Raw genomic sequence first — 914,280 nt, forward strand, 5'->3', positions numbered from 1 at the left:
TGCGTCGCGTGCCTTGACGGGCAGTTCGGTCAGGGTGAGCAGGGCGCTGCCGATCGGGCCGGTCTTCAGTGCGCGGGCCGCATCGCCGATCGCCTTGAGGTAGGGCGCCACGCCGAACTTGGCGGCATCGCCCAGGCCCACCACCAGCACGCGCGGGGCCTGCACGCCGGGCAGGTCATGCACCAGGGTGGTGGTGCCGGTCTTGGTGGCCACATCGCCCCGTGCCACCAGCGCCGTCAGGCGGCCCTGGCTGGCGCTGTCCAGCGTCTGGGCAGCGGGCGAAAGGGTCTTGTCGGCGAACGCGCCAACCACGATGCAGTCGACGTGGGCGCTTGCCGGCGCGTCTTGGTTCAGGGTGAATTGCAGGGCCATTGATCAGATTCCGTAGGCAAATCCGTACAATCGCGGGCTGTTTACGCCAACCTGACTAGGCTGGCGGCGCCGCGAACGAATCCGAGAGTTTAAAACAAGCCCACCCTATGCCGAAGCTCGATCGATATCTGCTTAGCGATTTCACCCAGAGCTTCCTGGCAACCCTCATCGTGCTGCTGGTCGTGAGCGTGGGCGGGGTGCTAGTGGATATCCTCGGCAATATTGCCGATGGCCGTATCCCCGCGCGGTTGCTGCTGTCCCAGGTGGGTCTGCAATTCGTTGCCTACCTGCCGATCATCCTGCCGCTGGCGCTGATGCTGGGCCTGCTGCTGGCGCTGGCGCGGCTGTACCGCGATTCAGAAATGGCCGTGATTACCGCGATTGGCATCGGCCCGCGGCGCATGCTGCGCCCGATCCTGTGGCTGGTGGTGCCGGTGGTGGTGGTGATCGGCGCCTGCTCGTTGTGGCTGGGCCCCTGGGCCAGCCGCACCGCCGAGCTGATGCTGGAAGATGCCAACCGCAGCGTGGTGATGGCCGGCCTGGAATCGGGCAAGTTCACTCCGTTGTCCGGTGGTGGCGTGGTCTACCTGACCACGATCTCCCCCGACGGCAAGGGCCTGGGCAAGGTCTTCATGCAGCGCCAGAAGGATGACCGCATCGACGTGGTCACCGCCGAGCGCGGCGCCATGTTCTTCGAGGGCAAGACCGACCGCTACCTGCGCCTGGAAGATGGCCATCGCATTGAAGGGCCGGCCGGTGCGCAAGGCCTGGACTACCGCTTGATGACCTTCGCCAGCAACGATGTGGCCCTGCCGGACCGCACCAAGGCGCACGACGCCAACGACCCGGAAGTGATGTCCACGTTCAAGCTCATCGGGGATGCGCGGCCGATCGCGCGCGCCGAGTTGCACCGGCGCCTTGCCCCGCCGCTGCTGGCGCTGGCCTTCGCCCTGCTGACCCTGCCGCTGTCGCGCAGTGCGCCGCGGCAGCAGCGCTACGGCCGCATCATGCTGGCGTTCCTGGCCTATCTCGTGGGGACCAACCTGATGATCGTCGGCACACAGTGGATCGCCAACGGCAAGGTGCCGGGCGCGGTCGGGCTGTGGTGGCTCACGCTGCCGCTGCTGGCGGTGTCGATCTGGGCCTACGCCCGCGATGGCCGGTTGTCGCGGCCGAGGGCGCGCGCATGAAGCTGATGCCGCGGGTCCATGACTGGTATGTGGGGCGCGCCGTGCTGTTCACGGTGCTGCTGACCTGGGCCGTGCTGCTGGGCCTGGACGTAGTCAACGCGTTTGCCAGCGAGGCCAAGAGCATCGGCCAGGGCAGTTACAGCTTTGGCCATGCCATCGCCTTTGTCGCCTATACGGTGCCGCGCCGCGCCTATACCTTGTTCCCGACCGCAGCGGTGATCGGCGCGCTGATGGGCTTGGGCCAGCTGGCGGCGACCTCCGAGCTGACCGCGTTGCGGGCGCTGGGCGTGTCGCGCAAACGCATGTCCGCCTCGGTGGTGGTGGCGATGGCGTTGCTCACCGCGACCATGGTGATCAGCGGCGAGACCTTGGGCCCGTGGGCACAGGGCCAGGCCGATACGCTCAAGACCAGCGCCCGCTATCAGAGCAATATGACTTCGGCACGGTATTCCGGCCTGTGGGCGCGCGAAGGCGATACGTTCCTCAATGCACTCAGTGGCGAGGAACAGTTGCTGGACAATGGCGGAACTGCGTTGACCCTGCACGACGTGCGGCTTTATCACCTGGATGCGAAGGGGCAGATGCAGCAACTGACCTACGCCGCGGTCGCCGAGCACCGTGATGGCCGCTGGACGCTGCGTCAGGTGCGCCGCGATACCTTCCAGGAACGTTCCGTGCAGCGCGAAACCTTCCCCGAATTGCCGTGGCAGTCGCAGCTCAACCCCAAGGCGCTGGCGGCCGGCCTGGCCAAGCCGCGCAACCTGTCGGTGCATGATCTGGGGCAGAGCATCGAGTACCGCCGTCGCAACGGCCTGGATGCCAGCGATTACGAAGATCAGTACTGGAGCCGCTGGTTCTACCCGCTCAACGTGCTGGCGCTGTGTCTGGCGGCGATCCCGTTCTCGTTCGGTTCGTTGCGCAGCGGCGGCCTGGGCAAGCGCCTGTTCCTGGGCATCCTGTTCGCGCTGGGCTTCTGGCTGCTGCAGCTGTTTTTCGGACGCATGGCCGGCGCGCTCAAGCTCGACTACCGCATTGCCTATGCCTTGCCGCCCATGGTGATGCTGGGAGTCTCGGCGTGGTTGTTCCGGCGGCGCAGCAGCTGATGCGCCGCCGCCGGCTGAGTGTCTTCGGCTTGGCGCTGTGTGTGCCGTACGCTGTCCTGATCGTGCAGTGCCTGCGTTGGGCACACGATCCGCAGGTCGATTACAAAAGCCGGTTGGTGTGGAAGCAGTTACCGGTGCTGCTGCAGTCGATGGTTGCAGAAGGCCTGGGGCTGACAGTGCTGCTGGGTTGGCTCCCCTGGGCAATGGCGTACGTGCTGATGGCGGCGCCCATGTTCGTGGGGCTCTACCTGTTGGGTAAGGTGGTGGAAGACACCATCAGAGGTCATCACCCGTTTTGGAAGGATGCTTCCAACCCCGGTGCAGACAAGCAGTGAGTTGGGCGCCTCGTTGCCGTGCTTATGCGGAAATGCAGCTGCGCTGGGTCGACACGGTGCAGTCCCGGGCCATGCGCCTTGATCGGGTAGTCGGGCCGTCGAACTGGCACGGTCTTACCCACCGGCAAGTCTCGTTGCGCGGCTGCGGCGTCTCGCCACGAGGGCACCCAGGCGTCACCTAACCTCACGCTGCCCGGGAACGTCAGGTCGGTTTTTTTGCGATCCGCTGCAGCCTTGTGCCACTCGCGCGGTCATGCCAGGTCAGCCGGTCGCGATCCAGCCATGCCCACCAGAATCCTGCACCGCCCAGGGCCAGCGACAGCGTGCCGACGGCATAGCGGATCCACAACGCGCGCCAGGAGGCTTGCGGGCCGGTCAATGACAGTCGCCACGGGCGCATGCCCAGTGTCTGGCCCCCACGGCGCCAACTCACCGTGGCGTACACACCCGCCGCAATCCAGCAGCACAGCCACAACAGCCACTGCCAGCCGCTGAAAGGGGCGATGTTTTCGCGCGCCGGATGCCCGGCCAGGGTGAATCCCAGCGTGAAGCCAGCCGAAAGCAGCATCCATAGCGCCAGCACCGGCCAGGCGTCGTAGCACAGCGCCAGCAGTCGCCAGCCCAGCAGGGCAGGTGCGCGTGCGGTCAGCGGGGCAGGGATCGAGGTCATGCCCGCGAGCATAGCCGGCGCGGGCGATCGGGCAAGCGGGCGATGCGGGGCTACCGTCAGCGCCGCGGCAGGCCCTAAGCTTGGGCGATGTCTGCCAGCAGTCCCGCCGAACGCCGCCAACGTGCCCAGCAACTGCCGCCCCTGCGGGCGGAGGACGATCAGGCCATCCAGCGCTTCCTGGATCGGTTGTGGGCCGAACAGGGCGTAGCGCGCCAGACCCTGGACAGCTATCGGCGCGATCTGGAAGGGCTGGCGCGGTGGCGCGATGGCGCCGGCGGTGGCCTGCAGGGCGCCGACCGCAGCGCGCTGTTCGACTATCTGCGCTGGCGCACCGAGTCACGCTACGCGCCGCGCAGCAATGCGCGCCTGCTCTCGACCCTGCGCGGCTTCTACGCGCTGTGCCTGCGCGATGGCGTGCGCAGCGACGACCCCACCGCACTGCTGGATCCGCCACGCTTGCCGCGCTCGCTGCCCAAGGCCCTGACCGAAAGCCAGATCGATGCGCTGCTGGCGGCCCCGGAGATCGCCACGCCGCTGGGCCTGCGTGATCGCGCCATGCTCGAACTGATGTATGCGGCCGGCCTGCGCGTCAGCGAGCTGGTCACGCTGCCGGCCGTGGCGATCAACCTGCGCCAGGGGGTGCTGCGGGTCACCGGCAAGGGCAGCAAGGAACGGCTGGTGCCGCTGGGCGAGGAATCCCAGCACTGGCTGGAACGTTATTTGGAGACCGCGCGGCCCACGCTGTCCGAGCGCAAGGCGGTGCCAGCGGTGGACGGGCAGGTTCCGCTGTTCATCGATGCCGCGCGCCGGCCGCTGAGCCGCCAGCAGTTCTGGGGCCTGGTCAAACGCTATGCGGCGGTTGCCGGCATCGACCCGGACACGGTCAGTCCGCATGGTTTGCGGCACAGTTTTGCCACCCATTTGCTCAATCATGGCGCCGATCTGCGCGCGCTGCAGATGCTGCTGGGGCACAGTTCGCTCTCCACCACCCAGATCTACACGCTGGTAGCGCGCCAGCATCTGCAGACCTTGCACGCGCGGCATCATCCGCGCGGGTGATGCCGCGATTGCGAGCGGTGCGGTGGCTGCGAGCCGTTGCCGCAGCCAGCTGAGCCCTCCCGATGCTCCCGACCGTTGCGGCACTTACGCCTCGCTCCGGCCGCGTCGCAGGTCGCCTCTGAGGGCTTCGATCCGCCCGCCATTGCATCAGGCGCATGCGCGGCGCCTGCAACGAAGCGGTCCAGCGACGCGGCCAAGCTTCATCCGCGCTGTGCGAGAATCGCGCCATCCCACTGCACTGGATGCGTGAATGTATCGTCTTGCCATCGCCGCATTGCTCGGCGCGATCAGCCTTACCGCCTGCGCGCAGTCTTCGCAGCCGGCCGCGAGCAACACCGCCGCCAAGCCTGCCTCCAAGCCTGCCGCCGCACCGGCCGCGGGCAATGTGGACCAGCGCGTGGGCGCCGCGCTCAAGGCGCTGGACCCGGACTTCAAGCCGGACTACATCGGCGCGGCCCCGTTTCCGGGCTTCCGCGAAGTGGTCGTCGGCGGGCAGGTGCTGTACGTCAGCGATGACGGCCGGTACCTGATCCAGGCGCAGCCGTTCGACATCCAGAACAAGCAGTTCGCCGCCAGCGAGGGCCTGCTGGCCTACCGCCGCAAGCAGCTACAGACCGTTCCCAAGGCCGACCGCATCGTGTTCGCGCCGGCCAACCCGAAGTACACCGTGACGGTGTTCACCGATGTGGAGTGCGGCTACTGCCGCAAGCTGCACAGCGAGATCGGTGAGCTCAACAAGCAGGGCATCGCGGTGGAATATCTGGCCTTCCCGCGCATGGGCCTGGGCAGCCAGGACCACAAGGAAATGATCGCGGTGTGGTGCGCAGCCGACCGCAAGCAGGCGCTCACCGCGGCCAAGTCCGGCCAGCCGGTCAACGCCAAGGACTGCAAGAACCCGGTGTCGATGGAATACACCCTGGGCCAGCGCCTGGGCGTCAACGGCACCCCGGCGATCTTCGCGCCCGACGGCACCCAGCTGGGTGGCTATCTGCCGCCGGCACAGCTGCGCGAAGCGCTGGAAAAGCGCGCGGTCACCACGGCAGGCGGCAGCCGCTAAGGGCGCTCATGCCGGGCCAAGCCCGGTAGCGCACGACCGCGGTCTCTGTCCGCGGGACATCAACGAAGGCCGGGATACGTGCGTGTCCCGGCCTTTGTGCTGTCTGGGCTGCACGCATGTCCACTTGCCCACTGCGTGTTGTGTAGGGCGTGGGCTGAGGCCAGGTTGAGACAAGCTTCGCTTGGCCGGCCAAAAACAGGCCGCTGCGACGCGGTCCACAGAAACACCGCAGCCCGCCTGATCGGCCGGAACGCGGCAACGGCGCCCGATCGGCGCCGGTCGGCCAACCTCCGTTACAATAATCGGCCCCGTTTCTGACACGGTTCCCCGGACATGATGGTCCTCGAGGGCGCTTCCGCCCTTTCGCCGTTCCGCCGCGCTCGGCTCGAAACCCGCCTGCAAACCCTCGTCCCCGCGCTGCGTCTCACTGGCGCCTGGCACGTGTACTTCATTCGCGCCGATGCCGGGCGCACGCCCGACCAGGCCACCTTGCAGCGCATCCTGCAGGCCGAGCCGGCGCCTGCGCCGCGCGATGAGGCCGCCTCCTCGCGCTACGTGGTGCCACGGCTCGGCACGCTGTCGCCGTGGTCGAGCAAGGCCACCGAGCTGATGCGCGGAGCCGGGCAGCCGATCCAGCGCGTGGAGCGCGGCACCCGGATCGATCTGGCCGGGTGGCCGGAAGGCGAGGCCGATCAGGCCGCGGTGGCCAAGCTGTTGCACGACCCGATGACGCAATCGCTGCTCGGCTCGGCCGCAGCGGCCGAAGCGCTGTTCAACGTGCCCGATCCCGGCCAGCTGGAGCGCATCCCGCTGGATGCGCTGGAACAGGCCAATGGCGATCTGGGCCTGGCGCTGGCGCAGGACGAGATCGACTACCTGCGCGAGCGCTTTGCCGCGCTCGGCCGCGACCCGGCCGACGTCGAACTGATGATGTTCGCGCAGGCCAACTCCGAGCATTGCCGGCACAAGATCTTCAACGCCAGCTGGACCATCGACGGCAAGCCGCAGGAGCGCTCGCTGTTCCGGATGATCAAGCACACCCACCAGCAGACCCCGCAGCACACCTTGTCGGCTTACAGCGACAACGCAGCGGTGGTGGAAGGCGTGCCGGCGGCGCGGTTCCGCCCCGATCCGGCCACCGGCGAATACCGCAGCGAAGCGGTGGTGCCCTCGGCCTTCGCCATCAAGGTGGAAACCCATAACCATCCCACCGCGATTGCGCCGTTCCCGGGCGCGGCCACCGGTGCCGGCGGCGAGATCCGCGACGAAGGCGCCACCGGCCGCGGTGGCAAGCCCAAGGCCGGCCTGACCGGGTTTTCGGTCTCGCATCTGCGCATCCCGACCTTGCCGCAGCCGTGGGAAGCGCCGCGCGCGCTGAATCCGCGCATGGCGCCGGCGCTGGACATCATGCTCGACGGCCCGCTCGGCGGGGCGGCGTTCAACAACGAGTTCGGCCGGCCGAACCTGCTTGGCTACTTCCGCAGTTTTGAGCTGGCCGAAGGCCAGGGCCTGACCCGCGCCTACGACAAGCCGATCATGCTGGCCGGCGGCCTGGGCGCGATCGACCGCAACCAGGTCGAAAAGCTGCGCCTGCAACCGGGCGATGCGGTGATCGTGCTGGGTGGCCCGGCGATGCTGATCGGTCTGGGCGGCGGTGCCGCCAGTTCGGTGGCCGCCGGCGACAGCGCCGAGGCGCTGGACTTTGCCAGCGTGCAGCGCGAGAACCCGGAGATGGAACGCCGCTGCCAGGAGGTCATCGACCGCTGCGTGGCGCTGGGCACCGATAACCCGATCCGCTGGTTCCACGACGTGGGCGCCGGTGGCCTGTCCAACGCGATCCCCGAGTTGCTGCACGACTCCGGCGTGGGCGGGGTGATCGACCTGGCCAGGGTGCCGAGCGACGACCCGTCGCTGTCGCCGCTGGAGTTGTGGTGCAACGAATCGCAGGAACGCTACGTGCTCGGCGTACCACAGGCGCGCGTGGACGAATTCGCCGCGATCTGCGCACGCGAACGCTGCCCGTTCGCCGCCGTCGGCGTGGCCACGGCCGAGGAACGGCTGGTGGTGGGGTATGGCGTTTTCGGCAACGGGAATGGCGATTCGGGATTCGAGATTCGCAACGGCGTGCTCTCGGGTGCGGGCACGGCTCCTGCTTCCAACCAATCCCCAATCCCCACTCCCGAATCCCAGCTCCCGATCAACCTGCCCATGGACGTGCTGTTCGGCAAGGCGCCGAAGATGCACCGCGATGCCGTGCATCCGGCGGCGCCGCAGTGGCCGGTGCTGCAGACCGGGGCGCTGGATCTGCAGGAGGCCGGGTTGCGCGTGTTGGCGCATCCGACCGTGGCGTCCAAGAGCTTTCTGGTCACCATCGGCGATCGCAGCGTGGGCGGGCTGACCGCGCGTGAGCAGATGATCGGGCCGTGGCAGCTGCCGTTGGCCGATTGCGCGATCACGCTGGCCGGGTTCGAGACCTTCGATGGCGAAGCGATGTCGATCGGCGAGCGCACGCCGCTGGCGCTGCTGAACGCCGCGGCCTCGGCGCGCATGGCGGTGGGCGAGGCGATCACCAACCTGTGTGCGGCGCCGGTGCAGACGCTGGACAGCATCAAGCTCTCCGCCAACTGGATGGCTGCCGCCGGACACGCCGGCGAAGACGCCTTGCTGTACGACGCGGTGCGCGCGGTTGGCATGGAACTGTGCCCGGCGCTGGAGCTCAGCATCCCGGTGGGCAAGGACTCGTTGTCGATGCAGGCGCAGTGGCAAGACACCGGGATTCGGAATTCGGCATTGGGGATTGGTCAAATGCCAGACCCCTCTGCTGTTGCCAATCCCCAATCCCCAATTTCCAATCCCATCACTCACAAAAGCGTTTCACCGGTGTCGTTGATCATCAGTGCATTCGCGCCGGTCAGCGATGTGCGCACGCAGCTCACTCCGTTGCTGCAGCGCGAGGATGAGAGCGAGCTGTGGTTGATCGGCCTGGGTGGCGGCAAGCAGCGTCTGGGTGGGTCGGTGCTGGCACAGGTGTATGCCGATGACAGCGCGTTGCCGGCCTTCGGTGGTGAAACACCGGACCTGGATGACCCGCAGCGGCTGCGCCAGTTCTTTGAACTGATCCGCGATGCACGCGAGGGTGGGTTGTTGCTGGCGTATCACGATCGCAGCGATGGCGGTGCGTTTGCCGCGCTGTGCGAAATGGCGTTTGCCTCGCGCCAGGGCCTGGATATCACGCTCGACGCCTGGGGCGATGATGCCTTCCGCAGCCTGTTCAACGAAGAATTGGGAGCGGTGGTGCAGATCGCCAATGAAGACCGCGCCGCGTTTGCCGATCTGGTCGAGCGGCATGCACTGACCGAATGCGCGCAACGCATCGCGCGCCCCACCGGCACCCCGCGCGTGCGTGTCAGCGGCCAGGGCCGGGTGTTGGCCGAATGGCGCTGGGAAGCGTTGTTCGATGCCTGGTGGTCGGTGACGCACGCCATGCAGAAGTTGCGCGACAACCCGGATAGTGCCGACGAAGAACGCGCGGTGGCGCGCAACTTCCAGGCACCGGGGCTGCGCCCGAAGCTGGTATTCGACCCGTCCGAGGATGTGGCCGCGCCATTCGTGGCGACCGGTGCACGGCCGAAGGTGGCGATCCTGCGCGAGCAGGGCGTCAACGGTCAGATCGAGATGGCGTACAACTTCGAGCGTGCCGGGTTCCGTGCGTTCGACGTGCACATGAGCGACCTGATCGAAGGCCGCGTGGACCTGGCGAAGTTCGCAGGGTTTGCGGCCTGCGGCGGCTTCAGCTACGGCGACGTGCTGGGCGCCGGCCGCGGGTGGGCCACCTCGATCCTGGAGCGTGCGGCACTGCGCGATGCGTTCGCCGCGTTCTTTGCGCGCAGCGATACCTTTGCGCTGGGCGTGTGCAACGGTTGCCAGATGCTGAGCCAGCTCAAGGACATCATTCCCGGTGCCGAGCACTGGCCGCGCTTCCTGCGCAACCGCAGCGAGCAGTTCGAAGCACGCACGGCGCTGCTGGAAGTGGTGGAGTCGCCGTCGATCCTGCTGCGGGGCATGGCCGGTTCGCGTATTCCGGTGGCAGTGGCGCATGGCGAAGGCCGCGCCGAATTCGACACGGCGGTGGATCAGGCCGCGGCGCGCGTGGCACTGCGCTTCATCGACGGTGACGGCGCGGTGGCTAGTCAGTACCCGCTCAATCCGAACGGCTCGCCCGACGGCATCACCGGCCTGACCAGCACCGACGGGCGCGCTACCATCTTGATGCCGCATCCGGAGCGCACGCCGCGCTCGGTCAATCTGAGCTGGCATCCGGCGGGCTGGGGCGAGGACTCGCCGTGGCTGCGCATGTTCCGCAATGCGCGGGTGTGGTGTGGCTGAGTGATGTGACACGGCATCGGGTGATGCCGCGTTGAGAGCCTCAACGAACGGCCGTGTGCAGCACTGCACACGGCCGTTGTTGTGTGTGCCAATGGGATTGCACGAACGCTGCACTTGGCGCCCATCGCTTTAGAGCGGCGATCAAAACGACTGCGCAGCCGCCAGGCGGGCGCGGCCGGTACTCGGGATCGGCATGTCCCCCGTACGCTCCGGTTCCTCCATGCCGTCCGCACTCGCCAGACGGCTGCTAGCTACGTTTTGTCAGCCGCGCTTAGTCGGCGTTGACACCGTTGCGTTGGTACGCGCGGCCGCAACTTTGGCGACCCGCTTAACACGGCATCTCACTTTAGGCGGACCGAGCCAGGCTCGCAGGTAGGAAGCGCTGCGTGGCGATGGCGAGTAAAAAGTGCGGTTCGGTTGCTGCACTTCAGGCGGATCGATGCAAGCAGCTGAGTCTGGATTCGGCTTGCCGGCGATGTGTCTGGTCAATGGCAGCGTGTATGCATTGCATACTTTTTGAATTTAAAAAAATCCGATACTTGGTTTGCTTCTGGTAACTACAAGAACTACTAGTTATTTACTCGAACATTACAAGAATGTCGCATGTGTGACGTCAATCTCATTTGGATGTTTCGCGTTTCACTAGATTCATCAAGCGTTGTGAATTACTAAATTCCTGCGGTCTTTTCGGGGCAATCCATCTTTTTCTGTTGACGCTTTTGCACGGTCTTTCCGCTGCAGAAGACGGGCGAGTGCGTTCACTAAATACCTCAGGGGGACCACGAGATCTCACGTGCGTGGTGGTCGGTTTCTTCATACCAGGCCAATGGGGAGTAAGGCGTCAATGAAGCAGATTCAATTGAATAACGGTCGTGAGCGGCGTGCTCAGGACCGAACGGAGCGGCATGCCTGCACGTTGGGGAATGCAGGGGGCGATCACGCACGATTGCCCGATAACGGCCTGGCCGTTGCGGTGGTCTTGGCGTTGTTCGGCCTGAGCGGGATTGCGGCGGCAGCGGCACCCGCGGCGGCGTTGCAATCTTGCAGTGTGGTCGAGGGACGCCAGCAGTGCGATGACCCGGCAACAGCCGCATCGGTCTCCACGGACGCAGGCATCCCGGCAGCGGCCACGCCTGCCGCTGATGCGGAGGTGCCGGCCTTTGCAGACGGCGTGGATGCCTTGGCGCTGGGCAACGCGAGCAATGCCTTGGGCGATGGCACCAGCGCGCTCGGTGGCGGCAGCCTGGCGTTGGAGCGCGATGCGACCGCGATCGGGCATAACGCATCAGCGGCGGGCGAATCTGCGGTCGCAATCGGCGGTGTGGCCACCGTTTACGATTACGACGCATCAGGTTTCATCATTGGCGAACGTGAGCAAGCGACGCAGGCTTCCGGGGTGGGCGCGATCGCCATTGGTGGTGGAGCTTCTGCGGCGAGCCCGTTCTCCAGTGCACTCGGCAGCGGTGCGAGTGCCACCGGCGTGCAGAGTACTGCGTTGGGCTATCGCGCGCAGACCTTCAACGACGGTGCCACTGCGATCGGTGGGTTGTCGACTGCGGGCGCAGTTCTTTCCACTGCGGGCGGTTACTTATCGAACGCCAGCGGCGACGGTTCCACCGCGTTTGGCTTCCGCGCGCGCGCCCAAGCCAGCAGCAGCATTGCAGTAGGCGACACTGCATTGGCCAGTGGCGTGCAGAGTGTTGTGGTAGGTGGTATCAGTGATTTTGGTGCGATTACGGCGGCCACCGGGCAGGGTGGTATCGCCTTGGGTGCGGGCGCGCAGAGCCAGTCTGATTACGCCATCGCAATTGGCTACGATTCCAATGTGTTTCCGAATGCGCCGGGCAACACCGACGCGGTCGCGATCGGCCACAGTGCCGGGTCGTTCGCGCCACGCACGGTGTCATTGGGTGGTTTTTCATTGGCCAGCGGAGACGGTGCGATTGCGGTCGGGCACAACAGCACGGCCTATCTTGAAAACAGCATTGCCCTGGGCGCGCGAGCCGAGACCTCGTGGTTCAACGGCAACAGCACGGCCATCGGCGCAGATGCGCAGAGCAATGGCGTCAATGCAGTGGCCATCGGCGCTGGTGCGCGCGTGGGCGATTGGGTGGACGATGCATGGAACCGGTCCGCTGCCAATGCGGTGGCGTTGGGTGCCAATTCCTATGCATTCCGCGATAACACAGTGTCCATCGGTGATGTGGGCGCGGGCCTGACACGGCAACTGACCAGTGTGGCCGCCGGCACCGAGGCGACCGACGCGGTCAATGTCGCTCAACTCGACACAGTACGTGCCGCCACGACGCGTATCGATGGCTATCTGGCGGTCGCCCCCGGTGAGGCGGATGGCGTTACCGCATTCGCGCAGGGGCAGGATGCAATTGCGCTGGGCAGCGCCAGCAACGCGCTGGGCGATGGCGCCAATGCGCTGGGCGCGGGCAGTCTGGCACTCGGGCGCGACACCGTTGCGCTGGGTCGCAACGCCAGTGCCGCGGATGCTTCGGCTGTTGCGGTTGGTGGTGTTGCCACGGTGCCGGTGTTCGATGCCACCGGTTCTCTGATCGGTTCACAGGAGCAGGCGACGCAGGCGCAGGCGCGCGGTGCGGTGGCACTGGGCAGCGGCGCGGTGGCCGCGCGTATATTCGCCACTGCAGTTGGCACCGGGGCCGCGGCCAGCGGCGAGCAGTCGCTGGCCGCTGGATTCAGTGCACGGGCGCAGGACGACGCGGCCACCACGGTGGGCGCGTTCTCCACCGCGCGTGGTTCGGCATCGTCGGCATTCGGCTTCGGGGCACTGGCCGATGCGACGTTCACCACGGCGGTGGGCTTCAATGCCTCCAGCCTTGGCGAAAGCAGTGTAGCGGTAGGCAGTCTTGCGCTGGCTGCGGGCGAGCGCAGCGTGACCGTTGGCGGCATCGCGCTGGTCAGCTCGACGCTGCGGCCTGCAGGTGCCTCCGGGGTTGGTAGCGTGGCCGTCGGCGCCGGTGCACGCAGCAGCGGCGATTTCGCTATCGCGCTTGGCTACAACGCCAATGTGTTTCCCAACGGCAACAATGCCGACGCGGTGGCGATCGGCCATAGCGCCGCATCGTTTGCGCCGCGCACGGTGGCGGTGGGGACACTGGCGTCGGGGGAGGGCGAGGAAGCCATCGCCATCGGGTACGACGCGCGTGCGGTCTCACGCAGAAGCATCGCGATCGGCAGTGGCGCTGATACCTCGATCGTCTACGGCGACAACATCGCACTGGGAACCAACGCCAGGGCCGATGCGCCCGATGCGATCGCGATCGGGCGCAATGCCAGCGTGGGTGTGTTCGTCGGCGAGGTGGGCAGCGCGGCAATGGCGGTGGGCGTGCAATCGACAGCGCTGGGCAACAACAGTGTGGCGATGGGCTACAACGCCTTTACACGCGAAAGCGGCGGGAATGCGGTGGCGCTTGGTGCCAATGCCGGTGCCAGCGGTGCCGATTCGGTGGCACTGGGCTCTGGTTCGCGTAGCTACGACGCCAATGTGGTGTCGGTGGGCAACGGCAATGGGCGCGGTGGCCCGGCCACGCGGCGCATCGTCAATGTAGGCGCGGGCACGCTCAGCGCGGTCAGCAGCGATGCGATCAACGGCGGGCAATTGTTCGGCGCGCTGAGCAATGCGGCCAGCTTCCTTGGCGGCGGTGCGGCGGTGCGGCGATGGGGGCGCAAGGGGTGTTCATTGCGCCCACCTACGTGATCCAGGGCAGCAGCTACAGCAATGTGGGTGCGGCGTTGACGGCGCTGGACAGCAAGGTCAGCGAGCTGGATGGGCGTGGTCAAACGCCGACGGTCGCCGCGGCGCGTGCTTCCGCGGCGCGTGTCGCCACGGCAACGGCAACCGCTGCTGCTTCGGGTATCGCCAGCACGGCAGATGGGCTGTCAGACGCGAGTCTGCAGACGGCGTTGGCGACCGCCGACGCAACCGCCGACAGCGTGGCGACCTCAGCGCCCGTACCTGTGGGCGGCCTTGCAGCAAGCCAGACGGTGCAAGGCACGCCGACAGCCGCCGCAATCGGCAGCAGTACCGCAGCCGCAACAGCGACGGCAGTGGGCAATGCGGCGGTGGCCAACCACGTGACCGGCACCGCGATCGGTGGCAGCGCGTATGCGCATGGCCCCAACGACACCGCGATTGGCAGCAATGCACGCGTCAATGCCGATGGCAGCACCGCAGTGGGCGCGAATACGCAAATTGCTGCTGTGGCGACCAATGCAGTGGCGATGGGCGAAGGTGCGCAGGTCACCTCCGCGTCCGGCACCGCACTTGGCCAGGGCGCGCGGGTCAGCGCACAAGGTGCGGTGGCGTTGGGGCAAGGATCGGTTGCCGATCAAGCCAACACGGTCTCGGTGGGCAGCGTGGGTGGTGAGCGTCAGGTGGCCAATGTGGCCGCCGGTACGCGCGCCACCGATGCGGTCAACAAGGGCCAGTTGGATAGCGGCGTCGCCGCAGCCAACAGCTACACCGACAGCCGCTACAGCGCGATGGCCGACAGCTTCGAAACCTACCAGGGCGATATCGAAGACCGCCTGCGCCGGCAGAACCGTCGCCTCGACCGTCAAGGCGCGATGGGCTCGGCGATGTTGAACATGTCCGCCAGCGTGGCCGGTATTGCCTCGCAAAACCGCATCGGTGCCGGTGTCGGTTTCCAGAACGGCGAGTCGGCGTTGTCGGTGGGTTATCAGCGGGCAATCAGCCCGCGCGCCACGGTGACCGTGGGCGGTGCGCTCAGTGGGGATGACCGTTCGATCGGTGTGGGTGCCGGCTTCGGCTGGTGACTGCCCGCAATCACACATGCCGTCGCAGGCAGGCCGCGCGGCCTGCCACCGAGCGGCGCACGTTTCTCCGTCATGGCGTTTCGCACTTACCTTGAAGGAACTCATCGTGATCCAGACTTCTTTTTATCGAACCCTCCTGCTGGCGTGCTGCGTTGCCGCGTCTCCATTTGGCGTTGGCACCGCAACCGCCGCCAGCCCCGGCCCTGCGGCGGCAAGCGCCAGGCAGCCACAAGCCGCGGCCAATGCGCCGGTCGAGCGACTCATCGTGACTTACCGCAGCGGCCGGGTGACCACACGCGATGCCGGGCGGACCGCAGCGGCTGCCATCACCACCGCCGCTGCCCGCGCATCGGTGCGTTTGGCACCGGCAACGCGTGCCGGTAACGCGGCTGCACCGGAGTATCTGCGCACGCTGGCAGTGGGCGGCGAACTGGTGAAGTTACCCGCACGGCTCAGCCGCGCCGACGCCGACCGCCTGGTGAAGGAAGTGGCGGCCGATCCTGCGGTGGCGTCGGTGCAGATCGATCCGCGGATGTATCCACTGCAAAGCAGTGGCGGTGCGCTGCCGAATGATCCGCTGTTGCAGAGCAATCAATGGCATCTCATCGACCCGGTCGGCGGCATCAATGCGGCGCAAGCCTGGGCCACGACGCAGGGTGAGGGCGTGGTGGTGGCGGTACTGGATACCGGCATCCTGCCGGGCCATCCCGATCTGGCTGGCAATCTGCTCGCCGGCTACGACTTCATTACCGATCCGTTCTTTTCGCGGCGCCCCACTGCCGAGCGGGTGGCCGGCGCGCTCGATATGGGCGACTGGATCGCAGAGGACGGCGAATGTGGCCTGTTCTCGGTGGCGGACGACAGCACCTGGCACGGCACGCATGTGGCCGGCACGGTGGCAGAAGCCACCAACAACGGCATCGGTGGCGCGGGCGTGGCCTACCGGGCGAAGGTGCTGCCGGTTCGGGTGCTCGGGCATTGCGGTGGTTTTGGTTCCGATATCGCCGACGCCATCGTTTGGGCATCGGGTGGCCATGTCGACGGCGTGCCGGACAACCGTGACCCGGCCGAAGTGATCAACATGAGCCTGGGTGGCGGCGGTGCCTGCGATGCGGTCACGCAGGCAGCGATCAACGGTGCGGTTTCGCGCGGCACCACCGTGGTGGTGGCGGCAGGCAATGAAGGCTCGGACGTGTCGACCTCAAGCCCTGCCAATTGCGCCAATGTCATCGCCGTGGCCGCAACCCGCGCGACGGGCGGGCTGACCGACTACAGCAATTTTGGCCGTCTGGTCGATCTGGCTGGCCCGGGTGGCAGTTCGATGTTCTTTGCCACGGACGATGGCCCGATCCGCAGCTTCATCTGGCAGACCTTCTACACCGGCCGGACCACGCCGACCTCCGGGCAGTTCACCTATGGCGGCAACACGTTCGCCGGTACGTCGATGGCAGCGCCACACGTGGCAGGCACCGCAGCCCTGGTGCAGAGCGCGTTGATCGCCGACGGCAAACCGCCGTTGTCGCCAGCGGCCCTGGAAACCCTGCTCAAGCGCACTGCACGCGCATTCCCGGTCGCCATTCCCGATGCAACGCCTGCGGGCAGCGGCATTGTGGATGCCGGTGCCGCTGTTGCCCGCGCCCTGCAGGAATGTGGCGCAGGCGATGTGACCTGCAACGTGGACGCGCAACCGCTGCGCAATGGTGTGGTGGAGCGCGGGATCTCCAACCTGGCCGGCGATCCAGGGGTGTTTACCTTCGACGCGGCCGCTGGTGCGGTGCTCAGCTTCATCAGCTTCGGTGGCAGCGGGCAGGCGGCGCTGTATGTGGCCCTGGACCGTCAGCCGACCGCCGCCGACAACGACGGCATGTCCACCCGCAGCGGCACCAGCCAGACCGTGCGCTTCACCGCGCCGCGCGCCGGCACCTACATCGTCAAACTCGATGGCGCCAGCTTCGATGGGGTCAGCCTGCTCGCGCGTCAGTGATCCGACACGCCGTGCTGCGCAATGCACACGGCGACGATTTGTTGGCGCCCGCGACGCATCCGGGCCCCGCTGATTCCGGCAGCGGCCAACGTGTGGAGCGTTGGCCGCTGCCCTGACCGGTTTCCTGCCCATCTTTTGCGCAACCAAGCCTGCTGGCGTCCTGCCAGCGGGTTTTTTTGTCTTGCCCGGACACGCCTATTCAGCGTGGCGGCGTGCGGCATGGCGTGACCTAGGTGGCTGTTTTCCAAAGATTTATCGAAAAACTAATAAAACCAGCCTGAAGCGTGACGGTCATCACGGTTATGCACGTGGCGTGTCAAAAACTTGACGCCCGATTTGAGCGCTGTTAACACTTCGCCCAGTTCTATGGTTGGGTAGCGTTCATTTTTTGACTATCCCAAGGTGCGGGAAATTCCGCGCACCGCCACCCGGCCCATGGCGCCAGTAACCACAGGGGGATCGCATTGGCTGGAAGGCTTTTGCGGTGGTGGGGAATCGCTAAAAACCAGTCCACTTCAGGAGCAGGACGTCGATGAATCGGATTTATCGCAAGGTCTGGAACAAATCGTTGGGTGTGTGGGCCGTGGCATCGGAATTGGCCAGCGGCGACAGCCCGGGAAGCGTGGCATCGGCCGCGCTGATTGACCGCCGTCAGGCACTCTCCCTGGCCGCCGCGATCGCCCTGGCGCTGGGTAGCGCCGGGATCGCCATTCCCCTTTCCGCCAGTGCGCAGTCGGTCGAAGTTGGCCGTGGCGCGTCGGCACCCGCCGCCCATGCCACCGCGATCGGTGCAGGCAGCAACGCCAGCGCCACCGGCGCGGTGGCCACCGGCGCCGATAGCAGCGCCAGTGGCGTCAACAGCAGCGCGATCGGCCGCCAGACCAACGCCATCGGCGAAAACGCAGTGGCCATCGGCTACAACAGTTTCGTGCGCCAGGCCGGCGAAAATGGGGTGGCACTCGGCGCCAATGCCGGCGTGACCGGCGCCAATTCGGTGGCACTGGGCGCCGGTTCGCGCACCCACGAAGACGACGTGGTGTCGATCGGTAGCGGCAATGGCCGCGGCGGCCCGGCAACGCGCCGCATCACCAACGTGTCCGCCGGTGTCAACGCCAACGACGCTGTCAACGTGGCGCAGCTGCAGGCCGTGTCCGAGGTGGCCGAAGATACCGCCACATTTTTCAAGGCACAGCCGGGTGACGACAGCATCGGCGCGTATGCCGATGGTGCTGGTGCGGTGGCTGCCGGCGATGCCGCCAACGCCTTCGGCAGCGGCGCGCTCGCCGTGGGCAGCGGCGCCAATGCACAGGCCGACAACGCCACCGCCGTGGGCGCCAACGCGCTCGCGGTAGGGCAGAACAGCGCCGCATTCGGCTACAACGCGCAGGCCAACGGGCCGGGCAGCGTGGCGGTGGGCGGAGCCGCTGTGGATGAAGACGGCAACCCGCTGATCACCAATGGCGGTGTGCCGGTTGACACCGGTGCCACCAGCGCCGTTGTGGGCGGCACCGCGGTGGGCGCCAGCGCCAGCGCGGATGGTTTCGCTGCCTCGTCGTATGGCGTGGGCGCTTACGCGGCCGGCGCGCAGTCGTCGGCGTTCGGCGCGGTGTCCAACGCCACCGGCGACTACTCCACGGCCGTGGGCACGCAGACCAGCGCCAGCGGCACCAGCAGCACCGCCGTCGGCGGCCCGGTGGATCTGATTCCGGGGCTAGGGTTCTTCGTGCAGACCCAGGCCAGTGGCGAAGCCTCCACCGCGCTTGGCGCCGGCGCAATTGCCTCGGGCACCTACACCACGGCGGTCGGCACGCTCAGCGAAGCCTCGGGCACCGAAGCCACTGCAGTGGGTTACTTCGCCTATGCACCGGGCGAAGGCGCCACTGCCGTGGGTCCGGAGTCGTGGGCCAGCGGTGAACTCAGCACCGCGCTCGGGTATTACAGCACCGCACGCGGCGCGAACTCGGTGGCCTTGGGCGCCAACTCGGTGGCCACGCGCGCCGATACGGTGTCGGTGGGCGCAACTGGTGCGGAGCGCCAGATCACCAGCGTCGCCGCCGGCACCGAAGGCACCGATGCGGTGAATCTCAACCAGCTCACCGCAGTCTCGGATGTGGCCTCAACGACGGCACGCACGTTCGTGGCGACCGGCGACGGCAGCGCCCTGGCCGAGGGCGTGGACAGCGTTGCGGCAGGTGCCAATGCTTCTGCATTGAGCGACTACAGCACCGCGCTGGGCTCCAGCAGTCTCGCATCGGATATCAACACCACTGCGGTGGGCAGCGGTGCAGTGGCGAACTTCAACAACGCCACCGCCGTGGGCTTCAACAGCATCGCCAGCGATCGCTATGCAACCGCGCTGGGTGCGGACAGCACCGCGTCGGGTTTCTATGGCACTGCACTCGGTAGCACGAGCGTGGCATTTGGTCGCGGCGCCACGGCGGTGGGTTTCGAAAGTATTGCCAATGGTGACGAATCCACTGCACTTGGATTTGCCAGCGTGGCGTTCGGCGATAGCAGCACATCGATCGGTGCTGAAAGCACCGCGTATGGCGGAGGGAGCGTGGCGATCGGCATCACGTCGGTCGCATCTGGCGTCGGTTCTGTCGCTATCGGTAACAACGCCTGGGGCGGCGGTGGACGCTCAATCGCCATCGGTTCGCAGGCAGTCGGATACGGCGATCGCAGCATCGCGCTCGGCGCCGAGGCCTTCGTTGAAGGCACTGACAGCATCGCGATCGGCGACAGTGCGCAAGTTGCCGTGAACAACAGCGTCGCGCTTGGCGTTGGCGCAGTGGCCGATCGTGCCAACACGGTGTCGGTAGGCACGGTTGGCGGCGAGCGGCAGATCACCAACGTCGCGGCCGGTACCGAAGGCACCGACGCAGTGAACCTAGATCAGCTCACGGCCGTGTCCGACGGCGCCGCCACCACTGCGCGCACCTTTGTCGCCAGCGGTGACGGCACCGCGATTGCCGATGGTGCCGACAGCGTTGCCGCAGGTTCCAATGCATCGGCGCTTGCCGACAACAGCACGGCATTGGGTGCCAGCAGTGCCGCCAGCGGGCGCGGCGCCACCGCACTCGGCTTCGAAAGCATTGCCAACGGTGCTGCTTCCACGGCAGTGGGCCAGGCCAGCGTGGCGTGGGGCGAAGGCAGCACGGCACTGGGCACCGACAGCGTGGCGTACGCCGACAACAGCGTCGCACTCGGCGCCAACGCGTTTGCCGATCGCGACAACACGGTATCGGTAGGTAGCGCGGGGAGCGAGCGGCAGATCACCAACGTGGCCGCCGGTACCGAAGGCACCGATGCGGTGAACCTGGACCAGCTCAACGCCGTGGCCGGCACTGCCGAGACCACCGCGCGTCTGTATGCGGGCACCGGTGACGGCAACGCGTTCGCACAGGGCGAAGACGCCACGGCTGCCGGCTCCAATGCCACCGCCGATGCCGACTACAGCAGCGCATTCGGCGCCAGCAGCCAGGCCACTGCGATCGGTGCGGTCGCCATCGGCAGCGGTGCCAGCGCCACGGCGCAGTACGCCAATGCGTCCGGCTACAACGCCGCTGCCAGCGGCTACGGCAGCGTGTCGACCGGCGCTTTCAGCCAGGCCAGCGGTGATTACGGCGTGGCCCTGGGCGGCGAAAGCGAAGCTTCCGGTGCGCAGAGCACGGCAGTGGGCGCAGCGGCAGGGGCGTCCGGTGATGGTGCATTTGCCGGTGGTGCGCTGAGCGTGGCCGAAGGCACCGAAAGCACTGCACTGGGCTATTTCGCCAGTGCCACGGGCGAGTCCGCCACGGCGGTCGGTGCAGAGAGCGTGGCCGATGGCACCAGCGCGGCGGCATTCGGCTTTGGCGCCGAAGCCACCTCCAACTACTCCACCGCGTTGGGTGGCTATTCCACCGCCAGCGGTTTCAACAGCACCGCGCTGGGTAACTTCAGCACCGCCAGCGGCTCCAGCAGCGTGGCTGTCGGTGGCGATGCCACTGCCTCCGGCGCGTACAGCATCGCGGCCGGCCAGGCCAGCGTTGCCAGCGGCTACAACAGCGTGGCGGTGGGTGGCGCCTTGCTCGGCCTGTTGCCGACCGAGGCCTCCGGCGATTTCTCCACCGCGCTGGGCGGCGCGGCGTGGGCTCCGGGTTTGAACAGCACCGCGCTGGGTAACTTCGCCGAATCCACCGGCGAAAGCAGCGTAGCGCTGGGTGCCGATTCGGTCGCTGATCGCGACTTTGCGGTGTCGGTGGGCAGTGCCGGCAACGAGCGCCAGATCACCAATGTCGCGGCCGGTACGCAAGGCACCGATGCGGTGAATCTGGACCAGCTCACCGCGGTGGCTGAAACCGCGCAGGGCACCAGCAAATACTTCAAGGCCAGCGGCAGCGACGACAGCGATGCCGGTGCCTACATCGAAGGCGACAACGCGCTGGCCGCCGGCGAAGGTGCCAATGCCAGCAGCGATAACAGCACCGCCTTGGGTGCAGGTGCGCAGGCGGTTGCCGAGAGCGCAACCGCAGTCGGCATGGATGCGCTGGCCAGCGGCATCGGCGCCGCAGCGGTGGGTAACAACGCCCAGGCGCTGGGCGAAAACAGCAGCGCGGTGGGCAGCAACGCGCTGGCCAGCGATATCGGTGCCACCGCCAACGGTGCCGGCGCGCAGGCCATTTCGACCTACACCACTGCACTGGGCAGCGAAGCGGTAGCCTCGGACAACCAGGCCACGGCGGTCGGCTTCCGCAGCGCCGCGTCCAACGTGGGCAGTGCCGCCTTCGGTGGCTATAGCGAATCCAGCGGCCGCTTGTCGTCGGCACTGGGCTACGGCGCAGTGGCATCCAGCGACTACAGCACCGCAGTGGGTGCCGCGTCGCTGGCCTCCGGCGCCAGCGCGGTGGCCGTGGGTGAATTCAGCGAAGCCACCGGCGATGAAAGCGTAGCGGTGGGCGGCAGCACGTTCTTCGGCTTCATCCCGGCACGTGCGTCGGGCACCGGTGCAGCGGCCTTCGGTGCCGGTGCATGGGCCACGGCCGATTACACCACCGCGATCGGCTGGAACTCCTATGCCGACGGCGTCAACGCCAGTGCGTTGGGCCAGAGCGCTGCCGCACTTGCGGATAACACGCTGGCGATCGGCGGCAACAGCCGCGCCGATGCGATTGGTGCAAGCGTAGTCGGCGTGGATGCCTCGGCCACCGGCATCAACAGCACCGGCGTGGGCCGCCAGGTCAACGTAATCGGTGAAAACGCGGTCTCGGTGGGCTACAACTCGTTCGTGCGCGAAAGCGCGGTCAACGGTGTTGCACTCGGTGCCAATGCCGGTGCCACCGGCGCCGATTCGGTGGCATTGGGCTCGGGCTCGCGCACCTACGAAGCCAACACGGTGTCGGTCGGTAGCGGCAATGGCCGCGGTGGCCCGGCAACGCGTCGCATCGTCAATGTCAGCGACGGCGAAGTCGCCACCGATGCGGTCAACAAGGGCCAGCTGGATGCATTGGCGGCCGATGTGCAGACCACCAGCGGCATGGTGCAGACCACCGGCGAGGGCGTGGCCCGTGCAACGGGCGATCGCGCTACCGCCGCCGGTGCTGGCGCCACCGCCAGCGGTGCCCGCAGCGTGGCGGTAGCCGCAGGCAGCACTGCCTCGGCCACCGGCGCCAGCGCGATGGGTGTGGACAGCAGCGCCAGCGGCGTGAACAGCACGGCGATGGGGCGGCAGACCAACTCCATCGGCGAGAACGGCGTTGCACTGGGTTACAACTCCTTTGTGCGCCAAAGCGGCGCCAATGCCGTCGCCCTCGGTGCCAATGCGGGTGCGAGCGGCGCCGATTCGGTAGCGCTGGGTTCCGGTTCGCGCACCTACGAAGCCAACGTGGTGTCGGTGGGCAGCGGCAACGGCCGCGGTGGCCCGGCGACGCGTCGCATCGTCAATGTGGGTGCCGGCGCGATTGCCGATGCCAGCACCGATGCGATCAACGGTGGCCAGTTCTTCCAGTCGCTCAGCAATACCGCCAGCTTCCTCGGCGGTGGTGCGGCGATCGGCGCACAAGGTGTGTTCGTTGCGCCGACCTACGTCATCCAGGGTGCCAGCTACAACAACGTCGGTGCCGCATTGACCGCGTTGGACAGCAAGGTCACCGAGCTGGATGCACGTGGCGGCACCGCAACGGCTACCGCTGCACGCACGGTTTCGCTGCGCACCGCAGCGGTTCCGGCGGTGGCTGCATCAGCGACGGCAGCGAGCAGCGATGTCACTGGCAGCAGCGCAAGCGTGCAGGGCACGCCGACCGCTGCGGTCGTTGGCACGGCCGCGCCGGCGGCCACCTCGACGGCAGTTGGCAACGCCGCTGTGGCCAACCACATCACTGGCACCGCGATCGGTGGCAGCGCGTATGCGCACGGCCCCAACGACACCGCGATTGGCAGCAATGCACGCGTCAATGCCGATGGCAGCACCGCAGTGGGTGCCAACACGCAGATTGCTGCGGTGGCGACCAATGCAGTGGCGATGGGCGAAGGCGCGCAGGTGAGTGCGGCCTCGGGCACGGCGATCGGGCAGGGTGCCCGCGCCGGTGCTCAGGGTGCGGTGGCACTGGGCCAGGGTTCGGTTGCCGACCGCGCCAACACGGTCTCGGTGGGCAGCGTGGGCGGTGAGCGTCAGGTGGCCAATGTGGCCGCCGGTACGCGCGCCACCGATGCGGTCAACAAGGGCCAGTTGGATAGCGGCGTGGCCGCAGCCAACAGCTACACCGACAGCCGCTACAGCGCGATGGCCGACAGCTTCGAAACCTACCAGGGCGATATCGAAGACCGTCTGCGCCGGCAGAACCGTCGCCTCGATCGCCAGGGTGCGATGGGCTCGGCGATGTTGAACATGTCCGCCAGCGTGGCCGGTATCGCCTCGCAGAACCGCATCGGTGCCGGTGTCGGTTTCCAGAACGGCGAGTCGGCGTTGTCGGTGGGTTATCAGCGGGCAATCAGCCCGCGCGCCACGGTGACCATCGGTGGCGCATTGAGCGGCGACGACAGCTCGATCGGCGTAGGTGCCGGTTTCGGTTGGTAACGCACGGTTGAAAACAGCGACGGCGCCGTCGTGCGCCGTCGCGACAGAGCAAGGCCTGAGGGGGCGGGCGAGGACCGTGGCTTGGCCGGCCAACGGATTCGCAGGGAGTGATGGCCGTGCTGACGCCTGATCCACGAAAAACTGAAGAGGACTTCACCGTGATCGACAAGAATTTCCGTCTCAACCCGCTGACTGGCGCCATCTTGATGATGGCCCTGGGTGCTTCGGGCACCCTCGTTGCTGCCCCCGCGTTGCAGGTCAAGGAACCGACCCAAGCCGCGCCGGCCGCCAGCGATTTCAGCAGCCGGTTGATCGTGCGTTACAAGGACGGCACGGCCGCCGCGAGCGATCGCAGCAGCAAGCTGGGCGTGGTGCAATCGGCCGTGGGCCGTGCCGCACCGGTGACCGGTGCGCGTGCTGGCGCCACCGCCGCCAAGGCGACCTACCTGCGCAAGCTGGGCATTGGCTCGGACCTGATCAAGCTGTCCGGCACGCTGACCGCCGCACAGGTGGACAAGGTGGTGGTCGAGCTGAAGAACGACCCGTCCGTGGCCGAGGTGCAGATCGATCGCATGCTGCGTCCGGTCGAAATCAAGAAGAGCGTTGCCGCGACCGACGTGACCCCGCAGCTGGTCCCCAACGACCCGCTGTACGCGCAGTACCAGTGGCATCTGAGCAACCCCAACGGCGGCATCAACGCGCCGGCCGCATGGGACCTCTCGCAAGGTGCCGGCGTGGTGGTGGCGGTGCTGGATACCGGCATCCTGCCGGGCCATCCGGACTTCGCTGGCAACCTGTTGCAGGGCTATGACTTCATCACCGATGCCGAAGTCTCGCGTCGCCCCACCGACGCCCGCGTCCCGGGCGCGCTGGACTACGGTGACTGGGAAGAGGCCGATAACGTCTGCTACGACGGGTCGGTGGCACAGGAAAGCTCCTGGCACGGCACCCACGTCTCGGGCACCGTGGCCGAGGCAACCAATAACGGTGTGGGCATGGCTGGCGTCGCGCCGAAGGCCACCATCCTGCCGGTGCGCGTGCTCGGCCGCTGCGGCGGCTACACCTCCGACATCGCCGATGCGATCGTGTGGGCCTCCGGCGGTACGGTCGATGGCGTCCCCGCCAACACCAACCCGGCCGAAGTGATCAACATGAGCCTGGGTGGCGGCGAGCCCTGCGATCCGGCCACCCAGGTCGCGATCAATGGCGCGGTGTCGCGCGGCACCAGCGTGGTGGTGGCGGCCGGCAACAGCGGCGAAGATGCGGCCAACCATTCGCCGGCCAGCTGCAACAACACCATCACCGTCGGCGCCACCCGCATCACCGGCGGCATCACCTACTACTCCAACTACGGCAGCAAGGTGGACCTGTCCGGTCCCGGCGGCGGCGGCAGCGTGGACGGCAACCCGGGTGGTTACATCTGGCAGGCCGGCTACGACGGCGCCACCACCCCGACCTCCGGTAGCTATAGCTACATGGGTATGGGCGGCACCTCGATGGCGTCCCCGCACGTGGCCGGTGTCGTGGCCCTGGTGCAGAGCGCGTCGATCGGCCTGGGCGATGGCCCGCTGACCCCGGCGGCGATGGAAGCCCTGCTCAAGCAGACCAGCCGCCGCTTCCCGGTGACCCCGCCGACCAGCACCCCGATCGGCAGCGGCATCGTCGACGCCAAGGCCGCGCTGGAAGCGGTATTGGTGGAGCCCTGCGACCCGGACACCGAGACCTGCGCGCCGGCCGCCATTGCCCTGACCAACAAGGCCCCGCTGACCGGCCTGAGCGGTGAGTACAACAGCTCCACGTTGTACAGCTTCGAAGCCAAGGCCGGTGCGGTGCTGAGCTTCATGACCTACGGCGGCACCGGTAACGTGTCGGTCTACGTGAGCTTCGAAGCCGAGCCCACCGCAACCGATTACGACGCCAAGTCCACCCGTCCGGGCAACAGCGAAACGGTGCGCTTCACCGCACCCAAGGCTGGTACCTACTACATCAAGCTGGTGGGTGCAGGGGACTACGCGAAGCTGACGCTCGTCGCGCGACAGTAATCGCTGCAATAGTGTGACCGAATGCCCCCGGCCAATCACCGGGGGCATTCGTTTTTCAGGGCCTTTCGCAGTGGTGCGGTTGATCGTCGCGGCAAACTGCTACAGTCGGCGCCGGACTTGTGGAGACGAGTGTGAACGCGGTTGCCGTCGATCCAATTGAGCAGCGAAGTGCAGAAACGCGCATCGTCGAAGCACTGCTTGAACGCCGTCGTCTGAAGGACACCGACCTGCTGCGCGCGCGCCAGCTGCAGGCCGAATCCGGCATGGGCCTGTTGGCGCTGCTGGGCCGGTTGGGGCTGGTGTCCGAGCGCGATCACGCCGAGACCTGCGCCGAGGTGCTCGGCCTGCCGTTGGTGGATGCACGCCAGCTCGGCGACACCCCGCCGGAAATGCTGCCTGAAGTGCAGGGCCTGTCGCTGCGCTTTCTCAAGCAATTTCATCTGTGCCCGGTCGGCGAGCGCGATGGCCGGCTCGACCTGTGGATTGCCGATCCCTACGACGATTACGCGATCGATGCGGTGCGCCTGGCCACCGGCCTGCCGCTGCTGCTGCAAGTAGGCCTGCGCTCGGAAATCGACGACCTGATCGAGCGCTGGTATGGGCAGGGCCGCAGCGCGATGGGCACGATCGTGGAAACCGCTGACGGCGATGCCAGCAGCACCGACGACATCGAAGCGTTACGCGATCTTGCCTCCGAAGCGCCGGTGATCCGCCTGGTGAACCTGGTGATCCAGCACGCGGTGGAACTGCGCGCCTCCGACATCCATATCGAACCGTTCGAAAGCCGGCTCAAGGTGCGCTACCGCGTGGATGGCGTGCTGGTGGAAGGTGAAAGCCCGCCGGCCAAGCTCACCGCCGCGGTAATCAGCCGCATCAAGATCATGGCCAAGCTCAATATCGCCGAGCGCCGCCTGCCGCAGGACGGCCGCATCATGCTGCGCGTGCAGGGCAAGGAGCTGGATCTGCGTGTCAGCACCGTGCCCACCGCGCATGGCGAGAGCGTAGTGATGCGTCTGCTCGATCGTGAAACGGTGGTGTTCGATTTCTACAAGCTCGGTTTCACCGAAGACTTCCTGCCGCAATTTCGCAAGGTGCTCGAACAACCGCACGGCATCATGCTGGTCACCGGGCCCACCGGTTCGGGCAAGACCACCACGCTGTACACCGCGCTGAGCCAGCTCAACACCTCCGACGTCAAGATCATCACCGTCGAAGACCCGGTGGAATACCAGATCGAAGGCATCAACCAGATCCAGGCCAAGCCGCAGATCGGGCTGGATTTCGCCAACGCGCTGCGCAGCATCGTGCGCCAGGATCCGGACATCATCATGATCGGCGAAATGCGCGATCTGGAAACCGCGCGCATCGCGATCCAGTCCGCGCTCACCGGCCACCTGGTGCTGTCCACACTGCACACCAACAACGCCGCTGGCGGCATCACCCGCCTGCTCGACATGGGCGTGGAAGACTATCTGCTGACCTCCACCATCAACGGCATCCTGGCCCAGCGCCTGGTGCGCAAACTCGACCTGGCCAACGCCGAACGCTATGCCGCATCGCCGGAAGAGATCGAACGCTTCGACCTGCGCCGGCTGCAGCCGGACGGCGAGATCTTCCTGTATCGCCCGCGTGCCACGGCGGCGGCGCCCACCGGTTACCTGGGCCGCACCACCATCGTCGAGTTCCTGGTGATGAACGACGAACTCCGCCGCGCGGTGATGCGCCGCGCCGGCATGGGCGAGATCGAGCAGTTGGCGCGCAAGTCCGGCATGCGCACCATGTACGAAGATGGCTTGTCCAAGGCCCTGCGTGGCGAAACCACCATCGAAGAAGTCCTGCGCGTCACGGAGGATGCGTGAGAGCAGCGAGTGCAGCAACGCGCGCAGGCTGCGCGCTATCTAACGCGGATAACGCGGGCTTTCAGGCAGTCCCACGTATGCGCTGCAACGCAAAGGCCCCCGCACCCATCGCCCGCACCGCCGCGCTGTTCCCAAATCCCCACGACCAAGCGCCTCACCCCATTCCCGATTCCCAATTCCCAATTCCCGGCCTCCCAGCCTAATGCCCCTGTACCGCTACAAGGCGCTCGATGCGCACGGCGAAATGCTCGATGGTCAGATGGAAGCGGCCAACGATGCCGAGGTGGCGCTGCGTCTGCAGGAGCAAGGCCACCTGCCGGTAGAAACGCGTCTGGCCACCGGCGAAAACGGTTCGCCGTCCTTGCGCATGCTGTTGCGCAAGAAGCCGTTCGACAATGCCGCGCTGGTGCAATTCACCCAGCAGCTGGCCACGCTGATCGGCGCCGGGCAACCGCTGGACCGTGCGCTGTCGATCCTGATGGATCTGCCCGAAGACGACAAAAGCCGCCGCGTCATCGCCGACATCCGTGACACCGTACGCGGCGGCGCGCCATTGTCGGTGGCGCTGGAACGCCAGCACGGGCTGTTCTCCAAGCTCTACATCAACATGGTGCGCGCGGGCGAAGCCGGCGGCAGCATGCAGGACACCCTGCAGCGCCTGGCCGACTACCTGGAACGCAGCCGCGCACTCAAGGGCAAGGTGATCAACGCGCTGATCTACCCGGCGATCCTGCTGGCGGTGGTCGGCTGCGCGCTGTTGTTCCTGCTTGGCTATGTGGTGCCGCAGTTCGCGCAGATGTACGAAAGCCTGGATGTGGCCTTGCCGTGGTTCACCCAGGCGGTGCTGAGCGTTGGCCTGTTGGTGCGCGATTGGTGGCTGGTGCTGGTGGTGATTCCCGGCGTGCTCGGTCTATGGCTGGATCGCAAGCGCCGCAATGCCGCGTTCCGTGCTGCGCTGGATGCCTGGCTGTTGCGCCAGAAAGTCATCGGCAGCCTGATCGCACGGCTGGAAACTGCGCGGCTTACGCGCACGCTGGGCACCTTGTTGCGTAACGGCGTGCCGCTGCTCGCAGCGATCGGCATCGCGCGCAACGTGATGTCCAATACCGCGCTGGTGGAAGATGTGGCCGCCGCAGCCGACGACGTCAAGAATGGGCATGGCCTGTCGATGTCGCTGGCGCGCGGCAAGCGGTTCCCGCGGCTGGCGCTGCAAATGATCCAGGTGGGCGAGGAGTCCGGCGCACTGGACACCATGCTGCTCAAGACCGCCGACACGTTCGAGCTGGAAACTGCGCAGGCCATCGACCGCGCGCTGGCCGCGCTGGTGCCCCTGATCACCCTGGTGCTGGCCTCGGTGGTGGGGCTTGTCATCATTTCGGTGCTGGTACCGCTGTATGACCTCACCAATGCCATCGGTTGAGCGTGGTGGCCGCGTGCGGCGCGCAGCAGGCGTAGATGTGCGTCTGGCAACCGGCATGCGCATCGCTGATGCCGCGCTGGCTGCCGCTCCTCTGCGTGCAATTGGCGACATCGCTTCGCATGCTGCCGCGCGCTCCCGTGTACACGCACCACATTCACCACAACGTTTCGGTGACCGCATGACACCCATGCGGGAACCATTGCAGTGCCGGCCGTGTCATCTTCTGGCGGCAGCATCTTTCATCGACGTGCAAGGAAATCGTTCATGATCAAGCGTTCCATCACCCGCAGTCCGTCGCGCGCAGCCCAGGCCGGCATGAGCTTGCTGGAAATCATCATCGTCATCGTGCTGATCGGCGCGGTGCTCACCCTGGTCGGCAGCCGCGTGCTCGGTGGTGCCGATCGCGGCAAGGCGAACCTCGCCAAGTCGCAGATCCAGACCCTGGCCGGCAAGATCGAAAACTTCCAGCTCGACACCGGCAAATTGCCGACCAAGCTCGATGACCTGGTCACCCAGCCCGGCGGTAGCAGCGGTTGGCTGGGCCCGTACGCCAAGCCGGTCGAGCTCAACGACCCGTGGGGCCATACCATCGAATACCGCGTGCCCGGCGATGGCCAGGCCTTCGACCTGATCAGCCTCGGCAAGGATGGCCGCCCCGGCGGCAGCAGCTACGACTCGGACATCAAGTACCAGTAAGTAGCGACCCATGCGCGTTGCGCGTCTGCCGTTGCTGTCCCCGCACCGCGCTGCGCCCGTTGTGCGCAGGCAGCTGCGTGGCAGCTCGTTGCTGGAGATGCTGCTGGTCATCGCGCTGATCGCGCTGGCCGGTGTGCTGGCGGCCGCCGCGCTCACCGGCGGCATCGACGGCATGCGTCTGCGCAGCGCCGGCAAGGCCATCGCCGCGCAACTGCGCTACACGCGCACCCAGGCCATCGCCACTGGCACGCCGCAGCGCTTTCTGATCGACCCGCAGCAGCGGCGTTGGGAAGCGCCCGGCGGCCATCACGGCGACCTGCCCGCTGCCCTGGAGGTGCGCTTCACCGGCGCCCGGCAGGTGCAATCGCGCCAGGACCAGGGCGCCATCCAGTTCTTCGCCGATGGCGCCTCCACCGGCGGGCGCATCGATCTGACCATCAAGGACGCGCGCTGGCGCGTGGACGTCGGCTGGATCACCGGCGAGGTGCGTTCCGGCCCGCTGCGGACGCCAGCACCATGAAGCATCAGCGCGGCTATTCGTTGATCGAAGTGATCGTGGCCTTTGCGTTGCTCGCCTTGGCGCTGACGCTGTTGCTCGGCTCCTTGTCCGGTGCGGCGCGGCAGGTGCGTGGGGCCGATGAAAGCACCCGCGCCACCTTGCATGCGCAGTCGTTGCTGGCCGTGCAGGGCATGGAAAAACCGCTGGTGCCGGGGCAGCAGCAAGGCAGCCTGGAAGACGGGCATTTTCGCTGGTCGCTGGATGTGCGCCCCTACGACGAACCGCGTCGCAATGCCCAGGCGCCGGTAGACCCGAGCGCCCCCACGCTGCTGCAGCTCACCTTGGTGGTGCGGTGGGGCGAGCAACCCAACCAGCGCTTGTTATGGCGCACGTTGCGGCTGGTGACGGCCACTGCACAGGGCAACCCCGCGTGATGCGTCCGCGCGCTGCCGGGTTCACCCTGATCGAAGTGCTGCTGGCCACGATGCTGCTGGTCGGCGGGCTGGCGCTGGCCTTTGCCACGTTGCGCTCGGCCAGCGCGATCAGCCAGCGCGGCGAAGCCATTGCGCAACGCAGCGAACGCACGCGCGCGGTAGAAGAATTCCTGCGTCGCCGGTTGTCTGCGGCGTTGCCGATCGCGATGGGCATCGATACGCAAAGCCAGCAACCGATGCTGTTCGTCGGCGAGCCGCAGCGCATGCGGTTTGCCGCCGATGTGCCGGATTATCTGGGCCGCGGCGGGCCGTATCTGCATGACGTGTCGGTAGTTGGCGATGGCGAGCAGCGCACGCTCACCATTGCGCTGACCATGTTGCAATCGGGCAAGGAGATCGAAGAAGGCAACGCCTTGCCGGCTGAAACGCTGGCCGATGACGTGCAGCAGGTGAGCTTTCGCTACCGCGGGCTCGATCCACAAAGCGGTGCGCTGAGCGGGTGGCTGCCGCAATGGGAATGGCACGATCGCCTGCCCTTGCTGGTGCGCATCGACATCCGCAGCGGCGGCGCGGCCTGGCCCCCGGTGGTGGTGGCGCTGCCGCAGTCCGGTGGCGGTGGAGCGCTGGCGCAATGAGGACGATGCGCGGCGCAGCGCTGGTGCTGGTGTTGTGGTTGATCGCCTTGCTCACCGCGATGATCGGCGCGTTTGCGCTGACCGCGCGCGTGGAAGCGCTGCAGGGGTCCATGCTGCGCAACGGCGGCCAGGCGCAGGAATACGCACGCGCCGGCATGGAATACGCGCTGTCGCGATTGAGCAGTGGCGAGCCGCAAGCGCGCTGGCGTCCGGACGGGCGCCGCTATCGGTGGCAGATGGACGATGCCAACGTGGAGATCCGCATCATCGATGAGAGCGGCAAGGTGGATCTGAACATGGCCGAGCCAACGCTGCTCGCCGGGCTGGTGCGCGCGGTCGGTGGCGAGGCCGGGCGCGATGTGCGCCTGGCTGGCGCGATCGTGGATTGGCGCGATGGCGACACGCTCACGCAGCCGGGCGGTGGTGCGGAAGACCGCGACTATGCCGATGCCGGGCTGCCGTATGGCGCCAAGGATGGTCCGTTTGAAACACTGGGCGAATTGCGCCTGGTGCTGGGCATGGACGCGGAGCTGTACCGCAAGCTGTTGCCGCATGTCACCTTGTACAGCGGCCGTTCGCGCCCGGAAGCGCGCTTTGCCACCGGCCCGGTGCTCACCGCCATGGGCCTGGATGCGCAGCAACTGCTGGCGCAGCGTGACGCGCCGCTGGGTTTGCCAGGCAGCGACGCGACGCTTGGTGGGACAGACACTTATAGTATCGAGAGCCGGGCACGCCTGAGTCAGGGACGCGAGGCCGTGCTGCGTGCGGTCGTGCGCACCGGTGCGTCGGCCCTGCCCGGGTCCGCCTACACCGTTTTGCGTTGGGAAGAGGGAGCAGCAGTGCAATGACCGCGTGGCGGGATACCTTGGGACGCATTGGCGTTCGCGCCATGCCCGGCGCGGGCGGCTTCTGGCGTTGGTGGCAGCAATCGTTGCTGGCGTGGTTGCCGCAGCGCTGGCAGTGGCAGCTTGGCCTGTCGCAGTCACGGCTGTTGCTGCAGCTCGATGGCGAGGCGCTGCAGTTGCTGCGTCAGCGCGACCAGACCAGCGACACCGTCGCCAGCCTGCCGTGGCCGGTGCAACCGCAGGAAGTGAACGCGCTGCTGCCCACCGCGCTGGAAGGCTTGCCGCAGCATTGGCTGCTGCCGGCCAGCCATGCGCTGCGCCGCCCGTTGCGGCTGCCTGCCGCCGCCGCTGCACGCCTGCAGGACGTGGCGCGCTTCGAGATCGACCGGCAAACCCCGTTCACCGCCGACCAGGTGTACTTCGATGCACGCGTGCTCGACGTGCGCGAAGACGGCCAGCTCGACGCCGAACTAGTAGTGGTGCCGCGGCGCATGATCGACGGCCCGGCCGGCGTGCCCGAGGCCTGGAACAACGCGTTGTCCGGGATCGACGTGGCCGATGCGCGCGGCGCGCCGTTGGGCGTGAACCTGCTGCCGCCGGCACGCCGCCTGCGCCGCAGCGACCCGATGCAGCGCTGGAATCTGTTGCTCGCCGTGGCCGCGCTGGTGTTGCTCGCGGTGGCCGGCTGGCTGCTGCTGGACAACCGCCGCCAGGCCGCCGACGACCTGCGTGCGCAGGTGCAGGCCAATGCCGGGCGCGCGCGCCAGGTGGCCGCCGAGCGTCAGCAGTTGCTGGAACTGGTGGAGGGCGCAGCGTTCTTCCAGGAGCAACGTGCCACGCGTCCGACCTCGGTGGAAATCTGGGACGAATTGAGCCGTCGCCTGCCCAGCGGTACCTATCTGGAAAAGTTTTCGGTCGAGGGCGGGCAATTGCAGTTGATCGGTTTGAGCAAGGAGGCCTCCTCGCTGGTGCGCCGTCTGGAAGGTTCGCCGTTGTGGCGCACACCGTCGCTGACCGGCGTGCTGCAGAGCGATGCCGGCCGCAACGTGGACCGCTTCACCATCACCGCCGAACTGGCCGGTCCCGATGCCAAGGAGGCCGCCGATGCCGCGCAGCGTTAAACGCGATCGCTGGATCGCCTTGGGCCTGTTGCTGCTGGTGATGGGCGTTGCGTATCTGGTGTTGGTGCACCCGTGGTTCACCCAGCCGATGCTCGCCGTGCAGGACGACCTGCAATCGCTGCGCGAACGCGAATTGCGTGTACGCGTGCAGTTGCAACAGGCCCCGCAGGTCAGCCAGCGCCTGCAGCAGGCCAGGCAGACGCTGCAAAGCCGCCCCGGCTTCTTGCCGGAGAGTTCCGCCGAGCTGGCCTCGGCCGGGCTGGTGCAGCGGCTGGAACGTGCCGTGGTCGATGCCAGCCCGGGCAACCGCAGCTGCGCGATCAGCAACCGCTCGCCGCTGCAGCCGGAAACCAAGCGCTTCACCCGCGTGGCGGTGCAGGTGCGCCTGCGCTGCGGCACGCCCGAACTGGCCTCGGTGTTGTACAGCCTGGAAAACGGCACGCCGCGGCTGTTCGTGGACAACCTCAACGTGATGGCGCAGCGCTACCAGCTCTCGCCCAACGAAAGCGGCAACGGCCTGGATATCGCCTTCGAACTGGCCGGCTACCTGCGGCCGGGCAGCAATGCCGGCCCGGTGAACACCGGCGCCGCGCCTGCCGCCGGGGAGGCCAGCAATGCGCCTTGAAATGATCGGCCTGCGCACCTGGTTGCTGGCCACCGTGGTCGGCTGGGCGTTGCTGGTCTGCGTGCTGGCCGTGGCCGGCCTGGGCAAGCGGGTGGAATTGCTGCCCGATGACCCGGCCCTGGTGCAGCGCCTGCCGGCGTTGCCGGCACCGGCCCCTGAGCGGCTGGGGCCGTTCGAAAAATACGCCGAGATCGCCGCGCATCCGGCGTTTGCCGAAGATCGCCTGCCGCACCCGTTCTTCCTGTCCGGCAACGACGGCAGCGGCGCCGCCTCCACGGTGCGCCTGACCGGCGTACTGCTGACCTCCACCTTCAAGATGGCCACGCTGACGCTGGATCCGGCCGATTCGGTACGGGTGCAGCTGGGCGGCGATGCGGTGAAGGGATACCGGTTGCTGGCCCTGCAGCCGCGCAGTGCAACCATCGAAGGCCCGGGCGGCACCCAGACCCTGGAGCTGCAGGTGTTCAACGGCCAGGGTGGGCAGCCGCCAACCGCCATCGGGGGCCGCCCGCAGGCGCCCGGTGCCGTCCCGCCGTTGCCGCCGAATGTCCCGCCGGCACCTGCAACACCCGCGCCGCCGCCGGCCGAGGTGCCGCAGCAGCAGCCCGGTGGCCAGGCGCCGCCGACGGTGCCGCCGCAGCGCAGCGATGGCGCCCAGGAAGCACCACGCCCCTCCGATGAGCAGATGCGCGCCATCCGTGAACGTATCGAAGCCCGACGCCGCCAGCTGCAACAGCAGCGCCAGGGCGGCTCCACCCCCGGTCAGACCCAATGAGTGAACGCATGACGCCGCGCCTGTTTCCCGTGTCCCTGCTGATTGGCCTGCTGGCCGGTTGCGCCACCACTCCGCCACCGGACGTGCGCCGCGACGCGCGCCTGGATCCGCAAGTCGGCGCCGCCGGCGCCACCCAGACCACCGCCGAACAACGCGCCGACGGCAACGCCAGCGCCAAGCCGACCCCGGTGATCCGGCGCGGCAGCGGCACCATGATCAACCAGAGCGCCGCCGCGGCCCCATCGCCCACCCTGGGCATGGCGAGCAGCGGCAGTGCCACCTTCAACTTCGAAGGCGAATCGGTGCAGGCCGTGGTCAAGGCGATCCTGGGCGACATGCTGGGGCAGAACTACGTCATCGCCCCGGGCGTGCAGGGCACCGTCACCCTGGCCACCCCCAATCCGGTCTCGCCGGCGCAGGCCTTGAACCTGCTGGAGATGGTGCTGGGCTGGAACAACGCGCGCATGGTGTTCAGCGGTGGCCGCTACAACATCGTGCCGGCCGACCAGGCTCTGGCCGGCACCGTCGCGCCCAGCACCGCCTCACCGTCGGCCGCGCGCGGCTTCGAGGTGCGCGTGGTGCCGCTGAAGTACATCTCCGCCAGCGAAATGAAGAAGGTGCTGGAGCCGTACGCGCGCCCGAACGCCATCGTCGGCACCGATGCCTCGCGTAACGTGATCACCCTGGGCGGCACCCGCGCCGAGCTGGAAAACTATCTGCGCACCGTGCAGATCTTCGACGTGGACTGGTTGTCGGGCATGTCGGTGGGCGTGTTCCCGATCCAGTCCGGCAAGGCCGAAAAGGTCAGCGCCGATCTGGAAAAGGTCTTCGGCGAACAGAGCAAGACCCCCAGTGCCGGCATGTTCCGTTTCATGCCGCTGGAAAATGCCAACGCGGTGCTGGTGATCACCCCGCAGCCGCGCTATCTGGACCAGATCCAGCAGTGGCTGGACCGCATCGACAGCGCCGGTGGCGGCGTGCGCCTGTTTTCGTATGAGCTGAAATACATCAAGGCCAAGGACCTGGCCGATCGCCTGTCGGAAGTGTTCGGCGGGCGTGGCAATGGCGGTAATAGCGGTCCTTCTTTGGTGCCGGGCGGTGTTGTGAATATGTTAGGCAATAATAGCGGTGGGGCCGATCGGGATGAAAGTCTTGGAAGTAGCAGTGGCGCCACTGGTGGAGATATAGGTGGCACGAGTAATGGTTCGAGTCAGTCGGGTACGTCAGGGAGCTTCGGCGGAAGTAGCGGCAGCGGCATGCTTCAGCTACCGCCTAGTACCAACCAGAACGGTAGCGTTACGCTGGAGGTGGAGGGCGACAAAGTTGGTGTTTCTGCAGTTGCTGAGACCAACACACTACTTGTGCGCACAAGTGCTCAGGCATGGAAATCTATTCGCGATGTGATTGAAAAGCTCGATGTGATGCCTATGCAGGTCCACATCGAGGCTCAAATTGCAGAAGTGACGCTAACTGGTCGATTGCAGTATGGCGTTAACTGGTATTTCGAAAATGCAGTCACCACGCCATCCAATGCTGATGGAAGCGGTGGCCCCAATCTACCCTCGGCTGCTGGCAGGGGAATTTGGGGGGATGTTTCGGGTAGCGTTACGAGCAATGGCGTCGCTTGGACATTTCTTGGAAAAAATGCAGCTGCGATTATTAGTGCGCTAGATCAGGTAACTAATCTGCGCCTTCTGCAAACGCCATCTGTTTTCGTGCGTAACAACGCGGAGGCGACGCTTAATGTGGGGTCGCGGATCCCCATAAATTCCACTTCAATCAATACTGGGTTGGGTAGTGATAGCAGCTTCTCATCTGTGCAATACATAGACACAGGTGTGATTCTAAAGGTGCGTCCGCGTGTGACGAAGGATGGCATGGTTTTTCTCGATATTGTTCAGGAGGTTAGTACGCCTGGTGCTCGACCAGCTGCTTGCACAGCTGCAGCCACTACAACGGTTAACAGTGCCGCATGCAATGTCGACATCAACACCCGACGCGTTAAAACGGAGGCGGCTGTTCAAAATGGCGACACCATCATGCTGGCAGGTCTTATCGACGACAGTACAACTGACGGAAGTAATGGCATACCGTTCCTTAGTAAATTGCCAGTTGTTGGCGCACTTTTCGGACGTAAGACACAAAACAGTGATCGCAGAGAGGTTATCGTTCTCATCACGCCATCGATAGTCCGTAATCCTCAAGATGCGCGTGACTTAACTGACGAGTATGGCTCAAAATTTAAGTCTATGAGGCCAATGGATGTTCATAAATAATTCGCTAGATTAAAATAAGTGGAGAAAATGAAATGTGCATCAAAAAACCATTTAGGTATTTCTTTCTCGCCTTTTTTTTACTTGCTCCGTTTATAGCGGGGAGTGCTAGTGCAGTTCCTTTTAGTGTGTCGTATAGCGCTCAGTATAGTGGCATACCGCTTTCAAACGCGCTTAATATCGCTACCGGCCATGCAATGATGAATGCCTACTTCAGCAGGGATGGTTGGGGGGAGTCGGCAAAGTCGGCTGAAACATGTCCGCTGACATCTTATACTTGGTGGCAGGATCCTGTCAGGGGGCTGACAGTTATTGCAACGGTTACCTGCACCCGGGAGATTTAGTAATTCAGAGATGAGGGTGCTCTTTGGTATGTACTCTGAGTTGCTCAAAATTTGATTGGATTATATTTTTTAGGCTGAAATATCGATTTAGGAATGAATGGATCCTGTCATTTTGGTTCCTGTAGGCACCGACGACGAGGCGTTGGATGCCTGTCTGGGCGCACTGGATGCGGCCACACCCGCCGGCACGCGGGTGTGGCTGGCCGACGATGCGCAGGCCGGCCCACGCGGGCGCGCGGTAATCGAACACTGGCTGGCGCGCACGCAGCTGCAGGCGCACCACACCCGCCGCCAGCGCATGCTGGGGGAGGTGGCACATCTGGATGAAATGCTCGCCGCCTGTGGCGATGCCGATGTGGTGGTGCTCGGCATCGATGCGCGCCCATTGCCGGGCTGGCTGCGGCAACTGCAGGCCTGTTTTGCGCGCGATGCCGCGATTGCCACCGCCACCCCGTGGAGCAATGCCGGCGAGGCCTGTGCCTGGCCACGGCTGGGCGAAATCAATCCACTGCCGGAAGCACCCGAACGCCTGGCCGCCGCCTGCGCGGCGATGCCGCCGCTGCATCCGGAATTGCCGTCGGCCGCCGGCCATGCAGTGCTGTTGCGCGGCAGCGCACGTCGCAAGGCCGGCGGGCTGGATGCCAGCAGTTATGGCTCGTGGTACGCCGCGCTGACGGATCTGAGCCTGCGCATGGCCGGGTTGGGTTGGCGCAACGTGCTGTGCGACACCGCGTTCGTCGCATCCCCGCACGAAGGCCGCCCGGCCGATGGCGACATGGACGCACTGGCCACGCGGTGGCCCGCCTGGCATGCCCGTCTGGCGAACTTCCTGATGCACGACCCGCTGCGTGCGCAGCGCGAGCAGTTGACGCACCTGCTGGCCGACCTGCCGCCACCGGACCCGCAGCGCACCTTGTTCGACGCGTAGCTCGATCGCGACCGAGTCTGCCCGGTGTGCAGGGCGGGAGTCGCGACCGAATGCATAAAAGCCACTGACAAGAACGTCTTTGCAGTGGCGAGACAGGCGCAGCGCAGCGGCCATTCAATACGCAATAAACCGCTTTTCTAGCGTGCTGCACCCTCAAACGTTCGCGACGCATTGTCCGCCGCGTTGAGGCTCGCGAACGCAACGAAGAGCGCAGCGCGCAATGCTCACCATCGATTCCCGATTCCCGATTCCCGATTCCCGATTCCCGGCGCTACAGCGCCGAATGCGTCGGCGCCTCGGTCCGCACCACCACATCCAGCGCATCGTGGCGCCAGGATTCGATATCCAGTTCCACCGCGCTGCCGTCTTCTGCGAAGCTCACCCGCTGCAGCCGAAAGCACGGCGTGCCGGTGGTGGACTGCAGCAGGATTGCCTGCGCCGCATCCAGGCCGGCCGGATGCATCGACAACTGGCTGCGGCTCAGGAACAGGCCCAGTTTCTGGTTGAACACGCTCGACAATGAGCCGGCCAGATCATGCGCGAGCAGCCCGGGTGCCCAGGCGGCCAGCACCACGTTGGTTTCCAGCAGCACCGCGCGGCGATCGATCCAGCGCCGCCGCTGCAGCACGAACACCGGCTCTTGAACGCGGTGCAGGCGCAGCGCGGCGGCATACGCCGCGCCGGCCGGTTGCAGGGTGGCGCTCAACAGCTCGGTGCGTGGTTTGCGTCCTTGCGCGGCCACGTACTGCATGAAGCCGGCAATGCTGGTGGGGTCGTAGCGCACGCGCGGTGCGCTGACGAACCAGCCACGCCGATTCTCGCGGTAGATGCGGCCTTGGGCTTCGAGTTGCTGCAGGGCTTCACGCAGGGTGATGCGCGTACAGCCGAAACGCTCGGCCAACGCGCGCTCCACCGGCAGGCGCTGGTCCGGTCCCCATTCGCCCGCAGCGATCTGCGCGCTGATGGCATCGGTAATGGCGGACTGGCGTGAGATGTTCATGCGGCGATCCGCCGACGGGTGACACACAGCATGTGTGGGGAGATGACCGAAAAGACGAGTGCTCCAATGGTAATGAAGAATGCGGCCGCAAATCCTGTATCAGGTCACTGCGCGTTAACCGGGGTGCGCTGCCGTTGGGTGTTCCAGCTGTGCCAGCCATACACGGCAAGGCCCACGAAGCCGGCGTAGAGCAGTGCGGTGGGGTACAGCGCCTTGCTGACGAACACGCCCACATACACGCAGTCCAGCACGATCCACAGCACCCAGTTGGCGATGCGCCTGCGCGCGGCCCACACACTGGCCACCAGGCTGAAGCTGGCGAGCGCCGCGTCCAGCCACGGCAACGCCGCATCGGTGCGGTGGTGCATGTAGGCGCCCAACGCGGCAGCGAAGCCGGCGCCAAGACCCAATGACAGCCACAGCTCACGTTGCGGCATTGGCAGCGGGCGAATGCGCGTCTCCAGCGCAGTGCCGCGCTGCCACTGCCACCACCCATATAACTGCGTCAGCACGTACACGCCCTGCAGCAACATGTCCGAATACAGCTTCCATTGGTAGAACAGCCAGGCGTAGAGCGCCACGGCCACGATGCCCACCGGCCAGCACCAGCGAATGCGCCGCGCCGTGAGCCACACGCCCAGCAGGTTGATCACAACGGCGATGGATTCGAGCAAGGACATGGTGGCCTGGAGGCAAGATGCGATGTGGGTGGACGGTGTGCAGGATGCTGTGTGATTGCTGTCGATCAGCCGCACGTGCACGGTGGTGCGGGTGCCGTCATGGCGCTGCGCGTGATCGCTGAGCCTGCAGACGCGCTGCAGGTTTATGCGCTGCGCCGCTGCGCCGCTGCACACGGCGCAGCGCAGCGATTACGGGTTAGAAATCCACTTGCACGGTCAGCCGGGCGGTGCGCGGTGCGCCGGGGAAGAGATAGGCATCGCCCTGGTATTCGCCCGCATCGCGCCAGTAGCGTTTGTCGAACACGTTGTCCACGTTCAAGCGCCAGGTGGTGGCCAGCCCGCCCAGCGTGGTGGCGTAACGCGTGCCCAGGTTGGCCACCGCGTAGGCCGGGACGCTGGCGCTGCCGAGGCGGTCGGCAAACTTGCGGCCGCTGTATTGCACGCCCGCCAGCAGTGCCAGGCCGTCGATGCCGGGCACGCGGTAGTCGGCCTGCACGCTGGCGCGCAGCTTGGGCACATTGATGGCCTGGTGGCCTTCGTAGGCGGCGATGCCGGTGTCTTCGGCGCGCGCGCGAATCGCCGCCACGCTGGCAAACAGCTGCAGTTGCTCGGTCACCGCGCCATCGGCAGACAACTCCAGGCCACGGTTGTGCAGCCGCCCCTGCTGCACGTACAGCAGGCCACCGTCGGCCTGCGGTTGGGTGAACTGATAGGCCTGGCGGATATCGAAGGCGGCAGCGCCCAGGCGCACGCCCTGCAGCTGCCATTTCGCGCCGGTTTCCAGCTGATAGGCATTGGTCGGCGGCAGGATTTCATCGGCGTTGTCGGCAAACCACGGTGCGGTGCCACCGGCGGCCAGGCTCTTGGCGTAGCTGGCATACACGGTGACCTGCTGCTGCGGTTTGAACAGCAGTGCTGCCTGTGGCAGCAATGCGTCCTTGCGGGTACGGCGTTCCAGCACGCCATCGCGGTCGAAGGCGCGCTCGTCCAGGCGCACGTAGCGCGCGCCCAGCGCCAATTCCCACTGCGCGCCCAGGCCGATCCGGTCGGCCAGCACGACGGCGCGCTGACGGCTGTCCAGGCGGCGCTGTTTCGGGTCCAGCGCGACATCGGTCTGCGCGAAGACCTCCGGGTCGCGATCGATGCTGCCGCTGCCGACGAACTCATTCACCGACCCGTAGCGGTCGATGGTCCGGCGCAACCAATCGGCACCGATGCTCAGCTGGTGGTCCAGCGCGCCGGTGGTCACGCGGCCGTCCAGGCTGGCGCGCAGCTGGTCGTGCACGCGGGTGTCGTCCGGGCTGCGGTAGTCGTAAACGTCGTATTCGCCCTGCGCACTGAAAAAATTCGGCGTGGCAATGTCCGCGCAGCTGGCCGCGCCGTAGCAGCCCCAGGCAAACGCGGAGAAATCGTTGATGGTTGAGCGGCTGCGCGACGCTTCCACACTGGCCCGCCACGCCTCGTTGAACTGGTAGGCATAGCGCAGCTGCGCGTTGAGCGAATCCATCTCCACCGGCCGCGACCACGGCTGATACCCGAGCAGGCGATGCACGTCGATGTTGCGCGGCACCTGCGTGCCGCCCAGCAACTGATACCCGGGCACCGAGCGCTGCTGCCGATGCTGGTATTCCACATCCACCTGCAACAGCGACTGCGCGGTGGGTTTCCAGTCGCCGGCCAGCGACAGGAAATTGCGGTAGCCATCGGCATGGTCGACATAGCTGCGGAAATCTTCGCGCGCGGCATTCACGCGCACGCCCAGCGTGCGATCGGCATCGAACCAGTCGCCCAGATCGGCCGCGATGTAGCGCGAGCCTTGTTCGTCGGTGCCCAGGGTGACGCTGCGCACATGTTCGGGGCGCTTGGTGCGGTAGTCGATCAGCCCCGCCGGTTCGTTGACCCCGGATTGCAGCCCGGCCAGTCCCTTGAGGATCTGCACTTGCTGCTTGTTTTCCAGCGCGATCGATTGCTCACCCACCGCGCTCAGCCCGTTGATGCGGTAGCTGTTGGCGGCGTTGAGCGAGTAGCCGCGCAGCACGAAGTTTTCGTAATAACCGATCGGCGCATACGCATCGCCGGCCGAGGCATCGGCGCGCATTACCTCGCTGAGCACGCGCGCCTGGCGGTCGAGCAGTTGCTGGCGCTCGATCACCGCAATCGATGCCGGCGCATCCAGCAACGACGTGGCGCCGAAGCCGCTCAGCGTGGTGGCGGCATCGGCGCGCTCACCCCGCACGTTGACCGCATCCAGTTGGACGGCCGCGCCGTCCGGTTGTTGCTGTGCCAGGGCAGGCAAGGTGATGCACAGCGCCAGCGCCAAAGCGAGCGGACGACGAGAAAGCAGGGAAGGGCAGGGTGCGTACATGCGCAAGACTCGAAGAAGGGATGAAAGACGCTCAGCGCAGCCGGCGCGCACGCGCGTGCAGATGCTCGCGCAGGCGCCGACCCTCGGGGCTGGCGAACCAGTCCGCGTGGCCGAGCAGATAACGGTGGTAGGCAATGTCGGCGTTGTCGGGCGAACGGGTGATGCCGGCGAAGTAGCCGATCTCGCTGAGCGCAAAATCCGCATGCACGATCGGCAGCAACGCCGCGAGCAGGCGCAGTTGCGCCGCATCCAGCGGGCAGTGCTGCGCGTAGCCGTCCAGCAAGGCGTCGAGCTGTTCCAGTTGCGGCTCGGCGCGCTGCGCGGTGTCCAGGTTCAGCCATGGAATCAGATTGCGTTCGATCGCCGTGGCCAGATCGAACAACGCGAAACTGCGATCGCACAGGCCGAAGTCGAACACCGCGCTGACCTCCGTATGGCCCGCATCGGTGTCCCACAACAGATTGGAGGCGTGCCAGTCGCCGTGCGTCCACAGCGGCGGCAACGCGCCCGGCGCAGAGAGCAACGGCCAGGCCTGCGCATGCCAAGGCAGCAGGTGGGTGGCGATGTCGGCGCGCCATGGCCGATGGCGTAGATCGGCCGCCAGCGCGGGACGCGATGCCAGCGCCTGTTCCAAGGCATGCAGCGGGTCTTGCTGGGTGAACAACGCCAGATTGGCCACCAGCACACTGGTCTGGCGCGGCGGCGCGTCGAATCCCTGTGCGCACACATGCAGGCGTGCCAGCGCGGCGCCGGCCGCGAACGCATGCGCAACGTTGCAAAACGGGGTCCACGACAAGGCATCGCGATACACGTCCTGGCCGCGGCCCACGCGTTGCACTTCGTAGACCCACTCCGCCTCGGCCAACGCAGTGCGGCCTTGTGCGTCGTGCAGGACTTCGACCACCGGCGCGCCAGCCCAGCGCAGATGCGCCATGAAGGCATGCTCCTGTCGCAGCGTCTCCACCGTGCGCACCCGGTGGTGATGCCGTTTGACGATGATCGTGCCGGCCGCCGTCTCCACGCACGCTGCCGCAGAAAACGGGCGCGCGCTATGCCAGCGCACGGTTTCAGTGCCGACGCCCCCGACGAACCGCTGCAGCACATGGTGGATCTCGTCGGCGCGCAGCACTGGCCAATCCGGCAAGGCCAGTTCCAGGCCCATGCCATGGACGTGATGCGGCCCGTTCATGGCTGCCCGCCGGCGACCGCGCGCGGTTTGGCTTGCGGATTTGGTATAGACCAGGAGGGTGGGGCCGATCGTTGGGGCCCGGCGCGCATGCCGGCAAGATCCAAGACGGCGCTGCCAGGCCGTCGTTGCAGCGCAGGCACCATCAGGCGGCCGCGACGCAGGGAGTGAAAGGGCAGCGCGAAACCGTGGGGTCGCTGGCCGTCATCTCGAAGCTGAAAAGTGGGAGGTGCGCCGCAGGGCGGCGTCCACGGAAGACCGCATGGCGGTTCCGGGCGCGCAGTATGCCCCCTGTATTTGCCGACCGCCATGCACCCGGCCGCTGCGGCGATGGCGCTGCGGACGCGCGGCACGGGATAATCGCCGGATGACTTCCCTTTCGATCGCCGCCGTCGTTGTCACCTACCAGAGCAGCAGCACGATCGATGCGTGCCTGGCGAGGCTGCGCGCGGCCGAGGGTATCAGCGAGATCCGCGTGGTCGACAACGCCTCCAGCGACGACACCCTGGATGTGGTGCAGCGGCATGCGTTGGCAGACGCGCGCGTGCAGTTCATCGCCAACCCGGACAACCCGGGCTTCGCCACCGCCTGCAACCAGGGCGCACGCGACTCGCAGGCGCCGTGGCTGGTCTTCATCAACCCCGACCTGATGGTCGAACACGACACGCTGCGCCGGCTGTGCGAGCGCGCTGGCGGCCATGCCGCGGTGTTGCTGGGGGTAGAGCAGGTGGACGAACACGGCCAGCCCGACGCTGCGGTACGCCGGCGTGACCCGGACTTTGCTGCCATGCTGCGTGCGCCGCGCGCCGCCGCCCAGCTGGCCGTGCCTGCGGACCCTGCCCTGGCGCTGCAACCGGTGGACGCCATCTCCGGTGCCCTGATGCTGATGCAGCGCAGCCTGTTCGACCGCCTGGACGGCTGGGACGGCGGCTACCGCCTGCATGCCGAGGACCTGGACCTCTGCCGGCGTGCGCGCCAGGCCGGCGCACTGGTGGCGGTGGCCAATGACCTGCAGGTGGTGCACGTGCGTGGGGTCTCCAGCCGTTCACGCCCGTTTTTTGTGGAATGGCACAAGCACCGCGGTCTGTGGCGGTATTTTTGCAAGTTCGAGTCCGCGCAACGCGGGCTGCTGGTGCGGCTTGGGGTCTGGGCGGCGATCTGGACCCATGCGGCGGCACAGATGCCCCGGCTGCTACGCCAACGCTGAGTTCGCCGCGTTAAATTTGTGATAAATCCGTGATGCGGTAGTGTCTGGAACTGTGATACGTTTCTCTTAGAAATGTGATCAACGTCGATTGCTTCCTGTCCCTTCCGGGTCCCCCACCAGGAAATCTGCAATGTCCCTACAGAACGACCCGCGCTCGCGGGTACGTCAGTCGTGTGCCACCCCCTCACTGTCCAGCTCGGTTGAGCGGGCGCCAGAGTGCAGCCAGCCCCAACGGCGTCCCATCCAGCGGGCGGCCATGTCGTTGCTTGCGGCGGGTTGCCTGATCGCCGCGCTGCCTGACACCGCCACGGCCGGTGCCTGGACCCAGCCACAAGGCGACACCCTGGTGATCGTCAAGGCGCTGCATAGCGATGGACGCGGTTGGTTCGATGACAGCCATCACCGCACCACCTTCGGTGATGGACAGCAATTCGATGGCAACGGGCGTAGCCGCCAGGACCAGCTCAATGTTTACGTCGAGCATGGCCTGACTGACCAACTGAGCGTCATCGGCAACTTCTATTTCACCGACGTGGGTTTCAGCAATCACGGCGGAGACGGCCGCACCCGCGCCAGCACCACCGGCTTCGCCGATCAGGAAATCGGCCTGCGCTACGCGCTGCCGAGTGCGCAGGACGATGTCTGGCGCAGTTCGGTGCAGGCACTGGTGAGCATCCCAGCCTATGGCCGCAGCAAGACCTACCACCCGAACACCCCTGGTGCGAATTCCGACCCGGCCTTGGGGTTGGGTGACTATGGTCTGGAGTTGCGCTACAGCCGCGGGCGTGGATACACGCTGGGTGGGCGCAATGGCTATGTCGACCTCGGCGGTGCGGTGCGTCTGCGCGGCAGTGCCGCCTCCGACGAACTGCGGGTGGATGCCTCCACTGGCCTGAGTCTGACCCCCAGCTGGCTAGTGCTTGGCGAACTCAACGTGATCCAGGGCTTGGGCAACGGGCGTAACAACTTCGACGTGCCCGGCTCTGCTGGTGGCGTCAGTTTCGTCGCCACCGGCACCAACTACGACCTCACCAAGCTGCAGCTGTCCACGTTGTATACCGCCCCCGGCGGTAGCCAGTGGCAGGTGGGCTACCAGCAGCCAGTGATGGGCCGCAATACCGGTGCTGCCGGCGGGCCATTCGTGGCCGCCTGGTGGCGGTTCTAGGGCAGGGCCGACAATGACGGTCACCTGCGAAATGGACGCGCTGGGACGGGCGCCGGATATCGGCCGCGAACGCGGCTTGTTGGGGCGTTCGCTGGTGTCTGCCGGCGTTATCACCGACGAGCAACTGCGCGCCGCGCTTGCCTTGCAGCAACGCTGGAATTCGCGCCTGGGCGATGTGATCCTGGCCCAGCGCGGCGTGCCGGCGCAGCGGTTCTACGCCATCGTGGCCGCGCACTTCGGGCTGCAGTTCGTCGACCTGGTGCAACAGCCGCCGGACCCCGAGCTGCTCACCGCCACCGACCTGGATGTGTATGCGCAGCGGCTGATCCTGCCGTGGCGGCGCGAGGACGGTGTGCTGGTGCTGGCCGTGGCCGACCCGGACCCGGCGCTATTCGCCTGGGCGCGCGAGCATTACGGTGCGGAAGTCCGCTTCGTCGGCACTGCCAAGTTCGACATCATCTGGAGCCTGCAGCGCTACGCCGACGAGCAGCTCACCGACAATGCGCTGAACCTGCTGGCCGCACACGCGCCTACCTATTCCGCACGCCAGGTGGTCACCCGCGGGCAGAAGTTCACCTTGTGGGCGATTGCCGCGGTGCTGGTAGCGGCGATCGCCGCATTCCCCATCATCACGCTGATCACCATCAATGTGCTGGTGGCGCTGGGCTTTCTGGCGACCTTTGGCCTGAAGTTGCTGCTGGTGTGGTTCGGCTCGCGCCACCGCATCGACATCAAGGTCACCGAAGACGAAGTGGCCGCGCTGCGCGATGACGACCTGCCGGTCTATACCGTGCTGGTGCCGATGTACAAGGAGCCGGAAGTCCTGCCGATCCTGGCCAATGCGCTGCGCAAGCTGGATTACCCGATCAGCAAGCTCGACGTGAAACTGGTGCTGGAAGCGGACGATTTCGACACCATCGAAGCGGCCAAGAAGCTCGGCCTGGAAGCATTCTTCGAAATCATCCGGGTGCCGCCGTCGCAGCCCAAGACCAAGCCCAAGGCCTGCAACTACGCGCTGCATTTTGCGCGCGGCGAACTGCTCACCATCTACGACGCCGAAGACAAGCCCGAGCCGGATCAGCTCAAGCGCGTGGTGGCTGCGTTCCGCAAGGCGGAAAAAGACGTGGTGTGCATCCAGGCGCGCTTGAACTACTACAACGCCGACGAAAACTGGCTGACGCGGATGTTCACGCTGGAGTACACGCTCTGGTTCGACTTCTACCTGCCGGCGCTGGAATACCTGCGCATTCCGATTCCGCTGGGCGGCACCTCCAATCACTTCCGGCTGGACGTGTTGCGCCAGGTGCGCGCGTGGGACCCTTACAACGTCACCGAAGACGCCGACCTGGGCGTGCGGCTGATCCAGAACGGCTACCGCGTCAACGTGGTCAATTCCACCACGTTCGAAGAAGCCAACGTCAGCATCCCCAACTGGATCCGGCAGCGTTCGCGCTGGCTCAAGGGCTACATGCAGACCTGGCTGGTGCACATGCGCGACCCGGTGCATCTGTACCGCAGCACCGGGTTCAAGGGGTTCTGGGGCTTTCAGTTCTTCATCGGCGGCGGCTTTTTCACCGCGCTGGGCGTGCCGGTGCTGTGGGTTCTGTACGCGGCGTGGCTGTTGACCGGGACCTCGGCGTTCGACCGCATCTTCCCGCCGTGGCTGGCCGCGGTCTCGCTGATCAATCTGCTGCTCGCCAACGGGTTTTTCATCTACATCACGCTGGTGGCCGCGTTCAAGCGCGACTACTTCAAGCTCGCGCCGTATGCGCTGACGGTGCCGTTCTATTGGTTGCTGCAGTCGATCGCGGCCTACAAGGGTCTGTGGCAGTTGATCCGCAATCCGTTCTACTGGGAGAAGACCACGCATGGCATCAGCAAGCATTCCGAACAAGAGCGCCGCGCCGCACTCGAAGAGTGAGCCGGGCGCCGCGCGCCGCGACAGCGGGCTGCCGGCGTTCCTGGTGGCGGTGGTGGCGTTGTCGCTGCTGAGCCAGCCGTTGCTGGTGCAGTCGTTGGGTAGCGCGGCACCGGCGGTGGCGCCCACGGTGGGGTTGCCGGCAACCGGCTTGCTGACCTGGCTGATCGACGTCGCTGCGCACCGCTGGAACCTGCCGTTCCAGGTGTGGCCGTTCGTGGCGGTGGCCGCCAATGCGCTGTTCCTGTCGTTGCTATGGCGCGATCTGGCCGGCGTGTTCGGGCGCGGCTGGGCCACCGGGTTGACCTTGCTGGTGGGCTGCAACCCGCTATTCCTGCTGCCGATTGCCGCCGGTGGCAGCCAGGCGGTTGGCCTGCTTGCGTTCTACGGGTTGTGCCGCACGCTGCGCCGCCTGCAGGCGCCGGTGGAGGCCTTCACTTACCTGCGCATTGCCGGCTGGCTGTGCATCCTGTTGTGCCTGGATCTGCAGACCCTGGCGCTGTCGACGATGGTCGCGCCCTGGCTGCTGCTGGTGATGCCGCCGCAGATGCTGCGCAAGGCGCCGGGATCGTTCTATCTGGTGTGCTACCTGCCGTTCGTGTTCCTGGTCGGCATGTGGGTCTACATCAATCTGACCATGTTCAATGCGCCGTGGCCGACGTTGTCCAGCATCGCCGCCGGTGCGCACCCGCTGCCGTTGCCGCTGCAGGCGCATGCCGACGGTTGGCTGCCGGCGCTGCGTTGGGGTGTGGCGGCGGTGGCGTGTTTCCCATTGCTGGCGTTGGTGATGCGCAGCCGCAGCGGCATGTTGGCGCGCGGCGTGCTCGCCAGTGCGGGTACGGTGATCTGCGCGGCGGCGCTGTCGTTCGCGTTCGGCTGGGCCGGTTTCGATGCCTTGCTGCTGCTGTGGGTGCCGGCCGCATTGTTGCTGCGCGCGCTGCGTGCCGATCAACGTGGCCAGGCCGCCGGCCTGCTGCTGTTGGGCGTGCTGGGTGCGGCGTGGGTGCAGCCGCAGGGCTGGGGCCGCTGGATGCAGGCGCCATCGGCTGAACAGGCACAGGCGCAGGGCGAGCCGATCGTGGTGACCGCGATGGCGGCGCTGCCGATGACGGACGGGCAGTCTGCTGTGGCAGCGCATGCTGCCCAGCCCGAAGCCGGCGCTGCGGTGCTGGCTGGCGGTGCGTCTGCGCTGGCGCCGATGGCTGCCGAGAACACTACAACCTCAAGCCCTACAACCTGCACTCAGCAGAAGGCGCTTTCGTCGAATCAGGTTTCTGCAGCATGTTCAAGCGCTTTCTAAACGCAACGTTATTGATGGGGTTGTGCGTGTTCGCCACTGGATGCCAGGCCGTGCCGACCTGGATGGGCGCCAACGTCAAGGTGTCGGCCAACGCGCCGTGGCAAAGCGACGCGGCAGCGCAATCGTTGAATGCGCTCGCCGACACCGGTGCGAGCAAGGCCTTGTTGGTGGCCTTCGTGTGGCAGGCAACGCCGCAGTCCAACGACCCGGTGCTGGGCAGCGACAGCAGCCTGGCCGCGATGCGCGCAGCGTTGCGGCAAAGCCACGCGGCCGGGCTGCAGCCCACGCTCAAGGTGCATCTGTGGATTCCGGGGCATTGGGCCGGCGATGCGGCGCCGGCCGACCAGGTAACGTGGTTTGCCGCCTATCAGCGCGCGCTGCTGCCGCTGGCACAGCTTGCTGAAGACGAGCACGCCGAGGCGTTGGTGATCGGTACCGAGCTGCGCCAATTGCAGGACGCACCGCAATGGCCGGCCTTAGTGGCGGCCGTGCGTGCGGTCTACGGCGGCAAGCTGCTGTACGTTGCCGACGGCATGGAGCACGCGGAAACATTCCGCTACTGGTCGCTGTTCGATGCGGTGGGCACCAGTCTGTATCCGCGTCTGTCTGAAGCGGCGGCCAAACGGCGGCCGGAGATGGAGGCCGCCGCGCAGCGCCTGCAGGACCTGGGCAAGCGCGTCGGTAAGCCGGTGTGGGTGGCCGAGCTGGGGCTGCGTTCGGCACGCGGCAGCCTGGCGGCGCCATGGGAGAGCCCGGAACAGCGCACCGCGGCGGTCGATACAAAACTGCAACTGCAGGTGCTGCAACAGTGGCGCGCGGTGTTGCAGGCGCATGGCGTGGAAGGCATCGCGCTGTGGTGCTGGTACACCGACCCCAAGGCCGGCGGTCCCGGGGATAGCGACTTCACCGTGCAGGGCAAGCCGGCGCAACGAGTGCTGGCGGAGTAAGCGCCGTTATCAGAACGACGGCGCAGCCGCGCCAAGTGAAAGCGGCCGGTGCTGGGAATCGGCATCTGCCACCGTACTCTCCGGTTCCTCCGCGTGGTCCGCAGCACCGGGCGATTGCTTGCTACGCGTTGTCAGCTGCTCCAAGTGGACGTGAATATGCTGCGTCGGAATGCGCGCGGTGCGCTGCGTTCAGTCGATGACTGTGCGCTGCAAGTTCGGCGCACATGCAATCGAGATGCGCGCGGATTTCCGTCGATACGATCCCGCTAGCTGAGTCGGTGCTGCGTCACGCGTCCTCGAACGACACGCGCCAGACAGGCGTGACCGCTGCGGAGCACATGGATAGTGCGTTCCAACCTCGCGGCTGCTCACAACGCGTCGCCCGCAGCCCTCGGCGTGATCGCAAATCCGCGTCCTGTACGCACTGAGCCCGCTTGAACGGCCTGACGGATGCAGCGCCGTATGCGTCTGCTGTTGCGTTTGTCTGCAGCGGGGAACACTGCCTGCGCTCACCGGTGTCTCAATGCCACGACACGCACCCGCCCCGCCGCTGCGGGCATAATCCGGCAGCATGATCATTCATTCGCTGCTCGACACCGATCTGTACAAGTTCACCATGATGCAGGCGGTGCTGCATCAGCACCCGGCCGCGCAGGTGGACTACCGCTTCAAGTGCCGCACACCCGGCGTGGATCTGGCGCAGTTCATCGACGAGATCTCGCGTGAGATCGACGCGCTGTGCCGGCTGCGCCTGCGCGAGGACGAGGTGGACTACCTGCGCAGCCTGCGCTTCATCAAGCCGGACTTCGCCGACTTTCTCGCGTTGTTCCACCTGGACCGCAAATACCTGACCCTGGCCGCCTCGAGCACCCACCCGGGCGAGATCGAGCTGACCATCCGCGGGCCCTGGTTGCACACCATCCTGTTCGAAGTGCCGCTGCTGGCGATCATCAACGAGGTGTGGTTCCGCAACACCTCCGAGCCGGATTTCGAGGAAGGCCGCAGCCGCCTGCGCGAGAAGGTACGCAGCCTGCGCAGCATGCCGGCCGGTTGCAAGATCGCCGATTACGGCACGCGCCGCCGCTATTCGCGGCAATGGCATGGCGAACTGCTGCCACTGCTGCGCGATGGTTTGGGCGAACAATTCGTCGGCACCAGTAATGTGTTTTTCGCCAAGCAGTACGGGCTGACCCCGCTGGGCACCATGGCGCACGAATACCTGCAGGCATTCCAGGCGCTGGGCCCGCGGCTGCGGGATTCGCAGGTCGCGGCACTGGACTCGTGGGCGCGCGAATACCGCGGCGACCTCGGCATTGCGCTGTCGGACGTGGTGGGCCTAGACGCGTTCCTGCGCGACTTCGACCTGTATTTCTGCAAGCTGTTCGACGGCATGCGCCACGATTCCGGCGACCCGTTCGACTGGGGCGAGCGGGTGATCGCGCATCTGGAAGCGCACCGCGTGGATCCGCGCACCAAGGTGCTGGTCTTCAGCGACGGGCTGAACATCGACAAGGTGATGCGGCTGTACGAACACTTCAGCCCGCGTTGCCGGCTGGCGTTCGGCGTGGGCACCAGCCTGACCAACGACCTGGGCCCGACGCCCTTGCAGATCGTCATCAAGATGGTCCGCTGCAATGGGCAGCCGGTGGCCAAGCTCAGCGATTCGCCGGGCAAGAGCATGTGCGAAGACCTGGGCTACCTGCGCTACCTGCGCGATGTGTTCGGCCTGCCGCCAATGCCGGAAGCCGAGGTGACTGCACGCGGCAGTCAGTGACGTCACGCGGCGGTGTGTGGCGTTGTACGGAAGCTGGTGTCAGGGAGTGGCCGGAAAAGTGAGATGCATCTCTCAATTGAGAGTTGGCAGCCGTTAACATTGGCATCACATTTGCATTCCTTGTATGCGGCGCCCGCATCATGGCGCCCACTTCCTCCGCCAGAGACCGACGCATGAGTGCCTCTGATCCATTGTCGCTGTACCGCACCCGCAGCTGCTCCCGGCAGTGGTTGGGCTTTGTGCGTGCGATGGCCGAGGAATTCGCTGCCGAGTTGCCGGAGGCAGATCTGGCCTTGCTGATGGCGCGGATCGGCCAGCGGTTTGCGCGCGCGCACCCGCTGGCGCCGTGCGCCACGCTGGAAGCGGTGGAGCAGGCCGCCAACCAGGTGTGGGACAGCTGCGACTGGGGGCAATGCACGCTGGACGAACACGCCGACCATGTGCTGATCCAGCACACCGGCGCACCGCTCAGCGTGGCGCTGGACGGCGCCAACTGGGGCGATGGATTTCTGCAGGGCGCGTACGACGCGTGGTTCCAGCATTTGGGGATGCTGGCAGGCCTGACGGTGCAGCGCACCGCGGGCGAGACGGTCGACCTGCGCCGCCTGGTGCTGGCGCGGACCGCTTGAGCATGTGTGATTGGGCACGGGGAGTGCGATGAAGAACAAGACCACCAAGACACCGGCCGGACACGACGATGTGTCGGGCCTGTTTGCGCGCCTGGGCGGGCAGGCGAGCGAGGGGTATCACGACTTCGCCTACACCCAGCTGGCACCGCGCGCCGCCGCCGGTAATTCTGCCGAAAGCGATGTCGATGCAACGAAGGCCGCTGCACCCGCTGCAACGCTCACCCCGGCCGCGACACCGGCGCCGGCAATCGCGCAGACGCCCGTGATGCACGTGGCACCGGCCGCGCTGAGCGCCGTGCCGGCCGTCATGGCCCCCGAGGCACCGCATGCCGATGCCGTGGCGCCGTTGCGCAAGCTGCGCCAGCCCGACGCGCCGGCCGTGCGCGCCGTGCCGGCCGAGCCGGTGCAGGCGGGGACACCGCTGCAGCAGCTGTTCGAGCGCCTGCTGCAAACCGATGCGCCCGCCGCGACACACAGCAGCCCACTCAAGCGCCTGCGTTCGCGTTGATCGCGCCTGTGCGTGCGTGTTGCCACCAGCGCCCTGGCACTGGTCTTTCCGTTTTGCCGAAGACTTCAAGGATGTTTCGATGACCGCTGCCAGCCTCCGTTCCGGCTCACCGTTGCCCACCCTGGCGACCTGGTCGCTGTGGCTGCTGGGCGCGCTGCTGCTGGTGTTCGTGGTGGCGGTGCCGATGGATGTCACCCAGCAGCTGGTGTTTTCCGGCGTGCTGTTCGGCGTGGCCCTGGCAGTGCGCAACCGCGGCGGGCGCGTGGTCATCCTGATGATGATGGGCATGTCGCTGGCGGTGTCGTGCCGCTACATCTGGTGGCGCACGACCCAGACCATGGGCGTGGGCAGTGCGGTGGATTTCATCCTCGGCCTGGGCCTGCTCGGGGCCGAGTTGTATGCGTTCGTGATTCTGGTGCTGGGCTATTTCCAGGTGCTGTGGCCGCTCAATCGCAAGCCGGTGCCGCTGCCCGCCGACCAGAGCCTGTGGCCGAGCGTGGATGTGTTCATCCCCACCTACAACGAGCCGTTGTCGGTGGTGCGCACCACCGTGCTGGCTGCCAGCGTGATCGATTGGCCGGCCGAAAAAATCACCATCCATCTGCTCGATGACGGCCGCCGCGACGAGTTCCGCGCGTTCTGCGCCGAGGTCGGCATCAATTACGTCACCCGCACCAACAATGCGCACGCCAAGGCCGGCAACATCAATGCAGCGTTGAAGAAGTGCAGTGGCGAATACGTGGCCATCTTCGATTGCGACCACATTCCCACCCGCTCGTTCCTGCAGGTGGCGATGGGCTGGTTCCTGCGCGACACCAAGCTGGCGCTGGTGCAGATGCCGCACTATTTCTTCTCGCCGGATCCGTTCGAACGCAACCTGGATACGCACGGCAAGGTGCCCAACGAAGGCGAGCTGTTCTACGGCCTGCTGCAGGACGGCAACGACCAGTGGAATGCGACGTTTTTCTGCGGCTCTTGCGCGGTGATCAAGCGCACCGCGCTGGAAGAAGTGGGCGGCGTGGCGGTGGAAACCGTCACCGAAGATGCGCACACCGCACTCAAGCTGCAGCGCCGTGGCTACCGCACGGCGTACCTGGCCGTGCCGCAGGCCGCCGGGCTGGCGACCGAAAGTCTGTCCGGGCACGTGGCGCAGCGCATCCGCTGGGCACGTGGCATGGCGCAGATCGCGCGAATCGACAATCCCTTGCTTGGCCGCGGGCTCAAGCTCTCGCAACGGCTGTGCTACCTCAACGCGATGCTGCACTTCTTCTACGGGTTGCCGCGCATCATCTATCTCACCGCGCCGCTGGCGTATCTGTTCTTCGGCGCGCATGTGATCCAGGCCTCGGCGTTGATGATCCTGGCCTACGCCTTGCCGCACATCCTGCAGGCCAACCTCACCAACCTGCGCGTGCAAAGCCGTTTCCGCCACCTGCTGTGGAACGAGGTCTACGAGACCACGCTGGCCTGGTACATCTTTCGCCCGACGTTGGTGGCCTTGCTCAATCCCAAGCTCGGCAAGTTCAACGTGACACCCAAGGGTGGCCTGGTGGCGCGCAGTTATTTCGATGCGCAGATTGCAAAGCCCTATCTATTTTTGCTGCTGCTCAACGTAGTGGGCGTGGTCGCCGGCGTGCTGCGGCTGATCTATGTGGGCGGCACCGGCGAGCAGCAGACCATCTGGTTCAACCTGGCCTGGACGCTCTACAACATGGTGCTGCTCGGCGCGACGATTGCCACTGCCAGCGAGACGCGGCAGGTGCGCAGCGCGCATCGCGTGCCGCTGGATATCCCGGTGAATCTGTACCTGCCCGACGGCAGCGCGCTGGCCTGCCGCTCGGTGAATTTTTCCACCGGCGGCATGGCGATCAAGCTGGCGCAGCCGCAGCCGATCGAGCCCGGCCTGGCGGTGCAGGTGGGCCTGAGCCATCGCGGCCTCGAACAGACTTTGCCGGCCGTGGTGCGGCAGGACCGCGACGGCCAGGTCAGCATCCAGTTCACGCAGATGTCGATGGAGCAGGAACGCTGGCTGGTGGCGTCCACCTTCGCGCGTGCCGACATCTGGCTTTCGCAATGGGGCCAGCACGACCGTGATTCGTTCTGGCGCTCGATGGGTCAGGTGCTGGCCGCCAGCGCGCGCGGCTTCGGGCGCCTGGGCGGTCATATCGTGGACAGCGCGCGGCAGGGCTTTCGCCCGTCGCGCCCGGTGGATCTGGAGTCGTGAACGTGGCGCGTGGTGTTTCCCTTTCCTTTGCAAAGAAGCGGCTGATGCGAATTTCTCCGGCGATGTTGACCTGTGCGCTGACCTTGCTGGCGGGCCTGGCCCAGGCGCAACAACCCGCGCCCGCCGAAGCGCCCGCCGCGATGCCCGCCGAGCAGGCTGCTGCCGACGCAACGACCATGCCGGTGCCCAGCGCGCCGGTGGCCGGCAGCACGCGCGCCTCCACGCTGCGTGAGCTGGGTATCGACTACGAAATCACCCTGCGCGGCGTGCAGGGCAGCGCCGGCGTGCCCTTCAGCGTGCGCAGCGATGAGATCGTCACCGCCGCTACGCTCAATCTGAAATACAGCTACTCGCCATCGTTGCTGCCAGACCTGTCGCATCTGAAGGTCACCATCAACGGCGTCACCGTGGGCACCTTGCCCACCGACAAGGCCAACGCCGGCAAATTGCTCTCGGCGGATCTGCCGATCGACCCGCGCCTGGTCACCGATTACAACCAGCTCAACCTGCAGCTGATCGGCCACTACACGCGCGAGTGCGAGGACCCGGACCACAGCAGCCTGTGGGCGAACGTGGATGCGGCCACCACCTTGTCGTTGACCACCACGCCACTGGCGCTGGCCAACAACCTGGCGCTGCTGCCGGTGCCGTTCTTCGATGTGCGTGACACCCGCCGCCTGGAACTGCCGTTCTATTTTCCGCAGCAGCCGGACATGGCCACGCTGCAGGCGGCCGGCACGGTGGCGTCGTGGTTCGGCACGTTGGCCGGCTACCGCGGCGCGACGTTCCCGGCCTCCACCTCTGCGCTACCGGCCACCGGCAACGCCGTGGTGTTCGCCACGCCGGCCACCTTGCCGCCGCAATTTGCCACTGCCGACAGCGGCGTGGCCGACATCCGCGGCCCCACCGTGGCGGTGGTGGTCAACCCGACCGATCCCAACGGCAAATTGCTGCTGGTGCTGGGGCGTAACGCGGAAGAGTTACAACGCGCGGCCACCGCGCTGGCGTTGCGCGCCCCGCTGACTGGCGCGGTGGCGCGCATCGGCGAGCTCAGCGCACCGGCGCCGCGCGCGCCGTACGACGCGCCCAAGTGGGTTTCCAGCGATCGCCCGGTGCGTTTCGGCGATCTGGTCACCCAGCCGAGCGCACTCAACGTCACCGGCTATCACCCCGACCTGATCCGGGTCGGCCTGCAGCTGCCGCCGGACCTGTTCGTGTGGGAGCGCGACGGAATTCCGATCGACTTGAAATACCGCTACACGGTGCCGGACGTCGACAACAAGTCCGCGCTCAACGTCAGCATCAACGAATCGTTCGTCACCACGTTGCCACTGACCGGCCTGCCGTATGCCGAGTCCACCCCGATGCGGTGGTGGAACAGCCTGGGCACGCGCGGCGCGATGCCGGTGAACCAGCGTCTGACGCTGCCGGTGGGCGCGTTCTCGGCCAATAGCCAGCTGCGTTTCCACTTCTTCTTCGATCGCCCGCAAGGCGAGGAGTGCAAGAACAGCTTCCCGGACGTGTCCGGCGCCATCGATGCCGATTCCACCATCGATCTGAGCGGCTTTCATCACTACATGGCAATGCCGAACCTGGCGGCGCAATGCCGAACCTGGCGGCGTTCGCCAATGCCGGCTACCCGTTCACGCGCCTGGCCGATCTGTCCGAATCGGCGATCGTGCTGCCCAATAACCCTGGCGACCAAGACCTGAGCAATGTGCTGACCCTGCTCGGGCGCTTCGGCGCGTCCACCGGGTATCCGGCGCTGCACGCGCAGATCATCGCGCCCGGCGCGGTGCAACAGCATGCCGACCGCGATCTGCTGCTGCTCGGCGGCGCCAATTCGCAGCCGTTGTTCAAGCAGTGGCGCGCCAACCTGCCGGTGGGCCAGGACGGGCAGTCCACCCGCTTCCGTCTGACCGACTGGTTGTTCGACACGCTGCCGCGCTTCCTGTCGTTCGACGCGCGCCGCACCGATCTGCCGACCACCGCAGAAATCGCACTGCAGCCGCAGCCCGATGACGTGCTGCTGATGGGCTTCGAATCGCCGTTGAAATCCGGCCGCAGCGTGGTCGCATTCCAGACCGAAGACCCGGCGAATATGAGCCGGCTGTTCGATGCCTGGTTCGACCCGGCGCTGCTCAAGGATTTCCAGGGCAGCGTGGTGGTGTTGCAGCAGAAGAAAGTCACCAGCCTGGTCGGCAACCAGACCTATTACGTGGGCCATCTGCCGCTGCCGACCTGGCTGCGCTGGTATTTCTCGCATCACCCGGTGTGGCTGGCGGTAACAGTGATCCTGCTGGCCTTGCTGATGGCGCTGGCTGGCCGCGTGCTGCTGCGGCGGCACACCGCCGAACGGCTCAACGAAGGCCGCAGCGCATGAGCAGCCGCGACCAGCCCACGCCGATGACGCGCCGCAGCCTGCTGCGTGCCGGTGCGCTGAGCGGGCTGGCCGCGGTGTTGCCGGCGCGCGTGCTTGCTGCGCCGCTGCAGTGCGGGGCGTGGCCGCTGTGGGATGCGTTTGTCGCCAAGCACATCCAGCCCGACGGCCGGGTGGTGGACTTCCTCAATCCCGACCAGCGCTCCACCTCCGAAGGCCAGTCGTATGCGCTGTTCTTCGCGCTGGTGAACAACGACGCGGTGCTGTTCGACAAGGTGCTGGGCTGGACCCGGCACAACCTGTGCGCTGGCCGCCCCGATCTGAATCTGCCGGCCTGGCTGTGGGGCCGCGACAGCAGCGGCGATTGGCGCGTGCTCGACCCCAATACCGCTAGCGATGGCGAGTTGTGGATCGCCTACGCGTTGCTGGAAGCCGGCCGTCTGTGGAACCGCCCTGGCTACACCAAGGCCGGCCAGCAGGTGCTGCAGCTGATCCGCGCGCAGGAAGTGGCCAACCTGCCCGGGCTGGGGCCGATGCTGCTGCCTGGGCGCACCGGATTCACCGCGCCGGGGCGCTGGGCGCTCAACCCCAGCTACCTGCCGCTGCAGGTGCTGCGCCGCTGCGCCAATGCCGACCCCAAGGGCCCATGGGCGGCGATTGCGCTCAACGCCACGCGCGTGCTGCGCGACAGCGCGCCGGTGGGGCTGGCGCCGGACTGGACGGTGTGGGACGGCAAGGCCTTCAGCCCCGATCCCCAGCGCGGCAACGTGGGCAGCTACGACGCCATCCGCGTGTATCTGTGGGCCGGCATGCTCGACGCCGGCGAGCCGCTGCGCACCAAGCTGCTGCGGGACCTGTCCGGGCCAATGGACCTGCTCGCCGCGCAAGGCAACTTCGCCGAAAAGATCGACACCACGCGCGGTGTCGGCACTGGCGCGGCACCGGTCGGATTTTCCGCCGCGCTGCTGCCGTACCTGAGCGCGCTGCGCCAGCCGGCGCTGCTCAAGGCGCAGGCGCAACGCCTGCCGGCCGCTGCACAACCGGCGGCCGCCGCGCTGCCGTATTACGAACGCACGCTGGCCCTGTTTGGACAGGGCTGGCTTGAGAACCGCTACCGCTTTGCCGCAGACGGGCGCCTGCTGCCCGCCTGGAGAACCCCTGCATGCTCCGCAAGAACCTGAGACCGCTTTACCTCGCCGGTGTGATCGACCTGTGCCTGCTCGCCGCGCCGGTCCATGCGCAAACCAGCGCCACCCAGCAACTGGTCAGCCAGGGCAATTACTGGCACGACCAGGGCCGCGACGATCTGGCCGCCGATACATGGAAAAAGCTGCTCGGCATCGATCCGGACCAGCCCGACGCGCTGCTCGGCCTGGCCCAGATCGACCTGGCGCAGGGCCGCCAGTCCGAAGCGCGCAAGCGCCTGCAGCAGCTGGAAGCGGCCCATCCGCAATCGCCGCAGGTGCAGCGCCTGCGCGTGGCGATCGGTGCCCGCGGCAACGCCAATGCCGGCGAAGATCCGAATCTGCGCAATGCCCGCCGCGCCGCCACCGCCGGGCGTTATGTGGAAGCTGCGCGCAGTTACGAAGCCGCCTTCGCCGGCAAGCCGCCGCCGCCAACGCTTGCGTTGGAGTATTACCAGTCGCTGGCCGGCACGCCGACCGGTTGGGAGCGCGCACGCAACGGGTTGCGCGCACTGCAATCCAGCGAGCCGGCCAATGCGTCGGTGCAGCTGGCACTGGCGCAGGTGCTGACCTACCGCGAGCCGACCCGGCGCGAGGGCATCGCGCAATTGCGCGCGCTGGCGCAGCGTGCCGATGTTGGCGGGCCGGCACGCAACAGCTGGCGCCAGGCGCTGCTGTGGCTCAACGCCAGCGCCGCCGATGCGCCGTTGTATCAGGCCTTTCTGGCCGGCACGCCCAACGATGCGGAAGTCACCACAAAACTGGGCCAGTTGCGCGAGCAGCGCACGGCCGCAACTGCCGCTCCGGCCGATCCCAACGGCGTGCTGCTGGGCGAGGGCTTTCGCGCGCTCACCGCCGGCAATCTGAGTGCGGCCGAACAACGCTTTACCCAGGTGCTGCGCGCGCGCGCGACCCCGACGCGTTGGGCGGCCTGGGCTCGGTGCGCCTGCGGCAGCAGCGCTTTGCCGAAGCGCAGGAACTGCTGCGCCCGGCCGCCGCCGGCAACGGCAAATGGCAGAGCGCCTACGACAGCGCGCGCTATTGGCAACAGTTGCAGCAGGCCGAGGCCGCGCGCGCGCGCGGTGATCTGGCCCAGGCGCGGCAACTGGTGGAGCAATCGATCCAGTTGCTGCCCAACGAGCCGGCCGGGCATGTCGCGCTGGGTGGCCTGCAGGCGGCCAGTGACCCGGTGGCGGCCGAGGCCAGCTATCGCAAGGCCTTGTCGCGCGATGCCGACAACGCCGGCGCCTTGCAGGGCCTGGTGGGGCTATACAGCCGCCAGGGCCGCATGCAGGAAGCCAGTGCATTGTTCAACCGGCTGCCAGCGGCCGAGCGCGCCAAGTCCGGGGGCGAAGCATTGCTGCGCTCCAACGTGCAACGCGCCCGCGCGCGCCAATCACTGGAGGCTGGCGACAACGTCAGCGCGCAGGCGGAGCTGGAAGCGGCGATGGTCGAGCGCCCCGGTGATCCGTGGATCCGTCTTGACCTGGCGCGCCTGTACCAACAGGCCGGGCGCCCGGACCAGGCGCGCAGCGTGATGGACGGCTTGCTCGCCGTGCATGGCGACCAGCCCGAAGCGCTGCATGCCAATGCCTTGCTCGCCCAGGAAACAGGCGACTGGCAGAGCGCGTACGCCAGCCTGGAGCGCATTCCCAGCGCGGCTCGCACACAGGAGATGACTCAGCTGCGCAACACCGCCTGGATCGAACTGCAGGCGCGCCAGGCACGTTTGCTGGTCGCGCAAGGGCGGGCGGGCGAAGCGCAACAATTGCTGGCGCGCACTGAAACCGCGCTCGGCAACCAGCTCGACGACCCGCAACTGCTGGCCGCGCTGGCCGGTGCGCACGCCGATGCCGGCAACACCCCGCGAGCATTGACCCTGGCCCAGCGCCTGGTCACCGGCGCCAACCCGAGTACCGAAGACCGCCTGCAGTACGCCGGCGTGCTGCTGCGTGCGCATCAGGACGCCGAACTCTCTGCAGTGCTGCGCCAGCTGCAGGCGATCACCATGACGCCGGAGCAGGTGCGCCGGTATCGCACGCTGCGCAGCGCCTACACACTGCGGCGGGTCGATGCCTTGCGTGAGCTGGGCAATCTGGAAGGCGCCTACGACGCGTTGTCGCCGGTGCTGGCGCAGCAACCAGACAACCGCGATGCGCAGGCCGCACTGGCGCGTCTGTACGCCGCCGCCGGAGACCAGCGCCAGGCGCTGGCGCTGTATCAACAGCTGCTGCAGCGTCATCCCAATGATCTGGACATCCTCACCGCCGCCGCCAACAGCGCCGCTGCGCAGTCGGATCTGGCCAACGCCGAGACTTATCTGCAACGCGCGCTGGCACAGGCGCCGGAGTCGCCGGAAGTACTGGCCGCCGCCGGCCGCGTCTATCGCAGCGCCGGCAAGAACCGCAAGGCCGAGCAGTATTTCCGTGCCTCGCTGGCCGCGCAACAGCGCCAGGCCGGCCAGTTGGATAACGGCCTGCCAGCGGCGCACGGCAGCGCCGCCGTGGCCTCGGCCGGGCGCCCGCTCAATCCGTTCTCCGGCATCACCGGTGGCATGCGCAGTTCGCCGGCAGTGCTGTCCGACCGCCTCGACGCAGGCGCTGCCAGTTACGACAGTGCGCAGCCAGTCGCCGTGTCCCAAGCACCTGCGCGTTACGCCAGCAGTGCGCCGGCCAGCATCGATGGCGGCAGCGGCGACGATCTGCCACCGCCGGTCAGCGCCAGTGCCGGCCCGGCACCGTTGCCGGTGGCTAATCAACGCAGCCGGCTACCCACCCGCAGCGAGGCCTATGCAGCGCCCGCAGCGCCGTCCCGCGACGATGCCTATGCAACGGCGCCGACGCAGGCGCCACGGTTTGGCGGTGCGCGCGGGCAGGCCCTGCCGGCTGGCACGACGGGCAATAGCGTGCTCGACGAATTGCGCGCCGTGCAATCCGAAAACAGCGACAACCTGGCCGGCGGCGCGCTTTACCGCTCGCGCGATGGCGAAGATGGCCTGGGCCGGCTGGACGACATCGAAATGCCGGTGCAGGCCGAGTTCTCGGTGGGCGAGGGCAAGCTCGGCGTCACGCTCACCCCCACGGTGGTGGATGCCGGCACGCTCGGCACCGAATACGCCACCGCCAGCCGCTTCGGCAGTGGCCCGCAAGCCGCCGTCAACGATGCCTTGGCCGCCGACCGCAGTGCGATCGATACGCTGGTGGGCTCGTCGGTGTATCAGTTGATCGCCACCGAAGGCGACACCGTCGCCACCCGCGAGCGTTTGCGACGCTATGCCTTGAACACCGGTTTGTTCGGCGAACTGCTCACCGAAAACAACAACAGCACCGCGGCCGCGGTGGCTGCGCTGGCCAACGAACCGTTGCCGGCGTATCTGCTCAGCATCAACGCATCCAACACGCCGATCGCCCAGCTCGCGCGCGACATCCTCACCAACACCGCCATCAGCCAACAGCTTGCCGCTGGCGATGCGGCCGCGTTGCAGGCGCTGGCTGGCAGCAGCGCCGCCGCGCAGCAGACGCCCACCACCCTGGTCGACACCTTGAACAGCATGGCCGCGAACGGTAACGGCGCCCGCCGCCTGAGTCAGGACGACACCGGCGTGGGCGTGGGCGTGCGTTATCGCAACGGCGGTTTCAGCGCGGATGTAGGCAGCACGCCGATTGGGTTTCAGGAGCAGAACATCATCGGCGGGGTTGGCTACCGCGGCGAAATCGGCGACACCGTCAACTGGTCGGCCGAAGCCTCGCGGCGTGCGGTCACCGACAGCGTGTTGTCCTTCGCCGGTGCGCAGGATGGGCGCAGCGGGCGCGAATGGGGCGGGGTGACCAGCAATGGCGTGTCGGTCTCGGCCACCGCCGACAACGGCCTGCTCGGCGGTTACGCCAATCTGGCCGCGCACCGGTTGGTGGGCAACAACGTGGCCGACAACGACCACCGCCAGGTCGACCTGGGCTTCTACGTGCATGCGCTGGAAACCCAGAACCAATCGCTCACCGCCGGCGTCAATCTGACCGCCATGCAGTACGACAAGAACCTCAGCGGTTTCACCTACGGCCACGGTGGCTACTTCAGCCCGCAGGACTATGTGGACCTGGGGTTCCCGGTGCACTGGAGCGGCCGCAGCGCCGGGCAGACGGTGAACTGGAAGGTGGACGCCAGCATCGGTGTGCAGCACTTCACCACCGAAGCCACGCCGTATTTCCCGACCGATCCCACCTTGCAGCAGGCCGCCTACGATGCCGCCTCGGTCGCGGCGTTGCTGGGCCTGGTCAACCGCTATACCGATCCGGTGTACGCGGGCGAAAGCCGCACCGGCGTGTCCTACAACCTCAGTGGCGCAGCCGAATGGCAGGTGGCACCGCAGTTGTTCCTGGGTGGGCGCATGACCTTCAACAACGCGCGCGACTACAACCAGTTCAGCAGCAATCTCTATCTGCGTTTCGTGCTGGATCGGCTGGGCTCCGCGCTAGGCCGCGCGCCGCAGGTACTGACTTCGCCGTACGCGGCGGATCACTGAGCCAACGCAGTGCAGTGCGCAAGGTGTGCGGTGATGCGTGCGCGCGCCGGGCACGTTGCACGCCTGGTCTGCAGCGGCAACGAAGAACGGCGCCTTGCGGCGCCGTTCCGGTCACACCGTGACTGACCGCAGGGCGTCCGGGTTACGGGCGCACCTTGGTGGCACACACGAACACCGACGCCTGCTGCAGGCGGCTGATCGCGCCCTGGTCCTGCAGCCCACGCACGTGCTCGTCCATGCAGGTCAGGTAACCCAGGCGGTTGCCTGCGTTCTGCGTCTTGCACAGGCTGCTCTCGGCCTGGATGTTGGCGCCGGGAATCAACCCGCCGGTTTCCACCGTCGGTACCAGCGTGCTGCAGCTGCCCAGCTTGGTGAGGCCGCGATTCAACGTCCAGCCGATATCGGCAAACATCGCCGGCGTCAGGTCGATGTTGAGCTGCGCCTGCACTTCCGGCGTATCGAACGGTTCCATCAGCGCATTCGGCTGCAGGTCGGTATCGAAGTGCGAGAAGGTCGAGCCGCCGGCCACCACGCTGGGGGCGTACAAGCGCGTGCGGCCCTGGCTGTCGGTGCCCTGCAGCAGTTCCGGGTCCTCGTACAGCCCTGCCACCACCGCGGCGCTGCCTTTCAGGCGCGCGCCATCGGCTTGCGAGACCATGATCGCCGGGATGGTGATGTCGGTGATCGGCGGTGCGGCATTGCCCATCGTCTGCACGCCGGCCGCGTTGTTGGCCACGATCACGCCCACCGCGCCATTGAGCTGGGCGTTCTTGACCTTGATGGCGAAGGCGCAGGTGCCGCGGTCGATCAAGGCCACCTTGCCGGCCACGGCCGCCGCATTGACGAACGGAGTTTCGCAACCGTCGCTGGCCGAGGCAGCGGCCACGCCGTCATCCACCGTCACCACCGAACGCGCCGGGAAATTGCCGGCGCTGGCCAGCGGCCCGAAGCTGGCAAAGCCCACTTCGAACTTGCCGGCCGCACCGGCTGGCGCGCTCACCTGCAGCAGCGTGCGCGGATCCAGGATCAACGCCGCCTCGCGGTTGACGCGCGTACCGGCCCACACCGTCCGCCCGGGCGTGCGCATGGCTTCGGCACGCAGCGCATTGGTCATGGTGGGGTCGTCGAAACGCTTGTTCTGCACGTTGTCGAAGGCCTGCGCGGTATAGACGTCGGTCAGGCCGGAGCCCGAGCCGAGCACACCGGTGGTCTTGTTGAGGAAGCCCGCCGCGCCCAGTCCATGGCCGATCTCGTGCATCACCACGTTGAGGAAGTTGATCTGGCCCTCGGGCGTCTTGCCGTCCAGGCCCAGGTACCAGCCCGACCCGGCCAGGCAGTCGTCCTTGCCCAGGTCGCCGTTGAATTGCGAAAACACGTCGGCCGGATCGGCCGGGTCGGGCACCAGATCCTGCCCGGCGATCGCATCGCCCAGCGCGGATGGGTACAAGGTGTTGGCCTTGGCGCCGGGGAAGTTGTTGACGATCCAGTTCGGGCCGGCCTGGCCCAGGGTGCCGCCGGTGGCGGTACAGGTCAGCCGCGCGAACGAGGCATACACCTTGATCTCGACACTGCTCTGCAGCACCGCGCCCCACATGTCCATGGCGTACTGGTAGGCGATGCGTCGCTGCTCACCCACCGACCGGCCCGGGTTGCCACCCAGCGGCGCGGCAGCGGTGGGGTCGTTCAAGCCGACATTGGTGCCGGCATCGCCATTGATCAGGGTGACGTTGGCGGCCGATGCGTGCAGCGGCGACAGCGCGGCGGCGATGCCCAGGGACAACAGCAACAGGGGCTTATTCATGCGGCAGCGCTCCGTGCTCGGCGTGGGCAGGTTGGGTGGTGGCATCCTCGCTGTGCTCGATCACCAGGCGGCCATCGGCCTGCCGGGTCGCAACCAGGGAGCTCATCTGGGTGGCCGGCAACTTGCGCGCGATGGTGCCGTTAGGCAGGCGACGCTCGGTGGCCAGGGCGGCCGCCTCGGTCTGCGGCACTGCACTGCGTTGGGCGCTGCGCGCAGCCGGGGCTGCGGCGGCCTGCCGGTCCAGTGCGGCGCTTTCTTCGGCGGTCAGCGCACGCAACTTGCCGGTGACAGGGTCGATACCGACCTTGGAGCTGCTGGTTCCTGCATCCTGGGCTGCGGCAAGTGCCGGCAGGCAGGCAAGGCACAACACACCGGACAGCATCCATCCGGGCTTGCGAAAGCTCATCATCGTTGGGGTTTCCTTGGGTCCAACAGGGGAAATACGCCGCACTGACACCGGCGCTCGGGGGAATCCTTCATTTCCAGTCTCTTCATGACTGAAACATGAATCCGTGATGTGTGTCAACTTTTTGACACATGAGCCCCTGAATGCGAAATCATTGCCTGAAATAGTCATGCCTGCGCTTGCCTTGTGCGCGGGATGCTACGTCGGCCTGAGTGCTCTGCCTGTTCCGAGCTCCGAGGGATGCGATCGGATTGCGTACGGCAGGTGGAGAGGGCTAGCTGGCGCACGAGGTGCGGGTGCTTAGCGTTGTCGTGTCCACACAGGTGTTGGCTTCCGCGTTTTCGACGGCTCTGACTTGAAGGGCGTACGGCAGACGGAGATGCCGGCGCCGCAGGTGTTGCCGGGAGTTGGCGGTGGCATTGCGCAGACAGACGCAGCGACATCGCACACGCCATCGGATGCGATGGAGGTTGGTCGGCGCGAACGCCCACTCTTGCCATTGTTGCTAGGAGATGGAGCGGTGGTTTCGTAAGGAGTTGCAGTCACCGCGCCTCGCGCGGATGCGCAGCTCGCACGCGGACGTGCAGGGAACGCAGGTACTACGTGGCGTACACCGCAGTTGCCACATCGCCGCGCCTGCAGCACAGCGCTAATCGCTTGGTTAGGCGCGGCAGACGGTTTGCGTTTCGCGTTTCGATGGCAGGCGCTGAGACCGCTCGTGCTGCATCGTGCACGCCACTACCATTGGCCTCCCGTCCTCCACGCCACCGGCGTGACGCCCTCAGGTTGCCCATGCACGCCGTCATCTATCACAACCCTGCCTGCGGTACCTCGCGCAACACGCTGGCCTTGATCCGCCATGTCGGCATCGAACCGCAGATCATCGAGTACCTGCGCGACCCGCCAACGCGCGCGACCTTGCAGGCACTGATTGCCGAGGCCGGCCTGTCGGTGCGCGATGCGCTTCGCCAGAAGGGCACGCCCTATCTGGAACTCGGGCTGGACGACCCCGCGCTGGACGATGCCGCCTTGCTGAGCGCGATGCTGGCGCATCCGATCCTGATCAACCGCCCGTTTGTGCGCACCGATCGCGGAGTGCGGCTGTGCCGGCCGTCCGAGCAGGTGCTGGAGTTGCTGCCGGCGGCGACCAGCGGCTTCATCAAGGAAGACGGCGAACGTGTGCTCGACGAGGCCGGGCGCCGCGTTAGTCAGTGAGGTCATGCGGGCAACGCGCTAGGACCTAGCACCACCCGCCTGCCGATAACAGTGACGTGGTCGTGGTGGTGGCCGCGCGCGCAACGGCGCCGCCACTCGCCCGCCAGCGCAGGGTTTGCGCCTCCCCGAGCCGTTCCGGTTCTGCAGTAGCGCAGCCACTGCGCATCGGTGCTGGCTGGCGTGGGTCTGTCGGGCTAGGTTTGCTCACCTCACACCACGCGCCACGCTCTACCATCGGCGCATCGTTTACTGGAGCACCCGCATGATTCGCGAAATTATCCGCATGGGCGATAAGCGCCTGCTGCGCGTGGCGCCGCCGGTCACCAACCTGGGCAGTGACGAGCTGCACGCGTTGGTGGCCGATATGTTTGAAACCATGGACGCCGCGCGCGGCGTCGGGCTGGCCGCACCGCAGATCGCGGTGGACCTGCAATTGATGGTGTTCGGTTTCGAGGCCAGCGAGCGCTATCCCGAAGCACCGGCGGTGCCACGTACCGCCTTGGCCAACGTGCAGATCGAACCGCTGTCCGATGAGATGGAAAACGGCTGGGAAGGGTGCCTGTCGATCCCCGGCCTGCGCGCGGTCATTCCCCGCCACCGCGTCATCCGCTATTCCGGCTTTGCCCCGGACGGCACCCCCATCGAGCGTGAGGCTGAAGGCTTCCATGCACGCGTGGTGCAACACGAATACGACCATCTGGTTGGCCGCCTGTATCCCTCGCGCATCGAAAACTTCGACACCTTCGGCTTCGAAGACGTGTTGTCCTACGATCTGTAGCGCGACGCCTGCAGCGCGCGCGTCGCGGCGCAACGCGCACAAGAAAAAGGGCGCCCTCAAGGCGCCCTTTTTTCCAGCCTCATGGCGGCGCCCTCATCCGGGCGCCGTGGATGGCTTACTTCAATGCCTTGAAGCGCAGGCGCTTGGGACCGGCGTCATCGCCCATGCGGCGACGCTTGTCTTCTTCGTACTCGCGGTAGTTGCCCTGAAAGAACTCCACGTGCGACTCGCCTTCGAACGACAGGATGTGCGTGGCGATACGGTCGAGGAACCAGCGGTCATGCGAGATCACGAAGGTGTTGCCCGGGAACTCCAGCAGCGCGTCTTCCAGCGCACGCAAGGTTTCGATGTCCAGGTCGTTGGACGGTTCGTCGAGCAGCAGCACGTTGCCGCCCTGCAGCAGGGTCTTGGCCATGTGCAGGCGACCACGCTCACCACCGGACAGCGAGCCGACCATCTTCTGCTGGTCCTGCCCCTTGAAGTTGAAGCGGCCGATGTAGGCGCGCGACTGGATCTCCACGCCATTGATGTTGAGGATGTCCAGGCCGCCAGCGATTTCCTGGAACACGTTGTGGTTGCCCTCGAGCTTGTCGCGGCTCTGGTCCACGTACGAGAGCTGCACGGTCGGGCCCATCACGATCTCGCCCGAGTCCGGCTTTTCCGCACCGGTGATCATCTTGAACAGGGTCGACTTACCGGCACCGTTGGGGCCGATGATGCCCACGATGGCGCCCGGCGGCACGATCATCGACAGGTTGTCGATCAGCAGGCGGTCGCCGAACTTCTTGGAGACGTTCTTGAACTCCATCACCGAGTTGCCCAGGCGCTCGCCCGGCGGGATGAAGATTTCATTGGTCTCGTTGCGGCGCTGGTAATCCACCGACTGCAGCTCTTCCAGGCGGGCCAGACGCGCCTTGCCCTTGGTGCGGCCACCCTTGGCGTTCTGCCGCGACCATTCCAGTTCCTTCTGGATCGCCTTCTGGCGTGACTTTTCCTGGTTGTCTTCCTGCTTGAGGCGCTCGTCCTTCTGGGTCAGCCATTCGGTGTAGTTGCCCTTCCACGGAATGCCGCGGCCACGGTCCAGTTCCAGGATCCACTCGGCAGCGTTGTCGAGGAAGTAGCGATCATGCGTGACCGCCACCACGGTGCCGGTGTAGCGCGCCAGGAACTGCTCCAGCCACTCCACCGACTCGGCGTCCAAGTGGTTGGTCGGTTCGTCGAGCAGCAGCATGTCCGGCTTCTGCAGCAGCAGGCGGCACAGCGCCACGCGGCGCTTTTCACCACCGGACAACTTGCCGACGATGGCGTCCCACGGCGGCAGGCGCAGCGCATCGGCGGCCACGTCCAGCTGGTTTTCCAAGGTATGTGCATCGCCTGCGGCCAGGATGGCCTCCAGGCGCTCCTGTTCCTTGGCCAGCGCATCGAAATCGGCGCCTTCTTCGGCATACGCCAGATAGACCGCATCCAGCGCGGCCTGGGCCTGCAACACGTCGCCCACGCCTTCTTCCACCGCCTCGCGCACGGTGTGTTCGGGGTTGAGCTGCGGTTCCTGGGCCAGGTAGCCCACCTTGATGCCGGCCTGCGGGCGGGCTTCGCCCTCGAAGTCGGTATCCACGCCGGCCATGATCTTCAGCACCGTGGATTTGCCGGCGCCGTTCAGGCCGAGCAGGCCGATCTTGGCGCCGGGGAAGAAGCTCAGCGAGATGTCCTTGATGATCTGCCGCTTGGGCGGGACCACCTTGCTGACGCGGTTCATGGTGTAAATGTATTGCGACATGGGGACTCCGTGGACGCAGACAGCCCGCCGGCCGAGGCCGGAGGCAGCGGAAAAGGGATTGCCCCGATTATACCGGCAAGTGTTCACCCACGCCGGACCCCGAATGCGGCTAAACGGCAGCTTACTTTCCACCTGAATGGGCGTTTTCGTAACCGATTCCAGCAAGAAAGCGTTAAGCCGGGCAGCCTCTTAATGCAATTGCGACATCGCACACAGGAGCAATCCCATGAACCGCAAACGCATCGTCACCGTTGTGCTTTCCTCCATCTTGGCGCTGGGCTTCGCTGCACCGGCCGCATTTGCCGGGGATTGGGACCGCGACCACGACCGCCGTGGGCATGACCGCGACCGCGACCATCGGCGCGACTACGACCGTCACGACAACCGCAACTGGCAGGCCCAGCAGCGCTGGGACGACCACCGTCGCCGCGATGACCGCCGCGAGTGGCGCCAGGACCGCCGCGTCTACAGCAACGGCTACCGCGAGGGTTACCAGGACGCGCGCTACCGCGACCGCTACAACGATCGCCGCGTCTACACCTACCAGCCCGTCCGCCCGGCCTATTACGGCGGCCCGCGCTATGTGCGTGGCGGCTACTACAACGGCCCGGTGTACGTGATCAACGATTACGACCGCCACCACCTGCGTCGTCCGCCGTACGGTTACCGCTGGCAGCGCGACAACACCGGCAACTTCCTGCTGGTGGCGATCGCAACCGGCGTGATCGCCGATCTGGTGCTCAACAACTGAGCCCCACAGCTGGCAGCGCCTGACCGGGCAGCCCGGTCAGGCCAATGGGCATTGCACATGGGCGCACTTCGGTGCGCCCATGGCGTTTGTGGGCCGCGTTGCCCAGGCCTGGTGTGCTGCGTCGCAAGGCCAGCCTGGTCGATTGGTCACCCGTTCCCCGGAGGCTTACAATCGGCGGTCTTACTGGCCACAGCTGCCCCCGGAGCTTCTGCATGTTCTCGCGCGACGTCCGACTGGAAACCTACGACCCCGAACTGGCCAAGGCCATTGCCGCTGAAGCCGGCCGCCAGGAGGATCACGTCGAGCTGATCGCCAGCGAGAACTACTGCAGCCCGCTGGTGATGGAAGCGCAGGGCAGCCAGCTGACCAACAAGTACGCCGAAGGCTACCCGGGCAAGCGCTATTACGGCGGTTGCGAGTTCGTCGACATTGCCGAGCAATTGGCCATCGACCGCATCAAGCAGGTGTTCGGTGCGGACTATGCCAACGTGCAGCCGCACAGTGGCTCGCAGGCCAACCAGGCGGTGTACCTCGCGCTGCTGCAGCCGGGCGATACCATCCTGGGCATGAGCCTGGCCCATGGCGGCCACCTCACCCACGGCGCCAAGGTCAATGCCTCGGGCAAGCTGTTCAACGCCGTGCAGTACGGCGTGAACGAGCAGGGCCTGATCGATTACGACGACGTGCAGCGCCTGGCCACCGAGCACAAGCCGAAGATGGTCATTGCCGGCTTCTCGGCGTATTCGCAGAAGATCGACTGGGCGCGCTTCCGCGCCATTGCCGACAGCGTCGGTGCGTATCTGTTCGTGGACATGGCGCACGTGGCCGGCCTGGTGGCCGCCGGTGTGTACCCCAGCCCGATGGACCATGCACACGTGGTCACTTCGACCACGCACAAGACCCTGCGCGGCCCGCGTGGCGGCATCATCCTGGTCAAGGGCGCGGGCGAGGACCTGGTCAAGAAGCTGCAGTCGATCGTGTTCCCCGGCATCCAGGGTGGCCCGCTGATGCACGTGATCGCGGCCAAGGCGGTTGCGTTCAAGGAAGCACTGGAGCCGGAGTTCAAGACCTACCAGCAGCAGGTGGTCAAGAACGCGCAGGCGATGGCGAACACGCTGATCGCGCGCGGCTACAAGATCGTCTCCGGCGGCACCGAGAACCACCTGATGCTGGTGGACATGATCGGCCGCGATGTCTCGGGCAAGGACGCGGAAGCCGCGCTCGGCAAGGCGCACATCACCGTCAACAAGAACTCGGTGCCCAACGACCCGCGCTCGCCGTTCGTCACCTCGGGCCTGCGCCTGGGCACCCCGGCCATCACCACCCGCGGTTACCAGGAACAGGACTGCGTGGACCTGGCCAACTGGATCGCCGACGTGCTGGACGCCCCGGCCGACGACGCCGTGCTGGCCAAGGTGCGCGATGCAGTGACCGCCCAGTGCAAGAAATATCCGGTGTATGGCTGATGCGGGAATCGGGAATGGAGAGACGGGAATGGTAAAAGCAACGCTGCGATAGCCCCGCTGTTCCGATTCCCTATTCCCCTCTCCCTATTCCCGGACGTCTGATGCATTGCCCCTTCTGCCAGCACAATGACACCCGCGTAATCGATTCGCGCGTGTCCGAAGACGGGACGACGATCCGTCGGCGTCGCGAATGCGAGGCGTGCGGCGAGCGTTTCAGCACACTGGAAACCATCGAGTTGAAGCTGCCGACGGTGGTCAAGAGCGATGGCGGGCGCGAGGCATTCGATGCCCGCAAGCTGCGCACCAGCTTCGACCGCGCGCTGCAAAAGCGCCCGGTGTCCGAAGAACAGATCGAGGCGGCGGTGCGTGCGGTGGTGCACCAGCTGCGGATGTCCGGCGAGCGCGAAGTCGGCTCGCTGCGGGTAGGCGAATACGTCATGGTGGAGCTGCGCAAGCTCGACCATGTCGGCTATGTGCGCTTTGCTTCGGTGTACCGCAGTTTTCAGGACGTGGCCGATTTCCGCGAAGAGATCGAAAAGCTCGAACGCGAACTCCCCGTCGGCAGCGAGCAGCTGCCGTTGCTGGAAGCGGCCCTGGAACGCGCCGGCAAGCCCGGCAAGCGTTGAGCGTGATGCGCATTGCCTGCGTGGCCGACACGCCGGACCTCCTGCCCGTCATTGCGCAGGCACATCTCCAGGCCTTCGGCGCGTTGTTGCCGGACTGGAATTTTGATCAGGCATTGGACGAACTGCGTCATCACGACCGAGACGGGGTGATTCCCACCACGTGGGTGGCACTGGATGACACGCAGTGGCTCGGCTCGGTAAGCTTGCTGGAGAACGACGATGCGCGTATTCGGCAATGGTCGCCGTGGCTGGCGTCGCTGTACGTGCAGCCGCAGGCGCGCGGGCAGGGCATCGGTGAGGCACTGGTGACGCATTGCGTGCAGGCCGCCGCGCATCTGGGCGTGGCGGCGTTATATCTGTACTGCCAGCCCGCACTGGTGCCGTACTACCAGCGCCTGGGCTGGCAGGCGCATGCCGAATTGTTGCTGGGGCCACTGCAGATCGTGGTGATGCAGATCGAACCGGCAGTGGTGCGGTGAGCGTGAGCGCAGACGACCACCGCTGGATGGCACAGGCACTGCGCCTGGCCGAGCGCGGCGCCTACACCACCCGCCCCAATCCGATGGTTGGCTGCGTGATCGTGCGCGATGGCGCGTGCGTGGGCGAGGGGTTTCATCAGCGTGCCGGCGGCCCGCATGCAGAAGTGTTCGCGCTGCGTGCGGCGGGCGAACAGGCGCGGGGTGCAACGGCGTATGTGAGCCTGGAGCCCTGCGCGCATTACGGGCGCACGCCGCCGTGCGCGCTGGCCTTGATCGCGGCCGGCGTCACACGCGTGGTCGCGGCGATGGCGGACCCGTTTCCGCAGGTCAATGGTGGTGGCTTCACCTTGCTGCGCGATGCCGGGATCCAGGTGCACAGCGGGGTGATGGAAGCGCAGGCACGCGCGCTCAACCAGGGCTTTCTGTCGCGCGTGGAGCGTGGCCGCCCCTGGGTGCGGGTCAAACTCGGTGCCAGCCTGGATGGGCGCACCGCGATGGCCAGCGGCGAATCGAAGTGGATCACCGGCGCCGATGCGCGCGCGGATGTGCAGCACTGGCGCGCACGTGCCGGTGCGATCCTGACCGGTGCCGGCACGGTGCTGGCCGATGACCCATCGATGACGGTGCGGCTGGGCGAGCACACGCCGTGCGTACCGCCGCTGCGGGTGGTGCTCGATGCCGGCTTGCGCACGCTGGCGTGCGCCAACATTCGCCAGGGCGATGCGCCCACCTTGTATCTGCACGGCGCCGATGTCACGGCGCCGGCGTTGGACGGAGCGGAGTTTGCCGCAATGCCGTTGCATGCGGGTCGCTTCGATCTGGACGCGGTGCTGGCATCGCTGGCCGAGCGCGGTATCAACGAGGTGCACGTGGAAGCCGGCGCCACGTTGAGCGGCGCACTGCTGCAGGCCGGCCTGGTTGATGAGCTGTTGGTCTACATGGCGCCGGTGCTGCTGGGTGAGACTGCGCGGCCGCTGCTGGCTGGGCTCGGCATCGACACCATGGCGCAGCGGCATGCATTGCAACTGCTCGATGTCCGCCACATTGGCCAGGATCTGCGACTGCGCTATGCGCCGGTTGCTACTGCGTAAGTGCTGCGCGGTGCGTTTGACGCCGCACAAAAAAGGCCCCGCATGCGGGGCCTCTACGTCTTGAACGCGCTGGATCAGAAGCTTGCGCGCACGCCGACCTTGTACTGGTTGGCGTCGTCGATGAACTGGACTTCGCCGACCAGGCCCCAGGCGGGGGTGAAGTTCACCTGGCCACCGAGGGTGCCGACGAACTCGCCTTCGTCCACGTCGCTGCCGTCGATGTAGCCAGCCTTGATCCAGGCTTCGGTCCGCGGCGAGGGCTTGCCACGCAGGCCCAGGTTGGCGAAGCCGAGGTTGCTCGAGTCCGACGAATCGTCGAGCGAGCGGCCACGCAGGCGCAGGTCGGATTCGACCTTGGTGCGCAGCACGCTGATGTCGGCGGTGAAGTCGACGCGCTCGGTCATTTCCTGGCGGTAACCGATACCCAGGGTGGCCTGCTGCAGGGTGCCTTCGAGCACGAAGCCGCCGCCGAGGTTGAAGTCCTTGTTGGCACGCTCATAGCCGCCGAACACATACACGGGCTGTGCAATCTGCCAGGACCCGCGAACGTAGCCGCCGTCGATGTCGTCGGACTCGCCGTTGACGCCGATCTCGGTACGGTTCCAGCCACCTTCCACGTAGGAATAGCTCAGGCCTTCGGCCGAGGCGGCAAACGGTGCGGCTGCCAGCAGGGCGGCCAGAATCAGGGTGTTACGCATGGGGTGTTTCTCTCCGAATTGATGTCCGTGTCTTCGTCCCGTCGCGGGGCGAAAATAGCGACGTCTCCCGCCGCGGCGCGCACTTTAACAAAACCTTCACAATCCTGGCTATGAGGAATTTCCCGACATGACGCAGCGTCCTGCCAGGCATGTCTTGGCAGTCAGCTATCGCCGGAAGCCGCCCTGTAGAATTGACGCGCCGGTTCGCCGGTACTTACGAACGTCTTCAGGGCGGGGTGCGATTCCCCACCGGCGGTATGCATGCGCAAGCGTGTGAGCCCGCGAGCGCTTCGCTGCCGATCTCTCGCTGAGAGCACGGCGGTGAAGGTCAGCAGATCCGGTGCGATGCCGGGGCCGACGGTATAGTCCGGATGAAAGAAGACGGCCAACGCGCAGCCCTTGCGGCTGCGCGCGCGCCTGTTTGCCTTGCGGCGTTTTTCGCTCAACTTTTTTGCGAGAAACGGCTATGTCCACCATGCGTCATCCAGCGTGCTACCGCACGCCAGTCCAGCGCTCTACGCGCGCCTTGCGGCCATTGCCCACAGGAGCGTGCTGATGTTCACCGGTATTATTGAAGGCGTTGGCCGCCTGGCCGCGCGCCAGCCGCAGGGCGGCGATGTACGTTTTACCTTCGCCACCGGCAGCCTGCCGTTCGAGGCGGTGCAGCTCGGCGAAAGCATCGCGGTCAACGGCGTCTGCCTGACCGTGATTGCGTTCGATGCGGCCAGTTTCCAGGCCGATGCGTCCACCGAAACCCTGTCGCTGACCACGCTGGGCAGCTTGCAGGAAGGCGCGGTGTTGAACCTGGAACGCGCGATGCGGCCCACCGATCGGCTGGGTGGCCACCTGGTCAGCGGGCATGTGGATGGCCTGGGCCAGGTGCAATCGGTGCATGGCGATGCACGCGCGCAACGTTGGCGCTTTGCGGCGCCGCCGCAGGTGCTGCGGTATGTCGCCAAGAAAGGCTCGATCTGCGTCGACGGTGTCAGCCTCACCGTCAACGAAGTGGACGATGCCGGGTTCGAGGTCGCGTTGATTCCGCATACCGTGGCTAATACCGCGTTTTCCGAAACGGCGGTGGGCGCGGCGGTGAATCTGGAGATCGACCTGGTGGCGCGCTACGTCGAACGCCTGCTTGGCACGCGAGGTGCGGCATGAATTTCGCGCCTGTCCCCGAATTGATCGAAGAACTGCGCGCCGGCCGCATGGTGGTGATCGTCGATGACGAAGACCGCGAAAACGAAGGCGATCTGATCATGGCGGCCGAGTTGGTCAAGCCGTCGGACATCAACTTCATGGTCACCCACGCACGTGGCCTGGTGTGCCTGTCGCTGACCCGCGAGCGCTGCACGCAGCTCGGTCTGGCACCGATGGTGCGCAACAACACCGCGCAGTTCCATACCAACTTCACCGTCAGCATCGAGGCGGCTGAAGGGGTCACCACCGGGATTTCCGCCTACGACCGCGCGCATACCGTGCGCACCGCGGTGCGGCCGGATGCCAAGCCGCACGACCTGAGCCAGCCGGGGCACATTTTCCCGCTGATTGCGCAGCCGGGTGGCGTGCTGACGCGCGCCGGGCACACCGAGGCGGCCAGCGATCTGCCGATGCTGGCCGGGCTGGAACCGGCCGGTGTACTGGTGGAAGTGCTCAACCCCGACGGCAGCATGGCGCGCCGCCCGCAGCTGGAAGTGTTCGCGCGCGAGCATGGGCTGAAGATGGGCTCGATCGCCGATCTGATCGCCTACCGGCTGGCCAACGAGCACACCGTCGAGCGCGTGGATGAACGTGAGATCGAAACCGAATTCGGGCCGTTCCATCTGGTGACCTACCGCGACCGCATCGCGCACGATCTGCACTTTGCGCTGGTGCGTGGCACCCCGGATCCGACCACGCCAACCCTGGTGCGCGTGCAGGTGGAAAACCCGCTGGCCGACCTGCTGCATTGGCAGCGCGACGACTTCGGCGTGGCCGCCACCGATGCGCTGCGCGCGATTGCCGCCGAAGGACAGGGCGTGATGGTGGTGCTGTCGGCCCCGCGCGACAGCGAATCGCTGCTGGCGCGCCTGCGCCAACAGCCGGAGGTGGCCGCCAACGCCAAGGATGTGAGTCAGTGGCGCCGCAACGGTGCCGGCGCGCAGATCCTGGCCGACCTGGGCCTGGGCAAACTGCGCGTGCTGGGTACGCCGCGGCGGCAGGTCGGCCTGGCCGGCTTCGGCCTGGAGGTGGTGGAGTTTCTGGAATGTCATCCGGGCGCCGCCCCGCGCGTGGCCGCCGCGCCCTGAGCCGGCGGCCGCCACGGCCAGGCCTGCGCAGGCGGGCCCGGCCGTGGCGTGCGGACCGGGCGCATTGCCCGGCTGCTGTTAAACTTCCCGCCCCCTCGAGTTGCCGACCCGCATGACCCACTACGAAGGCGATCTTCGCCCCACCACCGCGCGCTTTGTGATCATCGCCAGCCGCTGGAATGCCCGTATCACCGACGCCCTGGTGACCGGTGCGCGTCAGAGCCTGGCCGGCAACGGCATCGGCGAAGACGCCATCGACGTGGTGCGCGTGCCCGGCGCCTGGGAAATTCCGATGGCCGCCAACCGCGTCGCCCAGGGCGGCCAGCATGCGGCGATCATCGCGCTGGGCTGCGTCATCCGTGGCGATACCCGCCATTACGAACACGTTGCCGACCTGTGCGCCGAAGGCCTGATGAGCGTGCAGTTGCAGACCGGCGTGCCGGTGCTCAACGGCGTGCTGGCGGTCGAGCGCGTGGAAGATGCCGAGGCACGCGCCGGCGGCAGCCACGGCAACAAGGGCGAAGAATGCGCCCTGGCCGCACTGGAACTGGTCAATTTGATGGAGCTGTTGCCATGAGCAAGCCCGGTGGACACGCCCGCCACGGACGTCGTGACGGCATCGACCCGGTGCTGCGCTCGCGCGCACGCCGTCGCGCCTTGCAGGCGGTGTACGCCTGGCAGATCGCCGGCGGTTTCGCCAAGCAGGTGATCGCGCAGTTTGCCCACGAGCAGGCGCATGAAGTGGCCGATCTGGCCTACTTCGAGAGCCTGGTAGAAGGCGTGCTCAGCAACCGCAATGAGCTGGATACCGCGCTGACGCCGTACCTGGACCGTGGCGTGGAAGAAGTCGATGCGATCGAGCGCGCCGTGCTGCGCCTGGCCGCCTACGAGCTGCTGTATCGCCAGGACGTGCCGTACCGCGTGGTGATCAACGAAGCGATCGAAACCGCCAAGCGTTTTGGTTCCGAACACGGCCACACCTATGTCAACGGCGTGCTGGACCGCGCAGCCGTGGAGTGGCGCAAGATGGAATCGGGCGCCAGCGGCGCCTGAGGCGCCGCGGGAATCGGGAGTCGGGAATGGGGAATCGCAAGAGCAACGTTTCCGACATCTCCTGACGCGCCTTTGCGATTCCCGATTCCCTTCTCCCGATTCCCGTCCCCATGCCCGAATTCGATCTGATCGCCCGCCTGCGTGCCCGCATTGCTGCGCGGGCCGATGTGCCGTTGGGCATCGGCGACGATGCGGCGCTGCTGCAGCCGCCGGCCGGCGAGCAGTTGGCAATCACCGCCGATACGCTCAATGCCGGCGTGCATTTCCCGCTGGAAACATGCGCCGCCGACCTCGGCTGGAAGACGCTGGCGGTCAATCTCTCCGATCTGGCCGCGATGGGCGCGCAGCCGCGCTGGTGCACCTTGTCGCTGTCGTTGCCGCACGACGATGCCGCGTGGGTGGATGCGTTCGCCGATGGGTTTTTTGCGCTGGCCGATCTGCACGGCATTGCCCTGGTCGGTGGCGACACCACGCGCGGGCCGTTGTCGTGCGCGGTCACCGCGATCGGCAGCCTGCCACCAGGCGCGGCGTTGCGCCGCGATGGCGCACGCGTTGGCGACGACATCTGGGTGACCGGTGGGCTGGGCGAGGCGGCGGCGGCATTGTCGCTGTGGCAGGCCGGCGACCTGGACGTGACGGTGCCCGCCACTGACGCCGTGCAGGAGCAGTGGCGACAGCGCCTGCTGCGCCCGCAGCCACGCGTACAGGCCGGACTGCGCCTACGCGGGCTTGCCCATGCCTGCATCGATGTGTCCGATGGCCTGTTGGCCGATCTGGGGCATTTGTGCGAACGCAGCGGCGTGGGTGCGGAACTTGCGCTGGCTGCCTTGCCGCAGATGCCACCTACCGCCGGCGTCACCGCCGCGCAGTACAGCGCGTGGCAACTGGGCGGCGGCGACGATTACGAACTGTGCTTCACCGCTGCCGTGCAGCATCGCGATGCGGTGCTGCAGGCACTTGAATTCGCACAAGTGGCCGCCACGCGCATCGGGCGCATCGTCGCCACCCCAGGCGTGGTGGTCCACGACGCCAGCGGCAACCCATGGCAACCGCCGCAACGTGGCTACCAGCACTTCGTCGGCTGAGTCGGTTGGTGGTGTGTACTGCAGGCTGGGTAGGCGCAGGGTGAGTCTTACGCGTTCGCTTTGATGGTCCATTCGACTGCATGACCATGCGATTGGCGCCATTGCGGGTTGCGCAGCGAGCGTGATTTTCGAATGTGCAGTGCAACGGCGCCTTTGAATCGGCAAGCGCACTGGTCAGATATGTTCGGGTACAGCTGTACCGGCCAATTCGATAATAGCGATCCGATCGCCCTGCCTGTGCTCGGCCCGTCGCCCGTCGCTCGTCGCTCGTCCCGACTTCCGACTCTCGACTCCCAATTCCCAATTCCCAATTCCCAATTCCCAATTCCCAATTCCCAATTCCCAATTCCCAATTCCCAATTCCCAATTCCCAATTCCCAATTCCCAATTCCCAATTCCCAATTCCCAGCCCTTGAACCATACCGTACCGTCTGGTACGTTCGCCACGTTCTCCCCCGAACCACGGATGCATGGCAGTTGCCGCTGGGCTATCCCGGCCCGGCTTTGCGTGGGAGAACACGATGGACAAGCGTTGGATGGGCGGTCTTGCCGCCATGGCGTTGTTGCTGTCGTCGGCGTCGGCTCTGGCCGGTGCCTTCAGCAAGACCTACGAACGGATTCCGGGTTGGGACGGCGCGCAGATGGGCGCCCTGGTGCTGGTGCCGCAAGGGCAGGGTAGCGGACCATTTCCGCTGATCGTGATGCCGGCCAGCTGGTCGCTGCCGAATCTGGAATATCTCGGGCGCGCCACCCAGTTGGCCAGCGATGGCTATGTGGTGGTCAGCTACACCTCGCGCGGGTTCTGGGATTCGGCCGGGCAGATCGACATCGCCGGGCCGGACACCGTGGAAGACGTCAGCGCGGTGATCGACTGGGCCTTGGCGCATACGCCGGCCAATCCAGATGCGATTGGCGCCTCGGGCATTTCCTATGGTGCGGGCATCAGTCTGTTGGCGGCCGAGCGCGACCCGCGCATCAAGGCGGTGGCCGCGCTCAGCGGGTGGGCGGATCTGGAAGCCTCGCTGTACGCAAATCGCACGGTGAGCCAGCAGGGCGTGGGCCTGCTGGTGGGGGCAGGCGCACTCACCGGCCGGCCGGGGCCGGACTTGGCCAGGATCGGCGCCAGGGTGGCGGCTGGCGATTACGACGGCGCGGTGCAGGGCTTCCTGCCGCAGGCCGCCTCGCGCAGCCCGGCGGGCGATGTGGCGGCGCTCAATGCGCGCGGCACCGCGGTGCTGCTGGGCAATGCCTTCAACGACGGCCTGTTTCCGCCCAACCAGACCATTGCGTTCTACAACCAGCTACGCGGCCCCAAGCAACTGCTGCTCAGCCAGGGCGACCATGCCACCGCCGAATTGCCGGGCGCGCTCGGGCTACCCAACGCGGTGTACACGGCGACCACGCGCTGGTTCGATCGCCACCTCAAGCAGTTGCACAATGGCGTGGACGACGAAGCGCCGGTGCGGCTGTCGCCGCGCGCCGGGCAATGGCTGGACTACCCGGACTGGGCGGCGGTGCAACAGGGCGCCACGCGGTTCGGGCTGTCCGCGCCGGGCGGGCTGCTCAGCCCTACGGGCGGCATGATCAACGGCACAGCCAGCGGCTGGCAGTCGCGCATTGGTACCGACGTGCCGACGCTCGCCGAATCTGGCGTGGTGCTGGCCAGTGGGCTGTTGCAGGGAATCGGCCTGCCGGTGACCACCTCCATCCCGCTGGTGAACCGGGCCGGTGCGGCGGTGTGGGTGGGTGCACCGTCGAGCGGAGTGCGCCGCCTGGCCGGCAGTCCATCGTTGCGGGTCACCGTGGTGCCCAGCCAGACGCAGGTGAGCCTGTTCGCCTATCTGTACCGCATGGATGCGCTGGGCGTTGCGCAACTGCTGACCCACGCGCCGTATTCGCTGCGCGGCGCAACGCCCGGCACGCCGGTGACGCTGGAGTGGGCGCTGCAGGCCGCCGCAGCAGAGATCCCGGCTGGCCAGCGCCTGGTGTTGGTGGTCGACACGCGCGATGCGCGCTACACCGATGCCAGCGACGGCGGCGGCACGCTGACCTTTACGTCGCCGTCAGCGACGCCATCGGTGTTGAATGTGCCGCTGCGGTGAGCTTGTTTTCGATACTGAAGAGACTCGGTGGCAGGAGGCTGCCGAGTCTCGTCGGATGGGAGCGTGCTTGGGCGTGTGGGCAGGACTTCTGTGCGAAATGCCGCTTCGCGTGCGTAAGACGATAAGCCGGCAGATGGCTGTCGACTGATCGGTGCGTTGGATTGCGGATGATTGTGTCGGGGTGCATGCATGTGCTCGTGACTGATGCTGTCTTCGCGCATGCCGTGTTTTGCTTTTCAGTGTGTGTGTGTCTCATCCCTTCGTCTGCGTTGGTTGCACGGCGCGAACTGGGGTTGCGTTGCAGGGCGCTTGCCCGCCCACCATCCCGGGACACGCCGCAAGTACGTCCTTGTAGGCGCTTTGTTGGCATCCATGCCGCCAAAGCGCCCGCGACGGTGAGCGGGCAAGGACCGGTCGAGGATGTCGGTGTGCCGGGGTGCAAGCAAAAAAGCAGGGCGGTGTGATCCAGACAATGGCTTTTGCAGCATGACTTCTGTTTCGAACGGCGCCGCATTGGTGGCTCGGGGGCACCCTGTGGTCTAGGTTGGTGGCCAGATGCATGCGTGCGGTGGAGCTGTCCTAAATGATCTGAAGGACATGATTGGATGTGAAGTTCATCAAGCCGCGGCGGTGGTTGTCTGAGTTCGACGCGTCGCCTGCGCTATCGAATGCGAATGTCGTGCTCCTGATCTGCACACGAGTCATTGATCAATAAGCGGTGCAGTTCGAGCACAACTTGCCTTGCTGTTGTGAGTGCACTGGCGGTCTTAGCTCTGCCGTCTCTACACGTCTACGCACGTGCCAGAACTGCAGGTGCAAAGCACTGACATCAATCAGTAGTCGCGCTAAGGCTTTCGCCGTTCTATCCATCCACAGCCAACCTGCCGGCGGACTGCCCTGCCCGATTTCGGGCTCCTTGGCGGCCTGGATGCCGCCAAGGAGCCCCATGGATGGATTCACGGCGTGTCCCGGAAGCGGGCAGGGCAGGCCGCCCGCGACCAACGCTGTGTGGAGCGCTTGAATTTCAGCATGTGCCGAGCGCCCTAGCGCTGAAGTCAAGTGGGCCCGAGTGCCGGAACAAACAAGCCAATTCAGCGCTTTATGCGGAATTTACGCGGCCGCCCCACCAGGTCCATAGCGACTTTACGCAGCACAGGACGAGACTGCGCGCATTGGCGGAGCGGTTCCGCCGTGGACATCCCGATGCACGCTCTTTCCCGTCTGCCCCATCGGCGCTGTGCGCCCGGTGCGGCAGCGCCTTGTCTTGTTGGTTCGTCCCTGCCGCCTGCAACTGCGGGCGGTGTCTCGCTTGCGCCGCGTTGCGCACCCACGGAGTGAACGACATGCCTGCCTGGTTGTCCCTGCTGTGCGGCGTGGCCGTGTTCGTGGCGGCCGCGTACTTGTTGTACGTGGTGCTGCGGCCCGAAGACTTCTGATGCGAGTGCGCTCCAATGACTGAAACATTGCTTGTCTACGCGTTGGCCATCGTGCTGGCGTGGCCTTTGGGTCGCTATCTGGCGGCGGTGATGCGCGGTGCGCCCATGCGCGGCGACGCCGTGTTCGGCTGGATCGAACGGCCTCTCTACGCAGCGCTTGGCACGCGCCCGCAACAAGGCATGTCGTGGCGCGGCTACGTCGCGGCGTTCCTGCTCAGCAATCTGGTGGTGGGCGTGCTGACCTGGGGCGTGTTCATGACCCAGGCCTGGCTGCCGTTCAATACCGATGCCATCCCCAACATGCGGTGGGACACCGCGTTGCACACCATGGTGTCGTTCCTCACCAACACCAACCAGCAGCATTACTCCGGCCAGGCGCAGTTGTCGTACCTGGCGCAGATGACCGGCATTGTCGGCCTGCAAGTGGTGACGCCGATGATGGGTCTGGCACTGGCGGTGGCAACCTTGCGCGCGCTGTTTGGTGGGCGGGCGGTTGTGAATGCCAACGACGTTGCAGCAACGGCAAGCGGCCCGCACTCCACAGCGTTGCAGACCGCGACAGCGCGCTTGGCTGCGCACGAGACGCAGCCGTCAACGCCGGCAGGCGCGCCGTTGCCCGATGCAGACGTGGGCAACTACTGGGCCGATGTGATCCGCGCCAGCGTGCGGGTGTTGTTGCCGCTGTGCCTGCTGTGGACGCTGCTGCTGGGCTGGCAGGGCGTGCCGTCGACCTTGCAGGGTGCAGCGACGGCGACGCCGCTGGACAGCAGTGCCGGCATGGCCACGCAGACCATTCCGGTCGGGCCGGTGGCGGCGATGGTGGCGGTCAAGCAACTCGGCACCAATGGCGGTGGCTGGTATGGCCCCAACAGTTCGGTGGCACTGGAAAACCCCACTCCGTTGAGCAATCTGCTGGAAACGCTGGCGCTGGTGCTGCTGCCGATGAGCGTGGTGTTCATGGTCGGCTACCTCACCGGGCGCAAGCGGCTGACCGCATTGGTGTTCGGCACCATGCTGCTGATGTCGGTGGCATCCAGCGGCTTGCTGCTGTGGTCCGAAGCGCATTCGGCCAGCGCCGCATCGCCCGCGTTGATGGAAGGCAAGGAAGTGCGCATCGGTGCCGATGCCTCCGCGTTGTGGGCCGCGTTGACCACGCAGACGTCCAATGGCTCGGTCAATGCGATGCACGATTCGCTCAGCCCGTTGAGCGGGCTGGTCACGTTGGTGGACATGTTGATCAACGCCATCTGGGGCGGCATCGGCTGCGGGCTGCAGCAGTTCGTGGTGTATCTGTTGTTGAGCGTGTTCCTGGCCGGCCTGATGACCGGGCGCACACCGGAATTGTTCGGCCGCAAGATCGAAGCGCGCGAAGTGCAATTGCTGGCGCTGTTGATCCTGCTGCAGCCGCTGGTGGTGCTGGGCTTCACCGCGGTGGCGTTGTCGGTGCCGGCGTGGACGGCCAATTCCAACCCCGGCTTCCATGGCATCAGCCAGGTGTTCTATGAGTACACCTCGGCATTCGCCAACAACGGTTCCGGTTTCGAAGGCCTGGGCGATGCCACGTATTGGTGGAATTTGAGTTGCGCGGTGGTGCTGGCGCTGGGGCGTTACCCGGCGCTGATCCTGCCGCTGATGGTGGCCGCGCGCATGGCAACCAAACGCCGTGCACCGGAATCGTCCGGCAGCCTACAGATCGAAACCCCCACCTTTGCATTGACCCTGATGGCCATCGTGCTGGTGCTCACCGTGCTGCAGTTCATGCCCGCACTGGTGCTGGGCCCCATCGCCGAACACCTCGCCCTGGCGGCGTCCTGAGAGTTCCCGAGCAATGTCTACGATTCCTGTGATTGAAAAGCGTGAGCGCGCCGACGCCAAGTTGTTCGATGGCGCGGTGCTGCTGGCGGCGATGCGCGCGGCATTTTTGAAGTTGACGCCGCGGCATCTGCTGCGCAGCCCGGTGATGGCGGTGGTGATGGGCGGCACCTTGCTGGCAGCGGTGATCACCGCCAGCGGGCATGGCAATGCCGGCTTCGGCTGGGCGGTGACGGCGATCCTGTTCGTCACCGTGTTGTTCGGCAACTTTGCCGAAGCCATCGCCGAGGCGCGCGGTCGCGGCCAGGCCGCGTCGCTGCGGCGCGCACGCAAGGACCTGGTGGCGCGGCGCGTGGAAACCGCATTGGGCGGGCGCGAAACCCGCGTGCCGGCGGCCGAATTGCGCCCGGGCGATTTCGTGCTGGTGTCCGAAGGCGAGTTCGTGCCTGCCGACGGCGAGATCGTGCGCGGCCTGGCCACCATCAACGAAGCGGCAGTCACGGGCGAATCCGCGCCGGTGCTGCGCGAGGCCGGGACCGACCGCAGCGGCGTGATCGGCGGCACGCGCGTGTTGTCCGACGAGATCGTGTTCAAGGTCACCGCCGAGCCGGGGCAGAGTTTTCTCGATCGCATGATTGCGCTGGTGGAAGGCGCCAACCGGCAGAAGACGCCGAACGAAATTGCGCTGACGCTGCTGCTGGCGGCGATGACATTGACCTTCCTGATCGTGGTGGCGTCGCTGCCGGCGATTGCCGGTTTTGTCGGCGTCACGCTGGATCCGCTGCTGCTGATCGCGTTGCTGGTGTGCCTGATTCCCACCACCATCGGTGGGCTGTTGCCGGCGATCGGCATTGCCGGCATGAACCGCGCGCTGTCGGCCAATGTGCTGGCCAAGTCGGGCAAGGCGGTGGAAGTGGCCGGCGACGTGGACGTGCTGCTGCTCGACAAGACCGGCACCATTACCTATGGCGATCGCCAGGCCACCGCGTTTCATCCGTTGGCCGGTATCGACCGTGCACAGCTGCGCGATGCTGCCATGCTGGCCTCGCTCGCCGACCCGACGCCGGAAGGCAAGTCCATCGTCAAGCTGGCGCGTCAGCAAGGCGCAGTGGCAGTGGAGCCGGAAGGCGTGCATTTCATTGCATTCACCGCACAAACGCGCATGTCTGGCGTGGACCTTGCCGGGCGCAACATCCGCAAGGGTGCGGGCGATGCGATCGTGGCGTATGTGCAGGCGCAAGGCGCCACGGTGTCGCCGGAGTTGAACGGGCGCATCGAAGAAGTGGCACGCGGCGGCGCTACGCCGCTGGTGGTGGCCGAAGGCCGCCACGTGCTCGGCGTGGTTGAACTCAGCGACGTGGTCAAGCAGGGCATCAAGGAAAAGTTCGCGCAGTTGCGTGCGATGGGCATCAAGACGGTGATGATCACCGGCGACAACCCGCTCACCGCTGCAGCGATTGCCGCCGAAGCCGGCGTGGACGACTACATCGCCCAGGCGCGCCCGGAAGACAAACTCGCGCGCATCCGCGCCGAGCAGGCCGGCGGGCGACTGGTGGCGATGGTGGGTGACGGCACCAACGACGCCCCCGCACTCGCACAGGCCGACGTGGGCCTGGCGATGAACTCCGGCACCCAGGCCGCCAAGGAAGCCGGCAACATGGTCGATCTGGACTCGGATCCGGCCAAGTTGCTGGCGGTGGTCGAAGTGGGCAAGCAGCAGCTGATCACCCGCGGCGCGTTGACCACGTTCTCGTTGGCCAACGACGTGTCGAAGTATTTCGCGATCCTGCCCGCATTGTTCGCTGCGGCCATTCCCTCGATGGCCGCGCTCAACGTGATGCACCTGTCCAGCCCGCGGCATGCGGTGCTGGCGGCGCTGATCTTCAATGCGCTGATCATTCCTGCATTGATTCCGCTGGCACTGCGCGGCGTGCGGTTCCGTCCCTCCAGCGCCACGGCGTTGTTGCGCCGGAACATGCTGATCTACGGTCTGGGCGGCGTGTTGCTGCCGTTTGCCGCCATCAAACTGATCGATCTGGCGCTGGTCGCCACGCTGGGTGCCTGAGTCATGACCACTTCTTCCAAGAGCACGACCATGTCTACCTCCCTGCCATTGCGTGACGATGGCGCCGTGCGCGCATCTTTCGCCCTCGCGTTGTTCGTGCTGCTCGGACTGGGCCTGGGCTATTCGCTGGTGGCCACCGGCATCACCGGTGCATTGATGCCGGATCAGGCGCATGGGTCGCTGCTGCGGGTGGATGGCCGGGTCATCGGCTCGTCGCTGGTGGCGCAGCCGTTTGCCGACGCGCGCTACTTTCAGCCGCGTCCATCCGCCGCCAAGTACGACCCCACCGCTGCGGCTGGCAGCAACCAGGCGCGCTCCAATCCAGAGCTGCTGGCGCGGATCGCCACCGCACGTGCGGAAGTTGCACAGCGCGATGGCATCGCGCCGGACGCAGTTCCCGGCGAGCTGCTCACCCAGTCCGGCAGCGGCCTGGACCCGCACCTGAGCCCGGCCGGTGCGCAGGTGCAACTGCGCCGCGTCGCCGCCGCCCGTGGTTGGCCGAAGCAACGCGTGGCCGCGCTGTTGCAGGCCGCCACCGAGCAGCCGCAGTTCGGCTTGCTTGGGCAGCCCCGAATCAATGTGCTTGCGCTGAATCTGGCGCTTGATCGCGCCGGACATGGAGCGCCGGGAACGGGGAATGGCGTAGAGCAACAGCGCTAGTACACCAAGCCAGGGTAGGCTCTTCGATTCCCGATTCCCGATTCCCGATTCCCGATTCCCGAATGTCTGACGCCCGTACCCAACACGCCGATGCCCTCATCGGCGAACTGCAGCGCGAACACGGCGGTCGGCTGACCGTGTTCCTGGGCGCAGCGCCGGGCGTGGGCAAGACCTACGCCATGCTCTCGCGTGCGCGCGAGCGGCTGCGCCAGGGCGTGGATGTGGTGGCCGGGGTGGTGGAAACGCACGGCCGCAGCGAGACCGCCGCGTTGCTCGATGGCGTGCCGCTGCTGCCGCGCGCGCAGGTGAGCTACCAGGGGCATGCGCTGGAGGAACTGGCGCTGGATGCGCTGCTGGCGCGCAAGCCGCAGCTGGCGTTGATCGACGAACTGGCACATCGCAACGTGCCCGGCAGCCGCCACGAGCGCCGCTGGCAGGACATCGTGGAGTTGCTGGACGCCGGCATCGACGTCTACACCACCGTCAATATCCAGCACCTGGAAAGCCTCAACGACATCGTGCTGCGCATCACCGGCGTGCGCGTGTCCGAAACCGTGCCCGATGCGGTGTTCGACCGCCTGCGCGACATCGTGCTGGTCGACCTGCCACCGCGCGAGCTGATCGAGCGTCTGCAGCAGGGCAAGGTGTATCTGCCCGAGCAAGCCAGCCAGGCGCTGCAGGCGTTCTTTTCGCCTTCCAACCTCACCGCGTTGCGCGAGCTGGCGATGCAGACCGCCGCCGACCGCGTGGACAGCGATCTGCGCGACACCCAGGCCGCGCGTGGTCTGCCGGGCACGGCGGCGTTGCGGCGGCATGTGGTGGTGGCAATCGACGGGCGCGGCAGCTCGGATTATCTGGTACGGGTGGCGCGGCGGCTGTCGGAACGCCGCGACGCGCCGTGGACCGTGGTGACGGTGCAGACACGCACCGTGGCCGATGCCGCCTGGCAACTGGAGATCGACCGCGCGTTCGCGTTGACGCGCCGGCTCGGCGGCGACACGGCGCTGCTGCATGGCGCCAACGTGGCCGATGCCTTGCTGGATTTCGCCTCGCAAAACGGCGTCTCCACATTGGTGTTGGGCCGCACTCGCGAGCGCCCGCTGGCACGCATGTTCAACCGCACGCTGACCCAGCAACTGCTACAGCGCGGCGCACATTACGAACTGGTCATCGTCAGCTCGGGCGATGCGCGTGCCCGCGCGCGGCAACGCTGGCGTAATCCCGGGCAGTGGCTGCAGCGTTACGACCTGGCCTATGCCGCCATCGCCGCTGCCGCCGCGGTGGCGGTGGCCTGGGTGATCCAGCGCTGGACCGACATCGATGACCTGTCGATGGTGTTCATCGTTGCGGTGGTGCTGGTGGCCTCGCGCACGCGCATGGCCGCAGCGGTGATCGCCGCACTGCTGAGTTTTGTCGCCTACAACTTCTTCTTCATCGAACCGCGTTTCACCTTGCACATCAGTGCGCGCCAGGGCGTAGTGACGGTGTGCCTGTTCCTGATCGCCGCGCTGGTGGCCGGGCGCCTGGCTTCGCGTCTGCGCAGCCAGGTGCTGGCCCTGCGCGCGGCCAATGCGCACGCCAACGCATTGCAGGCGCTGGCCCGCCAGCTCAGCACCGCGGCCGATCTGGGCCAGGTGCTGGAGGCCGGTCGGCGTGCGCTGGCCAGTGCGCTCGATGCAGAGGTCTGGCTGCGGCTGGAACAGCGCGAGAGTGAGGCGCCCACCAGTTTCAGTGCACTGGACCGCAACGCCGCCGACTGGACCCAGCGCCACGGCCAGCCGGCCGGCCGCTTCACCGACACCCTGGCCGGCGCACAGTGGTGGTGCCTGCCGGTGCGGCATGAGCGCGGCACGCTGGGCGTGGCGGCGTTGCGCTTCCGCCAACAGCTGCAGCGGCCGGGCCTGGAGCAGCGCCGCCTGGCCGAGGCGATGGTGGAAGACATCGGCCAGGCCGCACTGCGCACGCGCTTGGTTGCCGATCTGGAAGGCGCCCGCGTCAGCGGCGAAACCGAACGGCTACGCTCGGCGTTGTTGTCGTCGGTCTCGCACGATTTGCGCTCGCCGCTGGCCTCGATGATCGGCTCAGCCAGCAGCCTGGCCGAATATGGCGAGGCGATGGACGCCACCGACCGCCGCAGCCTGCTGGAGACCATCCAGCTCGAAGGCGAGCGGCTGGACCGCTATATCCAGAACCTGCTCGACATGACCCGGCTCGGCCATACCGGGCTGACCTTGAAGCGCGACTGGATCGGCGTGGACGAGTTGATCGGCTCGGCCACGCGGCGGCTGCAGCGCTACCAGCCGCAGGTGCGCCTGCAGCTGGACCTGGCGCCGGAGCTGCCGGCGATCTGGGTGCATCCGGCGCTGGTGGAGCAGGCCATCTTCAACGTGCTGGAAAACGCAGCGAAATTCTCGCCGCCAGGCGTGGCGGTGACGGTGCAGGCCCGGCTGCAGAGCGGCGCCTTGCAGATCGAGATCGGCGACCAGGGCCCGGGCATTCCCGAAGACGAGCGTGCGCGTATCTTCGACATGTTCTACAGCGTGGAACGCGGCGATCGCGGTCGCCACGGCACCGGCCTGGGTCTGACCATCTGCCAGGGCATGATCGGCGCACATGGCGGTAGCGTGGAGGCGCTGGCCGGCCCGCATGGTCACGGCACCACGATCCGCATTACGCTGCCGCTGCTCGTTCCTGCCGCGCCACCTCGCCCCGATGCCGACTGACCCGACTGCCATTCCCCCCGCGCGCGTGCTCATCATCGACGACGAGCCGCAGATCCGCCGGTTTCTCGACATCAGCCTGCGTGCGCAGGGGTACCGCGTGCTGCAGGCTGGTACCGCCGAAGAGGGCCTGGCCACGCTGGCCGGGCAGGGCGCCGAGCTGGTGGTGCTGGACATCGGCCTGCCCGATCGCGACGGCCACGAGGTGCTGCGCGAGATCCGCCAGTGGTCCAGCGTGCCGGTGATCATGCTCACCGTGCGCGCCGGTGAAACCGAGAAGGTCGCCGCACTCGACGCCGGCGCCAACGACTACGTCACCAAGCCCTTCGGCGTGCAGGAGCTGATGGCCCGCATCCGCGCGCTGCTGCGTCAGGCAGGCGCCGGCAACACGGTGGAAGAAAGCGTGTTCGACGATGGCCGCCTGCATATCCACCTGGGCCTGCGCGAAGTCACGCTCGATGGCGAAGCAGTGCCGCTTAGCCGCAAGGAATACGCGCTGCTCGCGCTGCTGTTCAAGCACGCAGGCCGCGTGGTCACCCAGCCGCAGTTACTGCGCGAGGTGTGGGGCCCCACCCATGAAGAAGACACGCATTACCTGCGCATCCTGGTCGGCAAGCTGCGCCAGAAGCTGCACGATGATGCGGCGGCGCCGCATTACATCGTCACCGAACCGGGCGTGGGCTTGCGATTTATCGGTGGTGGGCGCTGAGTGTTGCGTTGCGCCGGTCGCGTGGCGCTATCTCATTGGTGCTCGTGGTGTTTTGCGTGCCTTCGTTGAACGATTGACGCTGAGGCGTCATACGCTTGGTTTGTCAGTCCGATGCCGTTTGAGGCCTGCCCGCACGTTGTCGTGTCCACACCAATGCACTGCGCAATCGTCATGCTCGCCACAGGTGATTGCTGTGGTGGTTGGCCGAACGCCGCAATTGTGATCGCTCTGGCTAACGCCACTGTGCCGTGATCCAAGAGCGGCTAACAAAACGTAGCGAGCAGTCGCCTAACGGCTGCGCAGTCGTTTTGATAGTTGCTCTAAATGCCCAGCGCTTGCGGATGGCAGGGTTCTGGCGTTGTTCGAAATCAAGCGTGGGCGCGGCTAGGTTTTATCGAGAAAGCGCTCGCGCCCGAGGGCGCTCCTACCTGGGGGCGGGTCGTGTCATAGCGACTGCTTTGTTGCCGCGCAGGCGTAAGTACGGATCGATGCTGCTTCGAAATAATATAGACGGGCTCATTCGCACGCCATCGGCACTTGGTTGCATCACTCACACGCTGAGCAACGGGCCACTACTGCGCCGCCCACGCAGCGAACGAAACGCAGCAGCAACTGGCAGCGCGCGCGCTTGCAGCTTCCAGCTGCCGGCCTTCCTCCATGCCGCATTCGCCGCTCGCCAGCACCGCATCCATCATTCCGCGCATCTCTACCGCTGCATCACGGCGCCGGCGGCAGCACCTTGCCGGGGTTCAAGATGCCATCCGGATCCAGTGCGGCCTTGATCGCGCGCATGGCCGCGAGGGTGGGTGCGCTGAAGGCCTGGGTCATGAAATCGCGCTTGGCCACACCGATGCCGTGTTCGCCGGAGAGCGTGCCTTCCAGCGCTATTACCAGCGCAAACACGCGCGGCAGTGCCGCCTGCGCGCGCGCCGTTTCATCGGCGTCGTCCGGGTCATGCATGATGTTGACGTGCAGGTTGCCATTGCCGGCATGACCGAAGGCAACGATCGGTACCGCAAATTCCACCGCCAGTGCTTCCACACCAGCGACAAGCTCAGGAATGCGCGACACCGGTACCACCACGTCTTCGTTGATCTTGCCCGGCTTGATCGTGCGCAATGCCGGCGACAACGCACGGCGTGCCGCCCACAGCTTGTCGCGCGCGCTGCCATCGGCGGCGATGTCCAGGCTGAGGACGCCATCGCCATCAGCCGCGTCGTGCAGGGCCTGCAATGCGTAGGGCAGGGTGTCGTGATCGCCATCGGCTTCGATCAACAGCATCGCGCCGGCATCGGGCACGTCGCTGCCATTGCGGCGCAGTAGCGCAATTGCGCTGGCATCCATGAATTCCAGCATCGTCGGCGTGGTGGGTTGCGCCATGATGCGCGACACCGCCGCCGCCGCGCTGGCGGCATCGCGGTACAGCGCACGCACACCGGCTTGTGCCACGGCTCGCGGGGTCAGCTTCAGCGTCGCTTCGACGATGATCGCCAGCGTGCCTTCGCTGCCGACCAGCAAATGGGTGAGGTCGTAGCCAGTGGAATTTTTTGTGTAGGCGCCGCCGCAATGAATGACATCGCCGGTGCCGGTCACCGCGACCAAGCCGAGCACGTTGTCGCGGGTGGCGCCGTATTTCACCGCACGCGGGCCGCCGGCATTGGTCGACAGGTTGCCGCCCACGCTGCAGATCTCCGCGCTCGATGGATCCGGTGGCCAGAACAGGCCATGCGGCTGCAAGGCCTGCTGCAAATCGCCATTGAGCACGCCCGGTTGCACCACCGCACAGCGGTCGGCCGGGCGCAACCCCAGGATGCGGTTCATGCGCGCCATCGACACCACCACGCCACCCGAGAACGGCACTGCCGCGCCGGTGGTGCCGGTGCCCGCGCCGCGCGCCACGATCGGCACGCCATGCGCGCGGCACGCCTGCACGATCGCCACCACCTCGTCGGTGTCGCGCGGCAGCGCCACCGCACCCGGCAATGCCCAACGCCGCGAATCGTCCTCGCCATAGCGGCGCCGCACGTCTGCGCCGGTCAGCCAGCCTTCCGGTCCAAGCCGTGCGGCCAGCAGGTCGGCCAGCGCGGTGGGAAGTCCATCAGTCATAACGCGTGATCCTGTGGTGTCGCGCGTTGGAGGCATCGCCACCCAAGCGCCGCGACGGTGAGCGGCAGCCATACCCAGCGCAGCTCGGAGAGCAGCACGGTGAGGCCACGCGCATTGAAGAAATTGCCGGCAAACGGCGAGACCCGAATCGGCCGCCACGGCGCAAACCAGCGCACATCGCTCCACGGCCAGGCCAGTGCCACGCCCAGGCCGCCGGAGGTCATTGCATCGAGCAGCGGATGCGAAGCGGTGCAGATCAACAGAAACACCGCGGCCTGCAGTGCGTCGGCGCGCAGCAGGCGATGCGCGCCGACGCCCAGCGCAGCCATCAACACGGCAAACAGCAGCGAGTGACTGGCGCCGCGGTGGCCGAACGCATCGGCATACGGGATGTGCAGTGCAAAGGCGGCCACGTCGGCATCGGGCAGCATTGCGGCCACCACGCCGGCGGCAAGCAGGCGCGGGCTGATGCGTCCGCGCTCGCTGGCACACCAGAGCGCCAGCGGCACCGCGGCGTGAGTCATGATGGTTGGCATCGAACGGGCTCGTTGCTCAGCAGTCGTCTAGCCGAAATGCGTCGCGGATCCAGTGCAGCAGCGGCGGCTCGCCGCTGGCCTCGACCACATCGAACCGGCACGGCAGCGCCGCGAGCGCCGGGTGGGCGGCAAGGAACAGTTGCGCGGCCAGTACCAGCTTGCGGCGTTTACGGAAATCCACCGATGCCGCGCCGCCACCGAAGCGTGCGTCGCGGCGGTAGCGCACTTCCACGAACACCAGCATCGGCCCGTCGCGCATCACCAGATCGAGTTCACCGCCGCGGTAATTGGCGTTGCCCGCCACCAGCCGCAGCCCGGCCTGTTCCAGCTGCGCGCGCGCGGCGGCTTCCACCGCTGCGCCACGCTGCTGGCGGGCCGCCGGCATGGGCTCAGCGGCCGTCGGCGATCGGGACCGGCCGGCCACCGTTGAAGGTGGACCATGCCGGCGTGCGCAACACATTGCCGAACCCATCCAGATGCAGGGTGCCGGTGGCGCCGCGCAGGCCGCCGTCGCTGCCGGTGGCGAGCTTTTCCAGATACGCGCTGATCTTCCAGGCGTCGTAGCCGAACGCGAACAGGCGTGCCGCCGGGCCGCGCGCGCTGGGCAGGGTGCTGGCGACCTGGCTGGCTGCCGGCAGGCCGGACACGCCCAGGGCGGTCCAGGTCTCGCTGGGGTAGACGATGCCGTCCAGCGCCAGATCGTCTTCCACCTTGCCGGTGCCGGCCACCAGCTGCGAGGTGCCAACGCGCGACTTGCCGGCGAACCCGCTCAATGCCAACTGCGGCGCCAACGCGCGCGCAGTGTTGCCGCGCACCGCCAGGAACACCGCATCGGCGGTGCCGTAATTGCGCAACTGCGCGCCGATGTCGCCCGGCACATCGGCCACGCTGATGCTGCCGGCGATGGTGCCGCCGCGTTCGCTGAAACGGTCGCGGAAGGCCTTGATGGTGCGCTTGCCGTTGTCGTCGCTGGTGCCGACGATCAGCACATTGCGGCGTTCGCGCGAGAGCAGATATTCGGCAGCCATGATGCCGTCGTCTTCCGGCGCCAGCGAGAACCCGGCGCTGCCGCTGGGCGGGGCCTTGTTGTCGGTGGGGCGGTTGAGCGCCAGCACCGGCACCGCGAGCTGGCCGCGCGCAAACAGCGCGCTGACCTCGTCGCGGCCCAGCGGGCCGACCACGTAATCCACGCCCGCACCCACGGCCTTGTCGTAGGCGGCATTGGCGCCGGCGGCGGTGCCGGCGGTGTCGAAGAAGCGCAGTTCCGGGCGGCGGCGGGTCTCGGCGTAATAGCCGGCCAGCAGGCCGTCGCGTACCGGCGCCGAGGCGGTGGCCAGGTTGCCGCTGAGCGGCAGCAGCACGCCCAGCTTCACCGGCGGGCGGTAGCCGTCGCGTTCGGCCGGCGGGCGCTTGCTGGTGTCGAAGCCCCACTGCGCGTCACGTTCGAAGGCACGCGGCAGCGGCAGGCCACGGCTGATCAGCGCGCGGCCGGCGAAGTTGTACAGCGGGTCGCCCGCCGGCAGCGCGGCGGTGCGGCCCTTGAGCGTGGCGTCGTCGAGCGCGGCGAGCAGGCGCACGATGGCGCGCTGGTTCTCGCTGCGCGGTGTGCCGGTCAGGCTGGCGTCGGCGCGGGCGCGGTCGGCCGCGGCACCGAACAGGTCGCCGGTGGCTTCCAGCGCGGCAGCGCGTGCCACCAGCCAGCGCGTCTGCAGCGGCTGGGTCAGCCCCTGCGGGCTGTCGCCCAAGGCCTGCAGTGCCTGTGCGGCCTGCTTGTCGATCACCGCCAGCTCGCCGGTGAGCAGGTCAAAGCGCGCGCGGTCCTCGCCGGTGAGGTGGCGCGCGGTGACCTGGGCCAGCAAGGTGCGGGCGCGTGCATCGTCGCCGGCATCGTGCCAACCGAACGCCGCCGCAGCCAGCAGGCGGCTGCGCTGCGCACCGCTGGCGCTGGCTGCCTCGGCTTCCAGCTGCTGCGCGGCCTCGCGCGGCTTGCCCTGGTCCAACAGCGCCAGCGCCGCGCTCTGTGTCGGCGAAGCGGTCTGGGTGACGCTGCTGGTCGCGCAACCGGCGGCCAGCATGACCGTCAGCGAGAGGGCGGAGATCCTTGCAACACGCTTGTTCATTTCAGATCCATTGGACAGGGGCCGCCAGGGCGGACCGTTAAAAGCGCTACGATTCTACTCTTTGCCCTTGAGAATGCCGCTGATGACGTCCCCCGGAACCCTGCACGTGGTCGCCACGCCGATCGGCAACCTGGCCGACCTGTCGCCGCGCGCCCAGGAGACGCTGCGCGGTGTGGCCGCCATCTGTGCCGAAGACACCCGCCATACCCGCCAGTTGTTGAGCCATTTCGGCATCGACCGCCCGCTGCTGGCCCTGCACGACCACAATGAAGAAGCCATGTCCGAGCGCATCGTGACCCGCCTGCGCGAGGGCGAATCGCTGGCCATCGTCAGCGACGCCGGCACCCCGCTGGTCAGCGACCCGGGCTTCAAGCTGGTGCGTGCCGCGCGCGAGGCCGGCATCCGGGTCAGCCCGGTACCGGGCGCCTGCGCCGCCATCGCCGCGCTCAGCGTCGCCGGCTTGCCGAGCGACCGGTTCGGCTTTGAAGGCTTCCTGCCGGCCAAATCCGCTGCGCGTCGCGAGCGGCTGTCACGCCTGGCCGGCGAGACCCGCACGCTGGTGTTCTACGAATCCTCGCACCGCATCGTCGAGTCGTTGGCCGACCTGCGCAGTGCCTTCGGCGACGACCGCCCCGCGGTGATCGCCCGCGAGCTGACCAAGCTGTTCGAAACCGTGCTCGATGGCAGCCTGGCCGACCTGCAGGCCCAGGTCGAAGCCGACGACAACCAGCGCAAGGGCGAGTTCGTGGTGATGGTGCAGGGCGCCGCCGATGCCGCCGACGGCCAGCTCGCCGAAGGCCGCCGCGTCTACGCCAAGCTTGCCGAACACCTGCCACCATCCACCGCCGCCAAGCTGGCCGCCGAGCTGACCGGCGCGCCGCGTAAGGCGTTGTATGGCGGCTGATGCCGTTGTCGTAGGAGCGCGCTTGCGCGCGATGGAGCGTTCTTGGCCAAGCCCTGATTGCGCGCAGTCGCGCTCCCTGCATCGGCCAGCCAACTTGCCGCGCCGTTCTGCACGGCAGCGATAGCGTAGAATGCGCCCCGGCGGAGTCGGCCAGACAGTCGCGTCACTCGCAAGAGTGCCGAGGAAAGTCCGGGCTCCATAGGGCAAGGTGCCAGGTAACGCCTGGGCGGCGCAAGCCGACGGAAAGTGCAACAGAAAGATACCGCCTACGTTCCCTTCGGGGAGCCGGTAAGGGTGAAATGGTGCGGTAAGAGCGCACCGCGAGTCCGGTAACGGACCGGCACGGCAAACCCCACCTGGAGCAAGACCAAATAGGGATCCATTGGCGTGGCCCGCGCTGGATCCGGGTAGGTTGCTTGAGCGCTGCGGTGACGTAGCGCCTAGACGAATGACTGTCCACGACAGAACCCGGCTTATCGGCCGGCTCCGCCGCCTTGCTTTGGGCATCGCCCAAAGCTTAAGGCGCCCACGCTTCGTACCGCCTGCGGCAGTACAAAACGCGGGTCCCGCTCCGGGCATGCCAAATCCCCGCGGCTATCGCCGCGCCCCCTTGACTCAAGGGGGCTTGCACTTGGGTGCACTGCTGGGCGCTTTGCCTTGGCTGCGATCAATGCGATCTGGTTGCTGCGGTCATTGTTACGTGGCTTGGGCTTGGGCTTCGCCCTCGTGGCCGACGACGCGTTGGTGTTTCCCCTGCGGCCGTGTTTGGCGCTTAGCCGAATGAGCGGGTGAACATTTCGTCCAGGGCGTCGATGATGGTTTGGCCTTGGTCTTTCAGGGAGCCGGCAGGTTTGCTGAGCGCCGCCAGCGGCACCGAGGTCATTTCCAGGGGCTGCAGGATGACGCTGTGGCCGGACACCGTGAGTTCCGGGGTGAAGCGGGATGGGGTCGGGGAGTGGGTGGACTTTCGGACCAGGGGCACGACGACGCGGCGAGGTGAGGCGTCGAAGATCTTTGACTGGACGACCACCACGTACGGGATGTTCTTGTTCTGGCCGACGTTCGCGTAGACATCGAACTGGTCGGTCATAGCGTGGAGAACTCGTCGGCGAAGGAGCCGTGCGCGTCGGTGAAGGTCTTCCATTCGCTTGCGGCGCGTTGCAGCTCCATCGCTCTGGCGCTGTGGCTGTCGCGCTCTTTTGTCACGTAGTCGGCCAGCAGTTCTTCGACCTTTGCCGACAGGTTGCCGGTCATCGCCCGTGCCTGCGCGGCCAAGTCCGAGTTGATGGTCAGGTTCAGCGGCTTTTTTTGCGCGGAAGTGTCGTAGTAACGGCTCATGATTGGCATCCTGGCATTCATGCGCACGCTATGCGCATGAATGCGCATTGTCAATGCATGCCGGCGACGTCCAGCCGTGTATCGCCCTGAAAGACACCATCCGGGCCGAAGCGGCGCTCGTGGATGAAGCCGCTGCCCTGGTAGTCCACCGCCACGATGGTGCTGGCGCGGGTGCCATAGCTGGCGCCGCGGATGAAGGCCGCCGAGAGCAGGCGTTCGGTGGCGCGGTCCACGCCGGTGTGCGGGAGGTCAGCATCTGCGGCAGTAGCGGGGTTGGCCAAGGCCGTCCACAACGGCTGCAGGTCGTCGCTGCCGCTGTCGCACCAGGCGGCCAGTGCTTGCGTCAGCGCGGTGGTCTTGGGCCAGTGCGCATCCAGCGGGCCGTTGGACATGCCGTGGATTCCCGGGGCGAGGGCGCGTGCCAGTGCTGGATGGTTGCTGAGGTGCTCGCAGCGCTCGGCGTCGCACAGCAGCAGATTGAAGGGCGGGAACTCCTGCCCGGCAGCCGCCAGTTCGCGCGCGTAGGTGGCCGCGTCTGCGCTGCCGGAGAGGTAGTCGGCAATCAGGTGGCCGCGCGAGCGGCCGGAGGCGGTGGCCAGCGGGTCGCGCACGTTGGTCACGACGGCGGCGCGTCCGTCCAGCCCCAGGCCCACCCAACTGCCGCCGGAGCGCAGGTCGCGGCCCGCCAGCACGCGCTCGGCCGGCGCCGCCCATTGCGCCAGTGGCGCGGTGGGGCGCTCGTGGAATTCATCGCGGTTGCCGGCCAGCAGCAGGCGCCAGCGCGGGTGGGTTTTCCAGGCAAGAGCGACCAGGCACATACCTTCTATTGTCGCTGGTTTGCGCAGTTGAGGTCTGCAGCTGGCGCAGCGTGAAGTGAGACAGCGGTCGGGTTTACATGGCCTTCACGCCCCTGAATTTTTGTTCAATCTCAAAATCTGAGACGAAACAGCAACTTGTGGATAAGCTTTGAACAAGTCTCTAAAGAGTGCTGCAACTCATTGATGTGACTAGCGATTTGCGCCTTTGAAAACTGTTGACAACCTTTGACGCACTGCTAAGGTGGGCAACGGAGGGAAAACCAGGCTTTTTGTGGTTTTTCGTGGTTCAATGATCCCCCAGGCGGATTTTCGAGGTTGCATTCGGTGTTTCAGGGCGAGACGGCCATCACGGTGGACGACAAGGGGCGTATGGCGGTGCCAACCGCATATCGCGACCTCGTTGCGCGCGTGAGCGGCAATCGCCTGGTGCTCACCTACAACCCGTTCGAAGCCGGATGCCTGTGGCTGTACGCGGAAAAGGAGTGGGAGCGGGTGCGTGACGATGTGATGTCCAAGCCCAATACCCAGCGCGTGGTCCGCACGCTGCAGCAGAAGCTGGTGGGTTCCTCGGCGGTGCTGGAGCTCGACGCCAATGGCCGTCTGAGCATCCCCGCCAGCCACCGCAATGCGGTCGGCATTGAAAAGAAGGCCGTGCTGTTGGGCATGGGCGACAAGTTCGAACTCTGGAGCGAGCAGGCACATCGCGCACTGATCCAGCAGACATTGTCTGACGGGGATCTGGGCGATGAATTGCTCGATCTCAGGTTGTGAGCCGGGGTGCCCGGATGCGCGGTGAAGCGCAGCCCGGTCACCCGGTGTCGCAGCCGCCGGCGGCCCATGTGCCGGTGCTGTACACCCAGGTTCTCGAAGGCCTGCAGGTGACCGAAAACGGAACCTATCTCGATGGCACGTTCGGGCGTGGCGGGCACGCACGCGGCGTGCTGGAACACCTTGGCCCGGGAGGTCGACTGCTGGTGATGGACAAGGACCCCGAAGCGATTGCCGTGGCCGAACAGGCGTTCGGTGGCGATGCGCGCGTGTCCATCCATCGCGGCAGTTTCGCCGGGCTCGGCCAAGTGGTCGCCGCGGCAACCGTCGACGGCATCCTGCTGGACCTGGGCGTGTCTTCGCCGCAACTGGACGTGGCCGGGCGCGGTTTCAGTTTCGGCAAGGACGGCCCGCTGGACATGCGCATGGACCCCGATAGCGGGCAGAGCGCCGCCGACTGGCTGGCGCAGGCAACCGACCGCGAGATTGCCGATGTGTTGTGGACCTACGGCGAAGAACGCCAGAGCCGGCGCATCGCGCGGGCGATCGTGGCGCGCCGTGGCGAACAGCCGTTGCTGCGCACCGCACAACTGGCCGACCTGATCGCCTCGGTGATGCCGCGCGGCGACAGCAAGACCCATCCGGCCACGCGCAGCTTTCAGGCGATCCGCATCCATATCAATCGCGAGCTGGCCGACCTGGAAGCAGGGCTGGACGCTGCCCTGGGCGCGCTCAAGCCGGGTGGCCGCCTGGCGGTGATCAGCTTCCATTCGCTGGAAGACCGCATCGTCAAGCAGTTCATGGCCCGCTACGCCAAGGCCCCGCCGAGCAACCGCCGCCTGCCCGAAGCGCAGCCGTTCGTGCCGACCCTGCAACTGGTCAGCGGCGCGATCAAGGCCGACGACAGCGAACTGGCCGTCAACCCGCGCGCCCGCAGCGCGGTGCTGCGGGTTGCTGAGAAGCTGGGAATGGAGAGTCGGGAATCGGGAATGGGCAAAGGCCACGGCGCCGCTGCTTCCCGATTCCCCACTCCCGATTCCCGATTCCCGGCGTCTCCGAATGGAGACACCCCATGAGCCGCCTGCTGCTCATCGTGCTGCTCGCCTGCAGCATCGCCTCGGCGATCGGTGTGGTGTACATGCGCCACATGCATCGCAAGTTGTTCGTGCAGTTGTCCAAGCTCGAACACAGTCGCGATGAATTGAATATCGAATTCGGCCGGCTGCAGCTGGAGCAGGCCACGTGGGCGGAAAGCAACCGCGTGGATCAGGTCTCGCGCGAGCGCATCGGGATGAAGTTCCCTGAGACCAGCGACATCGTGGTGATCCGTCCATGACAAGCTGGCACGACAGCCGTTTTGCGTTGGCAAGCCGCCCGCAGGTTGGCGCACAGACAGGTGCGTCCATGACAAAGCGGCACGACAGCCGTTTCGCACTGGCAAGCCGCCCGCAGGGTGGCGCACAGGGCGGTGCGTCCATGACAAAACGGCACGACAGCCGTTTTGCACGGCGAAGCCGCCCGCAGGGTGGCGCACAGTGCGGTGCGCCCATGACAAAACGGCACGACAGCCGTTTTGCACGGCGAAGCCGCCTGCAGGGTGGCGCACAGGGATGTGCGCCATGAAAGCCGGCCGCAACCGCCCCCGTAGCAACTTCAACCTGCGCGGTCGCCTGACCCTGGTCGGCGTGGCGCTGGGTTTGTGCTCGGTGACGCTGATCGGTCGTGCGGCCTACGTGCAGCTGGTCAATCGCGATTTCTACCAGCGCCAGGGCGAGGCGCGCTATCTGCGCGAGCTGCCGATCGCCACCTCGCGCGGCATGATCACCGACCGCAACGGCGAGCCGCTGGCGGTGTCCACGCCGGTGGAATCGATCTGGGTCAATCCGCAGGAATTGCTGCGTAACCCGGACCGCATCCCGGAGCTGGCCACTGCGCTCGGGCAACCGCTGGACGAGTTGAACGCCAAGCTGGCGCAGAAGGCCGGCAAGGAATTCATGTACCTCAAGCGCCGGATCAACCCGGACAAGGCGCATGCGATCGTGGATCTGAAGATCCCGGGCGTGTTCTCGCAGCGCGAGTTCCGTCGCTTCTATCCGCAAGGCGAGGCGATGGCCCACGTGCTGGGCTTCACCAATATCGACGACCGCGGCCAGGAAGGCCTGGAGCTGGCCTTCGACGAATGGCTGCGCGGCAAGCCGGGCTCCAAGAAGGTGGTGCGCGATGCCCGCGGGGCCATCGTCGAGAGCGTGGACCTGGTGCGTCCGGCGCAGCCGGGCAAAGACCTGACGCTGAGCATCGACCGCCGCATCCAGTTCCTGGCCTACAAGGAGCTGCGCAACGCGCTGGTCGAAAACAAGGCTGCTGGCGGCTCGATGGTGGTGATGGACGTGGCCACCGGCGAAGTGCTGGCCATGGTCAATCTGCCCACCTACAACCCGAATTCGGTCACCGGCATCAACCCGTCGGCGCGCCGCAACCGCGCGGTCACCGACCTGGTGGAGCCGGGCTCGACGATGAAGCCGCTGACCGTGGCCACCGCGCTGACTGCCGGCGTGGTGACCAAGGACACCATCATCGACACCAACCCCGGCTACATGGCCGTGGGGCGCTTCACCATCCGCGACGTGCCGCGCAACAACGGCGTGCTCAACGTGACCGGTGTGATCACCCGCAGTTCCAACATCGGCGCGGCGAAGATCGCGGCCAAGGTGCCGGACCAGACGTTCTACCAGTCGATCCGCAACTTCGGTTACGGCAGCGCGCCGCATAGCGGATTCCCGGGCGAATCGTCCGGCATGGTGCTGCAGCCGCAGAAGTGGAGTGGCCCGTCCAAGACCACCATGTCCTACGGCTACGGCCTGTCGGTGACGCCGCTGCAGATTGCGCAGGCTTACGCGACGTTGGGCAATGGCGGCAAGCTGACCCCGCCCACCTTCGTGCGCGGCCAGCACAACGAAACACGCCAGGTGGTGACGCCGGAAGTGGCGCGCCAGGTTATCGACATGATGGAAACCGTGGTCACCCAGGGCGGCGCCAAGGGCGCGGCGATCCTGGGGTATCACGTGGCCGGCAAGACCGGTACCGCGCGCAAGAACGGCGCTGGCGGCTACGAGCGCGGCCACTACAACGCGCTGTTCGCTGGCCTGGTGCCAGCCACCCGGCCGCGCTTTGCCACGGTCATCGTGATCAACGATCCGCAGGGCAAGGTGTATTACGGCGGCCTGGTGTCTGCGCCGGTGTTCCACCGGGTGATGGAAGGTGCGCTGCGGCTGATGGACGTGCCGCCGGACGACATCCAGTCGTGGCTGGCCGCGCAGGCGGCCGGCAAGACCGGCCAGCCGGTGGTCAAGCCGCAGCCGGCCGATCTGGACCCGGCGTTGGTGCCGGACCCGGTGGACGAAGTGTCCGCGGGCATCCCGACCGCACTGGCACCGGGCGCCACGCCCGCGCAGCCGGCGCCGTTGCAGGAGAGCCGCCAGTGAGCCGCGCCATGGCACTGTCGCAGCTGCTCCCGGACGTGGCGCTTGCACACGATGTGCAGGTGTCCGGCCTGGTGATGGACAGCCGCGCCGTGCGCCCGGGCGATGCCTTCGTGGCCATCGCCGGCTTCGGTGCGCATGGGCTGGGATTTGCCGCACAGGCGCTGGCCAGCGGTGCATCCGCCATCCTGTTCGAACCGCCGGCGCCGGCCGACCTGCCAGTGCCTGCCGACGCGATCGCCGTGCCGGGGTTGCGCGCGCGCCTGGGCGTGCTGGCCGACCACTTCCACGGTGCGCCGTCGCAGGCGATGCGCATGATTGGTGTCACCGGCACCAACGGCAAAACCTCCACGGTGCAGCTGCTGGCGCAGGCGCTGACGCTGCTCGGCACCCCCACCGGCACCATTGGCACGCTGGGCGTGGGCCTGTACGGCGCTGCGGTGCCGACCGGGTTCACCACGCCGCTGGTGTTGCAGACCCACGCCGAGCTCGCGCAACTGCGCGATGCCGGCGCGCAGGCGGTGGCGATGGAAGTCAGTTCGCATGCACTCGATCAGGGCCGCGTGGATGCGGTGCAGTTCGACGTGGCGGTGTTCACCAATCTCACCCGCGACCATCTCGATTATCACGGCGACATGGCGCAGTACGGTGCGGCCAAGGCCAAGTTGTTCGCACGCGCCGGGTTGCGCGCAGCGGTCGTGAACCTGGACGACGCCTTCGGCCGCACGTTGTTTGTGGCGCTGGATCAGGCACTGCGCGCCATCGGCGTGAGCTCGCGTGCGCAGGCCGGTGCCACGGTGCAGGCGCAGGATTTGCAGCTCGATCACCACGGAATCCAGTTTGCGTTGCACATCGGCGAAGCGGCGCACCCGGTGCGCTCGCCGCTGCTGGGCCGTTTCAACGTGGATAACCTGCTGGCCGTGGCCGGCGCGCTGTACGCGCTCGACATCGCACCGGCGCAGATCGCCGAAGTGCTGGGCCGCTTGCAGCCGATCCACGGCCGCATGAATCGCCTGGGTGGCGCGCATGGTGCGCCGCTGGTGGTGGTGGACTACGCACACACGCCTGACGCACTGGAACAGGCGCTCACCAGCCTGCGTTCGCATGCGCAGGATCGGTTGATCTGCGTGTTCGGTTGCGGCGGCGAACGCGACACCGGCAAGCGCCCGCAGATGGCCGCCATCGCCGAGGTCACCGCCGATGTGGCGATCGTCACCGACGATAATCCGCGCGGCGAAGATGGCGATGTGATCGTTGCCGACATCCTGCGCGGGTTTGCGCGTCCGGATGCGGCGATCGTGCAGCGCGACCGTGCGGCCGCCATCCACCAGGCCATCAGCATGGCCGGCGCGGACGACATCGTGCTGATCGCCGGCAAGGGCCATGAGCCGTATCAGGAAGTGGCCGGCGTGCGGCATGCCTTCGACGATGCAGCAGTGGCTGCGCAGGCGTTGCTGCCGCGCACCGGGCTGGGGGTGCGCGTATGAAGCTCACACCGCTGTCGCTGATTGCCCACTTTGCTGGCGGCGAATTGCATGGCGACGACGCCATGATCGACGCCGTTGGCAACGACACCCGTGCGCTGGCCAGCGGCAGCCTGTATGTGGCGCTGCGCGGGGAGCGTTTTGACGGCCACGACTTTGCCGCCGATGCGGTGGCGCGCGGCGCCAGCGGCCTGTTGGTGGAGCGCCTACTGCCGGCACTGCACGTGCCGCAGGTAGTGGTCGCCAATACCGAACTCGCCCTGGCGCGCACCGCCGCCGGCATGCAGCGCGACCGCGCCACGCGCGTGATTGCGCTGACCGGCTCCAACGGCAAGACCAGTGTCAAGGCATTGCTGCTGGCGATTCTGGCCGAAGCCGGCCGCGTCGACGGCATCACCGCCTACGCCAACCCGGGCAATCGCAACAACGAGATCGGCCTGCCGCTGGCGGTGATCGCCGCGCCGGACGATGCCGATCTGGCGGTCTACGAAATGGGCGCAGGCAAGCCCGGCGACATCGCCTATCTCACCGACATCGCGCGCCCTGACGTAGCCCTGGTCAACAACATCGCGCCGGCGCATCTGGAGCGCATGGGCAGCCTGCTCGGGGTGGCGCAGACCAAGGGCGCCATCTACACCGCGCTGCCGGCCGATGGTGTGGCCGTGATCAATGCCGACGACGCCTTCGGCGCCTGGTTCGAACAACAACTGCTGGCGCAGCCGCTGCAGGGCCGCCGCGTGCTGCGCTACGGCTTGCACGCAAGTGCTGAAATCACTGCGCGTCAGCTGCGCCTGCATGCCGCCGGCGCGCAGTTCGTGCTGGTGACCCCGCAGGGCGAAGCGCCGGTGGTGCTGCCGCTGCCGGGCCGCCACAACGTGCTCAATGCGCTGGCCGCCACCGGCCTGGCGCTGGGCGCAGGCATTGCGCTGCCGATCATTGCCGCCGGTCTGGCCCAGGCCACGCAGGTGGCCGGGCGCCAGATTGCACACACGTTGACGACCGGTGCGGTGCTGATCGACGACAGCTACAACGCCAATCCCGGTTCGCTGGATGCGGCCATTGATGCACTGGCCGCCGCACCGGGCGAGGGCTGGCTGGTGCTGGGTGACATGCGCGAACTTGGCCCCGAAGCGCAGGCATTGCATGCCGCGGCCGGTCGCCGCGCGCGCAACGCCAAGCTCGCGCGCCTGTATGCACTGGGCGCGCTCAGCGCCGCCGCCGCACAGGCGTTCGGCGACGGCGGCCGTGTGTTCGCCACCCATGCCGCGCTCGCCGCGGCCTTGCAGGTGGACCTGGCAGCCGCTGCTTCGCAGACTCAATCGCAGGACTCTTCTTTGATGCACGAACACACCGGTGCAGTGGCGCAGGCCGCTGCCTCCGTCACGCCGCCCACGCTGCTGGTGAAGGGCTCGCGCGGCAGCGCCATGGACCGCATCGTCGCCGCGTTGCTCGCCCCGTCGGAGGATGCCTCCCATGCTGCTTGAGCTGGCCCGTTGGCTACAGCAACTGGAGAGCCTGTTCGGGCTGTTCAACTATTTGACCTTCCGCGGCATCCTGGCAGCGCTGACCGCGCTGTTCCTGTCGTTGTGGATGGGCCCGGCGGTGATCCGCAAACTGGCGCAGTTCAAGGGCGGCCAGCCGATTCGCCAGGACGGCCCGCAGACGCATTTTTCCAAGGCCGGCACGCCGACCATGGGTGGCTCGCTGATCCTGCTCACGGTCACCTTGTCGGTGTTGCTGTGGGGCGACCTGCGCAACCGCTATGTGTGGCTGGTGCTGGCGGTGATGATCTGCTTCGGTGCGATCGGCTGGTACGACGACTGGATCAAGATCGTGCGGCGCGACCCGAACGGCTTGAAGTCGCGCTGGAAGTATCTGCTGCAGTCGATCTTCGGCCTGGCCGCGGGCCTGTTCCTGTACTACACGGCCGACGTGCCGGCCGCGATCACGTTCTACATCCCGATGTTCAAGGCCATCGCGTTGCCGCTGGCCGGCGTGAGCTTCGTGGTGATCGCCTATTTCTGGATCGTCGGCTTCTCCAACGCGGTCAACCTGACCGACGGCCTGGACGGCCTGGCGATCATGCCGACCGTGCTGGTCGCCTGCGCGCTGGGCGTCTTCGCCTATGCCTCGGGCAACGTGGTATTCGCCGAATACCTCAAGATCCCGCTGATTCCCGGCGCCGGTGAGCTGATCATCATCTGTTCGGCGATTGCCGGGGCAGGCTTGGGCTTTCTGTGGTTCAACACCTACCCGGCGATGGTGTTCATGGGCGACATCGGCGCGCTGTCGCTGGGCGCGGTGCTTGGCACCGTGGCGGTGATCGTGCGCCAGGAACTGGTGCTGGTGATCATGGGCGGCGTGTTCGTTATCGAAACGCTGTCGGTGATGATCCAGGTCGCCAGCTTCAAGCTGACCGGCAAGCGCGTGTTCCGCATGGCGCCCATCCATCACCACTTCGAACTCAAGGGCTGGCCGGAGCCGCGCGTGATCGTGCGCTTCTGGATCATCTCGGTGGTGCTGGTGCTGATCGGCCTTGCCACGTTGAAGGTGCGCTGATGAACGACATGTCCCGCCAGGCCACGCGACTGGACGCCATTGGCGGCCGCTACGACCCGTGGCTGCTCGGCGCGGCTGCCACGCTGGCATCGCTGGGCGTGGTGATGGTGGCCTCCAGCTCGATCGAGTTGTCGGAGAACCCGTTCTATTACCTGACCCGCCATCTGCTGTTCCTGGGCATCGGCGTGGGCCTGGCGTTCTGGGCGATGCGCACCGAGCTCAAGACCATCGAGCAGTACAACCAGGTGTTGCTGCTGGCGTGCTTCGGCCTGCTGATGGTGGTGTTTGTGCCGGGGCTGGGCAGCAGCGTCAACGGCGCCAAGCGCTGGATCAACCTGGGCGTGTCGAAATTCCAGACCGTCGAAGCGGTCAAGGTGCTCTACATCGTGTGGCTGTCCAGCTACCTGGTGCGTTTCCGCGACGAGGTCAACGCAACCTGGCCGGCGATGCTCAAGCCGCTGGGCGTGGCGATCGCATTGGTTGGCCTGTTGCTGATGCAACCGGACTTCGGCTCCTCCACACTGCTGCTGGCGATCACCGCCGGCATGCTGGTATTGGGCGGGGTGAACCTGCCGCGGATGTCGATGCCGATCGTGTTCGGCCTGCCGGTGTTTGCGTTCATCGCGATCTTGGAACCGTACCGCCTGCGCCGCATCACCTCGTTCCTGGATCCATGGGCCGACCAGCTTGGCTCCGGCTATCAGTTGTCCAATGCCTTGATGGCGGTGGGCCGCGGGCAGTGGACCGGCGTGGGTCTGGGCGCCTCGGTGCAGAAGCTCAACTACCTGCCCGAAGCGCACACCGACTTCATTTTTTCGGTGATCGCCGAAGAACTTGGCTTTGTCGGTGTGTGCGGCGTGGTGGCGCTGTACGCGCTGCTGGTCGGCCGTGCGTTCTGGCTGGGCATGCGCTGTGTGGAAATGAAGCGCCACTTCTCTGGCTACATCGCCTTCGGTATCGGTTTGTGGATCAGCCTGCAGAGCTTCGTCTCGGTTGGCGTGAATCTGGGCATTCTGCCGACCAAGGGCCTGACCTTGCCGCTGATCTCCTCGGGCGGTTCGTCGGTGCTGATGACCTGCGTGGCGATGGGCCTGCTGCTGCGCGTGTCTTATGAAATGGACCGTGCCGAGCGCCTGCGCAGCAAGTTGTCGCCGCACGGTGCCGCGCCTGCGCCGATGGCACCGGTCGAGCCGTCTGCCGAGCCAGCGCCGGCGCCTGCACCGGTGCGCAAGCCGCAGCGCGAAACCGCGGTTGCCGCACCTGCACCGGCCATGCCCGCCTCCGTCGCGCCGGCATCTGCCGTGCTGCGCGGGACCAGCCGCATGCAGCCACGCGTTGAACCTACGTTCGGGAGGATCGCGTGAGCGTTGAGCATGCGCATCCGACGCAGCAGCCTGCACATGCCGCGGCATCGGTGCGACCGGTGATGATCCTGGCCGGTGGCACCGGCGGGCATATTTTTCCGGGCCTGGCCGTGGCCAAGGTGCTGCGCGCGCGCGGCGTGCCGGTGACCTGGCTGGGCGCCGACGGCGCCATGGAAACGCGGCTGGTGCCGCAGCACGCAATCCAGATCGACACGCTGGCCATCAGTGGCCTGCGCGGCAAGGGCATCGTAAAACTGCTCGGTGCACCGGTGCGGGTGATGCGCGCGGTACGCGCGGCCGGCTTCGTGCTGCGCAAGCGCCAGCCGCGCGCGGTGATCAGCTTCGGTGGATTTGCCGCCGGCCCGGGCGGCCTGGCAGCGCGTTTGCTGGGCGTGCCGCTGCTGGTGCACGAGCAGAACCGCGCGCCGGGCATGACCAACAAGGTGCTGTCGCGTTTTGCGCGCCGCGTGCTGACCGGGTTTCCGGGCAGCTTCGCTGGCGAAGAAGCCGTGGGCAACCCGGTGCGCGAGGAAATCGCCGCACTGCCGGCACCGGTCACGCGCCTGGTTGGCCGTGGTGGCCCGGTGCGGCTGCTGGTGCTCGGCGGCAGCCAGGGCGCCCGCGCACTCAATAATGCCGTGCCGGCCGCACTGGCTGCGCTCGGCCACACCGCCGTTGACGTGCGCCACCAGTGCGGCGAAAAACTGCGCGCCGAAGCCGAAGCCGCCTATGCGCAGGCAGCGGTGAACGCCAGCGTGGAACCCTTCATCGCCGACATGGCCGCGGCCTACGCCTGGGCCGATTTGGTGGTGTGCCGCGCCGGTGCCAGCACGCTGGCCGAAGTGTGCGCGGCCGGTGTCGGCAGCGTGCTGGTGCCGTTCGCCGCCGCCGTGGACGACCACCAGACCCGCAACGCCGAATACCTGGTCAGTGCCGAGGCCGCCGTGCTGCTCAAGCAGGACGACACCCTGGCAGTGCGCCTGCAGCAAGTGCTGCAGACCCTGCTCGCCGACCCCGCCCGCCGCCTCGCCATGGCGCAGGCCGCCCGCACCCTGGCCAAACCCGACGCCGCCGAACGCATCGCCGACATCATTCTGCAAGAGGCCGGGAATGGGGATTCGGGATTGGGGATTCGTAACGAGCAACAGCACAAGCAGGACAGCATGCAGAAATCCATCAATGGCCAAATGTCGGCGCGATTGATCGCCGCTGTTGCCAATCCCGAATCTCCAATCCCCAATCCCGGCAACTCCGCAGGAGGTGCAGCGTGATCCGCCGTCTGCAGGACAGTGGCGATCTTGTGCGCGCGTTCCCGCGTGTGCATTTCGTGGGTATCGGCGGCACCGGCATGAGCGGTATTGCCGAGGTGATGCTGACCCTGGGCTATGAAGTCTCCGGCTCCGACAATGCCGACAACGCGGCCACGCGGCGGCTGGCCAAGCTGGGTGCGCGCGTGATGCGCGGCCATTCGGCGGCCAACGTGCTGGGAACCGATTGCGTGGTGGTGTCCAGCGCGATCCGCGAAGACAACCCCGAACTGATGGAAGCGCGCAGCCAGCGCATTCCGATCATGCCGCGGGCAGCGATGCTGGCCGAATTGATGCGCTTCCGCCGCGGGATCGCGGTGGCTGGCACGCACGGCAAGACCACCACCACCAGCCTGGCCGCGGCCGTGCTGAGCGAAGGTGGCCTGGATCCGACCTTCGTGATCGGTGGCCAGCTGCTGGCCGCCGGCGCCAACGCCAAGCTGGGCGGTGGTCAATGGTTGGTGGCCGAAGCCGATGAAAGTGATGGCAGCTTCCTGCGCCTGAATCCGCTGATGGCGGTGATCACCAACATCGATGCCGATCACCTGGAAAACTACGGCAACGACTTTGCCCGCGTGCAGGCAGCGTTTGCCGAATTCCTGCAGCGCCTGCCGTTCTACGGCCTGGCCTTGCTGTGTATCGACGACCCGGAAGTGGCAGCGCTGGCCGGCAAGACGCCGCGCCATGTGATGAGCTACGGCATGAGCGAAAACGCCGACGTGCGCGCCGAAGACGTGGTGCAGGACGGCCCGCGCATGCGCTTCACACTGCGCCTGCCCGAGGGCACCACCACGCCGGTGACGCTGGCGCTTCCGGGCCGTCACAACGTGCTCAACGCACTGGCTGCCGCGGCCATCGGGTGGCAGCTGGGCGTGGCGCCGGACACCATCGCGCGCGCGCTGGAAAACTTTGCCGGTATCGGCCGTCGCTTCAACGATCTGGGCGAAGTCACCACCGCCAGCGGCGCGCGCGTGCGCGTGGTCGACGATTACGGCCACCATCCGCGCGAGCTCGAAGCAGTCTTCGCCGCGGCCCGTGGCGGCTGGCCGGACAAGCGCCTGGTGGTGGCCTTCCAGCCGCACCGTTACAGCCGCACCCGCGATCAGTTCGACGCGTTCGCCGCGGTGCTCAGCACCGTCGACGCCCTGGTATTGAGCGAGGTCTACCCGGCCGGCGAAGCGCCGATTCCCGGCGCTGATTCACGCGCCCTGGCGCGTGCCATCCGTGCACGCGGCCGTAGCGAGCCGGTGGTGGTCGGCCAGGTCGCCGGTCTGTCCGAAGTGTTGCCCGACGTTCTGCAGGACGGTGACCTGCTGCTGATGATGGGCGCCGGCGACATCGGTTATGTCGCCCAGCAGATCGTCACAGATGGCTTTGTCGGAGCGCCGGCATGAGTGCACAGATCGCCCCCTCGCGCATCAGCGACCCGGCCATGTTCGGCCGGGTTGCAGTGCTGCTCGGCGGCACCTCGTCCGAGCGCGAGGTCTCGCTCAACTCCGGCAGCAATGTGCTCGATGCCCTGCGCGCGCGCGGCGTCGATGCGCAGCCGGTCGACGGCATTCCGGCATTGGCGCAGGCATTGGTCGCGCAGCGCTTCGACCGCGTCTTCAACGTGCTGCATGGTCACAACGGCGGCGGCGAAGACGGCATCGTGCAGGGGTTGATGGAGGCCTTCGGCGTGCCGTACACCGGCTCGAACGTGCTCGGCTCGGCGCTGAGCATGGACAAGATCCGTACCAAGCAGGTCTGGTTGTCGCTGGGGCTGTCCACGCCGCGCTACGCACGGCTTGCCGCCGGCGCCAGCGCGCAGCAGATCCACGCCGCTGCCGAGCAGATCGGCTTGCCAGTGATCGTGAAGCCGGCCAACGAAGGCTCCAGCGTCGGCGTCAGCCGCGTGTTCGACCAGGCGCAGCTCGAAGAGGCCGTGACGCTTGCCGCACGCTACGACGGCGCGCTGCTGATGGAACAACTGATCGAAGGCGACGAGCTCACTGTCGCCGTGCTCGGCGATGTGGCGCTGCCGTCGATCCGCATCGTGCCCAAGGGCCAGTGGTACGACTACAACGCCAAGTACATCGCCGAAGACACGCAGTACCTGTGCCCGGGACTTGATGGCGACGCAGAAGCAAAGATCGGCCAGCTCGCCCTGGACGCCTTCCGCGCCGCCGGCTGCAACGGCTGGGGCCGCGTGGATGTGATGCGCGATGGCAGCACCGGCCAGCTGTACCTGCTGGAAGTGAACACCGCCCCGGGCATGACCAGCCACTCGCTGGTGCCCAAGGCCGCCCGCCAACTCGGCATCGATTTCGAAGCGCTGGTCTGGCGCGTGTTGGAGCAGACGCTGTGAAGCTGGGATTGGGGATTCGGCATTCGGGATTGGTGAACAGCGACGCCGCGTGCGCCGTTGCTGTTGCTGCTGCCGTTACGAATCCCCAATCCCCAATGCCGAATCCCGCGCGCGGAGCGCGTCTATGAACGCCACCCTGCGCATCCTGGCCTGGTTGATCGCGGTGGCGCTGGTCGCGTTGCCGGTGGTGGCCGTGCTCAATGGCTGGGTGGGTGCCGAGCGGTGGCCGTTGGCGCGCTTGCGGGTTTCCGGCGATTTCAAGCGGGTGCCGGCCGAGGAGCTGCGTGCGGTGGTGTTGCCGTATGCGCGCTCGGGATTTTTCGCGGTGAAGCTGCAAGACGCGCAGGACGCCATCGCACGCTTGCCGTGGGTGGAAAGTGCGCAGGTGCGCAAGCGTTGGCCGGATGTGCTGGAAGTGCATGTGGTCGAACACAAGCCGTTCGCCCGCTGGGGCACCGACCGCATGTTGTCCGAGCAGGGCCGGCTGTTCCGCACCCCGCCGTTGTTGAAGGACTTCAAGCTGCCGCAACTCGGTGGCCCGGACAGCAAGACGCAGGACGTGGTGGCGCTGTACAACGAATCGCGCGCGCTGTTCGCCCCGACCGGGCTGGATGTGGAGCGCCTGGAAATGGATGCGCGCGGCAGCTGGTCGCTGGGACTGAGCAACGGCGTGCAGATCGTGATCGGCCGCGACGATGCGCGCGCACGCCTGCAGCGCTTCGCCCGCGTGTTGCCGCAACTGGCCGACCCGCAACGCCCGATCGCCCGCGCCGACCTGCGCTACACCAATGGCTTTACGGTCGAACGAAAAATGGAAGAGGGCGCGCCGGAAACCAAGAAAAAGCTGCCGCCGGCTGCGCCTGCCGCACACCACACGGTTGTTCTGGAATTGCCCCGTAACCGTAGACCGCTCTTCTCCAATCCCGAATCCCGAATCTCGAATCCCGGCTTTAAGACATGAACCGCAAAGGCGACAAATCCCTCATCGTTGGACTGGACATCGGCACATCCAAGGTGGTCGCGCTGGTCGGCGAGTACTCGCCCGGCAATCCGATCGAAGTGATCGGCATCGGTTCGCACGAGTCGCGCGGCCTCAAGCGCGGCGTGGTGGTGGATATCGAATCCACCGTGCAGTCGATCCAGCGCGCGGTCGAAGAAGCCGAGCTGATGGCCGGCTGCGAAATCCGCTCGGTGTACGCTTCGATCTCCGGTAACCACGTGCAGTGCAAGAACTCGCCCGGGATCGTGCCGATCCGCGATGGCGAGGTGACCTGGAGCGATCTGGAGCGCGTGCTAGACGCCGCAAAGGCCGTGGCCATTCCTGCCGATCAACGCATCCTGCATGCAATTCCGCGCGAGTATGTGCTGGACGATTCGCAGGAAGGCATCCGTAACCCGGTCGGCATGACCGGCGTGCGCCTGGAGGTGCACGCGCACCTGGTGGTGTGCGCACAGTCGGCCGCGGCCAACATCACCAAGTGCGTGCAGAAGTGCGGCTTGCAGGTGGACGATCTGGTGCTGTCCTCGCTGGCGTCCTCGGTCGCGGTGCTGACCGCCGACGAGCGCGAACTGGGCGTCGTGCTGGTAGATATCGGCGCCGGCACCACTGACCTGGCCGTGTACGTGCAGGGCGCGATCTGCCACACCGCGTCGCTGCCGATCGCCGGCGACCATGTCACCAACGACATCGCGCACATGCTGCGCACGCCGACGCCGGAAGCCGAGCAGATCAAGGTGCGCTACGCCTGCGCGCTGGCGCAGCTGGCAACCGCCGAAGAAAGCATCCAGGTGCCATCGGTGGGCGATCGCCCGCCGCGCCGCATGCCGCGGCACGCACTCGCGCAGGCGGTGCAGGGCCGGTACGAAGAAATTTTCGAAATGGTGCAGGCCGAACTGCGTCGCTCCGGCTTCGAGGAAATGGTGCGCGCCGGCATGGTGCTCACCGGCGGCGCCTCGAAGATGGAAGGCGTGGTGGAGCTGGCCGAAGAAATGCTGCAGATGCCGGTGCGCGTGGGTATTCCCCAACATGTCACCGGCCTGGGCGAAGTGGTGGGCAACCCGGTACACGCCTCCGGCGTGGGCCTGTTGCTGATGGGCAGCCAGATCGAACACCCGCGCCGACCGTCGATCCCGACCGGTCGTGTCGGCAGCTTGTTCAAGAAATTGAAGAACTGGTATCGCGGCGAATTCTGAGTGGCAAGGATTGGGAATTCGGGATTTGGGATTGGTAAGAGCGAAAGAAAAACAGAGTGGTAGCAAGATTAAGTAGAGAGCGGCGAGCGGGTAGGCGGTAAACTTTTTTGCAGGCATTGCGTCGAGGAATAGGTGAGGTGAGTCGTAGAGCGCAGTAGCGGATCTATGGCCCCCCGCACACGAATCCCGACTTTCAAACAACAACACTCGCCGTGGTGCGGAGTGGACAGGGACCAACGCTTTTGCGAATCCCGACTCCCCATTCCCCAATCCCGGCTCAAGAGGACACTGACATGGCACATTTTGAACTGATCGAAAAGATGGCTCCCAACGCGGTGATCAAGGTCGTCGGCGTCGGCGGCGGCGGTGGCAACGCGGTTGCGCACATGGTGAACACCAACGTCGATGGCGTGGAATTCATCACCGCCAACACCGACTCGCAGGCGATCAAGAACTGCGGCGCCAAGTTGCAGCTGCAGTTGGGCACCAACGTCACCAAGGGCCTGGGCGCAGGCGCCAATCCGGAAGTCGGCCGCCAGGCCGCGCTGGAAGACCGCGAGCGCATCATGGACGCACTGCAGGGCGCGGACATGGTGTTCATCACTGCCGGCATGGGTGGCGGTACCGGTACCGGCGCCGCCCCGGTGGTCGCGCAGCTGGCCAAGGAGATGGGCATCCTGACCGTCGCCGTGGTCACCAAGCCGTTCCCGTTCGAAGGACGTCGCCGCATGCAGGTCGCGCTGAAGGGCATCGAGGAACTGAGCCAGCATTGCGACTCGCTGATCACCATTCCCAATGAAAAGCTGATCACCGTGCTCGGCCGCAACGCCACCATGATTCAGGCGTTCCGTGCGGCCAACGACGTGCTGCAGGGCGCCGTGCAGGGCATCGCCGATCTGATCGTGCGTCCGGGCCTGATCAACGTCGACTTCGCCGACGTGCGCACCGTGATGTCGGAAATGGGCCTGGCCATGATGGGCACCGGTTCGGCACGTGGCGATGACCGCGCGCAGGCCGCTGCCGAAGCCGCCATCCAGAACCCGCTGCTGGACGACGTCAACCTGGCCGGTGCCAACGGCATCCTGGTCAACATCACTGCCGGCCCGGATTTCACCATGGCCGAGTTCGACGAGATCGGCCGCACCATCGAAGCGTTCGCCTCCGAAGACGCGACCGTGGTCGTCGGCACCGTGCTCGACCCCGACATGCAGGACGAAGTGCGCGTCACCGTGGTGGCCACGGGCCTCAATCGTGCCGTTGCGCGGCAGACCCAGCGCCCGGACCAGCGCGCGCCGATCAAGCTGGTGCGCAATGCCACCACCGGCCAGCCGGAGTTTGGCGACTTCGAGACCGGCGGTGACGCGGTCTCCAAGGCCGTCGGCGGCAGCATGGGCCTGGGCCTGCGTCGTCCGAGCAGCGACTCGGCCGGCAGCAGCAACGCGGGCGCGTCCACCCCGGCTGCCGCAGATCTGCCGAACGACTACCTGGATATCCCGGCGTTCCTGCGCCGCCAGGCCGATTGACCGCCCCACGCTGCGCGCGGTTCGGCGCAGCGGCAATGCCCCGGCACCCGCCGGGGCGCCTGTCCTGTCCTTTTCTGCCAGGTCGGTGCCGACCCGGCAGCTTTTGCAGCGGCGTGACTGGTGCGTTACAGTCTCCGTCACGCGTGATTTGTTAAGATTCGGCTAATCTCCCCCGATTAGACAGCCGGTTCAGCGTCTGTCTGCATTGCTCATACAGACTTCGCCCATGACCCAGCAACGCACTCTCAAGAACACCATCCGTGCCACCGGCGTCGGCCTGCATAGCGGCGACAAGGTCTATATGACCCTGCGCCCCGCACCGGTCGATCACGGCATTGTGTTCCGTCGCGTCGATCTGGAGCCGGTGGTCGAAGTTCCTGCCGATGCCGAGCTGGTCACCGAGACCACGCTGTGCACGGGGCTGACCTGCAACGGCGCCAAGATCCAGACGGTGGAGCACCTGATGTCGGCACTGGCCGGCCTGGGTGTGGACAACGTGATCGTGGAGCTGTCCTCGGCCGAATTGCCGATCATGGATGGCTCCTCCGGCCCGTTCGTGTTCCTGCTGCAGTCGGCTGGCATCGTCGAGCAGAACAAGGCCAAGCGCTTCATCCGCATCAAGCAGCCGGTGGAAGTGCGCGAAGGCGACAAGATCGCGCGCTTCGAGCCGTACGAGGGCTACAAGCTCGGTTTCACCATCGAATTCAATCACCCGATGATCCCGGCCAAACAGTCGCGCCAGGAGATCGAGTTTTCCACCTCCGCCTACGTCAAGGAAATCTCGCGCGCCCGCACGTTCGGGTTCATGCGCGACCTGGAGTACATGCGCGAGCGCAATCTGGGCCTGGGCGGCTCGATGGACAACGCCATCGTGCTGGACGAGTTCCGCGTGCTCAACGAGGACGGCCTGCGCTACACCAACGAATTCGTCCGCCACAAGATCCTCGACGCCATCGGCGACCTGTACCTGGCCGGCGGCGCGATCCTGGGTGCCTACGAAGGCTTCAAATCCGGCCACGCGCTCAACAACAAGCTGGTGCGTGCGTTGCTGGCGGACCAGGCCGCATGGGAATGGGTCAGCTTCCCGGAAGGCACCGAGCAGCCGCCGGTGACCTACGCCAGCCCCGTCTATGCCTGATGTCAGGGATTTCCCTGGCACGGCCGCGAAGTGTGAACTGCGTCGGATTTCCGGCCCATTCTTAACGTTTATTTAAGCTTTCCCTAACTCCTGCGGCGTCCATGACCGCTAGGATGCGTCGGGTCGTGTGCGGTACTTCGCAATTTCTTCACGCACCGGCAGCCGCTTGCAGCGGCATGGACATCACTTTTTGTTGGTCGATGGCACGTCGCGCAAGGACGCAAGTGCGTCACGCAAGCCGTTACGCGTGGCCTCGGATACCGGCGTGTGTGGGCGGTCGCGGTGTTGCTGTGTTGGGGAATGCAGCGGCGCAGAGGCCGTCTTGACGGTCACTGCGGTGACCTTCAGTCCGATGGATCGGGCGGCATCGAGCAATTGGGTTTCGGCAAGCCGCACCTTGGCATGCCAGACCGACGAATCAACCAGAAAAACGAGCTGTTCGCCTCGGACATTGGCCAACCGGCAACGGGTGGCGAGATGAGGCGGTAACAGGGGGCGCAACTGCCGATCCAGCGCGTCGAGCCACAACGCTCGGCGCAGAGGGTCGCCAGCCTTTTCCCCGAGCAGGGCCTCGACGGCTTGCTGCGGAACGGATGGGCTGCGTGCGTTGGACTTGGGCTTGGACATGACACTCATATGGCGTTAAAGAAAGTCGTAATCAAATCTCGCGAGACCCGGGCCCAGCGGTTGGCCCGACAGTTCCAGGGCTTTGCCGCGGATCGACCGATGGTGGTGCTGGGTGCGGTACTGGGCCTGGGCATGCTGATCGGCGTCGGTGCAAGCACCGCCACCGGCATGGTGACCAATTCCGCGCTGCAGGCCAAGGTCGCGCAGCAGCAAACGGAGCTTGCGCAGGCGCAGCGCGCTTCGCAGGCCCAGGTCAACGCCCTGGCGGCACGCCTGGGCGAGTTGCAGGCGCAAGCCACCCGGCTCAACGCCTTGGGCGAGCGCCTGACCCAGATGGGCAAGTTGAAGGACGGCGAGTTCGACTTCGACGAACCAGTCGGCGTCGGTGGCGGCGATGAGCCGGTCAACGACATGCCGGTGCAGTTGCTCAAGCAGGATCTGGGACAGCTGGAGCAGCAGTTTTCCGCCTCCGGCCAGCAATTGAACGTGCTTGCTTCGCTGATGTTCGATCATCAGCTCGAGCAGAATTCCGTTCCGTCGCGGATGCCGATCCGCAACACCTACATCACCTCCGGCTTCGGTGGCCGCGCCGATCCGTTCGACGGTGGCTCTGCCTTCCACAAGGGTGTGGACTTCCACGCCAATGTGGGCGATCCGGTGATGTCGGTGGCCGATGGCGTGGTCAGCTATGCCGGCGTGCGCGGTGGCTACGGCAACGTGGTGGAAGTGGATCACGGCAATGGCTACGTCACCCGCTACGCGCACAACTCGCGCCTGGTGGTGAAGGTGGGCGATCTGGTCCGTGCCGGCCAGCAGGTGGCCAAGGCCGGATCCAGCGGCCGTTCGACCGGTGCGCACGTGCACTTCGAGGTCTGGGCCGACGGCCGCGTGGTCAATCCCCGCAAGTTCCTGGGCGATACCAACACCCCGGTGGGACGCCGCGGGCGCGGCTGATGGCGGCAGCGGGCGGTGCTTGATTCGTGAAGCCCCGCCCCAAGCTACAATAGGGTGTTGCCATCGACAGGGCGCAGTGCGCCCTGTTTCGTTTACGGCGGTCGGGTCTGTGGGGACCGGCGTCGGTCAAACCGTTCCTTTTCAACCGGTTTCTTCAATGATCAACAGTCTGCTTACCCGTGTCTTTGGCAGTCGTAACGAACGCCAGCTGCGCCAGCTCAACCGCCTCGTCACCCAGATCAATGCGCTGGAGCCGACGATCGAGAAGCTCTCCGACGCCGAGCTGCAAGCCAAGACCCCGGAGTTCAAGCAGCGGCTTGCCGCCGGCGAGTCCCTGGACAAGATCCTTCCCGAAGCCTTTGCGGTCTGCCGCGAGGCCAGCCGCCGCGTGCTGGGCATGCGCCACTACGACGTGCAGCTGATCGGCGGCATGGTGCTGCATCTGGGCAAGATCGCCGAAATGCGCACCGGTGAAGGCAAGACCCTGGTGGCCACGCTGCCGGTCTACCTCAACGCACTGGAAGGCCAGGGCGTGCACGTGGTGACGGTCAACGACTACCTGGCGCGCCGCGACTCCGCGCAGATGGGCAAGCTGTACAACTGGCTGGGCCTGAGCGTGGGCGTGGTGTATCCGGGCATGCCGCATAGCGACAAGCACGCCGCCTACGCTGCCGACATCACCTACGGCACCAATAACGAATTCGGCTTCGACTACCTGCGCGACAACATGGCGCTGTCGCGGGCCGACCGTTACCAGCGCAAGCTGCATTACGCGATCGTCGACGAAGTCGACTCGATCCTGATCGACGAAGCGCGCACCCCGCTGATCATTTCCGGCCCGGCCGACGAATCGCCGGAGCTGTACATCCGCGTCAATCGCATCGTGCCGCAGCTGACCAAGCAGGAAAGCGAAGAAGGCGAGGGTGATTACTGGATCGACGAGAAGGGCAAGCAGGTGCATCTGTCCGAGGCGGGCATGGGCCACGCCGAAGAGCTGCTGCTGCAGGCCGGCATCCTGGAAAACGCCGACGATGGCCTGTATGCCGCGCAGAACCTGAGCGTGGTGCATCACCTCAACGCCGCGCTGCGTGCGCATGCAATCTATCAGCGCGATGTGGACTACATCGTGCGCGATGGCGAGGTGGTGATCGTCGACGAATTTACCGGCCGTACCCTGTCCGGACGTCGCTGGTCCGATGGCCTACATCAGGCAGTCGAGGCCAAGGAAGGCGTGCCGGTGCAGCGCGAGAACCAGACGCTGGCCAGCATCACCTTCCAGAACCTGTTCCGCATGTACAAGAAGCTGTCCGGCATGACCGGTACGGCCGACACCGAAGCCTACGAATTCCAGAGCATCTACGGCCTGGAAGTGGTGGTGATTCCGACCAACCGCCCGACCGTGCGCAAGGACCATCCGGACCAGGTGTTCCTCAACCGCAAGGGCAAGTTCAATGCGGTGCTGGCCGATATCGAAGACTGCGCCAAGCGCGGTCAGCCGGTGCTGGTGGGTACCACCTCGATCGAAACCTCCGAGATGCTCTCCGAGCACCTGCGCAAGGCCGGCGTGAAGCACGAAGTGCTCAATGCCAAGCAGCATGAGCGCGAAGCGACCATCGTGGCCAATGCCGGCCAGCCGGGCGCGGTGACCATCGCCACCAACATGGCCGGTCGTGGTACCGACATCGTGCTCGGTGGCTCGCTGGAAGCGGAATATCACGCCTTGGGCGACGACGCGACCGAAGAAGCCCGCTTCAAGATCAAGACCGATTGGCAGCGCCGCCATGATGCGGTCAAGGCCGCCGGCGGCCTGCACATCATTGGTACCGAACGCCATGAATCGCGGCGTATCGACAACCAGCTGCGTGGCCGTGCCGGTCGCCAGGGTGACCCGGGTTCCTCGCGCTTCTATCTGTCGCTGGAAGACAACCTGATGCGCATCTTCGCCTCAGACTGGGTCCAGAAGGCGATGCGCATGATGGGCATGAAGGAAGACGACGTCATCGAAGATCGCCTGGTCAGCCGGCAGATCGAGAAGGCCCAGCGCAAGGTGGAAGCGCACAACTTCGACATCCGCAAGAACCTGCTGGATTTCGACGACGTCAACAACGACCAGCGCAAGGTGATCTACGCACAGCGCGATGACTTGCTGGATGCCGAGTCGGTGAAGGACAACGTCGACGGCATCCGTGGCGATGTGATCTACGACCTGGTCGCTCGTTTCGTGCCACCCAACTCGGTGGACGAGCAGTGGGACCTGCAGGGCCTGGAAGCCACGCTGGAATCGGAACTGGGCATGCCGCTGGCACTGCGCGAGTTGGCCAAGACCCAGGAAGAGCTGGACGCCGAGCAGATCGCCGCCAAGGTGCAGACCGCGGTAGATGCGCACTTCGCCGAGAAGGAAGCGGCCGTGGGCGCAGACACCATGCGCGCACTGGAAAAGCACGTGATGCTGACCGTGCTCGACCAGGGTTGGAAGGAGCATCTGGCCAAGATGGATTACCTGCGCCAGGGCATCTATCTGCGCGGCTATGCGCAGAAGCAACCCAAGCAGGAATACAAGAAGGAAGCCTTCGAGCTGTTCTCCGAGATGCTGGAAAACGTCAAGCGCGAGGTGATCAACCTGCTGGCGCGCGTGCGCATCCGCAGCGAAGAAGAAGTCGCCGAACTGGAAGAGCAGGAGCGTCGCCAGGCCGAAGCACGCCTGCTGGCCTCGCAGTTCCAGCACCAGGATGCCGGCGGCTACGGTGCGGACGAAGAGGTGGAGCAGATGCAGGGCGGCAACGCGCCGGTACCGGTCTCGCAGGTCACCCGCGACGAACCCAAGGTTGGCCGCAACGATCCCTGCCCCTGCGGCAGTGGCAAGAAGTACAAGCACTGCCACGGTCAGCTCAGCTAGGACCTGGTAGTTCTGCTGATAAAAAAACCCCGCTTTTTGCGGGGTTTTTTGTTGATGCCGATCCCGCGGCGAATGCAGTGCTTGCTACATGTTCCGTTTGAAGAAAGGAAGCGTCTGTTGAGATCTGGCGATTTTGCTATAGCTGATATGCCAATGTAGGAAAAAACTGACTTCAGCTTAAGGGGCACGCCTACGCGGCTCCGAGGCATGCAGCCTAGGTCACGGTGCGGCGAGCATTTACCTTTGTGAGCCCGCGTCGCCTGCAATACGCCGGGGCTTAAACACGCTGCGACGTTACGCACCTTGCGGCGTCATCGTGTCCTTGATCAACATCAAATGGAGCTTCATGAACAGGATCTATCGCCTGGTGTTCAACCGCGCCACCGGCTTGGTGCAGGTTGCATCCGAACTCGCCACCTCCCAGGGTTCTTCCCCCCGCACGACTGACTGCAGCGTTCGCCCCCGTTCTTTGTTGCGCACGGCGATGCTGGCTGCGCTCGGCCTGGTTGCAGCGCCTTCTGCATTTGCTGCCGTCTTCGATTTCAACAGTGATGACACCATCACCAGCTCGCGCGTGTATACCGAGGGCTTCCGCGTTGGCCCGAACGGCACCGTTGTGGTCGATGTCAGCGGCACCGCCGTGGTCACCTCCGAGGAGGATATCTCGCTGGGCAGTACCGCAGCCGGCAATGGCACCCTGCGCCTGTTTGGACCGGGAGCACGCCTGGCCATCAATAGCGGATTCTGGGACTTATTCGTGGGCGATGCAGGCATCGGCAACATGACCCTGCAGGATGGCAGCCAGGCCACCACGGCGGGCTTGATGACCCTGGGCAACCAGCGGGGCAGTACCGGCAATGTGCTGGTCACTGGCGCCGGGTCGGCACTCACTGCCCGCACTATCCTTGTCGGCCGCGGCGGCACCGGCACCATGGAGATCACCAATGGCGGCACCGTCACGACGACACGCCCTTATTCGGTGGTCAATGACTATGGCATGAGCCTCGGTGACGGCACCAATGGCGCCGGTACGGTCAATGTCAGCAATGGCGGTACTTTGGCCATCACCGACAATTTCTTGTTGGTCGGCATGCTCCGCGACGGCACCCTCAACATCGGCAACGGCGGCACGGTCAACGCCGACCGCGGTGTGCATCTGGGCGGCACCCTCATCAGCCTCAGCAACAACGGCACCAGCAACGGCATCGTGAACGTGGCCGACGGCGGTGAGCTCAATACCGCAGAGCTGGTCCTTGGTGTACATAGCGATTCCAGCGGCGTGGTGAACGTGACCGGCACGGGCAGGATCAACGCAGACATGGTCTCGGTCGGCTCCAACGGCGACGGAACTCTGACCCTGTCCGGCGGCGCTGTGCTCCGTGCAACCACCGACGTGCGCGCCGAGCGCCCCCACGGTATCAGCGACAACTTCGGCCAGACCGGCCGTATCGTGGTCAGCGGTGCCGGTTCGGCGATCGAAGCCCCGCGCGTGGATGTCAGCAACGAGTTGCTGGTCGAAGGCGGAGCTGCGATCCGTTCGACCACTGCCACCATCAAGGATTCCTACGCCAATACGCGGACCAACGCGACGCTTACTGGTGCTGGTTCCAACTGGACCAATAGCGGTGCGATGCGTGCCTTCACCAACGTCGAGGTGCTCGACGGCGCTGTCGTCAGTACCGATACCTTGAACATCTCCGGCGGCCTGAACTCCTCGACGCTGGTGGCCCGAGTCGAGCACGATCAGGTTCGTGTCAGTGGCGCCGGATCAGCAATCGTTGCCGCTAACGGCGTTACCGTTGGAGGCACTGTGTTCGAACCCTACGGCGTGCTGAGCGCCAGCAGCGGTGGCCGCATTGATGGCGGTAGCGGGATTACGCTAGCTACTGCTGGTTATCTGGCCTTGGGTGGTGGCATGGATCAGTGGTCGCTTGTCACGACTGCGCCGGCCTGGCGCGCTGCCGAAGCGGCAGGCGAATTTTCCGCTTCACCGATCCTGATGCAGGTCAACTCCGGCGGTTTGGTGTTCAACCACACCGGCGATGCCGCCTTGTCAAACACCATCAGCAGCGTGCCCAGTGGCACTTCATGGACCGGCGGCCAGTTACTCCAGTTATCCGGCAACACGCGCCTGGATGGCAACATGACTGCATTCGGCGGTGACATCAACATCGTCGGCGGCACGTTGGAGATCAATTCTGATCTTTACACTGGCCAGGGCTATACGGATCCCAGCCAGGCATTGCCTCAGGAGATCCGGGTCGCCGGTGGCACGCTGGTGTTCAATGGCACGTCCGGTTTCCAGCAGCAGATCACCCTGGGTAGCACCGTCGAGACCATTCGTAGCTCGAATGCCATAGTGGCCGGCGAGGGCATCCTGGCCGGTAATGCCAGGCTCGGAGAAACCCTGGTCGGCAATGGCGGTACGTTGTCACCGGGCCGCAATGGTGTCGGCAAGATCACCGTCGATGGTGATCTGTACTTCGCCGCAAATAGCGCGTTGGGCGGTGCAATTACCGGCACCTCGTTCTATGACGTCGATGTGCTCGGCAATGGCCAGAGCGACCAGATTGCCGTGAGCCGCACCGCTTACCTGGGCCGCGCCTCAGGCTTGGGCAACACTGCCGATGCTGCGCTGCGCGTGACTGCGCTGGACCCATCTGTCAGCTACCAGAATGGTCAGACATATACGATCCTGGAGGCAGCTGGCGGGGTACAGGGCCGCTTCGACCAAGTGACATCACGCTCTGCTTTTTTCGAACCCAGCGTGGTCTATACCGCCAACCAGGTGCAATTGACCCTCGCAGTGAAGGACACCACACCGCCCGTCACGCCGGTCCCACCTGTCGATCCGGGTATCCCGGTCACCCCGGTCGACCCAGGTACTCCTGTCACTCCTGTCACCCCGGTCACCCCGGTCGATCCAGTTACGCCGATTACACCTGCGCCACCGATCGCCCCTGTCACCCCGGTTGCGCCCATTGCCCCGCCGTTGGTGTTCGGTGCGGTCGCAATCAGCGGCAACCAGCGCGCGACCGCTGCGGCGTTGGATATGTTGCAGCAATCCGGTGCTGCATTGGCGCTCTACAATGGTCTGCTGATCATGGATGCCGACACTGCCCGTGCGGCGTTCGATGATCTCTCGGGCGAGATCCATGCCAGCAACCGTGCACTGCTGCTGGAAGACCGGTTCCTGCGCGAAGGCGTCAACCAGCGGTTGCGCCAGAGCGCGAATCTCGGCGATAGCGATGGTGCTTCGGCCTGGGTCGCAGGGAGCGGTGCCTCCAACCGCCTGGACGGTGATGGCTCCGCCGCTCGTGCCAGCCAACGTCGCGAAGGTCTGATGGCTGGCGTGGACTGGTCATTTGGCCAAGCCTGGACGGCGGGCTTTGCTGCCGGGTCTGAGTCACTGCATCAGCAGATCCGGGCGCGCAATGCCTCTTCCGATGTGGATGCCGTGCACGCTGGTGTGTATGCCAGCTTCCGTGGTGAAAGTGCATGGGTCACCGGTGGTGCGAGCTATGCCGATTACCAGATCGACACCGAGCGCACTGTGGGCATGGGCAGCAGCATCGGCCAGAGCCTGGGAAGCCGCTATGACGCTGATGCGGTGTCGGCGTTTGCTGAGGGCGGCTGGGACTTCAAGCTGGATGCGCTTACCTTGACGCCCTACGTCGCTCTGGCACATACGCGCCTGTCCACTGATGCCGGCGTAGAGAGTGGTGGTAACGCGGCGCTTGCGGTCGATGCGAGCAAGGACGAGGTCTGGACAACCACCGCAGGCGTGCGGGCTGCCTGGGATATCAGTGCCGGCCAGCAGGATGGAGCACGCTTGGAAGCCGGGCTGGCCTGGCAGAATGCGGCCGGCGAACTGCGTGCTGATTCCCGTCAGCGTTTTGTGGCGGGGAGCAATACCTTCACCATCGATGGCGTGCCGTTGGCGCGTAACGTCGGTATTGCCGAGCTGGGCGTGTCGCTCAACACCTCCGAAAATAGCCGTCTGTCGCTATTCGGGCAGGGGCGTGCAGGAGGTGGCCAGCGCGAGGTTGGCGCGCAGTTGAACTGGACGGTGGCTTTCTAAGCGTCCGCGTTCTGCGTGAAAACGCCGAGGGGCTCCGCAAGGAGCCCTTCGTCGTTTCCGGACATGACCGGCTTGAGCGGCGAGTTCACTCGGTGTCCTCAAGGCCCACCGTGTGCTTCATGCGTCAGGCCACCTTTGGCGGGTTGGCGGGGGGACATCCGCCGCCTGTGCGATGGCGGGCGTATGCTCAGCCTACGTCCCGCGTGGAGTGCGTCATGGCGCTGCTGTCCAGCCAGCAACTGAAAGTGTTCGTGCCTGCGCGCGACTACGCCGTCTCGCAACAGTTCTATCGGGCGTTGGGCTTTTTGCAGGAAGACGAGGTCGGTCACGTGACCTGCTTCCGGCATGGGGCGCATTGCGCGTTCTTGCTGCAGGACTTCTACGTGCGCGAGCTGGCCGAGAACCTGATGCTGCACCTGTGGGTGGATGATGCCGATGCGTGGTGGCAGCACGTGCACGATAGCGAACTGATCACGCACTTTCAGGTGACCTGCAGCGTGCCGGAAGACCGCCCCTGGGGGGCGCGCGATTTCACCCTGCACGACCCCAGTGGCGTGCTCTGGCGCATCGGGCATCCGCTGTAGGGCGGGGATTGGGGATTGGGGAGTGGAAATTGGTTGGAGCGGACTGCGGAGCCGGTTGCCGCCGGCTTCGTTGTTCCCAATGCTGTGCGTTGACCAGTGCAGATGGCAGCTGGTGCAAGGCGTTCTCTGTTTGAGCCGCCAGTCGATTGCGCTGAACCGCTCACTCGCGGCACTCTTGCGCCATGCCCGATTCCCTCAGATCCATCCACGTCGTTGCCGGCGTGATCACCGACGCCCGCGGCCGCATCCTGCTGACCCGCCGTACCGAAACCCGTGACATGCCCGGCCTGTGGGAGTTTCCCGGCGGCAAGCGCGAGCCTGGCGAAACCTCCGAACAGGCGCTGGTGCGCGAACTCAATGAAGAACTCGGCATCGATGCGCACGTGGGCGCGTGGGTGATGGACGTGCCGCAGCTGTACCCGGACAAGCGGCTGCGGCTGGAAGTGCGGGAGATCACCGGATGGAAGGGCAGCCCGCGCGGGCGCGAGGGCCAGGCCATGACCTGGGTGGCCGCCGACAAGCTGGCGCGCTATTCGATGCCGCCGGCCGATGTACCGGTGGTGGGGGTGCTGCGCCAGCCGGACCGCTACCTGATCACGCCCGAGCCGCAAGACGATGCCGTGTGGCTGGATGGCGTTGAGCAGGCGCTGCAGCAAGGAATTGCCCGCATCCAGCTGCGCGCACCGGCGGTGGATCCGGCGCGCTGGCACGCGCTGGTGCATCAAGTGATGGGGCTGCGCGGGCGTCAGCGTGCGCAGTGGTTGCTCAATCGCGACATCGGCCTGGCCAGCGAGCTCGGCATCGGCGTGCACCTGGGATCGGAGCAGCTGGCCACATTGACCGAGCGCCCATTGCCGGCCGACCAGCCCGTTGCCGCCTCCTGCCACGGGCTGGAGGATCTGCGCCATGCGCAGCGGCTGGGCTGCGATTTCGCCGTGCTTGGGCCGGTGCAGGCCACCGCATCGCACCCGGGCGCCACGCCGCTGGGCTGGGAGGGATTTGAGACCTTGCGCGAGCAGGTCTCGCTACCGATCTACGCGCTGGGCGGCATGCAGCCCGGGGATGTGCGCGAAGCGCGCGCGCACGGCGCGCAGGGCATCGCCGCCATTCGCGGGCTGTGGCCAGCGTGACGGCAGGCGCGATCGCTGCACGGTCGCCCTGGTTGGTGGTGTTCGGTGGATTGCCTGGCGTCGGCAAGAGCGCCATTGCGCAGCGGCTGGTGGCGCAGTGCGGGGCAGTGTACTTGCGCATCGATACGATCGAGCAGGCGTTGCGCGACAGCGGCATGCTTGCCGGCGACGTTGGCGCGGCCGGTTACCTGGCTGCCTATGCGCTGGCGCGTAGCAATCTGCACCACGGCCTGACGGTGGTCGCCGATTGCGTGAATCCCTTGCCGGTCACGCGCCAGGCCTGGCGCGACGTTGCCGCGGATGCGGGCAGCCGCGTGCTGGAGATCGAAGTGATCTGCAGCGACCAAGACCTGCATCGGCAGCGGGTGGAGACACGCCAGAGCGAGGTGCCGGGCCTGCGATTGCCGGAATGGGCGTCAGTGTTGGCGCATGACTATGCGGCGTGGACACAGCCGCATCTGGTGCTCGACAGTGCAATGCTGAGCCCGGAGCAGGCGGTGGCGGCAATCACTGCAAACCTGGCCCGCTAAATACCGGTGCGGCGGTTGAGCGTCGCGCTGTTGAGCAACGCAGATGTGCGCAGGCGGCAAGCAGCAGTCGTGCGTCGCCCAGGCGATGGGCGAACGACCTCACGCCCAGTGATTCGGCAGTTCGCCGGCCGCACGCGTTGAGCGACATGGCGCGTTAGCGTTCGCACGCCGGTGCAATCGATCGCTGTTGGTTGCCGGCTTCCGCCTCTGTACGGCGGGCGGCGAGGCTGACGCTAGAACGTCACCCAGAAACAGTTGTATTGCCGGCGCAGGCGCAACACGCTGCGCGCCGGCGTGCCGCTGGCGAGTGCCTGCTCCAGGCGCAGCCCCCACGGGCGCGGACGGGTAGCCGGCGGCGGCAGGGGCGCGTCGACCGCGCCGCCATCCAGTCCGCTGGCAGGGGCTGTTGCGTCTGCCTCCCAGCTAGAAGGATCGCTTTGTGGATACATCGGGGCGATCTCCAGCAAGGGGCGTTGCACGATGGCTTCGAGCCGGCTCAGCACCTGATTGGCGGCGGCATCGGACTGCCCGCTCCACAGATACAGGCTGGATAGCCGGTTGACGTCGCGGCTGTCCACTGCCAGCTGTAGCAGCGACACCAGCTCGCTCAGCCGACGAGGGCAGCCGTAGCGATACAACCCTTCATTGCCCTGCGCACGCGTGGCCGGCGGCAGGCGGCTGACCGCGCCCACGTCTTCGCAGCGGCGGTCGGTGAACATGGTCTGCCCCTCCGGCGACACGCAGCGACGGATTTCCTGCGCCTGCCCGCGTGTTGCGGGGCAAAGGCAGAACAGCAGCAGCAACGGCAGCAGAAGGCGAGGCATCGGCGCAGCGTAACGGTGTGCGCGTGAGCCGGCGAACAACACAGCGATGCCACACAGGCTTGCGCCGCGCGCGCCGGTCACCCGCGTGCGTGCGAGGGATGTGATCCGGAACGGCATGCCTGTGGAGAGAATGCCTTGGACGGCTTGCCTCAGCGTCCGAGCAGCTGCAACACCTGTGTGGTCGGCTTGGCCAGATTGAGCGTGTAGAAGTGCAGCGCCGGCACGCCGCCGGCAATCAGCCGTTCGCACAGCGCGGCGACCACCTCGGCACCGAACGCGCGCACCGCATCGGCATCATCGCCGTAGGCCTGCATCTTCTTGCCGATCCAGCGCGGAATCTCTGCACCGCATTGCTCGGAAAACCGGCGCAGCTGGGAGAAGTTGGAGATCGGCATGATGCCGGGAATGATCGGCACCTCCACGCCCAGCCGCTGCGCTGCGTCGCGAAAATGAAAGTACGCATCGGCGTTGTAGAAGTATTGGGTGATTGCCGCATCCGCGCCGGCATCGACCTTGGCCTTGAAGTACTTCAGGTCGCTGTCGGCATCGATGGCCTGCGGATGGGTCTCCGGGTAGGCGCCCACCTCGATGCGGAACGCATCGCCATGCTCGGCGCGGATGAAGGCAATCAAATCCGAGGCGTAGCGCAGGTCGCCTGGGTGGCCCATGCCAGACGGCAGGTCGCCACGCAGCGCCACGATGCGGGTGCAGCCGATGGCGCGATAGAGCTTGAGCAGTTCGCGGATTTCCTGGCGGCTGCCGCCCACGCAGGACAGATGCGGCGCCGCTTCAAAGCCGTGCTTCTGCTTGAGGTGGCGCACCGTCTCGGAGGTGTAGCTCAGCGTGGAGCCGCCGGCACCAAACGTGCACGACACGTATTCGGGCGCATAGGCCCTCAACTTGGCCGCAGTGCGGTCCAGCTGCGCGCGTTGGTCGTCAGTTTTGGGCGGGTAGAACTCGAAGCTGAGATGCGTCATCGCGGCAGGTCCGGCAGAGCGTGCGGTTATAATATCGCTTCATCGCGATGAATGCATATTTGGTTGCGAGTGTCCCGATCCGCGCGGTGCATGCCGCGCTAAGGCGCTTCTACCCGGAACGGCAGGTTGGCGTAACCGGCGCGACCTTGCTGGTCATGGACTTCCACGAACAAGCGGTAATTGCCCGGCGCCGGCGCCTTCAGGCGGACGCGACTGTCATCGCCCGCATGCTCGGGATGCAGCTCAACGTCGATCTGTGGTGGCAGTGCTTCCGCATCGCCACCGATGCTGCGCGCCGTGCTTTCGGTGTGCACCTGCCAGACGTAGCGCAGTGCGGTGGCGCCGCTGGCCGTGAGCGTGGCAGTGGCGGTGTGGCCTGCGCGCAGCGTCACGCTGTCCAGTGCCTGTTTGCCGTCCAGGGTCAGCGTGGACACGGCCGGCGCGCGCGTGGCTGGCCAGCGCCCAGTCCATAGCGCTTGCAGCGTGTCCACGCTGGGCGTGGCCGCGCCCAAAGGCAGGAACAGCCCATACCAGGTGGGCGTGCGCTCCTGCTTGTTGCCCCACAGGAACACGAACGAGCCCAGCCCCTGCCGCGTATCGCTGGCGATGCGCTGGCGATAACGCTGCTCCAGCAGCACCGCCTTGCGCGCGCTGTTGTCTTCGACGGGCGCACCCCAGGCGGTGGTCGGCGATTCCCAGTGGCCGGTGGGGCCCCATTCGGTGACCACATACGGGCCACGCCAGCCGCTGTCGTGCAGTTTCTGCGGCAACGCATCGATGTCGCCGTACAGCTGCACGGCGATCAGATCCAGCGACGGCGCACGTGCCTTGAGGCGGTCGATCAACGGCTTGTCGAAGCCGGCCAGGGTGGTGGTGACCGGATGGTGTGGATCGATCGCGTGGATGGCATCGACAATCGCGCCCACCGCGTTCCAGACCTTGGGGTTGGTGTAGTCGAGATTGAGCTCGTTGCCGACCACCCACATCAACACCGCCGGATGTGTGGCCGACTGCTGCACCTGCGTGCGAATGCGCTGCAGTTGTTGGCGCACGGCTGCGGCATCGTTGTAATCGAAGCCGTGTCGCTCGTTGCCGACCTCGATGCCGACGGCGACCTTCAACCCATTGCGTTGCGCACGGTCAAGGAACGCGCGCTGGCGCTGCGGGTCCGGATCCACGCGCCAGGTGCGCAGCGCGTTGCCGCCGCGTGCTGCCAGCGTCTCCATGCTGCCATTGCCCAGGCCCGCGCCCTTGATCACGAAGGGCGCGCCATCGACCAGCAGCCGATAGCCGTCATCGCGGTGTTCGATGCGCACCTGCGCGGCCCATGCCGCTGCGCTGCAGGCCAGCAGCAGGGCGCCCGCCACCAACTGACACCACTGCCATCGATACCGCATGCGCCGACTCCGCTGCCGAATGCAGCAAATCATAGATGTGGCAGGGCTGCTGGATGTGATCGTGGTCGCGGCATGCTTGGGGCTGCTTGCCGGTGACGCAGTCATTGCGCGATGCACGCGGTAAGCTGGGCGCTACCCCACGCAATTGATCGGAGCGCGACATGCAAGAGCAGGAAATGGACGTAATCGCTGAGTCGTTGGGCCGCATCTGGGTCGCGTTGGCGCGCAGCGTGGGCGATCTCGCGCTCGCGATGGCCGAACAACCCGGCGTGGACGGCGACAAGTTGTTGCGCGACTTCGCCGCGCGCCTGCCCTCGGGCCAGGATGACGGGACCTCGAAGGTGTTCGAGGCGATCCGCCAGTACCTGGATCAGGACGTGGTGGCAGACGACGCCGAGTAACTGGCTGCCTGCGCGCCTGCGGAAACGTGGGCGCGCAGCTGTTGGCGTGGCGATGGTGGTGGTGTCGTTTAAGGCGGCGTGCGAGGTGTCGCGGTGCAGCGCGGTGACGTCACGTTGAACTTTTGGCATGGCGACAGCTGGGGATGGGTTGCTGGTGATCGTTTCGCCCTTGTGGCTGGCAGTTGATGGCCGCTGCTGTTGTGAGTCGAAGCAAAGCCGTGATGCGTCTGCGACGTGTGGTGTCCGTCTGCGGCATGCGTGGCTGGAGGATCGTGGTTGGAGTGCTCACGTGTGTGTAGCGGTGGCGTCGCGGCTGGCGGCATTAGCAGCGTGAATACTGCAAACGCACGCCCAGTTTGAGCTCAACGATGATCTGGCACCGCGGGGAGCGCGCGGCGATGTCGTGCATTGCATGCGTTGCAGTGCGTAGCCAGCGTCTGTTCGCGTCACTAGCGGCGTCAATCCGGCCTCGGTCGCCACCGGGTCGAAGGGCAGCGCATGCTCGCTGACCAAAGCATCCCTCACTCATGGCATTGCATCAATGCGCAAAGCAGTCACGTCGCCCAGGGATGTAGGGTGACGCCAACGACGGCTCGCATTTCTCGCGACGCTACGCCGGGCACACATCGCTTCTGTGCCAAACGTTGACGGGTCGGCGCCTACACTGATGCCCACTTTCTACGGAGCGTCCCCATGAGCGAGACCACGATGACGGCTATTGCGATCCGCAATGGCAAGGGCGATGCAGATGCACTGCATGCGGTTGAGCAAGCACGCCCGCAAGCAGCGCCGGGCCAGGTGTTGATCCGTGTGCATGCCGCCGGCATCAATCGGCCGGACCTGCTGCAGCGTGCCGGCCACTATCCGCCGCCGCCGGGTGCACCGGAGACGCTGGGCCTGGAGGTCGCGGGTGAGGTCGTGGTGGCCGCTGGCCGCTGGAAGGTCGGTGACCGTGTGTGCGCCTTGCTCGGCGGCGGTGGCTACGCGCAGTACGCGGCGGTGGACGCGCGCCACGTGCTGCCCGTTCCTGACGGCATGACGCTGGTGCAGGCCGCTGCATTGCCGGAAACCATCTTCACCGCCTACGCCAATCTGTTCGAACATGGCCGCCTGGCGGCAGGCGAATGGTTGCTGCTGCACGGCGCCACCTCCGGCATCGGCGTGACCGCGATCCAGTTGGCCAAGGCTGCCGGCGCGCATGTGCTGGCCACGGCCCGCTCGGCCGGCAAGGCGGCGCAGGCACGCGAGCTGGGCGCGGACGTGGCGATCGACTCCACCACCGAGTCGTTCGTGGCCGCCGCCAAGGCGCACGCCGGGGTGGACGTGGCGCTGGACATGGTGGGCGCATCGGTCTTTGCCGATACGCTGGAAGCACTGAATCCGCGCGGCCGCATCGTCTACATCGCCTCGCAGGCGGGCGCCACGCTGGAAGTGCCGATCCCACTGCTGATGCGCAAGCAGGCCATCCTCACCGGTTCAACCCTGCGCCCGCGCAGCGCCGACGAAAAGGCGCGGCTGGCAGCGGAAGTGGAGCGCGTGGTGTGGCCCTGGATTGCGCAAGGCAAGGTGCGCGTGTTGATCGATCAATGTTTCCCGCTGGCCGAAGCCGCCGCCGCGCATCGCTATCTGGAGCAGGGCAGCCATCTGGGCAAGGTGGTGTTGGAAATGTAGCGGCACTGCAGGCGCGCACATGGCCTGCACCGTAGGCTGCGGGCCTGTCCCATGGGCGCGCCTATGCGGTTGCTTGAGCGGTGCGCGTGCCGTCTTATCGTTGGCATTGCGCGACTCGAAAACAGCGCGCCACCGGCGATCACCCGCAGCAACACTTAGAGCGGCTAACAAAACGTCGCGAGCAGCCGTCAGGTGGGCGCGGACGGCGCGGAGGAACCGGAGTGTACGGGGGTGCATGCCGATTCCGAGCACCGGCCGCGCCAGCCTGGCGGCTGCGCAGTCGTTTTGAAAGCTGCTCTTAGCCGGCAGGCTGGTTGTGCACCGCCTCGATGCGGTGCCCATCGGGATCGATCACAAAGGCGGCGTAGTAGTCATCGCCATAGTCCGGCCGCAGGCCCGGCGCGCCGTTGCAGCGGCCGCCGTACAGCAGCGCTGCGGCGTAGAACGCGTCCACCGCAGCGGTGCTCGGTGCGCTGAAGGCGAGATGGAAGCCGGCGCCCGCGGCCAGCGGCACGGCCGTGCTTTGTTTGAGGGCGAGCTTGTCGCCACCACCGGCCCAGCCATAGCCCACTGCCTGGTCATCGGTGCCAGGCGCCAGGTCCGACCACACCCGCACATAGCCCAGTGCGCCGAGCACCGCATCGTAGAAGGCGACGGACGTGTCGATGGCGCTGACGCCCAGCGAGAGGTGATGCAGCATGGCGAGGCGCCCGAGGGAATGACTGCACGGAGTGTGCGGCGCGATGCTGGCCGCTGACCCGCGTGCCGTCAACCGTAGATCAGTCGCCCGACCTTGCACGATGCATGTGGCTGCGGTCTGCCACGAGGTATAGCAAAACAAGCGGTAGCGATGTCTCGCAGCGGCCGCTGTGCTGCCCGTACACTGCGCCGGTTGCGCGCAGCCGCCGTGGCTGCGACACCTCTCGCCACGCAGCCGTGCGCACGACGACGGATGGCTGCCGGCGTCATCTGTCGGCCGTCACTTCCTCATGAGCACGAAGGTTTCGATGAAGCATCCAGACGCATTGCGCATTGCCCTTGTCGGTATCGGCAAGATCGCCCGCGACCAGCACGTACCCACCATCGCCGCGCGCGACGACGTGCAGCTGGTGGCCACCGTGAGCCGGCATGGCACGGTGGATGGTGTGCCAGCGTTCCAGACGCTGGAGGACGCGTTTGCCGCGCATCCGCAGATCGAGGCGGTGGCCTTGTGTACACCGCCAGTGGGGCGGCATGCGCTGGCGCAGTCGGCGCTGGCGGCCGGGCGCCATGTGTTCCTGGAAAAACCACCCGCGGCCACCCTGGCGGAGATCGACGACCTGCGCGTGATCGCCCGGCAGGCGCAGCGCAGCTTGTTCACCAGCTGGCACTCGCGTTGCGCCGCCGGTGTGGAGCCAGCACGGCAGTGGCTGGCCGGCAAGCAGCTGGTGCGCGTGCACATCACCTGGAAGGAAGACATCCGCCATTGGCACCCGGGCCAGGACTGGACCCTGGAGCCCGGCGGCATGGGCGTGTTCGACCCCGGCATCAATGCGTTGTCCATCGTCACCCATCTGCTTCCCCGGCCGTTCGCACTGCGCAAAGCCACGTTGCACACGCCGAGTAATCGGCAGGCGCCGCTGGCGGCCACGCTTACCTTCGCCGATACCGACAATGTGCCAGTGACTGCGGAATTCGATTTCCTGCAGACCGGCCACCAATGCTGGGACATCGCAGTGGAGACCACGCAGGGAACGCTGATGCTGAGTGAGGGCGGTGCCAAGCTGCACATCGATGGCGTCGCACACAGCGTGCCTGCGGCCAGCGAATACGACGGGCTGTACGCGCGTTTCGTGCAACTGGTGCGCGCGGGCGAATCCGAGGTGGACACCACACCCTTCGTGCATGTGGCCGATGCGTTTTTGCTGGGCGAACGGCAGGTGACTGCGCCGTTTGCGTGGTGACGGTGCGCGCGTAAGGCGCAGCGTTGGCAGGCCCGCCATGTATCCGTTCACGGCGTTCCAATGCATGGAACGCCGCCGAGACGCCATTGCTAGAGCATCTGAGAACAGACGCGTCTTGACCTACCGCGTGTCGAGCACAGTGCATTGATCCTGTGCATCCACCGCTTGCGCTTCACCGATGGAGTGGGTCGCAGCACGCACCTGCGTTGCCACGGCGGGCGCAATCTGTGCGCGAAAACGCCTGACGATCAGCGCTTCATCCAGGTAAGCGAAGACGAAGAAGCCCAACAGGGAGCCGGCCACCAGTGTCGGCGCATGCAGGAACGTGCCGGGTAACAGCAGGCTGAGCCACAGGAAGATATTCGGCGAGGTCTGCAGCAGATGGATATCGGCCACGATCGCGGCATGAATGGCCCTGCCGGTCATCCGTTGGTGCAGCCGTAGATACAGCGCGCTGCAGATGCAGCTGGCCACCAGGACGCAGAACGGGAGCAGCAACGCTGCCCACGCATGCCAGCCGCCGTGGCGCAGGGTGGCCGGCAGCGCATCGCCGTCTGCACGCAGCGACACCAGAAATGCCAGTGGCACCATCGCCAGCGCACCGACCCAACTCCAATTGGTGGCGAGCTTGCCGGCCGCAATGGGGCGCGCGTGGCGCCAGGCCTGGCCAAGCAGGCAAGGCAGCGCCAAGGCAACCACCAGTACCACGAAGAAGCGCTCCAGCGCATGCGCGTTGCCCAGCACTTCGCGATGGTCCAGGAACAGCACCAATAGCAGCAGCGGCAGCACGATCGACAAGACCAGCGTGTAGCGTGCGGCAAAGAAATAATCGCCCCCACGTGCCAGCGAGAACGTGGGCACCGACAATGCTGGCGGCACGATGAGCAACAGGCCCAGGACATGCAGCCACGCGTTCTGTGTGCCAACCAGCAGGGCTATAGCCAGCACGACACGCCCCACACTAAGCGCACCCAATGCGATGTTCTCCGGGCCGCTGGTCAGGCGCAGTGCCCCTGGCTCGATCCGGAGCGACAGGAAGAACGCATTCACTGCCAGCAAGGCGATCACCGCAGCGCTGGCTAACGCAGGTGGTAGCGCGACGCCCATGCACGACAGTGCAAAACCACCAAGCGCGGCGAGCAGCATCCAGCGCAGCAGGTGGATTTCCGTCAATTCGCCAAGCGTATTGAGGTGTGACGAGCTGCGCGCGGTCAGTTGCTTGAGTTCGTCCCATGACAGCGGGCGCGAGTTGGGCAAGCGGAAGTCGATGTACTCCGCTGGTGGCAGCCCGGATGCGATCAGTGCAAAGACTTCCACGATGTATTTGTGCGCGACGACCAGTACGTGCTTGCCTTGCTGATCCAGCGGCGCCAGCACGGTCTCGTAATAGGTCTTGCAGCGGGCGTACATATCCATCCAGTGTTCGCCATCCCGTGGCGCGCCATCGGCATCATGGAAGTAGCGTTCAAACACCGCATGACCGACCGATTTCTTGATCAAGGTCTTGTTCTTGCCGGCGAAGATGCCGAAGTTGCGTTCCACCAGTGCCGCGCTGGAAACAACCTCGGGCATGGGCGCAACGTCGTGAAGGATAATGGCTGCCGTTGCCTGCGCGCGTTCCAGCGTGGAGACGTGCACTTGGTCGAAGTGCAGTGCGCGTTGCTGCACGTAGCGTGCGGCCTGCTGCGCCTGACGCCGGCCGAGCCGGGTCAGCGGCGAATTCTGGGAACCAGCGAAGTAGTTCTGTTCGTTGGCGAGCGATTCGCCATGGCGGACAAAGTAGAGAGGCATCGCATGCTCCGGCGTGCACCATCGATGGGGGAGGGCGATGTCATGCGTGTAGTGCTCGCATGGCGCTCGCCACGATGGTCGCGCGCAGCTGGGGCAGCAGAAGGAAGCAATTGCAGCGACCGCCCGTAGGTACGCTCGCCGTGCGAACGGGTTACATTGATCGCTTGCCGTGTGCGGACAATTCATATTTCGTTGGCATGCGCGAGAGGGCACCTGCTGGTAACCGTGCGCGTCATCGCTTGGTGCTGAAATGCCGCCATCAATGGAAAAGATGCGTCTTTGTAGATGTTTTCGGGTGCCGAACGCACCGACGCCTTCATGCGGGCTGCCCCCATGAGGGCATCGGTGTTACCACTTAGTGGGATCTGTGGATGTTCCCTGGTTGCCTGGATGTCACCTTCGAAAAATACACCGCGCTGCAGCGCGCCTGCAGACGCAGCGCGTCTGCGAACTCAACGCCGCCACATACGCGCCTGCCGCGCCGGCAGGGTGAAGGTGTACGAGCCACTGGAGATGCGCACCACGTTGCCGGAACCCAGTGCATCGACGTAATCCGCATTCCAGAACAACACGCTGCCGTTCATGGCGACGGTGGTGTTGACCGGGTTGCCGCACTTGTTGATGCCCACGATGCCGAGGCTGCCGCGGCGGAACAGGATGTGGCAGGCACTGGATGACAGTACCTGCATGTCGCTGCCCTGCACGCCGTTGTGGAAGCCAATCATGCGGCGCAGATCATCGCGCAGATAGGCATTGACCCAGCGGTTGTCGCCGCTTTCGTTGTTGTCGGTGTAGACCATTGGCACGCCGCCGTTGCGGCCCAGCAGGTACGCATAGGCCAGCGTTTCATCGACCGGGTCGAGAATCGCGTAGCGGAAGCCTGCGTTATTGGGGATGTCGTGTGTCACGGCAAATGTGACCGCCCGGTTGCCCGGCAAGGCCTGCCCGGTGGACGCCGGGTCCACCAACTGTTGCATGCTCGCACCCACACCGAAAGCATTGCGTACCGCGTTGAACAGCGGGAAATCGTAGGCGGCATGCGGGGTGGATTGCAGATACGGCGCCAGGAACTGGTCGTAATCGCCATTGCCGCTGCCACCGCCGGTGATCACTTCGCCGAACACGTACACACCGGAGCGGATGCCGGCATCGAACACGCGGTGGAGGTGGTCGAAGGTCATGTGCTTGGCCGCGTCCACGCGGAAGCCGGTGACGCCCAGGCCCTTGAGCGCCTGCAGGTAGGCGCGCTGCTGCTGCACCACCCAATCATTGCCGAGCAGATCCGGCAGGCCCAGGTCGCTGCCGCCGCCGCAGATGCGGTAATTGCGTACCTGGAAGGCATCGTTGTAGTTGCTGATGCATTGCGCCGGCCCGAAATCACTGCCGCTCAAAAAGTTGGACTGCACGGTGCCGAACAGGCGCAGTGCATCGTAGCGCCCGGGATTGGCTGCGTACTGCGCCAGCACCGCGCTGCCGGGGTAATTGAGGTCCGAGCGCGTTGCTGCTTCATTGGCCATGTGGTTGAGCACCACGTCGGCATAGGTTTCCACACCGTTGTTTGCCAGTGCCTGCACCATGCGCGCGAACGCGGTGGTGTCGCCGAGTGGATTGTCGATCAGGCGGATATCCTGCGGCTGGTAGCGTGCCCACCAGGCACTGCCTTCGGAGCGATACGCCGGTGCGACCAGTACTTTGCGATACCCGGCATCGGCGATCTGCTTGGCGCGCGCTTCCACCGTGGCGTAGGGCCAGTTGAACGCATGCAGGATGACGTCGGCCTGTGCGCTGGCGGTGGTCAGCAACAAGGTCAGCGCGATCAACAGCAACTGGTGAGCGCGTTGCCAGAACGTGCGTGGACAGGGGCGAGAGGTGGCGTGCATCGGGTGTGTCTCCTGATCAGTGGACGCACGCATCCCGCACAGCGATGCATGCAGCAATGCCCTCCGGCCCCTGTTCCGGAAAGCGCGCCCCACGGCGTGCGGCGCGCGGTGATGCTAAGCGCGCATCGCGGCGCAGCATTGACCCTGTGCATACGTATTCACTGCAAAACAGCCGCGAAACGTGCGGCCGGTTCGATGCCGAGGGCGTGCACGGTCGCACTCGCGCCGATGCATTGCGCGCGGTGCTGATCACTGACGGCGGTGGCTGCCGGTATGGATGCCGTGACGTCCAGCAGGCCGGGCCCGGTGCGCAACCTGCGCGCTATAGGCAACGACGGCAGCCCAGTGCAGCAGCGCTGCTGGGGCACAACGGCTCAGCGGTATGGAGAGCGGCTACCGAAACGTAGCGAGCAGGTTGTCAGGTGGGTGCGGCGGCGCGGAGCACCCGGAGTGTGCGGGGGGACGTGCCGATTCCGAGCACCGGCCGCGCCCGGCTGGCGGCTGTGCAGTCGTTTTGATGGCTGCGCTAAGCCTGAACAGCCTGGTTCAGGCCTCCTGGGTCAGCGGCACCTCGTGCGCCAGGGCGGCAGCCACGCCGGCCGCGTTAAACTGTGTGCACGTCACCGGTTGGTTTTCTCGCATGCGCAATCCTCTTCAAGAACAACTGCTCAAGGCAGGCCTGGTCAAGAAAGCCCAGGTGGACAAGGTGGCGCGCGAGCAGAACAAGCATCGCCATGCCAAGGGTGCACCGGCGGCCGCAGCAGACCCGGACAAGGTGAATGCCGCCCGCCTGCAGGCCGAGCGCGCCGAGCGCGACCGCGCACTGGCCGAGGAGCGCAACGCGCAGCTGCGGCAGCAGGAACTGGTGGCCCAGGTCCGCCAGATCATCGAGACCAGCCGCGTCAAGCGCGAAGGCGAGATCGACTACCGCTTCAACGATGGCAGCGTCATTCGCAGCGTGCTGGTCAACCCGACCTTGCGCAGCCAGCTGGCCAGTGGCGCGTTGGTGATCGTGCGCTACGGCGAGGGTTTCGAACTGATTCCGCGCGCCGCGGCCGAGAAGGTCTACAGCCGCGATGCCACCGCGGTGGTGCTGGATCATGGCCGCGCCGCAGCGCCACCATCACCGGACAGCGACGACGACTATTACAGCCAGTTCAAGGTGCCGGACGATCTGATCTGGTAAGCCGGATGCGGGCACCGTGATGCGTGCGCGCCGCGTCGATGGCAGGCAAAACGCGTACAGGTAGCAGCGCGGTGCACTGCTGCCAGCACATCTGGCGGGCCACCGCGGACCAAGGCGCGGGAGCAGCGCTTGCGTGAGAACGATGCGCCCGCGTTACTCTTGCACGCTGTACCGCTGCCAGCACGCGCCATGTCGATTGTTCTCACCCCGTTTGCCCGCCCGCGATTGTTTCCGCGCGATGGCCGCCGCAACGCCATCCAGGACTGCACGCCCGAGCAGTTCATCCAGCGTCTCAACGATGAAACGCCAGTGCGCGTGATCGAAGGCTACGCGCCATTCTGCCGGCTGCATGCGCATCGCAATTGGACCTCGACACGCTGCCTAACCGTCCCCATCACCGATGCCAATCGCCATCAGCTACGCTCCGGCTACGAGGCACGCAATTCGCAGGAATTACCAGTCCTGGTGCGCTGGTTCGAAGGCGTGGAGCCGCCGGTGGCCACCTACCTGCTGCCCATCCTCTACAGCCGCGAGCAGCTGGCCAAGGAGGGCAGCCCCATCGACGCAGACTGGGGCGTGGTCGGTTGCCTGTACACCGCCGAGCCAGACGAAATTCCCATGGCCCCGATCACCATGTTGCGCAATGCGCTGGGTGTGGAGGAGGGCGGTTCCGACGTGTCGCTGGATCGCGATGCCTACCGCCGCGCGGTGGCGTTCTGGGATGCCAACGCGAATTGGCGCCCCTGACGCGAGGCGTTGGGCGTAGCGGTTGCACAGGGGCCTGCGCCTTCGTCAGCTGCCTGCAGGCGACCGGCGTTCAAGCACCGCAATCAAGCAGCGTTAACCGACGCCGAGCACGGGCATCTCGGGGGCCGCCCACGTCACCGTGATGATGGCGCCGTGCACCCGCCCTTGCTCCCTGAGATGCGCAAAGACTGCGGCGGGTGGCCAGCCTGCAGGCGCATCGGCAAACGGAAGCTGCAGCGACTGCAGCAGGCTGAACATCTTGGCCAGTCGCTCCGGTGTGCGGACGTCCAGCACGAACCCGTCGCTTGTCGCGGCACCTTGCGTCAGTAGCGTTTGATACGCGGCGCCTGGCGCGCAGGTGACATGGATCTGATGCTCCAGCACCGCGCGAACATGGTTCACCGACAGGTGCAGCGGCTCAAAGATCACTCAGAATCTGAGTGCGTCGCTGGGTGTACTCGGCGTCGGTGATCAGCTGCTGAGACTTGAGCCGATCCAGTTCGGCCAGCCGGGATTCGGTGGTCTTCAGTGCCGCTGTAGTGCCTGCGGCAGATGCACCGGGTGTGCGTGAAGCGCGCTTGGCAAGCCAGACGATCGCGCTGATGACGGCAGCGATGATGCCGAAAAACACAAGAACGATGAGCCAATGCCAGATGCTGAAGCTACCCATGCGGTGTCCTTTTTAGATGGGCTGAAAGAGCCGGCGCGCTCTGCCGCAACCGCGTGCAGGCAAGGCAGGGGCGACGCCCGGGCCGGTACGTTACCGCCGGCGTGTGCAGCCTGTCGAGCGCAAGGGTCCAGATGCAACGGACTGATCAATGCGTCGAGCATCGAACGTGCTGAGTTGGCAGCCACGCTTGCAAGGCGAGCGAAGCACGCGGCTCAAGTGTGTGTGACCCGAACCTCAACCGCTTTGCGGCACACTGTTCTCGGCAATGTCCTCAAACCAAAAACGGGCGCCTTGCGGCGCCCGTTCTTGTCTGCATGGCGATGTTTTGCCAATGGATCAGTAGCGGTAATGATCCGGCTTGTACGGGCCAGCCACGTCCACGCCGAGGTAGTCGGCCTGGTCCTTGGTGAGGGTGGTCAGCTTGACGCCGATCTTCTCCAGGTGCAGGCGGGCCACTTCTTCATCCAGGTGCTTGGGCAGGATGTAGACCTTCTTCTCGTAGCTGTCGCGCTTTTCCCACAGGTCGATCTGGGCCAGGGTCTGGTTGGCGAACGAGTTGGACATCACGAAGCTCGGGTGGCCGGTGGCGCAGCCCAGGTTCACCAGGCGGCCGTCGGCCAGCAGGAAGATCGCGTTGCCGTTGCCGAACACATACTTGTCGACCTGCGGCTTGATGTTGATCTTCTCCACGCCCTTGAGTGCATTCAGCGCATCGACCTGGATCTCGTTGTCGAAGTGGCCGATGTTGCAGACGATCGCCTGGTCCTTCATCGCCTGCAGGTGCTCGACGGTGATGATGTCCTTGTTGCCGGTGGTGGTGACATAGATGTCGCCGCGGCCCAGGGTGGATTCGATGGTGTTGACCTCGTAGCCTTCCATCGACGCCTGCAGGGCGCAGATTGGGTCGATCTCGGTCACGATGACGCGGGCGCCATAGTTACGCAGCGACGCGGCGCTGCCCTTGCCCACGTCACCGTAGCCGCAGACCACCGCGACCTTGCCGGCCAGCATCACGTCCATTGCGCGCTTGAGGCCATCGGCCAGCGACTCGCGGCAGCCGTAGAGGTTGTCGAACTTGCTCTTGGTGACCGAGTCGTTGACGTTGATGGCCGGGATCAGCAGCTTGCCGGCTTCGGCAATCTGGTACAGGCGGTGCACGCCGGTGGTGGTCTCTTCAGAGACGCCCTTCCAGTCCTTGACCACACGCGCCCAGTACCCCGGACGCTCGACAGCCACGCGCTTGAGCAGTGCCTTGATCACGCCTTCTTCGTGCGAGGAGGCCGGCTCATCGACCCAGGTGCTGCCGTTTTCGAGCTCATAGCCCTTGTGGATCAGCAAGGTGACGTCGCCGCCGTCGTCCACCACCAGCTCCGGGCCGGTCAGGGTGCCGTCGGGCAGGGTGAAGGTCAGCGCGTCCAGGGTGCAGTCCCAATACTCTTCCAGCGTCTCGCCCTTCCAGGCGAACACCGGCGTGCCGGTGGCGGCAATCGCGGCGGCCGCGTGGTCCTGGGTGGAGAAGATGTTGCACGAGGCCCAGCGCACATTGGCGCCGATGTCCTTGAGCGTTTCGATCAGCACGGCGGTCTGGATGGTCATGTGCAGCGAGCCGGTGATGCGGACGTCTTTCAGCGGCTTGGTCTGTGCATGCTTGCGGCGGATCGACATCAGGCCCGGCATCTCGTGCTCGGCGATGTCCAGCTCCTTGCGGCCCCAATCGGCCAGGGAGATGTCGGCGATCTTGTAATCGGTATGTGGAACGGTTTTTGCGACAGCGTTCATCAGTTGCTCCGGTAGGCAGGCGAATGTCTGCAATTCCGGGCGCCGTTTCACGAAAAATCCCTGTCGAGCCTGGCCGTTGTTGCCCGCACTTTTCGTGCAGGTGGCAGATGAATCTGCCGTACCGGTCGCAGCGCCCCTCGACGAGGGTCTGATTATATCGGCAGCACCCCCGTCCGGCATGAATTGCCGCCCACCCCAACCAACGACAGGGGGAGCCGGGCCGCCTGGCTGCTATGGTCCAAGCCTCATTCGACACCGGGGAAGGGCATGCAGGCGAGACGCACCAGGCGGCAGGGGTGGCAACGGGGCTGGGTGGTGTTGGGCTGGCTGGCGCTGAGCGTCCCGGCCCTGGCGCAGCCGGCGGCCCCGCCGACGTCCTTGCCGACCACCGGCTACCAGCTGCCCTCCAAGGCGCTACAGGCGGTAGTGGACGCGCCGCGCGCGCCGTTGCTGCAGCTGTCGCCGCGGCGCGACCTGGCCGCGATGCTGCAGCTGCCGGCGCTACCGGACATCGCCGAGGTGGCGCAGCCGGAGCTCAAGCTGGCCGGCGTGCGCATCCATCCCAAGACCCACGCCGCCAGCCGGTTCTCCTTCGCCAGCAAGCTGTGGCTGCTGTCGGTGGCCGATGGCAGCGAGCGCCAGATCGCGGGCCTGCCGGCGTCGTTGTCGCTGGCCGACCTGGCCTGGTCGCCCGACCAGCGCTCTCTGGCCTTCCGCCGCGAGGACGCGGCCAGTGGTGCCAACGAGCTGTGGGTGGTGGATGTGGCGGCAGGGCAGGCGCGTCGCCTGTTGGCCGACGTGAACACCAGCATCAACGACGAACTGCACTGGCTGCCCGATAGCAGTGGGTTGCTGGTGCAGCAGCAACTGCGTGACCAGACCGCACCGCCCGCCCGCGACGCGGTGCCGGCGGGTCCGGCGATCCAGCAGACCAGCGCCGATGCCGGCGTGCGCGCAATCCGCACCTATCAGGATCTGCTCCGTAACGAAGCCGATGCGCGGCTGTTCGAGTACTACGCCACCGCGCAGCCGGTGATCGTTGGGGTGAACGGGCAGGTGCGGCCGATTGCCGCGCCCGGGATCTATCTGCACCTGTCGGTGTCGCCGGATGGCCGCTACGTGCTGAGCGAGCGCAGCGAGCGCCCGTTCTCGTATCTGGCGCCGCTGGACGCGTTCGCGCGCCGCATCGAGGTGCTGGATCTGCAGGGCAAGCTGGTCCGCCAGATCGCGCAACTGCCGTTGGTGGAAGGCTTGCCGACCGGCAATGACGCCGTACCCACCGGCGTGCGCGAAATCGCCTGGCGCGCCGATGCGCCGGCCACCCTGGTCTGGGCCGAAGCCCAGGACGGCGGCGACCCGGCGCGCACCAGCGCCGTGCGTGATGCGGTGCTGGTGCAGGCCGCGCCCTTCAACCGTGCGCCGGTCACCCTGGCCAAGCTCGGCAGCCGGTTCGAGGGCGTGCAGTGGGGCCGCGGCGACCTGGCCATCATCAGCGAGAGCTAGTGGAAGACCCGCCGCACCAAACAGTGGCGCATCGCACCGGACCAACCACAGCGCGCGCCGGAACTGCTGTGGGACCGCTCCTCGCAGGACCGCTACAACGACCCCGGCACGCCGGCAATGATCGCCGACGGCAACGGCCATGCGCTGCTGCAGACCGATGGCAACAGCCTGTTCCTGCTCGGCAAAGGCGCTTCGCCGGAAGGCGACCGCCCGTTCGTGGACCGCTTCGACCTGCAGAGCAAACGCACCACGCGGCTGTTCCATTCGCAGGCGCCCACCTATGCCGCACCGATCGCGCTGCTGGATGCGCAGGGCACGCAGCTGTTGCTCAGCCGCGAATCGCCCGAGGAGCCGGCCAACTACTACGTGCAGACACTGGGCGACACGGCGGCCACGCCGCGGGCGCTGACCCGCTTTGCGCACCCGTTGCCGCAATTGCGCGGCGTGCAGAAGGAGCAGATCCGCTACAAGCGCAATGACGGCGTGGACCTCACCGCCACGTTGCTGCTGCCGCCCGGCTACGACCCCAAACGCGATGGCCCGCGGCCGCTGCTGATGTGGGCCTACCCGGGCGAGTTCAAGAGCGCCGACACCGCCAGCCAGGTCACCGACTCGCCGTATCGCTTCAATGCCATCAGCTACTGGGGCCCGCAGGCGTTTCTGGCGATCGGCTACGTGGTGCTCAACAACCCGGCCATGCCCATCGTGGGCGAAGGCGATGCCGAACCCAACGACACCTACCTGCCGCAGCTCATCGCCGATGCGCAGGCTGCGGTGGATGAAGTGGTGCGGCGTGGAGTGACCGACCGCGAGCACATCGCCATCGGTGGGCATTCCTATGGCGCCTTCATGACCGCCAACCTGCTCGCGCACACGCGCTTGTTCAAGGCCGGCATCGCGCGCAGTGGCGCGTACAACCGCAGCCTCACGCCTTTCGGCTTCCAGGCCGAGGAACGCAACTACTGGCAGGCGCAACCGGTGTATCAGGCGATGTCGCCGTTCAACTACGCCGACAAGATCAAGGACCCGCTGCTGTTGATCCACGGCCAGGACGACAACAACAGCGGCACGTTCCCGATCCAGAGCGAGCGCCTGTTCACCGCGATCAAGGGTCTGGGCGGCAACGCACGGCTGGTGATGCTGCCCAACGAAGCGCATGCCTACCGTGCGCGGCAGTCGATCCTGCACATGCTGGCCGAGAGCGAGCAGTGGTTGAAGATGACGCTGGGCGAGGCCAACGCCCCAGCCACTGCGCGCAAGCGCTGAAGCGCGCGTTACAGACGGCACCGCTCTACGGTGCCGTCATCGGCGCAATCGCTGCGCAACACCGCACACGCAAGGCGGCTCCACGTAAGAGCGCGCTTGCGCGCGATGAGGCATTGCCGATAACGCCCATCGCGCGCAAGCGCACTCCTACGACGAAGACATCTCAAGCGCCCGTCGACGCGATGGTTCAAGGTGAAACCGTCGCGACTGTCGCGATCATCTAATCCTTTTGGGTTAGTCTTCGACGACTTTGCGCTTGAAGAGGGTGTGCGTTTCCGATGAACGAGTACCGCAGCAGTCTTGTCTTCGCTACCCCCGACGTTCCCTTGCGCGACGATGTTCGTCGGCTCGGTGCCCTGGTCGGTGACCTGCTCGCCGAGCAGGTGTCTGCGGACTTCCTTGAAGAAATCGAACGCATCCGCACCACCGCGATCGCACGCCGCGAAAGCGATACGCCGCCCGCCGGCTTGCTGTCGCTGCTGGAAGGCCGCGAACCGCGCGCCGCCGAGGCCCTGGTGCGTGCCTTCAGTACCTATTTCCAGGTGGTCAACATCGCCGAGCGCGTGCACCGCATCCGGCGCCGGCGCGACTACCAGCGCAGCGGTACCGACACCCCGCAGCCGGAAGGCCTGCACGATGCGCTGCGCCGGCTCAAGGCGCAGGGCGTGACGTTGGACGAGTTGAGCGAATGGCTGCCGCGCATCGATGTGGAGCCGGTGTTCACCGCGCATCCCACCGAGGCGGTGCGCCGCGCCTTGCTTGAAAAAGAACAGCTGATGGTCGCCAGCCTGGTCGATAACCTGGATGGCATGCGCACGCCCAATGAGCGCGCCACCGATGCAGCGCGGTTCCGCATGGCATTGACCGCGTCCTGGCAGACCGCCGATTCCTCGCCGGTGCGCCCCACCGTGGAAGACGAGCGCGAGCACGTGGGCTTCTATCTCACCCAGGTGCTCTACCGCGTCATCCCGGTGATGTACGAAACCCTGGAACACGCCATCGAAGAAACCTATGGCAGCACGCCGGCATTGCCGCGCCTGCTGCGCTTCGGTACCTGGGTCGGTGGCGACATGGACGGCAATCCCAACGTGGATGCGCACACCATTGCCGGCACCCTGGACGCGCAACGGCGCGCGGTGCTGGACCGTTATCTCAACGAGTTGTGGCAGCTGGCGAGCCTGCTCAGTCAATCCACCACGCTGGTGGCGGTGAGCCCGGCGCTGAGCGCGCAGCTGGAGCGCTACCAGACGCTGTTGCCCGACGCCGCTGCACGCTCGCGGCCGCGCCACGGCGACATGCCGTACCGCCTGCTCAACGACCTGATGCGCGCGCGCCTGCAGGCCACCCTGGACGATGCCGACGGCGCCTACGCCGCGCCAGCCGAGCTGGAACACGACCTGCAACTGATCCTGGACAGCCTGCAGGCCAACAAGGGCTTGCACGCGGGCTGGTTCGCGGTGCGCCGCCTGCTGTGGCGCGTGCGCAGCTTCGGTTTCCATCTGGCGCGGCTGGATGTGCGCCAGGAATCCAGCGTGCATGCGCGCGCGGTGGCCGATGCATTGGGGCAAGCCGATTGGGACAGCCAGGACGCCACCCACCGTGCCGGTCTGCTCGGCCCATACGCAGCGGGTGAGCAGGCGTTGCCGCAGGTGGACGACGAAGGCAACGCGCGGCTGGATGCGGTGTTCGCCGCGCTCGCCGATGCACGCACGCGGCACGGTGCCGATGCGCTGGGCAGCTACATCATTTCGATGGCGCACAATCGCGCCGACGTGCTCACCGTGCTCGCGCTGGCGCGGCGTGGTGGCCTGGTCGATGACGCCGGTGCGGTGCCGCTGGACATCGTGCCGCTGTTCGAAACCGTGGACGATCTGCGCGGCGGCACCGGCACCGTGCAGGACCTGCTGGCCGACCCGGTGTATCGCCAGCACCTGCGCGCGCGCGGCGACACCCAGATGGTGATGCTGGGGTATTCGGACAGTGGCAAGGACGGCGGCATTGCGGCCTCGCGCTGGGGTCTGCAACGCGCCCAGGTCGAGCTGCTGGAGGCCGCCGCCGAACTCGGCGTGCGCCTGACCTTCTTCCACGGCCGCGGTGGTTCGATCGTGCGGGGCGGTGGCAAGACCACCCGCGCGCTGGATGCAGCGCCGCGCGGCAGCGTGGATGGACGCTTGCGCGTGACCGAGCAGGGCGAGGTGATCCATCGCAAGTACGGCATCCGCGCGCTGGCGTTACGCTCGCTGGAGCAGATGACCGGCGCGGTGCTGTTGTCCAGCCTGCGCCCGCGCGCGCCGGAGCCGCGCGAAGACGCCTGGCGGCCAGTGATGGATCTGGTGGCCGAGCGCAGCACCGTGGCGTATCGCGGTTTTGTTGGCGCGCCGGATTTCATGCAGTACTTCCGCCTGGCCACGCCGATCGATGTGATCGAACGCATGACGCTCGGCTCGCGCCCCTCGCGCCGGCTGGGCCAGGACGCGGCGTTGTCGAACCTGCGCGCAATTCCCTGGGTGTTTGCCTGGAGCCAGGCGCGTGCAGTGATCCCCGGCTGGTACGGCGTGGGCAGTGGCCTGCAGGCCGCGGTGGAGGCCGGGCACGAAGACAGCCTGCGCGAGATGGCGCAGGACTGGCCGTTCTTCCGTACCTTCCTGGACGACATCGCCATGGTGCTGTCCAAGGGCGATCTCAATATTGCCGAGCTGTTCTCACGCCTGGCCGGCCCGCTGCACGCGCGTTTCTTCCCGCGCATTCGCGACGAACTCGCGCTGACCAAGCATTGGGTCAAGACTTTGCTCGGGCAGCGCTCGTTGCTGCAGCACGACCCGCGCCTGGCGTTGTCGATCCGGCTGCGCAACCCGTACATCGACCCGATCAGCGTGTTGCAGGTGGATCTGCTGCAGCGCTGGCGTGCCACCGAAGGCGAAGACGAAGAACTGCTGCGTGCGCTGGTGGCATGCGTCAACGGGGTGGCGCAGGGCGTGCAGAACACCGGCTGATCCAACCGTTGGTCGGAGAGTGCGCGCATTCGGCAAGCGGGCTCTGGCGCAAACGGACAAATCTGTCCGATAATGCCGGCATGACAGCTCCCCGCCCCGATGCCGCGCTCCGCCGCCGGCAGATTCTCGACGCCGCCGACGAAGTCTTCAGCGAACACGGCGTCAACGCTCCGCTGGAACTGGTGGTGGAGCGTGCCGGCCTCGGCCGCGCCACGCTATACCGCAATTTTCCCGATCGCCTGGCCCTGATGACCGCGCTGATGGAGCGCGGCCTGGATGGACTGGAGCGGCTGGCGGCCGACCTGGGCGATCGCCCGGACGGTCTGGCCGTGCTGCTGCACGATGTGGCCGAACACATCGCCCAGTCCGCACCGATGGTGGATTTCTGGCGTTCGATCGAGCGCGCGCATCCGTCGGTGAAAGCGGTCGACCAGCGCGTGGTCGGCATTTTTCTGCCGTTCGTGCAGCGCGCCAAGCAGGCCGGCCTGTGCCGCGCGGATCTGGATGAAGAGCAGTTGGTCCTGGTGATGGACATGCTGGGCAGTTGCCTGCGTGGCAGCGACGAAGCCGAGCGCAAGCGGCTGGCACACCGCTCCGCCGATCTGCTGATGCACGCGCTGGGCATGCCGGTGCCGGTGGGCGGCACGCAATGACACCGGCCACGCGTGCGCGCATCGGCCGCTGGGCAGTGCGGCTTGCGGTGGTGGTGGCCGCCACCTGGGGCGGGCTGGCGATCTATTTCGCGCTCAGCGGCAATGGCGTGGTGCGCGCCGGGTGGGTGGCCTCGTGGTGCGCGATGGCGCTCGCTGCGCTGTGGGGCCTGCGGCGCCGGCGCGAGAACTGGGCGCTGGTGGGGATCTTCGCCGCCGCCTTCGTGGCGCTGGGCACGGCGTGGTGGCTGATGCAGCCCAGCCAGGACCGCGACTGGGCCGATGATGTCGCCCAGCGTCTGCGCCCGGAAGTGCACGGCAACCTGGTCACGCTGCACAACGTGCGTAACTTCGACTGGCATAGCGAAACCGAGTATCAGCCGCGCTGGGAAACGCGTCAGTACGATCTGGATCACCTGGTCAGCGCGGATCTGGCGCTGTCGTACTGGATGGGCCCGGCGATTGCGCACACGCTGGTATCGTTCGGTTTCGACGATGGATCGCATGTGGTGTTCTCGTTGGAGATCCGCAAGGAACGCGGCGAATCGTTCTCCGCGCTGGGGGGCTTCTTTCGCAGCTTCGAAGAGACCCTGGTGGCCGCCGACGAGCGCGACATCCTGCGCGTGCGCACCAACGTGCGTGGCGAGGACATGTACCTGTATCGCCTGAACATTCCGAAGGCCGGCCTGCGCCGCATGTTCATGGGATATGTGGGGCTCGCCAACGACTTGAACCGTGCGCCGGCGTTCTACAACACACTCACCAGCAACTGCACCACCATTGTGTTTGCGCTGGTGCGCCAGCTGCGGCCGACGTTGCCGCTGGATCATCGCCTGCTGTTGTCCGGCTATGCCGACGAATACGCCTTCGACCATCACGGACTGATGCCGGGCTATGACTTCGCCACGCTGAAGCAACGTGGACATTTCACTGCACGAGCGCACGCCGCAGACCGCGCCGAAGATTTCTCCGCGCGCATCCGTGCAGGCATGCCGCAGGCACCGGCAGCTGCATCTACAGCGAGCGCACACCGATGAGCCGCAGCACCTGGGCACGGCGCGCCGTGGCAGGCGTGGCCGTGCTGGCCTGTGTGTGGCTCAGCGGCTGCGCCATGGTCACGGTGAAGGCGCGCAGCAGCGGCGATTACATCGCCCAGACCCGCGGCGACATCCTCAGTGCCGGCACGCTCAGTCAGGCCGGCAGCGAGACGCTGCAAGTGGCCGGGCTGGATCCCAAGACCTGCCGCAAGACGCCACTGCCGTGCATCGAACAGCTGCGCACGGTGGCCGGCATCGGCGATGAGCGCCGGCTGGCCACCCAGGCCGAGCTGTGGATCACGCAGGCCATCGCGTTGAGCGGGCGCACACCCGCACAGATGAGCGACGCGGCATTGGACGCGTGGCTGGAAGCGGCGCGGCATGCGTACGCGTATCTGTTCTTCACCACGCGCGCCCCCAGCGAACGTGCCTTCGAAAACCGCCAGACCCAGGTGCGCGATTACTACAACTACGCCGTGCAGCAGGTGGTCGAACGCCTGTTCGTGCGCGCCCAGCAGGCCGGCGCCAGCGCACCTGCAGCCACCACGGTGGGGCGTTGGCGCGTGGATGTGGATCTGGCCGCCTACCGGTTGCCCGGCGATGGCAACACGCCGCGCGCGTTGTTTGCGGCATCGTCGCTGCGCTTCGGCGGGCTGCGCAGCACCTATCGCCGCGACGGCTTCGGTGCAGATCTGGTGGCCGAGGTGGACCCGGCGGTGGTCGGCGACCCGGCCGGCCTGGCCGTGCAGCAGGCGCCGCCCGCGCCAAAAGACCCGCAGCGGCCGTTGCCCACCTTCAGCGAGATGCCGTATGCACCGGCCACGGTCCTGCTGCGTTTTGCAGGCGACACGCTGGATGCGGTGCTGCACACCGACAGCGCCACGGTCGCGCCCTACGACCCGTATCGCCAGACCGCAGTGATGCTGCATGGCCAGCGCGTGCCGCTGGCCGCCAACTTCACTGCCGCGTACGGTCTGTGGCTTGCGAAGTCGGGCTTTGCCGCGCAGTCGCTGCGCTCGATGCTGGGCCGCGCGCGCGGCATCGATCGCCCGCATCTATACCTGATGCAGCCTTACGACCCGAACCGGCGCGTGCTGCTGATGCTGCACGGCCTGGCCAGCAGCCCGGAGGCCTGGGTCAATGTCGCCAATGAAGTGATGGGCGATGAAACGCTGCGGCAGCACTATCAGATCTGGCAGGTGTATTACCCCACCAACGCGCCGCTGGCGGTCAACCGCGCCGAAATCCAGGAACTGGTGCAACGCAGCCTGCGGCATTTCGACCCGCAGGGCGATGCGCCGGCCTCGCACGACATGGTGTTGATCGGCCACAGCATGGGCGGGGTGATCGGCCGCTTGCTGGTGTCTTCGTCCGGCGAGCAGATCTGGAACAGCCTGCTGGCCGACTACCGGCTGGAAGGCGAGCGCGGTGCGCGGATCCGGCAGAAGCTGTCGCCGCTGCTGCATTTTTCGCCGATGCCGCAGATCGACCGCGCGATCTTCATCGCCGCGCCGCACCGCGGCACGCCGTTGGCCGAAGGCGGGCTGGGGCGCTTCGTCGGCCGCCTGGTGCGCCTGCCGATCGCCTTGCTGGATCGGTTCGGCGATGTGCTGCAGGACCTGGCCAACAGCGAGCGCGATGCACCGGGCGAGCCGCAACGCAAGCGGCGCCTGTTGCCGCCGACCAGCATCGACAACCTGCGCGATACCGACCCGTTCGTGCGCGCGGCCGCGGATCTGCCGATCGCGCCCTCGGTGCGCTACCACACCATCGTCGGCCGCGAAAAACCGCAGGTGCCGTTGGCCATGTCCGACGACGGTCTGGTGCCGTATCGCAGCGCACATCTGGACGGCGCCGCCTCCGAACTGGTGGTGACGTCCTGGCATAGCGTGCAGGAAACGCCGCAGGCGATCCTGGAGATCCGCCGCATCCTGCACGCAGAGTTGCAGGGTGCGGCATCGTCGCCGGCGCCGGCTGCCGTGCAATCCGCGACGGATGCACCGCCCGATGCTTCGGCCCATTCGGCTGCCGACGCACCGACCGATCTGGCCACGCACTGACGGTCTGTCACGGCTGGGCAGTGCCTGGCCGGTCGTTGAGTGATGGTGTGCTGCAACACGTCGCACGGCGTCGGTGCCCCAGCAACGCAGGCTTCGGTGCATGCCTGCAGGCCCGGCTTAGCGCATTGTTTACCGCACCCGTGCTATCAGGCGGTTCCTCGAACAAGGAAGGTGCGATGCGCAAGACGCTGTCGGCAGTGCTGTGGGTGCCCATGTTGCTGCTGGGCTGCGGCCGCGGGGAGGGGCAGCAGGATCAGGTAGCCGCCGTGCCGGAATCGGCACCAGTGGCGCAGCGAGCGTCTGCGTCCGCGCCAGCTCCGGCAGCTGAGCCAGCCAGCAGCCCGGCAGTTCCCGAGTTCCCGGCCATTCCGCAGATCGTGGTGCCCGACATCGCCGGCGTAACTCCGGCGCAGCGCGCATTGGAAGCATCGCTGCAGGACATCCTCGACCCGATCGACGGCGTGCGCGTGGCACCGGCGCGCTGTGACACCGGCGGAACGCTGATCAACGATGCCGGCATTACCAGCGTGGATGCCGACGGCAATCTGCTGCGCAACAGTGCGGCTGGCCTGTTCGCGCTCAAGGCCGACGGCACTGGCACCGCCAACGTCGATGGCGGCCTGGTCCAGGTCAACGCCGATGGCAGCGGCACCATCAACAGCGACGATGACGGCCAGAGCGAAGGCGCATTGATCCAGGTCGAAGCGTCGGGCGCGGGCACCTACAACGGCCCGGCCGGGCTGATCAGCCTGGACGGCAAGGGCGCCGGCACCTGGAACGGCAAGCACGGCCTGGTGGACAACCACGGCGACGGTAGCGGCACATGGAACGGGCCGCGTGGGCTGGTGACCATCAACGCCGACGGTTCGGGTCTGTGGAACGGCCCCGATGGCCTGGTGCAAAACCATGGCGATGGCACCGGCACCGTGGGCACGCCGCCACGGCAGGTGCGGATGCCGCCGCTACCCAAGGTGCCGCCCGTGGGCCGGTTTCCGCTGCTGCAGAAGTTCGCGCCGCCCGGCGCGCCATGCGGGTATGTGATCACCTTGAGCGACCGCATCCTCTTCGACTTCGACAAGGCAGACATCCGCCCGGACGCGGCGCGCGTGCTGGACACGCTGGCGGCTGCGCTCGGCAAGGTCAGCGTCGCGCAAATGGAAGTCCGCGGGCATACCGATGCCAAGGGCGGCGATGACTACAACCAGGTGCTGTCCGAGCGCCGCGCCAACGCGGTGCTCGCCGCGTTGCGCACGCGCGGCACCGCGCAGTCTGCCAGCGCCAAGGGCTATGGCGAGTCGCAGCCGGTGGCGCCCAATACCGTCAAAGGGCAGGACAATCCGGGCGGGCGCCAGCTCAATCGGCGCGTGGAGTTGTTCCTGCGCACTTAGCGCAGCGATCAAAACGACTGCGCAGCCGCCAGGCGGGCGCGGCCGGTGCTCGGAATCCTCAGGTACTGGCGGACACTCCGGTTCTTCCGCGCCGTCCGCACCCACCTGACGGCTTCTCGCTACGTTTTGGTAGCCACGCTTAGTGGACTACGCCGCGCCACGCATCGCTTGCGTGCGTGGCAGCGGTGGGCACGTTTTGCGTGACTCGGCTTCGATGCGCGCCTGGTGTCATCACTGCGTTGCGGCTGTAGCGAATTGCAGGTTCCATCCAGGCTGACTTGCATCAGACCGTCTGAGATGCGGAAGCGCATACATGCGCTGTCATGGGAATTCACGACTGATCCTGCAGGCACTGCCGGCGTCGCGCATGCTCGCGGTGATGCTCTTCTGTCTCGCAAACAGCAAACAGCAAACAGCAAACAGCACGCGGCGGCGGTGCATCAGCGCATCCACTACGCAATGCAACTGCGGATCACGTCGCCACACCGAATTCCTCAAATAGAGACCTGGTATTCATCAAGCTTCATGCACGCAAACCGGCGATGCGGTCTTTCTCATTGCAGGAGCGATGCGAGCGTGACCGCTTGCGCACTTCAACGGCGCACGCCACCTGCCGCGCCCTCGACTATGCGTAATTCTGCATTCCCCGCGCGTGTTTGCACCGCATCGCGCACGCGTCACCGCACTGAAATATGCCCCGACCACCATGCGCCGCGCCTGCTTGCAGGTGATGCGCCGAGGAGCCGGCTGCGTCGAGTGCCCCCACTTCCCGGTGGTCGTCATGTAGAGGCATGGCGGGCCGCTGCACATTTGGATCTTTCATGATGCGTCGTTGTGTGTTGTTGCGTCCCTCGCGCCTGTCGCAGGCGCTGTGCTTCTCGTTGTGCATCGTGGGTGGCCATGCCGCCGCGCAAGACACCCAGGCCAACGCGCCCGCGCAGGGCCAGATGGCCACCTTGGACAAGGTCACCGTGGCGGCCACGCGTTACAACGCGACCGACATGCAGATGGCCGCCACCAACACCGTCAATGTGCTCTCGGCCGACGACCTCAAGACCACCGCGGTGCACAACGTGGCCGAAGCGCTGGGGCTGATGCCTGGCGTCAATGTCATCAACACCGGGCAATCGTATTTCGGCGGCATCGACGGCGCTGCGCGTGGCGAGGGCATGTTCTCCTCGGTACGCGGCCTCAATGCCGAATACAACGTCAACCTGATCAACGGCGTCAACGTCGCGCAAGGCATGCCGTACAGCCGCGGCGTGCAACTGAGCCTGCTGCCACCCTCCGGCTTGCAGACCATCGTGTTGAACAAAACCTCCACCGCCGACATGGATGGCGATGCGATCGGCGGCACCATCGATTACCGCACCCCCAGCGCGTTCGATTCGCCAGACCGCCAGGGCGGCAGCATCACCCTGAGCGGGCGCATGGAAAGCCGCGCGCGTGATTACGGCGATTCCGGGCTGGGCAGTGGTGCCGCCGGCGATTGGCATGCGCGCTTCGGCGCCGATGGCCAATTCGGCGTGGCGGTCAGTGCGTATTACGACGAGCGCCATTTCGTGAACAGCGAAGTGGCCGGCGCCTCTGCCGCGCGCAGCGATGGCTCCTGGGAATTTGCCCGCACCGATGCCAGTGGCGCGCTGGCGGCAGGCACCGATCCGCAGGACGCGTTGCAGAGCACCGGCGTGAACATCGGTTATTCGCAAGGCGATACCCGCCGCTACGGTGGCAACGCTGCATTCGACTGGCGCGTGGACCCCAGCCTGCATCTGTACGCACGCATGACCTACGCGTTTGCCAAGACCGAACAGAACACCGGCTACACGCAATTTGTGCCGGCCAATGTCAGCTATACGCAGATCGGTACCAGCGGCATCTACCAGCCGCAGATCAATCGCGTGGCCGTGCGCTACTGGTACGAAACCAACCCGGAAGAAGCAGACCTGGCCACCATCCAGTTCGGTGCCGAGAAACAGCTGGGGCACTGGACGTTCGCACCGAATGTGTTTTACGGCACCGGCAATAACGATCGCCCGGACCATGTGGAAATTTCCGCGCGCAATGATCAATACAGCTCCACCAACTTTGCCTACGGTGCCAACCGCTTCATCAGCTACGACGGCGACGGCTTCCCGATTCCGTTGCTGACGCCGGCGATGCAGGCGCAGGCCTCGGATGTCGGCAGCCTGTTTGCACGGCGGACGGGGCAGATCTCCAAGCAATACAGCGGCCAGGACAAGGGCGGCGGCAAGCTCGATGTGAGCTACGACTTCGACGACGGCGTGCTGAGCCGGATTGCATTCGGCGTGAAGTATGTGGACAGCTCGCGCAGCTTCACCGACCGCGACTGGACCAACGCCAAGTACACCGATGGCACCTTGCTGCGCGATACCGGCCTGGTGGCGCAGCGCTACGATGCGGTGTACCCGGGCCAGTACGCGCTGCCCACGCTGCGGCTGAGCAACGATGCCCTCAATGCCTTGATCGCGCGCACGCTCACGCCGGAGAGTTTCGACAGCTGCGGGCGGCTGGCGGTCAACAATCTCAACTGCAACACCATGCGCGCCACCGAAGCGGTGAGCGCGGCCTATGTGATGGCCACGCTGCGCACCGGTAACTGGGAAATCCTCCCCGGCCTGCGTTTTGAGCACACCAGCATCGACAACACCTTCTGGGCGCAGCCAGCCGCGGTGGGCGGCGTGGAGCAGGCGGGCGCCTTTGCCAACAACCAGACCCGCTACAACGTGGTGCTGCCCAGCGTGTTCGTGAATTACCGCCCCGACGGCGATGGCGCGGTCTATCGCGGCTCGGTGTGGACCAGTTACACGCGCCCGGCCTTCGTGCAACTCGGCGGCGGCCGCTCCACCGATATTTCTGCCGATGGCCAGACCACCATCACCGAAGGCAACCCGGATCTGAAGCCGATCAAGTCGCTCAACGTGGATCTGTCCGGCGAGTGGCAGAACGATGCGGGCGGCCACGCCATGCTGGCCGGCTACTACAAGCGCCTCACCGACTACATCTACGAGAGCGGTTCGGACGCCGCCAACGCTGGCGAGAGTGGAACCGCCAGCACGCGTTTCGTGCGCCCGCAAAACGGTGGCGACGGCCGCGTGCTCGGCATGGAAGCGGCAGTGCGGCAGACCTTCCAGGGCTTGCCGGCACCGTTGGACGGTTTCGGCATCGGCGCCAACGTGACGCGCCAGACCACGCGGGTGGATCTGGGCGAGGAAGGCTTCGCGCACGAACGCATCCAGAACGCGCCGGACCTGCTCGCCAACGCCGAGGTGTTCTACGAAAAAGGCCCGTGGTCGGTGAATCTGAGTTACCACTATTCCGGCGAATACGTGTCGGTCTACGACTACCTCAACCAGGGCGCGCGCTGGGACAACCTGTGGATCAAGCCGATCAGCCGCGTGGACCTGCACGTGGGCTACGCGCCCACCGACCATCTGCGCGTGGACCTGTCCGTGGCCAACCTCACCAAGCAGCACAGCTACTGGGCGCACGTGGGCCACGACAACACGGCCATCTCCGACATCGTCGATTCCGGCATGACCAGCCTGGTGACGGCCAAGTATGTGTTCTGATCCCGCTGCAGTGGTGGTTGCAGAGTTGGAGTCACTAACGACGTTCGCGTGCAGGCCAGCGCGGCTGCGGGCCGCTGCAGCTCTTCTGCGCTGGCGAACGCTCGGCGTGCTGCTGGTGGCCGCGCTGTCGCTGGGCTGTACACCACGACCGACCCCGGCGGCGTCCGCTGCCAGCGCGACCTTGGAACGGGTGGTGGTGGTGTTCCGGCACGGCGTGCGTGCGCCGCTGCAAGGCGAAGCGGCTGCGGCGCATTACGCCGACGCACCCTGGCCGCAATGGTCCACGCCAGCGAGCCTGGTCACCCCGCATGGCCGCAAGGCGGTGCAGCTGAGTGGCGAGTATCTGCGGCAGTGGTTGATGCAACAGGCGCTGCTGCCCCGCAATGGCTGCCCGGCGCCGGGTAGCCTGACGGTCTGGGCCAATACCGACCAGCGCACCATCGACAGTGGCGCGTTGCTGGCCGACGCCCTGGCGCCTGGCTGCAACGTGCAGGCAGGGCATCGCGCGGTCGGGAGTAACGATCCGCTGTTCCGGCCGATCGAAGCCGGCGCTGTGCCCTTCGATGCGAACGCGGCGGTTGCAGCGATCCAGCGTGAAACCGGCGGCCCGGCCGCCTTGCTGCATGGGCATGCCGCGGAATTGCAGGCCTTGCAGCAGATCCTGGGCTGCACCAAAACACCTTGTGACTTTGCGCGCATGCCGTCCACCCTGAAGCCTTCGGCGGACGGTCGCGGCCTGGCGCTGGGCGGGCCGATCGACCTGACCTCCGGCACCGGTGAAGTGCTGCTGTTGCAATACGCCGAAGGCATGCCGATGTCGCAGGTTGGCTGGGGGCGCGCCACTCCCGAGCGCCTGGCGCAAGTGTCGCGCCTGCACGCGCTGCTGTTCGACATCTACGCGCGGCCGCATTACATGGCCTCGCGCTCGGGCGCGCCGCTGGCGCGCGAGGTGCTGCAGCGCTTCGGCGACGCGCAGGCGCCAAAGGTGTCTGTCTTCGTCGGCAGCGACACGCATATCGCGGCGTTGAGCAGTCTGCTGGGCGTGCACTTCCATCTACCCGGTTATGGCGCAGACGATCCACCGCCCGGTGGCGCGTTGGTTCTGGGTTTGTGGCGCACGCCCGACGGCCAACGCAGCGTGCGCGCGCAGTACCTGGCGCAATCACTGGACCAATTGCGCACATTGGCACCGCTGGATCTGGACCACCCACCGTTGCAGCAGACGTTGGCGTTAGTCGTTTGCGCTGGTGAGCAGCGGATGGCGTGCCCGTTGCCGGCCTTTACGCAGGCGCTGGAGCGGCAGCTGCAGCCCTCGCTGTGAGGTGATGGAGTTGCGTTGGCTGCGTGCCCGCATTCTTGGGGCGATGCTGCGTGGCCGGCATTTTGCAAACGGATGATCCACGCGGTTTTTAGCCTCGACTGCTAACGAGAGCTACTGGTGCGCACATGCGTGTTGGCTTCAGACCTCTCGCGAGATAGAGGCTGCGTAGGGACCTACACCGACTAACAATGGGCATGCCCAGCCCGTTACATGCGCAGCGTCTTTGATGACGGATGCGCGTGCGCAATCCCCGGTAGCTCCCGTGCGCGACGTTGGTCGATACGCGCGGCGCCGCATCCGGGAGCGGGACACGCCGTGAATCCGTCCATGGAGGCTCGGTAGCGGCATCCATGCCGCTACACGGCCCCGCTCCCGGACGCGACGCCGCGCTGCCAAGCCGTGCCATGGCTGATCGCACCGCGAACATCTCTTCGATCAAGCGCGACGTGTCCGAATTCCGCTGTTTATCAGGGCGGCATCGAGGCGAATTTTTTGCCGGCGAAGGTCGCGCTCCAAACATCGCTACGCCGATACGGAACAGATCGGTCTGCGCTGACCCGCTGGCCGCCATCAGCGCGACATGTCTGTGGCCGGGTGACGCCGCTACGTTGGCGATCGCCTGAAAACCCGGCAACGCCGTTCCTTCCGCCATCGACCACAACCGGCGGTGCTTGTGCGCGTGCCGGCGCGGGACCCTATGCGGCATGGATGCCGCATAGGGGCCTACATGGACGTACTTGCGGCGTGTCCCATGCCGGCATGCGTGCAAGCGCCTTCGTTGTCCGAAGCCGTCGCACATCACTGCCAGACGTCGCGCGTAAGACTGTGCGGTGTACGGCACGGCAACCGAAGACGGGGCACGCCGCGCCTGCATCGCCACAAGCTCGCCAACGATGTCCATGCCGCCAAAACGCAAATGGGCCGCATCAGCGGCCCATTTGCATTACCAAGCACGCTCCCGAGGGAGCAGCCGGCTTACTTCAGCTTTGCAGCAGCGCGCAGCGCTTCTGCACGGTCGGTCTTTTCCCACGAGAACGACGTTGCGCTGTGCTGCGCGCCGGTGCCGTCGGTGTAGGTGAAGTCCTTCGGCTTGCGGCCGAAGTGACCGTAGGAGGCGGTCTGCTGGTACATCGGGTGGATCAGGTCGAGCATCTGGATGATGCCGAACGGACGCAGGTCGAAGTGCTTGCGGATCAGCTTCTCGATCAGCTCGTCGGCGATCTTGCCGGTGCCGAAGGTGGTGACCGAAATCGAGGTCGGTTCGGCCACGCCGATGGCGTAGGAAACCTGCACTTCGCAACGGTCGGCCAGGCCGGCCGCCACGACGTTCTTGGCCACATAGCGCGCCGCATAGGCTGCCGAACGGTCGACCTTGGACGGATCCTTGCCCGAGAACGCGCCGCCGCCGTGACGGGCCCAGCCGCCGTAGGTGTCGACGATGATCTTGCGACCGGTCAGGCCGCAATCGCCCACCGGGCCGCCGATCACGAACTTGCCGGTCGGGTTGATGTGGAACTTGGTGCCCTTGTGCAGCCACTTGGCCGGCAGCACCGGCTTGAGGATTTCCTCGCGCACCGCTTCGATCAGGTCCTTCTGCTTGACGCCCGGGTCGTGCTGGGTCGACAGCACCACGGCGTCGATCGCGGTGGCAACGCCGTCTTCATAGCGCAGGGTGACCTGCGACTTGGCATCCGGACGCAGCCAGGACAGCGCGGAGTTCTTCTTCTTGCGGATCTTGGCTTGCTGCTCGACCAGGCGGTGCGACAGGTGGATCGCCGCCGGCATGTAGCTGTCGGTCTCGTTGGTGGCATAGCCGAACATCAGGCCCTGGTCGCCGGCACCCTGCTGTTCGGGGTTCTTGCGGTCCACGCCCTGGTTGATGTCCGGGGACTGCTTGCCGATCAGGTTCAGCACACCGCAGGTCTCGCCGTCGAAGCCGACATCGGAGCTGTTGTAGCCGATATCCAGGATCACCTTGCGGGTCAGCGCTTCCAGGTCGATCCAGGCACTGGTGGTCACTTCGCCGGCAACGATCGCCACACCGGTCTTGACCATCGTCTCGCACGCCACGCGGGCACGCTTGTCCTGGGCCAGGATGGCATCCAGCACTGCGTCGGAGATCTGGTCGGCGATCTTGTCCGGATGGCCTTCGGAGACCGATTCGGAGGTGAACAGGTAGCTGGACATCAGGCTTATATCCCTTAATTCGGATGAAAAGATGGGTGCGGATGATACACGCCCACGGTGACCGTTGCATTGTGCGCCTGAACGGGCATCGGTGGGGTTAAGCCACGTCGATTGGCCGCAGCGGCCAGGGCGAGGGTAGGTGATTTGCACCTGCATGCGGGGCCGGTGTCAGACATCCCCGCGTCGGGCTTCGGCGGCACCGCGCAAGCAGGTTCGGCCTGCTAGCATCCGGCGATGGATTCCTTGACCCAGATCGTACTCGGCGGCGCGATTGCCGCCGCCATCGCGCCGGCCGGTCAGCGCCGTGCGGCCTTGCTGGCCGGCGCTGCGCTGGGCACCTTGCCCGACCTCGACTCGCTGGCGCTGCTGCCGCTCACCGACGACCCGGTGACCCTGATGACCGTGCACCGCAGTGTCAGCCATTCGCTGTTCGTGCTGCCGCTGGTGGGCTGGCTGATCTGGTGGCTGTTTCGGCGCTATGGCGACGGCCGCGTGGCCAGTGCGCCCAAGCGTTGGTTCTGGGCGATCCAGCTGGCCTTGATCACCCATCCGCTACTGGATGCCTTCACCGTGTACGGCACCCAGCTGTGGTGGCCGCTGCAGCCGCATCCGGCCATGTGGTCGAGTGTGTTCATCATCGACCCGGCCTACACGCTGTGGCTGCTGCTGGCCTGCGCGGTGGCCTGGTTTGCGCGCGCACGGCCGCTGGCCCAGCGTGCGTTGGTTGCCGGGCTGGTGCTGAGCTCGGCCTACCTGGGCTGGTCGCTGCTGGCCAAGCAGCTGGTCGACCAGGAGGCCGACCGCGCGCTCGCTGCGCTGGGGCTGGGCGATGCGCCGCGCTTCTCGGTGCCGATGCCGCTCAATACGCTGCTGTGGCGCGTGGTGGCGATGACGCCGAATGGCTATGTGATTGGCGAGCGTTCGCTGGTGGCCGATAGCGGCCCGATGCAGTTTCGCGGCTTTTCCAGCAATACCCAGGCGCTGGGCGAGGTGGCCGCGTTTGACTCGGTGCGCCGGCTCACCTGGTTCAATCGCGGTTTCATGCGCGCACGGCTGGTCGACGACGACCTGATGCTCAGCGACCTGCGCATGGGCCTGGAGCCGGACTACAACTTCAACTTCGTGGTCGCCCATCGCGATGATGGGCAATGGAAGCCGATCATGCCGCGCCAGGTCCAGGCGGCGTACCGTGCGCCGGTGGCGCGCGACCAGATCGGCGCGGTGCTGGCACAGATGTGGCACCGCATCTGGCACGCGCCAACCGGCAAGGCGCTGACCGGCGATCTGGACGACAGCGCTGCGCCGGCCTCGGCCAAGGTGCAATAACACCGGTCTCGTAGCGGGTTTCATGCGGCTGCGCGGCGCATGGGCGATGTGCCACGCATGCCGATGCGATCAGGTGTGGCTGCATCTGCGGAAAGGTGATGAGCCTGCTGGCGTGCGCTGTGTGGTCTCGGCGCGGCGACCGCAAATACGGTCAACCGGCTCAGGCGGCAGCGTGCAGCGGCGGCGGCACGCCGGCAATCAAGGCGTCGAAGTAATCGCGGGTCAGTGCGAGCTGCGCCTCGGGCGTTTCGGCGCGATTGACCACCGCGCGGAAGTCCGCACTCTGCGGATGATCCTTCGCATACCACCCCAGATGCTTGCGCGCGATGCGCACGCCCTGCGGCTGCCCGTAGAAGGCGTGCAGCGCTTCCAGATGCCCGAGCAAGGTGTCGCGCACGAAGGCCAGCGATGGCGGCGGCAGCAACGCGCCGGTCGCCAGGTAATGCGCCACCTCGCCAAAGATCCACGGCCGGCCCTGCGCAGCGCGGCCAATCATCACCGCGTCCACGCCGGTGTCGCGCAGCACCTGTGCGGCCTTCTGCGGTGAGTCGATATCGCCATTGGCGATCACCGGAATCTGCAGAGCGGCCTTGATCTGCGCGATGGTGGCGTACTCGGCCGTACCGGTGTAGTGCTGGTCGCGGGTGCGCCCATGCACGGCCAGCGCGGCGATGCCGCAATCCTGCGCGATGCGTGCGATGGTCGGACCGTTGCGGTGGTCGCAGTCCCAGCCGGTACGGATCTTCAAGGTCACCGGCACATCCACCGCACGCACCACCGCGCGCAGGATGCGTGCCACCAGGTCTTCATCGCGCATCAGCGCCGAGCCGGCCCAGGCATTGCAGACTTTCTTGGCCGGGCAGCCCATGTTGATATCAATCAGCTGCGCGCCGTGGTCGACGTTGTAGCGCGCCGCTTCGGCCAGCTGCTGCGGTTCGGTACCGGCGATCTGGACGCTGATCGGATCCGGCTCGCCGGCATGGTCCATACGATGCAGCGATTTGCGCGTGCCCCAGAACCGCGGATCGGAGATGGTCATCTCCGACACCGCCAGGCCCGCACCCAGCCGCTTGCACAGCAAGCGGAACGGCTTGTCGGTGACGCCCGCCATGGGGGCCAGGATCACCTTGGGGGCGATGGTGTAGGGGCCGATCTGCATGCGGGCATTGTAGCTGGGGTGGGGAAGTGAGTCGGGAATGGGGATTGGGGAATCGTAAGAGCGCTTGCGGGCTTCGGCCTGAGCGATCGCTAGGAGTCGTTCGAGCGATGTCGGCGTGATTGGCAAAGTGCGACGTGTAGAGGACGACAGTGGCGGGAGTATTGGTTGGCCGTACCTCACTCCAGCTGTGCTGTGGAGTTGACTGTCTTCCGTCGTACCCTCACCCCAACCCCCGCTTCGCGCCCCTGCCCTCGCTTGTGGCGCGGGCGCTCCAAGGCACACGCGCCACTGGCGCGTAAGCAGCGCCTTTTCGCCCCGAGGGGAGAGGGGCTTCTCCATCATTCTCCCCTCGGAAGAAGGTGGCGCGTCAGCGCCGGATGAGGGTACGGGCGCCCGACGCTGCATCATGCCTCGCCTCCTTACCCGAGCGACTGTCCGAGGAAGAAGACCGAAGTTCCGCTGGGAGCGCGGTTCGCAGCATCCGTCGGCAGACAGGTCTCAACATGCCGTTCGCCAATCAAAAACAGTCTCTAACATGCAGGCCAACGCCCTGAACGCAAAAGGCGACCGCATCGCTGCGGTCGCCTTCGTCGGTTGCCTCAACCTTGCGGCTCACACCGCCGGTTCGGGCACCATGCGTGGCATCGAGGTCGCGGCACCTTCCACTTCGGTGGAGCGTGCGGCGTAGCGCGTGGCAAAGCGCACGTGGGTGATAAAGGAGGCGTTGGGCGAGTGCGCCAGTGAGGCCACCAGCGCGCCGTTGAAGGCATCGCCGGCACCGGTGGTGTCCACCGTCTGCGCGCTTTCCGCGCCCACGCGGTAATGCGCCTGGGTGTCGCCGCGCAGCTGTTCTTCGGCGTGCGAAATGAAGGCGCCCACCGCGCCCAGCGTCACCACCACGGTGCCGCCGGGCAGCAGCTTGCGGCACAGCGAATGCAGCGTATTGCCGTCCAGCGCCGCCACATCGTCGGCGTTGATGCGCTCGCCAACGTGGCGGCCGAGCAGCGCGGCGAATTCGGTTTCGTTCGGCGTCAGCACGTCGGAGAGCTTGAGCAGGCTGATCGAGGTCGGCGCGTTGGCCGGCGCGGCGTTGAGCACGGTGAGCACACCGCATTCGCGAGCCAGCGCCAGCGCCGATTCCACTGTTTCTGCCGGCGATTCCAGCTGCGCCAGCAGCACGCGTGCCGAGGTCACCAGCGCGCGCTGGTTGTCGACAAACCCGGCGCTCAGCACCGAATTGGCGCCGGCACCGATCACGATGGTGTTGCGGCCATGGGCATCGACATAGATGCCGCCGGTGCCGGTGGGCTCATTGCTGGGCTCGGCGATCAGCGCAAACCCATCTTGCGCGGCCAGCGAACGCGCCAGTGCACCGCCGGCATCGTCGCCCAGCGCGCACAGGAAGTGCGTCTTGGCGCCGGCACGTGCGGCTGCAACCGCCTGGTTGAACCCCTTGCCGCCGGGACCGGTGCTGTAGCGACCGGCGATGGTGGCGCCCGGCGCGGGCAGGGCATCACAGCGCCACACGTGATCGACATTGAAGGACCCGACAACGACGACCGAACTCATAAATACCTGCTTGCTTGAATGACTAAGATGACACGTGGCGTGCAGTGATTAGACCGGCACGCCGATGAACCGGCGCCGCCTCACCCGAAGTGCGACAGCACCCCGGCAATGGTAGCGGTCATGAACGTGGCGATCGAACCGCCGAGCACCGCGCGCAGGCCGAACTTGGCCAGATCGTGACGGCGTTCCGGTGCCAGGCCGCCGATCCCGCCGATCTGGATCGCGATCGAGCTGAAGTTGGCGAAGCCGCACAGCGCGTAGGTGGCGATCAGCCGGCCTTCCTCGCTCAGACGCACGCCGGGCACCTGGCCCTTCACGATCTGCGACAGCTCGGTGTAGGCGACGAACTCATTGATCACCACCTTCTGCCCGATCAGCGAACCGACCGTGGTCGCGTCCGCCCACGGCGTGCCGATCACCCAGGCTACCGGTGCGAGCACGTAGCCGAAGATGGTCGACAGGTTGGTCGGGCGGCCCAGCGCGGCGGCCGCGCCGGTGATCTCGCCCAGCCAGGTCAGCGGTGCGTTGATCAGCGCGATCAGCGCAATGAAGGCCAGCAGCATCGCGCCGATGTTCAGCGCCAGGCGCAGGCCATCGCCGGCGCCGGCCGCGGCCGCGTCGATGACGTTGCTGGTGGTCTTTTCCACTTCCATCTTGACCGTGCCGCGGGTCAGCGGCGTGCCGGTTTCCGGCACCAGCAGCTTGGCCACCACCAGCGTTGCCGGCGCGGCCATGATGCTGGCAGCCAGCAGATGCTTGGCATAGAACGCCTGCTGCGCCGGGTCGCTGCCACCGAGCATGCCTACGTACGCGGCCAACACGCCGCCGGCGATGTGCGCCATGCCGCCGATCATCATGGTCAGCAGCTCGGACTGGGTCATCTTCGGGATATACGGGCGCACCGTCAGCGGCGCCTCGGTCTGGCCGATGAACACGCTGGCGCACACGCTGGTGGTTTCGGCGCCGGACACGCGCATCACCTTGGTGATCGCCCACGCCATCGCCCGCACGATCACCTGCATCACGCCCAGGTGGTAGAGCACGCCCATCAGCGCGGAGAAAAAGATGATGGTGGGCAATACCTGGAACGCAAAGATGAAGCCGTAGCTGTCGATGTTCATCAGGTTGCCGAAAATGAAGGTGGACCCCTCATTGACGAAGCTCAGCACCTTCACGAACCCCTTGCCCAGCGAGTCGAACACGTCGCGTCCGCCTGGCACCAGCAGCACCAGCGCGGCGAACGAGATCTGCAACAGCAGGCCGGTGGCGACCAGCTTCCAGTCGATCGCACGGCGGTTGGTCGAAAACAGCCAGGTAATGCCGATAAGCACCACCAGACCGAACAGGCCGAACCCGATCCTCCCCAAACCTTCGACCATTCCAATCCCCGGGCTGCTGACGGCAAAACGGGAAGCCTAGAGCAGGGGGTGTCGGTGGGCAAGGCGAGGGGTGTTCAGACGCCGCCGCCGGCCGCAGAGCGTGGCGCATCGGGCAGGGCGATCGCGCGCGATGCCGCAGTGCCGACGGCCGTGCGCAAATCGGCCGGTGCGCTGCGGATGCTGGCGCGTGGCGTGAAGGGGGAATGCGGCGCGCTGATGGCCTCCAAGAGCGCCGCGTATTCGAGTGAGCGGAGCATGCGCGCAACTGAGCGAAATACGTTTGAAGCGCCGGGGGGGGGGCGCCTGGAACAAGTGGAGGTGGGTGCCGGCAGCCGCGCATGCGTGCAACCCGGACCCACATGCGGGCTGCGTTCGCCCTGCCGCCGCAGACGCCCCACATTTCGGACAGCGCCGTCTCGTCACGTGCCTGTCTGGCTCGCCACCAAGCTGCAACGCTGCACCCGATTCCCGATTCCCGATTCCCGATTCCCGATTCCCGATTCCCGATTCCCAATTCCCAATTCCCAATTCCCAATCCCCAATTCCCAATTCCCAATTCCCAATTCCCAATCCCCAATTCCCAATTCCCAATCCCCAATTCCCAATCCCCAATCCCCAATCCCCAATTCCCAATCCCCAATCCCCAATCCCCAATCCAACGCCATCTCCTACACTGCGCACGCCGGTCCGGGGCGCGGTGCGCCGGAGGCTGCTGGAGTCTGCCAATGCATTACCGTCGTCTCGGATCCACCGGGCTGCAATTGTCGGCCTTGTCGTTCGGTGCCTGGGTCACCTTCGGCAAGCAGATCGGCCGCAGCGAGGCGCGCAACCTGATCGCCGCGGCGTGGGACAACGGGGTCAATTTCTTCGACAACGCCGAGGTCTATGCACGCGGGCGCGCCGAGGAGGTCATGGGCGATGTGATCGGCGACCTGCGGCTGCCGCGCGATGGCTACTGCGTGTCCAGCAAGGTGTTCTTCGGTGCGGTGGACGACCCGCGGCCCACCCAGCGCGGGTTGTCGCGCAAGCACGTCACCGACGCCTGCCATGCCGCGTTGCGCCGGCTGCGGGTGGATTACCTGGACCTGTACTTCTGCCACCGGCCCGACCCGGACACCCCGATCCAGGAAACCGTACGCGCCATGGATGCGCTGATCCGCCAGGGCAAGGTGCTGTACTGGGGCACCTCCGAGTGGAGCGCCGCGCAGCTGCGCACTGCGCTGGAGATCGCCGCGCGCGAACACCTGCATGCGCCGGCGATGGAACAGCCGCAGTACAACCTGCTGCACCGCAGCCGCCTGGAGCAGGAATACGCGCCGCTGTGCGAGGCCGGCCTGGGCACCACGATCTGGTCGCCGTTGGCCTCTGGTCTGTTGACCGGCAAGTACAACGTCGGCGTGGATGCCGACAGCCGCCTCGGCCAGCCCGGCAATGCCTGGCTGCAGGACGAAGTGCTGGGTACACCGGAAAGCCGGCGGCTCGAGCGCGCGCGTGCATTCAGCGCCGTGGCGGCCGAGCTGGGGCAGTCGCCGGCGCGGCTTGCGATCGCCTGGTGCCTGCGCAACCCGCATGTCTCCACGGTGATCCTCGGCGCCAGCCGGGTCGCGCAGCTCGAAGAAAACCTGGCCGCATTGCAGACCCTGGAGCAGGTAGATGCCGCCGGCTGGGCGCAGGTGGACGCGGCCACGCGGTGAAGCGGCACGGCTGGGACATCGCAGCCTTTGGTGGCGGTTTTGGGCGTCTCGGCCAGCGGGTGTTCTTTCCGGAACGGCCTGGCCGCGGCTTCGAGCGCATGGTGCCGCCCAGGTCGGATTTGGACGCATGCGTGGCCTCCGGCGCCTACCTAACTCCGCCCGCAGACCCGGCGCTGAGCGGCTGCGCCGGTCAGCTGGTGCGAGCGCTGCGCGCCCCATTAATGGCAAGCAGTCCATCGTTGCCGTAGTGCGCGACCATGACCGCAGGGAAGCCAGCTCCGGCGATAGTTCATTGCCTGAGCCGCTGCCAGCCACGCAGCGGCTCGTCGCCGCAAGCCTGATGCGGCATACGAGATGCGCCTCGCTGCGCACATGCACGCCAGATGCCGAGTTTCGATTGATAATTCCAATCGAAAAGCATGAGCCAATGCAAAGATCTGGCCATTCAAATGAGAATGGCTCTTGATCAATAAATGAGAATGGTTATTATTTGTCTGGCCAACCGACTGGAGATCCAGATCATGACCGCTCACCCCGTGCTGCTCCGCTCCGAACCGGTCAACCTGCGCGACCGCGCTGCGCCGCGTGCCGTTCCCGCCGAAGACCTCATCAGTAGCGAGGCGCTGCTCAAGGGCCGTCGCGAAGTGCTGATCCAGCATGGCGACCGCATCTATCGCCTGCGCCATACCAGCAACGACAAGCTGATCCTGACCAAGTAAGTCCCGGCGAAGGCCGCGCCCGCGCGCGCCTTCCGCTGCCTGCCGCGGGCGTTGCCATCGCCGTCCGTGCGTTCTCTCCCCCCCTCGGCTAACGGTCGCGGCGATTGCCGTCTGCGTGGCCGAGGGTTCTCCCAAAGGTTACCGATGATCCGCCTGCATCCGCTGGTGGTTGCGCTGTCACTGGCGCTGCCCGTTGTTCCCCTGTGCGCCATTGCCGCCGAAGCCGATGCCGATGCCGATGCCGATGCCGGCGCTGCCGCGGCGCGCGACGTGCATGACTTCGACCGTTTGCAGGTCACCGCCACGCGTACCCAGCGCGCCTTGGTGGAGGTGCCGGGCACCGTGGATGTGATCGACCGCGAGCAGCTGGACAACCAGTTGGTGCGCGAGCTCAAGGATCTGTTCCGTTACACGCCTGGCGTGTCGGTCACCAGCACCAGCGGGCGCTTCACCGGCGCCAGCGGCGTGCGCATCCGCGGTCTGGATGGCAACCGCGTGGCGATCCTGGTCGACAACGTGCCGGTGTCGGACACCTTCAATTTCGGCAGCTATCTCAACGCCAACCGCAATTTCGTGGACCTGGAAACGCTCAAGCGGGTCGAGGTGGTGCGGGGGGCGGCCAGTTCGCTGTATGGCTCCGATGCACTGGGCGGTGTGGTGGCGTTCGTTACCAAGGATCCGTCGGATTACCTCAGCGCCGACAAGCATAGCTATGTGGGATTGAAGTTCGGCTACGAAGGCGACTGGAACGGCCTGTTCGCCGGCGCCACCGGCGCGTTCGGTGGCGAGCGCTGGAGCGGCATGGTCGCGGTGAGCCATCGCCAGGGCCAGGAAGCGCAGAACCAGGGCGATAACCGCGCCCGCAACTACACCCGCACCGCACCCAATCCGCAGCAGGTCGACGGCCGCAGCGTGCTGGGCAAGCTGGTGTACGCGCCCAACGCGCAGCAACGCTTCAAGCTCACCGTGGAGGGCAATGAAGACTATGGCCGCATCGAGGCGTTCAGCGGTATCGATGCGCGCAGCCCCAGCGCATCGCAACGCATCCTGTCGCAGGACGGCCGCGACCATCAGACCCGCGCGCGGGTGTCGCTGCGCCACGAACTGGATGCGCTGGATACCGCGCTCGCCGACGACCTGTTCTGGCAGCTCTACCGCCAGGACAGCGCAAGCCTGCAGCGCACCGACGAGTTGCGCGGCAACACCACGCGCCGGCACAACGAACATCACTTCGACCAACGCGTCTACGGCCTGCTGGTCAATGCGCACAAGGCGATCGACACCGGCACGCTGCGGCACGACATCACCTACGGGCTGGAAGGCTCCTGGACCGACACCCGCGAGAAGCGCGATGGGTATTCGCTCAACCTGGCCAACGGTGCGGTGAGCAAGCTGGTGGGGCAGGACCTGTTCCCGGTGCGCGATTTCCCGATGAGCGAGACCACCAAGCTGGGCGTGTACGCGCAGGACGAAATGCGGCTGCGGGAGGGGCGGTTGTCGCTGATTCCTGGCGTACGCGTGGATTATTTCCGGCTGTCGCCGCGGGTGGATGACATCTTCCGCCAGGACAATCCGGGCGTGGCCGCCGAAACCATCGACGAGCAGCAGGTGTCACCCAAGTTCGGCGCGGTGTGGCGGTTCTCGGATGCGTGGTCGGCGTATGCCAACTATGCGCACGGGTTTCGCGCGCCGCCGTACAACGACGTCAATATCGGCTTCACCAATCTGCAGGCGCGCTACACCGCCATCGCCAATCCGGACCTGAAATCGGAAACCAGCCGCGGTGGCGAGCTGGGCCTGCGCTTCAATGACACCGTCGGCTACCTCGGGGTCAGCGTGTATTACACCGATTACCGCAACTTCATCGAATCCTATGCACCGGCCGGCGTCAACGCCGAAGGCTTGCTGATGTTCCAGTCGCGCAACGTGGACGATGTGGTGATCAAGGGTGCCGAGGCGCGTGCCGGTGTCGACCTGGGCGCGCTGGCCGGCTGGCAGGGCTGGTCGGTCAATAGCGCGGTGGCGTATTCGCAAGGCGACAACCTCACCGACGACACGCCGCTCAATTCGGTCGACCCAGTGCGCGGCACGCTGGGCGTGGCGTTCGACAGCGAGCGCTGGGGTGCGGAAGTGATCGGTACCTTCGTGGCGCGCAAGCGCCGCCCGCAACTGGCCAGCTATTACACGCCCGCCGGCTACGCCACGCTGGACCTGATGGGCCACTGGGAATTCGCGCCGGGTGCCAAGGTCACCGCCGGCATCTTCAATCTCGCCGATCGCCGCTATGTCGACTGGAACGCGCTGCCCAACGGTACGCTGGACAGCAGCACGGTGCTCGATCGCTTCACCGGCGCCGGGCGTACCGCCTCGGTCAGCCTCGCCGTGAGCTGGTAGCCGCCATGCCGATCGCCCACTCATTGCCGATCGCGCATGCGCGCACTGCCCATCGTGCCTTGCCGCAGCCGCGGCAGCTGATGGCCCTGGGCACGGTGCTGTGCGTCTATCGCCCTTCGCTCGGCGATGAACGCGATGGCTGGCAGCATGCGGTGTCGGCGGCAGCATTCCGCCAGGTCGACAGCGATGGCCTGCGCGAAAGCATCTGGTTCTTCGATGCCGGCGGCAGCAGCTGCTGGCGCCTGTGCCTGCTGCCCGACAGCGATTTTCTGGCCTGGGATCGGCTGGTCTCGCGGTTGCCGGCATTGCCGATCGACGGCCAGGAGCTAGGCGTGGGCGAGCGCCTGTGGCGGCGCCTGGCCGGGCGAATGCGTGGCGACAGCTGGCGGCTGAGCGCGCTGCGGCTGCATGCCGGTAGTAGCCGCGATCGCCCGCTCGGCGCAACGTTGGCCAGTGTCTCTGCGCTCGGCGCGGAAGTGGCCGCACGCCTGGCGCGCGAAGAAGGCATCGACGGCCGCGTGGCGGTGGATGATTGCTGCTGCGCACGCGCCGCCGCCCTGCGCCATGCTGCTGCCAGCGCCACTGCGCCGGGCAACGGCAGTGATCCGCAGGCCATGACGGCCTCCTTGTTGCGGCTGCGCCGCTGACGTTCACCCTTTACAGACGAGCCTTCCGATGATCCGAGCGTTTCCCCGTTATCTTGCCGCGGCCTTGGCCCTGTTGCCGCTGGTGGCTGCCGCCGATGCCCAGCGTGACCGTGCCAGCATCCTGGCGATGCAGGGCGAGTACGCCGTGGACTTTGCCTTCGACGAAACCGTGCTGCTCAAGCCGGGCTACGAACGCGCCTCGGCGATGCGCAGTGGCGCCAACGAAGTGGTCATCGTGGTGGAGGATTCGCCGCGCAAGGTGGTGCTGCAGCATCTGCTGGTGGACGAGAAAACCAAGCATGTGACCAAGCACTGGCGGCAGGACTGGACCTATGAAGCACCCCAGCGTTTCGAGTTCAGCGCCGAACAGACCTGGCAGGTGCGCGCGCTGCCTGCAGCCGTGACACAGGGAGCGTGGACGCAATGCGTGTTCGAGGTCAGCGATGCCCCGCGCTACTGCGGCACTGGCCGTTGGGACTATGCCGAGGGACATCCCACCTGGACCAGCGACCTGAGCTGGCGCCCGTTGCCGCGCCGCGAATACACCAAACGCAGCGACTACAACGCGTTGTCGGTCATCAACCGGCACACGCTCACGCCCAACGGCTGGACCCACGAACAGTTCAACACCAAGGTGCTGCGCAAGCCCGACGGCAGCCAGGAAGCCATCGCCCGCGAGTTCGGTTTCAACGACTACCGCAAGACCACCGAAGTGGACTTCGCACCGGCCTATGCATACTGGAAGGGCACGCAGGGCTACTGGGCAAAGGTGCGTGCGCGTTGGGCGAAGTTCCTCGACACACCGCCGGGCCTGCATCTGAAAACCAAGCCGGACGGCATGGCAATGATCATGCCGATGTTCGAACAGGCCGAGACGGTGCAGGGCGGCAAACGCGTCACCGATGCGCAGATCGATGCGGTGTTCACGCAATGGGTGGAACCTGCGAACTAGGCACACAGCGCGAATCAAACATGCCGGTATCGTAGGAGCGCGCTTGCGCGCGAGCAGCATTCCCGAGAACGGCCCCTCGCGCGCAAGCGCGCCCCTACGTGCAAGGCAGGTGTATTCCTTGAACATCAAGAACACTGCGACCAGGATCAGCCCGAACGCGGCCCAGTGGTTTCACTGCAACGATGTAGTGCTCACACAGTGGGGTGGAACCAGCGAACCAGGCGTGCATCGCCAACCAGGCATGCAGCTGTCGTAGGAGCGCGCTTGCGCGCGAGCGGCATTCCCGAGAACCGCCCATCGCGCGCAAGCGCGCTCCTACGTGCAAGACGGGTTTATTCCTTGAACATCAAGAACGCTGCGACCAGGATCAGCCCGAACGCGGCCCAGTGGTTCCACTTCAACGACTGGCCCAGGTAGAACGTCGAGAACCCCGCGAACACCAGCAGGGTGATCACTTCCTGCATGCCCTTGAGCTGCGGCGCGGAATACACGGCGCTGCCCAGGCGGTTACCCGGCACCTGCAGGCAGTATTCGAAGAAGGCGATGCCCCAGCTGACCAGGATCGCGATCATCAGCGGCGTGCTCTTGTACTTCAGATGCCCGTACCACGCGAAGGTCATGAAGACGTTGCTGGCGAGCAGCAGCAGGATCGGATACAGGTAGGCGGTGAAGGGCGCGGTAGGCATGACGGCAGGCGGCGGCAGGACGGGGCCGGCAGCATAAGCCAGCCTCGTTAAGCGCACGCGACCATGCCGGCCTGGGCCACAGCAGGGTTCAGCGTTGCATGCCCCAGCGGCGCACGGTCAGTCGTTCGATCGCCTGGAACACCACGCCCTCCACCAGCAGCCCCAGCGCGATCACCATGGCTAGGCCGGCGAACACGCGGTCGGTGTACAGCTCGTTGCGGTTCTGGAAGATGTACCAGCCCAGTCCGCCTTGCCCGGAGGTGGCGCCGAACACCAGCTCGGCGGCGATCAGGGTGCGCCAGGCAAATGCCCAGCCGATCTTCAGCCCGGACAGGATCGCCGGCAGGGCAGCGGGAATCAGCAACTGCACCACGTAGCGCGGGCCGCGCAGGCCGTAGTTGCGGCCAGCCATGCGCAGGGTGTCCGGCACCGCCTGGAACCCGGCGTAGGTGGTCAGCGCCAGCGGCCACAGCACCGAATGCACCAGCACGAACACCAGGCTGCCGGTGCCCAGGCCAAACCACAGCAGCGCCAGCGGCAACAAGGCGATCGCCGGCAGCGGATTGAACATGGCCGTCAGCGTGCCCAGCAGATCGCGACCCCAGCGCGTGGAGGCGGCCAGTGCGGTCAGCACGAAGGCCAGCACCACGCCCACCACGTAGCCTTGTGCCAGCACCCGCAACGAGGTGCCGACCCGGCGCAGCAATTCGCCCGACAGCACGCCGGTGTAGAACGCCTGCGCGGTCTGCCACGGGCTTGGCAGCATCAGATCGTCGGCCACCACGCGCGCGGCCACGTACCAGGCGGCCACCAGCACCGCCAGCACCAGCGCCTTGCGCAACCAGCCAGGCGCCTGCCAGCGCGCCTGTGCATGCACCTGCAGCAGCGCCGGATCCAGCGGCTGCAGCGCAATTTCGTATTCCGGCCGCACCGGCGGGGTGGCCGGCAACGCCGTGCTGCGCGTGCTCATGGCAAGGCCTCGCGTTGACGCACGGCCGGCCTGCGCAGCGGCGCCACCTTGGCATCGTCCAGGGCGGCATCGGGAAGATCGAACAACAGCCGGTGAATGCGCTGCGCGGTCTGCTGGAACGCCACGCTGCCGGCGCTCTGCGGGCCGAACGCATGCGCGTTGAGTTCGGCTCGCACCTGGCCGGGATGCGGCGACAACAGCAGCACGCGGTTGCCCACCACCAATGCTTCCTCGATGGAATGGGTGACGAACAGCAGCGTGAAGCGCAGTTGTTCCCACAACTCCAGCACCTGCTCCTGCATGCGTGCACGGGTGAGCGCATCCAGTGCGGCGAACGGCTCGTCCATCAGCAGCACGCGCGGGCGCATCGCCAGCGCACGTGCAATGGCGACGCGTTGCTTCATGCCGCCGGACAAGGTGTGCGGGTAGGCATCGGCAAAACCGGTCAATCCCACCTGCGCCAGGCTCTCGTCGGCGCGCTCACGTGCTTCAGCGCGCGACAGCGTGCGGGTGGCGCGCAGGCCGAACACCACGTTCTCGCGCACGGTCTTCCAGGGAGCCAGTTGGTCGAACTCCTGGAACACCACCACCCGGTCCGGCCCCGGTCCGGTGACGGCTGCGCCATCCAGCCGGATCTGGCCTTCGCGCGGCGTCACGAAGCCGGCCACCGCCTTGAGCAAGGTGGACTTGCCGCAGCCCGACGGACCAAGCAGCACGAAGCGATCCGCCGCGTGCACGTCGAAACGCACCCGATGCGTGGCACGGACCACGCGCTGCGCGGAGGCGTATTCCAGGCTGACGTTATCGACCTGCAGCAGTGGCGCGGCGGTGGTCATCACTCAGCTCCCGCCCGCGATCAACGGGTCGTCGAAGAAGTAGTCGCCCACCTTGGCGGGCGCCTGCTTGATCGCACCGCTGCGCTGCATGAAGGTGCCCAGTTTCAACGTGTTTTGCGGCACCACGGTGAACTGCACCTTGGGGTCCTTGAGGATCTGCAGCACCAGCGCGCGGTCGATGCCCGAGCCGTTGCGGCGCAGGAAGATGTCGGCGGCCTGCTCCGGATGCGCGGTGACGAATTTCGCCGCCTGATCCAGCGCAGCGACAAAGGCGCGATAGGTCTTGGGGTTGTCGCGGCGGAATTTTTCGGTGGCGTACAGCACCGTGGCCGACGATGGGCCGCCTTCGATGTCGTAGGAGCTGGTCACGATATGCGCGGCCGGGTTGCGCGCCAGTTCCTGCTCCTGAAACGGCGGGCTGGCGAAGTGCGCGGTGATCTCGGTACGGCCACGAATAATGGCCGCCGCCGCATCCGGATGCGGCAACGCCACCTGCAGCGGATCGAGCTGATGGGTGCCCTTGTCGCCCCAGCGCTGTTGCGAGGCATGCTGCAGGAAGCGCGACTGCACCGACACGCCGGTGGCCGGCACCGCGATGCGGTCCTGTGGCGTGAAGTCGCCGATGCTCTTGATACGCGGATTGTTGCTGATCAGGTAGTACGGAAAGTTGCCCAGCGACGCCACGCCGCGCACGTTCTGGCGGCCACGGGTGCGGTCCCAGATCGTGAACAACGGGCCGACGCCGGCACCGGCGATGTCGATCGACCCGGTGAGCAAGGCATCGTTCACGGCCGCGCCGCCAGACAGCTGCAGGAACTGCACATCGATGTCCACGCCGGCGGCCTTGCCCTGCTGCTCGATGAGCTTCTGGTCCTGCGCCACGTCCAGCAGCAGATACACGATGCCGAACTGCTTGGCGATGCGCAGTTTTCCTTCGGCCTGCGCGTGCGCGCTGTGCAGCAGCGGCAACGCGGCCAGCAGCAGCCAGGCCAAGAGGGGTGTCTTGCGGCGATGCGGGGTGGCGTCACCAATAACGGTCAAGCGCATGCGACGCTCCAGTGGGCAAGGGGGAGGGAAACGGCGTGCGTGCAGTTCAGAACGGCACATCGCCTTCGATAGTGGTGCGATTGAGCCGGCGACGCAGATGGTCTGGCGTGCCGGCAGCCAGATGCATCACCGAGCGGTTGTCCCAGAACACCATGTCGTGCGGCTGCCAGCGGTGGCGATACACCAGCGCGTCGCGCGTGCTGTGGTCAAACAGCGCCTGCAGCAACGCGTGGCTTTCGTCGTCCGGCAAGCCGACGATGCGGGTGGTGAAGTGTTCGCTGACAAACAGCGCCTTGCGGCCGGTTTCCGGGTGCGTGCGCACGATCGGATGCTGCACCGGTGTGACTTCGGCAATCTGCTCGGCCGTCAACGCCGGGCGCCACGGATTGCGCGCGCGCAGTTCCTCGTATTTGGCAAGATAACTGTGCTCGGCATGCCGGCCTTCCACCGCGCGTTTGAGTGCGTCGGGCAGGGTCTGCCAGGCCAGATGCTGGTTGGCGAACAAGGTGTCGCCACCCTCGGCCGGAAGCTCCTGCGCGTGCAGCAGCGAGCCCAGGCTCGGCGTTTCCTTGTACGACAGATCCGAGTGCCAGTAATGCCCGGCATCACCAAGCCCGATGGGCTGGCCGTTTTCCTTGATATTGGACACCACCAGCACTTCCGGATGCCCGCGCAGCTGGAAATTGCGCAGCACATGGATCTGCAACGGGCCGAACCGCCGGCTGAATTCGACCTGCTGCGCCGGGGTGATGCGTTGATCGCGGAACACCAGCACGTGGTGGTCCAGGTGCGCGCGGTGAATGCGCGCGAACGTGTCTGCATCCAGCGGCTGCGACAACGCCAGGCCGATGACCTCCGCACCCAGGGGCGCATCGAAGGGCACAATCTGCACGCCGGACGCGTGGCTGTGTGGTGTGGGCGCGCGCGCTGCGGATGTGGCACTGGCCATGACGAACACCTCGGAGGCAATGAAGGGCCGCCGGCATGCCGGCGACCAGACACCTCACTCTAGGCAGTCGTTGCCAGGCTGCGAACCAACCATTGGCAACTTCGTCATGCACTGCGGATATATGCAGCACCGGCGGACGCGCGCGCGGTGCGTCCGTGTCCGCCGGGGTATTACTGCGTGCGTAAGGCCAACGCCGGTGGCGTGGACAAAATGCGCCGCGTCCCGGACCAACCGGCGAGCAGGCTCAGCGCCAGGCCGAACGCGCCGCCAATCAGCAGACGTGGCCAATCCGGAGTCAGCGCGATCTCGAACGCTTGCTGCCCGACCACTGCACCAATCACCGCCGCGGCCGTGACTGCCAGCAGCGCCGCCAGCAGGCCCAGTGCACCGAATTCCACCAGCACCGCACCACGCAACTGGCCGCGCCGTGCGCCCAGCGTGCGCAGCACGGCGCTGTCGTAACGGCGTTCGCCTGCGGTGGCCTGCAAGGCCGCCAGCAACACCAGCACGCCGGCCAGCAGGCTGAAGCCCATCACCAATTGCACCGCCTGCGCCACTTGGTCGATCACCTCGCGCACCCGGCCCAGGATGGCGTCGATATCCAGCACCGAGATGTTCGGGTAATCGCGGCTGAGCGTGGCCAGCTTGGGCGCGTTGCCCGGCGGCAGGTGGAAGCTGGAAATCAGGTTGTATGGCGCATCGCCCACGGCGCCCTGGTTGAGTAGCAGGAAGAAATTGACCCGGAACGAATCCCAATCGGCCTTGCGGATGCTGGTCACGGTGAAGCTGCGCTGTTGTTCGCCCAGCAACAAGGTGATGCGGTCGCCCAGCTTGAGTTGGTAGCGCTGCGCCCAGCCTTCTTCCACCGAGGCCTCCGGCGCCGTGCTGTCGGCACTCCAGAATTTCCCCTGCAATAGCGTGTTTGCCGGCGGAAAGGCGTGCCGCCAGGAGAAGTTCACCGGGCGGTTGTCGCCGTCGCCATCGTCCTGCGGATCGCGATCGCCGCGCAGCGGTGGCTTGTTGTTGATGGCCACCAAGCGCCCGGTTGAAAACGGCTCCACCGCTGCACCTTCCACGCCGAGGCTGCGCAAGGTTTGCAGCACCGGTTCGGTCTGTTCGGGCTGGATGTTCATCAGGAAGTAGTTGGGCGTGTCCACCGGCAGGCGGTCGCGCCATTGCCCGAGCAGGCCGGGCCCGACCACGGCCAGCAGCAACAGCGCGCACAACGACAGCGAAAGCCCCACCAGCTGCACCACGCTCAGCCCGCGGCGCCGGGTCAGTGAGGCCAGGCCCAGCTTCCAGGCGCCGCGCAGGCGGTGCTGGATCGGCCGTAGCGCCGCCAGCAGGCCCAGGCCGAGCAGCATCGCCACCACGGCCAGTGCCGCCAATCCGCCTAACACCCAGCCGGCCAGCACCAGGTTGCCGGTGGCATAGACGGTCAGCGCCAGGGTCGCCGCCAACGCAGCGGCATAGACCAGCAAGGAGCTCGGCGGCACCGCGGCAAAGCTGCGGTTGAGCACGCGCATCGGCGGCACATTGCGCAGCCGCAGCAGCGGTGGCAGCCCGAAGCCCAGCAGCAGCACCAAACCGATGCCCGCGCCCGCCAGGGCCGGGTTGGCCTGCGGCAGTGGCAGCCGGTTCGGGATCAGGCTGCCCAGTGCCTGCACCAGGCCTTCCTGCGCCAGCATGCCCAGGCCGATGCCCACCAGGCAGGCGGGGATCGCGGTCAACAGCAACTGCAGCGACAGCATCGCCAGGATGTCGCGCTGGCGCGCACCCAGGCAGCGCAGCACGGCCACGGTGTCGATGCGGCGCATCGCAAACCGGTTCGCTGCCAGCGCGGTTGCCACGCCCGACAGCAACACCGCCAGCAACGCCGACAGGGCCAGGAAACGGCCTGCCCTGTCGAACGCGGCGCGCATGCCGCGCTGGGTGTCTTCGATGCCCACCAGCCGGTATTCGCTGGCGCGCGGCTTGAGCCAGGCGCGCAGGTCGGCAATGGCTTGCGGCGTACCGGCAAACATCAACCGGTAGGAGGCGCGGCTGCCCGGGCCGAGCAGTCCGGCGCGATCGATATCTGCGCGGTTGACCAGCAACGGCGGCGACAGCTGCATCAGCTCGCCGGAGGCGTCGGGTTCGGCACGCAACACGCCGGTGATGGTGAGATGGCCGGCGCCAAATTCCAGCTGTTCGCCAACGCGCAGGCCCAGCGCGTCGAGCAGGCGCGGATCGGCATAGGCCTGGCCCGGCGGCGGTGCCGAAGATGCCTGCGCTTGCTTGCCGGCCGCGTCCTTGGACACCAGCAGCTCGCCGCGCAGGGGATACCCGGCGCCGACGCCGCGAATGTTGGCCATCTGGCTGGACTCGCCATGGAACAACACGCTGGGGAAGCTGACCAGGCGGGTGGTCTGCAGCCCGCGCTGCTGCGCTTCGTCGGCAAAGGAGGCGGGAATCTCCTGGCGCCCGGTGACGCCCAGGTCGCCGCCCAGCACCTCGGCCGCGCTGGAGGTCAGCGCCAGTGTGACGCGGTCCACCAGCGTGCCCACGGCGGTCATCACCGCCACGCCCAGCACCAGCGCGGCAAAGACGGTCAGCAGGTCGCCTGCCAGAAACTCGCGGCGCACCGCACGTGCGGCCTGTTTGAGGACGTTCATGCCGCCGCGCCGGGCTGCTGCGCGTGCAGGCGCCCGCCATCGATGCGGTAGATGTGACGGCAGCGTTGCGCCAGGGTCATGTCGTGGGTGACCAGTACCAGCGTGGTCTCGCTAGTGGCATTGAGCGCGAACAGCAGGTCGCTGATCTGCGCGCCGGTGGCCTGGTCCAGGCTGCCGGTGGGCTCATCGGCAAACAGAATGCGCGGCTTGGCCACGAACGCGCGCGCCAGTGCCACGCGTTGCTGCTCGCCGCCGGAGAGCTGGCGTGGGTAATGCCGCGCACGCGCGCTCAGGCCGACCGCCTGCAGCACCTCGCGCACCCGCGCCGGATCTTCGCGCCCGGCCAGTTCCAGTGGCAGTGCGATGTTTTCTTCGGCCGTCAGCGCCGGCAACAGGTGGAAGCTCTGGAACACGAAGCCCACCTCGCGGGCGCGCAGGGCCGCGCGCGCCTCCTCGTCGAGCTGGCCCAGGTCCTGCCCGGCCAACGCGATGCTGCCGCGGCTGGGCAGGTCCAGCCCGGCGAGCAGGCCGAGCAGGGTGGTCTTGCCTGACCCCGAGGCGCCGACGATGGCGATACTGTCGCCTTCACTGACCGTCAAGCTGATGTTGTCGAGGATGTGGAGTGTTCCCTCCGGTCCGCTGACGGACTTGCCGACCTCGCGGACGTCGATGGCGGTGCGGGTGCTGGAGTGGGGGGCCAGACTGTCGATGAGGAATCTCCGAATGCGTGAAAGAACACTGCGGTACAGCGTGATTAGCGTGTGGCTGCTGACACTCTCCCTGCTTGCGCCGGGGATTGCCTCTGCCAAAAGTCCGGCCACTGCCGCGCCGATCCTGGTGGTGGGCGACAGCCTGAGCGCCGCGCACAACATCCCGGTGCAGTCCGGCTGGGTCACCCTGCTGGACCAGCGCCTGAAGCGTGACATGGCGACGCCACCGCCGGTCGTCAATGCCAGCATCAGCGGCGAAACCACCTCCGGCGCCTTGACCCGGCTGCCTGGGCTGCTGCAAAAGCACCGCCCCGGCGTGGTCGTCATCGAGCTGGGTGGCAACGATGCCTTGCGTGGCCTCACGCCGGCCCAGCTCAAGGGCAACCTGGAGAAGATGATCCAGCTCAGCCGTCAGGCGGGCGCGAAGGTCTTGCTGCTGGGCATCGATGTGCCGCCCAACTATGGCCCGGCCTATCGCGAGCGGTTGAATGCGACCTATGCCGACCTGTCCAAGCAATACCAGACCGCGCTGGTGCCGTTCTTTCTTGAGAGGGTCGCCCTGCAGCCGGGCCTGATGCAGGCCGACGGTCTGCATCCCACCGCCGCCGCACAGCCCAAGGTGCTGGAAACGGTCTGGCCAGCACTGCAGCCATTGCTCAAACCCTGAGCAAGCGGCCTCGAGTGACCCGAATCCGACGCGAAGTCTTCACGCCATTTCCACCGCCAATCCGGCATGTTTCACAAAGCTGAAGACCGAGGAAAGTCCATGCGTCAGACCAAGGAAACGTCCGGCCTCGTGCTGGTCGTCGAAGACAATCGCAATATCTCAGAAATGATCGGCGAGTACCTGGAAGGCCGCGGCTTCGAGGTCGACTATGCCGTGGACGGACTGGACGGCTACCGTCTGGCCGCCGAAAACAGCTATGACGTGGTGGTGCTGGACCTCATGCTGCCGCGCCTGGACGGTATCGAAGTCTGCCGCCGCCTGCGTAACGACGCACGCAAGTCGACCCCGGTGCTGATGCTGACCGCACGCGACACGTTGGACGACAAGCTCACCGGTCTGGGCTTCGGCGCCGACGACTACCTGACCAAGCCGTTCGCGATCCAGGAACTGGAAGCACGCCTGCGTGCGCTGATCCGTCGTGAGCGCCGCCAGGTGGGTTCGGAAGTGCTCAAGGTCGCCGACTTGGTGCTGGATCCGGTGAGCATGCGCGCCACCCGTGCCGGCACCGAACTGCAGCTGTCGCCGATCGGTCTGCGCCTGCTGACCATCCTGATGCGCGAATCGCCGCGCGTGGTGACGCGTCAGGAAATCGAACGCGAGATCTGGGGCAACGGCCTGCCGGACTCGGACACCTTGCGCAGCCATCTGTACAACCTGCGCAAGATCATCGACAAGCCGTTCGACCGCCCGCTGCTGCACACCGTGCAGAGCGCTGGCTATCGCATTGCCGACATCGCACAGCCGATGGCCTGATGTCGCTGGCCGGCTGCCGCCTGGCAGCCGGCTGTTCCTCAAGGCGCCCACGCGCCGCTCGTCACCGCGTGCTGCCGGTTGGTTGCACGACGGGCTCACGGAAGTGTTGCCTATACTTCGGCAATCTTCCTGGATGCCGCAATGCCGCACGGGCTCCCGCGAAAAATCCGCATCGCATTTTTGTTGCAGGTCGTCCTGGCGAGCCTGGCGATCATGCTGGGCGGCTACCTGATCTCGCTGGTCATCAAATACAGCCTGGTGCGTACGGTGCTGGCCGACGAGGCCGTGCATTTCTGGCGCATGTACCGCAGCGCCCCCGATCATCGCCCGCCCGATACACGCAACATCCGCGGCTATTTCGATCCTGCCGGCCCTGCAAGTGATGATGTGCCGCAGTCGCTGCGCCTGCTGTCGCCCGGCTTCCGTGAAGTGGCCGCCGCCGATGCGCTGGTGTATGTCGACCAGCGCCCGGAAGGGCGGCTGTACCTGGTGTTTCCACGCTCGCGTGCGGCGCATCTGACGCTGTGGTTCGGCGTGGTGCCGGCGATCCTGGTGCTGCTGGCGATCTATGGCGTGTCGTGGTTTACCTACCGTCTTTCCAAACAGCTGGTGTCGCCGGTGACCTGGCTGGCGCGCCGCGTGGCGCAGTGGGATCCGCGCCAACCCGATGTGGACGAGCTCTCGCCCGAGCGGTTGCCGGTGGAAATGCAGGGCGAGACCCGGCAGCTCGCCGCTGCCTTGCACGAGCTGGGCCGCCGGGTCAGCGACCACGTCGCTCGCGAACGCAACTTTACCCGCGATGCCAGCCATGAATTGCGCACGCCGCTGACGGTGATCCGGGTCGCCAGCGACATGGCCCTGGCCGATGAAGAACTGGCGCCGCGCACGCAGCGCAGCCTGCGCCGCATCCAGCGCGCCGGACGCGACATGGAAGCGGTGATCGATGCCTTCCTGATCCTGGCGCGCGAAGCCGAGATCGACCCGCAGAGCGAGAGTTTCGATGCGGCCGAACTGGCCAGCGAGGAAGTGGACAATGCGCGCGAACTGCTGGGCGACAAGCCGGTCTCGCTGCACATGGTGGGCGACCGCAGCCTGCAGATGTTTGCGCCGCCACGGGTGATGCGGGTGGTGCTCAGCAACCTGCTGCGCAATGCCTGTGCCTACACCGACACTGGCAGCATCGAGGTGGAAGTCACCCAGGACCGCATCGTGGTGCGCGATACCGGCATCGGCATGAGCGAGGAGGCGCGTGCGCGTGCATTCGAGCCGTTCTTCCGCGCCGACCCGACCCGGCCGCAAGGCACCGGGCTGGGGCTATCGATCGTGCGCCGGCTGTGCGATCGCTTCGGCTGGCGCATCGAGCTGCATAGCGAGGCGGGCGTCGGTACTTCTGTTGCGGTTGTTGTTGCGTAGGTAGGTCTGACGCTGGTTCGCAGGAAATAGCGGCAAATCTGCTTATCGCTACTGTGCATGCGTCGCTACAGTGGTTTAGCTAATGCGCTATAGCGACAGAAGAAAACGAGATGCCCGGGGCATGCATCCCTCGCTATGTCAGCGCCTCAGCCTGAGGAAGGTGCCGGCCTGTGTTGACGGATGAGCATCTCGGCAGTGCGAAGCACGAAGTAAATGCAGCGCGTTGAGCAAGCAGCGGTTGCCGTACGTGGCTCAGGCATACCTGGCGCGCAGTGCATGCTCTCAACGCCAAATTGCGGACCGGACCAGCGAGTCGTTCCAGCAACGCCCGTCGCAAGGGGCGTTGCCTGAAGACCAGCGTTACTTGCGCTCCAGCACCGGCGCCACCGCTTTGCGCCAGAGTGCGTACCCTTCCGGCTTCATGTGCAGCATGTCCTCGCGGAACAGCTCCGGGCGCGGCTTGCCGGTGGCGTCCAGCATCGGCGTATAGATGTCGATGTAGTCGGTCCGCGGCACGTTGGCCAATGCCTGCTTGATCAGCTGGTTGGCGCGCACGATCGCAGGCAGCAACTGCGCACGCGACGGGCTGGGTTTGATCGACAGGTAACCAATGCGCGCCTCGGGAAGTGCGGCGCGGATGCGTGTGACGAAAGCCACCACATCGTCGCGCACCTGCTCCGGGCTGCGCCCGCTGTTGAGGTCGTTGTCGCCGGCATACAACACCACCTGGCGCGGCGCGTAGGGAATCACGATGCGGTCGGCGTACCAGGTGCTGTCGCGCACTTCCGATCCGCCAAAGCCACGGTTGATCACCGGCTTGCCGGGGAAATCCTGCGCCAGCGTTTCCCAGAAACGGATCGACGAACTGCCGACGAACACGATGCCGTGCTTGGGCGGCGGTTGCTGCGCATCGCTGGCCGCGAAGCGCTGCATGTCCTGCTCCCATGCCGCATTGGAGACCTGTGCCGGCACCTGGGGCGTGGCAGGCGGCGCGGCGGCCTGCAGGGGGCTGGACGCAATGGCGAGTGCGCACAACAGCGCGCGCAAGGGCAGTTGTTTCATCGGGCAGACCTGTCAACGTGGAGCGGACTGCGCATGGTGCGGCAGCGCCGCTGCAGCGGCAAATCCGGGCGCGACTGGCGGCCGGAACCGTCGCGGTGGCAAGATTCGCACTTTCCGCTGCTACGGCTTCCCCATGTCCCTGATCCAATCCTTGTCCTGCACCAGCGTTCGGATGCGCTGACGGATGGCCGATCAACTGGGGCACGTGCCGCGCGGCCCGCGCCGGATGCTCAAGGCGGCGGTCTGGTCGTGGCAGGGTCTGCGTGCGGCGTGGCTGCATGAATCCTCGTTCCGCCTGGAAGTCTGCCTGGCCGCGCTGCTGACACCGCTGGCGCTGTGGCTGGGGAATTCGGGGCTGGAACGCATTGCGCTGATTGCGCCATTGCTGATCGTGCTGGCTGCGGAGTTGCTGAACTCGGCCATCGAGGCAGTGATCGAGCGGTATGGCCCGGAACACCACGTGCTGGCCGGGCGCGCCAAGGACATGGGCTCGGCCGCCGTGTTCGTGCTGCTGATCAACGTGTTGCTGTGCTGGGGCCTGATCCTGCTGCCGCGGCTGTTCTGAGTGCGGCAGCGCGGCGGTGGCTGTGAAACGGCTGGCCGCATGCATGCCGGGATGTGCATGCCGGCTTGACTGGCACCGTGGCATGCTCGCGGTCCCTTGTCATGGAATCGCCTGCATGCCCGTCCTGATTCGCGCCCTGGTGCTGCTGGTCCTCACCGCCTCGCTGTCCGGCTGCGGCTACAACGCGATCCAGCAGAAGGAAGAAGGCGTCAAAGCGGGCTGGTCGGAGGTGCTCAACCAGTACCAGCGCCGCGCCGATCTGATTCCCAACCTGGTGCGTACCGTGCAGGGCTATGCCCAGCAGGAGCGTCAGGTGCTGACCGAAGTGACCAACGCGCGCGCGCGGGTGGGCCAGATCCAGGTCAACGCCGACGACGAGGCCTCGCTCAAGCGCTTCCAGCAGGCGCAGGGCGAACTGGGCAGTGCGCTGTCGCGCTTGCTGGTGGTCAGCGAGAACTACCCGCAGCTCAAGTCCGACCAATCGTTCCGTGATCTGCAGGTGCAGCTGGAAGGCACCGAAAACCGCATCACCGTGGCGCGCGGCCGCTATATCCAGACCGTGCAGGACTACAACACCTATATCCGCTCGTTCCCGCAGGTGATCACCGCCAAGATCTTCGGCTACCAGCCCAAGCCGAATTTCAGCGTGGAAAACGAGGCGCAGATTTCGCGCGCGCCGGAGGTGAATTTCGGCACGCAGCCGGCACCGCAGCAGCAACAACCGCAGCCTGCGCAGTAATGCGGCGCAGTGGTGGGCAGGGAGTAGGTGGCTGGCCGTCGATGAGGCGGCCGGCCGTTCGCGGCGGCGCGCATGGCGCTGTGATGGAGGCCAGGCATTGCGTCATCGGTGTGTGCAGTGACGCCAATGCCCCACGCGCTGCTACGCGACCTCGCAGTGATCGCATCGACGAACGCGCTCGTTCAAACACTGTTACCAGGTCAGCCGCCACGCAGGGCTCGCCGTTTCTGTCTCGTTATTGCCTGCGGTGGCATGCGGCCATGTTCGACAGCGCGGCGGCAGGCCTCACGCGCCATGTGCCTGAAAACGTGGCAGTTATGTCGATGGGCAATGCCGCCCTTTGGAGTCTGTAATGCCCCAGCGTCGATATGCCTTGTGGATGCTGTGGCTGCTCTGCGCGCTGCTGCCGACCACGGTGGTCGCGCAGGATCTGGCCGCCATCCCGCCGTTGCGCTCGCCGGTGGTGGATACCACCGGCACGCTGGATGCCGCCCAACTCCAGCAGCTGGAACAACAGGCGCTGGCCCTGCAGCAACGCAAGGGCGCGCAGTTGCAGATCCTGATTGTGCCGACCACCCAGCCGGAGGCGATCGAGCAATACACCCAGCGCGTGTTCGACCAATGGAAGATTGGCCGCAAGGGCGTGGACGATGGCGTGCTGCTGTTGGTGGCCAAGGACGACCGCCGGGTGAGGATCCAGCCGGGCTACGGCCTGGAAGGGGCGATTCCCGACATCGTGGCCAACCGCATCATCCAGGAGTACCTGGCGCCGCGGTTCCGCGAGGGCGATTACGGCGGCGGCATCCGAGACGCCACCGCCACGTTGGCGGGGCTGATCGAAGGCGAGGCCTTGCCCGCGCCGGTGAGCGGGCATGCGTCCGATCTGAGCGATAGCGACAGCGGCAGTTGGGTCATGGCGCTGTTTATCGGCGTGTTCGTCGCGCTGATCGCGCGGGTGTTCCTGCGGGCATTGCCACGGCCGGTGCGCGGAGTGCTAAGCGGTGCAGCGGCCGGCGCGGCCGCGTTGCTGCTGACCTCACTGGTGTTTGCCAGCATCGGCGCGGCGGTGGCCGGATTGGTCGTTGGCCTGGCGTCCGGTTCGGGCGGCCGCTCCATCGGTGGTGGCGGTTGGGGCGGCGGATTTGGTGGTTTCGGTGGCGGCGGGCGCGGCGGTGGCTTTGGCGGCGGCGGGTTCGGTGGCGGCTGGGGCGGGGGTGGTGGGTCGTCGGGAGGCGGTGGCGCCTCGGGGAGCTGGTGATGCGCTGGATCAGACACATGTTTGCGCCCTCCGCGCACCGCAGCTTTCCGCCGCGCAGCATGGACAGCATTGCCGCGGCGATCGCGGCCAGCGAGCAGTTGCACACCGGTCAGGTGATGGTGGCGGTGGAGGCGGATCTGTCGGTGGCGGCGCTCTGGCGCGGTCACTGCGCTCGCCAACGTGCCGAGCAGGCGTTCGCACAGCTGCACACCTGGGATACCGAGGCCAACAACGGCGTGCTGATCTATCTGCTGCTGGCCGATCACGCCATCGAAGTGGTGGCCGACCGTGGGCTGCGTGCGTTGGTATCGGACGCGGCCTGGGCCGAGGTCTGCCGGCGCATGCAGCAGTTCCTGCGCGATGGTCAGCACGAGGCCGCGGTGCTGGCGGGGGTGGAGGCGGTGACCGACCTGCTGTGCGCGCATTTCCCGGCCGCTGCCCAGGCCCAGCATGAAGACGAGCTGCCCAATCGGCCGCATATCCTCGGCTGAGGACGCCGTAGATGTCAGAATAGCGGCCTCGCTCTACGTGATCCGCGGTCCGCATGATCTATCTGCACGCCATCGACCCCATCGCCTTCTCGCTTGGCCCGGTGCAGGTGCACTGGTACGGGTTGATGTATCTGGCCGCGTTCTTTTCCGCCTGGGCCCTGGGCCGCTCGCGCATCCTGCGCGGCCGCCTGCCCGGCGTGGACATGGACGGATTTTCCGACCTGTTGTTCTACGGCATGCTCGGCGTGGTGCTTGGCGGGCGCATCGGCTACATGTTGTTCTATGCCTTCGACACCTTCCTGGCCAACCCGCTGATCCTGTTCAAGGTGTGGGAAGGCGGCATGAGCTTCCACGGCGGGCTGCTGGGCGTGTTGATCGCCTGCGGCCTGTGGACGCGCCGGCACCGCCTGCATTTCTTCGATGTCATGGATTTTGTCGCGCCCCTAGTGCCGCTGGGCCTGGGCTTCGGGAGGCTGGGCAATTTTGTCGGCGGCGAGTTGTGGGGCAAGTTCACTCAGGCCGGCTGGGGCGTGATCTTCCCGCATGCGCCGGAGTTGGCTGACTGGTCGCCAGCGCAACTCCAGGCCCAGTACGCGGCCGGCGCGCTGGACCGCTTCGCCCGGCATCCGTCGCAGCTGTATGAAGCCGCGCTCGAAGGCGTGGTGATGTTCGTGGTGTTGTGGACCTTCTCGATGAAGCCGCGCGCGCGCTGTGCGGTGTCGGGACTGTTCGCGCTGCTGTATGGCGTGTTCCGCTTCATCGTGGAGTTCGTCCGCGTCCCCGACGCACCGCTGGGCTACTTGGCCTTCAACTGGCTGACGATGGGGCAGATCCTGAGCCTGCCGTTGATCGGCGTGGGCCTGGTGCTGCTGGCGCTGTCGCGCCGCGCGCCGGTCCTGCAGCCGGTGGTGCCGGCTGCAGCAGGTGTGGAGGCGGCCAAGTGAAGCCGTACCTGGAGTTGCTGCAGCACGTGCTCGAGTACGGCGCCGAGAAGTCCGATCGCACCGGCACCGGCACGCGCAGCGTGTTCGGCTGGCAGATGCGCTTCGACCTCAATGCCGGGTTTCCGCTGGTCACCACCAAGAAGCTGCACCTGCGCTCGATCATCCATGAGCTGCTGTGGTTCCTGCAGGGCGATACCAACATCGCGTACCTGAAAGACAACCAGGTCCGCATCTGGGACGAGTGGGCCGATGCCAACGGCGACCTCGGCCCGGTCTACGGCAAGCAGTGGCGACGCTGGACCGGCCCGGACGGCGTCGAGATCGATCAGATGCAGTGGCTGGTGGACGAGATCAAACGCAACCCGGACTCGCGCCGGCTGGTGATCAGTGCCTGGAATGTCGGCGAGTTGCCGCAGATGGCCTTGATGCCCTGCCATAGCCTGTTCCAGTTCTACGTGGTGGACGGCAAGCTCAGCTGCCAGCTCTATCAGCGCAGCGGCGACATCTTCCTGGGCGTGCCGTTCAATATCGCAAGCTACGCGTTGCTGACCCACATGGTGGCGCAGGCCACCGGCCTGGGCGTGGGCGACTTCGTGCACACCCTGGGCGATGCGCATCTGTACGCGAACCACTTCGAACAAGCCCGCGAGCAGCTGACGCGCACTCCGCGCGCGTTGCCAACCTTGCGCCTGAATCCCGAAGTCACCGACCTGTTCGCGTTCCGCTTCGAGGACATCGCGATCGACGGCTACGACCCGCATCCGGCCATCAAGGCGCCCGTGGCGGTGTGAGCGATGCAGCGCAGGGCCTCGACAGGCGCTGCGCTACGCTGACGCTCTGTTTGAACGGATGTCTTTGCCCTCATGAAACTTTCGCTCATCGTCGCCTTCGACCGCAACCACGCCATCGGCCGCGACAACGATCTGCCGTGGAAGCTGCCCGATGACCTGAAGCGCTTCAAGGCGCTGACACTGGGCAAGCCGATCCTGATGGGGCGCAAGACTGCGCAGTCACTGGGCCGTGCGCTGCCAGGGCGCCTGAATCTGGTGCTGACGCGCTCGGGGCAGGTGCCCTTCGAGGGCATGCATGCAGTGGGCTCGGTAGACGAGGCGATCGAACGCGCGGCGCAGGAAGGTGCGCAGGAGCTGTGCGTGATCGGCGGAGGCGAGGTGTACCGCCTGACCATGGAGCGCGCCGATCTGCTGGCGGTCACCGAAGTGGACACGGCCGTCGAGGGCGCCGATACGCACTTCCCTCCGATCGATCCGGCGGTGTGGGTGCCCGCAGAGCGCAGCGCGCATGCGGCCGACGCGCGGCACGCCTTCGCTTTCAGTTTCGTGGATTACCAGCGCCGCTGATGGGCTTCTAGCGTCGGGCCCGGTGGCACCGACGCGTGCACGGGCTCACTCCTGGGGCGCGTCGCCCGGAGCTGCAGCGGATGCAGCAGCATTGCCGCCATTGCCATTGCCATTGCCATTGCCATTGCCACCACCACGCCCACCGCGTGCGCGTTGCCGGCCCTGGCGTTCGCGCGGGCGACGCGGTGCACGCGGCGCCGTTGCCGGCGCAGTGACCTCGCGACCCGGCACCTGCACCACGCGCAGTTCGTCGGTATCCAGCTGCAAGGCGGTGAGCTTGCCGCCCCACACCGCACCGGTATCGATGGCATGCACGCCCTGGGTGATGGTCAGCCCCAGCGCCGACCAGTGGCCGCAGACGATCTTGAGATCGCGCTCCACCCGCCCCGGCACTTCGAACCAGGGGTACAGGCCCTGCGCCTGTGTGCCGGGCGTGCCCTTGTCGTCGGTGGCGATGCGCCCACGTGGCGTGCAATAGCGCATGCGGGTGAACAGGTTGATGATCGCGCGGCTGCGGTCGTACCCGCTCAGGCCCGGCGACCAGCCCGGCTGATCGCCGTACATGTTGCGCAGCAGCTTGCGATAGCCACCGCCCTGCAATTGCTGCTCGACTTCGCGCGCATGCTTTTCGGCCATCTGCGTGGTCCACTTGGGCGCCAGCCCGGCATGGATCATCATCCAGCCCAGCTCGCGGTCCACGTGCGCCAGCTTCTGCATGCGCAGCCAGTCGAGCAATATGTCGCGGTCTTCTGCCAGCACGATGCGCTGCAGATCCGGATTGACCTTGCGTTGTTCTTCTTCCGAGCGCGCGCCGATCGCCAGCAGCGACAGATCGTGATTGCCAAGCACCACCACGCTATGCGCGCGCAACGAGTGCACCAGGCGCAGCGTTTCCAGCGATTGCCCACCGCGGTTGACCAGATCGCCGCAGAACCACAGCGTGTCCTGGGCCGGGTCGAACCGGATCTTTTCCAGCAGCTGCTGGGTGATGTCGTAGCACCCCTGCAGATCGCCAATTGCCCAGACGCTCATCGCGCGTGCTCCCTCAATGCAGCATCCATCAGTGCAGCGTCCTCGGCACGCTCAGCACGAAGGCGGCGATTGGCGCGGTGAATTCGGTGCCATCGTCGGCCACCATGTCGTAGTAACCCTGCATCTGCCCCTGTTCGGTTTCCAGCAGCACACCGGAGGTGTAGTGGAAGGCCTCGCCAGGACGCAACCGCGGCTGCTCGCCGACCACGCCTTCGCCATCCACCTGCTCGGTGCGGCCGTTGGCGTCGGTGATTTTCCAGTGGCGCGCAATCAACCGCGCTGGCACGGCGCCGGCGTTCTGAATGCGAATGCTGTAAGCGAAGGCGTAGCGGCCTTCTTCCGGAGTCGATTGATGGGCGAGGAAGCGTGGTGACACCTCGACCTCGACCCGGTAGCGCGGATCATCTTGCATGGGGAAAGTTTAGAGGGTGTTCTGTACTTTGAGGTGAGTGCGTGCGGTCTGTCTCGCGCCGCGTCGGGCGCGATGATTCAAGCCAGCTCGACATTGGCCAGACGAATGAAATCGGCAACCTCCAGCTGCTCGGCGCGCGCATCCGGGCGCACCCCGGCGGCCTCGAAATGCGCTGGCTCGCAGACGGTGGACAAGGCATTGCGCAAGGTCTTGCGGCGCTGCCCGAAGCCGGCGCGCACTACATCGGCAAAGCGCTTGCGGTCCTTGATCAACACGCTGGCCGCATCGCGCGGCACCAGCCGTACCACCGCAGAGTCCACCTTGGGCGGCGGGCGGAACGCGCCCGGCGGCACCACGAACAGCGCGGTCACCTCGCAATAGGCCTGCAGCATCACACTCAGCCGGCCATAGACCTTGCTGCCCGGGCCGGCCGCCATACGGTCGACTACTTCCTTTTGCAGCATGAAGTGCATGTCGGCCACTGCGCCGGCATGGTCCAGCGCATGGAACAGGATCGGCGAGGAGATGTTGTAAGGCAGGTTGCCGACCAAGCGGATCGGGGTGCCATTGGCCACTGCGGTGAAGTCCACGGCGAGCACGTCGCGGTGGATGATCTGCAGCTGGCCGATCGGTGCAGCGGCGTCGGTCAGCGGCGCAATCAAGTCGCGGTCGAACTCGATCACGGTCAATGCGCCGTGCTTGCGCAGCAGCGGAAAGGTGATCGCGCCCTGGCCGGGGCCGATTTCGACCAGATGCTGGCCGGGGCGCGGGTCCACTGCCTGGACGATCCGGTCGATGTAATACCGGTCGGCAAGAAAGTGTTGGCCGAGCGACTTCTTGGCCGGTGCGCTGAAAGAGGAATTCATGTGCAGAGTTTAACGGAGCGCGGGCATGCCCGCGGCACGCGCCTGGTGCGTCTACCGAAGAGCTGATTGATTTGGTGCTGTTGGCCTTGGACTGGCGCTGATTCGCGCAGTTGCGGGTGAGCGCCAAGCAGCATCCGTGCGACAGACGCGCCGCCCAGCTAGTGGCTGATGCAGGTAGGCGCAGTGCTAATCGGCTTGGAGGATGCGAGCGTCTGTTGGGCACATCGCCACTCCAATGCGGAAGGGGCGCGGTGTGCCCACCCTGCACGCGGCGTTTGCGACACGCGAAAGTAGAGCGCGGCTGTGCCCGACATTCAGTGCATCACATTCCGCACAGGTGCCCGCACGGTAAAGGCCGCTGACCAAAATCACTTTGAACATGCCGGCAATGCCTCGCTTGCAAACGCGAATGGTCCTCGGCCCTAATGCCACGTTGACCTCAGACCGGAGTGGCACAGCAACAAGCGCATGGTTGGTGGTAGCGGTGAAGCGCGTTCCCGACGCGGCGGCGTCCGCTCACACGCTGAACCGGGACAGCCACTGCGCACCACCGATCTTTCGAATCAGCTGCGTCCAGCCAGACGTGCGCACAGCGCCGTCGCGGAGAGCAGGCTGGAGGGATCGGCCACGCCGCGCCCGGCCAGTTCCAGCGCGGTGCCGTGATCGACCGCCACGCGCGGGTAGGGCAGGCCGAGGGTGATGTTCACCGCCTGCTCGAATCCGCTGTACTTGAGCACCGGCAGCCCCTGGTCGTGGTACATCGCCACCACCGCATCGAAGCCGGTGAGCTTCTGCGGCAGGAAGGCGGTGTCGGCCGGCAGCGGGCCGATCAGCTGCATGCCTTCGCTACGCAATTGATCGAGCACCGGAATGATGACGTCCAATTCTTCGCGGCCGAGCAGCCCGTCTTCCCCAGCATGCGGGTTGAGGCCGAGCACGGCGATGCGCGGATGTTCCAGGCCGAAGTCCCGTTGCATGGCAGCGGCGGTGATGCGCAGGCAGCGCGCCAGCGCCTCGGCGGTGATCGCCTCCGGCACCGCGCGCAGCGGCAAGTGAGTGGTCACCAGCGCCACCCGCACGATGCTGTTGGCCAGCATCATCACCACCGGGCAGCCGGCCTGTGCGGCAAGCAACTCTGTGGTGCCGGTGTAGGCAATGCCGCCGGCGTTGATCGCGGCCTTGTGCACCGGGCCGGTGACGATGCCTTGCAGCTTGCCAGACAGGCAATCGCCTGCCGCTCCCAGCAAGCCGGCAATCACTGCGGCCGCATTGGCGGGATCGGGCGTGCCGAAGCGAGTAGGGGTGGCCTGACGGACCGGATGCAGCGGCAGATCGCCGGGCAGGCGTGCGCGCTGGTCGGGATCGAGCAGGCGGACAGACAAGCACAGCGCCTTGGCGGCGCTGTGCAGGGTGTCAGGATCGGCGTACGCGATCAGATGGGCATCCGAGCGCGGCCGCTGGGCGAGCCGGATACACAGTTCCGGCCCGATCCCGGCCGGCTCGCCCGGCACCAGCGCGAGCGAGGGGACCATCGGCTTAGCGCGTCGGCTGGGCCGGCGGCGGCGTCGGTGCAGCGGGTGCAGCCGCCGGTGCGGGCGCTGCGGTGGCATCGGCATCGGCGCGGTCGCCGGTGCGGAAGCTCACAAACGCCTCGCCACGCAGTTCCTGCAGGTAGCGGTTGTACTCTTCTTCCAGCTTGCGACGACCGATCGTCTCGCGGATCTGGGCGCGCTGGTTTTCCGCGCTGACATCGGTCTGACGTGTACCAACACGCTGCACGATGTGCCAGCCGGCCTGAGTACGGAACGGCTCGGACACCGCTCCATCGGTCAGACCTTCAACCTGCTTGCCGAAGTCCGGGCCGAACGCATCGGCCGGGAACCAGCCCAGGTCGCCACCCTGGCCGCGGCTGTTGGTGTCCTCGGAGGACTCCTTCGCCGTTGCCTGGAAATCAGCGCCGCCCACGATGCGCGCACGCAGCGTGTCAATCTTCGCCTTGGCCTGCGCCTCGGTCTGGTTATCGCCGATACGCACCAGAATGTGCCGTGCGTTGTACTCGGTGACGACCTTCTTCTCGCCGCCGGCATTGGCGTCACGCATTTCCACCAGCTTGAGCAACTGGAAACCGCTGGGGCCACGCAGCGGCCCGGCAACCTGGCCAGGCTGCATGTCGCGGATCAGTTGGGCGAATGCGTTGGGAATCTCGTCCAGGCTGCGCCAGCCCAGGTCGCCACCTTCCAGTGCATTCGGGCTATCCGAATAACGCACCGCAGCTGCGGAGAAGTCCAGCTCGCCCTTGTCGATCAATGCCTTGACGCCATCGACCTTCTTTTGACCGGTGGCAATCTGTTCGGCCGTGGCGCCTTCCGGTAGGCCGACCAGGATATGTGCCAGGTGATACTGGCTACCGGTCGTGGCCTGCTGGGCCAGCGCGGTGTCCACTTCGCCTTCGCTCACGCTGATGCGGCTCTGCGCAAAGCTCTGGCGCAGGCGCTGCACGATGATTTCATCGCGCACCGAGGCGCGGAAATCGGCGTAGCCCATGCCGTCGGCCGCCAGCTTCTGGCGCAGACCGTCCACGGAGGTGCCGTTCTGCTGAGCGATGCTGGCGATGGCGCGGTTCAGTTCCTCGTCGCTGACGCGGATACCGCTGCCTTCTGCACGGCCCACCTGCAACTTGACCAGCACCAGGCGCTCGAGCACCTGCCGCTGCAGGACGTCGTCCGGCGGCAACTGGTTGTCGCGGCCGGCGTATTGCGACTTGACGTTGCGCACAGCGCGATCGAGCTCGCTCTGCAGCACCACGTCTTCATCCACGATGGCAGCGATGCGATCCAGCGGCTGGGATTGCTGTGCCGAGGCCAGCGGCGAGACCGTGCTGGTGATCACCAGCAGCGAGGCGAGGAGTACAGAGAAAGGCTTGGTCATGGAATCAAGTTCGGATCGTAATCGTCCGGATTAGTCGTGGTGTTGCTGGGCGGGACCAGGTAGAGGTCGTCGCGGTAATAGCCGAGAATAGCACGGCGCAAAGTGCGGTCCGTGTTCTGGCCAAACGAGCTCAGGCCCTTGAGCACGAACTCAAACTGGATGGAGTTATCCATCTCGCCATCGCGGTTGCGCACGAACCGGCGCACCAGGGCGCGCACCGCCAGGCAGCAGCTGTCCCACTGCACGCCGCCGATCATTTCCAGCGGCTGGTGGTCCAGCAGCGAGTAGTAATAGCGACCGACCGCACTCCAGGTGGGGTTGATCGGATACAGGAAGGAGAAGTCCGCCTGTTCCAACTGGTCAGTATTGTCGGTGGGATTGCGACGGTAGCGGTACGCCAGGTTGATGATGCCGTCGTTGTTGAGCAGGTAGCGCGTGCGCAGGCTAGCCAGATCTTCCTTGCGCGAGTTCGGGTTCCACTGGTAGGTGGCGCCCATCGACCAGCGGTCGTTGATCATGTAGTTGGCATCGGCCACCCAGGCGGACTTGCCCTGTTCGATGGTCTGCTCGCTGCCAGCGGCGGCATTTGTACTGTTGTTGATGGTGACCCGTGAGTCGTTGAAATACAGGATCTGGCCTGCGCTCAACGAGAGTTTTTCGCGGCCATCGTCCTGGCGCAGCCAACGCGAAGTCACTGCCAGGGTCAGCTGGTTGGCGTCGTTCTGTCGATCGGCACCGGTATAGCGCGTGTCGCGGAACAGCTGGCCATAGCTAAAGGTGAACGGGCGTGTGTCGAACACCGGCAGGTCGGTCTGTTCGCGGTACGGCACATACAGGTAGTAGGCGCGCGGCTCCAGGGTATTGAGGTACTTGGTGTCGAACAGCGTGGTTTCGCGGTCGAAGTACAGACCGGCGTCAACCGAGGCGATGGGCAGGCTGCGGGTTGGCGAGCGGTTGCCGGTCAACGGAAGCGTGTTGGCCAGCTTGTCGTCGAGTTGGTAGGCGGTGTAACGCCACGCCACGGTTGGTGTCAGAAACCAGGCGGCGCCAGACAACGGCATCGAAATATAGGGTTTTACATCCAAACGCGAGCCGCCAGCGTAATCGCGGTTGACGATGTTGGTGCGAACGTAGTCGTCACCATTGTTATCGCTGCCGTTATCGGTGTTCGGTCTCCGGATCACCTGGTAAGAATCGTCATGCGTGAAGCGGACGGCTTCTGCATAGATGCCCGCCTCGAAAATTCCAAACGGCTTTTCCCAGGTGAAATAAGCGCGTGGCTGACGGTTGTACGGCAGCGCGGTCTCATCCAGCGTGTAATCGGTGAGCTGCCAGCGGTCGGCCATCACGCCCGCGGTCCAGTTCTCGCCGGTGCCGTAAATGCCGACGGTGCTCTGCAAACTCGAGGCCGAGCCCATGCCGTTCAAGCGGCTGGTGAAGTCCTCGACATAACGCGTGTCGCTGACCCAAGAGATGCTGGCGCGTGCTTGCCAGTACTTATTGACGTTGTGATAGCCGCTGTAGAACACGCTGCCGCGGTCTTTCTTGCGTAAGTCGTCGTTAGGCAGGTAATTGCCGGTGATCTCACCGCGGCCGCCGTCGTACAAATAACGAAATTCAGTACCGAACATGAAACCACGCTTGCTCATATAGCGCGGCAGCAAGGTGGCATCGTAATTCGGTGCCAGATTCAGATAGATCGGCTGCAGATAGTCGAAGCCGTTACGGCCGGACAGGCCGAACTGCGGGAACAGCAGACCGGTCTGGCGACGGTCGTCGATCGGGAACTTGAACCACGGGAAATACAGTACCGGCACCTTGCCGATCTGCAGCACGGCGTTGCGCGCGGTGCCGAAGCCTTCGTCGTTGTCGACGTCGATCTCGGGAGCGCGCACGCGCCAGATCGGCTGCGACGGGTCGCAGGTGGTGTAGGTGGAGCGGTGCATCTGCCCGACCTGGCCCTGCAGGTCCACCGATTCAGCGCCGCCGTTGCCGCGCCGGTCCACCAGTTGATACTGGATGTTGGTGACCTTGTGGCTGTCGGTGTCCTGGTTGCCCTCGGCACGGTCGGCGACCATGCGGAAGGAGGTGTCCTGGTAGCGGACATTGCCCTCGGCGATGTAGTTGCCGGTCTCGGTGTCCATGCGCAGGTTGTCCGCGCCCAGGAACTGGTCGCCGCGCTTGAGCGCGACGTTGCCCTGGTATTGCGGGGTGGTGCTGGTGCCGGAAAGCTGGTCACCTTCGATGTCGGTGGGCAACTGCTGGCGCATTTCTGCGGCTTTGGGATCGGCGGCGGGCGCGCCGTCGAAGCCTGGCAGCGGGTCCACGGCCGGGCACAGTCCCCAGTTCAACGGCTTGTCGGCAGCCATTGCCGGCAGGCAAATGGCAATGCTCAAGGGCAGGGGCAGCAGGCGGAGAGCTCGGCGCACGCGTGAAGTTCAACCAGTAAAATGGCGGCTAGCTTGCCGTATAGCCCGCATAGGGGCAATGAAGAGTCCCCGCGGAAGGGGGGCGAGGTTCATCGCCATGGTCGCCGGGCGCCGCGCTGGCGCCGCCGGATTCATCGCAGCGCGCCGACGTGGGCCACGCTGCTTTCGCGCAGCGCCTGCAGGTCGTAGCCACCTTCCAGCATCGACACCACCCGGCCGCGCGCATGCCGGGTGGCCAGCGCGCGGAGCGCACCGGTCAGCCAGGCAAAGTCGTCGGCGTCGAGCATCAGATCGGCCAACGGGTCGCGCAGATGCGCATCAAAGCCGGCGGAAATCAGGATCAGTTGCGGGCGGAAGGCGTCGATCAGCGGCAGCATCTCGTCTTCCCACACATTGCGAAAGCGCAGGCCGTCGCTGCCGGGAGGCAGCAGCAGATTGTGGATGTTGCCGATACCGCGCTCATGCACGCTGCCCGAGTGCGGGTACAGGCCCGACTGGTGGGTGCTGAGGTACTGAACGGTGGGGTCGCGTTCGAAGATCGCCTGGGTCCCATTGCCATGATGAACATCGAAATCCACCACCGTAATGCGCTCCAGCCCATGCCGGTCGCGGGCGTGGGCGGCGGCCACGGCGATGTTGTTGAACAGGCAAAAGCCCATCGAGACCTGGCCGGTGGCGTGATGGCCGGGCGGGCGCACCGCGCAAAAGGCCGTGCCTGCGCCGTCCTGCATCACCGCATCCACCGCCGCAATGCCGGCCCCGGCCGCACGCAGCGCGGCGGCGCGCGAGCCCGGCGACATCAAGGTATCCACGTCCAGCTGGTGGTAGCCCTGGAAATTGGTCTCCAGTACCGCGTCGACCTGTTCGCGCTCGTGCACTCGGCACAGGTCGCCGAGCTTGGCCAGCGGTGCTTCGCGCCAGTCGAGGTCGGTAAACGCTGCGCGCAGGGCCTCGACCACGGCGGTCAGCCGTGCGGGGCTTTCGGGATGCTCGGGGCCGGCGTCGTGGCCCAGGCAGGCGGGATGGGTGAAGACCAACATTGGAGCAATCTAGCCTGTCCGCGCGGTGTTGCGCACGGTCAGCCGCGCCGGCGGTCATGCCGCCACAGCACTTCCTGCTGCCCATCGGCGCGCGCAAGCACACGGGCGAGCACGAACAGCAGGTCCGACAAGCGGTTGAGATAGCCGATCGCCTCACTGCGCACCGGCTCCTGCCGCGACAGCGCGACCGCTTCGCGTTCGGCGCGACGCACGATGGTGCGCGCCAGATGGCAGCGGGCGGCAGCTTCGCCCCCGGCTGGCAGGATGAACTCCTTCAGCGCGGGAAGGTCGTCATTGAAATGGTCCAACTGTCGTTCCAGCGCGGCGATGTCGTCGGCGTCGATGGCCGCATGGCCCGGGATGCACAACTCGCCGCCCAGGTCGAACAACTGGTGCTGCACGGTGGTCAGCAGGGCGGCGACAGGCTCGGGCACGTTGGGTGCGGCCAGCAGCACGCCGATTGCCGAATTGGCCTCGTCGACGGTGCCGTAAGCGTTGACGCGCAGCGCATCCTTGCCGGTGCGGCTGCCGTCGCCGAGGCCGGTACTGCCGTCGTCGCCGGTGCGCGTATAGATGCGGGAGAGCCGGTTGCCCATCTCAGCCGGCCTGCGCCTGGCCGTGTGGGCTGGTCAGGCGCTCTGCAACCACCTGGATCACCGCTGCGGCGGCAACGTAGAGCGCTGCGCTGCGCAGGTAGGGCCACAGCCAGTCGGTGTAGTTTTTGAACCAGCCGGCGAGGGTTGGCTCGGCCACGCTGGCGCTGATCCAGTAGAAGCTGCCCTGGGCGATCAGTTGGCACAGCGCCACCGAGGTCATCAGCGCGGGCACCAGCTTGGCCAGCGCGCTCCACTGCGCGCCGTGGTAGTGCCGACGCAGCCATGTGCCGCCGCCCCACAGCGCGAAGTACGCCGGGATCAGGCACCAGTAGGCCGGCGAAACGCAGTAGTGCGCCCAGAAGCTCATGCCCTGCTGGGTGATCACCTGCCAGTCGATCGCCACTGCCAATCCCATCAGCAACGGGAAGGCTAGTTTGGTGCGCGCCGCAAGGTGGAATCCGCCCAGGAAGAACACGGCCCAGGAGGCGTCCGGGACCTGCCCGAAATGATGGATGCGCGTGGCCGCCATCAGGACGGCGAGCAGGCTCAGGACCAGGGTGTCGTGCGAACGAGGCGTCATGCGCGGAAGTGGCCGGATTACAGACTCGCGAGTGTAGCGTGGAACCCGGCATGCCCGCGTCCGGACGAGCGTGTGATCGCCACCTGCGGGACTACCGGTCTAGGGCATGGGCCGGGGGATCCGCAGCAGATGCGGCAACGTGTCCCACCCGGGGGGCGGCAACGGGCCAGGGTCGAAGGCTTATCATGTGCTGATGACACACGCACATGACATTTTGATCGTTGGCGGTGGGCTGGTGGGCTCGAGCCTGGCCATTGCGCTGGACCGCATCGGCCTGGATGTGGTGCTGGTGGAGGCCACGCCGGCCGGCGCACCCCCGGCGGTGTTCGATCAACGCAACCTCAGTTTCGCCGCCGCGACCGTCAACGCGCTCGGCACGCTTGGAGTGATGGCCAAGCTGCGCACCGCGCCGGGCCCGATCCGGCGCATCCATGTGAGCCGTGCCGGCGACTTTGGCCGGGTGCAGCTGGACGCCGCCGACTACGGGCGCGACAGCTTCGGGCAGGTGGTGGTGGCACGGGATTTCGGCGAGGCCCTGCAAGCGCGCCTGGACGAATTGCGTAGCTTGCAGCGGTACCGACCTGCACGCTGCATCGGCGTGGAACCGGTACAGGACGGCTATCGCGCGGTGCGCCTGGCCACCGCCGACGGCGAGCAGCTGGTGCGTGCGCGGCTGGTGGTCGGGGCCGATGGCAGCCATAGCGCGGTGCGCGAACTGCTGCATATCGGCACCGAACAACACGATTTCCTGCAGACCTTGTTCGTGGCACGCGTGCGCGCCTCACGCCCGCCCGATGGCACGGCCTGGGAGCGCTTCGGCGAGCATGGGCCGACCGCGCTGTTGCCGCGTGGCGACCGTCATTACGGTGCGATCCACTGTGTGGCGCGGACCGAGGCCGAGACGGTTGCAGCGCTCGATGAGGCTGGCTGGCTGGCGCGGCTGCAACGCGCCGCCGGTTGGCGTGCGGGGCGTTTTGTTGGCAGTGGTGAGCGCAGTGCGTATCCGCTGGTGCAGATCTTGGCCAGCACGGTAGTGGCCGAGCGCGTGGTGCTGCTGGGCAACGCGGCGCAAACGCTGCACCCGATCGGCGCGCAAGGCTTCAACCTGGGTCTGCGCGATGCGCTCACGCTGGCCGAACTGATCGAACCGGACCGCAGCGATGCCGGCGCAGCGCCGTTGCTGGCGGAGTATCTGGCGCGGCGGCGGGTGGATCGCGACCACACCATCGGTTTTTCCAGCGGCTTGGCGCGGCTTACCGGCAACCCGGCGCCGCTGCTACGCCCGTTGCGCAGCCTGGGCTTGCTGGCCGCCTCGCAGGCGGCACCGCTGCAATCGATGCTGGTCGGTGGGGCGATGGGATTCCGTGGCGACGTGCCGCAGCTGTGCCGGAGCCAGGCATGAGCCGGCGCTCGGGGCGTGATGCCGTGATCGTCGGCGGCGGCGTGGTCGGTGCGGCGTGCGCATTGGCGCTGGCCGATGCCGGCCTGCAGGTCGCGTTGGTGGAGGGGCGCGAGCCACCGCGCTGGCGTGCCGATTCTGCGGACCTGCGCGTCTACGCATTTGCCGCCGACAACGCCACGCTACTGGAGCGCCTTGGCGTGTGGAAGGACGTGCGCGGCGCGCGCGTGCAGCCGTATCGCCGCATGCGGGTGTGGGATGCCGGTGGCGGCGGTGAACTGCGCTTCGATGCAGACACGCTGGGCCGCGAACAGTTGGGTTGGATCGTCGAGAACGATCTGCTGGTCGATCGCCTGTGGGCGGCCGTGCATGCCCGGGGCATTGCGCTGCATTGCCCGGCGCGCGTGGTCGAGCTGGACCAGGACGCCACCGGCGTGCGCCTACGCCTGGATGACGGCAGCCGGCTGGAAGCTGCGGTGGCGATCGCCGCCGACGGTGCGTCTTCCACGCTGCGTGAGTTGGCTGGCCTACCGGTCGCGCGTCACGCTTACGCGCAGCGCGGCGTGGTCGCCTTCGTGGACACTGAACACGCACATCAGGCCACGGCCTGGCAGCGCTTTTTGACCACCGGCCCGCTGGCCTTCCTGCCGTTCGCCGATGGCCGCAGTTCGATCGTGTGGACCTTGCCCGATGCCGACGCCGAGCGCGTGCTGGGTCTGGACGATGCTGCGTTTTCGCGCGAGCTGACCCAGGCCTTTGCCGGCCGTCTGGGCGCGGTGCAAGTGAGTTCGCCGCGCGCGGCGTTCCCGCTGCAGCGGCAATTGGTGCAGCAATACGTCAGCGGCCGCGTCCTGACCCTGGGCGATGCCGCGCACGTGGTGCATCCGCTGGCCGGGCAGGGCGTGAATCTGGGATTGCGCGATGTCGCGGCGTTGAGCGCATTGGCGCACGACGCACTGGCGCGTCGCGCCGACTGGGCCGCACCGCACCGGCTGCAACGCTGGGCGCGCACGCGTCGCAGCGAAAATACCGTCGCTGCGTATGGGTTCGACGCCATCAATCGCGTGTTCTCCAACGACGAGATGCATCTGACCCTGTTGCGCGGCTCGGTGCTGGGGGCGGCGGGCAAGCTGCCGCCGTTGGTGGACCTGCTGTGGAAGCGCGCGTCCGGCAACGCGTAGGCACACCGCGCTGACGGTTTGCTGGCCGCTATGTTCCAGCGCTAATAGCGAAGGCTGCAGTTTCCATACGACGGATACGCCCGGGCTGGCTACAGTCGGGCCATGACTTCCGCCGTTCCCGCACAACTCACCCCGCCGCTGCTCCTGCTGAGCGGGCTGCTGTGTGATGCCAGCATCTGGGACGCGCAACGCGCAGCGCTGGCGGACATCGCCGAAGTGCACGTGCTCGATTTTCCCGGCATCGACAGCGTGCAGCAGATGGCTGCACAGACATTGGCCGCCGCGCCAGACCAGTTTGCGCTGGCCGGTCATTCGATGGGCGGCCGGGTGGCGCTGGAGATCGTGCGCCAGGCGCCGGAGCGCGTGCAGCGTCTGGCGCTGCTGGACACCGGCGTGCATCCGGCGCACGCGCAGGAGCACGCGCAGCGTGGTGCGCTGGTGGAGCTTGCGCGCCGTGACGGCATGCAGGTGCTGGCCCGGCAGTGGCTGCCGCCGATGCTGCACCCCGACCGCCACGACGATGCCGAACTGATGGACGCACTGATGGCCATGGTCATGCGGCAGACCCCGCAGAGCTATGCCGCCCAGGTGACCGCGCTGCTGAACCGGCCCGATGCCGCGCCCGTGCTGGCGCAGGTGCAGTGTCCGACGCTGCTCGGCGTTGGCCGCCAAGACAGCTGGAGTCCGCTGGAGCGCCACCAGGACATGGCGCGGCAGATCCCGCACGCGCAGTTGGTGGTGTTCGAACACAGCGGGCATATGACGCCGGTGGAAGCGCCTGCTGCGGTCAACGCCGCGCTGCGCGATTGGCTGGCCGCATGACCACCGTCTTCCCGTTCGACGGCAGACCCATCGGCTCGCCAATGCACGTGCGCTGACGTCAGCGTCGCTCGCCGCGTTCTTCATCAGTACCACCATTGCCAGTGAGGCCAACCGCGTGTCCCCAGACGCTTCGATCACCGTTGCCTGCGAACAGCTGATCCGCCGCTTCGCCTTGCACAACGATCGCCATGAACATGACGCGTTGGCTGCGTTGTTCACCGCCGATGGCGTATTTGCGCGGCCGAGCGCGCCAGATGTGCCTGTGCATGGGCGCGAGGCGATTCGCGAGGCATTCCGTGCACGTGCGCCGCGCAGTACCTGCCATCTCATGCTCAATACCCTGGTCAGCGTGCACTCTGACACATTGGCCCATGCGCATAGCTACGTGGTGCTGTACAGCGCACCACAGGCCACTACGCCGCCGCCGTGGACCGCACAGGCGCCGGCATTGATTGGCACGTTCGACGATGTGCTAGTGCGCCAGGACGAGCATTGGCTGTTCAAGCAACGCCTCGGCGCCTTACTGGTGCGTGTGGAAGCGCACTAGACACCTACCACCGCTGTTCACCGATGCCGCCGACGAACCCGGACGGCATTGCACCACCGCTCCTCCCCCCGTCGCGTTGCCTCAATCGCCCATCCTTATCGGAGAATCGCCTAGTGGAACGCGCATGCTTGTCTGTTGGTCGTCGTCCTTCATCGTCCCGGTCGCGCCGCCAGCATGCGGGCAGGCTGGCCCTCTTGCTCAGCACGCTGGCACCGGCGGTCGTCCTTGCGCAGGCAGCGCCCGACACAGTGGCCATGCCGCAGGGCATCAACCTGGGCGGCACCAGTTTCATGGATGGCTTCGGCTCCACCACGCCTGGCTGGACGGTGCTGGAATACCTGCGCTACTACGATCTGGATGCGATCAAGAATGCGCGCGGGGATAACTCGCCTGCGTTTCGCGACCCGCAGGTCGGGGTCAGCGCGTTGCTGACCCAGTTGATCTACGTGACCCCGTATTCGCTGGGGCGCGGCTCGCTGAGTTTCAATACCATCATCCCGTTGGTGAACTACGACACCTCGTTCGCAGCCGACAGCCCGGTGCGGTTGCGCAGCAATGGGTTTGGCATGGGCGATATCTCGTTCGGTCCGGCGCTGCAGATGCCGCCGGTCATGCGGGACGGGCGTGTGTTCTTCTTTCAGCGCTTTGCGCTGGATCTGTTCGCACCGGTCGGCAAGTTTGATCGCGACATCGCCATCAACCAGGGCACCGGTTTCTGGTCGATCGCACCGCACTGGGCATTCACGGTGCAGCCCACCGATAATTGGGAAATCAGTGCGCGCATCAACTATCTCTACAATTTCCGCACCGATCGCGCCGGTGGCGTGCCACCAATCCCGGGCTTCCGGTTTCGCAACGGCCAGGCCGGCGATGCGGTCTGGGTCAACTTTGCCAGCTCGGTGAAAGTGAGCGAGCAACTGCGCCTGGGTGTGAACGGCTATTTCCTGCAGCAGCTCAAAGACAACCGGACCAACGGCGAGCGCGTGGCCGACAGCAAGCGCATGCAGCTGCATCTGGGTCCTGGGCTGTCCTGGCGCGTGGATGCAAAGAACCTGTTCAACCTCAATCTCTACATCCCGCTGGACGTGGAGAATTCGGTCGCCGGTAACAGCGTGAACCTGATGTACGTGCATTCGTTGTAGCGTGTGCGCAACGGCGTGCATGCGGGCGCAAGGCCGGCATGCACGTGACGCGGAGTGCAGGAGTGGCGCAACTCGCGCTGCGCGCCTGCGCAACGAAAAGGTGGAGACGCGCGTGAGTGTTGACGCAGGCTAGTTTCGCGGTTTGGCTGCGCTGCAAACCCAGCCGAGCCGCAGACCTACATCCCCATGCTGTGGCGTTGCGTGTTGGCATGCTCGCGGAACAACAGTTCGGCGCGCGCGCCATCGCGTTGCTCGATGGCGGTGACGATCGCGCCGTGCTGGCGGTGGCCGTAGAACAGATCGTCGTAGGCGAGCGTCGGCGAGCGTTGCCCGAACACCACGTTGGTGGGGCTGACAAACGGCACCAGCGTGCAGCGGTCCACGGTCTCGGTCAGGATCGGTTTGTCGGCCGCCATCACGATCATCCGGTGGAACCGCGCGTTCATATCGCCGTAGGCCAGCTCGTCGCTGGCATCCAGGGTGCGCTTGGCCAGGATGCGGTCACCCTCGTCCAGGCAGCCATGCAGTGCGGCGAGCAGGGTGGCGGAGGCGCCTTGTTCGGCCACCGCGCGCGCGGCCATGCCTTCCATCAGCGCCCGGACCGCCAGCGCGTCCAGGCTTTCCTGCTGGCTGAAGCGGCGCACCGCGTAGCCGCGGTTGCCCGCCTGCACCAGCAAACCCTCCTGGCAGAGCGCAGGCAGCGCCTGACGGATGGGGGTGCGGGAAATGGCCAGGCGCTCGGCCAGGGCCGCCTCGGTGATGCGCTCGCCTGGCGCAAAGGTGCCGCACAGGATCAGTTCGCGTAGCTGCTGGACCGCTTGCAATCGGTGGTTGTTCGCCATGGGCTCCATTCTCTCGCGCCTAGCCGTGCTGCCTGCCCGCCCGAGTGGCAAAACTCGATGCAGCCCGCACAAAAACCTTGCGGATGAGGTCGCTTGATGGCAATTTGGATCCCAAGGATACCGTTTCGGGGCGAAGCCGTCCCGGTTGATCGAATTTGGGATCCCAAGCAGCACCGATCCCACCCACATTGACGCGCGCTGTTCCGCATGACGCGGTCCGGCCGCTCGCCTCGCAGGAGTGCAGCATGGCAAGCATCATTGGCGGGATCGGCACCTCGCACGTGCCCACCATCGGCGTGGCCTACGACAAGGGCAAACAGCAGGATCCGCTGTGGAAGCCGTTGTTCGACGGCTACACCCCGGTGGCCAACTGGCTGGCCGAACAGCAGCCGGACGTGCTGGTGTTCTTCTACAACGACCATTGCACGACGTTCTTCTTTGACCTGTATCCGACCTTTGCTCTGGGCGTCGGCGAGCGTTTCCCGATCGCCGACGAGGGCGCCGGCTTGCGGGACCTGCCGCCCATCCGGGGCGACGTCAAGCTGCAGGCCCACATCGCCGAATGCCTGGTCAACGACGAATTCGATCTGACCGTGTTCCAGGACAAGCCCATCGACCACGGCTGCGCCGCGCCGCTGCCGCTGCTGTGGCCGCACGTGCCTGACTGGCCCGGCACGGTGGTGCCGATCGCCATCAATGTCCTGCAGTACCCGCTGCCGACCGCCCGCCGCTGCTACCGCCTGGGCCAGGCGCTGCGGCGGGCGATCGAGTCGTATCCGGAAGATCTCAAGGTGGTGGTGGTGGGGACCGGCGGGTTGTCGCACCAGATCCATGGCGAGCGCACCGGCTTCAACAACACCGAGTGGGACATGGAGTTTCTGGACCGCTTCCAGCACGCACCGGAAACGCTGACCGACCTGACGCATACCGACTACGTCCGCCTGGGCGGCGCGGAAAGCGTGGAGCAGATCATGTGGCTGGCGATGCGTGGCGCGATGGGCGGGTCGATCCGCAAGCTGCACCAGAACTATTACCTGATGACCACCACCGCGATGACCGTGGTGCTGTACGAGCCCGGCGAAGAACGCGCCGATGCCCCGCGCTCTGCCGACTGGCTTGGGCATGCAAACGCGAATGCAGCCTGAGGACCGGACATGAATCCACAAGTGCAAGGCATGGACCAACTCGGCGGCACCTATGTGTTCGATCTGCGCACCAGCAATCGCGCGCTGCGGATCAACCGCTTTTTCTGGCACATGATTCGCGCGCCGTGGCGCGACCGCTTCCTGCAGGATGCCGAGGCGTTGATGCAGGAGGCCGACCTGAGCGAGCAGGAGAAAGAGTTGATCCGCGCACGCGATTGGCTGGGGTTGGTGCAGTACGGCGCCAACTTCTTCGTGATCGAAAAGTTCGCCCGGGTGGTGCGCATGACCAACCTGCAGGTCTACGCCATCATGCGCGGCGAGACCTTTGAAGCCTTCATGCAGACGCGGCGCGTACCCGATGCGCGCTGATCCCAGCTCACGCACGTCCAGGGCACGCGATTGCGCGGGCCTTTTTGCTTTTCCTTACTGAAGGTCGTCCCCATGACCATGTCCTCCGTGTTCTTCGAACACCGCATCAAGGTCCGGCATCTGCGCGTCATCGAAGCGCTGGACCGGCAAAAGAGCCTGCTGCGCGCATCGCGCGTGCTCAACGTTACCCAGCCTGCGCTGACGCGTGCATTGCAGGAGATCGAAGAGATCGTCGGTGCGCCGCTGTTCGAGCGCCACTCGCGCGGCGTGCGTCCCAATGCGATGGGCGAGGTGCTGGTACAGACCGCGCACGTGGTGCTGGGCCAATTGCGGCGCGCGCAGGATACGTTCGAAGGGCTGCTGCAGGACGACGCGCTCACCATCACCGTCGGCGCGCTGCCCGTGGCCGCTAGCGGGCTGCTGCCTGCCGTGCTGGCGGCGCTGTACCGCGCTGAGCCGACCTTGCGTGTGCGCCTGCTGCATGGGCGCACCGACGAGCTGCTGCCCAAGCTGGCCGGCAATGAGATCGATCTGGTGGTTGGACGGCTGTATCCGCTGGCGCGCTACGACGCGTTGGTGCGCAAGGTGCTGTATCAGGACCCGATCGCCCTGGTGGCGCGCAGCGACCACCCGTTGTTCGCCGATGGCCAGGTGCGCATCGCCGAGGCTGCGGCGTATCGCCAGGTGCTGCCGACCCTGAGCCAGCATGTCGAGCGCGATGTGGCGCAGGTGATGCGCGAGCACGGGCTGGCCACGCGCGATCAGCTGCGTTCCAGTTCGGCCAGCTTTACCCGCGAGATCCTGCTCGGCACCGATTGCATCGCGGTAATGCCCAGCATGATGGTCTCCGGCGATATCGCACGTGGCGAGCTACGCGCGTTTCAGCTGCAGCAGCCGTCGCAGGCGCGCGCCGGTGGCGTGATCTACCGCGACAGCGGCGCGATCCTCAAGCCGGGCGTGCGGCTGCTGATGCGTGAGCTGGAGCGTCAGCTGAAGACCATGGCCGAGCAGGGCGCAGTGTGGGTCGATGACCAGGCCGGTGAATACGACGTGCTGATGGATGCGTCTGCGTAGCTGAAGGTTGCTGCGCGCGCGTGATGCTGGGTGGTTGAACGGGATGGCTGGGCACGCCCGTGTTGGGTGCCGGTCTCCGTTCGATCGCGCTCGTGTCCGTCGCGGTCGTGTCCGTGTATCTGCTGCAGAGCTGTCCGGAAGTGGTGTTGCACAGTGGTGAGCCAGCGTGCGGCTCGCTGCGCCGGTTGAGCGCAGCTGCGTCTTCTCTTTGGATCTATGCGTCTTGTTGCGTCGCGTACCGTGCATGCGTGGGTAGTGCGGAATGATAAGAACGAAGCGGGCCGCAATACGCGCGCCCGCCTGTTCGATGGCCCGCTGGCCTGCATCAGGCCTCCTTCGCCAGTGCATCCTTTAGGCGCGCTTTTTGCAGTTTGCCCGTCGCAGTGCGTGGCAGCGCCGCGACCACGCGCAGGTGCTTGGGTACCTTGTACTTGGCCAGGCGTTCGCTCAGATAGCTGCGAATCCGCTCCAGGTCCGGGGTTTCAGTGGCCGGCACGATTGCCAGATAGCCCACTTCGCCCCATTGCGCGTCGGCCATGCCGACCACGGCGCACTCGCGGATTTCTGGATGGTCGGCCAGCACGGCTTCGATCTCTGCGGGATACACATTTTCACCCCCGGAAATGAACATGTCTTTCTTGCGGTCGACTACCCAGAAAAACCCATCGGCATCGCGTCGGACGATGTCGCCGGTGCGGAACCAGCCCGCGCAATCGCGCATCTCGGCAGTGGCCTGCGGGTCGCGCCAATAGCCAGGGCTGAGGTTGGGCCCGCGCAACAGCAACTCGCCCGGCATGCCCACCGCACAGTCGTTGCCCTCGTTGTCCACGACCCGCGTCTGCACGGTGGGTGATGAGATTCCCGCAGCACCGAGCTTGCTGCGGATCACCTCGCAATCGACCGACATGCCGAACACGGTGCCGGCTTCGCTCATGCCGAAGCCGCAGACCATCGGGATGCCATCCTCCAGCCAGCCAAGCAGGTCCTCGCTGGCGTGCGGCGCGCCGCCGCTGACCAACGCGGTGAGATGACGGAGCGCTGCAGGATCGAAGCCTGGCTGGCTGCGGAAGGCCTGCATCATCTGTGGCACGCCGACGTAATGGGTGATGCCCAGTGCCGGATTGCCCAGCCAGCCCAGCGTGCGTTTGGGCTCGAAGCCATTTGACACCTGGATCGAGCCGCCCATTGCCAGCACCGGGCGCACGTTGGTGGCCAGGCCGATGATATGAAACATCGGCGCCTCGCACAGAAAACTGCTATGCGCTTCCACCCGCGTGGTGACGCCGAAGTTGTGCGCGACCTGTTGCAGGTTCTGCTCGCTCAACATCACGCCCTTGGGCTGGCCGGAGGTTCCGGAAGTGAACAGAATCAGGCTGACCCGATCGGGCGGAATGTAGGGTGTTTCGGCAGGCGCGAGATCCTTGGCGCTGTCGATGAAGCGTGCGAAGTCTTCCACCTGCGCGCGTCCGGCAGCGACATCGTCGCCCAGCAACAGGCGAGGCTCTGCACGCTGCAACAAGGCATCCAGCTCGGTGCCACTCAGCCGCCAGTTGAGCGGCACATAGATGGCACCAACCCGCGCACAGGCAAAATGCAGCGCAACCTGCCAGACCGAATTGCGCGCCAGCACCGCAAGCCGTTCGCCGTCGACACAGCCGCGTGTCTGCAGCACGGCAGCCAGGCGACCGATCAGGTCGTCCAGTTCGGCGTAGGTCCATTCCTGTTGCAGCAACAGGTCGCGGGCAGCAAGCCGCTGCGGTGTCAGGCGGGCATGGAACGAGATCGAGTCGGTCGGCATGGTCATGGCGCTGTCTTCCGGTACGGATGGGGGAGTGACGGGCGTGAGTGCGACGGAGGTGGTACGAAGGTTCAAGTGCATGCGGCTGTATGCAGTGCGCGTTCACCACAGCGTTGGCAAGCAAACTGCAGCAGCGAGCGCAACGCGACGCATGGCGCAGCGCGTTGCGCATGTTGGCAACGTGATCGGTGTTACACGCTGTTGACTGCGTTAAACGGTGTTAGCCGAGATAGATGGTTTTGGTTTCGAGAAACCCGTGCAGGCCTTCGATGCCACCTTCGCGTCCGATACCGGAGTGTTTGACACCACCGAACGGCATCTCGATATCCACCCACATGCCGTTGATCGAATGGCTGCCGCTCCGCACGCGTCGTGCAATCGCGTAGGCGCGTTCGGGATCGTCGCTATAGACGGTGCCATGCAGGCCGTAATCGCTGGCGTTGACCTTGGCGATCAGATCTTCTTCGTTGTGATAGTCGATAAAACTCACGACAGGGCCGAAGATTTCTTCGCGGGCAATGGTCATCTCCGGCGTCACACCTGCAAACACGGTCGGCTCAAGAAAGAAACCGCGTGGCAAGTGCGCTGGCCGCCCACCGCCCATGACCAACTTGGCGCCTTCGGCGCTGCCCTGGGCGATGTAGCCTTGCACACGTTCCAACTGGCGGCCGAGTGCCAGCGGGCCCATGCCGGTGTCGGCGGCAAACGGGTCGCCGAGTTTGAGCGTGGCCAGCGCCGAGCAATACGCTTGCAGGATGGCCTCGCGCCGATGCGCGGGGACCAGTACGCGGGTGAGCGCGAAACACACCTGGCCGGTGATCGGCATCGAGTAGGGCACCAGGCTGGGCAGCACTTTCTCGATGTCGGCATCCTCCAGCACGATCGCCGCCGACTTGCCGCCCAGCTCCAGCCCGACGCGCGCCAGCCGCTCGGCGCAGGCCACACCGATCGATCGCCCTGCCTGGGTGGAGCCGGTGAAACTTACCTTGTCCACCGAAGGGTGCCGGATCAGCTGTTCACCCACCTCGCGCCCGGCCGGTAGCAGATTGAACACGCCATCCGGCAGCCCGGCGGCGCTGATGCATTCGGCCAGAATATAGGCGTCGATCGGCGTTTCCGGAGACGGCTTGGCAACCACGGTGCAGCCGGCCGCCAGCGCGGCGGCGACCTTGTAGCAGAGCAGCACCAACGGCGCATTCCACGGCGTGATGGCGACGACCACGCCGACCGGTTCCTGCACCACATGCACGCGCCCGCCGCTGGAGCGCGTGCGTGGCTCGACGAATGGGTGGGCGGTGATCAGGTCGCCGTAGTAGTCGAACAGATCCGGCGCCTGCTTGGAGGCGCGCCGACTGAAGCCGATGGTGGCGCCGACCTGCGCGGTCCATGCATCTGCCAGTTCCGGCATGCGCGCCCGCAAGTGGTCGGCAATGCGCTTGAGTGCGGCGCCGCGTTCTGGCGGCGGCAGCTGCGGCCAGGGGCCACTATCGAAGGCTCTGCGCGCCGCGGCAACCGCGGCCTCGGTGTCGGCATGCGATGGTTCGGTGTAGCGCAGCAGGCGTTCTTCGGTGTGCGGTGCGATGACATCCAGCGTCTGGCTGCCGGTGCTGGCGCGCCACTGGCCATCGATGAACAGTCCCAACGGTCCACGCGCGGCGATGCCACGCAGGGTCGCGGCTAAGGCTTCCATACTCCCTCCTCGGTGCAGAAAACCACTGGCGGCAGCGATGGGCGGCACGTGCGTTGCACGGGCCGCTCACGCGCCGAAGGCGTTGCTCAGTTGGTGCCGGCGTCCGGCTCGTACGCGCCCAGACCGGGCTTGTAACGCTTTTCGTCGATGAACTGACGGATGCCTTCCTTGCGCGCGTTGTTGTCGAACGAGTTGGCCGCTTCCTGCATGCGTACCAGATAGTCCTCGGCCTCGTCGTAGGTCATGGTGCCGACGCGACGCACGGCGTCCTTGGCATATTTCAGTGCCACCGGGTTTTTCTTGAGCAGCAACTCGGCCACTTCGCGCGTACGTGCTTCCAACCGTTCCAGCGGTACGCTTTCGTTGACCAGGCGCCATTCGGCGGCCTTCTTGCCGTCGACCAGTTCGCCGGTGAGCGTCATCCACATCGCATCGCGCATGGAGAGCAATTCCACCGCCACCTTGGTGACGCCGCCGCCGGGCAGGATGCCCCAGTTGATTTCCGACAGGCCGAATTGCGCCTCGTCGGCGGCGATGGCCAGGTCGCAGGCGAACAATGGGCCGAAGCCGCCGCCGAAACACCACCCGTTGACCATGGCGATGGTGGGTTTTTGATACCAGCGCAGCCGGCGGAACCAGCCATAGGATTCGCGCTGCGAACGGCGCACCCCGCGCAGGCCTTGTGCTTCGGTCTCGCGAAAGTATTCCTTCAGGTCCATGCCGGCCGACCACGCGGTGCCTTCGCCGCCGAGCACCAGCACGCCGACGTTGTCGTCGAATTCCAGCTCGTCCAGCACGTCCAGCATGCGGCGATTGAGCGCCGGGCTCATCGCGTTGCGCTTGTCCGGCCGCGCAAACTTCACCCACGCAATGCGGTTTTCCACATGCACCGATACCACGTCATGCTCTTTCAAGCGGCCTCTCCTAGCAGTGAGGGATGTAGCGGGTCAGAGTGATTCGGCCAGCGCGTCTTCGGCGTCTGCCGGTTGCAGGACAGTGCTGGCGTTCAATTTGCACAGCAGGCGCAACAGGGTCTGGCGTTCGCCAGCCTGCAGATCGCTGCAGGTGCGTTCGGTGGCGCGCGCCAGGCAGCCCTGCGCGGTCACAAGCGTCTGTTCGCCCATCGGCGTGAGATAGAGCCCCTTGCTGCGCCGGTCACGGCCAGCAAGGCGTTCGATCAGGCCCTGCTCGGCGAGCGCGTTGGCGATCTTCATGCCGGCGGCGCGATTAACCAGCAGGCGTTGGCCAAGTTCGGTCTGATCGCAACCAGGTTGGTCGCGGATGTGGATCAGTGCGGTGACCCGCGCCGGGGTGAGATGCAGTTCGGCCAGTTCCTGCCGCGCGGCATGCCCGGAAGCCAGGGCAGCCAGTTGCAGTTGATAGCCAAGGTCGGCAGCAAGGGCCAGGCGAGCGGTCATCGGGGCGTCCAGATTGTATCCATTAAATACAATCTAGCCGACCCAAGCGGACCCTGCAATAGGCAAAGACGGCCGCCGCATGAACGACTGTGCGCGTGGCCGTGCGGCGGCGCGCACGGCCCGCTGCGCAAGGAGCGCGGGCAGTTACTGGATCAGCCAGCCGGCCAGCTGTTCGCGGCTGAGGGTGCCGTTGTGGCGCGTATCGAGTGCGTCGAATTCATCGGCCAGTGCCGGGTTGGCCTGCGCTTCGGCGCGGCTGATGCGGCCGTCGCCATCGGTATCCATCGCCTGGAAGTCGATGCGGTAACTGCCCACCACGCTGGTGGGCTGGATGGAGCGCACGATCACGCTGGATTCTCCGCGTGGGCGCTCCAGCTGCGCCTGGTGGGTCACGTCGCCGCTGGCCAGCGGCTGGGTACGGATGGCGCTGGGCACATCGATCAACGGCATGCTGCTGGCGGGCGTGGGCGCCTGCTGGCTCCAGGCAGTGCCGCTTGCGAGCAGCAGCAACGAACAGGTAACGGTACGGAGCGTGGTCATCAGATCCCCCTGATGTGGAACAGCCCGCAAGCCTAGCGCCGATGGCGGGCGGCTGCGAGCCATTCCTGGTGCGGCCAGTCGTCAGGCGCGCTGTATTCCTGTGGTGGACGCGGCATTCGCATGCGTGTTGAGCGTGTGCAGCCATGTGATGGTGCCTGGTTGTCGCAGCGAAGAACCGCCGACCAACGCATCGACATTGCAGGAGTGCGTGCCTGCAATGCCGAGCTTTTGCTCAACCAGGAATGAAGGGGAAGACGATCTTCAGCAAGCCCTTCAGGCCGCCTTCGGCGGTGCTGGTCACGGCCTTGGCGCCCAGGCTGTTGAGCGCGCGCCGCACATCTTCCCAGCGCACCTGCGTGATGTCCTTTTTCAGCAGGTCGGACACTTCTTCGGCGGTAGGCGTGAGTTTTTGCAGTTCGCGTACGGCGGCCTGCGGGTCCGGCTGCAGATAGCCCCAGCGTTCGGCGATCTTCAGCAGCGTGTCGAAGCGCACCGCCACCACTTCACGATTGCGCTCGTACACCGGCAGCGCGCCGACATCCAGGATGGCCTGCTCGAACTGCTGCGCATCATCGGGGTGTTCGATGCGCACGGCCAGAAACCCTTCCTTGCGGCTGCGTTCGCTGACATGTTTTGCGCCCGATCGCAGATTGTCTTCGGTGAGTACGTTGGCCACGATGCGCTGCATTGCCGCGTCGCCTTCTTCGGGCACCAACGCGCGCCAGCGTGCGTAGCCATCGCGACGCAGGGCCTTCACTTTGGCCGAGGTCACCCGCAGCTGCAGTGCGACCGCGGCATTGGAGCTGTTGCGGGAGATCGCGCCGTCGCGCTCCAGCAACACGAAGATCAATAATTCCAGATCGCGTTTGGTGAGCGATTGGAAGCCTTGCAGCAAGGTCAGGCGCAGGAATTCGCTGCCAAAGGCGGCCGCGTCCTTGAGTTCGATCGGTTGCATGAGGAGTCCTCCACAGGTGGCATGCAGCATGCCAGGACGCCGTTGCGTGGCCTGAGAACCGCTGCGACGTGCGCAGCAGTTTCAGCATCCGGTTTCGCGGCCGGGGCGGTCGGACCTGAACGTTTCAACTGCGCCGCGGTCCTGCAGCGTGACGAACACCTGCTTGCCGTCGGTGCCGCCAAACGCCACGTTGCTGGCCTTGCGGCCCTTGAGCGCGATGGTGCGCAGCAGCTTGCCCTGCGGCGACACCACCGCGATCTGGCCGGCGTCGTAGCGGCCGATGTAGAGATTGCCGTCGGCATCGCAGCGCATGCCGTCCAGGCCGAAATCGGGGAATTCGATCAATACGCGCTTGTTGCGCAGGCCGCCGTCCACGCGGTCGTAGACCCACACCTTGCGCGCCATGCTCTCGTTAACGTACAGGTGCTTGCCATCCGGGCTCACATCCAGGCCATTGGGCGTGGTCATGCCGTCTTCGAGCAGTTGCACGGCGCCATCGCGGCTGACCTGCCACAGGCGGCCGCTGTTGTCGGTCCAGTTGGGATCGCTGGTGTAGAAGCTGCCATCGGGGGCGAGCGCAAGATCGTTGGGGCCGTTGGAGGCGGGCAGCGCGGCGAACGTGCTCACCGCGCGCGTGCGCAGATCCACGCGCAGGATCTTGCGGCCAAGCGTGTCGGCCACGAACATCGCGCCATCGCGGAAACGGATGCCATTGCCGCGGCTGCCTTCGGGCAAGGTCAGGAAGACCTCGGCCTTGGCACTGCCATCGGAGTGCAGCGTGATGCGGCCGATGGTGCCGTCCTTGCCGAGATTTACTGCATAGATCGCACCGTCCGGCCCGGCGGCCGGGCCCTCTGCATTGCTTGTAAACGCACCATCGCCGATCAGGTCGCGTGCAACGAAGGGCGCATCGGCCGCGATGGCGAGCGAACTGGACAAGACAAGCGCAAACGGCAACAAGCGAACACAGGCGGCAGCGATCATGCGACAGGCTCCGAGAGGGTGCGCCGCAGTGTGCCAGAACGTGCGTTGCAACCATGGCGGTGATCGCCGCCGATCAAGTAAGGTGCGCGAGCAGTATTGGCCTAGTCTTGCGAGGGAGGTTTGCATGTCTGTGGAATCCGTAACGCGTCGCCGCTTGCTTGCCGCCTTCGGCGGTGCAGGCATCCTGCTCGGTGCACCTGCCTGGGCATTGCCGAAAAAAGCGCCAGGAAAACCGCTCAATGTCGCGCTTGCCGGGCTGGGCAGTTATGCCAGCGAACAGCTCGCGCCGGGCCTGGCCTTGACCAAGCACTGCAGGCTCGCCGGCATCGTGACCGGTACGCCGTCGAAGATTCCGCAGTGGCAATCCAAGTACAAGATTCCCGATCGCAACGTCTACAACTACGAGAATTTCGACCAGATCGCCGATAACGGCGACATCGACGTGGTCTACATCGTCACGCCCACCCATCTGCATGCGCCGCTGACATTGCGCGCGGCCGCGGCCGGCAAGCACGTGTGGTGCGAAAAGCCGATGGCGATGAATGCAGGCGAGTGCGAGGCGATGATCGCTGCATGCAAACGCAACAAGGTGGCGTTGACCATTGGCTATCGCATGCAGCACGAGCCCAACACACGGCGCCTGATTGCGATGGCCAGCGAGAAGCCGTTCGGTGCCATGCAGCGCGTGCGTGCCGAAGCCGGCTACAACGGCTATCACGATGCGACCAAGGCTGACCGGCCGTGGCGCCTGCGTTCGCAATTCGGTGGCGGCGCGATGTACGACATGGGCGTGTACCCGCTCAATGCCGCACGCTATACGGTGGGCGCCGAGCCGGTGGCCGTGACCGCCAAGCGCTGGACCGATCGCCCGGAGCTGTTCGACGAAGTCGACGAACATATGGATTTCACGCTGGAATTTCCCAATTCCGTGCGTGCCGCATGCAAGACCAGCTTCGGTGCCAACATGAATGTGCTGCGTGCCGAGTGCGAACGTGGCTGGTACGAGTTGTCGCCGTTTCAGGCCTACCAGGGCGTTACCGGCAAGGCCAGCGATGGCCGCGTGTTCGACGCCAAGGTGCCGCACCAGCAGGCACTGCAGATGGATGAAGATGCCTTGGCCATCCTCAACGGCACGCCGCTACGTGCACCGGGCGAAGAAGGCCTGCGCGACATCCGCATCGTGGATGCGATCTACCGCTCTGCGCGCGAGGGCAGCAAGCGCATCGTGCTGTAACCGCAGCCCGCTCCGTCCATCGACGGAGCGGCCGCTAAAATCAAGCGAGCAGGCTGGCGCAAACCAGCCTGCAGCGATGCATGCAGTGCGAACAAGCATGTGGCAGCACTACCAGCGGTGACCGAAAGCGCGACCGCCTGCCAAAAAATATCAACTGCGCGCGAGTGAACCGTCGCGCCTAGTCAGCGAGTGCTCGCCAGCGAGTAGCAATAACGCCACCAATCCCCGCTCTTACGATTCCCCAATCCCGATTCCCCAATCCACGCTCCTAGCCCCGCATCGCCAGCACCGTGATTTCCTCACGATCGTGATAGAGCTGCTTGGCTCGCACCGTCAGTGATTTCTCGGCTTGCTGCTCGAACAGGTCCAGGCACAGCCGGGTCTCGTCCCAGCGCTTTTTCATTGGCAACTTGAGATTGAAGATGGTGTGGCGGCACCAGCCTTCGCGCACCCAGGTGGCCATGCGTTCGGCCACGCGGCGTGGCTGCTCGACCATGTCGCAGACCATCCAGTCCAGCGGTTGCGCGGGCTTCCAGTGAAAGCCATCGGCGCGCAGATGTTCGACCAGGCCGGTGGCCAGCACGTGCTCGCGCAGCGGGCCGTTGTCGACACTGGTGACATGCACGTGCTGGCGGGTGAGCACCCAGGTCCAGCCGCCCGGTGCGGCGCCCAGATCGGCGGCGCGCATGCCGGGTTTGACCAGCTGTTCGCGTTCTTCCGGGGTCAGCAGCGTGAGCAGTGCTTCGTCGAGCTTGAGTGCCGAGCGCGATGGCGCCTCCGGCAGCAATTTCAGGCGCGGAATGCCGAGCGGCCAGGGCGCGCTGTCGCTGCTGTCGGCCACTGCCAGCAATGCGTGGTCGCCATCCAAGAAACAGATGTGCAGGCGCGGTAGGCGCGCTTGCGGTTTGTCGGTCAGCAGGCCGGCCTTGCGCAGCGCCGGACGCAACGCATTCCCGAAGCTGCGGGCCAGGCCGGCCAGCGGTTTGCCGGCATCCGAATCCGGATGCTCCACCCACAGATCGCCAAAGCGCGGTTGGCCGTCCAGCGCCGCCAGGATCGGGGTAATGCGGTCCTTGGGATCGAGGCCTTTGAGTTCGGCGAGCACCACCAGTTTCTGGCGCGCAAAGATCAGCTCGCGCCACTGCAGCCTGGCGGCCAGCTGCGCGGCCTCGTCGCAGACAAACAGCACATAGCCGTCGTTACGCTGCGTGCGCGCATAGCCGGCAATGCCGACAAACGCTGCGCGGGCGCTGAGTTCGGCGGCCAGTTCCGGCTCGAAGCCCTGCCGGCAATAGCACAGCAGCCCGCTCATCGCAGTGCCTGCCGTGGGAGCTCAATAATGATCACCGCCACCCTCGCCATAGCTGCGCAACACCGCGCAGGCCTGTTCGCGCTGCACATCGCGCACCACCTCGATCCTGCGACGGGTCAGCTCGCCCACCCAGTCGGCCGGCAACGGGCCTTCGTCGAATTCGGTCAACGCCATCACGTCTTCGGCGCGGGCGCCGATCAGCAGGCGGTCGATGCCGGCCCACACGGTGGCGCCGTAGCACTGGCAGCACGGCTGCGCAGAGGTGGCCAGGGTCACCGGCGACAGGACATCGTTCAACCGGGGCGTCTGCAGGCGCTGCTGGGCCAGCATGTAGGCCATGTTTTCCGCGTGTGCCAGCGAAGTGTTCTGTGGCACCACGCGGTTCACCGCCGCGGCGATGATGCGGTCGTCGGGCCCGAACACCACTGCGCCGAAGGGCCCGCCGCTGCGTGCTTCCACGTTCATTCGCGACAGATCGATCGCCAGCGCCACTTTCTCGGCGTCGCCAGGATAGGCGCGGCTGGCGTCCACATGGTCGTGGATCCAGGCGGGCAGGGTGAGGTGAACTTGCGCGTAGAGCATCACTGGACCGGTGCAGGAGAGGAATCGGGGCGGCGCAGTGTATCGGTCTGTGCATCGCTTGCGGCACATTGGCCGGAAACGCACTGGCAGGCACTGATCTCGCGGAAGCCGCACACACTCATCGTGCCGCTGGCCTGACATTGCGCCAGCACGCCCTTGGGGTCGGTGGCGCTGTTGACGTTGACGCATGCGGGAAACGCGCCGCAACAGTTGCCCACGTCTTTCACCGTGCAATCGGCATCGGTGCGGCAGGTGGTGTTGACCTGGATGCGCTTGATGGGTGAGGCCGATGCGGGCGGTGTGGCCGCTTCGGTGGGCGCGGGAGCAACACAGCCAATCAGCAAGGCCTGCGCGATCAGCAGCACGGTGCTCAGGAGCCAGGAATAGGGACGGGGCATGCGGGCGTCCTGCAAGGGGCGGAGGACTGCCATGGTAGCCCTCCTGCCCACGCCGCACGCCGCTGTGGCCGGTCAGCGGCTCAGCGTGATCGAATCGGCGGTTTCTTGCTGGACCACGATCCCGGTGCCGGCGATGGCCTGGCGCACTGCCTGGCGGATGCTCACCTGGCCGTGCACCGCATTGACCGGTACCGCATCGAAGGAGCGGTCGGTGGGCGGCGAAAACTGAATCGCGCAGCGGGTGGCGTGGGCCAGCTGCTGCATGGTTTCGTCCAGCCGTGCCGGCGGGATGTCGTAGTTCGGCGGCACTGCGACCACATCGCAGGGGCCGCTGGGCGGCGTGCTCGCCTGTGGGCCAGCGGGCTGGGTTGTGCAGGCGCCCAGGCCAAGCATCAGGCAAGCCAACGCGCAGCGTAGGGATGGGGAAATATGCATGGGCATTCCGTGGGGTCAATGCCGCAGGGTAGGCACCTGGTGTGGTGCCGGCGGTGAGTCAGTTCGTTTCGCCATGCAGCGCTGCGCACCACAGCACGCCCACCAGCAGGCAGGCAATGGCGGCCAGCTCCAGCCCGTTGGGCAGGCGCGCTTCCCAGGCAAAGCCGTACAGCAGCGCGAACACCGTTTCGAATACGATCATCTGGCCGACCAGGGTCAGCGGCAGCAGCCGGCTGGCGCGGTTCCACAGGCCGTTGCCGATCACCGAGGCGAGCACCGCCAGCACCAATGCAATGGCCCAGAAGCGTGCCCAGTCGAGCGGCGCATGCGCGGTGGTATCGAGCAATGTGAGCGGGGCCAATAGCAGCGCCAGTGCCCCGGTGACCACGCCGGTCAGCAGCGACCAATCCTGGCTGGACAGGTCGGCGCGGCGTCGCAGCCAGCGGGCATTGCCGATGGAATACACCGACCAGCTGATCAGTGCGCCCACCGCGCACAACAGCCCGGCCACACGGGTGCCCAGATCCGACGCCTGCGCGCTGCCGTCGCGCTGCAAGGTATCCACCGCCACCAGCGCCACGCCTGCCACGCACAGCGCGCACGGCGCGGCCAGGCGCCGTAATCCCACCGCACCGGCGGCGCGCGTGCCGATCACCGTGACCACCACCGGCAGCAGGCCGATGATCAGCGCGGTGGCCGCACCACCGGCCCATTGCACGGCACTGCCGAGCAGCACGTAGTAGATCAGGTTGCCCAGCAGGCTCAGGCGCACCAGCGCCCACCATTCGGCGCGGCCCAGCCGGGCGGCGGTGCGCCGCGCGCGCGGCGCCAGCACCAACGCGGCCACTGCGCCATACGCCAGGTAGCGCGACAACGCCAGTTGCAACGGCGAAAACGCCGCCAGCAACTGTGGTGCCAAAAACACCAACCCCCACAACGCGCCGGCGCCCATGCCACTGGCCACGCCTGCCATCAGCCGCTCACGCATCGCACGCCTCCTTCCAGGCGTGCAGCATGCCGCGTGTGTGCAGGGGCGGCTTGACCCGGGCTCTTGTGCGGCGTTCAGCCTGGTAGCCGCTGTATGCGGGGATCACACCGCCCACGGCATGCCGCTCAGCGCGTGCCGGCATGGGGCTGGCGTCGATACGCCGCCGGCGTCATGCCCAGGGTGCGGCGCATCGCACGCGTCAGTGCGGTCTGGTCCGACCAGCCATGCGCCAGTGCCAGCTGCGCGATCGGCACATCGGTATGCGCCAGCTGCAGGCAGACGCGCTGCAGCCGCAGCGCGCCCAGCCATTGCTGCGGCGTTTGATCGAAGGTGTCGCGAAACAGCGCGTGCACGCGGCTTGCGCCCACGCCCAGGTACGCGGCCATGCGCTGCACCGGCCAGGGCTCGGCGTGTGTTGCGGTGATCGTGTCGCACAGCTGCTGCAGGCGCTGCAGTGGTGCAGGATCAGCGCGCAGGGCCTGCAGCAGCGGCGGCAGGCAATGGCGACGCAGCAAGGCGGGTACGGCATCGCGCGTACGGCAGTGCTGGTCGATGAAGTTGGCAATGGCCAGCAGGCGCGGCGTGGTGGCCACAAATGGCCGCTGTTGCAGCTGCTCCACGCGATGGGCGCCCACGTCAGCGTCGCTGCATTCCAGGATCAGAAAACGGTTGTCGTCGTGCGCGGCCTGATCGTGATCGGTGTGCGGTGCAATGACCACCGCCTGCCGGTGATCGACGCGCCCGCCGCGTCCACCGACCTCGATCTCCAAGGTGCCGCGAATCGGCAGTACCACCTGCACATGGGCGTGGCGGTGGCGATACCCGTCACGCCCGTACTGGCGCAGGTGCAGGGCGGCATCGGTCATTGCAGCAGGGCCGCGCCGTTGCGAGCAGCGGCGCGGCGGAGCCTCACTTGGCCCAGGTGTCGCGCAGGGTCACGCTGCGGTTGAACACCGGCGTGGCGGTACTGTGATCGCGGCGGTCGGCCACGAAATAGCCGGTGCGTTCGAACTGGAACGCCTGCTCGGGCGCGGCCTGCGCCGCCGACGGCTCCACGTAGCCGCGCACGCTGCGCTTGGACTCTGGATTGAGGTGGTCGCGGTAGGTTTTGCCTTCGGATTCGTCGTCGGGCTTTTCTACCGAGAACAGACGGTCGTACAGGCGGATTTCCGCCTCCACCGCATGGACGGCGCTGACCCAATGGATGGTGCCCTTGACCTTGCGATTGGAACCGATCATGCCCGGGCGCGATTCCGGATCCAGCCAGCCGCGCAGCTCCACGATCTCGCCAGCGGCGTCCTTGATCACTTCGTCCACGCGCGCAATTCCCGCACCGCGCAGGCGGATCTCGCCGCCCGGTACCAGCCGCTTCCAGCCCTTGGGCGGCACTTCGGCAAAATCCTCGCGCTCGATCCACAGCTCGCGCGCAAACGGCACCTCACGGGTGCCAAAGCTCTCGTCCTTGGGGTGGTTGGAAAACTGCAGTGTCTCGGTGTGGCCCTCGGGCAGGTTGGTCAGCACCAGCTTGAGCGGGTCGATGACGGCCATGCGCCGCGCGGCGGCCGCGTCCAGGTCTTCGCGCAGGCAGCCTTCCAGTACCGAGAAATCGATCACCGAGTTCTGTTTGCTGATACCCACGCGGTCCACGAACAGACGCATCGCCGCCGGCGTATAGCCGCGCCGGCGCAGGCCCTGCAGCGTGTACATGCGCGGGTCGTCCCAGCCATCCACCAACTGTTCTTCCACCAGCGCAGTGAGCTTGCGCTTGCTCATTACTGTGTAGTTGATGTTCAGGCGCGAGAACTCGATCTGGCGCGGCTTGGCGGCTTCCTTCGGGTAGCCCTTGCCCAGCAGCGGCGCCAGCAGCTCGGGATGGCCGCTCAGGTCCACCTTGTCCACGCACCAGTCGTACAACGGGCGGTGGTCTTCGAATTCCAGCGTGCACAGCGAATGGGTGATGCCTTCCACCGCATCGCCCAGCGAATGCGCGAAGTCGTACATCGGGTAGATCGGCCAGGCGTTGCCGGTGTTCTGGTGTTCGACGTGCTTGATGCGGTACAGCGCCGGGTCGCGCAGGTTGATGTTGCCGCTGGCCATGTCGATCTTGGCGCGCAGTGTGCGCGCGCCATCGGGGAATTCGCCGGCCCGCATGCGCCGGAACAGGTCCAGGTTTTCGTCGACGCTGCGCTCGCGGAATGGCGAGTTGCGGCCCGGCTCGGTCAGCGTGCCGCGGTATTCGCGCACCTGCTCGGCCGAGAGGTCGCAGACGAACGCATGGCCGTCGCGGATCAGCTTTTCCGCCGCCAGGTAGTACACCTCGAAGTAATCGGAGGCATGCCGCAACTGCGCCCACTCAAAGCCCAGCCAGCGCACGTCGTCCTGGATGGCGACCACGAACTCGGGGTCTTCCTTGGCCGGGTTGGTGTCGTCCAGGCGCAGGTTGCACAGCCCGCCGAACTCGGCCGCCAGACCGAAGTCCAGGCAGATCGCCTTGGCATGGCCGATATGCAAGTAGCCGTTGGGCTCAGGCGGGAAGCGGGTGCGGATGGCCGCGTGCTTGCCGTTGGCCAGGTCCTCGCGAACGATCTGGCGGATGAAGTCTTTCTTCTCCGCCGGGGCGGTGGCGTCGGTGGCTGGAATCTCGGACATGCGGGGCATCGGTATCGGATAAGCCGCAAGTTTAGGCGGTGGCACCGGTTTAGGGGTAGGCGCGGCGCACGTGGCGGCCTGGTGGCACGTGCGGGGCAGTGCCAGAGCGCACTGGAACCTGCGGCGGCCAGGGCCGGCGCGCAACCGGTTCATCGGCTCGGCCATCGGCCGCTGGCCGGCATCGCGTCCGACGCGTACGCTGCGCGCACTCCTTCGAGCGAGCTGCGCAATGTCACTGCCCCGCCTGGTGATCGGCGACAAGACCCTGTCCTCCTGGTCGTTGCGGCCGTGGCTGTTGCTACGGCATTTCCAGGTGCCGTTCGAAGAAGTCGCCTTGCCGTTGAACACGCCGGAATTCCAGGCCCGCATTGCCGGCTATTCGCCGACCCGGCTGGTGCCGGTGCTGTGGGATGGCACGCTGCACGTGTGGGATTCGCTGGCGATCTGCGAATACGTCAACGAGCGCTGGCTCGATGGCCGCGGCTGGCCAGCCGACCCGGCAGTGCGCGCGCAGGCCCGCGCCGCCACCGCCGAAATGCATGGTGGCTTTGCCGCGTTGCGCAGCCAGCTGCCGATGGATCTGGCGCGTGTGCCCGGGCCCGCCCACTGGGATGCCGCTGCCGAGCGCGACATCGCGCGCATCCAGGCGCTATGGGCCAGCCTGCGTGCCGAACACGGGCAGGGTGGTGCGTTCCTGTGCGGCGACTTCGGCATCGTCGATGCGATGTTCGCGCCGGTGGCATTGCGCTTTGCCAGCTACGGTGTGCCGCTGTTCGAAGCCGCCGGCGACTATCTGGCCGCGCTCGACAGCCTGCCCGCACTGCGCGAGTGGAAACTGGATGCCGAACGCGAACGGCTGGGGCGCGGCTGACATGCAGATCGCCTACCGAGCCAGTCACATCATCGATGCCCATCTGGCCAAGCACGCGCTGGAAGATGCTGGCATCACCGCCTTCGTGTTCGGTGAATCGCTGCTGGGCGGCGCAGGCGAACTGCCGGCCTTCGGCGTGTTGCAGGTCTGCGTGGCAGACATGCATCTGAGCCAGGCGCAAGCGGTGCTGGCCGAGATCGGCCTGTGCGGCGAGGTCACGCGCGCGCTGTAACGGCGCGCGGCCCCCTGCGTTTGTCTGTGCTGCGCGTAGACGTGCACCCGGGCGCGATGAGGTTTCCCAGGCAACGCCGGTCGCGCCCAGGTACGCTCCGACGACGGTCGCGCGCGCAGATCGGCGGCACGATTACTCCGTCTGACGCCAGCCCGGCGGCGCCGCATCGGGCGAGGCCAGTGCCCGCAGGCGTTTGAACAACACCGTGGTTTCAGCCACGTTCCAGACCCGCAAGGCCACCTCGAAGGTGTCCAACGGCTTGGTCAGGAAGTCCTTGGCGCCCAACCCGAGTGCGCGATGGCGGGCGCTGCGGCTGGGGTCGGCGGTGAGCACGATCACCGGCAGGAACTGCCCCGGGTCGGACAGGCGCGCCAGCTGCTCCAGCAACGCATAGCCGTCCAGTTCCGGCATCTTCAGATCCAGCAGGATCAGGTCCGGCGCGAATGCCGACACCAGGCCCATGACCCGTTGCGGGTCGGTGGTGGCGACCACCTGCTGGAAGCCTTCGCGTTGCAGCAGGTCTTCGAGCAGCCGCACATTGGCCGGCTCGTCGTCGACGATGAGGATGCGGGAGGCGAGAATATCGTCGCGTGTCATGCCAGTAGCCTGTCGATCACGGTGAAGAATTCCGCCACATCGAGCGGTTTGGTCAGATAGGCGCGCACGCCCTGGTTGCCCACGCGCGCCAGCGTGGCAGAGGTCGCGTCGGCGCTGATCACCACCACCGGCACCGCGGCATTGGCCGGCTGCGCCTGCAGGTCGCGCAGCAGTTCTTCGCCATTGCCATCGCTCAGGTGCAGGTCGAGCAGGATCAGGTCCGGCACCTCGTGCTGCAGCAGCGCACGCGCCTGCGCCAGGCTGGCCGCTTCCAGCAGCTGCCACTGCGGCCGCCGCTCGGTGAGCGTGCGGATCAGCGCCTGGTTGGAGTAGTTGTCTTCGATGCTCAGCAGGCGGCAGACACCGCTGCCGGCGTTGCTGGGCGGCAGCAGCGTGCGCGCAGGTTCGGCGCTCTGCGGCTCGCCTTGCGGCAGGGAAATCCAGAAACGCGCGCCGTCGCGGCTGCTGTCCACGCCGATCTGCCCGCCCATGGCCTCGATCAGGCGCTTGCTCAACGCCAGCCCCAGCCCGGTGCCTTCCACGGCCGAGCGTTCCGCGCCCAGCCGCTCGAAGGGGGTGAACAGCCGTTCGATCTGCGCCGCTGTGAGCCCAGCGCCCTGGTCGGCGACCACGATGCGCACCTGATCGCCATCCGGCTGTGCGCTCACCTGCACCTGGCCGCCGGTGCGATTGAACTTGACCGCATTCGACAACAGATTGAGCAGCACCTGGCGCAGGCGCTGGGCGTCCGCGCGCACCGTCCAGGGGCCATCGATGGCCGGCGGCTGCAGGCTGATGCCGTGCTTGTCGGCGTCCGGCGCGATCAGGCCCAGCGCCTCGTGCACGGCGGCGCGCACCGCGATTGGTTCGGGGCTGAGATCCAGTTGATCGGCTTCGATGCGGGCGATGTCCAGCAGCTCGGTGATCAGGCCGAGCAGGTGCCGGCCGGCGCCCAGGATGTGCTGCAGGTGACGGCGGTGGCCCGGCTCGGGCAAATCCATCTCCAGCACCTGCGCATAGCCCAGGATCGCGTTGAGTGGGGTACGCAATTCATGGCTGCTGCGCGAGAGGAATTCGGTCTTCGCGCGGTTGGCGGTCTCGGCCTCGCGGCGGGCCAGTTGTGCTTCGTTGGCGCGTGCGGCCAGCAGTTCGCTGGCCTGTGCCAGGCGTTGGCCGACCTGCCCGAGTTCATCGCCGGCACGCGGCTGCGCGGCCAGCGGCAGCCCTTCACCGAGCCGGTCGGCATTGGCCGCCAGCGTGCGCAGGCGCCCGGACAAGGCCGAGGCGAACCACGCCACCGCGAACACCGCGCCCAGGCCGCCGAGCATCGCTGCGCTCAGGGTGATGATGAGATTGCGCTGGCGCAGCCCCTGCGCCTTGGCGGTGCGTACCTGCAGTTGCGCGGTTTCGTAATTGCGCAGTTCGCGCAATTCAGCGCGCAGGATGTCGAGTTTGTACTTGCCATCCCACAATTGGCGGATCTCTTCCTCGCGGCTCAGATCCGGCGCAAGCAGACGACGCCAGCCCTGCATCTTTTCGGCGAACAACGGTTTGATGCGCGCAAAACGCTGCGCCTGCACCGGGTCGGTAATGCGTTGCGACAGCCGCTCGGCCACGCGTTGCAGGCGCGGCTCCGCGTCGCGGTACGGGGTGAGGAATTCATCGCGGCGCACCAGCCGATACCCGCGCACACCGGCGGCGGTTTCGGCCAGCAGCGCGTGCGCTTCGTACAGATCGCTGAGCACTTCCAAGGTTTGCCGCACATCGTTTTCGGCGGCGATGTTCTGCCGCTCCACGCTGTAGATCGCCATCAAGGCCACGGCCAGCAGCAGCAGCGGCAGGGTGACCACCGCCAGGCTCTTGCGGGTGATCGGCCAATCGTTCCATCGCACCGCCAGAGCATTCATTGCGCAAGTCCTGCGTGGACCGCGTACACCGCGGCCTGGGTGCGATCTTTTACCTCAAGTTTCTGCAGGATTCGCTCGACGTGCACTTTGACCGTGCCGGGAGAAATCCCCAGTTCAGCTGCCAGCGTCGCGTTGGTGAGCCCGCGCGGCAGCAGCGAGAGCACCTGTTTTTCGCGCTTGCTCAGTGCACTCAGGCGGTCGTCCTGCACCGCTTTGCGCCGCCGCGTGGCGACCGGCTTGGCTGGCTCGGCGACCATCGCCGGCAACAGCAGCGCAAAGGCCTGCAATGCCTGCAGGTCGTCGCTGCCCGGCGCCAGGCGGCCGTCGTTCCAGGCCACGCACACCATGCCCAGGGTGGTGCCGAGCAGCTGGATCGGCAGCCTCGCATCACGCATTTCGGCCGGGCGGGGCGGCATCAGCCAGGTGGCCTCATGGCTGTCACCGGGGGCGCTGGCGCCGGGCGGCAGGGCGCGGCCCCTGCTGGCAAACACCTGCGCGCGTGGCCCGCGCTGCGCCAGCACCGCGCCATCTTCCAGCCCCAGCAGCAACAGCACGCGGCCCAGCACTGCATCGCAAGCCTGTTCTGGCGTACTGGCGCTGCGCAGCGCCGCGCTGGCCTCCTGCAGCGCCTGCCAGCGTGCGCTGTCGGAGGCGTCGCGGCGTAGCGCCAGGCGCCAATCGCCTGCATTGGTTGGGGTTTCCATATCCGAGCTCTAGGCCGATCAGCATATTTGAGTATATGCCACTCGGCAGAATTTTTGGGCTCGCTGGATTTCGATACTTGGCTCGCCCACTGAGGCAACCCCCCATCACTCAACGGAGATACCCCATGCGTCGCACCCTGTTCTCTCTGGTTCTGGCTCTGGCTGCCACCCCGGCGCTGGCTGGCGGCGTGATGCACTACACCGACAAGGCCGCGCTGCCCGCCGATGGCGAAGCGCGCGAAGTGGCTGCGCTGTTCGACACCTGGAACGCGGCCCTGGCCACCGGCAACCCGCACAAGGTAGCCGACCTGTACGCCCCGGACGGCGTGCTATTGCCGACGGTCTCCAACGAAGTACGCGCCTCACGCGAGCAGATCGAAAACTACTTCGAGATGTTCCTGACCAAGAAGCCCAAGGGCGTCATCAACTACCGCACCGTGCGCCTGCTCGATGACGACAGCGCGGTGGACGCGGGTGTGTACACCTTCACGCTCACCGACAAGAGCGGCAAGAAGAGCGATGTGCAGGCCCGCTACACCTTCGTGTACGAAAAGCGCGACGGCAAGTGGCTGATCATCAACCACCACAGCTCGGCCATGCCGGAAGTGGATACCGCCACCGCCACCGCTGCGGTCACCAAGGCGAAGTGAGGTGCAATCGCCGGGAGCGGCTTGAAAGCCGCTCCCACTGGCGCCATCCAGCAGGCAACCCTCAAACACGCGGGAGTTGCACCATGTTGGGAATCGGCGCCTTCAAACAACGCATGCCACGGCCCGGCGAAGCACTGCCGGGACGTACCCAGGCGTTGCCGCTGCACAACACGCACCTGATCAACGGCCACCCGTTGCGTGGTGAGTTCACCGGCCTGGCCCAGGTGCAATTCGGGCTTGGCTGCTTCTGGGGCGCAGAACGCAAGTTCTGGAACGTGCCTGGGGTCTACACCACGGCGGTGGGTTACGCCGGCGGCGAAACACCGAACGCGACGTATTCGGAAGTGTGCTCAGGGCAGACCGGCCACACCGAGGCGGTGCTGGTGGTGTACGACGCGCAGGTGGTGTCGTTCGAACAATTGCTGCGCACGTTCTGGGAAAGCCACGATCCAACCCAGGGCATGCAGCAGGGCAACGATGTCGGTACGCAATACCGCTCGGCGATCTACTGCAGCACGCAAGCGCAATACGACGCGGCCATTGCCAGCCGCGATGCCTACCAGCAGCAGTTGACCGCAGCCGGTTATGGCGACATCACCACGGAGATCCGTTACCCGGCGCCCACGTTCTATTACGCCGAAGACGATCACCAGCAGTATCTCGCCAAGCACCCCAATGGCTATTGCGGGCTTGGCGGAACGGGAGTGAGCTGCCCGATCGGGCTGGATGCCTGAGCGGAAAGGCGAGGCCGGATCCAAGCGCTGCCATGTGATCGTGGCGTGCCGATGGCCATAGTGACCGGCAGCGTTTTCACGATCAGGCAGCGCATGGGAGTGCATGCCAGGCAACTTGCAATGGCTACGCCGGAGACGGCGTGGCCATCTTTTTGTGTGTCAGTTGCGGTGGCCGGCCGCCGTTACGGAAGACTGGTTGCGCGCTGGTGTGTGACGATGCCTGCAAGGCGTGTGCGTCACGCACCGGCGTCGGGTGCGTGGACGCGGGTCGGTAACGCCACTAACGGTAGTCGCGGTGGCTTGGTGCCAGCTGCTGGCAAGTCTCCAGCACGCGAGCAGCAGCGGCGTTTCCACGGCTTTCTGGCATGCCACCACTCGGTGCGCACATTTCGCACACGCGTGGTACGAAACCTCTCCAGCCGTGGGTAAGGCGCAGTGCTCGCTGATTGGCGAGCCGACCCACAAACTCGGTGCCGGCATATCGCAGAAGGGCGTGTCTTGTAACGCCAATAGCCACTACGTCTAGACGAATTCGCCCGAGAACATGCCGCGCAGTTGTGCCAACAGCTCGGTGCGCTCCGGATGCAGGGTGCGCATGCAGGTCACCGCAAACCCCACCGGGCTGGTGCCGGGTGCGGTGATCACGCCGTCGGCGCTGACCACTTTCTCGTGCCGGTAATGCGCAGCGCCGGCGTACGGCACCACGTGCTCCTGCAAGAACGCCAGCGAATTGCTGGTGTGCGGCCGCTCGTCGAGCAGACCCGCATACGCCAGTGCGATGGTGGCTCCGCAGATGGCCGCAATCGGGCGCTGCTGTTGCACGCGTTCGCACAGCACGCCGCTCAGCCCGGGAATCTCACCGGCTTGCCAGCGTTCGCTGCCTGGCAGGATCCACAAATCGGCGTCCAGCGGTGCCAGATCCGAGAGCGCAAATTCCGGCGTGATGCGCAAGCCGCCGATCGAGTGCACCGGCTGTCCGTCGATGCTGGCGATGGCGACCTGATCGCCAAACCACTCGCGCGCCGCAGGCAGGACCACGCCGATTTCCCAGTCGGCGACACCGTCGACCATCACCACTGCGATGTTTGCCATTGTCCATTTCGTCCGTTGAGGAATCCGGATTCTAGGCAGCGGCCCGTCAGATGTTGTGAGCGTGTTGTCGAAAACAGCGACGCGCAGGTTGCTGGGGTTCGGCGCCGCCGGGGCGGCACGCGCGTGGAGGCTTACGCGGTAGTGGCAGATCGCGCTGGGCTGCAGGTCATCGGTCGGTGGCGGTCTGTGCGCGATACGAATCAGCCGCTAATGCCACAAACAAAAAACGCCTGCGGGCGATGCCGCAGGCGTTCGAAGTGACGCAACACCGGGAACGATCAGCCAGCGAGCTTGTCGGCGATGGTCTTGCGCAGCGCCTCCAGGTCCTTGGCGAAGGTGTCGATGCCGCTGGCCAGCTTCTCGGTGGCCATATCGTCAGCGGCCAAGTCGGTGGCGAAGCTGTCGCTGTTGATCGGCGTGATGGCCGCGTTGTCCGCATTCAATGGCGACAGTTTGCGCGGCAGGTCGCCGTGGTCGGCGTCGAGCTTCTCCAGCAGGTCCGGCGAGATGGTCAGGCGGTCGCAGCCGGCCAGCGCCTCGATCTGCGCAGTGGAGCGGAACGAGGCGCCCATGACCACAGTGGAGGAGCCGCGGCGCTTGAACTCGTCGTAGACACCGCGCACGAACACCACGCCCGGATCTTCGTCGATGCTGGCCGGGGTCTGGCCCTTGGCGACAAAGAAATCCAGGATGCGGCCGACAAACGGCGAGATCAGGAACACACCGGCCTCGGCACAGGCCAGCGCCTGCGAGCGGTTGAAGATCAGCGTCAGGTTGCAGTCGATGCCTTCCTGCTGCAGTTGGCGTGCGGCTTCGATGCCTTCCCAGGTGGCGGCGATCTTGATCAGGATCTTGTCCTTGGACACGCCACGCTCGGCATACATCGCGATGAACTTGCGTGCCTTGGCGATGGTGGCCTGGGTGTCGTGCGCCAGGTCCGCGTCCACTTCGGTGGACACGCGGCCGGGTACCAGTTCCGACAACATGGTGCCCACGCCGACGGTCAGGCGATCAGCTACTTCGTTGATGGTGCTGTTGCGGTCTTCGCCACCGTGCGCACGGCCCCAGGCCAGCTCGCGCTCGATCAGGTCGGCATACACCGGCAGATCCAGGGCTTTCTTGACCAGGGTGGGATTGGTGGTGCAATCGACCGGCTTGAGCCGCTTGATCGCGTCGTAGTCGCCCGTATCGGCAACGACAACGGACAGGTCACGCAGTTGGGCAAGCTTGGAGGGGGATGCAGTCATGCGGGTTCTCTCGAATCGTGGAACGGGTCGGGGATAGGACGCAGCGCGTTACGTTAGCGCGCTCAGCGACGGAAGTCGCCCGCCGCTTCGGGCTGGTCGTGCACGGCGGTCACGCGCAAGCGCAGGTCGCGTCCGCCGGGTGCGCGCCAATCGATGGACTGGCCGACCGACAGGCCGAGCAAGGCGGTGCCCACCGGCGCCAGCACCGAGATGCGGCTGTGTTGGACATCGGCTTCGTGCGGGTACACGAGGGTGAGCGTGTGACGTTCGCCATGCAGCTCGTCTTCGCATTCGATGCGTGAGTGCATGGTGACGACATCGCCGGGAATCTGGTCGGGCGGCACGACGCGTGCGCGGCCCAATTCGTCGGCCAGCGCAGCGGCGGCCGGATGGTTGTTCAACGCGGAAGACTCGAGCATCGCTTCAAGGCGGGCAAGGTCGTGGCTGGACACCAGAATGGATGGCGGCAAGCCGCTGTGGTGTTGCGAGGTCATGGCAATCTCCTGACAAGGGCAGCGGACGCACGGTGCGCCCTCCAACAACAGGTGAGGGCGGCGCGGCGTGACCACAATGCAGGCGGGCACATCGCACCGGTCACGCGTTGCCAGTAGGCGCCGGCATCAGCGGTAAAGAGTGGACAAGCAAAAGGCGACACCTGCGTGCCGCCTCCGTCCATTGTCGACAAGATTGCGTTGTGAAGCGACCGCGGCAGTGCGCGGCCTTCAGGCGGCGACAGCTTTCGGGCCGCTTGCAGGCTGGTCCAGCGTAAACAGGCTGTCCGGCAATTCCTTGAATATCTGCGAAAGCTGCTCCAGGAACGCCGTCATTGCCGAGCTGCGCCGCCACGCCATGGCGATGCGCCGGTTGGGCTGCTTGTCTTCGCGGAAGCGGATCAGGCGGATGTTTTCCGAACGTGCCACCGGCGGCTTGACCGCCAGCATCGGCAGCAGGGTGACGCCGACGTTGGCCGCCACCATCTGGCGCAGGGTTTCCAGGCTGGTCGCCTGGAATTCGGACTTTTCCAGCGCGCCGGCAAGATGGCACACGTCCAGCGCCTGTTCGCGCAGGCAATGGCCGTCTTCGAGCAGCAACAGGCGCTGCTCGGAGAGATCGTCCAGCGTCATGCTGTCGTGCCGCGACAGCGGATGACCTTCCGGTACCGCCAGCACGAAGGGTTCTTCGAACAGGAATTCGGCATGCAATTGCTCGTCCTGCAGGGGCAGGGCGAGCAGTGCGGCGTCCATGCGGCCTTCGCGCAACTGGTGGATGAGCTGGTCGCTTTTTTCTTCGATCAGCAGCAGCTCCAGGCGCGGAAACCGCTCGCGGATGCGTGGCACCACATGCGGCAGCAGATACGGTGCCAGGGTGGGGAAGATGCCCAGGCGCACGGTGCCCGCTTCCGGGTCCTGGCTGCGGCGGGCAGCTTCCTTCATCTGTTCCACTTCGGCCACGATGCTGCGCGCGCGCATGGCGGCTTCGCGGCCAGCCGGGGTGAGCATCACCTTGCGCGGCGCACGTTCGACCAACGGCACACCGAGCTCGTCTTCCAGCTTCTTGATCTGGGTGGACAAGGTGGGCTGGCTCACGAAACAGGCAGTGGCGGCACGGCCAAAATGCTTGTGGTCGGCCAGGGCTACCAGGTATTTCAGGTCACGCAGATTCATGTGCAGCAGCCCTCGTGGCTGTGACGTGGAACGGACTGGACCAACCGCAGCTTACGCCTGGGCGGGCCGGGCGCTGGCTGAGTTCACGCTTACGCAGCCTGGGCCACGTCGGCGCTGACCGGTGCGCTGGAGCGGATCAGGTAATCAAACGCGCTCAGTGCAGCCTTGGAACCTTCGCCCATCGCGATCACGATCTGCTTGTACGGCACCGTGGTCGCATCGCCGGCCGCGAACACGCCCGGCACATTGGTCTGGCCGCGGTCGTCGACGATGATCTCGCCGCGCGGGGACAACTCCACCGTGCCACGCAGGAACTCGGTGTTGGGCAGCAGGCCGATCTGCACGAACACACCTTCCAGTTCGATGTGCTGTGTGTCGCCACCGGTGCGGTCCTTGTAGACCAGGCCGGTGACCTTCTGACCATCGCCCAGCACTTCGGTGGTCTGCGCGCTGGTGATGATGCGCACGTTGTGCAGGCTGCGCAGCTTGCGCTGCAGCACTTCGTCGGCGCGCAGCTTGTCGTCGAATTCCACCAACGTGACATGCGCCACGATGCCGGCCAGATCGATCGCCGCTTCCACGCCCGAATTGCCGCCGCCGATCACCGCCACGCGCTTGCCCTTGAACAGCGGGCCATCGCAATGCGGGCAGTAGGCCACGCCCTTGTTCTTGTACTGGTCTTCGCCGGGCACATTCATCTGCCTCCAGCGCGCGCCGGTGGACAGGATCACCGTCTTGCTCTTGAGCGATGCGCCATTGGCCAGCTTGATTTCGACCAGACCATCGGCACCGGCCGGGATCAGCTGCTCGGCACGCTGCAGATTCATGATGTCCACGTCGTACTGGCGCACGTGCTGCTCAAGCGCGGCAGCCATCTTCGGGCCTTCGGTTTCCGGCACCGAGATGAAGTTTTCGATCGACATGGTGTCCAGCACCTGACCGCCGAAACGCTCTGCAGCCACGCCGGTGCGGATGCCCTTGCGTGCGGCATACACCGCTGCTGCCGAGCCGGCCGGGCCACCGCCAACCACCAACACGTCGAAGGCGTCCTTTGCGGCGATCTTGGCGGCATCGCGCTTGGCGGCATTGGTGTCGAGCTTGGCGACGATCTGCTCCAGCGTCATGCGGCCCTGGTCGAACAGTTCACCGTTCAAGTACACGGTGGGCACCGACATGATCTGGCGGGTTTCCACCTCGTCCTGGAACAGCGCGCCATCGATGGACACGTGCTTGATGCGCGGGTTCAGCACCGCGGCCAGGTTCAGCGCCTGCACCACGTCCGGGCAGTTCTGGCACGACAGCGAGAAATAGGTTTCGAACTGATAGTCGCCATCCAGGTGCTGCACCTGCTCGATCAGCTCGGCAGTGGCCTTGGAAGGGTGGCCGCCAACCTGCAGCAGCGCCAGCACCAGCGAGGTGAATTCGTGCCCCATCGGCAGGCCGGCAAAGCGCACCGAAATGTCCTGGCCCGGCGTGGTCAGCGCGAACGAGGGCTTGCGCTGGTTGTCGTCGCGGTGCACGTCCAGGCTGATCTTGTCCGAGAGCAGCACCAGATCCTCGAGCAGCTCGAGCATTTCGCGCGCCTTGGGGGTGTCGTCGATCGAAGCATGGATCTGGATCGGCCGCGTGACCCGTTCCAGGTAGGCGGTCAGCTGGGTCTTGAGATTGGCATCCAACATGGAAAACTCCTGGGAATGGGCAAGGGGAGGGCATGGCGTCGCTGCGCATGCGCAGGTCGCCTGGGGAGGAAGGGGATGAACCGCAGCCGGCGCGAAGGCGGGGTGCGTGCTGGCGATGGCTGGCGGGCAGCCCGGCACCGGCTCCGGTTCACCCCCGGCCCGGAAACCGGGCCAGGGATGCGAGGCGGCTTAGATCTTGCCGACCAGGTCCAGCGACGGAGCCAAGGTCTTGGCGCCTTCCTTCCACTTGGCCGGGCAGACCTGGCCAGGATTGTTGGCCACGAACTGCGCCGCGGTCAGCTTGCGCAGCGTCTCGGTGACGTCACGGGCGATGGAGTTGTCGTGGATTTCCAGGGTCTTGATCACGCCTTCCGGGTTGATGATGAAGGTGCCGCGCAGGGCAAGGCCTTCTTCTTCAATGTGCACGCCGAACGCGCGGGTCAGCTTGTGGGCCGGATCGCCGATCAGCGGGAACTGCGCCTTGCCCACGGCCGGGGAGGTTTCGTGCCACACCTTGTGCGAGAAGTGCGTGTCGGTGGTGACGATGTACACCTCGGCGCCGGCCTTCTGGAACGCGGCGTAGTTGTCAGCGGCGTCTTCCACTTCGGTCGGGCAGTTGAAGGTGAAGGCGGCCGGCATGAAGATCAGCACCGACCACTTGCCCTTCAGGCTTGCTTCGGTGACCTCAATGAAGTTGCCGTTGTGGTACGCGTTCGCCTTGAAGGGCTGGACCTGGGTGTTGATGAGAGACATTGAGTTTCCTCTTGCGGTGAAGGGGGTTGGGGGACGGAACAGGCGCCATGGTAGGCAGGATCAATAGATATCTCAAATCGATTGATGGAATTGCATAGATAGGCTGCGGCTATCAAAACGTCAGACTGGCTCTGGCGTGCGCACCTGCTGCCATCCCCGATAATGGTCGGCCGATGTTTCGCACAAGTGAAGTTGCCGCATGTCTGAGGCTCCTGCCGTCATGTCCGCCGAACAACTGCTGCGTGAGGCCGCCACCCGCATTGCGCGCAGCGACGCGGAGCCCTTGCTGCTGCATGCGCTGGGGCGTGACCGCGCCTGGTTGTTCGCGCAAGGGCGCGACCCAGTGCCGGCTGAGCAGGCGCAGCGCTTCGGCGCGCTGGTGGAGCGGAGGCAACAGGGAGAGCCGGTGGCCTACCTGACCGGCTCGCGTGGGTTCTGGACCCTGGATCTGGCAGTCTCCACCGCCACGCTGATCCCGCGCGCCGATACCGAAACGCTGGTGGAGCTGGCGCTGGAACGCCTGGAACAGACCGCTGGCGTCCGGGTGGCCGATCTGGGCACGGGCAGCGGCGCGATTGCGCTGGCGATTGCCAGCGAGCGGCCGCAGGCGCAGCTGATCGCCACCGATGCCAGTGCCGATGCCCTGGCCATTGCAAAGCACAACGCGCACGCGCATGGGCTGCACAACGTGGAGTGCCGCCTGGGCCACTGGCTGCAACCGCTGGCCGGTGAGCGGTTCGATCTGATCGCCAGCAATCCGCCCTACATCGCCGCTGCGGACCCGCATCTGCAGCAGGGCGATCTGCGCTACGAGCCAGCGAGTGCGCTGGCCTCCGGTAGCGACGGCCTGGATGACATCCGTCTGATCGTGGCTGATACGCCCGCCCATCTGCTGCCAGGCGCCTGGCTGCTGCTTGAGCACGGCTGGGACCAGGGCGAGGCGGTGGCCGCGCTGTTGACCGCGCGTGGGTTTGCGGCGGTGGCGACCCACCAGGACCTGGAGCAGCGCGACCGCGTCACGCTAGGGCAGTGGCCGCAGGCTGCGGGGTGATCCCGGCGCATGCGGCAGCGGTTCGGTCTGGACTGTCGAGCAAGCAACTGCCCTGAAGGACGGATTCCACACCAAGCTGTGTGCCTGCGCGCAGCGCCATGTCCCTGCGCATCGCCGCGCGGCGTGCCTCTGGCGGCAGCCGATACAATGCGGCCTTTCCCGCAGGACCGACGCATGCGCACGCTCTATCCCGAGATCACGCCCTTCGACCAGGGCACCCTCCAGGTCGACGACCGCCACACCCTTTACTTCGAACAATGCGGTAACCCGCAGGGCAAGCCGGTGGTGATGCTGCATGGCGGCCCGGGCGGCGGCTGCAATACCAAGATGCGGCGGTTCCATGACCCGGCTAAGTACCGCATCGTGCTGTTCGACCAGCGTGGCGCCGGCCGCTCCACGCCGCATGCCGATCTCACCGATAACACCACCTGGGATCTGGTCGCCGACATCGAACGGCTGCGTGCGCATCTGGGGATCGACCGCTGGCAGGTGTTCGGCGGCAGCTGGGGCTCGACCCTGGCGCTGACGTACGCGCAGACCCATCCGCAGCAGGTCACCGAGCTGGTGCTGCGCGGCATCTTCCTGCTGCGCCGCTGGGAGCTGGAGTGGTTCTACCAGGAAGGCGCGAGCCGGCTGTTCCCGGATGCGTGGGAGCACTACATTGCCGCGATTCCGGTAGAGGAACGGCACGACCTGATCTCCGCCTTCCATCGCCGCCTTACCAGCACCGATGAAGCCACCCGCCTGGCCGCCGCCAAGGCCTGGAGCGTGTGGGAAGGCGCCACCAGCTTCCTGCATGTGGACGAGGATTTCGTCACCGGGCATGAGGACGCGCATTTCGCGCTGGCCTTCGCACGTATCGAGAACCACTACTTCGTCAACGGCGGCTTCTTCGATGCCGAAGACAAGCTGCTGCGCGACGCGCACCGCATCGCCGAGATTCCCGGGGTGATCGTGCAGGGGCGCTACGACGTGGTGTGCCCGATGCAGAGCGCGTGGGAGCTGCACAAGGCCTGGCCGAAGGCCCAATTGAAGATCAGCCCGGCGGCCGGGCACTCGGCCTTCGAGCCGGAGACTGTCGACGCGCTGGTGCGTGCGACCGACAGCTTCGCCTGAGAAGGCGCGCGGTGAGCGGCCGGCATGTCCGGCCGCTGGCCAAGTTGCAGCAGTAGCTGCGTTGCCGAATTCAGCGCGCCAATGCAATGCGATGCGCTAATGCAACGACCAACTTACGTAGGAGCGCGCTTGCGCGCGATAGGGATTACCGATAACGCCCCATCGCGCGCAAGCGCGCTCCTACGCCGCTGTTTCAGCCCGGCAAACCATCGCGGCGTTTAGCTCAACAAACCAGCGCGGTACTTAGCCCAGCAAACCCTCCGCCAGCGGCGGCAACAGCCGCGCCAGCCGCTGTGCCCAGGCGGCTTGGCCGGCGGCGTCGCTGATCAGGTCCTGGCGGATTTCCAGCTCCACATGCGGCAGGCCGCGGCCTTCGCCGTACACCGGAATCGCGTAATCGGTGGCATCGCTCACCGCATACGGCTGGTTGTCGCCCACCACCAGATCAGGTTCCGCGCGTAAAGCCTGCAGCAGCCGATGCGCCAGGCGCGTGTCGCGGTTGTACAGCACGCCCGCATGCCAGGGCCGTGCGATCCCCGCCATCACCGGGGTGAAGCTGTGCATCGAGATCAGCAGCGTCGGCTGGGCGCGTGCTGCGCGTGCGTCCAGTTCGGCGGCAATGCGCGCGTGGTACGGCGCAAAGATGGCGTCGATACGTTGCTGGCGCGCGCTGTCGGTCAGCCCGGCATTGCCGGGAATCGGCGTGCTGTCGCTGACCTCCGGCATCAGGCTGGCGGCAGCGTGCGGGCGGTTGCAGTCGATCACCAGCCGCGAATAGGTCTGGCTGATCGCAAATGCGTCCAGCTGCTCGGCCAACCGGCGCGTGACTTCGGCAATGCCGATGTCCCAGCCGATATGCCGGTCGAGTTCGTGCTGCGGCAGGCCGAGGTTGTGCAAGCGCGCCGGCACACGTTGCCCGGCGTGATCGGCGATCAACAACCACGGCGATGCGCCTTGTGCGTTATGCACCGTGAACGGCGCGGGGTCATCCGTGCCGAGCAGCGGGGCGGCCACCTCAACCACGCGGCGTGCCATCCAGTGCGTGGTCGACCAGGTACAGGCCGGCCCACAACTTGGGGTCCATCTGGTAGCCCTCGGCCATCTTCTGCACCAGCCACGCGCCCACCTGCGCGCGCGGGATTTCATGCACGGTGATGTCCTCGCTGGCATCGCCGCCGCCTGCGCCAACCTTGCGCAAGCCGGTGGCGCGCACGAAGGCGATCTTCTCGCTGCTGGCGCCGGCCGAGGTCGGCCCGATCATCAGCACTTCGGCATGGTCGGCGGTCCAGCCGGTTTCTTCTTCCAGCTCGCGGATCGCCGATAGCTCGATCGATTCATCGGCATGGATATCGCCCACCAGCCCGGCGGGCATTTCGATGGTGCGCGCCTGCAACGGCACGCGGAATTGTTCGACGAACAGCATTGCATCGTCCGGCGTCACTGCCACGATGATCGCGGCCAGCCCGCCAGCATGCACGCGCTCGGAATATTCCCAGGTGCCGCGCACCACCATGCGCTGGTACTTGCCTTCGTAGACCACGGTGGGCGGAGTGTCGTGTCGATTCATGGAAAGGGACCTTGGGACAGGGAAGCGGGAGGTGGCGGCAGCACGGCGCCGCCACTGGCGGCCAGCAGGCGCCGGCGCGTGAGCGGGCCAAAGCGCAGGCTGTCGCACAGGCCGGTCAGCATGTCGGTATCGGCGGGCGCGCGCGTGAAGCCGGACTCGGTGAGTTCCAGCGGCGCATCGAGCGCGATGGTGGTGAGCTGACGCCACAGCAAGGCGTGCTCGCGCTGTTCGCGCAACCGCAGCGCCATTTGCGCGGCGCCGCGCAAGCGCAGGAACGGTAACTCGTCCAGCCGTTCGAGCAGGGCATCCAGGCTGCCGAAGTGCGCCAGCAATACCGCTGCAGACTTGGCGCCGATGCCGGTGATGCCGGGGATGTTGTCGATCGCATCGCCGCACAGCGCCAGGTAGTCGGCCATCTGGTGCGCGTGCACGCCATGGCGAGCCTTTACCCCGTCCATGCCCCAGCGCACATTGCGCGCGTAGTCCCACTGTTCGTCGTGTTCGAACAACAGCTGCGACAAGTCCTTGTCGGCCGAGACGATGATGCCGCGCAGGCCCTGCGCACGCGCGCTGTGCAGCGCGCTGCCAATCAGGTCGTCGGCTTCGTATTCGCGATGGGCCAGCACGCTCAGCCCCAAGGCCGCGCACAGTGCCTTGCAATGCGCGAACTGGCGACGCAGTGCGTCCGGCGCGGGCTCGCGGTTGCCCTTGTAAGCAGGGTAGATCGCATGCCGGAAACAGCTGTCCAGCGCTTCGTCGAACGCGATGGTGATGTGCTGCGGGCGCTCGCGTTCGAGCAGATCCAGCAGGAAGCGGGCAAAGCCATGCACCGCGTTGGTGGGCCAGCCCTGCGCGTCCTGGAACTCGTCCGGGATCGAATGCCAGGCGCGGAACACGTACAGGCTGGCATCGACCAGATACAGCGGCACCGGGCGCGGCGTTTGCAGCGCCGCGGCGAGCGGCGCGGTGGCAAGCGGGGGCGCGGGCGTGGTCACGGTGTCCAGTCGCGCAGCAACGCGCGCGGGTCGGGGCGCTCGCGCTCGGGCACCTGCATGCGCGGTGTGCCGATGTGGATGAAGCCGACCACGCGCTCGTGTTCGCCCAGCCCCAGGTACCCGCCCACCGCCGGGTCGTAGGCCATCCAGGCGGTCAGCCATTGCGCACCGAAGCCATGCGCCTGCGCGGCCTGCAGCAGCGCAAAGCAGACGCAGCCTGCGGTCATCAACTGTTCCTGCTCGGGCACCTTGTGCTCCGGCTGCAGCGTAGCAACGACCGTGATCACCAGCGGCGCCTGGCTGAAGCGTTCGCGGTCCTTTTGCACGGCCGCTGGCGGCGTCAGCGGATCGCCTGCCAGGGTGCGTTCGGCCAGGAATTCGCCCAGCGCCTGCCGTGCATCGCCGGCGATGCGCAGGAAGCGGAACGGCACCAGCTTGCCGTGGTCGGGCACGCGCACCGCCGAGGTGAGCATGCGTAACAAGGTGGCCTCGTCCGGGCCGGGCTCGCCGAGTTGTTTGGAGGGAACCGAGCGGCGGGCGTCCAGCGCCTGGAGCGAATACGGTGCGTGCATAATTCCGGATCACGGCGGGGGTGCTCGATTATAGACGGGCCCTTCCCAACGCCCGTTGCACCATGGCCAGCCGGGCGCTGTCCGCCTGCCATGGCAGATCCTTCTTCATGCGTGCCCTTCGCGTCGTCCGATGACCCAGTTCCTGTCCACCGATGCGCTTCCCAGCCGCAACCCGCAACTGTTGGATCAGGTGCGCGAGGTGGTGCTCGTGCCGTTGGCCGACGCGTTCCTGGACGTGCAGGACGTGCTGGCCGAGTCGCTGTTCCGGCTGGCGGCCGATGCCGGCCCGGCGCAGAACGATTTCATGGAAGCGATCAAGGCGCTGCGCCAGCAACGTGAGCCGATCACCGCGCGCTTCCGTGGGCATCTGGCGCAGGCCTGGCAAGGCCTGGAATCCGGGCGCCCGCTGTCGGCCGACCGCACCCTGGCGCGCGGCGGCGCGGGCTTGAGCCTGCTGCCCGAACAGGACCTGGAGGTGCGCCTGGCGGTGCGCAACCTGGCGGGCGCCCTGCAACACCAGTGGCGCCCGGAGCTGATGCGGCTCAACCGCTACCTGGGCTTCATTGCCGGCGGGCTGCGCATTGACGGCGACAGCAATCCGTTTGGCCCCGAGCACCTGGGCGTGGCGCTGTACGAAGCCTTCCAGGGCGTGACCCTGGCGCCGAAGGTGCATCTGGCGGTGATCAAACTGTGCGAGCAGCAGTTGATGGACCGCGTAGGCACACGCTACGGCGAACTCGAACAGGCGCTGGCACAGGTGGCGCGCCTGCGCGACCTGCCACAGGCACGCAGCCGCCGGCGCGGGATTCCGCGCCAGGGCGAGGCAGTGGGCGAAGACAGCGGCGATGCGCCCGACTGGATCGCACGCTTCTTCGCCGACTGGTCCGGCGGCCAGAGTGCGCTGGTCGGGGTGGAGGTCATCGACGTGCATCTGCGCACCGGCCGCGACGTGCTGCCGGTCGGGCTGCATCAGTTGCTGCAGCATGCGCGCCGGCAGCGCGAGCCGGACCAGGGACCCGTCTCCACCGAGCAACGGTTGCTGTCGCCGCGCGAAGTGGTCTCGGCCCTGTCATTGCTGCAGACCATGCCCAAGGCCGGCTTCGAGGCCATCGACGGGCTGCAGCTGGGTCTGGCGCGCGGGCTGCGCCAGCAGCTGATGCGTGCGGCGGCCTCGCTGGGCGTGGACCCGGCCACCGCCCGGCTCAATCCCGACGACGAAGACGCGCTGGACCTGGTGGCGCTGTTGTTCGAAGCGATCCTGGTGCAGAGCCATCTGTCCGACTGGCAGCGCGCCTTGCTTGGCCATCTGCTGGTGCCGATGGCCAAGATGGCCATGCTCGACGGCCGCCTGTTCGTGCGCGATGGCCACCCGGCGCGGCGCCTGCTCAACCTGCTGGTGGAGGCCTGCGACGGCAACGGTGGCGAAACCTCGGCCGAGCAGGCGTTGCTGGCGCAGGTGCAGGCCGCGGTGGACGAGGTGGTGCGCGATTTCGACGAGCACCCGGCAGTGTTTCTGTCGCTGGAGGCCGAGTTCGGCGCCAGCTACGAGCAATACCGGCGCCGGGTGGAAATCGCCGAGCGCCGTGCCAATGAACTGCAGCGCGCCGAAGAACGCCGCGAGCGTGCGCGCGGCGTCGCCGCACAGGCGTTGGCGGAGCGGCTGGCGCGCGGCTCGCTGCCGCCGGTGGTGGAGCATTTTTTCAGCCGCGTCTGGCACCCGGCGGTGCAGCAGGCGGCGTTGCGCGGCGATGGCGCCGGCCCGCTGCTCGAAGAGGCGCTGGCGCTCGGCGACGCGGTGCTGGCGCAGCTGAGCCAGGCCGGCGGCGGCGAAGCGCTGGAGCCGTACCGCGCGGCATTGCTGCAGGCGTTTGCCCAGGCCGGGCTGGCCCAGCGCGAAGCCGAGCAGGCGCTGCAGGAACTGCAGCACGCGCTGGTGGCCGGGCAGGGCGCGGCCGCGCCGATCCTGGCGACCTTGCGGGTTGGCGCCAGCCCCGCCGATGCGGTGGCCGAGCCGCTGACCCCGATGCTGGACGCCTCCGCCGAGGTGGAATTTGACCGCGTCACCGCCGATTACTTCCGCAGGTTGCCGCTGGGAACCTGCCTGGACTTCATCGACCGCGCCGGGCGTGTACAGCCGGGCAAGCTGTCCTGGATCAGCCCGATCTCCGGGCGGCTGATGTTCGTCAACCGCCGTGGCGGGCGCTTGTGCGTGTCCTCGCCCGAAGAACTGGCCATGATGGTCTGGCTGGACCGGCTGCGCCTGCACCGCGAGGACGATGCCTTCTACAGCGCCATGCAAGGGGTGGTGGACCGCCTGGATGGTTCCGGCGCCGCGCATGCTTAACCTTGGCCGCCGCCCGGCCGATTCTGGCAAGCTCCAGTGCAATGCAGGGGCTACGATGTCCGACTGCCATGCGAACCCAGGGCGGTCACGAGTAAAGTGAGAACTTCGTCACATTTATCGCGCATACGAACCGCCTACCATGCGAGGGCGGAATTTGGGGCCGCGTCTGTTTTTCCTCGTTCGAGAATTTTCACGCCTGCAAAGGCGGGGAGCCTTTGCGCATGACCTTCCAGCCCAGTCCGTCGGGACACCCGGGCCGTGACCAACGCTTGCTCGATCAGGCGCACGCTGTCTTCGTGCCGCCGATCGCGCAGGTATTTGCAGCTGCAGTGGCACATTTCGATGATGTCCTGTTCGACCGCGCCGAATCCGCGGGCGCGTCACAGTTGCTGTTTCTCGATGGCATGCGCGAACTGCGCCGCAAGCGCGACGAGGTCTGCGCACAATTCCGCCAGCAGCTCGAGGCCGGTTGGCAGGCCGTGCTGCAAGGCACGCCGCTGTCGGCCGAGGTGGTGCTGGCCGGCGAAATGGGTACCGGTCCGCTGAGCCTGGTGCCCGAGCACGTGCTGGAATCGCGGTTGGCGGTGCGCAACCTGGCCACCGTGCTTCTACGGGATTTCAAGCAGGTGCTGGCGCGCATCGATCGTCGCCTGGGCTGGATCGCTGGCGGCCTGGAGCTGGTGGCCGATACCAACCCGGTGGGCCCCGAGCATCTGGGCGTAGCCATCCACGAAGCCTTTGCCACCTGCGACTTGGCGCCGGAAGTGCGCCTGGTGCTGATCAAACTGTGCGAGCGCGACCTGGCCGAGCCGATCGGCAAGCTATACGCCCGCCTGGACGAGACCCTTGCCAAGGCCGGGGTGATGCCCGAGATTTCCCAGCCCAAGCGTGCGCCGCCGCGTATGCAGCCGCGCGATCAGGCGCAGGGCGAACGCAGCGCTGCTGATGGCCAGGGATTTGATGGCGAAGCCGGCGGTGAAGACCCCAACGAGCAGTACGCGCCGGCCTGGGCCAACCGGTTTCTGGATCGCTGGGCGCATAGCCGCGGGCGCATGCAGGCGGCCGCGCAGCGCGGCAGTGCCGATGGCCATGCGGGCGGAGACGGCGACGCCGATCACCCGGGCGGCAGCCAGGGCATGCTGCTCGATGCGCTGCACGAGCTGCTCCAGCAGACCCGCAACGTGCGCGAAAACGCCGCATCCGCCGCATCCGTGGCGGTGGGGCAGCAACGCCCGCTGAGCCAGCGCGAGATGATGTCGGTGCTGTCGCTGCTACAGGCCACGCCGAGTGCCACGCTGCAGGCGGCGATCGGCGACGACAACGAATCGCTTGCGCAGCGTCTGAAAAACGAAGTACTCAACAGCGCCACGCGTCTGGGCGTGGACCCGGCCACCGCAAAGCTGGATCCGATGGACGAGGATGCGATCGACCTGGTCGGCATGCTGTTCGACGTGATGCTGGATGAGCGCGACCTGGAAAACCGCTCGCGCGAGATGATCGGCCGGCTGGTGGTGCCTTTCGTCAAGGTGGCGCTGCTGGACCGCAAGATGTTCGTGCAGAAAACCCATCCGGCGCGGCGCCTGCTCAATTCGCTGGCCGAGGCCTGCGAAGGCAACAACGGCGACAGCGCTGCCGAGCGCGTGCTGATGGGCAAGGTCGAAGAAATCGTCGACCGTCTGGTGGCCGAATTCAACGAGAATCTGGCGATCTTTCTCACCCTGGAAGAAGAATTCCGCGACTTCCTGTCGCAGCACCGGCGCCGGGTGGAAATTGCCGAACGCCGCGCTACCGAAACCCAGCGTGGCCAGGAAAAACTCGAACTGGCGCGCGCCCGCGCGCTGTTGGAACTGGAGCAGCGCGTGCAGGCCGGCGCGCCATTGCCCAAGGCCGTGGAAGATTTCCTGCGCCAGCCGTGGCTGCATCACCTGACCATGGCGATCCTGCGCGACGGCGACGAAGGTCCCGGAACCGTCGAGGCGCTGGCAATGGCGGACGGCGTGCTGGAGGAACTGGCCGAGGCGCGCCGCCACATCATCGGCAAGCCGTGGCTGCAGGCCTGGCAACCGGCGCTGCACCGTGTGTTTGCCAGCGTGGGATTGCATGGCGATGCCGTGGTGGTGGCGATCACCGCGCTGCACGACACCTTGCAGGCCATTGCCGAGGCGCGGCCGGAGCTGGAAAAGGCCTTGCCGGAGTTGCCGCAGGTGAACCTGCCACCGCCGGCGGCCGAGAGCGTCAGCGTGGTGCTGGGCGCGGAAGCCGTGGCACAGAGCATCGACAGCGCCGATGCGGAGCGGTTCCGCGCGATGGACATCGGCACCTGGCTGGATTTCGTCGACAAGGACGGCAAGGTGCAAGCGGGCAAGCTGTCGTGGGTGAGCCCGATCTCCTCACGGCTGCTGTTCGTCAACCGGCGTGGCGTGCGCTTCTGCGTCGCTTCGCCGGAAGAACTGGCAGTGATGGTGCGGCTGGGGCGGCTGCGCGAGCACATCAACGACGGCGCGTTCGACAGCGCGATGCAGGGTGTGATCGACCGCCTGGACCCGCTCAACAACGGCACCGTGCACTAAGCGCCGCTGTCAAAACGGCTGCGCCGCCGCCAGGCGGGCGCGGCCGGTGCTCGGCGTTCTCATGTATCCGCGGACACTCCGGTTCCTCCGCGCCGTTCGCACCCACCTGGCGACTGCTTGCTCCGTTGTGTTAACCGCTCTAAGCGCGCCTCTCAGAACGGCTGCGTCGCCTCCAAGTGCGTGCCGCCCGTACTCGGCATCCTCATGTGCCCGCGGACACTGTGGTTCTTCCGCGCCGTTTGCACCCGCCTGACGATTACTCGCTCCGCTGTGTTCGCTGCTCTACGCACGCCCGCACGGTCGCCATGACCGTGCGGGATGCGCGGCGACCCGTTGCCGGCCTCAGCGAGACGCCGGGCCGACAAAGTGCAGTGCCTGATCGATCACCGAGGCGTGATCGACCATGCGGTTGTGGCCCAGGCCCTCGGTACTGACCAGCTGCGCGCCCGGCCACAGTGCGGCGAAGCGCGCACCTTCTTCCCACGGCGTTTCGCGGTCGCGGCGGTCGTGGATGATCAGCGCGGGGCGATCGAAGTGCGGCAGACGTTCGCTGGCATCGAAGTCGGCGAAGCGCTTGCCGGTGAGCTCGGACAGCCACTGTTCGAACGGTGCGAACGTGCGTGCGGCGATGCCGGCGGCGGCAAACTGGCGTTCCGCGCTTTTGGCCGGGGTGAGCAGTGGCGCGATCAGCACATAGCGCGCCGGTCGCCAGCTGGCTTCATCGGCGAACACCACCGACGAGGCGCCCATCGAATGGCCGATGAAGGCCGCTGGTTGGCCGAAATGGCGGCCGATGTGGCGCAGCACCTCGACAAAGTGCGGGAAATTGCTGAGACGGCCGCTGCTGGCGCCGTGGCCGGCCTGATCGAAGGCCACCACGGCATACCCCAGCGCCTGCAGGCGCGGCACCCAGGCGGCAAAGCGCAGCCCGAAACTCGACCAGCCATGCGAGAGCAGCACATACGGATGCTCGGCCGGGTCGCCCCAGCAATAGACAGTCACATCCGTGTCGGCGATGCGCAGGGTGTGGCGGGCCGTGTCCGGCAGGCTGGCGAGCGCGGCAGCGGCATGACGGCGCGTTGCGGGCAACGGCGTCACGAAGCGCTTGGCCAGATAGCGGCCGGTGGGGCCGGGTGCGAGCCGGCTGGCGGTGGCCAGGGCGGTGCGGAGCAGGCGAAGACGCAGGGGGGGGCGGGACGGGCGCATGTAAGAAATCCGGAAGGGAGGGCATCCAGCCAGGCGGTGCCGAGGAGTCGGTATGGCCGAGTCTGCCTGCCGCATCTTGTCACCGTCAAGATTGATTGGTTCACTGCCCTGGTCTCATGATGAGAGCCGCGAGAGGAACGCATGCCACATGCGCGCGCCAGACGAGAATTGCCCCATGAGGACCGCACCGTGAGCGCTATCACCACCCCGTCAGATGCGCCCGGCACGTATCACCACGGCGATTTACCCGCTGCACTGCGTCGGGCCGCGTGGGAGATCGTGGCCGAGTCGGGCGCCCGCGCGCTGACCTTGCGCGCTTGCGCCCGCCGCGCCGGCGTGTCGCATGCCGCACCGGCGCACCACTTCGGCTCGCTCAATGGCCTGGTGGCGGAAATGGTGGCCGACGGCTACGAGCGCATGGTCGCGCGCATTGCGGCCACCCAGCAGAACGTGAGCGACCCGGTGATGGGCTGCGGGCTGGGCTACATCCGCTTTGCGATCGAATTTCCACAGCATTTCCGGCTGATGCTCAGTCTGGATCTGCGCGCACATCCGTTGCCGCGCCTGGCCCAGGCCAGTGAGGCGGCGCGCGCTTGCCTGCGCAATGCCTTGTCGACCGCCTGGTGTGCGCAGCACGGCAGCCCCCCGCCGGCCGAGCTGCTGCAGCAGCGCACCCTGCTGGCCTGGAGCGCGGCGCATGGGTATGCCGCGTTGGCGATCGACCACCCCGCGCAGTCGGTGCCGCTGTTCCCGCCAGAACTGATCTTCGCGCCGCTGATCCCGGCGCTGCTGGCGCCCTGATTGCAGGCTAGCTGTTTTTCATGGAAGCGAGCCTGGCGTAATGACGTACGCAGCAATCGGGCCTCGCCTTGGAGCTGGGCGCAGTGCAGGTGGTTGGCGGCAATCGTCAATTAGCGGCTGGGAAGCGCAGGCGGTGCTCAGCGGACAGCAGGCAAAAAGTAGCAGGCAGCTGGTAGCAATCAGACACAGCGATCAGCAAACATCAAGCAGCAAAAATAGGCAGTCCCAGTAAGTCACCACCAGCAGCTAGCGAGAGTGGTATGTCGCAAGCCAGTACCGGAGTGGGAGGCTGCGTGCTGCGGATGCAATGTTTCACGCAGGGATCGTGCTCGTCGCGTCGTTTGACGACAGCCGACGTCGCAGCGATCGCTAGGCGACCAACGCGAGGATCAACTTGATTTAGAGCGGCTAACAAAACGTATCGAGCAGCCGTCAGGTGGGTGCGGACGGCGCGGAGGAACCGGAGTGTACGCGGGTACATGCCGATACCGAGCACCGGCCGCGCCCGCCTGGTGGCTGCGCAGTCGTTTTGATAGCTGCTCTTAATGCAATAGGCCGCCGGCACTCGCTATGTGCGATAGCTGCATTGCAGGTGGCGACTGCTCGCTCGCCAGATTTCGATCCTGTTGGCCGAGTGCTCGTGCAGCAAGTTCGCGAAGCGTTTTCTGCGTATGTCTATTGCAGCACGCGTTGCCAACGAAGGTACGCCGCAAGAGGCGATGCACATGCGTCGGCAACGACGATTCTCTCGATGCGCGTCTTTGGATCGAGCATCCTCAGCGCGTGTTTTAGGTGCGGTTGCTCTGCCAGGCACTGCGATGACGCTGCAGCGGGGCGAGCCGGACGTCTTCGCGATGGACGGTGCAGGTGCAGCGTCTCCGGGTTCCGATACCGCCAGCCCAGCGAACACTTACGCGCACGCGCCAACGCGGCGCATGCGCTCAATCATCGACCGGCGGATGCGCGCGGAGCCAGGCGCTGCGCTCGGCCGGGCTCATTTTCTGCCAGCGCTGCTGCAGTTCGTTGCGTTGTTGCGGGCTGAGTGTGCGCATGCGCTCGAACAGGGCCTTGGCCTCGCGGCGCTGCTCGGGGCTCATGTTGCGGAAGCGGTCCATCCCGGCCTTGGCCTGCTTGCGTTGTTCCGGGGTCATGTCCAGCCAGCGGCGTGCGTGCCGGAACATGCGCGGGCGCTCGTCCGGCGCGTCGTTCCAGCGCTCGCGCAAGGCGTCGATCAAGACCTGGCGTTGCTGCGCGCTCAACGTGTCCCATTCGGGCATGGGCGTCTCGGCGCCGTGTGGGCCGGGCCCATCGTGCGGTGGCGGCCCCGGCGGCGGGCCGGGTGGGCGGTCCTGGGCCCACAGCGCCGCGCAAGGCGAAGCGCACAGCAGCAGAGTCAACAGCAGGCGCGTGGTGCGGGTCATCGTGCTCATTCCATGGCCAGGGCGGTATCGGAGCCGAGCCAGACGAACAGGTCCGGGTTCTGGGTCAGCAGGTCATCGGTGTCGGTGCTCGTGGCGGCCGGTGTAGTGGTCGCCACCTGCGTGGTCGTGGTTGCCGGTGCTTGCTCGGCGGGACGCAACTGCACGCCGATGCCTACCGCCAGCAGCGCCGAGCACGCGGTGGCCAGCAGCCAGTGCAGGCGTCGCGAACGCTGGGCGGCGGCCGCATGGCGTGCCTGGCGCAGCTGGGCCAGTGTCTCCGGTGGCAAGGTGGTGAGTGCGGTGGCGTGCAGCCGGCGCATCTGCGCATCGAACTGGGCCGGGTCGTGGGAGCGGTTCACAGGAAATCCTCGAACTGTTTTTGCAATGCGTCGCGCGCACGCGACAGATGGGTTTTGACCGAGCCTTCCGAGCAGCCCATCGCTTTGGCGGTGGTGGCCACGTCCAGGTCTTCGAGCACGCGCAGCGTGAAGGCTTCGCGCTGGCGTGCCGGCAATGTGCGCAGCGCTTCGACCAGGCGTTGATAGGCCTCTTGCTGCTGCTGTTCGCCGGCTGGGCCGATGCCCGGATCGAGCCAGTCGATGCTGCCCTCGTCGTCGGCACGCTCGTTCGGGGCCCAGAACTTCAGCCGGAAGCTGCGCCGCCGCTGCAGGTCGATGATGCGGCTGCGCAGGATGCTCCAGAACAACGGGGTCCATTCTTCGGCTGGGCGATCGCGATAACCGAGTAGCCGCACCATGGCGTCCTGCACCGCGTCCAGCGCGTCCTCGCGATGGCGCAGACCGGCCTCGGCAAAGCGGAACGCGCGCGGCCCGATCCCGGACAGGAACGCGTCCAGCGAGACAGGCGCCGCCGATGCCGGTGCAGCAGGTTGCGGATCGAAAGGGGTTCCCACCAGCACAGCGTAGCTTCCGCGAAGACGATATGCCGTCAACGCACGGGCAGCCATCGGGTTGACACGCGATGACACGGGCAAGGCGGGGCACGGGAGTTCGGCAAAAATCGCGGCGGGCCGGGATGCCTGCTGCGAAGCGCCCGAGGGCCACTGCATGCGTCACCGAGGCGGGACTAACCGCGCCGAAACAAGTGGCAGCGATTGGCCGAACTGAGGGCCTGATCTGCCTGCTTCGCAAACAAGCCGAAGAGGCGACCACCGGTCCATTGAAGTAGTAGGCACCAACGCCGGCGGGTCCGAGCGAAGCATCACGGCCCACACTGCCAGCACACGCGCGCGGGCACGGGGAACCCCAGCTAGCGGCTGGCCCACCAGCCCAGTCCCAGCGCGGCCACATAGCAGGCCAGGTCGAACCCGGTATTGGCCAATTGCAGCAGGGTCCAGGCCAGCCCGGCGCCCATCTTCAGCGACGAGGTCCACGGATCCAGGCCAAGTGCGCCGCCCAGCTGTGCCGACGCAATGCCCCAGTTGGCCGCAACGATGAGCGCCACGGTCGACACCAGGGTGATGCCCACGCGCAGCGGGCCAGCCGGCAAGGTGCCCAGGCGCAGCATCCACGCCACTTCCAGCGCGACCAGCACCGCCATCCAGCCGGATTGATGGCCCAGGGTCAGCGCGACGAGGATCCAGGCGATGAGGGCGGTGACGCATCCCAGCAGCAGGAGCGGGGGCCAGAGCCAGTGAGCGGTTCTGGCGGGCGCAGAGGTGGGCGGCATTGGAACTCCTGACAGTGCGCACATGATAGAGCGCGTGCTGCCGTTGCGGTGTGCAGCGCTGGCGGATGGAATGCAGCGTCGTCCGTGCTGCACGCCGCAATCGGCGGTCTGCCCGCTGTGGTCGGCTAGAATGGCCGACTTGCGCGCTCCCGACGCGGCCCCATATCCAGCCCATGTATTCCCGTAGCAGCGAACCCGTCCAGTTCGAACGCGATTGCGATGCCGTCATGGTGCCGCAGGGCGATTCGGTGACCCTGCCCGCAGGCAGTTACGGCTATATCACCCAGGCGCTGGGTGGCAGCTATACCGTCTTCGTCGAAGGCAACCTGTTCCGTATTGCCGGCAAGGACGGCGATGCGATCGGCAAGGAGGCCCCACCGGGGCTGGAACTGCCGGAGAACGCCAGCGACGAAGAAGTGGAAGCGCTGGTGTGGCAGCAGCTGCGCACCTGCTTCGACCCGGAGATTCCGTTCAACATCGTGGATCTGGGCCTGGTCTACGAGGCGGTGGTCAGCCATCGCGAGGAAGACAACCAGCGCCGGGTGGACGTCAAGATGACCCTCACCGCGCCCGGTTGCGGCATGGGCGAGATCCTGGTCGACGACGTGCGCAGCAAGGTGGAAATGATCCCGACCATTGCCGAGGCCGACGTCGAGCTGGTCTTCGACCCGCCGTGGGGCCGGCATATGATGTCTGAAGCGGCCCGTCTCGAGACCGGCATGCTCTGACCATCAGGCGCCATGTCTTGCACGTGGCGCCGCGTCTTTCCTTCCGCTCTACAGGAATCTCTCGGTGTCCGTGTCCTTCGCTTCCACCCGCTCCCCGTCGCCGCGCAGCGCCGACGAACTGTCCGTGATCCTGGCTGCACCGGGGTTCGGCCTGCATTTCACCGACCACATGGTCGCCATTTTCTGGACCAACGAGCTCGGTTGGCACGACGCGCAGGTGCGTGCCTACGGCCCGCTGCAGCTGGATCCGGCCGCCTCGGTCCTACATTACGGCCAGGAGATCTTCGAAGGCATCAAGGCCTACCGGCATGCCGACGGCTCAATCTGGACCTTCCGCCCGCAGGCCAATGGCGAGCGCCTGCAGCGCTCGGCGCGCCGGCTGGCGCTGCCGGAACTGCCGGTGGACCTGTTCGTGGAGTCGCTGCGCCAGCTGGTGGCGGTGGATGCCAACTGGGTGCCGTCGGCGCCGGAAACCAGCTTGTACTTCCGCCCGTTCATGATCGCCGACGAGGCGTTCCTGGGCGTGCGCGCGGCGCACAAGGCCTCGTACTACGTGATCGCCAGCCCGGCCGGCCCGTATTTCGCCAAGGGCGTGGCGCCGGTGTCGATCTGGTTGTCCACCGAGTACGCACGTGCGGCCAAGGGCGGTACCGGCGCGGCCAAGTGCGGTGGCAACTACGCCGCCTCGCTGCTACCGCAGCAGAAAGCCTATGCGCAGGGCTGCTCGCAGGTGCTGTTCCTGGACCCGGTGGAAGGCAAGTACATCGAAGAACTGGGCGGCATGAACGTGTTCCTGGTCTACAAGGACGGCACGCTGGTGACCCCGGAGCTGTCTGGCAGCATCCTGGAAGGCATCACCCGCGACAGCATCTTGCAGCTGGCCCGCGACCGCGGCATGCAGGTGGTGGAGCGCAAGGTGTCCATCGACGAGTGGAAGGACGGCGTGGCCTCCGGCGAGATCAGCGAGGTGTTCGCCTGCGGCACGGCGGCCGTGGTCACCCCGATCGGCGAGCTGAAGGGCGATGGCTTTGCGGTCGGCGACCTGTCTGCACCGGCGGGCGAGGTGACGATGTCGCTGCGCCAGGAGCTGACCGACATTCAGTACGGGCGCGTGCCGGACCGCCACGGTTGGCTGGTGCGTCTGTCCTAAGCCAACACGTCAAGCCAAATCAGGGCCCCTGCGCGTCAGCGCGGGGGCTTTTTTTTGCGCGCAGTGCAGCAAGTGCGTGTCATTTGGTGTCGCCACATGTCATCGCGAGACTGAACGGTGCCGTACGGTGTCACAAATCTGATATTTAATTTTTTGAAAGTGCGAAGTTCTTATTGTCCAGTTCGGTTGGAGTGCGGTAGGTTCGCTGAACGGATCGATAACAGGGGCGATCCGGGGACCTCGGCGCTGACCTACGGAAGGCGGCGCCGGATAACACCGCTCCGGCGGTTCTCTTTGATATGGAAGGGAATTCGATGTCGACTGCGTCTCTCCGCAAGCGTACTGGCTCGCTCACCATCCTGGGCGCGTCCGCCCTGACCTCGCTACTGCTCGCGATGCCGGCCTTTGCCGGCGAGGTCTACCTGGATGGCCTGGCCACCGCACAGACCCATCAGAAATTCATCGTGACCTACAAGGACGGCAGCACCGCGCTGGCCAGCCCGTCCGCGTTGACCACCTCGCTGCGCACTGCTGCGCGCGCGGTGCCGGCCAAAGCCGGCAAGGCGCTGGGCCTGAACTCGGTGCGCCGCCTGGCGTTGGGGCCGGAACTGGTGAGGACAGACCGCGCGCTGGACCGCGCCGAGGCCGAAACCCTGATGCGGCAATTGGCCGCTGATCCCAATGTGCAGAGCGTTGAAGTCGACCAGATCCTGCATGCCACGCTCACCCCCAACGACACCCGGTTGTCCGAGCAGTGGGCGTTCGGCACCACCAACGCCGGCCTGAACATCCGCCCGGCCTGGGACAAGGCCACTGGCAGCGGCACGGTCGTGGCGGTGATCGATACCGGCATCACCAGCCATGCCGACCTCAACGCCAATATCCTGGCGGGCTACGACTTCATCAGCAGTGCGACCACCGCGCGCGATGGCAATGGACGCGACAGCAATCCTGCCGACGAGGGCGACTGGTACGCCGCCAACGAATGCGGCACCGGCATTCCCGCCGCCAACTCCAGCTGGCACGGCACCCATGTGGCCGGCACGGTCGCCGCAGTGACCAACAACAGCACCGGCGTGGCCGGCACGGCTTATGGCGCCAAGGTCGTACCGGTGCGCGTGCTCGGCAAGTGCGGTGGGTCGCTGTCGGATATCGCCGACGCCATCGTCTGGGCCTCCGGCGGCACCGTCAGCGGCATCCCGGCCAATGCCAACCCGGCCGAGGTGATCAACATGTCGCTCGGCGGCGGCGGTAGCTGCTCGACCACGATGCAGAACGCCATCAACGGTGCGGTGTCGCGCGGCACCACGGTGGTGGTCGCGGCCGGCAACGATGCATCCAACGTGTCCGGTTCGCTGCCGGCCAACTGCGCCAACGTGATTGCGGTGGCCGCCACCACCTCGGCGGGCGCGAAGGCCAGCTATTCCAACTTCGGCACCGGTATCGATGTGTCGGCACCCGGCTCGGCCATCCTGTCCACGCTCAACAGCGGCACCACCACGCCGGGTAGCACCAGCTATGCGTCCTACAACGGCACCTCGATGGCGTCGCCGCATGTGGCCGGCGTGGTCGCGCTGGTGCAGTCGGTCGCCCCGACCGCGCTGACGCCAGCGGCGGTGGAAACCTTGTTGAAGAACACCGCGCGTGCATTGCCGGGCGCCTGCTCGGGCGGCTGCGGTGCCGGCATCGTCAACGCCGATGCCGCGGTCACTGCGGCCATCAATGGCGGGAGCGGCGGCGGTGGCGGTGGTGGAAACACCTTGACCAACGGCACTCCGGTGACCGGCCTGGGCGCGGCAACCGGCGCGGAATTGAACTACACCATCACCGTGCCGGCCGGCAGCGGCACCTTGACGGTGACCACCAGCGGCGGCAGCGGCGATGCCGACCTGTACGTGCGCGCCGGCAGTGCACCGACCGACTCGGCCTACACCTGCCGCCCATACCGCAGCGGCAATGCCGAGACCTGCACCATCACCGCACCGTCCGGAACGTATTACGTGCGGCTGAAGGCCTACAGCACGTTCTCCGGCGTCACCTTGCGCGCCAGCTACTAACCGCGCGTCACGCGCGCCCCGGCACTGCGCCAGGGCGCGCTCCTCATCTGCAATCCACTCCCACGCCTACCGATTCGGCAGGCGCTGGGGATGTGTTGCCGCGTGGCCGGGACGGACACCGGTCAGTCGTTTCGACAGGCACCTGCCTGTGCACTTCCAGACCTGCCATCGCAGCGCGCGATGGGGTCCGGCCATCACGCCGCATCTGCGGCACCTCATCACTGAAAGGAACGATCGATGTCCAATGTGTCGCAACGTCGTGCGCCTACGCGCGCGCTGGTAGTCCTGGGTGTGTCCGCGCTGACCTCGCTGCTGGCGGTGCCGGCCTTCGCCGGGCAGGTGAATCTGTCCGGGCTGGATTCGCAGCCGACGCTGGATCGCTTCATCGTCAAATACCGCGACGGCAGCAGTGCGTCGGTGAGCCCGACCTCGATGCGCGCCTCGCTCAATTCTGTTGCCACTGCGGTGCCGGCACGCGCTGGCCGCGCGCTGGGCCTGAACCACGTGCGTCGCACCGCGCTGGGCTCCGAAGTGCTCAAGACCGACCGCAGTCTTGACCGCGCAGAAGCCGAGACGCTGATGCGCCGCATCGCCGCCGACCCGAGCGTGGAATACGTGGAAATCGACCAGATCATGTACCCGACGCTGACCCCGAACGACACGCGTCTGTCCGAGCAGTGGGGCTTTGGCACCACCGCATCGGGCATCAACGTGCGCCCGGCCTGGGACACCGCCACCGGCACCGGCGTGGTGGTCGCGGTGATCGACACCGGCATCACCAGCCATCCGGACCTCAACGCCAACGTGCTGCCCGGCTACGACTTCATCAGCGATGCGGCGCGTGCGCGCGACAACAACGGCCGTGACAGCAACGCGGCCGACCAGGGCGACTGGCGCGCGGCCAACCAGTGCGGTACCGGCGTGGCAGCGGCCAACTCCAGCTGGCATGGCACGCACGTGGCCGGCACGATTGCCGCGGTCACCAACAACAGCACCGGCGTGGCCGGCACCGCATTCAATGCGCGCATCGTGCCGATCCGCGCGCTGGGCCTGTGCGGCGGCACCACCTCGGACATCGCCGATGCGATCGTCTGGGCCTCCGGCGGCACCGTCAGCGGCGTGCCGGCCAATGCCAACCCGGCCGAAGTGATCAATATGTCGCTCGGCGGCAACGGCGCCTGCTCCAGCACCTACCAGAACGCCATCAACGGCGCGGTGTCGCGCGGCACCACGGTGGTTGTGGCGGCGGGCAACAGCAATGCCAACGTGGCCAACTTCACCCCGGCCAGCTGCGCCAACGTGATCTCGGTGGCCTCGATCACCTCGGCCGGCGCGCGTTCGAGCTTCTCCAACTTTGGCACCACCATCGATATCTCCGGTCCAGGCTCGGCGATCCTGTCCACGCTCAACAGCGGCACCACCACCCCGGGCAGCGCCAGCTACGCGTCCTACAACGGCACCTCGATGGCGGCGCCGCACGTGGCCGGCGTGGTCGCGCTGGTGCAGTCGGCAGCGTCGCGTCCGTTGACCCCGGCGGCGGTGGAAACGCTGTTGAAGAACACTGCACGGCCGTTGCCGGGCGCCTGCTCGGGCGGTTGCGGCGCCGGTATCGTCAACGCAGCCGGCGCGGTCAGCCAGACGCCGTAACGCGACGCCGTAACGCGTATTTCCCCAGCGGACGCCGGCCACAGTGCCGGCGTCTGTCAGAGCGCTCCCGACGCGCTGTCGGTGCCTGTCTCTCTCTCTTGTGCCCCGCCCAGGCGGGGCTTTTTTGTGGGCGCGCTGCAAGGGCCGCGACGTGCGCCAGGAGTGGCTGAACGAACACGAGTGGACTGATGCTGCCTGGCTTCAGCGCCATTCGGGTTCGCCGATAGCCTCGTCACGTGGGGGCTGCGTCATGCAATGCCCGCGCATCCGACGCGGCATTGCAGTCCCTGCGCTGCGCGTCATCCGAGTACCGATGTCCTGGGGAGGGCGATTCATGAGGCAGTCAACGGTTGGCGCAGTGCGCTACGCGGCGTGTGTGTGTGCGATGGCGTGTGTGTTTCAGGTATCGGCCGGCGAGGTCAACCTGCAGGGCCTGGCATCGGGCTCGAGCCACCAGCGTTTCATCGTCAGCTACAAGGACCGCGTGGGTAGCACCCGCGCGACCGGGCTGTCGGCTCCGTGGGGCGAGATCGCCCGCGCCGTCCCCAGGCGGCAAGGGCGCGCGCTGGGCCTGTCGGCCACGCGTCGGCTCAGTGCCGGCCCGATGCTGCTGGTGGCTGATCGGCGCCTGGACCGTGTCGACTCGGAAAGTTTGATGCGCCGGCTTGCCGCCGACCCGACCGTCAAGCGGGTGGAAGTGGACGTGCTGATGCGGCCGCTGCTGGTGCCTAATGACCCCGGCTTGCCACAGCAATGGGCGATGGGAACCACCACCGCCAGCCTCAATGTCCGCCCGGCCTGGGACCGCGCCACCGGTAAGGGCATCGTGGTGGCGGTGATCGATACCGGCATCACGGCGCACCCGGACCTGGCCGCCAACGTGTTGCCCGGCTACGACTTCATCACCGACCCCACCGTCGCAGGCGACGGCACCGCGCGTGACAACAATGCAGCCGATCAGGGCGATTGGTCTGCGGCCAACGCTTGCGGTGCGGGCGCGTCGGCGTCCAATTCCAGCTGGCATGGCACCCATGTCGCCGGCATCGTTGCCGCGGTTGGCAACAACGCGGCCGGGGTGGTCGGCACCGCCTTCAACGCCAAACTGTTGCCGTTGCGCGTGCTCGGCAAATGCGGTGGCTACATGTCCGATATCGCCGATGCCATCGTGTGGGCGTCTGGCGGCAAGGTGACCGGCGTACCGGCCAATCCGAATCCCGCCACGGTGATCAACCTGTCGCTCGGCGGCTATGGCAGCTGCTCGACGATCATCGGCAATGCCATCACCGGCGCGGTCACGCGCGGCACCGCCGTGGTAGTGGCGGCCGGCAACAGCAATATGGATGTGGCCACCAGCATGCCGGCCAATTGCGCGAACGTGATTGCGGTGGCGGCAACCACCTCGGCCGGCGCCAAGGCCAGCTTCTCCAACTTCGGCAAGGGCGTGGACATCGCCGCGCCCGGCCAGGCGATCATTTCCACGCTCAATAGCGGCACCACGGTTCCAGCCAATCCGGCCTATGCGGTGTATAGCGGCACTTCGATGGCGGCGCCGCATGTGGCCGGCGTGGTGGCGTTGATGCAGTCGGTGGCGCTCAACCCGCTGACGCCGGCAACGGTGGAGGCGCTGCTGAAGAGCAGTGCACGCCCGTTGCCGGTGGCGTGCGCTCCCGGCTGCGGTGCGGGCCTGGTCAATGCCGATGGCGCGGTGGCGGCGGTGATCAATGCCACGCTGCTGACCAGTAATGCAGCACGCACTGGCCTGAGCGCGGCGATCGGCGATTCGCTGTATTACCAGGTCAAGGTGCCGGCAGGGACGCGCTCGCTCAAGGTCACGCTCAGCGGCGGCAGCGGCAATGCCGACCTGTCACTGCGCGCCAATGCACTGCCCACCGACGCCGCCTTTGGCTGCCGCAGCATGCTGGTCGGCAACACCGAAACCTGCACACTGACCGCACCTGCGGCAGGCACGTATTACGTGCGACTGAAAGGAACGCTGGCGTTCTCCGCTGTCAACCTGGTGGCGACGTACTGATAGTCAGAGCAGCCGCCTGGCCGTGCGAGGCAGTGACGCGCTGGCGCCTGAGGCAAGGCGCCAGCGCGTTTCTATGTATGGCGTACGCAAGGCTGGCTTGACTGCATTATTGCAGGCGTGGCTGGCTCACTCGCAGAGTGGGTAAGCGCGCGCGCCGAGGACATGCACAATCTCGGCGCCGGCCAGTTCCAGCAGCAAGCCACGCTGGCCGGCGTTGATCCACAACGCAGGTGCGTCGAGCACGCTGGATTCGATCAGCACCGGCACTGGCCGCTGCTGCCCGAGCGGGCTGATGCCACCCACCTTGTAGCCGGTGCGGCGTTCGGCATCGGCCACCTCCATCATGCGCGCGGACTTGCCGCCGCAGGCGCTGGCAAGGGTCTTCAACGACAACCGGCGGTCGCACGGGATCACCACGCAGATCGCGTGCTCGTCCACCCAGGTCATCAGGGTCTTGAGCACCTGGTGCGGCGGTAGTTGCAGCGCCTGCGCGGCTTGCAGGCCCTTGGCGTCGGCATCGGCCTGGTACGGATAAGGATGCAGCACATAGGCCACGCCGGCCGCATCCAGTGCACGGGTGGCGCGGGTGGCCTTGCTCATCGCTTAGACCGGTTCGAACCGGTTGGCCGCCACGTTCTTGCGCACCGTTTCCGGGTTCCAGATCCTTCCGTTCATGGCGATGTAGACGCCGGCCGGCAGCGTCTGGACGGCCCCGACCGCGCAGCCGATGTTGAACTCGGCATCGGAGCCGCGAAAGCGCGCCGGATTGAGCGCACCGGTCATCACGATGGTCTTGTCGGCGATCGACTGCAGCACCTTGCCGGTTTCCACCATCGAATCGGTGCCGTGGGTGATCAGCACCTGCCGGGCGGGCTGCGCCTGGATGGTGGCGCGGATCAGCTCGCGGTCTTCCTGGGTGATGTGCAACGAATCCTTGCGGATGATCGGGATGACCGTGAAGCGGAAGGTCACGCCCAGTTCCTTGAGGATCTGGCCGATCTGCGGGTCGCCGATCTGGTAGTCCGATTTGTCGTCGAAGTAGATCTTGTCGATCGTGCCACCAGTGGTGACGATCAGGAGGTCTTCCATTGCTGCGGGTCCTGTAGGGCCGGCGCGGTGCAAGGCCGCGCGAGGGCCGCCATGATACGGCGCTGGCGCCAGCGGTGCAGGCGATGGCCTGGCCGGGCAGGGCGCATTCCGATGTATGGCGCGGCAGCGTGAGGCGTGGTGCACTGCCGCAGCGGTGACGCGGGCGCGTGCGTCACCGCACGCACGCTTTCCTGCGCCATCCTTCCGCTGCATGACAGTGCCGCGTTCTGGGATGCCACGCCCATACAAGTGTCATCGGCCACGTGCACACTCCACGCTCTTTCACTGGTCGCGATCGCTTTGTTGCGCGGCCGTGCGAGGCAGCAATGCCAACGCGCTGTGCAACGGCTGCCTGCGCGCGCACGGTCGTCGATGCGTTGGGTTGGCACCTTCGTTCAATTCTGGAGATGACGCATGAAGCCTTCCGTGTTGCTGCGTGCCGTATTGCCGTTGATAGGGTTGTGCCTTACCGCCACTGCCGCTGCGCAAACCGTCACGGTCAACCCGAACCAGACGTACCAGACGGTGCGCGGATTCGGCGGGATGAATGGTGCGGGATGGATCAACGATCTGACCCCTGCGCAGGTGGATCTTGCCTATGGCAGCGGCAACGGACAGATCGGCCTGTCGATCCTGCGCATGCGCATCGACCCCTCCAGCAGTGGCTGGAGCCTGCAGGTTCCCACCGCCGCGCGCGTGCGCGCACTGGGTGGCATATTGTTCGCCACACCGTGGTCGCCGCCGGCGTACATGAAGTCCAACAACAGCCTGGTCAAGGGCGGCAAGTTGTTGTCGACCTCGTACGCCGCCTACACCACGCATTTGCTGGATTTCGCCAACTACCTCTCGGCGCGCAACGCACCGCTGTACGCGATCTCGCTGCAGAACGAGCCGGATTGGCATCCAGACTATGAATCCGCAGACTGGAATGGCAGCGACTTCGTCAACTATCTCAACGCCGAAGGCGGCAAGTTCGGCGCATTGAAGGTGATCGTGGGCGAGTCGGTTGGCTTCACCTTTTCCATCACGGACCCAGTGCTCAACAACGCCAAGGCCAGCCAGGCCACGTCCATCGTCGCCGGGCATCTGTACGGCGCGCAGCCAAAGGATTACGCACTGGCGCGCAGCAAGGGCAAGCAGGTCTGGATGACCGAGCACTACACCGACACCAGCGATGGCAATGCGTGGCCGTCGGCGTTGGGCGTTGCGAGCGAGCTGCATCAGATCATGGTCGCCAACTACAACGCCTACATCTGGTGGTACATCCGCCGCAGTTACGGGTTGATCAGCGAAGGTGGTTCGGTCAGCAAGCGCGGGTATGTGATGTCGCAGTACGCGCGGTTCGTGCGGCCAGGGTCGGTCCGGATCGGTGCCACCGAGCACCCGTATGCGGACGTGTCCACCACGGCGTACCGCACGCCGGACAACAAGATCGTGGTGGTGGCGGTCAACACCGGCACCGCCCACCAGCGGCTGGATCTGACCGTGCCGGCCGGCGCGGCCACGCAGTTCGTCAAATACACCACCTCGTCCAGCCTCAACGCCGGCTATGCCGGTGCGTACACGGTGAGCGGCGGCAAGACCTCGCTGTATATCGACCCGCAGAGCATCGCCACGCTGGTAGGGCAGTGACAGGCGGGCGCTGCGGTGAAGGTGGCGGGCAATTGAGCGCTGCCCACGGCAATGACCTCGCCGTGACGGTGTGAGTCCACGGCCAGTGCAGCGGGCAGTTCGTCCGCCCCACTGGCCGACTGCGCAACCCGCGTTAGCGAGGAGCGCGGCGCTTGCCGAACCGCGCGGCCACGCCATGGCCGCTGACCAGCGCCACCACCAGCAGGGCCAGCAGCAATTCCAGCCAGGCCAGCCCACGCACGTCGGGCGCGCTCCAGGCGGCCATGATGCCGTGGCTGAACCAGCCCAGCGCAAACACGCCGGCCCAGAAGCGCGCACGTGCGCTGCGCACGGCGCCCATGGCCATCAGCAGCGGCGGCAGCGCGAACACCAGCAACGCGGCGACGCGGTGGCGGTCATCGTGAAACCACACCACGAACAACGCCGACAGGGCCAGCAAGGCAGCGGTGAGCAGCCAGTGCGCGGCGCGCCGGCTCACGGGGTTGCCAGCCGCCGGGCGATATCGGCCACGCGCCGGCCCAGCGCGCGAGCCAGCACGGCTTCCTCGTCGCTGGGCTGCGGGTCGCCGCCAGCACCGGAGACATGGCTGGCGCCATAGGGCGTGCCGCCGCTGGTGGTGTGGCTGAGGGCTGTTTCGGTAAACGGGATGCCGACGATCAGGCAGCCGTGGTGCAGCAGTGGCAGGTGCATCGACAGCAGCGTGGATTCCTGGCCGCCGTGCATCGAGGCAGTGGAGGTGAACACCGCCGCCGGTTTGCCGGCCAGGGTGCCGTTGGCCCATTCGGCGCCCAGGCTGTCGAGGAAGTGCTTCATCGGCGCGGCCATGTTGCCGAAGCGCGTCGGGCTGCCGAGCAGCACGCCGGCGCATTCGGCCAGATCCGCAGCGTCCACATACGGGGCGCCTTCGTCGGGCACCGGCGGGGCGCTGGTCTGGGTCACCGCCGCCACCGGCGGGACCGTGCGCAGCCGCGCGCTCATGCCGGGCACTTCGCCAATGCCGCGCGCGATCTGCCGCGCCAGCCGCGCCACCGAACCGCCACGGCTGTAGTACAGCACCAGAATTTCCGTCATCGCGCATCTGCCGCCTGTGTGAGGTGGCCGCAGTATCGGCGATGGCGTGGCCTGGCTGCACGCCGCAGGTGCGGCAAGACCGCGATGACGACGCTTCGGTTACCCTTGCCCGATGTCGCGTGTGAACACCATGCATCAGTGGAAGGAACGCCTGCGGGACCGTGCACGCACGGCCAGCTTCGGGCGTTTTCTGTGGCGCCGTTTCCTGGACGACCGGCTGTTCCAGGCGGCCGCGTCGCTGGCCTACACCACGGTGTTTGCGCTGGTGCCGCTGGCGATCGTGGTGTTTGGCGTGTTGTCGGCGTTTCCGGCATTCAACGAGTGGAAGGACGCGCTCACCGACTTCATCTTCAACAACTTCGTGCCGGGCGCGGCGCGCTCGGTGCAGAACTACCTCAACCGGTCGCTCGAGGATCTGGGCAAGTTCACCGTGGCCGGCATGGTGGCGCTGGTGGCTTCGTTGCTGATCACCCTGCACAGCATCGAGCAGACCTTCAACAGCATCTGGCGCGTGGCCGCGGCCCGGCCCAAGGTGACGCGCTTTCTGATCTATTGGACGGTGCTGACGCTGGGCACGATGCTGGCGGCCGCATCGATGGCCATGGCCGCGTATGTGTTCGCGCTGCCGCTGTTCCGCACCACCGAAGGCCAGTGGCTGGCCGAATTCGCCTGGCGGCTGGCACCGATGGCGGTGGAGTTCGTCTGCATCGTGCTGATCTACCGCGTGGTGCCGCAGCATGCGGTGCGGCTGCGGCATGCCCTGCCGGGCGCGCTGCTGGCGGTGATCCTGATGGAAATCGTCAAATGGGGCTTCGGCTTTTACCTGGGCAATTTCCAGACCTATCAGCGCATCTATGGCGCATTGTCGGCGCTGCCGATCCTGCTGCTATGGATCTACCTGAGCTGGGTGTCGGTGTTGCTGGGCGCGTCGCTGGCATCGTCGATGTCGGCGTTCCGCTACCAGCCTGAAGCCATGCGGCTGCCGCCGGGGTTCGAGATCTATGGCCTGCTGCGCCTGCTCGGGCGCTTCCGCCAGGCGCGCCTGCACGGCAACGGGCTGGACGAAGACCGCATCCTGGCGCTGGAGCCCATGCTCACCGACACCTTGATGCAGGAGCTGCTGTGCGAGCTCAAACGTATCCGCCTGCTGCGCCGTGACGAGCGCGGCAACTGGCTGCTGGCGCGCGACCTGGACGTGGTGCCGCTGGCCGAGCTGTACGAAAGCTGCCAGTTGCGGGTGCCGGTTGAAGACCGTCCCTTGCCGTGCCGCGACGACCCCTATGGCCAGGCCGCCGCCGCTGCGCTGGAACAATTGCGTCAACCGCTGCGCAGCGTGCTGGCGCAGCCGGTCGGCGACCTCTATACCCACCTTCCGGGAGATCCTCCATGACCCTGCGTTCGTTGATGCGCGGCGCCTGCGCGCTGCTGTTGCCGTTGGTCCTGCTCACCGCCTGCAAGCCCACCGGCGAGGGCACATCGACCACGGCGTCACCGGCGCCCACGCCCGCCAATCAGGCGCCAGCGACCCCGCCGGCCGGCACTGACCCGGCCGCTGCGTCCACCACTAGTTCGGTGGTGCAGAAAACTGCCGAGATGCCGACTCTGTCGCTGCCCACCGTGTCCGGCGAGACCTACGACCTGGCCGCGCACCGCGGCAAGTGGGTGGTGGTGAACTTCTGGGCCACCTGGTGTGCGCCGTGCCTGAAGGAAATGCCCGAGCTGTCGGCGCTGCACACCATGCGCGACTCCATCGAAGTGGTCGGCCTGGCCTACGAGGACATCACCACCGCCGACATGCAGTCCTTCCTCAAGGATCACCCGGTGTCGTATCCGGTGGCCATCCTGGACCCGTACCAGCCGCCGCAGGACTTCGCCACCCCGCGCGGGCTGCCGATGACCTACCTGATCGGCCCCGACGGCAAGGTGGCCAAGCAGTTCCTGGGCCCGGTCACCGCGCGCGACATCGAGACTGCAGTGGGCATCACCGGCAAGGCCGGCTGATGCAGGCGGCACGCTTCATCGTCACCGGCGTCGTGCAGGGCGTGTTCTTCCGCGCCTCCGCGCGCGAGCGGGCGCTGGCGCTGCAACTGCGCGGACATGCGCGCAACCAGGCGGACGGCAGCGTGGAGGTTGTCGCCGCCGGTTCCGCTGCAGCACTGGAGGCACTTGAACACTGGCTCTGGCAGGGCTCGCCAGCGAGCAAGGTCGCGTCTGTCACGCGCACGCCATGCGCGATTCCGACGACTGAAGCATTTGTAACCGGCTAGCCAAAAGTTGCCTGAGCAGGGCAACAGACTTGCGTTTCCTCGCCGATAACCTGGATGTCCACGCGATCAGGCGTGCAGGGGAAATGTATGGCAGCTCCATCTCAAGACCAGAACAGTGGGCGCGACCTGCCCGAACCTCGCAGTGCATCGGCGCAGCTGGCGCCGTGGCTGTATCTGGGCGCGCTGCTGGGCAGCGGCTGGCTGTTGTTCATGCACCCGGCCACGCGGGTGTTGCGCCCCGAGCAGGCCGCCGCCAGCTGGCTGCTGGCCTGGGTCTTCGCGGGCATCGTGCTGGGTGCGGTGCTGTGGAGCCTGCGCCTGGCGCGGCGCCGCCTGGGCGAGCCATCGGCCAGCTATCCGTTGTCTGCCCGTCTTCCCGATTCCTGGGCCGATGCCTACGCCGCGCTGTTGCGGCCAGCCACGGCATCACCACTCGCCCCGGCCAAGCCTGATCCGGCCAACACGCTGCGTGGCGCCGCCTGGCACCGCTTTGGCGGCGGCATGCTCAACGTCGACGCCTTCGATCCGAACGACGCCACCCGCGCGCCATGGGATGCGCTGGACAGCCAGGCCTGCATTGCGCGCCTGGACGAACTGCGCCCCGCCTGGCAAAACGCCAGCGCCAACCGCGCGCATCAGCAGGAACGCCGTTATTGGCTGGATGTGGTGCTGTCGCTGCTCGATCACGGCGTGATGCGCCCGCTGCAGGACGGCTATCTGCCCGACACCGCCGCGCTGCGGACCGAACGCCTGTTGCTGGGCGCCGACGCCGGCCCGCTGGTGCTGGCCGACGTGCCGGCCCTGTTCGCCCGCCGCCTGGTGCTAGCCATCGAGGCCATGCCCTCGCCGCAACGTGACGGTGCGCTGGCGCAATGGCAGCTGTTGCAGCAGTTACACGCCCTGATCGCCGAAAGCCGCGTGCTGGACGAACGCTCGCAGGTGATCCAGGTGCTCGCCTGGAATCCGGACGTGGACCTGGACCAGGTGGAAGTGGCCTACATCCTGGCCGCCGAATACCGCCAGGGCATGCGCGACTGGCTACGCCGCGCGGCCACGGTGCGCCTGCCCGACACCGCGCTGCGCCTGGACGAAGTGTTGTTGTCGTCCTGCAGCCCGCTCGGGCCGCAGACCGACGATGTGGACTACATCGAGGCCATGCGCCCGTTGCACCGCGGCTTCATGCAGTTGTTCGCCCAGCGCCTGAGCCAGTTGGTGGTGCAGGCCGAGCAGGTCGAAGGCCAGGCGGGCGTGCATCCGTTGCCGCGCGCCACTGCCGCCAGCGACGAAGTTTCTCAGGACTGGCCGGCGTAATCGTCGATCGGGGTCAGCACGCCGTAGTGCTCCTTGTGCAGCTTGCCGTCCAGTGGCGGCAGCGGCAGCAGCTCCTGCGGCACCGAGGTATCCGGCAGCCGGTCCAGCAGATCACGGATCAGGCTCAGCCGCCCGCGCTTCTGGTCATTGAAATCCACCAGCGTCCACGGCGCTTGCGCGGTGTGGGTGGCCTGCAGCATGCGTTCGCGCGCGGCGGTGTAGTCGTCGTACTTGGCGCGTGATTGCAGGTCCACTGGCGACAGTTTCCAGCCCTTGAGCGGATCTGCGTGGCGCTCGGCAAAGCGTTCTTCCTGCTCGGCCTGATCCACGCACAGCCAGTACTTGAACAGCAGGATGCCGTCGTCGACCAGCAGTTGTTCGAAGCGCGGTGCCTGCTCCAGAAACGCCTGGTACTGCGCGTCGGTGCAATAGCCCATCACGCGCTCCACGCCGGCGCGGTTGTACCAGCTGCGATCCATCAGCACCAACTCGCCGGCCGCCGGCAGGTGCGTCACGTAACGCTGGAAATACCACTGCGTGCTTTCGCGATCGCTGGGCTTGGGCAACGCCACCACCCGGCATTGGCGCGGATTGAGATGGCTGGCAATGGTTTGAATCACGCCCCCCTTGCCGGCGGTGTCGCGGCCTTCCACCAGCACCAGCGCGCGCTGGTTGGTGTGCTGCAGCCAGCGCGCCATGCCGACCAGTTCCAGCTGCAGCGGTTCCAGCAGTTTCTTGTAGGCCTTGCGTTTGAGGTGCGACATGCGCGTTCCGCCAGCGATGGAACGCGCAGGCTATTCGCTCAGCCGTGGACGCAGTGTCGCCAGGTTGCAGGGCTTGGTGCGCGCATCCAGCTGCGCACGCACGATCTTTTCCCACGCGGTGCGGCAGGCCGAAGTGGAACCGGGCAGGCAGAACACGAAGCTGTGGTTGGCCAGGCCGGCAAACGCGCGTGACTGCAGCGACGAGGTGCCGATTTCCGCAACACTGATGGCGCGGAACATCTCGCCAAAGCCCGGCATCAGCTTGTCCAGCAGCGGGGTGATCGCCTCGGGCGTGGAATCGCGCCCGGTGAAGCCGGTGCCGCCGGTCACCAGGATGCCGTCCACCTGCGCATCGGCGATCCAGGCAGAGACAAGTGCGCGCATGCGATAGCGATCGTCCGGGCACAACGCACGCGCATGCAGCACGTGGCCCTCGTGGGTGAGTGCGTCGACCAGATAATCGCCGGAGCGGTCATCGGCCAGGGTGCGGCTGTCGGACACCGTCAGTACGCACAGGTGCAAGGGAATGAAGTCGAGATTGGAAGGCATGCCGCCAGCCTAGCGAGCCTGGACGGCCGGGTACAGCACCACGGCGTGAAGCCGCACAACGTCAGTCGCAGTCGAGGATCCGCTGATACTGGCAATTAGCAACTGACAGTTCGTCGCAAATCGATAAGCCGCTCTCCCTGGGGGCGAGAAGGCACAGCTTGCGCGCCACTGGTGTGCGTGCCGCCGAGCGCCCACGCCGCAAGGTTGGACGCCCCTCTCCCTCGGAAGAGGGACTGGGGTGAGGGTACGGCGAAGCAAGATGCCTGTCCGTACTAGCTTCGGTGAGGGGGCGGCAGCGCGGCCGGGGATCGGCTCCTCGGCTCGGTCAGGCATCCTGTCTGACTCGCCGCCGCGGCACATGCCTGTGCGGCTCTCCGCCAATCCCCGGCCACGCTGCCGCCTCGGCACTTCATTACGGTGACTTGGAGGAGTTTGAACGCGATAGTGAGGAAGTTGTCTGGAGCCCCTCTCCCGTTGGGGCGAGAAGGCACAGCTTGCGCGCCATGCGCGCTCGTGCCTTGGGGCTCCCGCGCCGCAAGCGCGGGCCGGGGTGTGGAGCAGGGGGGGGGTGAGGGTACGGCGGAAGGCAGCCATCTATTCTGAAAGCAAAAAGTCAGCGCTAGATTCCCAGCCAACCATGACGCCGCGCGAGTGCCTGCGAAAACGCACCAAAATCATCCGCAAACCCGTCCATCTCAAACACCCCGGACGCACGGCGCAGCACATCCATCCGCGCACGCAACGCCATCAACGCCGCCGGATCACTCGCCAACGCCACCGCCTTGGCAACAAACGCGGCATCGTCCGCCACATTCATCTCATCCAACCCAAGATGATGATTCAAGCTGCCAGCGACCCGCGCAGCAAACGTCTCCCCAGGCGTAGTCAATACCGGGCATCCCGCCCATAGCGCGTCCGATGCAGTGGTGTGCGCGTTGTACGGATGCGTATCCAGAAACAGGTCCGCATGCCCGTAGCGCGCCAGGTACTGAGGATGCGGCAACTTCGGCATGAACACCAGGCGCTGCGCGTCAACGCCTTGCGCCTGTGCGAATGCGCGCAGACGCGCATCGGCCTCGCCTGGCCCGGACAGCAGCCACAGCACGCTGTCGGGCACTGCGCGCAGCACCGCCAGCATGCGCGCCATGCTGCGCGGGTTGAGTTTGTAGCTGTTGTTGAAGCAGCACAGCACCACGCCCTGCGCGGGCAAGCCGCACTGCGTACGCGAAGGCGGTTCGGCAACTACGCGCGAGGTGTCCGACGGCTGAAATGCACCTTGCAAGCGCAGCACCTTCTCGCTGTAAAAGGGCTCCAGCGAGGGCGGTAGCGCGAACCCATCGCCCAGCACGTAATCCATCCACGGCGCGCCCGAGGTGCCCGGATACGCCAGCCAGTTGACCTGCACCGGCGCCGGGCGCAACGCGAACACTTCCGGGCGCCCGCCGCCGCCCCAGCCACGCAGGTCGAACAACAGATCGATGCCGTGGTGGCGGATGTGCTGCGCGGTGGCCAGATGCCCGAGCGCGGTGACGTCGTGCAAGGTGCTGGCCTGCGCCAGTCGCGTCCGCAGCGTGCTGCCATCGTCACCGCTTGTCGCAAACAGATGCACCTGCAGGTCCGGCTGGCGCCGCTGCAGCGCTTCGAACAAGGCCACGGTCAGCAAGCCGGTGGGATGCGCGCCAAAGCCATTGGAGACGAAGCCCACTCGCAGCGGGCCCTTGCTGCGTACGCGCGTGGGCGCAAGCGGCCGCACGCTGGCGGCGATCGCCTGCGCACGCGTGCGCGCACAGGCCAGTTGCTCGGCGGCGCTGGTGTCCTCGCTGAGGAACGCGAACGGCTCCACCGCGCCAACGCCCTGCGCCACGGCGGCGCGCACCTGCGCGGACAGGGCATCCAGTGCGCGCCAGTCACACAGCCGGCGCCGCCAGTTGAGCAGCTGCGCGGTGATGTACGGCTCCTCCGGCAACAATTGATGCGCACGCGTGTACGCGACGGCTGCGGCTTCGGCCTGGCCGGCATCTTCCAGCGCATGCCCAAGCCACAACGCAATACCGGGGTGTTCGGGGGCGGCATCGGAGGCTTGCTGCAGCAGGACGGCGGCCTCTGCATGGCGCTGTTGCGCCCAGCGCACGCGGCCCAGCCGCGCCACTCCCTCCGGATGACCAGGCTGCAGGGCGAGGCCGCGCTGTACCGCCATCTCGCCGGCCGCCGTGTCGCCCATGCCCAGCTCCGCGTCGGCCAGCATCAGCCAGGCCACGAAATCCTGCGGGCGATGGCGCACGGCCGCGCGCAGCTGCAACAGCTCGCGCGGGCCGTCGGCGGTCACGTGCCCTCGCTCAATCGCGCCAGTTCGTCGGCCTGATGCTCGTGCAGCAAACGTGCGATCAAGGCATCCAGATCGCCTTCGATGATGTTGGGCAGGTCGTACAAGGTCAGCCCTTCGACGCGGTGGTCGGTAATGCGGCCCTGCGGAAAGCTGTAGGTGCGAATGCGTTGGCTGCGGTCGCCGCTGCCTACCTGCAACTTGCGCGTCTGCGCTTCGGCGGCGGCGGCCTTGCTGCGTTCTGCTTCCACCAATTGCGCCTTCAGGCGCTTCATGGCCTTGTCGCGGTTGGCGTGCTGGCTGCGTTCGGTCTGGCATTCCACCACCACGCCGCTGGGCACGTGGGTGATGCGGATCGCCGATTCGGTCTTGTTGACGTGCTGCCCGCCGGCGCCGGAGGAGCGAAACGTATCTACCTTCAAGTCGGCCGGATTGATCACGATCTCTTCCACGTCATCGGCTTCGGGAATGATCGCCACGGTCGCGGCCGAGGTGTGGATGCGGCCCTGCGATTCGGTGGCCGGCACGCGCTGCACGCGGTGGGTGCCAGACTCGAATTTCAGCCGAGAATACGCGCCGCGCCCGACCACCCGCGCCACCACTTCCTTGTAGCCGCCGTGCTCGCCGGGGCTGTCGGATTCGATCTCCACCTTCCAGCCCTGGCGCTCGGCGTAGCGCGCGTACATGCGGAACAGATCGCCGGCGAAAATCGCCGCTTCGTCGCCGCCGGTGCCGGCACGCACCTCCAGGAACAGGTTGCCTTCATCGCGCGGGTCGCGCGGCACCAGCAACAGCGCCAGTTGCGCGTCCAGTTCGTCCAGGCGCGCTTGTGCGGCGAGGATTTCTTCCTCAGCCAGCTCGCGCATTTCCGGATCGTTGCGCATCGCCTCTGCGGCGCTCAGATCGGCTTTGGCGCGTGCTTCTTTCTGCATGGCCAGCGCCACCGGTTCCAGCTGCGACAGTTCGCGCGACAGGCTGCGGAACTTGTCGTTGTTGCTGACCACCTCCGGATCGGAGAGCAGGTGTTGCAGTTCTTCGCGGCGCTCGGCCAGCGCTTCGAGCTTACGGCGCAGGGTCGGCGTCATCAGTCCTCACGATCGGGGTAGCTACAGGGGGATGGCGGTAACCGGGTTTCTCGGGAAACAGCCGGTCGGCCGCGCTGGTCAGGTCGAGGTCGTTGTTGAGCGCGGCATCGCGCAGTGCGGCGGTTGGCGGATGCAGCAGGCGGTTGGTCAGCGCATGCGCCAACTGTTCCAGCACTTCATCGGCCGGCTTGCCGTTGTTCAATTGCTGCCGCGCCTTGGCCAGCAGTTCGTCGCGGGTGCTGTCGCCGAAGGCGCGCAGCCGCTTCAGCGGCGCCTGGCGTTCGTTGGCCTGTAGCGTTTCCACATAGCGCGCCACCTGCAGGTCGATGATGGCTTCGGCCTGGTCGGCCGCCTCGCGGCGACTGCGGCGGTTGTCTTCCACCGCGCGTTCCAGGTCGTCCACCGTGTACAGGTAGGCGTCGCTCAGCTCGGCCACCGAGGCCTCGATGTCGCGCGGCACCGCCAGGTCGAACAGCAGCATCGGCTTGCGCTTGCGCGTGCGCAGCGCCTGTTCCACCTGCACCCGGGTTACCACCGGCTCGCGCGCGGCGGTGGCGGAAAACACCACATCGGCCTCGGCCAGATGGCGATCCAGCTCGGTTAGCGGCAGCGCCACGCCGCCGTGCTGGGTGGCCAGCGTCTGCGCGTGGGCCAGGGTGCGATTGGCGATCAGCAGCCGCCGCACGCGGCCCTCGCTCAGATGCTTGGCCGCCAGTTCGATGGTCTCGCCGGCGCCCACCAGCAGCACCGTCGATTCATTCAAGCGTGCGAAAGATTCCTGCGCCAGCCGCACCGCGGTGGATGCCACCGACACCGGGTTTGCTCCCACGCGGGTGTCGGTGCGTGCGCGCTTGGCCACCGAAAAGGTCTGCTGGAACAGCCGGTCCAGGCCACTGCCCAGCGCGCCGTGTGCGCGTGCCACCGCCCAGGCGTCCTTCACCTGGCCCAGGATCTGCGGCTCGCCGAGCACCATTGAGTCCAGCCCGGTGGCCACGCGGAACAGGTGGCGCACTGCCTCGGCGTCGTGGTGCTGGTACAGATAGCCGCTCAACCCGGGCGCGTGCGTGTCCAGCCAGGCCACCAGCGTCTGCGGGTCGTCGGCCATCGCATACAGCTCGGTGCGGTTGCAGGTGGACAGCAGCGCGGCCTCGCGCACCTGCGGCAGGGTGCGCAACGAATCGAGCGCGCGCGGTAACGCGTCACCCGCGAACGCCGCGCGTTCGCGCAGGTCCACGGGTGCGGTCTGGTGATTCAGTCCGAGCACCCACAACGTCATTGTTCAGTTGCTTGCGATAAGCTGCTGGCCATTCAGGGCCCCATTTTACGGCCCGGTTGCCCCCGATGCCTGTACCGATTCGCATCCTGAGTGTTCTTTTGCTGGCCACAGTGTCGACCAGCGCCATCGCAGCACCGAAAAAAGCACTGCCCGCCCCCCCGGCAGCCACTGCCGGCAGCGCCTCGCTGGAGCCGGTCCTGGCGGGCGAATTCGCCTTGCAGGCCGGGCAGTTGGACGAGGCGGCGCGCGCTTATCTGGATGCCGCCAAGGCCGAAGCCGGCGATGCCGGGCTGGCCGAGCGGGCCGCCCGCATCGCCATGCTGGCCAACGATGACGCGCGCGCCATCGAGGCCCTGGCCCTGTGGCGTGCCCGTGCGCCGTCGTCGCTGGCAATGCGCAGCACCGAAGCCTCGCTGGCCTTGCGCCGCAACGATCTGCGCACCGCACGCCGCGATCTGCTCGGCCTGCTCAAGGAAACCGACCCGCGCGGCTGGCGCTTCGCGCTGATCGCCCTGGCCAACGGCGGGCGCGAGCCGGACGCTTCGGCCGATGTGCTCGAAGACCTGGTCAAGGCCGGCGCCATTCCCAATCAGATCGAGGCCTGGCAGGAGTTCGGCCGCCTCGCGCTGCGGATGGAGCGCCCGGCGCTGGCCAAGCGCATCGTCGACGAAGTGGTGCGCCGCTTCCCCGAAGAACCGCGCGTGGCCTTGCTGCACGCCACCCAGCTGCAGCAGGAAGGCAAGAACGACGACGCGCTGGCGCTGCTGAAAAATGTCGAGCCGCAGGCGGTGAAAGACTCCGAACTGCGCGGCGCGCTGGCGTTCGCCTATGACGCGATGGGCCAGACCGAAGCGGCGGCACGGGTGCTGTCCACCGGCCTACAAGACACCCAGACCTACGGGCTGCGTGCCTCGATGCTGGCCAAAGAGAAGGACAACACCGCGCTGGCCGCGCTGTACGACGAGCTCAAGGGCAACGCGACCAAGCCCGATCCGGACCGCCGCCTGTTGCTGGGCAAGATCGCCGAATTCCTCAAGCGCTACGACGAGGCAGTGGAGTGGTACCGCGGCGTTCCCGGTGGCCCGCAGCTGAGCGAGGCACGCCTGCGCGCGGCCAGCGCCTTGTACGAACTCGGCCGCAAGCCCGAAGCGCTCAAGGAAGCCCGTGCCCTGCAGGGCGATGCCAGTGCCGACGACGACGCCCGTCGCGACGCCTACGTACTGGAGGCCGAGCTGCACCAGCGCGCCAACGATGCACCGGGCGAACTGGACGCCTTTGCCCGCGGACTGGCGGCCTACCCGGACGACGGTGCGTTGCTGTACGCGCGTGGCCTGGCCTGGGAACGCCGTGACGATGTGCCGCGTGCCGAGGCCGATCTGCGCAAGATCCTGGTTGCCGAGCCGGAAAACGTCGCCGCGCTGAATGCGCTCGGCTACACCCTGGCCGACCGCACCACCCGCTACAAGGAGGCGCTGGCGCTGATCGATCGCGCGCGTACGGCCGCGCCGGACAACCCGGCCATCGTCGACAGCTACGGCTGGGTGCTCTACCGCATGGGCCGCACCAAGGAAGCGCTGGTGCAGCTGCGTCGCGCCTGGGCCCTGGTCAAGGACCCGGAAATCGCCGCGCACGTGGGTGAAGTGCTGTGGGTCAGCGGCAAGCAGGACGAGGCGCGGCGCTACTTCGACGAAGCACGCCGGCTCGACCCGGACAACCGTGCGCTGCAGCGTGCGGTGGAGAAGTTCGGTCTATGAGTCAGGTGATCAGGACGCTGGCCCTCACCGGGCTGGCGCTGGCCGGCCTGTCGGGGTGCGTCAGCGTGCCGCGCGGGCAGGGCGGTGCCGCGCCGGCGGTTGTGGGGCAGGTGAGCGAATCCGCACAGCAGGCTGAAACCGCCCGCCAGGCCTGGCTGCAGGCACATCCGGCATGGTCGTTCCAGGGCCGGGTGGCGATCAGCAAGGGCCGCGATGGCGGCAGTGGCCGTCTCGACTGGCAACAAGATGGCCCGCGCTACCACGTGCAATTGAGTGCGCCGGTGACCCGGCAGAGTTGGGTGCTGACCGGCGACACCATCACGGGCGCAGGTCGCCTGGAAGGTCTGGACGGCGGGCCGCGCGCTGGCGCCGATGCGGAGCGGGTGTTGCTGGAGGCCACCGGCTGGACCATTCCCGTCAATCAGATGCCCGACTGGGTGCGCGCCCTGCGTATCGCCGACGCCGGCGCCGCGCGCGTGGACCTGGACGAACACGGCCGGCCGCGCACCTTGCAGCAGGACGGCTGGACCATCGATTTCCTCGAATGGACGCCCGGCAGCGCAGCCCAGCCCGAACTGCCGCGCCGGATCGAAGCGCGCAATGGCGACGCCAAGGTGCGCCTGCTGGTCGACCAATGGACGCTCTCGCCCTGATGTCTGCGTCGGACCCTGCCTGGTCGGCCTGGCCTGCGCCGGCCAAGCTCAACCTGTTTCTGCAGATCATCGGGCGCCGCGCCGATGGCTATCACCTGCTGCAGACCGTGTTCCGCCTGCTCGACTGGGGGGACACCGTTCATGTTCGTTTGCGCACCGACGGCCAGATCCAGCGCATCGGCGCCAGCCTGCCGGGCGTCGCCGAAGACGACGATCTCATGGTGCGTGCGGCGCGCGCGCTAAAAATTCAAGCCGGCACCGCGCTCGGGGCCGAGTTGCGGGTCGACAAGCGCATCCCCGCCGGCGGTGGCTTCGGTGGCGGCTCCTCGGATGCCGCCACCGTGCTGGTGGCCCTGAATGCCTTGTGGGGACTGGGCTTGCCGGTCGACACCCTGGCCGAACTGGGCCTGCGCCTGGGCGCCGATGTGCCGGTATTCGTGCGTGGGCACAACGCCTGGGCCGAGGGCGTGGGCGAAAAATTGACCCCGATCAGCCTGCCGCAGGCGGCCTACGTGCTGGTCGACCCCGGTATTCACGTGCCCACGCCGGTCCTGTTTCAATCACAGGAATTGACGCGGGATGCTGCGCCCGCGAAAATAGCGGACTTCGCTTCCGGTTCTCTGCTCGACAATGCGTTCGAGCCGGTCCTGCGGCGCCGGGAACCTGCCATCGAGGCCGTGTTCCAGGCGCTTTCCAGGATCGGAACGCCACGTTTGACAGGGTCGGGGAGCGGTTGTTTCGTCGAATTCGCCACGCGCGCTGCTGCAGAGCAGGCCATGGCGCAGTTGCCGGGCAACCTGCGGGCGTGGGTCGTGGAGGGTGCAGCGCACTCGCCATTGCTCGACGCACTGGACGCGATAGAGGTTTGATGCAGGGGCGTCGCCAAGAGGCCCAAGGCACCAGGTTTTGATCCTGGCATTCGTAGGTTCGAATCCTACCGCCCCTGCCAGTTGTTGAGAATTGATGCAGATCCCTCTGCACGCGCCGTACCTGCAGATCCCTCTGCAATCGCCCGCGCATCTTATGCGGGAGTGAGGGAAAGCATGTGCGGATCCAAAAAAGCCTGGCTTGGCGCGCCGTTGTCCCGCTCCGCCATCGACCCGCACGCTCTTTGCCGCCGCCCGAGAGATCTCATGCAAGACCAACGTAATCTGCTGGTGTTCTCCGGCAATGCCAATAAACCGCTTGCCCAAAGCATCTGCAAAGAGCTGGGCGTGCGCATGGGCAAGGCGCTGGTCACGCGCTTCTCCGATGGCGAAGTGCAGGTCGAGATCGAAGAGAGCGTGCGCCGGCAGGAAGTGTTCGTCATCCAGCCGACCTGCGCGCCCAGCGCCGAGAACCTGATGGAACTGCTGGTGCTGATCGACGCGCTCAAGCGCGCCAGCGCCGCGTCCGTCACCGCGGTGATCCCGTATTTCGGCTATTCGCGCCAGGACCGCCGCATGCGCTCCTCGCGCGTGCCGATCACCGCCAAGGTCGCCGCCAAGATGATCTGTGCGATGGAGGCCGACCGGGTGTTGACGGTCGACCTGCATGCCGACCAGATCCAGGGCTTCTTCGATGTGCCGGTCGACAACGTGTACGCCTCGCCGCTGTTGCTGGCCGACATCTGGCGCGCCTACGGCACCGACAACCTGATCGTGGTCTCGCCGGACGTGGGCGGTGTGGTGCGCGCGCGCGCCGTCGCCAAGCGCCTGGACGATGCGGACCTGGCCATCATCGACAAGCGTCGCCCGCGTGCCAACGTCGCCACGGTGATGAACATCATCGGTGACGTGCAGGGCAAGACCTGCGTGCTGGTGGACGACCTGGTCGATACCGCCGGCACCCTGTGCGCGGCGGCTGCTGCACTCAAGCAGCGCGGTGCGCTCAAGGTCGTGGCCTACATCACCCACCCGGTGCTGTCTGGCCCGGCGGTGGACAACATCAACAATTCGCAGCTCGACGAGCTGGTGGTCACCGACACGATCCCGCTGAGCGCTGCGGCACGCACGTGCCCCAAGATTCGCCAGCTGAGCGTGGCCGAACTGCTGGCCGAGACCATCCGCCGCATCGCCTTCGGCGAGTCGGTCAGCTCGCTCTACGTCGACTGATAAGTTCTTCGGCATCCGGATGTCCGGGTGCCGCAATCCGTCTCTCCTGGTCGCGGGGGAGACGCTTCATCGCCGCGAGGCGGTATTCCAACTAGGTAGTGAAATCCAATGGCAAAGACTCATGAAATCAAGGTCGAGCGCCGCGCAGACGAGGGGAAGGGTGCGAGCCGCCGCCTGCGTCACGCTGGCGTCATTCCTGCCATCGTTTACGGTGGCGAACTCGAGCCGGTCAGCATCCAGCTCAACCACGAGCAGATCTGGCTTGCGCAGCAGAACGAGTGGTTCTACTCGTCGATCCTCGACCTGAACCTCAATGGCGACGTGCAGCAGGTGCTGCTGCGTGACATGCAGCGCCATCCGTTCAAGCAGCTGATCATGCACATCGACTTCCAGCGCGTCAGTGCCAACGAGAAGCTCAGCGCTTCGGTGCCGCTGCACTTCATCAACGAAGCAAGCTCGCCGGCTGGCAAGTCGAGCGAAGTGGTCGTGACCCATGAGCTCAACGAAGTCCAGGTGGTCTGCTTGCCGAAGGACCTGCCGGAGTTCATCGAGATCGATCTGAGCACGCTGGAAGTGGGCACCGTGATCCACTTGTCGGAAATCACCCTGCCGGCCGGCGTGGAGATTCCCGAGCTGAAGTTGGGCAAGGAACACGACGTGGCAGTGGTCATCGCCAAGCACGGTCAGGTGGAAGCCGACGACGTGGCTGACGAAGCCGCTGAAGGCGACGCCAAGTAATCGGCTGGCCGGCGCTGCGTTACTGCGCAGCACCGGCTCCGGTATACCGTATGTCTGCATTACGTCTGATTGTCGGGCTGGGCAATCCCGGTCCCGAACACGCGCAAACCCGGCACAACGCCGGGTTTCGTTTCGTCGATGCGCTCGCCGAGCGCACCGGCGCACGGTGGGGCCTGGACAGCAAGCTGTTTGGCGAAACCGCCAAGGCCGAGATCGCCGGCCACACGGTGTGGTTGCTCAAACCCGCCACCTTCATGAATCTCAGTGGCAAATCGATCACCGCTGCGCTGCGATTCTGGAAGATCGAGCCGGAGCAGCTACTGGTTGCGCATGACGAGCTGGACCTGGCGCCGGGCACGGCGCGGCTCAAGTTCGACGGCGGGCATGGCGGCCAGAATGGCCTGCGTGACACCATCCGTCTGCTCGGACATGGCAAGTTCCACCGGCTGCGGGTCGGCATCGGTCATCCTGGTCACAAGGACCGCGTGGTGCCCTGGGTGCTGGGGCGTGCCGGGCGCGACGACGACATGGCGATCGGCGAGGCAGTGGATGCGGCCATCGATGCGCTGCCGCTGGCACTGGACGGTAATTTCAACGAGGCGATGAAGCGGTTGCACACCCCAAAAAAATAGAGAATGGGGAATGGGGAATGGTAGGAGTGCTGCTCTGCCATTCCCCATTCCCGATTCTCCATTCACTGGACAACCCATGGGTATCAAATGCGGCATCGTCGGCCTGCCCAACGTCGGCAAGTCGACCCTGTTCAATGCCTTGACCAAGGCCGGCATCGCCGCGGCCAATTTTCCGTTCTGCACGATCGAGCCCAACGTGGGCGTGGTGCCGGTGCCGGATCCGCGTCTGAATGAGCTGGCCGAGATCGTCAAGCCGCAGAAGCTGATTCCGACCGCGGTCGAGTTCGTCGATATCGCCGGCCTGGTGGCAGGTGCGGCAAGCGGCGAAGGGCTGGGCAACAAGTTCCTGGCGCACATCCGCGAGGTCGATGCGATCACTCACGTGGTGCGTTGCTTCGAGCATGCCGACATCATCCACGTGAACAACAAGGTCGACCCGATCGCCGATATCGAAACCATCGATACCGAGTTGGCGCTGGCCGACCTGGATAGCGTGGAAAAAGCCCTGAATCGTGCCGAGCGCAGTGCCAAGGGTGGCGATAAGGAAGCGGCAGCACGCAAGCCGGTGCTGGCCAAGTTGCAGGCGGCACTTGCCGACGGCAAGGCAGGGCGCTCCGCTGGTCTGGACGAGGAGGAGAAGGCGCTGGTGCGCGATCTATTCCTGCTCACGCTCAAGCCGGTGATGTACATCTGCAACGTGCTCGAAGACGGGTTCGAGAACAATGCGCACCTGGATGCCGTGCGTGCGCATGCCGCCGCCGAAGGCGCCGAGGTCGTGCCGGTTTCCGCTGCGATCGAAGAAGAGTTGTCCCAGCTCGACGATGCCGACCGTGACACCTTCCTGGCCGATCTTGGTCTCGACGAGCCGGGCTTGAATCGCGTCATTCGCGCCGCCTACAAGTTGCTCGGGCTACAGACCTACTTCACCGCAGGCGTCAAGGAAGTGCGTGCCTGGACGGTCAAGGCCGGTTCCACCGCGCCGCAGGCGGCCGCGGTGATCCATACCGACTTCGAGAAGGGCTTCATTCGCGCCGAAACGATCGCCTTCGATGACTTCATCAAGTATCGCGGCGAATCCGGTGCGCGCGACGCGGGTCGGCTGCGTCTCGAAGGCAAGGAATATCGCGTCAAGGAAGGCGACGTGCTGCATTTCCGCTTCAACGTCTGAGCCGATGCGCGCGGCCCGCAGGGGCGTGCGCTATCTTCGGTGAAATTGTTCCAAATTTTTGTTGACACCGCATGCGTCCCACAACAAAATAACGGGCTGCTTCACCCCGAACCGATTTCGCCTTAACGCGCACCGGTCCGGTAGTAAAAGCTGGAGGGATACCCAAGCGGCCAACGGGGGCAGACTGTAAATCTGCTGGCTTACGCCTTCGGTGGTTCGAATCCACCTCCCTCCACCAGTTTCACGTTGTGGCATGCAGTTCCCGGCGCGGGAGTAGTTCAACGGTAGAACCTCAGCCTTCCAAGCTGATGGTGCGGGTTCGATTCCCGTCTCCCGCTCCATTGAACGCAAATGCATGGCATAATGCAAAACTCGCTCACGTAGCTCAGTCGGTAGAGCACCTCCTTGGTAAGGAGGAGGTCGAAGGTTCGATTCCTTTCGTGAGCACCATTACTCAATCGTCTTCAACTCCAAACGATTACCGAGAACTTGCAACCATGGCAAAAGCTAAATTCGAGCGCACCAAGCCGCACGTGAACGTCGGCACGATCGGTCACGTCGACCATGGTAAGACCACGTTGACCGCAGCGCTGACCAAGATCGGCGCCGAGCGTTTCGGTGGCGAGTTCAAGGCATACGACGCGATCGACGCGGCGCCGGAAGAGAAGGCGCGTGGTATCACGATCTCGACCGCGCACGTGGAATACGAGTCCCCGAACCGTCACTACGCGCACGTCGATTGCCCCGGCCACGCCGACTACGTCAAGAACATGATCACCGGTGCTGCGCAGATGGACGGCGCGATCCTGGTGTGTTCGGCCGCTGACGGCCCGATGCCGCAGACCCGTGAGCACATCCTGCTCTCGCGTCAGGTCGGTGTGCCGCACATCGTCGTGTTCCTGAACAAGGCCGACATGGTCGACGACGCCGAGCTGCTTGAGCTGGTCGAGATGGAAGTGCGTGAACTCCTGAGCAAGTACGAGTTCCCGGGCGACGACACCCCGATCATCCACGGTTCGGCCCGTCTGGCGCTGGAAGGCGATCAGAGCGAAATCGGCGTGCCGGCGATCCTGAAGCTGGTCGATGCGCTCGACTCGTTCATTCCTGAGCCGACCCGCGACGTCGATCGTCCGTTTCTGATGCCGGTCGAAGACGTGTTCTCGATCTCGGGCCGCGGCACCGTGGTGACCGGTCGTATCGAGCGCGGCATCATCAAGGTGGGCGACGAAATCGAAATCGTCGGTATCCGCGACACGCAGAAGACCACGGTCACCGGCGTGGAAATGTTCCGCAAGCTGCTGGACCAGGGCCAGGCAGGCGACAACGCCGGTCTGCTGCTGCGCGGCACCAAGCGTGACGATGTGGAGCGCGGCCAGGTGCTGTGCAAGCCGGGTTCGATCAAGCCGCACACCGAGTTCGAAGCCGAAGTCTACGTGCTGTCGAAGGACGAGGGCGGCCGTCACACCCCGTTCTTCAAGGGCTACCGTCCGCAGTTCTACTTCCGCACCACCGACATCACTGGCGCGTGCCAGCTGCCGGAAGGCGTGGAAATGGTGATGCCGGGCGACAACGTGAAGATGGTCGTGACCCTGATCAACCCGGTCGCGATGGACGAAGGTCTGCGCTTCGCAATCCGTGAAGGTGGCCGCACCGTCGGCGCCGGCGTGGTTGCCAAGATCGTCAAGTAAGTGCCTGTAATTCGGTGATTTCGGTCGCCGGGTTCATACGAATGGCGGGCCGGCTGAACCTCGGTCCGCCTTCGTTGTCTCAGGGTGTGCGGTAACGAGTACATACGCCAGTAGCTCAATTGGCAGAGCAGCGGTCTCCAAAACCGCAGGTTGGGGGTTCGAGTCCCTCCTGGCGTGCCACTCCTCTTTCCGGCCCAGCGATTCGGGTCAGATCGGTAACTAGAGCCGGATGAATAGCAAAATCGAGCCGTCCAAGAGCGCGTCGTCCGCTAGCGCTGATATTGTCAAATACGTCATCTCCGCGATCCTGGTGGTTGCGGGGTTGTTTGTGTGGTTCTGGTTTTCAACGCCGGAGCGTGCCACCCAATTTGGAGCCTGGACCCCGCAGTTGCGTGCCCTGGCTGTGATCGTGGGCTTGGTAGCCGGCGCATTTGTGTTTCTGGGAACCGGCAAGGGTCGGGAAACCCGCGAATTTATGTCCGAATCCAGGTTCGAGCTGCGCAAGGTGGTCTGGCCAACACGCCAGGAAGCCATCCGCACCACCTGGGTCGTTATTGTTGTTGTGATCATTCTGAGTTTGCTGTTGGGCGGCTTCGACTTTGTCATCCAGAAGCTCACGCAGTGGTTCCTGGCTCGTTGAGGAGAATCAAGCAGTGAAGCGTTGGTATGTCGTTCACGCCTATTCAGGCTTCGAAAAATCCGTTGCGCAGGCTCTGCGCGACCGCATCGCACGCACCGAAATGGAAGAGCGTTTCGGCGACGTGCTGGTGCCGACCGAAGAGGTTATCGAGATGCGCGCCGGGCAGAAGCGCCGTTCCGAGCGCAAGTTCTTCCCCGGCTACGTGCTGGTGCAGATCGAGACGCATGACGAGGCCGGTATTCCGCGCATCGATAACGAAAGCTGGCATCTGGTGAAGGAAACCCCGAAGGTCATGGGGTTCATCGGCGGCACCGCCGATCGTCCGTTGCCGATTCGCGATGAAGAAGCTGATGCGATCCTGCAGCGTGTGCAGGACGGTGTCGAAAAGCCGCGTCCGAAGGTGTTGTTCGAGCCTGGCCAGATGGTGCGTGTCACCGACGGCCCGTTCAACGACTTCAACGGCGTGGTGGAAGAAGTCAACTACGAGAAGAGCAGGCTGCGTGTCGCGGTGCTGATCTTCGGTCGCTCCACGCCGGTCGAGCTCGAGTTCGGCCAGGTCGAGAAGGGCTGACCCTGGCGGGTGCCTGCTAGGCACCCTTGCCAAGGGCTGCTATAGTACGCGGCTCGCTCACCTGGCGACCGCCGGGAACCAATGGCTGCCGTGCGGCGGCCATCTGCGCTTTGTCAAAACGCGAAGCCGGGACGCGTGATTCTCCCGGTCCGATGGGGAGCCTGTTGTTCAGGCGCTAGCACCCGGAGAGTATTGAAATGGCTAAGAAAGTAGTTGCTTTCATCAAGTTGCAGGTCAAGGCCGGACAGGCCAATCCTGCGCCGCCGGTCGGTCCTGCGCTGGGTCAGCGCGGTCTGAACATCATGGAGTTCTGCAAGGCGTTCAATGCGGCGACCTCCAAGCTGGAGCCGGGCCTGCCGACGCCGGTAATCATCACCGCGTACTCGGACCGTACCTTCACCTTCATCACCAAGAGCACCCCGGCCAGCGTGCTGCTCAAGAAGGCTGCCGGCGTGACCTCCGGGTCCAAGCGCCCGAACACCGACAAGGTGGGCAAGGTGACGCGTAAGCAGCTGGAAGAGATCGCCAAGGTCAAGGAAGCCGATCTCACGGCGGCCGAGCTGGAAGCGGCAGTGCGCACGATTGCGGGTTCTGCCCGCAGCATGGGTTTGACGGTGGAGGGCTAAGACATGGCACAGAGCAAGCGCGTGAAGGCCATTGCGGCCGCTGTCGTTCCGGGCAAGACCTATGCCTTCGAAGACGCAATCAAGATCCTGAAGACCTCCACCAAGGCCAAGTTCGTCGAGTCCATCGACGTCGCTGTGCGCCTGGGCGTGGACGCCAAGAAGTCCGACCAGCAGGTGCGCGGTTCCACCGTGTTGCCGGCCGGTACCGGCAAGAGCGTGCGTGTTGCAGTGTTCGCACCGGCTGGCGCCAAGGCTGACGAAGCCCTGGCTGCAGGCGCCGAAGCCGTGGGTATGGACGACCTGGCCGAGAAGATGCAGGCCGGCGATCTGAACTACGACGTGGTCATCGCGACCCCGGACGCCATGCGCGTCGTCGGTAAGCTCGGCACCCTGCTGGGTCCGCGCGGCCTGATGCCGAACCCGAAGGTCGGGACGGTTTCCCCGAACCCGGGTGAAGCGGTCAAGAACGCCAAGTCGGGTCAGGTGCGCTACCGCACCGACAAGGCCGGCATCATCCACTGCACCATCGGCAAGGCCAGCTTCGACGACGAAGCGCTGAAGTCGAATCTGCAGGCGCTGCTGCTGGACCTGGTCAAGGCCAAGCCGGCCACCTCCAAGGGTACCTATCTGCAGAAGGTGTCGGTCAGCTCGACCATGGGTCCCGGCGTGACCGTGGATCAGTCGAGCCTGTCGCTGAAGTAATGCAGTGCGTCAGGCGTGTCACACGCCTGACGTGGTGTTGCAGTAATGCATTGTTTTTCCGGCCCGGGTCACCGTGTGCTGGGAGTCCGTTCCCTCCTTTGGGGAAACGGACATTTTGAAGGCGATCGCCGGTACTGCCGGCGGTAGCCGTCAAAGACCGCAGGCGCGGTCAGCGCAGATCGACGACGGGCAGGGATGCTCGCACTGGCATGGAGTCGCCGTCGAGACAGCGGGATCGCTTGATTGGTTCGTCAGAGCCGGCCAGCGTAGATGGTGTCGCCCTTCTGGAGTTTTCTGGTTAACGCGCTTCTGGGGCAACCCGGATCGAGCCCACTCCAGGTCTAGAACGGCCACCAAAGGAACATCGGTCGATGTTCCCGGCTTCCAGGAAGGAGGCTGCCCTGGACCGCAACCGGCAGGAGCCGCGAGCGGAGTAGTTTGAAGCGGGGACGAGGGATTCGGTATTGGGGATTTGCAGGAGCTGCTTCATGGCTTTCGACGAATCACCAGTCACCAGTCACCAATCCCGGCTTTAACGGAGGAGTGCAATGGCTCTCAATCTGTCTCAGAAGCAAGAAGTAGTCGCCGAGCTGGCAGACATCGCCGCCAAGGCCCACTCCTTGATCGCCGCCGAATACGCTGGCATCACGGTCTCTCAGATGACCGCGATGCGTAAGCAGGCTCGCGAAACCGGCGTGTTCTTGAAAGTTGTCAAGAACACCCTGGCCGTGCGCGCCGTTGAAGGTACTGATTTCGCTGTCGCTGCTGACAAGCTGGTCGGTCCTTTGCTGTATGCGTTTTCGATGGAGGAGCCCGGCGCTGCCGGTCGCCTGATCAAGGAATTCGCCAAGGGCAACGACAAGTTGCAGGCCAAGGTCGTGTCCATCGGCGGGGAACTGTTCCCGGCCAGTCATGTGGACGTGTTGGCATCGCTGCCGACCCGCGACCAGGCTCTGGCCATGTTGGCCCGCGTGCTGTCCGAACCGGCTGCCATGTTCGCCCGTGCCGTCAAGGCCGTTGGCGACAAGCAGGGTGGTGGCGACGAAGCCGCCGCGCCGGTCGCCGAGACTGCCGAAGCTTGATGTCCTAGCGTTCGCTAGAACCCCAATCCAGAAAATCATTTAAAGGTAATCACAATGTCCCTTACCAACGAACAGATCGTCGACGCCATCGCCGAGAAGTCCCTGATGGAAGTGATGGAGCTGGTCAAGGCCATCGAAGAAAAGTTCGGCGTCTCCGCCGCCGCCCCGGTCGCAGCTGCTGCTGCCGGCCCGGCTGCCGTGGTCGAAGAGCAGACCGAGTTCACCGTGGTGCTGACCAGCCCCGGCGCCAACAAGGTTTCCGCGATTAAGGCTGTGCGTGGCGTGACCGGTCTTGGTCTGAAGGAAGCCAAGGATCTGACCGAAGCCGGCGGCATCCTGAAGGAAGGCGTCAGCAAGGATGAAGCTGAGAAGATCAAGAAGGAAATGACCGAAGCCGGCGCGACCGTCGAAGTCAAGTAAGCGGTATCTTGCATCGCCCGCGTTTCATGGTGATGCACTGAAGGCTGGGGGCGTAAAGCCCCCGGCCTTTGGCCGTTCCGGAGAGGTGTCATTTTCGGATGGCCAAATCCAACTCGCAGTCTCAAGGAGTTGGTAGTTGGAAGTAGCAGGAGAAGGCGTGCTGGTGCCGGCAATACCAGCGACTTCCAACTGACAACTTTTGTTATTTCAGGGCCGCCGCAACGCGGCCCCCGCAGCCCAGGGTGGAAGACCTCATGACGTCTTATTCGTTCACCGAAAAGAAGCGTATCCGCAAGGACTTCGGCAAGCAGCGCTCGATCCTCGAAGTGCCGTTCCTGCTTGCCATCCAGGTGGATTCCTACCGCGAATTCCTGCAGGAAGACGTGGAGCCCAACAAGCGCAAGGACCTCGGTCTGCACGCGGCTCTGAAGTCGGTGTTCCCGATTTCCAGTTACAGCGGCAACGCCGCGCTGGAATACGTTGGTTACAAGTTGGGCGAGCCCGTGTTTGACGAACGTGAATGCCGTCAGCGCGGTATGAGCTATGGCGCGCCGCTGCGCGTGACCGTGCGCCTGGTGATCTACGACCGCGAGTCGTCGACCAAGGCGATCAAGTACGTGAAGGAGCAGGAGGTCTATCTCGGCGAAATTCCGCTGATGACCGAAAACGGCACCTTCATCGTCAACGGTACCGAGCGCGTGATCGTCTCGCAGCTGCACCGTTCGCCGGGTGTGTTCTTCGACCACGACCGTGGCAAGACCCACAGCTCGGGCAAGCTGCTGTACAGCGCCCGCATCATTCCGTACCGCGGTTCCTGGCTGGACTTCGAGTTCGACCCGAAGGATGCGCTGTTCACCCGTATCGACCGTCGCCGCAAGCTGCCGGTCTCGATCCTGCTGCGCGCGCTTGGCTATAACAACGAAGAGATGTTGGCCGAGTTCTTCGAGATCAACACGTTCCACATCAACCCCGATGAAGGCGTGCAGCTGGAGCTGGTGCCTGAGCGTCTGCGTGGCGAAACGCTGAACTTCGACCTGGCCGATGGCGACAAGGTCATCGTGGAAGCCGGCAAGCGCATCACCGCGCGTCACGTCAAGCAGCTGGAAGCCGCCGGCGTTGCCGCGCTGGCCGTGCCGGACGACTACCTGGTCGGCCGCATCCTGTCGCACGACGTGGTCGATGGGTCGACCGGCGAGCTGCTGGCCAATGCCAACGACGAAATCAGCGAAGACCAGCTGGCTGCGTTCCGCAAGGCCGGCGTCGATGCCGTGGGCACCCTGTGGGTGAACGACCTGGATCGTGGCCCGTACCTGTCCAACACCTTGCGTATCGACCCGACCAAGACGCAGCTGGAAGCGCTGGTCGAGATCTACCGCATGATGCGTCCGGGCGAGCCGCCGACCAAGGAAGCCGCGCAGAACCTGTTCCACAACCTGTTCTTCACCTTCGAGCGCTATGACCTGTCCACGGTCGGCCGGATGAAGTTCAACCGTCGTGTCGGCCGCAAGGAAGTGCTGGGCGAGTCGGTGCTGTACGACAAGAAGTACTTTGCCGAGCGTAACGACGAAGAATCCAAGCGTCTGGTCGCCGAGCACGCCGACACCTCCGACATCCTGGAAGTGATCAAGGTGCTGACCGAGATCCGCAACGGTCGCGGCGTGGTCGATGACATCGATCACCTGGGCAACCGTCGCGTGCGTTCGGTCGGCGAAATGGCCGAGAACGTGTTCCGCGTCGGCCTGGTCCGCGTCGAGCGCGCGGTCAAGGAGCGTCTGTCGATGGCGGAGTCGGAAGGTCTGACTCCGCAGGAATTGATCAACGCCAAGCCGGTGGCTGCTGCGATCAAGGAGTTCTTCGGCTCCTCGCAGCTGTCGCAGTTCATGGACCAGAACAACCCGCTGTCGGAAGTGACGCACAAGCGTCGCGTGTCCGCACTGGGCCCGGGCGGTCTGACCCGCGAGCGCGCTGGCTTCGAAGTGCGCGACGTGCATCCGACCCATTACGGCCGCGTCTGCACCATCGAAACGCCGGAAGGCCCGAACATCGGCCTGATCAACTCGCTGGCCGTGTTCGCCCGCACCAACCAGTACGGCTTCCTTGAGACGCCGTACCGTAAGGTGCTGGACGGCAAGGTCTCCGACGACGTCGAGTACCTGTCGGCGATCGAGGAAAACGAGTACGTGATCGCGCAGGCGAATGCGCTGACCGACGCCAAGAACATGCTCACCGAGCAGTTCGTGCCGTGCCGGTTCCAGGGCGAGTCGCTGCTCAAGCCGCCGGCTGAAGTGCACTTCATGGACGTCTCGCCGATGCAGACCGTGTCGGTCGCCGCGGCGCTGGTGCCGTTCCTGGAACACGATGACGCGAACCGCGCACTGATGGGCGCCAACATGCAGCGCCAGGCCGTGCCGACCCTGCGTTCGCAGAAGCCGCTGGTGGGTACCGGTATCGAGCGTGCGGTTGCGCGCGACTCGGGCGTGACCGTGAATGCCCGCCGTGGTGGTGTGATCGAACAGATCGACGCCGCACGCATCGTGGTCAAGGTCAACGAGGCAGAAATTGGCGGCGGCACCGATGCCGGCGTGGATATCTATAACCTGATCAAGTACACCCGCTCCAACCAGAACACCTGCATCAACCAGCGTCCGCTGGTGAACGTGGGTGACGTGATTGCGCGCGGCGACGTGCTGGCCGACGGCCCGTCCACCGACATCGGTGAACTGGCACTGGGTCAGAACATGCTGATTGCCTTCATGCCCTGGAACGGCTACAACTTCGAAGACTCCATCCTGCTCTCCGAGCGCGTGGTGGAAGAGGATCGTTACACCACGATCCACATCGAAGAACTGACCTGCGTTGCGCGTGACACCAAGCTGGGGCCGGAGGAAATTTCCGCCGACATCCCGAACGTGTCCGAGCAGGCCTTGAACCGTCTGGACGAAAGCGGCGTGGTGTACATCGGTGCAGAAGTGCGCGCCGGCGACATCATGGTCGGCAAGGTCACGCCGAAGGGCGAGAGCCAGCTGACCCCGGAAGAAAAGCTGCTGCGTGCGATCTTCGGTGAGAAGGCCTCCGACGTGAAGGACAGCTCGCTGCGCGTGCCCCCGGGCATGGACGGCACCGTCATCGACGTGCAGGTCTTCACCCGCGACGGCATCGAGAAGGACAAGCGTGCGCGCCAGATCGAGGAATCCGAGATCAAGCGCGTCAAGAAGGACTTCGACGACCAGTTCCGCATCCTTGAAGCGGCCATCTACGCACGGTTGAGGTCCCAGATCGTGGGCAAGGTCGCCAATGGCGGTCCGAACCTGAAGAAGGGCGACAACGTCACCGACGCGTACCTGGACGGTCTGAAGAAGTCCGACTGGTTCCAGCTGCGCATGAAGGACGACGACGCAGCCGATGCGATCGAACGCGCGCAGAAGCAGATCCAGGCGCACGAGAAGGAATTCGAAGCACGCTTCGCCGACAAGCGCGGCAAGATCACCCAGGGCGACGACCTCGCACCGGGCGTGCTGAAGATGGTCAAGGTGTTCCTGGCGGTGAAGCGCCGCATCCAGCCGGGCGACAAGATGGCAGGCCGCCACGGCAACAAGGGTGTGGTCTCCAACGTCGTGCCTGTCGAGGATATGCCGTACATGGCCACCGGCGAGCCGGTCGACATCGTGCTGAACCCGCTGGGCGTGCCGTCGCGTATGAACATCGGCCAGATTCTGGAAGTGCATCTGGGCTGGGCAGCCAAGGGCCTGGGTCGCAAGATCCAGCGCATGCTGGAAGCCCAGGCCGCGGTCAGCGAGCTGCGCAAGTTCCTCGACGACATCTACAACCACGACAGCGCGATCAATGCCGAGCGCGTGGACCTGTCGCAGTTCAGCGATGAGGAATTGCTCAACCTGGGCAAGAACCTGATCGATGGCGTGCCGATGGCCACCCCGGTGTTCGACGGTGCCAGCGAAGCGGAAATCAAGCGCATGCTGGAATTGGCCGAACTACCGCAGAGCGGTCAGACCCAGCTGTACGACGGTCGTACCGGCGAAGCGTTCGATCGCAAGACCACGGTTGGCTACATGCATTACCTGAAGTTGAACCACTTGGTCGACGACAAGATGCATGCCCGCTCGACCGGCCCGTACTCGCTCGTTACCCAGCAGCCGCTGGGCGGCAAGGCGCAGTTTGGTGGTCAGCGCTTCGGTGAGATGGAAGTCTGGGCGCTGGAAGCCTACGGCGCGGCCTACACCCTGCAGGAAATGCTGACGGTGAAGTCCGACGACGTGCAGGGCCGCAACCAGATGTACAAGAACATCGTCGATGGTGAGCACGAGATGGTCGCGGGCATGCCGGAATCCTTCAACGTGTTGGTGAAGGAAATCCGCTCGCTGGCGATCAACATGGAACTGGAAGAGTGATCGGACAGGACCCGGGTGCCGCCACGCGGCGCCCGGTGTCCTCCCGCATGACCGCCTGTTTCATCTCAGATACGAAATTCCTCCGACCCGGAGATATCAAATGAAAGACCTGCTCAATCTCTTCAATCAGCAGCGCCAGACGCTGGATTTCGACGCGATCAAGATCGCGCTGGCATCGCCGGACCTGATTCGTTCGTGGTCCTACGGCGAAGTGAAGAAGCCCGAAACCATCAACTACCGGACCTTCAAGCCCGAGCGTGACGGCCTGTTCTGCGCCGCCATCTTCGGACCGATCAAGGACTACGAGTGCCTGTGCGGCAAGTACAAGCGCATGAAGCACCGTGGCGTGGTCTGCGAAAAGTGCGGCACCGAAGTCACCCTGGCCAAGGTGCGTCGCGAGCGCATGGGTCACATCGACCTGGCCTCGCCGGTCGCGCACATCTGGTTCCTCAAGTCGCTGCCGTCGCGCATCGGCCTGATGCTGGACATGACCCTGCGTGACATCGAGCGCGTGCTGTATTTCGAAGCCTATGTCGTCACCGAGCCGGGCCTGACCCCGCTCGAGCGCCGCCAGCTGCTGACCGAAGAGCAGTACCTGACCGCACGCCAGGAGTACAACGACGACTTCGACGCCGCCATGGGCGCCGAGGCCGTGTACGAGCTGCTGCGCACGATCGACCTGCAGTCGGAAATGACCCGTCTGCGCGAAGAAATCGCCAGCACCGGTTCGGAAACCAAGCTCAAGCGCCTCACCAAGCGCATCAAGCTGATCGAAGCCTTCCTGGAATCGGGTAACCGTCCGGAGTGGATGGTCATGACCGTGCTGCCCGTGCTGCCGCCGGACCTGCGTCCGCTGGTGCCGCTGGATGGCGGCCGCTTCGCGACCTCGGATCTGAACGATCTGTACCGCCGCGTGATCAACCGCAACAACCGTCTGCGCCGCCTGCTGGAGCTCAACGCTCCGGACATCATCGTGCGCAACGAAAAGCGCATGCTGCAGGAATCGGTGGATGCGCTGCTGGACAACGGCCGTCGCGGTCGTGCCATCACCGGCACCAACAAGCGTCCGCTGAAGTCGCTGGCCGACATGATCAAGGGCAAGCAGGGCCGGTTCCGTCAGAACCTGCTCGGCAAGCGCGTGGACTACTCCGGCCGTTCGGTCATCACCGTCGGTCCGTACCTCAAGCTGCACCAGTGCGGCCTGCCGAAGAAGATGGCGCTGGAGCTGTTCAAGCCGTTCGTGTTCGCCAAGCTGCAGCGTCGCGGCCTGGCGACCACCATCAAGGCCGCCAAGAAGCTGGTCGAGCGCGAAGAAGCCGAAGTCTGGGACATCCTGGAAGAGGTGATCCGCGAGCATCCGGTGCTGCTGAACCGTGCGCCGACCCTGCACCGTCTGGGCATCCAGGCGTTCGAGCCGGTGTTGATCGAAGGCAAGGCCATCCAGCTGCATCCGCTGGTCTGCACCGCGTTCAACGCCGACTTCGACGGTGACCAGATGGCCGTCCACGTGCCGCTCTCGCTGGAAGCCCAGCTGGAAGCGCGTGCGCTGATGATGTCCACCAACAACATCCTGTCGCCGGCCAACGGCGAGCCGATCATCGTGCCGTCGCAGGACGTGGTGTTGGGCCTGTACTACATGAGCCGCGCCCTGGAGAACAAGAAGGGCGAGGGCATGGTGTTTGCCAACACCAGCGAAGTGAAGCGCGCCTACGACAACCGCGTGGTGGAACTGCACGCCAAGGTCAAGGTCCGCATCACCCAGGTGGACGTCGACACCGTCGATGGCAAGCGCACCAGCGGCACCTCGATCGTGGATACCACAGTCGGCCGTGCGCTGCTGAGCGAAATCCTGCCCGAAGGCCTGCCGTTCCAGCTGGCCAACACCGAGATGACCAAGAAGAACATCTCGCGTCTGATCAACTCCAGCTACCGACTGCTGGGCTTGAAGGACACGGTCGTGTTCGCCGACAAGCTGATGTACACCGGCTATGCCTACGCAACCCGCGCAGGCGTGTCGATCGGCATCGACGACATGCTGATCCCGGACGAGAAGAAGGGCATCCTCACCGAGGCAGAAGCCGAAGTGCTGGAAATCCAGGAGCAGTACCAGTCCGGTCTGGTCACCGCCGGCGAGCGCTACAACAAGGTCGTGGACATCTGGTCGCGTACCAGCGAGCGCATCGCCAAGGCGATGATGGACACCATCGGTACCGAGAAGGTTGAAAATGCCAAGGGCGAAACCATCGACCAGAAGTCGATGAACTCGCTCTACATCATGGCCGACTCCGGTGCCCGTGGTAGCCAGGCGCAGATCCGTCAGCTGGCCGGTATGCGCGGCCTGATGGCGCGTCCGGACGGCTCGATCATCGAGACGCCCATCAAAGCGAACTTCCGCGAAGGCTTGAACGTGCAGGAGTACTTCAACTCCACCCACGGTGCCCGTAAGGGTCTAGCCGATACCGCGTTGAAGACGGCGAACTCGGGTTACCTGACCCGTCGTCTGGTCGACGTGGCGCAGGACGTGGTGATCACCGAAGTCGATTGCGGCACCACCGAAGGGTTGATCATGACCCCGATCGTGGAAGGCGGCGACGTCGTGGAGCCGTTGAAGGAGCGCGTGCTTGGCCGTGTCGTGGCCGAGGACGTGTACCTGCCGGGCAACGACGAAGAGCCGATCGTCACCCGCAACACGCTGCTCGACGAAGCCTGGGTTGCCAAGCTGGAAGACGCCAGCGTGCAGTCGGTGAAGGTGCGTTCGACCATCAGCTGCGAATCCTCGTTCGGCGTGTGCGCACGCTGCTACGGCCGCGATCTCGCACGTGGTCACCAGGTCAACATCGGCGAAGCGGTCGGCGTCATCGCCGCGCAGTCGATCGGTGAGCCGGGTACCCAGCTGACCATGCGTACGTTCCACATCGGTGGTGCGGCATCGCGTGCGGCTGCGGTGGACAACATCACCGTCAAGACCACCGGTTCGGTGAAGTTCAACAACCTCAAGTCGGTGGCGCATGCCAGCGGCGCACTGGTTGCGGTCTCGCGTTCGGGCGAACTGTCGGTGCTCGACGGCCATGGCCGTGAGCGTGAGCGTTACAAGCTGCCCTACGGTGCCACCATCACCGCCAAGGATGGTGATGCAGTCAAGGCCGGTCAGGCCGTGGCCAATTGGGATCCGCATAACCACCCGATCGTGTCGGAAGTGGCCGGTTTCATTCGCTTCATCGACTTCGTCGACGGCGTCACCGTCATCGAGAAGACCGACGAACTGACCGGTCTGGCGTCGCGCGAAATCACCGACCCGAAGCGTCGTGGTGCCCAGGCCAAGGAGCTGCGCCCGATCGTGCGCATCGTCGATGCCAAGGGCAATGATCTGACCATTCCGAACACGGATCTGCCGGCGCAGTACCTGCTGCCGCCGCGCTCGATCGTCAACCTGCAGGACGGCGCAGCCGTCGGCGTGGGCGACGTGGTGGCGAAGATCCCGCAGGAAGCGTCGAAGACCCGCGACATCACCGGTGGTCTGCCGCGCGTGGCCGATCTGTTCGAAGCACGCAAGCCGAAGGATCCTGCGATCCTGGCCGAGCGCTCGGGCATCATCAGCTTCGGTAAGGACACCAAGGGCAAGCAGCGTCTGATCATCAAGGACACCGATGGCAGCGAACATGAAGAGCTGATTCCCAAGTACCGCCAGATCATCGTGTTCGAAGGCGAGCACGTGACCAAGGGCGAGACCGTGGTGGACGGCGAGCCGAGCCCGCAGGACATCCTGCGTTTGCTGGGTGTCGAGCCGCTGGCCGCGTATCTGGTCAAGGAAATCCAGGACGTGTACCGCCTGCAGGGCGTGAAGATCAACGACAAGCACATCGAGGTGATCACTCGCCAGATGCTGCGTAAGGTCGAGATCACCGATCAGGGCAACAGCAAGTTCCTCAACGGCGAGCAGGTCGAGCGCCAGCGCGTCATCGAGGAAAATGCACGCCTGGTCACGCGCAACGAGTTGCCGGCCAAGTACGACCCGGTGCTGCTGGGTATCACCAAGGCCTCGCTGGCCACCGAGTCGTTCATCTCGGCGGCGTCGTTCCAGGAGACCACCCGCGTGTTGACCGAGGCTGCCGTCCGCGGCACCCGCGACAACCTGCGCGGTCTGAAGGAAAACGTCATCGTGGGTCGTCTGATTCCGGCCGGTACCGGTCTGGCGTATCACGCCGGTCGCCGCAAGGCATCGGGTCTGACCGACTCGGAAATGGAAACGCTGTCCGGCAAGCCGGCAGTGGCTGAACCGGTCGCGACCGTGGCCGACGCTGGTGCGGACGAGGAGTAAGCGCTCCGACGGCGGCCGCAAGGCCGCCGGTAGCCAAGCGAAAAGGAGGGCAGGAGGCCCCCGTTTTCCGGCCTTTGGATGGGCCAGCAGGGTTAGATTTCCGTGAAGTTGACGGAGTTTCGTCCTGCCAGCTATACTTCCCTGTCTCGGCGGGCCGTTATTCGGCCTGCCTTCGTTTTCATGTAAGGCCGTTTTTTGGCCTCCAATCAGAAGAATCGACTGATGGCAACGATTAATCAGCTGGTCCGCAAGCCTCGGCAGGCGACCACCTACAAGAGTGCCTCCCCGGCACTGGACAAGTGTCCGCAGCGCCGTGGCGTTTGCACACGCGTCTATACCACAACCCCGAAGAAGCCGAACTCGGCCCTTCGTAAGGTCGCCAAGGTGCGCCTGACGAACCAGGAAGAGGTCATCAGCTACATCGGTGGTGAAGGCCACAACCTGCAGGAGCACTCCGTGGTCCTGATTCGTGGTGGTCGCGTCAAGGATCTTCCCGGTGTGCGTTATCACACCGTCCGTGGTTCGCTGGACGCCGCCGGCGTCGCAAAGCGCCGTCAAGGTCGTTCCAAGTACGGCGCCAAGCGCCCGAAGAGCTAAGGAAATACACCAATGTCCCGTAAAGGTTCTACTCCGCAGCGCACCGTCCTGCCTGATCCAAAGCATGGCAGCGAAACCATTGCCCGCTTCATCAATATGGTGATGCAAAGTGGCAAGAAGTCGGTTGCTGAGAAAATTGTCTATGGCGCAATGGACGTCATTGGCGAAAAGAATCCGAATGCCGTCGAGCTGGTGCAGAAAGCACTGGACAACGTGGCCCCGGCTGTCGAAGTCAAATCGCGTCGCGTCGGTGGTGCTACCTATCAGGTGCCCGTCGAAGTGCGCTCCTCACGTCGCATGGCGCTGGCAATGCGCTGGTTGATCGATTCCGCGCGCAAGCGTGGCGAGAACACCATGCCGCGCAAGCTGGCTGCAGAACTGTTGGACGCCTCGGAAAGCCGTGGCGGCGCGATCAAGAAGCGCGAAGAGACTCACCGTATGGCGGAGGCGAACAAGGCGTTCGCACATTACCGCTGGTGACCTCGGGGGCCTTGGTAACGGGGCCCTTCAGCACCATATGAGTGCTGTTTGCGACGCGCAAAGCGTCGCATCCAATCCGAAGGCCGCCGAAAGGCGGCGTTCGGCCATCCGAAATCCAAGAAATTGAGAGGCTCCCCGTGGCCCGTACCACTCCCATCGAGCGTTACCGCAACTTCGGCATCATGGCGCACATCGACGCCGGCAAGACCACCACGTCCGAGCGCATCCTGTTCTACACCGGCGTAAGTCACAAGATCGGCGAAGTCCATGACGGCGCTGCAGTGATGGACTGGATGGAGCAGGAGCAGGAGCGTGGCATCACCATCACCTCCGCTGCGACTACCGCATTCTGGACGGGTATGGACAAGTCCATGCCGCAGCACCGCTTCAACATCATCGATACCCCCGGGCACGTCGACTTCACCATCGAAGTGGAGCGCTCCTTGCGCGTGCTCGACGGTGCGGTGTTCGTGCTGTGCGCCGTGGGTGGCGTGCAGCCGCAGTCCGAGACCGTGTGGCGTCAGGCCAACAAGTACTCGGTGCCGCGCATGGCCTTCGTCAACAAGATGGACCGTACCGGTGCCAACTTCGACAAGGTCGTCGAGCAGCTGAAGGCCCGTCTGGGCGCTTATGCTGTGCCGATGCAGGTGCCGATCGGCGCCGAAGACGGCTTTGAGGGCGTGGTTGATCTGCTCAAGATGAAGGCGATCCATTGGGACACCGCTTCGCAGGGCACCACTTTCGAATATCGCGACATTCCGGCCGATCTGGTCGATGTGGCGACCGAGGCACGTTCGTTCATGGTCGAAGCGGCTGCTGAAGCCAGTGAAGCCCTGATGGACAAGTACCTCAACGACGGCGACCTGAGCGAAGACGAGATCCTGTCGGGTCTGCGCGAGCGCACCCTGAAGGTCGAGATCGTGCCGGTGTTCTGTGGCTCGGCGTTCAAGAACAAGGGCGTGCAGGCCATGCTCGACGGCGTCGTGCACCTGCTGCCGTCGCCTGCCGATCGTCCGCCGGTGCAGGGCATCGACGAGAACGAGAAGGAAGACACCCGTGATGCGACGGACACCGCGCCGTTCTCGGCACTGGCGTTCAAGATCATGACCGACCCGTTCGTCGGTTCGCTGACGTTCTTCCGTGTCTACTCGGGCACCCTGAACTCCGGCGACCAGGTCTATAACCCGGTTAAGTCGAAGAAAGAGCGTGTGGGCCGCATCCTGCAGATGCACTCCAACAATCGCGAAGAGATCAAGGAAGTGCGTGCGGGCGACATCGCTGCGGCTGTGGGCCTGAAGGACGTCACCACCGGTGACACCCTGTGCGCGCAGGACAAGATCATCACCCTGGAGCGCATGGTGTTCCCGGAGCCGGTGATCTCGATGGCGGTGGAGCCGAAGACCAAGTCGGACCAGGAAAAGATGGGCATGGCCCTGGGCCGTCTGGCGCAGGAAGATCCCTCGTTCCGCGTTAAGACTGACGAAGAATCCGGCCAGACCATCATCTCGGGCATGGGCGAGTTGCACCTGGACATCATCGTCGACCGCATGCGTCGCGAGTTCAATGTCGAGGCCAACGTCGGCAAGCCGCAGGTGGCCTACCGCGAAACGATCCGCAAGTCCGACGTCAAGTCCGACTACAAGCACGCCAAGCAGTCCGGTGGTAAGGGTCAGTACGGTCACGTGGTGATCGAGCTGTCGCCGATGACCGAAGAAGATCGCAAGAACGATAGCGTCAAGGACGATTTCCTCTTCATCAACGACATCACCGGCGGCATCATCCCGAAGGAATTCATCCCCTCGGTTGAAAAGGGTCTGCGCGAGACGATCACCAGTGGTCCGATCGCCGGCTTCCCGGTGGTGGGCGTGAAGGTCAAGCTGGTGTTCGGCTCGTACCACGACGTCGACTCCTCGGAAATGGCGTTCAAGCTGGCCGCGTCGATGGCGTTCAAGCAGGGCTTCGCGAAAGCCAGCCCGGTGTTGCTGGAGCCGATCATGAAGGTCGAAATCGTCAGCCCGGAGGATTATCTGGGTGACGTGATGGGCGACGTGAGCCGCCGTCGTGGCGTGTTGCAGGGTCAGGACGACAGCCCGTCGGGCAAGATCATCAACGCGATGATTCCGCTGGGTGAAATGTTCGGCTACGCGACCTCGCTGCGCTCGATGAGCCAGGGTCGCGCGACGTTCTCGATGGAATTCGACCACTACGAAGAGGCACCGGCCAACATCGCCGACGCCGTCACCAAGAAGGGCTGAGTTCGCTCAGCCGCTTCACAAAATTTTCCAATTTAGAGGTAGTTAGTCATGGCAAAAGCTAAATTCGAGCGCACCAAGCCGCACGTGAACGTCGGCACGATCGGTCACGTCGACCATGGTAAGACCACGTTGACCGCAGCGCTGACCAAGATCGGCGCCGAGCGTTTCGGTGGCGAGTTCAAGGCATACGACGCGATCGACGCGGCGCCGGAAGAGAAGGCGCGTGGTATCACGATCTCGACCGCGCACGTGGAATACGAGTCCCCGAACCGTCACTACGCGCACGTCGATTGCCCCGGCCACGCCGACTACGTCAAGAACATGATCACCGGTGCTGCGCAGATGGACGGCGCGATCCTGGTGTGTTCGGCCGCTGACGGCCCGATGCCGCAGACCCGTGAGCACATCCTGCTCTCGCGTCAGGTCGGTGTGCCGCACATCGTCGTGTTCCTGAACAAGGCCGACATGGTCGACGACGCCGAGCTGCTTGAGCTGGTCGAGATGGAAGTGCGTGAACTCCTGAGCAAGTACGAGTTCCCGGGCGACGACACCCCGATCATCCACGGTTCGGCCCGTCTGGCGCTGGAAGGCGATCAGAGCGAAATCGGCGTGCCGGCGATCCTGAAGCTGGTCGATGCGCTCGACTCGTTCATTCCTGAGCCGACCCGCGACGTCGATCGTCCGTTCCTGATGCCGGTCGAAGACGTGTTCTCGATCTCGGGCCGCGGCACCGTGGTGACCGGTCGTATCGAGCGCGGCATCATCAAGGTGGGCGACGAAATCGAAATCGTCGGTATCCGCGACACGCAGAAGACCACGGTCACCGGCGTGGAAATGTTCCGCAAGCTGCTGGACCAGGGCCAGGCAGGCGACAACGCCGGTCTGCTGCTGCGCGGCACCAAGCGTGACGATGTGGAGCGCGGCCAGGTGCTGTGCAAGCCGGGTTCGATCAAGCCGCACACCGAGTTCGAAGCCGAAGTCTACGTGCTGTCGAAGGACGAGGGCGGCCGTCACACCCCGTTCTTCAAGGGCTACCGTCCGCAGTTCTACTTCCGCACCACCGACATCACTGGCGCGTGCCAGCTGCCGGAAGGCGTGGAAATGGTGATGCCGGGCGACAACGTGAAGATGGTCGTGACCCTGATCAACCCGGTCGCGATGGACGAAGGTCTGCGCTTCGCAATCCGTGAAGGTGGCCGCACCGTCGGCGCCGGCGTGGTTGCCAAGATCGTCAAGTAAGTGCCTGCACTCTGGTGACTCCGGTCGCCGGAAAGTAGAGAGAAGGGTCGGCGCAAGCCGGCCCTTTTTTATTGTCCAGTGAAGCGGGGGCGCGTTGCGGGAATTGATCCTGCAAGGCTTGCGCGGGCCAAATCACGTGGCTATAATGCGCGGCTCGGCGTTCCTGGGTAGGGCGCTGAGTTACAGCGAAAAGAACGGCAGGATGCCGCTCGTGTTCGCCAGACCGGGAAGGTCGCGTCGCATGGAGCACTCAGCAACTCACGTTGTTGACCGTGCTCTTGTTGCGCATTATACTTTTCCGTCTGGGCAGACCGGTTTACCGGTCTGCCCCAGTTTTTGGGCGGAGGAAGTGCCCTCGTCGGCAGGATGCACGGCGATTTCATCTACGCAGGAATATCGGGGCAGGTATCCCAGAGGCCTTGCCCGTCGCTCTTTTAACGAAGGAACCCACCGTCATGGCGGACCAAAAGATCCGGATTCGGCTGAAGGCGTTCGATCATCGTTTGATCGACCGTTCGGCCAGCGAGATCGTCGAAACGGCCAAGCGGACCGGCGCGCAAGTGCGTGGCCCGATCCCGTTGCCGACCAAGATCGAACGTTACACCATCCTCGTATCCCCGCATGCCGACAAGGATGCGCGTGACCAATACGAAACCCGCACGCACAAGCGTGTGCTCGATATCGTCGACCCGAACGACAAGACCGTGGACGCGCTGATGAAGCTCGAACTCGCGGCTGGCGTCGACGTCCAGATCAAGCTGACCTGAGGACTACGACCATGACGAAGAAATATTCGTTGGGCTTCGTGGGCCGCAAGGCTGGTATGAGCCGCGTCTTCACTGAAGACGGCCGCTCGGTACCGGTCACGCTGATCGAAGCAACTCCGAACCGCATCGCGCAGATCAAGACCGTCGAAGTTGACGGCTACAGCGCCGTGCAGATTACCGTTGGTGCCCGTCGCGCCGCGCTGGTTAACAAGCCGGCTGCTGGTCACTTCGCCAAGGCGAAGGTGGAAGCGGGTCGCGGCCTGTGGGAATTCCGCGTTGAAGATGCGCAGCTCGGCGATTTCGCCGTCGGCGGCGAAATCAAGGCGGACATCTTTGAGGTCGGCCAGAAGGTCGACGTCCAGGGCGTCACCAAGGGTAAGGGTTTCCAGGGCACCATCAAGCGCTACAACTTCCGTATGGGCGATGCAACTCACGGTAACTCGCTGTCGCATCGCGCGCCGGGTTCGTTGGGTCAGCGCCAGACCCCGGGTCGCGTTTTTCCGGGTAAGAAGATGTCGGGCCACATGGGCGCCGTGCAGCAAAGCACGCAGAACCTGGAAGTGGTCAAGGTCGACGTCGAACGTGGTCTGATTGCTATCCGCGGCGCCGTGCCTGGCGCAGCTGGTGGTGACGTGATCGTCCGTCCGGCGAGCAAGGCATAAGGAGAGATGACGATGGAACTCGTTATCACGGGTAGCAACAACAAGGTCTCGGTCTCCGATGCCGTGTTCGGTCGCGAATTCAGCGAGGATCTGGTTCACCAGGTTGTCGTCGCTTATCGCAATGCCGGCCGCGCCGGCACCAAGGCACAGAAGACGCGTTCGGAAGTTGCGGGCACGACCAAGAAGTCGAAGAAGCAGAAGGGCGGCGGTGCGCGTCATGGCGCGCTGACGGCTCCGATCTTCGTCGGCGGCGGCGTGACCTTTGCGGCCAAGCCGCGCAGCTTCGAGCAGAAGGTCAACCGCAAGATGTACCGTGCGGCCATCTGCGCGATCTTCTCCGAGCTGAACCGTCAGGGTCGTCTGATGATCGTCGACTCGTTCGACATCGAAGCAACCAAGACCAAGGGTCTGATCGAGAAGCTGAAGGGGATGGATGTGGGCAAGCGCCCGCTGATCGTCACCGAAGAAGCCTCCGAGCACCTGTATCTGTCCGCCCGCAATCTGCCGTATGTGCAGGTGCGTGATGTGCAGGGTCTGGATCCGGTCGCTCTGGTCGGGGCCGACACGGTCGTGATCACCGCTGACGCGGTCAAGAAGGTCGAGGAGTGGCTGGCATGAGCAGCAACGAAAAAATCTTCAGCGTGCTGCGTGCTCCGCGAGTCTCCGAAAAGACCGCGCGCCTGCAGGAAATCTCCAACCAGTATGTCTTCGAAGTTTCGAACGAAGCCACCAAAGCCGATGTAAAGGCCGCGGTTGAGCAACTGTTCGACGTCAAGGTCAAAGCGGTCAACGTGGTCAATGTGAAGGGTAAGAGCAAGTCCTTCCGTAACCGTGCTGGCAGCCGTGGCAATTGGCGCAAGGCATACGTCCGCCTGGTTGATGGTCAGTCCATCGACGTAACGGCCAAGGCCTGAGGTCCAACCCATGCCATTGATGAAGTTCAAACCCACCTCTCCCGGCCGTCGTTCCGCCGTGCGCGTGGTTACTCCCGATCTGCACAAGGGCGCGCCGCATGCGGCACTGCTCGACTCGCAGAGCAAGTCCGGTGGTCGTAACCACCATGGCCGTATCACCGTGCGTCACGTCGGTGGTGGCCACAAGCAGCATTACCGCATCATCGACTTCAAGCGCAACAAGGAAGGCATTCCGGCGCGTGTGGAGCGGATTGAATACGATCCGAACCGTACCGCTCATATCGCCCTGCTGTGCTACGTCGACGGCGAGCGCCGCTACATCATCGCCCCCAAGGGTCTGAAGGCGGGTGACCAGGTCATCGCTGGTGCTAACGCACCGATCAAGACCGGTAACACGCTGCCGCTGCGCAACATCCCGGTCGGTACGACGGTCCACGGTATCGAGCTGAAGCCGGGTAAGGGCGCTCAGATCGCACGTGCAGCCGGTGCAGCCGTCCAGCTCGTCGCTCGCGAAGGCATCTACGCCACGCTGCGTCTGCGCTCGGGCGAAATGCGCAAGGTGCCGGTCGAGTGCCGCGCCACCATCGGCGAAGTCGGTAACGACGAGCACAACCTCGAGAAGCTGGGCAAGGCCGGCGCCAAGCGTTGGCGCGGTGTTCGCCCGACCGTTCGCGGTGCGGCCATGAACCCGGTCGATCACCCGCACGGTGGTGGTGAGGCCAAGGCTGGCCAGGGTAATCCGCATCCGGTCACCCCGTGGGGTGTTCCGACCAAGGGTTACAAGACGCGCAAGAACAAGCGCACCCAGCAATTCATCGTCCGCGATCGTAGGGGCTAATCGACCATGGCACGTTCACTTAAGAAGGGCCCGTTCGTCGATCACCACCTTGCAAAGAAGGTGGAGTCCGCTGCGGGTAGCAAGAAGCCGATCAAGACCTGGTCGCGCCGTTCGATGATCCTGCCGGAAATGGTAGGCATCACCATCGCCGTGCATAACGGTAAGAACCACATTCCGGTGCTCGTCAACGAGAATATGGTCGGCCACAAGCTCGGCGAATTTGCCGTCACCCGGACCTTCAAGGGTCACGGTGGCGACAAGAAGTCGAGCAGGTAAGGAGAGATGACGATGGAAGCGAAAGCAATCCTGCGCACCGCGCGCATCTCCCCGCAGAAGGCCCGCCTGGTCGCTGACCAGGTGCGTGGACTGTCCGCCGAACGTGCGGTCAATCTGCTGAAGTTTTCGGACAAAAAGGCTGCACACCTGATCAAAAAGGTCGTGGAGTCGGCAATTGCCAATGCCGAAAACAATCAGGGCGCGGATGTCGACGAGCTGAAGGTCAAGACCATCATGGTTGATGAAGGTCCCTCCCTGAAGCGTTTCATGGCGCGGGCGAAAGGCCGCGGTACCCGCATCCTCAAGCGCACCAGCCACATCACTGTGGTTGTGGGCGCCGCCAAGTAAGCGGAAAGGAAAAGACCATGGGTCATAAAGTTCATCCGACTGGAATCCGCCTCGGCATCGCCAAGGACTGGAATTCCAAGTGGTACGCAAGCAAGGCCGACTTCGCCGCTTATCTGGCAGCCGACCTGAAAGTGCGTGAAATGCTGCGCAAGAAGCTCGCGCAGGCAGGCATCAGCAAGATCTTGATCGAGCGCCCTGCCAAAACCGCCCGCGTGACGATCCACACTGCCCGTCCGGGCGTGGTGATCGGCAAGCGTGGTGAGGACATCGAAAAGCTGCGTAAGGAAGTGAGCGAGATGATGGGCGTTCCTGCCCACATCAACGTCACCGAAGTGCGCAAGCCGGAGCTGGACGCGCAGCTGGTCGCCGAGTCGATCGCGCAGCAGCTGGAGCGTCGCATCATGTTCCGCCGTGCAATGAAGCGCTCGGTCGGTAATGCGATGCGCCTGGGTGCTCTGGGCATCAAGGTCAATGTGGCTGGCCGCCTCAACGGTGCAGAAATTGCCCGTTCGGAGTGGTACCGCGAAGGCCGCGTGCCGCTGCACACGCTACGTGCCGACATCGATTACGGTTTTGCCGAGGCGTCCACGACGTACGGCATCATCGGCATCAAGGTCTGGATCTATAAGGGCGAGGTCTTTGACTTCTCCCAGGTTGGCCAGGAGAAGCAGGACGACAGCCCGCGCAACGATCGTAACGATCGCGGCGACCGTGGTGACCGTCCTTCGCGCCCGGCTCGTGAAGCGAGGTAACGGCAATGTTGCAACCCAAGCGAACCAAATATCGCAAGATGCACAAGGGCCGCAATGACGGCCTGGCATGGAGCGGAAACGCCGTCAGCTTCGGCGAATACGGCCTCAAGGCCACTGCGCACGGTCAGCTGACCGCGCGTCAGATCGAAGCCGCCCGCCGTACGATCAGTCGTCACGTCAAAAAGGGCGGCAAGATGTGGATCCGTGTGTTCCCCGACAAGCCGATCACCAAGAAGCCGATCGAAGTCCGCATGGGCTCCGGTAAGGGCAACGTGGAGTACTGGGTCGCGCAGATTCAGCCGGGCCGCATGATCTATGAAATCGAGGGTATTCCCGAAGACATCGCACGTGAGGCGTTCCGCCTTGCCGCCGCGAAGCTTTCGGTGACCACCACTTTCGTGACCCGGACGGTGCGCTGATGGATATCAAACAACTCCGCGAGAAGTCGGCTGACGAACTGAAGGCCCACCTGACCGATCTGCGTAAGGAGCAATTCTCGCTCCGTATGCAGCAGGTCACCGGCCAGCTGCCGAAGACCCACGAAACCCGCCGGGTGCGCCGCGAGATTGCTCGCGTCAAGCACCTGCTCGGCAGCACCCAGTAAGGATGGCCGCGATGAGCGACAACAACGAAAAGCAAACGCTGCGCACGGTCGAAGGCCGTGTCGTCAGCAACAAGATGGACAAGACGGTCACCGTGTTGGTGGAGCGCCAGGTCAAGCACCCGTTGTACGGTAAGTACATCAAGCGCTCGTCCAAGCTGCACGCACACGACGCCGACAATGCCTGCAACGAAGGTGATGTCGTGCGCGTGACTGAAATTGCGCCAATGTCCAAGACCAAGAACTGGCGGGTGGTCGAAATCGTCACCCGTGCGGCCGTCTAAGGGAGATCTGAATCATGATCCAGATGCAGAGCTACCTCGATGTGGCCGACAATTCGGGTGCCAAGGAAGTGATGTGCATCAAGGTGCTGGGTGGCTCTAAGCGCCGCTACGCACACATCGGTGACATCATCAAGGTGACCGTCAAGGACGCCATCCCGCGTGGCAAGGTCAAGAAGGGCGAAGTCTACGACGCCGTCGTGGTGCGTACCCGCAAGGGTGTGCGCCGTCCCGACGGTTCGCTGATCCGCTTCGACGGCAATGCCGCTGTGCTGTTGAACAACAAGCAGGAGCCGATCGGGACCCGCATCTTCGGGCCGGTGACGCGCGAGCTGCGTTCCGAGAAGTTCATGAAGATCGTCTCGCTCGCTCCCGAAGTGCTGTGAGCGGAGGACATACACATGGCTAACCGTATCAAGAAGGGCGACCAGGTCGTCATCAACACCGGCAAGGACAAGGGTAAGCAGGGTGAAGTGGTGCGTGTGGAGGGCGATCGCGTGATCGTCTCCAACGCCAACGTCATCAAGCGCCATACCAAGCCGAACCCGCAGGCGGGTGTCGCCGGCGGCGTGGTCGAGCGTGAAGCGTCGATCCATATCTCCAACGTCAATATCGTCAACCCGGCAACGGGCAAGGGCGAGCGCGTTGGCTTCAAGGTGCTGGAGGATGGACGCAAATTGCGTGTGTTCCGCTCCAGCGGTGAGGCGCTCGACGCCTGAGGAATGAGATCATGAACACTCGTCTCGAAAAGTTTTACAAGGAAAACGTGGTGCCGGCCCTGATGAAGGAATTCGGCTACACCAATCCGATGGAAGTGCCGAAGCTGGTCAAGGTCACGCTCAACATGGGCGTGGGTGAAGCGGCAACCAACAAGAAGATCCTGGAAAATGCGGTCGCCGACATGTCCAAGATTTCCGGTCAAAAGCCGGTTGTCACCAAGTCGCGCGTTTCGGTCGCATCGTTCAAGATCCGCGACGGTTGGCCGATCGGCTGCAAGACCACGTTGCGTCGCGCCAAGATGTACGAGTTTTTGGACCGTCTGATCAACATCTCGTTGCCGCGCGTGCGCGACTTCCGTGGTGTGTCGGGACGCTCCTTTGACGGTCGTGGCAATTTCAACATGGGTGTGAAGGAACAGATCATCTTCCCGGAAATCGACTTCGACGCCGTCGACGCGATTCGCGGTATGGATATCGCCATCACCACCACCGCCAAGACGGATGCGGAAGCGAAGGCGCTGCTGGCAGCGTTCAAGTTCCCGTTCCGTAACTGACCGTCGAGGACATCCGAAATGGCAAAGACCTCCATGATCCACCGCGACATCAAGCGGGCAAAGCTGGCAAAGAAGTTCGCCAGCAAGCGTGATGCGCTGAAGAAGATCCTCTCCAGTCAGGATGCGTCCTACGAAGAGAAGATCGATGCGTCGACCAAGTTGCAGAAGCTGCCGCGCGATTCGTCGCCGAGCCGCCACCGCAACCGTTGCGAGTTGTCCGGTCGTCCGCGCGGTGTCTACCGCAAGTTCGGTCTGGGTCGCAACATGCTGCGCAAGGCAACCATGAACGGTGACGTTCCGGGTCTGCGCAAGGCCAGCTGGTAATCGCAATTCGGCCGCTCGCGGCCGGTTGGAACAGGTTTGTTCTGTTCAACAACGGAGTCCGGCGCAAGTCGGGCTCTTTTGTCGTATACTTCCGCTTCTGTCTTGCCCGTGAGGGTGGGGTGAAGCGTTCAAGGGTCCTGGCCCATCCCCAGGAAAACACAAGATTTTCGCGAAAGCGGATATCGGTGCACTCAAAGGTACTCATATGAGCATGACTGATCCCATCGCCGACCTGCTGGTTCGCATCAAGAATGCGGCCGCGGTTGGTAAGCAGACGGTGAAATTGCCGTCATCCAAGATCAAGGTTGCGATCGCCCAAGTCCTGAAGGACGAGGGTTACATCACCGACCTGCGCGTGACAGCGACCGAGAACAACAAGTCGGAGCTGGAAATCGTGCTGAAGTATTTCGAAGGCCGTCCGGTCATCGAGACCCTGAAGCGTTTCTCGCGCTCGGGTCTGCGCCAGTACCGTGGCAAGACCGAACTGCCCAAGGTCCTGGGTGGCCTGGGTATCGCCATCATCTCCACGTCGAAGGGCATCATGACCGATGCGCAGGCTCGCGAAGCCGGCGTTGGTGGTGAAGTCCTGTGCTTCGTGGCCTAAGGGAAGGAATCGAACATGTCCCGTGTAGCCAAGAAGCCTGTGTCCCTTCCGAAGGGTGTTGAGCTCAACGTCCAGCCCGAGCTGATCAGCGTCAAGGGCCCGAAGGGCACCCTGACCCTGCAGAAGCCGGTCGGCGTTGAAATCGCCATCGATGGCGACGTTGCAACCCTGTCGGCCAATGATCCGTCGCAGATCGCCATCACCGGCACCGTGCGCGCGATTCTCGCCAACATGATCAAGGGCGTTTCCGAAGGTTTCGAGCGCAAGCTCGAGCTGGTGGGCGTCGGTTATCGTGCCGCCATGCAGGGCAAGGATCTGAGCCTGGCGCTCGGCTTCTCGCACCCGCTGGTGTTCGTGGCGCCGGAAGGCATCACGCTGTCGACCCCGACCCAGACCGAAATTCTGGTCCAGGGCGCCGACAAGCAGCGCGTCGGCGAAGTCGCCGCCAAGATCCGCGGTTTCCGTCCGCCGGAGCCCTATAAGGGCAAGGGTGTGAAGTACGCCGGTGAAGTCATCATTCGCAAGGAAGCCAAGAAGGCTTAATGCAGGTCGTTCTGCGAGTCCGGCCACGCGTGGTCGGGTTCGTGCCGAAGCCTGTTTCCTTCAGCTTTCATAGGATTAAACCATGAGCATCAACAAGAACATTGCCCGTCTGCGTCGCGCCAAGTCCACCCGCGCGCACATCCGCGAACTGGGCGTCGCCCGTCTGTCGGTGCTGCGCACCGGTCAGCACCTGTATGCGCAGGTCTTCACTGCCGACGGTTCCAAGGTGATCGCAGCCGCGAACACCCTGCAGGCCGACGTCAAGGACGGCTTGAAGAACGGCAAGAACAGCGAAGCCGCCGTCAAGGTTGGCAAGCTGATCGCCGAGCGCGCCAAGGCTGCCGGCATCGAGAAGGTCGCATTCGACCGCTCGGGCTACCGCTACCACGGCCGCATCAAGGCGCTTGCCGATGCAGCCCGCGAAGGCGGCCTGCAGTTCTAAAGTACTGCTGTGGAGGCGACCTTGCGTCGTCTCCACGTCCACCGCCGGCAGGGTCTGCCGGGCCGTCCCATTCTTCTGCAATGGCGCCGGGAACACCGCTGTATTCCACAACCATAAGCGGCCTCGAGCCGTACATACTTAATCACTCAAGGAATCAAGATGGCAGAAGAACGTGCACCGCGGGGTCGTGATCGCGACCGTAACCGCGAAGAGAAAGTCGACGACGGCATGATCGAGAAGCTGGTCGCGGTCAATCGCGTCAGCAAGACCGTCAAGGGCGGTCGCCAGTTCACCTTCACCGCGCTGACCGTGGTCGGCGATGGTTTGGGCAAGGTCGGTTTCGGTTATGGCAAGGCGCGCGAAGTGCCGGTCGCTATCCAGAAGTCGATGGAGCAGGCGCGCAAGAACCTGGCTACGGTTGATCTGAACAACGGCACCTTGTGGCATGCCGTCAAGTCCGGTCACGGCGCAGCCCGCGTCTACATGCAGCCGGCGTCGGAAGGTACGGGCGTCATCGCAGGCGGCGCCATGCGCGCTGTGCTGGAAGCGGTCGGCGTCAAGAACGTGCTGGCCAAGGCGGTTGGTTCGCGTAATCCGATCAACCTGGTCCGTGCAACCCTGAAGGGTTTGTCGGAAGTGCAGTCGCCGGCGCGTGTTGCGGCCAAGCGCGGCAAGAAGGTGGAGGAGCTCAACCATGGCTAAGGACACCAATAAGACCGTGAAGGTGCGCCTGGTGCGTGGCCTGCGTGGAACCCAGTCGCGTCACCGCCTGTCGGTGCGTGCCCTGGGCCTGAATAAGCTCAACGATGTGCGTGAACTGAAGGACAGCCCGCAGGTTCGCGGCCTGATCAATACGGTTCACTACCTCGTCCAGGTTGAGGAGTAATCCCATGACTTTGCGTCTCAATGACCTCAAGCCCGCCGACGGCGCCCGTACCGAACGCACCCGCGTCGGCCGCGGCATCGGTTCGGGCCTGGGCAAGACCGCTGGTCGCGGTCACAAGGGTTCGTTCGCTCGTAAGGGCGGCGGCAAGATCAAGGCCGGTTTCGAAGGCGGCCAGACCCCGATGCAGCGTCGTCTGCCGAAGATCGGCTTCCGCTCCAAGATGGCGCGCGACACTGCTGAAGTGTTGTCGTACCAGTTGGACAAGCTGGATGCCGGTGATGTCGACTTCGCAGCACTGCGCGCGGCCAATCTGGTCCCGAGCCGTGCCAAGAAGGCGAAGATCGTGCTGAAGGGCGAGCTGAGCAAGAAGTTCGTGCTGAAGGGCGTTGCGGCAACCGCAGGCGCCAAGGCAGCAATCGAAGCTGCCGGCGGCAGCGTAGAGGAGTAATCGGCAGATGGCGCAGGCTGGCATTGGTAACCTCGGTGGCGGGCTTGGCAAGTTCACGGAACTTCGCCAGCGGCTGTTGTTCGTCCTCGGGGCATTGATCGTCTATCGCATCGGCTGCTACGTGCCGGTGCCTGGCGTGAATCCCGATGCCATGCTTTCGTTGATGCAGGCGCAGGGCGGCGGCATCGTGGACATGTTCAACATGTTCTCGGGCGGCGCCCTGCACCGTTTCAGCATTTTTGCGCTGAACGTGATGCCGTACATTTCGGCATCGATCGTGATCCAGTTGGCCACGCACATCTTTCCCGCCCTGAAGGCGATGCAGAAGGAAGGCGAGTCCGGCCGACGCAAGATCACCCAATATTCGCGCATCGGTGCGGTGCTTCTGGCAGTGGTGCAGGGCGGCAGTATTGCGCTCGCGCTGCAGAACCAGACCGCTCCTGGTGGCGCTCCGGTGGTGTACGCCCCGGGTATGGGCTTTGTGCTCACCGCAGTGATTGCACTGACCGCTGGCACTATCTTTCTGATGTGGGTTGGCGAGCAGGTCACCGAGCGCGGCATCGGTAACGGTGTGTCGCTGATCATCTTTGCCGGCATCGTGGCAGGGCTGCCGTCGGCGGCGATCCAGACCGTCGAAGCGTTCCGCGAAGGCAACCTGAGCTTCATTTCGCTGCTGTTGATCGTCATTACGATCCTGGCATTTACGCTGTTCGTGGTGTTCGTCGAGCGTGGGCAGCGGCGCATTACGGTGAACTATGCGCGTCGCCAGGGTGGCCGTAACGCGTACATGAATCAGACCTCGTTCCTGCCGCTCAAGCTCAACATGGCCGGCGTGATTCCGCCGATCTTTGCATCCAGCATCCTGGCGTTCCCCGCCACGTTGTCGATGTGGTCGGGTCAGGCTGCCTCCGGCAGTGGCGTGGGTTCGTGGTTGCAGCGCATTGCCAACGCCCTGGGCCCTGGTGAGCCGGTGCACATGCTGGTGTTTGCGGCGCTGATTATTGGTTTCGCGTTCTTCTACACCGCGCTGGTCTTCAACTCGCAGGAAACCGCCGACAACCTCAAGAAGTCGGGAGCGTTGATTCCGGGTATCCGGCCGGGCAAGGCCACTGCCGACTATGTCGACGGCGTGCTCACCCGTCTGACTGCCGCCGGTTCGCTATACCTGGTGATCGTCTGCCTGCTGCCGGAAATCATGCGCACCCAACTCGGCACATCATTCCACTTCGGTGGCACCTCGTTGTTGATTGCGGTGGTGGTGGTGATGGACTTCATTGCGCAGATCCAGGCGCATCTGATGTCGCACCAGTATGAGAGCCTGCTGAAGAAGGCCAACCTCAAGGGCGGCTCGCGCGGCGGTCTGGCGCGCGGTTAAGTGGTACACTAGTTCTTCATTACGTGAAGACGGCCTGGTTCCCGGGCCACGATCTTCCGATCAGAAGGGCGGCTCGCGCGACGTCTCGCGCGCGGGTGTGACGGGGTGGTCCTGTGCGGGAGTAGCACAGGCGATTCGGAGCAGTTTTCTGGATCAACACCGTCCGGCGCCGGAGCGAGGGCACACTCCCCACGCCGGGTCCATGGAACTTTTGGTTCCACGGGCTTCAAAGCAATCCGAGGCCTTGCTACAATTCCGAGTTCACTTTTGATCCATCCTGCCGGATGGCGCCTGGGCGCTGTCGGGCCATCACTCAGTTGGAGAATCGCGTCATGGCGCGTATTGCAGGCGTCAACCTGCCAGCCCAGAAGCACGTCTGGGTCGGGTTGCAAAGCATCTACGGCATCGGCCGTACCCGTTCTAAGAAGCTCTGCGAATCCGCAGGCGTCACCTCGACCACGAAGATTCGTGATCTGTCCGAACCCGAAATCGAGCGCCTGCGCGCCGAAGTCGGCAAGTATGTCGTCGAAGGCGACCTGCGCCGCGAAATCGGTATCGCGATCAAGCGACTGATGGATCTGGGCTGCTATCGCGGTCTGCGTCATCGCCGTGGTCTCCCGCTGCGTGGCCAGCGTACCCGTACCAACGCCCGCACCCGTAAGGGTCCGCGCAAGGCGATCAGGAAGTAAGGGATAGATCATGGCAAAGCCAGCAGAAAAGAAAACGAAGAAGAAGATCAAGCGCGTCATCACCGACGGCGTCGCTCACGTCCACGCTTCGTTCAACAACACCATCGTCACCATCACCGATCGCCAGGGTAATGCGCTGTCGTGGGCTACGTCCGGCGGCGCCGGTTTCCGTGGTTCGCGCAAGTCGACCCCGTTCGCTGCTCAGGTTGCCGCCGAAAAGGCTGGCCGCGCTGCGCTCGACTACGGCGTGAAGTCGCTGGAAGTGCGTATCAAGGGTCCGGGTCCGGGCCGTGAGTCGGCCGTGCGTTCGTTGAACAACGTGGGCTACAAGATCACCAACATCATCGACGTGACGCCAATCCCGCACAACGGGTGCCGTCCGCCGAAGAAGCGTCGCGTCTAAAGGGAGCGATAAGAAATGGCTCGTTATATCGGTCCTACCTGTAAGCTCGCGCGCCGTGAAGGCGCCGACCTTTCCCTCAAGAGCCCGGCGCGTGCGCTGGACTCCAAGTGCAAGCTTGAGCAGAAGCCCGGCCAGCACGGCGCGGCTCGCAAGGGCAAGCTCTCCGACTACGCTACCCAGCTGCGTGAAAAGCAGAAGGTAAAGCGCATCTACGGTTTGCTGGAGCGTCAGTTCCGCAACTACTACAAGAAGGCCTCGACCAAGAAGGGCAACACCGGCGAGAACCTGCTGCAGTTGCTGGAAACCCGTCTGGACAACGTCTGCTACCGCATGGGCTTTGCCGTCACCCGTCCGGCCGCGCGCCAGCTGGTGTCGCACCGTGGCGTGCTGGTCAATGGCAAGTCGGTGAATCTGGCCTCGTACCAGATCAAGGCTGGCGATGCGATCACGCTGTCGGAAAAGGCACAGAAGCAGCTCCGCGTGCAGGAAGCCCTGACCGTGGCTGAGCAGCACGACATGACACCGTCGTGGGTCGAAGTCGATTCGAAGAAGTTCAGCGGCGTGTTCAAGGCCGTTCCGGATCGCGCCGACCTGCCTTCGGATATCAACGAAGCGCTGATCGTCGAGTTGTATTCGAAGTAATTCACATTGGAGAGCTTCCGGCACCGCCGGAGGTTCGCAGGAGACCCCGCAACATGACGGTTACCGCCAACCAGGTTCTGCGCCCCCGCGGTCCGCAGATCGAACGTCTTACCGACAACCGCGCAAAGGTCGTAATCGAGCCGTTGGAGCGCGGTTACGGGCACACGCTGGGCAATGCCCTGCGTCGTGTGCTGTTGTCGTCGATCCCCGGTTTTGCGATCACCGAGGTCGAGATCGACGGCGTGCTGCATGAGTACACCACGGTCGAAGGGCTGCAGGAAGACGTGCTTGACGTCCTGCTCAACCTGAAGGATGTGGCAATCCGGATGCACAGTGGCGATAGCGCCACGCTGTCGTTGTCCAAGCAGGGTCCGGGTACGGTCACTGCGGCCGACATCAGGACCGATCACAACGTTGAGATCATCAACGGCGACCACGTGATCTGCCACCTGACCAAGGACACGGCGCTGAACATGCGCCTGAAGATCGAGCGTGGTTTCGGCTATCAGCCGGCTGCCGCGCGTCGTCGTCCGGACGAAGAGACCCGCACCATCGGTCGTCTGATGCTGGATGCGTCGTTCTCGCCCGTGCGTCGCGTTGCCTATGCCGTGGAAGCTGCACGCGTTGAACAGCGTACCGACCTCGACAAGCTGGTCATCGATATCGAAACCAATGGCACGATCGATGCCGAGGAAGCCGTGCGCACCGCCGCCGACATCCTTAGCGATCAGCTGTCGGTGTTCGGCGATTTCACCCACCGCGATCGCGGTGCGGCCAAGCCGGCTGCCAGCGGCGTGGATCCGGTGCTGCTGCGCCCGATCGACGACCTCGAGCTGACCGTGCGTTCGGCCAACTGCCTGAAGGCTGAGAGCATCTATTACATCGGCGATCTGATCCAGAAAACCGAAGTCGAGCTGCTCAAGACCCCGAATCTGGGCAAGAAGTCGCTGACCGAAATCAAGGAAGTGCTGGCACAGCGCGGCCTTGCACTGGGTATGAAGCTGGAGAACTGGCCGCCGGCCGGTGTCGCTCAGCACGGCATGCTTGGTTAATGCAACACCGCATGGGCGTCTTCGGGCGCCCATGCTTTTTCACATCGACGGGCCAAAGCCCGCGGTGACACCCGGTCAAGGACAACCGGTTCGGACCAACCGCAGTCCATTCAACAGCGCCAGGATGGCGACAACGTTTCTCAGTAGTCTCAACATTCCATAGGAAATCACACTCATGCGTCACCAGAAATCCGGTCGTAAGTTCAACCGCACCAGCGCGCACCGCGAGGCCATGTTCCGCAACATGGCAGCCTCGCTGTTCAAGCACGAGCTGATCAAGACCACCTTGCCGAAGGCCAAGGAACTGCGTCGCGTTGCCGAGCCGCTGATCACCATCGGCAAGGTCGATGGCGTTGCAAACCGTCGTCTGGCGTTCGCCCGCCTGCGCGACAAGGAAGCCGTGGGCAAGCTGTTCGTCGAGCTGGGCCCGCGTTACGCGACCCGTCCCGGCGGCTACCTGCGCATCCTGAAGGCTGGCTTCCGTGCCGGTGACAATGCGCCGATGGCGTATGTGGAACTGGTCGACCGTCCGGTCGTCGCCGAGGAAGTGTCCGAGTAATCGGATCGTCTCGTCGCAAAGATTCTTGAAGGAGCCCGGCCCATGCCGGGCTTTTTCGTTGTGGACCAGCGTTGGGGTGTGTGCTGGCTTGCAGGCGCTGGGATGACAGTGTCGGCCGGTGCGCGGAAGGTGCGGCATCTGGACATCCGTAACGTCCACCATGGACTGCGGCCATTGAAGAGCGCGCTGATGCCATCGCAGTAGCGATGCCGTCCTGGCCTGTTCACGCGCACCCGGCGCTGCTGTCCACACCACCGGCGCACGCCATCTGCTTGCCCCGGGTGCGGATCCGAAAGGACGTAAGCGGCGATGGCCGATAACCTCATTCACTTCAGCTGTAGAGCTGTGTTCTGGTAGTGCCCCAGCGCCTGTATCAGACGGCTCACGCCCCCGTCATTAGCGATGCTGCCGCGCGTCGCCACCAGCGGATCCGGTGCCAGGTTGCTCTGGTCGAAGGCGGCGCGCGGTTGCAGGCAATCAAGCGAAGCAGGTGTCAGTTACGCGCAGCATCGGCGCGGATTGACGCAGCGGCCCCGAGCATGCGTGGTCAGCGGGCCGGGGATGGCAGATAATCCGCATCTTGGTCCTTGGCAAGCGGTAACGATGAATCCATTCCGTTGGGGTTTTCGGGCGCAATTCCTGTTGGGCTTTCTGGCCTGTGCCGGCTTGCTGGCCTATGCGATCTACGTGCAGCTGCATCTGGGCCTGGAACCGTGCCCGCTGTGCATTTTCCAGCGCATCGCGTTCGCCGCACTGGCCCTGCTGTTCCTGCTGGGCGCCTTACATGGCCCACGTGGGGCCGGTGGGCGCAAGGCGTATGGCGTGCTGGCCTTCATTGCTGCCGGCGTGGGCATGGGCATTGCGGCGCGGCATGTGTGGGTGCAGATCCGTCCCAAGGACATGATGTCCTCGTGTGGACCGCCGCTGAGTTTTCTGAGCGAAACGATGGGCCCGTTCGAAGTGTTCCGCACGGTGCTGACCGGCACCGGTGACTGCGGCAATATCGACTGGCGCTTTCTGGGGCTGAGCATGCCGATGTGGAGCATGGTCTGGTTTGTCGGCCTGGCCCTGTGGGCCTTGTATGCGGGCTTCAAGCACCGCGGCCCGCGCAAGTTGTTCTGATGGGTCCGGCTGCGGCCGGCGTCTGCGATCTTCTGGAGTACACGATGTCCGCTTCTTCCCCCTCGACCGACCACCAGCCGGACGCCTGGTCGCCGCAAAGCTGGCGCCAGCGCACGGCGCTGCAGATGCCGACTTATCCGGACGCGGCGGCGCTTGAGCACACGCTCGATGAGCTGCGCCAATTGCCGCCGTTGGTGACGTCGTGGGAAATCTTCGCGCTCAAGCGCCAGCTGGCCGAAGCGCAGGAGGGCAAGCGCTTCCTGCTGCAGGGCGGCGACTGCGCGGAGAACTTCAGCGATTGCGAATCGGGCACCATCTCCAATCGCCTGAAGGTGCTGCTGCAAATGAGCCTGGTGCTGGTGCATGGCTTGCGTCTGCCGGTGGTGCGGGTGGGCCGGTTTGCAGGCCAGTACGCCAAGCCGCGTTCGGCCGATACCGAGACGCGCGATGGCGTAACGCTGCCGAGCTACCGCGGTGATGTGATCAACGCGCCGGCCTTCACCGAAGCCGCGCGCGTGCCCGATCCGCGGCGCATGATCACCGCGCATTCGCGCTCGGCGATGACGATGAATTTCGTGCGGGCGCTGATCGATGGCGGCTTCGCTGACCTACATCATCCCGAATACTGGAATCTGCAGTGGGTGGGTTATTCGCCGCTGGCGGCCGACTACCAGAAGATGGTGTCCTCGATCGGCGATGCAGTGCGCTTCATGGAGACGTTGTCGGGAGCGGAGGTCTACAACCTCAATCGCATCGACTTCTACACCTCGCACGAGGCTTTGCTGCTGCCCTACGAAGAAGGTCTGACCCGGCAGGTGCCGCGCCAATGGGGTTGGTTCAACCTCAGTACGCATTACCCGTGGATCGGCATGCGTACAGCAGCGCTGGACGGCGCGCATGTGGAATATCTGCGCGGCGTGCGCAATCCGATTGCGATCAAGGTGGGGCCGTCGGTCCAGCCGGATCAGTTGCTGCGTTTGATGGATGTGCTCAATCCCGAAGACGAGCCTGGCCGCCTGAGCTTCATTCACCGCATGGGCGCCGCACAGATTGCCGAGAAATTGCCGCCGCTGCTGGATGCGGTCAAGCGCGACGGCCGGCGCGTGCTGTGGGTGTGCGATGCGATGCATGGCAATACCGAAAGCACCGGCAACGGCTACAAGACGCGGCGGTTCGACAACATCCGTAGCGAGGTGGAACTGTCGTTCGACCTGCATGCCGCCGCAGGTACGCGCTTGGGCGGGGTGCATCTGGAATTGACCGGCGAAGATGTCACCGAGTGCACCGGTGGCGCGCGTGAGCTGACCGAACGCGACCTCGAACGTGCGTACCGGTCCAGCGTGGATCCGCGCCTGAATTACGAGCAGTCGCTGGAGATCGCCATGGCGATCGTACGCAAGCAGCAACAGGTGGCCGCGCAGCCGCTGGGCGGCTAAACGCGCGTGCGCATGACGTGATGCTCATGCCGCTTGCGGCATGCTCCTGCAGCCATCCCTCTTTCCCCCCACAGGAGGAACGGTTTGACTGCCGATTGGAACGTCATTCGCGAATACGCCATCCCGCTAGGTGCTGCACTGCTGGCGGGGCTGGTGGCCTGGTCATTGCTGCTGTGGCTGTTCCGCCGCATGCAGGGCCGCGACTATCGCCGCGCACGCATCATCCGCGTGATCACCTTGCCGGCGGCCTTCATCCTGCCGCTGCTGTTTCTCAGCGTTGCGACCGAAGCCACGCCGTTGTCGGAAAAGGCGCTGGCCGCCGTGCAGCACCTGTTGCACGTGGGCATCGTCGGCTGTGTGACCTGGCTGCTGGTGCGCGCGGTGGCTGCCGGCGAGGCGGCGATCCTGCGCAGCAACCCGATCGAGGTGGCCGACAACCTCACTGCCCGACGCATCCAGACGCAGACGCGCGTGCTGAGCCGGGTGGTGATGGGGGCGGTGATCCTGCTCGGTATCTCGGTGGTGCTGCTTGGCTTTGAGCAGGTGCGCCAGATTGGCAAGACGCTGCTGGCCTCGGCGGGCATCATTGGCCTGGTGGCCGGTATCGCGGCCAAGCCGGTGTTCGGCAACCTGATCGCCGGTTTGCAGATCGCGCTGACGCAGCCGATCCGCCTGGACGATGTAGTGATTGTGGAAGGCGAATGGGGGCGGATCGAGGAGATCGGCAGCTCTTATGTGGTGGTGCGCATCTGGGATGAGCGGCGCATGGTGGTGCCGCTGACCTGGTTCATCGAGAACCCGTTCCAGAACTGGACCCGTGCCAGCGCCGACCTGCTGGGTACCGCGTTCCTGTGGCTGGATTACCGCACGCCGATCGCCGCGGTGCGCGCAGAGCTGGAGCGTATCTGCCACAGCGAACCGCTATGGGACGGGCGTGTCTGCGTCACCCAGATCACCGATACCAGCGACAACACCATCCAGGTGCGCCTGCTGGTGAGTGCGCGTAATTCCGGCGACGCGTTCGACCTGCGCTGCCTGGTGCGCGAGCGCATGATCGATTTCCTGACCCGCGAGCACGCCTACGCGTTGCCCAGGATCCGTGCCGAAATTACCGGCGAAGAAAAGCCCGCGTCCCGTGCGCCGCAGCCGATCGCGCCGGAAAGCGTGCGCTCGCCGGGAGCGGAAGACGGCGAGCCCGCAGCATCGATTTAGCGCTGGCTGCGAAGGCGCTTGGCCGCGGCGGTATGCGCTGGCGGCCAATCGGTTCGCGATGCTGCGCACCGACACGGGTGCCAGTGCGCAGCTGTCCGGGCGGGAAGTAGCGCGACATCCTGGCGATGCTGTCGCATGACGTCGATGCCTGCATCGCTCCCACGCTGCCTTGCGGTGCGGTCAGTCGGCCGTCTTCGGTTGCGATGGGCCCGGTGTCGCCGCCGGCGGTGCGCTTGGCGCGTAGCCGGGCGCAAACCGCGCATGGCTGCGTTGTTCGTAGGCATAGCCCAGTTCGATCAGGCGCGGCTCGCTCCAGGCGGTCCCCATGAACAGCAGTCCGAGCGGCAAGCCCTGGGTTTGCCCCATCGGCACGCTCAGGCTGGGATATCCGGCCACGGCCGCGGCGCCGTAACCGGCACCGGGAAACGTGTCGCCCTTGCCGAGCGTGGTGACCCAGGTAGGGCCGGTGGTCGGGACGATCAGCGCGTCCAGGCGGTCGGCCTTCAGTGCGGCGTCGATGCCTTGTTCGCCGGCGAGCCGTCTGGCGCTGGCACGCGCGCTCAGATAAGCCGGGTCCTCCAGGCCCGGCGCAGCCTGGGCCTGCTCGAACAACTCCTGGCCGAAGTAGGGCATTTCGCGCTGCGCATTGGCGCGATTGAAGGCAACCAGCGCGTCCAGGTCTTTGACCGGCGCGGCGTGGCTGCGCAGATAGGCATTCAAGCCAGCCTTGAATTCAACCAACAGGACCGTCTGCTCAGCGGCATCCCACTGTCCATCGGTGGCCAAGCGGGTTTCGATCACCGTGGCACCTGCCGCGCGCAGCGTCTGTACGGCGCGATCCAACGCGGCGGCGATCGCGGGATCCTCGCGCAGCGGGTTGCGTAACAGGCCCAGGCGCGCGCCGCGCAGGCCATCGGGGTTGAGGTGGGCGAGATAGTTCGGTGTGGACGACGGCGCAGTGCGCGTGGCCGGGTCTTGCGGATCGGGTGCGGCAATTGCCTGCAGTACCGCGGCCGCATCGGCAACGCTGCGCGTCATCGGCCCGGCGGTGTCCTGGCTGGCCGAGATGGGAATGATGCCGTCACGGCTGACCAGACCCACGGTGGGCTTGAGCCCGACCAGGCCATTGACTGCAGCCGGGCAGGTGATGCTGCCATCGGTCTCGGTGCCGATGCCTACCGTCGCCAGGCTGGCGGCAATCGCCGCGCCGGTGCCGGCGCTGGAGCCGCACGGGTTGCGGTCCAGCGCGTAGGGGTTACGAGTCAGCCCTCCGCGGCCGCTCCAGCCCGAACTGGATTGGGTAGAGCGAAAATTGGCCCATTCGCTGAGGTTGGTCTTGCCCAGGATCACCGCGCCCGCCGCGCGCAGGCGCTGCACCAGGAACGCATCCTGTGTGGGACGGAAGCTGGCCAGCGCCAACGAGCCGGCGCTGTTGACCATGGGCAGCGCGTCGATGTTGTCCTTGAGCAGGAGCGGGATGCCGTGCAGCGGGCCGCGCACCTGGCCGGCACGACGTTCGGCATCCAGCGCGGCCGCGTCGGCTTCGGCCTGCGGGTTCAGTTCGATCACTGCATTTAGGCTTGGTCCGCTGCGGTCGATGCGGGCGATGCGCTGCAGGTAGGCGTGCGTGAGTTGGGCGCTGCTGGACCGGCCGGCCTGCATGCGCGCCTGCAGGGTCGCAATATCGGCTTCGACCACCTCGACAGGCGCAGACGGAACGGCCGCGTCGGCGACAACGGGCTTGTCGGCAGCAACGGCGCAGCCGCTCAACGCGGCCAGGGAAAGCAGGGACAGGATGGGTGTGCGCATCGTCGGTTTCCCCAGGGATCAGCTTCGCAGGCTAGCGGCGCTGCGGCGGGGTGACAATGTGTCGAACGGGTAGGGCAGTGAGCGGTGGCGTCAGCGACGTCGGCGCCGCACCAGGTCGCGCGCCAGCACGCCGACCACGATCAGGTTGATCGCCAGCACGGCCCAGGCGGTCCAGCCAGGATGGCGGACGATGGCGTAGATATCGAAAGGCAGATAGATGGCCGCCGACAGGCAGCCCAGTACCGAGGCCCAGGCCTTGGCACGCCACAATCCCCAGGCTTCCACCACATGCAGCAGGCCGTAGGCCAGCATGGCGACAGCGGCCAGATGCACGGCATCGGGGCTGATGGTCTTGAGCAACGACGGCAGTGCGCCGTGGTCCGGGTCCAGATTGAAGCGGCGGATCAGGGTGATGACCGCATTTTGCAGCGGGAGCGGGCCCAGAAGTTCCAGGCCCGTCGCCGCCAACAGCGCAAGCGTTCCCTTGACCGCCTCAAGCAAGGCGATCACATGCAGCCCCGGATGCGCGCGCGGATCCGGGCTATAGGGTTTGGTGCTCACGCGTGTCGGCCTGACAACTTAGCCCGAACGACCAGCGCGCTTACGGTCGCTTTCGGTCAGGAACTTCTTGCGCAGGCGGATTTCCTTCGGGGTGACTTCCACCAGCTCGTCGTCCTCGATGAAGTCCAGTGCCTGTTCCAGCGTGTACTTGATCGCCGGGGTCAGCTTGATCGCATCGTCCTTGCCCGAAGCGCGCATGTTGGTCAGCGGCTTGGTCTTGATCGCGTTGACGGTCAGGTCGTTGTCCTTGGAGTGGATACCGACCAGCTGACCTTCGTACACGTTGTCGCCTTCGGCGGCGAACAGGCGGCCACGCTCTTCCAGCGGCCCCAGTGCATAGGCCGGCGTGGCGCCCGGTGCATTGGCAATCATCACGCCGTTCTGGCGCTTGGCGATCGCGCCCTGTTCCTTCGGACCGTAATGGTCGAACACGTGGAACAGCAGGCCCGAGCCCTGGGTCAGGGTGCGGAATTCGTTCTGGAAGCCGATCAGGCCACGCGCCGGGATCATGTAATCCAGACGCACACGGCCCTTGCCGTCCGGCTCCATGTTCTTCAGCTGGCCCTTGCGGGTACCCAGCTTTTCCATCACGCCGCCCTGGTGCTGTTCTTCGATATCCACCACCAGCTGTTCGATCGGCTCCATCAACTTGCCGTCGATTTCCTTGATGATCACTTCCGGACGCGACACGGCCAGCTCGTAGCCTTCACGACGCATGTTCTCGATCAGCACCGACAGGTGCAGTTCGCCACGGCCGGAGACCAGGAACTTGTCGGCGTCGGAGCCTTCCTCGACCTTCAGTGCCACGTTGTGCACCTTCTCGCGGTCCAGGCGGTCGCGCAGCTGGCGGCTGGTCAGGAACTTGCCGCCGGACAGGTCCTTGTTGCCGGCGAACGGCGAGTTGTTGACCTGGAAGGTCATCGAGATGGTCGGCTCGTCCACGGTCAGCGCCGGCAGCGCTTCGGGATGATCGAGCGCGCACACGGTGTCGGAAATGGTCAGCTCGGCCACGCCGGAGATGGCCACGATGTCGCCGGCCTCGGCGGTGTCCTGCTCGATGCGCTCCAGGCCCAGGAAGCCCAGCACCTGCAGCACCTTGCCCTGACGCTTCTTGCCTTCGCGGTCGATCACGCTGACCGGCATGTTCTTCTTCAGCACGCCGCGCTGGATGCGGCCGATGCCGATCACGCCGACGAAGTTGTTGTAGTCCAGCTGGCTGATGCGCATCTGGAACGGGCCGTCCGGGTCAACGTCCGGGGCCGACACGTGCTGCATGATCGCTTCGTACAGCGGGGTCATGTCGCCGTCGCGCACGTCCGAATCCAGGCTGGCGTAGCCGTTCAACGCGGAGGTGTAGACGATCGGGAAGTCCAGCTGTTCGTCGGTTGCGCCGAGCTTGTCGAACAGGTCGAACACCTGGTCGATCACCCAGTCCGGGCGTGCGCCGGGACGGTCGATCTTGTTGACGACCACGATCGGCTTGAAGCCCATCGCAAAGGCCTTCTGGGTCACGAAGCGCGTCTGCGGCATCGGGCCGTCCATCGCGTCGACCAGGATCAGCACCGAGTCCACCATCGACAGCACGCGCTCGACTTCGCCACCGAAGTCGGCGTGTCCGGGGGTGTCGACGATGTTGATGCGGTTGCCGTTCCAGGTGATGGCCGTGTTCTTGGCCAGGATCGTGATGCCACGTTCCTTTTCCTGATCGTTGCTGTCCATCACGCGCTCAGCCAACACGGTGCGTTCGGACAGGGTGCCGGACTGCTTCAGCAGGCAGTCGACGAGAGTGGTCTTGCCATGGTCGACGTGCGCGACGATGGCGATGTTGCGGAGTTTTTCGATAGACATGCGGAAAGGGCCCCTGTCTGGCGCCAGTCTTGAGATGAGGTAAGCCCGATATTATAGCGGTTTCGTTGCCGTGCCGTTGCGGATTGGCGCAAGTCGATTCAGATCGCCCATTCAGGCAGCGTGATGGCGGCTCAAATCCCGGCCCGGCGACGGCCTTGGACCATGGTCGTAACCGCGCGGTCGTCCACGCGCCCGGGTGTATCCTAATGGGCTGTTGATCACCCCAGAACCTGCAAGGATTTCCATGTCCCTGATCGCCACTTTCGACACGTCCCGCGGCCCGATCGTTGTTGAGCTGTATCCGGAGAAGGCACCGCTGACCGTGGCCAACTTCGTCAATCTGGCCAAGCGCGGCTTCTACAACGGCCTGAGCTTCCACCGCGTCATCGCCGACTTCATGATCCAGGGCGGTTGCCCGGAAGGTTCCGGCCGCGGCGGCCCAGGCTATCGTTTCGAAGACGAGGCCAACAATGGCGTCGGCCACGAGCGCGGCGTGCTGTCCATGGCCAATGCCGGCCCCAACACCAATGGCAGCCAGTTCTTCATCACCCACACCGCCACCCCGTGGCTGGACGGCAAGCACACCGTGTTCGGCAAGGTCACCCAGGGCCTGGACGTGGTGGATAGCGTTGCCCAGGGCGACACCATCAACACGCTCACCATCGAAGGCGACACCGACGCCGTGCTGGCCGCCAAGGCCGACCGCGTTGCGGAGTGGAACAAGATCCTCGCCGCCTGATCTCACCCCGCCGAACGGCCGCCACGTGCGGCCGTTCGCTTGTCAAAGCGCCGCCAGGCCCCGTGCCACGCCAGCGCGCAACCCCACCAACGCTTTTTAGCAGAGGAAACACCCCATGAAAGCACCCGTTCGTGTTGCTGTGACCGGCGCTGCCGGCCAGATCGGCTATGCCCTGCTGTTCCGTATTGCCTCCGGCGAAATGCTGGGCAAGGACCAGCCGGTGATCCTGCAGTTGCTGGAATTGTCCAACGAAAAGGCCCAGGCCGCGCTCAAGGGCGTGATGATGGAGCTGGAAGACTGCGCGTTCCCGCTGCTGGCCGGTATGGTCGGCACCGACGACGCCGAAGTGGCGTTCAAGGACATCGACGTCGCCCTGCTGGTCGGTGCGCGTCCGCGCGGCCCGGGCATGGAGCGCAAGGACCTGCTGCTGGAGAACGCCAAGATCTTCACCGCACAGGGCGCTGCCCTGAACAAGGTCGCCAAGCGTGACGTCAAGGTGCTGGTGGTCGGTAACCCGGCCAACACCAATGCCTACATCGCGATGAAGTCGGCGCCGGATCTGAACCCGAAGAACTTTACCGCCATGCTGCGCCTGGACCACAACCGTGCGCTGAGCCAGCTCTCGCTCAAGCTCGGCAAGCCGGTCGGCGGCATCGAGAAGCTGGTGGTATGGGGCAACCACAGCCCGACCATGTACCCGGATTACCGTTTCGCCACCTCCGATGGCGCGTCCATCGGCGATGCGATCAACGACCAGGAATGGAACGCCGGCACCTTCATCCCGACCGTGGGCAAGCGCGGCGCGGCGATCATCGAAGCGCGCGGCCTGTCGTCGGCGGCATCGGCTGCCAATGCCGCCATCGATCACGTGCGTGACTGGGTGCTGGGCAGCAACGGCAAGTGGGTCACCATGGGCGTGCCGTCCGACGGCTCCTACGGCATCCCGGAAGGCGTGATCTTCGGCTTCCCGGTGACCACCGAGAACGGCCAGTACACCCTGGTCAAGGATCTGCCGATCGACGATTTCAGCCAGAAGTACATCGACAAGACCCTGGCCGAGCTGGAAGAAGAGCGCAGCGGCGTGTCGCATCTGCTGGGCTGAGTGATTGCTGCAATGAGATAGAAAACGCCGGGCATTGCCCGGCGTTTTTTTTGTCACTCATTTAGTTCACGGCGTTCTGCGCGCTGCCGTGGGTGCACGATCACGTGCAGTTGCTGCACGCGCGGTCAGTTCAAGCCTTCGGCTTGCAGTGCGGCTTATACGTCTGCATCTGCCAGCATGCGCTGGAAGAACGCATCGAGCGCGCTCAGGCCGGACAGGTCTACGCCGGCCTTGAGCGCCCAGCGCAAGGTGACGAACAGATAGGCATCGGCGCCGGTATGCGTGTCGCCGGCTAACCAATTGCGGCCTTGCAGATGCGCATCCACACGCGTGTAGAGCGTGCGCAGTTTGATGCGCGCATCCTCGTGGCTGCGCTGGATCAGCGCGTCGTCCTGCAGATACGCCGTGCTGCCGAAGAGCGGCTTGAAGGTCGGATGCAGATCGGCGTTGACGAAGGCGATCCAGCGATTGATCTCGGCGCGGCTACGCGCGGTGCCGTCGCCACCCAGGCCGGTCAGCGGTGCGGTGTCGGCGATGTAGTTGAGGATCGCCGCGTTCTGGGTCAGTGCCCATTGATCGACCACCAGCAGCGGCACCGCGCCTGCCGGATTCAGGCGTAGATAGTCAGGCGACTTCATCGTGGCCGCGTCGACCACAGTGAGCTCGAACGGCAGGCCGGACCAGCGCAATACGATGTGATCTGCGAGCGAGCAGGCGCCCGGCTTTGTATACAGCTTCATGGAGAGTCCACACAGGAGCGAAGACGCAAGCTTAGCGGCATCGCGTGCTGCGTGGCGCGCGTCAGGACGCGGTGCGTGGCCGCAGTTTCTGCACGCGGTAGAACGTATGGTCACCGATGGTGGCAACCTGATACGCATTACGCCAACTCGGGCTGGCAATGGCGCTGGCAGCGAAGTGACTTGCGCCTGGCACGATCTCTTTGCGCTGGCCTACCGGTAGCGCCCAATTGCGTTCCGCAGCCAGTGCCACGTCCAATGCCTTGTTCCAGGCATCGTCGTTCTTCAGCTGGGTGCCGGGTGACACGATGGTCGGCGCGAACTGCTTGCGCGCGGTCACCACCTGACACATCGAATCGCCCCACAGACCACTGTCCAGGCGACGCAGTGCAACTTCCGCAACCGCCTGCTGACCACGCAAGGTCTGGTCACGCGCTTCCAGGTACACGGTGGTACTCAAACACAACGAATCTGCTGCAGGCTGCGGCAATAATTGCGACAGCCAAAGTATCCAGGCCAGTTTCATAGAACTCCTTGCTCCGTATGGGCCCATCCACAGGGTGTCCAATGCGAACACACCAGTGCGGGAGGCTTGGCGTCATGGGGAGGCGACCTGTCACGGGCCGCCCGGTCTCCGGCGAAAGGAAGAATCTGCCGAAGGTGCCCGCCGAATCAGGCGGGTCAAAAGTTGGCGCAAGGTAGGCGCCGATCACACAATCTTGGCTGAATGGGCGGGGTTGACGGCGGTAATTGCTTGTTGGATCAGCGATGTGGCGATGACCGTCTCTGCACTGCAGCACGCAGTGCGCGTCGCATTGCTGTAGCGACGCAGTGCTGATGCAAATAAGTTGCGCGCGTTGCACAGGCGTCTTTGTGAAATCACACCGATGACGTGCGGGAATTCACGTTGGCTGCACATGCGGTTTGCTGTGAAGCTTACAAGCTATGTAGTGACGTGATTTGCTGAGGTGCGCGGTAACGGCAACTGTGGCGCTGCGTGTGCGCTGCTGCCAGCAGGTCCAGCCAATGTCTCTGTTGATGTCGTCTGTAGCATGTATGTTCTGTGCAGGACGTTGTGCATTGAGATGTCTGCAAACGCGCGCAACGATTTGCCACCTTTCAGTGGCCAGTGCGTTATGCGGCGAAGAGTGCAGCAGGACGTCATCTCTTGGCTAGAGCGTGTTATGAACTTTGCCCTTGTCACGATAACGTATACGGATGAAGCCTCGTAAGCCATATCCAACCGATATCTCCGACGAAGAATGGGCCTTCGCTGCGCCATATCTCACACTGATGGATGCGCAAGCACCGCAGCGCAAATACGCGCTACGCGCGATGTTTAACGCACTGCGCTGGATCGCACGCGCCGGCGCACCGTGGCGATTGCTTCCCAACGATTTCCCGCCTTGGGAAGCGGTGTATCAGCAAACGCAGCGCTGGCTGCAGGCTGGCTGCTTTGAGGCCATGGTCAGCGATCTGCGCTCACTCTTGCGTGTGGCACAGGGGAAGAAAGGCCAGCCGAGCGCGGTGATTTTTGATGGCCGGACGCTGCAGTCCACCTGTGAAAGCGGGCCGCGTGCTGGATACGATGGCTATAAGCGCAAGAAAGGCAGCAAGGTGCATATGGCCGTCGATACGCTGGGACATCTGCTTGCCGTCCAGGTCACGCCGGCCAACGAGCAGGAACGCGCACAGGTCCGTTCGTTGGCCCAGGAGGTACAACACGTGACCGGTGAAACGGTCAAGATCGCTTTTGTGGATCAGGGCTATACCGGCCAAGAACCGGCGCAAGCGGCTAAGGAAGAGGGCATTGAGTTGCACGTCATCAAGCTGCAAGAAGCGAAGAAAGGTTTGTCTTGCTGCCGCGCCGCTGGGTTGTCGAGCGCAGCTTCGGCTGGGTCAATCGCTTCAGACGACTGGCGCGCGACTATGAGCGATTGCCGGAAACGTTGGCCGGTTTGCACTTTGTCGTCTTCACGATCCTGATGCTTGGAAATGCAGCCGCTCTATTTCAAAGTTCATAACACGCTCTAGTTGAGCATGTGTGTAGCGTGTGCTCCGATCATGTTCTCGTCATGCAGCCCGGTGCGCGTTGTTTGGCAGCGAGCAATTGATTGAGCCATATCGACGATCTGGCGTGGCGATGTTGAAGCTGCATGTTGTCGCTTCGGCCTTGTTCTTTTTTCGAAGGTGATACACATCGTAGATGCGTGCTGCGCGTGTCGACTCCCCGTAATTCAATGCCAGCCAAAACTAGAGGTCTGCGGTTGATGTTGATCGCGGAACTCGGCGGGCGTTAGCCCGCCCAGGCTGTCGTGCGGGATCTGCTGGTTGTAGTCGGCCAGCCAGTGTTCGGTCTGTTCGCGAACCTCGCTCAGCGTGCGGAAGATGTGCATGTCCAGCACGCCGCGCCGGTAGCTGCCGTTGAAGCGTTCGATGAAACCGTTTTGCATCGGCCGTCCCGGCTCGATGAAATCCAATGCGATACCTTTGCGCTCGGCCCACTCGGCCAAGGCCAACGCGACAAACTCCGGGCCATTGTCCAGGCGAAGTTTGCCGGGGTAGCCGCGCCAGGCTGCGATGCGCTCCAAGGTGCGGATGACGCGGGCGGCCGGAAGATTCAAGTCCACTTCGATCGCCAAGGCTTCCCGACTGAAATCGTCGATGACATTGAACGTGCGGAAGCGTCGACCATCCCACAGCGCATCGGACATGAAGTCGATCGACCATCCTGCATTGGGGCCTGCTCCGCATGTCAGCGGTTGTGGATGACGCGTCGGGACCCGGCGCCTGCTGCGACGACGCTGATTGAGCTTCATCAAGCAATACACGCGCCAGACCCTCTTGTGATTCCACACATGTCCGCGACGGCGGATGATCTGAAAGAGCTTTCCAAAACCACGCTCGGGAAAGCGTTCGGCCAATTCGGACAACAGCGCAATGACCTCCTCATCCCGATCTGGACGACGCCGATAGCGCACTGTCGAGCGCGCCACGCCAACCACCGAACAGGCCCGGCGCTCGCTCCAGCCATGCTGCTCGATGAGCCAGGCAAGAAGCGGGCGCTTATGCGCCGGGTCTACAGCTTTTTTGCGATGACATCCTTGAGTGCATGGTTTTCCATCGCGAGCTCGGCATACATGCGCTTGAGCTTGCTGTGCTCGGTCTCCAGGTCGCGAAGGCGCTGCACGTCAGCTGCCTCCATGCCACCGTACTTGGACTTCCAGACGTAGTACGTCGCGTCGGAAATGCCCAGCTCACGGCACACATCTTTGACCTGGCGGCCGCCGTCCACCTGCTTCAGCGTGGCGACAATCTGGCTCTCGGTGAACTTGCTCTTGCGCATCGTTGGTCTCCTTGGTGGCTAGTGTGCCCGGAGACCTCTAACTATGGATGGATCAATTTTACGGGGAGTCGACACTTGCAAGTCGACACCGTTTTTTCGTCCTCGGTGACAAGCATCGGCCGCCGATCAGCCAGCCAGCCGATCTCTCGACGCATCGAACCAGATTGCTGGCTCTGAATTCACGCGATGGTAGTGCGTTGAATGTCGACAACGGTTCTTGCTCACTGGCAACCAATCAATGAGATGCCATGACACAGGTGAGAAGAAGCCGCACGCGGATCATTGCTCGAGGTGAGTCGTCTGTCCAAACCGTCAGCGTGTACATCGCGATCTGGTTCGGCAGGTTGCTCGCATTGCTCAGGCGAACTGCCCGCTTTGTAGTGTGCTCAAAAATGCAGCAGCCAAAGAGGCAGTGGTTCGCATCAACACCGTGTCGCTCGACGCAAAGAAGCCAGCTTCAAGTAGATATAAGTGCGCTGCGATGGGTGAAAGGTGCAGTCGCTGCACTAGTTACGGTTGGCGAGAAAAATCGAAGTAAACAGTTTTCCTCGTCATTGCGCAGCTTTGGCGATGGGAGCTCGTCATGTCACCTACGCTGCACTGCGTAGCGATAAAAGAGTATGTGTTGCGTGCCATGCAATCACTCCGCAGGTCCAGCGTGCATGTTTCGTTGATCGCTGCTGCAATGGATGCCGCTTGCTAAGGCTAAGCGGGCTGCCTGACCAACCAGGTGCATGGCAGTCAACTCAGTGGCTCGCTACAAGTTCGCATGCACTGCATGCCACAGGGCAATGCGATCAAGCGCGCGGCGCGAGCTCCGATTTGGCAAGCGGTCTTCGGTTGAGTCGATTGCGTAGCCCGTTGGCATACGCCAGCAGCAAGCAGCCAGTTCCGCACAGCATCGGGCCCGCTGCCATGGCCCAGGCCAGGTCGACGTGACCACGCCCGTGGCCGGCGCCGAAACTGAGCATCAGCCCGATCAAGATGCTGCCCAGTGCCAAGGCCACCTGCGCGCACGCCGTGAGCCGCGCGACGCCTGCGGCATGCTGCGCCGGGTGCTGGCACGACAGTTCGGCATGGCGCGCCCAGACCCATTGCCCGGCACTGCCGCCTGCCATCCCCATGCCGAAGGCCATGGCGGTGTCCAGCCACAGCGCATGACCTGCGGCAGCCGCAAAGCTAATCCCCAAAGCCGCCAGCACCGCGCCGCTGCCTGCAAGACGCGGCAGTGCGCTAGTGCGCCAGCGTGCGGCCAGTGGCTGCACAGCAACTGTTCCCAGTGCGTAGCCCATCAGGATGGCGCTGCTCCAGCCCGGCGCACCGATGCGCGATTGCGCAAGATAGGGCGCCAACTTGGTGAAGGTGGGCAGGGCACAGCACAGCAGCGCCATCACTGCAAACGTCGACAGCTGATCGGCCTGCCGAGCTGTCGCTGGCGTTGTGTGCTGCGCTGGAGACAGCGCCTGGGTGTAAGGGCGCAATGCCTGACGCAGCCACGCAGCCGACAACAGCGCAATGCTGCTGACCACCGCAACCACCATCAACGCGGTCCATGGCGCTGACGGCTGGTGGGTCTGCAGCACCAATCCGATCGCCGCACTGATCGATACTGCCGCCAGGCCGCTGCCGATCAGCCGCAGCGCGCTGACGCCGCGCGCGCCGCGCCAGGGCCAGCGCCCGAGCCCCAGCAGGGCATTCTGTGCGACGTCGCCCACCGCGTAGGCAGCACGGAAGGGCAGGCTGAGCAGCAGCACGCATCCCAGGCGCGTGCTGGCCGGCAGCAGCGGCACCAGAAACAGCAACAACAAGCTCAGCGCCGCCAGCGCGATGCCGCGCCATTGCGATCGCCCCGCCCAGGCCAGGCTGGTGCCCGTGCCCCAACGTCGTGCGGCGAGCAGGCCCATTGCCGCGCTGAGGAGCAAGCCGGCTGCCACCGCACAGCCGGCCGCGATCGCATCCAGGCCAGCATGCTCAGTGAGCGCGAAGATCAGCAGGAGCTCGCCGGTGTACCAGAGCAGGCTCTTGCCGAAGTGCGCACCGGCATAGGCCAGTAGCGTTGCCGCCGGCAGAGCTGGCAGCAGAGGCAGGGGGCGGGGCGCGTGCATGCCGGCGTTATAGCGCAGCGACGCGTCAGGAAGAAGAACTGCGCGATTTATCGCGCCAATGTCCTGAACGCAGCCGATAAATGCCCGCTCGCCCGCCCGCATCGAGGCACGACGAGGCGGGGCGAAGTACTGGGCGTGCAGCGCTACAGCTGCGCCGCGAGCCGGCTGGCCTGGTTGATTGCGCGCTTGGCATCCAGCTCCGCCGCCACGTCGGCACCGCCGATCAGATGCGGTTGCTTGCCGAGCGCCTGCAGGGCTGCGAGCAGCTCGCGACGTGGCTCCTGTCCGGCACACACCACCACCGTGCCTACGTCGAGCACTTGCTCGCTGCCATCCACGCGGATGCGCAAGCCGGTGTCGTCCACGCCTAGATACTCGACCCCGCCGAGCATCTTGACGCCCTTGCCCTTCAGGGCGGCGCGGTGAATCCAGCCGGTGGTCTTGCCCAGGCGCGCGCCTGGGCGCCCAGGGCTGCGTTGCAACAGCCAGACCTGGCGTGCCGGCGGTTCCGGCTGCGGCTTGGCCAGTGCGCCACGCGTTTCGAAGCTGGGGTCCACACCCCATTCGGCCATCCAGCGCGCCACGTCCAGAGACGGCGACACACCGCTGTGCACCAGAAATTCGCCGACATCGAAGCCAATGCCGCCCGCGCCGATGATGGCGACCTTGTCGGCCGCCACATGCCGGCCCAGCACCACGTCCAGGTAGCTGACCACCATCGGGTGATCCGCACCAGGGAAATCCACCCGGCGCGGCTCGATGCCGGTCGCCAGCACGATCTCGTCGAATGCCTGCAGGTCGCCTGCCTGCACGTGCGTGCGCAGCCGCAGCTGTACGCCGGTGGCCTGCAGGCGATGGTCGAAATAGCGCAGGGTTTCCTGGAACTCCTCCTTGCCCGGGATGCGCTTGGCCACGTTGAACTGCCCGCCGATTTCGTCGGCCGCATCGAACAGGGTCACCTGGTGGCCGCGCTCGGCAGCCACGGTCGCGCAGGCAAGACCCGCAGGGCCCGCACCGACCACGGCCACGCGCTTGGGTGCGGTGGTCGGTGTGTAGACCAGTTCGGTTTCGTGCACGGCACGCGGATTGACCAGGCAGCTGGCCAATTTGTTTTCGAACACGTGATCCAGGCAGGCCTGGTTGCAGGCGATGCACGTATTGATGGTGTGCGGCTGCCCGGCGCGGGCCTTGTTGGCCCATTGCGGGTCGGCCAGCAGCGGGCGTGCCAGCGAGACCATATCGGCCGCGCCATCGGCCAGGATGCGCTCGGCCACTTCGGGCATGTTGATGCGGTTGGTCGCCACCACAGGGATGCCGACGTGCGGCTTGAGCTTGGCGGTGACGCCGGCAAAGGCCGCGCGCGGTACCGATGTGGCAATGGTGGGCACGCGTGCTTCGTGCCAGCCGATGCCCGAGTTGATGATGGTTGCACCGGCGGCCTCGATCGCCTGCGCCTGCGCCACGATCTCCTGCCACTGGTTGCCGCCGTCCACCAGATCCACCAGCGACAACCGGTAGATGATGATGAAGTCCGGCCCGCAGGCCGCGCGGATACGGCGCACGATTTCCACCGCAAACCGCATGCGCTTGGCGGCATCGCCACCCCAGGCGTCGCTGCGCTGATTGGTGCGCGCGGCGGTGAATTCATTGATCAGATAGCCTTCTGATCCCATCACTTCCACGCCGTCGTAACCGGCCTCGCGGGCCAGCCGTGCGGCGCGTGCATAGGCGCCGATCTGGCGATCCACTGCGCCTGCCGACAACGCCCGCGGCGTGAAGGGATTGATCGGTGCCTTGAGCTTTGAAGGTGCCACCGACAACGGGTGGTATGCGTAGCGCCCGGCGTGCAGCAGCTGCAGGCAGATCTTGGCGCCGTGCGCATGCACTGCCGCGGTCACCTGCCGATGCGGGCGTACTTCCCACGGCCAGGACAGCTTGCCGCCGAACGGCTTGAGCCACCCCACCACATTTGGCGAGAACCCGCCGGTGACGATCAGCCCAACGCCGCCGGCTGCACGTTCGGCGAAATACGCGGCCAGCTTCGGGAAATCGCGCGCACGGTCTTCCAGACCGGTGTGCATCGAGCCCATCAGGACGCGGTTGCGCAGTTGCGTGAAGCCCAGATCGAGCGGGGCGAACAGGTGCGGGAACGGGGAGTCGGACAGGCCGGTGGCGGGCGACATAACTAGGATACGCTGGCGTACGGAGTGCGCACGATGCAGGCAAACGGCCGCGTCGGCAAGCCCTGGGTGCGGGTGTGGGGCTGTCGGCGGTGCCGGAGAGGCACGTGGACAGGGTTTAGGCGGGCTTATCTCGATCTTCCGCGGCAGCGTGCGGCTGCATGCCTTGCGCGGTTGCCGGAAGTCGCGTCTGAGCAGCACTGCTGGTGCCGCTAGTGAAGGTGTTGGGTGGCGCAAGGGTGCTGTGCATCCAGCCAAACCTGGCCGGCCATTCCTGCCGGTCGCGCCCGGGTGCGCTCCTACGACGTGGAGCGCGTCTGGTTGAGCCAGCCAAGCGCACGCAACATCGCTACGGTGTCGAGTATTCGCCGCGTCCTCCGTCGAGGACTGGCCACCGCTCGCTGTCGTCAGGCTATCTGGACCACGTAGGAGCGCACCTGGGCGCGAACGCCTGTACTCGGGGCTGCCCTAGATTGAAACAAGCCAGCCCATGACCGGCAAAAATTGTCGCGATAGCTTTTTTTGGCGGGCGGGAGGGCACGCTCATGCCGCAACCCGCAACCCGCAACCCGCAACCCGCAACCCGCAACCCGCAACCCGCAACCCGCAACCCGCAACCCTAAGCGCGTAACTGAGGCTTACCTGGCCGCGAGCGCAACTGCCATCACCAACCAGCCACCACCAGCTTGCCAATGGTGCCGCCACTTTCCAGGCGGCGGTGCGCCTCGCGCAGGGTCTGCGCACAGATTGGCGAGAGTGTCTCGGTGTGGGTGGTGCGCAGCTCACCGGCATCGATCAGGCTGGCCGCGCGATTGAGAATGCGGTGCTGCTCGACCATGTCATACGTGGCATAGCGCGCACGGGTGAACATCAGCTCCCAGTGGATGCCGATGCACTTGGATTTGTACGGGTCGCCAATCGGCAACGGGCCGCGTGGCTCCACGATCAGCCCCACATGCCCCTGCGGCGCCAGGATCTCGCCCAACTGCGCCCAGTAGCGGTCCGTATCGGCCAGGTTGAGCGCCGCGTCCACCTGGTCCAGGCCGATCGCCTGCAACTGCGGGTGCAGTGGCTGGTGGTGGTCGATCACATGCTGCGCGCCCATCTGTCGGACCCATTCAACGGTTTCCGGCCGCGACGCGGTGGCAATGACGGTGAAGCCCGCATGCCGCGCCAGCTGGATCGCGATGGATCCCACGCCGCCCGCGCCACCGATGATCAACAGGTGTTTGCCACGGTTGCGCGCGCCGTCGAACGCGAACGGCATGCGCTGGAACAGCAGTTCCCACGCAGTGAGCGTGGTCAGTGGCATCGCGGCGGCCTGCGCAAAGCTCAGCGACGTCGGCTTGCAGCCGGCGATGCGCGCATCCACCAAATGATATTCGGCGTTGCTGCCCTGGCGCCCGCTATCTCCTGCGTAATAGACCTCGTCGCCGACCGCAAACGCGGTGACGTCCGGGCCCACGGCTTCAACCACGCCAGCGGCGTCGAAGCCCAGTACCTTCGGTGCGGCAAGGGTTTGCGCCTTGGGCGCGCGCAGCTTGGTATCGACCGGATTCACCGACACCGCTTCGACACGTACCAATAAGTCATACCCGGCCGGCGCGGGTGGCTCTGGCAGATCCATGTCAAGCAGGGACGCGGGGTCGTCGATCGGGAGGTAATGTGTGAGGGCGACGGCTTTCATCGGAGCGCTCCTGGTGGGGAGTTCAGGGTGCGTTGTGTGGGAAGTTCCCCGCAACCACCAACCCCACAATTCAGGTCGGGCGGGCCTTTCCGTTCACCAACGTGCACTTGGACACAGTCTTCACGCCCCTGCCTAAAGCGTTCAACCGACGTATTCAACTGGATAAATTGGGGTGGCGTTCATCTGCACTGCATGTCCGAACTGGGTGCCCGGTCGCACTCCTCATAAAGCTGTATACGTAGGATTAGCAGCGTTTGCGGCGGGCGGCATTTGCTTTCACATGTTATATGACCGTTAACGCGATCTTCACTAAGCCCGGCTTAATCTGCGCCCCGATGGCTCTGGATGTGACGAGCATCTTTTACCAAGAACAACGCCTCTATCGGTTTATCTCCCAAAGAAGGAGCTGTATACATGAACAAGAAAATTCTCACTGCCGCGTTGCTCGGCGGTCTGGCGGTTGCCCAGGCTGCTTCCGCGCAGGAGTTCGATGACCGTTGGTACCTGACCGGTAGCGCTGGCTTCAACTTCCAGGACAGCGATCGTCTGACCAATGATGCTCCGTTCGTCACCCTGGGTCTGGGCAAGTTCGTTAGCCCGAACTGGTCGATCGACGGCGAGCTGAACTATCAGAACCCGAACTTCGATGCCAACCAGGACCAGAACTGGAGCCAGTACGGCATCTCGTTCGACCTGCGTCGCCACTTCATCCAAGAAGGCCGCGGCTGGAACCCCTACCTGCTGTTCGGTCTGGGCTATCAGCGTTCGGAAGAAGAGTTCGACGCCACCCCGAACCCGGTTTCGCCGGGCCAGCAGAAGGACGGCAACTTTGCCGCCAAGGCTGGTGTCGGTCTGCAGACCACCTTCGACAAGCGCGTTGCCGTGCGTGCCGAACTGGCCTACCGCGCCGACTTCAATGACCAGAGCGTTGCTGCTCCGCAGGAAGACTGGTTCGGCGACGTGCTGGCTTCGGTCGGCGTCGTGATCCCGCTGGGACCTGCTCCGTCGACGGCTCCGCCGCCGGCTCCGGCTCCGGTTGCTCCGAGCTGCGCCGATCTGGATGACGACGGTGACGGCGTCAACAACTGCGACGACAAGTGCCCGACCTCCCAGCCTGGCCAGACCATCGGTCCGGACGGCTGCCCGGTGCCTGTGTCGATCGACCTGAAGGGCGTCAACTTCGACTTCAACAAGTCGACCCTGCGTCCGGATGCTGTGTCGATCCTGAGCGAAGCGACCGAGATCCTGAAGCGTTACCCCGACCTGAAGGTCGAGGTTGCCGGTCACACCGACTCGAAGGGCACCGACGAGTACAACCAGAAGCTGTCCGAGCGTCGTGCGACGACCGTGTATGACTACCTGACCAAGAACGGCGTTGATGCGTCGCGTCTGGTTGGCCCGATCGGCTACGGCGAGAGCCGTCCGATTGCTCCGAACGCCAACCCGGATGGTTCCGACAATCCGGAAGGCCGTGCGAAGAACCGTCGTACCGAGCTGAACGTCCAGAACTAATTGGACCGCTAGCTGCTTCATACAAAACCCGGCCTTGTGCCGGGTTTTGTCTTTGTGGAACCGGCAATCGTGCCGTCCTGCGGCGCAAATCCTGTCTGTGTTGCGATCCAGGCACGGTTCCGGTTGAAACGGCGTTCATCGCTGCCTACACTCGCCGCGTCGACATACCACCCATTGGAAGAATTCACGATGCTGCGTACCGCTACGGCAGGACTGTTCTGTCTCGCTTTGATTCCCGCCGCCTACGCCGCTCCGAACTGCACTGGCAGCACGGTGTCCCAGCCACTGCCGCTGCCTGCCACCGTGATCGCTCCGGCGGCCGCCGAGTTCTACACCCGCAGCGTGCAGCTGGGCATGCCCACCGGCGTGCTGGCACAGCCCTACACCAGCGAGCAGTCGGTGGACCGCGTGTTGCTGCGTCTGCGCGTGGAAGGCTGCCAGGACCTGGCCAAGGCCATGCCGGCGGGCGGCACCGTCAATCCAAACGATCCGGCGGCCTACAAGGCCACCACCGCGTTCGATAACACCCCGTGGCGCTTCGACATGAGCCAGAACGGCAAGCGCATGACGGCCGAAGAGTTCGACGCCTGGATGAAGGCGCGCGGCGTGCGCGTGGTCAAGGCGCGTCCGGTTGCCGGCGCAGCGCCTGCGGCAGCGACGCCGGCCCCGGCGGCCGACGCCAAGCCGGTCGAGAACAAGTAAGCCCCGGAGCGGACGCGATGCCCCGGCGACCTGCGCCGGCAGCATCCCGGCAACGCCGCCACGCTGGCAAGGCGCCAGCTGGCGCGCGCGCTGGTGCAGGCACCGCTACGCCCACGCCTCGGCATGGTCTGGCGCGGGTGCTGTCCAAGCTGGGCGTGTGTTCGCGGACCGAGGCTGCGCGCTGGGTCGCCGATGGGCGGGTCAGCGTGGCGGGCCGGGTGGTGCGCGATCCGGAGTTCCCGCTGCGTGCCGATCAACACGACGCCATTGCCATCGATGGCCAGCCCCTGGCCGGACGGGCACGGCTGTACCTGATGCTCAACAAGCCGCGCGGCGTGGTCACCACGGTGCGCGACGAGCAGGGCAGGGACACCGTCTACCGCTGCTTCGACGGCGCCGGCCTGCCATGGCTGGCACCGGTGGGGCGGCTGGACAAGGCCAGCGAGGGGCTGCTGCTTTTCAGCAACGACCCGCAATGGGCCGCCGCCGTGACCGACCCAGCGACCGGCCCGGACAAGACCTATCACGTCCAGGTGGATTGCCGCCCGGATGCGCTGCAGCTGGCGCGCATGCACGACGGCGTGGCCGATACCGACCCCGAGAGCGATGGCAGCCTGCTGCGCGCCAAGCAGGTGCGTGTGCTGCGCGAAGGTGAGCGCAATGCCTGGCTGGAAATCGTGCTGGATGAAGGCCGCAACCGGCAGATCCGTCGCTTGCTCGCAGCACTGGAGATTGGTGTGCTGCGCCTGGTGCGCGTGGCGATCGGCCCGCTGGCGATGGGCGAGCTGGGCAAGGGCAGCTGGCGTCTGCTCAGCGCTGCCGAAGTCAGGGCATTGGCACCGGCGGCACAGGCCGCCAGCGCGCCAGCCGCGCGTTGAGCAAGGCCGTCACCACCTCAACGGCCCGTGCGTCGCCTGCGCCGTTGGCATCGTGCCGGCGGCCCTTGGCGTGATTGCAGCTGGCGCAGGCCAGCGCCAGGTTGCGTGCGTCGTTGGGGTCGTCTCCCACCTGGGCGCACAGCGGCGCTGCCGCGCGGCGGCCAAACCAGGCCTGCGGCACCACGTGTTCCAGCGTGGTGTGCCCGAGCGGCTCGCCATCGGCGCGCACCGACAGGCGCCGCCGGCAGTGCAGGCAGCGGGTTTCCCAACTGCCTGCCTGCAACTGAGCCTGCGCATCGGTCTGCGCAGCCAGCAGCAGGCGCTGGCGCAGCACCGTGCGCATGCTCAGCCGCCGATGACCTTGAGCTCGTGACCGATCCGGGTGAAGGCGTCGATCGCCTGATCCAGTTGCTCGCGGGTGTGCGCGGCGCTGATCTGGGTGCGGATGCGCGCCTGCCCCTTGGGCACCACCGGGAAGAAGAAGCCGATGGCGTAGATGTCTTCTTCGAGCAGGCGTTCGGCAAAGCGCTGCGCCAGCGGTGCGTCGTACAGCATGACCGGGCTGATCGGATGTACGCCGGGCTTCACGTCGAAGCCGGCAGCGGTCATGCGCTCGCGGAAGTAGCGGGTGTTTTCCACCAGCTGCGTGCGCAGCTCGCCGGCCGCGTCCAACATCTCGAAGGCCTTGATGCCGGCAGCCACCACGTGCGGCGGCAGCGAGTTGGAGAACAGGTACGGCCGCGAGCGCTGGCGCAGCAGTTCGATGACTTCGCGCTTGGCGGTGGTGAAGCCGCCCAACGCGCCGCCCATTGCCTTGCCCAGCGTGCCGGTGAAGATATCGATCTGGTCCATCACGCCCTTGACCTCGGCCGAGCCGCGCCCGGTCGCGCCCAAAAAGCCGGTGGCGTGGCATTCGTCGATGTGCACCAGCGCGTTGTACTTGCGTGCCAGCGCGGTGATTTCATCCAGCGGGGCGATGAAGCCGTCCATCGAGAACACGCCGTCACTGGTGATCAGCTTGGTCTTGCAGCCGGCGGCGTCGGCGGCCTGCAGCTGTGCTTCCAGATCGGCCATGTCGCAGTTGGCGTAGCGGAAGCGCTTGGCCTTGCACAGGCGCACGCCATCGATGATGGAGGCGTGGTTGAGCGCATCGGAAATGATGGCGTCATGCTCGCCGAGCAGCGGCTCGAACAGGCCGCCGTTGGCATCGAAGCAGGCAGCGTAGAGGATGGTGTCTTCGGTGCCGAAGAAGTCGGCGATGGTGCGTTCGAGCTGCTTGTGCAGGTCCTGGGTACCGCAGATGAAACGCACCGAGGCCATGCCGAAGCCGTGCGTTTCCAGTGCATCCTTGGCGGCCTGGATGATGTCCGGATGGTCGGCCAAGCCAAGATAATTGTTGGCGCAGAAGTTCAGCACGCTGCGGCCGTCGGCCAGCGTGATCTGTGCCGACTGCGGGCCGGTGATGATGCGCTCGGACTTGAACAGCCCCTGGGACTGGATTGATTCCAGTTCGGCGGCGTAATGGGCGGTCAGCGCGGCGGGAGCGTTGGTCATGGCGATCGCAGTGGCAGGAAGAGGCGCAATTTTAACGATCACGGTGGCATACCACTACGTCATGCAAAATTGGCATAAGCGCCGGCGTGGATGTCATTTCACCGGCCGCGTGCCGCTGCGCAGCATGGCATGCTTGCTGTTCAGGCTGCGCCCCATCGGCCAGGAGATCGTTGTGACCCATTCCCGCTTCCGCCTTATTGCCGCGGTGTTCGGCACGCTGCTGGCCCTGGCCGGCCCGGCTGTCGCCCGTGAGATCAATCTGCTCAACGTCAGTTACGACCCCACCCGCGAGTTCTATCGCGAGTACAACACGGCCTTTGCCGCGCAATGGAAGCAGCAGCATCCACAGGACACCGTCAGTGTGGAGACCTCGCACGGCGGCAGCGGCAAGCAGGCGCGCGCGGTGATCGACGGCATCGAGGCCGACGTGGTCACGCTGGCGCTGGCCTACGACGTGGATGCGATCGCGCAGAAGGCCAAGCTGATCGACACCGCGTGGGAAAAGCGCCTGCCCGACAACAGCGCGCCGTACACCTCGACCATTGTGTTTCTGGTACGCAAGGGCAACCCGAAGAACATCAAAGACTGGCCGGACCTGCTGCGCTCCGGCGTGTCGGTGGTGACGCCCAACCCAAAGACCTCCGGCGGTGCACGCTGGAACTATCTGGCGGCCTGGGCCTACGCGGACCACATCTTCAAGGGCGACCGCGAGCGCACCCTGCGCTACATGCGCGCGCTGTTCCGCAACGTGCCGGTGCTGGATACAGGCGCACGCGGCGCCACCACCACCTTTGCCCAGCGCGGCATTGGCGATGTGCTGCTGGCCTGGGAGAACGAGGCCCTGCTGGCCAGCCAGGAGCTGGGCAAGGACAAGTTCGAGATCGTGGTGCCGAAGCTGTCGATCCTGGCCGAGCCCTCGGTGGCGCTGGTGGACAAGAACGTCGACAAGCATGGCACCCGCGATGTGGCCGAAGCCTATCTGCGGTTTCTCTATGCACCGGAAGGCCAGAAGCTGGCCGCCAAGCACTTCTACCGCCCGCGCCATCCGGAATTTGCCGACCGCAATGACCTGGCGCGGTTCCCGGACATCAAGCTGGTGACCATCCAGGAGGCATTCGGCTCCTGGGACAAGGCGCAGCAGGAACATTTCGCCGACGGTGGGTTGTTCGACCAGATCCAGGCCAGCAAGTAGGCAATGCAGATGTCGGTTGCACCCCCTCCGGCGCGGGCATCGCGCAGACGCGTGATGCCCGGTTTTGGACTGAGCCTGGGCATCACCCTGACCTGGCTGGGGCTGATCGTGTTGATTCCGTTGCTGGGTGTCTTCATCAAGACCAGCGGGCTGGGCTGGGATGGCCTGTGGCGGGTCTGGAGCGAGCCGCGCGTGCTGTCGGCGCTGCGGGTGAGCTTCGGCACGGCATTCGCGGCCGGTGCGTTCAACGCGGTGATGGGCACCTGGGTGGCCTGGGTGTTCGTGCGCTACCGCTTTCCCGGCAAGCGCCTGTTCGATGCGGTGATCGACCTGCCGTTCGCCTTGCCGACCGCGGTGGCCGGTATCGCGCTGACGGCGCTGTATGGCGGTAATGGCTGGGTGGGCCGCTGGCTGGAAGCGATTGGCATCAAGGTGGCCTATACGCAGCTCGGCATCGTGATTGCGCTGGTGTTCGTGGGGCTGCCGTTCGTGGTGCGGGTGGTGCAGCCGGTGCTGGCCGAGAGCGAGCGTGAGATCGAGGAAGCCGCGGCCACGCTGGGCGCCTCGCGCTGGCAGTCGGTCTGGCGGGTGGTGTTGCCGGCACTGTGGCCGGCGGTGCTGACCGGCTTTGCGCTGGCGTTTGCGCGCGGCGTGGGCGAATACGGCTCGGTGATCTTCATTGCCGGCAACCTGCCCAACGCGACCGAGATCGCGCCGCTGCTGATTACCATTCGCCTGGAGGAGTTCGACTACGCCGGCGCCACTGCGATTGCCGCGGCGATGCTGCTGCTGTCGTTCGTGATCCTGCTGGTGGTCAATACACTGCAGGCACGCCTGCTGCGCTATCAACGGAGCAGCGCATGACCGACGCCGTTTCGCCGCTGCCCACCATGCTGCAGAGCACTGCCACTGCCCGACAGGCACGCCGCATCACCGAGTCGGCCACCAGCGAGCCGCGCTGGGTGCAGTGGCTGATGATTCTTGGCGCATTGGGCTTCCTGCTGGCCTTTTTGTTGTTGCCGCTGGTGCTGGTGTTCGCCGAGGCGCTGCGTGGTGGCTGGGCGACGTTTCTGCGCGCGCTGGTCGATCCGGATGCGCTGTCGGCGATCAAGCTGACCTTGCTGGTCACCGCGGTGGTATTGCCGCTGAACCTGGTGTTCGGCGTGGCCGCCGCATGGGCGGTGAGCAAGCACCAGTTCCCGGGCAAACGCCTGCTGATCAGCCTCATCGACCTGCCGTTCTCGGTGTCGCCGGTGGTGGCGGGCCTGATCTTCGTGTTGATCTTCGGCCGCAACGGTTGGGCCTGGCCATTGATCGATGAAGGCTGGCGGGTGGAATTGCCGGCACTGGGCGTGGTGCTGATCCAGCTGCCGCGCATTGTGTTTGCGCTGCCGGGCATCGTGCTGGCGACAACCTTCGTGACTTTTCCCTTCATCGCGCGCGAGCTGATGCCGCTGATGGAGCAGCAGGGCAGCGATGAGGAACTGGCGGCATTGAGCCTGGGCGCCAACGGCTGGCAAATGTTCTGGCGGGTAACCGTGCCCAATATCCGCTGGGGCCTGTTGTACGGCGTGCTGCTGTGCGCGGCGCGGGCGATGGGCGAATTCGGCGCGGTGTCGGTGGTGTCCGGGCATATCCGTGGGCGCACCAATACGCTGCCGCTGCACGTGGAGATTCTCTACAACGAATACGCCTACAGCGCCGCGTTTGCATGCGCCTCGCTGCTGGCATTGACCGCGCTGCTGACCCTGGCGGTGAAGACATATCTGGAATGGCGGCATGGCGATGCGCTCGCCGCCAACCACCGCCACTGAGGTGACCATGGGCATCCGTATCAGCCATCTGCGCAAGCAGTTCGCGAGCTTCACCGCACTGGACGACATCACCCTGGACGTGCGCCAAGGCGAGTTGCTGGCGCTGCTGGGGCCGTCCGGCTCGGGCAAGACCACGTTGTTACGCATCATGGCCGGGCTGGAGCATGCCGACGGTGGGCAGGTGCTGTTCGGCGACGAAGACGCCACCCGCATGAGCGTGCAGTCGCGGCGGGTGGGTTTCGTGTTTCAGCACTACGCCCTGTTCAAGCACATGGATGTGTTCGAGAACATCGCGTTCGGGCTGCGCGTGCGGCGCGGCAAGGAGCGCTGGGCCGAAGCGCGCATCCGCGCACGCGTGGAAGAGCTGCTGGCGCTGGTGCAGTTGCAGGGCCTGGAGCAGCGTTACCCGACCCAGTTGTCTGGTGGGCAGCGTCAGCGCGTGGCGCTGGCGCGCGCGCTGGCGATCGAGCCGCGCGTGCTGCTGCTGGACGAGCCCTTTGGTGCCCTGGATGCACAGGTGCGCAGCGACCTGCGCCGCTGGCTGCGCGAGTTGCACGAGCAAACCGGCCTGACCACGGTGTTCGTGACCCACGATCAGGAAGAAGCGCTGGAACTGGCCGACCGCGTGGCCATCCTCAACCGTGGCAGGATCGAACAGCTCGATACGCCGGCGCGCGTCTACGACACACCGGCGTCGCCGTTCGTGTACTCGTTCGTCGGTGCGGTGAACCGGATTCCGGGCGTGCTTGCGCACGGCCAGATCCAGGTGGCCGGTCATGCGCTGCCGTCGGCCAATCCGGCGCTGGCTGCGGGCCCGGTGGAGGTCTACGTGCGCCCCGAGGATCTGGTGCCGGACGCCGATGGCTGGCCGGCCACCGTGGCCTGGGCACAACGCAGCGGCGCCCGCCTGCGGGTGCGCGCCATCCTGGACGCGGCGGGCAATGAAGTGGAAGTGGAACTGCCGGCATCAGCGGGCACCATCACGGCAGGCCAGCAACTGCGGCTGGCTGCGCGGCATTACGGGGTGTTCCCGGCCTGATGCATCGCCGGTTGGCGCTGGACTGTTGAGCTCGAATGCGTGAGTGGTTGGCGGTGAGCGCGGTTGTCAGTTCGCGTCGTTCGCGCGTGGCTGTGACGCGTCGTCATCCTGCAGTGCGCGCATCAAGATTGTGCGTCGGCGGTCGATGAAAGGGAGGCTGAGTCGCACGGCCTGCCGTCGAAGGATGTGCGCCAGGTCAAGCGAGCGCGACATTTATGTTGCGCTGCAATGGCAGTTGGACTAATAAGTCTGTGCAGTCTCGCTTCATGCAATCCGACCGCCCACCGCTCCAGGAGATGCCCGATGAAGCCATCCTCGCTTGCTTGTTGCCTGTCGCTGTTGCTCCTGGGTGCCGCGCCGTTGGCACAGGCACAGGACGAAGACGCACCCGCCTCACCGTTCACCGGCACCTTCGCGGTGACCAGCGATTACCTGTTCCGCGGCATTTCGCAGACCAACGAAGAGGCTGCGTTTCAGGCCGGGCTGACCTACAAGACACCGTTCGGCCTGTACATCGGCACCTGGACTTCCAACGTCGATTACGGCGCGGGCGATCCGGATTGGGAAGTGGATGGTTTTGTCGGCTACAACAAGGACCTCGGGGCCAACTGGAATGTCGATGTCATGGTTAACCGCTACCAGTATCTGGGAGCGGGCGCGTCGAATTACGCCGAACTGATCACCAAGACGACATTCCTGAAAACCTACAGCGTCACGGTTGCCTACACCAACGATCTGTACGGCACCAAGACCGATGGCTACTACTACGCGCTGGACGCCAACTGGACGCTGCCGTACGACTTCACCTTTGGCGCGCACGCGGGCCACAGCATCTATACCTCTTCGCTTAGCCAGGTGGACCACGACTACAACGATTTCGGGGTGAACGTGGGCAAGGCATTTGGCCCGCTCGGTTTGAGCGTGGGGTATTACGACACCAGCGAAGCGGCGGAGTTCGGATTCGGCCGGCAGAATTCGCAGAACCATCTGGTCGCCACCGCGACGGTGACCTGGCCGTAAGCAAGGCGCTGCGCACAGGGCGTTTGCCGGAACACTGGAGCGTGCTGCGGGCATGAGGGCGGGTAGGGCGATCAATTCTTGGTGCAGCAGGCGGCGAAGCAACAGCGCTGGGACGCGTGTCGAGATAATCACTGGGACTGACATGCAAAAGGCGCCTTCCGGCGCCTTTTGCGTTTCACAGCGGTGGAGCGGTTACTCAGTTCCAGCTCAACACGACCTTGCCGGCCTTGCCTTCTTCCATCAGGTCGAACCCCTTCTGGAACTCGTCGATCGACAACTGGTGGGTCAGCACTTTCTGCAGCGGAAAACCCGACAGCACCAACTGGGTCATCTTGTACCAGGTCTCGTACATCTTGCGGCCGTAGATGCCCTGCACGGTGAGGCCCTTGAAGATGATCTTGTCCCAATCGCAACCAGCGCCGCGCGGCATGATGCCGAGCATCGCGATCTTGCCGCCGTGGTACATGCAATCGAGCATGTCGTTGAACGCGCGTGGGTTGCCGCTCATTTCCAGGCCCACGTCAAAGCCTTCCATGTGCAGGTCGGCCATGACGTCCTTGAGCGAGGTCTTGGACACGTTGACCACGCGCGTGGCGCCCATGTCGGCGGCCAGCTTGAGGCGGAAGTCGTTGACGTCGGTGACCACCACGTTGCGCGCACCGATGTGCTTGCAGATGCCGGCGGCAATGATGCCGATCGGGCCGGCGCCGGTGATCAGCACGTCTTCGCCGATGACATCGAATTCCAGCGCGCAGTGTGCGGCATTGCCGTAGGGGTCGAAGAAGGCGGCCAGCTCGGAGGGGATCTGGTCGGGGATCGGCCACAGGTTGCTGGCCGGCATCACCATGTATTCGGCAAAGGCGCCGTTGACGTTGACGCCGATGCCCACCGTGTTGGGGCACAGGTGCGGGCGGCCGCCACGGCAGTTGCGGCAATGCCCGCAGACGATGTGGCCTTCGGCCGACACGCGCTGGCCGACCTGGTAGCCGGTCACCGCCGAACCGAGCTCGGCCACGCGGCCGACGAACTCGTGGCCGATGGTCAGGCCCGGCGTAATGGTGCGTTGGCTCCATTCATCCCACAGGTAGATATGCAGGTCCGTGCCGCAGATGGCGGTCTTTTCCAGCTTGATCAGGACCTCATTCGGGCCCGGGGTGGGCACGGGGACCTGTTCCAGCCAGATGCCCTTGCTCGCTTCGCGCTTGACCAGCGCCTTCATCGTCTGCGCCATCTGGCGGGACCTGCTCAGTGAAAGATAAGCCGGCAATTATATGCGGCCGGGCGTCGGCGCCATGCGGCGGTGCACGATTGCGGTGGAACTCGGCTTGGCTTGGCAGGTGACGGGGTGGAGCGGGAGGCGCGCCAAGCGGATGGCGTTGAGCGCGTTGCGGTCGATCATGTGGCGGAATGGGCCATGCCCATGCCTGATGGAGAGATAGGCAGGCTTGCGAGGTAGACGCATGTCAGCCTCGCAGAGCCGCCCTAGCGGACTGATGCGTGCGATCGACTGGCGGCGCGGTGAATTAGCCGCCAGGAGCTTGCCCCTGAAGAAAAGTGCCTGGCAGGAACGGATGACACAACGTGCGGCGCTTGATGGCCGTGCCATCCAGCGCTGCTGCCGGTGTCCGCTCTCGCCGGCCCCTCTCCCGACGGCGAGGGGCTTGGGTCGAGAATCTGCTGGCGCCCGAGAAGGCGCCACTACGGTGGACTCCTCAATGCGCTGGCGTTGCACCGCATTTCACTCGCGGAGGCAACGCGCATCCAACACCGCACTGTTCATTCGCCAGCGTCAGAACTTCACATCCAGGCTCAGGAAGGTCTGCCGCGGCGCGCCCACCACCATGGTCTGGTTGTAGCCATTCGGATCGGAGGCGACATAGCCATTGGTGCCGGTGCTGGCGAAGTAGCGCTTGTCGGTGAGGTTGGTGATGTTCAAGGCCAGCGCGACATCGGCTACGCCGCCGAGGCGGCCGAAGTCATAGCGCGCGCCGGCGTTGAACAACCAGTACGAGGGCACCTGCGAATCGTTGAGGAAGGTGATGTAGCGCTTGTCGACATACTTGCCGTCCAGATCCAAACGCAGATTGCCAATCTGGTAGCTCGCGCTGGAGGAGAACATCAACGCCGGAATGCCGACCACGTCCTTGCCCGCGGTAGCGACCACGCCGTTGTTGAGGTAATCGTCCTGGTAGCGCGAGCGGTTCCACGACAGCGAGTTCAACCAGCTCAGGCCCTCGATCGGGCGCCACATCAACGCCAGGTCGGCGCCGGCGCTGTGCACCGCGCCCACGTTGCTCAGGATCGATGCGCAGGTCTGCACCGCCGTACACGGCGAGGTGGTCAGCAAGCGGTTGGAGAACTTGGTGAAGTAGGCGTCGGCCGAGAGCTGGAATTGCGCGTCCTGCACGCGGTAGCCCACCTGCACCGTCTGCGACTCTTCCGGCTCCAGCGTGGAGCGGCTGCGGTCGAACGCGGCCTGTGAGGTGGCGAACGGCGTAAAGCCGAACGCGGCGATGTTCTTGCTGTAGGAGGCGTAGATGTCCTGGCGTTCGTCGAGTTTGTAGTTCACGCCGACTTGCGGCAGGAAGTTGTCTTCGGCACGGATGCGGCCTTGCGCCAGCGCGGTGGTCGGCACCAGCGATTGGGCGCGCGTGGTGGTGCTGAGCGCCTTTGCGCCGTAGTTCACCGTCAGGCGGTCATCGAGCAGGCGCACGGTGTCCTGCAGGTACAGCATGCGGGTCTGGGTGGTGTAGCGCTGCTGGAAATCGCGGCGGAACGGGGTCTGCGCTTCGTACACGTTGTACAGCGAGGTGTAGCCCTCGTTGCCCAGCGCGAAGTAATTGCGCCCTTGCGTGGTGCGTGCATTCTCGGCCCACACGCCGGCTTCCAGATCGTGATTGCCCCACGACCACTTCAATGCGCTAGTGCCGCCGAAACGGTCCAGGCCATAGTCGGTGGTGCGCATCGACACCGGGATCTGCGCCGAGGTGACGACATACGGCGTCACCCACTGCCCCTCGCCGCGATTGGCGTGGTAGTAGCCGGCGGCATCCAGGGTTGCACCGCCAAACACGAACGTGCCCGACAGGCCGGCAAGATTGTCGCGGCGCAGGCCACCGCCAGCGTAGTAGCTGGCATCGAGCCAGCTGTAGTCGTCCGGCAATCCGGCCAGTGACTGCGGATAGCCGTTGGCCACACCACTGGTGGCACCGGTGGTTTGATACGCACGTGCCATCTGCACCGCGGTGGCCCAATCCGGTTGCAGGTAGTCGTAGTCCCAACCCAGCGCGCGCTGGCTGGTCAACGACAGGTCCATGTAGTCGTATTCCTTGCGCCGCGAGGTATCCAGGAACAGGCTCAGGCGATTGCCATCGCCCCACTGGTAGACAGTCTTGAGGTTGGCCTGCTCGGACTGCTGATCGCCGAAGCCCTTCCACTTGTCGGTGCTGGCATTGGCGTAGGACAGATACGCCGACAACCCGTTGCGATCGCCGGTATCGGCGCGCACGAAGGTGCGTCGCGTTGCATCGCTGCCCACCGTCTGCACCAGCCGCGCGCCGGGCGTGGTCTGCGGATCGGCGGAGTAGAACTGCATGGTGCCGCCGAGGTTGGTGTTTGACGCGGTGCCGAGCGCGCCGGCGCCTTGTGCGATCTCTACCGAACCGAGGTTTTCGGAAATGATGGCGCGGGTGATGTGCAGGCCGTTGGTGACGCCGTAGCTCATGTTGCCCAGCGGAATGCCGTCGAGCGTGTAGCCCAGGCGACTTTGGTCGAAGCCATGCAAGGTGACCTGCGTAGACCATTCATAGGTGCCGAAGGGATCGGCGGACTGGAACTGCACGCCGGGCAGCTTTTCCACCGCCTTGAAGGCGCTGCTGCCCGGTGTCAGCTGCTCGATGTCCTGCCGGCTGATGCGTTGCACCTGCCGCGTGCTGCCTTGCGAGACCACGTTGATCGCATCCAGCTGGGTCGCGTTGCCGGCTGCATCGCCGGGCGTTACCGGCGCGTCCGCCGCGCTGGCGGGGATGGGGTCGGCGGCGTTTGCGATGACGGGAAGCAGCGCGGCGAGGGCGAGTGCCAGTGGCGTGACATGGAAACGACGGGCGGAAGTCATGGGGGAATCCTGTTCGAGCACGGCTGAGGGCGGACGCACGGTGCAAGACCGGCGTTTCGCGACGCAGGGTGTCAACGGCTCATGAAACATTGATGACGGTGGCTGTCGCAAAACTGTCGTGTGCGGGGGCTATACGTGTGCACTGGCGTCGCGCGCCGCTGCGGCACGCCGTCTTTTTCAGGGTTTTCCAAAGGTTTTTCTTCCATGACGGCTTCCCCCTCGCGTCGCGACTTTCTCAAACGTGTGGCAGCACTGACGGCTGCCGGTGCGCTACCCGCCTCGATCGGACGCGCGCTCGCACTGCCGGCAAACGCACGCACCGGTACCTTGCGCGACATCGAACACGTGGTGATCCTGATGCAGGAAAACCGCTCCTTCGATCATTACTTCGGCACCATGCGCGGGGTTCGCGGCTTCGGCGACCCACGTGCGCTGCAGTTGCGCGACGGCAACCCGGTGTGGAGCCAGGCCGCCAGCGACGGGCGACGTGTGTTGCCGTTCGCCTTCGATGCGCGCAACACGTGCGCGCCGCTGATCAAGAGCCTGGATCACTCCTGGAAAGCCGGCCATGGGCAAGACCCGTTGCGCTGGCAGGAATACGAAGCCTGGGTGCCGTACAAGGGCGAGCTGACGATGGGCTATTTCCAGCGCAGCGACATCCCGTACTACCACGCGCTCGCCGACGCGTTCACCATTTGCGATGGTTATTTCTGCTCGCTGCACGGGCCCACCAATCCCAATCGCATGTACCTGTTCACCGGTACCAGTGGCTTGAGCATGGGCAACACCGGTGCGCAGACGGTCACCAATGCCGACGATGGCAACTGGACCGCCGACATGGCGCGCGACAAGCCCGGTTACGCCGCGATGCAATGGACTACCTACGCGCAGCGTCTGCAGGCGGCCGGTGTCGATTGGCGCGTGTATCAGGAGTACGACAACTTCGGCTGCAATTCGCTGGCGTACTTTGCGCACTATCGCGATCTGGATCGCAACGATGAGCGCTATCGACGCGCACGTGCGTGCGTCCCGGGGTCCACTGCCGACAATGCCGCCACCACGCAGGCCGATCATCTGGTCGCAGCCATCGCCGCCGATGTACAAGCCAATCGGTTGCCGCAGGTGTCATGGGTGATCCCGCCCACCGCCTATTGCGAACATCCCGAGGCGCCGCCGGCATATGGCGAATCGCTGGTGGCGCGGCTGATCGATGCGCTCACCGCCAATCCCGAGGTGTGGTCCAAGACCGCGCTGATCATCAACTACGACGAGAACGACGGCTTCTTCGACCACGTGCCTGCGCCGCTGCCGGCGCTGGATGCGCGCATGGGCCGCAGTAACGTGGACGCGCGCGGCGAAGTACACGAGGGCGTTCCGGTGGGACTGGGCATCCGCGTACCGATGCTGGTGATCTCGCCCTGGACGCGCGGCGGCTGGGTCAACTCGCAGGTGTTCGACCACACCTCCGTGCTGCGTTTGCTCGAGCGCCGTTTCGGTGTGGCCGAGCCCAACATCAGCCCGTGGCGACGCGCGGTGAGTGGCGATCTCACCAGCGTGTTCGACTTCCGCCAGCCGGACCATTCCGCGCTGAGCGCGCTGCCAGCGATCGGCGACTACCGCGCACGCACGGCCGCGGTGCGCGACAAACCGCTGCCGGTGCCGCCAACCATCGCGCAGATGCCGCGGCAGGAACCAGGGCAGCGGCCAGCGCGCGCGCTGCCGTATGCGTTGCAGGTGCATGCGCGTGTCCACGATGACAACGGCGTGCAGTTGCAGTTCGTCAACACCGGTGCCGCCGCAGCTGCCTTCAACGTGTACACGTCCGCGGCGACAGGTGGCCCCTGGTACTACACCGTCTTGCCCGGCACCCAGCTGGACGACGTGCCGATGGGCGCGGTGCACAACGGCGCGTATGCATTGCACGTGCACGGCCCGAATGGGTTCCTGCGCGAGTTCGCAGGGAATTTAGGTGCCGAGCAGCCGGCGTTGGCCGCGCCGTGGGTGCAGGCGCGTCAGGATGGCGAGCTGCTGGTGTTGGAGATCGGCAACGCCGGGCGCCAGCCGTGCACGCTGCAGGTGCGCGCGCTGGATTACGCCGAGGCGACCACACAGCCGCTGCAGTTGGCCGCAGGGCAGCGCCACACCCTGCGCCTAGCATTGGCGGCGAGCGATCACTGGTATGACATTGTGGTGGAGCAGCCAGGCAGCGCGTTTCGCCGCCGGCTGGCCGGGCACCTGGAAACCGGCAAGCCCAGTCGCAGCGACCCGGCGCTCGGTCGCGCCTGAGTCAGCTGTGGGTGCTGCTAGCTTGCGGGTGGCATGCAACGCGCAGGACGGTGCGCCGACCAGATCACCGTCTGGCTGATTCGCGGCCCGGGGAGGCGGCGAGGGCGGTATCATGCCGCTCCCGTCTGGCCGCAAGGCGAGCCGGCCCCTCCCCAAGGAATCTCTCGCGCATGCGCATCCTGCTTGCCCGTCACGGCGAGACGCCGTGGAACGCCGAAGGCCGTTACCAGGGCCAGATCGATATCCCGCTGTCACCGGTCGGCGAAGGGCAGGCCGCCGCGCTGGGCGCGCGTCTGCAGGCCTTGCAGATCACCCGCGCGGTGGCATCGCCACTCTCGCGTGCACAGGCCACCGCAACGTTGGCACTTGGCACTGCACGCGCAGGCCTGCTGCAGACCGATGCGGACCTGCAGGAAATCGCCCATGGCGAATGGGAAGGGTTGCTTGCAAGCGAAATCAATGACAAGGATCCGGCACGCCTGCGCGCATGGCGCGAAGAACCCGACACGGTGCTGATGCCCGGCGGCGAGTCGCTGCGTCAGGTGCTCGATCGCAGCTGGCGCGGTCTGGCGCGCGCCGCCGACGGCCTGGGTGCAGACGACACCTTGCTGGTGGTCGCGCACGATGCGGTCAACCGCGTGATCCTGTGCAAGATCCTGGGCCTGCCGCTGCCCAAGCTGTGGACCTTCCGTCAGGCCCCCACCACGCTCAACCTGCTCGAAGGCGACGACGTCGATCACCTGGAAGTGGTCCGCCTCAACGATTGCGCGCACCACACGCCGTTCTTTGGTGAAGCCAAGCATCGGGCGTTGTAAGGCCACGTGCAGCAAGGACGCTGGAAGACGCCATGGCGCGTTCGACCGTAACACCGCCTCGGTGGCCAAAAGCGTTCCGTATCACGGCGCTCGCGGGAGTGGCCGGCCTGTTGGCGCTGGGGAGCTTCTCCGATTTCATCCCCGCACCCTTCATGTCCGGGCGGAACTGGATTGCGCCGATGTGGCTGCTGGGCGCGGCAATGACGGCGTTTATCCTCGTGCAGGGCTATCGCTTCGGTGGATGGAAGGTGGTCGTCGGCAAGCAGCTGATCAACACCGTGCTTGCGATCTGCCTGGCGCCGCCGTTGTTGGGGTTGCTGTGCTGGATCGTGCTGGCCAGAGGCGCGCCGTGGATCTATACGCGTATCGCGGGCGTGGATTTTGAAGAAACCCACCTCATGCAAACCGAGTACGTGCGCAGTGGGCGGACCTGCAAATACCGGTTGAGCGGCGGCCCGCTCGAAGAGCGCTTCCCGAGCCATCTCTGCATCAGTGAGCAGCTGTATCGGCGGCATCCGGACCAGCAGGTTGCGATGCGGGTGCGTGGCCAGCGGTCGGTGCTGGGCATGCGCATCGCATCGGCCCTGCCGTAACTCGGCGCACGCTCCAACGTACCTCGTCAGGATGATCAAGTGACATCGAAACTGTTTGCATGGATGAAGATCGGAATGTTCTTCGCCGTGATGGGTCTGCTTGTCCTGGGCCTGTTTGCCGATTTCGTTCCTGCACAATTCCTGCAAGGACGCACTTTGAAATGGCCATGTTTAGCGGTTGGCATCGTGCTGACGGTGTGGCTGCGCAGGCACAACCGGCGTCTTGGTCGCCCAACGGACCTGGACGGACACGGGCGTATTTTCAGTGCCTTCATGTTCTTCGCAACACCGGTGATGCTGGGCTTTGTGTCGTGGTTGTTGCTGGCAAAAACGGCACCCTGGTTGCTGACCTGGGCCATTGGCGGTTCATTCGAAGAAGCGTACGTCATGCAGACGGACCATCAATCAAGTCGAAGCACCTGCGAATATCGGCTGCGGGGTGGGCCAATGGAACATGGGTTTCCAGATTACCTCTGCATCCACGAAGACCTATATCACCGCTATCCACAGCAGCAGGTCGCAGTGATATTGAAAGGGCAGCGCTCACGATTGGGGACACACATTGTGGAAATCTACGGTCCGCAATGACGCGCCACGGTGTGGACGTCATGTTGGCCGGATAGGTGTCGTCTCAGGTTCAGCGCGTTGCCACCTGCTCACGGATGGCAGACAGCAAGCGTCCGCGGGTCAAAGATGAAAAGCTGCTGCTGGTAGTCCAGGGCCCGGCCAACCGCGATAATGCGCGCTGCCCGCAAGACGTCAGGTAGCACAGTGACCACCCCCAACACACTCTCCGACTGGCTCGCCTACATCGAGCAACAGCATCCCAGCGCAATTGCCATGGGCCTGGAACGTGTACGCGAAGTTGCTGCGCGTCTGCAGATCGCAGCGCCGGCTACGCACGTGATCGTGGTCGGCGGGACCAATGGCAAGGGCTCCACGGTGGCCTTCATCGAAGCGATTGGGCGTGCAGCCGGCTGGAAGGTGGGCGCCTACACTTCGCCGCATCTGCTGCGCTACAACGAGCGCGTGTGTATCGACGGTGTCGAGGCGAGCGATGCACAATTGGTGGCCGCGTTCGTTGCGGTGGAGGCGGCGCGCGGCGATACCGCGTTGACCTATTTCGAATTCGGCACGCTGGCCGCGCTGTGGCTGTTGCAGCAGTCCGAGTTGGAGTTGGCGGTGCTGGAAATCGGCCTGGGCGGGCGTCTGGATGCGGTCAACATCATTGACGCCGATGTGGCGGTGATCACCACCGTGGACATCGACCACACCGATTGGCTGGGCGAGGACCGCGAGGCGATTGGTGCGGAGAAGGCCGGCATCATCCGCGGCTGGAAGCCGGTGGTGCTGGGCGAGATCGACCCGCCATCCAGTGTGTTGCGGCGCGCCTACCAATTGGGCGCCAACGCCATCCGCGCCGGCAGCGATTATTTCCATGAGCCCATCGATGCGCAGCACTGGCGCTGGCGTGATGTTGCGCAGACCCTGGAGCTGCCGATGCCAGCCTTGCAGGCGCCGGTGCAGCTGGCCAATGCAGCGGCGGCAATCGCCGCATTGCAGGCGTTGCCAGTCGAGGTGCCTGCAACCGCCTGGGCCCAGGGTGTGACGGCCGCGCAGCTGCCTGGCCGCCTGCAGCGGGTCGCGCGCGATGGGGTGGAGCTGATGCTGGATGTCGGCCACAACCCGCAGGCGGCGCGCGCCCTGGCCCAGGCCCTGGGCAAGGCCACGCCGGCCGGCACCACCGTTGCGCTGTATGCGGCGCTGGCGGACAAGGATGTGCACGGCGTGGTCGAGGCGCTGGCCGGATGTGTAGACCAATGGGCGCTGGCCGGGCTGGAGGGCGCGCGTGGGCAGTCGGCCGAGGCCTTGCGCGCCCGCCTGCAGGGCACCGCCGCCGCACAGGCGGCCTGCCATGGCGATGTGGCCGATGCGCTGCGCGCGGTGCTGGCGGGGGCGCAGCCAGGCGACCGCGTGCTGGTGTTCGGCTCCTTCCACACCGTGGCCGATGCGTTGCAGGCACTTCATTCAGGCCATTGAGGTCGGTTGCCGGGCGCCGGCCTTATAATCGCCGCGGCACCCCGCCACGCCGCCTCTTGTCTCTTCCGTGGATACTGTTCTGAAACAGCGACTGATTGGCGCCATCGTTCTGGTGGCGCTCGCCGTGATCTTCCTGCCGATGCTGGTCAAGGGCCCTGCGCCCTCCAGCGGCGTGGCCGATGTTCCGCTCGACGCGCCTACCGCACCCGGCACTGGCGAGTTCGAAACCCGCGAATTGCCGCTGGTCACGCCCGGTGCCACACCGGCCGGCGGTGCACTCGGCATGCGGGGCGCCGCCACCGCACCGGCCGCAGTGCAGGACAACCCCGATGCGGCCGATCTGGCCGCCCCGTCGAGCACGCCGTCCGCACCGGAGGTGGCTGCGGGTAATTACGCGGTCAACTTCGGCGCCTACGCCAGCAGTGCCGACGCCGATGCGGTGATCGCGCGGCTCAAGCAGGCGCAGTTGCCCGGCTTCAGCGAAAAGACCCAGATCAATGGTCGCCCTGCCTGGCGCGTGCGGGTGGGCCCGTATGCCGAGCAGGCGCAGGCCGAAGCGGCCCGTCTGCAGGCGGTCAAGGTGCGCAGCGACGTCAACGCGCAGGTGGTGACGCTGGATGCCGGTGCCAATGCGCCTGCACCGGTGACCGCTCCCACCCCGAGCACCGCCACGCCCAAGCCGGCCGGCAGCACGACCGCGGCGGCCACCACGGCGCCGACCAAGACCGAGAGCCTGCCGCCGGAGCCGGCCAAGCCGGTGACCGCAGTGCCCAAGCCGGCCGAAGCGCCCAAGCCTGCGCCAGCCAAGCCGGAAGCGCCCAAGCCCGAACCCAGTAAGCCCGAGCCGGCCAAGCCGGTCGCGGCAGCGCCGACCGCGCCCGCCGCGCCGGCCGCCAGTGGGGTTGGGTTTGCGGTCCAGCTGGGCGCCTTCGGCCGTGCCGAAGACGCCAATGCGCTGCGCGACCGCGTGCGCGCCGCCGGATTCAGCGCGTTCGTGGAACAGGTGCGCACCGACAAGGGCGCGCTCAACCGCGTGCGCGTCGGGCCGGTGGCCAACCGTGGCGATGCCGAGCAATTGCGTGCCCAGGTGGCGGCCAAGGTCGGCATCTCCGGCATGGTGCGTCCACATCCTTGATTCTCGATAGCCTCACACCCATGGAGGGGAGGGCGATGATGACTGCATCCTGCCAGGCAAGCGGCGCGCACCCCGCGTCACGAGGTTGGCCATGATCGACATGGTGTTGGGCGTCATCATCCTGGTGTCGGCGCTGTTAGGCCTGCTACGTGGATTTGTGGCGATCGTGGTCGGCACGCTGTCGTGGCTGCTGGCCGGCTGGGCCACGTTCCTGTTCGGCGGCCCGGCCGCGCGTTGGCTGGCCGATGGCAAGCATCCCTCGGCCACCGAGTCGTTCGGCGGCTACGCCATGGTGTTCGTGGGCGTGCTGATCAGCGTGGCGGTGATCGGCATGGTGATCCGCGCCGGCGTGGACGCGGTCAAGCTCGGTGGGACCGACCGCATGCTCGGGTTCGGTCTGGGCGTGGTGCGCGGGGCCTTCCTGGCTTGCGTGCTGGTGCTGCTGATGGGCTTCACGCCACTGCCGCGCGAACCGGCCTGGCGGCAATCGGTCCTGCTGCCGGTGCTGTCGCCGGGCGCTGGCTGGATGCGCGCGCAATTGCCGGCCTGGCGAATGCCCTCGATGGACCTTCCATCGATGGAACTCGGCAACGTATCAGCGGAGTTGGGGAAGTTGCCTTCGGCAGGCGATAATACGGACCTGGGCAAGGCGCTCTCCGGGTCTGGCCTGAGCGACACGATCAACAATGCGCTCGGCAAACCCGGCAACGCTGCCAGCGACGGACGCGATCCGACGCAGGCGATGCCGGCCAATATCGATCCGGCGCAGGTTCGCGGCGGAGAAAGCGACCCGGCTCGGGTCGAGTCCCAAGGCCAGGCACGGCCACCTTCACAGTAACGGCGCAAGCCGAAGCGGAGAACGCGCACCATGTGTGGCATCGTCGGTATTGTCGGCAACCAGAACGTCGCCGGGCAGCTCTATGACGGCCTGACCGTCCTGCAGCATCGCGGGCAGGATGCCGCAGGCATCGCCACGGCCGATGGCACGCGGTTGCGCGTGCAAAAAGCCAACGGCCTGGTCCGCGACGTCTTCGACGAAAAGAAGATGGCGGTGCTGGAAGGCCGCGTCGGCATCGCGCATTGCCGCTACCCGACCGCCGGTTCGGAAGGCATGGACGAAGCACAGCCGTTCTACGTCAATTCGCCGTACGGCATCGCGTTGGCGCACAACGGCAATCTGATCAACACCGAGGCCTTGCGCCAGCAGGTGTTCGAGGCCGACCGCCGCAATATCAACACCGATTCGGACAGCGAAGTGCTGTTGAACGTGTTCGCCTACGAGCTGGACGCGCAACGCATGCTTACCCCCGAAGCGGCGATCCGCGCGGTGGCCGGCGTGCATCGCCGTTGCAAGGGCGGCTACGCGGTGGTCAGCGTGGTGCTGGGTCTGGGCCTGGTGGCATTCCGCGACCCGCACGGCATCCGCCCGCTGGTACTGGGCAAGCGCGAACACGCCGAAGGCACCGAGTACATTGTGTCGTCCGAATCGGCGGCCTTGGACATTCTCGGCTACCAGCGCGTGCGCGACGTGCGCCCGGGCGAGGCGCTGGTGATCACCGCGCGCGGCGAGCTGTTCTCCGAAATCTGTGCCGCGCCGACCGACCATGCGCCGTGCATCTTCGAGTACGTGTATTTCGCGCGTCCCGATTCGATGATCGACAACATCTCGGTGCACAAGGCGCGCATGCGTATGGGCCTGAAGCTGGGCGAGAAGATTCTGCGCCTGCGCCCGGACCATGACATCGACACCATCATTCCGATCCCGGACACCTCGCGCGATGTGGCGCTGGAGATGTCCAACGTGCTCGGCGTGAAGTACCGCGAAGGCTTCGTCAAAAACCGTTACGTGGGCCGCACCTTCATCATGCCGGGGCAGGGCGAACGGCAGAAATCGGTACGCCGCAAGCTCAACCCGATCCATCTGGAATTCCGCAACCGCGTGGTGCTGCTGGTCGACGATTCGATCGTGCGCGGCACCACCAGCCGGCAGATCGTGCAGATGGCGCGCGACGCCGGTGCACGCAAGGTCTATCTGGCCTCGGCCGCGCCGCCGGTGCGCTACCCGAACATCTACGGCATCGACATGCCGGCCGCCGAAGAACTGATCGCGCATGGCCGCAGCGAGCAGGAAATCCAGGAATTCCTGGGCTGCGACTGGCTGATCTACCAGGATCTGGAAGACCTGGAAGTGGCGGTGCGCGAAGGCAATCCGGACATCAAGCAGTTCGATTCGTCTTGCTTCAACGGCGAGTACATCACCGGTATCGAGCCGGGGTATTTCGAGCGCATCCAGCAGCTGCGTTCGGACGATGCCAAGAAGCGCCGGCGCGCCTGATCACTCAGGGCGCTGTGACGCGCGGTGTGAGTGCGCGCGTCGCAGCCAGTGCAAGGTTGCGCGCCGCAGGGAGTGACGATGGATCTGTTGCAAGCCGCGCACGTCTGCCTGCAGGCGTGTGACCCGGTCGAAAAAGTCGCGCTGACCCAGCAGTACGCCGCAGCGTTTCGCGCGGGCAGCTTGCCGCTGCCGGCCCAGGCCGCCGTGCCTGAACCCATTCGTATGCCGGGCCGCCCGCCGCGCCCGTTGCTGGTCCATCCGCGCGAGTTGCCGCGGCGCGGCCTGGGCACGCCGGAGGGGCGTGCAGCCTTTATCCATGCCATCGCCCACATCGAGCTCAACGCCATCGATCTGGCCTGGGATGCGGTGTACCGGTTCCGTGGCGTGCCGGACGGGTTCTATGCCGACTGGGTGGCGGTGGCCGATGACGAGTCGCGTCACTTCATGTTGCTGCGCGAACGGTTGCACGCGCACGGCCACGACTACGGCGATTTTGCCGCGCACAACGGGCTATGGGAGATGTGCGAGAAAACCGCGCACGACGGCCTGGCACGCATGGCGCTGGTGCCGCGGGTGCTGGAAGCACGCGGGCTGGATGTCACGCCGGCCATGATCCACAAACTGCGCTCGCTGGGCGATGCCGCCACTGCGCAGGTGCTGGAGATCATCCTGCGCGAAGAAGTGGCGCACGTCGCCGCGGGTTCGCGTTGGTATCGCTGGTATTGCGAGCAGGCCGGCATCGAGCCGCGCGCACGTTTCAAGGAGCTGTTGCGCGACTACGCCGGCGGCTACCTGCACGGCCCGTTCAATATCGAAGCGCGTCTGCTGGCAGGCTTCGATGAAGACGAATTGGCGAGCCTGGTGGAGCAGGCTGGCTGAGGCGCGCGCGCTGGTTAGCGCGGAGAACTATCGGTTTGCATCCCTCCGCGCAGGCCGACAAGGAGCGCGTTGCCGACGCTGCATGCCGTGCGCACAACGTAGCGAAGCATGCTGTCTGATTAGGGTGCTTCGATGAGCGCTTTATCGGTCGGCCAGCGTGTGTGCGCCCAAGCAACACCATCCGACGGAGAGCGGGCTCTGTAGGCCAGCGTGCTCTTGGATTCCAACAATCTGCATTCGGTGCAGCGCGAGGGTAGTGCCGGTCACTACCTTCCTTCACGCGTAACGCAACATTGCTTGGACGTCCGCGTGCGTGAGCACTCCCAACCGAAAGCGAGGTCTCATCAGGCCCAAGCGCAGTCATCCGCCACTCTCGCAGCACCGGGTCGAGACCCAATGGAAGACATCGCCTACACCGGAATGTGCACTCCGTCGCGCCACACCGGTGCTGGAATCGCATCCAGTCGACGTCAAACATCACAGAACGGTAATTTTCTGTTGTAACAACTTGCATTCCATCCTGATCGGCGCGCCCTAATGGCGTCCCGGGGACAGGGGCCCGGTGTTTCACATCCCGTTGCTTCCATGTCTAGGAGAGAGAGACGATGAAGTCGAAGTCGATGTGCACCACGGTCGGTCTGATCGCCATGTGTCTGGCTGGCTCGGCTGCAGCAGCAGGCAAGCCGCTGTACCAGACCGGCCCGGCATTGAGCCGCAGCGCTGCAGCCACCGCAACGGCAGAACCCTCGTTACAGCGCGTACTGAGCTCGCCATCCACCGCAAACGCACAGGTGGTGCAGATCGATGCGGGCGCGGTGGCGCCGGCGGAAAAACTGCTCGAGCTGCAGCTGGATGGCCAGACCATCACCGCCACCCAGGCAAAGGTCGATGCGTTGGAAGGCGGCGACAGCATCTGGTACGGCAATCTCGGCCCGCGTGCCGGCACCCGTGCACGCACCTTGTCCGGCGTGGACCCGCTCAACTCGGCGATCCTGGTGCGGAGCGGCGACACCGTCACCGGCACCATCCGCTACGCCGGCAAGCTCTATCGTCTGCGGCCGCTTGCCGATGGCCGCCATGTGCTGGTGCAGGTGGACGAGCAGCGCATGCCGCAGGAGCATCCGGCCGAGTACAGCCTGCTGCCCAAGTTCGACATGCCCAGCGACGGCCGCGTGACCGCTGCACAGGCTTCGTCCGGCAGCCCGGCCACCATCCGCGTGCTGGTGGTGGCCACCAACCAGGCGGTGACTGCGTACGGCGGCAACATGCAGTCGCTGGTGCAACTGGCGGTGGCCGAGGCCAACCAGGGCTACGTCAACAGCAATGTGGGCATCACCTTGCAGCTGGCGCGCTATGAAACCACCAGCTATGCGGAAACCGGTAACTTCACCACCGATCTGCAGCGCTTCCGCGTCACCAACGATGGTTACATGGACAGCATCCACACCAGCCGCAACACCTATACCGCCGATGTGGGCGTGATCGTGTTGAACAACAGCAGCTACTGCGGCCTGGCGTCGGGTATCGGCTCCACGGCGGCCACGGCGTTTGCATCGGTGTACTGGGACTGCGCCACCGGCTACTACAGTTTTGCGCATGAGATCGGCCACCTGCAGAGTGCACGTCACGATGCGGCCACCGACCCGAGCACCTCGCCGTTTGCGTACGGCCACGGCTACCGCTACGGCAACAGCTGGCGCACCATCATGGCCTACGCCTGCCCCAGCGGCTGCCCGCGCCTGAACTACTGGTCCAATCCCAACATCAGCTACAACGGCGTGCCCATGGGCAACGCCAGCACTGCGGACAACCAACGCGTGTTGGTCAACACCAAGGCCAACATCGCCGCGTTCCGCTGATCACTGCCCAGCCTGCCCGGCACCACGCGTGCCGGGCAGTGCCGCTATATCCGCGCACGCTGATCGCGCAGACTAGGCACACCGCCGGTGGTTGCCGGCCATGTGATGTCCAGCGGAGCGATCATGTCCAAGTCCCTGACCTGCAGCGTGTTGTGCCTGGCCGTGCTGGCGGTTGCCGGCTGTCGTCAGCAACCGGCCGAGCCTGCCGCATCCCCGGCCAAACCTGCAGTCACCACCCCCGCAGCTGCGGCCAGCGCGGGCAACGCAGCGGAAGAACGCGCGCTGCAACGCCTGCAGACACAACTGCAGCGCGACCGTTTTTATCCGGATGACTGCATCAGCATCATGACCGAGCAGGAAGAAGACGCGCCTGTATCGGATGCCTTTGAATTCGCCGTGCGCGAACGCCACGGCGATGGCTGCCCGGGCGATCCGCAGACCAGTCCGGTGCGCGACCGCTTCCGCGTGCAGGCCGATGGCCGCCTGCTCTGGTACGACGTGGTCAACGGGGATTTTGTCGACTACGCCGAGCATCAGCGCAGCAGGCAGTGATGCAGCGCCGATCAGCAGCGCAGACGTATTGAAGCGCACTGCGCAGCGTGCAGGCACCGCGCCACCGCGCCATGCCTGCGCCGTCGCACGGGACGCGCTAGATCACAGCGCCAGCTGTTCCAGCACCAAGCCGTCGGCGTCCACGCGCAATACCGAGCCTTGTTCGTACCAATCGCCCAGCACCACGCGTGTGCAGGTGCGGCCGCCGGCCTGCACGGTGTGGATGGCCGGGCGGTGGGTGTGGCCGTGGATGATGCGGTCCAGGCCGTAGCGCACGAAGGTGGCGTCCACCTCGGCCGGCGCCACGTCGGTGACGGTTTCGAACTGTGCCTGGTCGCCTTGCTTGAGCTCTGACTGGCGCGCCTGGCTGGCGGCGCGTGCCTGCTGTGCGAACGCCACGCGTGCGGCCAGCGGCTGCGACAGGAACTGTGCCTGGAAAGCCGGGTCGCGCGTCTGCGCGCGGAAGGCCTGGTAAGCGGTGTCGTCGGTGCACAGCAGGTCGCCGTGCATCAGCAGCGTCGGCTGCCCGTACAGATCGATGACGGTGGGGTCGGGCAGGATGCGGAAGCCGGCGCGCTGGGCGTAGGCGGCACCGACCAGGAAGTCGCGATTGCCGGGCATGAAGAACACCGGCACACCGGTGGCGGCCACCGCGTGCAAGGCCTCGGCCACCGCATCCGCGGCCGTCGACGGGGTGTCGTCGCCGATCCACGCTTCGAACAGATCGCCAAGGATGTAGAGCGCGTCGCTACCGGGTACCTGCGTGCGCAGGAAATCGAGGAACAGCTCGGTGATCGCCGGCCGGGCCGGGTCCAGATGCAGGTCGGAAATGAACAGGGTCGTCATCGCGCCATTGTACGGGAGCGTCCCGAATGCATCAGCGCCTCACACATCGCTGGCTGCGGGTCTGACGATGCTTGCATGCGGTGTGGTGCTCCCTGATCGGGAAGGCACGCATCAGACGAACAAGGCAGGAACCGGCAACCACCACAACGAGAGACTGGCCAGCGCAATGCCGATTGCGGTGGCGGCGAGTACGTCGCTGGGATAGTGCAGCCCCAGCACCACACGCGAGAGCGCCACGCCCGCAGAAAACGGCACCAGTAGCGGGGCCAGCCAGGGGTAATAGGCCAGCGCGACGATGCTGAAGGACACCGCGTGCAGGGTGTGCCCGGAGGGAAAGCTGAATTCATCCAGAGGCGCCACCCAGGCGCGGATGCGCACATCCGCCGCATACGGACGCGGCCGGCGCGTCCAGCGTTTGAGGGTCTTGTAGAGGGTCAGCGCCAGCACGCCGGTGGCGGCCATGTGCGCAGAGGCGCGCACGCCGTCCATTCCGTCCAGCAGCACCAGCAGGCCCATCAGGCTGTACCAGAACACCCCGTCGCCCAGCCGGCTGATCGCCGCGAAGCTGCGCCGCACCGGGTGCCGGCGGCACCAGTGGTTGGCCCGCCGGCACCAGCGCGCTTCGTGACCGTGCAGGAGTTCAAGCCGCGTCGACGACATACCGCCCCCGTGCCGCCGTGATCCCCAGCAGCAGTGCTTCGAAATCGGACACTACGTTGTCCGGGTGCAGTTTCTTCATCGCTTGCGCGGCGGCATGGCCCATGCGTTGGCGTACGTCGTCGTTTTCGGTCAGGGTCAATGCGGCCTGCACGAATGCAGCGTCGTCCTCCACCGCGGCGCCGGTCTGGCCATTGCGCAGGTATTCGCGCGCCGCACCGTAATCGAAGGCCACCGTCGCCACGCCGCTGGCCATCGCTTCCAGGGTGACGTTACCGAAGGTCTCGCTACGGCTGGGAAACAGGAACAGATCGCCGCTGGCGAAGTGCCGCGCCAGCGCGTCGCCGCGCTGGATGCCGCAAAAAATGAAGTCCGGATTCTCGTGAGCGATCTTCTCGCGCGCCGGCCCATCGCCCACCCACACAAAGCGCGCCTTGGGGCGGAGCTGCTGCAGCTTGCGAAACGCGCGGATCGCCAGTGGCAGGTTTTTCTCGTTGGCAATCCGGCCGACGTAGATCGCCGCAAAGCCTTCGCCTTCGATGCCCCATTCGGCGCGCAATGCGGGGTCGCGGCGGGACGGATCGAACTGCAGGCTGTCCACCGCACGCGCCAGCAACTGCACCCGCTCGAAACCGCTGCCGCGCAGGAACTGCTGCAGTTCGCGGGTGGGAACCAGCGTGGCTTCGGCCTGGTTGTGGAAGCGCCGCATCCAGCGCAGCGCGGTGCCTTGCAGCCAGGCGGCGCCGTAATCGGGCAGGTATTCGTCGAAGCGGGTGTGGAAGCCGGTGGCGACCGGAATGCCAAGCCGCCGCGCCGCGCGCATGGCCGACCATCCCAACGGGCCTTCCGTGGCCACGTAGATCGCATCCGGTTGCGTGGTTGCCCAATGTCGGGTGAGCCGCCGGGTGGCCGGCAGCCCGAACTTCAGCCCGGGGTAGCGTGGCAGCGACGCGCCACGCACCAGCACGGTGTCGGCCGGCGTGCTGTCGGCCGCTTGCCGCGGGCGCACCACATCGACCTGGTGGCCGCGCGCACGCAGACCGGTTTCCAGGCCATGCACGGTGAGCGCAACGCCGTTGACTTCGGGTGGATAGGTTTCGGTAACGATCGCGTAGCGCATGGTCGTTCTCCCGTTTGATCTAGCTTCCGGGAACGCGATGGCAGCGGTATTGCGCGAAGAAGTCGCGGGGGTGACAGCGGGTGGGAATCGGGAGTGGGGAATCGGGAATCGTAAAAAGCGTGGTGCTGTGGCGCTTAACGCAACTGCGATGGGAACGCCCGGCGCCCCGCAGCCGACAATTCCCGATTCCCCATTCCCCATTCCCGCCAGAGGCCAACGGCCGCTGGCCTACGTCACAAACGGCCGGAACATGATGCCCAAACCCGCCATCCCTTCCACTTCGCCAATCAGGTCGGCGCGCAGCAACGGGCGCGAGTCGATCCAGGCCTGCGACAGGATCAGCGACAGCCGGTTGTCGTCGGCGGTGAGTTCCAGGGTCGGGATCGGATCGGTTTCATGGGCGCGGTGCAGCAGCACGGCCAACCGCAGCAGCGCGGCCTTGCGCCGGGTTGGCAGCAGCAGGCGGTCGGGCAACGCGTCGAAGGCGGTCTTGGGCACATTGCGGCGATGCGTGCGCACCAGCGCGGCCAGTACCTGCTGTTCCTGCCGCGAGAACCCGGCGATATCCGAGTGTTCCAGGATGTAGCTGCCGTGCACGTGGTACTGGCTGTGCGCGATCATCAGGCCCAGTTCGTGCAGGCGTGCGGCGCGGCGCAGCACCTGCGCGTCGTCGCCATCGAGCTGCCAGGATTCGCAGACCTGGTCGAACAGGCGGCACGCGGTGGCTTCCACGCGCTGTGCCTGCGCCTCGTCGATGCCGTAGCGCTGCACCAACGACGCCACCGAACTGTCGCGCGGGTCGTTCTCGCCGCCGCGGCCGAGCATGTCGTACAGGATGCCTTCGCGCATCGCCGCCTTGCTGACCATCAGCTTCTCCAAGCCCAGCGCCTGGAAGGCCGCTTCGAGCACCAGAATGCCGCCGGCGATGATCGGCCGCCGCTCGGCCGCCAGGCCGGGCAGTTGGATGTCTTCGATGCGCTTGGCCTTGAGCAGCTCATCGCGCAGCGCTGGCAGCGCCTCGGCGGTGATCGCGCCCTTGGTGAGCTTCATCGCCGCGCACATCTCGCCGATGGCCTTGTGCGTGCCGGACGAGCCAATCGCTTCATGCCAGCCCAGCGCCTTGTATTGGCCGGCGAACTGCTGGAACTCGGCACCGATCTCGGTCAGCGCATCTTTCCACTTTTTCTTGGAGAGCTTGCCGCCGGGAAAGAACCGCCGCGTACTGGCAATACAGCCGGCCTGCAGGCTTTCGCGTTCCAGCGTCTGGAAGCCGCGGCCGATGATGAACTCCGTTGAGCCACCGCCGATGTCGATCACCAGCCGGCGTTGATCGGGCTTGGGTGGTTGCGCATGCGCCACGCCCAGATAGATCAGGCGCGCTTCCTCCCGCCCGCTGACCACTTCGATGGCATGGCCCAGCGCAGTTTCGGCCGGCATCAGGAACGCCTGCGGCGAGCGCAGCTGGCGCACGGTGTTGGTGGCCAGCGCGCGCACGCGCAGCGATGGCACTTCGCGGATGCGTTGGCCGAAGCGTGCCAGGCACTCGAGCGCGCGCTGGCGCGCCTCGTTGGAAATGCCGCCCTTGCCATCCAGGCCGTCGGCCATGCGCACGGTTTCGCGCAGGCGGTCGACAACGCGCAACTGACCCATCAGGTAGCGCGCAATGACCATGTGGAAACTGTTGGATCCTAAGTCGATGGCGGCAAGAAAATCGCCATCGCGCAGGGGCGGGATCGTGGGGGAGGGCATTGGCATGGCCGCATGGTAGCCGATGGGCCGCCAGCCCCGTGAGAGGCGGCGGCCCGTCTGGCCTCAGACCCGATCGAGCAAGGTCATCTGGGCCGAATGCGCCGGCTCGCCAGGCCCGGGCGTGCGCTTGTGATAGATGCCTTCGGCATCCAGCTCCCACGCGTTGACGTTGTCGTCCAGGTAGTTCTGCAGCACTTCGCGGTAGACGCGCTTGGCCAGGTCCGGATCCAGGATCGGGAAGCAGGTCTCCACCCGGCGCAGCAGATTGCGCTCCAGCCAGTCGGCGCTGGCGCAATACAACTCCGCCGCGCCGTCGTTGCCGAACCAGTACACGCGGCTATGTTCCAGAAAACGCCCCACGATCGAGCGCACGCGGATGTTGTCCGACACGCCCGGCACGCCCGGGCGCAAGGTGCAGGCGCCACGCACGATTAAGTCAATCTGCACGCCCGCCTGCGAGGCGGTATACAACGCGCGCACCACCTGCGGTTCGTTGAGTGCGTTCATCTTGGCGATGATGCGCCCGGGCCGGCCGTTGCGCGCCAGCCGCGTCTCGCGTTCGATCCGCTGCAGCACGCCGGTATGCAGGGTGAAGGGCGACTGCAGCAGTTGTTCCAGCTTCATGCGCGGCGCCAGGCCGGAGAGCTGCTGGAACAGCATGTGCACATCGTTGCCGATCTCTACATCGGCGGTGATCAGGCTCAGGTCGGTGTACAGGCGCGCGGTGCCGCTGTGGTAGTTGCCGGTGCCCAGGTGCACGTAGCGTTTGAGCTTGCGTCCTTCGCGGCGCACGATCAGCAACATCTTGGCGTGGGTCTTGTAACCGACCACGCCGTAGACCACTTGCACGCCGGCTTCTTGCAACTTGTCCGCCAGGCCCAGGTTGGCTTCTTCATCGAAGCGCGCGCGCAGCTCTACCACGACGGTGACGTCCTTGCCGTTGCGCGCGGCCAGGATCAACGCATCGACAATCAGCGAATCCTTGCCGGTGCGGTACAGCGTCTGCTTGATCGCCAGCACGTTCGGGTCGACCGCCGCCTGGCGGATCACGTCCAGCACTGCGGTGAACGCATCGAAGGGGTGGTGCAGCAGCACATCGCCCTTGTTGACGATCTCGAAGATGCCCACGTTGTCGCGCAGGGTGCGCGGATTGAACGCCGGGTACTTGAGCTCGGGCCGTTGCACCAGGTCGTAGACCTGGGTCACGCGGCTCAGGTTCACTGGACCTGCAATGCGGTACACCGCGTTTTCGTTGAGGCCGAAATTCTGCAGCAGGGTGCGCATGATCGCCGGCGGGCAATCGTGCGCAATCTCCAGCCGCACCGCCGGCCGGTAGCCGCGCGTGACCAGTTCGTCGCGCAACGCCAGCGCCAGGTTTTCCACTTCTTCTTCGTCCACCACCAGCTCGGAATTGCGGGTGACGCGGAACTGATAGGAGCCCTTGACCTGCATGCCGGGGAACAGTTCATCCACGAATTCCGAAAGCACCGAGGACAGGAATACGAAGCTCTGCTCGCCGTCCGGCGACAGGCTGGCCGGCAGCTGGATGATGCGCGGCAGCGAGCGCGGCGCGCGCACGATCGCCAGATGGCCGGCGCGCCCGAACGCGTCCTGGCCTTCGAGCACCACCACGATGTTCAAGGTCTTGTTGAGGATCTTCGGGAACGGATGCGCCGGGTCCAGGCCCAGCGGCGACAGCACCGGCATGATCTCGTTGCGGAAGTAGGCGCGCAGCCAGCGTTTCTGGCGCGCATTCCAGGTGGTGCGGCTCAGCACCGCAACCCCGGCCTGTTCCATCGCCGGGCGCAGCACGTCGTTCCACACGTGGTACTGCTGATCCACCAGCTTGGCGGCGCGGTCGTGCACCGCGTTGAGGATGGCGGTGGGGCTCATGCCATCGGGTGCGGGCGGCAGGCCGAACTCCTGCGCATGCCGCACGGTGGCCGCGCGGATCTCGAAGAACTCGTCCAGGTTGGTGCAGGAGATGCACAAAAAGCGCAGCCGCTCCAACAGCGGAACCTGTTCGTCCAGCGCCTGCGCCAGCACGCGGAAATTGAAATCCAGCTGCGACAGTTCCCGGTTGAGATACAGCGCCGGGTCACGCAGCGGATCGCTGCCGATGTCCTCGGAAGGTGCGGGGTCTTTGGAGTGCTTGGCGTGGCCCATGGAGTCGGTCTTCGAGGCGGTCATCAAGGTAAGGCAGGCGGCGGCGATGCGGTGCGCGCCATGCGCAACATGCGCCACACACAGCGCTGCGTTGGTGCAGTGCGCAGCGGCGTGGCGCGCGCATCCTTCATATCACGCCGAGCGTGACAAGGGCAGGGACTGTTCGCGTTGCACAACACGTGCCGCACCGAAATGGCACGAGAATTCGCTGCCGCGTCCCACTTCGCTTTCGATATCCAGGCGCGCCTGGTGCAGGCCCAGAATGTGTTTGACGATCGACAGACCCAGCCCGGTGCCGCCGCTCTCGCGCGAGCGGCTGCTGGACACACGATAGAAACGTTCGGTGATGCGCGGCAGGTGCGAGGCGGGAATGCCGTAGCCGGTGTCGCGCACTGCCAGTGCCGCGCCATCGCCCTCGCGCACGAAGCGAATCGTCACCATGCCACCGCCGGGCGTGTAGCGCACCGCGTTGGTCACCAGATTGGAAAACGCGCTATGCAGTTCTTTATTGGAACCGAGCAGATCCACGCCGGCTTCGTCGAGCACTTCCACGGTGTGGCGGCCCTGGCTGTGCGCTTCGGCTTCGCGGCGCAGCGTGGACAGCATCGGAGCCATCGCCACGTGTTCCTCGCCGAGTTCTTCCTGCGATTCCAGGCGCGAGAGCGTCAGCAGGTCTTCCACCAGCTGCGCCATGCGCTGCGATTGCTTGCGCATCTCCGCCAGCATCGGGCCCGAATCCGGAAAGTCTTCCGGGTCGAGCATGTCCAGATAGCCGTGCACCACGGTGAGCGGGGTACGCAGTTCATGCGAGACGTTGGCCACGAAGTCGCGGCGCACCTGTTCCAGCCGCAGCAGCTTGCTGACGTCGCGCGCCACCAGCAGCCAGTAGTCGTCCGAATACGGGATCAGCCGCAAGTTGAGGCGCAGATCCGGGTCCACCGGCGAGGCGGCATCAAGCATCGGCTCGGCATTGCGTCCGGCTGCCAGCCAGTGGGCCAATGGCAACGGCTGCAGGCGCTCCACCACCGACACGCCCATATCGCCGGGATGATGCAGGCCGAGCAGGCCGGCGGCGGCCTTGTTGAACCACTGCACCCGCTGGCTGTTGCGGTCCACCACCACCACCGCATCGGGCAGTGCCTGCGCGGCGGCGCGGTAGGTGCGCAACATGTCGATCAGACGGCGCTTGCGTGCGCGCATTTCGGCCTGGCTGCGATACAGCAGCCGGTCGAGTTCGTTCCAGGCGCCCACACCGGCGGCCGGTTCGGCACGCTGGCGCGCAGTCAGGCGGCGCAGCACCTGGCGCAACCGCCAGTAATGCCAGGCCAGCACGCTTAGCGCGGTAAGCGTCAGCGCCATCCAGACATGCCCGATCAGCACGCCGGCCAGCACGGCAGCGCCCAACAACAGCGCAAGGGTGCCGAGCGTCTTCAGCCAGGCAGAACGGATATGTTGGGGCATGGAAGGCGTTACCACGGAGCGTCAGGTAGGCATGCGACCGGGCCGGCCTGCGCGGCCGGCATCAGGTGGCCGAGGAGAAACGGTAGCCCGATCCACGCACGGTCTGCACCATGTTTTCCAGGCCGAACGGTTCCAGCGTCTTGCGCAGGCGGCGGATATGCACATCGATCGTGCGCTCTTCCACATACACACTGCCGCCCCACACATGGTCCAGCAGCTGGGTGCGGGTGTAGACGCGCTCAGGATGGGTCATGAAGAAGTGCAGCAGCCGGTATTCGGTGGGGCCGATCGGCACCGGTGCATCGCCGGCGAACACGCGGTGCGCGGCACCGTCGATGCGCAGGCGGCCCACGGCCACGCTGCCGTCTTCATCGTCCTCACGGGTGCGCCGCATGACCGCACGGATGCGTGCCAGCAATTCGCGGGCCGAGAACGGCTTGACCACGTAATCGTCGACGCCGGCCTCCAGGCCGCCGACGCGATCGTTCTCTTCGCCGCGCGCGGTCAGCATGATGATCGGGATCTCGCGGGTCAGCGATTCCTTGCGCCAGCGCCTCGCCAGGTCCAGGCCGCTGGTGCCGGGCAGCATCCAGTCGAGCAGGATGAGATCGGGAACGCGGTCGGCGATGGCGGTCTGCGCCTCGCGGGCGTCACCGGCGTGGATGGGCTCGAACTCGCCTTTGCGCAGTGCGAACGCGACCATGTCGCGGATTGCGGGTTCGTCATCGACGATCAGGATGCGTTTCTGCACGCGGGGCTTACCGTCTGGCTTCGGATGGTCGCCAGTAGACTACGGTTTTGTGACTCTCATGTGACACCCCTAGCGCTGTGACAGGTCGGGGTCGCGAATTCCTTGCCGGCGCAGCTCCAGCACGGTGGGCGTGATCGCGGCAATGCGCGCATCCACGCGGGCTCGTGTCACATAATCGAGATCCTTCTTTTTCAGCGCTTCCAGCTGGATCAGCGCCTGTTCCGCGCGCCCATTGAGGTAGGCCGACTCCGCATACGCCTCGCTGGCGCGCACATGGTCGCCGGACAGCTCGCAGGCGCGCGCATAGGTCTGCTGCAGCAGCGGATCCTCGCCACTGCGGTACAGCAGCGGCTCCAGCACCTGACGCGCGCGCTGGCCGGCCTCCTTGCTGGCCTGCTCGTTGAGCGCGCCGGCGTAGGTCAGCGCCACTGCGCGGTTGTTGGGCAGCCGCTTCAGCAGCGCATCGAAGCGCGCGTTGGCCTGTTCGCGCGGGCCCACGCGTGCCTGTGCCTCGCTCAGGCCCAGCGCCAGCCACAGGTTGTCCGGATGCGCCTCAAGCAAGCTGGTCAGTTCGGCCACCGGCTCGGCCGGGCGGCTGCCACTGTTGCGCAGCCGCGCCAGCGCCAGCCCGTAGCGCTGCGCATCGGTGAGCCCCTGCTTGGCGCTGCGGCGCAGGTTCTCGTATTCGCGAATGGCGCTATCGGGCGTGCTGGCGCTGAGCACGCGCAGGCGCTCCTTGGCCCAGTCGAAGCCCTGCTGATCGCTGCTGCGGCTCAGCGCATCCACCGGCAGGCGCAGCGCATACGGCAGCAACGCGTTGCCGTTGCGGCTCAGCGGCTCGGACAGCGATGGGTCGGACGGGTCCACGCGCTCCTGGCGCGTGCCGCCCGGCACCGAGGTGGTCAGCACCACGGTGTTCTTCTTCATCTGCTCCGCGCGCGCCTTCGCCTCGCTGATGCGGGTGGTGGTCACAGGGTGGGTCTGCAGGAAGTCCGGCGCGCTGTAGCCGCCCTCGTTGGCGCGCATCGCCACCGACATGCGCTCGAAAAAGCCGGCCATCGCGTCCACGTCGTAGCCGCTGCGCACCAGCGTGCGGATGCCCAGCCGGTCGGCCTCGGACTCGTTGGAGCGGGTGTAGTCGATCTGGCGCTGCTGCATCAGCCCCATGGCACTGGTGATCGTAGCCATGGTGGCGTCGCCGCTGGAATTTCCACCGGCCTGTTGCGCAGCCACCACGGCGGCCAGCATGCCAAGCAGGATCGGGATCTGGTCGCGCTGGGCGCGTTCCACCCCGCGCAGCACGTGCTGCTGGGTGACGTGGGCGATTTCATGCGACAGCACCGCCGCCACTTCGTCCTCGCGCTCGGCCGTCAGCACCAGGCCGGCATTGACGGCGATATAGCCGCCCAGCGTGGCGAAGGCGTTGATCTGGCGGTCGCGCAGCATGAAAAACGTAAACGGCTGCTGCGGCTGGTCGCTGTTGGCGCCCAGCCGCGTGCCCATGGTCTGCAGCCAGTCGGTGACCAGCGGGTCGTCCAGTACGTAGTCGTAGTTGCGCAGCTCGGCCAGCATCATCTTGCCGTACTCGGCCTGCCGTGCCGGGGTCAGCAGCTCGCCGGCCGACGAGCCGATGTCGGGCAGGCGATTCTCCTGCGCGGGCGCCACGCCCATGGCGACGGCCAGCGTGAGGGCGGTGGCAAGCAGTAGCAGGCGCAAGAGGAACTCCCAGGTGGTGCGCGGAGCATGCGGGCAGCGCGGCGCGTTGGCGTGAATCGGCAGTTAATCCACAGTGTTGCGGTGACGACCTCGAAATTCCAGTCGCCCGTTACCATATGTCAGACCACAGACCCAACCACGGAGTTTCCCGTGAGCCAAGACCACACCGGGCAGCAGGCGGCCACCGGTCCGCAGATCACCTTGTATTCCACCGCAATTTGCCCGTACTGCGTGGCGGCCAAGAACTTCCTCAAGAGCAAAGGCCAGACCTGGACCGAGGTGCGCATCGACCTGGACCCGGCCGAGCGCGACAAGATGGTCGCCCTGGCCAAGCGCACCAGCGTGCCGCAGATCTTCGTTGGCGACATCCATGTGGGCGGCTACGACGACATGATGGCCATGCACCGCGCCGGCAAGCTCGAACCACTGTTCGCCGCCGCAGGCGGCCAGGCATGAGTGGTTCCGACGACGGCAGCGCCGATCGCCTGCGCGAGTTCACCGACTTCCGCCAGCGCATGAACCAGCGCATCCTGGCCGAGCCCAATCAGGTGGTGCGGCGCTTCTTTGCGCTGGATACCCAGACCTACCAGGCCGGCGCGCTGGACGTGAAGACCAAGGAGTTGCTGGGCCTGGTCGCCTCCATGGTGCTGCGCTGCGACGACTGCATCAGTTACCACGTCGCGCAGTGCAAGGAGGCCGGTGTCACCCGCGAAGAGTTCTTCGAAACCTTCTCGGTGGGGCTGGTGGTGGGCGGTTCGATCGTCATCCCGCACCTGCGCCGCGCAGTGGACTTCCTCGACCAGCTGGAAGGCGGTGCGCCCGCGCCGGCCGAACACAGCCACGGCTGATCAGCGTCGCCCCGCACGCCCAACGCGCCGTCCTGTGAGGCGGCGTGTTGCGTTTTTGGGGCGCGTGCCAAGATCGTGGGAGGCCTGCCGCGTCGCCGGGCCGCTTTCGCTGTGCAGCCGCGCTCCTGCGCGACAGCCCCACGCCACACCCGGCTCTTAGACCAAGGTCGGTTTGGGCGCCTTCACCGGCATCGGGCATAATTGCCTGTGAAACCTCCTTGCGCCGGTGAGCCGGGCTTCCGGCTGGCGCTCCCCCCTTCAAGTTCGGAAACCCAACGTTATGACGCAGACAATCACGGTCATCCGCGGCGACGGTATTGGCCCGGAGATCATGGATGCCACGCTGTTCGTGCTCGACGCGCTGCAGGCTGGCCTGACCTACGAGTACGCCGATGCCGGCCTGGTCGCGCTGGAAAAGCACGGCGATCTGCTGCCTGAGTCCACCCTGGCCTCGATCACCAAGAACAAGGTGGCGCTGAAGAGCCCGCTGACCACGCCGGTCGGTGAGGGTTTCAGCTCGATCAACGTCGCCATGCGTCGCAAGTTCGACCTGTACGCCAACGTGCGTCCGGCCAAGTCATTCCCCAATACCAAGTCGCGTTTCGCCGATGGCGTGGACCTGATCACGGTGCGTGAGAACACCGAAGGCGCCTACCTGAGCGAAGGCCAGGAAGTCTCGGCCGACGGCGAAGTGGCCGTTTCCGGCGCCCGCGTCACCCGCAAGGGCTCCGAGCGCATCGTGCGCTACGCCTTCGACCTGGCGCGCGCCACCGGCCGCAAGAAGGTCACCGCGGTGCACAAGGCCAACATCATCAAGTCGACCTCGGGCCTGTTCCTGAAAGTCGCCCGCGATGTCGCCACGCAGTACCCGGAAATCGAATTCCAGGAAATGATCGTCGACAACACCTGCATGCAGCTGGTGATGCGTCCGGAGCAGTTCGACATCATCGTGACCACCAACCTGTTCGGCGACATCATCTCCGACCTGTGTGCCGGTCTGGTCGGCGGCCTGGGCCTGGCCCCGGGCGCCAACATCGGTGTGGACGCGGCGATCTTCGAGGCCGTGCACGGCTCGGCGCCGGATATCGCAGGGCAGGGCAAGGCCAACCCGTGTGCGCTGCTGCTGGGCGCGGCGCAGATGCTGGACCACATCGGTCAGCCGCAGAACGCCGAGCGCCTGCGCGAAGCGATCGTCGCCACGCTGGAAGCCAAGGACTCGCTGACCCCCGACCTGGGCGGCACCGGCAACACCATGGGCTTTGCCAAGGCCATCGCCAGCCGCCTCTGAGTGCGCGGGTAGATCGCACAAAAAGAAAGGGCGCCGACGGCGCCCTTTCTTTTTGTTGCGAGCGGTTTGCTTGAAGCCAGTGTCAAGTCATCAGGCCAAGGGATCGCGGTTGCGATTCCCCAATCCCGATTCCCGATTACCGCCTCAGTTGCGCGACTGCAGCTTCGACAGCAGGCGCAGGAACTCGATGTACAGCCACACCAGCGTCACCATCAGGCCGAACGCGCCGTACCACTCCATGTGCTTGGGCGCACCGTGCTCCACGCCGCTTTCGATGAAGTCGAAGTCCAGCACCAAGTTCAGTGCCGCCACCACCACCACGAACAGGCTGAAGCCGATGCCGATCAGGCCCGAGTCGTGGATGAAAGGGATACGCACGCCGAACAGGCCCAGCACGATCGTCGCCAGGTACACCAGCGCGATACCGCCGGTCGCCGCGACCACGCCCAGCTTGAAGTTCTCGGTGGCCTTGATCATCCCGCTGCGGTACGCGAACAGCAGCGCGAACAGTGTGCCGAAGGTCAGCAGCACCGCCTGGAACACGATGCCGTTGAAGCGTGCCTCGTACACGGCGGAAATCGAACCGAGGAAGAAGCCTTCCACCAGCGCATACAGCGGCGCGGTGACCGGTGCCCAGGTCGGCTTGAACGAGGTCGCCAGTGCGAACACCAGTCCGCCGATGGCGCCGGCGATCATGTACAGCTTGGCGGCCGGCAGCGGCATGCCGTCGGCGCCCACCGACTGCGACCACGCAAACGCGGCCGTCACTACCGCCATCAGCAACAACAGGCCGGTCTTGTTGACGGTGCCGTTGAGGGTCATTGCCTGACCGTCGCGGGTGACCACCGAGCCGGAGCCGAGGTCGAGGAACGTGGATTCCCGAAGGGCAGGGTTGCCGCTACGCATGATGTTCTCCATGAAGGTTGTGCCCGCCGTGCTGGCGTGCGAGGTGAATGACTGCAGGCGTCAGGATACCGGATGATCGATTTTGCGCGTGGTGATTGACAGCAGCGTCAATCGTTCCCAAAATAGCCGACCTTTCGAGCCTTCGGGATTGAAAGGTCCCGCCGGGGTATAGCGCAGTCTGGTAGCGCGCCTGCTTTGGGAGCAGGATGTCGGGGGTTCGAATCCCTCTACCCCGACCACTCTGAGCTCTTTGGCGGCGTGGGAATGCGAAGTTCGGTCCGGGCGCCCGTAGCTCAACCGGATAGAGCACCGGCCTTCTAAGCCGGCGGTTACAGGTTCGAGTCCTGTCGGGCGCGCCATCGGCGGTGCGGTAGGAAGTAGGTTTTCAGTGGTGGCTGTAGCTCAGTTGGTTAGAGTACTGGATTGTGATTCCAGATGTCGGGGGTTCGAGTCCCCTCAGCCACCCCACTGATTGCAGGAAGGTTTGACCCGATGCGTCGCGGGGTGTTGCAACGAAGCAAAAACGCGCATACAATGTGCGACCAGTTTCAGGGCCGTTAGCTCAGTTGGTAGAGCAGTTGACTCTTAATCAATAGGTCCAAGGTTCGAATCCTTGACGGCCCACCAATTAAAAGGCATCCGCAGTGCGGGTGCCTTTTTCTTTGCAGACATCCCTGCAACAATGCACCTGCACGTGCAGCCTCGCGAAAGTGGCGGAATTGGTAGACGCACCAGATTTAGGTTCTGACGCCGCAAGGCGTGGGGGTTCGAGTCCCCCCTTTCGCACCAGTGCAGCGCGGCCGTGAATGTTCCGGCCGTTTCACGCGACCCGCAGCGGGCGCATCCCCCGCAGCGCAGCCCGTTCTTCGCATGCCGCTGGCAGCGGCCGCCGTTATCGGCGAAACTACAAGGCTCGGCGGCTTTCTCGCCATCCGTCAACCCGTCTCTTCCATCTCGTGCCGACGCCGTGTGCTGTCGGTGGCAGGAGTCAACATGCAAGCATCGATCGAATCCACCGGCAATCTGGAACGCCGTCTGACCTTCACCCTGCCGCAGGAGCGCCTGGAGACGCATGTTGGTGGTCGCCTGCGCGAACTGGCGCGGACCACGCGCATCAAGGGTTTCCGGCCCGGCAAGGTGCCGACCAAGGTCATCGAGCAGCGCTTCGGTCAGCAGGTGCGTGCCGAGGCGATGGAAGGCCTGTTGCGTGAAACTTTCGACTCGGCCGTGCGCGAGCACTCGCTGCGTCTGGCCGGCAACCCGCGCATCGACCAGGGCGAGAGCGATTTCGATTTCGTCGCCACCTTCGAAGTGGTGCCGGATTTCGGCGACATCGACGTGACCAACCTGTCGGTGGTGCGTCACACCGCTGAAGTCACTGATGCCGACATCGACCAGATGATCGAGAACCTGCGTCTGCAGCGCCGCACCTGGAACCCGGTCGAGCGCGGCGCGCAGGTCGGCGATCTGGTCGCGCTGGAGACCTGGTCGCAGGCCGGCGACGAGCGTCTGCCTGCCGAAGGCGTAGAGACCGGCAGCAGCGTGCTGGGCTCGGGCGTGATGTTCGACCAGATCGAAAAGGGCCTGGAAGGCCTGTCCAAGGGCGAAGACAAGGCCCTGAGCATCGATTTCCCGGCGGACTGGCGCGTGCCGCAGCTGGCCGGCAAGACCGTGCAGGTGCACGTCAAGGCAGTCGAGGTGTCCGAGCCGGTGCTGCCGGAAGTCAACAAGGAGTTCATCAAGAGCTTCGGCGTGAAGAGTGGCGATGCCGAGCAGTTCCGCGCCGACATCCGCACCAATCTGGAGCGCGAGCTCAAGGGTGCGTTGATGAACCGTCTGCGCCGTGAAGTGGGCGAGCAGCTGATCGCCGCCTACGCGCATGTGGAAATGCCGCCGCGCCTGGTCGAGAACGAGGCCCGTTCGATGCTGGCGCAACAGGTCGACCAGATGCGTCGCAGCGGCCGCAACCCGGGCGAGATCCCGGCCGATGCGCACCAGGGGTTCATGGACGCCGCTGCCAAACGCGTGCTGGTAGGCCTGCTGGTGGGCGAAGTCGCACGTCGCAATGAGCTGCGCCTGGAATCCAAGCGTGTCAGCGAAACGCTGCGTCTGATCGCCTCGACCTACGAAGAGCCGGAACAGGTCATTGAGATGTACCGCAACGACCCCCAACTGATGAGTGGGCTGCAGAGCCGTGTGATGGAGGAGCAGGTGATCGACTGGATCGCCGAGCGCGCCAAGCACACCGAGCAGTCGCTTTCGTTCCAGGACGCGATTCGCGTTTAACGCGACCGCGTGGTACGAGCCCGCACCCGGTTAGCCAGGGTGCGGATCTCACACACGGGCATCGGCACAGGCCGCTGCCACAACAGGAAGACTGATGAGCATTGTGACTAAAGCCCTGAACCTGGTGCCCATGGTGGTCGAGCAGACCAGCCGTGGCGAGCGTGCGTATGACATCTACTCGCGTCTGCTGAAGGAGCGTCTGATCTTCCTGGTCGGTCCGATCGACGACCATATGGCCAACGTGATCGTGGCGCAGCTGCTGTTCCTGGAAGCGGACAACCCGGAAAAGGACATCAGCATCTACATCAATTCGCCCGGTGGCGTGGTCACCGCCGGCATGGCGATCTACGACACCATGCAGTACATCAAGCCGGACGTGAGTACGATCTGTGTGGGCCAGGCGGCCTCGATGGGCGCGCTGCTGCTGGCATCCGGTGCGGCTGGCAAGCGCTATGCGCTGCCGAATTCGCGCGTGATGATCCATCAGCCGCTGGGCGGCTTCCAAGGCCAGGCGACCGATATCGACATCCACGCCCGCGAGATCCTGACCTTGCGTTCGCGCTTGAACGAGATCCTCGCCAAGCACACCGGCCAGTCGCTGGAGACTATCGCGCGCGACACCGAGCGCGACAACTTCAAGAGCGCGGTCGATGCACAGGCTTATGGCCTGGTGGATCAGGTGCTGGAACGCCGTCCGGAAGAGTCGATCCAGCCGTCTTGAGTCGCAGACGCCTGAAATTGCTGGAAAAACTGGCAGGGTCGGGCTGGACGAATGTCCTCCCGACCCTGTGCTATTCTCGAAATCGAACCCCCGTGCATCGGGTGGGGTAACTGGGTAACAGAAGCATGAGCGAAGACCGCCAAGGTCGTTCCGGCGACAGCAACAAGATTCTCTACTGCTCGTTCTGCGGTAAGAGTCAGCATGAGGTCCGCAAGCTGATTGCCGGTCCCAGCGTATTCATTTGCGATGAGTGCGTGGAGCTGTGCAACGACATCATTCGCGAGGAACTCGAAGAGAAGGCGCAGTCGGCACGTTCCAGCCTGCCCAAGCCGCGCGAGATCCTCGAGGTGCTGGACCAATACGTGATCGGTCAGTTGCGCGCCAAGCGCACGCTCGCAGTGGCGGTGTACAACCACTACAAGCGGATCGAGAGCCGGAGCAAGAACGACGAGGTCGAACTTGCCAAGTCCAACATCCTGCTGGTCGGCCCGACCGGATCGGGCAAGACGCTGCTGGCCGAAACGCTGGCGCGCCTGCTCAATGTGCCGTTCACGATTGCCGATGCCACCACGCTGACCGAGGCCGGCTATGTCGGCGAGGACGTGGAAAACATCATCCAGAAGCTGCTGCAGAAGTGCGACTACGACGTCGAGAAAGCGCAGCAGGGCATCGTCTACATCGATGAAATCGACAAGATTTCGCGCAAGAGCGAAAATCCGTCGATCACCCGCGACGTGTCTGGCGAAGGCGTGCAGCAGGCATTGCTGAAGCTGATCGAAGGCACGGTGGCTTCGGTGCCGCCGCAGGGTGGGCGTAAGCATCCGCAGCAAGAATTCCTGCAGGTCGATACCAAGAACATCCTGTTCATCTGCGGCGGCGCGTTTGCCGGGCTGGACAAGGTGATCCAGGCGCGTTCCAACGATGCTGGTGGTATCGGCTTCGGCGCCAAGGTCAAGAGCAGCGAGCGCAAGCAGGAAGTGGGCAAGATCCTGGCCGAAGTCGAGCCGGAAGACCTGATCAAGTTCGGCTTGATCCCCGAGTTCGTCGGCCGCCTGCCGGTGGTCGCCACGCTCGAGGAACTCGATGAGCCGGCGCTGATCAAGATCCTGACCGAGCCGAAGAACGCCATCACCAAGCAGTTCAAGAAGCTGTTCGAGATGGAAAGCGTGGAGCTGGAGTTCCGCCCAGACGCACTGTCGGCGATCGCCAAGAAGGCGCTCAAGCGCAAGACCGGCGCGCGTGGCCTGCGCACCATCGTGGAATCGGTGCTGCTGGATACGATGTACGAGCTGCCGTCACAAGAAAACGTGAGCAAGGTGGTGGTGGATGAATCGGTGATCGAACACAAGTCCGAGCCGTATCTGATCTACCAGGCACAGCCGGCTCCGGCCAAGGCCGCGTCTGGCGACTGAGGCCTCGCGGCGATGCCGGCAGGCCTTGGCCTCGCTGGCGGCTAAAGGGTTTCCGACCGCTACTTGCAACACCTCGCCGATGGCCCCATAACGGGGCCATCGGCTTTTTTTACGCCCCAATTCCTCGATCCCGCGGAGCGCCCCATGGCCCAGTCCCAACCAGAAATTCTCGATCTGCCAGTGTTGCCGCTGCGCGACGTGGTGGTGTTTCCGCACATGGTGATTCCGCTGTTCGTCGGCCGTGACAAGTCAATGCGCGCGCTGGAAAAAGCCATGGAGGCGGACAAGCGCATCCTGCTGGTTGCGCAGAAGTCGGCCGAGACCGACGACCCGGCAGCGGGCGATCTGTACACGGTCGGCACGCTTGCCCAGGTGCTGCAACTGCTCAAGCTGCCCGATGGCACGATCAAGGTGCTGGTCGAAGGGTTGTCGCGCGTCACCGTCGACAAGGTGGCGGAACAGGACGGCGCCTTGCAGGGCCGCGGCACCGAAGTGGAAGCCAGCGATGCACGCGAGCCGCGTGAGCTGGAGGCGATTGCGCGTTCGCTGATGTCGCTGTTCGAACAGTACGTCAAGACCAACCGCAAGCTGCCGCCGGAATTGCTGCAGACCCTGGCCGGCATCGATGAGCCCGGACGTCTGGCCGACACCATCGCCGCACACATCGGCGTGCGTTTGGCGGATAAGCAACGCCTGCTCGAAATCACCGAGATCGGCGACCGGCTGGAACTGCTGGTTGGTCTGGTCGATGGCGAGATCGACGTGCAGCAGCTGGAAAAGCGTATTCGCGGCCGCGTCAAGTCGCAGATGGAAAAGAGCCAGCGCGAGTACTACCTCAACGAACAGATGAAGGCGATCCAGAAGGAACTGGGCGATCTGGACGACGCGCCCGGCGAACTGGAAGAACTCGCCCGCAAGATCGCCGAGGCCGGCATGCCCAAGCCGGTCGAGACCAAGGCCAAGGCCGAACTCAACAAGCTCAAGCAGATGTCGCCGATGTCTGCCGAAGCTGCGGTCGTGCGCAACTATCTTGATTGGTTGCTCGGCGTGCCGTGGAAGAAGCGCACCAAGGTTCGCAAGGATCTCAAAGTTGCGCAGGATACGCTGGATGCCGATCACTACGGTCTGGACAAGGTCAAGGAACGCATCCTTGAGTACTTGGCCGTGCAGTCGCGCGTGAAGCAGATGAAGGGCCCGATCCTGTGCCTGGTCGGCCCACCGGGTGTGGGTAAGACGTCGCTGGGTCAGTCGATCGCCAAGGCGACCAACCGCAAGTTCGTGCGGATGAGCCTGGGCGGCGTGCGCGACGAGGCCGAGATCCGTGGCCATCGCCGGACCTATGTCGGTTCGATGCCGGGCCGCCTGGTGCAGAACCTCAACAAGGTCGGCAGCAAGAACCCGCTGTTCCTGCTGGATGAGATCGACAAGATGTCGATGGACTTCCGTGGCGATCCGTCATCGGCGCTGCTGGAAGTGCTCGATCCGGAGCAGAACCACACCTTCAACGACCACTATCTTGAAGTGGATCTGGACCTGTCGGAGGTGATGTTCGTTGCTACCTCCAACTCGCTCAATATCCCCGGCCCGCTGCTGGACCGCATGGAAGTGATCCGCATCCCCGGCTATACCGAGGATGAAAAGCTCAATATCGCCATGCGCTATCTGGTGCCCAAGCAGATCAAGGCCAACGGCTTGAAGCCGGAAGAGATCGAGATCGGCAGCGATGCCATCCAGGACGTGGTGCGTTACTACACGCGTGAGTCGGGCGTGCGTAACCTCGAGCGCGAAGTGGCCAAGATCTGCCGCAAGGTGGTCAAGGAAATCGCATTGGCTGGCCCGCAGCCGGCGGCCAAGAAGGCGGTCGCAAAGAAGGCCAAGCCCAAGGCGCTGGTGACGGTGACCTCCAAGAACCTGGACAAGTATCTGGGCGTGCGTCGCTTCGATTTCGGTCGTGCAGAAGAAGAGAACGAGATTGGCTTGGTGACGGGCCTGGCATGGACCGAAGTCGGTGGCGAACTGCTGCAGATCGAGTCCACGCTGGTGCCGGGCAAGGGCAACCTGATCCTCACCGGTCAGCTGGGCAACGTGATGAAGGAGTCGGCATCGGCGGCCTTGTCGGTGGTGCGCTCGCGTGCCGAGCGATTGGGCATCGATGTGGATTTCCTGCAGAAGCAGGACGTGCACGTACATGTGCCCGACGGTGCCACGCCAAAGGATGGCCCCAGTGCAGGTATCGCGATGGTGACCTCGCTGGTGTCGATCCTGACCAAGGTGCCGATCCGTGCGGACGTGGCGATGACCGGCGAAATCACCTTGCGCGGCCGCGTCTCTGCGATCGGCGGCTTGAAGGAGAAATTGCTGGCAGCATTGCGCGGCGGTATTCGTACCGTGCTGATCCCCGATGAGAACCGCAAGGACCTGGCGGACATCCCGGCCAACGTCACGCGCGATCTGGAAATCGTGCCGGTGAAGTGGATCGACGAAGTGCTGGATCTGGCCCTGGAGCGCCCGTTGGCGCCGAAGAAAGCCGGCAAGGAAAAAGCACGCAAGACCGCCTCGCGTGTAGCGGTGCGCGGCAAGTCGCGTACCACACCGGGCACCCGCGTCAAGCATTAAAGTGCTCTGTTTAAACCTAGGCAAAACAGGCCAAAACCCGCGTCGTTATTGGGTTTTGGCTTGCGCGCGCTTGGGTGCGCTGGTATAAATGCACGACTCGTGGGCGCGGCAAAATGTGATGCGTCACGCGATACCACTTGTGTCGGGTTCTTCGCTAACGGCAAGAGCGCCGATTGTCGATTCCGCGGCATCTGCCGCAAAGGGAGTTTCAAGAATGAATAAAACCGAATTGATCGATGGCGTTGCCGCTGCTGCTGACATCTCCAAGGCTGAAGCCGGCCGTGCTGTCGACGCGGTTGTGAGCGAAATCACCAAGGCGCTGAAGAAGGGCGACGCCGTCACCCTCGTTGGCTTCGGCACCTTCCAGGTCCGCGAGCGCGCTGAGCGTACCGGCCGCAATCCGAAGACGGGCGACAGCATCAAGATCGCTGCTTCGAAGAATCCTGCATTCAAGGCTGGCAAAGCCCTGAAGGATGCAGTAAACTAATCGACTCGCTAGGGTGCTTAGCTCAGCGGTAGAGCGTCTCCCTTACACGGAGAGGGTCGGGGGTTCGAAACCCTCAGCACCCACCAGATAAGCACCAGGCAAAAGTTTCAAGCGCGGAGCGGTAGTTCAGCTGGTTAGAATGCTGGCCTGTCACGCCGGAGGTCGCGGGTTCGAGTCCCGTCCGCTCCGCCAGTTACACCGAAGCCCCTGAGCGATTGGGGGCTTCGTTTTCTCCACAGCATTTGCATTGCGCGGATGTCGTGGAGAGAAGATGTCCAAGTTTAAAGCGGAGCGGTAGTTCAGCTGGTTAGAATGCTGGCCTGTCACGCCGGAGGTCGCGGGTTCGAGTCCCGTCCGCTCCGCCAGTTTTTCCAAGCCCTCGGCCTTGTGCCGGGGGCTTTTTTTTGGGCCAAAATCATTACGTCCCTTTGCTACGAGACAAGCGGTCGGCGCTGCGGTGGTGTCGGGCTGGGTGCCCGGCTGCGAAGCGCGTTACACTGCGCGGCTCGCCCACAGGCCGTGATTTGCCAATGCTGCAGAAACTTCGCGACAAGACGTCAGGCTGGATCGCTACCGCCATCCTGGGGTTGCTGATGATTCCGTTCCTGTTCGTCATCGACAACAGCTACCTTGGCGGCATTGGCGCCAACAACGTGGCCAAGGTGCAGGCGCCCCCGACATGGTGGAAGTCCGCACCGTCATGGTGGCCGGTCTCGCTGCTGTGGCAGCACCATGAGATCAGCACGCAGGATTTCCGTGCGCGCTTCGAACAGGCGCGTATGCAGGAACGTCAGCGCCAGGGCGAGAATTTCGACCCGCGTCAGTTCGAATCGCGCGAGAACAAATTGCAGGTGCTCGATCAGTTGGTCGACGAGCAGGTCGTGCGTTTGGGTGCGGAAGATGCGGGAATCGTGATCGGTGATGCCACCGTGCGCGATTACATCGCCAATATTCCGGCTTTCCAGATCGATGGCAAGTTCAGCCCCGACCAGTACCGCGCAGCGCTTGCGCAGGGCACCCCGCCGCGCACGCCTGCGCAGTTCGACGCGCTGGTGCGCGATAGCTTGCAGCAGTCGGTGATTCCGCAGGCGGTGGCCGAATCGGGCTTTGCGACCAGGAGTGAATTCGAGCGCCTGCTCACCTTGATGGGCGAGACGCGCGATGTCGAGTTGGCGATGCTGCCGGAGCCGACCGCCGATACCGCGCCGGTCAGCGATGCACAGATCAAGCAGTGGTACGACGGGCATCCGCAGGATTTCCGCCAGCCGGAAACTGTGACGATCGAATACGTCGAGCTCAATGCAGCTACCTTGCCGCCCGCCACCGCGGCCGACGAAGCAACGCTGCGTAAACGCTATGAAGAAGAGAAGGCACGGTTTGTCGATCCGGATCAGCGTCTGGCATCGCACATCCTGATCAGTGCCGGCAGCGATGCCGCTGCGCAGAAGGCCGCCGAAGAAAAAGCGGCCAAGCTGGCTGCCCAGGCCAAGCAGCCGGGCGCGGACTTTGCTGCGCTGGCCAAGGCCAATTCGCAGGACCCGGGTTCCAAGGACGCCGGTGGCGATCTGGGCTGGGTTGAGAAGGGCACGATGGTCAAGCCGTTCGAAGACGCGCTGTTCGCGATGAAGGCTGGCGATGTAGTCGGCCCGATCAAGACCGAGTTTGGCTACCACGTGATTCAGTTGCGTGAGGTCAAGGGCGGACAGGGCAAGCCGTTCGAGCAGGTGCGTGACCAATTGGCTGCCGAGCAGCTCAAGGCCGACGCCGACAAGGCGTTTGCCGACCTGAGCGGCAAGCTCGTCGACCAGGTCTACAAGAATCCCACCGCGCTGGAGCCGGCGGCCAAGCAGGTCGGCCTGCCGGTGCAGACGCTGGGTCCGTTCTCGCGCGCTGATGCCAGCGGCATTGCCGCCAACCCGGCGGTGCTGCGGTCGGCGTTCTCCGAAACGCTGGTGCAGGACGGTACGGTAAGCGACCCGATCACCATCGCGCCCAACCACAGCGTGGTGTTGCGCGTGACCAATCACAGCGCCGAACAGGCGTTGCCTCTGGACAAGGTGCGCGAGAAGGTGATTGCCGCAGTGCATGCCGACCGCACCAAGAAATCTGCGGTGGCTGCGGCCGACGCGCTGCTGGCGCGTGTGCAGAAGGGTGAAACCCTGCAATCGCTGGCGGCGGCCGAAAAGCTACAGGTCACGCCGATTCCGGGGCTGCCGCGCACCGCGCCGGTGCCGACGCCCGCCGCCAATCGGGCGATCTTCAGCGCCCCGCGCCCGACCGAAGGCAAACCGTCGGTTGGCAAGGTTGAGCTCACTGGCGGGCGTTATGCGGTGTTCGTAGTGAGCAAGTCGACCCCGGGCGATCTCAAGCAGATGCCGGCCGAGCAGCAGACCATGCTGCGCGAGCAGCTGAGTCAGATCGACGGCGGCAATGCGGCGCAGGCCTACGTCAAGGAAATGCGCAAGCGCTACAAGATCCAGATCGAAGAAGCGCAGCTGTAAGCGTTCTGACATCGCTGAACTGGAGAAGCCCGGCATGACCGGGCTTTTTTTTGGCCGAGATACGGACCCACTGTGGCTTGGTGGTCTGTTGCTTGGTGAGCGCGCGAGGGTTTTGGACAGGGGTGTGGGCAGGCGCGCGTGGTGCGACCGTGCGCTGTAGCAGCGATCTGCTGGAGGTGGTAATGAGCAAGCGTGCAGAAGCTGCTCGATTGGTCTCAACTCCTGGTGCGCTAGGCGGAGCACCGGAGCCCGCTTGTGTGCCAACGGGTGACCGCGATTGTGGCGGACCAGCGTCGCCGAACTGTCGCTAGCTCTCTGCGTGGTGTCCAGATGAAATGAGTTCTGCAGCAGTGCGTGGGTCTAGCCTGACGATGGAGTGGCGCAGAGCACCGTTTGGCGATTCACTGCGTAGTGGCCACGACCGTTGGTTTAATTTGCGTCCGCCGAGTAGGCGAAGTGGAGAGCAGCCGCACGTGATTGCTGACTCCTGGCGACAGATGCTCGTGCTCAAACAAACCGGCTGATCGGATATATCTGCAAAGGCTCACATGACGTGGGTGAATCTCGCTGTCGCTGTCGATCTGGCTGTGGATGCATTTGTTCTGCTAATCGACGCCGATCTGCCGCCGCTACACCACAGGCTCTGCTCCGGCCTTGCCGTTCGCTCTTGCTCCTGCTTCACCCAGTCGCCTTAAAGCAAGCCGAGCACCGCAGCCATGCGCGGCCGAAGAGGCGCCCTGTTTGAGCGTAGCGAGTTTGGGCGCCGTGCCGCGTGTGGCGAGGAGCACAGGGTACCGGTGCGGCTTCATCGCACCGGATTGCGCCGGCGACAGCGGTTTTGGTTCCTTTTGCCAAGACAAAAGGGACTCGCGCCACAGGCGCGAAAGCTCTGCACGTGTTCTGCTTCATGATTCGTGCTCTTACCGCAGTGAAGAGAACCCAATCGCTCGTCGCCATTCAATAAGCAGGCGCCGAATCTCGTCCGCCTTCCGCTGCCTCTCCCGGTGGAACTAGATACGTGCACGGGCGGAGCGAGTTCAGACCGCGCCGCGTACACGCGCGCTAGCGTAGCGTCACTGTGTCGACGTGCGTCCGCGAAAGCAGCTTTGGTGGCTGCTACCTAGACAAAGAACCTCGCGACGCATGCGCGAAAACCTAGCACTTGGTGTGCTCCGTGCTTTGTTCCCCATGTGCTGGGGGGGGGGGGGGGCGACCCAGGCCGAGCGTCACGCCCCAGCCAGGGTGAGCAACTTTGCACGCATCGGCCCCTCGGGCGCGTTCTCCCGACGACAGATCACTGCTCAGGAAAGCTCGGTCGCAGGCAAATAATTGCTCAAGGAATAGCGGGGCCGTGCAAAGCGCCTTTGTCGCCGCAGGCTCTCAAACGCGATGCCCGGAAAATGCTGCAGCTTTGCAGTCGCGCAGTGCACGTCGAGCAATTACCGGCGAGTCGCCGCAAGCGCGGCTGATGGCTCAGGGCGAATCTTCGAACGACAGCACCATGCCCGGCTTCAACACCGCGCGCTTGTCCAGGCCATTGCTGGCAAGCAGCGTGGTGACCGTGATTCCGTAGCGCTTGGCAATCGCCCACGCGGACTCGCCATTACGCACGGTGTGCGTGCGCGCGCTGCTGCGCTTGGAGGTCTGAACGCTGGCCACCGCAGTGGTGGCACTGCCGTCATCCGTATCTGCAAGGGCGGCGCGATCGGCCAGGGCGACAACAGCGCCAGCGGACCCGGGTTGTGCCGGCGCGATGGGCGCCAGCACATGCACGCCGCGCGGCGCTGCCCGGGCGCTGGCCACTGCCGGATTGAGGCGGGCAAGCAGTTGCGGTTCCAAAGCGCGCTGCCCAGCCCAGGTGGTGAGGCTGGTGCCGGCCGGCAATGCGTGCTCGGTCAGCACCGGCACCGGGCGATCCAGCGACGTCATCAAGGTCCCTTGCTCCTGCGCATGGTCAAGCACGCACGCCAGCGCGTGCAGCTTTTCCACGTATTCGTAGGTGACCTTGGACATGCCCGGCAACTCGGCCGGCCGGGCGTTCTGCGCATTCATGCCGGCGCTGCGCATGGCCTGCAAGACGCGGTATTCGCCAGCGTTGTAGGCCATGAGCGCCAGGCGCCAGTCGCCGCCGAACATGCCGTACAGGGTCTTGAGATAGCGTACTGCCGCGGTGGTGGAATCCACCGCCGACAGGCGGCCGTCGTACTGGGCGCCCACCGGCACGTGGTGATTGCGCGCGGTCGTGGCGATGAACTGCCACAGGCCTGCCGGGCCGCTGCCGTTGCGTGCGCCGGGCCGGTAGCCGCTTTCCACGAAGGGAATCAGCGCTAATTCGGTGGGCATGTCGGCTTCGCGCAGCTGGTCGACCACGTAGCCGAACAGCGGGAGGACGTCCTGCCCATCATCGGCCAGACGGGCCGGAGCGCGGGAGAAGTGCTGCTCCCAACGGCGATCGCTGTGCTCGGTATCGCAGCCTGGGTCGGCACGCCCTTCCAGGAAGGAGGCAAAGATATCCCGGCCGTTGCGTACGGCCGGTGCTTGGCTGCTGACGGTGGCAGAGGTGCTTGGCTCGCTGGCGGAGCCGGCGACCGGTGCGGCGGCCGACAGTGCGGCCAACACACCCAGAAGCAGGCGCCTCATGCGCGAAATACGTCTTTCCAGCGCCGAAGTTCGGCAAATACGTCTACATCGCTCGTTATCGAGATACTTGCGTGCGCGGCGACCGCGGCGCGAATTTCGGGAGTATGCAGACGCAGGAACGGATTGGTGGCCAGTTCACTCTTGAGCGAAATCGGCAGGGTAGGACGGGCTGCATGACGCATTGCCTGGGCTTCCTGTTGACGGCGCTGCAAGGCAGCGTTGGTGGGATCGACGTGCAGCGCGAAGGCCGCATTGGCCAAGGTGTACTCGTGGCCGCAACACACAAGCGTCTCGCCTGGCAGGGAGGCCAGGCGCTGCAAGGCGTCGAACATCTGTGGGGGCGTACCTTCGAACATCCGCCCACAGCCTAGGCTGAACAGGGTATCACCACTGAACAGGTGCCCGTCACCCACATAGGCGACATGGCTGCGGGTGTGGCCGGGGACTTCCAGCACCGCAAAGCCGATGCCCAGGGCCGTCACAGTCTCGCCGTGGGCGACGTGGCGGGTGGCCGAAGGCATGCGTTCGTCGTGCGGCCCGTACAGTTCCAGCGCCGGAAAATGCTGCTGGAGCTCCGCCACACCGCCGATATGGTCGGCATGGTGGTGGGTCAGCAGGGCGGCCACCGGAGTGAAGCCCTCACGCTGCGCGGCCTCCAACACTGGTGCTGCCTGGCCAGGGTCGACGATCACTGCACGGCCATCATCGGCGACCAGGGCCCAGATGTAGTTGTCGTCGAATGCGGGCAGGGCGGTGAGTCGCATAGAATTGGGACCATGCCTGCCGCGCCATTCTCCCGTCAAGCTGGTGTCTCATCCTGGTTTGAAACGGGTGGAGGCCGCAGCCTGCTCCAGCTGGAGCGCCAAATGGCGCTCGCGGCGCTACAGATGCGGCCGTCGCAGCCCTGGCTGTGGGTCACTCCGACCACCGATCTGCCACCGCGCGACGCCCTGCAGGGGCGTGGCTTGCGGCTGTATCGCAGCGGTAGCCGCTTTGGCGGCGACGCACGCTGTGCGCTGCCGTTCCCGTTACCGGCCGAGAGCCTGCAGGCCATCGTGGTGCAGCATGCGGTGGTCAATGGGGCGGCGGAGTTCCTGGCCGAATGCGAGCGGGTGCTGATGCCGGGTGGGCGGCTGTGGTTGTTCACGCTCAACCCGCTGAGCCCGTACCGGTTCCGCTGGGCGCGTCGTGGCCCGGTGGCGTTGCGCCCGGATCGGTGGCGGCTGCTGGCGCAGCGGGCCGGGCTGCAATGTGTGGACAAGGAGCGGTATCTGGGGCCGATCTGGGGCCCCGGCCGCGGCTCCACCGATCCGAGCCGTGCGCCCTGGCGTGCGGTGTATCTCCTCGAAGTGGAAAAGCGTGCCGCAGCGCCGATCGGTCCGACGCCGATCGCCCTGCCGTCGCGTTGGCCGCAGCCTGTGGCCACGATCTGACATCGCCAATCCAAATTAGGTCCTGATGAAATCCATTGAAGTCCATACCGACGGCTCTTGCCTCGGCAATCCCGGGCCGGGCGGCTGGGCCGCCCTGCTGCGTTACAACGGTCGCGAGAAGGAACTGGCCGGCGGCGAAGCCAATTCCACCAACAACCGCATGGAGCTGATGGCGGCAATCATGGCGCTGGAAACGCTCACCGAGCCGTGCCAGATCCTGCTGCATACCGATTCGCAATACGTCCGCCAGGGCATCACCGAGTGGATGCCTGGCTGGGTGCGGCGCGGCTGGAAGACCTCTGGCGGCGACCCGGTCAAGAACCGCGAGCTGTGGGAGCGGCTGCATGCGGCCACCCAGCGTCACAGCATCGAATGGCGCTGGGTGAAAGGCCACAATGGCGACCCGGACAACGAGCGCGTCGACGTGCTTGCCCGCAATCAGGCCATCGCCCAGCGCGGTGGCCTCGCAACATCGTAAGAGGACGCATGCGTCAGATCATTCTCGATACCGAAACCACCGGCCTGGAATGGCGCAAGGGCAACCGCGTCGTCGAAATCGGCGCGGTGGAACTGCTGGAGCGCCGCCCGAGCGGCAACAACTTCCATCGCTATCTGCGGCCGGACTGCGATTTCGAGCCCGGCGCGCAGGAAGTCACCGGGCTGACCCTGGAATTTCTGGCGGACAAGCCGGTGTTTGCTGAAGTGGTGGAGGAGTTCCTGGCCTACATCGACGGCGCCGAACTGATCATCCACAACGCCGCGTTCGACCTGGGTTTCCTGGACAACGAACTGTCGCTGCTGGGCGATCAGTTTGGCCGCATCATCGACCGCGCCACCGTGGTCGATACCTTGATGATGGCGCGCGAGCGTTATCCCGGTCAGCGCAACTCGCTGGACGCATTGTGCAAACGGCTGGGCGTGGACAACTCGCACCGGCAGTTGCATGGCGCCTTGCTCGATGCGCAGATCCTGGCCGATGTCTACATCGCGCTGACCTCCGGGCAGGAAGAGATCGGCTTCGGCGCGATGGATGCCGGCCAACGTGCCGAAGGCGGCGAGGGCATGATCGCGTTCGATCCGTCGCTGTTGCTGCCGCGCCCACGCGTGGTGGTAGCGCCCTCGGAGCTGCAGGCACACGAGGCGCGTCTGGAGCGGCTGCGCAAGAAGGCCGGGCGTGCGCTGTGGGATGCGCCGGAGTTGGACGAGGTCGCGGTCGCCAGTTAAGGCGACGCTGGAGGACGCGCTGCCCGCGCAGTCAGTGACTGCGCACCAGGATGGCGGTGATGTTGTCCGAGCCGCCGCCATCGAGTGCGGCGGCGACCAGGCATTCCACGCATTCCTGGGCACTGCAATCGGCCTGCGACAGCGTTGCGGCGATCGCGGTGTCGTCCACTTCTTCGGTCAACCCATCGCTGCATAACAGCAGCTGCATGCCCGACTTGAGCTCGCCCTGCATGGTGGCGACATTGAGATGGGCCGGGTCGGTGACGCCGAGCGCCTGGGTGACGACATTGCGATGCGGATGCGCGCGCGCCTGTTCGCTGGTCAATGTGCCCTGGGCGATCAGTTCCTGCACATAACTGTGGTCCTGGCTCAGTTGCGCCAACCGACCGTCACGCCACAGGTAGGCGCGGCTGTCGCCCACCCAGGCCACTTCGAAACGCTGCCCGAGCACGCGCGCGGCCACCACGGTGGTGCCCATCGGCAGAGTGTCGTTGCAGCGGCGCGAGGTCTTGATGATTTCCTCGTCGGCGATGCGCACTGCCTGGGCCAGCGGCGTACCGGCACGTACTTCGCGCACGATGGTTTCGCGCGCCAACGCACTGGCCACCTCGCCGCAGGCATGGCCACCCATGCCGTCTGCCACCAGCCACAGCCCCAGCTCGCTGTCGCCGTAGTACGTGTCCTCGTTGAGGTCACGGCGCAGGCCCACGTGGGTGAGGTGTCCGAATTCGAGCATGGTGCGGGGTCGCCAGGATGAGATGTGCCGCACCATCATCGCGGCCCCGCAGGCGGCGGGCAACCGATGGGGCGCAATGGCCGCGGCGGATGTTCACGCCGGCCCTGCCACTGCGGCCTCTGCGGGAGGCCGCGCCCGCTTGTGGCAAACCGCGTGTGCTCGTATGATGCACGGCCCTGGGACACCGGGGACCATCTGGAGAGGTGGCAGAGCGGTTGAATGTACCTGACTCGAAATCAGGCAGGCGTTTATAGCGCCTCGGGGGTTCGAATCCCCCCCTCTCCGCCAGATTGTGGTGACGCGTTGTGCCAGTACCGTTTTGGTTCGTGCGCACTCTGCGTCATCGCTACATCAGCCCCCGCAAGGGGGCTTTTTGTTTTCGGGTCGCAGCCCGCCGGCGCGATGCCTACAATTGCCGATTCTTCGTTGGAGGTCTGTCATGTCCGAGATCCTGGTGCCGGTGTCCTTTGGTGAGCTGCTCGACAAGATCGCGATTCTGCAGATCAAGTCCGAGCGCATGCAGGACGCGGCCAAGTTGGCCAACGTGCGCAATGAGTTGTCGGCGCTGGAAACCAGCTGGATGGCGCATCCGGCCGCCGGCCGCGACATCGTTCGCCTGCGCGCGGAGCTGAAAGCGGTCAACGAGCGGTTGTGGGTGATCGAGGACGACATTCGCCTCAAGGAACAGGCGCAGTCCTTCGACGATGCCTTCGTGCAGCTGGCACGCAGTGTCTATATCGAAAACGACGAGCGCGCGCGCATCAAGAAGGAGATCAATCTGGCGTTGGGTTCTTCGTACGTGGAAGAGAAGTCCTACCAGGACTACCGCGCCAGCGGCGCCTGATGCGGGCTGATCGTCGGCGCGTGTTTCAGGTGCGCTGACGCTGATCAATAGCTCAGTGGTGATCTGCGCGATAGCGCTCGAACGCGGCGATGGCATCGTCGACGCTGATCAAGGTCATCACGTCGTCGAACTCGATCTTGGTGCCCCACTTGAGCTGCGCGGCCGGCTTGCCCAGGTGCTTGCGTGCAGCAGCGTCGTAGCGATCCACGCAATAGCGCACATCCGAATACGGGCCGCTGCGTCGCGGGTTGCTGGCGGCATGCAGGCCGAGCACCTTGGTGCCCATCGCGTTGGCGATATGCATCGGCCCCGAATCCGGTGTGACCACCAGCGCCGCACGGGCGAGCAGGGCGGGCAGCTGCTTGAGCGTGTCCTTGCCGACTAGATCCAGTACCGGCGTGCGCGCCGCCGCGATGATGGCATCGGCAGTGCTGCGCTCCAGCTCGCTACGGCCGCCGCACAGCACCACCCGCCAGCCCTGCGCGGCAGCATGGTCGGCCAGCGCGGCGTGCCGGTCCGGGTACCAGTTGCGCCGCACATGGCTGGAACACGGCGAGATCATCAACACCGGGCGCCCATCGTCTTGCCATTGCGCCTGGGCCCACGCGTGTGCGTCGGCGGGCACCGGCAGGTTCCAGCGCACCTCGGTCTGGCGCAGGCCCAGTGGCTCGGCGAAGCTGCCGATGGCGTCCAGCACATGGATGCCCGGGCGGTCGGCGATGCGCTCGTTGACGAACAGGCCGTGCAGGTCCTTCGAGCGGCTGCGGTCGTAGCCGATGCGCCGGCGCGCCGGCACGAACGCCGACAGCACGTTGGCGCGAAATGCGACCTGCATCTGCAGCAAGGCATCGAAGTGGCCATGCGCGGCCAGCGCCTGGCGCACCGCGCGCATGCCGGCCAAGCCGCTGCGTTTGTCGTAGGCATGGAAGTGCACACCGGGCAGGCCGTCGAGCAGTTTCAGCCCGGCCTTGTCGATGATCCAGTGCAACTGCGCCTGCGGAAAGCCCGCCTGCAAGGTGTGCACCAGCGGCACCACGTGGGTGACGTCGCCCAGGGCGGACAGGCGCAGCAGGCATAACGAAGCAGGCGTAGAAGCCATGGTGTTGTTAGACTCGAGGGATGGTTTCTTTCGACGCCACTGAAGCGCTGACGCCGTACCGCGAAGGCCGCGGATACGGCGCCATTCTGTTCGACCGCGAACGGCTGCGGCAAGCCGATGCCGGGCTGTTCTCGCCACAGCGTTGGGGCGACAGGGCGCGGCCGGTAGACGAGGGCGGGCGCGGTGGCGCGTGGTTCGTGGATGCCCCGTTTGGCCACAGCGTGCTGCGCCAATACCGGCGCGGCGGCATGGCCGCACGCGTGAGTCGCGACCAATATCTCTGGAAAGGCGCCGGGCGCACGCGCAGCTTTGCCGAATTCCGGCTGATGCGTGAGCTGCTCAAGCGAAAGCTGCCGGTACCGCGCCCGTTGGCGGCCTGCTATCTGCGCGAAGGTCTGGGCTACCGCGCTGCGTTGTTGATGGAGCGGCTGGAGAACGTGCGGTCGCTGGCCGACCATGCACAGGTGGCTGGCCGCGGCGCACCGTGGGAAGACACCGGGCGGCTGATCGCGCGCTTCCACCGCGCCGGCCTGGATCACGCCGATCTCAATGCGCACAACATCCTGTTCGATGCCGGCGGGCATGGCTGGCTGATCGATTTCGACCGCGGCGTGCTGCGTATTCCGGCCACTCGCTGGCGCGAGCGCAACCTGGCCCGCCTGCATCGTTCGCTGCTGAAGCTGCGCGGCAACCGCACCCGCGAAGACGTGGACAAGGACTACGAGCGCCTGCACCGCGCCTACGAGCTGGCCTGGGGCCGGGGCTACTGATGGAGTGGGCATTGCGGGTGCAGGGGGTCGGCAATGCGTCGGCCGTGGCGATGGGGTCGCCGATGGCCACGCTGGAGCGTGGCGGTGCGCCGTGGCTGACCATCGACTGCGGCAGCGAAGGGCTCACCAGCTATCAGGCCCATTACGCCCAGATGCCACAGGCGGTCTTCATCACCCACGTGCATCTGGACCACGTCGGCGGGCTGGAGCGCTTGTTCGTGGACAGCTATTTCTCCGAACGCCGCGGCCGCACCCGCCTGTACGTGCCGGCGCCGGTGGTGCCGCTGCTGCAGCGGCGGCTTGCCGACTACCCGAACGTGCTGGCCGAGGGCGGTGCGAACTTTTGGGATGCATTTCAGCTGGTGCCGGTGGGCGAGGCGTTCTGGCACGACGGTGTGCGCCTGGAGGTGTTCCCGGTGCGCCACCACTGGCCGGAGACCGCCTACGGGCTGCGCCTGCAGGGTGCGCTGGTCTGGACCGGCGACACCCGGCCGATCCCGGAGATGCTGGCGCGCTATGCCGATGACAGCGAGCTCATCGCGCATGACTGCGGCGTTCACGGCAACCCGTCGCATACTGGTGTGGATGACCTGGAGCGGGAATACCCGCAGGACCTGTTGAGCCGCATGTGGCTGTATCACTACGCCAGCAACGCCGACGGCGACGTGCTGCGGGCACGCGGCCACCGCGTGGCTGTGCCTGGCCAGGTGCTTGCGCTGGCAACACCCACTGCCGCCATGGCGCCGCGCTGATGGGTGCCCTGATGCTGCCGGACCTGAGCGCCGCACCGATGCAGGACCGCTACGGCCGGCCGCTGCGCGACCTGCGCTTGTCGGTGATCGAGGCCTGCAATTTTCGCTGTGGCTACTGCATGCCGGCCGACCGCGTGCCGGACGATTACGGGCTGGAAGCTGACCAGCGGCTGAGCTTTGACCAGTTGGAAACCCTGGTGCGCGCCTTCGTGGCGGTGGGCGTGACCAAGCTGCGCCTGACCGGCGGCGAGCCGTTGTTGCGCAAGAACCTGCCGGTGCTGATCCAGCGCCTGGCGGCGATCGAGGGCATCGAGGACCTGGCGCTGACCACCAATGGAGCGCTGCTGGCGCGCCAGGCCGTGGCCCTGCGCCAGGCCGGGCTGCGCCGCATCACCGTGAGCATGGATGCGCTGGAGCCTGCGCTGTTCCGCCAGATGAGCGGCGGGCGTGGCGAGATCGACCAGGTACTGGCCGGCATCGCCGCGGCCGAGCAGGCCGGATTTGAGCGCCTGAAGATCAATTGCGTGGTGCAGCGCGACGTCAACGAAGACCAGGTGCTGCCGTTGGTCGAGCACTTCCGTGGCACCGGGCATGTGTTGCGTTTCATCGAATTCATGGATGTGGGTAGCTGCAATGGCTGGCGGCCCGAGGCGGTGGTGACCTCCGCGCAGTTACGCGACCGGATCCATGCGCGGTGGCCGTTGGCGCCGCTGGATGCCAACTACACCGGCGAAGTAGCGCAGCGGCACGCATTCGCCGATGGGCTGGGCGAGGTGGGCTTTGTCAGTTCGGTCAGCGTGCCGTTTTGCGGCGATTGCCAGCGTGCGCGCGTCTCTGCCGATGGGCACCTTTACACCTGCCTGTTTGCCAGTCAGGGGCATGACCTCAAGCCGGCACTGGCCGAGGGCGAGCAGGGCCTGGCCACGCATCTGCGCCAGCGCTGGAGCGTGCGTGCGGACCGCTATAGCGAAGTGCGCGCGTCCACCTCCCGGCGTCGCAAGCCGGTCGAGATGTTCCTGATCGGCGGGTGAGCGCCGCTGCGCTGCTGACGCAGTTGCGCGACTTGGAGCTGCGTCTGCTCGATCCACAGGTGCGTGGCGCGGCGGGCGAACTGGAGACGTTGCTGGATCCCGCGTTCGTCGAGTTCGGTGCGTCGGGCCGGTGCTACACACGCGAGGAGGTCATCGCCGCGTTGACCGCCAGTGCGGTGGTTGCCGGTTACGTGACCGACAACTTCAGCTGCGTGCTGCTGGTCCCACAGCTGGCGCAGCTGCGCTATCGCACCCGCGTGCACGCCGACGGCGTGGTGCGATGCGCCCTGCGCAGTTCGCTACGGCGCCTGGATGGTGCGTGCTGGCGGATGCTGTTTCATCAAGCCACCCCGTTCACCGACAATCCCGCATCCTGACGTTCTGTTCCCGTGTCGTTTCCCATGCCAGCAAAGACTACTTCCGCACGTCTCACCCACCTGGACGACGCCGGGCTGCCCACCATGGTGGACGTCTCGGACAAGCAGGTCACCGCACGCAGTGCCACCGCGGAAAGCCGGGTGCATTTTCCTGCTGCCGTGGCAGCGCAACTGCGCGCCAACGGCTTGCGCAGCGCCAAGGGCGGCATCGTGGAGACGGCGGTGATCGCCGGCACCATGGCGGTCAAGCGTACGCATGAATTGATTCCGTTCTGCCATCCTCTGCCTATCGATGGCTGCCGCTTCGAGATCGATTGGGCGGGCGCGCAGGTGCTGCAGATCGTCTGCACGGTGCGCTGCGTGCATCGCACCGGCGTGGAGATGGAAGCACTGACCGGCGCCAGCGTGGCGGCGTTGACGGTCTACGACATGTGCAAGGCGCTCTCGCACAGCATGCGGATCGGCCCGACCAAATTGTTGTCCAAACGTGGCGGCAAGCGCGATATCGGAGCTGCGCGATGAGCGCCACCATCACCGTGTTGTACTTCGCCAGCTTGCGCGAGGCTGCCGGCATTGCCAGCGAGCAAGTGCACTCGGATGCAGCCGATTTGCGCGGCGTGTATGCGGAGCTGGATGCGCGGCACGGGCTGCGCTGGACGCCGGCGCAGTTACGCGTGGCGGTGGACGGCGCGTTCGCGCGCTGGGACGACCCGCTGCGCGATGGCAGCGAAGTGGTCTTCATTCCGCCGGTCTCTGGAGGTTGAGCATGCATGAGCAGATCAGGCCAAGCTTCGCGCTGTCAGACGCGCCCCTGCAGGTGGAAGCGTTGCGGCAGGCACTGGAGCACCCGCGCGCTGGTGCGTTTGCGAGCTTCGAGGGTTGGGTGCGCAACCATAACGATGGCCGCAGCGTTGCCGGGCTGCGCTACGAAGCCTATGCCGCGCTCGCACAGGCCGAAGGGCAGCGTGTGCTAGACGAGGCGATGACGCGGTTCTCCATCCTGCAGGCGCAGTGCGTGCATCGCGTGGGCGAGCTGGGCATCGGCGAAATGGCGGTGTGGGTTGGCGTCAGCGCGGCGCACCGTGGCGCCGCATTCGAGGCGTGCCGCTTCATCATCGACGAGGTCAAGGCGCGCGTGCCGATCTGGAAGCACGAGCACTACCTGGAAGGCGATGCCGGCTGGCTGCATCCGGAGTCGCAGTAAGGCAATGCCTCACCTGCGGTGCAACTGCCAGGCGAGCGCGGCTGGTGTTCGAAATCGACAGGTGCCCGCGCGGGTGGGTTCCTTTGCGGCGCCGCAATTCTGTCGCGCCCTCTGCGGGCCGCGCCGAGACTAACCTTGTTAAAGCCGCGCGCGACAGCTAGAATTCCGCTTCTGTCGACGGCCAGGCCGCCCGACAGGCACGGAGAGGTGTCCGAGTGGTTGAAGGAGCACGCCTGGAAAGTGTGTAAGCGTCTAAACCGCGCTTCGGGGGTTCGAATCCCCCTCTCTCCGCCAGTTTCATGATGTCTGCGTTGCGCGCTTGTGCACGTTGCCGACATCCAGGGCCACGCCGGTGGCCCACGTCTTATGGTGGCCCCGTCGGTCCCTCGCGACGCTAGATCGAAAATCCCGCCAGGGCCGGAAGGCAGCAACGGTATCGATTGATGCGGGCGCCGAGGTCAACCGGCGGGGACACCACCCCCTTCAGGTCCGATGCCGCAGCGACAGTTGGCGCTGCGCGCGCGTCACGCTGCCGGCACTGCGCCGCTGTCGATCCGACCGGTGCGTGTCTGCGGCCGACGGCCCGTCGCTGAACGATCAAGAGTGCGCGGCGTGGCACAATATCGGTTCAACGTTCGCTGGTTTCCCGATGTCCTATCTCGTTCTCGCCCGTAAGTGGCGCCCGAAGCGTTTTGCCGAACTCGTTGGCCAGGAACACGTGGTCCGCGCGCTCAGCAATGCGCTCGACAGTGGCCGCGTGCACCACGCGTTCCTGTTCACCGGCACCCGCGGCGTGGGCAAGACCACCATCGCGCGCATCTTCGCCAAATCGCTGAACTGCGAGACCGGCACCAGTGCCGATCCGTGCGGCACGTGCCCGGCCTGTCTGGACATCGATGCCGGGCGTTATATCGACCTGCTGGAGATCGACGCCGCGTCCAACACCGGCGTGGACGATGTGCGCGAAGTGATTGAAAACGCGCAGTACATGCCCTCGCGCGGCAAGTTCAAGGTCTACCTGATCGACGAAGTGCACATGCTTTCCAAGGCAGCGTTCAATGCGCTGCTGAAGACGCTGGAAGAGCCGCCGGAGCACGTGAAATTCCTGCTGGCCACCACCGACCCGCAAAAGCTGCCGGTGACGGTGCTGTCGCGCTGCCTGCAGTTCAACCTCAAGCGGCTGGACGAAGACCAGATCCAGGGCCAGATGACCCGCATCCTGGCGGCCGAGCAGATCGAGTCGGACCCGTCGGCGATCGTGCAGTTGTCCAAGGCGGCCGATGGCTCGCTGCGTGACGGGCTGTCCTTGCTCGACCAGGCCATCGCCTATGCCGGCGGTGCGCTGCGCGAAGACGTGGTGCGCACCATGCTGGGCACGGTCGACCGCACCCAGGTCGGCGCGATGTTGCAGGCGCTGTCCGATGGGGACGGCGCGCAGTTGTTGAAGGTGGTTGCCGCGTTGGCGGAATTCTCGCCCGACTGGAGCGGCGTGCTGGAGGCGCTGGCGGAGGCCTTGCATCGCATCCAGGTGCAGCAGCTGGTGCCGTCGGTGGCGTTCGTAGGCGATGGCATCGACCCGACCGGCTTTGCCGCGCGGCTGCGGCCGGAAGTGGTGCAGCTCTGGTACCAGATGGCGCTCAACGGGCGCCGCGATCTGTACCTGGCGCCGAGTCCGCGCGCCGGGTTTGAAATGGCCGTGCTGCGCATGCTCGCGTTCCGGCCGGCTGCCGCGGTGCCGGCCGGCAGCGGCGACGATGGACGTGGTGCCAGCGCCGGCGGCAACACGCGTGGGACGACGACCGGCGTGCAGGCGGCGCCTGCTGCCGCCGCACCTGCGGCCGCGGCGACATCGGCCAAGGCAGCCGACGTCAGCCCGGCCCCCGTGGTGTCCGCGCGCCCCGTCGCTGCCGCGCCATCGCCGGTGGTGGTGTTGCCCACGCCCGCGGCCGAACCTGCGCCGTCAGCGCCGCCTGCGCGCACGGATGACACACCGCCGTGGGCGGTGGACGACGCACCGGTGCGTGCACAGGCTGCACCGCAACGTGCCGCTGCCGAGGTGCCTGCTGCTGTGCCGTTGATGGCGCCGGAAGCGGCCATGGCGCCGCCTGCGACCGTGGCCGACGACGCGGCGCCTGCTGCCATGGATGCGGTGGTGCATGTGGCTCCGCCGTCTGCGCCCGCGCCGGTGACACCGCCGGCCGCTGCGTTCGACGACGGACACATCGCCGATGCCGAGCAATGGCTGGAGCTGGTCACGCGCAGCGGTTTGAATGGCCCCTCGCGCCAGCTCGCTGCCAATGCGGCCTTCATCGGCCATCGCGACGGCGTGCTGCGCCTGGCGCTGGCGCCGGGCTTTGAATATCTCAATTCCGAACGTTCCATCGCCAATCTTGCCCAGGCGCTGGCGCCGGAGTTGGGCAACACGCCGCGCATCGTGATCGAGACCGGCAGCGCCGACGTCGAGACCCTGCACGAGCGCGCCAATCGCCAGAAAGGCGAGCGCCAGAGTGCGGCCGAAACCGCCTTCATGAATGACCCGAATGTGCAGCAGCTGATTCAGCAGCAGGGCGCGCGGGTCGTTCCCGATTCCATCCGCCCTTACGACGAGTAACCCCGCATGCGTGGAAATATTGCCCAACTGATGCAGCAGGCGCAGAAGATGCAGGAAAACCTGCAGCGCGCCCAGGAAGAACTGGCCAAGCTGGAAGTCACCGGCAGCGCCGGCGGCGGCATGGTCAGCGTAACGCTCACCGGTGCCAAGGAATGCCGCAAGGTGCGCATCGACCCGAGCATCCTCTCCGACCAGGAGATGGCCGAGGACCTGATCGCCGCCGCCTTCAACGATGCCTCCAACAAGATCGATGCCGAATCCAAGGAGCGCATGGGCTCGGCCACGGCCGGCATGCAGTTGCCGCCCGGCATGAAGTTGCCGTTCTGAGAGGCTGGGAATCGGGAGTAGGGAGTCGGGAATCGTGAAGCAACGTGCACCTTTGCTTTTGCGATTCCCCAATCCCCATTCCCGATTCCCGATTCCCGAGCACATGTCCTCCCTTCTAGAACAACTGATCGAAGCCTTCCGGGTGCTGCCCGGTGTGGGTCAGAAGTCGGCGCAGCGCATGGCGTACCACGTGCTCGAGCGTGAGCGCGAGGGTGGGCGGCGGCTGGCGGCGGCGTTGGCCAATGCGGTGGAGAAGGTGGGCCATTGCGTGCAATGCCGCGACTTCACCGAGTGGGAGGTGTGCGCGATCTGCGCCAATTCCGCCCGTGATCGGCAGCAGCTGTGCGTGGTGGAATCGCCCGCCGATCGCCTGGCGATCGAGCACGCCACCGGCTACCGCGGGGTCTATTTCATCCTGCAGGGGCGTTTGTCGCCGCTGGATGGTATCGGCCCGCGTGAGTTGGGCCTGGACCGCCTGGCCGAGCGTCTGGCAGCGGGCGAGGTCACCGAAATGATCATCGCCACCAACGCCACCGTCGAGGGCGAGGCCACCGCGCATTACTTGGCGCAACTGGCCCGCCAACACAGCGTGCGCCCCAGCCGGCTCGCACAAGGCATGCCGCTGGGCGGCGAGTTGGAGTACGTGGATCGCGGCACGTTGTCGCATGCCTTCGGCACGCGTAGTGAGGTGCTTTAAGCGCTGGGAATCGTGAGTCGTGAATGGGGAATCGGAGAAGCAAAGTCAGAAGCCCGCGCGGTAAGCTCTTGCGATTCCCCAATCCCGATTCTCGATTCCCTTCCTATGACCGACACCATTTTCGGCAAGATCATTCGTCGCGAAATTCCCGCCACCATCGTCTATGAAGACGACGAGGTGCTGGGATTCGAGGACATCGCACCGCAGGCGCCGGTGCATGTGCTCTTCATTCCCAAGGTGCATGCGATCCCGACCCTGGACGATGTACCGCCGGAGCAGGCGCTGCTGGTCGGCAAGTTGGCGCTGGCGGCCGCGGCATATGCGCGCGAACAAGGCCTGGCGCAGGATGGTTACCGCATTGTCATGAACTGCCGCGAGCATGCTGGGCAGACGGTGTTCCATATCCATCTGCATCTGCTGGCCGGTGCGCCGCTGGGGCGTTTCGGTACGCCGTGATCAGATGTGGTTAGGCCCAGAGGATCCTGCTGCATCGGACGCCACACACAAAAGCGCCACTCCCTGTGAGCGGCGTTTTTGTGTCATCTCAGCTGTGGCTGGTTACCACCAACCGCGGCCCCAACCGCCGCCCCAGCGCGGGCCCCACGGACCCCACGGGTCGCCCCAGGGGCCGTACGGGTAGGCCGGCACTACATCGACCTCGCGCACCTGCGGCCACAGGTAGACCACATCGGCGGCCACCTTGGGCAGCTTGTAGTCGTACTCGCCGATCTTGGTGGTTTCGTAGCCTTCGATCTTGCCGATGAAGGTCACTTCGCGACCTGGCTCGAACACCGCCGGGTCGTAGAAGCCCGCGCGGCAGGCGAGGAAGCGGCCATCGCTGGCATCCACCGCATTACGGTCCGGGCGGCCGCTGGCGTTGAGCGGGCGCGAGATCAGCTCGAAGCAGGTCTGGCCCTGGGCCGGTTTGGTCTGGATGATCTTGCCGCCCCAGCGCACCGAGGTGCCGACCTGTGCACTGGCGGTCGAGTCGCTCGGGCTGACCGTGGGGAACTGGCCCTGCAACGGCTTGGGCGCCGTGGCACAGGCAGCGAGCCCGAGGACAGCGATGACTGGAAGAAGAAAACGGGTACTCATGAGGAAGCTCCGGTTCGCGGGCGATGCTGCTGCAGATCTTTGATGAGAGAGGCGCTGTCCGAATCAGCGCCAGCGTAGCGCGCCGCAGCGAAACGTTGGCTGAGTGCCAACAGTGTCGTGTGGGGATGGTGCTGTGCCACACGTTGCGCCCAGGTGGTGGCCGGTTCGTGCGGTTCGCGGGCCAGGCCGAGCTTGCGGTAACGGCGCCCGAGCCGATGCCAGGCGCGCAGCAGCGGGTCGCGTTCGCGTTCGCCGCGCGCCAGCAGCCACCCCATCCAGGCCAGTGCGCTGACCGCGAATACGCCGAAAATGGCCGCGAGCTGGTTGGTGTCCAGGCGGTCGATGCCGAACGGTTGCAGCAGCCGCTGCTGGCGGTCGGCATCGAAGGACAGCACCAGCTCGTTCCAGCCGCGACGCAACCAGTCGCTGACCTCGCCCAGCCTGTCCCAGGTGCCCAGCTGGCCGCCACCGCCGCCACCTGCCTGCAGGCGATCCTCCAGCGTGTCGTAGATGCGTTCCGGTGCCACGGCGGCGGTGGGATCCACGCGCACCCAGCCACGGCCGGCCAGCCACACCTCGCTCCACGCATGCGCGTCCATGCGCCGCACGACCCAGTAATTGCCCAGCCCGTTGTAGGTGCCGCCGGCATAGCCGGTGACCACGCGCGCAGGGATGCCGGCCGCTCGCATCAGCACCACAAACGACGAGCTGAAGTGTTCGCAGAAACCGGCCTTCTGCTGGAACAGAAACTCATCGACGCTGTTGCGCCCGAGCAGCGGGGTGTCGAGCGTGTAGGCGAATTCGTGCGTGATCCATTGCAGCGCGCGTTGCACCACTGCGGCATCGTCACGACCCGCTTCGGCACGCCACTGGCGGGCCAGGGCGATGGTGCGTGGATTGAAGCCGGGTGGCAGCGCCAATGCGCGTGCGCGCAGCGGCGCCGGTAGCTCGGTGTCGAAGCGTGCCGGTGGTGCGGACTGCAGGTCCCAGCGGGTGAGCGCACTCAATGGGCGCTGCGCGAACAACTCGTAGTCGGGCGACAGTTCGGCGTTTGCAACGCCTTGCACCGGCAGATCCAGCGCGACCAGCTGGCGGCGGTCGGTGGGCTCGTAGTCCAGGCGGTAGCGATAGGTTGCCGGCCCGGCAGCAAAGGCGGCCGGTTGCGCGCGGCCGGTCCAGCGCGCCCGCTGCCAGGTGCGGCCATCGAAATCCCACATTACCGGGCCGCGCCAGTACCGCTGCTCCGGTGGCGGCGCTTTGCCGGTGAATTGCACGCGCAGGGCGGGGCTGTCATCGGCCATCAGGTCGATCCACTCGCCCGGCGACATGTTGTCCGACAGTCCGGGCCGCGACAGCGCCCGCTCCGGCACGCCCCATAGCGGCGAGCTCAAGCGTGGCAGCAGCCAGAACGTGGCCAGGGCCAACGGCACGCCAATGGCCACCAGCTTGCCGATGCTGCGCAATTGCAGGCGCAGCCCTGGCGTGCCGGTGCGGTGTTCCTCGTCGGCCAGGCGCTGCATGCACAACAGCGCACTCAGCACCGCGAGCAACGCCAGGCCCATGGTGGCTGGGCCCTGGTCCAGCAGGAACGCGGCAAACGGTGCGAACAACGCAAAGCCGAGCAGGCTGCGCGCATCGCGCAGGGTGCGTAATTCGGAGGCCTTGATCGCCAGCATCGCCGCCAGCACCGCGCAGCCGGTGTCGCGCCCGAAGCGCATGCCGATCTGCCAGTACACCGCCGCCAGCATCGCGATGACCAACAGCAACCGGACCGGTGCCATCAAGCTGCCGCGCCAGCTCATCACGCCGACCAGCAGCGCGGCGGCGGCGATGGTGCCGGCGAGCAGGCCGGGCAACTGCAGCAGCAGCGGCGCCAGCGCCAGCCAGGTGGTGGCCAGTACCCAGCCGCGGCTGGCCTGGGTGATCGGGGCGGTAGGCTCAGTCATGCGGTAGCAGCGCCAACGCACGCAGGCACAGATGATGGTGCGACGGGCCGTGCGCAGGACCGAGCGGCGGCTGGCCCGGCAGCAGCAGCCGGTAGCGGCGGCCATCGCGTTCGGCAAGGTTGACCCAGCGCGTCAGCCGCGCGATGCGGCGTTCGTAGGGCAGCGCGCTGAGGCTGCGCCAGTCGAGGGTGACTTCCACGCCCAGCGGCTGCTCGTATTCGCGCACCAGCAGCGCATCGCGGCGCGCCGAGTGCTTCCACGAAATCGTGCGAGGTGCGTCGCCGGCCCGGTACGGACGCAGTTGGTGCAGCTCCTCGCCTTGTGCATGCAGACGGGTCTGATTGGGCGAGCCGGCTCCATCGGGCAGCGCGGGGCCGTGCGCTTCCGGGGCCGGGTAGGCCAGCAGCGGTGTTTCCGGCCAGACCCATGACCAGGCGCGCACCAGCCCCAGCGGTTGGGTGCTGGACAGCCGAATGCGCTCGATGTCTTGCCAGCCGCGACGCACGGTGGGCACCAGCAGATCCACGTCCGCGTTGTCGTAGTCGGTGAGCGAGCAAAAACCGCTGTGCTCCAGATGATCCAGGCGCAATCCGCGGCGGGCGCGGGTGTCGCGGCGGGCCAATGACACCCGCATGCGCAGCGGCTCGCCGGCCACCACCGGTTCGGCGGAGACCGCTTCGATCCGCAGTGCCGACAATTGCAGGTGCGCCACGATGCTGCTGGCGATGCCGGCGGTGGCCAGCAGCAGCGCCAGCAACAACGCCGGGTTGTTGTTGTAGTTCAGCGCGCCGAGCAGCATGGCCATCAGCAAGGCCGCCAGAAACAGGCCAAATCGCGTGGGCAGCACATAGATCCGGCGCCGATCCAGCACGATCGGCACAGCTTCCGGCCCGCGCGGGCGGGCCAGCAGGCTGAGCCGTCGGCCCATGCCACGCAGGTGCGCACGCACGTGCTCAGTCCACCGGCACGCTGTGCAGCAACGCCTTGGCCAGCGCCGGCCCGGACGATGATTCGGCTTCCGGCACCAGGCGGTGCCCGGCGACCGCCACGAACAACGCCTGCACATCCTCCGGCAGCACATGCTCACGCCCCAGCAGCAGGGCGTAGGCCTTGGCTGCGCGCAATAGCGCAATCCCCGCACGCGGCGACAGGCCCACGCGCACGCCGGCGTGCTGCCTGCTACGCAGCAGCAGCGCCTGCACGTAGGTGATCAAGGCCTCGCTGGTGTGGATGTGGTTGACCCCCGCGCGCAGCGCCACGACATCGGCATCGCTCAACTGCGGTGCGGCCTGGGCGATCAACTCGCGACGATCCACGCCCGACAGCAGCGCCCGTTCGGCATCGGCACTGGGGTAGCCCAGGCTGAGCCGCAGCAGGAAGCGGTCCAGTTGCGAATCCGGTAGCGGGAAGGTGCCCGACAGATCAACCGGGTTTTGCGTGGCGATCACGAAGAACGGCTCCGGCAGCGCATGTGTCACCCCGTCCAGGGTGACCTGCTGCTCGGCCATCGCTTCCAGTAGCGAGCTCTGCGTGCGCGGCGGCGCGCGGTTGATCTCGTCGGCCAGCAGCACATTGGTGAACACCGGGCCGGGATGGAACTGGAACTGGCGCGAGGCCGCGTCGTAGACCGACACGCCGAGCACATCAGCCGGCAATAGGTCCGAGGTGAACTGCACGCGCTGGAACCCCAGGCCCAGGCTGGACGCCATGGCGTGGGCGAGGGTGGTCTTGCCCAGGCCGGGCAGGTCCTCGATCAACAGATGTCCCCCGGACAGCAGCGCCACGAACGCCAGGCGCACTTCCTGTGCCTTGCCCAGCAACAGCGAATTGACCTGGTCCTGTGCGCGCCGCAGCGATTGGCGCAGCGCATCGGTTAGCATTTCCGTGGAACGCAGCGGTGTCGACATCACAAATCCGTAGGTGGAAGAAGAGTGCACAGGGCAATGCCAGGGGACCAACGCGCACATCGCACCTTCGTGATCCTGTGGACACTGGCGACGGCCGTCAAGCTATTGATTGCCGCGCGTCTGCCGCTGTTCGTGGACGAGGCGTTTTACTGGCAGGAAGGCCAGCATCTGGCGGCGGCGTACTCGGATCTGCCAGGCATGACCGCCTGGCTGACGCGCCTGGGCGTAGAACTTGGCGGACACCATTTACTGGCGCTGCGGCTGCCGTTTCTGGCGATCGCTGCGCTGCTGCCGTGGCTGGTTGCGCACATCGCCACGCGCTGGTTCGGCTCCACATTGGGCTGGCAGGCCGGTAGCCTGACCTTGCTGATGCCGCTGTCGGCCACGCTTGGCATCCTGGCGGTGCCCGATGTGCCCATGGCATTGGCAGCGGTGCTGTGCATGGATGCGGGCGCGCGGCTGTTGCGCGAGGTCGATGCCACCAGCGCGCTGGAGCTCGCCATCGGCCTGGTCATCGGTGCACTGAGCCACTACCGCTTTGTCGGTGTGATCGGGGTGGGATGCATTGCCTTGCTGTGCATTCCGCAGGGGCGTGCGGTCTTGCGCGACCCACGCATCTGGATGGCGCTGACGGTAGGCGCCATGAGCTGGCTGCCGCTGCTGTTCTGGAACACCGACCATGACGAGGCAGGCCTGCGCTTTCAGCTGGTAGACCGGCATCCGTGGACGTTCCAGATCACCGGGCTGTGGTTTTTGCTGATCCAGGCCGCGCTGGTGACGCCATTGCTGGCTTGGGCGATGGTCAAGGTCAGCCTGGCCGGCACCCGTGCCGGGAGTGGCGGCTCGCGTGCGCAGTGGCGCTACTTCGGCCTGCTGGGCGGCATTTCCACGCTGGCGATCTTCGTGCTGGGGTTCTTCTGCGATGCCGAGCGGATCAGCTTCCACTGGCCGTTGCCGGGCTATCTCGCCCTGCTGGTCGCCGCGCCGGTGATCCTGATGCGCTGGCCACGCCCGCTGCGGCGTGCCACCTGGCTGATCGCGCTGCTCGGCATGCTGGGCGCCTACAGCTATTACCTGGCGGTGTCGGTGCCGGCGATCCGTGCGCAAGCGGCGGGCGAAAAATACTACCCGCGCAATTTTGCCGGCTGGAAAGACCTGGCGCGCGCGGTCAAAACCGAACTCGCGCAGCTGCCGCCTGGCACCCGCGTGCTGGCGGAAAACTTCAAGGTAGGCGCCGAGCTCGGCTTCCAATTGCACGATGCACAGATCGAAGTGCTGCAGGCTGATCTGAACGACAAGCATGGCCGCTCGGCGCAACTGGCCCAGTGGGGGCTGCTCAGCCATGGCGAGCGCAGCGGCCCGCGTCTGCTGGTGCTCTCGCCCAGCGATCAGCGCTACCGCGATCTGCTCACGCGCTACCACGCCATCTGCGCCATGGTCGGGCCACTGCCGCCGCCCAAGGTGGTCTCCACTGACCACGGCTATCAGCGCTTCCTGCTGTTCGCGCTGCCGGCGCAACGCCAGCCCGGCCCCTGCATCGCGCCTGCGATGGCGTGGATCGATGCGCCGCTGCCGGGCGTTGCCGCCACGGCCACCATCCAGGTGCGTGGCTGGGCCTTCAAAGACGGCGTGGGTCTGTCGCGCGTCGAGCTGCTGGTCGATGGTCGCCCCGCTGGACGCGCCGACTACGGCGCCACCCTGGATGTGCGCCCGTACTGGAAAATCTCCACCGACCCGCAACATCCCCGCGTCGGCTTCACTGCCACGTTGGACGCGCGCGCGCTGACGCCCGGCACGCATTGGTTGGGCTTGCGCCTGCACGGCCACGACGGCAGCGTCGAGGACTGGTGGGAGCAGCCATTTACCGTTCCCGCCCCCTGACCGGATACTGGCCTACGTGATGAGTACCGATTGTCCCGACACCTTTGCCGGGATCCGCATCGCCGTGCTGGTGCCCTGCCACAACGAGGCCGCCACCATTGCCGCAGTGGTCGGTGATTTTGCCGCGGCATTGCCGCAGGCGGCCATCCATGTGCTGGACAACAACTCCAGCGATGCCACCGCGGCGATCGCCGTAGCGGCCGGCGCGCAGGTGCGGCGCGTGGCGCTGCAGGGCAAGGGCAATGTGGTACGTCGCGGTTTTGCCGATGTGGACGCCGACATCTATGTGCTGGTCGATGGCGACGCGACGTATGACGCGGCTGCCGCGCCCGAGCTGGTGCGCAAGTTGCTCAGCGAGCAACTGGACATGGTGGTCGGCGCGCGGCGCGATCAACAGCAGGCCGCGTACCGGCCAGGACATCGGCTGGGCAATGTGCTGCTGACACGCTGCGCGGGCCTGCTGTTCGGCCGCAGTTTCGAAGACATGCTGTCGGGTTACCGGGTGTTCTCGCGCCGCTACGTCAAATCCTTTGCCGCGCATGCGCATGGGTTCGAAACCGAAACCGAGCTGGCGGTGCACGCGTTGCAATTGCGCATGCCGGTCGCCGAAGTCGACACTGCCTATGGTGTGCGGCCGGAGGGTTCGCAGAGCAAGTTGAATACCTGGCGTGACGGGTGGCGGATCCTTACCACCATCGTGAAGTTGTTCAAGGCCGAGCGTCCGCTGCTGTTCTTTTCGATCGGCTTCCTGCTCAGTGCCGCGCTGTCGATCGTGCTGGCCGTACCGTTGTTGCAGACCTATCTGGAAACAGGCCTGGTGCCGCGCTTTCCAACTGCGATCCTGTGCGTGGCCCTGATGCTGCTCGGCTTTCTGTTGCTGGCGTGCGGGCTGATCCTGGACACGGTGACCCGTGGTCGTGTCGAGGCCAAGCATCTGGCCTATCTCGCCGAACCGAGCGTGGCAGTGCTTGCATCCAGACATGCGCAGGAGCGGACGTGATGCGGGCAAGTGCAGCAACAGCGAAAGCGACGCGCCGCCAACGCCTGCTCGCCTGGGCGGATCGCCGCTTTGGTTTCCATTCCCCGCGGCATAGTGCCGCCGCCGTACTTGCCATCGTGCTGCTCGGTGCACTGGTGTCGCTCGGCCTCGGCCAGGACGCCAACTGGGACTTGCGCAACTATCACTTGTATATCGGCGATGCCTGGCTGCACGGGCGACTGACGACCGACCTCGCGCCGGCGCAGATGCAAAGCTATTTCAGCCCGCTGCTGGATGCGATGCATGCCGCCTTGATGTTGCATCTTCCCGCGCCACTGGTTGGCGTGCTGCTCGGTGCACTGCATGCGCTGGTGTTTGTGCCGGTGGCCGCGGTTGCCTGGCGGGTGCTTTCGGCGCATCCGCGGCGTGCGCAATGGACACCGCTGCTGGCGGCCGCAGGATTGAGCAGTGCCGTGTTTCTGTCTGAACTCGGCGGCACCATGGGCGATACCGCCACGGCGCTGCCTGTGTTGGGCGCCCTGGCGCTGGTCCTGCAGGCACAGGCAAACGCGCGGCAGGGCAAAACCGCCCTCCATCTATGGGCGTGTGCAGGCGCGTTGCTGGGTCTGGCGGTCGCGCTCAAGTTGACCAATGCGCTCTACGCCCTCGCGCTGGTGCCCGCGCTGATGTGCGATGGCGCGCGCCTGCGGGCACGGCTGCTGGCGCTGGGCATCGTGATCGTCGTCGCGGGCGGTGTGTTCGTGCTGGTGGCCGGGCCGTGGTACTGGCAGGTCTGGCAGCACCTGGGCAACCCACTGTTCCCGCAGTTCAACGGGCTGTTCAAATCCCCATTGGCCGCGCCGGTGTCGATCGCCGACACGCGCTGGCTGCCGCGCAATCTCGGCGAACACCTGCTCTGGCCGCTGCTGTTTACGTTGAAGCCGCAGCGCATCGGTGACCTGGGATTGGTGCAGGCACTGTGGGCCGTGCTGTATGCGCTGGTGCTGATCGTGGCTGCGCGCGCTGTGCTGCGTCGCCGGGTTGCCGGGGTTGGGCTGGACCGCTCGGCCACTGTGGTGCTGGTGTTCGTGGCGACGGCCTATGTGTTGTGGCAGGCCATCTTCAGCATCCACCGCTATCTGGTCGTGTTGGAATTGCTGGCGCCGGTGGTGCTGTGGATCTGTTGCCGGCATGCGTTTGCGCAACATGCCGATCACAAGGCTGCGTGGTTGATCGGGCTGTGCGCGCTGGTGGCCGTGGTCGGCTGGAAGGATTGGGGGCACGAGCCCTGGGCGCGCGCGGCGTTTGAGGTCGCGCAACCGCAGATCATCGATCCGGCACGGGCAACGGTCTTGCTGGTCGGCGATGAGCCGCAGTCATGGCGCGTCACCCTATTGCCGCAGCAGGCCCGTTACATCGGGGTCGCAACCAACATCAGCGAGACCGATGCGTATCGGGCGCGCGTGCGCACCCTGGTGGCCGAACGCCCGCAGGTTTACGCGATGCTCGGCGCGGCGCGCGACAAACAGCAGGTGCGGGTGGATCGCATGAATCGCTGGGCGCAGCAGTTCGGGTGGGATGCGCAACCGGACTGCGCACGCCTGCGTTGGCTGATCGCCCGCGGTCTGCGCGCCGAGCTGGCTGCTTCCACGCCCGGCCGCTGCCTGTTGATCGTGCCCAAGGCCAGGGCGCTGGATATCGCGGCGGCCGATCAGGCCATTCGCGAGATGGCGCAGCAGCGTCTGGTTGCGTACGGGCTGACGCTGGACCCGGCGCAGTGCCGCACGTTGCTCTCACGCATTGGGCAAACCGTCTATCCGTATCAGTTTTGCACGCTGCGCCAGGCGGGCTGAGGCAGCTTCAAGGCAGCGAAAATCCCGCCTGCCGCAGCAACCGCGCCACTGCGATCAGCGGCAGGCCGACCAGGGCGGTGGGGTCGTTGCTGCGGATTGCGTCGAACAAGGTGATGCCCAGACCCTCGCATTTGAAGCTGCCGGCACACTCCAGCGCCGGTTCGGCTGCCAGGTAGCGTTCGATCTCCTGCGGCTGCAGGGTCCGCACCTGGACGTCGGTAAGGTCCAGCGCGTGCGCGGCAAACCCGGCCGGGCCGATCAGGCTGACGGCGGTCTGGAAGCGCACCGTGCGGCCGGACATGCGCGTCAGCTGCGCGTGCGCCTGCTCCAGCGTGCCGGGCTTGCCAAGCGCCTGGCCGTCCAGGTCGGCGACCTGGTCCGAGCCGATCACCCAGGCCTCGGGGAAGCGCGCCGCCACGGCGCGCGCCTTCTCGCTGGTCAGCCGGGTCGCAAGCGCCTGCGGCGTTTCGCCGGGCAGGGCGTGCTCGTCCACCTCGGGACGGGCCGTGTCGAAGTCCAGGTGCAGGCGGCCCAGCAGCTCGCGGCGGTAGGCAGACGTGGAGGCGAGGATCAGGCGTGGCATCATGGGCGCACCGCGAGGGAGGGCAGGGGAGTCTGCCGGCCCTGGCGCCGGGCCACAATCCCAGCGGCGGAAGATTTGACATGGCCCCGGCGGATCTTTAACATTCTGCGGCTTATGTCCGCGAACGTGCCCGAAATGCTGGATGCTTGGCGGATGGTCGCAGCGCGCAGGCGCTTCGACGGCCGCATCCCGCTATCTGCGATGACCCGTCTTCAGGGAAGCCTGGTTGATACCGAGGGCGAATGTGTCTATTCGCTTCAGTTCGATCAGGACGATCTGTTGAAGGTCGCCTATGTTGAACTCAGCATCGATGTCGCGCTGCCGCTGGAATGCCAGCGCAGCCTGCAGCGTTTTCTGTATCCGGTGCAGATCAGGCAGCGACTTGGCTTGATCCGCGACGAGGCTGATGAGGCCGCGTTGCCGCCCGACTACGAAGCCTTACTGGTGCCAGACGACGGCATGCTGCGGGCGGTGGACCTGGTGGAGGATGAGCTGGTGCTGGCGGTTCCCGTGGTGCCGATGGCGCCGGGGAGCGAGGCAGTCGAGGCCGAGTGGGTTCCGACCCAGGAAGAGCAAGACAAGGCCAGTCCGTTCGCGGCGCTGGCGGCGTTGAAGAAACAGTAACCGCCGCTGTTAAGGGCGGAAACACAGGTCGGCGCGGGCGTACAGTCCTGTTCGACTCAATAGAAAAGTTATCGAACTTAAGTTTGGAGCAATCCCATGGCTGTGCAGAAATCCCGAGTCACCCCGTCCCGCCGCGGCCAGCGTCGTTCGCACGATGCCCTGACCGCCAAGCAGCTGTCGACCGACCCGACCAGCGGCGAGATCCATCTGCGCCATCACATCACCGCTGACGGTTACTACCGCGGCAAGAAGGTGATCACGACCAAGTCGTCGGCCGTCCAAGAAGATTGATCCGTGGCACCCGCCGCAGTTTTGCAGGCGGGTGACCCTCGATACTTCCGGAGCCGCCAATCACCGCGGCTCTTGCACCAAGGAACAGTATGAGCAAGCGGATCTACTCCAGAATCGCGGGCACGGGTAGCTATTTGCCCGAAAAGGTGTTGACCAACGACGACATGTCCAAGATCGTCGACACCAGCGATGAATGGATCCGCTCGCGTACCGGCATCCGTGAACGTCACATCGTTGCCGACGACCAGACCACCAGTGATCTGGCGTACCTCGCCTCGCTGAAGGCGATGGAAGCGGCCGGTGTCACTGCCGACGAGATCGACCTGATCGTTGTCGGCACCACCACCCCGGACCTGATTTTCCCGTCCACTGCGTGCCTGTTGCAGGCGCGGCTGGGCAATGTCGGCTGCGGTGCTTTCGACGTCAACGCTGCCTGCTCGGGCTTCGTCTATGCGCTCAGCGTGGCCGACAAGTTCGTTCGCAGTGGCGACGCCAAGACCGTGCTGGTGGTTGGCGCCGAAACGCTGACCCGGATCGTCGACTGGACCGATCGCACCACCTGCGTGCTGTTTGGCGACGGTGCGGGCGCGGTCGTGCTCAAGGCCGATGAAGACACCGGCATCCTCAGCACCCATCTGCATGCCGACGGCAGCAAGAAGGAATTGCTGTGGGATCCGGTCGGTGTGTCGGTTGGCTTCGGCGAAGGCAAGAACGGCGGTGGCGCGTTGCTGATGAAGGGCAACGACGTGTTCAAGTACGCCGTCAAGGCGTTGGACTCGGTGGTCGATGAAACCCTCGCCGCCAATGGCTTGGACAAGCACGACCTGGACTGGCTGATCCCGCATCAGGCCAATCTGCGCATCATCGAAGCCACCGCCAAGCGGTTGGATCTGCCGATGGAGCAGGTGGTGGTCACCGTCGACCGGCATGGCAATACCTCGTCGGCCTCGGTGCCGCTCGCGCTGGACGAAGCGGTTCGCTCCGGTCGCGTGCAGCGTGGCCAGTTGCTGCTGCTGGAAGCCTTCGGCGGCGGATTCACATGGGGCTCGGCGCTGCTGCGCTACTGATCTGCGCAGGCACTGCCGCGTTTGCCGGCGGTGTCTTTGTGCGCTTGAGGTTCTGTTGGTGCAAAGAACCTTGCCATTGCGGGCTGATGTGTCAGTGAGTCTCCCTGACGCAGTGCCGCCGCCGCGCAGTCTTGATCGACACACGCAACGTTCTCGCACGCCACTGGGGCCTGGATGTCTTGCCTTCGCAACCGCAACGTGGCGGTTGCGGTGCCTGCGAGGAATTTACCCGGCGTGGCGCGCTGCAGGCTCAGGCGGTCAAGGTGTTGCGGGTGACGGCCTGCGGGCAGGCGCGGTAGAACGTTGTCAGGGGCACGCCACTGATGCTCAGCGACAGCGCGTTCGTGTGCGGACTGCCTGCGCCCAGGTGGTCAAGTAACCGCGCGTTTCGCGCATCTGACCCGCCTCTCCTCCACGCCCAGCTGACGCGCCAGCGCGCCGCCCGGCGATCTAGGCGACCACCGCGTTGAAGCTGTGGATGCCGTGCCTGGACTGGCTCCTCAACGGCGACATTGACCTGCTCAGACCCTACCGCCAGACGCCTGTGCGGTGCGGGCGTTGGTGTCTTGCATACGCGTCAGTACAGACGGCCGGGCGATTTCGCACGTATCATCCCGGCTCGATTTTTGTAGGCAGCAACGCGTGACCGAATCTACGCTCGCTTTCGTGTTTCCCGGCCAGGGCTCGCAGTCCCTGGGCATGCTGGCTGAACTTGCCGAACTGCATCCGCAGATCCGCGAGACCTTCGTCGAGGCCTCCGATGGCGCCGGCGTCGATCTGTGGGCCCTGTCGCAGGGCGGCCCGGAAGAGATGCTCAACCGCACCGAATACACCCAGCCGGCGTTGCTGGCCGCCGGTGTGGCGGTGTGGCGCCTGTGGAGCGCGCAGCGCGGCGAGCGACCGGCGGTGCTGGCCGGCCACAGCCTTGGCGAATACACCGCACTGGTCGCTGCCGGTGCCTTGTCGCTGCACGACGGTGCCCACCTGGTGCGGCTGCGCGGGCAGTTCATGCAGGCAGCGGCGCCCGCCGGTGTCGGCGCGATGGCCGCGGTGCTGGGCGCTGAGGATGCGTTGGTGCGCGAGGTCTGTGTCGAAGCCTCGGGCAGCCAGGTGGTGGTGCCGGCCAACTTCAATTCGCCCGGTCAGATCGTGATCGGTGGCGATGCGGCGGCGGTGGATCGCGCGCTGGCGTTGCTGGCCGAGCGCGGCGTGCGCAAGACCGTCAAGCTGGCGGTGAGCGTGCCGTCGCACACTCCGCTGATGCGCGAGGCGGCCAACCAGCTGGGTGAGGCGATGGCCGGGTTGACCTGGCACACGCCGCAGATTCCGGTGGTGCAGAACGTCGACGCGCAGGTGCACGCCGGCCACGAGGCGATCCGCCAGGCCCTGGTCGAGCAGCTGTATCTGCCGGTGCAGTGGACCGGCTGCGTGCAGGCGCTGGCCGCGCAGGGCATTACCCGGATCGCCGAATGCGGCCCGGGCAAGGTGCTGAGCGGGCTGATCAAGCGTATCGACAAGAGCCTGGATGCCCGTTCGCTCGCGACCCCGGCCGATTACGCCGGCGCGCTGGATGCGTGGGCGCACTGAGTTGACCGATTTGCCGGTGATGCCGGCCCTCGACGCTCGCAACTGCGGTTGCGACGTCCCCTCTCGAGGAACCGCAACATGAGCAAGCCATTGCAGGGCGAGATCGCTCTGGTCACCGGTGCCAGCCGCGGCATCGGCGCGGCCATCGCCGATACGCTGGCCGCCCAGGGCGCCACGGTCATCGGCACGGCCACTTCCGCCTCCGGGGCCGCTGCCATCGGCGAGCGCCTGGCTGCCAACGGCGGCCACGGCCGGGAGCTCAATGTCACCGATGCGGCCGCGGTCGATGCCTTGATCGATGCGATCGGCAAGGAGTTCGGTGCGGTCTCGATCCTGGTCAACAACGCCGGCATCACCCGCGACAACCTGCTGATGCGGATGAAGGAAGACGATTGGCAGGCGATCATCGACACCAACCTGACCAGTGTCTTCCGCACCTCCAAGGCGGTGATGCGCGGCATGATGAAAGCGCGCAAGGGCCGCATCATCAACATCGCCTCGGTGGTGGGTGTGACCGGTAATCCGGGCCAGACCAACTACGCGGCGGCCAAGGCCGGCATCATTGCGTTCTCCAAGTCGCTGGCCAAGGAAATCGGCTCGCGCGGGGTCACTGTCAATGTGGTCGCGCCCGGCTTCATCGATACCGACATGACCAAGGCGCTGCCGGAGGATGCCAAGACGGCGTTGCTGCAGCAGATCGCGCTGGGCCATCTGGGGCAGCCGGACGACATCGCCAACGCGGTGGCATTCCTGGCTGGCCCAACCGCCCGTTACATCACTGGTGAGACCCTGCACGTCAACGGCGGCATGTACATGCCGTGAGCGTGCGGCGCCGGGAGGCGCTAAGTGGCTGATCGGCCGGGATTTGTGATGCAATGCAAGGCCCGGTCGCTTCCACTACACTATCCAACGCGGCCATCGCAGCGGCGATGGCGTTTTTTTTGTACCACCACTACTCCATCTGGAGCGATATCTCAATGAGCACCATCGAAGAACGCGTCAAGAAAATCGTCGTCGAACAACTCGGCGTCAAGGAAGAGGAAGTCACCACCAGCGCATCGTTCGTCGATGACCTGGGTGCCGACTCGCTGGACACCGTCGAGCTGGTGATGGCGCTGGAAGAAGAGTTCGAGTGCGAAATCCCGGACGAAGAAGCTGAGAAGATCACGTCGGTCCAGCAGGCGATCGACTACGTCAAGGCTCACGTCAAGAGCTGATGCGTTGTTCCTGACAGCGGTGGCGGGCATTTGGCTGCTGCTGCGTCAGACATCCCATGGGGCCGCTGATGCGGCCCTGTGTTTTTGAGCGTCAACCGTAAACCGCAAGCACCGTCCGTCGTGTGGTGAGGAGATCTGCAATGAGTCGTCGTGTTGTCGTTACCGGCATGGGCATGGTGTCGCCGCTGGGCAATGATCTGGCCACCAGTTGGGATGGGATCATCCACGGTCGCTCGGGCATTGGCCCGATCACGCAGATCGATGCCTCGCAGTTCACCACCAAGATCGCGGGCGAGATCAAGAATTTCGATCCCACCCAGTTTGTGTCCGCCAAGGACGTCAAGAAGATGGATTCGTTCATCCACTACGGTGTCGGCGCCTCGTTCATGGCGTTGGACGATTCCGGGCTGGAGATCAACGAAAGCAATGCCGAACGCGTGGGCGCCATTCTGGGCTCCGGTATCGGCGGGCTGCTCGGCATCGAAGAGCAGACCATCAAATTTCATGAGGGCGGCGCGCGCAAGATTTCGCCGTTCTATGTGCCCAGCACCATCATCAACATGCTGCCGGGCCAGGTGAGCCTGATCAAAGGCCTGAAGGGCCCGACGTTCTCGGCTGTGTCGGCCTGCGCCACCTCCAACCATTCGATCGGCACTGCGATGCGCATGATCCAGCACGGCGATGCCGACGTGATGCTGGCCGGCGGCGCCGAGCGCGGTTCGTCCCCAAGTTCGGTGGGCGGGTTCTGCGCGATGAAGGCGATGTCCACGCGCAACGACGACCCCACCGCTGCATCGCGTCCGTGGGACAAGCAGCGCGACGGGTTCGTGCTGGGTGACGGCGCCGGCGTGCTGGTGTTGGAAGAGTACGAACACGCCAAGGCACGTGGCGCGCGCATCTATGCAGAGCTGGTCGGTTTCGGTGCCAGTTCGGATGCGTTCCACATGACCGCGCCCAGCGAAGACGGCGAAGGCGCGGCGCGCAGCATGGCCGCGGCGATGCGCGACGCCAAGCTCAACCCCGAGCAGATCGGCTACCTCAACGCGCACGGCACCTCCACGCCGCTGGGCGATCTGGCCGAAACCATGGCGATGAAGCGTGCGCTGGGCGACCATGCGTACAAGACCATGGTCAGCTCGACCAAGTCGATGACCGGCCACCTGCTCGGTGCGGCCGGCGGCGTGGAAGCGATCTTCTCGGTGATGGCGCTGCATACCGGCATCATTCCGCCGACCATCAACCTGGAAGAGCCCAGCGAAGGCTGCGATCTGGATTACGTGCCGAACGTGGCGCGCGAGGTGCAGATGGATGCGGTGATGTCCAACGGCTTCGGCTTTGGCGGCACCAACGGCACCCTGGTGTTCAAGCGCATCTGAGCCATTGGTCCTGCGCCGTAATGGCGCAGGGTCGCGATGGGCTGCAACGCGTCGCGCGTTCGGCCCGTTGTGTCTTCTGCTGATTCACCGTGCGGTGTGCGGCGCGCTGGTTGTCACCGGCGCGCAGCGCCGCATCCGTCCCTCCACGCCAAGCCAGGCCGATGACGCTGACCCGACCATTGCACGCGGACATCGACCTGCTGGCCCTGCATCGCCTGGCACCGCAGCGGTATCCCGCGTTGCTGGAATCCAGCGCGTCGGGCACCGCGCATGGGCGTTGGGATGTGTTGCTGTTGGCGCAGGGCGCGCAGCTGCGCCTAGACCCGGACGGCTGTACCCGCAATGGCGATGGTCAGCTGCTGGAAGGCGGGTTTCTCGACGCCCTGGATGCAGCCTGGCAGGCCGAGCGCCTGCCGCACGAGGGTGAAAGTTCGTGGCCGTTTCGCGGTGGCTGGGCGGTGCTGCTGGACTATGAGGTGGCCGCACAGGTCGAGCCGATCCTGCGCCTGCCCATGCGCAGTGACGCCGCGCCCGCGGCATTGGCTCTGCGGGCGCCGGCGGCGGTGCTGCGCGATCGCGTGGACGGGCGCTGCTTCGCCGTGGCCGAGCCGGGGCGCGAAGACCTACTGCAGCAGATTGACGACGACATCACCGCCTGCGCCAGCCTGCCGGCCTTGCCTGCCTGGGCAGCGCCGACGGTGGTGCAGGAAGACCCGCCCGAGCAATTCACCGATGCGGTGCTGCGGGTGCTGGACTATCTGCGTGCAGGCGATGTGTTCCAGGCCAATATCTCGCGCGCCTGGCAGGCGCAGTTCGATCGGCCCGTCGACCCTGCCGCCTTGCATGCGCGGCTGCGTGCGGCCAATCCGGCGCCGTTTTCCGGCCTGTTCGTGGCGGCCGGGCGCGCGGTGGTGAGTTCTTCGCCGGAGCGGTTGGTGTCGGTGCACGGGCAGGTGGTGCAGACACGGCCGATTGCTGGCACTCGTGCACGCTTCGCGGGCGACGATGATGCCGCGCGCATCCGCGAGCTGGTCGGTCACCCGAAGGAGCGCGCCGAACACGTGATGTTGATCGATCTGGAGCGCAACGACCTGGGCCGCATCTGCGCGCCGGGCAGCGTGGAGGTGGACGAACTGATGGGCGTGGAAAGCTATGCGCACGTGCATCACATCGTCAGCAATGTCCGCGGCCGGTTGCGCGAGGGGGTCACGCCCGGCGAGGTGATTGCGGCCGTATTCCCAGGCGGCACCATCACCGGGTGCCCGAAGGTGCGCTGCATGCAGATCATTGCCGAGCTGGAACAGACCGCGCGCGGCGCCTATACCGGCGCGTTCGGTTGGCTCAACCGCGACGGCGACATGGATCTGAACATCCTGATCCGTACCGCCGAAGTGGCCGGCAGCCAGGTGCGGTTCCGCACCGGAGCCGGCATCGTGGTGGATTCGGACCCGCAGCGGGAACTGGACGAAACCCGTGCCAAGGCGCGCGGGCTGCTGCGTGCGCTGGATCCGGCGTGAGCACTTCAACGGCACATCACCGGCGCGCGGTATCCTGCGCGGCGCTGGAGCAATGACGAGGTGGGTGTGGCGGTGACTGGCAAACGCGGATGTCTGGCCGTGCTGGGGACGGTGCTGTTGCTTGCGGCGCTGCTGGCGATCGCGGCCGTGGTGGCGTGGCGGCACTTCGTGCATTTTGCCGAGACGCCGGTCACTGCGAGCACGCCCAGCGTGGTCATCGCGCCCGGGGATTCGCTCAAGGCCACGCTGCGCAAGCTGCGTGAGGCCGGGGTGCAGCAGGGTAGTGATCTCGAATGGCAGTTGCTGGCCCGCCAGGTGGATGCGGCCGGCAAGCTCAAGGTGGGCGAATACGCGCTGACGCCGGCGTTGTCGCCGCGTGCGCTGTTATTGCGCATGCGCCAGGGCCGGGTGATCCAGTACCGCTTCACCCTGGTGGAAGGCTGGAACTTCCGTCAACTGCGTGCGGCCCTGGGCACGGCCACGCCGCTGCAGCAGACCATCGCGGGCCTGGACGATGCCGCATTGATGGCGCGGCTGGGCTTTGCCGGCCAGCATCCGGAGGGGCGCTTCCTGCCCGAAACGTATTTGTACCAGCGCGGCGACAGCGACCTGGACGTGCTCAAGCGCGCGCATGCGGCAATGGACAAGGCGCTGGCGCAGGCCTGGGAACAGCGCGCCCCGCAACTGCCGCTGAGCTCGCCCGAACAGGCGTTGATCCTGGCCTCCATCATCGAGAAGGAAACCGCACTGGGCACCGAGCGGCCGCAGATCGCGGGCGTATTCGTGCGCCGCCTGCAGATGGGCATGAAGCTGCAGACCGACCCGACCGTGATCTACGGCATCGGCAGCAGCTACGACGGCAATATCCGCCGCCGCGATCTCACCACCGACACGCCGTACAACACCTACACCCGCACCGGCCTGACGCCCACGCCGATCGCCATGCCGGGCCGCGAGGCACTGCTGGCCGCGGTGCGCCCGGCGCCGGGCAACGCGCTGTACTTCGTCGCGGTGGGCGATGGCAGCGGTGCGCATACGTTCTCGGCCACCCTGGACGAACACAATGCGGCGGTGGCGCGCTATCTGCAGCGCCGCCGTCAGCCGGAGCCCACGCCATGACGCCTGCGTTTTCACCCTGGCAACAACGCGCCTACGACCAGACCCTGGCCGCGCTGGATGCCGGCCGGCTCGGGCATGGCCTGCTGATCTGCGGCCCGGACGGGCTGGGCAAGCGCGCGGTAGCGCTGGCGCTGGCCGAGCACGTGCTGGCCAGTGCGCCGGATCCGGCAGTGGCGCAGCGCACCCGTCAGCTGATCGCCGCCGGCACGCATCCGGATCTGCAACTGGTGTCGTTCATTGCCAACCGCACCGGCGACAAGCTGCGCACCGAGATCGTCATCGAGCAGGTGCGGGAGATCTCGCAGAAACTGTCGCTGACGCCGCAGTACGGCATCGCGCAGGTGGTGATCGTCGACCCGGCCGATGCGATCAACCGCGCCGCCTGCAATGCCTTGCTCAAGACGCTGGAAGAACCCTCGCCGGGCCGCTACCTGTGGTTGATCAGTGCGCAGCCGGCGCGCTTGCCGGCCACCATCCGCAGCCGCTGCCAGCGCCTGGAATTCAAGCTGCCGCCGGCCCACGAAGCGCTGGCCTGGCTGCTGACCCAAGGCGTCAGCGAGCGTGCGGCGCAGGAGGCGCTGGAGGCCGCGCGTGGCCATCCCGGGCTTGCCGCCCAGTGGCTGCGCGAAGACGGCCTGGCCGTGCGTCGCGCCGTGGCGCAAGACCTGGAGCAGATCGCCAGTGGCCGCGTCGGCGCGGTGGACGTGGCGCAGCGCTGGACCAACGATGGCCAGGCCGATCAGCGTCTGCGGCATGCCGCCGACCTGGCGTTGGCGCAGGCATCGGCCGGCTTGACCGATCCATCGCGGTTGCACAAGCTGGCGACCTGGTTCGACGCCGCCAATCGCACCCGTGATTTGTTGCGCACCACCGTCCGCGCCGATCTGGCGGTGGCGGAATTGCTGCTGGCCTGGCGCGAGGGAGAGCGCCCGGCCCGTTCTAGGGGAACTCGATGAGTGCAATGAATGCACGCCAAGGCATTTTGTCGCTGGCGTTGAAGGACAAGGCCGCGCTGTACAGCGCCTACATGCCGTTCGTGAAAAGTGGCAGCATCTTCGTGCCGACCCCCAAGCGCTACATGCTCGGCGATGAGGTATTTCTGCTGTTGACGCTGCCCGATTCCAGCGAGCGTCTCCCGGTCGCCGGCAAGGTGGTGTGGACCACGCCTGCGGGCGCGCAGGGCAACCGCGCGGCCGGCATCGGCGTGCAGTTCCCGGACGGCCCGGAAGGCGAGGCGGTGCGCAACAAGATCGAAACGCTGCTGGCTGGTTTGACTACTTCGGACAAGCCGACCCACACGATGTAAGGCAGGCAATCGCCGCGGCCGATGGCGCGCGGCGAGCGCAAGACTGGGCCACGGGTGCGCTGCATGCGCGTGGTGATCGTGGGGCGGCGGCACGGCGGTTTCAGTGCGTTGCGCGACTCGGTAAACAACTGTTGACGATCTCCGCCGCTGCCCTATAATGTGCGGCTCGCGTCACCGGGCGGTTAGCTCAGCGGTAGAGCATTGCCTTCACACGGCAAGGGTCACAGGTTCGATCCCTGTACCGCCCACCATGACGTCGAAGACCAGGCCACCCTTGCGGTGGCCTTTGTCGTTTCAGGGCGCTCGGTCAGCGCAGTGGAACTGCAGTCGCATTGCGTGCACGCGCGACGTACACCCGCGTGTAAGAGGTTTTTCACCTGCCGGTAGCGGTGGTGCGCGGAAGGTGGCGCGCAGATGCAGCGGCGGTGCGGATGGGGTGGGGGCGAAGCGCTGCGATGGGAACGATCAGTTCACTTGCAGGCATCTCCCCGATAGTCCGGCCGCGGCGCAGCGACCCTGACGCGGTACTAGGAGACAGACCCATGCGTACGCAAAGTCGAATGATGGTGGCTGGAACACGCCGGTTTCCGGTGTATGAGGTGCGCGTCAGCGAGCAGGGTGCGGTGACGCGCCATTACACGGTCGGCGAGCTGGGTGTGTGCTTCGACGATCTGGCGGCTGCAGCCGCCTCGGCACAGAGCCTGCTGGACACGGCCGAGCTGGTAATGGCGCCTGCGCCCGGCGATCTGCAGCTGGCGTTGCGCTGACGCTGCGCCTCCTTCGGCAGCCAGCCGCCACGCGGTCGCTGTGGCGGTGTGCTGTGCGTTCGGCGTGTGCACTGCGGCGTGCGTCACCTTTTTGCCAGGCCGATGAATCCCAACCGGCCGCAATGGGATTGCGGTGGCGTCTGCTTATTGCAGGGCCGTGGGAGAACCGCCATCCTGCTCGGCCCTGGATTCAACGAAGGAGTGGCGATGAAGACGCTGCTTGGAACTGCATTGGCTGCGAGCCTGCTCCTGCTGGCCGGTTGCGCCAAAGACATGGGCGAGGAATTCGTGGGCAAGTGGGTCAACGCCAAAGCGCCGAAGAACGTGCTGAGCATCGAGCACAACGGCGAGAGCTTCATCATTCGCGATACCCGGCCCGAGCTGTTCGGCAACGGGGTAAAGACCAAAAATTATCCGGCGGTACTGCGTGGCGATGTGCTGCAGGTTTCCAATGGCGTGGGCACCATCAACTACGCCATCGATCAGTCGACCGGCAACCTGAGCACCGGCGAATCCGAGTACACACCGGTCAAGTAGTGCGTGCCTGCGGGCGCAGGTGCTGCGTCAGTCGCAAAAGCCGTGCCGCGGCGATCTGTTCTAGCGCTAGTACTCAAGCGCGCGCGTGCGCCGGTCACTGCGAAGAAGCGAGCCCCTGTGCCTGCATCCAGCGCCAGAGGGTGGTGCGCGAGACGCCCAGCGCTTTGGCCGCAGCCGCGCGGTTGCCCTGCGCACGGTCCAGCGCCGCACGTACCAATGTCGCGGTGAGTTGCGCGCGCGAGCTGGCTGCGTCGGCGGATGTGGAATCGTAGGCCGCTGGCGTGCTGGCATCGGCCAGCTCCGGGGCCCAGGCCTCGAGCTGGGCCAGACTCACCTGGCCCTGCGCTTGCGCCTTCCAATGAATGCACAAACGCTCGACCAGGTTACGTAGCTCGCGAACGTTGCCAGGCCAGGCGTGCTGTTGCAGTCGCTGCAGCGCAGCGGGCGAGAGTGGCAATGCCATCTCGCTGCCGTGTTGCGCGTAGTGCGTGAGCAACAAGGCGATGTCGTCGGGGCGATTCCGTAGTGGCGGCAGTGCGATGCGCAAGGCGGCCAGGCGATAAAACAGGTCGCGGCGGAAGCGGCCTTGGTCGACGAGTGTCTGCAGCGGCTGCAGGCTGGCCGCCACCACGCGCACATCGACCGGTACCGGCACGGTGGCGCCAACGCGCAGCACTTCGCGTTCTTCCAGTACACGCAGCAGGCGGGTCTGCAGCGGCAGTGGGAGCTCGCCGATTTCATCGAGAAACAGGGTGCCGTCCTGCGCGGCTTCGATCAGCCCTGTGTGGCCGCCGCGCCGCGCGCCGGTGAAGGCGCCATCGCTGTAGCCGAATAGTTCCGCTTCCAGCAGCGACTCGGTAATCGCGCCGCAGTTGATCGCCACGAACCGGCCCCGGCGGCGGCTGCCGGCGTGCAGCTGGCGCGCAACCAGTTCCTTGCCGGTGCCGGTCTCTCCGCTGATCAACACGGTGCTGGCGTGCGGCGCGTACAGCTGCACCAGTGCACGCACCTGCACCATGGCGGCGTCTTCGCCGAGCAGTGCGGCCGGTTGGTTGCGCGTGCGGCGTGCGGCACTACGCAGAGCGGGGGCTGCGCTGCTGGGCGCCGTGGCCAGGGCGATTGCCTGGTCGAGTGCCAGGCGCACCGAATCGGCCGAGTACAACAACACGCCGGGCAGGCCGGCCTGTTCGGCGAAGTCGATCGCCATGCCGGTCCCGACGATCACCTGGATGCCGCTGGCGCGCAGGTCGGCGATGCAGTCGCGCGCGTCCTCGGCAGTGACGAAGCGGCGGTGGGCGATGTCCAGCGCGAAGCTGTCCTGGAACGGCTGAAATGACGGCACGTCGGTGGCATGGGTGACCACGCCGATGCGCGGTGCGATGCGTCGCGCGCGCGCCAGGGCTTCCATCAGGTCGAAGCCGGTGGCCTGGATCGGCGTCAGCGGCAGCGGTAGCCGGCTGCGCAGGTAAGCGGCGTTGGAGCCGCCAGCCACCAACACATCGCAGCGTTCGCGGCGCAGGCGTTGGCCGATGACCTCGACCGCCTCGGCAAAGCCGAGGTTGATCTGCTCGATGCGTGCGCGCTGGTCGAACTCGGGAATGACATCGGCCAGCAGGCCGGTCAGGCGCGACACGCTGACCGTCCAGATCACCGGCAGGGTGCCATCCAAAGGAGCGACGAAGGAGGAGTGGGCCATGATTCGCTGACGTTCAGTGATGTTGCATGGTGCTCCGCCTGTTTCATTGATGCAACGCTGTGCGCGCACGCGATCAGTCACATCAATGGCTTACGGTTGGCACGCCCTTTGCGCTACTGCAGTCATCCCATCTCAGGAATCGCCATGACGTCCTTGCCCTTGTCTTCCGCTGGCGCCCGGTTCCGCGCGGCCCTGGCCGCCGAATCGCCGTTGCAGGTGATCGGCGCCATCAACGCCAACCACGCGCTGCTGGCGCAACGCGCCGGCTATCAGGCCATCTATCTCTCTGGCGGCGGAGTCGCGGCCGGGTCGTTGGGCTTGCCGGATCTGGGCATCAACACCTTGGAAGACGTGCTGATCGATGTGCGCCGCATCACCGATGTCTGCGAACTTCCGCTACTGGTGGACGTGGACACCGGCTTCGGGCCGAGCGCGTTCAATATCGAACGCACCATCAAGTCGCTGATCAAGGCGGGCGCGGCCGGCTGCCATATCGAAGATCAGGTCGGCGCCAAGCGCTGCGGCCATCGCCCGGGCAAGGAGATCGTCAGCCAGGGCGAGATGGTGGATCGTGTCAAGGCAGCGGCCGATGCCAAGACCGATGCGGCGTTCTTCCTGATTGCGCGGACCGATGCGATCCAGATGGAAGGCGTGGATGCCGCGATCGAACGCGCCATTGCCTGCGTGGAGGCGGGCGCGGACGGTATCTTCGCCGAGGCCGCCTATGACCTGGAGACCTACCAGCGCTTCGTTGATGCGGTGCGCGTGCCGGTGCTGGCCAACATCACCGAATTCGGAAAGACGCCGCTGTTCACGCGCGACCAACTTGCACAGGCCGGCGTGGCGATCCAGTTGTTCCCGCTGTCTGCCTTCCGCGCGGCCAACAAGGCCGCCGAAGCGGTGTACACCGCAATTCGCCGCGATGGGCATCAGAATGCCGTGCTGGAAAGCATGCAGACGCGCGAAGAGTTGTACGAGCGCATCGGCTATCACGATTACGAACAGCGACTGGATGCCTTGTTCGCGCGCAAGGGCGCATGATCGCGCTACGCAGCACGTCGCCGGTGCCATCCCGTTAGTCATTTCGCGACACGCCATATCTGAAGAGGTCATCGCATGAACGACACCGTCATTCCTGGTTTCAAGCCGAAGAAATCGGTTGCCTTGTCCGGCACCGCCGCCGGCAATACCGCGCTGTGCACCGTGGGGCGCAGCGGCAACGATCTGCACTACCGTGGTTACGACATTCTGGACCTGGCCACCAGCAGCGAATTCGAAGAGATCGCGTATCTGCTGGTGCACGGCAAGCTCCCCAACAGCAGCGAGCTGCGTGGTTACAAGGCCAAGCTGCGCTCGCTGCGCGGCGTGCCGGCGGCGGTGAAAACTGCGCTGGAACAGCTGCCCCCCTCGGCGCACCCGATGGATGTGATGCGCACCGGCGTTTCCGTGCTCGGCTGCCTGCAGCCGGAAAAGGACGACCACAACCATCCAGGTGCGCGCGACATCGCCGACAAGTTGATGGCCAGCCTGGGCTCGATGCTGCTGTACTGGTATCACTACAGCCACAACGGCAAGCGCATCGAAGTGGAGACCGACGACGATTCGATCGGTGGGCATTTCCTGCACTTGTTGCACGGCTTTGCGCCGAAAGAATCGTGGGTGCGCGCGATGCACACAAGCCTGATCCTGTATGCCGAGCACGAATTCAATGCGTCGACGTTTGCGAGCCGCGTCATCGCCGGCACCGGCAGCGACATGTACAGCGCCATTGCCGGCGGCATCGGCGCGCTGCGTGGCCCCAAGCACGGCGGTGCCAACGAAGTGGCATTCGAAGTGCAGAAGCGCTACGACACGCCGGATGAGGCCGAGGCCGACATCAAGGCACGGGTGGAGCGCAAGGAAGTGGTGATCGGCTTCGGCCACCCGGTGTACACGGTGTCCGACCCCCGCAACAAGGTGATCAAGGACGTGGCCCGCGAGCTGTCGGACGAGCAGGGCAGCCGCAAGATGTACGACATCGCCGAGCGCCTGGAAACGGTGATGTGGGACATCAAGAAGATGTTCCCGAACCTGGACTGGTTCAGTGCGGTGAGCTACCACATGATGGGCGTGCCGACGGCGATGTTCACCCCGCTGTTCGTGCTGGCACGCACCGCCGGCTGGAGCGCGCACATCATCGAGCAGCGCGTGGACGGCAAGATCATCCGCCCCTCGGCCAACTACACCGGGCCGGAAGACCAGGCGTTTGTGCCGCTGGATCAGCGCGCCTGAGCAGGCGCTGCAGGTTGCGCTGTTGACCGGTTGGCTGCCTCTTGAGCAGATAGCAGGAAAAACAGCGCAACTTTGTACTTGCAAACACCGCACAGCCCGGCAGCCTTGACCCGATTCCCGATTCCCGATTCCCGATTCCCGATTCCCGATTCCCGATTCCCGATTCCCGATTCCCGATTCCCGATTCCCGATTCCCGATTCCCGATTCCCGATTCCCGATTCCCGATTCCCGCTCCAAAGCCCCCGCCCGCTTCGTGATGTCGCCAGCCATGAACAACTCGTACCGCAAGCCCTTGCCGGGCACCTCGTTGGACTATTTCGATGCCCGCGCCGCTGTGGATGCGTTGCAGCCCGGTGCGTATGCCACGCTGCCGTACACCGCGCGTGTGCATGCCGAAAACCTGGTGCGCCGCGCCGACCCGCAACACGTGGATGCCTATCTGCGGCAGTTGATCGAGCGCAAGCGCGACCTGGATTTCCCGTGGTTCCCGGCGCGTGTGGTCTGTCACGACATCCTCGGGCAGACCGCATTGGTGGATCTGGCCGGCTTGCGTGATGCCATTGCCGAGCAGGGCGGCGACCCGGCGCAGGTCAATCCAGTGGTGCCGGTGCAGTTGATCGTGGATCACTCGCTGGCGGTGGAATATGCCGGCTTCGACAAGCAGGCCTTCGCCAAGAATCGTGGCGTGGAAGACCGCCGCAATGCCGACCGGTTTCACTTCATCGAATGGACCAAGCGTGCATTCGAGAATGTGGAAGTGATCCCGCCGGGCAACGGGATCATGCATCAGATCAATCTGGAAAAAATGTCGCCGGTGATCTACGTGCAGGACGGCGTGGCGTTTCCGGATACCTGCGTGGGCACCGACAGCCACACCCCGCACGTGGATGCGTTGGGCGTGATTGCCGTAGGCGTTGGTGGCCTGGAAGCGGAGAACGTGATGCTCGGCCGCGCTTCGTGGATGCGGCTGCCGGACATCATTGGCGTGGAGTTGCTGGGGCGGCCGGCGCCGGGTATCACCGCCACCGACATCGTGCTGGCGCTGACCGAATTCCTGCGCCAGCAGCGCGTGGTGGGCGCGTACCTGGAGTTCTACGGTGCGGGCGCCAGTGCGCTGACCATCGGCGACCGCGCCACCATTTCCAACATGACGCCGGAATTCGGCGCCACCGCGGCGATGTTCTACATCGACCAGCAGACGCTGGACTACCTGCGCCTGACCGGGCGCGAAGACACGCAGATTGCGCTGGTGGAAACCTACGCACGCCAGACCGGCTTGTGGGCCGACGATCTGGTCACCGCGCAGTACGAGCGCGTGCTGCAGTTCGATCTGTCCAGCGTGGTGCGCAACATGGCCGGGCCGTCGAACCCGCACAAGCGGGTGGCGACCAGCGAGCTGGCCAGCCGTGGCATTGCCGCTGCGTGGGAGCAGGTGCCCGGGCAGATGCCCGACGGCGCGGTCATCATCGCGGCGATTACCTCGTGCACCAATACCTCCAATCCGCGCAACGTCATCGCCGCCGGCTTGCTGGCGCGCAATGCGAATGCGCGCGGTCTTACGCGCAAACCATGGGTGAAGAGTTCGCTGGCACCCGGTTCCAAGGCGGTGCAGCTGTATCTGGAAGAGGCCGGCTTGCTGGGCGAGCTGGAGCAGCTGGGCTTCGGCATCGTGGCGTTCGCCTGCACCACCTGCAACGGCATGAGCGGCGCGCTGGACCCGGTGATCCAGCAGGAAATCATCGAGCGCGACCTGTATGCCACCGCGGTGTTGTCGGGCAACCGCAATTTCGACGGACGTATCCACCCGTACGCGAAGCAGGCTTTTCTCGCGTCGCCGCCGTTGGTGATTGCCTACGCCATCGCCGGCACGGTGCGCTTCGATATCGAGAAGGATGTCCTGGGCGTGGATGCCGAGGGTGTGCCGGTCACGCTCAAGGACCTGTGGCCCAGCGATGCGGAGATCGATGCGGTGGTGGCGCGCAGCGTGAAGCCGGAGCATTTTCGCAGCGTGTACGAGCCGATGTTCAAGCGCGGTGGCCTGCAAGGTGCACGCGTCAGCCCGTTGTACGACTGGCGCGCGCAGAGCACCTACATCCGCCGCCCGCCGTATTGGGAGGGTGCGTTGGCAGGTGCGCGCACCTTGCAGAGCATGCGCCCGCTGGCGGTTTTGGGCGACAACATCACCACCGATCATCTCTCGCCGTCCAATGCGATTCTTGCCAGCAGTGCGGCCGGTGAATACCTCACCCAGATGGGCGTGCCGGAAGAAGACTTCAATTCCTACGCCACCCATCGCGGCGACCATCTCACCGCGCAGCGGGCGACCTTTGCCAACCCCAAGCTGGTGAATGAAATGGCGGTGGTCGATGGCCAGGTCACGGCCGGTTCGCTGGCGCGGCTAGAGCCGGAAGGGCAAGTGCTGCGCATGTGGGAGGCGATCGAAACCTACATGCAGCGCAAGCAGCCGCTGATCATCATTGCCGGTGCCGATTACGGGCAGGGCTCGTCGCGCGATTGGGCGGCCAAGGGCGTGCGGCTGGCCGGTGTGGAGGCGATCGTGGCCGAAGGATTCGAGCGGATTCACCGCACCAACCTGATCGGCATGGGCGTGTTGCCGCTGGAGTTCAAGCCGGGGACCGACCGCAAGACACTGGGTATCGATGGCAGCGAGACGTTCGATGTGGTCGGTGAACGCACCCCGGGCGCAACGCTGACGCTGTCGGTGCATCGACGCAACGGCGAGCAGCTGCAGGTGCCGGTGACCTGCCGCCTGGATACCGCAGAAGAAGTGTCGATCTACGAGGCGGGCGGCGTGCTGCAGCGGTTTGCACAGGATTTTCTGGAAGCAACCAAGGCCGCCTGAAGATGCGCCAGTACGTCTCACCCAGCGGCTTGCCGATGCCGCTGCCGGGAGGCACACTTTGGCAATCTTTGCCATCGGGTCGCTGCATGGCCACCATGAACATCTCGCTCCCGGACGAGCTCAAGGAATTTGTCGACCAGCAGGTCCTGGAACATGCTTACGGCTCGAGCAGCGAATATCTGCGCGAGCTGATCCGTATGCAGCGTGATGCGCAAAGCCTGCGCGCGCTGTTGCTGGACGGCGCAGAGTCCGGGCCTGCTGTTGCGATGGAGGCCGACTTCTTTGACAGCATGCGCGCGCGTGCGCATCAGCGCGCTGCCGGAAAATGAAGCCGGCGCGCTGGCGCCCGTTGGCGCTGCGCGATGTCGACGAGGCCGCCGCCTGGTACGGCGCCGAGGGCGGGCTTGCGCTGGAATTGGCCTTTACCAAAGCACTGGAGTCGGCGATGACCACGCTCATGCGCAATCCGGCGGCCGGTTCGAGCCGCCACGCGGTGGTGCTGAAGCTGCCGCAGATTCGTGTCTGGCCGCTCAGGCGGTTTCCCTATCTGCTGTTCTACAACGAGCGCGCAACCGACATCGTCATCTGGCGTGTCCTGCACATGCAACGCGATATTCCTGCGTGGATGAGCGCACATCCGTAACGCCTGGCACGCAGCCCCGCCAAGCCAAGCACGCGGCGCTGCTGCACCGGACGTGTCCATGCACACAACTCAATTCGACCTCACCGAGCAGACATGACCCATTTGCCCCAACTCCGCATCCCCGCCACCTACCTGCGCGGCGGCACCAGCAAGGGCGTGTTCTTCCGCCTGCAGGATCTGCCGCTTGCCGCACAGCAGCCGGGGCCGGCGCGCGATGCGTTGTTGCTGCGGGTGATCGGTAGCCCGGATCCGTATGGCAAGCAGATCGATGGCATGGGCGGGGCGACGTCGAGCACCAGCAAGAGCGTGATTGTCTGCGCCAGCACGCGGCCGGGGCACGACGTGGACTATCTGTTCGGGCAGGTGTCCATCGACAGTGCCTTCGTGGACTGGAGCGGCAACTGCGGCAACCTGTCGGCGGCGGTGGGGCCGTTTGCGCTTGCCAATGGCCTAGTCGATCCGGCACGCGTGCCGAGCGATGGCGTGGCCACGGTGCGGATCTGGCAGGCCAACATCGGCAAGACCATCGTGGCGCACGTACCGATGCGCGCAAGCCAGGTGCAGGAAACCGGCGACTTCGAACTGGATGGCGTGACCTTTCCGGCGGCCGAAGTGCAACTGGAATTCCTGGACCCGGCCGATGCTGCCGAAGGCGAGGGCGGGGCGATGTTCCCGACCGGCAACCTGATCGATGCGCTGGAGGTTCCGGGCCTGGGCACCATCGACGCCACCCTGATCAACGCCGGCATTCCCACCATCTTCGTCAACGCGCGCGACCTGGGCTACACCGGCACCGAGCTGCAGGACGCCATCAATGGCGACCCGCGCGCGCTGACCATGTTCGAAACCCTGCGCGCACACGGTGCGGTACGCATGGGCCTGATCGCACGCGTGGAGGATGCGGCCACGCGCCAGCACACCCCGAAAGTCGCGTTCGTGGCGCCGCCGGCCGACTACATCGCCTCCAGCGGCAAGCCGGTGCATGCGGCCGAGGTCGATCTGCTGGTGCGCGCGATGTCGATGGGCAAATTGCACCACGCCATGATGGGGACCGCCGCGGTGGCGATCGGCACCGCCGCCGCTGTGCCGGGCACCCTGGTCAATCTGGCCGCCGGCGGCGCGGCGCGCTCGGCGGTGCGCTTCGGTCATCCGTCGGGCACCTTGCGCGTGGGCGCCGAGGCGACCCAGGTGGGTGGGCAGTGGCAGGTCACCAAAGCGTTGATGAGCCGCAGTGCGCGCGTGTTGATGGAAGGGTGGGTCCGGGTGCCGGCTGATGCTGCCGGGCGCGGGTAATCGGCGCAGCGAAACAAGCCTGAAGTCCGCGTCGCTGCGCTGATCCGAGGGGCAGCGGCTGCGTATTGCTGCCGCTAGCGGGGTTGCAGCGCGTAAATTGCACGTCCCTGTTGCATTAATTAGAACGCACTTTTGAATTCCGAAAACTTTTTCGCACGCGCTCTGCCATATTTGTGTAAATCGTGTTAATTCTGTTGCAACGCGGCATGAAAGCCAGGCCGCCCCGTCATCAGAATCCGGAGTCCTCCCATGTCAGCCAGCCGGTCGCTTCAGGTCAGCGCGCTCGCCGTTGCCGTCGCTTCCCTTCTTCCGTTCTACGCCGCGGCCCAGCAGGCGCCCAGCGATGACGGCATTGCGCGTCTGGACGCGGTCAAGGTCACGGTGGAGCGCCGCTCGGAAGACTCCAAGGACGTGCCCGTGTCCGCCTCGGTGCTGCGTCCGGAATTTTTGGATGCCATCTCCACCAGCGGTTCGGACATCCGGGTGCTGGCCGGCAAGGCGCCCAGCCTGAATATCGAATCCTCCAACGGCCGTGTGTTCCCGCGCGTGTATATCCGCGGCTACGGCAACACCGACTTCAACACCTACGCCTCGCAGCCGGTGTCGTTGGTGTACGACGACGTGGTGCAGGAAAACGCCTTCCTCAAGGGCTTCCCGATCTTCGATCTGGAAGGCCTGGAAGTGCTGCGCGGCCCGCAGGGCACGCTGTTCGGCCGCAACACGCCGGCCGGCGTGGTCAAGTTCAATTCGGTCAAGCCGACCATCGGCGCCAATGACGGCTACGCCAGCCTGTCCTACGGCACCTATGGCACCATGACCCTGGAAAGCGGCCTGAGCATCGCCATGGGTGAGCATTGGGCGGCGCGTCTGTCCACGCTGGGTCAGCGCCGCGACGACTGGGTGGAAAACCGCGACGGCCGCGACCTGGAAGGCTATACCGACTCGGCCGTGCGCCTGCAGCTGCTGTACCAGGGCAGCGACACGTTCAGCGCGCTGTTCAACGCGCACGCCCGCCACCTGGACGGCACCGCGCGTCTGTTCCGCGCCAACATCTTCCAGCCGGGCACCAACCAGCTGGTGGATGGCTTCGATCCGGAGCGTGCCTCCATCGACGGCGCCAACAACCAGGAACTGCAGACCTACGGCGGCAGCGCCAATCTGAGCTGGGACCTGGGCGACATCGCGCTGCACTCGATCACCGCCTATGAAGGCATCGGCAAGTACTACAGCCGCGGCGATATCGACGGCGGCTTCGGCGCAGTGTTCGCGCCGCCGTCCGGCCCCGGCCCGATCCCGTTCCCGGTGGAAACCGCCGGCGGCATCAAGAGCCTGGACCAGTACAGCCAGGAGCTGCGTGCCGAATCGCAGTACGCGGGCCCGCTCAACTGGCAGGCCGGCCTGTACTACTTCCATGACGACGTGGAAGGCGAGAACTACACCTACAACACCTTCAGCGGCGGCGACCTGGCCAGCTATCAGCTGACCCGTCAGCGCAATACCTCGTGGGCGGCGTTCGGCTCGTTGAACTATGCCGCCACCGATCGCCTGAACCTGCGCGCCGGCATCCGTTACACCTACGACAAGAAGACCTTCGACGTGCTGGCGCTGGACCGCGTCACGCTGGTCGAGCCCTCCAGCGGCGAGACCGACAACTCCAAGGTCACCGGCGATGTGGCGGCGACCTTCGCCATCAACGATGCGGTCAACGTCTACGCACGTGCCGCACGTGGTTTCCGCGGCGCCAGCTTCGGCGTGCCTTCGGGCACCGCGCCGCTGACCGTGGCCGAGCCGGAGACGGTGGATTCGTTCGAGATCGGCATCAAGTCCGACCTGTTCGACAACCGCGCCCGCATCAGCTTCGACGTCTACGACTTCCGGGTGAAGAACCAGCAGCTCACCGCAGTGGGCGGCGCCTCCAACGATGTGCGCCTGCTCAATGCCGACAAGACCAAGGCACGCGGTGCCGAATTCGACTTCGAAGCGCTGATCACCCAGAACCTGCGTGTGACCGCCGGCGGTGCCTACAACTGGACCCGCATCGAAGACCCCACCCTGTCGGTGGGCGTGTGCCGCACCTGCACCGTGACCGACCCGCTCAACGCCGCCGGCAACGCCATCATCGATGGCAATGCGCTGCCGCAGGCATCCAAGTGGATGGCCAACGCCACGCTGCGCTACGGCATCCCGATGGGCGATGACGGCGAGCTGTTCTTCTACACCGACTGGTCCTACCGCAGCGAAGTGAACTTCTTCCTGTACGACTCGCGTGAGTTCGTCGGCCAGCCGCTGGTCGAAGGTGGCGCGAAGATCGGCTACAACTGGGGCGCCGGTGCGTACGAGCTGTCGGTGTTCTGCCGCAACTGCACCAACCAGATCCGCGCCACCGGTGCAATCGACTTCAACAACCTCACCGGTTTCATCAACGACCCACGCATCGTCGGTGCACAGTTCCGCGCCAATTTCTGATGGCCGGTGTGAGGTAAGCGATCCAGGCCGCCGGCTATTATGCCGGCGGTTTTTTTTGTGGTGGAGTGCGGTGATGCGACAACGGTGGGCAACCAGGTGGCTGATAGCGGTGGGCCTGTGCGGGATGCTGGCGTGCAGCGCTGTGCAGGCAGCGGCGGCGCAGGCGCAGACAGTGCCGGCCATCGCCGCGGCCGAGCGCGTGGTGGTGTCCACCGATATCGGCGATGACATCGACGACGCCTTCGCGCTGGGCCTGCTGCTGCGCAGCCCGCAGCTGCAGGTGCTGGGCATCGCCTCGGCCTGGGGCGATACCACGCTGCGCGCGCAGTTGCTGCAGCGGCTGTTGCGGCAGGCCGGACGCGGCGAGATTCCGCTGGCGGTGGGCGAGCGCACCACCAGCACGATTCCCTTCAGCCAGGCGCGCTGGGCGGCCAAGGGGCAGCTACCAGGCAACCTGCCGGATGCGGCGGCGATGATCCTGCAGCAGGCGCGCCTGCATCCCGGCGAGGTGACCTTGCTGGTGCTGGGGCCGATGACCGATGCGGCGCGTGCACAGCAGCGCGACCCGGCAGGGTTTGCCAAGCTCAAGCGCATCGTTGCGATGGGCGGCTCGGTGCGGGTGGGCTACGGCAAGTCGGCGTACCGCCCGGCCAGCGCACCGGCGCCGGAGTACAACCTGCTGGCCGATGTACCCGCCGCACAACGGGTGTTCGCCGCTGGCGTGCCGATCGTGCTGCTGCCGCTGGACGCCACCCAGATCACGCTGGAAGAACCCGAGCGCGTGGCCCTGTTTGCACAGGGCGATGGCCTGACCGATGCACTCACCCAGCTGTACTACCAGTGGCGCAATACCGACCAACCGTGGGCCAGCGCCACGCCCACGTTGTTCGACGTGGTGCCGGTGGCCTGGCTGCTGCAACCGCAGCTATGCCCGACCACGCCAGTGCATCTGGAAGTCGATGCGCAGGGCTACACGCGCGAACGCACAGGCACGCCGAACGTGCAGGCTTGCCTGCGCGCGGACAAGCCGGCGTTGATCGATATGTACATGCGCACGTTGTTGCAGTCGCACTAAGCGCAGCTATCAAAACGACTGCGCAGCTGCCAGGCGGGCGCGGCCGCGTTACGAATCGGCATGTCGCATGCGTCCACTTCGGTTCCTGCGCGCCGCTGCCACCACCTGTCGTGGCGAACGCCAGCCTGGCGGTAAGCGCAGTGGTTTTGTTGGCCGCACTTTATTGGACGCAGCCACAGACTGGTTGGCCGGGTGCGCGGTGCCCCCACCGCTCGCGGGACACGCCGTGAACCCGTCCCTGGGGGCTCGATGGCGGCATCCATGCCGCCAACGGTCCCGCAATCGGCGAGGGCACCGCGCTAGACAGTGAGCCGGTTGCTTTGTAGACGCTGCCGTTGATGTCGTTGCGTTGTGGAGCTGATTGTCCACGCGGCGATCCGGTCGAGAGTGTCGGTGTGCATGTTTTCTACAACGCAACCGACTCAGACTCTGGTGCGGTGTCCTTGCCGATTGCGGGACCATGTAGCGGCATGGATGCCGCTACTGAGCCTGCATGGACGGATTCACGGCGTGTCCCACAAGCGGCGAGGGCACCGCGCCCTCGACCAACCAGGCTTCTGACTGCATCTCAAACGTGCGGCTAAAAAGCCACTGAATCCGCGGGCCGGACGCGCCGTTGCCATCGCCACGCATCTACCGCAGCGCAGGCTCACCGCCCATCGGCAAGTCCGCGACCGGCCACATATCGAACATCGGCGGCGTGAAGCACGTCGCTATACTTGCCGCCTCAGTCATGGGGTAGCGCGAATGGACAGGCAGGAATCAGGGATGACGTCGTCGGGCGTGCGGCGGATGCTGCTGTGGGTGGTGTTGCTGACGGTGGCGCTGGGGAGCGTGGCGTGCAAGCGCAACGAAAGCGGCCAGTTGCCCACTGCCAGTGGCGAGGCGATCAAGGCCGACAAGCAAGGCATCACCGGCTTTGGCCTGGCGCGCGCTTACCCCGATCAGACCAGCGACGGCCTGTCGCTGGCGCTGGAGTTCTCGCGGCCGCTGGTGGGCACGCAGGACTTCGATGCGCTGGTGCGCTTCGAGGAAAAGGTCGGCAACGGCGACAGCAGCTGGTCGCTGTCTGACGACGGCAAGACGCTGCGCTACCCGTACGTGGAAGCGGCCAAGGACTATACCGTCCTGATCGCCGCCAACCTGCTCGCCGCCGATGGCAGCCGCCTGGGCAAGCCCCTCAAGCAGAAGGTCTACACCGGTGAGTTGAAGCCGGTGGCCGGCTTCGCCTCGCAGGGCAGCGTGCTGCCGGCGCGCGAAAGCCGCGGCTTGCCGGTCGTGTCGGTGAACGTGCCGGAAGTGGACGTGGAATTTTTGCGCGTGCGCGAGAAGTCGCTGCCGGCGTTCTTCCACCAGTTCCAGCGCGGCGGCCGACTCGGCAGCTGGGACCTGGAAAACGAGTACAGCGAGAACGCACCGCTGTCCAAACTGGCCGACCCGATCTACGTCAACCGCTTCATCCTGGGCGGCAAGCAGAACGAGCGCGTGCTGACCTACCTGCCCACGCAGGACATCAAGGAGCTGCAGGAGCCGGGCCTGTATTTCGCGGTGATGAAGCGCGCCGGCACCTTCGAAAACGAATTCGACACCGCCTTCTTCACCGTCAGCGACATCGGCCTGCATACGCGCGCCTACAAGGACAAGCTGTTCGTGCACACCGCCTCGCTGCAGAGCGGTGAGCCAGCCAAGAACGTGGAACTGCGCATCCTCGATGCCAAGGGCGAGCTGTTCCTCAAGGGCAGCACCGACGCCAACGGCAATGCGTTGCTCAACTACACACTCGACGCCAGCCATGTGCTGGTGGCGCGCAGCAAGACCGATATTTCGATGCTGCCGTTCAACCAGCCGGCGCTGGATCTGAGCGAATTTGCCGTGGCCGGGCGCGAAGGCGCCTGGTTCGACGTGTTCGCCTGGGCCGGCCGCGACCTGTATCGCCCCGGCGAGACCATGCGCGTGTCGGCAATCCTGCGCGACAACGACGGCAAGCCCACCAGCGGGCCGACCAAGGGCGGCCAGCCGGTGTTCCTGCGGCTCAAGCAGCCCGACGGCAAGACCTTCCGCGAAACCAAGCTGCAGCCGGGCGAGCAGGGCTATTTCGAATTTACCCAGCAGATTCCCGCCGATGCGCCGACCGGCCGCTGGCAGGTGGAATTCCGCACCGACCCGGGCAGCAAGGACGCCGTGCAGGGCATGACCGTGCGCGTGGAAGAGTTCCTGCCCGAACGCATGAAGCTGGACCTGGACGCCGCGCAAAAGACCTTGAGCGCCGGCAAGCCCTTCACCCTGATCGCCAATGCCGCGTATCTGTACGGCGCGCCGGCCGATGGCAACCGCTTCACCGCCAAGCTGGCGGTGAGCGTGGAGCAACATCCGCTGGAGTCGTTGCCGGGCTGGTTCTTCGGCGACCCCACACTGGAGCTGCCGCGCGAAGCCAAGGACGTGATCGACACCGAGTTCGGCGGCGATGGCGTGTTGCGCGAAGACATCGCGCTGCCGGACGAAGCCAAGCCGGTCAGCACCATTGCCGCCGTGGTCTCCGGCAGCGTGTACGAGACCGGCGGGCGCACCGTGACCCGCACCATCAAGCGGGTGCTGTGGCCGGCCAAGGCGCTGGTCGGCGTGCGCCCGTTGTTCGATGACACCGACGGCGCCGATGCCAACAGCAACGCACGCTTCGAGATCACCCGCGTGGATGCCGAGGGCAAACCGCAGCCCGCCAAGGGGCTCAAGGCCACGCTGGTGCGCGAACTGCGCGACTACCACTGGAACTACACCGACGACCATTGGGATTACGACTTCACCCGCCGCTTCGAGAACAAGGACACCCGCACGATCGACGTCGGCAGCGGCAATGCCAAGCTCGATTTCCCGGTGGAGTGGGGCGAGTACCGTCTGGACGTATTCGACCCGGCCACCGGCCTGACCACGCGCTATCCATTCCGCGCCGGCTGGAGCTGGAATGACGAAAACCGCGGCCTGGACGCGCGCCCGGACAAGGTCAAGCTGGCGCTGGACAAGACCGGCTACCGCGCCGGCGACACGCTCAAGGTCACGCTGACCCCGCCGCATGCCGGCAAGGGTGTGCTGCTGGTGGAAAGCGACAAGCTGCTGTACGTGCAGGACATCGACGTCAAGCCGGGCAGCACTTTCGAGATTCCGGTCACCGAGGCCTGGGAACGGCACGACGTGTACGTGACCGCGCTGGTGTTCCGCGGCGGCAGCGCGCCGAGCAAGATCACCCCCGCACGCGCGGTGGGCGTGGCGTTCGTGCCGATGGACCGCAAGGCGCGGCGCGTGGCGGTGGGCCTGTCTGCGCCCAAGCAGATGCGCCCGGAACAACCGTTGCCAGTGACCGTGAGTGTGCCGGAGCTGGCCGGCAAGGCCGCGCACGTCACCATCTCGGCGGTGGACGTGGGCATTCTCAACATCACCCGCTTCCCGGTGCCCGATGCCAACGCGCAGTTCTTCGCGCAGCGCCGGCTGGGCACCGATGCCTACGACATCTACGGACGGGTGATCGAAAGTTTCGACGGCGCCAGCGGCAAGCTCAAGTTCGGTGGCGACATGGCCCTGGAAGCGCTGCCGCAGGCCAAGCGCCCGACCGCACGCGTGCAGACGGTGGACCTGTTCTCCGGGTCGGTGCAACTCGATGCCAAGGGCAATGCACGCGTGCAACTGCCGGTGCCGGATTTCAACGGCACGCTGCGTGTCTCGGCACTGGTGTACTCGGACACGCGCTACGGCAACCGCGACATGGAAACCATCGTGCGTGCGCCGATCCTGGCCGAAGCCAGCATGCCGCGCGTGATGGCGCCGGGCGACCGCAGCACGGTGACGCTGGACGTGCAGAACTTCACCGGCAAACCGGGCGAGTTCAACGTGCGGGTGGACGGCATCGGCCCACTGGCCATTGCCGAGGCGGCGCGCAGCGTCAAGCTGGCCACCGATGGCAAGCAGACGCTGAGCTTCCCGCTCACCGCCACCGAAGGCTATAGCGTGGCCAAGGTGCGCGTGCGTGTGGACGGCAACGGCTTCAAGGCCGACCGCAGCTACGACCTGCCGGTGCGTGCCGGCTGGCCGCAGGTGCTGCGCACGCAGACGCGTGTGCTGGATCCGTTGGCACCGGTGAGCATGGATGCGGACCTGACCGAGGGCCTGATGGCCGGCTCGGTGGCCGCACGCATGCTGGTCAGCCCGCTGCCGCCGATTCCGTTCGCCAGCGCGTTGCAGGACGCGTTGAACTATCCGTACGGCTGCGCCGAGCAGACCACCAGCAAGGGCTATGCGGCCTTGCTGCTGGACGAGGCCACGGCCAAGGCGCTGGGCACCAAGGGGCTGGATGCGGCCACCCGCCGCGAGCGCATGGAAGGCGCGTTCGGTCGGCTGGCCTCGATGCAAATCGCTAGCGGGCATTTTTCGATGTGGGGCGACGATGGTTACGTCAATCCGGGCCTGACCCCGTACATCGCCGAGTTCCTGCTCGATGCCAAGGACGCTGGGTTTGCGGTGCCCGACAACGTGCTGCAGAAGGCGCTCAATCGCCTCAGCGAGGATCTGCTCTCCGGCGGGAACGAGTTCTACGGCCAGGACCGCCGCGACAACCTCAAGTTCGCCAACCAGGCGTGGTCCGGCTATGTGCTGGCGCGCGTGAACCGTGCACCGCTGGGCACGCTGCGCGCGCTCTACGACAACCAGCGCGACAAGGCGCTGACCGGGTTGTCGCTGGTGCATCTGGGCGCGGCACTGTCGCTGCAAGGCGATACCAAGCGTGGCCAGGCGGCAATCAAGGCCGGCTTTGCCAAGAACAGCGCAGACCGGCCGCCGTACTTCGGCGACTACGGCAGCGCGATCCGCGACGATGCATTGATGATGGCGTTGCTGCATGAGCGCGGCTTGTCCTCGCCGGAGTACGACACCCGCGCGGTGACGCTGGGCCAGGCGCTGGACGCGCGCCGCAGCGGTGGTTCGCTGTGGCTGAGTACGCAGGAGCAGGTTGCGCTGGCGCGGCTGGGCAAGGCGCTGATGGTGGCGCAGGGCAAGACGGTGTCGGGCACGTTGACGGTGGGTGGGGAGGTGCAGGAGATCGCGCCGGCACGCCTGTTTGGCCGTAGCTTCGACAGCGCCGCGCTGGCGCGTGGCGTGCAGTTCGTCCCGCAAGGCGAGGCGCCGATGTATGCCAGCCTGGAAGTGGCCGGCATCCCGCGCAGCGCACCGGAAGCGGACACCCGCCATCTCAGTGTGGAACGCACCTGGTACACCACCGACGGCAAGCCGTGGACGCCGCGTGCGCTCAAGGAAGGCGAGGCGCTGATCGTGCGCGTCACCATCACCGCCAACACCAGCATGCGCGACGCCTTGCTCACCGACCTGCTGCCGGCTGGCCTGGAAATCGAGAACTTCAACCTGGGCGATGCCAAGCAGTGGGCCGACGTGGTGGTGGACGGCATCGGCATCAGCGAGCGTTCCAGCGCCGCCGACGTCAAGCACGAAGAGTTCCGCGATGACCGCTACGTGGCCGCGCTGTCGTTGTCGTCGGGCAGCAAGGCGCAGGTGTTCTACCTGGTCCGCGCCGTCACCCCGGGCACCTACACCGTGCCGCCGTCCTTGGTGGAAGACATGTACCGCCCAGACCTGCGCGGCGTCGGCCGCACCAACCCGGCCACGATCACGGTGGTGCAGCCGTAAGGCATCACGGTCGGAGCGCGCTTGCGCGCGGTGAGGCTTCCCTGGGAAAGCCCCACCGTGCGCCTGCTCGCTTCTAGGCCAATAAGACCGCGTTCCAAACGTAGTTCCAACGAGGCCACGATCAGCGGCACAGCCGTGCGCGATAACCGTAGGAGCGCGCTCGCGCGCGATGAGGCGTTCCCGGGAAAGCCCCACCGCTCGCCTGTTAGCTTCTAAGCCAACAAGACCGCGGCCCAGAACGGAGGTGCCAGCCAGGCCACGATCACGGTCGTACAGCCGTGCGCAATCACCGTAGGAGCGCGCTTGCGCGCGATGGAGCGTTCCCAGAAGTACCTCACCGCACAGGCGCGCCTCTACCCCAGCCAGATCGCATCCCAGAACGGATACTCCCCAAGGCGCTGCACCAACCCGGCACGCAATGGGTTGGCGATGACATAGCGTGCAACCGCACGCAGATCCGCGTCATGACGCACGGCATGGTCGTGATAGGCGCGAGCCCAGACGGGCGCCTGCACCGCACGCTGCGTGTTGACCGCACGCGTGCTCGCAGCCTTCAGACACGCCACCGCCCGCGCCAGCGGCGTGTGATGGCCCAACTGCAGCAGCCAGTGAACGTGAGCCGGCATCAATACCCAGGCAAGCAACGTGGCATCTGCGGGCGCTGCGTTCGTAAATGCGCCACATGCGGTTGCAGCCAGGCGAGGATCGTCGAACAGGCGCTGCCGCTGGTAGGTTGCCGTGGTGAGCAGGTAACAATGCCTCGCGAGCGAATGGCGGCCGCGGCGAAGGGCACGATGTCCGGGCGAAGTGGGATCAGTCATGCCGGCAGGTTGACTTGCCTGGTCGACTGGCTGCATTGGCGCAATCCGTGGATTGGGGTCAGCGGACTCCGCGCCTGAGTGCGCGCTTGGGCGGCGGGCGTTGTCGGGAGAGCTTCTCGCGCGCGAGCGCGCTCCTACGTTGGGTTTGCGTCCAGCTGTGGTTGAACGAGACACCTCACGTAGGCGGTGGCGCTGCGAAGGGGTGAATTCGTTATCCATGATCTGCAAGGCCCCGGTAGGAGCGCGCTTGCGCGCGATGAGGCGTTCCCGGTAAAGCTTCTCGCGCGCAAGCGCGCTCCTACGTTGGGTTTACGTCCAGCTGTGGCTAAACGGGATAGCTTTCGTGGCGGCGGTACGGCGAAGGGGTAAATCCGTTATCCATGATCTGCGAGGCCCCGGTAGGAGCGCGCTTGCGCGCGATGAGGCGTTCCCGAAAGAGCCGCATCGCGCGCAAGCGCGCTCCTACGGTTCTTCGCATTGCGCGACAGGTGTTCGCATTGTCTTTTTGGTGCTATGTGCGCGACACGCAAAGGTCATCCTGGCTGCCTACGGTGGCGTGCTTTCGCACAGACGCGGCGCCCTTGCCGCGCGATTTCCGGGATTCCATGCAGCGCTCCGATTCGTACCGTGTGCACCTCTCTATTCTTGCCCTTGCCATCGCGGCCTGTTCGTCGGGCGCGCAGGCGCAGACCCTTGACGCTTCAAATGCCGCGTGGAAAGGCTCGCCGATCTCGCCCGCGGTAACGGCTTCAGATGCAAGCGGTGATGCCGGCGATGCGGAAACGCCAGCTGCGGCAGCGAATGTTTCCCAGCCATCAAGCGAGGCATCGAATCAAGATCTCTCCGCTACCGCTACGTCTGCTACAGCTACCGCTACTACAGCGACAGCGACAGCGATAGGCGCAGGTGCAGGTGCAGGTGAAGGTGCAGGTGCAGGCACAGGCAAAGTCGCCGGTTCCAGTTCCAGTTCCAGTTCCAGTTCCACCGCAGGCGTGCAAACCCTCGATGCCATGCAGGTCACCGGTGTGCGGCGTGCCAACGCGGCGGCGGTGGAAAGCAAGCGCGCGGCCACCAACATCACCGATGTGATCAGTGCGACCGACGTGCGGGCCTTGCCCGACAGCACCATCGTCGAAGCGCTGCGCCGTGTGCCTGGCTTATCCGTGTTGCCTGCCACCGACAACGAGCATCCGCGCGATGAAGCCGCCACGCCGGTGTTGCGCGGGCTGGGGCCGTCGTACAACAACGTCACCATCGATGGGCTCACCATCGCTTCGCCCGGTACGCCCAATGGCACGCTTGGCTCGATCACCCGCGGCGTGCGTCTGGATTTGCTGCCAGCGTCGATGGTCAGCGAGTTGCAGGTGGTCAAGACGTTCACCGCTGACCTCGATCCCAATGCTACCGGCGGTGCGATCAACCTCAAGACCCGTAGCGCGTTCGAGAACGGCGGCAAGCCGTTCTTCAGCGCCGAAGCCGCGCTGGGCCACGCCAACGACGTGGGCGAGCCGCGCGACCAGGACGACCCTGGGTATCGCTTGAATGCCACCGGCAGCCGCACCTTCGGCAGCGAACAGCAATACGGCTTCACGCTGTCGGCCAACTACCAGACGCTCAGTAGCTACACCGAAACCCATATGACCACCGACACGGTGCATTACGGGTTCTACGACAACAACGGTGTGCTGCAGACCGGCGCCAATCTCGGCAATGGCTGGGCGGTGCCGCAGCAGGACAAGTACTGGTACGTGCAGAACCAGCGCGACCGCTATGGCGTCACCGGCAAGTTTGAAGCGCGCCCGAGTGCGGCCTTCGAGGCCTACGCCATGGCCGGCTACTACTATTTCAAGGACGACATGGAGCGCAACGAGGTCATCATCGACCCGCGCAACCGTGGCCAGGTGTTCAATCAGACCGCGACCTCGGGCAGCTATCCCGGTGGCGATATTGAGGTGGGGTACTCCAACCAGATCGTCACCACGCGCACCAAGGTGGCGCAGCTGGGCAGCATCTGGCGGCCTACCGATCGGCAGCAGTTCTCTGCACGGGGTTCGTGGTCGGATGCGACCTACGACGAGCCAATTCGCATGATCAAGTACGCCACCGGCATCAATCGGCCGGCAGCGGTACCGGTGGGGCAGACCGGTAGCGGCGTGACCGTGAATGCCACACCCAACTATGCGTTCAATTACGACACCTCCGGCTTTGACCAGCGCTTCGGGGTGTCGCCGCAGGCCTACAACAATCTGGATAACTACAGCCTGTCGTACTGGCGGCCGGACTATAAGCGCACCGCCGCCGATCGCATTCTCACCGGCCGGCTTGATTACGGCTTCAATCAAGGCGAAAGCGATCAGGGCATCGGCTTTGCCGCGGGCGTTTCATACACCACCGACAAGCCCTCTTACGACATCTTTCGCGTGGAGTACCAGCCCAACACCAGCGCACCGGCGTTCGGCCTGGCCGATGTTGCGGGCACTGGCAGGGCGCCGATGCGCTATGCCGGTCTGAACCTGATTACCATCGATCCGGACAAGGCCAACCGCGTGCTGGCAGCAACGCCGCTGAGCGCGTTCAACAGCACCGACCAGCAGGCTTTCAGCAACCAGGACAACTTCACACATACCGAAAAGACCTTCGGCAGCTATGGGCTGGTGAGTTATCGCAGTGAGCGACTCAACGTGCAGGCCGGCCTGCATTTGGACAGCACCAAGCTCAACACCGTGGGCCGCCAGCGCCAGCTGGACACCGCCAGCAACCGCTACGTGTATGTCGATAACCCCACCAATGCGGATTACGACTATCTGCTGCCTTCGGCGATCATGACCTACCACCTGACCGACGCACTGGACCTGCGCGTCGGCGCCAGCCGCACACTTGGCCGGCCGCCGTATGACGCGTACGCAGCCCGCACCTCGATCGGCTTCGTCAACACGACCGACGCCGGCAACCCGAATGCGCAGGGCGTCACCGTCACCATCGGCAACCCCGACATCAAGCCGCGCGTGTCCAACAACCTGGATCTGTCGCTGGAATGGCGGCTGCCGGGCGACTTCGATGCCTTTGCCTCTACCGCCGTGTTCGACAAGCGCATCCAGGACGAAATCTTTACGCTCTCGCGCACCGATAGCTTCACCTTCGATGGCACCACCTACGCCAATGCGTTGATCAGTACGCCGGCCAACGCAGCCAAGGCGCGCATCCGTGGCGTGGAATTCAACGGCATCGTCAACACGCTGGCGCCGATTGCACCGTGGCTCAGCGGCGTGGGCTTCAGTGCGAACTTTGCGCTGCTCGATGGCAGCCTGGACGTGCCGTATAGCGTCGGCAGCGGCAGCACCGTCAGCCAGCGCGAGCGCAAGCTCGACAACCTGGTCGGCCAGCCGGACTACACCGCCAACGCCACGCTGTTTTACAACACCGGCGGCCTGGAATTGCGCGCCGCCTACAACCGGCAGGGCAAGGCCTTGCGTGCCATCGTCAGCAACATCGACTGGCAGGATCTGTACTGGTCGCCGCGCTCGCAGCTGGATTTCACCGCGACGTATGCGGTCAGCAAACAGCTCAGTCTGATCGGCCAGGTCAGTAACCTCACCCACAGCCGCATCAGCAGCGTGACCGGCCCGGGGCAGAATCTGCTCAAGGACAGTTACTCGGTGCCCAGCACCTATTGGGTGGGCCTGCGCTTTACGCCCTCGCTCTAGACAAACAAGGCCGCGCAGTGAGCGGCCATCCAAGCACATGCATCGTGATGCAGCCGCCTGGCGGATGCGTCGCGTTGCCCACGCATTCAAGCGGAGCCGTACGATGACCTTGCAGTCTGTTGCTTCTTTTGCCGCGCTGCTGTGCGCAGCCATTGCCGCCGATGCGACTGCCGCACCGGTGGGGGTTGCCGCGATCCAGGCACGGCTGACCAATCCCGACGGCGGCATCGTGGTGGTGGCGCATCGCGGCTGCCACGCCGCGGCGCCCGACCATGGATTCAACGACACCGCGCCGGAGAATTCGCTGGCAGCCTTGCAGCGTTGTATTGCCATCGGCGCGGACGTGATGGAAACCGATGTGCGCCGCGCCGCAGACGGCACGCTGGTGATGCTGCACGACGCCACCGTGGACCGCACCACCGATGGCGCCGGCAAGCTGTCCGAGCTCACACTGGCCGATCTGCAGAAGCTGCGGTTGCGCAGCGACGAAGGCGGCGCGCAGGCACGGTTGACCGATCAGCGCGTGGTCACGCTGGAGCAGATGCTGGCCGCCGCCAAGGGCCACATCCTGCTCAATCTGGACGTCAAGGATGCGATCTACGTGCAGGTGGTCGACGCGGTCACGCGCGCCGGCATGCAGCACCAGGTGATCGTCAAGGCCGAAGCCGGCATCGCCACGCCGCCGCTGGCAGCGATGCAGCCGTTCGACCGCGTGTACTTCTTCCCGATCCTGATCAATGCGCACGGCACGGCCGATCTGGCCGCGATCGCCACTGCACAAACCCGCAATGCGCGCCCGATGGCGTTCGAGCTGCCCAAGATGGCCGCATCGCAATTGCCGGCCCTGGTGGCGGTGAGCAAGGCGCACAACGTGCGGCTGATGGTCAATTCGTTGTGGGAAGGCTTTATCGCCGGCTACGGCGGCGATGCCGATGCCGAGCGCGACCCGGACAAAGTGTGGGGCCGCCTGTACCGCGATGGCGTATCGATCATCCAGACCGATGCGCCGGAAGCTTTGCTGCGCTATCGCGCGACGCTGGAGACGCGTTGAGCGCCGCGTTATCTCGCTGCACGCGGCAGGCGCGCGACGGATGCGCACTGTGGCCGCCCAGCATGACCCATGGCACTGCGGGGACCCTGCCGCCGCCGCTATAGTCAGGCGTTTTTTGCACGCAAGGATGGCTGCATGCCGCTCGATACACGCTAGCGCAAATTCGGTCCGCATGTCGTCTGGTTGGTGGTGCTGCTGATCGCGCTGCAGGTGTGCGACGTGGCCAAGGCGGTTGGTTTGCCCATCCCGAAAATTCCCGTGCCCTATGGCGGCGGGATTGCCGACAATCTGCTCAGCGTGGTGGTCGTGTTGGTCGCAGCTGCCTTGCTGCGTCCTGGTACGCCAGGCGAGATTGCAGCGCGTCTGGGGCTGCGTTGGAACGGTTTACGCGGCCCGGCGCTGACCCTGTTGGCCACACTGCCGTGCTGGCTTGGGCTGTGGACGCAATCCACCTCGGTCGGCACCGGCGATCTGCTTGGCCTGCTGTGGCTGGCGCTGCTGTTTCCGTTGGCCGAAGAAATCGTCTTTCGTGGTTTCGGCTTTGTCTTTGCCTGCCGCGCGCTGGCCTGGCGTCCGGCGATCGCCGCGCTGGTGCAGGCGGTTGTGTTCGGCGGCGTGCATTGGCTCGGGGCAGGCGGCGGAGGCGGCGACGCCTTATTGATCTTCGCCATCACCGGCATCGGCGCGCTGCTGTTTGCCATTGTGGACGCGCAGGACGGTTACACGATCTGGAGCGGCTGGGTGCTGCATGTCTCGCTCAATGCGGCCTGGACGGTCTTTGCGGTGTCCGATTCGGCCGCCAGTGGCTGGCTCGGCATGGCATTGCGGCTATCTGCCGTATTCCTGGCGATGGGATTGCTGCGGCTGTTTGTAACGCCGTCTCGCTCGCTGCGTGCGGACGTTGCAAGCTAGCGCGTTCGTCATTACGTCATTCAGGAGTGCGCAGGTGAGCTGATCACCCGATGCGCGGCGCGCAAGAGTGGCCGAAATGTGTTTTGCCCTGCATGCTTCGCAGGATGGATGAACAGCAGCAAGCGCAGGCAAGGACCGAGAGGACGCAGGAACGCGTCGCTGGCACCGATGATGTGGCCCAACGCGGCCACCGCCGCTGGTTGACGTGGCTGCGCTGGAGCGCCGTGGCGCTGTTGTCTGCCGTGCTGGTGCTGGACCTGGCTTTTCCGCTACCGCTGCCCAAGTCGCGCGACACCTCCACGCTGGTGGTGGCGCGTGATGGCACGCCGCTGCGCGCGTTTGCCGATGCGCAAGGCGTGTGGCGTTACCCGGCCACGCCGCAGAGCGTGTCGCCGCTGTACCTGCAGGCGCTGTTGAACTACGAGGACCGCTGGTTCTGGCGCCACCCGGGCGTGAACCCGTGGGGGCTGTTGCGCGCGGGCGGGCAGTGGATCGGGCAGGGGCGCATCGTCTCCGGTGGTTCGACGCTGACCATGCAGGTGGCGCGCATCCTGGATCCGCACACGCGCACGCCCTGGGGCAAGGCCAAACAGTTGCTGCGCGCGCTGCAATTGGAAGCGCACCTCAGCAAGCAGCAGATCCTGGCGCTGTATCTGGAGCGCGCGCCGTACGGCGGCACCATCGAGGGTGTGGAGGCGGCCAGCTGGGCCTATCTGGGCAAGCCGGCTACCGCGTTGTCGCAGGCTGAAGCGGCGTTGCTGGCGGTACTGCCGCAGTCGCCGAGCCGCCTGCGCCCGGATCGCCACCCAGAAGCGGCGCAGCGTGCGCGCGACAAGGTGCTTGATCGCATGGTGGAGCTGGGCGTGTGGTCGCGTGCGCAGGTGGACGATGCCCGCATCGAACCGGTGGTGACACGCTCACTCAAACCACCGTTGCATGCCGCGCTGTTGGCGCAGCGCCTGCACAGCGCGCAGCCACGCGCCGCGCGCATCGTCACCACGCTCGACGTGGAGCTGCAGCGCACGCTGGAAGAACGCGTCACGACATACTTTTCGCAGCTGCCCGAGCGCACCTCGGCTGCCTTGTTGGTGGTGGACAACGCAACCATGGAAGCGCGCGCGTACGTGGGGTCTGCCAGCTTCGGCGATCGCAAGCGGCTCGGGCATGTGGACATGGTGCAGGCCTGGCGCTCGCCCGGTTCCACGCTCAAGCCTTTCCTGTATGGCATGGCGCTGGACGATGGCGTGATCCATTCGGAAAGCCTGCTGGTGGATGCGCCGCAGAGCTTCGGCAATTATCGCCCCGGCAATTTCGATGCGGCCTTCAACGGCCCGGTGGCCGCAGCCACGGCATTGCGGCTGTCGTTGAACGTGCCGGCCGTGGATTTGCTGGATCGCATCGGCCCGGCGCGCTTTGCCGCGCGCTTGTCCAACGCCGGCATTGCGCTGCGCTTCGCGCATGGCAGCACGCCGAACCTGGCCTTGATCCTGGGCGGCACCGGTGCGCAGTTGCAGGAGTTGGTGGGTGCGTTCGCGGCCCTGCAGCGCGGCGGCATTGCCGGGCATGTGCGCTATACGCCGGACGATCCGCGCATCGATCGGCGGTTGATGTCGCCGGGCGCGGCGTGGATCGTGCGTGAGATCCTGCAAAGCAATCCGCGCCCCGGGTATGCCAGCGGCACCTTCGATACCACCGCGCGCCCGGGCGTGGCGTGGAAGACCGGCACCAGCTACGGCTACCGCGATGCCTGGGCGATCGGCGGCACTCGCCGCTACACGGTCGGCGTGTGGGTCGGCCGGCCGGATGGCACGCCGTTGCCGGGGCAGTACGGCGCAGTCACCGCGTTGCCGCTGATGTTCGAGGTGATCGACGCCTTGCCGCGCGCGGCCGGCGACAGCGCGCCGATGCCGATGCCGGCCAGCGTGCAGGCGCTGGAGATCTGCTGGCCGCTGGGCACTGCCGCCGCGCAAACGCCGCCTGGCTTGTGCGCGCGCCGCCACGAGGCCTTCGTACTCGACGGCGCGGTGCCGCCCACCTTCGCCGAACGTGATGCGCGGCTGTGGCAGAGCGGGCAACTGCAGTACGAGGTGGACGCACGCAGCGGCCAGCGGCTGTCGCAGGAATGCACCCAGCCGCATCCGCGCGCCGCACGCAGCCTGGCGCGCTGGCCGGCGCTGGTATCACCCTGGCTCACCGCCGCCGAGCGTGCCGCCGCACAGCTGCCGCCACTGGCCGCCGATTGCCTGCCCGACGGCCGCATGACCGGCGGTGGCGTGCTGCGCATCGACGGCCTGACCGATCGCGCCACGCTGGCCCGCGCCAACGACACCGCACGCCCGGTGCGCCTGCAATTGCGTGCGCTTGGCAGCGAAGCACGCATCGACTGGCTGCTGGACGGCCGCTGGATTGCCCAGACCGCCGGGCGCCAGGGATTCCAGCGCGATTTTGCGGAAGTGGGCACGCACACCCTGACCGCGATGGCCAGCGACGGCGCCTGGACCCAGGTGCGTTTTCGCGTCTTGCGTTGAGTACGCGGTGCGGCAGCGCGTGTGTAGGAGCGCCCTTGGGCGCGATGGGCTTTCCCGGTAAGGCCCATCGCGCCCAGGGGCGCTCCTGCGAGATTAGGCTGCCTATGTGGTCGATGGAAGAAGCGCGATCGATCCTGCCACCCACCCCGGCCAACGCAGAAGCTGTTTCTTCCTGCATCGCATTGCATGCATCTGCGTACGCAGCGGCCGCTTTCGTAGGAGCGCCCTTGGGCGCGATGGGCTTTCCCGGTAGGCCCATCGCGCCCAAGGGCGCTCCTACGAGATTAGGGTTGCTTGTGTGGTCGATGGAAGAAGCCTCGCCCATCCAGTCATCCGCCATGGCCAAAGCAAACTGTTTCTCCCAGCGCCGCATGCATCTACAGAGGCAGCAACCGCTTTTGTAGGAGCGCCCTCGGGCGCGATGGGCTGTCCCGGTAACGCCCATCGCGCCCAAGGGCGCTCCTACGCAATGGTGGCCGCCTGTGTGGTCGATGGAAGAAGCGCTGCCAATCGTGTTAGCCACGCCAGGCCACAAGTTCATCGATGCGGGACCAAAAAACAGGGCGCCATAGGCGCCCTGTTTGTCTCTGCATCACGTGAAGCACGCTATCGGCGCATCAGCCCCGATACGCCAAAACTCACTCGCCAATCCAGCCTTCCAGCATGTCGGCGAACTCGTCGGCGTGCTCTTCTTCCTGGGCCAGGATGCTTTCCAGGATGCGCTTGGTGGTGGTGTCCTTGTCGCCGATGAAGTCGATCATCTCGCGGTAGCTGTCGATGGCGATGCGCTCGGCGATCAGGTTCTCGCGCACCATGTCGCGTAGGTCGGTGCCTTCCTTATATTCCGCGTGCGAGCGCTTGGTCAGCGTGTCCGGGTTGAGGTCCGGTTCGCCGCCAAGCTGCACGATGCGTTCGGCAAGCTTGTGCGCGTGTGCCTGTTCCTGCTGCGCGTGCTCCAGGAACTCGCCTTTCACCGCGTCGGCAAGCATGCCCTTGGCCATGAAGTAGTGGCGGTAGTAGCGCAGCGTGCACACGTATTCGGTGGCAAGCGCGGTGTTGAGCAGTTCGATCACCTTCTCGCGATCGGCGTGGTAACTCTCGGTGATGGCACCGTCTTCGATGCTCTGGCGTGCGCGGGCGCGCAGGGTGGCGGTATCGGTAAGACCGGTGGCGGGGGTGTTGGCTGGCTGTGTAGACATGGCTGGCCGGGTTCCTTCTGTGTGGACGGGGGAATCAATGCATCAATCGGGAAGATGCTGCAGCACGTAGTCGGCGGCAGACACCTTGAACTTGCCGGGCTCTTCGACAAACAACGCCTTCACTACGCCGTCGTCGGCGTACAGCGCATAGCGGCGCGAGCGCAGGCCCATGCCCGAGCCGCTGGCGTCGATCTCCAGCCCCAGTGCGCGGGCCAGTTCGGCGTTGCCATCCGGCACCAGGTGCAGGCCGTCGGGCACCAACTGGCTGCGGCCCCAGGCCTGCATCACGAAGGGGTCGTTCACCGCGGTGCACAGCACCTCGATGCCGCGTTTGCGGAACGCTTCAAAGTGCTCCACGTAGCCGGGCAGGTGCTTGGCCGAGCAGGTCGGCGTAAAGGCGCCCGGTACCGCGAACAGCACCACCTTGCGCCCGGCAAACAACGTATGGGTGTCGACCGCTTCGATGCCCTCGCGCAGGTGCTTGAGCACCACCTCGGGAATACGGTCACCAACTTGGATGGTCATGGGTGGGGCTCCTGTGGCTGAACAAAGTCTAGAAAGGCGAAGGGGAAAAGCGCGTCAATGCGCTTGAAATCCTCACGCGCACGCCTATCTGACGCGCATGGCCGGTTGCACCGGTGAGCACCGGCGCGGCCCGCCCGTCACTCAACCATTGGAGGCTTTCATGAATATCGTCCGTTACCCACAGTGGCCCACCCACGCCCTGCAGAACGAGATCAAGCAAGTGTTCGACCGCTTCTTCGAGCAAGGCGGCGATACCGACGAGTCGGCCGTTGTCACCGCGCAGTGGGTCCCGCGCGTGGACATCAAGGAAGAAGCCAACCAGTTCGTGCTGTATGCCGACCTGCCGGGCATCGACCCCAGCCAGATCGAGGTGCAGATGGACAAGGGCATCCTGTCGATCAAGGGCGAGCGCAAGAGCGAGTCCAGCAGCGAGACCGAGCGCTTCTCGCGCATCGAGCGCCGCTACGGCAGCTTCCACCGCCGCTTTGCGCTGCCCGACAGTGCCGATGCCGACGGCATCACCGCCGACGGCCGCAACGGGGTGCTGGAAATCCGCATTCCCAAGCGCCCGGCGGCGACGCCGCGCCGCATCCAGGTCGGTGGCGGCCAGGACGGCGGTGGTACCACGGTGCAGTAAGCGCTGCGGACCTGGAGCGGAGCCCGCGCGGCTTCGCTCCCCGGCGACGGCCGCGCCGTAGAATAGGCGCGGTCGCCCGCCCGGCTGCGAATGACTGGCTCGTGGCCTCGGCTGCGGGCCGCTCTTTTTTCAGAGGTGATGGATGGAATTCAAGGATTACTACGCGACGCTGGGCGTCGAACCGAGCGCTGGCGAGGCGGAAATCAAGACCGCCTACCGCCGGCTTGCGCGCAAATATCACCCCGATGTCAGCAAGGAGGCTGGCGCGGAAGACAAGTTCAAGGCAATCAACGAAGCCTACGAGGCACTGCGCGACCCGCAAAAACGCGCCGCCTACGACCAGCTTAAGGCGCAGGGCTACCGCCCGGGCGACGAGTTCCAGACCCCGCCCAACTTCAACGGTGGGCAGGGTTTCGACTATGAGGAAGTGTTCGGCAACGGCGGCGCTGGCGGCGGCTTCAGCGATTTCTTCGAAAGCCTGTTTGCCGGCCAGCGCGGCGGCCGCCCACGCGGCCCGGGCGCCGGTGCCGGCCCGGGGGCACAGACCCGCGGTGACACCCGCGCCAAGTTGGCGGTGCCGCTGGAAGCGGTGTATTCCGGCGACAGCGTGCGCATCACCATTACCGGCAAGCAGCTGGACGTGCGCGTACCCAAGGGCATCCAGCCCGGCCAGGTGATTCGCCTGAGCGGGCAGGGCAACGGCGGCGGCAACCTGCTGCTGGAAATTGAATACGCCGCGCACCCGCAGTTCGAAGTGGACGGGCGCAACATCCTGTACACGCTGCAGGTGATGCCGTGGCAGGCCGCGCTGGGTACCACCATCAGCGTGCCCACGCTGGGCGGTGCGGTGGAGCTGAAGGTGCCGGCCGATTCCGAGGCTGGGCGCAAGTTGCGCCTGCGCGGCCGCGGCCTGCCGGGCGCCACCCCGGGCGACCAGATCGTGGAGCTGGAAATCCTGGCCCCGGCGCCCACCGACGAGGCGCAGAAGAAGGCGTATCGGACGCTGGCCAAGGCCTTCGGCGAATCGATCTGACGCAGTGGGTGTTGTGATGCAGCGCGTGCTGATGTGTCAGCGCGCGCTGTATTGCCCGGCTGCCGAGCAGGTGGCGCGGGTTGCCGGCGTGGTGTTGTGAGCGGCCGCGAATCGCGTCGCGGTCGTTGCCCGGCGTGGCTTTGGCAGGTCGATGGCCTGATGCGCTGCGTTCTTCGTTGTCGCCTCGACAGGGCTATGTGCTTCGGGCCGCCAACGCCCAGCGCCCCAGGCTCTCCGGGTATCCGCAAACGCCACGGCCAGCTACCGAAAGCGCGGCCGGCGCACTACACTCGCCGCGCACACTAGGGGAAACACATGGCACGTATTCTGATTGTCGACGACTCGCCGTCGCAGCTGCTGGGGATTCAGCGCATCGTCGAGAAGTTGGGGCACGAAACCATCACCGCCACCGACGGCGCCGCCGGCGTGGAAGCGGCCAAGTCGGCACTGCCGGACCTGGTGCTGATGGACGTGGTCATGCCCAACCTCAACGGCTTCCAGGCCACCCGCACGCTCAAGCGCGAGCCCACCACCCAGCACATCCCGGTGATCCTGGTGACCACCAAGGACCAGGACACCGACCGCATGTGGGGCATGCGCCAGGGCGCCCGCGCCTACATCACCAAGCCGTTCTCCGAGGACGAGCTGCTGGAGGTGATGGAGCGGGTGTTCAACCAGAAAGACGAGCCGCCGGCGGCGTGATCGCGCCGGCAGTGCGCCAGCCTTTCTTGCTTGGCGCACGGGTGATAGGCGCTTTCAGGGTCCAGGCACGCGATGCGCCGTCCTTCTGGAGTGAGTTGCTGGATGTGACGCGACAGATGGTCAATGAGCAAGACGTGCTGCTGGCTTTGTGACCGCACCCGGCAGTGCGCCCGGACTTCTTGAAGCATGCGCACGCGCGATAGGTGGGCGGCAGTCCGGGCACGTCACAAGCCGTCCTCCGGCAAGCTGCTGGAAGTGACCGGACAGATCGTCCAATCAGAGTGACAAGCCTCTGGCGTGCGATCGCACCGGCACCGCGCCAGCCTTTCCTTGAATTAGCGCACGGGCGGTGTCTGCTCGGCGGATCCACGCGCGTTACAAGTCGTGACTTAGCGTGCGCTGCTGGAAGTGACGGATAGATAGCCAACCAGAACGCCCCAGCGTCGGGTGGTGTGATTGCATTAGCAAGGTGCGAGCCTGCCAGTGGTCGAGAGCCGGCGGACAGGGTGGCGCTGGCAGAGCTCAGGCGCCCGGCAGGAGGTCCAGGTCCTCTGACCACGTGAGGCATCCCGCCAACCCAGCATCAGCATCAGCACGCCTCACGTCCTGCCTGCCCGCGACGGGGGCCCGGCGCGATGGTGAGTGGCCGCCTGCCAAGACCGGCTTTCCAGGTCTGTCCCGTACGCTCGCCGCCCATCAAGGCCAACCCGCCTATCGGGTGCACCTGGCGCCCTGTGGCCTTCCGCATCCAAGTTCCAGACCAGGCCCGGCCTTCGCTTCCCGCCTTCTCAGCGTCCGCCCGCCCCGGCAACCACCCACGTCCAATCAGCCGCCGGCTAAACCACGCCGCACCAATCTGGCCCTTTCAAAACGGCCGGTCTGCCCCATCTAGTAGAATCATCGAATCACACAACACGGCGGCACTGCGGGACTGGCCCGCGCAGCCCCTCGATCATGGAGCGTGCATGGCCTGGAACACACCCGGCAACAAGGGCGGAGACGGCCCGGATCCCAACCGTCGCAGGTCCTGGGGCCCGCGCGGTGGTGGCAACGGTGGTGGTTGGGGCAATCTGCCCGCCCCGTTGAAAGAGTTGTTCGATGGCGGCGTGTGGCGCTGGATCCTGGTCGCGGTGGTGCTGATGGTGCTGTTCTCCAGCTTCCAGCTCATCGGCGAGCAGCAGCGTGGCGTGGTGCTGCGCTTCGGCCAGTTCTCGCGCATCCTCCAGCCCGGCCCCAACTTCAAGCTGCCGTGGCCGGTCGAGTCGGTGCGCAAGGTCAACGCCACCGAGATCAAGACCTTCAGCAATCAGGTGCCGGTGCTGACCCGCGACGAGAACATCGTCAACGTCTCGCTCAACGTGCAGTACCAAATCAGCGACCCGCGCAAGTACCTGTTCGGCTCGCGCAATGCGGACCTGGTGCTGGAGCAGGCTGCGCAGAGTGCGGTGCGTGAGCAGGTCGGTCGCTCAGACCTCAACACCGTGCTCAACAATCGCGGCCCGCTGGCCATTGCCTCCAAGGACCGCCTGCAGGCCGCGCTCAATGCCTACAACACCGGCTTGTCGGTGACTGGCGTGACCCTGCCCGACGCGCGTCCGCCGGAAGAAGTGAAGCCGGCCTTCGACGAGGTCAACGGTGCCCAGCAGGTGCGCGAGCGCCTGATCAACGAAGCCCAGGCCTACGCCGCCAAGGTGGTGCCCGAAGCGCGCGGCCAGGGTGCCCGCACCCGCACCGGTGCCGAAGGCTACAAGCAGGCCGTGATTTCCAAGGCCGAGGGCGACGCCGACCGTTTCACCCTGCTGCAGGAGCAGTACGCCGGCGCGCCGGACGTCACCCGCAAGCGGCTGTGGCTGGAAACCGTGCAGAAGGTGCTGTCGGAAAACCGCAAGGTGATCGGCAGCGATGGCCGCCAGGTCATCTACGTGCCGTTGCCGGCCGATGCCGGCAAGAGCGGCAATACTGGAACAGCTACGGGTAACGGCAGCATCCCGTCGATGGTGCCGCAGGACGTGCTGTTGAATCCGCCGCAAGGCAATGGCGGCAGCGCCGAAGGCATTCGCAATCCGGAACGCGGCCCGCGCCCGACCGGCCGTGAGGGAACCGAACAATGAAAAATTCGCTAGTCATCGGCCTGATCGTCGCCGTGCTGCTGGTCCTGATGGGCTCGGTATTCGTGGTACGCGAAGACCAGACCGCCATGGTGCTCAACCTGGGCCGCGTGGTGCGTGCCGACCTCAAGCCCGGCCTGCACTTCAAGTTGCCGGTGGTGGAATCGGTGCGCGTGTTCGATCGCCGCTTCCAGGTGCTGGACACCGCCCCGGCGCGCTACTTCACCGCCGAGCAGAAAGACGTGAGCGTGGACTTCTTCGCCATCGGCTACATCTCCGATGTGCGTGCGTTCTACCGCGCCACCGGTGGTGAAGAGTCGGTGGCCAATTCGCGCCTGGCCCCGATCATCACCGACTCGCTGCGCAACCAGATCAACTCGCGCACCTTGCAGCAGTTGGTCTCCGGCGACCGCAGCGAATTGATCGCCAACCAGCTCAAGGGCATCAACGGCGCCATCAAGGGCTTGGGCATGCAGATCACCGACCTGCGCATCAAGCAGATCGACCTGCCGACCGACAGCCAGGTGATCACCGACGTCTACGAGCGCATGCGCGCCCAGCGCAAGCAGGAAGCCAGCAAGCTGCGCGCCGAAGGCGAAGAGCAGGCCCTGACCATCCGCGCCCAGGCCGACCGCGAGTCCACCGTGATCGTGGCCGACGCCGAGCGCGACGCCCAGAAGCTGCGCGGCGAAGGCGACGCCGACGCCGCCCGCATCTACGGCCAGGCCGGCTCCAAGGATCCGTCGTTCTACGCGTTCTACCGCAGCCTGGAGGCCTATCGCGGCTCCATGACCGACGGCAACGGCGTGGTGGTGCTGGACAAGAACGACCCCTTCCTGCAGTACCTCAAGAGCGATCGTTGATCGTTCGTTGAGCGCTTCGCGTTTTTGTATGTGCCTCTTACTGTCGAGCAGGCATGCGCGCGCGCCAAGCGTAGGAGCGCACCCGGGCGCGACCTCCTTACCGGGAATGCCCTTCGCGCCCAGGTGCGCTCCTACGCTGGGGGCGGGGCATGGCCTTGCGTGGACTGCGATGGTGATGGTCATGTCCGGGATCCGCAGATGCCTGGAGCGCCTCTCCCGTTTTGTCGGTCCGACCAGGCCCGGTAGGAGTGCACCCGGGCGCGACGAGCCTTGGCGGCGGCGGACCCTGCTGATTGCCTCTGACAGTCAGTCGCCACATAGATCCCCTAGCGCAGAACGTGGCAACCGCCGATATCCCGCGTTGTTCAAGGCCGTCAGCATCGCGCCATGGCCAACATCGACTCTCCAGGGCATCGCGCGCTGCGCCGCGGCAGGCAGTCTTCGCCCAACAGCGTTTACCTGCTGACCACCACGACATGGCAGCGTCGCGCCGTGTTCGCAGATTTTCTGCTTGCAGCCGCAGCCTGCCGGGCATTCACCGCAGCAACGCCCTCCGATGCCAGGCTGCTGGCCTGGGTATTGATGCCGGATCATGTCCATTGGCTGTTGCAACTTGGAAGCGCCACCTCATTGGCCGATGCCGTCTCACGTATGAAAGCGTGCGCAGCACGCGCAGTGAACGATCAGCGCCAGCATCACGCACCGGTCTGGAGCCGTAGCTACCACGACCATGCGTTGCGCAAAGAGAACGACCTGCATGCAGCGGCGCGCTATCTCATCGCCAATCCACTACGGGCCGGGCTGGTCACACGCGTAGGTGACTACCCGTTCTGGGACGCAATTTGGCTTTGAGATGCCGTAGCGTAGGAGCGCACCCGGGCGCGATCGCTTTCCCGGTAATGCCAGTCGCGCCCAGGTGCGCTCCTACGACGTGCGGAGGTTTGTGGGATTGCCGAACCGGGCACACTGCAACTCCCACGTTGCGATGGTGTTGGTGATGCAAGAGTTTCTGTCCGCGTTATGCCTGATCGCCGTCATCGAAGGCCTGCTGCTGTTTGCCGTGCCCACCGCCTGGAAGCGCATGGTCGAGCAACTGTTCAGCCTGCCCACCGCCCAACTGCGCGCCATTGGTGGGGTCACGTTGGTGCTGGGCGCGATCGCACTGTGGATCGTGCGTCACTGAGTAGGTGGTCCATTCCGACCGCAACGGGCAGCGTAGGAGCGCACCTGGGCGCGACTGCTTCGCCGGTAATGCCTGTCGCGCCCTGGTGCGCTCCTACGAGCCATTGGGATTGTCGCTACGGGATCTCCCAGGCTAGAGCGTGTTATGAACTTTGAAATAGAGCGGCTGCATTTCCAAGCATCAGGATCGTGAAGACGACAAAGTGCAAACCGGCCAACGTTTCCGGCAATCGCTCATAGTCGCGCGCCAGTCGTCTGAAGCGATTGACCCAGCCGAAGCTGCGCTCGACAACCCAGCGGCGCGGCAGCAAGACAAACCTTTCTTCGCTTCTTGCAGCTTGATGACGTGCAACTCAATGCCCTCTTCCTTAGCCGCTTGCGCCGGTTCTTGGCCGGTATAGCCCTGATCCACAAAAGCGATCTTGACCGTTTCACCGGTCACGTGTTGTACCTCCTGGGCCAACGAACGGACCTGTGCGCGTTCCTGCTCGTTGGCCGGCGTGACCTGGACGGCAAGCAGATGTCCCAGCGTATCGACGGCCATATGCACCTTGCTGCCTTTCTTGCGCTTATAGCCATCGTATCCAGCACGCGGCCCGCTTTCACAGGTGGACTGCAGCGTCCGGCCATCAAAAATCACCGCGCTCGGCTGGCCTTTCTTCCCCTGTGCCACACGCAAGAGTGAGCGCAGATCGCTGACCATGGCCTCAAAGCAGCCAGCCTGCAGCCAGCGCTGCGTTTGCTGATACACCGCTTCCCAAGGCGGGAAATCGTTGGGAAGCAATCGCCACGGTGCGCCGGCGCGTGCGATCCAGCGCAGTGCGTTAAACATCGCGCGTAGCGCGTATTTGCGCTGCGGTGCTTGCGCATCCATCAGTGTGAGATATGGCGCAGCGAAGGCCCATTCTTCGTCGGAGATATCGGTTGGATATGGCTTACGAGGCTTCATCCGTATACGTTATCGTGACAAGGGCAAAGTTCATAACACGCTCTAGGGACCGGCAGCGCTCGGAGCACCGCGCAACCGACGGCCAGCCGCAATCTGACCAGCTCCCCGATCCGCCGCCCCCAAGGGGTAGTGCCTGCCACCCGAAACCCGGATAATGCACAAAAGCCGGCCGGGCACGTTCCAACCAGAGCACTCCGTTCGGCTTTTTCCGTGTCAGGGCTTTCGCGCCATTGCAACGCTCCCCGATGGAGCTGCGCGCCAGGTGTCGCCGCCAGTCTTGAACCGGTCCCATCCCGCGGCCCCGATGGCCGCAGCAAAACTCAGGAGTTCACCCGTCGTGGGTCAGTCAGTTGTCGTGCTCGGTGCCCAGTGGGGCGATGAAGGCAAAGGCAAGATCGTCGATCTGCTCACCGAAGAAATCGGTGCGGTCGTCCGCTTCCAGGGCGGCCATAACGCCGGCCACACCCTGGTCATCAACGGCAAGAAGACCGTCTTGCATCTGATCCCCTCCGGCATCCTGCGCGACGACGCGCTGTGCCTGATCGGCAATGGCGTGGTGATCTCCCCGGCCGCGTTGATCAAGGAGATCGGCGAGCTGGAATCGGCCGGCGTGGAAGTGCGTTCGCGCCTGAAGATCAGCCCGGCCGCGCCGCTGATCATGCCGTACCACATCGCGCTGGATCAGGCCCGCGAGAAGGCTGCTGGCGGCAAGGCCATCGGCACCACCGGCCGCGGCATCGGCCCGGCATATGAAGACAAGGTGGCGCGCCGCGGTATCCGCATCGCCGACCTGCATTACCCGGCACAGCTGGAAGAACTGCTGCGCACCGCGCTGGATTACCACAACTTCGTGCTGACCAAGTACCTGGGCGTGGAGGCGGTGGATTTCCAGAAGACCTTCGACGAAGCGTTGGCATTCGGCGAGTACGTGCAGCCGATGAAGTCCGATGTGGCCGGCATCCTGCATGACCTGCGCAAGCAGGGCAAGCGCGTGCTGTTCGAAGGCGCGCAGGGCGCACTGCTGGACATCGACCACGGCACCTATCCGTACGTCACCAGCTCCAACACCACCGTGGGCGGCGCACTGGCCGGCACCGGCGTGGGCGCGGATGCAATCGACTACGTGCTGGGCATTGCCAAGGCCTACGCCACGCGCGTTGGCGGCGGCCCGTTCCCGACCGAGCTGGATGACGAAGTGGGCCAGGGCATCCGCGACCGCGGTGCCGAGTACGGCGCCTCCACCGGCCGCCCCCGTCGCTGCGGCTGGATGGACATCGTCGCGCTCAAGCGTGCGGTGGCCATCAACGGCATCTCCGGCCTGTGCATCACCAAGCTCGACGTGCTCGACGGCATGGAAAAGCTCAAGGTCTGCATCGCGTACGAATACCGCGGCAAGCGCACCGAATACGCACCGCTGGATGCGCAGGGCTGGGAAGAGTGCACACCGGTGTACCTGGAATTCCCGGGCTGGACCGAGAACACCCACGGCATCACCGAGTGGGACAAGCTGCCTGTCGCCGCACGCGCCTACCTGCGCGCGCTGGAAGAACTGGCCGGCTGCCCGATCTCGATCGTCTCCACCGGCCCGGATCGCGACCACACCATGGTGCTGCAGGACCCGTTCGCCTGATCGCTGGCACGCGTTTGGAGTAACGAAAAGCCCTGCGTAAGCGGGGCTTTTCTCTGTGTCATGCTGGGCACCGCCGCCATTGTTGGAACTGGGGCGTATCTGCGGTACCCGAGGTTAACAACTGAGCGCGCGCCTGCTTGCAAAGGCAGAGCTTTACTTGGATATTCGATATTCCGGAATATGGAATAAAGCTGATCTAACGTGGAACTCAAGCCGCAGGATCTAGTGGTGCTGTACAAGCAGGTCGCCCAACCGGGCCAGGCCTGGACCTATGCCTCCCTTGGAGAAGCGCTGGGCATGAGCGCCTCTCAGGTGCATCGCAGCGTCAAGCGCGCGGTGGCCTCCGGCTTGGCGCTGGAAAAAAGTCGCGGCGAGTGGGAGACGGTGCGCACGGCGCTGCATGAGTTTGCGGTCCACGGCGTGCGTTACGCCTTTCCTGCCGTCATCGGGCCGCTAAGGCGTGGCATTCCGACGGCCTTCGGCGTGCCCCCACTGTCCACTGCGATTGCCAGCTCCCCAGGGGATGCACCGGTGTGGCCAAGCGCGCAGGGCACGGCCAAAGGCCCCAGCTTGTCGCCGTTGTCGACCGGTGTGCCCAACGCTGCGCTGGCCGACCCTGCCTTGCACCAACTGCTGGCGCTGCAGGACGCCCTACGCAGCGGGCGTGCCCGCGAGCGCACGCTGGCAGCGAGCTATCTCAAGCAATTGCTGAGGCTTGGCGATGCGCTCTGACGATCCCAATTTGCCGCACCTGCTTGTGATTGCGAATGCATTGGGCGAGCTTTGCGAAAACGTAGTCTTTCTCGGCGGAGCAGTTGTTGGCCTGCTGGTATCCGATCCATTGGCTGAAAGCGTCCGCGCCACCTATGACGTTGATGCGGTGGTCAATCTTGATTGGTCCCGGTTCCGCGGTATCGAGGCGCGTGTGGAGTCGCAGGGCTTCGCGCGCGAGATGCAGAGCGGCGTCGTCTGCCGCTGGGTACACGAAGCGTCGGGCGTCCTCTTCGACCTGATGCCGGTGGATGCCGGCGTGCTTGGCTTCTCCAATCGCTGGTATGCCCATGCTGTAGAGACGGCCCAAGTGGTGGCCTTGAGCGATCGCCTGTCCATCCGCTTGGTGACAGCGACAGCATTCGTGGCGACCAAGCTCGAAGCCTTCGCTACCCGAGGCAACAGCGACTTCCTTTCCAGCCACGACCTGGAGGACGTACTCAATGTCGTCGATGGCCGGGCCGAGCTGGTGGAAGAGCTCGCCGTGGAGCATGCAGACCTTCGGCATTGGGTTGCCGACGTGTTCGTGGGGCTAGCGGATAACCCGGCGTTTGTGAACGTGTTGCCGGGATTGGTCGCCGAACCGGAGCGCGCAAGCGTCGTGCTTCAGCGTCTACGCACCATTGCATCAGCGTAGCTGCGACATCGTCGGCTTTAAGTCTGCAAAGAAAACCTTGAAGCACCGCGGCCCGCTTGCGATGATGCATCGCAATTGCAACGCACTGGGCCAGCCATGAAATCCGCATCTCTGCCATCGCTCCGGGTAGACCCGGCGCTGCGCGAAGCGGCCGAAGCCGTGTTGCAGGAGGGTGAGACGCTTTCCAGCTTTGTCGAGCAGTCTGTGCGCGCCCAGGTGCAGCAGCGCCAGCAGCAGGAAGCCTTCATTGCACGCGGGCTGGCCTCGCGTGACAGTGCCAAAACGTCCGGTCGCTACATCGACACCAAAGATGTGCTGACCGGCTTGCAGTCCCAGCTGGACAAAGCGCGTAAGGGCTGAAACCGGAGTGCGATTCAGCATCCGCTTTACCGAAGAAGCGCGCGACGATTTTGCGCGGCTTTACGACTGGCTGTTGCAGCGGGCCGATGGCGATTTTGCCGTGGCCGAGCGTGCGTTACAGGCTATTCGCGATGGCATTGCTGTGCTTGAAGTGGCGCCGCTGAGTTGCCGCAAAGCTAGCCAAAGCGATCCTTTCCAGCGTGAACTGGTGATTGGCTTCGGCCCAAGTGGCTATGCGCTGTTGTTCGAAGTCCAAGACAAGCAGACGGTGCTTGCGCTCGCAGTGAGGCATCAGCGTGAAGACGACTGGTGCTAAGGTCTTGCGACGAAGAATGTATAGAAAATTTTGAATTTAAGAAGAAGGTCGTGATGGCACGGATGTGGATGGTGCGCGGTGAGGGCGGGAGCTTGTACGAAGCATTTCGCGAACAAGGCGTGGTTGCAGTGGGGTGGACTCAGCTAGCGGCTGAGGCCAAGCCAGGTGTTGATCGCAAGCAATTGATCGCCATTTATCAGGCTGCTGAGCCATTGGCCAGACCTGGTACCGTCATTTCCGGAGCCTCTCAGGTATGGCGTTTCGTAAATGAAATTCAGCAAGACGATTGGGTCATTACTTACTCGCCAGCGAATCGCCTTTACGCAGTTGGCACTGTGGCGGGGCAGGCGGAGTACCTCCCCGAGTCGGCCGAATCAGGCATAGCACTTGCGCGGAAGGTGCAATGGCTGCAGCAGGAGCTTCCCCGCGATCACCTGGGTATGTCAACCAAGAATAGCCTTGGCTCCACACTGACATTGTTTGAGGTGCCGCCCAGTGCCGCCGACGAGATATTGGCAGTGCTCAAAGGTAAGCCGGTACAGGAGATCGAAGAAGCGCTGGACGAAGCCGTTGCCGACCCTCTCGCAGGTATCGAATCCCAGGCGCTCGAGCGCATCAAGGATCTGGTCAGCGAGCTTGGCTGGAGTGACATGCAGCAACTTGTGGCCGGCATTCTGCGAGCGATGGGCTACAAGACCCAGGTCTCGCCTCCCGGCTCGGACCGTGGGAAAGACATCGTTGCATCGCCCGACGGGTTTGGCTTCGAACATCCACGTATTGTCGTGGAGGTCAAGCATCGTAAGGGGCAGATGGGCAGTCAGGACATTCGCAGCTTTCTTGGTGGGCGCCACAAGGATGATCGCGGTTTGTATGTCAGTACCGGTGGCTTCAGCAAGGATGCGCAGTACGAAGCCGATCGGGCGTCCATCCCATTGGCGCTGTGGACGCTGGACCATGTGGTGCGCGCGCTGATCGAGCACTATGCGGCCACCGACGCAGAAACAAAACGCATTGTGCCGCTGAAGCGGCTTTACTGGCCCGCCTGAAGCCAGAGGAAGAACAAGTGACGTCTACCGAACAAAAGATCGAACGCTTCATCGCCGCCTTGACTTCGCTTGGCGGCAGCGCGGGCAATCAACGTCTGCGTGAGGAACTGGGCTGGCAGGACAGCACCTACCAACGCATCAAGCAGCAGCTCATCGACGACGGCCGCATCCGCGCTGGTCGGGGGCGAGGTGGATCGGTTGCCTTGACGGCGGCAATACAAATGCCAGCTGCGCCCAATGTTGCACCCGAGCCCAAGCCGGCACGGGCCAAACCTGCGGCTGCAACCCTCAAAAAGGAATCTGTGTCCGAACTCGACTACGCCGACAAGCTCTGGAAAACCGCCGACAAGCTACGCGGCAACATGGAGCCCAGCGACTACAAGCACGTTGTGCTCGGTCTGATCTTCCTCAAGTACATCTCGGATGCCTTTGAAGCCCGGCACGCAGCATTGCTGGCCGAAGACCCATTGGCGGCAGAGGACAAGGACGAATACCTCGCCGACAACATTTTCTGGGTTCCCAAGCAGGCGCGTTGGTCGCACCTGCAGGCAAACGCCAAGCAATCGAGCATCGGCACGCTGATCGATGACGCCTTGCGCGCTATCGAGAAGGACAACGAATCGCTGAAAGGCGTGCTGCCCAAGGACTACGCGCGCCCCGCGCTCAACAAGGTGATGCTGGGTGAGCTGATCGACCTGATTTCTGGTATTGCGCTCAACGACAAGGGCGCCAAGTCCAAAGACGTGCTGGGCCGCGTGTATGAATATTTTCTCGGCCAGTTCGCCGGCGCCGAAGGCAAGCGCGGCGGCGAGTTCTACACACCGCGCAGCGTGGTGCACACCCTGGTGGAGATGATCGAGCCTTACAAGGGCCGCATCTACGACCCCTGCTGCGGCAGCGGCGGTATGTTCGTGCAGAGCGAAAAGTTCGTCAACGAGCACGGCGGGCGCATTGGCGACATCGCCATCTATGGGCAGGAAAGCAATTACACGACCTGGCGCCTGTGCAAGATGAACCTCGCCGTGTGCGGCATCGATAGTGACATCCGCTGGAACAACGAGGGCAGCTTTCACAAGGACGAACTGCGCGACCTGAAGGCCGACTTCATCCTGGCCAACCCACCGTTCAATATCTCCGACTGGGGCGGCGAACGGCTGCGTGATGACGTGCGCTGGGCGTTCGGCCCACCACCGGTGGGCAATGCCAACTACGCCTGGTTGCAGCACATCGTCCATCACCTCAGCCCGCACGGCTTTGCCGGCATTGTCCTGGCGAATGGCTCGATGAGCAGCCAGCAAAGCGGCGAAGGCGACATCCGTAAGGCGATGATTGAAGCCGGCGTGGTCGATTGCATGGTCGCCCTGCCTGGGCAGCTGTTCTATTCCACGCAGATTCCGGCCTGCCTGTGGATTCTGGCCAAGGACCGCAGCAACGGACTGGTGCTACAGAGCAAGCTACGCGACCGCCGTGGCGAAATCCTGTTCATCGACGCGCGCAACATGGGCACACTGGTCGACCGTACCCGGCGCGAATTGAACGATGCCGAGGTGGCCAGGATCGCGGCGACCTACCACGCATGGCGTGGAGAACAGGACGCAGGCGACTACGCTGATATCGCCGGGTTCTGCAAGTCCGCCCCGCTCGATGAGGTGCGCAAGCACGGCCATGTACTCACGCCGGGCCGCTATGTCGGCGCAGCGGCGCAAGAGGATGATGGCGAACCGTTTGCGCAGAAGATGCAGCGCCTGGCAACGCTGTGGCGGGAGCAGCAGCAGGAAGCGGTGAAGCTTGACGCAGCGATCGAGATGAATCTGAAGCACCTGGGGTTCTGACAGGAGAGACATGATGAACGAGAAACTCGACCTCACAGCACTGCGCGATGCGGTGTCTTCGCTGGAAGACAGCCTGGGCGTGGTCAGCGACAGCGCCTGGTTCGACCAGCAATCCAAACAGGTGAAAAACACGCTGGTGGCAGGTGTCATCCAGAATTTCGAGTTCGTCTATGAAATCGGCATCAAGATGCTCAAGCGCCAGATCGAGGCCGAATCCGCCAGCCCGGAGGAGGTGGATGAAACCAACTTCCGTGAAGTGCTGCGTGTGGCTGCCGAAAAGGGCTTGATCGCCGACGTAGAAGCCTGGTTCAAGTATCGGCAGATGCGCAACATCACCGCGCACACCTACGACCACGAAAAGGCGAAGAAGGTGTACCAGGGCACCCTGGACTTCATCGTCGATGCGCGCGACTTGTTGCAAAAGCTGGAAGCACGCAATGTCTGACACGCCCAATATCGACATCCGGCCCGATCATTGGCAGATCGTGCGTGACATTCTGCGTAAGCACGTGCCGCAATATGCAGTATGGGCTTTCGGTTCGCGGGCCAAATGGCTGGCCAAGCAGTATTCCGATCTGGACCTGGCCATCATCACCGATCAGCCCTTGTCGCTGGCGGTGAGCGCGGCGCTGGCTGATGATTTTTCCGAATCGGATTTGCCGTGGAAGGTGGATGTGGTTGATTGGGCGACGACTGGTGAACCGTTCCGTCGCATCATTGAGAAAGACAGAGTGATAGTGCAGGAGAATATGCGTGGTTTGGATATATTGGATGAGTGGACTGTAGCTACAGTTGGCGACGTTTTTGATCTGGTGAATGGCTATGCATTCAAGAGCACCGAATTCATCGAACAAGGTGTGCCTGTTATTAAGATAAAAAATGTCAAGCCAGGTGAATTTAGTGAGCATGATTTCTCATATGTTTCAGAGAATTTTCTTCGTAGCCGATCCGATAAAGTCGCTCAATTTGGTGACTTGCTTATTTCTATGTCGGGGAATCGCCACGACGGTTCTCCCGAAACTTGGGTTGGAAAGGTCGCTCAATTCCGGAAAGCTGGGAACTACTTTATAAACCAACGAGTAGGTGCCCTGCGCGCGAAGCCTGGAGCGAAAATTGACGGACGCTTTGCTTCGTACGTTCTCTCGTCAATCTCTTACCAAGAACTGTTCATCGCAATAGCCACAAGTTCTGGGGGGCAGGCAAACTTATCCCCACGTCAGATCTTCAGCGCGCCATTACGATACCCGGCGCTATCTAAACAACGCGCGATCGCCCATATCCTTGGCACGTTGGACGACAAGATCGAGCTCAGCCGGCGTATGAATCAGACGCTGGAGGCGATGGCCCGCGCCCTGTTCAAGTCCTGGTTCGTGGACTTCGACGGCGTACCGCCAGAAGAAAAGGAGGATTCGGAGCTGGGTATGATTCCGAAGGGCTGGCGTGCCGGGGTGCTTGCCGATTTGGCGGTACTCAACCCTGAGGCGTGGACAAAGCAGACAAGGCCAGATGAAATCCGCTATGTCGACTTGTCGAATACGAAATGGGGACGTATCGAGAGCGTCACGTCGTATGCGGCAGAAGATGCGCCAAGCCGCGCGCAGCGCGCGCTGCGACCGAACGATACGATCGTCGGCACGGTGCGGCCTGGCAATGGTTCCTACGCGCTCATAGACGAAGATGGCTTAACCGGCAGCACGGGCTTTGCGGTGCTTCGCCCGAACCGAAAAGATTACGCATCCCTTGTGTATCTTGCCGCAGTTTCGCCTGACAATATTGAAGCCTTGTCGAATCTTGCCGATGGTGGAGCATATCCAGCAGTACGCGCCGAAGTCGTTGCAGCAACGAGAATCGTTATCGCAGACGAAGGAACTATTGCTGATTTTGCAAAGCACGTCTGGCCATTGCTGGAAAAAATCGCAGAGAACGAGCGGCAATCCCGGACTCTAGCCCAACTACGTGACATCCTGCTTCCTAAGCTGATCTCGGGTGCGCTGCGGGTAAATGAGGAACGCTTCTTGGAAAAAAGGATATGAGTCTGGACTGGTGTCCCGGCATCCGTGAAGCGTGCCTGTATTGGCGTGAGGCCCCGATGTTGCAGCAAACCTTCGAGGCGCTGGAACGCACGCTGGATCAGGAAAACGATGCGTGCATCGACTGCGCAAAATCCATCGTTGAAGTGTTCTGCCGTATCATCGTAGACGAACTGGATTCGCCGACTCAACCTGTGAGGCCGAAAGCTACGGCTCCAGACTTCGGTGAATGGGTGGGTGCCGCCGTGCGCGTGCTTAAGCTTGGTGAGAATCAAAACAGCAAATTTCTCAAGCTGGTCTCGCAGCACCACAAACTAACAACAGCATTGGGCGATCTGCGGAACGAATCTGGGCCGGTCAGTCATGGGTGTGATGGATTTCTTGCCAAACTGTCCATCCACCATCGCCGCTCGGCGGTCCTGTCAGCGGATGCACTGGTGATGTTTCTGCACCGAGCCTACCTGGAGGCGCAGCGAGATCCGGTCAATTCGCGCGAGCCTTGGGAGCGGTTTGAGGAATTCAACCAATTAATTGACGCTTATGTCGGGTTGGATTTGGTAATGGACGATAACGGCAATCCTGAGTTTCGGGTTCTTTTGCCTGGCAATGACTCATTTCCCCTCAATGTTTCCGTTAGCCGTGTGCTCTACCAGCTTGACCGTGGTGCCTATATCGAAGCGTTGAACGCCGCACGTGATGCTCCTGCTCTTGTAGCGGAGCAAGATGTGGAAGGAGGAGAGCACTGATGGCCTGGGACTGGGCAGTGATTGGAACCGCTGTTGGTGGGTTTTCCACCCTGATATACACCGGATTCACTTATGCACTGCTGCGTGAGAACCGTGCGCTGCGCAAGGCAGGGCGCTCGCCCCATGTGATTGCCCATTTCGAGCCGCACCCTGATGGCAACGGAGCCCTGCAACTTGCGTTCTCCAACGTAGGCACAGGTCCAGCCTTGGATGTCTGCTATTCGTTCGAGCGTGAGGCGGGTGATTTCGAGAACTATCACATTTTGTTCAAGCACGCCGAAGAGCGCCCGGCGTTGACCATGATTGGGCAGGGTGAAAAGTTCAGCTTTACTTTTGCTATCGGGTTCAACCTGTTCAGTCCCAAAGATGCGAACGTCAGCAGAAGGCTCAAGCCTTTTTACGTCAACGTTAGCTGGCGTGCTGCAGGGGAAAAGAAGTTAAATGCTGAAAAATATCTTTTGGATATATCGGCCTATGCCGGGCTGCCTGGGGTTGTCGAGAAGCCATCCATTGCCAAGATCGCAGATGCGCTGGGTGACATCAAAAGGCACATGGGAACATTGGCGCAAACTGCTGACGCAAGAATTCGACTGGTTGATGCGACCTCAATCGAGGAGCACATAAGGAAAGTCGTTCCGGTACGACAACCACTTTCCGATGAGGAGCAGAGCTAATGGCTTTTCTATCCGAAGCCGCAGTCGAGCAAGCCCTGCTTGAACAATTACGCAGGTTGGGCTACTCCGTCGTCTCGGACAACACAACGGGCCCGGACGGCAGCGCGCCGGAACGCGAAAGTCATGATGTCGTGGTGCTGCACCAGCGATTGGCCGATGCCGTCACCCGGTTCAGCCCGCAGCTGCCGCCGGAGGCGAGGGAAGACGCCATCCGCAAGCTCACCCAAAACGACTTGCCGAACTTGCTGGAAGAAAACCGCCGCATCCACACGCTGCTGACCGAAGGCGTGGATGTCGAGTACTACGCAGACGATGGTGTGCTGACAGCGGGCAAGGTTTGGCTACTCGACTTTGACCGCCCGGAGAACAACGACTGGCTGGCTGTTCAACAGTTTGTGGTCATCAGCGGCCAGACCAGACGCCGGCCGGACGTGGTGCTGTTCGTCAACGGCCTGCCGCTGGCCGTGATCGAACTAAAAGCACCCGGCAGTGCGGGTGCAAACCTGGTGGGTGCATTCAACCAGTTGCAGACCTACAAACAGCAGATCCCCGCGTTGTTCCATACCAATGCGGTGCTGGTCACTTCCGATGGCATTGCCGCGCGTGCCGGCTCGCTGTCCGCCGATCTGGAGCGGTTCATGCCGTGGCGCACCACCGACGGCAGGCAGGTGCTGCCCAAGGGGCAGCCGGAGCTGCCAACGCTGATCGAAGGGGTGTTCGCGCCGCAGCGGTTTCTGGAGCTGCTGCGCTGGTTTACCGCTTTTGGCGAAACCGGTGGCGGGCTGGTCAAGATCATTGCCGGTTACCACCAGTTCCACGCGGTCAACCACGCGGTGGAATCGACGATTCGCGCCTCACGCACGGCCATTGCCGAAGATCCAGCCAATTATGGCTTGGCCAGCGTTAAAGCGCAGCCGGCAGGCGACCGCAGGGCGGGCGTGATCTGGCATACGCAGGGCAGCGGCAAGAGCCTGCTGATGGCCTTCTACGCCGGGCGGCTGGTGCAGCACCCGGCGATGCGCAACCCGACGCTGGTGGTGCTGACCGACCGCAACGATCTAGACGACCAGTTGTTCAGCACGTTTTCGATGTGCAAGGCGCTGCTCCGGCAGACACCGGTGCAGGCCGACAGCCGTGAGGATCTGGCGCGCCTGCTCGATCGTGCAAGCGGTGGCGTCATCTTCACCACCTTGCAGAAGTTCGGTGAAGTGGAGGCGCCGTTGACCACGCGCCGCAACGTGGTGGTCATTGCCGATGAAGCGCACCGCAGCCAGTACGGCCTGAAAGCCAAACTGGACGCGAAGACCGGTGCGGTCTCTTATGGCTTTGCCAAATACATGCGCGATGCGTTGCCCAATGCCTCGTTCATCGGCTTCACCGGCACGCCTATCGAAGCGACCGACGTAAATACCCCCGCGCTGTTCGGCCATTACATCGATGTCTACGACATCAGCCGCGCGGTGGAAGATGGTGCAACTGTCCCGATCTATTACGAATCGCGGCTGGCGCGCATTGAAGTGGATGAAGACGAAAAGCCCCATCTGGATGCAGAGGTCGAGGCCCTGTTCGAGGGGGAAGGCACAGATGAAAAGGAAAAGCTGAAAGGGCGGGCAGCGGCGGTGGAGCGGCTGGTCGGCAGCCAGAAGCGGCTGGCCCTGGTGGCGCAGGACCTGGTGACGCATTTCGAAGAGCGTGTGGCTGCGCTGGATGGCAAGGCGATGGCGGTGTGCATGAGCCGCGAGATCTGCGTTGACCTTTATAACGAAATCGTCAAGCTGCGCCCGCACTGGCACAGCGACGACGACACGCTGGGTGCGGTCAAGATCGTGATGACCGGCGCGGCCAGCGACCCGCAGCAATGGCAGCAGCATATCGGCAACAAGGCTCGGCGCGATGCCTTGGCGCGCCGCGCCAAGGACCCGGCCGACCCGTTGAAGCTGGTGATCGTGCGCGACATGTGGCTGACCGGCTTCGATGCGCCCTCCATGCACACCATGTATGTGGACAAGCCGATGAAGGGGCATGGCCTGATGCAGGCTATCGCGCGGGTCAACCGCGTGTTCCGGGACAAGCCGGCCGGATTGATCGTCGACTACATCGGTATCGCGCAGAACCTGAAATCCGCCCTGGCGCAGTATTCGCCGCAGGACAAGCAGAACACCGGTATCGACGAAGCGCAGGCGATCGCAATGCTGCGGGAGAAGTACGAAGTCGTGCGGGATATGTACCACGGCTTTGATTACCTCACGGCACTAAATGGCACGCCGCAGCAGCGCTTGGCGATGATGGCCGGTGCGATCGAGTGGATCCTCGATCAGCAGCAGCAATGGGTGGCCGCGGCAAGCAGCGACGATGGCAAGAAGGCGGCGCAACGCCGCTACCAGGACGCAGTGCTGGCCTTGTCCACGGCCTATGCCCTGGCCTCCGCCTCGGATGAGGCGCTCGCGGTGCGCGAGGAGGTGGGCTTCTTCCAGGCTATCCGCGAAGCCTTGGTCAAAAGCGCCACGGGTTCAGGCATCAGCTCGCAGGAGCGCGATTTCGCCATCCGCCAGATCGTGAGCCGTGCGGTGGTCTCCACCGAGATCGTGGATATCCTCAAAGCCGCCGGCATCCAGTCGCCGGACATTTCCATCCTGTCCGACGAATTTCTTGCCGAAGTGCAGCGGATGGACAAGAAGAACCTGGCATTGGAAGCATTGCGCAAGCTCATCAACGACGGTATCCGTTCGCGCAGCAAGCGCAATATTGTGGAGACCAAGGCGTTTTCGGAACGGCTGGAAGACGCGATTGCGCGCTACCACGCCAATGCCATCACCACTGCCGAAGTCTTGCAGGAACTGATCCGCATCGCCAAGGACATCCGCGCGGCACGTGCGCGTGGCGAAGAGCAGGGATTGAGCGAGGATGAAGTCGCCTTCTACGATGCGTTGGCAGAGAATGATTCTGCAGTGCAATTGATGGGCGACGATGCACTCAAGGTCATCGCACACGAGCTGCTTGTGAACCTCAAGGGCAGCGCTTCGGTGGATTGGGCGCGCCGCGATTCGGCGCGCGCGCGCATGCGCGTGCTGGTGAAGCGCATCCTGCGCAAATACGGCTATCCGCCCGATTTGCAGGATGCTGCGGTGCGAACAGTGCTGCAGCAGGCAGAAGCACTCTCTGCTGCCTGGTCTGCATGAGTTGCGCTATTGACGCCAGGTCATTGCAGTAGCAGGATTCGACTACGGAGCCTCGAAACTCCGCTAACAGCGGTACCCACCTCCGACAAACCGGTGGGTTTTTTGTGCCTGCAACTTTGCTGGTGCAACCGACGCGATGCTCTGCGTCGGGAGGGCGGCTAATACAACACCCGCAAGGGGAATACGCCCGCCGGCTGTTAGCGGTTTCGAGCCTCCCGACTTCCCGTCCGCCGCCTTGCGGCGGGCGGGCTGATTCCATGGAATGAGGAGCAGGCCATGTCGGACGTTGTACGAGATGCGCAGTCACACCCGGGCTACTACCTGCCAGAAGGCGCGCAATACCGCCTGCAGCAACTGCGCGACCACATGCGGTTTTTGGCGCGCCTTGCGCAGCCGCGTACGCAGGCCGAAGAGCAGGCGAGGCAGCAAGCCATCCGCATGGACGAGCTGGCGTGCTGCTTGGAGCTGCTGGCCGAGCAGGTAACGCAGGCGCTGGCACAGGTGCAGTGGCCCGCGCGGCTTGAGCCCGACGCCTCTGACAACGCGCGTGCTGACGACGGGGAGGCCGCATGAGCCGGCCAGTGATGGCGTCGCCTCGTGCACGCAGGCGGGCAGGAGATGGCATGCAGCCTGATGCGTTTGCCTTCGGCATTACCGTCGAGCAGGTAGATACGCTGGATCAGTTGTTGCTGACCATCGCCGCCCATGGCGATGTGATCGCTGCCGGCAACGCCGATCGGCTGGACCGCCGCACCTTGCCCGTGCTGGGCAGCGCCATCTTCGATGCGGCCGGCGCCATGCGCACCATCCTGGATCAGTTGGCGCTTCAGCGGCTTTGATGGGCCGCTGTGGCCTGCGCCTGCGGGCCGCGCTGTTTGATGTGTCCATCGTCTGGTCGTCTGGCAGCGACATGGCCAATCACTGCCTCCTTCAGAGCAGCAAACAAAACGACTGCGCTCACCGCCAGGCGGGCGCGGCAGGTGCTCGGAATCGGCATGTACCACTTGTACACTGCGGTTCTGAGCACGCCGTCCACGCGCACCTGACGAGTGCTCGCTACGCTTTGTTGGCCGCTCTGAGATGAGATGGTCAGCGAACGGCGCGCCAAACCCCGCTCATCGCCTCGCACCGTGCGGTGCAATGGTTGCGCACCTACCGCGTCCTGCGCGATGCTCGCCCGTGACGCGTGCAAGCTGGTTCGCCAACTGCCAACTGCCACCTTGCTGCGGCGCGCAGCACTGGGAAGGGCGGTAGATCTCAACCCTCGGCGTCACGCGAACCGCGCATGCATGCTCTCTGCGCATTCGGGGTACTGGCAGGGCGTGGATGCGCCGATGGCGCGGCTTGTGCTATCTCGTGCAAACACTTCTGCTCGGTGCGGTTGATTGCCCTTTGCGAGTCTCGGGCTGAATGTCAACAGGAGCGCGACGCTATTTGCTGGCTCCGATGCATCGCTCACATGCCATGGGATTTATATTTCTTTCTGATGGGAAGTCCGTGCTCCTGCCTGATCGAGTTTTCGCTGGGTTCTCCGGTGGTGCGAGAATCATATTCCCCGATCCCAACTGCCCTCAGCTCTTCTTTACCTGCTTCCGATCGTTCGTCGTAGCGATCGCCGCCATCATATGCTGTTGAGGTTCCCGCCAGAAGATGCCTGGCGTGTACAAGTTCATGCGCAAGGACCACGAACGCTTCGTCAGCATTGGAGCCAATGCGAACAGGGGAGCCATTTCCGTTCAATTCGATGTGACTATGAGGGTTCCATTCGACCATGGCATTGCAGCCTACGCCTTCTTTTGCCAGCTTTTTGGCAATCTTCGCGCTCTTTTTGAGCGTAGATGCCCTGCGTCCGTCGGAGTCCCTGTGTTCCTCAACTTGTCTCGCGCTTAGTATCGCAAAAGTATTGGGTTGGTCTGTAGGGGGGATCTCCTTGATAATGACATTTCTGTTTTCGCGGGCGTTGAATGCCTTGAGTCCCTGCAAAAGGCTGTTGCCGGAGCCGCCTTCAGCAATTTTTCCTAACGCAGACTCAACTTGACCTTTAAATTGATTTTCCTGGCTACTTGTTTGGCTGGATGAATAGATACCTGGATAATTTGTCTGAATTGGCATATTGGTTTGCGTTGTGCTTAGGGGTGTATGGGAGCGACAGTATGTTGTCGCGACATATGGTATTTTTAAAAGGCACACTGATGTTGCGGGCGCATGAGGTTTTGTAACTCATTGCGAACCATTTACTGCATCGGGTAGCGCGCAAGCTAGAGCGTGTTATGAACTTTGAAATAGAGCGGCTGCATTTCCAAGCATCAGGATCGTGAAGACGACAAAGTGCAAACCGGCCAACGTTTCCGGCAATCGCTCATAGTCGCGCGCCAGTCGTCTGAAGCGATTGACCCAGCCGAAGCTGCGCTCGACAACCCAGCGGCGCGGCAGCAAGACAAAGCCTTTCTTCGCTTCTTGCAGCTTGATGACGTGCAACTCAATGCCCTCTTCCTTAGCCGCTTGCGCCGGTTCTTGGCCGGTATAGCCCTGATCCACAAAAGCGATCTTGACCGTTTCACCGGTCACGTGTTGTACCTCCTGGGCCAACGAACGGACCTGTGCGCGTTCCTGCTCGTTGGCCGGCGTGACCTGGACGGCAAGCAGATGTCCCAGCGTATCGACGGCCATATGCACCTTGCTGCCTTTCTTGCGCTTATAGCCATCGTATCCAGCACGCGGCCCGCTTTCACAGGTGGACTGCAGCGTCCGGCCATCAAAAATCACCGCGCTCGGCTGGCCTTTCTTCCCCTGTGCCACACGCAAGAGTGAGCGCAGATCGCTGACCATGGCCTCAAAGCAGCCAGCCTGCAGCCAGCGCTGCGTTTGCTGATACACCGCTTCCCAAGGCGGGAAATCGTTGGGAAGCAATCGCCACGGTGCGCCGGCGCGTGCGATCCAGCGCAGTGCGTTAAACATCGCGCGTAGCGCGTATTTGCGCTGCGGTGCTTGCGCATCCATCAGTGTGAGATATGGCGCAGCGAAGGCCCATTCTTCGTCGGAGATATCGGTTGGATATGGCTTACGAGGCTTCATCCGTATACGTTATCGTGACAAGGGCAAAGTTCATAACACGCTCTAACGCGGACTCAACGTGTTACTGCAGTGATTTACCCTTCATTTTTCAGAAGCAAGCGCCACTTTTGCCAAGGCGGACATCAGCCGTTTTGCCTTCTCCGGATGCTTGACCTCGTTTTCGCTCACCTGCTCCACAACGCTGAGTCCATCGGCCTGTATCTGCCTTGGCGTGAACAGCATGCCTGCCGCGCCGGGAACCGAGGCCAGCAGCGTCAACGGGTCGTACAAGTTGAGTTTGGTGACCCTCGGCCAGATCTGGTCGAAGGCCATGGCTTGGTTTGCGCCCTCTTGCGGGCCGTTTGCCTGCGGTAGTGCGTCTGCGGTGAACGTGCGAAAGAACCACGCCTGATCCAGGCCCGGAAGCAGCCCTGCCTGAATCCCTTCCCACAAGCCGTTCAAGGCGTTTTTCTGCACGTCTTCGAGATATCTGCCCACCGAATGCCCACTCTTCGCCAGGCCTTCGTAGAACGAGGGCGACACCGCTGTCTTGTAGGCAGCTTCCTTGGTCACGATGCGCAACGGGATCTGCAGTTGCTGTGCCTTGCGGTACAGGCCACAGGCCGCGTCCAGGTCTGTCGCATTGTTGTAGGCGCGTGCGTCGGGCTGCACATGGCCGTCGGCGTCCCTGGCCGGCTCGACGCCCCCCATGATGGTGATGCTCTTGACGCGCTCGCGCACAAGCGCCGGATGCGCATCGACCAGCGCATGGGCGTCGGTCATGCCGGCAATCACCACCATGCTCAGCCCCTGCGGTGCCTGCATCAGGCGCTCGTGCAGCGCTTGCAGGCTGTTGTCGCAAATTTCGGCCGATTCCGCACGCAACCCCTGGCCTTCCTGCAGGAATTTGGCATGGTCCTTGGCCTGTTTCGCACTCATCAGGTAATCCTGCCCGCGTGAGACACGCACATTGGGGAGTTGCAGGCGGTTGAACACGCCCTTTGCGAGCCGGGCGCGCTCCTCGCGCACGCTGGCATCGCCCAAGGTCACCGCAACGTCGGTGAGGCGTACAAAGCCCGTTACCTGCAGTTGCTTGCCGATGGTGTAGGCGACCACATCGTCGGGGTCCTTGTTGGGGTCGGTAAACAGCACCGTGTCGCGCGGTGTCGCCGGGGTGTGGAAACTGAGCTCCCGCAGCACCGCTGCTTCGTCGGGCGTCAGGCACGTACCGCCTTCGGCCCCGAGTTCGGCAAGCATTCGGCGCTGTGTTGCCGTCAGCGCAGGCGCACTGAGTGAGCGTTTGAGGACGGCAGCGCCTTGTGGTCTTTTCCGCGGCAATGCCTGCAGCGCCCCATCGCTGATCTGCGCGCAGGGCAGGTGTTGATCTGCCGACACGGTTGCAGTGCGCTCACCCGTAGACCCGGACGTTGCATGAGCGCCTGCAGGCACGTGCAGTGTGGGGCGATGCCTGATGGAATCCATCTGCTGTCCTCGCGTCGATGCTGGCCAATGAGGCGATCAGGATGGAGGCGGCTCCATTCTCTGGGATATCGATCGGCGAAGGGCGTTGCAACGACACGAAGCGGAGGTTGCCTGTTGCACTGCTTCGAGTGTGAAAGCGTGACCATCAGCATGGTGAGCGTGCGTTGCGATCCGCAAAGACCCTGGGCTCACGATGCCATTGCCGTCTGCCTGACGCCTGCCTTCTACGCCGTTGTCAGATACTCCCTTCAGGCGAGTGGCCGCAGAGTCATGCAATTGCGTGGTCCTTATGCCGGTATCTGTACCTCTGCAAGGTGCAGCTTTGTCTGTTTCGCCAGATGCTTCGATCTTTCGGTTATTCGCTGTACGCATTGACGTCCGAATGGAACATTAGCGACTTGGACAACCTGGTGGAGAGGTGAAGCATGCGCCCGGTGAATTTGACATCAGCAACACGTAGAGGGGCAAGACACGATCAACACGACACGCCAGCCGAGCGTGGCGTGGGTGCCTCCTCTCAGCGAACAGACCCCGATGAGAACACGCAATTGACGGAAAACCTAAGGCGGGCACCAGTGCGTGAGGCGCGTCTCAGAGAGCCAAACGTGCCCATCGGCGTACGGGTTGCGAACGTTGGAAGGCAAGCGGCGCGTGTTGGCACCGTAATGGCATCTGCCTCCGTCATTCCTAACGGCTTGATCGCATTACAGGCGCCTTTTGCAGCAGCTTATGGTTACGCAATAGATGATCCGTACTTGAAAAACTATGCAATGTCCGCCTGTGTCCCTGTTATGGCCTCGTTGAGTGCGTTGGGTGCGGCATATTCAGTTGAACGTGTGACGGCCTGGTATCTGCAAGCACAAGCACAAGCTCAGGCATCTGTTACAAAGGCAGCCAGGGCGGCCGAGCTAGGAACAACTGAAGCGTGTCTGGATGCCGCCATCGAGATGGTCACCATGCCTGACGCAGAGACTCCCACCCCTGAAATGAGCGAAGGTGAGCGGACTGCACTGGCCATGGATCTTCTGCACCTGGCAACGGCAGACCGTTCCCGATTGCCTCCTGAAATCTGGAGCGCTGCCAGCGGCGTCGGCGACGATGCCTATACATTGGTCAGTAACTTACTTGCGGCTGCGCGAAGCCGCGCGTCTGCGGAAGCCTCTGCATCGTCCGCTGGCTGAGCGCGCTGCGACGCATGCACGTCGCCAGACCGTCCATTTTTTCGGTCTTGCGCCAAGCGCAATGACGCTTGCGTAGCAGAGTGGTACGCAAGCACTTTGGTGAATCTGTTCTAAGAGGTGAGGCATGGGTTCCTTCCCAGTGACTTCTGTGGTTCGTGAAGCGGTAAGACACGATCAACGCGAGGCGCAGGCCCCGCGTGAGGTGGGTTACTCCTCGCAACGCGGCGACCCACAGGCCAATCCACAATTGAAGCAAGACCTGTCGCGTGCGCCCGTGCGTGCGGCGCGGCTCAAGGCTCCACGCGTGCCTATCGGTGTGCACATTGCGAACACCGGGCTGCAGGCAGCGCGGTTTGCCACTTCTGCGGTCGCAGGGCCTGCCGAAGCCGCGGTTCTGGACGCGGTTCATACGCCCGCTGCGGCGGCATATGAATATGCAAAAGGGGAGGTGTCCTGGAAAAAGAATGCGGGTGTCATGCTTGCGCCGGCCTTGGCCTACGCCGTGGTGATGGGCACGCTGTCTGCCGTGCAGTATCTGGCGAACCGGTACCTGCAAGCGCAGCCGCAGACGAGTGTCAGCAAGGCCGACAGGGCGAAGGAGTTGGGCGTCACCGAAGCATGTCTGGACGCGGCCGTTGCCATGGTGAACAAGGGGGAGGTAGCAGGTCCCGGGGGTGAGATGACCGGAGAAGAGGCAGCTGCGCTGGCAGCAGATCTTCAGAACCTGGCAACCGCAGACCGTTCCCGGCTGCCGCCAGAGCTCTGGCGCGCTGCCAGCGGTCTTGGCGACGACGCCTGCGCATTGGTCACTCAACTGCTCTTGGCCGCAAGAGCCCGCGCGTCTGCAGAGGCGTCTGCATCGTACGGCAGTTGAAAGGTGATCCCACGCGTTGCTGGTTGGAGTGGCGGGCCACGCATGCCCTGCCGGGTTTTTCGAACTACACCGGCGCAGACTTCAAAATCCCCGACAAACTCTCGCGCAAGATCAACTGCAAATGCATGCGGTTGAGTTCCATGCCGCTGGTCATCACGTTGTGCAGGCCGCCGCACATGGCGGCCACGGCGAAGACGCGGGCCTGGAATTCCTGCTCGCTGCTGGCCGGGTCGGCGTGGCCGCGCAGCAGGCGCTTGAGCAGGGCGCTGAGGTGTTCGATCAGCGATGCGCTCTGCCGGCGCATGAAGGCGGCCAACACCGGGTCGCGCAGGGTGGCCAGGTGCAGCTCCAGGTCGATGCGGGTGCGCTTGATGTTGATTTCCTGCAGCAGCCATTCTTCGAGCAGGCCGGCGATGAAATCCACCACGTGTACGTTGGCCGGGCGTTCCACCAGCCACATCTGGCGGATGGCGCGCATGTAGTTGCGCTCCAGCAAGGCGCGTACCAGCGCGTCCTTGTCTTCGAATCGCTGCAGCAGGCAGCCGCAGCTGACCTTGGCGCGCTCGGCAATCAGTTCGAAGCTGGTGGCGCCTAGGCCGGCGGCGTCGATGCATTGCTCGGCGGCGTCCAGCACCTCTTCCAGCAGCAGTTCTTCGCGCTCTTTCGCCGTGCGCAACAGCAGAACGTTGGACATGGGCAGCAGTGTGGCAGGGGGCTGCAGTATACCGGCGCGACGTTATCGCCCCGTTGTGCCTGCTTGTTGGTGTGCCGCGTTGCGCGCGGTGCTGAAACGCCTGCAGGCAACGGGTGATCGACCACGTTTTCACGGGCGCTGTGCGACACGTGGGGCTGATTTGTGCAGGAGAGGGATGTGAGTGAGAAAAGTGCGGTGGCTGGCGTGTCGACCCAGTGGCCCGAGCGGTTGTGGGTGGTGCGGCATGGGCAGAGTTCGGGCAATGTGGCGCGCGATGTGGCAGAGGCGCATGGCCATGCATTGATCGATCTGGAACATCGCGATGCGGATGTGCCGCTGTCGGCGTTGGGCGAGCGGCAGGCGCATGCGTTGGGCACATGGATGTCGGGTCTGCCGCAGCGGGAGCGGCCCACGGTGGTGCTGTGTTCGCCCTATGTGCGTGCGCGCCAGACCGCCACGGCGGTGGTGCGCGCGCTGGGCCACGGCGACGATATGCTCGGCATCGACGAGCGCTTGCGCGAGAAGGAGTTCGGCGTGCTCGACCGTTACACCACGGCCGGCATCCTCGCGACGTTTCCGGAGCTGGCCGAGCAACGCAAGTTGGTGGGCAAGTTCTACTTCCGCCCGCCCGGTGGCGAGAGTTGGTGCGATGTGATCTTCCGGCTGCGCGCGGTGGTTGGCGATCTGCAGCGAAATCATGTGGGTGCGCGGGTGTTGATCGTGGGGCATCAGGTGATCGTCAATTGTTTCCGTTACCTGGCCGAACGCATGGACGAGGCCACGATTCTGGGCATCGACCGCGAAGGCGAGGTGCCCAACTGCGGCGTCACCGAATACGTGGCCGGGCGCGACGGGCAGGCGTTGCAACTGGTGCGGACCAACTTCGTCTCGCCCGAGCTTGCCGATGAGCCGGTGACCACCGAATCCGACCGCCCGGCCGGAGCACGCTGATGGCCACCGCACGCGTCCGCACGCTCAGCGCTGCCGCATTGCGTGCGCTGCCGCTGCCATCGCCCGGTGGCGACAAGGAGCAGCGTGGGCGGGTGTTGATTGTGGGTGGGTCGATGCGTGTGCCGGGCGCGGCGCTGCTGGCCGGCGAGGCGGCACTGCGCGCAGGTGCGGGCAAGTTGCAGATCGCCACCGCTGCGAGCGTGGCGCCCGGCATGGCGCTGGCGGTGCCGGAGGCCCTGGTGCTGGGATTGGCGCAAAGCGGGCAGGGCGAAATTACGCGTGGGCATCGTGCGCTGGATGCGGCACTGGAAGCCTGCGATGCGGCGGTGATCGGGCCGGGGATGGCGTCATCGGCAACCACCGCTGCATTGGTGAAAAGCGCGGCTGAAAAAGCGGTTTGCACGTTGGTGCTGGATGCGGGAGCGTTGTCGCGCGGCTTGCGTGCGCCGGTTGGGCGGCCATTCGTGTTGACGCCGCATGCGGGCGAGATGGCGGCATTGGCTGGAGACGACAAGGCAGCGATAGAAGCGGCGCCGGGCGAGTACGCGCTGACCTATGCGAAGACACTGCGCAGCGTGGTGATTGTCAAAGGCGCGGACAGCTTTATTGCCGGGCCGGAGGGGGCGCTGTGGGTGCATCGCGGTGGTGCATCCGGGTTGGGAACGTCCGGATCGGGCGATGTGCTGGCGGGATTGATTGCCGGGTTTGCCGCGCGTGGCTGCGATGCGTTGACGGCTGCGTTATGGGGTGTGTTTGTGCATGCGGCGGCGGGGAAGCTGCTGTCGAAACGGATTGGGACGGTGGGGTTTCTGGCGCGTGAGCTTGGGGTGGAAGTGCCGGGGATTTTGGATCGGTTGTCGCGCCGGTGATCGAAGCTCTTCATCTTTGATGCTGTACGCAGGCCAGAAGCCCCTCTCCAGCGGGAGAGGGGTTGGGGTGAGGGTACGTCTGCTGGAGCAGTGGGTCTGTCTTTCCAGATGGGGTTTATGTTGTTGCCTTGATTGCAGGGGCTCGATCGCACTCTCAGCAGACGTACCCTCATCCGCCCTTCGGGCACCTTCTCCCGGTGGGAGAAGGGAAGGTCTGGAGCGATATGAAGGAATGCGCGCTTGCGCTCGTTTGTTGCGCGATGTTGCGGCGCGTTGGTCGGTTAGGCTTGCACACCAACCTGGGAGGGTGCAGGGTGAAGCGAACGATTACGTGGTCGATGGTGGGGGTTTTGGGGGTTTGGGGCGTTGCGACTGAAATGGTGTTGGCATCTGCATCTGCATTAACAGCAACAACAACTGCAGCAACAACAACCGCAGCAAAAACAACCGCAGCAACGCCGATTCCGATGCCGACATCGACGGCATCATCTGTCTCTACACCTGCATCGAAAGTGGCGGATGCCGCAGTTGCGGATGCTGCTACTCAGCCAGCAGCACCCGCCGGCACGCTACGCGTCTACACCACCGCCCAAGGGGCGACGCAGCAGATGCGGGTCAGCACCGTCGAGGCACTCGAGACCGGGCATGCGTTGACGGAGAAAGAGAACAGCATCTTCGTCAATCCGCAGCATCGCTTTCAGGAAGTGCTGGGCATTGGCGGGGCGATCACCGATTCCAGTGCGGAGACCTTCGCCAAGCTGCCCAAGCGTGCGCAGCGCGAACTGCTCACTGCCTACTACGATCCGCAAAAAGGCATCGGCTACACGCTGGCGCGCACCACCATCCATAGCTCCGATTTCAGCAGCGCCAGCTACACCTACATCAAGGAGGGCGATGCGGCACTGAAGAGCTTCTCGGTCAAGCACGATCAGCGCTATCGCATCCCGATGCTGCGCCAGGCCATTGCGGCGGCCGGAGGCAAGTTGACGACATTTGCCAGTCCCTGGAGCGCGCCGGCCTTCATGAAAGACAGCAACACCATGCTCAAGGGCGGCAAGTTATTGCCCGCGTATGCGCAGGCCTGGGCCACGTACTACACGCGCTTCATTGCGGCCTACGAAAAAGCCGGCATTCCGATCTGGGGCATCAGCGTGCAGAACGAGCCGATGGCGGTGCAGACCTGGGAGTCGATGCAGTTTTCTGCGGAAGAAGAACGCGATTTCCTCAAAAACCACCTCGGGCCCACCATGGCAAAAGCCGGCTACGGCGATCGCAAGATCATCGTGTGGGACCACAACCGCGACATGATGGTGCACCGCGCGCATGTGATCTTCGACGATCCGGAAGCGGCCAAGTACGCGTGGGGCATGGGCTTCCACTGGTACGAGACCTGGGCCGGGTTTGCGCCGATGGTGGAGAACGTGGCGGCGGTGGCACAGGCGTACCCGGACAAGCACCTGCTGCTCACCGAAGCGGCGGTGGAAAAGTTCGACCCGGCCAAGCTGCAGCACTGGCCCAATGGCGAGCGCTATGGCGCGGCGATCATCAACGACCTCAATCACGGTGCGGTCGGTTGGACGGACTGGAACATCCTGCTGGACGAGCACGGCGGCCCCAATCACGTGGGCAACTATTGCTTTGCGCCGGTGCATGCCAACACGCGCACCGGCGAGGTGATCTACACGCCGAGCTATTGGTACATCGGCCACTTTTCCAAGTTCATCCGGCCTGGCGCGCAGCGGGTGAGTGCGGCGAGCAGCCGCAGCAACCTGGCCACCACTGCGTTCGTCAACAGCGATGGCAGCCTGGCGACGGTGGTGATGAATGCCACGGATGTGGCGATCCGTTACAACCTGTATGTGGGCGATGCCTCCAGCGTTCTGGAGATCCCCGCGCATGCGATCCAGACGGTGGTGCTGGCGCAGTGAGGCGTCGCCACGCGTACACGTGCGTGCCGCCGGCGCGCACATGCGGCCGGTGCAGCGTTATTCCCCGTGCACCGCCAATGCGGCATGGATCAAGGCGAGATGGCTCAATCCCTGCGGCAGATTGCCCAGCGCATCGCCGGTGTGGGCGTCCACCATTTCCGGCATCAGGTCCACATCGTTGCCCAGGCGCTCCAGCAGCCGCTCGAACAGGCGCCTGGCTTCGTCGCGTTCACCCAGCAAGCCATAGGCTTCCACCATCCAGAACGCGCAGGCGGTGAATGTGCCTTCGCGCTGCTGCATGCCGCTGTAGCGGTACAGCAACTCATCGCAGCCCAGTTCGCGGTGGATGGCGTCGCGGGTGGAGACCATGCGGGCGTGGCGCACCTCGGCCAGGCCGAAGCGCGAGGCCAGCATCAGGCTGGCATCCAGGTCGTCGGTGCCGGCGTAGAAGGTGTAGGCCTGCTTGGACTCGGACCAGCAGTGCTCGTCGATCCAGGCCAGGATGCGCGCCTGCTCGCGTTCCCAGCGCGGCAGCATGGCCGAAGACAGATGGCCGGCCTTGGCCAGCTCGCTCGCACGGCGCAGCGCCATCCAGCATTCGATCTTGGACATGGTGTAGTGCTCGTCCTGCTCCAGCTCCCAGAAGCCTGCGTCCTTGCGCATCCAGGCATCGGCACATTCATTGCCCAGGTCGAACAACTGACGTGCGGTTTCCGGGTCCAGGATGTGGCCGGCATCGACAAAGCGCGCGGTCATCTCGAACACATCGCCGTACAGGCACAACTGCAATTGATCGTTGGCGGTATTGCCCACGCGGACCGGGCGGGTGTCGCGGTAACCGGCAATGTCGATCTCGCGCTCATCCGGCACCAGCTCGCCATTGAGCGTGTAGCACGGGCGAATCCAGGGGCGGTGGCGACGAATGGTGTGCATCAGCCAGCTGAAGGCCGCCTTTGCATCGGCCAGTGCGCCCACGCGCAGGAACGCCTTGGTGGTGTACGCGGCATCGCGCACCCAGGCGTAGCGGTAGTCCCAATTGCCATTGCCACCGATCTGCTCCGGCAGCGAGGTAGTGACCGCCGCGGCAATGGCGCCGGTGGGCGAAAACCACAGGAATTTCAGCGCAAGCGCCGAGCGCACCACGGTGTCGTGGTAGCCGTTGTCATAGCTCAGGTTGCCGCTCCATTCGCGCCATTCCTGGTCGCTGCGGTCGATGCGGCCGTCGATATCCGCCAGTGGCGGCACCGGCAAGGCCTCGCGCTCGGATGCGAGCAGTGCCACGAGCTGGCGATCGCCGGCGGCAATGCGCAAGGTGCCGCGCACGCTGCGGTCGTCGCAGTGTGCGATCTGCACCGCCTCCGCGTCGAAGCGCAGCATGGTCATCAACGGGCCAACGTGGTGCACGCGGCCGTTGGGCGTGTCGCTCTGCCACGGCGTTGCTTCGCCTGCGCGCGTGCCTGGCTGATAGATGAGCTCGAACACCACCTCGCCCTCCAGCCCGTCGATGCGCCGGGCCAGCTCCGACCACGGCAGCCGGCCGGCCTCGCCACTGTTGACCGATTCGGTGAGGCGCGCGCGGCCGCTTGCGGTGATGAAGGTGGTTTCCAGCACATTGCTGCCGTCGCGGTAGCGGCGCTCCACTTGCTGCAACTCGCGCGGGCACAGCGAAAAGAAACCGCCATTGCCTGCATCGAGCAGGCGATCGAACAACGGTGGCGCGTCCATCTTCGGCACGCACCACCAGTCGATGCCGCCATCGGCACCGCATAGCGCCACCGAGCGGCCGTCACCGATGGCGGCATAGCCGGCAATCGGTAACGTGCCGCTGGCATCGCGGCGGAATTGTGCGCTTGGACGACTCAAGACAGCAGCAGGCCGCCGGTGGCGCCGAACACCTCGCCGGTGACATAGCTCGATTCCTGCGAGGCGAGCAGCACGTACAGCGGTGCCATCTCCACCGGCTGGCCGGCGCGCTTCATCGGCGTTTCCGAGCCAAATTCCGGGATCTTTTCTGGCGGCTGGCCACCGCTGGGCTGCAGCGGCGTCCACACCGGGCCCGGTGCCACGGCGTTGACGCGGATGCCTTTCTCGGCCACCTGCTGCGCCAGCCCCTTGGTGAAGTTGACGATGGCCGCCTTGGTGGAGGCGTAGTCGAGCAGGGTGGGCGAGGGCTGGTAAGACTGGATCGAGCCGGTGTTGATGATGGATGCGCCCGGCGGCAGATGCGGGATGGCCGCCTTGCACAGCCAGAACATCGCGTAGACGTTGGTCTTGAAGGTGGCGTCGAACTGCTCGGTGGTGATGTCGGCGATGTCCTTGATGGCGGTCTGCTTGCCGGCGATGTTGATCAGCAGATCCAGGCCGCCGAGTTCTTTCACCGCACGCTCCACCAACTGGTTGCAGAAGGCTTCGTCCTTGAGGTCACCCGGCACGGCGATGGCCTTGCGGCCTTCGGCCTGGATGAGCTGCACTACCTCGGCGGCATCCTGCTCTTCTTCGGGCAGGTAATTGAGCACGATGTCTGCGCCTTCGCGCGCATAAGCGATGGCGGTGGCGCGGCCAATGCCCGAGTCCGCGCCGGTGATCAGCGCCTTGCGGCCTTGCAAGCGGCCGAAGCCCTGATAGCTCTGCTCGCCATGGTCGGCCTTGGGCTGCAACGCATGGATGGTGCCGGGCGCTTCCTGGGTCTGCTCCGGAAAGGTGGGCTGCGGGAACTGGGTGAGCGGGTTCTGCATTGCGTATTGGTTCTTCGTGCTGGACATGCACGGGTCTCCTGTCGAGGGGGGAGTGGGGGCACGCAGACGGCTGCGCACCGAGCGGCCCCCAGTGTGGAAAGCGATGCGCTGTGCAGCGGTGAACGAATGTTGTGCATGGTGTGAATGCGTGACCGCACGCAAACCGTGCAGATATGCGTCAATCACCACCATGACGGTGGGCGCAATGACGAGGTATACGATGCGGTGGGTGGGGATCGATGGCGCGCGCAGCGGCTGGCTGGCGGTGTGGGACGCCGCAGACGCGTTGGCATTTGCGTATTACGCAACGGTGCAAGACGTGGCGCATGCACTGCGTGCGGCGGAGGTGATCGGCGTGGATATTCCCATTGGCCTGAGTGAGCACGCCCCGCGCGCGGCCGACGTGCAGGCGCGCCGGTTCGTGGGTGGCCGCCGCGCCTGCAGCATCTTTGCTGCGCCTCTGCGCGGCATGTTGCATGCGCAGTCGCAGCCGGAAGCATCGCGCCTGCATCGTGCGCTGGATCACGACAAGCAGCGCGGTTTCGGTGTGCAGTCCTTCGGGTTGCTGGACAAGATCCGCCATTGGGATGCCGCCCTGCGCAGCGATGCGGCCTGGGCTGTGCGCGTGCATGAGGTGCACCCGGAAGTTTCGTTCGCCGTGCTCAACGGCGGCCAGGGACTCGCCGGCGGCAAGAAGACGCCGGCCGGCCATGCACAGCGCATCGCGTTGCTCGGCGAACACGTCGGCCACGCGCGGGTGCAGGCGCTGCTGGCCGCCGTGCCGCGGCGCTTGGCTGCGCCGGATGATGTGCTCGATGCGCTGGTGGCGTGCTGGAGTGCGCAGCGGATTGCGGCAGGCACCGCCGGCAGCTTGCCCGCGGTGGTGGAGCATGACCGCCATGGCTTGCGCATGGCGATCCGCTACTGACGCACAGCGTTACCGCGCCGACATCGAATACGGCCGCTGCGCGGGGTCGATGGCCCATTGCTGATTCGGCGTGGCCTGCATGCGGAAGCGCAACTCGCCGCCGGCCTGGATCTGCGCGTGCGTCAGATAGGCGCGCGTCAGTGGCTGGCCGTTGAGGGTGGCGCTGCCGATGTACGGGCGTGCCTCGCTCACGCCTTCGGCGATCACGCTGAAGCGCTTGCCGTTGGGCAGGTTGAGCGTGGCGCGCGGCAGGAACGGGCGGCCGATGATGTATTGATTGCTGCCCGGCGCCACCGGGTAGAAGCCCAGCGTGGTGAACACGTACCAGGCCGACATCTGGCCGAGGTCGTCGTTGCCGGCCAGACCTTCGGGGCCGGCGTGGTATTGGCTGGCCATGATCTGGGTCAGCCGCGCCTGCGTGCGCCACGGCTGGCCGGCATAGGCGTACAGATACGCGACGTGATGGCTGGGCTCGTTGCCATGCGCATACCAGCCAATCAGCCCGGTGATGTCTTCCATGTGCTCGAACACCTTCGGGTCCACCTTGGCGTCGAACACCGCATCCAGCCGCGCCAGCAACGTGTCTTCGCCGCCGTGTGCGGCCGCCAGGCCGGCGACGTCCTGCGGCACGTACCAGGAGTATTGCCAGGCATTGCCTTCGGTGTAGTCGCTGCCATAGCCGCTGGCCGAGGGGTCGAACGGTTCGCGGAAAGTGCCGGCGCGGGTGCGTGCGCGCATGTAGCCGGTGGCCGGGTCGAAGGCGTGCGTCCAGTTGCTGGCGCGCTTGCTGAATTCTGCGGCGATGGCGGGCTTGCCCAACTTGTCGGCCATCTGCGCGATGGTCCAGTCGTCGAATGCGTATTCCAGCGTCTTGGAGGCGGCTTCGCCTTCTTCGTCGATCGGCACGTAGCCGAGTTCGCGGTACTGCGCGATGCCGTCGTAGGGGCCGTAGTTGGCGCTGGCCACCATGGCATCGAGTGCTTCGTTGGCGTCGAAGCCGCCAATGTCTTTCATGTAGGCATCGGCAATCACCGGCACGGCGTGGTAGCCGATCATGCACCAGGTTTCCAGGCCATGAAACGCCCACACCGGGAGGATGCCGTAGGCGCTTTCGCGGCGTGAGGCGAGCAGGGAATTGACCACGTCGCTGGTGCGCTGCGGCGGCTGTACCAGGGTCAGCAGCGGATGCAGGGCCCGGTAGGTGTCCCACAGCGAGAAGGTGGAATAGTGGCTCCAGCCGGTGGCCTGATGCACGGCGTTGTCTGGCCCGCGGTAGCGGCCGTCGCTGTCCATGAACAGGGTCGGCCCGAGCAGCGTGTGGTACAGCGCGGTGTACAGCTGGGTGCGCTGCTGCGGCGTGCCGTGTGCATCGATCGCCGACAGCGCCTGTGTCCATTGCGCGCGTGCATCGGCGCGCACGCGGTCGAAGTCGAAGCCGGGCACTTCGGCGGCCAGGTTGGCAATGGCACTGTCTTCGCTGACCGGCGACAGCGCTACGGTGACCACCAATGGCGTGCCGTCGTTGGCAACATCGAACACGCCCACCAGCTGCCGGCCTTCGATCTGCGCACGCTGCGCGGGGTTCTTGTCACCCGGCGGCGGGAAGCCCTTGTACGGAATGTCCTGCTCGGTGTCGTGCAATTGCGTGGCGGTGAGCGGGCGCGAAAACCGCATGGCGAAATACAGTTGCCGGCCCGGTGCCCAGCCACGCGTTTCGCGGAATCCGGTGACCGTGCCATCGCTGCGCACGCGCAGGCGCGACCACTGCACCTTGCCCGGGTAGTCGTAAAGGCTGGTGCGCAGATCCACCAGCACATGCGCGGGCACGCCCTTGGGGAACTGGTAGCGGTGCACGCCCACGCGCGCGCTGGCAGTGAGTTCGGCGCGGATGTTGCGGTCTTTCAAGGTCACCGCGTAATAGCCCGGCTGCGCCTGCTCGCTGGCGTGATCGAACTGCGCGGTGTAGCCGCTGCCGGGTGTGCCGACATCGCCGCGTTCGAGTTTGACCTCGCCGGTTTGCGGCATCAGCAAGATATCGCCCAGGTCCGAATGCCCGGAGCCGGAGAAATGCGTATGCGAGAAACCGACAATCGTGCTGTCGTCATGCCGGTAGCCGGCGGCCCAGCCGTAGGCCTCCTTGCGTGGCTTGATTTGCGTATCCGGGCTCAACTGCACCATGCCGAACGGCACCGTGGCGCCGGGGTAGGTGTGGCCTTCGCCACCGGTGCCGATGAAGGGATCAACCGCGCGATAGGCCGAGTCGGCGGCGCGTGGCGCGGCAGTGCTGGCGAAGACGGCAAGGGCGGCAAGCAGCGCCAGCCAGCGGATACGGGACAACGCGATCAACCGATGCTGCATGCGGGACGACTCCGGGCAAGTGCAGCGCCGGACCGTAGCACAGGCCCTTCACTGGATCGACGTCGCCGCACAACGCCGTGCATGCTGCCGCGCTTGTGTCCGCCACTGCGCACCTTCACGCCCGCTGTCCACGTGGACGTGCATCAACGCGCGCGCTTCGCGGCCAGCACCGCCACGGTTGCCAGCGCTGCCACTGCCGCGCCGATGACCAAGGTGTTGCGCCCCGCACGTGCGCGCACGGCCGGGCGACGGCGGAAGCCGCCATCGATGCCACCGGCGATGGCAGGTGGGCCAAACACATTGCCGCTGGAGCGGCCCACGCGCGGTGCTTGCGCGAAGTAACGCTGAAAGAACCGGCTCATCGCACGTGCGAACAGATTGGGTGCCAACGCATGGCCAACCCGCATGGCCTGCACGGCCGGGCCGATCACCACGGTATTGCGCGGGCGATCGAGCAGCCGCACCACCGCCTGCGCCACGGTGCGCGTGTCCAGCATCATCGGCGGGCCAGTGACGCGGCGGCCCACGTAGTTGGCCCCGTGCGACAGCCCCGGCGTGTCGACAAAATACGGGTACACATCGCAGACATGCACCTTGGGGTGATCGATCAATTCGGCGCGCAAGGCCTCGGAAAACCCGCGCTGGCCGAACTTGCTGGCGCTGTAGGCGGCGGCGTAGGGCGTGGCGGCAAAACCGCCCAGCGAGATCATGTTGACGAACACGCCATGGCCTTGTTCGACAAAGATGGGAATGGCGGCATGCGCATCGTGCATGCGCCCGATCAGGTTGGCCTGCACCACCGCCGTGCTCGCTTCGATGGGCACCTCGTGGAAGCTGCCCACTGCACCCACGCCGACATTGCCGAACCACAGGTCGATGCGGCCCAGAAAACTGCGCGCGCTGGTGGCCAGCGCCTGCACCTGATCGGCCTGTTTGACGTCGGTGGGCACCACCAGCACCTCGGCGCCGTGTGCACGGCAGCGCTCGGCGACATGTTGCAGTGCCTCTTCGCCACGCGCGGCCAGCACCAGACGCGCGCCGCGTTCGGCAAACGCTTCGGCGGTGGCCTGGCCAATGCCGCTGGATGCGCCGGAAATCACCACGTGGGCAGGATGTGTGCGATGCATGCGGAGGCTCCTGGGTCGTAGAAGCGTCCATGCTTGATGCTGGGCTGTGAATGGCACGCGGCCATTTGCGTACCGCTGCGTGAAGCCAACCGGCACCGCAACCGCGGCAAAAGTTGTGCGATGTCATCAGCATCCAGTGCTGAAAACCACCGCCGCCATCCCCATCTGAGCGCTATGGATTTGTTCGATACACCGCTCGCGCCGCTGCAGGTGCTGGACGATGCCGAAGGCGGCGTGCGCTATTGGCCGCAGCTGCTGGCGCCCGCGGTGGCGCAGGCCGCATTTGCGGCATTGCGCGACGGCGCGGACTGGCAGCGCCACCAGCGCACGATGTACGACCGCGTGGTGGATGTGCCGCGCCTGCTGGCCTCGTACCGCCTGGATGCGCCACTGCCGCCGGGCCTGCCGCTGCAGCTCTTGCTGGCCGCGGTGCAGGCACAGCTGCCGGCACCGTACAACGCAGTGGGCTTGAACCTGTACCGCGACGGCCGCGACAGCGTGGCCATGCACCACGACAAGCTGCACACGCTGCTGGCACCGCACCCGATTGCGTTGCTGTCGCTGGGCACGCCGCGGCGGATGCAACTGCGGGCCAAGCAGGGTGACACGCGCGCGATCGCGTTGGCGCTGGCGCCCGGCAGCTTGTTGGCGATGAGCCATGCCTCGCAGCTGACGCATGAGCACGGTATTCCCAAGACCACGCGCGCGCTCGGCGAGCGCATCAGCGTGGTGTTCCGGGTGCGCCCGCCCGCGCGCATGGCCGCCGGTCAGCATGGGCCGCACTGGGAAGCACCCACGCAAACGGACTGAACACATGCGCGGCACGTGCGTGCAGATCTCGCAAGGCACTGCGCAGCGGCCGCGAACACCGCGCAGTTGCACTGGATGCCTGCGCCCGCACGCTGCCCATTTCGGGTGATTGCCATCGCCATCACGTCTGGCCATGCTTGCATGCACTTCCCCCACCCGATACCGCCGCTCCATGAGCCTGGCTGACACCCGTCACCATCAGATGTTTCCCGAGCTGGATACGGCGCAACTCGCCATCACCCGGCGCTTTGCCAGCGGCCCGCCGCGGCGCTTCGACGCCGGCGAGATGGTGTTCGATGTAGGGGATGCGCACGCGCCGGTCTGGGTGGTGCTGGAAGGCGCCATCGAGGTGGTGCGCCGCGATGGCCTGGGCAACGAAAAACCCATCACCTTGCACACGCCCGGGCAATTCACCGGCGAAGTGAGCCAGCTGGCCGGGCGCGCGTCACTCGCCGCCGGGCGCGCGGGCGAGCACGGCTGCCTGGCGTTGCCGTTCGACACCGCGCATCTGCGCGCGCTGATGATCAGCTCGGCCGAAGTGGGCGAGGTGGTGATGCGCGCGCTGATCCTGCGCCGCGTGGGGCTGATCGAAGGCGATGCCTCCGGCTCGGTGCTGATCGGCGAACCCGACGACCCGCATCTGACCCGGCTGCAGGGCTTTCTCACCCGCAACGGCTATCCCAACACCGTGATGGATGTGTCCGACGAGGACGGCCGCGCGCTGGTGGAGCGGCTGGGCATCCAGGAACAGGACCTGCCGGTGATGGTGTGCCCCAGCGGGCGCGTGCTGCGCCAGCCCAGCGATGCCGAAGCCGCGCATTGCCTGGGCATGACGCCCGACATCGACCCGGATCACCGCTACGACGTGGCGATTGTCGGCGCCGGCCCGGCGGGCCTGGCCACCGCGGTGTATGCCGCCTCCGAAGGCCTGTCGGTGATCGTGCTGGACCAGCGCGCCATTGGCGGGCAGGCCGGTGCGTCGGCACGGATCGAAAATTACTTGGGCTTTCCCACCGGCATCTCTGGCCAGGCGCTTGCCGGGCGCGCCTACAACCAGGCGCTGAAATTCGGTGCAGAGCTGGCCATTCCTTTGGAAGCGGCCACGCTGGAATGCGGGCGCGAAGACGGGGCGTTGCGGCTGGATCTGGCCGATGGCAAACAGCTGCAGGCCAGCACAGTGGTGATCGCCTCCGGCGCACGTTACCGGCGGCCGCAGATCGACCAGCTGGACCGTTTCGAAGGCCACGGCGTCTCGTACTGGGCCTCGCCGGTGGAAGCACGCCTGTGCGAGGGCGGCGTGGTGGCGTTGGTGGGCGGCGGCAATTCCGCCGGGCAGGCAGTGGCGTTCCTGGCGCCGCGGGTGAAGGAACTGCACCTGATCATCCGTGGCGAAGGCCTGGAAGCGTCGATGTCGCAATACCTGATCGAACGCATCGCCGCGCTGCCCAACGTGACGTTGCACACCGGCACCGAAGTGGCCGCGCTGGAGGGCGACCCCGAGCGCGGTCTGCAGGCAGCGGTGCTGCGCACGCGGGCCGATGGCCAGACCCAACGCCTGGAGCTGCGCCACCTGTTCCTGTTCGTGGGCGCTGACCCCAACACCGGGTGGCTGCAGCAGTGCGTGGAGACCGATGCGCATGGCTTCGTGGTCACCGGCAGCGTGCGCGCCGAAGGGCTGCCACCGTGCCTGCCGCTGGAGACCAACCGCCGCGGCGTGTTCGCCATTGGCGATGTGCGTGCCGGCTCGGTCAAGCGCGTGGCCGCCGCCGTGGGCGAGGGTGCCGCGGTGGTCGCGCAGATCCATCAATTCTTGGCACACCAGGCCACGCCGGTGGCCGTTTCCGAACTTGCCAACGCCACGCAGGAGTCCGCGACCTCATGAGCCAGTGCACGCACCTCAGCCACATCCACCACGTCACCCCCAGCGCACGCGGCTGCGAAGAGTGCCTGGCCAGCGGCAGTGTGTGGGTGCATCTGCGCCTGTGCCGCGAGTGCGGGCATGTGGGCTGCTGCGACGATTCGCCCAACCGCCATGCCAGCGCGCACTTCCACGCCACCGGCCACCCCATCATCGAAGGTTACGACCCACCGGAAGGCTGGGGCTGGTGCTACGAGGACGAGCTGGAAGTGGAGTTGCCGGAGCAAACGCCACAGCTGGGGCCGATTCCGCGGTATGTGTGAGCGGCGCGTTGCGCCGCTGGGAATCGGGAATGGGGAATGGGGAATGGGGAATCGGAAGGGCGTGGCTTGCGGCGCGGTATCTCCGCGCTTCACTGCTCCGTGTTGACGGAGTCACGCTGATTGCGCCGCGTCTTCTCTCGGCGGGTACGTGCGGCTTTCCTAGCCGCATTGATTGACGCGCTGCGCGCACGCAGTCACGCATCGATGATCGTGGGCCGCCCGAGTGACTCATGCGCCGCGTGCGCAGGTCGCGTCACCCGCGCTTGCACCTCAGTCCGGCCAATGCACCGGCGGCAGGGCGCGCAGTTGCGGGCGGGCGAACAAATAGCCCTGCTGCAGGTGGATGCCTAAGTCGCGCAGGGTGCGGTATTCGTCGGCTTCTTCGATGCCTTCGGCGATGACGGCGATGCCGAGTTCTTCGCACATGCGGGTGGCGTGCCGCACGATCGCCTGGCGGCTGCGGTCGGTGTGGATGCCGCGGACCAGGGCGATGTCGAGCTTGAGCAGGTCTGGCTGGAAATCGGCCAGCAGGCCGAGCCCGGCATAGCCCGCACCGAAGTCGTCGATGGCGGTCTTCAGGCCGCGTGCCTGGTAGGCGCGCAGGATGCCGAGCAGATGCGCCGGGTCGGCCATGTGCTCCTGCTCGCTGACCTCGAAGATGATGCTGTGCAGCGGCCACTGGTATTGCTCGGTGGCCTCCAGCGTGGCGCGCAGGCAGTGTTCGGGGTTGTACACCGCGTTGGGCATGAAGTTGATCGACAGCAGCGCCGGCAACGCAATTGCCGCGGCGCATTCGATCGCCTTGATCCGGCAGGCCTGGTCGAACGCATAGCGGTTGCGCTCGTCCACCGCGCCGAGAATGCTCGCGGCCGAGGCACCATCGACGCCGCGCACCAGCGCTTCGCCGGCGTAGATGCGGCGCGTGGCCACATCGACAATGGGTTGAAACGCCATCGTGATGGCGGTGGGAAAGTCCTGGCCATCGCGGCAGGCGCGGCAAACGGGGAGAGTAGGCATCGGCGAGCAATCGTGCAGTGACAGACAACCCTAGTCCTATCGGCCGCACGGCGGTGTCTTTGAGGGACGATGTTGCAGGCCATCACCACCGCTGCCGTCGCGCTCGGCGATACTGCGGCCATCTTCAGGATTGGACGCCCCATGACCGCGCTCACCGAACGTTATGCCCAGGCCGTGGATTACGCCCGCATTGCCCACGCCGGGCAGCTGCGCAAGGGCACGCAGATCCCGTACCTGAGCCATTTACTTGGCGTGTCCACCCTGGTGCTGGAATGCGGCGGTGACGAGGACCAGGCCATCGCCGGCCTGCTGCACGATGTGGTGGAAGACTGCGGCGGGGGCCATGAGGGCTCGATTCGCGCGCAGTTCGGCGATGCGGTGGCCGATATCGTGATGGCCTGCACCGACGCCACCGCCGAGGACAAGGCCGAAGTGGACAACACCGCCAGCGCCCGCAAGCGCGACTGGCGCGAGCGCAAGCAGTCCTACCTGGCGCATCTGCGCAAGACGCCCGAGCGCGCGCTGCTGGTGTCCGGCTGCGACAAGCTCTACAACGCCCGCACCATCGTGCAGGATCTGGAAAACCCCGACGTGGGCCAGGACATCTTCAACGTGTTCACCGCCGGGCGTGATGGCACGCTGTGGTACTACGCTGCGCTGGAAGAGATCTTCCGCACCCGCGAGGCAGCCACCGCGCGCCTGTTCAGCGGCGTGGTGGCGCGGATGCAGGCACTGGCCGACAGCTCCATCGACACCGTGCCTGCGCACGCGGTGGCCTGACCGGCGCAGCGGTGCGATCACGGTGGATCGGGCGCAAGCGCTGACGCGCGCTGCATGCACGGCGCGCTAGGCTGGCGCACTGTCCAGTTGTCGGTTTGGTGTCATGTCCAGCTCAGCGTCTTCTACTGTCCCCGGCCTGGTGCGCGTGCGTGGTGCGCGCGAGCACAACCTCAAGAACGTGGACGTGGATATCCCGCGCGATGCGCTGGTGGTGTTCACCGGCGTGTCCGGCTCTGGCAAGTCGTCGCTGGCCTTCGGCACCTTGTTTGCCGAAGCGCAGCGGCGCTATCTGGATTCGATCTCGCCATATGCGCGGCGCCTGATCGACCAGGTGGGCGTCCCGGAGGTGGATGCCATCGACGGCCTGCCGCCGGCCGTGGCACTGCAGCAGGCGCGCGGCGCGCCGAGTGCGCGTTCCTCGGTGGGCAGCGTGACCACCATCTCCAACTCGCTGCGCATGCTGTATTCGCGCGCCGGCCAGTACCCGCCGGGGCAGGAAATCATCTATGCGGATGGGTTTTCGCCGAATACGCCGGCCGGTGCCTGCCCCACCTGCCACGGCCTGGGGCGGATCTACGACGCCACCGAGGCCAGCATGGTGCCGGACCGCAGCCTGAGCATCCGCGAGCGCGCGGTGGCTGCCTGGCCGGGTGCGTGGCATGGGCAGAACCAGCGCGACATCCTCACCACGCTCGGGATTGATGTGGACGTGCCATGGGCCAAGTTGCCGAAGAAAACGCGCGACTGGATTCTCTACACCGACGAGCAGCCGGTGGTGCCGGTGTATGCCGGCTACGACCTGGGCGAGGTCAGGCGCGCGCTCAAGCGCAAGGAAGAACCCAGCTACATGGGCACCTTCACCAGTGCGCGGCGCTACGTGCTGCACACCTTTGCCAGCACGCAGAGCGCGCAGATGAAAAAGCGCGTGGCGCAGTATCTGATCAGCACGCAGTGCCCGCAGTGCGATGGCAAGCGGCTGCGCCGCGAGGCGTTGTCGGTGACCTTTGCCGGGCTGGATATCGGCGCGTTGTCGCAGCGCCCGCTGGATGAGGTGGCCGAGCTGTTGCGCCCGGCCGCCGAAGCCACACCCGCCACGCAGGCTGCGCAGGGCAAACGCAAGCGCGAGGCTGCAGCCGAACATCCCGAACAGGTAATCGCCGCGCAACGCATCGCCGAAGACCTGCGCGCGCGCATCGCGGTGGTACAGGCGCTGGGCCTGGGGTATCTCACGCTGGAGCGCAGCACGCCCACGCTGTCGCCGGGTGAGTTGCAGCGCCTGCGCCTGGCCACGCAGATCCGTTCGCAATTATTCGGCGTGGTGTACGTGATGGACGAGCCCTCGGCCGGCCTGCATCCGGCCGATGCGCAGGCCTTGCTCGGCGCACTGGATCAGCTCAAGGCGGCCGGTAATTCGGTGTTCGTGGTGGAACACGAGGTGGATGTGATTCGCCATGCGGACTGGATCGTGGACGTGGGCCCGGCCGCAGGCGTGCATGGCGGGCAGGTGCTTTACAGCGGCCCGCCAGACGGATTGGCGCAGGTGCAGGCGTCTTCCACGCGGCGCTATCTGTTCGGCGCGCCGCCACCGGTGCACAGCCACGCACGCACGCCCACCGCCTGGCTGCAGCTGCGCCGCATCACCCGCAACAACGTGCAGGCGCTGGACGTGGACCTGCCGCTGGGCGTGTTCACCACCGTGACCGGCGTGTCCGGCTCCGGCAAATCGTCGCTGGTGAGCCAGGCGCTGGTGGAATTGCTGGCCGCACACCTGGGCCAGCCGCACGCCGATGACGATGACGCGCTGGACCCACTCGAGCGCGATGCGCAAATCCCGTTGGGCGGTGCGATCGTGGCCGGGCTGGAGCATGTGCGCCGGCTGGTGCGCGTGGACCAGAAGCCGATTGGCCGCACACCGCGCTCCAACCTGGCCACCTACACCGGCCTGTTCGATCCGGTGCGCAAACTGTTTGCGGCCACGCCTGCAGCACGCCGCCGCCGGTACGACCCGGGGCAGTTTTCGTTCAACGTGGCCAAGGGGCGCTGCGCCACCTGCGAAGGCGAGGGCTCGGTGTATGTGGAACTGCTGTTCATGCCGAGTGTCTATGCGCCGTGCCCCACCTGCCATGGTGCGCGCTACAACGCCAAGACCCTGGAAATCACGCTGCGCGAGCACACCATCGCGCAGGTGCTGGCGATGACGGTGGACCAGGCCGCTGCGTTCTTCGCAGATGATGCGAGCGTGTTGCGGCCGCTGCAGGTGTTGCGCGAAGTGGGGCTGGGTTATCTGCGCCTGGGCCAGCCGGCCACCGAGTTGTCCGGTGGTGAGGCGCAGCGCATCAAGCTGGCTACCGAGTTGCAACGTGCGCAGCGCCGCGACACCGTCTATGTGCTGGACGAACCCACCACCGGGCTGCATCCGGCCGATGTGGATACCTTGATGCTGCAGTTGCAGGGCCTGGTGGATGCGGGCAATACGGTGATCGTGGTGGAGCACGACATGCGCGTGGCTGCCAGCAGCGATTGGGTGCTGGACATGGGCCCGGGCGCGGGCGGCAACGGCGGCAACGTGGTGGTGGCCGGCACACCGGCGCAGGTGGCGGCGCATCGCGGCAGCCGCACCGCGCTGTTCCTGGCCGAGGTGTTGAAGGGGTGACTGCAGGCGTTGCGAGGATTACTGATGCGCGTGGTGCCGTGCATCAGGGCGCGCAGTGCCCGGTTGCACGGCGCAGTTTTTGAGCTTTGGGACTAGCCGATGGAACAGGGCGCGGCACGCGCAATCGCACGCCACCTCACGCCAGCAGTTCAAAGCTCGCCGTGACGCCTGCCGCTTCGGCAGAGGGCGCCAGCCAGAGATCGAACATGCCGGGCTCCACCGTCGGCGTCATCGCCTGGCCAACGAACCGCAAATCGTCTCGCCGCAGCACGAATTCCACTGGCGTGCTGCCACCGGCAGGCACGGCAACCTTGCGGAAGTCCTTCAGCTCGCGCACCGGCCGGGTCACGCTGGCCACGCGGTCGCGCACATACAGCTGCACCACTTCTTCCGCATCGCGGCTGCCACGGTTGTGGATGCGCGCGCTGATGCGCAGGCTGCCGTTGGCGGCAAGGCGTGCGTCGCTCAACGCCAATGCGGTGTACTCGATGCGGCCATAGGTGAGCCCGTGGCCGAAAGCGAACAGCGCGCTGTTGGGCGCGGTGCGGTAGTGGGTGGTGTACGGCTCCAGGACATCCGGCTGCGGGTTGGGGCGGCCGGTGGGCGGGTGGGCATAGGTGTAGCGCACCTGCCCCAGCGCATGCGGGAAACTCACCGGCAACCGGCCAGAGGGTGCCTGTGTGCCCAACAGGATGTCGGCCATGGCCACGCCCGCCGCCGAGCCCAGGAACCAGGTGACCAGGATCGCCGGGCAGGCGAGTAGCGGGCCTTCCAGCGCAAGCGCGCGGCCGGTGCTCACCACCACCACGACCGGCGTGCCGGTGGCGACCACTGCCGCCACGAGTTGCTGCTGCGCCTCGGGGATGCTGATCTCGCTGCGTGATTGCGCCTCGCCCGAATACGTCATCGGTTCACCGATCGCCAGCACCGCCACATCGGCGCGACTGGCGGCCGCCACCGCGGCTTGCACACCGCCCTGCACTGCCTGGTCGAAGTCGCAGCCGTCCACCACCTGCAGCGCCTGCGGATCCTGCAACGCAGTGGCCAGTGCGGCGGCCAGCGTGTTGCCCTTGTCCTCTTCGTCGAACAGGCTCCACGGGCCGGCGTGATTGATCCAGTCGCGCGCCATGGGCCCGATCAGCGCAATGCGCTGGCCGCTGCGCCGCAACGGCAGCAGCGCGCCATCGTTCTTCAGCAGCACCACCGATTTGCAGGCGGCTTCGTGCGCCAGTGCCAGGGTGTCGCTGCGGCGTTGGCGTGATTGCGCACCGGCGGCGCCAAGCCGGCGGAACGGGTCGTCGAACAATCCCAACGCGGCCTTGAATGCCAGCACGCGGCGCACCGAGGCATCCAGCCGCGCCATCGGCACATCGCCTGCCGCCACCAGTGCTGGCAGGTGCTGCAGATACAGGCCGCTTTCCATGCTGATGTCCACCCCGGCCAGAAAGGCCAGCCGGGCCGCGTCGCGCTCATCGGCCGCAACGCCGTGCGCGATCAGTTCCTCGTCGGCCTGGAAGTCGGACACCACCAGGCCGGGGTAGTCCCACTCCCGGCGCAGCAGCGTCTCCAGCAGCCACGCATTGGCGGTGGCCGGAATGCCGGACAGTTCGTTGAAGGCGGCCATGGTGGTGACCGCGCCGGCAGCGAACGCAGCCTGGAACGGCGGGAAATACACCTCGCGCAGCGTGCGTTCGGAGACGTCCACGCGGTTGTAGTCCAGCCCGCCCTCGGCCGCGCCATAAGCGGCGAAGTGTTTCGGGCAGGCCGCCATCGCCTCGGCATGCGCAAGCCCCGCATCGCCCTGGAAGCCGCGCACGCGCGCCTGCGCAAACTGCCGCGCCAGCAGCACGTCTTCGCCCGCGCCTTCCACACCACGGCCCCAACGCGCATCGCGGGCGATATCCACCATGGGCGCAAACGTCCAGTCGATGCCCACAGCGGTGGCCTCCATGGCGGCGGCACGCGCGGTGCGCCGTGCCAGCTCCGGCTCGAAGCTGGCCGCTTCGGCCAGCGGCACCGGAAACACGGTGGTGTAGCCGTGGATCACGTCGGCGGCGAACAACAGCGGAATCCGCAACCGGCTTTGCATGGCCGCCTGCTGCAGTTGGCGATGCCAGCGCACGTTGGAGCCGTTGAACACACCGGTCAGCCGCCCGGCCCGGGCCGCGGCCAGTTGCGCGCTGCCATCGGCAGTGCGGTCCAGCGGGTTGGCGACGACCGCCTTGCTGTCCTGCTGCGCCGAGCTAAACAGGCTGAGCTGGCCGGCTTTCTCCTCCACGCTCATGCGGGCAATCAACGCATCGATAAAGCCAGGCGCGCCGGACGGGGAAGCAGGCACTGCCCAGCCAGCGGGAATGCGCGCGAGCAGGGCCAGGCTGGCGGCGCCTTGCAGGAGCTGACGTCGAGTGGTGCGTGCGGGCATGGAGGCGGCGTTCGGCGGTGTCAGCCCACGCTACAGGATCGCCAAGCCCGGGCGCACGTGCCGCGTTCGCATTTGCACCGCGGGCTTCGGGCCATCCGAATATTCGTTCTGTGCTGGCTGTGGTCGTGCGGCGTCGCGCGCGGTGAAGTGCGCGCGCGCCTCACGCGTCACAACGCCGATGCGGCCATATCCACCACGAAGCGGTAATGCACATCGTTTTTCTGCAGGCGGGCGAAGGCGTCGTTGATGTCCTGCATGCGGATCACTTCCACGTCGGCCACGATGCCGTGCTGCTGGCAGAACGCCAGCATGGTGGCGGTGTCGGCCGTGCCGCCGGTGCCGGAGCTGGTGATCTTGCGCCGGCCCATCGCCAGCATGACCGGGCGGAAATCCAGTTGGTCGGGTAGACCCAGCGCGCACAGCGTGCCATCCAGGTTCAGCGCCTTGAGCATGTCGTCCATCGGGTAGCGTTGCGAGACGGTGTCCAGGATGAAATCGAAGCGGAAGGCCTGCGCCTGCATCTGCGCCGCGTCGGTGGAGAGCACCACTTCGTGCGCGCCCAGGCGCTGCGCTTCGGCGGCCTTCTTCGGCGAAGTGGTGAACGCCACCACATGCGCGCCCATCGCGCGGGCGAACTTGATGCCGAGATGGCCCAGGCCGCCGATGCCCACCACGCCCACCGTGTGGCCGGGGCCGATGCGGTAGTGGTGCAGCGGCGAGAACGTAGTGATGCCTGCGCACAGCAGCGGTGCTGCCGCGGCTGGGTCCAGGCCGTCGGGCAACGGGTACACAAAGCGCGCATCGGACACGTAGTGCTCCGAGTAGCCGCCGCGGGTGCGGCTGCCATCGACGCGGTCCACGCCATCGAAGGTCAGCGTGGGGAACTCGCGGCAGTACACCTCCATGTGCGCTTCGCAGGGCGGGCATTGCCGGCACGAATCGACGATGGTGCCGATCATCACCTGCTGCCCGATCGAGAAGCCGGTGACCTCGGCCCCCAGCTCGATCACCTCGCCGACGATTTCGTGGCCCGGCACCAGCGGGTATTCGCTGGCCCAGTGGTTGACCGAGTGCAGATCCGAATGGCACACGCCGCAGTACTGCACCTTGACGGCGATGTCGTTGGGCCGCACGGGGCGGCGTTCGAACTGCCACGGCACCATTGCGCCTTCTTTTTCGAGGGCGGCATAGGCACGCGTGGTGCGGGGCGTAGGAGCGAGGGTGTCGGCAGTGGAGGTCATGGCGGGCTGGGTGCTTTACAATCTGCGGAACGTGTAAGGTTTACCTATTTACAAATAATGTCAAGTGTAAAGTCATCCGCCCCCGTGCCTGCGCAGGCCGACGCCGCGTTGGAGAGCAAGCAGGCGCGCATCATGGACGCGGCGCTGCAGCTGTTCCTGCGCCATGGCTACCGCAAGGTGAGCATGAGCGACATCGCCGAAGCGGCGCAGATGTCGCGGCCGTCGCTGTATGCCGCGTTCGCCAACAAGGAATCGGTCTTTGCCGCGCAGGTGCAGCGCCAGCGCATGCTGTGCGTGGCCGACACCGAACGCCGCGTGCGCGGCGACCAGGACCTGCGCACGCAGCTGCAGCACCTGTTCGACATCTGGGTACTGGAGCCAGTGGCTGCGGTGATCGACTCGGCGAACGGCATCGATCTGATCAGCAATTGCGGCGTGTATGCGCCCGGTGCACTGGACGATCTCTACAGCCACATGGAAACAAAACTGGTGCAGGTGCTGCGCCCGCAGATGGGTGCCGACAGCGCGATGCCCGCGGCCGACCTGGCGTACATCCTGCGCCTGGCCACCACCAGCCTCAAGGCCTCAACCGATAACGCAGCGGTGCTGCGGCGCCTCATTGCCGGGCTCATCACCATGGCGCTGGCCACGGCCGGTGTGAGTGCACCGCAAGTCCCAGCAACGCCACGGCGCCCGGTGCGCAAGCAGCCCGCCGCGCGCAGTTGAGTGCGGCTGCGGTTGTGTTCGCTGCCGCGCATGCGCCGGTTGCAACGCGGCCATTGGCGCAATCGCACAGCACGGTGTTTTCACCGCGCTGGCTCTAGCGTGCGTGCCTGATTGCAACAGCCATGGGCGCAATGAGATGGACACCGAAACACGCGTGCGGTTCTACGAAATGATGCATCTGGGCATGCCGTGGTGGGAGTTCATCCTGCGCGCGGTGGCGGTGTACACGGTGGTGTTGCTGCTCACGCGCATCACCGGCAAACGCGCGGTGGGCCAGTCCACGCCATTCGACGTGCTGGTGATCGTGCTGCTGGGCACCGCAGTGCAGAACTCACTGATTGGCGAAGACGTCTCGCTGCTGGGCGGGCTGATCCTGGCCGCCACATTGCTGCTGCTCAACTGGCTGGTAGGCGTGGCCACCGCACGCAGCCGCCGGCTGGATACCTGGGTGCAGGGCACCCCCGCAGTGCTGGCGCGCAACGGCGAAGTTTTCTGGAAGGAGCTGGTGCACCGCAACGTCAGCTACGCCGATTTCGAAGTGGCCAAGCGCAAGGCCGATTGCCGCGACGATGCCAACATCGAACTGGCGATCCTGGAGACCTCGGGCGAGATCAGTATTTTGAAGACGCGCTAGTTGGATGGGGTGATACAGGCCGGCGGCGCATGGTTGATGTATGGCGTTGCGTGGTGTGCGCTGGTGATGTGCTGCTTTTTTGGTTGCTGGCAAACAGTTTTGATACTGGGGCGTCATGAGCTTGGTGGTCTGATCGACTGCACGCTCGGTAACGCCACGTCGCGCTCAGGCGCGCTCCTACGAATTGTTTGCAGTCGCCGACTGATCGCGTGCGCGCACGCACCAGCCACTCCATGCGTCATGGCCTGCGGCTTTAGAGCGGTTAACAAAACGTAGCGAGCGTTCGTCAGGTGGGTGCGGACGGCGCGGAGGGACCGGAGTGTACGGGGGTACATGCCGATTCCGAGCACCGGCCGCGCCCGCCTCGCGGCTGCGCAGTCGTTTTGATCGCTGCTTTTAGCCATGCACCTGCACACGGCGAGCGGTGCACGGCCGTGCAAGCGATGTCAGCCCACGTTGCCGCGCCCGCCCACACTGCTGAAAATGCTGCCGGTGGTGAAGCTGGATTCCTGCGAGGCGAGCAGCACGTAGATCGGCGCGATCTCTGCCGGTTGGCCTGGGCGGCCGGTGGGGCTGTCGCTGCCGAAGGTCTTGAGCTTGTCCGGGAATTGGCCGCCGCTGGGCTGCAGCGGGGTCCAGTACGGGCCGGGCGCAACCGCGTTGACGCGGATGCCCTTCGGCGCGAGCTGCTTGGCCAAGGCCTTGGTGAAAGTGACGATGCCGCCCTTGGTGATGCCGTAGTCGAGCAGGGCTTCGGGCGGGTCGTCGGCCACGATCGAACTGGTGCTGATGATGGCCGCGCCCGGCTTGAGGTGCGGTACCGCCGCGCGCGTGACCCAGAACAGGGCGTAGAGATTGGTCTTGAGGGTGTCGTCGAACTGCTGGTCGTCGATGTCCAGGATGGATTTCTGCGCGGTCTGGCGCGCGGCGTTGTTGACCAGAATGTCCAGCCCGCCCAGTTGCTGCACGGCGGTGTCCACTAGTTGCTTGCAGAACGCGCCGCTGCGCAGGTCGCCGGGAATGGCCACCGCCTTGCGGCCGGCGGCGCGAATCAGTGCGACGACTTCGCGCGCATCGGACTGTTCCTGCGGCAGATAGTTGATGGCGACATCGGCGCCCTCGCGTGCGTAGGCGATGGCCGCAGCGCGGCCTATGCCCGAGTCGCCACCGGTGATCAACGCCTTGCGCCCGGTGAGCCGGCCCGAACCGACGTAGCTGGTTTCGCCATGGTCCGGGCGCGGCACCATCTTGGAGGCCAACCCCGGCCACTCCTGTTGCGGGGTCGCGAACGGTGGCTGCGGATACTGTGTGCGCGGGTCCTGCATCGGTGGGCGGCTCGCACCGCCGGCAGCCGCTGTGCCCGTTTGTGCCGACGCACCTGCGGAGAGCAGCGCGCCGCCGCCAGCGGCAAGCCCGGTACCGAGCGCGCCAATGGCGCGGCGGCGGGCGGGGGAATGGGTGGGGTCGTCGTGATCGGTCATGGTGCGGCTCCGGGTGGGGGAACGAAGGCCGGTGCTGTGTTGCGAATGCGTCAGCTGCGTGCCGTAAGACGACGCGATGGCTGCGGGAGCACACGGCATGGAGCTATCTCACCGCGCGTGCCGGCAGCGATGCGTGAGTGTCAGGTGCCGTGGATGTGAAGCTGTGCGAGCACAGCCGCACCGCATGGCGGCGCAATCGCGTGCGGCGCTGTGGCGCTTGGCACGCGGGTCGAAGCAGATGCGCCGAGGTTGGGTCTGTCGCGAGGCAACGGCACACGCTACGCGTGCCGGGTTGCGGTAAACATGGCGCCGCAGCGTTGCGCATGCTGCGCTAATTAGGCGCAGCTGGTTAGCGTACTCACAACATGCTTGTTGTATGTGTGGACATAACGACGCACTGCGCATTGGACACGCTTCGGCATAGACGGTGTTGTCCCCAATGGCCGGTCAAATCATGACCTGCGTATGCTAACCGTCGTCCGCGCAACACGCGGCGTCAGGCGCCCGTTCTAATGTGTTGCCAGACTTATCTCGATGGTGCGGTGTAGATGCTGGCCGGCATTCGCGATGCTGCGCGCAGGTCCGGCGGTTTAGCAGCAAACATATGCGCGTCCGCGGTAGACGTCGCGATTTCGGCAGCGGCTGCTCTCTTATCACGTGCCGGCAGCCACGCGCTGCCGGCACGTAGCCGCGCTCAATCCGCCATCACCTTATCGGGCGTCATCGGGGTGCTGCGCACGCGCTTGCCGGTGGCATGGAAGATGGCATTGCACACTGCAGCCGACACGCCCACCAGGCCAATCTCGCCGACGCCTTTCGCGCCCAGGCTGCTGACCACGCGGTCATCCTCGTCGGCAAAGATCACCTCGATGTCGTGGATGTCTGCGTTGGCGGAGACGTGGTACATGGCCAGATCATGGTTCATGAAGCGGCCGAAGCGGTGGTCGGATTGGGTCTGCTCGTGCAGCGCCTCGCCGATGCCCCACACCACGCCGCCGATGATCTGGCTGCGTGCGGTGGTGGGGTTGAGGATGCGCCCGGCCGCAATGGCGCTCACCACGCGGGTAACGCGCACCGTGCCCAGTTCCTCGTCTACGCGCACTTCCACAAACACCGCGCTATGCGTGGCACGGGTGTATTTGCGCTGCTTGAGCACGTTGGGCAACAGCAGGAACTTGTCTTCGATGTGATCGAGCTTGGCCTCTGCCAACACCTGGGTGAGGGCAATAGCGCTGCTGCTGTCGGCGCGCAGTGCGAGCGTGCCATTGGCGAACACCACATCGTCCGGCTTGGCCTTGGCGAAGCGCGAATCCGGCATCGCCTGGGCAAGCCGCAACAGTCGCTTGCGCAGTTTGGCGCAGGCACCATCCACCGCCGAGCCAATCGTGGTGACATGCGAGGAGCCGCCCTCGATCGGTGCGACCGGCAAGGTGGAATCGCCCAGCTGAAAGGTGACCTGCTCCATCGGCAGGCCCAGCGCTTCGGCGGCAATCATCGCCATCACCGTGTAGGTGCCGGTGCCGATATCGCTGGCGGCGCTGCTCACCACCAGGCGGCCGTCGGCATGCAGCACCGCGTGGGCACGCGCAAACATCTGCATCGCATCCCATTGCCCGGTGGCCATGCCCCAGCCAACCCATTCGCGCCCCTCCTTGCGCGCGCGCGGCTGCAGCGGTCGCTGTGCCCAGCCGAAGCGTTCAGCGCCTTGCTGGTAACACTCGCGCAACGCCTTGCTGGAATAGGGCTTGTCGTCGGCGGGATTGACCTCGGCGTAGTTCTTCAAGCGCAAGGCAAGCGGATCCATGCCGATCTCGTAGGACAGCTCGTCCATCGCCACTTCCAGCGCATGCACGCCGTGCGCAGCGCCGGGCGCGCGCATATCGATGGGGGTGTACTGATCCAGGCTCACCAGGTTGTAGCCCAGGTGCACGTTGTCGCAGGCGTACAGCTGCCCGCTCCAGTTGACCACCACCTCCACGTAATCCTCGATGCGCGACGTTTCGGCGATGGCTTCATGCCAGATCGCGCGCAGCGTGCCGTCGCGATCGGCACCGAGCTTGAGCCGCTGCACCGTTTCCGGGCGGTGGCCGAAGGTGAACATCTGTTGCCGCGTCAGCACCACACGCACCGAGCGATCCAGCAGGATCGAGGCCATCACCGCCAGCGCCAACTGGTATTGCGGGCGCAGGCCGGAGCCGAACGCACCGCCCACGTACGGGTTGCGCACGGTGACCTTCTGCTTGCTCAGCCCGAACACGTGCGAGACATACCAGCGGCTGTTCTGCGAGCCCTGGGTCTTGTCGTAGATGGTGAAGTGGCCCTCTGCATCGCGGATCACCGTGGAGGCGAAAAGCTCCATCGGGTTGTGGTGTTCCACCGCGCTGTAATAGTCGGCCTGGATCTGGTGCGCGGCATTGACGAAGGCCGTGTCCGGCTCGCCCTTGTCCTTGGGCGGCGGCGAAAAGCCGGCCTTGAGCGGCTTGGGCTTGTGCATGCGGCCCAGGTTGGCCATCAGGTTGGTGTCGTGCGGCTCGCTGGCGTACTCCACCTGGACCAGATGCGCGGCATGGCGCGCAGCCTCGAAGGTTTCCGCCACCACCAGCGCGATCGGCTGGCCGCTGTACAGAATGGCGTTGTCGTACAGCGGCCGGAACGGCGAGCCGGCCGGTGCGGTCATGTCCTTGTAGAACAGGTCCATGCCGCGCATGTGCGGGCGGTTTTCGTGGGTCACGATCTCCAGAACGCCGGGCACCGCGCGTGCGGCCTCCAGGTCGAAGGCGACGATGCGGCCCTTGGCAATGCTGCTGTTGACCACCACCCCATACGCCAGGTCGGGCACCGGCCATTCGGCCGCATAGCGCGCCTGGCCGGTGACCTTGGCGCGCCCATCGATGCGCGGCATGCCGGTGCCGGTGGGGCGGTGGCCGGTGCCGGGGTCGGCGACCGGTGCAATGAGCTCGTCGGGGCGTGCATTCATGGGGAGTCCTCCAGCGCGCTGGTGCGCCCGCGGTTGTCGATGGTGCCTTCGCGCGCGACGTCGAGTGCGCGCACGATGGTGCGGTGTGCCAGCGGAATCTTGAAGGCGTTCTCGCCTTGCGATTGCGCGCCCTGCAGCAGTGCATCGGCCAGTTGCGCAAAGGTGTGCGGCGTCGCCGGCATGCCAACCACGTGCGCTTCGGCCTCCGGCAGGCGCCAGGGCTTGTGCGCCACGCCGCCCAGCGCCACGCGCACGGCGCGGATGCTGCCGTCGTCGGCAAGCTCCAGCGCCGCGGCGACCGATGCCAGCGCAAAGGCATAGGACAGCCGCTCGCGGATCTTGAGGTAGGCACTGTGCGCCACGAAGCGCTGCGCATCCGGCAGATCGATATGCACGATGAGCTCGTCCGGCTGCAGCGTGCTGTCGAGCTCCGGGTGCTCGCCGGGCAGGCGATGGAAATCGGCAAAGGCGATGTTGCGCGCGCCATTGGGGCCTTGCACGTGTACCACCGCATCCAGCGCCGCCAGCGCCACGCACATGTCGGAAGGATGCGTGGCAATGCAGTGCGCGCTGGCGCCCAGGATGGCATGGTATTTGGTCAGGCCGCCAATCGCCGAACAGCCGGTGCCGGGCGCACGCTTGTTGCACGGCGTGGTGCGGTCGTAGAAATACAGGCAGCGGGTGCGCTGCAGCAGGTTGCCGCCATTGCTGGCCATGTTGCGGATCTGTGGCGAGGCGCCGGCCAGAATCGCCGCGCTCAGCAACGGGTAGCGTGCCTCAACCTCGGGGTGATAGGCGGTGTCGGCATTGCGTGCGAGCGCGCCCAGACGCAGACCGCCCGCCTCGTTGGTGGTGATCTCGCCCAATGGCAGGCGGTTGATGTCCACCAGCTGGCTGGGGCGCATCAGCTGCAGCTTCATCAAGTCAGTGAGATTGGTGCCGCCGGCGATCAGGCGTACCGGCGCTTCGGACGGGACTGGCTGCGGATCAGTGCCGCGCGTGGCGATCGCGCCGACTGCCGCGTCCACGCTCTCCGGGCGTGCGTAACTGAGCGGAATCATGCCGGCACCGTCCCTGGAGTCCACGGGGTGTCGGCCGACTCGCTGCTGTCCGAGGGTGTGCCCAATACTTCCATCACCGCATCGGTGATCTGCGGATAGGCGCCGCAGCGGCAAATGTTGCCGCTCATCAATTCGCGCACCTGATCACGATCGTGCGCCTGGCCTTCGTTGATCAGGCCCACCGCCGAACATAACTGCCCGGGCGTGCAATAGCCGCACTGGAAGGCATCGTGGGCAATGAAGGCGCGTTGCAGCGGATGTAGCTGTTCGCCTTCGGCGAGGCCTTCGACGGTGGTGATGTCCGCACCGTCCTGCATCACCGCCAGGGTCAGGCAGCTGTTGATGCGACGGCCATCGACCAACACCGTGCAGGCACCGCATTGACCGTGGTCGCAGCCCTTCTTGGTGCCGGTGAGATCGAGACGATCACGCAGCAGGTCGAGCAGGCTGACCCAGGCTTCGAGCTGCAATTGATAAGGCTGACCATTGATGCGCAGCGCCACAGGATACGTGGGCGCAACAGTGGTGGCGGTGGCCGGTGCCGTGTCACGGGCTGCGGCGGTAGTGCTATTCATGCGAGCCCCGTGGCGATGGCTGAGAGGGCCTTCACCTTGACCGCGCGGCGGTCAACGCAGGGTGTACGCAATGCGGTGGTGGTGTTCACATCGATGCGATGTTTGACGCTGAACTGTGCAACGCAAGGTGCAACTGGTGGCAGGCCGAGCTCGCCGTTTGCATTGCACATGAAAGAGACTGGAACTGAATTCGTCAGCTGCGCGGTGTTGCGCTCCACGCCAATCGCACGGCGTGCGACAGCGGTCTCGGTATCCTGTGCAGATGATGACGAGGTTGCAATGAGCCGGCGCGGCGGCAGCGCCGATCTTCCGCTGCATGGTGGGCGTGTGCCGCGCTGGTTGGGTGAGCGGATGACGCGCCTGGGCACGGTGATGTGCGAGGCCATCGTGCATACCTATGGGCGCGATGAATTGTTGCGGCGGCTTGCGCATCCGTTCTGGTTTCAGTCCTTCGGCGCGGTGATGGGGATGGACTGGCATTCCTCCGGCATCACCACCAGCGTGATGGGCGCACTCAAGCGTGGGCTGACGCCGTTGTCCGGCGAGCTTGGCATTCATGTCTGCGGTGGGCGTGGGCGGCATTCGCGCGCAACGCCTGCCGAGTTGCTGGCGGTGGGCGATGGCGTGGGGCTGGATGGCACTGCATTGGCGCGTGCCAGCCGCCTGGTCGCCAAGGTGGACAGCGCCGCGGTGCAGGATGGCTTTGATCTGTATCTGCACAGTTTTGTCGTCAGCGACGAGGGGCGCTGGGTGGTGGTGCAGCAAGGCATGAACGGGCAACGCAAGCAGGCGCGCCGCTATCACTGGTTGTCGGAAGGGCTGAGCAGTTTTGTGGATGCGCCGCACGCGGCGATCGATGGGCCGCAGCAGGGCAACATCGTCAACCTGGCCGACCATCGCGCCGCTGCCGCGCGTGAGGCGCAGGTAGTGTTGTTGCAGACGCTGGCGCCGGATCGCCTTGCCCGCGAATGGCAGCGCATCGACGCCGCGCAGGCGCCGGTTGCGCCTGCTGTGGCGCAAGCACCGGTCACCGGTGACCTGTTTGCAGGCCAGGGCTGGGATCCCGCGCAGCAACCGCATCTGAGCATGCCCGACCATCACGACGTGCGCAGCGAGAACGTGATCACCCGCCGGCTACACGCCAGCCTGGCGGCTGCGGCCGAGTGCGGCCCCACCGATTTCACCGCACTGTTGCAGGTGCCGGGCGTGGGGGCGCGCACCGTGCGTTCGCTGGCGATGGTGGCCGAGGTGTTGCATGGCACACCATGTCGTTTCAGTGACCCGGCGCGGTTTTCGCTTGCCCACGGCGGCAAGGACCGGCATCCGTTTCCGGTGCCCACGCGTGTGTTCGATCACACCATCGGCGTGCTCAAGCAGGCGATGCAGCAGGCCCGGCTTGGCAACGAGGAGCGGCTGCAGGCGATTGCGCGTCTGGATGTGCAGGCACGTCGGCTGGAAGCCAGCGCACGCGGTCCTTCGGTGGAGGCGTATATCGCGCAGGAGCGCGTGGATGCGCACCGCTATGGGGGGCGCAGCGTGTTCGGTTGGGAGCCGCCGGTTGAGGATCATCAATCGCTTGCGTCGCAGGCGCAGCGCAAGGCAGGCCAATGAGCGCGCAACTGCGCCGTGGCAAGGTGGCCATCGACGGCCGCTGCTTCACCTATGTGTTCCCTTGCCAGTGGGAAGACCATTGCAAGATCGGCTTTTCGCGCGACCCATTGGGCCGCATCAGCAGCCTGCATCCGCGCTGGTTTGCGTTCTTCGACCTGGAGCGCGGCGTGCTGGTGGAAGCCGAGCGCGAACGCGACGCGCGGGATCTGGAGCTGCAACTGCGCCGGCCCCTGGGTGAGCACAACGCACCGGCGCCAATGGCGATTCGCAGCGCGGCGGGCGGGCACACCGAATGGTTTCGCGGTGTGGGGCAGGCACTCGAGGTCGCAGTGGCGCAGCTGGAACAGCAGGGGTATCGCGTGTTCGCACTACAGGCGTGGCTGCAGGCGGCAATGGCCCAGCGGATCGATCGCCTGTACGACTGGTCGCTGTTGCAGTTAAGCCAGGAGGAGCTTGACGGCGTCACCGGGCCCACCGCAACGCAACAGATGCTGCGCGACGTGCTGGATGGCTACCGCGCATTGGAGCTGCCACTGCAGGCGCATCTGCCCGGCGTGATCTGGGACTGGTACTGCCGCAGCGCATAGCGAAGCGCATTGCCACCGCCTTGACGTGTGCGGCGACAGCATCGGCGCAACCGATGAGGATACGCACACATGCAGTACGCAACGCTGGAATTGAGCAACGCATTCAAGGTGCTGTTTTCGCTGCGCCAGGTGCAGGCGGCAGAAATGGTGATTGCACCGGGTGATCGCGAAGGTGGCCCGGACAATCGCCATCGCGGCGCCGACCAATGGCTGTTCGTGGTGGACGGCGCAGGCGAGGCCATCGTGGATGGCCACACGCAGGCCTTGCAGGCCGGCAGCCTGATCGCGATCGAGCGTGGCCAGGCGCACGAGATTCGCAATACCGGCGACACGCCGCTGAAGACGGTCAACTTCTATCACCCGCCGGCCTACGATGCGCAGGGCGAACCATTGCCGGCAGGTGAAGGCTGATACGCAGCGCGACGCATGCAGACCGGTAGCGTGTTGTTCAACGGGCTGCTGTTCAATGGCCCGTTGGTCAACAGCACGTTGTTCAACAGCAAGTGAGTGCGTTGTCGACCATGCGTTGACGTGGCCGTTGTTTACATCGGCACGTCACAACGCACCGGGAGCACCCCATGCCAGAAGCCAAGACGCGTCGCGCGGCCGCCCAGGACAAGCGCGAGGGCAAGTCGGCCAGTACCCAGGCCGGCGAGTACGTCAAAGAAGAAATCGAACACGTGCGCGAAGGCAAGCATGGTGCCAAGAGCACCAAGCAGGCAATTGCGATTGGCCTTTCAAAGGCACGCCGCGATGGCGTGGATGCCAAACCGTCCAAGAGCGCGTCCAAGCGCACCAAGAAGAAGGCGGCGCAGGACAGCAAGGCGGCCAAGAAGACCACCGCCAAGACGGCAAAGAAGACCGCCAGCAAAACGACCAAGAAGACGGCGAAAAAGGCCACCAAGAAAGCGACCAGGAAGACGACAAAACAGGCGGCCAAGAAAGCCACCAAGAAGACCTCGCCCACGCGGTCGGCAGGCGCCAAGAAGGCCTTGAAGACCGCTAGCAAGAAGACCACTGCCAAGCAGGTTGCCGGCACCCAGGCGTTGTCGCGGCAGGCCAAGAGTGCAGCGGCCAAGCGCAGTTCCAGCAGCCGCTCGGCAGCGGCCAAAAAGGCCGCCAAGACCAAGGGCCCTGGCGTGCGCAAGGCTGCCGCCAAGAAAGCGGCGACGACGCGGAAGCAGTCGGCGAGCAAGCGCGAGAGCTGAGCGATTCTGCTGCCACTTTGTGCGCCCCGACGAGAGGGCGGGGCGCCTGGCTACGCGCACTGTCCCGCGGCCCAAGCTTCTTGAAGGTGAACCTGCGCCGTGCCCTTAGCGGTCGTCCGGCGCAGGTTCGTGGCCCGCTCCCGGTGCCAGTACAGGCGTTACAACTCCCTCGTGCCACAACACCAGTCCGGCAGCTGAGCGGCTCAGGTCGGCGATCTCGCCTGTTGCGACAGTTTGGTGTACAAATGTACACCTTGTTCCGTGGCTGGTCTTCCCGATGGATGGTCTCTCTCCCAAGCGCGCCGCCGTGCTGGCGTTCCTGCAGCAGCAGGCCCAGGCCGGCCTGGCACCCAGTCTGGCCGAGATCGCGCAGGCGTTCGGGTTCGCCTCGCGCAATGCGGCGCAAAAGCATGTGCAGGCCCTGGCCGAGGCGGGGTTGATCGAGCTGGTGCCCAACCGCAAGCGCGGCATCCGCGTACCGGGCGGGGCGGGGCCGGATGCGCTGCTGGCGCTGCCCGTGCTGGGCCGGGTGGCGGCCGGTGTGCCGATCGGTGCGGACATCGGCCTGGACCGGCAGCTCTGGCTGGACCGCAGCCTGTTCGCGCTGCGGCCGGACTACCTGCTGCAGGTGCAGGGCGATTCGATGATTGACGACGGCATCCTGGAGGGCGACCTGGTCGGCGTGCAGCGCAGCAGCGACGCGCGCAATGGCCAGATCGTGGTGGCGCGCGTGGATGGCGAGATCACCATCAAGCGGCTGGAGCGCAGCGCCGATGCCATCCGCCTGTTGCCGCGCAATCCGGCGCATGCGCCGATCGTGGTGGCCGACGATGCCGACTTCGCGATCGAAGGCGTGTACTGCGGCCTGATCCGGCAGGGCTGAGATGAGCGAACCTGTCCCGCTGCGGCAACACGGCAATGCCGCCCTGGCCATGCCGTTGGATGCCTTGCTGGCGGCGCGCACGGTCTGGCGCGCCGGCCACGGCACGGCCACCGCCAATGGCGGCGAATCCACCGGGCATGCCGCGCTGGATGCGGTACTCCCCGATGGCGGCTGGCCGCGCCGCGCGTTGACCGAGCTGCTGTTGCCTGCCCACGGCATCGGCGAAATCGCATTGCTGCTGCCCACGCTGGCGCGCATGACCGGCGCCGGCAGTCGGGTGGTGCTGGTGGCGCCGCCGTACGTGCCGTATGCGCCGGCCTGGCAGGCGGGTGGGGTGGCCTTGCAGCAGCTGGAGATCGTGCAGGCAGAACCGCGCGACGCGCTATGGGCCTTCGAACAATGCCTGCGTAGCGGCGCTTGCGCGGCGGTGCTGGGCTGGCCACAGACCGGCGATGCGCGCGCACTGCGGCGCCTGCAGGTGGCTGCGGACAGCGGCAACTGCTGCGCGTTCGCATTGCGCGATCGTCGCCATGCGGTGAATGCATCGCCGGCGGCGTTGCGGCTGGAATTTCTGCCCGAGCGCGATGCCTGGCAGGTGCGCAAATGCCGCGGCGGCCAGGTGCCGTCTCAGCCGTTGCGGCTGGCGCATTGAGGGCCGCGCATGTTGTGGGCCTGCATTCTGTTGCCGCAGCTGGCACTGGACGATGTGCTGCGGCGTCGCGAAGACACCCAGGCACCGTTGGCGCTGGTGGAAGGGCCAGCGCAACTGCGCAGCCTGCATGCGGTCAACGCCGCAGCGGCAGCGGCCGGCCTGAAGCCGGGCATGCGCCTGTCGGCCGCGCACGCGTTGATGGCCGAAGTGCAGACCTGCGATTACGACCCGCAGGCCGAAGCGCGCTGCCAGCGCTTTCTCGCGTCCTGGGCCTACCGGCATAGCTCGCTGGTGAGTCAGCAATGGGGGCGTGCCATCGTGCTGGAGGCGGGCGCCAGCTTCCGCCTGTTCGGGCCATGGCCGCGCTTCGAGCGCCGCCTGCGTGAGGAACTGCAGGCATTGGGTTTTCAGCACCGGCTGGCCTTGGCGCCAACGCCGCGCGCCGCGCGCGTACTGGCCGGCTTGCGCGACGGCATGGCAGTGACCCAGCTGCCCGCGCTGCAGGCCTTGCTCGACAAGGTGCCGGTGCGCCGTGCCGCGTTGCCGGGCGATGCCGGCGAGCGCCTGCAGCACATGGGCGTGCGCACATTGGCGGCGTTGCGCGCGCTGCCCAGCGAAGGGGTGCGGCGGCGCTTCGGCGGCGCCTTGCTTGACCATCTGGATCGCCTTTACGGCCAGGCCGACGACCCGCTGGAGTGCTACGCACCACCAGACCATTTCGACCAGCGCGTGGAGCTTGGCTACGAGGTGGAAACACACCCGGCGCTGCTGTTCCCGCTGCGCCGCCTGATCGGCGACCTGTGCACGTATCTGTCGATCCGCGATGGCGGGGTGCAGCGTTTCCTGTTGCGGCTGGAACACGAAGAAGGCGCCACCGATGTCGACGTGGGCCTGCTCACGCCCGAGCGCGCGCCGGCACTGCTGTTCGAGTTGGCGCGCAACCGCCTGGAGCGCGTGGAGATCCCACGGCCGGTGGTGGCGATGCGCCTGCTGGCCAAACAGTTGCCGCCGTTCGTGCCGGCCATGCGCGACCTGTTCGATCAACGTGCGCAGCAGTCGGTGGACTGGCCGCAGCTGCGCGAACGTCTGCGCGCACGCCTGGGCGACGACGCGGTGTACCGCGTGCTGCCGGCAGATGACCCGCGCCCGGAGCGCGCCTGGCAGAAGGCCATTGGCGATGACATCCGCGAAGCCGCCGCACCACCGCGCCCGCCGCGGCCGACCTGGTTGATGCCGCTCCCGGTGCCGCTGCACGACCCGCATCTGCGCATCGTTTCCGGCCCGGAACGGCTGGAAAGCGGCTGGTGGGACGATGCCGAAGCGCGCCGCGATTATTACGTGGTGGAAACCTCGCGTGGCCGGCGCGCCTGGGTGTTCGCATCGCCCGGCCGCACCGATGGCTGGATGCTGCACGGGTGGTTCGCATGAGATGGCCTGCGTCCAGATGGCGCGTGTGTGAGGATGCGCGCGTCGGTCAGTATTGCGGAACGGCAGGTCGCTTGGCGCGCATCACGCCAGCCTGCGCTATCTCCCCGCAGCCAACGGCGGCCACTGCGCCGAAAACGCTTGTCCAACGGCCGGCGGTACCCAGCAACGCACCCGCGCATGCACATCCCGAACAGCGCCCGCAGCGTGATCGCGGCCACGCCACTGCGCCATCGATGCTGCCTGGTGATCGTCTGCCACAGTGCCGGCCTGTGTGGTGGCAGCGTCGCGCCACGTGTAGCCAGCCATGAGTTGGGACGATGCCATCGATGGCGTGGATCGCGACACGCCCGGCGGGCGCATGCCGCGCGGCTGGACGGTTGCCGCGCGGCTGCGTGCGGCCAACGACGACATCACCCATGCTGCAGTTGCCGATACGCTGCCGGCGTATGCCGAGCTGCACTGCCTGTCGGATTTTTCGTTCCTGCGTGGGGCCTCCAGTGCCGAGCAGCTGTTTGCGCGTGCGCACCACTGCGGCTACAGCGCATTGGCCATCACCGACGAATGCTCGCTGGCCGGCATCGTGCGTGGGCTGGAAGCTTCGCGCGCCACCGGTGTGCGGCTGATTGTCGGCAGCGAGTTCACCCTGGTCGATGGCACGCGCTTCGTGCTGCTGGTGGAGAACGCGCATGGCTATCCGCAGCTGTGCAGTGTGATCACCACCGGCCGGCGTGCGGCAGGCAAGGGCGCGTACCGGTTGGGGCGTGCCGAGGTGGAAGCGCACTTTCGCGATGTGGTCCCGGGCGTCTTTGCGCTGTGGCTGCCTGGTGATCAACCGCAGGCCGAACAGGGCGCCTGGCTGCAGCGGGTGTTTGCAGAGCGCGCATTCCTGGCGGTGGAACTGCATCGTGAACAGGACGATGCCGCGCGGCTGCAGGCCCTGCAGGCGCTGGCCCAGCAGCTGGGCATGAGCGCGCTGGCCAGCGGTGATGTGCACATGGCGCAGCGGCGCGACCGCATCGTACAGGACACCCTGACCGCCATCCGCCATACGCTGCCATTGGCCGACTGCGGCGCGCATCTGTTTCGCAATGGCGAACGGCACCTGCGCCCCCGGCGTGCGCTGGGCAACATCTATCCGCATGCGTTGTTGCAGGCGTCGGTGGAATTGGCGCAACGCTGCACCTTCGATCTTTCAAAGGTGCAGTACACCTATCCGCGCGAGTTGGTGCCGCAGGGTCATACGCCGGCCAGCTATTTACGCCAACTCACCGAAGCCGGCATGCGCGAGCGCTGGCCCGAGGGCGCGCCGGCCCAGGTGGTGGCGCAGATCGACAGCGAGCTGGAGCTGATCGCCTACAAGGGGTATGAAGCGTTTTTCCTCACCGTGCAGGATGTGGTGCGCTTCGCGCGGGCGCAGGGCATCCTGTGCCAGGGGCGTGGATCTTCGGCCAATTCGGCGGTGTGCTATGCGCTGGGCATCACCGCGGTCAACCCGAGCGAAACCCGGTTGCTGATGGCGCGGTTCCTGTCCAAGGAGCGCGACGAGCCGCCGGATATCGACGTGGACTTCGAGCACGAGCGGCGCGAAGAAGTGCTGCAATACGTCTACACCAAATATGGCCGCGAACGCGCTGCACTGGCAGCCACGGTGATCTGCTACCGCGGCAAGAGCGCGGTGCGTGATGTCGCCAAGGCGTTCGGCCTGCCGCCGGACCAGATCGCGTTGCTGGCCAATTGCTACGGGTGGGGCAATGGCGACACGCCGATGGAACAGCGCATCGCAGAAGCGGGCTTCGATCTGGCCAACCCGCTGATCAACAAGATTCTTGCAGTCACCGAGCACCTGCGCGATCACCCGCGTCATCTGTCGCAGCACGTGGGCGGATTCGTGATCTCCGACGAGCCGCTGTCGATGCTGGTGCCGGTGGAAAACGCGGCGATGGCTGATCGCACCATCATCCAGTGGGACAAGGACGATCTGGAAACCATGCAGCTGCTCAAGGTCGATTGCCTGGCCTTGGGCATGCTGACCTGCATCCGCAAGACGCTGGATCTGGTGCGCGGCCATCGCGGGCGCGATTACACCATTGCCACGCTGCCGGGCGAGGATGCCGCAACCTACAAGATGATCCAGCGTGCCGATACGGTAGGTGTGTTCCAGATCGAATCACGTGCGCAGATGGCGATGCTGCCGCGGCTCAAGCCACGGGAGTTCTACGACCTGGTGATCGAAGTGGCGATCGTGCGGCCCGGCCCGATCCAGGGCGACATGGTGCACCCGTATCTGCGCCGACGGCAGGGCTATGAGCCGGTCAGTTTCCCCTCGCCAGGCGTTGAGGAAATCCTGGGCCGCACGCTGGGCATTCCACTGTTTCAGGAGCAGGTGATGGAGCTGGTGATCCATGCCGGCTATACCGACAGCGAGGCCGACCAGCTGCGGCGGTCGATGGCGGCCTGGCGGCGCGGCGGCGACATGGAGCCGCACCGCGTACGCATCCGCGAACTGATGGCCGGGCGCGGCTACGCGCCGGAATTCATCGACCAGATCTTCGAGCAGATCAAAGGCTTCGGTTCGTACGGATTCCCGCAAAGCCACGCCGCCTCGTTCGCCAAACTGGTGTACGCCAGTTGCTGGCTCAAGCGGCACGAACCGGCGGCCTTTGCCTGCGGGCTACTCAATGCGCAGCCGATGGGGTTCTATTCGGCCAGCCAGATCGTGCAGGACGCGCGCCGCGGCAGCCCCGAGCGCCAGCGTGTGGAGGTGTTGCCGGTGGATGTGCTGCACAGCGACTGGGACAACATCCTGGTCGGCGGCCGGCCGTGGCACAGCGATGCCGATCCCGGCGAGCAGCCGGCGATCCGGCTGGGATTGCGCCAGGTGAGCGGCCTGTCCGAGAAGGTGGTCGAGCGCATCGTTGCCGCACGCGCGCAGCGGCCATTTGCCGACATCGGCGACCTGTGCCTGCGCGCGGCACTCGATGAAAAGGCGCGCCTGGCCCTGGCCGAAGCCGGCGCGCTGCAGTCGATGGTGGGCAATCGCAATGCCGCGCGCTGGGCCATGGCCGGGGTGGAGGCGCGCCGGCCGCTGCTGCCCGGCAGCCCGGCCGAACGCGCGGTGGAACTGCCTGCACCGCGCGCCGGTGAAGAGATCCTGGCCGACTACCGCGCGGTGGGCCTGAGCCTGCGCCAGCATCCGATGGCACTGCTGCGCCCGCAGATGCTGCAGCGGCGCATCCTGGGCCTGCGCGAGTTGCAGGCGCGCCGGCATGGCAGCGGCGTGCATGTGGCCGGGCTGGTCACACAGCGGCAACGCCCGGCCACCGCCAAGGGCACCATCTTCGTCACCCTCGAAGACGAGCACGGCATGATCAACGTCATCGTGTGGTCGCACCTGGCCATGCGCCGCCGCCGCGCCTTGCTGGAATCGCGCCTGCTGGCGGTGCGCGGCCGCTGGGAACGCGTGGACGGCGTGGAGCACCTCATCGCCGGCGACCTCTACGACCTCAGCGACCTGCTCGGCGAGATGCAGCTGCCGTCGCGGGATTTTCATTGAGCTTTTCTGCAACCGGCCCTTGCTGCTAGATTTGCCGCTTGATACCGGATGTACAAGGACGATGTAATGCGGACATGGATGTTTCCTGTCGCCCTGGGGCTGCTGCTCTCGGTCGGCAATGCGGTCGCTCAGGTGGATGTGAGCGCCTTCATCAAGAAGGACAAGTTCACCGACATCAAGCTTTCGCCCAGTGGCGACTATTTCGCCGCAACCATACCGATGGAAGACAAGACAGCGTTGGCCATCATGCGCCGCGCAGATAACCGCATCGGTGCCACCTTCTTGCTCGGCAAGAACACCTATGTCAGCGAATTCGCCTGGGTCAGCGATACCCGTGTGGTGATCGCCATTGCCGAAAAGTTCGGCCTGCTCGACAAGCCACAGCCCACCGGCGAGCTGTATGCCATCAACGCCGACGGGAGTGGTGTCGAGCTGCTGGTCGGCTACCGTGCCAAAGGCAGCGGCCTGGGCACCAACATCAAGGTCAAGAAGACCGAGGCAGTGGCCGCCTATCTCACCGATACACTGCCCAATGACGACCGCAATGTCGTGGTCGGCATCTGGCCGCTCTCCGGCAATGAGCCGTATACCCGTGCCGAAAAGCTCGACGTTGTCAGCGGGCACCGGACGCCGCTGGCACGCGCCCCGGTGCAGCGCGCCACGTTCACGACCGATCACCAGGGTGAGGTGCGTTTTGCACTGGGCGCAGGCACCGACAATGTCAGCAAGCTCTACCACCGTGCAGGCGCCGGCGCCGACTGGACGCTGATCAACGACGAACGCGTCAGCGGGCGTATCGAAACGCCGATTGGTTTTTCCCAGGACAACCGGATCGCCTATCTGCGCGTGCAAAGCACCACCGGCCCCGATGCGATCGTGGGCTGGGACATTGCCGCCAACCGGCGAGAGCAGGTGCTGCGCGATGCGGTTGCCGACCCGCTGGACATCATTTATCGCAATGGCACCTCGATCCCGGTGGGTGCGGTCTTCATGGCCGACCGCCCGCGCAGCCGGTTCTTCGACGAGCAAAGTGCCGAGGCGCGCATGTACCACAGCCTGGAAGCCGCGTTTGCCGGGAATACCGTGCATGTGAGCTCCGGCACCAAGGATGGCCGCTACGTCATGGTGCAGGCCGATGCCGGCAACAATCCCGGCGATTTCTATGTGTTCGACACGCAGGAGAAAAAAGCCCAGCACATCATCAGCCGCCGCGACTGGTTCGATCCTGAGCGCACGGCCACGGTGCAGCCGATCGCATTGCAGGCCCGCGATGGGCTGCCGCTGCGTGGCTATCTCACTCTTCCATATGGCAGCACAGGCAAGAACCTGCCGATGGTAGTGCTGCCGCATGGCGGGCCATTCGGTATCTTCGACGGTTGGCAGTTCGATGATGATGCGCAGTTGCTGGCGCAGGCCGGCTACGCGGTCCTGCAGGTCAACTTCCGCGGCTCGGGCAATTACGGGCGCGCCTTCCAGCAGGCCGGTGCGCGCCAGTGGGGCGGCACCATGCAGGACGATGTGACCGACGCCACGCGTTGGGCGATTGCGCAAGGCTATGCCGACGCACGCCGCATCTGCATTTTCGGTGCGAGCTATGGCGCCTATGCCGCGCTGATGGGGGCAGCCCGGGAGCCCGGTTTGTATGCCTGTGCGGCCGGCTATGTCGGTGTTTACGATTTGCCGATGATGTACAACCGTGGAGACATCCAGCAGCTGCGCTCCGGCGAGCACTACCTGCAGGAGTGGTTGGGAGATCCATCTACGCTGGCGGCACGCTCGCCTGTCACTCTGGCAGAGCAGATCAAGGTGCCGGTCTTTCTTGCAGCCGGCGGCGAGGACCAGCGTGCCCCCATCCAGCACAGCAAGCGCATGCAGGCTGCGCTTGCCAAGGCCGGCGTGCCGGTGCAAACGCTCTACTACGACACCGAAGGGCACGGCTTTTACACCGAGCCGCACCGGCGCGCGTTCTACACGCAATTGCTGGAATTCCTGTCGGCCTCGTTGGGTGGCGCCAAGGCCAGGTAGCTGGATCGCGGCATCCTGCCCAGCCACCTTCGCGGCCGTTGCCATTCCCACCCGCCACAGATCGCACACTGTCACGCCGCGCCGCAGCTGGACGGAAACCGCTGCAGGCGCTAGCGTGATGCGGATTTTTTGCCTCAGGGGAATGCCCAATGCGCCATGACGCGCAGCCGCGCCAGCTCACCTTCCGTGCCGTCGTGCTGGCCATCGTGCTGGCGGTGGTGTTGTCGGCCGCCAATGCCTATCTCGGCCTGTTCGCCGGGTTGACCATTGCCACCGCCATTCCGGCGGCGGTTGTCTCGATGGGCGTGCTGCGCCTGCTCGGCGGCGGCACCATCCTGGAAAACAACATCGTCCAGACCGGCGCCTCGGCCGGCTCGTCGATCGCGGCGGGGGTGATCTTCACCATTCCCGCGCTGGTGATCATGGGCTACTGGCCGGACTTCAAGTACTGGTGGGTGCTCGGCATCGCCGGCATGGGCGGCCTGCTCGGCGTGCTGTTCTCGGTGCCGTTGCGGCGCTCGATGATCGTCGAAGACCCGCTGCCGTTCCCCGAAGGCAAGGCCGCCGCCGAAGTGCTCAAGGCCGGCGAGAACCCCGGCCCGGGCCTGAAGATCCTGGCCATCTCCGGTGCCATCGGCGCGCTGGTCAAACTGGGCGCGGCCAGCGGCCTGCGCGTGATCCCCGACACCTGGGCGCAGGCCACCTACCTGGGCAGCAGCCGCTTGGTCGGCTATCTGGGCACCAACCTGTCGCCGGCCTTGCTCGGCGTGGGCTACATCGTCGGCTTGAACGTCGGCATCGTGGTGCTGTCCGGCTCGATCCTGTCCTGGCACATCGCCATCCCGCTGTACCAGCAGTTCTTCATGGGCAGCGACCCGGCGCTGGCACAGAGCCTGGTCAATGCGCCGGCAGCCGATGCCGCATTCGGTATCTGGGGTGCGAAGATCCGCTACCTGGGTGTGGGCGCGATGCTGATCGGCGGCGTGTGGACGCTGTTCTCGCTGCGCAAGTCGCTGTTCTCCGGCATCAAGAGCGGTTTTGCCGCTGCGCGTAAAAGCGGTGGCGGCGTGGTTGCCGAAACCGAGCGCGATCTGCCGATGAAGTGGATGCTGGTGGCGCTGGTGCTGTGCACCTTGCCGCTGCTGGGCCTGTACCAGGCCATCGTGCAGCAGTGGCACGTGTCGATCCCGATGACCATCATCATGATCGTGGCCGGCTTCCTGTTCGTGTCGGTGTCCGGCTACCTGGCCGGCCTGATCGGCTCGTCCAACAACCCGGTGTCGGGCATCACTATCTCCACCATCCTGTTCGCCTCGGCGGTGCTGGTGTTGCTGCTGGGCAAGAGCGGGCTGGTGCCGGTGGGCATCGGCGCCGCCCCGTTGGGCGCGGTGGCCGCGATCATGATCGGCGCGGTGGTGTGCTGCGCGGCGGCGGTGGGCGGCGACAACCTGCAGGATCTCAAGGCCGGTTATCTGGTCGGCGCCACGCCGTGGAAGCAGCAGCTGATGCTGGGCATCGGTGCGTTCTCGTGCGCATTGATCATGGCGCCGGTGCTGAACCTGCTCGCCCAGGCCTACGGCATCGGCCCGGCCACGCCGCAGCATCCCAACTCGCTGGGCGCGCCGCAGGCCACCTTGATGGCCTCGGTGGCCAAAGGCCTGTTTGGCGGCCAGTTGCCGTGGAGCATGATCGCCATCGGTGCCGGCGTCGGCGCGGCCATCATTGCGCTCGACGAATGGTTGAAGAAGACCGGCAAGCGCTTCCGCGTGCCGGTCTTGGCCGCGGCGATCGGTATTTACCTGCCGCTGGAACTGATGGTGCCGATCTTCCTCGGCGGCCTGATCGCGCATCTGGTGGAGCGCTTCCACAACATCCGTGCCGACGACGAAGACGGCCGTGACCGCGTGCATCGTCCGGGCGTGCTGTTTGCCGCCGGCCTGATCACCGGCGAAGCCTTGATGGGCATCGCCATTGCGGTGCCGATCGTGCTGTCCAGCCGCGCCGATGTGCTGGCACTGCCGGCTGCTTTGCAACTCAATCAGTGGGTTGGCCTGGCGATCCTGGCCCTGGTGGGCTGGCTGCTGTATCGCGTCGGCAAGCGCGGCGAAAAAGCCGCCTGAGTCAGCGACACACACGGCGCATGCGATGCATGCGCCGTCCTGGCAGGCGCGCAAGGCGACCTGCCTGCAGCACATGCCGCTGCCCTCTGCACCATCCCAACGCACCGCCGCGGCAGACCGCATCGAGCGTTCCTGAGAGCACGTCGTCGTCTGCGGCCTGTCTTTGCGCCGGCTTTATGCCAGGCCCAGCGCGCATGCATAGCGCCTTTATGCCACCGCTCCGTATCGTGCCGTCTCCCGCACGGATGATGCGTTACGGCTGCCGCATGCCTCGATCGACCCCGCTGATCTTCGCGCCATAGGCCATCGCGCCGCCGCTGCTGCCGACAAAAATGTTAGCCCAATCACACTGCGCCTCTTCCAATGTGCGGTTGCGGTCGCTTTTTGCCTGGCGAGCTCGACAGTTCGATAGGATCGAGCAGACGCCGCGATTCCGGCGTCGTGCAGTCGATCCACCTCTCCACGCGCACCCCCGCCCACTCACTGCTGGTTTGTCGTGTCGCCGATCCAGCGCTCTGCCATGGAGTTACTGCAATGCTGACTGTTATTTCCCGTTCCTCGTCCCGCGCAGCGCGCACCCCTGTGCTGGCCATCGCCCTGGCCGGCGTGCTGTGCGGCCTGGCCACGCAAGCGCAGGCGCAAGACGCCACCGAAGCACCGCTGTGCACCGATCGGCCGACCAAGGCCAATTCCACCTGTACCGTGCCGACCGGCGCCTGGCAGCTGGAAACCGACATCGGCAGCTACACCCGCGACAGCCAGCCCGGCACGCGCATCGAAACCTCGGTATTCACCAATCCCACGCTCAAGTACGGCGTCAGCGACCGCATCGATCTGCAGCTCAACTGGGCGCCGCAGCTGCAGGTCAAGACCACCGATCGCGCCACCGGCGCACGCAGCAGCCTGAGCGGCGGTGGCGACATCTATCTGCGCATGAAGGCGCGGTTTTACGAGAGCGATACCGCCACCGTCGCGGTGCTGCCGTTCGTCAAGGCGCCCACCGCGCGCACCGGTCTGGGCAACGACGAGTGGGAAGGCGGCATCGCGCTGCCGATCAATTTCGCCTTGCCCAACAGCTTCTCGTTGACCTTCGGCCCGGAGGTCGACTGGCTGGCCGACAGCGATGGCAGCGGCAATCACATCGCGGTGATCAATGCGATCAACCTGGCCCGCCCGCTGACACCGAAGCTGTCGATGGCGGTGGAAGTGTGGTCCTCGATCAATCGCGACCCCGCCGAAACCATCGAGCAGTATTCGGCCGACATCGCCGCTGCGTATCTGATCAACCCGCTGCTGCAACTGGACGTGGGCGCCAACTTCGGCCTCAACGACCGCACCCCGGATGCGCAGGTGTATGTGGGGTTGGCGCACCGCTTCTGATGCGTGTGATGGGCCAGGGCAGGGTGAGTTGGCTTACGTGCCACCGCGTTGCCAAGCATGGTCAAAGTTGCGAGGCGCCAGGTTGACTGGCGCCTCGCAACATCCGTAAGTGGAACGCCGGTCACTGCTGATGCTTGAGCAACGTTGAGCGGGTGCTGCCGCAGGGCAAGCCCTCTCCACGTAGCGGCGGCTGTTGCAATCACCTATCCAACGCAGCGTGCACGCGTCAAGCGTGCCTGGCTGCTGCCATCAGCTTGCTAGCCGCATGACGCAGCCACCACGTGCCGCCACACGCGACAGCCATGCGTGTTCGACAGCACGCGCCTGAGGCTTCTGGTCGCTGCGCTGACGCGCGCAATTCCATACACGAGACGACACCCACGCGACCACGCAGGCAGGCGCAAGCGCAAGTCTTTGCGCGTGCGCCGCAGCAACGCCTACCATCGACGTTTTGCCGTTGCCGGAACTCCCATGAAGCTTCGTACTGCCGTATTGCCCCTGTGCCTGTTGACTGCCTTGCCCATGCTGGCCGCCGCGCGCGGTTTCGATGTGCGCGACATGGTGGCGCTGGAACGCGTGTCCTCGCCGACGCTCACGCCCGATGGCAGCGTGGTGGTATTCGCCAAGCGCCAGGCCAAGACCGCCAATGGCAAGGCCGCCACCAGCCTGTGGATGCGCAATCTGCGCACCCGCGATCTGGCGCCGCCCAAGCGGCTCACACCGGAAGGCTGGAACGTCAACAGCCCGGCGCTGTCGCCGGATGGCAAGACGGTGTACTTCCTCAGCAGCAAGTCCGGCACCCAGCAGCTGTACGCGCAGCCGCTGGCCGGCGGCACCCCGCAGCAACTCACCGCCTTTGCGGTGGACCTGGACAGCTACAAGCTCTCGCCGGATGGCAAGCGCATTGCCTTCAGTGCGGGCGTGTTCCAGGACTGCGGCTCGGACCTGGGCTGCACCAAGAAGAAGCTGGCCGATCTCAAGAACGCCAAGGCCAGCGGTGTGGTGTACGACCAGTTGTTCGTGCGCCATTGGGACACCTGGAACGATGGCCGTCGCAACACGTTGTTCGTCGCCGAGCTGCCTGCGGCCGGTGCGAAGGCCGTGGCAGGTGCCTCGGCGATCAGCGCCACGCTGGCCGGCGATGCACCGTCCAAGCCGTTCGGCGGCAATGACGATTACGCCTGGTCGCCCGATGGCGCCAGCGTGGTGGCCAGCGTGCGCATCCCGCAGCCGCATGGCCCGGGCGCCGGCAAGACGGCTGCGCAAGGCAAGGCCACCGGCAACGACGAAGCGTGGCAGACCAACTTCGACCTGTATCGACTGGATGCGGCCGGCAAGTCCGCGCCGGTCAATCTCACCGCCGCCAATCCCGCCTGGGACGCCGGCCCGGTGTTCAGTGCCGACGGCAAGACGCTGTACTACCGCGCCATGAAGCGTCCCGGTTTCGAAGCCGACCGTTTCGGCCTGATGGCGATGGATCTGGCCAGCGGCAAGACCCGCGAGATCGCACCGAAGTGGGACCGCTCGGCGGGCGAGATCGTGCTGAGCGACGATGGCAGCAGCCTCTACACCAGCGCCGACGATCTGGGCGAGCACCCCTTGTTCAAGGTCGACATCGCCAGCGGTGACGCCACCAAGGTGGTGGGCGAGGGCAGCGTGCATGCACCTGTGCTGGCCGGTACCACGCTGGCATTCACGCGTAACTCGCTCAAGAGCGGCGACCAGGTATTTGTCAGCGACGTGCAAGGGCAGGGGCTGCGTGCGATCACCCAGAGCGCCGGCGAATTGCTGCCCGACGTGCAGTTCGGCGACTACGAGCAGTTCCAGTTCAAGGGTTGGAACAACGACACCGTGCATGGCTACGTGGTCAAGCCGTACAACTATCAGGAAGGCAAGACCTATCCGGTGGCGTTCCTGATCCATGGCGGCCCGCAGGGCAGTTTCGGCAATGGCTGGAGCAACCGCTGGAATCCGCAGACCTACGCCGGCCAGGGCTATGCGGTGGTGATGATCGACTTCCATGGCTCCACCGGCTATGGCCAGGAATTCACCGACGCGATCAGCCAGCATTGGGGCGACCGCCCGCTGGAAGACCTGCAAAAGGGCTGGTCGGCCGCGCAGAAGCAATACGGCTTCCTCAACGGTGACAAGGCCTGCGCGCTGGGTGCCAGCTACGGCGGCTACATGGTCTATTGGATGGCAGGCAACTGGAACCAGCCGTGGAAGTGCCTCGTCGACCACGACGGCGTCTTCGACAACCGCACCATGGGCTATGCCACCGAGGAATTGTGGTTCAGCGAGTGGGAAAACGGCGGCACGCCGTGGCAGAACCCCGCAGGCTACGAGAAGTTCAACCCGGTGCTGCACGTGGACAAGTGGAAGGTGCCGATGCTGGTGATCCATGGCCAGCAGGATTTCCGCATCCCGGTCGAGCAGGGCCTGGCCGCGTTCACCGCGCTGCAGCGCAAGGGCATCGACTCCAAGTTCCTGTATTTCCCGGACGAGAACCACTGGGTGCTCAAGCCGGACAACAGCGTGCTGTGGCACGACACCGTCAACAGCTGGCTGAAGCAGCATATCGGCCAGTGAGGTCGCGATCGGCACGCCGCCTGGAGCGGCGTGCCGGTTGGTGCGGCGATGACGCGTGAGACCTCGGCCTTTAATGCGGGTCGCAGGGTTGTTCGGTTTGCTCAGTTCGGCAGCTGATCGCGTTTGGCCAACTGGCCTTCCACGATCTGCAGGATCTCCGCCACTGCGATGCCGAACGAGCCGGCATTGCCGGCGTCGAAGGCGGCCTTCCATTCTGCATAGCCCGGCAGGTAATCCTGATTGGGCGCGGCAGTGCCGACGTGTTCGGCAGCGCTGCGCTCCAGGGTCTGCGCGATCACCGGGATGTGCGGCAGCGTGTCCAGGATCCCATCGGGCAATCCTGCATGACGCACCTGGATGTCGCTGATGCTCACGTGCAGGATCTGGCCGCCGTGGGGATGCACATCGATCTGGTTGATCAGCAGCAGCGGCGTCTCGGTTGCGGTGCGCCCACGGCAGCGCCAGAGCTGGCCGACCGCATAGACGGGGGAGGTGGTGTCGGGCATCGGGCACTCCACGATCAAACCGCAATGATGCAATGCGCTTGCGGAGATAGCGACTCTGCGCCGTGCCGGCCATGGAAGGGAATGATCCGGTCTTCAACCCGACGTCTGCGCGTTCGTGCTTCGCCAGCAAGACGATGTCCGCAGGTGCCGCGTTGTGCGCTGACAGCGCCGACGTCTCGATGAGCTCGCTTGCAGCACCCGGAGATGGCCTGGATCACCGCATCTGGCTGAATGCCAGCATGAGCCAGCAGTGCCGCAGTACACGCAAGCCATGTCAAAATAGCGATTCTTTAACTTCCTCAGCTCCCTGCCAGGATCGCAAGGACCGTTTGCATGCGCACCTTGTTCCGCCCCTCATTGTGGGCGCTCGCCCTCGTCTGTAGTCCCGCCCTGAATGCCGCATCGCGGCCCGCGGCCGTGCCTGCGCGCGCGCCCGTGTCTGCGACTGCCGCGGTTGGCACCGATGCGGTGGCCAGCGACCCGGCCGTGCCACTACCGGCCACGCTGAAGTCCGGCATGGGCTACCGCGCGTTTGCGCAGGCAGTGATGGAGCAGGGCTGGCAGCTGGTGGATCCGCTCGCCGCCGACAGCTGCATGGCCGCCGGCGATTGCGCCGTCGAGTTCATCGCGCCCGGCGGCAGTGCACGCCTGCAGGTGCAGGTCGGCTCGCAGTCCGGCGCGGCGGTGGTCAGTGGCTGGCGCGCGCAGCAGGTGCCGCTGGATCGCATCGGCAACCCCACCGCAGCGGCGGTGGACAGCAAGGCTGCGCCGGCCGCGTCCAAGGTGGCCGACAACCCGCGTTAAGCGCAGTGCGCCGGCGTCTGAGGCGCGCGGCGTATCATGGCGCTGCAATGCCGCTGCGGCCTGCGTCGGTGGCGCGCGTCATCGCCAACTGCGTCTTTCCTGATCCCGAGTCCAGTCCCGCATGACCTCCATGAAGAGCATCGATCCTGCCGATCTGGAAGCGTTGTTCGATGCGGTGCCGGACGTGCTGTTCTTCGTCAAGGATCGCGAGGGCCGCTATACCCACGTCAACCAGACCATGCTGCGGCGCCTGGGCCTGAAATCGCGCAAGGAACTGATCGGCAAGCGCGTTGCCGAGGTCTATCCCAGCGGGCTGGGCGCCAACTACGCCAATCAGGACGAGCAGGTGCTGGCCGGGGAAGTGATCGACAACCTGCTGGAACTGCATCTGTTCGCCAACCGCGAACCGGGCTGGTGCCTGACCTGCAAACGTCCGCTGCTGGTCGATGGCAAGGTGCAGGGCATCATCGGCATCTCGCGCGATCTGGGGCCGCAGGACGGGCACGAATCGCAGTACGAAAAACTGCGGCTCGCGCTGGCGTACCTCAACGCCAACTACGCGCAGAACGTGCGCATGCAGGCGCTGGTGGAGATCACCGGGTTTTCGATGTCCAAGCTGCAACGCTCGTTCCGCAAGGTGTTCCAACTCACTCCGCAACAGGTGCTGGCCAAGCTACGCCTGCAGATGGCGATGCATCTGCTGCACGGAAACAAGAGCCTCACCGAAATCGGGCATGCCTGCGGTTTCAGCGATCAAAGCGCGTTTGCACGGCAATTCAAGCAAGCTGCGGGCATGACGCCACGCGAGTATCGTGCGTTGGTAAATGCGCAGCGGCTTCCTGTTGAAGCCTTGTAAGCGGTTGATAAAAAAACTGCGCAGCTGGTGCGTGTGCGCAGTTGTCATCAGCAATTGGCATATGCCGTTCCATGTTTGCAGGTTGGTAGCACCGCTTACACGTCAACGATGCAAAGCAGTGCGTTTCAGGACCGCCTTAATCTGCTTTTGCCAGTGCATCTCCTGCGTACAGACGCCCAGAAGCACGCCGTCGTGGACCTGCATAGCTGCAGGCCTCGCTCTACAGCAAAGCCCCGGGAACAAATAAAGTAATCCACTTCATGTTCAATTTGATACGCAGATCACTTTTTTAAACCGGACTGTACCGTAAGAATGCTCGCCATATGGGGTGGCGCTGCGGAATAAGACGGACACAGCAAGGATGAACAGCCTCTATCGAAAGGAAATCTATGAGCACCGGCAATCCCAGTCCGCAGGGTCGATCATCCTTCGGCCGCCGGGGATAGGCTGGGCGTTTTTGGTGCTATCCGGCTGTTTCATAATTGCGGCGATACTTTTCTTAGTCTTTGGTCATTATGTAAGGCACGAAACGGTGTCTGGATACCTAGTGCCCGATGGCGGTATCACAGCAGTGCCTGCTCCGGTTCCAGGAGTTTTGGTTCGAGTGATAGTCCATGAAGGGCAGCGTGTTTCGGCTGGCGAGACGTTGGCAGAAGTCGTCAAGCCACACGCCAGTGTCCGCTGGGGGAATACAAGCTTAGAGATTGAAAAGCAGTTGTTGAGCAAGCGCATGCGGATCCAGGAAGAAATAGGCGAGCAACGGCGCCTCCGCGTTTTGCAAGAAAAAGACAGTAACCTCCATGCATCTTCTCTTGTGGCTCAAAAGGCGCAGATTTCGACGCAATTGGAGATTCAACAGCAGCGGCTGCGGGACGCTACAGAGATCTACCGGATGTGGCAACAAGCTGATTCCGGCGTCATAAGCAAGATGCAATTAGCCCAACAGCATGACGCGGTTTTGCAGGTGAATGCGCAAATTGCAGATCTATCACGGCAGCGCCTGTTGATAGAAAGAAGCATGGCGGAGGTCCGGAGCGTTCAGCAACAGCGATCTCCCGAGGCCAACTCCTCACAAATCGTTTTAGAGAAGCAACTGGCCGATGTGGATCAAGCCATTTATGAAAATTCTGAAACCCGCGACGCGGTTATTAAAGCCCCGGCTGAAGCCATCGTTGGACCCATATACGCGAACGCAGGCCAATCTCTTGAAGCTGGGCAACCCTTGCTCAGCCTGTACCCACCGGCGGCTCCATTACTGGCAGAGCTATGGGTGCCACCCAAGTCAGGTGGCTTTGTCCGTGCTGGACAGCAAGTTTTGCTTCGTTACAAGTCCTTTCCATATGAGCGTTTTGGGCAATACGCAGGAGTAGTGCGCTCTATATCGAGTACACCGATCGACCCTGCAAATATTAGAGCGGTCGGCGTAGAGGTTCCAAAGGCGGCGGCTTATCGCGTATTGGTATCCCTCGAGTATCCGTACGTTTCTGCATCAACTACTGGCAGACTGCCCTTGAAGCCAGGCTTAGACGTCGACGCGGCCATACAGCTTGACCGTCGTACACTCGCCGAATGGCTATTTGAACCTATCTACGGAGCAGTGCATCGCTGGGGCGAACCGGGACATGGGGCGTCCAAAAATGATTGAGTTCAGCTGGAGAAGTCTAGGGCGGCGTCGCGCCGTGCCGTTGATACACCAGATGGAGGCAGCGGAATGCGGCTTGGCCTGCCTCGCTATGGTTGCTGGTTATTACGGAAGCGAGATCGACTTGCGTGCTATGCGCAGGCGCTTTGGCAGTTCGATGAAAGGCATCACTTTAGCCAGAATTGTGACCATCGCGCACTCAATGGGTTTCACCGCACGGCCTGTCAAAGGTGAACTCTCTTATCTCGCTGAAGCTCCGAAGCCCTGTATCTTGCATTGGGATCTTAGCCATTTTGTAGTGCTCTGCGAGATGAACTCCAAGCGATTGGTAATACATGATCCAGCTCGTGGGCGTATTGAAATGACGGTGCCTGAGGCTAGTCGTCATTTCACGGGAGTCTTGTTAGAACTGGCCCCAAACGAAGATTTTAAAAAAGAGGAAATAGTCGCGAAAATTCCATGGCAGCGCCTTATTGGTAGCCATCGCGGGATCGCAAGTTCGTTAACGCAATTGATACTGTTGGCCCTTGTCATTGAGCTTTTCGCACTTACTTTACCTTTCCAGATTCAGTGGGTAATAGATAGCGTCCTGGTTACGCAAGATAAGGATCTTCTTTTTCTTATCACCGTAGGGTTTGCTGCTCTAGTCATATTTCAGGCAGGTATCGCGGTAGTTCGGGCTTGGGTTATTAGCTGGATCGGAGCTCGTTAATGTCGCAATGGATAGGGAATCTTTTTGCGCACCTTCTGCGTCTACCTGTAGATTTTTTCGAAAAACGGCATATGGGCGATATTATAAGCCGGTTTTCTTCCGCAACCATCATTCAATCGACTCTGACGGGAAGCTTGGTCACTGCTTTATTGGACGGGATTCTGGGGGGGCTATCGCTATTGATGATGGCTCTGTACAGCATGCCCCTTACGCTCGTTGTCGTTTCAGCTTTCGCTATCTATGGAGCACTTCGCGCTGCCTCCTATAAGCGTCTGCGGCAGGCGAACGAGGAACAGCTAATATTTAGTGCGCGCCAACAGACTGAATTGATGGAGTCGGTTAGAGGCATTAAGGCCATAAAGTTAGCGAGCAAGCAGGTCGAACGAACCATACGTCTGCGTAATGCAACCGTAGAGATGGCCGATAGAGAGATGGTAGCCCAGCGCGTCACGATTGCGTTCCAAGCTGTAAGTCAGCTCGTATTCGGAATGCAGCGCGTAATTTTAATTGGAATTGGAGCCTATCTTATTATAAGCAGTGAGCTCTCTGCCGGTACGATCGTTGCGTTTTTAGCATACGCTGACAACTTTTCGCAAAAGTCTATTAGCTTCATAGACAAAGTGGTGGAGCTGCGGATGGTTCGCATGCACTGTAACCGAATTGCCGACATAGTTTCCAGTGACGCAGAAGAAGATGCTCCAGGTTGGCGTAGTGGGGAACTGCATCAAAGACATGCGCTTGCGGTGCGAGATCTGGGCTTCCGTTACTCCGATAGCGAGCCATTAATCCTATCTAACCTCAACTTTGCGATTGAACCGGGCGAGGTGGTGGCGATTACTGGAGTTAGCGGATCTGGAAAAAGCACTTTAGTAAAACTCTTGCTTGGGTTGCTGACGCCTACCGACGGCGCCGTCGAGATAGACGGTATGGACATCCGCAGACATGGCTTGGCTGAGTACCGCGACCTACTTGGTGCGGTTATGCAGGAGGATTCATTGTTCGCTGGAACGATTGCTGACAATATCGCTTTTTTCGATAGCGGTGCGACACTAGAAAAGGTCGTAGCGGCCGCGAAACTAGCTGAGTTGCACGACGATATTGTTGCAATGCCGATGGGCTACGAGTCGTTGGTTGGGGACATGGGTTCATCGCTCTCTGGTGGACAGCGGCAACGACTAGTTCTAGCTAGGGCGCTTTACCGTACTCCGCGCATATTGATTCTGGATGAAGCGACAAGTCAGCTAGATCAGGCGTGCGAGGCACGAATTGATCGAGCTATACGGCAACTTGATATCTCAAGAATCATCATTTCTCATCGACCGAGCACGGTGGCTATGGCCGATCGCGTTCTTCAGATCGAAGGTGGCCATATTAGGGAGGTATGCACCTGTCAAAAGGGCGGGATTGTAATTGTTTAGGTATGGAAATGTTCTTGCATGAAAGCTGGGACATTGTAGTGCCGCGCGGAAGCGCCGTTTGTGGCGAAAAGGACCGTCCATTATCATTCATTAACAATCAATCGGAGGAGTGCTATGTCTCACAACAAGGAAATCAAACCAGTCTGCTACGCGAACAGCCGCGTCCTGACCGAAGATGAATTGGTGGAAGTCAGCGGTGGTGGCACCTCACATGCTACCTTGACCGGCGGGGGCGGCGGTATTCCGAACCCCATCCGTGTTCAGCCGGATGGCGACGTCTCGGTCGATTTCGGCTGATTTATGCTGGTTAGTGGAGGGGGGCAGCTGTCGCTGCCCCCCTCATTAGCGTAGACAATATAGGAGTGCGTATCGAAATGCACCTGATCTACGGCAATAGTGAGGATTATCATGCGGTAGCCGTCGCCTGGGCTATGCGCAAGCTAGGAGCAGAAGTTTTTATATGGGACGGCCTGGGCGCGACCGAGGATGCACAGATATCCCTAGAGCGTGTTATGAACTTTGAAATAGAGCGGCTGCATTTCCAAGCATCAGGATCGTGAAGACGACAAAGTGCAAACCGGCCAACGTTTCCGGCAATCGCTCATAGTCGCGCGCCAGTCGTCTGAAGCGATTGACCCAGCCGAAGCTGCGCTCGACAACCCAGCGGCGCGGCAGCAAGACAAAGCCTTTCTTCGCTTCTTGCAGCTTGATGACGTGCAACTCAATGCCCTCTTCCTTAGCCGCTTGCGCCGGTTCTTGGCCGGTATAGCCCTGATCCACAAAAGCGATCTTGACCGTTTCACCGGTCACGTGTTGTACCTCCTGGGCCAACGAACGGACCTGTGCGCGTTCCTGCTCGTTGGCCGGCGTGACCTGGACGGCAAGCAGATGTCCCAGCGTATCGACGGCCATATGCACCTTGCTGCCTTTCTTGCGCTTATAGCCATCGTATCCAGCACGCGGCCCGCTTTCACAGGTGGACTGCAGCGTCCGGCCATCAAAAATCACCGCGCTCGGCTGGCCTTTCTTCCCCTGTGCCACACGCAAGAGTGAGCGCAGATCGCTGACCATGGCCTCAAAGCAGCCAGCCTGCAGCCAGCGCTGCGTTTGCTGATACACCGCTTCCCAAGGCGGGAAATCGTTGGGAAGCAATCGCCACGGTGCGCCGGCGCGTGCGATCCAGCGCAGTGCGTTAAACATCGCGCGTAGCGCGTATTTGCGCTGCGGTGCTTGCGCATCCATCAGTGTGAGATATGGCGCAGCGAAGGCCCATTCTTCGTCGGAGATATCGGTTGGATATGGCTTACGAGGCTTCATCCGTATACGTTATCGTGACAAGGGCAAAGTTCATAACACGCTCTAACACCCGGTGCGTTGCCCGGTTGCATTCGAATGGGAACTAGGATGATGAAAGAATTGGATAGTGTCTGGTTCCGTAGAATAGTAAAGCATGCGCCGATAAAAGACGTTGACAGAGACGCGGTTGAGTTTGTAGAAAATGAATTGAGGTTTGGTCATCTGAACCTTGCGGTATCTGTTCGTGCCGCTGCCAGTTTTGTGGTTGGTAATCCATTTGCAGATGAAACTCAGTGCAAGGCATTGCAACTAGACACGGCGGCTGCCTTAGGTTTTCTTGTCCCGGAGACGCTGATCTCAACGCATTATGATGAGGTGGCGAACTTTGTGCGTCGAATGGGAAAGGTCGCTGTGAAGCCATTTAATCCATATTTCTGGCATCACGCGGAAGAGCGAACATACCGTATCGCTTCAACGACAGTCTTGAACGGAACTGCAGAGATTGAGTCAGCTCAAATTGAGGTCTGTCCCGCGATATATCAGCGATACATCGAGAAGCGGTACGAACTGCGTGTCACGGTAATCGGAACTTATATATTCGCCGCCAAAATCAGCCGAGTCGACGGAGGGGCATTTGTCGATTGGAGATTCGGTATCGGTAGTCATGAGTCTTTGGTGGAGTCGGTTTATCTCGATCCATCCACTGAGGCGCGTATCCGGCAGCTTATAGCAGTATTTAATCTCAAATACGGTTGCGTGGATCTTATTGTGGATCCAAGAGGGGACGTCTATTTTCTTGAAATAAATCCTGGAGGACAGTTTCTATTTGTTGAAAGCGTGGTTAAGGAGTTTCCGATGCTTGCGGCATTTGCAATTATGCTGCAATCGCAGACGATGAATTTTTCATTGGTTCAGCATGACCAAATTGGGCTCCCTCAATTCGAGAGAAGTCAAGAGTTTGAGGAAATGGTTAGCCGTAAAGGGACACTTGTTACAAGTTCATGCGTCTATAAAGAAGTCGAGGTTTCGTACTAGTTTAGGAGACGTTTCATGTACATGATTAGGTCGATCACCCTAGCCTTGGCGCTTCTAATCTCAGAAGGCGCAGTGGCTCAGCCAGCGGAATGTGGCTTTGATAAAGTGAAAGTGCTCGCTCTGGAGCAAGATAAATTCGACCAAGATGTAAGCAGCGGTGGTGGTGGTTGGCGCGCTGTTGCTGCCAAGCCTGGGTGTGAGGTCGCAGCTGCAGACCTGATCAAAGAATACCGAGAAGTGCATCCCGATAGTTCCAGTCTGCTGTTTTGGCACGAGGGGCAGCTACGGGCTTTTGCTGGGCATTATGAGGATGCGATTCCATTAATGGAGGCATCCAGACAGCCCACAGAAAAGGATCTTGCCGGCTGGAATCCCTATGTTGACGCAACGGTAGCATTCCTTCTGTCGACTCCCCGTAATTCAATGCCAGCCAAAACTAGAGGTCTGCGGTTGATGTTGATCGCGGAACTCGGCGGGCGTTAGCCCGCCCAGGCTGTCGTGCGGGATCTGCTGGTTGTAGTCGGCCAGCCAGTGTTCGGTCTGTTCGCGGACCTCGCTCAGCGTGCGGAAGATGTGCATGTCCAGCACGCCGCGCCGGTAGCTGCCGTTGAAGCGTTCGATGAAACCGTTTTGCATCGGCCGTCCCGGCTCGATGAAATCCAATGCGATACCTTTGCGCTCGGCCCACTCGGCCAAGGCCAACGCGACAAACTCCGGGCCATTGTCCAGGCGAAGTTTGCCGGGGTAGCCGCGCCAGGCTGCGATGCGCTCCAAGGTGCGGATGACGCGGGCGGCCGGAAGATTCAAGTCCACTTCGATCGCCAAGGCTTCCCGACTGAAATCGTCGATGACATTGAACGTGCGGAAGCGTCGACCATCCCACAACGCATCGGACATGAAGTCGATCGACCATCCGGCATTGGGGTGTGCTCCGCATGCCAACGGTTGTGGATGACGGGCCGGAACCCGGCGCCTGCTGCGACGACGTTGATTGAGCTTCATCAGGCAATACACGCGCCACACCCTTTTGTGATTCCACACATGTCCGCGACGGCGGATGATCTGAAAGAGCTTTCCAAAACCACGCTCGGGAAAGCGTTCGGCCAATTCGGACAACAGCGCAATGACCTCCTCATCCCGATCTGGACGACGCCGATAGCGCACTGTCGAGCGCGCCACGCCAACCACCGAACAGGCCCGGCGCTCGCTCCAGCCATGCTGCTCGATGAGCCAGGCAAGAAGCGGGCGCTTATGCGCCGGGTCTACAGCTTTTTTGCGATGACATCCTTGAGTGCATGGTTTTCCATCGCGAGCTCGGCATACATGCGCTTGAGCTTGCTGTGCTCGGTCTCCAGGTCGCGAAGGCGCTGCACGTCAGCTGCCTCCATGCCACCGTACTTGGACTTCCAGACGTAGTACGTCGCGTCGGAAATGCCCAGCTCACGGCACACATCTTTGACCTGGCGGCCGCCGTCCACCTGCTTCAGCGTGGCGACAATCTGGCTCTCGGTGAACTTGCTCTTGCGCATCGTTGGTCTCCTTGGTGGCTAGTGTGCCCGGAGACCTCTAACTATGGATGGATCAATTTTACGGGGAGTCGACACTTCGGCACGATGCATCCGCGCTGGTAGCGGCACAGAAAAAGCTAAATGCGGTACCTGCTTCGCCGGAACTGCCGCCGGTCAAAGATGGCTATATAGAGATGTCGATGGATAATGGAAAAAAGGTTAAAATGCGGTGGCCCGTGAACGCGGATGTCGTCGATGGACTAGTGTCATGCCTCAATAAGAGTTACATGGAGGCGTATAGCTCGGTATGCAGGGGAAAGGGACAGTAGCTAGATGTCTACCATTGGAGGTGGTTTACCTAATCGTTGCGTGATGCGCTAGAGCGTGTTATGAACCTTGAAAGAGCGTAGCTGCATTTCCAAGCATCAGAATCGTGAAGACAACAAAGTGCAAACCGGCCAAGGTTTCCGGCAATCGCTCATAGTCGCGTGCCAGCCGCCTGAAACGATTGACCCATCCGAAGCTGCGCTCGACGACCCATCGGCGCGGCAGTAAGACGAAGCCTTTCTTCGCTTCTTGAAGCTTGATCACGTGCAACTCGATGCCTTCTTCCTTGGCCGCCTGCGCCGGTTCTTCGCCGGTATAGTCTTGATCCACAAACGCGATCTTGACCGTTTCACCGGTCGCGTGTTGTACCTCTTGAGCCAACGATCGGACCTGCGCGCGCTCTTGCTCATTGGCTGGCGTGACCTGGACGGCGAGCAGGTGTTCCAGCGTATCGACCGCCATGTGCACCTTGCTCCCTTTCTTGCGTTTGCAGCCATCGTATCCGGCGCGCGGTCCGCTTTCACAGGTGGACTGCAGCGTCCGGCCATCGAAAATGACCGCGCTCGGCTGGCTTTTCTTCCCGTGCGCCACACGCAGGAGTGAGCGCAAATCGCTGACCATGGCCTTAAAGCAGCCAGCCTGTAGCCAGCGTTGCGTTTGCTGATACACCGCCTCCCAAGGCGGGAAATCGTTGGGAAGCAATCGCCACGGTGCGCCGGCGCGTGCGATCCGACGCAGTGCATTGAACATCACGCGTAGCGCGTACTTGCGCTGCGGTGCCTGCGCATCCATCAGTGTCAGATACGACGCAGCAAAGGCCCATTCTTCGTCGGAAATATTGGTCGGATATGGCTTACGAGGCTTCATCCGTATACGTTAGCGTGACAAGGCTAAAGTTCATAACATGCTCTAGTCGCTCTTTCTATCAAATCGCAGTTCCATGCCTTTACCCTGTGCTCGATCTTGAAATTCTTGACGCAAGGTGCATTCTCGCTCACGTGCGGACATTCCTGTGTCACGCGCAGTCGATATGGGATCCTCGTTAACGAGACACTCCGGGCGTGTAGCACCGATGGACCGGGCTGAGTCGCTCACACAACCTGTTAGGACTGCGGCGATGAGCAGAGTGGTCGTTGCGGCCAGATCGCAAATAACAGAACGAGGTGTTCTTGCACGGCGAGAAGTGTCCATCACGTTTCCTCATTTGAACGGTAGCGATGCGTCCCATGCCCATGGAGGGTAAGCTGTAGCTGTTCTCCGAACCAGTGGAAAATAGCACTTGGATAGGATGTTCTGAACGCCGTTCTTGTGGAATCAGCGGTTCCGAGACGTCCGCACTGTTGAGCGTACTTGGATGCACTGCGCGCCAGGGCATTATCCGCCCGACATGGCGTTTCTCCGTCACCAGTTCTAACTGGTTGAAAAGCCCGCGCCAAACCCGATTGTCGGCGATTCAATGCTTCCAGCGAGTCTTTTACAATCAGTGACTTCCGCCTTGGTCAAAGCAACGGTAGGCGGAAATCCTGGAGTATCCAGTGCATGTGGCGCTTGATCCCCGACACCTTCTTGCCCGGGTCATAGCCTTTCTGACCCGCCGTATTGTTGTTCCTTACGCTCTGTGCGTCCACGATCAAGAACGTGCTGCCACCCGGCTCGACTTCGTCGGCACGGCATCCTCTTCGCGATACACATAACAACTTGCGCGCAAACGACGTGTAGAACGTCGCGAGCGCCCAAGTCTGCATCCGTCAACCAAGTGCGGTTACGCCAGTATGCGCACCTTCGGCTCGCGTGCCCACTGGCGGGTCTTGGCGGCAGTGATGAATGCCTTGGTATCTGCCGCCGCGATCACGCCCGCGTCCTTGCCGACATTGCCGGCCTTCAGCAGCAGCTGCGCGCCATCGTCGAAGGCAATCGCCTTCAAATGCGCCCAGGCATTGCTGACGAAGTCCAATGCTGCAGATTCGGTGGTCAGCAATTTTGCCGCTTCCGAAGACAGCAGCACCGCCACCGCGTCGAACACGATCGATGGCGTGCCGGCCAGCTGGCCATCGGCCGCCAGTTGCTTGCCGTCGCTGAGCTTGGCGCCGCCCAGCTTGGGCGCCACGATCTTGACCGTTGCACCGGCCGCTTCGGCCGCCTTGCGCACAGCCTTGATCGCCGCGGCGTCGGAGCCGTCGTGGATCAGGATGCCTACCGTGCGGCCCTGCAGCGTGTCCTTCATCTTGCCGATCAACTGCAGCGCCGGCGACAACGGCATGTCGGTCGGTGCAACGGCGGACGGCGGTGCGGGCGGCAGGCTGGTCATGCCCATGCCATCGGCCACGCGCTTGGCCAGCGCTTCATCGATATGCCGCAGATGTCCCACGATGGCCTCGCGCACGTGCGCGGTTTCAACCTTGGAGAGTTCGAACACCAATGCAGATGCCAGATGCGCTTGCTCCGGCGCGGTCTGGCTGCGGAAGAACATGCGTGCCTGGCTGTAATGGTCGGCAAAACTTTCCGCACGCACGCGGCCCTTGGCGCCATCCTCGGCCGGTGTGGCATGGCTGGGGAAACCGCGCAGCGCCTCGCGTGGCGCATCGGCCTGCAAGGAGCTGGGTTCGTACGCCACGCGGCCCTTTGGCACGCCCATCTGCATGTGGCCATCGCGCTGATTGTTGGCGAACGGGCACTTTGGCGCGTTGATCGGAATCTGGTGGAAGTTGGGCCCGCCCAGGCGGCTCAGCTGCGTGTCCAGGTAGGAGAACAGCCGGCCCTGCAGCAGCGGGTCGTTGCTGAAGTCGATGCCTGGCACGATATTGGCCGGGCAATAGGCGACCTGTTCGGTCTCTGCAAAGAAGTTGTCCGGCCAGCGGTCCAGCACCATGCGCCCGACGATCTGCAAGGGCACCAGCTCTTCCGGAATGACCTTCGTCGAATCCAGGTGGTCGAACGGGAATGCCTCAGCCTCGGCTTCGGTAAACAGCTGCACGCCCAATTCCCACTCGGGGAAGTCGCCCTTCTGGATCGCCTCGAACAGATCGCGACGCTGGAAGTCCGGGTCGGCACCGGCAAGTTTGACTGCCTCGTCCCAGATGGTGGACTGCAGGCCCAGCTTGGGGCGCCAATGGAATTTGACGAAGGTGCTGTCGCCGTTTTCGTTGAGCAGGCGGAAGCTGTGGATGCCGAAGCCTTCGATCATGCGCAGCGAACGCGGAATGGTGCGATCGCTCATTGCCCACATGACCATGTGCATTGACTCAGGGGTGAGCGAGATGAAATCCCAGAACGTGTCGTGCGCGCTGGCGGCCTGCGGAAAGCCGCGGTCCGGTTCCATCTTCACCGCGTGGATGAGATCTGGGAACTTCATTGCATCCTGGATGAAGAATACCGGGATGTTGTTGCCGACCAGATCCCAGTTGCCTTCCTTGGTATAGAACTTCACCGCGAAGCCGCGCACGTCGCGCGGCGTATCGACCGAACCCGCGCCGCCGGCCACGGTGGAAAAACGCGTGAACAGTGGGGTTTTTTCGCCCACTTCGGTGAGCAGCTTGGCCGTGGTGTACTGGCTCAGCGACTTGGTCAGCTCGAAGTAGCCGTGCGCCGCGCTGCCGCGTGCATGCACGATGCGCTCGGGAATGCGCTCATGGTCGAAGTGCGTGATCTTTTCGCGCAGGATGAAATCTTCCAGCAACGTCGGGCCGCGCGGTGTGGCGCGGAGCGAGTTCTGGTTGTCGCCAACGGGAATGCCCTGATTGGTGGTCAGTTGCGGATGCGAGCCGCCGGCCTTCTGGTGCAGTTCGTCGCCGGTGCCACGCACTTCGTGCGCGCTTGCGGAACTGCCGACAGAAGGAATCTGTGCGGGCTTGCTGGGGGACTTGGCCATGGGGGACTCCACGTTGGCGGGCTGGGATGCGAGCTATCCCGTCGAGCCTGGGAGTGGCGCTGTTAAATGGATGTGTCTGCATGCGAACGAACACTCACATGCGCATGCGAGCGTGTTGCAGCTCAGCGTGCGACGAACAATCACACGTAAAAATAGCTGTTAAGTGCAACGACAACTGTGACGCACGGCATGCTGCAAGCGCGACCGTGAGCGAGGTCTACAGCAGATCCAGTGGCTGCTTGCGCGTGGGCGCTGGAAATGCGCTGTCCAGGTCTGCCAGATCCTGCGCATCGAGTTGCAGCGTGCATGCATCTGCATTGGCGCGGACATGCGCTGGCGTACCGGATTCGGGAATGGCGATCACCTGGCCACTGCGGATGGCCCACGCCAGCGCCACCGCGGTGGCCGCCACGCCGCGTCGCGCACCGATGGCGTGCAGCACCGGGTGATCCAGCAACGCACGGCTGCCCAGCGGCGAATACGCCATCACCGTCACCGCATGTTGCGCGCACCACGGCAATAGATCGAACTCGATGCCGCGGCTGCCGGCGTGATACAGCACCTGATTCACCAGGCAGTGCTGCCCGCCATCGATCTGCCAGAGCTCCTGCATGTCGTCGACATCGAAATTGGACACGCCCCAGTCACGGATCTTGCCCGCATCGCGCAGTGTTTCGAATGCAGCGACCACCTCCGCCAGATTGCTGCCGCCGCGCCAATGCAGCAGATACAGATCCAGCGTGCGCATGCCCAGGCGTTGCAGACTGGCTTCGCAGGCGCGCGCAATGCCGCGCGCGCTGGCATTGCTGGGCAGCACCTTGGACACCAGATACGGCGGCTGCCCGCGTGCGATCACCTGGCTGATCAACTGTTCCGAGCGGCCATTGCCGTACATCTCGGCGGTATCGATCAAGCGCATGCCCAGCGCCTGGCCGATCTGCAGTGCTTTGATCTCCTGCTGCGGTGCATGCCGTCCCTGGCCCAGGTTCCAGGAGCCCATGCCCAGCGCAGGCACGCTGCGTCCGTTGCGCAAGGTCACCTGCGGGCAGTGGGTGGTGGCGGATTCGGACATGCAGGGCTCCAGCGATCAGTAAGAAGGTGGTGCAGGCACCGGCACGGCAGTGGGTAGCGGGCGCGTTGCAGCGTTGGCCTGTGCATCCCAGAACGCGCAGCGATGCTGTGCGGCGAAGTCCGGCGTGGGCCCGATCCTGCCGGGCGACAGTGTCAACGGCGTGTCGCCATCGAAGCGTGGCCAGGCTGGACGCCCGCCGCCATTGGGATCGCCGCTGCGCGCGTAGGCGCCCCAGTAATCCTGCAACGTGTTGGCAAGTGCGTGCTGCGCGGGGGTGAAGTCCGGCGTGCCGCTGAGCACCCACGGGCGCTGGAACAGATACACCAGCTCGGAGGCGTGATACGCGCCCAGCGTGTGCGAAAACGGCAACCGCAACAGCCCGAATGGCGCATCCGGGTCGTCGAATTCGTAGGCGTACACCGGCACGCGGGTGCGCAGCATCTGGCCCAGGCGTCGGGTGGGGCAGGCGAATCCGCCATCGGTGACAAGATTTGCAAATGCATGCCAGCGCGACTGCGTGGCCACCTGCGCATACTGCGCCAGCACCGGTGCCGGCGCGGCGTACATGCGGTGTACGCGCGCCTCGTAGCTGCTTTGCAGGTTCAACTTGCCGGCATAGGAGAGCAATTGCGCAAACAGGCGGCCTTCATTGCGATTGCTGCCGATCAACAAGGGCACCTGCAGCTGATGCGCCTGTTCGATTGCGACGCTTGGCGGTGCGGGCAGCACATCGCCGCCGTGCATCGGCGCCCAGGCATCCAGGCCGGTCAGTCCACGGCGCTGCGGTTTGGCATCGGCCAGGGTCTCGGCGGGCAGCTGGCGCAGGCACGCGGCAGTATCAGGGGCACGTGCGCAGCCCAGTGCCTCCGCCATCTGCGTGCCACCGCGCTCGGCATCGCTGCGTGCAACCGTGGAGTCGCCGGCCAGGCAGCTGCCGCTTTGCAGGATCGCGCGCTGGAACAAGCCGGCCGCGCCCGGTGAGGCCAGCTGGTAGCAGATGCTCCAGGCGCCGGCGGATTCGCCGAATACGGTGACATTGCCCGGGTCGCCGCCAAACGCGCCGATATTGCGCTGCACCCAGCGCAGCGCCAGTTGCTGGTCGAGCAGGGCGTAGGCACCTTCGCCATCGCCTTGCATCTTTGGGTGCGCGAGAAAACCGAACACGCCCAGCCGGTAGTTGGGCGCCACCACCACCACGTTCTGGCGTGCGGCCAACGCGCTCAGGTCGTAGTCCACATTGCTGCCCAGCTCCAGCGCGCCGCCATAGATCCACACCATCACCGCACGCGGCGTTGCGGGTGCGGGGCCAGGCGGGGCATAGATGTTGAGCGTGAGGCAGTCTTCGGAGATGTGTTTCTGGCCGACGCGATAGCGCGGCATGCAGGCCGGCCCGGCCTGCGTGGCATCACGCACGCCTTGCCAGGGCGTGGCCGGCTGCGGAGCATGAAAGCGCAGTGCACCGACCGGTGGCGCGGCGAACGGCACGCCCAGAAATGCGCGCCCCTGCGCACTGGCAACACCGCGCACTGCGCCGGCATCGGTCTGCACCACGGCCGGCTGCGCATCCGCGGCCTGGATCAGTGCCGGCACCGTGCCGGGCCGGCGTGGCGCGCAGCCGCTCAGCAGGCAGGTTGCAAGCAGCAGGCTGCTCACGATTGGTGCCCATCGCGTCTTGTTGGATTCGATCACGGTTGCCGCGCTTCGCCTTGGTTGTTCGGCACATCATCGCGAACGCACGTGTAGGGAAGGCAAACGTGCTGCTGACAGGGCGGCTGTGTGAGCGCAATTGCGTGTATCGCAACGCACTGCTGGTGCAATGGCGCGACAACCGGCGGCATGCGTGCGTTGCCTTGCAGAGACACGCAACAGGATGGCGCCCGCAACGGCAGCAGCACATTCAAAGCTACGATGCGCGGTGAGCGACGGCGTTGCGGGCCATCGCGTCGCGCCTGCGATGCCGTTGCAGGCGCGCGCGACTGGCGACTGTTGGGCGATCGTGGCGCGAAGTGGTTCGGATGCCATGCGCGGACCGTGGTGACATGCCAGCGCGCAGGATTCTTCTCTTCAGTACTCGTGCAAGACAGCGAGACTATGCCGCGGCGTCTGCAGCGCATGCTGCCGCATCCCACGTTCAAGACACTAAAAAACCCGGCCACGTTAAACGCGGCCGGGTTTGAGTTCAGCGAAGGGCAGCGTTGCGGCGCTTATGCCACCACGTCGTCCTTGTACGCATCCACCGGGATGCAGGCACACATCACGTTCTTGTCGCCGTAGACATTGTCCACGCGGCCCACCGGCGGCCAGTACTTCTGCTGCTTGAGCGAGGGCAGCGGAAAGGCGGCCAGCTCGCGCGGATAGGCATGCGTCCACTCACTGGCCGAGACCTGCGTGGCGGTGTGCGGGGCGTGCTTGAGCGGGTTGTCCTCGCGGTCCAGGCGGCCGTCTTCGATCGCGCGGATTTCTTCGCGGATCTGGATCATCGCGTCGATGAAGCGGTCCAGCTCATGCTGCGATTCACTTTCGGTCGGCTCCACCATCAAGGTGCCGGCCACCGGGAAGCTCAACGTCGGCGCATGGAAGCCGAAGTCGATCAGGCGCTTGGCGATGTCCTCGGCACCGATGCCGCTGGTCTTTTCCAGCGGGCGGATGTCCAGGATGCACTCGTGCGCCACCAGCCCGTTGCGGCCGGTGTACAGCGTCTTGTAATGCGGTGCCAGGCGCTTGGCGATGTAGTTGGCATTGAGCAATGCCACCTGCGTGGCCTTGCGCAGGCCACCGCTGCCCATCATGGTCACGTACATCCAGCTGATCGGCAGGATCGAGGCCGAGCCGTAGCTGGCCGCGCTGACCATGCCGACATCGCCTTCGCCGCCCAGCGTGCGCGGCAAAAAGGGTGCGAGGTGCGACTTCACCGCACACGGGCCCACGCCCGGCCCGCCGCCGCCGTGCGGAATGCAGAAGGTCTTGTGCAGGTTGAGGTGCGACACGTCCGAGCCCCACTTGCCGGGCTTGGCCACGCCGACCAGGGCATTCATGTTGGCGCCGTCGGTGTAGACCTGGCCGCCATGCGCATGCACCGCTTCGCAGATGGCCACCACGTCCTCTTCGAACACGCCGTGCGTGGACGGGTAGGTGATCATCAGCGCGGCCAGGCGGTCGGAATACTTCTCGGCCTTGGCGCGAATGTCATCGACATCGACATTGCCGTTGGCATCGCACTTGGTCACCACCACGGTCATGCCGCACATCTGCGCGGAGGCCGGGTTGGTGCCGTGTGCGGATTCGGGAATCAGGCAGATGTCGCGGTGGGCTTCGTTGCGCGAGCGGTGATAGGCGCGGATTGCCAGCAGGCCGGCGTATTCGCCCTGCGCGCCGGAATTGGGCTGCAGGCTCACCGCGTCGTAACCGGTGCATTCGACCAGCATCGCTTCCAGTTCTTCGATCAGCTGCGCATAACCGGCCGACTGCTCCGGCGGTGCCAGCGGATGGATCGCGCCGAATTCCGGCCAGGTCACCGGAATCATCTCGGCGGTGGCGTTGAGCTTCATCGTGCAGCTGCCCAGCGGGATCATGGTGCGATCCATGGCCAGGTCCTTGTCCGCCAGCGAGCGCATGTAGCGCAGCAGTTCGTGTTCGCTGTGATGGGTGTTGAACACCGGGTGCTGCAGGAACGCGCTGGTGCGGCGCAGGCCCTGCGGCAGTGCGTCGGCGGTGGCGGCATCCAGCGCATCGATATCCGCCTGGGCACCGAACAGCTGCGCCAGTGCCACCACATCGGCGCGCGTGCTGGTTTCGTCCAGGCTGATGCCGACCGCTTCGCTATCGATCGCGCGCAGGTTGATGCCGGCCGCACGCGCCTTGGCGTGGATGGCATCGGCATCGATCGCCTTGACGTGCAGGGTGTCGAAGAAATGCTCGCCCACGGTGACGCCCGCGCTGCGCAATGCGGCCGCCAGGATCGCCGCCAGGCGATGGGTGCGGCGGGCAATGCGGGTGAGGCCATCGGGGCCGTGGTAGACCGCGTACATCGAGGCCATCACCGCCAGCAGCACCTGTGCGGTGCAGATGTTGGAGGTGGCCTTTTCACGACGAATGTGTTGCTCGCGCGTCTGCAGCGTGAGGCGATACGCCGGGTTGCCGGCAGCATCGATCGACACCCCGATCAAACGGCCCGGCATCGAGCGCTTGTAGGCATCGCGGCAGGCCATGAAGGCCGCATGCGGGCCGCCAAAGCCGAACGGCACGCCGAAGCGCTGCGAGTTGCCCACCACGATGTCCGCGCCCCATTCGCCCGGCGCGGCGATCAGCGTGAGCGCCAGCAGATCGGTGGCCACGGCGACCAGGCCGCCCTGCGCGTGCACGGCATCGGCCAGCGCTGCGTGATCGCCGATGTGGCCGAAGCTGTCCGGGTACTGCAGCAGCACGCCGAAGCACTCGGCCTGCATGGCTTCGTCCGGTGTGCCCACCCGCAGCACGATGCCCAGCGGCTCGGCGCGCGTGCGCAGCAGCTCCTGCGTCTGCGGGTGCACTGCGTCGTGCACGAAGAACGTATCGGACTTGGACTTGGCCGAGCGCTTGGCCAGCGTCATCGCTTCGGCTGCGGCGGTGGCTTCGTCCAGCAGCGAGGCATTGGCGATCTGCATGCCGGTGAGGTCGGCGCACATGGTCTGGAAGTTGATCAGCGCTTCCATGCGGCCCTGCGAAATCTCGGCCTGGTAGGGCGTGTAGGCGGTGTACCAGGCCGGGTTTTCCAGGATGTTGCGCAGGATCACCTTCGGCGTATGCGTGCCGTAATAGCCCTGGCCGATGAACGTGCGCTGCACCTGGTTCTTGCTGGCAATGGCGCGGATCTTGGCCAGCGCTTCTTCTTCGGTGATCGCATCGGGCAGCGCCAATGCGGCCGGCGACTTGATGTTGGACGGCACGATGGCGTCGGTCATCGCATCCAGCGAGTCGTGGCCGACCACACCCAGCATCTGCGCGATTTCCGCGTCGTTGGGGCCGATGTGGCGTTCGACGAACGCGCTGTGGTGTTCGAGGTCGCGCAGGGAAGACGGAGTCTGGGACATGGCGGGCATCCGGGGCAGTGGGCATGCGAAAGGTCGGAAGCACCACGACCGGCATGACGCGCATACGCGCACCACGACCTGCCGCACTGGCGGTCTTCCTCGCGCCCCTCTGTCCTTTTGCCTGAGAGTTTAAGAACGCGGCCTGGCCTGTGGCCTGCCTGCGTTCCGTGCCCCTTCGGCGCCGGAGTGAACCGGTCTCTCCAGAGTTGTGTTGAAGATGGTATCGGGCCTGAGCGATTACGGGCTGTTGCGCCTTCGGCAGCGGCAGTGCCGCTTCTCCCACCGTGTTGCCGGCCGATTATAGCCTGCGCCCAAGCCGCCGGCGCGCCGCACCACGCCGCCGCGGCACGGGGGCTGCGCTCGGGTTTGCTTAACCTTGCCGGGGCGAACACCTATCATCTGCGGCCCTGTGTGCGCATCCAGTCCCCGCCGCCGACGCGGCCCCTGACGTGCACACTCCGCTGTACCCGCTTTCCGGATCCCGGCATGACCCCGACCACGCCCTCCACCCGTCGCATGGCGCTGCTGCTCGCCGGCCTGGCGATGTTCGGCCCGTTTTCCATCGACACCATCTTCCCGGCGTTCTCCCAGCTCAGCCGCAGCCTGGCGGTGGACGAAGTGGCGATCCAGCAGACCATCAGCGTGTATCTGCTGGCCTACGGGCTGATGAGCATCGCCCACGGGCCGCTCTCCGACGCCTGGGGCCGCAAGCGGGTGATCCTGGGCGGGCTGGTGCTGTTCATCGCCGGCACCATTGGCTGCGCGTTGTCGCGCGATCTGCCGACGCTGCTGGCATTCCGCGCGCTGCAGGGGCTTTCGGCGGGCGTGGGCATGATCGTGGGGCGTGCGGTGATCCGCGACCTGTTCCAGGGCCACGACGCGCAGCGCCTGATGAGCCAGGTGTCGATGATCTTCGGCATCGCCCCGGCCATCGCGCCGATCATCGGCGGCTGGATCCTGCTCAGCGGCGCCGGCTGGCCGCTGATCTTCTGGTTCCTGGCGGTGTTCGGGCTGGTGCTGCTGATCGCCACGGTGACCTGGCTGCCGGAAACCCACCCGGTGGAAGCGCGCACGCCGCTGCAACTGCGCCGCCTGTTGCATGACTACCTGCGGATCGGCTTCAACCCACGTTTCCAGCGCCTGGCCGCGGCCGGTGCGTTCAACTTCGCCGGCATCTTTTTGTACATCGCCTCGGCGCCGGTGCTGGTGATGCGCCACCTGCACCTGGGCGAGGGCGATTTTGCCTGGCTGTTCATTCCCACCATCGGTGGCATGACCCTGGGCTCGTTCCTGTCCGGGCGCATGGCCGGGCGGATGGATCCGGTGCGGCAGGTGCGCATTGGCTTCATCTGCTGCGGTGTGGCGGCGCTGGTCAACCTTGGCTACACGCTGGCGGTGGCGCAGATCAGCCTGCCGTGGGCGGTGCTGCCGATCTTCCTGGCCGGGCTGGGCATGGCGCTGATCTTCCCGATCCTGGCGCTGGCGGTGCTGGACATGTACCCGCAGCAGCGCGGCCTGGCCTCCTCGCTGCAGGCCTTCACCCAACTGATGACCAATACCGTGGTGGCCGGGGTGCTGTCGCCGCTGCTGAGTGAACACCCGCGGCATCTGGCGTTCGGCATGACCGGCTTTTTCTTGCTGGGCTGGCTATTCTGGCGCTGGGAGCGCCGCAGCGGCCGCCGCTTGCGGCGCCGCCAGGCTGCCGAGGCAGTGCCTCTGGAGCCGGCCGACCACCTTTGACCCCACAGGAGCCTGCATGTCCACCGATTCCAAGCTGCGCCGCGATGCCCGCAAGCGGGCCACCGAGCGCGCGCGCAACCAGGCCGCTGCCAACCCCGCGCCGGTCTCGCCGATCGAACCGCATGCCGAACTGCGCGACCAGCAACGCACGCTGCTGGCCGGCATCGTGCGCCGCGACGGCGAGTGGGTGCTGGGCATGGATGGCCGCATCGCCGGCGAAAGCACCAGCGCTGCGCAGGTGCTGGCCCTGATCATGCGCGCCGCCGAACTGCACGAACGCCAGGGCACCCCCGTGCGGCTGACCTATTCGGACGCCCTCAAGGATGCTGCGCACGCCGAGGCCGCTGCGGACGGCATGGAATTCGAGCAGTTCAAGACCAAGCTGAGCGAGCGCTTGCAGGGCGCGAAGCTCAACTGACCTGCGGTACAAGCGCGCGTTGCGGGCGCTCTTGGTTTCGGGCGCTGTTGTAGGAGCGCGCTTGCGCGCGAGGGCCTTCCCGGGAACGCCCCATCGCGCGCAAGCGCGCTCCTACGATGGCTGCGGCGATGATTGGTCTGGCGTTTGCGTTTGCTGGGGCTTAGAGCTCGATTGAGTCACGTTGCGTGTGCGCCTTTTGCCAGCGCGACAGCGCAGAGAGCTTGCTTGCGTTGCAATCGCCTACGTTGATCGGCGTGAAAACGGCAGCCCAAGCAACACCGCTGTTGTAGGAGCGCGCTTGCGCGCGAGAGGCTTTCCCGGCGACGCCCCATCGCGCGCAAGCGCGCTCCTACGACAGCCCAGCAACTGCCGATGGGTCGCTACGTCGCTGCCTTTGCGATCCAGCAAAGGCAGCGACGCAGACGTGGCCACGACGCTGCCACTGAACCCGCTAACGCAGTCAACGCGCCTGCGACTGCCGCACCGACTCCTGCTGCGTTGCCTGCTCCAGCGCGGCAGCATCGCGCTCGGGTGCTGGTCCCAATGCCTGCAAGCGCTGCAGGCTGGCTTCCACCGGCGCTTCCTGCGCCGCCTTGGCGTCGAAGCTGCCGCGCAGGTGCGCCGGTGAATCGAGCGCGCCCTGGACCACGAAGCCGCGGGCCGGGTCGTTCCCGAGCAGCACGTGGTCGACGCGCTGTAGCCCGTGCTCACGCGCGGCCACCAGCGATCCCAGTGCCAGACGCTCGCTATCCATGCCCGGCGTGGGGCCATGCGCGCCTTCCAGTCGCCCCACGGCGGCGGTGCATTGCTGCAGCAGCCCATGGTCCGGATGCGCCGGGTCGCGCGGATCAGGCACTGCCGCGGTTGCGGCCGCCGGGCGCGGTGCCACATCGGCGTCGATGCGTTGCAGCCGGCCGTCGAACTGGCCGTCGGCGCCGTCTGCGATGCGTTGCAGGCGCTCGGCAAAGGCCGCAGGTTGCCCGCCCACATTGCGCGCCATTGCGATGGCGAATTGTTCGGTGTCGGATGGCTGGCCGTTACCGACCAGTAGTGCCAACGGGCTTGCGCCGATCTTGTTGGCAGTGGCGGCGGTCTGCGTTTGCTGCAGCAACGCCTGCATCTGCTGCTCGCTGAACACCAGCGTGGTTTTCTGCCCGGCTTGAATTGCGCCTGTGCCCGCCATGTCGCCGCTGATCGCGCTATTGAGCGATTGCGCCATGGCTTTTTCCTCGCTGGCCTCGTTGCGGCCGCCGAGGCGTTGCATCAGCCCGGGGGCGGCAACGTCGCCGTCGATCTCGAAACGGTAGCTGCGCTCCTGCACGCGTTCGACATTGTTGCCGTCGTAGTGGCGCAGCACTGTCAGTGGCACGTTATCGCCGTATTTCAGCTGCTGCACCACGGCGTAGCCGTCCTGCCCGGGTTCACTGATGCGGATCTGGCTGCCTTCATTGCGGGCGCCCCCCAGATCGGCGTCGAGCGGGCCCAGTTGCAACTGCATGCGCTGCTGCGAACTGAAACCGACCCGCTCCAGCGTCTGGATCTGATCCACGCCGGGCGTGCCGGGCGCGACTTCGCCCGTGCGCGCAAACGCCGTCATGGCGTCGACAGCGCGTGGATCGGCCAGGTCGAACTGCGCGCTCTGCACCCGTGAGGTGCCAAGGCGGTCGGTGCGGCCAACCAGGGCCTGCGCGGGGCCGGCCTTGAGTCCGATCGCGTTGGCCGCTTCGATGGCGTCATTGGGGCCGGTGGCCACGCGCACGTGGCGCTCGTCCACGCGTTCGATCAGGTAACTGCGGCCGCTGGCTTCGGTGATCTTGCTCTGCATCGCAAGCTGTTGCAGGTCTGCCTTGACCTCGCGTTGTGCGAAGGCCTGGCTGTCGAGCACTGCACGTGCGCCCACCGGCAAGCTCTCCGGTTGCAGCGGGTTCACCTGCGTGGCTGCGTCCAGTGATTGATCAGCGCCAGGCAGCGTCAGCGTGTAACGCATGCGCTGGCCGGCGGCCACGCCGGCTTCCAGGTTCAACGTGCCGCTGCCGAGTTTGGTCTGTCGGCTTTGCTGCAAGCCGGTCTGCGCGTCTGCTTCCAGGCTGAAGGTGGTGGTCTTTGCATCGGCATCGCTGACCACGCCCAGGCTCTGCGAGCTGGCGCTGCGCACGCTGGTTTCGCCCAGCGGCTGCCTCGCACTGCCGCTGCTCTGCTGCGTGCTCTGCGTGTGCTTGATCGACTGTTCGCCCGGGTTGAGACCCAGGCTGCGGCCACCCGGCCCGTTGGCCGCGAATTCGGTGCCAGTGCTGCCGTAGGTTGGATCAAACGCGCCCTGCTGCGCGTCTGCAATGATCTGTGCATCGCGATCCGCATCGTGCGGACCCGGGCCAGTGGAGGCCTGGTTCATCGGATTGCTCCTTGCATGCTGCGCTGACGCAGCGGGGGCCGAAGTATATCGCCGAGGTTTTTCGCGATTATCAACAGGTCGTTATGCGGCTGCCGGGATCCGGCAACCGCATGACGTCACGCATGTGGATCAGCGCGTCGAAGGCGCCGGCGTTGCCGGCGGCGTTGCAGTGGCGCCCTTGGCCTGCCACCCGCACATCTGGCCCTGGTTCTGCTGTTTGAGCCATTCCTGCATTGGTGCGAAATATTCCAGCATCGGGCCCGCATCGAGGGTGTCGTTGCCGGTCACTTCCTTCAGCGTGGTCTGCCAGGGCTGGCTGGAGCCACGTTGCAGCATCGACCAGAATTTCTGGCCGGCTTCCTTGTTGCCGTAGAAGCTGCATTCGTACAACGGGCCCTGGTGGCCGGCGGCATCGCACAGGCCCTTGTAGAACTGGAATTGCAGGATGTGCGCGAGAAAATAACGGGTGTAGGGCGTATTGCCGGGCACGTGGTATTTGGCGCCGGCATCGAAGAAATCCTCGCCGCGCGGGCTCACCGGTGCCACGCCCTGGTAGGTGGCCTTCAACTCCCACCAGGCCTGGTTGTAGCGCTCCGGCGGGATCGAGCCGTCGAATACGCCCCAGCGCCAGCGGTCGATCATCAACCCGAACGGCAGAAACGCCACCTTGCTCAAGGCCATGCGCATCTGCGAATTGATCAATGCCTCGCGCCCGCTCTGCTGCTCGCCGACCATGCTGATCGACTGCAGGTACTTGGGGGTCATCGCCAGCACGATGGTGTCGCCGATGGCTTCGTGGAAGCCGTCGTTGGCGCCGTTCTGGAACAGCGGCGGCAACGGGTTGTAGGCCATGTCGTAATAGATGTGGCCAAGCTCATGGTAGATGGTGGTGAAGTCTTCTTCAGTGGGGCGGATGCACATCTTGGTGCGCACGTCCGGGCCGATGCCCGCGTTCGGCTCGCCGCCCATGTTCATGTCCCACGCGCTGGCGTGGCAGACCACGTCGCGGTCCAGTGGCTTGATGAACTGCGAGCGTTGCCAATAGGTGTCCGGCAGCTTCGGCATGCCCAGCGACGTGTAGAAGTCCTGCGCGCGTTCGGTCATCTGCTGGGCAGTGCGCAGCTGCGCCTCGCGCTCAGCGAGGAAGCGTGCGGCTGCGCCGCCATCGCCACCGGTATTGCGCGCCAGCGCGGCGCTCAGGTTGCCCTGGTACTGTTTTTCCAGTGCCGAGGTGATGTCCAGGTCGCCCGCACCGGGATAGGGTTGCAGCAGATCCCACAGGTTGCTCCAGTCCTGCTGCCACATGTTGCCCATCAGGTGCGCGGGCAGCATGCCGCCGGCCACCTCGCCCTTGTCCTTGCCGTACTGCGTGTCCAGCTTGCCGCGCGCGTAGCACTGCAGCTGGGTGTACAGCGGTTTGAGCTGTTCCCACAAGCGGTCGGTTTCGCTGGCCAATTGCGCCGGCGGCATGTCGTAGCCGCTGCGCCACATCGCACCGACATCGGCAAAGCCCATGCCACGTGCACCGTCGTTGGCGAGCTCGACAAAGCGCTGGTAGTCCTTGCGCATTGGTTGCGCGGTGGCGTGCCAGCCCTGCCAGGCCTGCAGTTGTTCGTCGTAGTCGCGGCTGCGTGCCAGCACTTGTTCGAGCTCGCCCAGCTGGCGGCAACGGCGTTGCTCGCCGTCACCGGTGCAGGCGCTGCCCGCGCCGTAGTCGCCTTCCATCTTGGCGGCGATACGCGTGAGTTCGGCCAGCTTGGCCGGCTCGCGCGGAGCGGGCAGGGCGCTCATCAGTTTGAGTAATTGCAGCGCACGCGCGCTGTCGGCGGACATCGGCGTGCCGGCGTACTGCTTGGATTGGTCGATCCAGCGATCCAGCTGGCTCAGCGCGCGCTCGTTGGCCTTGGCGGCCAGCAACTGCGAGTCGCCGTTGATGTAGGTCGACGACAGCCACTGCGCGGCAGTCATTTCCGGATACGCCGCCTTGTACTCGGCACTGATGCGCGCCACGAACTGGTCGGCGCTTTCGCTGGGTGCGGTCTTGGTGGTGGCGGGCTTGGGCGTCGGCGCCGGATCCTGGCGGCACGACGACAGCGATAACGTACCGGCGGCAACGGCGAGCGCCAGCAACAGCAGACGAGGATTCACGGGTGGTCCTTGCGGTGAAGTCCGGCGAAGGCTAGAGCGCGCCGGGGTTCAGGGCAAGCAAAAGCGCCATGCGTGGTGCATGGCGCGGTGAATCGGCAACGTACGCGGCGCCGGGCTCAGCCGGCGCAGCTGGCGAACACGTCGCGCTCGCGGGCGTAGACGCTGGTCTTGACCTGCAGCAGGCCGAGCACCGAGGGAAACAGCGCGTCCTGGTCGGTGTATTGGCCGGCGCGATGGCGCAGGCAGGCTTCGTCCAGGCCACGGTCGCGGGCGAACTCCGGCGAGAACCACATCACCATCGGCACGTGGGTCTGCTCCTTGGGCGCGATCGCATACGGCACGCCATGCAGATACAGGCCTTTTTCGCCCAGCGATTCGCCGTGGTCGGAGAGGTAGATCATGGCCGTGTCGTAGTCCGGCATCCCACGCAGCGCGTGGATGGCCTGGGCGAGGAAGTGATCGGTGTAGGTGATGGAATTGTCGTAGGCATTGACGATCTGCTGGCGGCTGCAGCTGCCCAGGTCGGCGGTCTTGCACACCGGTTTGAAGCGTTCGAACGCAGCCGGGTAGCGTTCGAAATAGCTCGGCCCGTGGCTGCCCAACTGGTGCAGCACCACCACGCGATCGCCTGGTTTGGCACGCACCTGCGCGGCCAGATCGCCGAGCAGGATCTCGTCCATGCAGCGCCCATCCGCGCACAGGCCCGGGGTGGTGGCGTTGTCCAGTTGTTCGATCTGCAAGCCGTCGCATACGCCCTTGCAGCCGGACTGGTTGTCGCGCCACAGCGTGGAGATGCCGGCGTGCTCGAGCACATGCAGCAGCGACTGATGGCCGCGGATCATGTCTTCGTTGTAATCGCGCCGGCCGAACGGGGAAAACATGCACGGCACCGAGACCTCGGTGCTGGTGCCGCACGAATGCATGTCCGGGAAGTTGATCACCCCGGCCTGCGCCAGCTCCGGCGTGGTCTGGCGCGCGTAGCCATTTAGGCCCCAGTTCTGCGCACGCGCGGTTTCGCCCAGCACCACCAGCAACAGGCGCGGGCGGCTGCCGGCCGCGCGCGGCGTGGCCATCGCATCATGCTCGACCGGCTGCTTGGGCGCATGCTTGATCGGCGAATCGGATTTGAGGTTCTGCTTGAGTGCCACCAGGTAGTTGATCGGCGTGGCCAGATAGCGCACTTCGCGGTGGTTACGCATCAACGCGGAGATGTCCTGGAACGACAGCAGCGCGCCCAGCATTCCGCCCACTGCCATCACGACCAGAAAACCGACCCGCATCACCCAGGTCTTGCTCAAGCTGCGGGTCCCTACACGCACACGCCACAGCAACGTGGCCGGGATGGCGAAGTAGCACAGCAACGGCAGGATCAACCCTGGCGTCAGCAACTCGCGCGATTCCTTGTGATCGGTATGCAGCACGTTGCGTAGCATGTCCGCGTCCAGATAGACGTTGTAGCTGTCCATGTAGTGCGCGGCCAAGGCGGTGGTGAGCAGCAGCACGGTCAGCAGCGGCTTGGCATTCCAGCGCCACACCAGCAGCCCCAGCACCAGCGCATTGACCGCCACCAGCAAGGCCATCAGCGAGGCGGCGAAGCCCAGGCTGCCGGGGTGGGTCGCCATGGCGGTGCGCCAGAACACCTGGTTGCAGACCAGGGCGAAGAACAGGCTGCTCAGCAACACCAGCATCTCGGTAGAGACAGTGGGGCGCGTGCTCCAGCTCAGCGCGTGCAGGCGCGTGCGCCAACGCGGATGCGGCAGCCAGGTGCTCATTGCTCACCTCCCGACAGCACCAGCATGCGCAGCGGTTGCCGCGGCGGCGCCAGCAGCAGCCAATACAGGCCCAGCGCGGTCAACCAGCACACGCCCAGGGACCACAGGTCGTGCGAGAGAAAATGCGCGCCGCGTAGCTGCTGCGACACGCCGAACACCGCCCCGGCGGCCAGTCCCGTCAACAGCGCCGGCCAGCGCCAGGCCGGGCGCAGCGCCAGTGCGCAGAAGTACAACGCCACCCACGCATAGCCGGCGCTGGCATGGCCTGCCGGAAAGCAGCCGGAGGCATGCAAGCCGTGCCGCGAAGCGAACAAGCCGATCAACGGATGCGTGCCGCCATAGCGGCTCAGATCCCACGGGCAGTCCATTGCCGTCCACGACTTCAGCAGCGACACCAGCGTGGTGGACAGCGCCACCGACGCCGCCAGGTAGGTCAACGGCCAACGCAAGGCACGTGCGCCCGGCCGCGCCCGCGACCATGCCAACACCGCCATGCCCAGCACCACCACGGCTGCAACCGTGCTCAGCCACTTGCCACCGCGGTGCACCAGCTGGCTGGTGAACCACTGTTCCTTCAACAGCCAGTGCCCACCTTCCAGCCGATACAGCGCGTCGGCCACCCACTGGTCGCCGCCGCCAAGCATCAGCAGCGCGCTGATCGCCAGCAACGCCGCCAGCGGCAGCCACAGGTGCGCCAGCAGAAAGCGGGTTTGCCAGCTGGTGGCGGTGCGTGTCAGCGCAGGCGCATGTAGGGGGAGCGTTGTCATCGAAAGATCCGGACCATTGCAATGGCCGGCATCTTCGAAAGCGGCGTGTCGGAAAGCGGTCGGACCCGGGTTGGACCGGCGTTAACCGCAATGTATTGGTTCAGTCTGTGTCGGTGTCGGCATCTGCGCTTTCCGCGGCGGAGCCTGCAGCGTTGCACCCCGCGTGCCATGCCGTGCCCGGCACCAATTGCCACTGGTTGCGATTCGATTCGCCGATCTCTACTACCTGTGCGCGCGCCACGCAGGCCGGTACCGCCTGCTTGAGCACGAACAACCAGCGCCGCTGTGGCGCCTGCGCCAACCACGGGCCGGCCTGCGCCCACTGCGCCTGCCAACTGGCCTTGAAGCCGAAGTCGGTGACCGGCCGGTCGGCCTGCAACAGGTTCTGTTCCTTCCACGCCAGCATGCCCAGCTCGGCGTGCGGGCCGATGCGCTCGCTCACGCGCTGCATCAGCGCCGCAGATGAACTGTAAGGATCCAATGCCGGCATCACGCCCAGGCCGGTGACCGTCCACAGCGCCGCGGTGGCCACGACCAGCGCGCTGCCGGCGCGCTTGCCGCGGGCCCAGGCCACCAGTCCGAGCGCGACAAGCCCCAGACCTATCAGCCACATGCTCATGGTCTGCAGCGATGCCAACGCGATGCCGCGTTGCAGCGCGCTGCGTTCGGCCCAGTGCAGGTGCAGGCCGATGCCGCCGCCCAGTGCCAGCGCCGCCACGCCCAGCAACAGCACATAGCCAAGCAGCAGCCGCTGCACGCCACGGCGTCGCAACAGGCCAGGCAGCAGCGGGGCGGCGGCGATGCACAGCGCCGGCAGCATCGGGAAGATGTAGACCTCGCGCTTGCCCGGGCTGGCACTGAAGAACACCAGCACCAGCAAGCTCCAGGCCAGCAGCAACAGCAGGCGTGGATCGCCGCGGCGTAGCCGGCGCCACCACGCCGGCACCAGCCATGGCAGCAGCAGGCAGCCCGGCAACCACAGCGTGGCGATCACCTGCAGGTAGTACCAGAACGGTTTGACGTGATGCCATGCGTGCGCATAACGCGTGCCGGTTTGCTTGAACAACAACTCGTGCGCGTAGGCATGCAACGCCGGGTCGGGGCTGTGCAGCAGGGCGATGCCCAGCGGCCCCAACCACACCGCGGTGCCGGCCACAAACGCCGGCAGCACCAGCAACCAACTGCGCCCGGCCAGTGCGCGCGCCGGCAGCACGCTGGGGTGACGGCGTGGCAGCGCCATCCACGGCAGCAGCACCAGCAGCGGCAGAAACCCCACGCCCTTGGTCACCGTGCCCACGCCCGCAGCACAGAGCCCGATCACCCAGGCGCGCCAGTCCGGCCCACGCAGCAGATGACGCAGTAACCCCCACAGCGACAGCGTGGTCAGCGCCACCAGCACCATATCGATCTGCGCGCGCTTGGCCATCAGCCCGAACTGCAGCACGGTGAACAGCGACAGCACCGCGTAACGCGCGACACGTCGGTTCCAGAGCCGCCGGCTCAGGTCCCAGGTCAGCCACAGCGTGAGCAATGCGGCCAGCAACGATGGCAGCAGGAAGGCGATCGGCCAGTGCGGCACAAGTTCGTAGCTGGCCGCCTGCAACCACATGAACACCGGCGGTTTTTCCGCATACAACTCGCTGCCCCGGTGCGGGAGCAACCACTGCCCGGTCTCCACCATGGTGCGCGCTGCCAGCACGAAGCGTGGTTCGTCCGGCGGGTTGGGTTGGCGCAGGCCCAAGCCGGCCAGCAGCGCAATGACGATCAATGCCAGCGCGGCAGCCAGGGCGGGTTTGCGCGACAGCGCGGCGGAAACGGCAGACGGCACACGGGCGCCTTGGTCGAAACGGTGCAGGACGATGCCCATGCGCATGTCGGAAGGATGTCGGAATGCACCCGATCGCCGCCGCCGCCGTGGCTCGGCTAGGATGCGCACACTTGTCCGTGCCGCGGACGCCCCGGAGACCGCCATGCGCCTGCTGGTCATCGAAGACAACCGCAACATGGTCGCCAACCTGTTCGACTATTTCGAAGCGCGCGGGCACACCCTGGACGCGGCGCCCGACGGCATCACCGGCTTGCATCTGGCCACCACCCAGCACTACGACGCGCTGGTGCTGGACTGGATGATGCCGCGCATGGACGGGCCGGAAGTGCTGCGCCGGCTGCGCGAGCAGCATCAGTCCGAGCTGCCGGTGATCATGCTCACCGCGCGCGACGAACTGCCCGACAAGATCGCCGGATTCCGCGCCGGCGCCGACGACTATCTGACCAAACCCTTCGCCCTGCCCGAGCTCGAAGTGCGTCTGGAAGCGCTGCTGGCGCGCGCGCAGGGACGCCGCCGCGGCAAGCTGCTGCAGGTGGCCGATCTGCGGCTGGATCTGGCCACGCTGGACGCCACCCGCGCCGGCCAGGCGCTGCATTTGTATCCGGCCTGCCGCAAGTTGCTGGAGATCCTGATGCAGGCCAGCCCCGCCGTGGTCACCCGCCAGCGTCTGGAGCAGGCGCTGTGGGGCGACGATCCGCCCGATGGCGACATGCTGCGCTCCCACATCTACGAACTGCGCCGCAGCGTGGATGGCCCATTTGCGCAAAAGCTCATCCACACCTTGCCGCGGCTGGGCTACCGGGTGGCCGCGCTGGAAGCCGCCGATGACGCCGCCACTGCCATCGAGTGCACCGATGGCTAAGCATCGCCCGCTGGGCCGGCGCGTGCTGGTCTGGCTGTTCGGCTACACCTTCCTGATGGTGCTGGCCGTGTTCGGCACCGCGCAGTACTTGCACGAACGCGCCGAGCATGGCGTGTGGCGCTCGCTGCTCAATTCGGAACTGGACAGCATCCTGGACCGCAGCGCGCAGGATCCGGGCTATCGCTGGCAGGATTCGGACACCTTGCGGTTGTTTCGCGTGGACGGCAGCGCACAGGTGCCGCCGGCGCTGCGCAGCTTGCATCCCGGTCTGCACGACGATCTGGAGATCGCCGGCCGCCAGAGCGCGGTGATGGTGCGCGACACCACGCATGCCGGCCGCCTGGCGCTGGTGCTGGACATCACCGACTTCGAAGCACTGGAACACTTCCTCACCCGCTGGATGCTGGCCGCCGGCATCGCCTTGATCGCCATCACCGTGTTGATGGGCACCTATGCGATGGCGCGGCTGGTGCGTCCGCTGGTGGATCTTGCGCGCGATATCGGCGCATTGCGACCGGAGCGGCGCGACCAGCGCATTGCGGTAGGCCCGCAAGGCAGCACCGAGTTGTACGTGATCGCCGATGCCCTCAATGACTATCTTGAACGCAACGGCCAGTTCGTCGAGCGCGAGCGCGCCTTCATCGACAGCGCGAGCCACGAACTGCGCACGCCGATCGCGGTGATCGGCAACGCCGCCGAGCTGGCGCTGGAGCAACCGGACACGCCCGCCGTGGTGCGCCATCAACTTCAACGCATCGCGCAGACCAGCGGCGCGGTGGAACAGCTGATCACCTTGTTGCTGGTGCTAGCCAAGGACCCGGGCCGGCTGGTGCGCAGCAGCGACACGCTGCGCCTGGATCAATTGCTGCCGGAGATCGTGGCCGACCATGCGCACCTGTGCGCCGACAAGGACCTGCAACTGCAGGTCGCACCGCTGCCACCGTGCAGCCTGGTGGCGCCGGTGGCGATCGTGCAGACCGCCATCGGCAACCTGTTGCGCAACGCGATCGAGAACAGCGATCGCGGCATCATCCATATCGCGCTGGCGTCACCGGGCGTGGTGCAGATCACCGACCCCGGCCACGGCATGACGCCGGAAGAAATCAGTGCGATCTATGCGCGGCTGGCACGCGGCAACGCGCGTCAAGGCAACGGCATCGGCCTGGAATTGATCGGCCGCCTCTGCGAGCACCTCGGCTGGCACCTGCGCCTGGATTCCAGTGCGGGGCAGGGCACGGTGGCCACGCTGGATCTCAGTGGCGCGACCCTGACCTAGCGCGCACCGCCGCGTTCGAACGCGGCACACCCATCACCCCGGCAACAGGCCGCGCGCAAGCAGCCAGCTGCGCGCATTTTCCGCATCCTGCTCGAACCAGGCGCGGGTCGATCCCAGCCGGTAGGTGTAGCCCCAGCTGTCCATGTCGGCCATCAGGCGCGCGCTGCCCACGCCGGGCAACTGCGCGGCCAGCAGGATCTGCAGATAACAGGTGGCGTCTTCTTCATCCACCGAATCGGTGGCATCGGTATGCACCGCGGCACGCTTGTCCGGCGGCAGCACGATCAGGTGCCCGGCCTCGTGCAGCATCGAATGCACCGGCGTGTCGTCGCGTACGTAGACATCGCAGCCGATGATGCCTGCTTCCGGCTCACCCCAGAAACTGCCGGGAATCGGCGCATCCGCGTCCACATGCTGCAGACGCAATCCGTACCGGGCCAGCAGGGCGGCGGGAGCGTCCAGGCCGATATCGCCCACGCACAACACGGCATCGGCGGCAGGCAGGGAAGAGGGGGAGGTGCTCACGCGCAGGGCTCGCGGTAGATGCAGGCCGCCGCAGGGCGCGGAGGCAGGTGGACCACAACAACACGGCACCGTGCGCACACGGTGCCGTGCAGCTTACTTGTCGCCGTCTTCCGGCAGAGCGACGGTGATGTCGAGCACATCGTGCTCGCCATCCTTGACCAGATCCACCCGTACCGCATCGGCATCGATGTTGACGTACTTCTTGATCACTTCCAGCAGTTCGCGCTGCATCAGCGGCAGATAATCCGGCCCACCGCGATGGTTACGTTCCTGCGCGATGATGATCTGCAAACGGTTCTTGGCCGTCTCGGCGGTGTTCTTCTTGCTCTTGAGAAAATCGAGCAGGCCCATGCTTACCCTCCGAACAGCTTGCTGAAGAAGCCTTTCTTCTCCACGGAAATGAATCGCATCGGGCGCTCTTCGCCCATGATGCGGGCGACTGCGTCGTCATACGCCTGGCCTGCCGGGGACTCGCCATCCAGGATCACCGGCTCGCCCTTGTTGGAGGCGTTGAGCACGTCGCCGGATTCGGGAATCACGCCGATGGCCTTGAGCCCAAGCACTTCTTCCACGTCGGTGATGCTGAGCATCTCGCCGCCTTCCACGCGGCCCGGGCTGTAACGGGTCAGCAGCAGGAAGGCCGGCACGTTCTTGCCTTCCTCGGCCTTGCGGGTCTTGGAATCGAGCAGGCCGATGATGCGGTCAGAGTCGCGCACCGAAGACACTTCCGGATTCACCACCACCACCGCGCGGTCGGCGAAATACATCGCCAGGAACGCGCCTTTCTCGATACCTGCCGGCGAATCGCAGACGATGTATTCGAAACCGTCGGCGGCCAGGTCCTTGAGCACCTTCTCCACGCCTTCCTGGGTCAGCGCGTCCTTGTCGCGGGTCTGCGAGGCAGCCAGCACGTACAGGTTGTCAAAGCGCTTGTCCTTGATCAGCGACTGCTTGAGCGTGGCTTCGCCATGCACGACGTTGACGAAGTCGTACACCACGCGCCGCTCGCAGCCCATGATCAGGTCCAGGTTGCGCAGACCGACGTCGAAGTCGATGACGGCGACCTTCTTGCCGCGCCGTGCCAGCCCGCAGGCCAGGCTCGCGCTGGTGGTGGTCTTGCCGACGCCGCCCTTGCCGGAGGTGACTACGATGATTTCAGCCAAAGGATTTCTCCGAAATATTTCTGTGGTTGGGCTGCGTCAATCCAGCGCAGCGATCTTGATCTGATCCTGCTCCAGCCAGACCTGGACGGCCTTGCCACGCAGGTCCATGGGAACATCGTCCAGCACCTTGTAGTGGCCAGCGATGGCGACCAGTTCGGCGTGGAAGTCGCGGCAGAAGATGCGCGCGTCAGGGTTGCCCTGAGCGCCGGCCAACGCGCGGCCACGCAGGGTACCGTAGATATGGATGCTGCCGTCGGCGATGACCTCGGCGCCGGCCCCCACCGTACTGAGTACGGTCAGGTCGCAGTTCTCCGCGTACAGCTGCTGGCCCGAGCGCACCGCGTTGCGTTGCATGCGGCCCGGCGCCGGCCGCGCCACGGGGGCGGCCGGTTCGGCGCGTGCAGGCGGTGGCGGGGGAGGCGGCGGTGGGCTGACCGCGGCGGTTTCGTACTGGGCGCGGAACTTGGCCAGCAACGGGATGCCGAGCTGCTGCGAGAGCAGGTCGATCTCGCTGGTGCCATAGGCCAGGGCCACCGGCAGCACGCCGGCGCTGCGCAAGCCATCGAGCAAGGCCTTGGCGGTGGCCAGGTCCGGGGTCTGTGCCAGGCCGCCGAAGTCCAGGATCACCGCCGCGCGGCCGAACAGCTTCGGCGCGCGGGTCACCCGGTCCTGCATCTCGCGCACCAGGCGCGGCACATCCAGGGTGCGGATGCGCAGGTTGGCAATGCCCACCTGGCCGATCTTCAGTTCGCCGGCCTGTTCAAAATCCACATTCACACTCGACACGCCTCAGGTCCCCGTCGAACGGTTGTCGGCGGCGGCGTGCCGCGGCCGTCCCACCCAGGGCAGCTCTTCGGGCAGCTTGCCGGCATAGGTCTCCTTGACCCACGGGTAGCTGCACATGTCTTTCATGAGCATGCTGGCGCGCACTTCCACGTCGGCCATGGTGTTCTGGCCCACTTCGCGAAAGCCGAAGCTGCCATGGAACAGCAGCGCCGCATCGGCGCCATGGTCCAGGAACACCTCGCAGGCCAGCTGCGGGTAGCGCAGTTCGGTGTAGCTCTGCACGTCCGCATAGAACGCACGGCCGACACCACCGCCGCGGCGGCGGCTGGCCACCACGATGCGGTCGATATAGAAGAACTCCGGGTGACGGTCCCGGAACCAGGCGAAATTGCTGCTGTCATGAGCACTGCCACTGCCGAAACCGACCAGGAAACCGGCCAGGTTGCCGTCGCGCTCGGCGACGCGGAAGTATTCGGCCTGCTCGTAGAAACGCTGCAGTTTGGTTGAATCCAGCGGCAGGATCGCCAGTCCGGCATTGTTGTTCAGGGCCAGGACGGAATCGAGCTCGTGCTCGCGCACGTCGCGGATGACGATCGACATTGGGACTCCGTGGGGTAACGCTATCGACCCGAAATCGGATCTGCGTCGGATTATTACATGGCAGGCCTGAAGCGGCGACCTGACGTGACGACGATCGGCATGCATGACTTCCGGCAAGAGGGCAGCCGCAGGCGTTACGCCTAAGATGCGTGCATGTTGGGATACCTCAGTCATACGCGCGTCCTGCGCTTCGCCGGCCTGTTCACCTGGGCGATGATCGCCATGCCGTTGGTGTACACGTATTGGCCCGCCGCCGAAGAGGGAGACCATCGCAGTGCGGCGGAAGGTCTGCTGATGTCGACGTTCTTCGTTGGCTTTGGCGCCAGCTACTTCTGGCTGACCCGTGGTTTGAGGGGGGGCGGACACGCCCATTGGTACGACCGGCTGATCCTGCTGCTGCTCACGATCTTTGCGCTGGCGGTCAGCTATCTGAGCGGAACCGGGCTGGGCAGCATCCTGATGATGGTGGCCGCCGGTGTGATCCCCTGGTTGCTACCGCTGCGTATCGGGGTGGCCTGGCTGGTGCTCAGCCAGCTGGCGGTGCTGCCGGTTTTCTATTATTTGCGCCCGGATTTCACCTTGTTCGCTGCGTTGATGCAGTCGCTGCTGTACGGCGGGTTTTCGATGTTCATCTTCGTGACCAGCCTGGTCGCGCGCCAGCAGACCGATGCGCGCGAAGAACAGCGCCGGCTCAATGCGGAACTGCGTGCCACCCGCGCGCTGCTGGCCGAGAGCGCGCGCATCAACGAGCGCACCCGCATCTCGCGCGAGCTGCATGACCTGCTCGGTCATCACCTCACCGCGCTGAGCCTCAATCTGGAAGTGGCCGGCCACATCACCGAAGGCCAGGCCCAGGAACACGTACGCCAGGCCCATACCCTGGCCAAGCTGCTGCTCACCGACGTGCGCGAAGCGGTCAGCCAGCTGCGCGACAGCGGCGCCATCGATCTGGAAGCGGCGCTGCGCCCATTGGTGACGCAGGTGCCGTCGCTGGATATCCATCTGGACATCGGCCAGCCATTGACCCTGGACGACCCCGAACGCGCGCATGTGCTGCTGCGCTGTACCCAGGAAATCATCACCAACGCGGTGCGCCACGCCGGCGCGCGCAATCTGTGGATCCAGGTGCGCCGCGATGCGGACACCGTGTTGATCGATGCGCGCGACGACGGCCAGGGCGCCGATGCGGTCGCGCCCGGCAATGGCCTGCGCGGCATGCGCGAACGCCTGAACCAGTATGGTGGGCAGCTCGAGATTCAAACCCGGCGGGGTGACGGCTTTTGCCTGCGCATCTCCGTTCCAGGCGCGCCGGCACTGATGCCCGCGGCCATTACTCAAGGAGTGTCGTGATGATCCGTGTGTGCCTGGTCGATGACCAAACCTTGGTACGGCAGGGCATCCGCTCGCTGCTGGCCCTGGACGCTGGGATCGAGGTGGTGGCCGAGGCGGCCGATGGCCGGCAGGCGGTGGAGCAGATTCCGCAGATCAGGCCGGACGTGGTGCTGATGGACATGCGCATGCCGGTGATGTCCGGCCTGGAAGCGCTGCAGATGCTCTCGCGCAACGGCACCTTGCCGCCGACCATCATCCTGACCACCTTCGACGACGACCAGCTGGTGCTGGCCGGGCTCAAGGCCGGCGCCAAGGGCTACCTGCTCAAGGATGTCTCGCTGGAACAATTGGTCGGCGCGATCCGCACCGTGGCCGACGGCGGCTCGCTGGTGCAGCCGGCGGTGACCCAGCGCCTGCTGTCGGGCCTGGAGCACATGCGCAACCAGTTCGTCAGCCTGGACCGGCCCGACCCGCTCACCGACCGCGAGACCGAGATCCTGCGCCTGATGGCCAGCGGCTTTTCCAACAAGGAGATCGCCAATTCGCTGGGCGTGGCGGAGGGGACGATCAAGAATCACGTGTCCAACATCCTGTCCAAGCTGGGCGTGCGCGACCGTACCCGGGCGGTGCTGAAGGCGTTCGAGCTGCAGTTGGTCTGAGCCGCAGGATGCCCGGCCCGGCGCAGCGCGCCGTGCGTTCGCGGGCGCGCGAGCCAGTGGCTTGCAAGCAGCGCCCGCTCACCCTGTCCAAGCTGGGCGTGCGCGACCGCACCCGTGCGGTGCTGAAGGCGTTCGAGCTGCAGTTGGTCTGATGGTACGGAACCCCCGGCGTGCAGGGCGCCGATGCACGCTGGCACGGCGTCTGGCCGATGCGCTTGTTCATTGCGGCGCAGTCGTCTACAAGTGAATGGAACAGGCTGCCTACCCGCAATGGCGAGGGAGTGCGTCCTGTGCATCACACGCGCTCGCGTCATCGCGTGCATGATGTCCGCGCAGCAATCGCTGCAAACCCTTGTCCAGGTTGCGATTGCGCGCTTGCACCACGCGGCGCGAGCGCGCGGATGACACCGCAGGACCGCGCTACCCGTCGCACAACTGAACATCTTTCTCGAAGCCTGCTAGGATGGCGGCTTCGCTTCACTCAACCCGGCCGTGGGATCGGCCCCGGAGACCTCCTGAATGACCCGTATTATCGAGTTCCTGATCGCCTTGGGGATCGTGGCTGGCTTGTTTGTCGTGGTGGGCTTGGTGTTGCCCTCGGAGCGGCAGATGTCCGAGAGTGTCGAGACCAACCGCAGGATGACGATTGTTTACGACACCGTGAACAGCTTCCGTCGTTTCAAGGATTGGAACCCGCTTGTGCTGCGTGATCCCAAGATCCAGCTGAAGCTGGCCGGCCCGGAAGAGGGCAAGGGTGCACGCGTTGAATACAGCTCCACCGAAGGCTACATCGGTCAGGGCAGCTGGGAGATCACCAACAGCGTCAAGAACGAGCGCGTTGAGATCTCGATCGAAGATCCCACCAAGGGCTACGACAAGGTCACCAACTTCACGTTGAAGCCGACCGGCAAGAACAACAAGAACGTGCGCATCACCCAGGATTACAGCGTGAAGTACGGCTGGAACCTGTTTGGTCGCTATGCGGGCTTGTACGTCAGCCGGCATGTCGGCGATGACCTGAAGCTGGGTCTGTCGCGCCTCACCACCGCACTGGCCACCGTGCCGAACTTCGACTACCGCGCCGAGCTGGAAGGCAAGCCGGTGTTGAGCGATCTCAAGCTCGTCGATGTGCCTGCCGAGGACCTGCTGGTCGTCACCGCTGGCAACATCGACCGTGACAACGAGACGATTAAGAAGTCGATCAAGGACAACCAGGAGTGGATCAAGCGCGTCATGGATTCTAATGGCCTCGAGCCGTCGGGTCCGGTGCGTATCGTCACCACCGACTTCGCCACCGACAAGTACGCGTTCGACGTCGTGCAGCCGGTGCGCAAGAAGGCCGGCGGCGCTGCCAAGACCGATGCCAAGGCCGACACCGCCAAGGCTGACGACAAGAAGGACGACGCCGCTGCGGCTGCACCTGTCGACGCAACCCCGGTTGCCGCAACGGGTGAAGAGCTGAAGGTCAACATCCCGACCGAAGCACCGGTGAAGTACGAGCGCACCAAGGCGCACCGTTCGGCGTTCGCAACCTACGCAGGCCACATGGCCGGCCTGGATGCAGTGCGTAACTCGCTGCGCGCCTGGGCTGCCACCAGCGGCAACGACGTGACCGAGCGTCCGTACGAGTCGTGGAAGGGTGGGGTGGACAAGTCGTTCACGCAGGACGGTACCTACGACGTCTACTGGGCCATCAAGTAATCGTTTCACCACGATGATGTGATCCAGACGAAAACGCGCCGCATCCTTGCGGCGCGTTTTTTTTGCGCTGCGGCGCTGCCTTTGGAACTGCCACCATGTCGTTGCCTGATCGTCGCAAAAAACATCCTTCGCTCCTGGCCTTTGTGGGGGCGCTGCTGGCCGCCGCCGCAGTGGGGCTATCGGCCTACGCCTCGCATGGCGTGGCCGATGCGCTGGTGCAATCGCGCCTGCAACTGGCCGCGCTGTACGCCTTCGGCCATGGCGCCGTGCTGGTGGTGATGGGCGGTGCTGAGACCCGCGCGCTGGGCCGCATCGGCCTGTACCTGCTGTTGCTCGGCACCCTGCTGTTTGCCGGCAGCCTGGTCGGCGACGCGTTGCTGCACTGGCCCACCAGCCTGGCGCCGATCGGCGGGGTCAGCCTGATGCTGGGCTGGGTGGTGCTGGCGATCGGTGCGTTGAGGCGCTGAGATGCCACGTCACGCCCGCGGCTTCGATGTGGAGGTGGCTTTCGCCCATCTGGCACGCCGTGATCGTGCGCTGGGGGCCTGGATGAAACGCATCGGCCCGATCGCCCCGCAGCCGGGATGGCGCAAGCCGTTCGATCCGGTGGACGCACTGGCGCGCGCCATCTTGTTTCAGCAACTGAGCGGCAAGGCCGCGGCCACCATTGTTGGGCGCGTGGAGGTGGCGATCGGTGCCAGCCGGCTGCATGCCGACACGTTGGGACGCGTGGATGATGCGGCGCTGCGCGCCTGCGGCGTTTCCGGCAACAAGGCGCTGGCACTGCGCGACCTGGCGCGGCGGGAGGCACTGGGCGAGATCCACTCACTGCGCAAACTCGCCTTCATGGAAGACGACGCCATCGTCGAGGCCTTGGTGCCGGTCCGTGGCATCGGCCGCTGGACGGTGGAGATGATGTTGATGTTCCGCCTCGGCCGTCCGGACCTTTTGCCCATCGACGACCTGGGCGTGCGCAAGGGCGCCCAGCGCGTGGACAAACAAGCGCAGATGCCAACGCCCAAGGAACTCGCCGAGCGCGGCGAGCGCTGGGGCCCGTACCGCACTTACGCTGCGTTTTACCTGTGGAAGATCGCCGACTTCAGCATTGCCGCGAAGGTGCCGACGCCGCGTTCGCAGGAATGAGCGGCCACGCTGAGCCCTGCCTGCGCACGCGCCATCAGGCCGGCCACCAGCGCCAGTGCCAGGGCTCGTAGACGATGCCGTGCGGGTTGTCGCGCGGATAGCTCAGCCGAAAACCAAAGCGCCCGGCATGTGTCTGCAGCCACGCGAATGCCGCGGTTGACTCGAAACGTTCTTCGGCCGGGGGTTCGCCAGGCGTGCCGATATCCACTGCATCGCCGCTGTGATGTTCGCTGAAACCAGGTGCCGCGTTGACCGCCAGGATCTGCGCAAGCGTCAGGCCACGCGCGAACTTGCGTTCGAAAATACCCAGTTGATAGTCGTGGCTGCGGTAGCCGGAAATGGCATCGAGGACCACGTCTTCGCGCAGCGCGGCCGCATGCAGCTGCCGCCACGCACGCGCAGCACCGGCGCTGAGCCACAGCGGGCGGGCAAAGCGATCGTGCCCGGCCAGGTGCAGCGCTGCCGGTTCGGCGATGAGGTCCAGCCCGGTCTGCGCCACATACGCGTCGGCGCCAATGCCCAGCTGTGTCAGGCGGCGCTGCAGCCCATCGATCGGCAGCGCAGCATCCAGCGCCTGCGTGGTGCGGCGCGCGCTGGTGTGGAGCAGATCCAGCGCCTCGTCCAGGCCCGGCTCGCGGGCCAGGCGTGGGATCAGTGGCATCAACCCATGCGGCAGCTGCGCGGCGAGGTACTTGCCATCGCGTTTGCGCCGCAGCAGCCAATCGGCCTGCGCCAATACGCGTGCGTCGGAATTGCTGCGTGCACGCAGCAGGGCAGCAGGAAGCAGTTCGATCGCGGTGGTGTTGAGCAGCAGGGACTGTGTCTGGCGCATCGCAACAGGGTAGGGCTAAGTGCGTTGCGCGGCCAGCAGCTGCAGATCCTGCAGCTGCTGGCGCGGTGGCCGGCATTGCCCGCTGCATGCCACCGGTGCTGCAGTTCCACCGAGCCGCTGGCGCGATGGCCTCGTCACCTCAGAGCTCCTTCTTGAACACCAGCAACGCCGCACTCAGGGGTGCCTGCATGATGCTGTTGACCAGCTCCCAGCCAAGGTTGCCCTGTTTGATCAGTTCGACCTGGATGTCGTCGTGCTTGATGCCACCGATGAACGAAGGCTTCAACTCGGGCGTCAGGTCAGTCCAGCGCTTGCTCATGCGTGTGGTTCCTTGTCGGCGGGCGGCTTCGGCAGCCGCCCTGCCTTGCGCAAGGCATCGCGCAATACATATTCGATCTGCGCGTTGAGGCTACGCAGTTCGTCATCGGACCAGCGCTGCACTGCAGCCAGTACATCGGCGTTGATGCGCAGCGGGTAGGCCTTCTTTTCGCTCACTCGCGCTCACCGCGGCCGCTGTGGCGGCGCAGGTGCATGACCATCGAGACGATCAAGACGTTGACGCCGATGATCATGCCGATCACCACTGCATAGATTCCGGCGCGGTTGTCGCCGGCCCAGTACAGGCAGGCGGCACCGATCAGGATCACCAGGCTGATCAAGGCCCAGCGCAGGCCTAGGCCGCGTGCACGGTCGTCGTCGTCCGCACCGATGGAAGCGGCGATCGCCAGTGCGGGCAAGCCGGACAGCGCGACCACCAACGGCACCATGACATTCATTGTTTCACCTCAATAGAGCGAGCCGGCGTTGACCACCGGTTGGGTGCCGCGATCAGAACACAACACGGTGAGCAGATTGCTGACCATATGCGCCTTGCGCTCTTCGTCCAACTGCACCACCCCGTTTTTCTGCAACTCGGCCAGTGCCATCTCCACCATGCCAACGGCGCCGGCAACGATGCGCGTCCGTGCGGCGATCACCGCATTGGCTTGCTGACGCTGCAGCATGGCCTGGGCGATTTCCGGCGCGTAGGCGAGGTGGCTGATGCGCGCTTCGATCACGTCCACACCAGCCTGCGTGAGGCGCTCGTCCAGATGCCGCTTGAGTTGTTCGCTGATCTCGGCCGGGTGGCTGCGCAGCGAAATCTGGTCATCTTCGTGCTGGTCGTACGGATAGCTGGTGGCCATCGCGCGTAGCGCGGCTTCGGACTGGATGTGCACGAAGCTTTCGTAGTCGTCCACGTTGTACACCGCCTCGGAAGCATCCATCACCTGCCACACGATCACGGCCGCGATCTCGATCGGGCTGCCGTCGAGTTCATTGACCTTGAGCCGGCCGCTTTCGAAATTACGCACGCGCTGGCTGATCCGCTTCTTTGCATAGAAGGGGCTGTTCCAGCGCAGGCCCGGGTCCTTCACGGTGCCGACGTACTTGCCGAACAGGCTCAGCACCGCGGCCTGATTCGGTTCCAGGGTGTACAGGCCGGCGAAGAAAAAGATCCCGACCACCACGACTGCGAGCGCCGCGATGAAGCTGGCTGGCGTGATGCTCACGGCGGAAATTGCACTGAGCAAATACCAGGCCATGCCCGCGAACGCGGCGCCCACGGCAAGGATGATGGGGATGCCTGCCAACGAGCCGATCGGCTTCTCTTTCATGAGGAGGGAGTCCATGTGGGTTCGTTAGAAAGATATCAAAGTGATATCAGATCTTTCAAGGGTTGCCGCCATCTGCGGCAATCGCGCGTTCGTTAGAATGGCGACCCCTCCCGATCTGGACCGCGCTCATGACCACTCTCGGCACGCCGTTGTCGCCTTCCGCCACCCGTGTGCTGTTGCTGGGCTCGGGCGAACTGGGCAAGGAGGTCGCCATCGAGCTGCAGCGCTTCGGGGTGGAAGTGATTGCCGCCGATCGGTATGCCAACGCACCGGCCATGCAGGTGGCGCATCGTTCGCACGTGCTGGACATGCTCGACCCGCATGCCTTGCGGGCGCTGATCGCCCAGGAGCAGCCGCACCTGATCGTGCCGGAGATCGAAGCCATCCACACCGAAACCCTGGTGGCGCTGGAGCACGAGCAGGGGCAGAAGGTGATCCCCACCGCGCGTGCCGCGCGTCTGACCATGGACCGCGAAGGCATCCGTCGTCTGGCTGCCGAAACCCTGGGCCTGCCGACCTCGCCGTATCGCTTTGTCGACACCGCCGCCGAGTACCGCGAGGCGATCGCCACAGTCGGGCTGCCGTGCGTGGTCAAGCCGGTGATGTCGTCCTCGGGCAAGGGCCAGAGCACGCTGCGCAGCGAGGCGGACATCGACGCAGCCTGGGACTACGCGCAGACCGGCGGACGCGCCGGCGCCGGCCGCTGCATCGTTGAAGGCTTCATCGATTTCGATTACGAGATCACCCTGCTGACCGTGCGTCATGCCGGTGGCACCTCGTTCTGCGACCCGATCGGCCATTGGCAGAAAGAGGGCGACTACCGCGAAAGCTGGCAGCCGCAGCCGATGTCGGCCGCTGCGCTGCGCCGCTCGCAGGAGATCGCACAGGCAATCACTGATGAGCTGGGCGGCTGGGGGTTGTTTGGCGTGGAGCTGTTCGTCAAGGGCGACGAGGTGTGGTTCAGCGAAGTCTCGCCGCGCCCGCACGACACCGGCCTGGTGACGCTGGTGTCGCAGGAACTGAGCGAGTTCGCGCTGCACGCGCGCGCGATTCTGGGTCTGCCGGTCGGGGCGGAGAACGGTGGCGTGATCCGTCAGAGCGGGCCATCGGCGTCGTGTGCGTTATTGGCACATGGCAACGGCGTGCCGGTGTTCGACAACGTGTCTGATGCACTGCGCGACCCGGACACCGCGCTGCGCTTGTTCGGCAAGCCACGCGTGGATGGTCATCGTCGTGTTGGCGTGACGCTGGCGCGCGCCGACAGCATCGATGCGGCGCGCGAAAAGGCGCGCGTGGCTGCCGCCGCGCTGGTCATCCGGCTGGACGCATGATGCTGTGAGTCAAAAGCGCTCACGCAACGAGATGCGTGAGCGCAGGACAGCCACCGAGCGCGTCGCAGGCCTGGGTATCGCGATCAGTTGCAAATCCCCAATCCCGACTCCCCAATCACGGCTTCCCAGCCACATCCACCCACACCGCATGATGGTCGCTGCCATCGGCGATTGCGGCATCCGGCGAGCTGCTGGCGGGCCAGAAGATGCCACTGCCGGCCAGGGTGAACTGACCCGAGGGCAGTACGTAGTCCAGCCGCATCGTGCCCGCCTGCGGTCCGAAGTCGCCGGTGACCTGGTGCGGGTCGCCGGTATGCGCAATGCCTTGTGCGGCGTATTCGGCGGTTTTTTCCGGGCCACCGGCGCTGACGGGTGTGGGGTACTGCAGTACGCGCGGGTGATTGATCAGCGCACGGATGGCTTTATGCCGGCCGGCGCCATCGATGGGGTCGTTGTTGAGATCGCCCAGGATCACGAAGTGCGCGTCGCGTTCCAGGCCGCCACAGCGGCCCTGGTCGTCGCACAGCCAACGCGTGGTGTCGGCGGCGTTGTCCAGATAAGCGCGCCACAGCTGCAACTCGTCGTGGTTGCGCGCGGCATTACGCTTTTCCGCACCGTCGAATACCGGCGGCGTGGGGTGCGAAACCAATGCGTGCACCACGCCCAGCGGCGTGCGCACCGGCACGTCCCAGTGCGATTTCGACGACAGCCGCAGCTGTGCCCAGATCGCATCGTTGTAGAACGGGCGTTGGGTGGCCGGATCGACCGGGCGCAATGCACCTGGCAGCGCGCTCCACTTCAGCAACTGGAAACTGCGCACCGCCTGTGCATCGATCGGATAGCGCGACAGCACTAGCATGCCGTATTGGCCCGGGTGCAGGCCGTAGCCCCAGGCATCGTTGCCACGGCTGCGGCCATCGCCGCCGACAGTGCCGTTGTTGTCCAGGTCCAGGCCGCTGGGCACGCCGGTATTGACCGGTGCCAGGTAGCGATATGGATACGCCAATGCGTCGCCACCGCCGGGCTGGGCCACTTGTAGATAGCGTTGCTGGAATAGATCGGCCGCGCGATGCGCGGGGTCGAAATCGAACTCGTTGAGCAGCACCAGGTCCGGGCGCACGCGCTGCAGCACGGCGGCGATCTTGCGCGCATGCGCGCTGTCGCCCTGCAGTTCACGCACCAGCCCGCCGGCCTCGTCGGAGTACAGCGAGGTGTTGTAGGTGGCGATGCGCAAGGGGGCGGCCGTGGTGGATGCAGCGCTCTGCCCGGTCGGGGCGGCACGGTGGGCACAGGCGGTGCAAAGCGCGGCCAGTGCAAGCAATAAGACGGGTCTGATCATGGCGCTATTCTCGCATGCAGCATGCGACAGACCGATGTCGCGTGGCGCTATCGGGCCGAGCCCTGGGCCGCGGGCAAGCCGCGCCAATGACGGCCGTCGTAGGCTTCCAGCGCGTTGAAGCGGCGCTTGTAATTCATCTTGGCGTGGCCTTCGATCCAGTAGCCCAGATACAGGTGCGCGCGGCGTTCGCGTCTGGCCCACTGGATCTGTTCGAGGATGGCAAAGGTGCCCAGGCTGCGTGCAGCCGCATCCGGTGCGTAGAACGTGTACACCGCCGACAAGGCGTGCTCGGTGACATCGGTCACCGCAACCGCCAGCAGCCGGCCGGGCACATGGTCGACGGCCGGTTCGCGGATTTCCAGAAAGCGCCCGTGCGACCAGCCACCGATCAGGAACTGATCGAACTCGGCCGCACCGTGCGTGTCCATGCCGCCGCCCGGATGCCGGTGCTGCAGATACTGGCGATACAGCGCCAGCTGCTCTTCGGTGCGTTCGGCGGCGACCACACGCACCACCAGATCCTGGTTGCCCGCCAGGCAGCGGCGCTGGCTGCGGTCGGGGTGAAACGCATCCACGGCAATGCGCACCGGCACGCAGGCGCGGCAGCGTTCGCAATGCGGGCGGTACACCAGATCGCCGGAACGACGAAATCCCCACGCCAGCGCCTGCGGATAGATCGCGCCCAGGCGTGGATCGTGCGGATCCAGCACCAGGTCGCGTGCCTGGCGATCGGACCAATACCCGCAGGCATGCTCGCCGGTCTGGAACAGGCGCAGGTCGTCGTGGGTGTCGGCATGGATGGCCATGCGCGCAGGATAGCGCCTGTGCGTCGCAACGGCGGCGACTGTCCGCTGGATGAATGCGCCCGGTTGGTGCGTCAACGGCGGCGGCAATCGCCCGTTGATGTGGATGTTGGTGGCAGCGCACGGCGCGTCCGGACGCACCACCCACGCGATGCGGCCCATGCAGTGCCGCGTGTGGTTTTCACATCCAAGGAGTTTCTCATGACGTCCCGCAAACCGTTTCTCGCCCTGGCCGTGTTGGCCGCGCTGTCCACCGCCAGCGCCTTCGCTGCCACCCCGCCTGCCGCAGGCGATGCACTGCGCCCGGCCAAGCTCGACACCAACGGCGATGGCGTGATCGACCGCAGCGAAGCGGCCGCCGACCCACGCCTGGCCGCCAAGTTCGACAGCCTGGACACCAACAAGGACGGCAAGCTGTCGCGCGACGAACGTCCGCACCGTCGCGGCCCGGGCCGTGATGGCCGCGGCGAAATGTGGGCCAAGCTCGATGCCAACAAGGACGGGCGCATCAGCCGTGACGAAGCCAAGGCCGCCCCGAAGTTCGCCGCGCGCTTCGACCAGATGGACATCAACAAGGACGGGTTTGTCGACCGCGCCGATCGCGAGCTCCGCATGCAGCAGCACCGTGATGCCTGGTTCGCGAAGGCCGACACCGACAAGGACGGCAAGTTGAGCCAGGCCGAGTTCGATGCGGCGTCCAAGTTGCGCGGCGAACATGGTCCGCGGGGTGAACACGGCGAGCGTGGCGAGCATGGCAAGCGCCCGATGCCGGCCAAGCCGGCGGCCGGTAACTGACCCATAGGGAAGTCCACGCATGCCCTGGCCAGAGGGGCTCAGCCAGGGCGTGTGGCGACGACCGGCAACACGGGCAACACACGTAGTCGCAACTCAGCAACACCGTAACAAGGCGCCGATCGACCGACGGCCTTCTGCAACTGCAGGAGGCCGTTTTTTTTCGCGCGCAGTCTCAGCGACAACGCAGACATGCATCCATCACACCAGTCCCAGCACCCCATAGCGGTAGGCGATGGGCACGATGACCGCAGCCAGGCTGACTGCAATTGCGCTGCGGCTGAACATGCAGCGGTACAGTAACGGCGGGCGGGTGGTGCCGCGTCGACGCGCGTCGCGCTCCAGCATCGGCTGCATGATGCGCGGCAGGGTGCCCAAGGTGTGGTAACAGACCACCGACATGCCAACTGCCAGCACGCAGAGCGCCAGCCACGTGGGCGCACCGAACACCCGCAGCAACAAGGGCGTTCCGCAGGTCAGTGCAGCGGTCAAGGTGCTCAGGCGAGTGAAACCACGAATCGCAGCGGTTTCCCGCGCGGTGGCTGCAAAGCGCAACAGATACGCGCCAGACATGTAGGTTGTCAGCGTCACGACAGTGATTGCGAGCAAGGCGATTGCCATCGGCATGCCGAGCAGGACGCTCAGCGCACCGGCGGCACTGCCACTGGTCAACGCCGATCCGCTCAGGCCGCTGGCACCCAGTTTGCCGACGCCGCCGAGACTGCCAATCCCCCCCAGCGCAATCGCCGCGCTTGCCGTTCCGGGCGCGGCGAGCATCGTGGCAGCGGTCACCGTGGTGGCGAAGGCCACGCCCGGTGCACTGCCGCGTGCGAAGCTGCCAAAGCGCTGCAGCAGTTCGTTACGCACGGTGGCACGGGCGCGCGACAGGCGCTTGCGCACCGCCGCATCGCTGAGCCCGAGCAGGCTGGCCAACCTGCTGCGAGCGCTGGCCCTCGCGGTAGTACAGCAGCAGGATCTCGCGGCTGTCGTTGGGCAGCGCGGACATGATCTCCAGCGCGGCGCGCTCTTCTTCCACCTGCAGGGCCTGTTCGGCCGGCGAGGGCGAAGGGTCGGCGGCCATTGCGATGGCCAGATCCGCCGCCTCACCGCTCAGTGGGCGATGCCGCTGGCTGCGTAGCCAGTCGCGCGCCAGGTTGCGGGTAATTTGCCGCAGCCAGGGCAGGAAGCTGGCCGGTTGATGCAGCTGCGCCAGCCGCTGCCACGCACGCAGGAATGCTTCCTGCGCGATGTCCTCGCTGGCCGCCACATCGCGCGTGATCGCCAGGGCGATCGCAGTGACCGTGTTCTGGCAGGCAGTGACGATGCGGCCGTACGCCTGCTGACAACCCGCCGCGGCGTGCGGCAGTTCGTGGTGGAGCATCGCGTCCAGGGTGTCGGCGTGCATCGTCGGAATCCGTGTCCAGGTACCAGCATGACGCAGTTGCCTGGCGAATGTGACCGCTCGCTGTGTCAGCGCGCAAGCGTGCTGGACTGATTCCCTGGAGCCGTTGCATTACTTAGAGCAGCTATAAAAACGACTGCGCAGCCGCCAGGCGGGCGCGGCCGGTGCTCGGAATCGGCATGTACGCCCGTACATTCCGGTTCCTCCGCGCCGTCCGCACCCATCTGACGACTGCTCGCTCCGTTTTGTTAGCCGCTCTTAGCTATGGTCGCCAGATCGACCGCGGCATCGTGGCCACGTCGTGCGATGACCAACGCTCACACGATGCCAGGCGAAGCGCATTGACACCTGCGCGGCCGATTGGCCACGCGCCAATCAGCTGGCCGGCTGGATGCGGACCCGTGTCTGGTCTTCTTCCGCGGCGGGCGCTTGCGGTATTTTTGCTGGTGCCGGTTGCGCTGCCGGCGTGGCCGCCGGTGCCTCGGGCGCGGCGCGGTGACGCATCACCACCACCATGGCCACGGCGCCGATCACCAGCAACAGCACCAACCGGATCCGCCAAGCCCAGCTGCGCGCGCTGGTGCTTGAGCCGGTCTCGCCCTCGCGAAAGGTGTATTCCACGTTGGGCATGTCACGGCGCGTGGTGTCTAGCAGGCGCGCATCGCGCAACAGTTCGCGCGCACGTGGTTGGTCGTTGGCGTGCACGATCCACACGGTTGGATGCGCCTGCGCATTGCCTTGTTCGAGATAGCTGAACTGGCCGCTGCGCTTGCTCTGGTACGAACGGCCATTACTGATGCGGATCTCGATTCCGGCATTGCGCAGCAGGTTGGCCACGCCCTCGGCGGTTTCGATCCGTTGACTGCTGAAAATCTTGCGCATTAGGGCGTGCCATCGATGTCTGTCGCCACTGCGCTGGGCGCGCAATTGCTTAGAACGGGAGAAAGAAAAGGGGCTGGCGGTGCAGTGCGTGCCGCCTGTGTGCGTGGGCGAATCCGCAGTAGCGCGCGGTTACCAACTACGGTTGTTGCGGCGCTACATGCGGCACTGGCCGGCCTGCCGCGCAAGGTCCCTGCGCCGCTTGGATGTATCGCCCATGTAGTGATCACGGCCGGTTGCAGCGATCGCACGTGTCAGTCCTTGGCCGGCACGGCGGTGGCACTGCCGTCACGCACTACCCGGATCAACCCTTCCTGGGTGGTGCTGGCCACCAGCACGCCGTCGCGGGTGAAGAACTGCCCGCGCGCCAGGCCGCGCGAGCCCTGCGCGGTCGGGCTATCCAGCGAGTACAGCAGCCAGTCGTCGGTGCGGAACGGGCGATGGAACCACAGCGCGTGATCGAGCGAGGCCATCTGCACGTTGGGCGTGTAATAGCTGATGCCGTGCGGAAACGTCGAGGTGCCCAACAGCTGAAAGTCCGATGCGTACGCCAGCAGTGCCTGGTGCAGGCCGACGTCGTTGCCCACCGGGTCGCTCAGGCGCAGCCACATCTGCTGGAAGGGCGGGCGCTTGGGCGGCTTGAGCTCGTCGCGCGGGAACACGTGGCGGAACTCGAACGGGCCGCCGCGCGAGAGCCAGCGCTGCACCTTCGCCGGCAGCCGCGCCAGCACCTCCGGTGCCAGCGGCGCGGTGGGTTCGATGTCCTCCGGCGGCGGCACCACCGGCATAGCCGACTGATGCTCGGCGCCGTCTTCGCGTTCCTGGAACGAGGCCGCGCAGAAGAAAATCACCTTGCCGTGCTGAATTGCGGTGACACGCCGCACCGAAAAACTGCCGCCATCGCGGGTGCGGTCCACGTCATAGACGATGGGGTGGTCAATATCGCCGGCGCGCAAAAAATAGGCGTGCAGCGAGTGCGCCTGGCGGCCGTTCTCCACCGTGGCCTGGGCCGCGGACAAGGCCTGGCCAAGCACCTGGCCGCCGAACACGTATTTGGTGCCGATGTCGCGGCTCTGGCCACGGAACAGGTTGTCTTCCAGCCGCTCCAGCGAGAGCAGGCTGATCAGTTCGGAGACCACGGGTTCGGCGTTGGCGGACAAGAGGCTGGCCTGAGCGTGCGACGGAGCGCAATTATAGCGGCCCGCCTGTGCGTGCTATGCCTTTTGCAGGCGCGCCACCAGCCCATGCAGTGCGGCCTGCGCGTCCGGCGCGTACCAGCCGTCGATGAAGCGCTCCAGCTGGATCAACTCCGGCGCCAGCGCCGCGCGCAGGTCAGCACGCGCCACCGCGCGGGTGGCCAGCATCGGTTGGCGCGGCAACTGCTGCAGGTCCTGCAGCCAGGCCACGGCGCGCGCGGTGACCAGCTCGCCATCCACCAGCTCGTCGACCAGCCCGATCTTGACTGCCTCTTCGGCCGGCACCAGCTGCCCGGCGATCAGCAGGCGTTCGGCGCGGTGCGCACCGACCACGCGGCGCAACAGGCGCTGGATGCCTTCCGGCGCCGCCAGGCCAACCTGCACTTCATTCAGACCAATCGCGTACGGCCGCGCGGTATCGGCGCTGCGCGCCATCACCCGGTAATCGCAGCACAACGCCAGCACGCAACCGCCGGCCGGCGCGTGCCCGCCGATTGCCGCAACCACCGGCACCGGGCATTGGGCCAGCGCGTTGGCCGCATCGAAAAACGCCGTCCAGCTCTCCAGCAGCGCGCCGCGGTTGGTGCCATGCGAGAGCAGGTGCGGCACGTCCATGCCACCGGAAAAAATACGTTCGCTGCCCGACAACACTACGCCGTCGACATCGCTCCCTACCTGCTGCACGGCGGCAGTCAGCGCCTGGCATAGCGCGGTATCCAGCGCATTGACCGGCGGGCGCGCCAGACGGATTTCGCGAAGACGGCCGTGGTCAAGGATCTGGATGCTCATGTGGGGCTCCTGAAAGTCTGGCAATGATAGATGGCCGTCGCTGCACGCGGTGCATGCGTGCAAACGCGCTGCTGGATGCAGTGCTGCCGCTGGTGCGCGCGCAGGCGCAGTGCAGCATCAGCGCACGTGGGCGCCAGCTGTTTCACCGGGGGCGAGAAACGCGCAAATAAAAAACGGCGGCTTCATAAAGAAGCCGCCGTGCGTCATTCACCAGCGTCTATGTTGCGCGCGATCAGCTGCTCGCGGCACGCACCGCATCCGGCAACGACGCGCTCTTGCCGGTCTGGGTGTCGATCCACACCACCACCACGTTGCCGTCCGAATACAGCACGCCCTCGTCCTTCTGGTCGAGGATGCGGTGTCCGATGGTCACGCTGCTGCTGCCCAGGCGTTCGACGAACAATTCCACCAGGATGTCATTGGGCCAGACCAACGGCCGCTTGTAGTTGACGTTGGTGGCTGCGACCACCGGTGCGATGCGATCGGTCATCGCCACGCCTTCCACGCCCAGCATCCAGCGCACGCGCGCTTCTTCCAGGTAGGAAATGTATTTGGCGTTGTTGACGTGGCCCATGCTGTCCATGTCGCGCCAGCGCACGCTGATCGGAACGCGTGCCAGGATCTTGTGTTCGCTCATCAGCTTGCCTTCTTCTTCGCAGTCTTCTTGGTGGCGGTCTTGGCGGCCTTGACCACCTTCTCCGGCTTGACCTTGCGCGGTGGCCGCGCATCAGGCTTGTTGGCCATCGCGGCTGGGCGGGTTTCGCGTGCCTTCACCGACGGCAGCATCTTGGCCAGGAACTGCCCGGTGTAGGAGGCCTTGTGCGCGGCCACATCTTCCGGGGTGCCGGAGACCAGGATGGTGCCGCCGCGGTGGCCGCCTTCCGGCCCAAGATCCACTATCCAGTCGGCGGTCTTGATCACGTCTAGATTGTGTTCGATCACCACCACCGTGTTGCCTTCGTCGCGCAGCTTGTGCAGCACGCCGAGCAGCGCTTCGATATCGTGGAAGTGCAGGCCGGTGGTCGGTTCGTCGAGGATGTACAAGGTGCGCCCGGTATCGCGGCGCGACAGTTCCTTGGACAGCTTCACACGCTGTGCTTCACCGCCGGAGAGCGTGGTCGCGCTCTGGCCCAGCTTGATGTAGCTCAGGCCCACGTCCACCAAGGTTTCCAGCTTGCGCGCGATCGACGGCACCGGTTCGAACAGCCGCAGCGCGTCTTCCACCGTCATCTGCAACACGTCGCTGATGTTGAAGCCCTTGTAACGGATCTCCAGCGTCTCGCGGTTATAGCGTTTGCCATGGCAGACATCGCACGGCACATACACGTCGGGCAGGAAGTGCATCTCCACCTTGATCATGCCGTCGCCCTGGCAGGCCTCGCAGCGACCACCGCGCACATTGAAGCTGAAGCGGCCCGGCGAATACCCACGTGCCCGCGATTCCGGCACCTGCGCGAACAGCTCGCGTAGCGGAGTGAACATGCCGGTGTAGGTCGCCGGGTTGGAGCGCGGTGTGCGCCCGATCGGCGACTGGTCGATGTCCACCACCTTGTCGAACAGGTCCAGATTTTCGACTTCGCGATGCGGTGCCACCGTGTGCGATGCACCGTTGATCTCGTTGGCCGCCAGCGTGAACAACGTATCGTTGATCAACGTCGACTTGCCCGAACCGGACACGCCGGTGATGCAGGTCAGCAGGCCGGCCGGAATCTCCAGGTCCACATTTTTCAGGTTGTTGCCGGTGGCCCCGCGCAGATGCAGCATCATCTTCGGGTTGGGCTTGTGGCGTTGCTTGGGAATCTCGATGCGGCGCTTGCCCGACAGGTATTGGCCGGTCAGCGAACGTGGCGACTCCAGGATGTCTTGCAGCGTGCCCTGCGCGCAGATTTCACCGCCGTGCACGCCCGCGCCAGGGCCGATGTCCAGCACGTGGTCGGCCAGGCGAATGGCGTCTTCATCGTGTTCGACCACGATCACCGTATTGCCCAGGTCGCGCAGTCGCGTCAGCGTGCCGAGCAGACGCTCATTGTCGCGTTGATGCAGTCCGATCGAGGGTTCGTCGAGCACGTACATCACGCCAACCAGGCCGGCGCCGATCTGGCTGGCCAGACGGATGCGCTGTGCTTCGCCACCGGACAACGTGTCAGCCTTGCGTTCCAGGGTGAGGTAATCCAGGCCCACGTCGACCAAAAAGCCCAGACGCTCGCCGATTTCCTTGACGATCTTGCTGGCAATCTCGCCGCGCCAACCCGGCAGCGACAATCCGCGGAAAAAGTTCAGCGCTTCGTTGACCGGCAGCACCACCAGTTCCGGCAGCGGGCGGTCGGCCACGAACACATTGCGCGCGGCACGGTTCAGGCGCGTGCCGTTGCAGGCAGGGCAGGGCTGCTGGCTGACGTACTTGGTCAACTCTTCGCGCACGGCCGGCGATTCGGTCTCGCGGTAGCGGCGTTCCAGGTTCGGCAGGATGCCTTCGAAGCGATGCTTGCGCGTGGTGCGCCCGCCCGCATCGGTGAAGTAGGTAAAGCTGATCACCTCATCGCCACTGCCGAACAGCACCGCCTGGCGCACCTTGGCCGGCAGCGTGTTCCACACCGCATCCACGTCGAACTTGTAGTGCTTGGCCAGCGAGGCAATCAGCTGGAAATAATAGGCATTGCGCCGATCCCAGCCACGCACCGCGCCGGCCGACAACGACAGTTCCGGATGCACCACCACGCGATCCGGGTCGAAGAACTCGGCCACGCCCAGGCCATCGCAGCTCGGGCAGGCACCGACCGGCGCGTTGAACGAGAACAGCCGCGGTTCCAACTCCGGTAGCGAGTAATCGCAGACCGGGCAGCTGTACTTGGACGAGAACAGATGTGGCGCGGCGGCCGCATCGTCCAGCGACTGCACTGCGACCATGCCTTCGCCGAGCTTGAGCGCGGTCTCGAAGCTTTCTGCCAGCCGTTGCTTGATGTCTTCACGCGGGCGGAAGCGGTCGATCACCGCTTCGATGGTGTGCTTCTGGCGCAGCGCCAGCGGCGGCACCGCATCGATCTCGTACAACTCGCCATCCACGCGCACACGCACGAAGCCCTGCGCACGCAGTTGTTCGAACACCTGCGCGTGCTCGCCCTTGCGGTCGCGGATCACCGGTGCCAGCAGCATGTAGCGCTGCTCCGGGTCCAGCGTGAGCATGTGGTCGACCATCTGGCTGACGGTCTGCGCCTCCAGCGGGAAGCCATGATCCGGGCAGCGCGGCTGGCCCACGCGCGCGTACAGCAAGCGCAGGTAGTCGTAGATCTCGGTGATCGTGCCGACCGTGGAGCGCGGGTTGTGCGAGGTGGACTTCTGCTCGATCGAGATGGCCGGCGACAGCCCTTCGATGTGGTCCAGGTCCGGCTTTTCCATCACGCTGAGGAACTGGCGCGCATACGCCGACAGCGACTCGACGTAGCGGCGCTGGCCTTCTGCATAGATGGTGTCGAACGCCAACGACGACTTGCCCGAGCCGGACAGGCCGGTGATCACGATCAATTTGTCGCGAGGCAGGTCGAGGTCGATGTTCTTGAGGTTGTGCGTCCGCGCGCCGCGGATGCGGATGAAATCCATCGCCATGGGGGATCCGATGTCGGGCCGGCGAACCGGCAGTGGTGCGAGCGTGCTCAGCAGGAATGAGTGGCAGTCGATCAGCCTACCCGCCGACCTAGGTGAGGGCAATTGCCCCAAATGCCAGTGTGACCGAGCGCTTGTGGCGGCCGGATGATCCGTTTCACGGGGGGATTTTGGCCTGCGGCGGCAGACCTGCTTGCGGGTTGACCCGAAACCGGCTAGGGCAGTACAATCCCGCTCCTGTCTGCCCCATGGGCAAGTCAGGCGACCATAATAACTACAGAGGAAAACCTGGTCATGTACGCAGTTCTGGTAACGGGCGGTAAGCAATACCGCGTCGCGCAGGGCGAAACGCTCCGCGTGGAAAAACTCGAAGTCGAAGCCGGCAACGAGATCAAGTTCGACACCATCCTGATGTTGGGTGATAGCGACGGCATCAAGCTGGGCGACGCGCTGAAGGGCGCTTCGGTCACCGCCAAGGTTGTGGCCCATGGCCGCGCCGACAAGGTGCGCATCATCAAGTTCCGCCGCCGCAAGCACCACATGAAGCGTCAGGGACACCGTCAGTACTACACCGAAATCGAGATCACCGGCATCGCCGGTGGCGACAAGAAGTAAGGAGAACCAGTCATGGCACATAAAAAGGGCGTAGGTTCCTCGCGCAACGGTCGCGATTCCAACCCGAAGTACCTCGGCGTCAAGATCTTCGGTGGCCAGGCCATCGATGCCGGCAACATCATCGTGCGTCAGCGTGGCACCCAGTTCCATCCGGGCGCCGGCGTCGGACTGGGTCGTGACCACACGCTGTTTGCGCTGGTCAACGGCAAGGTGGAATTCACCACCAAGGGCCCGAAGAAGCGTCGCACCGTCAGCGTGGTTGCCGAGGCGTAATCGCCCGCTCCATGCAGACCAGCCCGCACGGCAGTATTGCCTGGCGGGCGAGACGGAGAGCCCCGCTTCGGCGGGGTTTTTCGTTTGACGGCTAGGAACGGGAGTAGGGAGTCGGGAACCGGAAAAGCCGGTTCTGCGTCCCATCGCGTGTTTCTACAGCCGTGCTGGCGGGTGTTTTCGCCGGCAGGAATCCGCCGCGTTTGCTGGCCGATTCCCCATTCCCTATTCCCCATTCCCGGTTGCAAGCCCATGAAGTTAGTCGACGAAGCAGAAATCCTGGTCACCGCCGGTAATGGCGGCAATGGCTGTGTCGGCTTTCGCCGCGAGAAGTTCATCCCGCTTGGCGGGCCGGATGGCGGTGACGGCGGCAACGGCGGCAGCGTCTGGATCGTGGCCGACGAAAACGTCAACACCCTGGTCGATTTCCGCCATGAGCGCGCGTTCAAGGCGCAGCGCGGCGAGAACGGCATGGGCCGGCAGGCCTATGGCAAGGGTGGCGAAGACCGCGTCATCGTGGTGCCGGTCGGTACCGTGGTGATGAACGTGCAGACTGATGAAATCATCGGCGACATGACCCAGCACGGCGATCGTCTGCTGGTGGCCAAGGGCGGCAAGGGCGGCCTTGGCAACATGCATTTCAAGAGCTCGGTGAACCGCGCGCCGCGCCAGTCCACCACCGGCGAGGAGGGCGAGGAGCGCCTGCTCAAGCTGGAGCTCAAGCTGCTGGCCGACGTCGGCCTGCTGGGCTTTCCCAATGCCGGCAAGAGCACGTTGATTCGCGCGGTTTCGGCGGCGACGCCGAAGGTGGCCGATTACCCGTTCACCACCCTGTACCCGAATCTGGGCGTGGTCAGCGTCGAGGCGTATCGCAGCTTCGTGATCGCCGACGTGCCGGGACTGATCGAAGGCGCCGCCGATGGCGCCGGCCTGGGTACGCAGTTCCTGCGCCATCTGCAGCGCACCCGCCTGCTGCTGCATCTGGTGGACATTTCGCCGATGGACGGCGGCGTGGATGGCGTGTCGCCGGTCGATCAGGTGCGCACCATCGAGCGCGAACTCGAACGGCATGATCCGGCGCTGCTGGAAAAGCCGCGTTGGCTGGTACTCAACAAGGCCGACCTGATGTTCCCGGAGGAGGCGCAGGCCGCTGCCGAGGCCATCGTGGCCGAGCTGGGCTGGACAGCGCCGTGGTACCTGGTGTCGGCACTGGGCCGTGATGGCACCTTCCCGATCATGAAGGACGTGATGGCCTTCTTCGATCGTCAGCGCGAGGACGAGCTCGAGGCGCGCAATGCAGGTTGAGCGCAGACAGGCGCCCACAAAAAACCCGGCCAAGGCCGGGTTTTCTTGTGCCATCGAAAGCCAGGCTTTCGATGGCGAACCTGCTGATCGCTTACGCGGCCTTGATGGCCTTGATGCGAGCGGTCAGACGGCTCTTGTGACGCGCAGCCTTGTTCTTGTGAATCAGGCCACGGGCGCTGAAACGGTCGAGGATGGGCTGAGCAACGGCGAAAGCAGCTTCGGCGCCTGCAGCATCGTTGGCGTCAAGGGCCTTGATCACCTTCTTGACGGCGGTGCGCAGCATCGAACGCTGGCCCGTGTTGCGCTCGTTGCGCACGACGGTCTGCTTGGCGCGCTTCTTGGCGGACTTGATATTGGCCACGGTGGTGGGTTCCTGAAAAATCGGTATGGTGGAAAAAGCAAGCGCGAAAGTATGATGGACCCAGATATGTACGTCAAGTCAGTTGTCAAGAGGGATTGCCCATGAGCACACCCCGCATGATGAGGGGCCTGCTCTCGTTTAGCAGTATGACCATGGTGTCGCGGGTGCTGGGCCTGATGCGCGATCAGGCGATCTCCACCACCTTCGGCGCCAACGCGGTGACTGACGCGTTCTGGGTGGCGTTCCGGATTCCGAACTTCCTGCGGCGCCTATTCGCCGAAGGCTCGTTCGCCACCGCCTTCGTGCCGGTGTTCACCGAGGTCAAGGAGACCCGGCCGCACGCCGATCTGCGCGAATTGATGGCGCGGGTCTCCGGCACCTTGGGCGGCATGTTGCTGCTGGTGACGGCGCTGGGGCTGATCTTCACCCCGCAGCTCGCTTCGGTGTTCTCCGATGGTGCCGCGACCGATCCGGACAAGTACGGCCTGCTGGTGGATTTGCTGCGGCTGACCTTTCCGTTCCTGCTGTTCGTTTCGCTGACGGCCCTGGCCGGTGGTGCGCTGAATAGCTTCCAGCGGTTTGCGATTCCCGCGCTGACCCCGGTGATTCTCAATCTATGCATGATCGCCGGTGCGCTGTGGTTGGCGCCGCGTCTGGATGTGCCGATTTTGGCGCTGGGCTGGGCAGTGCTGGTGGCTGGTGCGTTGCAGCTGCTGTTCCAGCTGCCGGCGTTGAAGGGCATCGACTTGCTCACGCTGCCGCGCTGGGGCTGGCGTCATCCGGACGTGCGCAAGGTGCTGACCTTGATGATCCCGACGCTGTTCGGCTCCTCGGTGGCGCAGATCAACCTGATGCTGGACACGGTGATTGCCGCGCGCCTGAGCGACGGGTCACAGTCGTGGCTGTCGCTGGCGGACCGCTTCCTGGAGTTGCCGCTGGGCGTGTTCGGTGTGGCCCTGGGCACAGTGATCCTGCCGGCGCTGGCGCGCCATCACGTCAAGACCGACCGCGCCGCGTTCTCCGGGGCGCTGGATTGGGGCTTCCGCACCACCTTGCTGATCGCGATGCCGGCGATGCTGGGCCTGCTGCTGCTGGCCGAGCCACTGGTGGCCACCTTGTTCCAGTACCGCCAGTTCACCGCGTTCGACACCCGCATGACTGCGCTGTCGGTGTACGGGCTGAGTTTTGGCCTGCCGGCCTACGCGATGCTGAAAGTTGTGCTGCCAGCGTTCTATGCGCGGCAGGACACCCGCACCCCGGTGCGCGCGGGCGTGGCGGCGTTGATCGCCAACATGGTGTTCAACTTCGCGTTCCTGGCCGTGCTCTACCAAGTGATGGTGCCGCCGGAATTGAAGGCGCAAGGCGTGATGCAGGCGCTCGGCAAGCAGCCCGGCCTGCATCTGGCGCTGGGCATTGCCAGTGCGCTGTCCAGTTATCTCAACCTGGGCCTGTTGTGGTTCTGGCTGGGCAAGTCCGGTGTCTATCAGCGCCGGCCGGGCTGGGCAGGCTATGCGGCGCGGCTGCTGGTGGCCTGTGCGGCGATGGTGGTGGTGCTGTTGGGCTTGCTGTGGTGGTTGCCGTCGTTCACCGAGATGGATAAGTGGCAGCGCATCGGCTGGCTGGCGGTGCTGGTGGGTAGTGGCGGGCTCACCTATGTGGTGGCGCAACTGGCACTGGGCCTGCGGCCGCGGCATCTGCGCGAGCAGTGACGCCGCGAAGAAGGGGCTTGGACGCTGGAGGCTTGCGTGTCGGAGATGGGTGTCGCTCCTCACGCGGCCGGGGCGACCCGGCACACGCGGCGCGTGCGCCGGCTGCCGGTCGATTGGCAACCCGGGCGGACGTCCCCCATCTCAGCTGCCGGGGCCATGCGATTTGTTGCGCGCGGCTATACTTGACGGTTATGCATGATCGAGGGCTGGCCCGCAGGCTGGCGTCGCTTTGGAACGAGGAATGAGCAGGCTGTTTAGAGACGTCGAGGGCGGGACCCTGTTCCCGCACGGAAGCGTGGTCTGCATCGGTGCCTTCGATGGCCTGCACCTGGGCCATCAGGCGCTGGTGCGCCATGCGGTCGAACGTGCGCGTGCGCTGGGCGTGCCGGCGGTGGCGGTGAGCTTCGAACCGTTGCCGCGCGAGTTCTTCGCCAATGACACGCCGCCGCCGCGCCTGACCCTGGCCCGCGCCAAGATCGAAGGCTTGTACGGCTTTGGTGCCGATAGCGTCGGCATGATTCGTTTCGACGGCCGGCTGTCGGCGATGAGCGCGCAGGACTTCGTCCGCCTGGCATTGGTAGGGCGCCTGTGCGCACGCGAAGTCTGGATTGGCCCGGAGTTCCGCTTCGGCCATCGACGTGGCGGCGACATTGCGCTGTTGCGTGCCCTGGGCGAGCAGCACGGCTTTGCTGCCGGCGAGATTGCGCCGGTGCATCTGCGCGGCGAGCGCATCTCGGCAACGCGCATCCGGGAACTGCTGGTGGCCGGTGAATTTGCCCATGCCGGCGAATTGCTCGGCCGGCCGTACGCGATCGGTGGACGTGTGGTCCGCGGCAAACAGCTTGGCCGCACGTTGGGGTATCCCACCGCCAATCTGCAGTTTTCCCGCACCCCGGCGCTGTCCGGCATCTATGCCACCTGGGTGCATGGCGTGGCCGTGCAGCCATGGCCGTCGGTCTCCAGCTTCGGTACGCGGCCCACGGTTGCGGGGATCGAGCCGTTGCTGGAAGCGCACCTGTTCGATTTTCAGGGCGACTTGTACGGGCGCCACATCGCGGTCGAATTCGTCGCCAAGCTGCGCGATGAAGAAAAGTTTGATGGGTTGGAGGCATTGACCGTGCAAATGCATCGCGATGCCGAGCAGGCACGTGCCGTGCTTGCCACGCATGCGCGCGCGCATTCTTTGCCGCAGCATGCCGATGCACAGCACGCCGATGCACCTTCGACGCAGGCAGCCACACACACGTCTGCAGAGACCTCACCTGCGAGCCCCTCGCAAAGCCCTGCGCACGCCCGTGCGGACGGTTCACATAACGCAGCGCAACGGTAGATTCCCGTGACCCAAGACTACAAAGCCACACTCCATCTGCCCGCCACGGACTTTCCGATGCGCGGCGACCTGCCCAAGCGCGAGCCGGCGATGCTGGAGCGCTGGGAGCGCGAGGGGCTGTACGCACAAGTGCGTGCCAATGCCGCCGGGCGCCCGCTGTTTGTGCTGCACGACGGCCCGCCGTATGCGAACGGGCAGATCCATCTGGGTCACGCGGTCAACAAGATCCTCAAGGACATCATCGTCAAGTCCAAGTACCTGGCTGGCTTCGATGCGCCGTACATCCCGGGCTGGGACTGCCATGGGCTGCCGATCGAAATCGCGATCGAGAAGAAGTTCGGCAAGGTCGGCGTGAAGCTGGACGCCGCGCAGTTCCGCCAGAAGTGCCGCGAGTACGCGACCGAGCAGATCGACCTGCAGCGGCGGGATTTCAAGCGCCTGGGCGTGATCGGCGACTGGGACAACCCATACAAGACGCTGGACTTCCGCTTCGAAGCCAACGAGATCCGCGCGCTGGCCAAGGTCATCGACAACGGCCACCTCACGCGCGGCGTCAAGCCGGTGCACTGGTGCTTCGACTGCGGCTCGGCCTTGGCCGAGGCGGAAATCGAATACGCCGACAAGCTCTCGCCTACGGTGGACATCGCCTACCCGGCGCGTGATCCGGCCGCGATCGCTGCGGCATTCGGCGTCACGCTGCCTGCCGGCACGCAGGTGGCGGTGCCGATCTGGACCACCACGCCCTGGACGCTGCCGGCCTCGCTGGCGGTGAGCCTGGGCGCGGCCCTGGACTACGTATTGGTGGAAGGCCCGGCCGACCACGGCCAGCCGCGCTGGCTGGTGATCGCCGAGGCGTTGGCCGGCAAGGCGCTGGCGCGCTATGGCGTCGATGCGGTGGTGGTGCATGGTCACGCCAAGGGCGCGGCGCTGGACCAGCTGCTGCTGGCGCACCCGTTCTATGCCGAACGCGACATCCCGCTGATCCTGGGCGATCACGTCTCCGACGACGACGGTACCGGTGCGGTGCATACCGCGCCGGGCCATGGCCAGGAGGACTACCAGGTCTCCAAGCAGTACGGTCTGCTGGAGCGCTACAGCGCCGCGCAGATCAACCCGATCGACGGGCGCGGCGTGTATCTGCCGTCCACCCCGCCGCTGGGCGACACCGTGCTGGCCGGGCTGCATATCTGGAAAGCGAACGACGTCATCATCGATGCGTTGCGCGGCACCGGCGCGTTGCTGGCCGCCAGCAAGATGGAGCACAGCTATCCGCATTGCTGGCGCCACAAGACGCCGATCGCCTTCCGCGCCACGCCGCAGTGGTTCATCTCGATGGAGCAGGCCAACCTGCGCGCCGATGCGCTCAAGGCCATCGAAACCGTGCATTGGTATCCGTCGTGGGGCCAGGCGCGGATCGCCGGCATGATCGACGGGCGTCCGGACTGGACCATCTCGCGCCAGCGCACCTGGGGCGTGCCGATCGCGTTGTTCGTGCACCGCGAAACCGGCGAGCCGCATCCGCGCAGTACCGAGCTGATGCGGCAGGTGGCCGAACGGGTGGAGCAGGGCGGCGTGGATGTCTGGTACACGCTGGACGCAGCCGAGCTGTTGGGCGATGAAGCCGGCGACTACGACAAGATCACCGACATCCTGGACGTGTGGTTTGACTCCGGCGTGACCCATGAAACAGTGCTGGTGGATCGCGGCCTGCCCAAGCCGGCCGACCTGTACCTGGAAGGCTCCGATCAGCACCGCGGCTGGTTCCAGTCCTCGCTGCTGACCGGTGTGGCGATGGACAAGGTCGCGCCGTACAAGCAGTGCCTCACCCACGGATTCACTGTGGACGAGCACGGCCGCAAGATGTCCAAGTCGCTGGGCAATGGGATCGAGCCGCAGGAAATCATGCGCACGCTGGGCGCCGACATCCTGCGACTGTGGATCGCCTCGGCCGACTACAGCAACGAGATGTCGCTGTCGCAGGAGATCCTCAAGCGCAATGCCGATGCCTACCGTCGCCTGCGCAATACCGCGCGCTTCCTGCTCGGCAATCTGCATGGCTTCGACCCGTTGCAGCATCTGGTGGCGCTGGACGACATGGTGCTGCTGGACCGCTGGATCGTGCATCGCGCCCACGAGCTGCAGGAGAAGATCACTGCCGCCTACGCGCGCTACGACTTCGCCGAAATCGTGCAGGCGTTGCTGAATTTCTGCAGCGTGGACCTGGGCTCGCTGTACCTGGACGTCACCAAGGACCGCCTGTACACGATGGCCGAGGATGCGCGCGGCCGCCGTTCGGCGCAGAGCGCGATGTATCACGTGGCCGAGGCGTTCGTGCGCTGGATTGCGCCGGTGCTGAGCTTTACTGCCGAAGAGCTGTGGGCGCACCTGCCGGGCGAGCACTCCGGCAACGTGCTGTTCGCCACCTGGTACGAGGGGCTGGCGCCGATGCCGGCCGACGCTGCACTGACCAGCGCCGACGTCGACAAGTTGCTGGCGCTGCGTGAGCAGGTGGCCAAGGTGCTGGAGCCGATGCGTGCCAATGGCGCAATCGGCGCGGCGCTGGAAGCGGAAATCACCGTCGCCGCCGACGCGCAGACCGCCGCGCGCTGGCAGCCGCTGAGCGATGAGCTGCGTTTCCTGTTCATCAGTGGCGACGTCACCGTGACCGCGGCCAGCACCGACGACATCTTCGTCAGTGCGCAGCCCACCACCAAGGCCAAGTGCGTACGCTGCTGGCACCACCAGGCCAGCGTGGGCAGCGACCCGCGGCACCCGGAGTTGTGCAGCCGCTGCGTCAGCAACATCGAAGGCCCGGGCGAGGAGCGTCGCTGGTTCTGATGCGGCTATCGCGTGGCGGCGTACTGAGCGCGCCGCCGCGTCCGCTGCAAGGTTGAGGCGCCCGGCCAGCTGTGCGGTCGGCGCGGTTCTAGTGGGCAGCCATCGTTCCTCAGTTTGCCCTGCAGCCGGCCCTGCAGCTGAAGCCCGGCGCGCATGCCGGCATGGGGCAGGTCGGTTGGTTGTCCCGTGCGTGCCATCCTGTGTTGTTCCCGCCATCCAGGCCTCTTCTCCGCCACGGAGAAGGCCTCCTACTTGCGATATTTCGACATGAGTCAACGACCCAACCCGTCCGCCCTGATCTGGTTACTGCTTTCGGCCGTTGTGATCGGCCTGGATCAGTGGAGCAAGGCCTGGGTGCTGTCCAGCCTGCCCGAATACACCCCGGTGCCGGTCATCGACGGGTTCTGGAACTGGTACCGCACCTACAACACCGGGGCAGCCTTCAGCTTCCTGAGTGATGCCGGTGGCTGGCAGCTGTGGTTCTTTACCGCGCTGGCGGTCGGCATCAGTGGCCTGCTGGCGTTCTGGCTGTCGCGCACCGCGCGCGGCGACTGGCGCAGCGCAGTGCCGTACGCGCTGGTCATCGGCGGGGCAATCGGCAATGTGATCGACCGCCTGATGCACGGCCACGTGGTCGATTTCATCCAGTGGTATGTCGGCGAGCACACCTGGCCGTCGTTCAATATCGCCGACTCGGCGATCGTGGGTGGCGCGATCGGCATCGCACTGTTCGGTTTGTTCGACGGCAAGCGCAGTCGAAAAGCGGGATAATCCTGGTCTATGCCCGCTGCGGCGCTGCCTTGACGGGCACGCCGCAGCAACGCGCCTGGTGCCGTGTTGTCGGCGGCTGCGCCCCCTGTTGAAACGTCCGGCCATCGCGGCCGGGCTGTCGAGAGAAGAAGCTTATGGACGTCCTGCTCGCCAATCCCCGCGGTTTCTGCGCCGGTGTCGACCGCGCGATCGAGATCGTCAAGCGTGCGATCGAGACGCTGGGTGCGCCGATCTACGTGCGCCACGAGGTGGTGCACAACCGCTTCGTGGTCGACGACCTCAAGCAGCGCGGCGCCATCTTCGTCGAGGAACTGGACGAAGTGCCTGACGACGCCACGGTGATCTTCAGCGCCCACGGCGTCTCCCAGGCCGTGCGCGTGGAGGCCGAACGGCGCGGGCTGAAGGTGTTCGATGCAACCTGCCCGCTGGTGACCAAGGTGCATTTCGAAGTCGCCCGCCACTGCCGTGCCGGCCGCGACGTGGTGCTGATCGGCCATGCCGGGCATCCGGAAGTGGAGGGCACCATGGGTCAGTGGAGCCGCGAGCGCGGCCCCGGGCAGATCTACCTGGTGGAAGATATCGAGCAGGTCGCCACCTTGCAGGTGCGCCAGCCGGAGAACCTGGCCTACACGACCCAGACCACGCTGTCGGTGGACGACACCATGGGCATCATCGAGGCCTTGCGCACGCGCTATCCGGCCATGCAGGGGCCAAAGCATGACGACATCTGCTACGCCACGCAGAACCGCCAGGATGCCGTGCGCGACCTGGCGCGGCAGTGCGATCTGGTGCTCGTGGTCGGCTCGCCCAACAGCTCCAACTCCAACCGGCTCAGCGAGCTGGCGCGCCGTGACGGGGTGGAGTCCTACCTGATCGACAACGCCAGCGAGATCGACCCGGCCTGGATCGTCGGCAAGCAGCATATCGGCCTGACCGCTGGCGCCTCGGCGCCGCAGGTGCTGGTCGACGGCGTGCTGGCGCGGCTGCGCGAGCTCGGAGCCAATGGCGTGTCCGAACTGGCGGGCGAGCCGGAGTCGATGGTGTTCGCCCTGCCCAAGGAGCTGCGGCTGCGGCTGGTCAGCTGAGCGGGAGGCGCGCGCCAGGGCATCGGCGAAACATCCGCGCAGTAGCCTCACCGGCTCGGGTGAAGCCGAGCGCTGCGGAGGAGGGCGCAACGATTGCGGTGGCTGAGACGCAGGTGCACGGCACAGCCGCGACACCCAAGGCGATTGACCGCAGCGGCGCTCCGCTCCTACAATTCACGGCTCGCCGGAATAGCTCAGTTGGTAGAGCGGCGCATTCGTAATGCGTAGGTCGTAGGTTCGATTCCTATTTCCGGCACCATCGCATCATCACTGGGTCGACCTTTGGTCGGCCCAGTTGCGTTTGGGCGCCGTGCGCGTCGACGCTGGAATTTTAAGGGCATCGCGCAGGTTCTCTGCCCACTGCACGACGGCCGCAACTGGCCGCATTTCCTGCACTTTGACGCGCTGCGACAACATGTCGCACACATCTGCGCGCATTCATTGCGATGGATCATTGCCAATGGGTTTCGTGCAGGTGCAGCAAAGACTAAAATTAGGAAGCTAACCCGTGTCTTCGATCTGGGCCGCCATCTCCACCGGGAGCGGGCTGTTCAAAACGCCGCTGGCGGATCAGACGAACGAGGCTGGCGTTCCTTCGCACTTGGATCGACCGATGATTCCGTTGAAACATCTCGGGCGTGTACTTCGTCCAGGTCTGATGTTGCCGTTCCTGCTGTTGGCAGGCTGCAACTCGGCCATCCTCAATCCGAAAGGCCAGATCGGCCACGACGAGAAGCAACTGCTGATCACCTCGGTGGTGCTGATGCTGATCGTGGTGATCCCGGTGATCGTCATGGCGATTGCGTTCGCGTGGAAATACCGCGCGTCCAACACCAAGGCGCGCTACGAGCCGGATTGGTCGCACTCCACCGCGATCGAGGTGGTGGTCTGGTCGATCCCGTGCGTGATCATCCTGGTGCTGGCGGTGCTGACCTGGCGCTCGTCGCATGCGCTGGACCCGTACCGGCCGCTGGATTCGGACGTCAAGCCGCTCAACATCGAGGCGGTGTCGCTGGACTGGAAGTGGATGTTCATCATGCCCGACCAGAACATCGCCACGGTCAACGAAATCGCCGTGCCGGTGCATACGCCGCTGAACTTCAAGATCACTTCCGATACGGTGATGAATTCGTTCTTCATCCCGCACCTGGGCACCATGATCTACGCGATGGCGGGCATGGAAACCAAGCTGCACCTGGTGGCCAACGAACCGGGTGAGTACTTCGGCCTGTCCACCAACTACAGCGGTCACGGCTTCTCGAAGATGAGCTTCACCGTGCACGCCACCGATCAGGCCGGCTTCGATGCGTGGGTGGCCAAGGTCAAGGCCTCGCCGAAGGCGCTGGACGCCGCCGAGTACCAGGTGCTGGCCGCCAACCGCAACGACAAGGAACAGTATCCGGTCACCTACTACTCGTCGGTGCAGGACGGCATGTTCCGCTCGCTGGTCGACAAATACATGAATGGTCCGGGCCACAGTAAAGGCCATGGCGACCATCAGGCACCGGCTGCAGAGCCCGTTGCCATGTGCACTTCTGGAGACAAGTGATGCTAGGCAAACTTACGATCGAGGCGGTTCCGTACCACGAGCCGATCATCATGATCGCCCTCGGTGGCGCCGGCCTGCTTGGCCTGCTCATCGCGGGTGCCATCACCAAGTACAAGCTGTGGGGCTACTTGTGGAATGAGTGGTTCACTTCGGTGGATCACAAGCGCATCGGTGTGATGTACATCATCGTGGCGCTGGTCATGCTGCTGCGCGGCTTTGCCGACGCGGCCATGATGCGTACCCAGCAGGCGCTGGCCGGTGGCGGTGGCGAAGGTGTGCTGCCGCCGCACCACTACGACCAGATCTTTACCGCGCACGGCGTGATCATGATCTTCTTCATGGCCATGCCGTTCATGACCGGCCTGTTGAACCTGATCGTGCCGCTGCAGATCGGCGCACGCGACGTGGCGTTTCCGTTCCTGAACTCGCTGAGCTTCTGGCTGTTCGTGGCCGGTGCGGCGCTGATCAACATCTCGCTGGGTGTTGGTGAGTTTGCGCAGACCGGTTGGCTGGCGTATCCGCCGTTGTCGGGGCTGGAATACAGTCCAGGCGTTGGCGTGGACTACTACATCTGGGCGTTGCAGGTCTCCGGGTTAGGCACGTTGCTGACCGGCGTGAACTTCTTCGTGACGATCATGCGCATGCGCGCTCCGGGCATGACCCTGATGCGCATGCCGATCTTCACCTGGACCGCGCTGATCACCAATATCCTGATCATCGCTGCGTTCCCGATCCTGACCGTGGCGCTGGCGCTGCTGGGTGCCGACCGTTACCTGGGCACGCACTTCTTTACCAACGACGGTGGCGGCAACGCCATGATGTACGTCAACCTGATCTGGATCTGGGGTCATCCGGAGGTCTACATCCTGATCCTGCCGGCGTTCGGCATCTTCTCGGAGTTGATTGCTACCTACAGCCGCAAGCGCCTGTTCGGTTACACCTCGATGGTCTACGCCACGGCGTGTATCGGCGTGCTGTCGTTCGTGGTGTGGTTGCACCACTTCTTCACCATGGGCTCGGGTGCCAACGTCAATGCCTTCTTCGGCATCACGACGATGATCATCTCGATCCCGACCGGCGTGAAGATCTTCAACTGGCTGTTCACCATGTTCCGCGGTCGCGTGCACATGACCTCGCCGGTGCTGTGGACGATCGGCTTCATCATCACCTTCTCCATCGGTGGCATGACCGGCGTGATGCTGGCCATCCCGGCCGTGGACTTCGTGTTGCACAACAGCCTGTTCCTGATCGCCCACTTCCATAACGTGATCATCGGCGGTGTGGTGTTCGGTTACCTGGCGGGTCTGACCTACTGGTTCCCGAAGGCGTTCGGCTTCAAGCTCAACGAAAAGCTGGGCAAGGCCTCGTTCTGGTGCTGGATCATCGGCTTCTTCGTGGCCTTCATGCCGCTGTACGTGCTTGGCTTCATGGGCATGACACGCCGCATGAACACCTACAACCACCCCGGGTGGGCGCCGTGGCTGTACGTGGCCGCCGCAGGTGCAGCGATCATCGGCCTGGGTATCTTCTTGAACCTGGTGCAGATCGCTTACAGCGTCTGGAAGCGCAAGGACAACATGGACCACACCGGTGATCCGTGGGATGGCCGTACGCTGGAATGGGCGACCTCCTCGCCGCCGCCGTTCTACAACTTCGCCGTGCTGCCGCACATCGACGACCGCGACCAGTTCTGGGGCGACAAGCAGAATGGCAAGGGCTGGGTGCGTCCGTCCTCGTACGAGCCCATCCACATGCCGCGCAACACCGGTGCAGGCGTCTACATCGCCGCCTTCAGCGTGCTGCTGGGCTTTGGTCTGACCTGGCACATCTGGTGGCTGGCGGTCGTTGGCTTGGCGGGCATGATCGGCAGCTTCATCGCCCGGTCCTTCGATGACGACATCGATTACTGGGTGCCGGCCGAGGAAGTGAAGCGCATCGAAGACGCGCGCTTTGCCAAGCTCGAACAGCAACATGCGGCTCAGGCCGCGAAGGCGATCTGACCATGTCCTCCACGACCACGCTTGACCACCACGGCGCCCACGCGGGCGGCCACGATCACGACCACGAGCATCACGACGCCGGTGGCAACACCGTCTTCGGGTTCTGGGTCTACCTGATGAGCGACTGCCTGCTGTTCGCCGGTCTGTTCGCCACCTATGCGGTGCTCTCCGGCGCCACGGTGGACGGACCGACCGCCAAGGAGTTGTTCGACCTGAAGTTCGTGCTGGTGGAAACCTTCCTGCTGTTGTTCAGCAGCCTGAGCTTCGGCTTTGCGATGATCGCCGCGCACAAGCGCAAGATGGGTGGCCTGTACGGCTGGCTGGCGGTCACTGCACTGTTGGGTATCGGCTTCCTGTGCATGGAAGTCTACGAGTTCAACCACTTGATCCATGAAGGTGCCGGCCCGGGGCGCAGCGCGTTCCTGTCGGCCTTCTTCACCCTGGTGGGCACGCACGGCCTGCACGTCGCCTCCGGTCTGTTGTGGATGGCGGTGCTGGTGATCCAGATCTCCAAGAACGGCCTGACTGCGCGCAACAGCACGCGTCTGGCCTGCCTGAGCCTGTTCTGGCACTTCCTGGACATCATCTGGATCGGTGTGTTCACCGTTGTCTATCTGCTGGGAGCGCTGTAATGGCCAATCACCACGCGCATGAAACCGCCACCGACGCACATGCCGGCGGCTTGAAGTCCTATCTGATCGGCTTTGCGATGGCCGTGGTCCTCACCGTCATCCCGTTTGCGATGGTAATGAGCGGGGCGTTCTCCAAGGGCGTCACCGTCATCGTGATCTCGGTGATGGCCGCCGTGCAGATGCTGGTGCACATGGTGTACTTCCTGCACATGGATCGCTCGCCCGAGCAGCGCTCCAACGTACAGGTGGGCCTGTTCTCGCTGCTGATCATCGGCATCGTGATCGTCGGTTCGCTGTGGGTGCTGCACAACATGAACGTCAACATGATGCATTGACACCGCGCAGTGCCGGATCGCGGCACGTCGGATCGACGCATGCTGGGTTAAACAAGGCCGCCAAGTCATTGGCGGCTTTTTTTTGCGCATGAATTCGCCTGTGGCATGACCAATGGCATACGGGGAAGTGCTGGCGGGCGCTTAGCATCGGGGACTTGCCTGTTTCCAGGTCACTGCGGAGTTGCAATGAAGATCCCCACCGTCCTGTCCTTGTCGCTGCTGGCGGCGCTGTCGTTGCCTGCCGCCGCACAAACCGCACCACCGCAGGACGTGCCGTTCGACGGCACCGTGAAGATCGACGTCGACGCCACCGACCTGGCGCACCGCATCTTCAAGGTCAAGACCACCATGCCGGCCAAGCCGGGCCCGATGACGCTGCTGTATCCGCAGTGGATTCCCGGCAACCATTCGCCGACCGGGCCGATCGACAAGCTCGCCGGGCTGGTGATCAAGGTCGATGGCAAGGTGGTGCCGTGGAAGCGCGACCAGTTCGATGTGTACGCCTTCACCGTGGACGTGCCGCAGGGCGCCACCGAGCTGGTGGCCGAGTTCAAGTTTCTCTCGCCGCAGGCCCCCAACCAGGGCCGGGTGATGATGACCCCGGAGATGCTCAATCTGCAGTGGAACACCACCGCGCTGTATCCGGCCGGCGTGTTCGTACGCAACATCAAGGCGCAGGCCAGCGTCACGCTGCCGGCCGGCTGGAGCTATGCCACCGCGCTGGAAACCGACCGTCGCGTCGGCGACACGGTGACCTTCAAGCCGATCGATTTCGACGACCTGGTCGACTCGCCGATGTTCGCCGGCAAGTACTACAAGCGCGTGGAGTTGAGCGGCGGCAAGCAGCCGGTCTACCTCAACGTGTTCGCCGACGAGGCCAAGTCGCTGGAGGCCAAGCCCGACCAGATCAAGGCACATGCGTCGCTGGTGCAGCAGATGGACAAGCTTTATGGTGCGCGCCATTTCGATCATTACGAATTCCTGCTGGCGCTGACCAAGAAGCTGGGCGGCATCTGGCTGGAGCATCACCGTTCCAGCGAGAATAGCGGCCCGCCGAACTACTTCACCGAGTGGGACAAGAGCTGGACCGGCCGCGACCTGCTCGCACACGAGTTCAACCATTCCTGGAACGGCAAGTACCGCCGCGGCGCGGATCTGGCGACACCCAATTTCAATGTGCCGATGGGCGACAGCCTGCTGTGGTTGTACGAAGGCCAGACCCAGTTCTGGGGCGAAGTGATGGCCGCGCGTTCGGGCCTGTGGACGCAGGAGCAGGCGCGCGACATGCTGGCCGGCGTGGCGGCGACCTACGAGCGCGGGCGCCCCGGCATGGCCTGGCGCACCGTGCAGGACACCACCAACGACCCGACCATGTCGATGCGCCGGCCCAAGGCGTATCGCAGCTATCAGATGGCCGAAGACTATTACTCCGGCGGCCAGATGATGTGGCTGGAAGTGGACAGCAAGTTGCGCGCGCTGACCAACAACAAGCGCTCCATCGACGATTTCGGCAAGGCTTTCTTCGGCATGAAGAACGGCGATTGGGACGTCAATCCGTACACCTTCGACGACATCGTCGCCACGCTCAACGGCATCGCTGCCTACGACTGGGCGAGCCTGTTGCGCAGCCGAATGGACGGCCACGGCTCGTTGAACGGCGGCATCGAAGCCAATGGCTGGAAGCTGGTCTACAACGACGAGCCGAACCTGGCCACCAAGACCTACGAAAGCAACGAGAACGACGTCAGCCTCGGCCTGTCGCTGGGCGTGTCGCTGGAGAGCTCGGGTGAAATCAACGAAGTGCTGTGGGACAGCCCTGCATTCAATGCTGGCCTGATCGCCGGCAACACGATTGTGGCGGTCAACGGACGGGCCTTCAGTAGTGAGGTGATCAAGGACGCGGTCAAGGCGGCCAAGGGCACCACCGCACCGATCGAACTGCTGGTCAAGCGGCTTGACCGCTACGACACAGTACGCATCGATTACCACGGCGGGCTGCTGTATCCGCATCTTGAGCGGATTGCCGGCAAACCGGACCGTTTGAGCGAGCTGTACAAGGCGCGTTGAATGTAGCGCTGCGCCGGCATCCTGCACGCGTGCAGGATGCCGGTGTTGAGCTGGATGATCGTCGATGGATGAGCGGTGCTTGTTCGGCTGAAGCAGTCTGGTGCGTGGGCGTCGCTCGCTTGCCTTGCTGCTCACTGGGTCCGCTGTTTGCAGATGTCGTAGTGGTTCAGATGCGCCTTTTTTTTGCTGTCAGGGCCTTTGTTCGCGCGATGCATGCCGCCACATCTCGCTACGCGGAGTGACGGCGCCATCCCGGCTTACGTCTGGCTGCCGGAACCATCTGCTTGGGTTTCCTGCATCTACGCCAGAGCGATTCCATGCATGCCGCAGGCGGGTAGTTTTTGTCGCGAGCTGAGAGCAGCATTCCCGAATCCCGAATCCCGAATCCCGAATCCCGAATCCCAAATCCCAAATCCCAAATCCCAAATCCCAAATCCGCGACGCGCAGTGCGCTCGGCATCGGGGCTGAGTAATCAATGACGCACATCAACGGTCGATGCCTCCGGCTGGATCGGCAACCGCTGACACATCACACGGTGATTGGCTGACGCCGGTCTCCGGCTCAGGTCGCGCGCGGTGAGACCCGCGGCAGCTATGCTTCGGCTTCAAAAGCAACGGCAAGAAGATGATGGCGAAGGCGAAGACGGCCTATGTCTGCGGCGAATGCGGCGCCGAGTACACCAAGTGGCAGGGGCAGTGCACCGAGTGCGGGGTGTGGAACACGCTCAGCGAGATCGTGCTGGAAAGCGCCACGCCCGGCGGCAAGGCCTCGCCAGCGGCGTCGCGACGCAGCGGCTGGGCGGGCAAGACCGAAGCGCCCAAGATCACCGCGCTCAAGGATGTGCAGCAGTCCGAGCAGGCGCGGGTGTCCACCGGCATCGGCGAGTTCGATCGTGTGCTTGGCGGCGGCCTGGTCGAGGGTGCGGTGGTGCTGATCGGCGGCGACCCGGGTATCGGCAAGTCGACGTTGTTGCTGCAAGCGCTAGCCAGCATGGCCAGCACGCTGCCGGTGTTGTACGTCACCGGCGAAGAATCGCTGGCCCAGGTGGCCGGGCGTGCGGTGCGACTGGACCTGCCACTGGAAGGGTTGAATGCACTGGCCGAAACCGGGATCGAGAACATCCTGCAGCACGCCAGCGTGGCGCGGCCCAAATTGATCGTGGCCGATTCGGTGCAGACACTGTGGACCGAGTCGTTGACCGCCGCGCCCGGCTCGGTCAGCCAGGTGCGCGAGAGCGCCGCGCGGCTGGTGCGTTATGCCAAGGAAACCGGCACGGCGGTGTTCCTGGTCGGGCATGTCACCAAGGAAGGCGGCATTGCCGGCCCCCGCGTGCTTGAGCACATGGTCGATGCGGTGCTGTATTTCGAGGGCGAAAGCGGCAGCCGCTTCCGCTTGCTGCGTGCGTTCAAGAACCGCTTCGGTGCGGTCAACGAACTGGGCGTGTTTGCGATGGGGGAGAAGGGCCTCAAGGAGGTCTCCAACCCCTCGGCGATTTTCCTTTCCGGCGGCAGCACCCATCAGCCGGGCAGTTGTGTGATGGTCACCCGCGAAGGCACGCGCCCGTTGATGGTGGAGGTGCAGGCGCTGGTGGATGCCTCGCCGTTGTCCAATCCGCGGCGGGTCGCCGTGGGGCTGGAGCAGAACCGCCTGGCGATGTTGCTGGCGGTGCTGCACCGGCATGGCGGCATCGTGGTCGGTGACCAGGACGTGTTCGTCAACGTGGTCGGCGGTATCCGGGTGCAGGAGACCGCCGCCGATCTGCCGGTGCTGCTGGCGGTGTTGTCGTCGTTGCGCGACCGGCCACTGGCCGAGAAGACGATCGCCTTCGGTGAGGTGGGGTTGTCGGGAGAGATTCGCCCGGTGCCCAACGGCGAGGACCGCCTGAAGGAGGCGGCGACGCACGGCTTCAAGCGCGCGATCGTGCCCAAGGCCAATGCGCCGAAGGCGTCGAGCATCAAGGGCATGGAGATCGTTGCCGTGGAGCGATTGAGCCAGGCCCTGGAAGCGGCTGCGGAGTAACCCCGCAGCCATCACCGACGTTGTCGCTATGCCGCTACCTGGTTGCTCGCCTCTACCTGGCTCGCCGCTGCGGGCGGCGCAGGCGCTGCGCCTCCACGTTCTGCAAACTGCAGCTCTCCGCAGCGACAAGTGCGATAGGGGAAGGGCGTGCTGCCGTGCGGGTCAGCGGTAGCGCCGGGCCCGACCGCTCGTCGGACAGCGCCGGCCATACGCGCCGGAGCGTAAAGAAAACGTTTTCACCAGACGGCGGCTATGGCACCATGCGCGGCCCGTTGCACTGTGCACCGGATCACACACACCGATTATTGCTCGTCACCAGGAGACTCACGATGGAATGGATGTTGCTGCCGCTCAAGCGTTACGCCGACTTCAATGGTCGTTCGCGCCGCAAGGAATATTGGATGTTCATGCTGCTGCAGGCCATCATCCTGCTGGTGCTGGGTGGTCTTTTCGGCATCGCAGCGGCAGTGGGCGGCGGCGATAACGGCCCGGGCGCGCTGGCCTGGGTGGTCTTCGCGATCATGATGATCGTGATGCTGGCAATGGTGGTGCCGAGCATTGCGGTGAGCGTGCGTCGCTTCCACGACCAGGGCAAGTCCGGCTGGTTCTATCTGATCAGCCTGGTGCCTTACCTCGGCGGCTTCATCGTGTTGGTGTTTATGTGCTTGGAAGGCACGCCCGGCCCGAACGAGTACGGCGAGAGCCCGAAGCAGTAAGTTTTTCTAAACTGCAAAAAAACAGCGGCGCCAAGGGAAACCTGGCGCCGTTGTCGTTTATGGGTGTTTGCATCGGTGCGGTAATGCAATGGCAGCAGCGGGGGTTGCCATGCGGCGCAAGCTTGATCAGGAGCGGCGGGGGATCTGGCGAGAATGCGGCCTTGTTGCTGGCCATCAACGCTCTGCAGGGATGGCCAATATTTCCGGTGTCGGCGATGCTGCAACGATGGCGGCCGAAGCGCTGCTCCATGCGGCGCAGGGCCTCGCATTACTGACATTGCTGTCTCGAGCGCCGCACGCTCTGTGCTAATTGCGAAGGCCAAGTCTTCATGAGCAGTCGCAACACGAACGAAGCCCATCGACCGTGCGCATGATGCCGCGCCGGTGCAGCCAAACACTCAGACTCTAGCGAGCTCCGTCAAGACGTCAGCAACGCCTGTACCGCTGCATTATCTCCAAGCAGAGCAGCCGCAGCTCAGCAAGCTGCGGTGCGATTGACCGTATTGGACGTCATGCCCTTGGAAGGTGCCGCCGTGTTGCCGTCCGACAGCGCCAGTTCGAGCTTGTAGCCATGCGAATACACGGTGCGAATGCGCACCGCGCCACTGTGGTTGCACAGCCGCAGTTTCTTGCGCAGCTTGTAGATGTGCTGTTCCATGGTGCGGTCGGTGAACTCGGTATGGCTGCCCCAGACCGCCTTGGCCAGCTGGCAGCGGCGGAAGCACACGCCCGGGTTCGAAAACAACAGCCAGGCAATGGAGAACTCGCGCGCGGTCAATGCAATCGCGGTCTCGTGCAGGTACACCGTGTTTTTCTCGCGGAGCAGCTGATACGGGCCCACCTTGATCTGCTGTGCCTGGATGCAGGTGGTTTCCATGGGCGCGATGGCTAGCGACGCGCGCACATGCAACTCGTGCGAGTTGACTGGCAGGCTGAGCACTTCGTGAGCGCCGGCGCGATACCAGGCAAGCAAGTCGTCGGGGCATTCGAAACGGCCCAGCACAATCAGTGGGGTGGGGTGACCACTGTGGCAGCGCTGCCAGGCGAGCAGGGAGCTGTCGTCCGATGCCACGCAATGGGCATCGAAGACCAGAAGCTCACACGGCGAGTGGCGCAGGCAGCGCAGCAGTTCGAGTTCGTCGGAAAAGATGGTGACCTCTGGGACCAGAGTCGCCAGGCTGGCGTTGATCTGTGATGCCAGTCGCGCGTCCTGCGTCAGTACGAATGCCGATCCTTGGCGGTCATTCGCAGCGGCGTCCATCACTCGCGCGCCCACGCCGGCGGTACGGGCGCAGCCCAGACCGTGGGATTGAGCACAACAGGCTTACTAAAGGTATCCAGGCACATAGCCATATCACTCGACCGCTTCGGGGGGATCTGACCTGCGTCAGACGAATGGTATGTACCATTGCGGAGGCGAAAAGTTTCGTTGCCTAGCGCGAATTCCGATCAGCGGAGCCATCCGCTTTAGCGGGTGGTCAGTTAGCCGCAACACAGCTCTTACTCTCTAGTTATGCAATCGTCGTCTGACGCATAGGGCTGGTTGGGGCGTTTTAATTCGGTCGGGTTGCTGCCCACAAAACCCCATGCTGGAGCGGCGCCATGCCAACGTGCAGGTGTAGACCAAGGTATAGAGATTTTGCTGACTGCCTGCGCGAGAAAGAATATCTCGAGGGACTTAACTATCGCGCCGCTGAACAAAATGCTCTTGTAATTATGGACGGCCCGGCAAATCGTTGAAAACAGCGTCTGCCCGCATTGCACTGGATTAACGGCCATTTGACATTGAGCGCGAGCGATCGCAGATGTTTAGCGCGCCTTCGCGCATCTGCGTGCCGAATACAGCATCCGTACGCCCACGCATCGTCTTGCGATGCACCGTCAAGATACGCCGGCGCATCGTCCGGCCGCTGTCTCTACGCAAGTGCGGAATCCACTTCGCTGTTTGCAAGACAGAGTGAGAATTTTTGAATTTCTAGCTGCTTCGAAGTGAGAAATTCCATTGGATCCGCTGCATACAATCGTTTGCGCCCACTACAACGGCGCCTTTTGTTGTTTTTGCTCCCCCCCTTCAGAGAGCCCGGCATGATCCTTTCGACCTACTTCGCAGCGATCTCTGCGTTGTCTTACGCAGACCGTCTTCCGATCTATACGAGCAGGATGCTTGTTGGTGCTTGGCCACAGGGTCTGCAGCACCTCCAGCAACGTCGCGAGGGGCAGGCAGCTCCGGATGGCAGCGACGACGAAGTCGCATTGCTGGGCGCCAGCGCCGATGCCTTGTTGATTCTGGAGTATCAGGAAGAGGCAGAGGATGGCTATCGGCAGGCGTCCAAGGCGATGCGCGGGCACCAGCGGCAGCTGCGCCTGCTGTCGTGCCGCAACACCGCGTGGCTGATGTTGAGCCAGCGCCGGCTGAGTGCAGCGCTCAATTGCTTTGCGCAACTGGCCATGGACCGCGATACCCCGGCGGTGCTGTGCGGCGAGAGCCTGCTCGGCAAGGCGCTGACCCACTTCCACCTGGGCCAAAGCACCCTGGCGCTGCAGACGCTGGAACGCGCGCAAGAGGTGGTTTCCGAGCTGGAGATCGGTGCGGCCGACTGGACGCGTGTGGTCGGCGCGCTGCGTCTGGACCTGATCGCCCAGCTGCGGATCCGGCGCGGCGAGCGCATGAGCGACCACGTGTTCTGGCAGGCCACGCTGCGTCAGGAAGATGCCGCGCATACCTTCGAGGCCAGCGAGCTGCGTGCCTGTATCGCCGATCTGTCCGAGAGCATGCCGGTGCTGGCGCAGCGCATGCGCCATGTGCGCAATCTGCTGCGCATTGCCGGTGGAGACACCTTCGGCTTCGACGCGCAGATCGATGCCTTGCCCGCAGCGGCCACCGGCTGCCCGCCATGCGCGCGGCAGGATGCGCAGGTGGAGCTGGCGTTGGCCGCACTGGCGGTTGGGCGTGCGGACCTGGCCGAACGCGCGCTGGCCGGTGCCGGGCGCCATCACGCGCCGCGCTGGAACCTGGAGTTCGAGTATTGCCAGGCCAAGATCAGCCAAGCCGTGGGACGTGCCGAGCAGGCCTTGCTGCTCTACAACCGCTACGCCCTGGGTGCGGTGCAATGCCTGCGCAGCGAAGTTCAGGCGCCACGGTTGCTGGAAAGCGGCACACCGGCGCATGTCAGCGATGACATTTCCGCCCGCCTGCCGGCCAAGTACCGGCGTGCCTACGCGTACATGATCACCAATGCGCATCGATCGGACCTGTCGATCAACGAGGTGGCCGCGCAGATCGGGGTGACCGGGCGTGCGCTGCAACAGGCCTTCAAGTCAGCGACCGGCTTGTCGCCGACCCAGGTGCTGCGCCGGTATCGCATGCAGGGCATCCGCGACGAACTGCTGGCCGATGGCGGTTGTGGCGGCGTGCTGCAGGCGGCGAGCCGCTGGGGTGTGGGCAGTCGCTCGGCGCTGGCCAAGGGCTATCGCCAGCATTTCAATGAAGCGCCGATGGAAACCCTGCAACGCTAAGCAGGACGCTGCCCTGCAGCAATGCAGGGCAGCGGTGAGCGGGTAGAGGGGTGGCACGCGGCGGCGATGCGCCCCCTGGTCGCGCTGTGCCGGACGTTGGCTCAGCCGGCGTTTATGCGCAGCGCGCTTGCACGAAGCAGGCGTGACGTTTGCAGTTTTTGCCGGCAAATCCGGCCGTTTTGCAGCGCTTTGCAAGGTGGTGCTGCCGGGCCTGGAATGCCCGGCACGTATGTAACGATGAATGTAACGCTGGGATCTGTTGCCTGAGAAGGCCGGCCTGTGCCGCCGGCGCGGCGCGTGCGTGCGCGGGCCGTGGCTTGCGGCTATCCTTTCCGGCTCGCATTGCCACCCAGGCAGGCGTGTCCGAGGATGGACGCGGCCACCAAGGACACGACGACCGATCATGCAAGATCCCATCAATGAGGCGACGGACGCCTCGCAGATCCGCCGCGCAGGCGTCGATCTCAACGGGCTCATGTCCGTACTCAGCAAGCATTTGTATTCGACGCCGGTGGTCGCGTTGCGCGAACTGGTGCAGAACGCGCACGACTCGATCCTGCGCCGGCGCCTGGAGCAGCCGGAGTGGGATGGTGCGTCGCTGATCGAAGTGCATGGCGATCCCGCCCAGGGCATCGTGCGCATCATCGATACCGGCGCCGGGCTGACCCAGCAGGAGATCCACGACTACCTGGCCACCGTGGGCGTGGGCTACACCCGCGGCCTGCGTCAGAGCGGGCATGAAGACAGCGGCCTGATCGGCATGTTCGGGCTGGGCTTCCTGTCGGCATTCGTACTGGCACGGCGGGTCACCGTGCGCACCACCTCGTATCAGACGCCGACGCTGGGCCATTGCTATGTGTCCAGCAATGCCGAGCAATACACGGTGAGCCCGATTGCCGCACGTGCGCAGGTCGGCACCGAGGTGGTGCTGGAGCTGCATCCGGATTACCTGCCGTTGGCCCAGGAGGGCCGCCTGCGCGAGATCCTGTCGCAGTACTGCGCGCTGTTGCGCGAGCCGATCCAGATTGGCCGCGATGCGCAGCCGATCAATCCGGAGCCACCGCCGTGGCGCATGGTCGATGCGGTGCCGTTGCATCCGGTGCAGGCCTGGCGCCGCCAGCGCGAATTTGCCGCGCGCTTCGAGCGCAACTTCGAGCCGTTGTGCTGCATGCCGGTGCGCAGCGACGAAGGCAGCGATGCAGTCGGTCTGTTGTGGGTACAGGATGGGGCGACCTACGGCACCAGCGATAACCGCAATCTGTCGGTGTTTTTGCGTGGCATGTTGCTCGATGACAACGCGCGCGAATTGCTGCCGCCGTGGGCCGGCTTCATCGGTGGGGTGATCGAATCCAACCGCTTGACGCCCACTGCCAGCCGCGAAGATTTGCAGCGCGATGCGGTGTACAGCGCAGTGCAACACGCACTCTCCGAAGCCTTGGTGCAAGGTCTGGCCGAGGTCGCGCGTCAGCAGCCGGAGGCATGGCGCCGCATCCTGCTCCGTCACAACGAAGCGCTGCTGGGCGCGGCGTTGTGCGACGAGCGCCTGTTCGAATTGTTGATGGAACACGTGCGCGTGCCCACCTTGCAAGGCGATTTGCCGGCGCAGCAACTACCGGCGCGTGGCGCGGTGCACGTGATCCTGGACAGCGACGCCGGCTTCGAGGAAATGCTGTTCCGCGCCATGGGCGTGCCGGTGGCCTATGGCAACCGCTATGCGGTGGTGCCGTTTCTGCGCCGCTGGGCGCAGGCCAAGGGCGTGCGCTTGGTCGAACTGGGCACCGAACAAGGCAATCGGCAACTGTTCCATCTGGATAGCCTGCCTGCCGACGAACTGGCCTGGCTGGAGCAGCACCTGGGCGATGGCGAGGCCCTGGTGCCGGCCCGTTTCAGCCCGGAGGAACTGCCGCTGGTGGTGGTGCCCGACCGTGAGGCGGAGCTCAAGCGGCGCCTGGAACAGGACGAGAACGACAAGCGCGTCTCGACCGCGGCCTTGCGCCTGGCGCGGCAGTTCACCGCGCGCATCGAGTCGCAACAGACCCAGCGGCTGTATCTGAATCTGGACAACCCCGCCTTGCAGTCGCTGCTGGCCGCGCACCGCGCGGGCAACCCGCAGGCAGCCGTCGCCGCGCGTTTGCTGCGTTCGCTCAAAGTGATCGTTGCCGCGCAGGGCCGCACCCAGCAGACGCCGGGTGCGGCCGAAGCAGAGGCAGGTGTGTCTGCGTTGAATCGGGCCTTCGGCGATTTTGCCGCGGCTGTCACCCACTTGCTGGCGCGCTGAGCGCCGGATCAAAGGACGCGTTATGGAAATCTGGAACTGGGTGGAAAAACTGCAGGACGATCTGGGCGAAGCCGGGCAGCCGCAAAATGCGCAGCTGCTGACACGCTTGACCGATCACATCTGCGATCTGCAGATCGAGCGCGCCGAGGCGCTGTTGCCGGAGGCGCGCGCGCTGGGCAAGACCCTGGCCAACCCGTGGCTGGAGGTGTTCGTCGGACATTGGGAAATGCGCAACCGGGTGGGCAACCTGTGCGAGGGCGAACGTGCGTTGGGCGATGCGGTGTCGCTGTTCGAACGCGCACACCGCCCCGATGCGGTGGAATGCCCACAGTCGGTGTGTGTCACCCAGGACCTGGCGGCGTGTTACGCCAACATCGATGGCCCGGGCTGGGTGGAAGAGCGCATCGAGGTGTGCGAAGGAACCCTGGCGCGCATCGACCCCAGCTGGTCGTGCTACCAGTGCCTGAGCTGCGAAAAGGCCGACGCCTTGCTCGACGATGGCCGCGGCGATGCGGCGCTGGCGTATCTGGAGCAGCAGTCGGGAACCATCCTGGCGCACGGCGGCGAGATCTACGACGGCGTGCCGGACATGCGTATCTCCATCCTGCTGGCGCTGGGCCGCGCTGCCGAGGCGCTGGAACTGGTCGAACAGCGCGAACGCGAGGCCGCGCGCGAAGGCGCCGAGTGGGCCAACTGCAGCCAGCCGCGTCAGTTGCAGAAAACCCGCGCGCTGGCCTTGTTGGGGCGCGACGAAGAGGCCATGCAGGCGCTGCTGCCGTGGCGCGATGTGGCGCCGCGCTATCGCCTGCACTGGTTGCGTGCGGTGGCGGTGCTGGTGTCGCGCGCGCCCGAGCGCAACAGCTGGGATCTGGGCAGCCGCGTGCAGACCATGCTGGACCACTACGCGCAGGTGGGTGCGCACCGCATCTTGATCGAAGCAGCGGAGCTTGCAATCGGGATGGCCTTGCAGCGCGGCGCGGTGTGGACCGCGCGCCGGCACCTGGCACTGGCCCGCGCGCACGTGCCCAAGTTGCGGCTGGACCGTGGCGCCACCGAGTTGCTGAACACCTTGGCCGCACGCATCGATGCGGCGCCGGTGAGCGCGCCGCCGCCGGCGCCCGCCGACCAGTTGCTGGCGTGGTTGTCCGCGCAAGACCAGGAAGCCGCGCGCAATCCGGAACAGGAAGCGCAGTGGTTGCTGCAGGCAGTGGCCGAGCGGCCCGACGATGCCGAACTGGTGGACACCGCCGCATCGGCCTTGAGCGCATGCGCGGCCGATGAAGACGCGATCGCCTTGCTGTGGCAGTTCGTGCAGCGGCACGCCGATCGCGAAACCAGCCCCACCTTCCGGCTGATGAATCTCTTGCTGGGCCGTGGCGACGAGGCCGGCGTGCGCCGCCTGGCGCAGCTGTATCGCGCGCAGGTGCCGGTGGCGGCGTTGTGGTGCGAGGCGCAGCTGGCACAGCGGCTGGCCGACTGGCCCGCGCTGGAGCAGGCCTGCACCGCATTGCTGGCGCTCTCGCCGAGCTCGCACGGTGCGCGCGGGCTGTTGGCGCGCATGTACCTCAACACCGGGCGTTTCGCCGAGGCGGCCGACGTCTATCGGCAGCTGATTGAACTACTGGAAGAACCACGCTCGGCGTATTGGGACCACATGACCGCCGCCAGTGCGGCGCAGGATTGGGAAGCGGTACGTGCCTCCGCGCAGGCGATCGGCATGGAGTTGAGCAGCACCAGTGGCGTGGTCGAGGAAACCTGGGGCTGGGTGATCATCCGCTGCATCGAAGACGGCGAAGTGGCCGAGTATTACGCGCGCCGCACCGGGCCGGTGACCGCACGCATCGTTGAAAATGCGCCGTCGCAGCGCCGCCAGCACGTGGGCGACTGGGTAGTGTTCGACGCGGAGCTGGTGTATCCGCCGCCGGAGGATGAAGCCGAACGTGAACGCTTCGTGCCGACCTATCCGCAGGTGCATGTGCTGCAGGCCGGTGGTTACGGCAACAGCTGGCTGGTGGATGGCGTGCATCCGGGCGAGCCGGCGATCGACGCCTTGCGCAAGGACATTGAAGCGCGTGGGTGGACGCTGTGGGTGCACAGCCGCGACGACTATCGCCTGATCGATCCAGACAACGCAGACGCCTTCGATGCGGAAGACCCGCAGTCCGGATTGCCGGGCGTGTTGTTCACCGTGGCCTTGCCGGAGGCAGTGCCACCGCTGGAACTGCACCGCGCGCTGGTGATGGCGACGGCCGGCTGGCCGCACCGCATGTGCTGGATGCGGCTTGCCGAAGCCTGCGACCAGGACACCACTCCGCATATGCAGGCGATCGAGCGCTACGGTCTGTAAGACCACTAGTCATCACGGCGCGCTGCGGTTCTCGTGGCGCGCCGTTTTTTTAGTAGGGGAGCGCAATGCGGGCGCTGATGTCTTTAGCCCGGTAACCGCGATGACCCTGGAATTTTTTTGACGCTCAAGCTGGCATCATTGAGTCTGCAGAAACAGCGGAATGTTCGCGTGGCTTGGGCGCGCACGCGAAATGGCAGCGTAACGCTTGCGTGTGATCTCGCGGCGACTGGTACGACATTTCTCGCGCTAATGCCACGCTCTTCTGCATCGACAGCGTTTGCGCTATCACCAACACGCCGCAGTAGCCACCACACCCACGCAGCGACAGCCTGCGAATCCCGAATCCCGAATCCCGAATCCCGAATCCCGAATCCCGAATCCCGAATTCCCCAGCCGTGGCCCGGCGCACGTTCAGCGCTCTGGAGCAATGTCAAACTGGCCTGGAGCGATCCAAATGACCGCTACAGGTTCGTGTCTGGTTGGCAAACCTGAATTGCTTTAATCTGCAGCGCTTCGGCGTGGGGGCGCCGCGCCGACTCGGGCGCAGTCCAGCTCGCATGCCACGTCATCGTTTACTACTACTCGACGGGTGATCTCATGGTGGCATTGCAGCAGCGCACGATCGATGCGATTCGTGGCCAGGAAGGCGGCTTGTTGTCGGCATGGCTGGGCTCCAGCCTGACCGCTGATGCGCGCATTTCGCACAAGGATGCACAGGCGCAGGGCGCCGACTTTCTGCGTCTGCTGGCGGCTTCGTTGAAGGACGGCGGCAGCAGCCTGGACAGTGCCGAATGGAGCGAAGTGCGCCGGTTCCTGGAGAACCTTTCGCGTGACCGCGCTACTCGTGGTTTCGATTCGCAGGAAACCGCCAACTTCATCTTCTCGCTCAAGCGCGTGTTGTTTGAACTGGTGCAGCGCGAATATGCCGATACGCCGGAAGAACTTGGCCATCAGCTGTGGGCGCTGTCCGAGTTGATGGACGCGCTGGGCCTGCACACCATCAAGGCGTTCCAGAAAACCCGCGAAGACATCATTGCGCGCCAGCAGGAAGAGATGCTGGAACTATCCACCCCGGTGGTGAAGCTGTGGGAAGGCGTGCTGGCGCTGCCGATGATCGGCACGCTGGATTCGCAGCGCACCCAGGTGGTGATGGAATCGCTGCTGCAGCGCATTGTCGATACCGGCTCGGAGATCGCCATCATCGACATCACCGGCGTGCCCACCGTGGACACCCTGGTTGCCCAGCACCTACTCAAGACCGTCACCGCCATCCGCCTGATGGGCGCCGATGCGATCATCAGCGGCGTGCGCCCACAGATTGCGCAGACCATCGTGCATCTGGGCCTGGATCTGCAGGGCATCGTGACCAAGGCCAACCTGGCCGATGCATTGGCGTTGGCGCTCAAGCGCACCGGCGTGACCGTGAGCAAGGCGGGCTGACATGGAGCGCATTCCGATCCTGCGGATGGGTGATCTGTTGCTGGTCACCATCCAGGTGGACATGCACGACCAGCTGGCGCTGACCCTGCAGGAAGACCTGTCGGAAAAGATCAGCGCCACCTCCGCGCGCGGCGTGTTGATCGACATCTCCGCGCTGGACATCGTCGACTCCTTCATCGGCCGCATGATCAGCACCATCTCCGGGCTGGCGGCGATCATGGATGCCAAGACCGTGGTGGTGGGCATGCAGCCGGCGGTGGCGATCACGCTGGTTGAGCTGGGGTTGACCCTGCCCACCGTGCGCACCGCCTTGAATGTCGAACGCGGCATGCGGCTGCTACAGCAACCTGTGCTCGATCCATGAGCACGCCGGCTGGCTCGCAACCGGTGCGTACCGAGCAGGACGTGGTGATGGCGCGGCAGACCGTGCGCAAGCTGGTGGTGCAGTGCGGCCTGCGTCTGGTCGACCAGACCAAGCTGGTCACCGCGGCCAGCGAACTGGCGCGCAATACCGTGATCTACGGCGGCGGTGGCGACATGGACTGGGCGCTGGTGGAGAGCGGCATCCGCAAGGGCGTGCAGCTGACCTTCCGCGACGAAGGCCCGGGCATCCCCAATCTGGACCTGGCGCTGACCGACGGCTGGACCTCGGGCAGCGGCCTGGGCCTGGGCCTGTCCGGCAGCCGTCGGCTGGTGGACGACTTCGTGCTGGACAGCGCGCCCGGCAAGGGCACGCGGATCACCATCACCAAATGGAAGTGACGTTTGCAGGTCCGCCGACCCGGTCGATTCGTCTAGACGACGCAAGCCAGGTCGGGCAGGCACGCCGCGAAGCGGTGGCCCTGGCGCAGGCATTGGTGCTGGATGAGGCCAGCTGTGGGCGCGTGGCGCTGGTGGCCACCGAGTTGGCCACCAATGTGCTCAAGCATGGGCGTGGCGGCTGCGTGCAGCTGTCGCCGGTGGCCGGGCGCGCCGGCGTTGGCGTGGAGTTGTGCACGCTCGACAACGGACCGGGATTTGCGCTTGCGCAGTGTCTGCGCGATGGCTATTCCACCTCCGGCACGCCGGGCACCGGGCTCGGCGCGATCCACCGCCAGGCGCAGCTGCTGGATGCCTATTCGGATGCTAAGGGCGCCATTGTGGTGGCGCGTGTGTTTGCGCAGCAAAGCGCTGACCAGGACCTGGCGTACGGCGCGCTGCGTGTGCCGATCCACAACGAAACCGTGTGCGGCGATGCCTGGCATCTGGAGATCCGCGAGGCGCGTGCCACGGTAACGGTGATCGACGGGCTGGGCCACGGCGCCGGTGCAGCGGAGGCGGCAGACGCCGGCACCCGCGCGGCCGCGGCAGCCACCGGCGAGCCCGGCGAGCGGGTCACGCGCCTGCATGCCGCCATGTCCGGCACGCGTGGCGGCGCGGTGGCGGTGGCGCAGTTCGACAGCCGCAGCGGGCAGGTCCGCTTTGCCGGCGTGGGCAATATCGCAGCCGCGCTCTGCGACGGCGATGGCGTGCGCGGCATGCCCTCGCATCCGGGCATCGTGGGCGTGCAGTTCCGCAAGGCGCAGCCATTCGATTTTCCACAGGCCACCGGCAAGCTGCTGGTGATGCACAGCGACGGGCTGCAATCGCGCTGGAATCTGCGCGACCATCCGGGGCTGCTGTCGCGCCATCCGCGCATCATCGCTGCACTGCTGGTGCGCGATCACGACCGCGGCCGCGACGATAGCAGTGTGTTTGTCATGCGCTTGGGAGGCATGTCATGAGTCACGCAAATGAGGTTCCCGCCATCGACGCGATGGCCGAGCTGGAGAGCTTGCGCCAGCAGAATCAGGCGCTGCGCGAGGAACTGGACGAAACCAATCAGGGCGTGCTGGCGCTGTATGCCGAGCTGGATCAGCAGGCTGAGCAATTGCGCGACGTGTCCGAGCTCAAGAGCCGGTTCCTGTCGTACATGAGCCACGAATTCCGCACGCCACTGGGCTCGATCCTGAGCATCACCCGGCTGCTGGAAGACGGCATGGACGGCCCGCTCAATGCCGAGCAACTCAAGCAGGTGCGCTTTGTCAGCGCGTCCACCCGCGAGCTCAGCGAGATGGTGGACGACCTGCTGGACCTGGCCAAGATCGAAGCCGGGCGGGTCACCATCTCACCGGGCTGGTTCGATCTGATGGATCTGTTCGCGGCCTTGCGCGGCATGTTCCGCCCGCTCACCGACGCCAGCCGCACCACCTTGATCTTCGAAGATCCGCCGGTGTTGCCGATGCTCTACACCGACGACAAGAAGCTGGCGCAGATCCTGCGCAACTTCATTTCCAACGCGCTCAAGTTCACCCCGCAAGGCCATGTGCGCGTTTTCGCGCAACTGCAGGGCGACACCCACGTGCGCTTCAGCGTGCAGGACACCGGCATTGGTATCCCGGCCGAACTGCACGACGCGCTGTTCGAGGATTTCGTGCAGGTGGATTCGCCACTGCAAAAGCGCCTCACCGGCACCGGCCTTGGCCTGTCGATCTGCAAGCGCTTTGCCGAGTTGCTGGGCGGCACCGTGGGCATCCACAGCGTGGTCGGGCAGGGCTCGGAATTTTTTGTGGTATTGCCGGTGACGCTGGTGCCGCAGCAGGAGGATGGTCTTGCCTAGCAGTCATCGGATTCTGGTAGTGGACGACAACGCGGTGACCCGCTATTCGGTGCGGCGCGTGCTCGAACACCACCAGTTCGTGGTCGAAGAAGCCGGCACCGGTGGCGAGGGGCTGGTGCGCCTGGCCGCCGAGGCATTCGCCGCTGTGGTGCTGGACGTCAACCTGCCGGACATGAGCGGCTTCGACATCGTGCGTACGCTGCGCGCCGAGCCGCGTACCGCGCTGCTGCCGGTGGTGCACGTGTCGGCGGCCTCGATTGCCACCGGTGACATGATCACCGGCCTGGACGCCGGCGCCGATGCCTACCTGATCCATCCGGTCGATCCCAACGTGCTGGTCGCCACCTTGCGCACGCTGCTGCGCGCGCGCAATGCCGAAGAAGCGCTGCGGCTCAGCGAGGCGCGCTTTCGCGAAATCTTCGAGCACATCGGCGCGCCGATCGCGGTGGTCGATGCGCAGCTGCACACGCAGGAGGCCAATGCGGCGTTTCAGCGGCTGATCGGTAGCGCCACCCCGTGCGAGGCGATCAACGTGCCCGGCCTGGACCAGTGCGCCACCGTGCAGGCCTTGACCGCCGCACTGGGCCGGCGCGAGCGCTGGAGCGGGACCTTGTCGATCCTGCGCGATGGCGTGGTGCGCGAGACCGAATGGCGGGTGTCGCCGTACCGCGAACCGGACCTGGGCCTGCTGTTTGTCGAAGACGTCACCGAGCAACGCCTGCGCGAGCGCGAGCAACGCCAGGAACTGGATACCGCCACCTCCGAGCTGGCGCATCAGATTGCCGAGCGCCAACGCACCGAAATCCAGTTGCTGCAGGCGCAAAAGATGGAAGCGCTGGGCAAGCTCACCGGCGGCATCGCGCACGACTTCAACAACCTGCTGACCAGCATCATTTCCGGCCTGGACATGATCCAGCTGGCGGTGGAATCCAACCGCATCGAACGCGTGCCACGGCTGGCGGAAATCGCTACCGGCTCGGCCCACCGCGCTGCCGCGCTGACCCAGCGCATGCTGGCGTTTGCACGCAAGCAGTCGCTGGATGCGCAGCCGTTCGACGTCAATGCGCGGGTGCGCTCGCTGGAAGACATGCTGCGCCGTTCGATCGGCGAAAACATCGCGCTGGAACTGCAGCTGGCGGAGGCGCCGCTGGTGGCGATCGCCGATGCCAATCAACTGGAAAACGTGGTGCTCAACCTGGTCATCAATGCACGCGATGCGCTGCAGGGCCACGGCACCATCCGCATCCAGAGCGCGCCGCACACCGCCTACAACGACCCGGAGCTGGAGGACGGCGACTATGTCGCGGTGAACGTGATCGACGACGGCAGCGGCATCGATCCGGCGATCCTGAGCCAGGTGTTCGAACCGTTCTTCACCACCAAACCGATCGGCGAGGGCACCGGGCTGGGCTTGTCGATGACCTACGGGTTTGCGCGCCAGTCCGGCGGCACCGCACGCATCACCAGCACGCTGGGTAGCGGCACCACGGTGGCCTTGTTGTTGCCGCGCGGGCTGACGGTGGGCGAGGCATTGCCACCGCCGCCGCCGAATGCGCCGCGTGGGCGCTCGCAGCGCATCTTGCTGGTGGACGACACCGATGTGGTGCGCATGATGGTGAGCGAGGTGCTCAGCGATGCCGGGTACCACGTGATCGAGGCCGAAAACGCCGATGGCGCGCTCGCGCAGCTGCGCGCCGATGCACACATCGACATGGTGGTGTCCGACGTCGGCCTGCCCGGCATGAACGGGCGCGACATGGCCGATGTGGCGCGTGATCTGCGCCCCGGGTTGCCGATCCTGTTCATCACCGGCTACGCCGAAAATGCGGCCACCCGGCAGGAATTCCTTGCCGAGGGCATGGCGCTGCTGCCCAAGCCCTTCAGCCTCAACGACCTCCTCAATACCGTCAGCCGCATGCTGGGCTGATGGCAGCGCTGCGCTGCGTGTGTTGATGCATCAATGACGCGCCATGCCTGCCGCCGAGAACGGCAGCAGGCCGGTACCACGGCTTACGGCCTGGGCTTACGGCCTGTAGGCGTACGGGCCGAAGGTGGCGCCAAGAAAGCCGCCGGCGGTTTCGGTGCTGAGCAGGCTGGCGTCGCCGTGTTCAAGCAAGGTCTGCCATTGCCCGTCGCCCACCGCGAAATCCACGTGCACCGTTGCCGCATCCAGCGCAACGCGCAGCGTCACCGTTTGCGTGACCGCAGGCAGCGGCATGCGCGCCAGGACCACGCCGGTGGATGGCTCTTGCGTGCCGGCGCGGCGGTACAGCACCACCGCATTGCCGGCGGTCTCGCGCACCAGCATGGCGGCCAGGAAATGACTTTCTTTGGCGACCACCGCCAGCCCGGCTTGTTCGCCAACGGATAGGTCGCTGCCGTCCACGCTGGCCACCAGCGTGGCGTGATGGTGCTGCAGGCGGTGGCCGAGATAGGCGGGCTGGCCCGCGCCTTCGGTGCCCAGCGCGACGGTCGACGGGGTGATGCGCAGGCCGGTCGGGCCGGTGGCCAACCACGGCTGGCGTGGCGGGTGGATGGTCATCCACTGCATCGGCACGCGCGCGCCATCGAAGCGCTCGCTCCAGTGCATCGGCCCGCTGGTCGGCGTGGCCTGCGTGCCGGCCGGCAGCGGTGGGCGCGTGGCCACCGACGGGATCGCCTTGCCATGCGGCAACACCAGCGGCCAGCCATCGCGCCATTGCACCGGCAGCAGGAAGGTTTCGCGGCCCAGCGTGTAGTGGTTGCCGCGGTACGGGCGGGTGGCCAGGAACACCGCCCACCAGCTGCCATCGGCAAGTTCCACGAACTGCGCATGGCCCGCGGAGGTGATCGGGGCCGGGCGCGCCGGGTCGAGGTCGCGCTGGGTCAGGACGGGGTTGCCCGACCAGGGCTCGTAGGGGCCGGCGATCTGGCGGCTGCGGTAGATCATCTGCGCGTGCTGCTCGCCGGTGCCGCCTTCGGCCGCGGTGAGGTAGTAGTAGCCGTCACGCCGGAATAGATGCGGGCCTTCGATGTGCTCGGGATTGCTGGCCGGCTGGAAGCCGGAATCCACGATCACCTGGCGCGGGCCGATCAGCTTCATGCGTTGCAGATCCAGTTGCTGCAACCAGATGGCGCGGTGGCCGTCGTAGCGCAACTTGCCGGCCGGCACATCGTTGTTGACCAGCCAGGCGCTGCCGTCGTCGTCGAAGAACAGCGACGGGTCGATGCCCTTGGCGTCCAGCCAGATCGGATCCGACCACGGCCCGGCCGGGTCCTTGGCGGTGATCAGGAAATTGCCGCGATCGCAGTAGAAACAGGTGTTGGCGATGTAGAACGTGCCGTCATGGTGGCTGATGCTGGCGGCGAACAGGCCGCGGGTGAGCGCGTCGTTGCCGTAGTTGATCTGGCCGGGGCGATCGATGGCATTGCCGATCTGGGTCCAGTGCACCAGATCGCTGCTCTTGAACACCGGCAGGCCCGGGAAATACCCGAAGCTGGAAGTGACCAGATAAAACGCGTTGCCGACGCGGATCGCCGACGGGTCCGGATAGAAGCCGGCCAGCACCGGATTGCGGTACTGCGCATCAGTGGGCACCGCGCCGCCGTCATCGCCCTGGTAGTCCACCTGGGTGACCAACGCCGTGCCGGCCATCGCCATCTGGCAGGCCATGGCTAGCGCCATGCCACACATCCATCGCAGTCGTCTCACAGCATTTCCCCCTGTTAGCGCGGCGCCTTGGACGGTGTGCCGGCGCGCTGCCAAGCATGACAGCCCGCCCGCAGTGCCGGCATGACGGTTTGCCATGCCAGGCGTGCCGGCCGGAATGGCTGGAGGCGCGTACTGAGCGACGCATCGCGGACGGCATCGCTGCCATAGAGCTGCAACATCGTTGACATATCGTGCGCGCGGCGCCACACGGCGCCTCCAACGGCTTGCGCACGCCGAACGGACGCAACCACGCGCCAACCACCCAAGGATCACCCTCGCATGTCGCTGTACTCGCCTGTTGCCTCTTCCCTGTCCTCCCTTGCCGCACGCAGCGTGACGCGCTCCAGCGCCGGGCTGCAGCGTACGCCGCTGGCACGCGCCTGCGCCGCATTGCTGCTTGCATCGGTGGCCACCGGCGCGGCCGCGCAACAGGCGCCGACAAGCCAGGGCGAAGCCAGCCCGACCGCGCTGGACACGGTGACGGTGACCGCCGAACACCGCGAGCAGAATCTGCAGGACGTGCCGGTGTCGGTGGGCGTGGTGCAGGGCGCGGCGATGCGCGAGTACACCGCCGGTGGCGACGACACGCTGTTGGCGCTGTCCGGCCGGGTGCCGGGCTTCTATGCGGAAACCACCACCGGGCGCATCTTCCCGCGCTTCTATATCCGCGGCCTGGGCAATATCGACTTTTATCTCGGTGCCTCGCAGCCGGTGTCGATCATCCAGGACGACGTGGTGCTGGAGCACGTGGTACTCAAGTCCAACCCCGTCTACGACGTGGACCAGGTGGAAGTGCTGCGCGGCCCGCAAGGCACCTTGTTCGGCCGCAATACCACGGCCGGCATCGTCAAGTTCGACACCGTCAAACCCAGCGATACCTACACCGGGCGCGTCAACGCCAGCTACGGCAGCTACAACACCATCTCGCTGGATGGCGGCTTCGGCGGGCCGATCAACGATGTGCTGTCGTTCCGCGTGTCGGCGTTGTACCAGCACCGCGACGATTGGGTGGACAACACCTTCGCCGGCAGCAGCGCCGACGGCACGCGCACGCCGCGCAAGGACGCGATGGGCGGCTACAACGACCGCAACGCGCGCCTGCAGCTGCTGCTCAAGCCCAGCGAGGAATTCTCGGTGCTGGCGTCCGCACACACGCGTGATTACGACGGTACGTCCACGTTGTTCCTGCGCAATGCGGTGACCCGGGGCAGCGACAAGGTGGATGTGCCGCGCGACCGCGTGGCCTACGACGAAGCGCACGACAACCCGCAGGCGTACAAGACCGATGGCGGCTCGATCAAGGCGGCCTACGACTTCGGCGGCGTGTCGCTCACCTCCATCAGCGCCTACGAAACCACCTCCGGCTACAGCCGTGGCGACACCGATGGCGGCGCGGCGGCCAATTATCCGGTCAACGGCGTGCCGAACGGGTTTGGCCAGTCGATGGGGCAGATCCGTGACCTCGACCAGTACACCCAGGAATTGCGCCTGGCCAGCGTGGGCGATGACGCGCTGCAGTGGCAGGTGGGCGGGTTCTATTTCGATGGCCGCGACACCACCGATTTCTACCAGCGCGCCTATTTCCTGCAGACCGCCGCGCGTAACCCCAACAACTGGGTGCGCCTGCGCAACACCAATACCTCCTGGGCCGGCTTCGGCCAGCTCAGCTACAAGGCCACCGATGCGCTCACCCTGACCGCCGGCATCCGCCAGACCAAGGACACCAAGGAAACCCGCCTGCTCAAGACCGCCGACACCGCTGCCGGCGCGGTCACCTACCGCGGCCGTCGCGACGTGCGCCTGTCCGACACCCAGCCCAGCTGGGACCTGAGCGCGATGTACGAACTCAACCCGGACCTGAGCGTGTATGCACGCGTGGCCCGCGGCTTCCGCGGCCCTACCATTCAGGGCCGCAGCGCGGTGTTCAACTCGGACTTCACCACCGCCGATTCGGAAACCATCCTGTCCTGGGAAGCAGGCATCAAGAGCAGCCTGTTCGACAACCGCCTGCGCCTGAATGTCAGTGGCTTCACCTACACGGTGGACGACATCCAGCTCAACGGCAACGATGCCGACGGCAATGGCGTGCTGTTCAACGCCGACAAGGCCAAGGCCTACGGCCTGGAAGCGGACCTGGATTGGCGCCCGATCTCCAACCTGTCGCTGACCGCCGGCCTGAGCCTGCTGCACAGCGAAATCCAGGACAAGCGCGTGTATGCGCAGGCCTGTGCGCTCAACGGTGTGGTGGTGTGCACGGTCAACGACCCCACCATCCGCGTGGGCGCCAACACCTTCGCGCAGATCGATGGCAACCCGCTGCCCAACGCGCCCAAGTACAACCTCAACCTGGCCGCGCGCTACGACATTCCGGTGGGCAATGACGGCGCGTTCTTCGTGTCCACCGACTGGAATAAGCAGGGTGAAACCAGCTTTGTGCTGTACGACTCCACCGAGTTCCGCGCCGACGGTAACTTCGAGGGCGGGCTCAAGCTGGGCTACACCGGTGGCTATGGCGCGTGGGAAGTGGCGGCATTTGCGCGCAACATCACCAACGAAAAGAACGTCAAGGGCGTGATCGAGAACTACATGGCCGCGGTCTACAACGAGCCGCGCATTGTGGGCGTGTCGGTCAACGTCAACTGGCAGTAAGCGAAAGCGTTTGCGCTGTAAGCAGTGCGGCGGCCATGAGCCGCCGCACTGCGTTCAAACGGCTTGCAGCGTGCAAAGGGCTCACCGTGCAACCTGCGCGTGGATCAATGTGCTGCTGCCAGTTGGCCGGCCGCTGATCGACGTTATGGCCTGACGCGCGCATGTGTCACAACGCACGCAGGCACAGCATGCAGCACGCATCCGCTTGCATGGACTTCAGTGGCTGGAAAGCACCGAACGCGCCCAGGCGATGATCTGTGTGCTGCCCATGGCGCCGGACTGGCGGGCCAGTTCCTTGCCGTTGCGCAGGATCAGCAGGGTGGGGATGCTGCGGATCCCAAACCGCGTGCCCAGTACCGGATGCAGATCGGTGTCGACCTTGGCCAGGCGCAGCTGCGGCTCCAGGCTGGCGGCGGCCGCGGCAAACTGCGGCGCCATGCTCAGGCACGGCCCGCACCAGGGGGCCCAGAAATCCACCAGCAGCGGCAGTTCGCTACGTACCGCATGTTTATCGAAATCCGCCGACGACAGCGCCACCGGCGTGCCAAGGAACAAGGCGGTATGGCAGCTGCCGCACTTGGGCGCATCGCGCAGCCGCGAGGGCGGCAGCCGGTTCATTGCGGCGCAGCTGGGGCAGGCCACCAGTAGCGGTGTATCGGTCATCACGACTCTCCAGTGGGTACGCGCATTGCCCGGCACGGCGCGTGCTGCATCGGCTTGCGATGCAGTACACGCAGGCTGGTCAGTGTAATGCGCGCACCGCTGCAGGCTTGTGCAGGGCGGGTGGATGCTCTGCCACTGGCGACTGCATCCACCCGTAGTTGCCGCGCAATGCGCTCAGCGGGCCGCCTTGCCCAGCGTGACGACCGGCACGAAGCCGCCGTAGATCATGCGCCTGCCGTCGAACGGCATCGGGTTGTTCTGAGGATCCATGCGCGGGTCATCCATCATCTTCTGCATGCCGGCATCGCGGGTGGCCTTGTCCGGCCATTCGATCCAGGAAAACACCACGGTTTCGTCCGCGCTGGCTTCCACGGCGCGGTAGAAGTCGGTCTGCTTTCCATGGGCCACATCGTCGCCCCAGCATTCCACCACCCGCAGCGCGCCATGCTCCAGGCAGATCGCGTCGCCGGTACGGGCGTGTTCGAGAAACTTCTCTTTGTTGGCAGTAGGCACGGCAAGCACAAACCCATCGATATACGACATGACAACCTCCGTTGGCAGGACGCACGGCGTGCGTCTTCAGATCACGACGAATGAAGCCTGTAAAAATCGACATTGGATACTGCGAGCGGCATTGCGCTGCGCCGTGCGGATGAAGCTGCTTGCTGCTGTCCCTGCCGCGCCCAGTCATTGGGGCAGTCGCCAACAGCACCGCAGACCGGCGTCAGGCAGCCAGGTTGCGCCGGCGCAGTTTGGCCTCGAACACCACGTCGCCGTCTTCGTTGCGTGCCTGCAAGGTGCCGCCATGCGCCTTGACGAACTGATCAGCGATGAACAGGCCCAACCCCAGCCCCTGGCTGGCGTGAAAGCTGGCTTTGAACGGTTCGAACAACCGCGGCATCAAGGTGTCGGGAATGTGGCCGGTGTTGCGCACCGACAGCCGCAGGGTGTCGTGTTCGCGGCCATCCAGGTGCACCTGCACCGGGTGACGACCACCATGCAGCACCGCGTTGCCGACCAGGTTGGACACTACCTGCGCCAGGCGGTCGCCATCGCCATCGCCGTCCAGGTCGCCTTCGGTGCGCAGCTCGATCGGCGTATGCGGGTTGGCCTGCGCCACTTCGCCCACCACGCTGTGCGCCACCTCGCCCAGGTTGCATGGGCCGAACTGCATCGACAGCCCGTCGGTACGCAGGCGCGAGAAATCCAGCAATTGTTCGACCATGCGCGCCATGCGCCGCGCGCTGTTTTCCAGATGCTCCAGCGTGCGCGCGGCCGAGCCGTCTTCGGGCACGTCCAGGCCGAGCTTGTCCGCGCACAGCAGAATCACCGACAGCGGCGTGCGCAGGTCGTGGGTGAGCACGGCCATCATGGTTTCGTTGAGCGTGAGCGCGCGTTCGAGCGAGGCATTGCGCGCTTTGAGCAGGCGCCGCTGCTGGTACAACTCGATGAACACGTTGACCTTGCTCAGGATCACGTGCGGCTCGATCGGCTTGTGTAGGAAATCCACCGCGCCGGTCTCATAGCCCTGAAACGCACGCATCGGGTCGTTCGGCGAGGCGGTCAAAAAGATGATCGGCACATGCCGGCTGCGCTGCGAACCGCGCATCAGCTCGGCCAGCGAAAAGCCGTCCATTTCCGGCATGTGCACATCCAGCAATGCCAGCGCCACATCGTGTTCGAGCAGCAGCTCCAGCGCCTGCGCACCGGAGGCCGCGCACAGCACCTGGATGCCCTCGCGTTGCAGCAGTGCTTCCATGGCCACCAGGTTCTGCGGCACATCGTCGACGATCAGGATCTTGGCGGGTTCGTCGCTGCGGGCGGCGGCGCTGGTCGCGGTGAGGTTCATGCGTGAAAGGCTTCCAGTCGACTGCAGATCGCCTGCAGGGTGAGCACCGCATCGGCGCCGGCATGGGCGAGGGCGGAGGCGGGCATCAGGGGAGAGGCGGCATCGTCGGGGCGCTGGATCCACGCGCTTCCGCCGGCAGTGCGCACCGCGGCCACGCCGGCACTGCCGTCGCTGCTGGCACCGGTGAGCAGGATCGCAAGCAGCTGCTGGCCGAACACATCGGCAGCCGATTCGAACAACGGGTCGATCGCCGGGCGCGAGAACAGCACCGGTGCATCCATCGACAACGCCAGGCTGTCGCGGCCTTCCACCAGCAGGTGATAGTCCGGTGGCGCGATGGTCACCGTGCCGGGCTGCAAAGGTTGTTTGTCGATGGCTTCGCGCACCGGCAGCGCGCAGCGCGCATCCAGCAGCTCGGCCACCTGGCTGGGGCGGTCGCGCGGCAAATGCAGCACCACCAGAACCGGCATCGGCAGCGTGGCCGGCAGGCCGGACAACAGCGTCTGCAAGGCCATCACGCCACCGGCGGAAGCGCCGATCACGATGGCATCGAATTCCAGATACTGCGGCGTGGCCGGGCTCATGCGGCCTTCCGGTACAACCGCTGTTCGCGTGCGCAGGTTTCGAAGGCCTGTGCATGGGCGCCGAACTGCAGCGACTCCTTGCTACCCAGCCCAAGGAAGCCACGGTGCACCAGCGCATCGTAGAACAGGCCCACCGCGCGATCCTGCAGGCTGCGGTTGAAATAGATCAGCACGTTGCGGCACGACACCAGATGCACTTCGGAGAACACCGTGTCGGTGGCCAGGCTGTGATCGGCGAACACGATATTGCGCTTGAGCCGGCGGTCGAACACCGCGCCGTCGTAGGCGGTGGTGTAGTAATCCGACAACGAACCACGGCCGCCGGCGTCCAGATAGTTGCGGCTGAACTGGGCAATACGGTCGATACCATAGGCGCCGGCCTCGGCCATGTTCAGTGCTTCGGGATTGATGTCGGTGGCGTAGATCACCGCGCGCTCCAGCAGGCCTTCTTCGTGCAGCAGGATGGCCAGCGACCAGACTTCTTCGCCGGTGCTGCAGCCGGCCACCCACAGCTTGATCGACGGATAGGTGCGCAACACCGGGACGGCGTGTTCGCGCAATACCCGAAAATACGCCGGGTCGCGAAACATTTCCGAGACCTGCACGGTAAAGAACTGCATTGCCTGGGCAAAGGTGTCCGGCTCGTGCAGCAAGCGGTGCTGCAGATCGGCCACGCGCGCGCAGTCGAAGCGGCCCATGGCGTGGCGCATGCGCCGGCGCAACGACGACACCGCGTAATCGCGAAAATCGTAGTGATAGCGCTGGTACACCGCTTCCAGCAGCACGCGCAGCTCCAGGTCGAACAGCTCCACCGCAGTCATTGCCGCGAGCACCACACCCGGCACAGCGACACCAGCTTGTCCACGTCGATGGGCTTGGCGATGTAGTCGTTGGCACCGGCCTGCAGGCAGTGTTCGCGGTCGTCGGCCATCGCCTTGGCGGTCAGGGCGATGATCGGCAGGTCTTGCCACTGGCGGTTGGCGCGGATCTGGCGCATCGCGGTGATGCCATCCATCTCCGGCATCATGATGTCCATCAGCACCAGGTCCACCTCGTGCTTGGCCAGGTGCTCCAGCGCCTCGCGGCCGTTGCGGGCGATCTGCAGGGTGACGCCCAGCGGCTCGAGCACGCTGGACAGCGCGAAGATGTTGCGCACGTCGTCTTCGGCCAGCAACACGGTGGCGCCATCGAGCACCGCATCGCGGCGGCGCGCTTCGCGCAGCAGGCGCTGCTGGTCGCTGGGCAGCGAGGCTTCCACGCTGTGCAGGAACAAGGTCACCTCATCGAGCAGGCGCTCGGGCGAACGCACGCCCTTGATGATGATGCTCTTGGAATAGCGGCGCAGGCGTTGTTCTTCGTCGCGGGTGAGCGCACGGCCGGTGTAGACGATCACCGGCGGGAAGGCCACCGCATCGTTGCCGGCCATGCGTTCGAGCAGGTCGTAGCCGCTGCCGTCGGGCAGGGCGAGGTCGGTGACCATGCAATCGAATGTGGCGCTGCCCAGTTGGTCCATCGCCTCGGCAATGGTGCCGACTGCGACGATCTCCAGCTGATCGCGCGCCAGCAGCAGTTCCAGGTTGGCGCGCAGCGCGCTGTCGTCTTCGACGATCAGCAGGCGGCGCAGTGCGCGGGCGTTGGTTTCTTCCAGCTGGCGGATCGCCCCGGCGAGCAGTTCGCGCGTGGCCGGCTTGATCAGGTAGCCCACCGCACCCAACTCCAGCGCAATCTGGCTGCGCTCCAGCGCCGAGACCACGTGCACGGGGATGTGGCGGGTGACCGGGTTGCGCTTGAGCCGCTCCAGCACGCTCAGGCCGGAGGCATCGGGCAGGCCGATGTCGAGCAGGATGCCGCTGGGGCGCAGTTCCGCGGCCAGCCGCAGCGCTTCTTCGGCATTGGGCGCCACCACGCAATCGAAATCGAGCTCGTGCGCCAGGTCGACCAGGGCCTGCGCAAAGCGGGTTTCATCTTCCACCGCCAGGATCAGGCGGCCGGGGCGGGTGCGCTGATCGCGGTCATCGTCGGCGCGCACGCTCGGTGCCGCGTTGCTGGCAGGCATCGCTACCGGCGCAGCACTGATCGCGGCGGACGTGCGCGCTGCAAAGAGCTGCGCGGTGTCGCTGCGCGGGGTGGGCGCGAGGTGCGTGGCCGGTGCAGCAGCCGGGGCAGCTGCCTCGGCCGGTGCGCCATCCACGGGCAGTTCCAGGGTGAAGCAGCTGCCACGTCCGGGCTCGCTGTCCACGCTGATGCTGCCGCCCATGCGCAACGCCAGGTCGCGCGAGATCGACAAACCCAGCCCGGTGCCGCCATAGCGCCGGCGCGTGCTGCCATCGGCCTGGCGAAATGCTTCGAAGATCACCTCGCTCTGCTCGCGCGCAATGCCGATGCCGGTATCGCACACCACAAAGCGCACGCGCCCAGTGCCGTGCGATTGCACCGCCAGACTGACCTGGCCGTGCTCGGTGAACTTGATCGCATTGGCCAGCAGGTTCTTGAGGATCTGCTGCAGGCGCTGGTTGTCCACCACCAATTGCGTCGGCGCGCCCGCGTCGGCGCTGATCTCCAACTGCAGGCCTTTCTGCCGCGCCAGTGGTTCGAAGGTGTCGCGCAGGCGCTGCACCACCGAGCTCATCGCCACGGTGTCGTCCGACAATTCCACATGCCCGGCTTCGATCTTGGACAGGTCCAGGATGTCGTTGATCAGCGCCAGCAGGTCGTTGTTGGACGAGTGAATTGCCTGCGCGTACTTCACCTGCTCGGCGGTGAGCGTGTGGTCCTTGTTGTCGGCCAGCAGCTTGGCCAGGATCAGCGAGCTGTTGAGCGGGGTGCGCAACTCGTGCGACATGTTGGCCAGGAATTCGGACTTGTAGCGCGACGCGGTGGACAGCTCGTTGCTGTTGCGCACCAGTTGCCCCTGCGCCACCAGCAAGGCCTGTTTTTGCGCCTCCAGTGCCTGGGTGCGTTCTTCCAGCTGCACGTTGGTCTGTTCCAGTTCGGCCTGCTGCTGTTCCAGATCGCTCTGCGACTGCTGCAGGCTGCGGCTCTGTTCTTCCAGTTCCTCATTGGCCACGCGCAGTTCTTCCTGCTGCGTCTGCAATTCTTCGCTCTGCCGCTGGGTTTCTTCCAGCAGGCTCACCAATTGGGCGCGCAGCAGCGCGGTGCGCAAGGCAACGCCGATGTTCTCGCCGCAGCGGCTGAGCAGCTCTTCTTCGCGGGTGGCGGCCGTACCCGGCGCACCGGTGCGGCCCAGCTCGACGATGCCGATGATGCGGCCGTCGGCAGTGACTGGCGCCAGCAGCAATTCCTGGCAATCGCTCTTGCCCAGGCTCGAGGCAATCTGCAGGTGCCCGGCATCCACGCCACGCACGCGGCGCACGCTGCCGCGCTGCAGGGTTTCACCCAGCTGGCCGAGGTTGGTGGGCAGCGTGCTTGGTACGTCCTCGGCCAGCGCTGCGCCGCCGGTCAGGCGCAGGCGCTCGCCTTCCAGCCGATACAGCGCGCCAACTTGCGCCTCTAGCGTGTCGCACAGGGCGCGCACGGCGGCATCGGCCAGCGCTTCCGGGCTCTGGTCGCCGCGCAGGCTCGCTTCGACGGTGTTTTCGGCTTGCTGCAGCCACAGCGCGGTTTCGGCCTGGCGGCGCGCGCGGATCGCCTGCATCACCACCAGCGCCATGGACAGGAACGAGATGCCGCCGATGCTGCGGTTGACCGAGGAGAAACTCGAATTGGTGCTGGACGGGGCCAGGTGGAAACCGATCGCCAACAACACGCACGACAGCACGCCCACCACCAGCGGCACGCGCACATGGTTCTGGAACACGGTGACGCCGACGGCGACAAAGTAGGTGAGCCACACCGCATACCCCAGCGGCGTGACCAGTTCCACCCCCAACGTGCCGGCCATCAACCCTGCTGCGATCACCCAGATCCAGCGGTCGCGCGAGGTCGTGATGTTCTGCATGAAGGTGTGGACCAAACTGGGAGGGCGGTCATGGTAGCCGATAAAATTCACACGCAAATCGCCGGTTTTTTGACGGATTTACAGCCGTGTTGGCTTGCACATTGCCTTCACGGCCCCGTCACTATGGTCGCGCGCTTTTCCGGGGGAAACCGCGCGATGGATGCGGAAACGGCCGTGGACAACTCTGGGCCGCTTTCTTACGACAGCCGGCAATGCCATCTGTTGGTGCAGAGCGTGTCCGACTACGCGATCTACCTGCTGGATACCGCGGGCGTTGTGCGTAGCTGGAATCCGGGCGGCGAACGCATCAAAGGCTACCGCGCCGACGAAGTGCTCGGCACGCATTTCTCGCGGTTCTATCTGCCCGAAGACGCCCAGCGTGGCGAACCTGCGCGCTCGCTGGACACGGCGTTGCGCGAAGGACGCTTTTCCGCCGAGGGCTGGCGCCTACGCAAGGACGGCAGCCGCTTCCGGGCCAGCGTGGTGATCGAGCCGGTGCGCGAGCATGGCGTGCTGATCGGCTTTGCCAAGGTCACCCGCGACATCACCGAGCGCCATGAAGCCCAGCAGTTGCTCCAGCACGCGCAGCAGGCGTTGCTGCAATCGCAGAAAGTCGAAGCGCTGGGGCGCCTGACGCTGGGCCTGGCGCACGATTTCAACAATCTGCTGACGGTGATGGTGACCAGCCTGGACCTGATCGCGCTGCGCGCCGGCGAGGATGCGCGCACGCGCATGCTGGTGGAGGCCGCGCAGACCGCGGTGGATCGTGGCACCTTGCTGACCCGGCAGCTGCTCGCCTTCGCCCGTGGACAACGGCTGGTGCCCGAGCGCCACGCACCCGCGGCGGTGGTGGAACGCTCGCTCGAATTGCTGCGGCGCGCCTGCCCGGCCGGCATCAGCCTGCGCGTGGACTTTGCCGATGCGCTGCCCGACGTGCGCGTGGACCCCGGCCAACTGGAGGCAGCCTTGCTCAACCTGGTGTTCAACAGCTGCGATGCGATGCCTGCCGGTGGCAGCATCGTGCTGTCTGCGTCCATGCAACAGCGCGCACCGCTGGACGATCCGCACGGCCCCGCGCGCGCCTATGTCGGCATCGCCGTCAGCGACACGGGCCCGGGCATGTCTGCGCAGGTGGCGCAGCGTGCGAGCGAACCGTTCTTTACCACCAAGGAAGTCGGCAAGGGCTCCGGCCTGGGCTTGAGCCAGGTGCACGGGTTTGCCGCGCAATCCGGCGGCTTTGTCGATCTGCAGACCGCGCCCGGCCGCGGCACCACCGTGACCCTGTTGCTCCCGGCGATTCTGGAGGCCGAGCATGACTGATTCCCTGCGCTTGCTGATGGTCGAAGACCAACAGGAACTGCGCGATCTCATCGGCGAAGCGCTGCGCGACGCCGGCATCACCGTCGATACCGCCGACGATGGCCACAGTGCGCTGCGCATGCTGCGCGAGAACGGCCCCTACGACGTGGTGTTCAGCGACATCCGCATGCCCAACGGCATGTCTGGTATCGAACTGAGCGAACAGGTGAGCCAGTTGCTGCCGCAGGCACGCATCATCCTGGCCTCGGGCTTTGCCAAGGCACAGTTGCCGCCGCTGCCGGCACAAGTGGATTTCCTGCCAAAACCCTATCGCCTGCGCCAGCTGATCGGCCTGTTGAAGGGCGAGGGCGGCTGAGTCGCCTTACTGCTTATCTGCATCGCCGCGTGCGTGGCGATGCAGACAAGGGGTGCGCTGCCGGCGCTCAACGGCTCTGGTAATAGACCTTGTCGATGGCGATCTCCACCGGGCTCGCCGGCGGGTCGGCCACCAGCATGAACATCTGTTTGACCGATTGCAGATCCAGATCGTAGAAGGCACTGAAGGGGATGCTCACCTCGTGCCACACGCCATCGCGCACCAGGCCGTACTGATTGCCGCCCGGTACGAAGTCCACCCAACTGTCGCCAAAGCTGGTGTTGATGCCGATCTTGAAGGTCGACGGCGTGGTGGTCTTCAGATGCAACTTGAGTGAGCCGCCCGCATAATTGCGCATGTCACGGTAGTCGGTCTGGATGCCCAGTCCATACCAGGCGCCGGCATTGGCGCGGTAGGCCATCACGTTGCCGCCTTCGAACGGCGCCTGCGCGATCGGGCTGAGGTTGTTCCACAGATACAGCTGTGCGTCCTGGCCGAAGGTGAGCCGCGCAGCGGTATCGGTCTGATCGGTGAACACACCAAAGCGCCCGGCCGGCGCGGTGTGTTGTGCGCCCACATAGAGCGACGCGCCGGGGTTCTGATACAGCCGCAGGTAATCCACTTCCATCTTGCCCGGCAGCGGCGCGGTCACACCGCCCGGCGTGTTGATGCCGGTGAAGGTGCCGCCGACAGCCAGATTGAGCAGCAGGTAATGCTGCTGATGGAATTCGTGCAGCGAGGCGCCTTCGATATTGGAGATCGCAAATTCGAAGTACTGCTGGCCGTCGATGCTCATGCGGATGACGTTCGGGTCCCAGGTCATCCGGTACACGTGGAAGTCGTTATGCAGGTTCACCGGGTGGGTGTAGCTGGTGTCGTAGTCGGCCTGCGCGCCGTTGTAGTCCCAGTGCACGGCCGCGCCGATGCGCCGATTGGCGGTGCCGTTGGCGATTGCCGCGGCCATGCCGGCTTCCATCAGATCGATCTCGCCGCGGCCGGGCCACACGCCGATGGCGCCGAGCATCCAGTACGCCGGCCACAGCCCGTTGCCGACCACCGGCGTCTTGATGCGTGCTTCCAGCGTGCCGTACTTGAAGTGCATGCGGCCCTCGGTCTTGAGCCGCGCCGACGTGAACGGCATGCCTTGAAACGCTTCGCGGCGCGCTTCGATCACCAACCGCCCGTTTTCGATGCGCGCGTTCTCGGGCCGGCTGGTGTAGTACTGCATCTCGCCATTGCCCCAGCCGCACAAGCCGATCTGGCAGCCATTGCCGACGTCATAGGTCCACGTGTTGCCGTCGATGGCGGGGCCGTTGAAATTGTCTTCCCACACCAGTGTTTGTGCGCGCAGCTGCGGGGTGAGCGCTGCACAGGCGGTTCCCAGTAGCACGGCGACCTGCACAGCAACATTGCATCGCATGTTCATTGCCTCTCTCTCCGAAACGAACCCGGGTTCGTGGAGGGGCGACGCTGCGCAGCAGGTGGTACAGAGTCAAAGCAATTTGCGGTTGTAGTTCAGTTCCGTGGATTTCATTCCGGAATCATTGCGGCCAGCCATGACGGCGGTCGCAAACCGGCACGGCGTGATGCTGCGCGGCAGCACCTGCCTGCGGTGGCAAACCCGGCCGCTGCCGGCAGCCACAGGTGGCGCAGCTCAGCGCGGCGGATGCACGGTCCAGGCCACCAGTTGGACCACCAATGGGCGCACCACCAGTACACAGCAAAATGCAGTGGGCATGGCGATGCGGTAGGCATCCAGCACCCGCCACAGGTAACCGGCAGCCAGGCCGGTGTTGGCGCCGGTGATCACCAGGCACATCAGCAGCGCCATGATCGCGGCCATGTAGAAGGCAAACACGAACGGGGTGGCGCGCACGCCCAGCTTCCAGCGAGCAGGGGCTACGGCGGTGGGGGTGGATGACATGCGGTGGCCTCGGGTGGAGTGCGGCGGAGCGGCCACTGTAGAAGCGGCTCACCCGGGCCGGTAGATCGCGTAGCCTTGTGGCTTACGTAAGCAAATCTTACGAATCCATTGGTAACACTGGCTGGGCATATGAACATTCTTCAGTCCATTCGTAGTTTCGTCAGCACGGTGGATGCCGGCAGCATCGCCGGCGGCGCCAAGCGTCTGGGTGTGAGCCCGGCCGCGGTGAGCCAGAACATCGCGCGCCTGGAGCAACACCTGGGCGTGCGCCTGCTGCACCGGACCACGCGCAGCCTGGCGCTGACCGAACGCGGCACGCTGTACGTGGAGCAGGTGCGGCAGATCGAACGCGACCTGGAGCGTGCGCGGCAACTGGTGGCCGGCCCGCAGCAGGCCCCGGCCGGCCGCCTGCGCGTGGCCAGCACCGCCGCCTTCGCGCGGCATGTGCTGGCGCCGATGTTGCCGTCACTGCGGCAGCGCTACCCGCGGTTGGAGATCGAACTGCTGTGCACCGACCGGGTGGTGCAACACGCGCAGGAAAGCGTGGATGTGAGCCTGCGCATCGAAGCCCAACTCGAGGACGGCCTGGTGGCGCGCCACATCGCCGATGTGCCGTTCGTCGTGTGTGCAGCGCCGGCGTATCTGCAGCGCTGCGGCGCGCCGCAGACGCCGGACGAGCTGAAATATCACGACTGCCTGCTGCTGCGTTATCCAGTGGATGGGCGCTACCTGCGCTGGAATTTCATCCGCGATGGCGTGCGCTTCCAGCCCGACCTCGGCCGTGCGCTGGTCAGCGACGATGTCGATGCACTTGCCGCGATGGCCGCGGCCGGCGGTGGCATCACGCGCCTGGCCGCGTTCGTGGTGCAGCCGTATCTGCTGCGCGGGCAACTGCAGCCGCTGTTCGTTTCCGGCACTGGCGGCGCGGCCACGCCATTCGCGCTGGAGCCGCTGCGGCTGTACCTGTGCGTGGCAGACCGACACGACTTCACCCCCAAGGTGCGCGCCTTCATGGAGCACGTGCTGGAGCGGCTGCCGGACGACTGGCGGATTTCGCTCCCCGCCTTGCGCGAGACAGCTGCGCGCGCGGCCGACGCGGAGTCATCCACATAGGTCGTCAAAGAGCGATGCGCGCTGATCAGCAGCCCTGCGCACACTCCATGCATCTGTGAGCACCCGCCATGCCGCCATCGCGCACGCGATGCAGTGTGCAGGCGCGATGGCAGCGTGGCGGCATCATCCAGTGCCGTATGCGGCGCCCGCGCATGGTCGCCGCGTCAGCGTAGCTTGAGCATCACGATTGCCCGTGCCGGCAGTGCCACCTGCAGCGTGTTGCCCTGAATCCGCGCGCCGGTGAAGGCGGTTGGTTGCACGGTGCGGGGCGCAGCGAAGGTGTTGTGCGCGGTGATCGTCGGTGCGGTGAGCAGTTGCCCCTCCACGCCGCGCACGCTGACCCCTTCAACTGCCACGCTGACCGTGGCCGGGCTGTTGGCATCCAGATTGGTGAGCGCCACATACATGTGCCCATCCTTGGCCTTGACCGCCGAGCCATGTACGGCGGGCACGTGGATGTCGCCATGCCGATATTCGGGGGGCTGCAATTGCAGCGGCAGGTGGGTGGCATCCTGGAACGGCTTGTACATCGCAAACACGTGATAGGTCGGGGTCAGCACCATCCGGTCGCCATCGGTCAGGATCATCGCCTGCAGCACGTTGATCATCTGCGCGATATTGGCCATGCGCACGCGATCGGCATGCGCACTGAAGATATCGATGTTCAACGCTGCCACCAGCGCATCGCGCAGGCTGTTCTGCTGGTGCAAAAAGCCCGGGTTGGCGCCAGGCAGGCCGGCGTACCAGGTGCCCCATTCGTCCACCACCAACGCCACTTTCTTGGCCGGGTCGTAGCGGTCCATGATCGCGCTGTGCTTGGTGATCAGCTCGTCCATCATCAGCGTGCGCGACAGCGTCTCGATCCAGGCGGCTTCGTCGAAGTCGGTGGAGGAAGCGCGCGGCGGCCAGCCGCCAGGCACGGTGTAGTAATGCAGGCTCAGGCCATCCATGAGCGTGCCTGCCTCGCGCATCATCACCTCGGTCCAGTGGTAATCGTCGTTGTTGGGGCCGGGCGCAATCTTCAGGATCTTCTGGTCGGACGGCGCCTTGACGAAGGTCTGGTAGCGCCGATACACATCGGCGGCGTACTCCACCCGCATGTTGCCGCCACAGCCCCACAACTCATTGCCGACGCCGAAGAACGGCACCTTCCACGGCGCTTGACGGCCGTTGGCGCGGCGTTGCTCGGCCAGGCTGGAGCGCGTGGCGGCGGTCATGTATTCCACCCACTGTGCAATTTCGTCCGGCGCGGCATTGCCGACATTGCCAGCCACGTACGCGTCGGTGCCCAGCAGCTCGGTGAAGTCCATGAATTCGTGCGTGCCGAAGCGGTTGGACTCTTCCACGCCGCCCCAATGCGTGTTGACGCTGATCGGGCGTTTGCCGGGCGCGCCGATGCCATCGCGCCAGTGATACTCGTCGGCGAAGCAGCCGCCGGGCCAGCGGATATTCGGCACCGCAATCGCCTTCAGCGCCGCCAGCACATCGTTGCGATAGCCGCGCGTGTTGGGGATGGAAGACTCCGGTCCAACCCAGAGACCGCCATACACGCCGGTGCCCAGGTGCTCGGCGAACTGGCCGAACAGATGCCGCGACACCTGCGCGCCTGGCTTCTCTACCTGCAGCGTGCCGCGCACCTGCACATCGGCCGCCTGCGCGCCACTACCGCTCACCGTCAGTGCGATCAGCACGGCCGGCAACAGCCATGAACGCATGTGCCGCAAGGTGTTGGAAATCCGCTGCATCGGTGTGCTGCTCCTGTCGAGGAATGGGCGAGGGCAAGTGCGTGGGCAGTGCGTGGGCGAGCGCTGGCGCGCTGCAAGCGTAGTGCGTGCGGCCTCGCCTGTCTGCGCTACAGGCCACGTTGCTTCCTGCCACATCTGCTGGCTGGCAAGCTCTGCCGCGTGCGGCTTTGCGGTGACGCGGCAGTTGGCATCGCATCGCCAGGATGTGCGCCGCGCCATGGTGCCGGGCCGGTGGCGCCGCTATGCTCGCCGCTCACTTCATCGGCGGGTGGCTTCATGCAGCGAGTGTTCGGAACCTTGGCGGACGGTGTCCAGGTACATGCGCTGCGCTTGCGTGGCGATGGCGACCTGGAAGCGGAAGTGCTCACCTACGGCGGCATCTTGCATGCGCTGGAACTGACCACCCCGCAAGGGCGCGTGCCGCTGGTGCTGACACTGCCCGATCTGCCTGCCTACGCCGCCGACAACGACAGCCTCAACATCCTGGTCGGCCGCTTCGGCAACCGCATCGCTGGCGCCCGCTACACCCTGGACGGCGTGACCCATGTGCTCGCCGCCAACGAAGGGCGCAACCAGCTGCATGGGGGGCTGCGCGGCTTCGGGCGGCGCGTGTGGGAGGTGCTGGGGCAGGTGCCGAACCGGGTGGTGCTCGGCTACACCTCGCCCGATGGCGAAGAAGGCTACCCCGGCACCTTGCAGGTACGCGCGCAGCTGCAGGTGCAGGGCAATCGCCTGCAGCTGGATTTCGAGGCGCAGTGCGATGCCCCCACGCCCTTGAACCTCACCCATCACCCGTATTTCAATCTGTCCGGTGACCCGCAGACGCGCGCGGCCTCGCAGGTGTTGCGCGTGCCTGCGGACCGCTATCTCCCCGTGGATGCCGAATCGATTCCGACCGGCGAAATTGCCTCGGTCGCGGGGACGCCTTTCGATTTCCGCACGCCTGCTGCGCTGGCCGAGCGCATCGACCCCGCACATCCGCAGGTGGTGCTCGGCAAGGGCTACGACCAGTGCCTGGTGCTGGCGAAGGACGCGCACAACGACTGCATCGCCGAGCTGTATTCCCCGCAGAGCGGCGTCGCGCTGCGCATCACCAGCGACGCGCCGGCGGTACAGCTGTACGAAGGCCAGCATCTGGACAGCCACCATCCCGGCCTGGGCCGTGGCGTCTGCCTGGAACCGCAGGACTATCCGGATGCGCCCAATCAGCCCGGGTTCCCGCCGGCGATCCTGCGCCCGGGCCAGGTGTATCGGCGGCGCATTGCCTACCACTTTGCGGCTCCCGGGCCGGAGCAGCCGTGGACGTCGGTGATCGCTGCGCTGGATGCGTGAGGGTGGTCGCGGGGCTGCTCCTGCAGACGAGATCGTCCGGCGCGTGTGTCGATGACGCCCGGCGTGGCGGTGAGGTAGCGGCGCGTTGCTGGTCGTGGCTGCAACTGCAGCCACCTCGGCGGCCGCAGTGCGTCTCAGCGCAGCGAGCGTACACGGCTGGCAACACCGGCCTTGGTGATCGCTAACACTGCGGGCTGGCGTGCCTGATCAATCGCGAGCGATGGATAGCATCGCAGCCTCCAACATCGCCGCATCGCGCCACCGCCCTCAGCCGCCGCGCGGCCCCAACACCAGTTCAATCACGAACTTGCTGCCGAAGAACGACAGCACCAGCAACGCCATGGCGGTCAGGGTCCAATGCACCGCCTTGGTGCCGCGCCAGCCGTTGCGCCAGCGGCCGATCAGCAGCGCGCCGAATACGATCCACGACAGGATGCTCAGCACGGTCTTGTGCAGCAGCCGCTGGGCCAGGAAGTCCTGCACGAACAGCAGGCCGGTCAGCAAGGTCAGGGTGAGCAAAATGAAGCCCACCGTGATCGTGCGGAACAGCAGCGTTTCCAGCTCGGTCAATGGCGGCAGCGCCCGCAGCCAGGTGTGGAAGTCGCGCCGGCGCAGCGCACGCTCCTGCAGCCACAGCATGATCGCCAGCAACGCGGCGATCCCCAGCGTGGCGTAGGCCAGCAGCGCCATCCAGGCATGCAGCTCCAGCCGCCAGCCCAGATCCGCGCTGGGCTCGTGGCCGTAGCCGTGGTAACAGGCCAGCAGGATTGCCGCCAGCGGAAACACCACCACGCCTACCGCTGCCATGCGCCCGCGTCCGCCAAACACCGCGGTCAGCCCGGCCATGCCCAGCCCGGTCAGCGACAGTGCCGCGAAGAAGTGCATGTCCGGCCCGCCCGCGGTGCGAAACGCCACCAGCACGTGGTAGCCGGCATGCAGCGCCACGGCCGCCAGGGCCGGCAGCAGCCAGCGCGCGGGCGACTGGTTGCCATCGCGCAGCACGGCGCGGGTGAGCAGTCCGGCGGCCAGCAGGTACAGGGCAAAGGCGATGAGAACGATTGTCATCGTTGAAGTTTCGCATATTGGTGGGGCCGGGATTCGGGAATCGGGATTCGTGAAGCAGCAGCTGTGGGTCGCGTGAGTTGAGGGGCTGGCAGCGAGCAGTCGTGGGGCCGGGCATCGACCTGGCGCTTGTCGGGCTGGCGGCGGCGCGGTCGGCCTGGGCGAGCTGACCATGTCGGGCAGGCCAGGGCCGCTGGTCCCGGGGAGCGGCCCTGGCCGGGGCAGGCCGTCAGCCGGTGCCGCTATAATCGGCACCCGTTTCCCCTTACGCGGTCCCTTGCGCATGTTCGAGTCCCTTACCCAACGTCTCTCCGGCACCATGGAGCGCCTGCGTGGCCGTGGCCGCCTGACCGAGGAGAACATCCGCGAAGCCACCCGTGAGGTGCGCATTGCGCTGCTCGAGGCCGACGTCGCGCTGCCGGTGGTACAGGCCCTGATCGAACGCATCAAGGTGCGCGCGGTGGGCCAGGAAGTGCTCAAGTCGCTGACCCCGGGCCAGGCGCTGATCAAGATCGTGCGCGACGAGCTCACCGCCGTCATGGGCGCCGCCGCTGCCGACCTCAACCTCAATGTGTCGGCGCCGGCCATCATCCTGATGGCGGGCCTGCAGGGTGCGGGCAAGACCACCACCGTGGGCAAGCTCGCCAAGCACCTGAAGGAAAAGCGCAAGAAAAAGGTCATGGTGGTCTCGGCCGACGTCTATCGCCCGGCCGCGATCGAGCAGCTCAAGACCCTGGCCGAACAGGTCGGCGTGCTGTTCTTCCCCTCCGATGCCTCGCAGAAGCCGGTGGACATCGTGCGCGCGGCCATTAGCGACGCACGCAAGTCCTTTGCCGACGTGCTGCTGGTCGATACCGCCGGCCGCCTGGCGATTGATGCGGCGATGATGGACGAGATCAAGGCGCTGCACGCCGCGGTCAATCCCACCGAAACCCTGTTCGTGGTCGATGCGATGACCGGCCAGGACGCGGCCAACACCGCCAAGGCCTTCGGTGAGGCACTGCCGCTCACCGGCGTGGTGCTGACCAAGACCGACGGCGACGCGCGCGGCGGTGCGGCGCTGAGCGTGCGCTACATCACCGGCAAGCCGATCAAGTTCGTCGGCACCGGCGAAAAGACCGACGGCCTGGACGTGTTCCATCCGGACCGCGTGGCCAGCCGCATCCTGGACATGGGCGACGTGCTGTCGCTGGTGGAGCAGGTCGAGCAAAGCGTCGACCAGGAAAAGGCCGCCAAGCTTGCCGCCAAGGTCGCCAAGGGCAAGAAGTTCGACCTCAACGACATGAAGGAACAGCTCGAGCAGATGCAGAACATGGGCGGCATCCATGGGCTGATGGACAAGCTGCCGGGCATGGGCCAGATCCCGGACAACGTCAAGCAGCAGGTCACCGGCAAGGAAGTGCCGCGCATGATCGCCATCATCAACTCGATGACCAAGAAGGAACGCCGCAACCCGGCGTTGCTCAACGGCTCGCGCCGCGCCCGCATCGCGCGCGGCTCCGGCATGCAGCCGGCCGACGTCAACAAGCTGATGAAGCAGTACCAGCAGATGGAAAAGATGATGGGCAAGCTCGCCGGCGGCGGCATGAAGGGGCTGATGCGCAACATGAAAGGCATGATGGGCGCCATGGGCGGCCGCGGCGGCATGCCGTTCCGCTGAGTTCCAGGCGCTGACGCGCATGAGTACCGTGGCTGGTAGGCGGTGCCTGGAACTCGCGCTGGCGATCACGCTGGCGCTGCAGTCGACCACTGGCTGGACGGTGCTGCTGGCGGTGGTGGTGTATTGGGTAGTGGTCGTGGTGGTCGCCGGGCTGATCGATGAACGCGCCGAGGCGCGCGCAAACGTCGCTGGTGAACCGCCGGGTGCAGCTGCGGTGTCCGATACCCCGCCGACGCCAGTGCCGAAGTCGAAGTCGAAGTCGAAGTCGAACTCGAACTCGAAGTCGGCCATCCGCCTGGCGGCATTGCCGAACACGCCGCCGCGGCCCGCTGATTTGCGGCCTGGCCCGGACACGCCGCGTCAATGGCGACGCCATGTCATCGACGTCGCCGCCTACGAAGAAGAGCGTTACCCGCGGCAGGACGTCTGTACGACGGTCGATGTTTTCCTGCGGACAGGCGATGCGCTGGTGCTCGCTTTTCATCCGGCACCGAACGACGGCGACGCACCAGCCCAGTGGCGCTGCGATCTCTGGCGGCCTGCCGCCAACCATCCGCAGTGGCTGGACGTTTTCGCAACGCGCGAGGTGCGTGTGTCGGTCGGGCAAACCGGCGTGTACTCAGTCGGCATCGGTCAGGCGTATGGCCCTTCGCCGGGTGTGGTGAGTCTTTGGGTGTGCGTGCCGGAGCCGGACCGGCTAGCGCTGCCGTGGCGGCCCGCGCATGGCTCGCATCTGCGTTATGAACAGTGCGACGACGGCACGCCAAGAGTGCGTATCGAAGACGAAGCGCGTGTGCTGCCGCATGCGCAGTTGGAGACGACGACAGTGTCTGCGGCGCCAAGCGGATCGGTGCTGTTATTCGGCAGCGCGCAGGATGCGTGGGACGTGACGGCAGCGTCGGATCCCGCTTCGTCATGGCGGGAAGAAAATACGCATCTTCATCGTTATTTTCTCCAACTGAGCCAGGGCGATGTGCTGACACTGGAATGCGCCTGGGCCGCCGAACACTTCGACCAGCCGCTGCCCTTGCCCGATAATTGCACCGGGCGCACCCAGGGCGAGCTGCGTGTGTTCAAACTCGTCCGTGGCCCGGATCTCGAGCACCTGTGGGCAAGTGCGACAACGCCTGCGTGCAGGCAGATCACCTGCATCGCCGATGGCTTTTATTGCCTGGAAGTTCGTCTCTTCGGTCCGGTGGCGTGGCGCACACTGCCCTCATCGGCATTTGTCGACGTTCGCTTGTGGGGTGCGTTTGTGCAGCGTCCGCAGGCCGTGCGCGCGTTCGCGTTGCGCGATGTGATGGTGGAAGACTGGTACCGGGATGTCCTACCGTTGCCGTTGCAGTAACTGATCGGCGTTGGGCGCCATGCCGCGTGGGCGCCGGTTTTGAATTTGGCGAGCGCACGCCGGATGCAGGGACAATGGCCATGATGTCTCCCTGGCCGGGCCGTGCCACGATGGGTTCGTTTTCGCATACCAATGCCTTCCAGCAGCGGTTTGGCTTATGCACGCACGGCTCCGGCATCGCGCTACATCTGTTGTGTACGCGTTGCCCTCGCTGCATGGCTGCAGTAGCGTGTGGCCTCTTTCTTGGCAGGAGCGCCAGCAGATGAGCGATAACCGGATGTATTTCGCAGACAACCAGGATGCCGCGTTGCAGGCGGGCTATATCGCCGCGCGCGACACGTTCAAATTCTTCTGGCGTGAGTTGTCCTGGGAATACCGCCGCATCGTTCCTGGCCTGGACATGGCCGCAGTCAAACTGCCGTTCGCCACCGACAGCGCCGCGCAGGAGGTGCACGGTGCGCCAACGCATGAGCACATGTGGATCTCCGATGTGCACTTCGACGGCGAGCAGATCTCCGGCAGCCTGCTCAACGAACCGGAATGGATCGAAGCACTGACAGCCGGCGACGCGGTGTCGGCGCCGTTCGCGGATCTGGAAGACTGGATGTACGTGGTCGACGGCAAGGTCTACGGCGGCCATACCATCGATGCCATGCGGCGTGGCATGGCGCCGGACGAGCGCGCCGAGCACGATGCCGCCTGGGGCCTGGATTTCGGTGAGCCCGGCGCGGTGCGGCTGGTGCCGGCACAGGCTGCGGCGCGCAAACCGGGTCTGTTCGACAAGATGTTCGGCGGCAAGGGCACGCCTGTTGCGCCAGCGGTCGAAGATCCACTGCAACAGGAGCATCCGATGAGCGAGAACATGGGCCCCAAGTTCGACGAAGGCCTGCGCGATCAGCCAGAGATGGTCCAGCTGCGCGATGACGCAGGCTGGACGCTGTTGCAGCGCGATGCGCTTGCGGGCAATTACCAGCCAGTCGCCTTGCTGCTGCAGCATGGGGCCGACCCCACCTTGCGCACTCCGAGCGGCAAGACCGCGCTGGACCTGGCGCGGCAGATGCAGTGGCCCAGGATCGTGCACTTGCTGGAAGGCGCGCACTGACATGGCCGCCGCCACAACCCTGGCGACAGATGGCCCCTATGCGCACGTTGCCGCGTTCTGCCAGCGCTTCAATCTGCGCGTGCCGATCCTGCTCAGCCCTATGGCCGGCGCCTGCCCGGTGCCGTTGTCGGCTGCGGTGGCTGCGGCGGGTGGCATGGGCGCGATGGGCGCGGTGCTGTCGCAACCGCAGGACATCGTGGCCTGGATGCAGACCTTCCGGCAGGCCAGTGACGGGCCAGCACAGGTCAATCTGTGGATCCCCGATCCAGCGCCCGCACGCGACGCCGATGCCGAAGCGCGCATGCGTGCATTTCTGGGGCAGTGGGGCCCGGCGGTGGCGGCCGATGCCGGCGATGCCCCCCCGGCCGATTTCGATGCGCAGTTCGATGCATTGCTGGAGGCCCGCCCGGCGGTAGCCTCCTCGATCATGGGCGTGTTCCGGCCCGATCAGGTCAGCCGCCTGAAATCCGCCGGCATCGCCTGGTTCGCCTGCGCCACCACATTGGAAGAGGCGCGCGTGGCGCAGGCGGCGGGCGCCGATGCGGTGGTTGCGCAGGGCGCGGAAGCCGGCGGTCACCGTGGCGCGTTCGATGCCAGCCAGGCCGAGCGCCAGATGACCGGGTTGTTCGCGTTGCTGCCTCGTCTGGTCGACCACCTGGAGATTCCGGTCATCGCCGCCGGCGGCATTGCCGATGCACGTGGAATTGCCGCGGCCCTCACCCTGGGCGCCAGCGCGGTGCAGATCGGCACCGGCTTGTTGCGCACGCCCGAAGCGGCGCTGCCCGGCGCCTGGGCCGACGCCCTGGCGGCCACAGAGCCGGAGCAGACCTGGCCAACACGTGCATTTTCCGGGCGCCTGGGGCGGTCGATCGCCACGGCTTACGTCCGCGCCGCCGCCGCAGTGGACGCGCCACCGCCGGCGCCCTACCCGATACAGCGCGCGTTGACGGCCGTGATGCGCCAGGGGGCCGCCCGCGAAAATCGCCTCGACGCCTTGCAGGCCTGGGCCGGGCAGTCCGCCTGGATGGCGCCTGCGCAGCCGGCCGCCGATCTCGTCACGCAGTGGTGGGCCCAGGCACAGGCGCGCGTGTGCCGGTGATCTTCTGCAACGGCGCGCCCGCCACCGCGGCCCAGCTCGGCGCCGCGGCACTGGTCAACTACGGCCACTTCACCTCGTTGCAGGTGCGCGGCGGCGCCACCCAGGGCCTGGAGTTGCATCTGCAGCGGCTGCAGGAGGGCAGCCGTGCGTTGTTCGGACAGGAACTCACTCCTGCGCAGGTGCGTGCGCAGCTACAGACGGCGCTGCAGGCCTCTGCCATGGCCGACGCCAGTGTGCGGATTACCGTGTTCGCGCAGGACTACGACTTCCGCAACCCGCTGCGCGAGGTGGCGCTGGACGTGCTGGTGGCGGTCTCGCCGCCGCTGGACATGCCCGACACCGGGCTGCGGGTGCAGGTGACCCCCTACGTCCGTGAGCAGCCGGAGCTCAAACATGTGGGCACGTTCCCGCTGCTGCACCTGCGGCGGTTGGCGATGAACGCTGATCACGACGACGTGGTGCTGCAGGACCCGCAGGGCAGGGTGCTGGAAGGTGCGTTCTGGAATCTTGGCCTGTGGGAGCGCGGCGGCGTGGTCTGGCCGCAGGGCCCGGCCTTGCTGGGCACCCGCCAACAGCTGCTGCAGGCCGGGCTGGAGGCGCTGGGAGTCAGCCAGATCCGCCGGCCAGTGCCGCTGGACGAACTGGACCGGTTTGATGGGGCGTTTGCCTGCAATGCCCGCGGGCAGCAGGCGATCGTGGCGATGGGGCCGGCCCGCTGGGGTCCTCATACTGCCCAGCTGCCGCTGCTGGCCCAGGCCCTGCAGACCCAGCCCTGGCAAGCGATTTGAGCGATGGCAGGCGCTGGCGGCCGGTGGGTTGGCTTCGCCGCCGGGCCCCGCTATAATCGCCGGCTTACCGCGCCACCCTGGCGACTGGGCAACTTAGGAATACACACCATGGTCAAGATTCGACTAACCCGCGGCGGCGCCAAGAAGCGTCCGTTCTACCACATCATCGTGACCGACGTGCGCAGCGCGCGCGACGGCCGCAACATCGAGCGTCTGGGTTACTACAACCCGGTTGCGCAGGGCGCCGAGCCGCGCGTCGTGCTGGACGTTGCACGCGTCGACCATTGGGTCGGCCAGGGCGCACAGCTGACCGATAAGGTGCGTAACCTGTATCGCGAAGCCTCCAAGTCCCAGGCCGCTGCGGCCTGATCTTGAAGGCCGGGCATCGCTGCCTGGCCCAGAGTCGACACAGATGAAGCCGACCGAGCGCCGCATCCTGTTAGGCAGGATTGTCGGCGCTTTTGGTGTCAAGGGCGAGCTCAAGCTCGAATCCTGGACCGAGCCGCGCAGTGCGATCTTCCGCTATCAGCCGTGGATCGTGCGCACGCCGTCGGGTCAGGAGTCGGTGCTCAGTGGAGTCCGTGGACGCGATCAGGGCAAGAACCTGATTGCGGTGTTCCCCGACATCACCGACCGCGACACCGTCGAAGCCATGCACGGGACCGAGATCTATGTGGCCCGCAGTGCGCTGCCGCCGCCCAAGCCCGATGAGTATTACTGGGTGGATCTGGAAGGCTTGCACGTGGAAACCGTCGCGGGCGTCAAGCTCGGCACGGTCTCGCATCTGTTCTCCACCGGGTCCAACGATGTGGTGGTGGTGCGCGGTGATCGCGAGCGGATGATCCCGTTTGTGTTGCCGGAGTACGTCAAGTCGGTGGATTTCGAGGCCAACCTGATCGTGGTCGACTGGGATCCGGATTTCTGATCGAAGCGGTGCTTTGGCTTCGCTCTTGCTCTCCCCATTCCCCGGTCCCGATTCCCCAGTGCGCATCGACGTCATCAGCCTGTTCCCCGAGTTCATCGCGCAATGCGCGGCGTTCGGCGTGGTCGGGCGGGCGCAGGAACGTGGGCTGCTGGAATTGCAGGGTTGGAATCCGCGCGACCATGCGCAAGGCAATTACCGCCGGGTGGACGACCGTCCGTTCGGGGGCGGCCCGGGCATGGTGATGTTGATCGAGCCGTTGCGGGCCTGTCTGGAAGCGGCGCAAGCCGCCGATGCGCGGCCGGCACCGGTGATCTACCTCAGCCCGCAAGGGCGTCCGCTGACCCAGCCACTGGCGCGCGAGCTGGCCCAGTTGCCACGGATGGTGCTGCTGTGCGGGCGCTATGAAGGTGTCGACGAGCGTTTTCTCGACCAGGCTGTGGACATGGAAATCTCCATCGGCGACTACGTATTGTCCGGTGGCGAGCTCGGTGCGGCAGTACTGGTGGATGTGGTGACCCGGTTGCAGGACGGCGTGTTGAACGATGCCGAATCCGCAGCCCAGGACAGTTTCGAAGGCCCGCAGGGGCTGCTGGACTGCCCGCACTACAGCCATCCATCCAGCCATGCCTGGGGCGATGTGCCGGAGGTGCTGCGGTCGGGCAACCACGGCGCCATTGCGCGCTGGCGGCGGAAGCAATCGTTGGGCCGGACCTGGCTGCGTCGGCCGGAGTTGCTCGATGAGGCCACGCTGGATAAGCAGGATCGACGTCTGCTGGAAGAGTTCCGTCGCGAACTTGCCCCGGGCGACGAGAAATAAGGGCTCACCCCTAGCTCTAGCGAAACAGATAGGGGTATACTATGCGGCTTGCTGGCCAGCCTTGCGTCTGGCCCTGCCACGAACCTCGAGCAATCGCCGTGCGGCGACTGCCGGTCCAATATCACCAGACACGCGGTGCCCATCATGAGCAAACTCAACAAGACCATCCTGGCTGACTTCGAAGCCGCCCAGATCCAGCGCCAGCTGCCGGAGTTCAACCAGGGCGACACCGTCGTGGTGAACGTCAAGGTGAAAGAAGGCAACCGCGAGCGCGTGCAGGCCTATGAGGGTGTCGTGATCGGTACCAAGAATGCTGGCCTGAACTCCGCGTTCACCGTCCGCAAGATCTCGCACGGCTTCGGCGTCGAGCGCGTGTTCCAGACCCACAGCGCCATCATCGACTCGGTCGAAGTGAAGCGCCGCGGTAAGGTCCGCGCCGGCAAGCTGTACTACCTGCGTGGTCTGGAAGGCAAGGCTGCCCGCATCAAGGAAGACCTGGCTGCCGCTGCGCAGGCCAAGGCTGCTCGCCAGGCTGCTGCCAAGGCTGAGTAAGTCACATTGGCGGGCTTGTCCCGCCACTGCCAAACAGCCGCCTTCGGGCGGCTGTTTGCGTTTTGGCGTTTGGCTGCCTGCAAGGCGGTAAGCAATGCGATGGCAATGACCGTTGTGGCGTGCCGGTTTGTTGTCGAGTCGTAGCGAGGCTTTCGTACGCGAGGTAGTGCGGCGGGTTGGTTCGACATTGCAGCGCAGCTGTCGCTGCATTGATGCAGTTAGAGCACGCGATGCGGTTGCTGTCGGGCAGTAGCGATACTGGCGCAGACGCTGGTCAGTGCGCTGCATGTGGTTTAACCCTGCAGCGCAGCTGTCGTTGCACCGATGCAGTCAACACGCGCGACGTGTCACGCATTCTTCCTGGCGTGAGTCGTTCTGTGTCTTCGCCCTGCTGCGGGCGCAAGCTGCGTAGTGCGTGACTGCGTCATCGGTGGCAGTGCATGCGTCGCGCGTTCGGCGGTAGTGTGCTGTGCTGCCAAGTCGTCTCGTCGCATGTGCAAACTGAGCGGGTGACCGAATGAGGTGGCAGGATCCGCTGGCGTGATGCGCGCGACGTCTTTCGGCATTGCGCCATCTTCTACGGAACAGCGCCGTCCATCATTCGCTGCGCCGGTATCGGCTGTGTTGCCGCGTGCGGCCATCGCGTCTTTTTTGCGCACTTTGCCGTCGGCGTTTCATTGCGTCGGTCACGGCGGTGCAGCACTTCGCGCATCGCATTGCATTGCTCGATCGGTCTGCAAAGCATCGTAAGTAGCAACTTCGCTAAACGATTAGCGCGGCTGCGCTGCAGGCGGCTCGGTCAGTGGGGCGGGGTCGGCAATCGGGGCGGCTGGGTGGGCCGGCACTTCCGCTGCCGACGCCAGTTCGGAGGGATGCGCCGGTGTTGCCAGCATGCGCGCCTTGCGCCAGCCACCCCAGCGGTAGTACGCCAGCGACAGCAGCATCGAGCAGGCCGAGCTGATCGGAAAGCTCCACCACACCGCGTCCGCGCCCAGGTGCGGCAGCAGCAGGTTGGCCAGCGGCACGCGGACGCCCCACAGCGCGAACGCCAGGATCAGCAGTGGCGGGATCACCGCGCCGGTGGCACGCACCACGCCGGAAACCACGAAGGTCACGCCGAACAGCAGGAACGACCAGATCGAAATATGGTTGAGGTGGCGCGCGATCTCCAGCGCCGGGCTGTCGCTGGGCAGGAACAATGCCAGCGTCCAGCGATCGAACAGGATCAGCGGCGCGATGAGCAGGCCGGTCATCAGGAAATTGGCGGCCACACCGGTGCGAGCTGTGGCATCCACGCGCGCCCACAGGCCGGCGCCGACATTCTGCGCGGCCATCGTCGAGCAGGCCGCGCCGAGCGCCATCGCCGGCATCTGCACGTAGTTCCACAGTTGCAGGGCTGCGCCATAGGCGGCAGCGGTATCGGTGCCGAAGCCGTTGACCAGCGTCAGCATCGCGATCATGGCCAGCGAGATCAGCACCATCTGCAATCCCATCGGCACGCCTTTGCCCACCAGCGCGCGCAGGATGGCGGCATCGATGCGGAACAGCGCCAGGTCGCGCCGTCCCAGCCACAGCACGTGGCCGCGGCTGCGCAGATACAGCAGTAGTCCCACCAGCGCCACCGACTGCGCCAGCACCGTGGCCCAGGCCGCGCCGGCGATGCCCAGCTGTGGAAACGGGCCAACGCCGAAGATCAGCAGCGGGTTGAACACGATGTCCAGCACCACCGAGAGCAGCAGGAAGCGAAACGGCGTGCGTGCATCGCCGGTGCCGCGCAGGGCCGCCGACAGGAACGCGAACAGGTAGATGGTGGGCATGGCCACAAAGATCACCCGCAGGTAATCCTCGGCCAGCGCCAGCGAGGCCGGTGGCGTGCCCATCGCCGCAAGCAGGTGTGGCGCCAGCCACCAGCCGGCGACGGCGATCAGTGCCGACAATCCGCCAAAGAACGTGGCGCTGGTGCCCATGACCTTGCGTGCCTGGGCGATGTCGCGCGCGCCCATGGCCTGGCCGATCAGGATGGTGGCGGCCATGCCGATGCCGAACACCGAGCCGATCAGAAAGAACATGATGCTGTTGGCGTTGGCCGCCGCAGTGAGCGCGGCTTCGCCGAGATAGCGGCCGATCCAGATCGCATTGATCGAGCCGTTGAGCGACTGGGCGATGTTGCCTGCCAGGATCGGCAACGCGAACAGCAGCAGGTTCTTGCCGATCGGTCCCTCGGTCAATACGGCGGATTTGGGCATCGCAGGCCAGCCATGTGCAGAAGCTGCGCACACTAGCATTGCGGGTGTGCGGCATGCATGCGCGGTAGCGGCGCTGCGTTGCGGTTCGGAGGAAATACGCGCTGAAAGGTGGTGTTGCTCCGGCTGAGCTGCGACGGCTGTGTGTGCCTACCGGGATCGGCGCAGTGCCTGCGGGCACGGCGGTGACTACCGGAGTTTTTCTTGAAGGCTTGGCAGGGACGCTCCAGGATTGCTGACACCTGTGCGCGGCGGCGATGGGCGTGAACGCACCAGGCGTGCCGCAGCGACTTTAATTGCGGGCTTTCGGTGCACTGGGGGGCCTTGCAAGTACTGCGTGCGCGCGCCCGTAACGCCACATGCGGCCAGCACAACACCAAAGCGTTCAGGCACCGCCCCGTGCACGCCATTGCGCGCTGGCTGGCTTTGCTTGAGTTCCCTGGGCCCGGCCCAAATATCGGAAATCGCGGCAGATCGTTGCCTGTCCCCCGGCAGTTTCGAAAGGACGGAGCGCTGCGGCGGCCCCTCAACAGATACGACAAGCACAACGCGATGACTCTACAGGTGGAATCAGCGGTCACGGTCAGGCTGGATGTCTGGCTCTGGGCGGCGCGCTTTTTCAAGACGCGCAGCCTGGCCAAGCATGCGGTGGATACCGGCAAGGTGGATGTGGCCGGTCAGCGTCCTAAACCGTCGCGCGCAGTGCGCACTGGCGAGCAACTGCGGATCGACCGCGGCGGCGAAATTTTCGAGATCACCGTGGCGGCCCTGAGCGAGGCGCGCGGCCCGGCGCCGGTGGCGCAGGCGCTCTACACGGAAACCGAGGCATCGCGCGAAGCGCGCGCGCAGTGGCGGCTGCAACGTGCCGCCGAGCGCACCGGGTATCGCCCGCCGGATGGCAAGCCGGATAAACGCGCACGTCGCTTGATCACCGCGCTGGGTGATATCGACGCGTTGTAGCGTTGCGGTTGCGGTTGCGGTTGTCGGGCCGGTGATCGTGCGGCGGAGTTGCATGAAGCGCAGCGCATCTCATGCCTTCATCACTCAGCCGTACGACGCGGAATCCTGGCGTCTAAACGCTCTATCGGCCGTACGACGCAACACCACAGAACATCAATTCCGCGCGCGCCACGCTGTACATTAATGTGTAGCGAAGCCACAGTGCAATCGCGCGCAATGCCATCTACGCAAACGCCCCGGCGAACCGGGGCGTTTGCGTTACTGCAGTGGCGTCACGTGTCGGCAGCAATCGCGCTCGCCCATGACAGCGCGCGCAGCAAGCGCGTGCTGCGCTTCACTCAGGCCAGGTCGAAACGGTCCAGCTGCATCACCTTGGTCCACGCGGCCACGAAGTCCTGCACAAACTTCTCCTGTGCGTCTGCGCTGGCGTAGACCTCGGCCACCGCGCGCAGGATCGAGTTGGAACCAAACACCAGATCCACGCGGGTGCCGGTCCACTTGTGCTCACCGGTGGCACGGTCGCGGCCTTCGTAGGTTTCCTTGGTCTCGGACGTGGCTTTCCACTCGGTGCGCATGTCGAGCAGGTTGGCGAAGAAGTCGTTGCTCAACACGCCCGGACGGGTGGTGAAGACGCCATTGTGCGACTGCCCGGTGTTGGCGCCGAGCACGCGCAGGCCGCCGACCAGCACGGTCATTTCCGGTGCGGTGAGGGTCAGCAACTGGGCCTTGTCGATCAGCAGCGCTTCGGCAGACACCGCGTAGCGGGCCTTGGCGTAGTTGCGGAAGCCATCGGCTACCGGCTCGAGCACTGCGAACGATTCCACGTCGGTCTGCGCCTGCGAGGCATCCATGCGGCCGGGGGCGAACGGTACGGTGACCGCGTGGCCGGCGGCGTGCGCGGCCTGTTCGACTGCGGCATTGCCGCCCAGCACGATCAGATCGGCCAGCGAGATCTGCTTGCCACCGGACTGGCGTGCATTGAAGTCGGCCTGGATACGCTCCAGCGTGGCCAGCACCTGGGCCAGCTGCGCAGGCTCGTTGGAGGCCCAGTCCTTCTGCGGGGCCAGACGAATGCGCGCACCATTGGCACCGCCGCGCTTGTCCGAGCCACGGAAGCTGGATGCCGAGGCCCAGGCGGTGGCAACCAGTTGCGCAACGCTCAGGCCCGAGCTCAGCACGGTCTGCTTGAGCGCGGCAGCGTCCTGTGCATCGATTAGCGCATGGTTTACGGCCGGGATCGGGTCCTGCCACAGCAATTCTTCGGCCGGCACATCCGCGCCGAGATAGCGTGCGCGCGGGCCCATGTCGCGGTGGGTGAGCTTGAACCAGGCGCGCGCAAAGGCATCGGCGAACTGGTCCGGGTTGGCGTGGAAGCGGCGCGAGATGGCCTCGTACGCCGGATCGATGCGCAGCGCCAGATCGGTGGTGAGCATCGTTGGCAGACGCTTTTTGGAGGCGTCGTGCGCATCGGGAATGATGGCCTGGGCGTTCCTGGCCACCCACTGGTGCGCACCGGCCGGGCTCTTGCTCAGCTCCCACTCGAAGCCGAACAGGTGCTCGAAAAAGTCGTTGCTCCACTGCGCCGGGGTGGTGGTCCAGGTTACTTCCAGGCCGCTGGTGATAGTGTCGCCGCCCTTGCCGCTGCCGAAGCTGTTGTGCCAGCCCAGGCCCTGGCTTTCCAGGTCGCTGGCTTCCGGCTCGGCCGCCACGTGCGCGGCATCGGCAGCACCGTGGGTCTTGCCGAAGGTGTGGCCGCCAGCGATCAGCGCCACGGTCTCTTCGTCGTTCATGGCCATGCGGCCGAAGGTGTCGCGGATGTCCTTGGCCGCCAGCAGCGGATCCGGATTGCCGTCCGGGCCTTCCGGGTTGACGTAGATCAGGCCCATCTGCACGGCGGCCAACGGGTTTTCCAGATCGCGGGTGTGCTGCACTTCGCTGTCGTCGTCCTTGACCAGCACGCCATGCGCCTGGTCCACGCCCGGCGAGCCGTGCGCGTAACGGTCATCGCCCCCCAGCCACTTGGTTTCGCGGCCCCAGTACAGGTCCTGGTCCGGCTCCCAGGTGTCTTCGCGGCCGCCGGCAAAGCCGAAGGTCTTGAAGCCCATCGACTCGAGCGCGACGTTGCCGGTGAGGATCATCAGGTCGGCCCAGGAAATCGCCTGGCCGTACTTTTGCTTGATCGGCCAAAGCAGGCGGCGTGCCTTGTCCAGGCTGACGTTGTCCGGCCAGCTGTTGAGTGGCGCGAAGCGCTGTTGCCCGCGGCCGCCGCCCCCGCGGCCGTCACCGGTGCGGTAGGTGCCGGCGCTGTGCCAGGCCATACGCACGAACAGGGGGCCGTAATGCCCGAAGTCGGCCGGCCACCAGTCCTGCGAATCAGTCATCAATGCGCGCAGCTCCTGCTTGAGCGCCTGCAGGTCCAGACGCTTGAAGGCCTCTGCGTAATTAAAAGACGCCGCCAGCGGATTGGAGCGGGCCGAGTGCTGGTTGAGCAGATCCACGCGCAGTTGCTTGGGCCACCAATCGCGATTGGTGGTGCCGGCGCCGACGACGCTGTGGTTGAAGGGGCACTTTGCTTCGGTAGTCATGGCATTTACCTGGGTGCGGCTGCACGTAGGGAGCTGCGTGCCGGAGGGCGCGCGCTGGTGGAAAGACTGCGGCGGTGGTGAAGCGAATCTGGGCGACGTTGGTGACGCGGGTGCGTCAGGGCGGGGCGGCGGCCGATGGGTGCTGTACGACGGCGGGTGTGGACGACAGCGGCTGCATCGGTGGCGGGCTCAACACGGGTATGGGCACACGATAAACAACGCCGATCATTAGCGGAATTCGAATTATCCAACCATATCGATAGCGTCACGCTATGGATAGGACGTGGGTGCCCAGGGGTCGGCGGCGTCAGCGCTTGCCGAACAGGCTGCCGCCCAGCTTCATCACATCGCCCAGGCCGAGCTGGCCATCGCCATCCTGGTCCAGCACGCTGCCGAGCAGGCCGCCGACGCTGCTGTCGTTGCGCACATGGCTCTGTTCCTGCGCCAGCGCGTTGCCTAGCTGGCTGGTGTCGGCCGTACCGCCGCCCAGGAAGCGCTTGGCCAGATATGCCATCACGATGGGCGCCAGCAGCTGCAGCAGCTGGTTGGCCTTGCTGGGTTCCAGGCCGGTGGCTTGGCCCAGACCCGCGGCCGCCTGTGGCGCCTTGTCGCCGAACAGGTGACCGACGATGCCGGCGCCATTGGCCTGCGCGCCGCTGGCCGAGCCGCCCAGCAGCGATCCCAACAGACTGCCGAGGTCTGGTGCGGTGGCATGGTCGCGCTGCAACGCGCTGGCCAGCGCCTGCATGCCGCCGGCCTGTTGACTGTTGCGGCCCAGCGCGCCCATCAGCAAGGGCAGGGCGGTCTGCACCGCCGATTGCGCCTGCTCCGGTGCGATGCCGAGGCGGCTGGCGAGCTGCTGCAGCTGCGGGCCCTGCAGTTGCGCGGCAAGTTGCGAGGTGAGCGAGTCGGAGGTGGTCATCGGTGCCGAATCCTGGTGAGCAAGCGTTGCGGCAGGGTGCGCTTGTCTGGCGCGCAGGGCAATCCGGAGATGGTGCGGGGCGGGTAGGGCGGCGTGTATCGGAGCGTCGATGCGAGTGCGCTGCGGGGGCGGTGGCAGCGCCTGGAGCGTGCGACGGCTGGGGATCAGTTGCGGTGCTTTAGCTGCAGCAGAGAGCTTGCGGTAGCAGTGCCTGAACTGCGCGGCTCCTGGAATCAGTAGTGGCGTCTTCGGTACGGCACGCAATAACTGGCAGCATCCCTGAGGTGGCGCTGCTAGCGCTGCCAAGCGTGCAACGCAGGTGGGCGTTATAGCGGTGCCGTGTGGCGTTCCAGCAGCGGCACGATGTCGGTGACGGCCAGAGTGATACTGGTTACGTGCAGTTCGTTGTCGAGAAAAAAGTTGGCGATCTGGCGCGCGGCTTACTTCAGGCGTTGATCAGCATTGCGTCCGCGCAGACCTGTGACGCGATCAGCGCGCCACAGGCCGGATTACGCTGCTTCAGAGCAGCGCCTTGAGCCGGTACAGCGCTTCCAGTGCCTGCTTGGGCGTCAGTTCGTCCGGATCCAGCGCCTGCAAGGCTTCCTGCGCGGCCGAAGACGGCGCGGTGAACAGGCCGAATTGCTGCGGTGCATCCAGCGCGGCGGGTGCCATCTCGGCGGCGTGGCTGTCGCCGCCGCGTTGCTCCAGTTCGGCCAGCCGGCGGCGTGCCTGCTGCACCGCCGCCTTCGGCAGGCCGGCCAGCGCGGCCACCTGCAAGCCGAAGCTGCGATTGGCCGGGCCGTCCTTGACCGCATGCATGAACACCAGGCGCTCGCCGTGTTCCACCGCATCCAGATGCACGTTGGCGATGCCGCTGCCGCCACCGGCATGCGAGGCATCCGCCAGCGCGGTGAGCTCGAAATAATGCGTGGCGAACAGCGTGTAGCAGCGATTGGTGTGGGCCAGGTGACGCGCCACCGCATCGGCCAAGGCCAGGCCATCGTAGGTGGAGGTGCCGCGGCCGATCTCGTCCATCAGCACCAGCGATTGCGGCGTGGCGTGATGCAGGATGTAGCTGGTTTCGGCCATTTCCACCATGAAGGTGGACTGCCCGCGCGCCAGGTCGTCGCCGGCGCCGATGCGGGTGAGGATCCGGTCGATCGGCCCGATTACCGCTCGGCTGGCCGGTACATAGCTGCCGATATGCGCCAGCAACACGATCAACGCGTTCTGCCGCATGTAGGTCGATTTACCGCCCATGTTCGGGCCGGTGATGACCAGCATGCGGCGGTCCGGGTGCAGGTCCAGATCGTTGGGCTCGAAGGGCTGGTCGCGCACCGCTTCCACCACCGGGTGGCGGCCGCGTTCGATGCGCAGACACGGCGCGCTTTCCAGCTCGGGTTGCGACCAGTCCAGTGCCTGCGCGCGTTCGGCAAAGGCGGCCAGTACATCCAGTTCGCTCAGTGCGCCGGCGCAGCGCTTGAGCCCTTCGAGCGTGCCGCCCAACGCATCGAGCAGGCCTTCGTACAGCAGCTTTTCGCGCGATAGCGAACGCTCGCGCGCCGACAGCACCTTGTCTTCGAAACTCTTGAGTTCTTCGGTGATGTAGCGCTCGGCATTGGTCAGCGTCTGCCGGCGGCTGTAGTGCAACGGCGCCTTGTCGGCCTGGCCCTTGCTGATCTCGATGTAATAGCCGTGTACGCGGTTGTAGCCCACCTTGAGTGTGCCGATGCCGCTGCTCTCGCGCTCGCGCTGTTCCAGATCGATCAGGAACTGGTCGGCGTTGGTGGACAGCCGGCGCAGCTCGTCCAGCTCGGCGTCGTAGCCGGTGGCGATGACGCCGCCATCGCTGAGCTTGAGCGGCGGTTGTTCGGCCACCGAGCTGACCAGCAGATGCGCGGTGGCATCGTGTTCGCCGAGTTCGGCAAACAGGGTCTGCAGCCGCGGCGAATCCAGTGGCGCCAGCAACGCACGCACCTGCGGCAACAGCGCCAGGCCATCACGCAAGGTGGAGAAATCACGCGGACGTGCCGAGCGCAGCGCCACGCGGGTGAGGATGCGTTCCAGATCGCCAAGCGCGCGGAACGCGTCACGGATGTCGGCATCGGTGCCGTGGTCGATCAGGGTGCCCACCGCATGGTGGCGTTGCACCAGCACCTCGCGCAGCCGCAGCGGGCGATGCAGCCAGCGCCGCAGCAAGCGCCCGCCCATTGGCGTGACCGTGCTGTCCAGCACGCCGAGTAGCGTGTTGCGCGTGTCGCCGTCCACGCGCGTGTCCAGTTCCAGATGGCGGCGCGTGGCGGCGTTCATCGAGATCGCCTCGCTGGCCACTTCCATCGCAATCGAGGTCAGGTGCGGCAGGCGCTGTTTCTGGGTTTCTTCGACATAGCCGAGCAGCGCGCCGGCCGCTGCGGTGGCGCAGGGCTTGTCGTCGATGCCGAAGCCGGACAGGTCGTGCAATTTGAAGAACGCCAACAGCTGACGCCGGCCGCTATCGGCGTCGAACAGCCATGGTGGCCGGCGCCGCACGCCGACGCGTCCACGCAGGAATTCCGGCCAGTTGTCTTCGTCGGGCACCAATAGCTCGGCCGGTTCCAGGCGCGCGATTTCCGCTTCCAGCGCATCGACGCTGTCCACTTCATTGACCAGGAAACGCCCGCCGGCCAGATCGGCCCAGGCCAGGCCATAGCCTTGCTTGCTGCGCGAGATCGCCATCAACAGCGTGTCGCGGCGCTCGTCCAGCAACGCCTCGTCGGTGACCGTGCCCGGGGTGACGATGCGCACCACCTTGCGCTCGACCAGGCCCTTGGCCAGTGCCGGATCGCCGATCTGCTCGCAGATCGCCACCGACTCGCCCAACGCCACCAAGCGCGCCAGATAGCCCTCGTAGGCATGCACCGGCACGCCAGCCATCGGAATCGGCGCACCGCCGGAGCTGCCGCGCTGGGTCAGCGTGATATCCAGCAGACGCGCGGCCTTGCGCGCATCGTCGTAGAACAGCTCGTAGAAGTCTCCCATGCGGAAGAACAGCAGCAGGTCGGGGTAGTCCGACTTGGCTGCGAAGAATTGCTTCATCAGCGGGGTGTGCTCGGCGGCGCCCGTGCTGAGTTTGGTTTTGTCTTTGGTGTCGGCGGTTTGCAAGAACGTTGTCCGGAAATCTGGCGGTCGATAAATCTGGCGGTCGATGGGTCGCAAGCGGCGCGTGGCGGTGGCCTTGCTACGCCGGTGTGGCGGCGCTGCGCGAAAAAGGCCAATGCGCTGTCGCGACCAACAGACCCGTTGCGATGGAACGGAAGAGGAGCGGTGGCCGGAGTGCATTTGGCCGTGGAGGGTGCAAGTTTAAGCCGACATGGCAAAAAAACCTCAGTTCGTCGGCCGCAGGCTGACCGCAGCGGGTTGCACGTGCGAGCCGGCGCGCTGATTAGGGCTCTGTTGGGAAGCAGCCATCGCTTGCGCTGGAGCGCAGGCCGCGACGATGAACGGTTGAACTCGCGTGCGGATTCGGAACGGCTGGCAAGTCCATTGCGCTCACCGCCAGACGCGTGCGGCCGGTACGCGGTGTGGCATCCATGGCGCCGTGCGTCGCGGCTCCTGGCGTGCGCCGCCCATCCCCATCTGAGAACCGCTCCCCACGGCTTTTGTCGGTCACTCTTGGACCAAGGCAAATGCTTTTGTAGTCGAGTATTTGTTTTCGCTAATACCTGGTAAGCAAGATGGATTATTGCGTTCACCGAAGAGATGCGAGCCACAAAAAAATCCTGTGTTGTCTTTCGTGATGTCGGTCGCGTGCGCATTGCGAGCTCATCCGCAGATAGCAAGGAACTCGCTTGTTTTTCGTAAACGTGATTTATGGATGCGTGGAATGCGTGATGGATCGATCATAAAAACCTCTTGGAGATTTTTTTTTATTTTGCTGACAGTGGGGTCACGGACGCTTTGCTGAATTGGCTTGGCGAAAGATTTTCCAAGTTGTTGTCGGTCACTTTCTCGAAAGTATTTCGTGTGGCATTTTTTTCGCCTGTCGTAAAATATATAATCTTATGCCTCGTTGGTATGCATGCTCATTGCAGACTCGTGCTGCGAGGTGGTTTATTCGAAATTAGTAATGCAGAAAATGCAGGGGTGAGCTGGTCCTGAATATTTTGAATCACTCAAGCGAGGTCTTATGTTGAGCAAGCTTCATCACGTGGGGTATCGCTGCCGGGACGCTGCAGAAACCGTGGATTTCTACGCCCAGGCAATTGGCTTGAAGTTTGCTGCCGCGTTGATCGACCACGTGCCATCCACCGGGCTCAGGGCGACCAATAACAACGTGTTCTTTGAGATGGAGGACGGCAGTTATATCTGTTTCTTCGAGGTGCTCGGAAGCGAACAACCGCTGGTGCCGGTGCCGGGCGACTGGGCGCAGCACCTGGCGCTTGAGGTGCGCGATCAGGCCCGGGCCGAAGAAATCACTGCACGCTTGCAAGCGCGCGGTGTCGCGGTCGAAGGCCCGGTGATTCATGACGTGGCAGGAGATGGAATCCATGGAGAGCTGGCACGTTCCTGGTATTTCCGTGACCCAAACGGGCACCGCATGGAATTGATCGTCAAACCCGAGGTGGCCCAGACCGTAATCTGGAACGATCTGGAGAAAGCCGCTTATGCAACTCTCACCGAGTGGGAAGCATTGAAAAAAGCCTCTCTCACCGCCTAGGTGCTGCCTCGCGCTGGCGGCCTGATCGATGTGAATGTCACAGCAGCGATAAATCCACTGAGGAAAGCGATTGAAGGCGATCAATTACTGGGATTACATCAAGGTCGAGCAGTTGCTTGCCTTGCAAGGCGGTTTTGATAACGACGAACGTGGCATCAATAATGAAGAGGTGCTGTTTATCAGCGTACACCAGATCTATGAGCTATGGTTCAAGTTGATTTTGCGTGAGCTGAGCTCGTCGCGGAATATTCTGGCGGCGCATTCGAGCAATAGCCCGGAGATTGTGCTGGCTGTGCGCTCACTAAAGCGCGCCATTTCGGTATTCGGGCAAGCCAATCAGCATTTTCAGCTGATGGAGACGATGACCGCGCGGGATTTCCTGGAATTCCGTGAGCGACTGGCTCCAGCCAGCGGTTTCCAGTCGGCCCAATTGCGTGAAAATCGAGATCCTGTTGGGCCTGGAGGACACGCAGCGTATTTTGATCGGCAACGGGTGCTCGTACCGGGATGCACTCAAATTGCCCGGTGGCGCGCCGTCATCGTCGGCGCAACGCGTCGAAGCACGTGCGGCCGATGGGCCAAGCTTCAAGCATTGTCTGTACGACTGGCTGTCACGCGTGCCCATTGACGGCTCGAATGCGCCAGCGGATATCACGCGGTTTCTTGAGGCGTACCTGGCCTCGCTGCGTGCGGAGAATGATCGCCGACTCAAGCTGGCAAGCAGTGGCCTGGCTGCGGCAGAGATCGAGCAGTTGAGGGCGCGTTATGCGGCAGAAGACGCTGGCGCACAGGCATTTCTATTGGCCGAAGACGATCCGCAGGCCAGCGATGCGGAGCTTGAAACGCGGCGTGCGGGACGTGCGGCGATGCTCTTTATAGAGAGCTACCGCGAATTGCCGCAGCTTGCATGGCCGCATGCGTTGCTCGAAAGCGTGCTTGAGCTGGAGCAGGCCATGCTGATCTGGCGACAGCGGCATGCCCGCATGGTGGAGCGCTTCATCGGGCGCCGCATAGGCACAGGGGGTTCCAGCGGCGTCGACTATCTGGATCAGACCGCGCGCTACCGCATTTTCACCGAGCTGTGGACAGTGCGTTCCCTGTTGCTGCGCAAGGCTGCCGTGCCCCAGATCCGATCGAGTGCGGGCTACGGATTCGTGATGGAGGGCTTTGCTTGATGGATATTTCTTCGGATGTCACAGCGCTGGTGGACAACACTTGCGCGCCTTCGCCGCAACGTCCTCAAACGTGCTTAGCCAAACAGAAAACGCAAGGTGCCATACGAATTGGCGCACACGCCGCGCGCTCGGCGCTGTATCCATGAGCGCGCTACCCATCGCGGTACTTGGCGGCAGCGTGGCCGGCCTGATGACGGCGCTCTCGATTGCGCGTACCGGAGCGCAAGTTGAGCTTGTCGAGCGGGATGCGTTGACTGCGCAGCGGTCCGACCCGGCGAGCGGGAACGACAGCGTCGAATATTGGTGGCGAAAGGGAGCGCCGCAGGCGCGGCATACCCACGCACTCGCTGCACTCGGGCGGCGCACGTTACGAGAACGCGCACCAGATGTGTGGCAAGCATTGATCGATGCGGGCGCCATCGAGATGCCTTTCGGAGCACAACTGCAAGGTGCCATTGCGGTGCCACGTTGCGCGGACCCGGAGTTGTTTGGATTGTCGGTGCGGCGTTCGTTGGTGGAGGACGTACTTAGGCCGATCGTGTTGGCCGAGCGCACTATTCGTGTGCGTGACCAGACCAGCGTGACCGGTCTGCTAATGCGTTCTGCCGACATCCCGGTCGTGGAGGGCGTGACCACCTCGCAAGGCGATCTGCGTGCGGCGTTGACCATCGATGCGCTGGGTCGCGGGTCGTCGTTCGCAAAGTGGCTGCGGGCAGCCGGTGTGCATCCACCCGAGGAAACGGTGGAAGGCTGCGGTCTGGCGTATTTCACCCGCTGGTATCGCATTGTGCAGCGGCCGAGCGTGCGGCTCGATGCGGGCTTTTCGGCAGGTGGCTACGCGCTATCGAGTGGTTGCATCGTCTGCCCTGCCGACAACGGCTACGCGTCGATCACCCTGATGGTGCCTCACGCCGACAAGGCCTTGCAGGCGTTCACCGAGCCGGCCGCGTTCACCGCGGCGGCGCGGTCGCATGTAGGCATCGCGCCATGGCTTGCGCCCGGCGCCATGGATGCGCTGTCGGGTGTGCTGCGCTGGCCGCTCTGCGAAAACCGCTATCGCCCCCTGCTTGTTGAAGGACGCCCGCGCGTGTTGGGTGCGATTGCGGTCGGCGATGCGCTGTGCATCACCAACCCGACCTATACGCGCGGCATGTCGCTGGCGATGCGGTATGCGTTTGCCATCGCCGATCTGCTGCAGCGCGATGGTCTGGATGATGCGCATCGGATTGCGGTGGAGGCAGACGCCCTGGCGCAGGATCTGGTGCGTCCGTGGCATGACGATGGCGCGGCGCAGGACCGCGTGCGCACAGCGCTCTGGGCGGGCGCGCCGGCTCCACCCACGCAGGCAGATGCGATCACCTTGCAGCAGATCGCGATGGCATCGCGCCACGATGAGGTTGTTTGGCAAGCGCTGGCGCGGCGTTCGGGAATGCTGGATGCGCCTGAGGCCATCTTTCGCCAAGCCGAGGTGTTGGAGCGTGTGAATTCCATCCTTGAGCGTGTGCAGCCGTCGCCACCGGCTGCTCCATCCAGAGGCGATCTTCTGCGTGTTCTCGAGCAACACCGCAGCGTTGATTTTGCGCATCCACTTGCGTGATGTCCTGGCCCGTTATGGAGTCCGCCATGCAGTCCATGTGGGAGTTGGATGTCAGTCCGACACGTTTCAAAGCGCATTTTTCGCTCGATCCGGGCGTGGCATGTCTCAACCACGGCATGCTCGGCGCCTGCCCGATTTCAGTGCAGCAGCGGCAGAGTACCTTGCGTGCACAACTGGAGCGGCAACCGGCTGCATTCGTGCTCCGCGCGTTACCCGCTCTGCTCGATACAGCGCGGAATTGCTTGGCCGAGGTGATCGGTGCCGACCCGCAAGATCTGCTGCTGTTGCCCAATGTCACCACCGCCATGAGCGCGGTGCTGCGCTCACGCATATTCGCACCGGGCGACCAGATTCTGACCACCGACCACGCCTATCTTTCCTGCCGCAATTTGCTCGACTTCATTGCGCGCAGCACCGGCGCCGAGGTGATGGTCGCGCCTGTCAAGGTACCGGTGCAACATCCCGATGCGATCGTCGATGCCGTGCTTGAGCGGGTGACAGCGCGCACCCGCCTGGCGGTGCTCGACCATGTCACCAGCCCGACCGCGATCGTGTTCCCGATCGCACGCCTGGTCGAGCGCCTTGCAGCGCTCGGCATCGACACGCTTGTGGATGGCGCGCACGCCCCGGGTATGCTGCCACTCGACGTTATCGCCATCGGTGCGGCGTATTACGCCGGGGATTGCCACAAGTGGCTGTGCACGCCGCGCGGTGCGGGTTTTCTGCATGTGCGCCGCGATCGCCAGGATGGTTTGCATCCGCCGGTGATCAGTCGCGGGTATGGCGATGCAACGCCGGGCCGGCCGCGGTTGCATCTGGAATTCGATTGGCTGGGCACGGCAGACCCGACTGCCTTGCTGTGCATTCCCGCTGCGATTGATTTTCTGGCCACGCTGCTGCCTGGTGGGTTGCCCGCGGTGTTCGCACGCAACGATGCACTGGTGACGCAGGCCGCTGCGCGGTTGGCGCAGGCCTTGCCGCTCGCGCGCCTTGCACCCGATGCGATGGTGGGCAGCATGGTGGCATTCCAGCTGCCGGATGCCGCGAGCGATGCGCCCGACGATGCCGCGGCGTCGTTGCAACGTTGGCTTTACGACGCACATCGCATCGATGTGGCGGTGACGCCCTGGCCGCATCGAACTAACCGCACATTGCGCATTTCGGCGCACGTGTACAACGCAGCGGAGGATTTCATGCAGCTGGATGCGCCACTTGCGCAGTGCTTGGCGCCTGATGACAGGCAATCGAACAATCAATGCCGCACCACTGAGGTCATGCGATGAAACAGCCCGGCTTCGAAGACAAGCATGTGTTGATCACCGGCGGCGCCGGTGGCATCGGCATCGAGCTGATACGCGTGTTCGCAAACGCATCCTGCCGGGTGACATTCACTCACCGCCCAGGCGAAGACAGCCGGCGCCGCGCACTCGACCTGGTCGCGGCGTTTGGTGACGATCGTGTCCACGCACATGCATTAGATGTCGGCGATCGGCGGAGCCACGCTGCTTTCATGCAAGCTTTGACGATGCCGGTGGATATCGTGATCCACAACGCCGGCGTGGGCACCAAGACCGTGGAGCGTGCGGCTGCCACGTACAAGGAACAGGACGAGGCGTTTTTTCGCGTCAACACGATCGGGCCGTTGTGGTTGAGCGAAGATCTGATTCCCGGCATGCAAGCGCGCGGGCAGGGCAAGATTCTGTTCATGAGTTCGGTGGATGGTGGCATCACCCACTTTCCGCGCTTCCGTGCGGCCGATGGCATGAGCAAGGCGGCCGTCGCGTTTTTGGGCCGGCAACTTGCTGCAACGCTTGCCTGCACCGGGATCGACGTGTTCACCGTATGTCCGGGTGCCACCGATACGCCGATGTTCCAGGCCAGTACCTTGAATGCGCTGTCGACGCAGCAGCGACAGGAGCTGGAGGCCTCGCTGCCTGGTGGCCGCCTGATCGAGCCGCGCGAGATCGCCGATCTCTGCTTCTACCTTTGTCGCGATGAAGCGCGCATCTTGCGCGGCGCTGTCATCGACGCCTCGCTTGGCTTGGGCGTCTGCCCAGCCGTCATGGGATAAGGAAGCTACGTATGCCTGTACCGTCGAATAGTTTTTGGGAACAGTGGCTCATCGCGCATCGTGCCAAACCCGAGGCGTGCGTGACGTATTCCCTATCGCCTTCACCCCCCTTGCAGCAGTTCCTGTCGCAACTCGATCCTGCACTGTCGCTGGACTGGTCGGGTGAGGATTACCAGGGATTGCCGAGCCTGCGCGAGCGGGTACTGGATCAATATGGCTATCGCCCCAGCTGCGGCGTGGACGATGTGCTGATCACCGCCGGTGCGCAGGAAGCCAATTACCTTGCATTGACGCAGTTGTTGAGTGCTGGCGATGAATTCGTCATCGATGCGCCCGGTTGGCAACAGCCGCTGGTGCTTGCCGAGCAGATCGGCGCGATTCCCAGGCGCGTGGCGCGCACGGAAGCATCCGGATGGGCGTTGGACATCGCGCAGCTCGAATCGCTGGTGACAGCGAAGACCAAGCTCATCTTCCTGTGCAACCCGAACAATCCCACGGGGCGCGTGGAAGATACGCAGACACTGCAACGCATCATTGCCGCAGCAGATCGGGTCGGTGCGTACGTCGTCTCCGATGAGGTGTATCGGGGACTGGAGTGGACCGAGCAGGAGACCCCGCGCATCGCCACGCTCTACGAGCGTGGCATCAGCACCGGTAGCGTGTCCAAGTTGCTGGGTCTGCAGGGTTTGCGCACCGGCTGGATGGTGACGCGCGATAGTGCGCTGTTGAACGCTGCGATGGTACTGCGCGAGAACACCAGCGAGATCATGAACGTGCTGGGCGAGCGGGTGGCCGAGGTCGCGCTACGACCGGAGCACTTCGATGCGGCGGTGGCGCATTCGCGCACGGTCGGGCGCGAACGGATCGCACTGCTGGATCGCTTCGTCGCCGAACAACCCGCACTGACATGGACACCGCCGCAAGCCGGGCTGCTTGGGCTTGCACGACTGCAGTTGTCGATCAGCGCCGATGATTTCAGCAAACAGCTGCTGGCGCCGCCGTACAACACGTTCGTGATGTCGGGTGGTGCGTATGCGTGCCCGCAGCATCTGCGCCTGGGAGCAGGGGGCGTGTCGTTGCCCGAGCTTGAGTTGGGGCTTGCGCGGATGGCGCAGTTGTTGGCCGTCGTTGAGTAAAGCCAATGGTCGTCTGCCTACACCAGGCCCTTGGCGTCGGTGGAGGTGGGCGCGAATCGCCACCTTACAGACGCACCACGTTTCAAGTCGAAAGCGCCCAGCCTGAGCGCAAGACGTCCTGCAGCACCGGTTGGGCGCCGCTATCCGCGCCGCCGTTGGCAGCTCCTGCCCATGCGATCGCGAGCGCGGCCAGAAAGATGTCGCGGCCGGTCAACGTTTCCCGCGCCTGACCGGAGCGCTGTGCAGCCTGCAGAAAAACGCTTGAGGCCTCGACCATGGATTGGCATGTCGGCCTCAACACCGAGCTCGGTTGGCACCATGCGGCCCGTAGCGGTTCCGGCAGACCTTCGTAGGCGTTCATCCAAGTTCCCAGCGCTTCAATCCATCGCTGCAGCGCACACCCTGGGTCGTGCTCTTCTGCAGTGATGGCCATGCGCACTTGCTCGATGTTGGCGTGATGCGTTTCGAGAAGCGCGGCCAGCAGGGCTTCGCGGCTAGGGAAGTGGCGATAGAGCGTCCCCGGGCCAACGCCTGCGCGCTTGGCGATGCTGTCCATCGAAACATTGATGCCTTCCTCGGCAAACGCGTCGCTGGCGACCTCGAGAATGTGGGTCTTGTTACGTTGGGCGTCGGCTCGGGGAGGGCGTGGCTGAACGTTGGGAGACATGGTCAGTGGGTCTGCTGCTTGATATCCGGAGTGTATCTCCACATAGTTCTTGTGGCAAACGGAGGGGCTCTCCTTCTTGGGTATTGTGAATCACCAGGCTTTGGAAACTGACGAGGGGATCAGCTATGGCCGTCTCGGGCGAGTTCACTGATCGACCAACAAAACCCCACCTACTTTAGGAAGGCACGAACATGAAAATCGGCATCATTGGCGCAGGCAACATCGGTGGCACGTTGGCGCGCAAATTCGTCGCAGCAGGTCACAGCGTCAAGTTGGCTGGATCCAAAAGCCCCGACAGCATTCGCGAACTGGCTGAAAACATCGGCGCCGAGCCTGTTGCGGCTGTAGAGGCGGTCAAGGACGTGGAGGTGATCGTATTGTCGATCCCGTTTGCCAAGATTCCCGAGGTTGCCGGCCTGTTCTCCACCGTGCCTGCGGAGGTGGTGGTGATCGATACTTCGAACTACTACCCGCAGCTTGGCACCCGGATACCGGAAGTCGACGACGGCAAACTGGAGAGTGTCTGGGCGAGGGAGCAACTCGGCCGGCCCATCATCAAAGCGTTCAACGCAATAATCGCTAAGACACTTGCTGACGGTGGCAAGCCCGCAGGTACTGATAACCGGATCGCTATTCCAGTAGCAGGCGACAGCCTGGCCGGCAAAGCGATCGCGCAGCAGCTGCTCGACGATGCCGGGTTCGACGCGCTCGACGCGGGGACGATTGCAGACTCGTGGCGGCAGCAGCCCGGCATGCCTGCGTACTGCACCGAGCTTCCGCTTGCCGCATTGCACTCGGCGCTCAACGTTGCAGTCAAGGGCGACGCACCGCATCTTCGCGACGCGTTGATGGTGGAGTTCTTCGGGGGCGATATACCGCCAAGCCACGAGACGATCGTTGCGCGCAATCGGGCCGTGAGTGCGTAGTGCCGAGGAATGCGGCGTGGATGCATGCACTTGCCGGCCACATGACTTCTCCCAGCCACAACGCAATAGCTGGTTGAGTGGCTGGAACGCAACACGGCGATGGCGCCGTGCTGACGACGCCAACGCGCGATCTAAGCCCTAAAACTTGACGGTAGACAGCATTTTCAGCATCTCGTCGTAGCTGCCGTCGGCCATTGCGTCGCTAGTGCTTCAACTTGCCCTGCTTGAGTTTCTCCCACGTGTCTTCGGCTTGCTGAGACAAGCCGCCGATATGGCGTATCAAACAGATCTCCATGCTGATATCCCAGTGCGTGTGTCTGGGCGCTGCATGGACCAGCCGCCTTTTGGCCACGTCCTTCCACCAGCGTGCGCGGCAGCCAGGCGGCCCCGCCACTGCAGCGGCACATCGCTGCCCACCACAACTTGCTCGAATTGTTCGGGGTCCAATCCAAGCCGCATACGCGGCTGATGGTGGCAAAGCAGGAATCGCGCTGCCCCTTGCAGCGCTCGTACATCGATTGAAGTCATTTCAAACCTATGTTACCTCTACCAAGCGACGCGCCTCTGGCGTCGCGTAGGTCGTGGATCGAGGTCCTGATCAACACAGTTGCTCCACGGTTGCGGCATGCCTTGGGGTATCGTACAACTCGCGCACTTTTCGGCGATTCTGCTCTGGACCATGATTTCAGCCTCAATTGCACGCGAGTGCAAGGCGCTGCGTGCGACTGAAGTGACCATTTTAAGTCGAACGTAACAATGGCGGCGCGGTATGTATCTGGTACAAGCTTTCGCGCCGAGTGAAGGTGCCCCGTAGGATCCGTTGTGCGGCAGGGGTGTCGCCCGCACATTCGTTTTTGCGCTTTTTTCGCCAAAATAGTTCATCGGCGCATGCATCCCGTACCGGGAGTGGCAACATTTGAGCTCGCCGCATGAGACATGCCCGTGTGACCGTATGAGCATGTACTCATATGCAGCAGCTCCGCCACTGCTCTTTCACTGCGAGGCCGCACATGTCGCTCAACACGCTTTCGACCGGGAGTGCCACCGGTCTGTTTCTACCTATCACGGATGACACGTCGTCGCCGGAGGCGACCGGATCCGATTCGGCCATGAATGACTCCGATCTGTTGCTGGCGATGGACAACCTGTTCTTGCAGCAGATTTACAACTTGATTGCCGCCGTTTACGGCAACACGCCAACCAGTGAGCCAGGCAGCGACATTCCGGGGTTGGCAACGCCTTCAGCGGACGACATTCAAGCCAACCAGCCGATCGAGAAACGCACGTCCTGGCCGACGCTGCCGACCCCGTTCGACCCCAAGGACATCAAGGGCGCCACCGCGCCACCCGCCATGCCGGGGTCATCGGTGACCTGGGACGGCGGCACGCTCACGCAGTCGCAGCTTCAGATCGTCTCTACGCTCAATCAGCATCGCGACAAGATGCCGATCGAGTTCGCCAAGCTCGACGAAAAGATCAATGATCCATCCACTCCGCCGGACCTGAAAAAAGCGCTGCAAGGTCTGCAACAGGATCCTGGGCTGTTCTTCGCCATGGCATCGCAGGGCCACGGCAAGCACCACGGCGACGACCAGGGCAAGTGCAACGGCAAACTCATCGCAGACAACCTCTACGACTTTGCCGACCGCCATCCGCAGGTGACTGCGCTGGGCGGAAAGAACGCGACCTACAACCCCGAAAAGTTGAAGGGATCGACTCCGCCGCCGGCGGCAGAAGGTTCATCGGTGACATGGGACGGTGGCACGCTCACGCAGTCCCAGCTTGAGATCGTCTCCACGCTCAATCAGCATCGCGACATGATGCCGATCGAGTTCGGCAAGCTCGACGAAAAGATCAACGATCCTTCCACTCCACCCGACCTGAAAAAGGCGCTGCAAGGCCTGCAACAGGACCCTGGCCTGTTTTTCGCGATGGCATCGCAGGGGCACGGCAAGCACCACCACGACGACCAGGGTAAATGCAACGGCACGCTCATTGCCGCCAACCTCTATGACTTTGCCGACCGCCATCCGCAGGTGACTGAGCTGGGCGGAAAGAACGCGACCTATAATCCCGAAAAAATGAAGGGGCGCGACTTGCCACCTGCGGTGGACGGCTCGTCGGTCACCTGGAAAGACGGGACGCTCACCCAGAACGAATTGGAAATCGTCACCACGCTCGATCGCCACAAGGACCAATTGCCGGTCGCCTGGGCCGATCTGGATGCGAAGATCAACGATCCCGCGACGCCGCCGGATCTGAAGAAGGCATTGACCGAACTGCAGAAGGATCCGCGGCTGTTCTTTGCCATTGGCTCGCAGGGCGATGGCAAGTGTGGCGGCAAGATCACCGCCGGCGATCTCAGCAAGTTCTCGGCCGGCCACGCGCAGGTCGCGGAATACGCCAACAAGCAAGCCAAGGGCTACACACAAAACTATGTGGCGTCGGACAGCCCGGACAAGACCCAGCCAACGGTCATGACCGAAAGCGACGCGATGCGCGAACTCTATCGCTACTCGGACTATCTGCCGAAGGATCTGAACCAGGACGCCTTCAAGCACTTGGTCGAAGGCGACAGCAAGACCAAGAAGTGCCCGCCACAGGTCATCGCCGCCGCGCAGTACTTTCGTGAGCATCCCGACCAGTGGAAGGCCTTGGCGGGAGACGCAGGTTCGATGAGTACGCCGGATTTTCTGCAGAAATCCGCAGCGCAGATGCACCTGACCGCGCCCGAACTGAAAACGCTCGACACCATCAATAGCCATCAGGATGCGTTCTTCGGCGATGGCAAAGAGGTGACCCGCGACAAGCTCGACACGATCGTCAAGGACGATAAAGCCGACCCCGCCGTGCGCGACGCCGCCAAACAGTTGTTGGACGACCCGCTGTTGTTCGGCTTGTTGAACAATTCGATCACTGGCTACAAGAAACCCCACAGCTTCTTCGGCGGTGGCCATGTCGTCGACTCAGGCAAGATCAGCAACAAGGATTTTCAGCAGTTCTACGATCATATGACGGCCGCCAACAAGGCCGTGGAGAAATCGCCCACGCACGAGGCCACATCGCCCGACCAGAAGAAGGCTGTCGACGACATGTTGATGGGCAAGGCCGATCAACCCGAGATCAAGCAGAAGAAAAAGGACATCGGCACCTTCGGCAAGGGGTTGCATGAGTTCCTCAAGTGGGACAGCAAGATCTTGGACTGGGCCTCGGTAGGACTCAGTGCACTGAACGGCATCCCCATCATCGGCGAGATTGCCGATGCAGGGGCGCTGGCATTGGAGAGCGAAGCACAGGCGGCACAGGTTCTCGACACTGCACTGCAAGGCGGCGACATGAAGCTGGCATGGAAACTCGCCGGCATCAACATGGCCGGGGCGGTGGTGGGTGCCGTCGGTGGACCCACGGCCAGACTCGCAGCCAAGGGGGTGGCCAAGGGGGTCGCCGAGGGCGCAGCCAAGGCGGCAAGCGAGGGCGCGACCAAAGGCGCAACAAAGGGCGCAACCGAAGGAGTTACCGAAGGAACGACCAAGGGCGCAACCGAAGGAGTTACCGAAGGAACGACCAAGGGCGCAACCGAAGGAGCAGGCAAGGGAGCGACCAAGCCGACCGAGCGAGGGAAGCCTAGTGATGCCGTCAAAGGTTATTTAATCGGCAGTAGCATCAGCAAATCTGTGGAAATACTCAAAATGCCCGTGTTGGCAGGCTTGCATTATGAAGAGATGCGATTAGACAAGCAGAGAAAAAACGGTGAAATCCGCGAGAATCTGGAGAGCGCGGGCGGGGTGCCCCTGGGGAAAACGAGCATCCCCAAGTCCATTCAAGACAACTTCGAGGCGGACACAAAGGAAAATCTTAGGAATTTGAGGGGCGGCAGACGCCGGTAGCGTTCGCTTGGTTAGAGCGTGTTATAAACCTTGAAAAACGGTGGCCGCGTTGCTGAGCATGAAGACCGTGAAAACGACGAAACGTAGGCCAGCCAGTGTTTCTGGCAATCGTTCGTAGGGAGCGGCGAACGCCCACTCCTCGTCGGAAACGTCGATTGGATACGGGCGCCTGCTATGCATCCAGCTGCGATAACTGCATCGACCCAAAAGTTCATAACACGCTCTAGGCGTTTAGTGAGAGGAGCAAAGGGCGATCGCTACGATCGCCCGATTCATTGGCACGCCGGTCACTTGATCTGCAAGCGCGCGCTCTCGCGGTTCGATATACGGCGGCTGCAGTGGAGCTGGCTGCCCATGCACGTTCACTAATCCAGTGGAGTTGTCTCTCACAAGCCAGGTTGGCTTATAGCAGGACCCTGCTTCGGGCCGTCTTGTTACCCTCGGGTGCCAAGTGGGCGCAGCTTCGTCTATCGACAGAGCTGCGCAAGGGTTTCCCTTGGGAAGGTCTGAACAATGAGGCCTGAGAGTGCGGGATGTCGCATCGTTCTGGAGAGTCGCGTTTGGATCTTCGGATTTTTCGCAATTTCTGGAGCTTTCCTTGGGAATTCACCGGGTTACAGGCGCATGCTCCCCATAGTCGGCAGTAACTGCTTTCGCTTCATCCACAGGTTTGACAGCGCAAACAAGGTCAGCACCTGCGCGGTGTTCTTGGCCAGGCCGCGATAGCGGACCTTGGTGTAGCCGAACTGGCGCTTGATCACCCGGAATGGATGCTCCACCTTCGCGCGCACGCTGGCCTTGAAGTGTTCCCAACGCTGTTCCCGAGCACGCTCCCGCTTGTTGCCGATGGCTTGCAGCACCGAACGCTTGGCAGCAATGAAGAATGCAGCCTCGCAGTCCTGCAGTTCTTCGCGCTTATCCGCACCGGTGTAGCCGCTGTCGCCGAACACGCTGTCTTCTTTGCCATGCAGCAACGTGTGCGTCACCGTGACATCGGCGACGTTGGCCGCTGTGCAATGGACGTGGTGCACCAACCCGGAAAACTCATCCACGCCGATGTGCGCCTTCATCCCGAAATACCACTGATTGCCCTTCCTGGTCTGACGCATCTCAGGGTCGCGCGCGTGATCGGCATTCTTGGTCGAACTGGGCGCAGCGATCAGCGTCGCATCGACGATCGTGCCCGACCGCAGGCTCTGGCCCTTGCGCGCCAGATGCGCGTTGACCGCTTCCAGCATCCGCGCGGCAAGGCCATGGGCCTCCAACAGGCGGCGAAAGTTGAGAATCGTGGTCTCGTCTGGAACGTTGTCCAAGCCACCGAGCTGAGCAAACCGCCGCAAGGTCGGGATCTCGTGCAGTGCTTCTTCCATCGCCGGATCGCTCAACGCATACCACTGCTGCAGCAGATGAATCCGCAACATCGTCGTCAGTGCGTGTGGCTGCCGACCTGGGCGCCCCGACACCGGATAGTGCGGCGCGATCAGACCGAGCAGTTACTGCCACGGGACGACCTGCTCCATCTCGGCCAGGAAGATCTCTCGGCGGGTCTGCTTGCGCTTGCCCAGGCCCTCAGCGTCACCGAACGTCAGTTGCATGGATCACTCCTCAACATCAGGCGGGTAGTGTCGCGTATTTGTGGTGCGTTGTTCAGAGGTTCCCTAGCGAAAATATTGCGCATCGTGAAAGCATTAGAACATAAAGGGAGACACAGTAGAGCAGAACGCTTTTGGGCACTTCGCCAGGATAGGCGAATGGTCAATGCCGTATCCGAAGCGGCGACCGCGGTGCCCAGACTGCCATGGTCTTGCCGTAGGACTGTTTGCCGTTGTGCCCCGGAGGCCGGCCCCGCACTCGTGCACATGCAAGACGTATGACGCAGATCTCGGCTGCGCGCACTCCAACAGACCAACTTCGTGCGCGGCGCGAGTGGTTCGCAGCGTCTGGCTTGGCTGCGCAGCCCGAGCCAGACACTGCGTCCTGCCGAACTGGTGCAGCGGCAACGCATTGCATTTTTCTCCGGAGAAGCTCAGATGACGTTGGAATCAGAAAATCACCGTACAGCGACTACCGCGTTCTTCATCGGCCTGGGCGCCTGTCTCGGGTTGCCTGGCGAGCTCGCGCAGCGACTTAGCGAAGGCGAAACCATCCTTGGGCCTGCGGGCATGCTGTGTCGTGTCCACACGCAGGTGCAGCAGGGCGGCACGACGGCGTTCCCGGAAGTGATCCTGCCACTGGCCGCACGCGAACTCGGCGGCGACGAGGTGGTGACCCTGCTGGCGCTGCAGGAACAACTACTGACACATTACGGATGGCGGCTCACGCTCTCGGATCTTGGTCTGCTCTGTGTCTGCCCGCTGTTGCTCGAGCGCTCGCCCGATGCCGTGGCCGCCGCGCTGGAGCGCGGGCAAGTGGTCGCCCGTGTGGTGCTGGACGCGCTGGTGCCGCAGGCCGGCAGCGCGACCGAGGTGGCCTCATGAAGCTCACCAGCGACATCGGCACCTCTTCCAGCAGCCGGGCAACGTCGCCGGCCCCCACACACCAGACGCAGGGCGAGGAGGCCATGGCCCCGCCCCAGAAGCGTTTGCCAACCGGGCCGCTTGCCGGCTTGCCCTCTCCGGGCCCGGTGTTGCGTGGTCGTCGCGCAGCGCTTTCATGTCGCGCGGCGACCGAGGCAAGTCATGCCGAGTCCTCGCATGGCGCATCCCATCCCTCGGAGTCCTCGCACTCGTCGCATTCTTCGGAGCTGACGGATGCATCGTTTTACACTCCGCAGCCAAGCCCCGCGTCCTCGGTCATCGACGCGCCTGCCGCTGCAGCGACCTATGCGCAGCGCAGCGCGTCGACCGCCGCTGACTTGAAGGCGCAGATACGTACACACCTGGACAAACTGCCATTTGCAGCGCCCTCGGAGGGGCAGGAGGCGCTGCAGGCCGCCTATCTGGAATGGGCTGACGCGCGCATGCAGGAACGCATCACCGCGTTCGGGCCGGACGCCGGATACCAGGTCGTCGGCGATATGAAGGCGGCAGGCGCGAAGGCAGCGTGGCCGATCGCCTACGAGTGTCTCAGGGCCTTCGTCATCGGCTCGATGCGGACTCCGTTCGGTCTTGCCGCGGGCGCCGCCTACGACAGTTCGCGCCCGCCTGGATCGGAGACGCTGAGTACGTCAACGCTGTCCGGTGCGGTGGCGGGCGTTGTGTCCTATGCCAGCGATACGTTGCTGATCCCGGCAATGGATCGGCGCGCGCGCGTTGCCAATTTGCCGCGGCTCCAGGCCATCGACCCCAAGATCCTGGTGCCCGATCCGCCGCCGGTCTTGCTGGAAATCACCGCCGAAGGCAAGCGTTTCACCCGCCCGGGCGAGGGCAACGCGCCCACGCTTGCGCAGCTCAAGGCGCAGACCTACGACATCCGCCAGGGAATCACCCAGTGGCAATCGACGTTGGACGACAAATCCCTGGACACCTTGTTGCTCAAGCCGACGATCAATGCAGGATTCAACGCGGCGCGGCGGACCTCCGACGACCCGGGCACGCGCACGCCGGCCGGCCAACTGGGGTTGAGCGCGCTGGCCAATGGCGGGGCCGGGGTCGTGCAGAAGGCGATGCTCGAAACCGGCAAGGCGATGGCGCGTACCGGCCAGGTGAGCGTCCCCGACCTGCTTGGCGGACAGCAGCGGTTGAATCTGTTTTCGCTGGCAGTGCCGGACAAGACGCGTCGGCCTGCGCAATGGTCCGACGCTGTGTATTTTCCTCCCAACTATCTGCTGGAGACCGGGAAAGAAGGCCTGGCGTTGGCCAGGCAGGCCTTGAGCACCACCAACGCGATTACCACTGCGCTACGCGATGTGCTGGGCCGTCACATGCTCAGCAACGTGCTGGCCAATTTTGCCTCGCTCGGGGCCGGCCGCCTGATCGCTGCGCCGTTGCGCGGCGGCAACGAGAACGGCAGCGTTGCAGGCGAAGCCGCCAATTCCACCGCCACGGTCGTGCAGCAGGCGGTACAGACCCTGTTCAACGATACGGTCTGGAATGCGCTCAAGGCCAAGAACGGCGCCAACACCACCCAGGCGACGCGACTGGATCAGGAACGTGCCGTCACCGCGGCCAATCATCAACGCACCATCGAACGCACGCTTCAGGCGCTGGCCGAGCCCATCGACGAGGCGATCGCGCTGTTTTCGGCGCCGACGCCGGCGGAGATTGCACACGCCCTGGAAGAGGGGGTACGGCTTGCGCCTGCACCGGGGCCGCTGGCGAGGATGTTGCGTGAAACGCTTGAGCGATTGCGTACGGAAATCGACACGCAGTGCATCTCGATTGCGACCATCGACGCGGTGCGCGATCAGCTGCATGCCGGCTCGGCGGCGATGTTCAGCGGTGTGCCACGTGACGACGTGACCAAGACACTGGACACCGAGTTACGCACGCTCAGGCGTGCACTGCACGAGAGCGAGGAACTTCGTCAGTGGGAGAATGGCCGGCCGTGAGCGATCGATCCCACCGTTGATCCGGTGGCGTCTTGCCGGCCGCAACGACAGACGCAGCCGCGCCGGCGTCTGTCGCGTGTTGGCGGTCCCGGTGCCAGGCGGGTGCGCGGCTGAGGTGCGGGCAGTGGGTGTGGAACGGGGGGGCGGCACACGGCACCGCTTCGTATGCCGGCCATTGACCGGGCGTGCGCATGCCTTCTTGCACCCTGCGACGTAGTACGCGATGTGCAGGCCAAACGGCCCACCGATGTGTCGGTGGTCGTCGATCAGGGACACCACCCAGCGACGACGCCCGGAAGATGGGGCGAAGCGGTGCATCTGCCGGGCGCGATCGGCGCCCGGCACCGCTTACGCAGGAGGCAATCAGCCGCTGTAGGGCTGATGCCCGATTCGGGTCGCTCCGGTGGCCTGGAAAGCGCTGGGGGCAATCACCTCGTCGGGCGCATCGGTCTTCAGGTTTGCCAGCTTCACCGTCGCGCCCGGCGCATCGGTACGGAACACCGCTTCCTTGACCTGTTGGAAATCGCAATTTTCGACCTGAAGATGCGTGTCGATATCAGCGTGCCCACCGTTGGTACGGAAGACCTTGCCGGCGCCGTTGACGGTGTCGCCCGACATCACCACGTCGGCAGCGCCGTTGTCCTGCACGACCTTGTCTGCGGCGTTCTTGAACGTGCAATTGATGATTTCGACCTTCGGCCGGCCGCTGACCTCAGGGCTGCAACCGGCAATCCCCGCATCGTGCTCACGGTTACCCTGCCCATCGATGGTGACGGCATCCTCGCTGACATCCTCGTTGACGCAGTTGACCATCTTGCCGCTGCCCATGAAATGCACACCGTCGCCGCCGCCCGTCATGTGGACATTGCAGAGACTGCCGCCGTCCTCGACGATGAACAGCGGCTGCTGGTGCTCGTCCTGATCGCCTTTGCCCAGGCAAGGGCCGCCCGCGTATAGCTGGTTCTTGCCGTCGAACACTTCGCCTTTGTGCACCACGATGGGCTTGTTCTGGATGCCGGGTGGCGCGGTGACGACCTTGCCGGGAGGCAGTGGCGCTGGCGTGCAGGTCGGGCCTGGCGTGCCGTGAGCACCGTCGGTGGGCGTGGGTGTGGGCGTCGCCGAGTGACCCGGGTTGGTGGGCGATGCGCCGTTGCCGGTTCCCGTTCCGGATGTGTTGCTGCCGTTGCCACCGTTGTTGCCATTGCCATTGCCATTGCCGGCACCGCTGCCGCTGCCGTGTTGCCCGCCGGGGTTGGTGGAACACGGCGGGTTCGATGGCGGCATCGATGGTGTCGGATTGAAGTTGGTCGGTTGCTGACCGTCACTGGATGGCTGATCCTGTGGCTGCATCATGTCGCTGAGCAGGCGTTGCATGCAGTACGCCAGCATGCTCATGATCACCGCGGTCAAGGCCTGTTGCTGCGAGAGGGAGAACGAGGACGGCTGTAAGCTCGCAGGGGTATTGGAGGGTATGGCGAGATTCATTGGAAGATGTCCCTGTGCTGGTGAAATACGGGCGAAGTGATGCAGATGGGAAAAATCGACGCTGCAGCCCATGGCCATGCGCCGTGACGCAGCGCAGAGGCAGGGCAACGACCGCGCGCCAACGCCATCGGTACGATGCACAGCCCAGCGTGCGTCACGCGCGTAGCCATAGATAATTTCCCGTCGCGATTCCTTCGAACATTTCGTCGTGTGCAATGAAGATGTTGTTGTTCCAGTAACGGCCATGCTCGGCATAGTGGGCGAGCAGATCGCAGATCCATGCGCCGTCGACGTCGTCGTCCAGTGGAACACGTACGATCAGCACGATCACGCCGGCATCGTTCAATCCGAGTTGCGCCTGGTCCTGTGCGTACACCGACAAATTCGCTTCCAGCAACAGCCGGAAGACCGTCAAGGTCCGTCCCGCAGGAGCAAGGCCGTAGGAGATGCGTAGGTACAGCGCTTCTTCTTCCGGAACTTGCTGTGCTTCATCGTCGGTCTGGGCTGCAGGCATGTGCAGATAGACTTCAAACCCTTCCACCCAGAGCACACGACTGCTGAGCACCGCCTGCACATCCGGCAGGTCCAATGCTTCGCACATCTGCTGAACGATCGCTTCGAATCGGGTGCTGCTCATCTGTCGTACGACATGCGCAGGGCCATGCACCGGCCCTGCGTCATGTCAGGGCCTATTACTGGCCAACCAGCTGCTTCGCGTTGTCGCCTGCCTTGCCGATGAATTTGTTGAGCGCCACGTTGAAGTCAAGTTCGTTCTTCTTCGCGGTCAGGTAGTTGTTCATGCGCTCCTGTCCTGCGGCTGATTTACCAATGCCACCCATCAGACTATCCATCTGATTGTCCGAGGTCTGAGTGCTAGTGTGATTATCAAATCTGCTTGAAAAGTCTGATCCAAGCAGATCCCCGCCCTGGCCCAATCGCGGCCCTATCGATTGTAAATCTGACATATAAATACTCCTTAGCTAAAGAGAAGTAACGTGGAGCGCTTGTTGGCGCGTTTTGCTTGACCAACGTGGCCAAGAAACTCGATGATCAAGGCATGCTGGCGATGTGCGCGACGATGTCGCGCGCAGCGTTGATGCCGTCGTGCAAGGCAGTGAAATCGTTGCGCGCAGCCTGATCGCTTGCGGCGGACCAGTGCACACGGAGTTGTTGCGCTGTCGCGTGCAGCGCTGCCTCAATGTTGCGCAGCCGCTCGCCGGAGACATCCAGCGCCTTGGTCTGCAAGATCTTGCTCATATCCTGGGTGACCGTGTCGGTCATGGCATCGAACATGGTGCGGTTCTCATGGCGCCGCTTGCTGCGGCAGGGAAGTCAGGTGCTTGGTGCCGTCCGGGGTCTCCACGTAATGCAGTCCGTCGACGAGCAAGGCGGCATCGTAGTTGGCGGGCGTTTTCACGGACGGGTCCTGCTGGGCGATGTCCACGTGCAGCTTGCGGATTTCCGGGCCCAGATCGCTGCGCAGGTCGGCGATCCGCCGGATCGCGCGCTCTGCGTTGTCGCTGCTGCCGGCAATGGAGAAAACGCCCTGGCCATCGTAACGCACGCTCAGGTCGCGGTCGGCCAAGGTATCGCGCAGGGTTGCCAATACCTCATCCACCACCACCACATCGACCGTGACCGCATGTTGATAGCGATGCAGTTGTGCGCGCAGGCGTGCCGCATCCGCGCTGCTTGTCACCAGGCCCTCGACCCGCACGCGCGACCCGACCTGATCCACGCGCGCTTCGCGCAAGCCCAGCCGTTTCAGCACGAATCGCACCTGATTAAGCTGGTTGTCCTGGCTGCGCGGGGGAGCCGCATCGGAGAGAAACGCCGGGAGCAGGGAGGGCAGCAGTGCCGCGGCGGCCAGCGCTAGCATGGCGCCCACCACTGCACGCAGTGCGTTGCGCCTGGACCTGCGTGGCAAAGGCGCTGCCGGCGTCGCGGCGGGCGACAGTAGCTGCTCCAGCAGCGCAACATCGTCCGGCCAATCGGCCGCTGCATCGCCGATGCAGAGCACCAACGGACCAAAGCGCACCGGATGCAACGCAACAAACGCTGTCGTTGGCAACGCTTCGCTGCGATAACGCACTTGACCATCTGCATCCACCTCGATGATGAGCGAACAATCAGGCCAATCTTCGATCCGGATTTCGGCGTGGGGATCGGCGCCTAACGTATAGCTGCCTGGCTGCAAATCTAATCGTGCGCCGGCATGGATTCCCGTCAGCACGCGAAGTTGCATGGTCATGCGCGAATCTCCTGAGCGGTCCCATCGTGGTGTTCAATCAATAGCGTGTTCAAACGCGTGATGGCACGCGCGCGATCGAGGCGTTTACGCGGTTTTTCTGCGTTGAGCAGCATCAACGGCAGCAGCAGATGGAAACTGCGCAGTGCAGGCGATGTATCCGGTTGCGCCGGCACCAGATCCAGCAGGCGCTTGCGCAAGGCCTGCAGGGTTTCGGCAGCTGCGCCTGCGCTGCCCGAGTGCAGATGCTCGCGCATCAACCTCCAGACCATGGTCGTCAACTGTGCTGCGGCAGGATGGGCGACACCGATCGCACGCAACTCAACCAGCGCAACGGCAAGCGCGCGTCGCCGGATCGTCTGGTCGGCGGCAGGGGTCGCCGCGTAGCGGTCGAGCACTTCCTGGACGCTGGCACGGACGCTGTCGTCTACCTGCGATGGCGCGGCGATCGGCCACGTACCGGCCTGCGGATCGCCGGCCTGTGCGTTGCCGCCCTCGCCGTGCTGATCATCCTGGCGTTGCCCCTGGCCCTGTGGCTGAGCGACTGCGATGCTGACCCGGCCGCGCAGCGCCGCGACGCGTGCCGCTTCGGCTTCTTCCAGTTCGGTGGCGTCGAGTTCGTCGTCCATGCCATCCAGCGAGCGCATGCCGCGTCGCCGCTTGCGCGGCGGGGCGGGGCGCAGACGGGGTGCATGATGTGCCGTGTCCGCAGGCGGCTGCACGCCAGCCTGCGGCGCATCGGCGTGGTGGTGCGATGCGCCGGGCGCGCTCGGCAGCGACGGCGGCACAGCGCCTGGCGAAATGCGCCGGATCATGGAAAGGCCGCCTGCATCAGCGCCTGACCGAACTGCATGATTGCCGAGGCGCCCCAGGGCGCAGTGACTGCAATGGCAGCCACCACCACCACCAGCTTGAGCGCGAACGAAATCGAGGCATCCTGCAGCGACATCACTGCCTGGATGAAGGCGATCAGCAGCCCGGCCACTGCGGCCACGCCGACCACCGGCAACGACACCTTGAGGCATAGCAACAAGGCTTCGGAAGTGAATCGCACCAGATCGTCGTGGTCCATGGCGTCACCGATAACTCAGGACCAGGCCGTGGATCAGCATGGACCAGCCGTCCAGCGCCACGAACAACAGCAGTTTGAACGGAATGGCCACGTTGGTCGGCGTCACCTGCGAAAGGCCCATCGCCATCAACGCATTGGCCACCACCAGATCGATCACGATGAAGACCAGATACAGCAGGAATCCGATGCGGAACGCCTCGGTCAGCTCGCTCAGCGTGAATGCCGGTGCCAGCACGAGGAGGTCGTCCGGCTTGAGCGTATCGGCCTTGTCCTTGGGCCAGATCTGCTGCGCCGAGCGAATGAAAAAGGCTTTCTCGCGCTCGCGGGTATGCTTGATCAGGAATTGGCGGAACGGTTCGCGGCAGGCATCGAGCAGCACCACTACACGGCTGTTGTCGGCACCGGGACTGTAATTCTGCGCGGCCTTGAACGCCTCCATGCCCACCGGCGCCATCACAAAGCACGACACCAGCAAGGCGACGCCGTTGAGCACCATGTTCGGCGGCACCTGCTGCACACCGATGGCATTGCGCAGCAAGCCGAGCACGACCACGATCTTGGTATAGGAAGTGACGACCATCGCTGCGAAGGGCAGCAGCCCCAGCATGATGACCACCAGCAACAGCGAGCCGACATCAGGCATCTGCATGCGCAGTCTCCGACATGCTGAGGATCTGCACGCCGAGATGTTCGCCCACCGCCAGCAATCTGCCGATGCCGATGGTCTGGCCGTAGACGACCAGGCGGATGTCGGCCTGATCCACCGGCACCGATAGTTCGAGGATCTGGCCGGGCTGCAAGCCCGACAGCACCGACAGAGACAGCGCAAGCTGGTCCACTTCCAGCTGTACGGGCAGTTCCAGTGCCGCCACATCGGTGGCGGACGATGAGGAGTCGGACGCGGGCATATCGTGCTGCATGGTGGGGGCAGTCTCCAGAATCATCTGTTGCAGGGTCAGGCGTACCGGAGCGCGCAACACCGCACCTCCAGGGATGCCCCAGAGCAGCTCGCCACTGCGCACGGGAGCCGTGGCAAGCGCGTGCAGCAGGACATCGCCCGGGCGCAGTGATTGCAGCAACGCCGCCGCTGCCGTGCGCTGGCCGATACGCAGGCGCGTGGTCACCCGCAGTGCGCTCAGCCAGGCCGGCAGTGGCGACGGCTGGGCCAGTGCAGCGCTAGCCGTTTGCAGTGCGGCAAGCAGCAGCGGGCTGGCGGTTTCTGCGATCGCGTCGATGCCGCCCAGCGTGATGCCGATATCGAGGCGATCGACTGCATCCGCACAGCGCTCGAAGGCGACCACCTCGGCAGCGCCCAGTCCCAGTGGTGCCAGGGCGCGCAGATCATCGCTCAACAGCACACCGGCGATCGCCACACGCAGGGCGTCATCAGCTTCGTTCAACAGCAGTGCCAGGCCGTCGTGTGCCGCGATCCGCAACTCCAGGCTGCCGCTGTCGAACTGCAACTGCAGGCGCGCGGCGTCCGCAGACCGGATGCCGCGGCGTTGCGCGGTGTAGCCGCAACGCTGTGCGGCACGTGGATCGCACAGCACTCTGCCCAGCTGCGCACGCACGGCGGGCACGTGGGTCAGCGCCTGCGACAAGTCGCGTGCCGGCGACGTCAGGCTCGGCTCTGTTGACAACACGGCGTCCCTCGCTATGGCTGGTCTGCTGCAGATGCAGCGCTAGACGACCTCGATGCTGATCTGAAGCGTGTCGCTGAGCGCAGCCTTCAATGCAGTATCCAAACGTTTTCTTCCATTCAAAAGTACCTCGCGCGTCTCCGGCGAGCCGCTGTCGAAGCGAAGCGATAGCTGGTCTGGCGAAAGCCGCAAGAACAGCGTGGTCTGCGGCAGGATGTCGTGGTTGATCTCCAGCCACGCTTCCCAGGTACCTGCGCCGCGTACCGGCGTGGCGTTGCAAAACTCGGCAACCCGCAGCGCGATGTGGTTGATGGCCAGCTGCGCGCGTTGGGTGCGGATCCACTCGGTGGCGATCTGCCGACCCAGTGCGTCGCCGTCATCGCCTCGGGCGATCTGTCGACGATTGCCGTCATCCAGGCAGGGCGGTGCGGTTGGCAGCGCTGCGGGTCCGTGATCGTCGCTGGCAGCATCCACCACTTCGGGCAGCGTCGGATCGTCGTCGCCGTCCTCCGGCACCACCGTGTCCGGCAATCCGGCCAGCACGCTGCTCAGGCGTCGGCGCAGTTGCATGAAGCTGACACGTTGCGTCGCACGCGCCGGTGCTGCCGCTGCGTGCGGCTGCAGCGGTGCGCCGGCAATGGGCAGGATGCGCACATGGCGGACCGGTGGCTTGCGCATCAGGCCACCACTCTGCCAATCGGCTGCAGCTGCACCTCTGCGCCCAGTTCTTGGAACGAATACACCTCCAGCCAGTTCAGGCGTGCCTCGATCATGCGGCGCACATAACGCCGCACGTCCATCGAGGCGACCACTGCCAGTGGATGCCGCGCCTGATCTTCGACGATGCGTTCCACCTGCTCGACCAGCTGATTGGCCTGCTCCGGTGGCAGGGCCAGGAAATTGCCGGCCGGTGTGGCGCGAATCGACTGCCGGATCAACTGTTCCACGGCGTGGTCGAGCATCACCGCAGGCAGCTGTCCGGTGCCTGCGGTCGCGGTGTGCGCAAGATAGCGGCCGAGATCGCAGCGCACATACTCGGTCAGCATCAGCAGATCCTTTTCCTTCGGTCCCCACACCACCAGGCTCTCCAGGATGCTCTTGATGTTGCGCACCGGGATGCGTTCTTCCAGCAGTCGCCGCAACACATCGGCGATGCGTTGGGCTGGCATGGCCTTGTTGACCTCTGCAACCAGCCCGGGATAGTCCGCGCCCACCTGTTCCAGCATCCACTGCGTCTCCTGGATGCCGACGAACAGATGCGCGCGTGCATGCAACGGTGCGATGGCTTGTTGGGCCAGCGCTTTCTGCATGTCCGCCGTATCGCTCAACGCGCTGCGGGTTTCCGGCACATCGTGGATCAACACTTCGTATTGCATGTCCTGCAGTGATTCGCTCTGCCAGATCGCGATCCCCGGAAACGGCAGGCCCAACAGCTCCACCAATTGCCGGCGCTCGCTTTCGATCGCCTGATCCAGCAGTGCCGGGTCGAGCCGCGCAGCCAGTTGCGGCGACAGCCGCATCGACAGGGGCGAGGCGAAATCCGGCGCGCTCTTGCGGATATGCGGCGCATCGCCCTTGGCGCCCTTGCGGCTGGTCGATGGCAGCGTGGGCTGATCGGTACCGCTAACATCGCGCTGCTTGCGCCAAATCGTATAGCCGCCTGCGCCCACGGCCGCCGCCAGCAACAGGAACAGCAGTGCGGGAAATCCCGGAACGAACGCAAAGCAGGCCAGCAGGACGCTGGCTGCCAGCAACGCGCGGGCATTGCTGGTGAGCTGGCGGCCGATGTCGAGCCCGAGCGAGCTGATCTTGGCCTCGTTCTCGTTGGCCACGCGGGTGATCATGACGCCGGCCGCCACCGAGATCAGCAGCGAGGCGATCTGCGACACCATCGCATCACCGACCGACAGGATCGCAAAGCGGTTGGCCGCCTCGCCTGCGCTCATGCCGTGGTAGGTCACGCCCACCACGATACCGGCCAGGATGTTCACCATGGTGATCACCAGGCCGGCGATGGCATCGCCCTTGACGAATTTCATGGCGCCATCCATGCCGCCGTGCAGTTGACTCTCGATGGCCAGCCGCGCGCGTTTGCGGCGTGCTTCGTCCGCGGTCAGGTTGCCGCCACGCAGGTCGGCATCGATGCTCATCTGCTTGCCGGGCATCGCATCAAGGGTGAAGCGCGCACCGACTTCCGCCACGCGCTCGGAGCCCTTGGCGATCACGATGAACTGCACCGTGGTGATGATCAGAAACACCACCAGGCCCACCACCAGGTTGCCGCCGACCACCAGCTCGCCGAAGCTCTCGATGATGTGCCCGGCCTCGGCATGCAGCAGGATCGATTTTGTCGATGCGATGTTCAACGACAGCCGCAGCAGCGTGGTGAACAGCAGCAATGAAGGAAATGACGACAGCGAGATCGAGTCGGGCACATACATCGTGACCATCAGCAACACCACGCTCAAGGTGATGTTGATGCCCAGCAGCGTATCGATGAGCGGGGTGGGCAGCGGCAGGATCATCAAGCCGATGACCGCCACCACCAAGGCGGCGATCGCCACCTCACCGGTGTATGAGAAATACCGTGTCAGGCGCATGCCATCTCCTAGCAGGGCAGCGGACCGCTGCCCTCATCGTTGTCGCGGCCCAGCTCATCGACCCAGCGCAGCACCACCGCCACCGTTTCGAACAGCGATTCGGGAACCGCCTCGCCCAGTTCGACCGCATGCAGCGCACGCGCCAACGGCGGGTTCGCCACGATCGGGATGCCCTGGTTGTGCGCGTAGGCACGCAGTTCCAGCGCACTGTCGTCCACGCCCTTTGCAACCACCTGCGGCAGACCGAAGCCGTCCGGTTCGTAGGCGAGCGCGACGGCGTAATGGGTCGGGTTGACCACCATCACCTTGGCCTTGGCAACGCGCTCGCGCGGGTCGCCGAAGACCAGTTCCTTGGCGAATTCCTTGCGCTTTCCCTTCACTTCCGGGTCGCCTTCGCTCTCCTTGTGTTCGCGCTTCTGCTCGTCCTTGCTCATGCGCTTGTCGCGAATGAACAACCAATGCTGCACGCTCCAGTCCGCCGCGCCGACCAGCACGAACACCAGGACCGCCAGGGCGCACAGAATGCCCAGTGCGCGCCAGCCGATCTGGGCGATGTCGGCCGGTGGCTGGTAGGCGAGCCCGATGATGGTCGGCATGAGTGCACGAAGGCCGTACCACAGCACCACGCCGATCACGGCCGCCTTGATGCCCAGCTTCAGTAGGTTGATGAGACTGCGTAACGAAAAAAGTTTTTTGACGCCGTTGACGGGGTTGAGCGAATCGAATTTGGGCGTGACCGGTTTGAGCGAGGCATTAAGCCCGGTCTGCACAAAGGTGCCGATCAATCCTGCGGCCAGGCAGGCCGTCACGAAGGGCAGCGTCAGCAAGACACCCTGGATGCCGATGCGACCGAGCGCACGGTGCAAGGCGGTGGCATCGCGCGTATTGGCGGTGAAGTCGAAACCGATCGACATCAATGCACGCAGATGTTCGACAAAATAGCTGCCTGCCAGCTTCATCACCAGCAGCGCGGCCAGCAGCACCGCGGCGGCAGTGACATCCGGGCTGATCGGGACTTCCCCATCCCTGCGCGCATCCTGCAGTTTCTTTTCTGTCGGCTTCTCGGTCTTCTCATCCGACATGGCGATCTCCGGCCGCTATTGCTGCACCCCCATTCTGAGCGAGCCGTCGCCGGACGATCCGCTTCCAAGGCGAACGTGTGCATGGGTGTACGAAGCACGACGTGTTTGTTCGCGATGGCATTCCGATGTTCGCTTCTGAAAAGTCTTCGTTGGCGCCGAAGCGTACGTTACGCACGCATGCTGTCCACAGCCATTGAATGAAGAGGTGCGGTATGGAAAAGATTGAATGTCCCGGTTCGGTCGTGAGCGGGCTGATCGAACTGATCACGGTCGGGCTGACCCACGAAAAAATCGAAGAGGCCGCAGCGGTGCTGGCCGCCGTGCGAGTACTGCGGCCAGAGTTGAAGGCGCTGGATACCTTCGATGCCTGGATTGCGATCAAGCGCGGCAGTTATCTGGAGGGCGCGCGCCTGCTGCGTGAGCTGGAGGCCGATGCGGGCTCCGAGCCGTTGTGCAAGGCCTTGTACGCGTGTTGCCTGTTTGCGGTGGGCGACCCGTCCTGGCATGGCATTGCAGACGGTCTGATCGAAGAGGACGCCGATGCCGACGCCGTTGGACTGGTCAAGGCGCTGTCAGGACGCTACACCCCGGCACCCGCGCCGCTGGAAGCGGCGGCCGAATCTGCCGCGCCGATGGAAGTTCCCAACGCCCAGTATCTGCGCGCCTGAGCCAGACTCCCCCCAGCCTGCGGAACACGTCATGACGCTCATTCCTCCTGTCCCAGCAATCACTGCCAGTACCGGCCTGTCCACGCCAGCGGTGTCGCCGACGGCGGCGCCGAACCAGGCGCTTGTCAATCGCTTCCAGGCGCTGATGCAGTCCTCCAGCCCGTTGCCGCCTGCCATGCAGCGTGTCGGCGAGCCGAGCATGATGAGCCGCATGGTCGACGTGCAGAACGATGGCGTGAGGACCATCACCGAGCATATCGATGCCTTCAGCATGCAGGCGCCGACCATGGGTCTGCAGGAAATGGCTTCGCAACAAATGAAGTTGATGCACGAGCTGACGATGGTTGGCTTCAACCTCAATGTCAGCGTCGGCGTGGCACAGTCGGGCAAGAACGCCGTGCAGACGCTGTTCAAGAACCAATAGCATGCGAAAGCTCAGATACCTGCTGGTGTTGCTGCTGGCACTGCTGCTGTCTGGCTGCGACCAGCAGCTCTATTCCGGGCTGACCGAGAACGACGCCAACGACATGCTGGCCGTGCTGCTGACGGCTGGTGTGGATGCAGAAAAGCTCACGCCCGACGACGGCAAAACCTGGGCGGTCAACGCGCCGCACGATCAGGTCGCGTACGCATTGAACGTGCTGCGCACGCATGGCATGCCGCATGAGCGACACGCCAATCTCGGCGAGATGTTCAAGAAGGACGGCCTGATCTCCACACCCACCGAAGAACGCGTGCGCTTCATCTACGGCGTGTCGCAGCAGCTGTCGCAGACCTTGTCGAATATCGACGGCGTGATCGCGGCCGATGTGCAGATCGTGCTTCCCAACAACGACCCGCTGTCCACCTCGGTCAAACCCTCCAGCGCTGCGGTGTTCATCAAGTTTCGCGTCGGTAGCGATCTGACCAGCCTGGTACCCAGCATCAAGACGCTGGTGATGCACAGCGTGGAAGGACTGACCTACGAAAACGTCAGCGTCACGCTGGTGCCGGGCGGGGCGGAGAGCGATGCGCAGCTCTCTGTGGCGGCGCCTGCGCGCGCATGGCCGTGGCCGTGGCTGACCGGATGCGCGCTGGCGCTGTGCGTGGCGATTGCTGCGGCAGCGCTGTACTGGTGGCCGAGCGCCGATGCACGCCGCTGGGGCGGCTGGCAGCGCCTGCGCGCGTTGTCCAGAAAACATGCTGGGTGAGGCCGGCGGATGGACAAGGCACGCATCGACAACGCGGCACTGTGGCTTCAGCGATGGACGGCGGCCGTGTCCATGCTGGCGCAATCGCTGGAGGCAGAGCGGGTGGCGCACTGGCTGGGTCCGGTCGCTGCGTTGGGCTGGGAACGGGCACCGGAGCAGCGCCGTGTGCGCGTGATCCAGGCCTGGTCGGGATGCTCGCGCATGCAGGTTTCGGCGCTGGATCCGCTGGCCAATCGGTTGGTCGTGCTCGCGCCGGATCTGCTCGCCAAGGTGTTGATGAGCCGCGCAGTGTTTTCGCGCGCACTGGCGCTGCGCCGCTGTATCGAACGCGAGCGCCTGACCTGGTTCGAGCAGTGGGTGGGGCCGGCGGTGCTTGAGCATGTGCGCCATCGCGCAGTCACCGGCATGACAGTGCCGCTGTTGCCGCGCGATGCCGAGCACGCGGCATGGATCGGCGATGGCTGGCGTCGAATGGAGGCCGATGGTGCCTGGCCAGACCCCTGCATCGCCAAGGTGTTGGCGCTGTCCTTGCCGTTGGGCGCTGCCAAGGTGGCGCCCATCGCGGCAGATGGCGCGAGCGCTGCGTTTCTGCAGGCGCTGCCTACCTTGTTGCCGGAGCTGCCATGCGTCTTTGGCTGAGGTCCACACCGGAGGCAGTCGGCCTGGACTGCGAGGTCATCCCACGCGAGGCATTGGCCTGTGTGCTGGAACTGGACGCAGCGACTGCACAGGTGCACGCGCGGTGCGCGCAGACGCTGGCGGACGCCCAGGCGCATGCGCAGGCGCTGATCGACGACGCCCAACAACAGGCCGAGACGATCCTCCAGGATGCCCAGGACAAGGCCGAGCGCAGTGCACGCCTGGGCTATGCAGCCGGGCTGCGCCGTCAGCTCGACGCGTGGAACGAGCGCGGCGTGCGGCATGCCTTCGCGGCCGAGGACGCCGCGCAGCGCGCCCGCGCGCGTCTGGCCGAGATCGTCGCACACGCTTGCGAACAGGTCCTCCACGGGCACGACCCCGCTGCGCTGTACGCGCGCGCCGCACAGGCGCTGGATGGCGCCCTGGACGAGGCGAAAGCGCTGCGGGTGAGCGTGCATCCCGATGCGCTGGACGACGCACGGCGCGCCTTCGATGCGGCCGCCGCGGCCGCAGGCTGGGCCATGCCGGTGGAACTGTGCGGCGATGCGACGCTGGCCTTGGGTGCCTGCGTGTGCGAATGGGATACCGGCGTGTTTGAGACCGATCTGCGCGATCAGCTGCGCAGCCTCCAGCGGGTCATCCGCCGCGTGCTGGCCGCGCCACAGGCGGTGCCGGATGTCTGCTGAGATGCCGGTGCTGGAGGCAACGCTTGAGCGCGAACTGGCCGCGCTGGCCTTCGGCCGTCGCTACGGCAAGGTGGTCGAGGTGATCGGCACCATGCTCAAGGTCGCCGGGGTGCAGGTCAGCCTGGGCGAGGTATGCGAGTTGCGCCAGCGCGACGGCACGCTGTTGCAACGTGCCGAGGTGGTGGGCTTCAGCCGCCATCTCGCCTTGCTGGCGCCGTTTGGCGAGCTGGTGGGCTTGTCGCGCGAGACGCGCGTGATCGGATCGGGGCGCCCCTTGGCGGTGCCGGTCGGGGAGGCGCTGCTGGGGCGCGTACTCGATGGCCTGGGTGAGCCGGCGGACGGCCAGGGGCCGGTCGCCGGCGACGGCTGGGTGCAGATCCAGGCACAGGCGCCGGATCCGATGCGCCGGCGCCTGATCGAACAGCCGCTACCGACCGGTGTGCGCATCGTCGATGGCCTGACGACGCTGGGCGAAGGCCAGCGCATGGGCATTTTCGCCGCAGCCGGCGTCGGCAAGAGCACCTTGATGGGGATGTTCGCGCGCGGTACGCAGTGCGACGTCAACGTGATCGTGCTGATCGGCGAGCGCGGGCGCGAAGTGCGTGAATTCATCGAGATGATTCTTGGCCCAGACGGTCTGGCGCGCAGCGTGGTGGTGTGCGCCACCTCCGATCGCTCCTCGATCGAGCGCGCCAAGGCCGCCTATGTCGGCACCGCCATCGCCGAATATTTTCGCGATCAGGGCATGCGCGTTCTGCTGATGATGGACTCGCTGACACGCTTTGCCCGCGCGCAACGCGAGATCGGTCTGGCCGCCGGCGAGCCCCCCACACGGCGCGGCTTCCCGCCGTCGGTGTTTGCCGAGTTGCCACGCCTGCTCGAACGTGCCGGCATGGGCGAGACGGGCTCGATCACCGCGTTTTACACCGTGCTGGCCGAAGACGACACCGGCAGCGATCCGATCGCCGAGGAGGTGCGCGGCATCCTGGATGGCCATCTGATTCTGTCGCGTGAGATCGCCGCCAAGAACCAGTACCCGGCGATCGATGTGCTGGGAAGCCTGAGCCGGGTGATGAGCCAGATCGTGTCTGCCGAGCAACGCCAGTACGCCGGCCAGCTGCGGCGCCTGCTGGCCAAGTACAACGAGGTGGAGACCTTGCTGCAGGTCGGCGAGTACCGCCAGGGCAGCGATGCGGTCGCCGACGAGGCGATCGCCAGGATCGATGCGATTCGCGACTTCCTCAGCCAGTCCACCGATCAGCTCAGCGACTATGACGCCACCCTGGAGCAGCTTGCCGGCGTGATCGACGATGCGTGAGCGTGCCGGCACCTGGGCCACGTTGCAGCAGTTGAAGACGCGCCGTTACCAGCGGATGCAGGAGCGCCTGAGCGACTGCAGGCGGGCGCTGGAGCAGTGCGATGGCGAGCGCGCCAGTTGCAGTCAGGAGGCCAACGCCTGCACCACGCGCCTGGAGGCGTTCGATACCACGCTGGCCGACAAGGCCGGCGCGGGTGAGCCGATCGGCATCGAGGCGATCCTGCAGCACCAGCGCTTCCGCACGGTGCTGGAAGAGCGCTGCCGCGCCGCAGAGCAGGCGCTGGTCGCAGCGACGCAGGCGTTGCAGAGCGCACGCGATGAGGCCGCAACGGTGCAACAGGCAGTGAGCAAGCTGCAGGCGCAGGCGGATGTGTACGCAGAAAACGCCGCCCGCGCGCAGCGTGCCTGGCAAGCCCAACGCGAAGCGGCCGAAGAGGAAGACGCGATCGACGCCTTGCTCGGGCTGCGGTTGCATCGTGCCGCGCGCGGAGTGGGGCAATGAACGACACCGCCACCGCACTGCTGGCATTGTCATCCCAGGGCGTGTCGCTGCTGACCCTGCTGGCGCTATGCGGGGTGCGGGTGTTCGTGATGTTTTTCGTGCTGCCGGCAACGGCGCAGGACAGCCTTCCCGGAATGGCGCGCAACGGTGTGGTGTATGTGCTCAGTTCGTTCATCGCCTACGGACAACCGGCCGATGCGCTGGCCAGAATCGAAGCGACCGGCCTGGTCGGGCTGGTATTCAAGGAAGCCTTCCTCGGCCTGCTGATCGGGTTTGCCGCATCCACGGTGTTCTGGGTTGCCGAGAGTGTGGGCCTGCTCATCGACGATGTGTCCGGCTACAACAACGTGCAGATGACCAACCCGCTGAGCGGTGAGCAGAGTACGCCGGTCTCCACGGTGTTGATGCAGTTGGCGATCGTGTCTTTCTACGCGCTGGGCGGCATGCTGATGCTGCTGGGTGCGCTGTTCGAATCGTTTCGCTGGTGGCCGCTGAGCCAGCTCACGCCGGATATGGGCGCGGTCGCCGAGTCCTTCGTCATCCAGCAGACCGACGGCATGATGACCGCAATCGTCAAGCTGGCCGCACCGTTGATGCTGGTGCTGGTGCTGGTGGATCTGGCCATCGGCTTTGTGGCGCGCGCCGCCGACAAGCTGGAACCTTCGAATCTGAGTCAACCGATCCGTGGGGTATTGGCGCTGCTGCTGCTGGCATTGTTGACCAGCGTGTTCATCGCGCAATCCGGCGACGCTCTCGGCTTCCTCCATTTCCAGCAGCAGTTGCACGATGCCGCGAACGTTGGCGGCAAGGGGGGCGCAGCGAATTGATCATTGTTGAGACATCGCCTGCCGTGCGCTGCCTACACTGAGTCGCACGCGCCCTCGATGTGCTGCTCGACGCTGCAGTACGCAGCACGGCGCTGCATCCGGCACGCAATCCCCGGCCGACGCCTGCCCGCCAGGCGCCGCCCTATCGACTTCTTTCACTTGCCTCGCAGAGGGAACGCCATGGCATACGCCTGTCCTCCAGTTCACCGCCATCGACGTGCGCCATTGGCCGCCGCGTTGCTATTGAGCCTGCTGCCGCTGCTGCCGCCGCATGCCGATGCTGCGCAGGTGCCGTGGCATTCGCGCAGCTTCAAATACGTCGCCGACCACAAGGATCTCAAGGAAGTGCTGCGCGACCTGTCCGCCAGCCAATCCATCACCACCTGGATTTCACCGGAAGTGACCGGCACGCTCAGTGGCAAGTTCGAGGCCAGCCCGCAGAAATTCCTTGACGATCTGTCTGCGACATTCGGCTTCGTCTGGTATTACGACGGTGCCGTGCTCAGGATCTGGGGCGCCAACGAAACCAAGAATGCAACCTTGAATCTGGGCGCCGCGTCGACCAGTGCGCTGCGCGATGCGCTTGCGCGCATGCGGCTGGACGATCCGCGCTTTCCGGTCCGTTATGACGAGACCGCGCACGTGGCGGTGGTGTCCGGCCCGCCGGGTTATGTGGATACCGTCACTGCGATCGCCAAGCAGGTCGAGCAGGGCGCACGCCAACGCGACGCCACCGAAGTGCAGGTATTTCAGCTGCATTACGCGCAGGCGGCCGATCACAGCACCCGCATCGGTGGGCAGGATGTCCAGGTGCCGGGCATGGCCAGCCTGTTGCGCAGCATGTACGGCGTGCGTGGCGCGCCCACGGCGGCGCTGCCCGGGCCGGGCGCGAATTTCGGGCGGGTGCAACCGATCGGCGGTGGCTCGTCCAACACCTTCGGCAACAACGGTCAGGGTCAGAATGGCGGTGGCGGCAACACCGGCATTCTCGGATTGCCTGCGTCGTGGTTCGGCGGTGCCTCGCCATCCGATCGCGTGCCGGTCAGCCCGCCGTTGCCGGGCAGTGGCGCCAATGCGCCGGCCAGCGTGTGGCCGGAGATGAGCCAGGCCCGCCGCGATGCGCCGCTGGCGGTGGACGCCGGCAACGGCGGCGAGCAGGCTTCCGACGCGCCGGTGATCGAAGCCGACCCGCGCACCAACGCCATTCTCATCCGCGACCGCCCCGAGCGCATGGCCGCCTATGGCACGTTGATCCAGCAGCTCGACAACCGCCCCAAGCTGCTGCAGATCGATGCCACCATCATCGAGATCCGCGACGGTGCCATGCAGGATCTCGGCGTGGACTGGCGGTTCCACAGCCGGCGTGTGGATGTGCAGACCGGCGACGGGCGTGGTGGCCAGCTTGGCTACGATGGCAGCTTGAGCGGTGCAGCAGCAGCGGGTGCAACCGCGCCGTTGGGCGGGACGTTGACCGCTGTCCTTGGCGATGCAGGGCGTTACCTGATGACGCGCGTCTCGGCGCTCGAGCAGACCGACAAGGCCAAGATCGTGTCCACCCCGCAAGTGGCGACGCTGGACAATGTGGAAGCGGTGATGGATCACAAGCAGCAGGCGTTCGTGCGTGTCAGCGGTTACGCAGCCGCAGACCTCTACAACCTGTCCGCAGGTGTGTCGCTACGCGTATTGCCGAGTGTGGTGCCGGGCTCGCCAAACGGACAGATGCGCCTGGATGTGCGTATCGAAGACGGGCAGTTGGGCGCCAATACCGTCGATGGCATTCCCGTCATCACCTCCAGCGAGATCACCACCCAGGCATTCGTCAACGAGGGCCAGAGCCTGCTGATCGCCGGGTATGCCCAGGATACCGATCAGACCGATCTGAACAAGGTCCCCGGGCTGTCCAAGATTCCCCTGGTCGGCAACCTGTTCAAGCATCGCCAAAAGAGCGGCTCGCGGCTGCAGCGGTTGTTCTTGCTGACGCCGCATATCGTCTCGCCCTGAGCAACGCTTCGGGGCGTAGCCGACGCTGTGACAACGTGCAGGCTGCCGCGTGGCGCGGCAGCCTGCACGCATTGCCAATCAGGCTTGGCCGGTGATGCTCTACAGGTTGGCGTTGAAACCGCCACCCACACTGTTGCTGCCCAGGCTGCTGTTGACCGAACCGCCACCGCCCATGCCGGCGCCGCCCTGGTTCTGCATCAGCTGAATCACGATCTGCATCAGCATCTGCGTCAACGGACTCAGGCCTTCCTGTTGACCGTTCTGCGGTTGTTCGTTGCCACACTCCTGATTTGCTTCGCTGCCCTGGCTCTGTTGCAGCATCATCATGATGAACATGGCGAGCAACTGATCCAGCTGCTGCTCGGAGCCAGCCGAAGGCGAGTGCTGACAGGAGTCCTCGTGTTGCTGAGGCCCGATGCCCATCGTCTGCAGATTGCTGATATTCGAAAAGTTGTTCCCGATAGAGTCCATGGTGATTCCCGTCTCATGTGGTTGAACTGGATACATCGCGGATTGCCGGAAAGCTGCAACGGCAAGATCGCAACGGGGACGCTGCGCTGCCCCCGAGCGCAAAGTAGAAGAGGCAACGGCGGTGCATCTGCCAGGACGCGAAGGTGCGCTTTTGCTTGCGAACGTGACTGCAGAAAACACAGGGGAAACCCAGGAAAACAGCTGTTTTGTAACGCTGCGTGTTGTGATTTCGTTTACGTCATAGACGCTTCGTCCAGCGTGTGCATGCGGATGCACGGCACCGTTATGGTGTCGCGATCAAGCGGAGCGTCGGACCAACCGGGGGTGTGCGTCCACTTCGCTACGTTGCTGGAATGAACGACGATCAGGTGACAGACATGAAAGAGACCGATACGCCGACCACGTGTGCGTCTGTGCACGGCACGGGTGTCTGGCGTCAACTGTGTTGTGCCACGCTTTCGAGAAACATGCGCATAGGCGCGCGATGGAGGTCCACGCTCCAGCCCACGCATGCTGCCGCTCCTCGGCGACGCGTGTTGATTGCGGCGGCGTTGCTGTGCGCCGCGCCGCTCGCACGCGCAGACTGTTTTGAAGAAGCCGCCGGCTATCAACACGTCAATCCATGGGTGCTGCGTGCCATTGCGTGGCAGGAATCACGTGGCCGTGCCGACGCGATCCATCGCAACAACAACGGCACGATCGATTATGGAAAGATGCAGATCAATTCGATTCATCTGCGGCGCCTTTCCAGTTACGGCATTTCCAGGGACGCGTTGATGCAGCCGTGCGTCAGCGTGTATGTCGCCGCCTGGCGGCTGCGCGAGATGACCAATAAATATGGAAATACCTGGGCCGCCGTGGGCGCCTATCATTCCGAAACACCCGCCGAGCGCGATAAATATGCGCATGCCATCCACGCGATTCTGACCAAGCGCGGCGTGGTTGCCGAGTAACGCTGCTGCGACAGCAGGAGCGCATGTGGTGTAGCACATGGCATCAAGCCAGCCGCGCCCGCCTGGTGGCGGGCGCGAAGGTGTGATCGCTGTGCTTACTCAACCTGCGAGCGAGGCGCCTCGGCTGCGCGAACGGCTGCCTCGGCTTGCCAGGTGGCGCCGACGGTCTTGTATTGCATGCCGGCGACCACGCCGGACACCGTATTGGAGAGCAATCCGCTGCGTGTGGGCGACAACCCGAGCCACGCGCCAATCATGTTGATGGCGGTACCAAGCGCGATATTGGAATTGATGGCGGCCGTGCGTACGACCGAATGATCCATAACCCGCTCATAATCCTCGCGCTTGCCCTTCCACTCGGGTTCCCAGATCTGTTGCGTGCCGGCTTCGTCGGCTTCGTGCTGGGTGACGTTGATCCAGTCCAGCGTCTCCAGGCCGACATTCAAGGCGGTGTTTACCGCCGATTGACGCAAGATGACGCTGGTTGCCTCGCCTTGGGTGAAAGGCGAGTGCAGGCCGGCCCAGCGTTGCCGGGCCGCGGCGAAGTCCGGCGATGCCAGCTCGTTGGATGCCAGATTGGTCAGGACGTTGCCCATGCCGTAAAACCTGCCGGCGCTGGTGATATGCGGATCGCTGATGCCGCCATTGGTGGGGCCACGCATTCCCACCATGCGAAATGTCGCCTGGATGGTGTCGCGGGCTGCGGCATAAGCGGCGATCTTCAGATCGCTGGCCAGCAGCCTCGCCGCCATCTCCGGTTGGCCCGCTGACTTGCCGGCCGCACCCACGGCGATGTTGCTCAGAATGCCACCCAGCGCGAGCCGGCTGACCAGATCCGAGTAATGTTGCTGCTCGATTCTCTTAGGGATGGTCTGATCAACGCTACCCGAGGACGGGAAGTTGTCCGCAGCAAGATCCTCTACCCATCGATGTCGTTTGAACTTCGAAGATCCAGACTGGGCACCAGAGCCTCGCTAGGCGCTCGTCACACAGCACGGCATCGGGCATGCACCTCCCACGGGCCTGTGCCGCCCGCCCCGGGACTGCTCTACCTGCGGTCGCCTTCTACCGGCAGGCATGTGCCTGCCAAAGCGCGTGAGATGACACGGCCCGCCGGACTGCGCGTAACGGAGACGGGCACCCTGCGTGCGAGGCCGCTCCCGGCCAAACTGGAACTAGGCTGTGGGTGCGATGGTGCCCTGGTCCGCATCGCCTGCAAGAGGGTCCCAGGGATGTTGCTCGCTGGCTATCGTTGGCAGGAGTGGCATCGCGGCCTGGGATGGCCGGGCCGAGAAGCTAAGCAAATTCGAGTTCGCGGCCCAAATAGCTGTTTGTCGGGGTCAGGCGTTGTTGTACATCCGCCCGGCCCCATTCGTGCGGCTCGATAACCAGGCCGGAATTCCGCAGGGCAAGGAGATGCTGCCGGACGCCTTGATAACGCTGGATGGCGGCAGCGATCTCGGAATCGTTGAGCTTGTCTTTCAGCATCGACCGAATGTCTTCTTCCGTGAGTGCAAGGATGGCGCGCTCCATGTCGGTATCTACCACCGGGGGAAGCGCAGTCCCATGAAACGCCCTGCGTTGCGGGTCTTCCAGGTTCGGCTGGGCACCGTCTGGGGCGGTAAGTTCCGCACCAAAACAGTTGTCGTTGTCGATGCCCATAACCTTGGCTCGACCATCCGGCTTGACGTGAATGAAATAGTTTTTGTCGTGGCGATCAGCTTCGCCCGTCAGATGGTCGAGCAGCTGCAGCTTCATCACTTCGGCGCACACGTTCGCCTGGACCAGGGTGGACGCATCGACCTCTTCGGCTGGTTTTCCTTGGGCGCGTTCCATGATCAGACCCAGAGCTGGCTCAAAGGGATCTTGTCCCAAATTCATCAGCGCCACGCGCGTGTCGGCAACCACGTGGAACCCGAGCCTCCTTGCATAGGCCACGGTTGCGAGATTGCGCATCGCTGTTTGCGGTTCTTCCCTGGAAATGCCCGTCAATCTGGCAACCACACTCCACTTATCCGGAGAGGGTGGCTCGTGGATAAGCGGCTTGAAAACCGCGCTCATCGCAGCTCCATCCGCGTTCCGGATCTCGACCTCGTACACCGTGTTGGAGCGGCCTTCTCCTAGCTCCCTCGGCGCCTGCAGCACCTGCGCGTTGGTGAAGGCAGGCATGGTGTCGTCCGTCATCTTCAGATTCAGCCGCGTGTACAGGCGATCAATCGACAGGCTGTCCAATACTTCATCCAGCAGTTGCCGATCGCTCATCAAAATGCCCTGGCCCAGAATTGCCTCTTCCAGGGCTTCGGCCATTTTTTTGACTGCAACCAATGGATCGATCTCGCCGGCGCGTGCGATCGCCAGCAGATCACTGCGCACCAGTGCCTCGAACGACTCCCTTCGCTCCCCTTGCATCGGTTTGGGAGCTCCATTGCGGATCACGCTCCATCGATCGGCCACGCTGACAGGTTGCTTTCTGGCCGCCCGCGCCTTCAGCCGCTTCATGGTTCGCCCCCCGTTGGGCAAGGCGGCCTGCAGTAGTTGCGTCAGTGCGTCGCGCCGGGCTTGCTTGCCCAGCCTGGCGGCTTCTTCCTGGCTTAGCTCCTCGGCTAACAATGCACCCAGCGTCTGGCGACGAGTCGGCGGGGGCTGCTGCAAAGGCAGCGGGTTGCTTACGGAAGGATGGAACTGGGTCTCGCCCCGTGACCAATGGGCTGAAGGAAGGCTTTCCACCGCGGAGGTCCCTGGCAACCGACCTGCCCTAGCCGCTGGCACCGGGAGCACAGGGATACGGACTGGGGAACGCCGCTTAGCTGTGCCGTCAGGCCGCTTTGGCGCACGACCTAGTCCTGACCATTCCCCCGGTACCACTGGCGCGGCCGGCGGGCCGCCATGGTCTGTGCTTGCAGCATCGGAATGGGCTTTCGGAGCACTCCAGAACAATTTTCTCAGCACGACGATTCTCTCTCTTCCATTGAGGCGGCAGCCCTATTGGGTACAACCACGCCCCACGCTTGTATTTCACGATGCGTTTTTGCCGTCGCAACTTGGGATCGATCATCCCAACGCTATAACGGCGACGGCGGTGCGCCAAGGCGCCTTGGCGCCAGCGCAGTTCGAAATTATTGTCGTCGCGCAGGCAATAGCTCAGCGCACTGGTGCCAATGCCGATCGCTGCCAAGGTGCGGCGCTCGCTGGCACCACCCCCGATCCACGCGTGCACCGGCGCACGGTGCGCCAATGCGCTCACGACTTTTCTCGTCGCGCATCCTTGACCAGAACGTTGAATCGCTTGGCATCGGGCACGCTCATTACGGCGAGCCTTGCTACGCGACGGGGAGCAAAGACGCCCCACTGAAGCCATGGCGCCCGCATAGGTCCTTGATCGCGACGCCCGCGTCGGCTTCGCGCAGAAGCCTGATGATCTGTTCTACGGGGAAAACGCTTCTTCACGTCAACTTCCTCGGAGTAGGAAATCAGACTCCAAACCGGGTCGCTAGTCGAATCGGGGGGATGTCGGGTTCACTTGCGCGGGCGGATGGCGGGCTCCTCCATCGACCTACCACCTAAACCCGTTGCCACGCCAGGCAGCATCTGCATAATTTTCTTTCTCGATTGTGCAGTACATAATCTTATCGAACGACTTTGAGGATAGTGCTGAGGATTGATATCTGGTGCTTGGGTCGCCAACCGAAACGCGTTCGTTGAAAAATTTGCTTGTATCCACATAGGCATCAATATGCCTTAGGAGCGGCTGCCCAATTTCAGGTGCGCCTCTCTGCTCAAGAAGATATTTATTGACATTCTCAGTCGATACTGGGCTTACGTTGGCAAGTGCAGCGGTCGCTCTGGCATCTGGCTGAGCCCGTGGAGGCCGTTGGAACAAGGGAGTAGGCTGCGGATTTAAGCCTTTTGATTGGTCTAACGTCATTGCTGTTGGATGTGTCACCCACGCATCCACAACGACCGTATCTTTCTCGCCCCACGTGGGGTCACGGGGATCACCAATCAGCACGTAAGCATGGTCTTCATCTGCGTCGCTTACTCGAAGTAGAGGCGCATTGAGTGAGCTGGCCGCCAATAGCGTATAACCCACATTTGCATGTTCGTTGCAGTTTCCGGCTTGGTAAGCTACAGCCCTACCCGCATTCTGAATGGGATCCTGGTTATACTCATTGTCTCGCAGCATCGCCCGCCTTGCCCATGACTCTCCTTGAGTGTAACTGATGTCAGTTTTCTGGTTACCTGCACCATAAGGTAGCAAGTACTTCACTTTCAGCACTGCATCTTCAGCGAGCTTCAAGTTTTGCATAGTGGAGGCGTTTACTTTCTTCTTTTTCGAACTGAACTTACTCAACCCGAGGAACTCAGGAGCTGTATATTCATGAAGTTTGACAATGGACTCTTGATCGAAGCCTGCCAAGCCATTGGGTGAATGGGATTCGTGTAAGCCATTGGAACGATGGATCTTTGGCATGTCAACGTCCTGGATACGGGACGGCAAGCCTGATCCTCTTGGCACTTTAAGATTTCTCGAAGAGCGAACCTTTATTTTCATGTGCGAAATAAGCGAGTTAATCGACCGTCGTTCTGGATGTCGTCTAACGCGCGATGGAGCATAAGGGTGGGCTAATCAGTGCCACTCAAGGACCCAGGTATTGCTTGTCGAAACTGATCGGCAGTGCACCGCGCGCCGCGGCCTTCACCGCATTGGCGGTCGGACCAAGCACGGTGTGCACGCCACGCGCTGCGCCGGTTCCGATCGATGCAGCCAGCGCACCCAGACGCTCGGCGCGTGTGGGTGCGGCGGTTGCTGTGGTGACTGCCGGGGTGTGCGCTGGCGGATCGGGTGGTGCAGGTTGTTCGTGGCGAATGGACGACAGATCTGATGAGGCGAAGGAGTCTTCGGCATCGAAGAAGTGCTCGCTGGTACTCTCGTTGCCATGCAGCATCGACGCACCCGAGGCATGCAGCAGCGGGCTCTCACCGGCGTGCTGGTTTCTCTCATCAGCGCTGCCAGATCCGTGGTCGCTTTTCGCGTTGCTGCGTCGTCCAGAAGGCCTGCGAGCCAGGCCCGACAGCGCCGGGTCCGCTGCAGGTGTCGGCGTCTCGTTGCGCTGTTGTAACGGCGGCATTTCGATCACGACGTCTGCGTGTGTCGATCGCGTTGGCTGGGAAGCACTGGCTGAAGGGATCTTCGTCACGGCATGTCCTCGCTGTGGGGTGGAGTGGCGGCGGCGTGCTGCCGCCTGGGCTAGCTGGGTTGCTGACGTGCGGCGTTGACAGCCGGCACACCATTCGACGGCCGCATGCGGTGCCAGCCTCGATTGCAGCGCCGGGGTCGCTGGTGGTCGGATGACGCGTCGATCGACGCGTCACCGCGGCCGACGTGCGGCATGCAGACACGGTCTGGCGCACGTGCCGTCATCCACGGTCCGGGCAAATACAGTGCGAACTTCTCGGCGTGCAATCGAAGTGCTCAGGCGTGCCCTGGCATTCACGGCCACCTTGCGTGGCATACGTCATCGTCGTCAGTGATTCGAAAATGACATCAAGCCGGAGATCCGGGGCGCTTCAATTGCGAAATGATCATTCCGCAACGGAATCTGTCATTTCGTGTGCGGATGAAGTATGTGTGCCGTGTGGCATGCCTTCGCCTGGCCGAATACATTTGCGTATGCGGAAGGATTAGAACTTCCGCCAATCAGGTTCGCACATGGGCGCAGTGCGGCTGCGCGTCAATAATGCAGCGCTGCAAAGCCGGTTACGGATTCCGATGCTGTTCGCTGCCGATGTGGTCCATGGCGACACCACTGTGTTCCCTGTGCCGCTAGGTGAAGCGGCTAGCTTCGAGCAAGAGCTGGCGCGGCGCATGGCGCGTGCAGCGGCGAGGGAGGCCAGTGCAGTGGGTCTCGACTGGACCTTTGCGCCCATGGTGGATATCGCCCGCGATGCACGCCGGTGGCGTGGCGTGGAAGCCGCTGGCGAAGACGTGCAGCTGGCGCGGCTGTTTTCGCAGCCGCGGGTGCACGGCTTCCAGGGTGGTGCCGGGCTCGCCCATCCCGAAGCAATGGCCGCCTGCCACGAACACTTCGCTGCCCATGGCGCGGCCGAGGGTGGGCTGGATTACAACCGCGTGGATGTATCCGAACGCACGCTGCGCGAAGTGTATTTCCCGCCGTTCCAGGCCGCTTTTGCCGCGGGCGCGGTGACGACCATGGCTGCATTCAACGAACTATCGGGCATTCCGGCCACAGCCAATGCATGGCTGCTGGATGGGCTGTTGCGCCAGGAATGGGGCTATCCCGGCTTGGTCGTATCCGACTTCAAGGCCGACCAGGAATTGATTGCGCACGGCGTGGCGGCCGATGAGCGTGATGCGGCAAGGTTGGCGTTCCTGGCCGGGGTGGATATCAGTATGGAAATTGGCTTGTATTTGCGCCACCTGCCTGCATTGGTTGCCGCAGGTGAGGTGCCGATGGCAGGGCTGGATGCCGCAGTAAGACGCGTGCTGGCATTCAAGGCGGCGTTGGGGCTGTTCGACGACCCATTCCGGCGTATCCGGCCGGCACGGGCGCAGTCATCTCAGCGCAGCAGGGAAACGTTGGCACTGGCGCGAGAGGCCGCATGCAAATCGGTGGTGTTGCTAAGGAAGCTCTGAACAACCTGCCAGGATCCTCTGCGCCGGAACCGGGGCCGATCCGGACGCCGCCTGCGATGCCGTGCGCGCGCCGATAAGGCATCGTTTGGCCGGGCAATCAGACGTCAAGCCACGAACGTTCGCTGCTTGCTTCGCACGCTCTCAACGCCAGCCGCACAGGGGTTTGCGCGCGCGCGGTGCCTTGCGCAACCGTCCTGTTGCTCCGGGGTTAGGACTCTTTCGGTTTTGGAAAAGCTAAGATTGAAGCCTGTGCAAAGCCGGAAGCGCTCATGATCGATCGTCGTACCTTTCTTGCCACGGGGGTGGTTGCCGCTACCGCCAGCTTCAGTGCATCGGCGGCTCGGATCGTGCAGACGCCGCGTGCCAACGGGCCGGCGCCGTGGGGTGCGCTGCCCAGCAAGCGACAACTGCGCTGGCATCGGTGGGAGCAATACGCCTTCGTGCATTTTGCGATGAACACCTTCACCGACAAGGAATGGGGCTACGGCGACGAGGATCCGCGCAAATTCGATCCCAGCGATTTTTTACCCGATCAAATCGTTGCTGCTGCCAAGGCTGGCAATCTGAAAGGGCTTATTTTCACGGCCAAGCACCACGATGGGTTCTGTCTTTGGCCGACGCGCTTGACCGAGCATTGCATCCGGAACTCGCCCTACAAGAGCGGCAAGGGTGACATCGTCGGCGAAATGGCAGCGGCGTGTCGACGCGCCGGCCTGGCGTTCGGCATCTACCTCTCGCCCTGGGATCGCAATCACGCCGAATATGGTCGCCCCGGCTATCTCGACTATTTCCGCAAGCAGATCGTCGAGCTCTGCACAGGCTATGGCGACCTGTTCGAGTTCTGGTTTGACGGCGCCAATGGCGGCGACGGCTACTACGGTGGAGCGCGCGAATCGCGCAAGATCGATGCGCCCGCGTACTACAACTGGCCACGGATGATCGAGCTGGTGCATCAACATCAGCCGATGGCCTGTACCTTCGACCCGCTCGGCGCCGATATCCGCTGGGGCGGCAACGAGGATGGTATTGCCGGGGATCCATCCTGGCCGACCATGCCCAATGCGCCGTATACCCAGGAAAACGGTAATTCCGGCGTGCGCGGCGCGGCGCTGTGGTGGCCGGCCGAAACCAACACCTCGATCCGCCCGGGCTGGTTCTACCATGCCGATGAAGACGGCAAGGTGCGTAGCCCGGAGAATCTGGTGCGCTATTTCGACACCTCCGTCGCGCGCGGCACCAACATGAACCTCAATCTTCCGCCCGACCGACGCGGCCGCATCCCCGACCACGACGTGGCGGTGCTGAAGAGTTTCGGCGACGCGATCCGCGCCAGCTTCGCCATCGATCTGGCCAGGGGTGCCAAGGCCAGTGCCAGCGCATCGCGTGGCCCTGGGTTCGAGCCGGCGCGCGTCCTCGACCGCCAGCCGGACAGCTACTGGTCCGCTCCGGACGATGTCACCACGCCGACGCTGACGCTGGAGCTGTCGGCGCTGCACAGTTTCGACCTGATCCGGCTGCGCGAATATCTGCCGCTGGGCGTGCGCGTCACCCGCTTTGCGGTCGAAGCCGAGGTCGATGGGCAATGGCGTCGGCTGGCCGAAGCGCAGTGCATCGGTGCCCAGCGCATCGTGCGGCTGGATCGCCCGGTCGCCGCGCGCCGGGTGCGCCTGGTGGTGCTTGAGGCGCCGGTGTGCCCGGCAATCAGCGAATTCGCGCTGTTCCGCGCCGTTGCGCCAGTGCCGGTCGCGCGGCCTACAGCGAACGCACCAGATGTGCTGTCCACCGCCGGCTGGCGAGTGGTCGAGGCGAGCGCGCCAGGGGCGGAAAAATTGCTCGACGACGATGCCAGCACGGTCTGGAGTACGCCCGCGCCGACGCCGGGCCATCCCGTGCAGGCCACCATCGACCTCGGTGCGCTGCATCAGGTTGCCGGCTTCAGCCTCACGCCCTCGCGCACGGTGATGGCCGGTGCGGCGCCGCCGAAGGGCTACCGCGCTGAAACCAGCGAGGATGGGCAGCACTGGCAGCCGGCCGGTAGCGGCGAGCTATCCAATATCGCGTATGCACTCTCGACCCAGCGTCTGAATTTCCCTGAGGTGCGCCAGATTCGCTATCTACGGTTGTCGTTCGCAGAACCGGCGGTGCCTGCCGAGCGGCTGGCAATCGCGGGGATCGGTGCGTTTTCGCGGTTGCGATGAAAGCAGGTGCTCCCAAGTGGCAAGATGCCGCGTGGGAGGCTTTGCATGACGACGGTAAAAGCCCGACAAACGCCGATGCGTAACGCTCGGCCAGATGGATAGCCCACGCGCATCGAGCGCTGCATGCGCGTCAGAACGTTTTTAGGAGTGCCTACTCAGTCGAGTAGGCACTCCACGATCACGGTCTAGGTCAAGAGAAATAGCTCTGGAACCAGATTGGCCCGTTAAACAGGGTCATACTCGCAACCCACGTACCGGAACTCGGGGAGGTAGCCCGTTTTGTCATAGTTGCCGCCGTAGTAGTCACACCTCCAGTTAGGTCCACCCTGCCAGGTTTTCTTCCAGCCCTCCTGGCAGCTACCATTTTGAAACCATCCCGAGTTGCTGCCGGAAACATGGGTTGTTCCCATGCGTTCGCCGATGAGAACAGCAGGCGCGTACCTGGAGTGCGCTTTCGGCGGGCAAGAGTTTTCCTCAGCGCGCTCGTTGCACTCTTGCCAACTTCTGTTGTAACTACCGGAAAGGGAGAGGCCTGAAAGTTTGAAGGGTAAATCCCAGTCCGCGCTCAGACCAACGTTGAAGTCTTGGCCTCGGCAAGTTCCGCGAGCAGTGGATCGGGTGGACGTCGGGCAGTGTGCCTCATCCCCATAACACACCGCTTGGGTACCTTCATCTTCAAAGAAGGATTTTTGATCTTTTCCGTTCCACCCACCAAAGGTCGTATGTAGGTGGGGATTTTGAGCGCCGGCTTGCGCGGTTCCCACGATAGTCGATGCAAGAAAAACAGCATAGAGGTATTTGCTTAATTTGATGGTCATTTCGTTCTCCATTGGGTAATTGGATTATTTAAATTAATTTTGGAATAACCTCAATCGGGCGAGGTTCAAATACAGCTAAAGGCTCGAGATTCGCAGTTCTTCAGTTAGGATTGGCTATTATTTTTACTATTTCTGGGGTGAGAGGCATTGGCCTCTTAGCTCGCCGGGGAAATATCGTAGTCGCGAGATTGGCTGCTTCCGGCAAATTCGACGATTGAATACTATTGCCTGCTTTCGTTTAACCTAATTTCTTTAGGTCATCGCAAGTGAAGCGGCGTGACGTGCGCCTCGGCTGTTTAGAGCGTGTTATGAACTTTGCCCTTGTCACGATAACGTATACGGATGAAGCCTCGTAAGCCATATCCAACCGATATCTCCGACGAAGAATGGGCCTTCGCTGCGCCATATCTCACACTGATGGATGCGCAAGCACCGCAGCGCAAATACGCGCTACGCGCGATGTTTAACGCACTGCGCTGGATCGCACGCGCCGGCGCACCGTGGCGATTGCTTCCCAACGATTTCCCGCCTTGGGAAGCGGTGTATCAGCAAACGCAGCGCTGGCTGCAGGCTGGCTGCTTTGAGGCCATGGTCAGCGATCTGCGCTCACTCTTGCGTGTGGCACAGGGGAAGAAAGGCCAGCCGAGCGCGGTGATTTTTGATGGCCGGACGCTGCAGTCCACCTGTGAAAGCGGGCCGCGTGCTGGATACGATGGCTATAAGCGCAAGAAAGGCAGCAAGGTGCATATGGCCGTCGATACGCTGGGACATCTGCTTGCCGTCCAGGTCACGCCGGCCAACGAGCAGGAACGCGCACAGGTCCGTTCGTTGGCCCAGGAGGTACAACACGTGACCGGTGAAACGGTCAAGATCGCTTTTGTGGATCAGGGCTATACCGGCCAAGAACCGGCGCAAGCGGCTAAGGAAGAGGGCATTGAGTTGCACGTCATCAAGCTGCAAGAAGCGAAGAAAGGCTTTGTCTTGCTGCCGCGCCGCTGGGTTGTCGAGCGCAGCTTCGGCTGGGTCAATCGCTTCAGACGACTGGCGCGCGACTATGAGCGATTGCCGGAAACGTTGGCCGGTTTGCACTTTGTCGTCTTCACGATCCTGATGCTTGGAAATGCAGCCGCTCTATTTCAAAGTTCATAACACGCTCTAGAATTGGTGTGCGTGGTTTAGCCATGCCCCTGTACCAGGGATTGCAAAATATCCCGTTCTTCAGGCGATGCAGAAGGTCGCGATACAGCCGTTGTGAGCGTCGATCGTAGGGGTGCGGTCAGTTCCACATCGCCGCTTGCGATCGAATTGAGCGTCTGCCTCACCAGCGGTTCGGTTGCACCGCTTCTTAGGTAATTGACCGCCGCATCTGCTGCGGCATCGGGGGAGGAGAGTCGATAGACTTTCTGGGCAGCCAACGCTTTCACTGCATCGTTTCCGTTTCCGGTTACGACCGAATTCATTTGCGAAATTGCAGTACTTTTCAGGTTTCTTGCGTCCTTGGAGGTGTCTTCTTCAATCGTGCCAATAAAGTTTAAAGCAGCGACTGACGTTGGCACGTCGGTTGCCTGGCTATTGAGAGCCGACATCGCCTGCGACAATGCCTCCCTTGGCGCTGTGCCGGGAAAGTTTGAATACGTCTTGTACATTGGAGTGTAGAGGCTGGCGTCCTTGCTCGCGCAAATGCGATTTGCCTCGTCTACCATCATCTTTCTGCCGGACTCGCTGCGTACGATCATGTTTTGAATAATTTCTCGATTCGCGGCATCTTTTGCGGGTATTTTTGCATAATAGTCAGCCACCGCCTTTCGGGCCTCTGGGCTGGAATCGATCGTGCTGAGCAGGCGGGACATGAAGATGTCTCGTTGTGCCCGGGACATGGCATGGCCTGAATCCCAACGATCAAAAAAGTCCTGTAAGCGGTGTTGGACTTCGCTCGCACCAAAGGGCTTGTCACTCTCAGCATCTGTGGAATCGCTGAATTCGAACCCGCCCACCTTTGCATGCTCCTGGTGCGACGCATGATTACCTCCGACGGGGGAGAGCGTCTGGGCTGCGGGGCTTGCGTTAACAGCTTTATCGCTGCTTGATTGAACTCCAAGATATGCTAGTGAGCACACCCCAATGACCGCTATGAGTCCACCCATGACGAATGGCGTAGCGGGCTTTCCCGCGGGAGCGTATTTAATATTTTCAGTCATTGATTTTCCTAGGACGGATAATTCGCTGGATATTCAATATTTTTAATGTTGCCGCACAGAAGTTGCGCTATGCATGAGTCAGTTGCGCTGATTGAAAGTGGCGAATAGTTGCAGAAGTTGGGCGTGTGACCAGGTCTTTCTTATTTCTAATTCTTGTCTGCAGCAGTGCGGTTTCGAGACTTAATCTGATCGATTCCAGTCTTATAACTTTGCCCACTCAGGATCGGTTGATTGCTGCTTTCGATTGACGTACATGTTCAAGTGGCGTTATCTATGTCAGTTCTTGCCACGAATCGTCAGTGGGTGCGATAAAGTTAGTTACTATTTTTGGGTAATTTAATTTATGCAGAAGGCAAGGGATTGCTGCTTTTCAAAGACGTTCTTTAATCTCAAAATATAACCATATCTTTGCTTTAAAAATTGGCGTCGAATTGCGAAGTGGGTTTGATTTAGCCGATGCAGTAGTCAAAGGTTGATGCTAGTTTTTTGACACTCATGGTGTGGTTGTACGGGTCTTATATTTTTGTGGAATAGCGGCGGATGATCTGGCATTGACAGGGCGGCGCGGCAAGCGGGTTGCAGAGAGAAAGAAAATAAATTTCTCCCGGCTCGCTTTCGGTCAAGCTGGTCCGCCTGTCTGCCTGCTCTTGTCGCCGTGTTTTCAGTGCAGCTGTAGGCCGGGATGCAGATCTAATGACGGCTGCGTCACCCAATTTCCAGAATGGCCAAGTGACTTTGTGCGTTTGGCGGCAATTGCGCGCTGGGCAATGGCCTTGTGCGCTGACGTCCAGACCCAGAAGCGTGACCTTGCACAAGGTTGACGCGAGAACTGGCGGTCATCTGCTCGATTGGTTCTTAGAGCGAAGATGATGTGCGACGACGGGCCACTACTGTTTTGTCGCTGAGGCTATCTCTCGGCGGGCACGTCCTGCTTCCAGACTGGCCGTCGGACATGAGGTGCTGCCAGCATTGAGCAATGATCGGTGGTGTCACCTAGAGAAGACGCAGGCGGCTTGAGCCACCACAAGGTGATGCGCGGTGGTCAGATGCGGCTTCCGGGATGTCGGGCTAGGTGTATCTCCGTGAGGCACGCAAGTTCTTTCAACTTGCAGGGAGGTCATCTACAAGCCGTGAAGCGTTGCGCCGACTTGCCCTATCGTTTCCGCGGCGAGCCGGGTCTGCATTGCCCGCGCCAATATAGGGCGCGGGCCTGTGCAGGGGCCAACTGCACCTGATGGAGAGGTTAGCCCACCGACGGCCGCAAGGCCGACGTGGCAACCTGCAAGCGCAGTCTAGCCGGGCGCAATGCGGACGCGCTGGCCTCCAGCACGATATCGCCGCTGCTGCGCGTGGTCTGCAGCAGCACCGCACACAAGCCATTGAACGCCTTGCGCTGCGGTGCCTTGTCGTCTTCGTGGCTACTGGGGTCGCCGTTGCCCACGCCGATCAGCCTGGCAGACCCACGCAGAGCGAAGTGCACCAGGTGGTCGGCATTCGGTACAAGCCTGCCTTGTGCGTCGACGATCTCTACTTTCACCACTGCCACATCTTCGGCGTCGGCACGCAGTGCACTGCGATCGCAGCTCAGGCGGATCGCTGCCGGCTTGCCGGCCGTTTCGCGGCGTTCGGTGAGCACCAGTTTGCCGCCGCGATAGCCGCGTGCTTCGATAGCGCCCGGTGCGTAAGCCACGCGCCATTCGACATGGCCGTAGGCCGGGACCTGCTGCAGGCCCTGGCTGACGCCGTTGACCAACAGTTCGACCGCTTCGAGATTGCTGTGGCACCAGACGTGGACGTGGCCGTTGTCGTCCGGTTGCAGCAGGCCGTCCCAGTTCCAGTGCGGGAACAGATGCAGCACTGGCTCGGTGGTCCACTGCGCGCGGTAGTACCAGTAGTTGTCCTTGGGAAAGCCGCAGCTATCGAGCACGCCGAATTGCGAGGCGACGTTGGGCCAGCGGTTGTAGGGCGTAGGTTCGCCGCGGTAATCGAAGCCGGTCCAGATGAAGCCGCCGGCGATGTACGGGCGCTGCGCCACGTAGCTCCACCAGGCTTCGGCGGTGCTCGCCCACCAGGGGTGGTCCAGATCATAGGCGCGGGTGTAGCCGCGGGTGTCGTCGCGCAGATAGTTGCCGCGCGCCGAGACGGTGCTGCCGGTTTCGCTGCCGTAGATCGGAATGTTGGGATATTGCGCGTGGAAGCCATCCATCTGGCTGGTGCGGTAGTTGAAGCCGACCACATCCACCACCTGGCCGACGCCGTCGCCAAAGCCCTTGTCCATGGCGAACGTAGTAGGACGGGTGGGGTCAAGCTGGCGCACGCGTTGCTGCATGCGCGTGACAATGCGCGCGCCGCGTTCGGTGACCTGTTGCGGCTCTTCGTTGCCGAGCGACCACAGGATTACGCTGGGGTGGTTGCGCCCGCGCCGGACCATCGTCTCCAGTTCGGCCATTGCCTCCGGGTCGGTGGACATGCGCCGGGTTTCTTCGATCACGAACATGCCCAGGCGGTCGCACAGCGCGAGCAGTTCGGGGGTGGCCGGATTGTGCGAGCTGCGATATGCGTTGCAGCCCATCGACTTGAGCTGGCGCAGGCGCCATGCGTGCAAGGCATCGGGAATGGCCGTGCCAACGCCGGCATGGTCCTGGTGATTATTGGTGCCGTGCAATTTCAACGGCTCGCCATTCAATAGAAAGCCGCGTTGCGCATCGAAAGCGATGCTGCGCACGCCGAACGGTGTTGCAAGCGCATCGACCGCAACCCCTGCGCTGTGCACGCTGGTGGTGAGGGTGTAGAGCTGCGGGGCATCGATCGACCACAGCGCGGCCTGCCCGAGCGGCACGGTCTGTTCGACGACCTGCACCTGACCGGGCGCAACCGTGACCGCTGCGCTAGCCGCTTGCGCCACGATGCGTCCACCCGGTGCGGTGATGCGCGCCTGCACCACGCATTGGCGTGACGTGGTGCCGTCGTTGCGCACTTCGGTGGAAAGCTGCGCGGTGGCGGTGTCGCCTTGCACGCTGCTGCGCACAAACACGCCATGCTGCGGCACGTGCAGCGGGTCGGTCTTCTGCAGCCACAGATGCCGGTAGATGCCGGCGCCTTCATAGAACCAGCCTTCGCCCAGCGTGGCATCCACGCGCACGGCGATGAGGTTGGGCTTGCCGTAGTCGAGCACTTCGCTGAGGTCGACCTCGAAGCCGCAATAGCCGCTGGCATTGCGCCCGACGATGTGGCCGTTGCAAAACACCACGCAATCGCGGAACACGCCGTCGAACACCAGGCTGATGCGCTTGCCCAGATCGCTTGCCGGAATCTGCAGCGTGCGCCGATACCAACCCACGCTGTTTTCCGGAAAGCTCGTGCCCAGCGCCTTGTAGCCGTGTGCGGCTGCCGGGTCTTCTTCGGTCATCGAGGCGGAGATCGGCTCCGGGCGGAAGGGCAGGGTCACGGCCCAGTCGTGCGGCAGGTCCACCTGTTGCCAACTGCTGTCGTCGAAGACCAGTTGCGCGGCGGTGGCGGTGTCCTTGCCGGCCTTGGCGAAGGTGCGCTGGAAGGTGCCGAACTCGAAGTCGCGCGCCGGGTCGCTGGCATGGCCGAGATGGAAGCGCCAACCAAAGTCGAACAGCAGCCGTTCGCGTGGTGCCAGGCTTGCATCGCCGAGCGGGGCGAGCGGCGTGGCATCTTTCGCCGCGGCTGGCGCTGCATCCGCACTGCCGGGCAACAACGCACCGGCTGCACCGGCCGGGAGTGCGGCACGCACGCCACTTGCCAACATGCCGCGCAGTAACTCGCGGCGATTGATGCCGGTCATGGCTGCGTCCTCTTGTTGTCGGCAGCGTCGCCTCGCGTGTCGACAGCAGGCTTGCCTGCTTCGGGCTGATGCGATGCAGGCGCGCCGGTATACAGATGGCGCATGAAGTCGATCGCCGGCAATACTTCGTTGTTGTGCTGGAAATCGAAGAAGCTGGCGTTCTCCCACGACGAGCCGGTGCCCCAGCGCGTCTTGCAGCTGCTGCTGGTCCAGGCTGGCTCCCAATACACCACGCCGGCGCCGCCGGTATCGATCACCAGTTGGGTGAGATCCACCATGTAGCGCGCCTGGCCTTGCGGAGTGGCCGGGTAACCGGCAATCAGCGAGTCTTCGCCGAGCAGGTTGTGCGAGGTGTCGCCGGATGCCAGTGTCCACGGGTAGGCGGTTTCCACCACCACCACGTCGGCATCAAAGCGGCTGCGCAAGCGCTTGATGGTCTTGCCCAGCTCGGCCATCGACTGGGTGGACCACTTGCGGTAGTAGCTGATGCCGATCAAATCGAAGTCGGTCACGCCGGCCTTGGTGGCGGCGGCGAACCACGGCTCTACATTTTCCGGCTGGGCGATATGCAGCATCACGCGTGGTTTGATGGCCGAGCGTGCGCTGATGTCGCGTACCGCCTTGATGCCGGCATTGAACAGCTTGGCGTTGCGTTGCCAGTCGATCGGGCGCTTCTTGTCCCATGGGATGCTGTCCATCAGATCGGAATTGCTTTCGTTGCCCACCTGCACCAGCTCGGGCATCAGCCCGGCGCGATCGAGTGCGCTCAGCGTGTCGTAGGTAAACCCGTAGAGCGTGCGCGCCAGCTCGTCGGTGTCGGTGATGCTGGCCCAGGCCTTGGGAATCAGCTGTTTTTCGCCATCGGCCCAGTCGTCGGAGTAGTGCAGGTCCAACAGCACCTGCATGCCCTGCGCGCGTGCGCGGCGGATGGTCTTTTTGACGTCGGACAGGTCGCTGTATTTGGTCCAGCGTGCGTCATTCCACAGCCGCACACGCACCAGGTTGGCGCCGTGTGTATGGAAGAGTTCGAACGGGTCTTTCACCACGCCGTTCTCGCGGTACTGCACGCCGCATTCCTCCATCTCGTTGACGTAGGACAGGTCCGCGCCCAGATACAGCGTTTTCGGGGCGGGTGCGGCGTAAGCGGCGGTGGACAGTGCCAGCGCGAGCAGCGCCGGCGCCCAGAGGCGGTGAGTGGAGCGCATGCAATTCCTCGGCAGATCGAAAACATGAAGCGGCCGACAGCATGCCGCAGGTCATCGCGCCTGGGCGCGGCCGGCCACGCGAAGTGGAATGCACGTGCGTACATCCACTGCGGTTGCGGTTGCGCGCCCTGTGCGACTGCGCAGCCAGGCTGTCGGTGGTGCTCAGAACTTGTAGGTCGCTTCCAGCGCGTAGCGGCGGCCGAACACCTGGTAGCCGCCGTCGTCCTGATTGGCCAGACGGTTGGGCTTGTTGTCGGTGTAGGCGCGCAGCGGTTCGTTGGTGAGGTTGCCGGCCTGGAAGCGGAAGCCCAGCTGCTTGCTGTACTGCCAGTTCAAGCTCAGATCCACCGTGCCCTCGCTCTGCAGACGCGCAAGCCGCGCCGCATTCCAGCCGTACACCACTGTGTAGGGGCTGTGGTACTTGTAGCCCACGCGCGCTTCGAAGGTACCGTTGCTGTACCACAGGTCGAAGGTGCCGGTCTTGCGCGCCAGGCCGCTCAGCGGCAACGGGTTGTCTGCCGGCGAGAATTCCTTGAGGTTGGAATCGACCAGCGAGAAGTTGGAGTAGACACCGAAATTTTCCATGTGCGGGATGAAGTAGAACGGCGTCTGCAAGGTGAGCTCCACGCCGTTGATATGCCCGCCGCCGCCATTGAACGGTGCGCTGACCAGGTAATCGAGGCCGTTGATCACTTCGCGGTCGGTGCGGTAGCCGATGCTGGAGTCCACTTCCTTGCGATACACCGCCAGCGCGGCCAGTGCTTCCTTGTGGAAGTACCACTCGTACGACACATCGACCTGGGTGGCCTTGAACGGGTCCAGCTGCGGGTTGCCGCCGCTGCCGGTGAGCTGGCCAACGGTCACGGTGGGGTCGTCCAGGCGTCGGCCGGTGCGCAATTCGTCCAGCGGCGGGCGTGCGATGACCTTGGCTACGGCAAAGCGCAGGATGCGCTGGTCGTCGATCAGGAAGTTGAGCGTGGCGCTGGGCAGGACGTCGGTGTAGTCCTTGCTGTCGCTGCTGGCCTGCACGGTGGTGCCAACCGAATCGAAGCCGTCGCTGGTGGTCTTGGTGCTGACCAGACGCACGCCGATATTGCCGGTGACATCGGTGCCGAACAGCTGTGAGCTGAAGACCGCCTTGGCGAAGGCTTCGCGCACGTCTTCCTTGACGTTCCAGTGGTCGAGCAGTTGCTCGTCGAGCGTGGCCGGATCAAACCCGCCGAAGCCGACATCGGCAATGGCGTCCATGTTGCCGCCGGTGAGCGTGGGCACGTTCAAGTCCGGCATGGTCACCGGATAGATCAGGTTCTGGTATGCCGAAATCGGCTGGTCGTAGCCGGACTGATTGCTGATGAAGCGGCGGTTCTGTTTTTCGCGGCGCGCGGCGCGCACGCCGAATTCCACCGAGGTGAACGCGGCCATGTCGATCTGGCGGCCGGCGTTGAGCGCCAGCGCGGCGATCTTGTCGCGCAATGCCTGCGGCTCGGTCTGGCCGGCGATGCCGTATTCGGGCGTGTCCGAGCTGGTGCGGATGGTGGGCGTAACGCTGCGACGGAAATCGAACGACACCGTGTCTGGGTTGCTGCCGAAGCGCACCGCCTGCCAGGTGTTGTCGCGCTTGGCCTGCGAGAACGACAGGTCGCTGGCCAGCGTCCACACATCGCCGTTCCACTTGGCGTTCAAACCGCCCGCGGTGAGTGTCTTGACCTCGTTGTAGTGGCTGACCACATGGTCGACCTGCAGGTTCGAGTTGGCCAGCGTGCCGGCCACCACGTCGCCATCGACGATGGTGTAGGACGAGCCGGGTGTGGTGTACGGGTTGGCGCCGGTCGAGAACGTGCTGAAGGCCAGCCCGTTGAACCAGTTCTGCAGCTGGTCCTCGTCGATTTCGATGCGCGAATACAACCCGTCGAACTTCATCTCGAAGTTGCCCGAGCGCCATTGCACCGTGCCCATCGCGCCGGTGCGGGTCTGTTCGGTCAGCTTGAGCTGGTCGGCGGCGCCGAACGGGGTGGGGTCCACGGTGCCATCGCCATCCACATCGCGCGAGGTGGTGGCGTCGGTATAGCCCCAGCTGCCGATCGACGAGTTGGAGTTCTTCTGCTTCTGGTAGGTGGCGCCAAACGCCACGGCCAGGTTGTCGTTGAATTTGTGCACCAGGCTGGCGCCGAAGCGGTTACCCCATGGGCTGTAGCCGTCCACGTCCTTGGCATGGTCGTAGAACACCGGGCCGGCGGTGCCAACAAAGCCTGCGCCGGTGTAGTCCAGCGGGCTGATGGTGGAGATGTCCACGGTGGCTGCCAGACCGCCGGCCACCAGGTCCGCCGACTGCGTCTTATACACCTTGACCGTGGAGACGATTTCGGTAGGGAACACTTCCCAGCGCACGGCACGATTGGGTTCGGACGAGGCGATTTCGCGCCCGTTGACGGTGCCCATGGTCATGCGCGGGCCCAGGCCACGCACGGTGGCCAGGCTCTCGTTGCCGCGGTCGCGGGTGCCGTTGACGCCGGGCAGGCGCACCAGCGCCTCGGCGACGGTGACATTGGGCATCTGGCCCATGTTGTCGGCGGAGATCACTTCCATCACATGGTCGGACATCTGCTTGGCTTGCACGGCCTGATTGAGGCTGGCGCGCTGTCCGATCACGGTGATGTTGTCCAGCGTGACCGGCGCCTGGGCGGTGGTCGCGCCAGTGGCCGGCGGCTGCGCGGGCGGCGTGCTGTCCTGGGCCTGGGCACTGAAGGCGGTGGCGAGCACGCAGGCGATGGTGGTGCACAGCACTGCACGGGCAGGCAGCGGACGCGCGTGCCGGCTGACCGGGCGGGCGGAGTGGTGAACAGGCATCTTTTGATCCCTCCCAGGACAAAATGACCGAATCGGAATGAGGCCGGCCACGGGTGTGGCTGGGTGGCGCGGAACGCGCGGCTAGCGTGTTTCTACGCGGAATGACGGTGTTGCGAATGCGCTAGTGGTGCACCTGCGGTATGCGTGCCGCGTCATCGTATGACCCGATGGCGCGCCCCCTGTACTGCATGTGTCCGCTTCAGGGTAGAAGCGCATGACATTCCATTCCAATGAAGCATTTTGCGGGAGCTATCTCGCGTTGGAATGCTGCAGTGCAGCGCTAGCGCCCGCTTGCGTCACGCTGGCGTAGTGCGCGGCATCGCGTCTGCATGAGGTGGCGGCGCCGGACGCGTGGGTGGACTAACGCATGCCCGGCAGCCGGGGCAGCGCCGGGAATGCGCGCTGCACGCAGTCGCTGCGTTCGCAGGTCAGGCAGCCCGGGCCGATCGGTACTGCATCGTCCACCGCGCCCAGATCCCAGCCACGTGCGTAGACCAGTTGATCGGCATGGCGCAGGTCGCAGCCCATCGCCAGCGCGAAGGTCTTGCGCGGCCGCCCATAGCCGGGCGGCCCGCTGGTCACCTGCCGGGCCAGCCAGAAGTAGCGACGGCCGTCGGGCATGCGCGCGATCTGGGTGAGGATGCGGTCGGGCTGGTTGAAGGCTTCGTAGACGATCCACAACGGACAGGCGCCGCCGACGTGCGAAAAATGGAAGTCGGTGGCGGAGTGGCGCTTGGACACATTGCCGGCACGGTCCACGCGCATGAAAAAGATCGGCAGGCCTGCCGCACCGCGCCGCTGCAAGGTGCTCAGGCGATGACACACCGCCTCGAAGCCGACGCCGAAGCGGTCGGCCAGCCATTCGATGTCGTAGCGCGATGCCTGCGCGCTGCGCAGGAACGGCGTGTACGGCATCACCAGCGCGCCGGCAAAATAGTTCGACAAGCCGATCCGCGACAACGCAATGCGTTCGGCATCCTCAAACCCGGCATCGGCGATGCGCGCATCGAGCAGTGGCCCACATTCCAGCAAGGCCAATTGCGCCGCCATCTGGAACGCTTGCTGGCCGGGGCGCAGATGGGCGGGCAGCCACAGCACGCGTGCCTGCGCATCCACGCTGCGTTTGTCGCTGTGCAGGTCGGGCGCTTCCTGCACAAGCAGCCCGTGGCGGTCGGCCAGGCGCTGGCGCAGACGCAGCGGCAGGTTTTCCGGGGTCAGCCCAAGTTCGGTGTAGAGCGCTTCGGCGCGTTCGTCGAGTTCGGGCAGATAGTTGTGCGCGCGGTTGAAGTAGTCGCGCACCTGCTCGCCCGGCGAGAGCGACGGCAACGCGGCGTGTTCGGCGCCCACCTGCACTTCCAGCACGGCAGTGCGTTCTTGCAGATGCATATGCGCGCGCTGCAGGTCCAGCAGCGCCTGTGCCACCTGCGGCAGGTTGCCGGTGAGCATGCGCAGTTCCGCCGCCGACAAACCATGCCCGAGCGCGCGTAACGCCTCATCCAGCGGCTCGACCAGTGCCGCCGGGTCGTCCGCGCTCAGCAGGCCGTCCAGGTCGCCCAGCGCGGTTTTGAGGCGCTGCTGGATCGCCAGCGTCAGCGGGCGCTGGTTGCGTTCGATCTGGTTGAGATAGCTCGGCGACAGGCCGAGCCGGCGTGCCAGTTCGGCCTGGGTCAGCCCGTGCCGCTGACGCAGGCGCTGCAGACGCAGGCCGAGCTGATGGCGGAGGAGGGCGCTGGACTGGGGCATTCGCAAGCTTCGCAAAAGACTGCCCGCAGCTTAGCGCGATTAAGCAGTTCAAGACTGGGAAGGCGCTGGCTGGGTGCGAACAATGCGAAGCAGCTGGTCAGCCCCCTTTGTAAGCGAGCCCTGCAATGAGCGAATCCGTCCCACGCGTTTCCCTGTTGATCGATGGCGCCCTGGTCGCCTCCGCCACCACGCATTGGCAGGACGTCGTCAACCCGGCCGACCAGACTGTGCTGGCCCAGGTGCCCTTTGCCACGCCGGCCGAGGTGGACGCGGCCGTGGCCGCCGCGCAGCAGGCCTTCGTGGGCTGGCGCAAGACGCCGATCGGAACCCGCGCGCGCATCTTTCTCAAATATCAGCAGCTGATCCGCGAACACACGCCCGACCTGGCCGCCATCCTCAGCGCCGAGCAGGGCAAGACCCTGGCCGATGCCGAAGGCGATGTGTTCCGCGGCCTGGAAGTGGTGGAACACGCCGCGGCGATCGGCAACCTGCAGCTGGGCGAGCTGGCCAACAACGTCGCCAATGGCGTGGACACCTACACCTTGCTGCAGCCGCTGGGTGTGTGCGCCGGCATCACCCCGTTCAACTTCCCGGCCATGATTCCGCTGTGGATGTTTCCGATGGCCATCGCCACCGGCAATACCTTCGTGCTCAAACCCTCCGAGCAGGACCCGATGGTGACCATGCGCCTGGTTGAGCTTGCGCTGGAAGCAGGCATCCCCAAGGGCGTGCTCAACGTGGTGCACGGCGGCGAAGAAGTGGTCAACGCGCTGTGCGACCACCCCGATATCAAGGCGCTATCGTTCGTGGGCTCCACCAAGGTGGGCACGCATGTGTATCGGCGTGCCTCGCTGGCCGGCAAGCGCGTGCAATGCATGATGGGCGCCAAGAATCACGCGGTGGTGCTGCCGGACGCCAATCAGGAGCAGACCCTCAATGCGATGGTCGGCGCGGCCTTCGGTGCGGCCGGCCAGCGCTGCATGGCCGCCTCCACGCTGGTGCTGGTGGGCGAGGCACGGCAGTGGATTCCGGCGCTGGTGGCCAAGGCCAAGGGCTTGAAACTGGGCGCCGGCAGCACGCCGGGGACCGACGTGGGGCCGCTGATTTCCTGCGCGGCGCGCGAGCGCGTCGAAGGGCTGATCGCCTCGGGCGTGGAGCAAGGCGCCACCCTGGAACTGGATGGCCGCACGCCGCAGGTGCCTGGTCTTGAGCATGGCAATTTCGTCGGCCCCACCATTTTTTCCGGCGTCACCCCGGGCATGCGCATCTATGACGAAGAAATCTTCGGGCCGGTGCTGGTGATCCTGGAAGCGGCCACGCTGGAAGAGGCCATCGCACTGGTCAATGCCAATCCCAATGGCAACGGCACCGCGCTGTTTACGCAGTCCGGTGCGGCCGCGCGGCGCTTCCAGGAAGACATCGACGTGGGCCAGGTCGGCATCAACGTGCCGATCCCGGTGCCGGTGCCGCTGTTCTCCTTCACCGGCTCGCGCGCTTCCAAGCTCGGCGACCTGGGGCCGTACGGCAAACAGGTGGTGATGTTCTACACGCAGACCAAGACCATCACCGCGCGCTGGTTCGACGACGAGACGCTGGGGCATGGCGTCAACACCACCATTTCCCTCAAATAAGCGTAGCCCACAGCCATGAACGCAGCGATCCAACTGCCCACCGACCCGGTGGATTTGAACGACGAACAGCAGGCCTTCCGTGCTGCCGCGCGTGACTTCGCCGACAAGGAACTGGCCCCGCACGCCGCGCGCTGGGACGCGGAAAGCCACTTCCCACGCGAGGCCATCGGCAAGGCGGCCGAGCTGGGCTTCTGCGGCCTGTACACCGACGAAGGCGTTGGCGGCCTGGGCATGCGTCGCCTGGACGCGGCCATCGTGTTCGAGGAGCTGGCCACGGTCGATCCTTCCACTTCCGCCTTCATCACCATCCACAACATGGCCACCTGGTTGATTGCCAGCTACGGCAATGACGGCGTGCGTGCGCAGTGGGGCGAGGCGATGACCAGCGGTGCCAAGCTGGGCTCGTACTGCCTGACCGAGCCGGGGAGTGGCTCGGACGCGGCCTCGTTGAAGACCCGCGCCCAGCGCGACGGCGACGACTACGTGCTCAACGGCAGCAAGGCCTTCATTTCCGGCGCAGGCGCCACCGATGTGCTGGTGGTGATGGCACGCACCGGTGACGACGGCGCACGCGGTATCAGTGCGTTCGTGGTGGCGGCGGATGCGCCGGGCATCAGCTACGGCCGCAAGGAAGAAAAGATGGGCTGGAACAGCCAGCCCACACGTGGCATCACCTTGACCGATGTGCGCATTCCCGCCGGCAACCTGCTCGGCAAGGAAGGCGAAGGGTTCAAGATGGCGATGAAGGCGCTGGACGGTGGCCGCATCAATATCGCCGCCTGCTCGCTGGGCGCCGCGCAAGGCGCACTGGATGCGGCGCGCCGCTACATGGGTGAGCGCCGCCAGTTCGGCAAGAAGCTCGCCGACTTCCAGGCGCTGCAATTCAAGCTGGCCGACATGGCCACGCAACTGGTGGCCGCGCGCCAGATGGTGCACACCGCGGCGCGCAAGCTCGACGCCGGCAGCCACGACGCAACGGTGTGGTGCGCCATGGCCAAGCGCTTTGCCACCGACGCCGGCTTTGCGATCTGCGACGAGGCGCTGCAGATTCACGGCGGCTATGGCTATATCCGTGAATACCCGATCGAGCGCCTGCTGCGCGACAGCCGCGTGCATCGCATCCTGGAAGGCACCAACGAGGTGATGCGCATGATCATCGCGCGCCACCTGCTCAACAGCGAGGAGGAGTTGCGATGAGCGATTGGGAAGGACGCGCGCATACCGGCTTGCAGGTCGAGCGCGATGGCCACGTCGCCATCGTGACGTTGAGCAACCCGCCAGCCAATACCTGGACCGTGCACAGCCTGGCCGCGTTGCGCGACCTGGTGTTGGCGCTGGATGCCGACCGCAGCATCTACGCCTTGGTGATCACCGGCGCCGGCGACAAGTTCTTCAGTGCCGGCGCCGACCTCAAGCAATTTGCCGAGGGCGACAAGGCGCTGGCACGCGAGGCAGCGCGCCGTTTCGGCGAGGCCTTCGAAGCCTTGAGCGCGTTTCGAGGCGTGTCGATCGCGGCGATCAATGGCTACGCCATGGGCGGCGGCCTGGAATGCGCGCTCGCCTGCGATCTGCGCATTGCCGAACAACAGGCGCATCTGGCATTGCCGGAAGCCAGCGTCGGCTTGCTGCCGTGCGCCGGTGGGACGCAGAACCTGGCACGGCTGGTAGGCGAGGGCTGGGCCAAGCGCATGATCCTGCTTGGCGAACGCATTGATGCCGCCACCGCGCAGCGCATCGGCCTGGTGGAAGAGGTGGTCGGCCCCGGCGAAGCACGCGCGCACGCCATCGCCTGGACGCAACGCGCCGGCAAGCAAAGCCCGCAGAGCGTGGCGGCGTGCAAGCGCCTGGTGCAGGCCACCCGCCATGGCACGCACGCGGCCGCGCTGGTTGCCGAGCGCGAGGCCTTCGTGGACCTGTTCGAACATTCCGACCAGCGCGAAGGCGTGGCCGCGTTCCTGGAAAAACGCGCGCCGCAGTGGAGCGATCAATGATGGTGGAAACACACGCGTCCGACCAGGCACCGGTGCTGTTCGAGCAACGTGCCTGCGCCGATGGTCACTCCATCGGCATCGCCACCTTGAATGCGCCCAAGACCCTCAATGGTCTGTCGCTGGACATGACGCGGTTGCTGGACGCGCAACTGCGTGCCTGGGCCGATGATGCGCAGATTGCCTGCGTGGTCTTGCGTGGCGCCGGTGAAAAGGCGTTCTGCGCTGGTGGCGATCTGCATGGGCTTTATCAGAGCATGCGTGCGCATGCGGAGGCAATGCCCGAGATCGCGCAACGCGCTGCGCAACCGCAGGCCAATGCGCATGCCGCGGCGTTTTTCGAGGAGGAATACCGCCTCGACCATCGCATCCACACCTTTCCCAAGCCGGTGTTGTGTTGGGGGCACGGCATTGTGATGGGTGGCGGCATCGGCTTGATGTCGGGTGCCAGCCATCGCGTGGTCACCGAGCGCTCGCGGCTGGCAATGCCGGAGATCAGCGTGGGATTGTTTCCGGACGTGGGCGGCAGCTGGTTGCTGCGCCGCGTGCCGCACGGCGGCGGGCTGTTTCTCGCGCTCACTGGCGCACCGCTCAACGGCAGCGATGCCATCTACGCCGGGCTGGCCGACGTGCGCCTGGAACATGCGCAATACGATGCGGTGCTGGATGCGCTGAGCGCGCATGCCTGGACGGGTGATGCCGCTCACGATCGCGCGCAGCTGGGCGCTTTCCTGCAGGGTCTGGCGCAGCCAATGGAACCTGGCCCCTTGCAACTGCACGCTGCGCTGATCGCGACCATCGTCTCGGCCGGCACGCTGCAGCAGGTTGCCGACGCGCTACTGGCACTGCAAAGCGAAGACGCCTGGCTGCAGGCCGCGCGCGCCACCTTTGCCGCTGGCGCGCCGGGTTCTGCACGGCTGGCGTGGGAGCTGCAACGCCATCCCGGCACCACCACGCTGGCGGACGCGTTTCGCACCGAATACGTGGTGGCGCTGCACGCGGCCGCGCACGGCGATTTCGCCGAAGGCATCCGAGCATTGTTGATCGACAAGGATCGCCAGCCCGCATGGCAACCGCCAACGCTGGAACAGGCCGATGCGGCCTGGGCAGCCACCTTCTTCACTGCGCCGTGGCCGGCAGGGCAACACCCGCTGGCCGACCTTGGCGCGCGTTAATCCGGAGAGCAACCGCATGAGCAAGATCGCTTTTATCGGCCTGGGCAATATGGGCGGGCCGATGGCCGCCAACCTGATCAAGGCCGGGCACGAGCTGCGTGTGTTCGACCTGGTGCGCAGTGCGTTGGATACCGCACATGCCGCCGGCGCGCAGGTGGCCAGTTCCGCAAGCGACACCCTGCACGGCGCGGAGGTCGTCATCTCCATGTTGCCTGCCAGCAAGCACGTGGAAGGGCTGTATCTGGGCGGTGCCGGCATCCTTGCGCACATTCCCGCGGGCGCGTTGGTGATCGATTGCAGCACCATTGCGCCGGCAATGGCACGCACGGTGGCCACTGCTGCGCAGGCGCGCGGCCTGGACATGCTGGATGCCCCGGTGTCCGGCGGCACGGCGGGCGCGGCAGCCGGCACACTCACCTTCATCGTGGGCGGCGCTGCACAGGCGCTGGAACGCGCGCGTCCGGTGCTGCAGGCGATGGGCAAGAACCTCTTCCATGTCGGCGACAACGGCGCTGGGCAAGTGGCCAAGCTGTGCAACAACATGGCGCTTGGAGTGATCATGGCCGCCACCGGCGAAGCCATCGCGCTGGGCGTGGCGCAGGGGCTCGACCCGGCAGTGTTGTCGCAAATGATGGCGGTCAGCACCGGGCGCAGCTGGGCCACCGAAGTCTGCAACCCATGGCCCGGTGTACTGGAGAATGCACCTGCCTCGCGCGGCTACAGCGGCGGTTTCGGCAATGACCTCATGCTCAAGGACCTGGGCCTGGTCGCCGAGGCCGCGGTGCAGGCGGGCGCATCGATTCCGCTGGGCGAACTGGCACGCAACCTGTACGCCATGAACAGCCATGCCGGCAATGGCGCGCTGGATTTTTCCAGCGTGGTCAAGCTGGTGGCCAAGGTGTGAGGGCAGCTGATAAAGCTGGGACGCCCACCGCCAAGTGTGCGTCGCCGGCGCTGTCACCGGCATCCGTCTTGCAGGTGATCGAACGGGGCGGCGTAGGGTGCAGGGCGATGATCTACGGCCTGGCTGCGAGGCCCTTGCCCGCCTACCATCGCGGGACATACCGCAAGTCCCTCCGTGTAGGTTCTTGTGCGGCATCCATGCCGCATGAGGTCCCGCGACGGTAGGCGGGCAAGGGCCTGTCTAGATGGTCGGTACGCATGCTTGCGAGCAGTGCAGCCGTCTGATGCGGGGCGGTCTGGCCAGACTCTCCATCCGAGCACTGTCACTGTTAATACGACACCACTCCACCCGCCAATGAAGGCAACGTGGTCAGCACGTGCCGCCATTGCGACGGTGTTCGAGAGCTTTCGTTACCCGCCCAGGTTGCTATCCGGGCTGGGCAATAAGGCGCAGCGCCGCCCTCACGTGATGTGATCTCATCACGCGCCGGTGTAATAGTCTCCGCAACCGCGTGGCCCTAAGGTGCGCGCATTGCACAAGGCCGACACCCCATGGGACACGATCACAGCCACGCACCCAGCGAGATCCGCCACGAAACGCCGCTCTGGTGGGCGCTGGCTCTCACCGCCACCTTCCTGGTGGCCGAGGTCATCGGCGCGTTCGTGTCCAACAGTCTGGCGCTGTTGTCGGATGCGGCGCACATGGCGACCGACACCTTGGGTTTGATGATTGCGCTGGTCGCGGTCCGGCTCAGCCGGCGTCCGGCAGACGCGCGTCGCACCTACGGTTACGTGCGCCTTGAAGCGCTGGGCGCATTGGTCAATGGCGCGCTGCTGTTTGGCGTGGGCGCCTATATCCTCTGGGAAGCCGCGCAGCGGTTTCGCGCACCGCAGGATATTTCCTCCAACGGCATGCTGCTGATCGCCGGGCTGGGCCTGGTGATCAACCTGATCGCGATGAAGCTGCTGCACGCCGGCAGCGGCGAAAGCCTCAACGTCAAGGGTGCCTATCTGGAAGTCTGGAGCGACATGCTCGGCTCGGTCGCGGTGATCATCGGCGCCTTGCTGATCCGTTGGACTGGCTGGCAGTGGATCGACCCAGTGCTGGCGGTGCTGATCGGCCTATGGGTATTGCCGCGCACCGGGGTGTTGCTGCGCGAAGCGATCAATGTGCTGCTGGAAGGCGTTCCCAAAGGCATCGACCTCGCCCAGGTGCAGCAGGCGCTCACCAGCCATCCCGGCGTCGAAGACGTCCATGATCTGCACGTCTGGGCCGTGGCCTCCAGCACCCCGGCCTTGACGGCCCACGTGGTGGTTAGCGAAACGATCGACCGCGACCGCCTGCGTCAAACGCTGGGCGAACTGCTACACGACCGCTTCGACATCGCCCACGTCACCTTGCAGGTGGAGAGCGGCGATTGCGGAGCCGATCTGTGCGGCACGCCAAAGGCCGCGTCAGGCGCCGCGCATGACGATCACCACGGGCACGGGCACGGGCACGCACATGGACATGGCGGTCATTCCCACTGAGCGGTGGGTGGCGCCGTCGCTTGAGCGTGTTGCAAGTGTGCTATCGCAGTACGCCAGACAGGCGCCAGCGCTTCCGTCATCACGCCCGACTGGCGCACGGCCGCCTCCATCGTATGATCGGCGCGGGATGAGTTCTGCACACGGCGGGTGTCATGGCGCTACAGATCGAGCAGTTGAACGAGCGGGTTGCCGCACTCGTGCAAGCGGCTAGTGCCGCAGCGTCGGCAGGGGACTGGCAGCACGCCGAGGCGTTATGGGAGGGCGTGCGGCAACTGGCGCCGGCACACCCGCAGGCGCTGTATAGCCTGGGGGTTCACGCCTATCAACGCGGCGACACGCAGGCCGCGATCGCGTATCTGGACGGCGCGCGGGCAACCAGCCCGGGCGATCCGATGATCGTCTTGACCATTGCCGTGGTCAAGCAGGCGCAGGGGGACGTGGACGGCGAATGGCAGGCCATTGCCGCGGCGCTGGCGCTGGATCCGTACTTCTTGCCTGGCGTGTTGGCGAAAGCCGAGTTTCTGGAAGCGCGCGGCAAGCCGCGTGCGGCTGCCGGTGTCTACCGCGACGCCTTGAAGGTTGCACCACCGCAACCACAGTGGCCGGCCGTGCTGCGCCGCAAGCTCGCACGCGCCAGCGAGGCTGTCGAGCAGGACACGTTGGAGCTGGAGGCACAGCTGCGGACTGCGCTGCAGGTGCCGCGTCAGTCGGTGAATGCTGCGCTCCAGGGGCGATGGGATGAGGCGGCAGCGATCGCAAGCGGTCGATCCCGCCCATTTCATTCCCAGTCCAACCGTCTGCTCATTCCGCGATTGCCTGCATTGCCCTTCCATGACCCGGCGGCGTTTCCCTGGGTCGAAGCATTGCAGGAACAGACCGATGCCATCGCACAGGAGCTGCACGCCGTCATGGCGGCCGACAGCAGTGGATTTGCTCCCTATATCGCCTACGCGCCCGGTCAGCCGGTGAATCAGTGGGAACAACTCAACCACTCGCCCGCATGGAGCGCGTACCCGCTATGGCAACATGGCCAGCCCGTGGAGTCCCACCTGCAGCGGTGCCCTGCAACCGCTGCCGCACTGGCATCGGTCGATGCCGCGCAGATTGCTGGCGTCTGTCCCAATGCGATGTTTTCGGTCCTGGCACCGCATACGGTGATTCCTCCGCACCATGGCGAGACCAATGCACGCCTGGTAGCGCATCTGCCGTTGATCGTGCCGGAGGGCTGCAGCTTCCGGGTGGGCTACGACTGGCGGCAGTGGGAGATCGGAAAGGTGCTTGTGTTCGATGATTCGATCGAGCACGAAGCGCGCAACGAGAGTGCGCATGCACGCGTGGTGTTGATTTTCGACGTGTGGAATCCTCAATTGAGCGAGGAAGAGCGCGCCATGGTCAATGCCATGGAAGCGACCATCGCACGCCATCGCGCTGGATGAGTGCGCGCCGGCCATTGCTCAGTCTTCGATCGCGACGCCGGTTGCTGCGAGTGCCTGCCGTAGTGGCCCAAGGTGCGCGGCATACGCTCGCCAGCGACCCGATGCCTCGGCATGCAGCGGGCGGCGTACCTGCCAGTAGCTGGCAGTTCTGACCGCGTTCTGCGCGCGATGGAACTCCAGACACTGCGGTTCCCATGGCAGCTGCAGGAAGTCGAGCAGCGCCCGCAGGGTGGATTCCGGTGCGGTAACGAAGGCGTCGTAGTCGAACGTGTGGATGCTGTCCGGATACAGCGACAGCCAGTGCTGCATCAATTGCGCAGACGCCCCATAGAAATGACCGATGTCTTCCAGTCTGCCTGCATAACCGAATCGATGCGGATTGACTTGCTGCATGAAGATCGACAGCCCGTTGTCCAGCGGATGGCGACGTGTATGCACGATCCTTGCGGAGGGAAAGAGCTGCTTGATCAAGCCGACCAGTTCAAAGTTGTCCAGCCGCTTGTCGGTGATGTAGCGCAACTGCGCGTGGTGCGGAACCGCCAGCGCCACGCGTTGCCGATAGCTGGCCGCCAGCTGTGCCCGGGTCTGTGCGGGCAGGTCTTGCGCGGCCTGCGGAAACGGCGACAACGCCTGTGCAACCAGGCGGGGCAGCGCATCCAGCTCGCCCCCGGCGGCAATGCAGGGATGACGCGACAGCACTTGTTCGAGCAATGTGGAGCCGGAGCGAAACATGCCGCAAATGAACAACGGCGCCGGTACGTCCTGCGCAGTGAGCCGATCGGATTGCTCGCTCACACTGGCGCCATCGGCAAACGCGGCGCTGATATGGCTGAAGCGCTGTTGTGTCTGTTCCGGCTCGTAGCGGCGTGCCCGTGCGTAGCCATCGCGGTTGGCCGCGCTTGCGGTCTCGAATGCACGCTGGTGTAGCCCCAGGCGATCGTAAGCCTGCGCCAGTGCATGTGAGACGATCGCCGACAACGCTGCGTCCTGGCCCGGCAGGGCGACAGCATTGGCGAGCCTGATCAGGCGTGGATCCTGCGCATGCGCCGGTGGGTCCAGGTGCAGCAATCGGGCGGTCGCCTGCAGTTGGAGCGCATGGGTGGATGTGTCGGCGCCAATGAGTGCTACAAGTCGGGCATAGGCCGCGATCGCTTGATCGCGGGCGCCCAGTTCCTCGTGCAGATTGCCGAGGTTGAGCAGCGCCGGCGGATAGTCTGGATGGCACTGCAGGGCAAGTCCCAGTTCTTCAAGCGCCAGCGCGTCCTGGTGTAGGTGGTCGCTCAGCAGTGCGGCACGATTGAGGTGGATCTGTTCCGGCGCCGTAGCGCCGCAGAGCAGGGCCTTCCCGTACGCATCGAGTGCCCCGGTTGCGTCGCCATGATGGCGTAGCAGGTAACCCAGGTTGTACCAGGCATCGGCGCAGCGAGGCTGGGTGCGCAGCACTTGTCGATAGGCCTCGGTTGCCTGCTGCAGATGTCCCTGCTGCAAGAGTTTTGCGGCCTGCTGCAAAGAGGCGTTCAACGCATGCTCCCGAAACAGAGGTGGAGGAGTGGTGGCTGCATGCTTGGGCAGCGTGCGCGGTGTGTCAATCGGCTTGCGACGGAGGCGCGGCCTGCCCCGTACCCGGCCATGCGGTTGCCTTGTATGCTCGGGCATCGTCGACAGCGAAGACATGCAATGCCCATGTGGAAATCCTTCGGAACCCTGCTGATGGTGTGCGCAACGAGCGCAACGAGCGCAACGAGCGCAACGAGCGCAACGGCGCAGGAGGCGGCCACGCATGCCTGTGCGTCGGTGCTCGATCCGTTGCCACGGCTGGCCTGCTACGACGCGAGCTTTCCGCCATCGGCTGCAGTGCGCGCCGCTGAAGCCGGCAGGGGAATAAGGGAATTCGGTCGCGATCCAGCACACACTCCGGCGACGTTGACCGGAAAGCCGCCAGCACAGGTGAGCGCCACCGTCCGCGCGGTGGCCTATCAGACCGACGGTACCCGCGTCGTGGTGTTGGACAGCCAGCAGCGCTGGGCGCTCACAGAATCCACCAGCCGTGGTCATCTGGCTGAAGGCGACGCCGTGACAATTCGCAGCGCCGCGATGGGGAGCTACATGTTGGTCACCCCTGGCGGCGTCGCACTGCGTGCTCGACGCATCGATTGACAGCGCTGATACCAACGACCATGAGCGGGAGAGACCTGATTGACCGAGAGTGAGCAAAAAAGCATCCTGCGAGACGGATATCAGTTGTTGCGTCAGGGCCGCTATCACGATGCGGTTGCGCTGGCAGAGGGTGCTTGCGCACGCCATCCTGATGATGCGCATCTGCTTGAATTGGCCAGCGAAGCCCTGCTTGCGAACGGTGATCCAGACGCCGCGGCCGAGCGCATCGCGCGTGCTGCGGCGGTTGCGGTGTTTCCGGTCCCGCTCCTGATCAAGTACGGCAGCTTGCTGGTGCAGCTGCGCCGCCGCCACGAGGCCCGGCGCGTGGCTCGCCAGGCGCAGGCATTGTCGGCGGCGGATGGAGCGGCGCTCTGGCAGATCGGTACGCTTCACAGCGGCTGCCAGGATGTTGTTGCCGCACGCGACGCCTACCGACAGGCACTGACATTGCTCGGAGAGCAGCCGCGGCTGATGTACGACCTTGCGACGATGCAATTTTTCAGCGGTGAGTTCGATGCTGCAGAGCGCATTCTGGATCGGCTGTTGCAGTTGGTGCCGAACGCCGGCGATGCGTTGTACCTGCGCGCCAGTTTGCGACGACAGACCGCGCAGCAGAACCACCTGGAGGATCTGCGTCGCAGGTTGGCATCCACCGCGTTTGATCCGCAGGCGAGGGCAGCAGCTCTGTTTGCGCTATCAAAGGAGCTGGAAGATCTTGGTCGGCATGAGGAGGCGTTTCAGACACTGACGGTCGCAGCTGCCAGCAAGCGTGCGACCTTGCAGTACGACGTCGCTGCCGAGTGCGCGCGGATCGCGGAGATCCGCGACGCTTACGGTCCGGAAGCATTGCAGGCGCTGCGCTCGGGGCAGGGGGGCGAGGGCGTCATCTTCATCGTTGGCTTGCCGCGCTCGGGCACCACGCTGCTGGAACGCCTTCTCGTACAGCACGCTGACGCCCGTTCGGCGGGGGAGCTGATGGACTTCGGTGCGTTGCTGGGAACTGCAACGTCACGCATCGCGTCAAGCAACCCAGCGTTGACGGCGGCGCAGGCATCGCGGCAGATCGATTTTGCCGCGCTCGGTGACGATTACCTGCGCGGCGCGCGTGAGGTTGTTCATGGACACCCGCTGTTGATCGACAAGATGCCGATCAACTATCTCTACTGCGGAATGATCGCAGCGGCCTTGCCAAAGGCGCGCATCATCCACCTGGTCCGGGATCCGCTCGATACTTGCTACGCCATCTACAAAACGCTTTTCTACAACGCGTATCCATTCTCGTACGCGCTGGACGAAATTGGCGAGTATTACCTGGCATATCAGCAGACGATGCGTCATTGGCATGCGCTGCTGCCGGGGAAGATCCTGGACGTGCACTACGAAGAACTGGTGCGCGATACGGACAGCCAGATTACTCGGGTAGTGCAGTGGTGTGGGCTTGCCTCGCGCGAGGGCGTGCCCGAGATGGCAGATGTGGCCTTCGTCACCGCAAGTGCGGCTCAAGTGCGCGGAGAGGTGCATCAGCGCTCGGTACATGGCTCACGTCGGCATCTGTCTGGGCTCGACGCGCTCGTGCAACGGCTACAGGCGGCAGGGGTTGCAGTGCCAACTGCAAGGTGAGCGGTGCATCGACCTACATAGACAGTTGGTCAATTGCTCGATAAGCAATGCGAACCACTTGCTGTGTGATCTGCGCACCGTTTTGGGGCTTTTGCGCACTCTTTCGGAGCATTGCTGAACAGGGCTTTAATTTTCTTTGACATCGACTTAGCATCGGCTTGGCAGCGTTTTTAGGGCGCCTATTTCGCCCCCGCTAGCCAATGTGGTCAGCGCCGTTTGATGCGCTCGCCTGCGTCGTCGCAGTGGTTGCGTACTTGCCGCTCCCGGTGGCAGGTCTTGCCCTGCGCCACCCGTTCGCACTGTCGGAGAGAGAGATGAGATTGAAGACCACCAAGTTGCGCGATGCCATCAGGGTATCGCTCGCGGTTGGCGCCGCTGCCCTGGCGTTCACAGGTAGCGCGATGGCGCAAGAGCAGCCATCGATGGATGCCAAAAGCCTGGACACGGTCAACGTCACCGGTACGCGCATCAAGAGCCAGACGATGACTGCCTCCAGCCCCGTGGCAGAAATCAACAAGGAAGAATTTCAGTACACCGGCGCGACCAAGGTCGAAGATCTGATCAATCAATATCCCCAGCTTTCCGCAAGCTTCGACAACTTTGCCAACAACGGTTCGGATGGATATGCAACCGTCGATCTGCGTGGCTTGGGTGCGCAGCGGACCCTGACGTTGGTCAACGGCAGGCGTATCCCCAAGGGCATCGGCGAAAGCCCGGATATCAGCATCATTCCCGCCGCACTGGTGCGCAGGGTGGATGTTCTCACTGGCGGTGCGTCTGCGGTGTACGGGTCGGACGCTGTCGCCGGCGTGGTCAACTTTGTGTTGGACGACGAGTTTGAAGGCGTCAGTGTCGACATGGGCTACAACGCCTTTCAGCACGACAACGGCAACAAGCTGATGCGCGGCCTGATGGATGATGCCGGGTACGATTATCCAACGGGCAATTCCGGCTTTGATGGTATTTCCCGCAATGTGGATCTGGCGATCGGCGGCAGTTTCGGTGAATCGGGTCATGCGACCGCCTGGGCAACCTGGCGCGAAAATGATCCCTTGTTGCAAGGGCAGCGTGATTACTCTGCCTGTGCATTGAGCAACGGGGGCACTGCCTGCGGCGGCTCGGCGACTGCGGACCCTGCCAATTTTTACGTCGTTGCGCCGTCGGCGGGCGCGTTCTATGTGCAGCCTTCCGCAGGCGGGGCCTGGTCGCAGGTCGCTTCGCCCAATCTCTACAATTTTGCGCCGTTGAATTACTACCAACGGCCTGACACGCGGTACACGGCTGGCAGCAGCATCAAGTACGAGGTCAATGAGCACTTCAAACCCTACCTCGAGACCCTCTTTGTCAATCGCAAGAGTTCGACCCAGATTGCCCCATCGGGTGCGTTCTTTACCGACCTCAACGTCAACTGCGCAACATCGGTGATCGGTAGCCTGTGTAACGATGTCGGTATTACCGACGACGAGTTCACGGTGTACGTTGCCAAGCGCAACGTCGAAGGTGGCCCGCGCATTACCGATTCGGACACAAACAGTTTCAGCATCACCACCGGTGCACAGGGCGATATCGACGACAACTGGTCGTACGACGCCTCCTTTACCTATAACCGCAGTACCACCAAGTCGGAAAACATCAACGACTTTGTCACCACCCGCGTGCGCGACGCACTCTTGGGCTGCCAGCCTGGCGCGTTCGACGGATGCGTGCCGTACAGCGTCTGGAACGACAGCGTGACCGCTGCGGAGGCAGAAGCGCTACAGGGCGTCGGTATCGTCAATTACGAAACCTCGATGCGCGTGTTCAATGCCTATGTGACCGGCAACTTCGGTTACAGCCTGCCGTGGGCCGGCGACAATCCGATCAGTGTGGTCGGTGGCGTGGAAACCCGGACTGAAACCTTCAAGCGCGTCGCCGATAGCAATATGCAGACCGGCAACTTCACCGGTCTGGGCGGCCCGACATCCAATGTATCCGGCGATATCAGCGTCAAGGAATTGTTCCTGGAAGGCGCGGTGCCGCTTCTGGCCAACGCAGGCAGCCTGGATCACCTGGATATGCAGCTTGGCTATCGCTACTCGGACTACGACATCTCCGGGGGTGTCAGCACTTACAAGGCGGGTCTGGGTGCGACCTTCGTCGATGGCAAATACCACCTGCGGGCAGGCTGGAACCGCGCGATCCGCGCGCCGAACGTCACCGAGTTGTACAACGAAAATACGATCGGGCTGTGGAGCGGTAGCGACCCCTGCGCTGGCGCCAATCCAACATTTACCCAGGCTCAGTGCGCCAACACCGGTGTGACGGCCGCGCAATACGGCCGTGTGGCGGCAAATCCAGCAGGGCAGTACAACGAGATCGGTGGTGGCAATACTGCTCTGCAACCGGAAACGGCCAACACCTGGACGGTCGGTTTCGCGGCCAGCCCGATCAAGGGGCTCGATCTGAGCGTGGACTATTACGACATCAAGATCGACGACGCTATCCGTGCGATCGGTTCTTCCAACATCCTGACCGCATGCGGTGTCACCGGTAATGCGGACATCTGCAGCCGCGTCCGCCGCAACGCCACGACCGGCGATCTGTTCCGCGGCAGCGACCCGGATGTCTCCGGCCTGATCTTCAATTCCCAGGACAATTTCGGCTCCTTGCACTTCCAGGGTATCGATCTGACCGCGTCGTATGCATGGAGTGTCGGCCCGGGCCGCCTGACCGCCTCGATGATGGGCAGCTATGCCCTCAAGCAGGAATACGAGCCGGTTCCGGGTGTGCAGGAAGTGACCTACGACTGCGCTGGCGTGGTCAACGTGGCCTGCAACAGTGCCGAGTGGCGGCATGTGCTGAGCACGCGCTACAACTTCGACCGCTACACCGTCAGTCTGCGTTGGCGCTATATCGGTGAACTGGACTACCAGAACACCGACGGAACCCCGGGCACAACCGACGTGCGCCTGGTGAACCAGGACAACAAGGTGTCGGCGTACAACTACTTCGACCTGTCCGGTTCAATGCAGTTGGGCGATTACGTCACCTGGACGCTGGGTGTCAACAACATCGCCGACAAGGAGCCACCGCTGGTGGGGGGCAGCCTGACCTTCAACGGCAACTCCCTGGGTGGATACGACCAGGCGGGTCGTTATATCTTCACCAGTGTGGGCCTGCGCTTTTAACTGGAGTTGCGGTACTGGTTAAAAAAGAACGGCGAGCCTTGGCTCGCCGTTCTTTGTTCAGTGGTGATGGCCCGTTCGATCGTTGTACCGCCGCGGCTTGACTCGACATCGGCCGATCATCAATCAGCTCGCGTGCGTTCGCAGGCAGAATCCCGACGCTGCAGGCTCACGCCACCGGCTCCCGCAACACCGGCGAGTCCCAGCCCGGCCGCGGCGCAAACCGCTCGCCATACCGCGCCTGCAAGGCGTGCAGGCGGGCCAGCAGCGCGTCTGCACCGACGCTGCGGATGTGCTGGATCGGGCCGCCGCGGAAAGGCGCAAAGCCAGTGCCGAAGATCACGCCGGCATCGAGCAGGTCGGCATCGGCCACCACGCCTTCATGCAGGCAGGCCACCGCTTCGTTGAGCAATGGCAGGACCAGGCGGTCTTCCAGGTCCGCCGGCACCTCGTAGCCGCTGGCAACTTCGGGTTTGACCGCGCGGCCGTTCTCCCACTTGTACAAGCCCTGGCCGTCCTTCTTGCCGCGCTTGCCGGCCTCCACCGTGGCCAGTGCTACCGGGATCGGCAGGCCCAGGAACGGGGCGAGCTCCGCACCGACGCCGGCGGCCACGTCCAGGCCCACGGTGTCGATCAATTCGATCGGCCCCATCGGCATGCCGAACTTCACCGCGGTCTTATCCAGCACCGGCCCGGGAATGCCCTCGGCGTAGGCGGTGGCCGCTTCCAGCAAGTACGGGAACAGCACGCGGTTGACCAGGAATCCCGGCGTGCCGGCGACCGGTACCGGGAATTTGTCCAGCGCCTTGCAGAACGCGGCCAGCCGCGCCACGTTGGCCGGATCCAGCCCGTCGTGCTGCACGATTTCCACCAGCGGCATCATCGCCACCGGGTTGAAATAGTGCAGGCCGGCAAACTGCGCCGGGCGCTGGATGTGCCCACGCAACTCGGTCAACGGAATCGAGGAGGTGTTGGTGGTGAGTAGCGCATCCGGCTTGAGGTGCGGCTCGATGCTCTGGTAGAGATCGCGCTTGGCTTGCGGGTTTTCGATGATCGCCTCGATCACCAGATCCGCCTGCGCCACGCCCGCGCCGGCCAGATCGCCGCGCAGACGTGCGGCCACGGCGGGGCGCTTGGTCTCGTCCTTCACGCGCTTGCCAAACAGTTCGCCGCCGCGCGCCAATGCGGTATCGATGAAGCGCTGTTCGCGGTCCTGCAGCGTGACCTCGAAGCCCTTGTAGGCGGCCCACGCCGCGATGTCACCGCCCATCACGCCGGCACCGACGACATGCACGTGGCGGATGGCCGGCAAGCCGGTGTCCTTGCCGCCAAGGGCCTTGAGCCGCTCGGTCAGGAAGAAGATGCGGATCAGATTGCGCGCTGCCGGCGTGCTGGCAAGCTTCACCACTGCCTTGCGTTCGGCCGCCAGGCGGGCCTGGATCCCACCGCCACCGGCGCGCTCCCACGTGGTGATCAACGCATACGGCGCGGGGTAGTGTTCCTTGCGTGCCTTGCGTGCGACCTGCTTGCGCATCTGCGGTGCCAGCAGCTTGCGTGCGAGCAGGGTGTTGGTCGCCCAGGCGGTGGCGCGTTGCTTGAACGGGCGCGTGGTGCCGGCCAATGCCAGTGCCGCGGCCACATCCACCAGCACCGCCGGTGCCGCAACCTTGTCGACCAGGCCCATCGCACGCGCAGCCTTGGCCGACACCGTGCGCCCGGTGAGCATCAAGTCCATTGCCGCCGGTGCCCCGATGAGGCGCGGCAAGCGGGCGCTGCCGCCCCAGCCGGGAAAGATGCCGAGCTTGGTTTCCGGCAGCCCGATGCGCGTGCTGCCATCGTCCGAGGCCACCCGGTAGCGGCAGGCCAGTGCAATCTCGGTGCCGCCGCCCATGCAGAAGCCGTGGATGGCGGCCACCGTGGGGCAGGGCAGTTCGGCCAGTTTCTGGAACACTTGCTGGCCGCGGCGAATTGCGTCGTTGACGGTGCCGCGGCGGTCGAACTCCTGGAATTCCTTCAGGTCGGCGCCGGCGATGAAACCATTGGCCTTGGCCGAGCGCAGCACCACGCCCTTGGGCGGATCCAGTGCCAGGCGTTCGATGACATCGCCCAGTTCGAGCAGCACGTCCTGCGAGAAGGCATTGACCGCCGTGCCCTGGCGGTCGAGGCTGAGCACGAGCACGCCGTCCTCGCGCAGGTCTGCCTGCCAATGGCTGAATCGGAGCCCGTCGAAACCTGGAAGCATGCGGTTGGCCATCCGGCGATATAAGGAAAGGCCGTTATCATCCAGAGGTTGTTTCCTTCACGTCAAATACCCATACCTGTCGCAGGACGGTGCCGGCCCAGTGCAAGGCGTCGCCAGCGACACGTCGGCGCCGCTGTTTGCGGCAGCGCTGCGATCGTTTGGATCGGTAGGAACTTTTCTTTTCAATGGCGGTCTCATTGCCCGACTTCGGTGGGCAGACAGGAGTGCGGCCCGACATGGCCGAAGTCGATACACCTCAGGAGCTGGATCTGGAACTGGTCCGGCGTGTGCAGCGCGGCGAAAGTGCGGCGTTCGATGTGTTGGTGCGCAAGTACCAGCACCGGATCGTCGCCCTGATCGGGCGCTACATCGCCGACTGGAGCGAATGCCAGGACGTGGCCCAGGATACGTTTGTGCGCGCTTACCGCGCGATCAACAGTTTTCGTGGCGACGCCCAGTTCTATACGTGGCTGCACCGCATTGCCGTGAACACTGCCAAGAACCACCTGGTTGCGCACAATCGCCGCCCGCCCACCGATGACATCGACGTCAGCGACGCCGAACAATTCGATGGTGCGACCCGCTTGCGCGACACCGACACCCCGGAGCGCGAATTGATGCGACAGGAGCTGGAACAAACGGTGATGCGTGCGGTCCAAGCCTTGCCGGAAGAACTCCGGTCGGCCATCACCCTGCGCGAGGTGGAAGGGCTGAGTTACGAGGAGATCGCGCGAAAGATGGATTGCCCGATCGGAACGGTGCGCTCGCGCATCTTCCGGGCGCGCGAGGCCATCGACATCGAGCTACGGCCTCTGCTGGAGACCGAAAGCGCTACCCGTGAGCGACACCGTGTATGACCAATAACCCTGACATGTCCATCACCGACAAGTTCGAACGTCATTATCGCCAGCAGCTGTCCGCGCTGGTGGATGGCGAGCTGAGTGCCGAGGAGTCGCGCTTTTTGCTGCGGCGCCTAGCCCATGACGAAGAGTTGGCCGGCTGCCAGGAACGCTGGCAGCTCTGCGGCGATGTGCTGCGCGGCGCGGCAAGTGCCCCGGCGCCGCTGGATTTCGCCGCCAAGGTGCGCGCTGCCGTGGCCGAAGAACCGGCACCTGCCGCGGCGCCGGCGGCTCGCCCTGCTGCGCGCTGGCGTTGGGGTGGCGGTGCCGCGCTGGCGGCATCGGTCGCCGCAATCGCCTTGTTCGTGTCCCGCGAACGGCTGCCTGAGGTGGCCGCGCCCGCGCCCGCCGAGCAGGTGTTCGCCACCACCGCACAGCTGCCCGCATCCACTCCCGCCCCACAGGCGCCGAAGGCCCCGGATGCGCCGGACGACGTGGTTGCCCTGGCGGCGGCCGTGCCCGCGGCGGCGCTGGCCTCGGCCCGGCGTGGCGCGGCGACCCGCAATCAGCAGGTCGCTCGCAGCGTGGCGGCGCGCAACCAGCAGGCACCGGCCCGGATGGTGGCCTCCGCTGCGGCCCCGGCTGCAACGCCAGCAGTCGCCTCGCCGGCGGCGGCAAACCCGTTCACACATCCTGAAACCACGCTGCAGGCCCGCCCGTGGCCGCGCGCCGCACTGTCGGGGTCGGGCGAAAGCCCGCTCAACGCCAGCTTCAGTCAAAGCCGGCAGGCGCCAGCGTTCTATCCGTTCGAGCCCGCCCCGCAGGCGGCCGCTGCGGCAGGCCGAGCACAGCCGGCCCCGCCACCGCAGGACTGATGTTCTCGCCGTTCCTCACCCGTTCGGCATCCATGCTCCCGTTACCGTGTCCGGCCCGTGCAATCGTTCGGGTCTGGACCCTTGTCGCCCTGCCATCGGAGGCAACCTGATGAATCACCGCATCCGCACCCAGATGTTCGGCCTGTTGGCCATGACCCTGCCGTTGGCTGCCTGCGCGCAGCAACCCGAAGCGCCAGCCAAGACCAGCGCGCCGATCGCGGCCAACCGCAGCACCACGCCGGCGCCGCAGCTGGTGGCGGGCTTGCCGGATTTCACCAATCTGGTCGAGCAGGTCGGCCCGGGCGTGGTCAATATCGAAACCACGATCACCCGCAAGGACGCCATGGCGCGCTCGCAGCGCGGCGGTCCGGGCGGGCGTGGCGGCGGCGCGATGCCCGACGACGAGCAGATGCCGGAGTTTTTCAAGCGCTTCTTCGGCCCGGATTTCCAGATGCCGGGTGGCCCGCGTCAAGGGCCGGGGCAGGGCGATGACGATGGCGGCATCGCCGGCAAGTCGATGGGGTCGGGCTTCATCATTTCCGCCGACGGCTATGTGCTGACCAATCATCACGTGGTGGATGGCGCCAGCGAGGTGACCGTCAAACTCACCGACCGTCGCGAGTTCAAGGCCAAGGTGGTCGGCAGCGACGAGCAGTTCGACGTCGCCCTGCTCAAGATCGAGGCCAAGGGCCTGCCGACCGTGCGCATCGGCGATTCCAACACGCTCAAGCCGGGCCAGTGGGTGGTGGCGATTGGCTCGCCGTTCGGGCTGGATCATTCGGTCACCGCCGGCATCGTCAGCGCCACCGGTCGCAGCAATCCATACGCCGACCAGCGCTACGTGCCGTTCATCCAGACCGACGTGGCGATCAACCAGGGCAACTCCGGTGGCCCGCTGCTCAATACGCGAGGTGAGGTGGTCGGCATCAATTCGCAGATCTTCTCCGCCTCGGGCGGCTACATGGGGATTAGCTTTGCGATCCCGATCGACCTGGCTTTCAGTGCGGCCGAGCAGATCAAGGCCAGCGGGCATGTCAGCCGCGGCATGCTGGGCGTGGCCGTCGGTCCGATCGATACGCTGAAGGCGCAAGGCCTGGGCCTGCCGGATACGCGCGGCGCGCTGGTCAACGACATCCCCGCCGGCAGCCCGGCTGGCAAGGCCGGCATCGAGGTGGGCGATGTGATCCGCTCGGTCAACGGCAAGGAAATCGCGGTGGCCAGCGATCTGCCGCCAATGATCGGGCTGATGCCGCCGGGCTCCAAGGTCAGCTTGAACGTGCTGCGCGACGGCAAGCCGCGCCAGGTCACCGTCACCTTGGGCACGCTGGAAAACGAGTCTGGCAGCAGCGCCCCGCGCACTGCGGCCGACGATAGCAAGCCGTCCGCGCCCGCCAGCGTGGAGCTGCTGGGCCTGCAGGTTGCGGACCTGACCGCCGCCGAGCGCAGCCGCATGGGTCTGGAAGCGGGTGAGGGTGTGCGCATTGCCTCGGTCACCGGCTCGGCTGCACGCAGCACTCAGCCGCCATTGGCTCCGGGCCTGGTGATCGCCCGGGTCGGCCGCACCAAGGTCGGCAGCGTTGCCGAGCTGAACCGTGCGCTGGCCAGCTACAAGAAGGGCGACGTGGTGATGCTGCTGGTCACCGATGGCAAGGCCACCAGCTATGTGGCGTTGAAGGCGGGCGGCTGACAGGCGCCGGGATTCGGGATTGGTAATTCGGGATTGGCAAGGGCGGCGCGTCGTGCGCGGTGCGCTGCCCTTGCCTGGCCAATCCCCAATCCCGATTTTCTAATCCCGGCCTGGCGGGCCAAGCCGTGCGATAATGTGGCGTTACCCTGACGACGGCACCGCCGGCGCCCACCTCAATGTCCTCTGATTCAATGCGGAACATCCGCAACTTCTCCATCATTGCCCACGTCGACCACGGGAAATCCACCCTGGCCGACCGGATCATCCAGCTGTGCGGCGGTTTGCAGGCGCGCGAGATGGAAGCCCAGGTGCTCGACTCCAACCCGATTGAGCGCGAACGTGGCATCACGATCAAGGCGCAGTCGGTGTCCTTGCCGTACACGGCAAAGGACGGGCAGACCTATTTCCTGAACTTCATCGACACCCCCGGGCACGTGGACTTCTCCTATGAAGTCAGCCGCTCGCTGGCGGCCTGCGAAGGTGCGTTGCTGGTGGTGGATGCGGCGCAAGGCGTGGAAGCGCAGTCGGTCGCCAACTGCTACACCGCCGTGGAGCAGGGCCTGGAAGTGGTGCCGGTGCTCAACAAGATCGACCTGCCCACCGCCGATATCGAACGTGCCAAGGCCGAAATCGAAGCGGTGATCGGCATCGACGCCGAGGACGCGGTGGCGGTGAGCGCCAAGACCGGCCTCAATATCGATCTGGTGCTCGAAGCGATCGTGCACCGGATTCCGCCGCCCAAGCCGCGCGATACCGACAAGCTGCAGGCGTTGATCATCGACTCGTGGTTCGACAACTACTTAGGTGTGGTGTCGCTGGTGCGCGTGATGCAGGGCGAGATCAAGCCGGGCAGCAAGATCCAGGTGATGTCCACCGGCCGTACGCATCTGGTCGACAAGGTCGGCGTTTTCACCCCCAAGCGCAAGGAGCTGGCGTCACTGGGCGCCGGCGAAGTGGGCTGGATCAATGCCTCGATCAAGGACGTGCACGGCGCGCCGGTCGGCGACACCCTCACCCTGGCGGCCGACCCGGCGCCGCACGCATTGCCCGGTTTCCAGGAAATGCAGCCGCGCGTGTTCGCCGGCCTGTTTCCGGTCGATGCCGAGGACTACCCGGATCTGCGCGAAGCGCTGGACAAGCTGCGTCTGAACGATGCCGCGTTGCGCTTCGAGCCGGAAAGCTCCGAGGCGATGGGCTTCGGCTTCCGCTGCGGCTTCCTGGGCATGCTGCACATGGAAATCGTGCAGGAACGGCTGGAGCGCGAGTACAACCTCAATCTGATTTCGACCGCGCCGACGGTGGTCTATGAGGTGCTCAAGACCGACGGCACCATCATCCCGATGGATAACCCGTCCAAGCTGCCGCCGCTCAACCACGTGGAAGAGATCCGCGAGCCGATCATCCGCGCCAACATCCTCACGCCGCCCGATTACGTCGGCAACATCATCACTCTGTGCGAAGAAAAGCGCGGCAGCCAGATCGGCATCAACTACCTGGGCAGCCAGGTGCAGATCAGCTACGAGCTGCCGATGGCCGAAGTGGTGCTGGACTTCTTCGACAAGCTCAAGTCGGTCAGCCGCGGCTATGCCTCGCTGGACTATCACTTCCTGCGCTTCCAGGTTGGCCCGTTCGTGCGCGTGGACACGCTGATCAACGGCGACAAGGTCGATGCGCTGAGCATCATCGTGCACCGCAGCTACGCCGACCGGCGCGGCCGCGAGCTGTGCGAAAAGATGAAAGAGCTGATCCCGCGGCAGATGTTCGACGTGGCAATTCAAGCCGCCGTCGGCTCGCAGATCATCTCGCGTTCTACGGTCAAGGCGATGCGCAAGAACGTGTTGGCCAAGTGCTATGGTGGCGACGTTTCGCGCAAGAAAAAGCTGCTGGAAAAGCAGAAAGAAGGCAAGAAGCGCATGAAGCAGGTCGGCCGCGTGGAGATTCCGCAGGAGGCCTTCCTGGCGGTCTTGCAGATGGATAAGTAGCAGGGATTTGGGATGCGTGATTCGGGATTGGCAACGACGCGCCAGCCCTGAGCTTTTGCGAATCCCCAATCTCCAATCCCGAATCCTGTTCCGAAGGAACCCGAATGAAATGGTTTGAAATCGCCCTGGTTGTGTTGACGCTGGGCACCGGCTTCATCTGGCTGCTGGACAAGCTGTTCCTGGCCAAGCGCCGCGCGGCGCGCGCCGGTCTGCTGGACAGCGAGCCGGCGATCATCGACTACTCGCGTGCGTTCTTTCCGGTGCTGGCGGTGGTGCTGATCCTGCGCAGCTTCGTGGCCGAGCCGTACAAGATTCCGTCCAGCTCGATGATGCCCAATCTGCTCATCGGCGATTTCATCCTGGTCAACAAGTTCGCTTACGGCTTCCGTTTGCCGATCACCAACACCAAGTTCATCCCGACCGGTGAACCCAAGCGCGGCGACGTGGTGGTGTTCAAGCCGCCGCATGCGCCGGACCAGAACTGGATCAAGCGCGTGGTCGGCCTGCCGGGCGACAAGATCGGCTTCCACGGCGACACGCTGTACATCAACGACAAGCCGATGCGCTACACCGTCAAGGGCGAGTACATCGGCAAGGGCAAGGGCGCCGAGATGACCGGTACCACGCTGCTGGTGGAAGACCTGCCCGGGCGGACCCACACCGTGCTGGAGTGGGTAGACCGCAACATGCCGGCTGGCCAGGGCGACTGGACGGTGCCGGCAGACAGCTATTTCGTGATGGGGGACAATCGCGACAATAGCGAGGACAGCCGATTCTGGACGCAGACGCACTTCCTGCCGGAGGCCAATCTCCGCGGCAAGGCGTTCCTGATCTGGCTCAATTGTGAAGGGTGGTTCTGCAAGGGGAGTTTCGATCCATCGCGGATCGGGACTGGAATCCAGTAAATGCACGCGGTGCGTGCCGGGGGACACACAATGAAGCGCAAGCAAAGCGGTATGACGTTGACGTCGTTCGTGGTGGTGCTGGCGGTGGTGGGGTTTGCGTTGTATCTGGGGATGAAGTTGTTCCCGATGTATCAGGAATATTATTCCGTGCGGACGGCCATGAAGGGCCTGGCAAACGAGCCAGGCAGTGCAAACATGGATCCGTCCAAGTTGCAGGATTTGTTCTTCCGTCGTCTCTATATCAACTACTCGGAAAACGTCAAAAAAGAAGACGTCAAGTTCGAGCGCGTTGATGGTGGTTGGCGGATGAAGGTCAACTATGAAGTGCGTCGCGAGTTGATCGGTAATCTGGATATCGTGGGTAAGTTCGATACATCGCAAGACATGACGGCGCGTGGTGTCGAATAGAACTTTCCAGCGCGGTGATCCGATCGGGCATGCGTTTGCCGATCCGGGTCTGCTCGCCCAGGCGCTGCGTCATCGCAGCGCCGGGACGCCGCATAACGAGCGTCTGGAATTCCTAGGCGATGGCATCGTCAATCTGCTGATCGCCGAGGCGTTGTATCAGCGCTGGCCCAAGGCCGATGAAGGCGCCTTGACCCGCGCGCGCGCCGAGCTGGTGCGCGAAGGCGCGTTGGCCGTCATTGGCCGCACCCTCAACCTGGGCGAGCGCTTGACGCTGGGCCCGGGCGAATTGAAATCCGGCGGGCATCGCCGCGATTCGATCCTGGCCGACGCAGTCGAAGCGATCGTTGCGGCGATCTATCTCGACTGCGGGTTCGAGCGTTGCCGCGCGGTGGTGCTGCCCTGGTTCGAGCCGTCGCTGGCCGCGCTGCCGGTCGGCAAGGCCGAGAAAGATCCCAAGACCCGGCTGCAGGAATGGCTGCAGGCGCGGCAATTGCCATTGCCGCAGTACGCCCTGATCAGCGAAAGCGGCGACGAACACGCCAAGCAGTTCCATGTGGCCTGCATCCTTGAGCAGCCAGCTGCCCGCGCCGAGGGGCAGGGCACGTCTCGTCGGCTCGCCGAGCAACAGGCCGCAGCCACCGTCATCGCACAACTGGATTCGAACACGTGAGCGAAACCTCTCCCCACCGCAGCGGCAGCGTTGCCGTGATTGGCCGTCCCAATGTCGGCAAGTCCACCCTGACCAATGCGCTGGTTGGCGCCAAGGTCAGCATCGTCTCCAATCGTCCGCAGACCACGCGCCACCGTCTGTTGGGCATTGCCACCTTCCCGGAAGGCCAGCTGATGCTGGTCGATACACCCGGGCTGCACCGCGAGCAGAAGCGCGCGATGAACCGGGTGATGAACCGCGCCGCGCGCGGTTCGCTGGAAGGCGTGGATGCCGCGGTGCTGGTGATCGAGGCAGGCCGCTGGGACGAAGAAGACACCCTGGCATTCCGCGTGCTCAGCGACGCTGACGTGCCGGTAGTGCTGGTGGTCAATAAAGTGGACCGGCTCAAGGACAAGACCGCGCTGTTCCCGTTCCTGGCGCAGGTCAGCGAAGGGCGCACGTTTGCCGCCGTGCATCCGGTCTCTGCGCTCAAGCGCAAGGGCCTAGAGGCGTTGGTGAGCGACCTGCTCAAGCTGGTGCCCGAAGCCGAGGCGATGTACGGCGAAGACGAAATCACCGATCGCAGCCAGCGTTTTCTGGCCGGCGAACTGGTGCGCGAGCAGCTGATGCGCCAACTGGGCGAAGAACTGCCGTATGCCACCACCGTGGAGATCGAACGCTTTGCCGAGGATGGTGCGTTGCTGCGCATCGGCGCGGTGATCTGGGTCGAGCGCGAGGGCCAGAAGGCCATCGTGATCGGCAAGGGCGGCACTCGCCTGAAAGACATCGGCGGCAAGGCGCGCCTGCAGATGGAGCGCTTGTTCGGTGCAAAAGTGTTCCTGGAAACCTGGGTGCGCGTGCGCGAGGGCTGGTCGGATGACGAGGCTGCGCTGAAGGCCTTCGGTTACGACTGAGCAGAGGCAGGGTAGTCGAGCGCGCAAGCGCCAGGCGCGCGTGTGCATGGGGCTGATTCTGTTTGAGGCCGATGCTTCCAGTGTCCAGGGTTAACAGGTGCGTGCCCATGCCGGTGCTTGTGTGAGAGGTTCCGACCTGTGCTGATGTGCCAGTTCATGCGCCAGGCATCTGCAATTTCGCTGTCCCGGCGTGCGGCGGTTAACTGCTGCCAAGCCAGCACCTGGCCGAACACACTCTCATGCTGATCGAACACGAGCGCGGCTTTGTCCTGCACGTACGCGCCTGGCGCGAGACCAGCTTGCTGGTGGAAGTGCTGACCGAGCAGCACGGGCGCGTGGGATTGCTGGCGCGGGGCGTGCACGGGCCACGCAAGCAGGCCTTGCGCGCTGCGCTGCAGCCGCTGCAATTGATCCAGTTCACCGCGGTGCAGCGTGGCGAGTTGGCGCAGCTGCGCCAGGCCGAGGCCATCGATACCGCGCCGCGGTTGCTTGGCGAAGCGATGCTGGCGGGTTTTTATATCAGCGAACTGTTGCTGCGGCTTGCACCGCGCCATGCGCCGGTGCCGGAGCTGTTCGACTGCTATGCGCAGGCGCGTGCGCACCTGGCCTCTGGTGCCGCGCTGGCGTGGGGGTTGCGGCAGTTCGAGCGCGACGTGCTCGACGGGCTGGGGTTCGGCTTCGATCTGCAACACGATAGTGACGGCCAGCCGATCGATCCGGCCGCCCGTTACCGGCTCGATCCGCAGGACGGCGCGCGGCGGGTGTTGAGCGAGCGGCTGGCGCAGGATCGCCGCGAGACCGTGACTGGTGCGGCGTTGCTGGCGCTAGGCGAGGACCGGGTACCGGCCACCGAGGACATGCCGGGGCTGCGCCGCAGCATGCGCGGAGTCTTGCTGCACCACCTGAGCGGGCGCGGACTCAAGTCATGGGAGATGCTGGAAGAATTGGCGCGACGCGGCGCGTAGACGGCATTGCACCCGGTCGATGCCGGGGCGCTCCGGAGATGCCGGCCAGCGGGTCAGTGCAGCAGCGCGGCTACTGCGGCATGGAACTGGTTCTGTGCAATCCGCGACTGCGGATCGCCACGCAGCAACCGCACTGCGCCAGCAAGCCGGGCGGCACCGACAAACCCGCAGCTGGCCTGTAGCCGGTGCAAGTGATTGCGCAGCGCCAGCTCGTCGCTGACCAGCAGCGCCGAATCCACGGCGTCGCGGGTGCCAGGCAGCTCTGCCAGGAACAATTCGCGCAAGGCATTGAGGTGGTGCTGCTGGCCGTTGAGCGCACTCAGTGCGGCGGCCTCGTCCCAGTCGCTGGCGGCGATATCCACCACGCCCACCGGGGCCACGCTGTAGCGCCCACGTGCCAGGCCACGGCGTACCGCCTGCAGCAGCCGTTCGGAGGTCAGCGGCTTGACCAGCATTTCCAGAAAGCCGTCTGATTGCAGGCCGCGTTGCATGGCCGCGTTGCCGTCAGCGGTATGCGCCAGGGCGGGGACATCCGGGTGCAGCAGGCGCAGGGCGCGCAATAGGTCGCTGCCAGTGCCGTCTGGGAGGTTGACATCGATCAGCCACAGGTCATGGCGGCGCGCGCGTGCACGGTCCAGTGCCGAAGACAAGGAGTCGGCCCAGTCGACCTGGGCGGGCAGGCTTTCGAGCACGGCCTGCAGAAAGCCACGGCTGATCGGGTCGTCCTCGACCAACAGAACGCGCGGCTGGGGTTCCTGACGTGTTGCCATGTTCATGCTGCCTCCTTGTCAGCGTGCCGCGTACTGCGTGTAGCGCGAGCTCCCGAAGTGTGCCCTGGTTTGCGGGGCGCGACAATTGCTCGCACCCGTATGGCGACCGGCGGCAATCGCATCTGCGACAATACGCACCCTTTTTGCCCGCAGCTTTCGCCACGTGGCCAGATCCAGAAACCGTTTCGACCGCACCCCGTTCCAGACCGCGATCACCGACCTGAGCCATGACGGCCGCGGTGTGGCGCGCCGCGATGGCGAGGGCGGCAAGGTCACCTTCATCAGTGGCGCGCTGCCGGGTGAGGTCGTGACCGCCGAGCCCACCGCACGCAGCCGCCATTTCGATGAGGCCAAGACGGTGGAAGTGCTGCAGGCATCGCCGCAGCGGGTGGCGCCGCGCTGCCCGCACTTTGGTGTGTGCGCCGGCTGCGTGCTGCAGCATCTGGAAGAGTCGCAGCAGATCGTGGCCAAGCAGCGCGTGCTGATGGACAACCTGGAGCGCATCGGCCACGTCACGCCGCAAACGGTGCTGCCGGCGCTGGTGGGCGATACCTGGGGCTATCGCCGCAAGGGCCGCTTTTCGGTGCGCCGGGTCGAGAAGAAGGACAAGACCCTGGTCGGCTTCCGCGAACTGGACCCGCGCTTCGTGGCCGACCTGTCGGTCTGCTACACGGTGATTCCGCAGATTGGCGAGAAGATTCCGCAGCTGGCGGCGCTGGTCGAAGGCATGGACGGCAAGCGCGACATTCCGCAGATTGAATTCATCGCCGGCGACGATGCCGTGGCGCTGACCATCCGCCATCTGCAGCCGCTCAGCGCACGTGACGAGCAGGCCTTGGTGGAGTTCGCCCAGGCGCACGATTTTGCGATCTTCCTGCAGCCTGGCGGCGTGGACAGCGTGCATCCGTTGTGGCCGCAAGAGGTGCCCTTGTCCTTCCGATTGCCGCAGTGGGATGTGGAGCTGGCGTTTCGTCCGTTGGACTTCATCCAGGTCAATGCCTCGCTCAATCAGAAGATGATTGCCCACGCCTTGGAATTGCTCGATGCCAAGCCCGATGACCGGGTGTTGGACCTGTTCTGTGGTCTGGGCAATTTCACCCTGCCGCTGGCGCGTACCGTGCGCGAAGTCGTCGGTGTGGAGGGTGACGCCGGTTTGGTGGCGCGCGCACGCGAGAACGCACAGCGTAACGGGCTGGACAATGCGCAGTTCTACGCAGCGGACCTCACACAAGATCAGCGGCAGACTGCGTGGATGCGCCAGGGCTTCGACAAGCTGTTGCTCGATCCACCGCGCTCCGGCGCCATCGACGTGTTGCAGCAGCTGCCGCTGAAGCAGTTCAAGCGCATCGTCTATGTGAGCTGCCACCCAGGGTCACTGGCACGCGATGCGGGCTACCTGGTGAACGAGCAGGGCTTCAGCCTGCTCAGTGCTGGTGCAATGGACATGTTCCCGCACACCGCCCATGTGGAAAGCATCGCGGTGTTTGAGAAGCGCTAGCGCGAGGCTTGCGCGTTGGCATCACGCGTCACGGTGCTGATCCGAGGCGTACCTGCAATGGCAGCTGATGCAGCACACATCCCGGTCGGGGATGTGTGTGGGCCATTCCACGCACGCACCCAGTGGCGGTGAGCGCGTCGGAACTACTGCAGCGAGGCGCGTACGCCGCGTCAGTCAGTGTGCGGGGTAGCGTTCTGCCACTGCCCATCGACCAGGGCGAACTGCATCTGCAATTCGCCGCGCTCGTTGGCAGCAATGGCCTGGACAGTGCAGGCAACCACCGGTGCGTGCTCGGAGACGGCGCAGCGCTCCACCGCAAGGACCTGCGCCGTGCTGACCGCCTGTTCGAGACTCTTGCGCACAGCTGCATTGCGTTCGGTCACCAGCTTCTTGGAAAAATCTTCACGTAGCAGCACCTGCACGCGCGCGTTGTCGGGCACCGGTGCGGCGACTTCCATCTCGGTGTCACTGTGCTGCAACTGCCAGCCGTTGGCGGTTGGCAGGAATCGCAGTGCCATGTGCTTTTCGCTGGGCCCGGCCTGTCCGGTGACGAGGCAGTCGACTGCGCCTGGGGGCGTCTGCTCCGCGGGTGGCAGGCAGCCAACTAGAGCCGTCAAACGTGGGCGAAACAGCTCACCCATCAGGTCGTCGCCCTGGTCGGGGTTGCCTGCCGCGTCCTTCTGCATCGCTGTGTCCAGCGCGGCTTGGGCCTGTGCGAGCGAGGGCGCTGCGGCCGCGGCGCTGGCACCGCCGGCGGCGAGCAGCAGTGCGGTGGCAAGCACGATCTGCGGTGTGTAACGGCGACGGCCTGTCATGGCGTGCATCCTTTCAGTGGGGGCGCGGAGTGTAGGTGGGTGGCTCCCACAATAGCCAGGCATTTTTCCGCGCGGCCGGCCATACTTGCCTTCATGGGTATCGAAATCGAACGCAAATTTCTGGTGACCGGCGACGGCTGGCGTACCGCCACGCATGCGGTCATCCCGATGGCGCAGGGCTATATCAACGATCAGGCGTCGCTGCGCAGTGGTGCGCAAAATGCCTCGGTGCGTGTGCGCATCCAGGGCGATGCGGCATTCCTCAACCTCAAGTCGCGCGAGCTCGGGCATACCCGTCAGGAGTTCGAATATCCGATTCCGCTCGACGATGCGCGCGCGTTGCTCGCGTTGTGTGTGGGTGGGCTGATCGACAAGCGCCGGCATCTGGTTGAGTACGCCGGGCATGTGTGGGAAGTGGACGAATTCCTGGGTGACAACGCCGGGCTGGTGGTGGCGGAGGTCGAGCTGGAGCACGCCGACGAAGCGCTGCAATTGCCAGACTGGATCGGCGCGGAAGTCACCGACGATGCGCGCTACTACAACCTGGCGTTGGCATCGCAGCCATTTTCGCAGTGGTCGGTACGCTGAGTTCCACCGGCCGCAAGGCGCGGGGGATCTGTTCGCGCGGCGCAGCGTCTATGCTGCAACCCAACTCAACCATGCGATACACACACCCGTCATGAGAATCGATATCTGGTCCGATGTGGTGTGCCCGTGGTGCTGGATCGGCAAACGCCGCTTCGAGCAGGCCGTGGCCACGCTTGGTGAGCGCTTGCCGGCGCTGGAAATCCACTACCACGCCTTCCAGCTGGATCCAGACAGTGGCCTGCAGCCGGTGCCCTTGCGCGAGGCCTTGCTGCCGAAGTTCGGCAGCGCCGAACGTACCGAACAATTGCTGGCGCAGACCCAGCAAACCGCGCGCGCCGAAGGCCTGCCGTTTGATTTTTCGCGTGGGCAGGTACAGGTCACCACCTTGCCCGCGCACCGGCTGATCTGGTTGGCGGCGCGCGAGGGTGATGTCGAGCCGGTGATCGAAGCGCTGTTCCATGCGCACTTTGCCGAAGGCAGGAATCTTGCGGCGGCCGACACCCTGATCGCTGCCGGTGCGGCTGGCGGGTTGGCGCCCGCACGCGTGCAGGCGCTGCTGGCGTCCGACGAGGGCAGTGCGCAGGTCCAGGCGCAGCTGCAGCAGGCCGCGCAGATCGGTATCCGCGCGGTGCCCAGTTTTGTCATCGATGGGCGCAGCCTGCTCCAGGGTGCGCAACCGGCCGATGTCATGGCACAGGCGTTGCTGCAATTGGCCGCCGAATCCGCGTCGGCCGCCGCAACCGGCGATGCCTGCGGCCCGGACGGTTGCGCGATCTGATGCGCGCGGCCGCGGTCGCCACAGCCTGATGCGCGGGCCGCGCACGGTGGCGGTGATCGGCGCCGGGCTGGCCGGCCTGCGCTGCGCCAGCGTGCTGCAGGCGGCCGGCTACGCCGTCACGATCTTCGAGCAGGCACCGGCGCCAGGTGGACGCATGCGCGCACTTGCAGCCCAGCAGTGGCACTGCGATCACGGCGCGCAGTACTTCACTGCGCGTGATCCGGACTTCATGGCGGCGGTAAGGGCGTGGATAGCAAATGACTGTGCTGCGCCATGGCCTGCGCGTCTGGCCAGTTGGGATGGCTCCACCCTGCAGCCCTCACTTGGCACGCTGCGACGCTTTGTCGGAGTGCCGGATATGGCGGCACCAGCGCGTGCGCTGGCGGTTGGGTTGGACCTGCGTACCGAAACGCGCATCGATGCGCTGCAACGCACCGAACACGGCTGGGCACTGAGAGGTGCTGGTCTGCCAGAAGCCGTGCATACCGAACTGCTGGTGCTGGCACTGCCCGCGCCGCAGGCCGCTGCGTTGCTGGAGACGGCTGCGAGCGATCTGGCGGGCATTGCTGCCCGCGTCCGCATGCAACCGGCCTGGGCCGTGGTGGCATGTTTTACAGCGCCGGTGGAGGCGGGTTACGACGGGTTGTTCGTCAATGCCGGCCCACTGCGCTGGATCGCCCGCAACTCCAGCAAGCCCGGCCGCGTCGGTGCGGAGACCTGGCTGCTGCACGCCACCGCGGCGTGGAGTCACGCCCATCGGGATGCCACGCCAGCAGAGGTGATCGACCAGCTGCTGCCGGAATTACCGGCGCTCGGCTTACCCGCGCCGCTGGCATGTGAGGCCTTCTTCTGGGAAGCGGCCAGTACCGAATCCCCGGCCGTGGCCGATGCGTGCGTGTGGGATGCAGCATCGGCGGCAGGGCTGTGCGGCGATTGGTTGGCAGGCGGCAAGGTCGAGGGCGCCTGGTGTAGCGGAACCGCGCTGGCGCAACGCATCTGCGCGTATGACGCAGGCGGTCGCGACTGAATCCATCGGCTGCCAGTGCGCGTATTGCAGGGAAGAGGTTTAGGAGCACAGCCGCATGGCGGATCAGGTTGAGCGGGCATATCGCGATGACGGAATGCGAAGCCGCACGCATTGCGTGATGGAGCAAGCAGCATGCACATCCCGCATCGGAAACGAGTCGCGTGCCGCCGATGCGTGAACACGATGCAGGCGGTGCAGACACGGGCGCCGAACTGCAGCGCTGGGTGCCGGCGCATACGCTGCGCCTGGTGCTGGGCGACCAGCTCAATCCGCTGCACAGCTGGTTCGAGACGCCCAACGCCAGTGTGGTCTACGTGCTGATGGAGGTGCGTGCGGAAACCGACTACGTGTTGCATCACGCGCAAAAAATCCTGGCGATTTTCGCGGCAATGCGCGCCTTCGCCGCGCGCTTGCGGCAGGCCGGGCACCGCGTGCGTTACGTCAGCATCGACACGCCCAGCAATCGGCAGTCGATCACCGCCAATCTGGAAGCGTTGATGGTGCACTACCGCGCCAAGTGGCTGGAATACCAGGCGCCGGACGAGTGGCGCCTGGATGAACTGCTGGAGCAGTGGTGCGCAGCCCAGCCGTTTGCCAGCCGCATGGTGGGCAGCGAACATTTCCTGACCGAGCGCGAGGACGTGGCCGGGTGCTTCGATGCGCGTGCAGCCTGGCGCATGGAAGTGTTCTATCGCCACATGCGGCGACGGCATCGCATCCTGCTGGACCACGGGGGCGCCCCGGAAGGCGGGCGTTGGAACTTCGACCATGACAATCGCGCGCCGTGGCCGGGCGACCCGCCGGCACCGGCGGATTGGCGCATGACCCACGACCATGCTGCACTCTGGCAGACCATCGAAGCAGCCGGCGTACGCAGTTTTGGCGCACCGCAGGCCGATGCCTTGCCCTGGCCGCTGCACCGCGACGAAGCGCTGCAGCAACTGGACGACTTCATCACGCACGCGCTGCCGCACTTCGGCCGCTACGAAGATGCGATGAGCACGCGCAGCCCGCGGTTGTTTCATTCGCTGCTGTCGTTCGCACTGAACGTCAAGATGCTGCACCCGGCCGAAGTGATTGCACGTGCCGAGGCAGCGTGGCGCGACGGGCATGCGCCGCTGGCGTCGGTGGAAGGCTTCATCCGCCAGATCCTGGGTTGGCGCGAATATGTGCGCGGTGTGTACTGGTCGCAGATGCCCGGTTACGCGCAATCCAATCAGCTAGGCCAGCACGCGCCGCTGCCGCACTGGTTCTGGGATGGGCAGATCGGCATGCGTTGCCTGGCCGATGCGATCGGCAATTCGTTGAACAAGGCGCATGCGCACCACATCCAGCGGCTGATGGTAATCGGCAACTTTGCATTGTTGGCGGGGCTGGATCCACAGGCCTTGCATCGCTGGTATCTGGGCGTCTACATCGATGCGTTCGAGTGGGTGGAGTTGCCCAATACGGTTGGCATGAGTCAGTTCGCCGACGGCGGCTTTCTCGGCAGCAAGCCCTATATCAGCGGCGCGGCGTATATCGATCGCATGAGCGACTACTGCACTGGCTGCGCCTATCAGCGCAGGCAGCGGGTGGGCCCGCGCGCATGCCCGTACAACGCGCTGTACTGGGATTTTCTGGCCCGCCAGCGCGCGCTGTTGGGAAGCAACGAGCGGCTGGCGTTGCCGTACCGGCAACTGGACGACATGGCGCCGGAGGCGCTGGCGCAGTTGCAGGCGCAGGCGGAGCATTGGCGCTCGCATTTGGAGGTGCTGTAGGCGCCTGGGTAGCACGGCAATGGGGCCGTCGGGGCGAGTTCGGTGCCGTTGGTGGCTGGATCCTTTTTCAGCCTGAGCAGAATTCTTGGCTGCGCCTGCACATGCAACCTGGCTGGTCACGCGGAAGCGTTACCGCGCGCCACACCGGCACAAGCAATCACACCGGCACGGGTCTGCAGAGCGCAGCAGCCAGTCAGCCGACAGCGCCTGCAAGCAAACCCAATAAAAAAATCGCTGAGAAGGGCTAGCTCCGGCACCCAACAAGGTCGCCGGCCCCATTCCCAGCACCCGCACAACCGCCAGCCACGGCCGCCCTTGCCTGAATGCGCGGTCTGACGCTGCTGCGCGCATCTGCGACAATGCCGCGCTGCGCCATCGTGGCGCCTGGCCCGGGAGTCCCCAACATGCTTCTGATCGGCGTTGCCGGTACCGAACTCAGCGCACAGGAGCGCGACTGGCTGCAGCACGACGCCGTCGCCGGCGTGGTGTTGTTCAAGCGCAACTTCGCCTCGCGCACGCAGGTGGCCGAGTTGTCGGCCGCCATCCGCGCCGCGGCGCCGCGCCCGCAATTGATTTGCGTGGACCAGGAAGGCGGCCGGGTGCAGCGCTTTCGCGAGGGTTACAGCGCCTTGGCGCCGCTACAGAGCTTTGGCGCGCTGTATGCCACCGACCCGGAAGGCGCGCTTGCCCAGGCCCGCGCGCATGCGCAATTGATGGCCAGCGAAGTGCGCGCCAGTGGTGTCGATCTCAGTTTTGCCCCGGTGGTGGACCTGGCACGCGGCAACCGCGCCATCGGCGACCGCGCCTTCAGCGACGACCCGCAGGTGGTGGCCAGCTTCACGCGTGCCTACGTGCAGGCGCTGCACGCGGCCGGCATGGGCGCCACGCTCAAGCATTTCCCCGGCCACGGCACCGTGCTGGAAGATACCCATGTCGACCACGCCAGCGACCCACGGCCGCTGGACGTCCTGCTGGCGGAGGACCTGGTGCCGTTCGTGGCCGGGATCGACGCCGGTGCCGACGCGGTGATGATGGCCCACGTGGTCTACCCGCAGGTGGCGCCGGAGCCGGCCGGCTACGCGTCGCGCTGGATCGAGCAGATCCTGCGCGGGCAACTGGGCTTCCGCGGCGTGGTCTTCTCCGACGACATCGGCATGGCCGCCTCGTTCAGTGCTGGCGGCGTCGCCGGACGGGTGCATGCGCACCTGGATGCCGGCTGCGACGTGGTGCTGGTCTGTCACCCCGAACTGGTCGCCGAGTCCTTGCAGGCGGTGGCCGGCCGTACGCTCAACACTGCCGCACTGATCGGCCTGATCGGCCGTGGCGCGCTGGGCTGGGATGGCCTGCTCGCCGATGCTCCCACCACCTCCCTTTCCGCCTCTTTCGGAACACTTGCCTGATGTCCACGCTCACCATTTCCCAGGCCCTGGCCCAAGCCGATCTGCTGGTCGATCGCCCTGCCATCGACGCCGCCGTCGCCACCATCGCCGATGCGATCGCGCGCGACTACGCCGGCGAAGTGCCGGTGTATCTCACCATCATGCACGGCGCGCTGCCGTTCTCCGGCCAGTTGGCGCTGGAGCTGGGCGCGCGCGGCCAGGACCTGCAGTTCGACTATCTGCACGCCACCCGCTACCGCGGCGAAACCACCGGCGGCGAGCTGGTCTGGAAGCACCGCCCGGCCACCGCGCTGTTCGGCCGCCGGGTGATCCTGGTCGACGACATCCTGGATGAGGGCTACACCCTGCAGGGCGTGCGCCAGTGGTGCCTGGAGCAGGGCGCCACCGATGTGCGCGTGGCAGTGTTGACCGTCAAGCGCCACGACCGCTGCGTGCCGGGCGTCACCGCCGACTACGTGGGCGTGGAAGTGGCCGACCGCTACGTGTTCGGCTTCGGCATGGATGTCAACGAGCAGCTGCGCGGCATTCCTGCCATCTATGCGATGAAGCAGTAAGCCAGCGCACCTACCCACCCCGGTGGGTACAGCGCTGCGCCATTGCCGGTGCAGCGTTCTTCTTTCGTCTTTCGATGCAGAGGTCTGTGTGTCTTCCAATTCCATCGCATTGGCCGTCATCGGCGGCACCGGCGTGTACAAGCTGGCCCAGCTCGACCAGGTGCAGACGCACGCGGTCGACACCCCATACGGCGCGCCGTCCGGCCCGATCCGCGTGGGCATGCTGCTCGGCCATCGCGTGGCATTCCTGGCCCGGCATGGCGAAGGTCATTCGCTGCCGCCGCACAAGGTCAACTACCGCGCAAACATCGCTGCGCTGCAGCAAATTGGTGCCACCCGCGTGCTGGCGCTCAACACTGTCGGCGGCATCACCGAGTCCTTCGGCCCGCGCGTGCTGGCCTGCCCGGACCAGTTGATCGACTACACCTGGGGCCGCATTTCCACCTTCTGCGAGGAGGCCGGCAGCGAGGTGCAGCATGTGGACTTTGGCCACCCGTATTCGCCGATGTTCCGCAGCAAGGTGATCGCCGCGGCCAAAGTGACCGGCGTCACGCTGGTAGCGGGTGGATGCTATGGCGCCACCCAGGGACCGCGATTGGAAACGATTGCAGAGATCGCGCGGATGCGTCGCGACGGCTGCGATCTGGTCGGCATGACCGGCATGCCCGAAGCGGCGCTGGCACGCGAAAAAGGCCTGGAATATGCGTGTTTGGCGATCGTGGCCAACTGGGCGGCGGGCTGTGGCGACGCGCAGGAAATCACCATGGCCGAGGTGCTGTCGAACGTGGATGCGGCCTCGTCCGGACTGCCGGAGCTGATTGGCGAACTTGCACGCGGGTGATTGTCATCGGGGCATAAGCTTTGCATACTCGGCGCGTACGCTCCGCCGTACACCACCCATTAATTTTGCAAAGGTCTCGCATCACCATGCCGAACGGTACCGTCAAGTGGTTCAACGACGCCAAGGGATTTGGCTTCATCTCACCGGAGGACGGCAGCGCCGATGTCTTCGCGCACTTCTCCGCGATCAACTCCAAGGGCTTCCGCAGCCTGCAGGAAGGCCAGCGCGTCAGTTATGACGTGACCCAGGGCCCCAAGGGTGCCCAGGCTTCGAACATCACGCCGGTTGAGTGATTCACTCGATTGTGCGATTGAAGAACCCCGCTTCGGCGGGGTTTTTTTTGCGCCGGTCCATGTCGGGCCGGTGAGGACGCAGACAGAGCACGGACGATGCAGCAGACATTGCGAATTGCGGTAGTGGGATATGGCACGGCGGGGCAGGCACTGGCCGTGCTGCTCGGTGCCGATGGGCATCGGCTGGACGTGTTCGAGCGCGCGCCCGCGCCCGGCCCGGTTGGTGCGGGATTTCTGTTGCAGCCGAGCGGGCTGCAGGTGCTGTGGAAGATGGGCCTGCTGGAGCAGTCCTTGCAGCACGGTGCACCGGTGCGGCGGCTGTATGGCGAGACGCCCTGCGGGCGCGCGGTGATGGACATGCGCTACCGCGACCTGGATGCGCGCCTGATGGGCCTGGGCATGCAGCGCGGCGCGTTGTTCGCGTTGCTGCGCGATGCCTGGCCCGAGTACGCCAACCTGCACATCGGCACGCAGATCACCGCGGTCGATCACGACGGCGTGCGCGTGCAGGACCAGCGCGGGCAATGGCATGGCCCCTACGATCTGATCATCGCCGCCGATGGCTCGGCATCGACCTTGCGCGCACAGGCGCAGGGCACCCAGCTGGATCGGGTGTATCCATGGGGCGCGCTGTGGTGTTTGTTGCCACGCGAAGACTGGCCGTACGTGGACGAGTTGCGGCAGCGCTACATCGGCGCACGCAAGATGATCGGGCTGCTGCCGGTGGGCACGCGGCCGGGCGATGACACGCCGCGGCTGAGCTTTTTCTGGAGCCTGCCCTGCAGCGATTTCGCTGCATGGGAAACCCGCGGCATGGACGCCTGGCGCGAAGAAGTGGCGCAGATGTGGCCGGACGCGCTTGCACGCCTGCAGACCGTGCAGGTGCATGGCGCCTTGGCGCGCGCCAGCTACCGCGACGCGGTGGTGTCGCGCTGGCACCGCGGGCGCTTTGCGCTGGCCGGCGATGCCGCGCATGCGATGAGCCCGCAGCTGGGGCAGGGCGTGAACATGGCGCTGCTGGATGCACTGGCGATGCGCGATGCCTTGCGCGTCGGCGCGGATCTGGATGCCGCATTGCAGCGCTACCAGCGCGAACGCCAGGCGCATGTGGCGATCTATCACCGCTGGAGTCGCTGGCTCACGCCGCTGTTCCAGTCCGAGCGCGATGTGTGGGCGCGCGGGCGCGATCTGTTGCTGCAGCCGATGGGCCGCGTGCCGGGTGGGCGCGGCCACATGCTGCGCGTGCTCAGCGGCGCCCAGCATGGCTGGTTCGGCAAGCTCGCGCTGGACCCGGCGTTCGTCGATGCATTGGCGCAACCGGTGCCGGTGCCAAGTTCGAGTAATGCAGGAGATGGCATGGCTGCGTAGTGACGCGCAGCGGCAGTCGCTGTGCGGTTGGCATTACTGATGAAGTGACGTTGGTGCGCCGCACGCGCACCGTTGCATCAACGCGGTGCGCGCATTGTCACCGCACCGGCAGTGCCATCGCATCGCCTTCGACGCAGGCAACCAGGCGTTCGCCTTCGACCAGGGTCGGCACGATGCCGGCAGTGAAGTGCGAGAACGCCGGCAGGATGGTCACGCCGTCGCGCAACCAGAATGCCGGCCAGCGGCGCGACAGGCCCGGCAGCGCGGCCAGCGGGTGCAGATGTCCGCACAGCACATGCCCGGTCGGATGCGGCAGCGGATCGTGGCGCAGCACGAAGGGGCCATCTTCCACCTGTTCGCCGGCCGCTTCGATGTGCAGATCGGCCCCTGCCAAGGCGCGGTCGTGATTGCCGCGGATCGCAATCACCTGCAGGGCGCAATGGCGCTCGCGCCAGGCGCTCCAGCGGCGGTGCCAGGCCGCGCGCGGTGCCGGCCCATGCAGCAGGTCGCCCAGAATCCAGAGCGCGTCCACCGGGCGCGATGCCAGCAGCGCGTCCAGCCGCTCCAGATCGTGTTCGGTGCCGCCCGCAGGCAAGCCGATGCCGGCACGCCGGAACACATCGGCTTTGCCCAGATGCAGATCGGCGATCAGCAATGCGCGCCGCGCGGGCCGATACAGCGCACGCTCGCCGAGCAGCTCCACCGGCTCGCCTGCCAGAGTGAGCTGCACGCTATCGTCCATGCTTGCGTTCCAGTTGCGCGGCCGCGCGCAGCACGCGCGCTTTCCAGTCTTCGGTGCTGAGTTGCCCGCGCACGCGCTCGGCCCATAGCGGGAACGACAGCGGCGTCAGGCTGCGCGGCGTGCACAGGCGCAGGGCGCGCGCTGCGCAGTCTTCCAGCGCGTGGGCCAGGCGCGCGAATTCCAGCTGGCCTTCGAAGACTTCGCGCTCGGCCTGGGCCAGCAGCAGGTGGTCCGGGTCGAAGCGCTGCAGCACGTCGTACAACAGGCCACTGGAGGCCTGCAGCTGGCGCAGGCTGCGCGGCGCACGCCCAGGCAGCGATGGCGAGAGCAGCCCGGCGACGCGCGCAATCTCGCGAAACTGCCGGCGTGCCAGCTCGCCCAGGTTGAGGCTGTCGCGCAGGTCCTCGAACAGCCGTGCCGGCGACAGCAATTCCTGCAGCAGCGCGGCATCCACCGGCACGTCCTGCGCTGGCGACAGCACAAACCCGTAATCGTTGGCTGCAAAGCTGAAGGTGTTGCGCTGCCGCCGGCCCCAGCGTGCAGCCAGCAACGCGGCCAGACCTTCGTTGACCTGGCGGCCTGCGAACGGGTACACGAACAGGTGGCGGCCATCGCGCGCCTTGATGGTTTCCACCAGCAGATGGCCGGGGCCGGGCAGTGCGGACAGGCTGGACTGCAACTGCAGCAACGGCGCGAGCGTCCGCATTTCCGGCGCGTCGCCGGGATCGGCAAACACCGCCTCCACCTCGCGCCCCAACGCCGAGGACAACGGCATCCGCCCGCCCATCCACTTGGGCACTACGCCGCTGCCGCCCTTGGCGATGCGCACGTAGGCGGTCATGTCTTCCAGCCGCACCAGCTCCAGCAAGCGCCCGGCGAACTGGAAGCGGTCGCCGCGCTTGAGGCGACCGACGAACTGTTCTTCCACCGCGCCCAGCCGGCCGCCGCGCAAGAACTGCACGCGCACGCTGCCATCGCTGGTGATGGTGCCGATCGACAGGCGATGCCGCAGCGCCACGCGCCGGTCGGTGACGCGGTAGCTGCCGGCGTCGTCGCGCACCACCTTGTGGAAATCGGGGTAATGCGCGAGCGCGCTGCCGCCTTGCACGATGAAGTCGAGCACGGCTTGCCAGGTGGCCTCATCGAGTGCGGCGAAGGCGTCGGTACCGCGGACTTCGCGCAACAACGCATCGGCCTGGAAACCGCCGCCCAGTGCCAGGGTCACGCAATGCTGGGCTAGCACGTCCAATGAAAGCCGCGGTGGCGGGCGTGCTTCGATCTGCCCATGTGCAATCGCACGCCGCGCCGCCGCATATTCCAGCAATTCCAGCGCATGCGAGGGCACGCACACCACATGGCCGGATTCGCCCGGGCGGTGCCGCGCGCGGCCGGCGCGTTGCAGCAGGCGTGCGATGCCCTTGGGGCTGCCGACTTGCAGCACTTGATCCACCGCCGGAAAGTCCACGCCCAGGTCCAGGCTGGAGGTGGCCACCACGCAGCGCAGGCTGCCATCGCGCAGGCCGCGCTCGGCCGCGGTGCGCAGCGCCGGATCCAGCGAGCCATGGTGCAGCGCCAGTGTGGCCGCATCCTCCGGCCACACTGCGCTCAGCGCCTGGTGCCAGAGTTCGGCCTGCGCGCGCGTGTTGGTGAACACCAGGCTGGTGCGTTGTTCCATCAGTTTGTGCAGCACGCGTGCCAGTTGTGCCAGACCGAGATGGCCGGCCCACGGGAAGCGCTCGCCGGTCTCGGGCAGCAGCGTTTCCAGGGTCATGGCGCGTGGCTTGACTCCCGACACCAAGGCCGCGTCCGGTTGATGCGGCAGCAACACGTCGCGTGCCTGCGCCAGGTTGCCCAGCGTGGCCGACAACCCCCAGATGCGCAGCGCCGGTGACCACCCGCGCAGGCGCGCCAGGCACAGTTGCAACAGCACGCCGCGCTTGTTGCCAAGCAGCTCGTGCCACTCGTCGACGATCACGCAGCGCAACGCCGCCAACTGCGGCGCGGTATCCGGATACGACAGCAGCAAGGCCAGCGATTCGGGCGTAGTGACCAGGACATCGAGCTTGCCGCTGCGGGCCAGGCGTTTGTCGCGCGCGCTGGCGTCGCCGGTGCGCAGGCCCACCTGCCAATCCAGGCCCAAGGCCTCCACCGGTTCGCGCAGGGCACGCGCGGTATCGGCGGCGAGCGCGCGCAGCGGGGTGATCCACAGCACCTGCAGGCTACGCTGCGGCTGCCGCCGGCCACGTGCCACCGCCGTGGCCGGCGGCGTGCGTCCGCGTGCGGCCAGCGCTTCCAGCAGCGGGCCGCCAAATGCCGCCAGGGTCTTGCCGCTGCCGGTTGGGGTGTGCAGCAGGCCGGATTCGCCATCCAGATAGCGCTTCCAGACATCGCGTTGAAACGGCAACGGCGCCCAGCCGCGCTGCGCAAACCAGGCCCGCCATTGCTGCAACGGCGTGCCGCGCTGTGGCGGTGCCGGGCTCACCGCGCCAGTGCCTGCAGGTTGCTCAGGTGATCGGCCTCGGCGAAGGGTTTGTCGTGGCGCCAGCGCAGGATGCGCGGGAAGCGCACCGCAATGCCGGACTTGTGCCGCGTGCTGCGATTCACGCCTTCAAAGCCCAGTTCGAACACATGGTGCGGCGTGACCGCGCGCACCGGCCCGAAGCGCTCGGTGGTGTTGGCGCGGATCCAGCGATGCAGTTGAAGGATCTCGGTATCGTCCAGGCCCGAATACGCCTTGGCGATGGGCACCAGCGCGCCGTCGTGCCAGAGCCCGAAGGTGTAGTCGGTGTAGAGCGTGCTGCGCCGGCCATGGCCGGCCTGTGCGTACAGCAGCACCGCATCGATGGTCAGTGGGTCGATCTTCCACTTCCACCAGTCGCCACGGCGGCGGCCGGATTGGTAGGGCGAACGCGCGCGCTTGAGCATCAGCCCTTCAACGCCGCGCGCACGTGCATCCAATCGCACTTGCGCGGCGGCCTGCCAATCGGTGGGTTGCACCAGCGGCGAGGCGATGATGCGTGGGTCGGCAAGGGTGGCGAGCACGCGCTCCAGTAGCGCACGGCGTGCGTGCAGCGGGCGCTCGCGCAGGTCTTCGCCGTCCAGTTCGAGCAGGTCGTAGGCGACCACGCGCGCTGGCGCGGCCGCCAGCGTCTTGGGCCCGGGCTTGAGCCGTTGGATACGCGTCTGCAGCGCAGTGAAAGGCATCGGCAATGGTTGTTCCGGTTGCCAGGCCAGCAGCTCGCCGTCGATCACGGTGCCGTCTGGCAAGCCCATGGCAGCCTGTTCGATCTCTGGAAAGCGGCCATCCAGGCGTTCTTCGCCACGCGACCACAGCGCCGCTTCACCAGCACGACGCAACAGCTGCAGCCGGATGCCATCCCACTTCCATTCCAGCAGCCAGTCGTCGATGGCGCCCAGGCTCTCGACATCGGCCTCCAGCGGCGACGCCAGAAAAAACGGGTAGGGCTGCTGGCGGTCGCCTGGCAGCTCCTCATGGGTGAGCAGGTCGGCCACATACGTGGCATGCGGGCGCCAGCTGCCGAGCATGCGCTGGGCAATGCGCGCGATATCCACGCCCGACAGTTCTGCCAGGGCCTGCTGCACCAACCGTTGCGAGACACCCACACGCAATGCGCCGGTCAGCAACTTGTTGAAGACCAGGCGTTCGTCGAAGGCGAGCGTGCGCCACGCCTGCACGATGCAGTGCTTGCGCACCGCCACGTCTTGATTGGCGATCGGCAGCAGGCGCTGTTCGATCCACTCGGCCAGTGACACATCCACCGCCTCGCTGGCTGGATCATCCAGCAGCAATGCCAGTGTTTCGGCCAGATCGCCCACGTGATCGTAGCTGTCGGCCACCAGCCAGTCGGCGATCCCGGCGGCCTCGGCGATCCACTCGCGCAACTCGGCGCTGGCGGCGATGCGCATGCGCGCGCTGGCCACCTTGCCACCGGCCAGCAGATACAGTGCCCAGGCCGCATCCAGCGGCGGCGCTGCGCGGAAATACGCCACCAGGGCGGCGCGCTTGTCGAGCGTGCCGGTGCTGCGGTCCAGGGTGCGGTACAGCGCTGCAAACCGCTTCACGGCCTTGTTTCCGCGCTGGCCAGCAGCGGTGTCGCGCGCAGACGCAAGGCAGCGCGGGTGAATGCACTCAACGCGCGCGTGCGCCGTTGCGGACGCGGTGGCCCCAGCGTGGCGGCGGGGGTGGCGCGATGCACGCAGAAGGCCAGCGCATGCCGGCGAAACGCCAGTGCGCCACTGAGCCGGATCCGCGGCCGCGCGCGAACATAGCGGCGTGCAGGCAGTGGGTTCATTCCTCGGCTCCGAAGTCGGTGCGGAAGGCTTCGGCGGCCACGCCGTGCTCGCGCAGGTGCTGGATCAACGCATCGGTGTTGCCATGCGTGGCGATGACCCGGCGCGCGCCGGTGTCGGCGATGGTGCGCAGCAGGTCGGGCCAGTCGGCATGATCGGACACCACAAATCCACGGTCGTAATTGCGCCGGCGACGGTTGCCGCGGATGCGCATCCAGCCCGAGGCAAAGCCCTGCTGCGCGTGCCGAAAGCGGCGAATCCACGGGCTGCCGGCCGCCGATGGCGGCGCCAGCACCAATTGCCCGGCATAGTCGGCGCCGCGTGCGTGTTCGCTCACCGGTTGCGTCTCCAGCATGGCGATGCCGGCTTGCCGGTACACCTCCACGCCGGCGGCGATTGCGCCATGCAACAGCGCTGGCTGCGTGTCCCAGGCGCGTAACTCAGCAAGTACACGTTGTGCTTTGCCCAGCGCATAGCAATACAGAATCGCCGCCTCGCCGCGCGCGGCGCACTCATGGCGCCAGGCCACGATATCGGCCGCCACCTGCGCGGTGTCCGGCCAGCGGTACACGGGCAGCCCGAAGGTTGCTTCGGTGATGAAGGTGTCGCACGGCACCACTTCGAACGGCGCGCAGGTGGGATCGTGCTGGCGTTTGTAGTCGCCGGAGGCCACCCACACCTGGCCATCGACTTCGATGCGCACCTGCGCCGAGCCCAGCACATGACCGGCCGGATGCAAGGACACTCGCGCGCGTCCCAGGGTGAACGCCTCGCCATTGGCATGCGGGTGATAGACCTGCTCGCCCAGCCGCCATTGCAGGATCGGCAGGCTTTCGCGCGTGCAGTGGTACTCGCCCATGCCGCCGCGTGCGTGGTCGCCATGACCATGCGTGATCACCGCGCGCGGCACCGGCCGCCATGGATCGATATGGAAATCGCCTTGTGGGCAGTACAGCCCTTCGGGCCCAAGCACTACCAGATCGCCGCGAGTGTCGTTGCCGTTGTGCATGCGGCAACTCTGGCCAAGCCGATGTGCAGATCCTGAGAATGGGGGCGGTGCGTGCGAGATGCTGCCTGTGTTGCGCAGATGCGGCGTGCGCGGCGGTGTCAGGCGCCTGGGTGTGGAAGGCAGCGATGGGGAGCACAGAGCCCCGCGCGGTGGAAGTTGCGCTGGTCGCCAGTGGGCAACGATGCAGCCGCGTCACGAAGCTGCGCGTGGCGACTGCTCCACGAACATGCGCGCATTCGGCAGGTGCTGCAACAAGGCGCTGGTACCACCAGCGCGATCCAGGCGCATGTGGGACAGGATCAGCCATTTCTTGGCGCGCGATGGGCTAGCAAAGGATTTGCGCCGTCTCGGTAGCAGCCGACCTGGTCCTGCGCTTGTTCGACCCTGCCTATGGTCGTTGTGTCCGGACTGATCGCCGGAAACCGCAGCAGGCCGATGCAACTGCCGCTCCAGGAGGCGCACGGCGCCGACTGCGGGCCACGCCACACCGCAATTACGCAGCGCAGCTAATGCCGCGTACGCCGCCCAGTCGTTCGCACCGCAGTTGCTTCCACCGCCATGGTGAAGCCACGTTCCTCACCGCCCTGCATGGCGCCCACGTCCACCACCTGGCGGCGGATTTCCTCGCCCTTGCCGTTGCGCACCACCACCACCACCGTGTATTCCCAGGCATCGCCATCGGCGGGGTGGCGAATCGTGCCGTCGACCTTGAGCGGCACGATCGGCGCCGGCTGGGTGTGCTGCGCCGCCGCCGAATCGAAGCGCAGATGGTGCCGGCAGGCAGGGCAGACGACCGCGCTTTCCAGGATCGTCGCCTTGCAATGCGGGCAGCTGCGCGTGGCGCCGGGCGTGCCCGGGCGGGGTGCACTCATGTGGCGTCGCTGTCTCCGGCCGCAACCACCGGTTTGGCCGGCGGCTTGCTGCCGGTGTCCTCGCCCCAGCCAAAGTCGGCCTGGCCACGCATGCGCGCGCCGGAGGCGACAGTAAGGCTACCGGCCTTGACGTCGCCGACCAGCACGCCGGAGGTCTGCAACTCCACCTGCGCAGCCGATTCGATATTGCCTTCCAGTTCTCCGGCAATGATCACCTTGTTGGCGCGCACGCCGCCGTTGAGCTTGGCGCCACGTTCGATGGTGAGATCGCCCTTGACGTTGACGTCGCCCTTGAACCGGCCGGCCAAGCGCACATGTCCGGCACCTTCGATCTTGCCCTCGATGCTGATGTCGGCGGCGATCAGGGATTCCTTCGCCTCACTCTGCCGGGTTGGCGCCGGCGTCGCCGCCACCGGCGGACTTGGCGTCACCGCCGCTGCAGCGGGCGGGGTGGCGGTGGGTTCGGCATTGAACAAGCGGCCGTCGGCCGGCGGAACCTCGGGCGCTGCGGGAACGCCGTCTTTCTTGTTGGGACCTTGATCGCGCCACATCGACATCGGGACTGCCTCGCTTGGATGGGTCACGCCGACTATCGCTGCGCTAGAGCATCTTTTGTGTGACGAATCTCAAACAATCGCGCCATTTGTGCCACCCGGTTCGGCATTCACCGCCACCGCGCCGTGCCGTTCCACTCGATTGCGGCCCTGGCGCTTGGCCACGTACAGCGCGGCATCGGCCTTCTGGATCAAGGCCGATCCCAGCTCGCCATCGGCCGGGAAGCTGGCCACGCCGATCGACGCGGTGACCCGTGGCAGCGCGCGCTGGCCGTCGCTGACCGCCAGCGCAGCGATGTGGCCGCGGATCTGTTCGGCCACGCGCATCGCTTCCTCGCCGTCGGTTTCCGGCAGGATCACGGTGAATTCCTCGCCACCGTAGCGGCAGGCCACGTCCTCGGCGCGCAGGCGGGTGAGCAGCAATTCACCGACTGCGGCCAGCAACAGATCGCCGCCGGCATGGCCCTGGCCGTCGTTGAACTGCTTGAAGTGGTCCACATCCAGCATCAGTACCGACAGTGGCAGATCGCGGCGTGCGCAGCGCGCCAGTTCGTGGCTGAGCGCTTCTTCCAGGTAACGGCGGTTGTACAACCCCGTCAGCGCATCGCGGATGGACTGCCGGCGCAGCGATTCGCGCAGACGCAGATTGCTCAAGGCCAGCGACAACTGCTCGGCGGCCGCTTCGGCGATCTCCAGGCGGGGCATCGGCGCCGGGCCGGGCGCGGACAGGAACAGAAAACCCAGCTGCGTGCCCTGTGCCGACATCGGCAGGCATGCGGTGGTGATTGCCACGCTCGCATCGGGCAGGTCGATGTGCGCGCACGGCGCATCGCGCGCCAGGTCTTCGATCAGGTGCGGCTGGCCGCGGCGCAGTGCCCAGCACTCTTCGGGCAGCAGATGCGAGGCGCTGTGCACCAACGGCGTGCCCCAGTGGCTGATCACCTCGGCGCGGTCCTGCGAGGCGCGCAGCAGATACACGCTGCCGGCGATGCCGGGCAGCAGATGCGCGAGCGTGCGGCTGGTGACATCCAGTGCTTCTTCGGCACTGACGCAACTCTGCAGCAGGCCAGTGTAGCGGCTGAGCAGATTGAGATCGGCCGCGCTGCGCTGCAGCGCGCCGATGCTCTCGCCCAGTTCCTGGTTGGCACGTGCGGCATGCCGCTCGGCCTGCGCGCGATGCCGCAGTTCGCGCATCAGCAGGCCGTACACCGTGCCGACCACGGCCAGCCCGAATGGGATGCCGGCCAGCGCCAGGATCAGCAACAACAACGCACTTTGGCGGCTGCTTTCCGCACGCAAGGCCAGCAGCTCCTGCTCGCGCTGCACCATGGTCAGGGCCTGTTCGCGGATGGCGCTGGTGGTGCGAAATGCGGTCTGGCGAATACTGGTGCGCGCCGCCTCCAGGCCGCTGTCGGCGTAGACGTCGAGCACGTGCTGGATCTGCTTGAGCCGCGTGTCGACCAGACGATGCAGTTGATCCAGATGCGCCACCTGCGAAGGGTTGTCGGCGATCTTGCGGCGCAAGTTGCCGATCAGGATCGGCAGCCGCTCCACGCTGGTCTGATAGTCCAGCAGGTACGCGTCATTGCCGGTGAGCAGGTAACCGCGCTCGGCCGATTCGGCATCGAGCACGCGCGCCTGGATCTCATCGACGCGGCCAATAACTTCATGCGTATGCGAGACGAGCGCGGCATCGGCGAGGGAGCGGCGCGCACCGACGAAGATGCCGATCCCGATCGCAATAAAGATGAGCGCAGAGAAGGCCAGCGCCAGCTGATTGCGGCGCCGCGAGGTAAAGGAAGAAGGCATCCGCAGATCCTAGCGTGCCAGGCTCGACAACACGAGCCGGCTGCTCGTCCGGAGCTGCATGCACCGGGCAGATATCACCGGTGCATGCAGGAGTTGCGAAGCGCGTCGCGGATTGCGTGCGCGCTCAGGCGTCGCGGTTGCACTCAATGCTGCGCGTCGTGCTCGGCATTCTTTTCGGCCGCATTCTGTTCGGCCTTGTTGGCCATCTCGCGGGTCTTGTCGGCAGTGGCATCGGCGGCGTTGGCGGTAGCGCGGCTGGCGTCTGCGGCCAGGTCGCGTGCGGCGACGCGTGCATCGGCAGTGGCTTCCTTGGCCTGCACGGCAGCGCGGTCGGCGGCCTGCTCGGTCGCGGCGGCAGCGTGCTTTGCGGCAGAAGCGGCATCGCGGCGTGCCTGTTCGGCATCCGGGCCCTGGCAGGCGGCGAGGGTGACCACAGCAACAGCAACGGCGCTCAGCGACAGCATGCGGATCTTGTTCATGGGTGGGTCCTGTTCCGGTTCCGATTGGAAAGCGGAGCTTATGCAGACCCGGATGCAGCCGGTGTCAATGCCGCGAGGCCGCATTCAGCTGCGCGAACAGAAGCGGTAGAGCCGCAGTGCGGTTACGCGCGCATAGATACGCGTTGGGCGGTACGCGTGGACGTGAGGTGGGCAACACTCAACACCCAGGCAAAGAAAAAGCCGCTGGAAACCAGCGGCTTTCTCCGAACGCGCTTGGAGCTAAGAAGTGATTACTTCTTGGCTTCTTCAGCGGTGTCCTTAGCAGCTTCGGCGGTGTCTTCAGCCGTCTTGGCAGCGTCAGCAGCCTGGTCAGCAGCAGCATCGGTGGCGGCGCCGGAAGCAGCCTGGGCAGCGTCAGCAGCGGTGTCAGCCGAAGCAGCGGCGGTGTTGGCAGCAGCCTGAGCGGCGTCAGCCGACTGCGAGCCCGAGGCAGCAGCCTGGTCAGCAGCGGTCTGAGCGTCGGTTGCAGCTTCGTTAGCCGAAGCAGCAGCGTCCTGAGCCTGTTCCGGCTTCGAGCAAGCGGTCAGGGCCAGGCCCAGAGCCATTGCGATCAGCAGCTTGTTGATGGTCATTGTTTCAATCCTCGTCGATTAGATTAGGCAACGCGCTATTGCGCGCCCCCGACATGATGACGGCCCGAAGACTAGTGTCAAGCGCGCGCGCATTCAGCTTTGCAAATTCGCTGTTAATGCCAATCAAATCAATTCGATAGCAATGGCAGTTGCTTCACCGCCGCCGATGCACAGCGTTGCGATTCCGCGCTTGCCGCCGCGGCTGCGCAACGCATTCACCAATGTCACCACCAGGCGCGCACCGGATGCGCCGATCGGGTGGCCGAGCGCGCAGGCACCGCCGTGCACGTTGACCTTCTCGTGTGCAATTCCCAATTCCTTGATCGGTGTCATCGCCACCACGGCGAAGGCTTCATTGATTTCAAACAGGTCCACGTCGTCCAGCGTCCAGCCGATCTTGCCGACCAGCGACTGGATCGCGGCCACTGGCGCGGTGGTGAACCATTCCGGTGCCTGCGAATGGGTGACATGGCCCACGATGCGCGCCAGCGGCGTGATCCCGCGGTGCTGCGCCTCATCGGCCGCCATCAGCACGGTGATTGCGGCGCCATCGGAAATACTCGACGAGCTGGCGGCGGTGACGGTGCCATCCTTTTTGAAAGCGGCCTTCAAGGTGGGGATCTTAGCCACGTCGGATTTGCCGGGCTGCTCGTCGCTATCCACCACGATCTCGCCTTTGCGGGTGGCGACCTTCACCGGCACGATTTCATCGGCAAATGCGCCGTTGCGTTGCGCAGCCTGTGCACGTTCCACCGAGGCGATGGCATAGGCATCCTGATCGGCGCGCGAGAAGCCGAACTTCTCTGCAGTGGCTTCGCCGAACACGCCCATCGCCTGGCCATCGTAGGGATTGGTCAGGCCGTCCCACGCCATGTGGTCCACCGCCTGAAAATTGCCGTAGCGGTTGCCGGTACGCGAGTTCGGCAGCAGGTGCGGTGCGTTGCTCATCGACTCCATGCCGCCGGCCACCACGATGCTGGCCGAGCCGGCCTTGATCAGGTCATGGCCGAACATGATTGCCTTCATGCCCGAACCGCACACCTTGTTGATGGTGGTGGCGCCGGTCGAGGTCGGGATGCCGGCCGCAATGGCGGCCTGGCGCGCAGGCGCCTGGCCCAGGTTGGCGGGCAATACGCAGCCGACGATCACTTCGGAGACATCGGCCGCGGCAACGCCCGACTGCGCCAGCGCGCCTTCAATGGCGGCGGCAGCAAGCGTGGGGGCGGGGACGCCATTGAACTGGCCAAGAAACGATCCGATGGCAGTGCGTTTTGCAGCAACGATGACGATGTCGGACATGAGTGGATACCGTTTAAAGTGAAACGATTATCTGCCTCGTGGCCGATTCGCGCCAGCGCGCACCGCGCTGGAGTGGTGGCTTCACGTGACGTATAAAAGCGATATTCGGGCCCGGGGTTGGGCCCGATCCATGGATTGGTTTGGGGAAAACTCAAGATGAAGAAGACGGACGTCGCCAGGACTGTCCTGGCCTCGGCGCTGGCCGTGGCATTGACCGCGTGTGGCGGTGGGGGTGGTGGTGGAGGCGGTATTCGTCCGAGCACGCCGACTGCACCACCACCGACCTCGCCACCACCTCCGCCACCGCCCACCTCACCGCCGCCGCCACCACCGGTCACTGCACCGACGCCGGAACCGGCAATCGACGCACATCTGACGTTGACCAATGCACGTGCCGCGCAGGCATTGGGCTTCACTGGCGCGGGCTATCGCATCGGTGTCATTGATAGCGGTATCAACGCCACTCATCCCGCTTTGCAGGGCCGAGTAAGCGACAGCTTCATTTATGTCGACCCGCGTACCAATAATGTCGCGGTGGGCGATGTGGTCGGGCATGGCACGGTTGTCGCCGAGCTGGCGGCCGGGCGTGCGGTGGGGCAGTGGCCGGGCGGTATTGCGCCGGGTGCGGGCCCTGTGTCGGCGCGCATCATCAGCGACCGCGCGCCGGTGGACGACGGCAGTGGCCAAGGCAATGAAGTCGATGGCCCGCTCGGTCTGGGCTCAGTGCATGCCGACCTGATCGGCGCAGGCGTGCGCATCATGAACAACTCATGGGGCGGTCTGTATTGGAACGACCCGACAGTCACCAATCAGATCGCGCAGGAATACCGCTCCTTCGTCATCGGCAACGATGGTCTGGTGGTGTTCGCTTCGGGCAATGAGTCGCGTGCGCAACCGTCCGATACTGCGGCGCTTCCCAGCCAGGTGGGCCCGAACGGCACGCTTCCGGCGGCAGACCTGGAGCGCGGCTGGCTGGTAGTCGGCGCGCTGGACACCGCCAATCCCACCCAACTGGCGTCGTATTCCAATGCCTGCGGCGTGGCGATGCGGTATTGCCTGGTAGCACCGGGCACATCACTGTTTATCGACCCCGATGCAACCGCCAGCAACATCCGTTATTTCTACGGCAGCGGCACGTCTTTTGCCGCGCCGCTGGTATCGGGTGCAGCAGCATTGGTGTGGCAGGCATTTCCGTACTTCAACAACGATCTGGTTCGGCAGACATTGTTGGGGACCGCCACCGATCTGGGCGCGGCTGGCGTCGATCCGACGTTCGGTTACGGCCTGCTCAACGTGGGCAAGGCGGTGCTGGGGCCGGCGCGTTTTGACTGGGGCACGGTGGATGTCGAGGTCACGACCTTACGTTCGACCTGGGCCAACGACATCAGTGGCAACGGTGGGTTGACCAAGCGCGGATCCGGCACGCTGATACTTAGAGCGGCTAACAAAACGTAGCGAGCAGTCGTCAGGTGGGTGCGGACGGCGCGGAGGAACCGGAATGTACGTGGGTACATGCCGATTCCGAGCACCGGCCGCGCCCGCCTGACGGCTGCGCAGTAGTTTTGATAGCTGCTCTTAGCAGTAGCAACAATACGTTTGCCGGCGATACCCAAGTGCTGGACGGCACGTTGCAGACGGCCAGTCTGCAGAGCGCGCGGGTGGACATCCTGAATGGTGCAACGTTGATTGGAGCAGGACGCATTGCCGGCACGGTCTCTAATCGAGGGAGTACGCTGCAGGTCGGTGGCGCGGTTTTGGCAATCGGAGGTAACTACACTCAGGATGACTTCGGGCGCTTGGCCTTAAACGTGGGTGACCGCTTGAATGTGAGCGGTACTGCGACGATCGATGGCGACCTGCAGCTGATCGGGCGGCGGGATTATGTCGTCAACAACACCACCTATCCTGTGCTGCAAGCAGCCAACGGGCTGCAGGGAACGTTTGCCAGTCTCAGCAGCGGGCCCGCAGTCACCTTTCTCGATGCCACGTTGAGCTACGACGCCAACACCGCGTACGTGTCGCTGCAGCGCATGGATGTCACCGCAGTCGCCGCATCGCTGGGCGCGGTCGGAACGGCATCGATGGATTCGGCAATTCGCGTCGAACAGGCGTTCCAGAAGGTCGATGCGCAGCAGCTGCAGGGCAACGGCGGCATCAGCAGCGGCTTCATCCGCGCCGCGGCGGCATTGCAGCAGTCACCCGATGCCAAGACCGCAGCGGACTCGCTGCGCAGCCTGTCCGGACGTGCGCATGCGGCGTCTGCGGCGATGACCTTCGACACCATCGATCTGGGCCGGCGCGCGTTGGCAACGCATTTCGATGGCCTTTCGCAGCAGTCGCGCATGCTGGGCACCTGGCAGCGTGCGCTGGGCGGGCCGGGCGAGGGTGGTGCGACCAGCAATGGGTTTGCCACCTCCGGCTGGATGATGGGCAACGATCTGCGCTTGGCGTCTGGCGCAGTCGCCGGCTTTGCCTTTGGTGAAACGCGTTCCAACAGCCTGGGCGATCTGGATGGCGCACGCGGGCGCGATCGGCAGGTGCAGGCCCAGCTTTACTGGGGCACGACGCTGGGGGCGGCGTACACGCTGGGCCAGCTAGGCTTCGGTAACGTCAACCGGCAGATCGAACGCAACCTGCAATTGGGCGAAGACCGCAGCAGTGCCTTCAGCGACTACAGCGGCAGCTATCTCAGCGGCAACCTGGAAACCGGGTATCGCTGGGGCCATGCAGCTGCATCGCTGACGCCGTACATGGGCCTGGACTACGTGCGTTTGCGCAGCGAAGGTTTCCGCGAAAGCGGCGGCGAAGGTTTTGGTCTGCGTGCCGCTGCAAGCACGTCCTCGCGCACGCAAGTGCTGGCCGGTGTGCGTTCGGCGTATCGCTGGCGCGGTCTGCAGTTGGGTGGTTATGTCGAATGGCAGCAGGCATTGAGCAGTCAGGGGTTGATGCTCGATGCCAGCTTCATCGGGGTGGAGGCATGGGCACCGCTACGTGGCGTGCAGCCGGCGCGCTCGGGCGGCGTGTTCGGCATTGCGGCCTCGGCGCCGTTGGGCCAGCAGAGCCAGTTGCGTTTCGGCTACGACCAGCGGGTGGGCGAGCGTGGCGATGACCGCGCGTTGAGCCTGAAGTACAGCGCCGATTTCTGATCGGTGTGCATGACGCCCGGGTGCAATACCCGGGCGTCAGGTCGCGTCGGCGATTGCGTCATCGCACCAGTCGTCAACCGCGGCCCGCCTGTTTGCGCGCTTACTCGCCGCGTAACTTGTGCAGAAAGCGCGGTGCGGTGCGGCCCAGCGGCAGCTTGAGCTTGCTGATCGCTTCGATGCGCGTTTCGGCAATCTGGTCGGCCGCCTGCTGCGGCGGGATGCCGAGCTGGGTGGACAGGTCGAACACCTTTTCCAGGTTGTGGTAGATGCTGCGGATCAGGCGCATCGCACGTTCGCGGTTGTAGCCGTCGATCTCCAGCGACACATTCATGACGCCGCCGGCATTCACCACGTAGTCGGGCGCATACAGGATGCCGCGCTTGTGCAGCTCTTCGCCAATCGCTGCGCTGGAGAGCTGATTGTTGGCCGTGCCGCAGATGATCTTGGCCTTGAGCCGCGGCAGCGTGTCTTCGTTGATGGCACCTTCGAGTGCGCAGGGCGCAAACACATCGGCGGGCACTTCATGAATCTCTTCGGGGCGCACGGCCTCGGCGCCGTATTCGGACACTGCGCGATCCACCAGCGCCGGATTGAGATCGGCCACATAGAGTTTGGCGCCGCGCTCCTTGAGCAACTTCACCAGTTCCATGCCGATATGGCCCAGGCCCTGGATCGCGATGCTGGCCTTGCCGACTTCTTCATGGCCGAGCTTGCGATTGAGCGAGGCCATCAGCGCCTGCAGCGCGCCGTAGGCGGTGAACGGCGCGGGATCGCCGGAGCCGCGATGCACCTGATGCACGCCGGTGACGTATTCGCTCTCCAGGTAGATCTGCTCCATGTCGTTGACATCGGTACCCACATCCTCGGAGGTGATGTAGCGGCCTCCCAGGGTGTCGACAAAGCGACCGAAGGCGCGGAACAGTGCCTCGCTCTTGTCGGTCTTCGGGTCGCCGATGATCACGGCCTTGCCGCCACCGACATTGAGGCCGGCCAGCGCGTTCTTGTTGGTCATGGTGCGGCTGAGCCGTAGCGCGTCGTTGAGCGCGGCTTCGCTGTTGGCATACGGCCGCATGCGCACCCCACCCAGTGCCGGCCCCAGACGGGTGCTGTGCAACGCGATGATGGCCTTGAGGCCGGCGTCGCGGTTGTGACAGAAAATCACCTGCTCATGGCCGGTGGTATCGAGGGTTTCGAAAAGCATCGAAGGCTCCGCGGGGCTGCGTGATGTGCCTTCCCTGACGCCCGGCCTGCAGCCGGCGCAATGGGAAATAAAAAACGCGACGTCTCCAGACCCTGTCCGATCACGTCGCGCCGCAACATTTTAAACCACGCTGGCCGGTGGATGTGTATGAACCCGTTCACCAATCCCGGTAGCGGCGCTGCCGAAACCACAGCGTGCCCAGCCATTTGCTGCCCGCATCCACCGGCAGACCCGCGTGCAACGAATCCGGATCAGGCGTGCCGTCGGCCAGCAGATTGTCGAAGCACACCACCGCACCGGCGCGCGGCTGCACGCGGACCCCGGCAATCGGAAAATCGGTGGCGCCACCGGCCTGGACGGCGTTGAGATACACGCAGACCGTGCGCAGCCGGTTGCCCGCGGCGGGCCGGTCGATCGCGATCGTGTTGGGCGGCAGATAGTCGCGGTGCGGGCGGTAGTGCTCGCCTGGCGCGTAGCACAGCACCGAGAGCGGCTCGGCGTGGCTCAGCGGCAGGCCTGCGCAGGCAGCGAGCCGTGCCTGGGCCGCACGTGCGGCGAAATCTTCAAGGATGGGATCGAGCGTGGCGCCCTGGCTGGTGCGCACCGGCGTACGCCGCGTGCTCGCATCGTTGGGGTCAACCACCTGCGAAGGACGCAAATGCGGACGCGCCAGCAGCATCAGTAGCCGGCATTCGTCTGCAGAGAGCACACCGTGCAGTTCTTCGATCCGTGGAGCCGCATGGTGGTGCAGTCGTGTGGCAGGCGGTTCAAAATGCATCGCGTGGTCGTCGGTGTGGACCGGCAGTGGTGGCGCGACATGCAGCTCTGGCAGCGGCGCAATCCCCTGCGCCTGTAATTGCAGCAGCAAGTCCGCCGCCGCCGCCGCTTGCGCAGGAACACCTTCACCGTGCAGCAGGCGCTGCGCCAGCAGCGCTGCGGCGGGCACATCGCCAGCCGCTGCGGCACGTTCAAGAAGTGCAACGCACTGGCGTTGTTGCGCCGGGTGGTCGACGCGCCCGTGTTGGATCGCCACCGCACGCAGCGCTGGCGCATAGCCTGCCGTTGCCGATGCGAGCAGCCGTGCCTGCGCCTGGGCATCCAGCGTCAGCGGCGTTTTGGCCAGCGCGGCGCTTGCGAGCAGATACAGCGCTGCAGGCGCACCTTGCTGCTCGGCCTGTTGCCAGTACACAAGGGCTTGCCGAAGATCGCTCTCGCACCCGATGCCGTAGGCCAGCATGCGGCCCGCCTCCACCCGCGCGGTGGCATCGCCGGCAGCCGCCGCGCGGCAGTACCAGGACAAAGCTTCTTCCACCCGTCCGGTGCGGACCAGCGCGTGTGCCAGTGCCGCCATGGCATCAGGGGCCTGGTTCTGTGCTGCGTGGGTGAGCTGGGAGAGCGCGTGTGAGTCCATGGGCGCATCCTAAGCCCTGGTCGGGGCGGGGAGACAATCAGTCGCGCGGGGTCAGCGCGAGCTGGGTCAGATACAGGCGCAGGTCGAATTCGAGCTGGTGGTAATCCGGGGCCATGTGTTGGCACAGGTGGTAGAAGGCCTTGTCGTGCTCGGGCTCTTTGAGGTGCGCCAGTTCGTGCGCCACGATCATCTGCAGGAAGGGCGCGGGTGCGTCGCGGAAGACCGCGGCGATGCGGATCTCACGGCTGGCTTTCAGGCGGCTGCCATGCACGCGCGAGATGGCGGTGTGCGTGCCGAGCGCATGCTTCACCACCTGCAGATGATTGTCGTAGATGGCTTTGTGCAGCGTGGGCGAAGAGCGCATGTAGCGCTCCTTCATTTCTTTGACGTAGTCGTACAACTGCCGGTCGGTGCGCACGGTGTGGCGCTCGGGATACCGCTGCGCCAGGACGGCGCCGAGCTTGTCCTGCGCAATCAATGCGCGCACCTGCTCCAGCACTGCAGGTGGGTAACCGGTGAGATAGCGAAGCGTGTCCATGTGATCCAAACGTTGCCCAGGCCGCATGATCGCCGATGCGCGGTGTGTCTGCGAGCGATGTGAAGGGGCGTTCGCACAGCTAAACGGCCAGGCAACTGTGTCGTCGTGTGTCACGCGTATTCACGAGTGCGGCACAGGGTGGTGGGTAGCGTGCACGGCATGTTTTCCGGCACTGCGCCGCTGAAAGCACTCGACTGACGCAACGGCTTTGCCGATAGGAGACATCATGATCAAGTGGGCCATTATTTTCGCCATCATCGGCCTGATTGCCGGTGCATTGGGCTTCGGTGGCATGGCAGGTGCGGCGATGGGAATCGCCAAGTTCCTGTTCTGGGCCGGCATCATCATCGCCATCGTGCTGTTCGTGCTGGGCATGACGATCGCCAAAAAGGTGACCTGATTGCCATCGCCTGCAGTAGCGCTTTCGAGCGCTGCTGCAGGCGCAAGCGCTATGCAAAAGGAGCGGGACTGCCGCTCCTTTTGTTTGTGCGTTCTGCTTTGTGCGCCTTGCAAGCCATCACCAGGCAAGTGCGCAAACGAGCTCTAGCTTTACTGGAGCCGTACTTCAGCCTGCCGACACGCCGGTGTCTTCTGCTTCGGTATGCAGGGCGATATTGAGCTGGTCGATGGTGACGATCCAGTCGGCATCGTCGATGCGCTCTTCGCGCAGCAGCTGCGCCTGGGCCGGTGTCCAGAACGGCGCTTCTTCCAGTCGCACATCGCCCGGGAGTGGGGAATGTTCGGCGATGAAACGGCGAATGCTGGCTTCGTCGGAGGGCAGGCCGAGCTGTGCAAACAGTTCGGAGAACGGGTGGACGGGTTGTTCCATGGCAGGGTTCCTGTGGGCGGCGAATCGGTGAATGCTAGAGCACCCGGTTTGAGGGCACTGTGCAGAGCCGGCTTGGATTTTGCGCCGTGCGTGCCCATTTCAGGAACAGACCAACAAGGTGATGCGGACATGGCGACCGGATGGGCGGGTGATGGGGCGGTGCAGGACCAGATCGATGCCACGGTGGACGAGGCGATCCAGCGGGCGCGCAGCCAGCTGCATCAGGGCCCGAGCCTGACGCACTGCGAAGACTGTGATGCACGTATTCCCGAAGCGCGGCGCAAAGCTGTGCCGGGTGTGCATCTGTGCGTCACCTGCCAGGAGGCGCATGACCATGCGCAAGCCGCGCAAGGCGGCTACAACCGGCGCGGCAGCAAGGACAGCCAGCTGCGCTGACAGGCGCCGCTGTTTAAGGCGAATGAAACCCGCTGGTCTCGCGCCAGCGCCGCGTGGTGCGCTGGAAGAACAGGCTGTTGGGCACCTGCAGCACGCTGCCAGCGTGGTCGCCGGTTTCTTCCAGCGTTGTGTAGATCACATTGATGTCGATGACGCGGCCCTTGAGGCCCGGCTTGTCGCCGCCTTCGAGCAGTTCAATGTGGTCGTGCAGCCGGAACGGCCGCGTGGTGATGATGAGGAACGTGCAGAAGATGTTGGACAGCACGCTCCACGCAGCGAAGAACGCAACCGCACCCACCGCTGCGAATCCGGTGAACGCCGTCCACAACGTGCCGGCGGAGACGCCAATCACGTGCAGCACCATCAACAGCGCGCTTACCGAAATGATGAAGCCGCCCGCCCGCCGAATACCGATCATCATTTCGGCCGGCACGCTGTAGCGCGTGCACAGGCGTTTGAGCAGTTGGCGCAGTAGCAGCCGGATCAGGCCCGCGACGGCGAGGATCACGACGATCTTGACGGCGGGCACTGCGACATCCAGCCACTGCGGGTTCCAGTGCGGCAACAGACTACGGATCATCGCGGGAAGGGGGTCGGGCGCAGCCATCAGCTCAAGCGGATACGTGGGGGCGCCTAGTGTAACGGGCTACTCATCACGCAATTGGTGCGTGTACTAAATGCGCGCTCATCTGCGTGTGCTACGTGGTGCAGTGATCCATGGTCAAACGCGTGAAGCGCTGCGGTCGTGGGCCTGGGATGGCCGCTGCAACCGCTGTCATGCGGCAGGAGTGCCCTTCGTTATGGGTGTCGGGTCTTGGCAGTGCATTACCGTCGCTGTAGATGCATCGCCTGATATTCCCGGAGATCGAACACGGCCTGCCAACTGTCGCGCAGGGTGCGCACGGCGCCCCAGTGACTGGGCGACGGCACGTGCACACAGCGTGGTGGCGCAGCGCTGCTTGCGGGCAGCACGCAGGCTTCCACGCGCTGTGGGCTGAGCGATAGGCGTAAGGCGGCCGTGGGCAGCGGGCCAGGGCAGTGGGTCGGGCACAGGCTCAGCAGCAAGCCAACGATGAGGGTCATGCGGATCTCCGATAACGCCAGGGCGGGGCCGCCCAGGACAACGGCGCGGCGCTGTGCAATCGAAGCCTTCGATGCGCCCTGCGCCAGAAAGGTTTAGAACTCCGGTAGAAAAATGGCTGCGCCGGGCGTAGAGAGGGAACCAACGTAGTGAGCAATCGCCAGGCGGTTGGGGGCGGTGCGGAGGAACTGGCGTGTACGGGGAGATATGCCGGTTTCGGGCGTCTGCCGCGCTTGTCTGGCGATTGCGCAGTAGTTTTGATAGCTGCTCTAAACCTTTTTGCTGCCCGGTGCATCGAACTGGCTATGCTCGATACCACCGTGCCCCCCGATGCCCCCGCTTGCGACAGCCCCGCCGATCGCGACGATGCGGCATTGGCGCGTGCAGCCGCGGCAGGCAGCCGCTCGGCGTACGAGACGATCTACCGCCGCCATGCGCCACGCCTGTATGCGGTGGTGTGGCGGCTGTGCGGCGGCAACGCCGCACGCGCCGACGATGCCTTGCAGGAGACCTTCATCGCCGCCTGGAAGGCCTTGCCGCAGTTCCGCTTTCAAAGTGCCCTGGGCACCTGGCTGCATCGGCTGGCGGTCAATACCGCTTTGATGGAGCTGCGTCGCCGCGCACATTCGCGCGATCACGAGCTTGACGATGCCGATGGCGAACTGCTCGCGGCAATTCCTGGTGCTTCGTCCTGCCAGGCCACCCAAATGGATCTGGAGCGCGCGCTGGAGACCCTGCCGCCACGCGCGCGTGCGGTGCTGGTGCTGCACGACATCGAGGGCTGGAAACATCATGAGATCGCCGAAGAACTGCAGATGGCGGTTGGCAGTTCCAAGGCGCAATTGCATCGCGCACGCGGCCTGTTGCGTGCGCGGCTGGGAGAACCCGTATGACCCAATCCCTTCCTCCATCCGGCACCGACGATGCGGCCTTGGTCGCGCGCCTGCAGGCCTTGCCCACGCAGCGCCAGCCAGCACCGCAGCTGTGGGAAAACATTGCCGCCGCACTGCCGCCGCGCGACACGGTCGCGGCGCTGGCACCACGCCTGCAGCGCCGCGCATGGCAGTGGCCAGCCGCCGGCCTTGCGCTCGCGGCTGCGCTGGGAGTGATCGCCATCGCGCCCGGGCTTAAGCCTCTGCCGACTGCGCCAGCCCATGCAACTGCGCCGCCAGCGCTGGTGATGCAGGCGCAGGCCCTGGCCGGGCAATACCAGCAGGCCATCGCGGCGGTTCCCGTGGAGCAGGCGCCGGCTGCATTGTTGCCGGCACTGAACGAGCTGGACCGCAGCGCGCAGTCGATCCACGCCGCCATCGTGCAGAGCCCGCGCTCTGCGTTCCTGTTGTCGCAGTTGCAGCGCACCTATGCAAAACGCCTGCAATTGACCCGTCTCGCCGCACAGGGCGAGGCCTACGTCCCCAGCTGAGGAAGCCACCCATGCGCTACGCCACCTTATCCCTGTTGTTGTTGAGCGCCGTCTGCGCACTGCCCGCCGCGGCCCAGACTGTGGTGAAGCAGACCCATCCACTGGCGCGCGGTGGGCGCGTGGAGATTGAAAACATCGCCGGGCAGGTGCGCGTGCGTGGCTGGGACCGCGACGAGGTGTCGTTGACCGGCACGCTTGGGCCGGGCCAGCGGCTGGATGTCAATGAAAGTGCCGACCGGCTGCAGTTCGAGGTGGTCTATCCGCGCAGTAGCCGCAACGGCAACGGGGCGCAGCTCGAACTGCGGGTGCCGCGCGGCGCGGTGTTGCAGGCAGAGGTGGTCAGCGCCGATCTGGATGTGGATCAGATCGATCTGGCGCGGCTGCAGCTGAAGTCGGTCAGCGGCGAGGTGGTGGCCGCCGGGCGCGCCAAGGAGGCGCGTCTGGAGTCGGTCAGCGGGGATGTGCGCAGCACCGTGGCCACCACGCGTTTGAACCTGAGCACTGTCAGCGGCGAGATTTCGGCGCCAAGCGGTGCCAGTGGCCAGGTGAGTGCCGAGTCGGTGTCCGGCGATATCAGCCTCAATACCGGGCAGGTGGCGCAGCTGCGTGCGCAGAGCGTATCCGGCACAACCGGGCTCAAGGTGGCAGGCCTGGCGCCGGGCGGCAGTATCGCGGCGGAAAGTGTGAGCGGAGAGATCGCGCTGGGCGTGCCGCGCACGGTATCGGCGGCGTTGAACGTAGAGGTCTTCAGCGGCGACATCCGCGCGGTGGCCGGGCGGGTCGAGCGGCCGGAGTACGGCCCAGGCAAGAGCCTGAAAACGACGCTGGGCGCAGGCAATGGCGACATCAAACTGGAGTCGCATTCCGGCTCGGTGCGGGTCGATTACGGCAACTGAGGCGTTGCACATCCGCTGACGGCCGCTGCCTGTGTCACCGGCTACCTGGCATGACAGTACAGCACGACGTGCCGCCCCGCAGGGCAGCACGTCGGTCGAACTCAGGCGCTCTTGTCGCCGTCGTTACGGGCGGGGCCGAAGTTGGTGGTGAGCACTTCGATCCGGCCGCCGGTCTTGCGAAACGCGGCGATGTCGGCAGCGATACGCTCACGGCTGAGCGGCTGCGACTTACCTTCGCTGCGAGCGATGCTGGGCTGGGATTTCTGCTTGGTCGCGGGATGTGCCATGTGGCCTCCTGTAGCGGGGAAGTGCAAGGACACCGCGTGCGGCTAGGGTGTGCGCGCGGAAGCGGTGTCGAAGAGTGCGATCACGTTCGGTGCGTGGTCACGGCGGCACGGCGGAGCGTGCCTTGCAGGCAAGACGGCGGGGCGTCCGGCAGCAACCGCGCAGTCTAGTCGGGGCGATGTAGAGTTTCGTTAAACGGCCGTGGGCTGGGCCTCGCCGGCACCCGCGGTGGCCCAGGCCAAGCCTTGCACCACGCCGAATGACGGGTCGCCATGGACCAGACGCGAGGCCGGGAACGCCGCTGCCACGGTGTCGCGGATATAGCCGGCGCGCGACATGCCGCCGGTCAGGAACACCGTTTCCGGCGCGGCGCTCAGGTCTGCGTTGACCTGGACCAACAGGCCTTCCAGTTCGCGCAGGTAATTGGAAGCGGCCCCGACCAGGGCGGCTGCGTCGACGTCCACTGTCAGGTCGCGCTCGATGAACTCCAGCATTGCGCTGTGCCGGTCGTGCTCGCTCAACGCAATCTTGCAGGCTTCCACGCCGCGGTACAGGCGAGCGGTATTGCCGGTGTCCTGCAGGGCCTGCAGGCGACGATCGAACGGTGCCGGCACGTCCTGATACTTGTGCAGCCGAAATTCGCGCTGGCGCGTCATGTCCTGCACCATCGCCGCCTCGACATAGTGATGCGCCGGGACACGCGTGATGCCGCGTCCGAACAACGGCATGTAGGCGGCCAGGCTCAAGGCCAGGTCGATGTCGGTACCGCCGCGCGCTATGCCCCACGCGCGGTGCACCTGCGGTGGCGCGCTGCCGCCCACGCTGGCATGCGCGACATCCGTGGTGCCGCCGCCAATGTCCACCACCACCGTGTCATGCCGGGTGGCATGGCTGACGTGGTAATGCATTGCTGCGGCCGCAGGTTCTTCGAGGAAATCCACCTGGTCGAAGCCGGCGGCGATCGCTGCGGTTTGCAGGATCTCCAGCGCCTGCGCGTTGCCAGCTTCGCCGATGGAGCTGCGAAATTGCACCGGGCGGCCCAGCGTGGCACTGCGGATGTTGTGATCGAATTGCTGCGAGGCGGTCAGCCGGATGTGTTCCAGCACATGCGTGGCAATGCCGGTAATGGTCTGGCGCGCGCGCGGATGCAGGTTGTAGCCCAGCATCGACTTGGGGCTCTGCACCAGGTTGCCTTCGCCTTCCAGGAAATACGCATCCAGCGCCTCGTCGCCGTAGACCGCGTTCTGCAGCAATGCCGCGGAACTGCGCGGCGCACGTACTTGTTCTTCCATCCATTGCCGGCGCACCACCCGCAGGGCGTCGCGGCGCAGGCTGTCCTGGCTGGGGCTGCGCCCGGCGGCGGCCGCGTCGCGGCGTCCGGCATCGATCAGGCGTTCGAGTTCGTATTCCAGCGCCGGCGTCAGGCTGAAATCGTCCGGGTCACGCATGATTTCCGGGAAATACACGGTGGTGCGGAACTGCAATGCCTCGCCAAAGCGCACCGGGACCACCTTGCCGTCGACGATGGCCGCCGCGGCGGAGTTGCTGGTACCGAAGTCGATGCCGAGTTTCATGCGGGCGCGCCTGTGAGCGGGCCGCGCACTTTACTACGGCTGCCTGCCTGCCGTTGCGGGAGGCCTCACGGTCGGTCTGCGGCCTGCGCTGGCGGGAGCGCCGCGCACCACTGGCGCGCGGCGCAGCGCCTCAGGCGGCGATGTCGGTGACGTGGCCCTGGTCGAGTTCTTCGGTGGTGGCCTCGCGCACTGCGGTCACTTCGACGGCGAAATGCAGGGTTTGCCCGGCCAGCGGGTGATTGCCATCCACGGTGACCTGCTCCGGGCCGACCTCGGTGACAGTGACCATCACCGGCCCCTGCTGGGTGCGCGCTTCGAACTGCGCACCCGGAACCACCTCAACGTCGCTCGGGAAGGCTTCGCGCGGCACGTGCTGGATGAGTTGCGCATGGCGCGGGCCGTAGCCCTGTTCCGGCGCGACATCGGCGGTGAGCGTGTCGCCGGTGCGCTTGCCGTCCAGTGCCTGTTCCAGGCCCGGCACGATGTTGCCGGCGCCGTGCAGATAGCTCAGCGGGGTGTCGGGCGTGGAGCGATCGAGCACCTGGCCGCTGTCATCGGAGAGGGTGTAGTGAATGGTCGCAACGCGACCCTGGGTGATTTCCATGGGAAACCTCCATTGATTGAGTACAAGGGGAGTGCATCGGTCAGATCACGATGCGAGACGATGGCGCACCACAACGGTAGGCAATCGATACAGCCGATGCAACCGCGACCGCGCGTGCGGGTTACGGCAGGATCAGCTTGGTGCACACGCGCTTGCGCTACTCGGCTTGCGCGCCGCGCTCGATCTGCGCACGCCGTGCAAGCCAGGTTTCCGGCGTCTGCGGCTTGACGAACAGGGCGGTGACTTCGGGATGTTTCTGTTTGGCCGCCGCTTCGATGCGGCCGATGCAGGCTTCGATCTGCGGCGTGGTGCGGGTGTCTTCGAATTCGGCGCTGAGCGCTGCAACCACCTGGTTGGGGCCCATCTGCATGGTGAGCACGCCATTGGCCGCGCGCACGTCTGGATCGGCTGCGGCGATGGCCAGCAATGAGTCGGTGACGTGCGCATGCGCCGGTTCGCCGATCAACAGGCCCTTGGTCTCACGTGCGAGCAGAAACGCCGTGAACGCCAGCACGAAGGCGATGCCGATGGAGGCGATGCCATCGAGTTGGGGCATGTTGAACAGCTGCGCGCCGGCAACGCCCAGCAGCGCCATGAACAAACCGACCAGCGCGGCGCTGTCTTCCAGCAGCACGGTGAAGGTGCTGGGATCCTTGCTCTGCCGAAACGCCTGGAAATAGCCCATGCGCCCCTTCTTGGCGCGGAACTCGCGAAACGCCACCACCCACGAGATGCCCTCGAACACGATCGACACACCCAGCACGCTATACGCCAGCCAATGGCTGCTGGCCGGTTCGGGATTGCGCAGATGCACGATGCCTTCGTACAGCGAAACGCCGGCACCCATCGCGAACACCAGCAGCGCCACGATGAAACTCCAGAAATACAGCTCACGCCCGTAGCCAAACGGATGCGTGGGCGTGGGCGCACGTGCCGCGCGGCGCAGGCCGTACAGCAGCAGCACTTCATTGATGGTGTCCACCAGCGAGTGCACGCCTTCGCTCAGCATGGCCGAGCTGCCGGAGATGCCGGCGGCGATGAATTTGGCCACGGCGATGGCCAGATTGCCTGCCAACGCCACGTAGACAACCAGATGCGAACCACTGGGCTTGTTGGACACGGGCAACCTGCGACAACCGGGGGAGGCGACGCACTATCGCGCCGCTGCCGTGGCCGATGCGTGATCGCGGCAGGCTGCGGCTACAATCCACGCCCTCTTTGTGTTCGTAAGGAAGCCCATGTCCACCGCGCCCGCCTGTCCGCAATGCAGTCTGGACAACACCTACGCCGATGGCGCGCAGTGGATCTGCGCCGATTGCGGTTTCGAGTGGAGCGCTGCCGAGGCGCCGGCTAACGCGGTGGTCGTGCGCGACAGCAACGGCAATGTGCTCGACGCCGGTGACACCGTCACCGTGATCAAGGACCTCAAGGTCAAGGGCTCGTCGATTCCGCTCAAGCAGGGCACGGTGATCCGCAATATCCGCCTGGTCGAGGACGATGCCGAGCACATCGAAGGCAACTCCGACAAGATCAAGGGCCTGGTGCTGAAGACCTGTTTCCTGCGCAAGGCCTGAGCGCGATCTAGAGCGCTTGTTGGGTCTGAAACGCGTTGTAGGAGCGCGCTTGCGCGCGATGGGGGTGTTACCGGTGACGCCCCATCGCGCGCAAGCGCGCTCCCACAAAGCCAGGTGTATATCGCGACGTTGGACGACTCAATCGCGCGGATACACCGCTGCGATGGTGCAGCTCTGGCGCAGGCGGGCGAGCATCCCGCCGCGGCTGGTGGCGAACTCGCCTTGCTGGCCGGAGCCGGCCGCCGCGCCGGCTAGGCTGAGCTCGTCGAGCACGGTCACCTTGTCGCCGGGATTGCCGCAGATGGCATTGATGCCCATGCCGGAAACGAACTGGATGGGCGGCGCGCCGCTGAGCTCACGGCAACTGTCCAGCAGTTCCACCCGGTAGTAGCGGTGTGTGCCGGGATGGCGCGCGGAGACTTCGACCAGCAGGCCATCAGGGTCCTCCGACCACGAGCGCAACATGCTGGGATTGAAGCAATAACTGGAAGAACCGGCGAAGTTGCGGCGGCGGCTCTGCCGGACGGTCACCGGATCCAGCGTGGCGGTGCCATCGGTTGCGCGGTAACGCGCGATGCTGGCGTATGTCCGTGCATCGATCGGCTCCACCTGGGTGATGGCGCAGCGCTGCGTGCCGGTGCCCACAAACGCGGCCGCGCCGTTGCAGATCCAGCCATGCGCAGCCAGTAACGACGCGCCGGTTTGGTTGGCAATGTCGGGGCAGTCCTCGGCCAGGCGCAGGCGGAACAGGCGGCCTTGCTGGCCGGTCACCGCCAACGTGCGGGCATCGGCCTGCTGCAGTTCGGCCACCTGGCGTGCATCCAGGCAGGTGGCGTCGGGCGCAGCCGGGCGCATCTCATCGGCGCGCGATGGCGACGCGGCGGCGTACAACGCGGCACACAACAGGGCGAGCAATCGTTGGCGCATCACGCACATCCTTGGCAATGAGTGACTGCATCATCACCGCGCGGCGCCGGTGTGGCAATCACGACTGCAGCGTTGGCCGGGAAGGAGAGCGGTGGCGTACTTAGCGGTCTGGAGGCACGGCGAAGCGTGCGTGCGCCGCTGCGCATCCGCTGCCTGGCGACCAGGTGGGAGCGTGCTGCTTGGCGCATGCTGTGGCGCGATGCGCAGAGTCACGCTGGATCGTTCGCGGCGGCCCAGCCGGCTTTGAGCGTGGCGACCGTGGCAGTGATGGCGGCCTGAGCTGCAGGGTGGCACGCGCAACGACGTGCTCAATTTAAATCGTTCGGTTGGTAAGACGCCACGCCGCTTGCGCTTCATCGGGGCAGTCGATAAGCCGCTGACTGCCGTAGGCGAGTTCACCGCCACGCCGCTCGGTGTGCTCTGCTGCAACTTCGTCGAAGGCGACTACGTGCACACCCCGACCGACGTCGCTTCGGTCGTGCCGTGCGTCGCTCGGGTACGCCGAAGGTCGAGGTATCCCGGCGATTCTCACCGGCCATTGCCCGCGCTAAGGCGCTTCCGGCGGATCCGAATCCAGCACCTGCAGTTTGCCGCCAGTGGTCTCCGGCAGGATGTGCTGATCGGTGGCCACCAGCACCACGCCCGGCGTCAGCAGCGGCAGCAGGTCGGCGAGAAACGCCGGCGGCACCTGCAGCCGCGCGATGGTGTTCGCATCCAGCGCCTGCCCAGCGGCCGCCGCGCTGCCGGGAATGCCGATGCGCATCCAGTTGGGCATGCGCACGCCCGGCAGCCCAGGCACCACGCCGGGCAAGAAGCCCTGGCCAACGATGAAGGCCTGCGTGCCCAGTGGCGCGGCATCGGCGGGTGCGTGCAGCACCGCGCGGGCGCGTCCGATTTCCACCCCGTTGCGATACACCGCCAATTGCTGGTCGCTGCTGCTGACCAGCATCGAGATCGGGCCGGTGGGCGCGAGCTCGGGCTGCCAGGCATAGGTCTGCCCGCTGGGCAGCGGCAACAGCGGGCGCTGCGCACCGGTGGAGGGGTCGATCGGGCTGAGCGCGCGCGGGTGCACCACCGCATCGGCATCCACCCCGGCCTGCGCCACAACCACCACCATGCCCATGTTGGAGTTGTCGAACAGCAGGCGGGCGAACTCGGACGGCAGATGCACGCAGCCATGCGATTCCGGATAGCCGGGCAGGCCGCCGGCATGCAGCGCCACGCCATCCCAGGTGAGCCGCTGCTGGTAGGGCATGGGCGCGGCGTTGTAGATGCTGGAGCGGTGGTCCTTGTCTTTTTGCAGGATGGTGAACACGCCGGTAGGCGTCTCGTGCCCAGGCTTGCCGGAGCTGATGGTGGACACGCCGATCAGGATGCCGTTGCGATACGCATAGGCGCGTTGCTCGGTGAGGCTGACGATCACTGCCATCGGCCCCCAGCCTTTGCTCACGCCGCCCCAGATCCATTCACCGGGCTTGAGCTGGTCCGGCGGGGTTTCGGCAGGGCTGGATTGGCGCGCGCCCCAGAACGGCACCGCAGCTGCCTGGTCGCAAAACAACAGTGCACACAACAGCAGGGCAGAGAGCAGGCGGCGCATGGGCATTCCCGAAAATCATGTCGCACGATCCTAGCCGGGCTGCGCGTGTGCGTCATGTTCGCGCAGGTTGTGGTGGCGCTGTAGGCGATGCGGTGTTGGTTGCTGATGCCGGTGCGAAGACGACGGTTGAAGGGCGCGGGAGCCAGCTGCGGTCTGCCATGCGCGCTGTCGGTGTCCACTGGGCGCGTTGCGACGCAGCGTGTGCAGGTTGGGCGTGGCGCCGGCGTTGCCGCTCGGTGTTGTCGTGCATGTGCAACGGCATCTGCGCGCGATCAGCGCTATCGCAGTCATCTGTGTCGGTGAGCCACACGCGCGTGTGGTTGTGACTTACAGCGTTCGTTTGCAGTGGCAACGCTCGGCTGCGGCTGCTCAAGAAAAATGCAGCTGCCCGATCACCTGCATGGCGACCGGGCAGCGGTGCGGTTACGCCGGCAGTGCCGGGTAGTCGGTGTAGCCTTCGGCGCCGCCGCCGTACAGCGTGGCCTGGTTCGGTTCCGCCAGCGGCGCGTTCTCGCGCAGGCGGCGTACCAGGTCCGGGTTGGCAATGTAGGCACGGCCGAAGGAGACCGCATCGGTGTCGCCACGGCTGATCGCCTGTTCGGCCATCGCCTTGTCATAGCCGTTGTTGCTGATCCATGCGCCATCGAACTTGGCCCGCAGTGCGGTGTAATCGAAGGCGATGTTGTCGCGCGGGCCGCCGGTGGCGCCTTCGATCACGTGCACGAAGGCCAGCCCGCCGATCAGGTTCAGCCGCTCCACCGCGCGCTCGAACAAGGCCTGCGGGTCGGAGTCGTGCATGTCGTACACCGGCGTCACCGGCGAGAGTCGCACACCGGTGCGCTCGGCGCCGATCTCGTCGGCAATGGCCTGCACCACTTCGGCGAGCAGGCGCGTGCGGTTTTCGATATCGCCGCCGTAGGCATCGGTGCGCTGGTTGGAGCCGTCGCGCAGGAACTGGTCGATCAGGTAGCCGTTGGCCGCATGCACTTCCACGCCGTCGAAGCCGGCGTCGATGGCGTTACGCGCAGCTGCGCGGTAGTCCTCGATCAGCGCGGGAATTTCCTCCAGCGCCAGTGCACGCGGCTCGGAGACATCAGAAAAGCCCTGCGCGGTGAAGGTCTTGCCGGTGGAGCGGATGGCGCTAGGGGCCACCGGCACTTCGCCCGGCGGCAACAGGCTGGTGTGCGAGACGCGGCCCACGTGCCACAGCTGCAGCGCGATCTTGCCACCCTGCCGGTGCACTGCATCGGTGACCGCGCGCCAGCCTTCGACCTGTGCGGGCGTGTGGATGCCGGGGGTGTCCAGGTAGCCCTGACCGAGCGGGCTGATCTGGGTGCCTTCGGCGATGATCAGGCCGGCAGTGGCGCGCTGGGCGTAGTACTCCACCGCCAGCGGCGACGGCACTGCGCCAGCAACGGCGCGGTTGCGCGTCAGCGGCGCCATGATCACGCGGTTGGACAGATCCAGCGCGCCCAGGCGCACCGGCGAAAACAACGGAGAAGGAGTGGAAGTGGACATCGGTCGCCAGGTTGAAAAGGAGAAAATGCGTACGTCGCGATCTTGCCGATGACGTAGGCCTCCCAGCGATGGTGGCGGACTGATCTGTATTCGAGGCTGCACCGATGGGACAGTGCGTCTTTTGTAACGTGTTTCAGCGCATTCTGTGAAGTGTCACGAGGCATGTGCTGAACCAAGGCGATGGCGCGCCTTTCGCTAGATGCTGCATTGCACAATAATGGGCGGCTCGCCATTGTGGACCCGGGCATGTCTTCCAACGATGCTTCAACGCCGCGCGTGCCTCGCCGCGACTACGTGCTGATCTTGCTGGCACTGGCGATGGGCGGGTTTGCCATCGGCATCAGCGAGTTCTCCACGATGGGCCTGATGACGCAGATTGCGCACGGGCTGCACATCAGCGAGCCGCAGGTGGGGCATGTGATCAGCGCGTACGCCCTGGGTGTGGTGGTGGGTGCGCCGCTGCTGGCGATCCTGGGTGCGCGCTGGCCGCGACGGACCTTGTTGCTGCTGCTGATGGTGTTCTATGCGCTGGGCAACCTCGCCAGCGCATTGGCGCCGAGCTACCACACCATGTTGCTGTGTCGCTTCATTGCCGGCTTGCCGCATGGGGCGTATTTCGGTGTGGCCTCGTTGGTGGCGGCGTCGATCAGCCCGCCCAACCAGCGCGCCACTGCGGTGGGGCGCGTGTTGCTGGGCCTGAGCGTGGCGCTGCTGGTCGGCAACCCGTTGGCCACCTGGCTTGGCCAGAGCCTGAGCTGGCGTTGGGCGTATGCGGCGGTGTCGGTGATTGCGTTGGGCACGGTCGCGGCAGTTGCGGTGTTGCTGCCACCGGCACCGGACGAACCGCGCCAGCAACCCCTGCGCGAGATGCGCGCGTTCAATCAGCCGCAGGTGTGGTTTGCGCTGGCAATTGGCGCGGTAGGTTTTTCCGGCATGTTCTGCGTCTTCAGTTATCTGGCGCCCACGCTCACCGCCGTGACCGGTGTGGCGCCTGCGCGCATTCCGCTGGCCATGGCGGCCTTCGGCGTAGGCGGCGTGCTCGGCAGCATTCTTGGCGGGTGGTTGTTCGACCGCATGCAGTTCCGCGCGGTGCCGGTGTTGCTGGTGTGGTCGATCGTGGTGATGTTGACCTTCCCGTTGGCGGCGTTGTCGAGCAGTTGGGTGTTCGTGTCGATCGTGGCGGTCGGCACCATGGGCGCACTGGCACCGGCCCTGCAGACCCGGTTGATGGACGTGGCCGCAGAAGCGCAAACCCTGGCCGCCGCGTCCAACCATGCCGCGTTCAACACCGCCAACGCCTTGGGGCCGTGGCTGGGGGGCATGGCGATCACGGCGGGGTGGGGCTGGACCTCCACCGGCTATGTCGGTGCGGCCACCGCACTGGGCGGTTTGTTGGTCTACAGCTGCGCGGTGTGGCAGGAACGTCGCCAGCGCGCGCTGGCAGCCAGCTACTAAGAGCGTCTAACAAAACCTGGCGGCTGCGCAGTCGTTTTGATAGCTGCTCTAAGTCGCAGCGGCGCTGCATGCGATATGGCGCCGCTCAGTTGCAAACGCGCACATGTAGCGCTGCACGGCTAGCTCACGGCGCGCTGCCGAGACCGCTGGTTTCCAACACAGTGAGCGTGCCGCGGTGACCACTCCGACTCCACCACCCTGGACGCGTGCAGCGCCCAAGCGTCGTACCGGCAGCACGCCGTTGAGCGATGCACAGAAGGCTGCAGCCAAGGCGCGCGCCGATGCGGCGGGGCGGCGCTATCCCAATCTGGTCGACAACATGTGGGCCAGCAAATTGCCCAAGAACGGCTGACGTAATCACTTCAGTCCAGGCCGCTTGCATTGAATGAATCGATGTTCATGGCAGGCACGGCCGCGTGAGGACAGCGGGGCAATCACTCACACACGGCTTATGGCGGCAAGACCAGGATGAGGCCGTACGCAGCGATACCGCAGTGACACGGAATGATTGAAACCCCTTTCTTCCGCCGCAGCGCATGACAGTAACGAGCGTGCGCAGCGCTGGACCACCTGCAACACAGGAGTGACATATGAGCATCCAGAGCAAGACCGAGCATAGCCTCAACGACCTGATCGCCATTTCCCGCGACGGCAAGGACTTCTACGAAGAAGCCGCAAGCAAGGTGGGCGATGCCGAACTGGCAACGCTGTTCCGCCGCATTGCAGGCGTGAAGTCCGACATCGTCAGCAACCTGAGCAGCGTGGTTGCCTCGGTTGGCGGCAAGCCGGAAACCCACGGCACCATGGTCGGCAGCATGCAGCAGTTCTACGGCAAGGTGCGCGCCACGCTGGGCGACACCAAGTACGGCTACGTGGCCGAGCTGGAAGAATCCGAAGACCGCCTGTTGAAGGCGTTTGACGAAACCATCGCCGACCAGGACACCCCGGCTGCCGCACGCGACGCCGCGCTGCGCCTGCTGCCGGAAGTGCGCGCTTGCCATGACGTCATGCGCAACCGCAAGCACGCGATGAAGAGCGCTGCGTAATACGACAGCGTGACCGGATGCACCGCATGGCGCAGCTTCGGGAAGTAAACGATAGAGGCGGAAACGGGTAGCGCGAGCTGCCCGTTTCTTTTTGTGTGGTGTTGTTGAGTTGTATGGAGTTATTACGTGGCACGAGCGCACCTTCATCGCCGAGTGCACCGCAATTACCGAGTACCTGGACGCGCTGGACCAACGCACCACACTCAGCGGGCAAACGGCTGTGGAGCAGGGGCGCATCCATATGCAGTGCTACGGGCAATGTGTGGCATATGGCCCGCATCACTTTGTCGATGCACGGTGCGTAGGCGCTCGACTTGGGTGACGCAGGCGATGTAGCACGTCGCATCGTCTACATTGCGCGTGTCGATGCAACGACGACCGCAGTCACCCAGCATCAGCGCTGTCATTAGCAAGCACCAACACGCCCTGTGTTCTGCAGCGTGAGCGGTTCTGCTAGTATCCGCCGCCCTTGTTCAGGCAGGCCGGCGCCCGCGGTCGTGGATTGATCCCATGCAGCAGCAGTTCCTGTACCTGTCCTCCGCCGAAGCGCAGCTGTCGCTGGGCCTGGGCGAAGAAAAGACCACCGAGCGCCTGTTTTTTGCGGTGATGGCCGATGCCGCCACTGCCACGCATGCCGCACAGATCGGCAGTGCGCTGCTGCAGGCCGGGCTGGTCGAAGGCAAGCTGCTGGCGCCGGAGCGCTTGCATGTCACCTTGCATCATCTGGGCGATTACGCCGGCGGCCTGCCACCATCGCTGGTGGCGCGTGCCAGCCAGGCCGCAGAACGCGTGGCGCAGCAACCATTCGAGGTGGAGTTCGACCGTGTCGGCACATTCGGTGGACGCCGCTCGCAACTGCCGTGCGTGTTGCGTGGCGAAGAGCAGGTGCGCGGGCTGTACGACCTGCAAGGCGCGCTGGGCCGGCAGCTGGCGCACGTGGGCATTGCCGGCGATGCGCAATACACCCCGCACATGACCTTGCTCTACTGCAATCAGGCGCTGCCGCAACGTCGCTGCCACCCGTTGCGCTGGACCGTCACCGACTTCGCCCTGGTGCGCAGCTTTCTTGGCCAGTCGCGCTATCAGATCGAAGGCCGCTGGTCACTGCGCTGATGTGCACGCCGGCATCAACGCGTTAGCCTGCGCGCATGGACTCCACACCGCTTCCGTTATCGCCTGACCATCTGGCCGCGCTTGAACAGGCCTATGCCACGCCGCCGCGCGCCTACCACCACTTCGGCCACGTGCGGGCCGTGCTGCAGCATTACGCCGAGGTTGCGGCGGGGCCAGGATGGCAGCAGCCGGTGGAAGTGTGGCTGGCGGTGCTGTTCCACGATGCGGTGTACGTGCCCGGCCGCAGCGACAACGAAGCCCGCTCGGCCGAGTGGGCGCTGGCCTGTATTCCGCAATGGTGGCCGCAGGCGCCGGTGGACCTGGCCCGGGTCCAGGCGCTGATCCTGCTCACCGCCCGGCATGGCCAGCTGCAGCCGGAGGACGTGGATGCCGACGCGGCGCTGTTCCTGGATTGCGATATGGCCATTCTTGCCGCGCCGGCCGAGGTCTTCGACGCCTACGACCGCGGAATTGCCGAGGAATACCGTGGGGTGGTGCCCAGCCTGCTGTTCCGGCTCAACCGCGGCCGCTTCCTGGCCGGGCTGCTCAAGCGCCCGCGCATCTTCCTCAGCGATGACTTCCACGCGCGCTGCGATGCCGCCGCGCGTGCCAACCTGCGCCGGCGGCTGGGCCGCTAGGCCAAACGCAGCGAGCAACACGATTGCGCAGCCTCCGGGCGGGCGCGGGCTGCACTCAAAATCCTCATTCCCCTGCACGCTTCGCTTCCGCCGCGCTGTCCGCACCCGCCTGACAATTGCGCGCTCCGTTGAGTGAGCGTTCCAAGGCCCAGCCAGCGTGCGCGGTACACTTGCCGCATGCACGACGGCGCTTCTTCTCACCACGATCCACGCCCGCAGCCGCCGCAACCGCCGGGCCCCAACGAGTGCTGCGAGAGCGGTTGCCCCCTGTGCGTGCATGACCTGTACGCCGAGGAGCTGGCGCGTTACCGCGCCGCGTTGGCCGCCTGGCAAGCACGCCAGCCTGCGGCTGCGCCGTGAGCGAAGCAACGCGCTTCGCGGCAGCACGTGGAACGATTATCTTTGGCCCACTCTTCCCGATGGTGCGACATGCGACGACTTGAGATGTGGAGCGCGCTTTGCGGCGCGGCGGCAGTGGCGCTCTCCGGCATGGCCGCCGCACAGGCACCGCAGGCGGTCAGCCACGGGCGTTTCGAGCAGATTCCGGTGCTGATGCCCAAGGGCGAGCCACAACGCGTGGTGATCTGGCTGGCTGGCAACGACAATACGGCCACCCGTAAGGCCCAGGCCGAGGCGCTGCGTGCCGACGGTGCAATGGTGGCGCTGGTGGACACCACGCATCTGTATGACGTGGTGCGCAAGGATGGCGGCACCTGCGCGTTCTCAGTGGGCGATGTGGAGAATTTCTCGCGCTACCTGCAGGCCTTCTATCACATCCCCACCTATCGGCTGCCGCTGCTGGTGGGCGATGGCGAAGGCGCCGCACTGGCCTACGCGATCGCCGCGCAGGCCAGGCCGCACACGCTCGCCGGCGTGCTGACCGACGGCCTGTGCCCGGCGGCGGTGTCCGATCAGGCAATCTGCCAGCCGGGCGTGCGCCCGGGCAGCAACAGCCTGGTGCCGGCGCCGTTGCAGATTCCGTGGGTGCTTGCCAGCAGCCAGGGCACGCGCTGCCCGTCCGCTGCCGAAGATGCCTTCCTCAAACAAATTCCGCAGGCCCAGACATTCCGGCGCTCCAAGCAGGGCGATATTTTGCCGGGGCTACGCGCAGCGGCGCGCTCGCTGGGCGAGCAGAAAGGCGTGGCCTTGCCGCCACCGCCGGGTGGCCTGGAAGACCTGCCCGTGGTCGAACTGCCGGCCCGGGGCGATGGCGACAACGACGACGACACCTTCGCCATCTTCGTCTCCGGTGACGGCGGCTGGGCGGGGCTGGACGAGGAGGTTGCCGATGCGCTGGTGGCGCAGGGCATTCCGGTGGTCGGCCTGGACTCGCTGCGCTACTTCTGGAGCGAACGCACGCCGCAAGGATTCGCCACCGACCTGGACCGCATCGCGCGGTTCTATGCGCAGCGTTGGCAGCGCCGGCGGGTGGTGCTGATCGGCTTCTCGCAAGGTGCCGACGTGCTGCCGGCGGCCATCAACAAACTGCCCGCACCCACCAAGCAAAACCTGCGCATGACCGCGCTGTTGTCGGTTGGCAAGCTGGCCGACTACGAGTTCCATGTCAGCAACTGGCTGGGGTCGGACGACGACGGCTTGCCGATCGCCCCGGAAGTGCAGCGCCTGCCGCCTGGCACCACCGTGTGCATCTACGGCCAGGACGATGAGGACGCGCTGTGCCCAAGCCTGCCGGCGGAGACGGCCAAGCGCGTCATGCTGCCGGGCGATCATCACTTCAAGGGCGATTACGCAACCCTGGCCAAGGTAATCATGGAACAGCTGCACGCGCTGTCGAAACCATAACCGAGCAAGACAGCCCATCCGCGCACCGCGTGATCGCACGCGGTGCGTGGGTCAGGTATCGCGTCAGTCCTGCCGGCCCGGGTCTACCGAGATCAGCCGGGTGACATCCAGCAAGGCGGCGGGCAGATGCATACCGCCGGGCGCCACCAGATAGCGCGGGCGCCAGGTCGGTGCAAACTTGGATTTGAAGCGGCGCAGCCCGCTGAAGCCATAGAAGCGTTCGCCGTGCCGCGCCACCAGGCTGGCGAAGCGGTTCCAGCGACCAGCCAGCCGATGCTCGGCCAGGCCCGACAGCGGTGCCATGCCCAGCGAGAAGCGCGTGTAGCCGTTGGCGTGGCCCCACAGGAACAGCTCGATAAACAGGAAATCCATGGTGCCCTTGGGTGCCTGCGCGCTGTGCCGCATCAGGTCCACCGACAACTCGCCGCCGGCCGGCGCGCACCACACATTGGCGAACGCCACGATCTTGCCTTCCGCCTCGGCAACCGCCACCGGAAACCGGCGCAGGTAGTCCGGGTCGAAACTGCCCAGCGAGAAGCCTTTCTCTTCGCCGGCCTTTTCGTCCAGCCATTGCTCGGAGACCTCGCCCAGCGCTGCCATCACCGCATCCACCTGCTCGGGCTGCAGCATGCGGAAGCTCAGGCCGCCGCGCTTGCCGCGGTTCCAGGCCTGGCGCAGGTCGGCGCGGTCGCGGCCTTCCAGGGTGAAGCCCTCCAGCGGCACGATGGCTTCTTCGCCCAGCTTGACCAGGGTCAGGCCCATGTCCAGATAGGTCTGCCAGTATTTCTCGCCCACCTGGTAGAACACCGGGCGCAGGCCCATGTGGTCGGCCTCTTCGCGGAAGCGCCAGATCAGCGCGCGCGCCACCTCCGGCGGCCCGACCGGGTCGCCCATCGAGATCAGCGAGCCGCCGTAGCGCTGCATCATCACAAAGCCCAGGCCCTTCTCATCACGCAGGAACGCCTTGTCGCCGGTGAGCGCCAGGCAGGCCTGGGTGTCGGCGCTGCTGGCCAGCACCGGTGCCAGGGCCTGCAAGGCTTGCGCATCGGCTGGCGGCATTGGCCGGCGACCGCCGCGCAACAGGCGTGCCGTGCCGAACAGGATCACGCCCACGCACAGGATCAGCAGCGCACGCAGCGCACGCGGCGCATTGGCCGAGGTGGCGAACTGCCACCACAGGTCGTTGCTGTATTCGACATGGCTGTAGACGAAGAACAGCAGCCAGAACGTGGCCACCAGCACCAGCCCCAGATTGCTCAGCCAGCGCCACGACCAGGCTTCGTCCAGCAGCGCGCCCTGGCGATAGAACTCCCGCCGCGCCGCCCACAAGGCCACTGCGGCCAGTGCGGCCGACAACGACACCGAGATATGGCTGCCGCGCAGCAGCGACAGCGGCGGCAGCAACACGCACACGCCCAGTGCCAGCACCCAGGCCGAATGGCTGCGGCGTTGCAGGCCCTGGCCAATCAGCAACAGCAGCATGCCGCCCAGGCTGACCAGCAGGTGCGAGGTCTCGATCAGCGGCAGCGGCGCCACCTCCTGACGTGCGCGTGGCGTGGGCAGGGTGCCGTCGATCACCAGCGCCGCACCTACCGCAAACACCGCCAAGGCCAGGATCTGCGGCAGCCACGGCCGCAAGGTCTTCCACACCGTGCGCGCGGTGCTGGCACTGGCGCGCACCGGTGCACGCAGGCCGGTGGCCGCCGCCATGGCCACCGAGATCAGCAGCGGCACGATGTAATACGTGACCCGGTACGCCAGCGCGGCCGCTAGCACCGCCGCCGGGGTGACATGCGGCAGCAGCTTGAGCAGGCTCCACTCGAACACGCCAAGGCCGGCCGGCACGGTGGAGATCAGCCCGGCCACCACCGCCACCAGCCAGATGCCGATGAAGCCGAAGTAGCCGGTGCCCGGATCAGGCGGCAGCAGCACGTAGAACGCTGCAGCGGCCAGGCCCAGTTCGACCACGCTGAGCGCTGTCACGCCCAGCACGGTGGTGCGGTCGGGCAGCCAGAAGCGATGGCTGCGGATGCCGAATTCGCGCCCGTGCCGGCCCACCAGCACCAGCATCGCCAGGTAACCGGCCAACAGCGCGATGCCGGCGATGCGGATGCCTTCAGCGGCAATCGGTAGCGCACGCGCGGCCGCTTCGGGTTCGAGCATCAGCGCAATGCCGAGCAGCACCCAGGCGCCGAAGATGAAGCCCAGCGTGCTCATCAGCACCACCTGGCCGATCTCGGCCAGGGTCAGCCCCACGCTGCCGTAGCCGCGCAGGCGCACCGCGCCGCCGGTGAGCGCCGCAAAGCCCAGTGTCTGCCCCACCGCGTGCGCCATGAAGGCGGTGATGCCCACCCGCGCCGGATGCAGGCGCTTGCCGGTGCGCTTGAGGCCCACCCAGTCGAAGCCCACCAGGCACGCATAGCTGCTCAGGCCAAGCAGCAAGGTGAGTGCGATCTGGCCGGCGCCGAGTGCGCGGAACGCCTGCCGGATCTGGCGGTAGCCGTGATCGGTGAATTGCGAGGACAGCGCGTGCAGCGCCATGGCCAGGATCGCCAGGCTGATGATCACGGGCAGCGCACGGCGCCAGCCGCTGGCGGTGGCTTCGGAAGACACGGGGGTATCCGTCATGGGGGCAACGGGATCTGCTGAAAGGAGGGGAGTGCGCACGCGCCGCGGAGGCAGCAAGTGCGAAGGATCTGCATGGGCCGGACAGCGTGGGAGTGCATGCAGCGTGGTCGCGTGGGCGCCGGTGGAGGGTGAACACAGGGTTCGATCGGGCCGACACATTGTCGGCCCTGGACGGCCGCGCGCATCATAGGCCAAACGGGCGCATGCGTGCGGTTGGAACGAAACGATGCAAAGCGATGCAGTGAAGGTGCAGACAGGATGTTGAAGCGTGAGGTGGCGCAAGGCAGGGGAGCTGATGCACAGGCCGTGCCAGGCGCGCCGCCGCGCTGGAGCGCGCATGCCGGCAGCACCGCCGCCGTGGTTGGCGTGGCATTCGTCGTGCTGGTGCTGACCCTGCAACTGGCGCGCGCCGACCTGGACTGGGTGGGCGCGCAACTGAGCCTGTATCTGCACGGGCCCTACGGGTTGGTACTGCGCACCGCTTATTGCGTGCTGGCCGCGAGCATGGCGTGGTTGGCGCTGGGCCTGCATGCCGCGCTGATGCCAAACGCGCGCAGCCGCACCGTGCTGGGCTTGTTCTGGGCCGCGGCACTGGGCCTGAGCGCAGTCTCGATCGGCGACAGCTGGATGCCGACGCTGGCGCCGAACGCGGCGTTGATGGTGCATCTGTTGTCCGCGCAGGCCGCGTTTCTATGCGTGATTGCCGGGCTGCTGCTGCAGTCGTGGTATTTCCGCAACGACCCACGCTGGCGCAGCCGCTTCGTGCCGGCCTTCGGCCTGGGCCTGGTGGCGTTTGCGGTGTTGCTGTTCAACGTCAGCGTGCACACCGCGCCACGCGGCATCAGCCAGAAGACTGCCATCGTGCTGATCGTGATCTGGTTAACGCTGGTGGGCAGTTGGCTGGCACGCGCTGCACGTTCATCGCATTCGCGTGACAATGCCCCGGTCAACCAACCGTAGGAAGCCTGAAGATGCTGCAGCGATTCGATACCGGCCCGCGTATGTCCGAAATGACCGTCCATGGCGGCGTGTGCTACCTCGCCGGGCAGATTGCCGACGACACCAGCGAAGACATCACCGGGCAGACCCGTCAGGTGCTGGCCGAGATCGACAAGCTGCTGGCGATGGCCGCCAGCGACAAGACCAAGATCCTGCGTGCGGAAATCTTTCTTGCCGACATCGCCGATTTCGACGGCATGAACAAGGCCTGGGACGAGTGGGTGCCGCACGGCTTCACCCCGGCACGCGCCACCGTGGAAGCCAAGCTGGCGCGCCCGGAGTGGAAAGTGGAGATCGTGGTCACCGCAGCAACGAGCTGATTCGCCGCGGCATCACTGCGCGCGGTGCTGCGGCATCGCGCTGCTGGCCGGTCGGCAGCGTGACTGCCGACTGACCGAGCTGGTCAACCGGCGTCGGTCAGCGCTTGGCGAAGCGGTAATGCGCCACGCCCCATTCGCGGCCTTCGTCGTAGCCGAACAGCTCCGCGCAGGCCAGCCAGAACATGCGCCAGCGCTGCCACCAGCGCTGTGCATCCTCGCCGTAGGTCTGCCGCAGCAGCGGCATGATCTGTTCGCGGTGCCGGTCCTGGTTTTCCAGCCAGGCATTGGCGGTCTTTTCGTAATGCTCGCCGGACAACACCCAGCGTTGTTCGATCACCACATCCTGCTGAAACTGCAGCAGCGTATCGGCCGCCGGCATCAGCCCGCCGGTGAAGAAGTGCCGCCCCATCCAGTTGTCTTCGCCGGCCACTTCGAACGGGTAGGCCAGGTCGCGGTGGCAGAAGATATGCACGAACAGCTTGCCGCCCGGTGCCAGCCAGCTGCCGATCCGCGACAGCAGCTCGCGGTAGTTGCGCATGTGCTCGAACATTTCTACCGAGACCACGCGATCGAAGCTGTCGGTGGGCAGTGCCAGCGCATTGACGTCGGCGGTGATGACCTGCACGTTGCTCAAGCCGCGCACGCGGCACTGTTCGAGGATATGCGCGCGCTGCGGCCGCGAATTGGACACCGCGGTGATGCTGGCAGTCGGATAGCGCTCGGCCATCCACAAGGTGAGCGAGCCCCAACCGCAGCCCAGCTCCAGGATGCGCTGGCCATCGGCCAGCTCGGCGCGCTCGCCGTACAACGCCAGCATGCGCAGTTCGGCCGCGTCCAGGTCCGGCGTGGTCGCGTCCCAGTAGCAGCTGCTGTATTTCAGGCGTCGCCCCAGGCACAGGGTGAAGAACTGCGGCGGCAGCTCGTAGTGCTGGCGATTGGCGGCATCGGTTTCGATCGCGATGGCGCTGCCGCGCAGGCTGTCGATGAAGGCTCGCTGGCGCTCGCCGCTGGCATCGGCGCCATCGCGGCGTTCGTCCAGCAGGCGCTGCGCGCATAGTCGGCGGATGCCGTAACGCAACGCGGCATCGGGCAGCACGCCGGATTCGGCCAGGCGGGTGGCAAAGCCTTCTTCGGGATGCGCGGAGGGCGGGATGGTAACGGTGGACATGCGACTCTCCAGGCGAATCAGGACGAAGGGGGGAACGGGAAAAATGCGCTGGTGCTGCGTTGGTACTGGGCGTAGTCCTCGCCACGCGAGCGCAGTGCCTGCTGCTCGGTATAGGGGATGCCGGTGAAGCGATACAGGAACACGAACATCACCACCGGGCCCAGCGCACACAGCGCCACCGGCCCCGGCCCCGCACCGACCGCCAAGGCCAGATAAGCAAACCAATGCACGAATTCGAAGAAGTAATTGGGATGCCGCGAATAGCGCCAGAGCCCGGTGCGACACGTCTTGCCGCGATTGGCCGGGTTGGCCTTGTGCGCAGACAACTGCCGGTCGGCCAGCGCCTCGCCGCCGACGGCGATCAACCACACCACAATCGCCAGGCTGCTCCACAGGCTCCATGCCGGGTTCGGGTTGCTGGCCGCGGCCAGGAACGGCACCGAGAACAGCACCACCACCACCGCCTGGGCCAGGAAAAAGCCCAGGAACTTGCGTTGATCGCCGTTCCAGTGCTCACGCAGGGCGCGGTAGCGACCATCCTCGTGGGGGTCGCCGAACACACGCACGCCCAGGTGCCAGGCAAGCCGTGCGCCCCATACGCCGCCGAGCACCGCCACCAGCACGCGTGGCAGCAGCGCGCCATCGGACATCCACGCGCAGTAAGGCGCGGCAACCGCCAGGCAGCCCGCCCATAACACGTCCACCGGGCCGGCGTTGCCACTGCGGCGTTGCCACAGCCAACCCAACACCATCACCACGGCGGCGAACACGCCGACATGCAGCAGCGGCCAGACAGTCATTGCGGGTCTCCAGTGATGGTTTCAAAGGCGGGGCGTGCCAGGCGGCGGGCATACAGCGAGAGCAGGCCGCAGGCCGCGCCCCAGCCAATCGCCAGCGCCAGCAGCGCGTTGCGCTGCGGTGCCAGCAATTCGATGGCCTGCCAGCTGCGCTCGGCCAGCCAGTACGACAGCGGCCCGAAGACCGCGCCCAGCACAACCGCCAGCCAGGGGCGCTGCATGACCGTTGCCAGTGAATGATTGAGCGTCAGCGCAAATCCCAGCCAGAGCGCCAGGATCCACGCAGGTGCGAGCACGCTGCCCGGCCACGGCGCGGCGTAGCGCACCCAGTCGCCTGCGGCCAGTGTGGTGTCCAGCAACAGCCCCAGTGCGATGGCGGCCAGCAGCAACTGCCAGTCGCCACGCGCGCGCCGCGTGGGCCACAGCTGGTAGAGCGCAAACAGCGCCAACGCCAGCAGCGTGGGCCACACCCGCCCACGCGCGGCTGAGCTGACCGCCACCAGCCACAGCACCTGCAAGCCGACGTAGTTGCCCAGCTGCTTCATGCGGCGCTGCTCAACCCGGGTACGAACTGCGGCGGACGTGCGCCCGGCTTGCTCAACCACAGATGCACATCGCCGATCGAGCGTTCCAGAAAACCGGCTTCGCAATAGGCCAGATAAAATTCCCACATGCGGATGAAGCGCTCGTCGTAGCCCAGTGCGCGCACCTGCGGCAGTTGCGCCATGAAGCGCTGCCGCCATGCACGCAGGGTCAGTGCATAGCTGGGGCCGATGTCTTCCAGATTGAACAGGCGCAGATCGCTGGCGCGGCCGATGGCGCCGGTCATGGCCGCCACCGAGGGAATGAAGCTGCCCGGAAAGATGTGCCGCTTGATGAAGTCCACCGAGCGCAGTGCCTGCGCATAGCGATGGTCTTCGATGGTGATCGCCTGGATCAGCGCCTCGCCCTCGTCGGTCAGCAGGCTGCCGACCTTGGCGAAGTAGGTATCCAGGTACTGGTGCCCGATGGCCTCGATCATCTCGATCGACACCACGCGGTCGTAGTGGCCTTCCAGGTCGCGGTAATCGCGCAGCAGCACCGTCACGCGCTCGCTCAAGCCGGCTGCGGCGATGCGCTGGGTGGCCAGTTCGAACTGTTCGCGCGAGATGGTGGTGGTGGTGACGCGGCAGCCATGTTCGCGTGCGGCATGCAGTGCAAACCCACCCCAGCCGGTGCCGATTTCCACCACATGATGCTGCGGCCCCAGGCGCAGCTTTTCGCAGATGCGTTCCAGCTTGCGGGTGGCTGCGCGCTCGAGCGCCGCCTCGCCCTGCGCTTCTTCGCCGTCGACGAAGATGGCGGAGGAGTACATCAGGTTGGCATCCAGGAACAACCGGAACAGCGGGTTGCCCAGGTCGTAATGCGCCGCGATGTTGCGCCGGCTGCCGCTGCGTGTGTTACGCGCCAGCGTATGCAGGCTGCGCATGGCCCAGCCGCCCAGGCGGGCGGTGCCGGTTTCCATCGCGTCCAGTCGGTCGCGGTTGCGCAGCAGCAGGCGCATCAGCGTCACCAGGTCGTCGCACTGCCAATCGCCATCCATGTAGGCCTCGCCGGCGCCGACACTGCCGTTGAGCGCGGCCTGCCGATAGAAGCGCGGGTCGGTCACCCGCAACTGGGTCTGCAGCGCCTGCGTGCCGCTGGCATTGCCAAGCGTGGTGACGCGATCGGCTTCATGCAGCTGCAGCTGCCCATCGCGCAGGTCGCCCAGTGTGGCCAGCAGCCGCTTGCGCAACAGCCGATCGGTCCACGAGGCCGCGCGCGGCGCGGCAGTGTCGGGCAGGGAGGTGGCACTCATGAGCGTTCTCGCACAGGCGGAGTGGGGTGATTGTGGACGGGGTTGCCGCGCAGCCACAGGCGCAGTGCCTGCCAGTGGATGGCCAGCACCACCTGCACGGTCATCAAGGGGTAGCCAAGCAGCGTGCGCGCCAGCGTGCCTGCGGTCAGCGGTTGGCGCTGCAGCACCAGCGTGGCATCGAAGCGGCGCGCCTGCTGCGCAGGGGCTTGCGGCGCGGCTTCGATGGCATCCAGCACATCCATGTGCACGCGCAAGTGTTCCGTCGGCACGCTGAAGCGCCAATCGTAGTGGTGCTGCATGCCCATGAACGGCGACACGTGGAAGCGTTTATCGAAGCGCCACGCATGCACATCGCGATGACTGCGCGCCTGCGCCACCGGCAGCACATAGGTGTGGCGCTGCTGCCAGGGCGTGTTGGTGATTTCGGCCACGATCCAGCGCAGCCCGTCGTGGCGGTCGAAGCAGTAGTAGAAGCTGACCGGATTGAACACATGGCCGAAGTAACGCAGGTGCGTGAGCAGGCGGATCGCACCGTCCGGGCGGTCGCCGGTGTGGGCCTGCACGCAGTCGCGCACGGCCTGGTCCAGCGGCACCTGTGGGTCGCCCAGGTAGTCGCTGCGGCGGAACTGCGCCAGATTCGCGCGGCCCACCGACCAAAGCCAGCGGCGTGCAAAGACGTGCTCCAGCTCGGCCAGATCCAGATACATCAGGAACAGGCGGTAGCGGAATTGCAGCGGCTTGGGCGCGTAGCGGCGGTGCCGCACCCAGCCGGTGTAGATGGCGCTGCGCAACGGGCCGTGCAGCCGTCCAGCACCACCGCCCTCGGTGGGCGGCAGTGGAACGGCATCGGTGATCGCTTCGCGCAGCAGCTGGGTCACCACGGCACTCCCAGTGCATGCGCCACGTCCACGCCGCTGCGCAGGCCGTCTTCGTGGAAGCCGAAGCCCCACGCCGCGCCGGCAAACCAGGTGTGCCGCTGGCCCTGGATCTGTGCCTTGCGCGCCTGTGCATCGAGTGCGGCGGCGTTCTGCACCGGGTGGCGGTAGCGCATGCGGCGCAGCACTTTCTCCGGTGCGATGTCCTGGTCGCGATTGAGGCTGACGATGAACGGTTGCGGTGCGTTGATCGACTGCAGCGCGTTCATCCAGTAGCTCACCGTGCACGGCGCCTGTGGGTCTGCCGGCACATGCGCATTCCAGGCCGCCCAGGCGCGGCGGTCGCGCGGCAGCACGCTGGCATCGGTGTGCAGCACGGTGTCGTTGTTCTGGTAGGTGATGGCGCCCAGGATCTGCTGCTCGGCAGGCGTGGCATCGCTGAGCAAGGCCAATGCATCGTCGGCATGGCAGGCAAGTACCACCTCGTCGAAGTGCTCGTCGCCGCGCAACGAGGTCACGACCACGCAGTTGCCGGCCCGGCGGACGGCGTGCACCGGCGTGGACAACCGTTCCTGCACCTGCCAACGCCGCCGCAACGCGCGCACATAGCTCGACGAACCACCGCGCACCACCTGCCATTGCGGCCGGCCGCTGATCTGCAGCATGTGGTGATTGGCCATGAAGCCGATCAACTGGCCCATCGGAAATTCGAGAATGCGTTGCGAGGGCGAGGACCACAGCGCCGAGGCCATCGGGACCAGGTGCTGGTCGCGAAAGGTGTCCGAATAGCTGTGCCGGTGCAGGTACTCGCCCAGCGTGCTGAAACGCTCGTCGCTGGTCAGTACCGCAGGCGCCTGCCGGTAAAAACGCCGCAGGTCGGCTAGCATGCCCCAGAAGCGTGGGCTGAGCAGGTTGCGGCGCTGGCAGAACAGCCCGCCGAGCGAACCGGCGTTGTATTCGAGCCCACTGCGCGCGTCGTGCACCGAAAAACTCATGGTGGTGGACTGCGACGCGACGTCGATTTCAGCAAACAACCGGGTGAGCAAGGGGTAGTGCTGCGGGTTGAACACGATGAAGCCGCTGTCCACCGCGTAACGCTGGCCCTCCAGCTGGATGTCGTGGGTGTGCGTGTGGCCGCCGAGATAATCGGCAGCCTCGAACAGCGTCACTTCGTAACGCCGCGATAGCAGCCATGCGGCGCCCAGGCCGGCGATTCCACTGCCGACCACCGCGATCCTGCCACCGCTCATCGCGCCACCCGTCCGGCGCGTCGCGTCAGCATGGCGGGCATCGGTTTGAGATCCCACACCAGGCCCACCCACGACATCACCGTTAGCCCGTACCAGGTCATGTCGTATTCCCACCAGCGCACGCCCTGGCGCGCCGAGCCGGGAAAGAAATGATGGTTGTTGTGCCAGCCCTCGCCGAAGGTGAGCAGCGCCAGCAGCCAGTTGTTGCGGCTGTCGTCGCGGGTGTCGAAGCGCCGGCTACCGAAGCGGTGCGCTAGCGAATTGATGGTGAAGGTGGCATGGAACAACGCCACCGTGGACAGCACGAAGCCCCACACCAGCAACTGCGCGCCACTGGTGTGCAGGCCAGGCGCCGCATCCGCCAGCCAGTCGCCCAGCAGGTACAGGCCCAGCGCCAGCAGCACCGGCATCACGATGTCGAAGCGGTCCAGAAATCGCAGCTCGGTGAAGCGGCGCAGATCCGGAATCACTTCCCAATCGGTGCGGAAATTGCGCGGAGTCAGGAACCAGCCGGTATGGCTCCACCAGAAGCCGTGCTGTGCCGGCGAATGCGGGTCACGCCCGGTGTCGGTATGCCGGTGATGGTTGCGATGGTGTGCGGCCCACCACAGCGGCCCACGTTGCACGCAGGTGGCGGCGATCGCGGCGAACACGAACTGCACCACGCGCGAGGTCTTGAATGCGCGGTGCGAGAAATAGCGGTGATAGAAACCGGTCAGCGCGAACATGCGCAGCGCGTACAGCGCCACGGCCATGCCCACTGCGAACCACGACGCGCCGACCCAGAACACCGCAAAGCAGGCCAGATGCAAGGCGATGAACGGCAGCGCGCGCAGCCAGTCGATGCGGTCCGCGCGGGCTTCGTCCAACGGTTCGTCGGTTTGCGAATCCACCCAGCGACGCAGGCTGCCAAACCGCCGGGCCTTGCCCGCGCGCTGTGGCGGGGTGGCGGGGTGGGGCGTGGGTGCAACGCGGGGGTCGAGTCCAGAGCTCGGCACGCATGGTTCTCCGTGGTGGATGGGACCCTTTACGGATGCTGCCGGCAAACAGATGCACCAGTCCGCTTGATCGTCGCACGCATCCGGCGTCTACAGTTGGGAGCGCAAGCGATTCGCGTGGCGGCGCACACAAAAACATCCGCGCAAAGCGCGTGCGCGCGGACGAGTCTGCTTTGCCAGAAGAAGAAACACGGTTGCACGGCTGCGCGGCAGGCACTGATGGTGCGCAGGTGCAGCAGGTCCACTCAAACATTTGCCGTACGTGCGCATGGTCCGTGTTGCTGGACGACGGCGCGCAACGTGTTCGCCAATGACGCTGCCAGCGGCATCCTTTGACGGATGCCGCTGCACTCAGGCGATCAAGGCGCCATGGCCAACGTGCTGATGCCGCCCTTGGCCACCACGGTGCCGGTGGCCACGCCGCCCGGCGCACCACCCGGTGGTTCCAGGGTGACTGCCAGGATCGCCTCGTTGCTGAGCATCGGCATCAACGGCGCCGGGATCGACGCGCGCCGCGCACGCTGGTCGTCGAACACACCCATCGAATGCGCCTTGCCATCGGGGGTGATCAGCCACAATTCCGGCACCTTGCCGGCGGTGGCGGTGCGATCCAGCGGCGTCACGGTGATGACCTGCTTGTCGGCATCCATCAACGCCACATAGCCCGGGCGCCCATCGGCGGTGGCCAGTGTGGAGGTCATCGCAATGCCGGTTGCCGGCGGAGTGACCGGTGGCTTGGCCGGCGGTGTCTGAACGATCGGCGTGTTCTGCACCGGGCCAGATGGCGGCGCGGTCGGCGGGGTGCGCACACTCAGCAAGGCCAGCACGCAGACTGCTGCAGTGGCCAGGCCACCGGCACTGGCCCAGCGCCAGAAGCGCACGCTGTTCCATAGCGGAACCGCCGCCGGTGGCGCCGGGCTCTGCACGCCGGGTGCGGGCACCGCATGCAACGGTGTATCGAAGCCCAGTGCCTGGCGCACGCGCATCCAGACCTGGTCGGCCGGTGTCACCGCGGCGATTTCTTCCAGCAGCGGCGCCAGATGTTCTTGCCATTGCGCCACTGCCTGCGCGAACTGCGCATCGGTGGCGATGCGCTGCTCCACGGCCAGACGGTCGTCGGCGCTGAGCAGGCCCAGCACATACTCGCCGGCCAGCACGTCGCGGGGTGGTTCCTGGTCGATGGGGAAGGGCGTGCTCATCGTTCCAGACATGCCTTGAGTTTGGCCAGACCCCGGCGGATCCAGCTTTTGACCGTGCCAATCGGCGTATCGGTGCGCTCGGCCAGTTCTTCGTAGGTGATGCCTTCGAAGAACGCGGTGCGGATCAGCTCGCTGCGTGGCGGTTCCAGTTCGGCCAGGCAGTGATCGATGCGCCGGCGCGTGGTGAGGCGTTCGGCGCGTTCCAACGGCGAGGCGTCGGCCGAGCGTAGTTCGCCGGCATCGTCCAATGTCACGTTACGGCGCTGCGGCGCGGTGGCGCGCAGATGGTCGATGGCCTTGTTGCGCGCAATCATCGCCAGCCAGGTCAGCCCGCGCGCACGGCTCGGGTCGAACTGCCCGGCCTTGTGCCAGATCAGCGTAAACACGTCCTGCAGCACTTCTTCGGCTTCGGCGCGCTGCGGGATCATGCGCAGGCACACCCCGAACAGTTTGGGCGAGGTTTGCCGGTACAACGCTTCGAAGGCGTGGCGGTCGCCGCCCGCCGTTGCGGTGAGCAGGCGTCCGGTCTCATCGTCGTCGTGGCCAGGAATGGCACTCATGCGGTCGGGCGTTGGCGGAGGTGGCGCCGATCGTACCGGACTGGGCCGAAAGAGTCTTTCATCGGTGTTTGAACCACAGCAGCACGGCGGCGAGCAGCAGCAGGATTTCCACACCCGCCAGTGCCACCGTTGGCGCGGAGACCGGCCACAGGCGCGAAAGCGAGACGGTGCGGAACAGCACGATGGGCACGTAGAACGCCAGTGCGACCAGCAGGCCGGTGCGCGGTTGATCGATCCAGGCGAAGTAGCCGAACAGGAAGGCCATGCCCAACTGCAGCCCGCCATAGATGACCAGGTATTCGGACTGGCCAGCCGGCGACAGCTGCGTGTAGCCCACCGCCGTGGCGGTCTTGCTTGGCGAGAGGGTGCACCAGATCGCCAGGACGACATAGAGCACTGCGTTGATCCAGAGATAGGCCTTGGCCATGACGATGCTCCTGCAGGGGAAAGGGCTGCCCGGGCCGTTGTACGCAAGCGCGTGTGGGCGGGTGTGAAGAGCGCGGCGGTGCTCACGGCACGTCGCATCGCGCAACCAGCGGTTGCTCGCGGGCCTGGCGCAGCGACTCGGCGTTGGCCGGCTGCGCCGGTGTGTCGGGAAACACGATGCGCACGCGCGGATAGCGGCCATTGGCATCGCGCAGATTGCCTACGCCACGGAACTCGAGCAGGCGCTTGTCGGCGATGGCGTAGGTGACTTCCAGGGCCGGCAGCGCTGCGCCATACCAGGCGTCCAGGCTGACCTTGTAGCGGCGCTGCCCGGCGGTTTCGCCGATGCGTTGCACGCGGAACGTCAGTTGCCGCTGCAGGCTGGGCACCACGAATTCCACCTGCTGCGCAGCGCTGCCAAGAGCGGCCCAATGCGTGCGCAGATACGCATCGAAGCCGGCATCGATCACGCGTGGCGTCTCGGTCGCCGGCAGTGCGGTGCGGCGTTCCGGTTTGCCCGGAAGCTGTTGGTACATCTCGCGCACGCCGTCGCGCTGCCGCACCCCTTCGCGATAACCATCGCGGCCATCGACCAGGCTGAAATTGGGCGCGCTGCCGCCGCCATCGACCTGCTTGCGCGCGAATGGCTGCCCGTCCTTGCAGCGGTACAGCACCAACCGCCCGCCGTCATCGAGCAGCCAATGCGACTCGCGGTAGCGCAGCGCACCGCTGTCGCCATCGAAGGCATCGCCGTCGACGCGGGTGACCGCGGCGGCAGCGCCCAACGGCAGGCAGGCCAGCACCAATAGCAGCAACGGCGGTGTGGGGCGGCAAAGCGTGGCGAGCTTGGTAACGGCGGCGGGCAGGCGCATCGGCGCGTTCCTCGATGACAGTCCTGACCTCATACGAGCGCGTCCGCAGCACGGATGCGGCGGGAGGCGTCAGGGGGTTCCTGACGTCAGGGGATGGGCGGACGGCGAGCGTCTGTGACAGTGATCGGCGCACGTGGCCGGTGTGGGGCGTCGGTCGGGGTGACGCGGGCAGGCTGGCGGGGGTGGGGAGCTGGTGCTGATACTGATGCCTGGAGCGGGCGAACAACCGCGTTCAACGATGTGGGTCTCGCCACCCCCGGCTTCACTCAGTGCCCTTCGGCATTCGGGGATCTGACGATGTGTTGCCACGTAGGGGCGAAGGCGCAGAGGGCCCTGGGGCGCGTGGTTCATGCGTTTGGGCGATGCCGTCATTTCGTCTGCTCGGCATCGCCGTTGGCGGCCAGGGCGCGGACACCGTCGAATAGGCGCGGACTACGCTTGCGGACCTGCGCGGCCGTTTTCGACCGCTGCGCTTAACCGACTACACGCAGCTCGATGCAATCCACCGGGCAGGCCGGCACGCATAGCTCGCAACCGGTGCACAGCGGGGCGATCACCGTGTGCATGTGCTTGGCGCCGCCCACGATGGCATCCACGGGGCAGGCCTGGATGCACTTGGTGCAGCCGATGCAATCGGCTTCCACGATCCAGGCCACCTGTGGGGGGAGATGGGTGCCGCGGCTGCGGTCATATGGGCGCGCCGGCACCTGCAGCACCTGCGCCAGCGCCCGCGCGCCCGCATCGCCGCCGGGCGGGCAGTGGTCGATCGTGGCCTTGCCCTCGGCCATCGCCTGCGCATAGGGGCGACAGCCGTCGAACCCGCACTGGCCGCATTGGGTCTGCGGCAACAGGCGGTCCAGACGTTCGACCAGCGTGGGGAGCGAGGTGGGCATTACGCGGCGTGTCAGTGCAGTTGCTGGCCGCGGTACCAGCGCTGCTGCGCCAGTGCGAGCATCGGCCGGTCTTCGCGGCTGTCGCCATAGGCATGCACGCAGTCGTACTGCGCCAGTGCGTAGCACAGGCGAATCTGCGCAGCCTTGTGCGGGCCGCAATCGCCATCGGCGTAGCGGCCGGTGAGCCGGCCGGCCGCGTGCTCCAGCCGGTTGCAGATCAGCGACAGGCCATGCTGCGTGCACCACGGCTGCAGGTACAGGTCCAGCGATCCCGAGACCAGCACCACCTCATGGCCTTGGGCCTGGTGCCAGTCGATGCGTCGCATCACCTCCGGGCGCAACACGCCCGGCAGGTCGGTGCGTGCATAGCTGGCGCCGTGCGTCTGCATCTCGTCCAGGGCGCGGCCCGTAAACACCAGCCGCGTCACCCGCGCGCGCAGGCGCGGCGCCGACACCAGCCCGAGCCGATAACCCGCCACCCACGGACCCACCTGCCACCGTGCCGCCGCCCGCTGTTCCGGGCTGGCCACTTGGCGCAGGAACCGCGCGTAGGTGTCGCAGGTGGTCACGGTGTGATCGAAATCGAACAGGGCGAGTTGCATTGGGGCGGAGATTGGGGATTCGGGAGTGGGGATTGGTCTAAGTGCGATGTCTGGTGATTAGTGAGTAACGTAGCTGTGGAGATCGAGTGCGGGTTCCGGTGCTGGCAGCGTTGCCAGGCTTGGCTTTCAACGCTGAGGCGTGGCTCGCGTGCCACCAATCCCTAATCCCGACTCCCCAATCCCGCTTCACCTGACGGGCATCCCCGGCTGTGCGCCCGCATCGGCGTCCAGCAGCGCGAGGGCGCCGCCGTCGAAGCCGGCCGAGAGGATCATGCCTTCGCTGATGCCGAAGCGCATCTTGCGCGGGGCCAGGTTGGCGATGAACACCACGCTGCGGCCGACCAGCGTTTCCGGGTCGCCGTAGCTGGCGCGGATGCCCGAGAAGATCTGGCGCTTGCCCAGCTCGCCGGCATCCAGCTCGAAGCGCAGCAGCTTGTCGGAGCCTTCCACCGCCTCGCACACCAGCACCTTGCCGATGCGCAGATCGAGCTTGGCGAAATCGTCCATGCCAATAAGACCTGGATTCGCGACGGAGGCGGGGGGATTGGCCGGCGTAGCCGCTTTTGCATCGATTTTGGCCACCTTTTCAGCGCTGGCGGTCGTCGCAGCCGGTGCCGCAGGTGCGGCCATCGTGTCTTTGGAAGCGTCGGTCATGGCGTCGATCAATTTGGGGTCAATACGGGTGAACAGGGCGGTGTAGGGCTGGATGACATGGCAAGTGAGCGGGCGGCTCACGTCCTCCCAACTGGTCATCGGTGCCGACAGGAAGGCCTCGGCCTCGGCGGCGGTGCGCGGCAGGATCGGCTTGAGCGCGGCGACCAGCAGGCGGAACAGGTTCAGGCCCTGCGTGCACACCGATTGCAATTGCGCGTCGGCGCCTTCCTGCTTGGCGATCACCCACGGCTTGGTGTCGTCGATGTACTTGTTGGCCTCGTCAGCCAGCGCCATGGTCTGGCGGATCGCACTGGCCGGGTCGTTGCGCTCGTAGGCTTCGCGGATCGGCGCCAGTGCCTCGACAAAGCGCGCGTACTGCGCCGGATCGGGCAGCGCGTCAGCCAGTTTGCCGTCGAAGCGCTTGCCGATGAAGCCGGCGCAGCGGCTGGCCAGGTTGACGAATTTGCCGACCAGGTCTGCGTTCACCCGCGCAACGAAATCGCCCAGGTTGAGGTCCAGGTCGTCGACGCCACCGGAGGATTTGGCGGCGAAGTAATAGCGCAGCGCCTCCGGCTCCAGGCCGACATCCAGGAACGTCCGCGCCATCACGAAGGTGCCGCGCGACTTGGACATCTTGGCGCCGTCCACCATCAGGTAGCCGTTGACGTGCAGCCGGGTTGGCGCGCGATGGCCGGTGCCGTGCAGCACCGCAGGCCAGAACAGGCCGTGGAAATTGACGATGTCCTTGCCGATGAAGTGGTGCAGTTCGGTTTGCGTGCCGGCCGCCAGATGCGCCTGGAAGTCTTCGCCCATCTGCGCGCACAGCGTCTTGAAGCTGCACAGGTAGCCGATCGGCGCGTCCAGCCAGACGTAGAAATACTTGCCGGGCTGGCCGGGAATCTGGAAACCGAAATACGGCGCGTCGCGCGAGATGTCCCACGCGCGCAGGCCGCCTTCGGCATCCAGCCATTCCTTGAGCTTGGCCTTGACGCCCGGCAACGCCACGTCGCCATCCAGCCACTCCCGCAGGAAGCCATCGAAATGGCCCACTTCGAAGAAAAAGTGCTCCGAATCGCGCAGCTCGGGCGTGGCGCCGGAAATCACCGACTTGGGTTCTTTCAGCTCGGTCGGCGCATAGGTTGCGCCACAGACTTCGCAGTTGTCGCCGTACTGGTCGGCGCTGCCGCAGTTGGGGCAGATGCCCTTGATGTAGCGGTCCGGCAGGAACATGCCCTTGGCCGGATCGTAGAACTGCGCCACCGAGCGACGGCTGATATGGCCGGCGGCCTCGAGCTTGGCGTAGAAGGCTTCGGTGAGTTCGCGATTGACCGGCGAATTGGTCGAATCGTAGTGATCGAAGGTCACCCCGAACGCGGCGAAATCGCGCTCATGGCTGGCCTGGATGTTGGCGATGAAGGCCTCTGGCGTGACGCCCGCCTTTTCGGCCGCGAGCATGATCGGCGTGCCATGGGTGTCATCGGCACAGACGAACCAGGTCTTGTCGCCGCGCAACCGGCGCGCGCGCACCCAGATGTCGGCCTGGATATAACCGACCAGATGGCCAAGATGCAGCGGCCCATTGGCATAGGGCAGGGCGGTAGTGACGAGTGCGGTGCGGGTCATGGCGGGCGTAATGCGGGGGACACGTGATTATCGCATTAGTCGGGAAAGGGGGAGGGAATCGGGATTGGGGAGTCGGGAATCGGTCAAAGCGGGCCAGGTGGCCGTGCTGTCGAGGCGCGTCAGCGTTTGGCTGCATTGGCTGGCGCTCATCGCCCGCCAGTTCCTGCCGCACAGATATGCGCGGATGAAGACGCGCAAAAAAAATGGAGACGAACAAAAAAGGCGCCCTCACGGGCGCCTGCTTTTACGAATCCCCAATCCCGAATCCCGACCTACTCGCGCACCCAGGTCTGCGTGCGGCCCAGGGCTTCGATGCCGACATAGCCGCGCATCTGCAGCTTCTTGCCGCTGTCGGTCAGGGTGACCTTGGCCTTGTAGGTCTTGCCCTTGGCCGGGTCGAGCACCGAGCCGCCGCCCCACACAGCGGTGCCGTCGGGCTTGAGGCCCCACAGGATGGTCATGCCCTTGATCGGCTTGCCTTTCAGCGCACCGTCGCACTTGTCGCAGGTGGGGTTGGGCCCATGGTTGGATTGCAGGATCTCGACCACCTTGCCGCTCAACGTGCCGTTGGCGGCCTGCTCGATCTGCACCACCGACTTGGGCTTGCCGGTTTCATCATCGATGGTCTTCCAGCGGCCCACCGGCGAGTCGGCGGCCTGGGCCAGCAGCGAGGCAGCGGCCAGCGGCAGGGCCAGGATCAGGGTCTTGAAGGTCTTGCGCATGTGTCCCCTCCCAGGGAGTGCAGTGGCCACCGTCGGCGGCCTGATCGCGAATGTATACCGTGGAGTATGGTGGCGGAAAGCCGCGCTGCGGCATGCATTCATCCGGGTCGGCGCGCCTGGCGGGCGCGACCGTACTCGGTCGGCGGGGCTTACTACCTGCCGTTGTTCTGCTTCAGCAGCGATCAGTACTCCTCTCACGCCATCTCATACAACTCCAGCGGCAGGTCGTCCGGGTCGGCAAAGAAGGTGAAGCGCCGGCCGGTGTATTCGTCCACGCGGACCGCCTCGGTGTCCACGCCGTGGGCGGTTAGACGGGCGATGGCCGCATCCAGATCCTGCACGCGGAAGGCCAGGTGGCGAAGGCCACGCGCCTCCGGTCGGCTGGGCCGCAGTGGTGCGCCCGGAAAGGAGAACAGCTCAATCTGCCCGCCATCCGGCAGCGCCAGATCCAGCTTCCAGGAGTCGCGCGCCTGCCGGTAATGCTCATCGAGCACGCGTAGGCCGAGGATCTCGCAATAGAACTGCTTGGAACGTGCGTAATCGCCGGCAATGATTGCAACGTGGTGGATCCCCGCGAGCATCATGCGGCGCTCCTGGTGGTGGCCTGTGGCGCGATAACCAGTGGCGACAGAATCGATCGGCCGCAACGTTCAGTGCGCAGGCATTTGCGCTCAATGAAGCGCGCTGCAGCGTCAGCACGGAGCACGCCGATCTTGAGAGATTCAACTGCGGGCGGCAACGGCAGGGCATCGATGACGCGGGAGACCGCGTGGTAAGTGCGATAACAGGATGTCATGGCGGCAAGCTGGCAAAAACGAGTTGCCAGGATACCCGCATGCCGTTAAGCGGCAGGGCCACGTCACAGCTCGCCACCGCATGGCTGTGCTCGCCTGGCCGCGCATGGCAGGATGGGGCGCCACCGATCAGAACCACGCATGTCCGAGCCCCCGTCCACCGCCGCACCGCAGTTCCAGCGCAGCATGCAGGTGCGCCATCTGGTGATGCTGTCGCTGGGCGGTGTGATCGGCACGGGATTGTTCTTCAACACCGGCTACATCATCGCCACCACCGGCGCGCTGGGTACGGTACTGGCGTACCTGATCGGCGCGCTGGTGGTGTACCTGGTGATGCAGTGCCTGGGCGAGCTGGCGGTGGCGATGCCGCAGACCGGCGCGTTTCATGTGTATGCCGCGCGCTATCTGGGGCCTGCCACCGGCTACGTGGTGGCCTGGTTGTACTGGCTCACCTGGACGGTGGCGTTGGGGTCGAGCCTCACCGCTGCCGCGTTCTGCATGCAGTACTGGTTTCCGCACAGCCCGGCGTGGCCGTGGTGCCTGCTGTTCTGCGTGCTGATTTTCAGTTTGAACATGGTGTCGGCACGCTGGTTTGCCGAAGGCGAATTCTGGTTTTCGCTGATCAAGGTAGTGACCATTGTGGTGTTCATCGTGCTGGGCGGCGCGGCGGTGGTCGGCTGGCTGCCGCTGGCCGATGGCAGCCCGGCGCCGGGAGTGCGCCATCTGCGCGCCGATGGCTGGTTTGCGCACGGCGCCATGCCGATCCTGATGACGATGGTGGCGGTGAATTTCGCTTTCTCCGGGACCGAGCTGATCGGCATCGCAGCCGGCGAAACCGCACAGCCTGCACGCGCAATCCCGCTGGCGATCCGCACCACGTTGATCCGTCTGGTGGTGCTGTTCGTCGGCACCGTGCTGGTGCTGGCCGCGTTGTTGCCGGCGCAGGCGGCGGCGGTGGAGACCAGCCCGTTCGTGCGCGCCTTCGAGCTGCTGGGCATTCCGTATGCCGCAGGTCTGCTCAACGCGGTGATCCTCACCGCGATCCTGTCGGCGGCCAACTCCGGGTTGTATGCGGCGGCCCGCATGCTGTGGTCGTTGGCCAACGAGGGCACCTTGCCTGCCCGCTTTGCGCTGCTGACCCGGCGTGGCATCCCGCTGCCTGCGCTGGTGCTGAGCATGCTTGGCGGGCTGCTGGCGCTGCTGACCGGTGTGTACGCGGCCGACACCGTGTTCGTGGCGATTTCTGCAGTCTCCGGGTTTGCGGTGGTGGTGGTATGGCTGAGCATCTGCGCCTCGCACTATTGTTTCCGCCGCCAGCTGCTGCGTGACGGCATTTCACTGGACAGCCTGGCCTACCGCGCGCCGTGGTATCCGTGGACGCCGCTGATTGGTGGTGCGTTGTGCGTGCTGGCCTGCGCTGGGCTGGCGTTTGACCCGCAGCAGCGCATCGCGCTGTGGTGCGGGATTCCGTTCGTGGCGCTGTGTTACGGCGCCTATGCAGTGACCCAAAGGCTTGCAGCCCGGAGAGTGCGTCCATGACCGTTGTTCCCCGCCAACCGCGCGCCGGTGCGCCCTTCAGTGATGTCTTGCAGCGCGACGGTGAAGTGGTGCTGGATGGCGCGCTGGCCACCGAGCTGGAACAGCGTGGCTGTGATCTCAACGACGCCTTGTGGTCGGCACGGGTGTTGATGGAGCAGCCGGAACTGATCTACCAGGTGCACCGCGACTACTTTGGCGCCGGTGCGCAGTGTGCGATCACCGCCAGCTACCAGGCCACGCCGCGGGGCTTTGCCGCGCGCGGGCTAGGCCTGGCGCAGTCGCAGGCGTTGATTGCACGCAGCGTGGCGCTGGCGGCGCAGGCGCGCGCGGACCACCTGGCCGCGCATCCGCAGGACGCGCCGCTGTGGGTGGCCGGCTCGGTGGGGCCGTATGGTGCCTATCTGGCGGATGGTTCCGAATACCGCGGCGACTACGCGCTGCCGGTGGCGCAGATGCTCGACTTCCATCGCCCGCGCATCGCGGCGCTGGTGGATGCCGGCGTGGATCTATTGGCCTGCGAAACCTTGCCGTCGGCCAGCGAGATCACCGCCCTGCGCCTGTTGCTGGAGGAATTGCCGCAGGTGCATGCGTGGTTTTCGTTCACCCTGCGCGATGCCGCGCATCTGAGCGATGGCACGCCACTGGCGCAAGTGATTCCGGCTCTGGACGCGTGCCCGCAGGTGGTCGCGGTGGGCATCAATTGCATTGCGATCGAGCAGGTCACCGCCGCGCTGCAGTCGTTGGCCGCGCTGACCAGCTTGCCGTTGGTGGTGTATCCCAATTCCGGCGAGCACTACGACGCCAGCGACAAGCGCTGGCATGCGGGAACCACAGCGGCGTGTTCACTGGCGACGCAACGTGCGCAATGGCATGCGGCCGGTGCGCGTTTGATCGGTGGCTGCTGCCGCACCACGCCGGCCGACATCGCCGCACTGGTGGCGGCGCGCACGGCTGGCTGAGCGTGCTCAGCCTTTCTGCGTGGCGATCCAGCGCTGCACTTTGTCCTGCAGGATCTCCAGCGGCACCGAACCGTCCTTGAGCACTTCGGTGTGGAAGGCACGCACATCAAAGCGCGGCCCCAGCTCGCGTTGCGCCTGTTCGCGCAACTGGCTGATCTTCATTTCGCCGACCTTGTAGGCCAGCGCCTGGCCGGGAATGGCCAGGTAGCGGTCCACCTCAGCCTCGGCGTCTTCGCGGGTGACGGCCGAGTTCTGCAACATGTAGTCGATGGCCTGCGCGCGGGTCCAGCCCTGGCTATGCAGGCCGGTGTCCACCACCAGCCGGATCGAGCGCAGCAGCGCGTTCTGCAGATAGCCGTAGTAGTTGTACGGGTCCTGGTACAGCCCCAGTTCGCGGCCCAGCGATTCGGCATACAGGCCCCAGCCTTCGATGAAGGCGGTCTCACCACCGAAGCGGCGGAACTTGGGCAGGTCGGTCAATTGCTGCTGCAGGCCGAGCTGGTAGTGATGGCCCGGCACGCCTTCGTGCAGGAACAGGCTTTCGCCTTCCCAGCGCGGGCGCGCGGGCAGGTTGGACGTGTTGACGTAGAAGATGCCCGGCGTGTTGTCGTGCGGGTTGGGGCGCATGTACGAGCCGCTGGCCGCCGCTTGCGCGCGCTGTGGCTCCACCGGGCGCACGTCCAGGGCCGGGATGCCCTGGGTGGCGAACAGGCGGGGTACCGCGGCCTGCACGCGGCTCTGCAGGCCGCGGTAGGCGTCCAGCAGTTCGGACTCGCTACGGAACACGAAGCGCTTGTCGGTCTGCATGAACTTGTAGAACTTGGGCAGGTTGCCGCGGAACTTGACCTGCTTGGCCACGTTCTGGATCTCGCCCTGCAGGCGCGCCACCTCGTCCAGGCCGGTCTGGTGGATCTGTGCCGGGGTCAGGTCGGAGGTGGTGCTCTGGCGCACGTCGTAGGCGTACCAGGCGGCGCCGTTGGGCAGCGCGGCCAGGCCCGCGGTGTCGCGGCAGGCTGGCAGGTATTCGGTGGCGATGAAGCCGCGCAGTGCGCGGTAGGCCGGCATGATGCGGAACTCGATCATCCGCTTGTACTCGGCGGTGATGCGCTGTTTGTCTGCCTCAGGCATGTCGGCGGGCAGGTTGCGGATTGGCCCCCAGAACAGGCTTTCTTCGGCACTGCGCGCAATGATCGCGTCCAGCTGCGGCAGCACTTTTTCCATCAAGGCCTTGGGCTGCACCACCCCGGCCTGCATGCCCGCACGCATGTTGGTGATGGCCTGGTCGAACAGGTCCGGGATGCCGAGCGCGCGGCGCGACCAGTTGTCGTAGTCCTTGACGGTGTTGAACGGCTGCGCGCCGGTGCCGGAGCCCATGACCACCGCAATGCTGGCGATGTTGTAGAACTGGTTGATCGGCAGCATCCAGCTCGGGAATTGCTCGGCCGCCAGGGCGCTGCGCGCATCGCGCACGAAGATCTGGTAGCTGAGCAGGTCCTGCCCGCTGAGCCCATCCGGGCCGATCGCCTCCACCTTGGCCAACCACAGCGTGGTGAAGTCGTGTGACTGCTGGCGGAACGCAGGCGACAGGAAGTTGGGCAGCTGATCGTTGTAGCGGCTCTCGCCCTGGAAGGTGGCCTGCAACGGGTTGAGCTTCAGCGAGGCGTCCCAGTATTGGTCGTACAGCAGCGTGAGTTGCTGTGCCTTGCTCTGCACCACCGGTGCCACCACCGCGCGTGGCTTGGCCTTGGCCTTGGTGCTCCTGGCCGGTTTGGTGGACTTCTTGGCCTTGCCCGCCTTCGCGCGCGTTTGCGAGGTCTGTGCCTTGCCGGTCTTCTTCTTGGCTGCATCGGCCGGTGCGGCCAGCGACAGGCTCAACACGGCGGCCATGGCCAGGGACAGCAGGCGGGAAAAGCTAAGCGGCATTACCGGCTCCGGAAACAAGCGAGCGGGGAGCTTGCCCGATCCGCACCGTTACGGCCAGCCACCAGGGTCATGGCCCGCGCGTGCAATTCATGCACGGCACGGGCAGGGCGCCGCGTAAGGAATAAATGCTGCGGTGCGATAACGTGCCGCATGGCTTGTGCTGCAAGCGTTGACGGCGCCAGGTTCGGTCGCTCGTCGCAGCTGGCTGGCTCAATCGGCGGCAGCTTCTTCGCGCAATTGTTCGGCGCGTTCGGCGCCCAGGTAGGCGCCGATGGCGCGGCGCGCCAGATACAGCAACGGAATCAGCGCGATCGCAAAGCCCATCTTGTAGAGGTAGTTGAGCGTGCTCACCGCCAGGAACTGGTCGATCGACCAATGCTGTGGGCCCAGCACGAAGGCGATATAGATCACCACGAAGCTGTCCACCAGCTGCGACACCGCCGTGGAGCCGGTGGCGCGCAACCACACGTGTTTTTCGCCGGTGGCGCGGCGGATGCGGTGGAACACCGACACATCGATCAACTGCCCGAACAGGAACGCCACCAGCGAGCCGCCGATGGTCCACAGGCCTTGCCCGAACACCGCCGCAAAGGCGGCCTGGTAGTCCGGCACGCCCTGGCTCTGCGCGGCGGTGACCCACCAGCCGGCCGGTGCCAGCGCGATGGCCGCAAACGCGAACACGAAGCCGTAGCCGATCAGGCCCACCGCCACCCATGAGATGAAACGCACCCCGCGGCTGCCGAAGAACTCGTTGATGGTGTCGGTCATGATGAACACCACCGGCCACAGCAAGGTGCCGGCGGTGAAGCTGAGCGAGCCGGTCTGCCCGAACAGGTTCCAGTTCAACGGCGCGATGCCGAGGGTGTCTTCCAGCGCAAAGATCTTGACGCCGATGAACTCGGCCAGCGCGGCGTTGACGCAGAAGAACGCGGCCAGCGCGATGAACAGCCGTACCGCACGATCATCGAGGGTACGCACGTGTGTCATGGCGTCAGCGGTCCGCAGTCCGGGTGAAAGGAACGGTCTCCGGCGACACGGCGCCGCCGGAAATGATGAAGCTCATCGCCTGGTCCACGGTCCAGTCGGTGGGCGTGAGCAGCTCCACCGGCACGATCTCCAGATAGCCGGAGGTGGGGTTCGGCGTGGTCGGCACATAGACGGCGGCCAGCTCGCGGCCGGTGCCCTGTTCCTTGATCACGCGGGTGACCAGGCCAACCGATTTCATATCGCGATGCGGGAAGTCGATCAGCACCACACGTTGCGTGCTACCCGGCTGCGTCTGCAGGATGTCCAGCAACTTGCGCGCGCTGTCGTAAACCACACTGGCCAACGGAATGCGCCGCATGATCGCTTCGAACCAGCGCAGCAGCCGCTGGCCGATCACGCGCCGGCTCAGGACACCCACGAACAGGATCACCGCCACCGTGGCGATCAGCGCGATGGTGTTCTGCACCCACAGCGCCGTGATCCAGCCCAGGTAATGCGGGAACGAGGCCGCAATGCGTCCGGACAACGGCACCACCCACGGGCTGCTGATGCCCGACAGCAGTGAGAACACGAACTTCACCACCACCCAGGTCAGCCAGACCGGCAGCAAGGTGAGCAGGCCGGTCAGGAAGACCCGTTGCACGGAGGGACGATGCGGAGCAGGGGATTCAGACATGCGCGCATTGTAGGCATTCGCTTGCGGCCGGTGGGCCTGTGGTTCGGCCAGCGCGTGGCGCGTTCGCGTCGGCAGCGTGGTGCGGTACAGCCGCCATTCGGGCAATCGCATCCGGTAGGTGGCCCCCGCTAAGATGCCAGCCTTCTCCATGGAAGGTGTCTGCCATGCTCGCAACGTTCTTGAAATGGGCCCTGCTGTCGGTGGGTGTGGTGGTTGCGTTGCTGGTGGGAGCCTATGCGCTCTCCGCGCGCTGGCCGATCCCGCAGGCCCAGCAGCAAGCGTTGGCGCAGCTGCGTCAGCCACGGCCCGCGCCGCCGCCGGGGTCCAACCTGTTTGTCGCGCTGTGGGCATCGCCGTACACGATTCCAAATGAGGAACAGGAAGCGGTGCTGGCCCGCGACCTGCAGCGCTTCCAGCGCACGCCGGTCGCAAGCGGATTTCGCAGTGAACTGAGCCGCTATCCCCGCGCGCCGGCGTGGCCGGCGACTGCGCCGCCCAAGTGCAGTTGGGCCGCGTCCGGATGCCTGGCCCAGGTGCGAGCGCAATCGCGCAGCTATGCGGCTGCGCTGGCGCCACAGGCGCCGTTGCTGGCGCGTATGGCGAGCTTCTCGCAGCATGCCTACTACCGCGATCCGTTTCCTCGCCGCATCGACTCGCCGCTGCCGGAACTGCAGGGATTGACGTTGTCGATGACCCAGCACGCGCTGGACTTCGTGCAGGGGCGCCAGGCGCAGGCGGTGGCCGCTGTCTGCAGCGATGCACAGGTGGCGCGCGTGTTGTTGCGCAGCGACGAGAGTTTGATTGTCACGATGATTGGTGGGGCGATGTTGCGCGGCAATGCCGACCTGTTTGCGAGCATGCTCAGCGAGCTGCCCGTCAACGCAGCCCTGCCGGCGCAGTGCGCCAGCGCGTTCGCACCGTTGCGCGTCGAGGACAGCAGCCTGTGCGGCGCGCTGCATGGCGAGGCCAGGATTGTCGATGCGGTGTATGCGCAAATGCTCGGCGAAATGGACCAACGCGCGCAGCGTTGGTACGACCGCGCTGTGCTGAAATTTTTCGATGCCGAGCGCACGCGTGCACTGACAGCGCCCAACTACACCTGGGCCTGCAGCGATGCCGTACGCAAGCAGCTGGTGCAGGATGCACCGGTTGACGGCAGTGCCCTGGCGCCCCCGCCTGCGAAGGATGTTGCCTGCGTGGCCAACGCCGTCGGGTGTGTGTTGGCGGATGCCCAGTACAGCGATGGTGGCAATTATCAGCGTCAGTTGCAGGACACTGCCGCGGCGATGCGGTTGATCGGCGTGGTGCTGTGGCTACGCGAGCACCCTGATGCGCGCCCGCTCGCGCAGCGCCTGCAGGAGCTCCCGGACGCATTGGTGCGGCCAGCACGTGCCATCACGATTGCAGCGCAAGGGCAGGCTGTGCAGGTGCCGCGTTATGCGCGCCATACGCAAGCGATCCTGCAGTTCCCGCTGGCCGGCAGTGCCTTGGCGAATCCACCGGCCGTATCGCTGCAGTAAATCGCCGCAGTGCGTGCACTGCGTGGCTTCGGTATCGATGTGTGCAAGCGCGCTGCTGACGCGCACTGCGTGGCGATCACCGCAGTGCCTGCGTTACTCGTCGCCAGACAACGTTGCTGCCGATCACGCAACAGCCGCCAGGAATGCTCCAGGCGGCTGTGCGGTGTGATCAGCGTCGTGCGGCAGTGCGCCGCGCTTGCCTAGAAGCGGAAGTTCAACCAGCCCATCACGAAGGTGGAATCGCCGTAGCCGGCTTTTTCCAGTGCCGGGCCGGCCATCAGATGCTCGGCGCGGAAGGTCACCGACCAGTTCGGGTCGATGTTCCAGGTGGCGTTGATGCGCGGCATGGTGCCGATGCGGCGCTCGCCGGTGTTCTGCGTGCGTGCGTAGGCGCGTGCCTGGTTGTTGTAGATGGCATCGCTGGTGGTCTGCCGCCACAGGGTTTCCCACTCCAGATTCACGGTGATCTTGGAGGTGGGCGAGAAGGTGAATGTGGGTGCGGCGGTCACCAGATTGACCGGGCCGAAGAACGTGGCCCAGCTGAAATAGATGGTGTTGCCGTAGAGGAAATTGTTGTTGCGCAAGGTGCCGGTGCCAGAGGTGCCACCGCCGCCGGACGCGATTTCGCTATGGAAGCCCAGGCGCGGTTTCCAGCCGCTGTCGCTCAACGTCCAGGCATTGGAGGTGCTGGCCATGTAGGCGCGCAGGTCGCGTCCGCCGAAGCTGCCGCGCTGCACGGTCACGAACGAATCGGTGCGCAGCTTGCCCACGTTGCCCCACAACCGCAGGCCGTAGTAATTGCGGTTTTCTTCCGCGGTCTGGCGGCCCCACACCTGGTTGTCGTTGCGGAACTGATAGAAGAACGGCTCCAGATACATCGGCTTGGCTGTCGGCAGGCGATAGCCGCCCACCACGCCGCGGAAATGCCGCGAGCGATCGATGCGGTCATCGCCCAAGCCCTCTGTACCATCCAGGTTGAAGTTGAAATCGAACACGTCCACACGCGTCTTCTCGCCGATCGCCCAGGCGCGCACGCCGTTGAAGGTCACGAAGATGTCGGTGTTGTCGCGCAGCGCCATCAAGGTGGTCGGCCCGTCCACAAACACCTGGCGGCCAACGCGCAGGCCGAGGTCGGTTTCGGCCACCTGGCCCTTCACGTCGAAGAACACCTGCTGCAGGATCGCGTTGTTTTCCTGCGTACCGGTCTTGGCGCCTTCATTGCGCCCGTCCAGGCTGCCGTGTGCCAGCTCGGTGTACAGACGGAAGTGCTCGCCCACGTGCAGGTCGGCGCCAAAGAACGCACGGAACAGATACTGCTGCTGCGAGTGGCTGCCCGGAATCAGGCCGGGGTTGGTCACGGTGTTGCTGCGCACGCGCAGTTCGTTGTTGAGCGTCAGATACACATCGCCGGACTCGCTCAACGGAATGAATTTGAGCGGATCAAACGGGCTCTTCCGCTTGGAGGGGTCTTTCAGATACGACCAGTCTTCGGCCCAGCGCACCTGCCACATGTTGCCGCCCTGCTTGGCACCCCAGCCCTGCGCTTCCAGCGGATAACCGGTGGGTGCGGGCGGTGCCGGCGTCTTGGCCGGTTCGGCCTGCGGCTGTTCGATCGCGGGTGCGGCTGTCTGCGCCTGCTGCGCAATGCTCACGCCCGAAAGCGACAACCCGATCGCAAGGCACAGGCACTTGGTGGCGCCAAAGGAAGTGTCAGCCATGGACGGCCGTGCCGAACGCGCAAATCGCATCTTGTTACCCCATCAAAAAGTGAAAACCACCTGTGCGAGGTTTATCGGCACAGGGGCCACCGACTGTAGTGGAGCCGTACAGGAAAGGCAGTAACCCAAAGGTTCTAAGCTCATGAACGTACTTGGGTTTGGCAATGCGAGCGCGACAGGGGTGGGAATGGGGAATCGGGAATGGGGAATTGCAAAGGCGTGCAGTCGTCGCCTAGGTCGACTGATTAAAAAGAACGCGGGCTCACGCATATAAAGCGCGTGTGCGGCAGAGCATCTCAAAGCGTGGATTTGCCGCGCGACTGGCAGATCACGGGCATCGCCGTTGCGATTCCCGATTCCCCACTCCCAAATCCCGGCTACATGACTACCGGCACATTCGCTATACCCAACTTCTACATAGCATTGCCTTCGACCTAGTGCGGAGGTGGCAATGAACGAGCCGGATGCCTATCTGAAGAAATTTCAGAAGGAGCTCAGCGCCGGCACGGTGTCGTTGGCGTTGCTGGCGGTGCTGGCCCAGGCCGATGCGCCGCTGTACGGCTATCTCATCGCCAAGCGGCTGGAGCGGCTGGAAGGTGTGCTCAGCGGCAAGCAGAGCGCGCTGTATCCGGTGCTGCGCAACCTGGAAGGGGCCGGGCTGTTGCAGAGCCATGTCGAGCCATCGGCCTCCGGTCCGCCACGTCGCTACTACCGCATTACCGAAACCGGGCGTGATTGCCTGCGCGCGTGGACGGCCGCCTGGCGTGCCACCCGCGATTCCGTCGACTCTGTGCTGGAAGGGACCCACTCATGAACACGATTACGCCACCGCGTCCGCTGCCGACCACCATTCCCGATTACCTCACGCAGTTGCGTCATGCGTTGGCCGGCGCGGACCCGGCGATGATCCAGGACGCGCTCTACGACGCCGAGGAATACCTGCGCGCCGAACTGGCCGAGCAAGCCGGCAAGAGCGAGGCCGAGGTGATTGCCGGTGTGGCTGGCAGCTACGGCGCGCCCGACGAAGTGGCCGAGATCTACCGCGAAACCGAAGTCACGGTCACGCGTGCGTTGCGCCCGCCACTGCCGCCCAAGCGGAGTTCGTGGATCGGCAGTTTCTTCGGCGTGGCCGCCGATCCGCGCACCTACGGCGCGTTGTTCTATTTGCTGTTGTCGCTGGTCAATGGCGTGTTCTATTTCAGCTGGGTGGTCACCGGCGCCAGTCTCTCGGCAGGGCTGCTGATCCTGATCATCGGCGTGCCGCTGCTGGTGCTGTTCTTCGGCTCGGTGCGGCTGCTGTCGCTGGTGGAAGGGCGGGTGGTGGAAACCCTGTTGGGCGTGCGCATGCCGCGTCGGCCGCCACATCCGGGCATCCCGGGTAGCTGGTTGCAGCGCATCGGCGCGATGTTCACCGACGCGCGCACCTGGAGCACGATGCTGTACTTCCTGCTGATGCTGCCGCTGGGCACCGTCTACTTCACCGTGATCGTGACCTTGTTGTCGCTGTCGCTGGGCTTTGCCGCAGCACCGCTGCTGGCGTTGCTGGATACCGGCGTGCTGTTTACCTTCGGCGACACGGCGTATGCGAGTGGATGGCTGTCGGTGCCGGTGTGCGCGATCGGCGTGCTGCTGCTGTTCGCGACGCTGCACCTGGCGCGTGGACTTGGCAGCGTGCACGGCATGCTGGCCAAGCATCTGTTGGTCAAGAGCGGCGAGGGCTGAGTGCGTTGGCGCGTGAGGCTTGGTTTCGCATTCGGCGAAGAGGTGCGATGGCGCTTGCGACGGCAGTGTCGATGCCTGGGTCACCGCGGTGATTGCCGTCGTTGCTGACGCGTTTTGCGACGAAGGCTACGGGAGACCTGCAGTGCAGGGCAATGATCCACAGTGCACGTCCCGAGAATGACGACCCAGCCAGCGCCGCTACGCTGATTTGCTGGACGCTAGAACAAGGCGATCAGCCTGCACGCCATGCGCGAACAACCATGCACTGTGAAGCCCGATCGGCAGCAGCCAAACGCGCGCCGCATACAACGCACTCGCACGGGAGTGTTGCTAGAAAACAGGCATAAAAAAGCGCTCCCGATCGAAAGACCGGAAGCGCCTATCGCGGCGATCAGGCGCGCTTGCCGCGCTTGCGGATCGGCGTGACGGTGGCCGGGTCGCGGCTGCCGACCGGGTCGGCGTCGTAGCGGGCAATGAACTCGCGCACTTGCGGGTACACCACCTCACGCCAGCGACGGCCGCTGAAGATGCCGTAATGGCCGGCGCCTTCCACCACCAGGTGGCGACGGTGCGCCGCGTCGATGCCAGTGCACAGATCGTGCACGGCTTCGGTCTGACCCAGGCCGGCGATGTCGTCCAGCTCGCCTTCGATACTCAGCAAGGCAGTGTTGCGAATTGCCGACGGCATCACCAGCTGGCCATCCACCTTCCACTTGCCTTGCGGCAGCAGGAATTCCTGGAACACCACGCGGATGGTGTCCAGGTAGTACTCGGACGGCATGTCCAGCACGGCGTTGTATTCGTCATAGAACTGGCGGTGCGCCTGCGCATCCTGCAGGTCGCCCTTGACCAGGTCGGTGTAGAAATCCCAGTGCGACATCACGTGCCGGTTGGGGTTCATCGACAGGAAACCGGCGTGCTGCAGGAAGCCCGGATACACCTGACGGCCATGGCCCGGATACGGGAACGGCACGGTGTGAATCAGGTTGTTCTGAAACCACTCGATGCCGTTCTCGGTCGCCAGGTTATTGACCTGGGTCGGGCTGCGACGCGCATCGATCGGCCCGCCCATCATCACCAGCGAGCGCGGGGTGGGCTCATCGTTGGACGCCATCAGCGACACCGCCGCCAGCACCGGCACGGTGGGCTGGCACACACTCACCACATGCAGGCGCTCGGCACCGATGTGGCGGATGAATTCCTGGATGTAGGCGATGTAGTCCTCAAGCCGGAACGCGCCGGCTTCCAGCGGCACCATGCGCGCGTCCACCCAGTCGGTCACGTAGACCTTGTGGTTGCGCAGCAGGGTCCGCACGGTGTCGCGCAGCAGTGTGGCGTGGTGGCCAGACAACGGCGCCACCACCAGCACGGCCGGTTGCTGCTTCATCGTGCCGATCAGCTCGACATGGTCGCTGAAGCGCTTGAAGCGCAGCAGGCGGCAGAACGGCTTGCTCAGCACCTCGCGTTCGATGATGGGCAGCGAGTGGCCATCCACCTCGACATCGTCGAGCGCCCAGGCGGGCTTTTCGTATTCCTTGCCCAGGCGATGGAACAGCTCGTTGCTGGCCGCCATGCGCTCGGCGCCCGGGAGCGAGGCCCACAGGCTGTCGGGGTCGGAAAACATCTTGGCGTTCGCCTGGGCCTGATGCACCCAGGGGGCTAGCAGATTGCGGGTCAGCTCATGCAGTTGATAAAGCATTCCACCCATCCGTGCGGCTCTTTGCTGCCGCGCAGCATACCCGGTTTGGCGCATTTGCACCTTAATGGGGCTGCGGACGGTAGAGGCCGTCAAGTCAACTGTGCTAATGCGACGCGGACAGCGTGCGGTCGGCTGGAGCGCGCGGCGGCCCTGCTCAGCTGTGCTCCAGCGCCGCCGCCTCGCCCCGCAACTGCGGCGACAGCCAGCAATGCGAGCCGAGCGCAGTGAAGCCCACGCTGGCGAAGCGGCGCCGGTACCAGCGTGCCGGCCGCGCCTGGAAGCCCTCATGGTCGCCTTCGAAGGCGTCCTCTTCGGCGAAGGTTTCCAGAAAGGCCACCCCGGCACACATCTCGGCCAGGCCGGGCAGGCCCTGGTTGAACTCGCGCGTGGGCACGTAATGCAGCACGTCCGAGCAGATCAGCAGATCCACCGGCGCGCACGGACGTAGCCAGGCAAAGTCGCCGAAGCGGGCCGGGTGGATCTGGCGGCTGCGCCCGTAGCGTTGCACCGCGTACTCGCTGCTATCGAACCCCAGGTACTGCAGCTTCGGGCGCAGCGCCAGCAGTGGTGCACGCCAGGCGGCTTCGCCGCAGCCCACATCGAGCACGGTGCGGATCGGGCGCTCCAGGTAGTACTCGGCCTGGGCCACGGCCAATGCGACCTTTCGCCGCAGGCGTGCAGGGTCTGCCAGCCCGGCATCGCGGTACCAGCGGGTGAAATAGGTGGCGTCGTACTGTTTGTCGTCGGGCTTGTGCATGCAGATGCGCTTTCGCGCGAGCGGATAGGTGAAAATGCGGGCCATCCTACGCGAGCCAGCGGAGCCAGCGCATGACCCTGTATTTGTGGATCAAGACCTTCCACCTGTTGTTCGTCATTGCCTGGATGGCCGCGGTGTTCTATCTGCCCCGCATCCTGGTCAACATCGCCGAAGTCGGCACCGACACCGCCGTGCGTGCGCGCCTGGTGCTGATGGGGCGGCGGCTCTATAAATTCGGTCACAGCATGCTCGGGCTGGCGCTGCTGCTGGGCGCGGTGCTGTGGCTGGGGTACCGGGTGATCCCGGACTTCCCCACGATGGTGGCTGGCGGCTGGTTGCACGCCAAGCTGTTTGCCGTCGCGCTGATCCTGGCGCACTACATCGTGGCCGGGCGTTGGTTGAAGGGCGTGGACCAAGGCCGGGCACTGCCCAGCGGGCGCGCGCTGCGCCTGTTCAACGAAGTGCCGGTGGTGTTGCTGGTGGGCGTGATCTGGCTGGTGCTGGCCAAGCCGTTCTGAGGGCGGCTCTGGCGGCGACGTCGCCAGGCCATCAGGCGTGGTGATCGATCTTGCGAGAAGACAGATCTGTGGGGCGATCACAACGCATCGCCTTGCCGCACTGACGCAGACAGTGCAACGCAGCGCTTACGTCGTGGTGCCCAACTCGCTCAAGCCCTTGCGCGCCAGCTCGACCCAGCCGCGTTGTTCGCGCTGGTAATGTTTGGGCGAGGCCCCGGCGTGGCGTAGCACCTGCTCGTACATTGCCTTGGCCTGGTCCGTACGTGCGGTGCGCTGCAGCAGCTGTGCATACCGCACGCGCGCTTCTTCGCCCGGGTAGCCCTGCGCCAGCGTTTCGTACTCGTGCAGGGCGGCGTCGATGTCGCCGCTGTCTTCCACCGCGCGGGCATACAGCAGGTGCCCGTCGTGCGAGCGGAAGGTGGGATTGGCTGCGATCAACGCATCCAGGGTCTGGCGTGTCTGGGCCGGCTGGCCGAGCCCGAACTGCGCCTTGGCCAGCCCGAGCATCAGGTGCGGATCGTCGCGGTACAAGCCGCGCAGCGCGCCCAGGAAGTGCTCGGCGGCCTGGGCGTAATCGCCTTGGGCCAGCAGCGTTTCGGCGAGCTGGCGGCGGTTTTCCGGGGTGTCGGCCACGTCCAGGCGGCGCGAGGCGTCGCGCTGTTCGCGTTGTGGGTCCAGTTTGCTACGCACGCGCTTGAGGCTGCGGCGCGCACTCGGGTCGTTGCGCAGGTCTGGAATCACCGCTACGAACACGTAGACCAGCACCGCCAGCAACGAAAACGCCAGCAGCAGGAAGATCCAGTACAGCGGACGGCCGCTGCGCACGACGTGCACGCAGCAGGCGGCTTGCAGAACCAGCGACAGCAGCAGGAGAGGGCTCATCGGTGCAAGGATTCCATTCCGTGGCCGCGCATTCGCACGGCGATCATGACCTGTGACTCAATGCCCTTCGTAGGCACCGTAGCTGCGCAGGCGCTCGTAGCGTTGCTGCATCAGCGCGTCCACCGGCACCTTTTCCAGCGCATCCAGTTCGTTGAGCAACACGGCCTTGAGCCGCTTGCCCATCTGTTCCGGATTGCGGTGTGCGCCGCCGGTGGGTTCACGGATCACCTTGTCGACCAGGCCCAGGCCCTTCAAGCGCTTGGCGGTGAGGCCGAGCTGTTCGGCAGCGTCCTTGGCCTTGGCGGCATCCTTCCACAGGATGGACGCGCAGCCTTCGGGCGAAATCACCGAATAGGTGCCGTATTCCAGCATCAGGGTGCGGTCGCCCACGCCGATCGCCAGCGCGCCGCCGGAGCCGCCTTCGCCGATCACCGTGCAGATCACCGGCACTTTCAGCTCGGCCATTTCCATCAGGTTGCGTGCGATCGCCTCGGACTGGCCGCGCTCTTCCGCACCGATGCCGGGGTAGGCGCCGGGGGTGTCGATGAAGGTCAGCAGCGGCAGGCGGAAGCGTTCGGCCAGCTTCATCAGGCGCAGCGCCTTGCGATAGCCTTCCGGGCGCGGCATGCCGAAATTACGCGCCACCTTGCTCTTGGTGTCGCGGCCTTTCTGGTGCCCGATGATGACCACCGGGCGGCCATCGATGCGGCCCAGGCCACCGACAATCGCCTTGTCGTCGGCATAGGCGCGGTCGCCGGCCAGTTCCTGGAATTCGTCGCACATGGTGTTGATGTAGTCCAGCGTGTACGGGCGCTGCGGATGGCGCGCCAGCTGCGATACCTGCCAGGCCGACAGGTCGCGGAAAATCTGCGCAGTACGCACGCGCAGCTTGTCGCGCAAGGCACGCACTTCCGCATCGACATTCACTGCAGGGCCGGTGCTGGCCTTGCGCAGCTCCTGGATCTTGGCTTCCAGATCGGCGATGGGTTGCTCGAAGTCGAGGTAGTTAGGATTCATGCAATGGCGTCGTCAACGTAAGGCGGGGAGTGTAGCTGAAGCGGTGTCTGCGGCCCGTACGCAGCCGTTCGGTGGCGGGGATTGGGGAGTAGGGATTGGGGATTCGCAACAGCGGTCCAGAGCAACCCGAACGCAGCAGCGCCGCTCGTGCCAATCCCGAATCCCGAATGCCCAATCCCGGCCCCTCAAGCCCACGGCGGGCTGTACTTGACCTTCAACGTGCGCACGGCCGGGTCGGCGCGCAGGCTGTCCATCAGTTGCTGGTCGATGCGCACCGAATGGCTGCCGTTGAGGTCGAGCATGCCGGCCACGCCGCCGGCCGGCGAGCGCAGCAGCAGATCCAGGCGCAGCGGCGTCTTGCCGGGGCGGTGCTTGGCCAGCAACGTGTCGATACGGGACCAGGCCTGTTTCTCGCGCAGATCCAGGCGCAATGACAGCCGCTGCGCGTGGTCGGCGCAGATCTGCTCGTAGTCCCAGCATTGGCGGATGCGCAGGCTGTAGCCGCCGTTGAACTCATCCTCGCGCAGGCCGCCCTTGATGATCAGGATGCGGTCACGGGTGAGCAGGTGGCCGAACTCTGCCATCGCATCGGAGAACGCGCTGCATTCCACCCGGCCGCGGCCATCTTCGAGTTGCACGAACACCTGGCTGTCGCCCTTGCGGCGCACGCCCACCACCTGGCCGGCCAGGATGGCGCTGACTTCAGGACGCCAGGCGCGCTTTTCACCATCGCCGCCTCCACCGCCGCCGCCGCCGCGCTGCTGCGAGGCCAGGATCTTGTCGAGCGCGCTCAGGTCGCAGCCGACCAGTTCGCGCACTTCGTCGCGGTGCGGATCGAACGGATGCCCGCTGAGGTAGAAGCCCAGTGTTTCGCGTTCGCCGGTGAGCAACTGGCCCAGCGGCCATTCCTTGCTTTCGGGCAGGTCCAGGCGCATCGCCGGCGCACTCGGGTCGGGCCCGCCGAACAGCGAGTTCTGGCCGGAGGCACGTTCGCGTGCCATCTGCTCGGTGGCCTTCATCACCTCCGGCAATTGCAGCATCAACGAAGCGCGGTTCTTGCCCAGCCCGTCCATCGCACCGGCGTTGATCATCGCTTCCAGCGTGCGGCGATTGAGCTTTGCGGTGCCCACGCGCGTGCAGAAATCCAGCAGCGTGGTGTAGGGGCCGTTGCGCAGGCGCTCTTCGACGATGGCCTCGCACGCGCCCTGGCCAACGCCCTTGATCGCGCCCAGACCGTACTGGATCGTGTCCGGGCTGGCGGCCTCGAACATGTAGGCCGACTCATTGACGCGCGGCGGCAGCACGGTGAGGCCGAGGTTGCGCACCTCATCGAGAAAGCCCACCACCTTGTCGGTGTTGTCCATATCCGAGGACAACGTGGCCGCCATGAATTCGGCCGGATAGTGACGCTTGAGCCACGCGGTCTGGTAGCTGACCAGCGCATAGGCGGCGGCGTGCGACTTGTTGAAGCCGTAGCCGGCGAACTTCTCCATCAGGTCGAAGATTTCATCGGCCTTCTGCGCGCTCACGCCGCCCTTGGCCGCGCCTTCGCGGAAAATTTCGCGGTGCTTGGCCATTTCGGCCGGCACCTTCTTGCCCATCGCACGACGCAACAGGTCGGCGCCGCCCAGCGAATAATCGCCGACGATCTGCGCCATCTGCATCACCTGCTCCTGATACACCATGATGCCGTAGGTGTCTTTCAGGATCGCTTCGGTGCGCGGATCGGGATAGATGATCTCTTGCTGGCCGTGTTTACGCGCGTTGAAGTCCGGGATCAGGTCCATCGGGCCGGGCCGGTACAGCGACACCAGCGCGATCAAGTCTTCAAAGCGGTCCGGGCGCGCGTCCTTGAGCAGGCGACGCATGCCCGAGGATTCGAACTGGAACACCGCGCCGGTGTTGCCCGAGGCGAACACGCCCTTGTAAGTGGGCGCATCGTCCAGCGGAATGGCGGTGATGTCGACCGGGTCGATACCGGCACGTGCGTGGCGCACGTTGATCGCCTTCACCGCCCAATCGATGATGGTCAGCGTGCGCAGGCCCAGGAAGTCGAACTTCACCAAGCCGACTTCTTCCACGTCGTTCTTGTCGAACTGGGTGACCGGATTCTTGCCGCGGCCGCCTTCGTCGTGTTCGGCGAACAGCGGGCAGAATTCGCTCAACGGTTCGGGCGCGATCACCACGCCGCCGGCGTGCTTGCCGGCGTTGCGGGTGAGGTCTTCGAGCTGGCGCGCCAGGTCCATCAGGTCGCGGACATCGTCCTCGACCTGGTAGCGCTGGATCAGCTCCGGCGAGGCCATCTCCGAGTCCTTGCCTTCGCCCATCGCATCCTTGAGCGTGATGCCCAGGATGTTGGGAATCAGCTTGGCGACGCTGTCGACCAGACCGTACGTGAAACCGAGCACGCGCCCGGCGTCGCGCACCACCGCCTTGGCGGCCATGGTGCCGTAGGTGATGATCTGGCTGACCCGCTCGCGGCCGTATTTGCGTGCGACGTAGTCGATCACCTCATCGCGGCGGTCCATGCAGAAGTCGATGTCGAAGTCGGGCATCGACACGCGCTCTGGATTCAAGAAGCGCTCGAACAGCAGGTTGTACGGCAGCGGGTCCAGATCGGTGATCTGCAGCGCCCACGCCACCAGCGAACCGGCACCGGAGCCGCGGCCCGGGCCGATCGGGATGCCCTGGTTCTTTCCCCACTGGATGAAGTCGGCCACGATCAGGAAGTAGCCGGGGAAACCCATCTTGATGATGGTGTCCAGCTCGAATTCGAGCCGGTCCACGTAGTCCTGGCGGGTCTTGCCGGGCGCGATCGGATTCTTTTCCAGTCGCGCGGCCAGACCGTCGCGCGACTGGCTGCGGATCCAGCTGTCCAGGGTTTCGTCTTCCGGCACCGGGTAGGCGGGCAGGAAGTAAGTGCCCAGGCGCATTTCGATGTTGCAGCGCTGCGCCAGCGCCAGCGTGTTGTCGATGGCGTCGGGCACATCGGCGAACAGCGCGGTCATCTCCTCGCTGGACTTGAGGTATTGCTGGTCGCTGTAGTCGCGCGGGCGCTTGGGGTCGTCCAGCACGCGGCCGGAGGAAATGCACACGCGCGCTTCGTGCGCCGCAAAGTCGCTGGCATACAGAAAGCGCACATCGTTGCTGGCGACCACCGGCAGCCCGCGCACGCCGGCGGCATGCAGTGCGAACTGGTTGAAGCGCTCCTCGCCCTCGCGGCCGGTGCGGGTCAGCTCCAGGTGCAGGCCGTCGCCGAACACCCGCTGCCAGTCGGCGAGCTGCTGCTCGGCCAGGTCGGCGCGGCCTTCGGCGAACAGCCGCCCCGCCAGGCTGTCGCGGCCGGCCAGGGCGAACAGGTTGGCATGCCCGGCCTGCAGCCATTCGGGGTGGATCGCCACGCCGCCCTCGGGGCGGTGGCCCTCCATCCAGGCGCGGGTGAGCAGCCGCGACAGGCTCAGGTAGCCTTCGCGGTCGCGGCACAGCAGGGTCATGCGCCAGGGCGTCATGTCCGGCGTGGCGATCATCACGTCGGCGCCGGCGATGGGCTTGATGCCCACGCCTTCGGCGGCCTTGTAGAACTTGACCAGGGCGAACAGGTTGTTCAGGTCGGTGACCGCCAGCGCGGGCAGGTCGAGTTCGACCGCGCGGCTCAGCAGGTTGGCCTGCTTGGCTTTTTTCGGGTCAGCCTGATCCGGTTTCTCGGGCACGCGGATGGTGGAATCCGCCAACGAGAACTCGGTGTGGACGTGCAGATGGACGAAGCGGGAAGTGGACATGCGAGACCGGAATAATGCGCGGTCAGGGTAGCGACGGCGGGCGGGTGGAACAAGGCTTGACAGCGGGGTTCACGCGCCGCGCCCAGGCGGGGCAGGGGCTGGGCGGCGCGGGTGGTTCAGGCGGCGGCGGGTTGCGCCGGTGTGCAGGCGGGCGGATGCGCAAGCTGCGTGGCGAGCGCGAGAGCCTCGTAGTGGCGACCCGGCGACCCGGCGACCCGGCGACCCGGCGACCTGCAGACGGCAATAGATCGGCTTACTCGGCCAGCAGCAGTCCATCGGCAGGCGCGCAGGGCACGTCCCAGGCGGTTTGGGCGGTCTCCAGCCCCAGCGCACGGCGCACCGGGGCAAAGCTGCGCCGGTGCTGCGGGCAGGGCCCGTGGGTCTGCAGGGCCGCCAGATGGGCCGGAGTGCTGTAGCCCTTGTGCAGGTCGAAGCGGTATGCGGGGTGCTGCGCATGCAGCTCGCGCATCAGCCGGTCGCGGGTGACCTTGGCCACGATCGAGGCCGCCATGATGGCGCGATCCAGTGCATCGCCGCCGATCAATGCCTCGGCCGGGCAGGGCAGCCCTTTGGGCACCCGGTTGCCGTCGATGCGCGCAAACCCGGCCACATGCGCCACGCCTTCCACCGCACGGCGCATGCCCAGCATGGTGGCCTGGTAGATGTTGATGCGGTCGATCTCCTCGCTGTCGATCAGCACCACCGACCAGGCCAGCGCGCGATCGACGATGCGTGCATACAGCTGCTCACGGCGCTCGGCGCTGAGCTGCTTGGAATCGTCCAGCCCGTTGATGCGCGGCTTGGCCGGGTCGAACACCACCGCAGCCACGGCCACGGGCCCGGCCAGCGGACCACGGCCGGCTTCGTCGACGCCGGCAATGAGGCGGGAATCGGGAGTCGGGAATGGGGAATCGGTAAACAGCGCGTTCTGCGCCGCCGGGACGGCGATCGTGCGGTCGGAGCTGGAGCGCGTCATGACCCCGCTCCTCCCGCTTCCCGCTTCCCGATTCCCGAATCCCTGCCTTCAAGCAGCTCAGCCACCGCCTCGGCCGCGCGCGCCGAGGCGTCCTGGCGCAGCTGCGCATGCAGGGCCAGATAGCGCGACTGCAGGCCGGCGACTTTTTCCGGGTGCTTGAACCAGTCCAGCAGGGCCACGCACAGGCGCTCCGGGGTGCAGTCGTCCTGCATCAGCTCCGGCGCCAGGTCTTCGTTGGCCAGGATGTTGGGCAGGGCATAGCGGTTGACCTTGAGCAGGCCCAGCGTCTTGACGATGCGGTAGGTGAGCGGCGCGACCTTGTAGCCCACCACCATTGGCCGCTTGACCAGCATCGCTTCCAGGGTGGCGGTGCCGGAGGCCAGCAGCACCACGTCGGCGGCCAGCATCGCGGTGCGCGCCTGGCCATCGAGCAGGTGCGAGCGCATCACCGGCAGCGAACTGCGCGACAACTGCTCGGCCAGCAACTGCTTGCAGCCCGGATTGGCGGCCGGCACCAGCACGTGCAGGTTGGGCAGGTGCTCGGAGACCAGCCAGGCCGCCTGGAAGAAGGTGTCGCCCAGCCGGCTGATTTCGCCATGCCGGCTGCCTGGCAGCACCGCCAGCACGGTGCTGGACGTCGACAGCCCCAGCTTGGCGCGTGCGGCCTCGCGGTCGGCCTGGTAGGCAATGGCGTCGGCCATCGGGTGGCCGACGAAGCGCGCATCCACGCCGTGCCTGGCGTAGATCGGCGGCTCCATCGGGAACAGGCACAACACCAGGTCGGCGCTGACGCCGATCTTCTCGGCACGCTTCTCGCGCCAGGCCCACACCGAGGGGCTCACGTAATGCACGGTGCGCACGCCACGCTGCTTGAGCCAGCGCTCCACCGGCAGATTGAAGTCGGGCGCGTCGATGCCGATGAATACATCCGGCTTCCACGCCAGCACGCGCTCGCGAAAGGCGCTGCGCAATTTGAGCAGGCGCGGCAGATGCCGCAGCACTTCGGTCAGGCCCATCACCGCCAGCTCGCTGGCGTCGAACCAGGTCTGGCATCCGGCACTGCGCATCGCATCGCCGCCGATACCGACGAATTCGGCATCGGGATAGCGGCGGCGCAGTGCGTCAATCAAGCCGGCACCGAGGATGTCGCCGGATGCTTCGCCGGCGATCAGGGCGATACGTGGAGCGCGCATGCGCGCGCCGGGAATCGGGGGTGGGGAATGGGGAATCGATGCGGCATCCGGGACGGTGACGGCCGCACCAACATGCGCGCCTGCACCGTGTTCCGGTTCTCGATTCCCGATTCCGGTCATCGCAGCAGCGGCCGTTCCGCCGCCTCGATGAACTCGAGCAGCCCTCGCACGTCGTCGCTGTCGCGCGCCTGTTCGGCCAGCTGCAGCTTTGCTTCGGCCAGCGGCAGGCCGGCCACATACAGCGTGCGGTAGGCGCGCTTGATCGCGGAGATCCGCTCGGCATCGAAGCCGCGGCGCTTGAGCCCCTCGCTGTTGATGCCGCGCGGGCGGCCCAGCGAGTCGCTGCCCACCATGGTGAAGGGTGGCACGTCGCCATTGGTCAGCGCGCCCATGCCCAGGAAGGCGTGCGCGCCGATCCGGCAGAACTGATGCGCGCCGGCAAACCCGCTGATGATCACGTAGTCGCCCACGGTGACGTGGCCGGCCAGCGTGGTGTTGTTGGAGAACACGCAGTGATTGCCGACGTGGCAGTCGTGCGCCACGTGCGTGTAGGCCAGCATCCAGTTGTCGTCGCCGACCACGGTGATGCCGCCGCCGCCGCCGGTGCCACGGTTGATGGTGACGAACTCGCGGATCACGTTGCCGTTGCCGATCACCAGTTCGGTGCGCTCGCCGGCGTACTTCTTGTCCTGCGGTTCGCCGCCGATCGCGGCGTGGCCGATGAAGCGGTTGTTGCTGCCGATCCGGGTCGGGCCTTGGATGGAACAATGCGGCCCCACCTCGGTGCCGGCGCCGATCTCCACGTCTGCGCCGATCAGCGAAAACGCGCCGACGCGCACATCGCTGGCCAGCCGCGCCGCAGGGTCGATGACAGCGGTGGGATGAATCAAGGGTGCCTGATCACGCATCGTCTCACCTCCAAAAACGGGTTATTCCCTGGCGCCGGCGCACATGACTTCGGCACTGGCCACGACTTCGCCGTTGACCTTGGCCTCGCCGTAATAGCATCCCATGTTGCGGATCAGGCGCTTCATCTGCACCTCCAGGATCAGCACATCGCCCGGCACCACCTGCTTGTTGAAGCGCGCGTTGTCGACCTTGACCATGTAGAACAGCTTGGACAGCGCATCGCGCCCCAGGCCGAGCTGGGTCATCACGCCGCCGGCCTGTGCCAGCGCTTCGATGATCAGCACACCCGGCATCACCGGACGGGTCGGGAAGTGCCCCTGAAAGAACGGCTCGTTGATGGTGACGTTCTTCTGCCCGACGATGCGCTTGGCTTCCAGATCCAGCTCGATGACGCGGTCGATCAGCAGGAACGGGTAGCGGTGCGGGATCAGCGTCTGGATCTGATTGACGTCGATCGGCAGCTCGTAAATGGGGTGACTCATTGGTTCTCCTTGCCCACAGCCAGAATGCGCCTTGCCAGCGCATCGAGTTGTTTGAAGCGCGCGGCATTCTTGCGCCACGTGCGATTGTCGGTGAGAGGGGTGCCGGACGAGTACTCGCCGGGCTCATGGATGGAATTGCGCACCACCGACTTGCCGGTGATGACCACCTTGTCGCAGATCTCCAGATGGCCAACCACGCCAACGTGGCCGCCCAGCAGGCAATAGCGGCCGATCTTTGCGCTGCCGGCGATACCGGTGCAGCCGGCGATCGCACTGTGCGCGCCGATGCGGCAGTTGTGGGCAATCTGCACCAGGTTGTCCACGCGCACGTCTTCTTCCAGCACGGTGTCTTCCAGCGCGCCGCGGTCGATGCAGGTGTTGGCGCCAATTTCGCAATCGTCGCCGATCACCACGCCGCCCAGCTGCGGCACCTTGATCCAGTGGCCAGCGTCCATCGCTAGGCCAAAGCCGTCGGCGCCGAGCACCGCGCCGGGATGCACGCGCACGCGCTTGCCCAGGCGAACACGGGTCACCAGGGTAACGCGGGCAATCAGTTCGCATCTGTCATCGACCACGCAGTCTTCGCCGATGATGCTGCCGGCGCCGATCACGCAACCATCGCCCACGCGGCTGCCCGCGCCAATGCTCACGAACGGGCCGACATGCGCGGTTGGCGACACGGTGGCGGTCGGGTCGATCACCGCGGAGGCATGGATGCCGGGCGCACGCGCCGGCGCGACATCGAACAGCGCGGCGATCTTGGCGAATGCGGTGTACGGGTCCTTGGCGACCAGTGCCGTGCCCTGCGCAGACTCGGCATCGTCAGCACGCAGGATCACAACCGACGCCTGCGTTTCGGCCAGTTGCGGGCGATAGCGCGGGTTGGCCAGGAAGCTCAGCTGTCCTATTCCCGCGTGCGCAAGGGTGGCGACACCGCTGACTTCGGTGGCGCCATCGCCGACAACGGTCAGACCAAATTGCGCGGCAATCTCACTGGCGGTCAAACGCATCAGGTGAACCTCTTTTAAACATGAAGGCGCTGGTTTTACGAAAAGAAAACGCAACCAACAACTGACTAAAACTCCGGGCGTATCCCTTGCGTGGTCGCAATCGTGCGGCACATCTAGGAAGAAGCATATGAAAACTGTCCTCTCCGTCTTCGGAAGCCTGGTCCTGCTGGGTGCGGTCAGCACCGCCTCCGCGTATGACTTCTCGGAACAGCAAGCCAATGCGCAGAGCCTGTGGGACCAGCAGGTCCAGTGCGTCAACAGCTCCGATTGGAGCGGCACCGCCGACTGCCTGGGCACCGTGTGGAGCAACTACCTCAGCACCTACTGAGTCAGTCCCGCAAACAGACCTGGTGTAAACAAACAATGGCGGCCCGAGTAGTCGGGCCGCCATTGTTTTGCTGCGTCCTACTTAGAACTGGCCGCCGAAGGTGAACTGCAAGCGCTCGACTTCGTCGTTGTCTTCCTTCTTCAGCGGGAATGCGTAGCTGATCGAGATGGGGCCGACCGGCGCACGCCACAAGAGCGCCACGCCGGTAGAGGCGCGCAGCTCGTTGGCCTTGAAGTTGTCCACGCCGTTATAGACGTTACCGAAGTCGAAGAACGCCGAGATGCGTGCCGACGGGCTGTCGAACAGCTTCGGGAAATACATTTCCACCGAGCCCACGGTCTTGAACGAGCCACCGAGCGGCTGGCCGCGCGAATACGACAAGGTCGGCTCCGAGCGCGGTCCCAGTGTGTTGTCTTCGAAGCCACGCACCGAGTTGGTACCGCCGGCGTAGAAGTTCTCGTAGAAGGGCAGGCCCGAGGCGGTGATCGTGCGGCTGGAACCATCCGGATTGGTGACCATGCGCGAGCTGTCGTTGCCGTAGCTGTCGCCGTAGCCCAGTTCGAAGCGCGTGTTCAACACGATCGCCGGAATGATCGGCCAGTAATTGGAGATCTGGTAGTTGAGCTTGTAGTACTCGACCGTGGAGCCAGGCAGGGTGGTTTCCAGACCAACACGCTGGTACATGCCGCGGGTTGGCATGAAGAAGTCATTGCGGGTATCGCGCGCCCAGCCCAACTCGGTGCGCCAGGCGTGGAAGGTGCGCGTGCCGATCGCGTCGATGTAGTCGACGATCGCCTGCGGCGTGGAACCGCCAAAGGTGGTGATCTGATTGCTGTCGATACCGATCATCGCCGAGACGGTGTCGTTTTCGGTGATCGGCACGCCGAACACCACCTGCGCCGAGCCGTTGGTGCTGTTGTACTGCGCGGTGTTGAAGTCCGAGTAATCGAGTTCACGCCACGACAGGTTGTAGCCCAGCGACACGCCGTCATCGGTAAAGAACGGATTGGTGTACGAGAACGCATAGCGCTGCTGAAAGGTGCTGCGCGAGGCTTCCACGGCCACGCGGTTACCGCCGCCCAGGAAGTTGTTCTGCGACAACTGCACCGAGGTGGTCACACCGAAGCTCTGCGAATAGCCCAGGCCGAACACGAAGCTGCCGGAGGTGGTTTCCTTGACGTTGTAGACCACGTCCACCTGGTCGTTGCTGCCCGGCACCGCGGGGGTTTCCACGTCCACGCTCTCGAAGTAGCCCAGGCGTTGCAGACGGATCTTGGAACGGTCGATCGCGGCCTGCGAGTACCAGGTGTTCTCGAACTGGCGCATTTCGCGGCGCAAGACCTCGTCGGAGGTGCGGCTGTTGCCCTTGTACAGGATGCGGCGCACCGACACGCGCGGCCCCGGCACCACCTGCAGGTTCACTGCAACGGTGCGGTCTTCGCGGTTTGGCGTGGGGATCGGGTTGACCTTGGCAAAGGCGTAGCCGACGTTGCTCAGCGTGTTGGTGATGGCATCGGAGGTGTATTCCAGCAAGGCGCGCGAGAAGATGTCGCCGGCCTTGGGGATCACCAGGCGCTCGATGTCTGCCTGCGGCAATACAGTGTCGCCGGTGACCTTGATCTCGGAAATCTTGTACTGCTCACCCTCGGTCACGCCGGCGCTAACGAACATGTCGCGCTTGTCCGGGCTGATCGATACCTGGGTGGAGTCGATGCTGAAGTCGACATAGCCACGGTCCAGGTACCAGGAGTTAAGCTTCTCCAGGTCGCCGGACATCTTTTCCTTGGAGTACTGGTCGTCGCGGCGGTACCACGAGGCCCAGTTGTGCTCCTTGGATTCCCAATTTTCCAGGATGTCTTCGTTGGCGAACTTTTCCGTACCAATCAGGTTGACGTGGCGGATCTTGGCCGCCTTGCCTTCCTTGATCGCGATGGCCACATCGACGCGGTTGCGGTCCAGCGGGCTGACCGTCGGGGTGATCTCGACGTTGTACTTGCCGCGGTTGTTGTACTGGCGGGTCAACTCCTGGGTCACGCGGTCCAGGCTCAGACGGTCGAAAGTGCCGCCTTCGGTCAGGCCGATGTCGCCCAGGCCCTTGAGCAGTTCTTCGGACTTGATGTCCTTGTTGCCGGTCACGGTGAGCTTGTTGATCGCCGGGCGTTCCTTGACCGTGATGACCAGGATGTTGCCCTGGCGATCCAGCTGTACGTCTTCGAAGAAGCCGGTGCGGTACAGCGCGCGGATCGAGTCGGCGACCTTGCCATCGTCCACGGTATCGCCACGGTTCACCGGCAGGTAGGTGAACACGGTGCCGGATGCGATGCGCTGCAGGCCGTCCACGCGGATGTCGCTGGCGACGAACGGCTCGGCGGCCAGGGCTGCGGCGGCTGGCAGGCTGAGGCCGGCGGCAAGAGCGAGGGCAAGCAGGCGGCGAGTGGGAAGACGCGTCATGTCACATCCGGTTGGAGTCGATTGCGGGTGTTGCTGGGTGCCGGCGTATGACGACGACAACAGGCGGAAAGAGTGGAGCAGCTTCATCGTGGAACCAGGCCGAGGATGTCGTTGTAGAACGCCAGACCCATCAAGCCTGCCAGGACCGCGAGGCCGACATATTGCCCGGCGATCATGGCCCGTTCGCTGATCGGGCTGCCCTTGACCAACTCAATAAGGTAATACAGCAGGTGCCCACCGTCCAAGATTGGGATGGGCATCAGGTTGATGATGGCCAGGCTGAGCGAGAGCAGGCCCAGGAAATACAGGAACCAGTCCACGCCACGTTCGGCCGAGGCGTTGGCGGCGCGGGCGATGGTCACCGGGCCGGAAATGTTCTTCACCGAGGCCTGGCCGGTCAGCATGCGCTTCATCATGCCCAGCGAATCGGCGGTCATCTTGCCGGTTTCGCGGATCGCGGCAGGTACTGCGGCAAACACCCCGTATTGCTGGCGGCTGTCGTAGGCCGGCGCCGCGGTGGCCGCAAACCCCACACCCAGCATCCACTGGCCTTCGGGCGACTTGCGCGGGGCAATTTCCAGCGCCAGCCGGTCGTCTTCGCGCGCGACCTCGATCATGCCGATGCCGCCCTGCGTGCCCAGCGCCTGGAGCTGGGCGGGCACTTCGCCGGCCGAGCGGATCGGCTGGCCGTCGATGGCCACGATCCGGTCGCCCGGCTTGAGGACGCCGTCGGCCGCCGAGCCGGCGACCACCTTGTCCACCACCGGCGGCTGCAGCATGAACTGCCAGCCGATGCCGGCCAGCGTGGCCACGCGGCGCTCATCGAACCCCACTGGCAGCTGCGACAGGCGCAGCGTGTGCTCGCTGTTGCCACCTTCGTCTGCTGCGGTCAGCACCTGCACGTCGCGGCGGTCCATGGCCGCGGTGGTCAACTGCATGCTGGCATCGCTCCAGCTGCTGACGCTGCGGCCGTCGATGCGCACGATGCGCTCGCCCGGCACCAGCCCGGCGGCGGCGGCCAGCCCATCGGCGCGGCCGACGGTGGCCGAGTAATCCTGCTTGCCGATCACAAACATCGCCCACAGCATGACCATGCATAGCAGCAGGTTGGCGATCGGTCCGGCGGCCACGATCGCGATGCGCTGCCACACCGTCTTGCGGTTGAAGGCCTGCTCACGCTCGGCGGGGTGCACCTCGCCTTCGCGTTCGTCGAGCATCTTCACGTAGCCGCCCAGTGGGATCGCGGCGATCGCGAACTCGGTGCCGTGGCGGTCGCGGCGCATCCACAGCGGCTTGCCGAAACCGACCGAAAAGCGCAGCACCTTGACGCCGCAGCGGCGCGCGACCCAGAAGTGCCCGAATTCGTGGAAGGTCACCAACACGCCCAGGCTGACGATCATCCACCAGACCGAACCGATGAAATCACCCATGGATGCAACTCGGCAGCGTGGTTCGATCAGGCATGAAGGGAATAATGGGCGAGGGCGCGTTCAGTGGTTCGCCGTGCTTCGGCATCGGCGAAAAGGAGAGTATTCAGGGTATCGGCATTCTGCCGCTGAAGCGTTGTCAGCGTGTGTTCGACCAACGCAGGGATAGCTAGGAAACCCACCTTGCCCTGAAGAAACGCTGAAACAGCCACTTCGTTAGCCGCGTTCAGGATGGCCGGCGCGGTGCCGCCGGCGCGTAAGGCGTCCCAGGCCAGGCGCAGGCACGGGAACGCCTCGGTGTCCGGAGCTTCGAAGTCCAGCCGGCCTTGCTGCAGCAGATCCAGGCCGCCGACGCCGGACTCGACGCGCTCCGGCCAGGCCAGGCCGACCGCCAGGGTGGTGCGCATGTCCGGCAGCCCGAGCTGGGCCAGGGTGGAGCCGTCGACGAATTCCACCAACGAATGCACCAGGCTCTGCGGGTGCACCAGCACGTCGATCTGCTCGCCGGGCAGGCCGAACAGATGGTGCGCCTCGATCACTTCCAGGCCCTTGTTCATCAGCGTGGCCGAATCGACCGAGATCTTCGGGCCCATCGACCATTTCGGGTGCGCCACCGCTTGGGCGGGCGTCACTTCGGCCAATTGCGCACGCTGGCGGCCGCGGAACGGCCCGCCGGAGGCGGTCAGGATCACCCGCCGCACCCCGCGGCTGGCGTCGCAGGAGCGCAGGCACTGAAAGATTGCACTGTGCTCGCTGTCGATCGGAATGATTTCCGCGCCCGCTGCCGCAGCAGTGCGGGTCAGCAGCTCGCCGGCCAGCACCAGGGATTCCTTGTTGGCCAGCAACAGCCGCTTGCCGGCGGCCGCGGCCGCCAGGGTGGACGACAGGCCGGCGGCGCCGACAATCGCCGCCACCACGGTGTCGCAGGCATCGCTGGCCGCCAGCGCGTCCAGCGCCTGATCACCGGCATGCGCCTGGGTGGTCAGGCCGGCGGCGCGCAGGCCATCGCGCAAGGCCGGATACAAGGCGGCGTCGGCGATCACCGCATGTGCGGGGCGGTGCTGCACGCACAACGCCAGCAGCGCATCGACCTTGCTGCCGGCCGACAGCACGCTGGCACGCAGCCGCTCCGGATGCCGGGCAATCACGTCCAGTGCCGAGGCACCGATGGAGCCGGTCGCGCCAAACACGGCGACCCGACGAAGAGAAGAACCTGACATGCCTAGAATCCGAGAATTTCCTTGCCGAGCGCGAACACCGGCAGCGCGGCGAGCACGCCGTCGATCCGATCCAGTACGCCGCCGTGGCCGGGAATCACCGTGCCCGAATCCTTGGCGCCGGCATGCCGCTTGAGCAGGCTTTCGAACAGATCGCCCAGCACCGAGGCCAGCACCGCGACGGCGGCCACCAGCACCAGCTGCGGCACATGCGCCAGGGTCAGCCCGGCCAGCCAGCCGAATGCGCAGGCCACGGCAATACCGGCGACCAGCCCGCCCAGCAGGCCTTCGATGGTCTTGTTGGGGCTGATCCGCGGCGCCAACTTGTGCTTGCCGAACCGCCGCCCGGCGAAATACGCGCCCGAATCAGCCGCCCAGACCATGGTCAGCGCGGTCAGCAGCCACAGGTTGCCCTTGTCGGGATTGGCGTGCAGCAGCACCAGCGCGGCCCAGGCCGGCAGGACCGCCAGCGTGCCGGCGGCCAGCTTGAGCGCGCGTGCCTGGCCATTGCCGTGATCGGCGCCGAAGTTGAAGAACCGCAACCACAGCAGCGCCACCAGCCACCAGCCAACGCCCACCAGGGCAGCGATCTGGAACAGCACCATCGAACCGACCGATGCCCAGACCATCAGCACCATCAGCAGCAGGTTGAGCATCAGCAGTACGGTGCGCGGCAGGCTGTCGTCGATGCCGGACAGCTTGAGCCACTCCCACAGCCCGGTCAGGAACAGGATCGCCGCCAGCGCCGCCAGCCACTGGGTGGGCAGCAGCACGATCGCGCAGATGGCGAGCGGCGCCATGATCAGCGCGGCAATCACACGGGTCTGGGTCATGCGGAAGACGTCTCCGTCGCCTTCTCGGCGATCTGGGCGCTGGTCAGGCCGAAGCGGCGTTCGCGCCCGGCATAGTCGTCCAGAGCCTGTTGCAGCACGCTGGCGTCGAACTCCGGCCACAGGGTTTCGGTGAACCATAGCTCGGTGTAGGCGAGCTGCCACAACAGGAAATTGCTGATCCGGGTGTCGCCGCCGGTGCGGATGAACAGGTCCGGCGCCGGCAGATCGGCCAGCGCGACCCGGCTGGCCAGCAAGGCTTCGTCGATCTGCTCCGGCTGCAACCGGCCCGCCGCGACCTCGACCGCCAGCGCGCGCGCGGCCATGGCGATGTCCTGGCGGCCGCCATAGCTGGCGGCGATGCTCAGCACCAGCCGCGTGTTAGCCGCGGTGATGCGCTCGGCACCGGCCATGCGGTCGCGCAGTGGCGCGGCAAAGCGGCTGCGGTCGCCGATGAAACGCACCTGCACGCCACGCCGCTGCAACTCTTCGACCTCACGATCGAGTGCATGCAGGAACAGCTTCATCAGTGCATCGACTTCGTCCTGCGGGCGGCCCCAGTTCTCACTGGAAAACGCAAACAGGGTCAGTGCCGACACGCCCTTGTCGAGACAGAAATCGATGGTGCGGTTGACCGCCCGCGCGCCGGCACGGTGGCCGATCACGCGCGGACGCCGCCGACGCTGCGCCCAGCGCCCGTTGCCATCCATGATGATGGCAATGTGGCGCGGCACCGCGGCAGCGGAGGGCTCCGAATGCATGGCAGTGGACGCCACGGTCAGACCGTCATCAATTCCTGTTCCTTGCCCTTGACGACCTCATCCACGTCCTTGATGGCCTTGTCGGTGAGCTTCTGGATATCGTCTTCGGCGCCGCGCGCTTCGTCCTCGGTGACCTGCTTGTCCTTGAGCAGATCCTTGACCTGCTGGTTGGCATCGCGCCGGATGTTGCGGATGGCGACCTTGGCGTCTTCGCCTTCGCCATGCACCGACTTGCTCAACTCCTTGCGGCGCTCTTCGGTGAGCGGCGGCAGGTTCAGGCGGATCACGGTGCCGACCACGGTCGGGGTCAGACCCAGGTCGGAGGCATAGATCGCCTTCTCGACGTCCTTGATCATGCCCTTGTCGAACAGGCTGATGACCAGCGAGCGGCCTTCAGAGACGCTGATGCTGGCGACCTGGTTGAGGGGGGTGTCGGTGCCGTAGGCCTTGACCTTGATGTTGTCCAGCAGCGCCGGCGAGGCGCGGCCGGTGCGCACGGTGGTCAGGGAATGGCGCAGAGCATCGATGCTCTTGGTCATGCGCGTCTGCGCGTCTTGTTTGATCTGGTTGAGCATCGCCGAACGTCCTGGTGAATCGTAATTGATCGATTATAGCCGCCAGCGACGCCGACAGCCGGCGCAGCGCAGCAAAAAGCCCGGCAGGCGCCCGCCGGGATTCATGGGGGCGCACGGCGCGGCCGGGCGGGGCTGACCCAGTTTGCATGGTGGAAATGCAGCACAGCCGCCCGGAGGCGGCTGTGTGGTCACTGTCTGGCGAGTCGCGGCGTCTCAGCCGGGCCCGACCGTGTCGCTCAGCTGCGGCCCTGTACCAGCGTGCCGATCTGCGCGCCGTGCAGGATGCGCAGCAGCACGCCGGGCTCGCTCATGCCGAAGATGCGCAGCGGCAGGTCGCTGTCGCGGGCCAGTGCGAAGGCGGCGGTGTCCATCACTTCCAGGCCCTGCATGATCACTTCGTCGTAGGTCAGGCTGTCGTAACGCACCGCATCGGTGTGCTTCTTCGGGTCCTTGTCGTACACGCCATCGACCTTGGTCGCCTTCAGCAGCAGATCGGCGCCGATCTCGATCGCACGCAGCGCGGCGCCCGAGTCCGTGGTGAAGAACGGGTTGCCGGTGCCGGCGGCGAAGATCGCGATGCGGCCCTTTTCCAGGTGACGGATCGCGCGGCGGCGGATGAAGTCTTCGCAGACGTCGTTGATCTTGATCGCGCTCATCACGCGCACCTTGGCGCCGAGCTTTTCCAGCGCGTCCTGCATGGCCAGCGCGTTGATCACGGTGGCCAGCATGCCCATATGGTCGCCGGTGACGCGGTCCATGCCGCTGGCAGCCAGGCCGGCGCCGCGGAAGATGTTGCCGCCGCCGATCACCAGCGCAACCTGCGCGCCGGCCTGCTGGGCTTCGATCACTTCATGCGCGAGGCGATTGATGACCTTGGGGTCGATGCCGTAATCCCCATCCCCCATCAGCGCCTCCCCGGAAAGTTTGAGAAGGATGCGGCGATAGGAAAGTTCAGACATGGGGGGAGGCCTCGGGGGTGGGGGATCGGCAAACGCCGGCAATTCTAGCGGAAGCCTGTCACCGGGCGTGGTAAAAATTCCTTTGTTGCGCGATGCGTGCCGTGTTGCTCAGTGCGCGCGTGGTGTCGGTTGCGCCGGCACCTCGGTCGCATCGTAGGCGGTGACGCGGTTGCGGCCGCGATGCTTGGAGCGATACAGCGTGGTGTCGGCGGCCTGCAACAGATGCTCGATGCTTTCGAACTGGCGGTCGCCGCCACCGTGCGTGGCCAATCCCGCGGAAAACGTGATGTGCAGCGGCCCGCCGGGCAATTGCGCCATCGGTGTGCGCGCGGTTTCGGCCAGGATGCGCTCGATCACCATCAGCGCGGCCTCGGCGGTGGTGTTGGGCAGGATCACCAGGAATTCTTCGCCGCCGTAGCGCGCCACCAGGTCGCTGGTACGCACCATGCGCTGCAGGGTCTGCGCGAAGTTGCGCAGCACCTCGTCGCCGACCAGGTGGCCATGCGCATCGTTGACGCGCTTGAAGTCGTCCAGGTCGATGAAGGCGATCGACAGCGGCCACGCCTGCCGGGTGGCCAGTTCGAACTCATGCGCGAGCGCGGTGCCGAGCTGGTGGCGGTTGAACACGCCGGTCAGTGCATCGCGGCTGGCCTGTTCGGCCAGGTGGCGCATGCGGTTTTCCGATTCGTCGGCATGCCGGCGTGCCTCGGCCACGTCCTGCAGTTCGCGTAGGCTGCGCAGCATGGCCAGCTCGCGCGCCTGTTCGAAGATCAGCTGGATGTGCTCGGGCTGCGGCACACGGATATCGAACAGGGCTTCGAGTTCGGGCAGCGATTCGGCAATGCGCTCGATCACCTTTTCAAAGCGCTCGGCATCGAGCTCCAGCACATCCTGCGCCTGCTGTTGCGCGCGCTCGGTAGCGGTGGCCGCACTGGCCGAGAGCCAGATGTCGGCCAGCCGCCCGGACAGCGCCACGCAGGCCATGAAGGGTTCCAGGCTTGCCGGCTCTTCTTCGCTCTGGGCGATGGCGTTCTGCAGGTACGGCGGCAGCTGCCATTGATGCGCCAGCCAGGCGCCGACCTCGGCATGCGTGGCGCCCAAATGCTCGCGTTCGGCTTCCAGCAGTGCGGCGTTATCGGGTGCCTGCTCCAGCAGTGGGGCGTACACCTCCGGCGTGCCCTGCAGCAGCGCCAGCTTGCCGATGTCCTGCAGCAGGCCGGCCAGCATCAGCTCTTCCGGCTTGCGGATGCCATAGGCCTGGCCAAGGATGCGGCTGGCCAGTGCGCACAGGCCGGCGCGGCGCCAGATGCGCTCGTGCAGCGGATGCGTTTTGAACGTGCTGCGCACACCGTGGACCATCGAAAAGCCCAGCGCCAGGCTCAAGGTTGCATTGAGGCCGAGCATGGTCAGTGCCTGGCCCAGGTTGTCGATGCGGCGCCGGCTGGCGTACAGCGGTGAATTGGCCACGCGCAACATGCGTGCGCTCAATGCCATGTCCATGCCGATGACGTTGGCCGTGGTGGTCATGTCGACGTCGGGGTCTTGCGCCAGCTCGATGATGCGCAGCGCCACGCCCGGCGGGGAGGGCAGGTTGCGGCAGTAGTGCAGGGCGGCCTGGAGGTCTGGTTGCATGGTTCATCGCCGACAGTGATCGCAAGCATACAGCCGCGGTCGTTGAGTTGGGCACGCCACGCAGTGCAGTCGCCGCGCTGCAACGCAGGCGCAATGGGCGCTGGAAAGCCTGGTCGGCATCTCGTTTTTAGCGGCAGCGGCAGGCGCATCTGTAGCGATGTGGCCGGTTGCGTACACCGCGCATGCAGGCGGCCTGGCGGCAAACAGCGCTGCGCCAGCGCGCATTGCGGGCAAAAAAAAAGCCGCGGCATGCCGCGGCTTTTCTCGTCATCAAACGCGGTGAATCAGGCCAGTCCGGCCTGCTTCATCACTTCGGCGGCGTAGTCTTCCACCACCTTCTCGATGCCTTCGCCAACGGCCAGGCGCTGGAAACCGATCACTTCGGCACCGGCGGCCTTGACCGCCTGCTCGACGGTCTGGTCGGTGTTCAGCACGTACGGCTGGCCGTACAGCGTGACTTCGTTGACGATCTTGCTGATCTTGCCGCTGATGATCTTTTCCAGGATTTCGGCCGGCTTGGCCTTGTCCTTCTCAGACATCTTGGCCAGCTCGATTTCCTTTTCCTTGGCAACGAACTCGGCCGGGACGTCGGAGGCCTTGACGTGCGGCGGGTTCATCGCAGCGATGTGCATCGCGATGCCACGGGCCAGCTCGGCGTCGCCGCCCTTGAGCTCGACCAGCACGCCGATGCGGCCGCCGTGCACGTAGGCCGCTACGTTGTTGGCGCTGTCGATGCGGACCAGGCGACGTACCTGCAGGTTCTCGCCGACCTTGGCGATGACCGCAGCGCGACGCTCTTCGATGGTCTCGCCGCTGTCCAGCTTGACGCTCTTCAGGGCGTCGGCATCGGCCGCGTCGGAGTTCAGCGCAGCGTTGGCGACGACGTCGGTGAAGGCCAGGAAGTTCTCGTCCTTGGCGACGAAGTCGGTCTCGGAGTTGACTTCGACCAGCACGGCCTTGCCGCCAGCCTGTGCGGTGGCGATGCGGCCTTCGGCGGCAACGCGGTCGGCCTTCTTGTCAGCCTTGGCCAGACCCGACTTGCGCAGCCATTCGGCCGCGGCGTCGATGTCGCCTGCGTTTTCGACGAGTGCCTTCTTGCACTCCATCATGCCGGCGCCGGTGCGCTCGCGCAGTTCTTTAACCAGGGAAGCAGTGATTTCCATGGAATTACCTCGTATGGACGAATACGTGCGGCGGAAGTGTTCCGCCAATGAGGAGACGGTGCAGCGTGCTGGCCGCCCCCGTGGGTGTCTTCAATGGCCCGAGCGACGGGACGCGAGGGTCCCGTCGGGGCTGCGGCCGCACAGCATGGTGCGGCCGCATTGCATGCCGATTACTCGGCAGCCGGTGCCGCAGGTGCAGCGGCCGGTGCGTCGGCCTTCTTCTCGGTGGCCTTCTTGGCCGGAGCGCGACGGCCCTTGCCTTCGTCGCCGGCTTCAGCCGAGAACTCTTCTTCCCGAACCGACGCCGAGTTCGGCGCAGCCGCCTTGCCTTCCAGCACGGCATCGGCAGCGGCGCGTGCGTACAGCTGCACGGCGCGGATGGCGTCGTCGTTGCCCGGGATGGCGTAATCGACCAGGGCCGGGTCGTAGTTGGTATCGACCACGGCGATCACCGGGATGCCGAGCTTCTTGGCTTCCTTGATGGCGATGTCTTCATGGCCGATATCGATCACGAAGATCGCGTCGGGCAGGCGGTTCATTTCCTTGATGCCGCCCAGCGAGGCGTCCAGCTTTTCGCGCTCGCGACGCAGGCCCAGCACTTCGTGCTTGACCAGCTTTTCGAAGGTGCCGTCGGTTTCAGCGGCTTCCAGTTCCTTCAGGCGGGCAACCGACTGCTTCACGGTGCGGAAGTTGGTCAGCGTGCCGCCCAGCCAGCGCTGGGTCATGAACGGCATGTTGCAACGCTCGGCTTCTTCCTTGATGGACTCGCGCGCGCTGCGCTTGGTGCCCAGGAACAGCACGGTGCCGCGCTTCTGCGCGATCGAGGAGAGGAAGTTCATCGCGTCATTGAAGAGCGGAACGGTCTTCTCAAGGTTGATGATGTGGATCTTGCCGCGCGCGCCGAAGATGTACGGCGCCATCTTGGGGTTCCAGTAGCGGGTCTGGTGGCCGAAATGGACGCCGGCTTCCAGCATCTGACGCATGGTGACCTGAGGCATTGAAAAAACTCCTGGTAGCGGAATCGCCGTGCGCGGCTGTGGTTTGAAAACCTGCGCATGACTGTGCGAGCCCTGGCGGGGACGCACGTAATTCCGGGGTTGGGCTTCCCTGTCGCCTCCGTGACGAACCCCTTGCGGGGCACCCCGGCACGGATGGCGGCGGCAGGTGTGAATTCGTCGATGACGTCCGACGTGGACGGCGCGCTGCGCATGAAACGCAAAACAGCCGGCGGAGTATAGCCGCCGGGGCAGGGCGATGCAATCTGACTCAGGCGACGCGGTGCGGGCAGCGCCGGATCACGGCTCCAGCACCAGGGTGCTCTCGGTGTCGCCATTGATCCGTGCCACGAAGCGGCCCTTGCCGGCGGGCAGGCTGGCCGGCAGCGTCCAGCGTCGGGTCTGCCCGGGCAGAACGTAGCCGGCCAGGTTGCTGCGGATGCTCAACCGGGTACCGCTGGCATCGATGTAGGCCAGGTCGGCCAGGCGGGCGTGGCCAAGGCCGGCATTGTGCAGCGTCAATGCCCTTTCGGTGTCGGACTGGAGTAAGTGAGCGTGCAGCTTCGGTTTCGCCTCACTGGCCTGGCTGGGCAGGGTGAAGACGGGAATGGAATAGCGCAGCAGTTCGGGCTCCTCGGCGCTCACCTGCTGTGTCACTACCAAGCGATAGCTGTCTTCGGTGGTGGCCGGGCTGGGGCCGAGCCGGATTACCCGCAGCAGCTGGCGGCCCTGGCTGGGAATTTCGAGCTGGCTGGGGCTGACGGTGGCAGTGATGGCCGGTTCAAGCACCTCGCGCTCGCCGTCCTGACGCCAGCGATACAGCTTTGCCTCTGCACGCCACGGTTTGCCGGCCTGGTTGTACAGCCACACGGTGGCTTGGTCGGCATCGGCGGGGATGCGTGCCGTGGTCGGCGCGATTGTGATCTCGGCGGCAAGGGCCGGGGTGGACGTGACCAGGAGCGTGCCAGCGGCCAGAACCGTGGCAAGCCAACGCGTCAGTGGCCAGGCGCCGGCCATTTCAGAAAGCCACCGTGGTGATGCGGGCAGCACCGGTCGGCGCCGGGCCGGCCAAGGCGCTGGCGATCTGGCCGGTTGCGCTGGCAGCAGTGCCAGCGGTGTTGGGCGCGGAGCTGGCGGCCGGGGCAATCGCCGCGGGGGTGCCCTTGGAGCAGTTGGCGCGTGCCGGCGAGGTGCGCAGTTCGCAGCCGCTGAGCACGCGCAGGCCGATATGCAGGGTGGAATTTTCCAGTCCTTGGCTGGTGCCGGCCGCCCCGGCAGTGGAGGCGGCGCAGGCCAGCGCAAGTAATGCAGAGCACTTCAGAAGGTTGAACGGCGTCATGAAGGCAATCGTTTGCATTGGAGACGTAGCCAATAACGACGTGCCCGGTGCGAACTTAATTAACCGTCAATAAGTGATCGAGACGGTCACCGTATCGGTATAGGCGCCAGCGGCCGGTAGCTGTGGCGACGGCGCACGCCCATAGACGGTGACCGTTTGAGCAACGCCGTTGCCGGTGCCATTCAGGGTGTCGGTGCCGATGGTGGTGCCCCAGCGGTTGCTGCGCGCCGCATCGCGGTAGAGCTCGTAGGTGATGTAGTTGCTGCTGCTGGCCTGGCGCATTCGGCGGGTGCTGCCGCTGGCATTCACGCCGTTGCCCAGGCCGATGTTCCAGGCGGTCCGGTTGGTGCACGACAGGCTGACGGTGGAGGTGCGGTCGATGTTGCTGGTAATGCTGCCGGCGATGGTGCCGAAGTCCAGGTCGGTGGTGACGTAGGTATTGCAGCGGGCCGGCACGTTGGCAGAGGCGGTGAACGGGAAGGCGTTGCTGGCGGTCTTGGCGCCGCTCCCGCCGGCCGTGCAACTGCTGGGGGCCGGCGGAATGCCGATGATGCTTTCGGTATAGGCATACCGCAGCACGGTGTCGGCGCCACTGAAAGTGCTGGTGTGGTTGCCCACTGACAGGATCTGATTGGCTGGAATGCGGCCGTACAGCGTGACCGACGTGGTCTGCGAGCCGCCGGTGATCAGCGGTACGCCGTACGAAAGTGTCAGCAGACGCGGCGAGGGCGTCGTCGAGCCGGTGGCCCCCCAGACCTGGGTGCGGGTCGCCTCGGAGTAGATCTGGAAATCCAGGCTGTCGCTGGTGGGGTTGAGCATGCGGCGCGGCGTATACAGTCCGGCACTGGCGCTGCCCGGGCCCAGATCCAGGCACAGGCTCACGTGTGCATAGCCCAGTACGCTGAGCGCGGCGGTTGCACAGGACACGTTGAGCGTTGCCACCGCGTCGGTGGTGCCGTTGGCGGCCACGTTGCCAAACGCCAGCGGCGTGCCGAGCGTGACGGTGCAGTTTGTGTCCGCGTGCGCGCGCTGGCTTGGGGCCAGCCACAGCGTGGCAATCGCCAGCGCAAACAACAAACGGCCCAGGCCTGTCAGGCTCATGGCGCCGGCTCGGCGATGCACGGCAGCGGGCCGACGCGCGGGATGTCGGTGGGATTGGCCGGGTAGGTGAACTGGGCGCTGCAGCGGCCGTCGGGCAGGTCGACCAGGATGCGGTTCTCCTGCTGCAGATTGTCCAGATAGGTTTCGCCGTCGTACCCGACCACCACGCGTTCGGCATCGCCCTCGCGCCACACCACGCTGCCCACTGGCAACGGCGCACCTTGCGCGTCATGCAGCACGATCATGGCTGCGCGCACGGGCGTAATGCCGAAGCGCACCGCCACGCCGGATTGCTGGCGCGGGGTCACCGTGGTGTCCACCCGGTCCACACGCAGGTTGGCAGGCAATGCCAGCGTATCGATCGACAGCTGATTGCGTTGCCACGACTGCAGCGGGGTCACCAGCAACATGCCCTTGGCGTCGGTCACGCCGATCAGGCGGTTTTCCAGGCGCACCGGGATGCCGGGCTGGCCATCGGTGGAGACCACGGCGAAGGCATCCTGCACGTCACGCGCGGCGAAACCGCGCCCGTTCATCCAGACCAGGCTGCCGCTGGCGCTTGCATAGCCGAAGGTGTCGCCGTCCTGCGTGGCAGCGCCCAGGCTGTAGCGACCGACGCGGTTCAACCAGCCCAGTTCCGCCAGCCCGCCGCTGGCGTCGTCGCCGGCGCGCGCCTGCAGGCGCCAGTCCACGCCGCCCAGGTCGCCGTCACCCGGCAGCGGTTGGCTGACATCGGCCACAAAGCCGGTGCGGTTGCCGTTGCGCTGCATCGAAGCGCTGGCCTGGCGGATCCCGCCGAAGGTGGTGGAGAGCGACAGATACAGGCTGCGGTCGCGGCGCAGATCCAGGTTCTGGTTGCCGGACAGGTTGGCGGCCCAGTTGCGGCCGAAGCTGCGCGACCAGAACACGCTGGCGTAGCGCGAGGTGTCGCCCTGCGGATAGCTCAGCCGGACGTAGCTGGTGCCGAGCGAGCCGAGCGGGTTGACGTTGACGCCGAACACCGCGCGGTCGCTGACGCTCGCCGGCAGGCTGCCCTGCAGGGCGCCCAGGTCACGATAGTCGCCATGGGTGCGCTGGGTAGCGAAGTTGAGATTGAAGCGGCGGTTGTTCCAGGCGTAGCCCAGCACGTATTGGCCACCGCGCAAGCCGCCCATCTGGCTGTGCGCGTAGGCCACGTTGAACACGCCGCCGACACCAAGCAACCAGATGCCACCGGCGCCGGCATTGACCAGGCCGCCGCCGGCTTCGGCATGCGCCTCGATGGTGAAATCCTCGCGCACGCCCTTGCGCAGGCTGGCACTGGCCACCGGCCGGCTGTCGTAAGAAAACGAGCGCACGCCGTAATCGCGACGCAGGTGGCCGATGCCAGCCGACCACTCGGAGATGCCGCGCGCCAGCAGCTGCGGGGTGCCGTAGAACGCGAAATCCAGCCGGCGCACGCGGCCGAACGCATCGGTCACCACGATCTGCGCCTGGCCGGTGCCGCTGATGCCGGGCTGTGCGGCGAGCTGGAACGGGCCGGCCGGGACCTGGCCGCTGTATTGGCGCAGGCCATCGACGTACAGCTCCACGGTCGACGGCACTGCGGCTTCGCCAAGAAAGCTGGGCGTCGGGGTCAGTACGCGATACGGCTGCAGGGCGTAGTTGCGGCCGATCTGGATGCCGCCCAGGCGGATCGACCGGCTCCAGTCGACGAAGCCGCTATAGAAATCGCCCACCAGCAGGCTGGTGGCGGTGTCGGGGAAATCCATCTGCCAGGCGCTGTCCAGGCGTACGGCTTCGCCCCGCCAGCCGCGGTCTTGCGCGCGGTTGTAGGTCTGGAACACGGCCGTGCTTTCGACCATGCCCCGGCCCAGGCCGAAGCCGCGCAGTTCGGTGGCCAGCGAGACGCTGCTGGCACCCGCGTTGCGGTTGGCATACAGGTCGTAGTTGAGCAGCGCGCCCGGCGAGGCGGTGGCGCTCGGCGGAGCGACTTCCTCGCTCTTCAACACCGTGGTGGAGAGCGAGAGCTGTGCCAGCGGGACCTGCAGGGCCAGCCGCTGCAGGGCGGCGTCGTAACGCACTTCGACGTCGGGCATGCGGTCCAGGTCGACCAGCGCCTCGGGCGCTTGACCGTCCAGGATGAAGCCGAGTTTGCGCAAGGTCTGCACCGACGCACGCAAATTTCCATCCACCAGTTCGAACGGCGCCAGGCCGCGATCGGCCTGGTTGACGCTGACATCCAGATACAAGGTCTGCGCGGCCAAGACACCGGTCTGCGGTGCAGGATCCGGCAGGGACGCCACATCTGCCAGATCGGCGGCTGCAGCGTTCTGCAGACCGATGGCGGCGGCAAGCAGCGTCATCGTCAGCCGCGCCACATCACGGCGCGGCCAGCAGGGTGCGTTCGTCAGCCTCACCATTGATCCTTGCGGTGATGGCGCCGCGGCCAAACTGTGCCAGCGGCGCGCCGAGCGACCAACGCATGGTCTGCCCGGGCAGGACGTAGCCCACCAGTCCGTTCAATTCCGTCTTGGCCTTGCCATCGACCAGGTGTCGCAGATCGGCCACCTGTGCATGGCCGTTGCCGGTGTTGCGGATCTGGATCTGCGCGTTGCCGTCGCTGCCGGCCACCAGTTGCGTGTCCAGCCGCGGCGTAGGCACGGCGATACCGGGTGGCTGGACAAAAATCGGCACCGAGTAACGCAGCACGAACTGCATGCCGTTGCGGTCTGCGTCGACGCTGGGCAGTTCGTCGACGATGATGCGGTAGCACACCTCTTCACCACGTGGCGGCGGCCCGGCGCGGATCACGCGGATCAGCTGACGCTCGCCGGCGGCCAGCGTGCGCATGGGTGGGCTGATCAGCAGTTCCTGGGTGGGGTCGAGCTGATCCTGGCCCTCGCGCTGGGTCCAGCGGTAGGCGCGGGTCTGTACCTGCACCGGCGCGCTGCCGCTGTTGCTCAGCCACAATCCATCGGCGCTCTGCTGGGCGGTCAGCGTGAGCGAGGTGGGCGCCAATTGCAGACTGGCGGCGCGCGCCGTTGCCCACGGTGTTCCCAGGCCAAGCCCGAACAGGGCCAGCAACAACAACGGACGCAGTGGCGAAAGCAGCGATAGCGGCATGCGTGGGCTCAATAGATGATCGTGGCGGTGATGGTGTCTTGGTAGGTACCGGTAGCTGGATTGCCGGCGGACGGGTTGGTCACGCGGCCGTACACCGGGTAGATCTGATTGATGCCGGTGGCGGTGCGGCTCAGCGTATTGGTGCCGCTGGTGCTGCCCCACACTGTGCTGCGGCCCAGGTCCTGGTAGAGCTGATAGGCGACGAAGTTGTTGGTGGTGACCAGTGCATCGGTGTTCTTCATGCGGCGGGTGGTCACATCGTTGGCCGTTCCGGCATTGCTACCCGCGCTCAGGGCAATGTTGTACGGCGTTAATGCGGTGCACTGCGCGGTGACGCTGCCGTTTGCATCGGCATTTGCGGTAGAGGTGGAGAGCACCGAGCCGAAGTCGACGTCCGTGGCCGATGCCGCGGTGATGGTGCAGGCCTTGGTGACCGCGATCTTGACGTTGAAGGTGGTGGTGTCTGCTGCTGTCGCGATGCCGACGGTGGAGAGCAGGCCGAGAGAGAGTAAGACAGGGCGGACATTACGCATGGACATTTCCTTGACCGAATAGGTCATTGATGACGCGACCAAGTCGTCGCCCTCCTCGTAATGCATCGCCCGTGCCAAAGATAACCATGAATCGGTTGGCTATCCCGCTGTTTTTTTTGGGTCTTTAACAAAAAATGGGATGTCCTACGGATGACTCCGTTTCACGCAGTTTTGACGCGTGAAGACCTTCGTCACAGTTCCGGGGCCATCGCGCCGGATTTCCGCCGGCGAGCGCGAGCGTGCCGTGCAAAGCGCGGAGTCATTCAGATTCGCTCGGAATCGGCGATAATCCGCCGCATGAGCGTCAATCTGAAAACCAAAGAAGAAATCGAACTGATGCGCGTCGCCGGCCGCCTGGCCGCCGAGGTGCTCGACGTGGTGGCCCCGCACGTGAAGCCAGGCGTGACCACTGCCGAGCTGGACCGCATTTGCCACGACCACATCGTCAATGTGCAGGGCACCATCCCGGCCAATGTCGGCTACCGCGGCTTTCCCAAGAGCGTGTGTACCTCGGTCAACAACGTGATCTGCCACGGCATCCCGAGCGCGGCCAAGGTCCTGAAGGAAGGCGACATCGTCAATATCGATGTCACCGTCATCAAGGATGGCTGGCATGGCGATACCAGCCGCATGTATTACGTGGGCACGCCGTCGGTGATGGCCAAGCGCCTGGTGGAAACCACCTACGAAGCGATGTGGCGCGGCATCCGCGCGGTCAAGCCGGGCGCGACGCTGGGCGATGTGGGCCATGCCATCCAGAAATTCGCCGAGGCCGAGCGCTTCAGCGTGGTGCGCGATTACTGCGGCCACGGGATCGGCAAGGTCTATCACGACGAACCGCAGGTGATGCATTACGGCCGGCCGGGCGAGGGCCTGGTGCTCAAGCCGGGCATGACCTTCACCATCGAGCCGATGATCAACGAAGGCACCTATCACCATAAGACCCTGCCGGACGGCTGGACCGTGGTGACCAAGGACCGCAAGTTGTCCGCGCAGTGGGAACACATGGTGGCGGTGACCGAAGACGGCGTGGATGTGCTGACGCTGTCGCCCAACGCCTCCGCGCCGGCATGACCGCAACGCCGGCGGACCGACCCGATCCGGGCGTCGCCGGCGACGCCGACTGGGCCGCCGAGGCCCGTCCGCTGCTGGTGCATGCGGACATGCGGCTGTGCAAGCGTTTCGACCAAGGCGAGCCAACCGAGCGTCTGCTCGCCTTGCGCGCGCGCGCCGTCGATCAATTGATGCGCAATGCGTGGACGCGCTGTATCCCCGCCGACGCCGGGCTGTCCTTGCATGCGGTGGGTGGCTATGGGCGCGGTGAACTGTTTCCGCGTTCGGATGTGGACCTGCTGGTGCTGGGCGAGACCGCCGCGCAACAGCGCCACGAACAGGCGCTGGCGCGCTTGTTCGCGTTGTTGTGGGATGTGGGCCTGCCCATCAGCCATGCGGTGCGCTCGCCGGCGCAATGCACGAGTGCGGCCGCTGATCAGACCGTGCTCACCGCACTGATCGAATCGCGCCCGCTGGTGGCCGATGCGCAGGCGCGTGCGGCGCTGGCCGCCGCGATCGCGCCGCAGCAGGTGTGGCCGCCGCGCGCATTCTTCCAGGCCAAGCGCGAGGAACTACACGCGCGGCATCAGCGCTTCGGCGACACCGCCGACAACCTGGAACCGGACATCAAGGATGGCCCCGGCGGCCTGCGCGACCTGCAGACGCTGGGCTGGATGGCCTTGCGCGCGTTTGGGGTCAAGGACCTGGAAGCGCTGGTCGGGCTGGGCCATGTCGGCATGGACGAAGCGGCCGCATTGCGGCGCGAACGCGAAGAGCTCGCGCGCCTGCGCTACGGCTTGCACCTGGTCGCCAACCGGCCGGAAGAACGCTTGCGTTTCGATTACCAGAAGACCCTGGCCGAGCGACTGGGCTTTGCCGACGACCCGGAAAGCCTGGGCGTGGAAAAGATGATGCAGCGCTTTTATCGCAGCGCTGCGTTGATTCGCCGGATCAGCGACCGTCTGCTGCAGCGCTTTGAAGAACAGTTCGATGGCGAGGCGGTGCCGGTGCAACTCGATGCCGGTTTCAGCCTGCGCCGTGGCTATCTCACCGCCGATGCCGACACCTGGCCGGATGGCGATGTGCTGCAGGTGTTTGCGTTGTTTGCGCAATGGGCGGCCCACCGCGAGGTGCGCGGGCTGCATTCGTTGACTGCGCGCGCGCTGGCCGAAGTGTTGCGCGATCTACCTGCGTACGACGTTGCCGACGCCATCGCGCGCGACCGGTTCATGGCGCTGCTGCGCGGCCCGCGTGCGGTGGAAACGCTCAATCGCATGGCGCGGCTGGGCGTGCTTGGCCAGTGGATTCCCGCGTTCGCCAGTGTGTCCGGGCGCATGCAGTTCGACCTGTTCCATGTCTACACGGTGGATCAGCACACCTTGATGGTGCTGCGGAACATCGCGCTGTTCGCCGCCGGCCGCGCCGACGAGCGTTTTTCGATCACCCATGAAGTCTGGCCACGCCTGCGCAAGCCGGAGCTGTTGTTGCTGGCGGGCTTGTTCCATGACATTGCCAAGGGCCGCGGCGGCGACCATTCCGAACTCGGCGCGGTGGACGCGCGCGCGTTTTGCCTGGCGCATCGGTTGAGCGAAGGCGATACCGAGCTGGTCACCTGGCTGGTGGAGCAGCACCTGCGCATGTCGGTCACCGCGCAGAAGCAGGACATCTCCGACCCGGAGGTGATTCACCGCTTTGCCACGTTGGTGGGCACGCGCGAGCGCCTGGATTACCTGTATCTGCTGACCTGTGCCGACATCGCCGGCACCAGCCCCAAACTGTGGAATGCCTGGAAGGACCGGTTGCTGGCGGATCTGTATTTCGCCGCACGCCGCGCCTTGCGCGAAGGTCTGGAACACCCGCCGCCGCGTGAGGAACGCCTGCGCGAAGCGCGCGAATCCGCGCGTACGCTGATGCAGGCGCAAGGCCATGACGATGCCACCATCGATCGCCAATTTGCGGGCATGCCGGACGAGAATTTCCTGCGTTTCCGGCCCGAGCAATTGGCCTGGCAAGCGGCCTCGTTGATCGAGGTGCAGATCGGCCAGACGCTGGTCAAGGCGCGCCGCGCGGTGCCCGACAACGACGCGCTGGAAGTGTTCGTGTATTCGCCCGACCGCGATGGGTTGTTTTCGGCGATCGTGGCCACGCTGGACCGCAAGGGCTACGGCATCCACCGCGCCCGCGTGCTGGACGCGCCACACGATGCGATCTTCGACGTGTTCGAAGTGCTGCCGCAGGACAGTTCCGCCGATGGCGACCCGCAGCGCCTGGCCGCTGCCCTGCGCCAGGTACTGGCGGGCGATCTGCTCAAAGTGCGCCCGTCACGGCGCGCGGTGCCGCGTCAGTTGCGGCATTTCCGCTTCGCCCCGCGGGTGGAATTCAGCGAAAGTGCCGGTGGCAGGCGCACTCGCATCAGCCTGGTGGCGCCTGACCGCCCGGGCCTGCTGGCCGACGTGGCGCACGTGTTACGCATGCAGCACCTGCGTGTGCACGACGCGCGCATTGCCACCTTCGGCGAGCGCGCCGAAGACCAGTTCCAGATCACCGACGAGCACGATCGCCCGTTGCCCGATGCTGCCCGGCAGGCGCTGCGCGATGCGCTGTGCGCCTGTCTCGACCCCACCTGAGTTCCTCCCGGAGAGCCCCCATGAGCACCAAGAAGCCTGCGCGCACGCCGCGCGCGACTCCCGCCAGCGCCGCCGCCAAGCGCGCTTCTTCTGCAACGCCCAAGCGCGCGGCCGCGTCCAAGGCTGCAGCCCCCAAAAAGCCGGCAACCAAGCCGGCCGCCAGCACCCCCGCCGTCGCCAAGCAGAGCGCGCGCGGTAACGCCACCGCCGCGCCAGCGCAGCCGAAGCAAGCGGCCGCCAAGGCGCCGCGCGTTGCCAAGAAGGCGACCACCGTGGTGGCTGCACCGGCCGCCAAGAAGGCCGCAGCGGCCAAGAAGCTGCCGATCGCCAAGAAGGCCGTGCAGCCCACCGCGCAGGTCAGCAGTGACGAACTCAAGTTCGGCATCGAAAGCGCGTTTGAACGCCGTGCGGCATTGACCATCGACGAGATCGAAGGCTCCACGCGGGCAATCGTCAATCGTGTCATCGATGGCCTGGAAAGCGGCGAGTTCCGTGTTGCCGAGCCGGACGGGCAGGGCGGCTGGACCGTCAACGAGTGGTTGAAGAAAGCAGTGCTGTTGTACTTCCGCGTCAACGAGATGGCCGTGATCGATGCGCAGCCGGCGCCGTTCTGGGACAAGGTGGAGTCGCGCTTTGCCGGCTTCCACGAGGCCGAGTTCCGCCAGGCCGGCGTGCGCGTGGTGCCCGGGGCGGTCGCACGGCGCGGCAGTTATTTCGGCAAGGACGTGGTGCTGATGCCGAGCTTCACCAATATCGGCGCGTATGTCGGCGAAGGCACCATGGTCGATACCTGGGCCACGGTGGGCTCGTGCGCGCAGATCGGCAAACACTGCCACCTGTCCGGCGGTGCCGGCATCGGTGGCGTGCTGGAGCCGCTGCAGGCCAGCCCGACCATCATCGAAGACCATTGCTTCATCGGTGCGCGTTCGGAAGTGGTGGAAGGCGTGGTGATCGGCCATCACAGCGTGATCGGCATGGGCGTGTTCATCAGCCAGAGCACGCGCATCTATAACCGCGCCACCGGCGAGATTTCCTACGGCTACGTGCCGCCGTATAGCGTGGTGGTGTCCGGCCAGCTGCCGTCCAAGGATGGCTCGCATTCGCTGTACTGCGCGGTGATCGTCAAACAGGTGGATGCGCGCACGCGCAGCAAAACCAGCGTCAACGAATTGCTGCGCGGTCTGGCCGATTGAGTACCGCACACGCACACGCCGGCACCCTGCTGTCGCGTCCGGCCAGTGGCTGGATCCGGTGGGGCATCCCGGCCCTGTGGCTGGGCTGGGTTGCGGTCTACGTGGCGGGCTCGCTGGTGCGCGATGGCGTCCCGCAGCAATTGGATGTGTTGCGCTGGCTGGCGCCCGTCGCGATGGTGGGGCTGACTGTGCGGTACCTCGTGTTGTGCGGGCGATGGGCGCAGGTGCGCGATGCCGGCGATGCGCTGGAGATCGTGCAGCAGGGACGATCGCAGCGTGTGGACCTTGCGCAGTTGCGTGCGGTCGATCCCGCCTGGGTGATGCCGCCGGTGCGGCTGGCATTGAAATTCCACGGTGAGCGCATACCGGTGGTGTTCCTGCCTGCGCACGGGCAGGGCTCCGCCACGTTGGCCACCACCCTGCTGGCGCGTGCAGGCGCGCGCCAGGCAGTTAAAGAGAGCACGACATGACCACGCTATATGGATTGAAGAACTGCGATACCTGCAAAAAGGCCACCAAGTGGCTGGATCGCTTTGGTGTCGCTTACACGTTCGTGGATTACCGCGAGCACACGCCCGCACCGGACACTTTGCTGGAATGGGCCGGCAAAGCCGGTGGATTCGATGCCTTGATCAACAAGTCCTCGACCACCTGGCGGCAGTTGCCCGACAACAAGAAAACGCCCGGCTCGGAGGCAGAGTGGAAGCTGCTGCTTCGCGAGTACCCGCAATTGATCCGCCGCCCGGTGGTGCTGACCGACGATGGCACGCTGAGTCAGGGGTTCTCCGACAACGGCTTCAAGGCGCGCTTCGCGGTGGGTTGAACCTGCGCGGCAACATCGCTTCGCCTGGCGTCCCGCGCGGTGGCGCGCGTTGCCGCATGCTGCACCTCTCACGCATGCGCTGCATGCAGTCCCTTGCCAAGAGACCATGATGACCAGCGACGTCCTGCAACTGACCTGCGACCTCATCGCACGCGCCTCGGTGACGCCCGCCGATGCGGGCTGCCAGGCGCTCATCGCCGATCGCCTGAGCGCTGCCGGCTTTGCGTGCGAACACCTGCGGCTGGGCGCCGTCGATAACCTGTGGGCCACGCACGGCAGTGGCGCGCCTGTGCTGGTGTTGCTGGGGCACACCGACGTGGTGCCGCCTGGGCCGGCGAGCGATTGGGCCAGCGACCCATTCGCGCCGCAGGTGCGCGATGGCGTGTTGTACGGCCGCGGTGCGGCCGACATGAAAGGCAGCGTGGCTGCGTTCGTGGTGGCTGCCGAGCAGTTTGTGGCTGCCCACCCGGAGCATCCGGGTACGCTGGCAGTGCTGCTGACCAGCGACGAGGAAGGGGACGCCATCGACGGCGTGCGCCATGTGGCCCGGCTGTTTGCCGAGCGCGGCCAGCAGATCGACTGGTGCATCACCGGTGAGCCATCGTCCACCGAGCGGCTCGGCGATCTGCTGCGGGTGGGCCGCCGTGGCAGCCTGTCCGGCAACCTGATCGTCAAAGGCGTGCAGGGGCACGTGGCGTACCCGCACAAGGCGCGCAATCCGATCCACCTGGCGGCGCCTGCGCTGGCCGAATTGATCGCGCGGCAATGGGACGATGGCTTCGAAAGCTTCCCGCCTACCAGCCTGCAGATTTCCAATATCCACGCCGGCACTGGCGCCAACAACGTGATTCCCGGCGAGCTGCAGGTGGCCTTCAATCTGCGCTACACGCCGCACTGGAATGCCGAGACGCTCGAGCGCGAGATCGTCGCGCTGCTGGAGCGGCATGCGCTGACTTATACGCTGGCTTGGCACCGCAGCGGCGAGCCGTTCTACACGCCCGAAGGCACGCTGCGGCGCGTGGCCCGCGAAGTGCTCGGCGCATTTGCCGGGGCACCGCCGGAGGAAAGTACCGGCGGCGGCACCTCCGATGCGCGCTTCATCGCACCGCTGGGTGCGCAATGCATCGAGGTCGGCCCGGTCAATGCATCGATCCATCAGGTGGACGAGCACGTGCGCGTGGCCGATCTGGAAGCGCTGCCGGCGCTGTACCGCACGCTTGTCGAGCGTCTGCTGGTCTGAGGTGTTGCAGACGCTTCAGGCCGACATTTGACGTGCGCCATGCGCGACGCTCAGCACTGCCGGCAGCGATGCGTGGCAGGGTGATCCTGATACGCGCGTCCTGCCGTGTGCGCTGCGGACTTGTTGCTGCAATCGCTTTTCGGTTACACAGCGCCACGCTTCCGAGCCGCGCGAATTAATAAGCGAGAGTGCCTAGTCGAATGTCCAGAACGGTGGTTTGATCGCCTCGCGCCAATGCGATGCGTCGGCGATGTAGAACCGCTGTGCGGACGCCTTGGCAAACCAGATCGCCGCGGTTTCCTCATCGCGCGTTACCCCGCTGCTACCGCGTCCCAGCAGTAGGGCGTAGAAATATTGTCCATACACATTGCCCTGGTCGGCCGCGCGTCGATACCAGCGCAGTGCTTCGGCACCATCCCTGTTCACGCCGCCCATTCCCTTTTCGTAGAGCGCGCCAAGATCGACCTGCGCCTCGGCGTCACCGCCACGCGCACGGCATTGGATGTCGCGCACCAGCGGATGGATGTCACCGTTGCGTGGCGCGATGGCGGCGGGAAGCCCTGACGGTCCGGAGGCGGCGCGCTCGTAGATCGCCACGCGCAGATCCCAGCGCAACGCGGCGGCCGCTTCGCCGCGCTCACGGTGGAATTTGGCGAGCTCGCGAATGGCATACGGGCTGCCGTGCATGGCCTCCGCCAGATACCAGCGTTCGCCCTTGCGCGGCGATGCCCGCAACGCCGCGCGCTGGTCGATGTAGGGGCTGTCTGCATGCGTAAGCATGCCGCTTGCCCAGATCCGGCCCAGTGCCAGCTCGGCAAGGGCATTGCGGAAGGTCCACGGCGTGGTCGCGGCGGCACGCTCATACCAGCCGATGGCGCGCGGATCGTTGCGGCCCTCCAGTTGGCTGGCGACCTCCCAGATGCTGTCGAAACTGCCATCGGCAGCCGTCCGCTCCAGCTGCCGCAGTTTGGCAGGGTCGGTGCGCGGCGCCGTCGTGCTGCACCCTTGCAGCAGCACGAGTGGGATAAGGGCCGCAAACGCCAGGCGTCCGATGCGTGGGGTCATTGCAGAGGCCTTCGACGACGGGGGGCGACATTATCCGCGCAACGCGTCCGCGATCGCGCGGCGGCCTTTGAATGCCGGGCTTGCCGACCCTGCTTGGTTGCCATCGCAACAGTTGCGTCGCCGTTGAAAGCGGGATACGGTCGGCCCATGACATCGTTTCTGCTCAACGTCGCCAACTCCAATCACCGCAGCAATCTGCGCGCGAATAATCGTGCGCGGCCGATGCGGGTCTGCGACTAGGCGAAGTACCAACACACACGCCCAGTTTCCAGAAAACCCGCATCGGCCGATGCGGGTTTTTTTATGGGTGACGTCTTGCACCGCGTTGATCCTTCGGCCGCCCATCACGACTTTTCCAGGAGTGTTTCCATGTGTTCCATCTTCGGTATCTTCGGCCTGCAACCCGGCGACGACCTGCAGGCCCTGCGCCGGCAGGCCCTGGAATGTTCGCAGCGGCAACGCCATCGCGGGCCGGACTGGAGCGGCGTGTACGTCGACGCCGGTGCCATCCTGGTGCACGAGCGCCTGGCCATCGTCGACCCGGCGGGCGGTTCACAGCCGCTGTTGTCGGAGGACGGCAGTCTGGCGTTGGCAGTCAATGGCGAGATCTATAACCATCGCGAACTCAAGGGCGAGTTATTGCAGCCGTACGCTTTTCAGACCGGCTCGGACTGCGAAGTGATCAACGCGCTGTGCCGCGAAGATGCACCGGCCTCCTATCTCAACCGCCTCAATGGCATCTTCGCCTTCGCGCTGTGGGACAAGGCCGCGGGGCGGGTGATCATCGCGCGCGACCCGATTGGCGTGGTGCCGTTGTACTGGGGACACGACCGCGAAGGCCGCCTGCGCGTGGCGTCCGAACTCAAGTCGCTGGTGGACGATTGCGCCGATGCCGCGCAGTTTCCGCCTGGCCATTGGTACGACAGCGCCACCGGCGCATTGAGCCGCTACTACGAGCGCTCGTGGCGCGAATACAGCGAAGTGGAAAACGTGCAGGTGCCGCTGCAGGAACTGCGCGAGGCGTTCGAGCGCGCGGTGCATCGCCAGCTCATGACCGACGTGCCCTACGGTGTGCTGCTGTCCGGTGGCCTGGATTCGTCGTTGGTGGCGGCGGTGGCCGCACGCTACGCGCGGCACCGCATCGAAGAGAACGACACCACCGAAGCCTGGTGGCCGCGTCTGCATTCCTTCGCAATCGGCCTGACCGGCTCGCCGGATCTGGCCGCTGCCGAAGTGGCCGCCGCCGCGCTCGGTACCGTGCACCACGGCTTCGAATACAGCTTTGAAGAAGGCCTGGATGCGTTGCCGGAAGTGATCCGCCATATCGAGACCTATGACGTGACCACGATTCGTGCGTCCACGCCGATGTTCCTGCTGGCGCGGCGCATCAAGGCGATGGGCGTCAAGATGGTGCTGTCCGGCGAAGGCAGCGACGAGATCTTCGGTGGCTACCTGTACTTCCACAAGGCACCGAACGCACGAGAATTCCACGAAGAACTGGTGCGCAAGCTCGATGCACTCAACAACTACGATTGCCTGCGCGCCAACAAGTCGATGATGGCCTGGGGCGTGGAGCCGCGCGTGCCGTTCCTGGATCGCGAATTCCTGGACGTGGCGATGCGCATGGACGCGCGCTTCAAGATGATCGACAAGACCAGCACCGGTGCCACCCGCATCGAGAAGGGCATCTTGCGCGAGGCATTTGCCGGCTATCTGCCGGAATCGATCCTGTGGCGGCAGAAGGAGCAATTCAGCGATGGTGTCGGCTATGGCTGGATCGACGGCCTCAAGGCACATGCCGCCGCACACGTGAGCGACCGCGAACTGGCGGCGGCCGACCGGCGCTTCCCGGTGAACCCGCCGCAGACCAAGGAAGCGTATTTCTACCGCAGTCTGTTCGAGCAGTTCTTCCCCAGCCAGGCCGCTGCGGAGACGGTGCCGGGTGGCAAATCCATCGCGTGTTCGTCGCCGACGGCCATTGCCTGGGACGCGAGCTTTGCGGCGATGGCCGATCCGTCGGGCCGTGCGATTGCCGGCGTGCACGCGCAGGCGTTGGCGTCCTGATCAAACGACTGCGCTACAGCATGGCCGGCAACCCAAGGGTGCCGGCCATGCCAGTGCGTTGCTTCGGGCCGATTAGAAAACGTAGCGAGCAACCACCAGGTAGATGCGGACGGCGCGGGGAACCAGAGCGTACGTGTACATGCGGATTCCGAGCACCGGCCGCGCCCGCCTGGTGGCTGCGCAGCGGTTTTGCTCGTTGCGCTTACTCGTGGCGCACGCAGTAACCGTAGCGCTGCGGCTCGATATCCACGCCGGCCACATCGGCCTGGTTGTTGCGCCACACGTTGGGCTTGAAGTCGGCCGCGCTGCAGTTGGCCGCACGGTCCACGCCGATGGTGTAGGTAAACGGGTTGCTGGTGAAGCGGTTGTTCTCGAACAGGTTGTCCTGGCTCATGCTGTTGTCCCAGCACAGGATTTCCGGCGTGCGATAGCGGATGGCGCAGGCCAGGAAGATGCCCGCCACCTTGTTGCCATCGAACTGATTGTTGGTGAAGCGGTTGCGCCGCGCATCCGAGAGATAGATACCCTGGCTGCCATTGCGCTCGAAGCGGTTGTCGCGAATCTCGCTGTCTTCCAGATGTTCGGTGGTGAGGCCGGCAGCCACGTTGTCGTGGATGTAGTTATTCATCATCGTCACCTTGGCGGTGCGATTGAACGACACGCCGTCCCAGATTGCACCGGAGACATCATTGCGTTCGATGGTGATCTCGCGCGTGTCGTATTCGCTGAGCAGGCACGCGCTACGGCACTTGTTGACCTGCAGACCGGCCAGGCGAATGCCTTGGCCCGAACGCACCACCACCGCGCTGTTGCTCAGGTACGGGCGCTCCGGCATGAATTCCTTGTCGCCGGTGCTGGCCACGATCTGCATGTCTTCGATGCTGACGTTGCGGATCACACCAGTGGGCTGCTGGTTCTCGTAATCGCCAACCACCAGCACCGGCTGTTGCACGCCATCGGCCATGCGCAGCACGGTGGCCGGGCCTTTACCGCGCACGGTGAGGTTGCCGCGGTGGATCGATACCAGCCCGTTGAGCGGGAACTCGCCTTTTTCCAGGCACAGCACGGCAGGCGTATCGCTTTGCGGCAGCTTGTCGATGGCTTTTTGCAGGTCCTGGCCCGGCCGCACCTTGGCGGTGCAGCTGGCGACAGGCGCCGCAGGGGGGCCGGCAGGCGCTGGCGGTGCAGCCGAGCAAGCGGTCGCAAAGACCAGGGGCAACAGGGCGGAAACGGAGCGGGCAAGCAGAGGCATGCGGATTCCGGTCAGTGAGGGGAGGGGGGCGATGGGTGCGATGCAGCGTCCAATCGCGACGGCCTCTAGTGTGTCGCACCAGGCGTTAAGTTCCAGCCGACATCGGCCCGCATGGTCGGCGCAGGTTCATGGCGGTCAACGTGGCGGTGAGCCAACTGTGCGCGGTTGCGCACTCTCGTGCGGCACCGTTGGCGCTGTGATGCGGCAGGGTCGCGATTGATGATCACGCAGCGCATCTGCGCTGTTGATCCTAGCGCGCTGCTGCGCGGCTCCGTGGCCGCGCAGCAGCGCTGTGCAGCAGGCTCAGAAGCTGTAGGCCAGCTGCGCGTAGATGCGGCGTGGCTCGCCGGGGAAGTGGCCGGTGCGTTCGGTGAAACCGCTGGCCGCATACACCTTGTCGAACAGGTTCTTGACGTTGACCTGCAGCTTCCACGCATCCCACTGGGTCTGCCAGCTGATGTCGAAGATGGCATACGGTTTGACGCGTTGGCCTTCCAGGCTTAGACGCTCGCCGACGTAATCGGCGCCGAACGCAACGGCCGAGTTCCACGCCGGTAGCTCATAGCGCGTCCACAACCCGAAGGTATTGCGCGGTGCATTGGCAAAGCGATCGCCGGAGGCATTGGTGATGCCGTTGGTGCCGGCATCCAGCACGCGCGCGTCGTTGTAGGCGTAGGTGAGGTTGAGCACCCAGCGCTCGGTGAGATCGGCCAGCAGATCCACTTCCAGGCCTTCGCTGCGGACCAGACCCAGTGCCGAGAGCTGGTTGACGCCATCGACGATGCTGCCGTTGGCCTGCACGATGTTGCTGCGCTCGATGCGATACAGCGCGGTGTTGAGCGTGAGCCCGCCGTCGTTGAGCGCGGTCTTCAGGCCCACTTCCCACTGGGTGCTGCGCTCGGGATCGAACGGGCCGCCGACGCTGCTGTCCTGGTTGGCCGCATCCTGCGGCAGGAAGCCGCTGGCGTAACTGGCGTAGGCGTTGATGCCCTCGCGCAACACCACGGTGCTGCCGACGCGCCAGCTGAGGTCATTGCCGGTGATGCGCGAGCCATCCAGGCGGTTGTCGTCCTTGAAGCCATCCCAGCGCAGCCCGGCCATCGCGAACCAGCGCTCGGTGAGGGTGAGTTCGTCCTGCAGGTAGGCGCCATAGCGTTGGCTGCGCGTGCTGGTGGCGCGCCAGGGCAGCGTGTCCAGGCCGTAGTCGTAAAAGCCGCTGCGGCCGTAGACCGGATTGAACAAATCGATGCCAGGTACCGGCCCGCGCGTGCGCCCGGTGTCGGCGGTGTTGGCGGTTTGCGCGCGGAAATCCGCATCCAGGCGGTAGTAGTCCGCGCCCATCAGCAGCTTGTGGCCGATCGCACCGGTGCTGGTGCGGAATACCGCATTGACGTTGCTGGAAAGCGCGTCGTTGTCGCGGTACTGGTTACGCAACTGGCGGGTCATCCACTCGGCGGTGCCGTCGCCATCGCGATCGATCAGGCCCATGGGCTCGTGGTAGATCTGGTGCTCGTCGTTCTTGAACCAACGCAGCGCCATGTCCACGTCCCACGCACTGGAAGGGGCGAACTTATATTGCGCGAAGGCGACCTTGGCACGCATGTCCAGGAAGTCGGTGGATTCGTTGTGATTCCAGCGCCGGTTGGTCAGGAAGTTGCCGTCATCGTCCACCGGCACGCCACGCAAGCGGTTGCCGCCCAGGTTCTGGGTGATGTCGGTGTATTGCAACGTGAGCTCGCCGGTCTCGCCGATATCGAATGCCACCGACGCATCGCCGATCTGGCTTTCGCTGTCGGTGTTCCAGCGGAACCCGTCCTCGCCGTCGGCATAGGCGCCGATGCGGTAACGGATGCGGCCATCCTCGCGTGCCGGGCCGGTGGCTTCGAACGATGCCGCGCCGAACGATTGGTTGCCCAGTTGCAGCTCCACCCGTCGCAACGCTTGATGGCTGGGTTTGCGCGTCACGTAGTTGATGACGCCGCCCGGCTCACCGCCGCCATATAGCGCGCCGGCCGGGCCCTTGAGCACTTCCACGCGTTCGATGTTGAACAGCTGCGGCACCGAAAACCCGGCGTACGGGTCGCCACGCAGCCCGTCATACAACACGTTTTCCTGGCGGAAGCCACGCAAGGTGACGCCGGCATAGCTGAAGAAGCTGATGCCGCTGATGCTGCGATACAGATCGGTGATCTGGCGTGCGGCCTGGTCGTCGATCAACTCACGCGGCAGCACCTGCACCGATTGCGGCACCAACGCCAGCGGCGTATCGGTACGCGTGCCCACCGCGGCGTCGTCGGACTTGTACAACGTCTGCGCACGGCCGATGACATCCACGCCATCTAGTTCGGTGGGTGCGGGCGTGGCTTGCTGGGCAAGCGCGGACGGCGGGGGCAGCAGGAGTGCGGCGGCAAGCGCAGTGACAAGAAGCGTGGGGCGCATTGTTTACCAATGGGAATGGTTATCAAATGCATCTTAGCATGGTGGCTTGTGCGGTTGGGTTCGTCTAGGGCGCAGCGTCTGGAACGGCGCTGCGACCAGCACGTGGAAGATGCTCACGCGTTGCGCGGTGGGCATGCAGCGATTCGCTGGCGCCGCGCAGCTTTACGCCCAGCCGAGCGGCCTGCCCAGGTGAGAGAACGGAACCCGCTACTCCGGCCGCAACTGCAGCGTGTATTGGGTGGCGGTGGGCAGGAACGGCGTGGGGCGCCCATGGACCCAGTCGTCGTGGCCGGCGCCCCAGAACGGCGACAGCGGGTGGCCGCTCTGCCCGCCGGGCATGTGCACGATGCCGTCGCGCTCGTGCCCCGGGGAGACCACCATGCGCTCGGAGGCGCCAAAGGCCGGGCCCTGCACGCGCGGCATGTCGCGATCGCCTGGGAGTTGGTCCGGCGGCATGCACAGCACGTGTTTCGCCACCGCCGGCAGTGCACGCGCGATCGGGTGGCAGATGGCGGCGGTATTGCGTTCGCCCCAGGTGCGCTCGCCCAGCGTGTCGCCCTGTGAGGCCAGATCGGCATGCAGTGCGCGCGCGGTCTCGTCCAGCAGTTGCTCCCAGCTGCGGTAAGGCGGCGGCAGCAGGTTGGCCGGGCGCTGTTGCAGCAGCGGCCAGACAATGCCTTCCAGCTGCGCGCGGCGCGGCGGCAGGAAGCTCTCGCCCAGCGCGTCTTTTGCAGGGGCGAGCAGGCCGGCCTGAAGCGTATCGAGCAGCATGCCGCGGAAGCCACGCACGATGCGGTAACTGGCCGAATCGGTGGCCGCATGGGCGCTCCACTGCCGTGTCGCCACTTCGATCTGTTGCAGCGCCGGGTCCTTGCTGTGTTCGACCACACTGCGCAGCAGCTGCCACCATCGCGTGAGCAGCACGGCACGATCATCGAGCTGGATGGCCAGCAGATCGCGTTCGGTGAAGCGCTGCTTGGCGAACAGGTCGTCGCGGATCTGCTGCGCACGCGCGCCGAGGTCGTAACCGGCATTGCCCAGGATGGCGAGCTGTTGCGCATCCACGATGCGGCTATTGGCGGTCCACAGGCGGTGCGTGGGTGGGTCGATCAGCGACGGCGCGGCATCGCTGCGTAGCGGCCAGGGCACGCAGCCGCCAGGCGAATTGCCCGGCGCGGCGGTGCCATTCGAAGCGGGCGTGGTGGGCGCAAGCTCGGCAATGCCGCTGGGCCCGCAGCCCGGATTGCGCGCTGGCCGCGCGCCGATGAGCCGCCAGCCGATGCGCCCGCTCCGGTCGGCAATCAGCAGGTTCTGTGCCGGGATGCCGGAGCGGTCGGCAACGGCGAAGGCGGCCTCCAGATCGCCGGCGTTGACCATCTCGGCGAAATCCAGGCGGATTGCACCGGGCAGCTGCGCCGCCCAGCGCAGGGCGAGCAGATCGCCGTTGGCCTCGGTGTGCAGGATCGGGCCCCATTCCGCCTCGCGGACAGTGAACGGCACCGGCGCGGCGCCGGCGACGCGAATGGTTTCGGCGTAATCGCGCAGCGGGATGGTGCGGCCTGCCTGGTCAGCCGGAATGCGGGCGAAATCGGCGGTGTCGATGTAGCTGTTGGTGAACGCCCATGCCACATGCCCATTGCTGCCGACCACCACTGCGGGCAGGCCGGGAAGGGTGAAGCCGGTGGCGTCCACCTTGCCGTCGGGCGCGCGTGCATCCGGATAGCGCAGGCGCGCGCGGAACCAGATATTGGGTGCGCGCAGGCCCAGGTGCATGTCGTCGGCGACGATGGCGCGGCCATCGGCGGTGAGGCTGCCATCCACGGCAAAGTTGTTGCTGCCGGGCGTGGGGGCCTCGGCGCCGGGCGGGGTGGACGGGTGCGGGAGGCGGCGCAGGTCGACGGCGGCAGCATCCGGCAACACCGCATCGCCGAGCGCCGGGCCGAACAGCGGTGCATCCCAGCTGGAGCCTTGATGATCGAGCAGGGCGGCCAGCGCCGGCGGTACCACCGCGCGGATGCGCGCAGCGGCCAGTTCGGTCTGGTTGTCGTTGTCCTGCAGGTCGGCGTACATCGCCATGCCGGTCAGGACGGAATCGTCCAGGGTCCAGGCGCGCGGGGTCTGCCGCAGCAATAGATACGGCCATGGCCGCACGCGCAATGCCGCCAGCCCAGCGTTTACGCCCTCGGTATAGGCCTGCAGTGCCGCACGCTCGCTGCCGGCGGCCACGTCCAGGCTGGCGTGCACGCGGGCGCGCAGGCGGTGCACGCGGTTGCGTTTGTCCAGGTCCTGCGCAGCAGGGCCGAACAGTTCGGACAGTTCGCCAGCCGCTGCGCGGCGCATCAGGTCCATTTCGAAATAGCGCTCCTGCGCGTGCACATACCCGAGCGCACGCAGCGCATCGCGTTGGCTGGTGGCGTCGATGGTGACCACGCCGCCCGCATCGCGGAGCACGCTGACCGGCGCGCCCAGGCCACGCAGCGCAGTCTCGCCGTCCAGCCGTGGCAGGCTGCCACGCACCGCCAGGTAGAGCCCCAGCGTGACCAGCAGGGTGAGCACCACCAGGGCCAGCAACAGCCGGCGCAGCCATTTGCGCATCATCGATTCCTTGAGCGATTCATCTGTGACCAGTGTCGCGCCGGTGCGTGACCGTTGCCGGTCCGCCTGCAAGCGCAACTGAAAGTGATTCCGATTAGATCATTGCCCGCCCGCTTCGGGCACCATGCGCGCATTGCGTTGCTGGAGCACACCATGAAAGGCCATCCCGAAGTCGTCGATTACCTCAAGCAGCTGCTGCGCGGCGAATTGGCGGCGCGCGATCAATATTTCCTGCATTCGCGCCGTTACGAGGACCAGGGCCTGATGGCGCTGTACGAGCGCATCAATCACGAGATGGAAGAGGAAACCGAGCATGCCGACGCGCTGCTGCGTCGCATCCTGTTCCTGGAAGGCGACCCGGACATGCGGCCTGCCGAGTTTGCGCCGGGCAAGACCGTGGTGGAGATGCTGGAGCGCGATCTGGTCGTGGAATACGAAGTGCGCGCTGCGCTGGCCGCCGGCATGAAGCTGTGCGAAGACCACGGCGACTACGTCAGCCGCGACATGCTGCTCAAGCAGCTGCAGGACACCGAGGAAGATCATGCCTGGTGGCTGGAGCAGCAGCTGGGCCTGATCAAGCGCATCGGCCTGGAGCTGTACCAGACCTCGAAGATCGACAAGGGTCACGTGGCCGGGTAAATCCCGTCTCGGCGCCGCGCAGCGATCGGTCTGCGTGGCGGGGTGGAAGTGGGATCTGTGTTTGAGGGGTGCGGCCTGCGTGACGTGCATTAGCAGCTGTTAGTTGTGCAGGGCAGTTTCTCGCGCCGGGTCGATGCAGTTCTCGTGAGTCACCGCATCAACAGTGCCGTGTGGTGTTGTCGATGCGTGCAGGCGACTCGCACGCTCGCCGTTGCGATCACCGCGCGGCTCAGCCGTTCCCGCCTATGTCGATCCGTTGCGTTGCAGACGATACACGCCGGTTGCCAGCGCGGTGACGCCATCGGCGCGGAAGCGCGGCTCCTGGTCGAGGATGTCGCGTTGCTCCAGCAGTTGCACCTGCCAGTGGGCATCGAATAAGCCATGCACCTCGGCTGCGTCCACCGAAAACGGTGGGCCGGCTTTTTCGGCTTGCGGATACTCCAGGGTGATCAGCAGACCACGGCACTGCGCAGGCAGGCGCGCATAGACGGTGTGCAGATACTGCTGGCGCAGATCGGCAGGCAGTGCCACCAACGCCGCACGATCGTAGACGGCGCTGCAATCAGCCAGCGCCTGCGCATCCAGCGCAAATGCGTCACCGCAGATGATCTCGATCGGGCCGGCAACATAGTGCTCGCCCATGTTGCTGGTGTGGCGCCGCGGTTCAATCCCCGCTGCTGCAAAAAACTGCGTGACTGCCAGCGGCGACAGCTCCACGCCAAGCACGCGGTGGCCTTGCGCGGCTAGCCAGTGCATATCCAGGCTTTTGCCACACAGTGGCACCAGCACGCGACCAGCAGGCGGCGCCCGTACGGCGGGCCAGTGCTTCTGCAGCAGCGGCATCACCTCGTCCTGATGAAAGCCGGTCTGGCCGGCCTGCCAGCGTTGTATCCAGAACTCCGTGTCCATCGTATTTCTCCAGCTGCGCTTTGGCGCGGTGATCATTGGCCCGCTTTGAACACAGCGCTGGCTTATGCGATGGCGATTAACTGCCGGCACAGTGCTACGCGTGCTTCAGTGGACGCAGGCTTGGTCAGCAATGCGCATGAGCGCGCAGTGCTCGGCATTCGTTGATGGGAAAACGCGCCGCCGCGCGTGTGGCTGGTGAACACCTCTTACTGCACGTCTAGCCCATCCACCTTTTGCCACCCACGCGGCAACAACGCGCCACGGCTTGCACGCGCGCCCACATAGGTGTCCAGATCCTTGAACGACAGGCTCATCACGCGTGCGCCGCTGCGCACCAGCAAGGTGTTGCCCGGGGCGACCGCGGCCACGGCGACCACGCGTTCGGTGCCAAGCTTGGCCTTGGGGATCTCGATGAGCTTGTTGCCCTTGCCCTTGTCCAGCTCGGGCAGGTCCGAAGCCGTGATCGCCAGCAGGTTGCCGGCGCTGGTCACCGCCACGATGCGGTCGGTCTGCGGGTTGAGCACCTGCGCTGGCGTGAGCACATGCGCCCCGGTGGTCAGGTTGAGCATCGCCTTGCCGGCCTTGTTGCGGCCGGTGAGGTTTTCGAAACGGGTCACGAAGCCGTAGCCGTGCGAGGACGCCAGCACGAAGCGGGCATTGTTCTCACCGCTGGCCAGCACCTGGAACGAGGCACCGGACGCCGGTGAAAAACGCCCAGTCAATGGTTCGCCGTTGCCGCGCGCTGAGGGCAGGGTATGCACCAGCGTGGAATAGGCGCGGCCGTCCGAATCCAGGAACGCCACGTGGTAGGTGCTGCGGCTGCGCACGGCAGCCAGCAGGCCGTCGCCGTCGCGGTACGACATGCCGGCCGGATCCACCTCGTGGCCCTTGGCTGCACGCACCCAGCCCTTCTCCGACAGCACCACCGTCATCGGTTCGCTGGCAACCATCTCGATCTCGTCGATCGCCTGGGCGGCACCGCGCTGCACCAGCGGCGAGCGGCGCGCATCGCCGAACTTCTTGGCGTCGGCGGTGAGCTCGTCCTTGATCAGCTTTTTCAGCTTGGTCTTGCTGCCGAGGATGGACAGGATCTGCTCGCGTTCCTTGGCGAGGGCTTCCTGCTCGCCGCGGATTTTCATTTCTTCCAGGCGCGCCAGCTGGCGCAACTTGGTTTCCAGGATGTATTCGGCCTGTTCTTCGCTCAGCGCAAAGCGGGCGATCAGCACCGGCTTGGGTTCGTCCTCGTTGCGGACGATGCGGATCACTTCGTCCAGGTTGAGGAAGGCGATCAACAAGCCTTCCAACAGGTGCAGGCGACGCTCGACCTTCTGCAGGCGGTGGTTGAGGCGGCGGGTGACGGTGTCGCTGCGGAAGGTGAGCCATTCGCTCAGCAACTGGCGCAGATTCTTGACCTGCGGGCGACCATCCAGGCCGATCACGTTGAGGTTGCAGCGGTAGCTGCGCTCAAGATCGGTGGTGACGAACAGGTGGCCCATCAACTGCTCGGCATCGACGCGGTTGGAGCGCGGCACCAGTACCACCCGTACCGGGCTGGTGTGGTCGGATTCGTCGCGGATGTCTTCCAGCCACGGCAGCTTTTTTGCGCGCATCTGCTGGGCGATCTGCTCGATCACCTTGGACGGCGAGACCTGGTAGGGCAACGCGTCGATGACGATGTTGGCGTGTTCTTTCTTGTAGGTGGCGCGGGCGCGCACGCTGCCGTGGCCGGTCTCGTAGATGGCACGTAGATCGGCAACGGGGGTGATGATTTCCGCGCTGGTCGGGTAGTCCGGGCCCAGCACGTGTTCGCACAGCTGCGCCACCGTGGCGTCCGGGTCGTCGAGCAGGTGCAGCAGCGCGCTGACGATCTCGTTGAGGTTGTGCGGCGGCACGTCGGTGGCCATGCCCACTGCGATGCCGGTGGTGCCGTTGAGCAACAGGTGCGGCAGGCGTGCCGGCAGCCAGGTGGGTTCTTCCAGGGTGCCGTCGAAGTTGGCCGCCCAGTCGGTGGTGCCCTGGCTGATCTCACCCAGCAGCACTTCGGCGATCGGGGTGAGCTTGGATTCGGTGTAGCGCATCGCCGCGAACGACTTGGGGTCGTCGGTGGAGCCGAAGTTGCCCTGGCCTTCGATCAACGGATAGCGGTAGGAGAACGGCTGCGCCATCAACACCAGCGCTTCGTAGCAGGCGCTGTCGCCGTGCGGGTGGTACTTACCGATCACATCGCCCACGGTACGCGCGGACTTCTTGGGCTTGGCGGCCGCGTTCAACCCCAGCTCGCTCATCGCGAAGATGATGCGGCGCTGCACCGGCTTCAGGCCGTCGCCCAGGAACGGCAGGGCGCGGTCGAGCACCACGTACATCGAATAATCGAGATAGGCGCGTTCGGCGTACTCGCGCAGCGGCAGCTGCTCGAAGCCATGGAAGGTGGGGCGGGTCAGATCGGTCATGCGAAGCCAGGTCCTACGAAAGAAGAACCCGCGCCAGCGCGCGGGCTCGAAGAGCGCCGATTATCCGGATGCGGCGGGGTATGCCAAGCCGCGCGCGTGGCCGCCGGCCAGATAACGGGCCGGCGGGGCACCAAAATGCCGGTGGAAGACGCTGACGAAGGCGCTGGGGCTGCTGTAGCCGAGCTGGTCGGCGACCTGCGCCACGGCGGTGCCCTGGCTGAGCCGGCGCAGGCCCTCGGCCAGGCGCGCCTGCTGCCGCCATTGCGCAAAACTGAGCCCGGTCTCGTCGCGGAAGTGCCGGCTCAGGCTGCGCGGCGACAGCCCGCCCCAGGTGGCCCAGGCCTCGAGCGGGCGCGGGTCGGCGGGGGTGTCGAGCAGCTGCCGGGCAATGCGCAGCAGCCGCCGGTCGGCTGGCATCGGCAGGTGCAGGTGCTCGATCGGCGCCTGGCACAGCTCGTCCAGCAGGACTGCCGCCAGGCGTTGCCGGGCCGGATCGACGGGTTCGGCCAGCATCTCGCTCAGCGGCCAGCTGGCCGCCCGCATGATCACCTCGCGGGCCAGCCCGCTCAGGCGGATCACCCCGCTGCGCGCCGGCAGGCCGGTGCAGGCATCCGGCCGCACCACCACGCCCCAGCCGCGCAGCGGCCCGGCCAGCTCCACGGTGTGCTGCTGGCCGGGCGGCATCCAGCCGGCACAGCCGGGCGGCAGCGAGGAGGTGCCGTGTTCGGTGTGCACGGTCAGCACGCCCTGTTCGACATACATCAGCTGGCCGCGCACATGCGCATGCCAGGCGGTCTCCGGCGCCCACACCGCGCGCAGGTCGGCGCGGAAGGCGACCACCACCGGGCCGTGTGCCCATTCGAAGCTGGCCCGCGCGCCAGGCGGCAACGCATCGATCTCGGTTGGCCGGTTTTCGTTATTCATTGGCCAGATTGTATTACCGGGCCAGCTGGCGGGGCGCGTATCGTCTCGAGCCTTGCAATCGGTTTTATCCCGGATGACATATTTGCGTTGACAAATATATTTTTCGGAACAAAATAACGCCCCATGATCGACTCCACAGCCACCACGCCGCCGACCTTCGGCTTGCTGTTGCGCCAGGTGCGCGACGCGCTGATGCGCCAGCTCGATGCCGAAATGAAGGGCGAGCTGCCCGACTTCGGCTTCAGCCATTACGTCGGCCTGAAAGTGCTGGCAGTGCGCTCGCCATGTACCGCCAACGAGCTCGCCCAGGCGCTGGACCAGACCCCAAGCGCGGTCACGCGCCTGCTCGACAAGCTCGAGGCGCTGGGCGCAGTGCGGCGCGAGCCACATGCGCAGGATCGCCGCGCGCTGCAGATCGTCATGACCGAAGAGGGCGTGGCGCTGTGGGAGCGCCTGCGGCTGCGCGGCGAACGCGCCATGGAGCATGGCCTGCGCGACCTGTCGGCGCCCGAGCGCGAGCAACTCACCTCTCTTCTCATCCGTGTCCGCGATGCACTCAACTCATGAACGCTGCTAGTTCCTTCCTTCAGAGGCGGCACCCGCGCGCAGTGCGCAGGCTGCGGCCGATCCTTGTAACCACGCTGGCACTGGCGCTGGCCGCCTGTGCCAGCAGCCGCGGCCTGGCGCCGCAAGGTACCGTGCTGGAGCCCGGCGCCGTGCATGCCGAGCGCACCTTCGGGCAGGCGCAGCTGAGCCCGGCCGCCTGGCCGGCCAGTGACTGGTGGCGTGCCCTGGGCGACCCGCAGCTGGACGCGCTGATCGCCGAAGGCCTGCAGCACAGCCCCAGCCTGGCCGCTGCCGATGCACGGCTGCGCCAGGCGCAGGCGCGCAGCGGCACTGCCCAGGCCGACCGCGGCCCCAGCCTGTCGGTTTCCGGCGGCTACACCGGCCTGCAATTGCCCGAATCGATGGTGGGCGAGGAGCGCGGCGGCAGCTATGCCGGCAGCGCGCAGGTGGTGCTGGACTTCCGTTATGGCGTGGACCTGTGGGGTGGCAAGCGCGCCGCGTGGGAAGCAGCCGTGGACCAGGCACACGCCGCCGAGGTGGACGCGCAGGCGGCACGCCTCAACCTGTCGGCGGCCATCGCCGAAGGCTACGCACAGCTCGCCTACGCCTGGGATCTGCGGGACGTGGCCAACGATGAGCTGGCACGTGCGCAGAAAACCCTGGAGTTGACCCAGCGCCGCCGCGGCGCCGGCATCGACAGCGAATTGCAGGTGCGTCAGGCGCAGGCCCGCGTGCCCGCCGCGCAGCAGCAGGTGCAATCGGCGCAGCAGCAGATCGACGAAGCACGCAATGCCCTGGCCGCGCTGGTCGGGCAGGGCCCGGACCGCGGGCTGGACATCGCGCGCCCGGTGCTGAGCCAGAGCGTGCCGCCGCAACTGCCCAGCGCCTTGCCGGCCGATCTGCTCGGCCGTCGCCCCGATGTGGTGGCGGCGCGCTGGCGCGTGGAAGCGGCCGACAAGGACATTGCCGTCGCCAAGGCGCGCTTCTATCCCAGCCTCAACCTCACCGCGCTGGGCGGGGTAATCAACTCCGATGTCGGCAAGCTGCTGGAAAGCGGCTCGGTGCTCGGTGTGGTGGCCCCGGCCTTGAGCCTGCCCATCTTCGATGGCGGCCGGCTACGCGCCGGCTTGGCCGGCAGCGATGCGCAGTACGACCTGGCGGTGGCCGATTACAACCAGAAGGTGCTCGACGCCCTGCGTGAAGTGGCCGACCAGGTCAACGCGGTGCGCTCGCTGGAGCAGCGTGCACGCGCACAGGACGACGCCGTGCAGACCGCCAGCGCCGCCTTTGACCTGGCCCAGCAGCGCTACCGCGCCGGCATCGGCAGCTACCTGGAAGTGCTGAGCGTGCAGGAGCAATTGCTCACCGCGCGCCAGCGCATGGCCGGGCTGCACTCCCAACAACTCATGGCCTCGGTGAAGTTGCGCCGTGCGCTGGGCGGCGGCTTTACGCCGGAGCCTGCGCACGACACCGCACACGCCGCGACCTCTTCCGCACAACCGCATTCCTGAGACATCGACGATGAGCCAGACGACTCCTACCTCTTCGCATCCCGCGCCGGCCGCACCCAGCAAGCGCCGCAAACTGCTGCGCATCGTCGCCATCCTGGTGATCCTTGCGGTCATCGGCCTGGTGGTGTGGTACTTCCTGATCGGGCGCTGGGCTGAAGACACCGACGACGCCTATGTGCAGGGCAACCAGGTGCAGATCACCCCGATGGTGGGTGGCACCGTGGTGAGCATCGGCGCCGAAGACGGCATGCGCGTGGAGCGCGGCCAGCTGCTGGTGCAGCTGGACCCGTCCGACACCGCGGTCGCCTTGCAGCAGGCCGAAGCCAACCTCGCCAAGACCGTGCGCCAGGTGCGTGGTCTGTACCGCAGCGTGGAAGGTGCGCAGGCCGAACTTTCTGCACGCGAAGTGACATTGCGCAGCGCACGTGCCGACTTCGCACGCCGCAAGGACCTTGCTGCCAGCGGTGCGATTTCCAACGAAGAACTGGCCCATGCCCGCGATGAACTCGCTGCCGCCGAAGCGGCGGTGAGCGGCTCGCGCGAAAGCTTCGAGCGCAATCGCGCGTTGGTCGACGACACCGAAGTGGCCACCCAGCCCGACGTGCAGGCCGCCGCGGCGCAGCTGCGCCAGGCCTTCCTCAACCATGCGCGTACCGGCGTGGTAGCACCGGTGTCCGGATATGTCGCGCGGCGTTCGGCGCAGGTAGGCCAGCGGGTGCAGCCCGGCACCGTGCTGATGGCGGTGGTGCCGCCGGAGCAGATGTGGGTGGAAGCCAATTTCAAGGAGACCCAGCTCAAGCACATGCGTCTGGGCCAGACCGTGGAACTGCATTCGGATCTGTACGGCGGTGGCGTGGACTACACCGGCCGCATCGAAAGCCTGGGCCTGGGCACCGGCAGCGCGTTCTCGTTGTTGCCGGCGCAGAACGCCAGCGGCAACTGGATCAAGATCGTGCAGCGCGTGCCGGTGCGTATCGCCATCGAACCCAAGCAACTGGCAGCCAACCCGCTGCGTCTGGGGTTGTCGATGAAGGTCGACGTCAACCTGCACGACCAGCAGGGCAGTGTGCTGCCGACCAAGCTTGCCAGCGGCGCGGTGTTCTCCACCGATGTCTACGCGCAGCAGCTCAAGGCCGCCGACGCAGACATCCATCGCATCATCCAGGACAACCTGCCGACGCAGGCTGCCACCAAGGCGGGCTAAGCCACCATGTCTTCGCAAGCTCCCACCGCGCCCGGCGGCCCTTCGGCACCGGCGCCCGCCGCGGGCTTTCGCCCGGCGAGCGTGGCGCTGTGCACCGTGGGCCTGGCGATGGCCTCGTTCATGCAGGTGCTGGACACCACCATCGCCAACGTCTCGCTGCCCACCATCGCCGGTAATCTCGGCGCCAGTTCGCAGCAGGCCACCTGGGTCATCACCTCGTTCGCGGTGAGCACCGCGATCGCGTTGCCGCTGACCGGCTGGCTGAGCCGTCGCTTCGGCGAAACCAAGCTGTTCGTGTGGTCCACGCTGGCCTTCACCATCGCCTCGCTGCTGTGTGGCCTCGCCCAGAGCATGGGCATGCTGGTGGTGGCGCGCGCGCTGCAGGGCTTCGTGGCCGGGCCGATGTACCCGATCACGCAGAGTCTGCTGGTGTCGATCTATCCGCGCGAAAAACGCGGGCAGGCGCTGGCCTTGCTGGCCATGATCACGGTGGTGGCGCCGATCGCCGGCCCGATCCTGGGCGGCTGGATCACCGACAACTACAGCTGGGAATGGATCTTCCTGATCAACGTGCCGCTGGGCATCATCGCCAGCAGCATCGTCGGTTCGCAGTTGCGGCATCGCCCGGAACAGCTGGAACGGCCGCGCATGGATTACATCGGCCTGATCCTGCTGGTGGTCGGCGTGGGCGCGCTGCAGCTGGTGCTTGACCTGGGCAACGACGAGGATTGGTTCTCCTCCGACAAGATCGTGGTGCTGGCCTGTGTCGCAGCCGTGGCGCTGGTGGTGTTCGTGATCTGGGAACTCACCGACAAGGACCCCATCGTCGACCTCAAGCTGTTCCGGCACCGCAACTTCCGCGCCGGCACGCTCGCCATGGTGGTGGCCTACGCGGCGTTCTTCAGCGTCAGCCTGTTGATCCCGCAGTGGTTGCAGCGCGACATGGGCTACACCGCGATCTGGGCGGGCCTGGCCACCGCACCGATCGGCATCCTGCCGGTGTTGATGACGCCGTTCGTGGGCAAGTACGCGTTGCGTTTCGATCTACGCATGCTCGCCACCATTGCCTTCATCTTCATGTCGTTCACCAGCTTCTTCCGTTCCAACTTCAACCTGCAGGTGGACTTCGCCCACGTGGCGACGATCCAGCTGGTGATGGGCGTGGGCGTGGCGTTGTTTTTCATGCCGGTGCTGCAGATCCTGCTCTCGGATCTGGATGGGCGCGAGATCGCGGCCGGCTCCGGCCTGGCCACCTTCCTGCGCACGTTGGGCGGTAGTTTTGCCGCATCGCTGACCACGTATCTGTGGGCGCGCCGCACCCAGGTGCACCATGCGCACATCACCGAACACATCTCGGTGTACACGCCCGGCATGCAGGAGCAGGTCACCGCAATGGGGCAGGGCGACCTGCAACGCGGCGCGGCCTCGCTCAACAACATGATCAATCACCAGGCTTCGCAGATGGGCTTCAACGACATCTTCTATCTGCTCGGCTGGACCTTCTTGGGCATCATCTTCTTCCTGTGGCTGGCCAAGCCACCGTTCGGCGCCGGTGCCGGCGGCGCAGCGGCGGCCGGGGGGCATTAGGCGCCGGCTGACAAGGCGCTTGGCCGTTCTGACATCGGCTAAGACAACGACCTCACGTCGGTCCAGTGCAGAGCGAATGATCTGCGACTTGGCTACGGGGCCCTTGCCCGCCCACCATCGCGGGACACGCCGCAAGTACGTCCGTGTAGGCGCTTACGCGGCATCCATGCCGCGTAAGGTCCCGCGACGGTGGACGGGCAAGAGCCAGTCGGGATGGTTGGTTGCGTAGCGCTTCGCAAAGCAACCAACGAACCGTTTGGAGCGGTGAGGGCGCTGCAGCCTTGACCGACGCAGTATTTGACGTGGGCTTCTGACTGCATCCAAAAAAGGCAGCTGACAAAACCCCTGCGCTCACCCCCCACCAGTCGGGTGCTCGCTACGGTTTGTGAGCCGCTCTAACAATCGTGCTGTGCCTGTCAACACGCTCTAGACTGACGCTCTCCAAGTGGGAGCAGTTCAATGGCAGTGACGCCTTCAACGACCGGTTTACCGCAGTCTTTCTGCCTTATGCATACGATGCAGCGCCAAGGCCGGCTCACGCTGAATCAAGAGGCCCAGCGTCATCGTGAGTTACCGCATGTAGCGCCGGCAATTGGGCGTCTGCTGCAGACTGTGCTTCTTCTGTCGCTGTGGTTGCCGTTGATCGCCTTGGCCGATGAATCGAGCGACAAGGTGACACAGCAGATGCAGCTTAATCGGCAGCGCTACGGCATCGTAGGGCAGGCTGCGTACGTCTCCCACAATGGCAAGGTGCTGTTTCGCGGTGGCGATGGACTTGCCGACCTCGACAGTCAGCAGCCGGTGATGCCTGAGCAGATATTTCCTGTGTTTTCGGTGAGCAAGCTGCTGGTGAGCACCTTGATGATGCAGTTGGTCGAGGCCGGGCAGATCAGTCTGGACCGACCCGCTCGGGTCTACCTTCCAGATCTGCCGCGGCGCTGGAGCAAGATCACGGTGCGTCAGCTGCTCAACCACACCTCCGGGTTGCCAGAATATTTCACCGAGGCGCAGATGAGCGGCGCGCCTGGAACAAACGCATCGTTTCCTGCCACTGCGCAGGCCGTCTTTGCTGTGCTTGGCAACCAACCTCTGCTGTTTTCGCCGGGTAGCAGCACCCGCTACATCAACACCAACTATCTGGTGCTGTCACAACTGCTCCAGGCGCATTACCGCAAGCCGTATTCGCAGATCGTCTCCGAGCGGATCCTCGAGCCGTTAAAGCTGGCGCATACCTTTCTCGGACGCTCGCGATTGCCGGCTGATGCAGTCGTCAGTGCCTACGTTGGCAAGGACGGAAAACTGCAGAAAGAGCCGGAGATCGCTTGGCCCGATTACGCCCTCGGGCATGCCGAGCTGTACGCCAGCATCGACGATCTGGCGACGTTCATCGAAGCGATGCGAGATGGAACGTTAGTCGGAAAGCCGACACTGCAGCAGCTCTGGCAACCGCAGCTGCTGCCCAATGGGCAGCGCGGCTGGTTTGCCGGCGGCTGGTTTGCCGGCGGCTGGGAGGTTGGCGCAAGTGGTGCCTATCGGCACGTCGGTCATGATGGCGGCGCGCGGGTGAGGGTGCGCCTGCTGTTCGCCGATGCCCTGGATGGCGATAGCTACACCATCGTTTACCTGACCAATGGCAGCACGCGCGGGGTGTGGTCCCGGGTGCTGGTCGACAGCATCATGGCCGCCATCGCGCCACAGACGTTTCCCGCCGAAGCCTTGTCGGAGAAGCTCATCGCCTTCGCGCTGCAGTCGCCTGTCGATCACGACACGCAGCTGTTGGCCGATGCACTGCGTGTCGACGGGAGCATCCCCCTCGATCAACTCGAGGCTGTGGTCAACACGACGGGCTACACCGTTCTGTCCAATCTCGGCGCAGATGCGGCGATTCGTGTGTTTGCGCTCAACGTGTTGCTGTTTCCGGTGTCCCGCAATGCGCTGGACAGCCTTGCCGAGGCGTATGAGGCAAGCGGAGATCTCGCCCGTTCGAGCGCCATCCGGCAGCGCATCAAGGACATGCCCGCGCCACCTGGGAAACAGTGATCTGGCATGAGGTTGTGAGACCTCATCTGTTTGTTTCTGGTGCTTCCACCTGGCTGTAACGCAGATTGGCATTGGCCTTGATCGTGGACGTTTGGCGTCAAGCCTTGCATCCAGCTGGCCTTCCATCGACATCCGTCGTGGAGGCGTCGAACATGGTCGCCACAGCCGCAACACGTGGTCGCGTGTCGAAAGTCACGCGCGGCGCACGCTTGCAGCGCAGCCGATCGGCATGCGCGCCACCGCCGACAGTCCTTCGTCCATCGCATGGCCCAGACGCAAAAAACCCCGCCTGAGCGGGGTTTTTTAGATCTGCCGTGAGTCGTGGTGCCCAGGAGAGGACTCGAACCTCCACGAAGTTGCCCCCGCTAGCACCTGAAGCTAGTGCGTCTACCAATTCCGCCACCTGGGCGACTCAGGAGGAGAATTGTGCAAGTTACGCGCGACGCTGTCAACGCATCTGGCACAAATTCTTCGTGGTGGCGGGTGCCTGCCGGCCACGGGAGAAGACGGCGCGACGGACACGCGCACTGCATGCCCGCCGCGGCACGCGATCACGGCAGCTGCGCCGCCTGCAAGGTGACCTCCGCACTCTGCACCGGTTCGCCTGCCGAACGCGCCAGCTGCACGCGATAGGTGCCGGCGGCAATCGTCCAGTGGCGTGCCTTGGCATCGAAGTCGGCCAGCGTCTTGGGTTCGGCGATCACCTGCACGTTGCGCTTTTCGCCCGGCTTGAGCGTGAGCTTCTGCCAGCCGATCAGGCGCAGCGGTGTGGCGTGGCCGTTCGGCAGCGTGACGTAGAGCTGCGGCACGGCGGCACCGTCGCGCTTGCCGGTATTTTCCACCTCGAAATTGGCAGTCAGCTGGCCGTTGGCAGCCTCCACACGCAAGCCGCCCATGCGGAACTGCGTGTACGACATGCCATGGCCGAATGGATAGCGCGGGGTGAGGTTGCGCGCGGCAAACCACTTGTAGCCGACGTTGGCGCCTTCGATCGCGTAGTCGATGGTGTCTTCGCCCGGCTTGGCTGGCTTGAAGCCCAGGCCCGGAATCGACGGACGCGGCAATTGCGACTCATCCACCGGCCAGGTCACCGGCAGATGGCCGGAGGGATTTACCGCACCGGTCAGCAGGTTGGCGATGGCCTCACCACCGCCAATCCCCGGGTACCACGTCTGCAACACCGCCGGCACGCGCTCGGCCCACGGCATGCGCACCGGGCCGTTGGTTTCCAGCACCACGGTGGTCTTGGGGTTGGCCTTGGCCACCGCCTCGATCAACGCGTCCTGGCCATCGGGCAGTTGCATGTCCGGCAGATCCACCGACTCGGCCGCCCACTGGGTGGCGAACACGATCGCCACATCTGCCCCCTTGGCCGCGCGTGCGGCCGCTGCGCGGTCCTTGCCGTCCACGTAATCGATCTGCACGTCCGGCAACGCCGCGCGCAACGCCTGCAACGGCGAGGAGGGATGGATGATCACCGGGCCGGGCCAGGTGGTCGGGGTGAGCCCGGGCACCGCATTGCCGCCATTGATGGTGTAGTCCACCCGCGAGGAACCACCGCCGGACATCACGCCCTTGTCGGCATAACCGCCGATCACCGCGATGCGGCGCACATCCTTTGACAGCGGCAAGGTGGCCTGTTCGTTACGCAGCAGCACGCTGCCTTCTTCGGCCACGCGCTGCGCGGCGCGTTGGCCGGCCTTGCCTTCGATGGGCTGGCGCTGGGTGGGGTGGTCGAATGCGCCATGCGCAAACAGGCTGCGCAGGATGCGCGTGACCATGTCGTCGAAGCGCGCGCGCGGCACCACGCCGGCACCGACCGCCATGCGCAGCGGTGCATCGAAGAACACCGCCGCATCGAAGACTTCACCGGCCGACTGTTGATCCAGCCCGGCCAGCGCGGCCTTGGAGCCGCTGTGCACGCCGCCCCAATCGGACATCACATAACCCGGGTACTTCCATTCCTGCTTGAGCACCTGGTTGAGCAGGTAGTCGTGCTCGCAGCCGTAGATGCCGTTGATCTTGTTGTACGAGCACATCACCGATGCCGGGTCGCCGATCTTCAGTGCGATCTCGAAGGCCAGCAGGTCCGACTCATGCATCGCCTGCTCGCCGATCTGCGCGCTATGGAAGTTGCGCCGGGTTTCCATGTCGTTGAGCGCGAAGTGCTTCATCGTCGACAGCACGTGCTCGCTCTGCACGCCGCGGATCGATTCGCCCACCATCACGCCGGCCAGCAGCGGGTCTTCGCCGGCATATTCGAAGTTGCGGCCGTTGCGCGGGTCGCGCTGCAGGTTGACGCTACCGGCCAGCAGCACGTTGAAGCCCTGCTGCCAGGATTCGCGGCCCATGGTCTTGCCGCCGGCATAGGCCAGTTGCGGATTCCAGCTCGACGCCGTGGACGGGCCGGACGGCATCGCGGTGGCGAAGTCGCCCTTGCGGATGCCACCGGGGTTGGTGACGCCCACGCCGGCATCGGCCAGCTGCTGCGCCGGGATACCCAGGCGCGCAACGCCCGGCACGTACCCAGCCGAGCCGAGTGCGCCTTCGGGCTTGGGAATCTTGTCGGTGCCCAGGCCAAAGTAGCTGCGCAGCATCTGGAATTTTTCGTCTTCGGTCATCTGCGTCAGCAGCAGCGCGGCGCGCTGGTCCGGGCTCAGCGCGGTGTCCATCCACGGCTGTGCGGCGTTGGCCTGCTGCGCCGCCAGCGGCGCGCTGAGGACAATGCCCAGGCCCAGCGCGAGGGCCAGCGCCAGTCGGCGCGGTCGCGGAGCGGCGGGTGTAAACGTTTTCATATCGAGGTGTGGCACGTCGTGGTCCTTGTGGTGCGGTAACGGATCGGGGAGGGCACCGTGGTGCCCGAATGGGGGGCGCCGGCCGCGCCCTGAGTCAGCGCGTCTGCGTCTGCGCGCTCAAAATGCGCTCTGGTCGGTACGCAGCACCGGGTAGAGCTGGTAGCGCTCGTCCCAGGACGGATGCAGCCGGTAGAAAAACTCCAGGCGCGCCTGCGGGTCGGCGGCAAATGCCGGGTCACTGACCAGGCGTTGTTCGAACTGCGCCTTCAGGGCCGGGTCGCGCACGAGCATCTCGCGCGCCACGTCTTCGGCCACGTAGTCTTCCATGTACTCCTTGCGCTCGAAGGCCAGATTGAACAGGCCCCACTGCAGCAGCGAATCCGGTGCCTGTGGCTCCAGGATGGCCATCACCAACCGCGCCTTGGGCTGGGCAATCGGTACGAACAACGATCCTACCGGCACCGCGCGCGTCTCAGCATGCCACTGGCCGCTGACGGTGAGCCCCTGGTGGCCCTCGTTGGAGCGCGCCGCAAAGGTGGCGGTGTCGGCGCGGAAGCTCTGCACCGCGCGGTCGCCTGCCTGCGTGAGGGTCTGGAAGGTGATGCCGTGCAAGCGCAGTGTGTCGGCGACCAGGGCGGCCTGCGCCGCCGGCACCAGGTAGCCACCGCGAGGTGCCTCCACGGTGACATCCGGGGCGATCTGGTCGCGCAGCGGCACCTTCCAGATCTGCGGTGTGCGCTCGTCGTAGCGGGTCATCAACGCACCGGACACCGGCGAGGGCGTGCGTGTGTAGGCATAGCCGCGGAACGCGACGGTGCGCGTGCCCGGGCCGGCCGCGTAGCTCAACGGCTCGAGGTGTCCTGCCAATGCGCTGGCGCGCCGATCGGCGGCATGCGCGTCGGCCAGCCATTGCGTGCCGTGCCGTGCGGCCTGCTGCAACACCGAGACGATGGCGTTGCGGGTCACCCGCACGCGCACCGGGTACTGCTTCCACGAGTGGGTTTCCACCAGCATGCCGAAGCGGTTACGCAGCAGGAAATAGCCGTGCGAGAACCGCGGCGGCGACACGTCATCAGCGAAGCCCGAGCTGGGGTCGTCCTCGCGCACCAGCGACGGGTAGTACGGCAGTGGCAACGAACCCTGCTTGGCCAGATCGGCAATCACCGCATCACGCCAGCGGGTGCCGTCCTTGCGCAACGCCGCGTCGCCCGCGTGCACCGGTTCCACCTGCACCGACACATCGTGTTCGAACTGCGCGCCATCGGTGGCGTGCAGGTCCACGTACATCAATGGGTCCCACTGCTGCACCAGCTGCAGCATCGCCTGCATCTCCGGCGCGTCGGCCTTGACGTAATCGCGGTTGAGATTGAGGTTCTGCGCGGTGGTGCGCCAGCCCATCTGTTCGGGGCCGCGCTGGTTGGGACGGTTCCAGGCGCCGAAGCGCTCATGGCCGTCCACATTGAACACCGGCACGAAGATCCACACCACCTTGTCGAGCACCCCTTTGCCGGCGGTGCCATCGAGCAACTCGCGCAGGGCCAGGAAGCCCGCGTCCTTGCCATCGATCTCGCCGGCATGGATGCCGCCTTGCACCAGCACCACCGGCAATGCGCGCTGCGCTGCGCTTGCCGCATCCAACGCGCCGCTGGTGGACACCACCAGCGCCTTCATCGGCCGCCCTTCAGGCGTGGTGCCGAAGCTGATGCAGCGCACCGCCTGCGGGTAGCGCTGCGCGAATGCATCGCACAAGGCGATGACCTCGTCAAAGCGGCCGGTCTGCACAAAGCCGCTGCGCTCGGCCACGGTGGTCAGCGGCTCGGCAGTCAGGGCGGCGGGGGCAGAGGTGAGCAGCAGCAGGCTCAGGGCGAGGCGGGTGAAGCGGGGCATCCAGCGGTCCGGTGTTCCAGGAAAACGTTTGCAATGTAGCCGAGCCAGCGTGGCAGGCCAATCTGCACTGCGTCAAAGGGGGCAGCTACGACGCGGCGGCGTGGTCGCGTTCGCTCGGGCTTTTCGGCCTGTTATCCGGCTCAATCAGCAATGGGCATTTGGCATGTGGTCTGCCGCCACGGGGTGCGGTTGCCAAGCGCGCAATGGCTGGCCGACACGCTTGCAGGGCGTCGACCACATGCTGGTGTGTCGCGATCAGCGCGCAACGCTGCGCGGCTAACGGCGGCGGATGCATCACCCAGCACGCCACTCCTGCCGCTGCATCGGTTGCATCGCGGCCACACCCACGCAACTGCGGCGGCCTGTGGCCCGTTCCGGACCAGCAACCCAGCGCCGCGCGATGGCGGGCAACAGGCCGCCGCCGGTACGATAGGGCACGTTTTCTGCTCGACCGGACTGCCTTTGACGACCTCCACCTTGCCGGCGCCCGCCGCCGACGCGCGGCTGCCGCGCCAGATCCCCTTCATCATCGGCAACGAGGCGTGCGAGCGTTTCAGTTTCTATGGGATGCGCAACATCCTGGTGCAGTTCCTGATCACATCGCTGCTACTGCAGGAGGTCGGCGCGCCGGAACGCGACGCCGAAGCCAAGCACATCCTGCACAGTTTCATGATCGGGGTGTTTTTCTTCCCGCTGCTGGGCGGCTGGCTGGCCGATCGCTTCTTCGGCAAGTACACCACCATCATCTGGTTCAGCCTGATCTACTGCGCCGGCCACGCCTGCCTGGCGTTGTTCGAAGACAGCCGCAGCGGGTTTTTTGTCGGCCTGGGCTTGATCGCGTTCGGTGCCGGCGGCATCAAACCCTTGGTGGCCTCGTTCATGGGCGACCAGTTCGACCAGTCCAACAAGCATCGGGCCAAGGTGGTGTTCGACGCCTTCTACTGGATCATCAACTTCGGTTCGCTGTTTGCCTCGTTGTTGATCCCGTTGGCGCTCAAGCACCTGGGCCCGTCGTGGGCATTCGGCATTCCCGGCATCTTGATGTTCATCGCCACGGCGGTGTTCTGGCTGGGCCGCAAGCGCTACGTTCGGGTGCCGTTGCCGCCCAAGGACCCGCATGGGTTTGGCGCCGTGGTGCGCAGTGCGTTGCTGGCGCATGCGCCGGGCCAGGGGCGCCCGGGCCTGGCACTGGCGGCGATCAGCGTGTTGCTGGCGCTGGCCTGTTTGGGATTGAGCGAGCAGCTAGGCCTGGTGATCTGCCTGTGCATGGCGCTGGTGCTGCTGCTGGCCGGCATTGGCGGCGGCACGTGGTGGCAGCTGGAACGTGCCCGCGGCACGCATCCGGATGCGGCGGTCGATGGCGTGCGCGCGTTGCTGCGGGTGCTGGTGATCTTCGCGCTGGTGACGCCGTTCTTTTCCTTGTTCGATCAGAAGGCCTCCACCTGGGTGCTGCAGGGCCGCGAGATGACGATGCCGGCGTGGTTCACCGCCTCGCAGATGCAGGCGCTGAACCCGCTGCTGGTGATGCTGCTGATCCCCTTCAACAACCTGGTGCTGTATCCGTTGCTGCGTCGCCTGGGCTGGGAGCCCACCTCGCTGCGGCGCATGACCAGCGGCATCGCCTTCAGCGGCGTGGCGTGGATTGCGGTCGGTGCGATCCAGGTGGCGATGGATGGCGGCGAGCCGATGCACATCGCCTGGCAGATCCTGCCCTACGCCTTGCTCACCTTCGGCGAAGTGCTGGTGTCGGCCACCGGGATCGAGTTTGCCTACAGCCAGGCGCCGCCGTCGATGAAGGGCGTGGTGATGAGTTTCTGGTACCTGACCACCACGGTCGGCAACCTGTGGGTGCTGCTCTCGAATGTGGCGGTTCGCAACGCTACGGTGACCTCGCATATCGCCGATACTGGGCTCAGCGAAGCGGCGTTTTTGATGTTCTTCTTCGCGGCCTTCGCGTTCCTGGCAGCACTGGCCTTCGGCCTGTACGCGCGCCGGTATCGCATGGTCGACAACTACCGTCCTGCCTGAGGTCTGCATGATTACCCTGATCCTGATCGCCATCACCGGCATCGTCTCGTGGATGGCGTTCAACAACCGCAAGCTGGCCGACCGGCTGGTGTTGTGGCCGCCCGCCCTGGACAAGCACAAGCAGTACGACCGCCTGATCACCTACGGCTTCATCCACGCCGATCTCGGGCACCTGGTCTTCAATATGATCACGCTGTTCTTTTTCGGCCGGTACATCGAAGACGTGATGACGCGGCTGACCGGCAGCGTGCTGACCTATCCGCTGTTCTATCTGGGCGCGTTGGTCGTCTCGATTCTGCCCAGCTATCTGAAGAACCAGAAGAACCCGAACTACCTCAGTCTGGGCGCATCGGGCGCGGTGTCGGCGGTGTTGTTCGCCTTCATCCTGCTCAAGCCGTGGACGATCATCCTGGTGCTGTTCATTCCGGCGCCGGCGATCATCTACGCGGTGTTCTACGTGGGTTACAGCCTGTGGATGGACCGCCGCGGCGGCGACCGCATCAACCACAGCGCGCACCTGGCGGGCGCCGCGTTCGGCGTGATGTTCATGCTGATCATGGAACCACGCGTGCTGCAGGTGTTCCTGGAGCAATTGTCGAACCCGCGCTTCGGTTGAGCAGGCGGGTCTCGCCGCAAGGTGCTTGTGGGGCGTGACGTGGGCTGGCGTGATGAGCGCGCTGGCCGATGTGCCTGGCCTGCGTCACGCCGAAAGTGCAGGTGTTGAATGATGTGCCTGCCCGGCGTTCGCTGCGGCTCGGTCGCCGCAGCGTGGTCGGGTTGGGCAGGGCGCGGCCCTGCAGTGTTGCGATCAGCGCAAGGCCTCAGGCCGCGTTGCGCTCGTGGTCGATCAGGCTGCCGCTGCCGGACACGGTGCCGTAGGCCTGCTGCAGGCGCTCGTAGACGGTGTCGTTGAGCTGGGCGAATTCCTGGCCCTGGGTGTTGCCGTTGATGGCGAACTGGAACAGGCCTTCCAGCAACGAGCTATCACTCTCTGCGCCGTGTCCTGACGAATCGTTGTTCATGCTGTCGCTCCTGGCGGGTAGGGCGAAGGCGCCGGTGCGTCGCTGTCGAGCAGCTGTTGCGAGCGCCTTCGCGTTGGCTATCGGCGTCGGCGCGGCGAACTTTAGCCCCGCCGCAGCAGGCTGGGCAGCAGGTCACGGCGTGGCTTGTCTTTCACGCAGACACGGCGCGCTGCTGGTCAGAATTGGTACAGGAAATAACGCCGGATCAAGATCAGATGGATGCCGCACACCTGCACGTGACGCACGACGCCGCCCACCAGCGGTTCACGGTCGAGCTCGATGGCAACACCGCCGAGTTGGCCTACGCGCAGCAGGACGCGGTGCTGACCATCACGCACACGCGGGTGCCGGACGCCATCGGTGGCCGCGGCGTGGCTGCCGCCTTGGTGGAGGCAGCATTGGGTTTCGCAGGTGAGGCGGGGTTGAAGGTCATCCCCGCCTGCAGTTATGCCGACGCCTACATGCGCCGGCATCCGCAATTTCAAGCGCTGTTGGCCTGATCGTCAGCAGCTGGGTGTCGTCAGGGGAGTAGGTGGGAATGCGGTGGTCGAACGTGGGCGGTGGGGTGCAGGGCTTGCTGGTGCTGGCGCTGTTGGCAGGTTGCAATCAACAAACGCCGGAGGCCGCGCAACCTGCGGCTGAGCAGGCACCGGCCGCGGCCGCTGAGCCGGCAGTGCAACCGGTGGCAGAAGGGCCGCTGCAGGATGTGATCGAACATGCGCCCGCCTATATGGTTGGTATCAGCTACCCCCCCGGGCTGGAGGCGCATCCCGAATTGCAGGCGCTGATTCGTGGCTATGCGCAGGACGCACGCAGCGAACTCATGCAGGCAGTGTCGGGACTGGGCAACGACAAGCCCGCTGCACCGTACGAGCTATCGCTGGCATTTGAGAAGGTGCTGCAGAGCGCCGATCTCATCGTGGTGTCGGCCGACGGCAGCCGCTACACCGGCGGCGCGCATGGCGAACCGCTGGTGGCGCGCTTCGTCTGGCTGATCAAAGAGCGCAAGCAGCTCACCGCGCAGGCGCTGATTCCGGATCCGGCCGGCTGGGAGCAGATCGGGCAGGCGGTGGCGCAGCGCCTGCATGCGGCCGCCGAGCAACGCGTGGAAGCGGACCGCGTGCCGGTGGAAGAGCAAGCCGAACAGGTGGCCTCGGCCGATCGCATGATTGCCGAGGGCACTGCTGCACAGGCGGATAACTTTGCGCAGTTCGTGCCGGTGTTGAATTCCGCCGGCAAAATCAGCGCACTGCGCTTCGTGTTTCCGCCGTATCAGGTGGGCCCGTATTCGGACGGCACGCAAACCGCCGAGATTCCCGCCGCAACATTGCTGGCATGGGTAGCGCCGGAATATGCACATCTCTTCGCACGCTGATACGTGCACGCGCCGACGATGTGTTTGAATGGTTTAGCCATTCAGTAATGTAATCAACGGTGCCATGAGTAGCTTTGATCCAACCGCTAAACGCGTCGACCACACTTGCGAGCGTTACCCGCCTTTTCCCCGGGAGCCGGCCGTCCTGGTGCGGCTGATCAAGCACATCTACAAGCGGCTGCACACCCAGGCCTGCGTGCGGCTTAAGCCGCATGGCATCAGCCCGCCTGAGTACGAAATCCTGATGATGTTGTATGGGACGCCGGGACAGGCAATCACGCCAACCGAAGTGGCAGAGGCGGCCAGTGAGAAGCCGGCCAACATCACCCGGCTGACCGATCAATTGCACGAAAAAGGGCTGATTGCGCGTGCCAGCAGCCCGGACGACCGCCGCAAGATCACCTTGACGCTCGCGCCGGCTGGGCTGGCATTGATCGATCGCCTGCTGCCGGAGGCCTGCACCTTGCTGGAGGCGGAGACCGCGCAGATCAGCGAGGCCGAGCAGGTGCGCCTTGAGAAACTGCTGAAGAAATTGCTCGCCGGCGTGGACGCAGTCGAACAGTAATCGCTGCTTGCTGGCTTCAAACGACAATGCCGCCTGGCAGTACCAGGCGGCATTGCTTTTAGAGCGGCTAACAAAAACGTAGCGAGCAGCCGTCAGGTGGGTGCGGACGGCGCGGAGGAACCGGAGTGTACGGGGGTACATGCCGATTCCGAGAACCGGCCGCGCCCGCCTGGCGGCTGCGTAGTCGTTTTGATAGTTGCTCTTAACCGAATCTCAAGCCGTTACGGCTTGGACTGCGGCGCTTCCGGCGTGGCGCCGTCGCCACCCTGTGCGCTGAGGCCGCGCTTCTCCAGCAAGGGCTCGATCTGCGGCGCATGCCCGGCGAAGTTCTGGAACAACTCCATCGCATCCACGCTACCGCCGCGCGAAAGCAGGGTCTGACGGAAGCGGTCGCCGTTGGCGCGGCTCAATCCGCCGTGCTGCTTGAACCACTGCTGCGTGTTGGCATCCAGCACTTCCGACCAGATGTAGGCGTAGTAGCCGGCCGCATAGCCGCCCATGATGTGGCTGAAATACGGGGTCTTGTAGCGCGGCGGCACGGGCGGATAGGCGATGCCGTCATCGGCCAGCGCCTTGGCTTCGAACGCCATCACGCCTGCGGCGTCCGGCACCTGGTTGGCGCTGATCTGGTGCCAGTTCTGGTCGAGCATGGCCGCACCCAGGTACTCGGTGGTGGCAAAGCCCTGGTTGAACTTGGACGCGGCAATCACCTTGTCCAGCAACGCCTGCGGCATCGGCGTGCCGTTCTGATAATGCTTGGCGTAGTTCTTCAGGATCGACGGCTCGTCGGCCCACATCTCGTTGACCTGCGAGGGGAACTCGACGAAGTCGCGCGGCACGCTGGTGCCGGAGAAATACGGGTATTTCACGTCCGAGAACATGCCGTGCAAGGCATGGCCGAACTCATGGAACATGGTGGTCACTTCATCCCAGGTCAGCAGCGTTGGCTGGCCGGCCGGCGGCTTGGGGATGTTGAGGTGGTTGGCCACCACCGGCTTGAAACCGGTCAGCTCCGACTGCGAGACGTAGGAATTCATCCAGGCGCCACCGCGCTTGGATTCGCGCGCGTACATGTCGGCAATGAAGATCGCCAGCTGCTTGCCGTCGGCGTCGAACACGTCATAGACGGTGATGTCGTCGCGGTAGGTGGGCAGGTCGGTGCGCTGCTTGAAGGTCAGGCCGTATTCCTGGTTGGCCGCATAGAACACGCCGTTTTCCAGTACGTTCTTCAGCTCGAAATACGGCTTGAGCTGCGACTCGTCGAAGTTGTACTTGGCCTGGCGCACTTTCTCGCTGTAGTACGCCCAATCCCAGGCTTCCAGTTTGAAGGTCGGCTTGCGTGCGGCTTTTTGTTCCTTGTCGATCATCGCCTGCAGGTCGGCGGCCTCGCGCTTGGCGTTGGCCACCGCGGCCGGTGCCAGCTTGCCGAGCATCGCGTTGACCGCTTCAGGCGTCTTGGCGGTCTGGTTTTCCAGCGAATACGCAGCGTATGTGGGGAAGCCCAGCAGCTTGGCCTTGTTGGCACGCAGGGTCATGATGCGCGAGACCAGGGCGGTGTTGTCGTACTGGCCGCCATGGCTGCCGCGCGACACCGAGGCGTCGTAGATCTTCTTGCGCAGCTCGCGGTTCTTGAGCTGGGTCAGCGGCGGCTGGCCGGTGGTGTTGAGCAGGGCGATCACGTACTTGCCGTCGAGCTTGCGTGCCTTCGCGGCTTCGGCAGCGGCGGCGATCTGCTCTTCAGACAGGCCATCGAGCTGCTTGACGTCATCCACCACCACGGCGGCGGCGTTGACCTCGGCCAGCACGTTCTGGCTGAAGGTGGTGCCCAGGTTCGCCAGCTCGGCGTTCATGACCTTGAGCGTGGTCTTGTCGGCGTCGGACAGCTTGGCGCCATCGCGCACGAAATCGCTGTAGTACTTCTCGACCAGGCGCACGCCTTGCGCATCCAGGCCGAGCTTACTGCGCTGGTCGTACAGGGTCTGGATGCGGGCGAACAGCTTGCCGTTGAGCGAAATCGCATCGCGGTGCGCGGCAAACTTGGCCGAGTAGTCGGCCTGTAGTTTCTTGCGCGCATCGTTGGTGTCGGCGCCTACCAGGTTGAAGAACACCGTGGTGGCGCGATCCAGCGTGGCGCCACTCTTTTCCAGCGCGATGATGGTGTTGTCGAAGGTCGGCTTGGCCTTCTGGTTGGCGATCGCGTCCACTTCCTTCAACTGCGCGGCCATGCCGGCGTCGAAGGCAGGCGCAAAGTCGCTGTCCTTGATCTTGTCGAACTGCGGGTAGTGCAGCGGCAGCGTGCTGTCGGCAAAGAACGGGTTGGCGGTCGCGGTCGCCTGGGTGGCGGCGGGTGCGGCGATGCTGTGGGACGGCATGGCAAGTCCCAGGGAAGCGGCCAGGGCAAAGGCAAGACGGGTGGTCAAGAGCGTTACTCCAAAGTGCGAACCGCCGAGGCTAGCGCAGCCGGCCGGGACAGGCGTGTGACAAAAGGCATGGCGGCCAGGCAAACGCGAGCGTGGCGCGACATCGAGGTGGGACATTTCCTGGCTGTGGGCGGCGCTGCGTTAGGCTTGCGGTTTCCGTTGCGGACCTGCCGATGACCACGCTCTCCACCTACCAGTTCACCGACCTGGATGGTCAACCCCAGTCGCTGGCCGAGTACGCCGGCAAGGTAGTGCTTGTGGTCAATGTGGCCTCCAAATGCGGTTTTACGCCGCAGTACGCCGGCCTGCAGGCGCTGTGGCAGCGCTACCGCGACCGCGGGCTGGTGGTGATCGGGTTTCCCTGCGATCAGTTCGGTCATCAGGAGCCTGGGGATGCGGCGGACATCCGCCAGTTCTGCTCGCTGGACTACGCGGTGGATTTTCCGCTCGCGGCCAAGGTCGAGGTCAATGGCAGCAATGCCCACCCACTGTGGCAATGGCTCAAGCACGAAAAGCGCGGCGTGCTGGGCTCGGAAGCGATCAAGTGGAATTTCACCAAGTTCCTGATCGGCCGCGACGGCCGCGTGCTGGAGCGCTATGCGCCAACCACCAAGCCGGAGGCGCTGGCGGCGGATATCGAGCGCGCGCTCGGTGCGTGAGTCGGTAAGTTGCGGCCTACCGTAGGAGCGCCCTCGAGCGCGATGAAGCCTTACCGGGAACGCCCCATCGCGCCCGGGTGCGCTCCTACGACGACGCGACGTGCTGGCGCAGCAGCCAGATAAAACGCCGCACCGCGCGGGTGTTCGCGTGGTTGCCTTACTTCTCGACGAACGCGCGCTCGAACACGTAATGGCCGGGGGTGCCGATGCGCGGCGAGGTTTCAAAGCCCCGTGCGTCGAGCAGGGTGCGCAGGTCGGCCAGCATCTGCGGGCTGCCGCAGATCATGAAGCGGTCGTTGGCCGGATCCAGCGGCGGCAGCCCCAGCGTCTGCTGCATGCGGCCGTCGGCCATCAGCTCGGTCAGGCGGCCCTGGTTGGCGAACGCCTCACGCGTGACTGCCGGGTAATACAGCAGCTTGTCGTGCAGGAGCTCGCCCAGGAACTCATGCTGCGGCAGTTCGCGCTCGAAATAACCGCGGTAGGCCAGGTCTTTTTCGAAGCGCACGCCGTGGGTGAGGATCACCTTGTCGAAGCGCTCGTAGGTTTCCGGGTCCTTGATGATCGACAGCCACGGCGCCAGGCCGGTGCCGGTGCCCAGCAGGTACAGGTTGCGGCCCGGATGCAGGTCGCTGATCAGCAATGTGCCGGTGGGCTTCTTGCCCACCAGGACCTTGTCGCCCGGCTGGATGTGCTGCAGGCGCGAGGTGAGCGGGCCGTCCTGCACCTTGATGCTGAAGAACTCCAGGTGTTCTTCCCAGTTGGCGCTGGCAATGGAGTAGGCGCGCAGCAGCGGCCGCGTCTCGGTCTCCAGGCCGATCATCACGAACTGACCATTCTCGAACCGGAAGCCGGCATCGCGGGTGGTGGTGAAGCTGAAGTAGGCGTCGGTCCAGTGGCGGACCTCAAGCACCGTTTCGGCGCCGAAAGCGGAAGACATGCCGTTTAGTGTCGTAGTGAAGAGTGCCCGCCAATTCTACCTCAAGCCGGCCAAATGAGATGAACTCTCATTTGACTATCCGGGATTCGGGAGTTGGGATTCGGGATTCGCAAAAGCGGATCCCTGGGAACCTGGAAGGGATGGGGCTCGCGAAAGGGCTAGCAGCTCGAGCCAATCCCCAATCCCGAATGCCCAATCCCCAAAATCACCGATACCCCGCCGCCTGCAGCTCGAACAGCTCCGCATAGCGGCCGCCTTGTGCCATCAGTTCGGCGTGGGTCCCGCTTGCTTCGATGCGTCCATCGGCCAGTACCAGGATGCGGTCGGCCATGCGCACGCTGGAAAAACGGTGCGAGATCAGCACCGCGGTGCGGTTGTCGGACAATTCCTTGAAACGCTGGAACACCTCGAACTCGCTGCGCGCATCCAGTGCGGCGGTGGGCTCGTCCAGGATCATCAGCTGCGCATCGCGCATGTAGGCGCGCGCGATGGCGATCTTCTGCCACTGCCCGCCCGACAGGTCCACGCTGTTCTTGAAGCGCCGCCCCACCAGCTGGTTATAGCCATCGGGCAGGCTGTCGATCAGCTCGGTGGCCATCGCGCGTTGCGCGGCGGTGCGGATGCGATCGGTGTCGTCCATCGCATCCACCTGGCCCACGCCGATGTTCTCGCCGATGCTCAGGTGGTAGCGCACGAAATCTTGGAAGATCACGCCCAGATTGGCGCGCACATCGTCCAGGTCGTAATCGCGCAGGTCGCGGCCGTCGAGCAGGATGCGGCCTTCGTCCGGGTCGTACAGCCGCGCCAGCAGTTTCACCAAGGTGGTTTTGCCAGCGCCGTTTTCGCCGACCAGTGCCAGCACTTCGCCGGCGCGCAGCTCGAAATTCAGATGTCGCATCGTCCAGTGTTCGGCCTCCGGGTACCGGAAGCCCACGTCCTCGAACACGAAGCCCTGGCGGATCGGCCGCGGCACCGGCAGCGCGTTCGGGCGCGAGCGGATCTCCGGCACGATGTTGAAGAACGAATACAGATCGTCCAGATACAAGGCTTGCCCGGCGACCTGCGAAAACCCGATCAACAGGCCCTCCAGTAACTGGCGCAGGCGCAGGAAGCTGCCGGCCAGAAAGGTCAGATCGCCGATGCTGAAGTCGCCGCGCACCGTGCGCCAGGCGATGTAGCCATAGGCCGCGTAATAGCCCAGCGTGCCCAGCGCCGCCAGCAGCGCGCCCCACAGCGCGCGCTTGCGCGCCAGCGCGCGGTTGGCCTGGAAGAACTTGTCGGCCAGCCGGCGGTAGCGCGTAATCAGAAACCGGTGCAGGTTGAGGATCTTCACTTCCTTGGCGGTTTCGACGCTGGCACCGACCTGGCGCAGGTAGTCGAGCTGGCGGCGCTCCGGGGTCCACTGGAAGTTGAGCGAATAGCCCAGCGCATTGAAATGCGCCTCGCCGATGAAGGCCGGAATCAACGCAATGGCCAGCAGCACGATCAACCAGGGCGCATACACCAGCAGGCCAACCGCCAGGCTGGCCACGGTGATCGCATCCTGCACCTGGCCGAACAACTGGCTCATCAGGTTCATGCGGTTCATGGTCTGGCGGCGCGCACGATCCAGCTTGTCCTGCCGGTCGGGGTCTTCGAAATCCTCCAGATCCAGCTGCGCGGCGTGTTCCATCAGCCGCACGCTGGCTGCGTTGTTGAACAACTCCGACAGCAAGGCATCGGCGTAGCCGACCAGGCGGCCGAGCAGGTCAGAGCCGATCGCCAGCGCCAGTTCCAGCGCCAGCAACTCCAGCAGCCGGTTGAGCCGGCCGCTGGCCAATGCCTGGGTCAACGAATCGAATGCCGGCGGTTGGCCCACCAGGTGGATCGCCTCGTCGATGATCAGCTTGCCGATGTACAACGTGGCGATCGGCATCAGCGCGCGCAGCACGCGCAGGCCGATGCTGCTGGCGCTCAACCAGCGGCTGGTCTGCCAGATCTGGCGCAGGAAGGGCGGCAGGTTGCGCAGCGCATCGAAGCGCTCGCGCAGGGTGGGGCCGGTACGGGGGGCGGGCGCGCTGGCGCCGGGTCGGGATGCTGACATGGGCATAGTGTGCCGGGGGCCGCGTGCGCTGCGGGTGTTGGGCGCCACAGCGGAGCAGCGTGGCCGTACGTTGCCTGCCCGCGCCGTCGATCAGGTGCGGCGCCGCGAGCGCCCACACGTCCACGCGCGGCGCGATCGCCGCGTGCAACGCTGCCTTCTTCTGGCTGCGCCGGCCTGGCCGGCGGTTTGGACTAAAATGCCCGGATTGCCCCCGCCAGCCGTAGAGCCAGCCGTGACCTCGATCAAGCAGGAAGACCTCATCCAGTCCGTCGCCGATGCGCTGCAGTACATCAGCTACTACCACCCGGTCGACTACATCAAGAATCTGTCCGCCGCCTACGAGCGCGAAGAGTCGCCGGCCGCCAAGGACGCGATTGCGCAGATCCTGATCAACTCGCGCATGTGCGCCGAAGGCCACCGCCCGATCTGCCAGGACACCGGCATCGTCACTGTGTTCCTGGAAATCGGCATGAACGTGCGCTGGGACGACGCCACGATGGGCGTGGAAGACATGGTCAACGAGGGCGTGCGCCGCGCCTACAACCACCCGGACAACAAGCTGCGCGCCAGCGTGCTGGCCGACCCGGCCGGCAAGCGCGCCAACACGAAGGACAACACCCCGGCGGTGGTCAACACCAAGATCGTGCCGGGCGACCATCTTGAGGTGATCGTGGCGGCCAAGGGCGGCGGCTCGGAGGCCAAGAGCAAGTTCGCCATGCTCAATCCCTCCGATTCCATCGTCGATTGGGTGCTCAAGACCGTGCCGACCATGGGCGCCGGCTGGTGCCCGCCGGGCATGCTCGGCATCGGCATTGGCGGTACCGCCGAAAAGGCCATGTTGCTGGCCAAGGAAGCGCTGATGGAGCCGATCGACATCGTCGATCTGCAGGCCCGTGGCGCCTCCAATCGCGCCGAAGAATTGCGCTTGGAGCTGTACGAAAAGGTCAACGCGCTGGGCATCGGTGCCCAGGGGCTGGGCGGCCTGACCACGGTGCTCGACATCAAGGTCAAGGACTACCCGACCCACGCCGCCAACCTGCCGGTGGCGCTGATCCCGAACTGCGCGGCCACCCGCCATGCGCACTTCACCCTGGACGGCAGCGGCCCGGTGATGCTGGATCCGCCGTCGCTGGAAGACTGGCCCAAGCTGACCTACAACCCGACCAACGCGCGCCGGGTCAACCTGGACACCATCACCCGCGAAGAAGTGGCCAGCTTCAAGCCGGGCGAAGTGGTGCTGCTCAACGGCAAGCTGCTCACCGGCCGCGATGCCGCGCACAAGCGCATGATCGACATGCTCAACCGCGGCGAAACCTTGCCGGTCGATTTTACCAATCGCTTCATCTATTACGTTGGCCCGGTCGACCCGGTGCGCGACGAAGTCGTGGGCCCGGCCGGCCCGACCACCGCCACGCGCATGGACAAGTTCACCCGCCAGATGCTCGAACAAACCGGGCTGCTGGGCATGGTCGGCAAGTCCGAGCGTGGCGATGCGGCGATCGATGCCATCCGCGACAACAAGGCCGTGTACCTGATGGCGGTCGGCGGCTCGGCGTACCTGGTGTCCAAGGCGATCAAGGCCGCACGCGTGCTGGCCTTCGAAGACCTCGGCATGGAGGCGATCTACGAATTCGAGGTCAAGGACATGCCGGTGACGGTGGCGGTGGATTCCACCGGCGAATCGGTGCACAAGACCGGCCCGCGGCTATGGCAGTCGCGCATCGGCAAGATTCCGGTAGTGGTGGAATAAGCAAACCTGGAACGGCGACGCACACCCACTGCGTCGCCGTTTTCAGTTTGGGCACCGCGTATATCTGTCATTCGCACGCGGTGTTTGTGCGCTGGAAAAGATGCCTGCATGCGTGTCTTACGTGGCAGGACGGCCCAACAGGAACGGGCTATGCTCGGGGTGTCCATGCCGGCACTCTCAGGAGAACAGGAATGCTCCGCCTCATCTGCCTTGCCGTCTTGGTGTGCGCCAGCCTGCCGCTGGCAGCGCAGCAAAAGACCCAGCCCACCGTGCTGTTTCCTTCCGGCAACTACGCGCCGCAGCCCACCGCACCGGTGCCGTTTGCCGAGAAAAAGCCGCTCAAGCCCAGCGACACCGCGACGCGCTTCGACGGCCCCTCGGTGATGGAGCGCTGCATCGCGCAGTGCAACCGCAGCGCCGCGCAGTGCAACGCCGACCGGCCAAGCGAGAGCAGTTGCCGCATGGCGGTTGCACCACGCGGAAAGAGCTGCGACGCAACCCAGAATCCGGCGCAGCGCGCCAATTGCATGGCGCAGGTGTTCGATTGCACCCAGCAAAGCGATGCCAATCGCTGTGAACCGCACAAGCTTGCCTGCTTGCGTTCCTGTACCAACTAATTCTGTCCCACCTAATGAGGGAGCCTGCATGACCACGACGCTGTACCACGCCCCCAGCACCGCCGCCCTGGTCGTGCACTGGATGTTGATCGAACTGCAGGTGCCGCACGTGCTGCATCCACTGGACTTCGACCGGCGCGAGCAGAAATCCCCCGCATATCTCGCACTCAACCCGGCAGGCGTGGTGCCGACCCTGGTGCTGGAGGGGCAGGTGCTGACCGAAGCGGCGGCCATCGTGCTGCATCTGGCCGACCTGTACCCGCAGGCGGGCTTGGCACCGCCGCCGGGAACACCGGCACGCGCGGCGTACTACCAGTGGATGTTCTTCTGCGCCAACACCTTGCAGCCGGCGTATCGCGCCTGGTTCTACCCGGACGAGCCGGCCGGCGCTGAGCAGGTCGACGCTGCGCAAGCGCAGGCCCGGCAGAAACTGGAGGCGGCCTGGGCGCAGGTGGACGCGCACCTGCAGGCGCACGGCCCGTATCTGCTGGGCGACACGCTGTCGGCAGCCGACTTCCTGCTGACCATGCTGATGCGCTGGTCGCGCAATATGCCCAAACCCACGGATACCTGGCCCGCCTTGCACGCGCATGCCCAGCGGATGAAGGCGCGGCCCGCCTTCCAGGAGACCTACCGGCGTGAGGGCCTGACCGACTGGACCTGAACCGCGACGCGTAGGCGAAGCGGTGTGTCGATAGTTACAGTTGAGTCCGCTGGGTTATGCCTGCCCAGGTGTACGATCGCGAGACACACAGAGAACAGGGGCTCTACCATGTTGCAGTCCGTATCGCGTCGCAAACTGTTGCAATGCGCATGTTGCGCACCGGTGGCTGCCGCCGCTGCCTCGTTGCCGTTCTCGCTGCGCGCCGCGCCCAGCTCACCGCCGAACAGGCGCTGCAGGTGCTGCGTGACGGCAACAAGGCGTTCGTCGAGAACCGCCCCAAGAAGGTGATCTCCGACGGCAAGCGCCGCCTGGAGCTTGCGCTTGGGCAGACCCCGTTCGTGATCCTGGTGTCGTGTTCGGATTCGCGCGTGCCGCCGGAGCTGCTGTTCGGCCGCGGCCTGGGCGAGATGTTCATCGTGCGCAATGCCGGCAACACGGTAGACACCACCGCGCTGGGCTCGATCGAATACGCAGTGAGCCAGCTCGGCGTGCCATTGGTGGTGGTGATGGGGCATGAAAGCTGCGGCGCGGTGGCGGCGGCGGTGTCAGTAGTCGAGCAGAACGCGTTCTTCCCCGGCGCGATCGGCGCGATGATCGAACCCATCGTCCCGGCCGTGCTGACGGCAAAGAGCAAGGGCGGTGAAGACCTGCTGGCGGCATCGGTGAAGGCAAACGTCAAGCGCACCGTGGACCGCCTGCGTGGTGCGTCCGAGCCGGCACTTCTTGAACCGCTGCGTGGCGGTAGCTGCCGTGTGGTTGGCGCCTACTACACGCTCAAGGACGGCAAGGTCGATTTCTTCGACGTCTGAGGCGGTGGCAACACGCAGGTGTGCGGCGTTTTCTGCTCCTGCTGCTGCGCTGAAACATCTGAATTGAAAAAGCCGGCAGCGATGCCGGCTTTTTTCATGGCAACTGATTGTGCCGTCGCTGCTGCGACAACATCGGCCTCCAGGATTTACCGCCGGCGTTGACGGGCCTGCGTGCACCCATGCGGCCGACGCATCAGAACCATTCCAGCAACGACACGCCCACGCCCACATAGGTGGCCTTGTGGTTGTAGTCGATCAGGCTCTCGCCATAGCCGTCGAACACCTGCACGTGGCCGCGCAACAGGTTGGTGATCGGGAAGCCGTAATCCAGTTGCACCGAGCCGTGCGAGCGGTCGCCGCCACGCAGCGAATGCCGGGCAATCAAGGCGAATTCGTGGCCATCCTTGTTATAGACCAGGGTGGCGTCGCCGCGGCCCATGTAATCCTCGATGTCCGGATTATTGTCGTCGGCACGGTCTTCCTTGATACGGAACCACGGGCGCAAGGTCAGCGCCCAGTTTTCGCGATCCAGGCCGATGTTGAGGATCACCCGGTTCCAGGAACGCGACAGCGGGTCTTCGCGGCCGTTGGACATGTGATTGATGCTGATGCCGCTCATGCGGCCTTTCCAGCCGAAGATGCTGTAGTTGTTGCGAAACACCAGCATCGCTTCCGGCTCGTAATTGGTCTCGCGGAACGGGCGCGAGGCATCGGAGTTATAGGCCTGCCAGCGCGAGCTCTGGGTATAGCCCATCCAGATGTCGCCATTGTCGCCGAACAGATCTTCAACCACCTTGGTCTTGAAGCTCAGCTGGAACTTCAACTCGGCGCTGTCCAGTTGCTGCGGCGTGCTGACCGAGTTGGCCGGGTTCGGCGATTGCGGCGTGCGGTTGGTGTCGCTGGTCCAGAATGCCGGCAACAGGTAGACCGGCTTGTAGCCGCGCAGCTGGAAGGTGCCCAGCTTGGAATCCTTGGCCAGCTCCCAGCGGCGGTCCAGCAGCGAGCCGCGGCCGGCATTGGCGACCGCTTCTTCCTTCGGCTGGTCCTGGCCGTCGGCGCGGAAGAAATCGCCCACGCGGCTGATCTTGCGGGTGTCTTCCGATTTGGCGGCCTGCTTGGCCAACTGCGCGGCAGCATCTGCCTCCTGCACGGCCTGCGGGGTATATCCCAGCGCCTGGTCGTAGCACGCCAGGCGCGCGGCATCCGAAGTCACGGAGGTACAGGCCTGCGGCGATGCCGGCTGCGGAGCGATTTCCTGCCCATGCGCCAACGGCGCGGCGGCCAGGGCGATCAGCATTAGGGGACGGGTACGGTGCTTGGACATGGGTGCTGGCCGAGGTGGAGGCGCCACACAGGCGCAGAAGGACGCAGGATAACGGTCGCGTCTGCATAAGCCATGTGTACACGGCGGCATAACAAGTCGGACGCGACTGCGGCCGCCGCGGGGCCAATGGTGCGCGCGCCGTCGCCGGTCCGCAGTTGTTGTCGCCTCAGAAAAACCAGGCGATCGCGAACACGCCCAGCATGCACATGCCCAGCGCCAGCTTGGTGGCAGTGCCGAACACGATGCCCAGCCAGGTGCCGATCCCCACCCTGGTGGCCTGACCGGTTTTGCGGGTCTGCCAGTATTCGCCGATCCACGCGCCGGCGAAGGGGCCCACGAACAGCCCGATCGGCATGAAGAAAATTCCGGCAATGGCGCCGATCACCGAGCCCCACAGCGCCAGCTTGCTGGCGCCGACTCGCTGCGCGCCGTACACCGTGGCCAGAAAGTCGATCAGGAAGGACAGCGCCGTCATGACGCCCAGCACCACCAGCGCGACCCATCCCACATGCGCGAAGCCGTCCGCCCAGGCCGCCAGCAACAGGCCGGCAAACACCAGCGGCAACCCGGGCAAGGCCGGCAGGATCACCCCGGCAAGCCCGACCAGGACCAGCACGCCGGCCAGAATGTAGTAGACGACGGTGGTGTCCATGATGGTCTAGAAATGTCCTATTTCAGGGTTGACAAAAATGCGCAAGGGGTGCTTGAAATTTCGTTTTGTGCGGGTTAAGTTGCAGCCGCAGCTGTTTGCCGGGGTCACAGTGAATCGTGGCCTGATGCGGTAGATCGACCGATCCGCTACATCCTTGTACCTCGCTTCCTCCTTGCAACCAGCCACCGCCGCCAATTCCATACACAGTGTCGTAGGGAGTCAGTCGAGATGTCCAACATCGAACGCGAAAATGGTGTCGTGAAGTGGTTCAACGATGCCAAGGGCTTCGGCTTCATCAGCCGCGAAAATGGCGAGGATGTGTTCGTGCATTTCCGCGCGATCCAGATCCAGGGCTTCAAGAGCCTCAAGGAAGGCCAGAAGGTCAGCTTCACCGTCGTGCAAGGCCAGAAGGGCCTGCAGGCCGACGCGGTGCAGGTGGTCTGAGCACAGGCATTGCGCAGACGGCAGAAAGGCCCGTTGCCGGGCCTTTCTGCTCACTACGGCCTCAAGCGGCGTGCGCTCAGCGCAGCACGACCTTGCCGTTGACCACGCGCACATAGGCGTTTTCGCGCACGCCGGCCAGGTCGCGCTGGTTGACCATGATCACGCGGCCATCGTCCATGCGCACCTGCACGTCGTAGCTCTCGCTGGTGACGTTGTTCTGGATCGCGTTGCCCGCCAGGGCGCCCGCAGCGGCACCGGCAACGGCAGACACGTTCTTGTTGCCCTTGCTGCCACCGGTCTCCTTGGAGATCTGACGGCCAGCGACCGCGCCGACAATGCCGCCGAGTACCGCGCCGGTGCCGGTCGGAGCGCTGCGGGTGGGGCCAACCTCATCGATGCGGGTGACGATGCCGCAATCCACGCAGCGGTTCTGCTGCGAGTAGCCGCCCTGGTCGTAGCCGCGGTCGCCGCGATAGCTGCCGTACTGGGGCTGGGAGGTGGCACAGCCGACCAGGGTTGCGGTGGCGGCCAGGCCAATGACGAGCAGTCGGGTCTTCATGAGGTCTCTCCAGGGATTCGGTAGGCGGTCGGGGCCGCGGCGACGTCATCCTGTGATGGTCCAGGTGAACGGCCTGCCAACTGGATCACTCCAGGCTTAACGAAACCCGAGCGAGGCCTTCATCGAAAGTCACGGTGGCAGGCCTCACAGGCCTCGGAAATCTGCGTTCGCGCCTGTGCCAGCACAGCGCAATCAAGGTTTGGCGCGTGCAGCGGCGCAGCGATCGCAGCGCGCAGTGCCTGCGCGTGTTCGGCAAAACGTCGGTCCTCGCCCAGGTCGCCGAACACAGGCTCCAGGTCAGTGGCCAGCAGCTGCAGCGTCTGCAGCCGCGCGTGTTGTCTGGGTGGTTCACAGCTGCCGCTGGATGGGCCGGGCAGGGCGCGCAGTTGATGCTCCATGACCTGCATCAGGCTGTCCGGCACCGGGTCGCGCCGTGCCTGCAGCGTGCGCGCCACCATCACCGTGCAGACCAGGCCGATCAGCACGCCCAGCACGAGAACGAACACATAGCGTGTCGCATGGGATTGCGCAGGAGGCGGTGCGGACATGGCTGCTCCAGGTGAGCGCGCCTTGGATGGGGCGCGTAAAATAGGCCGATGAAAGCACAATGGCGTGAACGCTTTGCCGGTATCGACCGGCTGTACGGAGTTGGCACGGTGGAGCGGCTGGCCGAGTGCCGAGTCGCGGTGGTGGGCATGGGCGGGGTGGGCTCGTGGGTGGTGGAGGCGCTGGCCCGCACCGGCGTGGGCCATCTGCGGCTGATCGATGCCGACGATCTATGCGTGTCCAACACCAACCGGCAGCTCCCGGCGCTGGCCGGCCAGTACGGGCGCAACAAGGCGCGCGCAATGGCCGAGCGCTGCGTGGCAATCAATCCGGAGATCGAGGCCGATGCGGTGGAATCATTTCTCACCGCCGGCAATATCGAGAGCCTGCTGGGCGAGGGCTTCGATCTGGTGATCGATGCCTGCGACAGTTTTCGCGTGAAAGTCGAAACCATCGCCTGGTGCCGGCGTCGCAAGCTGCCGCTGCTGACCGTGGGCGCTGCGGGCGGGCGTACCGACCCGACCCTGGTGCGTGTACGCGATGTCTCGCGCACCGAGCACGACGCGATGCTGGCACTGATCCGCAAGAAGCTGCGCAGCGACTTCAACTTCCCGAAAAGCGCCAAGCGCTACTTCGGCGTGCCGGCGGTGTATTCGCTGGAGAACGTGAAGTACCCGCAAGCCGATGGCAGCGTCTGTGGCATTCGTCCGCAACTGGGCGCCGATGCCGCGCTCAAGCTGGACTGCGGTGCCGGGCTGGGCGCGGCCACCCACATCACCGGCACGTTCGCCTTCGTCGCGGTCGGTAAAGCGCTGGAGATGTTGCTCAAGCCCAAGAGCGCGACAGCGTTGCCTGCCGCAGCGGATGCGGCGGCGTCGTAGCGTCTGGCCGCTTGTCCGCAAGTGATGGCGTGCTACTGCGCGTCGTCAAGCGGGCAAGCCAAACAGCCGCCGCGCATTGGCGCTGGTCTGCGTCGCGATCGCTTCGGCCGGCTCGCCGCGCAGCTGCGCAATGCAGTCCAGCACGGTGCGCAGGCGCGCCGGTTCGTTGCGTTGCCCGCGAATCTCGGCGTCCGGCTGATCGGGCGCATCGGTTTCCAGCAGCAGATGCTGTAGCGGCATCTGCGCGGCCAAGCCGCGCAGGCGATTGGCGCGCGGATAGGTGACCGGCCCGCCAAGGCCGATCATGAAATCCAGCTTCCACAATTGCTGCGCCTGCTCCGGGCTGCCGGCAAAGCTGTGCACCACGCCGCGGATGCCGCCCACCGCCTTGATGCGCGCAATGACCTCCTCGACGGCGCGGCGCGCATGCACGATCAGCGGCAGATCGAAGCGCTTGGCGAGCTGTAGCTGGCCATCGAAGTAGTGCCGCTGGGTCTGCGCATCCAGGCCATCTAGAAAGAAATCCAGGCCGCATTCGCCGATGGCGCACGGGCGCTCGCGCGCAATCCACTCGGCCAGCAATTCCAGATGTTCAGGACGATGCTGGTCCAGAAAGATCGGGTGCAGCCCGTACGCGGGATGCAGGCCCGGTGCCAGCGCGCAGACTTCACGCAGGCCCGGCCAGCTCGCGGCGGTGATCGCCGGCACCACCTGCTGCGTGACACCGGCGGCCTGTGCCCGCGCGATCACCGCGGCGCGGTCGGTGTCGAACTCGCTTGCGTCCAGATGGCAGTGGCTGTCGATCAAGGGCATCAGTCGCGCCGCACCGGTGCAGGCAGTGGCGCCTTGCGCGTCTTCCAGTTGGCTAGCAACAACGTGCTCAGGCCGAACAGCAGTTCGTCCAGGAACGGAATGGGATCAGGCACCACCAGGTCCACCAGGAACAGGGCGGCCGCCAGCTTGAACAAAGTGGGATATCGCAGCTTGCTGGCCCAGTCCAGGGCGCTTGAAGTCAGTGGATTACGCATGCGCAGGCTCCTGCTGTTAGCGATGCATGAAGTAACCGCTAGCTGAACTTAACTGCGGCATTCATGAGCGAGGGCGTTTTTGTTCAGGGTTCCCGTGCTGGAATCACGCCGTCAACAACGCGGCGTGTCCGCACGGAGCTGGTCATGAAGAGCAATACGACAACTATACTGGTCGCTGCTGGAGCGTTGCTGGTCGGAGGCGTGGCCACGGCTGCCTTCATGAATAACCGCCCGTCCTCGGGTGATTTCGTCGCCAACGGCGAGCCCGCACCGCGCGGCCTGGAATATGCCGATGTGGTGAAGGTTGCGCCGATTACCGAGCGCGAGCCGCAGTACGCGCAGGTCATCAACAGCAACGCCATTCGCGAAACCACCACCAGCTCCTCGCCGCGCGAAGTCTGCCGCGACGTGGTGGTGCAGGAGCGGCTGCCCGAGCGTGACGGTAACGTCGGCGGCACGGTAGCCGGTGCCGTGATCGGCGGTCTGCTGGGTAACCAGGTGGGTGGCGGCAACGGCCGCAAGCTCGCCACCGTGGCCGGTGCCGTGGGCGGCGGCATGGTCGGCAACCGCGTCGATCGCAATCACGTGGGTGGCCGTGTGGTCGACCGCACCGAGCGTCAGTGCCATACCGAAAATGCCAACTCGCAGTCCTCGCGCGTGGTCGGCTATGACGTGACCTACCGCAATCAGGATGGCACCACCGCCACCATGCGCATGGACAGCAAGCCGGGCGAGCGCATTTCGCTGGGCGATGCCGACAACGTGGTGGGCTACGACGTGACCTACCGCTATGACGGTTTCGAGAAGACCGTGCGCATGAACGACAAGCCGGCCAGCGAGCGCCTGCCGGTGGTGGATGGTCAGCTGGTGACGCAGACCGCGTCGGCCGTGGACCGCCCGAGCAGCAGCACCCGCCAGTAAGCGCCAACGCGCACCAGCAGTTGGGTGCGCAGTAGAGAGAAGAGCCGGCATTGCCGGCTCTTCTCGTTTGTGCGGACGCCGCGGCGCTGCCCGCACACAGCGCTCGCCTGTGGATGGCCGCCTTTGGACGGCGCAACTGGCAGATAATCGCCGCATCCCACCTGGAGGCGCGCAATGCCGGTACGGCCTGATGACCTATTCGACGTGCGTGCGCAGCTGAGCGATGACGAACGCGCGGTGCAGGATGCGGTGGCACGTTTCACCGATGCGCGGGTGCTGCCCGGCATCGGCGAGGCCTTCGACGCCGCGCGCTTCCCGCGTGAGCTGGTGCCCGAGCTGGCAGCGCTGGGCTTACTGGGCGCCAGCCTGCCGATGAGCGAGGGCGGCGCCGGCCTGGGCGCGGTGGCGTACGGGCTGATCTGCCAGGAGCTGGAGCGGGGCGACAGCGGCCTGCGCAGCTTTGTCAGCGTGCAATCGTCGCTGTGCATGTATCCCATCCATGCCTTTGGCAGCGAGGCACAACGGCGCCAGTGGCTGCCGGAGATGGCCGCCGGCCGGGTGATCGGCTGTTTCGGCTTGAGCGAGGCGCAAGGCGGCTCGGACCCGGCGGCGATGACCACGCGCGCGGTGCGCGACGGTGACGGTTGGCGGCTCCGTGGCGCCAAGATGTGGATCACCAACGGCAGCATCGCGGATATGGCAATCATCTGGGCGCATACCGACGACGGCGTGCGCGGCTTTCTGGTGGACACGCGCAGCGAGGGCTTCCGTGCGCAGGACATCGGCCACAAGATGAGCCTGCGCGCCTCGGTCACCTCGGCGGTGTTCCTGGACGATGTCTTCGTACCCGAGCAGCAACGCTTGCCGGATGCACTGGGATTGAAGGCGCCGCTGGGCTGCCTGAGCCAGGCGCGCTTCGGCATCGCCTGGGGCGCCATCGGGGCGGCGGTCGCCTGCCTGCGCGAGGCGCTGGCTTACAGCGGCGAACGCATTCTGTTCGGGCGGCCCCTGGCGGCCACGCAAAGCGCGCAGATCAAGCTGGCCGACATGGCGCGCCGGATCGCCACCGCGCAGCTGCTGGCGCTGCAACTAGGGCGGCTGAAGGAGGCCGGCACGCTGCGCCCGGAACAGATCTCGCTGGCGAAGTGGAATAATTGCCGCATGGCACTGGATGTGGCGCGCGAGTGCCGCGACCTGCTTGGGGCGGCGGGGATCACCACCGAGCACGTGGCGATCCGGCATGCGCTGAATCTGGAATCGGTGATCACCTACGAGGGCACCGAAACCGTGCATCAACTGGTGGTAGGACGGGCCCTGACCGGGCTCAATGCGTTCTGACGAGGAGTGGGTGCTTGATCGGCAAGGATGTGATGCAGCGCCTGCGTGGCGTGTGGTGGGGAGTGTGGGTGTGCCTGGCCGTCGTTGCGGTGCTGACGGTGCCGGCCGCGCAGGCCAGTGATGCGCCGCGCATGGCGCCCGCGCCGGCGTGGGTGGTGGCCGACGCCGTGCCGGACAAGGTGGCTGGCACCAGCGGCTTGCGCTACGAGCTGGTGTCCGACCAGGTCGATCTGACCGGCCGCGCGCCGCAGGCGTACCGGCGGCTGAGCTACAGCGTGCGGCGCGAAAAAGACCTGGAGGAGGCCGGGCAGATCTCGATCGACTACCAGCCGCAGTACCAGCAGCTGGTGCTCAACAGCCTGGAGGTCTGGCGCGACGGTCGCCGGATCGACATGCGCACGCAGGCGCATTATGCGCGGCTGCGCCGCGAGAGCGGCTTGGAGGAAGGGCTGATCGATGGCGCAGTGACGCTGTCGATCACCGTGCCGGACCTGCGCGTGGGTGACCGTGTCGACTACGGCGTGACCCTCACCGGCAGTAACCCGGTGTTTGGCCAGGGCTATTACGACGTCTTCGATGCGCGCTACGGCGTGCCCTTGGGCGAGCGCCGGGTGCGGGTGCGCTATCCCTCCACGCTGTCCTTGCAATGGAAGATCGCCGCGCCGGGCTTCAGCCGGCATGTCAGCAGTGCCGACGGGGTGACCACGCTGGAGATTGCCGCGAGCAACATTGCCGCGGTGCAGCCGGAGAAAGATGCTCCCGACGATGTCGACCCCTATGGCGTGATCGAAGTGTCGACCGCCGGCAGCTGGGGCGCGGTGGCGGCATGGGCGCTGCAGCTGTACCCGCACGCGTTCAAGGATGCGCAGGTGGCCGCCGGCATGGTGCAGAGCCTGCAGCTGCGCAACACCGATCCTCAGGGCGCGCTGCTGCGCGCAGTGGCCTTCGTGCAGGGCGAGATCCGCTATGTGGGCCTGGACATGGGCGAGAACTCGCACGCCCCGCATGCGCCGGAGGTGACGCTGCGTAACCGCTACGGCGACTGCAAGGACAAGGCCACGCTGCTGATCGCGCTGCTGCAGCTGGCCGGCATCCGTGCCGAGCCGGTGCTGGTGCACAGCGAGCGCGGCCATGGTCTGGAAAACCGCCTGCCAAGCCCGTATGCCTTCGATCATGTGGTGGTGCGCGCGCATCTGCCGCAGGGCGAGGTATGGGTGGATGCCACCCGCGACCGCGAGCAAGGTCCACTGGCGCAGCGCCGCCCACTGCCGTTCGTGCGCGGCTTGCCGGTGCTTGCCGGGCAGACCGAGCTGGTCGCGGTGCCCGCGCCGCGGCCGACGGTGCCGCAGGTTGAGGTGGAAGAAGACATCCATATCGCTATGGAAGATTCGCCGCGCGTGGCGACCTTCAGCGTGGCCACGGTGTATCGCCAGGGCTACGGCGATCCGGTCGCGGCGCGGTTCGACGCCGACGGTGCCGAGGCGGTGGGCGAACGCTATCTGGAGTACATGCAGCAGTACTACACCGCGCTGACCCAGCAGGAGGAGCCCACGCTCACCCAGCCGGACGATCGCTCGCAGGCGCGCACCCACGAGTCCTACCGGCTTGAATGGGCCAAGGACGAAGGCGACGAGGTCGGCTTCCCGCTGTTTCAGCTCAGCGACTGGATGGACACGCTGCCAAGCGCCGCGCGAAAAAGCCCGCTGGCCCTGGAAGGCCCGCGGCTGGCGCGCCAGACCGTGCGTGTGCACGTGACGCCTGCAATCTCGGTAAAGGCGCAGCGCGATGAGGTGGCCAACCCGTGGTTCCGCTTCTCGCGCACCGTGGCCATGCGCGATGGCCGCTTGGAGATCGTCGGCGAGTGGCAGCGGTTGTCCGACCGCATTCCGCCGAACGGCATCAAGCGTGCGGCGGCCGACATGGAGCGTGCGCGCGACCTGCTGTATTTCAACCACGATCTGGCAACGCCGGCGCCGCGCGCGCCGACCAACTGGCGCGCACTGCTGCAGCCGATGGCTGCGCTGGGGGCGTTGATCGTGCTGCTGTTGGGGTGCGTGGTGTGGTGGCGTCTCGGCGGGCTGGGCGGAATGCTGTTCGAACCGCATGCCGTTGCGCAACGCATGCCGCAGCAGCCAGGCATGCGCTGGAGCGCGTGGATCACCGCAGCGGTCTCTGCGGCATTGATGGCCTGGATGCTGTTGCAGAGCTGGCCACTGTGGGCGCGGATGGCAGGCGGCATCGGCGTCTATGCGCTGGCCGTGCTCGGTGGCGTGTTGCTGAAGCCGGTGTTGCGCTGGATGGGCAGCACCGCGTCGCTGGGCCGCGTGCTGCCGGCCGCCTTGGGCAGCGCCTTGCCGTGGCTGGTGTGTCTGCTGGCCGGGCTGGTGGCGCTCGCTGGCGATGTCACGCTGCTGCGGACCGGCGCGCGCAACGGGGCGGAACTGGCGCAACTGGCGATGTACGTGTTCGTGCTGCTGCTGGGCGCGCTGTGGTGGGCGATTGCCGCGCTGCAGGCTGTGGCCGGCGCGGCGCACTGCGGGCGCGCCCGTGCGTTCGGGGCGCTGGCGTTGACCGCGTCGCTGCTGGGCATGCTGATCGCGGTGATCGGTGTGCCGCTCGCGTTATGGGTGATGCGCTGATCGGCGTGCGGTCTGCAGGTCTTGATGGATCCAGCTGATTCAGCGCCGCAATGACGGCAGGGCGGCGGCTGCAGGCCATCTGCATCGTTGCGGGTGGCAGTAGGCAGGTGGATGACTGGCAGATGCGTCCGGCCGCGTGCACGCCCGCGGCAGGGCTTTGCAAAGCCGCGAAGGGCTGTGACACTGCCAGCCCCTCGTTGCTGCCGCGGAGTCAGCGTGACCTCGACCGTGCGTCCCCCCCTGACCGTGCATGGCATGTCCAGCTCGGGCAACTGCTACAAGGTGCGTCTGCTGCTGGAGCAACTCGGCAGCCGCTACCACTGGGTCGAGGTCGATAGCGTTTCCGGCGAGACCCGCACGCCCGAGTACCTGGCCAAAAATCCCAACGGCAAGGTGCCGATGGTGGAACGCGACGACGGCCGCGTGCTGACCGAATCCAACGCCATCCTGTTCTGGCTGGCCGAAGGCACGCCGTACCTGCCCACCGACGCGTGGCAGCGCGCGCAGGCCTTGAGCTGGATGTTCTTCGAGCAATACAGCCATGAGCCATACATTGCGGTGGCGCGTTTCATCAGCCTGTGGACGCCACGCGATGCGGCGCGCCGTGCCGAGCTGCCGCAGCTGCGCGCGCGTGGCGAGCAGGCGCTGGGGGTGATGGAACAGCACCTGCGCCAGCACGCCTGGTTCACCGGCGCCGACTACGGCATCGCCGACATCGCGTTGTTCGCCTATACCCATTGCGCCGAAGACGGCGGCTTCGATCTGGAGCGTTGGCCGGCGATTGACGGCTGGTTGCAGCGTGTGCGCGCGCTGCCGGGCTTCGTGGCGATGCCTGCGCCCGTGAGCGCATGAGCGGCCGGCAGGAGCACTGACGATGTGTGGATTGGCAGGACTGTTGCTGGCAACACCGCGCATGCACGGCGAGCAGCTGGAGGCATTGGTGCGGCCGATGGGCGGCGCCTTGCGCCACCGTGGCCCTGACGATGCCGGCACCTGGTGCGATGCGCAGGCCGGCGTTGCGCTCGCGCATCAGCGCCTGAGCATTCTGGATCTTTCTCCGCTCGGCCATCAGCCGATGCGCTCGGCCGACAGCCGTTACGTGCTGGCCTACAACGGCGAGATCTACAATTTCGCGCAGTTGCGCGCGGCGCTGGCTGCACTGGGGCACCGCTTCCGTGGGCATTCGGATACCGAAGTGCTGCTGGCCGCGGTGGTGGAGTGGGGCCTGGACGACACCCTGGCGCGCTGCAACGGCATGTTCGCGCTGGCGCTGTGGGACGAACGCGACCATTGCCTGTCGCTGGCCCGTGACCGCGTGGGCAAGAAGCCGCTGTATTACGGCTGGGCCGGCGACACGCTGGTATTCGGCTCCGAGCTCAAGGCGCTGTGGCAGCACCCGGATTTCGACAACGGCGTGGACCGCGATGCGCTCACCCTGCTGTTGCGGCTGGGCTATATCCCGGCGCCGGCCTGCATCCACGAGCGCACCTTCAAGCTGATGCCTGGGCGGGTGCTGCGGCTGGACGCCCAAGCGGTGGCCGCCGGCGCCGCCGCACACCGGCCCGACCAGGTCCAGCAACCGTTCTGGAATGCCCGCGAGGCCATGCAGCGTGCGCTGGCCGCGCCATTCACCGGCGCCGATGCCCAGGCCGAAGAGCAACTCGATAGCGTGCTGCGCGATGCGGTGGCGCTGCGCATGGTGGCCGACGTGCCGGTGGGCGTGTTCCTGTCCGGCGGCACCGATTCGTCGATCGTCACCGCGATGATGCAGGCGCAGAGCGACCAACCGGTGCATACCTTCAGCATCGGCTTCGAAGGCTCGCACCACGACGAAGCGCCGCTGGCGCGCGAAGTGGCCACGCACCTGCACACCGATCACACCGAGCTGTATGTCAGCGGCGCCGATGCGCTGGCGGTGGTGCCGAGCTTGCCGGACATGTTCGACGAACCGTTCGCCGACGCCTCGCAGGTGCCCACCGCGCTGGTGGCGCGGCTGGCGCGCGGTGGCGTCACCGTGGCGCTGTCCGGCGATGGCGGCGACGAGCTGTTCTTCGGGTATGGGCGCTACCAGCGCGCGCTGCGTAACTGGCGCATGCACGGGCTGGTACCGGCGCCGCTGCGGCGGCTGATGGCGGTGGCAGCGCGCAAGAGCGGCGAAGCCTCGCGCACCGGCGGGCTGGCGGCACTGGTGGCCGAAGCGGGCGCGCGCGGCATCGGCGACATCTACCGCAACCGCATCTCACGCTGGCGTGACCCCGCGGCGGTGGTGCTGGGCGCGACCGAGCCAGACAGTTTCTACAGCCTGGCCGATCCGCTGCATGGCTCGGGCACGCCGGCCGACGCGATGATGCTGGCCGACTTCGCTGCGTATCTGCCGGACGATCTGCTGTGCAAGGTCGACCGCACCACCATGGCGGTGGGGCTGGAGGCGCGCGCGCCGCTGCTGGACTGGCGCGTGGCCGAGTTCGCCTGGTCGCTGCCGCTGGCGCTCAAGTACCGCGACGGGGTCAGTAAATACCTGCTCAAGCGCGTGTTGTGCCGCTATCTGCCCGAGCCGATGGTCTACCGCGGTAAGCGTGGCTTTGGTGCGCCGGTGAGTGCGTGGCTGCGCGGCGACCTGCACGGCTGGGCCGACGATCTGCTGGCACACGGCACGCTGCAGCGCGAAGGCGTGTTCGCCGCCGATACCGTGGCCGGGCTGTGGCGCGACTTCAATGGCGGCGAGCGCAAGTGGCACACCCACCTGTGGACGGTGCTGATGTTCCAGGCCTGGCAGGACCACTGGCGCGCGCAGCGGGCTGCCATCGTGCGGTCGTAGGGCTGGGCGGCGCTTCACCGGGTGTGCGCGCCACGCTGCCTACAGTGGGGCGCTGGTTCCCACGGAGCGTTCCCCATGAGCAAGTACACCATTGCGGTATTGGTCGGCAGCCTGCGCGCGCAGTCCTACAACCGTCAGCTGGCCCAGGCGCTGGCGCAGCTGGCCGGCGACAAGGCCACGTTCGAGTTCCTGGAGATCGGCGACCTGCCGCTGTACAACCAGGATCGCGACAGCGATTACCCGGCCGAAGGCACCCGCCTCAAGCAGCAACTACGCGCCGCCGATGCGGTGCTGTTCGTGACCCCGGAATACAACCGCTCGATCCCCGGCGTGCTCAAGAACGCCATCGACACCGCCTCGCGGCCATATGGCGACAGCGCCTTCGCCGGCAAGCCGGCCGCCATCGCCGGGATCTCGGTCGGCGCCATCGGCACCGCCCTGGCGCAGCAGCATCTGCGTGGCGTGCTGGCCTACCTGGACATGCACGTGCTCGGCCAGCCGGAGATCTATCTGCAGTACAAGGATGGCCTGTTCGGCGCCGACGGCCAGATTGCCGATGCCGACAGCCGCAAGTTCCTGCAGGGATTTGTCGACAGTTTCCTGGCCTGGATCGCGCACCACACACGCTGAGCGCGCGGGCCGGGCCGGCATGCCCGCAGGCCAGACGGGGCAGGGCATCGCGGGCAGTGAGACCGCACCGGCGTAGGCTGTGGTGCACTGGCTATGCACCAGTTATCCACAGAGTTGTGCATGGTCCTCGCCGCCGGCGATGACTATGCTTCCTGCCCCCGTCTCCCTCGCGTCAGGCTGTCCGTCCATGTCCGCTCGTCCCGGCTTCCGTTCCAACCGCAATCGCGACCGCGATCGTGATGACTACGATCGTCCCGAGCCGCGCCTGGACCAGTTGCGGGTTCCACCCCATTCGGTGGAAGCCGAGCAGGCGGTGCTGGGCGGCCTGATGCTGGCGCCGGATGCGTTCGACAAGGTCAACGACCAGCTCACCGAGAACGACTTCTACCGGCGCGACCATCGGCTGATCTACCGCGCCATCCGCGAGCTCTCCGAGAAGGATCGCCCGTTCGATGCGGTCACGCTGGGCGAGTGGTTCGAGTCGCAGGGCAAGCTGGAGCAGGTGGGCGATGGCGCCTATCTGATCGAGCTGGCCAGCACCACGCCGTCGGCGGCGAACATCGCCGCATACGCGGAAATCGTGCGCGACAAGGCGGTGTTGCGGCAGCTGATCGAAGTGGGCACCAACATCGTCAACGATGGCTTCCAGCCGGAAGGCCGCGAGAGTGTGGAGCTGCTGGCGTCGGCGGAAAAAGCGGTGTTCAAGATCGCCGAAGCCGGCGCGCGTGGGCGGACCGACTTCGTGGCGATGCCGGGCGCCTTGAAGGACGCGTTCGAAGAGCTGCGCAACCGCTTCGAAAACGGCGGCAACATCACCGGCCTGCCGACCGGGTACACCGATTTCGATGCGATGACCGCCGGCCTGCAGCCGACCGACCTGATCATCCTGGCCGCACGTCCGGCGATGGGTAAGACCACGCTGGCGTTGAACATTGCCGAATACGCCGCGATCAAGTCCAAGAAAGGCGTGGCGGTGTTTTCGATGGAAATGTCGGCGTCGCAGCTGGCGATGCGCTTGATCTCCTCCAACGGCCGCATCAATGCGCAACGCCTGCGTACCGGTGCGCTGGAAGACGAGGATTGGGCGCGCGTCACTGGCGCGATCAAGATGCTGAAGGAAACCAAGATCTTCATCGACGACACGCCCGGCGTGTCGCCGGAAGTGCTGCGTTCCAAGTGCCGCCGGCTCAAGCGCGAACACGACCTGGGCCTGATCGTCATCGACTACCTGCAGCTGATGTCAGTGCCGGGCAATAGCGAAAACCGCGCGACCGAAATTTCGGAAATTTCGCGTGGGCTCAAGGGCCTGGCCAAGGAGCTCAACGTGCCAGTGATTGCGTTGTCGCAGCTCAATCGCTCGCTGGAAACGCGGACCGACAAGCGCCCGGTGATGGCCGATTTGCGCGAATCCGGCGCAATCGAGCAGGACGCGGACATGATCGTGTTCATCTACCGCGACGACTACTACAACAAGGAAAACTCGCCCGACAAGGGCCTGGCCGAGATCATCATCGGCAAGCACCGTGGTGGCCCGACCGGCTCGTGCAAGCTCAAGTTCTTCGGCGAATACACGCGCTTTGACAATCTGGCGCACGATTCGGTGGGTAGCTTCGAGTAAGCCGCTGGCAACGTGTGGCATCTCGACCTCAGGGATGGCGGTCGATGAGGAATGGGGGGCCGGTGCCCGGCACCGCATGTGTCAGCAGCGATGCCGGGATGCCATGCGCGCGGAGCTGCACCAGCGCGCGTAAGGCGGGTAGGACGTGACGCGCAGCGATTGCTGCCGCACATCGCGGCACCGACGGTGCGCCAGCGAACGCTTCGCACAGACTCCGCGGCTGGCATCGCGCCATCGTTGCGGCCGCTGGCTTATGCTGCGCGGCCTCACCTGCCGCTGCCGAGTCCGCATGTCTTACGCCATCGTCTGGTTCCGTCGCGATCTGCGTCTGGAGGACAACCCCGCCTTGCGCGCCGCGCTCGATGCCGGGCACGACCCGATTCCGCTCTACATCGATGCACCGCACGAAGAAGGCCAATGGGCGCCGGGCGCGGCATCGCGTGCGTGGCGGCATCGCAGTCTCGCCGCACTGGATGCCTCCTTGCGCGCGCGCGGCAGCGCCTTGCTGATTCGTCAGGGCGACAGCGCGCAGGTGCTGGACGCGGTGATCGCGCAGACCGGGGCGGTGGCGGTGTACTGGAACCGCAAGTACGAGCCGGCCACCCAGCCACGCGATGCGCAGATCAAGCGCAGCCTGCGCGAACGTGGGCTGGAGGTGCAAAGCTGCAACGCCGCGCTGTTGTTCGAACCATGGGCCCTGGCCACCCAGCAGGGCGGGCCGTACAAGGTGTTTACGCCGTTCTGGCGGAATGCACTCACTCAGCTGCGCTTGCCCGATGCCATGCCCGCGCCGCGCAGCCTGCCGCCGTTGCCCGCGTCGCTGGACCGTGTACACGTCGATGCGCTGAACCTGCTGCCCACGCCAGCATGGGACCAGGGCTTCTGGGAACACTGGCAGCCGGGCGAAGCCGGTGCGCACGAGATGCTGGAGATCTTTGTCGACGGCGCGCTGTCGGGTTACCGCGAAAACCGCGACCGCCCCGACCGCGTTGGCACGTCGCAGTTGTCGCCGCATCTGCATTTCGGCGAGATCGCGCCCTGGCGCATTGCCAGCACCTTGGAGGCGCAGCGCACCGCACGCAATGGCGCGGAAATCGACGGCTATATTCGCCAGTTGGGATGGCGCGATTTTGCGTACCACCTGCTGCATCACTTCCCGGACACCACCACGCAAAACCTCAACCCACGCTTCGCCGGCTTCGACTGGGCCACGGTGGATCCGGTCACGCTGGACGCATGGCAGCGCGGGCGCACCGGCATCCCGATCGTCGATGCGGGGCTGCGGCAGCTGTGGCACACCGGCTGGATGCACAACCGCGTGCGCATGATCGTGGCGAGCCTGTTGTGCAAGCATCTGCGCGTGCATTGGCTGGAGGGCGCGCGCTGGTTCTGGGACACCTTGGTGGATGCGGACCTGGCCAACAACACGATGGGCTGGCAGTGGGTGGCCGGCACTGGCGCCGATGCCGCGCCGTATTTCCGCGTGTTCAATCCGGTGACGCAGGCCGAGAAATTCGACCCGCAAGCCACTTACATCACGCGCTGGATTCCCGAGCTGGCGGCATTGCCGGTGAAAGAGCGCTTTGCACCGTGGCTGCATCCGTTATCGCTGGCGCGGCTGGCACCGACCTATCCTCGCGCGCCGATCATCGGCCTGGCCGAAGGGCGCGATGCCGCGTTGGCGGCCTATGCAGGCACGCGCGGCTAAGCGAAAACGTTTTCCTGAATGAACCGCTAGCCGAACGCTGGCGGCGGGCGATTTCATCATGTGCCAGTCGCGTTGCGCTGTTTATCCTCGCGGCACGATTCAGCGCCGGATGGTCCGGCCAAAGGAGAACACCATGTCCCCAGCAGCCAGCAAGAGCCTTGCCGTGGCCTTGGCCAGCGCCATCGCGCTGTCCGCCTGCGCCACCGGCGGCTCGTACGTGCAGCGCGACCAGTACGGCGACCAGACCCAACAGCAGAACCGCACCGGCCGCAATGCGCTGATCGGTACCGCGATCGGCGTGGCCGCCGGCCTGCTCACCGGCGACAGCGCCACCGAACGCCGTCAGCACGCGATGATCGGTGCCGGTATCGGCGCATTGAGCGGTGCGGCCGTGGGCCAGTACCAGGACCGTCAGGAACGCGCGTTGCGCGAGCGCACCGCCAACACCGGCATCGACGTGCAGCGCCAGGGCGACAACATCACCTTGAACCTGCCCGATGGCATCACCTTCGACTTCGGCAAGTCTGCGTTGAAGCCGCAGTTCTACACCGCGCTCAACGGCGTGGCCTCGACACTGCGTGAGTACAACCAGACCATGGTGGAAGTGGTGGGGCACACCGATAGCGTCGGTAGCGATGCGGTGAACCAGCGCCTGTCCGAAGAGCGCGCCAACGCGGTCGCCCAGTACCTGACGGCCCAGGGCGTGCAGCGCGAACGCATGGAAACCATGGGCGCCGGCAAGCGCTACCCGATCGCCGACAACAGCACCGACGCCGGCCGCGCACAGAACCGCCGCGTCGAAATCCGCCTGATCCCGCTACGCCAGGAAGGCGCCGCCAGCACTACCGGCATGCGCTGAGTTTGATGGCATTGCGTGACGTGTAACTGACCTCACCGGATGCATGAAAAAGGTCGCGAAAGCGGCCTTTTTTTTGAGTTAGAGACGGCCTGAAGCAAGACCAAGATCCAGATCACTGGTTACGCAAACGCCAACATAAACAAAAAATAAGAGCAAAAAGAACGTTCAATAAAGCGGCTGTACTCCTCATCATTGAACTCGCTGTCGCTGTCGCTGTCGCTGTCGCTGTCGCTGTCGCTGTCGCTGTCGCTGTCGCTGTCGCTGTCGCTGTCGCTGTCGCTGTATTGCCCTGTTTGCAATCAACACAGCGATCCGTCGCCTGCCAAGCCTGAAACCTTGCTTCGGCACCGCTGTTCCGCTCTTGCTCCCGCTTCACCCAGTCGCCTTAAAGCAAGCCGAGCACCGCAGCTGCGCGTGGCCGAAGAGGCGCCCTTGTCTGAGCGTAGCGAGTTTGGGCGCCGTGCCGCGCGTGGCGAGGAGCGCAGGGCACCGGTGCAGCTTCACCGCACCGGATTGCGTCGGCGACAGCGGTTTTGGTTCCTTTTGCCAAGACAAAAGGAACTCGCGCCGCAGGCGTGAGAGCTCTGCGTTGAAGCCGGGATTGGAGCGTCGGGATTAGGGATTCGCTTGAATCATCGCGTCAGCTCTTACTGCGAACCAGATGCAAAAAGCCCAATCCGACTATCGGTACAACGAAATAGATAGGTCGGGCCGGGCTGCTCCGCTCTTGCTCCGCTTCACCCAGTCGCCTTAAAGCAAGCCGAGCACCGCAGCCGCGCGTGGCCGAAGAGGCGCCCTTGTCTGAGCGCAGCGAGTTTGGGCGCCGTGCCGCGCGTGGCGAGGAGCGCAGGGCACCGGTGCAGCTTCACCGCACCGGATTGCGTCGGCGACAGCGGTTTTGGTTCCTTTTGCCAAGACAAAAGGAACTCGCGCCGCAGGCGCGAAAGCTCTGCTTTGAAGCCGGGATTGGAGCGTCGGGATCAGGGATTCGCTTGAAGCGGCGCATCAACTTTCTTGCGCGAGCTAGACGCAAATCCGATTACGAATATCAGAACAACCAACGCGCCTCACCCTCATCAGTCCCGCAGGCAGCTTGCTCCAATGGTAGAAGGAACACCTGCTTTGCTACGTGCCGAGACCGCACAAAACGCCCGTCACGCCGTAGCTTTCTCCAAAATGCGCTTACCCTCGGCGCGCAACTCGGCCTCCACTTCAACCTCCACTTCCGCATCCCCATTGGCGCGCTGTGCGGCCAGC

General features: G+C 65.3%; 775 protein-coding genes, 18 tRNA genes, 14 other RNA genes, 14 pseudogenes and 3 riboswitches (2 of these 824 cut by a window edge). Of the genes and pseudogenes, 501 read left to right on the forward strand and 320 right to left on the reverse strand.

Annotation, left to right across the window (positions count from 1 at the left end):
- Nucleotides 1–372, reverse strand: partial view of a leucyl aminopeptidase gene (locus tag ACCQ01_RS03820; RefSeq protein ID WP_228431507.1) — the 5' end (the start) only. 1,101 nt of this gene lie to the left of the window's left edge; the window shows 372 of its 1,473 coding nt (coding positions 1–372); it begins with the start codon at nt 370–372; its stop codon lies off the left edge, out of view.
- Between the two features lie 107 nt (nt 373–479).
- Here ACCQ01_RS03820 and lptF point away from each other — a divergent pair, with 107 nt between their 5' ends.
- The 3 genes from lptF to ACCQ01_RS03835 are packed head-to-tail and all read left to right on the forward strand — an operon-like array spanning nt 480 to nt 3,000.
- Complete coding sequence (lptF, locus tag ACCQ01_RS03825; RefSeq protein ID WP_012439255.1) at nt 480–1,562, forward strand: LPS export ABC transporter permease LptF; 1,083 nt, start codon at nt 480–482, stop codon at nt 1,560–1,562.
- Nucleotides 1,559–2,665 carry an LPS export ABC transporter permease LptG gene (gene lptG / locus ACCQ01_RS03830; protein ID WP_103702037.1) on the forward strand — a complete coding sequence of 369 codons (1,107 nt, stop codon included), beginning with the start codon at nt 1,559–1,561 and terminating at the stop codon, nt 2,663–2,665. The genes lptF and lptG overlap by 4 nt, the downstream gene beginning before the upstream one ends.
- Nucleotides 2,665–3,000, forward strand: coding sequence for a hypothetical protein (locus tag ACCQ01_RS03835; RefSeq protein WP_103702035.1), 336 nt, complete (start codon nt 2,665–2,667; stop codon nt 2,998–3,000). Before lptG ends, ACCQ01_RS03835 begins: the two co-directional genes overlap by 1 nt.
- 202 nt (nt 3,001–3,202) lie before the next feature.
- Here ACCQ01_RS03835 and ACCQ01_RS03840 read toward each other — a convergent pair whose 3' ends face one another.
- Complete coding sequence (locus ACCQ01_RS03840; protein ID WP_115531207.1) at nt 3,203–3,670, reverse strand: RDD family protein; 468 nt, start codon at nt 3,668–3,670, stop codon at nt 3,203–3,205.
- Nucleotides 3,671–3,757: 87 nt separating this feature from the next.
- Between ACCQ01_RS03840 and xerD the strand changes: the two genes are divergently transcribed.
- The 21 genes from xerD (at nt 3,758) to ACCQ01_RS03945 (ending at nt 38,512) form a co-directional block, all read left to right on the forward strand.
- Nucleotides 3,758–4,729 carry a site-specific tyrosine recombinase XerD gene (gene xerD / locus ACCQ01_RS03845; RefSeq protein ID WP_228431508.1) on the forward strand — a complete coding sequence of 324 codons (972 nt, stop codon included), beginning with the start codon at nt 3,758–3,760 and terminating at the stop codon, nt 4,727–4,729.
- A gap of 250 nt (nt 4,730–4,979) precedes the next feature.
- Nucleotides 4,980–5,786 (forward strand): DsbC family protein, encoded by an 807-nt coding sequence (locus tag ACCQ01_RS03850; RefSeq protein ID WP_228431509.1) that lies wholly within the window; start codon nt 4,980–4,982, stop codon nt 5,784–5,786.
- Nucleotides 5,787–6,119: 333 nt separating this feature from the next.
- A complete protein-coding gene (gene purL, locus ACCQ01_RS03855; protein WP_228431510.1) occupies nt 6,120–10,172 on the forward strand; it encodes a phosphoribosylformylglycinamidine synthase in 4,053 nt (1,350 codons plus the stop codon).
- 193 nt (nt 10,173–10,365) lie between these two features.
- Nucleotides 10,366–10,439: non-coding RNA, sX9 sRNA (locus ACCQ01_RS03860), on the forward strand.
- Nucleotides 10,440–11,016: 577 nt separating this feature from the next.
- Nucleotides 11,017–13,899: a hypothetical protein gene (locus tag ACCQ01_RS03865; protein WP_228431511.1), complete on the forward strand. Its 2,883-nt coding sequence runs from the start codon at nt 11,017–11,019 to the stop codon at nt 13,897–13,899.
- Complete coding sequence (locus ACCQ01_RS03870) at nt 13,860–14,978, forward strand: YadA family autotransporter adhesin (RefSeq protein ID WP_372358856.1); 1,119 nt, start codon at nt 13,860–13,862, stop codon at nt 14,976–14,978. Before ACCQ01_RS03865 ends, ACCQ01_RS03870 begins: the two co-directional genes overlap by 40 nt.
- 106 nt (nt 14,979–15,084) lie before the next feature.
- The gene (locus ACCQ01_RS03875; protein WP_228431512.1) at nt 15,085–16,962 is read left to right on the forward strand and encodes a S8 family peptidase; all 1,878 of its coding nucleotides are present in this window, start codon (nt 15,085–15,087) and stop codon (nt 16,960–16,962) included.
- A 532-nt stretch (nt 16,963–17,494) separates the two neighbouring features.
- Nucleotides 17,495–24,016 (forward strand): ESPR-type extended signal peptide-containing protein, encoded by a 6,522-nt coding sequence (locus ACCQ01_RS03880; protein ID WP_228431513.1) that lies wholly within the window; start codon nt 17,495–17,497, stop codon nt 24,014–24,016.
- 158 nt (nt 24,017–24,174) lie between these two features.
- Complete coding sequence (locus ACCQ01_RS03885) at nt 24,175–26,058, forward strand: S8 family peptidase (RefSeq protein WP_228431626.1); 1,884 nt, start codon at nt 24,175–24,177, stop codon at nt 26,056–26,058.
- A gap of 131 nt (nt 26,059–26,189) precedes the next feature.
- The gene (gspE, locus tag ACCQ01_RS03890) at nt 26,190–27,917 is read left to right on the forward strand and encodes a type II secretion system ATPase GspE (RefSeq protein WP_019237945.1); all 1,728 of its coding nucleotides are present in this window, start codon (nt 26,190–26,192) and stop codon (nt 27,915–27,917) included.
- Nucleotides 27,918–28,119: 202 nt separating this feature from the next.
- Complete coding sequence (gene xpsF / locus ACCQ01_RS03895; protein WP_011035901.1) at nt 28,120–29,337, forward strand: type II secretion system protein XpsF; 1,218 nt, start codon at nt 28,120–28,122, stop codon at nt 29,335–29,337.
- Between the two features lie 264 nt (nt 29,338–29,601).
- Nucleotides 29,602–30,033, forward strand: coding sequence for a type II secretion system major pseudopilin GspG (gene gspG, locus ACCQ01_RS03900; RefSeq protein WP_014506603.1), 432 nt, complete (start codon nt 29,602–29,604; stop codon nt 30,031–30,033).
- A gap of 10 nt (nt 30,034–30,043) precedes the next feature.
- Entirely contained in the window at nt 30,044–30,553 is a 510-nt protein-coding gene (xpsH, locus tag ACCQ01_RS03905; protein ID WP_070691816.1) for a type II secretion system protein XpsH, read from the forward strand.
- Nucleotides 30,550–30,966 (forward strand): type II secretion system protein XpsI, encoded by a 417-nt coding sequence (xpsI, locus tag ACCQ01_RS03910; RefSeq protein ID WP_070691818.1) that lies wholly within the window; start codon nt 30,550–30,552, stop codon nt 30,964–30,966. Before xpsH ends, xpsI begins: the two co-directional genes overlap by 4 nt.
- Complete coding sequence (locus tag ACCQ01_RS03915) at nt 30,963–31,601, forward strand: type II secretion system protein J (RefSeq protein WP_011035905.1); 639 nt, start codon at nt 30,963–30,965, stop codon at nt 31,599–31,601. The genes xpsI and ACCQ01_RS03915 overlap by 4 nt, the downstream gene beginning before the upstream one ends.
- The gene (locus tag ACCQ01_RS03920; protein WP_011035906.1) at nt 31,598–32,449 is read left to right on the forward strand and encodes a type II secretion system minor pseudopilin; all 852 of its coding nucleotides are present in this window, start codon (nt 31,598–31,600) and stop codon (nt 32,447–32,449) included. Before ACCQ01_RS03915 ends, ACCQ01_RS03920 begins: the two co-directional genes overlap by 4 nt.
- The gene (locus tag ACCQ01_RS03925; protein ID WP_070691821.1) at nt 32,446–33,567 is read left to right on the forward strand and encodes a PilN domain-containing protein; all 1,122 of its coding nucleotides are present in this window, start codon (nt 32,446–32,448) and stop codon (nt 33,565–33,567) included. The genes ACCQ01_RS03920 and ACCQ01_RS03925 overlap by 4 nt, the downstream gene beginning before the upstream one ends.
- Nucleotides 33,551–34,192: a type II secretion system protein GspM gene (gene gspM, locus ACCQ01_RS03930; RefSeq protein WP_011035908.1), complete on the forward strand. Its 642-nt coding sequence runs from the start codon at nt 33,551–33,553 to the stop codon at nt 34,190–34,192. The genes ACCQ01_RS03925 and gspM overlap by 17 nt, the downstream gene beginning before the upstream one ends.
- Entirely contained in the window at nt 34,182–34,967 is a 786-nt protein-coding gene (gene xpsN, locus ACCQ01_RS03935; RefSeq protein WP_011035909.1) for a type II secretion system protein XpsN, read from the forward strand. Before gspM ends, xpsN begins: the two co-directional genes overlap by 11 nt.
- The gene (gene gspD / locus ACCQ01_RS03940) at nt 34,964–37,243 is read left to right on the forward strand and encodes a type II secretion system secretin GspD (RefSeq protein ID WP_116890009.1); all 2,280 of its coding nucleotides are present in this window, start codon (nt 34,964–34,966) and stop codon (nt 37,241–37,243) included. Before xpsN ends, gspD begins: the two co-directional genes overlap by 4 nt.
- 438 nt (nt 37,244–37,681) lie before the next feature.
- Complete coding sequence (locus ACCQ01_RS03945; RefSeq protein WP_012439239.1) at nt 37,682–38,512, forward strand: glycosyltransferase family 2 protein; 831 nt, start codon at nt 37,682–37,684, stop codon at nt 38,510–38,512.
- A gap of 271 nt (nt 38,513–38,783) precedes the next feature.
- Here the strand turns inward: ACCQ01_RS03945 and ACCQ01_RS03950 are convergent, their stop codons facing one another.
- From ACCQ01_RS03950 to ACCQ01_RS03965, 4 genes are all read right to left on the reverse strand, one after another.
- Entirely contained in the window at nt 38,784–39,512 is a 729-nt protein-coding gene (locus tag ACCQ01_RS03950; RefSeq protein ID WP_228431514.1) for a UTRA domain-containing protein, read from the reverse strand.
- A gap of 104 nt (nt 39,513–39,616) precedes the next feature.
- On the reverse strand, nt 39,617–40,192 hold the full coding sequence (gene pnuC / locus ACCQ01_RS03955; protein WP_228431515.1) for a nicotinamide riboside transporter PnuC: 576 nt from the start codon (nt 40,190–40,192) through the stop codon (nt 39,617–39,619).
- A 196-nt stretch (nt 40,193–40,388) separates the two neighbouring features.
- A complete protein-coding gene (locus ACCQ01_RS03960) occupies nt 40,389–42,557 on the reverse strand; it encodes a TonB-dependent receptor (protein WP_228431516.1) in 2,169 nt (722 codons plus the stop codon).
- Between the two features lie 31 nt (nt 42,558–42,588).
- Nucleotides 42,589–43,746, reverse strand: a complete 1,158-nt coding sequence (locus tag ACCQ01_RS03965) for a phosphotransferase enzyme family protein (RefSeq protein WP_228431517.1) — start codon at nt 43,744–43,746, stop codon at nt 42,589–42,591.
- 364 nt (nt 43,747–44,110) lie between these two features.
- Here ACCQ01_RS03965 and ACCQ01_RS03970 point away from each other — a divergent pair, with 364 nt between their 5' ends.
- The 12 genes and pseudogenes from ACCQ01_RS03970 (at nt 44,111) to ACCQ01_RS04025 (ending at nt 63,498) form a co-directional block, all read left to right on the forward strand.
- Nucleotides 44,111–44,950: a glycosyltransferase family 2 protein gene (locus ACCQ01_RS03970; protein ID WP_228431518.1), complete on the forward strand. Its 840-nt coding sequence runs from the start codon at nt 44,111–44,113 to the stop codon at nt 44,948–44,950.
- Between the two features lie 256 nt (nt 44,951–45,206).
- Entirely contained in the window at nt 45,207–46,115 is a 909-nt protein-coding gene (locus ACCQ01_RS03975) for a hypothetical protein (RefSeq protein ID WP_372358858.1), read from the forward strand.
- 13 nt (nt 46,116–46,128) lie between these two features.
- Entirely contained in the window at nt 46,129–48,036 is a 1,908-nt protein-coding gene (locus ACCQ01_RS03980; protein ID WP_040941800.1) for a glycosyltransferase family 2 protein, read from the forward strand.
- A 49-nt stretch (nt 48,037–48,085) separates the two neighbouring features.
- Nucleotides 48,086–49,333 (forward strand): hypothetical protein, encoded by a 1,248-nt coding sequence (locus ACCQ01_RS03985; protein ID WP_228431627.1) that lies wholly within the window; start codon nt 48,086–48,088, stop codon nt 49,331–49,333.
- Nucleotides 49,315–50,280 carry a glycoside hydrolase family 113 gene (locus ACCQ01_RS03990; RefSeq protein ID WP_228431520.1) on the forward strand — a complete coding sequence of 322 codons (966 nt, stop codon included), beginning with the start codon at nt 49,315–49,317 and terminating at the stop codon, nt 50,278–50,280. The genes ACCQ01_RS03985 and ACCQ01_RS03990 overlap by 19 nt, the downstream gene beginning before the upstream one ends.
- A 571-nt stretch (nt 50,281–50,851) precedes the next feature.
- Nucleotides 50,852–52,054, forward strand: coding sequence for a nicotinate phosphoribosyltransferase (gene pncB, locus ACCQ01_RS03995; RefSeq protein WP_228431521.1), 1,203 nt, complete (start codon nt 50,852–50,854; stop codon nt 52,052–52,054).
- 173 nt (nt 52,055–52,227) lie between these two features.
- Complete coding sequence (gene bcsD, locus ACCQ01_RS04000) at nt 52,228–52,683, forward strand: cellulose biosynthesis protein BcsD (RefSeq protein WP_228431522.1); 456 nt, start codon at nt 52,228–52,230, stop codon at nt 52,681–52,683.
- 28 nt (nt 52,684–52,711) lie between these two features.
- Nucleotides 52,712–53,191, forward strand: coding sequence for a hypothetical protein (locus ACCQ01_RS04005; RefSeq protein WP_228431523.1), 480 nt, complete (start codon nt 52,712–52,714; stop codon nt 53,189–53,191).
- Between the two features lie 79 nt (nt 53,192–53,270).
- Complete coding sequence (bcsA, locus tag ACCQ01_RS04010; RefSeq protein WP_014506626.1) at nt 53,271–55,415, forward strand: UDP-forming cellulose synthase catalytic subunit; 2,145 nt, start codon at nt 53,271–53,273, stop codon at nt 55,413–55,415.
- 44 nt (nt 55,416–55,459) lie between these two features.
- Nucleotides 55,460–57,798 (forward strand): annotated as a pseudogene (gene bcsB, locus ACCQ01_RS04015) (cellulose biosynthesis cyclic di-GMP-binding regulatory protein BcsB).
- Nucleotides 57,795–58,976, forward strand: coding sequence for a cellulose synthase complex periplasmic endoglucanase BcsZ (gene bcsZ, locus ACCQ01_RS04020; protein WP_228431524.1), 1,182 nt, complete (start codon nt 57,795–57,797; stop codon nt 58,974–58,976). The pseudogene bcsB and the gene bcsZ overlap by 4 nt, the downstream one beginning before the upstream one ends.
- A pseudogene (locus ACCQ01_RS04025) lies at nt 58,958–63,498 on the forward strand (cellulose biosynthesis protein BcsC). The gene bcsZ and the pseudogene ACCQ01_RS04025 overlap by 19 nt, the downstream one beginning before the upstream one ends.
- A 142-nt stretch (nt 63,499–63,640) precedes the next feature.
- Here ACCQ01_RS04025 and ACCQ01_RS04030 read toward each other — a convergent pair.
- Together ACCQ01_RS04030 and ACCQ01_RS04035 are read right to left on the reverse strand one after the other, a co-directional pair.
- Nucleotides 63,641–65,299: a PA domain-containing protein gene (locus ACCQ01_RS04030; protein ID WP_019237954.1), complete on the reverse strand. Its 1,659-nt coding sequence runs from the start codon at nt 65,297–65,299 to the stop codon at nt 63,641–63,643.
- Nucleotides 65,292–65,708, reverse strand: a complete 417-nt coding sequence (locus ACCQ01_RS04035; protein ID WP_014506632.1) for a post-PEP-CTERM-1 domain-containing protein — start codon at nt 65,706–65,708, stop codon at nt 65,292–65,294. The genes ACCQ01_RS04030 and ACCQ01_RS04035 overlap by 8 nt, the downstream gene beginning before the upstream one ends.
- A gap of 789 nt (nt 65,709–66,497) precedes the next feature.
- Here ACCQ01_RS04035 and arsC point away from each other — a divergent pair.
- A complete protein-coding gene (arsC, locus tag ACCQ01_RS04040) occupies nt 66,498–66,920 on the forward strand; it encodes an arsenate reductase (glutaredoxin) (protein ID WP_011035926.1) in 423 nt (140 codons plus the stop codon).
- 262 nt (nt 66,921–67,182) lie between these two features.
- Nucleotides 67,183–67,698: a peptide deformylase gene (gene def, locus ACCQ01_RS04045; RefSeq protein ID WP_011035927.1), complete on the forward strand. Its 516-nt coding sequence runs from the start codon at nt 67,183–67,185 to the stop codon at nt 67,696–67,698.
- A 115-nt stretch (nt 67,699–67,813) separates the two neighbouring features.
- Here def and ettA read toward each other — a convergent pair whose 3' ends face one another.
- The gene (gene ettA / locus ACCQ01_RS04050) at nt 67,814–69,475 is read right to left on the reverse strand and encodes an energy-dependent translational throttle protein EttA (protein ID WP_011035928.1); all 1,662 of its coding nucleotides are present in this window, start codon (nt 69,473–69,475) and stop codon (nt 67,814–67,816) included.
- A 226-nt stretch (nt 69,476–69,701) separates the two neighbouring features.
- Here ettA and ACCQ01_RS04055 point away from each other — a divergent pair, with 226 nt between their 5' ends.
- From ACCQ01_RS04055 to ribD, 5 genes are all read left to right on the forward strand, one after another.
- On the forward strand, nt 69,702–70,226 hold the full coding sequence (locus ACCQ01_RS04055; RefSeq protein WP_057673236.1) for an RcnB family protein: 525 nt from the start codon (nt 69,702–69,704) through the stop codon (nt 70,224–70,226).
- Between the two features lie 212 nt (nt 70,227–70,438).
- Nucleotides 70,439–71,692, forward strand: coding sequence for a serine hydroxymethyltransferase (gene glyA, locus ACCQ01_RS04060; protein ID WP_228431525.1), 1,254 nt, complete (start codon nt 70,439–70,441; stop codon nt 71,690–71,692).
- A 101-nt stretch (nt 71,693–71,793) separates the two neighbouring features.
- A complete protein-coding gene (nrdR, locus tag ACCQ01_RS04065) occupies nt 71,794–72,318 on the forward strand; it encodes a transcriptional regulator NrdR (RefSeq protein WP_005997276.1) in 525 nt (174 codons plus the stop codon).
- The gene (locus tag ACCQ01_RS04070; RefSeq protein WP_228431526.1) at nt 72,315–72,797 is read left to right on the forward strand and encodes a GNAT family N-acetyltransferase; all 483 of its coding nucleotides are present in this window, start codon (nt 72,315–72,317) and stop codon (nt 72,795–72,797) included. Before nrdR ends, ACCQ01_RS04070 begins: the two co-directional genes overlap by 4 nt.
- A 26-nt stretch (nt 72,798–72,823) precedes the next feature.
- Entirely contained in the window at nt 72,824–73,888 is a 1,065-nt protein-coding gene (ribD, locus tag ACCQ01_RS04075; RefSeq protein ID WP_228431628.1) for a bifunctional diaminohydroxyphosphoribosylaminopyrimidine deaminase/5-amino-6-(5-phosphoribosylamino)uracil reductase RibD, read from the forward strand.
- Nucleotides 73,889–73,962: 74 nt separating this feature from the next.
- Here the strand turns inward: ribD and ACCQ01_RS04080 are convergent, their stop codons facing one another.
- On the reverse strand, nt 73,963–74,586 hold the full coding sequence (locus ACCQ01_RS04080) for a hypothetical protein (RefSeq protein WP_228431527.1): 624 nt from the start codon (nt 74,584–74,586) through the stop codon (nt 73,963–73,965).
- A gap of 218 nt (nt 74,587–74,804) precedes the next feature.
- Nucleotides 74,805–74,973, forward strand: a riboswitch (FMN riboswitch).
- A 168-nt stretch (nt 74,974–75,141) separates the two neighbouring features.
- Here ACCQ01_RS04080 and ACCQ01_RS04085 point away from each other — a divergent pair.
- The 12 genes from ACCQ01_RS04085 (at nt 75,142) to ACCQ01_RS04140 (ending at nt 90,513) form a co-directional block, all read left to right on the forward strand.
- On the forward strand, nt 75,142–75,744 hold the full coding sequence (locus ACCQ01_RS04085; protein WP_011035934.1) for a riboflavin synthase: 603 nt from the start codon (nt 75,142–75,144) through the stop codon (nt 75,742–75,744).
- Complete coding sequence (gene ribB, locus ACCQ01_RS04090; RefSeq protein ID WP_014506643.1) at nt 75,741–76,871, forward strand: 3,4-dihydroxy-2-butanone-4-phosphate synthase; 1,131 nt, start codon at nt 75,741–75,743, stop codon at nt 76,869–76,871. The genes ACCQ01_RS04085 and ribB overlap by 4 nt, the downstream gene beginning before the upstream one ends.
- Nucleotides 76,872–76,983: 112 nt before the next feature.
- Entirely contained in the window at nt 76,984–77,448 is a 465-nt protein-coding gene (gene ribH, locus ACCQ01_RS04095; RefSeq protein WP_011035936.1) for a 6,7-dimethyl-8-ribityllumazine synthase, read from the forward strand.
- Complete coding sequence (gene nusB, locus ACCQ01_RS04100; protein ID WP_014506644.1) at nt 77,445–77,924, forward strand: transcription antitermination factor NusB; 480 nt, start codon at nt 77,445–77,447, stop codon at nt 77,922–77,924. The genes ribH and nusB overlap by 4 nt, the downstream gene beginning before the upstream one ends.
- A gap of 110 nt (nt 77,925–78,034) precedes the next feature.
- The gene (gene thiL / locus ACCQ01_RS04105) at nt 78,035–79,009 is read left to right on the forward strand and encodes a thiamine-phosphate kinase (RefSeq protein ID WP_228431528.1); all 975 of its coding nucleotides are present in this window, start codon (nt 78,035–78,037) and stop codon (nt 79,007–79,009) included.
- A 521-nt stretch (nt 79,010–79,530) separates the two neighbouring features.
- Complete coding sequence (locus ACCQ01_RS04110; protein ID WP_228431529.1) at nt 79,531–81,111, forward strand: CocE/NonD family hydrolase; 1,581 nt, start codon at nt 79,531–79,533, stop codon at nt 81,109–81,111.
- A gap of 1,343 nt (nt 81,112–82,454) precedes the next feature.
- Nucleotides 82,455–82,547 carry a potassium-transporting ATPase subunit F gene (locus ACCQ01_RS04115; RefSeq protein WP_011035940.1) on the forward strand — a complete coding sequence of 31 codons (93 nt, stop codon included), beginning with the start codon at nt 82,455–82,457 and terminating at the stop codon, nt 82,545–82,547.
- A 15-nt stretch (nt 82,548–82,562) separates the two neighbouring features.
- Entirely contained in the window at nt 82,563–84,362 is a 1,800-nt protein-coding gene (gene kdpA, locus ACCQ01_RS04120; protein ID WP_228431530.1) for a potassium-transporting ATPase subunit KdpA, read from the forward strand.
- A gap of 13 nt (nt 84,363–84,375) precedes the next feature.
- Nucleotides 84,376–86,424 (forward strand): potassium-transporting ATPase subunit KdpB, encoded by a 2,049-nt coding sequence (gene kdpB, locus ACCQ01_RS04125; RefSeq protein ID WP_228431531.1) that lies wholly within the window; start codon nt 84,376–84,378, stop codon nt 86,422–86,424.
- A gap of 30 nt (nt 86,425–86,454) precedes the next feature.
- Complete coding sequence (gene kdpC, locus ACCQ01_RS04130) at nt 86,455–87,084, forward strand: potassium-transporting ATPase subunit KdpC (RefSeq protein WP_228431532.1); 630 nt, start codon at nt 86,455–86,457, stop codon at nt 87,082–87,084.
- A 62-nt stretch (nt 87,085–87,146) separates the two neighbouring features.
- Nucleotides 87,147–89,807 (forward strand): DUF4118 domain-containing protein, encoded by a 2,661-nt coding sequence (locus ACCQ01_RS04135; RefSeq protein ID WP_042597566.1) that lies wholly within the window; start codon nt 87,147–87,149, stop codon nt 89,805–89,807.
- Nucleotides 89,797–90,513, forward strand: a complete 717-nt coding sequence (locus ACCQ01_RS04140; protein ID WP_042597568.1) for a response regulator — start codon at nt 89,797–89,799, stop codon at nt 90,511–90,513. Before ACCQ01_RS04135 ends, ACCQ01_RS04140 begins: the two co-directional genes overlap by 11 nt.
- 717 nt (nt 90,514–91,230) lie before the next feature.
- Here ACCQ01_RS04140 and ACCQ01_RS04145 read toward each other — a convergent pair.
- Genes ACCQ01_RS04145 through ACCQ01_RS04160 form a run of 4 tightly spaced genes read right to left on the reverse strand, consistent with a single transcriptional unit; the run spans nt 91,231 to nt 95,275 of the window.
- Entirely contained in the window at nt 91,231–92,619 is a 1,389-nt protein-coding gene (locus tag ACCQ01_RS04145; protein WP_228431533.1) for an FAD-binding oxidoreductase, read from the reverse strand.
- Nucleotides 92,616–93,155 (reverse strand): metal-dependent hydrolase, encoded by a 540-nt coding sequence (locus tag ACCQ01_RS04150; RefSeq protein ID WP_228431534.1) that lies wholly within the window; start codon nt 93,153–93,155, stop codon nt 92,616–92,618. Before ACCQ01_RS04150 ends, ACCQ01_RS04145 begins: the two co-directional genes overlap by 4 nt.
- 16 nt (nt 93,156–93,171) lie before the next feature.
- The gene (locus tag ACCQ01_RS04155) at nt 93,172–93,540 is read right to left on the reverse strand and encodes a YraN family protein (RefSeq protein ID WP_011035949.1); all 369 of its coding nucleotides are present in this window, start codon (nt 93,538–93,540) and stop codon (nt 93,172–93,174) included.
- Nucleotides 93,541–93,544: 4 nt separating this feature from the next.
- Complete coding sequence (locus tag ACCQ01_RS04160) at nt 93,545–95,275, reverse strand: penicillin-binding protein activator (RefSeq protein WP_228431535.1); 1,731 nt, start codon at nt 95,273–95,275, stop codon at nt 93,545–93,547.
- 82 nt (nt 95,276–95,357) lie between these two features.
- Between ACCQ01_RS04160 and rsmI the strand changes: the two genes are divergently transcribed.
- Together rsmI and rnpB are read left to right on the forward strand one after the other, a co-directional pair.
- Nucleotides 95,358–96,179 (forward strand): 16S rRNA (cytidine(1402)-2'-O)-methyltransferase, encoded by an 822-nt coding sequence (gene rsmI / locus ACCQ01_RS04165; protein WP_011035951.1) that lies wholly within the window; start codon nt 95,358–95,360, stop codon nt 96,177–96,179.
- Nucleotides 96,180–96,321: 142 nt separating this feature from the next.
- Nucleotides 96,322–96,671: RNase P RNA component class A (gene rnpB, locus ACCQ01_RS04170), an RNA gene on the forward strand.
- 280 nt (nt 96,672–96,951) lie between these two features.
- Here rnpB and ACCQ01_RS04175 read toward each other — a convergent pair.
- The 3 genes from ACCQ01_RS04175 to ACCQ01_RS04185 are packed head-to-tail and all read right to left on the reverse strand — an operon-like array spanning nt 96,952 to nt 98,335.
- Nucleotides 96,952–97,269: a CcdB family protein gene (locus ACCQ01_RS04175; RefSeq protein ID WP_228431536.1), complete on the reverse strand. Its 318-nt coding sequence runs from the start codon at nt 97,267–97,269 to the stop codon at nt 96,952–96,954.
- Nucleotides 97,266–97,517, reverse strand: coding sequence for a type II toxin-antitoxin system CcdA family antitoxin (locus ACCQ01_RS04180; RefSeq protein WP_029217148.1), 252 nt, complete (start codon nt 97,515–97,517; stop codon nt 97,266–97,268). Before ACCQ01_RS04180 ends, ACCQ01_RS04175 begins: the two co-directional genes overlap by 4 nt.
- Nucleotides 97,518–97,567: 50 nt before the next feature.
- A complete protein-coding gene (locus tag ACCQ01_RS04185; protein ID WP_228431537.1) occupies nt 97,568–98,335 on the reverse strand; it encodes an NRDE family protein in 768 nt (255 codons plus the stop codon).
- Nucleotides 98,336–98,659: 324 nt separating this feature from the next.
- Between ACCQ01_RS04185 and mraZ the strand changes: the two genes are divergently transcribed.
- From mraZ to lpxC, 15 genes are all read left to right on the forward strand, one after another.
- A complete protein-coding gene (gene mraZ / locus ACCQ01_RS04190) occupies nt 98,660–99,106 on the forward strand; it encodes a division/cell wall cluster transcriptional repressor MraZ (RefSeq protein ID WP_003485296.1) in 447 nt (148 codons plus the stop codon).
- A gap of 14 nt (nt 99,107–99,120) precedes the next feature.
- The gene (rsmH, locus tag ACCQ01_RS04195; protein ID WP_228431629.1) at nt 99,121–100,179 is read left to right on the forward strand and encodes a 16S rRNA (cytosine(1402)-N(4))-methyltransferase RsmH; all 1,059 of its coding nucleotides are present in this window, start codon (nt 99,121–99,123) and stop codon (nt 100,177–100,179) included.
- Nucleotides 100,176–100,439 carry a cell division protein FtsL gene (ftsL, locus tag ACCQ01_RS04200; protein ID WP_011035956.1) on the forward strand — a complete coding sequence of 88 codons (264 nt, stop codon included), beginning with the start codon at nt 100,176–100,178 and terminating at the stop codon, nt 100,437–100,439. Before rsmH ends, ftsL begins: the two co-directional genes overlap by 4 nt.
- A 283-nt stretch (nt 100,440–100,722) precedes the next feature.
- Nucleotides 100,723–102,585, forward strand: a complete 1,863-nt coding sequence (locus tag ACCQ01_RS04205) for a peptidoglycan D,D-transpeptidase FtsI family protein (RefSeq protein ID WP_042597405.1) — start codon at nt 100,723–100,725, stop codon at nt 102,583–102,585.
- Between the two features lie 8 nt (nt 102,586–102,593).
- Nucleotides 102,594–104,069 (forward strand): UDP-N-acetylmuramoyl-L-alanyl-D-glutamate--2,6-diaminopimelate ligase, encoded by a 1,476-nt coding sequence (locus ACCQ01_RS04210; RefSeq protein ID WP_228431538.1) that lies wholly within the window; start codon nt 102,594–102,596, stop codon nt 104,067–104,069.
- The gene (locus ACCQ01_RS04215; RefSeq protein ID WP_228431539.1) at nt 104,066–105,550 is read left to right on the forward strand and encodes a UDP-N-acetylmuramoyl-tripeptide--D-alanyl-D-alanine ligase; all 1,485 of its coding nucleotides are present in this window, start codon (nt 104,066–104,068) and stop codon (nt 105,548–105,550) included. The genes ACCQ01_RS04210 and ACCQ01_RS04215 overlap by 4 nt, the downstream gene beginning before the upstream one ends.
- Nucleotides 105,540–106,625 carry a phospho-N-acetylmuramoyl-pentapeptide-transferase gene (gene mraY, locus ACCQ01_RS04220; protein WP_011035960.1) on the forward strand — a complete coding sequence of 362 codons (1,086 nt, stop codon included), beginning with the start codon at nt 105,540–105,542 and terminating at the stop codon, nt 106,623–106,625. Before ACCQ01_RS04215 ends, mraY begins: the two co-directional genes overlap by 11 nt.
- On the forward strand, nt 106,625–107,989 hold the full coding sequence (ftsW, locus tag ACCQ01_RS04225; protein ID WP_228431540.1) for a putative lipid II flippase FtsW: 1,365 nt from the start codon (nt 106,625–106,627) through the stop codon (nt 107,987–107,989). Before mraY ends, ftsW begins: the two co-directional genes overlap by 1 nt.
- Nucleotides 107,986–109,260, forward strand: a complete 1,275-nt coding sequence (gene murG, locus ACCQ01_RS04230) for an undecaprenyldiphospho-muramoylpentapeptide beta-N-acetylglucosaminyltransferase (RefSeq protein ID WP_228431541.1) — start codon at nt 107,986–107,988, stop codon at nt 109,258–109,260. The genes ftsW and murG overlap by 4 nt, the downstream gene beginning before the upstream one ends.
- Complete coding sequence (murC, locus tag ACCQ01_RS04235; RefSeq protein ID WP_011035963.1) at nt 109,257–110,690, forward strand: UDP-N-acetylmuramate--L-alanine ligase; 1,434 nt, start codon at nt 109,257–109,259, stop codon at nt 110,688–110,690. The genes murG and murC overlap by 4 nt, the downstream gene beginning before the upstream one ends.
- Complete coding sequence (locus ACCQ01_RS04240; protein WP_228431542.1) at nt 110,687–111,643, forward strand: D-alanine--D-alanine ligase; 957 nt, start codon at nt 110,687–110,689, stop codon at nt 111,641–111,643. Before murC ends, ACCQ01_RS04240 begins: the two co-directional genes overlap by 4 nt.
- Nucleotides 111,644–111,767: 124 nt before the next feature.
- The gene (locus tag ACCQ01_RS04245) at nt 111,768–112,604 is read left to right on the forward strand and encodes a cell division protein FtsQ/DivIB (RefSeq protein WP_228431543.1); all 837 of its coding nucleotides are present in this window, start codon (nt 111,768–111,770) and stop codon (nt 112,602–112,604) included.
- A complete protein-coding gene (gene ftsA, locus ACCQ01_RS04250; protein ID WP_228431544.1) occupies nt 112,601–113,836 on the forward strand; it encodes a cell division protein FtsA in 1,236 nt (411 codons plus the stop codon). Before ACCQ01_RS04245 ends, ftsA begins: the two co-directional genes overlap by 4 nt.
- Before the next feature lie 293 nt (nt 113,837–114,129).
- Nucleotides 114,130–115,359 carry a cell division protein FtsZ gene (gene ftsZ, locus ACCQ01_RS04255; protein ID WP_011035966.1) on the forward strand — a complete coding sequence of 410 codons (1,230 nt, stop codon included), beginning with the start codon at nt 114,130–114,132 and terminating at the stop codon, nt 115,357–115,359.
- Between the two features lie 226 nt (nt 115,360–115,585).
- Nucleotides 115,586–116,497 carry a UDP-3-O-acyl-N-acetylglucosamine deacetylase gene (gene lpxC / locus ACCQ01_RS04260; protein WP_014506674.1) on the forward strand — a complete coding sequence of 304 codons (912 nt, stop codon included), beginning with the start codon at nt 115,586–115,588 and terminating at the stop codon, nt 116,495–116,497.
- 183 nt (nt 116,498–116,680) lie between these two features.
- Here the strand turns inward: lpxC and ACCQ01_RS04265 are convergent, their stop codons facing one another.
- The gene (locus ACCQ01_RS04265; protein ID WP_228431545.1) at nt 116,681–117,133 is read right to left on the reverse strand and encodes a DciA family protein; all 453 of its coding nucleotides are present in this window, start codon (nt 117,131–117,133) and stop codon (nt 116,681–116,683) included.
- On the opposite strand from ACCQ01_RS04265, the gene ACCQ01_RS04270 reads away from it, so the two are divergent.
- From ACCQ01_RS04270 to ACCQ01_RS04295, 6 genes are all read left to right on the forward strand, one after another.
- The gene (locus ACCQ01_RS04270) at nt 117,134–118,078 is read left to right on the forward strand and encodes a M23 family metallopeptidase (RefSeq protein ID WP_115576513.1); all 945 of its coding nucleotides are present in this window, start codon (nt 117,134–117,136) and stop codon (nt 118,076–118,078) included.
- A 157-nt stretch (nt 118,079–118,235) separates the two neighbouring features.
- Complete coding sequence (gene secA / locus ACCQ01_RS04275) at nt 118,236–120,974, forward strand: preprotein translocase subunit SecA (RefSeq protein ID WP_228431546.1); 2,739 nt, start codon at nt 118,236–118,238, stop codon at nt 120,972–120,974.
- Nucleotides 120,975–121,320: 346 nt separating this feature from the next.
- Nucleotides 121,321–125,055 (forward strand): autotransporter domain-containing protein, encoded by a 3,735-nt coding sequence (locus tag ACCQ01_RS04280; RefSeq protein WP_228431547.1) that lies wholly within the window; start codon nt 121,321–121,323, stop codon nt 125,053–125,055.
- A 215-nt stretch (nt 125,056–125,270) separates the two neighbouring features.
- The gene (locus ACCQ01_RS04285) at nt 125,271–125,639 is read left to right on the forward strand and encodes a VOC family protein (RefSeq protein WP_042596881.1); all 369 of its coding nucleotides are present in this window, start codon (nt 125,271–125,273) and stop codon (nt 125,637–125,639) included.
- Between the two features lie 182 nt (nt 125,640–125,821).
- The gene (locus ACCQ01_RS04290) at nt 125,822–126,769 is read left to right on the forward strand and encodes a Nudix family hydrolase (protein WP_228431548.1); all 948 of its coding nucleotides are present in this window, start codon (nt 125,822–125,824) and stop codon (nt 126,767–126,769) included.
- A complete protein-coding gene (locus ACCQ01_RS04295) occupies nt 126,766–127,299 on the forward strand; it encodes a P-loop nucleotide/nucleoside kinase family protein (protein WP_228431630.1) in 534 nt (177 codons plus the stop codon). Before ACCQ01_RS04290 ends, ACCQ01_RS04295 begins: the two co-directional genes overlap by 4 nt.
- A gap of 233 nt (nt 127,300–127,532) precedes the next feature.
- Here the strand turns inward: ACCQ01_RS04295 and ACCQ01_RS04300 are convergent, their stop codons facing one another.
- The 3 genes and pseudogenes from ACCQ01_RS04300 to ACCQ01_RS04310 form a co-directional block, all read right to left on the reverse strand.
- Nucleotides 127,533–128,123 (reverse strand): hypothetical protein, encoded by a 591-nt coding sequence (locus tag ACCQ01_RS04300; protein WP_228431549.1) that lies wholly within the window; start codon nt 128,121–128,123, stop codon nt 127,533–127,535.
- A 149-nt stretch (nt 128,124–128,272) separates the two neighbouring features.
- Nucleotides 128,273–129,100 carry a methylenetetrahydrofolate reductase [NAD(P)H] gene (metF, locus tag ACCQ01_RS04305; protein ID WP_228431550.1) on the reverse strand — a complete coding sequence of 276 codons (828 nt, stop codon included), beginning with the start codon at nt 129,098–129,100 and terminating at the stop codon, nt 128,273–128,275.
- A 39-nt stretch (nt 129,101–129,139) separates the two neighbouring features.
- Nucleotides 129,140–130,497, reverse strand: a pseudogene (locus ACCQ01_RS04310) (glycoside hydrolase family 2 TIM barrel-domain containing protein).
- A 161-nt stretch (nt 130,498–130,658) separates the two neighbouring features.
- Here ACCQ01_RS04310 and ACCQ01_RS04315 point away from each other — a divergent pair.
- Together ACCQ01_RS04315 and ACCQ01_RS04320 are read left to right on the forward strand one after the other, a co-directional pair.
- A complete protein-coding gene (locus tag ACCQ01_RS04315; protein ID WP_012439209.1) occupies nt 130,659–130,898 on the forward strand; it encodes a hypothetical protein in 240 nt (79 codons plus the stop codon).
- A 693-nt stretch (nt 130,899–131,591) separates the two neighbouring features.
- Entirely contained in the window at nt 131,592–132,569 is a 978-nt protein-coding gene (locus ACCQ01_RS04320) for an NAD(P)H-quinone oxidoreductase (protein ID WP_228431552.1), read from the forward strand.
- 162 nt (nt 132,570–132,731) lie between these two features.
- Here the strand turns inward: ACCQ01_RS04320 and ACCQ01_RS04325 are convergent.
- Nucleotides 132,732–132,806: non-coding RNA, sX9 sRNA (locus tag ACCQ01_RS04325), on the reverse strand.
- 61 nt (nt 132,807–132,867) lie between these two features.
- Entirely contained in the window at nt 132,868–133,269 is a 402-nt protein-coding gene (locus tag ACCQ01_RS04330) for a VOC family protein (protein ID WP_014506688.1), read from the reverse strand.
- A gap of 307 nt (nt 133,270–133,576) precedes the next feature.
- Between ACCQ01_RS04330 and ACCQ01_RS04335 the strand changes: the two genes are divergently transcribed.
- Nucleotides 133,577–134,512, forward strand: a complete 936-nt coding sequence (locus ACCQ01_RS04335; RefSeq protein WP_228431631.1) for a Gfo/Idh/MocA family protein — start codon at nt 133,577–133,579, stop codon at nt 134,510–134,512.
- A 120-nt stretch (nt 134,513–134,632) separates the two neighbouring features.
- Here ACCQ01_RS04335 and ACCQ01_RS04340 read toward each other — a convergent pair whose 3' ends face one another.
- Nucleotides 134,633–136,303: a histidine phosphatase family protein gene (locus tag ACCQ01_RS04340; RefSeq protein WP_228431553.1), complete on the reverse strand. Its 1,671-nt coding sequence runs from the start codon at nt 136,301–136,303 to the stop codon at nt 134,633–134,635.
- Between the two features lie 452 nt (nt 136,304–136,755).
- Nucleotides 136,756–138,126 (reverse strand): alpha-amylase family protein, encoded by a 1,371-nt coding sequence (locus ACCQ01_RS04345; RefSeq protein ID WP_228431632.1) that lies wholly within the window; start codon nt 138,124–138,126, stop codon nt 136,756–136,758.
- A 697-nt stretch (nt 138,127–138,823) separates the two neighbouring features.
- On the opposite strand from ACCQ01_RS04345, the gene ACCQ01_RS04350 reads away from it, so the two are divergent.
- Entirely contained in the window at nt 138,824–139,369 is a 546-nt protein-coding gene (locus ACCQ01_RS04350; RefSeq protein ID WP_228431554.1) for a DUF2058 domain-containing protein, read from the forward strand.
- A 189-nt stretch (nt 139,370–139,558) separates the two neighbouring features.
- On the forward strand, nt 139,559–140,116 hold the full coding sequence (locus tag ACCQ01_RS04355) for a DUF3228 family protein (protein ID WP_228431555.1): 558 nt from the start codon (nt 139,559–139,561) through the stop codon (nt 140,114–140,116).
- Between the two features lie 93 nt (nt 140,117–140,209).
- On the opposite strand, the gene ACCQ01_RS04360 is transcribed toward ACCQ01_RS04355, so the two are convergent.
- From ACCQ01_RS04360 to ahcY, 3 genes are all read right to left on the reverse strand, one after another.
- Nucleotides 140,210–140,545 (reverse strand): hypothetical protein, encoded by a 336-nt coding sequence (locus tag ACCQ01_RS04360; protein ID WP_228431556.1) that lies wholly within the window; start codon nt 140,543–140,545, stop codon nt 140,210–140,212.
- Complete coding sequence (locus ACCQ01_RS04365; RefSeq protein ID WP_115000331.1) at nt 140,535–140,786, reverse strand: hypothetical protein; 252 nt, start codon at nt 140,784–140,786, stop codon at nt 140,535–140,537. Before ACCQ01_RS04365 ends, ACCQ01_RS04360 begins: the two co-directional genes overlap by 11 nt.
- A 336-nt stretch (nt 140,787–141,122) precedes the next feature.
- Nucleotides 141,123–142,565: an adenosylhomocysteinase gene (ahcY, locus tag ACCQ01_RS04370; RefSeq protein ID WP_223647508.1), complete on the reverse strand. Its 1,443-nt coding sequence runs from the start codon at nt 142,563–142,565 to the stop codon at nt 141,123–141,125.
- A 30-nt stretch (nt 142,566–142,595) separates the two neighbouring features.
- Nucleotides 142,596–142,710: riboswitch (S-adenosyl-L-homocysteine riboswitch) on the reverse strand.
- Nucleotides 142,711–142,832: 122 nt separating this feature from the next.
- On the opposite strand from ahcY, the pseudogene ACCQ01_RS04375 reads away from it, so the two are divergent.
- From ACCQ01_RS04375 to ACCQ01_RS04420, 10 genes and pseudogenes are all read left to right on the forward strand, one after another.
- Nucleotides 142,833–145,334, forward strand: a pseudogene (locus ACCQ01_RS04375) (S9 family peptidase).
- 278 nt (nt 145,335–145,612) lie between these two features.
- On the forward strand, nt 145,613–148,327 hold the full coding sequence (gene ppc / locus ACCQ01_RS04380; RefSeq protein ID WP_228431557.1) for a phosphoenolpyruvate carboxylase: 2,715 nt from the start codon (nt 145,613–145,615) through the stop codon (nt 148,325–148,327).
- Between the two features lie 80 nt (nt 148,328–148,407).
- A complete protein-coding gene (locus tag ACCQ01_RS04385; protein WP_014506704.1) occupies nt 148,408–148,980 on the forward strand; it encodes a TetR/AcrR family transcriptional regulator in 573 nt (190 codons plus the stop codon).
- Nucleotides 148,977–150,014, forward strand: coding sequence for an Lnb N-terminal periplasmic domain-containing protein (locus ACCQ01_RS04390; protein ID WP_228431558.1), 1,038 nt, complete (start codon nt 148,977–148,979; stop codon nt 150,012–150,014). The genes ACCQ01_RS04385 and ACCQ01_RS04390 overlap by 4 nt, the downstream gene beginning before the upstream one ends.
- Nucleotides 150,011–152,074: an esterase/lipase family protein gene (locus tag ACCQ01_RS04395; protein ID WP_228431559.1), complete on the forward strand. Its 2,064-nt coding sequence runs from the start codon at nt 150,011–150,013 to the stop codon at nt 152,072–152,074. The genes ACCQ01_RS04390 and ACCQ01_RS04395 overlap by 4 nt, the downstream gene beginning before the upstream one ends.
- Nucleotides 152,075–152,250: 176 nt before the next feature.
- Nucleotides 152,251–153,462 (forward strand): OmpA family protein, encoded by a 1,212-nt coding sequence (locus tag ACCQ01_RS04400; protein WP_487247912.1) that lies wholly within the window; start codon nt 152,251–152,253, stop codon nt 153,460–153,462.
- Between the two features lie 60 nt (nt 153,463–153,522).
- Nucleotides 153,523–153,597, forward strand: a non-coding RNA gene (locus ACCQ01_RS04405) — sX9 sRNA.
- 686 nt (nt 153,598–154,283) lie between these two features.
- Nucleotides 154,284–157,055: a TonB-dependent receptor gene (locus ACCQ01_RS04410; protein ID WP_228431561.1), complete on the forward strand. Its 2,772-nt coding sequence runs from the start codon at nt 154,284–154,286 to the stop codon at nt 157,053–157,055.
- Nucleotides 157,045–158,376 carry a histidine-type phosphatase gene (locus ACCQ01_RS04415; protein WP_267131984.1) on the forward strand — a complete coding sequence of 444 codons (1,332 nt, stop codon included), beginning with the start codon at nt 157,045–157,047 and terminating at the stop codon, nt 158,374–158,376. Before ACCQ01_RS04410 ends, ACCQ01_RS04415 begins: the two co-directional genes overlap by 11 nt.
- A gap of 404 nt (nt 158,377–158,780) precedes the next feature.
- A complete protein-coding gene (locus ACCQ01_RS04420; protein WP_228431563.1) occupies nt 158,781–158,999 on the forward strand; it encodes a hypothetical protein in 219 nt (72 codons plus the stop codon).
- A 352-nt stretch (nt 159,000–159,351) separates the two neighbouring features.
- Here the strand turns inward: ACCQ01_RS04420 and metK are convergent, their stop codons facing one another.
- The gene (metK, locus tag ACCQ01_RS04425) at nt 159,352–160,563 is read right to left on the reverse strand and encodes a methionine adenosyltransferase (protein ID WP_011269998.1); all 1,212 of its coding nucleotides are present in this window, start codon (nt 160,561–160,563) and stop codon (nt 159,352–159,354) included.
- A 234-nt stretch (nt 160,564–160,797) separates the two neighbouring features.
- Between metK and ACCQ01_RS04430 the strand changes: the two genes are divergently transcribed.
- Complete coding sequence (locus ACCQ01_RS04430) at nt 160,798–161,889, forward strand: metal-dependent hydrolase (protein ID WP_228431564.1); 1,092 nt, start codon at nt 160,798–160,800, stop codon at nt 161,887–161,889.
- Nucleotides 161,890–162,049: 160 nt separating this feature from the next.
- Here ACCQ01_RS04430 and dusB read toward each other — a convergent pair whose 3' ends face one another.
- From dusB to ACCQ01_RS04450, 4 genes are all read right to left on the reverse strand, one after another.
- Nucleotides 162,050–163,048: a tRNA dihydrouridine synthase DusB gene (dusB, locus tag ACCQ01_RS04435; protein ID WP_228431565.1), complete on the reverse strand. Its 999-nt coding sequence runs from the start codon at nt 163,046–163,048 to the stop codon at nt 162,050–162,052.
- Between the two features lie 612 nt (nt 163,049–163,660).
- Complete coding sequence (locus tag ACCQ01_RS04440) at nt 163,661–164,617, reverse strand: ribokinase (protein WP_011036000.1); 957 nt, start codon at nt 164,615–164,617, stop codon at nt 163,661–163,663.
- Between the two features lie 80 nt (nt 164,618–164,697).
- Nucleotides 164,698–165,996, reverse strand: a complete 1,299-nt coding sequence (locus ACCQ01_RS04445) for a NupC/NupG family nucleoside CNT transporter (protein ID WP_011036001.1) — start codon at nt 165,994–165,996, stop codon at nt 164,698–164,700.
- 74 nt (nt 165,997–166,070) lie between these two features.
- The gene (locus ACCQ01_RS04450; RefSeq protein WP_228431566.1) at nt 166,071–166,253 is read right to left on the reverse strand and encodes a hypothetical protein; all 183 of its coding nucleotides are present in this window, start codon (nt 166,251–166,253) and stop codon (nt 166,071–166,073) included.
- 468 nt (nt 166,254–166,721) lie between these two features.
- On the opposite strand from ACCQ01_RS04450, the gene ACCQ01_RS04455 reads away from it, so the two are divergent.
- From ACCQ01_RS04455 to ACCQ01_RS04475, 5 genes are all read left to right on the forward strand, one after another.
- Complete coding sequence (locus tag ACCQ01_RS04455; protein ID WP_228431567.1) at nt 166,722–167,690, forward strand: potassium channel beta subunit family protein; 969 nt, start codon at nt 166,722–166,724, stop codon at nt 167,688–167,690.
- Nucleotides 167,691–168,169: 479 nt separating this feature from the next.
- A complete protein-coding gene (gene hemP / locus ACCQ01_RS04460) occupies nt 168,170–168,409 on the forward strand; it encodes a hemin uptake protein HemP (RefSeq protein ID WP_172666304.1) in 240 nt (79 codons plus the stop codon).
- Nucleotides 168,410–168,553: 144 nt separating this feature from the next.
- Nucleotides 168,554–170,803, forward strand: coding sequence for a TonB-dependent hemoglobin/transferrin/lactoferrin family receptor (locus tag ACCQ01_RS04465; protein ID WP_228431568.1), 2,250 nt, complete (start codon nt 168,554–168,556; stop codon nt 170,801–170,803).
- A 5-nt stretch (nt 170,804–170,808) separates the two neighbouring features.
- Nucleotides 170,809–171,450: a ChuX/HutX family heme-like substrate-binding protein gene (locus tag ACCQ01_RS04470; protein ID WP_228431569.1), complete on the forward strand. Its 642-nt coding sequence runs from the start codon at nt 170,809–170,811 to the stop codon at nt 171,448–171,450.
- A gap of 28 nt (nt 171,451–171,478) precedes the next feature.
- The gene (locus ACCQ01_RS04475) at nt 171,479–172,402 is read left to right on the forward strand and encodes a DUF6607 family protein (RefSeq protein ID WP_228423945.1); all 924 of its coding nucleotides are present in this window, start codon (nt 171,479–171,481) and stop codon (nt 172,400–172,402) included.
- Between the two features lie 332 nt (nt 172,403–172,734).
- Here ACCQ01_RS04475 and ACCQ01_RS04480 read toward each other — a convergent pair whose 3' ends face one another.
- The 7 genes from ACCQ01_RS04480 to ACCQ01_RS04510 all read right to left on the reverse strand — a co-directional run bounded on the left by ACCQ01_RS04480 (nt 172,735) and on the right by ACCQ01_RS04510 (nt 180,143).
- Nucleotides 172,735–173,088, reverse strand: a complete 354-nt coding sequence (locus ACCQ01_RS04480) for a DMT family protein (protein ID WP_011036007.1) — start codon at nt 173,086–173,088, stop codon at nt 172,735–172,737.
- Between the two features lie 88 nt (nt 173,089–173,176).
- Nucleotides 173,177–174,058: an ABC transporter permease gene (locus tag ACCQ01_RS04485; protein WP_070691935.1), complete on the reverse strand. Its 882-nt coding sequence runs from the start codon at nt 174,056–174,058 to the stop codon at nt 173,177–173,179.
- Nucleotides 174,055–174,894, reverse strand: a complete 840-nt coding sequence (locus tag ACCQ01_RS04490) for an ABC transporter ATP-binding protein (protein WP_011036009.1) — start codon at nt 174,892–174,894, stop codon at nt 174,055–174,057. Before ACCQ01_RS04490 ends, ACCQ01_RS04485 begins: the two co-directional genes overlap by 4 nt.
- A 3-nt stretch (nt 174,895–174,897) precedes the next feature.
- Nucleotides 174,898–175,941, reverse strand: a complete 1,044-nt coding sequence (locus ACCQ01_RS04495; protein ID WP_115539682.1) for an ABC transporter substrate-binding protein — start codon at nt 175,939–175,941, stop codon at nt 174,898–174,900.
- Nucleotides 175,942–175,987: 46 nt separating this feature from the next.
- Entirely contained in the window at nt 175,988–176,890 is a 903-nt protein-coding gene (locus tag ACCQ01_RS04500) for a TauD/TfdA dioxygenase family protein (protein WP_228431570.1), read from the reverse strand.
- Nucleotides 176,891–177,060: 170 nt separating this feature from the next.
- The gene (locus ACCQ01_RS04505) at nt 177,061–179,544 is read right to left on the reverse strand and encodes an ABC transporter permease (protein ID WP_228431571.1); all 2,484 of its coding nucleotides are present in this window, start codon (nt 179,542–179,544) and stop codon (nt 177,061–177,063) included.
- Nucleotides 179,541–180,143 carry an ABC transporter ATP-binding protein gene (locus ACCQ01_RS04510; protein ID WP_011036013.1) on the reverse strand — a complete coding sequence of 201 codons (603 nt, stop codon included), beginning with the start codon at nt 180,141–180,143 and terminating at the stop codon, nt 179,541–179,543. The genes ACCQ01_RS04505 and ACCQ01_RS04510 overlap by 4 nt, the downstream gene beginning before the upstream one ends.
- Before the next feature lie 109 nt (nt 180,144–180,252).
- On the opposite strand from ACCQ01_RS04510, the gene ACCQ01_RS04515 reads away from it, so the two are divergent.
- The 3 genes from ACCQ01_RS04515 (at nt 180,253) to ACCQ01_RS04525 (ending at nt 183,147) form a co-directional block, all read left to right on the forward strand.
- Entirely contained in the window at nt 180,253–180,921 is a 669-nt protein-coding gene (locus ACCQ01_RS04515) for an arylesterase (RefSeq protein ID WP_228431572.1), read from the forward strand.
- 99 nt (nt 180,922–181,020) lie between these two features.
- Nucleotides 181,021–181,734 carry a response regulator transcription factor gene (locus ACCQ01_RS04520; RefSeq protein ID WP_014506728.1) on the forward strand — a complete coding sequence of 238 codons (714 nt, stop codon included), beginning with the start codon at nt 181,021–181,023 and terminating at the stop codon, nt 181,732–181,734.
- A 141-nt stretch (nt 181,735–181,875) separates the two neighbouring features.
- Nucleotides 181,876–183,147, forward strand: coding sequence for a sensor histidine kinase (locus tag ACCQ01_RS04525; RefSeq protein WP_012439181.1), 1,272 nt, complete (start codon nt 181,876–181,878; stop codon nt 183,145–183,147).
- 360 nt (nt 183,148–183,507) lie between these two features.
- On the opposite strand, the gene ACCQ01_RS04530 is transcribed toward ACCQ01_RS04525, so the two are convergent.
- On the reverse strand, nt 183,508–184,209 hold the full coding sequence (locus ACCQ01_RS04530) for an SGNH/GDSL hydrolase family protein (protein ID WP_228431573.1): 702 nt from the start codon (nt 184,207–184,209) through the stop codon (nt 183,508–183,510).
- 184 nt (nt 184,210–184,393) lie between these two features.
- Here ACCQ01_RS04530 and ACCQ01_RS04535 point away from each other — a divergent pair, with 184 nt between their 5' ends.
- The 7 genes from ACCQ01_RS04535 to ACCQ01_RS04565 all read left to right on the forward strand — a co-directional run bounded on the left by ACCQ01_RS04535 (nt 184,394) and on the right by ACCQ01_RS04565 (nt 189,564).
- On the forward strand, nt 184,394–184,774 hold the full coding sequence (locus ACCQ01_RS04535; RefSeq protein ID WP_057673203.1) for a diacylglycerol kinase: 381 nt from the start codon (nt 184,394–184,396) through the stop codon (nt 184,772–184,774).
- 115 nt (nt 184,775–184,889) lie between these two features.
- Complete coding sequence (locus tag ACCQ01_RS04540) at nt 184,890–185,513, forward strand: LemA family protein (RefSeq protein ID WP_042596383.1); 624 nt, start codon at nt 184,890–184,892, stop codon at nt 185,511–185,513.
- A 352-nt stretch (nt 185,514–185,865) separates the two neighbouring features.
- Nucleotides 185,866–186,771, forward strand: coding sequence for a TPM domain-containing protein (locus ACCQ01_RS04545; RefSeq protein WP_228431574.1), 906 nt, complete (start codon nt 185,866–185,868; stop codon nt 186,769–186,771).
- Nucleotides 186,771–187,262, forward strand: a complete 492-nt coding sequence (locus ACCQ01_RS04550; RefSeq protein WP_228431575.1) for a TPM domain-containing protein — start codon at nt 186,771–186,773, stop codon at nt 187,260–187,262. Before ACCQ01_RS04545 ends, ACCQ01_RS04550 begins: the two co-directional genes overlap by 1 nt.
- 53 nt (nt 187,263–187,315) lie before the next feature.
- On the forward strand, nt 187,316–188,206 hold the full coding sequence (lgt, locus tag ACCQ01_RS04555) for a prolipoprotein diacylglyceryl transferase (RefSeq protein ID WP_228431576.1): 891 nt from the start codon (nt 187,316–187,318) through the stop codon (nt 188,204–188,206).
- On the forward strand, nt 188,203–188,997 hold the full coding sequence (locus tag ACCQ01_RS04560) for a thymidylate synthase (protein WP_070691956.1): 795 nt from the start codon (nt 188,203–188,205) through the stop codon (nt 188,995–188,997). Before lgt ends, ACCQ01_RS04560 begins: the two co-directional genes overlap by 4 nt.
- Nucleotides 188,998–189,069: 72 nt before the next feature.
- Complete coding sequence (locus tag ACCQ01_RS04565) at nt 189,070–189,564, forward strand: dihydrofolate reductase (protein ID WP_228431577.1); 495 nt, start codon at nt 189,070–189,072, stop codon at nt 189,562–189,564.
- A gap of 45 nt (nt 189,565–189,609) precedes the next feature.
- Here ACCQ01_RS04565 and ACCQ01_RS04570 read toward each other — a convergent pair whose 3' ends face one another.
- From ACCQ01_RS04570 to ACCQ01_RS04610, 9 genes are all read right to left on the reverse strand, one after another.
- Nucleotides 189,610–190,596, reverse strand: a complete 987-nt coding sequence (locus ACCQ01_RS04570; protein WP_228431578.1) for a symmetrical bis(5'-nucleosyl)-tetraphosphatase — start codon at nt 190,594–190,596, stop codon at nt 189,610–189,612.
- 28 nt (nt 190,597–190,624) lie between these two features.
- Entirely contained in the window at nt 190,625–191,008 is a 384-nt protein-coding gene (apaG, locus tag ACCQ01_RS04575) for a Co2+/Mg2+ efflux facilitator ApaG/CorD (protein WP_011036026.1), read from the reverse strand.
- A 77-nt stretch (nt 191,009–191,085) separates the two neighbouring features.
- Nucleotides 191,086–191,874: a 16S rRNA (adenine(1518)-N(6)/adenine(1519)-N(6))-dimethyltransferase RsmA gene (rsmA, locus tag ACCQ01_RS04580; RefSeq protein WP_115539690.1), complete on the reverse strand. Its 789-nt coding sequence runs from the start codon at nt 191,872–191,874 to the stop codon at nt 191,086–191,088.
- A gap of 563 nt (nt 191,875–192,437) precedes the next feature.
- Complete coding sequence (pdxA, locus tag ACCQ01_RS04585) at nt 192,438–193,406, reverse strand: 4-hydroxythreonine-4-phosphate dehydrogenase PdxA (RefSeq protein WP_228431579.1); 969 nt, start codon at nt 193,404–193,406, stop codon at nt 192,438–192,440.
- A gap of 4 nt (nt 193,407–193,410) precedes the next feature.
- Nucleotides 193,411–194,802 carry a peptidylprolyl isomerase gene (locus tag ACCQ01_RS04590; RefSeq protein ID WP_014506739.1) on the reverse strand — a complete coding sequence of 464 codons (1,392 nt, stop codon included), beginning with the start codon at nt 194,800–194,802 and terminating at the stop codon, nt 193,411–193,413.
- On the reverse strand, nt 194,799–197,231 hold the full coding sequence (gene lptD, locus ACCQ01_RS04595; RefSeq protein ID WP_115572530.1) for an LPS-assembly protein LptD: 2,433 nt from the start codon (nt 197,229–197,231) through the stop codon (nt 194,799–194,801). Before lptD ends, ACCQ01_RS04590 begins: the two co-directional genes overlap by 4 nt.
- A 131-nt stretch (nt 197,232–197,362) precedes the next feature.
- Nucleotides 197,363–198,271 (reverse strand): histone deacetylase family protein, encoded by a 909-nt coding sequence (locus ACCQ01_RS04600; RefSeq protein ID WP_014506741.1) that lies wholly within the window; start codon nt 198,269–198,271, stop codon nt 197,363–197,365.
- Nucleotides 198,272–198,309: 38 nt separating this feature from the next.
- The gene (locus ACCQ01_RS04605; protein ID WP_011269986.1) at nt 198,310–198,867 is read right to left on the reverse strand and encodes a cob(I)yrinic acid a,c-diamide adenosyltransferase; all 558 of its coding nucleotides are present in this window, start codon (nt 198,865–198,867) and stop codon (nt 198,310–198,312) included.
- Nucleotide 198,868: 1 nt separating this feature from the next.
- The gene (locus ACCQ01_RS04610) at nt 198,869–199,447 is read right to left on the reverse strand and encodes a hypothetical protein (RefSeq protein WP_228431580.1); all 579 of its coding nucleotides are present in this window, start codon (nt 199,445–199,447) and stop codon (nt 198,869–198,871) included.
- Nucleotides 199,448–199,640: 193 nt separating this feature from the next.
- Between ACCQ01_RS04610 and ubiH the strand changes: the two genes are divergently transcribed.
- The 5 genes from ubiH to ACCQ01_RS04635 all read left to right on the forward strand — a co-directional run bounded on the left by ubiH (nt 199,641) and on the right by ACCQ01_RS04635 (nt 204,538).
- Complete coding sequence (ubiH, locus tag ACCQ01_RS04615) at nt 199,641–200,849, forward strand: 2-octaprenyl-6-methoxyphenyl hydroxylase (protein WP_228431581.1); 1,209 nt, start codon at nt 199,641–199,643, stop codon at nt 200,847–200,849.
- Complete coding sequence (locus tag ACCQ01_RS04620) at nt 200,846–202,027, forward strand: UbiH/UbiF family hydroxylase (protein WP_223647524.1); 1,182 nt, start codon at nt 200,846–200,848, stop codon at nt 202,025–202,027. The genes ubiH and ACCQ01_RS04620 overlap by 4 nt, the downstream gene beginning before the upstream one ends.
- 102 nt (nt 202,028–202,129) lie before the next feature.
- A complete protein-coding gene (locus tag ACCQ01_RS04625) occupies nt 202,130–202,849 on the forward strand; it encodes an alpha/beta fold hydrolase (RefSeq protein WP_228431582.1) in 720 nt (239 codons plus the stop codon).
- Between the two features lie 115 nt (nt 202,850–202,964).
- Entirely contained in the window at nt 202,965–203,396 is a 432-nt protein-coding gene (locus ACCQ01_RS04630; protein ID WP_228417774.1) for a nuclear transport factor 2 family protein, read from the forward strand.
- A gap of 194 nt (nt 203,397–203,590) precedes the next feature.
- Nucleotides 203,591–204,538: a SphA family protein gene (locus ACCQ01_RS04635; protein WP_228431583.1), complete on the forward strand. Its 948-nt coding sequence runs from the start codon at nt 203,591–203,593 to the stop codon at nt 204,536–204,538.
- Between the two features lie 176 nt (nt 204,539–204,714).
- Here ACCQ01_RS04635 and ACCQ01_RS04640 read toward each other — a convergent pair whose 3' ends face one another.
- Entirely contained in the window at nt 204,715–205,389 is a 675-nt protein-coding gene (locus ACCQ01_RS04640; RefSeq protein WP_011036039.1) for a GntR family transcriptional regulator, read from the reverse strand.
- A 236-nt stretch (nt 205,390–205,625) separates the two neighbouring features.
- Between ACCQ01_RS04640 and ACCQ01_RS04645 the strand changes: the two genes are divergently transcribed.
- From ACCQ01_RS04645 to ACCQ01_RS04655, 3 genes are all read left to right on the forward strand, one after another.
- A complete protein-coding gene (locus ACCQ01_RS04645; protein WP_228431584.1) occupies nt 205,626–206,525 on the forward strand; it encodes a gallate dioxygenase in 900 nt (299 codons plus the stop codon).
- Nucleotides 206,526–206,534: 9 nt separating this feature from the next.
- Nucleotides 206,535–206,894 carry a protocatechuate 4,5-dioxygenase subunit alpha gene (locus ACCQ01_RS04650; protein ID WP_011036041.1) on the forward strand — a complete coding sequence of 120 codons (360 nt, stop codon included), beginning with the start codon at nt 206,535–206,537 and terminating at the stop codon, nt 206,892–206,894.
- 72 nt (nt 206,895–206,966) lie between these two features.
- Nucleotides 206,967–207,968 carry a LysR substrate-binding domain-containing protein gene (locus tag ACCQ01_RS04655; protein ID WP_011036042.1) on the forward strand — a complete coding sequence of 334 codons (1,002 nt, stop codon included), beginning with the start codon at nt 206,967–206,969 and terminating at the stop codon, nt 207,966–207,968.
- Between the two features lie 325 nt (nt 207,969–208,293).
- Here ACCQ01_RS04655 and ACCQ01_RS04660 read toward each other — a convergent pair whose 3' ends face one another.
- The 7 genes from ACCQ01_RS04660 to ACCQ01_RS04690 all read right to left on the reverse strand — a co-directional run bounded on the left by ACCQ01_RS04660 (nt 208,294) and on the right by ACCQ01_RS04690 (nt 215,353).
- Nucleotides 208,294–209,772, reverse strand: a complete 1,479-nt coding sequence (locus tag ACCQ01_RS04660; RefSeq protein ID WP_228431585.1) for an AMP-binding protein — start codon at nt 209,770–209,772, stop codon at nt 208,294–208,296.
- Between the two features lie 214 nt (nt 209,773–209,986).
- The gene (locus tag ACCQ01_RS04665) at nt 209,987–211,456 is read right to left on the reverse strand and encodes an aldehyde dehydrogenase (protein WP_228431586.1); all 1,470 of its coding nucleotides are present in this window, start codon (nt 211,454–211,456) and stop codon (nt 209,987–209,989) included.
- Between the two features lie 86 nt (nt 211,457–211,542).
- On the reverse strand, nt 211,543–212,370 hold the full coding sequence (locus tag ACCQ01_RS04670) for a p-hydroxycinnamoyl CoA hydratase/lyase (protein WP_228431587.1): 828 nt from the start codon (nt 212,368–212,370) through the stop codon (nt 211,543–211,545).
- 33 nt (nt 212,371–212,403) lie between these two features.
- Complete coding sequence (locus ACCQ01_RS04675; RefSeq protein WP_042596357.1) at nt 212,404–212,874, reverse strand: MarR family winged helix-turn-helix transcriptional regulator; 471 nt, start codon at nt 212,872–212,874, stop codon at nt 212,404–212,406.
- Nucleotides 212,875–213,018: 144 nt separating this feature from the next.
- The gene (locus ACCQ01_RS04680) at nt 213,019–213,414 is read right to left on the reverse strand and encodes an EF-hand domain-containing protein (RefSeq protein ID WP_042596356.1); all 396 of its coding nucleotides are present in this window, start codon (nt 213,412–213,414) and stop codon (nt 213,019–213,021) included.
- A 232-nt stretch (nt 213,415–213,646) separates the two neighbouring features.
- Nucleotides 213,647–214,369 carry a hypothetical protein gene (locus tag ACCQ01_RS04685; protein WP_228431588.1) on the reverse strand — a complete coding sequence of 241 codons (723 nt, stop codon included), beginning with the start codon at nt 214,367–214,369 and terminating at the stop codon, nt 213,647–213,649.
- 81 nt (nt 214,370–214,450) lie between these two features.
- Nucleotides 214,451–215,353 carry an SMP-30/gluconolactonase/LRE family protein gene (locus tag ACCQ01_RS04690; protein WP_228431589.1) on the reverse strand — a complete coding sequence of 301 codons (903 nt, stop codon included), beginning with the start codon at nt 215,351–215,353 and terminating at the stop codon, nt 214,451–214,453.
- 124 nt (nt 215,354–215,477) lie between these two features.
- On the opposite strand from ACCQ01_RS04690, the gene ACCQ01_RS04695 reads away from it, so the two are divergent.
- Nucleotides 215,478–216,587, forward strand: a complete 1,110-nt coding sequence (locus ACCQ01_RS04695) for a Gfo/Idh/MocA family protein (RefSeq protein WP_042596355.1) — start codon at nt 215,478–215,480, stop codon at nt 216,585–216,587.
- 268 nt (nt 216,588–216,855) lie between these two features.
- On the opposite strand, the gene rlmM is transcribed toward ACCQ01_RS04695, so the two are convergent.
- The 7 genes from rlmM to ACCQ01_RS04730 all read right to left on the reverse strand — a co-directional run bounded on the left by rlmM (nt 216,856) and on the right by ACCQ01_RS04730 (nt 222,951).
- Nucleotides 216,856–217,899 (reverse strand): 23S rRNA (cytidine(2498)-2'-O)-methyltransferase RlmM, encoded by a 1,044-nt coding sequence (gene rlmM / locus ACCQ01_RS04700; protein WP_011036052.1) that lies wholly within the window; start codon nt 217,897–217,899, stop codon nt 216,856–216,858.
- Between the two features lie 21 nt (nt 217,900–217,920).
- The gene (locus tag ACCQ01_RS04705; RefSeq protein ID WP_228431590.1) at nt 217,921–218,481 is read right to left on the reverse strand and encodes a nucleoside deaminase; all 561 of its coding nucleotides are present in this window, start codon (nt 218,479–218,481) and stop codon (nt 217,921–217,923) included.
- Entirely contained in the window at nt 218,481–218,879 is a 399-nt protein-coding gene (locus tag ACCQ01_RS04710) for a hypothetical protein (RefSeq protein ID WP_228431591.1), read from the reverse strand. The genes ACCQ01_RS04705 and ACCQ01_RS04710 overlap by 1 nt, the downstream gene beginning before the upstream one ends.
- A 72-nt stretch (nt 218,880–218,951) precedes the next feature.
- Nucleotides 218,952–219,314: an STN domain-containing protein gene (locus tag ACCQ01_RS04715; RefSeq protein ID WP_029217139.1), complete on the reverse strand. Its 363-nt coding sequence runs from the start codon at nt 219,312–219,314 to the stop codon at nt 218,952–218,954.
- A 58-nt stretch (nt 219,315–219,372) separates the two neighbouring features.
- The gene (locus ACCQ01_RS04720) at nt 219,373–220,302 is read right to left on the reverse strand and encodes a DMT family transporter (protein WP_228431592.1); all 930 of its coding nucleotides are present in this window, start codon (nt 220,300–220,302) and stop codon (nt 219,373–219,375) included.
- Nucleotides 220,303–220,427: 125 nt separating this feature from the next.
- Nucleotides 220,428–221,168, reverse strand: a complete 741-nt coding sequence (locus tag ACCQ01_RS04725) for a helix-turn-helix transcriptional regulator (RefSeq protein ID WP_228431593.1) — start codon at nt 221,166–221,168, stop codon at nt 220,428–220,430.
- Between the two features lie 43 nt (nt 221,169–221,211).
- A complete protein-coding gene (locus ACCQ01_RS04730; protein ID WP_228431594.1) occupies nt 221,212–222,951 on the reverse strand; it encodes a glutamine--tRNA ligase/YqeY domain fusion protein in 1,740 nt (579 codons plus the stop codon).
- 229 nt (nt 222,952–223,180) lie between these two features.
- Here ACCQ01_RS04730 and ACCQ01_RS04735 point away from each other — a divergent pair, with 229 nt between their 5' ends.
- Both ACCQ01_RS04735 and ACCQ01_RS04740 read left to right on the forward strand, forming a co-directional pair.
- Nucleotides 223,181–223,822 (forward strand): glutathione S-transferase family protein, encoded by a 642-nt coding sequence (locus ACCQ01_RS04735; RefSeq protein ID WP_228431595.1) that lies wholly within the window; start codon nt 223,181–223,183, stop codon nt 223,820–223,822.
- A 1-nt stretch (nt 223,823) separates the two neighbouring features.
- Complete coding sequence (locus tag ACCQ01_RS04740) at nt 223,824–224,054, forward strand: putative signal transducing protein (RefSeq protein WP_012439155.1); 231 nt, start codon at nt 223,824–223,826, stop codon at nt 224,052–224,054.
- A 132-nt stretch (nt 224,055–224,186) separates the two neighbouring features.
- Here ACCQ01_RS04740 and ACCQ01_RS04745 read toward each other — a convergent pair whose 3' ends face one another.
- From ACCQ01_RS04745 to ACCQ01_RS04755, 3 genes are read right to left on the reverse strand one after another with little or no spacing between them, the layout of a single operon-like run.
- Nucleotides 224,187–224,651, reverse strand: coding sequence for a response regulator (locus ACCQ01_RS04745; protein WP_228431596.1), 465 nt, complete (start codon nt 224,649–224,651; stop codon nt 224,187–224,189).
- A complete protein-coding gene (locus tag ACCQ01_RS04750; protein WP_228431597.1) occupies nt 224,648–226,558 on the reverse strand; it encodes an ATP-binding protein in 1,911 nt (636 codons plus the stop codon). Before ACCQ01_RS04750 ends, ACCQ01_RS04745 begins: the two co-directional genes overlap by 4 nt.
- Entirely contained in the window at nt 226,555–227,262 is a 708-nt protein-coding gene (locus ACCQ01_RS04755; RefSeq protein WP_115000458.1) for a helix-turn-helix transcriptional regulator, read from the reverse strand. Before ACCQ01_RS04755 ends, ACCQ01_RS04750 begins: the two co-directional genes overlap by 4 nt.
- 125 nt (nt 227,263–227,387) lie before the next feature.
- Between ACCQ01_RS04755 and ACCQ01_RS04760 the strand changes: the two genes are divergently transcribed.
- Nucleotides 227,388–227,912: an SgcJ/EcaC family oxidoreductase gene (locus ACCQ01_RS04760; protein WP_076056430.1), complete on the forward strand. Its 525-nt coding sequence runs from the start codon at nt 227,388–227,390 to the stop codon at nt 227,910–227,912.
- Between the two features lie 83 nt (nt 227,913–227,995).
- The gene (gene msrA / locus ACCQ01_RS04765) at nt 227,996–228,646 is read left to right on the forward strand and encodes a peptide-methionine (S)-S-oxide reductase MsrA (protein WP_115000461.1); all 651 of its coding nucleotides are present in this window, start codon (nt 227,996–227,998) and stop codon (nt 228,644–228,646) included.
- A gap of 522 nt (nt 228,647–229,168) precedes the next feature.
- Here the strand turns inward: msrA and ACCQ01_RS04770 are convergent.
- The 6 genes from ACCQ01_RS04770 to ahpC all read right to left on the reverse strand — a co-directional run bounded on the left by ACCQ01_RS04770 (nt 229,169) and on the right by ahpC (nt 235,081).
- Entirely contained in the window at nt 229,169–229,738 is a 570-nt protein-coding gene (locus ACCQ01_RS04770; RefSeq protein WP_011036065.1) for a type 1 glutamine amidotransferase family protein, read from the reverse strand.
- Between the two features lie 278 nt (nt 229,739–230,016).
- The gene (locus ACCQ01_RS04775) at nt 230,017–230,985 is read right to left on the reverse strand and encodes a transaldolase (protein ID WP_011036066.1); all 969 of its coding nucleotides are present in this window, start codon (nt 230,983–230,985) and stop codon (nt 230,017–230,019) included.
- Between the two features lie 62 nt (nt 230,986–231,047).
- Complete coding sequence (gene rnk / locus ACCQ01_RS04780; protein WP_011036067.1) at nt 231,048–231,479, reverse strand: nucleoside diphosphate kinase regulator; 432 nt, start codon at nt 231,477–231,479, stop codon at nt 231,048–231,050.
- Between the two features lie 228 nt (nt 231,480–231,707).
- Entirely contained in the window at nt 231,708–232,649 is a 942-nt protein-coding gene (locus ACCQ01_RS04785; RefSeq protein ID WP_011036068.1) for a LysR substrate-binding domain-containing protein, read from the reverse strand.
- Between the two features lie 89 nt (nt 232,650–232,738).
- Complete coding sequence (ahpF, locus tag ACCQ01_RS04790; RefSeq protein WP_228431598.1) at nt 232,739–234,328, reverse strand: alkyl hydroperoxide reductase subunit F; 1,590 nt, start codon at nt 234,326–234,328, stop codon at nt 232,739–232,741.
- Between the two features lie 189 nt (nt 234,329–234,517).
- On the reverse strand, nt 234,518–235,081 hold the full coding sequence (ahpC, locus tag ACCQ01_RS04795) for an alkyl hydroperoxide reductase subunit C (protein WP_011036070.1): 564 nt from the start codon (nt 235,079–235,081) through the stop codon (nt 234,518–234,520).
- 199 nt (nt 235,082–235,280) lie between these two features.
- Here ahpC and prmC point away from each other — a divergent pair, with 199 nt between their 5' ends.
- Both prmC and pip read left to right on the forward strand, forming a co-directional pair.
- Nucleotides 235,281–236,132, forward strand: a complete 852-nt coding sequence (prmC, locus tag ACCQ01_RS04800; RefSeq protein WP_228431599.1) for a peptide chain release factor N(5)-glutamine methyltransferase — start codon at nt 235,281–235,283, stop codon at nt 236,130–236,132.
- Between the two features lie 174 nt (nt 236,133–236,306).
- Nucleotides 236,307–237,248: a prolyl aminopeptidase gene (gene pip, locus ACCQ01_RS04805; protein ID WP_228431600.1), complete on the forward strand. Its 942-nt coding sequence runs from the start codon at nt 236,307–236,309 to the stop codon at nt 237,246–237,248.
- A 243-nt stretch (nt 237,249–237,491) separates the two neighbouring features.
- Here pip and ACCQ01_RS04810 read toward each other — a convergent pair whose 3' ends face one another.
- The 4 genes from ACCQ01_RS04810 to ACCQ01_RS04825 are packed head-to-tail and all read right to left on the reverse strand — an operon-like array spanning nt 237,492 to nt 240,382.
- Complete coding sequence (locus ACCQ01_RS04810) at nt 237,492–238,283, reverse strand: N-formylglutamate amidohydrolase (RefSeq protein WP_228431601.1); 792 nt, start codon at nt 238,281–238,283, stop codon at nt 237,492–237,494.
- Complete coding sequence (locus ACCQ01_RS04815; protein WP_012439149.1) at nt 238,264–238,815, reverse strand: NUDIX hydrolase; 552 nt, start codon at nt 238,813–238,815, stop codon at nt 238,264–238,266. The genes ACCQ01_RS04810 and ACCQ01_RS04815 overlap by 20 nt, the downstream gene beginning before the upstream one ends.
- A complete protein-coding gene (locus ACCQ01_RS04820) occupies nt 238,812–239,810 on the reverse strand; it encodes a 5'-3' exonuclease (RefSeq protein WP_042596331.1) in 999 nt (332 codons plus the stop codon). Before ACCQ01_RS04820 ends, ACCQ01_RS04815 begins: the two co-directional genes overlap by 4 nt.
- Complete coding sequence (locus ACCQ01_RS04825; protein ID WP_228431602.1) at nt 239,807–240,382, reverse strand: nitroreductase family protein; 576 nt, start codon at nt 240,380–240,382, stop codon at nt 239,807–239,809. Before ACCQ01_RS04825 ends, ACCQ01_RS04820 begins: the two co-directional genes overlap by 4 nt.
- 130 nt (nt 240,383–240,512) lie before the next feature.
- On the opposite strand from ACCQ01_RS04825, the gene ACCQ01_RS04830 reads away from it, so the two are divergent.
- The 4 genes from ACCQ01_RS04830 (at nt 240,513) to ACCQ01_RS04845 (ending at nt 245,575) form a co-directional block, all read left to right on the forward strand.
- Nucleotides 240,513–242,726, forward strand: coding sequence for a DUF1631 domain-containing protein (locus ACCQ01_RS04830; RefSeq protein WP_228431603.1), 2,214 nt, complete (start codon nt 240,513–240,515; stop codon nt 242,724–242,726).
- Nucleotides 242,727–242,947: 221 nt separating this feature from the next.
- Complete coding sequence (gene pacR, locus ACCQ01_RS04835; protein ID WP_228431604.1) at nt 242,948–245,296, forward strand: PacR family protein; 2,349 nt, start codon at nt 242,948–242,950, stop codon at nt 245,294–245,296.
- 61 nt (nt 245,297–245,357) lie between these two features.
- Nucleotides 245,358–245,432, forward strand: a non-coding RNA gene (locus ACCQ01_RS04840) — sX9 sRNA.
- 68 nt (nt 245,433–245,500) lie between these two features.
- Nucleotides 245,501–245,575: non-coding RNA, sX9 sRNA (locus ACCQ01_RS04845), on the forward strand.
- A gap of 63 nt (nt 245,576–245,638) precedes the next feature.
- On the opposite strand, the gene ACCQ01_RS04850 is transcribed toward ACCQ01_RS04845, so the two are convergent.
- Nucleotides 245,639–246,502 carry an alpha/beta hydrolase gene (locus tag ACCQ01_RS04850; RefSeq protein ID WP_228431605.1) on the reverse strand — a complete coding sequence of 288 codons (864 nt, stop codon included), beginning with the start codon at nt 246,500–246,502 and terminating at the stop codon, nt 245,639–245,641.
- 141 nt (nt 246,503–246,643) lie between these two features.
- Between ACCQ01_RS04850 and ACCQ01_RS04855 the strand changes: the two genes are divergently transcribed.
- Complete coding sequence (locus tag ACCQ01_RS04855; protein WP_115555474.1) at nt 246,644–247,303, forward strand: TetR/AcrR family transcriptional regulator; 660 nt, start codon at nt 246,644–246,646, stop codon at nt 247,301–247,303.
- Between the two features lie 406 nt (nt 247,304–247,709).
- Here the strand turns inward: ACCQ01_RS04855 and ACCQ01_RS04860 are convergent.
- The 5 genes from ACCQ01_RS04860 to ACCQ01_RS04880 form a co-directional block, all read right to left on the reverse strand.
- Nucleotides 247,710–247,784, reverse strand: a non-coding RNA gene (locus ACCQ01_RS04860) — sX9 sRNA.
- 460 nt (nt 247,785–248,244) lie between these two features.
- Entirely contained in the window at nt 248,245–248,724 is a 480-nt protein-coding gene (locus tag ACCQ01_RS04865; protein ID WP_228431606.1) for a DUF3106 domain-containing protein, read from the reverse strand.
- 5 nt (nt 248,725–248,729) lie between these two features.
- Nucleotides 248,730–249,083 carry a hypothetical protein gene (locus tag ACCQ01_RS04870; RefSeq protein WP_228423909.1) on the reverse strand — a complete coding sequence of 118 codons (354 nt, stop codon included), beginning with the start codon at nt 249,081–249,083 and terminating at the stop codon, nt 248,730–248,732.
- Nucleotides 249,080–249,643: an RNA polymerase sigma factor gene (locus tag ACCQ01_RS04875; RefSeq protein ID WP_076039494.1), complete on the reverse strand. Its 564-nt coding sequence runs from the start codon at nt 249,641–249,643 to the stop codon at nt 249,080–249,082. Before ACCQ01_RS04875 ends, ACCQ01_RS04870 begins: the two co-directional genes overlap by 4 nt.
- 350 nt (nt 249,644–249,993) lie before the next feature.
- Nucleotides 249,994–250,413, reverse strand: coding sequence for a hypothetical protein (locus ACCQ01_RS04880; protein WP_070692021.1), 420 nt, complete (start codon nt 250,411–250,413; stop codon nt 249,994–249,996).
- A gap of 173 nt (nt 250,414–250,586) precedes the next feature.
- Here ACCQ01_RS04880 and sufT point away from each other — a divergent pair, with 173 nt between their 5' ends.
- From sufT to ACCQ01_RS04905, 5 genes are all read left to right on the forward strand, one after another.
- Nucleotides 250,587–251,141 carry a putative Fe-S cluster assembly protein SufT gene (sufT, locus tag ACCQ01_RS04885; protein WP_011036085.1) on the forward strand — a complete coding sequence of 185 codons (555 nt, stop codon included), beginning with the start codon at nt 250,587–250,589 and terminating at the stop codon, nt 251,139–251,141.
- A gap of 64 nt (nt 251,142–251,205) precedes the next feature.
- Nucleotides 251,206–252,291, forward strand: a complete 1,086-nt coding sequence (locus tag ACCQ01_RS04890; RefSeq protein WP_228431607.1) for a branched-chain amino acid aminotransferase — start codon at nt 251,206–251,208, stop codon at nt 252,289–252,291.
- 314 nt (nt 252,292–252,605) lie between these two features.
- The gene (locus tag ACCQ01_RS04895) at nt 252,606–254,348 is read left to right on the forward strand and encodes a S8 family peptidase (protein ID WP_228431608.1); all 1,743 of its coding nucleotides are present in this window, start codon (nt 252,606–252,608) and stop codon (nt 254,346–254,348) included.
- A 237-nt stretch (nt 254,349–254,585) separates the two neighbouring features.
- Nucleotides 254,586–255,995, forward strand: a complete 1,410-nt coding sequence (locus ACCQ01_RS04900; protein ID WP_103699498.1) for a S8 family peptidase — start codon at nt 254,586–254,588, stop codon at nt 255,993–255,995.
- 334 nt (nt 255,996–256,329) lie between these two features.
- Nucleotides 256,330–258,027 (forward strand): S8 family peptidase, encoded by a 1,698-nt coding sequence (locus ACCQ01_RS04905; protein ID WP_228431609.1) that lies wholly within the window; start codon nt 256,330–256,332, stop codon nt 258,025–258,027.
- A 126-nt stretch (nt 258,028–258,153) separates the two neighbouring features.
- Here ACCQ01_RS04905 and ybaK read toward each other — a convergent pair whose 3' ends face one another.
- The gene (ybaK, locus tag ACCQ01_RS04910) at nt 258,154–258,627 is read right to left on the reverse strand and encodes a Cys-tRNA(Pro) deacylase (protein ID WP_115000504.1); all 474 of its coding nucleotides are present in this window, start codon (nt 258,625–258,627) and stop codon (nt 258,154–258,156) included.
- A 3-nt stretch (nt 258,628–258,630) separates the two neighbouring features.
- The gene (locus tag ACCQ01_RS04915; protein ID WP_011036092.1) at nt 258,631–259,116 is read right to left on the reverse strand and encodes an asparaginase domain-containing protein; all 486 of its coding nucleotides are present in this window, start codon (nt 259,114–259,116) and stop codon (nt 258,631–258,633) included.
- 414 nt (nt 259,117–259,530) lie between these two features.
- On the opposite strand from ACCQ01_RS04915, the gene ACCQ01_RS04920 reads away from it, so the two are divergent.
- Nucleotides 259,531–260,748, forward strand: a complete 1,218-nt coding sequence (locus ACCQ01_RS04920; protein ID WP_228431610.1) for a glycoside hydrolase family 30 beta sandwich domain-containing protein — start codon at nt 259,531–259,533, stop codon at nt 260,746–260,748.
- Nucleotides 260,749–260,881: 133 nt separating this feature from the next.
- Here ACCQ01_RS04920 and ACCQ01_RS04925 read toward each other — a convergent pair whose 3' ends face one another.
- Nucleotides 260,882–261,226, reverse strand: a complete 345-nt coding sequence (locus ACCQ01_RS04925; protein ID WP_228431611.1) for a DUF2069 domain-containing protein — start codon at nt 261,224–261,226, stop codon at nt 260,882–260,884.
- Nucleotides 261,223–261,819 carry an NAD(P)H:quinone oxidoreductase gene (wrbA, locus tag ACCQ01_RS04930; RefSeq protein WP_014506797.1) on the reverse strand — a complete coding sequence of 199 codons (597 nt, stop codon included), beginning with the start codon at nt 261,817–261,819 and terminating at the stop codon, nt 261,223–261,225. Before wrbA ends, ACCQ01_RS04925 begins: the two co-directional genes overlap by 4 nt.
- Before the next feature lie 112 nt (nt 261,820–261,931).
- Here wrbA and ACCQ01_RS04935 point away from each other — a divergent pair, with 112 nt between their 5' ends.
- The 4 genes from ACCQ01_RS04935 to ACCQ01_RS04950 all read left to right on the forward strand — a co-directional run bounded on the left by ACCQ01_RS04935 (nt 261,932) and on the right by ACCQ01_RS04950 (nt 265,397).
- Nucleotides 261,932–263,209, forward strand: a complete 1,278-nt coding sequence (locus ACCQ01_RS04935; RefSeq protein ID WP_011036096.1) for a YihY family inner membrane protein — start codon at nt 261,932–261,934, stop codon at nt 263,207–263,209.
- Nucleotides 263,206–263,820 (forward strand): TlpA family protein disulfide reductase, encoded by a 615-nt coding sequence (locus ACCQ01_RS04940; RefSeq protein WP_116890603.1) that lies wholly within the window; start codon nt 263,206–263,208, stop codon nt 263,818–263,820. Before ACCQ01_RS04935 ends, ACCQ01_RS04940 begins: the two co-directional genes overlap by 4 nt.
- Nucleotides 263,820–264,086 carry an acylphosphatase gene (locus ACCQ01_RS04945; RefSeq protein ID WP_115576590.1) on the forward strand — a complete coding sequence of 89 codons (267 nt, stop codon included), beginning with the start codon at nt 263,820–263,822 and terminating at the stop codon, nt 264,084–264,086. Before ACCQ01_RS04940 ends, ACCQ01_RS04945 begins: the two co-directional genes overlap by 1 nt.
- 87 nt (nt 264,087–264,173) lie before the next feature.
- Nucleotides 264,174–265,397 carry a hypothetical protein gene (locus tag ACCQ01_RS04950; RefSeq protein ID WP_228431612.1) on the forward strand — a complete coding sequence of 408 codons (1,224 nt, stop codon included), beginning with the start codon at nt 264,174–264,176 and terminating at the stop codon, nt 265,395–265,397.
- Here the strand turns inward: ACCQ01_RS04950 and ppk2 are convergent.
- The 5 genes from ppk2 to hemA form a co-directional block, all read right to left on the reverse strand.
- A complete protein-coding gene (gene ppk2 / locus ACCQ01_RS04955; RefSeq protein WP_011036100.1) occupies nt 265,379–266,161 on the reverse strand; it encodes a polyphosphate kinase 2 in 783 nt (260 codons plus the stop codon). The genes ACCQ01_RS04950 and ppk2 overlap by 19 nt on opposite strands.
- 30 nt (nt 266,162–266,191) lie before the next feature.
- Nucleotides 266,192–266,710 carry a molybdenum cofactor biosynthesis protein B gene (moaB, locus tag ACCQ01_RS04960; RefSeq protein ID WP_228431613.1) on the reverse strand — a complete coding sequence of 173 codons (519 nt, stop codon included), beginning with the start codon at nt 266,708–266,710 and terminating at the stop codon, nt 266,192–266,194.
- A 619-nt stretch (nt 266,711–267,329) separates the two neighbouring features.
- Nucleotides 267,330–269,036 carry an O-linked N-acetylglucosamine transferase, SPINDLY family protein gene (locus ACCQ01_RS04965; RefSeq protein WP_228431614.1) on the reverse strand — a complete coding sequence of 569 codons (1,707 nt, stop codon included), beginning with the start codon at nt 269,034–269,036 and terminating at the stop codon, nt 267,330–267,332.
- A complete protein-coding gene (prfA, locus tag ACCQ01_RS04970; protein ID WP_228431615.1) occupies nt 269,033–270,118 on the reverse strand; it encodes a peptide chain release factor 1 in 1,086 nt (361 codons plus the stop codon). Before prfA ends, ACCQ01_RS04965 begins: the two co-directional genes overlap by 4 nt.
- Nucleotides 270,096–271,394: a glutamyl-tRNA reductase gene (gene hemA, locus ACCQ01_RS04975; protein WP_076036320.1), complete on the reverse strand. Its 1,299-nt coding sequence runs from the start codon at nt 271,392–271,394 to the stop codon at nt 270,096–270,098. The genes prfA and hemA overlap by 23 nt, the downstream gene beginning before the upstream one ends.
- Nucleotides 271,395–271,459: 65 nt before the next feature.
- Here hemA and ACCQ01_RS04980 point away from each other — a divergent pair, with 65 nt between their 5' ends.
- The 55 genes from ACCQ01_RS04980 to ACCQ01_RS05250 all read left to right on the forward strand — a co-directional run bounded on the left by ACCQ01_RS04980 (nt 271,460) and on the right by ACCQ01_RS05250 (nt 315,905).
- The gene (locus tag ACCQ01_RS04980; RefSeq protein WP_228431616.1) at nt 271,460–273,148 is read left to right on the forward strand and encodes a tetratricopeptide repeat protein; all 1,689 of its coding nucleotides are present in this window, start codon (nt 271,460–271,462) and stop codon (nt 273,146–273,148) included.
- Nucleotides 273,145–273,801, forward strand: a complete 657-nt coding sequence (gene lolB / locus ACCQ01_RS04985; protein ID WP_228431617.1) for a lipoprotein insertase outer membrane protein LolB — start codon at nt 273,145–273,147, stop codon at nt 273,799–273,801. The genes ACCQ01_RS04980 and lolB overlap by 4 nt, the downstream gene beginning before the upstream one ends.
- Nucleotides 273,783–274,670, forward strand: coding sequence for a 4-(cytidine 5'-diphospho)-2-C-methyl-D-erythritol kinase (gene ispE / locus ACCQ01_RS04990; protein WP_228431633.1), 888 nt, complete (start codon nt 273,783–273,785; stop codon nt 274,668–274,670). Before lolB ends, ispE begins: the two co-directional genes overlap by 19 nt.
- A 3-nt stretch (nt 274,671–274,673) precedes the next feature.
- Nucleotides 274,674–274,750: transfer RNA gene (locus ACCQ01_RS04995), tRNA-Gln, on the forward strand.
- A gap of 184 nt (nt 274,751–274,934) precedes the next feature.
- Entirely contained in the window at nt 274,935–275,894 is a 960-nt protein-coding gene (locus ACCQ01_RS05000) for a ribose-phosphate diphosphokinase (protein ID WP_011269977.1), read from the forward strand.
- 108 nt (nt 275,895–276,002) lie between these two features.
- Nucleotides 276,003–276,632 (forward strand): 50S ribosomal protein L25/general stress protein Ctc, encoded by a 630-nt coding sequence (locus tag ACCQ01_RS05005; protein ID WP_076039473.1) that lies wholly within the window; start codon nt 276,003–276,005, stop codon nt 276,630–276,632.
- Between the two features lie 50 nt (nt 276,633–276,682).
- Nucleotides 276,683–277,264, forward strand: a complete 582-nt coding sequence (gene pth / locus ACCQ01_RS05010; RefSeq protein ID WP_011036110.1) for an aminoacyl-tRNA hydrolase — start codon at nt 276,683–276,685, stop codon at nt 277,262–277,264.
- A 76-nt stretch (nt 277,265–277,340) separates the two neighbouring features.
- Nucleotides 277,341–278,432 carry a redox-regulated ATPase YchF gene (gene ychF / locus ACCQ01_RS05015; RefSeq protein ID WP_076036316.1) on the forward strand — a complete coding sequence of 364 codons (1,092 nt, stop codon included), beginning with the start codon at nt 277,341–277,343 and terminating at the stop codon, nt 278,430–278,432.
- 152 nt (nt 278,433–278,584) lie between these two features.
- Nucleotides 278,585–278,670: transfer RNA gene (locus ACCQ01_RS05020), tRNA-Tyr, on the forward strand.
- A 29-nt stretch (nt 278,671–278,699) separates the two neighbouring features.
- A tRNA-Gly gene (locus tag ACCQ01_RS05025) sits at nt 278,700–278,773 on the forward strand.
- A 33-nt stretch (nt 278,774–278,806) separates the two neighbouring features.
- Nucleotides 278,807–278,882, forward strand: a tRNA-Thr gene (locus ACCQ01_RS05030).
- 47 nt (nt 278,883–278,929) lie between these two features.
- On the forward strand, nt 278,930–280,120 hold the full coding sequence (gene tuf, locus ACCQ01_RS05035) for an elongation factor Tu (protein ID WP_014506811.1): 1,191 nt from the start codon (nt 278,930–278,932) through the stop codon (nt 280,118–280,120).
- A gap of 104 nt (nt 280,121–280,224) precedes the next feature.
- Nucleotides 280,225–280,300: transfer RNA gene (locus ACCQ01_RS05040), tRNA-Trp, on the forward strand.
- A gap of 49 nt (nt 280,301–280,349) precedes the next feature.
- Nucleotides 280,350–280,760, forward strand: coding sequence for a preprotein translocase subunit SecE (secE, locus tag ACCQ01_RS05045; protein WP_014506812.1), 411 nt, complete (start codon nt 280,350–280,352; stop codon nt 280,758–280,760).
- Between the two features lie 13 nt (nt 280,761–280,773).
- Nucleotides 280,774–281,331: a transcription termination/antitermination protein NusG gene (gene nusG / locus ACCQ01_RS05050; protein ID WP_011036113.1), complete on the forward strand. Its 558-nt coding sequence runs from the start codon at nt 280,774–280,776 to the stop codon at nt 281,329–281,331.
- Nucleotides 281,332–281,528: 197 nt separating this feature from the next.
- Nucleotides 281,529–281,957, forward strand: coding sequence for a 50S ribosomal protein L11 (rplK, locus tag ACCQ01_RS05055; RefSeq protein WP_042596291.1), 429 nt, complete (start codon nt 281,529–281,531; stop codon nt 281,955–281,957).
- A 3-nt stretch (nt 281,958–281,960) separates the two neighbouring features.
- A complete protein-coding gene (gene rplA / locus ACCQ01_RS05060; RefSeq protein WP_011036115.1) occupies nt 281,961–282,659 on the forward strand; it encodes a 50S ribosomal protein L1 in 699 nt (232 codons plus the stop codon).
- 548 nt (nt 282,660–283,207) lie between these two features.
- A complete protein-coding gene (gene rplJ, locus ACCQ01_RS05065; protein WP_075286113.1) occupies nt 283,208–283,741 on the forward strand; it encodes a 50S ribosomal protein L10 in 534 nt (177 codons plus the stop codon).
- Between the two features lie 54 nt (nt 283,742–283,795).
- Nucleotides 283,796–284,161, forward strand: a complete 366-nt coding sequence (rplL, locus tag ACCQ01_RS05070) for a 50S ribosomal protein L7/L12 (RefSeq protein ID WP_228423891.1) — start codon at nt 283,796–283,798, stop codon at nt 284,159–284,161.
- A gap of 254 nt (nt 284,162–284,415) precedes the next feature.
- Nucleotides 284,416–288,567: a DNA-directed RNA polymerase subunit beta gene (gene rpoB, locus ACCQ01_RS05075; RefSeq protein WP_228431618.1), complete on the forward strand. Its 4,152-nt coding sequence runs from the start codon at nt 284,416–284,418 to the stop codon at nt 288,565–288,567.
- 100 nt (nt 288,568–288,667) lie between these two features.
- The gene (gene rpoC, locus ACCQ01_RS05080; protein WP_014506817.1) at nt 288,668–292,885 is read left to right on the forward strand and encodes a DNA-directed RNA polymerase subunit beta'; all 4,218 of its coding nucleotides are present in this window, start codon (nt 288,668–288,670) and stop codon (nt 292,883–292,885) included.
- 222 nt (nt 292,886–293,107) lie between these two features.
- Nucleotides 293,108–293,482, forward strand: coding sequence for a 30S ribosomal protein S12 (rpsL, locus tag ACCQ01_RS05085; RefSeq protein WP_003469157.1), 375 nt, complete (start codon nt 293,108–293,110; stop codon nt 293,480–293,482).
- A 12-nt stretch (nt 293,483–293,494) separates the two neighbouring features.
- Nucleotides 293,495–293,962 (forward strand): 30S ribosomal protein S7, encoded by a 468-nt coding sequence (gene rpsG, locus ACCQ01_RS05090; RefSeq protein ID WP_005993356.1) that lies wholly within the window; start codon nt 293,495–293,497, stop codon nt 293,960–293,962.
- Nucleotides 293,963–294,099: 137 nt separating this feature from the next.
- Nucleotides 294,100–296,217: an elongation factor G gene (gene fusA, locus ACCQ01_RS05095; RefSeq protein WP_011036120.1), complete on the forward strand. Its 2,118-nt coding sequence runs from the start codon at nt 294,100–294,102 to the stop codon at nt 296,215–296,217.
- A 48-nt stretch (nt 296,218–296,265) separates the two neighbouring features.
- Nucleotides 296,266–297,456 (forward strand): elongation factor Tu, encoded by a 1,191-nt coding sequence (gene tuf, locus ACCQ01_RS05100; RefSeq protein WP_014506811.1) that lies wholly within the window; start codon nt 296,266–296,268, stop codon nt 297,454–297,456.
- 455 nt (nt 297,457–297,911) lie between these two features.
- Nucleotides 297,912–298,223 (forward strand): 30S ribosomal protein S10, encoded by a 312-nt coding sequence (rpsJ, locus tag ACCQ01_RS05105; RefSeq protein WP_011036122.1) that lies wholly within the window; start codon nt 297,912–297,914, stop codon nt 298,221–298,223.
- Nucleotides 298,224–298,234: 11 nt separating this feature from the next.
- A complete protein-coding gene (gene rplC, locus ACCQ01_RS05110) occupies nt 298,235–298,885 on the forward strand; it encodes a 50S ribosomal protein L3 (RefSeq protein WP_011036123.1) in 651 nt (216 codons plus the stop codon).
- Nucleotides 298,886–298,897: 12 nt separating this feature from the next.
- A complete protein-coding gene (rplD, locus tag ACCQ01_RS05115) occupies nt 298,898–299,503 on the forward strand; it encodes a 50S ribosomal protein L4 (protein WP_011036124.1) in 606 nt (201 codons plus the stop codon).
- Nucleotides 299,500–299,799, forward strand: a complete 300-nt coding sequence (gene rplW, locus ACCQ01_RS05120) for a 50S ribosomal protein L23 (RefSeq protein ID WP_002811694.1) — start codon at nt 299,500–299,502, stop codon at nt 299,797–299,799. The genes rplD and rplW overlap by 4 nt, the downstream gene beginning before the upstream one ends.
- Before the next feature lie 10 nt (nt 299,800–299,809).
- Nucleotides 299,810–300,637: a 50S ribosomal protein L2 gene (rplB, locus tag ACCQ01_RS05125; protein WP_003486715.1), complete on the forward strand. Its 828-nt coding sequence runs from the start codon at nt 299,810–299,812 to the stop codon at nt 300,635–300,637.
- A gap of 6 nt (nt 300,638–300,643) precedes the next feature.
- Nucleotides 300,644–300,913, forward strand: coding sequence for a 30S ribosomal protein S19 (gene rpsS, locus ACCQ01_RS05130; protein WP_005993369.1), 270 nt, complete (start codon nt 300,644–300,646; stop codon nt 300,911–300,913).
- A gap of 12 nt (nt 300,914–300,925) precedes the next feature.
- Nucleotides 300,926–301,261: a 50S ribosomal protein L22 gene (gene rplV / locus ACCQ01_RS05135; RefSeq protein ID WP_003486710.1), complete on the forward strand. Its 336-nt coding sequence runs from the start codon at nt 300,926–300,928 to the stop codon at nt 301,259–301,261.
- 17 nt (nt 301,262–301,278) lie between these two features.
- Nucleotides 301,279–302,013, forward strand: a complete 735-nt coding sequence (rpsC, locus tag ACCQ01_RS05140) for a 30S ribosomal protein S3 (protein ID WP_011036126.1) — start codon at nt 301,279–301,281, stop codon at nt 302,011–302,013.
- Nucleotides 302,014–302,018: 5 nt separating this feature from the next.
- Nucleotides 302,019–302,432: a 50S ribosomal protein L16 gene (rplP, locus tag ACCQ01_RS05145; RefSeq protein ID WP_011036127.1), complete on the forward strand. Its 414-nt coding sequence runs from the start codon at nt 302,019–302,021 to the stop codon at nt 302,430–302,432.
- Complete coding sequence (gene rpmC, locus ACCQ01_RS05150) at nt 302,432–302,617, forward strand: 50S ribosomal protein L29 (RefSeq protein WP_011036128.1); 186 nt, start codon at nt 302,432–302,434, stop codon at nt 302,615–302,617. The genes rplP and rpmC overlap by 1 nt, the downstream gene beginning before the upstream one ends.
- Before the next feature lie 11 nt (nt 302,618–302,628).
- A complete protein-coding gene (rpsQ, locus tag ACCQ01_RS05155; RefSeq protein ID WP_011036129.1) occupies nt 302,629–302,898 on the forward strand; it encodes a 30S ribosomal protein S17 in 270 nt (89 codons plus the stop codon).
- A 14-nt stretch (nt 302,899–302,912) separates the two neighbouring features.
- Nucleotides 302,913–303,281, forward strand: a complete 369-nt coding sequence (rplN, locus tag ACCQ01_RS05160) for a 50S ribosomal protein L14 (RefSeq protein ID WP_003486699.1) — start codon at nt 302,913–302,915, stop codon at nt 303,279–303,281.
- Between the two features lie 15 nt (nt 303,282–303,296).
- Nucleotides 303,297–303,614, forward strand: coding sequence for a 50S ribosomal protein L24 (gene rplX / locus ACCQ01_RS05165; protein ID WP_008571669.1), 318 nt, complete (start codon nt 303,297–303,299; stop codon nt 303,612–303,614).
- Nucleotides 303,615–303,625: 11 nt separating this feature from the next.
- Complete coding sequence (rplE, locus tag ACCQ01_RS05170; protein WP_010371090.1) at nt 303,626–304,168, forward strand: 50S ribosomal protein L5; 543 nt, start codon at nt 303,626–303,628, stop codon at nt 304,166–304,168.
- Nucleotides 304,169–304,186: 18 nt separating this feature from the next.
- Complete coding sequence (gene rpsN / locus ACCQ01_RS05175) at nt 304,187–304,492, forward strand: 30S ribosomal protein S14 (RefSeq protein WP_228431619.1); 306 nt, start codon at nt 304,187–304,189, stop codon at nt 304,490–304,492.
- Nucleotides 304,493–304,697: 205 nt separating this feature from the next.
- Nucleotides 304,698–305,096 (forward strand): 30S ribosomal protein S8, encoded by a 399-nt coding sequence (rpsH, locus tag ACCQ01_RS05180; protein WP_010371096.1) that lies wholly within the window; start codon nt 304,698–304,700, stop codon nt 305,094–305,096.
- A gap of 15 nt (nt 305,097–305,111) precedes the next feature.
- Complete coding sequence (gene rplF, locus ACCQ01_RS05185) at nt 305,112–305,639, forward strand: 50S ribosomal protein L6 (RefSeq protein ID WP_011036130.1); 528 nt, start codon at nt 305,112–305,114, stop codon at nt 305,637–305,639.
- An 82-nt stretch (nt 305,640–305,721) separates the two neighbouring features.
- Nucleotides 305,722–306,081 carry a 50S ribosomal protein L18 gene (rplR, locus tag ACCQ01_RS05190; protein ID WP_076056378.1) on the forward strand — a complete coding sequence of 120 codons (360 nt, stop codon included), beginning with the start codon at nt 305,722–305,724 and terminating at the stop codon, nt 306,079–306,081.
- 159 nt (nt 306,082–306,240) lie between these two features.
- Nucleotides 306,241–306,783 carry a 30S ribosomal protein S5 gene (gene rpsE / locus ACCQ01_RS05195; protein WP_003486682.1) on the forward strand — a complete coding sequence of 181 codons (543 nt, stop codon included), beginning with the start codon at nt 306,241–306,243 and terminating at the stop codon, nt 306,781–306,783.
- Nucleotides 306,776–306,967, forward strand: a complete 192-nt coding sequence (gene rpmD / locus ACCQ01_RS05200; RefSeq protein ID WP_031339952.1) for a 50S ribosomal protein L30 — start codon at nt 306,776–306,778, stop codon at nt 306,965–306,967. The genes rpsE and rpmD overlap by 8 nt, the downstream gene beginning before the upstream one ends.
- Before the next feature lie 4 nt (nt 306,968–306,971).
- Nucleotides 306,972–307,415 (forward strand): 50S ribosomal protein L15, encoded by a 444-nt coding sequence (gene rplO, locus ACCQ01_RS05205; protein WP_003486676.1) that lies wholly within the window; start codon nt 306,972–306,974, stop codon nt 307,413–307,415.
- A gap of 7 nt (nt 307,416–307,422) precedes the next feature.
- Entirely contained in the window at nt 307,423–308,790 is a 1,368-nt protein-coding gene (gene secY, locus ACCQ01_RS05210; protein WP_014506822.1) for a preprotein translocase subunit SecY, read from the forward strand.
- Nucleotides 308,791–309,122: 332 nt separating this feature from the next.
- Nucleotides 309,123–309,479 carry a 30S ribosomal protein S13 gene (gene rpsM, locus ACCQ01_RS05215; protein WP_003486672.1) on the forward strand — a complete coding sequence of 119 codons (357 nt, stop codon included), beginning with the start codon at nt 309,123–309,125 and terminating at the stop codon, nt 309,477–309,479.
- 10 nt (nt 309,480–309,489) lie between these two features.
- Nucleotides 309,490–309,882: a 30S ribosomal protein S11 gene (gene rpsK / locus ACCQ01_RS05220; RefSeq protein WP_003486671.1), complete on the forward strand. Its 393-nt coding sequence runs from the start codon at nt 309,490–309,492 to the stop codon at nt 309,880–309,882.
- A 15-nt stretch (nt 309,883–309,897) separates the two neighbouring features.
- Nucleotides 309,898–310,524 (forward strand): 30S ribosomal protein S4, encoded by a 627-nt coding sequence (gene rpsD, locus ACCQ01_RS05225; RefSeq protein ID WP_002811641.1) that lies wholly within the window; start codon nt 309,898–309,900, stop codon nt 310,522–310,524.
- A 53-nt stretch (nt 310,525–310,577) separates the two neighbouring features.
- Nucleotides 310,578–311,576, forward strand: a complete 999-nt coding sequence (locus tag ACCQ01_RS05230) for a DNA-directed RNA polymerase subunit alpha (RefSeq protein WP_002811635.1) — start codon at nt 310,578–310,580, stop codon at nt 311,574–311,576.
- A 175-nt stretch (nt 311,577–311,751) separates the two neighbouring features.
- Nucleotides 311,752–312,135 carry a 50S ribosomal protein L17 gene (rplQ, locus tag ACCQ01_RS05235; protein ID WP_011036134.1) on the forward strand — a complete coding sequence of 128 codons (384 nt, stop codon included), beginning with the start codon at nt 311,752–311,754 and terminating at the stop codon, nt 312,133–312,135.
- A gap of 603 nt (nt 312,136–312,738) precedes the next feature.
- The gene (locus ACCQ01_RS05240; protein WP_014506823.1) at nt 312,739–313,257 is read left to right on the forward strand and encodes a disulfide bond formation protein B; all 519 of its coding nucleotides are present in this window, start codon (nt 312,739–312,741) and stop codon (nt 313,255–313,257) included.
- 44 nt (nt 313,258–313,301) lie between these two features.
- Nucleotides 313,302–314,693, forward strand: coding sequence for a class II 3-deoxy-7-phosphoheptulonate synthase (locus ACCQ01_RS05245; RefSeq protein WP_040942381.1), 1,392 nt, complete (start codon nt 313,302–313,304; stop codon nt 314,691–314,693).
- 84 nt (nt 314,694–314,777) lie between these two features.
- Entirely contained in the window at nt 314,778–315,905 is a 1,128-nt protein-coding gene (locus tag ACCQ01_RS05250; protein WP_042596265.1) for a mechanosensitive ion channel family protein, read from the forward strand.
- 180 nt (nt 315,906–316,085) lie between these two features.
- Here ACCQ01_RS05250 and ACCQ01_RS05255 read toward each other — a convergent pair whose 3' ends face one another.
- The 3 genes from ACCQ01_RS05255 to typA all read right to left on the reverse strand — a co-directional run bounded on the left by ACCQ01_RS05255 (nt 316,086) and on the right by typA (nt 320,123).
- Nucleotides 316,086–317,699: an amidase gene (locus ACCQ01_RS05255; RefSeq protein ID WP_372358890.1), complete on the reverse strand. Its 1,614-nt coding sequence runs from the start codon at nt 317,697–317,699 to the stop codon at nt 316,086–316,088.
- 105 nt (nt 317,700–317,804) lie between these two features.
- Complete coding sequence (locus tag ACCQ01_RS05260; protein WP_228431634.1) at nt 317,805–318,224, reverse strand: DUF2127 domain-containing protein; 420 nt, start codon at nt 318,222–318,224, stop codon at nt 317,805–317,807.
- Nucleotides 318,225–318,293: 69 nt separating this feature from the next.
- A complete protein-coding gene (gene typA, locus ACCQ01_RS05265) occupies nt 318,294–320,123 on the reverse strand; it encodes a translational GTPase TypA (protein ID WP_101363627.1) in 1,830 nt (609 codons plus the stop codon).
- Nucleotides 320,124–320,367: 244 nt separating this feature from the next.
- Here typA and ACCQ01_RS05270 point away from each other — a divergent pair, with 244 nt between their 5' ends.
- Nucleotides 320,368–320,862: a peptidylprolyl isomerase gene (locus ACCQ01_RS05270; RefSeq protein WP_010368631.1), complete on the forward strand. Its 495-nt coding sequence runs from the start codon at nt 320,368–320,370 to the stop codon at nt 320,860–320,862.
- A gap of 115 nt (nt 320,863–320,977) precedes the next feature.
- A complete protein-coding gene (locus tag ACCQ01_RS05275) occupies nt 320,978–321,964 on the forward strand; it encodes a malate dehydrogenase (RefSeq protein ID WP_011036142.1) in 987 nt (328 codons plus the stop codon).
- A 155-nt stretch (nt 321,965–322,119) separates the two neighbouring features.
- Here the strand turns inward: ACCQ01_RS05275 and ACCQ01_RS05280 are convergent, their stop codons facing one another.
- The 3 genes from ACCQ01_RS05280 to ACCQ01_RS05290 all read right to left on the reverse strand — a co-directional run bounded on the left by ACCQ01_RS05280 (nt 322,120) and on the right by ACCQ01_RS05290 (nt 323,620).
- Entirely contained in the window at nt 322,120–322,704 is a 585-nt protein-coding gene (locus ACCQ01_RS05280; RefSeq protein WP_228431621.1) for a glutathione S-transferase family protein, read from the reverse strand.
- Nucleotides 322,705–322,765: 61 nt separating this feature from the next.
- Nucleotides 322,766–323,227, reverse strand: a complete 462-nt coding sequence (locus ACCQ01_RS05285; RefSeq protein ID WP_014506828.1) for a cell wall hydrolase — start codon at nt 323,225–323,227, stop codon at nt 322,766–322,768.
- A 183-nt stretch (nt 323,228–323,410) separates the two neighbouring features.
- Nucleotides 323,411–323,620, reverse strand: coding sequence for a hypothetical protein (locus tag ACCQ01_RS05290; protein ID WP_228431622.1), 210 nt, complete (start codon nt 323,618–323,620; stop codon nt 323,411–323,413).
- A 299-nt stretch (nt 323,621–323,919) separates the two neighbouring features.
- Here ACCQ01_RS05290 and ACCQ01_RS05295 point away from each other — a divergent pair.
- A pseudogene (locus ACCQ01_RS05295) lies at nt 323,920–324,725 on the forward strand (IS5 family transposase).
- A gap of 213 nt (nt 324,726–324,938) precedes the next feature.
- On the opposite strand, the gene ACCQ01_RS05300 reads toward ACCQ01_RS05295, so the two are convergent.
- From ACCQ01_RS05300 to ACCQ01_RS05315, 4 genes are all read right to left on the reverse strand, one after another.
- A protein-coding gene (locus tag ACCQ01_RS05300) for an IS3 family transposase (protein WP_322635046.1) occupies nt 324,939–326,047 on the reverse strand; the annotation gives its coding sequence in 2 pieces (ribosomal slippage) (nt 324,939–325,786 and nt 325,786–326,047; 1,110 coding nt in all).
- Nucleotides 326,048–326,844: 797 nt separating this feature from the next.
- Nucleotides 326,845–328,152, reverse strand: coding sequence for an MFS transporter (locus ACCQ01_RS05305; protein WP_228433725.1), 1,308 nt, complete (start codon nt 328,150–328,152; stop codon nt 326,845–326,847).
- A gap of 143 nt (nt 328,153–328,295) precedes the next feature.
- The gene (locus tag ACCQ01_RS05310) at nt 328,296–330,335 is read right to left on the reverse strand and encodes an NADPH-dependent 2,4-dienoyl-CoA reductase (protein ID WP_228433727.1); all 2,040 of its coding nucleotides are present in this window, start codon (nt 330,333–330,335) and stop codon (nt 328,296–328,298) included.
- Between the two features lie 661 nt (nt 330,336–330,996).
- Nucleotides 330,997–332,019, reverse strand: a complete 1,023-nt coding sequence (locus ACCQ01_RS05315) for a zinc-binding alcohol dehydrogenase family protein (protein ID WP_228433729.1) — start codon at nt 332,017–332,019, stop codon at nt 330,997–330,999.
- Between the two features lie 414 nt (nt 332,020–332,433).
- On the opposite strand from ACCQ01_RS05315, the gene ACCQ01_RS05320 reads away from it, so the two are divergent.
- From ACCQ01_RS05320 to ACCQ01_RS05330, 3 genes are all read left to right on the forward strand, one after another.
- Nucleotides 332,434–333,531: an OmpA family protein gene (locus ACCQ01_RS05320; RefSeq protein WP_103699515.1), complete on the forward strand. Its 1,098-nt coding sequence runs from the start codon at nt 332,434–332,436 to the stop codon at nt 333,529–333,531.
- 189 nt (nt 333,532–333,720) lie between these two features.
- Nucleotides 333,721–334,233 (forward strand): hypothetical protein, encoded by a 513-nt coding sequence (locus ACCQ01_RS05325; protein WP_011036150.1) that lies wholly within the window; start codon nt 333,721–333,723, stop codon nt 334,231–334,233.
- Nucleotides 334,234–334,250: 17 nt separating this feature from the next.
- Nucleotides 334,251–335,111 carry a pseudouridine synthase gene (locus ACCQ01_RS05330; RefSeq protein WP_228433731.1) on the forward strand — a complete coding sequence of 287 codons (861 nt, stop codon included), beginning with the start codon at nt 334,251–334,253 and terminating at the stop codon, nt 335,109–335,111.
- On the opposite strand, the gene ACCQ01_RS05335 is transcribed toward ACCQ01_RS05330, so the two are convergent.
- Together ACCQ01_RS05335 and kbl are read right to left on the reverse strand one after the other, a co-directional pair.
- Complete coding sequence (locus ACCQ01_RS05335; protein ID WP_043921631.1) at nt 335,059–335,454, reverse strand: HNH endonuclease; 396 nt, start codon at nt 335,452–335,454, stop codon at nt 335,059–335,061. The two genes, ACCQ01_RS05330 and ACCQ01_RS05335, sit on opposite strands and share 53 nt — an antisense overlap.
- A gap of 2 nt (nt 335,455–335,456) precedes the next feature.
- Nucleotides 335,457–336,665: a glycine C-acetyltransferase gene (gene kbl, locus ACCQ01_RS05340; protein ID WP_228433732.1), complete on the reverse strand. Its 1,209-nt coding sequence runs from the start codon at nt 336,663–336,665 to the stop codon at nt 335,457–335,459.
- Between the two features lie 172 nt (nt 336,666–336,837).
- On the opposite strand from kbl, the gene ACCQ01_RS05345 reads away from it, so the two are divergent.
- The 5 genes from ACCQ01_RS05345 to ACCQ01_RS05365 all read left to right on the forward strand — a co-directional run bounded on the left by ACCQ01_RS05345 (nt 336,838) and on the right by ACCQ01_RS05365 (nt 341,730).
- Nucleotides 336,838–337,857 carry a sulfate ABC transporter substrate-binding protein gene (locus tag ACCQ01_RS05345; RefSeq protein WP_228433734.1) on the forward strand — a complete coding sequence of 340 codons (1,020 nt, stop codon included), beginning with the start codon at nt 336,838–336,840 and terminating at the stop codon, nt 337,855–337,857.
- Nucleotides 337,858–337,860: 3 nt separating this feature from the next.
- Nucleotides 337,861–338,721, forward strand: a complete 861-nt coding sequence (gene cysT / locus ACCQ01_RS05350; RefSeq protein WP_228433736.1) for a sulfate ABC transporter permease subunit CysT — start codon at nt 337,861–337,863, stop codon at nt 338,719–338,721.
- On the forward strand, nt 338,718–339,671 hold the full coding sequence (gene cysW, locus ACCQ01_RS05355) for a sulfate ABC transporter permease subunit CysW (RefSeq protein WP_115539753.1): 954 nt from the start codon (nt 338,718–338,720) through the stop codon (nt 339,669–339,671). The genes cysT and cysW overlap by 4 nt, the downstream gene beginning before the upstream one ends.
- A 7-nt stretch (nt 339,672–339,678) precedes the next feature.
- On the forward strand, nt 339,679–340,710 hold the full coding sequence (locus ACCQ01_RS05360) for a sulfate/molybdate ABC transporter ATP-binding protein (protein ID WP_228433806.1): 1,032 nt from the start codon (nt 339,679–339,681) through the stop codon (nt 340,708–340,710).
- 303 nt (nt 340,711–341,013) lie between these two features.
- The gene (locus tag ACCQ01_RS05365; protein ID WP_011036158.1) at nt 341,014–341,730 is read left to right on the forward strand and encodes a TorF family putative porin; all 717 of its coding nucleotides are present in this window, start codon (nt 341,014–341,016) and stop codon (nt 341,728–341,730) included.
- Nucleotides 341,731–341,926: 196 nt separating this feature from the next.
- On the opposite strand, the gene tdh is transcribed toward ACCQ01_RS05365, so the two are convergent.
- Together tdh and ACCQ01_RS05375 are read right to left on the reverse strand one after the other, a co-directional pair.
- Complete coding sequence (gene tdh / locus ACCQ01_RS05370) at nt 341,927–342,961, reverse strand: L-threonine 3-dehydrogenase (protein WP_172666275.1); 1,035 nt, start codon at nt 342,959–342,961, stop codon at nt 341,927–341,929.
- 558 nt (nt 342,962–343,519) lie between these two features.
- On the reverse strand, nt 343,520–345,934 hold the full coding sequence (locus tag ACCQ01_RS05375; RefSeq protein ID WP_228433738.1) for a TonB-dependent receptor: 2,415 nt from the start codon (nt 345,932–345,934) through the stop codon (nt 343,520–343,522).
- A gap of 114 nt (nt 345,935–346,048) precedes the next feature.
- On the opposite strand from ACCQ01_RS05375, the gene ACCQ01_RS05380 reads away from it, so the two are divergent.
- The 11 genes from ACCQ01_RS05380 (at nt 346,049) to ACCQ01_RS05430 (ending at nt 358,338) form a co-directional block, all read left to right on the forward strand.
- Entirely contained in the window at nt 346,049–348,130 is a 2,082-nt protein-coding gene (locus ACCQ01_RS05380) for a phosphocholine-specific phospholipase C (protein ID WP_228433740.1), read from the forward strand.
- Nucleotides 348,131–348,300: 170 nt separating this feature from the next.
- Nucleotides 348,301–348,945 carry a histidine phosphatase family protein gene (locus ACCQ01_RS05385; RefSeq protein WP_228433742.1) on the forward strand — a complete coding sequence of 215 codons (645 nt, stop codon included), beginning with the start codon at nt 348,301–348,303 and terminating at the stop codon, nt 348,943–348,945.
- A 32-nt stretch (nt 348,946–348,977) separates the two neighbouring features.
- Nucleotides 348,978–349,538, forward strand: coding sequence for a hypothetical protein (locus ACCQ01_RS05390; protein ID WP_228433744.1), 561 nt, complete (start codon nt 348,978–348,980; stop codon nt 349,536–349,538).
- A 63-nt stretch (nt 349,539–349,601) separates the two neighbouring features.
- Nucleotides 349,602–350,126, forward strand: coding sequence for a hypothetical protein (locus tag ACCQ01_RS05395; RefSeq protein ID WP_372358891.1), 525 nt, complete (start codon nt 349,602–349,604; stop codon nt 350,124–350,126).
- A 150-nt stretch (nt 350,127–350,276) separates the two neighbouring features.
- Nucleotides 350,277–351,578, forward strand: coding sequence for a bifunctional tetrahydrofolate synthase/dihydrofolate synthase (gene folC / locus ACCQ01_RS05400; protein WP_267132156.1), 1,302 nt, complete (start codon nt 350,277–350,279; stop codon nt 351,576–351,578).
- Between the two features lie 67 nt (nt 351,579–351,645).
- Entirely contained in the window at nt 351,646–352,713 is a 1,068-nt protein-coding gene (locus ACCQ01_RS05405) for an SPOR domain-containing protein (protein ID WP_228433749.1), read from the forward strand.
- A 91-nt stretch (nt 352,714–352,804) separates the two neighbouring features.
- A complete protein-coding gene (locus ACCQ01_RS05410) occupies nt 352,805–353,551 on the forward strand; it encodes a CvpA family protein (RefSeq protein ID WP_228433751.1) in 747 nt (248 codons plus the stop codon).
- A gap of 30 nt (nt 353,552–353,581) precedes the next feature.
- On the forward strand, nt 353,582–355,048 hold the full coding sequence (gene purF, locus ACCQ01_RS05415; protein ID WP_011036167.1) for an amidophosphoribosyltransferase: 1,467 nt from the start codon (nt 353,582–353,584) through the stop codon (nt 355,046–355,048).
- Between the two features lie 78 nt (nt 355,049–355,126).
- Nucleotides 355,127–355,927 carry a ferritin-like domain-containing protein gene (locus tag ACCQ01_RS05420; protein ID WP_228433753.1) on the forward strand — a complete coding sequence of 267 codons (801 nt, stop codon included), beginning with the start codon at nt 355,127–355,129 and terminating at the stop codon, nt 355,925–355,927.
- A 605-nt stretch (nt 355,928–356,532) separates the two neighbouring features.
- On the forward strand, nt 356,533–357,786 hold the full coding sequence (locus tag ACCQ01_RS05425) for a zinc-dependent metalloprotease (RefSeq protein ID WP_076056339.1): 1,254 nt from the start codon (nt 356,533–356,535) through the stop codon (nt 357,784–357,786).
- A 123-nt stretch (nt 357,787–357,909) separates the two neighbouring features.
- Nucleotides 357,910–358,338: a hypothetical protein gene (locus ACCQ01_RS05430; protein ID WP_228433755.1), complete on the forward strand. Its 429-nt coding sequence runs from the start codon at nt 357,910–357,912 to the stop codon at nt 358,336–358,338.
- A gap of 102 nt (nt 358,339–358,440) precedes the next feature.
- Here ACCQ01_RS05430 and lpxH read toward each other — a convergent pair whose 3' ends face one another.
- The 8 genes from lpxH to ACCQ01_RS05470 form a co-directional block, all read right to left on the reverse strand.
- Nucleotides 358,441–359,184 (reverse strand): UDP-2,3-diacylglucosamine diphosphatase, encoded by a 744-nt coding sequence (gene lpxH / locus ACCQ01_RS05435; protein WP_115572593.1) that lies wholly within the window; start codon nt 359,182–359,184, stop codon nt 358,441–358,443.
- Nucleotides 359,185–359,295: 111 nt separating this feature from the next.
- Nucleotides 359,296–359,844 carry a phosphatase PAP2 family protein gene (locus ACCQ01_RS05440; RefSeq protein ID WP_011036172.1) on the reverse strand — a complete coding sequence of 183 codons (549 nt, stop codon included), beginning with the start codon at nt 359,842–359,844 and terminating at the stop codon, nt 359,296–359,298.
- Nucleotides 359,825–360,961: a glycosyltransferase family 4 protein gene (locus ACCQ01_RS05445; protein ID WP_075286094.1), complete on the reverse strand. Its 1,137-nt coding sequence runs from the start codon at nt 360,959–360,961 to the stop codon at nt 359,825–359,827. The genes ACCQ01_RS05440 and ACCQ01_RS05445 overlap by 20 nt, the downstream gene beginning before the upstream one ends.
- Nucleotides 360,962–361,189: 228 nt before the next feature.
- Complete coding sequence (gene ppx / locus ACCQ01_RS05450) at nt 361,190–362,710, reverse strand: exopolyphosphatase (RefSeq protein WP_016944807.1); 1,521 nt, start codon at nt 362,708–362,710, stop codon at nt 361,190–361,192.
- A gap of 63 nt (nt 362,711–362,773) precedes the next feature.
- Nucleotides 362,774–364,876 (reverse strand): polyphosphate kinase 1, encoded by a 2,103-nt coding sequence (ppk1, locus tag ACCQ01_RS05455; protein ID WP_228433808.1) that lies wholly within the window; start codon nt 364,874–364,876, stop codon nt 362,774–362,776.
- Nucleotides 364,877–365,008: 132 nt separating this feature from the next.
- The gene (gene phoR, locus ACCQ01_RS05460; RefSeq protein ID WP_228433757.1) at nt 365,009–366,337 is read right to left on the reverse strand and encodes a phosphate regulon sensor histidine kinase PhoR; all 1,329 of its coding nucleotides are present in this window, start codon (nt 366,335–366,337) and stop codon (nt 365,009–365,011) included.
- 61 nt (nt 366,338–366,398) lie between these two features.
- Complete coding sequence (gene phoB, locus ACCQ01_RS05465; RefSeq protein WP_011036177.1) at nt 366,399–367,088, reverse strand: phosphate regulon transcriptional regulator PhoB; 690 nt, start codon at nt 367,086–367,088, stop codon at nt 366,399–366,401.
- Nucleotides 367,089–367,157: 69 nt separating this feature from the next.
- Nucleotides 367,158–368,804 (reverse strand): M48 family metalloprotease, encoded by a 1,647-nt coding sequence (locus tag ACCQ01_RS05470; RefSeq protein WP_115529945.1) that lies wholly within the window; start codon nt 368,802–368,804, stop codon nt 367,158–367,160.
- Nucleotides 368,805–368,954: 150 nt separating this feature from the next.
- Between ACCQ01_RS05470 and grxC the strand changes: the two genes are divergently transcribed.
- From grxC to ACCQ01_RS05485, 3 genes are all read left to right on the forward strand, one after another.
- Nucleotides 368,955–369,260, forward strand: a complete 306-nt coding sequence (grxC, locus tag ACCQ01_RS05475) for a glutaredoxin 3 (protein ID WP_014506861.1) — start codon at nt 368,955–368,957, stop codon at nt 369,258–369,260.
- Nucleotides 369,257–369,652 (forward strand): carboxymuconolactone decarboxylase family protein, encoded by a 396-nt coding sequence (locus ACCQ01_RS05480; protein ID WP_011036180.1) that lies wholly within the window; start codon nt 369,257–369,259, stop codon nt 369,650–369,652. Before grxC ends, ACCQ01_RS05480 begins: the two co-directional genes overlap by 4 nt.
- A 280-nt stretch (nt 369,653–369,932) precedes the next feature.
- Nucleotides 369,933–370,940, forward strand: coding sequence for an isocitrate dehydrogenase (locus ACCQ01_RS05485; RefSeq protein WP_011036181.1), 1,008 nt, complete (start codon nt 369,933–369,935; stop codon nt 370,938–370,940).
- Between the two features lie 144 nt (nt 370,941–371,084).
- Here the strand turns inward: ACCQ01_RS05485 and ACCQ01_RS05490 are convergent, their stop codons facing one another.
- Nucleotides 371,085–371,846, reverse strand: coding sequence for a Bax inhibitor-1/YccA family protein (locus tag ACCQ01_RS05490; protein ID WP_115005529.1), 762 nt, complete (start codon nt 371,844–371,846; stop codon nt 371,085–371,087).
- Between the two features lie 162 nt (nt 371,847–372,008).
- Here ACCQ01_RS05490 and ACCQ01_RS05495 point away from each other — a divergent pair.
- From ACCQ01_RS05495 to ACCQ01_RS05560, 14 genes are all read left to right on the forward strand, one after another.
- Nucleotides 372,009–372,085: transfer RNA gene (locus ACCQ01_RS05495), tRNA-Pro, on the forward strand.
- A 43-nt stretch (nt 372,086–372,128) separates the two neighbouring features.
- A tRNA-Arg gene (locus ACCQ01_RS05500) sits at nt 372,129–372,205 on the forward strand.
- Between the two features lie 32 nt (nt 372,206–372,237).
- Nucleotides 372,238–372,314 (forward strand) — tRNA-His (locus ACCQ01_RS05505).
- 83 nt (nt 372,315–372,397) lie between these two features.
- Nucleotides 372,398–372,473, forward strand: a tRNA-Lys gene (locus ACCQ01_RS05510).
- A 77-nt stretch (nt 372,474–372,550) separates the two neighbouring features.
- Nucleotides 372,551–372,635, forward strand: a tRNA-Leu gene (locus tag ACCQ01_RS05515).
- Nucleotides 372,636–372,839: 204 nt separating this feature from the next.
- Nucleotides 372,840–374,132: a trigger factor gene (gene tig / locus ACCQ01_RS05520; RefSeq protein WP_116922490.1), complete on the forward strand. Its 1,293-nt coding sequence runs from the start codon at nt 372,840–372,842 to the stop codon at nt 374,130–374,132.
- Between the two features lie 94 nt (nt 374,133–374,226).
- The gene (gene clpP, locus ACCQ01_RS05525; RefSeq protein WP_002806026.1) at nt 374,227–374,853 is read left to right on the forward strand and encodes an ATP-dependent Clp endopeptidase proteolytic subunit ClpP; all 627 of its coding nucleotides are present in this window, start codon (nt 374,227–374,229) and stop codon (nt 374,851–374,853) included.
- A 125-nt stretch (nt 374,854–374,978) separates the two neighbouring features.
- Nucleotides 374,979–376,265 carry an ATP-dependent Clp protease ATP-binding subunit ClpX gene (gene clpX / locus ACCQ01_RS05530; RefSeq protein WP_011036185.1) on the forward strand — a complete coding sequence of 429 codons (1,287 nt, stop codon included), beginning with the start codon at nt 374,979–374,981 and terminating at the stop codon, nt 376,263–376,265.
- Between the two features lie 144 nt (nt 376,266–376,409).
- Entirely contained in the window at nt 376,410–378,881 is a 2,472-nt protein-coding gene (gene lon / locus ACCQ01_RS05535) for an endopeptidase La (protein ID WP_042595020.1), read from the forward strand.
- A gap of 214 nt (nt 378,882–379,095) precedes the next feature.
- Nucleotides 379,096–379,368: a non-specific DNA-binding protein Hbs gene (gene hbs, locus ACCQ01_RS05540; protein WP_002806049.1), complete on the forward strand. Its 273-nt coding sequence runs from the start codon at nt 379,096–379,098 to the stop codon at nt 379,366–379,368.
- A gap of 11 nt (nt 379,369–379,379) precedes the next feature.
- Nucleotides 379,380–379,454: transfer RNA gene (locus tag ACCQ01_RS05545), tRNA-Val, on the forward strand.
- Nucleotides 379,455–379,483: 29 nt separating this feature from the next.
- Nucleotides 379,484–379,560: transfer RNA gene (locus tag ACCQ01_RS05550), tRNA-Asp, on the forward strand.
- Between the two features lie 96 nt (nt 379,561–379,656).
- Nucleotides 379,657–379,733: transfer RNA gene (locus ACCQ01_RS05555), tRNA-Asp, on the forward strand.
- 165 nt (nt 379,734–379,898) lie between these two features.
- Nucleotides 379,899–381,869: a peptidyl-prolyl cis-trans isomerase gene (locus ACCQ01_RS05560; RefSeq protein WP_228433759.1), complete on the forward strand. Its 1,971-nt coding sequence runs from the start codon at nt 379,899–379,901 to the stop codon at nt 381,867–381,869.
- Nucleotides 381,870–383,342: 1,473 nt separating this feature from the next.
- Here the strand turns inward: ACCQ01_RS05560 and ACCQ01_RS05565 are convergent.
- Nucleotides 383,343–384,509, reverse strand: a complete 1,167-nt coding sequence (locus ACCQ01_RS05565; protein ID WP_228433760.1) for a lytic transglycosylase domain-containing protein — start codon at nt 384,507–384,509, stop codon at nt 383,343–383,345.
- Nucleotides 384,506–385,273, reverse strand: a complete 768-nt coding sequence (gene gloB, locus ACCQ01_RS05570) for a hydroxyacylglutathione hydrolase (protein ID WP_228433762.1) — start codon at nt 385,271–385,273, stop codon at nt 384,506–384,508. Before gloB ends, ACCQ01_RS05565 begins: the two co-directional genes overlap by 4 nt.
- Before the next feature lie 12 nt (nt 385,274–385,285).
- Between gloB and ACCQ01_RS05575 the strand changes: the two genes are divergently transcribed.
- Genes ACCQ01_RS05575 through dnaQ form a run of 3 tightly spaced genes read left to right on the forward strand, consistent with a single transcriptional unit; the run spans nt 385,286 to nt 387,166 of the window.
- The gene (locus tag ACCQ01_RS05575) at nt 385,286–385,942 is read left to right on the forward strand and encodes a class I SAM-dependent methyltransferase (RefSeq protein WP_228433764.1); all 657 of its coding nucleotides are present in this window, start codon (nt 385,286–385,288) and stop codon (nt 385,940–385,942) included.
- A 25-nt stretch (nt 385,943–385,967) separates the two neighbouring features.
- Nucleotides 385,968–386,420: a ribonuclease HI gene (gene rnhA, locus ACCQ01_RS05580; RefSeq protein WP_011036192.1), complete on the forward strand. Its 453-nt coding sequence runs from the start codon at nt 385,968–385,970 to the stop codon at nt 386,418–386,420.
- A gap of 8 nt (nt 386,421–386,428) precedes the next feature.
- Nucleotides 386,429–387,166 carry a DNA polymerase III subunit epsilon gene (gene dnaQ / locus ACCQ01_RS05585; RefSeq protein ID WP_228433766.1) on the forward strand — a complete coding sequence of 246 codons (738 nt, stop codon included), beginning with the start codon at nt 386,429–386,431 and terminating at the stop codon, nt 387,164–387,166.
- Between the two features lie 31 nt (nt 387,167–387,197).
- Here the strand turns inward: dnaQ and ACCQ01_RS05590 are convergent, their stop codons facing one another.
- Entirely contained in the window at nt 387,198–387,902 is a 705-nt protein-coding gene (locus tag ACCQ01_RS05590; protein WP_014506874.1) for a PP2C family protein-serine/threonine phosphatase, read from the reverse strand.
- A 197-nt stretch (nt 387,903–388,099) separates the two neighbouring features.
- Here ACCQ01_RS05590 and ACCQ01_RS05595 point away from each other — a divergent pair.
- Nucleotides 388,100–388,190, forward strand: a tRNA-Ser gene (locus ACCQ01_RS05595).
- Nucleotides 388,191–388,341: 151 nt separating this feature from the next.
- On the forward strand, nt 388,342–388,746 hold the full coding sequence (locus ACCQ01_RS05600) for a DUF6165 family protein (RefSeq protein ID WP_228433768.1): 405 nt from the start codon (nt 388,342–388,344) through the stop codon (nt 388,744–388,746).
- A gap of 52 nt (nt 388,747–388,798) precedes the next feature.
- Here ACCQ01_RS05600 and ACCQ01_RS05605 read toward each other — a convergent pair whose 3' ends face one another.
- Nucleotides 388,799–389,845 (reverse strand): glycosyltransferase family 9 protein, encoded by a 1,047-nt coding sequence (locus ACCQ01_RS05605; RefSeq protein ID WP_228433769.1) that lies wholly within the window; start codon nt 389,843–389,845, stop codon nt 388,799–388,801.
- Between the two features lie 20 nt (nt 389,846–389,865).
- Here ACCQ01_RS05605 and ACCQ01_RS05610 point away from each other — a divergent pair, with 20 nt between their 5' ends.
- The 13 genes from ACCQ01_RS05610 to ACCQ01_RS05670 all read left to right on the forward strand — a co-directional run bounded on the left by ACCQ01_RS05610 (nt 389,866) and on the right by ACCQ01_RS05670 (nt 398,070).
- On the forward strand, nt 389,866–390,615 hold the full coding sequence (locus ACCQ01_RS05610) for a 3-deoxy-D-manno-octulosonic acid kinase (protein ID WP_011036197.1): 750 nt from the start codon (nt 389,866–389,868) through the stop codon (nt 390,613–390,615).
- The gene (locus ACCQ01_RS05615) at nt 390,615–391,367 is read left to right on the forward strand and encodes an MBL fold metallo-hydrolase (protein WP_228433771.1); all 753 of its coding nucleotides are present in this window, start codon (nt 390,615–390,617) and stop codon (nt 391,365–391,367) included. The genes ACCQ01_RS05610 and ACCQ01_RS05615 overlap by 1 nt, the downstream gene beginning before the upstream one ends.
- Entirely contained in the window at nt 391,367–392,398 is a 1,032-nt protein-coding gene (gene moaA, locus ACCQ01_RS05620) for a GTP 3',8-cyclase MoaA (RefSeq protein ID WP_228433773.1), read from the forward strand. The genes ACCQ01_RS05615 and moaA overlap by 1 nt, the downstream gene beginning before the upstream one ends.
- The gene (locus tag ACCQ01_RS05625) at nt 392,395–392,775 is read left to right on the forward strand and encodes a nuclear transport factor 2 family protein (RefSeq protein ID WP_228433775.1); all 381 of its coding nucleotides are present in this window, start codon (nt 392,395–392,397) and stop codon (nt 392,773–392,775) included. The genes moaA and ACCQ01_RS05625 overlap by 4 nt, the downstream gene beginning before the upstream one ends.
- Nucleotides 392,776–392,799: 24 nt before the next feature.
- On the forward strand, nt 392,800–393,297 hold the full coding sequence (moaC, locus tag ACCQ01_RS05630; protein WP_042595029.1) for a cyclic pyranopterin monophosphate synthase MoaC: 498 nt from the start codon (nt 392,800–392,802) through the stop codon (nt 393,295–393,297).
- Nucleotides 393,294–393,539 carry a MoaD/ThiS family protein gene (locus tag ACCQ01_RS05635; RefSeq protein WP_012439072.1) on the forward strand — a complete coding sequence of 82 codons (246 nt, stop codon included), beginning with the start codon at nt 393,294–393,296 and terminating at the stop codon, nt 393,537–393,539. The genes moaC and ACCQ01_RS05635 overlap by 4 nt, the downstream gene beginning before the upstream one ends.
- A gap of 2 nt (nt 393,540–393,541) precedes the next feature.
- On the forward strand, nt 393,542–393,979 hold the full coding sequence (locus ACCQ01_RS05640) for a molybdenum cofactor biosynthesis protein MoaE (RefSeq protein WP_011036203.1): 438 nt from the start codon (nt 393,542–393,544) through the stop codon (nt 393,977–393,979).
- Nucleotides 393,980–394,180: 201 nt separating this feature from the next.
- A tRNA-Ser gene (locus ACCQ01_RS05645) sits at nt 394,181–394,273 on the forward strand.
- Nucleotides 394,274–394,354: 81 nt separating this feature from the next.
- An RNA gene (gene ffs / locus ACCQ01_RS05650) (signal recognition particle sRNA small type) lies at nt 394,355–394,451 on the forward strand.
- A gap of 177 nt (nt 394,452–394,628) precedes the next feature.
- Complete coding sequence (gene dnaX, locus ACCQ01_RS05655; protein WP_228433777.1) at nt 394,629–396,590, forward strand: DNA polymerase III subunit gamma/tau; 1,962 nt, start codon at nt 394,629–394,631, stop codon at nt 396,588–396,590.
- Nucleotides 396,591–396,596: 6 nt separating this feature from the next.
- Entirely contained in the window at nt 396,597–396,917 is a 321-nt protein-coding gene (locus ACCQ01_RS05660; protein ID WP_011036205.1) for a YbaB/EbfC family nucleoid-associated protein, read from the forward strand.
- Nucleotides 396,918–397,020: 103 nt separating this feature from the next.
- The gene (recR, locus tag ACCQ01_RS05665; RefSeq protein WP_228433778.1) at nt 397,021–397,614 is read left to right on the forward strand and encodes a recombination mediator RecR; all 594 of its coding nucleotides are present in this window, start codon (nt 397,021–397,023) and stop codon (nt 397,612–397,614) included.
- Between the two features lie 105 nt (nt 397,615–397,719).
- Nucleotides 397,720–398,070, forward strand: coding sequence for a histidine triad nucleotide-binding protein (locus ACCQ01_RS05670; RefSeq protein ID WP_042595032.1), 351 nt, complete (start codon nt 397,720–397,722; stop codon nt 398,068–398,070).
- Between the two features lie 102 nt (nt 398,071–398,172).
- Here the strand turns inward: ACCQ01_RS05670 and ACCQ01_RS05675 are convergent, their stop codons facing one another.
- From ACCQ01_RS05675 to ACCQ01_RS05690, 4 genes are read right to left on the reverse strand one after another with little or no spacing between them, the layout of a single operon-like run.
- Nucleotides 398,173–398,709 (reverse strand): Slp family lipoprotein, encoded by a 537-nt coding sequence (locus ACCQ01_RS05675; RefSeq protein WP_011036208.1) that lies wholly within the window; start codon nt 398,707–398,709, stop codon nt 398,173–398,175.
- Entirely contained in the window at nt 398,706–400,655 is a 1,950-nt protein-coding gene (locus tag ACCQ01_RS05680; RefSeq protein WP_228433780.1) for a transglutaminase TgpA family protein, read from the reverse strand. The genes ACCQ01_RS05675 and ACCQ01_RS05680 overlap by 4 nt, the downstream gene beginning before the upstream one ends.
- Nucleotides 400,648–401,604, reverse strand: a complete 957-nt coding sequence (locus tag ACCQ01_RS05685; protein WP_228433782.1) for a DUF58 domain-containing protein — start codon at nt 401,602–401,604, stop codon at nt 400,648–400,650. Before ACCQ01_RS05685 ends, ACCQ01_RS05680 begins: the two co-directional genes overlap by 8 nt.
- A 4-nt stretch (nt 401,605–401,608) precedes the next feature.
- Nucleotides 401,609–402,562, reverse strand: coding sequence for an AAA family ATPase (locus ACCQ01_RS05690; RefSeq protein WP_228433784.1), 954 nt, complete (start codon nt 402,560–402,562; stop codon nt 401,609–401,611).
- Nucleotides 402,563–402,598: 36 nt separating this feature from the next.
- Between ACCQ01_RS05690 and ACCQ01_RS05695 the strand changes: the two genes are divergently transcribed.
- The 3 genes from ACCQ01_RS05695 to ACCQ01_RS05705 are packed head-to-tail and all read left to right on the forward strand — an operon-like array spanning nt 402,599 to nt 407,275.
- Nucleotides 402,599–404,443 carry a glycosyltransferase family 39 protein gene (locus tag ACCQ01_RS05695; protein WP_228433786.1) on the forward strand — a complete coding sequence of 615 codons (1,845 nt, stop codon included), beginning with the start codon at nt 402,599–402,601 and terminating at the stop codon, nt 404,441–404,443.
- 19 nt (nt 404,444–404,462) lie between these two features.
- Nucleotides 404,463–405,443, forward strand: a complete 981-nt coding sequence (locus ACCQ01_RS05700) for a glycosyltransferase family 2 protein (RefSeq protein WP_228433787.1) — start codon at nt 404,463–404,465, stop codon at nt 405,441–405,443.
- Nucleotides 405,443–407,275 (forward strand): hypothetical protein, encoded by a 1,833-nt coding sequence (locus tag ACCQ01_RS05705; RefSeq protein WP_228433810.1) that lies wholly within the window; start codon nt 405,443–405,445, stop codon nt 407,273–407,275. Before ACCQ01_RS05700 ends, ACCQ01_RS05705 begins: the two co-directional genes overlap by 1 nt.
- Before the next feature lie 7 nt (nt 407,276–407,282).
- On the opposite strand, the gene ACCQ01_RS05710 is transcribed toward ACCQ01_RS05705, so the two are convergent.
- Entirely contained in the window at nt 407,283–407,861 is a 579-nt protein-coding gene (locus ACCQ01_RS05710) for a Maf family protein (protein WP_228433789.1), read from the reverse strand.
- Between the two features lie 111 nt (nt 407,862–407,972).
- On the opposite strand from ACCQ01_RS05710, the gene ACCQ01_RS05715 reads away from it, so the two are divergent.
- The 14 genes from ACCQ01_RS05715 to ACCQ01_RS05780 all read left to right on the forward strand — a co-directional run bounded on the left by ACCQ01_RS05715 (nt 407,973) and on the right by ACCQ01_RS05780 (nt 419,266).
- A complete protein-coding gene (locus ACCQ01_RS05715; protein WP_011036217.1) occupies nt 407,973–408,482 on the forward strand; it encodes a YceD family protein in 510 nt (169 codons plus the stop codon).
- A 96-nt stretch (nt 408,483–408,578) separates the two neighbouring features.
- A complete protein-coding gene (gene rpmF / locus ACCQ01_RS05720) occupies nt 408,579–408,773 on the forward strand; it encodes a 50S ribosomal protein L32 (protein WP_010368401.1) in 195 nt (64 codons plus the stop codon).
- A gap of 89 nt (nt 408,774–408,862) precedes the next feature.
- Entirely contained in the window at nt 408,863–409,840 is a 978-nt protein-coding gene (locus ACCQ01_RS05725) for a beta-ketoacyl-ACP synthase III (RefSeq protein WP_228433791.1), read from the forward strand.
- A 642-nt stretch (nt 409,841–410,482) separates the two neighbouring features.
- Nucleotides 410,483–411,427: an ACP S-malonyltransferase gene (gene fabD / locus ACCQ01_RS05730; protein ID WP_228433793.1), complete on the forward strand. Its 945-nt coding sequence runs from the start codon at nt 410,483–410,485 to the stop codon at nt 411,425–411,427.
- A 78-nt stretch (nt 411,428–411,505) separates the two neighbouring features.
- Nucleotides 411,506–412,249, forward strand: coding sequence for a 3-oxoacyl-ACP reductase FabG (gene fabG, locus ACCQ01_RS05735; protein ID WP_115004099.1), 744 nt, complete (start codon nt 411,506–411,508; stop codon nt 412,247–412,249).
- Between the two features lie 155 nt (nt 412,250–412,404).
- On the forward strand, nt 412,405–412,644 hold the full coding sequence (gene acpP / locus ACCQ01_RS05740) for an acyl carrier protein (RefSeq protein ID WP_002814322.1): 240 nt from the start codon (nt 412,405–412,407) through the stop codon (nt 412,642–412,644).
- A 140-nt stretch (nt 412,645–412,784) separates the two neighbouring features.
- Nucleotides 412,785–414,020 (forward strand): beta-ketoacyl-ACP synthase II, encoded by a 1,236-nt coding sequence (gene fabF / locus ACCQ01_RS05745; protein ID WP_228433795.1) that lies wholly within the window; start codon nt 412,785–412,787, stop codon nt 414,018–414,020.
- A gap of 161 nt (nt 414,021–414,181) precedes the next feature.
- The gene (locus ACCQ01_RS05750; RefSeq protein WP_228433797.1) at nt 414,182–415,537 is read left to right on the forward strand and encodes an aminodeoxychorismate synthase component I; all 1,356 of its coding nucleotides are present in this window, start codon (nt 414,182–414,184) and stop codon (nt 415,535–415,537) included.
- 60 nt (nt 415,538–415,597) lie between these two features.
- Nucleotides 415,598–416,656 carry an endolytic transglycosylase MltG gene (gene mltG, locus ACCQ01_RS05755; protein ID WP_228433799.1) on the forward strand — a complete coding sequence of 353 codons (1,059 nt, stop codon included), beginning with the start codon at nt 415,598–415,600 and terminating at the stop codon, nt 416,654–416,656.
- Nucleotides 416,653–417,612 (forward strand): DNA polymerase III subunit delta', encoded by a 960-nt coding sequence (locus ACCQ01_RS05760; RefSeq protein WP_103699589.1) that lies wholly within the window; start codon nt 416,653–416,655, stop codon nt 417,610–417,612. Before mltG ends, ACCQ01_RS05760 begins: the two co-directional genes overlap by 4 nt.
- Complete coding sequence (locus tag ACCQ01_RS05765) at nt 417,609–417,962, forward strand: PilZ domain-containing protein (RefSeq protein ID WP_228433801.1); 354 nt, start codon at nt 417,609–417,611, stop codon at nt 417,960–417,962. The genes ACCQ01_RS05760 and ACCQ01_RS05765 overlap by 4 nt, the downstream gene beginning before the upstream one ends.
- Nucleotides 417,963–418,138: 176 nt before the next feature.
- Nucleotides 418,139–418,213: transfer RNA gene (locus ACCQ01_RS05770), tRNA-Val, on the forward strand.
- A gap of 291 nt (nt 418,214–418,504) precedes the next feature.
- On the forward strand, nt 418,505–418,729 hold the full coding sequence (locus tag ACCQ01_RS05775; RefSeq protein ID WP_228433803.1) for a hypothetical protein: 225 nt from the start codon (nt 418,505–418,507) through the stop codon (nt 418,727–418,729).
- A 207-nt stretch (nt 418,730–418,936) separates the two neighbouring features.
- Nucleotides 418,937–419,266 carry a hypothetical protein gene (locus ACCQ01_RS05780; RefSeq protein WP_014506900.1) on the forward strand — a complete coding sequence of 110 codons (330 nt, stop codon included), beginning with the start codon at nt 418,937–418,939 and terminating at the stop codon, nt 419,264–419,266.
- Nucleotides 419,267–419,360: 94 nt separating this feature from the next.
- Here ACCQ01_RS05780 and prpR read toward each other — a convergent pair whose 3' ends face one another.
- Complete coding sequence (prpR, locus tag ACCQ01_RS05785) at nt 419,361–420,962, reverse strand: propionate catabolism operon regulatory protein PrpR (RefSeq protein WP_228433805.1); 1,602 nt, start codon at nt 420,960–420,962, stop codon at nt 419,361–419,363.
- Between the two features lie 144 nt (nt 420,963–421,106).
- Here prpR and prpB point away from each other — a divergent pair, with 144 nt between their 5' ends.
- From prpB to ACCQ01_RS05830, 9 genes are all read left to right on the forward strand, one after another.
- Nucleotides 421,107–422,003, forward strand: a complete 897-nt coding sequence (prpB, locus tag ACCQ01_RS05790) for a methylisocitrate lyase (protein ID WP_057673089.1) — start codon at nt 421,107–421,109, stop codon at nt 422,001–422,003.
- Nucleotides 422,004–422,078: 75 nt separating this feature from the next.
- Nucleotides 422,079–423,233 (forward strand): bifunctional 2-methylcitrate synthase/citrate synthase, encoded by a 1,155-nt coding sequence (gene prpC, locus ACCQ01_RS05795; protein ID WP_115004105.1) that lies wholly within the window; start codon nt 422,079–422,081, stop codon nt 423,231–423,233.
- A gap of 269 nt (nt 423,234–423,502) precedes the next feature.
- On the forward strand, nt 423,503–426,097 hold the full coding sequence (acnD, locus tag ACCQ01_RS05800) for a Fe/S-dependent 2-methylisocitrate dehydratase AcnD (RefSeq protein ID WP_228434224.1): 2,595 nt from the start codon (nt 423,503–423,505) through the stop codon (nt 426,095–426,097).
- Between the two features lie 86 nt (nt 426,098–426,183).
- Entirely contained in the window at nt 426,184–426,426 is a 243-nt protein-coding gene (locus ACCQ01_RS05805; protein WP_019237897.1) for a type II toxin-antitoxin system ParD family antitoxin, read from the forward strand.
- Entirely contained in the window at nt 426,423–426,740 is a 318-nt protein-coding gene (locus tag ACCQ01_RS05810; RefSeq protein WP_228434212.1) for a type II toxin-antitoxin system RelE/ParE family toxin, read from the forward strand. Before ACCQ01_RS05805 ends, ACCQ01_RS05810 begins: the two co-directional genes overlap by 4 nt.
- 93 nt (nt 426,741–426,833) lie before the next feature.
- On the forward strand, nt 426,834–428,033 hold the full coding sequence (gene prpF / locus ACCQ01_RS05815) for a 2-methylaconitate cis-trans isomerase PrpF (RefSeq protein WP_228434213.1): 1,200 nt from the start codon (nt 426,834–426,836) through the stop codon (nt 428,031–428,033).
- Nucleotides 428,034–428,282: 249 nt separating this feature from the next.
- Entirely contained in the window at nt 428,283–430,499 is a 2,217-nt protein-coding gene (locus ACCQ01_RS05820) for a TonB-dependent receptor (protein ID WP_011036237.1), read from the forward strand.
- Between the two features lie 124 nt (nt 430,500–430,623).
- Nucleotides 430,624–431,574, forward strand: coding sequence for a nucleoside hydrolase (locus ACCQ01_RS05825; protein ID WP_228434214.1), 951 nt, complete (start codon nt 430,624–430,626; stop codon nt 431,572–431,574).
- Between the two features lie 768 nt (nt 431,575–432,342).
- Nucleotides 432,343–437,259 carry an alpha-2-macroglobulin family protein gene (locus ACCQ01_RS05830; protein WP_228434215.1) on the forward strand — a complete coding sequence of 1,639 codons (4,917 nt, stop codon included), beginning with the start codon at nt 432,343–432,345 and terminating at the stop codon, nt 437,257–437,259.
- 353 nt (nt 437,260–437,612) lie between these two features.
- Here ACCQ01_RS05830 and ACCQ01_RS05835 read toward each other — a convergent pair whose 3' ends face one another.
- Nucleotides 437,613–438,080 carry an REP-associated tyrosine transposase gene (locus ACCQ01_RS05835; protein ID WP_228434225.1) on the reverse strand — a complete coding sequence of 156 codons (468 nt, stop codon included), beginning with the start codon at nt 438,078–438,080 and terminating at the stop codon, nt 437,613–437,615.
- Between the two features lie 1,010 nt (nt 438,081–439,090).
- Here ACCQ01_RS05835 and ACCQ01_RS05840 point away from each other — a divergent pair.
- The 4 genes from ACCQ01_RS05840 (at nt 439,091) to pbpC (ending at nt 446,275) form a co-directional block, all read left to right on the forward strand.
- Nucleotides 439,091–441,784, forward strand: a complete 2,694-nt coding sequence (locus ACCQ01_RS05840; protein ID WP_372358892.1) for a TonB-dependent receptor — start codon at nt 439,091–439,093, stop codon at nt 441,782–441,784.
- A gap of 103 nt (nt 441,785–441,887) precedes the next feature.
- Nucleotides 441,888–442,835 (forward strand): glycerophosphodiester phosphodiesterase family protein, encoded by a 948-nt coding sequence (locus ACCQ01_RS05845; RefSeq protein ID WP_228434217.1) that lies wholly within the window; start codon nt 441,888–441,890, stop codon nt 442,833–442,835.
- Between the two features lie 183 nt (nt 442,836–443,018).
- Nucleotides 443,019–443,747 carry a CPBP family glutamic-type intramembrane protease gene (locus tag ACCQ01_RS05850; RefSeq protein ID WP_267132189.1) on the forward strand — a complete coding sequence of 243 codons (729 nt, stop codon included), beginning with the start codon at nt 443,019–443,021 and terminating at the stop codon, nt 443,745–443,747.
- Between the two features lie 104 nt (nt 443,748–443,851).
- Nucleotides 443,852–446,275, forward strand: a complete 2,424-nt coding sequence (gene pbpC, locus ACCQ01_RS05855; protein WP_228434219.1) for a penicillin-binding protein 1C — start codon at nt 443,852–443,854, stop codon at nt 446,273–446,275.
- Nucleotides 446,276–446,913: 638 nt separating this feature from the next.
- Here the strand turns inward: pbpC and ACCQ01_RS05860 are convergent.
- Entirely contained in the window at nt 446,914–447,474 is a 561-nt protein-coding gene (locus tag ACCQ01_RS05860; RefSeq protein ID WP_011036245.1) for a ferritin-like domain-containing protein, read from the reverse strand.
- A 42-nt stretch (nt 447,475–447,516) separates the two neighbouring features.
- Nucleotides 447,517–447,999 carry a peroxiredoxin gene (locus ACCQ01_RS05865; RefSeq protein ID WP_228434220.1) on the reverse strand — a complete coding sequence of 161 codons (483 nt, stop codon included), beginning with the start codon at nt 447,997–447,999 and terminating at the stop codon, nt 447,517–447,519.
- Between the two features lie 160 nt (nt 448,000–448,159).
- Here ACCQ01_RS05865 and ACCQ01_RS05870 point away from each other — a divergent pair, with 160 nt between their 5' ends.
- The 7 genes from ACCQ01_RS05870 to ACCQ01_RS05900 all read left to right on the forward strand — a co-directional run bounded on the left by ACCQ01_RS05870 (nt 448,160) and on the right by ACCQ01_RS05900 (nt 454,525).
- Nucleotides 448,160–448,636, forward strand: a complete 477-nt coding sequence (locus ACCQ01_RS05870; protein ID WP_228434221.1) for an Hsp20/alpha crystallin family protein — start codon at nt 448,160–448,162, stop codon at nt 448,634–448,636.
- A gap of 142 nt (nt 448,637–448,778) precedes the next feature.
- Nucleotides 448,779–449,669 carry a DnaJ C-terminal domain-containing protein gene (locus ACCQ01_RS05875; protein WP_016944840.1) on the forward strand — a complete coding sequence of 297 codons (891 nt, stop codon included), beginning with the start codon at nt 448,779–448,781 and terminating at the stop codon, nt 449,667–449,669.
- Between the two features lie 315 nt (nt 449,670–449,984).
- The gene (pilH, locus tag ACCQ01_RS05880; protein ID WP_011036249.1) at nt 449,985–450,371 is read left to right on the forward strand and encodes a twitching motility response regulator PilH; all 387 of its coding nucleotides are present in this window, start codon (nt 449,985–449,987) and stop codon (nt 450,369–450,371) included.
- A gap of 965 nt (nt 450,372–451,336) precedes the next feature.
- Complete coding sequence (gene hflK / locus ACCQ01_RS05885) at nt 451,337–452,482, forward strand: FtsH protease activity modulator HflK (RefSeq protein WP_228434222.1); 1,146 nt, start codon at nt 451,337–451,339, stop codon at nt 452,480–452,482.
- On the forward strand, nt 452,479–453,342 hold the full coding sequence (hflC, locus tag ACCQ01_RS05890) for a protease modulator HflC (RefSeq protein WP_006449475.1): 864 nt from the start codon (nt 452,479–452,481) through the stop codon (nt 453,340–453,342). Before hflK ends, hflC begins: the two co-directional genes overlap by 4 nt.
- A gap of 387 nt (nt 453,343–453,729) precedes the next feature.
- Nucleotides 453,730–454,194 (forward strand): REP-associated tyrosine transposase, encoded by a 465-nt coding sequence (locus ACCQ01_RS05895; RefSeq protein WP_043907770.1) that lies wholly within the window; start codon nt 453,730–453,732, stop codon nt 454,192–454,194.
- Between the two features lie 145 nt (nt 454,195–454,339).
- Entirely contained in the window at nt 454,340–454,525 is a 186-nt protein-coding gene (locus ACCQ01_RS05900) for a DUF2065 domain-containing protein (RefSeq protein ID WP_228434223.1), read from the forward strand.
- Between the two features lie 142 nt (nt 454,526–454,667).
- Here the strand turns inward: ACCQ01_RS05900 and ACCQ01_RS05905 are convergent.
- Nucleotides 454,668–455,473, reverse strand: a pseudogene (locus tag ACCQ01_RS05905) (IS5 family transposase).
- A 337-nt stretch (nt 455,474–455,810) separates the two neighbouring features.
- Between ACCQ01_RS05905 and ACCQ01_RS05910 the strand changes: the two are divergent.
- The 15 genes from ACCQ01_RS05910 (at nt 455,811) to ACCQ01_RS05980 (ending at nt 469,766) form a co-directional block, all read left to right on the forward strand.
- Nucleotides 455,811–457,103 carry an adenylosuccinate synthase gene (locus tag ACCQ01_RS05910; protein WP_011036253.1) on the forward strand — a complete coding sequence of 431 codons (1,293 nt, stop codon included), beginning with the start codon at nt 455,811–455,813 and terminating at the stop codon, nt 457,101–457,103.
- A gap of 201 nt (nt 457,104–457,304) precedes the next feature.
- Complete coding sequence (locus ACCQ01_RS05915) at nt 457,305–457,835, forward strand: MarR family transcriptional regulator (RefSeq protein ID WP_228434280.1); 531 nt, start codon at nt 457,305–457,307, stop codon at nt 457,833–457,835.
- Nucleotides 457,825–458,511, forward strand: a complete 687-nt coding sequence (locus ACCQ01_RS05920; RefSeq protein ID WP_228434279.1) for a hypothetical protein — start codon at nt 457,825–457,827, stop codon at nt 458,509–458,511. The genes ACCQ01_RS05915 and ACCQ01_RS05920 overlap by 11 nt, the downstream gene beginning before the upstream one ends.
- A gap of 96 nt (nt 458,512–458,607) precedes the next feature.
- Nucleotides 458,608–458,871 carry a YlcI/YnfO family protein gene (locus tag ACCQ01_RS05925; protein ID WP_228434278.1) on the forward strand — a complete coding sequence of 88 codons (264 nt, stop codon included), beginning with the start codon at nt 458,608–458,610 and terminating at the stop codon, nt 458,869–458,871.
- Between the two features lie 7 nt (nt 458,872–458,878).
- Nucleotides 458,879–459,187, forward strand: a complete 309-nt coding sequence (locus ACCQ01_RS05930; protein ID WP_228434277.1) for a type II toxin-antitoxin system RelE/ParE family toxin — start codon at nt 458,879–458,881, stop codon at nt 459,185–459,187.
- A 53-nt stretch (nt 459,188–459,240) separates the two neighbouring features.
- Nucleotides 459,241–460,233, forward strand: a complete 993-nt coding sequence (locus tag ACCQ01_RS05935; RefSeq protein WP_228434276.1) for a restriction endonuclease — start codon at nt 459,241–459,243, stop codon at nt 460,231–460,233.
- A 17-nt stretch (nt 460,234–460,250) separates the two neighbouring features.
- Nucleotides 460,251–462,065 carry a class I SAM-dependent DNA methyltransferase gene (locus ACCQ01_RS05940; RefSeq protein WP_228434275.1) on the forward strand — a complete coding sequence of 605 codons (1,815 nt, stop codon included), beginning with the start codon at nt 460,251–460,253 and terminating at the stop codon, nt 462,063–462,065.
- Between the two features lie 13 nt (nt 462,066–462,078).
- Nucleotides 462,079–462,510 carry a nucleotidyltransferase substrate binding protein gene (locus tag ACCQ01_RS05945; protein WP_228434274.1) on the forward strand — a complete coding sequence of 144 codons (432 nt, stop codon included), beginning with the start codon at nt 462,079–462,081 and terminating at the stop codon, nt 462,508–462,510.
- Nucleotides 462,503–464,098, forward strand: coding sequence for a restriction endonuclease subunit S (locus ACCQ01_RS05950; RefSeq protein ID WP_228434273.1), 1,596 nt, complete (start codon nt 462,503–462,505; stop codon nt 464,096–464,098). The genes ACCQ01_RS05945 and ACCQ01_RS05950 overlap by 8 nt, the downstream gene beginning before the upstream one ends.
- A gap of 56 nt (nt 464,099–464,154) precedes the next feature.
- A complete protein-coding gene (locus tag ACCQ01_RS05955) occupies nt 464,155–464,841 on the forward strand; it encodes an abortive infection family protein (RefSeq protein WP_228434272.1) in 687 nt (228 codons plus the stop codon).
- A complete protein-coding gene (locus ACCQ01_RS05960) occupies nt 464,841–465,515 on the forward strand; it encodes a DUF8453 domain-containing protein (protein WP_228434271.1) in 675 nt (224 codons plus the stop codon). The genes ACCQ01_RS05955 and ACCQ01_RS05960 overlap by 1 nt, the downstream gene beginning before the upstream one ends.
- Nucleotides 465,515–468,694: a type I restriction endonuclease subunit R gene (locus ACCQ01_RS05965; protein WP_228434270.1), complete on the forward strand. Its 3,180-nt coding sequence runs from the start codon at nt 465,515–465,517 to the stop codon at nt 468,692–468,694. Before ACCQ01_RS05960 ends, ACCQ01_RS05965 begins: the two co-directional genes overlap by 1 nt.
- Nucleotides 468,695–468,970: 276 nt before the next feature.
- The gene (locus tag ACCQ01_RS05970; RefSeq protein ID WP_228434269.1) at nt 468,971–469,267 is read left to right on the forward strand and encodes an XAC0095 family protein; all 297 of its coding nucleotides are present in this window, start codon (nt 468,971–468,973) and stop codon (nt 469,265–469,267) included.
- A 50-nt stretch (nt 469,268–469,317) separates the two neighbouring features.
- The gene (locus ACCQ01_RS05975) at nt 469,318–469,533 is read left to right on the forward strand and encodes a hypothetical protein (RefSeq protein ID WP_372358859.1); all 216 of its coding nucleotides are present in this window, start codon (nt 469,318–469,320) and stop codon (nt 469,531–469,533) included.
- Nucleotides 469,534–469,689: 156 nt separating this feature from the next.
- Nucleotides 469,690–469,766, forward strand: a non-coding RNA gene (locus ACCQ01_RS05980) — sX9 sRNA.
- 383 nt (nt 469,767–470,149) lie between these two features.
- Here the strand turns inward: ACCQ01_RS05980 and xopG are convergent.
- From xopG to xopQ, 3 genes are all read right to left on the reverse strand, one after another.
- Nucleotides 470,150–470,806 carry a XopG/HopH/AvrPtoH family type III secretion system effector gene (gene xopG, locus ACCQ01_RS05985; RefSeq protein ID WP_006453000.1) on the reverse strand — a complete coding sequence of 219 codons (657 nt, stop codon included), beginning with the start codon at nt 470,804–470,806 and terminating at the stop codon, nt 470,150–470,152.
- Between the two features lie 156 nt (nt 470,807–470,962).
- Nucleotides 470,963–471,769, reverse strand: a complete 807-nt coding sequence (locus tag ACCQ01_RS05990; protein WP_006449292.1) for an IS5 family transposase — start codon at nt 471,767–471,769, stop codon at nt 470,963–470,965.
- 81 nt (nt 471,770–471,850) lie between these two features.
- Complete coding sequence (xopQ, locus tag ACCQ01_RS05995; protein WP_228434062.1) at nt 471,851–473,230, reverse strand: type III secretion system effector XopQ; 1,380 nt, start codon at nt 473,228–473,230, stop codon at nt 471,851–471,853.
- A 425-nt stretch (nt 473,231–473,655) separates the two neighbouring features.
- Between xopQ and xopAV (ACCQ01_RS06000) the strand changes: the two genes are divergently transcribed.
- Both xopAV (ACCQ01_RS06000) and xopAV (ACCQ01_RS06005) read left to right on the forward strand, forming a co-directional pair.
- Nucleotides 473,656–474,411, forward strand: coding sequence for a type III secretion system effector XopAV (gene xopAV / locus ACCQ01_RS06000; RefSeq protein ID WP_228434063.1), 756 nt, complete (start codon nt 473,656–473,658; stop codon nt 474,409–474,411).
- Between the two features lie 124 nt (nt 474,412–474,535).
- Nucleotides 474,536–475,285 (forward strand): type III secretion system effector XopAV, encoded by a 750-nt coding sequence (xopAV, locus tag ACCQ01_RS06005; RefSeq protein WP_228434064.1) that lies wholly within the window; start codon nt 474,536–474,538, stop codon nt 475,283–475,285.
- 64 nt (nt 475,286–475,349) lie between these two features.
- Here the strand turns inward: xopAV (ACCQ01_RS06005) and ACCQ01_RS06010 are convergent, their stop codons facing one another.
- A complete protein-coding gene (locus ACCQ01_RS06010; protein WP_074056892.1) occupies nt 475,350–475,979 on the reverse strand; it encodes a TetR/AcrR family transcriptional regulator in 630 nt (209 codons plus the stop codon).
- Between the two features lie 162 nt (nt 475,980–476,141).
- Here ACCQ01_RS06010 and ACCQ01_RS06015 point away from each other — a divergent pair, with 162 nt between their 5' ends.
- The 3 genes from ACCQ01_RS06015 (at nt 476,142) to ACCQ01_RS06025 (ending at nt 479,727) form a co-directional block, all read left to right on the forward strand.
- Entirely contained in the window at nt 476,142–476,930 is a 789-nt protein-coding gene (locus tag ACCQ01_RS06015) for a histidine phosphatase family protein (protein ID WP_228434065.1), read from the forward strand.
- Nucleotides 476,930–477,799 carry an NAD(P)H-hydrate dehydratase gene (locus ACCQ01_RS06020; RefSeq protein WP_228434066.1) on the forward strand — a complete coding sequence of 290 codons (870 nt, stop codon included), beginning with the start codon at nt 476,930–476,932 and terminating at the stop codon, nt 477,797–477,799. Before ACCQ01_RS06015 ends, ACCQ01_RS06020 begins: the two co-directional genes overlap by 1 nt.
- Nucleotides 477,800–478,266: 467 nt before the next feature.
- On the forward strand, nt 478,267–479,727 hold the full coding sequence (locus ACCQ01_RS06025) for a glycoside hydrolase family 30 protein (protein WP_228434067.1): 1,461 nt from the start codon (nt 478,267–478,269) through the stop codon (nt 479,725–479,727).
- Nucleotides 479,728–479,784: 57 nt separating this feature from the next.
- Here the strand turns inward: ACCQ01_RS06025 and ACCQ01_RS06030 are convergent, their stop codons facing one another.
- The gene (locus ACCQ01_RS06030) at nt 479,785–481,590 is read right to left on the reverse strand and encodes a glycoside hydrolase family 15 protein (RefSeq protein WP_228434068.1); all 1,806 of its coding nucleotides are present in this window, start codon (nt 481,588–481,590) and stop codon (nt 479,785–479,787) included.
- On the reverse strand, nt 481,587–482,489 hold the full coding sequence (locus ACCQ01_RS06035) for an SDR family oxidoreductase (protein WP_119960054.1): 903 nt from the start codon (nt 482,487–482,489) through the stop codon (nt 481,587–481,589). The genes ACCQ01_RS06030 and ACCQ01_RS06035 overlap by 4 nt, the downstream gene beginning before the upstream one ends.
- 178 nt (nt 482,490–482,667) lie before the next feature.
- On the opposite strand from ACCQ01_RS06035, the gene ACCQ01_RS06040 reads away from it, so the two are divergent.
- Nucleotides 482,668–483,390: a DUF429 domain-containing protein gene (locus ACCQ01_RS06040; protein ID WP_228434069.1), complete on the forward strand. Its 723-nt coding sequence runs from the start codon at nt 482,668–482,670 to the stop codon at nt 483,388–483,390.
- A 9-nt stretch (nt 483,391–483,399) separates the two neighbouring features.
- Here the strand turns inward: ACCQ01_RS06040 and ACCQ01_RS06045 are convergent, their stop codons facing one another.
- Both ACCQ01_RS06045 and ACCQ01_RS06050 read right to left on the reverse strand, forming a co-directional pair.
- Nucleotides 483,400–485,748 (reverse strand): GH92 family glycosyl hydrolase, encoded by a 2,349-nt coding sequence (locus ACCQ01_RS06045; RefSeq protein ID WP_228434070.1) that lies wholly within the window; start codon nt 485,746–485,748, stop codon nt 483,400–483,402.
- Between the two features lie 143 nt (nt 485,749–485,891).
- Nucleotides 485,892–486,875, reverse strand: coding sequence for an SDR family oxidoreductase (locus ACCQ01_RS06050; protein WP_228434071.1), 984 nt, complete (start codon nt 486,873–486,875; stop codon nt 485,892–485,894).
- A 174-nt stretch (nt 486,876–487,049) separates the two neighbouring features.
- On the opposite strand from ACCQ01_RS06050, the gene ACCQ01_RS06055 reads away from it, so the two are divergent.
- The 3 genes from ACCQ01_RS06055 to ACCQ01_RS06065 all read left to right on the forward strand — a co-directional run bounded on the left by ACCQ01_RS06055 (nt 487,050) and on the right by ACCQ01_RS06065 (nt 489,866).
- The gene (locus tag ACCQ01_RS06055) at nt 487,050–487,685 is read left to right on the forward strand and encodes an alpha-ketoglutarate-dependent dioxygenase AlkB (protein ID WP_228434072.1); all 636 of its coding nucleotides are present in this window, start codon (nt 487,050–487,052) and stop codon (nt 487,683–487,685) included.
- 172 nt (nt 487,686–487,857) lie between these two features.
- Nucleotides 487,858–489,567 carry an FAD-dependent oxidoreductase gene (locus tag ACCQ01_RS06060; RefSeq protein WP_011269944.1) on the forward strand — a complete coding sequence of 570 codons (1,710 nt, stop codon included), beginning with the start codon at nt 487,858–487,860 and terminating at the stop codon, nt 489,565–489,567.
- Nucleotides 489,564–489,866: a UBP-type zinc finger domain-containing protein gene (locus ACCQ01_RS06065; protein WP_101958092.1), complete on the forward strand. Its 303-nt coding sequence runs from the start codon at nt 489,564–489,566 to the stop codon at nt 489,864–489,866. The genes ACCQ01_RS06060 and ACCQ01_RS06065 overlap by 4 nt, the downstream gene beginning before the upstream one ends.
- A gap of 270 nt (nt 489,867–490,136) precedes the next feature.
- Here ACCQ01_RS06065 and ACCQ01_RS06070 read toward each other — a convergent pair whose 3' ends face one another.
- Nucleotides 490,137–490,883 carry an EAL domain-containing protein gene (locus ACCQ01_RS06070; RefSeq protein ID WP_228434073.1) on the reverse strand — a complete coding sequence of 249 codons (747 nt, stop codon included), beginning with the start codon at nt 490,881–490,883 and terminating at the stop codon, nt 490,137–490,139.
- Between the two features lie 141 nt (nt 490,884–491,024).
- Between ACCQ01_RS06070 and ACCQ01_RS06075 the strand changes: the two genes are divergently transcribed.
- Both ACCQ01_RS06075 and ACCQ01_RS06080 read left to right on the forward strand, forming a co-directional pair.
- Nucleotides 491,025–491,663 (forward strand): HD domain-containing protein, encoded by a 639-nt coding sequence (locus ACCQ01_RS06075; protein ID WP_228434074.1) that lies wholly within the window; start codon nt 491,025–491,027, stop codon nt 491,661–491,663.
- 103 nt (nt 491,664–491,766) lie between these two features.
- Nucleotides 491,767–494,316 carry an excinuclease ABC subunit UvrA gene (locus ACCQ01_RS06080; protein WP_228434075.1) on the forward strand — a complete coding sequence of 850 codons (2,550 nt, stop codon included), beginning with the start codon at nt 491,767–491,769 and terminating at the stop codon, nt 494,314–494,316.
- 136 nt (nt 494,317–494,452) lie between these two features.
- Here ACCQ01_RS06080 and ACCQ01_RS06085 read toward each other — a convergent pair whose 3' ends face one another.
- Nucleotides 494,453–496,738 (reverse strand): glycoside hydrolase family 3 N-terminal domain-containing protein, encoded by a 2,286-nt coding sequence (locus ACCQ01_RS06085; RefSeq protein WP_228434076.1) that lies wholly within the window; start codon nt 496,736–496,738, stop codon nt 494,453–494,455.
- A gap of 167 nt (nt 496,739–496,905) precedes the next feature.
- On the reverse strand, nt 496,906–497,979 hold the full coding sequence (locus ACCQ01_RS06090; protein WP_228434077.1) for an NAD(P)-dependent alcohol dehydrogenase: 1,074 nt from the start codon (nt 497,977–497,979) through the stop codon (nt 496,906–496,908).
- Between the two features lie 84 nt (nt 497,980–498,063).
- Here ACCQ01_RS06090 and ACCQ01_RS06095 point away from each other — a divergent pair, with 84 nt between their 5' ends.
- Nucleotides 498,064–498,705: a helix-turn-helix domain-containing protein gene (locus ACCQ01_RS06095; RefSeq protein ID WP_228434078.1), complete on the forward strand. Its 642-nt coding sequence runs from the start codon at nt 498,064–498,066 to the stop codon at nt 498,703–498,705.
- Between the two features lie 136 nt (nt 498,706–498,841).
- On the forward strand, nt 498,842–499,339 hold the full coding sequence (locus ACCQ01_RS06100; RefSeq protein ID WP_103701066.1) for a DUF421 domain-containing protein: 498 nt from the start codon (nt 498,842–498,844) through the stop codon (nt 499,337–499,339).
- Nucleotides 499,340–499,599: 260 nt separating this feature from the next.
- On the opposite strand, the gene ACCQ01_RS06105 is transcribed toward ACCQ01_RS06100, so the two are convergent.
- From ACCQ01_RS06105 to ACCQ01_RS06125, 5 genes are all read right to left on the reverse strand, one after another.
- A non-coding RNA gene (locus ACCQ01_RS06105) (sX9 sRNA) lies at nt 499,600–499,674 on the reverse strand.
- Between the two features lie 111 nt (nt 499,675–499,785).
- Nucleotides 499,786–500,664 carry an SDR family oxidoreductase gene (locus ACCQ01_RS06110; RefSeq protein WP_228434089.1) on the reverse strand — a complete coding sequence of 293 codons (879 nt, stop codon included), beginning with the start codon at nt 500,662–500,664 and terminating at the stop codon, nt 499,786–499,788.
- An 850-nt stretch (nt 500,665–501,514) separates the two neighbouring features.
- On the reverse strand, nt 501,515–503,797 hold the full coding sequence (locus tag ACCQ01_RS06115; RefSeq protein ID WP_228417973.1) for a xanthine dehydrogenase family protein molybdopterin-binding subunit: 2,283 nt from the start codon (nt 503,795–503,797) through the stop codon (nt 501,515–501,517).
- Complete coding sequence (locus ACCQ01_RS06120) at nt 503,794–504,882, reverse strand: FAD binding domain-containing protein (protein ID WP_228434079.1); 1,089 nt, start codon at nt 504,880–504,882, stop codon at nt 503,794–503,796. The genes ACCQ01_RS06115 and ACCQ01_RS06120 overlap by 4 nt, the downstream gene beginning before the upstream one ends.
- Nucleotides 504,855–505,433 (reverse strand): (2Fe-2S)-binding protein, encoded by a 579-nt coding sequence (locus ACCQ01_RS06125; RefSeq protein ID WP_228434080.1) that lies wholly within the window; start codon nt 505,431–505,433, stop codon nt 504,855–504,857. The genes ACCQ01_RS06120 and ACCQ01_RS06125 overlap by 28 nt, the downstream gene beginning before the upstream one ends.
- Nucleotides 505,434–505,712: 279 nt before the next feature.
- Here ACCQ01_RS06125 and ACCQ01_RS06130 point away from each other — a divergent pair, with 279 nt between their 5' ends.
- The 12 genes from ACCQ01_RS06130 to ACCQ01_RS06185 all read left to right on the forward strand — a co-directional run bounded on the left by ACCQ01_RS06130 (nt 505,713) and on the right by ACCQ01_RS06185 (nt 523,469).
- Nucleotides 505,713–507,044, forward strand: coding sequence for a DUF763 domain-containing protein (locus tag ACCQ01_RS06130; RefSeq protein WP_228434081.1), 1,332 nt, complete (start codon nt 505,713–505,715; stop codon nt 507,042–507,044).
- Entirely contained in the window at nt 507,041–507,631 is a 591-nt protein-coding gene (locus tag ACCQ01_RS06135; RefSeq protein ID WP_076056176.1) for a GIY-YIG nuclease family protein, read from the forward strand. The genes ACCQ01_RS06130 and ACCQ01_RS06135 overlap by 4 nt, the downstream gene beginning before the upstream one ends.
- 69 nt (nt 507,632–507,700) lie before the next feature.
- Complete coding sequence (locus ACCQ01_RS06140; protein WP_115529990.1) at nt 507,701–508,042, forward strand: cupin domain-containing protein; 342 nt, start codon at nt 507,701–507,703, stop codon at nt 508,040–508,042.
- Between the two features lie 167 nt (nt 508,043–508,209).
- Complete coding sequence (locus tag ACCQ01_RS06145; RefSeq protein ID WP_228434082.1) at nt 508,210–508,839, forward strand: DNA-binding protein; 630 nt, start codon at nt 508,210–508,212, stop codon at nt 508,837–508,839.
- A 277-nt stretch (nt 508,840–509,116) separates the two neighbouring features.
- Nucleotides 509,117–509,722, forward strand: a complete 606-nt coding sequence (lexA, locus tag ACCQ01_RS06150) for a transcriptional repressor LexA (RefSeq protein WP_040941660.1) — start codon at nt 509,117–509,119, stop codon at nt 509,720–509,722.
- Between the two features lies 1 nt (nt 509,723).
- Nucleotides 509,724–510,374, forward strand: coding sequence for a translesion DNA synthesis-associated protein ImuA (gene imuA, locus ACCQ01_RS06155; protein WP_014506979.1), 651 nt, complete (start codon nt 509,724–509,726; stop codon nt 510,372–510,374).
- 9 nt (nt 510,375–510,383) lie between these two features.
- A complete protein-coding gene (locus ACCQ01_RS06160) occupies nt 510,384–511,802 on the forward strand; it encodes a Y-family DNA polymerase (protein ID WP_070692280.1) in 1,419 nt (472 codons plus the stop codon).
- A 304-nt stretch (nt 511,803–512,106) separates the two neighbouring features.
- Complete coding sequence (locus tag ACCQ01_RS06165) at nt 512,107–515,355, forward strand: error-prone DNA polymerase (protein WP_228434083.1); 3,249 nt, start codon at nt 512,107–512,109, stop codon at nt 515,353–515,355.
- Between the two features lie 432 nt (nt 515,356–515,787).
- A complete protein-coding gene (locus ACCQ01_RS06170) occupies nt 515,788–517,380 on the forward strand; it encodes an alpha/beta hydrolase family protein (protein ID WP_228434090.1) in 1,593 nt (530 codons plus the stop codon).
- A gap of 149 nt (nt 517,381–517,529) precedes the next feature.
- On the forward strand, nt 517,530–519,500 hold the full coding sequence (locus ACCQ01_RS06175; RefSeq protein WP_042595098.1) for an OPT family oligopeptide transporter: 1,971 nt from the start codon (nt 517,530–517,532) through the stop codon (nt 519,498–519,500).
- Between the two features lie 534 nt (nt 519,501–520,034).
- On the forward strand, nt 520,035–520,880 hold the full coding sequence (locus tag ACCQ01_RS06180; protein WP_161963232.1) for a transporter: 846 nt from the start codon (nt 520,035–520,037) through the stop codon (nt 520,878–520,880).
- Between the two features lie 471 nt (nt 520,881–521,351).
- A complete protein-coding gene (locus tag ACCQ01_RS06185; protein ID WP_228434084.1) occupies nt 521,352–523,469 on the forward strand; it encodes a S9 family peptidase in 2,118 nt (705 codons plus the stop codon).
- Nucleotides 523,470–523,570: 101 nt separating this feature from the next.
- Here the strand turns inward: ACCQ01_RS06185 and ACCQ01_RS06190 are convergent, their stop codons facing one another.
- Nucleotides 523,571–523,975: a hypothetical protein gene (locus tag ACCQ01_RS06190; protein WP_179464721.1), complete on the reverse strand. Its 405-nt coding sequence runs from the start codon at nt 523,973–523,975 to the stop codon at nt 523,571–523,573.
- A 333-nt stretch (nt 523,976–524,308) separates the two neighbouring features.
- Between ACCQ01_RS06190 and ACCQ01_RS06195 the strand changes: the two genes are divergently transcribed.
- The 6 genes from ACCQ01_RS06195 (at nt 524,309) to ACCQ01_RS06220 (ending at nt 529,704) form a co-directional block, all read left to right on the forward strand.
- Nucleotides 524,309–524,779 (forward strand): hypothetical protein, encoded by a 471-nt coding sequence (locus tag ACCQ01_RS06195; protein WP_102581812.1) that lies wholly within the window; start codon nt 524,309–524,311, stop codon nt 524,777–524,779.
- Nucleotides 524,780–524,909: 130 nt separating this feature from the next.
- Nucleotides 524,910–525,635 (forward strand): AraC family transcriptional regulator, encoded by a 726-nt coding sequence (locus tag ACCQ01_RS06200; protein WP_228434091.1) that lies wholly within the window; start codon nt 524,910–524,912, stop codon nt 525,633–525,635.
- Nucleotides 525,636–525,996: 361 nt separating this feature from the next.
- On the forward strand, nt 525,997–527,280 hold the full coding sequence (locus tag ACCQ01_RS06205) for an HlyD family secretion protein (RefSeq protein WP_228434085.1): 1,284 nt from the start codon (nt 525,997–525,999) through the stop codon (nt 527,278–527,280).
- The gene (locus ACCQ01_RS06210; protein WP_228434086.1) at nt 527,273–527,989 is read left to right on the forward strand and encodes a cysteine peptidase family C39 domain-containing protein; all 717 of its coding nucleotides are present in this window, start codon (nt 527,273–527,275) and stop codon (nt 527,987–527,989) included. The genes ACCQ01_RS06205 and ACCQ01_RS06210 overlap by 8 nt, the downstream gene beginning before the upstream one ends.
- The gene (locus tag ACCQ01_RS06215; RefSeq protein WP_228434087.1) at nt 527,989–529,407 is read left to right on the forward strand and encodes a peptidase domain-containing ABC transporter; all 1,419 of its coding nucleotides are present in this window, start codon (nt 527,989–527,991) and stop codon (nt 529,405–529,407) included. The genes ACCQ01_RS06210 and ACCQ01_RS06215 overlap by 1 nt, the downstream gene beginning before the upstream one ends.
- 114 nt (nt 529,408–529,521) lie before the next feature.
- Nucleotides 529,522–529,704 (forward strand): hypothetical protein, encoded by a 183-nt coding sequence (locus ACCQ01_RS06220; protein ID WP_023903084.1) that lies wholly within the window; start codon nt 529,522–529,524, stop codon nt 529,702–529,704.
- A gap of 213 nt (nt 529,705–529,917) precedes the next feature.
- Here the strand turns inward: ACCQ01_RS06220 and ACCQ01_RS06225 are convergent, their stop codons facing one another.
- Entirely contained in the window at nt 529,918–530,724 is an 807-nt protein-coding gene (locus ACCQ01_RS06225) for an IS5 family transposase (protein ID WP_006449292.1), read from the reverse strand.
- A 90-nt stretch (nt 530,725–530,814) separates the two neighbouring features.
- Between ACCQ01_RS06225 and ACCQ01_RS06230 the strand changes: the two genes are divergently transcribed.
- Entirely contained in the window at nt 530,815–531,738 is a 924-nt protein-coding gene (locus tag ACCQ01_RS06230) for an ATP-grasp domain-containing protein (RefSeq protein ID WP_228434367.1), read from the forward strand.
- A gap of 15 nt (nt 531,739–531,753) precedes the next feature.
- Nucleotides 531,754–532,221, forward strand: coding sequence for a hypothetical protein (locus ACCQ01_RS06235; protein ID WP_228434365.1), 468 nt, complete (start codon nt 531,754–531,756; stop codon nt 532,219–532,221).
- Here ACCQ01_RS06235 and ACCQ01_RS06240 read toward each other — a convergent pair.
- From ACCQ01_RS06240 to gcvP, 7 genes and pseudogenes are all read right to left on the reverse strand, one after another.
- Nucleotides 532,159–533,267 (reverse strand): IS3 family transposase gene (locus tag ACCQ01_RS06240; RefSeq protein WP_225042332.1). Its coding sequence is split into 2 segments (ribosomal slippage): nt 532,159–533,006 and nt 533,006–533,267, totalling 1,110 coding nucleotides; the frame shifts between segments, so codons are not numbered across the junction. The genes ACCQ01_RS06235 and ACCQ01_RS06240 overlap by 63 nt on opposite strands.
- A gap of 366 nt (nt 533,268–533,633) precedes the next feature.
- Nucleotides 533,634–534,440: an IS5 family transposase gene (locus ACCQ01_RS06245; protein WP_228432987.1), complete on the reverse strand. Its 807-nt coding sequence runs from the start codon at nt 534,438–534,440 to the stop codon at nt 533,634–533,636.
- 560 nt (nt 534,441–535,000) lie between these two features.
- Nucleotides 535,001–535,216: pseudogene (locus ACCQ01_RS06250) on the reverse strand (transposase); the annotation flags it as partial.
- A gap of 119 nt (nt 535,217–535,335) precedes the next feature.
- A complete protein-coding gene (locus tag ACCQ01_RS06255; protein WP_228432988.1) occupies nt 535,336–537,441 on the reverse strand; it encodes a catalase in 2,106 nt (701 codons plus the stop codon).
- A 217-nt stretch (nt 537,442–537,658) separates the two neighbouring features.
- Nucleotides 537,659–538,513: an aldo/keto reductase gene (locus ACCQ01_RS06260; RefSeq protein WP_228432989.1), complete on the reverse strand. Its 855-nt coding sequence runs from the start codon at nt 538,511–538,513 to the stop codon at nt 537,659–537,661.
- Between the two features lie 15 nt (nt 538,514–538,528).
- Nucleotides 538,529–540,166, reverse strand: coding sequence for a carboxylesterase/lipase family protein (locus ACCQ01_RS06265; RefSeq protein ID WP_228432990.1), 1,638 nt, complete (start codon nt 540,164–540,166; stop codon nt 538,529–538,531).
- A 551-nt stretch (nt 540,167–540,717) separates the two neighbouring features.
- A complete protein-coding gene (gene gcvP / locus ACCQ01_RS06270) occupies nt 540,718–543,591 on the reverse strand; it encodes an aminomethyl-transferring glycine dehydrogenase (RefSeq protein WP_228432991.1) in 2,874 nt (957 codons plus the stop codon).
- 90 nt (nt 543,592–543,681) lie between these two features.
- Nucleotides 543,682–543,796, reverse strand: a riboswitch (glycine riboswitch).
- Between the two features lie 272 nt (nt 543,797–544,068).
- Here gcvP and ACCQ01_RS06275 point away from each other — a divergent pair.
- Together ACCQ01_RS06275 and ACCQ01_RS06280 are read left to right on the forward strand one after the other, a co-directional pair.
- On the forward strand, nt 544,069–545,322 hold the full coding sequence (locus ACCQ01_RS06275) for a multidrug effflux MFS transporter (RefSeq protein WP_228432992.1): 1,254 nt from the start codon (nt 544,069–544,071) through the stop codon (nt 545,320–545,322).
- Between the two features lie 16 nt (nt 545,323–545,338).
- Nucleotides 545,339–545,740 (forward strand): hypothetical protein, encoded by a 402-nt coding sequence (locus ACCQ01_RS06280; RefSeq protein ID WP_011269939.1) that lies wholly within the window; start codon nt 545,339–545,341, stop codon nt 545,738–545,740.
- Between the two features lie 460 nt (nt 545,741–546,200).
- Here the strand turns inward: ACCQ01_RS06280 and ACCQ01_RS06285 are convergent, their stop codons facing one another.
- From ACCQ01_RS06285 to ACCQ01_RS06305, 5 genes are all read right to left on the reverse strand, one after another.
- Nucleotides 546,201–548,132 carry an XVIPCD domain-containing protein gene (locus ACCQ01_RS06285; protein WP_228432993.1) on the reverse strand — a complete coding sequence of 644 codons (1,932 nt, stop codon included), beginning with the start codon at nt 548,130–548,132 and terminating at the stop codon, nt 546,201–546,203.
- Between the two features lie 129 nt (nt 548,133–548,261).
- Nucleotides 548,262–550,280 carry a M2 family metallopeptidase gene (locus ACCQ01_RS06290; RefSeq protein WP_228432994.1) on the reverse strand — a complete coding sequence of 673 codons (2,019 nt, stop codon included), beginning with the start codon at nt 550,278–550,280 and terminating at the stop codon, nt 548,262–548,264.
- Between the two features lie 116 nt (nt 550,281–550,396).
- Nucleotides 550,397–552,052: a phosphoethanolamine transferase gene (locus ACCQ01_RS06295; protein ID WP_228432995.1), complete on the reverse strand. Its 1,656-nt coding sequence runs from the start codon at nt 552,050–552,052 to the stop codon at nt 550,397–550,399.
- Nucleotides 552,049–552,819, reverse strand: a complete 771-nt coding sequence (locus ACCQ01_RS06300; RefSeq protein ID WP_228417988.1) for a phosphatase PAP2 family protein — start codon at nt 552,817–552,819, stop codon at nt 552,049–552,051. Before ACCQ01_RS06300 ends, ACCQ01_RS06295 begins: the two co-directional genes overlap by 4 nt.
- 100 nt (nt 552,820–552,919) lie before the next feature.
- On the reverse strand, nt 552,920–554,686 hold the full coding sequence (locus tag ACCQ01_RS06305; protein ID WP_228432996.1) for an ArnT family glycosyltransferase: 1,767 nt from the start codon (nt 554,684–554,686) through the stop codon (nt 552,920–552,922).
- 103 nt (nt 554,687–554,789) lie between these two features.
- Here ACCQ01_RS06305 and ACCQ01_RS06310 point away from each other — a divergent pair, with 103 nt between their 5' ends.
- Nucleotides 554,790–555,509: a response regulator transcription factor gene (locus tag ACCQ01_RS06310; RefSeq protein ID WP_011036320.1), complete on the forward strand. Its 720-nt coding sequence runs from the start codon at nt 554,790–554,792 to the stop codon at nt 555,507–555,509.
- Nucleotides 555,502–556,785 (forward strand): sensor histidine kinase, encoded by a 1,284-nt coding sequence (locus ACCQ01_RS06315; RefSeq protein ID WP_012438974.1) that lies wholly within the window; start codon nt 555,502–555,504, stop codon nt 556,783–556,785. Before ACCQ01_RS06310 ends, ACCQ01_RS06315 begins: the two co-directional genes overlap by 8 nt.
- 33 nt (nt 556,786–556,818) lie before the next feature.
- On the opposite strand, the gene ACCQ01_RS06320 is transcribed toward ACCQ01_RS06315, so the two are convergent.
- The 5 genes from ACCQ01_RS06320 to ACCQ01_RS06340 form a co-directional block, all read right to left on the reverse strand.
- Complete coding sequence (locus tag ACCQ01_RS06320) at nt 556,819–557,310, reverse strand: hypothetical protein (RefSeq protein WP_029217086.1); 492 nt, start codon at nt 557,308–557,310, stop codon at nt 556,819–556,821.
- A gap of 93 nt (nt 557,311–557,403) precedes the next feature.
- Nucleotides 557,404–557,661 carry a cell division topological specificity factor MinE gene (gene minE, locus ACCQ01_RS06325; protein WP_011036323.1) on the reverse strand — a complete coding sequence of 86 codons (258 nt, stop codon included), beginning with the start codon at nt 557,659–557,661 and terminating at the stop codon, nt 557,404–557,406.
- Nucleotides 557,662–557,663: 2 nt separating this feature from the next.
- Nucleotides 557,664–558,473, reverse strand: a complete 810-nt coding sequence (gene minD, locus ACCQ01_RS06330) for a septum site-determining protein MinD (protein ID WP_011036324.1) — start codon at nt 558,471–558,473, stop codon at nt 557,664–557,666.
- A 36-nt stretch (nt 558,474–558,509) separates the two neighbouring features.
- A complete protein-coding gene (gene minC, locus ACCQ01_RS06335) occupies nt 558,510–559,259 on the reverse strand; it encodes a septum site-determining protein MinC (RefSeq protein WP_012438972.1) in 750 nt (249 codons plus the stop codon).
- Nucleotides 559,260–559,262: 3 nt separating this feature from the next.
- Nucleotides 559,263–559,859, reverse strand: coding sequence for a GNAT family N-acetyltransferase (locus tag ACCQ01_RS06340; RefSeq protein ID WP_011036326.1), 597 nt, complete (start codon nt 559,857–559,859; stop codon nt 559,263–559,265).
- A gap of 153 nt (nt 559,860–560,012) precedes the next feature.
- On the opposite strand from ACCQ01_RS06340, the gene ACCQ01_RS06345 reads away from it, so the two are divergent.
- The 6 genes from ACCQ01_RS06345 to ACCQ01_RS06370 all read left to right on the forward strand — a co-directional run bounded on the left by ACCQ01_RS06345 (nt 560,013) and on the right by ACCQ01_RS06370 (nt 564,694).
- Nucleotides 560,013–561,209, forward strand: coding sequence for a sensor histidine kinase (locus ACCQ01_RS06345; protein WP_011036327.1), 1,197 nt, complete (start codon nt 560,013–560,015; stop codon nt 561,207–561,209).
- A complete protein-coding gene (locus tag ACCQ01_RS06350; protein ID WP_228432997.1) occupies nt 561,209–561,850 on the forward strand; it encodes a response regulator in 642 nt (213 codons plus the stop codon). Before ACCQ01_RS06345 ends, ACCQ01_RS06350 begins: the two co-directional genes overlap by 1 nt.
- An 8-nt stretch (nt 561,851–561,858) precedes the next feature.
- Nucleotides 561,859–562,002, forward strand: coding sequence for a transcriptional regulator (locus ACCQ01_RS06355; protein WP_372358860.1), 144 nt, complete (start codon nt 561,859–561,861; stop codon nt 562,000–562,002).
- Between the two features lie 367 nt (nt 562,003–562,369).
- On the forward strand, nt 562,370–563,551 hold the full coding sequence (locus ACCQ01_RS06360) for a polyketide cyclase (RefSeq protein WP_012438971.1): 1,182 nt from the start codon (nt 562,370–562,372) through the stop codon (nt 563,549–563,551).
- Nucleotides 563,552–563,646: 95 nt separating this feature from the next.
- Nucleotides 563,647–564,018, forward strand: coding sequence for a DUF423 domain-containing protein (locus ACCQ01_RS06365; RefSeq protein WP_228432998.1), 372 nt, complete (start codon nt 563,647–563,649; stop codon nt 564,016–564,018).
- Nucleotide 564,019: 1 nt separating this feature from the next.
- The gene (locus ACCQ01_RS06370) at nt 564,020–564,694 is read left to right on the forward strand and encodes a DNA-3-methyladenine glycosylase family protein (protein ID WP_228432999.1); all 675 of its coding nucleotides are present in this window, start codon (nt 564,020–564,022) and stop codon (nt 564,692–564,694) included.
- A gap of 34 nt (nt 564,695–564,728) precedes the next feature.
- Here ACCQ01_RS06370 and ACCQ01_RS06375 read toward each other — a convergent pair whose 3' ends face one another.
- The 5 genes from ACCQ01_RS06375 to ACCQ01_RS06395 all read right to left on the reverse strand — a co-directional run bounded on the left by ACCQ01_RS06375 (nt 564,729) and on the right by ACCQ01_RS06395 (nt 567,181).
- Nucleotides 564,729–565,526 (reverse strand): M15 family metallopeptidase, encoded by a 798-nt coding sequence (locus tag ACCQ01_RS06375; protein WP_228433000.1) that lies wholly within the window; start codon nt 565,524–565,526, stop codon nt 564,729–564,731.
- A 139-nt stretch (nt 565,527–565,665) separates the two neighbouring features.
- The gene (locus tag ACCQ01_RS06380; RefSeq protein WP_228433001.1) at nt 565,666–565,845 is read right to left on the reverse strand and encodes a hypothetical protein; all 180 of its coding nucleotides are present in this window, start codon (nt 565,843–565,845) and stop codon (nt 565,666–565,668) included.
- The gene (locus ACCQ01_RS06385; protein ID WP_011036334.1) at nt 565,842–566,021 is read right to left on the reverse strand and encodes a type II toxin-antitoxin system antitoxin; all 180 of its coding nucleotides are present in this window, start codon (nt 566,019–566,021) and stop codon (nt 565,842–565,844) included. The genes ACCQ01_RS06380 and ACCQ01_RS06385 overlap by 4 nt, the downstream gene beginning before the upstream one ends.
- Entirely contained in the window at nt 566,018–566,302 is a 285-nt protein-coding gene (locus ACCQ01_RS06390) for a hypothetical protein (RefSeq protein WP_011036335.1), read from the reverse strand. Before ACCQ01_RS06390 ends, ACCQ01_RS06385 begins: the two co-directional genes overlap by 4 nt.
- A 9-nt stretch (nt 566,303–566,311) precedes the next feature.
- Entirely contained in the window at nt 566,312–567,181 is an 870-nt protein-coding gene (locus ACCQ01_RS06395) for an SPFH domain-containing protein (protein WP_228433056.1), read from the reverse strand.
- Between the two features lie 128 nt (nt 567,182–567,309).
- Here ACCQ01_RS06395 and purT point away from each other — a divergent pair, with 128 nt between their 5' ends.
- Nucleotides 567,310–568,512, forward strand: a complete 1,203-nt coding sequence (purT, locus tag ACCQ01_RS06400; protein WP_228433002.1) for a formate-dependent phosphoribosylglycinamide formyltransferase — start codon at nt 567,310–567,312, stop codon at nt 568,510–568,512.
- A gap of 115 nt (nt 568,513–568,627) precedes the next feature.
- Here the strand turns inward: purT and ACCQ01_RS06405 are convergent, their stop codons facing one another.
- Nucleotides 568,628–569,851, reverse strand: coding sequence for an endonuclease/exonuclease/phosphatase family protein (locus ACCQ01_RS06405; protein WP_228433003.1), 1,224 nt, complete (start codon nt 569,849–569,851; stop codon nt 568,628–568,630).
- Nucleotides 569,852–569,898: 47 nt separating this feature from the next.
- Nucleotides 569,899–570,816, reverse strand: a complete 918-nt coding sequence (locus ACCQ01_RS06410) for an arginyltransferase (RefSeq protein WP_228433004.1) — start codon at nt 570,814–570,816, stop codon at nt 569,899–569,901.
- A gap of 39 nt (nt 570,817–570,855) precedes the next feature.
- Here ACCQ01_RS06410 and ACCQ01_RS06415 point away from each other — a divergent pair, with 39 nt between their 5' ends.
- Complete coding sequence (locus ACCQ01_RS06415) at nt 570,856–571,449, forward strand: EF-hand domain-containing protein (protein WP_228433005.1); 594 nt, start codon at nt 570,856–570,858, stop codon at nt 571,447–571,449.
- Nucleotides 571,450–571,647: 198 nt separating this feature from the next.
- Here ACCQ01_RS06415 and ACCQ01_RS06420 read toward each other — a convergent pair.
- Nucleotides 571,648–572,851 (reverse strand): annotated as a pseudogene (locus tag ACCQ01_RS06420) (RNA polymerase sigma factor).
- A 176-nt stretch (nt 572,852–573,027) separates the two neighbouring features.
- Here ACCQ01_RS06420 and ACCQ01_RS06425 point away from each other — a divergent pair.
- Nucleotides 573,028–573,102: non-coding RNA, sX9 sRNA (locus tag ACCQ01_RS06425), on the forward strand.
- A gap of 121 nt (nt 573,103–573,223) precedes the next feature.
- Here the strand turns inward: ACCQ01_RS06425 and ACCQ01_RS06430 are convergent.
- The 5 genes from ACCQ01_RS06430 to uvrA all read right to left on the reverse strand — a co-directional run bounded on the left by ACCQ01_RS06430 (nt 573,224) and on the right by uvrA (nt 579,315).
- Nucleotides 573,224–573,730 (reverse strand): putative signal transducing protein, encoded by a 507-nt coding sequence (locus tag ACCQ01_RS06430; protein ID WP_103702678.1) that lies wholly within the window; start codon nt 573,728–573,730, stop codon nt 573,224–573,226.
- A 251-nt stretch (nt 573,731–573,981) separates the two neighbouring features.
- Nucleotides 573,982–574,887 (reverse strand): acyl-CoA thioesterase II, encoded by a 906-nt coding sequence (tesB, locus tag ACCQ01_RS06435; protein ID WP_050911641.1) that lies wholly within the window; start codon nt 574,885–574,887, stop codon nt 573,982–573,984.
- Nucleotides 574,888–574,941: 54 nt separating this feature from the next.
- Nucleotides 574,942–575,712: an enoyl-CoA hydratase/isomerase family protein gene (locus ACCQ01_RS06440; RefSeq protein WP_228433006.1), complete on the reverse strand. Its 771-nt coding sequence runs from the start codon at nt 575,710–575,712 to the stop codon at nt 574,942–574,944.
- A gap of 232 nt (nt 575,713–575,944) precedes the next feature.
- Nucleotides 575,945–576,349, reverse strand: a complete 405-nt coding sequence (locus ACCQ01_RS06445; RefSeq protein ID WP_011036347.1) for an acyl-CoA thioesterase — start codon at nt 576,347–576,349, stop codon at nt 575,945–575,947.
- A complete protein-coding gene (gene uvrA, locus ACCQ01_RS06450; protein WP_115539846.1) occupies nt 576,349–579,315 on the reverse strand; it encodes an excinuclease ABC subunit UvrA in 2,967 nt (988 codons plus the stop codon). The genes ACCQ01_RS06445 and uvrA overlap by 1 nt, the downstream gene beginning before the upstream one ends.
- Before the next feature lie 291 nt (nt 579,316–579,606).
- Between uvrA and rplU the strand changes: the two genes are divergently transcribed.
- The 3 genes from rplU to obgE all read left to right on the forward strand — a co-directional run bounded on the left by rplU (nt 579,607) and on the right by obgE (nt 581,502).
- Nucleotides 579,607–579,927 carry a 50S ribosomal protein L21 gene (rplU, locus tag ACCQ01_RS06455; RefSeq protein ID WP_005989959.1) on the forward strand — a complete coding sequence of 107 codons (321 nt, stop codon included), beginning with the start codon at nt 579,607–579,609 and terminating at the stop codon, nt 579,925–579,927.
- A 12-nt stretch (nt 579,928–579,939) separates the two neighbouring features.
- On the forward strand, nt 579,940–580,200 hold the full coding sequence (gene rpmA, locus ACCQ01_RS06460) for a 50S ribosomal protein L27 (RefSeq protein WP_011036349.1): 261 nt from the start codon (nt 579,940–579,942) through the stop codon (nt 580,198–580,200).
- Between the two features lie 249 nt (nt 580,201–580,449).
- Nucleotides 580,450–581,502, forward strand: coding sequence for a GTPase ObgE (gene obgE / locus ACCQ01_RS06465; RefSeq protein ID WP_011036350.1), 1,053 nt, complete (start codon nt 580,450–580,452; stop codon nt 581,500–581,502).
- Between the two features lie 91 nt (nt 581,503–581,593).
- On the opposite strand, the gene rpsT is transcribed toward obgE, so the two are convergent.
- The gene (gene rpsT, locus ACCQ01_RS06470; protein ID WP_002807888.1) at nt 581,594–581,863 is read right to left on the reverse strand and encodes a 30S ribosomal protein S20; all 270 of its coding nucleotides are present in this window, start codon (nt 581,861–581,863) and stop codon (nt 581,594–581,596) included.
- 116 nt (nt 581,864–581,979) lie between these two features.
- Between rpsT and murJ the strand changes: the two genes are divergently transcribed.
- The 13 genes from murJ (at nt 581,980) to ACCQ01_RS06535 (ending at nt 598,915) form a co-directional block, all read left to right on the forward strand.
- Nucleotides 581,980–583,572 carry a murein biosynthesis integral membrane protein MurJ gene (gene murJ, locus ACCQ01_RS06475; protein ID WP_228433057.1) on the forward strand — a complete coding sequence of 531 codons (1,593 nt, stop codon included), beginning with the start codon at nt 581,980–581,982 and terminating at the stop codon, nt 583,570–583,572.
- Nucleotides 583,573–583,813: 241 nt separating this feature from the next.
- Nucleotides 583,814–584,902 carry a bifunctional riboflavin kinase/FAD synthetase gene (locus ACCQ01_RS06480; RefSeq protein WP_228433007.1) on the forward strand — a complete coding sequence of 363 codons (1,089 nt, stop codon included), beginning with the start codon at nt 583,814–583,816 and terminating at the stop codon, nt 584,900–584,902.
- A 6-nt stretch (nt 584,903–584,908) separates the two neighbouring features.
- Nucleotides 584,909–587,740: an isoleucine--tRNA ligase gene (gene ileS, locus ACCQ01_RS06485; RefSeq protein WP_228433008.1), complete on the forward strand. Its 2,832-nt coding sequence runs from the start codon at nt 584,909–584,911 to the stop codon at nt 587,738–587,740.
- A 267-nt stretch (nt 587,741–588,007) separates the two neighbouring features.
- Complete coding sequence (gene lspA / locus ACCQ01_RS06490) at nt 588,008–588,511, forward strand: signal peptidase II (protein ID WP_011036354.1); 504 nt, start codon at nt 588,008–588,010, stop codon at nt 588,509–588,511.
- Between the two features lie 134 nt (nt 588,512–588,645).
- Nucleotides 588,646–589,596 carry a 4-hydroxy-3-methylbut-2-enyl diphosphate reductase gene (ispH, locus tag ACCQ01_RS06495; RefSeq protein WP_115539851.1) on the forward strand — a complete coding sequence of 317 codons (951 nt, stop codon included), beginning with the start codon at nt 588,646–588,648 and terminating at the stop codon, nt 589,594–589,596.
- A gap of 183 nt (nt 589,597–589,779) precedes the next feature.
- Nucleotides 589,780–589,855: transfer RNA gene (locus ACCQ01_RS06500), tRNA-Thr, on the forward strand.
- Between the two features lie 354 nt (nt 589,856–590,209).
- Nucleotides 590,210–591,145 carry a ubiquinol oxidase subunit II gene (gene cyoA / locus ACCQ01_RS06505; RefSeq protein ID WP_115000794.1) on the forward strand — a complete coding sequence of 312 codons (936 nt, stop codon included), beginning with the start codon at nt 590,210–590,212 and terminating at the stop codon, nt 591,143–591,145.
- Nucleotides 591,145–593,145, forward strand: a complete 2,001-nt coding sequence (gene cyoB / locus ACCQ01_RS06510) for a cytochrome o ubiquinol oxidase subunit I (RefSeq protein WP_228433009.1) — start codon at nt 591,145–591,147, stop codon at nt 593,143–593,145. The genes cyoA and cyoB overlap by 1 nt, the downstream gene beginning before the upstream one ends.
- Nucleotides 593,142–593,777, forward strand: coding sequence for a cytochrome o ubiquinol oxidase subunit III (gene cyoC, locus ACCQ01_RS06515; protein WP_228433058.1), 636 nt, complete (start codon nt 593,142–593,144; stop codon nt 593,775–593,777). Before cyoB ends, cyoC begins: the two co-directional genes overlap by 4 nt.
- Complete coding sequence (cyoD, locus tag ACCQ01_RS06520; protein ID WP_228433010.1) at nt 593,777–594,112, forward strand: cytochrome o ubiquinol oxidase subunit IV; 336 nt, start codon at nt 593,777–593,779, stop codon at nt 594,110–594,112. The genes cyoC and cyoD overlap by 1 nt, the downstream gene beginning before the upstream one ends.
- A gap of 186 nt (nt 594,113–594,298) precedes the next feature.
- Nucleotides 594,299–596,179: a M61 family metallopeptidase gene (locus tag ACCQ01_RS06525; protein WP_228433011.1), complete on the forward strand. Its 1,881-nt coding sequence runs from the start codon at nt 594,299–594,301 to the stop codon at nt 596,177–596,179.
- Nucleotides 596,180–596,807: 628 nt separating this feature from the next.
- Nucleotides 596,808–598,199: a DNA repair protein RadA gene (gene radA / locus ACCQ01_RS06530; RefSeq protein ID WP_043922114.1), complete on the forward strand. Its 1,392-nt coding sequence runs from the start codon at nt 596,808–596,810 to the stop codon at nt 598,197–598,199.
- A gap of 329 nt (nt 598,200–598,528) precedes the next feature.
- The gene (locus ACCQ01_RS06535) at nt 598,529–598,915 is read left to right on the forward strand and encodes a DUF805 domain-containing protein (protein WP_042596793.1); all 387 of its coding nucleotides are present in this window, start codon (nt 598,529–598,531) and stop codon (nt 598,913–598,915) included.
- A gap of 475 nt (nt 598,916–599,390) precedes the next feature.
- Here the strand turns inward: ACCQ01_RS06535 and ACCQ01_RS06540 are convergent, their stop codons facing one another.
- The gene (locus tag ACCQ01_RS06540; RefSeq protein WP_192884133.1) at nt 599,391–600,176 is read right to left on the reverse strand and encodes a winged helix-turn-helix transcriptional regulator; all 786 of its coding nucleotides are present in this window, start codon (nt 600,174–600,176) and stop codon (nt 599,391–599,393) included.
- A gap of 899 nt (nt 600,177–601,075) precedes the next feature.
- On the opposite strand from ACCQ01_RS06540, the gene ACCQ01_RS06545 reads away from it, so the two are divergent.
- The 9 genes from ACCQ01_RS06545 to ACCQ01_RS06585 all read left to right on the forward strand — a co-directional run bounded on the left by ACCQ01_RS06545 (nt 601,076) and on the right by ACCQ01_RS06585 (nt 613,061).
- Nucleotides 601,076–602,431, forward strand: coding sequence for a helix-turn-helix transcriptional regulator (locus ACCQ01_RS06545; protein WP_228433012.1), 1,356 nt, complete (start codon nt 601,076–601,078; stop codon nt 602,429–602,431).
- 403 nt (nt 602,432–602,834) lie between these two features.
- The gene (locus tag ACCQ01_RS06550; protein WP_228433013.1) at nt 602,835–604,709 is read left to right on the forward strand and encodes an ATP-binding protein; all 1,875 of its coding nucleotides are present in this window, start codon (nt 602,835–602,837) and stop codon (nt 604,707–604,709) included.
- 22 nt (nt 604,710–604,731) lie between these two features.
- Entirely contained in the window at nt 604,732–607,056 is a 2,325-nt protein-coding gene (locus ACCQ01_RS06555) for a tetratricopeptide repeat protein (protein ID WP_228433014.1), read from the forward strand.
- Between the two features lie 597 nt (nt 607,057–607,653).
- Nucleotides 607,654–608,496: an STAS domain-containing protein gene (locus ACCQ01_RS06560; protein ID WP_050911636.1), complete on the forward strand. Its 843-nt coding sequence runs from the start codon at nt 607,654–607,656 to the stop codon at nt 608,494–608,496.
- A 1-nt stretch (nt 608,497) separates the two neighbouring features.
- The gene (locus tag ACCQ01_RS06565) at nt 608,498–608,860 is read left to right on the forward strand and encodes an STAS domain-containing protein (protein ID WP_011036369.1); all 363 of its coding nucleotides are present in this window, start codon (nt 608,498–608,500) and stop codon (nt 608,858–608,860) included.
- A complete protein-coding gene (locus tag ACCQ01_RS06570; protein ID WP_011036370.1) occupies nt 608,857–609,258 on the forward strand; it encodes an anti-sigma regulatory factor in 402 nt (133 codons plus the stop codon). The genes ACCQ01_RS06565 and ACCQ01_RS06570 overlap by 4 nt, the downstream gene beginning before the upstream one ends.
- A complete protein-coding gene (locus ACCQ01_RS06575) occupies nt 609,249–610,259 on the forward strand; it encodes an ATP-binding protein (protein WP_228433015.1) in 1,011 nt (336 codons plus the stop codon). The genes ACCQ01_RS06570 and ACCQ01_RS06575 overlap by 10 nt, the downstream gene beginning before the upstream one ends.
- The gene (locus ACCQ01_RS06580; protein ID WP_228433016.1) at nt 610,256–611,134 is read left to right on the forward strand and encodes a sensor histidine kinase; all 879 of its coding nucleotides are present in this window, start codon (nt 610,256–610,258) and stop codon (nt 611,132–611,134) included. The genes ACCQ01_RS06575 and ACCQ01_RS06580 overlap by 4 nt, the downstream gene beginning before the upstream one ends.
- A complete protein-coding gene (locus ACCQ01_RS06585) occupies nt 611,127–613,061 on the forward strand; it encodes a PAS domain-containing hybrid sensor histidine kinase/response regulator (protein WP_228418008.1) in 1,935 nt (644 codons plus the stop codon). The genes ACCQ01_RS06580 and ACCQ01_RS06585 overlap by 8 nt, the downstream gene beginning before the upstream one ends.
- A gap of 96 nt (nt 613,062–613,157) precedes the next feature.
- Here the strand turns inward: ACCQ01_RS06585 and ACCQ01_RS06590 are convergent, their stop codons facing one another.
- Nucleotides 613,158–614,807 (reverse strand): glycoside hydrolase family 43 protein, encoded by a 1,650-nt coding sequence (locus ACCQ01_RS06590; protein ID WP_228433059.1) that lies wholly within the window; start codon nt 614,805–614,807, stop codon nt 613,158–613,160.
- Between the two features lie 297 nt (nt 614,808–615,104).
- On the opposite strand from ACCQ01_RS06590, the gene ACCQ01_RS06595 reads away from it, so the two are divergent.
- On the forward strand, nt 615,105–617,474 hold the full coding sequence (locus tag ACCQ01_RS06595) for a TonB-dependent receptor (RefSeq protein ID WP_228433017.1): 2,370 nt from the start codon (nt 615,105–615,107) through the stop codon (nt 617,472–617,474).
- Nucleotides 617,475–617,690: 216 nt separating this feature from the next.
- Here the strand turns inward: ACCQ01_RS06595 and trxC are convergent, their stop codons facing one another.
- The 6 genes from trxC to ACCQ01_RS06625 form a co-directional block, all read right to left on the reverse strand.
- The gene (gene trxC, locus ACCQ01_RS06600; protein ID WP_011036377.1) at nt 617,691–618,137 is read right to left on the reverse strand and encodes a thioredoxin TrxC; all 447 of its coding nucleotides are present in this window, start codon (nt 618,135–618,137) and stop codon (nt 617,691–617,693) included.
- 174 nt (nt 618,138–618,311) lie between these two features.
- Nucleotides 618,312–618,680: a DUF1428 domain-containing protein gene (locus tag ACCQ01_RS06605; RefSeq protein ID WP_228433018.1), complete on the reverse strand. Its 369-nt coding sequence runs from the start codon at nt 618,678–618,680 to the stop codon at nt 618,312–618,314.
- 181 nt (nt 618,681–618,861) lie between these two features.
- A complete protein-coding gene (locus ACCQ01_RS06610; protein ID WP_011036379.1) occupies nt 618,862–619,986 on the reverse strand; it encodes a hybrid sensor histidine kinase/response regulator in 1,125 nt (374 codons plus the stop codon).
- Nucleotides 619,983–620,570, reverse strand: coding sequence for a chemotaxis protein CheB (locus ACCQ01_RS06615; RefSeq protein ID WP_228433019.1), 588 nt, complete (start codon nt 620,568–620,570; stop codon nt 619,983–619,985). The genes ACCQ01_RS06610 and ACCQ01_RS06615 overlap by 4 nt, the downstream gene beginning before the upstream one ends.
- Nucleotides 620,567–621,415 (reverse strand): CheR family methyltransferase, encoded by an 849-nt coding sequence (locus ACCQ01_RS06620; RefSeq protein WP_172973835.1) that lies wholly within the window; start codon nt 621,413–621,415, stop codon nt 620,567–620,569. The genes ACCQ01_RS06615 and ACCQ01_RS06620 overlap by 4 nt, the downstream gene beginning before the upstream one ends.
- Nucleotides 621,388–624,528, reverse strand: coding sequence for a hybrid sensor histidine kinase/response regulator (locus tag ACCQ01_RS06625; RefSeq protein WP_228433020.1), 3,141 nt, complete (start codon nt 624,526–624,528; stop codon nt 621,388–621,390). The genes ACCQ01_RS06620 and ACCQ01_RS06625 overlap by 28 nt, the downstream gene beginning before the upstream one ends.
- A 156-nt stretch (nt 624,529–624,684) precedes the next feature.
- On the opposite strand from ACCQ01_RS06625, the gene ACCQ01_RS06630 reads away from it, so the two are divergent.
- Entirely contained in the window at nt 624,685–625,848 is a 1,164-nt protein-coding gene (locus tag ACCQ01_RS06630; protein ID WP_228433021.1) for a two-component system sensor histidine kinase NtrB, read from the forward strand.
- Nucleotides 625,841–626,203 carry a response regulator gene (locus ACCQ01_RS06635; RefSeq protein WP_012438944.1) on the forward strand — a complete coding sequence of 121 codons (363 nt, stop codon included), beginning with the start codon at nt 625,841–625,843 and terminating at the stop codon, nt 626,201–626,203. Before ACCQ01_RS06630 ends, ACCQ01_RS06635 begins: the two co-directional genes overlap by 8 nt.
- 67 nt (nt 626,204–626,270) lie before the next feature.
- On the opposite strand, the gene ACCQ01_RS06640 is transcribed toward ACCQ01_RS06635, so the two are convergent.
- Nucleotides 626,271–627,629: a glycoside hydrolase family 16 protein gene (locus ACCQ01_RS06640; protein WP_228433022.1), complete on the reverse strand. Its 1,359-nt coding sequence runs from the start codon at nt 627,627–627,629 to the stop codon at nt 626,271–626,273.
- Between the two features lie 228 nt (nt 627,630–627,857).
- Nucleotides 627,858–628,127 (reverse strand): DUF2798 domain-containing protein, encoded by a 270-nt coding sequence (locus ACCQ01_RS06645; protein WP_228433023.1) that lies wholly within the window; start codon nt 628,125–628,127, stop codon nt 627,858–627,860.
- Nucleotides 628,128–628,256: 129 nt separating this feature from the next.
- On the opposite strand from ACCQ01_RS06645, the gene ACCQ01_RS06650 reads away from it, so the two are divergent.
- On the forward strand, nt 628,257–629,240 hold the full coding sequence (locus ACCQ01_RS06650; RefSeq protein ID WP_228433024.1) for a LysR family transcriptional regulator: 984 nt from the start codon (nt 628,257–628,259) through the stop codon (nt 629,238–629,240).
- A 164-nt stretch (nt 629,241–629,404) separates the two neighbouring features.
- On the opposite strand, the gene ACCQ01_RS06655 is transcribed toward ACCQ01_RS06650, so the two are convergent.
- Nucleotides 629,405–630,985 carry an alpha-N-arabinofuranosidase gene (locus ACCQ01_RS06655; protein ID WP_228433025.1) on the reverse strand — a complete coding sequence of 527 codons (1,581 nt, stop codon included), beginning with the start codon at nt 630,983–630,985 and terminating at the stop codon, nt 629,405–629,407.
- A gap of 276 nt (nt 630,986–631,261) precedes the next feature.
- Here ACCQ01_RS06655 and ACCQ01_RS06660 point away from each other — a divergent pair, with 276 nt between their 5' ends.
- Nucleotides 631,262–632,317, forward strand: coding sequence for an aldose epimerase family protein (locus ACCQ01_RS06660; protein ID WP_228433026.1), 1,056 nt, complete (start codon nt 631,262–631,264; stop codon nt 632,315–632,317).
- Nucleotides 632,318–632,584: 267 nt separating this feature from the next.
- On the opposite strand, the gene ACCQ01_RS06665 is transcribed toward ACCQ01_RS06660, so the two are convergent.
- Nucleotides 632,585–633,382 carry a cytochrome C assembly family protein gene (locus tag ACCQ01_RS06665; RefSeq protein WP_011036390.1) on the reverse strand — a complete coding sequence of 266 codons (798 nt, stop codon included), beginning with the start codon at nt 633,380–633,382 and terminating at the stop codon, nt 632,585–632,587.
- Between the two features lie 280 nt (nt 633,383–633,662).
- Between ACCQ01_RS06665 and ffh the strand changes: the two genes are divergently transcribed.
- From ffh to rplS, 9 genes are all read left to right on the forward strand, one after another.
- Nucleotides 633,663–635,039 carry a signal recognition particle protein gene (gene ffh / locus ACCQ01_RS06670; protein WP_228433027.1) on the forward strand — a complete coding sequence of 459 codons (1,377 nt, stop codon included), beginning with the start codon at nt 633,663–633,665 and terminating at the stop codon, nt 635,037–635,039.
- 100 nt (nt 635,040–635,139) lie between these two features.
- Nucleotides 635,140–636,387 carry a hypothetical protein gene (locus ACCQ01_RS06675; protein ID WP_228433028.1) on the forward strand — a complete coding sequence of 416 codons (1,248 nt, stop codon included), beginning with the start codon at nt 635,140–635,142 and terminating at the stop codon, nt 636,385–636,387.
- 262 nt (nt 636,388–636,649) lie between these two features.
- The gene (locus tag ACCQ01_RS06680) at nt 636,650–637,489 is read left to right on the forward strand and encodes a DUF2314 domain-containing protein (protein WP_228418016.1); all 840 of its coding nucleotides are present in this window, start codon (nt 636,650–636,652) and stop codon (nt 637,487–637,489) included.
- A gap of 1 nt (nt 637,490) precedes the next feature.
- Complete coding sequence (locus tag ACCQ01_RS06685) at nt 637,491–638,588, forward strand: NAD(P)H-dependent flavin oxidoreductase (protein ID WP_228433029.1); 1,098 nt, start codon at nt 637,491–637,493, stop codon at nt 638,586–638,588.
- The gene (locus tag ACCQ01_RS06690) at nt 638,579–639,376 is read left to right on the forward strand and encodes an aminotransferase class IV family protein (protein ID WP_042596839.1); all 798 of its coding nucleotides are present in this window, start codon (nt 638,579–638,581) and stop codon (nt 639,374–639,376) included. Before ACCQ01_RS06685 ends, ACCQ01_RS06690 begins: the two co-directional genes overlap by 10 nt.
- 108 nt (nt 639,377–639,484) lie before the next feature.
- Nucleotides 639,485–639,745, forward strand: coding sequence for a 30S ribosomal protein S16 (rpsP, locus tag ACCQ01_RS06695; RefSeq protein ID WP_011036396.1), 261 nt, complete (start codon nt 639,485–639,487; stop codon nt 639,743–639,745).
- Nucleotides 639,746–639,788: 43 nt separating this feature from the next.
- The gene (gene rimM / locus ACCQ01_RS06700; RefSeq protein WP_225041266.1) at nt 639,789–640,301 is read left to right on the forward strand and encodes a ribosome maturation factor RimM; all 513 of its coding nucleotides are present in this window, start codon (nt 639,789–639,791) and stop codon (nt 640,299–640,301) included.
- Nucleotides 640,302–640,359: 58 nt separating this feature from the next.
- Nucleotides 640,360–641,118 (forward strand): tRNA (guanosine(37)-N1)-methyltransferase TrmD, encoded by a 759-nt coding sequence (trmD, locus tag ACCQ01_RS06705; RefSeq protein ID WP_228433030.1) that lies wholly within the window; start codon nt 640,360–640,362, stop codon nt 641,116–641,118.
- A gap of 144 nt (nt 641,119–641,262) precedes the next feature.
- The gene (gene rplS, locus ACCQ01_RS06710; RefSeq protein WP_011036399.1) at nt 641,263–641,670 is read left to right on the forward strand and encodes a 50S ribosomal protein L19; all 408 of its coding nucleotides are present in this window, start codon (nt 641,263–641,265) and stop codon (nt 641,668–641,670) included.
- Nucleotides 641,671–642,440: 770 nt separating this feature from the next.
- On the opposite strand, the gene ACCQ01_RS06715 is transcribed toward rplS, so the two are convergent.
- Nucleotides 642,441–643,916 carry an MATE family efflux transporter gene (locus tag ACCQ01_RS06715; RefSeq protein WP_014507076.1) on the reverse strand — a complete coding sequence of 492 codons (1,476 nt, stop codon included), beginning with the start codon at nt 643,914–643,916 and terminating at the stop codon, nt 642,441–642,443.
- Nucleotides 643,917–644,465: 549 nt separating this feature from the next.
- Here ACCQ01_RS06715 and ACCQ01_RS06720 point away from each other — a divergent pair.
- Nucleotides 644,466–644,873, forward strand: coding sequence for an RNA-binding S4 domain-containing protein (locus tag ACCQ01_RS06720; protein ID WP_228433031.1), 408 nt, complete (start codon nt 644,466–644,468; stop codon nt 644,871–644,873).
- Between the two features lie 338 nt (nt 644,874–645,211).
- On the opposite strand, the gene katG is transcribed toward ACCQ01_RS06720, so the two are convergent.
- From katG to mutS, 3 genes are all read right to left on the reverse strand, one after another.
- Nucleotides 645,212–647,458 carry a catalase/peroxidase HPI gene (katG, locus tag ACCQ01_RS06725; RefSeq protein ID WP_228433032.1) on the reverse strand — a complete coding sequence of 749 codons (2,247 nt, stop codon included), beginning with the start codon at nt 647,456–647,458 and terminating at the stop codon, nt 645,212–645,214.
- A 307-nt stretch (nt 647,459–647,765) separates the two neighbouring features.
- Nucleotides 647,766–648,380 (reverse strand): DUF937 domain-containing protein, encoded by a 615-nt coding sequence (locus tag ACCQ01_RS06730; protein ID WP_228433033.1) that lies wholly within the window; start codon nt 648,378–648,380, stop codon nt 647,766–647,768.
- A gap of 519 nt (nt 648,381–648,899) precedes the next feature.
- A complete protein-coding gene (gene mutS, locus ACCQ01_RS06735; RefSeq protein ID WP_228439395.1) occupies nt 648,900–651,455 on the reverse strand; it encodes a DNA mismatch repair protein MutS in 2,556 nt (851 codons plus the stop codon).
- A gap of 1,090 nt (nt 651,456–652,545) precedes the next feature.
- Between mutS and ACCQ01_RS06740 the strand changes: the two genes are divergently transcribed.
- The 7 genes from ACCQ01_RS06740 (at nt 652,546) to ACCQ01_RS06770 (ending at nt 659,055) form a co-directional block, all read left to right on the forward strand.
- Nucleotides 652,546–653,076 (forward strand): VOC family protein, encoded by a 531-nt coding sequence (locus ACCQ01_RS06740; protein ID WP_228433035.1) that lies wholly within the window; start codon nt 652,546–652,548, stop codon nt 653,074–653,076.
- A gap of 70 nt (nt 653,077–653,146) precedes the next feature.
- A complete protein-coding gene (locus ACCQ01_RS06745) occupies nt 653,147–653,704 on the forward strand; it encodes a tryptophan 2,3-dioxygenase family protein (protein WP_267132104.1) in 558 nt (185 codons plus the stop codon).
- Nucleotides 653,694–654,251 (forward strand): tryptophan 2,3-dioxygenase family protein, encoded by a 558-nt coding sequence (locus tag ACCQ01_RS06750; RefSeq protein WP_323370327.1) that lies wholly within the window; start codon nt 653,694–653,696, stop codon nt 654,249–654,251. The genes ACCQ01_RS06745 and ACCQ01_RS06750 overlap by 11 nt, the downstream gene beginning before the upstream one ends.
- Before the next feature lie 142 nt (nt 654,252–654,393).
- Nucleotides 654,394–655,848, forward strand: coding sequence for an NAD(P)/FAD-dependent oxidoreductase (locus ACCQ01_RS06755; RefSeq protein ID WP_116891592.1), 1,455 nt, complete (start codon nt 654,394–654,396; stop codon nt 655,846–655,848).
- 35 nt (nt 655,849–655,883) lie between these two features.
- Nucleotides 655,884–657,131 carry an aminotransferase class V-fold PLP-dependent enzyme gene (locus ACCQ01_RS06760; RefSeq protein WP_323370329.1) on the forward strand — a complete coding sequence of 416 codons (1,248 nt, stop codon included), beginning with the start codon at nt 655,884–655,886 and terminating at the stop codon, nt 657,129–657,131.
- A gap of 26 nt (nt 657,132–657,157) precedes the next feature.
- Complete coding sequence (locus tag ACCQ01_RS06765; RefSeq protein WP_323370328.1) at nt 657,158–657,919, forward strand: SDR family oxidoreductase; 762 nt, start codon at nt 657,158–657,160, stop codon at nt 657,917–657,919.
- An 80-nt stretch (nt 657,920–657,999) separates the two neighbouring features.
- Entirely contained in the window at nt 658,000–659,055 is a 1,056-nt protein-coding gene (locus ACCQ01_RS06770; protein WP_223647661.1) for an aminotransferase class I/II-fold pyridoxal phosphate-dependent enzyme, read from the forward strand.
- Between the two features lie 82 nt (nt 659,056–659,137).
- Here ACCQ01_RS06770 and ACCQ01_RS06775 read toward each other — a convergent pair whose 3' ends face one another.
- The gene (locus tag ACCQ01_RS06775) at nt 659,138–659,722 is read right to left on the reverse strand and encodes a TetR/AcrR family transcriptional regulator (RefSeq protein WP_016945359.1); all 585 of its coding nucleotides are present in this window, start codon (nt 659,720–659,722) and stop codon (nt 659,138–659,140) included.
- A gap of 191 nt (nt 659,723–659,913) precedes the next feature.
- Between ACCQ01_RS06775 and ACCQ01_RS06780 the strand changes: the two genes are divergently transcribed.
- Both ACCQ01_RS06780 and ACCQ01_RS06785 read left to right on the forward strand, forming a co-directional pair.
- Entirely contained in the window at nt 659,914–660,648 is a 735-nt protein-coding gene (locus tag ACCQ01_RS06780) for an NADPH-dependent F420 reductase (protein WP_076039334.1), read from the forward strand.
- A 1,010-nt stretch (nt 660,649–661,658) separates the two neighbouring features.
- Nucleotides 661,659–664,535 carry an HrpF/NolX family T3SS translocon protein gene (locus tag ACCQ01_RS06785; RefSeq protein ID WP_228433038.1) on the forward strand — a complete coding sequence of 959 codons (2,877 nt, stop codon included), beginning with the start codon at nt 661,659–661,661 and terminating at the stop codon, nt 664,533–664,535.
- A gap of 614 nt (nt 664,536–665,149) precedes the next feature.
- Here ACCQ01_RS06785 and ACCQ01_RS06790 read toward each other — a convergent pair.
- Nucleotides 665,150–666,130 (reverse strand): annotated as a pseudogene (locus ACCQ01_RS06790) (IS5 family transposase).
- 435 nt (nt 666,131–666,565) lie between these two features.
- Between ACCQ01_RS06790 and hap3 the strand changes: the two are divergent.
- Together hap3 and xopF1 are read left to right on the forward strand one after the other, a co-directional pair.
- Nucleotides 666,566–667,012 (forward strand): Hpa3 family type III secretion system protein, encoded by a 447-nt coding sequence (hap3, locus tag ACCQ01_RS06795; protein ID WP_043922119.1) that lies wholly within the window; start codon nt 666,566–666,568, stop codon nt 667,010–667,012.
- Nucleotides 667,009–669,024 carry a type III secretion system effector XopF1 gene (gene xopF1 / locus ACCQ01_RS06800; protein ID WP_228433039.1) on the forward strand — a complete coding sequence of 672 codons (2,016 nt, stop codon included), beginning with the start codon at nt 667,009–667,011 and terminating at the stop codon, nt 669,022–669,024. Before hap3 ends, xopF1 begins: the two co-directional genes overlap by 4 nt.
- Nucleotides 669,025–669,387: 363 nt before the next feature.
- Here the strand turns inward: xopF1 and ACCQ01_RS06805 are convergent, their stop codons facing one another.
- The 12 genes from ACCQ01_RS06805 to sctU form a co-directional block, all read right to left on the reverse strand.
- On the reverse strand, nt 669,388–670,509 hold the full coding sequence (locus ACCQ01_RS06805) for a pectate lyase (protein WP_228433060.1): 1,122 nt from the start codon (nt 670,507–670,509) through the stop codon (nt 669,388–669,390).
- Between the two features lie 154 nt (nt 670,510–670,663).
- Entirely contained in the window at nt 670,664–671,146 is a 483-nt protein-coding gene (locus tag ACCQ01_RS06810) for a CesT family type III secretion system chaperone (RefSeq protein ID WP_228433040.1), read from the reverse strand.
- A gap of 55 nt (nt 671,147–671,201) precedes the next feature.
- The gene (gene hrpE / locus ACCQ01_RS06815) at nt 671,202–671,474 is read right to left on the reverse strand and encodes an HrpE family protein (protein WP_228433041.1); all 273 of its coding nucleotides are present in this window, start codon (nt 671,472–671,474) and stop codon (nt 671,202–671,204) included.
- An 85-nt stretch (nt 671,475–671,559) separates the two neighbouring features.
- On the reverse strand, nt 671,560–671,802 hold the full coding sequence (hrpD6, locus tag ACCQ01_RS06820; RefSeq protein ID WP_006451041.1) for an Hrp regulator HrpD6: 243 nt from the start codon (nt 671,800–671,802) through the stop codon (nt 671,560–671,562).
- 10 nt (nt 671,803–671,812) lie between these two features.
- Nucleotides 671,813–672,760 (reverse strand): HrpD5 family protein, encoded by a 948-nt coding sequence (gene hrpD5 / locus ACCQ01_RS06825; RefSeq protein WP_228433042.1) that lies wholly within the window; start codon nt 672,758–672,760, stop codon nt 671,813–671,815.
- Complete coding sequence (locus ACCQ01_RS06830) at nt 672,757–673,572, reverse strand: 4-hydroxyphenylacetate catabolism regulator HpaA (protein ID WP_228433043.1); 816 nt, start codon at nt 673,570–673,572, stop codon at nt 672,757–672,759. Before ACCQ01_RS06830 ends, hrpD5 begins: the two co-directional genes overlap by 4 nt.
- Entirely contained in the window at nt 673,569–673,829 is a 261-nt protein-coding gene (sctS, locus tag ACCQ01_RS06835; RefSeq protein ID WP_005994479.1) for a type III secretion system export apparatus subunit SctS, read from the reverse strand. The genes ACCQ01_RS06830 and sctS overlap by 4 nt, the downstream gene beginning before the upstream one ends.
- Before the next feature lie 4 nt (nt 673,830–673,833).
- A complete protein-coding gene (sctR, locus tag ACCQ01_RS06840; protein WP_228425337.1) occupies nt 673,834–674,478 on the reverse strand; it encodes a type III secretion system export apparatus subunit SctR in 645 nt (214 codons plus the stop codon).
- On the reverse strand, nt 674,465–675,418 hold the full coding sequence (gene sctQ, locus ACCQ01_RS06845) for a type III secretion system cytoplasmic ring protein SctQ (RefSeq protein ID WP_228433061.1): 954 nt from the start codon (nt 675,416–675,418) through the stop codon (nt 674,465–674,467). The genes sctR and sctQ overlap by 14 nt, the downstream gene beginning before the upstream one ends.
- 93 nt (nt 675,419–675,511) lie before the next feature.
- On the reverse strand, nt 675,512–676,147 hold the full coding sequence (sctP, locus tag ACCQ01_RS06850) for a type III secretion system protein SctP (RefSeq protein ID WP_070692492.1): 636 nt from the start codon (nt 676,145–676,147) through the stop codon (nt 675,512–675,514).
- A complete protein-coding gene (locus ACCQ01_RS06855; RefSeq protein ID WP_228433044.1) occupies nt 676,147–678,069 on the reverse strand; it encodes an FHIPEP family type III secretion protein in 1,923 nt (640 codons plus the stop codon). The genes sctP and ACCQ01_RS06855 overlap by 1 nt, the downstream gene beginning before the upstream one ends.
- Before the next feature lie 8 nt (nt 678,070–678,077).
- Nucleotides 678,078–679,151, reverse strand: a complete 1,074-nt coding sequence (gene sctU, locus ACCQ01_RS06860) for a type III secretion system export apparatus subunit SctU (protein ID WP_228433045.1) — start codon at nt 679,149–679,151, stop codon at nt 678,078–678,080.
- A 212-nt stretch (nt 679,152–679,363) separates the two neighbouring features.
- Here sctU and ACCQ01_RS06865 point away from each other — a divergent pair, with 212 nt between their 5' ends.
- The 9 genes from ACCQ01_RS06865 (at nt 679,364) to sctC (ending at nt 686,982) form a co-directional block, all read left to right on the forward strand.
- Nucleotides 679,364–679,819 carry an HrpB1 family type III secretion system apparatus protein gene (locus ACCQ01_RS06865; protein WP_076039328.1) on the forward strand — a complete coding sequence of 152 codons (456 nt, stop codon included), beginning with the start codon at nt 679,364–679,366 and terminating at the stop codon, nt 679,817–679,819.
- A gap of 31 nt (nt 679,820–679,850) precedes the next feature.
- Nucleotides 679,851–680,243, forward strand: coding sequence for a type III secretion protein HrpB2 (locus tag ACCQ01_RS06870; protein ID WP_006451032.1), 393 nt, complete (start codon nt 679,851–679,853; stop codon nt 680,241–680,243).
- Nucleotide 680,244: 1 nt separating this feature from the next.
- On the forward strand, nt 680,245–681,009 hold the full coding sequence (gene sctJ / locus ACCQ01_RS06875) for a type III secretion system inner membrane ring lipoprotein SctJ (RefSeq protein ID WP_228433046.1): 765 nt from the start codon (nt 680,245–680,247) through the stop codon (nt 681,007–681,009).
- Nucleotides 681,010–681,018: 9 nt separating this feature from the next.
- Entirely contained in the window at nt 681,019–681,648 is a 630-nt protein-coding gene (locus ACCQ01_RS06880; protein ID WP_180315218.1) for a type III secretion protein HrpB4, read from the forward strand.
- Nucleotides 681,633–682,334 carry a type III secretion system stator protein SctL gene (gene sctL / locus ACCQ01_RS06885; RefSeq protein ID WP_043909229.1) on the forward strand — a complete coding sequence of 234 codons (702 nt, stop codon included), beginning with the start codon at nt 681,633–681,635 and terminating at the stop codon, nt 682,332–682,334. Before ACCQ01_RS06880 ends, sctL begins: the two co-directional genes overlap by 16 nt.
- Complete coding sequence (sctN, locus tag ACCQ01_RS06890; RefSeq protein WP_228433047.1) at nt 682,324–683,652, forward strand: type III secretion system ATPase SctN; 1,329 nt, start codon at nt 682,324–682,326, stop codon at nt 683,650–683,652. Before sctL ends, sctN begins: the two co-directional genes overlap by 11 nt.
- Nucleotides 683,645–684,154 carry a type III secretion protein HrpB7 gene (locus ACCQ01_RS06895; RefSeq protein WP_228433048.1) on the forward strand — a complete coding sequence of 170 codons (510 nt, stop codon included), beginning with the start codon at nt 683,645–683,647 and terminating at the stop codon, nt 684,152–684,154. The genes sctN and ACCQ01_RS06895 overlap by 8 nt, the downstream gene beginning before the upstream one ends.
- Complete coding sequence (gene sctT, locus ACCQ01_RS06900) at nt 684,151–684,981, forward strand: type III secretion system export apparatus subunit SctT (RefSeq protein WP_104550810.1); 831 nt, start codon at nt 684,151–684,153, stop codon at nt 684,979–684,981. The genes ACCQ01_RS06895 and sctT overlap by 4 nt, the downstream gene beginning before the upstream one ends.
- 180 nt (nt 684,982–685,161) lie before the next feature.
- Nucleotides 685,162–686,982 (forward strand): type III secretion system outer membrane ring subunit SctC, encoded by a 1,821-nt coding sequence (gene sctC / locus ACCQ01_RS06905; RefSeq protein WP_228433049.1) that lies wholly within the window; start codon nt 685,162–685,164, stop codon nt 686,980–686,982.
- Between the two features lie 99 nt (nt 686,983–687,081).
- Here sctC and xopA read toward each other — a convergent pair whose 3' ends face one another.
- Nucleotides 687,082–687,489, reverse strand: a complete 408-nt coding sequence (xopA, locus tag ACCQ01_RS06910) for a XopA/Hpa1 family type III secretion system protein (protein WP_228433050.1) — start codon at nt 687,487–687,489, stop codon at nt 687,082–687,084.
- A 431-nt stretch (nt 687,490–687,920) separates the two neighbouring features.
- Between xopA and ACCQ01_RS06915 the strand changes: the two genes are divergently transcribed.
- Nucleotides 687,921–688,406 carry a lytic transglycosylase domain-containing protein gene (locus tag ACCQ01_RS06915; RefSeq protein ID WP_228433062.1) on the forward strand — a complete coding sequence of 162 codons (486 nt, stop codon included), beginning with the start codon at nt 687,921–687,923 and terminating at the stop codon, nt 688,404–688,406.
- Between the two features lie 95 nt (nt 688,407–688,501).
- Here ACCQ01_RS06915 and ACCQ01_RS06920 read toward each other — a convergent pair whose 3' ends face one another.
- The 5 genes and pseudogenes from ACCQ01_RS06920 to ACCQ01_RS06940 all read right to left on the reverse strand — a co-directional run bounded on the left by ACCQ01_RS06920 (nt 688,502) and on the right by ACCQ01_RS06940 (nt 693,604).
- Nucleotides 688,502–689,194 carry a hypothetical protein gene (locus ACCQ01_RS06920; RefSeq protein WP_228433051.1) on the reverse strand — a complete coding sequence of 231 codons (693 nt, stop codon included), beginning with the start codon at nt 689,192–689,194 and terminating at the stop codon, nt 688,502–688,504.
- Nucleotides 689,195–689,702: 508 nt separating this feature from the next.
- Entirely contained in the window at nt 689,703–691,133 is a 1,431-nt protein-coding gene (locus ACCQ01_RS06925) for a hypothetical protein (RefSeq protein ID WP_228433052.1), read from the reverse strand.
- A 262-nt stretch (nt 691,134–691,395) separates the two neighbouring features.
- A pseudogene (locus ACCQ01_RS06930) lies at nt 691,396–691,825 on the reverse strand (IS3 family transposase); the annotation flags it as partial.
- A 134-nt stretch (nt 691,826–691,959) separates the two neighbouring features.
- Nucleotides 691,960–692,877 (reverse strand): hypothetical protein, encoded by a 918-nt coding sequence (locus ACCQ01_RS06935; RefSeq protein ID WP_014507126.1) that lies wholly within the window; start codon nt 692,875–692,877, stop codon nt 691,960–691,962.
- Nucleotides 692,878–693,043: 166 nt separating this feature from the next.
- Nucleotides 693,044–693,604, reverse strand: a complete 561-nt coding sequence (locus tag ACCQ01_RS06940; protein ID WP_223647674.1) for a hypothetical protein — start codon at nt 693,602–693,604, stop codon at nt 693,044–693,046.
- A gap of 530 nt (nt 693,605–694,134) precedes the next feature.
- Between ACCQ01_RS06940 and ACCQ01_RS06945 the strand changes: the two are divergent.
- Nucleotides 694,135–695,052 (forward strand): annotated as a pseudogene (locus ACCQ01_RS06945) (glycoside hydrolase family 3 N-terminal domain-containing protein); the annotation flags it as partial.
- A 278-nt stretch (nt 695,053–695,330) separates the two neighbouring features.
- Nucleotides 695,331–697,259: an alpha-L-fucosidase gene (locus ACCQ01_RS06950; RefSeq protein ID WP_228433054.1), complete on the forward strand. Its 1,929-nt coding sequence runs from the start codon at nt 695,331–695,333 to the stop codon at nt 697,257–697,259.
- 224 nt (nt 697,260–697,483) lie between these two features.
- On the opposite strand, the gene ACCQ01_RS06955 is transcribed toward ACCQ01_RS06950, so the two are convergent.
- A complete protein-coding gene (locus ACCQ01_RS06955) occupies nt 697,484–698,077 on the reverse strand; it encodes a hypothetical protein (protein WP_228433055.1) in 594 nt (197 codons plus the stop codon).
- A 342-nt stretch (nt 698,078–698,419) separates the two neighbouring features.
- On the opposite strand from ACCQ01_RS06955, the gene ACCQ01_RS06960 reads away from it, so the two are divergent.
- Nucleotides 698,420–699,226, forward strand: coding sequence for an IS5 family transposase (locus ACCQ01_RS06960; RefSeq protein ID WP_006449292.1), 807 nt, complete (start codon nt 698,420–698,422; stop codon nt 699,224–699,226).
- Nucleotides 699,227–699,252: 26 nt separating this feature from the next.
- Here the strand turns inward: ACCQ01_RS06960 and ACCQ01_RS06965 are convergent, their stop codons facing one another.
- The 5 genes from ACCQ01_RS06965 to ACCQ01_RS06985 form a co-directional block, all read right to left on the reverse strand.
- Nucleotides 699,253–700,275, reverse strand: a complete 1,023-nt coding sequence (locus ACCQ01_RS06965) for a hypothetical protein (protein ID WP_228432663.1) — start codon at nt 700,273–700,275, stop codon at nt 699,253–699,255.
- Nucleotides 700,276–701,518: 1,243 nt separating this feature from the next.
- Nucleotides 701,519–704,086 (reverse strand): beta-galactosidase GalA, encoded by a 2,568-nt coding sequence (gene galA, locus ACCQ01_RS06970; protein WP_228432662.1) that lies wholly within the window; start codon nt 704,084–704,086, stop codon nt 701,519–701,521.
- Entirely contained in the window at nt 704,083–705,291 is a 1,209-nt protein-coding gene (locus tag ACCQ01_RS06975) for a glycoside hydrolase family 53 protein (protein ID WP_228432661.1), read from the reverse strand. Before ACCQ01_RS06975 ends, galA begins: the two co-directional genes overlap by 4 nt.
- A 162-nt stretch (nt 705,292–705,453) precedes the next feature.
- Entirely contained in the window at nt 705,454–708,138 is a 2,685-nt protein-coding gene (locus tag ACCQ01_RS06980) for a TonB-dependent receptor (protein WP_228432660.1), read from the reverse strand.
- Between the two features lie 360 nt (nt 708,139–708,498).
- A complete protein-coding gene (locus ACCQ01_RS06985; protein ID WP_228432659.1) occupies nt 708,499–709,881 on the reverse strand; it encodes a helix-turn-helix domain-containing protein in 1,383 nt (460 codons plus the stop codon).
- Nucleotides 709,882–710,006: 125 nt separating this feature from the next.
- Here ACCQ01_RS06985 and ACCQ01_RS06990 point away from each other — a divergent pair, with 125 nt between their 5' ends.
- The 7 genes from ACCQ01_RS06990 (at nt 710,007) to ACCQ01_RS07020 (ending at nt 718,544) form a co-directional block, all read left to right on the forward strand.
- Nucleotides 710,007–711,512, forward strand: a complete 1,506-nt coding sequence (locus ACCQ01_RS06990; RefSeq protein ID WP_228432658.1) for a CoA-acylating methylmalonate-semialdehyde dehydrogenase — start codon at nt 710,007–710,009, stop codon at nt 711,510–711,512.
- A gap of 15 nt (nt 711,513–711,527) precedes the next feature.
- Entirely contained in the window at nt 711,528–712,709 is a 1,182-nt protein-coding gene (locus ACCQ01_RS06995) for an acyl-CoA dehydrogenase family protein (protein ID WP_228432657.1), read from the forward strand.
- Nucleotides 712,706–713,503, forward strand: a complete 798-nt coding sequence (locus tag ACCQ01_RS07000; RefSeq protein WP_228432656.1) for an enoyl-CoA hydratase — start codon at nt 712,706–712,708, stop codon at nt 713,501–713,503. Before ACCQ01_RS06995 ends, ACCQ01_RS07000 begins: the two co-directional genes overlap by 4 nt.
- Nucleotides 713,503–714,675, forward strand: coding sequence for an enoyl-CoA hydratase/isomerase family protein (locus ACCQ01_RS07005; protein ID WP_228432669.1), 1,173 nt, complete (start codon nt 713,503–713,505; stop codon nt 714,673–714,675). Before ACCQ01_RS07000 ends, ACCQ01_RS07005 begins: the two co-directional genes overlap by 1 nt.
- Before the next feature lie 16 nt (nt 714,676–714,691).
- Nucleotides 714,692–715,579 (forward strand): 3-hydroxyisobutyrate dehydrogenase, encoded by an 888-nt coding sequence (gene mmsB / locus ACCQ01_RS07010; protein ID WP_228432655.1) that lies wholly within the window; start codon nt 714,692–714,694, stop codon nt 715,577–715,579.
- Between the two features lie 551 nt (nt 715,580–716,130).
- Complete coding sequence (locus ACCQ01_RS07015) at nt 716,131–717,108, forward strand: cation diffusion facilitator family transporter (protein WP_228432653.1); 978 nt, start codon at nt 716,131–716,133, stop codon at nt 717,106–717,108.
- Between the two features lie 152 nt (nt 717,109–717,260).
- On the forward strand, nt 717,261–718,544 hold the full coding sequence (locus tag ACCQ01_RS07020; protein WP_228432651.1) for an aspartyl/asparaginyl beta-hydroxylase domain-containing protein: 1,284 nt from the start codon (nt 717,261–717,263) through the stop codon (nt 718,542–718,544).
- Nucleotides 718,545–718,562: 18 nt separating this feature from the next.
- On the opposite strand, the gene ACCQ01_RS07025 is transcribed toward ACCQ01_RS07020, so the two are convergent.
- On the reverse strand, nt 718,563–720,065 hold the full coding sequence (locus ACCQ01_RS07025) for a tetratricopeptide repeat-containing sulfotransferase family protein (RefSeq protein WP_228432649.1): 1,503 nt from the start codon (nt 720,063–720,065) through the stop codon (nt 718,563–718,565).
- A 189-nt stretch (nt 720,066–720,254) separates the two neighbouring features.
- Here ACCQ01_RS07025 and ACCQ01_RS07030 point away from each other — a divergent pair, with 189 nt between their 5' ends.
- The 3 genes from ACCQ01_RS07030 to ACCQ01_RS07040 all read left to right on the forward strand — a co-directional run bounded on the left by ACCQ01_RS07030 (nt 720,255) and on the right by ACCQ01_RS07040 (nt 725,488).
- A complete protein-coding gene (locus ACCQ01_RS07030; protein WP_323370322.1) occupies nt 720,255–720,701 on the forward strand; it encodes a hypothetical protein in 447 nt (148 codons plus the stop codon).
- A 39-nt stretch (nt 720,702–720,740) separates the two neighbouring features.
- Nucleotides 720,741–722,321, forward strand: coding sequence for a tetratricopeptide repeat-containing sulfotransferase family protein (locus tag ACCQ01_RS07035; protein WP_228432648.1), 1,581 nt, complete (start codon nt 720,741–720,743; stop codon nt 722,319–722,321).
- Between the two features lie 314 nt (nt 722,322–722,635).
- Nucleotides 722,636–725,488 carry a TonB-dependent receptor gene (locus ACCQ01_RS07040; protein WP_228432646.1) on the forward strand — a complete coding sequence of 951 codons (2,853 nt, stop codon included), beginning with the start codon at nt 722,636–722,638 and terminating at the stop codon, nt 725,486–725,488.
- A gap of 166 nt (nt 725,489–725,654) precedes the next feature.
- Here the strand turns inward: ACCQ01_RS07040 and ACCQ01_RS07045 are convergent, their stop codons facing one another.
- Nucleotides 725,655–727,727 (reverse strand): 3-hydroxyacyl-CoA dehydrogenase NAD-binding domain-containing protein, encoded by a 2,073-nt coding sequence (locus ACCQ01_RS07045; protein ID WP_228432644.1) that lies wholly within the window; start codon nt 727,725–727,727, stop codon nt 725,655–725,657.
- A 236-nt stretch (nt 727,728–727,963) separates the two neighbouring features.
- Between ACCQ01_RS07045 and rpoE the strand changes: the two genes are divergently transcribed.
- The 9 genes from rpoE to recO all read left to right on the forward strand — a co-directional run bounded on the left by rpoE (nt 727,964) and on the right by recO (nt 736,951).
- The gene (gene rpoE / locus ACCQ01_RS07050) at nt 727,964–728,584 is read left to right on the forward strand and encodes an RNA polymerase sigma factor RpoE (protein WP_011036461.1); all 621 of its coding nucleotides are present in this window, start codon (nt 727,964–727,966) and stop codon (nt 728,582–728,584) included.
- Entirely contained in the window at nt 728,581–729,441 is an 861-nt protein-coding gene (locus ACCQ01_RS07055; protein ID WP_228432642.1) for a sigma-E factor negative regulatory protein, read from the forward strand. Before rpoE ends, ACCQ01_RS07055 begins: the two co-directional genes overlap by 4 nt.
- A gap of 109 nt (nt 729,442–729,550) precedes the next feature.
- Nucleotides 729,551–731,128, forward strand: a complete 1,578-nt coding sequence (locus ACCQ01_RS07060) for a DegQ family serine endoprotease (protein ID WP_228432641.1) — start codon at nt 729,551–729,553, stop codon at nt 731,126–731,128.
- A 191-nt stretch (nt 731,129–731,319) separates the two neighbouring features.
- Nucleotides 731,320–733,110 (forward strand): translation elongation factor 4, encoded by a 1,791-nt coding sequence (lepA, locus tag ACCQ01_RS07065; RefSeq protein WP_014507149.1) that lies wholly within the window; start codon nt 731,320–731,322, stop codon nt 733,108–733,110.
- A 104-nt stretch (nt 733,111–733,214) separates the two neighbouring features.
- Nucleotides 733,215–734,015 carry a signal peptidase I gene (lepB, locus tag ACCQ01_RS07070; protein ID WP_011036465.1) on the forward strand — a complete coding sequence of 267 codons (801 nt, stop codon included), beginning with the start codon at nt 733,215–733,217 and terminating at the stop codon, nt 734,013–734,015.
- On the forward strand, nt 734,016–734,423 hold the full coding sequence (locus ACCQ01_RS07075; protein WP_116903517.1) for a DUF4845 domain-containing protein: 408 nt from the start codon (nt 734,016–734,018) through the stop codon (nt 734,421–734,423).
- Nucleotides 734,413–735,093 (forward strand): ribonuclease III, encoded by a 681-nt coding sequence (gene rnc / locus ACCQ01_RS07080; RefSeq protein WP_011036467.1) that lies wholly within the window; start codon nt 734,413–734,415, stop codon nt 735,091–735,093. Before ACCQ01_RS07075 ends, rnc begins: the two co-directional genes overlap by 11 nt.
- On the forward strand, nt 735,090–735,986 hold the full coding sequence (gene era, locus ACCQ01_RS07085; RefSeq protein ID WP_011036468.1) for a GTPase Era: 897 nt from the start codon (nt 735,090–735,092) through the stop codon (nt 735,984–735,986). Before rnc ends, era begins: the two co-directional genes overlap by 4 nt.
- Nucleotides 735,987–736,225: 239 nt before the next feature.
- Nucleotides 736,226–736,951 carry a DNA repair protein RecO gene (gene recO / locus ACCQ01_RS07090; RefSeq protein ID WP_057672959.1) on the forward strand — a complete coding sequence of 242 codons (726 nt, stop codon included), beginning with the start codon at nt 736,226–736,228 and terminating at the stop codon, nt 736,949–736,951.
- A gap of 53 nt (nt 736,952–737,004) precedes the next feature.
- Here the strand turns inward: recO and ACCQ01_RS07095 are convergent, their stop codons facing one another.
- Complete coding sequence (locus ACCQ01_RS07095) at nt 737,005–737,727, reverse strand: response regulator (protein ID WP_011036470.1); 723 nt, start codon at nt 737,725–737,727, stop codon at nt 737,005–737,007.
- Nucleotides 737,728–737,884: 157 nt separating this feature from the next.
- Between ACCQ01_RS07095 and rlmD the strand changes: the two genes are divergently transcribed.
- Nucleotides 737,885–739,219 (forward strand): 23S rRNA (uracil(1939)-C(5))-methyltransferase RlmD, encoded by a 1,335-nt coding sequence (rlmD, locus tag ACCQ01_RS07100; RefSeq protein ID WP_228432639.1) that lies wholly within the window; start codon nt 737,885–737,887, stop codon nt 739,217–739,219.
- A gap of 170 nt (nt 739,220–739,389) precedes the next feature.
- Here the strand turns inward: rlmD and ACCQ01_RS07105 are convergent, their stop codons facing one another.
- Nucleotides 739,390–740,034, reverse strand: coding sequence for a hypothetical protein (locus ACCQ01_RS07105; protein WP_228432637.1), 645 nt, complete (start codon nt 740,032–740,034; stop codon nt 739,390–739,392).
- A gap of 93 nt (nt 740,035–740,127) precedes the next feature.
- On the opposite strand from ACCQ01_RS07105, the gene ACCQ01_RS07110 reads away from it, so the two are divergent.
- The 9 genes from ACCQ01_RS07110 to ACCQ01_RS07150 all read left to right on the forward strand — a co-directional run bounded on the left by ACCQ01_RS07110 (nt 740,128) and on the right by ACCQ01_RS07150 (nt 748,643).
- The gene (locus ACCQ01_RS07110) at nt 740,128–740,622 is read left to right on the forward strand and encodes a CYTH domain-containing protein (RefSeq protein WP_040941594.1); all 495 of its coding nucleotides are present in this window, start codon (nt 740,128–740,130) and stop codon (nt 740,620–740,622) included.
- Nucleotides 740,623–740,713: 91 nt separating this feature from the next.
- Entirely contained in the window at nt 740,714–741,400 is a 687-nt protein-coding gene (locus ACCQ01_RS07115) for a DsbA family oxidoreductase (protein ID WP_228432635.1), read from the forward strand.
- 28 nt (nt 741,401–741,428) lie between these two features.
- Nucleotides 741,429–742,427, forward strand: coding sequence for an NAD(P)/FAD-dependent oxidoreductase (locus tag ACCQ01_RS07120; RefSeq protein WP_228432634.1), 999 nt, complete (start codon nt 741,429–741,431; stop codon nt 742,425–742,427).
- Between the two features lie 170 nt (nt 742,428–742,597).
- Nucleotides 742,598–744,187, forward strand: coding sequence for a cryptochrome/photolyase family protein (locus tag ACCQ01_RS07125; RefSeq protein ID WP_228432633.1), 1,590 nt, complete (start codon nt 742,598–742,600; stop codon nt 744,185–744,187).
- Between the two features lie 404 nt (nt 744,188–744,591).
- Nucleotides 744,592–745,587 carry a beta-N-acetylhexosaminidase gene (gene nagZ / locus ACCQ01_RS07130; RefSeq protein WP_011036477.1) on the forward strand — a complete coding sequence of 332 codons (996 nt, stop codon included), beginning with the start codon at nt 744,592–744,594 and terminating at the stop codon, nt 745,585–745,587.
- Entirely contained in the window at nt 745,587–746,141 is a 555-nt protein-coding gene (locus ACCQ01_RS07135) for a hypoxanthine-guanine phosphoribosyltransferase (RefSeq protein ID WP_011036478.1), read from the forward strand. Before nagZ ends, ACCQ01_RS07135 begins: the two co-directional genes overlap by 1 nt.
- A gap of 88 nt (nt 746,142–746,229) precedes the next feature.
- Complete coding sequence (locus tag ACCQ01_RS07140; RefSeq protein ID WP_014507163.1) at nt 746,230–746,982, forward strand: S-methyl-5'-thioinosine phosphorylase; 753 nt, start codon at nt 746,230–746,232, stop codon at nt 746,980–746,982.
- Between the two features lie 86 nt (nt 746,983–747,068).
- Entirely contained in the window at nt 747,069–747,275 is a 207-nt protein-coding gene (gene cspE / locus ACCQ01_RS07145; protein ID WP_003488188.1) for a transcription antiterminator/RNA stability regulator CspE, read from the forward strand.
- 96 nt (nt 747,276–747,371) lie between these two features.
- Nucleotides 747,372–748,643, forward strand: coding sequence for an FAD-dependent oxidoreductase (locus ACCQ01_RS07150; protein WP_228432632.1), 1,272 nt, complete (start codon nt 747,372–747,374; stop codon nt 748,641–748,643).
- A gap of 97 nt (nt 748,644–748,740) precedes the next feature.
- Here ACCQ01_RS07150 and pdeM read toward each other — a convergent pair whose 3' ends face one another.
- The 11 genes from pdeM to ACCQ01_RS07205 form a co-directional block, all read right to left on the reverse strand.
- Complete coding sequence (gene pdeM, locus ACCQ01_RS07155; RefSeq protein WP_228432631.1) at nt 748,741–749,385, reverse strand: ligase-associated DNA damage response endonuclease PdeM; 645 nt, start codon at nt 749,383–749,385, stop codon at nt 748,741–748,743.
- Nucleotides 749,375–751,867, reverse strand: a complete 2,493-nt coding sequence (locus tag ACCQ01_RS07160; protein WP_228432629.1) for a ligase-associated DNA damage response DEXH box helicase — start codon at nt 751,865–751,867, stop codon at nt 749,375–749,377. The genes pdeM and ACCQ01_RS07160 overlap by 11 nt, the downstream gene beginning before the upstream one ends.
- Nucleotides 751,864–753,468, reverse strand: coding sequence for an ATP-dependent DNA ligase (locus ACCQ01_RS07165; protein ID WP_228432628.1), 1,605 nt, complete (start codon nt 753,466–753,468; stop codon nt 751,864–751,866). Before ACCQ01_RS07165 ends, ACCQ01_RS07160 begins: the two co-directional genes overlap by 4 nt.
- Nucleotides 753,465–753,698 carry a hypothetical protein gene (locus ACCQ01_RS07170; RefSeq protein ID WP_228432626.1) on the reverse strand — a complete coding sequence of 78 codons (234 nt, stop codon included), beginning with the start codon at nt 753,696–753,698 and terminating at the stop codon, nt 753,465–753,467. Before ACCQ01_RS07170 ends, ACCQ01_RS07165 begins: the two co-directional genes overlap by 4 nt.
- Nucleotides 753,695–754,705 carry a ligase-associated DNA damage response exonuclease gene (locus ACCQ01_RS07175; protein ID WP_042599330.1) on the reverse strand — a complete coding sequence of 337 codons (1,011 nt, stop codon included), beginning with the start codon at nt 754,703–754,705 and terminating at the stop codon, nt 753,695–753,697. Before ACCQ01_RS07175 ends, ACCQ01_RS07170 begins: the two co-directional genes overlap by 4 nt.
- 506 nt (nt 754,706–755,211) lie before the next feature.
- Nucleotides 755,212–755,577, reverse strand: a complete 366-nt coding sequence (locus tag ACCQ01_RS07180; RefSeq protein ID WP_103699946.1) for a hypothetical protein — start codon at nt 755,575–755,577, stop codon at nt 755,212–755,214.
- Nucleotides 755,574–756,134: a bactofilin family protein gene (locus ACCQ01_RS07185; protein ID WP_228432668.1), complete on the reverse strand. Its 561-nt coding sequence runs from the start codon at nt 756,132–756,134 to the stop codon at nt 755,574–755,576. Before ACCQ01_RS07185 ends, ACCQ01_RS07180 begins: the two co-directional genes overlap by 4 nt.
- Before the next feature lie 69 nt (nt 756,135–756,203).
- Nucleotides 756,204–757,940 carry a diguanylate cyclase gene (locus ACCQ01_RS07190; protein WP_228432624.1) on the reverse strand — a complete coding sequence of 579 codons (1,737 nt, stop codon included), beginning with the start codon at nt 757,938–757,940 and terminating at the stop codon, nt 756,204–756,206.
- 143 nt (nt 757,941–758,083) lie between these two features.
- Nucleotides 758,084–758,419, reverse strand: coding sequence for an XAC1346 family secretion chaperone (locus ACCQ01_RS07195; RefSeq protein WP_011036488.1), 336 nt, complete (start codon nt 758,417–758,419; stop codon nt 758,084–758,086).
- 251 nt (nt 758,420–758,670) lie between these two features.
- Nucleotides 758,671–759,012, reverse strand: coding sequence for a hypothetical protein (locus ACCQ01_RS07200; RefSeq protein WP_011036489.1), 342 nt, complete (start codon nt 759,010–759,012; stop codon nt 758,671–758,673).
- Between the two features lie 123 nt (nt 759,013–759,135).
- Nucleotides 759,136–760,311 carry a thiolase family protein gene (locus ACCQ01_RS07205; RefSeq protein ID WP_228432622.1) on the reverse strand — a complete coding sequence of 392 codons (1,176 nt, stop codon included), beginning with the start codon at nt 760,309–760,311 and terminating at the stop codon, nt 759,136–759,138.
- A gap of 156 nt (nt 760,312–760,467) precedes the next feature.
- Between ACCQ01_RS07205 and ACCQ01_RS07210 the strand changes: the two are divergent.
- A pseudogene (locus ACCQ01_RS07210) lies at nt 760,468–761,535 on the forward strand (S8 family peptidase); the annotation flags it as partial.
- 215 nt (nt 761,536–761,750) lie between these two features.
- Here ACCQ01_RS07210 and ACCQ01_RS07215 read toward each other — a convergent pair.
- Nucleotides 761,751–761,825, reverse strand: a non-coding RNA gene (locus tag ACCQ01_RS07215) — sX9 sRNA.
- Nucleotides 761,826–761,900: 75 nt separating this feature from the next.
- Here ACCQ01_RS07215 and ACCQ01_RS07220 point away from each other — a divergent pair.
- A pseudogene (locus tag ACCQ01_RS07220) lies at nt 761,901–763,457 on the forward strand (autotransporter family protein); the annotation flags it as partial.
- A gap of 100 nt (nt 763,458–763,557) precedes the next feature.
- Here the strand turns inward: ACCQ01_RS07220 and ACCQ01_RS07225 are convergent.
- The 3 genes from ACCQ01_RS07225 to ACCQ01_RS07235 form a co-directional block, all read right to left on the reverse strand.
- Nucleotides 763,558–764,658 carry a Glu/Leu/Phe/Val dehydrogenase dimerization domain-containing protein gene (locus ACCQ01_RS07225; RefSeq protein ID WP_228432621.1) on the reverse strand — a complete coding sequence of 367 codons (1,101 nt, stop codon included), beginning with the start codon at nt 764,656–764,658 and terminating at the stop codon, nt 763,558–763,560.
- A 157-nt stretch (nt 764,659–764,815) separates the two neighbouring features.
- The gene (locus tag ACCQ01_RS07230) at nt 764,816–766,069 is read right to left on the reverse strand and encodes a 2OG-Fe(II) oxygenase (RefSeq protein WP_228432619.1); all 1,254 of its coding nucleotides are present in this window, start codon (nt 766,067–766,069) and stop codon (nt 764,816–764,818) included.
- Nucleotides 766,070–766,106: 37 nt separating this feature from the next.
- Nucleotides 766,107–766,634 carry a YgjP-like metallopeptidase domain-containing protein gene (locus ACCQ01_RS07235; protein WP_372358861.1) on the reverse strand — a complete coding sequence of 176 codons (528 nt, stop codon included), beginning with the start codon at nt 766,632–766,634 and terminating at the stop codon, nt 766,107–766,109.
- 199 nt (nt 766,635–766,833) lie between these two features.
- Here ACCQ01_RS07235 and ACCQ01_RS07240 point away from each other — a divergent pair, with 199 nt between their 5' ends.
- A complete protein-coding gene (locus ACCQ01_RS07240; RefSeq protein ID WP_003489471.1) occupies nt 766,834–767,007 on the forward strand; it encodes a DUF1328 domain-containing protein in 174 nt (57 codons plus the stop codon).
- A gap of 165 nt (nt 767,008–767,172) precedes the next feature.
- Here ACCQ01_RS07240 and ACCQ01_RS07245 read toward each other — a convergent pair whose 3' ends face one another.
- On the reverse strand, nt 767,173–767,436 hold the full coding sequence (locus ACCQ01_RS07245; protein WP_011036496.1) for a DUF2789 domain-containing protein: 264 nt from the start codon (nt 767,434–767,436) through the stop codon (nt 767,173–767,175).
- A 129-nt stretch (nt 767,437–767,565) separates the two neighbouring features.
- On the opposite strand from ACCQ01_RS07245, the gene ACCQ01_RS07250 reads away from it, so the two are divergent.
- Nucleotides 767,566–767,832: a DksA/TraR family C4-type zinc finger protein gene (locus tag ACCQ01_RS07250; protein WP_228432617.1), complete on the forward strand. Its 267-nt coding sequence runs from the start codon at nt 767,566–767,568 to the stop codon at nt 767,830–767,832.
- Nucleotides 767,833–767,845: 13 nt separating this feature from the next.
- Here ACCQ01_RS07250 and ACCQ01_RS07255 read toward each other — a convergent pair whose 3' ends face one another.
- Nucleotides 767,846–768,439, reverse strand: coding sequence for a mechanosensitive ion channel domain-containing protein (locus ACCQ01_RS07255; protein WP_042599338.1), 594 nt, complete (start codon nt 768,437–768,439; stop codon nt 767,846–767,848).
- A gap of 218 nt (nt 768,440–768,657) precedes the next feature.
- On the reverse strand, nt 768,658–768,915 hold the full coding sequence (locus ACCQ01_RS07260; protein ID WP_228432616.1) for a hypothetical protein: 258 nt from the start codon (nt 768,913–768,915) through the stop codon (nt 768,658–768,660).
- A 303-nt stretch (nt 768,916–769,218) separates the two neighbouring features.
- Between ACCQ01_RS07260 and ACCQ01_RS07265 the strand changes: the two genes are divergently transcribed.
- The 3 genes from ACCQ01_RS07265 to ACCQ01_RS07275 are packed head-to-tail and all read left to right on the forward strand — an operon-like array spanning nt 769,219 to nt 771,232.
- Nucleotides 769,219–769,806, forward strand: a complete 588-nt coding sequence (locus tag ACCQ01_RS07265; protein ID WP_011036499.1) for an RNA polymerase sigma factor — start codon at nt 769,219–769,221, stop codon at nt 769,804–769,806.
- A complete protein-coding gene (locus tag ACCQ01_RS07270; RefSeq protein ID WP_228432615.1) occupies nt 769,803–770,336 on the forward strand; it encodes a hypothetical protein in 534 nt (177 codons plus the stop codon). The genes ACCQ01_RS07265 and ACCQ01_RS07270 overlap by 4 nt, the downstream gene beginning before the upstream one ends.
- 11 nt (nt 770,337–770,347) lie before the next feature.
- Entirely contained in the window at nt 770,348–771,232 is an 885-nt protein-coding gene (locus tag ACCQ01_RS07275) for a DUF4097 family beta strand repeat-containing protein (protein ID WP_228432614.1), read from the forward strand.
- A gap of 101 nt (nt 771,233–771,333) precedes the next feature.
- Here ACCQ01_RS07275 and ACCQ01_RS07280 read toward each other — a convergent pair whose 3' ends face one another.
- The 4 genes from ACCQ01_RS07280 to ACCQ01_RS07295 all read right to left on the reverse strand — a co-directional run bounded on the left by ACCQ01_RS07280 (nt 771,334) and on the right by ACCQ01_RS07295 (nt 774,815).
- Nucleotides 771,334–771,519 carry a hypothetical protein gene (locus ACCQ01_RS07280; protein ID WP_228432613.1) on the reverse strand — a complete coding sequence of 62 codons (186 nt, stop codon included), beginning with the start codon at nt 771,517–771,519 and terminating at the stop codon, nt 771,334–771,336.
- A gap of 189 nt (nt 771,520–771,708) precedes the next feature.
- Complete coding sequence (locus tag ACCQ01_RS07285) at nt 771,709–773,091, reverse strand: Hsp70 family protein (protein WP_223647706.1); 1,383 nt, start codon at nt 773,089–773,091, stop codon at nt 771,709–771,711.
- Between the two features lie 130 nt (nt 773,092–773,221).
- Nucleotides 773,222–773,695, reverse strand: a complete 474-nt coding sequence (locus tag ACCQ01_RS07290) for an FKBP-type peptidyl-prolyl cis-trans isomerase (RefSeq protein WP_040941580.1) — start codon at nt 773,693–773,695, stop codon at nt 773,222–773,224.
- Between the two features lie 157 nt (nt 773,696–773,852).
- Entirely contained in the window at nt 773,853–774,815 is a 963-nt protein-coding gene (locus ACCQ01_RS07295; RefSeq protein WP_228432612.1) for a cation diffusion facilitator family transporter, read from the reverse strand.
- A 118-nt stretch (nt 774,816–774,933) separates the two neighbouring features.
- Between ACCQ01_RS07295 and ACCQ01_RS07300 the strand changes: the two genes are divergently transcribed.
- Nucleotides 774,934–775,269, forward strand: coding sequence for a zinc ribbon domain-containing protein YjdM (locus ACCQ01_RS07300; protein ID WP_076055950.1), 336 nt, complete (start codon nt 774,934–774,936; stop codon nt 775,267–775,269).
- A 138-nt stretch (nt 775,270–775,407) separates the two neighbouring features.
- Here ACCQ01_RS07300 and ACCQ01_RS07305 read toward each other — a convergent pair whose 3' ends face one another.
- The 3 genes from ACCQ01_RS07305 to ACCQ01_RS07315 all read right to left on the reverse strand — a co-directional run bounded on the left by ACCQ01_RS07305 (nt 775,408) and on the right by ACCQ01_RS07315 (nt 779,311).
- Nucleotides 775,408–776,205: a DUF6491 family protein gene (locus ACCQ01_RS07305; RefSeq protein WP_116889809.1), complete on the reverse strand. Its 798-nt coding sequence runs from the start codon at nt 776,203–776,205 to the stop codon at nt 775,408–775,410.
- A 538-nt stretch (nt 776,206–776,743) separates the two neighbouring features.
- Nucleotides 776,744–777,799 carry a L,D-transpeptidase gene (locus tag ACCQ01_RS07310; protein WP_323370321.1) on the reverse strand — a complete coding sequence of 352 codons (1,056 nt, stop codon included), beginning with the start codon at nt 777,797–777,799 and terminating at the stop codon, nt 776,744–776,746.
- A 417-nt stretch (nt 777,800–778,216) separates the two neighbouring features.
- Nucleotides 778,217–779,311 (reverse strand): alkene reductase, encoded by a 1,095-nt coding sequence (locus ACCQ01_RS07315; RefSeq protein ID WP_103699933.1) that lies wholly within the window; start codon nt 779,309–779,311, stop codon nt 778,217–778,219.
- Nucleotides 779,312–779,557: 246 nt separating this feature from the next.
- On the opposite strand from ACCQ01_RS07315, the gene ACCQ01_RS07320 reads away from it, so the two are divergent.
- From ACCQ01_RS07320 to ACCQ01_RS07350, 7 genes are all read left to right on the forward strand, one after another.
- Nucleotides 779,558–780,766, forward strand: coding sequence for an MFS transporter (locus ACCQ01_RS07320; protein ID WP_040942359.1), 1,209 nt, complete (start codon nt 779,558–779,560; stop codon nt 780,764–780,766).
- Nucleotides 780,767–780,941: 175 nt separating this feature from the next.
- Entirely contained in the window at nt 780,942–781,118 is a 177-nt protein-coding gene (locus tag ACCQ01_RS07325) for a hypothetical protein (protein WP_228432609.1), read from the forward strand.
- A 238-nt stretch (nt 781,119–781,356) separates the two neighbouring features.
- Nucleotides 781,357–781,812, forward strand: coding sequence for a PA2169 family four-helix-bundle protein (locus ACCQ01_RS07330; RefSeq protein WP_011036511.1), 456 nt, complete (start codon nt 781,357–781,359; stop codon nt 781,810–781,812).
- 510 nt (nt 781,813–782,322) lie between these two features.
- On the forward strand, nt 782,323–782,925 hold the full coding sequence (thpR, locus tag ACCQ01_RS07335) for an RNA 2',3'-cyclic phosphodiesterase (protein WP_228432608.1): 603 nt from the start codon (nt 782,323–782,325) through the stop codon (nt 782,923–782,925).
- Between the two features lie 35 nt (nt 782,926–782,960).
- Nucleotides 782,961–783,563 carry an HD domain-containing protein gene (locus tag ACCQ01_RS07340; protein WP_115530064.1) on the forward strand — a complete coding sequence of 201 codons (603 nt, stop codon included), beginning with the start codon at nt 782,961–782,963 and terminating at the stop codon, nt 783,561–783,563.
- 177 nt (nt 783,564–783,740) lie between these two features.
- Nucleotides 783,741–783,923 (forward strand): oxidoreductase-like domain-containing protein, encoded by a 183-nt coding sequence (locus tag ACCQ01_RS07345; protein ID WP_012438846.1) that lies wholly within the window; start codon nt 783,741–783,743, stop codon nt 783,921–783,923.
- Between the two features lie 69 nt (nt 783,924–783,992).
- Complete coding sequence (locus ACCQ01_RS07350) at nt 783,993–785,366, forward strand: virulence factor (protein ID WP_228432607.1); 1,374 nt, start codon at nt 783,993–783,995, stop codon at nt 785,364–785,366.
- Nucleotides 785,367–785,429: 63 nt separating this feature from the next.
- On the opposite strand, the gene mprF is transcribed toward ACCQ01_RS07350, so the two are convergent.
- Nucleotides 785,430–787,994, reverse strand: a complete 2,565-nt coding sequence (gene mprF / locus ACCQ01_RS07355; protein WP_228432606.1) for a bifunctional lysylphosphatidylglycerol flippase/synthetase MprF — start codon at nt 787,992–787,994, stop codon at nt 785,430–785,432.
- Nucleotides 787,995–788,252: 258 nt separating this feature from the next.
- On the opposite strand from mprF, the gene ACCQ01_RS07360 reads away from it, so the two are divergent.
- Together ACCQ01_RS07360 and ACCQ01_RS07365 are read left to right on the forward strand one after the other, a co-directional pair.
- Nucleotides 788,253–788,954 carry a DUF998 domain-containing protein gene (locus ACCQ01_RS07360; protein ID WP_228432605.1) on the forward strand — a complete coding sequence of 234 codons (702 nt, stop codon included), beginning with the start codon at nt 788,253–788,255 and terminating at the stop codon, nt 788,952–788,954.
- An 11-nt stretch (nt 788,955–788,965) separates the two neighbouring features.
- A complete protein-coding gene (locus tag ACCQ01_RS07365) occupies nt 788,966–789,313 on the forward strand; it encodes a RidA family protein (RefSeq protein ID WP_014507198.1) in 348 nt (115 codons plus the stop codon).
- A 97-nt stretch (nt 789,314–789,410) separates the two neighbouring features.
- Here the strand turns inward: ACCQ01_RS07365 and ACCQ01_RS07370 are convergent, their stop codons facing one another.
- The 16 genes from ACCQ01_RS07370 to gloA2 all read right to left on the reverse strand — a co-directional run bounded on the left by ACCQ01_RS07370 (nt 789,411) and on the right by gloA2 (nt 804,373).
- Entirely contained in the window at nt 789,411–790,481 is a 1,071-nt protein-coding gene (locus tag ACCQ01_RS07370) for an SAM-dependent methyltransferase (protein WP_103699928.1), read from the reverse strand.
- Between the two features lie 17 nt (nt 790,482–790,498).
- The gene (locus ACCQ01_RS07375; protein ID WP_228432604.1) at nt 790,499–791,281 is read right to left on the reverse strand and encodes a DUF1295 domain-containing protein; all 783 of its coding nucleotides are present in this window, start codon (nt 791,279–791,281) and stop codon (nt 790,499–790,501) included.
- The gene (locus ACCQ01_RS07380) at nt 791,278–791,823 is read right to left on the reverse strand and encodes a DUF2878 domain-containing protein (RefSeq protein ID WP_228425922.1); all 546 of its coding nucleotides are present in this window, start codon (nt 791,821–791,823) and stop codon (nt 791,278–791,280) included. The genes ACCQ01_RS07375 and ACCQ01_RS07380 overlap by 4 nt, the downstream gene beginning before the upstream one ends.
- Nucleotides 791,820–793,115: an SAM-dependent methyltransferase gene (locus tag ACCQ01_RS07385; protein WP_011036521.1), complete on the reverse strand. Its 1,296-nt coding sequence runs from the start codon at nt 793,113–793,115 to the stop codon at nt 791,820–791,822. Before ACCQ01_RS07385 ends, ACCQ01_RS07380 begins: the two co-directional genes overlap by 4 nt.
- On the reverse strand, nt 793,112–793,996 hold the full coding sequence (locus ACCQ01_RS07390) for a DUF1365 domain-containing protein (protein WP_228432603.1): 885 nt from the start codon (nt 793,994–793,996) through the stop codon (nt 793,112–793,114). Before ACCQ01_RS07390 ends, ACCQ01_RS07385 begins: the two co-directional genes overlap by 4 nt.
- Nucleotides 793,990–795,240 carry an NAD(P)/FAD-dependent oxidoreductase gene (locus ACCQ01_RS07395; RefSeq protein ID WP_228432602.1) on the reverse strand — a complete coding sequence of 417 codons (1,251 nt, stop codon included), beginning with the start codon at nt 795,238–795,240 and terminating at the stop codon, nt 793,990–793,992. The genes ACCQ01_RS07390 and ACCQ01_RS07395 overlap by 7 nt, the downstream gene beginning before the upstream one ends.
- Nucleotides 795,237–796,238 (reverse strand): acyl-CoA desaturase, encoded by a 1,002-nt coding sequence (locus tag ACCQ01_RS07400; RefSeq protein ID WP_228432601.1) that lies wholly within the window; start codon nt 796,236–796,238, stop codon nt 795,237–795,239. The genes ACCQ01_RS07395 and ACCQ01_RS07400 overlap by 4 nt, the downstream gene beginning before the upstream one ends.
- 359 nt (nt 796,239–796,597) lie before the next feature.
- Nucleotides 796,598–797,437: an anti-sigma factor gene (locus tag ACCQ01_RS07405; protein ID WP_228432600.1), complete on the reverse strand. Its 840-nt coding sequence runs from the start codon at nt 797,435–797,437 to the stop codon at nt 796,598–796,600.
- Nucleotides 797,434–797,997: a sigma-70 family RNA polymerase sigma factor gene (locus ACCQ01_RS07410; RefSeq protein ID WP_115539931.1), complete on the reverse strand. Its 564-nt coding sequence runs from the start codon at nt 797,995–797,997 to the stop codon at nt 797,434–797,436. The genes ACCQ01_RS07405 and ACCQ01_RS07410 overlap by 4 nt, the downstream gene beginning before the upstream one ends.
- Nucleotides 797,998–798,055: 58 nt before the next feature.
- Entirely contained in the window at nt 798,056–798,424 is a 369-nt protein-coding gene (locus tag ACCQ01_RS07415) for a DUF4345 family protein (protein ID WP_014507208.1), read from the reverse strand.
- Between the two features lie 82 nt (nt 798,425–798,506).
- A complete protein-coding gene (locus tag ACCQ01_RS07420; RefSeq protein ID WP_228432599.1) occupies nt 798,507–799,295 on the reverse strand; it encodes a hypothetical protein in 789 nt (262 codons plus the stop codon).
- 473 nt (nt 799,296–799,768) lie between these two features.
- Nucleotides 799,769–800,188: an Rnf electron transport complex subunit RnfB gene (rnfB, locus tag ACCQ01_RS07425; protein WP_011036529.1), complete on the reverse strand. Its 420-nt coding sequence runs from the start codon at nt 800,186–800,188 to the stop codon at nt 799,769–799,771.
- Nucleotides 800,189–800,199: 11 nt separating this feature from the next.
- Nucleotides 800,200–800,790, reverse strand: coding sequence for an HAD family hydrolase (locus tag ACCQ01_RS07430; RefSeq protein WP_228432598.1), 591 nt, complete (start codon nt 800,788–800,790; stop codon nt 800,200–800,202).
- Nucleotides 800,791–800,976: 186 nt separating this feature from the next.
- The gene (gene metG, locus ACCQ01_RS07435) at nt 800,977–803,067 is read right to left on the reverse strand and encodes a methionine--tRNA ligase (RefSeq protein ID WP_228432597.1); all 2,091 of its coding nucleotides are present in this window, start codon (nt 803,065–803,067) and stop codon (nt 800,977–800,979) included.
- A 272-nt stretch (nt 803,068–803,339) separates the two neighbouring features.
- Nucleotides 803,340–803,789, reverse strand: coding sequence for a DUF2147 domain-containing protein (locus tag ACCQ01_RS07440; protein ID WP_115576758.1), 450 nt, complete (start codon nt 803,787–803,789; stop codon nt 803,340–803,342).
- A 194-nt stretch (nt 803,790–803,983) separates the two neighbouring features.
- Nucleotides 803,984–804,373 (reverse strand): SMU1112c/YaeR family gloxylase I-like metalloprotein, encoded by a 390-nt coding sequence (gene gloA2 / locus ACCQ01_RS07445; RefSeq protein ID WP_115576759.1) that lies wholly within the window; start codon nt 804,371–804,373, stop codon nt 803,984–803,986.
- Between the two features lie 351 nt (nt 804,374–804,724).
- Here gloA2 and mmuP point away from each other — a divergent pair, with 351 nt between their 5' ends.
- Nucleotides 804,725–806,122 carry an S-methylmethionine permease gene (gene mmuP, locus ACCQ01_RS07450; protein WP_228432596.1) on the forward strand — a complete coding sequence of 466 codons (1,398 nt, stop codon included), beginning with the start codon at nt 804,725–804,727 and terminating at the stop codon, nt 806,120–806,122.
- Nucleotides 806,119–807,081, forward strand: coding sequence for a homocysteine S-methyltransferase (mmuM, locus tag ACCQ01_RS07455; RefSeq protein WP_228432595.1), 963 nt, complete (start codon nt 806,119–806,121; stop codon nt 807,079–807,081). Before mmuP ends, mmuM begins: the two co-directional genes overlap by 4 nt.
- A 6-nt stretch (nt 807,082–807,087) precedes the next feature.
- Here mmuM and ACCQ01_RS07460 read toward each other — a convergent pair whose 3' ends face one another.
- From ACCQ01_RS07460 to ACCQ01_RS07470, 3 genes are all read right to left on the reverse strand, one after another.
- Nucleotides 807,088–809,004, reverse strand: coding sequence for a DUF885 domain-containing protein (locus tag ACCQ01_RS07460; RefSeq protein WP_011269918.1), 1,917 nt, complete (start codon nt 809,002–809,004; stop codon nt 807,088–807,090).
- A gap of 210 nt (nt 809,005–809,214) precedes the next feature.
- On the reverse strand, nt 809,215–809,991 hold the full coding sequence (locus tag ACCQ01_RS07465; protein ID WP_016944168.1) for a queuosine precursor transporter: 777 nt from the start codon (nt 809,989–809,991) through the stop codon (nt 809,215–809,217).
- Nucleotides 809,992–809,995: 4 nt separating this feature from the next.
- Nucleotides 809,996–810,667, reverse strand: a complete 672-nt coding sequence (locus tag ACCQ01_RS07470; protein WP_103699980.1) for a DUF502 domain-containing protein — start codon at nt 810,665–810,667, stop codon at nt 809,996–809,998.
- A 164-nt stretch (nt 810,668–810,831) separates the two neighbouring features.
- Between ACCQ01_RS07470 and ACCQ01_RS07475 the strand changes: the two genes are divergently transcribed.
- Nucleotides 810,832–812,187 (forward strand): hypothetical protein, encoded by a 1,356-nt coding sequence (locus tag ACCQ01_RS07475; RefSeq protein ID WP_228432594.1) that lies wholly within the window; start codon nt 810,832–810,834, stop codon nt 812,185–812,187.
- A gap of 200 nt (nt 812,188–812,387) precedes the next feature.
- Here the strand turns inward: ACCQ01_RS07475 and ACCQ01_RS07480 are convergent, their stop codons facing one another.
- Nucleotides 812,388–813,935, reverse strand: coding sequence for an alginate export family protein (locus ACCQ01_RS07480; RefSeq protein WP_016944171.1), 1,548 nt, complete (start codon nt 813,933–813,935; stop codon nt 812,388–812,390).
- A gap of 421 nt (nt 813,936–814,356) precedes the next feature.
- Between ACCQ01_RS07480 and ACCQ01_RS07485 the strand changes: the two genes are divergently transcribed.
- Both ACCQ01_RS07485 and ACCQ01_RS07490 read left to right on the forward strand, forming a co-directional pair.
- Nucleotides 814,357–814,719: a PadR family transcriptional regulator gene (locus tag ACCQ01_RS07485; protein WP_040941562.1), complete on the forward strand. Its 363-nt coding sequence runs from the start codon at nt 814,357–814,359 to the stop codon at nt 814,717–814,719.
- Complete coding sequence (locus ACCQ01_RS07490) at nt 814,716–815,627, forward strand: sensor domain-containing protein (RefSeq protein ID WP_228432593.1); 912 nt, start codon at nt 814,716–814,718, stop codon at nt 815,625–815,627. The genes ACCQ01_RS07485 and ACCQ01_RS07490 overlap by 4 nt, the downstream gene beginning before the upstream one ends.
- 391 nt (nt 815,628–816,018) lie before the next feature.
- On the opposite strand, the gene ACCQ01_RS07495 is transcribed toward ACCQ01_RS07490, so the two are convergent.
- Both ACCQ01_RS07495 and ACCQ01_RS07500 read right to left on the reverse strand, forming a co-directional pair.
- Nucleotides 816,019–817,326 (reverse strand): polyhydroxyalkanoate depolymerase, encoded by a 1,308-nt coding sequence (locus ACCQ01_RS07495; RefSeq protein ID WP_012438824.1) that lies wholly within the window; start codon nt 817,324–817,326, stop codon nt 816,019–816,021.
- Between the two features lie 154 nt (nt 817,327–817,480).
- Nucleotides 817,481–818,083: a methyltransferase gene (locus tag ACCQ01_RS07500; protein WP_029216852.1), complete on the reverse strand. Its 603-nt coding sequence runs from the start codon at nt 818,081–818,083 to the stop codon at nt 817,481–817,483.
- A gap of 71 nt (nt 818,084–818,154) precedes the next feature.
- On the opposite strand from ACCQ01_RS07500, the gene ACCQ01_RS07505 reads away from it, so the two are divergent.
- Nucleotides 818,155–818,601: a CopD family protein gene (locus ACCQ01_RS07505; protein WP_228432592.1), complete on the forward strand. Its 447-nt coding sequence runs from the start codon at nt 818,155–818,157 to the stop codon at nt 818,599–818,601.
- A gap of 126 nt (nt 818,602–818,727) precedes the next feature.
- On the opposite strand, the gene ACCQ01_RS07510 is transcribed toward ACCQ01_RS07505, so the two are convergent.
- The 8 genes from ACCQ01_RS07510 to lpxD all read right to left on the reverse strand — a co-directional run bounded on the left by ACCQ01_RS07510 (nt 818,728) and on the right by lpxD (nt 828,849).
- Entirely contained in the window at nt 818,728–819,483 is a 756-nt protein-coding gene (locus tag ACCQ01_RS07510; protein WP_228432591.1) for a tetratricopeptide repeat protein, read from the reverse strand.
- A 57-nt stretch (nt 819,484–819,540) separates the two neighbouring features.
- Nucleotides 819,541–820,500 (reverse strand): acetyl-CoA carboxylase carboxyltransferase subunit alpha, encoded by a 960-nt coding sequence (locus tag ACCQ01_RS07515; RefSeq protein WP_011036549.1) that lies wholly within the window; start codon nt 820,498–820,500, stop codon nt 819,541–819,543.
- Between the two features lie 185 nt (nt 820,501–820,685).
- Complete coding sequence (gene dnaE, locus ACCQ01_RS07520; protein WP_228432590.1) at nt 820,686–824,279, reverse strand: DNA polymerase III subunit alpha; 3,594 nt, start codon at nt 824,277–824,279, stop codon at nt 820,686–820,688.
- 253 nt (nt 824,280–824,532) lie between these two features.
- Nucleotides 824,533–825,255: a ribonuclease HII gene (gene rnhB, locus ACCQ01_RS07525; RefSeq protein ID WP_228432589.1), complete on the reverse strand. Its 723-nt coding sequence runs from the start codon at nt 825,253–825,255 to the stop codon at nt 824,533–824,535.
- Nucleotides 825,252–826,448: a lipid-A-disaccharide synthase gene (gene lpxB, locus ACCQ01_RS07530; protein ID WP_372358862.1), complete on the reverse strand. Its 1,197-nt coding sequence runs from the start codon at nt 826,446–826,448 to the stop codon at nt 825,252–825,254. Before lpxB ends, rnhB begins: the two co-directional genes overlap by 4 nt.
- Before the next feature lie 116 nt (nt 826,449–826,564).
- Entirely contained in the window at nt 826,565–827,356 is a 792-nt protein-coding gene (gene lpxA / locus ACCQ01_RS07535; protein ID WP_228432587.1) for an acyl-ACP--UDP-N-acetylglucosamine O-acyltransferase, read from the reverse strand.
- 21 nt (nt 827,357–827,377) lie between these two features.
- The gene (gene fabZ / locus ACCQ01_RS07540) at nt 827,378–827,839 is read right to left on the reverse strand and encodes a 3-hydroxyacyl-ACP dehydratase FabZ (protein ID WP_042598678.1); all 462 of its coding nucleotides are present in this window, start codon (nt 827,837–827,839) and stop codon (nt 827,378–827,380) included.
- Nucleotides 827,836–828,849 carry a UDP-3-O-(3-hydroxymyristoyl)glucosamine N-acyltransferase gene (gene lpxD / locus ACCQ01_RS07545; protein WP_228432586.1) on the reverse strand — a complete coding sequence of 338 codons (1,014 nt, stop codon included), beginning with the start codon at nt 828,847–828,849 and terminating at the stop codon, nt 827,836–827,838. Before lpxD ends, fabZ begins: the two co-directional genes overlap by 4 nt.
- A gap of 127 nt (nt 828,850–828,976) precedes the next feature.
- On the opposite strand from lpxD, the gene ACCQ01_RS07550 reads away from it, so the two are divergent.
- The gene (locus ACCQ01_RS07550) at nt 828,977–829,177 is read left to right on the forward strand and encodes a hypothetical protein (protein WP_011269917.1); all 201 of its coding nucleotides are present in this window, start codon (nt 828,977–828,979) and stop codon (nt 829,175–829,177) included.
- A gap of 81 nt (nt 829,178–829,258) precedes the next feature.
- On the opposite strand, the gene bamA is transcribed toward ACCQ01_RS07550, so the two are convergent.
- The 16 genes from bamA to ACCQ01_RS07630 form a co-directional block, all read right to left on the reverse strand.
- Nucleotides 829,259–831,628, reverse strand: a complete 2,370-nt coding sequence (gene bamA / locus ACCQ01_RS07555; RefSeq protein ID WP_228432585.1) for an outer membrane protein assembly factor BamA — start codon at nt 831,626–831,628, stop codon at nt 829,259–829,261.
- Between the two features lie 83 nt (nt 831,629–831,711).
- Nucleotides 831,712–833,058, reverse strand: a complete 1,347-nt coding sequence (gene rseP / locus ACCQ01_RS07560; protein WP_115555693.1) for an RIP metalloprotease RseP — start codon at nt 833,056–833,058, stop codon at nt 831,712–831,714.
- Between the two features lie 26 nt (nt 833,059–833,084).
- Complete coding sequence (locus ACCQ01_RS07565) at nt 833,085–834,275, reverse strand: 1-deoxy-D-xylulose-5-phosphate reductoisomerase (RefSeq protein WP_228432584.1); 1,191 nt, start codon at nt 834,273–834,275, stop codon at nt 833,085–833,087.
- A 2-nt stretch (nt 834,276–834,277) separates the two neighbouring features.
- Nucleotides 834,278–835,105 (reverse strand): phosphatidate cytidylyltransferase, encoded by an 828-nt coding sequence (locus tag ACCQ01_RS07570; protein WP_011036560.1) that lies wholly within the window; start codon nt 835,103–835,105, stop codon nt 834,278–834,280.
- Nucleotides 835,102–835,863: a polyprenyl diphosphate synthase gene (gene uppS, locus ACCQ01_RS07575; protein WP_228432583.1), complete on the reverse strand. Its 762-nt coding sequence runs from the start codon at nt 835,861–835,863 to the stop codon at nt 835,102–835,104. The genes ACCQ01_RS07570 and uppS overlap by 4 nt, the downstream gene beginning before the upstream one ends.
- Before the next feature lie 17 nt (nt 835,864–835,880).
- Nucleotides 835,881–836,438, reverse strand: coding sequence for a ribosome recycling factor (gene frr / locus ACCQ01_RS07580; protein WP_011036562.1), 558 nt, complete (start codon nt 836,436–836,438; stop codon nt 835,881–835,883).
- A gap of 236 nt (nt 836,439–836,674) precedes the next feature.
- Nucleotides 836,675–837,397, reverse strand: coding sequence for a UMP kinase (gene pyrH / locus ACCQ01_RS07585; RefSeq protein ID WP_042598689.1), 723 nt, complete (start codon nt 837,395–837,397; stop codon nt 836,675–836,677).
- A gap of 108 nt (nt 837,398–837,505) precedes the next feature.
- The gene (locus ACCQ01_RS07590; RefSeq protein ID WP_042598691.1) at nt 837,506–839,029 is read right to left on the reverse strand and encodes a sensor domain-containing diguanylate cyclase; all 1,524 of its coding nucleotides are present in this window, start codon (nt 839,027–839,029) and stop codon (nt 837,506–837,508) included.
- Between the two features lie 284 nt (nt 839,030–839,313).
- A complete protein-coding gene (tsf, locus tag ACCQ01_RS07595) occupies nt 839,314–840,192 on the reverse strand; it encodes a translation elongation factor Ts (protein ID WP_012438814.1) in 879 nt (292 codons plus the stop codon).
- 170 nt (nt 840,193–840,362) lie between these two features.
- Entirely contained in the window at nt 840,363–841,190 is an 828-nt protein-coding gene (gene rpsB, locus ACCQ01_RS07600) for a 30S ribosomal protein S2 (protein WP_042598693.1), read from the reverse strand.
- A 297-nt stretch (nt 841,191–841,487) separates the two neighbouring features.
- Entirely contained in the window at nt 841,488–842,204 is a 717-nt protein-coding gene (locus ACCQ01_RS07605) for a fimbrial biogenesis chaperone (RefSeq protein ID WP_228432582.1), read from the reverse strand.
- A gap of 1 nt (nt 842,205) precedes the next feature.
- Entirely contained in the window at nt 842,206–842,544 is a 339-nt protein-coding gene (locus ACCQ01_RS07610; protein WP_228432581.1) for a hypothetical protein, read from the reverse strand.
- Between the two features lie 48 nt (nt 842,545–842,592).
- On the reverse strand, nt 842,593–843,627 hold the full coding sequence (locus tag ACCQ01_RS07615; protein ID WP_228432580.1) for a Csu type fimbrial protein: 1,035 nt from the start codon (nt 843,625–843,627) through the stop codon (nt 842,593–842,595).
- Nucleotides 843,624–845,972 (reverse strand): fimbria/pilus outer membrane usher protein, encoded by a 2,349-nt coding sequence (locus tag ACCQ01_RS07620; RefSeq protein WP_228432579.1) that lies wholly within the window; start codon nt 845,970–845,972, stop codon nt 843,624–843,626. The genes ACCQ01_RS07615 and ACCQ01_RS07620 overlap by 4 nt, the downstream gene beginning before the upstream one ends.
- A gap of 16 nt (nt 845,973–845,988) precedes the next feature.
- Nucleotides 845,989–846,732, reverse strand: a complete 744-nt coding sequence (locus tag ACCQ01_RS07625; RefSeq protein ID WP_228432578.1) for a fimbrial biogenesis chaperone — start codon at nt 846,730–846,732, stop codon at nt 845,989–845,991.
- 8 nt (nt 846,733–846,740) lie between these two features.
- Nucleotides 846,741–847,265 (reverse strand): Csu type fimbrial protein, encoded by a 525-nt coding sequence (locus ACCQ01_RS07630; protein WP_040942357.1) that lies wholly within the window; start codon nt 847,263–847,265, stop codon nt 846,741–846,743.
- Nucleotides 847,266–847,562: 297 nt separating this feature from the next.
- Here ACCQ01_RS07630 and map point away from each other — a divergent pair, with 297 nt between their 5' ends.
- The 6 genes from map (at nt 847,563) to dapE (ending at nt 854,201) form a co-directional block, all read left to right on the forward strand.
- A complete protein-coding gene (gene map, locus ACCQ01_RS07635) occupies nt 847,563–848,339 on the forward strand; it encodes a type I methionyl aminopeptidase (protein ID WP_011036574.1) in 777 nt (258 codons plus the stop codon).
- Complete coding sequence (locus tag ACCQ01_RS07640; RefSeq protein WP_042598706.1) at nt 848,336–850,945, forward strand: [protein-PII] uridylyltransferase; 2,610 nt, start codon at nt 848,336–848,338, stop codon at nt 850,943–850,945. The genes map and ACCQ01_RS07640 overlap by 4 nt, the downstream gene beginning before the upstream one ends.
- 20 nt (nt 850,946–850,965) lie before the next feature.
- Nucleotides 850,966–852,138 carry a 2,3,4,5-tetrahydropyridine-2,6-dicarboxylate N-succinyltransferase gene (gene dapD / locus ACCQ01_RS07645; RefSeq protein ID WP_228432577.1) on the forward strand — a complete coding sequence of 391 codons (1,173 nt, stop codon included), beginning with the start codon at nt 850,966–850,968 and terminating at the stop codon, nt 852,136–852,138.
- Nucleotides 852,135–852,608 carry a hypothetical protein gene (locus ACCQ01_RS07650; RefSeq protein ID WP_228432576.1) on the forward strand — a complete coding sequence of 158 codons (474 nt, stop codon included), beginning with the start codon at nt 852,135–852,137 and terminating at the stop codon, nt 852,606–852,608. Before dapD ends, ACCQ01_RS07650 begins: the two co-directional genes overlap by 4 nt.
- On the forward strand, nt 852,605–852,961 hold the full coding sequence (locus tag ACCQ01_RS07655; protein WP_014507250.1) for an arsenate reductase: 357 nt from the start codon (nt 852,605–852,607) through the stop codon (nt 852,959–852,961). The genes ACCQ01_RS07650 and ACCQ01_RS07655 overlap by 4 nt, the downstream gene beginning before the upstream one ends.
- Before the next feature lie 109 nt (nt 852,962–853,070).
- Complete coding sequence (dapE, locus tag ACCQ01_RS07660) at nt 853,071–854,201, forward strand: succinyl-diaminopimelate desuccinylase (protein WP_012438807.1); 1,131 nt, start codon at nt 853,071–853,073, stop codon at nt 854,199–854,201.
- 192 nt (nt 854,202–854,393) lie between these two features.
- Here dapE and ACCQ01_RS07665 read toward each other — a convergent pair whose 3' ends face one another.
- Nucleotides 854,394–855,266, reverse strand: a complete 873-nt coding sequence (locus ACCQ01_RS07665; RefSeq protein WP_228432575.1) for a tetratricopeptide repeat protein — start codon at nt 855,264–855,266, stop codon at nt 854,394–854,396.
- A 369-nt stretch (nt 855,267–855,635) separates the two neighbouring features.
- On the opposite strand from ACCQ01_RS07665, the gene asnB (ACCQ01_RS07670) reads away from it, so the two are divergent.
- On the forward strand, nt 855,636–857,330 hold the full coding sequence (asnB, locus tag ACCQ01_RS07670; RefSeq protein ID WP_228432574.1) for an asparagine synthase B: 1,695 nt from the start codon (nt 855,636–855,638) through the stop codon (nt 857,328–857,330).
- A 70-nt stretch (nt 857,331–857,400) separates the two neighbouring features.
- Here asnB (ACCQ01_RS07670) and ACCQ01_RS07675 read toward each other — a convergent pair.
- The 4 genes from ACCQ01_RS07675 to ACCQ01_RS07690 form a co-directional block, all read right to left on the reverse strand.
- Nucleotides 857,401–857,471, reverse strand: a non-coding RNA gene (locus tag ACCQ01_RS07675) — sX9 sRNA.
- A 61-nt stretch (nt 857,472–857,532) separates the two neighbouring features.
- Entirely contained in the window at nt 857,533–858,582 is a 1,050-nt protein-coding gene (gene hpaM / locus ACCQ01_RS07680; protein ID WP_228432573.1) for a type III secretion-associated outer membrane-bound protein HpaM, read from the reverse strand.
- Nucleotides 858,583–858,885: 303 nt separating this feature from the next.
- Entirely contained in the window at nt 858,886–861,021 is a 2,136-nt protein-coding gene (locus tag ACCQ01_RS07685) for a TonB-dependent siderophore receptor (protein WP_228432572.1), read from the reverse strand.
- Nucleotides 861,022–861,228: 207 nt separating this feature from the next.
- Nucleotides 861,229–863,616 carry a penicillin acylase family protein gene (locus tag ACCQ01_RS07690; protein ID WP_228432571.1) on the reverse strand — a complete coding sequence of 796 codons (2,388 nt, stop codon included), beginning with the start codon at nt 863,614–863,616 and terminating at the stop codon, nt 861,229–861,231.
- 153 nt (nt 863,617–863,769) lie between these two features.
- Here ACCQ01_RS07690 and bfr point away from each other — a divergent pair, with 153 nt between their 5' ends.
- Nucleotides 863,770–864,255: a bacterioferritin gene (gene bfr / locus ACCQ01_RS07695; protein WP_042599086.1), complete on the forward strand. Its 486-nt coding sequence runs from the start codon at nt 863,770–863,772 to the stop codon at nt 864,253–864,255.
- Between the two features lie 243 nt (nt 864,256–864,498).
- On the opposite strand, the gene ACCQ01_RS07700 is transcribed toward bfr, so the two are convergent.
- The 3 genes from ACCQ01_RS07700 to ACCQ01_RS07710 form a co-directional block, all read right to left on the reverse strand.
- Complete coding sequence (locus ACCQ01_RS07700; RefSeq protein WP_228432570.1) at nt 864,499–865,164, reverse strand: thiopurine S-methyltransferase; 666 nt, start codon at nt 865,162–865,164, stop codon at nt 864,499–864,501.
- 206 nt (nt 865,165–865,370) lie between these two features.
- Nucleotides 865,371–867,614, reverse strand: a complete 2,244-nt coding sequence (gene parC / locus ACCQ01_RS07705) for a DNA topoisomerase IV subunit A (RefSeq protein WP_228432569.1) — start codon at nt 867,612–867,614, stop codon at nt 865,371–865,373.
- A gap of 60 nt (nt 867,615–867,674) precedes the next feature.
- Entirely contained in the window at nt 867,675–868,538 is an 864-nt protein-coding gene (locus ACCQ01_RS07710) for an AraC family transcriptional regulator (protein WP_228432568.1), read from the reverse strand.
- 123 nt (nt 868,539–868,661) lie between these two features.
- Between ACCQ01_RS07710 and ACCQ01_RS07715 the strand changes: the two genes are divergently transcribed.
- From ACCQ01_RS07715 to ACCQ01_RS07735, 5 genes are all read left to right on the forward strand, one after another.
- Nucleotides 868,662–869,105, forward strand: coding sequence for a MarR family winged helix-turn-helix transcriptional regulator (locus ACCQ01_RS07715; protein ID WP_267132060.1), 444 nt, complete (start codon nt 868,662–868,664; stop codon nt 869,103–869,105).
- The gene (locus tag ACCQ01_RS07720; RefSeq protein WP_228432567.1) at nt 869,102–870,616 is read left to right on the forward strand and encodes an AdeC/AdeK/OprM family multidrug efflux complex outer membrane factor; all 1,515 of its coding nucleotides are present in this window, start codon (nt 869,102–869,104) and stop codon (nt 870,614–870,616) included. The genes ACCQ01_RS07715 and ACCQ01_RS07720 overlap by 4 nt, the downstream gene beginning before the upstream one ends.
- Nucleotides 870,617–870,626: 10 nt before the next feature.
- Entirely contained in the window at nt 870,627–871,820 is a 1,194-nt protein-coding gene (locus ACCQ01_RS07725; RefSeq protein WP_042598728.1) for an HlyD family secretion protein, read from the forward strand.
- Nucleotides 871,821–871,826: 6 nt separating this feature from the next.
- On the forward strand, nt 871,827–873,407 hold the full coding sequence (locus ACCQ01_RS07730) for a DHA2 family efflux MFS transporter permease subunit (RefSeq protein WP_011036592.1): 1,581 nt from the start codon (nt 871,827–871,829) through the stop codon (nt 873,405–873,407).
- Nucleotides 873,408–873,866: 459 nt separating this feature from the next.
- Complete coding sequence (locus ACCQ01_RS07735) at nt 873,867–875,447, forward strand: serine hydrolase domain-containing protein (RefSeq protein ID WP_228432566.1); 1,581 nt, start codon at nt 873,867–873,869, stop codon at nt 875,445–875,447.
- A 322-nt stretch (nt 875,448–875,769) separates the two neighbouring features.
- Here the strand turns inward: ACCQ01_RS07735 and ACCQ01_RS07740 are convergent.
- From ACCQ01_RS07740 to ACCQ01_RS07750, 3 genes are all read right to left on the reverse strand, one after another.
- Nucleotides 875,770–875,856 (reverse strand) — tRNA-Leu (locus ACCQ01_RS07740).
- Nucleotides 875,857–875,998: 142 nt separating this feature from the next.
- Nucleotides 875,999–878,185 (reverse strand): beta-glucosidase family protein, encoded by a 2,187-nt coding sequence (locus ACCQ01_RS07745; protein WP_228432666.1) that lies wholly within the window; start codon nt 878,183–878,185, stop codon nt 875,999–876,001.
- Nucleotides 878,186–878,359: 174 nt separating this feature from the next.
- On the reverse strand, nt 878,360–880,129 hold the full coding sequence (locus tag ACCQ01_RS07750; protein ID WP_228432565.1) for a M14 family metallopeptidase: 1,770 nt from the start codon (nt 880,127–880,129) through the stop codon (nt 878,360–878,362).
- Nucleotides 880,130–880,591: 462 nt separating this feature from the next.
- On the opposite strand from ACCQ01_RS07750, the gene ACCQ01_RS07755 reads away from it, so the two are divergent.
- Together ACCQ01_RS07755 and ACCQ01_RS07760 are read left to right on the forward strand one after the other, a co-directional pair.
- Nucleotides 880,592–882,157: a POT-type proton-dependent oligopeptide transporter gene (locus ACCQ01_RS07755; RefSeq protein WP_228432564.1), complete on the forward strand. Its 1,566-nt coding sequence runs from the start codon at nt 880,592–880,594 to the stop codon at nt 882,155–882,157.
- Nucleotides 882,158–882,164: 7 nt separating this feature from the next.
- Entirely contained in the window at nt 882,165–882,773 is a 609-nt protein-coding gene (locus ACCQ01_RS07760) for a rhomboid family intramembrane serine protease (RefSeq protein WP_050911595.1), read from the forward strand.
- A 205-nt stretch (nt 882,774–882,978) separates the two neighbouring features.
- Here ACCQ01_RS07760 and ACCQ01_RS07765 read toward each other — a convergent pair whose 3' ends face one another.
- Complete coding sequence (locus ACCQ01_RS07765) at nt 882,979–883,179, reverse strand: hypothetical protein (protein ID WP_012438794.1); 201 nt, start codon at nt 883,177–883,179, stop codon at nt 882,979–882,981.
- A 215-nt stretch (nt 883,180–883,394) separates the two neighbouring features.
- On the opposite strand from ACCQ01_RS07765, the gene ACCQ01_RS07770 reads away from it, so the two are divergent.
- The 3 genes from ACCQ01_RS07770 to ACCQ01_RS07780 all read left to right on the forward strand — a co-directional run bounded on the left by ACCQ01_RS07770 (nt 883,395) and on the right by ACCQ01_RS07780 (nt 885,119).
- Nucleotides 883,395–883,679, forward strand: a complete 285-nt coding sequence (locus ACCQ01_RS07770) for a GNAT family N-acetyltransferase (RefSeq protein ID WP_228426003.1) — start codon at nt 883,395–883,397, stop codon at nt 883,677–883,679.
- Between the two features lie 38 nt (nt 883,680–883,717).
- A complete protein-coding gene (locus ACCQ01_RS07775) occupies nt 883,718–884,554 on the forward strand; it encodes a DUF3298 and DUF4163 domain-containing protein (RefSeq protein WP_016944189.1) in 837 nt (278 codons plus the stop codon).
- A 64-nt stretch (nt 884,555–884,618) separates the two neighbouring features.
- The gene (locus ACCQ01_RS07780) at nt 884,619–885,119 is read left to right on the forward strand and encodes a MarR family winged helix-turn-helix transcriptional regulator (RefSeq protein ID WP_228432563.1); all 501 of its coding nucleotides are present in this window, start codon (nt 884,619–884,621) and stop codon (nt 885,117–885,119) included.
- 65 nt (nt 885,120–885,184) lie between these two features.
- Here the strand turns inward: ACCQ01_RS07780 and ACCQ01_RS07785 are convergent.
- Nucleotides 885,185–885,260, reverse strand: a non-coding RNA gene (locus ACCQ01_RS07785) — sX9 sRNA.
- A gap of 80 nt (nt 885,261–885,340) precedes the next feature.
- Nucleotides 885,341–887,539: a M3 family metallopeptidase gene (locus ACCQ01_RS07790; protein WP_228432562.1), complete on the reverse strand. Its 2,199-nt coding sequence runs from the start codon at nt 887,537–887,539 to the stop codon at nt 885,341–885,343.
- A gap of 173 nt (nt 887,540–887,712) precedes the next feature.
- On the opposite strand from ACCQ01_RS07790, the gene ACCQ01_RS07795 reads away from it, so the two are divergent.
- Complete coding sequence (locus tag ACCQ01_RS07795; RefSeq protein WP_228432561.1) at nt 887,713–888,198, forward strand: glutathione peroxidase; 486 nt, start codon at nt 887,713–887,715, stop codon at nt 888,196–888,198.
- Between the two features lie 157 nt (nt 888,199–888,355).
- Here the strand turns inward: ACCQ01_RS07795 and ACCQ01_RS07800 are convergent, their stop codons facing one another.
- Nucleotides 888,356–889,135, reverse strand: coding sequence for a ferredoxin--NADP reductase (locus ACCQ01_RS07800; RefSeq protein WP_228432560.1), 780 nt, complete (start codon nt 889,133–889,135; stop codon nt 888,356–888,358).
- Between the two features lie 205 nt (nt 889,136–889,340).
- On the reverse strand, nt 889,341–891,218 hold the full coding sequence (locus tag ACCQ01_RS07805; RefSeq protein WP_057672901.1) for an ABC transporter ATP-binding protein: 1,878 nt from the start codon (nt 891,216–891,218) through the stop codon (nt 889,341–889,343).
- A gap of 232 nt (nt 891,219–891,450) precedes the next feature.
- Here ACCQ01_RS07805 and ACCQ01_RS07810 point away from each other — a divergent pair, with 232 nt between their 5' ends.
- The 4 genes and pseudogenes from ACCQ01_RS07810 (at nt 891,451) to ACCQ01_RS07825 (ending at nt 895,058) form a co-directional block, all read left to right on the forward strand.
- Nucleotides 891,451–892,968 carry a fumarate hydratase gene (locus ACCQ01_RS07810; RefSeq protein WP_014507279.1) on the forward strand — a complete coding sequence of 506 codons (1,518 nt, stop codon included), beginning with the start codon at nt 891,451–891,453 and terminating at the stop codon, nt 892,966–892,968.
- A 191-nt stretch (nt 892,969–893,159) separates the two neighbouring features.
- Nucleotides 893,160–893,585, forward strand: a complete 426-nt coding sequence (locus tag ACCQ01_RS07815) for a hypothetical protein (protein WP_012438785.1) — start codon at nt 893,160–893,162, stop codon at nt 893,583–893,585.
- Nucleotides 893,586–893,613: 28 nt separating this feature from the next.
- Nucleotides 893,614–894,249 carry a glutathione S-transferase family protein gene (locus ACCQ01_RS07820; RefSeq protein ID WP_115530110.1) on the forward strand — a complete coding sequence of 212 codons (636 nt, stop codon included), beginning with the start codon at nt 893,614–893,616 and terminating at the stop codon, nt 894,247–894,249.
- Nucleotides 894,250–894,432: 183 nt separating this feature from the next.
- Nucleotides 894,433–895,058: pseudogene (locus tag ACCQ01_RS07825) on the forward strand (carbonic anhydrase).
- 193 nt (nt 895,059–895,251) lie between these two features.
- On the opposite strand, the gene ACCQ01_RS07830 reads toward ACCQ01_RS07825, so the two are convergent.
- Together ACCQ01_RS07830 and ACCQ01_RS07835 are read right to left on the reverse strand one after the other, a co-directional pair.
- Nucleotides 895,252–896,382 carry a phospholipase A gene (locus tag ACCQ01_RS07830; RefSeq protein WP_040941535.1) on the reverse strand — a complete coding sequence of 377 codons (1,131 nt, stop codon included), beginning with the start codon at nt 896,380–896,382 and terminating at the stop codon, nt 895,252–895,254.
- 166 nt (nt 896,383–896,548) lie between these two features.
- Complete coding sequence (locus tag ACCQ01_RS07835) at nt 896,549–897,034, reverse strand: DUF456 domain-containing protein (protein WP_012438781.1); 486 nt, start codon at nt 897,032–897,034, stop codon at nt 896,549–896,551.
- A 228-nt stretch (nt 897,035–897,262) separates the two neighbouring features.
- Here ACCQ01_RS07835 and ACCQ01_RS07840 point away from each other — a divergent pair, with 228 nt between their 5' ends.
- Entirely contained in the window at nt 897,263–897,478 is a 216-nt protein-coding gene (locus tag ACCQ01_RS07840) for a cold-shock protein (RefSeq protein ID WP_003483561.1), read from the forward strand.
- Nucleotides 897,479–897,554: 76 nt separating this feature from the next.
- Here the strand turns inward: ACCQ01_RS07840 and ACCQ01_RS07845 are convergent, their stop codons facing one another.
- Nucleotides 897,555–898,037: a glycine zipper 2TM domain-containing protein gene (locus tag ACCQ01_RS07845; protein ID WP_011036613.1), complete on the reverse strand. Its 483-nt coding sequence runs from the start codon at nt 898,035–898,037 to the stop codon at nt 897,555–897,557.
- A gap of 119 nt (nt 898,038–898,156) precedes the next feature.
- Nucleotides 898,157–898,585, reverse strand: a complete 429-nt coding sequence (locus tag ACCQ01_RS07850; RefSeq protein ID WP_228432559.1) for a hypothetical protein — start codon at nt 898,583–898,585, stop codon at nt 898,157–898,159.
- Between the two features lie 48 nt (nt 898,586–898,633).
- Between ACCQ01_RS07850 and ACCQ01_RS07855 the strand changes: the two genes are divergently transcribed.
- A complete protein-coding gene (locus tag ACCQ01_RS07855) occupies nt 898,634–899,464 on the forward strand; it encodes a tRNA threonylcarbamoyladenosine dehydratase (RefSeq protein ID WP_225041485.1) in 831 nt (276 codons plus the stop codon).
- Between the two features lie 45 nt (nt 899,465–899,509).
- Here the strand turns inward: ACCQ01_RS07855 and ACCQ01_RS07860 are convergent, their stop codons facing one another.
- The gene (locus ACCQ01_RS07860; RefSeq protein ID WP_228432558.1) at nt 899,510–900,277 is read right to left on the reverse strand and encodes a TatD family hydrolase; all 768 of its coding nucleotides are present in this window, start codon (nt 900,275–900,277) and stop codon (nt 899,510–899,512) included.
- A complete protein-coding gene (locus ACCQ01_RS07865; RefSeq protein WP_228432557.1) occupies nt 900,277–900,492 on the reverse strand; it encodes a DUF6116 family protein in 216 nt (71 codons plus the stop codon). Before ACCQ01_RS07865 ends, ACCQ01_RS07860 begins: the two co-directional genes overlap by 1 nt.
- Nucleotides 900,493–900,636: 144 nt before the next feature.
- On the opposite strand from ACCQ01_RS07865, the gene ACCQ01_RS07870 reads away from it, so the two are divergent.
- From ACCQ01_RS07870 to ACCQ01_RS07915, 10 genes are all read left to right on the forward strand, one after another.
- Nucleotides 900,637–901,413, forward strand: a complete 777-nt coding sequence (locus ACCQ01_RS07870; RefSeq protein WP_011036618.1) for a glycine zipper 2TM domain-containing protein — start codon at nt 900,637–900,639, stop codon at nt 901,411–901,413.
- Between the two features lie 174 nt (nt 901,414–901,587).
- On the forward strand, nt 901,588–902,751 hold the full coding sequence (locus ACCQ01_RS07875; protein WP_228432556.1) for an acyl-CoA dehydrogenase family protein: 1,164 nt from the start codon (nt 901,588–901,590) through the stop codon (nt 902,749–902,751).
- 92 nt (nt 902,752–902,843) lie between these two features.
- Nucleotides 902,844–905,390, forward strand: coding sequence for a DUF3857 domain-containing protein (locus ACCQ01_RS07880; RefSeq protein WP_228432665.1), 2,547 nt, complete (start codon nt 902,844–902,846; stop codon nt 905,388–905,390).
- Between the two features lie 255 nt (nt 905,391–905,645).
- Entirely contained in the window at nt 905,646–906,242 is a 597-nt protein-coding gene (locus ACCQ01_RS07885; protein ID WP_372358893.1) for a glutathione S-transferase family protein, read from the forward strand.
- 22 nt (nt 906,243–906,264) lie between these two features.
- Nucleotides 906,265–908,208: an asparagine synthase (glutamine-hydrolyzing) gene (asnB, locus tag ACCQ01_RS07890; protein WP_228432555.1), complete on the forward strand. Its 1,944-nt coding sequence runs from the start codon at nt 906,265–906,267 to the stop codon at nt 908,206–908,208.
- Between the two features lie 75 nt (nt 908,209–908,283).
- Nucleotides 908,284–908,838 (forward strand): NADPH-dependent FMN reductase, encoded by a 555-nt coding sequence (locus tag ACCQ01_RS07895; RefSeq protein WP_011036623.1) that lies wholly within the window; start codon nt 908,284–908,286, stop codon nt 908,836–908,838.
- A gap of 187 nt (nt 908,839–909,025) precedes the next feature.
- On the forward strand, nt 909,026–910,456 hold the full coding sequence (locus tag ACCQ01_RS07900) for a replicative DNA helicase (RefSeq protein WP_011036624.1): 1,431 nt from the start codon (nt 909,026–909,028) through the stop codon (nt 910,454–910,456).
- Between the two features lie 289 nt (nt 910,457–910,745).
- The gene (locus tag ACCQ01_RS07905) at nt 910,746–912,164 is read left to right on the forward strand and encodes a cryptochrome/photolyase family protein (RefSeq protein WP_228432554.1); all 1,419 of its coding nucleotides are present in this window, start codon (nt 910,746–910,748) and stop codon (nt 912,162–912,164) included.
- 133 nt (nt 912,165–912,297) lie between these two features.
- Nucleotides 912,298–913,023, forward strand: coding sequence for a YiaD family glycine zipper/OmpA-like lipoprotein (locus ACCQ01_RS07910; RefSeq protein WP_011036626.1), 726 nt, complete (start codon nt 912,298–912,300; stop codon nt 913,021–913,023).
- Between the two features lie 192 nt (nt 913,024–913,215).
- Complete coding sequence (locus ACCQ01_RS07915) at nt 913,216–913,602, forward strand: hypothetical protein (RefSeq protein ID WP_372358863.1); 387 nt, start codon at nt 913,216–913,218, stop codon at nt 913,600–913,602.
- A gap of 575 nt (nt 913,603–914,177) precedes the next feature.
- Here the strand turns inward: ACCQ01_RS07915 and ACCQ01_RS07920 are convergent.
- On the reverse strand, nt 914,178–914,280 hold the end of the coding sequence (locus ACCQ01_RS07920) for an XC_2801 family transcriptional regulator (RefSeq protein ID WP_011036627.1). The gene runs 932 nt beyond the window's last position; the window shows 103 of its 1,035 coding nt (coding positions 933–1,035); the start codon falls outside the window, past its right edge; the stop codon is at nt 914,178–914,180.

It is taken from the genome of Xanthomonas sp. NCPPB 4037 (assembly GCF_041475695.2).
Taxonomy (GTDB): Bacteria; Pseudomonadota; Gammaproteobacteria; order Xanthomonadales; family Xanthomonadaceae; genus Xanthomonas; species Xanthomonas campestris.

Excerpts from the sequence above, each read along its gene's own strand:
- lptF (WP_012439255.1), top strand. The coding sequence starts at position 480 with ATGCCGAAGCTCGATCGATATCTGCTTAGCGATTTCACCCAGAGCTTC.
- lptG (WP_103702037.1), top strand. The coding sequence starts at position 1,559 with ATGAAGCTGATGCCGCGGGTCCATGACTGGTATGTGGGGCGCGCCGTG.
- ACCQ01_RS03835 (WP_103702035.1), top strand. The coding sequence starts at position 2,665 with ATGCGCCGCCGCCGGCTGAGTGTCTTCGGCTTGGCGCTGTGTGTGCCG.
- ACCQ01_RS03840 (WP_115531207.1), bottom strand. The coding sequence starts at position 3,670 with ATGACCTCGATCCCTGCCCCGCTGACCGCACGCGCACCTGCCCTGCTG.
- xerD (WP_228431508.1), top strand. The coding sequence starts at position 3,758 with ATGTCTGCCAGCAGTCCCGCCGAACGCCGCCAACGTGCCCAGCAACTG.
- ACCQ01_RS03850 (WP_228431509.1), top strand. The coding sequence starts at position 4,980 with ATGTATCGTCTTGCCATCGCCGCATTGCTCGGCGCGATCAGCCTTACC.
- purL (WP_228431510.1), top strand. The coding sequence starts at position 6,120 with ATGATGGTCCTCGAGGGCGCTTCCGCCCTTTCGCCGTTCCGCCGCGCT.
- ACCQ01_RS03865 (WP_228431511.1), top strand. The coding sequence starts at position 11,017 with ATGAAGCAGATTCAATTGAATAACGGTCGTGAGCGGCGTGCTCAGGAC.
- ACCQ01_RS03870 (WP_372358856.1), top strand. The coding sequence starts at position 13,860 with ATGGGGGCGCAAGGGGTGTTCATTGCGCCCACCTACGTGATCCAGGGC.
- ACCQ01_RS03880 (WP_228431513.1), top strand. The coding sequence starts at position 17,495 with ATGAATCGGATTTATCGCAAGGTCTGGAACAAATCGTTGGGTGTGTGG.
- xpsF (WP_011035901.1), top strand. The coding sequence starts at position 28,120 with ATGCCCCTGTACCGCTACAAGGCGCTCGATGCGCACGGCGAAATGCTC.
- gspG (WP_014506603.1), top strand. The coding sequence starts at position 29,602 with ATGATCAAGCGTTCCATCACCCGCAGTCCGTCGCGCGCAGCCCAGGCC.
- xpsH (WP_070691816.1), top strand. The coding sequence starts at position 30,044 with ATGCGCGTTGCGCGTCTGCCGTTGCTGTCCCCGCACCGCGCTGCGCCC.
- xpsI (WP_070691818.1), top strand. The coding sequence starts at position 30,550 with ATGAAGCATCAGCGCGGCTATTCGTTGATCGAAGTGATCGTGGCCTTT.
- ACCQ01_RS03920 (WP_011035906.1), top strand. The coding sequence starts at position 31,598 with ATGAGGACGATGCGCGGCGCAGCGCTGGTGCTGGTGTTGTGGTTGATC.
- ACCQ01_RS03925 (WP_070691821.1), top strand. The coding sequence starts at position 32,446 with ATGACCGCGTGGCGGGATACCTTGGGACGCATTGGCGTTCGCGCCATG.
- gspM (WP_011035908.1), top strand. The coding sequence starts at position 33,551 with ATGCCGCGCAGCGTTAAACGCGATCGCTGGATCGCCTTGGGCCTGTTG.
- xpsN (WP_011035909.1), top strand. The coding sequence starts at position 34,182 with ATGCGCCTTGAAATGATCGGCCTGCGCACCTGGTTGCTGGCCACCGTG.
- gspD (WP_116890009.1), top strand. The coding sequence starts at position 34,964 with ATGAGTGAACGCATGACGCCGCGCCTGTTTCCCGTGTCCCTGCTGATT.
- ACCQ01_RS03945 (WP_012439239.1), top strand. The coding sequence starts at position 37,682 with ATGGATCCTGTCATTTTGGTTCCTGTAGGCACCGACGACGAGGCGTTG.
- ACCQ01_RS03950 (WP_228431514.1), bottom strand. The coding sequence starts at position 39,512 with ATGAACATCTCACGCCAGTCCGCCATTACCGATGCCATCAGCGCGCAG.
- pnuC (WP_228431515.1), bottom strand. The coding sequence starts at position 40,192 with ATGTCCTTGCTCGAATCCATCGCCGTTGTGATCAACCTGCTGGGCGTG.
- ACCQ01_RS03960 (WP_228431516.1), bottom strand. The coding sequence starts at position 42,557 with ATGTACGCACCCTGCCCTTCCCTGCTTTCTCGTCGTCCGCTCGCTTTG.
- ACCQ01_RS03965 (WP_228431517.1), bottom strand. The coding sequence starts at position 43,746 with ATGAACGGGCCGCATCACGTCCATGGCATGGGCCTGGAACTGGCCTTG.
- ACCQ01_RS03970 (WP_228431518.1), top strand. The coding sequence starts at position 44,111 with ATGACTTCCCTTTCGATCGCCGCCGTCGTTGTCACCTACCAGAGCAGC.
- ACCQ01_RS03975 (WP_372358858.1), top strand. The coding sequence starts at position 45,207 with ATGTCGTTGCTTGCGGCGGGTTGCCTGATCGCCGCGCTGCCTGACACC.
- ACCQ01_RS03980 (WP_040941800.1), top strand. The coding sequence starts at position 46,129 with ATGACGGTCACCTGCGAAATGGACGCGCTGGGACGGGCGCCGGATATC.
- ACCQ01_RS03990 (WP_228431520.1), top strand. The coding sequence starts at position 49,315 with ATGTTCAAGCGCTTTCTAAACGCAACGTTATTGATGGGGTTGTGCGTG.
- pncB (WP_228431521.1), top strand. The coding sequence starts at position 50,852 with ATGATCATTCATTCGCTGCTCGACACCGATCTGTACAAGTTCACCATG.
- bcsD (WP_228431522.1), top strand. The coding sequence starts at position 52,228 with ATGAGTGCCTCTGATCCATTGTCGCTGTACCGCACCCGCAGCTGCTCC.
- ACCQ01_RS04005 (WP_228431523.1), top strand. The coding sequence starts at position 52,712 with ATGAAGAACAAGACCACCAAGACACCGGCCGGACACGACGATGTGTCG.
- bcsA (WP_014506626.1), top strand. The coding sequence starts at position 53,271 with ATGACCGCTGCCAGCCTCCGTTCCGGCTCACCGTTGCCCACCCTGGCG.
- bcsZ (WP_228431524.1), top strand. The coding sequence starts at position 57,795 with ATGAGCAGCCGCGACCAGCCCACGCCGATGACGCGCCGCAGCCTGCTG.
- ACCQ01_RS04030 (WP_019237954.1), bottom strand. The coding sequence starts at position 65,299 with ATGAATAAGCCCCTGTTGCTGTTGTCCCTGGGCATCGCCGCCGCGCTG.
- ACCQ01_RS04035 (WP_014506632.1), bottom strand. The coding sequence starts at position 65,708 with ATGATGAGCTTTCGCAAGCCCGGATGGATGCTGTCCGGTGTGTTGTGC.
- arsC (WP_011035926.1), top strand. The coding sequence starts at position 66,498 with ATGCACGCCGTCATCTATCACAACCCTGCCTGCGGTACCTCGCGCAAC.
- def (WP_011035927.1), top strand. The coding sequence starts at position 67,183 with ATGATTCGCGAAATTATCCGCATGGGCGATAAGCGCCTGCTGCGCGTG.
- ettA (WP_011035928.1), bottom strand. The coding sequence starts at position 69,475 with ATGTCGCAATACATTTACACCATGAACCGCGTCAGCAAGGTGGTCCCG.
- ACCQ01_RS04055 (WP_057673236.1), top strand. The coding sequence starts at position 69,702 with ATGAACCGCAAACGCATCGTCACCGTTGTGCTTTCCTCCATCTTGGCG.
- glyA (WP_228431525.1), top strand. The coding sequence starts at position 70,439 with ATGTTCTCGCGCGACGTCCGACTGGAAACCTACGACCCCGAACTGGCC.
- nrdR (WP_005997276.1), top strand. The coding sequence starts at position 71,794 with ATGCATTGCCCCTTCTGCCAGCACAATGACACCCGCGTAATCGATTCG.
- ribD (WP_228431628.1), top strand. The coding sequence starts at position 72,824 with ATGGCACAGGCACTGCGCCTGGCCGAGCGCGGCGCCTACACCACCCGC.
- ACCQ01_RS04080 (WP_228431527.1), bottom strand. The coding sequence starts at position 74,586 with ATGCGTAACACCCTGATTCTGGCCGCCCTGCTGGCAGCCGCACCGTTT.
- ACCQ01_RS04085 (WP_011035934.1), top strand. The coding sequence starts at position 75,142 with ATGTTCACCGGTATTATTGAAGGCGTTGGCCGCCTGGCCGCGCGCCAG.
- ribB (WP_014506643.1), top strand. The coding sequence starts at position 75,741 with ATGAATTTCGCGCCTGTCCCCGAATTGATCGAAGAACTGCGCGCCGGC.
- ribH (WP_011035936.1), top strand. The coding sequence starts at position 76,984 with ATGACCCACTACGAAGGCGATCTTCGCCCCACCACCGCGCGCTTTGTG.
- nusB (WP_014506644.1), top strand. The coding sequence starts at position 77,445 with ATGAGCAAGCCCGGTGGACACGCCCGCCACGGACGTCGTGACGGCATC.
- thiL (WP_228431528.1), top strand. The coding sequence starts at position 78,035 with ATGCCCGAATTCGATCTGATCGCCCGCCTGCGTGCCCGCATTGCTGCG.
- ACCQ01_RS04110 (WP_228431529.1), top strand. The coding sequence starts at position 79,531 with ATGGACAAGCGTTGGATGGGCGGTCTTGCCGCCATGGCGTTGTTGCTG.
- ACCQ01_RS04115 (WP_011035940.1), top strand. The coding sequence starts at position 82,455 with ATGCCTGCCTGGTTGTCCCTGCTGTGCGGCGTGGCCGTGTTCGTGGCG.
- kdpA (WP_228431530.1), top strand. The coding sequence starts at position 82,563 with ATGACTGAAACATTGCTTGTCTACGCGTTGGCCATCGTGCTGGCGTGG.
- kdpB (WP_228431531.1), top strand. The coding sequence starts at position 84,376 with ATGTCTACGATTCCTGTGATTGAAAAGCGTGAGCGCGCCGACGCCAAG.
- kdpC (WP_228431532.1), top strand. The coding sequence starts at position 86,455 with ATGTCTACCTCCCTGCCATTGCGTGACGATGGCGCCGTGCGCGCATCT.
- ACCQ01_RS04135 (WP_042597566.1), top strand. The coding sequence starts at position 87,147 with ATGTCTGACGCCCGTACCCAACACGCCGATGCCCTCATCGGCGAACTG.
- ACCQ01_RS04140 (WP_042597568.1), top strand. The coding sequence starts at position 89,797 with ATGCCGACTGACCCGACTGCCATTCCCCCCGCGCGCGTGCTCATCATC.
- ACCQ01_RS04145 (WP_228431533.1), bottom strand. The coding sequence starts at position 92,619 with ATGACTGATGGACTTCCCACCGCGCTGGCCGACCTGCTGGCCGCACGG.
- ACCQ01_RS04150 (WP_228431534.1), bottom strand. The coding sequence starts at position 93,155 with ATGCCAACCATCATGACTCACGCCGCGGTGCCGCTGGCGCTCTGGTGT.
- ACCQ01_RS04155 (WP_011035949.1), bottom strand. The coding sequence starts at position 93,540 with ATGCCGGCGGCCCGCCAGCAGCGTGGCGCAGCGGTGGAAGCCGCCGCG.
- ACCQ01_RS04160 (WP_228431535.1), bottom strand. The coding sequence starts at position 95,275 with ATGAACAAGCGTGTTGCAAGGATCTCCGCCCTCTCGCTGACGGTCATG.
- rsmI (WP_011035951.1), top strand. The coding sequence starts at position 95,358 with ATGACGTCCCCCGGAACCCTGCACGTGGTCGCCACGCCGATCGGCAAC.
- ACCQ01_RS04175 (WP_228431536.1), bottom strand. The coding sequence starts at position 97,269 with ATGACCGACCAGTTCGATGTCTACGCGAACGTCGGCCAGAACAAGAAC.
- ACCQ01_RS04180 (WP_029217148.1), bottom strand. The coding sequence starts at position 97,517 with ATGAGCCGTTACTACGACACTTCCGCGCAAAAAAAGCCGCTGAACCTG.
- ACCQ01_RS04185 (WP_228431537.1), bottom strand. The coding sequence starts at position 98,335 with ATGTGCCTGGTCGCTCTTGCCTGGAAAACCCACCCGCGCTGGCGCCTG.
- rsmH (WP_228431629.1), top strand. The coding sequence starts at position 99,121 with ATGCGCGGTGAAGCGCAGCCCGGTCACCCGGTGTCGCAGCCGCCGGCG.
- ftsL (WP_011035956.1), top strand. The coding sequence starts at position 100,176 with ATGAGCCGCCTGCTGCTCATCGTGCTGCTCGCCTGCAGCATCGCCTCG.
- ACCQ01_RS04205 (WP_042597405.1), top strand. The coding sequence starts at position 100,723 with ATGAAAGCCGGCCGCAACCGCCCCCGTAGCAACTTCAACCTGCGCGGT.
- ACCQ01_RS04210 (WP_228431538.1), top strand. The coding sequence starts at position 102,594 with ATGGCACTGTCGCAGCTGCTCCCGGACGTGGCGCTTGCACACGATGTG.
- ACCQ01_RS04215 (WP_228431539.1), top strand. The coding sequence starts at position 104,066 with ATGAAGCTCACACCGCTGTCGCTGATTGCCCACTTTGCTGGCGGCGAA.
- mraY (WP_011035960.1), top strand. The coding sequence starts at position 105,540 with ATGCTGCTTGAGCTGGCCCGTTGGCTACAGCAACTGGAGAGCCTGTTC.
- ftsW (WP_228431540.1), top strand. The coding sequence starts at position 106,625 with ATGAACGACATGTCCCGCCAGGCCACGCGACTGGACGCCATTGGCGGC.
- ACCQ01_RS04240 (WP_228431542.1), top strand. The coding sequence starts at position 110,687 with ATGAGTGCACAGATCGCCCCCTCGCGCATCAGCGACCCGGCCATGTTC.
- ACCQ01_RS04245 (WP_228431543.1), top strand. The coding sequence starts at position 111,768 with ATGAACGCCACCCTGCGCATCCTGGCCTGGTTGATCGCGGTGGCGCTG.
- ftsA (WP_228431544.1), top strand. The coding sequence starts at position 112,601 with ATGAACCGCAAAGGCGACAAATCCCTCATCGTTGGACTGGACATCGGC.
- ftsZ (WP_011035966.1), top strand. The coding sequence starts at position 114,130 with ATGGCACATTTTGAACTGATCGAAAAGATGGCTCCCAACGCGGTGATC.
- lpxC (WP_014506674.1), top strand. The coding sequence starts at position 115,586 with ATGACCCAGCAACGCACTCTCAAGAACACCATCCGTGCCACCGGCGTC.
- ACCQ01_RS04265 (WP_228431545.1), bottom strand. The coding sequence starts at position 117,133 with ATGAGTGTCATGTCCAAGCCCAAGTCCAACGCACGCAGCCCATCCGTT.
- ACCQ01_RS04270 (WP_115576513.1), top strand. The coding sequence starts at position 117,134 with ATGGCGTTAAAGAAAGTCGTAATCAAATCTCGCGAGACCCGGGCCCAG.
- secA (WP_228431546.1), top strand. The coding sequence starts at position 118,236 with ATGATCAACAGTCTGCTTACCCGTGTCTTTGGCAGTCGTAACGAACGC.
- ACCQ01_RS04280 (WP_228431547.1), top strand. The coding sequence starts at position 121,321 with ATGAACAGGATCTATCGCCTGGTGTTCAACCGCGCCACCGGCTTGGTG.
- ACCQ01_RS04285 (WP_042596881.1), top strand. The coding sequence starts at position 125,271 with ATGGCGCTGCTGTCCAGCCAGCAACTGAAAGTGTTCGTGCCTGCGCGC.
- ACCQ01_RS04290 (WP_228431548.1), top strand. The coding sequence starts at position 125,822 with ATGCCCGATTCCCTCAGATCCATCCACGTCGTTGCCGGCGTGATCACC.
- ACCQ01_RS04300 (WP_228431549.1), bottom strand. The coding sequence starts at position 128,123 with ATGCCTCGCCTTCTGCTGCCGTTGCTGCTGCTGTTCTGCCTTTGCCCC.
- metF (WP_228431550.1), bottom strand. The coding sequence starts at position 129,100 with ATGACGCATCTCAGCTTCGAGTTCTACCCGCCCAAAACTGACGACCAA.
- ACCQ01_RS04315 (WP_012439209.1), top strand. The coding sequence starts at position 130,659 with ATGCAAGAGCAGGAAATGGACGTAATCGCTGAGTCGTTGGGCCGCATC.
- ACCQ01_RS04320 (WP_228431552.1), top strand. The coding sequence starts at position 131,592 with ATGAGCGAGACCACGATGACGGCTATTGCGATCCGCAATGGCAAGGGC.
- ACCQ01_RS04330 (WP_014506688.1), bottom strand. The coding sequence starts at position 133,269 with ATGCTGCATCACCTCTCGCTGGGCGTCAGCGCCATCGACACGTCCGTC.
- ACCQ01_RS04335 (WP_228431631.1), top strand. The coding sequence starts at position 133,577 with ATGAAGCATCCAGACGCATTGCGCATTGCCCTTGTCGGTATCGGCAAG.
- ACCQ01_RS04340 (WP_228431553.1), bottom strand. The coding sequence starts at position 136,303 with ATGCCTCTCTACTTTGTCCGCCATGGCGAATCGCTCGCCAACGAACAG.
- ACCQ01_RS04350 (WP_228431554.1), top strand. The coding sequence starts at position 138,824 with ATGCGCAATCCTCTTCAAGAACAACTGCTCAAGGCAGGCCTGGTCAAG.
- ACCQ01_RS04355 (WP_228431555.1), top strand. The coding sequence starts at position 139,559 with ATGTCGATTGTTCTCACCCCGTTTGCCCGCCCGCGATTGTTTCCGCGC.
- ACCQ01_RS04365 (WP_115000331.1), bottom strand. The coding sequence starts at position 140,786 with ATGGGTAGCTTCAGCATCTGGCATTGGCTCATCGTTCTTGTGTTTTTC.
- ahcY (WP_223647508.1), bottom strand. The coding sequence starts at position 142,565 with ATGAACGCTGTCGCAAAAACCGTTCCACATACCGATTACAAGATCGCC.
- ppc (WP_228431557.1), top strand. The coding sequence starts at position 145,613 with ATGAACGAGTACCGCAGCAGTCTTGTCTTCGCTACCCCCGACGTTCCC.
- ACCQ01_RS04385 (WP_014506704.1), top strand. The coding sequence starts at position 148,408 with ATGACAGCTCCCCGCCCCGATGCCGCGCTCCGCCGCCGGCAGATTCTC.
- ACCQ01_RS04390 (WP_228431558.1), top strand. The coding sequence starts at position 148,977 with ATGACACCGGCCACGCGTGCGCGCATCGGCCGCTGGGCAGTGCGGCTT.
- ACCQ01_RS04395 (WP_228431559.1), top strand. The coding sequence starts at position 150,011 with ATGAGCCGCAGCACCTGGGCACGGCGCGCCGTGGCAGGCGTGGCCGTG.
- ACCQ01_RS04400 (WP_487247912.1), top strand. The coding sequence starts at position 152,251 with ATGCGCAAGACGCTGTCGGCAGTGCTGTGGGTGCCCATGTTGCTGCTG.
- ACCQ01_RS04410 (WP_228431561.1), top strand. The coding sequence starts at position 154,284 with ATGATGCGTCGTTGTGTGTTGTTGCGTCCCTCGCGCCTGTCGCAGGCG.
- ACCQ01_RS04415 (WP_267131984.1), top strand. The coding sequence starts at position 157,045 with ATGTGTTCTGATCCCGCTGCAGTGGTGGTTGCAGAGTTGGAGTCACTA.
- ACCQ01_RS04420 (WP_228431563.1), top strand. The coding sequence starts at position 158,781 with ATGGCTGATCGCACCGCGAACATCTCTTCGATCAAGCGCGACGTGTCC.
- metK (WP_011269998.1), bottom strand. The coding sequence starts at position 160,563 with ATGTCCAGCTACCTGTTCACCTCCGAATCGGTCTCCGAAGGCCATCCG.
- ACCQ01_RS04430 (WP_228431564.1), top strand. The coding sequence starts at position 160,798 with ATGGATTCCTTGACCCAGATCGTACTCGGCGGCGCGATTGCCGCCGCC.
- dusB (WP_228431565.1), bottom strand. The coding sequence starts at position 163,048 with ATGCAGATCGGCCCCTACACCATCGCCCCCAAGGTGATCCTGGCCCCC.
- ACCQ01_RS04440 (WP_011036000.1), bottom strand. The coding sequence starts at position 164,617 with ATGAGTTCGGTCGTCGTTGTCGGGTCCTTCAATGTCGATCACGTGTGG.
- ACCQ01_RS04445 (WP_011036001.1), bottom strand. The coding sequence starts at position 165,996 with ATGGTCGAAGGTTTGGGGAGGATCGGGTTCGGCCTGTTCGGTCTGGTG.
- ACCQ01_RS04450 (WP_228431566.1), bottom strand. The coding sequence starts at position 166,253 with ATGCTCCGCTCACTCGAATACGCGGCGCTCTTGGAGGCCATCAGCGCG.
- ACCQ01_RS04455 (WP_228431567.1), top strand. The coding sequence starts at position 166,722 with ATGCATTACCGTCGTCTCGGATCCACCGGGCTGCAATTGTCGGCCTTG.
- hemP (WP_172666304.1), top strand. The coding sequence starts at position 168,170 with ATGGTTATTATTTGTCTGGCCAACCGACTGGAGATCCAGATCATGACC.
- ACCQ01_RS04465 (WP_228431568.1), top strand. The coding sequence starts at position 168,554 with ATGATCCGCCTGCATCCGCTGGTGGTTGCGCTGTCACTGGCGCTGCCC.
- ACCQ01_RS04470 (WP_228431569.1), top strand. The coding sequence starts at position 170,809 with ATGCCGATCGCCCACTCATTGCCGATCGCGCATGCGCGCACTGCCCAT.
- ACCQ01_RS04475 (WP_228423945.1), top strand. The coding sequence starts at position 171,479 with ATGATCCGAGCGTTTCCCCGTTATCTTGCCGCGGCCTTGGCCCTGTTG.
- ACCQ01_RS04480 (WP_011036007.1), bottom strand. The coding sequence starts at position 173,088 with ATGCCTACCGCGCCCTTCACCGCCTACCTGTATCCGATCCTGCTGCTG.
- ACCQ01_RS04485 (WP_070691935.1), bottom strand. The coding sequence starts at position 174,058 with ATGAGCACGCGCAGCACGGCGTTGCCGGCCACCCCGCCGGTGCGGCCG.
- ACCQ01_RS04490 (WP_011036009.1), bottom strand. The coding sequence starts at position 174,894 with ATGACCACCGCCGCGCCACTGCTGCAGGTCGATAACGTCAGCCTGGAA.
- ACCQ01_RS04495 (WP_115539682.1), bottom strand. The coding sequence starts at position 175,941 with ATGCGCTTGACCGTTATTGGTGACGCCACCCCGCATCGCCGCAAGACA.
- ACCQ01_RS04500 (WP_228431570.1), bottom strand. The coding sequence starts at position 176,890 with ATGGCCAGTGCCACATCCGCAGCGCGCGCGCCCACACCACACAGCCAC.
- ACCQ01_RS04505 (WP_228431571.1), bottom strand. The coding sequence starts at position 179,544 with ATGAACGTCCTCAAACAGGCCGCACGTGCGGTGCGCCGCGAGTTTCTG.
- ACCQ01_RS04515 (WP_228431572.1), top strand. The coding sequence starts at position 180,253 with ATGAGGAATCTCCGAATGCGTGAAAGAACACTGCGGTACAGCGTGATT.
- ACCQ01_RS04520 (WP_014506728.1), top strand. The coding sequence starts at position 181,021 with ATGCGTCAGACCAAGGAAACGTCCGGCCTCGTGCTGGTCGTCGAAGAC.
- ACCQ01_RS04525 (WP_012439181.1), top strand. The coding sequence starts at position 181,876 with ATGCCGCACGGGCTCCCGCGAAAAATCCGCATCGCATTTTTGTTGCAG.
- ACCQ01_RS04530 (WP_228431573.1), bottom strand. The coding sequence starts at position 184,209 with ATGAAACAACTGCCCTTGCGCGCGCTGTTGTGCGCACTCGCCATTGCG.
- ACCQ01_RS04535 (WP_057673203.1), top strand. The coding sequence starts at position 184,394 with ATGGCCGATCAACTGGGGCACGTGCCGCGCGGCCCGCGCCGGATGCTC.
- ACCQ01_RS04540 (WP_042596383.1), top strand. The coding sequence starts at position 184,890 with ATGCCCGTCCTGATTCGCGCCCTGGTGCTGCTGGTCCTCACCGCCTCG.
- ACCQ01_RS04545 (WP_228431574.1), top strand. The coding sequence starts at position 185,866 with ATGCCCCAGCGTCGATATGCCTTGTGGATGCTGTGGCTGCTCTGCGCG.
- ACCQ01_RS04550 (WP_228431575.1), top strand. The coding sequence starts at position 186,771 with ATGCGCTGGATCAGACACATGTTTGCGCCCTCCGCGCACCGCAGCTTT.
- lgt (WP_228431576.1), top strand. The coding sequence starts at position 187,316 with ATGATCTATCTGCACGCCATCGACCCCATCGCCTTCTCGCTTGGCCCG.
- ACCQ01_RS04565 (WP_228431577.1), top strand. The coding sequence starts at position 189,070 with ATGAAACTTTCGCTCATCGTCGCCTTCGACCGCAACCACGCCATCGGC.
- ACCQ01_RS04570 (WP_228431578.1), bottom strand. The coding sequence starts at position 190,596 with ATGAGCGTCTGGGCAATTGGCGATCTGCAGGGGTGCTACGACATCACC.
- apaG (WP_011036026.1), bottom strand. The coding sequence starts at position 191,008 with ATGCAAGATGATCCGCGCTACCGGGTCGAGGTCGAGGTGTCACCACGC.
- rsmA (WP_115539690.1), bottom strand. The coding sequence starts at position 191,874 with ATGAATTCCTCTTTCAGCGCACCGGCCAAGAAGTCGCTCGGCCAACAC.
- pdxA (WP_228431579.1), bottom strand. The coding sequence starts at position 193,406 with ATGGTCCCCTCGCTCGCGCTGGTGCCGGGCGAGCCGGCCGGGATCGGG.
- ACCQ01_RS04590 (WP_014506739.1), bottom strand. The coding sequence starts at position 194,802 with ATGACCAAGCCTTTCTCTGTACTCCTCGCCTCGCTGCTGGTGATCACC.
- ACCQ01_RS04600 (WP_014506741.1), bottom strand. The coding sequence starts at position 198,271 with ATGTTGGTCTTCACCCATCCCGCCTGCCTGGGCCACGACGCCGGCCCC.
- ACCQ01_RS04605 (WP_011269986.1), bottom strand. The coding sequence starts at position 198,867 with ATGGGCAACCGGCTCTCCCGCATCTATACGCGCACCGGCGACGACGGC.
- ACCQ01_RS04610 (WP_228431580.1), bottom strand. The coding sequence starts at position 199,447 with ATGACGCCTCGTTCGCACGACACCCTGGTCCTGAGCCTGCTCGCCGTC.
- ubiH (WP_228431581.1), top strand. The coding sequence starts at position 199,641 with ATGACACACGCACATGACATTTTGATCGTTGGCGGTGGGCTGGTGGGC.
- ACCQ01_RS04620 (WP_223647524.1), top strand. The coding sequence starts at position 200,846 with ATGAGCCGGCGCTCGGGGCGTGATGCCGTGATCGTCGGCGGCGGCGTG.
- ACCQ01_RS04625 (WP_228431582.1), top strand. The coding sequence starts at position 202,130 with ATGACTTCCGCCGTTCCCGCACAACTCACCCCGCCGCTGCTCCTGCTG.
- ACCQ01_RS04640 (WP_011036039.1), bottom strand. The coding sequence starts at position 205,389 with ATGGAGCCCATGGCGAACAACCACCGATTGCAAGCGGTCCAGCAGCTA.
- ACCQ01_RS04645 (WP_228431584.1), top strand. The coding sequence starts at position 205,626 with ATGGCAAGCATCATTGGCGGGATCGGCACCTCGCACGTGCCCACCATC.
- ACCQ01_RS04650 (WP_011036041.1), top strand. The coding sequence starts at position 206,535 with ATGAATCCACAAGTGCAAGGCATGGACCAACTCGGCGGCACCTATGTG.
- ACCQ01_RS04655 (WP_011036042.1), top strand. The coding sequence starts at position 206,967 with ATGACCATGTCCTCCGTGTTCTTCGAACACCGCATCAAGGTCCGGCAT.
- ACCQ01_RS04660 (WP_228431585.1), bottom strand. The coding sequence starts at position 209,772 with ATGACCATGCCGACCGACTCGATCTCGTTCCATGCCCGCCTGACACCG.
- ACCQ01_RS04665 (WP_228431586.1), bottom strand. The coding sequence starts at position 211,456 with ATGGAAGCCTTAGCCGCGACCCTGCGTGGCATCGCCGCGCGTGGACCG.
- ACCQ01_RS04675 (WP_042596357.1), bottom strand. The coding sequence starts at position 212,874 with ATGACCGCTCGCCTGGCCCTTGCTGCCGACCTTGGCTATCAACTGCAA.
- ACCQ01_RS04680 (WP_042596356.1), bottom strand. The coding sequence starts at position 213,414 with ATGACCACGCTCCGTACCGTTACCTGTTCGTTGCTGCTGCTCGCAAGC.
- ACCQ01_RS04685 (WP_228431588.1), bottom strand. The coding sequence starts at position 214,369 with ATGCAACCGATCGAACTCAAGGACGCGGCCGCCTTTGGCAGCGAATTC.
- ACCQ01_RS04690 (WP_228431589.1), bottom strand. The coding sequence starts at position 215,353 with ATGATCGCTGCCGCCTGTGTTCGCTTGTTGCCGTTTGCGCTTGTCTTG.
- ACCQ01_RS04695 (WP_042596355.1), top strand. The coding sequence starts at position 215,478 with ATGTCTGTGGAATCCGTAACGCGTCGCCGCTTGCTTGCCGCCTTCGGC.
- rlmM (WP_011036052.1), bottom strand. The coding sequence starts at position 217,899 with ATGAGCGGGCTGCTGTGCTATTGCCGGCAGGGCTTCGAGCCGGAACTG.
- ACCQ01_RS04705 (WP_228431590.1), bottom strand. The coding sequence starts at position 218,481 with ATGCTCTACGCGCAAGTTCACCTCACCCTGCCCGCCTGGATCCACGAC.
- ACCQ01_RS04710 (WP_228431591.1), bottom strand. The coding sequence starts at position 218,879 with ATGCCCCGTCCCTATTCCTGGCTCCTGAGCACCGTGCTGCTGATCGCG.
- ACCQ01_RS04715 (WP_029217139.1), bottom strand. The coding sequence starts at position 219,314 with ATGCATATTTCCCCATCCCTACGCTGCGCGTTGGCTTGCCTGATGCTT.
- ACCQ01_RS04720 (WP_228431592.1), bottom strand. The coding sequence starts at position 220,302 with ATGCGTGAGCGGCTGATGGCAGGCGTGGCCAGTGGCATGGGCGCCGGC.
- ACCQ01_RS04725 (WP_228431593.1), bottom strand. The coding sequence starts at position 221,168 with ATGACCGATGCCGCCCTGCACCTGCGCCAGTACGGGCGTGACGGGTAT.
- ACCQ01_RS04730 (WP_228431594.1), bottom strand. The coding sequence starts at position 222,951 with ATGTCCGAGATTCCAGCCACCGACGCCACCGCCCCGGCGGAGAAGAAA.
- ACCQ01_RS04735 (WP_228431595.1), top strand. The coding sequence starts at position 223,181 with ATGTCACTGCCCCGCCTGGTGATCGGCGACAAGACCCTGTCCTCCTGG.
- ACCQ01_RS04740 (WP_012439155.1), top strand. The coding sequence starts at position 223,824 with ATGCAGATCGCCTACCGAGCCAGTCACATCATCGATGCCCATCTGGCC.
- ACCQ01_RS04745 (WP_228431596.1), bottom strand. The coding sequence starts at position 224,651 with ATGACACGCGACGATATTCTCGCCTCCCGCATCCTCATCGTCGACGAC.
- ACCQ01_RS04750 (WP_228431597.1), bottom strand. The coding sequence starts at position 226,558 with ATGAATGCTCTGGCGGTGCGATGGAACGATTGGCCGATCACCCGCAAG.
- ACCQ01_RS04755 (WP_115000458.1), bottom strand. The coding sequence starts at position 227,262 with ATGGAAACCCCAACCAATGCAGGCGATTGGCGCCTGGCGCTACGCCGC.
- ACCQ01_RS04760 (WP_076056430.1), top strand. The coding sequence starts at position 227,388 with ATGCGTCGCACCCTGTTCTCTCTGGTTCTGGCTCTGGCTGCCACCCCG.
- msrA (WP_115000461.1), top strand. The coding sequence starts at position 227,996 with ATGTTGGGAATCGGCGCCTTCAAACAACGCATGCCACGGCCCGGCGAA.
- ACCQ01_RS04770 (WP_011036065.1), bottom strand. The coding sequence starts at position 229,738 with ATGGCAAACATCGCAGTGGTGATGGTCGACGGTGTCGCCGACTGGGAA.
- ACCQ01_RS04775 (WP_011036066.1), bottom strand. The coding sequence starts at position 230,985 with ATGACTGCATCCCCCTCCAAGCTTGCCCAACTGCGTGACCTGTCCGTT.
- rnk (WP_011036067.1), bottom strand. The coding sequence starts at position 231,479 with ATGACCTCGCAACACCACAGCGGCTTGCCGCCATCCATTCTGGTGTCC.
- ACCQ01_RS04785 (WP_011036068.1), bottom strand. The coding sequence starts at position 232,649 with ATGAATCTGCGTGACCTGAAATACCTGGTAGCCCTGGCCGACCACAAG.
- ahpF (WP_228431598.1), bottom strand. The coding sequence starts at position 234,328 with ATGTTGGATGCCAATCTCAAGACCCAGCTGACCGCCTACCTGGAACGG.
- ahpC (WP_011036070.1), bottom strand. The coding sequence starts at position 235,081 with ATGTCTCTCATCAACACCCAGGTCCAGCCCTTCAAGGCGAACGCGTAC.
- prmC (WP_228431599.1), top strand. The coding sequence starts at position 235,281 with ATGTCTGAGGCTCCTGCCGTCATGTCCGCCGAACAACTGCTGCGTGAG.
- pip (WP_228431600.1), top strand. The coding sequence starts at position 236,307 with ATGCGCACGCTCTATCCCGAGATCACGCCCTTCGACCAGGGCACCCTC.
- ACCQ01_RS04810 (WP_228431601.1), bottom strand. The coding sequence starts at position 238,283 with ATGGCACGCCGCGTGGTTGAGGTGGCCGCCCCGCTGCTCGGCACGGAT.
- ACCQ01_RS04815 (WP_012439149.1), bottom strand. The coding sequence starts at position 238,815 with ATGAATCGACACGACACTCCGCCCACCGTGGTCTACGAAGGCAAGTAC.
- ACCQ01_RS04825 (WP_228431602.1), bottom strand. The coding sequence starts at position 240,382 with ATGCACGCACCGTATTCGCTCCAGGCGCTGGACGCCCGCCGCTCGGTT.
- ACCQ01_RS04830 (WP_228431603.1), top strand. The coding sequence starts at position 240,513 with ATGACCCAGTTCCTGTCCACCGATGCGCTTCCCAGCCGCAACCCGCAA.
- pacR (WP_228431604.1), top strand. The coding sequence starts at position 242,948 with ATGACCTTCCAGCCCAGTCCGTCGGGACACCCGGGCCGTGACCAACGC.
- ACCQ01_RS04850 (WP_228431605.1), bottom strand. The coding sequence starts at position 246,502 with ATGCGCCCGTCCCGCCCCCCCCTGCGTCTTCGCCTGCTCCGCACCGCC.
- ACCQ01_RS04855 (WP_115555474.1), top strand. The coding sequence starts at position 246,644 with ATGCCACATGCGCGCGCCAGACGAGAATTGCCCCATGAGGACCGCACC.
- ACCQ01_RS04865 (WP_228431606.1), bottom strand. The coding sequence starts at position 248,724 with ATGACCCGCACCACGCGCCTGCTGTTGACTCTGCTGCTGTGCGCTTCG.
- ACCQ01_RS04880 (WP_070692021.1), bottom strand. The coding sequence starts at position 250,413 with ATGCCGCCCACCTCTGCGCCCGCCAGAACCGCTCACTGGCTCTGGCCC.
- sufT (WP_011036085.1), top strand. The coding sequence starts at position 250,587 with ATGTATTCCCGTAGCAGCGAACCCGTCCAGTTCGAACGCGATTGCGAT.
- ACCQ01_RS04895 (WP_228431608.1), top strand. The coding sequence starts at position 252,606 with ATGTCGACTGCGTCTCTCCGCAAGCGTACTGGCTCGCTCACCATCCTG.
- ACCQ01_RS04900 (WP_103699498.1), top strand. The coding sequence starts at position 254,586 with ATGTCCAATGTGTCGCAACGTCGTGCGCCTACGCGCGCGCTGGTAGTC.
- ACCQ01_RS04905 (WP_228431609.1), top strand. The coding sequence starts at position 256,330 with ATGAGGCAGTCAACGGTTGGCGCAGTGCGCTACGCGGCGTGTGTGTGT.
- ybaK (WP_115000504.1), bottom strand. The coding sequence starts at position 258,627 with ATGAGCAAGGCCACCCGCGCCACCCGTGCACTGGATGCGGCCGGCGTG.
- ACCQ01_RS04915 (WP_011036092.1), bottom strand. The coding sequence starts at position 259,116 with ATGGAAGACCTCCTGATCGTCACCACTGGTGGCACGATCGACAAGATC.
- ACCQ01_RS04920 (WP_228431610.1), top strand. The coding sequence starts at position 259,531 with ATGAAGCCTTCCGTGTTGCTGCGTGCCGTATTGCCGTTGATAGGGTTG.
- wrbA (WP_014506797.1), bottom strand. The coding sequence starts at position 261,819 with ATGACGGAAATTCTGGTGCTGTACTACAGCCGTGGCGGTTCGGTGGCG.
- ACCQ01_RS04935 (WP_011036096.1), top strand. The coding sequence starts at position 261,932 with ATGTCGCGTGTGAACACCATGCATCAGTGGAAGGAACGCCTGCGGGAC.
- ACCQ01_RS04940 (WP_116890603.1), top strand. The coding sequence starts at position 263,206 with ATGACCCTGCGTTCGTTGATGCGCGGCGCCTGCGCGCTGCTGTTGCCG.
- ACCQ01_RS04945 (WP_115576590.1), top strand. The coding sequence starts at position 263,820 with ATGCAGGCGGCACGCTTCATCGTCACCGGCGTCGTGCAGGGCGTGTTC.
- ACCQ01_RS04950 (WP_228431612.1), top strand. The coding sequence starts at position 264,174 with ATGGCAGCTCCATCTCAAGACCAGAACAGTGGGCGCGACCTGCCCGAA.
- ppk2 (WP_011036100.1), bottom strand. The coding sequence starts at position 266,161 with ATGTCGCACCTCAAACGCAAGGCCTACAAGAAACTGCTGGAACCGCTG.
- moaB (WP_228431613.1), bottom strand. The coding sequence starts at position 266,710 with ATGCCTTCCAATCTCGACTTCATTCCCTTGCACCTGTGCGTACTGACG.
- prfA (WP_228431615.1), bottom strand. The coding sequence starts at position 270,118 with ATGACGCCGACCCTGCGCCGTAAGCTCGAAGCGCTGGCCGAGCGCCGC.
- hemA (WP_076036320.1), bottom strand. The coding sequence starts at position 271,394 with ATGACGTTGTGGGTGCTCGGACTGAATCACCAGACCGCACCCGTGGAC.
- ACCQ01_RS04980 (WP_228431616.1), top strand. The coding sequence starts at position 271,460 with ATGCCTGTACCGATTCGCATCCTGAGTGTTCTTTTGCTGGCCACAGTG.
- lolB (WP_228431617.1), top strand. The coding sequence starts at position 273,145 with ATGAGTCAGGTGATCAGGACGCTGGCCCTCACCGGGCTGGCGCTGGCC.
- ispE (WP_228431633.1), top strand. The coding sequence starts at position 273,783 with ATGGACGCTCTCGCCCTGATGTCTGCGTCGGACCCTGCCTGGTCGGCC.
- ACCQ01_RS05000 (WP_011269977.1), top strand. The coding sequence starts at position 274,935 with ATGCAAGACCAACGTAATCTGCTGGTGTTCTCCGGCAATGCCAATAAA.
- ACCQ01_RS05005 (WP_076039473.1), top strand. The coding sequence starts at position 276,003 with ATGGCAAAGACTCATGAAATCAAGGTCGAGCGCCGCGCAGACGAGGGG.
- pth (WP_011036110.1), top strand. The coding sequence starts at position 276,683 with ATGTCTGCATTACGTCTGATTGTCGGGCTGGGCAATCCCGGTCCCGAA.
- ychF (WP_076036316.1), top strand. The coding sequence starts at position 277,341 with ATGGGTATCAAATGCGGCATCGTCGGCCTGCCCAACGTCGGCAAGTCG.
- tuf (WP_014506811.1), top strand. The coding sequence starts at position 278,930 with ATGGCAAAAGCTAAATTCGAGCGCACCAAGCCGCACGTGAACGTCGGC.
- secE (WP_014506812.1), top strand. The coding sequence starts at position 280,350 with ATGAATAGCAAAATCGAGCCGTCCAAGAGCGCGTCGTCCGCTAGCGCT.
- rplK (WP_042596291.1), top strand. The coding sequence starts at position 281,529 with ATGGCTAAGAAAGTAGTTGCTTTCATCAAGTTGCAGGTCAAGGCCGGA.
- rplA (WP_011036115.1), top strand. The coding sequence starts at position 281,961 with ATGGCACAGAGCAAGCGCGTGAAGGCCATTGCGGCCGCTGTCGTTCCG.
- rplJ (WP_075286113.1), top strand. The coding sequence starts at position 283,208 with ATGGCTCTCAATCTGTCTCAGAAGCAAGAAGTAGTCGCCGAGCTGGCA.
- rplL (WP_228423891.1), top strand. The coding sequence starts at position 283,796 with ATGTCCCTTACCAACGAACAGATCGTCGACGCCATCGCCGAGAAGTCC.
- rpoB (WP_228431618.1), top strand. The coding sequence starts at position 284,416 with ATGACGTCTTATTCGTTCACCGAAAAGAAGCGTATCCGCAAGGACTTC.
- rpoC (WP_014506817.1), top strand. The coding sequence starts at position 288,668 with ATGAAAGACCTGCTCAATCTCTTCAATCAGCAGCGCCAGACGCTGGAT.
- rpsL (WP_003469157.1), top strand. The coding sequence starts at position 293,108 with ATGGCAACGATTAATCAGCTGGTCCGCAAGCCTCGGCAGGCGACCACC.
- rpsG (WP_005993356.1), top strand. The coding sequence starts at position 293,495 with ATGTCCCGTAAAGGTTCTACTCCGCAGCGCACCGTCCTGCCTGATCCA.
- tuf (WP_014506811.1), top strand. The coding sequence starts at position 296,266 with ATGGCAAAAGCTAAATTCGAGCGCACCAAGCCGCACGTGAACGTCGGC.
- rpsJ (WP_011036122.1), top strand. The coding sequence starts at position 297,912 with ATGGCGGACCAAAAGATCCGGATTCGGCTGAAGGCGTTCGATCATCGT.
- rplC (WP_011036123.1), top strand. The coding sequence starts at position 298,235 with ATGACGAAGAAATATTCGTTGGGCTTCGTGGGCCGCAAGGCTGGTATG.
- rplD (WP_011036124.1), top strand. The coding sequence starts at position 298,898 with ATGGAACTCGTTATCACGGGTAGCAACAACAAGGTCTCGGTCTCCGAT.
- rplW (WP_002811694.1), top strand. The coding sequence starts at position 299,500 with ATGAGCAGCAACGAAAAAATCTTCAGCGTGCTGCGTGCTCCGCGAGTC.
- rplB (WP_003486715.1), top strand. The coding sequence starts at position 299,810 with ATGCCATTGATGAAGTTCAAACCCACCTCTCCCGGCCGTCGTTCCGCC.
- rpsS (WP_005993369.1), top strand. The coding sequence starts at position 300,644 with ATGGCACGTTCACTTAAGAAGGGCCCGTTCGTCGATCACCACCTTGCA.
- rplV (WP_003486710.1), top strand. The coding sequence starts at position 300,926 with ATGGAAGCGAAAGCAATCCTGCGCACCGCGCGCATCTCCCCGCAGAAG.
- rpsC (WP_011036126.1), top strand. The coding sequence starts at position 301,279 with ATGGGTCATAAAGTTCATCCGACTGGAATCCGCCTCGGCATCGCCAAG.
- rplP (WP_011036127.1), top strand. The coding sequence starts at position 302,019 with ATGTTGCAACCCAAGCGAACCAAATATCGCAAGATGCACAAGGGCCGC.
- rpmC (WP_011036128.1), top strand. The coding sequence starts at position 302,432 with ATGGATATCAAACAACTCCGCGAGAAGTCGGCTGACGAACTGAAGGCC.
- rpsQ (WP_011036129.1), top strand. The coding sequence starts at position 302,629 with ATGAGCGACAACAACGAAAAGCAAACGCTGCGCACGGTCGAAGGCCGT.
- rplN (WP_003486699.1), top strand. The coding sequence starts at position 302,913 with ATGATCCAGATGCAGAGCTACCTCGATGTGGCCGACAATTCGGGTGCC.
- rplX (WP_008571669.1), top strand. The coding sequence starts at position 303,297 with ATGGCTAACCGTATCAAGAAGGGCGACCAGGTCGTCATCAACACCGGC.
- rplE (WP_010371090.1), top strand. The coding sequence starts at position 303,626 with ATGAACACTCGTCTCGAAAAGTTTTACAAGGAAAACGTGGTGCCGGCC.
- rpsN (WP_228431619.1), top strand. The coding sequence starts at position 304,187 with ATGGCAAAGACCTCCATGATCCACCGCGACATCAAGCGGGCAAAGCTG.
- rpsH (WP_010371096.1), top strand. The coding sequence starts at position 304,698 with ATGAGCATGACTGATCCCATCGCCGACCTGCTGGTTCGCATCAAGAAT.
- rplF (WP_011036130.1), top strand. The coding sequence starts at position 305,112 with ATGTCCCGTGTAGCCAAGAAGCCTGTGTCCCTTCCGAAGGGTGTTGAG.
- rplR (WP_076056378.1), top strand. The coding sequence starts at position 305,722 with ATGAGCATCAACAAGAACATTGCCCGTCTGCGTCGCGCCAAGTCCACC.
- rpsE (WP_003486682.1), top strand. The coding sequence starts at position 306,241 with ATGGCAGAAGAACGTGCACCGCGGGGTCGTGATCGCGACCGTAACCGC.
- rpmD (WP_031339952.1), top strand. The coding sequence starts at position 306,776 with ATGGCTAAGGACACCAATAAGACCGTGAAGGTGCGCCTGGTGCGTGGC.
- rplO (WP_003486676.1), top strand. The coding sequence starts at position 306,972 with ATGACTTTGCGTCTCAATGACCTCAAGCCCGCCGACGGCGCCCGTACC.
- secY (WP_014506822.1), top strand. The coding sequence starts at position 307,423 with ATGGCGCAGGCTGGCATTGGTAACCTCGGTGGCGGGCTTGGCAAGTTC.
- rpsM (WP_003486672.1), top strand. The coding sequence starts at position 309,123 with ATGGCGCGTATTGCAGGCGTCAACCTGCCAGCCCAGAAGCACGTCTGG.
- rpsK (WP_003486671.1), top strand. The coding sequence starts at position 309,490 with ATGGCAAAGCCAGCAGAAAAGAAAACGAAGAAGAAGATCAAGCGCGTC.
- rpsD (WP_002811641.1), top strand. The coding sequence starts at position 309,898 with ATGGCTCGTTATATCGGTCCTACCTGTAAGCTCGCGCGCCGTGAAGGC.
- ACCQ01_RS05230 (WP_002811635.1), top strand. The coding sequence starts at position 310,578 with ATGACGGTTACCGCCAACCAGGTTCTGCGCCCCCGCGGTCCGCAGATC.
- rplQ (WP_011036134.1), top strand. The coding sequence starts at position 311,752 with ATGCGTCACCAGAAATCCGGTCGTAAGTTCAACCGCACCAGCGCGCAC.
- ACCQ01_RS05240 (WP_014506823.1), top strand. The coding sequence starts at position 312,739 with ATGAATCCATTCCGTTGGGGTTTTCGGGCGCAATTCCTGTTGGGCTTT.
- ACCQ01_RS05245 (WP_040942381.1), top strand. The coding sequence starts at position 313,302 with ATGTCCGCTTCTTCCCCCTCGACCGACCACCAGCCGGACGCCTGGTCG.
- typA (WP_101363627.1), bottom strand. The coding sequence starts at position 320,123 with ATGTCTATCGAAAAACTCCGCAACATCGCCATCGTCGCGCACGTCGAC.
- ACCQ01_RS05270 (WP_010368631.1), top strand. The coding sequence starts at position 320,368 with ATGTCCCTGATCGCCACTTTCGACACGTCCCGCGGCCCGATCGTTGTT.
- ACCQ01_RS05275 (WP_011036142.1), top strand. The coding sequence starts at position 320,978 with ATGAAAGCACCCGTTCGTGTTGCTGTGACCGGCGCTGCCGGCCAGATC.
- ACCQ01_RS05280 (WP_228431621.1), bottom strand. The coding sequence starts at position 322,704 with ATGAAGCTGTATACAAAGCCGGGCGCCTGCTCGCTCGCAGATCACATC.
- ACCQ01_RS05285 (WP_014506828.1), bottom strand. The coding sequence starts at position 323,227 with ATGAAACTGGCCTGGATACTTTGGCTGTCGCAATTATTGCCGCAGCCT.
- ACCQ01_RS05290 (WP_228431622.1), bottom strand. The coding sequence starts at position 323,620 with ATGTGCAGCCAACGTGAATTCCCGCACGTCATCGGTGTGATTTCACAA.
- ACCQ01_RS05305 (WP_228433725.1), bottom strand. The coding sequence starts at position 328,152 with ATGCACGCGCCCCGCCCCCTGCCTCTGCTGCCAGCTCTGCCGGCGGCA.
- ACCQ01_RS05310 (WP_228433727.1), bottom strand. The coding sequence starts at position 330,335 with ATGTCGCCCGCCACCGGCCTGTCCGACTCCCCGTTCCCGCACCTGTTC.
- ACCQ01_RS05315 (WP_228433729.1), bottom strand. The coding sequence starts at position 332,019 with ATGAAAGCCGTCGCCCTCACACATTACCTCCCGATCGACGACCCCGCG.
- ACCQ01_RS05320 (WP_103699515.1), top strand. The coding sequence starts at position 332,434 with ATGAACAAGAAAATTCTCACTGCCGCGTTGCTCGGCGGTCTGGCGGTT.
- ACCQ01_RS05325 (WP_011036150.1), top strand. The coding sequence starts at position 333,721 with ATGCTGCGTACCGCTACGGCAGGACTGTTCTGTCTCGCTTTGATTCCC.
- ACCQ01_RS05330 (WP_228433731.1), top strand. The coding sequence starts at position 334,251 with ATGCCCCGGCGACCTGCGCCGGCAGCATCCCGGCAACGCCGCCACGCT.
- ACCQ01_RS05335 (WP_043921631.1), bottom strand. The coding sequence starts at position 335,454 with ATGCGCACGGTGCTGCGCCAGCGCCTGCTGCTGGCTGCGCAGACCGAT.
- kbl (WP_228433732.1), bottom strand. The coding sequence starts at position 336,665 with ATGACCAACGCTCCCGCCGCGCTGACCGCCCATTACGCCGCCGAACTG.
- cysT (WP_228433736.1), top strand. The coding sequence starts at position 337,861 with ATGCAGATGTCGGTTGCACCCCCTCCGGCGCGGGCATCGCGCAGACGC.
- cysW (WP_115539753.1), top strand. The coding sequence starts at position 338,718 with ATGACCGACGCCGTTTCGCCGCTGCCCACCATGCTGCAGAGCACTGCC.
- ACCQ01_RS05360 (WP_228433806.1), top strand. The coding sequence starts at position 339,679 with ATGGGCATCCGTATCAGCCATCTGCGCAAGCAGTTCGCGAGCTTCACC.
- ACCQ01_RS05365 (WP_011036158.1), top strand. The coding sequence starts at position 341,014 with ATGAAGCCATCCTCGCTTGCTTGTTGCCTGTCGCTGTTGCTCCTGGGT.
- tdh (WP_172666275.1), bottom strand. The coding sequence starts at position 342,961 with ATGGCGCAGACGATGAAGGCGCTGGTCAAGCGCGAAGCGAGCAAGGGC.
- ACCQ01_RS05375 (WP_228433738.1), bottom strand. The coding sequence starts at position 345,934 with ATGTTTCATGAGCCGTTGACACCCTGCGTCGCGAAACGCCGGTCTTGC.
- ACCQ01_RS05380 (WP_228433740.1), top strand. The coding sequence starts at position 346,049 with ATGACGGCTTCCCCCTCGCGTCGCGACTTTCTCAAACGTGTGGCAGCA.
- ACCQ01_RS05385 (WP_228433742.1), top strand. The coding sequence starts at position 348,301 with ATGCGCATCCTGCTTGCCCGTCACGGCGAGACGCCGTGGAACGCCGAA.
- ACCQ01_RS05390 (WP_228433744.1), top strand. The coding sequence starts at position 348,978 with ATGGCGCGTTCGACCGTAACACCGCCTCGGTGGCCAAAAGCGTTCCGT.
- ACCQ01_RS05395 (WP_372358891.1), top strand. The coding sequence starts at position 349,602 with ATGAAGATCGGAATGTTCTTCGCCGTGATGGGTCTGCTTGTCCTGGGC.
- folC (WP_267132156.1), top strand. The coding sequence starts at position 350,277 with ATGCGCGCTGCCCGCAAGACGTCAGGTAGCACAGTGACCACCCCCAAC.
- ACCQ01_RS05410 (WP_228433751.1), top strand. The coding sequence starts at position 352,805 with ATGATCGACATGGTGTTGGGCGTCATCATCCTGGTGTCGGCGCTGTTA.
- purF (WP_011036167.1), top strand. The coding sequence starts at position 353,582 with ATGTGTGGCATCGTCGGTATTGTCGGCAACCAGAACGTCGCCGGGCAG.
- ACCQ01_RS05420 (WP_228433753.1), top strand. The coding sequence starts at position 355,127 with ATGGATCTGTTGCAAGCCGCGCACGTCTGCCTGCAGGCGTGTGACCCG.
- ACCQ01_RS05425 (WP_076056339.1), top strand. The coding sequence starts at position 356,533 with ATGAAGTCGAAGTCGATGTGCACCACGGTCGGTCTGATCGCCATGTGT.
- ACCQ01_RS05430 (WP_228433755.1), top strand. The coding sequence starts at position 357,910 with ATGTCCAAGTCCCTGACCTGCAGCGTGTTGTGCCTGGCCGTGCTGGCG.
- lpxH (WP_115572593.1), bottom strand. The coding sequence starts at position 359,184 with ATGACGACCCTGTTCATTTCCGACCTGCATCTGGACCCGGCCCGGCCG.
- ACCQ01_RS05440 (WP_011036172.1), bottom strand. The coding sequence starts at position 359,844 with ATGTCGTCGACGCGGCTTGAACTCCTGCACGGTCACGAAGCGCGCTGG.
- ACCQ01_RS05445 (WP_075286094.1), bottom strand. The coding sequence starts at position 360,961 with ATGCGCTACGCGATCGTTACCGAAACCTATCCACCCGAAGTCAACGGC.
- ppx (WP_016944807.1), bottom strand. The coding sequence starts at position 362,710 with ATGCCCTCCCCCACGATCCCGCCCCTGCGCGATGGCGATTTTCTTGCC.
- ppk1 (WP_228433808.1), bottom strand. The coding sequence starts at position 364,876 with ATGGGCCACGCCAAGCACTCCAAAGACCCCGCACCTTCCGAGGACATC.
- phoR (WP_228433757.1), bottom strand. The coding sequence starts at position 366,337 with ATGCCCCAACATATCCGTTCTGCCTGGCTGAAGACGCTCGGCACCCTT.
- ACCQ01_RS05480 (WP_011036180.1), top strand. The coding sequence starts at position 369,257 with ATGAGTGGTTCCGACGACGGCAGCGCCGATCGCCTGCGCGAGTTCACC.
- ACCQ01_RS05485 (WP_011036181.1), top strand. The coding sequence starts at position 369,933 with ATGACGCAGACAATCACGGTCATCCGCGGCGACGGTATTGGCCCGGAG.
- ACCQ01_RS05490 (WP_115005529.1), bottom strand. The coding sequence starts at position 371,846 with ATGCGTAGCGGCAACCCTGCCCTTCGGGAATCCACGTTCCTCGACCTC.
- tig (WP_116922490.1), top strand. The coding sequence starts at position 372,840 with ATGCAAGCATCGATCGAATCCACCGGCAATCTGGAACGCCGTCTGACC.
- clpP (WP_002806026.1), top strand. The coding sequence starts at position 374,227 with ATGAGCATTGTGACTAAAGCCCTGAACCTGGTGCCCATGGTGGTCGAG.
- clpX (WP_011036185.1), top strand. The coding sequence starts at position 374,979 with ATGAGCGAAGACCGCCAAGGTCGTTCCGGCGACAGCAACAAGATTCTC.
- lon (WP_042595020.1), top strand. The coding sequence starts at position 376,410 with ATGGCCCAGTCCCAACCAGAAATTCTCGATCTGCCAGTGTTGCCGCTG.
- hbs (WP_002806049.1), top strand. The coding sequence starts at position 379,096 with ATGAATAAAACCGAATTGATCGATGGCGTTGCCGCTGCTGCTGACATC.
- ACCQ01_RS05560 (WP_228433759.1), top strand. The coding sequence starts at position 379,899 with ATGCTGCAGAAACTTCGCGACAAGACGTCAGGCTGGATCGCTACCGCC.
- ACCQ01_RS05565 (WP_228433760.1), bottom strand. The coding sequence starts at position 384,509 with ATGAGGCGCCTGCTTCTGGGTGTGTTGGCCGCACTGTCGGCCGCCGCA.
- gloB (WP_228433762.1), bottom strand. The coding sequence starts at position 385,273 with ATGCGACTCACCGCCCTGCCCGCATTCGACGACAACTACATCTGGGCC.
- ACCQ01_RS05575 (WP_228433764.1), top strand. The coding sequence starts at position 385,286 with ATGCCTGCCGCGCCATTCTCCCGTCAAGCTGGTGTCTCATCCTGGTTT.
- rnhA (WP_011036192.1), top strand. The coding sequence starts at position 385,968 with ATGAAATCCATTGAAGTCCATACCGACGGCTCTTGCCTCGGCAATCCC.
- dnaQ (WP_228433766.1), top strand. The coding sequence starts at position 386,429 with ATGCGTCAGATCATTCTCGATACCGAAACCACCGGCCTGGAATGGCGC.
- ACCQ01_RS05590 (WP_014506874.1), bottom strand. The coding sequence starts at position 387,902 with ATGCTCGAATTCGGACACCTCACCCACGTGGGCCTGCGCCGTGACCTC.
- ACCQ01_RS05600 (WP_228433768.1), top strand. The coding sequence starts at position 388,342 with ATGTCCGAGATCCTGGTGCCGGTGTCCTTTGGTGAGCTGCTCGACAAG.
- ACCQ01_RS05605 (WP_228433769.1), bottom strand. The coding sequence starts at position 389,845 with ATGGCTTCTACGCCTGCTTCGTTATGCCTGCTGCGCCTGTCCGCCCTG.
- ACCQ01_RS05610 (WP_011036197.1), top strand. The coding sequence starts at position 389,866 with ATGGTTTCTTTCGACGCCACTGAAGCGCTGACGCCGTACCGCGAAGGC.
- ACCQ01_RS05615 (WP_228433771.1), top strand. The coding sequence starts at position 390,615 with ATGGAGTGGGCATTGCGGGTGCAGGGGGTCGGCAATGCGTCGGCCGTG.
- moaA (WP_228433773.1), top strand. The coding sequence starts at position 391,367 with ATGGGTGCCCTGATGCTGCCGGACCTGAGCGCCGCACCGATGCAGGAC.
- moaC (WP_042595029.1), top strand. The coding sequence starts at position 392,800 with ATGCCAGCAAAGACTACTTCCGCACGTCTCACCCACCTGGACGACGCC.
- ACCQ01_RS05635 (WP_012439072.1), top strand. The coding sequence starts at position 393,294 with ATGAGCGCCACCATCACCGTGTTGTACTTCGCCAGCTTGCGCGAGGCT.
- ACCQ01_RS05640 (WP_011036203.1), top strand. The coding sequence starts at position 393,542 with ATGCATGAGCAGATCAGGCCAAGCTTCGCGCTGTCAGACGCGCCCCTG.
- dnaX (WP_228433777.1), top strand. The coding sequence starts at position 394,629 with ATGTCCTATCTCGTTCTCGCCCGTAAGTGGCGCCCGAAGCGTTTTGCC.
- ACCQ01_RS05660 (WP_011036205.1), top strand. The coding sequence starts at position 396,597 with ATGCGTGGAAATATTGCCCAACTGATGCAGCAGGCGCAGAAGATGCAG.
- recR (WP_228433778.1), top strand. The coding sequence starts at position 397,021 with ATGTCCTCCCTTCTAGAACAACTGATCGAAGCCTTCCGGGTGCTGCCC.
- ACCQ01_RS05670 (WP_042595032.1), top strand. The coding sequence starts at position 397,720 with ATGACCGACACCATTTTCGGCAAGATCATTCGTCGCGAAATTCCCGCC.
- ACCQ01_RS05675 (WP_011036208.1), bottom strand. The coding sequence starts at position 398,709 with ATGAGTACCCGTTTTCTTCTTCCAGTCATCGCTGTCCTCGGGCTCGCT.
- ACCQ01_RS05680 (WP_228433780.1), bottom strand. The coding sequence starts at position 400,655 with ATGACTGAGCCTACCGCCCCGATCACCCAGGCCAGCCGCGGCTGGGTA.
- ACCQ01_RS05690 (WP_228433784.1), bottom strand. The coding sequence starts at position 402,562 with ATGTCGACACCGCTGCGTTCCACGGAAATGCTAACCGATGCGCTGCGC.
- ACCQ01_RS05695 (WP_228433786.1), top strand. The coding sequence starts at position 402,599 with ATGCCAGGGGACCAACGCGCACATCGCACCTTCGTGATCCTGTGGACA.
- ACCQ01_RS05700 (WP_228433787.1), top strand. The coding sequence starts at position 404,463 with ATGAGTACCGATTGTCCCGACACCTTTGCCGGGATCCGCATCGCCGTG.
- ACCQ01_RS05705 (WP_228433810.1), top strand. The coding sequence starts at position 405,443 with ATGCGGGCAAGTGCAGCAACAGCGAAAGCGACGCGCCGCCAACGCCTG.
- ACCQ01_RS05710 (WP_228433789.1), bottom strand. The coding sequence starts at position 407,861 with ATGATGCCACGCCTGATCCTCGCCTCCACGTCTGCCTACCGCCGCGAG.
- ACCQ01_RS05715 (WP_011036217.1), top strand. The coding sequence starts at position 407,973 with ATGTCCGCGAACGTGCCCGAAATGCTGGATGCTTGGCGGATGGTCGCA.
- rpmF (WP_010368401.1), top strand. The coding sequence starts at position 408,579 with ATGGCTGTGCAGAAATCCCGAGTCACCCCGTCCCGCCGCGGCCAGCGT.
- ACCQ01_RS05725 (WP_228433791.1), top strand. The coding sequence starts at position 408,863 with ATGAGCAAGCGGATCTACTCCAGAATCGCGGGCACGGGTAGCTATTTG.
- fabG (WP_115004099.1), top strand. The coding sequence starts at position 411,506 with ATGAGCAAGCCATTGCAGGGCGAGATCGCTCTGGTCACCGGTGCCAGC.
- acpP (WP_002814322.1), top strand. The coding sequence starts at position 412,405 with ATGAGCACCATCGAAGAACGCGTCAAGAAAATCGTCGTCGAACAACTC.
- fabF (WP_228433795.1), top strand. The coding sequence starts at position 412,785 with ATGAGTCGTCGTGTTGTCGTTACCGGCATGGGCATGGTGTCGCCGCTG.
- ACCQ01_RS05750 (WP_228433797.1), top strand. The coding sequence starts at position 414,182 with ATGACGCTGACCCGACCATTGCACGCGGACATCGACCTGCTGGCCCTG.
- ACCQ01_RS05760 (WP_103699589.1), top strand. The coding sequence starts at position 416,653 with ATGACGCCTGCGTTTTCACCCTGGCAACAACGCGCCTACGACCAGACC.
- ACCQ01_RS05765 (WP_228433801.1), top strand. The coding sequence starts at position 417,609 with ATGAGTGCAATGAATGCACGCCAAGGCATTTTGTCGCTGGCGTTGAAG.
- ACCQ01_RS05775 (WP_228433803.1), top strand. The coding sequence starts at position 418,505 with ATGCGTACGCAAAGTCGAATGATGGTGGCTGGAACACGCCGGTTTCCG.
- ACCQ01_RS05780 (WP_014506900.1), top strand. The coding sequence starts at position 418,937 with ATGAAGACGCTGCTTGGAACTGCATTGGCTGCGAGCCTGCTCCTGCTG.
- prpR (WP_228433805.1), bottom strand. The coding sequence starts at position 420,962 with ATGGCCCACTCCTCCTTCGTCGCTCCTTTGGATGGCACCCTGCCGGTG.
- prpB (WP_057673089.1), top strand. The coding sequence starts at position 421,107 with ATGACGTCCTTGCCCTTGTCTTCCGCTGGCGCCCGGTTCCGCGCGGCC.
- prpC (WP_115004105.1), top strand. The coding sequence starts at position 422,079 with ATGAACGACACCGTCATTCCTGGTTTCAAGCCGAAGAAATCGGTTGCC.
- acnD (WP_228434224.1), top strand. The coding sequence starts at position 423,503 with ATGAACAACTCGTACCGCAAGCCCTTGCCGGGCACCTCGTTGGACTAT.
- ACCQ01_RS05805 (WP_019237897.1), top strand. The coding sequence starts at position 426,184 with ATGGCCACCATGAACATCTCGCTCCCGGACGAGCTCAAGGAATTTGTC.
- ACCQ01_RS05810 (WP_228434212.1), top strand. The coding sequence starts at position 426,423 with ATGAAGCCGGCGCGCTGGCGCCCGTTGGCGCTGCGCGATGTCGACGAG.
- prpF (WP_228434213.1), top strand. The coding sequence starts at position 426,834 with ATGACCCATTTGCCCCAACTCCGCATCCCCGCCACCTACCTGCGCGGC.
- ACCQ01_RS05820 (WP_011036237.1), top strand. The coding sequence starts at position 428,283 with ATGTCAGCCAGCCGGTCGCTTCAGGTCAGCGCGCTCGCCGTTGCCGTC.
- ACCQ01_RS05825 (WP_228434214.1), top strand. The coding sequence starts at position 430,624 with ATGCTGGCGTGCAGCGCTGTGCAGGCAGCGGCGGCGCAGGCGCAGACA.
- ACCQ01_RS05830 (WP_228434215.1), top strand. The coding sequence starts at position 432,343 with ATGACGTCGTCGGGCGTGCGGCGGATGCTGCTGTGGGTGGTGTTGCTG.
- ACCQ01_RS05835 (WP_228434225.1), bottom strand. The coding sequence starts at position 438,080 with ATGACTGATCCCACTTCGCCCGGACATCGTGCCCTTCGCCGCGGCCGC.
- ACCQ01_RS05840 (WP_372358892.1), top strand. The coding sequence starts at position 439,091 with ATGCAGGTCACCGGTGTGCGGCGTGCCAACGCGGCGGCGGTGGAAAGC.
- ACCQ01_RS05845 (WP_228434217.1), top strand. The coding sequence starts at position 441,888 with ATGACCTTGCAGTCTGTTGCTTCTTTTGCCGCGCTGCTGTGCGCAGCC.
- pbpC (WP_228434219.1), top strand. The coding sequence starts at position 443,852 with ATGGATGAACAGCAGCAAGCGCAGGCAAGGACCGAGAGGACGCAGGAA.
- ACCQ01_RS05860 (WP_011036245.1), bottom strand. The coding sequence starts at position 447,474 with ATGTCTACACAGCCAGCCAACACCCCCGCCACCGGTCTTACCGATACC.
- ACCQ01_RS05865 (WP_228434220.1), bottom strand. The coding sequence starts at position 447,999 with ATGACCATCCAAGTTGGTGACCGTATTCCCGAGGTGGTGCTCAAGCAC.
- ACCQ01_RS05870 (WP_228434221.1), top strand. The coding sequence starts at position 448,160 with ATGAATATCGTCCGTTACCCACAGTGGCCCACCCACGCCCTGCAGAAC.
- ACCQ01_RS05875 (WP_016944840.1), top strand. The coding sequence starts at position 448,779 with ATGGAATTCAAGGATTACTACGCGACGCTGGGCGTCGAACCGAGCGCT.
- pilH (WP_011036249.1), top strand. The coding sequence starts at position 449,985 with ATGGCACGTATTCTGATTGTCGACGACTCGCCGTCGCAGCTGCTGGGG.
- hflK (WP_228434222.1), top strand. The coding sequence starts at position 451,337 with ATGGCCTGGAACACACCCGGCAACAAGGGCGGAGACGGCCCGGATCCC.
- hflC (WP_006449475.1), top strand. The coding sequence starts at position 452,479 with ATGAAAAATTCGCTAGTCATCGGCCTGATCGTCGCCGTGCTGCTGGTC.
- ACCQ01_RS05895 (WP_043907770.1), top strand. The coding sequence starts at position 453,730 with ATGGCCAACATCGACTCTCCAGGGCATCGCGCGCTGCGCCGCGGCAGG.
- ACCQ01_RS05900 (WP_228434223.1), top strand. The coding sequence starts at position 454,340 with ATGCAAGAGTTTCTGTCCGCGTTATGCCTGATCGCCGTCATCGAAGGC.
- ACCQ01_RS05920 (WP_228434279.1), top strand. The coding sequence starts at position 457,825 with ATGCGCTCTGACGATCCCAATTTGCCGCACCTGCTTGTGATTGCGAAT.
- ACCQ01_RS05925 (WP_228434278.1), top strand. The coding sequence starts at position 458,608 with ATGAAATCCGCATCTCTGCCATCGCTCCGGGTAGACCCGGCGCTGCGC.
- ACCQ01_RS05935 (WP_228434276.1), top strand. The coding sequence starts at position 459,241 with ATGGCACGGATGTGGATGGTGCGCGGTGAGGGCGGGAGCTTGTACGAA.
- ACCQ01_RS05945 (WP_228434274.1), top strand. The coding sequence starts at position 462,079 with ATGAACGAGAAACTCGACCTCACAGCACTGCGCGATGCGGTGTCTTCG.
- ACCQ01_RS05950 (WP_228434273.1), top strand. The coding sequence starts at position 462,503 with ATGTCTGACACGCCCAATATCGACATCCGGCCCGATCATTGGCAGATC.
- ACCQ01_RS05955 (WP_228434272.1), top strand. The coding sequence starts at position 464,155 with ATGTTGCAGCAAACCTTCGAGGCGCTGGAACGCACGCTGGATCAGGAA.
- ACCQ01_RS05960 (WP_228434271.1), top strand. The coding sequence starts at position 464,841 with ATGGCCTGGGACTGGGCAGTGATTGGAACCGCTGTTGGTGGGTTTTCC.
- ACCQ01_RS05965 (WP_228434270.1), top strand. The coding sequence starts at position 465,515 with ATGGCTTTTCTATCCGAAGCCGCAGTCGAGCAAGCCCTGCTTGAACAA.
- ACCQ01_RS05970 (WP_228434269.1), top strand. The coding sequence starts at position 468,971 with ATGTCGGACGTTGTACGAGATGCGCAGTCACACCCGGGCTACTACCTG.
- ACCQ01_RS05975 (WP_372358859.1), top strand. The coding sequence starts at position 469,318 with ATGCAGCCTGATGCGTTTGCCTTCGGCATTACCGTCGAGCAGGTAGAT.
- xopG (WP_006453000.1), bottom strand. The coding sequence starts at position 470,806 with ATGCCAATTCAGACAAATTATCCAGGTATCTATTCATCCAGCCAAACA.
- ACCQ01_RS05990 (WP_006449292.1), bottom strand. The coding sequence starts at position 471,769 with ATGAAGCCTCGTAAGCCATATCCAACCGATATCTCCGACGAAGAATGG.
- xopQ (WP_228434062.1), bottom strand. The coding sequence starts at position 473,230 with ATGGATTCCATCAGGCATCGCCCCACACTGCACGTGCCTGCAGGCGCT.
- xopAV (WP_228434063.1), top strand. The coding sequence starts at position 473,656 with ATGCGCCCGGTGAATTTGACATCAGCAACACGTAGAGGGGCAAGACAC.
- xopAV (WP_228434064.1), top strand. The coding sequence starts at position 474,536 with ATGGGTTCCTTCCCAGTGACTTCTGTGGTTCGTGAAGCGGTAAGACAC.
- ACCQ01_RS06010 (WP_074056892.1), bottom strand. The coding sequence starts at position 475,979 with ATGTCCAACGTTCTGCTGTTGCGCACGGCGAAAGAGCGCGAAGAACTG.
- ACCQ01_RS06020 (WP_228434066.1), top strand. The coding sequence starts at position 476,930 with ATGGCCACCGCACGCGTCCGCACGCTCAGCGCTGCCGCATTGCGTGCG.
- ACCQ01_RS06025 (WP_228434067.1), top strand. The coding sequence starts at position 478,267 with ATGCCGACATCGACGGCATCATCTGTCTCTACACCTGCATCGAAAGTG.
- ACCQ01_RS06035 (WP_119960054.1), bottom strand. The coding sequence starts at position 482,489 with ATGTCCAGCACGAAGAACCAATACGCAATGCAGAACCCGCTCACCCAG.
- ACCQ01_RS06040 (WP_228434069.1), top strand. The coding sequence starts at position 482,668 with ATGACGAGGTATACGATGCGGTGGGTGGGGATCGATGGCGCGCGCAGC.
- ACCQ01_RS06045 (WP_228434070.1), bottom strand. The coding sequence starts at position 485,748 with ATGCAGCATCGGTTGATCGCGTTGTCCCGTATCCGCTGGCTGGCGCTG.
- ACCQ01_RS06050 (WP_228434071.1), bottom strand. The coding sequence starts at position 486,875 with ATGCATCGCACACATCCTGCCCACGTGGTGATTTCCGGCGCATCCAGC.
- ACCQ01_RS06055 (WP_228434072.1), top strand. The coding sequence starts at position 487,050 with ATGGATTTGTTCGATACACCGCTCGCGCCGCTGCAGGTGCTGGACGAT.
- ACCQ01_RS06060 (WP_011269944.1), top strand. The coding sequence starts at position 487,858 with ATGAGCCTGGCTGACACCCGTCACCATCAGATGTTTCCCGAGCTGGAT.
- ACCQ01_RS06065 (WP_101958092.1), top strand. The coding sequence starts at position 489,564 with ATGAGCCAGTGCACGCACCTCAGCCACATCCACCACGTCACCCCCAGC.
- ACCQ01_RS06070 (WP_228434073.1), bottom strand. The coding sequence starts at position 490,883 with ATGCCTACTCTCCCCGTTTGCCGCGCCTGCCGCGATGGCCAGGACTTT.
- ACCQ01_RS06075 (WP_228434074.1), top strand. The coding sequence starts at position 491,025 with ATGACCGCGCTCACCGAACGTTATGCCCAGGCCGTGGATTACGCCCGC.
- ACCQ01_RS06080 (WP_228434075.1), top strand. The coding sequence starts at position 491,767 with ATGTCCAGCTCAGCGTCTTCTACTGTCCCCGGCCTGGTGCGCGTGCGT.
- ACCQ01_RS06085 (WP_228434076.1), bottom strand. The coding sequence starts at position 496,738 with ATGCCCGCACGCACCACTCGACGTCAGCTCCTGCAAGGCGCCGCCAGC.
- ACCQ01_RS06090 (WP_228434077.1), bottom strand. The coding sequence starts at position 497,979 with ATGACCTCCACTGCCGACACCCTCGCTCCTACGCCCCGCACCACGCGT.
- ACCQ01_RS06100 (WP_103701066.1), top strand. The coding sequence starts at position 498,842 with ATGGACACCGAAACACGCGTGCGGTTCTACGAAATGATGCATCTGGGC.
- ACCQ01_RS06110 (WP_228434089.1), bottom strand. The coding sequence starts at position 500,664 with ATGCAGGACCCGCGCACACAGTATCCGCAGCCACCGTTCGCGACCCCG.
- ACCQ01_RS06115 (WP_228417973.1), bottom strand. The coding sequence starts at position 503,797 with ATGAATGCACGCCCCGACGAGCTCATTGCACCGGTCGCCGACCCCGGC.
- ACCQ01_RS06125 (WP_228434080.1), bottom strand. The coding sequence starts at position 505,433 with ATGAATAGCACTACCGCCGCAGCCCGTGACACGGCACCGGCCACCGCC.
- ACCQ01_RS06130 (WP_228434081.1), top strand. The coding sequence starts at position 505,713 with ATGAGCCGGCGCGGCGGCAGCGCCGATCTTCCGCTGCATGGTGGGCGT.
- ACCQ01_RS06135 (WP_076056176.1), top strand. The coding sequence starts at position 507,041 with ATGAGCGCGCAACTGCGCCGTGGCAAGGTGGCCATCGACGGCCGCTGC.
- ACCQ01_RS06140 (WP_115529990.1), top strand. The coding sequence starts at position 507,701 with ATGCAGTACGCAACGCTGGAATTGAGCAACGCATTCAAGGTGCTGTTT.
- ACCQ01_RS06145 (WP_228434082.1), top strand. The coding sequence starts at position 508,210 with ATGCCAGAAGCCAAGACGCGTCGCGCGGCCGCCCAGGACAAGCGCGAG.
- lexA (WP_040941660.1), top strand. The coding sequence starts at position 509,117 with ATGGATGGTCTCTCTCCCAAGCGCGCCGCCGTGCTGGCGTTCCTGCAG.
- imuA (WP_014506979.1), top strand. The coding sequence starts at position 509,724 with ATGAGCGAACCTGTCCCGCTGCGGCAACACGGCAATGCCGCCCTGGCC.
- ACCQ01_RS06160 (WP_070692280.1), top strand. The coding sequence starts at position 510,384 with ATGTTGTGGGCCTGCATTCTGTTGCCGCAGCTGGCACTGGACGATGTG.
- ACCQ01_RS06165 (WP_228434083.1), top strand. The coding sequence starts at position 512,107 with ATGAGTTGGGACGATGCCATCGATGGCGTGGATCGCGACACGCCCGGC.
- ACCQ01_RS06175 (WP_042595098.1), top strand. The coding sequence starts at position 517,530 with ATGCGCCATGACGCGCAGCCGCGCCAGCTCACCTTCCGTGCCGTCGTG.
- ACCQ01_RS06180 (WP_161963232.1), top strand. The coding sequence starts at position 520,035 with ATGCTGACTGTTATTTCCCGTTCCTCGTCCCGCGCAGCGCGCACCCCT.
- ACCQ01_RS06185 (WP_228434084.1), top strand. The coding sequence starts at position 521,352 with ATGAAGCTTCGTACTGCCGTATTGCCCCTGTGCCTGTTGACTGCCTTG.
- ACCQ01_RS06190 (WP_179464721.1), bottom strand. The coding sequence starts at position 523,975 with ATGCCCGACACCACCTCCCCCGTCTATGCGGTCGGCCAGCTCTGGCGC.
- ACCQ01_RS06195 (WP_102581812.1), top strand. The coding sequence starts at position 524,309 with ATGCGCACCTTGTTCCGCCCCTCATTGTGGGCGCTCGCCCTCGTCTGT.
- ACCQ01_RS06200 (WP_228434091.1), top strand. The coding sequence starts at position 524,910 with ATGAAGAGCATCGATCCTGCCGATCTGGAAGCGTTGTTCGATGCGGTG.
- ACCQ01_RS06205 (WP_228434085.1), top strand. The coding sequence starts at position 525,997 with ATGAACAGCCTCTATCGAAAGGAAATCTATGAGCACCGGCAATCCCAG.
- ACCQ01_RS06210 (WP_228434086.1), top strand. The coding sequence starts at position 527,273 with ATGATTGAGTTCAGCTGGAGAAGTCTAGGGCGGCGTCGCGCCGTGCCG.
- ACCQ01_RS06215 (WP_228434087.1), top strand. The coding sequence starts at position 527,989 with ATGTCGCAATGGATAGGGAATCTTTTTGCGCACCTTCTGCGTCTACCT.
- ACCQ01_RS06220 (WP_023903084.1), top strand. The coding sequence starts at position 529,522 with ATGTCTCACAACAAGGAAATCAAACCAGTCTGCTACGCGAACAGCCGC.
- ACCQ01_RS06225 (WP_006449292.1), bottom strand. The coding sequence starts at position 530,724 with ATGAAGCCTCGTAAGCCATATCCAACCGATATCTCCGACGAAGAATGG.
- ACCQ01_RS06230 (WP_228434367.1), top strand. The coding sequence starts at position 530,815 with ATGAAAGAATTGGATAGTGTCTGGTTCCGTAGAATAGTAAAGCATGCG.
- ACCQ01_RS06235 (WP_228434365.1), top strand. The coding sequence starts at position 531,754 with ATGTACATGATTAGGTCGATCACCCTAGCCTTGGCGCTTCTAATCTCA.
- ACCQ01_RS06245 (WP_228432987.1), bottom strand. The coding sequence starts at position 534,440 with ATGAAGCCTCGTAAGCCATATCCGACCAATATTTCCGACGAAGAATGG.
- ACCQ01_RS06255 (WP_228432988.1), bottom strand. The coding sequence starts at position 537,441 with ATGGCCAAGTCCCCCAGCAAGCCCGCACAGATTCCTTCTGTCGGCAGT.
- ACCQ01_RS06260 (WP_228432989.1), bottom strand. The coding sequence starts at position 538,513 with ATGTCCGAATCCGCCACCACCCACTGCCCGCAGGTGACCTTGCGCAAC.
- gcvP (WP_228432991.1), bottom strand. The coding sequence starts at position 543,591 with ATGCCCGCCATGTCCCAGACTCCGTCTTCCCTGCGCGACCTCGAACAC.
- ACCQ01_RS06275 (WP_228432992.1), top strand. The coding sequence starts at position 544,069 with ATGACCCCGACCACGCCCTCCACCCGTCGCATGGCGCTGCTGCTCGCC.
- ACCQ01_RS06280 (WP_011269939.1), top strand. The coding sequence starts at position 545,339 with ATGTCCACCGATTCCAAGCTGCGCCGCGATGCCCGCAAGCGGGCCACC.
- ACCQ01_RS06285 (WP_228432993.1), bottom strand. The coding sequence starts at position 548,132 with ATGAACCAGGCCTCCACTGGCCCGGGTCCGCACGATGCGGATCGCGAT.
- ACCQ01_RS06295 (WP_228432995.1), bottom strand. The coding sequence starts at position 552,052 with ATGAGCACCTGGCTGCCGCATCCGCGTTGGCGCACGCGCCTGCACGCG.
- ACCQ01_RS06300 (WP_228417988.1), bottom strand. The coding sequence starts at position 552,819 with ATGACAACGCTCCCCCTACATGCGCCTGCGCTGACACGCACCGCCACC.
- ACCQ01_RS06305 (WP_228432996.1), bottom strand. The coding sequence starts at position 554,686 with ATGGGCATCGTCCTGCACCGTTTCGACCAAGGCGCCCGTGTGCCGTCT.
- ACCQ01_RS06310 (WP_011036320.1), top strand. The coding sequence starts at position 554,790 with ATGCGCCTGCTGGTCATCGAAGACAACCGCAACATGGTCGCCAACCTG.
- ACCQ01_RS06315 (WP_012438974.1), top strand. The coding sequence starts at position 555,502 with ATGGCTAAGCATCGCCCGCTGGGCCGGCGCGTGCTGGTCTGGCTGTTC.
- minE (WP_011036323.1), bottom strand. The coding sequence starts at position 557,661 with ATGGGCCTGCTCGATTTTCTCAAGAGCAAGAAGAACACCGCCGAGACG.
- ACCQ01_RS06340 (WP_011036326.1), bottom strand. The coding sequence starts at position 559,859 with ATGTCGATCGTCATCCGCGACGTGCGCGAGCACGAGCTCGATTCCGTC.
- ACCQ01_RS06345 (WP_011036327.1), top strand. The coding sequence starts at position 560,013 with ATGTTGGGATACCTCAGTCATACGCGCGTCCTGCGCTTCGCCGGCCTG.
- ACCQ01_RS06350 (WP_228432997.1), top strand. The coding sequence starts at position 561,209 with ATGATCCGTGTGTGCCTGGTCGATGACCAAACCTTGGTACGGCAGGGC.
- ACCQ01_RS06355 (WP_372358860.1), top strand. The coding sequence starts at position 561,859 with ATGCCCGGCCCGGCGCAGCGCGCCGTGCGTTCGCGGGCGCGCGAGCCA.
- ACCQ01_RS06360 (WP_012438971.1), top strand. The coding sequence starts at position 562,370 with ATGACCCGTATTATCGAGTTCCTGATCGCCTTGGGGATCGTGGCTGGC.
- ACCQ01_RS06365 (WP_228432998.1), top strand. The coding sequence starts at position 563,647 with ATGTCGTTGCCTGATCGTCGCAAAAAACATCCTTCGCTCCTGGCCTTT.
- ACCQ01_RS06370 (WP_228432999.1), top strand. The coding sequence starts at position 564,020 with ATGCCACGTCACGCCCGCGGCTTCGATGTGGAGGTGGCTTTCGCCCAT.
- ACCQ01_RS06375 (WP_228433000.1), bottom strand. The coding sequence starts at position 565,526 with ATGCGCCAGACACAGTCCCTGCTGCTCAACACCACCGCGATCGAACTG.
- ACCQ01_RS06380 (WP_228433001.1), bottom strand. The coding sequence starts at position 565,845 with ATGAGCAAGCGCTGGACTGACCTGACGCCCGAGTTGAAGCCTTCGTTC.
- ACCQ01_RS06390 (WP_011036335.1), bottom strand. The coding sequence starts at position 566,302 with ATGAATGTCATGGTGCCGTTGGTGGTCGCGCTGTCCGGCTTGCCCGCA.
- ACCQ01_RS06395 (WP_228433056.1), bottom strand. The coding sequence starts at position 567,181 with ATGAAAGAGAAGCCGATCGGCTCGTTGGCAGGCATCCCCATCATCCTT.
- purT (WP_228433002.1), top strand. The coding sequence starts at position 567,310 with ATGACCACTCTCGGCACGCCGTTGTCGCCTTCCGCCACCCGTGTGCTG.
- ACCQ01_RS06405 (WP_228433003.1), bottom strand. The coding sequence starts at position 569,851 with ATGATCAGACCCGTCTTATTGCTTGCACTGGCCGCGCTTTGCACCGCC.
- ACCQ01_RS06410 (WP_228433004.1), bottom strand. The coding sequence starts at position 570,816 with ATGGGCCGCATCGCGTGGGTGGTGCGTCCGGACGCGCCGTGCGCTGCC.
- ACCQ01_RS06415 (WP_228433005.1), top strand. The coding sequence starts at position 570,856 with ATGACGTCCCGCAAACCGTTTCTCGCCCTGGCCGTGTTGGCCGCGCTG.
- ACCQ01_RS06430 (WP_103702678.1), bottom strand. The coding sequence starts at position 573,730 with ATGCGCAAGATTTTCAGCAGTCAACGGATCGAAACCGCCGAGGGCGTG.
- ACCQ01_RS06440 (WP_228433006.1), bottom strand. The coding sequence starts at position 575,712 with ATGAGCATCCAGATCCTTGACCACGGCCGTCTTCGCGAAATCCGTCTG.
- ACCQ01_RS06445 (WP_011036347.1), bottom strand. The coding sequence starts at position 576,349 with ATGAGCGAACACAAGATCCTGGCACGCGTTCCGATCAGCGTGCGCTGG.
- uvrA (WP_115539846.1), bottom strand. The coding sequence starts at position 579,315 with ATGGCGATGGATTTCATCCGCATCCGCGGCGCGCGGACGCACAACCTC.
- rplU (WP_005989959.1), top strand. The coding sequence starts at position 579,607 with ATGTACGCAGTTCTGGTAACGGGCGGTAAGCAATACCGCGTCGCGCAG.
- rpmA (WP_011036349.1), top strand. The coding sequence starts at position 579,940 with ATGGCACATAAAAAGGGCGTAGGTTCCTCGCGCAACGGTCGCGATTCC.
- obgE (WP_011036350.1), top strand. The coding sequence starts at position 580,450 with ATGAAGTTAGTCGACGAAGCAGAAATCCTGGTCACCGCCGGTAATGGC.
- murJ (WP_228433057.1), top strand. The coding sequence starts at position 581,980 with ATGATGAGGGGCCTGCTCTCGTTTAGCAGTATGACCATGGTGTCGCGG.
- ACCQ01_RS06480 (WP_228433007.1), top strand. The coding sequence starts at position 583,814 with ATGAGCAGGCTGTTTAGAGACGTCGAGGGCGGGACCCTGTTCCCGCAC.
- lspA (WP_011036354.1), top strand. The coding sequence starts at position 588,008 with ATGAGTCAACGACCCAACCCGTCCGCCCTGATCTGGTTACTGCTTTCG.
- ispH (WP_115539851.1), top strand. The coding sequence starts at position 588,646 with ATGGACGTCCTGCTCGCCAATCCCCGCGGTTTCTGCGCCGGTGTCGAC.
- cyoA (WP_115000794.1), top strand. The coding sequence starts at position 590,210 with ATGATTCCGTTGAAACATCTCGGGCGTGTACTTCGTCCAGGTCTGATG.
- cyoB (WP_228433009.1), top strand. The coding sequence starts at position 591,145 with ATGCTAGGCAAACTTACGATCGAGGCGGTTCCGTACCACGAGCCGATC.
- cyoD (WP_228433010.1), top strand. The coding sequence starts at position 593,777 with ATGGCCAATCACCACGCGCATGAAACCGCCACCGACGCACATGCCGGC.
- ACCQ01_RS06525 (WP_228433011.1), top strand. The coding sequence starts at position 594,299 with ATGAAGATCCCCACCGTCCTGTCCTTGTCGCTGCTGGCGGCGCTGTCG.
- radA (WP_043922114.1), top strand. The coding sequence starts at position 596,808 with ATGGCGAAGGCGAAGACGGCCTATGTCTGCGGCGAATGCGGCGCCGAG.
- ACCQ01_RS06535 (WP_042596793.1), top strand. The coding sequence starts at position 598,529 with ATGGAATGGATGTTGCTGCCGCTCAAGCGTTACGCCGACTTCAATGGT.
- ACCQ01_RS06540 (WP_192884133.1), bottom strand. The coding sequence starts at position 600,176 with ATGGACGCCGCTGCGAATGACCGCCAAGGATCGGCATTCGTACTGACG.
- ACCQ01_RS06545 (WP_228433012.1), top strand. The coding sequence starts at position 601,076 with ATGCTTGTTGGTGCTTGGCCACAGGGTCTGCAGCACCTCCAGCAACGT.
- ACCQ01_RS06550 (WP_228433013.1), top strand. The coding sequence starts at position 602,835 with ATGCAAGATCCCATCAATGAGGCGACGGACGCCTCGCAGATCCGCCGC.
- ACCQ01_RS06555 (WP_228433014.1), top strand. The coding sequence starts at position 604,732 with ATGGAAATCTGGAACTGGGTGGAAAAACTGCAGGACGATCTGGGCGAA.
- ACCQ01_RS06560 (WP_050911636.1), top strand. The coding sequence starts at position 607,654 with ATGGTGGCATTGCAGCAGCGCACGATCGATGCGATTCGTGGCCAGGAA.
- ACCQ01_RS06565 (WP_011036369.1), top strand. The coding sequence starts at position 608,498 with ATGGAGCGCATTCCGATCCTGCGGATGGGTGATCTGTTGCTGGTCACC.
- ACCQ01_RS06570 (WP_011036370.1), top strand. The coding sequence starts at position 608,857 with ATGAGCACGCCGGCTGGCTCGCAACCGGTGCGTACCGAGCAGGACGTG.
- ACCQ01_RS06575 (WP_228433015.1), top strand. The coding sequence starts at position 609,249 with ATGGAAGTGACGTTTGCAGGTCCGCCGACCCGGTCGATTCGTCTAGAC.
- ACCQ01_RS06580 (WP_228433016.1), top strand. The coding sequence starts at position 610,256 with ATGAGTCACGCAAATGAGGTTCCCGCCATCGACGCGATGGCCGAGCTG.
- ACCQ01_RS06590 (WP_228433059.1), bottom strand. The coding sequence starts at position 614,807 with ATGTGTGGCATGGCGCTAGCCATGGCCTGCCAGATGGCGATGGCCGGC.
- ACCQ01_RS06595 (WP_228433017.1), top strand. The coding sequence starts at position 615,105 with ATGTCGCTGTACTCGCCTGTTGCCTCTTCCCTGTCCTCCCTTGCCGCA.
- trxC (WP_011036377.1), bottom strand. The coding sequence starts at position 618,137 with ATGACCGATACACCGCTACTGGTGGCCTGCCCCAGCTGCGCCGCAATG.
- ACCQ01_RS06605 (WP_228433018.1), bottom strand. The coding sequence starts at position 618,680 with ATGTCGTATATCGATGGGTTTGTGCTTGCCGTGCCTACTGCCAACAAA.
- ACCQ01_RS06610 (WP_011036379.1), bottom strand. The coding sequence starts at position 619,986 with ATGAACCTCACCGCGACCAGCGCCGCCGCCCGCAGCGACGAACCCGCC.
- ACCQ01_RS06615 (WP_228433019.1), bottom strand. The coding sequence starts at position 620,570 with ATGAGCCCGGCCACGCCGCAGTATCTGGAATTCGATGCCATCGTGATC.
- ACCQ01_RS06625 (WP_228433020.1), bottom strand. The coding sequence starts at position 624,528 with ATGCAGAACATCACGACCTCGCGCGACCGCTGGATCTGGGTGATCGCA.
- ACCQ01_RS06630 (WP_228433021.1), top strand. The coding sequence starts at position 624,685 with ATGGATGCGGAAACGGCCGTGGACAACTCTGGGCCGCTTTCTTACGAC.
- ACCQ01_RS06635 (WP_012438944.1), top strand. The coding sequence starts at position 625,841 with ATGACTGATTCCCTGCGCTTGCTGATGGTCGAAGACCAACAGGAACTG.
- ACCQ01_RS06640 (WP_228433022.1), bottom strand. The coding sequence starts at position 627,629 with ATGAACATGCGATGCAATGTTGCTGTGCAGGTCGCCGTGCTACTGGGA.
- ACCQ01_RS06645 (WP_228433023.1), bottom strand. The coding sequence starts at position 628,127 with ATGTCATCCACCCCCACCGCCGTAGCCCCTGCTCGCTGGAAGCTGGGC.
- ACCQ01_RS06650 (WP_228433024.1), top strand. The coding sequence starts at position 628,257 with ATGAACATTCTTCAGTCCATTCGTAGTTTCGTCAGCACGGTGGATGCC.
- ACCQ01_RS06655 (WP_228433025.1), bottom strand. The coding sequence starts at position 630,985 with ATGCAGCGGATTTCCAACACCTTGCGGCACATGCGTTCATGGCTGTTG.
- ACCQ01_RS06660 (WP_228433026.1), top strand. The coding sequence starts at position 631,262 with ATGCAGCGAGTGTTCGGAACCTTGGCGGACGGTGTCCAGGTACATGCG.
- ACCQ01_RS06665 (WP_011036390.1), bottom strand. The coding sequence starts at position 633,382 with ATGACAATCGTTCTCATCGCCTTTGCCCTGTACCTGCTGGCCGCCGGA.
- ffh (WP_228433027.1), top strand. The coding sequence starts at position 633,663 with ATGTTCGAGTCCCTTACCCAACGTCTCTCCGGCACCATGGAGCGCCTG.
- ACCQ01_RS06680 (WP_228418016.1), top strand. The coding sequence starts at position 636,650 with ATGAGCGATAACCGGATGTATTTCGCAGACAACCAGGATGCCGCGTTG.
- ACCQ01_RS06685 (WP_228433029.1), top strand. The coding sequence starts at position 637,491 with ATGGCCGCCGCCACAACCCTGGCGACAGATGGCCCCTATGCGCACGTT.
- rpsP (WP_011036396.1), top strand. The coding sequence starts at position 639,485 with ATGGTCAAGATTCGACTAACCCGCGGCGGCGCCAAGAAGCGTCCGTTC.
- rimM (WP_225041266.1), top strand. The coding sequence starts at position 639,789 with ATGAAGCCGACCGAGCGCCGCATCCTGTTAGGCAGGATTGTCGGCGCT.
- rplS (WP_011036399.1), top strand. The coding sequence starts at position 641,263 with ATGAGCAAACTCAACAAGACCATCCTGGCTGACTTCGAAGCCGCCCAG.
- ACCQ01_RS06715 (WP_014507076.1), bottom strand. The coding sequence starts at position 643,916 with ATGCCCAAATCCGCCGTATTGACCGAGGGACCGATCGGCAAGAACCTG.
- ACCQ01_RS06720 (WP_228433031.1), top strand. The coding sequence starts at position 644,466 with ATGACTCTACAGGTGGAATCAGCGGTCACGGTCAGGCTGGATGTCTGG.
- katG (WP_228433032.1), bottom strand. The coding sequence starts at position 647,458 with ATGACTACCGAAGCAAAGTGCCCCTTCAACCACAGCGTCGTCGGCGCC.
- ACCQ01_RS06730 (WP_228433033.1), bottom strand. The coding sequence starts at position 648,380 with ATGACCACCTCCGACTCGCTCACCTCGCAACTTGCCGCGCAACTGCAG.
- mutS (WP_228439395.1), bottom strand. The coding sequence starts at position 651,455 with ATGAAGCAATTCTTCGCAGCCAAGTCGGACTACCCCGACCTGCTGCTG.
- ACCQ01_RS06740 (WP_228433035.1), top strand. The coding sequence starts at position 652,546 with ATGTTGAGCAAGCTTCATCACGTGGGGTATCGCTGCCGGGACGCTGCA.
- ACCQ01_RS06755 (WP_116891592.1), top strand. The coding sequence starts at position 654,394 with ATGAGCGCGCTACCCATCGCGGTACTTGGCGGCAGCGTGGCCGGCCTG.
- ACCQ01_RS06760 (WP_323370329.1), top strand. The coding sequence starts at position 655,884 with ATGTGGGAGTTGGATGTCAGTCCGACACGTTTCAAAGCGCATTTTTCG.
- ACCQ01_RS06775 (WP_016945359.1), bottom strand. The coding sequence starts at position 659,722 with ATGTCTCCCAACGTTCAGCCACGCCCTCCCCGAGCCGACGCCCAACGT.
- ACCQ01_RS06780 (WP_076039334.1), top strand. The coding sequence starts at position 659,914 with ATGAAAATCGGCATCATTGGCGCAGGCAACATCGGTGGCACGTTGGCG.
- ACCQ01_RS06785 (WP_228433038.1), top strand. The coding sequence starts at position 661,659 with ATGTCGCTCAACACGCTTTCGACCGGGAGTGCCACCGGTCTGTTTCTA.
- hap3 (WP_043922119.1), top strand. The coding sequence starts at position 666,566 with ATGACGTTGGAATCAGAAAATCACCGTACAGCGACTACCGCGTTCTTC.
- xopF1 (WP_228433039.1), top strand. The coding sequence starts at position 667,009 with ATGAAGCTCACCAGCGACATCGGCACCTCTTCCAGCAGCCGGGCAACG.
- ACCQ01_RS06805 (WP_228433060.1), bottom strand. The coding sequence starts at position 670,509 with ATGAATCTCGCCATACCCTCCAATACCCCTGCGAGCTTACAGCCGTCC.
- ACCQ01_RS06810 (WP_228433040.1), bottom strand. The coding sequence starts at position 671,146 with ATGAGCAGCACCCGATTCGAAGCGATCGTTCAGCAGATGTGCGAAGCA.
- hrpE (WP_228433041.1), bottom strand. The coding sequence starts at position 671,474 with ATGTCAGATTTACAATCGATAGGGCCGCGATTGGGCCAGGGCGGGGAT.
- hrpD6 (WP_006451041.1), bottom strand. The coding sequence starts at position 671,802 with ATGTTCGATGCCATGACCGACACGGTCACCCAGGATATGAGCAAGATC.
- hrpD5 (WP_228433042.1), bottom strand. The coding sequence starts at position 672,760 with ATGACCATGCAACTTCGCGTGCTGACGGGAATCCATGCCGGCGCACGA.
- ACCQ01_RS06830 (WP_228433043.1), bottom strand. The coding sequence starts at position 673,572 with ATGATCCGGCGCATTTCGCCAGGCGCTGTGCCGCCGTCGCTGCCGAGC.
- sctS (WP_005994479.1), bottom strand. The coding sequence starts at position 673,829 with ATGGACCACGACGATCTGGTGCGATTCACTTCCGAAGCCTTGTTGCTA.
- sctR (WP_228425337.1), bottom strand. The coding sequence starts at position 674,478 with ATGCAGATGCCTGATGTCGGCTCGCTGTTGCTGGTGGTCATCATGCTG.
- sctP (WP_070692492.1), bottom strand. The coding sequence starts at position 676,147 with ATGCGCAAGCCACCGGTCCGCCATGTGCGCATCCTGCCCATTGCCGGC.
- ACCQ01_RS06855 (WP_228433044.1), bottom strand. The coding sequence starts at position 678,069 with ATGCGCCTGACACGGTATTTCTCATACACCGGTGAGGTGGCGATCGCC.
- sctU (WP_228433045.1), bottom strand. The coding sequence starts at position 679,151 with ATGTCGGATGAGAAGACCGAGAAGCCGACAGAAAAGAAACTGCAGGAT.
- ACCQ01_RS06865 (WP_076039328.1), top strand. The coding sequence starts at position 679,364 with ATGGAAAAGATTGAATGTCCCGGTTCGGTCGTGAGCGGGCTGATCGAA.
- ACCQ01_RS06870 (WP_006451032.1), top strand. The coding sequence starts at position 679,851 with ATGACGCTCATTCCTCCTGTCCCAGCAATCACTGCCAGTACCGGCCTG.
- sctJ (WP_228433046.1), top strand. The coding sequence starts at position 680,245 with ATGCGAAAGCTCAGATACCTGCTGGTGTTGCTGCTGGCACTGCTGCTG.
- ACCQ01_RS06880 (WP_180315218.1), top strand. The coding sequence starts at position 681,019 with ATGGACAAGGCACGCATCGACAACGCGGCACTGTGGCTTCAGCGATGG.
- sctL (WP_043909229.1), top strand. The coding sequence starts at position 681,633 with ATGCGTCTTTGGCTGAGGTCCACACCGGAGGCAGTCGGCCTGGACTGC.
- sctN (WP_228433047.1), top strand. The coding sequence starts at position 682,324 with ATGTCTGCTGAGATGCCGGTGCTGGAGGCAACGCTTGAGCGCGAACTG.
- ACCQ01_RS06895 (WP_228433048.1), top strand. The coding sequence starts at position 683,645 with ATGCGTGAGCGTGCCGGCACCTGGGCCACGTTGCAGCAGTTGAAGACG.
- sctT (WP_104550810.1), top strand. The coding sequence starts at position 684,151 with ATGAACGACACCGCCACCGCACTGCTGGCATTGTCATCCCAGGGCGTG.
- sctC (WP_228433049.1), top strand. The coding sequence starts at position 685,162 with ATGGCATACGCCTGTCCTCCAGTTCACCGCCATCGACGTGCGCCATTG.
- xopA (WP_228433050.1), bottom strand. The coding sequence starts at position 687,489 with ATGTATCCAGTTCAACCACATGAGACGGGAATCACCATGGACTCTATC.
- ACCQ01_RS06915 (WP_228433062.1), top strand. The coding sequence starts at position 687,921 with ATGCGCATAGGCGCGCGATGGAGGTCCACGCTCCAGCCCACGCATGCT.
- ACCQ01_RS06935 (WP_014507126.1), bottom strand. The coding sequence starts at position 692,877 with ATGCCAAAGATCCATCGTTCCAATGGCTTACACGAATCCCATTCACCC.
- ACCQ01_RS06950 (WP_228433054.1), top strand. The coding sequence starts at position 695,331 with ATGATCGATCGTCGTACCTTTCTTGCCACGGGGGTGGTTGCCGCTACC.
- ACCQ01_RS06955 (WP_228433055.1), bottom strand. The coding sequence starts at position 698,077 with ATGACCATCAAATTAAGCAAATACCTCTATGCTGTTTTTCTTGCATCG.
- ACCQ01_RS06960 (WP_006449292.1), top strand. The coding sequence starts at position 698,420 with ATGAAGCCTCGTAAGCCATATCCAACCGATATCTCCGACGAAGAATGG.
- ACCQ01_RS06965 (WP_228432663.1), bottom strand. The coding sequence starts at position 700,275 with ATGACTGAAAATATTAAATACGCTCCCGCGGGAAAGCCCGCTACGCCA.
- galA (WP_228432662.1), bottom strand. The coding sequence starts at position 704,086 with ATGACCGGCATCAATCGCCGCGAGTTACTGCGCGGCATGTTGGCAAGT.
- ACCQ01_RS06975 (WP_228432661.1), bottom strand. The coding sequence starts at position 705,291 with ATGCGCTCCACTCACCGCCTCTGGGCGCCGGCGCTGCTCGCGCTGGCA.
- ACCQ01_RS06980 (WP_228432660.1), bottom strand. The coding sequence starts at position 708,138 with ATGCCTGTTCACCACTCCGCCCGCCCGGTCAGCCGGCACGCGCGTCCG.
- ACCQ01_RS06985 (WP_228432659.1), bottom strand. The coding sequence starts at position 709,881 with ATGCCCCAGTCCAGCGCCCTCCTCCGCCATCAGCTCGGCCTGCGTCTG.
- ACCQ01_RS06990 (WP_228432658.1), top strand. The coding sequence starts at position 710,007 with ATGAGCGAATCCGTCCCACGCGTTTCCCTGTTGATCGATGGCGCCCTG.
- ACCQ01_RS06995 (WP_228432657.1), top strand. The coding sequence starts at position 711,528 with ATGAACGCAGCGATCCAACTGCCCACCGACCCGGTGGATTTGAACGAC.
- ACCQ01_RS07000 (WP_228432656.1), top strand. The coding sequence starts at position 712,706 with ATGAGCGATTGGGAAGGACGCGCGCATACCGGCTTGCAGGTCGAGCGC.
- ACCQ01_RS07005 (WP_228432669.1), top strand. The coding sequence starts at position 713,503 with ATGGTGGAAACACACGCGTCCGACCAGGCACCGGTGCTGTTCGAGCAA.
- mmsB (WP_228432655.1), top strand. The coding sequence starts at position 714,692 with ATGAGCAAGATCGCTTTTATCGGCCTGGGCAATATGGGCGGGCCGATG.
- ACCQ01_RS07015 (WP_228432653.1), top strand. The coding sequence starts at position 716,131 with ATGGGACACGATCACAGCCACGCACCCAGCGAGATCCGCCACGAAACG.
- ACCQ01_RS07020 (WP_228432651.1), top strand. The coding sequence starts at position 717,261 with ATGGCGCTACAGATCGAGCAGTTGAACGAGCGGGTTGCCGCACTCGTG.
- ACCQ01_RS07030 (WP_323370322.1), top strand. The coding sequence starts at position 720,255 with ATGGTGTGCGCAACGAGCGCAACGAGCGCAACGAGCGCAACGAGCGCA.
- ACCQ01_RS07040 (WP_228432646.1), top strand. The coding sequence starts at position 722,636 with ATGAGATTGAAGACCACCAAGTTGCGCGATGCCATCAGGGTATCGCTC.
- ACCQ01_RS07045 (WP_228432644.1), bottom strand. The coding sequence starts at position 727,727 with ATGCTTCCAGGTTTCGACGGGCTCCGATTCAGCCATTGGCAGGCAGAC.
- rpoE (WP_011036461.1), top strand. The coding sequence starts at position 727,964 with ATGGCCGAAGTCGATACACCTCAGGAGCTGGATCTGGAACTGGTCCGG.
- ACCQ01_RS07055 (WP_228432642.1), top strand. The coding sequence starts at position 728,581 with ATGACCAATAACCCTGACATGTCCATCACCGACAAGTTCGAACGTCAT.
- ACCQ01_RS07060 (WP_228432641.1), top strand. The coding sequence starts at position 729,551 with ATGAATCACCGCATCCGCACCCAGATGTTCGGCCTGTTGGCCATGACC.
- lepA (WP_014507149.1), top strand. The coding sequence starts at position 731,320 with ATGCGGAACATCCGCAACTTCTCCATCATTGCCCACGTCGACCACGGG.
- lepB (WP_011036465.1), top strand. The coding sequence starts at position 733,215 with ATGAAATGGTTTGAAATCGCCCTGGTTGTGTTGACGCTGGGCACCGGC.
- ACCQ01_RS07075 (WP_116903517.1), top strand. The coding sequence starts at position 734,016 with ATGCACGCGGTGCGTGCCGGGGGACACACAATGAAGCGCAAGCAAAGC.
- recO (WP_057672959.1), top strand. The coding sequence starts at position 736,226 with ATGCTGATCGAACACGAGCGCGGCTTTGTCCTGCACGTACGCGCCTGG.
- ACCQ01_RS07095 (WP_011036470.1), bottom strand. The coding sequence starts at position 737,727 with ATGAACATGGCAACACGTCAGGAACCCCAGCCGCGCGTTCTGTTGGTC.
- ACCQ01_RS07105 (WP_228432637.1), bottom strand. The coding sequence starts at position 740,034 with ATGACAGGCCGTCGCCGTTACACACCGCAGATCGTGCTTGCCACCGCA.
- ACCQ01_RS07110 (WP_040941594.1), top strand. The coding sequence starts at position 740,128 with ATGGGTATCGAAATCGAACGCAAATTTCTGGTGACCGGCGACGGCTGG.
- ACCQ01_RS07115 (WP_228432635.1), top strand. The coding sequence starts at position 740,714 with ATGAGAATCGATATCTGGTCCGATGTGGTGTGCCCGTGGTGCTGGATC.
- ACCQ01_RS07120 (WP_228432634.1), top strand. The coding sequence starts at position 741,429 with ATGCGCGGGCCGCGCACGGTGGCGGTGATCGGCGCCGGGCTGGCCGGC.
- ACCQ01_RS07125 (WP_228432633.1), top strand. The coding sequence starts at position 742,598 with ATGCGTGAACACGATGCAGGCGGTGCAGACACGGGCGCCGAACTGCAG.
- nagZ (WP_011036477.1), top strand. The coding sequence starts at position 744,592 with ATGCTTCTGATCGGCGTTGCCGGTACCGAACTCAGCGCACAGGAGCGC.
- ACCQ01_RS07135 (WP_011036478.1), top strand. The coding sequence starts at position 745,587 with ATGTCCACGCTCACCATTTCCCAGGCCCTGGCCCAAGCCGATCTGCTG.
- cspE (WP_003488188.1), top strand. The coding sequence starts at position 747,069 with ATGCCGAACGGTACCGTCAAGTGGTTCAACGACGCCAAGGGATTTGGC.
- ACCQ01_RS07150 (WP_228432632.1), top strand. The coding sequence starts at position 747,372 with ATGCAGCAGACATTGCGAATTGCGGTAGTGGGATATGGCACGGCGGGG.
- pdeM (WP_228432631.1), bottom strand. The coding sequence starts at position 749,385 with ATGGACGATAGCGTGCAGCTCACTCTGGCAGGCGAGCCGGTGGAGCTG.
- ACCQ01_RS07170 (WP_228432626.1), bottom strand. The coding sequence starts at position 753,698 with ATGAACCCACTGCCTGCACGCCGCTATGTTCGCGCGCGGCCGCGGATC.
- ACCQ01_RS07175 (WP_042599330.1), bottom strand. The coding sequence starts at position 754,705 with ATGCACAACGGCAACGACACTCGCGGCGATCTGGTAGTGCTTGGGCCC.
- ACCQ01_RS07180 (WP_103699946.1), bottom strand. The coding sequence starts at position 755,577 with ATGAGTGCACCCCGCCCGGGCACGCCCGGCGCCACGCGCAGCTGCCCG.
- ACCQ01_RS07185 (WP_228432668.1), bottom strand. The coding sequence starts at position 756,134 with ATGTCGATGTGGCGCGATCAAGGTCCCAACAAGAAAGACGGCGTTCCC.
- ACCQ01_RS07190 (WP_228432624.1), bottom strand. The coding sequence starts at position 757,940 with ATGCCTTCTTCCTTTACCTCGCGGCGCCGCAATCAGCTGGCGCTGGCC.
- ACCQ01_RS07195 (WP_011036488.1), bottom strand. The coding sequence starts at position 758,419 with ATGAACAAGATCCGCATGCTGTCGCTGAGCGCCGTTGCTGTTGCTGTG.
- ACCQ01_RS07200 (WP_011036489.1), bottom strand. The coding sequence starts at position 759,012 with ATGACCATCAACAAGCTGCTGATCGCAATGGCTCTGGGCCTGGCCCTG.
- ACCQ01_RS07205 (WP_228432622.1), bottom strand. The coding sequence starts at position 760,311 with ATGTCCGACATCGTCATCGTTGCTGCAAAACGCACTGCCATCGGATCG.
- ACCQ01_RS07225 (WP_228432621.1), bottom strand. The coding sequence starts at position 764,658 with ATGCTTTTCGAAACCCTCGATACCACCGGCCATGAGCAGGTGATTTTC.
- ACCQ01_RS07230 (WP_228432619.1), bottom strand. The coding sequence starts at position 766,069 with ATGGACTCACACGCGCTCTCCCAGCTCACCCACGCAGCACAGAACCAG.
- ACCQ01_RS07235 (WP_372358861.1), bottom strand. The coding sequence starts at position 766,634 with ATGCGGCCTGGGCAACGTTTGGATCACATGGACACGCTTCGCTATCTC.
- ACCQ01_RS07240 (WP_003489471.1), top strand. The coding sequence starts at position 766,834 with ATGATCAAGTGGGCCATTATTTTCGCCATCATCGGCCTGATTGCCGGT.
- ACCQ01_RS07245 (WP_011036496.1), bottom strand. The coding sequence starts at position 767,436 with ATGGAACAACCCGTCCACCCGTTCTCCGAACTGTTTGCACAGCTCGGC.
- ACCQ01_RS07250 (WP_228432617.1), top strand. The coding sequence starts at position 767,566 with ATGGCGACCGGATGGGCGGGTGATGGGGCGGTGCAGGACCAGATCGAT.
- ACCQ01_RS07255 (WP_042599338.1), bottom strand. The coding sequence starts at position 768,439 with ATGGCTGCGCCCGACCCCCTTCCCGCGATGATCCGTAGTCTGTTGCCG.
- ACCQ01_RS07260 (WP_228432616.1), bottom strand. The coding sequence starts at position 768,915 with ATGACCCTCATCGTTGGCTTGCTGCTGAGCCTGTGCCCGACCCACTGC.
- ACCQ01_RS07265 (WP_011036499.1), top strand. The coding sequence starts at position 769,219 with ATGCTCGATACCACCGTGCCCCCCGATGCCCCCGCTTGCGACAGCCCC.
- ACCQ01_RS07270 (WP_228432615.1), top strand. The coding sequence starts at position 769,803 with ATGACCCAATCCCTTCCTCCATCCGGCACCGACGATGCGGCCTTGGTC.
- ACCQ01_RS07275 (WP_228432614.1), top strand. The coding sequence starts at position 770,348 with ATGCGCTACGCCACCTTATCCCTGTTGTTGTTGAGCGCCGTCTGCGCA.
- ACCQ01_RS07280 (WP_228432613.1), bottom strand. The coding sequence starts at position 771,519 with ATGGCACATCCCGCGACCAAGCAGAAATCCCAGCCCAGCATCGCTCGC.
- ACCQ01_RS07285 (WP_223647706.1), bottom strand. The coding sequence starts at position 773,091 with ATGAAACTCGGCATCGACTTCGGTACCAGCAACTCCGCCGCGGCGGCC.
- ACCQ01_RS07290 (WP_040941580.1), bottom strand. The coding sequence starts at position 773,695 with ATGGAAATCACCCAGGGTCGCGTTGCGACCATTCACTACACCCTCTCC.
- ACCQ01_RS07300 (WP_076055950.1), top strand. The coding sequence starts at position 774,934 with ATGTCCACCGCGCCCGCCTGTCCGCAATGCAGTCTGGACAACACCTAC.
- ACCQ01_RS07305 (WP_116889809.1), bottom strand. The coding sequence starts at position 776,205 with ATGTGCGTGATGCGCCAACGATTGCTCGCCCTGTTGTGTGCCGCGTTG.
- ACCQ01_RS07310 (WP_323370321.1), bottom strand. The coding sequence starts at position 777,799 with ATGCCCATGCGCCGCCTGCTCTCTGCCCTGCTGTTGTGTGCACTGTTG.
- ACCQ01_RS07315 (WP_103699933.1), bottom strand. The coding sequence starts at position 779,311 with ATGTCCACTTCCACTCCTTCTCCGTTGTTTTCGCCGGTGCGCCTGGGC.
- ACCQ01_RS07320 (WP_040942359.1), top strand. The coding sequence starts at position 779,558 with ATGTCTTCCAACGATGCTTCAACGCCGCGCGTGCCTCGCCGCGACTAC.
- ACCQ01_RS07330 (WP_011036511.1), top strand. The coding sequence starts at position 781,357 with ATGAGCATCCAGAGCAAGACCGAGCATAGCCTCAACGACCTGATCGCC.
- thpR (WP_228432608.1), top strand. The coding sequence starts at position 782,323 with ATGCAGCAGCAGTTCCTGTACCTGTCCTCCGCCGAAGCGCAGCTGTCG.
- ACCQ01_RS07340 (WP_115530064.1), top strand. The coding sequence starts at position 782,961 with ATGGACTCCACACCGCTTCCGTTATCGCCTGACCATCTGGCCGCGCTT.
- ACCQ01_RS07345 (WP_012438846.1), top strand. The coding sequence starts at position 783,741 with ATGCACGACGGCGCTTCTTCTCACCACGATCCACGCCCGCAGCCGCCG.
- ACCQ01_RS07350 (WP_228432607.1), top strand. The coding sequence starts at position 783,993 with ATGCGACGACTTGAGATGTGGAGCGCGCTTTGCGGCGCGGCGGCAGTG.
- mprF (WP_228432606.1), bottom strand. The coding sequence starts at position 787,994 with ATGACGGATACCCCCGTGTCTTCCGAAGCCACCGCCAGCGGCTGGCGC.
- ACCQ01_RS07360 (WP_228432605.1), top strand. The coding sequence starts at position 788,253 with ATGTTGAAGCGTGAGGTGGCGCAAGGCAGGGGAGCTGATGCACAGGCC.
- ACCQ01_RS07365 (WP_014507198.1), top strand. The coding sequence starts at position 788,966 with ATGCTGCAGCGATTCGATACCGGCCCGCGTATGTCCGAAATGACCGTC.
- ACCQ01_RS07370 (WP_103699928.1), bottom strand. The coding sequence starts at position 790,481 with ATGTCCACCGTTACCATCCCGCCCTCCGCGCATCCCGAAGAAGGCTTT.
- ACCQ01_RS07375 (WP_228432604.1), bottom strand. The coding sequence starts at position 791,281 with ATGACTGTCTGGCCGCTGCTGCATGTCGGCGTGTTCGCCGCCGTGGTG.
- ACCQ01_RS07380 (WP_228425922.1), bottom strand. The coding sequence starts at position 791,823 with ATGAAGCAGCTGGGCAACTACGTCGGCTTGCAGGTGCTGTGGCTGGTG.
- ACCQ01_RS07385 (WP_011036521.1), bottom strand. The coding sequence starts at position 793,115 with ATGAGTGCCACCTCCCTGCCCGACACTGCCGCGCCGCGCGCGGCCTCG.
- ACCQ01_RS07395 (WP_228432602.1), bottom strand. The coding sequence starts at position 795,240 with ATGAGCGGTGGCAGGATCGCGGTGGTCGGCAGTGGAATCGCCGGCCTG.
- ACCQ01_RS07405 (WP_228432600.1), bottom strand. The coding sequence starts at position 797,437 with ATGAGCACGCCCTTCCCCATCGACCAGGAACCACCCCGCGACGTGCTG.
- ACCQ01_RS07410 (WP_115539931.1), bottom strand. The coding sequence starts at position 797,997 with ATGAGTGCCATTCCTGGCCACGACGACGATGAGACCGGACGCCTGCTC.
- ACCQ01_RS07415 (WP_014507208.1), bottom strand. The coding sequence starts at position 798,424 with ATGGCCAAGGCCTATCTCTGGATCAACGCAGTGCTCTATGTCGTCCTG.
- ACCQ01_RS07420 (WP_228432599.1), bottom strand. The coding sequence starts at position 799,295 with ATGCGCCTGCCCGCCGCCGTTACCAAGCTCGCCACGCTTTGCCGCCCC.
- rnfB (WP_011036529.1), bottom strand. The coding sequence starts at position 800,188 with ATGCCCACCTCGCTCCCCACGCTGGTCGAACGTCTGGACCGCCTGTTG.
- ACCQ01_RS07430 (WP_228432598.1), bottom strand. The coding sequence starts at position 800,790 with ATGCAACTCGCCCTGTTCGATTTCGATCACACCGTGACCACCTGCGAC.
- metG (WP_228432597.1), bottom strand. The coding sequence starts at position 803,067 with ATGACCCGCACCGCACTCGTCACTACCGCCCTGCCCTATGCCAATGGG.
- ACCQ01_RS07440 (WP_115576758.1), bottom strand. The coding sequence starts at position 803,789 with ATGCGCAAGACCTTCAAGACCCTGATCCTGGCCCTGCCGCTGGCCGCT.
- gloA2 (WP_115576759.1), bottom strand. The coding sequence starts at position 804,373 with ATGATGCTCGCGGGGATCCACCACGTTGCAATCATTGCCGGCGATTAC.
- mmuP (WP_228432596.1), top strand. The coding sequence starts at position 804,725 with ATGTCCGAGCCCCCGTCCACCGCCGCACCGCAGTTCCAGCGCAGCATG.
- mmuM (WP_228432595.1), top strand. The coding sequence starts at position 806,119 with ATGACCGTTGTTCCCCGCCAACCGCGCGCCGGTGCGCCCTTCAGTGAT.
- ACCQ01_RS07460 (WP_011269918.1), bottom strand. The coding sequence starts at position 809,004 with ATGCCGCTTAGCTTTTCCCGCCTGCTGTCCCTGGCCATGGCCGCCGTG.
- ACCQ01_RS07465 (WP_016944168.1), bottom strand. The coding sequence starts at position 809,991 with ATGACACACGTGCGTACCCTCGATGATCGTGCGGTACGGCTGTTCATC.
- ACCQ01_RS07470 (WP_103699980.1), bottom strand. The coding sequence starts at position 810,667 with ATGTCTGAATCCCCTGCTCCGCATCGTCCCTCCGTGCAACGGGTCTTC.
- ACCQ01_RS07475 (WP_228432594.1), top strand. The coding sequence starts at position 810,832 with ATGCTCGCAACGTTCTTGAAATGGGCCCTGCTGTCGGTGGGTGTGGTG.
- ACCQ01_RS07480 (WP_016944171.1), bottom strand. The coding sequence starts at position 813,935 with ATGCGATTTGCGCGTTCGGCACGGCCGTCCATGGCTGACACTTCCTTT.
- ACCQ01_RS07485 (WP_040941562.1), top strand. The coding sequence starts at position 814,357 with ATGAACGAGCCGGATGCCTATCTGAAGAAATTTCAGAAGGAGCTCAGC.
- ACCQ01_RS07490 (WP_228432593.1), top strand. The coding sequence starts at position 814,716 with ATGAACACGATTACGCCACCGCGTCCGCTGCCGACCACCATTCCCGAT.
- ACCQ01_RS07495 (WP_012438824.1), bottom strand. The coding sequence starts at position 817,326 with ATGCTTTATCAACTGCATGAGCTGACCCGCAATCTGCTAGCCCCCTGG.
- ACCQ01_RS07500 (WP_029216852.1), bottom strand. The coding sequence starts at position 818,083 with ATGCACAAGCCCGACGACAAACAGTACGACGCCACCTATTTCACCCGC.
- ACCQ01_RS07505 (WP_228432592.1), top strand. The coding sequence starts at position 818,155 with ATGACCCTGTATTTGTGGATCAAGACCTTCCACCTGTTGTTCGTCATT.
- ACCQ01_RS07510 (WP_228432591.1), bottom strand. The coding sequence starts at position 819,483 with ATGAGCCCTCTCCTGCTGCTGTCGCTGGTTCTGCAAGCCGCCTGCTGC.
- ACCQ01_RS07515 (WP_011036549.1), bottom strand. The coding sequence starts at position 820,500 with ATGAATCCTAACTACCTCGACTTCGAGCAACCCATCGCCGATCTGGAA.
- dnaE (WP_228432590.1), bottom strand. The coding sequence starts at position 824,279 with ATGTCCACTTCCCGCTTCGTCCATCTGCACGTCCACACCGAGTTCTCG.
- rnhB (WP_228432589.1), bottom strand. The coding sequence starts at position 825,255 with ATGACGCGCTCCAGCTCCGACCGCACGATCGCCGTCCCGGCGGCGCAG.
- lpxB (WP_372358862.1), bottom strand. The coding sequence starts at position 826,448 with ATGCGCGCTCCACGTATCGCCCTGATCGCCGGCGAAGCATCCGGCGAC.
- lpxA (WP_228432587.1), bottom strand. The coding sequence starts at position 827,356 with ATGCGTGATCAGGCACCCTTGATTCATCCCACCGCTGTCATCGACCCT.
- fabZ (WP_042598678.1), bottom strand. The coding sequence starts at position 827,839 with ATGAGTCACCCCATTTACGAGCTGCCGATCGACGTCAATCAGATCCAG.
- lpxD (WP_228432586.1), bottom strand. The coding sequence starts at position 828,849 with ATGCGTTTGACCGCCAGTGAGATTGCCGCGCAATTTGGTCTGACCGTT.
- ACCQ01_RS07550 (WP_011269917.1), top strand. The coding sequence starts at position 828,977 with ATGAAAACTGTCCTCTCCGTCTTCGGAAGCCTGGTCCTGCTGGGTGCG.
- bamA (WP_228432585.1), bottom strand. The coding sequence starts at position 831,628 with ATGACGCGTCTTCCCACTCGCCGCCTGCTTGCCCTCGCTCTTGCCGCC.
- rseP (WP_115555693.1), bottom strand. The coding sequence starts at position 833,058 with ATGGGTGATTTCATCGGTTCGGTCTGGTGGATGATCGTCAGCCTGGGC.
- ACCQ01_RS07565 (WP_228432584.1), bottom strand. The coding sequence starts at position 834,275 with ATGTCAGGTTCTTCTCTTCGTCGGGTCGCCGTGTTTGGCGCGACCGGC.
- ACCQ01_RS07570 (WP_011036560.1), bottom strand. The coding sequence starts at position 835,105 with ATGACCCAGACCCGTGTGATTGCCGCGCTGATCATGGCGCCGCTCGCC.
- uppS (WP_228432583.1), bottom strand. The coding sequence starts at position 835,863 with ATGCATTCGGAGCCCTCCGCTGCCGCGGTGCCGCGCCACATTGCCATC.
- frr (WP_011036562.1), bottom strand. The coding sequence starts at position 836,438 with ATGCTCAACCAGATCAAACAAGACGCGCAGACGCGCATGACCAAGAGC.
- pyrH (WP_042598689.1), bottom strand. The coding sequence starts at position 837,397 with ATGTCTGAACTTTCCTATCGCCGCATCCTTCTCAAACTTTCCGGGGAG.
- ACCQ01_RS07590 (WP_042598691.1), bottom strand. The coding sequence starts at position 839,029 with ATGCAACCAGACCTCCAGGCCGCCCTGCACTACTGCCGCAACCTGCCC.
- tsf (WP_012438814.1), bottom strand. The coding sequence starts at position 840,192 with ATGGAAATCACTGCTTCCCTGGTTAAAGAACTGCGCGAGCGCACCGGC.
- rpsB (WP_042598693.1), bottom strand. The coding sequence starts at position 841,190 with ATGCCTCAGGTCACCATGCGTCAGATGCTGGAAGCCGGCGTCCATTTC.
- ACCQ01_RS07605 (WP_228432582.1), bottom strand. The coding sequence starts at position 842,204 with ATGGCCGGCGCCTGGCCACTGACGCGTTGGCTTGCCACGGTTCTGGCC.
- ACCQ01_RS07610 (WP_228432581.1), bottom strand. The coding sequence starts at position 842,544 with ATGCAAACGATTGCCTTCATGACGCCGTTCAACCTTCTGAAGTGCTCT.
- ACCQ01_RS07615 (WP_228432580.1), bottom strand. The coding sequence starts at position 843,627 with ATGAGCCTGACAGGCCTGGGCCGTTTGTTGTTTGCGCTGGCGATTGCC.
- ACCQ01_RS07620 (WP_228432579.1), bottom strand. The coding sequence starts at position 845,972 with ATGACGCTGCTTGCCGCCGCCATCGGTCTGCAGAACGCTGCAGCCGCC.
- ACCQ01_RS07625 (WP_228432578.1), bottom strand. The coding sequence starts at position 846,732 with ATGCCGCTATCGCTGCTTTCGCCACTGCGTCCGTTGTTGTTGCTGGCC.
- ACCQ01_RS07630 (WP_040942357.1), bottom strand. The coding sequence starts at position 847,265 with ATGCGTAATGTCCGCCCTGTCTTACTCTCTCTCGGCCTGCTCTCCACC.
- map (WP_011036574.1), top strand. The coding sequence starts at position 847,563 with ATGAGCGTCAATCTGAAAACCAAAGAAGAAATCGAACTGATGCGCGTC.
- ACCQ01_RS07640 (WP_042598706.1), top strand. The coding sequence starts at position 848,336 with ATGACCGCAACGCCGGCGGACCGACCCGATCCGGGCGTCGCCGGCGAC.
- dapD (WP_228432577.1), top strand. The coding sequence starts at position 850,966 with ATGAGCACCAAGAAGCCTGCGCGCACGCCGCGCGCGACTCCCGCCAGC.
- ACCQ01_RS07655 (WP_014507250.1), top strand. The coding sequence starts at position 852,605 with ATGACCACGCTATATGGATTGAAGAACTGCGATACCTGCAAAAAGGCC.
- dapE (WP_012438807.1), top strand. The coding sequence starts at position 853,071 with ATGACCAGCGACGTCCTGCAACTGACCTGCGACCTCATCGCACGCGCC.
- ACCQ01_RS07665 (WP_228432575.1), bottom strand. The coding sequence starts at position 855,266 with ATGACCCCACGCATCGGACGCCTGGCGTTTGCGGCCCTTATCCCACTC.
- asnB (WP_228432574.1), top strand. The coding sequence starts at position 855,636 with ATGTGTTCCATCTTCGGTATCTTCGGCCTGCAACCCGGCGACGACCTG.
- hpaM (WP_228432573.1), bottom strand. The coding sequence starts at position 858,582 with ATGCCTCTGCTTGCCCGCTCCGTTTCCGCCCTGTTGCCCCTGGTCTTT.
- ACCQ01_RS07685 (WP_228432572.1), bottom strand. The coding sequence starts at position 861,021 with ATGCGCCCCACGCTTCTTGTCACTGCGCTTGCCGCCGCACTCCTGCTG.
- ACCQ01_RS07690 (WP_228432571.1), bottom strand. The coding sequence starts at position 863,616 with ATGCGCAAATGGCTGCGCCGGCTGTTGCTGGCCCTGGTGGTGCTCACC.
- bfr (WP_042599086.1), top strand. The coding sequence starts at position 863,770 with ATGAAAGGCCATCCCGAAGTCGTCGATTACCTCAAGCAGCTGCTGCGC.
- ACCQ01_RS07700 (WP_228432570.1), bottom strand. The coding sequence starts at position 865,164 with ATGGACACGGAGTTCTGGATACAACGCTGGCAGGCCGGCCAGACCGGC.
- parC (WP_228432569.1), bottom strand. The coding sequence starts at position 867,614 with ATGACCGATCTGACCCGCCCCACCTTCCATGGCTTCGAGCAGCTGCCG.
- ACCQ01_RS07710 (WP_228432568.1), bottom strand. The coding sequence starts at position 868,538 with ATGAATAACGAAAACCGGCCAACCGAGATCGATGCGTTGCCGCCTGGC.
- ACCQ01_RS07715 (WP_267132060.1), top strand. The coding sequence starts at position 868,662 with ATGATCGACTCCACAGCCACCACGCCGCCGACCTTCGGCTTGCTGTTG.
- ACCQ01_RS07720 (WP_228432567.1), top strand. The coding sequence starts at position 869,102 with ATGAACGCTGCTAGTTCCTTCCTTCAGAGGCGGCACCCGCGCGCAGTG.
- ACCQ01_RS07725 (WP_042598728.1), top strand. The coding sequence starts at position 870,627 with ATGAGCCAGACGACTCCTACCTCTTCGCATCCCGCGCCGGCCGCACCC.
- ACCQ01_RS07730 (WP_011036592.1), top strand. The coding sequence starts at position 871,827 with ATGTCTTCGCAAGCTCCCACCGCGCCCGGCGGCCCTTCGGCACCGGCG.
- ACCQ01_RS07735 (WP_228432566.1), top strand. The coding sequence starts at position 873,867 with ATGGCAGTGACGCCTTCAACGACCGGTTTACCGCAGTCTTTCTGCCTT.
- ACCQ01_RS07750 (WP_228432565.1), bottom strand. The coding sequence starts at position 880,129 with ATGCCCCGCTTCACCCGCCTCGCCCTGAGCCTGCTGCTGCTCACCTCT.
- ACCQ01_RS07760 (WP_050911595.1), top strand. The coding sequence starts at position 882,165 with ATGATTACCCTGATCCTGATCGCCATCACCGGCATCGTCTCGTGGATG.
- ACCQ01_RS07765 (WP_012438794.1), bottom strand. The coding sequence starts at position 883,179 with ATGAACAACGATTCGTCAGGACACGGCGCAGAGAGTGATAGCTCGTTG.
- ACCQ01_RS07770 (WP_228426003.1), top strand. The coding sequence starts at position 883,395 with ATGGATGCCGCACACCTGCACGTGACGCACGACGCCGCCCACCAGCGG.
- ACCQ01_RS07775 (WP_016944189.1), top strand. The coding sequence starts at position 883,718 with ATGCGGTGGTCGAACGTGGGCGGTGGGGTGCAGGGCTTGCTGGTGCTG.
- ACCQ01_RS07780 (WP_228432563.1), top strand. The coding sequence starts at position 884,619 with ATGAGTAGCTTTGATCCAACCGCTAAACGCGTCGACCACACTTGCGAG.
- ACCQ01_RS07795 (WP_228432561.1), top strand. The coding sequence starts at position 887,713 with ATGACCACGCTCTCCACCTACCAGTTCACCGACCTGGATGGTCAACCC.
- ACCQ01_RS07800 (WP_228432560.1), bottom strand. The coding sequence starts at position 889,135 with ATGTCTTCCGCTTTCGGCGCCGAAACGGTGCTTGAGGTCCGCCACTGG.
- ACCQ01_RS07805 (WP_057672901.1), bottom strand. The coding sequence starts at position 891,218 with ATGTCAGCATCCCGACCCGGCGCCAGCGCGCCCGCCCCCCGTACCGGC.
- ACCQ01_RS07815 (WP_012438785.1), top strand. The coding sequence starts at position 893,160 with ATGCTCCGCCTCATCTGCCTTGCCGTCTTGGTGTGCGCCAGCCTGCCG.
- ACCQ01_RS07820 (WP_115530110.1), top strand. The coding sequence starts at position 893,614 with ATGACCACGACGCTGTACCACGCCCCCAGCACCGCCGCCCTGGTCGTG.
- ACCQ01_RS07830 (WP_040941535.1), bottom strand. The coding sequence starts at position 896,382 with ATGTCCAAGCACCGTACCCGTCCCCTAATGCTGATCGCCCTGGCCGCC.
- ACCQ01_RS07835 (WP_012438781.1), bottom strand. The coding sequence starts at position 897,034 with ATGGACACCACCGTCGTCTACTACATTCTGGCCGGCGTGCTGGTCCTG.
- ACCQ01_RS07840 (WP_003483561.1), top strand. The coding sequence starts at position 897,263 with ATGTCCAACATCGAACGCGAAAATGGTGTCGTGAAGTGGTTCAACGAT.
- ACCQ01_RS07845 (WP_011036613.1), bottom strand. The coding sequence starts at position 898,037 with ATGAAGACCCGACTGCTCGTCATTGGCCTGGCCGCCACCGCAACCCTG.
- ACCQ01_RS07850 (WP_228432559.1), bottom strand. The coding sequence starts at position 898,585 with ATGTCCGCACCGCCTCCTGCGCAATCCCATGCGACACGCTATGTGTTC.
- ACCQ01_RS07855 (WP_225041485.1), top strand. The coding sequence starts at position 898,634 with ATGAAAGCACAATGGCGTGAACGCTTTGCCGGTATCGACCGGCTGTAC.
- ACCQ01_RS07860 (WP_228432558.1), bottom strand. The coding sequence starts at position 900,277 with ATGCCCTTGATCGACAGCCACTGCCATCTGGACGCAAGCGAGTTCGAC.
- ACCQ01_RS07865 (WP_228432557.1), bottom strand. The coding sequence starts at position 900,492 with ATGCGTAATCCACTGACTTCAAGCGCCCTGGACTGGGCCAGCAAGCTG.
- ACCQ01_RS07870 (WP_011036618.1), top strand. The coding sequence starts at position 900,637 with ATGAAGAGCAATACGACAACTATACTGGTCGCTGCTGGAGCGTTGCTG.
- ACCQ01_RS07875 (WP_228432556.1), top strand. The coding sequence starts at position 901,588 with ATGCCGGTACGGCCTGATGACCTATTCGACGTGCGTGCGCAGCTGAGC.
- ACCQ01_RS07885 (WP_372358893.1), top strand. The coding sequence starts at position 905,646 with ATGTCCAGCTCGGGCAACTGCTACAAGGTGCGTCTGCTGCTGGAGCAA.
- asnB (WP_228432555.1), top strand. The coding sequence starts at position 906,265 with ATGTGTGGATTGGCAGGACTGTTGCTGGCAACACCGCGCATGCACGGC.
- ACCQ01_RS07895 (WP_011036623.1), top strand. The coding sequence starts at position 908,284 with ATGAGCAAGTACACCATTGCGGTATTGGTCGGCAGCCTGCGCGCGCAG.
- ACCQ01_RS07900 (WP_011036624.1), top strand. The coding sequence starts at position 909,026 with ATGTCCGCTCGTCCCGGCTTCCGTTCCAACCGCAATCGCGACCGCGAT.
- ACCQ01_RS07905 (WP_228432554.1), top strand. The coding sequence starts at position 910,746 with ATGTCTTACGCCATCGTCTGGTTCCGTCGCGATCTGCGTCTGGAGGAC.
- ACCQ01_RS07910 (WP_011036626.1), top strand. The coding sequence starts at position 912,298 with ATGTCCCCAGCAGCCAGCAAGAGCCTTGCCGTGGCCTTGGCCAGCGCC.